Source organism: Microbacterium sp. K2 (assembly GCF_051365005.1).
Classification (GTDB): domain Bacteria; phylum Actinomycetota; class Actinomycetes; order Actinomycetales; family Microbacteriaceae; genus Microbacterium; species Microbacterium foliorum_B.
The window spans coordinates 503,683-1,412,511 of record NZ_JBLWII010000001.1 but is presented as its reverse complement, the minus strand read 5'-3'; the positions used below and the strand labels follow the sequence as shown (position 1 = coordinate 1,412,511).

Annotated in this window: 856 protein-coding genes, 11 tRNA genes, 1 other RNA gene, 5 pseudogenes and 3 riboswitches (2 of these 876 cut by a window edge); of the genes and pseudogenes, 487 read left to right on the top strand and 386 right to left on the bottom strand. The window is 67.7% G+C overall.

The genetic code is table 11. The features are described from left to right. Positions 1-1,552 carry the 3' portion of an ABC-F family ATP-binding cassette domain-containing protein gene (locus ACLKOY_RS06955; protein ID WP_436452991.1) on the top strand. It extends 137 nt beyond the left edge of the window, so the window shows 1,552 of its 1,689 coding nt (coding positions 138-1,689); the start codon falls outside the window, past its left edge; the stop codon is at positions 1,550-1,552. 1 nt (position 1,553) lies between these two features. Here ACLKOY_RS06955 and ACLKOY_RS06950 read toward each other — a convergent pair whose 3' ends face one another. Next, positions 1,554-2,633, bottom strand: coding sequence for an FAD-dependent oxidoreductase (locus ACLKOY_RS06950; protein WP_436452990.1), 1,080 nt, complete (start codon positions 2,631-2,633; stop codon positions 1,554-1,556). A 76-nt stretch (positions 2,634-2,709) separates the two neighbouring features. Here ACLKOY_RS06950 and ACLKOY_RS06945 point away from each other — a divergent pair, with 76 nt between their 5' ends. The 7 genes from ACLKOY_RS06945 to ACLKOY_RS06915 all read left to right on the top strand — a co-directional run bounded on the left by ACLKOY_RS06945 (position 2,710) and on the right by ACLKOY_RS06915 (position 13,790). Then, positions 2,710-3,825, top strand: coding sequence for a GuaB3 family IMP dehydrogenase-related protein (locus ACLKOY_RS06945; protein ID WP_042539210.1), 1,116 nt, complete (start codon positions 2,710-2,712; stop codon positions 3,823-3,825). A 57-nt stretch (positions 3,826-3,882) separates the two neighbouring features. Then, entirely contained in the window at positions 3,883-4,641 is a 759-nt protein-coding gene (locus ACLKOY_RS06940; protein WP_436454106.1) for an SURF1 family protein, read from the top strand. Between the two features lie 236 nt (positions 4,642-4,877). After that, the gene (locus ACLKOY_RS06935; protein ID WP_436452989.1) at positions 4,878-9,503 is read left to right on the top strand and encodes an ExeM/NucH family extracellular endonuclease; all 4,626 of its coding nucleotides are present in this window, start codon (positions 4,878-4,880) and stop codon (positions 9,501-9,503) included. Between the two features lie 169 nt (positions 9,504-9,672). Then, a complete protein-coding gene (locus tag ACLKOY_RS06930) occupies positions 9,673-10,467 on the top strand; it encodes a DeoR/GlpR family DNA-binding transcription regulator (protein WP_436452988.1) in 795 nt (264 codons plus the stop codon). Then, positions 10,464-11,402 (top strand): 1-phosphofructokinase family hexose kinase, encoded by a 939-nt coding sequence (locus ACLKOY_RS06925; protein ID WP_436452987.1) that lies wholly within the window; start codon positions 10,464-10,466, stop codon positions 11,400-11,402. The genes ACLKOY_RS06930 and ACLKOY_RS06925 overlap by 4 nt, the downstream gene beginning before the upstream one ends. Before the next feature lie 25 nt (positions 11,403-11,427). Then, positions 11,428-13,470 (top strand): PTS fructose transporter subunit IIABC, encoded by a 2,043-nt coding sequence (locus ACLKOY_RS06920; protein WP_436452986.1) that lies wholly within the window; start codon positions 11,428-11,430, stop codon positions 13,468-13,470. A 50-nt stretch (positions 13,471-13,520) separates the two neighbouring features. Further along, a complete protein-coding gene (locus ACLKOY_RS06915) occupies positions 13,521-13,790 on the top strand; it encodes an HPr family phosphocarrier protein (protein ID WP_436452985.1) in 270 nt (89 codons plus the stop codon). Positions 13,791-13,833: 43 nt separating this feature from the next. On the opposite strand, the gene ACLKOY_RS06910 is transcribed toward ACLKOY_RS06915, so the two are convergent. After that, positions 13,834-14,637 (bottom strand): DeoR/GlpR family DNA-binding transcription regulator, encoded by an 804-nt coding sequence (locus ACLKOY_RS06910; protein WP_363571784.1) that lies wholly within the window; start codon positions 14,635-14,637, stop codon positions 13,834-13,836. 249 nt (positions 14,638-14,886) lie between these two features. Here ACLKOY_RS06910 and ACLKOY_RS06905 point away from each other — a divergent pair, with 249 nt between their 5' ends. From ACLKOY_RS06905 to ACLKOY_RS06855, 11 genes are all read left to right on the top strand, one after another. Then, positions 14,887-16,182: an ABC transporter substrate-binding protein gene (locus ACLKOY_RS06905; protein ID WP_436452984.1), complete on the top strand. Its 1,296-nt coding sequence runs from the start codon at positions 14,887-14,889 to the stop codon at positions 16,180-16,182. Positions 16,183-16,265: 83 nt separating this feature from the next. Then, entirely contained in the window at positions 16,266-17,189 is a 924-nt protein-coding gene (locus ACLKOY_RS06900; RefSeq protein ID WP_436452983.1) for a carbohydrate ABC transporter permease, read from the top strand. A 2-nt stretch (positions 17,190-17,191) separates the two neighbouring features. Further along, entirely contained in the window at positions 17,192-18,037 is an 846-nt protein-coding gene (locus ACLKOY_RS06895) for a carbohydrate ABC transporter permease (RefSeq protein WP_140036385.1), read from the top strand. Between the two features lie 44 nt (positions 18,038-18,081). Then, the gene (locus ACLKOY_RS06890; protein ID WP_363571776.1) at positions 18,082-18,945 is read left to right on the top strand and encodes a ketose-bisphosphate aldolase; all 864 of its coding nucleotides are present in this window, start codon (positions 18,082-18,084) and stop codon (positions 18,943-18,945) included. Positions 18,946-18,974: 29 nt separating this feature from the next. Further along, positions 18,975-20,171 carry an ADP-dependent glucokinase/phosphofructokinase gene (locus ACLKOY_RS06885; RefSeq protein WP_436452982.1) on the top strand — a complete coding sequence of 399 codons (1,197 nt, stop codon included), beginning with the start codon at positions 18,975-18,977 and terminating at the stop codon, positions 20,169-20,171. Then, positions 20,168-21,145, top strand: a complete 978-nt coding sequence (locus tag ACLKOY_RS06880; RefSeq protein WP_436452981.1) for a class I mannose-6-phosphate isomerase — start codon at positions 20,168-20,170, stop codon at positions 21,143-21,145. The genes ACLKOY_RS06885 and ACLKOY_RS06880 overlap by 4 nt, the downstream gene beginning before the upstream one ends. 39 nt (positions 21,146-21,184) lie before the next feature. Then, a complete protein-coding gene (locus ACLKOY_RS06875) occupies positions 21,185-21,697 on the top strand; it encodes a DUF3817 domain-containing protein (protein ID WP_140036389.1) in 513 nt (170 codons plus the stop codon). Beyond that, entirely contained in the window at positions 21,694-23,280 is a 1,587-nt protein-coding gene (gene guaA, locus ACLKOY_RS06870; RefSeq protein WP_290159661.1) for a glutamine-hydrolyzing GMP synthase, read from the top strand. Before ACLKOY_RS06875 ends, guaA begins: the two co-directional genes overlap by 4 nt. 153 nt (positions 23,281-23,433) lie before the next feature. After that, complete coding sequence (locus ACLKOY_RS06865; RefSeq protein WP_436452980.1) at positions 23,434-24,372, top strand: L-lactate dehydrogenase; 939 nt, start codon at positions 23,434-23,436, stop codon at positions 24,370-24,372. A gap of 114 nt (positions 24,373-24,486) precedes the next feature. After that, positions 24,487-24,912: a YciI family protein gene (locus ACLKOY_RS06860; protein ID WP_436452979.1), complete on the top strand. Its 426-nt coding sequence runs from the start codon at positions 24,487-24,489 to the stop codon at positions 24,910-24,912. Between the two features lies 1 nt (position 24,913). After that, positions 24,914-26,203 carry an RNA polymerase sigma factor gene (locus ACLKOY_RS06855; RefSeq protein ID WP_436452978.1) on the top strand — a complete coding sequence of 430 codons (1,290 nt, stop codon included), beginning with the start codon at positions 24,914-24,916 and terminating at the stop codon, positions 26,201-26,203. A gap of 76 nt (positions 26,204-26,279) precedes the next feature. On the opposite strand, the gene ACLKOY_RS06850 is transcribed toward ACLKOY_RS06855, so the two are convergent. Both ACLKOY_RS06850 and ACLKOY_RS06845 read right to left on the bottom strand, forming a co-directional pair. Further along, a complete protein-coding gene (locus ACLKOY_RS06850; protein ID WP_140036394.1) occupies positions 26,280-26,552 on the bottom strand; it encodes a GlsB/YeaQ/YmgE family stress response membrane protein in 273 nt (90 codons plus the stop codon). A gap of 160 nt (positions 26,553-26,712) precedes the next feature. Next, entirely contained in the window at positions 26,713-27,639 is a 927-nt protein-coding gene (locus ACLKOY_RS06845; protein WP_436452977.1) for a Bax inhibitor-1/YccA family protein, read from the bottom strand. Between the two features lie 87 nt (positions 27,640-27,726). On the opposite strand from ACLKOY_RS06845, the gene ACLKOY_RS06840 reads away from it, so the two are divergent. Then, positions 27,727-28,713 carry a glycerophosphodiester phosphodiesterase family protein gene (locus ACLKOY_RS06840; protein ID WP_436452976.1) on the top strand — a complete coding sequence of 329 codons (987 nt, stop codon included), beginning with the start codon at positions 27,727-27,729 and terminating at the stop codon, positions 28,711-28,713. An 8-nt stretch (positions 28,714-28,721) separates the two neighbouring features. On the opposite strand, the gene ACLKOY_RS06835 is transcribed toward ACLKOY_RS06840, so the two are convergent. Beyond that, on the bottom strand, positions 28,722-29,117 hold the full coding sequence (locus tag ACLKOY_RS06835; protein ID WP_363571762.1) for a YccF domain-containing protein: 396 nt from the start codon (positions 29,115-29,117) through the stop codon (positions 28,722-28,724). A gap of 167 nt (positions 29,118-29,284) precedes the next feature. On the opposite strand from ACLKOY_RS06835, the gene ACLKOY_RS06830 reads away from it, so the two are divergent. Beyond that, entirely contained in the window at positions 29,285-32,128 is a 2,844-nt protein-coding gene (locus tag ACLKOY_RS06830) for a lamin tail domain-containing protein (RefSeq protein ID WP_436452975.1), read from the top strand. 86 nt (positions 32,129-32,214) lie between these two features. Here ACLKOY_RS06830 and ACLKOY_RS06825 read toward each other — a convergent pair whose 3' ends face one another. The 5 genes from ACLKOY_RS06825 to ACLKOY_RS06805 are packed head-to-tail and all read right to left on the bottom strand — an operon-like array spanning position 32,215 to position 35,104. Next, positions 32,215-32,505 carry a WXG100 family type VII secretion target gene (locus tag ACLKOY_RS06825; RefSeq protein ID WP_140036399.1) on the bottom strand — a complete coding sequence of 97 codons (291 nt, stop codon included), beginning with the start codon at positions 32,503-32,505 and terminating at the stop codon, positions 32,215-32,217. 6 nt (positions 32,506-32,511) lie between these two features. Continuing rightward, positions 32,512-32,913 (bottom strand): YbaB/EbfC family nucleoid-associated protein, encoded by a 402-nt coding sequence (locus ACLKOY_RS06820; protein WP_436452974.1) that lies wholly within the window; start codon positions 32,911-32,913, stop codon positions 32,512-32,514. 11 nt (positions 32,914-32,924) lie between these two features. Beyond that, the gene (locus ACLKOY_RS06815) at positions 32,925-33,494 is read right to left on the bottom strand and encodes a hypothetical protein (RefSeq protein WP_436452973.1); all 570 of its coding nucleotides are present in this window, start codon (positions 33,492-33,494) and stop codon (positions 32,925-32,927) included. Next, on the bottom strand, positions 33,484-34,794 hold the full coding sequence (locus ACLKOY_RS06810) for a hypothetical protein (RefSeq protein WP_436452972.1): 1,311 nt from the start codon (positions 34,792-34,794) through the stop codon (positions 33,484-33,486). The genes ACLKOY_RS06815 and ACLKOY_RS06810 overlap by 11 nt, the downstream gene beginning before the upstream one ends. Before the next feature lies 1 nt (position 34,795). Then, entirely contained in the window at positions 34,796-35,104 is a 309-nt protein-coding gene (locus tag ACLKOY_RS06805) for a hypothetical protein (RefSeq protein WP_436452971.1), read from the bottom strand. A 158-nt stretch (positions 35,105-35,262) separates the two neighbouring features. Between ACLKOY_RS06805 and ACLKOY_RS06800 the strand changes: the two genes are divergently transcribed. Genes ACLKOY_RS06800 through ligD form a run of 3 tightly spaced genes read left to right on the top strand, consistent with a single transcriptional unit; the run spans position 35,263 to position 39,975 of the window. Further along, positions 35,263-37,716 carry an ATP-dependent helicase gene (locus ACLKOY_RS06800; protein WP_436452970.1) on the top strand — a complete coding sequence of 818 codons (2,454 nt, stop codon included), beginning with the start codon at positions 35,263-35,265 and terminating at the stop codon, positions 37,714-37,716. A gap of 26 nt (positions 37,717-37,742) precedes the next feature. Beyond that, entirely contained in the window at positions 37,743-38,882 is a 1,140-nt protein-coding gene (locus tag ACLKOY_RS06795; RefSeq protein WP_436452969.1) for an SseB family protein, read from the top strand. A gap of 40 nt (positions 38,883-38,922) precedes the next feature. Continuing rightward, positions 38,923-39,975: a non-homologous end-joining DNA ligase gene (ligD, locus tag ACLKOY_RS06790; protein WP_436452968.1), complete on the top strand. Its 1,053-nt coding sequence runs from the start codon at positions 38,923-38,925 to the stop codon at positions 39,973-39,975. A 3-nt stretch (positions 39,976-39,978) separates the two neighbouring features. Here ligD and ACLKOY_RS06785 read toward each other — a convergent pair whose 3' ends face one another. Together ACLKOY_RS06785 and ACLKOY_RS06780 are read right to left on the bottom strand one after the other, a co-directional pair. Further along, positions 39,979-41,022: an ATP-dependent DNA ligase gene (locus ACLKOY_RS06785; protein ID WP_436452967.1), complete on the bottom strand. Its 1,044-nt coding sequence runs from the start codon at positions 41,020-41,022 to the stop codon at positions 39,979-39,981. A 52-nt stretch (positions 41,023-41,074) separates the two neighbouring features. Further along, on the bottom strand, positions 41,075-42,526 hold the full coding sequence (locus tag ACLKOY_RS06780; protein ID WP_436452966.1) for a phytoene desaturase family protein: 1,452 nt from the start codon (positions 42,524-42,526) through the stop codon (positions 41,075-41,077). Positions 42,527-42,567: 41 nt separating this feature from the next. Between ACLKOY_RS06780 and ACLKOY_RS06775 the strand changes: the two genes are divergently transcribed. Next, complete coding sequence (locus tag ACLKOY_RS06775) at positions 42,568-43,053, top strand: hypothetical protein (RefSeq protein ID WP_042539260.1); 486 nt, start codon at positions 42,568-42,570, stop codon at positions 43,051-43,053. 9 nt (positions 43,054-43,062) lie between these two features. On the opposite strand, the gene ACLKOY_RS06770 is transcribed toward ACLKOY_RS06775, so the two are convergent. Continuing rightward, on the bottom strand, positions 43,063-44,007 hold the full coding sequence (locus ACLKOY_RS06770) for an SDR family oxidoreductase (protein WP_436452965.1): 945 nt from the start codon (positions 44,005-44,007) through the stop codon (positions 43,063-43,065). 122 nt (positions 44,008-44,129) lie between these two features. On the opposite strand from ACLKOY_RS06770, the gene ACLKOY_RS06765 reads away from it, so the two are divergent. Beyond that, positions 44,130-45,014, top strand: coding sequence for a helix-turn-helix transcriptional regulator (locus tag ACLKOY_RS06765; protein WP_436452964.1), 885 nt, complete (start codon positions 44,130-44,132; stop codon positions 45,012-45,014). Positions 45,015-45,039: 25 nt separating this feature from the next. Here the strand turns inward: ACLKOY_RS06765 and ACLKOY_RS06760 are convergent, their stop codons facing one another. After that, a complete protein-coding gene (locus ACLKOY_RS06760; RefSeq protein ID WP_436452963.1) occupies positions 45,040-46,275 on the bottom strand; it encodes an acyl-CoA dehydrogenase family protein in 1,236 nt (411 codons plus the stop codon). Between the two features lie 79 nt (positions 46,276-46,354). After that, complete coding sequence (locus ACLKOY_RS06755; protein ID WP_436452962.1) at positions 46,355-47,017, bottom strand: TetR/AcrR family transcriptional regulator; 663 nt, start codon at positions 47,015-47,017, stop codon at positions 46,355-46,357. Positions 47,018-47,230: 213 nt separating this feature from the next. Here ACLKOY_RS06755 and ACLKOY_RS06750 point away from each other — a divergent pair, with 213 nt between their 5' ends. The 10 genes from ACLKOY_RS06750 (at position 47,231) to ACLKOY_RS06705 (ending at position 54,896) form a co-directional block, all read left to right on the top strand. Beyond that, entirely contained in the window at positions 47,231-47,653 is a 423-nt protein-coding gene (locus ACLKOY_RS06750; protein WP_436452961.1) for a hypothetical protein, read from the top strand. A gap of 41 nt (positions 47,654-47,694) precedes the next feature. Beyond that, on the top strand, positions 47,695-48,876 hold the full coding sequence (locus ACLKOY_RS06745) for a S8 family peptidase (protein ID WP_436452960.1): 1,182 nt from the start codon (positions 47,695-47,697) through the stop codon (positions 48,874-48,876). Further along, positions 48,869-50,236: a hypothetical protein gene (locus ACLKOY_RS06740; RefSeq protein WP_436452959.1), complete on the top strand. Its 1,368-nt coding sequence runs from the start codon at positions 48,869-48,871 to the stop codon at positions 50,234-50,236. Before ACLKOY_RS06745 ends, ACLKOY_RS06740 begins: the two co-directional genes overlap by 8 nt. Before the next feature lie 140 nt (positions 50,237-50,376). Continuing rightward, a complete protein-coding gene (sucC, locus tag ACLKOY_RS06735) occupies positions 50,377-51,543 on the top strand; it encodes an ADP-forming succinate--CoA ligase subunit beta (protein WP_140036423.1) in 1,167 nt (388 codons plus the stop codon). A gap of 27 nt (positions 51,544-51,570) precedes the next feature. Continuing rightward, positions 51,571-52,473, top strand: coding sequence for a succinate--CoA ligase subunit alpha (gene sucD, locus ACLKOY_RS06730; RefSeq protein ID WP_042539277.1), 903 nt, complete (start codon positions 51,571-51,573; stop codon positions 52,471-52,473). A gap of 123 nt (positions 52,474-52,596) precedes the next feature. Further along, complete coding sequence (locus ACLKOY_RS06725) at positions 52,597-52,893, top strand: WXG100 family type VII secretion target (protein ID WP_436452958.1); 297 nt, start codon at positions 52,597-52,599, stop codon at positions 52,891-52,893. Between the two features lie 16 nt (positions 52,894-52,909). Beyond that, a complete protein-coding gene (locus ACLKOY_RS06720; protein WP_436452957.1) occupies positions 52,910-53,461 on the top strand; it encodes a hypothetical protein in 552 nt (183 codons plus the stop codon). Next, the gene (locus ACLKOY_RS06715) at positions 53,454-53,765 is read left to right on the top strand and encodes a hypothetical protein (protein ID WP_436452956.1); all 312 of its coding nucleotides are present in this window, start codon (positions 53,454-53,456) and stop codon (positions 53,763-53,765) included. The genes ACLKOY_RS06720 and ACLKOY_RS06715 overlap by 8 nt, the downstream gene beginning before the upstream one ends. Then, entirely contained in the window at positions 53,765-54,514 is a 750-nt protein-coding gene (locus ACLKOY_RS06710; protein ID WP_436452955.1) for a hypothetical protein, read from the top strand. The genes ACLKOY_RS06715 and ACLKOY_RS06710 overlap by 1 nt, the downstream gene beginning before the upstream one ends. A gap of 7 nt (positions 54,515-54,521) precedes the next feature. Next, a complete protein-coding gene (locus ACLKOY_RS06705; RefSeq protein WP_436452954.1) occupies positions 54,522-54,896 on the top strand; it encodes a DUF2510 domain-containing protein in 375 nt (124 codons plus the stop codon). Between the two features lie 61 nt (positions 54,897-54,957). Here the strand turns inward: ACLKOY_RS06705 and ACLKOY_RS06700 are convergent, their stop codons facing one another. Next, entirely contained in the window at positions 54,958-56,415 is a 1,458-nt protein-coding gene (locus tag ACLKOY_RS06700; protein WP_436452953.1) for an NCS2 family permease, read from the bottom strand. Positions 56,416-56,506: 91 nt separating this feature from the next. Here ACLKOY_RS06700 and ACLKOY_RS06695 point away from each other — a divergent pair, with 91 nt between their 5' ends. The 8 genes from ACLKOY_RS06695 to ACLKOY_RS06660 all read left to right on the top strand — a co-directional run bounded on the left by ACLKOY_RS06695 (position 56,507) and on the right by ACLKOY_RS06660 (position 67,348). After that, on the top strand, positions 56,507-57,892 hold the full coding sequence (locus tag ACLKOY_RS06695; protein ID WP_436452952.1) for a cell division protein PerM: 1,386 nt from the start codon (positions 56,507-56,509) through the stop codon (positions 57,890-57,892). A gap of 43 nt (positions 57,893-57,935) precedes the next feature. Then, positions 57,936-58,523 (top strand): phosphoribosylglycinamide formyltransferase, encoded by a 588-nt coding sequence (gene purN, locus ACLKOY_RS06690; protein ID WP_436452951.1) that lies wholly within the window; start codon positions 57,936-57,938, stop codon positions 58,521-58,523. Between the two features lie 42 nt (positions 58,524-58,565). Beyond that, complete coding sequence (gene purH, locus ACLKOY_RS06685; protein WP_140036426.1) at positions 58,566-60,173, top strand: bifunctional phosphoribosylaminoimidazolecarboxamide formyltransferase/IMP cyclohydrolase; 1,608 nt, start codon at positions 58,566-58,568, stop codon at positions 60,171-60,173. Positions 60,174-60,327: 154 nt separating this feature from the next. Continuing rightward, complete coding sequence (locus tag ACLKOY_RS06680) at positions 60,328-61,827, top strand: AlkA N-terminal domain-containing protein (protein WP_436452950.1); 1,500 nt, start codon at positions 60,328-60,330, stop codon at positions 61,825-61,827. After that, entirely contained in the window at positions 61,824-62,321 is a 498-nt protein-coding gene (locus ACLKOY_RS06675) for a methylated-DNA--[protein]-cysteine S-methyltransferase (RefSeq protein ID WP_436452949.1), read from the top strand. The genes ACLKOY_RS06680 and ACLKOY_RS06675 overlap by 4 nt, the downstream gene beginning before the upstream one ends. Positions 62,322-62,690: 369 nt before the next feature. Continuing rightward, positions 62,691-64,622, top strand: a complete 1,932-nt coding sequence (locus ACLKOY_RS06670; RefSeq protein WP_436452948.1) for an ABC transporter ATP-binding protein — start codon at positions 62,691-62,693, stop codon at positions 64,620-64,622. After that, the gene (locus ACLKOY_RS06665; RefSeq protein ID WP_436452947.1) at positions 64,619-66,433 is read left to right on the top strand and encodes an ABC transporter ATP-binding protein; all 1,815 of its coding nucleotides are present in this window, start codon (positions 64,619-64,621) and stop codon (positions 66,431-66,433) included. Before ACLKOY_RS06670 ends, ACLKOY_RS06665 begins: the two co-directional genes overlap by 4 nt. A gap of 111 nt (positions 66,434-66,544) precedes the next feature. Next, positions 66,545-67,348, top strand: a complete 804-nt coding sequence (locus tag ACLKOY_RS06660; protein ID WP_436452946.1) for a hypothetical protein — start codon at positions 66,545-66,547, stop codon at positions 67,346-67,348. Between the two features lie 47 nt (positions 67,349-67,395). Here ACLKOY_RS06660 and ACLKOY_RS06655 read toward each other — a convergent pair whose 3' ends face one another. From ACLKOY_RS06655 to ACLKOY_RS06625, 7 genes are all read right to left on the bottom strand, one after another. Beyond that, positions 67,396-68,829, bottom strand: a complete 1,434-nt coding sequence (locus tag ACLKOY_RS06655; protein WP_436452945.1) for a GH1 family beta-glucosidase — start codon at positions 68,827-68,829, stop codon at positions 67,396-67,398. After that, positions 68,826-71,060, bottom strand: a complete 2,235-nt coding sequence (gene yicI / locus ACLKOY_RS06650) for an alpha-xylosidase (RefSeq protein WP_436452944.1) — start codon at positions 71,058-71,060, stop codon at positions 68,826-68,828. Before yicI ends, ACLKOY_RS06655 begins: the two co-directional genes overlap by 4 nt. Next, positions 71,060-71,947: a carbohydrate ABC transporter permease gene (locus ACLKOY_RS06645; protein ID WP_436452943.1), complete on the bottom strand. Its 888-nt coding sequence runs from the start codon at positions 71,945-71,947 to the stop codon at positions 71,060-71,062. The genes yicI and ACLKOY_RS06645 overlap by 1 nt, the downstream gene beginning before the upstream one ends. Beyond that, a complete protein-coding gene (locus ACLKOY_RS06640; RefSeq protein ID WP_436452942.1) occupies positions 71,947-72,912 on the bottom strand; it encodes a carbohydrate ABC transporter permease in 966 nt (321 codons plus the stop codon). The genes ACLKOY_RS06645 and ACLKOY_RS06640 overlap by 1 nt, the downstream gene beginning before the upstream one ends. 58 nt (positions 72,913-72,970) lie before the next feature. After that, a complete protein-coding gene (locus ACLKOY_RS06635) occupies positions 72,971-74,278 on the bottom strand; it encodes an ABC transporter substrate-binding protein (RefSeq protein WP_436452941.1) in 1,308 nt (435 codons plus the stop codon). Positions 74,279-74,402: 124 nt separating this feature from the next. Further along, positions 74,403-75,416 carry a LacI family DNA-binding transcriptional regulator gene (locus tag ACLKOY_RS06630; protein ID WP_436452940.1) on the bottom strand — a complete coding sequence of 338 codons (1,014 nt, stop codon included), beginning with the start codon at positions 75,414-75,416 and terminating at the stop codon, positions 74,403-74,405. Between the two features lie 210 nt (positions 75,417-75,626). Continuing rightward, entirely contained in the window at positions 75,627-76,085 is a 459-nt protein-coding gene (locus tag ACLKOY_RS06625) for a GNAT family N-acetyltransferase (protein WP_140036437.1), read from the bottom strand. Between the two features lie 179 nt (positions 76,086-76,264). Between ACLKOY_RS06625 and ACLKOY_RS06620 the strand changes: the two genes are divergently transcribed. Next, complete coding sequence (locus tag ACLKOY_RS06620; protein ID WP_436454105.1) at positions 76,265-78,484, top strand: NADP-dependent isocitrate dehydrogenase; 2,220 nt, start codon at positions 76,265-76,267, stop codon at positions 78,482-78,484. A gap of 126 nt (positions 78,485-78,610) precedes the next feature. Here ACLKOY_RS06620 and ACLKOY_RS06615 read toward each other — a convergent pair whose 3' ends face one another. Continuing rightward, on the bottom strand, positions 78,611-80,131 hold the full coding sequence (locus tag ACLKOY_RS06615) for a L,D-transpeptidase family protein (protein WP_436454104.1): 1,521 nt from the start codon (positions 80,129-80,131) through the stop codon (positions 78,611-78,613). Positions 80,132-80,227: 96 nt separating this feature from the next. Beyond that, positions 80,228-80,635: a RidA family protein gene (locus ACLKOY_RS06610; protein WP_140036438.1), complete on the bottom strand. Its 408-nt coding sequence runs from the start codon at positions 80,633-80,635 to the stop codon at positions 80,228-80,230. A 25-nt stretch (positions 80,636-80,660) separates the two neighbouring features. On the opposite strand from ACLKOY_RS06610, the gene ACLKOY_RS06605 reads away from it, so the two are divergent. From ACLKOY_RS06605 to nagB, 5 genes are all read left to right on the top strand, one after another. Next, positions 80,661-81,878, top strand: coding sequence for an amino acid deaminase (locus ACLKOY_RS06605; protein ID WP_436452939.1), 1,218 nt, complete (start codon positions 80,661-80,663; stop codon positions 81,876-81,878). Continuing rightward, positions 81,869-85,123: a family 20 glycosylhydrolase gene (locus tag ACLKOY_RS06600; RefSeq protein ID WP_436452938.1), complete on the top strand. Its 3,255-nt coding sequence runs from the start codon at positions 81,869-81,871 to the stop codon at positions 85,121-85,123. The genes ACLKOY_RS06605 and ACLKOY_RS06600 overlap by 10 nt, the downstream gene beginning before the upstream one ends. A 79-nt stretch (positions 85,124-85,202) precedes the next feature. After that, positions 85,203-86,390 (top strand): ROK family transcriptional regulator, encoded by a 1,188-nt coding sequence (locus ACLKOY_RS06595; protein WP_436452937.1) that lies wholly within the window; start codon positions 85,203-85,205, stop codon positions 86,388-86,390. Positions 86,391-86,448: 58 nt separating this feature from the next. After that, entirely contained in the window at positions 86,449-87,414 is a 966-nt protein-coding gene (locus ACLKOY_RS06590; protein ID WP_436452936.1) for an ROK family protein, read from the top strand. Continuing rightward, a complete protein-coding gene (gene nagB, locus ACLKOY_RS06585; RefSeq protein WP_436452935.1) occupies positions 87,407-88,186 on the top strand; it encodes a glucosamine-6-phosphate deaminase in 780 nt (259 codons plus the stop codon). The genes ACLKOY_RS06590 and nagB overlap by 8 nt, the downstream gene beginning before the upstream one ends. A 12-nt stretch (positions 88,187-88,198) precedes the next feature. Here nagB and ACLKOY_RS06580 read toward each other — a convergent pair whose 3' ends face one another. The 6 genes from ACLKOY_RS06580 to ACLKOY_RS06555 all read right to left on the bottom strand — a co-directional run bounded on the left by ACLKOY_RS06580 (position 88,199) and on the right by ACLKOY_RS06555 (position 95,756). Next, positions 88,199-88,606, bottom strand: coding sequence for an NUDIX hydrolase (locus tag ACLKOY_RS06580; protein ID WP_140036443.1), 408 nt, complete (start codon positions 88,604-88,606; stop codon positions 88,199-88,201). Then, positions 88,599-89,963 carry an FAD-binding oxidoreductase gene (locus ACLKOY_RS06575; RefSeq protein WP_436452934.1) on the bottom strand — a complete coding sequence of 455 codons (1,365 nt, stop codon included), beginning with the start codon at positions 89,961-89,963 and terminating at the stop codon, positions 88,599-88,601. Before ACLKOY_RS06575 ends, ACLKOY_RS06580 begins: the two co-directional genes overlap by 8 nt. Then, positions 89,960-90,331: a YrdB family protein gene (locus ACLKOY_RS06570; protein WP_140036445.1), complete on the bottom strand. Its 372-nt coding sequence runs from the start codon at positions 90,329-90,331 to the stop codon at positions 89,960-89,962. The genes ACLKOY_RS06575 and ACLKOY_RS06570 overlap by 4 nt, the downstream gene beginning before the upstream one ends. Positions 90,332-90,361: 30 nt before the next feature. Continuing rightward, entirely contained in the window at positions 90,362-92,572 is a 2,211-nt protein-coding gene (locus tag ACLKOY_RS06565) for a sigma-70 family RNA polymerase sigma factor (protein WP_436452933.1), read from the bottom strand. A gap of 503 nt (positions 92,573-93,075) precedes the next feature. Beyond that, positions 93,076-94,242, bottom strand: a complete 1,167-nt coding sequence (nagA, locus tag ACLKOY_RS06560; protein WP_436452932.1) for an N-acetylglucosamine-6-phosphate deacetylase — start codon at positions 94,240-94,242, stop codon at positions 93,076-93,078. Continuing rightward, positions 94,239-95,756, bottom strand: a complete 1,518-nt coding sequence (locus ACLKOY_RS06555; RefSeq protein WP_436452931.1) for a family 20 glycosylhydrolase — start codon at positions 95,754-95,756, stop codon at positions 94,239-94,241. The genes nagA and ACLKOY_RS06555 overlap by 4 nt, the downstream gene beginning before the upstream one ends. A gap of 52 nt (positions 95,757-95,808) precedes the next feature. After that, a riboswitch (ZMP/ZTP riboswitch) is annotated at positions 95,809-95,893 on the top strand. 36 nt (positions 95,894-95,929) lie between these two features. Between ACLKOY_RS06555 and glyA the strand changes: the two genes are divergently transcribed. Beyond that, positions 95,930-97,204: a serine hydroxymethyltransferase gene (gene glyA / locus ACLKOY_RS06550; protein WP_140036449.1), complete on the top strand. Its 1,275-nt coding sequence runs from the start codon at positions 95,930-95,932 to the stop codon at positions 97,202-97,204. Next, positions 97,201-98,079 carry a bifunctional methylenetetrahydrofolate dehydrogenase/methenyltetrahydrofolate cyclohydrolase gene (locus tag ACLKOY_RS06545; protein ID WP_436452930.1) on the top strand — a complete coding sequence of 293 codons (879 nt, stop codon included), beginning with the start codon at positions 97,201-97,203 and terminating at the stop codon, positions 98,077-98,079. Before glyA ends, ACLKOY_RS06545 begins: the two co-directional genes overlap by 4 nt. A gap of 113 nt (positions 98,080-98,192) precedes the next feature. On the opposite strand, the gene ACLKOY_RS06540 is transcribed toward ACLKOY_RS06545, so the two are convergent. After that, positions 98,193-98,753, bottom strand: a complete 561-nt coding sequence (locus tag ACLKOY_RS06540; RefSeq protein WP_436452929.1) for a hypothetical protein — start codon at positions 98,751-98,753, stop codon at positions 98,193-98,195. Between the two features lie 58 nt (positions 98,754-98,811). Further along, complete coding sequence (locus ACLKOY_RS06535) at positions 98,812-99,372, bottom strand: TetR/AcrR family transcriptional regulator (protein ID WP_436452928.1); 561 nt, start codon at positions 99,370-99,372, stop codon at positions 98,812-98,814. A gap of 66 nt (positions 99,373-99,438) precedes the next feature. Here ACLKOY_RS06535 and ACLKOY_RS06530 point away from each other — a divergent pair, with 66 nt between their 5' ends. Continuing rightward, entirely contained in the window at positions 99,439-99,915 is a 477-nt protein-coding gene (locus tag ACLKOY_RS06530; RefSeq protein WP_436452927.1) for a DUF4188 domain-containing protein, read from the top strand. Between the two features lie 21 nt (positions 99,916-99,936). On the opposite strand, the gene ACLKOY_RS06525 is transcribed toward ACLKOY_RS06530, so the two are convergent. The 4 genes from ACLKOY_RS06525 to ACLKOY_RS06510 all read right to left on the bottom strand — a co-directional run bounded on the left by ACLKOY_RS06525 (position 99,937) and on the right by ACLKOY_RS06510 (position 104,651). After that, positions 99,937-100,659, bottom strand: a complete 723-nt coding sequence (locus tag ACLKOY_RS06525; protein WP_436452926.1) for a DUF6882 domain-containing protein — start codon at positions 100,657-100,659, stop codon at positions 99,937-99,939. Positions 100,660-100,739: 80 nt separating this feature from the next. Further along, positions 100,740-102,191: an FAD-dependent tricarballylate dehydrogenase TcuA gene (tcuA, locus tag ACLKOY_RS06520; RefSeq protein ID WP_436452925.1), complete on the bottom strand. Its 1,452-nt coding sequence runs from the start codon at positions 102,189-102,191 to the stop codon at positions 100,740-100,742. A 112-nt stretch (positions 102,192-102,303) separates the two neighbouring features. Further along, entirely contained in the window at positions 102,304-103,002 is a 699-nt protein-coding gene (locus tag ACLKOY_RS06515) for a response regulator (protein WP_436452924.1), read from the bottom strand. Next, complete coding sequence (locus tag ACLKOY_RS06510; RefSeq protein WP_436452923.1) at positions 102,999-104,651, bottom strand: ATP-binding protein; 1,653 nt, start codon at positions 104,649-104,651, stop codon at positions 102,999-103,001. The genes ACLKOY_RS06515 and ACLKOY_RS06510 overlap by 4 nt, the downstream gene beginning before the upstream one ends. A gap of 150 nt (positions 104,652-104,801) precedes the next feature. Between ACLKOY_RS06510 and ACLKOY_RS06505 the strand changes: the two genes are divergently transcribed. The 3 genes from ACLKOY_RS06505 to ACLKOY_RS06495 are packed head-to-tail and all read left to right on the top strand — an operon-like array spanning position 104,802 to position 107,960. Then, complete coding sequence (locus ACLKOY_RS06505) at positions 104,802-105,743, top strand: Bug family tripartite tricarboxylate transporter substrate binding protein (RefSeq protein WP_436452922.1); 942 nt, start codon at positions 104,802-104,804, stop codon at positions 105,741-105,743. Then, positions 105,740-106,429 (top strand): tripartite tricarboxylate transporter TctB family protein, encoded by a 690-nt coding sequence (locus tag ACLKOY_RS06500; RefSeq protein WP_436452921.1) that lies wholly within the window; start codon positions 105,740-105,742, stop codon positions 106,427-106,429. Before ACLKOY_RS06505 ends, ACLKOY_RS06500 begins: the two co-directional genes overlap by 4 nt. Position 106,430: 1 nt before the next feature. After that, positions 106,431-107,960, top strand: coding sequence for a tripartite tricarboxylate transporter permease (locus tag ACLKOY_RS06495; protein WP_140036456.1), 1,530 nt, complete (start codon positions 106,431-106,433; stop codon positions 107,958-107,960). A 69-nt stretch (positions 107,961-108,029) separates the two neighbouring features. On the opposite strand, the gene ACLKOY_RS06490 is transcribed toward ACLKOY_RS06495, so the two are convergent. From ACLKOY_RS06490 to ACLKOY_RS06465, 6 genes are read right to left on the bottom strand one after another with little or no spacing between them, the layout of a single operon-like run. Beyond that, entirely contained in the window at positions 108,030-108,839 is an 810-nt protein-coding gene (locus tag ACLKOY_RS06490) for an HpcH/HpaI aldolase family protein (protein WP_436452920.1), read from the bottom strand. After that, on the bottom strand, positions 108,824-109,609 hold the full coding sequence (locus ACLKOY_RS06485) for a fumarylacetoacetate hydrolase family protein (protein WP_363571644.1): 786 nt from the start codon (positions 109,607-109,609) through the stop codon (positions 108,824-108,826). Before ACLKOY_RS06485 ends, ACLKOY_RS06490 begins: the two co-directional genes overlap by 16 nt. A gap of 11 nt (positions 109,610-109,620) precedes the next feature. Continuing rightward, positions 109,621-110,784 (bottom strand): 3,4-dihydroxyphenylacetate 2,3-dioxygenase, encoded by a 1,164-nt coding sequence (gene hpaD / locus ACLKOY_RS06480; RefSeq protein ID WP_363571642.1) that lies wholly within the window; start codon positions 110,782-110,784, stop codon positions 109,621-109,623. A 14-nt stretch (positions 110,785-110,798) separates the two neighbouring features. Further along, the gene (hpaE, locus tag ACLKOY_RS06475) at positions 110,799-112,295 is read right to left on the bottom strand and encodes a 5-carboxymethyl-2-hydroxymuconate semialdehyde dehydrogenase (protein WP_436452919.1); all 1,497 of its coding nucleotides are present in this window, start codon (positions 112,293-112,295) and stop codon (positions 110,799-110,801) included. Beyond that, positions 112,292-112,978, bottom strand: coding sequence for a GntR family transcriptional regulator (locus ACLKOY_RS06470; RefSeq protein WP_436452918.1), 687 nt, complete (start codon positions 112,976-112,978; stop codon positions 112,292-112,294). The genes hpaE and ACLKOY_RS06470 overlap by 4 nt, the downstream gene beginning before the upstream one ends. Continuing rightward, the gene (locus ACLKOY_RS06465; protein WP_436452917.1) at positions 112,975-114,519 is read right to left on the bottom strand and encodes a fumarylacetoacetate hydrolase family protein; all 1,545 of its coding nucleotides are present in this window, start codon (positions 114,517-114,519) and stop codon (positions 112,975-112,977) included. Before ACLKOY_RS06465 ends, ACLKOY_RS06470 begins: the two co-directional genes overlap by 4 nt. 88 nt (positions 114,520-114,607) lie before the next feature. On the opposite strand from ACLKOY_RS06465, the gene ACLKOY_RS06460 reads away from it, so the two are divergent. Then, positions 114,608-115,987: an MFS transporter gene (locus ACLKOY_RS06460; RefSeq protein WP_436452915.1), complete on the top strand. Its 1,380-nt coding sequence runs from the start codon at positions 114,608-114,610 to the stop codon at positions 115,985-115,987. Between the two features lie 114 nt (positions 115,988-116,101). Here the strand turns inward: ACLKOY_RS06460 and ACLKOY_RS06455 are convergent, their stop codons facing one another. Then, entirely contained in the window at positions 116,102-116,803 is a 702-nt protein-coding gene (locus ACLKOY_RS06455) for an IclR family transcriptional regulator (protein WP_436452914.1), read from the bottom strand. Positions 116,804-116,935: 132 nt separating this feature from the next. Between ACLKOY_RS06455 and ACLKOY_RS06450 the strand changes: the two genes are divergently transcribed. Both ACLKOY_RS06450 and ACLKOY_RS06445 read left to right on the top strand, forming a co-directional pair. Next, a complete protein-coding gene (locus tag ACLKOY_RS06450) occupies positions 116,936-118,807 on the top strand; it encodes an FAD-dependent monooxygenase (RefSeq protein WP_436452913.1) in 1,872 nt (623 codons plus the stop codon). Positions 118,808-119,031: 224 nt separating this feature from the next. Continuing rightward, entirely contained in the window at positions 119,032-119,412 is a 381-nt protein-coding gene (locus tag ACLKOY_RS06445; protein WP_436452912.1) for a VOC family protein, read from the top strand. 22 nt (positions 119,413-119,434) lie between these two features. On the opposite strand, the gene ACLKOY_RS06440 is transcribed toward ACLKOY_RS06445, so the two are convergent. The 3 genes from ACLKOY_RS06440 to ACLKOY_RS06430 all read right to left on the bottom strand — a co-directional run bounded on the left by ACLKOY_RS06440 (position 119,435) and on the right by ACLKOY_RS06430 (position 122,399). Then, on the bottom strand, positions 119,435-119,608 hold the full coding sequence (locus tag ACLKOY_RS06440; RefSeq protein WP_436452911.1) for a hypothetical protein: 174 nt from the start codon (positions 119,606-119,608) through the stop codon (positions 119,435-119,437). A 130-nt stretch (positions 119,609-119,738) separates the two neighbouring features. Then, positions 119,739-120,593 carry a PhzF family phenazine biosynthesis protein gene (locus ACLKOY_RS06435; protein ID WP_436452910.1) on the bottom strand — a complete coding sequence of 285 codons (855 nt, stop codon included), beginning with the start codon at positions 120,591-120,593 and terminating at the stop codon, positions 119,739-119,741. Positions 120,594-120,620: 27 nt separating this feature from the next. Then, positions 120,621-122,399, bottom strand: coding sequence for a thiamine pyrophosphate-binding protein (locus tag ACLKOY_RS06430; protein ID WP_436452909.1), 1,779 nt, complete (start codon positions 122,397-122,399; stop codon positions 120,621-120,623). A gap of 203 nt (positions 122,400-122,602) precedes the next feature. On the opposite strand from ACLKOY_RS06430, the gene ACLKOY_RS06425 reads away from it, so the two are divergent. Genes ACLKOY_RS06425 through ACLKOY_RS06410 form a run of 4 tightly spaced genes read left to right on the top strand, consistent with a single transcriptional unit; the run spans position 122,603 to position 126,602 of the window. Beyond that, positions 122,603-124,282: a circularly permuted type 2 ATP-grasp protein gene (locus tag ACLKOY_RS06425; RefSeq protein ID WP_436452908.1), complete on the top strand. Its 1,680-nt coding sequence runs from the start codon at positions 122,603-122,605 to the stop codon at positions 124,280-124,282. Then, the gene (locus tag ACLKOY_RS06420) at positions 124,276-125,202 is read left to right on the top strand and encodes an alpha-E domain-containing protein (protein WP_042539371.1); all 927 of its coding nucleotides are present in this window, start codon (positions 124,276-124,278) and stop codon (positions 125,200-125,202) included. Before ACLKOY_RS06425 ends, ACLKOY_RS06420 begins: the two co-directional genes overlap by 7 nt. Then, positions 125,199-126,044 (top strand): transglutaminase family protein, encoded by an 846-nt coding sequence (locus ACLKOY_RS06415; protein ID WP_436452907.1) that lies wholly within the window; start codon positions 125,199-125,201, stop codon positions 126,042-126,044. The genes ACLKOY_RS06420 and ACLKOY_RS06415 overlap by 4 nt, the downstream gene beginning before the upstream one ends. A gap of 48 nt (positions 126,045-126,092) precedes the next feature. Further along, entirely contained in the window at positions 126,093-126,602 is a 510-nt protein-coding gene (locus ACLKOY_RS06410) for a phosphoribosyltransferase (RefSeq protein WP_436452905.1), read from the top strand. 7 nt (positions 126,603-126,609) lie between these two features. On the opposite strand, the gene ACLKOY_RS06405 is transcribed toward ACLKOY_RS06410, so the two are convergent. From ACLKOY_RS06405 to ACLKOY_RS06370, 8 genes are all read right to left on the bottom strand, one after another. Next, the gene (locus ACLKOY_RS06405) at positions 126,610-128,133 is read right to left on the bottom strand and encodes an ATP-dependent DNA ligase (RefSeq protein ID WP_436452904.1); all 1,524 of its coding nucleotides are present in this window, start codon (positions 128,131-128,133) and stop codon (positions 126,610-126,612) included. Positions 128,134-128,212: 79 nt separating this feature from the next. Further along, a complete protein-coding gene (locus ACLKOY_RS06400) occupies positions 128,213-128,983 on the bottom strand; it encodes an enoyl-CoA hydratase/isomerase family protein (RefSeq protein WP_436452903.1) in 771 nt (256 codons plus the stop codon). A gap of 10 nt (positions 128,984-128,993) precedes the next feature. Then, positions 128,994-130,175 carry a 1,2-phenylacetyl-CoA epoxidase subunit PaaE gene (paaE, locus tag ACLKOY_RS06395; protein WP_436452902.1) on the bottom strand — a complete coding sequence of 394 codons (1,182 nt, stop codon included), beginning with the start codon at positions 130,173-130,175 and terminating at the stop codon, positions 128,994-128,996. Further along, the gene (paaD, locus tag ACLKOY_RS06390; RefSeq protein WP_436452901.1) at positions 130,175-130,666 is read right to left on the bottom strand and encodes a 1,2-phenylacetyl-CoA epoxidase subunit PaaD; all 492 of its coding nucleotides are present in this window, start codon (positions 130,664-130,666) and stop codon (positions 130,175-130,177) included. The genes paaE and paaD overlap by 1 nt, the downstream gene beginning before the upstream one ends. Further along, complete coding sequence (gene paaC, locus ACLKOY_RS06385; RefSeq protein WP_436454103.1) at positions 130,663-131,472, bottom strand: 1,2-phenylacetyl-CoA epoxidase subunit PaaC; 810 nt, start codon at positions 131,470-131,472, stop codon at positions 130,663-130,665. The genes paaD and paaC overlap by 4 nt, the downstream gene beginning before the upstream one ends. Before the next feature lie 5 nt (positions 131,473-131,477). Next, entirely contained in the window at positions 131,478-131,783 is a 306-nt protein-coding gene (gene paaB, locus ACLKOY_RS06380) for a 1,2-phenylacetyl-CoA epoxidase subunit PaaB (RefSeq protein WP_056308954.1), read from the bottom strand. Then, positions 131,783-132,760 (bottom strand): 1,2-phenylacetyl-CoA epoxidase subunit PaaA, encoded by a 978-nt coding sequence (gene paaA / locus ACLKOY_RS06375; RefSeq protein WP_436452900.1) that lies wholly within the window; start codon positions 132,758-132,760, stop codon positions 131,783-131,785. The genes paaB and paaA overlap by 1 nt, the downstream gene beginning before the upstream one ends. A gap of 87 nt (positions 132,761-132,847) precedes the next feature. Then, the gene (locus ACLKOY_RS06370; RefSeq protein ID WP_140036478.1) at positions 132,848-133,267 is read right to left on the bottom strand and encodes a pilus assembly protein CpaE; all 420 of its coding nucleotides are present in this window, start codon (positions 133,265-133,267) and stop codon (positions 132,848-132,850) included. A gap of 115 nt (positions 133,268-133,382) precedes the next feature. Here ACLKOY_RS06370 and ACLKOY_RS06365 point away from each other — a divergent pair, with 115 nt between their 5' ends. Continuing rightward, positions 133,383-135,503, top strand: a complete 2,121-nt coding sequence (locus ACLKOY_RS06365) for a RecQ family ATP-dependent DNA helicase (protein ID WP_436452899.1) — start codon at positions 133,383-133,385, stop codon at positions 135,501-135,503. Between the two features lie 51 nt (positions 135,504-135,554). Here ACLKOY_RS06365 and paaK read toward each other — a convergent pair whose 3' ends face one another. The 6 genes from paaK to ACLKOY_RS06335 are packed head-to-tail and all read right to left on the bottom strand — an operon-like array spanning position 135,555 to position 142,176. Continuing rightward, positions 135,555-136,850 carry a phenylacetate--CoA ligase PaaK gene (gene paaK / locus ACLKOY_RS06360; protein WP_436452898.1) on the bottom strand — a complete coding sequence of 432 codons (1,296 nt, stop codon included), beginning with the start codon at positions 136,848-136,850 and terminating at the stop codon, positions 135,555-135,557. A gap of 38 nt (positions 136,851-136,888) precedes the next feature. Continuing rightward, entirely contained in the window at positions 136,889-137,272 is a 384-nt protein-coding gene (paaI, locus tag ACLKOY_RS06355; RefSeq protein WP_436452897.1) for a hydroxyphenylacetyl-CoA thioesterase PaaI, read from the bottom strand. A 5-nt stretch (positions 137,273-137,277) separates the two neighbouring features. Beyond that, entirely contained in the window at positions 137,278-139,374 is a 2,097-nt protein-coding gene (gene paaZ, locus ACLKOY_RS06350; protein WP_436452896.1) for a phenylacetic acid degradation bifunctional protein PaaZ, read from the bottom strand. Further along, positions 139,356-140,264 (bottom strand): 3-hydroxyacyl-CoA dehydrogenase family protein, encoded by a 909-nt coding sequence (locus tag ACLKOY_RS06345; protein WP_436452895.1) that lies wholly within the window; start codon positions 140,262-140,264, stop codon positions 139,356-139,358. The genes paaZ and ACLKOY_RS06345 overlap by 19 nt, the downstream gene beginning before the upstream one ends. Then, positions 140,261-140,992, bottom strand: coding sequence for an enoyl-CoA hydratase/isomerase family protein (locus tag ACLKOY_RS06340; protein WP_436452894.1), 732 nt, complete (start codon positions 140,990-140,992; stop codon positions 140,261-140,263). Before ACLKOY_RS06340 ends, ACLKOY_RS06345 begins: the two co-directional genes overlap by 4 nt. Further along, positions 140,989-142,176, bottom strand: coding sequence for a thiolase family protein (locus ACLKOY_RS06335; RefSeq protein WP_436452893.1), 1,188 nt, complete (start codon positions 142,174-142,176; stop codon positions 140,989-140,991). Before ACLKOY_RS06335 ends, ACLKOY_RS06340 begins: the two co-directional genes overlap by 4 nt. Before the next feature lie 111 nt (positions 142,177-142,287). On the opposite strand from ACLKOY_RS06335, the gene ACLKOY_RS06330 reads away from it, so the two are divergent. Continuing rightward, positions 142,288-142,908: a TetR/AcrR family transcriptional regulator gene (locus ACLKOY_RS06330; RefSeq protein ID WP_436452892.1), complete on the top strand. Its 621-nt coding sequence runs from the start codon at positions 142,288-142,290 to the stop codon at positions 142,906-142,908. Here ACLKOY_RS06330 and ACLKOY_RS06325 read toward each other — a convergent pair. Continuing rightward, a complete protein-coding gene (locus ACLKOY_RS06325; RefSeq protein WP_436452891.1) occupies positions 142,905-143,699 on the bottom strand; it encodes an IclR family transcriptional regulator in 795 nt (264 codons plus the stop codon). The genes ACLKOY_RS06330 and ACLKOY_RS06325 overlap by 4 nt on opposite strands. 133 nt (positions 143,700-143,832) lie before the next feature. On the opposite strand from ACLKOY_RS06325, the gene dhaK reads away from it, so the two are divergent. The 4 genes from dhaK to ACLKOY_RS06305 all read left to right on the top strand — a co-directional run bounded on the left by dhaK (position 143,833) and on the right by ACLKOY_RS06305 (position 149,380). After that, positions 143,833-144,825: a dihydroxyacetone kinase subunit DhaK gene (gene dhaK / locus ACLKOY_RS06320; RefSeq protein ID WP_436452890.1), complete on the top strand. Its 993-nt coding sequence runs from the start codon at positions 143,833-143,835 to the stop codon at positions 144,823-144,825. Beyond that, a complete protein-coding gene (dhaL, locus tag ACLKOY_RS06315) occupies positions 144,825-145,466 on the top strand; it encodes a dihydroxyacetone kinase subunit DhaL (RefSeq protein WP_436452888.1) in 642 nt (213 codons plus the stop codon). Before dhaK ends, dhaL begins: the two co-directional genes overlap by 1 nt. Continuing rightward, positions 145,466-147,928: a phosphoenolpyruvate--protein phosphotransferase gene (gene ptsP, locus ACLKOY_RS06310; protein ID WP_436452887.1), complete on the top strand. Its 2,463-nt coding sequence runs from the start codon at positions 145,466-145,468 to the stop codon at positions 147,926-147,928. The genes dhaL and ptsP overlap by 1 nt, the downstream gene beginning before the upstream one ends. Before the next feature lie 162 nt (positions 147,929-148,090). After that, complete coding sequence (locus tag ACLKOY_RS06305; protein WP_436452886.1) at positions 148,091-149,380, top strand: hypothetical protein; 1,290 nt, start codon at positions 148,091-148,093, stop codon at positions 149,378-149,380. A 58-nt stretch (positions 149,381-149,438) separates the two neighbouring features. Here the strand turns inward: ACLKOY_RS06305 and ACLKOY_RS06300 are convergent, their stop codons facing one another. The 4 genes from ACLKOY_RS06300 to pdhA (ACLKOY_RS06285) all read right to left on the bottom strand — a co-directional run bounded on the left by ACLKOY_RS06300 (position 149,439) and on the right by pdhA (ACLKOY_RS06285) (position 154,393). Further along, positions 149,439-150,758 carry an MFS transporter gene (locus ACLKOY_RS06300; RefSeq protein ID WP_436452885.1) on the bottom strand — a complete coding sequence of 440 codons (1,320 nt, stop codon included), beginning with the start codon at positions 150,756-150,758 and terminating at the stop codon, positions 149,439-149,441. 157 nt (positions 150,759-150,915) lie between these two features. Further along, positions 150,916-152,271 carry a dihydrolipoamide acetyltransferase family protein gene (locus ACLKOY_RS06295; RefSeq protein WP_436452884.1) on the bottom strand — a complete coding sequence of 452 codons (1,356 nt, stop codon included), beginning with the start codon at positions 152,269-152,271 and terminating at the stop codon, positions 150,916-150,918. Continuing rightward, the gene (locus ACLKOY_RS06290) at positions 152,268-153,296 is read right to left on the bottom strand and encodes an alpha-ketoacid dehydrogenase subunit beta (RefSeq protein ID WP_436452883.1); all 1,029 of its coding nucleotides are present in this window, start codon (positions 153,294-153,296) and stop codon (positions 152,268-152,270) included. Before ACLKOY_RS06290 ends, ACLKOY_RS06295 begins: the two co-directional genes overlap by 4 nt. Then, complete coding sequence (gene pdhA / locus ACLKOY_RS06285; protein ID WP_436452882.1) at positions 153,293-154,393, bottom strand: pyruvate dehydrogenase (acetyl-transferring) E1 component subunit alpha; 1,101 nt, start codon at positions 154,391-154,393, stop codon at positions 153,293-153,295. The genes ACLKOY_RS06290 and pdhA (ACLKOY_RS06285) overlap by 4 nt, the downstream gene beginning before the upstream one ends. Positions 154,394-154,543: 150 nt before the next feature. Here pdhA (ACLKOY_RS06285) and ACLKOY_RS06280 point away from each other — a divergent pair, with 150 nt between their 5' ends. From ACLKOY_RS06280 to ACLKOY_RS06270, 3 genes are all read left to right on the top strand, one after another. Next, positions 154,544-154,981 (top strand): Lrp/AsnC family transcriptional regulator, encoded by a 438-nt coding sequence (locus ACLKOY_RS06280; protein WP_436452881.1) that lies wholly within the window; start codon positions 154,544-154,546, stop codon positions 154,979-154,981. A gap of 132 nt (positions 154,982-155,113) precedes the next feature. Continuing rightward, entirely contained in the window at positions 155,114-156,559 is a 1,446-nt protein-coding gene (locus ACLKOY_RS06275; RefSeq protein WP_436452880.1) for an aldehyde dehydrogenase family protein, read from the top strand. Then, positions 156,556-158,019 (top strand): GMC family oxidoreductase, encoded by a 1,464-nt coding sequence (locus ACLKOY_RS06270; RefSeq protein WP_436452879.1) that lies wholly within the window; start codon positions 156,556-156,558, stop codon positions 158,017-158,019. Before ACLKOY_RS06275 ends, ACLKOY_RS06270 begins: the two co-directional genes overlap by 4 nt. 268 nt (positions 158,020-158,287) lie before the next feature. Here ACLKOY_RS06270 and ACLKOY_RS06265 read toward each other — a convergent pair whose 3' ends face one another. From ACLKOY_RS06265 to ACLKOY_RS06255, 3 genes are read right to left on the bottom strand one after another with little or no spacing between them, the layout of a single operon-like run. Beyond that, complete coding sequence (locus ACLKOY_RS06265; RefSeq protein WP_436452878.1) at positions 158,288-159,934, bottom strand: amidohydrolase; 1,647 nt, start codon at positions 159,932-159,934, stop codon at positions 158,288-158,290. 1 nt (position 159,935) lies between these two features. Beyond that, positions 159,936-160,775: a molybdenum cofactor biosynthesis F family protein gene (locus ACLKOY_RS06260; RefSeq protein WP_436452877.1), complete on the bottom strand. Its 840-nt coding sequence runs from the start codon at positions 160,773-160,775 to the stop codon at positions 159,936-159,938. Positions 160,776-160,808: 33 nt separating this feature from the next. After that, entirely contained in the window at positions 160,809-162,266 is a 1,458-nt protein-coding gene (locus ACLKOY_RS06255) for an APC family permease (RefSeq protein ID WP_436452876.1), read from the bottom strand. Positions 162,267-162,509: 243 nt separating this feature from the next. Between ACLKOY_RS06255 and ACLKOY_RS06250 the strand changes: the two genes are divergently transcribed. The 3 genes from ACLKOY_RS06250 (at position 162,510) to ACLKOY_RS06240 (ending at position 165,963) form a co-directional block, all read left to right on the top strand. Next, the gene (locus ACLKOY_RS06250; RefSeq protein WP_436452875.1) at positions 162,510-163,256 is read left to right on the top strand and encodes an SDR family NAD(P)-dependent oxidoreductase; all 747 of its coding nucleotides are present in this window, start codon (positions 162,510-162,512) and stop codon (positions 163,254-163,256) included. A 109-nt stretch (positions 163,257-163,365) separates the two neighbouring features. Continuing rightward, on the top strand, positions 163,366-164,181 hold the full coding sequence (locus ACLKOY_RS06245) for an SDR family NAD(P)-dependent oxidoreductase (protein ID WP_436452874.1): 816 nt from the start codon (positions 163,366-163,368) through the stop codon (positions 164,179-164,181). 186 nt (positions 164,182-164,367) lie between these two features. Continuing rightward, a complete protein-coding gene (locus tag ACLKOY_RS06240) occupies positions 164,368-165,963 on the top strand; it encodes a DUF222 domain-containing protein (RefSeq protein WP_436452873.1) in 1,596 nt (531 codons plus the stop codon). Between the two features lie 159 nt (positions 165,964-166,122). On the opposite strand, the gene ACLKOY_RS06235 is transcribed toward ACLKOY_RS06240, so the two are convergent. From ACLKOY_RS06235 to ACLKOY_RS06200, 8 genes are all read right to left on the bottom strand, one after another. Further along, complete coding sequence (locus tag ACLKOY_RS06235; protein ID WP_140036506.1) at positions 166,123-166,773, bottom strand: HAD-IA family hydrolase; 651 nt, start codon at positions 166,771-166,773, stop codon at positions 166,123-166,125. A gap of 46 nt (positions 166,774-166,819) precedes the next feature. Next, on the bottom strand, positions 166,820-167,512 hold the full coding sequence (locus tag ACLKOY_RS06230; protein ID WP_436452872.1) for an ABC transporter ATP-binding protein: 693 nt from the start codon (positions 167,510-167,512) through the stop codon (positions 166,820-166,822). Continuing rightward, positions 167,509-169,281, bottom strand: a complete 1,773-nt coding sequence (locus ACLKOY_RS06225; RefSeq protein WP_436452871.1) for a branched-chain amino acid ABC transporter ATP-binding protein/permease — start codon at positions 169,279-169,281, stop codon at positions 167,509-167,511. Before ACLKOY_RS06225 ends, ACLKOY_RS06230 begins: the two co-directional genes overlap by 4 nt. Continuing rightward, complete coding sequence (locus ACLKOY_RS06220; RefSeq protein ID WP_436452870.1) at positions 169,268-170,128, bottom strand: branched-chain amino acid ABC transporter permease; 861 nt, start codon at positions 170,126-170,128, stop codon at positions 169,268-169,270. Before ACLKOY_RS06220 ends, ACLKOY_RS06225 begins: the two co-directional genes overlap by 14 nt. A gap of 72 nt (positions 170,129-170,200) precedes the next feature. Next, positions 170,201-171,370 (bottom strand): ABC transporter substrate-binding protein, encoded by a 1,170-nt coding sequence (locus ACLKOY_RS06215; protein ID WP_436452869.1) that lies wholly within the window; start codon positions 171,368-171,370, stop codon positions 170,201-170,203. A 38-nt stretch (positions 171,371-171,408) separates the two neighbouring features. Next, positions 171,409-171,798 (bottom strand): nuclear transport factor 2 family protein, encoded by a 390-nt coding sequence (locus ACLKOY_RS06210; RefSeq protein ID WP_436452868.1) that lies wholly within the window; start codon positions 171,796-171,798, stop codon positions 171,409-171,411. Positions 171,799-171,829: 31 nt separating this feature from the next. Then, positions 171,830-172,621, bottom strand: coding sequence for a MoaF C-terminal domain-containing protein (locus tag ACLKOY_RS06205; RefSeq protein ID WP_436452867.1), 792 nt, complete (start codon positions 172,619-172,621; stop codon positions 171,830-171,832). A 232-nt stretch (positions 172,622-172,853) separates the two neighbouring features. Then, positions 172,854-173,807 carry a helix-turn-helix domain-containing protein gene (locus ACLKOY_RS06200; RefSeq protein ID WP_436452866.1) on the bottom strand — a complete coding sequence of 318 codons (954 nt, stop codon included), beginning with the start codon at positions 173,805-173,807 and terminating at the stop codon, positions 172,854-172,856. 112 nt (positions 173,808-173,919) lie between these two features. Here ACLKOY_RS06200 and ACLKOY_RS06195 point away from each other — a divergent pair, with 112 nt between their 5' ends. Next, positions 173,920-175,026: a DUF998 domain-containing protein gene (locus tag ACLKOY_RS06195; protein WP_436452865.1), complete on the top strand. Its 1,107-nt coding sequence runs from the start codon at positions 173,920-173,922 to the stop codon at positions 175,024-175,026. 10 nt (positions 175,027-175,036) lie between these two features. Here ACLKOY_RS06195 and ACLKOY_RS06190 read toward each other — a convergent pair whose 3' ends face one another. Next, positions 175,037-175,891, bottom strand: coding sequence for a MurR/RpiR family transcriptional regulator (locus ACLKOY_RS06190; RefSeq protein WP_436452864.1), 855 nt, complete (start codon positions 175,889-175,891; stop codon positions 175,037-175,039). Between the two features lie 79 nt (positions 175,892-175,970). On the opposite strand from ACLKOY_RS06190, the gene ACLKOY_RS06185 reads away from it, so the two are divergent. Both ACLKOY_RS06185 and murQ read left to right on the top strand, forming a co-directional pair. Then, a complete protein-coding gene (locus ACLKOY_RS06185) occupies positions 175,971-176,897 on the top strand; it encodes an N-acetylglucosamine kinase (RefSeq protein WP_436452863.1) in 927 nt (308 codons plus the stop codon). Continuing rightward, entirely contained in the window at positions 176,887-177,822 is a 936-nt protein-coding gene (gene murQ / locus ACLKOY_RS06180; protein ID WP_436452862.1) for an N-acetylmuramic acid 6-phosphate etherase, read from the top strand. Before ACLKOY_RS06185 ends, murQ begins: the two co-directional genes overlap by 11 nt. A gap of 79 nt (positions 177,823-177,901) precedes the next feature. Here murQ and ACLKOY_RS06175 read toward each other — a convergent pair whose 3' ends face one another. Together ACLKOY_RS06175 and ACLKOY_RS06170 are read right to left on the bottom strand one after the other, a co-directional pair. Continuing rightward, on the bottom strand, positions 177,902-179,881 hold the full coding sequence (locus ACLKOY_RS06175) for a primary-amine oxidase (protein WP_436452861.1): 1,980 nt from the start codon (positions 179,879-179,881) through the stop codon (positions 177,902-177,904). Positions 179,882-180,035: 154 nt separating this feature from the next. After that, a complete protein-coding gene (locus tag ACLKOY_RS06170) occupies positions 180,036-180,620 on the bottom strand; it encodes a TetR/AcrR family transcriptional regulator (RefSeq protein ID WP_436452860.1) in 585 nt (194 codons plus the stop codon). 67 nt (positions 180,621-180,687) lie between these two features. On the opposite strand from ACLKOY_RS06170, the gene ACLKOY_RS06165 reads away from it, so the two are divergent. After that, the gene (locus tag ACLKOY_RS06165) at positions 180,688-181,218 is read left to right on the top strand and encodes a hypothetical protein (protein WP_436452859.1); all 531 of its coding nucleotides are present in this window, start codon (positions 180,688-180,690) and stop codon (positions 181,216-181,218) included. Between the two features lie 61 nt (positions 181,219-181,279). Here the strand turns inward: ACLKOY_RS06165 and ACLKOY_RS06160 are convergent, their stop codons facing one another. Together ACLKOY_RS06160 and ACLKOY_RS06155 are read right to left on the bottom strand one after the other, a co-directional pair. After that, positions 181,280-181,603 carry a DMT family transporter gene (locus ACLKOY_RS06160; protein ID WP_436452858.1) on the bottom strand — a complete coding sequence of 108 codons (324 nt, stop codon included), beginning with the start codon at positions 181,601-181,603 and terminating at the stop codon, positions 181,280-181,282. After that, complete coding sequence (locus ACLKOY_RS06155) at positions 181,600-181,971, bottom strand: DMT family transporter (protein WP_436452857.1); 372 nt, start codon at positions 181,969-181,971, stop codon at positions 181,600-181,602. Before ACLKOY_RS06155 ends, ACLKOY_RS06160 begins: the two co-directional genes overlap by 4 nt. A 205-nt stretch (positions 181,972-182,176) precedes the next feature. Here ACLKOY_RS06155 and ACLKOY_RS06150 point away from each other — a divergent pair, with 205 nt between their 5' ends. Together ACLKOY_RS06150 and ACLKOY_RS06145 are read left to right on the top strand one after the other, a co-directional pair. Next, positions 182,177-183,625 (top strand): glyceraldehyde-3-phosphate dehydrogenase, encoded by a 1,449-nt coding sequence (locus tag ACLKOY_RS06150; protein WP_436452856.1) that lies wholly within the window; start codon positions 182,177-182,179, stop codon positions 183,623-183,625. A 34-nt stretch (positions 183,626-183,659) separates the two neighbouring features. Further along, positions 183,660-184,706, top strand: coding sequence for a winged helix DNA-binding domain-containing protein (locus ACLKOY_RS06145; protein ID WP_436452855.1), 1,047 nt, complete (start codon positions 183,660-183,662; stop codon positions 184,704-184,706). 13 nt (positions 184,707-184,719) lie between these two features. Here ACLKOY_RS06145 and ACLKOY_RS06140 read toward each other — a convergent pair whose 3' ends face one another. Beyond that, positions 184,720-186,162, bottom strand: coding sequence for a helix-turn-helix domain-containing protein (locus ACLKOY_RS06140; RefSeq protein WP_363571502.1), 1,443 nt, complete (start codon positions 186,160-186,162; stop codon positions 184,720-184,722). 109 nt (positions 186,163-186,271) lie between these two features. On the opposite strand from ACLKOY_RS06140, the gene ACLKOY_RS06135 reads away from it, so the two are divergent. After that, positions 186,272-188,134 (top strand): phosphoenolpyruvate carboxykinase (GTP), encoded by a 1,863-nt coding sequence (locus ACLKOY_RS06135; protein ID WP_436452854.1) that lies wholly within the window; start codon positions 186,272-186,274, stop codon positions 188,132-188,134. A 152-nt stretch (positions 188,135-188,286) separates the two neighbouring features. Here the strand turns inward: ACLKOY_RS06135 and ACLKOY_RS06130 are convergent, their stop codons facing one another. Both ACLKOY_RS06130 and ACLKOY_RS06125 read right to left on the bottom strand, forming a co-directional pair. Then, positions 188,287-190,170: an ABC transporter ATP-binding protein gene (locus ACLKOY_RS06130; RefSeq protein ID WP_436452853.1), complete on the bottom strand. Its 1,884-nt coding sequence runs from the start codon at positions 190,168-190,170 to the stop codon at positions 188,287-188,289. Between the two features lie 78 nt (positions 190,171-190,248). Then, a complete protein-coding gene (locus tag ACLKOY_RS06125) occupies positions 190,249-190,455 on the bottom strand; it encodes an AsnC family protein (RefSeq protein ID WP_140036527.1) in 207 nt (68 codons plus the stop codon). 94 nt (positions 190,456-190,549) lie between these two features. Here ACLKOY_RS06125 and ACLKOY_RS06120 point away from each other — a divergent pair, with 94 nt between their 5' ends. Beyond that, entirely contained in the window at positions 190,550-191,581 is a 1,032-nt protein-coding gene (locus ACLKOY_RS06120) for a S66 family peptidase (protein WP_436452852.1), read from the top strand. Between the two features lie 61 nt (positions 191,582-191,642). On the opposite strand, the gene ACLKOY_RS06115 is transcribed toward ACLKOY_RS06120, so the two are convergent. Further along, positions 191,643-193,103, bottom strand: a complete 1,461-nt coding sequence (locus ACLKOY_RS06115) for an MFS transporter (protein ID WP_436452851.1) — start codon at positions 193,101-193,103, stop codon at positions 191,643-191,645. Between the two features lie 149 nt (positions 193,104-193,252). On the opposite strand from ACLKOY_RS06115, the gene ACLKOY_RS06110 reads away from it, so the two are divergent. Both ACLKOY_RS06110 and ACLKOY_RS06105 read left to right on the top strand, forming a co-directional pair. Next, positions 193,253-193,750, top strand: coding sequence for a metallophosphoesterase family protein (locus tag ACLKOY_RS06110; RefSeq protein WP_436452850.1), 498 nt, complete (start codon positions 193,253-193,255; stop codon positions 193,748-193,750). Continuing rightward, positions 193,747-194,322 carry a GAF domain-containing protein gene (locus ACLKOY_RS06105; protein WP_436452849.1) on the top strand — a complete coding sequence of 192 codons (576 nt, stop codon included), beginning with the start codon at positions 193,747-193,749 and terminating at the stop codon, positions 194,320-194,322. The genes ACLKOY_RS06110 and ACLKOY_RS06105 overlap by 4 nt, the downstream gene beginning before the upstream one ends. Positions 194,323-194,331: 9 nt before the next feature. On the opposite strand, the gene ACLKOY_RS06100 is transcribed toward ACLKOY_RS06105, so the two are convergent. From ACLKOY_RS06100 to ACLKOY_RS06080, 5 genes are all read right to left on the bottom strand, one after another. Further along, a complete protein-coding gene (locus ACLKOY_RS06100) occupies positions 194,332-194,697 on the bottom strand; it encodes an HNH endonuclease (RefSeq protein WP_436452848.1) in 366 nt (121 codons plus the stop codon). A 37-nt stretch (positions 194,698-194,734) separates the two neighbouring features. Then, positions 194,735-196,477: a glycoside hydrolase family 35 protein gene (locus ACLKOY_RS06095; protein WP_436452847.1), complete on the bottom strand. Its 1,743-nt coding sequence runs from the start codon at positions 196,475-196,477 to the stop codon at positions 194,735-194,737. 64 nt (positions 196,478-196,541) lie between these two features. Further along, entirely contained in the window at positions 196,542-197,897 is a 1,356-nt protein-coding gene (locus ACLKOY_RS06090; RefSeq protein ID WP_436452846.1) for an ABC transporter substrate-binding protein, read from the bottom strand. Between the two features lie 68 nt (positions 197,898-197,965). Next, the gene (locus tag ACLKOY_RS06085; RefSeq protein WP_290161376.1) at positions 197,966-198,856 is read right to left on the bottom strand and encodes a carbohydrate ABC transporter permease; all 891 of its coding nucleotides are present in this window, start codon (positions 198,854-198,856) and stop codon (positions 197,966-197,968) included. A gap of 1 nt (position 198,857) precedes the next feature. Next, positions 198,858-199,775 carry a carbohydrate ABC transporter permease gene (locus tag ACLKOY_RS06080; protein ID WP_311260084.1) on the bottom strand — a complete coding sequence of 306 codons (918 nt, stop codon included), beginning with the start codon at positions 199,773-199,775 and terminating at the stop codon, positions 198,858-198,860. A gap of 160 nt (positions 199,776-199,935) precedes the next feature. Between ACLKOY_RS06080 and ACLKOY_RS06075 the strand changes: the two genes are divergently transcribed. After that, positions 199,936-200,919, top strand: a complete 984-nt coding sequence (locus tag ACLKOY_RS06075; RefSeq protein WP_436454102.1) for a LacI family DNA-binding transcriptional regulator — start codon at positions 199,936-199,938, stop codon at positions 200,917-200,919. Positions 200,920-200,944: 25 nt separating this feature from the next. Here the strand turns inward: ACLKOY_RS06075 and ACLKOY_RS06070 are convergent, their stop codons facing one another. The 6 genes and pseudogenes from ACLKOY_RS06070 to ACLKOY_RS06045 all read right to left on the bottom strand — a co-directional run. Continuing rightward, the gene (locus ACLKOY_RS06070; RefSeq protein ID WP_436452845.1) at positions 200,945-202,567 is read right to left on the bottom strand and encodes an MFS transporter; all 1,623 of its coding nucleotides are present in this window, start codon (positions 202,565-202,567) and stop codon (positions 200,945-200,947) included. Further along, positions 202,564-203,328, bottom strand: coding sequence for an ion channel (locus ACLKOY_RS06065; protein ID WP_436452844.1), 765 nt, complete (start codon positions 203,326-203,328; stop codon positions 202,564-202,566). Before ACLKOY_RS06065 ends, ACLKOY_RS06070 begins: the two co-directional genes overlap by 4 nt. Positions 203,329-203,337: 9 nt before the next feature. Next, positions 203,338-204,762 carry a DUF2252 domain-containing protein gene (locus ACLKOY_RS06060; protein ID WP_436452842.1) on the bottom strand — a complete coding sequence of 475 codons (1,425 nt, stop codon included), beginning with the start codon at positions 204,760-204,762 and terminating at the stop codon, positions 203,338-203,340. Beyond that, positions 204,759-206,231 (bottom strand): hypothetical protein, encoded by a 1,473-nt coding sequence (locus ACLKOY_RS06055; RefSeq protein ID WP_436454101.1) that lies wholly within the window; start codon positions 206,229-206,231, stop codon positions 204,759-204,761. Before ACLKOY_RS06055 ends, ACLKOY_RS06060 begins: the two co-directional genes overlap by 4 nt. 14 nt (positions 206,232-206,245) lie before the next feature. Continuing rightward, a pseudogene (locus ACLKOY_RS06050) lies at positions 206,246-206,479 on the bottom strand (AI-2E family transporter); the annotation flags it as partial. A gap of 63 nt (positions 206,480-206,542) precedes the next feature. Beyond that, positions 206,543-206,711 (bottom strand): annotated as a pseudogene (locus tag ACLKOY_RS06045) (AI-2E family transporter); the annotation flags it as partial. On the opposite strand from ACLKOY_RS06045, the gene ACLKOY_RS06040 reads away from it, so the two are divergent. Beyond that, positions 206,659-206,796, top strand: a complete 138-nt coding sequence (locus ACLKOY_RS06040) for a hypothetical protein (protein WP_436454130.1) — start codon at positions 206,659-206,661, stop codon at positions 206,794-206,796. The pseudogene ACLKOY_RS06045 and the gene ACLKOY_RS06040 overlap by 53 nt on opposite strands. A gap of 98 nt (positions 206,797-206,894) precedes the next feature. On the opposite strand, the gene ACLKOY_RS06035 is transcribed toward ACLKOY_RS06040, so the two are convergent. Beyond that, entirely contained in the window at positions 206,895-209,417 is a 2,523-nt protein-coding gene (locus ACLKOY_RS06035; RefSeq protein ID WP_436452841.1) for a LuxR C-terminal-related transcriptional regulator, read from the bottom strand. 203 nt (positions 209,418-209,620) lie between these two features. On the opposite strand from ACLKOY_RS06035, the gene ACLKOY_RS06030 reads away from it, so the two are divergent. The 3 genes from ACLKOY_RS06030 (at position 209,621) to ACLKOY_RS06020 (ending at position 211,523) form a co-directional block, all read left to right on the top strand. Continuing rightward, positions 209,621-209,878: a hypothetical protein gene (locus ACLKOY_RS06030; protein WP_056376016.1), complete on the top strand. Its 258-nt coding sequence runs from the start codon at positions 209,621-209,623 to the stop codon at positions 209,876-209,878. Between the two features lie 44 nt (positions 209,879-209,922). Continuing rightward, positions 209,923-210,300 (top strand): SHOCT domain-containing protein, encoded by a 378-nt coding sequence (locus tag ACLKOY_RS06025; RefSeq protein ID WP_042542094.1) that lies wholly within the window; start codon positions 209,923-209,925, stop codon positions 210,298-210,300. 137 nt (positions 210,301-210,437) lie between these two features. Further along, positions 210,438-211,523 (top strand): ATP-binding protein, encoded by a 1,086-nt coding sequence (locus ACLKOY_RS06020; protein WP_079112479.1) that lies wholly within the window; start codon positions 210,438-210,440, stop codon positions 211,521-211,523. A gap of 16 nt (positions 211,524-211,539) precedes the next feature. Here the strand turns inward: ACLKOY_RS06020 and ACLKOY_RS06015 are convergent, their stop codons facing one another. The 7 genes from ACLKOY_RS06015 to ACLKOY_RS05985 form a co-directional block, all read right to left on the bottom strand. Beyond that, complete coding sequence (locus ACLKOY_RS06015; RefSeq protein ID WP_363571463.1) at positions 211,540-211,899, bottom strand: Fe-S protein; 360 nt, start codon at positions 211,897-211,899, stop codon at positions 211,540-211,542. 55 nt (positions 211,900-211,954) lie between these two features. Continuing rightward, positions 211,955-212,428, bottom strand: coding sequence for a 6,7-dimethyl-8-ribityllumazine synthase (gene ribH / locus ACLKOY_RS06010; RefSeq protein ID WP_056376023.1), 474 nt, complete (start codon positions 212,426-212,428; stop codon positions 211,955-211,957). Then, complete coding sequence (ribA, locus tag ACLKOY_RS06005) at positions 212,425-213,693, bottom strand: GTP cyclohydrolase II (RefSeq protein WP_363571460.1); 1,269 nt, start codon at positions 213,691-213,693, stop codon at positions 212,425-212,427. Before ribA ends, ribH begins: the two co-directional genes overlap by 4 nt. Then, entirely contained in the window at positions 213,690-214,319 is a 630-nt protein-coding gene (locus tag ACLKOY_RS06000) for a riboflavin synthase (protein WP_436452840.1), read from the bottom strand. Before ACLKOY_RS06000 ends, ribA begins: the two co-directional genes overlap by 4 nt. Continuing rightward, positions 214,319-215,353 (bottom strand): bifunctional diaminohydroxyphosphoribosylaminopyrimidine deaminase/5-amino-6-(5-phosphoribosylamino)uracil reductase RibD, encoded by a 1,035-nt coding sequence (gene ribD / locus ACLKOY_RS05995; RefSeq protein ID WP_436452839.1) that lies wholly within the window; start codon positions 215,351-215,353, stop codon positions 214,319-214,321. The genes ACLKOY_RS06000 and ribD overlap by 1 nt, the downstream gene beginning before the upstream one ends. A gap of 72 nt (positions 215,354-215,425) precedes the next feature. Further along, positions 215,426-215,571: riboswitch (FMN riboswitch) on the bottom strand. A 54-nt stretch (positions 215,572-215,625) separates the two neighbouring features. After that, entirely contained in the window at positions 215,626-216,489 is an 864-nt protein-coding gene (locus tag ACLKOY_RS05990) for an Fpg/Nei family DNA glycosylase (protein WP_436452838.1), read from the bottom strand. A 46-nt stretch (positions 216,490-216,535) separates the two neighbouring features. Further along, positions 216,536-217,099 carry a GNAT family N-acetyltransferase gene (locus tag ACLKOY_RS05985; protein ID WP_436452837.1) on the bottom strand — a complete coding sequence of 188 codons (564 nt, stop codon included), beginning with the start codon at positions 217,097-217,099 and terminating at the stop codon, positions 216,536-216,538. An 80-nt stretch (positions 217,100-217,179) separates the two neighbouring features. Between ACLKOY_RS05985 and mfd the strand changes: the two genes are divergently transcribed. After that, a complete protein-coding gene (gene mfd / locus ACLKOY_RS05980; RefSeq protein WP_436452836.1) occupies positions 217,180-220,743 on the top strand; it encodes a transcription-repair coupling factor in 3,564 nt (1,187 codons plus the stop codon). A 10-nt stretch (positions 220,744-220,753) separates the two neighbouring features. Here mfd and ACLKOY_RS05975 read toward each other — a convergent pair whose 3' ends face one another. Continuing rightward, positions 220,754-221,635 carry an SDR family oxidoreductase gene (locus ACLKOY_RS05975; protein ID WP_436452835.1) on the bottom strand — a complete coding sequence of 294 codons (882 nt, stop codon included), beginning with the start codon at positions 221,633-221,635 and terminating at the stop codon, positions 220,754-220,756. A gap of 155 nt (positions 221,636-221,790) precedes the next feature. Between ACLKOY_RS05975 and ACLKOY_RS05970 the strand changes: the two genes are divergently transcribed. The 3 genes from ACLKOY_RS05970 to ACLKOY_RS05960 all read left to right on the top strand — a co-directional run bounded on the left by ACLKOY_RS05970 (position 221,791) and on the right by ACLKOY_RS05960 (position 227,155). Beyond that, entirely contained in the window at positions 221,791-222,417 is a 627-nt protein-coding gene (locus ACLKOY_RS05970; protein ID WP_140036551.1) for a gamma carbonic anhydrase family protein, read from the top strand. Then, positions 222,414-225,563, top strand: a complete 3,150-nt coding sequence (locus ACLKOY_RS05965; RefSeq protein ID WP_436452834.1) for an aminotransferase — start codon at positions 222,414-222,416, stop codon at positions 225,561-225,563. The genes ACLKOY_RS05970 and ACLKOY_RS05965 overlap by 4 nt, the downstream gene beginning before the upstream one ends. Before the next feature lie 158 nt (positions 225,564-225,721). Then, complete coding sequence (locus ACLKOY_RS05960; RefSeq protein ID WP_436452833.1) at positions 225,722-227,155, top strand: APC family permease; 1,434 nt, start codon at positions 225,722-225,724, stop codon at positions 227,153-227,155. Positions 227,156-227,224: 69 nt separating this feature from the next. Here ACLKOY_RS05960 and gdhA read toward each other — a convergent pair whose 3' ends face one another. After that, the gene (gdhA, locus tag ACLKOY_RS05955; protein ID WP_363571440.1) at positions 227,225-228,595 is read right to left on the bottom strand and encodes an NADP-specific glutamate dehydrogenase; all 1,371 of its coding nucleotides are present in this window, start codon (positions 228,593-228,595) and stop codon (positions 227,225-227,227) included. Between the two features lie 150 nt (positions 228,596-228,745). Then, the gene (locus tag ACLKOY_RS05950; protein ID WP_436452832.1) at positions 228,746-231,475 is read right to left on the bottom strand and encodes a phosphoenolpyruvate carboxylase; all 2,730 of its coding nucleotides are present in this window, start codon (positions 231,473-231,475) and stop codon (positions 228,746-228,748) included. A 46-nt stretch (positions 231,476-231,521) separates the two neighbouring features. Here ACLKOY_RS05950 and nhaA point away from each other — a divergent pair, with 46 nt between their 5' ends. From nhaA to ACLKOY_RS05930, 4 genes are all read left to right on the top strand, one after another. After that, positions 231,522-232,688, top strand: a complete 1,167-nt coding sequence (gene nhaA, locus ACLKOY_RS05945; RefSeq protein ID WP_436452831.1) for a Na+/H+ antiporter NhaA — start codon at positions 231,522-231,524, stop codon at positions 232,686-232,688. Between the two features lie 85 nt (positions 232,689-232,773). Next, the gene (locus ACLKOY_RS05940; protein WP_436454100.1) at positions 232,774-233,388 is read left to right on the top strand and encodes a MazG family protein; all 615 of its coding nucleotides are present in this window, start codon (positions 232,774-232,776) and stop codon (positions 233,386-233,388) included. A 65-nt stretch (positions 233,389-233,453) separates the two neighbouring features. Continuing rightward, entirely contained in the window at positions 233,454-234,704 is a 1,251-nt protein-coding gene (locus ACLKOY_RS05935; RefSeq protein WP_436454099.1) for a histidine--tRNA ligase, read from the top strand. A 173-nt stretch (positions 234,705-234,877) separates the two neighbouring features. Then, on the top strand, positions 234,878-235,690 hold the full coding sequence (locus tag ACLKOY_RS05930) for an SGNH/GDSL hydrolase family protein (protein WP_436452830.1): 813 nt from the start codon (positions 234,878-234,880) through the stop codon (positions 235,688-235,690). Here the strand turns inward: ACLKOY_RS05930 and ACLKOY_RS05925 are convergent. Next, positions 235,659-236,183 carry a VOC family protein gene (locus tag ACLKOY_RS05925; RefSeq protein ID WP_436452829.1) on the bottom strand — a complete coding sequence of 175 codons (525 nt, stop codon included), beginning with the start codon at positions 236,181-236,183 and terminating at the stop codon, positions 235,659-235,661. The two genes, ACLKOY_RS05930 and ACLKOY_RS05925, sit on opposite strands and share 32 nt — an antisense overlap. A 90-nt stretch (positions 236,184-236,273) precedes the next feature. Between ACLKOY_RS05925 and ACLKOY_RS05920 the strand changes: the two genes are divergently transcribed. Beyond that, a complete protein-coding gene (locus ACLKOY_RS05920) occupies positions 236,274-237,080 on the top strand; it encodes a helix-turn-helix domain-containing protein (RefSeq protein ID WP_436452828.1) in 807 nt (268 codons plus the stop codon). Here ACLKOY_RS05920 and ACLKOY_RS05915 read toward each other — a convergent pair whose 3' ends face one another. Then, a complete protein-coding gene (locus tag ACLKOY_RS05915; RefSeq protein WP_436452827.1) occupies positions 237,081-238,307 on the bottom strand; it encodes an APC family permease in 1,227 nt (408 codons plus the stop codon). It lies immediately after the preceding gene. 48 nt (positions 238,308-238,355) lie between these two features. Beyond that, a complete protein-coding gene (locus ACLKOY_RS05910; protein ID WP_436452826.1) occupies positions 238,356-238,826 on the bottom strand; it encodes a PaaI family thioesterase in 471 nt (156 codons plus the stop codon). Positions 238,827-238,924: 98 nt separating this feature from the next. Between ACLKOY_RS05910 and ACLKOY_RS05905 the strand changes: the two genes are divergently transcribed. The 11 genes from ACLKOY_RS05905 (at position 238,925) to ACLKOY_RS05855 (ending at position 249,183) form a co-directional block, all read left to right on the top strand. Beyond that, entirely contained in the window at positions 238,925-239,275 is a 351-nt protein-coding gene (locus ACLKOY_RS05905; RefSeq protein ID WP_363571424.1) for a GntR family transcriptional regulator, read from the top strand. Beyond that, entirely contained in the window at positions 239,272-240,291 is a 1,020-nt protein-coding gene (locus ACLKOY_RS05900; protein WP_436452825.1) for a DUF1648 domain-containing protein, read from the top strand. Before ACLKOY_RS05905 ends, ACLKOY_RS05900 begins: the two co-directional genes overlap by 4 nt. A 36-nt stretch (positions 240,292-240,327) precedes the next feature. Then, on the top strand, positions 240,328-241,260 hold the full coding sequence (locus ACLKOY_RS05895) for a CPBP family intramembrane glutamic endopeptidase (protein ID WP_436452824.1): 933 nt from the start codon (positions 240,328-240,330) through the stop codon (positions 241,258-241,260). 49 nt (positions 241,261-241,309) lie between these two features. Then, entirely contained in the window at positions 241,310-241,969 is a 660-nt protein-coding gene (locus ACLKOY_RS05890) for an O-methyltransferase (protein WP_436452823.1), read from the top strand. 100 nt (positions 241,970-242,069) lie between these two features. Continuing rightward, the gene (gene eno, locus ACLKOY_RS05885; RefSeq protein WP_363571416.1) at positions 242,070-243,350 is read left to right on the top strand and encodes a phosphopyruvate hydratase; all 1,281 of its coding nucleotides are present in this window, start codon (positions 242,070-242,072) and stop codon (positions 243,348-243,350) included. A 53-nt stretch (positions 243,351-243,403) separates the two neighbouring features. Next, on the top strand, positions 243,404-243,964 hold the full coding sequence (locus tag ACLKOY_RS05880; protein ID WP_436452822.1) for an FtsB family cell division protein: 561 nt from the start codon (positions 243,404-243,406) through the stop codon (positions 243,962-243,964). A gap of 68 nt (positions 243,965-244,032) precedes the next feature. Continuing rightward, positions 244,033-244,575, top strand: coding sequence for a DUF501 domain-containing protein (locus ACLKOY_RS05875; RefSeq protein ID WP_436452821.1), 543 nt, complete (start codon positions 244,033-244,035; stop codon positions 244,573-244,575). A gap of 11 nt (positions 244,576-244,586) precedes the next feature. Next, positions 244,587-245,867, top strand: coding sequence for a S8 family peptidase (locus ACLKOY_RS05870; RefSeq protein WP_436452820.1), 1,281 nt, complete (start codon positions 244,587-244,589; stop codon positions 245,865-245,867). A 39-nt stretch (positions 245,868-245,906) separates the two neighbouring features. Beyond that, positions 245,907-247,376, top strand: coding sequence for an NAD(P)/FAD-dependent oxidoreductase (locus ACLKOY_RS05865; protein WP_140036568.1), 1,470 nt, complete (start codon positions 245,907-245,909; stop codon positions 247,374-247,376). 287 nt (positions 247,377-247,663) lie between these two features. Then, positions 247,664-248,479, top strand: coding sequence for a cation-transporting ATPase (locus tag ACLKOY_RS05860; RefSeq protein ID WP_436452818.1), 816 nt, complete (start codon positions 247,664-247,666; stop codon positions 248,477-248,479). Continuing rightward, the gene (locus ACLKOY_RS05855; protein WP_436452817.1) at positions 248,476-249,183 is read left to right on the top strand and encodes a DedA family protein; all 708 of its coding nucleotides are present in this window, start codon (positions 248,476-248,478) and stop codon (positions 249,181-249,183) included. The genes ACLKOY_RS05860 and ACLKOY_RS05855 overlap by 4 nt, the downstream gene beginning before the upstream one ends. A gap of 13 nt (positions 249,184-249,196) precedes the next feature. Here the strand turns inward: ACLKOY_RS05855 and ACLKOY_RS05850 are convergent. Beyond that, a tRNA-Leu gene (locus ACLKOY_RS05850) sits at positions 249,197-249,269 on the bottom strand. 344 nt (positions 249,270-249,613) lie between these two features. Here ACLKOY_RS05850 and ACLKOY_RS05845 point away from each other — a divergent pair. From ACLKOY_RS05845 to ACLKOY_RS05835, 3 genes are all read left to right on the top strand, one after another. Further along, positions 249,614-250,861 carry an amino acid deaminase/aldolase gene (locus tag ACLKOY_RS05845; protein WP_436452816.1) on the top strand — a complete coding sequence of 416 codons (1,248 nt, stop codon included), beginning with the start codon at positions 249,614-249,616 and terminating at the stop codon, positions 250,859-250,861. Further along, the gene (locus ACLKOY_RS05840; RefSeq protein ID WP_436452815.1) at positions 250,858-252,171 is read left to right on the top strand and encodes a D-arabinono-1,4-lactone oxidase; all 1,314 of its coding nucleotides are present in this window, start codon (positions 250,858-250,860) and stop codon (positions 252,169-252,171) included. Before ACLKOY_RS05845 ends, ACLKOY_RS05840 begins: the two co-directional genes overlap by 4 nt. A gap of 88 nt (positions 252,172-252,259) precedes the next feature. Beyond that, positions 252,260-252,826, top strand: coding sequence for a LemA family protein (locus ACLKOY_RS05835; protein WP_056508667.1), 567 nt, complete (start codon positions 252,260-252,262; stop codon positions 252,824-252,826). A 72-nt stretch (positions 252,827-252,898) separates the two neighbouring features. On the opposite strand, the gene ACLKOY_RS05830 is transcribed toward ACLKOY_RS05835, so the two are convergent. Continuing rightward, positions 252,899-253,390 (bottom strand): hypothetical protein, encoded by a 492-nt coding sequence (locus tag ACLKOY_RS05830; RefSeq protein WP_436452814.1) that lies wholly within the window; start codon positions 253,388-253,390, stop codon positions 252,899-252,901. Next, positions 253,387-254,649, bottom strand: a complete 1,263-nt coding sequence (locus ACLKOY_RS05825) for a winged helix-turn-helix domain-containing protein (RefSeq protein WP_436452813.1) — start codon at positions 254,647-254,649, stop codon at positions 253,387-253,389. The genes ACLKOY_RS05830 and ACLKOY_RS05825 overlap by 4 nt, the downstream gene beginning before the upstream one ends. A gap of 80 nt (positions 254,650-254,729) precedes the next feature. On the opposite strand from ACLKOY_RS05825, the gene ACLKOY_RS05820 reads away from it, so the two are divergent. Together ACLKOY_RS05820 and ilvA are read left to right on the top strand one after the other, a co-directional pair. Beyond that, entirely contained in the window at positions 254,730-255,926 is a 1,197-nt protein-coding gene (locus ACLKOY_RS05820) for an AI-2E family transporter (RefSeq protein ID WP_436452812.1), read from the top strand. Continuing rightward, a complete protein-coding gene (gene ilvA, locus ACLKOY_RS05815) occupies positions 255,923-257,152 on the top strand; it encodes a threonine ammonia-lyase (RefSeq protein ID WP_140036576.1) in 1,230 nt (409 codons plus the stop codon). Before ACLKOY_RS05820 ends, ilvA begins: the two co-directional genes overlap by 4 nt. An 81-nt stretch (positions 257,153-257,233) precedes the next feature. On the opposite strand, the gene greA is transcribed toward ilvA, so the two are convergent. Both greA and ACLKOY_RS05805 read right to left on the bottom strand, forming a co-directional pair. Next, on the bottom strand, positions 257,234-257,722 hold the full coding sequence (gene greA / locus ACLKOY_RS05810) for a transcription elongation factor GreA (RefSeq protein WP_363571392.1): 489 nt from the start codon (positions 257,720-257,722) through the stop codon (positions 257,234-257,236). 95 nt (positions 257,723-257,817) lie between these two features. Further along, positions 257,818-258,204, bottom strand: a complete 387-nt coding sequence (locus tag ACLKOY_RS05805) for a DUF4307 domain-containing protein (RefSeq protein ID WP_436452811.1) — start codon at positions 258,202-258,204, stop codon at positions 257,818-257,820. A 69-nt stretch (positions 258,205-258,273) separates the two neighbouring features. Here ACLKOY_RS05805 and ACLKOY_RS05800 point away from each other — a divergent pair, with 69 nt between their 5' ends. Next, on the top strand, positions 258,274-258,558 hold the full coding sequence (locus tag ACLKOY_RS05800) for a hypothetical protein (RefSeq protein ID WP_056376082.1): 285 nt from the start codon (positions 258,274-258,276) through the stop codon (positions 258,556-258,558). A gap of 15 nt (positions 258,559-258,573) precedes the next feature. On the opposite strand, the gene trhA is transcribed toward ACLKOY_RS05800, so the two are convergent. Continuing rightward, on the bottom strand, positions 258,574-259,305 hold the full coding sequence (trhA, locus tag ACLKOY_RS05795) for a PAQR family membrane homeostasis protein TrhA (RefSeq protein ID WP_042542056.1): 732 nt from the start codon (positions 259,303-259,305) through the stop codon (positions 258,574-258,576). 97 nt (positions 259,306-259,402) lie between these two features. On the opposite strand from trhA, the gene ACLKOY_RS05790 reads away from it, so the two are divergent. The 4 genes from ACLKOY_RS05790 (at position 259,403) to ACLKOY_RS05775 (ending at position 264,348) form a co-directional block, all read left to right on the top strand. After that, positions 259,403-260,182 (top strand): isoprenyl transferase, encoded by a 780-nt coding sequence (locus ACLKOY_RS05790; protein WP_140038648.1) that lies wholly within the window; start codon positions 259,403-259,405, stop codon positions 260,180-260,182. A 203-nt stretch (positions 260,183-260,385) separates the two neighbouring features. Further along, on the top strand, positions 260,386-261,768 hold the full coding sequence (locus tag ACLKOY_RS05785; protein WP_436452810.1) for a PhoH family protein: 1,383 nt from the start codon (positions 260,386-260,388) through the stop codon (positions 261,766-261,768). A 142-nt stretch (positions 261,769-261,910) separates the two neighbouring features. Beyond that, positions 261,911-264,142, top strand: a complete 2,232-nt coding sequence (locus ACLKOY_RS05780; RefSeq protein ID WP_436452809.1) for a carbon starvation CstA family protein — start codon at positions 261,911-261,913, stop codon at positions 264,140-264,142. Beyond that, the gene (locus ACLKOY_RS05775) at positions 264,097-264,348 is read left to right on the top strand and encodes a YbdD/YjiX family protein (protein WP_436452808.1); all 252 of its coding nucleotides are present in this window, start codon (positions 264,097-264,099) and stop codon (positions 264,346-264,348) included. The genes ACLKOY_RS05780 and ACLKOY_RS05775 overlap by 46 nt, the downstream gene beginning before the upstream one ends. Before the next feature lie 134 nt (positions 264,349-264,482). Here the strand turns inward: ACLKOY_RS05775 and ACLKOY_RS05770 are convergent, their stop codons facing one another. The 6 genes from ACLKOY_RS05770 to xseA all read right to left on the bottom strand — a co-directional run bounded on the left by ACLKOY_RS05770 (position 264,483) and on the right by xseA (position 269,889). Next, positions 264,483-265,319: a DUF559 domain-containing protein gene (locus ACLKOY_RS05770; RefSeq protein WP_436452807.1), complete on the bottom strand. Its 837-nt coding sequence runs from the start codon at positions 265,317-265,319 to the stop codon at positions 264,483-264,485. A gap of 264 nt (positions 265,320-265,583) precedes the next feature. Next, positions 265,584-267,002: a class II fumarate hydratase gene (locus tag ACLKOY_RS05765; RefSeq protein ID WP_436452806.1), complete on the bottom strand. Its 1,419-nt coding sequence runs from the start codon at positions 267,000-267,002 to the stop codon at positions 265,584-265,586. Then, positions 266,999-267,688: a carbonic anhydrase gene (locus ACLKOY_RS05760; RefSeq protein WP_140036584.1), complete on the bottom strand. Its 690-nt coding sequence runs from the start codon at positions 267,686-267,688 to the stop codon at positions 266,999-267,001. The genes ACLKOY_RS05765 and ACLKOY_RS05760 overlap by 4 nt, the downstream gene beginning before the upstream one ends. 2 nt (positions 267,689-267,690) lie before the next feature. Next, positions 267,691-268,329 carry a DUF4245 family protein gene (locus ACLKOY_RS05755; RefSeq protein ID WP_436452805.1) on the bottom strand — a complete coding sequence of 213 codons (639 nt, stop codon included), beginning with the start codon at positions 268,327-268,329 and terminating at the stop codon, positions 267,691-267,693. Then, complete coding sequence (locus tag ACLKOY_RS05750; RefSeq protein WP_140036586.1) at positions 268,326-268,565, bottom strand: exodeoxyribonuclease VII small subunit; 240 nt, start codon at positions 268,563-268,565, stop codon at positions 268,326-268,328. The genes ACLKOY_RS05755 and ACLKOY_RS05750 overlap by 4 nt, the downstream gene beginning before the upstream one ends. Before the next feature lie 31 nt (positions 268,566-268,596). After that, a complete protein-coding gene (gene xseA, locus ACLKOY_RS05745) occupies positions 268,597-269,889 on the bottom strand; it encodes an exodeoxyribonuclease VII large subunit (RefSeq protein WP_436452804.1) in 1,293 nt (430 codons plus the stop codon). A 54-nt stretch (positions 269,890-269,943) separates the two neighbouring features. Here xseA and ACLKOY_RS05740 point away from each other — a divergent pair, with 54 nt between their 5' ends. The 3 genes from ACLKOY_RS05740 to ACLKOY_RS05730 all read left to right on the top strand — a co-directional run bounded on the left by ACLKOY_RS05740 (position 269,944) and on the right by ACLKOY_RS05730 (position 272,626). Beyond that, complete coding sequence (locus ACLKOY_RS05740; protein WP_436452803.1) at positions 269,944-271,023, top strand: 4-hydroxy-3-methylbut-2-enyl diphosphate reductase; 1,080 nt, start codon at positions 269,944-269,946, stop codon at positions 271,021-271,023. Positions 271,024-271,025: 2 nt separating this feature from the next. Beyond that, positions 271,026-271,817, top strand: a complete 792-nt coding sequence (locus ACLKOY_RS05735) for an IclR family transcriptional regulator (RefSeq protein ID WP_436452802.1) — start codon at positions 271,026-271,028, stop codon at positions 271,815-271,817. A 278-nt stretch (positions 271,818-272,095) separates the two neighbouring features. After that, positions 272,096-272,626, top strand: coding sequence for a DUF6264 family protein (locus tag ACLKOY_RS05730; RefSeq protein ID WP_436452801.1), 531 nt, complete (start codon positions 272,096-272,098; stop codon positions 272,624-272,626). Between the two features lie 61 nt (positions 272,627-272,687). On the opposite strand, the gene fbaA is transcribed toward ACLKOY_RS05730, so the two are convergent. After that, positions 272,688-273,716, bottom strand: a complete 1,029-nt coding sequence (fbaA, locus tag ACLKOY_RS05725; RefSeq protein ID WP_053095529.1) for a class II fructose-bisphosphate aldolase — start codon at positions 273,714-273,716, stop codon at positions 272,688-272,690. 182 nt (positions 273,717-273,898) lie between these two features. On the opposite strand from fbaA, the gene glpX reads away from it, so the two are divergent. Next, on the top strand, positions 273,899-274,885 hold the full coding sequence (gene glpX, locus ACLKOY_RS05720; RefSeq protein WP_053095530.1) for a class II fructose-bisphosphatase: 987 nt from the start codon (positions 273,899-273,901) through the stop codon (positions 274,883-274,885). Between the two features lie 157 nt (positions 274,886-275,042). Next, a complete protein-coding gene (locus tag ACLKOY_RS05715) occupies positions 275,043-275,339 on the top strand; it encodes a hypothetical protein (protein ID WP_436452800.1) in 297 nt (98 codons plus the stop codon). Positions 275,340-275,341: 2 nt separating this feature from the next. Here the strand turns inward: ACLKOY_RS05715 and ACLKOY_RS05710 are convergent, their stop codons facing one another. Further along, positions 275,342-276,718: a DNA recombination protein RmuC gene (locus ACLKOY_RS05710; protein ID WP_436452799.1), complete on the bottom strand. Its 1,377-nt coding sequence runs from the start codon at positions 276,716-276,718 to the stop codon at positions 275,342-275,344. A gap of 20 nt (positions 276,719-276,738) precedes the next feature. Beyond that, on the bottom strand, positions 276,739-277,332 hold the full coding sequence (locus ACLKOY_RS05705) for an exonuclease domain-containing protein (protein WP_436452798.1): 594 nt from the start codon (positions 277,330-277,332) through the stop codon (positions 276,739-276,741). A gap of 59 nt (positions 277,333-277,391) precedes the next feature. Between ACLKOY_RS05705 and ACLKOY_RS05700 the strand changes: the two genes are divergently transcribed. The 4 genes from ACLKOY_RS05700 (at position 277,392) to ACLKOY_RS05685 (ending at position 280,364) form a co-directional block, all read left to right on the top strand. Then, positions 277,392-278,141, top strand: a complete 750-nt coding sequence (locus tag ACLKOY_RS05700) for a class I SAM-dependent methyltransferase (RefSeq protein WP_436452797.1) — start codon at positions 277,392-277,394, stop codon at positions 278,139-278,141. Between the two features lie 49 nt (positions 278,142-278,190). Further along, positions 278,191-279,264: a redox-regulated ATPase YchF gene (ychF, locus tag ACLKOY_RS05695; RefSeq protein ID WP_056376106.1), complete on the top strand. Its 1,074-nt coding sequence runs from the start codon at positions 278,191-278,193 to the stop codon at positions 279,262-279,264. A 23-nt stretch (positions 279,265-279,287) separates the two neighbouring features. After that, the gene (locus ACLKOY_RS05690; protein ID WP_436452796.1) at positions 279,288-279,707 is read left to right on the top strand and encodes a hypothetical protein; all 420 of its coding nucleotides are present in this window, start codon (positions 279,288-279,290) and stop codon (positions 279,705-279,707) included. Positions 279,708-279,869: 162 nt separating this feature from the next. Next, on the top strand, positions 279,870-280,364 hold the full coding sequence (locus ACLKOY_RS05685; RefSeq protein ID WP_436452795.1) for a hypothetical protein: 495 nt from the start codon (positions 279,870-279,872) through the stop codon (positions 280,362-280,364). A gap of 63 nt (positions 280,365-280,427) precedes the next feature. Here ACLKOY_RS05685 and ACLKOY_RS05680 read toward each other — a convergent pair whose 3' ends face one another. Both ACLKOY_RS05680 and ACLKOY_RS05675 read right to left on the bottom strand, forming a co-directional pair. Beyond that, complete coding sequence (locus tag ACLKOY_RS05680; protein WP_436452794.1) at positions 280,428-280,718, bottom strand: hypothetical protein; 291 nt, start codon at positions 280,716-280,718, stop codon at positions 280,428-280,430. A gap of 76 nt (positions 280,719-280,794) precedes the next feature. After that, positions 280,795-281,574 (bottom strand): alpha/beta fold hydrolase, encoded by a 780-nt coding sequence (locus ACLKOY_RS05675; protein WP_436452793.1) that lies wholly within the window; start codon positions 281,572-281,574, stop codon positions 280,795-280,797. Between the two features lie 84 nt (positions 281,575-281,658). On the opposite strand from ACLKOY_RS05675, the gene ACLKOY_RS05670 reads away from it, so the two are divergent. Further along, complete coding sequence (locus ACLKOY_RS05670) at positions 281,659-283,419, top strand: GNAT family N-acetyltransferase (RefSeq protein WP_436452792.1); 1,761 nt, start codon at positions 281,659-281,661, stop codon at positions 283,417-283,419. Positions 283,420-283,431: 12 nt separating this feature from the next. Here ACLKOY_RS05670 and ACLKOY_RS05665 read toward each other — a convergent pair whose 3' ends face one another. Beyond that, positions 283,432-284,538, bottom strand: coding sequence for a N(5)-(carboxyethyl)ornithine synthase (locus ACLKOY_RS05665; RefSeq protein ID WP_436454098.1), 1,107 nt, complete (start codon positions 284,536-284,538; stop codon positions 283,432-283,434). 235 nt (positions 284,539-284,773) lie between these two features. Between ACLKOY_RS05665 and ACLKOY_RS05660 the strand changes: the two genes are divergently transcribed. The 3 genes from ACLKOY_RS05660 to ACLKOY_RS05650 all read left to right on the top strand — a co-directional run bounded on the left by ACLKOY_RS05660 (position 284,774) and on the right by ACLKOY_RS05650 (position 287,645). After that, positions 284,774-285,337 (top strand): alpha/beta fold hydrolase, encoded by a 564-nt coding sequence (locus ACLKOY_RS05660; RefSeq protein ID WP_436452791.1) that lies wholly within the window; start codon positions 284,774-284,776, stop codon positions 285,335-285,337. A 5-nt stretch (positions 285,338-285,342) separates the two neighbouring features. After that, positions 285,343-285,879 carry an isochorismatase family protein gene (locus ACLKOY_RS05655; RefSeq protein ID WP_436452790.1) on the top strand — a complete coding sequence of 179 codons (537 nt, stop codon included), beginning with the start codon at positions 285,343-285,345 and terminating at the stop codon, positions 285,877-285,879. Positions 285,880-285,980: 101 nt separating this feature from the next. Beyond that, positions 285,981-287,645 carry an ABC-F family ATP-binding cassette domain-containing protein gene (locus ACLKOY_RS05650; RefSeq protein WP_436452789.1) on the top strand — a complete coding sequence of 555 codons (1,665 nt, stop codon included), beginning with the start codon at positions 285,981-285,983 and terminating at the stop codon, positions 287,643-287,645. Between the two features lie 3 nt (positions 287,646-287,648). Here the strand turns inward: ACLKOY_RS05650 and ACLKOY_RS05645 are convergent, their stop codons facing one another. The 3 genes from ACLKOY_RS05645 to ACLKOY_RS05635 form a co-directional block, all read right to left on the bottom strand. Beyond that, positions 287,649-287,993, bottom strand: coding sequence for a LysR family transcriptional regulator (locus tag ACLKOY_RS05645; RefSeq protein WP_042542034.1), 345 nt, complete (start codon positions 287,991-287,993; stop codon positions 287,649-287,651). Between the two features lie 132 nt (positions 287,994-288,125). Continuing rightward, positions 288,126-288,425 (bottom strand): Fe-S cluster assembly protein HesB, encoded by a 300-nt coding sequence (locus ACLKOY_RS05640; RefSeq protein ID WP_290161465.1) that lies wholly within the window; start codon positions 288,423-288,425, stop codon positions 288,126-288,128. 77 nt (positions 288,426-288,502) lie between these two features. Beyond that, complete coding sequence (locus ACLKOY_RS05635; protein WP_436452788.1) at positions 288,503-289,042, bottom strand: GNAT family N-acetyltransferase; 540 nt, start codon at positions 289,040-289,042, stop codon at positions 288,503-288,505. Positions 289,043-289,139: 97 nt separating this feature from the next. Between ACLKOY_RS05635 and ACLKOY_RS05630 the strand changes: the two genes are divergently transcribed. Further along, the gene (locus tag ACLKOY_RS05630; RefSeq protein ID WP_140036599.1) at positions 289,140-289,682 is read left to right on the top strand and encodes a Dps family protein; all 543 of its coding nucleotides are present in this window, start codon (positions 289,140-289,142) and stop codon (positions 289,680-289,682) included. A 20-nt stretch (positions 289,683-289,702) separates the two neighbouring features. Here ACLKOY_RS05630 and ACLKOY_RS05625 read toward each other — a convergent pair whose 3' ends face one another. Further along, the gene (locus ACLKOY_RS05625; RefSeq protein WP_436452787.1) at positions 289,703-290,236 is read right to left on the bottom strand and encodes a DUF6328 family protein; all 534 of its coding nucleotides are present in this window, start codon (positions 290,234-290,236) and stop codon (positions 289,703-289,705) included. Between the two features lie 69 nt (positions 290,237-290,305). On the opposite strand from ACLKOY_RS05625, the gene ACLKOY_RS05620 reads away from it, so the two are divergent. Continuing rightward, a complete protein-coding gene (locus ACLKOY_RS05620; RefSeq protein WP_436452786.1) occupies positions 290,306-290,527 on the top strand; it encodes a hypothetical protein in 222 nt (73 codons plus the stop codon). A 10-nt stretch (positions 290,528-290,537) separates the two neighbouring features. Here the strand turns inward: ACLKOY_RS05620 and ACLKOY_RS05615 are convergent, their stop codons facing one another. Then, on the bottom strand, positions 290,538-291,119 hold the full coding sequence (locus ACLKOY_RS05615; protein ID WP_436452785.1) for a 1-acyl-sn-glycerol-3-phosphate acyltransferase: 582 nt from the start codon (positions 291,117-291,119) through the stop codon (positions 290,538-290,540). Positions 291,120-291,212: 93 nt separating this feature from the next. On the opposite strand from ACLKOY_RS05615, the gene ACLKOY_RS05610 reads away from it, so the two are divergent. Continuing rightward, entirely contained in the window at positions 291,213-291,356 is a 144-nt protein-coding gene (locus tag ACLKOY_RS05610; RefSeq protein ID WP_181164348.1) for a hypothetical protein, read from the top strand. A gap of 28 nt (positions 291,357-291,384) precedes the next feature. Here the strand turns inward: ACLKOY_RS05610 and ACLKOY_RS05605 are convergent, their stop codons facing one another. Beyond that, complete coding sequence (locus tag ACLKOY_RS05605; RefSeq protein WP_436452784.1) at positions 291,385-292,866, bottom strand: MDR family MFS transporter; 1,482 nt, start codon at positions 292,864-292,866, stop codon at positions 291,385-291,387. A 179-nt stretch (positions 292,867-293,045) separates the two neighbouring features. Between ACLKOY_RS05605 and ACLKOY_RS05600 the strand changes: the two genes are divergently transcribed. Next, a complete protein-coding gene (locus tag ACLKOY_RS05600; protein WP_436454097.1) occupies positions 293,046-295,085 on the top strand; it encodes an ABC transporter ATP-binding protein in 2,040 nt (679 codons plus the stop codon). Positions 295,086-295,092: 7 nt separating this feature from the next. Here the strand turns inward: ACLKOY_RS05600 and ACLKOY_RS05595 are convergent, their stop codons facing one another. Genes ACLKOY_RS05595 through ACLKOY_RS05565 form a run of 7 tightly spaced genes read right to left on the bottom strand, consistent with a single transcriptional unit; the run spans position 295,093 to position 302,429 of the window. Continuing rightward, positions 295,093-295,866, bottom strand: a complete 774-nt coding sequence (locus ACLKOY_RS05595) for an SDR family NAD(P)-dependent oxidoreductase (protein ID WP_436452783.1) — start codon at positions 295,864-295,866, stop codon at positions 295,093-295,095. Between the two features lie 20 nt (positions 295,867-295,886). Further along, positions 295,887-296,834 carry a glycosyltransferase family 2 protein gene (locus tag ACLKOY_RS05590; protein ID WP_436452782.1) on the bottom strand — a complete coding sequence of 316 codons (948 nt, stop codon included), beginning with the start codon at positions 296,832-296,834 and terminating at the stop codon, positions 295,887-295,889. 37 nt (positions 296,835-296,871) lie between these two features. Further along, entirely contained in the window at positions 296,872-298,011 is a 1,140-nt protein-coding gene (locus ACLKOY_RS05585; RefSeq protein ID WP_436452781.1) for a cysteine desulfurase family protein, read from the bottom strand. 5 nt (positions 298,012-298,016) lie between these two features. Continuing rightward, on the bottom strand, positions 298,017-298,868 hold the full coding sequence (gene nadC / locus ACLKOY_RS05580; RefSeq protein ID WP_436452780.1) for a carboxylating nicotinate-nucleotide diphosphorylase: 852 nt from the start codon (positions 298,866-298,868) through the stop codon (positions 298,017-298,019). Beyond that, complete coding sequence (gene nadB / locus ACLKOY_RS05575; RefSeq protein ID WP_436452779.1) at positions 298,868-300,382, bottom strand: L-aspartate oxidase; 1,515 nt, start codon at positions 300,380-300,382, stop codon at positions 298,868-298,870. The genes nadC and nadB overlap by 1 nt, the downstream gene beginning before the upstream one ends. Further along, positions 300,379-301,716 (bottom strand): quinolinate synthase NadA, encoded by a 1,338-nt coding sequence (gene nadA, locus ACLKOY_RS05570; protein ID WP_436452778.1) that lies wholly within the window; start codon positions 301,714-301,716, stop codon positions 300,379-300,381. Before nadA ends, nadB begins: the two co-directional genes overlap by 4 nt. Continuing rightward, positions 301,713-302,429, bottom strand: coding sequence for an NUDIX hydrolase (locus ACLKOY_RS05565; RefSeq protein WP_436452777.1), 717 nt, complete (start codon positions 302,427-302,429; stop codon positions 301,713-301,715). The genes nadA and ACLKOY_RS05565 overlap by 4 nt, the downstream gene beginning before the upstream one ends. A 246-nt stretch (positions 302,430-302,675) precedes the next feature. Between ACLKOY_RS05565 and ACLKOY_RS05560 the strand changes: the two genes are divergently transcribed. The 13 genes from ACLKOY_RS05560 (at position 302,676) to ACLKOY_RS05500 (ending at position 319,041) form a co-directional block, all read left to right on the top strand. Continuing rightward, positions 302,676-304,367: an ABC transporter substrate-binding protein gene (locus tag ACLKOY_RS05560; protein ID WP_436452776.1), complete on the top strand. Its 1,692-nt coding sequence runs from the start codon at positions 302,676-302,678 to the stop codon at positions 304,365-304,367. A gap of 39 nt (positions 304,368-304,406) precedes the next feature. Continuing rightward, on the top strand, positions 304,407-305,402 hold the full coding sequence (locus tag ACLKOY_RS05555) for an ABC transporter permease (protein ID WP_363571315.1): 996 nt from the start codon (positions 304,407-304,409) through the stop codon (positions 305,400-305,402). After that, entirely contained in the window at positions 305,395-306,375 is a 981-nt protein-coding gene (locus tag ACLKOY_RS05550; protein WP_363571313.1) for an ABC transporter permease, read from the top strand. The genes ACLKOY_RS05555 and ACLKOY_RS05550 overlap by 8 nt, the downstream gene beginning before the upstream one ends. Further along, positions 306,372-307,235, top strand: coding sequence for an ABC transporter ATP-binding protein (locus ACLKOY_RS05545; protein WP_140036615.1), 864 nt, complete (start codon positions 306,372-306,374; stop codon positions 307,233-307,235). Before ACLKOY_RS05550 ends, ACLKOY_RS05545 begins: the two co-directional genes overlap by 4 nt. Continuing rightward, positions 307,232-308,068: an ABC transporter ATP-binding protein gene (locus tag ACLKOY_RS05540; RefSeq protein WP_436452775.1), complete on the top strand. Its 837-nt coding sequence runs from the start codon at positions 307,232-307,234 to the stop codon at positions 308,066-308,068. The genes ACLKOY_RS05545 and ACLKOY_RS05540 overlap by 4 nt, the downstream gene beginning before the upstream one ends. 125 nt (positions 308,069-308,193) lie before the next feature. Next, positions 308,194-308,288, top strand: a riboswitch (glycine riboswitch). Positions 308,289-308,527: 239 nt separating this feature from the next. Continuing rightward, positions 308,528-309,712, top strand: a complete 1,185-nt coding sequence (locus ACLKOY_RS05535) for a glycine cleavage system aminomethyltransferase GcvT (RefSeq protein WP_436452773.1) — start codon at positions 308,528-308,530, stop codon at positions 309,710-309,712. After that, positions 309,709-310,086, top strand: coding sequence for a glycine cleavage system protein GcvH (gene gcvH, locus ACLKOY_RS05530; protein WP_290161509.1), 378 nt, complete (start codon positions 309,709-309,711; stop codon positions 310,084-310,086). Before ACLKOY_RS05535 ends, gcvH begins: the two co-directional genes overlap by 4 nt. A 61-nt stretch (positions 310,087-310,147) precedes the next feature. Next, a complete protein-coding gene (gene gcvP, locus ACLKOY_RS05525) occupies positions 310,148-312,979 on the top strand; it encodes an aminomethyl-transferring glycine dehydrogenase (RefSeq protein ID WP_436454096.1) in 2,832 nt (943 codons plus the stop codon). Between the two features lie 225 nt (positions 312,980-313,204). Further along, positions 313,205-314,839: a peptide ABC transporter substrate-binding protein gene (locus tag ACLKOY_RS05520; RefSeq protein WP_436452772.1), complete on the top strand. Its 1,635-nt coding sequence runs from the start codon at positions 313,205-313,207 to the stop codon at positions 314,837-314,839. 102 nt (positions 314,840-314,941) lie between these two features. Continuing rightward, a complete protein-coding gene (locus ACLKOY_RS05515; protein ID WP_140036621.1) occupies positions 314,942-315,868 on the top strand; it encodes an ABC transporter permease in 927 nt (308 codons plus the stop codon). Further along, positions 315,861-316,805 (top strand): ABC transporter permease, encoded by a 945-nt coding sequence (locus ACLKOY_RS05510; RefSeq protein ID WP_363571300.1) that lies wholly within the window; start codon positions 315,861-315,863, stop codon positions 316,803-316,805. The genes ACLKOY_RS05515 and ACLKOY_RS05510 overlap by 8 nt, the downstream gene beginning before the upstream one ends. Next, positions 316,802-318,475, top strand: a complete 1,674-nt coding sequence (locus ACLKOY_RS05505; RefSeq protein WP_363571298.1) for an ABC transporter ATP-binding protein — start codon at positions 316,802-316,804, stop codon at positions 318,473-318,475. Before ACLKOY_RS05510 ends, ACLKOY_RS05505 begins: the two co-directional genes overlap by 4 nt. A gap of 2 nt (positions 318,476-318,477) precedes the next feature. Continuing rightward, entirely contained in the window at positions 318,478-319,041 is a 564-nt protein-coding gene (locus ACLKOY_RS05500) for a PH domain-containing protein (RefSeq protein WP_436452771.1), read from the top strand. A 15-nt stretch (positions 319,042-319,056) separates the two neighbouring features. Here the strand turns inward: ACLKOY_RS05500 and ACLKOY_RS05495 are convergent, their stop codons facing one another. Continuing rightward, positions 319,057-319,842 (bottom strand): CPBP family intramembrane glutamic endopeptidase, encoded by a 786-nt coding sequence (locus tag ACLKOY_RS05495; RefSeq protein ID WP_436452770.1) that lies wholly within the window; start codon positions 319,840-319,842, stop codon positions 319,057-319,059. Between the two features lie 101 nt (positions 319,843-319,943). Here ACLKOY_RS05495 and typA point away from each other — a divergent pair, with 101 nt between their 5' ends. The 4 genes from typA (at position 319,944) to ACLKOY_RS05475 (ending at position 325,761) form a co-directional block, all read left to right on the top strand. Further along, positions 319,944-321,857, top strand: coding sequence for a translational GTPase TypA (gene typA, locus ACLKOY_RS05490; RefSeq protein WP_056508792.1), 1,914 nt, complete (start codon positions 319,944-319,946; stop codon positions 321,855-321,857). Between the two features lie 165 nt (positions 321,858-322,022). Continuing rightward, positions 322,023-322,907 (top strand): phospholipase, encoded by an 885-nt coding sequence (locus ACLKOY_RS05485; protein WP_436452769.1) that lies wholly within the window; start codon positions 322,023-322,025, stop codon positions 322,905-322,907. A gap of 174 nt (positions 322,908-323,081) precedes the next feature. Beyond that, positions 323,082-324,095: a glutaminase A gene (gene glsA, locus ACLKOY_RS05480; protein WP_436452768.1), complete on the top strand. Its 1,014-nt coding sequence runs from the start codon at positions 323,082-323,084 to the stop codon at positions 324,093-324,095. 28 nt (positions 324,096-324,123) lie between these two features. After that, on the top strand, positions 324,124-325,761 hold the full coding sequence (locus tag ACLKOY_RS05475; RefSeq protein WP_436452767.1) for an MFS transporter: 1,638 nt from the start codon (positions 324,124-324,126) through the stop codon (positions 325,759-325,761). A gap of 3 nt (positions 325,762-325,764) precedes the next feature. Here ACLKOY_RS05475 and ACLKOY_RS05470 read toward each other — a convergent pair whose 3' ends face one another. Then, complete coding sequence (locus ACLKOY_RS05470; RefSeq protein WP_436452766.1) at positions 325,765-326,313, bottom strand: helix-turn-helix domain-containing protein; 549 nt, start codon at positions 326,311-326,313, stop codon at positions 325,765-325,767. Between the two features lie 93 nt (positions 326,314-326,406). Here ACLKOY_RS05470 and ACLKOY_RS05465 point away from each other — a divergent pair, with 93 nt between their 5' ends. From ACLKOY_RS05465 to ACLKOY_RS05435, 7 genes are all read left to right on the top strand, one after another. Beyond that, a complete protein-coding gene (locus ACLKOY_RS05465; RefSeq protein WP_436452765.1) occupies positions 326,407-327,117 on the top strand; it encodes an AzlC family ABC transporter permease in 711 nt (236 codons plus the stop codon). Beyond that, entirely contained in the window at positions 327,114-327,428 is a 315-nt protein-coding gene (locus ACLKOY_RS05460; protein WP_363571281.1) for an AzlD domain-containing protein, read from the top strand. The genes ACLKOY_RS05465 and ACLKOY_RS05460 overlap by 4 nt, the downstream gene beginning before the upstream one ends. Positions 327,429-327,463: 35 nt before the next feature. Next, positions 327,464-327,940, top strand: a complete 477-nt coding sequence (locus tag ACLKOY_RS05455; protein ID WP_436452764.1) for a histidinol dehydrogenase — start codon at positions 327,464-327,466, stop codon at positions 327,938-327,940. A gap of 9 nt (positions 327,941-327,949) precedes the next feature. Beyond that, positions 327,950-328,270, top strand: a complete 321-nt coding sequence (gene fdxA / locus ACLKOY_RS05450) for a ferredoxin (protein WP_042542002.1) — start codon at positions 327,950-327,952, stop codon at positions 328,268-328,270. A 3-nt stretch (positions 328,271-328,273) separates the two neighbouring features. Next, positions 328,274-329,386, top strand: coding sequence for a succinyldiaminopimelate transaminase (gene dapC / locus ACLKOY_RS05445; protein WP_436452763.1), 1,113 nt, complete (start codon positions 328,274-328,276; stop codon positions 329,384-329,386). A 144-nt stretch (positions 329,387-329,530) separates the two neighbouring features. After that, positions 329,531-330,850 (top strand): citrate synthase, encoded by a 1,320-nt coding sequence (locus tag ACLKOY_RS05440; RefSeq protein ID WP_436452762.1) that lies wholly within the window; start codon positions 329,531-329,533, stop codon positions 330,848-330,850. Between the two features lie 11 nt (positions 330,851-330,861). Then, positions 330,862-331,332, top strand: a complete 471-nt coding sequence (locus ACLKOY_RS05435; RefSeq protein WP_436452761.1) for an SRPBCC family protein — start codon at positions 330,862-330,864, stop codon at positions 331,330-331,332. Between the two features lie 100 nt (positions 331,333-331,432). Here the strand turns inward: ACLKOY_RS05435 and ACLKOY_RS05430 are convergent, their stop codons facing one another. Further along, positions 331,433-332,839, bottom strand: coding sequence for a DEAD/DEAH box helicase (locus tag ACLKOY_RS05430; RefSeq protein WP_363571271.1), 1,407 nt, complete (start codon positions 332,837-332,839; stop codon positions 331,433-331,435). Between the two features lie 229 nt (positions 332,840-333,068). Then, the gene (gene dapD, locus ACLKOY_RS05425; RefSeq protein WP_436452760.1) at positions 333,069-334,022 is read right to left on the bottom strand and encodes a 2,3,4,5-tetrahydropyridine-2,6-dicarboxylate N-succinyltransferase; all 954 of its coding nucleotides are present in this window, start codon (positions 334,020-334,022) and stop codon (positions 333,069-333,071) included. A 65-nt stretch (positions 334,023-334,087) separates the two neighbouring features. On the opposite strand from dapD, the gene dapE reads away from it, so the two are divergent. The 3 genes from dapE (at position 334,088) to ACLKOY_RS05410 (ending at position 336,630) form a co-directional block, all read left to right on the top strand. Next, the gene (gene dapE / locus ACLKOY_RS05420; RefSeq protein ID WP_363571267.1) at positions 334,088-335,161 is read left to right on the top strand and encodes a succinyl-diaminopimelate desuccinylase; all 1,074 of its coding nucleotides are present in this window, start codon (positions 334,088-334,090) and stop codon (positions 335,159-335,161) included. After that, positions 335,143-336,360, top strand: a complete 1,218-nt coding sequence (locus ACLKOY_RS05415; protein ID WP_436452759.1) for a hypothetical protein — start codon at positions 335,143-335,145, stop codon at positions 336,358-336,360. The genes dapE and ACLKOY_RS05415 overlap by 19 nt, the downstream gene beginning before the upstream one ends. A 96-nt stretch (positions 336,361-336,456) precedes the next feature. Beyond that, positions 336,457-336,630, top strand: a complete 174-nt coding sequence (locus ACLKOY_RS05410) for a DUF3117 domain-containing protein (protein ID WP_079112537.1) — start codon at positions 336,457-336,459, stop codon at positions 336,628-336,630. Between the two features lie 90 nt (positions 336,631-336,720). On the opposite strand, the gene ACLKOY_RS05405 is transcribed toward ACLKOY_RS05410, so the two are convergent. Then, complete coding sequence (locus ACLKOY_RS05405) at positions 336,721-337,356, bottom strand: O-methyltransferase (protein WP_436452758.1); 636 nt, start codon at positions 337,354-337,356, stop codon at positions 336,721-336,723. Between the two features lie 89 nt (positions 337,357-337,445). Between ACLKOY_RS05405 and ACLKOY_RS05400 the strand changes: the two genes are divergently transcribed. Further along, positions 337,446-337,832 carry a Sec-independent protein translocase TatB gene (locus ACLKOY_RS05400; protein ID WP_436452757.1) on the top strand — a complete coding sequence of 129 codons (387 nt, stop codon included), beginning with the start codon at positions 337,446-337,448 and terminating at the stop codon, positions 337,830-337,832. Between the two features lie 65 nt (positions 337,833-337,897). Here ACLKOY_RS05400 and ACLKOY_RS05395 read toward each other — a convergent pair whose 3' ends face one another. From ACLKOY_RS05395 to ACLKOY_RS05380, 4 genes are read right to left on the bottom strand one after another with little or no spacing between them, the layout of a single operon-like run. Next, complete coding sequence (locus ACLKOY_RS05395; RefSeq protein WP_436452756.1) at positions 337,898-338,371, bottom strand: YcxB family protein; 474 nt, start codon at positions 338,369-338,371, stop codon at positions 337,898-337,900. 7 nt (positions 338,372-338,378) lie between these two features. Then, the gene (locus tag ACLKOY_RS05390) at positions 338,379-339,497 is read right to left on the bottom strand and encodes an Mrp/NBP35 family ATP-binding protein (protein ID WP_436452755.1); all 1,119 of its coding nucleotides are present in this window, start codon (positions 339,495-339,497) and stop codon (positions 338,379-338,381) included. Then, positions 339,494-340,039 carry a DUF1003 domain-containing protein gene (locus ACLKOY_RS05385; RefSeq protein ID WP_436452754.1) on the bottom strand — a complete coding sequence of 182 codons (546 nt, stop codon included), beginning with the start codon at positions 340,037-340,039 and terminating at the stop codon, positions 339,494-339,496. Before ACLKOY_RS05385 ends, ACLKOY_RS05390 begins: the two co-directional genes overlap by 4 nt. Beyond that, positions 340,039-341,304, bottom strand: coding sequence for a magnesium transporter MgtE N-terminal domain-containing protein (locus ACLKOY_RS05380; protein WP_140036642.1), 1,266 nt, complete (start codon positions 341,302-341,304; stop codon positions 340,039-340,041). The genes ACLKOY_RS05385 and ACLKOY_RS05380 overlap by 1 nt, the downstream gene beginning before the upstream one ends. A 100-nt stretch (positions 341,305-341,404) precedes the next feature. On the opposite strand from ACLKOY_RS05380, the gene ACLKOY_RS05375 reads away from it, so the two are divergent. From ACLKOY_RS05375 to ACLKOY_RS05360, 4 genes and pseudogenes are all read left to right on the top strand, one after another. Beyond that, the gene (locus tag ACLKOY_RS05375) at positions 341,405-342,163 is read left to right on the top strand and encodes a general stress protein (RefSeq protein WP_436452753.1); all 759 of its coding nucleotides are present in this window, start codon (positions 341,405-341,407) and stop codon (positions 342,161-342,163) included. Further along, positions 342,163-342,876: a DUF4870 domain-containing protein gene (locus tag ACLKOY_RS05370; RefSeq protein WP_436452752.1), complete on the top strand. Its 714-nt coding sequence runs from the start codon at positions 342,163-342,165 to the stop codon at positions 342,874-342,876. Before ACLKOY_RS05375 ends, ACLKOY_RS05370 begins: the two co-directional genes overlap by 1 nt. Continuing rightward, positions 342,876-343,529: an alpha/beta hydrolase family protein gene (locus tag ACLKOY_RS05365; RefSeq protein WP_436452751.1), complete on the top strand. Its 654-nt coding sequence runs from the start codon at positions 342,876-342,878 to the stop codon at positions 343,527-343,529. Before ACLKOY_RS05370 ends, ACLKOY_RS05365 begins: the two co-directional genes overlap by 1 nt. Positions 343,530-343,610: 81 nt before the next feature. After that, positions 343,611-343,724: pseudogene (locus ACLKOY_RS05360) on the top strand (VOC family protein); the annotation flags it as partial. Between the two features lie 3 nt (positions 343,725-343,727). Here the strand turns inward: ACLKOY_RS05360 and ACLKOY_RS05355 are convergent. Genes ACLKOY_RS05355 through ACLKOY_RS05345 form a run of 3 tightly spaced genes read right to left on the bottom strand, consistent with a single transcriptional unit; the run spans position 343,728 to position 347,055 of the window. After that, a complete protein-coding gene (locus ACLKOY_RS05355; RefSeq protein WP_436452750.1) occupies positions 343,728-344,564 on the bottom strand; it encodes a phosphotransferase in 837 nt (278 codons plus the stop codon). A gap of 9 nt (positions 344,565-344,573) precedes the next feature. Further along, on the bottom strand, positions 344,574-345,995 hold the full coding sequence (locus ACLKOY_RS05350; RefSeq protein WP_436452749.1) for an aminopeptidase P family protein: 1,422 nt from the start codon (positions 345,993-345,995) through the stop codon (positions 344,574-344,576). Between the two features lie 37 nt (positions 345,996-346,032). Then, on the bottom strand, positions 346,033-347,055 hold the full coding sequence (locus ACLKOY_RS05345) for an endonuclease/exonuclease/phosphatase family protein (RefSeq protein WP_436452748.1): 1,023 nt from the start codon (positions 347,053-347,055) through the stop codon (positions 346,033-346,035). An 88-nt stretch (positions 347,056-347,143) separates the two neighbouring features. Between ACLKOY_RS05345 and ACLKOY_RS05340 the strand changes: the two genes are divergently transcribed. Next, positions 347,144-348,019, top strand: a complete 876-nt coding sequence (locus tag ACLKOY_RS05340) for a PHP domain-containing protein (RefSeq protein ID WP_436452747.1) — start codon at positions 347,144-347,146, stop codon at positions 348,017-348,019. Between the two features lie 98 nt (positions 348,020-348,117). Here the strand turns inward: ACLKOY_RS05340 and ACLKOY_RS05335 are convergent, their stop codons facing one another. Beyond that, positions 348,118-349,641 (bottom strand): DEAD/DEAH box helicase, encoded by a 1,524-nt coding sequence (locus ACLKOY_RS05335; RefSeq protein ID WP_436452746.1) that lies wholly within the window; start codon positions 349,639-349,641, stop codon positions 348,118-348,120. A 167-nt stretch (positions 349,642-349,808) separates the two neighbouring features. On the opposite strand from ACLKOY_RS05335, the gene ACLKOY_RS05330 reads away from it, so the two are divergent. Beyond that, positions 349,809-350,522, top strand: coding sequence for a ferritin-like fold-containing protein (locus ACLKOY_RS05330; RefSeq protein ID WP_140036652.1), 714 nt, complete (start codon positions 349,809-349,811; stop codon positions 350,520-350,522). 10 nt (positions 350,523-350,532) lie between these two features. Here the strand turns inward: ACLKOY_RS05330 and ACLKOY_RS05325 are convergent, their stop codons facing one another. Beyond that, positions 350,533-350,820, bottom strand: coding sequence for a hypothetical protein (locus ACLKOY_RS05325; protein WP_436452745.1), 288 nt, complete (start codon positions 350,818-350,820; stop codon positions 350,533-350,535). A gap of 7 nt (positions 350,821-350,827) precedes the next feature. After that, positions 350,828-351,052: a DUF3107 domain-containing protein gene (locus ACLKOY_RS05320; RefSeq protein ID WP_053095596.1), complete on the bottom strand. Its 225-nt coding sequence runs from the start codon at positions 351,050-351,052 to the stop codon at positions 350,828-350,830. 186 nt (positions 351,053-351,238) lie between these two features. Between ACLKOY_RS05320 and ACLKOY_RS05315 the strand changes: the two genes are divergently transcribed. Together ACLKOY_RS05315 and ACLKOY_RS05310 are read left to right on the top strand one after the other, a co-directional pair. After that, positions 351,239-354,472 (top strand): ATP-dependent helicase, encoded by a 3,234-nt coding sequence (locus ACLKOY_RS05315; protein WP_436452744.1) that lies wholly within the window; start codon positions 351,239-351,241, stop codon positions 354,470-354,472. After that, positions 354,469-357,918 (top strand): UvrD-helicase domain-containing protein, encoded by a 3,450-nt coding sequence (locus ACLKOY_RS05310; RefSeq protein ID WP_436454095.1) that lies wholly within the window; start codon positions 354,469-354,471, stop codon positions 357,916-357,918. Before ACLKOY_RS05315 ends, ACLKOY_RS05310 begins: the two co-directional genes overlap by 4 nt. On the opposite strand, the gene ACLKOY_RS05305 is transcribed toward ACLKOY_RS05310, so the two are convergent. Beyond that, positions 357,864-359,195 (bottom strand): phosphotransferase, encoded by a 1,332-nt coding sequence (locus ACLKOY_RS05305; RefSeq protein WP_436452743.1) that lies wholly within the window; start codon positions 359,193-359,195, stop codon positions 357,864-357,866. The genes ACLKOY_RS05310 and ACLKOY_RS05305 overlap by 55 nt on opposite strands. A gap of 64 nt (positions 359,196-359,259) precedes the next feature. On the opposite strand from ACLKOY_RS05305, the gene nudC reads away from it, so the two are divergent. Both nudC and ACLKOY_RS05295 read left to right on the top strand, forming a co-directional pair. After that, complete coding sequence (gene nudC / locus ACLKOY_RS05300; protein ID WP_436452742.1) at positions 359,260-360,159, top strand: NAD(+) diphosphatase; 900 nt, start codon at positions 359,260-359,262, stop codon at positions 360,157-360,159. Continuing rightward, positions 360,156-361,877 carry an ATP-dependent helicase gene (locus ACLKOY_RS05295; RefSeq protein WP_436452741.1) on the top strand — a complete coding sequence of 574 codons (1,722 nt, stop codon included), beginning with the start codon at positions 360,156-360,158 and terminating at the stop codon, positions 361,875-361,877. Before nudC ends, ACLKOY_RS05295 begins: the two co-directional genes overlap by 4 nt. 777 nt (positions 361,878-362,654) lie before the next feature. Here the strand turns inward: ACLKOY_RS05295 and ACLKOY_RS05290 are convergent. Then, positions 362,655-364,061 (bottom strand): zinc-dependent metalloprotease, encoded by a 1,407-nt coding sequence (locus tag ACLKOY_RS05290; protein ID WP_436452740.1) that lies wholly within the window; start codon positions 364,059-364,061, stop codon positions 362,655-362,657. 117 nt (positions 364,062-364,178) lie between these two features. Here ACLKOY_RS05290 and ACLKOY_RS05285 point away from each other — a divergent pair, with 117 nt between their 5' ends. Both ACLKOY_RS05285 and ACLKOY_RS05280 read left to right on the top strand, forming a co-directional pair. Further along, positions 364,179-365,273: a YlbL family protein gene (locus tag ACLKOY_RS05285; protein WP_436452739.1), complete on the top strand. Its 1,095-nt coding sequence runs from the start codon at positions 364,179-364,181 to the stop codon at positions 365,271-365,273. A gap of 46 nt (positions 365,274-365,319) precedes the next feature. Continuing rightward, the gene (locus tag ACLKOY_RS05280) at positions 365,320-368,217 is read left to right on the top strand and encodes a UPF0182 family membrane protein (RefSeq protein WP_436452738.1); all 2,898 of its coding nucleotides are present in this window, start codon (positions 365,320-365,322) and stop codon (positions 368,215-368,217) included. 104 nt (positions 368,218-368,321) lie between these two features. Here ACLKOY_RS05280 and ACLKOY_RS05275 read toward each other — a convergent pair whose 3' ends face one another. Continuing rightward, positions 368,322-368,912: a hypothetical protein gene (locus tag ACLKOY_RS05275; protein WP_436452737.1), complete on the bottom strand. Its 591-nt coding sequence runs from the start codon at positions 368,910-368,912 to the stop codon at positions 368,322-368,324. 222 nt (positions 368,913-369,134) lie between these two features. On the opposite strand from ACLKOY_RS05275, the gene ACLKOY_RS05270 reads away from it, so the two are divergent. Both ACLKOY_RS05270 and ACLKOY_RS05265 read left to right on the top strand, forming a co-directional pair. Then, a complete protein-coding gene (locus tag ACLKOY_RS05270) occupies positions 369,135-370,454 on the top strand; it encodes a hypothetical protein (protein WP_436452736.1) in 1,320 nt (439 codons plus the stop codon). Between the two features lie 4 nt (positions 370,455-370,458). Beyond that, positions 370,459-370,926 carry a hypothetical protein gene (locus ACLKOY_RS05265; RefSeq protein ID WP_436452735.1) on the top strand — a complete coding sequence of 156 codons (468 nt, stop codon included), beginning with the start codon at positions 370,459-370,461 and terminating at the stop codon, positions 370,924-370,926. Positions 370,927-371,069: 143 nt separating this feature from the next. On the opposite strand, the gene ACLKOY_RS05260 is transcribed toward ACLKOY_RS05265, so the two are convergent. After that, positions 371,070-371,143, bottom strand: a tRNA-Met gene (locus ACLKOY_RS05260). A 78-nt stretch (positions 371,144-371,221) separates the two neighbouring features. Between ACLKOY_RS05260 and ACLKOY_RS05255 the strand changes: the two genes are divergently transcribed. After that, the gene (locus ACLKOY_RS05255) at positions 371,222-372,037 is read left to right on the top strand and encodes a carbon-nitrogen hydrolase family protein (protein ID WP_436452734.1); all 816 of its coding nucleotides are present in this window, start codon (positions 371,222-371,224) and stop codon (positions 372,035-372,037) included. 10 nt (positions 372,038-372,047) lie between these two features. Here the strand turns inward: ACLKOY_RS05255 and ACLKOY_RS05250 are convergent, their stop codons facing one another. Next, positions 372,048-373,247 (bottom strand): aminotransferase class I/II-fold pyridoxal phosphate-dependent enzyme, encoded by a 1,200-nt coding sequence (locus ACLKOY_RS05250; RefSeq protein WP_436452733.1) that lies wholly within the window; start codon positions 373,245-373,247, stop codon positions 372,048-372,050. Between the two features lie 100 nt (positions 373,248-373,347). On the opposite strand from ACLKOY_RS05250, the gene ACLKOY_RS05245 reads away from it, so the two are divergent. From ACLKOY_RS05245 to ACLKOY_RS05235, 3 genes are read left to right on the top strand one after another with little or no spacing between them, the layout of a single operon-like run. Next, complete coding sequence (locus ACLKOY_RS05245; protein WP_436452732.1) at positions 373,348-374,943, top strand: S1C family serine protease; 1,596 nt, start codon at positions 373,348-373,350, stop codon at positions 374,941-374,943. Positions 374,944-374,996: 53 nt separating this feature from the next. Then, on the top strand, positions 374,997-376,250 hold the full coding sequence (locus tag ACLKOY_RS05240) for a CDP-glycerol glycerophosphotransferase family protein (protein ID WP_436452731.1): 1,254 nt from the start codon (positions 374,997-374,999) through the stop codon (positions 376,248-376,250). Beyond that, entirely contained in the window at positions 376,247-377,683 is a 1,437-nt protein-coding gene (locus tag ACLKOY_RS05235; RefSeq protein ID WP_436452730.1) for a CDP-glycerol glycerophosphotransferase family protein, read from the top strand. The genes ACLKOY_RS05240 and ACLKOY_RS05235 overlap by 4 nt, the downstream gene beginning before the upstream one ends. A gap of 25 nt (positions 377,684-377,708) precedes the next feature. Here the strand turns inward: ACLKOY_RS05235 and ACLKOY_RS05230 are convergent, their stop codons facing one another. Beyond that, a complete protein-coding gene (locus ACLKOY_RS05230; RefSeq protein WP_436454094.1) occupies positions 377,709-378,734 on the bottom strand; it encodes a glycosyltransferase family 2 protein in 1,026 nt (341 codons plus the stop codon). 151 nt (positions 378,735-378,885) lie between these two features. Between ACLKOY_RS05230 and ACLKOY_RS05225 the strand changes: the two genes are divergently transcribed. The 6 genes from ACLKOY_RS05225 (at position 378,886) to ACLKOY_RS05200 (ending at position 384,787) form a co-directional block, all read left to right on the top strand. Beyond that, positions 378,886-380,169 (top strand): CDP-glycerol glycerophosphotransferase family protein, encoded by a 1,284-nt coding sequence (locus tag ACLKOY_RS05225; protein WP_436452729.1) that lies wholly within the window; start codon positions 378,886-378,888, stop codon positions 380,167-380,169. A gap of 2 nt (positions 380,170-380,171) precedes the next feature. Beyond that, complete coding sequence (locus ACLKOY_RS05220; RefSeq protein ID WP_436452728.1) at positions 380,172-380,933, top strand: biotin--[acetyl-CoA-carboxylase] ligase; 762 nt, start codon at positions 380,172-380,174, stop codon at positions 380,931-380,933. A 57-nt stretch (positions 380,934-380,990) separates the two neighbouring features. After that, positions 380,991-381,545 (top strand): PH domain-containing protein, encoded by a 555-nt coding sequence (locus tag ACLKOY_RS05215; protein WP_436452727.1) that lies wholly within the window; start codon positions 380,991-380,993, stop codon positions 381,543-381,545. Between the two features lie 89 nt (positions 381,546-381,634). Next, on the top strand, positions 381,635-382,759 hold the full coding sequence (locus ACLKOY_RS05210; RefSeq protein ID WP_436452726.1) for a 5-(carboxyamino)imidazole ribonucleotide synthase: 1,125 nt from the start codon (positions 381,635-381,637) through the stop codon (positions 382,757-382,759). Positions 382,760-382,868: 109 nt separating this feature from the next. After that, positions 382,869-383,336 (top strand): 5-(carboxyamino)imidazole ribonucleotide mutase, encoded by a 468-nt coding sequence (gene purE / locus ACLKOY_RS05205; protein WP_042542183.1) that lies wholly within the window; start codon positions 382,869-382,871, stop codon positions 383,334-383,336. Beyond that, positions 383,333-384,787, top strand: a complete 1,455-nt coding sequence (locus ACLKOY_RS05200) for an LCP family protein (protein ID WP_436452725.1) — start codon at positions 383,333-383,335, stop codon at positions 384,785-384,787. Before purE ends, ACLKOY_RS05200 begins: the two co-directional genes overlap by 4 nt. Before the next feature lie 192 nt (positions 384,788-384,979). Here ACLKOY_RS05200 and ACLKOY_RS05195 read toward each other — a convergent pair whose 3' ends face one another. After that, positions 384,980-385,561 (bottom strand): hypothetical protein, encoded by a 582-nt coding sequence (locus ACLKOY_RS05195; protein ID WP_436452724.1) that lies wholly within the window; start codon positions 385,559-385,561, stop codon positions 384,980-384,982. Between the two features lie 143 nt (positions 385,562-385,704). After that, entirely contained in the window at positions 385,705-387,543 is a 1,839-nt protein-coding gene (locus tag ACLKOY_RS05190) for a DUF4012 domain-containing protein (RefSeq protein WP_436452723.1), read from the bottom strand. Between the two features lie 108 nt (positions 387,544-387,651). On the opposite strand from ACLKOY_RS05190, the gene ACLKOY_RS05185 reads away from it, so the two are divergent. Then, positions 387,652-388,725 (top strand): glycosyltransferase, encoded by a 1,074-nt coding sequence (locus ACLKOY_RS05185; RefSeq protein ID WP_436452722.1) that lies wholly within the window; start codon positions 387,652-387,654, stop codon positions 388,723-388,725. Between the two features lie 36 nt (positions 388,726-388,761). Here the strand turns inward: ACLKOY_RS05185 and ACLKOY_RS05180 are convergent, their stop codons facing one another. Both ACLKOY_RS05180 and ACLKOY_RS05175 read right to left on the bottom strand, forming a co-directional pair. Beyond that, entirely contained in the window at positions 388,762-389,505 is a 744-nt protein-coding gene (locus ACLKOY_RS05180) for an ABC transporter ATP-binding protein (RefSeq protein WP_436452721.1), read from the bottom strand. Beyond that, positions 389,489-390,322 carry an ABC transporter permease gene (locus ACLKOY_RS05175; protein ID WP_436452720.1) on the bottom strand — a complete coding sequence of 278 codons (834 nt, stop codon included), beginning with the start codon at positions 390,320-390,322 and terminating at the stop codon, positions 389,489-389,491. The genes ACLKOY_RS05180 and ACLKOY_RS05175 overlap by 17 nt, the downstream gene beginning before the upstream one ends. 230 nt (positions 390,323-390,552) lie before the next feature. Here ACLKOY_RS05175 and ACLKOY_RS05170 point away from each other — a divergent pair, with 230 nt between their 5' ends. The 4 genes from ACLKOY_RS05170 to ACLKOY_RS05155 are packed head-to-tail and all read left to right on the top strand — an operon-like array spanning position 390,553 to position 395,958. Further along, positions 390,553-392,238 carry a glycosyltransferase gene (locus tag ACLKOY_RS05170; RefSeq protein WP_436452719.1) on the top strand — a complete coding sequence of 562 codons (1,686 nt, stop codon included), beginning with the start codon at positions 390,553-390,555 and terminating at the stop codon, positions 392,236-392,238. After that, a complete protein-coding gene (locus tag ACLKOY_RS05165) occupies positions 392,235-393,134 on the top strand; it encodes a glycosyltransferase family 2 protein (RefSeq protein WP_436452718.1) in 900 nt (299 codons plus the stop codon). The genes ACLKOY_RS05170 and ACLKOY_RS05165 overlap by 4 nt, the downstream gene beginning before the upstream one ends. Beyond that, on the top strand, positions 393,131-395,071 hold the full coding sequence (locus ACLKOY_RS05160) for a DUF6541 family protein (protein ID WP_436452717.1): 1,941 nt from the start codon (positions 393,131-393,133) through the stop codon (positions 395,069-395,071). Before ACLKOY_RS05165 ends, ACLKOY_RS05160 begins: the two co-directional genes overlap by 4 nt. After that, complete coding sequence (locus tag ACLKOY_RS05155) at positions 395,068-395,958, top strand: glycosyltransferase (RefSeq protein WP_436452716.1); 891 nt, start codon at positions 395,068-395,070, stop codon at positions 395,956-395,958. The genes ACLKOY_RS05160 and ACLKOY_RS05155 overlap by 4 nt, the downstream gene beginning before the upstream one ends. Positions 395,959-396,004: 46 nt before the next feature. Here the strand turns inward: ACLKOY_RS05155 and ACLKOY_RS05150 are convergent, their stop codons facing one another. Together ACLKOY_RS05150 and ACLKOY_RS05145 are read right to left on the bottom strand one after the other, a co-directional pair. Then, a complete protein-coding gene (locus ACLKOY_RS05150; RefSeq protein WP_436452715.1) occupies positions 396,005-396,751 on the bottom strand; it encodes a glycosyltransferase in 747 nt (248 codons plus the stop codon). Then, on the bottom strand, positions 396,748-398,004 hold the full coding sequence (locus ACLKOY_RS05145; protein ID WP_436452714.1) for a hypothetical protein: 1,257 nt from the start codon (positions 398,002-398,004) through the stop codon (positions 396,748-396,750). The genes ACLKOY_RS05150 and ACLKOY_RS05145 overlap by 4 nt, the downstream gene beginning before the upstream one ends. Before the next feature lie 110 nt (positions 398,005-398,114). Between ACLKOY_RS05145 and ACLKOY_RS05140 the strand changes: the two genes are divergently transcribed. Next, complete coding sequence (locus ACLKOY_RS05140) at positions 398,115-399,116, top strand: glycosyltransferase (RefSeq protein WP_436452713.1); 1,002 nt, start codon at positions 398,115-398,117, stop codon at positions 399,114-399,116. Between the two features lie 7 nt (positions 399,117-399,123). Here the strand turns inward: ACLKOY_RS05140 and ACLKOY_RS05135 are convergent, their stop codons facing one another. From ACLKOY_RS05135 to ACLKOY_RS05120, 4 genes are read right to left on the bottom strand one after another with little or no spacing between them, the layout of a single operon-like run. Beyond that, the gene (locus tag ACLKOY_RS05135; protein WP_436452712.1) at positions 399,124-400,071 is read right to left on the bottom strand and encodes a glycosyltransferase; all 948 of its coding nucleotides are present in this window, start codon (positions 400,069-400,071) and stop codon (positions 399,124-399,126) included. After that, positions 400,068-400,466 (bottom strand): DUF2304 domain-containing protein, encoded by a 399-nt coding sequence (locus ACLKOY_RS05130; protein WP_436452711.1) that lies wholly within the window; start codon positions 400,464-400,466, stop codon positions 400,068-400,070. The genes ACLKOY_RS05135 and ACLKOY_RS05130 overlap by 4 nt, the downstream gene beginning before the upstream one ends. Next, positions 400,463-401,218 carry a glycosyltransferase family 2 protein gene (locus ACLKOY_RS05125; protein WP_436452710.1) on the bottom strand — a complete coding sequence of 252 codons (756 nt, stop codon included), beginning with the start codon at positions 401,216-401,218 and terminating at the stop codon, positions 400,463-400,465. Before ACLKOY_RS05125 ends, ACLKOY_RS05130 begins: the two co-directional genes overlap by 4 nt. 28 nt (positions 401,219-401,246) lie before the next feature. Further along, on the bottom strand, positions 401,247-403,532 hold the full coding sequence (locus ACLKOY_RS05120) for a hypothetical protein (protein WP_436452709.1): 2,286 nt from the start codon (positions 403,530-403,532) through the stop codon (positions 401,247-401,249). A 104-nt stretch (positions 403,533-403,636) separates the two neighbouring features. Here ACLKOY_RS05120 and rfbA point away from each other — a divergent pair, with 104 nt between their 5' ends. The 8 genes from rfbA to ACLKOY_RS05080 all read left to right on the top strand — a co-directional run bounded on the left by rfbA (position 403,637) and on the right by ACLKOY_RS05080 (position 414,009). Next, entirely contained in the window at positions 403,637-404,506 is an 870-nt protein-coding gene (gene rfbA, locus ACLKOY_RS05115; protein ID WP_436452708.1) for a glucose-1-phosphate thymidylyltransferase RfbA, read from the top strand. After that, positions 404,506-405,504, top strand: a complete 999-nt coding sequence (gene rfbB, locus ACLKOY_RS05110) for a dTDP-glucose 4,6-dehydratase (RefSeq protein WP_436452707.1) — start codon at positions 404,506-404,508, stop codon at positions 405,502-405,504. The genes rfbA and rfbB overlap by 1 nt, the downstream gene beginning before the upstream one ends. Before the next feature lie 4 nt (positions 405,505-405,508). Beyond that, positions 405,509-406,924: a sugar nucleotide-binding protein gene (locus ACLKOY_RS05105; protein WP_436452706.1), complete on the top strand. Its 1,416-nt coding sequence runs from the start codon at positions 405,509-405,511 to the stop codon at positions 406,922-406,924. Further along, positions 406,921-409,065 (top strand): acyltransferase family protein, encoded by a 2,145-nt coding sequence (locus tag ACLKOY_RS05100; RefSeq protein ID WP_436452705.1) that lies wholly within the window; start codon positions 406,921-406,923, stop codon positions 409,063-409,065. Before ACLKOY_RS05105 ends, ACLKOY_RS05100 begins: the two co-directional genes overlap by 4 nt. A 68-nt stretch (positions 409,066-409,133) precedes the next feature. Next, positions 409,134-411,212, top strand: coding sequence for an acyltransferase family protein (locus tag ACLKOY_RS05095; RefSeq protein ID WP_436452704.1), 2,079 nt, complete (start codon positions 409,134-409,136; stop codon positions 411,210-411,212). Positions 411,213-411,306: 94 nt separating this feature from the next. Further along, entirely contained in the window at positions 411,307-412,443 is a 1,137-nt protein-coding gene (gene glf / locus ACLKOY_RS05090) for a UDP-galactopyranose mutase (protein WP_436452703.1), read from the top strand. Positions 412,444-412,453: 10 nt separating this feature from the next. Beyond that, a complete protein-coding gene (locus ACLKOY_RS05085) occupies positions 412,454-413,275 on the top strand; it encodes an ABC transporter permease (protein ID WP_436452702.1) in 822 nt (273 codons plus the stop codon). Beyond that, positions 413,272-414,009, top strand: a complete 738-nt coding sequence (locus ACLKOY_RS05080; RefSeq protein WP_436452701.1) for an ABC transporter ATP-binding protein — start codon at positions 413,272-413,274, stop codon at positions 414,007-414,009. Before ACLKOY_RS05085 ends, ACLKOY_RS05080 begins: the two co-directional genes overlap by 4 nt. Before the next feature lie 25 nt (positions 414,010-414,034). Here ACLKOY_RS05080 and ACLKOY_RS05075 read toward each other — a convergent pair whose 3' ends face one another. From ACLKOY_RS05075 to pseB, 3 genes are read right to left on the bottom strand one after another with little or no spacing between them, the layout of a single operon-like run. Then, positions 414,035-414,766, bottom strand: a complete 732-nt coding sequence (locus tag ACLKOY_RS05075; RefSeq protein ID WP_436452700.1) for a cytidylyltransferase domain-containing protein — start codon at positions 414,764-414,766, stop codon at positions 414,035-414,037. Beyond that, the gene (locus ACLKOY_RS05070) at positions 414,763-415,887 is read right to left on the bottom strand and encodes a DegT/DnrJ/EryC1/StrS family aminotransferase (RefSeq protein WP_436452699.1); all 1,125 of its coding nucleotides are present in this window, start codon (positions 415,885-415,887) and stop codon (positions 414,763-414,765) included. Before ACLKOY_RS05070 ends, ACLKOY_RS05075 begins: the two co-directional genes overlap by 4 nt. Positions 415,888-415,889: 2 nt before the next feature. Further along, positions 415,890-416,879, bottom strand: coding sequence for a UDP-N-acetylglucosamine 4,6-dehydratase (inverting) (pseB, locus tag ACLKOY_RS05065; RefSeq protein WP_363571149.1), 990 nt, complete (start codon positions 416,877-416,879; stop codon positions 415,890-415,892). A 106-nt stretch (positions 416,880-416,985) separates the two neighbouring features. On the opposite strand from pseB, the gene ACLKOY_RS05060 reads away from it, so the two are divergent. Then, the gene (locus tag ACLKOY_RS05060; RefSeq protein ID WP_436452698.1) at positions 416,986-418,470 is read left to right on the top strand and encodes a GNAT family N-acetyltransferase; all 1,485 of its coding nucleotides are present in this window, start codon (positions 416,986-416,988) and stop codon (positions 418,468-418,470) included. Positions 418,471-418,479: 9 nt separating this feature from the next. On the opposite strand, the gene pseI is transcribed toward ACLKOY_RS05060, so the two are convergent. Continuing rightward, entirely contained in the window at positions 418,480-419,541 is a 1,062-nt protein-coding gene (pseI, locus tag ACLKOY_RS05055; protein WP_436452697.1) for a pseudaminic acid synthase, read from the bottom strand. A gap of 83 nt (positions 419,542-419,624) precedes the next feature. On the opposite strand from pseI, the gene ACLKOY_RS05050 reads away from it, so the two are divergent. Beyond that, positions 419,625-420,323, top strand: a complete 699-nt coding sequence (locus tag ACLKOY_RS05050; protein WP_436452696.1) for a hypothetical protein — start codon at positions 419,625-419,627, stop codon at positions 420,321-420,323. Positions 420,324-420,426: 103 nt separating this feature from the next. Continuing rightward, positions 420,427-420,732: a hypothetical protein gene (locus ACLKOY_RS05045; RefSeq protein ID WP_436452695.1), complete on the top strand. Its 306-nt coding sequence runs from the start codon at positions 420,427-420,429 to the stop codon at positions 420,730-420,732. A 30-nt stretch (positions 420,733-420,762) separates the two neighbouring features. Here the strand turns inward: ACLKOY_RS05045 and ACLKOY_RS05040 are convergent, their stop codons facing one another. From ACLKOY_RS05040 to ACLKOY_RS05025, 4 genes are all read right to left on the bottom strand, one after another. Beyond that, on the bottom strand, positions 420,763-421,386 hold the full coding sequence (locus ACLKOY_RS05040) for a hypothetical protein (RefSeq protein WP_436452694.1): 624 nt from the start codon (positions 421,384-421,386) through the stop codon (positions 420,763-420,765). A 4-nt stretch (positions 421,387-421,390) separates the two neighbouring features. Then, positions 421,391-422,347 (bottom strand): glycosyltransferase family 2 protein, encoded by a 957-nt coding sequence (locus tag ACLKOY_RS05035; RefSeq protein ID WP_436452693.1) that lies wholly within the window; start codon positions 422,345-422,347, stop codon positions 421,391-421,393. A 98-nt stretch (positions 422,348-422,445) separates the two neighbouring features. Next, positions 422,446-423,744, bottom strand: coding sequence for an O-antigen ligase family protein (locus tag ACLKOY_RS05030; RefSeq protein ID WP_436452692.1), 1,299 nt, complete (start codon positions 423,742-423,744; stop codon positions 422,446-422,448). Further along, positions 423,741-425,156: an O-antigen ligase family protein gene (locus tag ACLKOY_RS05025; protein ID WP_436452691.1), complete on the bottom strand. Its 1,416-nt coding sequence runs from the start codon at positions 425,154-425,156 to the stop codon at positions 423,741-423,743. Before ACLKOY_RS05025 ends, ACLKOY_RS05030 begins: the two co-directional genes overlap by 4 nt. 87 nt (positions 425,157-425,243) lie before the next feature. Here ACLKOY_RS05025 and manA point away from each other — a divergent pair, with 87 nt between their 5' ends. The 4 genes from manA to ACLKOY_RS05005 all read left to right on the top strand — a co-directional run bounded on the left by manA (position 425,244) and on the right by ACLKOY_RS05005 (position 431,405). Beyond that, positions 425,244-426,386 carry a mannose-6-phosphate isomerase, class I gene (gene manA / locus ACLKOY_RS05020; RefSeq protein ID WP_436452690.1) on the top strand — a complete coding sequence of 381 codons (1,143 nt, stop codon included), beginning with the start codon at positions 425,244-425,246 and terminating at the stop codon, positions 426,384-426,386. Between the two features lie 158 nt (positions 426,387-426,544). Continuing rightward, on the top strand, positions 426,545-426,862 hold the full coding sequence (locus ACLKOY_RS05015) for a WhiB family transcriptional regulator (RefSeq protein ID WP_079112584.1): 318 nt from the start codon (positions 426,545-426,547) through the stop codon (positions 426,860-426,862). A gap of 62 nt (positions 426,863-426,924) precedes the next feature. Further along, a complete protein-coding gene (locus ACLKOY_RS05010) occupies positions 426,925-430,026 on the top strand; it encodes a glycosyltransferase (RefSeq protein ID WP_436452689.1) in 3,102 nt (1,033 codons plus the stop codon). After that, positions 430,023-431,405 carry a DUF5719 family protein gene (locus ACLKOY_RS05005; RefSeq protein ID WP_436452688.1) on the top strand — a complete coding sequence of 461 codons (1,383 nt, stop codon included), beginning with the start codon at positions 430,023-430,025 and terminating at the stop codon, positions 431,403-431,405. Before ACLKOY_RS05010 ends, ACLKOY_RS05005 begins: the two co-directional genes overlap by 4 nt. Before the next feature lie 30 nt (positions 431,406-431,435). On the opposite strand, the gene ACLKOY_RS05000 is transcribed toward ACLKOY_RS05005, so the two are convergent. Next, a complete protein-coding gene (locus tag ACLKOY_RS05000) occupies positions 431,436-431,777 on the bottom strand; it encodes a metallopeptidase family protein (RefSeq protein ID WP_436454093.1) in 342 nt (113 codons plus the stop codon). Positions 431,778-431,942: 165 nt separating this feature from the next. Here ACLKOY_RS05000 and ACLKOY_RS04995 point away from each other — a divergent pair, with 165 nt between their 5' ends. From ACLKOY_RS04995 to ACLKOY_RS04980, 4 genes are all read left to right on the top strand, one after another. Further along, a complete protein-coding gene (locus ACLKOY_RS04995) occupies positions 431,943-432,149 on the top strand; it encodes a DUF3499 family protein (RefSeq protein ID WP_436452687.1) in 207 nt (68 codons plus the stop codon). Positions 432,150-432,225: 76 nt separating this feature from the next. Further along, on the top strand, positions 432,226-433,185 hold the full coding sequence (locus ACLKOY_RS04990; protein ID WP_436452686.1) for an efflux RND transporter periplasmic adaptor subunit: 960 nt from the start codon (positions 432,226-432,228) through the stop codon (positions 433,183-433,185). Continuing rightward, positions 433,182-433,991, top strand: coding sequence for an ABC transporter ATP-binding protein (locus ACLKOY_RS04985; RefSeq protein ID WP_436452685.1), 810 nt, complete (start codon positions 433,182-433,184; stop codon positions 433,989-433,991). The genes ACLKOY_RS04990 and ACLKOY_RS04985 overlap by 4 nt, the downstream gene beginning before the upstream one ends. Further along, the gene (locus ACLKOY_RS04980; protein WP_436452684.1) at positions 433,988-435,202 is read left to right on the top strand and encodes an ABC transporter permease; all 1,215 of its coding nucleotides are present in this window, start codon (positions 433,988-433,990) and stop codon (positions 435,200-435,202) included. Before ACLKOY_RS04985 ends, ACLKOY_RS04980 begins: the two co-directional genes overlap by 4 nt. Positions 435,203-435,238: 36 nt before the next feature. Here the strand turns inward: ACLKOY_RS04980 and ACLKOY_RS04975 are convergent, their stop codons facing one another. Continuing rightward, on the bottom strand, positions 435,239-436,048 hold the full coding sequence (locus tag ACLKOY_RS04975; RefSeq protein WP_436452683.1) for an RDD family protein: 810 nt from the start codon (positions 436,046-436,048) through the stop codon (positions 435,239-435,241). A 16-nt stretch (positions 436,049-436,064) separates the two neighbouring features. On the opposite strand from ACLKOY_RS04975, the gene ACLKOY_RS04970 reads away from it, so the two are divergent. Then, complete coding sequence (locus tag ACLKOY_RS04970; RefSeq protein ID WP_436454092.1) at positions 436,065-437,057, top strand: stage II sporulation protein M; 993 nt, start codon at positions 436,065-436,067, stop codon at positions 437,055-437,057. Between the two features lie 12 nt (positions 437,058-437,069). Here the strand turns inward: ACLKOY_RS04970 and ACLKOY_RS04965 are convergent, their stop codons facing one another. From ACLKOY_RS04965 to ACLKOY_RS04945, 5 genes are all read right to left on the bottom strand, one after another. Further along, on the bottom strand, positions 437,070-438,377 hold the full coding sequence (locus ACLKOY_RS04965) for a DUF58 domain-containing protein (RefSeq protein WP_436452682.1): 1,308 nt from the start codon (positions 438,375-438,377) through the stop codon (positions 437,070-437,072). Then, positions 438,378-439,301: an AAA family ATPase gene (locus tag ACLKOY_RS04960; RefSeq protein WP_436454091.1), complete on the bottom strand. Its 924-nt coding sequence runs from the start codon at positions 439,299-439,301 to the stop codon at positions 438,378-438,380. A gap of 99 nt (positions 439,302-439,400) precedes the next feature. Continuing rightward, positions 439,401-440,594, bottom strand: coding sequence for a DUF4350 domain-containing protein (locus ACLKOY_RS04955; RefSeq protein ID WP_436452681.1), 1,194 nt, complete (start codon positions 440,592-440,594; stop codon positions 439,401-439,403). Beyond that, positions 440,591-441,232 carry a DUF4129 domain-containing protein gene (locus tag ACLKOY_RS04950; RefSeq protein WP_436452680.1) on the bottom strand — a complete coding sequence of 214 codons (642 nt, stop codon included), beginning with the start codon at positions 441,230-441,232 and terminating at the stop codon, positions 440,591-440,593. The genes ACLKOY_RS04955 and ACLKOY_RS04950 overlap by 4 nt, the downstream gene beginning before the upstream one ends. Next, positions 441,229-442,692: a glycerophosphoryl diester phosphodiesterase membrane domain-containing protein gene (locus ACLKOY_RS04945; protein ID WP_436452679.1), complete on the bottom strand. Its 1,464-nt coding sequence runs from the start codon at positions 442,690-442,692 to the stop codon at positions 441,229-441,231. Before ACLKOY_RS04945 ends, ACLKOY_RS04950 begins: the two co-directional genes overlap by 4 nt. Before the next feature lie 95 nt (positions 442,693-442,787). On the opposite strand from ACLKOY_RS04945, the gene mtrA reads away from it, so the two are divergent. The 5 genes from mtrA (at position 442,788) to hpf (ending at position 448,437) form a co-directional block, all read left to right on the top strand. After that, positions 442,788-443,468 carry an MtrAB system response regulator MtrA gene (gene mtrA / locus ACLKOY_RS04940; RefSeq protein WP_436452678.1) on the top strand — a complete coding sequence of 227 codons (681 nt, stop codon included), beginning with the start codon at positions 442,788-442,790 and terminating at the stop codon, positions 443,466-443,468. Between the two features lie 7 nt (positions 443,469-443,475). Further along, on the top strand, positions 443,476-445,152 hold the full coding sequence (gene mtrB / locus ACLKOY_RS04935) for an MtrAB system histidine kinase MtrB (protein ID WP_436452677.1): 1,677 nt from the start codon (positions 443,476-443,478) through the stop codon (positions 445,150-445,152). Further along, entirely contained in the window at positions 445,149-446,885 is a 1,737-nt protein-coding gene (locus ACLKOY_RS04930; RefSeq protein ID WP_436452676.1) for an LpqB family beta-propeller domain-containing protein, read from the top strand. The genes mtrB and ACLKOY_RS04930 overlap by 4 nt, the downstream gene beginning before the upstream one ends. A gap of 108 nt (positions 446,886-446,993) precedes the next feature. Continuing rightward, positions 446,994-447,686 carry a ComF family protein gene (locus ACLKOY_RS04925; protein ID WP_436452674.1) on the top strand — a complete coding sequence of 231 codons (693 nt, stop codon included), beginning with the start codon at positions 446,994-446,996 and terminating at the stop codon, positions 447,684-447,686. A gap of 94 nt (positions 447,687-447,780) precedes the next feature. Then, positions 447,781-448,437, top strand: coding sequence for a ribosome hibernation-promoting factor, HPF/YfiA family (hpf, locus tag ACLKOY_RS04920; protein ID WP_436452673.1), 657 nt, complete (start codon positions 447,781-447,783; stop codon positions 448,435-448,437). Between the two features lie 65 nt (positions 448,438-448,502). Here the strand turns inward: hpf and ACLKOY_RS04915 are convergent, their stop codons facing one another. Together ACLKOY_RS04915 and ACLKOY_RS04910 are read right to left on the bottom strand one after the other, a co-directional pair. Beyond that, on the bottom strand, positions 448,503-449,840 hold the full coding sequence (locus ACLKOY_RS04915) for a hypothetical protein (RefSeq protein ID WP_436452672.1): 1,338 nt from the start codon (positions 449,838-449,840) through the stop codon (positions 448,503-448,505). Between the two features lie 63 nt (positions 449,841-449,903). Further along, entirely contained in the window at positions 449,904-450,506 is a 603-nt protein-coding gene (locus ACLKOY_RS04910) for a PadR family transcriptional regulator (protein WP_436452671.1), read from the bottom strand. Between the two features lie 164 nt (positions 450,507-450,670). Between ACLKOY_RS04910 and secA the strand changes: the two genes are divergently transcribed. Together secA and ACLKOY_RS04900 are read left to right on the top strand one after the other, a co-directional pair. After that, positions 450,671-453,478: a preprotein translocase subunit SecA gene (secA, locus tag ACLKOY_RS04905; RefSeq protein ID WP_436452669.1), complete on the top strand. Its 2,808-nt coding sequence runs from the start codon at positions 450,671-450,673 to the stop codon at positions 453,476-453,478. 67 nt (positions 453,479-453,545) lie between these two features. After that, positions 453,546-454,772, top strand: coding sequence for a pyridoxal phosphate-dependent aminotransferase (locus tag ACLKOY_RS04900; RefSeq protein WP_363571095.1), 1,227 nt, complete (start codon positions 453,546-453,548; stop codon positions 454,770-454,772). Here the strand turns inward: ACLKOY_RS04900 and ACLKOY_RS04895 are convergent. Together ACLKOY_RS04895 and ACLKOY_RS04890 are read right to left on the bottom strand one after the other, a co-directional pair. Next, complete coding sequence (locus ACLKOY_RS04895; protein ID WP_436452668.1) at positions 454,696-455,937, bottom strand: AAA family ATPase; 1,242 nt, start codon at positions 455,935-455,937, stop codon at positions 454,696-454,698. The genes ACLKOY_RS04900 and ACLKOY_RS04895 overlap by 77 nt on opposite strands. Beyond that, positions 455,934-456,554: an SAF domain-containing protein gene (locus tag ACLKOY_RS04890; protein WP_436452667.1), complete on the bottom strand. Its 621-nt coding sequence runs from the start codon at positions 456,552-456,554 to the stop codon at positions 455,934-455,936. The genes ACLKOY_RS04895 and ACLKOY_RS04890 overlap by 4 nt, the downstream gene beginning before the upstream one ends. Positions 456,555-456,651: 97 nt before the next feature. Here ACLKOY_RS04890 and ACLKOY_RS04885 point away from each other — a divergent pair, with 97 nt between their 5' ends. After that, a complete protein-coding gene (locus ACLKOY_RS04885; RefSeq protein WP_436452666.1) occupies positions 456,652-456,930 on the top strand; it encodes a helix-turn-helix domain-containing protein in 279 nt (92 codons plus the stop codon). Here ACLKOY_RS04885 and ACLKOY_RS04880 read toward each other — a convergent pair. Then, positions 456,918-457,616 carry a hypothetical protein gene (locus ACLKOY_RS04880; protein WP_436452665.1) on the bottom strand — a complete coding sequence of 233 codons (699 nt, stop codon included), beginning with the start codon at positions 457,614-457,616 and terminating at the stop codon, positions 456,918-456,920. The genes ACLKOY_RS04885 and ACLKOY_RS04880 overlap by 13 nt on opposite strands. Positions 457,617-457,656: 40 nt before the next feature. Here ACLKOY_RS04880 and ACLKOY_RS04875 point away from each other — a divergent pair, with 40 nt between their 5' ends. Continuing rightward, positions 457,657-458,043 carry an Rv3235 family protein gene (locus tag ACLKOY_RS04875; protein WP_181164351.1) on the top strand — a complete coding sequence of 129 codons (387 nt, stop codon included), beginning with the start codon at positions 457,657-457,659 and terminating at the stop codon, positions 458,041-458,043. Between the two features lie 24 nt (positions 458,044-458,067). Continuing rightward, a complete protein-coding gene (locus ACLKOY_RS04870) occupies positions 458,068-459,552 on the top strand; it encodes a sensor histidine kinase (RefSeq protein ID WP_140036727.1) in 1,485 nt (494 codons plus the stop codon). Between the two features lie 75 nt (positions 459,553-459,627). On the opposite strand, the gene ACLKOY_RS04865 is transcribed toward ACLKOY_RS04870, so the two are convergent. Beyond that, the gene (locus ACLKOY_RS04865) at positions 459,628-459,876 is read right to left on the bottom strand and encodes a WhiB family transcriptional regulator (RefSeq protein WP_028503730.1); all 249 of its coding nucleotides are present in this window, start codon (positions 459,874-459,876) and stop codon (positions 459,628-459,630) included. Positions 459,877-460,111: 235 nt separating this feature from the next. On the opposite strand from ACLKOY_RS04865, the gene ACLKOY_RS04860 reads away from it, so the two are divergent. Further along, a complete protein-coding gene (locus ACLKOY_RS04860) occupies positions 460,112-460,495 on the top strand; it encodes a hypothetical protein (RefSeq protein ID WP_436452664.1) in 384 nt (127 codons plus the stop codon). 3 nt (positions 460,496-460,498) lie between these two features. Here ACLKOY_RS04860 and bcp read toward each other — a convergent pair whose 3' ends face one another. Genes bcp through aroA form a run of 3 tightly spaced genes read right to left on the bottom strand, consistent with a single transcriptional unit; the run spans position 460,499 to position 463,374 of the window. Continuing rightward, positions 460,499-460,972, bottom strand: coding sequence for a thioredoxin-dependent thiol peroxidase (bcp, locus tag ACLKOY_RS04855; RefSeq protein WP_363571082.1), 474 nt, complete (start codon positions 460,970-460,972; stop codon positions 460,499-460,501). A gap of 9 nt (positions 460,973-460,981) precedes the next feature. After that, positions 460,982-462,052 carry a ribosome small subunit-dependent GTPase A gene (gene rsgA, locus ACLKOY_RS04850; protein WP_436452663.1) on the bottom strand — a complete coding sequence of 357 codons (1,071 nt, stop codon included), beginning with the start codon at positions 462,050-462,052 and terminating at the stop codon, positions 460,982-460,984. Continuing rightward, complete coding sequence (aroA, locus tag ACLKOY_RS04845; protein WP_363571080.1) at positions 462,049-463,374, bottom strand: 3-phosphoshikimate 1-carboxyvinyltransferase; 1,326 nt, start codon at positions 463,372-463,374, stop codon at positions 462,049-462,051. Before aroA ends, rsgA begins: the two co-directional genes overlap by 4 nt. Positions 463,375-463,443: 69 nt before the next feature. Between aroA and ACLKOY_RS04840 the strand changes: the two genes are divergently transcribed. Genes ACLKOY_RS04840 through ACLKOY_RS04830 form a run of 3 tightly spaced genes read left to right on the top strand, consistent with a single transcriptional unit; the run spans position 463,444 to position 465,687 of the window. Further along, complete coding sequence (locus ACLKOY_RS04840; RefSeq protein WP_140036732.1) at positions 463,444-464,106, top strand: sigma-70 family RNA polymerase sigma factor; 663 nt, start codon at positions 463,444-463,446, stop codon at positions 464,104-464,106. Further along, complete coding sequence (locus tag ACLKOY_RS04835; protein WP_056376255.1) at positions 464,103-464,348, top strand: zf-HC2 domain-containing protein; 246 nt, start codon at positions 464,103-464,105, stop codon at positions 464,346-464,348. Before ACLKOY_RS04840 ends, ACLKOY_RS04835 begins: the two co-directional genes overlap by 4 nt. A 40-nt stretch (positions 464,349-464,388) precedes the next feature. Next, positions 464,389-465,687, top strand: a complete 1,299-nt coding sequence (locus ACLKOY_RS04830; protein ID WP_436452662.1) for a GNAT family N-acetyltransferase — start codon at positions 464,389-464,391, stop codon at positions 465,685-465,687. A gap of 84 nt (positions 465,688-465,771) precedes the next feature. On the opposite strand, the gene ACLKOY_RS04825 is transcribed toward ACLKOY_RS04830, so the two are convergent. Continuing rightward, positions 465,772-469,455, bottom strand: coding sequence for a multifunctional oxoglutarate decarboxylase/oxoglutarate dehydrogenase thiamine pyrophosphate-binding subunit/dihydrolipoyllysine-residue succinyltransferase subunit (locus ACLKOY_RS04825; RefSeq protein WP_140036734.1), 3,684 nt, complete (start codon positions 469,453-469,455; stop codon positions 465,772-465,774). A 159-nt stretch (positions 469,456-469,614) separates the two neighbouring features. Here ACLKOY_RS04825 and ACLKOY_RS04820 point away from each other — a divergent pair, with 159 nt between their 5' ends. From ACLKOY_RS04820 to ACLKOY_RS04810, 3 genes are all read left to right on the top strand, one after another. After that, on the top strand, positions 469,615-471,069 hold the full coding sequence (locus ACLKOY_RS04820) for a GuaB1 family IMP dehydrogenase-related protein (RefSeq protein ID WP_436452661.1): 1,455 nt from the start codon (positions 469,615-469,617) through the stop codon (positions 471,067-471,069). 114 nt (positions 471,070-471,183) lie between these two features. Beyond that, a complete protein-coding gene (locus tag ACLKOY_RS04815) occupies positions 471,184-472,500 on the top strand; it encodes a hemolysin family protein (protein ID WP_436452660.1) in 1,317 nt (438 codons plus the stop codon). Continuing rightward, entirely contained in the window at positions 472,497-473,558 is a 1,062-nt protein-coding gene (locus ACLKOY_RS04810) for a hemolysin family protein (protein ID WP_363571070.1), read from the top strand. Before ACLKOY_RS04815 ends, ACLKOY_RS04810 begins: the two co-directional genes overlap by 4 nt. Positions 473,559-473,621: 63 nt before the next feature. Here ACLKOY_RS04810 and ACLKOY_RS04805 read toward each other — a convergent pair whose 3' ends face one another. Continuing rightward, complete coding sequence (locus ACLKOY_RS04805; protein WP_436452659.1) at positions 473,622-474,689, bottom strand: NADH:flavin oxidoreductase/NADH oxidase; 1,068 nt, start codon at positions 474,687-474,689, stop codon at positions 473,622-473,624. 56 nt (positions 474,690-474,745) lie between these two features. Here ACLKOY_RS04805 and ACLKOY_RS04800 point away from each other — a divergent pair, with 56 nt between their 5' ends. The 5 genes from ACLKOY_RS04800 to ACLKOY_RS04780 are packed head-to-tail and all read left to right on the top strand — an operon-like array spanning position 474,746 to position 479,021. Beyond that, entirely contained in the window at positions 474,746-475,582 is an 837-nt protein-coding gene (locus ACLKOY_RS04800; protein WP_436452658.1) for an NAD(P)H-hydrate dehydratase, read from the top strand. Next, the gene (locus tag ACLKOY_RS04795; RefSeq protein WP_436452657.1) at positions 475,579-476,817 is read left to right on the top strand and encodes a hypothetical protein; all 1,239 of its coding nucleotides are present in this window, start codon (positions 475,579-475,581) and stop codon (positions 476,815-476,817) included. Before ACLKOY_RS04800 ends, ACLKOY_RS04795 begins: the two co-directional genes overlap by 4 nt. A gap of 4 nt (positions 476,818-476,821) precedes the next feature. Continuing rightward, positions 476,822-477,154: a thiamine-binding protein gene (locus tag ACLKOY_RS04790; protein WP_436452656.1), complete on the top strand. Its 333-nt coding sequence runs from the start codon at positions 476,822-476,824 to the stop codon at positions 477,152-477,154. A gap of 9 nt (positions 477,155-477,163) precedes the next feature. Then, positions 477,164-478,384 (top strand): MFS transporter, encoded by a 1,221-nt coding sequence (locus tag ACLKOY_RS04785; protein ID WP_436452655.1) that lies wholly within the window; start codon positions 477,164-477,166, stop codon positions 478,382-478,384. Between the two features lie 28 nt (positions 478,385-478,412). Next, on the top strand, positions 478,413-479,021 hold the full coding sequence (locus ACLKOY_RS04780) for an NUDIX hydrolase (protein ID WP_436452654.1): 609 nt from the start codon (positions 478,413-478,415) through the stop codon (positions 479,019-479,021). Here ACLKOY_RS04780 and metX read toward each other — a convergent pair. From metX to ACLKOY_RS04760, 4 genes are all read right to left on the bottom strand, one after another. Next, positions 479,018-480,226: a homoserine O-acetyltransferase MetX gene (gene metX, locus ACLKOY_RS04775; protein ID WP_436452653.1), complete on the bottom strand. Its 1,209-nt coding sequence runs from the start codon at positions 480,224-480,226 to the stop codon at positions 479,018-479,020. The genes ACLKOY_RS04780 and metX overlap by 4 nt on opposite strands. Positions 480,227-480,312: 86 nt before the next feature. After that, entirely contained in the window at positions 480,313-481,275 is a 963-nt protein-coding gene (locus ACLKOY_RS04770; RefSeq protein WP_436452652.1) for an endonuclease/exonuclease/phosphatase family protein, read from the bottom strand. A 97-nt stretch (positions 481,276-481,372) separates the two neighbouring features. Beyond that, positions 481,373-482,695: a bifunctional o-acetylhomoserine/o-acetylserine sulfhydrylase gene (locus tag ACLKOY_RS04765; protein WP_140036745.1), complete on the bottom strand. Its 1,323-nt coding sequence runs from the start codon at positions 482,693-482,695 to the stop codon at positions 481,373-481,375. Between the two features lie 142 nt (positions 482,696-482,837). Then, complete coding sequence (locus ACLKOY_RS04760) at positions 482,838-483,428, bottom strand: TetR/AcrR family transcriptional regulator (RefSeq protein ID WP_436452651.1); 591 nt, start codon at positions 483,426-483,428, stop codon at positions 482,838-482,840. 33 nt (positions 483,429-483,461) lie between these two features. On the opposite strand from ACLKOY_RS04760, the gene ACLKOY_RS04755 reads away from it, so the two are divergent. The 4 genes from ACLKOY_RS04755 to ACLKOY_RS04740 are packed head-to-tail and all read left to right on the top strand — an operon-like array spanning position 483,462 to position 486,581. Continuing rightward, complete coding sequence (locus ACLKOY_RS04755) at positions 483,462-484,436, top strand: DMT family transporter (RefSeq protein ID WP_436452650.1); 975 nt, start codon at positions 483,462-483,464, stop codon at positions 484,434-484,436. A 26-nt stretch (positions 484,437-484,462) separates the two neighbouring features. Beyond that, positions 484,463-485,245 carry an SDR family oxidoreductase gene (locus ACLKOY_RS04750; RefSeq protein ID WP_436452649.1) on the top strand — a complete coding sequence of 261 codons (783 nt, stop codon included), beginning with the start codon at positions 484,463-484,465 and terminating at the stop codon, positions 485,243-485,245. Positions 485,246-485,248: 3 nt separating this feature from the next. After that, positions 485,249-485,959 (top strand): uracil-DNA glycosylase, encoded by a 711-nt coding sequence (locus tag ACLKOY_RS04745; protein WP_436452648.1) that lies wholly within the window; start codon positions 485,249-485,251, stop codon positions 485,957-485,959. A 4-nt stretch (positions 485,960-485,963) separates the two neighbouring features. After that, a complete protein-coding gene (locus ACLKOY_RS04740) occupies positions 485,964-486,581 on the top strand; it encodes an N-acetyltransferase family protein (RefSeq protein ID WP_436452647.1) in 618 nt (205 codons plus the stop codon). 9 nt (positions 486,582-486,590) lie between these two features. Here ACLKOY_RS04740 and ACLKOY_RS04735 read toward each other — a convergent pair whose 3' ends face one another. The 6 genes from ACLKOY_RS04735 to ACLKOY_RS04710 form a co-directional block, all read right to left on the bottom strand. Further along, positions 486,591-487,385, bottom strand: coding sequence for an ABC transporter ATP-binding protein (locus ACLKOY_RS04735; protein WP_436452645.1), 795 nt, complete (start codon positions 487,383-487,385; stop codon positions 486,591-486,593). Then, positions 487,382-488,173, bottom strand: a complete 792-nt coding sequence (locus tag ACLKOY_RS04730) for an ATP-binding cassette domain-containing protein (protein ID WP_436452644.1) — start codon at positions 488,171-488,173, stop codon at positions 487,382-487,384. The genes ACLKOY_RS04735 and ACLKOY_RS04730 overlap by 4 nt, the downstream gene beginning before the upstream one ends. Beyond that, positions 488,170-489,036: an ABC transporter permease gene (locus ACLKOY_RS04725; RefSeq protein ID WP_436452643.1), complete on the bottom strand. Its 867-nt coding sequence runs from the start codon at positions 489,034-489,036 to the stop codon at positions 488,170-488,172. Before ACLKOY_RS04725 ends, ACLKOY_RS04730 begins: the two co-directional genes overlap by 4 nt. Next, a complete protein-coding gene (locus ACLKOY_RS04720) occupies positions 489,036-489,983 on the bottom strand; it encodes an ABC transporter permease (RefSeq protein WP_436452642.1) in 948 nt (315 codons plus the stop codon). Before ACLKOY_RS04720 ends, ACLKOY_RS04725 begins: the two co-directional genes overlap by 1 nt. Before the next feature lie 13 nt (positions 489,984-489,996). Then, positions 489,997-491,517 carry an ABC transporter substrate-binding protein gene (locus tag ACLKOY_RS04715; protein WP_436452641.1) on the bottom strand — a complete coding sequence of 507 codons (1,521 nt, stop codon included), beginning with the start codon at positions 491,515-491,517 and terminating at the stop codon, positions 489,997-489,999. Between the two features lie 94 nt (positions 491,518-491,611). Beyond that, positions 491,612-492,538, bottom strand: coding sequence for an alpha/beta fold hydrolase (locus ACLKOY_RS04710; protein WP_436452640.1), 927 nt, complete (start codon positions 492,536-492,538; stop codon positions 491,612-491,614). A gap of 171 nt (positions 492,539-492,709) precedes the next feature. Here ACLKOY_RS04710 and ACLKOY_RS04705 point away from each other — a divergent pair, with 171 nt between their 5' ends. Genes ACLKOY_RS04705 through ACLKOY_RS04695 form a run of 3 tightly spaced genes read left to right on the top strand, consistent with a single transcriptional unit; the run spans position 492,710 to position 494,409 of the window. Further along, positions 492,710-493,186 (top strand): carboxymuconolactone decarboxylase family protein, encoded by a 477-nt coding sequence (locus ACLKOY_RS04705; protein ID WP_436452639.1) that lies wholly within the window; start codon positions 492,710-492,712, stop codon positions 493,184-493,186. Further along, complete coding sequence (locus ACLKOY_RS04700) at positions 493,183-493,905, top strand: tyrosine-protein phosphatase (protein ID WP_436452638.1); 723 nt, start codon at positions 493,183-493,185, stop codon at positions 493,903-493,905. The genes ACLKOY_RS04705 and ACLKOY_RS04700 overlap by 4 nt, the downstream gene beginning before the upstream one ends. 33 nt (positions 493,906-493,938) lie before the next feature. Beyond that, positions 493,939-494,409: an SIP domain-containing protein gene (locus tag ACLKOY_RS04695; protein WP_436452637.1), complete on the top strand. Its 471-nt coding sequence runs from the start codon at positions 493,939-493,941 to the stop codon at positions 494,407-494,409. Between the two features lie 11 nt (positions 494,410-494,420). On the opposite strand, the gene ACLKOY_RS04690 is transcribed toward ACLKOY_RS04695, so the two are convergent. The 4 genes from ACLKOY_RS04690 to ACLKOY_RS04675 all read right to left on the bottom strand — a co-directional run bounded on the left by ACLKOY_RS04690 (position 494,421) and on the right by ACLKOY_RS04675 (position 498,583). Beyond that, positions 494,421-494,867, bottom strand: a complete 447-nt coding sequence (locus ACLKOY_RS04690) for a Fe-S oxidoreductase (RefSeq protein ID WP_436452636.1) — start codon at positions 494,865-494,867, stop codon at positions 494,421-494,423. After that, positions 494,864-495,667, bottom strand: coding sequence for an arginase family protein (locus ACLKOY_RS04685; RefSeq protein WP_436452635.1), 804 nt, complete (start codon positions 495,665-495,667; stop codon positions 494,864-494,866). Before ACLKOY_RS04685 ends, ACLKOY_RS04690 begins: the two co-directional genes overlap by 4 nt. A 68-nt stretch (positions 495,668-495,735) precedes the next feature. After that, entirely contained in the window at positions 495,736-496,479 is a 744-nt protein-coding gene (locus tag ACLKOY_RS04680) for a PspA/IM30 family protein (protein ID WP_436452634.1), read from the bottom strand. Positions 496,480-496,534: 55 nt separating this feature from the next. Beyond that, on the bottom strand, positions 496,535-498,583 hold the full coding sequence (locus ACLKOY_RS04675) for a TPM domain-containing protein (protein WP_436452633.1): 2,049 nt from the start codon (positions 498,581-498,583) through the stop codon (positions 496,535-496,537). Positions 498,584-498,705: 122 nt separating this feature from the next. On the opposite strand from ACLKOY_RS04675, the gene ACLKOY_RS04670 reads away from it, so the two are divergent. The 5 genes from ACLKOY_RS04670 to ACLKOY_RS04650 are packed head-to-tail and all read left to right on the top strand — an operon-like array spanning position 498,706 to position 502,762. Further along, on the top strand, positions 498,706-499,545 hold the full coding sequence (locus ACLKOY_RS04670; RefSeq protein WP_436452632.1) for a DUF3097 domain-containing protein: 840 nt from the start codon (positions 498,706-498,708) through the stop codon (positions 499,543-499,545). A gap of 43 nt (positions 499,546-499,588) precedes the next feature. Further along, entirely contained in the window at positions 499,589-500,314 is a 726-nt protein-coding gene (gene trmB / locus ACLKOY_RS04665; protein WP_363571010.1) for a tRNA (guanosine(46)-N7)-methyltransferase TrmB, read from the top strand. Then, positions 500,311-501,204 (top strand): CPBP family intramembrane glutamic endopeptidase, encoded by an 894-nt coding sequence (locus ACLKOY_RS04660; protein WP_436452631.1) that lies wholly within the window; start codon positions 500,311-500,313, stop codon positions 501,202-501,204. The genes trmB and ACLKOY_RS04660 overlap by 4 nt, the downstream gene beginning before the upstream one ends. A gap of 28 nt (positions 501,205-501,232) precedes the next feature. Beyond that, entirely contained in the window at positions 501,233-501,625 is a 393-nt protein-coding gene (locus ACLKOY_RS04655) for a DUF1304 domain-containing protein (RefSeq protein WP_436452630.1), read from the top strand. A 60-nt stretch (positions 501,626-501,685) separates the two neighbouring features. After that, on the top strand, positions 501,686-502,762 hold the full coding sequence (locus ACLKOY_RS04650; RefSeq protein ID WP_436452629.1) for a DNA polymerase IV: 1,077 nt from the start codon (positions 501,686-501,688) through the stop codon (positions 502,760-502,762). Positions 502,763-502,786: 24 nt separating this feature from the next. Here the strand turns inward: ACLKOY_RS04650 and ACLKOY_RS04645 are convergent, their stop codons facing one another. The 3 genes from ACLKOY_RS04645 to ACLKOY_RS04635 are packed head-to-tail and all read right to left on the bottom strand — an operon-like array spanning position 502,787 to position 504,719. Next, positions 502,787-503,764 (bottom strand): zinc-binding dehydrogenase, encoded by a 978-nt coding sequence (locus ACLKOY_RS04645; protein ID WP_436452628.1) that lies wholly within the window; start codon positions 503,762-503,764, stop codon positions 502,787-502,789. A gap of 44 nt (positions 503,765-503,808) precedes the next feature. Further along, a complete protein-coding gene (locus ACLKOY_RS04640; protein ID WP_290160135.1) occupies positions 503,809-504,231 on the bottom strand; it encodes an organic hydroperoxide resistance protein in 423 nt (140 codons plus the stop codon). A gap of 26 nt (positions 504,232-504,257) precedes the next feature. Next, on the bottom strand, positions 504,258-504,719 hold the full coding sequence (locus tag ACLKOY_RS04635; RefSeq protein ID WP_436452627.1) for a MarR family winged helix-turn-helix transcriptional regulator: 462 nt from the start codon (positions 504,717-504,719) through the stop codon (positions 504,258-504,260). A 70-nt stretch (positions 504,720-504,789) separates the two neighbouring features. Between ACLKOY_RS04635 and ACLKOY_RS04630 the strand changes: the two genes are divergently transcribed. Together ACLKOY_RS04630 and ACLKOY_RS04625 are read left to right on the top strand one after the other, a co-directional pair. Next, entirely contained in the window at positions 504,790-505,200 is a 411-nt protein-coding gene (locus ACLKOY_RS04630; protein WP_436452626.1) for a hypothetical protein, read from the top strand. Positions 505,201-505,265: 65 nt separating this feature from the next. Further along, positions 505,266-506,906 carry an MFS transporter gene (locus ACLKOY_RS04625; RefSeq protein WP_436452625.1) on the top strand — a complete coding sequence of 547 codons (1,641 nt, stop codon included), beginning with the start codon at positions 505,266-505,268 and terminating at the stop codon, positions 506,904-506,906. Positions 506,907-506,919: 13 nt separating this feature from the next. Here ACLKOY_RS04625 and ACLKOY_RS04620 read toward each other — a convergent pair whose 3' ends face one another. The 6 genes and pseudogenes from ACLKOY_RS04620 to ACLKOY_RS04595 form a co-directional block, all read right to left on the bottom strand. Beyond that, positions 506,920-508,110 (bottom strand): AI-2E family transporter, encoded by a 1,191-nt coding sequence (locus ACLKOY_RS04620; RefSeq protein ID WP_436452624.1) that lies wholly within the window; start codon positions 508,108-508,110, stop codon positions 506,920-506,922. A gap of 127 nt (positions 508,111-508,237) precedes the next feature. Then, a complete protein-coding gene (locus tag ACLKOY_RS04615) occupies positions 508,238-508,540 on the bottom strand; it encodes a Dabb family protein (RefSeq protein WP_436452623.1) in 303 nt (100 codons plus the stop codon). Then, positions 508,537-509,100: a YbhB/YbcL family Raf kinase inhibitor-like protein gene (locus ACLKOY_RS04610; protein WP_436452622.1), complete on the bottom strand. Its 564-nt coding sequence runs from the start codon at positions 509,098-509,100 to the stop codon at positions 508,537-508,539. The genes ACLKOY_RS04615 and ACLKOY_RS04610 overlap by 4 nt, the downstream gene beginning before the upstream one ends. 207 nt (positions 509,101-509,307) lie before the next feature. Further along, positions 509,308-510,417 carry a PucR family transcriptional regulator gene (locus ACLKOY_RS04605; protein ID WP_436452621.1) on the bottom strand — a complete coding sequence of 370 codons (1,110 nt, stop codon included), beginning with the start codon at positions 510,415-510,417 and terminating at the stop codon, positions 509,308-509,310. Positions 510,418-510,623: 206 nt separating this feature from the next. Continuing rightward, positions 510,624-511,190 carry an MmyB family transcriptional regulator gene (locus ACLKOY_RS04600; protein ID WP_436454090.1) on the bottom strand — a complete coding sequence of 189 codons (567 nt, stop codon included), beginning with the start codon at positions 511,188-511,190 and terminating at the stop codon, positions 510,624-510,626. A gap of 42 nt (positions 511,191-511,232) precedes the next feature. Further along, positions 511,233-511,469 (bottom strand): annotated as a pseudogene (locus ACLKOY_RS04595) (helix-turn-helix domain-containing protein); the annotation flags it as partial. 207 nt (positions 511,470-511,676) lie between these two features. Here ACLKOY_RS04595 and ACLKOY_RS04590 point away from each other — a divergent pair. The 6 genes from ACLKOY_RS04590 to ACLKOY_RS04565 all read left to right on the top strand — a co-directional run bounded on the left by ACLKOY_RS04590 (position 511,677) and on the right by ACLKOY_RS04565 (position 515,807). Continuing rightward, positions 511,677-512,618 carry a Dyp-type peroxidase gene (locus tag ACLKOY_RS04590; RefSeq protein WP_436452620.1) on the top strand — a complete coding sequence of 314 codons (942 nt, stop codon included), beginning with the start codon at positions 511,677-511,679 and terminating at the stop codon, positions 512,616-512,618. A gap of 105 nt (positions 512,619-512,723) precedes the next feature. Then, the gene (locus tag ACLKOY_RS04585; RefSeq protein ID WP_436452619.1) at positions 512,724-513,350 is read left to right on the top strand and encodes an acetate uptake transporter; all 627 of its coding nucleotides are present in this window, start codon (positions 512,724-512,726) and stop codon (positions 513,348-513,350) included. A gap of 97 nt (positions 513,351-513,447) precedes the next feature. Further along, positions 513,448-513,750 carry a hypothetical protein gene (locus tag ACLKOY_RS04580; RefSeq protein WP_436452618.1) on the top strand — a complete coding sequence of 101 codons (303 nt, stop codon included), beginning with the start codon at positions 513,448-513,450 and terminating at the stop codon, positions 513,748-513,750. An 8-nt stretch (positions 513,751-513,758) separates the two neighbouring features. Beyond that, on the top strand, positions 513,759-514,142 hold the full coding sequence (locus ACLKOY_RS04575) for a nuclear transport factor 2 family protein (RefSeq protein WP_436452617.1): 384 nt from the start codon (positions 513,759-513,761) through the stop codon (positions 514,140-514,142). Between the two features lie 61 nt (positions 514,143-514,203). Continuing rightward, positions 514,204-514,563 carry a UBP-type zinc finger domain-containing protein gene (locus tag ACLKOY_RS04570; RefSeq protein WP_436452616.1) on the top strand — a complete coding sequence of 120 codons (360 nt, stop codon included), beginning with the start codon at positions 514,204-514,206 and terminating at the stop codon, positions 514,561-514,563. 95 nt (positions 514,564-514,658) lie between these two features. Further along, a complete protein-coding gene (locus ACLKOY_RS04565) occupies positions 514,659-515,807 on the top strand; it encodes an NAD(P)/FAD-dependent oxidoreductase (RefSeq protein WP_436452615.1) in 1,149 nt (382 codons plus the stop codon). Here ACLKOY_RS04565 and ACLKOY_RS04560 read toward each other — a convergent pair. Continuing rightward, the gene (locus tag ACLKOY_RS04560) at positions 515,776-518,661 is read right to left on the bottom strand and encodes a helix-turn-helix transcriptional regulator (RefSeq protein ID WP_436452614.1); all 2,886 of its coding nucleotides are present in this window, start codon (positions 518,659-518,661) and stop codon (positions 515,776-515,778) included. The genes ACLKOY_RS04565 and ACLKOY_RS04560 overlap by 32 nt on opposite strands. Positions 518,662-518,890: 229 nt before the next feature. Between ACLKOY_RS04560 and ACLKOY_RS04555 the strand changes: the two genes are divergently transcribed. From ACLKOY_RS04555 to ACLKOY_RS04530, 6 genes are all read left to right on the top strand, one after another. Then, entirely contained in the window at positions 518,891-519,442 is a 552-nt protein-coding gene (locus ACLKOY_RS04555) for a hypothetical protein (RefSeq protein WP_309687627.1), read from the top strand. An 11-nt stretch (positions 519,443-519,453) separates the two neighbouring features. Continuing rightward, positions 519,454-519,612, top strand: a complete 159-nt coding sequence (locus ACLKOY_RS04550) for a zinc transporter permease (protein WP_436452613.1) — start codon at positions 519,454-519,456, stop codon at positions 519,610-519,612. A 68-nt stretch (positions 519,613-519,680) separates the two neighbouring features. Continuing rightward, entirely contained in the window at positions 519,681-520,667 is a 987-nt protein-coding gene (locus tag ACLKOY_RS04545; protein ID WP_436452611.1) for an NAD(P)H-quinone oxidoreductase, read from the top strand. An 86-nt stretch (positions 520,668-520,753) separates the two neighbouring features. Then, the gene (locus ACLKOY_RS04540; protein ID WP_436452610.1) at positions 520,754-522,442 is read left to right on the top strand and encodes an MFS transporter; all 1,689 of its coding nucleotides are present in this window, start codon (positions 520,754-520,756) and stop codon (positions 522,440-522,442) included. Continuing rightward, positions 522,439-522,903 carry a lipocalin-like domain-containing protein gene (locus ACLKOY_RS04535; protein WP_436452609.1) on the top strand — a complete coding sequence of 155 codons (465 nt, stop codon included), beginning with the start codon at positions 522,439-522,441 and terminating at the stop codon, positions 522,901-522,903. The genes ACLKOY_RS04540 and ACLKOY_RS04535 overlap by 4 nt, the downstream gene beginning before the upstream one ends. After that, complete coding sequence (locus tag ACLKOY_RS04530) at positions 522,900-523,976, top strand: FUSC family protein (RefSeq protein ID WP_436452608.1); 1,077 nt, start codon at positions 522,900-522,902, stop codon at positions 523,974-523,976. The genes ACLKOY_RS04535 and ACLKOY_RS04530 overlap by 4 nt, the downstream gene beginning before the upstream one ends. Positions 523,977-524,016: 40 nt before the next feature. On the opposite strand, the gene ACLKOY_RS04525 is transcribed toward ACLKOY_RS04530, so the two are convergent. Then, positions 524,017-525,228 (bottom strand): cupin domain-containing protein, encoded by a 1,212-nt coding sequence (locus ACLKOY_RS04525; RefSeq protein ID WP_436452607.1) that lies wholly within the window; start codon positions 525,226-525,228, stop codon positions 524,017-524,019. 158 nt (positions 525,229-525,386) lie between these two features. On the opposite strand from ACLKOY_RS04525, the gene ACLKOY_RS04520 reads away from it, so the two are divergent. From ACLKOY_RS04520 to ACLKOY_RS04505, 4 genes are read left to right on the top strand one after another with little or no spacing between them, the layout of a single operon-like run. Next, the gene (locus ACLKOY_RS04520; RefSeq protein WP_436452606.1) at positions 525,387-526,115 is read left to right on the top strand and encodes a YoaK family protein; all 729 of its coding nucleotides are present in this window, start codon (positions 525,387-525,389) and stop codon (positions 526,113-526,115) included. Between the two features lie 19 nt (positions 526,116-526,134). Next, a complete protein-coding gene (gene fumC, locus ACLKOY_RS04515) occupies positions 526,135-527,595 on the top strand; it encodes a class II fumarate hydratase (RefSeq protein ID WP_436452605.1) in 1,461 nt (486 codons plus the stop codon). Positions 527,596-527,600: 5 nt separating this feature from the next. Continuing rightward, positions 527,601-528,854 (top strand): threonine/serine ThrE exporter family protein, encoded by a 1,254-nt coding sequence (locus ACLKOY_RS04510; protein WP_436452604.1) that lies wholly within the window; start codon positions 527,601-527,603, stop codon positions 528,852-528,854. Then, positions 528,851-529,570 carry a YoaK family protein gene (locus ACLKOY_RS04505; protein WP_436452603.1) on the top strand — a complete coding sequence of 240 codons (720 nt, stop codon included), beginning with the start codon at positions 528,851-528,853 and terminating at the stop codon, positions 529,568-529,570. Before ACLKOY_RS04510 ends, ACLKOY_RS04505 begins: the two co-directional genes overlap by 4 nt. 305 nt (positions 529,571-529,875) lie before the next feature. Here ACLKOY_RS04505 and ACLKOY_RS04500 read toward each other — a convergent pair whose 3' ends face one another. Further along, a complete protein-coding gene (locus ACLKOY_RS04500) occupies positions 529,876-530,250 on the bottom strand; it encodes a fluoride efflux transporter FluC (RefSeq protein ID WP_436452602.1) in 375 nt (124 codons plus the stop codon). Then, complete coding sequence (locus tag ACLKOY_RS04495) at positions 530,247-530,642, bottom strand: CrcB family protein (protein WP_436452601.1); 396 nt, start codon at positions 530,640-530,642, stop codon at positions 530,247-530,249. The genes ACLKOY_RS04500 and ACLKOY_RS04495 overlap by 4 nt, the downstream gene beginning before the upstream one ends. A gap of 294 nt (positions 530,643-530,936) precedes the next feature. Between ACLKOY_RS04495 and ACLKOY_RS04490 the strand changes: the two genes are divergently transcribed. Next, entirely contained in the window at positions 530,937-531,773 is an 837-nt protein-coding gene (locus ACLKOY_RS04490) for an alpha/beta fold hydrolase (protein WP_436452600.1), read from the top strand. A 211-nt stretch (positions 531,774-531,984) separates the two neighbouring features. On the opposite strand, the gene ACLKOY_RS04485 is transcribed toward ACLKOY_RS04490, so the two are convergent. Both ACLKOY_RS04485 and ACLKOY_RS04480 read right to left on the bottom strand, forming a co-directional pair. Next, positions 531,985-532,057 (bottom strand) — tRNA-Arg (locus tag ACLKOY_RS04485). Positions 532,058-532,073: 16 nt separating this feature from the next. Next, a complete protein-coding gene (locus ACLKOY_RS04480; protein WP_436452599.1) occupies positions 532,074-532,883 on the bottom strand; it encodes an SGNH/GDSL hydrolase family protein in 810 nt (269 codons plus the stop codon). Positions 532,884-532,953: 70 nt separating this feature from the next. Here ACLKOY_RS04480 and argS point away from each other — a divergent pair, with 70 nt between their 5' ends. Both argS and ACLKOY_RS04470 read left to right on the top strand, forming a co-directional pair. Continuing rightward, entirely contained in the window at positions 532,954-534,618 is a 1,665-nt protein-coding gene (gene argS / locus ACLKOY_RS04475; protein ID WP_436452598.1) for an arginine--tRNA ligase, read from the top strand. A 39-nt stretch (positions 534,619-534,657) separates the two neighbouring features. Continuing rightward, positions 534,658-535,518, top strand: coding sequence for an LmeA family phospholipid-binding protein (locus ACLKOY_RS04470; protein ID WP_436452597.1), 861 nt, complete (start codon positions 534,658-534,660; stop codon positions 535,516-535,518). Between the two features lie 3 nt (positions 535,519-535,521). Here the strand turns inward: ACLKOY_RS04470 and ACLKOY_RS04465 are convergent, their stop codons facing one another. Beyond that, the gene (locus ACLKOY_RS04465) at positions 535,522-536,586 is read right to left on the bottom strand and encodes a YihY/virulence factor BrkB family protein (RefSeq protein WP_436452596.1); all 1,065 of its coding nucleotides are present in this window, start codon (positions 536,584-536,586) and stop codon (positions 535,522-535,524) included. Between the two features lie 150 nt (positions 536,587-536,736). Between ACLKOY_RS04465 and lysA the strand changes: the two genes are divergently transcribed. The 6 genes from lysA (at position 536,737) to ACLKOY_RS04435 (ending at position 544,163) form a co-directional block, all read left to right on the top strand. After that, on the top strand, positions 536,737-538,146 hold the full coding sequence (lysA, locus tag ACLKOY_RS04460; RefSeq protein ID WP_436452595.1) for a diaminopimelate decarboxylase: 1,410 nt from the start codon (positions 536,737-536,739) through the stop codon (positions 538,144-538,146). A 66-nt stretch (positions 538,147-538,212) separates the two neighbouring features. Then, complete coding sequence (locus ACLKOY_RS04455) at positions 538,213-539,520, top strand: homoserine dehydrogenase (RefSeq protein ID WP_436452594.1); 1,308 nt, start codon at positions 538,213-538,215, stop codon at positions 539,518-539,520. A 2-nt stretch (positions 539,521-539,522) separates the two neighbouring features. Further along, the gene (thrB, locus tag ACLKOY_RS04450) at positions 539,523-540,452 is read left to right on the top strand and encodes a homoserine kinase (protein ID WP_436452593.1); all 930 of its coding nucleotides are present in this window, start codon (positions 539,523-539,525) and stop codon (positions 540,450-540,452) included. A gap of 197 nt (positions 540,453-540,649) precedes the next feature. Continuing rightward, the gene (gene rho, locus ACLKOY_RS04445) at positions 540,650-542,608 is read left to right on the top strand and encodes a transcription termination factor Rho (RefSeq protein WP_436452592.1); all 1,959 of its coding nucleotides are present in this window, start codon (positions 540,650-540,652) and stop codon (positions 542,606-542,608) included. Positions 542,609-542,619: 11 nt separating this feature from the next. After that, on the top strand, positions 542,620-543,699 hold the full coding sequence (gene prfA / locus ACLKOY_RS04440; protein WP_436452591.1) for a peptide chain release factor 1: 1,080 nt from the start codon (positions 542,620-542,622) through the stop codon (positions 543,697-543,699). 53 nt (positions 543,700-543,752) lie between these two features. Then, positions 543,753-544,163: a hypothetical protein gene (locus ACLKOY_RS04435; protein ID WP_363570973.1), complete on the top strand. Its 411-nt coding sequence runs from the start codon at positions 543,753-543,755 to the stop codon at positions 544,161-544,163. A 16-nt stretch (positions 544,164-544,179) separates the two neighbouring features. Here ACLKOY_RS04435 and epsC read toward each other — a convergent pair whose 3' ends face one another. Both epsC and cysK read right to left on the bottom strand, forming a co-directional pair. After that, positions 544,180-544,749 (bottom strand): serine O-acetyltransferase EpsC, encoded by a 570-nt coding sequence (gene epsC, locus ACLKOY_RS04430; protein ID WP_436452590.1) that lies wholly within the window; start codon positions 544,747-544,749, stop codon positions 544,180-544,182. 8 nt (positions 544,750-544,757) lie between these two features. Next, the gene (gene cysK / locus ACLKOY_RS04425) at positions 544,758-545,696 is read right to left on the bottom strand and encodes a cysteine synthase A (RefSeq protein WP_436452589.1); all 939 of its coding nucleotides are present in this window, start codon (positions 545,694-545,696) and stop codon (positions 544,758-544,760) included. Positions 545,697-545,795: 99 nt separating this feature from the next. On the opposite strand from cysK, the gene prmC reads away from it, so the two are divergent. The 16 genes from prmC to ACLKOY_RS04345 all read left to right on the top strand — a co-directional run bounded on the left by prmC (position 545,796) and on the right by ACLKOY_RS04345 (position 561,686). Further along, the gene (gene prmC, locus ACLKOY_RS04420) at positions 545,796-546,656 is read left to right on the top strand and encodes a peptide chain release factor N(5)-glutamine methyltransferase (protein WP_436452588.1); all 861 of its coding nucleotides are present in this window, start codon (positions 545,796-545,798) and stop codon (positions 546,654-546,656) included. A 48-nt stretch (positions 546,657-546,704) separates the two neighbouring features. Then, complete coding sequence (locus ACLKOY_RS04415; protein ID WP_140036783.1) at positions 546,705-547,412, top strand: L-threonylcarbamoyladenylate synthase; 708 nt, start codon at positions 546,705-546,707, stop codon at positions 547,410-547,412. Next, positions 547,409-548,581 carry an MraY family glycosyltransferase gene (locus tag ACLKOY_RS04410; protein ID WP_363570963.1) on the top strand — a complete coding sequence of 391 codons (1,173 nt, stop codon included), beginning with the start codon at positions 547,409-547,411 and terminating at the stop codon, positions 548,579-548,581. Before ACLKOY_RS04415 ends, ACLKOY_RS04410 begins: the two co-directional genes overlap by 4 nt. Next, a complete protein-coding gene (locus ACLKOY_RS04405; RefSeq protein ID WP_436452587.1) occupies positions 548,578-549,153 on the top strand; it encodes a hypothetical protein in 576 nt (191 codons plus the stop codon). Before ACLKOY_RS04410 ends, ACLKOY_RS04405 begins: the two co-directional genes overlap by 4 nt. Positions 549,154-549,299: 146 nt before the next feature. Continuing rightward, positions 549,300-550,085 (top strand): F0F1 ATP synthase subunit A, encoded by a 786-nt coding sequence (atpB, locus tag ACLKOY_RS04400; RefSeq protein ID WP_140036785.1) that lies wholly within the window; start codon positions 549,300-549,302, stop codon positions 550,083-550,085. Positions 550,086-550,128: 43 nt separating this feature from the next. Then, positions 550,129-550,365 (top strand): ATP synthase F0 subunit C, encoded by a 237-nt coding sequence (atpE, locus tag ACLKOY_RS04395; protein WP_042541851.1) that lies wholly within the window; start codon positions 550,129-550,131, stop codon positions 550,363-550,365. A gap of 27 nt (positions 550,366-550,392) precedes the next feature. Further along, complete coding sequence (locus tag ACLKOY_RS04390; RefSeq protein WP_140036786.1) at positions 550,393-550,947, top strand: F0F1 ATP synthase subunit B; 555 nt, start codon at positions 550,393-550,395, stop codon at positions 550,945-550,947. Further along, positions 550,947-551,735: a F0F1 ATP synthase subunit delta gene (locus tag ACLKOY_RS04385; RefSeq protein WP_436452586.1), complete on the top strand. Its 789-nt coding sequence runs from the start codon at positions 550,947-550,949 to the stop codon at positions 551,733-551,735. Before ACLKOY_RS04390 ends, ACLKOY_RS04385 begins: the two co-directional genes overlap by 1 nt. Before the next feature lie 47 nt (positions 551,736-551,782). Then, positions 551,783-553,423: a F0F1 ATP synthase subunit alpha gene (gene atpA / locus ACLKOY_RS04380; protein ID WP_140036788.1), complete on the top strand. Its 1,641-nt coding sequence runs from the start codon at positions 551,783-551,785 to the stop codon at positions 553,421-553,423. Between the two features lie 20 nt (positions 553,424-553,443). Beyond that, complete coding sequence (locus tag ACLKOY_RS04375) at positions 553,444-554,343, top strand: F0F1 ATP synthase subunit gamma (RefSeq protein ID WP_140036789.1); 900 nt, start codon at positions 553,444-553,446, stop codon at positions 554,341-554,343. 21 nt (positions 554,344-554,364) lie between these two features. Beyond that, positions 554,365-555,819 carry a F0F1 ATP synthase subunit beta gene (atpD, locus tag ACLKOY_RS04370; RefSeq protein WP_042541846.1) on the top strand — a complete coding sequence of 485 codons (1,455 nt, stop codon included), beginning with the start codon at positions 554,365-554,367 and terminating at the stop codon, positions 555,817-555,819. A gap of 2 nt (positions 555,820-555,821) precedes the next feature. Further along, positions 555,822-556,082 (top strand): F0F1 ATP synthase subunit epsilon, encoded by a 261-nt coding sequence (locus ACLKOY_RS04365; protein WP_436452584.1) that lies wholly within the window; start codon positions 555,822-555,824, stop codon positions 556,080-556,082. A gap of 71 nt (positions 556,083-556,153) precedes the next feature. Next, on the top strand, positions 556,154-556,900 hold the full coding sequence (locus ACLKOY_RS04360) for a YaaA family protein (RefSeq protein WP_436452583.1): 747 nt from the start codon (positions 556,154-556,156) through the stop codon (positions 556,898-556,900). Between the two features lie 118 nt (positions 556,901-557,018). After that, positions 557,019-557,804, top strand: coding sequence for a large exoprotein (locus tag ACLKOY_RS04355; protein ID WP_436452582.1), 786 nt, complete (start codon positions 557,019-557,021; stop codon positions 557,802-557,804). Between the two features lie 243 nt (positions 557,805-558,047). Continuing rightward, complete coding sequence (locus ACLKOY_RS04350) at positions 558,048-558,866, top strand: PP2C family protein-serine/threonine phosphatase (protein WP_140036792.1); 819 nt, start codon at positions 558,048-558,050, stop codon at positions 558,864-558,866. Between the two features lie 57 nt (positions 558,867-558,923). Continuing rightward, positions 558,924-561,686, top strand: coding sequence for an FtsK/SpoIIIE domain-containing protein (locus tag ACLKOY_RS04345; protein WP_436452581.1), 2,763 nt, complete (start codon positions 558,924-558,926; stop codon positions 561,684-561,686). Between the two features lie 19 nt (positions 561,687-561,705). On the opposite strand, the gene ACLKOY_RS04340 is transcribed toward ACLKOY_RS04345, so the two are convergent. After that, positions 561,706-562,701: an asparaginase gene (locus ACLKOY_RS04340; protein ID WP_436452580.1), complete on the bottom strand. Its 996-nt coding sequence runs from the start codon at positions 562,699-562,701 to the stop codon at positions 561,706-561,708. 81 nt (positions 562,702-562,782) lie between these two features. On the opposite strand from ACLKOY_RS04340, the gene ACLKOY_RS04335 reads away from it, so the two are divergent. Then, positions 562,783-563,277: an OsmC family protein gene (locus ACLKOY_RS04335; RefSeq protein WP_436452579.1), complete on the top strand. Its 495-nt coding sequence runs from the start codon at positions 562,783-562,785 to the stop codon at positions 563,275-563,277. Between the two features lie 14 nt (positions 563,278-563,291). On the opposite strand, the gene ACLKOY_RS04330 is transcribed toward ACLKOY_RS04335, so the two are convergent. Then, complete coding sequence (locus ACLKOY_RS04330; RefSeq protein ID WP_436452578.1) at positions 563,292-564,071, bottom strand: lysophospholipid acyltransferase family protein; 780 nt, start codon at positions 564,069-564,071, stop codon at positions 563,292-563,294. Between the two features lie 123 nt (positions 564,072-564,194). Between ACLKOY_RS04330 and ACLKOY_RS04325 the strand changes: the two genes are divergently transcribed. Beyond that, a complete protein-coding gene (locus tag ACLKOY_RS04325) occupies positions 564,195-565,184 on the top strand; it encodes an FKBP-type peptidyl-prolyl cis-trans isomerase (RefSeq protein ID WP_436452577.1) in 990 nt (329 codons plus the stop codon). Between the two features lie 36 nt (positions 565,185-565,220). Beyond that, complete coding sequence (gene dxr, locus ACLKOY_RS04320; protein ID WP_436452576.1) at positions 565,221-566,303, top strand: 1-deoxy-D-xylulose-5-phosphate reductoisomerase; 1,083 nt, start codon at positions 565,221-565,223, stop codon at positions 566,301-566,303. Between the two features lie 43 nt (positions 566,304-566,346). On the opposite strand, the gene ACLKOY_RS04315 is transcribed toward dxr, so the two are convergent. The 3 genes from ACLKOY_RS04315 to ACLKOY_RS04305 all read right to left on the bottom strand — a co-directional run bounded on the left by ACLKOY_RS04315 (position 566,347) and on the right by ACLKOY_RS04305 (position 569,407). Continuing rightward, entirely contained in the window at positions 566,347-567,969 is a 1,623-nt protein-coding gene (locus tag ACLKOY_RS04315; RefSeq protein ID WP_436452575.1) for a Mur ligase family protein, read from the bottom strand. An 89-nt stretch (positions 567,970-568,058) separates the two neighbouring features. Next, positions 568,059-568,745, bottom strand: coding sequence for a YcnI family copper-binding membrane protein (locus ACLKOY_RS04310; protein WP_436452574.1), 687 nt, complete (start codon positions 568,743-568,745; stop codon positions 568,059-568,061). 89 nt (positions 568,746-568,834) lie between these two features. After that, entirely contained in the window at positions 568,835-569,407 is a 573-nt protein-coding gene (locus ACLKOY_RS04305; RefSeq protein ID WP_436452573.1) for a hypothetical protein, read from the bottom strand. An 82-nt stretch (positions 569,408-569,489) separates the two neighbouring features. On the opposite strand from ACLKOY_RS04305, the gene ACLKOY_RS04300 reads away from it, so the two are divergent. Then, complete coding sequence (locus ACLKOY_RS04300; protein ID WP_436452572.1) at positions 569,490-570,806, top strand: M50 family metallopeptidase; 1,317 nt, start codon at positions 569,490-569,492, stop codon at positions 570,804-570,806. A 60-nt stretch (positions 570,807-570,866) separates the two neighbouring features. Here the strand turns inward: ACLKOY_RS04300 and ACLKOY_RS04295 are convergent, their stop codons facing one another. Continuing rightward, complete coding sequence (locus ACLKOY_RS04295) at positions 570,867-572,750, bottom strand: chorismate-binding protein (RefSeq protein ID WP_436452571.1); 1,884 nt, start codon at positions 572,748-572,750, stop codon at positions 570,867-570,869. 251 nt (positions 572,751-573,001) lie between these two features. Between ACLKOY_RS04295 and ispG the strand changes: the two genes are divergently transcribed. Both ispG and ACLKOY_RS04285 read left to right on the top strand, forming a co-directional pair. Beyond that, a complete protein-coding gene (ispG, locus tag ACLKOY_RS04290; protein ID WP_436452570.1) occupies positions 573,002-574,132 on the top strand; it encodes a flavodoxin-dependent (E)-4-hydroxy-3-methylbut-2-enyl-diphosphate synthase in 1,131 nt (376 codons plus the stop codon). 182 nt (positions 574,133-574,314) lie between these two features. Beyond that, on the top strand, positions 574,315-575,181 hold the full coding sequence (locus ACLKOY_RS04285) for a hypothetical protein (RefSeq protein ID WP_436452569.1): 867 nt from the start codon (positions 574,315-574,317) through the stop codon (positions 575,179-575,181). A gap of 6 nt (positions 575,182-575,187) precedes the next feature. Here ACLKOY_RS04285 and ACLKOY_RS04280 read toward each other — a convergent pair whose 3' ends face one another. Genes ACLKOY_RS04280 through ACLKOY_RS04265 form a run of 4 tightly spaced genes read right to left on the bottom strand, consistent with a single transcriptional unit; the run spans position 575,188 to position 578,261 of the window. Then, on the bottom strand, positions 575,188-575,610 hold the full coding sequence (locus ACLKOY_RS04280; RefSeq protein ID WP_436452568.1) for a hypothetical protein: 423 nt from the start codon (positions 575,608-575,610) through the stop codon (positions 575,188-575,190). A 30-nt stretch (positions 575,611-575,640) separates the two neighbouring features. After that, complete coding sequence (locus ACLKOY_RS04275) at positions 575,641-575,880, bottom strand: nucleotidyltransferase domain-containing protein (protein WP_436452567.1); 240 nt, start codon at positions 575,878-575,880, stop codon at positions 575,641-575,643. Positions 575,881-575,918: 38 nt separating this feature from the next. Next, positions 575,919-576,827: an NUDIX domain-containing protein gene (locus ACLKOY_RS04270; RefSeq protein WP_436452566.1), complete on the bottom strand. Its 909-nt coding sequence runs from the start codon at positions 576,825-576,827 to the stop codon at positions 575,919-575,921. A gap of 18 nt (positions 576,828-576,845) precedes the next feature. Next, positions 576,846-578,261: an RNB domain-containing ribonuclease gene (locus tag ACLKOY_RS04265; protein ID WP_436452565.1), complete on the bottom strand. Its 1,416-nt coding sequence runs from the start codon at positions 578,259-578,261 to the stop codon at positions 576,846-576,848. Between the two features lie 169 nt (positions 578,262-578,430). Between ACLKOY_RS04265 and ACLKOY_RS04260 the strand changes: the two genes are divergently transcribed. Together ACLKOY_RS04260 and ACLKOY_RS04255 are read left to right on the top strand one after the other, a co-directional pair. Continuing rightward, entirely contained in the window at positions 578,431-579,201 is a 771-nt protein-coding gene (locus ACLKOY_RS04260) for an isocitrate lyase/PEP mutase family protein (RefSeq protein WP_436452564.1), read from the top strand. A 42-nt stretch (positions 579,202-579,243) separates the two neighbouring features. Then, entirely contained in the window at positions 579,244-581,001 is a 1,758-nt protein-coding gene (locus tag ACLKOY_RS04255) for a proline--tRNA ligase (protein WP_436452563.1), read from the top strand. A gap of 73 nt (positions 581,002-581,074) precedes the next feature. Here the strand turns inward: ACLKOY_RS04255 and ACLKOY_RS04250 are convergent, their stop codons facing one another. Next, positions 581,075-581,578: a pyridoxamine 5'-phosphate oxidase family protein gene (locus ACLKOY_RS04250; protein WP_363570916.1), complete on the bottom strand. Its 504-nt coding sequence runs from the start codon at positions 581,576-581,578 to the stop codon at positions 581,075-581,077. Between the two features lie 124 nt (positions 581,579-581,702). Between ACLKOY_RS04250 and ACLKOY_RS04245 the strand changes: the two genes are divergently transcribed. Continuing rightward, complete coding sequence (locus tag ACLKOY_RS04245; RefSeq protein WP_436452562.1) at positions 581,703-582,743, top strand: TIGR00730 family Rossman fold protein; 1,041 nt, start codon at positions 581,703-581,705, stop codon at positions 582,741-582,743. Between the two features lie 78 nt (positions 582,744-582,821). Further along, a complete protein-coding gene (locus tag ACLKOY_RS04240; protein WP_436452561.1) occupies positions 582,822-584,867 on the top strand; it encodes a PhoX family protein in 2,046 nt (681 codons plus the stop codon). Positions 584,868-584,886: 19 nt separating this feature from the next. Here ACLKOY_RS04240 and ACLKOY_RS04235 read toward each other — a convergent pair whose 3' ends face one another. Further along, positions 584,887-586,245 carry a flavin monoamine oxidase family protein gene (locus ACLKOY_RS04235; protein WP_436452560.1) on the bottom strand — a complete coding sequence of 453 codons (1,359 nt, stop codon included), beginning with the start codon at positions 586,243-586,245 and terminating at the stop codon, positions 584,887-584,889. A gap of 130 nt (positions 586,246-586,375) precedes the next feature. Between ACLKOY_RS04235 and nusA the strand changes: the two genes are divergently transcribed. The 5 genes from nusA (at position 586,376) to ACLKOY_RS04210 (ending at position 593,362) form a co-directional block, all read left to right on the top strand. Beyond that, positions 586,376-587,359 carry a transcription termination factor NusA gene (nusA, locus tag ACLKOY_RS04230; protein WP_140036812.1) on the top strand — a complete coding sequence of 328 codons (984 nt, stop codon included), beginning with the start codon at positions 586,376-586,378 and terminating at the stop codon, positions 587,357-587,359. A 59-nt stretch (positions 587,360-587,418) separates the two neighbouring features. Then, the gene (locus ACLKOY_RS04225; RefSeq protein WP_363570909.1) at positions 587,419-587,673 is read left to right on the top strand and encodes a YlxR family protein; all 255 of its coding nucleotides are present in this window, start codon (positions 587,419-587,421) and stop codon (positions 587,671-587,673) included. Positions 587,674-587,768: 95 nt separating this feature from the next. After that, positions 587,769-590,594, top strand: coding sequence for a translation initiation factor IF-2 (gene infB, locus ACLKOY_RS04220; protein ID WP_436452559.1), 2,826 nt, complete (start codon positions 587,769-587,771; stop codon positions 590,592-590,594). Between the two features lie 71 nt (positions 590,595-590,665). Further along, positions 590,666-591,100 (top strand): 30S ribosome-binding factor RbfA, encoded by a 435-nt coding sequence (rbfA, locus tag ACLKOY_RS04215; RefSeq protein WP_363570905.1) that lies wholly within the window; start codon positions 590,666-590,668, stop codon positions 591,098-591,100. Between the two features lie 63 nt (positions 591,101-591,163). Further along, on the top strand, positions 591,164-593,362 hold the full coding sequence (locus tag ACLKOY_RS04210) for a helix-turn-helix transcriptional regulator (protein ID WP_436452557.1): 2,199 nt from the start codon (positions 591,164-591,166) through the stop codon (positions 593,360-593,362). A 9-nt stretch (positions 593,363-593,371) separates the two neighbouring features. Here ACLKOY_RS04210 and ACLKOY_RS04205 read toward each other — a convergent pair whose 3' ends face one another. Beyond that, positions 593,372-594,271, bottom strand: coding sequence for an A/G-specific adenine glycosylase (locus ACLKOY_RS04205; RefSeq protein ID WP_436452556.1), 900 nt, complete (start codon positions 594,269-594,271; stop codon positions 593,372-593,374). A 107-nt stretch (positions 594,272-594,378) separates the two neighbouring features. Here ACLKOY_RS04205 and truB point away from each other — a divergent pair, with 107 nt between their 5' ends. The 6 genes from truB (at position 594,379) to ACLKOY_RS04175 (ending at position 600,694) form a co-directional block, all read left to right on the top strand. Next, the gene (gene truB / locus ACLKOY_RS04200) at positions 594,379-595,272 is read left to right on the top strand and encodes a tRNA pseudouridine(55) synthase TruB (RefSeq protein ID WP_436452555.1); all 894 of its coding nucleotides are present in this window, start codon (positions 594,379-594,381) and stop codon (positions 595,270-595,272) included. Further along, a complete protein-coding gene (locus ACLKOY_RS04195; protein ID WP_436452554.1) occupies positions 595,269-595,637 on the top strand; it encodes a hypothetical protein in 369 nt (122 codons plus the stop codon). The genes truB and ACLKOY_RS04195 overlap by 4 nt, the downstream gene beginning before the upstream one ends. 54 nt (positions 595,638-595,691) lie before the next feature. Next, positions 595,692-596,138, top strand: coding sequence for a hypothetical protein (locus ACLKOY_RS04190; protein WP_436452553.1), 447 nt, complete (start codon positions 595,692-595,694; stop codon positions 596,136-596,138). Further along, a complete protein-coding gene (locus tag ACLKOY_RS04185; protein ID WP_436452552.1) occupies positions 596,135-597,088 on the top strand; it encodes a bifunctional riboflavin kinase/FAD synthetase in 954 nt (317 codons plus the stop codon). Before ACLKOY_RS04190 ends, ACLKOY_RS04185 begins: the two co-directional genes overlap by 4 nt. Positions 597,089-597,297: 209 nt before the next feature. Next, positions 597,298-599,442, top strand: coding sequence for a DEAD/DEAH box helicase (locus ACLKOY_RS04180; protein WP_140036822.1), 2,145 nt, complete (start codon positions 597,298-597,300; stop codon positions 599,440-599,442). A 223-nt stretch (positions 599,443-599,665) separates the two neighbouring features. Beyond that, positions 599,666-600,694: an ATP-dependent 6-phosphofructokinase gene (locus ACLKOY_RS04175; RefSeq protein ID WP_042541814.1), complete on the top strand. Its 1,029-nt coding sequence runs from the start codon at positions 599,666-599,668 to the stop codon at positions 600,692-600,694. Positions 600,695-600,764: 70 nt separating this feature from the next. Here ACLKOY_RS04175 and ACLKOY_RS04170 read toward each other — a convergent pair whose 3' ends face one another. Next, the gene (locus ACLKOY_RS04170) at positions 600,765-602,864 is read right to left on the bottom strand and encodes a S9 family peptidase (RefSeq protein ID WP_436452551.1); all 2,100 of its coding nucleotides are present in this window, start codon (positions 602,862-602,864) and stop codon (positions 600,765-600,767) included. Positions 602,865-603,023: 159 nt separating this feature from the next. Between ACLKOY_RS04170 and ACLKOY_RS04165 the strand changes: the two genes are divergently transcribed. Next, positions 603,024-604,388 (top strand): anion permease, encoded by a 1,365-nt coding sequence (locus tag ACLKOY_RS04165; RefSeq protein WP_436452550.1) that lies wholly within the window; start codon positions 603,024-603,026, stop codon positions 604,386-604,388. Continuing rightward, the gene (locus ACLKOY_RS04160) at positions 604,385-604,720 is read left to right on the top strand and encodes a peptidase (protein WP_363570885.1); all 336 of its coding nucleotides are present in this window, start codon (positions 604,385-604,387) and stop codon (positions 604,718-604,720) included. Before ACLKOY_RS04165 ends, ACLKOY_RS04160 begins: the two co-directional genes overlap by 4 nt. 25 nt (positions 604,721-604,745) lie before the next feature. Here ACLKOY_RS04160 and ACLKOY_RS04155 read toward each other — a convergent pair whose 3' ends face one another. Next, positions 604,746-605,312, bottom strand: coding sequence for a TetR/AcrR family transcriptional regulator (locus ACLKOY_RS04155; protein WP_436452549.1), 567 nt, complete (start codon positions 605,310-605,312; stop codon positions 604,746-604,748). A gap of 79 nt (positions 605,313-605,391) precedes the next feature. Here ACLKOY_RS04155 and ACLKOY_RS04150 point away from each other — a divergent pair, with 79 nt between their 5' ends. Both ACLKOY_RS04150 and ACLKOY_RS04145 read left to right on the top strand, forming a co-directional pair. Beyond that, entirely contained in the window at positions 605,392-606,306 is a 915-nt protein-coding gene (locus ACLKOY_RS04150) for a phosphodiesterase (protein WP_436452548.1), read from the top strand. A gap of 93 nt (positions 606,307-606,399) precedes the next feature. Then, positions 606,400-607,860, top strand: coding sequence for an aspartate ammonia-lyase (locus ACLKOY_RS04145; protein ID WP_140036828.1), 1,461 nt, complete (start codon positions 606,400-606,402; stop codon positions 607,858-607,860). Between the two features lie 66 nt (positions 607,861-607,926). On the opposite strand, the gene ACLKOY_RS04140 is transcribed toward ACLKOY_RS04145, so the two are convergent. Further along, positions 607,927-608,796, bottom strand: a complete 870-nt coding sequence (locus ACLKOY_RS04140; RefSeq protein WP_436452547.1) for a fumarylacetoacetate hydrolase family protein — start codon at positions 608,794-608,796, stop codon at positions 607,927-607,929. 88 nt (positions 608,797-608,884) lie between these two features. Here ACLKOY_RS04140 and ACLKOY_RS04135 point away from each other — a divergent pair, with 88 nt between their 5' ends. The 7 genes from ACLKOY_RS04135 to ACLKOY_RS04105 all read left to right on the top strand — a co-directional run bounded on the left by ACLKOY_RS04135 (position 608,885) and on the right by ACLKOY_RS04105 (position 614,007). Continuing rightward, the gene (locus ACLKOY_RS04135) at positions 608,885-610,201 is read left to right on the top strand and encodes a PrsW family intramembrane metalloprotease (RefSeq protein WP_436452546.1); all 1,317 of its coding nucleotides are present in this window, start codon (positions 608,885-608,887) and stop codon (positions 610,199-610,201) included. Positions 610,202-610,214: 13 nt separating this feature from the next. Beyond that, positions 610,215-610,910, top strand: coding sequence for an alpha/beta hydrolase (locus ACLKOY_RS04130; protein WP_436452545.1), 696 nt, complete (start codon positions 610,215-610,217; stop codon positions 610,908-610,910). 221 nt (positions 610,911-611,131) lie between these two features. Further along, entirely contained in the window at positions 611,132-611,500 is a 369-nt protein-coding gene (locus ACLKOY_RS04125) for an FKBP-type peptidyl-prolyl cis-trans isomerase (RefSeq protein ID WP_053095804.1), read from the top strand. Positions 611,501-611,680: 180 nt separating this feature from the next. Next, entirely contained in the window at positions 611,681-612,235 is a 555-nt protein-coding gene (locus tag ACLKOY_RS04120) for a YceI family protein (protein WP_042541805.1), read from the top strand. A gap of 170 nt (positions 612,236-612,405) precedes the next feature. Further along, positions 612,406-612,675, top strand: a complete 270-nt coding sequence (rpsO, locus tag ACLKOY_RS04115) for a 30S ribosomal protein S15 (RefSeq protein WP_017203073.1) — start codon at positions 612,406-612,408, stop codon at positions 612,673-612,675. 152 nt (positions 612,676-612,827) lie between these two features. Further along, complete coding sequence (locus ACLKOY_RS04110) at positions 612,828-613,685, top strand: cation transporting ATPase C-terminal domain-containing protein (RefSeq protein ID WP_436452544.1); 858 nt, start codon at positions 612,828-612,830, stop codon at positions 613,683-613,685. Then, positions 613,678-614,007: a transcriptional regulator gene (locus ACLKOY_RS04105; RefSeq protein ID WP_436452543.1), complete on the top strand. Its 330-nt coding sequence runs from the start codon at positions 613,678-613,680 to the stop codon at positions 614,005-614,007. Before ACLKOY_RS04110 ends, ACLKOY_RS04105 begins: the two co-directional genes overlap by 8 nt. A 6-nt stretch (positions 614,008-614,013) precedes the next feature. Here the strand turns inward: ACLKOY_RS04105 and ACLKOY_RS04100 are convergent, their stop codons facing one another. Beyond that, positions 614,014-615,018, bottom strand: coding sequence for an isopenicillin N synthase family dioxygenase (locus tag ACLKOY_RS04100; protein WP_436452542.1), 1,005 nt, complete (start codon positions 615,016-615,018; stop codon positions 614,014-614,016). A gap of 151 nt (positions 615,019-615,169) precedes the next feature. Here ACLKOY_RS04100 and efeU point away from each other — a divergent pair, with 151 nt between their 5' ends. The 3 genes from efeU to efeB are packed head-to-tail and all read left to right on the top strand — an operon-like array spanning position 615,170 to position 618,682. After that, complete coding sequence (efeU, locus tag ACLKOY_RS04095; protein WP_436452541.1) at positions 615,170-616,117, top strand: iron uptake transporter permease EfeU; 948 nt, start codon at positions 615,170-615,172, stop codon at positions 616,115-616,117. Continuing rightward, entirely contained in the window at positions 616,114-617,346 is a 1,233-nt protein-coding gene (efeO, locus tag ACLKOY_RS04090) for an iron uptake system protein EfeO (RefSeq protein WP_436452540.1), read from the top strand. Before efeU ends, efeO begins: the two co-directional genes overlap by 4 nt. 22 nt (positions 617,347-617,368) lie before the next feature. Then, entirely contained in the window at positions 617,369-618,682 is a 1,314-nt protein-coding gene (gene efeB, locus ACLKOY_RS04085) for an iron uptake transporter deferrochelatase/peroxidase subunit (RefSeq protein WP_436452539.1), read from the top strand. 16 nt (positions 618,683-618,698) lie between these two features. Here the strand turns inward: efeB and ACLKOY_RS04080 are convergent, their stop codons facing one another. Both ACLKOY_RS04080 and ACLKOY_RS04075 read right to left on the bottom strand, forming a co-directional pair. Continuing rightward, entirely contained in the window at positions 618,699-619,562 is an 864-nt protein-coding gene (locus tag ACLKOY_RS04080) for a serine hydrolase domain-containing protein (RefSeq protein WP_436452538.1), read from the bottom strand. Then, positions 619,559-620,716: an acyltransferase family protein gene (locus ACLKOY_RS04075; RefSeq protein ID WP_436452537.1), complete on the bottom strand. Its 1,158-nt coding sequence runs from the start codon at positions 620,714-620,716 to the stop codon at positions 619,559-619,561. The genes ACLKOY_RS04080 and ACLKOY_RS04075 overlap by 4 nt, the downstream gene beginning before the upstream one ends. Positions 620,717-620,825: 109 nt before the next feature. Here ACLKOY_RS04075 and ACLKOY_RS04070 point away from each other — a divergent pair, with 109 nt between their 5' ends. The 3 genes from ACLKOY_RS04070 (at position 620,826) to ACLKOY_RS04060 (ending at position 624,127) form a co-directional block, all read left to right on the top strand. Beyond that, entirely contained in the window at positions 620,826-622,049 is a 1,224-nt protein-coding gene (locus ACLKOY_RS04070; RefSeq protein ID WP_140036838.1) for an LLM class flavin-dependent oxidoreductase, read from the top strand. Position 622,050: 1 nt separating this feature from the next. Then, a complete protein-coding gene (locus ACLKOY_RS04065; protein WP_363570855.1) occupies positions 622,051-622,695 on the top strand; it encodes an FMN reductase in 645 nt (214 codons plus the stop codon). 79 nt (positions 622,696-622,774) lie between these two features. Then, the gene (locus tag ACLKOY_RS04060; protein WP_436452536.1) at positions 622,775-624,127 is read left to right on the top strand and encodes an FAD-binding oxidoreductase; all 1,353 of its coding nucleotides are present in this window, start codon (positions 622,775-622,777) and stop codon (positions 624,125-624,127) included. Between the two features lie 72 nt (positions 624,128-624,199). On the opposite strand, the gene ACLKOY_RS04055 is transcribed toward ACLKOY_RS04060, so the two are convergent. Together ACLKOY_RS04055 and ACLKOY_RS04050 are read right to left on the bottom strand one after the other, a co-directional pair. Continuing rightward, positions 624,200-624,895, bottom strand: coding sequence for a response regulator (locus tag ACLKOY_RS04055; protein WP_436452535.1), 696 nt, complete (start codon positions 624,893-624,895; stop codon positions 624,200-624,202). Continuing rightward, entirely contained in the window at positions 624,892-626,163 is a 1,272-nt protein-coding gene (locus tag ACLKOY_RS04050; RefSeq protein WP_436452534.1) for an ATP-binding protein, read from the bottom strand. Before ACLKOY_RS04050 ends, ACLKOY_RS04055 begins: the two co-directional genes overlap by 4 nt. Before the next feature lie 160 nt (positions 626,164-626,323). Between ACLKOY_RS04050 and ACLKOY_RS04045 the strand changes: the two genes are divergently transcribed. Then, on the top strand, positions 626,324-627,763 hold the full coding sequence (locus tag ACLKOY_RS04045; protein ID WP_363570847.1) for a cation:dicarboxylate symporter family transporter: 1,440 nt from the start codon (positions 626,324-626,326) through the stop codon (positions 627,761-627,763). A gap of 60 nt (positions 627,764-627,823) precedes the next feature. On the opposite strand, the gene ACLKOY_RS04040 is transcribed toward ACLKOY_RS04045, so the two are convergent. After that, entirely contained in the window at positions 627,824-628,000 is a 177-nt protein-coding gene (locus ACLKOY_RS04040; RefSeq protein ID WP_091232420.1) for a DUF5302 domain-containing protein, read from the bottom strand. 39 nt (positions 628,001-628,039) lie between these two features. Beyond that, positions 628,040-628,612, bottom strand: a complete 573-nt coding sequence (locus ACLKOY_RS04035; RefSeq protein WP_436452533.1) for a DedA family protein — start codon at positions 628,610-628,612, stop codon at positions 628,040-628,042. A gap of 154 nt (positions 628,613-628,766) precedes the next feature. Here ACLKOY_RS04035 and ACLKOY_RS04030 point away from each other — a divergent pair, with 154 nt between their 5' ends. The 6 genes from ACLKOY_RS04030 to ACLKOY_RS04005 all read left to right on the top strand — a co-directional run bounded on the left by ACLKOY_RS04030 (position 628,767) and on the right by ACLKOY_RS04005 (position 636,435). Beyond that, on the top strand, positions 628,767-630,692 hold the full coding sequence (locus tag ACLKOY_RS04030) for a GDSL-type esterase/lipase family protein (protein WP_436452532.1): 1,926 nt from the start codon (positions 628,767-628,769) through the stop codon (positions 630,690-630,692). A gap of 306 nt (positions 630,693-630,998) precedes the next feature. Continuing rightward, positions 630,999-633,275 (top strand): polyribonucleotide nucleotidyltransferase, encoded by a 2,277-nt coding sequence (locus ACLKOY_RS04025; RefSeq protein ID WP_436452531.1) that lies wholly within the window; start codon positions 630,999-631,001, stop codon positions 633,273-633,275. A 214-nt stretch (positions 633,276-633,489) separates the two neighbouring features. Beyond that, on the top strand, positions 633,490-634,518 hold the full coding sequence (locus ACLKOY_RS04020) for an aldo/keto reductase (protein WP_436452530.1): 1,029 nt from the start codon (positions 633,490-633,492) through the stop codon (positions 634,516-634,518). An 80-nt stretch (positions 634,519-634,598) separates the two neighbouring features. Beyond that, a complete protein-coding gene (locus ACLKOY_RS04015) occupies positions 634,599-635,201 on the top strand; it encodes a histidine phosphatase family protein (RefSeq protein WP_140036848.1) in 603 nt (200 codons plus the stop codon). Positions 635,202-635,260: 59 nt separating this feature from the next. Then, on the top strand, positions 635,261-636,001 hold the full coding sequence (dapB, locus tag ACLKOY_RS04010) for a 4-hydroxy-tetrahydrodipicolinate reductase (RefSeq protein WP_436452529.1): 741 nt from the start codon (positions 635,261-635,263) through the stop codon (positions 635,999-636,001). Beyond that, entirely contained in the window at positions 636,001-636,435 is a 435-nt protein-coding gene (locus tag ACLKOY_RS04005) for a hypothetical protein (protein ID WP_436454089.1), read from the top strand. Before dapB ends, ACLKOY_RS04005 begins: the two co-directional genes overlap by 1 nt. A 6-nt stretch (positions 636,436-636,441) precedes the next feature. Here ACLKOY_RS04005 and ACLKOY_RS04000 read toward each other — a convergent pair whose 3' ends face one another. From ACLKOY_RS04000 to ACLKOY_RS03990, 3 genes are all read right to left on the bottom strand, one after another. Then, positions 636,442-636,867 (bottom strand): OsmC family peroxiredoxin, encoded by a 426-nt coding sequence (locus tag ACLKOY_RS04000; RefSeq protein WP_140036851.1) that lies wholly within the window; start codon positions 636,865-636,867, stop codon positions 636,442-636,444. A gap of 83 nt (positions 636,868-636,950) precedes the next feature. Next, positions 636,951-637,517, bottom strand: a complete 567-nt coding sequence (locus tag ACLKOY_RS03995; RefSeq protein WP_436452528.1) for a DUF4395 domain-containing protein — start codon at positions 637,515-637,517, stop codon at positions 636,951-636,953. A 22-nt stretch (positions 637,518-637,539) separates the two neighbouring features. Continuing rightward, positions 637,540-637,953 carry a thioredoxin family protein gene (locus ACLKOY_RS03990; protein WP_436452527.1) on the bottom strand — a complete coding sequence of 138 codons (414 nt, stop codon included), beginning with the start codon at positions 637,951-637,953 and terminating at the stop codon, positions 637,540-637,542. A gap of 96 nt (positions 637,954-638,049) precedes the next feature. On the opposite strand from ACLKOY_RS03990, the gene ACLKOY_RS03985 reads away from it, so the two are divergent. From ACLKOY_RS03985 to ACLKOY_RS03975, 3 genes are read left to right on the top strand one after another with little or no spacing between them, the layout of a single operon-like run. Continuing rightward, entirely contained in the window at positions 638,050-638,859 is an 810-nt protein-coding gene (locus ACLKOY_RS03985; protein ID WP_290159999.1) for a thymidylate synthase, read from the top strand. Beyond that, complete coding sequence (locus ACLKOY_RS03980; RefSeq protein ID WP_140036855.1) at positions 638,856-639,332, top strand: dihydrofolate reductase; 477 nt, start codon at positions 638,856-638,858, stop codon at positions 639,330-639,332. The genes ACLKOY_RS03985 and ACLKOY_RS03980 overlap by 4 nt, the downstream gene beginning before the upstream one ends. Then, positions 639,332-640,093: an SDR family NAD(P)-dependent oxidoreductase gene (locus tag ACLKOY_RS03975; RefSeq protein ID WP_436452525.1), complete on the top strand. Its 762-nt coding sequence runs from the start codon at positions 639,332-639,334 to the stop codon at positions 640,091-640,093. Before ACLKOY_RS03980 ends, ACLKOY_RS03975 begins: the two co-directional genes overlap by 1 nt. Before the next feature lie 54 nt (positions 640,094-640,147). On the opposite strand, the gene ACLKOY_RS03970 is transcribed toward ACLKOY_RS03975, so the two are convergent. After that, on the bottom strand, positions 640,148-640,687 hold the full coding sequence (locus ACLKOY_RS03970) for an NUDIX domain-containing protein (RefSeq protein WP_436452524.1): 540 nt from the start codon (positions 640,685-640,687) through the stop codon (positions 640,148-640,150). A 124-nt stretch (positions 640,688-640,811) separates the two neighbouring features. Between ACLKOY_RS03970 and dapA the strand changes: the two genes are divergently transcribed. The 16 genes from dapA to ACLKOY_RS03890 all read left to right on the top strand — a co-directional run bounded on the left by dapA (position 640,812) and on the right by ACLKOY_RS03890 (position 656,053). Beyond that, positions 640,812-641,789, top strand: coding sequence for a 4-hydroxy-tetrahydrodipicolinate synthase (gene dapA / locus ACLKOY_RS03965; protein ID WP_436452523.1), 978 nt, complete (start codon positions 640,812-640,814; stop codon positions 641,787-641,789). A 68-nt stretch (positions 641,790-641,857) separates the two neighbouring features. Next, a complete protein-coding gene (locus tag ACLKOY_RS03960) occupies positions 641,858-643,534 on the top strand; it encodes a ribonuclease J (RefSeq protein WP_436452522.1) in 1,677 nt (558 codons plus the stop codon). A 73-nt stretch (positions 643,535-643,607) separates the two neighbouring features. Continuing rightward, on the top strand, positions 643,608-644,102 hold the full coding sequence (locus ACLKOY_RS03955) for an N-acetyltransferase family protein (protein WP_436452521.1): 495 nt from the start codon (positions 643,608-643,610) through the stop codon (positions 644,100-644,102). Positions 644,103-644,184: 82 nt separating this feature from the next. Next, complete coding sequence (locus ACLKOY_RS03950) at positions 644,185-646,923, top strand: DNA translocase FtsK (RefSeq protein WP_436452520.1); 2,739 nt, start codon at positions 644,185-644,187, stop codon at positions 646,921-646,923. After that, entirely contained in the window at positions 646,923-647,498 is a 576-nt protein-coding gene (pgsA, locus tag ACLKOY_RS03945; protein WP_140036862.1) for a CDP-diacylglycerol--glycerol-3-phosphate 3-phosphatidyltransferase, read from the top strand. Before ACLKOY_RS03950 ends, pgsA begins: the two co-directional genes overlap by 1 nt. After that, positions 647,495-647,977 carry a CinA family protein gene (locus ACLKOY_RS03940; RefSeq protein WP_436452519.1) on the top strand — a complete coding sequence of 161 codons (483 nt, stop codon included), beginning with the start codon at positions 647,495-647,497 and terminating at the stop codon, positions 647,975-647,977. Before pgsA ends, ACLKOY_RS03940 begins: the two co-directional genes overlap by 4 nt. Positions 647,978-648,118: 141 nt before the next feature. After that, entirely contained in the window at positions 648,119-648,427 is a 309-nt protein-coding gene (locus ACLKOY_RS03935) for a helix-turn-helix domain-containing protein (protein ID WP_042541772.1), read from the top strand. Between the two features lie 24 nt (positions 648,428-648,451). Beyond that, positions 648,452-648,676 carry a DUF3046 domain-containing protein gene (locus ACLKOY_RS03930; protein ID WP_436452518.1) on the top strand — a complete coding sequence of 75 codons (225 nt, stop codon included), beginning with the start codon at positions 648,452-648,454 and terminating at the stop codon, positions 648,674-648,676. Between the two features lie 267 nt (positions 648,677-648,943). Beyond that, complete coding sequence (gene recA / locus ACLKOY_RS03925; protein WP_140036865.1) at positions 648,944-649,987, top strand: recombinase RecA; 1,044 nt, start codon at positions 648,944-648,946, stop codon at positions 649,985-649,987. Between the two features lie 309 nt (positions 649,988-650,296). Next, positions 650,297-650,863 carry a regulatory protein RecX gene (locus ACLKOY_RS03920; protein WP_436452517.1) on the top strand — a complete coding sequence of 189 codons (567 nt, stop codon included), beginning with the start codon at positions 650,297-650,299 and terminating at the stop codon, positions 650,861-650,863. A gap of 71 nt (positions 650,864-650,934) precedes the next feature. Beyond that, positions 650,935-652,482 (top strand): tRNA (N6-isopentenyl adenosine(37)-C2)-methylthiotransferase MiaB, encoded by a 1,548-nt coding sequence (gene miaB, locus ACLKOY_RS03915; protein ID WP_436452516.1) that lies wholly within the window; start codon positions 650,935-650,937, stop codon positions 652,480-652,482. Positions 652,483-652,496: 14 nt separating this feature from the next. Further along, on the top strand, positions 652,497-653,435 hold the full coding sequence (miaA, locus tag ACLKOY_RS03910) for a tRNA (adenosine(37)-N6)-dimethylallyltransferase MiaA (RefSeq protein ID WP_436452515.1): 939 nt from the start codon (positions 652,497-652,499) through the stop codon (positions 653,433-653,435). A gap of 58 nt (positions 653,436-653,493) precedes the next feature. Continuing rightward, on the top strand, positions 653,494-654,021 hold the full coding sequence (locus ACLKOY_RS03905) for a dihydrofolate reductase family protein (RefSeq protein WP_436452514.1): 528 nt from the start codon (positions 653,494-653,496) through the stop codon (positions 654,019-654,021). Then, a complete protein-coding gene (locus tag ACLKOY_RS03900) occupies positions 654,014-654,490 on the top strand; it encodes a GNAT family acetyltransferase (RefSeq protein ID WP_436452513.1) in 477 nt (158 codons plus the stop codon). Before ACLKOY_RS03905 ends, ACLKOY_RS03900 begins: the two co-directional genes overlap by 8 nt. A gap of 22 nt (positions 654,491-654,512) precedes the next feature. Beyond that, positions 654,513-655,385, top strand: coding sequence for a diaminopimelate epimerase (gene dapF / locus ACLKOY_RS03895; RefSeq protein ID WP_436452512.1), 873 nt, complete (start codon positions 654,513-654,515; stop codon positions 655,383-655,385). Beyond that, positions 655,385-656,053: an HAD family hydrolase gene (locus ACLKOY_RS03890; RefSeq protein WP_436452511.1), complete on the top strand. Its 669-nt coding sequence runs from the start codon at positions 655,385-655,387 to the stop codon at positions 656,051-656,053. Before dapF ends, ACLKOY_RS03890 begins: the two co-directional genes overlap by 1 nt. Before the next feature lie 4 nt (positions 656,054-656,057). Here the strand turns inward: ACLKOY_RS03890 and ACLKOY_RS03885 are convergent, their stop codons facing one another. Continuing rightward, complete coding sequence (locus tag ACLKOY_RS03885) at positions 656,058-656,699, bottom strand: class I SAM-dependent methyltransferase (protein WP_140036872.1); 642 nt, start codon at positions 656,697-656,699, stop codon at positions 656,058-656,060. 68 nt (positions 656,700-656,767) lie between these two features. On the opposite strand from ACLKOY_RS03885, the gene hflX reads away from it, so the two are divergent. Beyond that, positions 656,768-658,279: a GTPase HflX gene (gene hflX, locus ACLKOY_RS03880; RefSeq protein ID WP_436452510.1), complete on the top strand. Its 1,512-nt coding sequence runs from the start codon at positions 656,768-656,770 to the stop codon at positions 658,277-658,279. A 10-nt stretch (positions 658,280-658,289) separates the two neighbouring features. On the opposite strand, the gene ACLKOY_RS03875 is transcribed toward hflX, so the two are convergent. After that, on the bottom strand, positions 658,290-658,958 hold the full coding sequence (locus ACLKOY_RS03875; RefSeq protein WP_436452509.1) for an SIMPL domain-containing protein: 669 nt from the start codon (positions 658,956-658,958) through the stop codon (positions 658,290-658,292). A 142-nt stretch (positions 658,959-659,100) separates the two neighbouring features. Between ACLKOY_RS03875 and ssrA the strand changes: the two genes are divergently transcribed. Beyond that, positions 659,101-659,470: a transfer-messenger RNA gene (ssrA, locus tag ACLKOY_RS03870) on the top strand. 96 nt (positions 659,471-659,566) lie between these two features. Here the strand turns inward: ssrA and ACLKOY_RS03865 are convergent. The 3 genes from ACLKOY_RS03865 to ACLKOY_RS03855 all read right to left on the bottom strand — a co-directional run bounded on the left by ACLKOY_RS03865 (position 659,567) and on the right by ACLKOY_RS03855 (position 661,893). Continuing rightward, complete coding sequence (locus ACLKOY_RS03865; RefSeq protein WP_436454088.1) at positions 659,567-659,707, bottom strand: excalibur calcium-binding domain-containing protein; 141 nt, start codon at positions 659,705-659,707, stop codon at positions 659,567-659,569. 30 nt (positions 659,708-659,737) lie between these two features. After that, the gene (locus ACLKOY_RS03860) at positions 659,738-660,913 is read right to left on the bottom strand and encodes a GmrSD restriction endonuclease domain-containing protein (protein WP_436452508.1); all 1,176 of its coding nucleotides are present in this window, start codon (positions 660,911-660,913) and stop codon (positions 659,738-659,740) included. Between the two features lie 125 nt (positions 660,914-661,038). Then, positions 661,039-661,893 carry a transposase gene (locus ACLKOY_RS03855; RefSeq protein ID WP_436452507.1) on the bottom strand — a complete coding sequence of 285 codons (855 nt, stop codon included), beginning with the start codon at positions 661,891-661,893 and terminating at the stop codon, positions 661,039-661,041. A gap of 88 nt (positions 661,894-661,981) precedes the next feature. On the opposite strand from ACLKOY_RS03855, the gene ACLKOY_RS03850 reads away from it, so the two are divergent. Beyond that, a complete protein-coding gene (locus ACLKOY_RS03850) occupies positions 661,982-662,296 on the top strand; it encodes a DUF7882 family protein (RefSeq protein WP_363570794.1) in 315 nt (104 codons plus the stop codon). 30 nt (positions 662,297-662,326) lie between these two features. On the opposite strand, the gene ACLKOY_RS03845 is transcribed toward ACLKOY_RS03850, so the two are convergent. Together ACLKOY_RS03845 and hisN are read right to left on the bottom strand one after the other, a co-directional pair. Next, positions 662,327-662,890: a hypothetical protein gene (locus tag ACLKOY_RS03845; protein WP_436452506.1), complete on the bottom strand. Its 564-nt coding sequence runs from the start codon at positions 662,888-662,890 to the stop codon at positions 662,327-662,329. Positions 662,891-662,912: 22 nt separating this feature from the next. Then, positions 662,913-663,710: a histidinol-phosphatase gene (gene hisN, locus ACLKOY_RS03840; protein WP_436452505.1), complete on the bottom strand. Its 798-nt coding sequence runs from the start codon at positions 663,708-663,710 to the stop codon at positions 662,913-662,915. A 148-nt stretch (positions 663,711-663,858) separates the two neighbouring features. On the opposite strand from hisN, the gene ACLKOY_RS03835 reads away from it, so the two are divergent. After that, positions 663,859-663,931 (top strand) — tRNA-Lys (locus ACLKOY_RS03835). A gap of 106 nt (positions 663,932-664,037) precedes the next feature. Continuing rightward, positions 664,038-664,451, top strand: a complete 414-nt coding sequence (locus ACLKOY_RS03830) for a protease inhibitor I42 family protein (RefSeq protein WP_363570784.1) — start codon at positions 664,038-664,040, stop codon at positions 664,449-664,451. Between the two features lie 3 nt (positions 664,452-664,454). Here the strand turns inward: ACLKOY_RS03830 and ACLKOY_RS03825 are convergent, their stop codons facing one another. Genes ACLKOY_RS03825 through ACLKOY_RS03810 form a run of 4 tightly spaced genes read right to left on the bottom strand, consistent with a single transcriptional unit; the run spans position 664,455 to position 667,449 of the window. Next, complete coding sequence (locus ACLKOY_RS03825) at positions 664,455-664,928, bottom strand: YbaK/EbsC family protein (RefSeq protein WP_436452504.1); 474 nt, start codon at positions 664,926-664,928, stop codon at positions 664,455-664,457. A 34-nt stretch (positions 664,929-664,962) separates the two neighbouring features. Then, on the bottom strand, positions 664,963-666,189 hold the full coding sequence (locus ACLKOY_RS03820) for an MFS transporter (protein WP_436452502.1): 1,227 nt from the start codon (positions 666,187-666,189) through the stop codon (positions 664,963-664,965). After that, a complete protein-coding gene (locus ACLKOY_RS03815; protein ID WP_436452500.1) occupies positions 666,186-666,623 on the bottom strand; it encodes a MarR family winged helix-turn-helix transcriptional regulator in 438 nt (145 codons plus the stop codon). The genes ACLKOY_RS03820 and ACLKOY_RS03815 overlap by 4 nt, the downstream gene beginning before the upstream one ends. 40 nt (positions 666,624-666,663) lie before the next feature. Continuing rightward, the gene (locus ACLKOY_RS03810; protein WP_436452498.1) at positions 666,664-667,449 is read right to left on the bottom strand and encodes an IclR family transcriptional regulator; all 786 of its coding nucleotides are present in this window, start codon (positions 667,447-667,449) and stop codon (positions 666,664-666,666) included. Between the two features lie 103 nt (positions 667,450-667,552). On the opposite strand from ACLKOY_RS03810, the gene ACLKOY_RS03805 reads away from it, so the two are divergent. The 3 genes from ACLKOY_RS03805 to ACLKOY_RS03795 are packed head-to-tail and all read left to right on the top strand — an operon-like array spanning position 667,553 to position 670,203. After that, positions 667,553-668,326, top strand: a complete 774-nt coding sequence (locus tag ACLKOY_RS03805) for a CoA transferase subunit A (protein WP_436452496.1) — start codon at positions 667,553-667,555, stop codon at positions 668,324-668,326. A gap of 1 nt (position 668,327) precedes the next feature. Further along, positions 668,328-668,975: a CoA transferase subunit B gene (locus ACLKOY_RS03800; protein ID WP_436452494.1), complete on the top strand. Its 648-nt coding sequence runs from the start codon at positions 668,328-668,330 to the stop codon at positions 668,973-668,975. Between the two features lie 25 nt (positions 668,976-669,000). After that, positions 669,001-670,203, top strand: a complete 1,203-nt coding sequence (locus tag ACLKOY_RS03795; protein WP_436452492.1) for an acetyl-CoA C-acetyltransferase — start codon at positions 669,001-669,003, stop codon at positions 670,201-670,203. Positions 670,204-670,207: 4 nt separating this feature from the next. Here ACLKOY_RS03795 and ACLKOY_RS03790 read toward each other — a convergent pair whose 3' ends face one another. Continuing rightward, positions 670,208-670,486: a hypothetical protein gene (locus ACLKOY_RS03790; protein WP_140036887.1), complete on the bottom strand. Its 279-nt coding sequence runs from the start codon at positions 670,484-670,486 to the stop codon at positions 670,208-670,210. Positions 670,487-670,719: 233 nt separating this feature from the next. On the opposite strand from ACLKOY_RS03790, the gene ACLKOY_RS03785 reads away from it, so the two are divergent. The 7 genes from ACLKOY_RS03785 to ilvC are packed head-to-tail and all read left to right on the top strand — an operon-like array spanning position 670,720 to position 679,451. Beyond that, positions 670,720-671,985, top strand: a complete 1,266-nt coding sequence (locus ACLKOY_RS03785; RefSeq protein ID WP_436452489.1) for an MFS transporter — start codon at positions 670,720-670,722, stop codon at positions 671,983-671,985. 36 nt (positions 671,986-672,021) lie between these two features. Next, positions 672,022-673,431, top strand: a complete 1,410-nt coding sequence (locus ACLKOY_RS03780; RefSeq protein ID WP_436452487.1) for an alpha,alpha-trehalose-phosphate synthase (UDP-forming) — start codon at positions 672,022-672,024, stop codon at positions 673,429-673,431. A gap of 45 nt (positions 673,432-673,476) precedes the next feature. Continuing rightward, positions 673,477-674,274, top strand: coding sequence for a trehalose-phosphatase (otsB, locus tag ACLKOY_RS03775; RefSeq protein WP_436452486.1), 798 nt, complete (start codon positions 673,477-673,479; stop codon positions 674,272-674,274). Positions 674,275-674,283: 9 nt separating this feature from the next. Continuing rightward, entirely contained in the window at positions 674,284-676,002 is a 1,719-nt protein-coding gene (ilvD, locus tag ACLKOY_RS03770) for a dihydroxy-acid dehydratase (RefSeq protein WP_056416979.1), read from the top strand. Between the two features lie 60 nt (positions 676,003-676,062). Beyond that, the gene (locus ACLKOY_RS03765; RefSeq protein ID WP_436452483.1) at positions 676,063-677,865 is read left to right on the top strand and encodes an acetolactate synthase large subunit; all 1,803 of its coding nucleotides are present in this window, start codon (positions 676,063-676,065) and stop codon (positions 677,863-677,865) included. Between the two features lie 2 nt (positions 677,866-677,867). Continuing rightward, complete coding sequence (gene ilvN / locus ACLKOY_RS03760) at positions 677,868-678,377, top strand: acetolactate synthase small subunit (RefSeq protein ID WP_042541743.1); 510 nt, start codon at positions 677,868-677,870, stop codon at positions 678,375-678,377. Between the two features lie 45 nt (positions 678,378-678,422). Beyond that, complete coding sequence (gene ilvC / locus ACLKOY_RS03755) at positions 678,423-679,451, top strand: ketol-acid reductoisomerase (protein WP_042541742.1); 1,029 nt, start codon at positions 678,423-678,425, stop codon at positions 679,449-679,451. 69 nt (positions 679,452-679,520) lie between these two features. Here the strand turns inward: ilvC and ACLKOY_RS03750 are convergent, their stop codons facing one another. Next, complete coding sequence (locus ACLKOY_RS03750) at positions 679,521-680,456, bottom strand: hypothetical protein (protein ID WP_436452481.1); 936 nt, start codon at positions 680,454-680,456, stop codon at positions 679,521-679,523. 77 nt (positions 680,457-680,533) lie between these two features. Here ACLKOY_RS03750 and ACLKOY_RS03745 point away from each other — a divergent pair, with 77 nt between their 5' ends. The 3 genes from ACLKOY_RS03745 to serA all read left to right on the top strand — a co-directional run bounded on the left by ACLKOY_RS03745 (position 680,534) and on the right by serA (position 683,127). Further along, the gene (locus tag ACLKOY_RS03745; RefSeq protein WP_436452479.1) at positions 680,534-681,058 is read left to right on the top strand and encodes a hypothetical protein; all 525 of its coding nucleotides are present in this window, start codon (positions 680,534-680,536) and stop codon (positions 681,056-681,058) included. Next, the gene (locus tag ACLKOY_RS03740; RefSeq protein WP_436452477.1) at positions 681,055-681,408 is read left to right on the top strand and encodes a hypothetical protein; all 354 of its coding nucleotides are present in this window, start codon (positions 681,055-681,057) and stop codon (positions 681,406-681,408) included. Before ACLKOY_RS03745 ends, ACLKOY_RS03740 begins: the two co-directional genes overlap by 4 nt. A 114-nt stretch (positions 681,409-681,522) precedes the next feature. Next, positions 681,523-683,127 carry a phosphoglycerate dehydrogenase gene (gene serA / locus ACLKOY_RS03735; RefSeq protein ID WP_363570753.1) on the top strand — a complete coding sequence of 535 codons (1,605 nt, stop codon included), beginning with the start codon at positions 681,523-681,525 and terminating at the stop codon, positions 683,125-683,127. 78 nt (positions 683,128-683,205) lie between these two features. On the opposite strand, the gene ACLKOY_RS03730 is transcribed toward serA, so the two are convergent. Next, positions 683,206-683,751, bottom strand: a complete 546-nt coding sequence (locus ACLKOY_RS03730) for a TetR/AcrR family transcriptional regulator (RefSeq protein WP_436452475.1) — start codon at positions 683,749-683,751, stop codon at positions 683,206-683,208. 113 nt (positions 683,752-683,864) lie between these two features. Between ACLKOY_RS03730 and ACLKOY_RS03725 the strand changes: the two genes are divergently transcribed. The 6 genes from ACLKOY_RS03725 (at position 683,865) to ACLKOY_RS03700 (ending at position 690,557) form a co-directional block, all read left to right on the top strand. After that, complete coding sequence (locus ACLKOY_RS03725; RefSeq protein WP_436452474.1) at positions 683,865-685,400, top strand: MFS transporter; 1,536 nt, start codon at positions 683,865-683,867, stop codon at positions 685,398-685,400. 75 nt (positions 685,401-685,475) lie between these two features. Continuing rightward, positions 685,476-686,519 (top strand): 3-isopropylmalate dehydrogenase, encoded by a 1,044-nt coding sequence (locus ACLKOY_RS03720; protein ID WP_436452473.1) that lies wholly within the window; start codon positions 685,476-685,478, stop codon positions 686,517-686,519. Between the two features lie 60 nt (positions 686,520-686,579). Next, positions 686,580-687,680, top strand: coding sequence for a branched-chain amino acid aminotransferase (locus ACLKOY_RS03715; protein WP_290161213.1), 1,101 nt, complete (start codon positions 686,580-686,582; stop codon positions 687,678-687,680). A gap of 83 nt (positions 687,681-687,763) precedes the next feature. Beyond that, a complete protein-coding gene (locus ACLKOY_RS03710; RefSeq protein WP_436452472.1) occupies positions 687,764-688,540 on the top strand; it encodes a fumarylacetoacetate hydrolase family protein in 777 nt (258 codons plus the stop codon). Beyond that, on the top strand, positions 688,537-689,796 hold the full coding sequence (locus ACLKOY_RS03705; protein WP_436452471.1) for an MFS transporter: 1,260 nt from the start codon (positions 688,537-688,539) through the stop codon (positions 689,794-689,796). Before ACLKOY_RS03710 ends, ACLKOY_RS03705 begins: the two co-directional genes overlap by 4 nt. Then, entirely contained in the window at positions 689,793-690,557 is a 765-nt protein-coding gene (locus ACLKOY_RS03700; RefSeq protein WP_436452470.1) for a class I SAM-dependent methyltransferase, read from the top strand. Before ACLKOY_RS03705 ends, ACLKOY_RS03700 begins: the two co-directional genes overlap by 4 nt. A gap of 91 nt (positions 690,558-690,648) precedes the next feature. Here ACLKOY_RS03700 and ACLKOY_RS03695 read toward each other — a convergent pair whose 3' ends face one another. After that, on the bottom strand, positions 690,649-691,893 hold the full coding sequence (locus tag ACLKOY_RS03695; protein ID WP_436452469.1) for an acyl-CoA dehydrogenase family protein: 1,245 nt from the start codon (positions 691,891-691,893) through the stop codon (positions 690,649-690,651). A gap of 174 nt (positions 691,894-692,067) precedes the next feature. Between ACLKOY_RS03695 and gltX the strand changes: the two genes are divergently transcribed. Both gltX and ACLKOY_RS03685 read left to right on the top strand, forming a co-directional pair. Beyond that, positions 692,068-693,573, top strand: a complete 1,506-nt coding sequence (gltX, locus tag ACLKOY_RS03690) for a glutamate--tRNA ligase (protein ID WP_436452468.1) — start codon at positions 692,068-692,070, stop codon at positions 693,571-693,573. A gap of 168 nt (positions 693,574-693,741) precedes the next feature. After that, positions 693,742-693,813: transfer RNA gene (locus tag ACLKOY_RS03685), tRNA-Gln, on the top strand. 52 nt (positions 693,814-693,865) lie between these two features. Here the strand turns inward: ACLKOY_RS03685 and ACLKOY_RS03680 are convergent. Beyond that, complete coding sequence (locus ACLKOY_RS03680; RefSeq protein WP_436452467.1) at positions 693,866-694,729, bottom strand: hypothetical protein; 864 nt, start codon at positions 694,727-694,729, stop codon at positions 693,866-693,868. 204 nt (positions 694,730-694,933) lie between these two features. Here ACLKOY_RS03680 and ACLKOY_RS03675 point away from each other — a divergent pair, with 204 nt between their 5' ends. Then, positions 694,934-695,893 (top strand): DNA topoisomerase IB, encoded by a 960-nt coding sequence (locus ACLKOY_RS03675; RefSeq protein WP_436452466.1) that lies wholly within the window; start codon positions 694,934-694,936, stop codon positions 695,891-695,893. Between the two features lie 7 nt (positions 695,894-695,900). On the opposite strand, the gene ACLKOY_RS03670 is transcribed toward ACLKOY_RS03675, so the two are convergent. Next, complete coding sequence (locus tag ACLKOY_RS03670) at positions 695,901-696,758, bottom strand: 3-hydroxyacyl-CoA dehydrogenase (RefSeq protein WP_436452464.1); 858 nt, start codon at positions 696,756-696,758, stop codon at positions 695,901-695,903. Between the two features lie 35 nt (positions 696,759-696,793). Then, positions 696,794-697,240, bottom strand: a complete 447-nt coding sequence (locus ACLKOY_RS03665) for a MarR family winged helix-turn-helix transcriptional regulator (protein ID WP_436452463.1) — start codon at positions 697,238-697,240, stop codon at positions 696,794-696,796. A gap of 82 nt (positions 697,241-697,322) precedes the next feature. Between ACLKOY_RS03665 and pepN (ACLKOY_RS03660) the strand changes: the two genes are divergently transcribed. After that, positions 697,323-699,806 carry an aminopeptidase N gene (pepN, locus tag ACLKOY_RS03660; RefSeq protein WP_436452462.1) on the top strand — a complete coding sequence of 828 codons (2,484 nt, stop codon included), beginning with the start codon at positions 697,323-697,325 and terminating at the stop codon, positions 699,804-699,806. A 238-nt stretch (positions 699,807-700,044) separates the two neighbouring features. Further along, positions 700,045-701,079: an SMI1/KNR4 family protein gene (locus tag ACLKOY_RS03655; protein WP_436452461.1), complete on the top strand. Its 1,035-nt coding sequence runs from the start codon at positions 700,045-700,047 to the stop codon at positions 701,077-701,079. A 226-nt stretch (positions 701,080-701,305) separates the two neighbouring features. On the opposite strand, the gene ACLKOY_RS03650 is transcribed toward ACLKOY_RS03655, so the two are convergent. Then, positions 701,306-702,184, bottom strand: coding sequence for an aminoglycoside phosphotransferase family protein (locus ACLKOY_RS03650; protein WP_436452460.1), 879 nt, complete (start codon positions 702,182-702,184; stop codon positions 701,306-701,308). A gap of 2 nt (positions 702,185-702,186) precedes the next feature. Then, entirely contained in the window at positions 702,187-702,825 is a 639-nt protein-coding gene (locus ACLKOY_RS03645; protein WP_436452459.1) for an MBL fold metallo-hydrolase, read from the bottom strand. A gap of 153 nt (positions 702,826-702,978) precedes the next feature. On the opposite strand from ACLKOY_RS03645, the gene ACLKOY_RS03640 reads away from it, so the two are divergent. Beyond that, positions 702,979-703,051, top strand: a tRNA-Glu gene (locus ACLKOY_RS03640). A 96-nt stretch (positions 703,052-703,147) separates the two neighbouring features. Here ACLKOY_RS03640 and ACLKOY_RS03635 read toward each other — a convergent pair. Genes ACLKOY_RS03635 through ACLKOY_RS03625 form a run of 3 tightly spaced genes read right to left on the bottom strand, consistent with a single transcriptional unit; the run spans position 703,148 to position 705,516 of the window. After that, the gene (locus tag ACLKOY_RS03635) at positions 703,148-704,260 is read right to left on the bottom strand and encodes a DUF4349 domain-containing protein (protein WP_436452458.1); all 1,113 of its coding nucleotides are present in this window, start codon (positions 704,258-704,260) and stop codon (positions 703,148-703,150) included. After that, positions 704,257-704,814 (bottom strand): RNA polymerase sigma factor, encoded by a 558-nt coding sequence (locus tag ACLKOY_RS03630; protein WP_140036912.1) that lies wholly within the window; start codon positions 704,812-704,814, stop codon positions 704,257-704,259. The genes ACLKOY_RS03635 and ACLKOY_RS03630 overlap by 4 nt, the downstream gene beginning before the upstream one ends. A 60-nt stretch (positions 704,815-704,874) precedes the next feature. Beyond that, positions 704,875-705,516, bottom strand: coding sequence for a TIGR00645 family protein (locus ACLKOY_RS03625; protein ID WP_436452457.1), 642 nt, complete (start codon positions 705,514-705,516; stop codon positions 704,875-704,877). Between the two features lie 181 nt (positions 705,517-705,697). On the opposite strand from ACLKOY_RS03625, the gene ACLKOY_RS03620 reads away from it, so the two are divergent. Further along, positions 705,698-706,702 (top strand): TerC/Alx family metal homeostasis membrane protein, encoded by a 1,005-nt coding sequence (locus ACLKOY_RS03620; protein ID WP_436452456.1) that lies wholly within the window; start codon positions 705,698-705,700, stop codon positions 706,700-706,702. 11 nt (positions 706,703-706,713) lie between these two features. Here the strand turns inward: ACLKOY_RS03620 and ACLKOY_RS03615 are convergent, their stop codons facing one another. Next, complete coding sequence (locus ACLKOY_RS03615; protein WP_436452455.1) at positions 706,714-707,307, bottom strand: LON peptidase substrate-binding domain-containing protein; 594 nt, start codon at positions 707,305-707,307, stop codon at positions 706,714-706,716. Positions 707,308-707,343: 36 nt separating this feature from the next. Here ACLKOY_RS03615 and ACLKOY_RS03610 point away from each other — a divergent pair, with 36 nt between their 5' ends. Next, a complete protein-coding gene (locus ACLKOY_RS03610; RefSeq protein ID WP_436452454.1) occupies positions 707,344-707,841 on the top strand; it encodes a DUF427 domain-containing protein in 498 nt (165 codons plus the stop codon). A gap of 21 nt (positions 707,842-707,862) precedes the next feature. Here ACLKOY_RS03610 and ACLKOY_RS03605 read toward each other — a convergent pair whose 3' ends face one another. Then, the gene (locus ACLKOY_RS03605) at positions 707,863-709,176 is read right to left on the bottom strand and encodes an LLM class flavin-dependent oxidoreductase (RefSeq protein WP_436452453.1); all 1,314 of its coding nucleotides are present in this window, start codon (positions 709,174-709,176) and stop codon (positions 707,863-707,865) included. Further along, positions 709,173-710,468: an O-acetylhomoserine aminocarboxypropyltransferase/cysteine synthase family protein gene (locus ACLKOY_RS03600; protein WP_436452452.1), complete on the bottom strand. Its 1,296-nt coding sequence runs from the start codon at positions 710,466-710,468 to the stop codon at positions 709,173-709,175. Before ACLKOY_RS03600 ends, ACLKOY_RS03605 begins: the two co-directional genes overlap by 4 nt. A gap of 187 nt (positions 710,469-710,655) precedes the next feature. Here ACLKOY_RS03600 and leuC point away from each other — a divergent pair, with 187 nt between their 5' ends. The 6 genes from leuC (at position 710,656) to ACLKOY_RS03570 (ending at position 717,017) form a co-directional block, all read left to right on the top strand. Continuing rightward, on the top strand, positions 710,656-712,107 hold the full coding sequence (gene leuC / locus ACLKOY_RS03595; protein WP_436452451.1) for a 3-isopropylmalate dehydratase large subunit: 1,452 nt from the start codon (positions 710,656-710,658) through the stop codon (positions 712,105-712,107). 2 nt (positions 712,108-712,109) lie between these two features. Beyond that, the gene (gene leuD / locus ACLKOY_RS03590) at positions 712,110-712,706 is read left to right on the top strand and encodes a 3-isopropylmalate dehydratase small subunit (protein WP_363570702.1); all 597 of its coding nucleotides are present in this window, start codon (positions 712,110-712,112) and stop codon (positions 712,704-712,706) included. Between the two features lie 65 nt (positions 712,707-712,771). Next, on the top strand, positions 712,772-714,139 hold the full coding sequence (gene murA / locus ACLKOY_RS03585; RefSeq protein WP_140036921.1) for a UDP-N-acetylglucosamine 1-carboxyvinyltransferase: 1,368 nt from the start codon (positions 712,772-712,774) through the stop codon (positions 714,137-714,139). A 5-nt stretch (positions 714,140-714,144) separates the two neighbouring features. Continuing rightward, positions 714,145-714,900, top strand: a complete 756-nt coding sequence (locus ACLKOY_RS03580) for a lysophospholipid acyltransferase family protein (RefSeq protein WP_436452450.1) — start codon at positions 714,145-714,147, stop codon at positions 714,898-714,900. Next, positions 714,890-716,023, top strand: a complete 1,134-nt coding sequence (locus ACLKOY_RS03575) for an NAD(P)H-dependent glycerol-3-phosphate dehydrogenase (RefSeq protein WP_363570698.1) — start codon at positions 714,890-714,892, stop codon at positions 716,021-716,023. Before ACLKOY_RS03580 ends, ACLKOY_RS03575 begins: the two co-directional genes overlap by 11 nt. Further along, positions 715,929-717,017, top strand: a complete 1,089-nt coding sequence (locus tag ACLKOY_RS03570) for a D-alanine--D-alanine ligase family protein (RefSeq protein ID WP_436452449.1) — start codon at positions 715,929-715,931, stop codon at positions 717,015-717,017. Before ACLKOY_RS03575 ends, ACLKOY_RS03570 begins: the two co-directional genes overlap by 95 nt. Positions 717,018-717,032: 15 nt before the next feature. On the opposite strand, the gene ACLKOY_RS03565 is transcribed toward ACLKOY_RS03570, so the two are convergent. Then, positions 717,033-717,539, bottom strand: a complete 507-nt coding sequence (locus ACLKOY_RS03565; RefSeq protein WP_436452448.1) for a DUF3515 family protein — start codon at positions 717,537-717,539, stop codon at positions 717,033-717,035. 23 nt (positions 717,540-717,562) lie between these two features. Here ACLKOY_RS03565 and thiL point away from each other — a divergent pair, with 23 nt between their 5' ends. Beyond that, positions 717,563-718,558 carry a thiamine-phosphate kinase gene (thiL, locus tag ACLKOY_RS03560; protein WP_436452447.1) on the top strand — a complete coding sequence of 332 codons (996 nt, stop codon included), beginning with the start codon at positions 717,563-717,565 and terminating at the stop codon, positions 718,556-718,558. On the opposite strand, the gene rsmD is transcribed toward thiL, so the two are convergent. Continuing rightward, a complete protein-coding gene (gene rsmD / locus ACLKOY_RS03555; protein ID WP_436452446.1) occupies positions 718,528-719,130 on the bottom strand; it encodes a 16S rRNA (guanine(966)-N(2))-methyltransferase RsmD in 603 nt (200 codons plus the stop codon). The two genes, thiL and rsmD, sit on opposite strands and share 31 nt — an antisense overlap. Before the next feature lie 61 nt (positions 719,131-719,191). Here rsmD and ACLKOY_RS03550 point away from each other — a divergent pair, with 61 nt between their 5' ends. The 6 genes from ACLKOY_RS03550 to mutM all read left to right on the top strand — a co-directional run bounded on the left by ACLKOY_RS03550 (position 719,192) and on the right by mutM (position 724,304). After that, complete coding sequence (locus ACLKOY_RS03550; RefSeq protein ID WP_436452445.1) at positions 719,192-721,366, top strand: ATP-dependent DNA helicase RecG; 2,175 nt, start codon at positions 719,192-719,194, stop codon at positions 721,364-721,366. 29 nt (positions 721,367-721,395) lie between these two features. Beyond that, complete coding sequence (gene coaD / locus ACLKOY_RS03545; protein ID WP_140036929.1) at positions 721,396-721,893, top strand: pantetheine-phosphate adenylyltransferase; 498 nt, start codon at positions 721,396-721,398, stop codon at positions 721,891-721,893. Between the two features lie 84 nt (positions 721,894-721,977). Next, positions 721,978-722,526 carry a YceD family protein gene (locus ACLKOY_RS03540; RefSeq protein WP_436454087.1) on the top strand — a complete coding sequence of 183 codons (549 nt, stop codon included), beginning with the start codon at positions 721,978-721,980 and terminating at the stop codon, positions 722,524-722,526. A gap of 2 nt (positions 722,527-722,528) precedes the next feature. Then, positions 722,529-722,738 (top strand): 50S ribosomal protein L32, encoded by a 210-nt coding sequence (gene rpmF, locus ACLKOY_RS03535; protein ID WP_042541694.1) that lies wholly within the window; start codon positions 722,529-722,531, stop codon positions 722,736-722,738. 17 nt (positions 722,739-722,755) lie between these two features. After that, a complete protein-coding gene (rnc, locus tag ACLKOY_RS03530; protein ID WP_140036930.1) occupies positions 722,756-723,448 on the top strand; it encodes a ribonuclease III in 693 nt (230 codons plus the stop codon). After that, positions 723,441-724,304 carry a bifunctional DNA-formamidopyrimidine glycosylase/DNA-(apurinic or apyrimidinic site) lyase gene (gene mutM / locus ACLKOY_RS03525; RefSeq protein WP_436452444.1) on the top strand — a complete coding sequence of 288 codons (864 nt, stop codon included), beginning with the start codon at positions 723,441-723,443 and terminating at the stop codon, positions 724,302-724,304. The genes rnc and mutM overlap by 8 nt, the downstream gene beginning before the upstream one ends. A gap of 3 nt (positions 724,305-724,307) precedes the next feature. On the opposite strand, the gene ACLKOY_RS03520 is transcribed toward mutM, so the two are convergent. From ACLKOY_RS03520 to ACLKOY_RS03500, 5 genes are all read right to left on the bottom strand, one after another. Continuing rightward, on the bottom strand, positions 724,308-725,630 hold the full coding sequence (locus ACLKOY_RS03520; RefSeq protein ID WP_436452443.1) for a permease: 1,323 nt from the start codon (positions 725,628-725,630) through the stop codon (positions 724,308-724,310). Continuing rightward, complete coding sequence (locus ACLKOY_RS03515; protein ID WP_436452442.1) at positions 725,627-726,322, bottom strand: ABC transporter ATP-binding protein; 696 nt, start codon at positions 726,320-726,322, stop codon at positions 725,627-725,629. The genes ACLKOY_RS03520 and ACLKOY_RS03515 overlap by 4 nt, the downstream gene beginning before the upstream one ends. An 89-nt stretch (positions 726,323-726,411) precedes the next feature. Further along, positions 726,412-727,491, bottom strand: coding sequence for a GNAT family N-acetyltransferase (locus tag ACLKOY_RS03510; protein WP_436452441.1), 1,080 nt, complete (start codon positions 727,489-727,491; stop codon positions 726,412-726,414). After that, the gene (locus tag ACLKOY_RS03505; RefSeq protein ID WP_436452440.1) at positions 727,488-728,576 is read right to left on the bottom strand and encodes a GNAT family N-acetyltransferase; all 1,089 of its coding nucleotides are present in this window, start codon (positions 728,574-728,576) and stop codon (positions 727,488-727,490) included. Before ACLKOY_RS03505 ends, ACLKOY_RS03510 begins: the two co-directional genes overlap by 4 nt. Before the next feature lie 13 nt (positions 728,577-728,589). After that, positions 728,590-728,868: a hypothetical protein gene (locus tag ACLKOY_RS03500; protein WP_436452439.1), complete on the bottom strand. Its 279-nt coding sequence runs from the start codon at positions 728,866-728,868 to the stop codon at positions 728,590-728,592. A 547-nt stretch (positions 728,869-729,415) separates the two neighbouring features. On the opposite strand from ACLKOY_RS03500, the gene smc reads away from it, so the two are divergent. The 3 genes from smc to ACLKOY_RS03485 are packed head-to-tail and all read left to right on the top strand — an operon-like array spanning position 729,416 to position 734,400. Beyond that, on the top strand, positions 729,416-732,958 hold the full coding sequence (gene smc, locus ACLKOY_RS03495) for a chromosome segregation protein SMC (RefSeq protein WP_436452438.1): 3,543 nt from the start codon (positions 729,416-729,418) through the stop codon (positions 732,956-732,958). 24 nt (positions 732,959-732,982) lie between these two features. Further along, positions 732,983-733,855 carry a signal recognition particle-docking protein FtsY gene (gene ftsY, locus ACLKOY_RS03490; RefSeq protein ID WP_363570668.1) on the top strand — a complete coding sequence of 291 codons (873 nt, stop codon included), beginning with the start codon at positions 732,983-732,985 and terminating at the stop codon, positions 733,853-733,855. A 44-nt stretch (positions 733,856-733,899) separates the two neighbouring features. Further along, on the top strand, positions 733,900-734,400 hold the full coding sequence (locus tag ACLKOY_RS03485; protein ID WP_140036939.1) for a DUF2004 domain-containing protein: 501 nt from the start codon (positions 733,900-733,902) through the stop codon (positions 734,398-734,400). Between the two features lie 22 nt (positions 734,401-734,422). On the opposite strand, the gene lipA is transcribed toward ACLKOY_RS03485, so the two are convergent. Both lipA and lipB read right to left on the bottom strand, forming a co-directional pair. Then, entirely contained in the window at positions 734,423-735,412 is a 990-nt protein-coding gene (gene lipA / locus ACLKOY_RS03480) for a lipoyl synthase (RefSeq protein ID WP_436452437.1), read from the bottom strand. After that, positions 735,409-736,062, bottom strand: coding sequence for a lipoyl(octanoyl) transferase LipB (gene lipB / locus ACLKOY_RS03475; protein ID WP_436452436.1), 654 nt, complete (start codon positions 736,060-736,062; stop codon positions 735,409-735,411). The genes lipA and lipB overlap by 4 nt, the downstream gene beginning before the upstream one ends. A 95-nt stretch (positions 736,063-736,157) precedes the next feature. Here lipB and ACLKOY_RS03470 point away from each other — a divergent pair, with 95 nt between their 5' ends. Together ACLKOY_RS03470 and ffh are read left to right on the top strand one after the other, a co-directional pair. After that, positions 736,158-736,754 carry a TetR/AcrR family transcriptional regulator gene (locus ACLKOY_RS03470; protein ID WP_436452435.1) on the top strand — a complete coding sequence of 199 codons (597 nt, stop codon included), beginning with the start codon at positions 736,158-736,160 and terminating at the stop codon, positions 736,752-736,754. Positions 736,755-736,880: 126 nt separating this feature from the next. Beyond that, positions 736,881-738,434 (top strand): signal recognition particle protein, encoded by a 1,554-nt coding sequence (ffh, locus tag ACLKOY_RS03465; protein WP_436452434.1) that lies wholly within the window; start codon positions 736,881-736,883, stop codon positions 738,432-738,434. Positions 738,435-738,441: 7 nt separating this feature from the next. Here ffh and ACLKOY_RS03460 read toward each other — a convergent pair whose 3' ends face one another. After that, a complete protein-coding gene (locus ACLKOY_RS03460) occupies positions 738,442-739,350 on the bottom strand; it encodes an EamA family transporter (protein WP_436452433.1) in 909 nt (302 codons plus the stop codon). Positions 739,351-739,428: 78 nt separating this feature from the next. Here ACLKOY_RS03460 and ACLKOY_RS03455 point away from each other — a divergent pair, with 78 nt between their 5' ends. Further along, positions 739,429-740,364, top strand: a complete 936-nt coding sequence (locus tag ACLKOY_RS03455; RefSeq protein ID WP_436452432.1) for a LysR family transcriptional regulator — start codon at positions 739,429-739,431, stop codon at positions 740,362-740,364. Between the two features lie 2 nt (positions 740,365-740,366). Here the strand turns inward: ACLKOY_RS03455 and glpK are convergent, their stop codons facing one another. From glpK to ACLKOY_RS03440, 3 genes are all read right to left on the bottom strand, one after another. After that, positions 740,367-741,881: a glycerol kinase GlpK gene (gene glpK, locus ACLKOY_RS03450; protein ID WP_140036945.1), complete on the bottom strand. Its 1,515-nt coding sequence runs from the start codon at positions 741,879-741,881 to the stop codon at positions 740,367-740,369. Positions 741,882-741,910: 29 nt separating this feature from the next. Further along, positions 741,911-742,663 (bottom strand): MIP/aquaporin family protein, encoded by a 753-nt coding sequence (locus tag ACLKOY_RS03445; RefSeq protein ID WP_436452431.1) that lies wholly within the window; start codon positions 742,661-742,663, stop codon positions 741,911-741,913. Between the two features lie 92 nt (positions 742,664-742,755). Beyond that, positions 742,756-744,465, bottom strand: a complete 1,710-nt coding sequence (locus tag ACLKOY_RS03440; protein ID WP_436452430.1) for an FAD-dependent oxidoreductase — start codon at positions 744,463-744,465, stop codon at positions 742,756-742,758. A gap of 100 nt (positions 744,466-744,565) precedes the next feature. Between ACLKOY_RS03440 and ACLKOY_RS03435 the strand changes: the two genes are divergently transcribed. Beyond that, complete coding sequence (locus ACLKOY_RS03435) at positions 744,566-745,537, top strand: sugar-binding transcriptional regulator (RefSeq protein WP_140036948.1); 972 nt, start codon at positions 744,566-744,568, stop codon at positions 745,535-745,537. A gap of 3 nt (positions 745,538-745,540) precedes the next feature. Here ACLKOY_RS03435 and ACLKOY_RS03430 read toward each other — a convergent pair whose 3' ends face one another. Continuing rightward, complete coding sequence (locus ACLKOY_RS03430; protein WP_436452429.1) at positions 745,541-746,692, bottom strand: glutamate--cysteine ligase; 1,152 nt, start codon at positions 746,690-746,692, stop codon at positions 745,541-745,543. Between the two features lie 209 nt (positions 746,693-746,901). Between ACLKOY_RS03430 and rpsP the strand changes: the two genes are divergently transcribed. From rpsP to trmD, 4 genes are read left to right on the top strand one after another with little or no spacing between them, the layout of a single operon-like run. After that, on the top strand, positions 746,902-747,321 hold the full coding sequence (gene rpsP, locus ACLKOY_RS03425) for a 30S ribosomal protein S16 (RefSeq protein WP_363570649.1): 420 nt from the start codon (positions 746,902-746,904) through the stop codon (positions 747,319-747,321). Between the two features lie 6 nt (positions 747,322-747,327). Beyond that, positions 747,328-747,558 (top strand): RNA-binding protein, encoded by a 231-nt coding sequence (locus ACLKOY_RS03420; RefSeq protein WP_042541671.1) that lies wholly within the window; start codon positions 747,328-747,330, stop codon positions 747,556-747,558. Continuing rightward, positions 747,551-748,153, top strand: coding sequence for a ribosome maturation factor RimM (gene rimM / locus ACLKOY_RS03415; protein WP_436452428.1), 603 nt, complete (start codon positions 747,551-747,553; stop codon positions 748,151-748,153). The genes ACLKOY_RS03420 and rimM overlap by 8 nt, the downstream gene beginning before the upstream one ends. A gap of 19 nt (positions 748,154-748,172) precedes the next feature. Beyond that, positions 748,173-748,883 carry a tRNA (guanosine(37)-N1)-methyltransferase TrmD gene (gene trmD, locus ACLKOY_RS03410; RefSeq protein ID WP_436452427.1) on the top strand — a complete coding sequence of 237 codons (711 nt, stop codon included), beginning with the start codon at positions 748,173-748,175 and terminating at the stop codon, positions 748,881-748,883. Here trmD and ACLKOY_RS03405 read toward each other — a convergent pair. Beyond that, complete coding sequence (locus tag ACLKOY_RS03405; protein WP_436452426.1) at positions 748,880-749,452, bottom strand: histidine phosphatase family protein; 573 nt, start codon at positions 749,450-749,452, stop codon at positions 748,880-748,882. The two genes, trmD and ACLKOY_RS03405, sit on opposite strands and share 4 nt — an antisense overlap. 90 nt (positions 749,453-749,542) lie before the next feature. Here ACLKOY_RS03405 and ACLKOY_RS03400 point away from each other — a divergent pair, with 90 nt between their 5' ends. Next, positions 749,543-750,286, top strand: coding sequence for a class I SAM-dependent methyltransferase (locus tag ACLKOY_RS03400; protein WP_436452425.1), 744 nt, complete (start codon positions 749,543-749,545; stop codon positions 750,284-750,286). Between the two features lie 24 nt (positions 750,287-750,310). Here ACLKOY_RS03400 and map read toward each other — a convergent pair whose 3' ends face one another. Then, positions 750,311-751,093: a type I methionyl aminopeptidase gene (gene map / locus ACLKOY_RS03395; protein ID WP_436452424.1), complete on the bottom strand. Its 783-nt coding sequence runs from the start codon at positions 751,091-751,093 to the stop codon at positions 750,311-750,313. Positions 751,094-751,214: 121 nt separating this feature from the next. Here map and ACLKOY_RS03390 point away from each other — a divergent pair, with 121 nt between their 5' ends. From ACLKOY_RS03390 to ACLKOY_RS03350, 9 genes are all read left to right on the top strand, one after another. Then, positions 751,215-751,703 (top strand): MFS transporter permease, encoded by a 489-nt coding sequence (locus ACLKOY_RS03390; RefSeq protein ID WP_363570638.1) that lies wholly within the window; start codon positions 751,215-751,217, stop codon positions 751,701-751,703. Positions 751,704-751,882: 179 nt separating this feature from the next. Next, positions 751,883-752,230, top strand: coding sequence for a 50S ribosomal protein L19 (rplS, locus tag ACLKOY_RS03385; RefSeq protein WP_042542128.1), 348 nt, complete (start codon positions 751,883-751,885; stop codon positions 752,228-752,230). A gap of 118 nt (positions 752,231-752,348) precedes the next feature. Continuing rightward, on the top strand, positions 752,349-753,083 hold the full coding sequence (lepB, locus tag ACLKOY_RS03380; RefSeq protein WP_042541665.1) for a signal peptidase I: 735 nt from the start codon (positions 752,349-752,351) through the stop codon (positions 753,081-753,083). Then, a complete protein-coding gene (locus ACLKOY_RS03375) occupies positions 753,080-753,739 on the top strand; it encodes a ribonuclease HII (protein ID WP_436452423.1) in 660 nt (219 codons plus the stop codon). The genes lepB and ACLKOY_RS03375 overlap by 4 nt, the downstream gene beginning before the upstream one ends. 47 nt (positions 753,740-753,786) lie before the next feature. Further along, positions 753,787-754,113, top strand: a complete 327-nt coding sequence (locus ACLKOY_RS03370; protein WP_042541663.1) for a DUF2469 family protein — start codon at positions 753,787-753,789, stop codon at positions 754,111-754,113. A 102-nt stretch (positions 754,114-754,215) separates the two neighbouring features. After that, the gene (locus ACLKOY_RS03365) at positions 754,216-754,578 is read left to right on the top strand and encodes a YraN family protein (protein ID WP_140036961.1); all 363 of its coding nucleotides are present in this window, start codon (positions 754,216-754,218) and stop codon (positions 754,576-754,578) included. Continuing rightward, the gene (locus ACLKOY_RS03360) at positions 754,575-756,104 is read left to right on the top strand and encodes a YifB family Mg chelatase-like AAA ATPase (protein ID WP_436452422.1); all 1,530 of its coding nucleotides are present in this window, start codon (positions 754,575-754,577) and stop codon (positions 756,102-756,104) included. Before ACLKOY_RS03365 ends, ACLKOY_RS03360 begins: the two co-directional genes overlap by 4 nt. Beyond that, positions 756,101-757,282 carry a DNA-processing protein DprA gene (gene dprA, locus ACLKOY_RS03355; RefSeq protein ID WP_436452421.1) on the top strand — a complete coding sequence of 394 codons (1,182 nt, stop codon included), beginning with the start codon at positions 756,101-756,103 and terminating at the stop codon, positions 757,280-757,282. The genes ACLKOY_RS03360 and dprA overlap by 4 nt, the downstream gene beginning before the upstream one ends. Positions 757,283-757,317: 35 nt before the next feature. Further along, positions 757,318-758,220, top strand: coding sequence for a tyrosine recombinase XerC (locus ACLKOY_RS03350; protein WP_436452420.1), 903 nt, complete (start codon positions 757,318-757,320; stop codon positions 758,218-758,220). A gap of 18 nt (positions 758,221-758,238) precedes the next feature. Here ACLKOY_RS03350 and ACLKOY_RS03345 read toward each other — a convergent pair whose 3' ends face one another. Next, positions 758,239-758,766 (bottom strand): M23 family metallopeptidase, encoded by a 528-nt coding sequence (locus ACLKOY_RS03345; RefSeq protein WP_436452419.1) that lies wholly within the window; start codon positions 758,764-758,766, stop codon positions 758,239-758,241. A gap of 304 nt (positions 758,767-759,070) precedes the next feature. On the opposite strand from ACLKOY_RS03345, the gene rpsB reads away from it, so the two are divergent. The 9 genes from rpsB to ACLKOY_RS03300 all read left to right on the top strand — a co-directional run bounded on the left by rpsB (position 759,071) and on the right by ACLKOY_RS03300 (position 765,745). Then, positions 759,071-759,970, top strand: a complete 900-nt coding sequence (rpsB, locus tag ACLKOY_RS03340; protein ID WP_436452418.1) for a 30S ribosomal protein S2 — start codon at positions 759,071-759,073, stop codon at positions 759,968-759,970. Between the two features lie 44 nt (positions 759,971-760,014). Then, a complete protein-coding gene (gene tsf, locus ACLKOY_RS03335; RefSeq protein ID WP_363570625.1) occupies positions 760,015-760,842 on the top strand; it encodes a translation elongation factor Ts in 828 nt (275 codons plus the stop codon). Between the two features lie 91 nt (positions 760,843-760,933). Further along, positions 760,934-761,650 carry a UMP kinase gene (gene pyrH / locus ACLKOY_RS03330; protein ID WP_042536766.1) on the top strand — a complete coding sequence of 239 codons (717 nt, stop codon included), beginning with the start codon at positions 760,934-760,936 and terminating at the stop codon, positions 761,648-761,650. Positions 761,651-761,716: 66 nt separating this feature from the next. Then, positions 761,717-762,271: a ribosome recycling factor gene (gene frr / locus ACLKOY_RS03325; protein WP_140036968.1), complete on the top strand. Its 555-nt coding sequence runs from the start codon at positions 761,717-761,719 to the stop codon at positions 762,269-762,271. Positions 762,272-762,276: 5 nt separating this feature from the next. Continuing rightward, on the top strand, positions 762,277-763,416 hold the full coding sequence (locus ACLKOY_RS03320) for a phosphatidate cytidylyltransferase (RefSeq protein ID WP_181164362.1): 1,140 nt from the start codon (positions 762,277-762,279) through the stop codon (positions 763,414-763,416). After that, on the top strand, positions 763,416-764,000 hold the full coding sequence (locus tag ACLKOY_RS03315; RefSeq protein ID WP_140036969.1) for a DivIVA domain-containing protein: 585 nt from the start codon (positions 763,416-763,418) through the stop codon (positions 763,998-764,000). Before ACLKOY_RS03320 ends, ACLKOY_RS03315 begins: the two co-directional genes overlap by 1 nt. A 66-nt stretch (positions 764,001-764,066) precedes the next feature. Further along, a complete protein-coding gene (locus ACLKOY_RS03310; protein WP_436452417.1) occupies positions 764,067-764,732 on the top strand; it encodes a transglycosylase SLT domain-containing protein in 666 nt (221 codons plus the stop codon). A gap of 9 nt (positions 764,733-764,741) precedes the next feature. Beyond that, on the top strand, positions 764,742-765,029 hold the full coding sequence (locus ACLKOY_RS03305; RefSeq protein WP_436452416.1) for a hypothetical protein: 288 nt from the start codon (positions 764,742-764,744) through the stop codon (positions 765,027-765,029). Between the two features lie 2 nt (positions 765,030-765,031). Then, positions 765,032-765,745 (top strand): alpha/beta hydrolase, encoded by a 714-nt coding sequence (locus ACLKOY_RS03300; protein ID WP_436454086.1) that lies wholly within the window; start codon positions 765,032-765,034, stop codon positions 765,743-765,745. Here ACLKOY_RS03300 and ACLKOY_RS03295 read toward each other — a convergent pair. Continuing rightward, positions 765,742-766,803: an AI-2E family transporter gene (locus ACLKOY_RS03295; protein WP_436452415.1), complete on the bottom strand. Its 1,062-nt coding sequence runs from the start codon at positions 766,801-766,803 to the stop codon at positions 765,742-765,744. The genes ACLKOY_RS03300 and ACLKOY_RS03295 overlap by 4 nt on opposite strands. Before the next feature lie 180 nt (positions 766,804-766,983). On the opposite strand from ACLKOY_RS03295, the gene ACLKOY_RS03290 reads away from it, so the two are divergent. Both ACLKOY_RS03290 and ACLKOY_RS03285 read left to right on the top strand, forming a co-directional pair. Next, entirely contained in the window at positions 766,984-768,993 is a 2,010-nt protein-coding gene (locus ACLKOY_RS03290) for a glycosyl transferase (protein WP_436452414.1), read from the top strand. Beyond that, the gene (locus tag ACLKOY_RS03285; protein ID WP_436452413.1) at positions 768,990-769,925 is read left to right on the top strand and encodes a tetratricopeptide repeat protein; all 936 of its coding nucleotides are present in this window, start codon (positions 768,990-768,992) and stop codon (positions 769,923-769,925) included. Before ACLKOY_RS03290 ends, ACLKOY_RS03285 begins: the two co-directional genes overlap by 4 nt. A 62-nt stretch (positions 769,926-769,987) precedes the next feature. On the opposite strand, the gene glgB is transcribed toward ACLKOY_RS03285, so the two are convergent. The 3 genes from glgB to glgX all read right to left on the bottom strand — a co-directional run bounded on the left by glgB (position 769,988) and on the right by glgX (position 776,401). Beyond that, positions 769,988-772,192 (bottom strand): 1,4-alpha-glucan branching protein GlgB, encoded by a 2,205-nt coding sequence (gene glgB, locus ACLKOY_RS03280; RefSeq protein WP_436452412.1) that lies wholly within the window; start codon positions 772,190-772,192, stop codon positions 769,988-769,990. Then, a complete protein-coding gene (locus ACLKOY_RS03275) occupies positions 772,189-774,252 on the bottom strand; it encodes a maltotransferase domain-containing protein (protein WP_436454085.1) in 2,064 nt (687 codons plus the stop codon). Before ACLKOY_RS03275 ends, glgB begins: the two co-directional genes overlap by 4 nt. Before the next feature lie 76 nt (positions 774,253-774,328). After that, entirely contained in the window at positions 774,329-776,401 is a 2,073-nt protein-coding gene (glgX, locus tag ACLKOY_RS03270; protein ID WP_436452411.1) for a glycogen debranching protein GlgX, read from the bottom strand. 94 nt (positions 776,402-776,495) lie between these two features. Between glgX and ACLKOY_RS03265 the strand changes: the two genes are divergently transcribed. The 4 genes from ACLKOY_RS03265 to ACLKOY_RS03250 are packed head-to-tail and all read left to right on the top strand — an operon-like array spanning position 776,496 to position 781,618. After that, complete coding sequence (locus tag ACLKOY_RS03265) at positions 776,496-777,671, top strand: cysteine desulfurase family protein (RefSeq protein WP_436452410.1); 1,176 nt, start codon at positions 776,496-776,498, stop codon at positions 777,669-777,671. 9 nt (positions 777,672-777,680) lie between these two features. Then, complete coding sequence (mnmA, locus tag ACLKOY_RS03260; protein WP_436452409.1) at positions 777,681-778,778, top strand: tRNA 2-thiouridine(34) synthase MnmA; 1,098 nt, start codon at positions 777,681-777,683, stop codon at positions 778,776-778,778. A 42-nt stretch (positions 778,779-778,820) separates the two neighbouring features. Further along, positions 778,821-781,136: an NAD-dependent DNA ligase LigA gene (gene ligA / locus ACLKOY_RS03255; RefSeq protein WP_436452408.1), complete on the top strand. Its 2,316-nt coding sequence runs from the start codon at positions 778,821-778,823 to the stop codon at positions 781,134-781,136. Beyond that, on the top strand, positions 781,133-781,618 hold the full coding sequence (locus ACLKOY_RS03250; RefSeq protein ID WP_436452407.1) for a hypothetical protein: 486 nt from the start codon (positions 781,133-781,135) through the stop codon (positions 781,616-781,618). The genes ligA and ACLKOY_RS03250 overlap by 4 nt, the downstream gene beginning before the upstream one ends. A gap of 5 nt (positions 781,619-781,623) precedes the next feature. On the opposite strand, the gene ACLKOY_RS03245 is transcribed toward ACLKOY_RS03250, so the two are convergent. The 3 genes from ACLKOY_RS03245 to ACLKOY_RS03235 are packed head-to-tail and all read right to left on the bottom strand — an operon-like array spanning position 781,624 to position 785,665. After that, positions 781,624-782,076 carry a GNAT family N-acetyltransferase gene (locus tag ACLKOY_RS03245; RefSeq protein WP_436452406.1) on the bottom strand — a complete coding sequence of 151 codons (453 nt, stop codon included), beginning with the start codon at positions 782,074-782,076 and terminating at the stop codon, positions 781,624-781,626. Positions 782,077-782,084: 8 nt separating this feature from the next. Then, positions 782,085-783,917, bottom strand: coding sequence for a DEAD/DEAH box helicase (locus ACLKOY_RS03240; protein WP_436452405.1), 1,833 nt, complete (start codon positions 783,915-783,917; stop codon positions 782,085-782,087). A gap of 47 nt (positions 783,918-783,964) precedes the next feature. Next, entirely contained in the window at positions 783,965-785,665 is a 1,701-nt protein-coding gene (locus tag ACLKOY_RS03235; protein WP_436452404.1) for a long-chain-fatty-acid--CoA ligase, read from the bottom strand. Between the two features lie 68 nt (positions 785,666-785,733). Between ACLKOY_RS03235 and gatC the strand changes: the two genes are divergently transcribed. Genes gatC through ACLKOY_RS03205 form a run of 6 tightly spaced genes read left to right on the top strand, consistent with a single transcriptional unit; the run spans position 785,734 to position 791,285 of the window. Continuing rightward, positions 785,734-786,033, top strand: coding sequence for an Asp-tRNA(Asn)/Glu-tRNA(Gln) amidotransferase subunit GatC (gene gatC, locus ACLKOY_RS03230; RefSeq protein WP_042536743.1), 300 nt, complete (start codon positions 785,734-785,736; stop codon positions 786,031-786,033). Then, complete coding sequence (gene gatA / locus ACLKOY_RS03225; RefSeq protein WP_436452403.1) at positions 786,030-787,547, top strand: Asp-tRNA(Asn)/Glu-tRNA(Gln) amidotransferase subunit GatA; 1,518 nt, start codon at positions 786,030-786,032, stop codon at positions 787,545-787,547. The genes gatC and gatA overlap by 4 nt, the downstream gene beginning before the upstream one ends. Next, the gene (gatB, locus tag ACLKOY_RS03220) at positions 787,547-789,061 is read left to right on the top strand and encodes an Asp-tRNA(Asn)/Glu-tRNA(Gln) amidotransferase subunit GatB (protein ID WP_140036986.1); all 1,515 of its coding nucleotides are present in this window, start codon (positions 787,547-787,549) and stop codon (positions 789,059-789,061) included. The genes gatA and gatB overlap by 1 nt, the downstream gene beginning before the upstream one ends. A gap of 47 nt (positions 789,062-789,108) precedes the next feature. Next, positions 789,109-790,365 (top strand): DNA polymerase IV, encoded by a 1,257-nt coding sequence (locus ACLKOY_RS03215; protein ID WP_436452402.1) that lies wholly within the window; start codon positions 789,109-789,111, stop codon positions 790,363-790,365. Between the two features lie 37 nt (positions 790,366-790,402). Continuing rightward, complete coding sequence (locus ACLKOY_RS03210) at positions 790,403-790,720, top strand: hypothetical protein (RefSeq protein ID WP_140036988.1); 318 nt, start codon at positions 790,403-790,405, stop codon at positions 790,718-790,720. Then, a complete protein-coding gene (locus ACLKOY_RS03205; protein WP_140036989.1) occupies positions 790,704-791,285 on the top strand; it encodes a hypothetical protein in 582 nt (193 codons plus the stop codon). The genes ACLKOY_RS03210 and ACLKOY_RS03205 overlap by 17 nt, the downstream gene beginning before the upstream one ends. A gap of 2 nt (positions 791,286-791,287) precedes the next feature. Here the strand turns inward: ACLKOY_RS03205 and ACLKOY_RS03200 are convergent, their stop codons facing one another. The 6 genes from ACLKOY_RS03200 to orn all read right to left on the bottom strand — a co-directional run bounded on the left by ACLKOY_RS03200 (position 791,288) and on the right by orn (position 793,936). After that, positions 791,288-791,779, bottom strand: coding sequence for a DUF2017 family protein (locus tag ACLKOY_RS03200; protein WP_436452401.1), 492 nt, complete (start codon positions 791,777-791,779; stop codon positions 791,288-791,290). Beyond that, entirely contained in the window at positions 791,776-792,069 is a 294-nt protein-coding gene (gene clpS, locus ACLKOY_RS03195) for an ATP-dependent Clp protease adapter ClpS (RefSeq protein WP_436452400.1), read from the bottom strand. Before clpS ends, ACLKOY_RS03200 begins: the two co-directional genes overlap by 4 nt. Continuing rightward, complete coding sequence (locus ACLKOY_RS03190; RefSeq protein WP_436452399.1) at positions 792,066-792,413, bottom strand: metallopeptidase family protein; 348 nt, start codon at positions 792,411-792,413, stop codon at positions 792,066-792,068. Before ACLKOY_RS03190 ends, clpS begins: the two co-directional genes overlap by 4 nt. A 37-nt stretch (positions 792,414-792,450) precedes the next feature. Next, positions 792,451-793,083 (bottom strand): LysE family transporter, encoded by a 633-nt coding sequence (locus tag ACLKOY_RS03185; protein WP_436452398.1) that lies wholly within the window; start codon positions 793,081-793,083, stop codon positions 792,451-792,453. Positions 793,084-793,197: 114 nt separating this feature from the next. Then, positions 793,198-793,273: transfer RNA gene (locus ACLKOY_RS03180), tRNA-His, on the bottom strand. A 36-nt stretch (positions 793,274-793,309) separates the two neighbouring features. Continuing rightward, positions 793,310-793,936, bottom strand: coding sequence for an oligoribonuclease (gene orn, locus ACLKOY_RS03175; RefSeq protein WP_436452397.1), 627 nt, complete (start codon positions 793,934-793,936; stop codon positions 793,310-793,312). A 59-nt stretch (positions 793,937-793,995) separates the two neighbouring features. Here orn and ACLKOY_RS03170 point away from each other — a divergent pair. Further along, a tRNA-Arg gene (locus tag ACLKOY_RS03170) sits at positions 793,996-794,071 on the top strand. A gap of 22 nt (positions 794,072-794,093) precedes the next feature. On the opposite strand, the gene ACLKOY_RS03165 is transcribed toward ACLKOY_RS03170, so the two are convergent. Then, complete coding sequence (locus ACLKOY_RS03165; RefSeq protein WP_436452396.1) at positions 794,094-794,363, bottom strand: hypothetical protein; 270 nt, start codon at positions 794,361-794,363, stop codon at positions 794,094-794,096. Between the two features lie 204 nt (positions 794,364-794,567). On the opposite strand from ACLKOY_RS03165, the gene ACLKOY_RS03160 reads away from it, so the two are divergent. From ACLKOY_RS03160 to ACLKOY_RS03145, 4 genes are all read left to right on the top strand, one after another. After that, positions 794,568-795,110, top strand: a complete 543-nt coding sequence (locus tag ACLKOY_RS03160) for a single-stranded DNA-binding protein (protein ID WP_436452395.1) — start codon at positions 794,568-794,570, stop codon at positions 795,108-795,110. A gap of 86 nt (positions 795,111-795,196) precedes the next feature. After that, positions 795,197-795,694 carry a DUF6993 domain-containing protein gene (locus tag ACLKOY_RS03155; protein WP_436452394.1) on the top strand — a complete coding sequence of 166 codons (498 nt, stop codon included), beginning with the start codon at positions 795,197-795,199 and terminating at the stop codon, positions 795,692-795,694. A gap of 137 nt (positions 795,695-795,831) precedes the next feature. Further along, positions 795,832-797,511, top strand: coding sequence for an energy-dependent translational throttle protein EttA (gene ettA / locus ACLKOY_RS03150; protein WP_140036997.1), 1,680 nt, complete (start codon positions 795,832-795,834; stop codon positions 797,509-797,511). Positions 797,512-797,518: 7 nt separating this feature from the next. Continuing rightward, the gene (locus tag ACLKOY_RS03145) at positions 797,519-798,007 is read left to right on the top strand and encodes an acyl-CoA thioesterase (RefSeq protein ID WP_436452393.1); all 489 of its coding nucleotides are present in this window, start codon (positions 797,519-797,521) and stop codon (positions 798,005-798,007) included. 15 nt (positions 798,008-798,022) lie between these two features. Here the strand turns inward: ACLKOY_RS03145 and ACLKOY_RS03140 are convergent, their stop codons facing one another. Next, positions 798,023-798,910 (bottom strand): acyl-CoA thioesterase, encoded by an 888-nt coding sequence (locus tag ACLKOY_RS03140; RefSeq protein ID WP_436452392.1) that lies wholly within the window; start codon positions 798,908-798,910, stop codon positions 798,023-798,025. A 51-nt stretch (positions 798,911-798,961) separates the two neighbouring features. On the opposite strand from ACLKOY_RS03140, the gene ACLKOY_RS03135 reads away from it, so the two are divergent. Beyond that, positions 798,962-799,627 (top strand): hypothetical protein, encoded by a 666-nt coding sequence (locus tag ACLKOY_RS03135; protein ID WP_436452391.1) that lies wholly within the window; start codon positions 798,962-798,964, stop codon positions 799,625-799,627. 13 nt (positions 799,628-799,640) lie between these two features. Here the strand turns inward: ACLKOY_RS03135 and ACLKOY_RS03130 are convergent, their stop codons facing one another. From ACLKOY_RS03130 to pepN (ACLKOY_RS03115), 4 genes are all read right to left on the bottom strand, one after another. After that, a complete protein-coding gene (locus ACLKOY_RS03130; RefSeq protein WP_436452390.1) occupies positions 799,641-801,299 on the bottom strand; it encodes an FAD-binding dehydrogenase in 1,659 nt (552 codons plus the stop codon). Next, entirely contained in the window at positions 801,296-801,745 is a 450-nt protein-coding gene (locus tag ACLKOY_RS03125; protein WP_436452389.1) for a globin, read from the bottom strand. Before ACLKOY_RS03125 ends, ACLKOY_RS03130 begins: the two co-directional genes overlap by 4 nt. After that, on the bottom strand, positions 801,742-802,815 hold the full coding sequence (locus ACLKOY_RS03120; protein WP_436452388.1) for a mechanosensitive ion channel family protein: 1,074 nt from the start codon (positions 802,813-802,815) through the stop codon (positions 801,742-801,744). Before ACLKOY_RS03120 ends, ACLKOY_RS03125 begins: the two co-directional genes overlap by 4 nt. 73 nt (positions 802,816-802,888) lie before the next feature. Beyond that, positions 802,889-805,441 carry an aminopeptidase N gene (pepN, locus tag ACLKOY_RS03115; protein WP_436452387.1) on the bottom strand — a complete coding sequence of 851 codons (2,553 nt, stop codon included), beginning with the start codon at positions 805,439-805,441 and terminating at the stop codon, positions 802,889-802,891. 124 nt (positions 805,442-805,565) lie between these two features. On the opposite strand from pepN (ACLKOY_RS03115), the gene ACLKOY_RS03110 reads away from it, so the two are divergent. The 5 genes from ACLKOY_RS03110 to ACLKOY_RS03090 are packed head-to-tail and all read left to right on the top strand — an operon-like array spanning position 805,566 to position 810,431. After that, positions 805,566-806,750, top strand: a complete 1,185-nt coding sequence (locus ACLKOY_RS03110; protein WP_436452386.1) for a ferrochelatase — start codon at positions 805,566-805,568, stop codon at positions 806,748-806,750. Between the two features lie 37 nt (positions 806,751-806,787). Beyond that, entirely contained in the window at positions 806,788-807,273 is a 486-nt protein-coding gene (locus ACLKOY_RS03105; protein WP_363570564.1) for a ribose-5-phosphate isomerase, read from the top strand. Between the two features lies 1 nt (position 807,274). Beyond that, positions 807,275-808,273, top strand: a complete 999-nt coding sequence (locus tag ACLKOY_RS03100) for a DNA-formamidopyrimidine glycosylase family protein (protein ID WP_363570562.1) — start codon at positions 807,275-807,277, stop codon at positions 808,271-808,273. A gap of 23 nt (positions 808,274-808,296) precedes the next feature. After that, positions 808,297-808,938 (top strand): FMN-binding negative transcriptional regulator, encoded by a 642-nt coding sequence (locus ACLKOY_RS03095; protein ID WP_436452385.1) that lies wholly within the window; start codon positions 808,297-808,299, stop codon positions 808,936-808,938. Further along, the gene (locus ACLKOY_RS03090) at positions 808,935-810,431 is read left to right on the top strand and encodes an amidohydrolase (RefSeq protein WP_436452384.1); all 1,497 of its coding nucleotides are present in this window, start codon (positions 808,935-808,937) and stop codon (positions 810,429-810,431) included. Before ACLKOY_RS03095 ends, ACLKOY_RS03090 begins: the two co-directional genes overlap by 4 nt. 66 nt (positions 810,432-810,497) lie before the next feature. Here the strand turns inward: ACLKOY_RS03090 and ACLKOY_RS03085 are convergent, their stop codons facing one another. Next, on the bottom strand, positions 810,498-810,983 hold the full coding sequence (locus tag ACLKOY_RS03085; RefSeq protein ID WP_042536706.1) for a Dps family protein: 486 nt from the start codon (positions 810,981-810,983) through the stop codon (positions 810,498-810,500). Between the two features lie 140 nt (positions 810,984-811,123). On the opposite strand from ACLKOY_RS03085, the gene ACLKOY_RS03080 reads away from it, so the two are divergent. After that, positions 811,124-811,660: a gamma carbonic anhydrase family protein gene (locus ACLKOY_RS03080; protein WP_436452383.1), complete on the top strand. Its 537-nt coding sequence runs from the start codon at positions 811,124-811,126 to the stop codon at positions 811,658-811,660. 29 nt (positions 811,661-811,689) lie between these two features. Next, positions 811,690-811,763: transfer RNA gene (locus tag ACLKOY_RS03075), tRNA-Ile, on the top strand. On the opposite strand, the gene ACLKOY_RS03070 is transcribed toward ACLKOY_RS03075, so the two are convergent. The 6 genes and pseudogenes from ACLKOY_RS03070 to ACLKOY_RS03045 all read right to left on the bottom strand — a co-directional run bounded on the left by ACLKOY_RS03070 (position 811,745) and on the right by ACLKOY_RS03045 (position 816,198). After that, positions 811,745-812,371 (bottom strand): hypothetical protein, encoded by a 627-nt coding sequence (locus ACLKOY_RS03070; protein WP_436452382.1) that lies wholly within the window; start codon positions 812,369-812,371, stop codon positions 811,745-811,747. The two genes, ACLKOY_RS03075 and ACLKOY_RS03070, sit on opposite strands and share 19 nt — an antisense overlap. Positions 812,372-812,423: 52 nt before the next feature. Continuing rightward, a pseudogene (locus ACLKOY_RS03065) lies at positions 812,424-813,149 on the bottom strand (endonuclease/exonuclease/phosphatase family protein); the annotation flags it as partial. Between the two features lie 47 nt (positions 813,150-813,196). Further along, positions 813,197-813,940 (bottom strand): glycosyltransferase family 2 protein, encoded by a 744-nt coding sequence (locus tag ACLKOY_RS03060; protein WP_436452381.1) that lies wholly within the window; start codon positions 813,938-813,940, stop codon positions 813,197-813,199. A gap of 167 nt (positions 813,941-814,107) precedes the next feature. Next, complete coding sequence (locus ACLKOY_RS03055) at positions 814,108-814,440, bottom strand: DUF7882 family protein (protein ID WP_363570550.1); 333 nt, start codon at positions 814,438-814,440, stop codon at positions 814,108-814,110. Between the two features lie 86 nt (positions 814,441-814,526). Continuing rightward, the gene (locus tag ACLKOY_RS03050) at positions 814,527-815,465 is read right to left on the bottom strand and encodes a helix-turn-helix transcriptional regulator (RefSeq protein ID WP_436452380.1); all 939 of its coding nucleotides are present in this window, start codon (positions 815,463-815,465) and stop codon (positions 814,527-814,529) included. Then, positions 815,446-816,198, bottom strand: a complete 753-nt coding sequence (locus tag ACLKOY_RS03045) for an exonuclease domain-containing protein (RefSeq protein WP_436452378.1) — start codon at positions 816,196-816,198, stop codon at positions 815,446-815,448. Before ACLKOY_RS03045 ends, ACLKOY_RS03050 begins: the two co-directional genes overlap by 20 nt. Positions 816,199-816,278: 80 nt before the next feature. On the opposite strand from ACLKOY_RS03045, the gene ACLKOY_RS03040 reads away from it, so the two are divergent. After that, positions 816,279-817,178, top strand: coding sequence for an alpha/beta fold hydrolase (locus ACLKOY_RS03040; protein WP_436452377.1), 900 nt, complete (start codon positions 816,279-816,281; stop codon positions 817,176-817,178). On the opposite strand, the gene ACLKOY_RS03035 is transcribed toward ACLKOY_RS03040, so the two are convergent. Next, a complete protein-coding gene (locus tag ACLKOY_RS03035) occupies positions 817,150-817,623 on the bottom strand; it encodes an Lrp/AsnC family transcriptional regulator (protein ID WP_042536698.1) in 474 nt (157 codons plus the stop codon). The genes ACLKOY_RS03040 and ACLKOY_RS03035 overlap by 29 nt on opposite strands. Before the next feature lie 168 nt (positions 817,624-817,791). Here ACLKOY_RS03035 and pdhA (ACLKOY_RS03030) point away from each other — a divergent pair, with 168 nt between their 5' ends. From pdhA (ACLKOY_RS03030) to ACLKOY_RS03020, 3 genes are read left to right on the top strand one after another with little or no spacing between them, the layout of a single operon-like run. Further along, on the top strand, positions 817,792-818,907 hold the full coding sequence (pdhA, locus tag ACLKOY_RS03030) for a pyruvate dehydrogenase (acetyl-transferring) E1 component subunit alpha (RefSeq protein ID WP_436452375.1): 1,116 nt from the start codon (positions 817,792-817,794) through the stop codon (positions 818,905-818,907). A gap of 2 nt (positions 818,908-818,909) precedes the next feature. Continuing rightward, a complete protein-coding gene (locus tag ACLKOY_RS03025) occupies positions 818,910-819,920 on the top strand; it encodes an alpha-ketoacid dehydrogenase subunit beta (RefSeq protein WP_436452374.1) in 1,011 nt (336 codons plus the stop codon). Further along, the gene (locus ACLKOY_RS03020) at positions 819,917-821,281 is read left to right on the top strand and encodes a dihydrolipoamide acetyltransferase family protein (RefSeq protein ID WP_436452372.1); all 1,365 of its coding nucleotides are present in this window, start codon (positions 819,917-819,919) and stop codon (positions 821,279-821,281) included. The genes ACLKOY_RS03025 and ACLKOY_RS03020 overlap by 4 nt, the downstream gene beginning before the upstream one ends. Here ACLKOY_RS03020 and ACLKOY_RS03015 read toward each other — a convergent pair. Continuing rightward, a complete protein-coding gene (locus ACLKOY_RS03015; RefSeq protein WP_436452370.1) occupies positions 821,274-821,867 on the bottom strand; it encodes a TetR/AcrR family transcriptional regulator in 594 nt (197 codons plus the stop codon). The genes ACLKOY_RS03020 and ACLKOY_RS03015 overlap by 8 nt on opposite strands. Before the next feature lie 112 nt (positions 821,868-821,979). Between ACLKOY_RS03015 and ACLKOY_RS03010 the strand changes: the two genes are divergently transcribed. Genes ACLKOY_RS03010 through ACLKOY_RS02990 form a run of 5 tightly spaced genes read left to right on the top strand, consistent with a single transcriptional unit; the run spans position 821,980 to position 827,908 of the window. Beyond that, positions 821,980-823,533, top strand: a complete 1,554-nt coding sequence (locus tag ACLKOY_RS03010) for a carboxyl transferase domain-containing protein (RefSeq protein WP_436452368.1) — start codon at positions 821,980-821,982, stop codon at positions 823,531-823,533. A 5-nt stretch (positions 823,534-823,538) separates the two neighbouring features. Next, positions 823,539-825,458, top strand: coding sequence for a biotin carboxylase N-terminal domain-containing protein (locus tag ACLKOY_RS03005; RefSeq protein ID WP_436452366.1), 1,920 nt, complete (start codon positions 823,539-823,541; stop codon positions 825,456-825,458). Positions 825,459-825,460: 2 nt separating this feature from the next. Beyond that, on the top strand, positions 825,461-826,609 hold the full coding sequence (locus ACLKOY_RS03000) for an acyl-CoA dehydrogenase family protein (RefSeq protein ID WP_436452364.1): 1,149 nt from the start codon (positions 825,461-825,463) through the stop codon (positions 826,607-826,609). 10 nt (positions 826,610-826,619) lie between these two features. After that, positions 826,620-827,105, top strand: coding sequence for a MaoC family dehydratase (locus tag ACLKOY_RS02995; protein WP_436452363.1), 486 nt, complete (start codon positions 826,620-826,622; stop codon positions 827,103-827,105). Beyond that, a complete protein-coding gene (locus ACLKOY_RS02990; RefSeq protein ID WP_436452362.1) occupies positions 827,102-827,908 on the top strand; it encodes an HpcH/HpaI aldolase/citrate lyase family protein in 807 nt (268 codons plus the stop codon). The genes ACLKOY_RS02995 and ACLKOY_RS02990 overlap by 4 nt, the downstream gene beginning before the upstream one ends. A 26-nt stretch (positions 827,909-827,934) precedes the next feature. Here the strand turns inward: ACLKOY_RS02990 and ACLKOY_RS02985 are convergent, their stop codons facing one another. Together ACLKOY_RS02985 and ACLKOY_RS02980 are read right to left on the bottom strand one after the other, a co-directional pair. Then, positions 827,935-828,522 (bottom strand): histidine phosphatase family protein, encoded by a 588-nt coding sequence (locus ACLKOY_RS02985; RefSeq protein WP_436452360.1) that lies wholly within the window; start codon positions 828,520-828,522, stop codon positions 827,935-827,937. Continuing rightward, the gene (locus ACLKOY_RS02980; protein ID WP_436452358.1) at positions 828,519-829,358 is read right to left on the bottom strand and encodes a Sir2 family NAD-dependent protein deacetylase; all 840 of its coding nucleotides are present in this window, start codon (positions 829,356-829,358) and stop codon (positions 828,519-828,521) included. Before ACLKOY_RS02980 ends, ACLKOY_RS02985 begins: the two co-directional genes overlap by 4 nt. Before the next feature lie 95 nt (positions 829,359-829,453). On the opposite strand from ACLKOY_RS02980, the gene ACLKOY_RS02975 reads away from it, so the two are divergent. Then, entirely contained in the window at positions 829,454-830,257 is an 804-nt protein-coding gene (locus ACLKOY_RS02975) for a TrmH family RNA methyltransferase (protein ID WP_436452356.1), read from the top strand. 14 nt (positions 830,258-830,271) lie between these two features. Here the strand turns inward: ACLKOY_RS02975 and ACLKOY_RS02970 are convergent, their stop codons facing one another. Next, complete coding sequence (locus ACLKOY_RS02970) at positions 830,272-831,099, bottom strand: SGNH/GDSL hydrolase family protein (protein WP_436452354.1); 828 nt, start codon at positions 831,097-831,099, stop codon at positions 830,272-830,274. A gap of 145 nt (positions 831,100-831,244) precedes the next feature. On the opposite strand from ACLKOY_RS02970, the gene ACLKOY_RS02965 reads away from it, so the two are divergent. Then, a complete protein-coding gene (locus ACLKOY_RS02965) occupies positions 831,245-832,987 on the top strand; it encodes a DEAD/DEAH box helicase (RefSeq protein WP_436452353.1) in 1,743 nt (580 codons plus the stop codon). Between the two features lie 124 nt (positions 832,988-833,111). Beyond that, positions 833,112-834,209, top strand: a complete 1,098-nt coding sequence (locus ACLKOY_RS02960; protein WP_436452351.1) for a VIT1/CCC1 transporter family protein — start codon at positions 833,112-833,114, stop codon at positions 834,207-834,209. Between the two features lie 121 nt (positions 834,210-834,330). Here ACLKOY_RS02960 and ACLKOY_RS02955 read toward each other — a convergent pair. Continuing rightward, a tRNA-Leu gene (locus tag ACLKOY_RS02955) sits at positions 834,331-834,413 on the bottom strand. A 113-nt stretch (positions 834,414-834,526) separates the two neighbouring features. Here ACLKOY_RS02955 and ACLKOY_RS02950 point away from each other — a divergent pair. Both ACLKOY_RS02950 and ACLKOY_RS02945 read left to right on the top strand, forming a co-directional pair. Continuing rightward, entirely contained in the window at positions 834,527-835,822 is a 1,296-nt protein-coding gene (locus ACLKOY_RS02950; protein WP_436452349.1) for a M20/M25/M40 family metallo-hydrolase, read from the top strand. A 45-nt stretch (positions 835,823-835,867) separates the two neighbouring features. Beyond that, the gene (locus tag ACLKOY_RS02945) at positions 835,868-836,692 is read left to right on the top strand and encodes an undecaprenyl-diphosphate phosphatase (protein ID WP_140037031.1); all 825 of its coding nucleotides are present in this window, start codon (positions 835,868-835,870) and stop codon (positions 836,690-836,692) included. Between the two features lie 26 nt (positions 836,693-836,718). On the opposite strand, the gene ACLKOY_RS02940 is transcribed toward ACLKOY_RS02945, so the two are convergent. After that, on the bottom strand, positions 836,719-837,567 hold the full coding sequence (locus ACLKOY_RS02940) for a PAC2 family protein (RefSeq protein ID WP_363570517.1): 849 nt from the start codon (positions 837,565-837,567) through the stop codon (positions 836,719-836,721). A 91-nt stretch (positions 837,568-837,658) separates the two neighbouring features. Here ACLKOY_RS02940 and ACLKOY_RS02935 point away from each other — a divergent pair, with 91 nt between their 5' ends. Genes ACLKOY_RS02935 through lnt form a run of 9 tightly spaced genes read left to right on the top strand, consistent with a single transcriptional unit; the run spans position 837,659 to position 847,375 of the window. Continuing rightward, entirely contained in the window at positions 837,659-838,342 is a 684-nt protein-coding gene (locus ACLKOY_RS02935; RefSeq protein WP_436452347.1) for an HAD family hydrolase, read from the top strand. Then, positions 838,339-839,358 (top strand): tRNA (adenine-N1)-methyltransferase, encoded by a 1,020-nt coding sequence (locus ACLKOY_RS02930; protein ID WP_436452345.1) that lies wholly within the window; start codon positions 838,339-838,341, stop codon positions 839,356-839,358. The genes ACLKOY_RS02935 and ACLKOY_RS02930 overlap by 4 nt, the downstream gene beginning before the upstream one ends. 10 nt (positions 839,359-839,368) lie before the next feature. Next, a complete protein-coding gene (locus ACLKOY_RS02925; protein ID WP_436452344.1) occupies positions 839,369-840,286 on the top strand; it encodes a hypothetical protein in 918 nt (305 codons plus the stop codon). Beyond that, positions 840,286-841,281: a helix-turn-helix transcriptional regulator gene (locus ACLKOY_RS02920; protein ID WP_436452343.1), complete on the top strand. Its 996-nt coding sequence runs from the start codon at positions 840,286-840,288 to the stop codon at positions 841,279-841,281. Before ACLKOY_RS02925 ends, ACLKOY_RS02920 begins: the two co-directional genes overlap by 1 nt. Beyond that, positions 841,278-842,267, top strand: coding sequence for a helix-turn-helix transcriptional regulator (locus ACLKOY_RS02915; protein WP_436452341.1), 990 nt, complete (start codon positions 841,278-841,280; stop codon positions 842,265-842,267). Before ACLKOY_RS02920 ends, ACLKOY_RS02915 begins: the two co-directional genes overlap by 4 nt. Positions 842,268-842,294: 27 nt before the next feature. Then, positions 842,295-842,552, top strand: a complete 258-nt coding sequence (tatA, locus tag ACLKOY_RS02910; RefSeq protein WP_140037037.1) for a Sec-independent protein translocase subunit TatA — start codon at positions 842,295-842,297, stop codon at positions 842,550-842,552. A gap of 55 nt (positions 842,553-842,607) precedes the next feature. Continuing rightward, a complete protein-coding gene (gene tatC / locus ACLKOY_RS02905; protein WP_436454084.1) occupies positions 842,608-843,366 on the top strand; it encodes a twin-arginine translocase subunit TatC in 759 nt (252 codons plus the stop codon). Next, positions 843,363-845,840 carry a DEAD/DEAH box helicase gene (locus ACLKOY_RS02900; RefSeq protein WP_436452339.1) on the top strand — a complete coding sequence of 826 codons (2,478 nt, stop codon included), beginning with the start codon at positions 843,363-843,365 and terminating at the stop codon, positions 845,838-845,840. The genes tatC and ACLKOY_RS02900 overlap by 4 nt, the downstream gene beginning before the upstream one ends. Positions 845,841-845,851: 11 nt before the next feature. Then, positions 845,852-847,375 (top strand): apolipoprotein N-acyltransferase, encoded by a 1,524-nt coding sequence (lnt, locus tag ACLKOY_RS02895; protein ID WP_436452338.1) that lies wholly within the window; start codon positions 845,852-845,854, stop codon positions 847,373-847,375. On the opposite strand, the gene ACLKOY_RS02890 is transcribed toward lnt, so the two are convergent. The 4 genes from ACLKOY_RS02890 to ACLKOY_RS02875 form a co-directional block, all read right to left on the bottom strand. Continuing rightward, positions 847,372-847,755: an RNA polymerase-binding protein RbpA gene (locus ACLKOY_RS02890; RefSeq protein WP_042536672.1), complete on the bottom strand. Its 384-nt coding sequence runs from the start codon at positions 847,753-847,755 to the stop codon at positions 847,372-847,374. The two genes, lnt and ACLKOY_RS02890, sit on opposite strands and share 4 nt — an antisense overlap. A 125-nt stretch (positions 847,756-847,880) precedes the next feature. Further along, entirely contained in the window at positions 847,881-848,654 is a 774-nt protein-coding gene (locus tag ACLKOY_RS02885) for a glycerophosphodiester phosphodiesterase family protein (protein WP_436452337.1), read from the bottom strand. Beyond that, positions 848,651-849,577: an SPFH domain-containing protein gene (locus ACLKOY_RS02880; protein WP_363570501.1), complete on the bottom strand. Its 927-nt coding sequence runs from the start codon at positions 849,575-849,577 to the stop codon at positions 848,651-848,653. The genes ACLKOY_RS02885 and ACLKOY_RS02880 overlap by 4 nt, the downstream gene beginning before the upstream one ends. A gap of 9 nt (positions 849,578-849,586) precedes the next feature. Next, positions 849,587-850,060 (bottom strand): NfeD family protein, encoded by a 474-nt coding sequence (locus ACLKOY_RS02875; RefSeq protein ID WP_363570499.1) that lies wholly within the window; start codon positions 850,058-850,060, stop codon positions 849,587-849,589. 120 nt (positions 850,061-850,180) lie between these two features. Between ACLKOY_RS02875 and ACLKOY_RS02870 the strand changes: the two genes are divergently transcribed. Continuing rightward, on the top strand, positions 850,181-850,945 hold the full coding sequence (locus ACLKOY_RS02870) for an SDR family oxidoreductase (RefSeq protein ID WP_436452336.1): 765 nt from the start codon (positions 850,181-850,183) through the stop codon (positions 850,943-850,945). A gap of 66 nt (positions 850,946-851,011) precedes the next feature. On the opposite strand, the gene ACLKOY_RS02865 is transcribed toward ACLKOY_RS02870, so the two are convergent. Further along, the gene (locus tag ACLKOY_RS02865; RefSeq protein WP_309688469.1) at positions 851,012-851,611 is read right to left on the bottom strand and encodes an HdeD family acid-resistance protein; all 600 of its coding nucleotides are present in this window, start codon (positions 851,609-851,611) and stop codon (positions 851,012-851,014) included. 182 nt (positions 851,612-851,793) lie between these two features. Here ACLKOY_RS02865 and ACLKOY_RS02860 point away from each other — a divergent pair, with 182 nt between their 5' ends. From ACLKOY_RS02860 to ACLKOY_RS02850, 3 genes are read left to right on the top strand one after another with little or no spacing between them, the layout of a single operon-like run. Then, positions 851,794-852,192: a helix-turn-helix transcriptional regulator gene (locus tag ACLKOY_RS02860; RefSeq protein WP_436454083.1), complete on the top strand. Its 399-nt coding sequence runs from the start codon at positions 851,794-851,796 to the stop codon at positions 852,190-852,192. Between the two features lie 5 nt (positions 852,193-852,197). Next, a complete protein-coding gene (locus ACLKOY_RS02855) occupies positions 852,198-852,608 on the top strand; it encodes a VOC family protein (RefSeq protein WP_436452335.1) in 411 nt (136 codons plus the stop codon). Between the two features lie 24 nt (positions 852,609-852,632). Further along, entirely contained in the window at positions 852,633-854,984 is a 2,352-nt protein-coding gene (locus ACLKOY_RS02850) for an ATP-binding cassette domain-containing protein (protein ID WP_436452334.1), read from the top strand. A 13-nt stretch (positions 854,985-854,997) separates the two neighbouring features. Here the strand turns inward: ACLKOY_RS02850 and ACLKOY_RS02845 are convergent, their stop codons facing one another. The 6 genes from ACLKOY_RS02845 to ACLKOY_RS02820 form a co-directional block, all read right to left on the bottom strand. After that, positions 854,998-855,843 carry a class I SAM-dependent methyltransferase gene (locus tag ACLKOY_RS02845; protein WP_436452333.1) on the bottom strand — a complete coding sequence of 282 codons (846 nt, stop codon included), beginning with the start codon at positions 855,841-855,843 and terminating at the stop codon, positions 854,998-855,000. Between the two features lie 268 nt (positions 855,844-856,111). Beyond that, positions 856,112-856,705, bottom strand: coding sequence for a GNAT family N-acetyltransferase (locus ACLKOY_RS02840; RefSeq protein ID WP_436452332.1), 594 nt, complete (start codon positions 856,703-856,705; stop codon positions 856,112-856,114). Further along, entirely contained in the window at positions 856,702-857,193 is a 492-nt protein-coding gene (locus ACLKOY_RS02835; RefSeq protein WP_436452331.1) for an SRPBCC domain-containing protein, read from the bottom strand. Before ACLKOY_RS02835 ends, ACLKOY_RS02840 begins: the two co-directional genes overlap by 4 nt. Continuing rightward, positions 857,190-857,522, bottom strand: coding sequence for an ArsR/SmtB family transcription factor (locus ACLKOY_RS02830; RefSeq protein ID WP_436452330.1), 333 nt, complete (start codon positions 857,520-857,522; stop codon positions 857,190-857,192). Before ACLKOY_RS02830 ends, ACLKOY_RS02835 begins: the two co-directional genes overlap by 4 nt. 27 nt (positions 857,523-857,549) lie before the next feature. Beyond that, the gene (locus ACLKOY_RS02825; RefSeq protein ID WP_436452329.1) at positions 857,550-858,011 is read right to left on the bottom strand and encodes a GNAT family N-acetyltransferase; all 462 of its coding nucleotides are present in this window, start codon (positions 858,009-858,011) and stop codon (positions 857,550-857,552) included. Between the two features lie 111 nt (positions 858,012-858,122). Next, on the bottom strand, positions 858,123-858,491 hold the full coding sequence (locus ACLKOY_RS02820; RefSeq protein ID WP_436452328.1) for a VOC family protein: 369 nt from the start codon (positions 858,489-858,491) through the stop codon (positions 858,123-858,125). Positions 858,492-858,586: 95 nt separating this feature from the next. On the opposite strand from ACLKOY_RS02820, the gene ACLKOY_RS02815 reads away from it, so the two are divergent. Next, entirely contained in the window at positions 858,587-859,912 is a 1,326-nt protein-coding gene (locus ACLKOY_RS02815; protein WP_436454082.1) for an MFS transporter, read from the top strand. A 20-nt stretch (positions 859,913-859,932) separates the two neighbouring features. After that, positions 859,933-860,358: a GNAT family N-acetyltransferase gene (locus ACLKOY_RS02810; RefSeq protein WP_436452327.1), complete on the top strand. Its 426-nt coding sequence runs from the start codon at positions 859,933-859,935 to the stop codon at positions 860,356-860,358. 2 nt (positions 860,359-860,360) lie between these two features. Here the strand turns inward: ACLKOY_RS02810 and ACLKOY_RS02805 are convergent, their stop codons facing one another. From ACLKOY_RS02805 to polA, 6 genes are all read right to left on the bottom strand, one after another. Then, positions 860,361-861,101 (bottom strand): formylglycine-generating enzyme family protein, encoded by a 741-nt coding sequence (locus ACLKOY_RS02805; RefSeq protein WP_436454081.1) that lies wholly within the window; start codon positions 861,099-861,101, stop codon positions 860,361-860,363. A gap of 11 nt (positions 861,102-861,112) precedes the next feature. Next, positions 861,113-861,871: an SGNH/GDSL hydrolase family protein gene (locus ACLKOY_RS02800; protein ID WP_436452326.1), complete on the bottom strand. Its 759-nt coding sequence runs from the start codon at positions 861,869-861,871 to the stop codon at positions 861,113-861,115. 37 nt (positions 861,872-861,908) lie between these two features. Next, the gene (locus ACLKOY_RS02795; RefSeq protein ID WP_436452325.1) at positions 861,909-863,261 is read right to left on the bottom strand and encodes an MFS transporter; all 1,353 of its coding nucleotides are present in this window, start codon (positions 863,259-863,261) and stop codon (positions 861,909-861,911) included. Positions 863,262-863,303: 42 nt separating this feature from the next. Beyond that, a complete protein-coding gene (locus ACLKOY_RS02790) occupies positions 863,304-864,338 on the bottom strand; it encodes an LLM class flavin-dependent oxidoreductase (RefSeq protein ID WP_436452324.1) in 1,035 nt (344 codons plus the stop codon). A 53-nt stretch (positions 864,339-864,391) separates the two neighbouring features. Next, complete coding sequence (locus ACLKOY_RS02785; RefSeq protein ID WP_436452323.1) at positions 864,392-866,068, bottom strand: DUF885 domain-containing protein; 1,677 nt, start codon at positions 866,066-866,068, stop codon at positions 864,392-864,394. Positions 866,069-866,161: 93 nt separating this feature from the next. Beyond that, on the bottom strand, positions 866,162-868,795 hold the full coding sequence (polA, locus tag ACLKOY_RS02780; RefSeq protein ID WP_436452322.1) for a DNA polymerase I: 2,634 nt from the start codon (positions 868,793-868,795) through the stop codon (positions 866,162-866,164). A 45-nt stretch (positions 868,796-868,840) separates the two neighbouring features. Here polA and ACLKOY_RS02775 point away from each other — a divergent pair, with 45 nt between their 5' ends. Beyond that, positions 868,841-869,269: a hotdog fold thioesterase gene (locus ACLKOY_RS02775; RefSeq protein WP_056376870.1), complete on the top strand. Its 429-nt coding sequence runs from the start codon at positions 868,841-868,843 to the stop codon at positions 869,267-869,269. On the opposite strand, the gene ACLKOY_RS02770 is transcribed toward ACLKOY_RS02775, so the two are convergent. Then, positions 869,244-869,807: a GNAT family N-acetyltransferase gene (locus ACLKOY_RS02770; protein WP_436452321.1), complete on the bottom strand. Its 564-nt coding sequence runs from the start codon at positions 869,805-869,807 to the stop codon at positions 869,244-869,246. The genes ACLKOY_RS02775 and ACLKOY_RS02770 overlap by 26 nt on opposite strands. Before the next feature lie 3 nt (positions 869,808-869,810). Continuing rightward, positions 869,811-870,431 carry an ANTAR domain-containing response regulator gene (locus ACLKOY_RS02765; protein WP_140037099.1) on the bottom strand — a complete coding sequence of 207 codons (621 nt, stop codon included), beginning with the start codon at positions 870,429-870,431 and terminating at the stop codon, positions 869,811-869,813. 101 nt (positions 870,432-870,532) lie between these two features. Here ACLKOY_RS02765 and ACLKOY_RS02760 point away from each other — a divergent pair. After that, a tRNA-Leu gene (locus tag ACLKOY_RS02760) sits at positions 870,533-870,615 on the top strand. A 7-nt stretch (positions 870,616-870,622) separates the two neighbouring features. Here ACLKOY_RS02760 and ACLKOY_RS02755 read toward each other — a convergent pair. The 33 genes from ACLKOY_RS02755 to ACLKOY_RS02595 form a co-directional block, all read right to left on the bottom strand. Beyond that, positions 870,623-871,075 carry a hypothetical protein gene (locus tag ACLKOY_RS02755; RefSeq protein WP_436452320.1) on the bottom strand — a complete coding sequence of 151 codons (453 nt, stop codon included), beginning with the start codon at positions 871,073-871,075 and terminating at the stop codon, positions 870,623-870,625. 124 nt (positions 871,076-871,199) lie between these two features. Further along, the gene (locus ACLKOY_RS02750; RefSeq protein ID WP_436452319.1) at positions 871,200-871,877 is read right to left on the bottom strand and encodes an esterase/lipase family protein; all 678 of its coding nucleotides are present in this window, start codon (positions 871,875-871,877) and stop codon (positions 871,200-871,202) included. Next, entirely contained in the window at positions 871,856-872,611 is a 756-nt protein-coding gene (locus ACLKOY_RS02745) for an alpha/beta fold hydrolase (RefSeq protein ID WP_436452318.1), read from the bottom strand. Before ACLKOY_RS02745 ends, ACLKOY_RS02750 begins: the two co-directional genes overlap by 22 nt. A gap of 127 nt (positions 872,612-872,738) precedes the next feature. Then, on the bottom strand, positions 872,739-874,190 hold the full coding sequence (pyk, locus tag ACLKOY_RS02740; protein ID WP_363570460.1) for a pyruvate kinase: 1,452 nt from the start codon (positions 874,188-874,190) through the stop codon (positions 872,739-872,741). Positions 874,191-874,246: 56 nt separating this feature from the next. Then, positions 874,247-875,713, bottom strand: coding sequence for a glutamate synthase subunit beta (locus tag ACLKOY_RS02735; RefSeq protein WP_290160725.1), 1,467 nt, complete (start codon positions 875,711-875,713; stop codon positions 874,247-874,249). Next, positions 875,706-880,229: a glutamate synthase large subunit gene (gltB, locus tag ACLKOY_RS02730; RefSeq protein WP_436454080.1), complete on the bottom strand. Its 4,524-nt coding sequence runs from the start codon at positions 880,227-880,229 to the stop codon at positions 875,706-875,708. The genes ACLKOY_RS02735 and gltB overlap by 8 nt, the downstream gene beginning before the upstream one ends. A 135-nt stretch (positions 880,230-880,364) precedes the next feature. Beyond that, entirely contained in the window at positions 880,365-881,393 is a 1,029-nt protein-coding gene (lgt, locus tag ACLKOY_RS02725; protein WP_436452317.1) for a prolipoprotein diacylglyceryl transferase, read from the bottom strand. Between the two features lie 10 nt (positions 881,394-881,403). Further along, positions 881,404-882,207 carry a tryptophan synthase subunit alpha gene (trpA, locus tag ACLKOY_RS02720; RefSeq protein WP_436452316.1) on the bottom strand — a complete coding sequence of 268 codons (804 nt, stop codon included), beginning with the start codon at positions 882,205-882,207 and terminating at the stop codon, positions 881,404-881,406. Beyond that, positions 882,204-883,472, bottom strand: a complete 1,269-nt coding sequence (trpB, locus tag ACLKOY_RS02715) for a tryptophan synthase subunit beta (protein WP_140037105.1) — start codon at positions 883,470-883,472, stop codon at positions 882,204-882,206. The genes trpA and trpB overlap by 4 nt, the downstream gene beginning before the upstream one ends. Then, a complete protein-coding gene (gene trpC, locus ACLKOY_RS02710) occupies positions 883,472-884,242 on the bottom strand; it encodes an indole-3-glycerol phosphate synthase TrpC (RefSeq protein WP_436454079.1) in 771 nt (256 codons plus the stop codon). Before trpC ends, trpB begins: the two co-directional genes overlap by 1 nt. Positions 884,243-884,244: 2 nt before the next feature. Then, positions 884,245-884,490, bottom strand: a complete 246-nt coding sequence (locus tag ACLKOY_RS02705) for an HGxxPAAW family protein (protein WP_140037107.1) — start codon at positions 884,488-884,490, stop codon at positions 884,245-884,247. A 48-nt stretch (positions 884,491-884,538) separates the two neighbouring features. Further along, positions 884,539-885,129, bottom strand: coding sequence for a Trp biosynthesis-associated membrane protein (locus ACLKOY_RS02700; protein ID WP_436452315.1), 591 nt, complete (start codon positions 885,127-885,129; stop codon positions 884,539-884,541). Further along, complete coding sequence (gene hisI / locus ACLKOY_RS02695) at positions 885,126-885,485, bottom strand: phosphoribosyl-AMP cyclohydrolase (RefSeq protein WP_436452314.1); 360 nt, start codon at positions 885,483-885,485, stop codon at positions 885,126-885,128. The genes ACLKOY_RS02700 and hisI overlap by 4 nt, the downstream gene beginning before the upstream one ends. After that, positions 885,482-886,243, bottom strand: coding sequence for an imidazole glycerol phosphate synthase subunit HisF (gene hisF, locus ACLKOY_RS02690; RefSeq protein WP_140037110.1), 762 nt, complete (start codon positions 886,241-886,243; stop codon positions 885,482-885,484). The genes hisI and hisF overlap by 4 nt, the downstream gene beginning before the upstream one ends. After that, positions 886,243-887,085: an ATP phosphoribosyltransferase gene (hisG, locus tag ACLKOY_RS02685; RefSeq protein ID WP_436452313.1), complete on the bottom strand. Its 843-nt coding sequence runs from the start codon at positions 887,083-887,085 to the stop codon at positions 886,243-886,245. The genes hisF and hisG overlap by 1 nt, the downstream gene beginning before the upstream one ends. A 38-nt stretch (positions 887,086-887,123) precedes the next feature. Then, positions 887,124-887,387: a phosphoribosyl-ATP diphosphatase gene (locus ACLKOY_RS02680; RefSeq protein WP_436452312.1), complete on the bottom strand. Its 264-nt coding sequence runs from the start codon at positions 887,385-887,387 to the stop codon at positions 887,124-887,126. Further along, the gene (rpe, locus tag ACLKOY_RS02675; protein ID WP_258184192.1) at positions 887,384-888,064 is read right to left on the bottom strand and encodes a ribulose-phosphate 3-epimerase; all 681 of its coding nucleotides are present in this window, start codon (positions 888,062-888,064) and stop codon (positions 887,384-887,386) included. Before rpe ends, ACLKOY_RS02680 begins: the two co-directional genes overlap by 4 nt. Before the next feature lie 4 nt (positions 888,065-888,068). Then, complete coding sequence (locus tag ACLKOY_RS02670; protein ID WP_436452311.1) at positions 888,069-889,610, bottom strand: RsmB/NOP family class I SAM-dependent RNA methyltransferase; 1,542 nt, start codon at positions 889,608-889,610, stop codon at positions 888,069-888,071. After that, entirely contained in the window at positions 889,607-890,527 is a 921-nt protein-coding gene (gene fmt / locus ACLKOY_RS02665; RefSeq protein ID WP_436452310.1) for a methionyl-tRNA formyltransferase, read from the bottom strand. Before fmt ends, ACLKOY_RS02670 begins: the two co-directional genes overlap by 4 nt. 59 nt (positions 890,528-890,586) lie before the next feature. Continuing rightward, positions 890,587-892,545, bottom strand: a complete 1,959-nt coding sequence (locus ACLKOY_RS02660; RefSeq protein WP_436452309.1) for a primosomal protein N' — start codon at positions 892,543-892,545, stop codon at positions 890,587-890,589. A gap of 29 nt (positions 892,546-892,574) precedes the next feature. Continuing rightward, a complete protein-coding gene (metK, locus tag ACLKOY_RS02655; RefSeq protein ID WP_363570442.1) occupies positions 892,575-893,768 on the bottom strand; it encodes a methionine adenosyltransferase in 1,194 nt (397 codons plus the stop codon). Between the two features lie 93 nt (positions 893,769-893,861). Next, positions 893,862-894,119, bottom strand: a complete 258-nt coding sequence (rpoZ, locus tag ACLKOY_RS02650; protein ID WP_042536631.1) for a DNA-directed RNA polymerase subunit omega — start codon at positions 894,117-894,119, stop codon at positions 893,862-893,864. 64 nt (positions 894,120-894,183) lie between these two features. Continuing rightward, entirely contained in the window at positions 894,184-895,092 is a 909-nt protein-coding gene (gene gmk, locus ACLKOY_RS02645) for a guanylate kinase (RefSeq protein ID WP_436452308.1), read from the bottom strand. Continuing rightward, the gene (pyrF, locus tag ACLKOY_RS02640; protein ID WP_436452307.1) at positions 895,085-895,930 is read right to left on the bottom strand and encodes an orotidine-5'-phosphate decarboxylase; all 846 of its coding nucleotides are present in this window, start codon (positions 895,928-895,930) and stop codon (positions 895,085-895,087) included. Before pyrF ends, gmk begins: the two co-directional genes overlap by 8 nt. After that, positions 895,927-899,214, bottom strand: a complete 3,288-nt coding sequence (carB, locus tag ACLKOY_RS02635; protein ID WP_436452306.1) for a carbamoyl-phosphate synthase large subunit — start codon at positions 899,212-899,214, stop codon at positions 895,927-895,929. The genes pyrF and carB overlap by 4 nt, the downstream gene beginning before the upstream one ends. Further along, complete coding sequence (gene carA, locus ACLKOY_RS02630; protein WP_436452305.1) at positions 899,214-900,359, bottom strand: glutamine-hydrolyzing carbamoyl-phosphate synthase small subunit; 1,146 nt, start codon at positions 900,357-900,359, stop codon at positions 899,214-899,216. The genes carB and carA overlap by 1 nt, the downstream gene beginning before the upstream one ends. Then, the gene (locus ACLKOY_RS02625; RefSeq protein WP_363570435.1) at positions 900,356-900,883 is read right to left on the bottom strand and encodes a PH-like domain-containing protein; all 528 of its coding nucleotides are present in this window, start codon (positions 900,881-900,883) and stop codon (positions 900,356-900,358) included. Before ACLKOY_RS02625 ends, carA begins: the two co-directional genes overlap by 4 nt. Beyond that, the gene (locus ACLKOY_RS02620) at positions 900,880-902,184 is read right to left on the bottom strand and encodes a dihydroorotase (protein ID WP_436452304.1); all 1,305 of its coding nucleotides are present in this window, start codon (positions 902,182-902,184) and stop codon (positions 900,880-900,882) included. The genes ACLKOY_RS02625 and ACLKOY_RS02620 overlap by 4 nt, the downstream gene beginning before the upstream one ends. Further along, positions 902,181-903,146, bottom strand: a complete 966-nt coding sequence (locus ACLKOY_RS02615; protein ID WP_140037123.1) for an aspartate carbamoyltransferase catalytic subunit — start codon at positions 903,144-903,146, stop codon at positions 902,181-902,183. Before ACLKOY_RS02615 ends, ACLKOY_RS02620 begins: the two co-directional genes overlap by 4 nt. Then, positions 903,143-903,673: a bifunctional pyr operon transcriptional regulator/uracil phosphoribosyltransferase PyrR gene (pyrR, locus tag ACLKOY_RS02610; RefSeq protein WP_436452303.1), complete on the bottom strand. Its 531-nt coding sequence runs from the start codon at positions 903,671-903,673 to the stop codon at positions 903,143-903,145. Before pyrR ends, ACLKOY_RS02615 begins: the two co-directional genes overlap by 4 nt. A 68-nt stretch (positions 903,674-903,741) precedes the next feature. Beyond that, positions 903,742-904,209 carry a hypothetical protein gene (locus tag ACLKOY_RS02605; RefSeq protein ID WP_436452302.1) on the bottom strand — a complete coding sequence of 156 codons (468 nt, stop codon included), beginning with the start codon at positions 904,207-904,209 and terminating at the stop codon, positions 903,742-903,744. A 118-nt stretch (positions 904,210-904,327) separates the two neighbouring features. After that, entirely contained in the window at positions 904,328-905,905 is a 1,578-nt protein-coding gene (locus tag ACLKOY_RS02600) for a Rieske 2Fe-2S domain-containing protein (protein WP_436452301.1), read from the bottom strand. A gap of 75 nt (positions 905,906-905,980) precedes the next feature. Continuing rightward, a protein-coding gene (locus ACLKOY_RS02595; protein ID WP_436452300.1) for an SNF2-related protein crosses the window boundary here: on the bottom strand, positions 905,981-908,829 show its 3' portion. It continues 451 nt past the right edge of the window; 2,849 of the gene's 3,300 nt are visible here — the last part of the coding sequence; its start codon lies beyond the right edge, outside the window; it ends in the stop codon at positions 905,981-905,983.

Below are 908,829 nucleotides of genomic sequence, written 5' to 3'. Positions count from 1 at the left end.
GCTCCGCATCATCCGCGGTGATCAGGCCGCGGATGCCGGTGTCGTGACGATCGACGGCGGGCTCGGTGTGATGGATCAGTTCGTCGGCCACGGCGAGCCGGGGCAGACCGTTCACGAGCTGCTCGTGCGCGTGGCACCCCGGAGCATCCGCCAGGCGGCGCAGGCTCTCGAGGCCGCGGAGGACGCGCTGATCGAGCGAGACGAGCACGACACCCAGATGGCCTATGCGACGGCGATCGCCGAGTACGCGGATGCCGGCGGATACGAGCACGAGACCGTCTGGGATCAGTGCACGGTCGCAGCTCTGGGCGTGCCGTACGAGCGAGCGCGCTTCCGCGAGCTCACGACGCTGTCGGGCGGTGAGCAGAAGCGGCTCGCTCTCGAGGCGCTCCTGCGCGGCCCCGACGAGGTGCTGCTGCTCGACGAGCCGGACAACTACCTCGACGTGCCGACCAAGCGCTGGCTCGAGGAGCAGCTCAGGCAGACGCCGAAGACCGTGCTGCTCGTGTCGCATGATCGAGAGCTGCTGGCGCGGGCCGTCGACCGGCTGATCACCCTCGAACCCGGTGGTGCCGGTGCCTCGGCATGGGTGCACGGTGGGGGATTCGCGACCTACCACCAGGCTCGCAGCGACCGCATGGAGAGACTCGACGAGCTCCGCCGCCGGTGGGATGAGCAGCACGAGAAACTGCGCACGCTCGTCGCGAACCTCAAGGTGAAGGCATCGGCGAACGACGGATTCGCGTCGCGGTATCAGGCGGCACAGACCCGTCTGCGCAAGTTCGAGGAGGTGGGCCCACCCGAGGAACGGCCACCGGCTCAGGACTTCGACATGCGACTTCGCGGTGCGCGCACGGGCAAGCGCGCGGTGGTCGCGCAGGCGCTCGAGCTGAGCGGCTTGATGCGGCCCTTCGATGCCGAGGTCTGGTACGGCGATCGGGTGGCCGTGCTCGGGTCGAACGGCTCGGGCAAGTCGCACTTCCTGCGGCTGCTGGCCCGCGGCGGCAGCGACCCGGACCCGACGCTGGGCCACGTGACCTCGACCGGCGAGCAGCTCTCGCCGGTCGAGCACAGCGGGCGGGCCGCGCTCGGCGCGCGCGTCGTGCCGGGGCTGTTCGCGCAGACGCACGCGCATCCGGAGTTCGTCGGACGCACGCTGCTCGAGATCCTGCACCGAGGCGACGAACGGCGGGCGGGGATGCCGAGGGACGCGGCCAGCTCGGCACTCGACCGATACGGCGTCGTGCGCCAGGCGCAGCAGACCTTCGAATCGCTCTCGGGCGGGCAGCAGGCGCGCTTCCAGGTGCTGCTGCTCGAGCTCTCGGGCGCGACGCTGCTGCTGCTCGATGAGCCGACCGACAACCTCGACATCGAATCGGCCGAGGCGCTCGAAGACGCGCTGCAGCGCTTCGAGGGAACCGTGCTCGCGGTCACCCACGACCGCTGGTTCGCGCGCTCGTTCGATCGGTTCCTCGTGTTCGGGTCGGACGGCGAGGTCTACGAGTCCGACGCTCCGGTGTGGGACGAGCGTCGAGTGACACGGGCGCGCTGAGTCAGGGCAGGCGGAAAGGCACGGCCGCGAGAGCGGAGGGATCGAGTGCCAGGTCTGCGAGCGTCGCACCCACGCCCGGTGCGAACTTGAACCCGTGCCCCGAGAAGCCCGCGCCCACCACGATCCGTCCCCGCCGGTCGAGCACGAAGGCACTGTCGTCCGTCGAGGTGTAGGTGCAGCTGATCGGCACCGCGGATGCCGGATCGAGACCGGGCAGCCATTCGCGCACGTAGTCCGCGAGAGCGTGCGCGTGGGTGACCGCGTGCGGACGGGCGTCCGGATCGACGACCTCGCCCGCCCGATGGAACCCGACCTTGACGCCTTCGCCCGGCGTCGGCATGCCGTACACCGTGGCCGGATAGCGGTCGGTGTCGACGTAGTGGTTGAAGGAGAGCCAGGCCGATCCGGCCCGGGGCACGAAGTGCGCGGGGAACTCCTCGGTGACCTCCAGACGAGGCAGGCGGATGCCCGGCAGCATCCGCTCGGTCCAGGCGCCGACCGTGACGACGGCGACGTCCGCCCGCACCCGACCCTCGACCAGCACGATGTCGACGCCCTCGTCGGTCTCCTCGATGCGCGCCACGGGGGTCTCCCAGCGCACCTCGCCTCCCGCCGTGACGATGCGGCGCTCGAACTCGCCCAGTGCGGCGGACGCCCGGGCGACGCCCGCGTCGCGGGAGAACAGGACATCATCGCTGAAGCGCATGCCCGACCAGCGCGATGATGCCTCGCCGGCCGTCAGGATCTCGGCGTGGATGCCGCGCTCGATCAGGCGCTGCCCGATCGCGACGATGTCGACGTCGCCGTGGGTGACCAGGCCGTGCAGACGCAGCAGCGGCTCGCCATCTGCCTGGCCTAGAGCATCCCATCCCTCCCGTGCGCGCACGAGCAGGTCGAGGTAGTGCTCTTCGTCGTAGGCGTTGTTGAAGTTGCGCGTCGCGCCGTGCGACGCGCCCTGGTGGTGTCCGCGGGCGAAACGCTCGAAGACGACCGGCTTCAGCCCCCGCCGCGTGAGTTCCCACGCAGTCGCGAGGCCCATCACGCCGCCGCCGATGACGGCGACCTCCATCGCATCCGACATATTGCCTCCCGAGCTCCTTCTCAGTCTCCCAGCCGTCGGCGTCATCGCGTGCGCCCGGTAGTCTGGGGTGGTGACCATGGAGATCGAGCTCGGCCGAGGCAAGCGTGCGCGTCGCGCGTACACGTTCGATGACATCGCGGTGGTGCCTTCGAGGCGCACCCGCAACCCGGAGGACGTGTCGACGGCCTGGACCATCGACGCCTTCGGCTTCGGCATCCCGGTGCTCGGCGCCCCGATGGACTCCGTCGTGAGCCCTCAGACGGCGATCATGCTCGGACAGCTCGGCGGACTCGGCGTCCTCGACCTCGAGGGCCTCTGGACCCGCTACGAGAACCCCGAGCCGCTTCTGGCCGAGATCGCCGCGCTCGACGAGGGTGAGGCGACTGCGCGTATGCAGCAGCTCTACTCCGAGCCGATCAAGCCGGCCCTCATCACGCAGCGTCTCGCCGAGATCCGCGAGGCAGGCGTGACCGTCGCCGGATCCCTGACCCCGCAGCGCACGCAGGAGTTCTACGACACCGTCGCCGCGGCAGGCGTCGACCTGTTCGTCATCCGCGGCACCACGGTGTCGGCCGAGCACGTCTCGAGCGTCGACGAACCGCTCAACCTCAAGAAGTTCATCTACGACCTCGACGTCCCCGTCATCGTCGGCGGAGCCGCCACCTACACCGCGGCACTGCACCTGATGCGCACGGGGGCGGCCGGCGTCCTCGTCGGATTCGGCGGAGGAGCGGCATCGACCACCCGCGCCACTCTCGGCATCCATGCTCCGATGGCCACGGCCGTCTCGGACGTCGCCGCCGCCCGTCGTGATTACCTCGACGAGTCGGGCGGACGCTACGTGCACGTGATCGCAGACGGCGGCGTCGGAACGTCGGGCGACATCGTCAAGGCGCTCGCGATGGGGGCAGACGCGGTCATGCTCGGCGTCGCGCTCGCCCGCGCCACGGACGCACCCGGTCGCGGCTTCCACTGGGGTCCCGAAGCGCACCACCCGAAGCTCCCTCGCGGCCGCCGCGTCGAGGTCGGCGGCATCGGCACCCTCGAGGAGATCCTCTACGGTCCTGCCCCCGTCGCCGACGGCACGTCGAACCTGATCGGGGCGCTCCGCAAGTCGATGGCCACCACCGGATACTCCGACCTCAAGGAGTTCCAGCGGGTCGAGGTCGTCCTCGCGCCCTACGAGGCCTGAGGCACGCACGACGCTGTGACTTCTGCTGCTCTGTTCCCGCCCACGCTTCGCGAGGTCATGCTCCGGGGACGCTGGATCGGGATGCTCGTGCTGTGCCTGGTGGTCGCCGGTGTGTTCGCGTGGCTCGGCCAATGGCAGCTCGAACGTGCGATCGAGACGGATCCGCCTCCTGCGGGTGCGACCGAGCAGGTGCGCCCGCTGGCCGACGTCGTCGAGCCGGGGCAGTATCTGCCCGAACCGCTCGTCGGGCAGAAGGTCGAGACGACGGGGACCTGGATCCCCGATGACTTCCTCATCGTGTCGAGCCGATTCAACGACGACGTCGAAGGCTACTGGGTGACCGGTCAGCTGCGGGTCGCCGAGCGCACGTCGATCGCGGTGGCCATCGGCTGGACGGCCGACCGCGCAGTCGCCGATGCGGCCGTGGCGGAGCTGAACGAGGGCGACGCGGAGGCGTCGATCGTCGGGCGGGTCATCTCGGACGAGGGGCCCACCCTGCCGCCGAAGGACGATCCGCAGCGCATGGACCGGATGTCGACAGCCGCGCTCCTGAGTCACTGGCACGACATCGACGACCTCGATGTCTATCGGCCGTACCTGGCCTCGGTCACCGCGACGGCGGGTCTCACCGACATCTCCTCGCCGGCGCCCGACGAGCAGTCGCCGGTGAACTGGCTCAACATCTTCTACGCCGCCGAGTGGGCGATCTTCGCCGGGTTCGCGTTCTATCTCTGGTACCGACTCGCGAAGGACCAGTGGGAGCGAGAGGTCGAGGAGTTCGAAGACGCCGTGGCCACAGCCGGCGATCCCGCCTGACTCGACCCGCATTCGCGCGGGGGACTGCGCGCATCTGAGCGCCTGCTCGCACGATGTTCCACCTTCGTCAGGGGCGCCTTCGGACGTTCGGTGAGGGCTTGGTTACCAATCGGAAAACTCCGTTGAGGTTGTCCGAGGGCCTCCGTATGCTCGCTCACATGTGCGTCAGCTGAGAGCTCGCACAGCCGCGGTTTCACGAGATCCGTCGCCAGACCACACCCGAGGAGACAACACAGATGATGTCCGCTCCCGACGCCGCGAACCGCCAGGTTCCCGGGTCAGATCGCAGAAGTCGGGGGCGTCTCGGCGTTCTCGCCGCCACCTGCGTCGCCGCATTGGGCGCCAGCGCCCTGATCGTCGCGCCAGCCTCCGCCGATGTCTCGGGAACCGGGGTGGTGATCAACGAGGCGTACCTCTCCGGAGGCAGCGCCGGTGCCGCGTTCACGAACAAGTTCGTCGAGCTGTACAACCCCACGGCGGCACCCGTCACGCTCGACGGGCTCTCGCTGCAGTACCGATCCGCGACGGGCACGGCAGCCTCCAACGGCGTCGCACCGCTGACCGGCGTCATCCCCGCGGGCGGCCACTATCTCGTGCAGGCAGGCAGCAACGGAGCCAACGGCGCCGCACTGCCCACGGCCGACGCCGTGAGCACTCTCAACCCCAGCGGCACGAACGGCACACTCGCACTCGTCGAGGGCACGACGGCGATCACGCTGACCCCCGGCTCGGTCACGGGTGTCGACGGTGTCATCGACGTGCTCGGCTACGGCACCTCGAACACGTTCGAGACCGCCGCGGCGACGCCGCCCGCGGGGAACACCGATGTCAGGTCGCTCAACCGCACCGGCGGCAAGGACACCGACGACAACAAGGCCGACTTCAGCCTGTCGCCGACCATCACGCCGCAGAACACCGGCACCGTTCCCGATCCGGACCCGGAGCCCGAACCCGAGCCGACCGAGGTGTCCATCGCCGACGTGCAGGGCACGACCGACGTCTCGCCGCTGAACGGCCAGACCGTCACGGTCGAGGGCGTCGTCACGGCCGACTACCGGACCGGCGGCTACAAGGGCATCGTCATCCAGACCGAGGGCTCCGGCGGAGCGAACGACGCGACGCCAGGAGCATCGGACGGTGTCTTCGTCTTCCTGAACGCACTCGCTCCCACGCTCGCGATCGGAGACCTCGTCTCGATCACCGGCTCGGTCAGCGAGTACTTCGGCCAGACCCAGCTCACCCCGGCGTCGCTGAACGGCATCTCCGTGGTGCAGGCAGGCGTGGGCGTTCCTGAGGCCACGCCTCTTCCTGACGCCGCAGTCGGCGTCGACCGCGAGCAGTACGAGAACATGTACGTGGCTCCCGCGGGCACCTACCGCCTCGCGTCCAGCCACCAGCTCTTCAACTTCGGAACGCTCTGGTTGAACGCCGGCGCCGACCTGAACGTCAAGAGCACCGAGACCACGCGCCCGGGCGCCGAGGCCTCGGCGATCGCGGCGGCCAACCGGGCCAACCGCATCCTGCTCGATGACGGATGGTCGATCCAGGTCTCGAACAGCGGCCACCCGAACGACCAGCCGTACTTCACCAAGGACCTCATCGTCCGCAACGGCGACACCGTCGACTTCAGCGACAGCGGATACGTGCTCCAGTACGGCTTCGACGACTGGCGTCTGCAGCCGGTCGTGCCGATCGACAGCACCTCGCCCGCTGAGCTGAAGGTGGGCTTCGAGGCGACGAACCCTCGCGCTGACTCGGCTCCGACGGTGGGCGGCGATGTGCAGGTGGCATCGTTCAACGTCTTCAACTACTTCACGACGCTGAAGAGCGAGAACTCGAACGCCCGGGGCGCGGCGAACGCAGCCCAGTTCGAGATCCAGAAGTCGAAGATCGTCGCGGCGATCAACGGCCTGGACGCTGAGATCGTGTCGCTGATGGAGATCGAGAACTCGATCAAGCTGGGCGGCCCCCTAGATCAGGCGCTCGCCGACCTGGTCGACGGACTCAACGACGCGCTCGGCAGCGAGGAGTGGGACTACGTCCGCACCCCCGACGAGCTGAACGACTCGGCGACGACCGACTTCATCACCAGCGCGATCATCTACAAGAAGGGTGCCGTCGAGACGGTGGGCGACAGCCTGACCGTGACCGACGAGACCGTGTGGGGCAACGCCCGCGAGCCGATCGCCCAGGCGTTCGACATCGATGGCCGTGTCGTGACCGTGGTGGCCAACCACTTCAAGTCGAAGTCGGCGCCCGAGGGCGGTGGCGCGGAGCCGGCCGATGGCCAGGGGTTCTTCAACGCCGATCGGGTGAAGCAGGCGAACTCGCTCAAGGGCTTCACCGAGACGATCGAGGAGACCACCGGCAGCAGTGACATCCTGCTCATCGGCGACTTCAACGCGTATGCCAAGGAAGACCCGATCGAGGTCTTCACGACGGCGGGCTGGAGCGATGTCGCTCGCGAGAAGGCCCCCGACCAGCACACCTACACGTTCGACGGCGAGCTCGGCTCGCTCGACCACGTGCTGGCATCCCCGTCGCTGGCCGCATCGATCACGGGCGCAGGTGTGTGGAGCATCAACTCTCCGGAGTGGAGCGATCGCGGATACGCTTTCGGCGCCACCGAGGCGGGCACGCCGTTCCGCTCCAGCGACCACGACCCGATCGTCGTCGGAGTCTCTTCCGAGATCCCGCCGGTGAGCATCGACGTCGTCACGATGAACGACTTCCACGGGCGCATCGAAGCCGACGGGGCTGCCGCGGGCGCGGCGGTCGTCGCGGGAGCGGTGCAGCAGTTCCGCTCGGAGAACCCGAACACGATCTTCGCCGGCGTCGGCGATCTGATCGGGGCCTCGACCTTCACCTCGTTCATCAACGATGACAACCCCACGATCGACGCGCTCAACGCGGCCGGTCTCGACGTCAGCGCTGCGGGCAATCACGAGTTCGACCAGGGCTGGGAAGACCTGCGAGACCGCGTGCAGGACCGCGCGGACTGGGAGTACATCTCGTCGAACGTGTTCGTCACCGAGACCGGAGAGCCCGCGCTCGCACCGGCATGGGTGAAGGAACTCGACGGCGTGCGCGTCGGCTTCGTCGGCGCAGTCACCGAAGACCTCGACTCGCTCGTGTCCCCTGAGGGCATCGCGGATCTCGAGGTGCGCAGCATCGTCGATTCGGTGAACGCCGTGGCCGACGACCTCCGCGACGGAGACACAGCCAACGGAGAGGCGGATGTCGTCATCCTCCTCGTCCACGAGGGCGCATCCAGTGCCGAGCTGTCGAGCATCACTCCGGACTCGCCTCTGGGCGAGATCGTCTACGGGGTCGATGAAGACGTCGACGCGATCGTGTCGGCTCACACCCACCTCGCGTACAACCACGTCATCGACGGCCGCCCGGTCATCTCGGCTGGTCAGTACGGCGAGAACCTCGGCCTCATGAACCTGCAGGTCGACCCGAAGACGAAGGACCTGATCTCGATCACCAACGAGATCAAGCCCCTCACCTCGGGCGGAACCGCCCTGTACCCGGCGGTTCCCGAGGTCGCCGACATCGTCGCGAAGGCGAAGGCCGAGGCGGACGTGCTCGGCGCGGTCAAGGTCGGAGACATCACCGCCGACTTCAACCGTGCTCGTCAGGCGAACGGCTCGGAGAACCGCGGTGGCGAGTCCACCATCGGCAACTTCGTCGCCGACGTGCAGAAGTGGTCCACCGGCGCCGACATCGCGCTGATGAACCCGGGCGGCATCCGTGCCAACCTGACGTACGCCTCGTCGAACGCGAACGACCCGAACGGCAACGTCACCTACCGCGAGGCGGCGACGGTGCAGCCGTTCGCCAACACGCTGGTGACGCTGTCGCTCACAGGCGAGCAGCTCAAGGGAGTGCTCGAGGAACAGTGGCAGCCGGCCGGTTCGGCGAGACCGTTCCTCAAGCTCGGCGTCTCGGAAGGGCTCGTCTACACCTACGACCCCGCCGCGGCTCAGGGTTCGAGGATCACCTCGATCACGCTCGACGGCACGCCGATCGACCCGACGGCGAACTACACGGTCGCGGCGAACTCGTTCCTGGCAGCGGGTGGAGACAACTTCTTCACCTTCCGCGAGGGGGCGGGCAAGCGCGACACCGGCAAGATCGATCTGCAGTCGATGGTCGACTGGTTCGACGCGAACCAGACGGCGACTCCTGACCTCGCGCAGCGCGCGGTGGGTGTCTCGATCAGTGCTCCGGATGCCGACGGCTACAGCGCCGGTGACCAGGTGACCGTCGCGCTCTCGTCGCTGGCGTTCAGCGCGGGGGAGCAGGCGCCGGGTGAGGTGACGCTGTCGCTCGGCGGCACGCAGCTCGCCGCGGGTGCAGTCGACCCGACGATCGTCGACGCGACCGATGAGGCGGGGCGCGCGTCGCTCGGCTTCACGGTTCCGTCGGGCGTCTTCGGGGAGCAGGTGCTCACCGTCGCCGTCGCCGGGACGGGCACGACCGTGCAGGTGCCGTTCACGATCGCGGGCGAGGAACCGGTCGAGTTCGCCGGCTCGATCGACCTCGGCTCGTCGAAGGTGGCCGCGGGCAAGAAGCTCACGGTCACGGGTGAGGGCTACCTGCCGGGTGAGACCGTGACCGTCGAGCTGCGACCGAAGAAGGGATCGGCCGTCGAGGTCGGCACCGTCCAGGTCAAGGCCGACGGCACCTTCTCGACCTCCGTGACTGTGCCGAAGAGCACTCAGCCCGGTAAGTACACGGTCGCGGTGTCGCAGGCAGACGGAGACGAGGCGACCGCCACGGTCACCGTCAACCGCGCAGGTGGCATCGGCGGCATCATCGACTGGCTGTGGGATCTCCTCAACGGCTGGTTCTGATCTGATGCCATGACGAGCGGGCCGGGGGAGGGATCCCCCGGCCCGCTTCGTCGTCCGGAGCCTTCGTGCACGCGACGAAGGAATAACCACATCGCCACTTGTCTTTAGTTTGTTTTCTGTTGTATCGTGTGGGAAAGTTTTCCACCCGCAACGGAGCAACGGAGCAGCGATGTACGCGATGGAGCGACAGCAGGGCATCGAACGGATCCTGGCCGACGACGGACGAGTCTCGGTCGTAGACCTGGCGCACCGCTTCGACGTGACGACGGAGACGATCCGCCGCGACCTCGCAGCGCTCGAGGAGACGGGTTCGCTCGTCCGCGTGCACGGGGGAGCAGTCGCGAAAGACGACAGCACGAACGAGTCCTCGGTTCTCGAGCGCATCCAGCAGCACGGCCCCGCGAAGCGGGCCATCGCCGACCGCGCTCTGGCGGCGCTGGGCCCTGAGTTCCATGGCTCCGTGTTCATCGACGCCGGCACGACCGCTGCGGCCGTGGCCGAGGGGCTGTCGGCCCACACCGCACCCGCGCCTCAGGGTTCTCGTGCCCGCGTCGAGGCTGTGACGCACTCGCTGACGATCGCGCCTCTGCTCGCAGCAGCGGATGGCATCTCGCTCACCGTCATCGGCGGCCGGATCCGTGGGGTCACCGCGGCGGCGGTGGGGGCGGAGACAGTCGCGACCATCGGCAGGCTGCGCCCCGACGTCGCGTTCATCGGAGCCAATGGCATCTCGGCCGGATTCGGGCTCAGCACGCCCGACCCCGACGAGGCATCGGTCAAGGCTGCCATCGTTCGTGCGGCCCGCCGCGTGATCGTGGTGGCTGACTCCAGCAAGCACGACAGAGAGCTGCTCGTGTCGTTCGCGTCGGTGCGCGACATCGATGTGCTCGTGACAGATGCGGAGCCGCCCGTCGACCTCGCGACAGCGCTCGCCGACGCGGACGTCGAGGTGTGGATCGCATGATCGTCACCCTGACCGTCAATCCCGCCCTCGACCGGACGATCGCGCTCGAGGCACCTCTGCGTCCGGGTGAGGTGCAGGCCGCCCTCTCCGCACGAGAAGAGGCCGGCGGGAAGGGCGTGAACGTCTCGCGCGTGGTCGCCGCCGCGGGAGTCGATACCGTGGCCGTGCTGCCGCTCTCGATCGAGGATCCCTACCGTGCTCCGCTCGCCGCGGCAGGCATCGCGACCGTCGCTGTTCCCGTCGCACGGCAGGTGCGGACGAACCTCGCGATCACGGACCCCGACGGCGTCACCACCAAGGTCAATCTCTCGGGCAGCCCCCTCAGCCCCGTCGATTCGGCGGCCGTGGTGACCGCGGTGGTCGACGCGAGTGCGGATGCCGACTGGCTGGTTCTCGCGGGCTCGCTTCCCGACTCGACAGCCGCCTCCTTCTACGTCGACGTCATCGGTGCGGTGCGCGATCGGTGGGGAGACAGCGCGCCCCGAATCGCGGTCGACGCATCGGGTCCGGCCCTCCTCGAGGTCGTCACCCACGCGTCGGTCGACCTGATCAAGCCGAATGATGAAGAGCTCGCAGAACTGCTCGCGGTACCCGTGGACGGGAGCAGCCCCGAGGCGCTCGTCGGCACCGTACGCGCCGTCGTTCCCGACCGCGTCGCGGCCGCGCTCGTCACGCTCGGAGGATCAGGCGCGGCGCTCGTGACGGGAGCGGGCGCTTGGTTCGCCGCCGCGCCGCGTATCCGGGTGGTCAGCACCGTCGGGGCCGGGGACAGCTCGCTCGCGGGCTATCTGCTCGCCGACCTCGCCGGCGCGGACGCCGCGGACCGGCTCACTTCCGCCATCCGCTACGGCGCCGCCGCGGCGTCACTCCCCGGGTCTCAGGTGCCGACGCCGGCCGACCTGGGGCACCACGACATCTCTGTCCGATCGATCTGATCACTGACGACCACTGGAGGTCATCATGTCCGACACCATCACCGCCGAGCTCGTCAGCATCGACGTGCCGCTCGGCACCGACAAGGCGGCTGTCATCCGCGCCCTCGCAGAGCGGGTCGCCGAGCAGGGGCGCGCCCGCAGCGGCGAGGCGCTCTTCGCCGACGCCTGGGCCCGTGAGGAGATAGACGAGACGGGCCTTCCCGGCGGTATCGCGATTCCCCATGCGAAGAGCGCGTCGGTCACGACGGCCACTCTGGCGTTCGCCCGGCTCGAGCCCGGCGTCGACTTCGGCGCGCCTGACGGTCCCGCAGACCTCGTCTTCCTCATCGCTGCACCGGACACCGCCGCCGAGGCTCACCTCGCGATCCTGTCCAAGCTCGCCCGCAGTCTGATGCAGGACGAGTTCACGGGTGCGCTGCGGGCTGCGGGCTCTGCCGACGAGGTGGTCCGGATCGTCGACGCCGCGATCGCAGATGAGCCGGCTGCCGATTCTCCCGCCGATGCACACGACAAGGCGCAGCCGGTGACTCCTGCCGTATCCTCTGCGGCAGGAGGAGGGGCGACGGCGAGGATCGTCGCGGTCACCGCCTGCGCCACAGGAATCGCGCACACGTTCATGGCCGCCGACGCACTGACCGCCGCCGGCCGCGAGGAGGGCATCGACCTCGTCGTGGAGCCGCAGGGTTCCAGCGGGTACAAGGCGCTGCCGCAGAGCGTCATCGATGAGGCGGATGCGGTGATCTTCGCGGTCGACGTCGATGTGCGCGAGCAGGAACGCTTCGCGGGCAAGCCGGTCATCCGCTCGGGCGTCAAGCGCGGCATCGAGGAACCGAAGCAGCTCATCGCCGAGGCGATCGCTGCGGCGGGCGATCCCTCAGCGGCGCGGGTCTCCGGGACCGCGGCCTCTGCCGCATCCGGTGCCTCGTCCGCTGCCGCCCCGCAGTCGATCGGCCGGCGGATCCAGCGCATCCTGCTCACGGGTGTGAGCTACATGATCCCGTTCGTCGCGGGCGGCGGTCTGCTCATCGCACTCGGATTCCTGTTCGGCGGTTACGAAGTGAACGCCGACAACCAGGCGTTCACCGTGATCCTCGAGAACGCGCTGTGGGATCTTCCCGCGGGCGGGCTGGGGCAGTACATCGGATCGGTGCTGTTCGTGATCGGTGCCACCTCGATGGGCTTCCTGGTCTCGGCACTCTCCGGGTACATCGCCTTCGCCATCGCGGACCGGCCCGGCATCGCACCCGGCTTCGTCGCCGGTGCCGTCGCGGTGCTCATGAACGCCGGCTTCATCGGCGGCATCGTCGGCGGTCTGCTCGCCGGTGTGGTCGCCTGGGCCATCGGCCGCATCGACGCCCCGCGCTGGCTCCGGGGCCTGATGCCCGTCGTGATCATCCCGCTCCTGGCATCGCTTGCGGCATCCGGTCTCATGCTCCTCTTCCTCGGTCGACCGATCGCCTGGCTGATGCTCGTGCTCAACGACTGGCTGACGGGACTCGCCGGCACATCGGGAATCATCCTGGTGGGGGTGATCCTGGGGCTGATGATGTGCTTCGACCTCGGCGGCCCCGTCAACAAGGTGGCGTACGCCTTCGCGACCGCCGGACTCGCCTCGGCCTCCACCGACAACCCCACTCCGTACCTGATCATGGCCGCGGTGATGTGCGCAGGAATGGTGCCTCCGCTCGCCATGGCGCTCGCGTCCACCGTGCTCGACCGCCGGCTGTTCACTCCGGTGGAGCGCGAGAACGGCGTCGCGGCATGGCTCCTGGGTGCGTCCTTCATCAGCGAAGGGGCCATCCCGTTCGCGGCTGCGGACCCGCTGCGGGTGATTCCCGCGTCGATGCTCGGAGGTGCGGTGACTGGTGCGCTGAGCATGGCACTGTCGGTGCAGTCCCTCGCACCGCACGGGGGGATCTTCGTCTTCTTCGCGATCGATCCCATCTGGGGCTTCCTTCTCGCGCTGGTGGCGGGAACGCTTGTCAGCGCGTTCGCCGTGGTCGGCCTCAAGCGCTTCGCGCGGTCGAAGACGTCACGGGAGGCATCCCCGGTCGCCGCGGCGGCCTGACCATCGGCGCGGTCGCCGCGCCGGAGAACGACAAAGAAGGAGAGACGGAAATGACAGAACGACAGGCGATCATCGCGAGCGGCTCCGGCCTGCACGCTCGTCCGGCCAAGCTGTTCGTGGCGGCCGTGCAGGAGAAGGGCATACCCGTGACGATCTCGGCGGGCGGTGGTGCCGAGCTCAACGCCGGCAGCATCCTCGCTCTCATGGGGCTCGGGGCATCGAAGGGGACGACCGTCACTCTGCGCTCCGATGCTGAGGGGGCGGAGCAAGCCCTCGACGAGCTGGCAGCGTTGCTCGAGACGGATCTCGACGCCGTCTGAGGTCGCATTTCGTCTCGGGCCGTCAGTCCCTGACCTCACGGGGTCAGGGACTGACGATCTCGACCTCGGCCTGGGCGAGCGCTGCGGCGAAGTCGGGCGCGGGGGAGGCGTCCGTGACCAGGTAGTCGGCCCGATCGAGGGTCGTGACCTGGGCGAACAGCCGTCTGCCGAACTTCGACGAGTCGGCCAGGATGGCGGTGCGGTCGGCGCGCTGGATCATCTCGGCCATCATGTTCGCGTCGCCCATGTTCGACGTCGAGAAGCCGGCCTCGTCGATGGCGCCCACGGCGATCAGCGCCAGATCGCAGCGGATGTCGACCTCCGGTCCGCCCGGGGTCATCATGAACGTCACGGGTCCGGTGGTGGCCTGGGTGATCGCCCGCACGGCGCCACCGAACACGTAGAGGTCGCGGAAGGCCGAGGGGGAGATCTCGGCGGGGATCCGCAGGTTGTTCGTGGCGATCGTGAGGTCGCGGTGATTGCGAAGGGCCCGCGCAAGGGCCAGGGTGGTCGTTCCGGCGTTGAGCATCACGACCGCTCCGTCATCGATGAGCCCCGCGGCGAGGCGAGCGATCGTCTCCTTCTCCTCGGTCTGCATCCGCAGGCGGACGTCGAGCGCTCGGTCCTTGAGCTGCCCCTCCGCACTGACGGCTCCTCCATGGGTGCGGATCACAACGCCTTCCCGGTCGAGCTGATCGAGATCGCGACGGATCGTGTCGATCGAGACGTGGAAGTGCTCGGCGAGGCCGCCGACGGTCACTTCTCCCACCTGCTCGACGTACGAGGCGAGATCCGCCTTCCGGCCCGCCGGGAGGCGGCGCTTGGGCGACGGTGCGGTTGCTTCCATGCACACATCTCTAGCACATAAGAGCGAGAAAGTCGGCAGAGTTCAGCAGAAAACTGCAGATCGGATGCGGTGCAGATCTGGACTGCAGTGCCCGCCGTGGTGGCGATGTGGGGATGTATCTGTGAGTACATCCATCGAATAGCGCAAAGAAGTGCTTGACGTTCTCGCAAATGACGGCATAACATTGCTCAAAACCGCATGAACAAGCATCGAAGCGCGTGTGCGGCACGATCTCGAAGAGGAGAAGTGATGAACACAGTGGGACGAGGGCGACGCATTCTCAAGCTCGCCGGCGCCGCGACAGCAGCCGTGACAGTCCTGGCCGTGGCTGGGTGCGCGGCAGGCGACAGCGGAACCGACGGCGGGGATGGCGGAGACGTCACGATCGAATTCGCGCAGTGGTGGGAGCCCGAACTCCCCGACGGCGAGTTCCGGGCGCTCATCGACGAGTTCGAAGAGGCGAACCCGGGCATCACGGTCGAGCTCGTGAGCGGACCATACGCATCGACCAAGGAGCAGCTCTTCGCCGGAGCAGCATCCGGCACCATGCCCGACGTCGTCGGTCTCGACGGCGCATGGGTGAACGACTTCGCCTCGCAGGGCGTCATCTCCGACCTGACCGCTCTGATGGAGGAATACGACTACGACGACAGCGAGCTGGCCAGCCAGATCCAGGTCGATGGCAGCACCTACATGATCCCGGTCGTGAACTTCGTCTACCCGATGTTCACGAACGACAGCCTGCTGGCAGAGGCGGGCGTCACCGCCCCGCCCACCACCCGCACGGAGTTCGCGGATGCAGCCTCGAAGGTCTCGGCGCTCGGCGGCGATGTCTCGGGCTGGGTCCTCCCGCTCTCGCTCGAGGCTCCCAACGGCGTGCAGAACGACGTCATGTCGTGGGTCTGGGCCTCTGGCGGCTCGATGCTGAAGGACGGCCAGCCCGATCTGACGAACGACGACGTGACCTCGGTGGTCGATTTCATCGGCGGTATGTGGGACGACGGCTCGATCGCCTCGGGTTCCTTCACGATGAAGGAGCAGGACAAGGTCGAGGAGTTCACCAACGGTCGGGTCGGCATGATGATCGACTCGCTGGCGCACATCAACCTGATCCGCGAGACGAACCCCGACCTGCAGTTCTCGATCTCGGCGCTGCCGGCTGAAGACGGCTACGACGGCGAACGGGGCATCCCTTACGCATCCTGGGGAATCGGCGTGGCCGAGAACTCGGAGCACAAGGAGGCGGCGTTCAAGCTGGTCGAGTTCCTCATGAGCGAGCAGACCAACTCCGAGCTCTCGACGATGGCCAACGCCTTCCCCGGCAACTCGACGTCGGTTCCCGGATTCGTGGAAGACGACGAGCTGTTCGCGCAGGCGTTCGAGATCTACCAGGCCGGTTACCCCGCCAACGAGTTCACCGGGCTCCCGGTCGCCGAAGAGCTGATGCGTCAGCTCGGCGAGCAGCTGCAGTCGGCCTTCGACGGGCAGCAGTCGATCGACGACGCGCTCCAGAAGGCACAGGAGGAGTGGGTCGGCGAGTTCTGATCCTCCGCCTCCCCACCTGAACGGGGTGCCGCATCGCGACGAGTGCGGTGCGGCACCCGACCAACCAAGGAGCACCGGTTCTCATGAGCCTGAAGATGTCCGACGACACCGAGGTGATCGTCACAGGGGTCGCGCTGTCGCGGCGACGCCGACAGCTGCGCAAGACCACGGAGTCGTACGGATTCCTCTCGCCGACGATCATCCTGCTGTTCGTGCTGATGATCATCCCGATCGTGATGGTGATCGGCTACTCGTTCCAGGACAACGTGATCCTGAACAAGTCGCCCGAGTTCGTCGGAATCCGGAACTACGTCGAGATCCTCTCGGATCCCGGCTTCTGGAAGGCGACGGGCAACACCATCCTCTTCACGGTGGTGAGCGTCGCCGCACACCTCGTGCTCGGTCTCGCGTTCGCGATGATGCTCAACAGCCCGCTTCTCGGTCGGTTCTCGCGCTCCCTCTTCCGGGCTCTCTACGTGCTGCCGTGGCTCTTCACGGTCGCGGTGATCGCGGTGCTGTGGCGCATGCTCCTCGCTCCCAACGGCGTCGTGAACTTCCTGCTCAACACCGACATCGAGTGGCTCGCCTCTCCGCAGCTCGCGCTGGGCACCATCATCTTCATCAACATCTGGGCCGGCTACCCGTTCTTCATGGTGAGCCTGCTCGCAGGTCTCCAGGGGGTCCCCGCCGAACTGCACGAGGCAGCGACCGTCGACGGCGCGAGCAGTGTGCAGCGGTTCTGGAACGTGACCATCCCGCAGCTGCGCCCCATCATCATCAGCCTGGTGCTGCTCGACCTGATCTGGACCTCGCAGCAGTTCGCCCTCATCTGGATGACCACGGGTGGCGGACCGATCGATGTCACGGAGGTGCTCAGCACCTTCACCTACAAGCTCGCCTTCGCCAAGTACGACTTCTCGCTCGCGGCGACCTCCGCCGTGCTGGTCCTGCTGATGTCGATGGTGCTCGCCGTGTTCTACGTCCGTCACCAGAAAGCGAGGGACTGATCATGGCTCTCACCGCAGTCAACCAGCGCCGTGTCGCGAAGACCGGCCTGACCATCGGTCTCCTCATCGGCGCGGTCTTCGCCGCCGGCCCCGTGCTGTGGATGCTGTCGAGCTCGTTCAAGTCGAACACCCAGATCTTCGAGCTGCCTCCGCGGCTGATCACCGACACGTTCTCGTTCGACGCCTACATCGCGATCTTCACGAACCCCGAGACCATGAGGTTCTTCCTGAACAGCTACATCGTGGCCGGGTCGGTCACGATCCTCACCCTGATGGTGGCGATCCAGGCGGCCTACGCGTTCAGCCGGTTCGAGTTCCGCGGCAAGCGCATCCTGAACGTCGTGATCGTCAGTGTGCAGGCTGTTCCGCCCATCACGCTCCTGATCCCGTACTTCGGACTCATGGTGGCGCTCGGCCTGTACAACTCGTACCTCGGGCTGATCCTCACCTACATGGTGTTCACGCTTCCCTACGCGATCATCATGATGACCGGCTACTTCAACACCCTGCCGAAGGAGCTCGACGAAGCCGTCCGCGTCGACGGCGCCGGGTCGATGACCGCCCTCTGGCGCATCCTGGTGCCGATCTCGGTGCCCGGCATCGTCTCGGTCGGCATCTACACGTTCATGATCGCGTGGAACGAGTATCTGTTCGCCCTCACGCTGACGCGCACCATCGACATGCGCACCGTGCCCATCGGCATCCAGCTGCTCATGGGCCAGCACTCATACGAGTGGAACCAGATCATGGCGATGAGCGTGCTCGGGTCGATCCCCGTGCTCATCCTCTTCCTCATCTTCCAGCGGTACTTCATCAGCGGTCTCACGGCGGGGTCCGTGAAGAGCTGACGTCGTCCGACGGATTCACCACCACCACGAAACAGGAGAAACACGTGCTCTACACCGGCAAATCCATCCTCGATGTCGCCAACGAGAACAACTTCGCCATCCCGGCGTTCAACATCAGCGACTGGGCGATGTTCAACGGCGTCATGGACATCAGCGAGGAGAAGGCCGCCCCGGTCATCATCGCCATCCACCCCGATGAGGTGTCTCACATCACGACCGATCTGATCGCGGCGATGCACTCCCGTGCGCACCGCTCGAGCGTGCCCGTCGCGATCCACTGGGACCACGGCGGCAGCTACGAGCAGATCATCACCGCGATCAAGGCCGGCTTCACCTCGGTCATGATCGACGCCTCGTTGCTCCCGTTCGACGAGAACGTCGCGCTGACCCGCAAGGTCGTCGACGCCGCGCACGCCGTGGGCATCCAGGTCGAGGGCGAGCTCGGCACCATCGGTGCGAACGACAGCTACGGCGAGTCGGGCGCGGCCGAGATCATCTACACGAACCCGGTCGACGCTGTGCGCTTCGTCGAGGAGACCGGGGTCGACAGCCTCGCCATCGCGATCGGCACCTCGCACGGTCTGTACCCGAGCGACAAGAACCCCGAGCTGCGCCACGATCTGCTCGAAGAGATCAAGGCGGCGATCGGCATCCCCCTGGTGCTGCACGGCGGTTCCTCGAACCCGGACGCCGAGCTCCGCCGCGCGGTCGAGCTGGGCGTCAACAAGATCAACATCTCGAGCGACATCAAGGTCTCGTACCACAACCGCATGCGCGAGATCCTCGGCACCGATCAGCGTCTGCGCGAGCCGAACGCGATCCAGCCGATGGCACTCGAGGCCATGAAGGCCACGGCTGCTGAGAAGATCGACCTGTTCGGTGCGGACGGCAAGGCCTCGCTGTACTGAACCTCGACCTCGGAAGGATGATCGGCGACGTGGACAGAACGCTCGTACTCGGACTCGGCGGCACCGTCGACTATGAGCTCACGTGGGATTCGTCGGTGTTCGACAGGCTGGCGCACGCACACGGTGTGCGGCGGCACGAACTGACCACCACGGCGCCGATCACCGACGAACGCTCTCTGCTGGTGGCAGTGCTGGCGTTCGTCGCCTCGGGAACCGGTGCAGAGAGGTTCGTCGCCTCGTCCCAGGTGATCGAGGACTTCGTGTCGCACTTCGCGTACTCGATCACGCTCGGGGGCACCGGTGTGCGGGCAGGCCTCGTGCTCGACGCACTCGGCATCCCGAGCGTCCAGCACCTCGTGAGCATCGACGACAACGTGCGCCGGCTGCTGCCGGAGTCGATCGCGTACATCTCGTCGGCGACCGAGGACACCCTCGATCCGCACCTCATCGTGCAGTACCCGGTCGGTGCGCACGTGCGGCTGACGGACGGCGATGTGCTCTCGCCCGCCCCCAACCGACTGATCTTCGCCAACGATCCGCCGAACAGGCGGATGCTGCTCTCCGGCGACCTCGCATCCGCGCTCACCGACGCAGGAGTCTTCCTGGTCTCCGGATTCAACACCATGCAGGATCACGACCTGCTCGAACTCCGACTGGCCGAGGTGCAGCGGGCGATGCAGAGTCTTGCGCACGACTCCCTCGTCTACTACGAGGACGCGGGGTTCTACACCCGCGACTTCGCCGAGACGGTGCGTGCGCGACTGCTGCCGCAGATCGACGTCTACGGCATGAACGAGGACGAGCTGCAGGAGTATCTGGGGCGATCGGTGAACCTTCTCGACCCGGCTGACGTCATCCGCGCCCTCCGCGAGGCGCACATGATCATCCCGGCGCGGGCGCTGGTCGTGCACACCCGCTACTGGGCGATCGCGACAGGGCCGGATGCCGTTCGACACCGTGCCGCGCTCGACAGCGCCGTGCGGGTCGCCGCCACCCGCTACCGCGTCGGCGACGCACTGCGGGCTGACGACGTCGATGACACGGCTGCGATGCCCCGTCACGGGGGAGGAGAGGCCCTGGTCGCCGCAGTCGAGGCCGCTCTGCGGGATGCCGTGGGCGTCGCGGCGTTCTCGCTCGATGTCGCATCGCCCACCACTGTCGGTCTCGGAGACACGTTCGTGGGCGGTTTCCTCGCGGGAGCCGTGCGATCGAAGGAGCACGCATGAACCCCATCCTGCTGCCGTCGAACAGGCCGGCCGAGCGCTTCTACCGTGGCGGCGCGCGCATCAGCGCCTTCCGAGGAGAAGACGGTGACGCGCCTCGAGAGCCCGAGGACTGGATCGGCTCGACGACCACCGTCCGCGGTGAGCCCGAACTCGGTCTCACCACGCTCCCGGACGGGCGCGTGCTGCGTGAGGCGGTCGAGCAGAATCCGGTCGCCTGGCTGGGTGACGACCACGTCGCGCGGTGGGGTGCCGACACCCGGCTGCTGGTGAAGCTGCTGGATGCCGGACAGCGGCTGCCCGTGCATGCGCACCCACATGACGACTTCGCGGCGACGCATCTCGGTCGCGCACATGGGAAGGCCGAGGCCTGGTACATCCTGCAAGGTGGGACGGTGCACGTCGGCCTGCGCCAGGACGTCGAGGCGGCTGATCTCGCCGTCCTCGTCGATCGACAGGATGCGACCACGCTGCTCGGGCTGCTGCACGAGGTCGAGGTCGTCGCGGGTGACGTGGTCTGGGTGCCGCCGGGTGAGCTGCATGCGATCGGAGCAGGTGTGCTGCTGCTCGAGCTGCAGCAGCCGGAGGATCTGTCGATCCTGCTCGAATGGGGAGACTTCGCGATCGACGGCGCGGCTGTCGGGCACCTCGGCCTCGGCTTCGCACTGGCGCTCGCCGCCGTGAACAGGTCGGCGCGATCACGCGACGAGCTCGCGATGCTCGTGAGCAGGGCGCCGGTTTCCGGACCTGCGTTTCCCGCCGCCGCCGATGAGTATTTCCGCCTCGAGCGGATCCCCGTCGACGGCTCGGCGGTGATCGGACGCGGTTTCGCGATCGTGATCGTGAGCCGGGGGGAGGTCACGATCGATGGACGGCGACTCCCTGCCGGCTCAGCGCTGCTCGTGCCGGACGCGGCCGGTGCACTCGATGCGACCGGCGCGGGCGAGCTGCTCGTGGCGCGCCCGCCCGCTCCCTGAGCCGGAATCGGCGCGGATTTCCCCGGCTAGACTGGAGCCATGCCCGAACCGAAAGTCGCCAGCTTTCCGGCGATCCGTGGTGCGCTGAAGTTCTACCAGATCGCGTCGATCATCACCGGAGTCATGCTGCTCCTGCTGGTCACCGAGATGGTGCTGAAGTACACGCCGATCCATCTCGAACTGTTCGTCGGCGGGTCGGGTGGGCCCGTGTGGTTCGCCGGCGTCCTTGCCGGGGCGGACTGCCAGTGGTGGTCGCTCTTCGCACCCTGGACGAACTCCTGCGAGATGACCTCTCTCGGCGACGGATTCAACGTATCGCTGTTCATCCTCGTCGCCCACGGCTGGTTCTACGTCGTGTACCTGTTCGCGTGCTTCCGCATGTGGAGCCTGATGCGCTGGCCGTTCCCGCGTTTCATCCTGCTCGCGCTCGGCGGTGTCATCCCGCTGCTGTCCTTCTTCATGGAGGCCATCGTCGCCCGTGAAGTCAAGACCTACCTCGCCACCCGTGAGGCCGCTGAGGCCTCCACCCCCGTTACGGAAGGTGCCCGTTGACCGAGCAGTCCGAGACCCAGCAGCGCCCCGCACTCGTCGTCGATTTCGGCGCGCAGTACGCTCAGCTGATCGCCCGTCGAGTGCGTGAGGCCGGTGTCTACAGCGAGATCGTGCCGCACACCGCCACGGCCGCCGAGATCGCCGAGAAGAACCCTGTCGCGATCATCCTCTCGGGTGGTCCGTCGTCGGTCTACGAGGAGGGTGCTCCCCGCCTCGACCCCGCCGTCTTCGATCTCGGCGTGCCCACGCTCGGCATCTGCTACGGCTTCCAGTACATGGCGCAGACCCTGGGTGGCGAGGTCGCGAACACCGGCCTGCGCGAGTACGGCGCAACGGATGCCGTCATCTCGGGTGACGGCGGCACGCTGCTCGCCGGCCAGCCCGCCGAGCAGAACGTCTGGATGAGCCACGGAGACCAGGTCGCCAAGGCGCCGGAGGGCTTCGATGTGCTCGCCACGACGGACGCCACCAAAGTCGCGGCGTTCGCGAACGAGGAGCGCGGCTTCTACGGTGTGCAGTGGCACCCCGAGGTGAAGCACTCCGACCACGGCCAGCGCGTGATCGAGAACTTCCTGCACAAGGGCGCCGGACTCGCCTCCGACTGGAACAGCGACAACGTGATCGCCGAGCAGGTCGAGCGCATCCGCGAGCAGGTGGGTGACGCGCGCGTCATCTCGGCGCTCTCGGGCGGCGTCGACTCGGCCGTCTCGACCGCTCTCGTGCACAAGGCGATCGGCGACCAGCTCACCGCGGTGTTCGTCGACCACGGCCTCCTCCGCAAGGGCGAGCGCGAGCAGGTCGAGAAGGACTACGTCGAGTCCACCGGAGTCCGTCTGATCACGGTCGACGCGGCAGACGTCTTCCTCGGTCACCTCGCGGGCGTCACCGACCCCGAAGAGAAGCGCAAGATCATCGGTCGCGAGTTCATCCGCGCCTTCGAGAAGGTGCAGCTCGACCTCGTGGCTGAGGCGAAGGCCTCGGGCGGCGCCCCGGTCAAGTTCCTCGTGCAGGGCACGCTCTATCCCGACGTCGTCGAGTCCGGTGGCGGCGCAGGCACGGCCAACATCAAGTCGCACCACAACGTCGGCGGGCTCCCCGATGACCTCGACTTCGAGCTCATCGAGCCGCTGCGCGCCCTGTTCAAGGACGAGGTCCGCGCGATCGGACGCGAGCTCGGCATCCCCGAGGCGATCGTCGGACGCCAGCCGTTCCCCGGACCCGGCCTCGGCATCCGCATCATCGGCGAGGTCACGCAGGATCGCCTCGAGATCCTGCGCGAGGCCGATGCGATCGCGCGCGAGGAGCTCACCAAGGCGGGCCTCGACCAGGACATCTGGCAGTGCCCCGTCGTGCTGCTCGCCGATGTGCGCTCGGTGGGCGTGCAGGGCGACGGCCGCACCTACGGGCACCCGATCGTGCTGCGTCCGGTGTCGAGCGAAGACGCCATGACCGCCGACTGGACGCGTCTTCCCTACGACGTGCTGTCGAAGATCTCGAACCGCATCACGAACGGCGTCCGCGACGTCAACCGCGTCGTGCTCGACGTGACGTCGAAGCCGCCGGGAACCATCGAGTGGGAGTGACGCAGGAGCTCCCACTCGCGTAGGCACTGCGTGGCACTCGACCGCGCCAGCGGGCGAGTGGGAGTGACGCAGGAGCTCCCGCGCAGATGAGCTGAACGGGCACGGACCATCACGGTCCGTGCCCGTTCGCGGTATTTCGGGCAGGATGAGCGTATGACCAAGGCGCGGACGAAGATCACGGTTATCGGTGCGGGCAGCGTGGGGGTGAGCGTGGCCTATGCCGCGCTGATCCGGGGGAGTGCTGCCGAGGTCGCGCTCTACGACATCGCGACCGACAAGGTGGATGCCGAGGTGCTCGACCTCGCGCACGGCACGCAGTTCACGTCGGCGGCGGTGAGCGGAGGCTCCGATCTCGCCGTCGTCGAGGGCAGCGACGTGATCGTGGTGACAGCGGGGGCGAAGCAGCAGCCGGGGCAGACCCGCATGGAGCTCTCGGGCATCAACGCGCGGCTGCTCGAGACGCTGATGCCGCGGCTCGTCGAGCGCGCTCCGGACGCGGTGTTCATCATCGTCACGAACCCCGCCGATGTGATGACCGTCGTCGCGCAGCGCGTCTCGGGGCTTCCGCCGCATCGGGTGTTCGGGTCGGGCACAGTGCTCGACACTTCACGTCTGCGCTGGCGTCTCGCGCATCGCGCGAACGTGAGCACGGCGAGCGTGCACGCCGACATCGTGGGCGAGCACGGCGACACCGAGTTCCCGCTCTGGTCGAACGCGACCATCGGGTCGGTGCCGATCCTCGACTGGCCCGCCGACGAGCCGTTCACCACCGAGGAGCTCGACCGCATCGCGATCGAGGTGCGCGACGCCGCCTATGCCGTCATCCGCGGCAAGGGGGCGACGAACCTCGCGATCGGCGTCAGCTGTGCCCGCATCGCCGAGGCCGTGCTGCGCGATGAACGCGCCGTGCTCCCGGTCGCGACGGTGCTCGACGGGGAGTACGGCATCCACGGCGTGGCACTCTCGGTGCCGTCGGTCGTGGGTGCGGCCGGCGCCGTTCCGCTGGCCGAGACGCCGATGAGCGACCACGAGGAAGCCCTTCTGCAGGCCTCGGCCGATGCGATCCGCGTGGCGATCGAGCAACTCGGCTGATCGCCTCGAGACAGACTCAGAACTTTTTTCGGCATGGATGTCGATCTGAGGCATCCGCGTTCGACGTCTTCAATGAGAGGGTCGACAGGCGGCCCCACCACCAAGGAGAACACCATGAAGTACATGCTGATCATGCGCTCGAACGACGACGCGGTCGAGGCGTACAAGGAGATGCCGTTCGAGCAGGTCATCGAGGCCATGGGCAAGTACAACGAGTCGATGATCAAGGCCGGCGTGCTGGCTGCCGGTGAGGGCCTCAGCGACGCCGCCGAGGGATTCGTCGTCGACTTCAGCGCAGAGACCCCGCTCATCACCGACGGCCCCTACGGTGAGACGAAGGAGCTGTGCAACGGCTTCTGGATCCTCGAGGTGTCGAGCCGTGAAGAGGCGGCGGAGTGGGCGAGTCGGGCACCGCTCGGACCCGGTTCGTTCCTCGAGGTGCGACGCGTGACCGACGAGTCGGACTTCCCGGCCGACAACGAGTGGATCGAGAAGGAAGCCGGCTGGCGCGAGGAGCAGGCGCAGCGCGCCCAGCAGTGAGATGACCGACTCTCGGCACCGCGAGGCGGCTCGCTCCGCACCTGACGAGGGTGCGCGGCGGGCCGTCGCCGCCGTGTGGCGCATCGAGTCGGCGAAGATCGTCGCGACGCTCACGCGCGTGGTCGGTGACTTCGGCCTCGCCGAGGACCTCGCGCAGGAGGCGCTGCTGGATGCTCTGCAGCAGTGGCCGGTCGACGGCGTGCCACGCAACGGGGCGGCATGGCTCACGGCAGTGGCGAAGCGCAAGGCGATCGACGGCTGGCGCCGTCGTGAACGGCTGGACGATCGCATGGCCGTGCTCGCCCACGACCTCGAGCGTGAGCAGGCAGAGGCGGCGGACGCGCCCCCTTGGGATCCGGATGCTGTCGACGATGACGTGTTGCGGCTGATCTTCATCTCGTGCCACCCGGTGCTCTCGCGCGAAGCTCAGGTGGCGCTGACTCTGCGCGTCGTGGGCGGGCTGTCGAGTGAGGAGATCGCCCGGGCCTTCCTCGTGCCGACGGCGACCGTGCAGCAGCGCATCGTGCGGGCCAAGAAGACCCTCGCCGCGGCGAACGTCCCCTTCGAGATGCCTCCTCGCGAAGAGCACACGGCACGGCTGGGGGCGATCCTGGGCGTGCTGTATCTGATCTTCAACGAGGGGCACGCAGCCAGCAGCGGGCCCGACTGGATGCGCCCTGAGCTGAGTCTCGAAGCGATCCGGCTCGCACGCGTGCTGGCGGCTCTGATGCCGCGCGAGCGTGACGCGCACAGCCTCATCGCTCTCATGGAGCTGACCGCCGCACGGTTCCCCGCCCGAGTCGATGCGCACGGCGACCCCGTGCTGCTCGCCGATCAGGACCGTCGTCGCTGGGATCGCGGCCGCATCGCTCGCGGGCGTGCGGCCTTGGGCGCTGCGGATGCCATCGGCACAGGTCGTGGACCCTACGGTCTGCAGGCCGCCATCGCCGAATGCCATGCGGTGGCCGCATCGATCGACGAGACCGACTGGGATCGCATCGTCGTGCTCTATGAGGCGCTCGGCCGCATCGCGCCGTCGCCCGTGGTCGAGCTCAATCGTGCGGCGGCCGTCGCGATGGCGACGGGACCGGCATCCGCCCTGCAGATCATCGACCGGCTCGCATCCTCGGGCGCCCTCGCCGGGTACCACCTTCTTCCCGCGACGCGAGCGGAGCTGCTGCTGCGGCTCGGGCGTGACGACGAGGCTCGCAGCGAGTTCGCCGTGGCGGCGTCGCTCGCGGGCAACGATCGAGAGCGGGCTGTGCTGCGGGCCAAGGCCGACGAGCGCTGAGCACGGCCCACACACAGAGAACCGCCCTCTTCGCCAGCGACGCTGGAGAGGAGGGCGGTTCCGGTACTGCGGTGTGTCAGCTGCGGGCCTTGCTGCCGCGACCGACGATCAGACCGTAGATCAGCAGCACGATGATCGAGCCGCCGATGGCGAGGAGCCAGGTGCCGAGGTCCCAGAACTCCGTGAGAGGACGGTTCAGGATCAGGCTGCCGAGCCATCCGCCGAGGAATGCCCCGACGACGCCGAGCAGCAGGGTGATGAGCCATCCGCCGCCCTGCTTGCCGGGAAGGATCAGCTTCGCGATTGCTCCGGCGATGAGGCCGAGAAGAAGGAATCCGAGAAAGCTCATGTTCAGCTCCTTTGTTTCGTGAGCCCCGGGGTGCCAGGGCTCGTGTGATCCATGGTGCCCTCTCAGCTGATTATCAGCCAACCCCTTGCGCTGAGGCCACCAGGTATGCGATGAGGCCCGCCTCCCCGAAGGGAGACGGGCCTCAGCGAAGCGACTCGCGTCAGTTGTTGCCGCGGATGATCGCGATCATGCGCAGGATCTCGACGTAGAGCCAGACGACCGTGACCATGATGCCGAAGGCGCCGAGCCAGCCGTACTTGCGGGGAGCGCCGTTGCGCACGCCCTGCTGGATCTGGTCGAAGTCGAGCACCAGCGAGTACGCGGCCATGATGACGACCAGGACGCCGATGATCAGTCCGAGCGGGATGCCCATGATTTCAGCGCTGTAGAGGCCGAAGGCCTGATCCTGGGGCAGGACGCCGGTCCACATCAGCACGAGGTTGAGGAGCGAGAAGACGAGGTAGCCGACCATGGCGACCATGAAGATCTTGGTGGCCTTCTTCGAGGCGCGGATCTTGCCGCTCGCGAAGAGCGCCAGCGTCACGCCGACGACCGAGACGGTGGCGAGCGTCGCCTGGATCACGATGCCGGGCCAGATGACCTCGAAGAACGCCGAGATGCCACCGATGAAGAGTCCCTCGAAAGCCGCGTACGCGAAGATCAGCGCGGGACGGACCTTCTTGCGCGAGGTGAAGGAGATCACCATGGCGAGCACGAAGCCACCGAGTGCGCCGACGATCCAGGGCAGCATGTTCGGCTGGAACTGGTCATACGGGTTCTGCTCGGGGGCCGCGACCCCGCCGAGCGTCACGAACCAGCCGACGGCTGCGGTGACGAGCAGGATGGCGAAGAGTCCGGCGGTCTTCCAGACGGTGTCCTCGACGGACATGCGGTCGGTCTCGATCGCGCCGGCCGGGGGAGCGGCGTACATGCCCTCCAGCTGCGCGTTCGCGGCGGCGTCCATCGTGCCGTGCTGGAACGACGCGGCCTGCGCACCCTGAGCGCCCTGCGGCGCACCCGGGTAGGTCGCGACGTTACGCGGGTCCTGCTGCTGGAACGCCGGGTTGTTGAAGGCGAAGTTGCTCATGTGGGCCTCACTCCAAAGTGGGTTGTAGGTCGCTTTCCTCCACGATACCCGGAATGCGGGGTCATCAGGGTGTCCTACGCTGAGAGCGTGCCCAGGAAATCGCCTCTCGTGATCGGGCATCGCGGTGCGCCCGGCTACCGTCCCGAACACAGCCGCTCGTCGTACGAGCTCGCCCTCGCGATGGGGGTGGATGCGGTCGAACCCGACGTCGTCGCCACGAAGGACGGCGTGCTCATCGTGCGGCACGAGAACGAGATCTCGGGCACCACCGACGTCGCGCAGCATCCCGAGTTCGCCGACCGCAAGACGACCAAGCGCGTCGATGGCCAGGCGCTGACCGGCTGGTTCACCGAGGACTTCACCTGGGACGAGCTCGCGACGCTGCGCAGCCGGGAACGGCTACCAGAGGTGCGGCTGTCGAGCGCGAGCTTCGACGGCTCGCAGGCCATCCTGCGGCTCACCGACGTGCTCGACATCGTGCGCGACGGGTCGATCGAACACGGGCGCGAGATCGGCGTCGTGCTCGAGGTCAAGCACGCCACCTACTTCGCGAGCATCGGTCTCGATCTCGCGCCACTGATCGAGCGCGACCTTCGTGCCGCCGGGTGGGCCGACGGCGAGCTTCCGCTCATCATCGAGTGCTTCGAGTCGACGATCCTCGGCGAGCTCAAGGCGCGGGGGATCGCCGCCTCCTACATCTACCTGATCGAGGCCTCGGGACGCCCCTACGACCTTCTGGTCGCGCAGGGCAAGCAGGCGCTGACCTACAAGGCCACGGTCACCCCTCAGGGCCTCGACGCACTGGTAGGTCAGGTCGACGGCATCAGCGTGAACAAGCGGATGCTGCTGACGCCGGGCAACTCGATCGTCGCCGACGCGCATGCCCGGGGACTCACGGTCTTCACGTGGACGTGCCGACCCGAGAATGCGTTCCTCTCGGCGGAGTTCCGCGGCGCGGGTGGCAAGAGCGCCTACGGCGACTACGAGGCGGAGTGGGGAGCGATCGCCCGCACCGGCGTCGACGGGGTGTTCGTCGACCACCCCGATCTCGGCGTCAGCTTCTTCCGCGGCTGAGGCCTCGCTCAGAGAGTGCGGTCGAACGCGCCCTTGCGCGACACGATCTCCTTGCCGAGCGGCATCAGCGAGACGGGCACCATCTTGAAGTCGGCGATGCCCATCGGGATGCCGATGATCGTGACGCAGAGCAGGAGGCCCGAGACGATGTGGCCGATCGCCAGCCACCAGCCCGCGAGGATCACCCAGAGCACGTTGCCGAGGAACGAGCCCACTCCGGAGGTCGGCTTGCTGACGATCTCGCGTCCGAACGGCCAGATCGCGTAGCGGGCGATGCGGAACGAGGCGATGGCCCAGGGGATCGTCACGATCGGGATGCACAGCAGGATGCCCGCCAGCATGTAGCCGAGGAAGAGACCGAGGCCGGCGAAGATCAGCCAGATGATGTTGAGGATCGTGCGCACGCCTGATTCTCGCACCGCAGCCTGAGCATCCGCCCTCTCCCGGCCGCGTCTCGGGTCGATGGTGAACCGCCACCGGTCGTTCACCAGCCGTGCACCTGCGGGTCGTCGGGCGGCCATGCGGCATCGCTGATGTGGAGTCATACCCGTCTGATTCCCCCAGGAGCCCCATGTCCCGCCTGAAATCCGCGGCTGCGGTCACGACGGTCTGCGCGCTCAGCGCAGCCGCTCTGCTCGCCGTGCCCCTCGCCGCCACCGGAGCCGAACTCGGCATCCGGATCAACGAAGTCGAATCCAGCGGGGGCGTTCCCGGAGACTGGATCGAGTTCGTCAACACCTCCGACGCCGTCGTCGATCTGAGCGGCTTCGTCGTCAGGGACAACGGCGATGACGAGTCGTATGTGTTCCCAGAAGGATCGCTCGTCGAGCCCGGCGCCCACCTCGTGCTCGATGAGGCCGGCGCCGGCGTCGACGGCTTCACCTTCGGTCTCGGAAAGGACGACCAGGTTCGTCTGTTCGACCCGAGCGCGATCCTCGTCGACGAGACCGCCTGGACGGCTCACGCCGCTGTGACGTGGGGTGCCCGCGAGGTCGCAGGCACGGTCGAGTGGGCGGAGACCACCGAGTCCACGAAGGGCACGGCCAACGTGTTCACGTCGGACACCCCTCTCGGCGGTTCGATCATCATCAACGAGGTCGATTCGCAGCCGGCGGACTGGGTCGAGTTCTACAACTCCGGAGACGCGGCACTCGACATCTCGGGCTACGAGATCCGCGACAACTCCGACGATCACCGCTGGCAGTTCCTGCCTGGGACACAGATCGCCGCCGGCGGATTCCTCGTGGTCGAGGAGGGCACGATCGGCCTCGTCGACGGCGCCGAGACCGCATTCCGCGATCCGATCGGGATCGGCAGCGCCGACCGCATCCGGTTGTTCGACGCCGGTGGCACGCAGATCGACGACACTCTGCCGTGGGAGGGCCACGCCGAGATCGATGGCGACTCCGCCGCCGCGACTCTCGCACGCTGCCCTGACGGCGAGGGCGCCTTCGTGCTGGCCCACCCGACCATGGGCGCCGCGAACTCGTGCGTGATGCCCGACGTGGTCATCAACGAGATCGAGTCCAACGGCGACGCGACAGACTGGGTCGAGGTGGTGAACTCCGGCAGCACGGCGGTCGACCTCTCCGGCTGGACGCTCATGGACGGCGATCCGGTCGGCCACGCCGCTGAGACGACTCCGCTGCCTGCGGGAACCGTCCTCGAACCGGGTGCATATTTCGTCTTCGATCAGCCGACGGACTTCGTCTTCGGCCTGGGCAACGGCGACACGGTCACGGTGCGCGACGCGAACCTCAACTTCGTCGATGAGCACGTCTACGACGCGCATGCGGCCGGCGTCCTCGCCCGCTGCGCAGACGGCAGCGGGGACTTCGTCGACATCGCGGTCTCGACCAAGGGGCAGTCCAACGCGTGCGGCAACGCGGTGCGGATCAACGAGGTCGAGTCCGACGGCGGCTCGCCGGGCGACTGGGTCGAGCTCGTCAACCCGACGGCATCCGTCCTCGACGTCTCCGGCATCATCGTGAAAGACGATGACGACACGCACTCGTACGCGATCCCGTCCGGTACCACGATCGATGCGGGCGGATCTCTCGTCATCGAGGGCGCCGACCTCGGCTTCGGTCTGGGCGGCGGTGACACCGTGCGCCTGTTCGACGACGGTCTGCTCGTCGATTCGACCACGTGGGGCGAAGGGCACGCCGCCACCACCTGGGGGCGGTGCCCCGACGTGACCGGAGCATTCGCCATCACCGCGGAGAGCACCAAGGGCGCGGCCAACATCTGCGCCGGAGAGATCGAGGTCGCGCCGTGGCCCGGCTCCGCCGAGGTCCGGGTGCTCGACACCGCTCCGACCTTCCTCGAGGACAGCTCGGGGCTCGACGTGCAGGAGACCGCCGACGGATCGTTCCTCTGGGCTGTCGACAACGGCGATGGGCGCATCTGGAAGCTCGAGGCCCACGCCGACGGCTCCTTCTCGCAGATCCCCGGCTGGGAATCAGGCAAGCGCGTGCGGTTCCAGAAGGATGCCGCGGACCCGGGTGCCGCCGGCCCCGACACCGAGGGCATCACCGTCGACGGCGACGGGGCGGTCTACGTCGCCTCCGAGCGCGACAACAGCGCCAAGGGCGTGAACCGGAACACCATCCTGAAGGTCGACCCCGAGGCGTCCGCCGGTGATCTCGTCGCCGAGCAGGAGTGGGATCTGACCGCGCTGCTGCCGGACGTGGGAGCCAACCTCGGCATGGAAGCGGTGCAGTGGGTGCCTGACAGCGCGCTCGAGGGCGCGCTGTTCGACCTCAACAGCGGCACGGCATACGACGCCGCCGACTATGCCGGTCACGGCGGCGGTCTCTTCTTCGTGGCTGTCGAGGACAACGGTCACGTGTACGCCTTCGCGCTCGACGCCGACGGCCAGGCGACCCTGGTCTCGGAGATCGCACCGGGCCTGACCGGGGTCATGGCTCTCGACTACGACAGCGTGCTCGACGTGCTGTGGGCGGTCTGCGATGACGGCTGCCAGGGCCAGTCGGCGCAGATCACCCTGAACGGAACGGCTCAGCCGGGCCTCGCTCACTTCGCCCGCCCCGCCGGAATGCCGGACATCAACAACGAGGGATTCGCGACGGCTCCGGCGTCGCTGTCGGTCGACGGTGAGCGCCCGGTCTGGTGGTTCGCCGACGGCTTCGCATCGGAGGCGCTGCGCGTCGGCACCCTCCCCGGCGTGAGCGCAGAGAACCCTGGAGAGAACCCCGGAGAGATCCCGGGCGGGACCCCAGGAGAGAACCCGGGCGGGAACCCGGGTGCGAACCCGGGTGGCGAAAACGGGGTCCCCGGCTCGAGCGGGCTCGCCGCGACCGGGGCCGAGGTTCCCGTCGCGATGATCGCCCTGGCTCTGATGCTCGTCATCGTCGGCGCGCTGATCGCCCGCCGACGTCGTCACTCGGCCTGATACGACGCATCGTCACGACGACGGGCTGGTGCACGATGACTCGTGCACCAGCCCGTCTTCTCGTGCGCTGTCGCCTATGCGAGCGTTCAGAGCCCCAACACGGCACGCGCGCCGTCTGAGTCCGCCTGGCGGTACTCGTCGGCGAGACGCGCGGCACGTTCGGCCGCGAGACGCAGGGTGCCGGCGTGCAGTCGCCACTGCGCGTCGAGCGCGGACGAGCGCCGAGTGAACGCATTCTGCGCCTCGCCGTCCCAGCGGCTCTGCAGGTCTCGCGCCGAACCCGACAGGGAGTCGAGGGTCTCGACGATCGACGCGGCCGACGCCGCTGTGCTCGCGGCGGCCTCGGCGAGGAGATCCGGATCGACCTTGAGATCCATGGCCGGTCAGCTCTCCAGCCCGGGCGACGGGTAGCCGCGTCGCGCATCGGACTTCAGGCTCGTCGCGATGTCGGAGTCCTCGCCGAACAGCTCGGCACTTCGCTCGGCCAGTGCCGACATCGCCTTGTGCTGGGCCATCGCGATGGTCTCGAGCGTCACCTGCGCGAGGGCGGGCAGCGTGAGCGCTTCGGCCGCGGGACCGAACTCGAGCCCGGCGAGCTTGCCGCCGACCTTCGAACGCACGGTGACCTCTCCGCGAGGGCTGCGGGCCGACTCGACGAGCGTGTCGACGTCGGCCGCGAGGGCCTGCGCGCGCGCCTGGTTCTGCTGCGCCTGCCGATTGATGTCATCGAGCTGCTTGCGGGCGGCGGCGAATCCCTCATCGATGCCGAACGTGCTGTCGTCCATGTGGTCCTCTTTCATTCCTGCACTGTCACGCCGGTCGGAACCTCGGGCACGTCTCCGGGCCACGATCCGAGCCGCTCGCGGTTCTGCGCGCCCTGATCCTTGTCTTCCATGAGGTCGATGGCGGCCGTGCTGTACGGGCTCGGTGACGACGTGGAGTCGCGCGCCCAGCCTGCCTGCGCGGCGGCGGCGGCCACGTCGAAGCCCCCGCTCGACGATGTGCGCACCCTGACGTCGATGCGCGCGTTCGGCATATAGCCCTCGCGCACGGACCAGACCGATGCCACGACGAAGTCGACCAGCGCGGCCCCGTCGGCGATCGCGAAGCCCGGCTCGACTTCGAGTCCGACCGCGTACCCGGTGTTGCCCTTCACGTTCGGCTTGTCGCCGCCGGCGATGTCGGAGACGACGATGCCGGGGATCGACTCGAGAGATTCGCGCATCTCGGCCAGGGTCTGACCGCCCGATACGGCATCGTGAGGCACGTCGTTCTGCGCACCGCCGCTGCCGCCGAACGCGCAACCGGTGAGCGCGAGCACGCTCATGGCGACCGCGGAGAGGGCGAACCAGCGCTTAGCGGCCATATCTCATCATGTCCTCGAGTCGGTACTGCATGTCGGCCCAGATGCTGACATCCGAGATGCCGGCGTAGGCCGGATTGGTGTTGCCGGGGAATCCCATTCCCGTCAGGATCGTCTCGTCGTACGCACCGGTGACCTCGAAGACGCCGTGGCCGTCGACGTTGCGCAGTCGGAACGCGACCTCGCCCGGATACTCCGGATGCCCGGGCTGGGCGGCGATCACGAAGCCGTCGTCCGTGACCTGCTGCACGACGATGTCACCTGCGGTGACCCCGGGGATGCCCATCCCGAACAGCGACGTCTTGATCGTCTGCCCCTCGCCGGTGAGCTGCATGTTGAGCTGCGAGTTGTCGCCCTCGCGAGAGGGGAGGAACACATGGCCGAACTCCTGCTGGAGCATCTGGTTCAGCTGCTCGGTGGTCATGTCGGTGGTGCCGAGATCGAACTGGTGCGAGTAGCCGAGGTCATAGTCGCCGCGGATCTCGTGATCAGAGCCGGGATACGGAGTCGGGCCGGGGTTGTACGTGTCGCCCAGGCTTCCCGGCGGGATCGCACCGGGCAGGCCGCCCAGCGGGCCGAGGAGCGTGCCAGGGGGGAACTGCGCGAGCAGCTCGCCGAGCAGGTCTTCCAGTCGCTGGTGGAAGGGGATGATCGCGCGGTAGAGATCCGTGGCGAGACGCAGCATCTCGCGCAAAGCCTGCAGAGCGCGGTCGATGTTCGACGTGACCTCGGAGACGACCTGCGCGCAGTTGTCGGCGAACTCCTGAATCACCTGCGCCTTCTTGTCGAGCTCCCAGGGCCAGCTGCCGAACAGGAAGTCCTTGATGCTGCCGCCGACAGTCGACAGCAGCTCGAAGCCGGCGCACACGAGCGAGCGCATGATCTCCACCGCGCGCACGCACAGCTGGAGGGCCTGGCTCATGACCTTCGACCAGTCGGCGATCGAGTGCGTCGCCGCAGTGAGCACGCGCAGCGAACCCTCGACGACGAGAGCCGTGATGCCCTGCACATGACCGCTGATCTGGGTGAGAGCCTGCTGATAGAGCGCGGAGGTCGATTGCACGTCACCCGCGTACGTCTCCCATGCGTGGGACGCCTGGTAGAGGCCGGCAGGGTCGCCGGTGACCTGCTCGAGCAGCTGCTCCAGCGGGCGGACGAACTGCATGATCTCGGACGCGAAGCCGCTGAGCCCGCCGCCGCAGTCGTGGCCGGCACCGCCGCCGGCCGGAAGCTGACTGCTCCAGCTGCCGGAGGCCAGAGAGGCGGCGGCCGCGTCGGCCTCGGGGAGTACGGCGGTGCTCACCTCAACCCTCCGACGCGATGCGATCGAGGTCGGCGCGGCCGGTGTCGTCGACGGTGCGGAACCCCTCGACGGCCTTCTGCACGCCGTCGGCGGTGCGCTGCGAGACGGTGCCGACGAAGCCCGCGGCACCTTCGACGACACTGCCGATCGAGTTCAGCACAGGCGGGATGAACGCTCCGATCGGGCCGAATGCCATGCCAGGCACCGCGGAGGAGATGCTGTTCCGCGACGCCGCGAGTTGCGACGCCGCCTCTGTCAGGGCAGCGCGCACGGCGTCGTAGGCCTCGCTGCTGACTTCGATCTGCGCCATCTGTTCGAGCTCCCCCGTGAAGTGCGTGCCGGACCGCCGGATCGGCGAGCAGACGGAGTCCACGATATGTCGGCGTCATGCGGATGCCAAGCTCCCACCGCGGCGGGTGGATCCTTCCCGCCGGCAGTGTCGGTGGCGCGGCCTAGACTCGTAGAGCCATGACCGAAGCCCCCCTCATCGTCCCCGGATCCGTCGGCCCCCGCTCCACCGGAGCGCAGGGGCAGGACGACCTCCTCGCCGGCCTCAACCCGCAGCAGCTCGAGGCGGTGACCTATCGCGGCCCCGCGCTGCTGATCGTGGCTGGCGCAGGTTCCGGCAAGACCAGCGTGCTCACCCGCCGCATCGCCTCGCTGCTGAGGGCGCGAGAGGCCTGGCCCAGCCAGATCCTCGCGATCACCTTCACCAACAAGGCAGCCGGTGAGATGCGCGAGCGCGTCGAGGCGATCGTCGGCGAGGCCGCTCGGGGCATGTGGATCTCGACGTTCCACTCCGCCTGTGTGCGGATCCTCCGGCGCGAGGCCCAGCAGTTCGGGTTCACCAAGTCGTTCACGATCTACGACTCGGGCGACTCGCGCGCGCTGATCAAGCGTCTGGTCAAGCAGCACGAGGCCGACGCCTACGGGCTCACCCCCGGTGCCGTGCAGTCGCGCATCTCGAAGCTCAAGAACGAGCTGTCGGACGCCGACGCGTACGCGCGTCAGGCGAACATGAGCGACCCTGCCGAGCGGATCTTCGTCGAGCTGTTCGCCGATTACCAGCGTCAGCTGCAGAAGGCGAACGCGTTCGACTTCGATGATCTGATCGGGCAGACGGTGCACCTGTTCCGTGCGTTCCCGCAGGTCGCCGACACCTACCGCCGTCGCTTCCGTCACGTCCTCGTCGACGAGTATCAGGACACGAACCACGCCCAGTACGCGCTCATCCACGAGCTCACGCGGCCGGTGACCGGCGAGAGCCCAGACCCGTATGCCTCCAACGGCATGATGATCTTCGAGCCCGAGACCACTCCCGAGCTCGAGGGCGCCTCGCTCACCGTGGTGGGTGACTCCGACCAGTCGATCTACGCGTTCCGCGGCGCCGACATCCGCAACATCAGCGAGTTCGAGCGCGACTTCCCCGGCGCGCGCGTCGTGCTGCTCGAGCAGAACTACCGGTCGACCCAGAACATCCTCTCCGCGGCGAACGCCGTGATCGGCAACAACTTCGACCGCAAAGACAAGAAGCTCTGGAGCGACAAGGGCGACGGCGACATGATCGTCGGCTTCACCGGGTATTCGCAGCACGATGAGGCGCAGTTCGTGGCCGACGAGGTCGAGGCGCTGCACCGCGCCGGGATGCCGTACTCCGAGATGGCTGTCTTCTATCGCACCAACTCGCAGTCGCGCGCACTGGAAGAGATCTTCATCCGCTCGGCCGTGCCCTACAAGATCATGGGCGGCACGAAGTTCTACGAGCGTGCCGAGATCAAAGACGCTCTCGCGTATCTGGTCGCCGTCGCCAACCCCGCCGACGAGATGGCGGTGCGACGCATCCTCAACAAGCCCCGCCGCGGCATCGGCGATGTCACCGAGACGGCGATCGCCCGCTTCGCCGAAGAGCACGACATCACGTTCCGCCAGGCGCTGTCCGTGCCCGATCAGCTGGGGTTCGGCCCGAAGATCCAGGCCGGCATCGCACAGCTCGACGCCGTGCTGGCCGAAGCGACCGAGATCATGCTCCCCGCCTCCGGCGAGGTGCCCGCACCCACCACCGTCGCAGACGGGCTCAGCGTGCTGCTGTCGAAGAGCGGTTACCTCGATGCGCTGCGCGCGAGCCGTGACCCTCAGGACGAGGCGCGCGTCGAGAACCTCGACGAGTTCGTCGCCGTCGCCCGCGACTTCGCACGCAACAATCCCGATGGGACGATCGTCGATTTCCTCACGGAGGTCGCCCTCGTCTCGGACGCAGACGATCTCGACGACGAGTCGGGTTCGGTGTCCCTGATGACGATGCACACCGCGAAGGGACTCGAGTACGACGCGGTGTTCGTGACCGGCGTCGAAGAGGATCTCATCCCGCACCGCATCTCGGCCGGAGAGCCGGGCGGCCCGCAGGAGGAACGTCGGCTCTTCTACGTCGGCATCACCCGCGCACGCAAGCGTCTGCACCTGTCGCTCGCGATGACCAGGGCCCAGTTCGGAGAGGTCTCGGTCGCCATGCCCAGCCGTTTCCTGCAGGAGATCCCCGCTGGGCTCATCGACTGGCGCCAGTCGCCGGGCGACGTCAACTCTCGCGGTGGCATGCAGTCCCGTGCGCTCAACGCGCGCCGAGGCGGCGGATTCGGCGGCTCCGGTTCGGGCGACCGATTCGGCGTGAAGCAGCTGCCAGGGCGTGACTCGCTCAAGCCCCTGTCGACAGCGATGGACAAGTTCCCCAACCGGGTGACGGCGAAGATGCGCGACAACGGCGACCTCGAGCTCGCCGCCGGTGATCGCATCCGCCACTCGGATTTCGGCGAGGGAAGAGTCGATGCGGTGACGGGCGAGGGGGCCAAGCGCATCGCGCACGTGCGTTTCGATTCCGCCGGCCAGAAGAAGCTGTTGATCAAGGTCGCGCCGATCGAGAAGATCTAGCCCGGTGGCGGGTTAGGCTGGCTGATATGGCCCTGTTCTCCCGCCGCAAGAAGTCCGCTGACGACGCCGTCGCCGACCAGACCGAGACTGAGATCGAGACCGAGGAGTCTGCCGTCGACGCTCCGGAGGCAGAGGCAGCCTCCGAAGCCGCCGAGGTCACTCCCACGATCGGGATCTCCGTGCAGGCGTTCCGCGGTGTGGGCGCGCAGGCCGGACCCGAGGTCGAGCTGCCCGACCCAGACGCGGCTCCCGCGGCATCCGCACCGACCGCCGCACAGGCTCCCGCAGCACCGGCCGCGGCACCTGCGCCCGTGGTCGAGCCCGAGCGCAAGCTGCCCCTGGCACCTGCGCTGCCGCCCGAGCAGACCGAGACCGTCGCGGGCATGAAGGACAACGTCCTGCTGCGCGAATCGCTCAAAGAGGTCGAGCGGGGCGCGACCAACGAGCAGCTTCTCGGTGTTCTCCGCCAGGCGCTGCAGGGCCACATGTACATCCGGGTGAACGGCGATGCTCGTGCGCAGATCAGTGAGGGCAAGCCCCTCGCTGTCGCGGTGGTGCGCGATGGCGAGCGTCAGTTCATGCTGGCGTTCAGCTCGGCGGCCGCTGTGCGCGACTCCGTGCAGCTCGAGAAGGACCCGACGGCGACCTCGGCCGTCGCCCAACCCGTCACCTCGGTTCTGCAGCAGGTGGTCTCCGGTGATTTCGCCGGCCTCATCGTCGATAACGCCTCCGCTCCGCACCGAGTGGTGTTCCCGACCGAACTGCTGCAGAAGGCCCTCGAGCAGGCGGATGTCGACATGACCGTCAAGTCGCTCATCGCCGCCCCGCGCGAGCAGGACACCGCATCGAAGGTCGGTGAGGCGCTTGCGACGAAGCGCATGTGGGTCGCCGTCAACGAGGGCAACCCCGGCGGACAGGTCGGCATCGCCGAGGCGCAGACTCCTGACGGCAAGCGGTTCCTGCAGCTGTTCTCACACCCGCTCGAGGTTCTCGCGCTCGGTCGCGGCGACCGACCGCTGCCGTTCGAGCCCCTGCAGCTGGCGAAGATCCTGTCGAGCCACATCGACATGGCCGGTGTCATCATCGACCCGGCCGGACCGAGCATCGTGGTCGAGCGCGATGCGCTCACCTCTGTGCTGATCCTGGCGATCGACATCGACGACTGACGGGCTTCCGCGCGCCGCACCCGCCCCCTAGGGTCGGAGCATGGCCTCAGAACGCGTGCCCCTGACCGTCATCGATCCTGATGGGGAGCGCGAGGTCGTGCTCTCCAGCCCGAACAGGGTGGTGTGGCCGAAGGACGGCATCACGAAGGCCGAGCTCGCGGAGTACTTCCAGCTCGTCAGCGCTCCGTTCCTCGAGGCGAACGGCAACCGTCCCGTCTCGCTCGAGCGCTTCCGTGACGGGCTCGGCAGCGACGGTTTCTTCTCGAAGAACCCGCCCAAGGGCACGCCCGACTATGTCGACGCCGTCACGGTGACCTACAACAGCGGGCGACGGCATCCGCAGATCGTGCTCAACCGACCCAGCGCGATCGTCTGGGCGGCGCAGATGAACACGATCGTGTTCCACCCGTGGGCGTCGCTCGCCTCCGACCCCGACAACCCGGTCGAGCTGCGCATCGACCTCGATCCACAACCGGGAACCGGGTTCGCCGATGCCATTCCCGCCGCACACGCGCTGCGAGAGGTGCTCGGCGAGGTCGGTCTCGACGCGTTCGTGAAGACCAGTGGCAACCGCGGGCTGCACGTGTTCGCCCCGATCGAGCCCACTCACGAGTTCCTCGACGTGCGGCACGCCGTGATCGCGGCCGGCCGAGAGCTGGAGCGACGGATGCCCGAGCACGTCACGATGAGCTGGTGGAAGGAGGAACGAGGGGAGCGGGTCTTCATCGACTTCAACCAGGCCAACCGCGACCGCACGATGGCCGGTGCCTACAGCCCTCGAGCTCTCCCCGGCGCCACTGTCTCGACTCCGGTGCACTGGGACGAACTCGACGACCTCGACCCCGCCGGGTTCACGGTGCGCAGCATTCCGAAACGACTCGATGAGATCGGCGATCCCTGGGCGGGCAAGCAAGACGAGCCCGGTCGCATCGACACACTGTTGGAGTGGTGGCAGCGTGACCTCGAGGCGGGTCTGGGTGAGCTGTCGTTCCCGCCCGAGTTCCCGAAGATGCCGGGCGAGCCGCCGCGTGTGCAGCCGAGCAAGAAGGTCGAGGGCAACTGGGACGCGAACGGCGACCCGATCGACGCGTGAGCCTCAGCCGATGACGGCGGCCAGGTCGTATCCGGCCACCGTGTCGAGCTGGTCGTAGGTGCACGAGCGGGCATCCCGGTCGGGCCGCCAGCGCTCGAACTGCACAGTGTGCCGGAACCGCGAGCCCTCGAGCTGGTCGTAGCGGACCTCGAGCACGATCTCGGGTCGCAGACGCACGAACGACACGTCCTTCGATCCGCTGAAGCGCGAGCGCTCTCCCTCTCCCGTGACCGCAGCGCCGGCATCGTCGCGCTCCACCAGCGGGGCGAGCTCCTCGACGAGTTCTCTCCGACGCACATCGCTCCATGCCGCGACGCCGCCGACCTGCCGCAGCGTGCCATCGGCATCGTAGAGGCCGACGAGCAGCGACCCGACCCCCGATCCCGATTTGTGCACGCGGTATCCGAGTGCGACCACGTCGGCCGTGCGGGCGTGCTTGATCTTGACGAGGGTGCGCTTGCCCGGCGCGTACGGCTGATCGAGCGGCTTGGCGACCACCCCGTCGAGGCCCGCGCCCTCGAACTCGGCGAGCCAGCGCACTGCCGCGTCACGATCGCGGGTGGTGCGCGTGATGTGCAGGGGATGCTCGACCTCGGCCATCAGCGTCTCGAGGCGCTCGCGCCGCTCGGCGAACGGAGTGCTCAACAGGTCTTCGTCGGCGACGGCCAGCAGGTCGAACGCGATGAACATCGCCGGTGTCTCTGCCGCCAGCCTGGTGACTCGTGAGGATGCGGGGTGGATGCGCTGGCTCAGCGCCTCCCAGTCGAGCCGCTGCGCCCCCGCCGGCCCCGTGGCGACGACGATCTCCCCGTCGAGCAGGCACGGGCCGGGCAGCAGCCGGGGGATCGCTTCGACGAGCTCGGGAAAGTACCTGGTCAGCGGCTTCGCCCCGCGGGAGCCGATCTCGACGCTGTCGCCATCCCAGGCGATCAGCCCACGGAATCCGTCCCACTTGGGCTCGAACAGCAGCCCGCCGGTGGACTTCGCGGGGTCAGGGACGGATGCTGCCGCCTTCGCCAGCATCGGGGAGGGGATCTCGTAGCGCATGGGTCCATCCTGGCGGCGGCGGCGCCGCGGCAGAAGGGCGACTTCGGGGCTGTCAGCCGAACAGGTCGTCGAGCGAGACGCGGGTGCCCGCATCCTTCAGCGCCGTCCGGGCGGCGTGCCATCCGGCCATGCCGTTGACTCCGGGCCCCGGCGGGGTCGACGCCGAAGCGAGATACACGCCGTGCATCGGCGTGCGCCAGGGCGCGGTGCCGAGCACGGGTCTGCGAAGCGCCTGCGGAATGGTGAAGGCGCCGCCCAGGATGTCGCCGCCGATCTCCGACGGGTTGATCGCCTCGCGCGACGACGCGGGCACGGAGTGGTGGGCGAGGATGAGGTCGCGGAATCCGGGCGCGAACCGTTCGACCTGACGGGTGATGAGCTCGGTGGCGTCGAGGTCGGAGCCCTGCGGCACATGGATGTACGCCCACAGCACCGCCTTGCCCTCGGGAGCTCGGCTCGGATCGAAGACCGATGGCTGCACGGACAGCACGTAGGGGCGATCGCTGATGCGGCCGCGGGCGACGGCGTTCTCGCTCTCCCAGATCTCGGCCGCCGATCCGCCGATGTGCACGGTGGGCGACTGCCCGACCTCGGCGTTGGTCCACGGGATGGGGCCATCGAGAGCGAAGTCGACCTTCGCGGCAGCCGGCCCGTAGCGATAGCCGCGGATCGCCCGCGCGTACGACGCGGGGATGTCGGGGTGGGAGAGAGTGAGCCGGGGCGAGGTGTTCAGCATCAGCAGATCACCGCGGGCGGGGTCGCCCCAGTCGAGCGATGCCAGGTCGGTGATGTGGCGGCCCGATTCGACGGATCCGCCATGGGCCTCGATGTCGGCGACCATGCTGTCGGCGATGTTCTGCGCACCGCCGCGCGGGTACATCCACCCTCCGGCGTGCGCCTGGGCGGCCAGCAGCAGCCCCGCGGCGGCGCCGGCGAGGGAGGGGAGGGGAGTGTTCGCGTGCGCCAGGACGCCCGCGATCAGGCCCGCTGCCTCCTCGGTGCGGAAGGTACGGCGGGCCAGAGGTGTGCCCTGATCGAGCATCCGCAGCGCGAACCGCAGCGCTGTGATCGGCTCGCGAGGAATCCGGAGCATCTGATTTCCGGTGAAGTCGACGACACCCTCGACATGGGTGCTGAGCGGGCGCAGAAGCGACAGCCAGGCGCGCTCGTCGGCGCCGAGCCCCGCTGCGGTGCGCTCGATGTCGCGCCAGGCGATGCCGGCTCTCCCTTCGTCGAGGGGGTGCGCGTAGGAGATCGCGGGCAGAATCCAGTCGACCCGCTCGGCGAGGCCGAACGCCTGGAAGAACGGCGACGAGAGTGCGGCCGGATGCACCGCGGCGCAGACATCATGGCGGAAGCCGGAGAGGGTCGATTCGGCGGTGCGGACTCCGCCGCCGATGGTGTCCGCCGCCTCGAGGACGCGTACCTCGTAGCCCGCTCGGGCGAGGGTCACGGCCGCCGCCAGGCCGTTCGGTCCGGAGCCGATGATCGTCGCTCGTGCCATTCGGCCAGTCTTCCATGCCCGGGCGTGAGATCCTTGAGGAAATGAATGAAGTTCAGGGCCCGACCCCCACAGGCAACTCCCGTCCGTACCGAACCCTCGCGGAGGCGCTCCGAGCGCACCGCATCGCCGAAGAGAACCACGAGTTCATCGCGGCGATCACGGATGCCGTCGGCATCTCGTCCTACATCGACCGAGGCCGCTACATCGAGGCGATCCGCCGCGGCGAGGGCGCCTCGCTGCACATCGGCAAGACCTACACCAACGGCTTCGCCGAAGACGAGGTCGTCGTCGTCGGCTCCACGCCCCTGCGTCTGCGGCCGAGCGAAGGCCGTGCTCCGTACTTCTTCGTGACGCACCCGAGCGAGTTCCGTCCCATCGCTCCGGTCAAGGCGAAGCGCAGCACGACTCCTCGAGTCGCGGCGGCGCCGAAGTCCGAGCGTGCGACGAAGACGAGCGAGCGCGACTACGGCGTGTGCGACGTCTGCTTCATGGTGAAGACGCCGGCCGGCGGTTGCGGCTGCGACTGACGCCCGCGATCACGGTGCCTCGAAGGGCACGCCGGTGAGCTTCTGCGACACGTCCCAGATCCTCCGGGCCGACTCATCGTCCCGCAGACGCGAATAGAGCTTCTGAGGTGCGGGCGGGCCGCCGAGGTGACCGATCCCCGACGGCCCGTAGAACCCTCCGCCGACGGCATCCGCTGAGGTCGCCGCGTAGACCGCAGGAAGTCCCGCGGACTCGGCCGTGCCGACGATCAGGCCTCGGCGCGAGAGCGCGTCGATGATGCGGCGCCCTGACGTCTGCGTCGCGCGGCCGAGATCCGGCTGCGCGGCCAGCAGGTTCGTCGGTGCGACCCCCGGATGCGAGAGCATGCTGGCGATGCCCCATCCCTCGGCCTCGCTGCGTCGCTGGAGCTCGAGCGCGAACATCCCGAACGCGATCTTGGACTGGCTGTACGCGCGCATCCCGTTGTACGAGCGCTCCCACTGCAGATCGTCCCAGTTGATGCCTCCGCTGTCGGCCGCGATGCTGATCTGCGACACGACCCTGGCCTCGCCGGCCATGAGCAGGGGGAGCAGGCGTCCGACGAGTGCGAAATGCCCCAGATGGTTGGCGCCGAACTGCAGCTCGAAGTCGTCCGCCGTGGTTCTGCGGTCGGGCGGCGTCATCACTCCGGCGTTGTTGATGAGGATGCTGATCGGCTCTCCCTCGTCTTGCAGCGTCGCGGTGAGTGCGGCGACCGAGTCGAGCGACGAGAGATCGAGATCCGGCAGCGAGATGCGTGCGTGCGGAGCGGTCTCACGGATGCGAGCGATCGCCGCCTCGCCTTTGGTCCGATTGCGGACGGGCATGACGACCTCCGCGCCCGCGGCGGCGAGACGGGTGGCGATGCCCATCCCGATTCCGTCGCTTGCCCCGGTGATCACTGCGCGCGCACCGTGCAACGGCGGGATGGTCTGTTCTGCGTTCTTGCGTGGCATGTTCTCTCTTCTTCCTGTCGGCTCCGATGCTCTCCCGTGTCTGCCGCGCGAACCAGGGATCGTCGATCCGTGGATCGCACGGGAGTCGGCTGGTAGAACAGAGACGACGGCGGGAGAAGCGCATGGCGGTGGACCGACGGGGGCTCGCGGAGTTCTTGAGAACGAGGCGCGAGGCGCTGCAACCCGAGGATGTCGGGCTCGCCCGCGGAGAGCGGCGACGCACCGACGGCCTGCGAAGGGAGGAAGCGGCGTCGCTGTGCCACATGTCGACCGACTACTACGCGCGGCTCGAACAGGAACGCGGGCCCCAGCCCTCCGACCAGATGGTGGCGGCGATCGCCCAGGGACTGCACCTCTCACTGGCAGAGCGAGACCATCTCTTCGCCCTCGCCGGTCACACGCCACCGGCGCGGGGTGCCGAGAGCGACCATGTGAGTCCGGGAATGCTGCGGATCTTCGATCGACTGCATGACACTCCCGCCGAGGTGGTCACCGAACTCGGCGAGACTCTGCGTCAGAGCCCGTTGGGCAGTGCGCTGGTGGGGGATCTCGTCGGTCTCCGTGGCCCTTCGCGCAGCATCGGATATCGATGGTTCACGGACCCCTCCGCCCGGCTGATCTACGACCCGGAGGACCATCCGTTCCTCTCCCGGCTGTGGGTGTCGGGGCTGCGTGAGATCGCCGCTCGTCGCGGCCCTGGGTCTCGAGCGGCGCGTTATGTCGAGCTCCTGACGGACCGGAGCGAGGAGTTCCGACGCATCTGGAAGAAGCACGAGGTGGGTCTTCGCCCCGGCGCGACCAAGCGCTTCATGCATCCCGAGCTCGGGCGTCTCGAGCTCACGTGTCAGACGCTCATCGACCCGGAGCAGTCGCACTCCCTGCTCGTCTACACCGCGGCGCCGGGCAGCGAGAGCCACGAGAAGCTGCGGCTTCTCTCGGTGATCGGTGGTCAGAGATTCGTCGGCGATCCCGCGCCGACCACCTCAGGCGGCAAGACCGACGGCTGACCCCCGACAGGCGCCGACCGCCTGGTCAGGCGAAGGCGCTCATCCCGGTGATGTCGCGCCCGAGCAGCAGGGCCTGCACGCTCTCGGTGCCCTCGTAGGTGTGGATCGCCTCGATGTCGGCCATGTGCTGCATCACGCCGTTCTCGAGCAGGATGCCGTTGCCGCCGAGCAGGTCGCGGGCGATGGATGCCACGCGCCGTGCTGCGCGCGTGTTGTGGAACTTGGCCAGTGACGCCTGCGTGGGGCGGAGCTCGCCTGCGGTCTCGAGGTCGGCCAGGCGGCGGCAGTAGAGCTGCATCGCGGTGAGGTCCTCGAGCATGTGCGTGAGTCGCTCCTGCACCATCTGGAACTTCGCCAGCGGCTTGCCGAACTGGATGCGCTGCGTCGAGTAGGCGAGCGCGGCCTCATAGCAGGCGGTCGCGTGACCGAGGGCCGACCAGGCGACGCCCGAGCGGGTCGCGTAGAGCACGATCGAGGCATCCTTGAAGCTCTTCGTCCCCGGCAGCACGGAGTCCAGCGGCACCCGCACATCGTCGAGCACGATGTGCGCCTGGTGGATGGCTCGCAGCGATGCCTTGCCGCGGATCGGCGTCCCGGTGTATCCGGGGGTGTCCTGTTCGACGAGGAAGCACCGCACGGCGCCGTGCTCGGCCGCGGTCTCGTCATCGACACGGGCCCACACGAACGTGATGCCGCCCGAGGCGCCGTTGCCGATCCACTTCTTCGTTCCGCGGATGACCCATTCGTCGCCATCGCGGCGTGCGACGGTCTCGAGCGAGACGGAGTCCGATCCGTGGTCGGGCTCGGTGAGGGCGAAGGAGCCGAAGACTGAGCTGTCGGCGAGCGCCGTCAGCCACTTCTCCTGCTGCTCGGGTGAACCGAAGAGCGCGAGAGTGCGCAGTGCGAGCCCGCCCTGCACGGCGAGGACGGTGCCGAGTGACCCATCGCCGCGGGAGATCTCCATGTTCACGAGCCCCGCCGCGAGAGGGGAGAGGTGAGTGAGCGACGGATGCTCGATGCCGTCGACGACCAGGTCCATCTCGCCCATGCGGCGGGCGGTGTCAAGCGGGTACTCGGCGCGGTCCCAGGCATCCGCCATCTGCGGTCCGACCTCGTCGATGTACGCCTTCGCGCGATCCCAAGCAGAGCGGTCGGCGTCGGGGATGTCGGCGAAGACGGCGTAGTAGTCGCTGTCCTGTCGCCCGGTGATGTCGTACGACGAGACGCGCTCGCCGGGCAGGGGGGAGGCTGCGGTGCTCATGGTGACTCCTTCGTGACACCAAGTATCGTACTCCTCGATACTCGGTTCCACGACTCCGTTCGGATGGAGTCAGACTCGGTCAGTCGAGCTGCGTGCGCAGGCGCCGGGTGACTTCGGCGATCGGCATCGAACGGGGGAACACCGCGACGACGACGTCGTCCGGCGCCTCGGCGGCCGCCTCGGAGGGCACGCCGTAACGGCGGCGCACGTCGGCGAGCGCCGTCTGCAGCGTCGAGAGCGGCACCTTCTTCTTGCCGCGCAGCAGCTGCCGAAGCACATGGTTGTGCACCGCGGTGACGAGGGCCGAGAATCCGACGGCATTCAGAGGATCGATGCCCGGAAGGGAGCTGCGCAGGTAGTCGTCGAACAGGCGCTCGTAGCGGAACACCGTGATGATCTCGCGCTCGCGGAGCACCGGCACCTGGCGGACGATCTGATAGCGGCGACGCGCGAGTTCCGGGTCGTGCGCGAAGTGGGCGAAGACCGATTCGGATGCCGCGCACACAGCGCCCCACGGGTCTTCATGTCCCTCGGCGAGGAACGTCCGCAGCTGCTCGAGCAGAACCTCGTGGTCTGCGAAGACGACATCCTCCTTGCCGCCGAACTGCCGGAAGAACGTCGAACGCGAGACGCCTGCGGCCTTCGCGATCTGCTCGACGGAGGTCTGGTCGAAGCCCTGTGATGCGAAGAGCTCGAGTGCAGCGGCCACGACGCCGGTGCGCAGTTCTGCGGATTCGTGCATGGGAAGAGCCTAGACCTCGGCTTCGAGCAGTGCAGACGCTGTGTCTGCGATGAGAGCGTGTGCGTCCGGGGGATGCATGATGACGGTGCTGCAGCAGGAGCTGCGGTGGTCGCTTCGACCTGGGAAACGCGCCAAGTGCACTGTCGACGCCGTCGACTAACATGGGTCGCCGGAGGGTGGGGCGCGCTGGCGTCCCCCATGGAGGGGAAGAACATGGCAGCGCAGATCGGTGCTGACTTCGAGCAGATGCTCGAGAACATCCACACGCTCGTCAAGAGCATCGAAGGCGCGGGAGTGGGCACGCGGTCCATCGAGATGGACGGTCTGCGGACGAATACGACCGCCAGCTACCTGGATGCCGCATCAGCCTATGCCGGTGAGATCGAGCGCATGATCGGGGGCCTCGCGTCGAACACGGCCGCGTTCCGCGATGCGATCGCGGCGGTCATGGACGAGAAGGAGCAGTCGGAGCAGAACCTGTCTGCAGCGCTCTCACGGGTCACGGCGATCGTGGACGACCCGACGCTCACCTCATCCGCTCAGTTGACGCAGGCTGCGTCCGCTGCGTCGTCTGACCCCGCGGCAGTCCCAGACGCCACCACGAAGGAAGACGATTCCGAGTCGGGCGGATATTGATGCGCGTGCGCAGCTGCGCCGCAGGGCTTCTCATTCTCGTGGTGACCGCTCTGAGCGCGGTCGGGGCCGATGGCGTCGCATCCTCGGCGGCGGCCGCAGCCGAGGACTCCTCGGCGACCGGACCCCTCTGGTATCTCGATGCCATGAAGATCCCCGCGATCCACGACGCCGGGATCACCGGCGAGGGCGTGACGATCGCGGTCATCGACGGGGCGATCAACCCGGCCGTGACGTCGCTGGACGATGCCGACATCGACATCAGGCAACTCGAGGACTGCCCCGACCCCGCCGGCGTGGAGCCCACGGACTTCGCGGCGCTGCAGCACGGCACGTCCGCCACCTCCTTGATCGTGGGGAACTCGACGTCGGACAGTGGGCCAGGGCCCGGCGGCATCGCGCCGCAGGCGAAGATCCTCTACTACGGGCTGCTCCAAGAGGGATGCGACGCCCGCTACCCCGAGGCGCTCGATGACGCCGTCGCCCAGGGCGCGGACATCGTCACGATGTCGGGCGGATTCCTCCAGGTCACCGAGGAGCTCTCGCAGGACACCGTCGACAGTGTCGCCGCGGCGCTGCAGGCCGGAGTGCTCGTCGTCGCCGCGCTTCCGAACTGGGACACCCTCGGCACCCAGCAGCTGACCTTCATCAACGGCGTGATCAACGTCGCCGCCGTGGATTCGTCGGCGCAGCCGCTGACCCGACTCGATGGTTCCGAGATGACGAACGACGATGTCGACGTGGTCGCGCCGGGCGAGGACGTCGCCGGCCTGGGCCACGACGGAACCTGGGGCATGTCAGCATGGTCGGGCAACTCTGCGGCGACACCGATCGTCGCGGGCCTGCTGGGGCTCGCGAAGCAGAAGTGGCCGGACGCGACGGCCGCGCAGCTGACCCAGTCGTTGATCCGGAACACCGGTTCACAGCCGCACGAGCTGCAGTGGTCGAGCCGACTCGGACACGGGGTGGTGAACGCCACGCGCGTCATCGCGGAGGACCCGGCGCAGTACGCCGACGAGAACCCGCTGTTCAAGGACGGGCAGAAGCCGTCGATCGACGAGGTGTACGCCGAGCCGGCGCCCACCGCGGACTCGACCTCGGAGAACGGGTCTGCACCCGCATTCCTGCCGTGGGGGATCGCCGGGGGAGTGGCCGTGGTCGCGGTGGTCGTGATGATCGTGGTGCTCGCATCGCGCAAGAAGACTGAAGGACGCAACGATGTATAACCCGAATGTGTGCACACCGACGATGTTCGAGGACGAGCTTCGCGCTCTGACCGCGATGACGTCCTTCGCGGACCCTCAACTGGATGCGCGCCTCGAGGCCGTGGGACAGCTCCGACGGGCCATCGCTGCCGTCCGCGAGGTCCCCGGGTGGAGCGGAGATTCCGCCACCGGCGCCGAGAACGCGCTGAGCGCGATGGAGAAGAACGCGAGCACCATCGAAGACAATCTGCGGGGAATGAGGTCCGCGTTGATCGCTGCGACGGACACGGCTGCGAGAGAGGCGAGTGGCGCCCTGGGGCGACTCCCCTCCGCCTCGGCGGAGGGGTTACTGGCCGACGCCGGTCGCAATCTGGCCGATCTGACCGACGGGTTGGGGGTGTTCGACACCGGCGAAGCCGTCGCGCGTGAAGAAGCGCGGCTCGCGGCAGAGCGCGAGACGGCCGCGATGAACGAGTTGAAGAAGATCAGGTCGACCCTGGTCACCGAGGCTCGGGGCGCATTCGAACCGGAGAGCAGCCTTCAGGTCCCCATCGGCGAGATACCGCCGCCCGTGATCGACGTCGATGACATCGATGCCCGCGTCCCACCCGTGGGGAGCAATGCGCCCTCAGGCGGCCCCGGTACGTCGCCGGGAGGGAGTGGCATCGGTACCTGGACCCCACCGTCCACCGGTGGCTGGGTGCCCGATGGCTCGGGGAGCGGCAACGGCCGCGATGGCGGCTCAGGTGGCGGCAATGGCGGCTCAGGCGGTGGCAACGGCGGCTCAGTGGGCGACAACGGCTGGGGCAACGGCGGCAACGGCGGCACAGGCGGATCCGGAAGCGGCGGCGCAGGTGATCCCAGCGTCGACTCACCGATCGGCGGCACCCTGCCCGGATACCCCGGCGGCTCAAGCGGCGGTGGCGGGGGTCTGCTCAGCGGTGGATCCGGCGGTTCGGGCACGCTCGGCGCAGCGGTCGTGGGTGGTGCAGGAGCCGCGGCGCTGATGGGCGCACGCTCGGCGTCTCTCAGCGGCACGAGCGGCGCGAGTCTGTTCGGCGGCGGTGGAAGCGGTGCAGGTGCAGGTGCGGCGACTGCCGGACGTGGACTGCTCGGCATGAGCGGCGCGACCGGCCCCGGAGGCTTCGGGGTGGCAGGGTCAGCTTCCGGGTCGGCGTCCGGCGCTGCCGGTGGATCGGCCGCCGGCGCGGGTGGCCGTTCGATGGCCCCCGGCATGATGGGTGGAGCATCCGGCGACGACGATAAGCGGCGCGAACGCTCGGGTCTCGGCGGACCGATCGCCCCCAAGCTCGAAGACGACGAGGAGACAGGACCCCGCTCGCGTTCCGCGCAGGCGGGCAGTCGCGACACGCTTCGCTGAACCCGATCTCCATACTGGTATGCGCTCCCGGCGGCCCTGTGGCCGCCGGGAGCGTTCAGTTCGAGGTAGTAGGCTGGGCAACTGGTCGATGTCTCGACATCGAGAGAATTACCAGACAGCAGCCCAGTGAAGGAACCACAGTGGATCTGTACGAGTACCAGGCACGAGACGTTTTCGAAAAGTACGGAGTGCCGGTTCTCGCCGGCATCGTCGCCGACACCCCTGAGGAGGTGAAGGCAGCCGCTGAGAAGATCGGCGGAGTCGTCGTCGTCAAGGCTCAGGTCAAGACCGGTGGTCGCGGCAAGGCCGGCGGCGTCAAGGTCGCGAAGACCCCCGAAGAGGCATACGAGGCGGCCAAGGCCATCCTCGGACTCGACATCAAGGGCCACGTCGTCAAGCGCGTCATGGTCGCGCAGGGTGCGCGCATCGCCGAGGAGTTCTACTTCTCCGTGCTGCTCGACCGTGCCAACCGCTCCTACCTGAGCCTCTGCTCGGTCGAGGGCGGCATGGAGATCGAGGAGCTCGCGGTCGAGCGCCCCGAGGCACTCGCTCGCGTCGAGGTCAACCCGCTGACCGGCATCGACAAGGCGAAGGCCGTCGAGATCGCCCGCGCCGCCAACTTCCCCGAAGACCTCATCGAGAAGGTCTCCGACGTCTTCGTCAAGCTCTTCGACGTCTACAAGGGTGAGGACGCGACTCTCGTCGAGGTCAACCCGCTGGTCCGCACCGAAGAGGGCGACATCATCGCTCTCGACGGCAAGGTCACGCTCGACGACAACGCCTCCGAGATCCGTCACCCCGAGCACGAAGCGCTCGAAGACAAGGACGCAGCCGACCCGCTCGAGGCCAAGGCCAAGAAGAGCGGTCTGAACTACGTGAAGCTCGACGGCGAGGTCGGAATCATCGGCAACGGCGCGGGGCTCGTCATGTCGACGCTCGACGTCGTCGCATACGCCGGCGAGAACCACAACGGTGTCAAGCCCGCCAACTTCCTCGACATCGGCGGTGGCGCATCGGCTGAGGTCATGGCCGCAGGCCTCGACGTCATCCTCGGCGACCCGCAGGTCAAGAGCGTGTTCGTGAACGTCTTCGGTGGCATCACGGCGTGCGACGCCGTCGCCAACGGCATCAAGGGCGCTCTCGAGACCCTCGGCAGCGCAGCCTCCAAGCCGCTCGTCGTGCGCCTCGACGGCAACCGCGTCGACGAGGGTCGCGCGATCCTCGCCGAGTACGCGCACCCGCTCGTCACACTCGCCAGCACCATGGACGAGGGCGCCGACAAGGCCGCCGCACTCGCCAACGCCTGATCGCAGAGAGACACAAGGACTAAAGAAATGTCGATCTACCTCAACAAGGATTCCAAGGTCATCGTCCAGGGCATCACCGGCGGCGAGGGCACCAAGCACACGGCGCTCATGCTGAAGGCCGGCACCCAGGTCGTCGGTGGCGTGAACGCCCGCAAGGCCGGCACCACGGTCTCGCACACCGACAAGGACGGCAACGCCGTCGAGCTCCCCGTCTTCGCCTCCGTGGCCGAGGCCATGAAGGAGACCGGCGCCGACGTGTCGATCGCCTTCGTCCCCGGTGCCTTCACGAAGGACGCGATGATCGAGGCCATCGATGCCGAGATCCCGCTGCTCGTCGTGATCACCGAGGGCGTCCCGGTGGGCGACTCGGCCGAGGCCTGGGCCTACGCGCAGAGCAAGGGCAACACGACCCGCATCATCGGACCGAACTGCCCCGGCATCATCACCCCCGGTGAGGCGCTCGTCGGCATCACGCCCGCGAACATCACCGGCAAGGGCCCGATCGGTCTCGTGTCGAAGTCGGGCACCCTGACCTACCAGATGATGTTCGAGCTGCGCGACCTGGGCTTCTCGACCGCCATCGGCATCGGCGGCGACCCGGTCATCGGCACGACGCACATCGACGCGCTGGCCGCGTTCGAGGCCGACCCCGAGACCAAGGCGATCGTGATGATCGGCGAGATCGGCGGCGACGCCGAAGAGCGTGCGGCCGAGTACATCAAGGCGCACGTCACCAAGCCGGTCGTCGGCTACGTCGCGGGCTTCACGGCCCCCGAGGGCAAGACGATGGGTCACGCCGGTGCGATCGTCTCCGGCTCCGCCGGTACCGCTCAGGCGAAGAAGGAGGCCCTCGAGGCCGCCGGTGTTAAGGTCGGCAAGACGCCGTCCGAGACCGCCGCTCTCATGCGTGAGATCGTCGAGTCGCTCTAAGCGCTATAATCGAGGAGAAGGCCCTGGACTCCACTCCGGGGCCTTCTTCTATGCCCGATGCCTTTCATGCCCGAACGCAGACGATTTCTTCCAGACGGTGGACGATCTGCTAGCGTCGAGCACATGGCGGGGACAATCGAGGTCGACTTCGACGGCATTCAGCTCGCGATCGATGGTCTCATCGAGGACCTCTCGGATCTGAACCTGTCGCTGCAGTCCTTCGACACCGAATCGGAGTTCCTGCTCCAGCTGTGGGAGGGTGACGCTGCTGAAGCTTTCCGCACCGCCCAGCAGTCGTGGGCACAGGACGGCGAGGTCCGGCGGGAGGAGCTCGAACGGATGATCGCAGCACTCGGAGAGGCGCTCCACATCTACACATCCACTGAGCAGAGGCTGAGAGACCTCTGCGGAGCAGAGTGAGAGAGCGATCGCCGGGATGGACCTGAACGCTTCAGAGCGTCGCAACAGGCTCGCAGCGTTGCAGCGTCGCTATACGGAATCCGTCGTCGACTATCGCAAGACCATGTCAGACATCGAGAGCCAGGTGATCAAGGGGCTCTCTCAGGTCAGTACTGCCAAGGTCGACGTCTCCTCGGTCGACGGCAAGCGGATCTCGGCTGTCCGCATCGCGTCGGGACTCACCTCGCCGGGGGTCTTCGAGCTCGCGGCTTCCGTCACGCACGCGATCCAGACGACGATCGAACGGATGCCGAGATCGTCGGCAGCGCAGGGCACGCCGGAAATGCTGGCGCGCTACCGCGAGGGGCAAAGTCCGGTGAAGATCGCGAAGGATCTGCACGTCGCGGATCTCTTCGGCGACCTGCACACGTACCCCGCTCCAGACGTTGCTGTGAGTATGCGATTGGGCTGCCTTGATGCCGTCCATTTCAATGCGGGATGGTATTCGACGGCGACTCTGGACGAGATGGAAGCGGCGGTGAAGTCGCGGGTGAATGCGGCTTTCGATCGGGAGGATGCTGATGGGTGATGGTTTCTCGGTCGACGTCAGCGCCCTGCGCGCAGACGTGGCCAGATGGACGGATTGGTCGTCGCGGCTCACCGCCGAAGACGCGGACCTCGGCTCGACACTCGACCCCTGGGCGTTCTCGGACCAGCCGGGCTTTGCCCAGGTGAGTGCCGACTACGTCGCGAAGCTGGGGCACCTCCGTCGCGAAGTGAGCGCCGGCTCGAGGGCGATGCAGGCGATCGCAGACCGCCTCGAAGACGTCGCCTCCTCGTACGAAGAGGCTGAAGCGCAGACCGAGGCCATCGTTGCGAAAGCGGGTTCCTGATGCATCCTGAAGCCCTCGGTCGCGAGATCATCCGTGTCCTCGACGACACGCTCGCCGGCATCGCAGACGTCGAGAGAATTCTGCCCGGTGCGCTGCGCGACGCCGTCGACAAGCTCGAGTACATGGGTGTTCCTTACCCGGATTGGGCAAAGGACGCCGCCTACGAAGCCGCATTCACCACGGTGACGATCCAGCTGACGATCCTCCGCGAGTCCGTGAACTTCATGCGCGACGAGGTCGCGAAGTGGGGGATGCCGACTCAGCTGCGTGAGGAGGCGACGCGTCTCGAGAACGGAGTCCGTGCGGCGTTCTCGGGGCTCGAGACTGACGCCGACATCTCAGAGATGGACGGTCTGAAGGACGCCGCCTGGGATTCTCCTATCGTCGACCGCTACTCGGAGGCGTTCTACGAGCAGCGCGACCAGGTCTCCGATCTCCTCGCACCGATCGACGCGCTCATCCGAGTGCTGCGAGACAGCGCCTCGTCGCAGGACTCGTGGTACTCCGAGAACCTCCTCGCGACCATCGGCTACTGCGTCTCTGTCGCCGGCGTCGCCGTGGCGCTGGGAACGGGCGTGACCGGCGTGGGAGCCGTCGTCGGACTCGTGATCGGCATCATCGGGGTCATCGTGTCGGCGATCGGAGTGCTGCTGACGGCGCCGGCATCGCAGTCACGAGCTGACACGCTGACGGGTGTGCTGAGCGGGGCGCAGATCACCGAGTGGCCCAACTCGCGTTTCGCGTGGTGAGCGCCTGGTGATCCCCGTTTCGGGCCCTCCCGCCGGCTGGTACGCGATCTCGCTCAAGCCGTCACTCTTGCGCTGGTGGAACGGAGCCGGCTGGACGGACGACGTCGTGGTGCGGGCCTCGTCCGGCGTGGATTCGCCCCAGACAGGCGCGGCGTTCCTTCGCCGCGGTCGGCTGTTCGCCACAGCCTTCTGGATTCTCGCCGGGCTGTGGGTGGCGTTGACCGTGCTCATGAGCGTGACCGGCGGGTACGGTGTGATCTGGTTCCTGGCACCGTTGCCGTTCATCGTCGTCAGCATCGTGTTCGAGGCCCGCTTGTCGGGATACCGTCGGCTCCTGGCCGCGGATGCTCCGCCGCCGTACGGGCTGCACCCGATCCGCTGATCCTCAGAACGACAGAGGGGCGGATGCCGCAGCACCCGCCCCTCTGTCGTTCTTGTGTCGCTCAGGCGACGCCGAACAGCGCCTCGATGGGGCCGCGCGCGAAGAACACCACGAAACCGGCGGCGACCACCCACAGCAGTGGGCTGATCTTCCTGGCCTTGCCCGAGAGCGCCTGGATGATCACCCAGCTGACGAAGCCGGCGCCGATTCCGTTGGCGATCGAGTAGGTCAGCGGCATCACGGTCACGGTCAGGAACACGGGCAGCAGTACATCGAACTCGGTGAGGTCGATGTACTTGATCTGCGCCATCATCATCGCGCCGACGATCACGAGCGCCGCGGCGGCGATCTCAGTCGGGACGATCGACGTGAGTGGCGTGAGGAACATCGCGAGCAGGAACATGCCGCCCGTGATCAGGTTGGCGAAACCGGTGCGTGCACCCTCTCCGATACCCGCTCCGGACTCGATGAACACGGTGCTCGACGACGACGAGGTGCCACCACCGACGATCGCGCCGACACCTTCGACGACCAGTGCCGACTTGATGCGCGGGAAGTCGCCGTTCTCGTTCGCGAGACCGGCTTCCTTGGCGAGACCGGTCATGGTGCCCATGGCGTCGAAGAAGTTCGAGAAGACCAGCGTGAAGACGATCATGACGATCGCGACGAGGCTGACCTTGCTGAAGTCGAAGCCGAAGTCGACCGCGCCGACCAGGCTCAGGTCGGGCAGGCCGAACGGCGAGCCGGTGAGCGTGGGCACCGTCAGCCCCCAGCCTCCGGCGTTGCCGTCTGCCGCGGCGCCGAGGTGCCAGATCGCCTCGACGATCACCGCGAGCACCGTGCCCGAGACGAGGCCGATGAGCAGCCCGCCCTTGACCTTGCGGGCGACCAGGATGCCGGTGACGATGAGCGTGACGATGAAGAGAACGGTCGGGACGGTCGCGACGGAGCCGCCGACTCCCAGGCCGACCGGCGGGGAGGCACTGCCGGTGGCGGTGACGAAGCCCGAGTTGACGAAGCCGATGAAGGCGATGAACAGGCCGATTCCGACCGTGATCGCGATCTTGAGCTGGAACGGCACAGCGTCGAAGATCATCTTCCGAAGGCCGGTGGCCGCGAGGAGCACGATCACGAGACCGTTGATCATGACGAGCGCCATGGCCTCGGGCCAGGTGACCTGGCCGACGACCGAGAACGCGACGAAGGCGTTGATGCCGAGGCCGGCTGCGAAGCCGAAGGGCAGGCGGGTGATGAGACCGAAGAGGATCGTCATCACGCCGGCGGTCAGCGCGGTCGCGGCGCCGACGGCGCTGAAGTCGAGGGTGTTGCCTGCGACATCGGCCGAGCCGGACAGGATGATCGGGTTGAGGATCACGATGTAGGCCATCGTGACGAACGTCACCAGACCCCCTCGGATCTCGGTGCCGATCGTGGATCCGCGCTTGCTGATCTCGAAGAAGCGGTCCAGGGCGTTCGTGGGTTCGGCCGTGGAGCGGGTGGGGGACGGGGCAGTTGTCATCGGGAAACCTCCGCAGGCGACGATATCGTGTCGCGCGAGTCGCGCGCGCCCCCAGGCGACGACAGGGTTCTCGTCGTAGTCTCGATTCGATATGCAACGCCTCCTCGTCGCGCTCCTCGCCGCCTTCGATGCCGCTATCGCTGCGGCGGTCGGTCTCGTGGTTCTGCTGGCGCCGCTCACACTGCTCTGGACGCTCTCGTTCGGAGTCACGGCCGACTGGGGAGCCCTCTGGCCGCTCACCGGCTCTCTGTGGCAGTTCGGCCACGGCGTGCCGCTGAGCATCGAAGTCTCGACCGAGGTGCTGCGCACCACAGGCATCGCGCCTGACGCCGCGGCCTTCACGCTCTCGGTGGCCCCGCTCGCGTTCCTCATCTTCTCTCTGCTGTTCGCGGCTCGCTCCGGCGCCCGTGCCGCCCGCGCCGGCGCGTGGCTGCTCGGCACGCTCTCGGGGTCGCTCACGTTCGCGGCGATCGCGACCGGAGTCGCGCTGACCTCGCATCTCGCCGCGATCGAGACGTCCGTCGTGGCGGGCATCCTGCTGCCGACCGCCGTCTATCTCGTGGGCGCCCTATGCGGGGCGGTGCGCGTCGCCTGGGAAGACGGCGACGGCGGCATCCTCGACCGCATCCACGACGTCGTCGACTCGTGGGGCGACTGGGGGCCGGTGCCGAGCGCAGCGGTCCGCGGGGCGGCCTTCGCGGTGGTGGGGGTCACCGCAGCCTCGGCGCTGACCGTCGCTGTTCTCGTCGCGGCACGAGGTGGGGAGATGGTGGCGCTGTTCCAGGCGGCTCGAGTCGATGCGCTCGGCGCCGGGGTCATCACGCTCGGGCATCTCGCCTATCTGCCCACGATCATCGTCTGGGCGGCCTCCTGGCTCGCCGGCCCCGGATTCGCGGTGGGAGTCGGCACTGCCGTGTCTCCCGCGGGCACCCAGCTCGGAGTGGTCCCGGGCATTCCCGTGCTCGGTCTTCTGCCGGAGAGCACCTCGATCTGGATGCTCATCGTGATCATCCTCCCGATCGGAGCCGGAGCGTTCGCAGGTTGGGCCGTCCGCTCGCGCCTCGTCTGGGAAGGCACACCTCTCGGAATGGCGCCTCGTGCGGCGATCGCCGCCGGCATCGGCGTGCTGACCGCCGCGGTCGCCGCGGTCGCCGCCCTGCTCGCCGGAGGATCCATGGGCCCTGGGCGGCTCGCCGAAGCCGGACCTGCGGCGCTGCCTTTCGCCCTCGCTCTGGGCGGCGAGGTTCTGCTCGGCGCGGCGATCCTGCTGCTGTCGCCCCGGAACCGTGACGAGCTCGCAGAGGAGCGCACCGACCGGTGGGTCGCCGAGATGACGGCATCCGACGCGGCCTCGAGCGAGCTCGACGACGCGATGATCGGCTGGCGCGACGCATCGCCCGACCACGACACCGCGCCGCTCGATGGCGCGGGCGGATTCCGGCTGCCGAAGCGCGACCCGGGGGATCCCGTCGGCTGACATGCGGGTCGGGCCCCGACGTCGGCCCCGATAGACTGGGCGCGTGCTCACGGTCGCCGTTCTCATCTCGGGCACCGGCTCGAACCTTCGCGCCCTCCTCGAGGCTGCTCGCCACCCCGATTTCCCCGCGCGGGTGGTGGTCGTCGGCGCCGACCGCGAAGCCGACGGCCTCGCCCACGCCGAGGAGTTCGGCATCCCGAGCTTCACGGTTCCGTGGCACGAGCACGAGTCTCGCGAAGCGTGGGGCGAAGAGCTCGGCCGCCAGCTCGCCGTCTGGAACGCCGACCTCGTCGTGCTCAGCGGCCTGATGCGTCTGCTTCCCGCAGGTCTCGTCGCTGACCTCGCGCCCCGGCTGATCAACACGCATCCCGCCTACCTGCCGGAGTTCCCCGGCGCACACGGAGTGCGCGACGCGCTCGCCGCGGGCGTCTCGGAGACCGGCGCGAGCGTGATCGTCGTCGACGACGGCGTCGACACCGGGCCGATCCTCGCGCAGGAGAGAGTGCCGGTCCTCGCAGGCGACACCGAGCACAGCCTGCACGAGCGCATCAAGCCCGTCGAACGCCGACTGCTCATCGACGTGGTGCGCCGCATCGCGACCGGCGAGCTCTCGCTGACCCCCGCACCCTGAACCGATCCACGCACGCCCCCCCCTCGCACGAAGGAGCCCATCATGGCCGGACCCCGCCACGACCATTCGCTGTACCGCGACCGCGACACCGTCCCGGTGCGCCGCGCGCTCGTCTCGGTGAGCGACAAGACCGATCTGCTCGTGCTCGCCGAAGCGCTCGCCGGCGCAGGCGTGCAGATCGTCTCGACCGGCTCGACCGCATCGACCATCCGTGAGGCCGGATTCGAGGTGACCGATGTCGCCGCCGTCACCGGTGTCGCCGAGATGCTCGACGGTCGCGTGAAGACCCTGCACCCGAAGATCCACGGCGGTCTGCTCGCAGACCTCCGCCTCGAGGACCACGAGCGTCAGCTCGCCGACCTCGATATCGCACCGTTCGAGCTCGTCGTCGTGAACCTCTACCCCTTCGTCGAGACGGTCGCCTCCGGCGCCGAGGGCGACGACGTCGTCGAGCAGATCGACATCGGCGGGCCCGCCATGGTGCGCGCCGCAGCCAAGAACCACGCGAACGTCGCGATCGTCGTCTCACCGCAGTCGTACCCGGGCATCATCAGCGCCATCGAGAACGGCGGCACCACGCTGACGCAGCGTCGTGAGCTCGCGGCCCGCGCCTTCGCCCACACCGCCGCGTACGACACGGCTGTCGCCTCCTGGTTCGCCGAGGGCACGCTCGGTGAGGGCGAGGACCTGCCCACCCACCTCACGATCCAGGCCGAGCTTCTCAACACGCTGCGCTACGGCGAGAACTCGCACCAGCGCGGCGCGATCTACACCCGCGTCGGCGGCCACGGCATCGCTCAGGCGACGCAGCTGCAGGGCAAGGAGATGTCGTACAACAACTACGTCGATGCGGATGCCGCGCTGCGCGCCGCGTACGACATGGTGAAGCCGGCGGTCGCGATCATCAAGCACGCGAACCCGTGCGGCATCGCGACCACCGCGCCCAACGCCCTCGACCCGATCGCGAGCGCCCACATCCGTGCGCACGAGTGCGACCCCGTGTCGGCGTACGGCGGCGTGATCGCCGCGAACGGCACCGTGACGCTCAAGATGGCCGAGAACCTCAAGGACATCTTCACCGAGGTCATCGTCGCTCCGTCGTTCGAGCCCGCAGCGCTCGAGGTGTTCAAGGCGAAGAAGAACCTCCGTCTGCTGCAGCTGCCGCAGGACTGGCAGCAAGAGCGAATGGACGTGCGCCTGGTCTCGGGAGGTCTTCTGCTGCAGGACGCAGACCGCTTCCCCGACGACATCGTGTCGGTGGCGAAGAACTGGGAGCTCGTCTCGGGCGAGCGCCCCAGCGACGAGGAGATGGAGAACCTGATCTTCGCGTGGAAGGCATGCCGCGCCGTCAAGTCGAACGCGATCGTCCTCGCGAAGGACAACGCCACGGTCGGCGTCGGCATGGGCCAGGTCAACCGCGTCGACTCGTGCCGGCTCGCCGTCGAGCGTGCCGGTGACCGTGCGGCCGGCTCGGTCGCGGCATCCGATGCGTTCTTCCCCTTCGCCGACGGCGCGCAGGTGCTCATCGACGCGGGCGTGAAGGCGATCGTGCAGCCCGGTGGCTCGGTGCGCGACGAAGAGGTCGTCGACGCCGCACGCAAGGCCGGCGTCACGATGTTCTTCACCGGAGAGCGTCACTTCTTCCACTGAGGACGCCGGCCTCAGGGCCGAAGCGCCTCCGAGACCCCTCGCACCGACGTCGGTGCGAGGGGTTTCGCGCTGTGTGCAGGGGGCGGGAGCTGGGCTCCACAGTGATGTCCGATTTCCGCCAGCCGGCGTCGGTGGTGCATGACAGAGTGGAGCCATGAGCTTCCCCGTGACCGACTTCGACGAGCGATATCGCGCAATCAGCGCACGTGACACGCGCTTCGACGGTCAGTTCGTGACGGCCGTCAGCTCCACGGGAATCTACTGTCGACCGAGCTGCCCCGCGCGCACGCCCAAGCCGCAGAACGTCACCTTCTATCCGACCAGCGCCGCAGCCCACGAAGCGGGGTTCCGCGCCTGCAAGCGCTGCCTCCCGGAGGCGGCGCCCGGCTCACCCGCGTGGGATCTGCGCAGCGACGTCGCCGCTCGGGCGATGCGTCTCATCGCCTCTGGTGTGGTCGAGCGAGAGGGGGTGTCCGGCCTCGCCGTGCGCCTCGGCTATTCGACCCGCCACCTCACTCGGCTGCTCTCGACCGAGCTCGGTGCGGGCCCGCTCGCCCTCGCGCGGGCGCATCGCGCTCATACCGCGCGGATGCTGCTCGTCGGCACGGACATGCAGATCTCCGATGTCGCCTTCTCTGCGGGCTTCGCGAGCATCCGGCAGTGCAACGACACGATCCGCGAGGTGTTCGACCTGACGCCGGGCGAGCTCAGAGCCCGCCGGAAGATGCCGGCATCGGCCTCTCCCGGCGCGATCGACCTCGTCCTCCCGTATCGCGGACCCCTCGATGCGTCCGGCATCTTCCAGTGGATGGCGGCCCGTGCGGTGTCGGGGGTCGAAGAGGCCACAGCCACGTCGTTCTCGCGTCATCTGCGCATGGCGGGTGGGCCCGCGTGGTTCGAGGTGAGTCAGGACGCGACGGAGCGACTGCACCTGCGTGCCCGCGTCGCGCAGCTCGGCGACCTCGCTCCGCTGGTGTCGACCGTGCGACGGATCTTCGATCTCGACGCCGACCCGCTTGCCGTCGATCAGGCGCTGAGCGCGCACCCGGAGCTCGCTCCGCTCGTCGCACGTACGCCCGGCATCCGCGTGCCCGGTTCGGCGGATCCGCATGAGATGCTGATCCGCGCGATGATCGGTCAGCAGATCACGGTCGTCGCCGCTCGCACCGCCCTCACGACCCTGACCGAGGCGCTGGGGGAGCGCACGGAGCAGGGGCTTCTGTTCCCCACGATGGCGGCGATCGCCGAGCGAGGGGCCGAGGTGCTGCGTGGGCCGGGGGCTCGTATCAGGGCGATCGTCGGTGCTGCGTCCGCGCTCGCCGACGGCTCGCTCCCGCTCACGGTCGGAGACGACGGCGTCGAGCAGCGAGCCGCTCTGCTCGCGATGCCGGGAATCGGGCCCTGGACCGCCGACTACGTGCGGATGCGCGTGCTCGGCGACCCCGACGTGCTGCTCCCCGGTGACGTCGCCCTGCGGGCAGGAGCTGCCGCGTCCGGACTCCCCGGCGATCCGCTGCCGCTCGTCGCGTGGGCGGAGCGAGCTGCTCCGTGGCGCAGCTATCTCAGCGCTCATCTCTGGCGAGCAGCACCGGCGCGTCCTGTTCGACGGACGCGCGCGTCCCAGACCACCACCCTCGTGAAGGAGACCTCATGAACGCCATCATCCAGACCATCGAGACCCCGGATGGACCGTTCACCATCCTCGCCGACGAGCGCCAGCGAGTGCTCTCCTCGGGGTGGACAGCCGATCAGGCGACGATCGTCGCCCGCCTCTCGAGCCAGGGCCGACCGACCCAGGTGCACGAGCGCGACACCGATGCGGCAGCTGCGGCGCTCGCGTTCTATGCCGGAGACCTCTCAGCGATCGATGCGGTCGCCGTCAAGCAGACGGGCACGACGCTGCAGCTCGCCGGATGGTCGGCGCTGCGTGAGATCGAGCCGGGGGAGCCGTTGACCTACACCTCGTTCGCGGCGCGCCTCGGCAACCCCCGTGCGGTGCGGGCCGCGGCCTCGATCTGCGCCCGCAATGCCCCGGCGCTGTTCGTGCCGTGCCATCGCGTGCTGCGCTCCGACGGCACACTCGGCGGGTTCGCCTGGGGCCTCGACGTCAAGGCGAGCCTGTTGGAGAGAGAAGCCGCGCGAGGGTGAGTCGCAGAATCGTCGGCCGGCGCAGGAGCGCTGTCGCCCGTCGCCAAGACCGGTATCCCGGCATGCGATGTCGCCTGAGGAGGACGACATCGAGGAATCGGGAATCTCTCTTGCGCTCAGCTTGTTCACAGGAATAGGCTGGTGGGCTGTCGCACCGACCGGGACGACATAGCCGAGCCCCTGAGGAGGACACCATGACATCGATCGCCGCTGTGCAGATCGCCGCTCTCGGCTCGACCCCGGTGCGCCCGCTCCGCTAGAGCCACTTTCCGACACGCACGACCTCACCGGATGCCGGACTCCGAGAGTCCCTTGCTGCGTCCGCCCCCTTCAGCAACCGCTTCCCCATACGAAACTCGTCTGAGAGACATGTCTTCCTCGCCTTCATCGCAGAACGCCTCCTCCTCTTCCTCCCTCTCCACTCCGGCCGCACTGTGGCGCCTGAAGCCCTTCGTGAAGCCCGTCATCTGGCGGCTCGCCGGGGGCGCTGCCAGCGCGCTCGTGGCAGCGATCATCGCTCTGATGATCCCCATCGTGCTCGAGCAGATCATTCGCGGACCGGTGCAGACCGGTGCGATCGACGCCATCGCCTGGGGTGCGCTCGCCGTCTTCGGTCTCGCGATCGGAGAAGCGTTGATGGTCTGGCTGCGCCGCCAGTTCGTGCTCTACCCTGCGACACAGGTCGAGTACACGATGCGAACCGAGCTCTACTCGCGCCTGCAGACGCTTCCGGTCTCGTTTCACGACCGCTGGCAGTCGGGGCAGCTGCTGAGCCGCATGATGCAGGACATCGGCCTGATCCGCCGCTGGCTGGCTTTCGGGCTCGTCCTGCTGGTGGTCAACATCCTCACGATCGTGATCGGATCGGTGCTGCTGTTCCGCTGGCATTGGCTGCTGGGCGTCATCTTCATCGTGACCGCCATCCCGCTGTGGATCCGCGGATACCTCTTCGAGAAGCGCTACGGCGCGCTCACACGCCGCAGCCAGGACCAGGCAGGTGACCTCGCGACGAGTGTCGAGGAGAGCGTGCACGGCATCCGCGTGCTCAAGGCCTTCGGCCGGGGCAAGCACGCCCTCGGCCGCTTCAGCCGTCAGGCCGAGACGCTGCGCGAGACCGAGATGAGCAAGGCAGGCGCGATCGCGTCGATCTGGTTCTGGCTCGACCTCATGCCCCAGATCGCCTTCGGCCTCAGCCTGATGTCGGGCATCTGGCTGATCTCGCAGGGCGAGATCGACCAGGCGCAGCTGTTCGCGTTCTTCGCCATGGCCGTGGTGCTCCGGTGGCCCATCGAATCGATCGGCTTCCTGTTCTCGTTCATGCTCGATGCGCGCACCGCAACCGATCGCGTGTTCGACATCTACTCCGAGACCAACTCCATCACCGACCCCGAGAACCCGGTGCACATCGCGGAGCCCCGCGGCGAGCTGGCCTTCGAGGCGGCGCACTTCCGCTACCAGGACGCAGGAGCGCACGAGCGCGACCTGCTCGACGGCATCGACCTCGTGCTGCGACCGGGCGAGACCATGGCGCTCGTCGGACTGACCGGCAGCGGCAAGACCACGCTCACCACGCTGCCGACGCGCCTCTATGACGTCACCGGCGGGCGGGTCACGCTCGACGGCGTCGACGTGCGCGACCTGCCGCTCGCCGAGCTGCGCCAGCACATCGCTATGGCCTTCGAAGACGCCACGCTGTTCTCGGCGACCGTTCGTGAGAACGTGCTGCTGGGGCGCGCCGACCTCGACGTGCACAGCGAAGAGGCCGAGCGCGTGCTGCGCGAGGCGCTCGACGTCGCTCAGGCGGCCTTCGTGGACTCGCTGCCCGAGGGCGTCGAGACCGTCATCGGCGAAGAGGGGCTGAGCCTGTCCGGCGGACAGCGTCAGCGTCTGGCGCTCGCCAGGGCCGTCGCCGCCAACCCGAAGGTGCTGGTGCTCGACGACCCGCTGTCGGCGCTCGACGTCGACACCGAGGCGCTCGTCGAAGAGGCGCTGCGACACGTGCTGGCCGACACCACGGCCATGATCGTGGCGCACCGGCCCTCGACCGTGGCACTCGCCGACCGGGTGGCGCTGCTCGAAGCCGGCCGGGTCACCGCTGTCGGAACCCACAGCGAACTGCTGAAGACGAGCAGTCATTACCGGCATGTCATCTCGAGCCTCGAGGCCGAGGAGGCCGCGCGTACCGGCGCGATCCCGATCATCCGCGATGAGCAGGCCGAGATCGACGCCGCAGTTCAGGCCGGGATCCGCGAGGATGCCGCCGACCAAGACATCATCACCGAGAAGGAGGTGCAGCGATGAGCTCCGCGATCACCGGAACCCAGGACGAAGACCGCTCCAGCTACACCAAGGCGGAGAGCCGGGCCATCCGCCGTCGGTCGCTCCGGCTGCTGGGCTCGCTCGTTCGTCCCCTGAAGGGGCAGATCGTGCTCGCGGCGATCGTGCTCGTGATCTCGACGGCGCTCCAGGTCGCCGGCCCGATCCTGATCAGCATCGGGCTCGACCGGGCCCTGCCCGCCGTGCTCGAGCGCGCGGACTGGATGCCGACCTTCATGATCGGCGGGATCTACCTCCTCGCCGGTGCTGTCGCAGCGGCGATGATCGCCTGGTACGTCATCATCGCGGCCAAGCTCACGCAGGCGGTGCTGCTGGACCTCCGCAAGCGGATCTTCCTGCACACTCAGCGCCTCAGCCTGGAGTTCCACGAGTCGTACACGTCAGGCCGCATCATCTCGCGCCAGACGAGCGATCTCGACTCGATCAAGGAGCTTCTCGACGGCGGGCTCAACGAGCTCGTATCCGGCGTGCTGTTCGGCCTGTTCACGTTCATCGCGCTGTGCGTGTGGGACTGGCAGTCCGGGCTCATCCTCGCGATCGGCGGCGTGCCGCTGTTCTTCCTGATGCGCTGGTTCTACTCGCGCTCGCAGCTCGTCTACCGTGAGTCGCGCGTGATCAGCGCGAAGGTGATCGTGCAGTTCGTCGAGACGATGACGGGCATCCGAGCGGTCAAGGCGTTCCGCAAGGAGCCCCGCAACGATGTGACGTTCCAGAAGATCGCCGGCGACTATCGGGATGTCAACCGCCGCTCGATGCTGCTGTTCGGCACGTTCGAGCCCGGTCTGATGGGCGTCGCGGCGCTGGTGCTCGGCATCGTCGTGCTCTGGGGTGGCATCCGGGTGTCCGAGGGGGCACTCACCGTCGGCGTGCTGCTGTCGGCCGTGCTCTACGTGCGCAACTTCTTCGCTCCGATGCAGGAGATCGCGATGTTCCTCAACTCCTACCAGTCCGCCACGGCGGCGCTGGAGAAGGTGTCCGGCGTGCTCGAGGAGGTGCCGACGGTTCCGGATCCCGAGAAGCCGGTGGACCTGTGGGAGTCGCGAGGACACATCGAGTTCGACGAGGTGACGTTCGGCTACAACGGTGAGAAGACGATCCTGCCGAACTTCTCGCTCGACATCCCGGCGGGGCAGACCATTGCGCTGGTGGGCACCACCGGAGCGGGAAAGTCCACGCTCGCGAAGCTGATCTCGCGGTTCTACGACCCGTCGATCGGAAAGGTGACGCTCGACGGAGTCGACCTGCGCAACCTGCACCCGAAGGATCTCCGTCGGGCCATCGTCATGGTGACGCAGGAGGCCTACCTCTTCAGCGGAACGGTCGCCGACAACATCGCTCTCGGAAAGCCCGACGCCTCGCTCGACGAGATCCGCGCGGCTGCCCGTGCGGTCGGGGCGGACGAGTTCATCTCGTCGCTGCCCGATGGATACCGCACCGACGTCAACAAACGCGGTGGTCGCGTGTCGGCAGGTCAGCGTCAGCTGATCTCGTTCGCCCGCGCGTTCCTCGCCGACCCTGCGGTGCTGATCCTCGACGAGGCCACCGCATCGCTCGACATACCCTCGGAGCGTCTGATTCAGGACGCGCTGCAGACGCTGCTCAAGGACCGCACGGCGATCATCATCGCGCACCGTCTCTCGACGGTCGCGATCGCCGACCGGGTGCTGGTGATGGAGCACGGGAAGATCATCGAGGATGACACTCCCGAGGCGCTCATCAGCGGCACGGGCAAGTTCGCGCAGCTGCACGCCGCCTGGCAGCAGACGCTGGTGTGAACGAGCGCGATTCCTGAACACCGAGGCCACGACCGATCACCGGTCGTGGCCTCGGTCGTTCGCCGTGGAGACGGCGGAGCGGTGAGGCGCAGGCCTGGGTAGCATCGAAGTATGGATCCGTTGCTTCTCGCCGTCGAGTTGTGGTGGATCGCGCCCGTCGCGGCCGGAGGGGTCGCCGCCGGGGCGGTCGGGTTGCGTCGTCGCAGCACGAGGAGCGGCCGCAGACTCGAGTACGACGCGGCTCGGCATGATCTCAAGGCTGCCCGGCAGGCGGCGGTCGAAAGACGGATGGCCGTCAAGCTCGCTCGGGCCGATGTCGTCCGCATCTCCGCGGAACGCAGTGCTCGGCGCGCGACCCAGGAACAGGTGGCCGGCGCCAAGCGGATGCTGCGCGCGAAGGAGAACGACGCCAAGGCCGCTGCCGCAGACGTCCGCGCGAAGCAGGTGCGCCTCAACGCCGCGCGCGCGGCCATCCCCGCAGCATCCGCACCCCGCCCCCTCGAGCGCCTCCAGGCGCAGCATGAAGCCATCGTGGTGCGCTGGATGAACTACGAGACCGACGCCGGCCTGCAGATCGCGTACCCGGCGATGACCGACGTCAGACAGCCCGCGACAGCGGCGTATCTCCGGGCGGCAGCGCACGCCGTTGAGATGCGCCGCGCCGCCACCGGGCGGGTCAGTGCTGAGGACTTCGCCGCGTACCGCGACGCCGTCGCCGACCTCGAGCGCGCTTTCGAGGCTGCCGAGCACGCCGCGAGAGTGCAGGCGGGCGAGACGACGTCAGCATCGTCGAGTTGGCAGGACGCCGCGCACGACGTGTTCAGCCGCTCGGCGGAGGCGATCGATCGTGCCGCTGGTGCCGCCGCGTCGGCCATCGCAGCGTGGAACGAGCGCAAGCGGCCGGGCAAGCAGTGACCGCCGCCTCCGATGAGGAAGCGGCGGCCGGTGCTCCATCCGAAGGGTCAGGCCCCGATCGTGCGTGAGGCGATGAGCTCGCGATACCAGTGCCCCGAGTCCTTGACGGTGCGTTCGAGGGAGTCGAAGTCCACGCGCACGATGCCGAACCTCTTGGCATAGCCGTAGCCCCACTCGAAGTTGTCGAGCAGCGACCACACGAAGTAGCCGCGCAGATCGACGCCTCGCTGGATCGCACGATGCGCGGCGGTGAAGTGGCGTCGGAGGTAGTCGGTGCGCTCGGGATCCGGCACCGAGCCGTCGTCAGCGACCTCGTCATCGAACGCGGCACCGTTCTCGGTGACCATCAGCGGCTGGGCGGGGAACTGCTCCGACAGTGAGACGAGCAGCTCTTCGAGCCCTTCCGGTGCGATGTTCCACCCCATCGCCGTGTAGGGCCCCGGCTGCTCGACGAACTCGACCAGCTGATCGCTGCCCGGCCATGCGGTGCCTCCGGCCGTGCCCTTGTGCCCGTCGTTCTGCTGCTTCTCCGAGACTCCGTCCCAGAGCCGCACCGTCGCGGTGGAGTAGTAGTTCACTCCGAGCACATCGATCGGCTGATGCACGGTGGCGAGATCGCCGTCGTGCACGAACGACCAGTCCGTGACCGAGGCCGTGTCCGCGAGGAGATCCGCGGGGTACTCGCCGCGCAGCATCGGATGCGTGAACGCGCGATTCGCCAGGGCGTCGATCCGGCGCATGGCCTCGTCGGCTCTATCGCCGACGCCACGCAGCACATGGAAGTTCAGCGTCACCGAGTAGTCGGGGTCGCCGGTCGACGTGGCGCGGAGTGCCTGGATCGCGCGCCCGTGCGCGAGGTTCAGATGGTGCACGGCGGCCAGAGCGGACGCCGGCTCGTGTCGGCCCGGCGCGTGACCGCCCTGCCCGTATCCCAGATAGGCCGAGCACCAGGGCTCGTTGAGCGTGGTCCACGTGTGCACCCGGTCGCCGAGCGCCGCGCCCATGATCGACGCGTATCGCTCGAAGGCGTCGGTCGTCGACCGGGAGGTCCACCCGCCTGCGTCTTCGAGGTACTGGGGGAGGTCCCAGTGATAGAGGGTCGCCACCGGCTTGATGCCGCGCTCGAGCAGCCCATCGACGAGACGCGAGTAGAAGTCGATGCCCGCCTGGTTGATGCCGCCATCTGCCGTTGGCACGATCCGCGGCCAGGCGATCGAGAAACGGTACGCCTGGAGTCCGAGGCCCGACATCAGCTCGAGGTCCTGGTCGACGCGGTGGTAGTGATCGCAGGCCACGTCGCCGGTGTCGCCGTTCCACACCTTGCCCGGTGTCCTGCTGAACGTGTCCCAGATCGACGGCGTCCGGCCGTCCTCGTCGGCCGCACCCTCGATCTGGTACGAGGCTGTCGCCGATCCGAATGTGAAGCCCTCGGGCAGCACGAGTCCGGATCCGCGGTAGTCGTCGGCGGGGGAGAGAGTCACCGGGTTACCTCCGTCAGGTCGGCTTCGTAGATCTTCTCACGGCCGTCCGGGCTCGTCACGGTCACGGACGCCGAGCCCGATCCGCCAGGGAACACCCGCAGTCGCAGGCCGTCGTGATAGTCGTAGTCCGGCCTGTCGGTGCGGGCGCCCCAGGGGAGCACGGTGCCTGGTCGCACATACAGCGGAAGCGAGTCGAAGGGGTGGGTCTCTCGCCGCCAGCCCCCGCCCGAGACGGTCTCGCCGCTCAGCAGCGACGTCCACTCGCCCTCCGGCAGGTAGAACTCCACTGATCCGTCCTCCGAGAAGACGGGCGCGACGAGCAGGTCGGTGCCGAGCATGTACTGCCGGTCGAGGTAGCCGACGGCCGGGTCGTCGGGGAACTCCAGCTGCATCGGTCGCATCACGGGCAGACCTGTCCGCGATGCCATGATGCCCTGCTGATACAGGTACGGCATCAGCTGCATCTTGAGGTGCGTGAATCGCCTCGTCACATCGACGGCCTCCTCGTCGAACGCCCACGGCACCCGGTACGAGCTCGATCCGTGGAAGCGCGAGTGCGAGCCGAGCAGGCCGAAGGCCGTCCAGCGCTTGAACACACCGGCATCCGGAGTGCCCTCGAACCCGCCGATGTCGTGGCTCCAGAAGGCGAAGCCGCTGAGCGCGAGCGAGAGCCCGCCGCGCAGCGTCTCGGCCATCGATGCGTAGGTCGATGTGGAGTCACCACCCCAGTGCACCGGCATGCTCTGCCCGCCGGCGGTCGCCGAGCGCGCGAACAGCACGGCGTCGTCGGCGCCTCGCGCCTCGACGAGCACATCGTGCACCGCTCGGTTGTAGAGATCGGTGTACAGGTTGTGCATGCGCTCGGGGTCGGAGCCGTCGGCCCAGACCACCTCGGTGGGGATGCGCTCGCCGAAGTCGGTCTTGAAGCAGTCCACGCCCTGGGCGATCAGGTCGCGGAGCTTCGCCTGGTACCAGGCGGTCGCATCCGGGTTGGTGAAGTCGACGAGACCCATCCCTGCCTGCCAGAGATCCCACTGCCAGACCGATCCGTCGGGGCGCACCACGAGGTAGCCCTGATCGGCCGCCTCACGGAAGAGAGGGGAGCGCTGCGCGATGTACGGGTTGATCCAGACGCAGACGCGCAGGTCCTTGTCGTGCAGTCTCGACAGCATGCCCTCGGGGTCGGGGAACACCCGGGAATCCCAGACGAAGTCGGTCCAGTTGAATTCGCGCATCCAGAAGCAGTCGAAGTGGAACACCGACACCGGCAGCTCACGCGCCGCCATCTCGTCGATGAACGAGTTGACGGTCTGCTCGTCGTAGTCGGTCGTGAAGCTCGTCGACAGCCAGAGCCCGTACGACCAGGCCGGAACCACCGGCGGTCGCCCGGTGAGGGCGGTGTAGCGTCCCAGCACATCCTTCGGCGTCGGACCCGCGATGACGAAGTACTCGAGCACCTCACCGGAGACCGAGAACTGCACGCGCTCGACCGATTCGGATCCGATCTCGTACGACACGTGGCCGGGATCGTTCACGAGCACGCCGTAGCCGCGATTCGAGAGGTGGAACGGGATGCTCTTGTACGCCTGCTCGCTGGAGGTTCCGCCGTCGGCGTTCCAGATGTCGACCGACTGGCCGTTCTTCACCAGCGGCCCGAAGCGCTCGCCGAGACCGTAGATCAGCTCGCCGACTCCGAGGTCGAGCTGCTCGTGCACGAAGACGGATCCGTTCGGGGTCGAACCGCCCTGTCGTGCATTGTCGACGATGCCGGCGTCGACCTGCGCGTCCGGGGCGAGTCGCACGTATCCCTGCGCCTTGTGCCCGCTCCCGGTCACGCGTCTGCCGTCGACCTCGAATGCGAGGCCCCAGGGTGCACCCGGCGTGATCCGCGCGACGAGCGAACCGGCATCGATGACGCCGCCCGCCTCGGTGATCGACACGGATGCCGCTCCGGATCCTGCTCCGGGGAGGCCGAACCCGCCATGCCAGCGGCCACCCTCGTGGTGCGCGATGCGCACGCGCACGACCCCTTCGGCGGGCGACGAGAGCGTGGTCGTCAGCACGGGCCGGTTCAGAGTGTCGCCGCGCTTGGCGATCACCATGGTGGGCGCCGTGATGACGATGCCGCGCCCGTCGGGGCTGTCGTGGGTCTCGGCGATGTCGTAGGCCTCCTGCGCATACAGCGCGGTGACCCCTGGACGCAGTTGCCAGAACCCGTCGGTGAACTTCATTACTTGACTGCTCCTGCCGTGATGCCGCGTGTGAGGGTGCGCTGGAAGATGAGGAAGAAGATGAGCGTGGGGATGATGCCGAGCAGCGCGGACGCGCTCGTCGTCGTGACGTCCATGAGCCGGTCGCCCTGCAGCACGCTGATCGCCACGGGGACCGTCTGATTCGCGTTGGATGCGAGGAAGGTCAGCGGGATCAGGAACTCGTTCCACGTCCAGATGAAGAAGAAGATGAGCAGCACCGACAGGGTCGGGCGGCTGATCGGGAAGACGATCCGCCAGAGGATCTGCCAGCGAGTCGCACCGTCGATGGATGCCGCTTCGAGGATCTCCTTGGGGAACGTGCCGTAGACCGACGACAGGAGATACGTGCCGAAAGCCGCTTGAATGACCGTGAAGACGATGATCACCGACCACACGTTGTCATACAGGCCGACGGACTTGAACATGTAGTACAGCGGGTAGAGCAGCGCCTCCTGCGGCAGCAGGTTGGCGAGCAGGAAGAGCAGCACGATCCAGCTGCGCCCGCGGACGCGGCCGATGCCGATCGCGAAGGCGTTGAGCATCGAGATCCCGACGGCGAGCACCGAGACGATGCCGGCGATGAAGATGGAGTTCCACACCTTCTCGGGGAAGTTCACGCGCTCCCAGAACTTGATGATCCCGCCGAAGTCCAGGGTCTCGGGGAAGGCGAGGGGACCCGACGTCGCGTAGTCGACCGGCGACTTGAACGAGTTGACCAGCACGAGGTAGAACGGCGCGATGACGAGCAGCGCGCCGATGACGACGAGCGCGAGCATGAGCCAGTCGACGGGGCGCTTCTTGGTCATGCCGCCGCGCGGGCGGCTCTGGGAGGGCTTGCCGGTGACGATGGCGGTGGTGGCGTGCATCAGAGACCCGCCCTTTCCTTGCGCTCGAGGGAGTTCTGCACGCGGATGAAGATGATCGACACGATCACCACGACGATGGTCAGCACGGTCGCGATCGTCGCGCCGTAGCCCACGTTCCGCTTCGTGAAGAATTCCTGATAGGCGTAGTACGCGGGCACCAGGGTGGCACCCGCGGGGCCGCCGCGCGTGATGATGTACACGGGGCCGAAGACCTTGAGGGCGGCGATCGTGCAGGTGAGCGTCACGACGAAGATCTCCGGGCGGATGATGCTCATCGTGATCGCGGTGAATCGCTGGAACCAGTTCGCGCCGTCGAGTTCGGCGGCCTCGTACAGCTCAGGATCGACGCGCTGGAGCGCCGCCATGAAGACGACGACGGGGTAGCCGAGCTGCACCCAGACCATGACGACCATCAGCACGATGAGGGCTGACGGCATCTGGCCGAGCCAGTCGTAGGCGGGGATGCCGAACCATCCGAGGATCTGGTTGAGCGCGCCGTCGCCACCCGGCCGAACGATCCAGCCGATCACGATGCCGGCGACGGCGATGGGCAGGATCTGGGGGAGGTAGTAGGTCGCGCGCAGGAAGCTGCCGACCTTGCCGCCGAACTTGCGACCGACGACGTCGAAGAGCAGGGCTGCGACGATCAGGCCGACGATCGTCGGCACCACGACCATGGCGATGATCATCCACACGGAGTTCGTGAACGAGGTCCAGAAGTCGCTGTCGGTGAGGATCTTCTGCCAGTTCTCGAGGCCGATGAACTCGGGTGAGCGCACTCCCTTCCACTTGGTGAAGGTCAGGTAGACGTTCCAGATCAGCGGGACGATGACGACGACGAGCAGAAGTACGAAGCCGGGGAGCAGATACAACCAGTAGGCCCCGGTCCCGCCGCTGCGCTGTGGGATCGACGGCTCTTCGGGCGGCAGCTTCGTGCGGCCCTCGCGTCGGGTGACGAGTGACATGTTCATCTCCAGGAGGATGCGGGGGCGACGCCGTGCAGTCGTCGCCCCCGCGGGCGGATCAACGGAATTCGGACGTGCCCTCGTCGTACTGCTCGCCGAGGTTCGTGTTGGTGGTCTCCGCATCCTGCGTGCCGGTGATCAGACCCTGGAGCTCCTGCACGATCACGTCGTAGAAGCCGGGCGCGGGCCAGTCCGGGTAGAACGCGAGTCCGTCGGCGTCGAGCACGCCGTTGAACGTCTCGATCAGTGCCGCGCTCTTCTCGTCGGTGATGTCGGCGGTGTCGGCCGCGACCGGAAGGCCGCCGTTGTTGCCGATGATCGCCTGGATCTCAGGACGCATCGTGATGTCGATGAACTCGTAGGCGAGCTCCTTGTTCGCCGCGTTCTCGGGGACGACCCAGAGGTTGCCGGATGAGCCGAGAGACAGGTCGGCCCCCGGGAACGCGGTCATCGTCCAGTCGAAGCCGGTCGCCTCGGAGACGAAGCGACCGAACCACCAGGAACCCGACACGAAGATGGGCGAGGTGCCGTTGATGAACGAGACGCCGGCGTCTTCAGCCTTGACCGAGGAGACGTCCGAGGCGATGTAGCCCTTGTCGATGTAGTCCTTGAGCGTCTCGGACGCTGCGGTGACCTCCGGGCCCTGCCAGTCGACCTCGCCGTCGTACAGCTGGTAGGAGTCGACGAAGCCGCGGTCGCCTTCGAGCAGCGCGAGCTGGTACCAGAGCTGTCCGAGCGGGTACTCGGCGCCGGCCTCGGCGAGCGGGGTGACACCCTGCGCGACGAACGCGTCGAGGACATCGACGAACTCGTCGTACGTGGTGGGGATCTCGAGCCCCGCCGCGGCGAACGCATCCTGGTTGTAGTAGACGCCCACGAACTCGCCGTAGTTCGGGACACCGAACCAGGTGTCGCCGCCCATGACGCCGTCGTCGGAGTACTTCGCGGTGGTCTGAAGCGAGGGAGCGAGCTTCTCGTCCCATCCGTACTCCTCGACGGCGTCGGAGATGTCCGAGATGAGCCCGGTGGAGGCGAGGAACCCGGCGGTCGCGTTGCCCTTGTTGAATTCCATGAGGTCGGGCGCGGCGTCGGTGTCGAGCACCTGGCTGGCCGTCTTCTGGATCTGCTCGAAGGACTTCTCCTCGAACTCGACGGTCGCTCCGGTCTCCTCTTCGAAGATCGCGATCGCCTCGGCCCAGGCCTTGCCCATGGCGCTGTCCGCGCCTTCGTAGTGCCAGAGCTTGAGGGTGTCTCCGTCGCCGCCCTCGTGTGCCGAACCGGCGGTGCAGCCGCTCAGCGCGATGCCTGTCGCGGTGAGCGCGGCGAGAGCCGCCAGCGTCTTCGTCCTGCGTGTGGTGCGTGCCATCGTCGGCACTCCTTTCTCAGTGGCCCTGGGGCCGGACACTTCAGTGGGTCGGGTGTTCAGTTGTGATGAGGCAGTCGTCGAAGCGTTTCGACAACGGTGATGCGGCTAGGTTCTCCGCGGGCGGTCACTCCCGAGCGGGAGCGACCGATCCGGCGAGGTGGTACTCGGGTGGGATGAGATGGATCCGGGCGGGCATGCCGGGTTCTTCCAGGCGCCGCACGGCGAGATCGACGGCGAGCTCGCACGACTTCTGGGGCACGAGGGGGATCGTGTCGATCGGAACGGCGAGTGAGGAGGTGTCGAACGATGCTGCGGCCGAGATCACCGACACGTCCTCGCCCACCGTCAGCCCGTGGGCGGTGATCGTCTCGAGGAGGGTCTCATGCACGTCGCCGACGGCATGCACGATGAATGCACGCACGCTCCGGCTCAGTGCCAGCTCAGCGGCGGCGCGTACTGCGGCCGGGTCGGTCGTCGTGACGCCGGTCGTCGCCCAGACGAGGTCGACTCCCCGCTGGGCGGCCCGGTCCTGCACGCCCAGGAGCAGCCGTCGGGGGAAGTTCGACTTGCGGTACGAGACCTCGGTCTGCCCGAGCAACGTGACCGACGTGTGCCCGGCATCGGCCAGCCGGTCCACGGCGAGGTGCCCTGCGCCTTCGAAGTCGAGGTCGACGCAGGTCAGACCGTGCGCGTCGTCAGGGATCCCGATGAAGACGGTCGGGGAGCGCAGGGATCGGGCGATCTCGGCTCGCTCGTCGTCCGGCGCGACGTCGAGCACGAGGATGGCATCGACCAGGTTGCTCGCGGCGACGCGGTTCATCCCCTCGGACGCCTGCTCGTCGGTCAGCAGCAGGATGTCGTAGCCACGGCGACGGGCGGCGACGGCTGTCGCGAGTACGAAGGCCATGTGCGTGGGAGCATGCGTGTCGGCGCGAAGAGGCTCGGTGAGTCCGAAGATCTGGGTACGCCGGCCGGCCAGCATCCGCGCTCCGGCATCGGGCTCATAGCCGAGAGTCTGCACCGCGTCCTCGATGCGCCGACGTGTCTTCTCCGAGACCGGACGCTTGCCGCTGAGCGCATAGGAGACCGTGCTGATCGACACTCCGGCAGCCTCGGCCACCTCGTGAATCGTCGTCATCAGGACTCCATCGTCGCTATCGGTTCATCGTCGAAGCGTTTCGCTTGTGCTTCCGAAAGCGATGATAGGCAGAGGCGGACGCGACGCGCAACCCTTTTGTGGCCAACCGCAACAAATCCGTGTCCCAAAGTTCGGGAGCGGTCCCATCGCATCGCCGTCCAGGGCGACGGGGCCTCGATGGGGGAGGGGATTCGAGACCCCGCCGCCGGTCTACGAAGTGATGCGGATCTGGGCGATGACCTCTGAGTACTCGGTCTCGCCGACAGGGGTGAACCCGACGCGCAGGAAGAACGCCTCGGGGCCGTCTTCTCCGGCCTCGTAGATGACGTTGACGTGATCGAAGCCGCGGGCACGGGCCTCTTCGATCAGGCTCTCGACTGCGAAGCGGCCGACGCCCTTGCCCTGGCCCTCGGCGTCGACGTTGATGCGCCACAGCACCGAGCGGAAGTGCTCCTCCGGAGCTTCGGCGTCGAAGTTCGCGCTGACGAACCCGACGACCTGGTCGTCCTCGAGGACGACCCGCTGCCAGGAGGTCTGCGGGTTGATGACCGTCGCCGCGATGCCGTAGGACACCGGAGCGAGGAACTGCTCCTGTCCGGGCTTGAGCGACAGGTTGTTCACGGCGACGATCGTCGCAGCGGAGAGTTCCACCATGCGCAGTTCGGACATAGTCACAGGCTAGCCCCTCCCAGGGGTCCCGCGCAGAAACCTCGACTTTCGTCAGGGGTGCCCCACCGCGGAATGCCGGAAGTCGATGTCAGCGCCTCCTCGCGGCGAACGTGCGTCGGGAGCGCCTCAGGTATCTTGGTATCGAGACAAATATGCCCTCGCGAACGGAGAACCTCCTGGTGACCGACGACGCCATCATCTACACCTACACCGACGAGGCTCCGGCTCTCGCCACCGCCTCCTTCCTGCCGATCATCAAGGCCTACACGGGACAGGCGGGCATCGAGGTCGAGACCCGCGACATCTCGCTCGGCGGACGCATCCTCGCCGCATTCCCGCAGAAGCTCGCGCCCGAGCAGCAGGTCGGCGACTCGCTCGCCGAACTCGGCGGACTCGCGACGCTCCCTGAGGCGAACATCATCAAGCTCCCGAACATCTCGGCCTCGATCCCGCAGCTCAAGGGCGCGATCGCCGAGCTGCAGTCCCAGGGTTACGACATCCCCGACTTCCCGGACGAGCCGACCTCCCTCGAGGAGAAGGACGTCCGCGCACGCTACGACCGCATCAAGGGCTCCGCGGTCAACCCCGTGCTGCGCGAGGGAAACAGCGACCGTCGAGCGCCTCTGGCCGTCAAGAACTACGCCAAGAAGCACCCGCACCGCAACAAGCCGTTCGCGGAGGGTTCGAAGACCCGCGTCGCGACGCTCGGTCACGATGACTTCAAGCACAACGAGCGCTCCTGGGTCGCCGCCCATGACGACGTCCTGAGCTTCCGTCACACCGCCGCTGACGGCACGGTGACGATCCTCAAGGAGGGGCTGAAGGTCCTCCCGCGCGAGATCATCGACGCCACGTTCCTCTCGGCCGCGCACCTCGACGCATTCCTCGCCGAGACGATGGAGATGGCGAAGAACGACGACATCCTCTACTCGGTGCACCTCAAGGCCACGATGATGAAGGTCAGCGACCCGATCATCTTCGGCCACGTCGTGCGGGTGTTCTTCAAGGACGTGTTCGCTCAGTACGGTGACAAGCTCGCCGAGGCGGGCCTCAACCCGAACGACGGTCTCGGGTCGATCCTCTCGGGTCTCGGCGGCATCGCCGGCGGCGAAGAGATCGCCGCAGCATTCGACCGCGCGCTCGCCGAGGGCCCGCGCGTCTCGTACGTGAACTCCGACAAGGGCATCACGAACCTGCACGTGCCCAGTGATGTGATCGTCGACGCGTCCATGCCCGCGCTCGTCCGCAACGGCGGCAAGCTGTGGGGCGAGGACGGCGGCGAGGCCGACACGCTCGCGGTCATCCCCGACTCGTCGTACGCGAGCGTCTACCAGGCCGTCATCGACGACGTGATCGCGAACGGCCCGCTCGACCCCGCCACGATCGGCACCGTGCCGAACGTGGGGCTCATGGCCCAGGCGGCGGAGGAGTACGGCAGCCACGACAAGACCTTCGAGATCGCCGCTCCCGGCACGGTCCAGGTCCTCGACGGCGAGGGCACCGTGCTGATCGAGCACGAGGTCGGCGCCGGCGACATCTGGCGCGCGACGCAGACCAAGCACATCCCGGTCATGGACTGGGTCAAGCTCGCGGTCACGCGTGCTCGTGCGTCGGGAGTGCCTGCGGTGTTCTGGCTCGATGCCAACCGCTCGCATGACGCGCAGATCATCGCCAAGGTGCACCAGGGTCTCGCGACGCTCGACACCAAGGGGCTCACGATCACGATCCTCGCCCCCGAAGAGGCCACCCGCTACACGCTCGCGCGCATGCGTCACGGCCTCGACACCATCTCGGTGACCGGCAACGTGCTGCGTGACTACCTCACCGACCTGTTCCCGATCCTCGAGGTCGGCACCAGTGCCAAGATGCTGTCGATCGTCCCGCTGCTCGCCGGCGGCGGACTGTTCGAGACCGGTGCCGGCGGCTCCGCGCCCAAGCACGTGCAGCAGCTCGTGGAGGAGAACTACCTGCGCTGGGATTCCCTGGGCGAGTTCTTCGCGCTGGCCGCATCGCTCGAGCACTTCGCCGACCGCACGGGCAACGAGAAGGCCCGTGTCCTCGCGGAGACGCTGGATGCCGCGACCGGGACCTTCCTCGAAGAGGACCGCTCTCCTGGTCGCGCTCTCGGCACGATCGACAACCGCGGTAGCCACTTCTACCTGGGCCTGTACTGGGCGCAGGAGCTCGCGGCGCAGACGAAGGACCCCGAGCTCGCGGCGTCGTTCGCTCCGATCGCCGCCACGCTCTCGGAGAACGAGGAGAAGATCGTCTCCGAACTCAACGCCGTGCAGGGCAAGCCCGTCGAGATCGGCGGCTACTACCGCCCCGACGACGCACTGGTCGAAGCCGTCATGCGCCCGTCCACGACGCTGAACGGGATCGTCGACGCACTGAGCTGACACGGATCGACGAAAGGAGGGGCCGGATGCGCGAGCATCCGGCCCCTCCTTCGTCGTTCTCCGCGAGCACGGAAGGCCGTGTCCTTCCGAGTCGGCGATGCGCCGGCTCGGTCGGGGGAGCGAGGGTCAGTAGTGGACCGACACCTCGAGGCCGACGGGCGACCATTCGTAGACGTACTTGGCGACGTCGATCGGCATGTTCACGCAGCCGTGGCTGCGCGGGTTGCCGAAGTCGTTGTGCCAGTAGGTGCCGTGGAAGCCCTCGTCTCCATTGAAGTACGTGACCCAGGGGACGTTCGGCGTCTCGGTGATCGACCCGTCCGGTTCGCGGCTCTTCATCGTCTGCTCGCGCACATGCGCGTAGACCCTGAAGTTGCCGGTGTCGGTGGGCGTCGCGCTCTTTCCCGACGAGATCGCCCATGAACGGACGACGGCGCCGTTCTCGATGAGAGTCGCCGTCTGAGAGCTCAGGTCGACATCGATCTTGCGAACCAGGTTGACGGACTCGAACGGAGTCTCGGTGACCTCGATGGGGAAGACGCCCTCGCCGGCCTCCAGCTTCGATACGACGTCGGATGCGAGGTTCGAGGTGTCGCCGATCGCGCGGCCGTTCGTGCCCTCGGCGACGGTGCGAAGGATCTCGCCCCCGGAGTCGACGATGTTCGTCGCATTGACGGGCTCCCGGTTGACGGATGCGGGAAGGGCGTCGATCGTCGCCTGGATCGCCGCCTCATCCGCGACGATGCTCAGCTCGCCCTCGTCGTCGACGACCGAGAGCCAGGTCGAGGCGGTGGCCGGGTCGACGGGGACCGCACGCTCTTCGCCGATGTAGAAGCCGATCGAACCCAGCATCGTGTTCAGTGAGGTGGCAAAGGTCGTGGCATCTTCGTCTGTGACGGCGGGGGCCGCTTCGGCCGGACCGCCGGAGAACTCGAGGCTCTTTCCGCCCTCCGCGATCGTCGCGACGATGGCAGCTGTGAGGCCGTCGACGTCTACGGCCGTGCCGGGCGCCGAAGGCGTGATCGCATAGCCTCCGCCTGCGGCGTCGAAGACGACGCCGGCGTCGACCGGGTCTTCGAAGCTCGCCGGCACCGCCTCGCGCAGCGCGGATTCCGCCTTGGTGGGGTCGAGAGCGATGTCGCCGGCGACGGGCTCGCCCATCCAAGCGGTGACGTTCCAGAGCGGACGCTCCGCGAAGGCCGCGTCAGCGAGTGCGCTCGCGTCGATCGTGGCGCCGAGATCGGCTCCGGTCAGGACGATGTCGTCACCGGCTCCCGTGAGAGTGACCTCGGTCTCGGCGACGTGAGCCTGGATGGTCTCTGCGGCGGCCCCGGGAGTGAGCCAGCCGACGGGGATTCCGGCGACTGTGGTGCCCGGAGCGATCAGGATCATCGATGCGGCGCCTGCGCCGAGGGCCAGGGCTCCCACGCCGAGACCGATCCACAGGCCGAGGCGCTTCTTCTTGGGGGCTGGCTCGATCGGCGCCCAGGCGAGCTCCTGGTCGCCGCTGCTCGGCGGCTGGGAGTCGGTGGGCGCGTTGCCGGAGTCGCCGGGCGCGACGTTCTGCAGCTGGTCACCGGAGGCGGTCGCCTCGGTCAGCTTCTCGGTCTTCGCATCCTGCGCTGAGATCAGATCGGTCACGAACATCACCCCCCGGTTTCTCGCGTGTCCTTACCGATATGCTACGCGATCGCGTATAACGGGGAGGCAACGGTCCGTGGAGCTGTGGAGATCTCGCTGGCGTCAGTCGGTGACGACCGCGAGGCCGTCGATCTCGACGAGCATCTCCTCACGCGGCAGGCCGGTGAAGACGGTGGTGCGCGACGGCAGGATGCCGCTGGTCGTGTGCGCGGTCACGAAGGCGCCGTATGCGTCGTTCATGATCGCGAAGTCCTCGCGCTTGGTCAGGTACACGCGCAGCATCACGACATCGTCGAACGTCGCGCCCGAGGCCTCGACGATCGCCTTGACGTTCTCGAGGGTGCGCGTGGTCTGGGCCGCGACATCACCCGGGAAGAGATACTCGTTCGTCTGGGGATCGACGGGGCCCTGACCGGAGACCTGCACGATCGGGCCCTTGCGGATGCCCTGCGAGAAGGTGTGGGCGGGGGCGGGGGCGGCGTCGGTCGACACTCGGATCTTCGCGGTCATGAGGCCAGCCTAGTAGCCTTGTTAGATGCCTCTACAAATCCCGGATCCTGTTCTCGGCACCTGGGCGAAGGGTTTCCCTTCGCGATCCGCGGGGCTCCGACTCTCGGAGGTCGCCGGGGCGGGGCTGCACCTGTCCGACCTCGTGACTCCGGTGCTGACAGTGCATGAGGCCGCGCTCGCCCACAACGAATCGACCGTCTTCGCATGGGCGGAGCACCAGGGCGTTCTCCTCGCGCCGCATGGCAAGACGACGATGGCGCCGGCGCTCTGGCAGCGACTGCTCGACGCCGGTGCGTGGGGCATCTCGGTCGCGACGCCGTGGCAGGCCGAGGTCGCTGTCGAGGCGGGCGTCTCCACCGTGCTCATCGCGAACCCCGTCACGGATCGCACAGCCGCACGCCATCTGGGCGAACTGCTGGCTGTGGATCGCGATCTCCGGATCCTGTGCTGGGCCGACTCCGTCGACACCGTCGGCATCCTCGCTGACGCCCTCGGCGGCGCTGATCGCCCGCTCGATGTGCTCGTCGAGCTCGGTGGCCGGGGAGGCCGCACCGGTGCCCGCAGCGTGGAGGAGGGCGAGAGCATCGCGCAGGCGATTCTCTCATCGCCGGGTCTGCGGCTCGCCGGTGTCACGGGATACGAGGGTCCGTTCGGCCCCGATCGGTCAGAGATGTCGGTCGCGGCGGTCGACGCCTATCTCTCGACGCTGGTCGAACTTCATCGGCGCCTCGCATACCCGTCCGACGTCCGTCCGGTGCTCAGCGCAGGGGGCAGCGCCTTTCCCGACCGAGCCGCGGCGATACTGGCCCCGCACCGTGACGACGCCGACATCGTGCTGCGGTCGGGGGCGTTCCAGATCCACGACGACGGCTTCTACTCGCGTATGTCGCCGTTCGGCCCGCTGACATCGACGGAGCCCCTGCGGTCGGCCATGCACGCCTGGTCGCGTGTCGTCTCTCGCCCCGAGCAGGGACTCGCGCTCCTGGACGCGGGGCGCCGCGACGTGCCCTTCGACCTCGATCTGCCCGTGCCTCAGTCGGTCGCAGGGCGGGTCACGGCCCTCAACGACCAGCACGCGTTCCTCGACCTCGCAGACGGCGGGAGTGTCGCCGTCGGTGACGTCGTGCGCCTCGGCCTGTCCCACCCGTGCACGGCCTTCGACAAGTGGCGTGTGGTGGCGATGATCGACGACCCGGATGCCGCGGATCCGCGTGTGATCGGAGCGGTCGCGACATGCTTCTGAGCACGGAGAAGCCGGTGCGGGTCTACCGAGGCGCCACGGTGATCGACGGCACCGGCGCCGAGCGGTTCGTCGCCGATGTCGCGGTCGAGGGATCGCGCATCGTGGCGGTGATTCGCGAGGGTGACGAGAGCATTCTGGAGCTGCCGGCGGACGCGGTCGAGGTCATCGCCACGGGGCTGGTGCTGTCTCCCGGATTCATCGACATGCACGCGCACAGCGAGCTGGCCGTGCTGCAGGGAGCCGCGCACGACGCCAAGGTCCTGCAGGGCGTCACGACGGAGGTGCTCGGCCAGGACGGACTCGGCTACGCGCCGCTCGATCACGCTGCAGCAGAGGTGATCCCCGCTCAGATCGCCGGCTGGAACGGCATGCCGTCCACTGCCCCCTGGCGCTCGATGGGCGACCTGCTCACCGCGATCGACGAGGTTTCGGTGGGCAACGCCGCCGTCCTCGTGCCGCAGGGCAACCTGCGGATGATGGTGGTGGGTCACGAGAACCGCCCGGCCACAGTCGAGGAGATCGCGGCGATGTCCGAGATCCTCGGCGAGGCGCTCGACGCGGGAGCGTTCGGGATGTCGAGCGGGCTGACCTACACCCCGGGCATGTACGCCGACACCGCCGAGCTGGAGGCGCTGTGTCGTGTCGTCGCCGAGCGCGGTGGGTACTGGGCACCGCACACCCGAAGCTATGGCGGGGGAGCCCTCGACGCCTATCGAGAGGCGCTCGACATCGGCCGCCGCACGGGGTGTCCGATCCATCTGACGCACGCGACGATGAACTTCGCACCGAACCGCGGGCGCGCGGCGGAGCTGCTGGCGCTCGTGGACGAGGCGCTCGACGACGGCGTCGACGTCACTCTCGACACCTACCCCTACCTTCCCGGCGCCACGACACTGGCCGCCGTGCTGCCGAGCAGGCTCGCCGAGAGCGGAGACCTGCTGGCGACCATCGCCGCCCTCGACGAGGCAGGACGCGAGTCCGTGCGCGTCGAGCTCGAGGAGATCGGCTGCGACGGATTCCACGGCGAACGCGCCGACTGGTCGGCGATCCAGATCTCCGGCACCTCCTCGCCCGACCTCGCAGACCTCGTCGGGCGCACCGTCGAAGAGATCGCCTCGTCGTCGGGCAGACGCGCTGTCGACGTCGTGCTGGACACGATCCTCGAAGACCGCGGCGCGACCGGCATCCTGATGCATATCGGCGACGAGGACAACGTCCGCGCGATCATGCGGCACCCGCGGCACTGCGGCGGCAGCGACGGGATCCTGATCGGCGCGCGCCCGCACCCACGCGGCCGGGGAACCTTCCCCCGCTATCTCGGGCACTACGTGCGAGAGCTCGGTGTCCTCTCGCTCGAGCAGGCCGTTCGGCATCTGTCCGGCACGCCCGCGATGCGACTGGGCCTGGATCGTGGCGACGCACCACGAGGCGTGATCCGCGAGGGGGCGACGGCCGATCTGGTGCTGTTCGATCCCGAGACGATCTCGGCGGGGGCGACCTTCGACGCACCGCACCGGGCGCCCATCGGGATCGACGAGGTGCTCGTCGGCGGCGTGCCGGTGGTGCTGGCCGGCCGCATATCCGGCGCGACACCGGGTCGCGCTCTCACGATGGCCCCCGCGGCTCATCGCGCGCCCGTCCCGAACATCCGCTCGGTGATCGACCCGGCCGCGGCCCCCTTCCACTGGACGGCTCGCACTCCGGTCACGGCCCCCGACGCACTCGCCCTGAGCGCGTCCCGGCTCGGTGGCCCTCGCGAGGGTCCGGACTCGTCCCCCGCGATCACGCTGCTCGTCGACGAGTCCCTCGCCGAGGAGCCTTTCGCCCGAGAGGGTGTGGGCCACGAGGCCTTCCGCGTCACGGTCGCCGCCCACGGAATCGAGGTCAGGGGCGCCGCGCCGGCCGGTGTGTTCCGGGGCGTCACCCTGCTGCGGCAACTGCGCGAACCGGGCGCTGACCGTGCGCGGATCCCCGCAGGCATCTGGGAGTCCGCGCCCGCCTACGCCTGGCGGGGTGTGATGCTCGACGTCGCGCGGCACTTCCGCCCCGTCGAGGACCTCGAGCGTCTGGTCGATCTGATGGCCGACCACCACCTCACGCACCTGCACCTTCATCTCACCGACGACCAGGGCTGGCGCTTCGAGGTGCCCGGGTTCCCGCGTCTGACCCAAGTGGGCGCTCGCCGCGAGGAGACGCAGCTGGGCCATGGTCCTGATGCCACCGTCGAGCTGGGGCTGCACGAGGGGTATTACACGGATGCCGAGCTGCGCGGCCTGGTCGCCTACGCCGCCGAGAGGTTCGTGACGGTCGTGCCGGAGGTCGAGCTGCCGGGGCATATCCAGGCGGGTCTCGCCGCTTATCCCGCGCTCGGCAACGCGGACGTCGGCGAGCCTGTGGTGGTGCCGTGGTCGCGTTTCGGTGTGAACCCGCGCACTCTCGCCCCGACGGACGACGCTCTCGCCTTCGGGCGGGCCGCGATCGACGCGCTGTGCGATCTCTTCGATTCTCCGTGGATCGGCATCGGCGGAGACGAGGTCCCCGTGACCGAGTGGGCGCAGAGCGCTGCTGCGCGTGAGCGGATGCGCGAGCTCGGTCTCGCGACTCCGCACGACGTGCAGCCGTGGTTCACGGCTCAGTTCGTGGCGCACGTCCGCAGCCGCGGACGCACCGCCCTCGCCTGGGACGAGGTGCTCGAGGGCGACGTCCCCGATGGGGTGGAGGTCCTCGCGTGGCGGGGCCCTGTCGCCATGCGTGAGGCGCTGCGACGTGGCATCCCCGTGATCGCGTGCCCAGACCTCGAGGTGTATCTCGACTATCCGCAGTCGGAGTCGGGGGAGGAGCCCATCAGAGTCGGGCCGCCGCTGTCGATCGAGCAGGCGTACACGCTCCGCATCGAGGACGCCGCGGCCGGCGGGCAGGCCAACGTGTGGACCGAGCACCTCCCGACGCGGGATCGTGTCGATTTCGCGATGTTCCCCCGTCTCGCGGCGATCGCCGAGCGGCTGTGGGACGGCGGCGAACCTCCCCCGTACGAGGGATTCGCCCGCAGGCTTCCCACCCACCTCAGACGCCTCGCCGAGTCGGGGGTGCGGTATCGTCCTCTCGACGGTCCGACGGCTGCGCAGAGGCGTCCTGGAGTGCCGGGGAAGCCTCTCACTCGTGAGGCGAGGCAGGAGATCGTGGCCGGCCTCGTCGAGCGCTTGTCCGGGTCTCAAGACACCGCCGACGGGGTACTCTCGGCATAATGTAACGTTTCCGTAACCCTCCCTGTGCTATCAGAGGCAGGGGTTGCGAAATTTTTGTTCGTAAGGTCTACTAACAAACATGTCCGTATCGGATGGATCGCGTCCTTCGACGTCACCAGATTACGTCGCCGCGAGCGCGCACGCCTTCGGCCCGGGGCGCCACCTGCGCTCGCGATCGAAGGTGCTCCCGGAGCACGCTCGCGGCCACAACCGTGCACTCGTTCTGCAGACTCTTTACCACTCGGGTGCGATGAGCCGGGCAGACCTCTCGCGAGAGACCGGCCTGACGCGAGTCACCATCTCGGACCTCGTCGCCGAGTTCATCGCCGACGGCATCGTCGTCGAGATGGGAGTGCGCGAGACGGTCGGACCGGGCAAGCCGCCGATCCTCATCGACATCGACCGTGTCGGTCATCAGATCATCGGGCTCGACCTGTCGGGCCCCCACGCATTCGTGGGCGCTCTGCTCAGTCTCGACGGCGACGTGCTCGAGCGGCGCGAAGTGCCACGACCCGAGAACGCAGACGGCCACGCCGCCTACGCAGCCACCCTCGAGCTGGCGCGCGCGCTCGCGGATACGGCCACACAGCCCATCCTTGGCGTCGGAATCGGCAGCCCGGGCGTCGTGCGTCCGGACGGCGTCGTACTCAGCTCGCCGAACCTGGGGTGGAGCAACCTGCCGCTCGAGGCGAAGCTCGGAATAGATCTCGATCTGCCGGTGCTCGTGCGCAACGACGCCAACGCCGCTGTGCTCGCCGAATACACATTCGGCGAGGCGAAGGCTGACTTCATGCTCATCAAGATCGGTCGAGGAGTCGGAGCAGGCGTCATCACCGGCAGCCAGCCGCTTCTCGGCAGCCGCTTCGCCGCGGGCGAGATCGGGCATGTCGTGGTGGGCACGGACGGCGGGCCCCGCTGTGCGTGCGGCAAGGACGGCTGCCTCGAAGCCTGGTTGAGCGAAACGCGACTGCGCCCAGCCATCGCAGCGGCTCCAGACTCGCGTGACGAGATCCTCCGCGACGCCGGCACCCGCATGGGCATCGCGATAGCCCCGATCGTGGCGGCCCTGGATCTGTCCGAGGTCGTGCTCTCGGGTCCGGAGGATCTGCTCGACGGCGTGCTGATCGACGCCGCGGTCGAGACCCTTCACGCGCGCACGCTCGAGGGCGTCTTCGAGGATGCGCTCATCCGGCGCACCCATCAGGACGACATCGTCCTGCGCGGCGCCGCCGTGATGGTGCTCTCCAGCCAGCTGGGCGTCTCGTGATCCGCGCCTGCGGAAGCGACCGCGTCCGCGAGCCGAAGCCGAGCAGGAGCTCCATCCGATGACGGATGCGATCACCGTCGGCCTGTCCGGTCGGCCCATTCGAGTGGGCCTGGACGTCGGCGGAACCAAGATCGATGCCGTGGCCGTATCGCCCGACGGAGACATCCTGGCGCGGCTGCGCCGTCCGACGGGATGGGGCGAGGACGCCGTCGTCGTCAGCATCCTCGATGCCGTCGACGCGCTCGCCCTCGAAGGAGGATTCGCCCGCTCGGCCGTCGAATCGGTGGGCGTGGGCATCCCCGGGCTCGTCGACGCGGATACGGGCCGAGTCCTCCACGCCGTGAACCTCGGCGTCGAGTCGCTGGATCTCGCCGGTCTCGCCGGTGGGCAGCTGGGAGTCCCCGTTCGCGTCGAGAACGACGTGAAGGCGGCCGCGCTCGGTGCTGCGGTGTTGCGCGGCATAGACGGCGCCATGGCTTACCTCAACCTCGGCACCGGCGTCGCCGCCGGCATCGTCATCGACGGTACGATCTGGCGTGGCGCGCGAGGCACCGCCGGTGAGGTCGGTCACCTCTCGGTCGACCCGAACGGCCGGCTCTGCGGCTGCGGGCAGCGCGGGTGCATCGAGACCTTCTGCGGCGGTGGCGCGCTCGCCCGTGCCTGGAATCGACCGGGCGCTCTGCCGGTGCGCGACATCCTCGACGCGGCCGACGCGGGCGACGAGCGCGCCGCCGGTCTGCGAGCCGATCTGTTCCACGGCGCAGCTGCGGCGGTGCGGGCCCTCGTGCTCTCCGCAGACGTCGAACGTGTGATCATCGGCGGCGGCCTCACTTCGCTCGGAGAGAGACTGTTCGTGGGCGTCCGCGGCGCACTCCAGGCGGGCGCCGAGGCCTCGCCTTTCATGCGCTCACTGCACCTGGACGACAGGATCGAACTGCTCCCTGCAGGCTCTCCCGCTGCGGCCTTCGGGGCAGCGGTCGTCGGCGCAACCACCCCCTCTAAGGAGATCGTTTCCCATGGCTGAAGTCGTCATCGTCGAGAACGCAGAAGCAGCCGGCGCCCTGGTCGCCGCCGAGATCGTCGAATTGATCGACGGGCGTCCGGATGCCGTGCTCGGCCTCGCCACCGGCTCGACGCCTCTTCCCATCTACAAAGCGCTGCGCGCGAAGCTCGCGGGTCGTGACGTCTCGCAGGTGCGCGGTTTCGCGCTCGACGAGTACGTGGGGATCGACCCGGCTCATCCCGAGAGCTACCGCTCGGTCATCACCCGCGAGGTCGTGGAGCCCCTCGGGCTCGACCCGCGCCGGATCCATGTGCCCAACGGCGCTCAGGACACCATCCAGCACGCGGGCGACGACTACGAGACGGCCATCGAGGCCGCCGGGGGAGTGGACCTGCAGATCCTCGGCATCGGCACCGACGGGCACATCGGCTTCAACGAGCCGGGGTCGTCGTTCGCCTCGCGGACGCGAGTCAAGACGCTCACGGTGCAGACACGGGAAGACAACGCGCGCTTCTTCGACTCGATCGACGATGTGCCGAAGCACTGCATCACCCAGGGTCTGGGAACGATCCTGCGTGCGCGTCACCTCGTGCTGCTCGCCTTCGGCGAGGGCAAGGCTCAGGCCGTCGCGGATGCCGTCGAGGGGCCGCTGTCGGCCATCCTCCCCGGCTCGGCCATCCAGTTGCATCCGCACGCCACCGTCGTCGTCGACGAGGCCGCCGCGTCGCGTCTCAGGCTCGCCGACTACTACCGCTACACCTACGCCAACAAGCCGAGCTGGCAGGGCATCTGATCCGATCTGCGCTCAGGGGCGCGTGACAGGCCACGCGAGCGGCAGCAGGTGCTCGAGGCTGAGCGGCGCCAGCGGCAGCGTCTCGGCATCGGTGGGGGTGATCCACCGCAGCTCGGCGAGCTCGGCCTGCACCACCACCTCTGCGGCGGCGATCGACACCGAGAACGCGTCGGCCACGACCCGGTGACCCGGCTCGTTCGCCGCCTCTGAGACGAACGTTCCGAGGGGCTCGAGGTCGGCCTCGTCGAGTCGCAGGCCGAGCTCTTCGTGCAGCTCGCGGATCAGCGTCTGCGACGGCGTCTCACCGGGCTCGGGCTTGCCGCCGGGCTGCATGAAGCGCGTCGTGCCCTGCTTGCGGACCACCAGCACCCTGCCGGCGTCGTCGACGATGACCGCCGCGCTGACGTGGATGTCAGGCATCGGGGGCGAAGACCTTGCCGGGGTTCAGGATGCCGAGCGGATCGAATACGCGGGTGATCTGACGCTGCAGCTCCCACTGGTCGTCTCCGAGCTCGTCGGCCAGCCAGCGGCTCTTCAGCGTTCCGATCCCGTGCTCGCCGGTCAGTGTGCCGCCGAGCGCGATCGCGGCTCGGAACAGCTCGTCTGCGGCGGCCCAGACCTCAGCGGGGGGTTCGGTGCCCTCGAAGATGAAGTTCGGGTGCAGGTTTCCGTCGCCCGCATGCGCCACGGTGGGAATGATCATCGAGTAGGTCTTCTCGATGCGAGCGATCTCGTCGAACATCGCGGGCATCGCGCTGCGCGGCACCGACACGTCTTCGATGAGGGTCGTGCCGAGAGCGGACATGGCGGGGTGCATCGCTCGGCGGATCGCCAGCAGCCGCTCGCCTTCCTCTCGGTCGTGCGAGACCTGCGTCACACCGTGGTGAGCCGTGAGGATCTCGGCGATCGTCGTGGCTTCGGCGACGGCGGCCGGGCCATCGGTCTGAATCGTCAGCTGCGCGCTTCCGGCTGCGGGGGAAGGCAGCTCCAACAGAGCGGCGACGGCGGCGAGGCTGGCGGAGTCCATCAGCTCCATGATCGCCGGCTGCGCACCCGACGCGGTGACCGCGGCGGATGCGGATGCCGCTGTGCGCACGTCGGGGAAGGTCGCCGTCACCGTGCAGGTGGTTCCCTCGACGAGTCGGCGCAGCTTCAGGGTGGCGCCGACGACGACGCCGAGAGTGCCCTCCGAGCCGATCACGAGAGAGGTGAGGTCGAGTCCGGTCACGCCTTTGACGCTGCGGTGACCGAGGCGCATCAGACGGCCGTCTGCGAGCACCAGGTCGACCCCGAGGACAGCATCCTTCACGACGCCGTACTTCGCGCAGAGCAGCCCGCCTGCCCCGGTGGCGATGTTGCCGCCGACGGTCGAGATCGCGCGGCTGGCGGGATCCGGCGCCCACCACAGTCCGTGCTCGGCCAGCACGTCGTTGAGGTCGGCGTTGAGGATGCCGGGTTCGACGACGGCGAGCAGGTCATCTGCCCGGATCTCGTGGATCGCGGTCATCCGGCGGGTGGAGAGGACGATCTCACCCTCGCCGCCGTTCGCCGCTCCGGCGAGGCCGGTGCCCGCCCCGCGCACCACGACAGGGGTCTCCGTTCGGGTGGCGATGCGCATCACGGTCTGGACGTGTTCGACGGTCTCGGCATGCACGACCGCGAGCGGCTGACCCGGCGCCGCGTGCCCTGATCGGTCGGCGCGGGCCTCTTCGAGGATCGCGGCATCGGTGTCGACGATGTCGCCGAGTGCGGCGGTGAGCTGGTCGAGAGTGCTCATCGGATGCGACGCCGACCGCTGACCACGCCGGCTCCGACAGCGACCACGGCGAATGCGGTGCCGATGATCGGCTGATCCATCAGCCACCACGCGATCGTGACACCGACGTAGATCAGCAGCTCGACCACGACCCGCAGGAACGGGTGCAGACGCAGCACAGGCCGCGGGGAGAGGAAGAGAGCCCAGATCAGGATCACGACGATCGGAGCGCCGATGCCGATGACGATGTTCCACGGGAACGGCCACATCGCGAATCCCCACAGCGCGAGCGTGCCCACGGCGACGATCAGGACCACCGATCGGATGATGTCGAGGGGAGCGATGCTGGGGCGGTCGACGCCGGGGACGGAGGCGGGATCCTGGGACATGGATCCAGTCTATTCGCCGCCGATGGCGGGTCAGAGCGCGGGGACGGCCTCTTCTGCAGCGGGGACGACCGCGTCGACTGCCGGCGCAGTCTCGTCGACCGGGGCGGTCTCTTCTTCGACCGTCGGCTCCACCGGCGGAGCCGTCTCTGTCGGAGCGGAAGGTTCGACGGGAGCAGCCGGTTCGGGAGTCGGGGTCTCGGGAACCACCTCTGCATCCGGAGTCTCGACCACGGTCGCGGGTGCTGTCTCGTCCGGGCCAGCGGGTGCCGCCTCGTCCGTCGGCTCCGGCGCGGTCACGGCCGTGTCGTCCGGCGCCGGCACGACGGGCGTGGTCTCGACGGCATCTTCGGCAGGTGCACCGCACGCGGGCGCGAGCAGAACGGATTCGAGGTTCACCCCGAGTGCCGAGAGGCTTGTGGTGACCGGCAGGACCGGACCGGCCCCCGTCACATAGTGGATCTCGACGGTCGCGCCGAGGATGATCTGCACGAGTCCCGGGCGCAGCTCGATCGTTCCGGTTCCGGCGTCGCTCAGCGATGTGCTGTCCGCACCGCCGTGGCTGCCGTCGAGCAGAGCCTCGATATCGGCGCCCGGGTCACCGGACACGTCCAGAGTCACATACGTGATGGCTCGATCGTCGAGACAGATATCGGCGAGGGTCACCACGATCGGGGTCGTAGGCGCCGCGGGTTCTCCGGGGGTTTCTTCTCCGGGGGTTTCTTCTCCGGGGGTTTCTTCGCCGGGGGTTTCTTCGCCGGGGGTTTCTTCTCCGGGGGTTTCTTCTCCGGGGGTTTCTTCGCCGGGGGTTTCTTCGCCGGGGGTTTCTTCACCCGGGGTCTCTTCACCGGGGGTTTCTTCACCGGGGGTTTCTTCACCCGGGGTCTCTTCTCCCGGAGTTCCCTCCTCGGGGACATCCTCTTCCGGTGACGGCTTCGATGTCTCCGCCGGAGCGGGCGGTGCGACGATAGCGGGCGCGATGTCCTCGGCGGGCTGAGGGGTGATGGGTGCGTCGACGGGGGGCGTGACCGGTTCGGGCTCGGGGTCGGGCTCCACATCGTCGACGAGCGGTGTCTTCTCGTCGGACATCGATTCGTCGGGCCCGACGTCGGCGCTGATCGACGAGGAGTCCTTGTCGCCGGCGCTGGGAAGCGATGCGACCGGTGTCACTCCGGCGAGGGTCGGGACGATGGTGGCGGCCGCCACGACGCCCGCAACCACCAGGGCGGCTGAACCGGCGCCGACGAGCGCGCCGACACCGCTGAAGATGCCGCCGCTCGCAGCGCCGCCGCTCGCAGCGCCGCCTCCGGCAGCGCCGCCTCCAGCTGCGCCGCCTCCGGCCGTGCTGCCCGAGGAGCCGCCCGTTGCCGCTCCTGCGACGACGACCGCACCCTCGGTGATTCCTGAGGGCATGGCTGCGAGCGCGACGATCGGCGTGCCTCCGCCCTGGAGCGTGGCGAGGTACCCTGCGGCACCCGTGACCCCGAGGACGAGCGGCAGCAGCACGAGGGCGAGTCGCGTCGACACGTCCTTCGCCTCAGCGGCGACGATTATGCAGCGTGCGCATTCCTCGAGGTGCTGCTCGAGACGGTTGTGGTCTCGCGTGCTGAGATTGCCGCGCGAGTACGCGCCCAGGTGCTCGATGGTCCATTGGCAGTCGGAGCCGGCCGCCGCACTGCGGAGGTGAGCCTGGATCCACGCTTCGCGGAGCCCTTCGCGCGCCCGGAATGCGAGCTGCGAGACGGCGCCCGCCTTCATGCCGAGGAGCGTCGCGGCCTCCTGAGGCTTCATCTGCTCGATCTCGGTGTACCAGAGCACCTCCTGCCAGCGGGAGGGAAGGCTGCGGAACGCCTGCGCGGTCAGGCTGCGGTCGAGGGCCTCGTTGGCCGCCTGGTCTGTGCTGTCGGGGTCGGCGACGCTGTCGAGTTCGTCGATCGCGGATTCGCGACGAGAACGGCCCCAGGCGGCGGCGGTGTTGCGGATGCTCGTGAACAGATAGGCGCGGAAGGAGCCGTTGGGCCCGCCGCCCTTGATGATCGCCTGATAGATGCGGGTGTAGGACTCCTGCACGAGATCGTCGGGGTCGATCGACGACGTGATCGACCGAGCGACGGACATACCGGAGGGGTAGTGCCGCCTCCAGAGTTCACCGAAGGCCGCTGCGTCACCCGAGCGGGTGCGCAGGACGAGATCGGCGTCGGCGATCGTTTCGTCGTGCGAAGTGCTGTCCTGATCCACAGTCATCCATCTGTCGTGGAGCGCGAGTGCGCCTCCACATGAAGAGACGCGTGAACCCCATTTTCATCACGCGCCATCTCCATTCTCTCTCCAATCTCTCAGGCATGCCACCCCTTCCGAGAAACTGATCATAAATCTCTGGGCTCCTATAAATGCCTGGTCACGGGCAGATCGATCGGTTCTGGAGGGCGTCCCGAAAAAAAGATCTGGGAAATCGCGTAATGAATCGGCGTCGACGTCGTCTCATCACTAGAGACAGCCATGGGGCTCCACCGGGGGGCGGAGCTCAGGCGCTGGTGCAAGGGGTAAGTGCACCGGCATGGCGGGTCGGGCACCTCGGGGGAGGAGCGCTCGGCCCGCCAGCTCTCGCACATGGGAGGGAAATGTGACGGGGCCGCCGATCTGGGGAACGGCGGCCCCTCACCCACTCGGACGGCATTGCCGGAGCGAGCACGCCCGCACCCCGATGCGCTCGCGACATTGCGACATCGCACCGCGCGTCAGCGGGTTTATGGGCGATCGCCCACCCACACGCGCTCGACCCGCAGCTGTGCGTCAAGAAGCACGGCGTCAGCGACGTAGCCGACCGCGAGGCGGCCCAGTCGATCGCCGTATCCGATCGCGGCTGCCGGAGTCTCGGTGAGCGCGCGCACCGCCTCCGCCAGCGGTGCCCCCGCAGCGGTGGCCCGGCGCAGCGCGTCGTCCTGGGTGAGGGTCGACCCCGCGATCGAGCCGGTGTCGTCCGCGCGCGCGATGCCGTCTTCGACCGTCACGCTCACGGTTCCCAGGTCGTAGTGCCCGTCGGCACTGCCCGCAGCAGCCATCGCGTCGGTGATGAGCGCCACGCGGCCGGGTGCCGAGTCGAACACGAGTTTGATCACGTGCGGATCGAGGTGCACGTCGTCGGCGATCACCTCGAGCACGACACGGTGGTCGGCGGCTGCGGCCAGCACCGGCCCTGGCGCGCGATGGTGGATGCCGGGCATGGCGTTGAACGCATGGGTCAGCACGGTCGCACCCGCGTCGAAGGCCGCCACAGCCATCGCGGCGTTCGCGCTCGTGTGACCCACCGCCGCCACAGCTCCGGCCTCGACGATCAGTCGGATCGCGTCGAGTCCGCCGGGGAGCTCGGGTGCGATCGTCACCTGCCGGATCGTGCTGCGGCCGGCCTCGAGCAGTTGAGCGACATCTTCGCCGACCGGAGCCCGCAGCAGCGTCGGCTCGTGCGCCCCATGGTGCGCGGGGTCGAGGAACGGTCCCTCCAGATGCGAGCCGAGGATGTCGGCATCCGTCTGCATCAGGTCGGCGATCTGCGCCACGCGCTGTGCGAGGGCGTCGACCGGCGCGGTGACGAGCGAGATCACCGATCGGGTGGTGCCGTGAGAGCGGTGCAGAGCGCGAGCCGCGCGGATCGCCTCCGCGCCGTCGTCGAACGAGGCGCCGGCACCGCCGTGGCAGTGGATGTCGATGAAGCCGGGGGTGAGCACAGCATCAGGTCCGGCGACGACTGTCGCATCGACGACCTCGTCTGCGGCGCTCCAGGTCTGCCCGGTGCCGAGGGCGACGACCCGGCCGTCTTCGATCCGCACCCAGGAGTCCGCGACGTCGGCTCCGTGGTCGATCAGCCGGGCCGAGTGGATGACGAGCGACCCTGTCGCTGCGGAATCGGTGGTCATCGTTCGCTCCAGGGGATCTCGGCTGCGGGGTGGAAGTCGACGCCTTCAGCCTTCCACAGCGGGGCCAGCCCCCCGAGCCGCACGCGGAACGATTCCCAGTCTCGACCGGCAGCGCTGCGCGGCGACCAGGCGACCTCGGCGTGAGCGGCAGCCCGAGGGAACACCAGCTGCTCGACATCGCTCAGGGTGCGAGTGGTCTCGCTCCACAGCGGAGCCTCGACGCCGAGGATCGCCGCCTCGGGAACGTCGAGCGCCGCGGTCGGCTCCCATTCGTAGGCCGTGCGGACGTCGATGATCGCGGCCCAGGTGAGCCCGAGCGGGAAGTCGGCGGTGTACTTCATGTCGAGGTAGGCGACGTCGGCGGTCGACATGATGAGCGCGCCGCCGCGCTCGACGAAGTGCGCGGCCTCTGCGGCATGCGAGCCCTCGGGTGTCGTCTTGCCCCAGTACTGACCGATCGTGCCTTCGGCGATGTCCTTGGCCGCGCCGACCTCGTGCCACGCGAGAGGGATTTTGCCCTCCTCGAACACGATCGCGGTCGCGCGCTCGACGAAGTGATCGAAATCCGCCTGCGGGGTGCCCAGCGATTCGTCCCCGCCGATGTGGATGAACGGACCAGGCGTCATCTCGGCGAGCTCGCGCACGACGTCGCGCACGAACTCGTACGTGCGCTCCTCGTGGATGCGGACGCTCGAGTGTCCGACGCCCCATCCGAGATAGGGCTCGCCTGCCACGGGGAGCGGCTGGCCGAGACGCGCCGATTCGGCGATCAGGCTGTCGTTCATGACCGGATCCTCGACGAGCTCGGGGTACGCGACGCCGATGGCGTGCGTGTGCCCGGGAAGGTCGATCTCGGGGATGACGAGCATGTGCCGCTCGGCCGCGTACGCCACGATCTCGCGATAGTCGTCCTTGGTGTAGAAGCCTCCGGGGTCGCCGAGCGATGCGGTCGACGATGCGAGTTCGGTGAGCTTGGGCCACGAATCGATCTGGATCCGCCAGCCCTGGTCGTCGCTGAGGTGCAGGTGCAGGTGGTTGAACTTCAGGGCGCTGGTGCTGTCGATGAACTTCTTGACCTCGTCGACGTCGAAGAAGTGCCTTGTGACGTCGAGCATCACGCCGCGACGCTCGAATCGAGGCGCGTCGGTGATCTCGGCGTGCAGCAGCGCCCAGCCCTCGTCGCCGTCGCGGAGCAGCTGCAGCAGAGTCTGCACCCCGTAGAAGAGCCCTGCCTCGTCGCCGCCGACGACCTCGACGGAATCGGCGACCCTGAGCGTGTATCCCTCGGGTGCGATGGTGGGATCGACGCGCAGCACGATCGCCGATGCGGTGTCGGCGGCGTCACTGGACTGGGAGAAGCGTATGCCGCTGCGTCGCTCTGCGGCATCGATCAGCTGGTGTGCGGCCGGGGAGTCGCCGATGACTCGAGTGCTCTCGGAGACGGGCAACCGACCATCGCCGGCGATGGCGAAAGCGGGAAGGGGAACGAGGGGCATGGAATGGGGAAGGACCATGAACAAAACCTACCCTGCGCAGAGTCGGCAGCACAGGGAAATCCGCTATGCTTTCTCACGTCGCGACTGGCGTCTGGGTGGACTACCACCGGGGAGCGACTGACCACGGAATTCGACCGCGCGCCTGGGCCGATAGGTATACCCCTTCGAATCCGTCGTCAGAGGAGCAAGTCATGACCGATCGTTACTTCAACGCCCCGCTCGCCGAGGTCGACCCCGAGATCGCACAGGTTCTCGACCGCGAGCTCGCGCGTCAGCAGACGTTCCTCGAGATGATCGCATCCGAGAACTTCGTGCCTGTCTCGGTGCTGCAGGCTCAGGGCTCGGTGCTCACCAACAAGTACGCCGAGGGCTACCCCGGGCGTCGCTACTACGGCGGCTGCGAAGAGGTCGACGTCGCCGAATCGCTGGCCATCCAGCGCGCCAAGGACCTCTTCGGCTCGGAGTTCGCCAACGTCCAGCCCCACTCGGGAGCGTCGGCCAACGCCGCCGTGCTGCACGCGATCGCCCGCCCCGGCGACACGCTTCTCGGCCTCGCGCTCGACCAGGGCGGTCACCTGACGCACGGCATGAAGATCAACTTCTCGGGCCGTCTCTACGACATCGTCGCCTACGGCGTGGACCCCGAGACGTCGACGATCGACATGGACGAGGTGCGTCGCCTCGCCATCGAGCACAAGCCCAAGGTCATCATCGCCGGATGGTCCGCCTACCCCCGCACGCTCGACTTCGCCGCCTTCCGCGCGATCGCCGACGAGGTCGGCGCCCTGCTCTGGGTCGACATGGCGCACTTCGCCGGCCTCGTCGCCGCGGGCCTGCACCCGAACCCGGTGCCGCACGCACACGTCGTCTCGTCGACCGTGCACAAGACCATCGGCGGCCCCCGTTCGGGCTTCATCCTGACGAACGACCCCGAGATCGCGAAGAAGATCAACACGGCCGTGTTCCCGGGACAGCAGGGCGGCCCGCTCATGCACGTGATCGCCGCCAAGGCGACAGCATTCAAGCTCGCAGGCACGCCCGAGTTCAAGGAGCGCCAGGAGCGCACGCTGCGCGGAGCGTCGATCCTCGCCGAGCGTCTCTCGCAGCAGGATGTGAAGGATGCCGGCATCGGCGTGCGCTCCGGCGGCACCGACGTGCATCTGGTGCTGGTGGATCTTCGCGACGCAGAGATCGACGGCAAGCAGGCCGAAGACCTGCTGCACGACATCCACATCACGGTGAACCGCAACGCAGTGCCGAACGACCCGCGTCCGCCGATGGTCACCTCGGGTCTGCGCATCGGAACCCCGGCGCTCGCGACCCGCGGTTTCGGCGACGCCGAGTTCACCGAGGTCGCCGACGTGATCGCCCTCGCGCTGCTGCCCGGCGCCGACGTCGAGGCGCTCCGCGCTCGCGTCGACGCGCTCGCCGCAGTCTTCCCGCTCTACCCGGACCTGCAGCAGTGACCGCGAAGATCCTCAACGGCAAGGCGGCGTCTGCCGCGATCAAGGCCGAGCTGACCGAGCGTGTCGCCGCGCTCAAGGCGAAGGGCATCGTCCCCGGCATCGCGACCGTCCTCGTCGGCGCCGATCCGGCATCCCAGCTGTACGTCGGCATGAAGCACCGTCAGTCCGAGGCGATCGGGATGAACTCGATCCAGCGCGAGCTGCCGGCCGATGCCACGCAGGCCGACGTCGAGGCGCTGATCGACGAGCTCAACGCCGACCCGGAGTGCCACGGGTACATCGTGCAGCTGCCGCTGCCGAAGCATATCGACACGGATGCGATCCTCGAGCGGATCGACCCCGCGAAGGATGCCGATGGACTGCATCCGACCAACCTCGGTCGGCTCGTGCTCAACGTCAACAGCCCGATCCACACGCCGCTGCCGTGCACGCCGCGCGGTGTGATCGAGCTGCTGCTGCGCAACGACTACGACCTCAAGGGCAAGCACGTGGTGGTCGTCGGACGCGGGGTGACCATCGGTCGGTCGATCGGCCTGCTGCTGACGCGTCGCGACCTCAATGCGACGGTCACGCTGACGCACACCGGCACGGTCGACATGCCGCGCTACCTGCGCGAGGCCGATGTGATCGTCGCTGCAGCCGGCGTGAAGCACCTGATCCGCGCCGAGGACGTCAAGCCGGGAGCTGCCGTGCTCGACGTGGGCGTGACTCGTGAGACCGACCCCGAGACCGGCAAGAACCTGGTCTTCGGCGACGTGCATCCCGGTGTCGCAGAGGTCGCGGGCTGGGTCTCGCCGAACCCCGGCGGAGTGGGGCCGATGACGGTCGCGCTTCTCATGACGAATGTCGTCGAGGCGGCCGAGCGACTGGTCTGAGTCGCCGAGCTGTCGTAGAACCTCAGAGAGGTCGCAGGGAGTCCACTGGCCCCTGCGACCTCTCTGCGTTCTCTGTCAGGCAGTTCGGATGCCGAGGTTCCGCGACCGGGCCGTCAGCCCAGTTCGTCCAGCATCCGACGCTGCTCGGGGGTGAGCCCGTCGGAGAGCTCCTCGCGAGCCTCTTCGGTGGCAGGCGACCCCGCGGAGGGGGCTGCGGAGCCGGGCGCTGACTGCCTCCTCGAACCCGAGACCTTGCCCTGCACGACGTCGTACAGCTCGCCGGCCTTCGCTCTCAGTCGGTCATCGACCTGGTCGTGGATCATCCAGCCGAAGAGCAGGAAGAGCGGCGGGAGCGCGTAGCTCCAGAACCCCGAGGCGCGGACGCCGCTCAGCCAGACGACGGCCACCCAGATGATCAGCTCGACGAGGTAGACGAGGACGTACTGGACGACCTTCTCGCCGGCCTTCGTGCGATCGGATGCCGACTTCGCTGCCGCCTTGCGGAACGCGCCCGTGAGCAGCGGCTTGAGGAAGAGCGCCGCGAGAGTCAGGACGACCGCGGCCCAGAGGGCGTTGAATCCGACCGAGACGCCGGCGGACAGCAGACCGATGAGCAGCAGGACTGCGACATTGAACACGTAGAGCGCGGCGAACCGGACGATTCCGTTCTTCATGCGACCAGACTTCCACACTCCCGGATGCCGCGGCATCTCTCGGCGACCCGGGCGGGCGTCAGCGGGCGGGGAAAGCGCGCTCGACCGCATCCACCACCGCGGCGTAGACGGAGTCCCACGGCGCGAGCGGGGGAGTGACTCCGGCGAGCTCGAGGCTCACGGCTCCATGCACCTGTGCCCAGACGGTGAGCGCCGAGGCCATCACCTCGGACTCGTCGACGCGTGCCGAGAGCGCGCGCACGAGAGGCGACATCGCGGTGCTCATGGTCGCATCGTCGGGGCGGCAGTCCTCCGTGGCCACCCCGCCGCCGAACATGAGGCGATAGAGCGCCGGGTTCGCCATGGCCCACGACCGGTACGCGAAGCCGAGTGCACGCAGCCCCTGCGGCTCGGCGGTCGCCTGAGCCTCGCCGAAGGAGGCGAAGCCATGCTCGATGACGGCCACGAGCAGCTCGGTCTTCCCGCCGAACAGGGCATAGACCGCCGAGGTCGAGGTGCCGGCTTTCTGCGCGATGTCGCGGAGGCTGATCCGTTCAGGGCCCTTGTGGTCGACCATCTCGGCTGTCGCGTCGAGGAGGCGGTCGCGCAGTGCGTCGTCGTAGAGAGGAGGCCTTGCCATGGAGTCGATCCTATCGTAACGTTGTTGTGTAACGTCGTTACATAACACTGTTCCAAGGAGTGGCTCATGGCTCAGCAGGTCTTTCCCGGTCGATACACCGCGTCTCCTGAGCGGTCGGACGTCACGGTCTTCCTGATCGGGATGCGGGCGAATCGATGGTGGCAGGTGGGGCGCGTGATGCGAACCGCGAGCAAGATGCCGCCGATGCTCCAGCACCTCGCGACCCATCGGGATGCGGGGATGCTCGGTGTGCACAGCTGGTTCGGGCGCACGACGATCCTGCTGTCGTACTGGGAGAGTCCCGAGCATCTGCAGCGCTTCGCCGCAGACCGCGATGCTCCGCACCTGCAGCCATGGCGCGACTTCATGCGGACGCTGCAGGGAAGCGGCAGTGTGGGGGTCTGGCACGAGACCTACCAGGTGCCCGTGGCCGACCTCGAAGCGGTGTACGTCGACATGCCGGTGTTCGGACTCGCGGCGGCCACCGCACATGCACCGATCGGTCCCGGAACGAAGACAGCGCGTCAGCGGCTGGGCCGTTGACGCGCTGTTCTCGGTGCGAGATCAGCCCTGCGGGTGCAGGCTGCTCTCGATGTTCGTGATGCGCGCCTGCTCGTCGAAGCGGAACGTCGCGGTGCCTGTCGCATCGGCGACCGTGGCGCCCGAGAAGGACTCGTCGGCCCAGGTGAGGTTCCAGCCGGCGAGCCGGGCGGCATCCCATACGGCCGTGCGGGCGTCGGACAGCGCCAGGCCCGCGAGGATGCGGGGGAGGGCGATCGCGGCGGATGCGACGGTGAGCGGAGGAAGAGGGGCATCGAGGAGGAACACCGCGTAGGTGCCTCCGCCGACGGGTGCGAGGTAGTAGGGAGCGCGGCCGGTGAGCTCGACGGCCACGGCGCCGACGGTGTGAGCGGCGGCCGTGATCCACTCGGCGTCTCCGGTGGCGTCGGCGGGGAAGGGGAGCTCGGCCTCGCTCAGCTCGGGGATGCCGTGCTGGGTGCCGTAGTCGCGAAGCTGTGCGGCGATCCCCGCCGGGTCGCCCTGCGGGTGCGCCCACGCCCAGAGCAGCGAACGCGGACCCGGGGCGATCGTCGCGACGAGGTGGGCGCGGGAGATGAGCTGACGGTTGGCATCGGCGTTCGAGGTGAACGTGAGGGTCCCCGCCGCCATGTCGGCATCCCAGCGGTTATCGCCGAGGTCCTCGAGAGCGGTGGCCAGGGACTCCTGGCGGAGGGCGGAGAACAGTGCAGCACGGTCTGCGAGCGGCTGGAGCGCGGCGAAGGTCATGACAACAGTCTCGCCCTGGCGGCTATGAATTCGCCAGAGCCTCGACTGCCGTCGCCGGCTCGGGGCCGCGCCCCGAGCGATCAGGCCACGGAGCCCGCACGCCGCCCGAACACCATTCCGGCGGTCAGACCGGAGCCTCCGGGGTAGTTCTTCGAGAACAGGCCGCCCAGCGCCTCACCGCACGCGAACAGGCCGTCGATGAGCGTGCCGTCCTCACGCTCGACGCGACCGTGGGTATCGGTCTTCAGCCCTCCGAAGGTGAAGGTGATGCCACAGGTCACGCCGTAGGCGTAGAACGGGCCTGTCTCCAGCGGCGACGCCCAGTTGCTCTTCGGAGGGACGACGTCGGCGCGACGCCCGTCCTTCACGGTGGGGTCGAACGTGATCGACCGGTCGATCGATCCGTTGAAATCCGACACGGTCCGCTCCAGAGCGGAGACAGGCACCCCGATTCGCACCGCCAACTCGCCGATCGTGTCTGCGGTCTCCACGGAGATGCCCGGCATCTCGTACTCCTCAGCCCGCAGCATCGGGCGCAGGGTCTGATCGAACAGCTGCCACGCGACCGAACCGGGTTGCGCGAGGATCTCGCGCCCGTACTTGGCGTAGGTGTAGTTGCGGAAGTCTGCTCCCTCATCGAGGAAGCGCGCACCGTCGCGGTTGACGATGATCCCGAGCGGGTACGACTGCCGGGTGAGACGGTTGGTGAGTTCTCGATTCGACTCGTTGTGCTCGGTGAACGCGTCCCACTGCACGGAGTGGCACGTCGACCAGTCGCCGCCGCGGGCCGCGCCGATGCGCAGTGCTGCCGTGAGGAGCTCGCCGGTGTTGAACGGCGTGCCGCGCACCTTCGCGTTGGCCCATCCGGTGCCGAGCTCGGCTTCGCGCATCTCCGGGTCGGACTCGAAGCCGCCTGCGGCGATCACGACGGAGTCTGCACGCAGCTCACCGCCGTCGACGAGTCGAACGCCGACCACTCGATCGCCGTCCGTGACGAGGTCGGTGACGTGCTGGCCGTAGCGGATCTCCACGCCCTCCTCGATCGCGACGCGTGTGTGATCGGCGATGAGGCCCTCGCCGCCGCCGACGTTGCCGATGTGCAGTCCACCCCAGAACAGGAACGACCCGTCCGGCCGATCGTAGGCCTGCCTCTCGTACATGAGTCGGTACTTCACGCCGAGCGAGGCGAGCCATTCGACCGTCGGGCGCGCATCGGCGACCAGCACCTCGGTGAGGTGGGGGTCATTGCGGCCTTCGGTGACCTTGATCAGGTCGTCGCGGAAGTCCGCTGCCGAGTAGGCCGGGACCGTTGAGCGGCTGTGGCGCTCATCGTGCTCGATGAACGGACGCAGATCGTCGAGTCCGTCGTGGGGAACGCGCGTCGCGCCGGCGGTGTAGTAGCTGTTGCCGCCGGCCTCGTCGGGCGCTCCGCGTTCGAGCAGAACCACTCGCCGGCCACGCGCGGCGGCCGCATGAGCCGCGGTGAATCCGGCGTTTCCGCCGCCGACCACGATGACATCGATCTCGCGCACAACATCCTCCTTGACAGATATATCTCGACATCGAGACATATCTGAGAGGGTACGTCGGCTCGTGAGGCGGTTTCGGATTAGGACATATTGAACATATTGAGCCCGCAGGTGTTCATAATCCCGGGGACACCCAGCGGTACAGGTTCTGCGGTCGCCCTGCGTCGCCGTACTTGGGCTTCACCTCCACATCGCCCCGGTCGAGGAAGTACTCCAGGTACCGACGCGCGCTCACCCGTGACATTCCGAGCGTCTCGCCGATCTCGGCCGCCGCTGCGGGCTCGTCGCGGCGCTGCAGATCGTCGGCGACGACCCGTGCGGTGCTCTCCGACAACCCCTTCGGCAGTGCCGTCCGACGCCGTACGGGCGGTCGTCCCTGCAGCGCGTCGATCTGCTCCTGGCTGAGGGCCGTCACCGGCAGCGCGCTCGCCTGCGCACGGCGGGCGGCGTAGCGGCGCAGCCGTGCGCTGAAATCCTCCTGCTGGAACGGCTTGAGGACGTAGTCGATCGCTCCGAGTTCGAGAGCCTGACGAACGAGTTCCGGTTCGGGTGCCGCAGTGACCATGATGACGTCCAGTGGGGTGGCGGACGCGGCTCTGATGCGGCGCAGCAGCTGCAGCCCGGACGCATCGGGCAGGAACATGTCGAGCAGGGCCAGGTCGACGTCACCCGCTGCGAGGCGCGACGCCGCCGCTTCGGCGGTGAGCTCGGCACCGACGACCTCGAAGCCGTCGAGCTGCTCGAGGAAGCTGCGGTGCAGGCGCGCGACGGCGAAGTCGTCCTCGACGATGAGTACTCTGATCGGATCGCTCACGAGTTCGGCTCCTTGTTGGCGGTGTCGTCGTCGGTGGGCGTCGCTGACGGCAGGTGCGCGGTGAACCGGGCACCGCCGGCGTCGGCGCGGCCGACACTGACGAAGCCGCCACGCTCCTGAACATAGGCTCGGACGACGTCGAGCCCGATCCCGTGGCGCCAGGCGTCGGAGGTCTTCGAGGTGTTTCCGGGGGCGAAGACGGCGTCGGCCTCGTCGTCGGCGAGACCCGCGCCGTCGTCATCGACGACGATGTCCAGACCCTCCGCGTCTCCGCGCAGGAACACATCCACGCTGTCGTGCGCTGCCTCGATCGCGTTGGAGACGAGATTGCCGACCACGGTGATCTCCTCCGGGCCGCAGACGAATCCGACGTCGATCCGGCTGTCGTCCGTGAGCGCGAGTTCGATTCCGCGCGTCTTCGCCTGCGCCTGACGCGATGCCAGCAATGCGGCCATCAGCGGTGACCGCAGCGGGGCCCATTGTCGAGCGTCACCCGGACGCTCGCCGCGAGGGAGCGCCGCGAGGTACGCGCGAGCATCGTCGAGATCGCCGAGGCCGAGGAGGCCTGAGACGACGTGCATGCGGTTCTCGAAGTCGTGGGTCTCGATGCGCAGCGTCTCGGTTCTGGTGCGCTCGAGCTCGAGCGTCTCCAGCATCGCGTCCAACTCGCTGCGATCTTGAAGGACGACCATCGCCCCCACATCGCGGCCGTCGGCGATCGCCGGCGACCGGGTGGCGATCAGAGTGCGACCTGCGGCGGTCACCTGGCGGGTCAGCCGCTCGGTGTCTGCGCTGAGGACGCCGAGCACCGAGGCGGGCAGGACCTCCTTCGCGGACATGCCCACGAATCCGCTGTCGGACGGGTCGAGCGAGAGCAGCCGCTGCGCCTCGGAATTGACGACCGCGATGCGATCATCGCTGTCGACGCCGATGATCCCGTCGCGCACGCCGTTCGTCACCGCCTGGTGCGCCTGCACCATGGCGAGCATCTCATCGGTTCGCACGCCGTACAGGCGGCGGCGCAGTCCGGTCGTGACCGCCCACGCGAGCCCGACGCCGACGAGCACTGCGACGAGCGTCGGAACCGAGACCTGAGCGACTCGCCAGAGCACCTGCTGATCGACCGCGTTCTGGGCCAGTCCCACGGACACGGTGCCGATGACCTCCCCGTTCCCGCCGATGACCGGAACCTTGGAGCGCAGAGTGAGTCCCATCGGTCCGGACTCCGATCCGGAGAACTCCTCGCCCGCGCGCACAGCGGAATGATCGCTGGAGACCGGCTCTCCGATGAGATCGCTCTGCGGATGTGCGACGCGGATGCCGTTCATGTCGGCGACGGTGATGTACTCCACACCTGCGGCCTCCTGCATCGCCGCGGCGACAGGCTGGATGGTCGTGGTCGGATCGTCGCTCGTGAGCCCATCGATGACGACGGGCAGCGTCGCGATCGACCGTGCCAGCACCAGCAGGTCGCTCTCGGCGCCGCGGCGCACCTGCTCGATCTGTGCGAACACCGCGATACCGGCGGCGACGGCGCCGACCAGCAGGATGATGCCGACCTGGACGGCGAACAGGCCGAACCCGATCCTGCGATGGGTGCGACGTGCCGCAGGTCTCCGCGATGCGGATCCGGTCACCTCATCACCCATGTTCGAAATGTCCAATATGGCCAGCTATGTGCACAAGTCCCCGGTACGTGATCCGGGGACATAAGTTGGGGCACCAGCCGACCTCCTACGACGATGTAAGGGCGTTCCTTCGTGAAACCAGTATTGCGCACAGTTCTGTTCGGTGTCGTGGTGGCCATCGCCACAGGCGCCGCGTTCGTCAACGCGGCGGCCTCGGGCCAGGGATCCACGGTACGCAGCAAACTGACGATCATGGCACCCGCGTCTCCGGGCGGAGGCTGGGACGGATTCTCTCGGGAATCCCAGACCGCGATGCGATCAGAGGGCATCGTGAACAACGTCCAGGTGGTCAACGTGCCCGGTGCGGGCGGAACCATCGGACTGTCGCAGCTGGTCGGAATGGCGGGTCGCTCCGACATCCTGATGGCGACAGGCGGGGTGATGGTCGGGGCCATCTCGCTCGGGGACACCCCGGAGACGCTCGCCGATGTCACGCCCATCGCACGGCTCGCCGATGACTACGCCGCACTGGTGGTGCCGGCGGATTCGGAGATCCAGACTCTGGACGACTTCGTCGAGGTCTGGGAGGCCGACCCGCAGGGAACGTCGATCGCGGGCGGATCGCTCGGCTCGATCGATCATCTGATGACGGGCACGCTCGCCAGCAGGATCGGCATCGAGCCGACGCAGGTGAACTACATCGCCTACTCCGGAGGCGGGGAGGCGCTCTCGGCGATGCTGTCTCACACCACCACGGGTGGCATGTCGGGCTACAACGAGATCGCCGGTCAGGTGGAGGCCGGTCAGCTCCGCGTGCTGGCCGTGTCGTCGGCGGAGCGGATGGAAGGCGTCGACGTGCCGACGTTCATCGAGCAGGGGATCGACGTGAGCATGTCGAACTGGCGGGGTTTCGTCGCACCCCCGGGACTCGACGAGGCGCAGATCGAGGAGCTGTCGGCGATCGTCGACGAGATGCGCGACTCGGACGCCTGGCAGGAAGTGCTCGAGCGCAACAACTGGACGGATTCGTACCTGCCGGGGGAGGACTTCACGACCTACCTCGAGGAGCAACAGGACGAGGTCGACATCATCATCGAGGAGCTGGGACTGTGACTGTGACCGACGAGACCTTCTCCGATCGCGACACCGGGCCTGCCGTGACCTTCCGTCTTCGCCGTGACTCCTGGTGGACCGGGCGAGGGGATCTCGCCGTCGGCATCCCCACCCTCGTGGCCGCGGGCCTGCTGCTGCTCGGCACGGTGACGATGGACGTGCGCGGCGAATCGGAGCCCGGACCGCAGTTCTTCCCGGTCATCGTGATCGGTCTGCTGGTGCTCACCGGCGGGTGGCTCACGATCGCCGCCCTGCTGCCTCGGCGGAGCGAGCCGGAGGTCTGGCACCGCCCCGACATCTCCGAAGACATGCTCGCCGATCTCTCGGGTACGAACACCGAGGTCATCCAGCTCGAGGCGTCGAGGCGGCGGTTCCGCCGAGGTCGGGCGGATGCTCCGCCGGTGACGACGGACGCCGTCGCTGCCGAAGAGCAGGCGCCGGCTTTCGACTGGCGCACCTTCGGTCTGGTGCTGGGCGCCGTGGTCGTCTTCGCGGTGATGCTCGAACCGGTCGGGTGGATCCTCAGCGCCACGCTGCTGTTCTGGATCGTGGCCTACGCGCTCGGCAGCAGGAGGCCGGTGTTCGACATCGGCGTCGGACTGCTGCTGAGCTCTCTCGTCCAGCTCGCCTTCGGCGCGGGCCTGGGCCTCAACCTGCCGTCGGGCTTCATCGGATGGATCTTCTGACATGGACCAGATCACGCTTCTGCTGGAGGGGTTCGCCGGAGCCCTCACACCGATCAACCTCCTCTGGGTGCTGGTCGGAGCGGTGCTCGGCACCGCAGTCGGGGTGCTCCCGGGGCTCGGATCATCGATGGCCGTGGCTCTGCTGCTGCCGATCACGTTCAGCCTCGACCCCATCGCAGCCTTCATCATGTTCGCCGGCATCTACTTCGGCGGTCTGTTCGGCGACTCGACAGCGGGCATCCTGCTGAACACACCGGGCAACTCCTCGGCGATCGCCTCGTCCTTCGAGGGCAACCGCATGGCGCGCAGTGGACGCGCCGGCAAGGCGCTGGCGACTGCCGCCATCGGTGCGTTCCTCGGCGGCATCCTCGCCACACTGGTCACCGTGTTCGCCATGCCGCTGCTCGTCTCGATGGCGACGATGTTCGGCCCGGCGGAGTACTTCGCGCTCGCCGCCTTCGCGTTCCTCGCCGTCAGCTCGGTGGTCTCGGAGTCCATCATCCGCGGCCTGCTCTCGCTCGGGGTGGGCCTGGCGCTGGTGCTCATCGGCATCGACGGTCCGAGCGGCACGGAGCGCTTCACCTTCGGCATCCCGCAGCTGTTCGACGGCCTGTCGATCGTGGTGATCACCGTGGGTCTCCTCGCGCTCGGCGAGGTGTTCGCCGTGGCCTCCCGCATCCACACCGAAGACGGGTCGGCGCAGACGATCGCACAAGGCCGAGCGCGCCTGAGCTGGTCGGACTTCCGTCGTGCGCTGCCGGCGTGGCTGCGTGGCACGGGCTTCGGGCTGCCGTTCGGGATCATCCCGGCCGGTGGTGCCGAGGTGCCGACCTTCCTCGCCTACGGGCTGGAGAAGCGGCTGGCGAAGGCGGGCAACGACACCGACTTCGGCACTGTGGGGAGCATTCGCGGTGTCGCGGCCCCTGAGGCCGCAGCGAATGCGACGGCGGGTACCGCGATGGGCGCTCTGCTCGCACTCGGATTGCCGACCTCTGCCACCGCCGCGATCATGCTCGCCGCCTTCCAGCAGTACGGACTGCAGCCGGGGCCGCTGCTCTTCACACGCACCCCGGAACTCGTGTGGACGCTGATCGCCTCGCTGTTCATCGGGCTGGTCGCCCTGCTGATCCTCAACATGGGATTCGCATCGCTGTGGGCCAAGCTGCTGTTGATCCCGAAGCACTATCTGTACGCGACGATCACCGTCCTCGCGGTGCTGGGCGTGTATGCGATGGGCTCCTCCGTCGTCGACGTCTGGGCGCTCATCGCCATCGGTCTGATCGGCGTGCTGATGCGCCGGTTCCGCATCCCACTCGCGCCGGTGATGATCGCCGTGGTGCTCGGTCCGCTGGCGGAGACCGAGCTGCGCCGAGCGCTCGCGGTGTCGGCCGGCGACCCGATGGTGCTCGTCTCGAGCCCCTTCACGATCACCCTGTACGCGATCCTCGCGGTCATCGCCGGGATCTCGGTCGTGCAGCACATGCGCAACCGCCGTCGGGTGGCGACCGCGGCGGAGTCGGTCACGGTGTGAGGGGCGCTCGACGCAGGTGATGTGCCGGTTCTGTGGGTGTCGCGGCACCCGCGGAACCGGCGCGCGGGGTCAGTAGCTCGTGTGCGCGGTGGCGTCCTGATCGGGGATCCACTCCGCCGCGATCTTCTCCGTCGCACGCGCCAGGATCGACACGTCGGCCGCGACGAGAACGAAGGACGCGCCGGCGTCGAGGTAGCGGCGAGCCGTAGCCGGTGAGAACGCGTTGACGCCGACGGGCTTTCCTGCACCGCGCACCTCCGTGATCGTCTGTTCGACGGCGGCGATGACATCGGGATGCTCCTGCTGCCCGAGCAGTCCCATGGATGCGGCCAGATCGCTCGGACCGATGAACACCCCGTCGACGCCGTCCACCTCGGCGATCGCGCGGGAGTTGCGCACCGCGGCATCCGTCTCGATCTGCACCGTGAGCGAGGTGATCTCGTGTGCACGCTGCAGGTAGTTCTCGATCCGATTGAACTGAGCGGCGCGAGCCAGCGCGCTGCCCACTCCTCGGGTGCCGAGCGGTGGATAGCGCGTGGCGGCGACAGCCCTGGACGCCTCTTCCGCGGTGTTCACCATCGGCACCAGCAGATTCTGCGCTCCCAGATCGAGGACCTGCTTGATGAGCACCGGATCGTTCGCAGCAAGCCGCACCACCGGGGTGATCGGGTACGGCGCGACGGCCTGCAGCAGCGAGAGCATCGACTCCAGTCCGATCGGGCTGTGCTCGCCGTCGATCAGCGTCCAGTCGAGACCGGAGCCCGCGACGATCTCGGCGACGATCGGACTCCCCGAGCAGATCCATGCGCCGATCAGCGGTCGTTCGGATGCAGTGAGCTGATCGCGGAACGACGGCGAGGGGCTCAGATGAAGCGGCATGCGATCGTTCCCATCGGTCCGTAGTCGCACAGCACCTCGTCGCCGCGCGACACCCACATCGGGCGTGTGAACGATCCTGCCAGGATGATCTCCCCGGCCTCGAGACGCGCGCCGTGCTGGTGGAACTTGTTCGCGAGCCATGCGACCCCGGTTGCGGGATGGCCGAGCACGCCGGCTGCGACGCCGGTCTCCTCGATCTCGCCGTTGCGCGACAGTACGCCGGGCACCCAGCGCAGGTCGATCTCGTCCGGCCGCCTGCGTACGGTGCCGAGCACCATCGCGCCATAGGCGGCGTTGTCGCTGATCGTATCGACGATGGTGCGGCCCTCGAGCTCGATGTGCGAGTTCAGCACCTCGAGCGCCGGGACCGCATAGTCGATCGCCGCGAGAGCGTCGTCGAGCGTGCAGTCGGGGCCCTCGAGCGGATGCTTGAGCACGAACGCCAGCTCGACCTCGATGCGCACGTTCGAGAAATGGTCGACCGGGATCTCGGCGCCCGACTCGTAGACCGTGTCGTCGAACATCACGCCGTAGTCGGGCTCGGTGATGCCGGTGGCCTGCTGCATCGCTTTGGACGTCAGGCCGATCTTGCGACCGACCAGGCGGCGTCCGGCGGCGATCTGCGAGTCGCGCCACACGCCCTGGATCGCGTACGAGTCTTCGACCGTGGCCTCGGGGTAGCGCGCCGTGATGCGCGGGATCACCGAGTGCGTCCGGTCGGCCTCGGCCAGCTCTGCGGCGATCTGCGTGACGGTGTCTGCTGACAGCATCCGTGCCCTCCTCAGAGCTGGTGGCCGAGCTTGTACTCGCCCTGCTTGTACTCGGGCATGGCCTCGTCGTCGTCGGGACGCGTGTACGAGAAACCGTCGGCGCCGATCGTGACGGCCATCTCCGAGCTGTCGGTGCGCGCGACGACCGGCTGCGGGTTGCCGTCGAGGTCGAGCACGAGCGAGGCCTCGGTGTACCAGGAGGGGACGACCGGGTTGCCCCACCAGTCGCGACGCTGGTTGTCGTGCACGTCCCACGTGATGACGGGGTTGTCGGGGTCGCCCGTGTAGTAGTCCTGCGTGTACACCTCGACGCGATGGCCGTCGGGGTCGCGCAGGTACAGGTAGAAGGCGTTCGAGACGCCGTGGCGGCCGGGGCCGCGCTCGATGGCGTCGGAGCGGCGCAGGGCTCCGAGCTTGTCGCAGATCGCGAGGATGTTGTGCTTCTCGTGGGTCGCGAAGCACACGTGGTGCATGCGCGGCCCGTCTCCGCCGGTCATGGCCGTGTCGTGCACGGTCGGCTTGCGGCGCATCCAGGCCGCGTAGACCGTGCCCTCGTCGTCCTGGATGTCCTCCGTCACACGGAAGCCCAGGTCCTGCATGAACTTCACGGCGCGGGGCACATCGGGGGTGACCTGGTTGAAGTGGTCGAGACGCACGAGCTCGCCGGGGATGTGCAGGTCGTAGCGCCACGACATCCGCTCGACGTGGTCGGACTGGTGGAAGAACTCGATCGGGAAGCCGAGGGGATCGACCACGCGCACCGAGTCGCCCACGCCCTTGACGAAGCCGTCGGGGTTGCGTCGCACGTCGCAGCCGAGCTCGGTGTAGAACGCGACCGCGAGGTCGAGGTCCTCCGGGGTGCGCACGCGGTAAGAGAAGGCCGCCACCGCGGCGATCGGGCCCTTGCGCAGCACCAGGTTGTGGTGGATGAACTCCTCGGTGGAGCGGAGGTAGATCGCCTCGTCGTCCTCTTCCGTGACGTACAGGCCGAGCACGTCGACGTAGAACACCCGCGACGCGGCCAGGTCGGTGACCACCAGCTCCATGTAGGCGCAGCGCAGCACGTCAGGAGGAGTGCTCTCGGGGGTCGGAACGGGGTTGTCGGTCTGGATCGGAGCCTCCTGGCTCACGTAGTAGCCCGAGGAGGTCAGCGTCTTCGCAGTCTTGTCGGTCATTGCAGCGTCCTTGCTCAGTTCTTGCCGAAGGTCGGGTTGTGGGCACCGCCGAGCGTGATGTGCACGCTCTGCTGGTCGGTGTAGAAGTCGATCGAGCGGTAGCCGCCCTCGTGACCGAGACCCGAGGCCTTGACGCCGCCGAACGGGGTGCGCAGGTCGCGCACGTTGTTGCTGTTCAGCCACACCATGCCGGCCTCGACGGACTGCGAGAAGTTGTGGGCGCGCTTCAGATCGTTCGTCCAGATGTATGCGGCGAGCCCGTACTTCGTGTTGTTCGCGAGTGCCAGTGCCTCCTCATCGGAGTCGAACGGCGTGATCGCGACGACCGGTCCGAAGATCTCCTCCTGGAAGATGCGGGCGTCGGGGGAGACATCGGCGAACACCGTAGGTGCGACGAAGTTGCCGGTATCGAAACCCTCGGGGCGGCCGCCGCCGGCGACGAGGCGGCCCTCGGTCTTGCCGATCTCGACGTAGCTCATGACCTTGTCGTAGTGCTCGGGATGCACGAGAGCGCCGACCTCGGTCGCCGGGTCGTGCGGGTAGCCGACCTTGACGCGCTTCGCCTGGGCGGCGTACTTCTCGACGAACTCCTCATAGATCGAGCGCTCGACCAGGATGCGGGATCCCGCGGTGCAGCGCTCGCCGTTGAGGGAGAAGACGCCGAAGATCGTGGCGTCGACCGCGGCCTCGAGGTCGGCGTCGGCGAACACGACGGCGGGTGACTTGCCGCCGAGCTCCATCGAGAGTCCCTTGAGGAACGGGGCGGCGTTGCCGAAGATCAGCTGCCCGGTCGAGCTCTCGCCGGTGAACGAGATGAGCGGCACGTCGGGGTGCTTGACGAGCGCGTCTCCGGCGTCCTCGCCGAGACCGTTGACGAGGTTGAAGACGCCCTCGGGCAGACCTGCCTCTTCGAAGATCCCGGCCCAGAGCGAGGCCGAGAGCGGTGTGAACTCCGCAGGCTTGAGCACCACGGTGTTGCCGGTCGCGAGGGCGGGGCCGAGCTTCCATGACTCGAGCATGAACGGCGTGTTCCACGGCGTGATGAGCCCCGCGACGCCGATCGGCTTGCGGTTGACGTAGTTCATCTGCTTGCCGGGCACCTTGAAGGCGTCATCGGACTGCGCGACGATCAGGTCGGCGAAGAAGCGGAAGTTCTCGGCGGCTCGGCGGGCCTGTCCGAGCGCCTGGGTGATCGGCAGGCCGGAGTCGTACGACTCGAGCTCGGCGAGGCGGGCATCACGAGACTCGACGATGTCGGCGATCCGGTGCAGCACGCGCGAGCGCTCACGGGGGAGCATTCGCGGCCAGGGGCCCTCGTCGAACGCGCGCTTCGCTGCCGCGACGGCGAGCTCGATGTCGGCCTTCTTGCCGGCGGCCGCCGTGGTGTAGGTCTTGTTCGTCACCGGGTCGAGCACGTCGAAGGTGTCGCCGTCGACCGAGTCGACGAACGCGCCGTCGATGTAGTGCTGGATGTGCTCGGGCAGGTCGGCGGGGATGCGGGAATCGGTCATGACTCGTCTCCTGAGTTGTGGTGAGAGCGGGCGTGCAGGGCGTCGAGGAAGGCATCCCTCGTGCGCAGGCGGTGGTTGCGGGCGGCGAGCTCGATCTCGAGCGGGTCGGCACCCGTTCGGATGAGCTCGAGGATCTGCGTGTGCTCCTCGACGGAGTGCTGGGCGCGGCCGGGCACGTACGCGAACGTCGAGTCGCGGATGCCCGACAGCCGCGCCCATCCCCGGTGCACGAGATCGAGCAGATGCGGGTTCGGGCAGGGCTGGAAGAGCAGGGAGTGGAACTGCCGGTTGAGCTCGGTGAACGCATGCGCATCGAGGTGACCGAGCATCTGCGTCATCCGCTTGTTGACCGCCTCGGCTGCATCGAGCGTCGCATCGTCGAGCAGAGGCGCGGACAGGGCCGTGGCGGCGCCCTCGACCAACCCCAGTGTCTCCATGGTGTGGGCGTACTCGCTCTCGTCGACGAGCGTGACACGGGCGCCGACGTTGCGCTCGAAGGTCACGAGACCCTCGGCCTCGAGGCGGCGGATGGCCTCGCGCACCGGCACGACGCTCATGCCCAGCTCTTCCGCCAGCGATCCCAGCACGAGGCGGTAGCCGGGCCCGAAGATGTGGCCGGAGATGCGCGACCGGATCCAGGCATAGGCCTGCTCCGACTTGCTCGCGTTGGACACGGTGGTCATCGGACAGTCCCCGCGACCGGACTCTGGGTGACTGAGCCCGTCGCGGCCTCGTATCTCTTGCGCCATTCCGCATTGAGTGGGAACAGCCCGTCGACGGGGTGACCTGCCGCGACCTGCTCGGCGATCCAGGCGTCCTCGATCTCCTGCGCGAGAGCGTCGTCTGCGACCTGCTCGGCCAGGGCGGGTGGGATCACGATGACGCCGTCGCCGTCGCCGACGATGATGTCGCCGGGCTGCACGGTGGCACCGCCGCAGGAGATGGTGATGTCAGCATCCCACGGCACGTGCTTGCGTCCGAGGACTGAGGGGTGCGCGCCCTGCGAGAAGACGGGGAGTCCGATCTCGGCGACGGCGTCGAAGTCACGCACGCCGCCGTCGGTGACGACGCCGGCCGCGCCACGGGCACGAGCACGCAGAGCGAGGATGTCGCCGAGGGTGCCGGTGGTCGCGTCACCGCGGGCCTCGATCACGATGATCTCGCCCTCGTCGACCGAGTCGAAGGCGCGCTTCTGCGCGTTGTAGCCTCCGCCGTGGGTCTTGAAGAGGTCCTCACGGAACGGGACGAATCTCAGCGTCTTGGCAGTGCCGACGATCTTGCTGCCGGCGATGTTGGCGGAGACGCCGTCGATGAAGCACGAGTGGTGGCCGCGTTTGCGCAGCTGCGCGGAGAGGCCCGCGGTCGGGGCCTCGAGCAGCTTGGCGTGGAGCTCGGGGGAGAGGGCGGGCGCTGCCTCGTCGGCGGGGAGTCCCGCTTCTTCGCGCGAACCCCAGGCCTCGGTGCGCTGCAGGTCGTCGACGGCGGGGAGCGAGCCGATCTCCTCATCGAAGGGAACATCGCCCTGCGTGACGGTGGTGACGAGCCGGCCGGAGGAGGGGGAGCCCTCGGCATCCGGTGCGTCGACCTCGACCTCGACCACGTCGCCGGGAACGATCACGGACGATCCGGCGGGCGTGCCGGTGAGGATGACGTCGCCGGGTTCGAGGGTGAAGTGCTGAGAGAGATCCGCGACGAGCTGCGCCAACGGGAAGATGAGGCCGGCCGTGGTGTCGTCCTGACGCAGCTCGCCGTTGACCCAGGCCCGCACGCGCAGGGCGGTGGGGTCGACGATGCGGGCGTCGATGAGCTCGGGGCCCAGGGGTGTGTAGCCGTCGCCGCCCTTGGAGCGGACGTTCGAGCCCTTGTCGTTGGCGCGCAGGTCGTAGAGGCCGAGGTCGTTCGAGGCGGTGACCCAGCCGACGTGGCTCCAGGCGTCGTCGAGCGAGACACGACGAGCGGCGGTGCCGATCACGAGGGCGATCTCGCCTTCGAAGGCCAGCAGCTCGGTGCCGGCAGGGCGTTCGACCGTGCCGCCGGAGACACCGACCGAACTGGCCGGCTTGAAGAAATAGGAGGGAGCTGCGGGCCGACGGCCGCGCTGATCGGCACGGGAGGCGTAGCTCAGATGGATCGCGATGATCTTGCCGGGGCGGGTCATGGATGCCGTCACGGGGCGCCTCCTCGCGCTGTGGATCGACGCCTTGTGCGTCGTATTCGAAATCATATATCATCGTGTCACCCCTCGGCAAGCAACTCGACACCCCTCGTACGCGAGCCGTGACAATGCGGTCACAATCAAAGGAGATACCCCTATGAGCGGGCAGTCACAGGCTGGGTTCACACCCACCGGAACCATCGCGACACCGGCCGATCGGCGCCGGGTCGTGTTCGCCACAGTCGTCGGCACCATGGTCGAGTGGTACGACTTCTTCATCTACGCCACGGCCGTCGGCCTGGTCTTCGGACAGCTGTTCTTCGAGCCGCTCGGAGCGAACAGCGCCATCGTCGCGTTCGCCACCGTCGGCGTCAGCTTCCTCTTCCGGCCGCTCGGGGCCTTCCTGGCCGGCCACTACGGCGACAAGCTCGGGCGCAAGACCGTGCTCATGTGGACGCTGATCCTGATGGGCGCGGCCACCGCGCTCATCGGCGTGCTGCCGACCTACGAGGCGATCGGACTCGCCGCACCCATCATGCTGGTGCTGCTGCGCATCCTGCAGGGCATCTCGGCCGGCGGCGAATGGGGCGGTGCGGTGCTGATGGCCGTCGAGCACGCGCCAAAGTCGAAGCGCGGGATCTTCGGTGCCTCGCCGCAGATCGGCGTGCCGCTGGGCCTGCTGCTCGCATCGGGTGTCATGGCGCTGATGACGGTGATCGCCCCGGGTGATCAGTTCCTCGAGTGGGGCTGGCGCATCCCGTTCCTGCTCAGCGTAGTGCTGATCCTCGTCGGCTACTACGTGCGCCGCAAGGTCGAGGAGAGCCCGGTCTTCGTCGAGCTCGCCGAGCGCAAGGAGAAGGCGAGCATGCCGATCGTGCAGCTGTTCCGCAAGCACCTGCTGCTCGTGATCGTCGCTGCGTTCGTCTTCGCAGGCAACAACGCGGTCGGATACATGACGACCGGCGGGTACATCCAGGGATACGCCACCAACCCCGAGGGGCCGATCGGCCTCGAGCGCGGACCCGTGCTGTGGGCGGTCGCCGGCTCTGCCGTGACCTGGCTGATCACGACGCTCATCGCAGGGTGGCTGTCGGACCGCATCGGTCGGCGCACGACGTACATCATCGGCTGGGTGATGCAGCTCGTCGGCGTGTTCACGCTGTTCCCGCTGGTCAACACGGGTGAGATCGGGCTGCTCTTCGCGGGTCTCGCGATCCTCACGATCGGTCTCGGGTTCACGTACGGCCCTCAGGCGGCTCTCTACGCAGAGCTCTTCCCCGCGAGCATCCGCTTCTCGGGCGTCTCGATCTCGTACGCGATCGGCGCGATCGCCGGTGGGGCGTTCGCCCCGACCATCGCGACCGCCATCGTGCAGGCGACCGGTTCGACGCAGGCCGTCACCTGGTACCTCGCCGGCATGACGCTGCTCGGCCTCGTGGCGACGCTGCTGCTGCGTGATCGCTCCGGGATCCCCCTGGGGCCGGATCACGAGGAGGAGCAGTCCGTGAGTCCGATCCGTGGGCTCGCCAAGGTCTGATCTGAATCAGCCGTCCACATTTCAGCATCGACGATGGTGCAGGCGATGCGTCGCTCCGGTTCTTCCGGGGCGACGCATCTGCCGTCTCCCGTTCATGCTGAATTGTGAACCACGTCAGCCGTCGAGGGCTTCTCGGATCGCCGACGCGGAGCGCCGCAGTCGGGCTGCGATCTCGGCGTCGTCGAGGTCGGTGGCCACGTGCACGACCGCGATCGCCGCTGGGCGCTGACCACGCAGAGCGAGCGGCACCGCGACCGACTGCACGGTGGGGATGACCTCGTCGTGGCTCGTGGCATATCCGCGTACGCGCGCCTCGTCGACCTCTGCGTGCAGTGCTGCTCGCGGGTCGTCCGGCCACTGAGAGAGCGGAAGCTGCGTGAGGATCGCCTTGCCCGGTGCGCCGACGGTGACGGAGTGCCTGGCGCCCGGCCGCTGAGCGACGCTCGCGATCGCATGACGGGGCTCGATGCTCGCGAGTGTGATGCAGTCGTCTCCGTCGAGCACGCCGAGGAAGCAGGTCATGCCGAGTTCGTTCGCAATCGCGGTCAGCTCCGGGATCGCCTCGGCTTGAAGGTCATGGGCGACGCCGGCAGCCAACGCTGCCATGCGCGGGCCCAGCGTCACGGCGCCCGACGAGTCTCTCCCGATGAGCCGGTGGTCTTCCAGCGTGCGCAGCAGTCGGTAGGCCACCGAGCGATGCACCTCGAGTCTCGAGGCTATCTCGTCGATCGTCAGCGGGATGCGCGCATCGGCGAGCACCTCGAGGATCCGGATGCCGCGGCTCAGGGTCTGCGAGGCCGGAGTGCCTTCGGGCATGCGTGCGCTCCCTTGCGTTCTGGGACGGGCGTCCCTAAGCTGTGTTCAATAGTAGAACGTCGTGTTCGAATATAGAACACGATTCGTTCGAAGGCAACACCCGACAGTGACGTCCGGAAGGAATCGACGACGATGCAGTTCCACCACCACGGCTATGTCTCGGGAGACCCGCGTGTGAAGGATGCCGAGGGCATCGGCACCGAGCGGCCCGCAGACCTGCCCGACGAGATCGATGTGCTGATCGTCGGCTCCGGTCCCGCCGGCATGCTGCTCGCCGCCCAGATGTCGCAGTACCCCGATGTCTCCACGCGCATCATCGAGAAACGCGAGGGGCGTCTGGTGCTGGGCCAGGCCGACGGCATCCAACCGCGCAGCGTCGAGACGTTCCAGGCCTTCGGCTTCGCCGAGCGCATCATCGCCGAGGCCTACAACATCGGCTGGATGAACTTCTGGGGACCGAACCCCGAGCGGCCGAACGAGATCGTCCGCACCTCGCGGACCGCCGACTACGCCTACGACATCTGCGAGTTCCCGCACCTGATCGTCAACCAGGCGCGAGTGCTCGACTACTTCGCCGAGGCGGCGGCGAACGGTCCCGGTCGCATCGTCCCCGACTACGGCATCGAGTTCGCAGGACTCACGGTGCACGAGGAGGGCGAGTATCCGGTCGAGGTCTCGCTGCGCTACGTCGCGGGCGAGCGGGCCGGTGAGGAGCGCACGATCCGTGCGAAGTACGTGGCCGGATGCGACGGCGCGCGCAGCGGCGTGCGCCAGTCGATCGGACGCACGCACGTCGGGGGCAGCGCAGCCCACGCCTGGGGCGTCATGGACGTGCTCGTCAACACCGACTTCCCTGACTGGCGCACCAAGTGCGCGATCAACTCGGAGGCGGGTAACATCCTGCACATCCCTCGCGAGGGCGGCTACCTCAGCCGGATGTACATCGACCTCGGCGAGGTCGCAGAGGACGACGACCACCGCGTGCGCCAGACGCCGATCGAGGACATCATCGCCAAGGCGAATGCGATCCTCAGCCCCTACACGCTCGACGTGAAAGAGGTGGCCTGGCACAGCGTCTACGAGGTCGGGCACCGGGTCACCGACGGGTTCGACGACGTGATCGACGGGTCCGGCCGCACGCCGCGAGTGTTCCTCACGGGTGATGCCTGTCACACGCACAGCGCCAAGGCCGGCCAGGGCATGAATGTGTCGATGCAGGACGGGTTCAACCTCGGATGGAAGCTCGGGTCGGTGCTGACCGGCCGGGCGCCCGACGCACTGCTCGCGACGTACGGCGCCGAGCGTCGGCCCGTCGCCCAGCAGCTCATCGACTTCGATCGAGAGTGGTCGACGCTCATGGCGCGCAAGCCCTCGGAGATCACCGACCCGACTGACCTCGCGACGTACTATCTCGCGACGGCGGAGTTCCCCTCCGGGTTCATGACCCAGTACACGTCATCGATGATCACCGGCTCCGACGCGCACCAGGCGCTCGCGGGCGGCTTCCCCTTGGGCAAGCGCTTCAAGTCCGCCGAGGTCGTGCGGGTCGGTGACGGCAACGCGATCCACCTCGGCCACCATGCCAAGGCCGATGGTCGCTGGCGCGTCTACGCCTTCGCGGGCCGCGATGCGGCGACGCTCGACGCATGGGCGGCTGAGGCTGAGTCCGTCTTCGAGCGGTTCACACCCTCGGATGCCGACACCGACGCCGTCTTCGACGTCAAGGCGATCTACCAGCAGCCGCATGAGGAGGTCGAGGTGACCTCGGCGCCGGCGCTGTTCCAGCCGAAGACCGGTCCGCTCGGACTCACCGACTGGGAGAAGGTCTATGCGGCAGGGCCGTCGAAATGGACTGAGACCGACATCTTCGAGGCGCGCGAGCTGTCGCGGGACGGCGTCGTGATCGTGGTGCGCCCCGACCAGTACGTGGCGGCGATCCTCCCTCTGGATGCGACCGACGAGCTGGGGGCATTCTTCGACGGGGCGCTGCTGCCGGCATCCTGAGCCTGTCGTGCGCCCGTCGCGCGTTCGGGAGGAGAAATCCCCTCGGGAGGAGGACCTCGAGCGAGCTCTCCTCCCGAAGCGCAGTTCTCCTCCGAGGGTGTGTGGATGCGGCATGCCAGACCGGGGAGACGTCTTGCACGGGTGAGGTACCTCTGGTGGGTGTCGGAGGCCACGCGTACTCTGAGGGCCGATGGGCGAAGTCGCCCCGACAGGAGGAGCGTGTGATGGATTGGAAGATCGAGCTGATCTTCGTCCCGGTCTCGGATGTCGACCGGTCGAAGGAGTTCTACGAGAAGATCGGCTTTCACGCCGATCACGACCAGGTGCCGTATGACGGCCTTCGGTTCGTGCAGATGACGCCTCCCGGCTCAGCCTGCTCGATCGCCTTCGGCACGGGGCTCGAGATTCAACTAGAGCCCGGCCAGCAGAACACCATCCAGGTCGTCGTCCCGAATGCCGATGAGGCGCTCGCCCATCTTCAGGGGCTCGGGGTCGCGGCACAGGGTGTCGATGAGCAGGGGTGGGGTCGGTTCGTCAGCTTCGACGACCCGGACGGCAACACATGGACCCTGCAGGAGCTGCCGGACTACAGCGCCCAGAGCTGAGTGCTCGGCGCGCCCGAGGTGCTCAGCGCTGGGTGAGTGCGGGCAGCGCCTCGGGCGCACCTGAGGGGAACAGCACGCGTGCGCCGGAACGGATGTCGTCGATCGGCACCCACCGCACGGGGCTGCCCTCATCGAGGATGCGGAGTTCGGCGTCGAGAGGCACGGCGTCGAGCGCTGCGGAAGAGACCGCGAACACATGCGCGATCTCGTGGCCGGGCGCGCCCTCGTACGTGAAGATGTTCTCGAAGACGCCGAGCGGCTCGGCGTCTTCGAGTGTGACACCGAGCTCTTCCCCGGAAGGCTAACGCACCGTGTCGCTGCTCGCGTCAGTCGATCAGCGTCGCACCGCCCGAGACCTCGATCCCGCCGGTGGGTGGGATCGTGACCGTGAGCAGGCTCGGTCGCCGGACGTGCGCGCCCTGGTGGATGCGCACGGCCGTCTCCGGGTGGTCGAGCGCGCGCAGGTACGCCCCGGTGGATGCTGCGGCCGAGCCGGTCGCCGGGTCTTCGGTGATGCGGCCGACGGGGAAGAGGTTGCGAGCGTCGAAGTCGGCTGGGCCGACGGAGTGCAGCACGGTCACGGTGCCGAGCCAGCCGTTCTCGCGCATGAGTGCGGCGACCTCGGTGGGCGAGAAGCGGAACTGGTCGAACAGCTCGCGGTCGTCGACGACCAGGACCGGGTGCCAGTTCCCGGCGAACGCCTCTTTCGCCGGGAAGCGCGCGTCGAGATCCGACCCGGCGAGGCCGAGCGATCCGAGCAGGTGTTCGAGCACCTCGGGATCGATGTCGCGCACCTGCGGTTCGACGCTGGTGAACGACACAGTCACCTCACCGTTCTCCTCTACGACCGACCGCAGCGCCACCGCACCCGCGTTCGTGTCGAACACGCCCTCGCCGGGGCCGTCTCGTTCGGCGAGGGCGACGGCCGTCGCCACGGTCGCGTGACCGCAGAACGGCACCTCCGCTGCAGGAGAGAAGTAGCGTGCCCGATATCGCGGCACACCGGCGTCGTCCGTGCGACCGACGAGGAAGGCGGTCTCTGAGAATCCGACGTCGGCGGCGATGCGCTGCATCCGCTCGTCGGTCAATCCGCCGGCGTCGAGCACGACACCTGCGGGGTTGCCGCCGTCTGGGCTGGCTGCGAAGGCGCTGTATCTCAGGACACCGGGATCATCCGTCATGACGAGAAGCCTAGCGATCGCGCACCGTCAGGAATTCACGCGGATGATCTCCTGCTGGTACGGCGCGATGACGTCGCCCGAGATGCGCAGATCCAGAAGCAGGAATCGCCGACTCGCGGCATCCTCCTGGGCCCAGGTGCCGAGCCGATCGAGATCGGCGAGGGTCCTGACGACGACGCCCTCAGCGCCGACCGCCGCGCCGAAAGCCGCGAAATCGACCTCGGGAATGAGCATCGGTCCTTCGGCGAGGCCCTTCAGTCCGTAGAGGTTGACCTCGGCGCCGTAGGCGGCGTCGTTCCAGATCACGGCGATGCCGCGGCCCGCTGCCGCTCGGACCGCGGACTCGAGGTCGGCGATCGCCATGAGCCCGCCACCGTCACCCGAGGTGAGGACGACCGTCGAATCGCGGCGGGCGAGGGCCGCACCGACGACACTCGGCCAGCCCTGTCCGATCGACTGGAACGCGGTGCCGACCATCATCATCCGGTCGGGTGCCTCGACCGGCCAGTACATGTTCGCCCAGCCGATGAAATGACCGCCGTCAGAGACGACCACACGGTCGGCCGGTAGCAGCTCGGCGATACGGCGTGCGGCCGAACGGGGATCGAGTCGACCGTCGGGTGCGAGGTCGTCGCCCGCGTCGTACGCGCGGGCGCCTGCGACGTCGACGGTCTCGCGCCATGGCTGCCCGGGCATGGCTTCGGATGCCGGGTGCGTCACGCCGTGCGCGACCGACGGCGTCTCGGCGTGGTGGGCCTCAGCTCCGAAGCCGTGCCCGGAAGCGGAAGCGGAGGGGGGAGCGGAGGCGGGGGCGAGAGCCGATCCGAGCGAGCGGACCCGGGCGACCAGCGCCTCTGCCGCGACTCGCGCATCGGCACGAACGAAGCCGCCGACGTGCGGGTGCGTGGCCGCCGGGGCGATGTCGATCTGGAAGACCCTGGTGCCGGGAGCGAAGAGCTCACCGAACCGCATCGTGAACTGGTTCAGCGAGGCGCCGAAGACGACGGCGACGTCGGCCGTGCGCACGAGCTCCATGGCGCCGTCTGCTCCGAAGCCCCCCGTGACACCGAGGTCGTACCGGGTCTCGGGGAAGACACCGCGGCCCAGAGCGGACGACGCGGTGAGTGCGCCGGTCAGAGCTGCCAACTCGCCCAGCGCGGCTCCCGCACCGGCCAGCCAGGCACCACGGCCGGCGAGCAGGAACGGGCGGGAAGCGCCGCTCAGGGCCTCGGCGATCTCGTCGAGCGTGCCCTCGGCGAACTCGCCGCGCGGAGCGAGCGGCGCGGGGATGCGGGGCGCCGGCGCCTCGGGCACCGGACCGGCCTCGAGCGACGCCACGTCATACGGGATGGCGAGCACGACGGGCACGCGGTAGGTCAGGGCGTGCTCGATCGCGATCACGGTGGTCGCCGCGGCATCCGCGTGCCCGACGGTATAGGTGCGGGCGCCGACGGCCGAGGCCAGCGCGATCTGGTCGACGTCCCACGGGCGAGGGCCGGAGGTCGGCTCGTCGCCCACCACGAGCACGAGCGGCACGTGCGCTTGGACAGCTTCTGCCAGGGCCGTGAGGGTGTTGGTGAAGCCTGCGCCGTAGGTCGAGGTGCCCGCGGCGATCCGCCCGGATGCCCGGAAGTGCGCATCGGCGGCGACCACCGCGCCCTGCTCGTGACGGACGGCCGTGAAGACGGCATCCGTCTGGGTCTCGATCGCGTCGAGGAAGTAGGCGTTGCCGTTGCCCATCACGCCGAAGACGGCGTCGATGTGCTGGGCGAGAGTGAGTGCGACGTGCGCGGAGACGGAGGGCATGCGAGAGCCTTTCGAGACAGGGACGGAGAACATTCGTATTCCGTATGTGTCTCGCCCCCGCGTCATCGTGGGGAGCTTCGTGCCTCTTTTTCAGGCACCGGCGGCAGAGAGCGCCGGACGGTCGATCTTATCGCGCCCACGCCGACGCGGCGCCGACTTGCGCGCGTAACACCGCCGAAACGGCGACGAGGAAACATGCGGCCATGGAGTCACTGTTCGACGGATACACCTCGCGACGGTCGCCGCAGCGGGCCGGCGCCGCACCGTGGGACGAGATGTTCCCCGCAGACGCGCCGCCCGGCGGTGAGGGTGTGCGCCTGCCCTATCAGGACATGTACCCGGCGCTCGCGGCCATGGATGACGCAGAGCTGAGAGCGCGCACCGACGCCCTCGCCAGCTCGTATCTCGCACAGGGTGTCACGTTCGATTTCGCGGGGGAGGAGCGTCCGTTCCCGCTCGATGTGGTCCCTCGTGTGGTCGCCGCCGATGACTGGCGCTACGTCGAGTCGGGTGTGAAGCAGCGCGTGCGGGCTCTCGAGGCTTTCCTCGCCGATGTCTACGGGCCGCAGCTCGCGGTGCAGGACGGCGTGATCCCCGCGTCGCTGATCAGTTCGTCGGCGCACTTCCATCGTCAGGCGGCCGGGATCGTCGGAGCGAACGGGGTGCGCATCCACGTCGCCGGCATCGACGTCATCCGCGACGAGCTCGGAGCCTGGCGCGTGCTCGAAGACAACGTGCGCGTGCCGAGCGGCGTGAGCTACGTGCTGGCGAATCGGCGTGTGATGGCGCAGACGCTTCCTGAGCTGTTCACGAGTCTGCGGGTTCGCCCGGTCGTCGACTACCCGGGCCGCCTGCTACAAGCGCTGCGCGCTGCGGCTCCAGACGGCGTCGACGACCCGACGGTCGTGGTGCTGACCCCCGGCGTCCACAACTCAGCCTATTACGAGCACACCTTGCTCGCGCGCATGATGGGCATCGAGCTCGTCGAGGGGCGCGACCTGTTCTGCTCGGGTGGGCGGGTGTGGATGCACACGACCGCCGGCCCCACGCGGGTGGATGTGATCTACCGGCGGGTCGACGACGAGTTCCTCGATCCGCAGCACTTCCGTCCCGATTCCGTGCTGGGCGCCCCCGGGCTGATGCTCGCTGCCCGCCTCGGCAACGTCACGCTCGCGAACGCCGTGGGCAACGGCGTGGCCGACGACAAGCTGGTCTACACGTATGTCCCCGACCTGATCCGCTACTACCTGGGTGAGGAGCCCGTGATCCCGAACGTCGACACCTGGCGGCTCGAGGATCCGGGTGCGCTCGAGGAGGTGCTCGACAGGCTCGACGAGCTGGTGGTGAAGCCGGTCGACGGCTCGGGGGGAAAGGGGCTGGTCGTCGGACCCGATGCGTCGCGCAAGACGCTGGACGAGCTGCGCACGTCGTTGCGGGCCGATCCACGAGGCTGGATCGCCCAGCCGGTCGTGCAGCTGTCGACGATTCCGACGCTCGTGGAAGACGGATTCCGCCCGCGGCACGTCGACCTGCGTCCTTTCGCCGTGAACGACGGGCATGACATCTGGGTGCTGCCCGGCGGTCTCACCAGGGTCGCTCTGCCCGAGGGGCAGCTCGTCGTGAACTCCAGCCAGGGTGGCGGCTCGAAGGACACCTGGGTGCTGGATCCGTCGCTGTTCACCGGGCCGACGACGACCGTGGAGGGCGACCCGGACGCCGCGGCGGACGAGGTGTCGCTCGCCACCGGGGCGATCGCCGTGGTCGCACCGGCGCGCGAGGAGCCGCACCCTCCCTTTCTCTCGTCGCCGCAGGACGAGGACCTCGAGCTGCGGCACCACCAGCAACAGCAACAGCAACAACAGCAGGGAGGCGCAGGATGCTGAGCCGCATCGCCGAGGCGCTCTTCTGGATCGGCCGCTACGTCGAGCGGGCCGACGGCACCGCGCGCATCCTCGACGTGCACCTGCAGCTGCTGCTCGAAGACCCGTGGGTCGAGGAGGACACGGCCTGCCGTGCACTGCTCTCGGTGATGGGGACGACGGCGGATGCCGACACCGTGCTGAGTCGTGACGACGTGGTGCGGCTTCTCGCGCTCGACCGCGAGCACTCCGCGTCGATCGCCCACTCGATCGCCTCCGCCAGGGAGAACGCGCGCCGTGCGCGGGAGATCATCTCGACGGATCTGTGGGAGACGCTCAACGAGTCGAACGCCCGGATGCCCCGTCGCATCGCCTCGGACAAGACGCATCCGTTCTTCCGATGGGTGCGCGACCGCTCGGCGCTGGCGTTCGGCGTCGTCGACTCCTCGACGAGCCGTGATGAGGCATGGCACTTCTTCGTTCTCGGCCGGTCGATCGAGCGCGCCGACATGACCGCGCGTCTGTTGGCGACGCGATCGCTGACCGAGGCCGGTGGTCCGAGCTGGACGACGCTGCTGCGCAGCTGCGGTGCATACGAAGCCCATCTGCGCAGCCACCGAGCGGTGCCGACAGGCGCGTCCGCGGTGGAGTTCCTCCTGATCGACCGCCTGTTCCCCCGGTCGGTGCTCTCGAGCATCCTGCAGGCCGAGGAGTGCCTGCGCGGCATCGATCCGGCCGGTGCGTTCGGGGTGCCCGACCGGGCTCATCGCGTGCTCGGTCGCATGCGGTCGGAGCTGGAGTACCGACCGATCGGTGACACCGTGCACCGGCTGTCGGAGAGCATGGAGGAGGTCCAGGTGGGGATGTCGGTCGCGAGTGACGCGATCAGGGAGCGGTATTTCCCGTCGATCGCGATGCCGGTGTGGATCGGAGAAGCACTGTGAGCCGCCTCCAGATCGTGCACCGCACGGGTTTCCGCTACGAGCAGCCGGCGACGGCGTCGTACAACGAGGCGCGCATGCTGCCGCACTCCCGCGAGGGCCAGTTCGTGCTGCAGGCGACGCTCGACATCTCGCCGACCGCGACCCAGCATTCGTACTCCGACTATTGGGACACGCGGGTCTCGACGTTCGAGCTGCTGACCCCGCACCAGATGCTCTCGGTCACGGCGACGAGCGTGGTCGACGTCAGACCGCTGCCGACGGCGACCGCCGGGATCGACTGGGATGAACTGGAAGCCCGGATCCCGCAGTCGCTCGCGCTGGCCGAATGCGTTGCGCAGACCCCTGCCACCGCTCCGGATGACGAGATGCGCGATCTCGCCCTGCACTTCGAAGCGGAGGGCGGCGGAGTGGACGAGACAGCCCTCGATATCTGCCGCGCGGTCGGGGAGGCCATGGAATACCGCAGCGGCGTCACGGGGGTGAGCTCGACGGCGCGCGACGCCTGGCCTGCGCGATCCGGGGTCTGTCAGGACATCGCTCACGTGGCTCTCGGTGTGCTGCGCGCAGCGGGGATCCCGGCGCGTTACGTGTCGGGGTACCTGCACCCCGATCCGACGGCCGCGATCGGGCAGCCGGTGACGGGGGAATCGCATGCCTGGGTCGAGTGGTACTCCGGTGAGTGGCGCGGTTACGACCCCACCAACCTCGTCGACATCGGCGAATCCCACGTCTACGTCGGCCATGGCCGCGACTACGCCGATGTCGCTCCGCTCCGCGGCGTGTACGCCGGGCCGAGTGCGTCGGAGCTGTTCGTCTCCGTCGAGATCACGCGCCTCGGCTGAGGCGACGACATGGCCGGACGACGAGCGGCGGTGGGGAAGAATGAGACGATGACGGATGCATCGATCGAGCGCGAGACGCTCACCTGGGACGGCTTCGGATCCGCGACGCGAGATCTCGCGCGCAGCATCCTCGAGAGCGGCTTCGTGCCCGAGGTGGTGGTGGCCATCGCCCGCGGCGGTCTGCTGCCCGCAGGTGCCATCGCCTACGGTCTCGGTGCCAAGAACTGCGGCGCGATCAATGTCGAGTTCTACACCGGCATCGGCACCGTGCTCGATGCCCCGGAGGTTCTGCCGCCCGAGCTCGACATGGCCTATCTCGACGGTCGTCGCGTACTGCTCGTCGACGACGTCGCCGACTCGGGCCGCACGCTCGCACTCGCGGTGCAGCTGCTCGAGGACAAAGGCGCAGACGTGCGGTCGGTCACGATCTACACCAAGCCGTCGACCATCATCCAGCCCGACTACGCGTGGAAGGACACCGATCTGTGGATCAACTTCCCGTGGTCGTTCCAGGGCACGGTGCGTGAAGAGGATCTCGGGCTCGCGCCGTCGGCCTGACGCCCGCTCAGCCGCGCTGCAGTGAGCGCAGAGTCTGGATCGTGTCGGCGTCTGCGACGGTCTTGTCTGGGCGGTAGGCCTTGACGCGTGCGAAGCGCAGCGCGATGCCCCCGGGGTAGCGCGGAGAGCGCTGGACGCCGTCGATCGCGATCTCGACCACGAACTCCGGGCGCAGGAACACCGTCGACTGCGTGCGCCGCGTTTCGAACTCCGGGAATTGCTCGGTCTGCCAGCGCAGCAGCTCGTCGGTCAGACCCTTGAACGTCTTGCCGACCATCACGAGTCCACCCGGCTCGCCGAACTCTCCGCTCGGATCGAGTGCGCCGAGATGGAGGTTCGACAGCCACCCCTGTCGTCGGCCCGAGCCCCACTCGGCTGCGAGCACCACCAGATCGTAGGTGAGCACGGGCTTGACCTTGACCCAGGACTTGCCGCGACGCCCTGCCGAGTAAGGAGCGTCGATTCCCTTGACGAGCACACCCTCGTGCCCGGCACTCAATGCGTCACGTGACAGCTGCTCGGCGGCTGCGGGATCGTCGGTCACGATGCCCGGCATGCGCCACTCGCCGGCGACGCGTTGGAGCTCCGCCAGGCGGATCGCGAGCGGCTCGTCGAGCAGATCGCGGCCGTCGACGTGCAGTACGTCGAAGAACCAGGGGCGCAGCACGAGCTCGCGCGACACGTCGGCGCCGAACCGTGACATCGTCTCCTGGAACGGCCGGGGGCCGCCGTCCTCATCGAGCGACAGGGTCTCGCCGTCGAGGATCAGGTCGTGGGCCGGAAGACGTCGCACGATCTCGACGATCTCGGGCACGCGGTGCGTGATGTCGGCCAGGCTGCGGGTGTACACGCTCACGTCGTCGCCGCTGCGGTGCACCTGGATGCGCGCACCGTCGAGCTTGTACTCGACGGATGCCGTGCCCGTGACCGCGAGGGCCGCAGTCGGCGTGGCTGCGGTCGACGCGAGCATCGGCAGCACGGCACGGCCGACCACGAGGCCGACCGCGTCGAGTTCGGCCGCCGTGCCTGTGAGGGCGATGACCGCCGTGTCACCCAGGTCGCCGGACAGCATCGCTGCTCGTCGCACGGATGCCGCAGGGCGATCAGAGGCGCGAGCGATCGCGTCGAGCAGCACGCCGCCGAGCGCACCGGTGCGCAATTCGCCGAGCATCGCGCGCGACAGGAAATCCCATTCGGCGGCCGTGGCGCGGCTGGCGAGAGCGGAGAGCAGATCGGTGCGGGCGGCTGCAGACCCCGAGCCCGACGCGCTGGACAGAGCCTCGAACGCCGCGTCGACGTCACTGATCGTCAGCGACGGCTCGTCGGTGTGCGTCACCTCGAGGGCGGAGATCCCGCGCCAGCCCACACCCAGGCGTCCCTGACGCGGTGTCGCGAGGAGCAGCCCGACGAGGGTGGGGACGTCGTCGGCGTCCGCGCGCGCGAGCAACCGCGAGAGTGCATCGATCTTGGCGAGGCGCGATGCGGTGGCGGTGACCTCTTCAGTGGTGGAGACGAGCTCCGAGAGCAACATGGATGCAGTCTGGCACCGGCATCCGACATCGGCGACGCCCTTGCCTTCACGCTCGCAGCCACAGTAGAACGGCGAGGACTCAGCGCCCGCGGAACTCAGGCTTCCGCTTCTGCTGGAATGCGGCGAAGCCCTCGCGGTAGTCGTCGGTGTCGCACAGCGCGGCCTGAGCGGCGTTCTCGAGGTCGATCGAGTCCCACAGTGCCAGCCGCTCGTCGCGGATCCGCGTGACGAGCTGCTTGCTCGCCAGGAACGCGGCGGTGGCACCACGGGCGGCGGTCGCGGCGGCATCCGTCGTCGTCTGCAGCACCTCGTCGTCGGGGAGCACGCGCGAGAAGAGACCCGAGGCCACGGCTTCGGCGCCGCTCATCAGACGCCCCGTGTAGATGAGGTCGAGCGTCTTGTGCGCGCCGAGGCGCTCGACGAACAGGGCGTGCCCGCCTGAGTCGAGCGTGGCGCCCAGCGCCGCGAACGGCGAGCCGACCTTCGCCGACTCCGCGACATAGACGACGTCCGTGGCGATCAGCAGTCCGAGTCCGACGCCCAGGCACGCACCGTGGGCGACCGCGAACGACGGAGCGGGAAAACGTGCCATCCGCTGCAGCAGAGGAGTCACGAGCCCGCCGAGGTAGCCCATCACGTCGTCGTCGCGAGGATCCACGGCCGAGATGTCACGACCGGCGCAGAACGCACGGCCCTCGCCCCGGAGCACGAGCGCGCGCACGCCCGCCGCATCGGCCTCGTCGTATGCACGGCCCAGATCGCGCAGCGCCTGCTCGTCGAGCGAGTTCAGCTTGGCCGGCGCGTTCAGGACTATCGTCGCGACGTCGTCGGCCATGGTGAGATCGATCATCGGATGCTCCTCAGACGTCGTAGTCGACCACGACGCGGTCGCTCGTCGGGTGCGACTGGCAGGTCAGCACATAGCCGCGTTCGAGTTCGTCGGGCTCGAGCGCATAGTTCTCGGTCATCGTCACGCTGCCCTCGATGACCCTGGCACGGCAGGTGCCGCACACGCCGCCGGCGCACGCGAACGGGGCGTCGGGCCGCACCCGCAGAGCCGCGTTCAGCACCGACTCGTGAGCATCGACAGGGCTCTCGACGGTCGACGAGACACCGTCGAGGTTCACCTCGATGCGGATCGTCTTCGCGCCCGCCCCCACCTCGACAGGGCGTGGGGCGCGCACAGGTTCGTCGCCGGTGGTGAAGAGCTCGAACCGGATGTGCTCGCGGGGCACGCCGACGTCGGCGAGCACCTCGCGGCACAGATCGACGAGCGAGAGCGGACCGCAGAGGAACCACTCGTCGACGTCGGTCGGGTCGATGAGCATCGCGAGGATCGTGCGCAGCTTCTCCTCGTCGATGCGTCCCGACAGCACGGGAGCCGTGCGCTGCTCACGTGAGAGCACGTGGTGCAGTGTCACTCGCGTCGGATAGCGGTCTTTCAGGTCAGCGAGATCTTCGAGGAACATCACGTCGAGCGTCGAGCGGTTCGTGTAGAGCAGAGTGAAGCGCGAGGTGTCGGATCGCGTCAGCACGGTGTGGGCGAGAGCCATCAGCGGCGTGATGCCCGAGCCCGCGGCGATGCCGACGACGTGGCGCTGATCCAGATCGTCGAGCCCGGAGGTGAACGTGCCCTGCGGGCTCATCACATCGATCTCGAACCCGGCGTGCAGCCCGGTCTGCGCCCAGGTCGAGAAGAGGCCGCCCTCGTCGCGCTTCACGGCGACGCTGAGCCGGGTGGGCATGCCCGCCGCGATCTGCTCCGCCGTGCGATGCTCGGGCGCGCGGCACAGCGAATACGACCGGCGCACCTCGGTGCCCTCGAGGGTGGTGCGCAGCGCGACGTACTGGCCCGGCAGGTGATCGTAGTCGTCGGCGAGCTCGGCGGGAACCGTGAAGGTCACCTCGACGGAGTCGTCGGTGAGCGGCCGCACCTCTTCGACCATGAGGGTATGGAAGCGGGCGCGCTTCTTCGTGCTCGATGCGGAGGACGGACGGACGGATGCCGGTGAGACGGCACCGGATGGGGCGAACAGCGACATCAATGCACCTTGAAGTGGTCGAAGGGTTCGAGGCACGCGCGACATTCGAACAGGGCCTTGCACGAGGTGGAACCGAAGCGCGAGACCTCGCGGGTGTCGAGCGACCCGCACCGCGGGCAACGCACGCTGATCGCCAGGCGGATCGGGCCGGACGACAGCGCAGAACGTCCGCTCGGAGGCGCGATGCCGTACTGCGACAGCTTCTGCTTGCCGGCATCCGACATCCAGTCCGTCGTCCAGGCGGGGGAGAGCACGAGGCGCACGTCGACCTGCGCGTACCCGGCAGCGGTGAGCGCCAGGATGACGTCGTCGCGGATCGTGTCCATCGCGGGGCATCCGCTGTACGTGGGAGTGATGTCGACCCGCACGTTCTCACCGTCGACCACCACGGATCGGAGGACGCCGAGATCCTCGATCGTGAGCACCGGGACCTCCGGATCCGCGACGGCAGCCGCGATCCGCCACGCGTCTGTCTGCAGGGAGTCGGTCACCAGGATGCCCCCGGATGCCGCCGCGCGAGCACCTGCATCTCGGCGAGCAGATGACCCATCGGCGTCGCATGCGCGCCTCGACGCCCTCCTGCCGAGGATGCAGCGACGGTGGGTGTCTCAAGGTCGGCCTCTGCGAACACGGTGTCTACGACCGAATCGAAACCGCCGCGAAGCGTGGACGGGCGCACAGCGGCATCGCCGAGCCGATCGATCAGCGGCTCATCGCGGAAGAGCTCGTCGACATAAGGCCACACGTCGCCGAGCGCGCGGATGATCCGCTGCCGTGATTCGTCGGTGCCTCCGGCGAGGCGCAGCACCCACTGCACCGCGTGGTCGCGGTGGTAGTCGACCTCTTTGAGGGACTTCTCGGCGATCGCCGCGAACGTCTCGTCCGTGCTCGCCCGCAGTGCCGAGTACAGCTCGAACATGTACGTCGACACAACCAACTGCCGCGCGATCGTCTGCGCGAAGTCGCCGTTGGGCTGCTCGACGATCCAGGCGCTGCGGAACTCGGGCTCGTCGCGGAAGTATGCGAGGTCGTCTTCGGAGCGTCCGTCGAAAGAGCCGGCGAAGTGCAGGAATGAGCGGGCATGGCCGAGCAGATCGAGGGCGATGTTGCCCAGAGCGACATCCTCTTCGAGCTCGGGCGCGCGCGCGATCCACTCGCCGAGCTGCTGAGAGAGGATCAGGGCGTCATCGCCCAACCACAGTGCGTATTCGGCGATGTCGGCGGATGCCGCGGTCGCCCCCGCGCCGGTGAGCTCGTCGCTCAGGCGCAGCTCGTCGACCGAGACGTCTCCGTGGATGTCGTTCACAGGTGCGGCACCCCCTCGGAGGCCGTGTAGTAGACGGCATGCCGGTAGTTCTTGCCCGCGGGGCTCTCGAAGTAGGCGCCCTTCGCGTCAGGGTCGCTCGTGGTGATCGCATCGGCGGGCACGGCCCAGATCGACACGCCCTCGCCGCGGCGCGTGTAGAGGTCGCGGGCATTGCGGATCGCCATGTCGGCATCCGGAGCGTGCAGGGACCCGACGTGCACGTGGCTCAGTCCGCGATTCGCGCGGACGAAGACCTCCCAGAGAGGCCAGGGCTCGCGTTCGTCGGCACCGGGCGTCGCCATCACGCCACGGCCTTCGTCTTGAGAGTCTGCTTGCGGGCGTACTCGGCCGCGGCCTCGCGCACCCACGCGCCTTCCTCGTGCGCCGTGCGGCGGCGTTCGAGACGCTCAGCGTTGCAGGGGCCGTTGCCGCGCAGCACCTCGAAGAACTCGTCCCAGTCGATCTCGCCGATCACGTACTGGCCTGTCTCGTCATCGAAGCGCAGATCAGGATCGGGCAGCGTGACGCCCAGGATCTCGGCCTGCGGCACCAGCATCCCGACGAAGCGCTGGCGCAGCTCGTCGTTGGTGAAGCGCTTGATCTTCCACTTCATCGACTGAGCGGAGTTCGGAGACTGGTCATCCGGCGGTCCGAACATCGCCAGGCTCGGCCAGTACCAGCGGTTCACGGCATCCTGTGCCATCTGCTTCTGCTCGTCGGAGCCCTGCATCAGGGAGAGCAGGATCTCGAACCCCTGGCGCTGGTGGAACGACTCCTCTTTGCACACCCGAACCATCGCGCGCCCGTAGGGGCCGTACGACGCGCGGCAGAGCGGCACCTGGTTGCAGATCGCGGCTCCGTCGACGAGCCACCCGATCGCGCCCATGTCGGCCCAGGTGGGGGTGGGGTAGTTGAAGATCGACGAGTATTTGGCCTTGCCGCTGATGAGCTGGTCCATCATCTCGTCACGCGTGATGCCGAGGGTCTGCGCCGCCGAGTAGAGGTAGAGACCATGGCCGGCCTCGTCCTGCACCTTGGCCATGAGGATCGCCTTGCGCTTGAGGCTCGGGGCCCGGGTGATCCAGTTGCCCTCGGGCTGCATGCCGATGATCTCCGAGTGCGCGTGCTGCGAGATCTGACGGATCAGCGTCTTGCGGTAGGCGTCGGGCATCCAGTCGCGGGGCTCGATGCGCTGCTCGTTCGCGATGAGCTCGTCGAACAGGCGCTCCTCATCGGAGAGCTCGCCATCGACGAGGGAGAGGTCTGCGGGGCTGGTCATCATCGACTCCTCGGTATCCGATCGGCTTTACTGACCGGTCGTTAGGTAATTCTGACACGGAGGTTCGCTGCGCGCAAGACGCGGCGCTCAGCGCGAGCGCGAGACGAGGTCGAGAAGGGCCCGACCGTAGGCCTCGGAGGGATCCGGATGCTCGAATCTCAGCGTCTCTCCGGCGATCTCGACCTCGACCACGAAGGCGTCGGGAAGGCGGGTCAGTGCGCGGAACGTGCCGCGCAGCATCTCGCGCAGCTGGTCTTCGCGCGGCAGCCAGACGGCGTCCGCCAGGGTGACGGCGTCGAGCGCCCACTCGGTCGTGCCGTTGAAGGCGAGATCGGTGCCGCTCGGTGTCTGGCGCGCCTCGATCGTCATCTCGCTGACCGTGAAGACGTCGGCCTCGGCTTCGAGTTCGACGTCGTTCGGGAGATCGAGTTGAAAGCGATCTCCCTCGGCGGGATGCCACACGAGTCCGGCATCGCGCAGGGATACGGCCAGCTCTCGGGTGATCATCTCTCCACGCTAGACGACGTCGTCGGGTCGCGGCGCGGATCCCCCTGTGGATGACGATGCCCTCGGTGTCGGCGGCCTCGGGCCCGACGTCGGTGGCATGAGGCACAGTGGACACATGACTTCCCCCTCCTCTGTCGACACCCGCTCCGCTGCGCTCTCGGCGCTGCGCGAGCTGGTCGGCCGCTCAGACGCCGACTTCCACGACGGTCAGTACGAGGCGATCGAGGCGCTGGTCGAGGGGCGCCGCCGCGCGCTCGTCGTGCAGCGCACGGGGTGGGGGAAATCGGCGGTGTACTTCGTCGCGACGCTGCTGCTGCGGCGGCAGGGAGCGGGGCCGACCGTGCTCGTCTCGCCGCTGCTGGCCCTCATGCGCGACCAGATCGCCGCCGCCGAGCGCGCCGGCGTCCGAGCCGTGGCGATCAACTCCACGAACGCGCACGAATGGACGGAGGTGATGGAGCAGCTCGACCGAGACGAGGTCGACGTGCTGCTCGTCTCACCTGAGCGGCTCAACAATCCGGCTTTCCGCGAGCAGCAGCTGCCGGCGCTCGTCCGGCGGATCGGAATGCTGGTGGTCGACGAGGCGCACTGCATCAGCGACTGGGGGCACGACTTCCGCCCCGACTATCGGCGGCTGCGCGACCTCATCGAGCAGATGCCGCCAGAAGTTCCGGTGCTCGCGACCACGGCGACCGCCAACAGTCGGGTCGTGGCCGACGTCGCCGAACAGCTCGGCACGGGAGGCACATCGGGTGACGGGGCCTCTGAGGTGCTCACGATCCGCGGGCCGCTCGCCCGCACGTCGCTGCGGCTCGGAGTGCTGCGCCTGCCGAACTCGGCGAGCCGGCTCGCCTGGCTGCTGAGCCACATCGACGACCTGCCCGGTTCGGGCATCATCTACACGCTCACCGTCGCCGCCGCGGTTGACACCGCCCGGCTGCTGCGCGACCACGGCCACGATGTGCGCGCATACACGGGGCAGACCGACACCGACGAGCGCACCGAGTCAGAGGGGATGCTGAAGCGCAACGAGGTCAAGGCCCTCGTCGCGACGAGCGCACTCGGCATGGGCTTCGACAAACCCGATCTCGGTTTCGTCCTGCATCTCGGCGCACCATCGTCACCTGTCGCGTACTACCAGCAGGTCGGCCGCGCCGGCCGTGCGAGCGAGAGCGCAGACGTGCTGCTGCTGCCGGGTGTCGAAGATCGCGACATCTGGCACTACTTCGCGACCGCCTCGATGCCCGATCGCGAGCGCGCCGAGAGGGTGATCGCCGCACTCGGTGATCAGCCGATCTCGACGCCGGCGCTCGAGGCGATGGTCGACATCCGTCGTACGCCGCTCGAGCTGCTGCTCAAGGTGCTCGATGTCGACGGTGCGGTACGGCGCGTGCAGGGCGGGTGGGTCGCCACGGGCGAGCCCTGGACCTACGACGCCGAGCGCTACGAGCGCATCGCGGGCGAGCGCCGAGCCGAGCAGCAGCACATGATCGACTACGAGCAGACCGACGGATGCCGGATGGAGTTCCTCCAGCGCTCGCTCGACGATGACACCGCAGCGCCCTGCGGCAGATGCGACAACTGCGCCGGCATCTGGTTCCAGAGCGAGATCGGCGAATCGGCGACGACTCAGGCCGCGGAGTCTCTCGACCGAGTGGGAGTCCCCGTCGAACCACGCCGCGCCTGGCCGACCGGCGCCGACAAGCTCGACGTGCCCGTCAAGGGGCGCATCCCGGCGGGGGAGCAGGCAGGAGAAGGGCGCGCTCTCGCTCGACTGACCGACCTCGGCTGGGGTGGCACCCTGCGAGAGCTCTTCGCGGCGGGGGCGCCCGATGCCGCAGTGACTCCGCAGGTGCTCGGCGGCTGCGTGCGAGTGCTCGCCGACTGGGGGTGGACGGAACGCCCCGTCGCGGTGGTCGCGATGCCTTCACGGTCGCATCCGCTGCTCGTCGATTCGCTCGCCCGAGGCATCGCCGAGATCGGACGACTGCCGTATCTCGGCGCGCTCGATTTGGTGAACGGCGGCCCGAGCGGTCAGCCCGGGGGCAACAGTGTCTTCCGTCTCGCGGGCCTATGGGATCGCTTCAGCGCTCAGCACCTCGACATACCTGCGGGGCCCGTGCTCCTCGTCGACGACCTGGCCGACAGTCGCTGGACTCTGACCGTCGCCGCGCGCACACTCCGCCAGGCGGGAGCCACCGACGTGCTCCCGTTCGTCCTCGCGCTCCGCGGCTGACGCCGCCGCGGTCCCGCGCCGGGGCCCGCGCCGAGGCCCCGGGGCGGAGCGTCACCGCAGGTCGTAGACCCTCTTGTACTTGCCCTCGCTGCGCGGCAGCGTGCCCGGCTCCTCGACCTTGACGTCGACGCTGGTGCCGATGTGCACCTTGATGCGATGTGTGAGCACTGCAGCGGCGGCATCGCACTCCTCGACGCTCAGCGAGGGATGCCGCTCGATGCGCACCGTCATGGTGTCGAGCTGGGCGGCGCGGTGCAGCTCCAGCACGAAGTGCGGCGTCAGCGTCTCGATGCCCATCACGAGCTCCTCGATCTGGGTGGGGAAGAGATTCACACCGCGCAGGATGATCATGTCGTCGTTGCGCCCGGTGATCTTCTCGATCCGCCGGAGGGCGGGATACGTCGTTCCCGGCAGCAGACGGGTGAGGTCCCGTGTGCGGTAGCGGATCACCGGGAAGGCCTCTTTGGTGAGCGAGGTGAAGACCAGTTCGCCCAGGTCGCCGTCCGGCAGACGGTCGCCGCTGTCGCCGTCGATGATCTCCGGGAGGAAGTGGTCTTCCCAGATGTGGGGGCCGTCTTTCGTGAGCACGCTCTCGCTGGCGACGCCCGGCCCCATGACCTCGCTGAGCCCGTAGATGTCGACGGCGTCGATGTTCAGTCGCTGCTCGATCTCGCGGCGCATCTCGTTGGTCCACGGCTCGGCCCCGAGCACTGCCACCCGCAACGAGGTGCGCGTGGGGTCGATGCCTGCCGCCTCCATCGCATCGGCGATCGTGAGCAGGTAGCTCGGCGTGCAGAGGATGGCATCCGGCTCGAAATCGGCGATCAGCTGCACCTGTCGTGCGGTCTGACCACCGGAGACCGGGATCACCGTGGCTCCGAGCCGCTCGATGCCCGCGTGGGCGCCGAGCCCACCGGTGAAGAGTCCGTAGCCGTAGGCGTTGTGCACCTTCATGCCCGCGCGGATGCCCGCCGCGTACAACGAGCGTGCGACCAGGTCGCCCCAGCGGTCGAGGTCTCCCTCCGTGTACCCGACGACGGTCGGTCGCCCCGTCGTCCCCGACGACGCATGGATGCGTCGCACGTCGGGCATGGGCACGGCGAACATGCCGAACGGATAGCTCTCGCGCAGGTCTGCCTTCGTGGTGAACGGCAGCCTCTGCACGTCGTCGAGAGTGCGGATGTCATCGGGATGCACGCCGTGCTCGTCGAACTTGCGACGGTACGTCGGCACGTTCTCGTAGGCGTGGCGCACTGTCCACTGCAGGCGCTGCAGCTGCAATCGAGCCAGCGCAGCGGGGGAGTGCAGCTCGATCTCGGTACCGATCTCGGTGCGTTCCTCGTTCATCGTCGACTCCTTCGTCGCGGTGGTGGGCATGAGTCGCTTCACCCCTTCTGCGGTCGGTTCGTGGTGAGCGAGCGGCCGCGCACCTCGGCGACGACATCGCCCGACTCGTCGGTGACCGTCACGTCATAGATGCCGTTGCGACCGCTGACGACCCGCCGAACCGCGTGTGCTGTCAGTCGCTGCCCCGCGGTCGTGGATTTGAGGAAGGTGATGTCCGCGCCGCCAGCGACCGTGACCCGCTCGTCCTCATTGCAGGCGATCGCGAAGGCCGTATCGGCGAGAGTGAACACCAGGCCACCGTGCGTGATCGCGAAGCCGTTCAGCATGTCGTCACGCACCGTCATCGACACCACGGCCTCGCCGGGCTCATCGAGCTCGACGGTCATGCCGAGCATCGCCGACGCGGCATCGCGCTGCATCATGGCCCTCATGCGGCCACGACCTCGGGGGTGGGCTGCTTGCTGACCAGCGTGAGCACGTCATAGGTCGCGACGAGCTCGTCGGCCTGGTTGCGGATCACGGCATCCCAGCGCACCTCGCCGTACTCGTCGGTCTCGCGTGGGGTGATCTGCTTGGCGGTGAGCTCGACGCGGATCGTGTCGCCGGGAGAGACGGGGGTGATGAACCGCAGGTTCTCGAGTCCGTAGTTCGCGAGCACCGGGCCGGGCTCGGGGTCGACGAAGAGGCCGGCCGCCCACGAGACGAGCAGATATCCGTGCGCCACTCGTCCGGGGAAGAACGGGTTCGCCGCGGCGGCCGTCTCATCCATGTGGGCATAGAAGGTATCGCCGGTGAAGTGCGCGAAGGTCTCGATGTCGGAGAGCGTCACCTCGCGCGAGGCCGAGACGATCTGGTCGCCGATGCGCAGCTCCTCGAGCGACTTGCGGAACGGATGCCGGCCATCGGTGTGTGCGGCCGCTCCCGCGTGCCATACGCCGGTCAGTGCGGTGAGCATCTCAGGCGAGCCCTGCACCGCGGTGCGCTGCATGTGGTGCAGCACCGCGCGGATGCCGCCCAGCTCTTCGCCACCGCCCGCTCGCCCGGGGCCGCCGTGTACGAGGTTGGGCAGCGGTGAGCCATGGCCGGTCGATGAGCGCGCATCGTCGCGGTCGAGCAACAGCATCCGGCCGTTGAAGGGCGCGATGCGTGTGGCCAGTTCCACAGCCTGCACCGGGTCGTGCGTCGCGATGCTGGTGACGAGCGATCCGCCGCCTCGGGCGACGAGCGCTGCGGCGTCGGCGGTCGTGTCGTAGGTGAGCAGTGACGAGACCGGACCGAATGCTTCGACCGAATGTGCCGCATCGGCCTGAGGGTCGTCGAAGCGCAGCAGCAGAGGTGAGACGAACGCTCCGTCGGGAGAGAGCCCCGCGCTGCCGTCGACGAGTCGCACCTCGGGGGCATCCGTCGTCCCGACGACGATCCGTCCGCCGGCTTCTCGCAGCCTGCCCACCTGCCGCAGCACCTCGTCACGCTGCGCGGTCGAGGCGAGGGGACCCATGGTCACTCCCTCGGCGCGGGGGTCGCCCAGCACGGTCTTCTCGGTGATGCGTGCCTGCACAGCGGCGATCACGGCATCCGCCGATCCGGTCGGCACGATCGCGCGGCGGATGGCCGTGCACTTCTGCCCGGCCTTTGTCGTCATCTCGGTGACGAGCTGCCGCACGTAGGCGTCGAACTCCGGTGTGCCCTCGACGGCGTCGGTACCGAGCACGGAGGCGTTGATCGAGTCGGTCTCGGCCGTGAACCGCACGCCGCCGGTCTGAACGGACGCGTGGGCCTTGAGGCTCTCCGCAGTGGACGCGCTGCCGGTGAAGCCGACGATGTCACCGAGCCGCAGGTTCTCGAAGAGGTCGGGCACGCTGCCGCTCACCAGCTGCAGTGAGCCTGCGGGGAGCAGGCCCGATTCGACGAGGGTGCGCACCATCGCCTCGGCCAGGTAGCCGGTGGGAGTCGCGGGCTTCACGAGAGTGGGCATGCCGGCGAGGAACGCCGGAGCGAACTTCTCGAGCGAGCCCCACACCGGGAAGTTGAACGCGTTGATCTGCACGGCGACGCCGGGCAGCGTCGTGTAGACGTGGCGGCCGAGGAACGACCCGTCCTTCGAGAGCGGCTCGACCGGGCCGTCGACGTGCACGCGGCTGTTGGGCAGCTCGCGCCGCCCCTTGCCCGAGTACGAGAACAGCACCCCGATGCCGCCGTCGATGTCGACCCATGAGTCGTTCTTCGTCGCACCGGTGCGCGACGACAGGGCGTACAGCTCGTCCTTGCGCTCGGTGAGGGCGAGAGCGAACTGCTTGAGCAGCACCGCACGCTGGTGGAAGGTGAGCGCGCCGAGGCTCTTCTGGCCCACGGTGCGCGCGTGCTCCAGCGCGCCGGCGAGATCGAGGCCGTCGGTGGAGACGACGGCGACCACATCGCCCGTGGACGCGTCACGTACTTCGGTGGATCGCGCCGGAGACGAGGGTGTCCACCACTCGCCCTGGACGTAGCTCGGCAGATAGTCGGTCATCTCTCCTCGTTCCATGCGTAGAACCCTTCGCCGCTCTTGCGGCCCAGCTTTCCCTCGGCGACCATCCGTCGCAGCAGATCCGGCGGAGCGAACCGCTCGCCGAGCGTGCGTTCCAACTCGTCCGCGATGCCGAGTCTGACGTCGAGCCCGACCACGTCGGTGGTGCGCAGCGGACCCATCGGATGCCGGTATCCGAGCGTCATCGCGGCGTCGATGTCCGCAGCCGATGCGACACCCTCCTCGAGTATCCTGATCGCCTCCAGGCCGAGCATCACCCCCAGCCGCGATGACGCGAACCCGGGGGAGTCACTGACGACGATCGGCGTCTTGCCGAGGGCGTGCACCCATCCGCTCGCGCTCTCGACGACAGTCGCGTCGGTCGCTGCGCCTCGCACGATCTCGACGAGTGCCGAGGCGGGCACGGGATTGAAGAAATGAAGACCGAGGAATCGCTCGGGGCGCAGGCGACCCGCCGCCAGGTCGTCGATCGAGATCGACGAGGTGTTGCTCGCCAGAATCGCATGCTCGGGCATCACCGCCTCGGCGCGGGCGAGAGCGTCGTCTTTGAGTGCACGGTCCTCGGGCACCGCCTCGATCGCGAGGCCGACCGCGGCGAAGGCGGCGGTATCGGTGCCGGTTGTGAGGCGGCGAGTGATCTCGACCTCTTTCAGACCGGGGTCGCGTTCGACGGACCGGCGGATGCTCTCGCGGATCCGCTGCAGTGCGGCATCGGCGCTCGCCGCATCGCGTTCGACGACCGTGACGCGGGAGCCTGCGAGCAGGAAGGCGTGCGCGATGCCGGCGCCCATTCGCCCTCCGCCGAGCACGCCGACGGTCGCGGGTGCGGGGTTCGGGCCTGTCGTCTCGCGCCGTTCATTCGACGACACAGGGCGGGAGTCGCTCATCGGTTCTTCCTCTCGAGGAACGCCGTCATACGGCGGTGCTTCTCCGGCGACTCGAACAGTTCGGCCTGCAGCTCGAGTTCGATCGCGGGATGCTGAGCCCTCGGGGTGCGCAGGGCTCGCTTCGTGTGCTGCGTCGCGAGTGGGTCGTTCGTGGCGATCCGGTCGACGATCGCGTGCGCCGCCGGCAGCAGCTCGTCGGCGGGATGCACCGACGAGATCAGCCCCCACCGGAGAGCCTCGTCGGCGTCAAGCGCTCGACCGGTGAGCAGCAGCTCGCTCGCGCGTGCGTCGCCGACGATCTGGGGCAGGCGCCAGGTCGCGCCGGCCGCCGCGATGATGCCGAGTCCGGTCTCGGGGTTGCCGATACGCAGTGACGGTGTGGCGATGCGGATGTCGGCGGCGTAGGCGAGCTCGGCTCCGCCCCCGAGCGCGAAGCCGTCGATCGCCGCGATCACCGGCATCGGCAGCCCGTTGACGCGGATGAACGCCATCGCGTTGATGCCACGTCTGGCGTCATCTGCGGTGCGGTCGCGCAGCTGGGCGATGTCAGCACCGGCCGCGAAAACCCCCGACGAGCCGGTGAGGATCAGGGTGCGCGGGGTCTCTTCGAGCATCGCGCACAGGCTGTGCAGCGCGTCGATCATCTCCTGGTCGATCGCGTTGCGCTTCTCGGGGCGGTCGAGCGTGGCGACCACCCGGTCGTCCTGCTGCTCGATGCGCAGCGTCATGCGAGCCGCTCCACGATCATGGCTGTTCCCTGCCCGACGCCGACGCACATCGTGGCCAGGCCGTAGCGAGCGTCCTCTCGCTCGAGTCGGCCCAGCAGGGTCACGATCAGGCGGGATCCGCTCGAACCGAGCGGATGCCCGAGGGCGATCGCTCCGCCGTCGGCGTTGACGATCGACGGGTCGAGCCCCAGCCGGCGGATGCAGGCGAGGGACTGCGAGGCGAAGGCCTCGTTGAGCTCGACCGCGCCGAGGTCGCCGACCTGCAGGCCCGCCTTGATGAGCGCCTTCTGTGTGGCGGGCACAGGGCCGAGGCCCATGATCTCGGGAGCGAGTGCGGCCGTCGCTGACGCGACGATCCGTGCGCGCGGACGCAGCCCGTGCCGCTCGACGGCCTCGGCGCTCGCCACGACGATCGCCGAGGCTCCGTCGTTCAGCGAGCTGGAGTTGCCGGCCGTGACGACCTCGCCGCCGGCGACCACGGCGCGCAGCTTCGCGAGTGCCTCGAGGGTGGTGTCTCGCCGTGGTCCCTCGTCGGTGTCGACGATTCCGCGGCCCGTCTCGACCCCGACGATCTCTTCGGCGAACCGCCCCGCATCGACCGCGGCGACGGCCCGCTGATGGCTCTGCAGCGCGAAGGCGTCGGCATCCACGCGGCTGATCCCGTCGACGCGAGCGACCTCCTCCGCGGTCTCGGGCATCGAATAGGTGGCTTTGTCGCGTGCGGCCAGGCGGGGGTTCGTGAATCGCCAGCCGATCGAGGTGTCGAACGCCGCACCGGGCTTGGCCCACGCCCTCTCGGGCTTGGCCTGCACCCAGGGCGCTCGGGTCATGGATTCGACGCCGCCGGCGACGATGAGGTCGGCGTCGCCTGCGCGCACAGCGTTCGCGGCGAGTGCGATGGCCGACATCCCCGAGGCGCAGAGGCGGTTGACGGTCAATCCGGGGATCGAGTCGGGGAGACCCGCGAGCAGCACGGCCATGCGGGCCACGTTGCGGTTGTCCTCGCCGGCCTGGTTGGCCGCACCGAGGATGACCTCGTCGATCGCCTGGGCGGGGATCCTCGATCGGGTGACGGTCTCGCCCACCACGAGGGCTGCCAGATCATCGGGGCGGATGCCGGCGAGTGCGCCTCCGTAGCGCCCGACGGGGGTGCGGACCCCGTCGACAAGATAGGCCTCGGACATCGTCATCCTCTCGATCGCCAACGCTGGCGATAATTTCAGACCGATCGGTCAGGAATACGATCTCAGATCCTCGGGCGGATGGCAACTCATCGGGACTGACAGACTTGGGCCATGGTGCAGCTCGGATTCGACGCGCCGGCCCCCAAGCGCGGCCGGCCAGGTTATGACCGTGAGCAGGTGCTCGCGGTCGCCGTCAAGGTGTTCAACGAGCAGGGCTATGACGCGACCAGCGTCGCCGACCTGAGCGCCACGCTGGGGCTGACCAAGTCGGCGCTCTACCACCACTTCGAATCCAAGTCCGCGATCCTCGAGCTCGCGCTCGACGACGCCCTCGACGCTCTCGAGGCCGTCGTGGACGACGCGACGGCGCGGCATCCGCTCGCCTCCGATCGCCTGCGCTCGATCATCCGCGGAGCGGTGCGGGTGCTGACCGAGAAACTGCCCTCGGTCACGCTGCTGCTGCGTGTGCGCGGCAACGGCGAAGTCGAGACCTCTGCGCTCGTGCGCCGGCGCGCGTTCGACCAGCGGGTGACGGCGATCGTCGCCGAGGCGCAGGCCGAGGGGCTGATCCGTGACGATGTCGACGCGGCGGTCGCGACCAGGCTCATCTTCGGCATGATCAACTCGGTCGTCGAGTGGTATCGCCCTGGCGGGCCCGTCGACCCCGATGAGCTCGGCGAGGACATCCTGCGAGTGAGCCTGGACGGACTGCAGTCGCGGTCGGCCGACTAGTCGTCCGCCGGAGCCACCCGGGGTGGCCAGCTGGTCGCTCCGAGCTCCCGTGAGATGTTGCGTGCTGTCTCTCGGAGCGCGTTGAGCACGGCGTCGGAGGCGGGGGCCTGCGATGTCGGCATCACGACCGCGACGGCGGCGACGATGTCGTTCGAGGCGTCGGCGACCGGTGCGGCGACCGACGATTCTCCGAGCACGGCCTCGTCGGTCTCCGGCGCGCTGCCGCGCTCGGCGATCGCGGGGAGCTCGAGCATCAGCCTCGCGATGTCGGTGATCGTGTCGCCGGTGAGGCTGGGCAGCGGCCGCTCGAAGACCGTGCGCTGAAAACCGAGGTCGTATGCGAGCAGGACTTTTCCCATCGCCGAAGCGTGCGCGGGAATGGCGACGCCGGTCTCGAGCATCTGCTGGCTGTCGTCGGGCCGCAGATCGTGGTGGATCACGAGCACCTCGTGGAAGTGCGGAGCGCCGAGCCGCACGGGCAGGTTCGTCCGCCGAGCGAGCTCCTGTGTCCACCGCATCGCCCGAGCCCTGACGTCGAGCGTGTCGAGGTACACGTTGCTCAGCTTCAGCAGTGTGGGGCCGAGCATGTAGCGCTGTCCACCACGTTCTTTCGCGACCAGCCCGTGTTCCCGAAGCGACTTGACGATGCCGTGCACGGTCGACGGCGGAAGGCTCAGCGCGAGAGAGAGGTCAGTGATGCCGAGGTGGCGCGCGCCCTGCAGCAGCTCGAGCACTTTGGCTGCGCGATCGATGGCCTGGATCACGGTGCGTCCTCCCTCCCGGTTCGTCATCGAGCCGGGTAGTCATGTCGAGTGTCCGAGTCGATCTTGACAACTCGACTGCGCCCGAGCATATTCGACATTGACGAATAACTTTCCAATATTGCGAAAGATCGCCACCGCAGAGATCAAGGGAGATCGAACGATGAAGAAGCTCATCAACAACCCCGCCGATGTGCTGGTCGAGTCGCTGCGAGGCGTCGCCCTCGCGCATCCCGAGCTGTCGGTCGACCTGGAGACGCACGTGATCACCCGCGCGACGCCGAAGGCGCATGGCAAGGTCGCAGTCGTCTCCGGTGGCGGGTCAGGACACGAGCCGCTGCACGGCGGATATGTGGGGGTGGGCATGCTGGACGCCGCCGTCGCGGGTGAGGTGTTCACCTCACCGACTCCCGACCGCGTGCAGGCGGCGACCAAGGCGGTGGACCGCGGCGCCGGCGTGCTGCACATCGTCAAGAACTACACCGGTGACGTGCTGAACTTCGAGATGGCCGCAGAGCTCGCGTCGATGGAGGGCATCGAGGTCGGCACCGTGATCGTCGACGACGACGTCGCCGTGCAGGACTCTCTCTACACGGCCGGGCGTCGTGGCGTCGGGCTGACCGTGCTGCTCGAGAAGCTCGTCGGTGCGGCGGCTGAAGAGGGGCAGGATCTGGCCGCGGTCGTCGAGCTCGCGAAGCGCATCAACAGTCAGGGCCGCTCGATGGGGATGGCGCTCACGAGCTGCACGGTGCCGGCCGCCGGCAAGCCCACGTTCGATCTGCCCGATGACCAGATGGAGATCGGCATCGGCATCCACGGCGAACCCGGTCGGCATCGGGAGCCGCTGGCGCCGGCATCCGAGATCGCCCGTCAGCTCGTGGAGCCGATCCTCGCCGACCTGGATGCTGCCGGACCAGCGATCGTGATGCTCAACGGCATGGGTGGATCGCCCTTGATCGAGCTGTACCTGATGTACGGCGAGGTCGTGTCGCTGCTCGAGAAGGCGGGGGTGCAGATCGCCCGCAACCTGGTCGGCGACTACATCACCTCACTCGACATGGCCGGTTGCTCTCTCACCGTGCTGAAGGCCGACGACGAGCTGCTGCGGCTGTGGGATGCCCCGGTGAACACGCCCGGCCTGCGGTGGGGAGCATGATGGCGGCGATCGACACTGCGGCGCTCACCGATTGGATCCGACGGTTCCGTGACGTGATCGCGGAGAAGCGCGATTGGCTGACAGAGCTCGACTCGGCGATCGGCGACGCGGACCACGGCGCGAACATGGCCCGTGGCATGGATGCAGTCGTGGCGAAGCTCGACGCCGGTGTTCCCGAGACGGTCGACGAACTGCTCAAGGCGGTCGGCATGACTCTCGTGAGCTCGGTCGGAGGTGCCAGCGGACCGCTCTACGGGACGCTGTTCCTGCGGATGGGCATGGCGGCCGGGCCTGTGATCGAGCTGGACGCCACCGGTCTCGCAGCCTCGCTGCGAGCGGGCCTCGACGGGATCGTCGCTCGGGGCAAGGCCGAAGCCGGCGACAAGACCATGTTCGATGCGATGGCGCCGGCGGTGGATGCGCTCGACGCGGCGATCGCGGGCGGGGCGGATCTCGCAGCGGCGGCGACGTCGGCGGCTGCGGCTGCGGCTGCCGGGCGCGACGCCACGGAGCCCCTCGTGGCGCGCAAGGGGCGCGCGAGCTACCTCGGTGAGCGCAGTGCCGGACACCTGGATCCGGGTGCGGCATCGACGACGCTGCTGTTCGAGGCGCTCGCCCAGGCCACCGCGGAATCGTCCTGATGATCGGCATCGTCGCCGTCTCCCACAGCGCTCGACTCGGGGAGGCGGCCCTCGAGCTTGCCCTGCAGATGGTGCGGGGTGGGGGAGTGCGGGTCCTGGTGGCGGCGGGTGCGGGAACGGATGCCGACGGCGCTGCCATCCTGGGGACCGATGCCCTGGCCGTCGCGGCGGCCATCGACGACTTGTCGGCCGACTGCGATGGTGTGCTCGTGCTGATGGACCTGGGGTCGGCGGTGCTGAGCGCTGAGCTCGCGCTCGAACTGCGGATGAGCGACGTCCCCGTTCGCCTCACGCCCGCGCCGTTCGTGGAAGGGCTGCTCGCCGCAGTCGTCTCTGCGGCGGCCGGCGGATCGCTCGAGGTCGTGGCGGAGGAGGCGTCCGCTGCTCTGAGCGCGAAGAGCGGCCAGCTCGGCGGGCCGGACGAACCCGCCTCCGCCGCCGCGCCGGCACTCGCGCGGAGCGACGAGGCGACGCGCGTGGTCACCGTGCGCAACCCGCTCGGCATCCATGCTCGTCCGGCCGCACTGATCGCCGAGGGCTCCGCAGGAACGGATGTGCGACTCACACGGCTGCCGGACGGACCCGAGGCCGCGGCCGCCAGCCTGTCACGGCTGCTCATGCTCGGGGCCAGGCAGGGCGACGAGGTGCAGCTCTCCGCGACCGGGGCGGATGCCGAGGCCGCCCTCGATCGACTCGTCGCGCTGTTCGACGATGGTTTCGGCGAAGGAACCGACGCCGCATCGCCCCCGGAAGAGATCGTGCAGACGCGATCGACGGATTCGCCGACGACGGCAGCGCTCGTGGAGTCCGGAACGGTGCTGAGCGGGCGAGGTGTGAGCGCAGGGCGGGTCGCGGCGCAGGCCGTGCTGCTGGCTGCACCGCTCGACGAGCCCGACCCCCGCATGACGGTCGATGCCAGTGAGCGCGAGAGCGAGGTGTCGGCGATCGAGTGGGCAGCCGTGGCGGTGGCTGACCAGCTGCGCCGCCGCACGTCGAACGCGACCGGAGAGGCGCGGGCGATCCTCGATGCCTCACGCCTGCTCGCCTCCGACCCCGAACTCGTCGCCGATGCGACGGTGCTCGTTCGATCGAAGGGACGCACCGCCGCGCGCGCCGTGTGGGAGGCGGCCGTCGCGCACGAGAAAGGGCTCCGGGCTATGGGCGGCCGGATGGCCGAGCGCGCCGCCGACATCCGCGACGTCCGAGACCGGATCATCGCCGAGATCCTCGACGTCGAGATGCCGGGTGTTCCTGAACGCGATGAGCCTTTCGTACTCGTGGCCGTCGATCTCGCGCCCGCCGACACTGCCGCCCTGGAGGGCGGCAACTGCGTCGCGCTCGTGACCGAGCAGGGTGGGCCCACGTCTCATACCGCGATCATCGCCCGCTCGCTCGGCATCCCCGCGGTGGTCGGAGCGGCCGGGGCGACGGGCATCGCACCGGGTGCCCACGTGCTCGTCGACGGAGAGCGGGGCACGGTCGAGGTCGACCCGAGCAGTACCCGGATCGCCGAGGCGAAGGCTGCGGCGATCGTCGTGCCGTTCGACGGAGAGGGCGTGCTCGCGGATGGGCGCCCGATCGCACTGCTCGCCAACGTCGGCGGTGCGGCCGAAGCGGTGACTGCTGCTGCGTCGAAGGCCGAAGGAGTGGGTCTCTTCCGCACCGAGTTCTGCTTCCTCGACCGCGTCGACGCACCGTCGGTGGACGAGCAGGTCGAGGCCTACAGAGGCGTCCTCGCGGCGTTCCCCGGCCGGCGGGTCGTCGTGCGCACGCTCGATGCGGGCAGCGACAAGCCACTGCCGTTCGCCAATGCGGATGCCGAGGAGAATCCGGCTCTCGGAGTCCGCGGTCTGCGGATCGCGCGGCGTTCACCCGGGCTGCTCGACGATCAGCTGCGGGCACTCGCGCTCGCGGCGGACGCGGAGTCGGCGCTCGTCGAGGTGATGGCTCCCATGGTGGCGACCGTCGACGAGGCGCGAGACTTCGCAGACCGTGCGCGGGCTGCCGGACTCGAGAAAGTGGGAGTGATGGTCGAGACGCCCTCCGCCGCACTCCTCGCCTCCGAGATGCTCGAGGTCGTCGACTTCGTCAGCATCGGGACCAACGATCTCGCTCAGTACACGCTCGCGGCGGATCGCCTGCTGGGGGAGCTGGGCGATCTGAACGATCCGTGGCAGCCGGCCGTCCTGCGCCTGATCGGCCAGGCAGGTGCGGCGGGGCGCCGGTGGAACCTGCCGGTGGGCGTATGCGGAGAGGCCGCTGCCGATCCGACTCTCGCTGCAGTGCTCGTGGGCCTCGGGGTCACGTCGCTGTCGATGACGCCCCGTGCGCTGGGTCGCGTCGCGGCGGCGCTGGCAGCTGTCACGGTCGAGCAGTGCGATGCGGCCGCGGAGGCGGTGCTGCGAGCCGCGACGGCGGCCGATGCCCGCGCCGCTGCTTCTGCCGTGCTCAGCGGGGACTGAAGGGTTCACGTCGTCTGATCAGGCGGATATATGCGATCTTCGGCATGCTCTTCCTCTCGTTCTGATCTCGACATGCGCGCGCCCCTGGTCGAGGGTGCCGCAGCGCCTTAGGCTCCGGGGAGGGGGCGCCCGCAGCGGCGCATGACGAGTCGGAGGATGCACATGACTGTCTTCACCACGTGTCGAGCGCGAATGATGCTCGCATCGATCGGGATAGGCGCGCTGGTCGCCCTGAGCGCCTGCGCCCCGACTCCTCAGGCCTCGTCGTCGCCCTCGCCCTCGCCGTCTCCGTCGACCGCATCCCCAGAGCCCTACGCCGGACCGATCGTGTTCGTCGGAGACGAACTCGACCCGTTCGCGCTCACCCCTGAGGAGATCGTGCGGATCGTGCCGGAGGCCACCGACGTCGGTGATCCTTCGCCGGTGCTCGAGCAGGTGTCGGATGGCGGAAGTCTCCCTGCGGATCCGCCGATCTGCGATGCCCTCTACGCCGAGCAGTCGCTCGGCAGCGTGGGGGCGAGAACGGTCGAATGGCAGGTGCCGACGGATCCTGCCAACGGGTTCGGTCGGATGACGATCATGCAGTTCGCTGACGAGGCGCAGGCCGAGGGGCGAATGGATCAGCTGCTCCAGGCTGCCGAGCAGTGCGCCGAGTTCGCCAAAGAGGGAACCGTCACTTTCGATGCCGTGATTCCCGAACCCTCCGAGGACGTCCGAGCCTTCGCGGGGTCGTTGGTCGATGCGGGGCTCGACTGGCGGTCTTTCGACGCATTCGCGTCGACCGGCAACGTGATCGTGCAGCTCTGGCAGCCCTTCAGCGGTGACCGCGACTTCGACGCCGAAGCCGCCGCCCTGCTGCTGCAGACCCGCGCCGGTGAGGCGAGGTCGGAACTGATCGACGAGCTCACCGAGAACCCGCCTGTCGCCGAGACCGATCCGTCGGGAGACCCCGGAGCCGTGTGGAGCGAGTGGCAGATCGGTGTCGGCGGGGTGGGTCCGCTCCGCCTCGGCGACTCGGTCGACGCCGCTCTCTCCAAGGCGGGCGAGGACGCGCAGGTCATGGAGCCGGAGTACGACGGCGGACCGTGGAGGCTCGTCGCGCCCGGGGGCGCGGGGTCCATCCTGGTGCAGCCCGTCGATGCCGGTGACGCGGTGTCGTCGATCACCGTCGGCAGCGATCGCAGCCTCGATGAGTCGGTCGACGACGGAGCGGCGCTGCCGCACCGGGGAGACATCCGCCTCGGCGCTCCAGTGGCGGATGCGATGGCCGCCTACCCCGGGGGCACCGTCGTCGATGTCGTGGCGGCCGGCGATGACTACTACGCCGTCACGACGCGCGACGGTCAGGTCTTCCGTTTCCAGGCCGACCGCGACGTCGTCGAAGAGGGTTCGAAGATCGTCGGCATCACGGTCGAGGACGCCACCGCCCGCACGGGTCTCGTCTTCGGCTGATCGCAAAGGGCCGGTCGTGTGACCGACCGGCCCTCTGATTGCACCGCAGACGGGTCCGTCAGGCCCGCAGGTCGACGCCCTTCGTCTCTTTCACCATCGACACTGCGATGAGCGAGATCACTGCCGCGACGGCGATGTAGATGCCGATCGTCCAGGCCGCCTGGAACTGATTCAGCAGCGTCTCGGCGATCATCGGTGCGAAGGCTCCGCCGAGGATGGCGCCGAGCGCATACCCAATCGAGACGCCCGAGTACCGGACGTTGGCGGGGAACATCTCGGCGTAGAGGGCGGCCTGCGGACCGTAGGAGAGCCCGAGTGCGAACGTCATCACGAACAGGGCCACGAAGTACCAGAAGATGTTCGCCGTATCGATCAGGAACCACATCGGAACCGCCCAGAGCGCGAGTGCGATGTAGCCGATCTGGAAGGTGCGGACCCGCCCGAGCCGATCGGACAGGTGACCGCCCCAGAGCGTGAAGATGAGCCACCCGAAGGATGCGAGGGTCGTCGCCAGCAGCACAGGAGGACGCTCCATGCCGAGTGCGGTGACGGCGTAGGTGGCGAAGAACGCGATGAGCAGGTAGCCGGCGGCGTTGTTTCCGATGAAGATGAGCGCGGTGAGCACGACCTGTTTGGTGTTCTTGCGGAACAGGCGACCCAGCGGTGCGGAGGCCTCCTGCCGGCGACGGCGGAGATCCTCGAAGACGGGGCTCTCGTCGACCGCGCGCCTGATCACGTAGCCGACGGCGATCAGCACGATCGACATCAGGAACGGGATGCGCCATCCCCACTCGAGGAACGCCTCGGGCGACATCGAGCTCGTCAGTACCCAGAGCGTCGCTGTCGCCAGGATCATGCCGATCGGAACGCCGATCTGCGGGAAGGCGCCGAAAAGTCCTCGCCGGCCCGTCGGGGCGTGCTCGACGGCCATCAGTGCCGCCCCGCCCCATTCGCCGCCGGCGGAGAACCCCTGCAGGATGCGGAGCACGATGAGCAGGATCGGAGCGGCGACGCCGATCGCCGCGTACGTCGGAAGCACACCGATCAGCGCTGTGGAGAGGCCCATCATGACGAGCGTGAAGACCAGCATCTTCTTGCGGCCCAGCTTGTCGCCGAGGTGTCCGGCGATGATCGCCCCGAGGGGGCGGAAGAGGAAGGAGATGCCGATGGTGGCGAAGGACAGGATCTGTGCGAATCCCGGATTCTCCTGGGCGATCGGAGCCAGGAAGAGCGGGGCGAGCACGAGACCGGCGGCCTGCGCGTAGATGAAGAAGTCGTACCACTCGATCGAGGTGCCGACGAGCGTTCCGGCGAGGACCCGGCGTTCCTCGTTGGGCATTCTCGTCCTCGAGGTGCGTGCGGAGACTGTTGACGTCATGCGAACTCCATTGTTCTGCGGTGGGGGAAGAGCGACGCAGTGTCACCCTGAATCACTTACCGAATGATCGGTCAGTAATTGTCGAGAGTAGCGCACGCAGTCGCGTGGCCCAAGCACTGCGTCCGATGGAGCGACGGGATTCCGAAGCGAGCGGCCCTCACACCCGCCCGAACGCACGCAGCGGATGCTCGATGAGCTCCGTCACACGGCGCAGGAAACTCGCGGCGTAGCCGCCGTCGCAGACCCGGTGATCGAACACGAGTGACAGCTGCGCGATGCGGCGGGGCACGATCTGACCGTCGACCACCCAGGGACGCTCGATGATGCGACCGATTCCGAGGATCGCGACGTCGGGGTGATTGATGATGGCGGCCGAGCCGTCGACGCCGAGCCCGCCGTAGTTGTTCAGGGTGAACGTCGATCCGCGCAGGCGCTCCGGCGGCATGGACCCGGCGCGCGCGGCGGTCGTCAGTTCACGCAGCGCCGCGTCGAGCTGCTCGACCGTGAGGTCGTGCGCACGGGGGATCACGGGGACCATGAGTCCGCGGTCGGTGTCGGCGGCGACGCCGAGATTGACCCCTGAGAACATGATCAGCTCCGATGCGTCTTCGCTCAGTCGCGAGGCGAGCACGGGGTGATCCTCGAGGGCGAGCAGCACGAAGCGCGCGATCAGCGCGGTGAGCGAGGGGGGCTTGCCGCCATCCGGAGCCATGCCGTCGCGCAGCGCCCACAGCTCGGTCGCATCGACGTCGACCCATACGGTCGCCTCCGGGATCTCAGAGCGACTGCGGCTGAGCTTCGCGCTCACGGCTCGACGCAGAGCCGACAGTCGTTCGCGCGAGACCACGGCGAGGCCGTCGAGGTCGTGCCCGCTCGTGCTGCGATGCTGCGCCGCGGCGCCGTCAACCGCATCGTCCACGGCCGCGGCCAGAACGTCGGCGCGGGTGATCGAGCCGTCGTGTCCGGTCGGGGTGATGTCGTGCACGTCGAGCCCCAGATCTCGCGCCAGCCTTCGGACGAGAGGTGAGCGCACGGCCACAGGTCGTCGCGGCGCGGTCTCAGCCGGAGAGACCGACACCGCCGAGACCGGCGCCGACGAGACCGCGATCCTCGGACGGCGACGGCCGATCGTCGCTCTCTCCGAGGTGCCGTAGCCGATCAGGACGTTGCCCGACCCCGCTCGCTCCTCTTCTCGGTAGGCCTCGTGCTCTGCGGCATCCGACCTGTTCGATCCGTCCGCCTCCGACGTGGGTGCGTAGCTCGCCGCATCGGCGACCTCGAGCACCGGCGCGCCGACGTCGATCGTCTCGCCGGGCGCTCCGTGCAGAGCGATGACGACTCCCGCGAACGGCGAGGGCAGCTCGACGATGCTCTTGGCCGTCTCGACCTCGGCGATCGCCTGATCGACGACGATGGTGTCGCCGACGGAGACGAGCCACTGCACGAGTCCTGCTTCGGTCAGTCCCTCGCCGAGATCGGGGAGGCGGAACACGCGGCCGGTCAGGGCGGTCATGACTCGTCCTCCCAGTGCAGCGTGTCGATCGCGTCGAGGACGCGGTCGACATCGGGCAGGTACCAGTGCTCGAGCTTGGGCGGCGCGTACGGGGTGTCGAATCCGGTGACCCGGCGCACGGGGGCCTCCAGGTATTCGAAGCAGCGCTCGAACACCCGCGCCTGGATCTCGGATGCCACACTGGCGAAACCGGGGGCCTCGGCGATCACGACCGCGCGTCCCGTCGCACGCACGGCGGCGGTCACCGTCTCGTCGTCGAACGGAGACAGCGAGCGGATGTCGATGACCTGCACGCTGCGCCCCTCCGACGCCGCGACGTCGGCCGTCTCGAGGGCGAGCGGCACGGAGGCGCCGTAGGCGATCAGAGTGACGTCGGTGCCCTCGCGCGCGATCCGGGCGGTGCCGATCTCGGTGATCACCGAGGTGTCGACCTCGCCCTTGGTCCAGTACAGCTTCTTGGGCTCGAGGAAGATCACCGGGTCGGGCGAGGCGATCGCCGCGCGGAGCATCGAGTACGCGTCCTGCGGCGTCGACGGACTCACGACCGTGAGCCCGGGGGTGTGCGCGTAGTACGCCTCGGACGAGTCGCAGTGGTGCTCGACGCCGCCGATGCCGCCGCCGAACGGGATGCGGATCACGAGTGGCATCCGCACCCCTCCCCGTGTGCGGTTGCCGAGCTTCGCGACGTGACTGACGATCTGCTCGAACGCCGGCAGCGCGAAGGCGTCGAACTGCAGCTCGACGACGGGGCGCATGCCGTTCATCGCCATGCCCACGGCTGTGCCGACGATGCCGGACTCGGCGAGCGGAGTGTCGAAGCATCGGTCCTCGCCGAACCGCGCCGTGAGTCCGTCGGTGATCCGGAACACACCTCCGAGCGCGCCGACGTCTTCGCCGAACACCACGACCTCAGGGTCGTTCTCGATCGCATCCGCGAGGGCGAGATTCAGAGCGGCGGCCATGCTCATGGTCGATACGGCCGAGGTGCGCATGTCGACGCGGGCGTCGTCGTGGGCGATGGTCATCGTGCACCTCCGGCTGGTTCGTGGGTCCGCTCGATCTCGCCGCTCAGCATCTGCCACTGCTCTTCGCGCTGCGGCGAGCGGGACTCGGTGACGAAGCGGAAGAGGTCCTCGGGGTCGATGTCGGCATCCGTGTTGAGGGCCTTGCGCATGGCCGCGGCCGTCTGCTCGGCCCCGGCGGCGTACTCGGCCTCGAGCTCTTCCGTGAGTGCGGCCGTGCTCGTGAGATGGGTTCGCAGACGCGCCAGCGGATCACGGGCGACCCACGCCTGCACCTCGGCTCGCTCGCGATAGCGGGTGTCGTCGTCGGCGTTCGTGTGCGCCTGCATCCGGTACGTGTGCGCCTCGACGAGCGTGGGTCCGCCGCCTGTGCGCGCCCGATCGACCGCTTCGCCGAGCACCGCCAGCACGGCGGCGACGTCGTTGCCGTCGACACGCTGCCCCGGCATCCCGTAGCCGATCGCCTTGTGGGCGAGGGAGGGCGCCGCGGTCTGACGACTCAGTGGCACCGAGATCGCGAACTCGTTGTTCTGCACGAAGAAGACGACGGGCACGTGGAAGACGGCGGCGAAGTTCATGGCCTCGTGGAAGTCGCCCTCGCTGGTGGCACCGTCTCCGCACAGGGCGACGACCACCGTGTCCTCTCCTCGTCGCTTTGCGGCGTATGCGAAGCCGACGGCGTGCAGCAGCTGCGTCGCCAGGGGAGTGGCCTGGGGCGCGACGTGGTGCGCTCGGACGTCGTAGCCCGAGTGCCAGTCGCCCTTGAGCAGCACCATCGCCTCGGCCGGTGCGACGCCTCGTGCGATCACCGCCACCGAGTCGCGGTATGTCGGGAAGAGCCAGTCGCCATCGGCGAGAGCGAGTGCGGCTCCGATCTGACAGGCTTCCTGGCCGTGCGACGATGGGTAGACCGCGAGGCGACCCTGCCGGACGAGAGCGCTGGCCTGATCGTTGATGCGGCGCCCCTCGACGAGACCGCGGTAGGCGGCGAGCAGGGCATCGGAGTCCGGCAGCACATAGTGCTCGTCGTCAATGACCCTGCCGCCCGGGCTGATGAGCTGGACCGCCGCGCCGCGCGGGAGCAGATCTGCGTGTTCCATCCGTTCGCCCTCCTTGCCGAACCTGATGAAGACAGCATGCGCCGCCGCGGGCAGCCGTCCAAGAACAATCGGCACATCGTGGACGATTGCTGTCCGGTTGCCATCCAGCGCAGCGAAATGTCAGAATTCAGGCACGGACGAAGGGGTTCCATGATCACGCTCGACGAGACCGACCAGGCGATCCTCGCGGAGCTGCGAGCCGATGCGCGCGCGTCCATGACGTCGATCGCTGAGGCCGTGCACGTCTCGAGGGCGGGCGCGCACGCGCGGATCAAGCGCCTCACGGATTCGGGCATCATCACCGGATACACCGTGCGCACCGACCCCGTGCTGCTCGGTCATCACGCGAGCGCCTACGTCACCCTCGCGATCGAGCAGGCGACCTGGCAGGAGGTCAGCGCACGGCTGCGGACGATCCCCGAGATCGAGCACATGGCACTCGTCGGCGGAGACTTCGACGTCATCCTGCTCGTCCGAGCGAGCGACGCTCGCGACCTCCGTCGCATCGTGCTGGAGGACATCCAGGCGATCCCCTCGATCCGCTCAACCCGGACGACTCTCATCTTCGAGGACTTCGCGCTGATCTGAGCCGCGCCGAGGTCATCCCTTCGCACTCGGACATCTGCGGCGCGCTCCTCGACAAGTGGGTCGCGCAACGGCGTTCGACAATGAGACGACCGCCAGTTCCTTGGCACGTGTCCCGCTCGAAGGAGAGTTCCGATGTCCGAATCCGCCGCATCCGCAGCCGCCGCGCTGCTCGACCGCATCCAGGCACCGGAGGGCGCTGGACGAGACATCCCGGATGCCGCCACACGTGACGTGATCGGCCGTGCGCCCGAGCATTCGGTCGCCGACCTCGACGATGCGATCGCGCGGGCACGCGCAGCGCAGCCCGGCTGGGAGTCGCTCGGCCACGCGAAGCGCAGCGAGCTGCTGATCGCGGCCGCCGACGCGATCGACGCGAACGCGGAGGCGCTCGCGCACCTGCTCTCGCGCGAACAGGGCAAGCCGCTGAACGGCCCCAACGCGCGCTTCGAGCTGGGTGCGTGCTCGGCGTGGCTGCGCACCAACGCGGCGATCCCGATCGAGTCGCAGGTGCTCGTCGACGATGAGACCCTGCACGCCGAGCTCGTCTACAAGGCAGCCGGGGTCGTGGGCGCGATCGGTCCGTGGAACTGGCCGCTCATGATCACCATCTGGCAGATCGGTCCGTCGCTGCGAATGGGCAACACCGTCGTCGCGAAGCCCAGCGAGTACACGCCGCTGAGCGTGCTCGCGATGCTGGCCGTGATGAACGACGTGCTGCCGGCCGACGTGCTGATCGGCGTCTCGGGCGACCGAGGGGTCGGCGCTCGTCTCGCTTCGCACCCCGACATCGACAAGATCATGTTCACCGGGTCGACGGCCACCGGGCGCCGCATCATCGAGAGCTCGGCCGGCAACCTCGCCCGCCTCACCCTCGAACTCGGCGGCAACGATGCCGGCATCGTGCTGCCGGGCACCGACGTGTCGGCGATCGCGCAGGACCTCTTCTGGGGCGCGTTCATCAACACCGGCCAGACGTGCGCGGCCATGAAGCGCCTCTACGTGCACGACTCGGTCTACGACGAGGTCGTCGACGCGCTCGCCGAGATCGCGGCCTCCGTGCCGATGGGCAACGGACTCGATGAGGACAACGTGCTCGGTCCGCTGCAGAATCGCGCCCAGTTCGACATCGTGTCACGGCTGGTCGAGGAGGCGCGAGGCCGCGGCGCTCGTGTCGTCACAGGCGGCGAGGCGGCGCCCGAACTCGGCGAGCTGTTCTATCGGCCCACGATCGTCGCCGACATCGACAACGACGCGGCGCTCGTGCAGGAGGAACAGTTCGGACCGGCACTCCCGGTGATCAGATACAGCGACGTCGACGAGGCGTTCGCCCTGGCCAACGCGGTCGATGTCGGTCTCGGTGCATCGGTCTGGTCGAGCGACCCCGAGGTCGCCCGCGAGGCGGCGACGCGCATGGAGTCGGGCACGGTGTGGATCAACTCTCACGGCGGGCTGCATCCGATGGTGCCGTTCGGCGGTGTCAAGAGCTCGGGCTACGGCCTGGAGTTCGGCGTCGAGGGTCTCAAGTCCGTCGCCGTGACGCAGGTCGTGTCGGGCCCCGGACGCAAGGCGCACGCGTGAAGACCGCGATCGTCGTCGGCGCGGGTACCTCGGGGGCGATCGTCGCGCGACGGCTGGTCGATGCAGGCGTCGAGGTCACGCTCATCGAGGCCGGGGGATACGACTCGAACCCCGCGATCCACGACCCGTCGCGGGCGGGGGAGCTCTGGCACTCCGCCGACGACTGGGACTTCTTCACCGTGCCGCAGGAGCACGCCGGGGGTCGCCGACTGCATCTGCCGCGCGGAAAGGTCACCGGAGGGTCGCACGCGCTCAACGCGATGATCTGGGTGCGCGGCGCCGCCTCCGACTACGACGCGTGGGAGCGCGGCGGTGCGACCGGCTGGGGCTGGAGAACCGTCGAGCCCGTCTTCGCCGCGCTCGAGCACGACGTGCTGCCCGTCACCGACGACTACGAGCTCTCGCCCATCCAGGCGTCGATCATCGACGCGGTGGTCGAGGAGGGGCTGCCCCGCAATCCGAACTACAACGGCGGCACCCTCGATGGCGTCTCGCAGCAGCAGGTGACCATCCGCGACGGACGCCGGGTGAACACGTGGATGGCCTATGCGCAGCCGATCGCCGACAGGCTCACGATCCTCACCGGACGCGAGGTGCACTCGGTGATCGTGGAGGAAGGTCGCGCCGTCGGCGTCCGGCTCGGATCCGGCGCCGACTCCGAGGACGTCTTCGCCGACGAGGTCGTGCTCTCGGCCGGTGCGATCGGATCGCCCGTGATCCTGCTGCGCTCCGGCATCGGCCCTGCCGACGAGCTCGCGGCCGTCGGCATACCGGTCGTGGTCGATGCGCCCGGCGTGGGTAAGAACCTCCACGATCACCTGCTCTCTCCCGTCATCTTCACGACGGAGCGACCGGTGGGGCCGCCGCAGTCCGGCGTCTCGGTCACGCAGTCGCACCTCTTCTGGCGCAGTCGTGACGGCCTCCCAGAGCCCGACACGCAGCCGATCCACTTCTCGGTGCCGATGTGGGGCGACCTCGAGCCCCGAGGAGACGACGGATTCACGCTGATGGCCGGGCTGGTGACGCCATACAGCCGGGGCACACTGACGCTGTCGGGCCCCGATCTCGACGACCCGCCTCTGATCGACCTCGCTGCACTCGCGGACGAGAGGGATGTCGCGTCGCTCGCGGCATCCGTGCGTCAGTGCCGTCGGATCGGCGGGCAGCCGGCGCTCGCCGACGAGTGGGGAGCGACCGAGGTGTATCCAGGACCGGATGTGCCGGACGACGGGATCGAGGACTGGGTGCGCCGCACCGCCATCACCTACCACCACCAGGTGGGCACCTGCCGGATGGGGTCGGATGCCGACGCGGTCGTCGATCCGCTGCTGCGCGTCCGCGGCCTCGAGGGGCTGAGTGTGATCGACGCGTCGGTGATCCCGACCGTTCCGACGGGCAACACCAATGCGCCCGCGGCGATGATCGGCGAGCTGGGGGCCAGGTTCCTGCTCGGACGCTGACGGCTGTGCACGCTCGAAGCCCCCTCCTGCGAGTTCGGGAGGGGGCTTCGGCGTCTCGTCCCCGCGTGCGGGGTCGATAACGCATCTCATCCCGCGTGCGGGGTCAATAATGCATCTCATCCCGCGTGCGGGGTCGATAACGCATCCGAATCGCTCCTGAGTGGTGCGTTTTTGGCCACGCACGCGAGAGCCGGGCACGCGAGGGCCGCGCACGTGAGAGCCGGGCGCAGGACGGCCGGCAGCAGGATGCGCGCGGCACGCGACCTGATCAGCCCGCGGTGTAGACCTCTCGCCCGGCGAACCACGTCGAACGCACGGGGGTGTGCACGATCTCGTCGGCAGGGCCGGCGATCGCATCCCGCGCGAGCACGACGAAGTCCGCGGACTTGCCCGGCGTCAGGGATCCTGTCTCCGATCCGAGCCCCATCGCGGTCGCGGCGTTGATCGTGAACACCTCGAGCGCCTCCTCGGCGGTGATCGCCTGCTCGGGCCAGAGGACGCCGGATGCGCGTCCGAGCGGGTCCGCGCGCGTCACGAGACCCTGCAGCCCCTCGAGAGTGTTCGGGGACTCGCTCACCGGCCAGTCCGAACCGCCGGCGACGAGCGCTCCCGCATCGAGCAGGGCGCGGTTGGGCTGCGAATGCTCGGCACGGTCGCCGAGCACGTCGGCCAGTGCCTGAGGGATCACGCCGGGGAACCAGATGAACGGTGAGATGTCGGCCGACACGTCGAGGGCTCGCAATCGGGGGATGTCGTCGTCGGCGAGGAACTGGCCGTGCGCGATCTGAATCGGGGTGGTGAAGCCGTCGGCGCGGATGCGTTCGGCGACGTCGAGCACGAGACGCGCCGATCCGTCGCCCGTGCAGTGCACCTTGGCGCCGAGTCCGCGTTCGGCGACAGACCGCAGCCACGTGTGCAGTTCGTCGAAGTCCATCGTCGTCTCGCCGTGGAAGTGGGCGCCGTGCACGGCATCCGCCACGTAGGGCTCGAGGAACGACGCCGTCCGCGCTGGTGGCACCCCGTCGAGGAAGATCTTCACGAAGTCCGGCCGATGGTGCGGGGTTCTGAACTGCTCGCCCAGATCGATGAGCGCCGCGCCGATCGGATCGAACCCGAAGATCTCGTCGTTGATCAGCAACGACGAGACGACCCAGGCGCTGAGCTCGTGCGACCGGTCGAGTGCCGCGAGCGCGGCGAGGATGTCGGTCGACACCCCGGCATCCTGGAAGGTCGTGATGCCGAAGGAATTGAGGATCTCGACGCCGCGGCGTGACGCGGCGATGTGCTGCTCCTCCGTCAGTCCACCGCTGCGGTCGTACGCCTCCTGCACGGGGATTCCCGCTGCCTCGAGCAGCACCCCGGTCGGCGTCCCGTCGTCGGGATCGAGCAGAGTGACGCCTCCGGAGGGGATGCCGTCGGCAGTGATGCCGGCGAGCTGCAGTGCCCGGGTGCTCGCCCACCTGTTGTGCCTCGAGTCCTCGACCAACACGACCGGTCGGCCACCGGCCGCCTCGTCGAGACGCTGTCTGGTCGCGGTGTTCGCGAGGGTGGGCAGCAGCGTGGTCGACACCGAGCCACCTATGATCCACGCGTCCGTCGGCAACGTCTGCGCCTTGTCACGCACGAGGTCGAGGATGTCGTCGAGGGCGAGCGACGGTGGCAGCGAGAGCTCGAACAGCTCCGTGCGGCCGGCCATGGCGTGGTGGTTGTGCACGTCGACGAAACCGGGGTAGACCGCGGCGTCGTCGACATCCAGCATCCGCGTGTCCGGCCCGCGGTGCGCCTGCATCGCGAGTCTGGTCCCGACGTCGAGGATCCGCCCGTCGCGCACGGCGAACGCCTCGACGACCGGATTCCGACTATCCGCCGTGCGGATCACCGAGCCTGTGACGATGAGGTCCGCCGCCGCCACCATGTCAGAGAGTTCCGAACGAGGCCGGCTCGAGCCCCGAGCCGTGATGCGTGGTCGACAGCAGCCGGCCGTGCGCGCCGAAGGTGAAGTGCGTCGGCACCTCGCCCGATTCGTCGAGTCCGAACAGCACGCCGTGAGAGCGGACGGCGTTCACGTCGCGGTGGTCGGCGATCGTGACCGACGCGCACGGGATCACCTTCTCGCGCCACGCGAAGATGTAGATGCCGGGGCGCACCTCCCAGACGCTGTTCTCGTCGGTGTCGGCGAGCCCTCGTTCGGGCCCGGCGAGGCACTGCCACGAGTACCAGCGCTCCGACAGGTAGACGTGCTCGTATGCGTGCTCCTCGCTGTAGACCCACTCGACCCGGCGACCGATGAGCGTCGTGCTCGGCGCGGGCTCGGTGCCCGTGACGGTCGCGCCCTCGATCGTGCTCGGAGCGAAGATGTGCTGCACGCGGGTGCGTCCCTGCTCGGGCGCAGGCAGGATCACCGAGATGACGGCGAGGGCGCGCCCGTGGCGGAGGTCGACGACCAGCGACACGGCCTCGTTCGGCAGGTAGCTGTGATGGAACTGCACGAAGTACAGCTCGTCGTCGACCTCGAAGGCCTCGTAGTCGTCGGTGTCGGATGCCGGCGCCGTGGAGTCCTCGGCGCCCGGGCGGTAGTCCCACGTGACCGTGGTGTCGGCGAACCGGTGCGAGATGCGGGTTCCCCGGGCGTCAACGACCGTGATCTCCTGGCCGCTCAGCGCGGTCGTATGCGGGGCCTTGTTCGCGTCGAATCCGGGGGCCAGGCCCTCGAGCGGAAGCCAGGTGGAGGTGTCGGCGGGGTTCAGGGTCGTCATGTCTCTCCTTGATGGGGTGGGGATGAGGGAGCGTCAGCGATCGCTGAATCGCTCGAGGTCGGATGCGAGGCCCTCGTACACGGCGGGCCTGGAGCGCTTGAGATAGGCGCCGTAGACGATGCCGCCGATGAGAGCCACCACCAGCAGCAGCGGCATGAGGCGGATGGCGAGCTCTTCGGATCCGGCGACGATGTTGAAGTTCACGATCGCGAGCACCGAGATCGCTGCGATGCCGAGGAATCCGATGCCCGGAGCGATGAATGTGCTCCACCATCGCGGGTCGCCGGAACGACGGAAGTACACGACGATCGAGATCGCTGCGAGTCCCTGCAGGATCAGCACGCTCAGGGTGCCGAAGCCGAGCATGGCCGGCACCAGGGTGAGGATGGGATCGGCGCCGGCGATCGCGAAGATGATCGCCACGATCGCTGCGAAAGAGGCCTGCACGATCCCTGCGAGCTGCGGGGCGCCGTTGCGGCGCGTACGGGCGAGAGCATGCGGAAGGATCCGCGAGCGACCGAGAGAGTACAGGTAGCGCGTCGCGGAGTTGTGGAACGCGAGCATCGCCGCGAACAGGCTGACGAGCAGCAGGATCATCATCACCGTGGTCAGCGGACCGCCGAGGTACTGCTGCGAGAGGGTGAAGATGAGGTCACCCGTCGGCAGGTGCTCGAGAGCCGTGGCCTGTGCCTGCGCGACGCCCGTCGCGCTCACGACGGCCCACGTGGTGACGCCCAGGATCACGCCGATCGCGATGATCGAGGTGTACGTCGCGCGAGGGATGGTGCGCAGCGGCTGCTTCGCCTCCTCGCTGAACAGGGCAGTCGCCTCGAATCCGAGGAAGCCCGTTGCGGCGAGGAGCAGGCCGATCGGCAGTGAACCCGACAACACCGCTTCGGGGCTGAACGCGGCCACGTCGTAGCCGGTCTGCACGAGCACCGAGACGTCGAAGACCACGAGCATCAGCACCTCGAGCACGAGGCAGACGCCGAGGATCTTCGACGAGAAGTCCACGCCGACGCGAGCGAGCACGAAGCAGACGATGATCGACACCAGACCCCAGATCAACCAGTGCACGTCGAGCCCCGTGAGGTCGCGGATGATGTTCTGCATGAAGAAGCCACTGGTGCCGATGGTGCCGACCACGAAGAAGTTGTAGCCGAGTGTGGCGATGAGGCCGGCGACGAGACCGCCCGTGCGGCCGAGTCCCTTCACGACGAAGGCGTAGAAGCCTCCCGCATTCACGAGCTGTTTCGACATCTGCGCATAGCCCACGGCGAAGAGCAGCAGGATCGCGGCGACCAGGAAGAAGGCCATCGGTGTGCCGCCACCGTTTCCGAGGGCGATCGCCAGGGAGGCGACGACCACGATGCCGGTCAGCGGCGCGACAGCCGCGAGGACGAGGAAGACGATTCCGGCGACGCCCAGCGCGCCGGGTCGAAGAGAGGTGTGGTCGTCCTGCGTCGTGGACGCAGATATCGGGTCTGCCACGTCGGTTCCTTTGCTCGGTGACTGCTGTGTCGAACGGCATCGACGACGAGGGGGATCGTCGATAGAGCGAGTCTGCTCGCGCCGGGAGGCCGGCGGTTGACCCTGAGCGAAGGACGATGGTGCCAGCGCGCACAGCCGTCCTTGCCGTGTTCCCGGCTTGCGCACGGCAGAGCAGGATGGCCGTGATGACACCGCCGTCCTCACAGAGCGCCGCCGGCGCAGCGACGGAGTCTCAGGGAGATCATGGACCTGCAGCTGAGCGGCACCACCGCGCTGATCACCGGAGCAGCGAGCGGCATCGGGCGGGCGACCGCCCTCGCGCTCGCCGCAGAAGGGGTGCGGGTGGCGCTGCTCGACCGGGATGCTGCCGCGCTCGATGAGACGGCACGCGGATGCCGTGACGCCCTGGTCCGCGTGGTGGATGTCACCGACGAGGCACAGGTGGCGGATGCGGTCTCGACCTCCGTCGAGGAGCTCGGTGGGCTGGATGCGGTCGTCTGCTGCGCCGGGATCTCGGGCCCGGTCGGGTCGTCGATCGAGGAGATCTCCCTTCTCGACTGGAATGCGGTCTTCGCGGTCAACGTCACGGGGGCTTTCCTGGTCGTCGCGCAGGCGCTTCCCGCACTGCGCGCGTCGGCGGCCGCATCCGTCGTGCTGCTGGCGAGCGACTCCGCGTTCGTGTCGTCGCCGGGCATGGCTCCGTACTGCGCATCGAAGGCGGCCCTCGTGCAGCTGGGGCGGTCGTTGTCGGTGGACCTTGCGGGCGAGGGCATCAGGGTGAACTCGGTGGCGCCGTCGATCGTCGACACCCCGATGAGCCGGGGTGACCTGGGTGCCGAGGCGTTCATCGATCCGTCGTTCGCGGTGCAGACGCCGGAGGATGTCGCCTCGCATGTGCTGTATCTCGTCTCTCCGCGCAGCAGAGCGATCAACGGCACGACGATCCTCAGCGACTTCGGGTACTCGGCCCGGTCAGGATTCCCTGCCTGATGACATCGGGGCGACCGGACGGCGCGCGAGCGCGTGAGCTGCGCGTGAGCGCACGAACTCTGCGTGAGCGCATGAACTGCGCGTGAGCGCACCAGGAACAGGAGCGGACATGGGAATTGCAGTCGGATCGACGGTCTCGGGACGCGTCGTCGTCATCACCGGCGGCGGAACCGGCATCGGCGCGGCGATCGCCGAGCGGTATGCCGCAGAGGGAGCGCACGTCGTCGTGGTCGGGCGGCGGCCTGAGCCGCTGCGCGCCGTGGCGGATGCGGTGGGCGCTCACCCGATCATCGCGGACGCCGCCGACACGGCATCCGCCCAGGCTGCGGTGGCCGAGGTGCTCGCGACGTTCGGGCGGCTCGACGTGCTGGTCGCGAACGCCGGTGGACACGGCTTCTCACCCGTCGCCGACACCGACGACGACAGCTGGGATGCGGCGATCCGCGCCAACCTCACCACGGCGTTCGTCATGGCGAGAGAGGCATTGCCGTCGCTGATCGAGGCGAAGGGGCAGATCGTGATCGTGTCGTCGCTCGCCGGTCTCTTCGCGGGGCCTTCTGTGGCCGGATACACGGTGGGCAAGCACGCTCTGATCGGGCTCACTCGCACGTTGGCTCGCGATTACGGGCGCAAGGGGGTGCGAGTGAATGCGATCTGCCCGGGGTGGGTGCAGACGCCGATGGCGGACGACGAGATGGACGAGTTCGCCACCCATGCCGGGCTCGGTTCGCGCGAAGAGGCGTATGCGACGGTGACGGCGGATGTGCCGTTGCAGCGGCCGGCTCGGCCGGCCGAGATCGCGTCGGTCGTGCGGTTTCTCGGGTCGGGGGAGTCGTCGTACGTCACGGGTGCCGTGATCGTGGCGGACGGCGGATCCCACGTGGTCGACGTGCCGACGATCGCGTTCGATCGGGCGGGGATGTGAAGGGTCTTCTGTTCGCTCTCGGTCCTGAGGTGCCGTCGCTCTGCTGCCTGGCTCGCTGTCTCTCCGCGCCTCGTGCGACGACTCGCGCTGCATAATTCCGATAGGCCGAGATACTTGCGCTGATCTGGGGGAAAAGTGGGCTCTTTCGGGTCTCGAATGTCGGTGGTCCTGGGTTGACTGAGGGGTATGAACAGCACCACGGAGCTCCTGGATCGGGTCATCGCTGACCTCGATGCGGTGCTGTCCGACGATGCACTTGCGGGGCTGAGCGATGCGGAGCGGGTCGCGGTGTTGCAGGGTGCGGGGGCGGCGTTCCGGCGGGTCGAGGCGGTCATCGTCGAGACGGTTGCGACGGCTGACATGGGCGACTTTCCGCATGCGGCGGGGTGCCGGGGTCTGAATGAGTTGTTGCAGCGGACGCTGTTGGTGGATGTGCGGGGGGCGAGCCGAGTCGACAGGGTGGTCGATCTGGTGCGGCGGCCGTTGAGTCTGGCGGGGGAGAGGATGCCGGCGCGGTGGTCGGAGATGCGGCTGGCGCTGCTCGACGGGGTGGTCGGGGTCGCGGGGTTTCTGGCGGCGACGGGTCCGATCGAGCGGGTGTGGGATCGGCTCACGGTCGAGCAGCGGTTGGCGGCGGATGTCGCATTGGCGGGATGTGCGCGCGGTCACGGACTCGACATGGGGGACGATGAAGACCTGGATGCGGCTGAGGTCCCGGATGCGGCCGGTCCGTCACCGACCGTGCAGGACTTGAAGAGCCTGGCGGAGGATCTCGCGTCGATGTTCGATCCGGATGGTGAGGAACCGAAGGACGAGGACGCGCGGCGTCGTCGCGGGATCACGATCGGCAGATTGAAAGACGGCATGCATGCGATCCGCGGGTACCTGACCCCGGAGGCGGCCGCCCAGTTGCAGCTGATCATGGATGTGTTCCTCAACCCCAAAGGCGACGGGCCGCCCATGCCGGGGGTGTTCTTCACCCCGAGCGCCGATGCCGAGGCCGATTCTCCCGATACGGAGTCTCGCGACGCCGACTTTTCGGGTGCTGACGCGGACGTGGATGCGGATCCGGAGGAGACTGATCCGTTCAATTCCGATCCGCGGTGTGTGCTCGATGACCGCACCGCGGCGCAGAAGCGCCACGACGCCCTGACCGCAGCTCTCGGCATCGCTGCCCGGCACAGGGACATGCCCACCCTCGGTGGAGCATCACCGGTCGTCGTCGTGACCGTCGACGCGAAAGACCTCGCGAACTACGCGGCGGGTGCCACCGGTGCCGCCTTCGGAGCCGCTGAGGCCGGATCGAGCGGAGTGAGCGGCAATGGTGGGTGGGCGACGATCCCCGGATCCGGCGCTCACGTGCCGGTCTCGGTGGCGGCGCAGGTCGCGTGCTCGGGAGCGATTCAGCGGGTGCTCATGGATGAGGGCCGCATCATCGGCATCACGACGACGGATCGGGTGTTCACGGTGCATCAGCGGCGGGCGATCATCGCCCGCGACAAGGAGTGCCTGATCCCGGGGTGCCATGTGCCGGCGTCGTGGTGTGAGATCCACCACGTGACCGAACACGCATGGGGTGGCCCGACGCATATGGATAGCGATGGGCCGTTGTGCTTGTTGCATCACCGTTCCCTCGGCACGTCGGGGTGGGAGATCCGCATGAACGAGGGTCTTCCCCAGGTGCGGGGACCGGCATGGTGGGACCCCGCACAGCGCTGGCGCACACCACGACTCAGCGCAGCGCGAGTGAACCTTCCCGCGCGCCTCGCCCGCACCGGATGACATGGGCGAGATCATCCACATCGTCACGAACAGTTCGCGTGCGCTTCAACGGCACACCGTCGAGCGCTACGCGGAGAGCCACCGATGCGTGGGGCCTCAGCGCGTCATCGAAACGACGTCACCACCGCATCCCCGATGTGGCGGGCCTACGCCACCGCGTCACCGAACGGTGAGCTCGAACCCGTCAGCGGTCGGCACCACGCCGACCTGCGTGAGGTCGTCGACGTGGAAGGTCGGCTGATGAGACGTCGCGTGAGAGCCCACGCCGATCACCCGCATCCCTGCGGCATGGGCGGCCTGGATACCCGCGCCCGAGTCCTCGAACACCACGCAGTCGGCAGGGTCGACGCCGAGCAGCTTCGCGCCCAGCAGGAAGCCCTCGGGGTCCGGCTTGGATGCCGACACGTTCTCCGCGGTCACGGTCAGCGACGGCACCGCGAGTCCTGCCTGTCCCATGCGGGCGTTCATCAGCGTCACGTCAGCAGAGGTGACGATCGCATGAGGGTAGGGGAGCAGAGCCTCGAGCAGCACGTCGGCGCCCTCGATCGCGATGACGCCGTCGACGTCCTTGCTCTCGTTCGCCAGCATCACGGCGTTCTCTCGGATGTTGATCTCGTGATCCCGCTCGGGAAGCATGATCGCCATGCTCTGATGTCCCTGGCGACCGTGCACCACGCTCAGCACCGTCGAGGGGTCGATTCCGTGCGGCGCGGCCCACGCCAGCCACAGACGCTCCACGACGGCGGTCGAATCGACGAGAGTGCCGTCCATGTCGAGCAGGACGGCGCGGGCGCTGATGGTCTCGGTCATCCCCTCAGGCTACTGCGCAGCCGTCAAAGTCCGAGGCGAGACCGCCTCACCCACCGAGGTAGGCGCGATGCAGCAGCTGCGAATCCTCCTTCAACGCCTCGGCCGTGCCCTGGAATGAGACGCGGCCGCCGGCGACCACAACGGCCTCGCGAGCCAGCCCGAGGGCGAGCTGCGTGAACTGCTCCACGAGCAGCACGCCGACCCCGGACTCGGCGATCGACTTCACTATCGGCATGAGCCGCATGAAGACGACCGGCGCGAGCCCGAGCGACATCTCATCGATCAGCAGGATCCGTGGGTTCGCGGCGAACGCGCGGGCGAGCACGACCATCTGCTGCTCGCCACCCGACAGCAGAGCGGTGGGCGAGTCGATGCGCTTCTCGAGCTCGGGGAACTGCGCGAGCGCAGCATCCAGTTCCGCAGGCGTCCGCGCGGTGAGCGAGATGTTCTCGCGCACCGTCAGCGACGGGAACACGGCCCGCCCCTGCTCGATGTGCACGATGCCACGGCGAGCCCTCGACACCCGGGACAGCCTGTCGATCGGCTCGCCGTCGAGCATGAGCGACCCCGCGGAGTGCGGGGTCACGCCCGACACCGATTCGATCAGGCTCGTCTTGCCCGCCCCGTTCGGGCCCACCAGCGCCAGCACTTCGCCACCTCGCACCGTCAATGACACATCCGAGATCACCGGACCCGCACCGCGGCTGACCGTCACCCCTTTCAGCACCAGTTCGCTCACTTCAGCAGCTCCGTCTCTCCCATGTAGGCCTTCACGACCGCCGGGTTCGCGAGCACCTCGGCCTGCGGCCCGCTCGCCAGCACCCGGCCGAAGTCGAGCACGGTGAGCGTCGGGCACACCGAACGCACCAGATCCAGGTCGTGCTCGATGATGATCAGCGCCACGCCGTAGCGCGCGGGCAGCTCACGCAGTCGCGCCGCGAGAGCAAGGTGCTCGTCGTGCGACAGGCCGGCCGCCGGTTCGTCGAGGATCAGCAGCCGCGGCCGGGAGATCACGTTGGCCGCCACCTCGACCAACCGTCTGGTACCGACATCGACACTCGAGAGACGGGCACCCGCCGAAGGGCACCCGAAGAACTCCAGGACCTCGTCGATGTCCGATGCCGCAAGTCGCCGCCGCGCGACGAACCTCACGTATGCGCCGACGGTGAGCGAGGGCGGCACCCTGTCCTGCTGGAAGGTCCGGCGCAACCCGAGTCGTGCGCGTCGCGTCGGCGAGAGGCCGGCGAGGTCGCGATCTCCGAGCAGCACCCGACCGCCGTGTTTCGGCAGAAAGCCGCTGATGGCATCGACGAAGGTCGACTTGCCCGCTCCGTTCGGACCGATGAGCCCCATGACCGACGCCGCGGGCACCTGGAACGACACGTCGTCGAGGGCCTTCAGAGCCCCGAACTGCACCGTGAGTCCCTCGACCGTGAGCACGGGCGCGCCGTCCAGCGCGCGCTCGTCGACGGTCGCGGTGGTCGTGGTCGTGATGGCCAAGTCACCCGCATCGGCATCGGCAGGCAACGCCGTCAGTGTCGCCGACGCCGTCTTGCGATCCGCGCGCTTCCAGATGAGGGTGCGGATGCCCTGCCCGAGGTTGGTCCCGCTGGTGATCGCCTGCACACCGAGCACGCCGAAGACGACGAACGCCCAGTCCTGCGGCACGCCCCAGCGCTTGAGCAGCTCGGGCACGAGCACCCAGAGGATGCCGCCCAGGATCGCCATGTCGATCAGGTGCGCTCCTGACATGACGGCGAGGACGTACAGGGCGAGTGACTGCAGCGGGGTGAAGCTCGATGCGAACGGCAGTTGCACCTGACCGGCGAGCAGCCCACCGGCGATGCCTCCGAGCGCAGCCGAGACGGCGAAAGCGGTGAGCTTCGCGCTCTGCACGCTCTGGCCGGCCGCCGCGGTGCCGCGCTCCGAGAAGGCGACGGCCTTCCAGCTCGAGCCCCACCGTCCGCGCTGCAGGAAGAACACGCCCACTGCGCAGACGGCGAGCACCACGACCGACAGGAAGAAGAACTCGCGGTCGTTCGAGAACATCGTGGGGCGCTCGACGGCCGTGCCGTCGGCAGACCCGGGGAACTGGATCTGTACGAGGGTGACATCTGCGGCAGCGGCGAAGCCCAGCGTGACGACGGCGAGGTTGACACCGCGCAGCCGCAGCGCCGGAAGCCCGACGAGGATGCCGACGAGGCCGGCGGCGATGCCACCCAGCACGAGCCAGACGACGAAGCCGCCCGGTGCCTGCATGACGTTCAGCAGAGATACGATCCAGGCCCCCACCGCGGCGAACGTGAGCTGGCACAGCGCGATCATGCCGGCCGAGCCGGTGACGATGCCGAGGCCCAGGATGGCGATCGCCGCGACGACCGCGCTGATCGCGAGGAACACGAAGTAACCCGGGAGGGCCGCGCTCAGGATGGCGCCCACTCCCACCGCGGCGAGGGCGACGGCCAGAGGCCAGGACAGACGGAACCAGGGACGGTCAGCGAGCGGCATCCCACACCTCCTTGCGCTGCGTCCACAGGAGCAGGACGACGATGAACAGGAACGGGAGGAAGTTGCGCACGAGCGCGACCTCGTCGATCTGCGCGACGAGACCGCCGAGCACGCCGAGCACGACTCCGCCGACGACGGCGAGGTCGAGTCGGCGGAAGCCGCCGAGCAGCGCGGCGGCCGCGGCGGGGACGATGAGCATCGCGAGGCTGGTCGCGTCGTTCGACTGCGACGGCGCGATGATCATGATCGCGATCGCGCTGATCACGCCCGTGACGAACCAGACAGCGATCGACAGCGGACGCGATCGGATGCCGAGCAGCTCGGCGGTCGTCGGCCGCTCCGACAGTGCGCGCAGCTGCGTGCCGACTCTCGTGCGGCGCAGGACGATCCGCACCGCGACCGCCGTCACGATCGCCATGACGACCGTGGCGATGGTCACCTGACTGATCACGACCCCGCCGAGGGAGAACGCGGGGCCGGCGATGATCGGTGTGAACGGCTGCGGCTTGTTGCCGAACAGGATGAACGAAAGCGAGATCAGCAGCAGCAGGGGACCGACGGTCATCGCCGATCGGGTGGTGGTGGAGGCCTCGGAGAGCCAGGTCGCGGCGATCCATCCGATCGCGGCGGAGAGGATTCCGCCGACGAGCACGCCGAGGACGGAGCCGAGCCAGATCGGCACTCCCAGTTCGCTGACGAACCATACGGCGCTGAAGGCGCCGAACATCCCGGTCGCGGCCTGAGCGAAGTTGACGACACGCACGAGGCGGGACATCAGTGTCAGGCACACTCCGAGGACCGCATAGAGACCGCCGGCGGCGAGACCGGCGATGGCGCCTTGCAGCATGAGGTGTCCTTTCTGGTGTGAGGGGCGGCGGACCTGCCGCCGAGAATGCGCTCGGCGGCAGGCGAGGTGCGGCTACTCGCCGATGCGGAGCCAGTCGTCGGCGACCTTCTCCCAGGCGTTCGTGCCGGATTCGAGGACGATCGGCCAGCCGGCGGTGTTCTGTGTGCCGAAGGCATAGGGGGTTCCGACCATCGGGTTCTCGATGGGGTCCATCCCTTGCAGCGCCTCGGTGACCGTCTCGCGCGTGATGTCGCCGTCCATTCCCTCGAGCACCTCGATGAAGTAGGTCGCCGCGAGGTATCCGCCCTGACTGAACGAGGTGAGGGGGATGTCGTTGGCCTCCATCAGCTCCCTCCAGTCGGCGTTGATCTCGTCATCGTCGGTGAAGGGGTAGAACTCGGCCGGGACGTAGATGCCGGCACCCGCGTCGTCGATCGCCTCCGCGAAGTTCTCGCTGTAGACGCTCGTCAGATAGAGCCACGTCACGTCGTCCCAGCCCTGGGCGTTGGCGGCCTTGACCTGGCCGATCGCGTCGGGTTCGACGGGGTTGATCGCGAGCGCTTTGCACCCCTGCTCGCGGGCTTTCACGATGTAGGGCGTGTAGTCCGAGGCGCCGTAGGGCACGGTGTCGTCGACGTACTTCGGCTCTTTGCCGGTGATCTCGGTCCACTTGTCGATCGCGGCCTGGTAGGTCGGGCGCGTGGAGCCCGCGATCTCGAGCAGGATGCAGATGTCGTCGAGGCCGAGCACCTCCGAGCCGTACTGCAGGGTGAGGGTCATGTCGTTGAAGGGACCGACGTTCGCGGGGGAGATGTTGTCGCTGGCGAAGCACCCGGTGTCGACCCCGATGCCCGGGAGCGACAGGATCTCCTCCTGCTCGTAGTACTTCGCGTTGATCTCGCACTCGATCAGGCTGGCGGAGCCGACCAGCGCGACGGCACCGTCGCTGCCGACCAGCTCACGGGCGGATGCCGTCGCGGTCGCCGGGTCTCCCTTGTCGTCGAGGGTCTTGTACTCGATGGTGCGTCCGTCCAGGCCTCCGGCCTCGTTGAACGCGTCGAACACGGCGGCCGCCGCGAGGGATGCCTCGGGGAACGTCGCCGGGCCGCTGATCGTGTTCACGGAGCCGACGACGATGGGGGTTCCTTCGCCGCCTCCGCTGCCGTCTCCGCCGGCGCAGCCGGCCAGGGTGAGGGCTGCCACGGCGATGAGCGCCGCAGTGCCGGATACTCGCTTGTTCATGTGATTCCTGCCTCTCGTGTGCGTGGGGACTGCTGTGGTCAGTCGCGCAGTGCGCGGTTGACCAGTTCGGTGTCGGTGAACTGCTCGAACGCGACGACCCGGTGATCGGTCAGGCGCCAGACGTGCGCGACGCGGGCGGCGAAGAATCGGCCGGTCGCGCGGTACGTACCCGAGTAGGTGCCGATGCCCACGACCACGTCTCCGCCGTCGATGACCTCGTCGATCGCGACCGTGTAGTCGTCCCACTCGTCTTGGATGCGCTGGAAGACACCGGCAGCCACCGCATCCGGTCCCAGGTACGTGCCGGCGTAGGGGAAGCCGGCGGCCTCGGTCCAGCTCACGTCGTCGGCGAGCGGTGCCAGCATGCCGTCGAGGTCGCCGCGGTCGCTGGCGGCATAGTGCTCTGCGATGATGTCTGCGTTGCTCATGATGGCTCCCTGTCAGGGTCTCGGTGCCGGGTCAGACGGGCTGAGCGTCGGGGTAGTCGACGGAGCCGAGCGGATAGATGTGGCCGCCGCCGCGCGAGTGCTCGGCGTCGCCGTCGCCGTTGAGGCCGAGGAAGATCCCGGTCGTCATCAGCTGATACCCGAGGTCGTGCAACCAGACGCTCGCGACGGCGATGCGGAACTCGCGGAAGCAGAACAGGTAGAGGCCGTCCGCGAACTTCCAGACCGTCGAGAGGTCCATGTCGCCGTGCCCGCGCTGCACACCCTCCAGGCACTGCCACGCATAGCGCTGGCTCGAGACGTAGACGTGCTCGTAGAGGTGATGGGGGCTGTACCGGTAGATGTTGCGCTTGCCGATGAGGTCGCGGCTCGGCCCCGGCACCTCGCCCGTCGCGGGGCCGCCATCGGTGGTCGCCGCCCAGAACTCCTGCCCGACCTGCGGGGTGCCCTCGACGGCCTCGGCCGCGATCCGCGACCGCACGACGGTCGCCCGGTGCGTCGTGGTCGAGTAGACGACAGTGATCGCCTCCCGCTCCCGGCTCTCGAGCGGGATGTTCACGAAGACGACGTCACCGCGCACCGCCACGGCGTCGTAGGGATCTGTGCCGGAAGCCCCGAGGCCCGACCAGGTGACGGCGATCGCGTCGAAGTCCAGGGCTAGCGTGGACTCGTCGTCGAGTGTGAGGACGAGCGAGGTGCCGTTCAGAGAAGCGTTCGGCAGCCGGAACGTGTCGATGCCCGCGGCGAACTCGTCGTACGTGCGCCATTCGTCGAGGGCGGAATCGGTCGTGACAGGGGCGGTCATGGGGGTCCTGACGTCGCATCCAGCGGAGCATCCTCGCTCCGGGCATCGCGTCATCGCGGTGCGCTTGCCCCATGCTCCGGCGGCGCACGGCATCCACTCAAGAGAAGCGTCGCCATCGCGCGCCGACAGTCAACCGGCGTGCCCTGCAGAGCAAGGACACATCAGTCGGACCCGTCGGAGACGGTTCGCGGGCGCGAGCTCAGCGCCCGCACGGCGCCCGCTCAGCGCTCGCTCAGTGCGCCGCGCGGTACTCGCTCGGCGAGATCCCGAACGCGGATTTGAACGCGCGGCTGAAGTGCGCCGCGTCGACGAAGCCCCAGCGCGCGGCGATCGCGGCGACGGGACGATCGGCGAGCATCGGGTCGAGCAGATCGCGACGGCACTGCTCGAGGCGGCGCGTGCGGATCCACGTCGAGACGGTGACACCCTGCTCCTGGAACAGCCCGTGCAGGTGGCGGGTCGAGATGAAGTGCGCCGATGCGATGGTCGCGGGTCCGAGATCGGTCGAGGCGAGGTTGCGGTCGATGTACGACCGGATGCGCTGCACGAGAGCACGATGAGGGTCGGCCGACATTCCGTCGAGGCCGAGTTCGCGCGTGAACACCGTCGTGACGAGGTCGAGGGCGCTGTGCGCCAATCGGGCCCCCGTCGTGCCGGCGAGCTGATCGAGGTTTCCGGCGAGCTGGGTGAGATAGGGAACGACCATCCCGCCGAGACCGCCCTGACCCGAGATGCGCACAGCGGTGAGCTGCCCGATCATTTCGGAGGGAAGGCTGATCAGATGCTTCGGGAACATCACGACCATCGTGCGGAAGTCGTCGTCGAACACCAGGGAGTACGGCCGGTCGGTGTCGTAGACGGCGAGGTCTCCGGCCTGGAGCACTGCTTCCCGGTCGTCCTGGATCAGCAGCCCGGTGCCGGCGAGCATCAGGCTGAGCTTGAAGTACGACCGGTCGCTGCGCGCGATGAGCTCGGGCGTACGCTCCACGACATGGGATGTGGCGCGCACCTCGTTCACGTGCACCTCGTCGACCGACGCCCCGCGGATGATCCCCCGGAAGTGATCGGGCCCTGCCGTCGACACCTGCAGGGGCACGAAGGACTCCGAGACGGCGGCCCGGAACTCGCTGATGTTGCGAGCGACGAGAGTCGACACCGATTCGGCCGGGGCGGCTGCACCGTTCATGAATGATCACCTCGGGTGGTGGAACGACGACGTTGTATACGATCCGTGCCGTGATGCTATCACCGGCGCGGTCCGGAGGTCGAGGCTTCTATGATGTGGGCGGAGGCCAGCGATGCGATATCTCGGCGAGAAGGTCAGGCAGGTGCTGCGTCAGCTGCGCGGACCCGACACGGCGGACGCGGTGTTCGAGGCCACCGCGCTCATCGTCGGGGCGGTGTTCTTCGTGCTCGGGTTCGCGATCGGGTGGCCGGTCTTCTGGGGTCACGAGATGGCGATCAGCGGCACCGGCTCGATCGGTGCTTTCGCGGCCTACGGGGGCGCGATCACCGCCGTGCTGGCCTTCGCGCTCGGCCGCCTCGTGGTCAGACCCGCGACGGTCGCGCCCGACGGCACCCGCGATGGATTCAGCGTTCCGGGTGATCGGCTGCGCTGGTACGACCTGGCCGCGATCGCCTTCGCGCATGCGGCGATCGCCTATCTGGGGTGGCTGGGCATCGCCGAGCTGCTCGAGCGCAGTTTCACCGGAGCCCCGGTCTTCGCCTTCCCCGGAGCGATCCTGGTGGCTGTGGCGTTCGCGCTCACCGCCTACGTGACGTTCCTCAGCGCCGTCGCGCTCACGCCGACGGTGCTGTCGCTCGTGCTCGCGGTGTTCCTGGTGGTGGGCGCCTTCGCCGCGATGCTCGCCTCCAGCGACGTGTACTGGTGGCAGGACAACCTCTCGGCCCTCGGCATGAGCACCAACAGCGCTTCGGCCGCTTTCAACGTCACACTGATCATCGCCGGCGTCATGGTCACGACGATCGCGCGCTACGCCACCGCGGGGCTGCCGGTGGACGACCCGGTCGATCGGCGTGGCCGCTTCATGGTGCGCGGCGGTCTGATCCTGATGGGCATCTTCCTCGCGTGCGTCGGGATCTTCCCCGTCGATGAGTTCTTCCTCGTGCACAACACGGTGGCCACCGGCATGGTCGTCGTGTTCGCGGTCGTCGTGGTGGGGCTGCCCTGGTTCCTGCGCACGATCCCTCGGGTCTTCGTGGCATTGGGCTGGGCCTACGTGCTGGTGATCATCCTGCTCGCGTCGTTCTTCGCGGTCGGCTACTACAACCTCACGGCCGTCGAGCTGATCGCTGCCGTGCTGATCTTCAGCTGGATCATCGTGTTCCTGCGGACGGCCGGGTCGGTCGATCCCGCGCGCCGGCACGAGCCGGTGTCGGCCTGAGGTCGGGCCTTCAGCGCAGCGGCTGTGTGGCGTCGGCGGTGCGCTGCAGGGCGTGGACGGTGTGGGCATGCCGGCGCTGAGCGACGCCGACGAACAGGCAGTCGACGACGGCGAGCTGTGCGATCCGGCTCACCATCGCCCCGGCACGGAGTCGCGGTTCGCGAGCACGAGTGAGCAGGGCGTGGTCGCAGCTCTCGGCGACGGGTGACGATGACCCTCCCGTGACGCCGATCGTGACGCCCGCCGCAGCCCGCGCGGTCTGCAGGAAGTGCACGGTCTCACGGGTCGCTCCCGAGTGCGAGAAGCCGATGGCAACCGTCTTCCTGGCTCCGAGCGACGCTGCGGCGCTCGCTTCGTGCGAGTCGGTGAGCACGATCGCCGCATGCCCGATGCGGAGCAGCTTGCGGCCGAGGTCGGCGGCCGCCTGTCCGCTCGCGCCGATGCCGAAGAGCAGAACGCGATCGGCGTCGTCGATCGCCTCGACCGCGGCCGCGAGGCTGTCGTAGTCGAGATTCGCGATGGTTTCCTCGATGGCCAGCAGCTCGAGCGCGGCGACCTTCGCCGTTGCCTCACGCAGCGTGTCGGCCGCGGAGATCTCGGAGCCGAAACCGGATGCTGCAGGGAACTGCACCGATTCGCGGCCGAGCTCGGTGGCCAGCGCCATTCTCAGTGCGGCGTAGCCGTTCACGCCGATGGCGCGGCAGAAGCGGACGACCGAGGCCACCGAGGTGTCGCATCGTGCGGCGATCTCGGTGATCGTGCTGTCGACGACGATGGTCGGATCGTCTGCGATCGTCCGAGCGACGCGTGCCAGCGACGGTGGCAGCTTCTCGGCTGCTGTGGCGATCGTCGTCTGGATGCTCATGGCGCTCCTGGCGTGAGGGCGGGTTTCGGGCGTGTGAACAATTCTTTCATGACTGAGGGGTGTTGCGTAGACTATTTCCATGTCTTTTCCGCGAGCCCTCGTCGCCGTCGACCTCGGCAAGTCGCGATGCCGTGCGGTGATCTCCGGGCCGCGGGGCGCGGACGATCACGGTGCTCACCGCCGACCCGTGTACGACGGCATGGGGGCGCCCGGGCTGGCGGCCGCAGACGGTGTCGCCGCAGCACTCGCCGCGATCCTTCCGGTGAAGGAACGCCTCGATGAGTCGGTCTCGGCCGTCTCGGTGGGCGCTGCGGGAGCCTGGGCCGCCCCCGAGTCCGCGGCAGAGCTGGCGAACGGCCTCGCTGACGCATTCCAGGCGCCGGTCGCGGTGACCTCTGACGTCGTGTCCGCGCATGCGGGAGCGCTCGACGGTGGGACAGGAGTGCTCCTGATCGCCGGTACCGGTGCAGCGGCCCTCGGCATCGACGGCGAGGTGGCCGCCCTCGTCGACGGATGGGGTCCAGAGCTGGGCGATTTCGGCAGCGGATCCTGGTTCGGGCGCGAGGCGCTGCGTGCTGTCCTCCGCGCCTCGGCCGGCCTCGCACCCTCGACAGCGCTCACGGATGCGGTGGCCCCGACGATCGGCGGCCCCGCATCGATTCCCGCCTGGCTCTCGTCCGGCGGTGCCCTGCCTCGGCGCCTCGCGACCCTGGCGCCGCAGGTGCTCGATGCGGCAGAGAGCGGCGATCCCGTCTCGGCGGAGATCGTCGCCGAGGGAGTCGGCCTTCTCGTCGCGTCGGCCGTCGCCGCGTCTTCGGGCAACCATGATGTCGCCCTCCACGGCGGGCTCACGGAACACGTCTGGTTCCGCGCAGCCCTCGACCAGGCGCTGCGTGCCGCAGGCCGCACTGTCGTCGTCTCTGTCGGTGATGCCCTCGACGGAGCGCTCCTGCTCGCGGAGCGCACTGATCTTCCCCATGAAAGGTTCGTGCATCGTGCCGAATGAACACGCCAGACTGACCGCGCTCCTCGACGTCCTCTCGACGCTCGGCACGGAGGCGTCGACGACGGAGCGGGGCGATCTCGACCTGCTCGAGACTGCCGAGCTCGTGCGGCGCATGAACGCAGAGGATCACCGCGTCCCGACCGCTGTCGGCGAGCGGAGCGCGGAGATCGCCGCGGCCGTCGACGGCATCACCGAGCGCTTCCGCGCCGGCGGGCGTCTCATCTACCTCGGAGCAGGCACCGCGGGTCGCGTCGGAGTGCTCGACGCCAGTGAATGCCCGCCGACCTTCGGCACGGACCCCTCGATGGTCGTGGGACTGATCGCCGGGGGTGAGACGGCGATCCGCGCTGCGGTCGAGAACGCCGAGGACGACGGCGAGGCTGCGGCGACCTCGCTGTGTGAACTCGGGCTCACCGAGCGCGACACGGTCGTCGGCATCTCGGCGTCGGGTCGCACGCCGTACGTCGTGGGCGGCCTCGAGTTCGCGCGGGGCGTCGGCGCGCTCACCGTCGCGATCGCCTCGAACCCGGCATCCGAGATCGGTGCCGTCGCCGAGATCGCGATCGAGGTCGTCACCGGGCCCGAGTTCATCTCGGGGTCGACGCGGCTGAAGTCGGGGACGGCGCAGAAGCTCGTCGTCAACATGCTCACCACCCTGTCGATGATCAAGCTCGGCAAGACGCACCACGGCGTGATGGTCGACCTGCTGGCCACGAACGAGAAGCTGCACGCGCGCTCGATCCGCACGGTCACCGAGCTCACCGGCGCCGGGGTCGACGAGGCCTCCGAGGCTCTGGACGCGGCCGGAGGCTCTGTGAAGCTCGCGATCCTGATGATCTCCACGGGGGCATCCGCAGACGTCGCGGCTCACGCGCTCGACGAGGCCGACGGAATCCTGCGCGTCGCGATCGCCCGACTCTCGTGAGGGGCACGTTCGCCGCGTGCTTCCGTCAGGGGCTGCCCGATGACGACGACCCACTCACCTCCGACAGCGACGCCGACGCTCAGTGGGCGCAGTTGCAGCCGTTGCCGCCCCCGCAGCATCCGGCATCCGCAGAGACGTGCGCCTGCGACGATTCCGGCACGTCCATCGCGGGGTTCTGATCGAGGAAGCCGTTCGGCTTGAACCAGAATCCGGCGTAGTCGACCGGCATGATCGGCCAGTCCTCCGGGCGAGGGAAGTGCGTGAGGCCGAAGGTGTGCCACAGCACGATGTCCTCGCCGTCGAGCGAACGGTCGCCGGCCGAGTACTCCGGCAGCCCTGAGCCGCCCTGATGGGCGTTCGGGTATCGACCGGCCGGCCAGATCTGGCCCTGCTCGTGCTGCGTCGCCCACAGGTGCTTCGTGGCGAAGGTCGCGCGTGCGGCAACCGACGACGCGGGGTCGGCCATCAGCAATGCGGTGGGCTGGGGGATCAGGTGGTAAGCGGTCGGGCGTCCGACGCGGTTGATGCGCGAGGTGCTCTGCACCTCCCAGGCACGCGCGACAGACGTGTCTGCGTCGCGCTGCGCCTCGCCCTCGGAGAGCAACTGCGTCTCCGACCACGTGAACGCGTTGCCGAACGGGTTGTCCGGCCCCATCGGGATGCGCTGGGCGTCGATCTCGAACAGGCGGTTCTCGTCGCCGTCGATCGCGACATCGAGCCGGGCGCAGAACAGGTGCTGGTGCACCGGGGCGAATACCCCGGGGGCGAGCTCGGTGGCGTGCTTCTGCCGCACGCCGGGTTCACCGGCGCCCGCGAACACGATTCCGGTGGCCTTGGCCACGACCTCGATCGAGCCGTCGAGGTAGAAGTGCCAGTAGAACCCGTAGTCGTAGTTGCCGATCGTCGAGAAGTACGACACCACGAAGCGGCGCGACCGGCGCACATCCGAGCGGCCGTCGAGGTCGGTGTGCTTCCAGAGGATGCCGTAGTCCTCCTCGTGCATGCAGACGACGTTGGGGATGCGCACCGGGTGGCCGTGATCATCGGCGACGTAGCCGTCGAGATAGCGGATCACCCCCAGGCAGTCGCAGCCGAGCTCGAGATGGTTCGCATTCTTGCCGAGCAGGTACTCGCCGGCGTCGAAGTAGCTGATCCAGAAGCGACCCGGCGCCGTGTCGCCATAGGGCACGACCATCTCGGGCACGCTCGCCCTGCTGAGCACCGAGCGTCCGTCGAACGCGACGTCATGCAGCACGAGTCCTTCGCGAGCGTTGAAGCTCACCCTCATCGACCAGTTCTCCCACTCGACGAGCGATCCGGTGACCGCGAAGCTCGGTCCCTCGGGCTGCGTGATCTCGATGGGCTTGAGCGACGTGCGCGCCTCGCCCTGCACCTCGGGGTAGTAGTTGCCGTGGCCCGCGGGCACCGGCACATCGCCCTCGTCGTCGATGCGGATCACGCTTCCGGCGGTGAGATCGATGTGCACGACCAGTCCCTCTACGGGGTGCGCCCAGGGGGAGTCGTTCTCGTCGTACTTCAGGAACGTGAGGGAGCGGATGACGCGGCGCCCCACCTCGTCCGCGCGGCCCGTGTAGCCCGGCGCCAGCGGGCCGCAGAAGGCGAGCTCCATGTGGTCTGCGAGTCCGCGGCGGGTCATCGCCGCCTGCCACTCGGGTGAGGCCTTCGCGATCGCCTCGGCGCGCTCGTACTCCTCGAACAGGTACTGAGGTTGGCCGTACGGGGGCGCATCGTTGGGAACCCGTTCGTTGCGCACGACCTCACCGCGGGTGATCGAGACGACGACCTCGGTGGCGACCCCGCTGGCGGTGTCGAGCAGGGTCGCGTCGACCCGACGGTCGATGGGGGAGCCGGGGGTCCATGCGGCGAGCTCCTGCTTGGTGGGTTCGTCCGGCAGGAGCATCGGGACTCTGACGGTGTCGCCGAGGAGCCCTCCGGACTCGAGCACGGCGCGGGCTGCGGCGATCTCGGCGCCGCTGAGCGGGTCGAGCGGATGCGGGGTGGGGATCCGGTCGATGGAGACGGGCTGGCGGTGGGACATCGGCGTACCTCACTATTTCGAGCGATCGCTCAATAAACGGATTGGAACGATGGTACGACGGTGCGGCGGGGTGCACAAGAGTGCACCCGGGATCGTCTCTGCGAGAAGATCGGAGCGGATGCGAGTGCAGAGCGCGAGGTTCGGGGCGCCGGGTTCAGGCTCGCCAGGGCGAGAGGATGCTGTCGAGCACCGCGAGGTGGGCTTCGGCGCCCCAAGGCTCGGTGACCTCCAGGACCTGCTGGCCGTAGGTGATCGAGCGCAGCAGTGACATGACCGCCTGCTTCGGTGTGGCGGCCGTCAGCTCGCCGTCGGCGACCGCCTCATCGAGGGCCTCGCTGATGCCGTCCTGCCAGGTCGCGAGCGTGGGGGATCCGGCATCCGGGGAGGAGGCGAGCGTCGCGAGGCGTCCCCAGAATCCGACGACCACGTACGCCTCGGTGCGCGTCTCCGCCTCGACGGGAAGGACCTCGCGCATCAGGGCGTCGAGTCTGTTCAGCCCACGCAGCCCCGTGGTCACCGATCGGATCCGCTCGTCGGTGCGGCGGGTGATCTCGGCCGCGGCCGCGCGGATCACGTCATCGAATCCGTCGAAGTAGTGCCAGAGCGATCCCGTCGCGACGCCGAGCTCTTTCGCCACCGCGCGAGACGACACAGCCTCGTGGCCGTCGCGGGCGGCCACGGCGAGCAGCGCCTCGGCGATCTGCCGGCGGCGCTCATCGTGGTCGACGACACGGGGCACCCGCCCATCCTGCCGTATCGCATGCGGGTCTAGCTATTTTGAGCGAGTGATCAATATAATCCGAGTCGTGGATCACATCCTCCCCGCAGCGTCGTGGCTGATGGCGCTCGCCGCCGTCATCTCAGCCGCGGCCTGCGTCGCGGTCTGGCGGGCCGTGCCGTGGCAGGGGAGGCAGAGCGCGCTGATCATGGCGGCGGCGATGGTCGCGATGGCGGTCACCGATGGCGACGCGATGAGCGGTCTGGTGCTCGGGATCGTCCTTCTCGTGTCTGCGATGCTCGGCACGGCAGGCGTGCGGGGAACGCCCGCGGCGGCCACCTGCTGCCACCGTGCGCTGGTGTCGCTCGTGATGGCGATCTGCTCGTTCGAGAGCCTGTCGACGGGCGAGGCTGTGGTCGAGTCAGGCGGCCACGGCGGCCATGGTCTCGACGGACTTCTCTCGGGATTCGTGATCGTGGGCGTCATCGGAATGGTGCTCTGGACGGTCGTCTCCGAGTGGGTGCTCGTGCCCGTGCATCAGGGCCGGACCGCCCGCCTGCTCGCGATCGAGTCATGGGCGATGGCGGCCGGTGCCACGGCGATGTGCGTGGGGTTCTGAATCCGCGGTGTCGAAGCGGGTGACCGCCGAGACGGCGTCTCGGCATGATGCTGTCCGAGCGTCAGTGCGCGCCACCGAATTCGATCAGCACGACGCCCAGAGCGATCAGGGCGACGCCGATCGCCATCAGCACCGAGAAATGGTCCTTGAAGATCACGCGGCCGAGGATCGCCGTGATCGCGACTCCGGCCGCTGACCACACCCCGTAGGCGACGCCCACGGACATGCCCATGGCAAGGATCGTTCCGAGCAGGGTGAAGGCTGCGAGGTAGCCGACGACGATCACGGGGATCCACCTCCGGCGGCGGAGGCCCTCCGACGCGCGCAGGCTCAGGGTCGCAGTCACCTCGCTCGCGATCGCGAGGGCGAGGAGCAGCCAGGTCATGCTCCGACCTCCGCTGGTGCCTCGCGCTTGTGCGACCCGAGCTCGACGAGCAGCACGCCGAGCACGATCGCACCGATGCCGACGATCTGCACCGACCCGAGCAGCTCGTCGAACAGCACCGTGCCCATCACGGCGGTGAGAACGACGCCGATCGCCGCCCAGATGCCGTAGGCCACGCCCACCGGCATCCCTCGATCGAGCACGATCGACAGCAGCCAGAGCGAGCCGGTGTATCCGACGACCACCGGAATGAGCCACAGCGGATGAGTGAAGCCCTCGGCGGCGCGCAACGACAGCGTGGCCGTGACCTCGAGGGCGATCGCGATCAGCAGCGGTGGCCACGGCGACGGGCGGGAGTGGTCGGTCATCTGGAGCCTTTCGACGCGGGGAATGCCCCGGGGGACAACGCTTCGGATACTCGCAGGATTCCCTGTCGCGCAGGTGAACGACGGCCGCGAAGCCGCGATTTCAGAACCCCGCAGCGCGGCGCGTACCCTGGAGGCATCCCCCGAAGCTCACCCGGCAATCTCGCGCGCCGGCGACCTCGGCGCGCTCACACATGCAAGGACGCAGATGAACGTAACCGCCGCACCCCATGACGACTGGACGGCGAGAGAAGAGCTGGCCGAGCGGATGATCCCGCTCATCGGTGCGCTCAAGCGCGAACGCGACGTGGTCACCTCCCTCCACGGCCACCGGCTGCTCGGGCTGTCAGCCACCGGCATCGTCGAGGTGCACGACAGAGTGGCTCAGCTCGGGCACGAACGGCTGGCGGTAGATGAGACCCTCGCGGTGCTCGAGGGGGTTCACGAACTCGCTCCCGGCGCCTCGTCGCTCGACCTCGCTCGGCTCGCCGCAGGTCACGCCGAGAGTGACCTGCCGCTCGACGCCTATCTGACCGAAGCCCTCGCACCGGCGGTGGGTGCGGTCGCCGCAGCGCCCACCGACGTCGTGCTCTACGGGTTCGGACGCATCGGGCGGCTGCTCGCCCGCATCCTCATCGCGCACAACGGCGGTGGCAGCGGTCTGCGGCTGCGGGCCATCGTCGTGCGCCGCGGCTCGGAGAACGACCTCGTCAAGCGCGCGTCACTGCTGCTGCGCGACTCCGTGCACGGCCGCTTCGCCGGTTCCGTCACGGTCGATGAGGAGGCCGAGGAGATCATCGCGAACGGCACCCGCATCCAGGTCATCTACTCCGACGACCCCGCGACGATCGACTACACGGCATACGGCATCCACGACGCGATCGTCGTCGACAACACCGGGCGCTGGCGCGATGAGGCCGGTCTCAGCCGCCACCTCGAATCCACGGGTGTCGCACGCGTGCTGCTCACCGCCCCCGGCAAGGGAGCACTGAAGAACATCGTGCACGGCATCAATGACGACACGATCGAGCCCGACGACCGCATCATCACTGCAGCGTCGTGCACCACGAACGCGATCACGCCCGTGCTCAAGGCGATCGACGAGGCCTACGGCATCGTGCGCGGGCACGTCGAGACGGTGCACTCGTTCACCAACGACCAGAACCTGATCGACAACTTCCACAGCGGCGACCGGCGAGGGCGCTCGGCCGTACTCAACATGGTGATCACCGAGACGGGCGCGGCCAAGGCCGTGGCGCGGGCGCTCCCCGAGCTCGAGGGCAAGCTCACCGGCTCGGCGATCCGCGTGCCGACCCCCGACGTGTCACTTGCCGTGCTGCACCTGAGTCTCGAGCGGCCGGCGGTCAAGGACGAGCTGAACGACTACCTGCGACGCGTCTCGCTGCACTCGAAGCTGCGCCAGCAGATCGACTACGTCGAGAGCCCGGAGGTCGTGTCGACGGACTTCGTCGGCTCGCACCGCGCCGGCATCGTCGACGGCCTCGCGACCATCGCGAACGACCGCGACGTCGTGCTGTACGTCTGGTACGACAACGAGTACGGATACTCGTGCCAGGTGATCCGCGTGCTCGAGGTCATGGCCGGCTCGCATCCGATCGTGCTCCCGGAGCGTCGAGAGGTGACACTGCACGGCTGAGTGCTCTGTCGGTCTCACCGGGCATGATGAGGGCATGGAGTCCGCATCCCTGTTGTCCGAGCGGTTGCGCTCGCATCGGCTCACGGCCCCGGCGCGCACGGTGGTCGACGCCGCGTCGCACATGCTCGCGGTGCAGAGCCAGGACTTCACTGCAGGGCGCTGGGGTCTCGCCGCGCGCACACGCGCCGAGCCGACGCTGAGCGCGGTCGATCGTGCCTTCGCTCGAGGCGACCTGGTGCGGGCGTGGACCATGCGAGGAACGCTGCACATCATCCCGGCACGTGATCTGCGCTGGGTGCTGTCGGTGACCCGCGACCGGCAGCGCCAGCAGGCGGCAGGCAGGCGACGCGATCTCGGTATCGACGGAGCGATGGTCGACGCGGCCGTGGCGGCAGTGCTGCCGCGGCTGCGGGACGGCGGCCTCACACGCTCCGAGATGTTCGAGGTCTTCTCCGGAATCGGCATCGACCCCGGCGGGCAGCGGGGCATCCACCTGTTGAGCGAGCTGACCCTCGACGGCCTGATCTGTCAGGGGCCGGTCGTCGCGCGCGACGGGGTGAGCCGCGAGCAGCGCTTCGTGCTCGTCGACCAGCACATCCGCGAGCACGCGGCCCCGCCCGAGCCGCTCGCCGAGCTGTTCGTCCGCTACGTCGACGGGCACGGCCCGGCGGGAGTGACCGACTTCGCCTGGTGGTCGGGTCTCACGCTCGGCCAGTCCCGAGAAGCGCGGGACCGAGCCGCTGGCAGCGTGGTCGAGATCGAGGAGGGCGTGTACGTGTCGGGCGTCCGCCCGCGGCGCTCGTCGTCTGCCGCCGCAGTGCTCGCGCTCGGCGCCTTCGACGAGTACTACATCTCGTATGCCGATCGCACGGCGGTCTGCGCTCCCGAGCATCTCGCTCTGGTCGGGCCGGGCAAGAACGGCATGGTGCGTGCGACGATCATCGCTGACGGTCGGGTGATCGGATGCTGGACGCACGCGAGCGCCTCACTCGGGGCAGCCCCCGAACTCTTCGTGCAGGATGCCGACGACGGAGCGGTGCGCAGCGCTCTCGAGCGATTCACGCGCTTCCTCGACGGCTGAGCGGGCGCCCGGCTCACTCGCTCGCGTGCCGCCCGAGGAAGTTGTAGACCTCGTTGTCGTCGACTCCGGGGAACGCACCGCGGGGGAGCGGCGAGAACATGTGCGTGTGCACGCGGGCGCTCGGCCAGGCCTTTCCGCTCCACCGATCGGTGAGGTCGGCCGAGGGCCGGCGGCAGCATGCCTCATCCGGGCAGGTCGAGACGGCGCGGTCGGCGGTCTCGCGTCCGCGCCACCACCGGGCGTCGTCGAAGGGCACGCCCACTGTGATCGAGAACTCGCCGTCGGTCGAGACGCCGGTCTGTGTCGAGCACCAGAACGTGCCAGAGGGCGTGTCGGTGTACTGGTGGTGCTCGTTCGTGCGGTTCTGCTGAGTGAAGGCGGCCCGCGCCTGGAACTTGCGGCACACCCGCTGGCCCTCGACAGCGCCCGTGACATCCATCGGCAGGGGCAGGTCGTCGTTCTCGTAGACGCGTGTGATCGCGCCGGTGGCGTCGACGCGGAGAAAGTGCAGTGACATCCCCACGTGCTGCGTGAGCAGGTTCGTCATGCGCATTCCGGCCGCCTCGTGGGTCACGCCGAACGCATCGCGGAAGTCCTCGACCGCGAGGTTGCGATCCTTCTTCGCCTGCTGCAGGAAGGCGACCGAGGCCGTCTCGGGCATCAGGCACGAGGCGGCGAAGTAGTTGATCTCGAGCCGCTGCTGCAGGAAATCGGCGTAGTCGGTCGGCGGAGTGTGCCCGAGCAGACGGTGTGCCATGGCCTGGAGCGCCATGGATCGCAGGCCGTGGCCTCCGGGGATCGACGCCGGCGGCAGGTAGATCCGCCCGTTCTCGAGGTCGGTGACCGAGCGGGTCGAGTGCGGCAGGTCGTTGACGTAGATCAGCTCGAAACCGAGCTTCTCGGCCATGATGCTCACTGTGCGGTGTGTGAGTGCTCCCTGCACGTGCCCGGCAGACCGCAGCTGCTTCTCGGCGAGCTTCTCGATGTCTGCGAGGTAGTTGTTCTGCTCGCGCATCCGCAGGCGCAGCTCCGTGTTCGCCCGCCTGGCCTCTTCGGGGGTCGCGATCGCCTCTCGCTCCCGTCGCTGCAGTTCGCGGTGCAGACCGAGCATCGACTCGATGGTCTCGTCGCTCATGCCCTTCGTGACGCGCACCGGGGCGATGCCGAGCTGCCGGAACACCGGACTCTCCTGCGCGCGTTCGAGCTCGATCTCGAGAGCGGCGCGTCGGTTCGGCGGCTCGCCGGAGATGAGATCGGTGACTTCTGTGCCCGTGGCCAGTGCGATGGCCTGCAGCAGAGAGAGTTTCGGCTCGCGTTTGCCGTTCTCGATCAGGCTCAGCTGCGAACCGGCGACGCCGACGAGGGCGCCCAGCTCATCGAGCGTGAAGCCCTTCTCGAGGCGGTGGTGCCTGATGCGGTGGCCGAGAGTCGCGAGGTGGATGCCGGAAGGAGCCATTCCTTGATACTAGCTAAAGAATTGCAATTCTTATCGCTCGAAATGGCGGAAAGTCGAGGATGAACCGGAAGAAGATGGAGGAAACGCCCCTCACTTCAAAGGAGTAGTCATGGCGATCGCCGAAGTCTTCACCCCCCGAGCACCATCAGTCGCACCTGTGCGCACCTTCGGGACGGCTCCGACGTATGACACCCCCGCGATGGCAGAGCTCGCCGCCTGGGTCGACGAGATCGCCGCTCTCACGCAGCCGGCGTCGATCCACTGGGTCGACGGGTCGCGCGCCGAGAACGACTGGCTGCTGCGAGGGCTCGTCGACGAGGGCAAGCTCATCAAGCTCAACCCCGAGTGGCGTCCCGGGTCGTACCTCGCCCGCTCGCACCCCAGTGACGTCGCGCGCACCGAGGGTCGCACCTACATCTCGTCGGAGAACGAGGAGGATGCCGGTCCGACCAACAACTGGGCGCCTCCCGCACAGATGCGCGAGAAGATGACCGAGATCTTCGAGGGCTCGATGCGAGGCCGCACGATGTACGTCGTGCCCTTCTCGATGGGGCGGGTCGGCGGACCGCTCTCGCACATCGGCGTCCAGGTCACCGACAGCGCCTACGCCGTGGCGTCCATCGGCATCATGACGCGCGTCGGCGATGCGGTCACCCGTCAGATCGCCGAGGGAGCGCCCTGGGTCAAGACCGTGCACTCGGTCGGTGCACCGCTCTCGGCCGGAGAGCCCGATGTCGAGTGGCCGTGCAACGACGACAAGTACATCGTGCATTTCCCCGAGACGCTCGAGGTGTACTCGTTCGGCTCCGGATACGGCGGAAACGCGATCCTCGCGAAGAAGTGCTTCGCGCTGCGCATCGCCTCGGTCATCGCCCGTGACGAGGGCTGGCTCGCCGAGCACATGCTGCTCATCCGCGTGATCGATCCGTCGGGCAAGGCCTACCACGTGGCTGCGGCGTTCCCGTCGGCGTGCGGCAAGACGAACCTCGCGATGCTGCGCCCGACCATTCCCGGGTGGCGCGTCGAGACCCTCGGCGACGACATCGCGTGGATCCGCCCGGATGAGGACGGTCGCCTCTGGGCGATCAACCCCGAGGCAGGCTTCTTCGGTGTCGCACCCGGCACCGGCGAGTCGACCAACGTCACCGCCGTCGAGACGCTCTGGGGCAACACGATCTTCACGAACGTCGCGCTGCGCCCCGACGGGGACGTGTGGTGGGAGGGCCTGACCGATCAGGCTCCGCCCCACCTCATCGACTGGGAGGGCAATGACTGGACGCCCGACTCCGGTCGCCCGGCCGCGCACCCCAACTCGCGCTTCACGGTCTCGGCCGCCCAGTGCCCGCAGATCTCGGAGGACTGGGAAGAGGCGGTGCCGCTCGACGTCATCCTCTTCGGCGGACGCCGCGCGACCAACGTGCCGCTCGTGGTCGAGGCCACGGACTGGACGCACGGTGTGTTCCTCGGATCCAACATCTCGTCCGAGCGCACGGCCGCGGCCGAGGGCACGGTCGGCGAGCTGCGGCGCGATCCGTTCGCGATGCTCCCGTTCTGCGGCTACAACATGGCCGACTACTTCGGCCACTGGCTGAAGGTCGGACGAGGTCTGCGGTTCGACCGCGCACCCCGCATCTTCCAGGTGAACTGGTTCCGTCGCGGCTCGGACGGGCGGTTCCTGTGGCCCGGATTCGGCGACAACTCGCGTGTCGTCGACTGGATCATCCGTCGCGTCTCCGGCGACGTGTCGACCGTCGACAGCCCGATCGGTCGCCTGCCGCTCGTCGAGGACCTCAATCTCGACGGCATCGACGTGCCGGAGGCCGACCTCGAGGAGCTGTTCTCGGTCGACACCGAAGCCTGGAAGACCGAGGCCGACCTCACCGAGGAGTTCTACGACACGTTCGGAGACAAGGTTCCGGCCGCGCTGCGCGCCGAGCTCGCCTCGCTGCGCTACCGCCTCGACAAGGCCTGACAGACCGGGCGCCGGTTCGGGGGAGCCGGCGCTCTATTTCCCCAGATCCCCCTACCCCCAGACCGCGAAGGCGGGATGGCTGAGGCGAACCCATGGCTGAGTGGTCTCTGACATCCCGCCTTCGCGCATGTCCCTGCGACTGATGATGCTGTTCAGGCGAGCAGCTGGTGCCGTGCCAGATCGCGGTAGAGCGGCGTCGACTCGATCAGCTCGGCATGAGTGCCCTGTCCGACGACGGCACCGTCCTGCAGCACCACGATGAGATCGCTGTCGACCACGGTCGACAGCCGGTGGGCGATCACGATGAGCGTGCGATCGGTCGACACCGCGTCGATCGCTTCGCGCATGCGCTGCTCGTTCACGCCGTCGAGAGACGACGTCGACTCGTCGAGCAGCAGGATCGGCGCATCGGTGAGCAGCGCGCGGGCGATCGCCAGTCGCTGACGCTCTCCGCCCGAGAGCATCACGCCGTCCTCTCCGACGGGGGCCTCGAGCCCCAGCGGGTCGCGCTCGAGCACGTCGCCCAGGTTCACGGCGCGCAGCACCTGCTCGCACGCAGAGTCCGAGGCGTCCGGCGAGGCGAGACGCAGATTGTCGCCGAGCGTTCCGGCGAGCGTGGGGGCGTCCTGCTCGACGTAGCCGAACTGCGCGCGCAGCTCGTCACGCGGGTAGGTGCGCGAGTCGTGGCCGTACAGGCGGATCGATCCGCCCGTCGGGTCGTAGAAGCGCTCGACGAGGGAGAGGACCGTGCTCTTGCCGGCGCCGCTGGGGCCGACCAGCGCGACGCGTGTGCCGCGGGGCACGGCGAACGAGACTCCGCGGAGGACTTCGCGCTCGGCCGGCGCGGACGAGTCGTCGGTCGGTTCGAGGTGCGCATCGGCGAGCAGCGTCTGCGCCTCCTTCGCGGCGGCCAGTCGGGCGGCGACCACGTTCTCGGGGTAGCGGAAGCGCACGTCGCGGAACTCGATCGCCGGGGCGAGAGGATCCGCCGCGTCGCGCGGGAAGGATGCGGCGATCTCGTCATCGTGCTGGGTCTCGATCGGCAGGTTCAGCACCTCCTGGATGCGACCGAGGGCGCCGAGCGCCTGATTCACCGAGGTGATCGCTCCGAACGTGGTCGCGAGCGGCATCACGAGCATGAACAGGAACAGGATGAAAGTGATCAGCGACGCGATCGTGATCGTGCCCGCCGCGACCCTGAGGCCGCCGACGCCGAGCACGACGAGCAGTGAGACCTGCAGCGCGACCCCGGCGATCGGAACCACGAGCGACGAGATCTTGGCGATGCGCACGCCGATGCCGTAGGCCTCGGAGGCGAGCGCCGACACCGTCTCGGTCTCGCGTTCGGTCGCCCCGGAGGCCCTCACGGTGCGGATCGAGCCGACGGCGCGCTCGACACCCGAGGCGAGCTCGCCGACCTTCTCCTGCTGTGCGGTGGATGCGGTGCGGATGCGACCACTGAGCGCGGTGACGACGACGACCGAGGCGCCGATCACGACGACGATGAGCAAGAGCAGCACGGGGTCGATCACGAGCATCGCGATGAGCGCGCCGAGGAAGAGGATCGCGCTGCCGACGGCATCCGCGAGTCCCTGTGTGAGCACGGCGTAGAGCAGCGTGGTGTCGGTGCCGACCCGCGAGACCAGGTCGCCGGTGCGTCGCGCGTCGAACTCGCTGATCGGCAGGTGGAGGATGCGCGAGATCAGCTTGCGTCGGCTCGAGTACACGACCGCGGTGCCGGTGCGCTGCAGCAGGTAGTGCTGGTAGCCGGAGATGATCGACGACACGATCACGAGACCGACGAGGATCCAGACCAGGATGCCGAGCCCCTGATCGGACTGCACGGCTTCGATGAGCTGCCCGACCAGCAGCGGTTGGGCGAGTGACGTGGCCGCCCCGAACACGCTGAGCACTGCGACGACGATGAGCGTGCGCTTGTGCTCGAAGAGGAAGGGGAGGAGCTGGCGGAAGGTGGCGCGCGGACCGTCGTGCTGCGCGCCGCGTCCGCGTCGGCGTGATGTCGCCGTGCTGGACATGCGGAACCTCGTTCTGAAAGGGGGTAGTTCGACCGTACTTCGTGCGAGGACGGATTCTGTGGATGCGCTGTACGCGTTTCAGTGCCTGCCGAATCGGCGGTGCGCCGCCTGCTTCGAGACGCCGAGAGAGCTTGCGATGGCCTGCCAGGAGTAGCCGAGATTGCGCGCTCGGCGCACCTGGGTCTCTTCGGCACGGGCCAGCTCGCTGCGCAGGGCGGCCAGGCGGTGGAGTTCTGACAGCGGCTCGCCGCCGTCGTCCTGTCTGATCGCGGTCTTGATGGTCATGATGCACCTCCTGCGTCAATCATTGTTGACGGCACGGAAGATGTCAACTCATGTTGACGCACACGTGAGGCGCGTGCGATGCGAGACTGGACCGATGCTGTCTGCATCGAAACCAGTACCGGGCGACCGCGTCGCCGTCCTGTCGCCCGCTTTCGCCGCTCCTGCGGTCGCTCCGGAGATCCACGAGCAGGCTCTCCGGCGACTCGAGCAGCTGACGGGACTGATCCCGGTCGAGTACCCGACCACTCGGCAGCTCGACGCGAGCCCCGAAGCCCGGGCAGCCGACGTCAATGCGGCCTTCGCCGATCCCGGCATCCGCGCGATCCTCGCGACGATCGGCGGCGACGATCAGATCCTCGTGGTGCCGCACCTCGACGCCGCTCTCGCTCAGGCGGATCCCAAGCCGTTCCTGGGCTACAGCGACAACACCAACATCCTCAACTGGCTGTGGAGCCTCGGCATCCGCGGCTACTACGGCGGGTCCACCGCAGTGCACCTCGGACCGGGCCCGGCGGTCGACGACGTGCATCTGCGCGCGTTGCGCGCGGCGCTGCTCGACGGTGGCACGGTCGAGATCACCGAGCCTGGCGAGTCGGAAGACGTGGGAAAGCGCTGGGTCGACCCGCGGGCGCTCAGCGAATACGGCGACCGCACTCCGACGGAGGAGTGGACCTGGTCGGGGCCGGCATCTCGGGTCGAGGGACGCACCTGGGGTGGATGCCTCGAGGTCATCGATCAGCTCGCGCTCGCAGAACGGCTGCCCACCACCTACGACCTGCGCGGCGGCATCCTGCTGCTCGAGACCAGCGAGGAGCGACCGTCCGCGAGCTGGGTGTCGCGCTGGATGCGTGGGCTGGGGGAGCGCGGCATTCTCGATGCCGTCGCGGGCGTGGTCGTCGCGCGTCCGCCCGTGAGCGACTTCGAGTTCCTTCCGACGCCGGACGAGGCCGATGCGCTGCGTGCGGCGCAGCGAGACGCCGTGATCGAGACGGTCTCGCGGTACAACCCCGACGCGGTCGTCTGCGTCGGAGTGCCGTTCGGCCACACGCGGCCGCAGTGGATCGTTCCCTACGGCGGGACGATGGTGCTCGACGGCTCGACCCGCACCGTCCACGCCTCCTACTGAGCGGATACGACGAAGGGCGGCCCCTCCCGAGGAGGTGCCGCCCTTCGTGTGAGGTGACGGGTCAGAGTTCGACGGCTGCCGCGACTCCGAGGTCCTCTTCGTAGTCGTTGTCCTTCGTCTCTTTGGAGAGGAGCAGCGCGATGAAGGTCAGCACTCCCATCGCCGACAGGTAGAGACCGACGAGCCACGGGGCGCCGTCGCCGAGTTCCCAGAGCCACAGCGCGATGAGCGGGGCGACAGCGGCGCCGAGGATCGACGAGACGTTGTACGAGATCGCGGAGCCCGTGTAGCGGACGTTCGTCGGGAACAACTCGGGAAGCAGCGCGCCCATCGGGCCGAACGTCGCGCCCATGAGCATGAACCCGAACACGAGGAACGCCTGCGCGAGTGCGCCCGTGAACTTCGGGTCCATCGCAGGCAGCAGGAAGGCGTTGAACGTGAAGCCGAACACGATGATGAGCCCGGTGACCCACAGCAGCAGCTTGCGGCGGCCGATCGTGTCGGCGATCGGCCCGGAGAGCAGCGTGAAGATTCCGAAGAACACGACGCCGACGATCTGCATGAGCACGAAGTCGGTGTAGGCGAACCCGAGACCCGGATAGAACTGTGCGGCGAACGCTGAGGCGTCGAAGCTCTTGCCCGTCGCCTCCGCCGCGGCCTGCGCGGCAGCGGACGCTGTCTCGAGCGTGGCCGGCTTGGTGCCGTACGCCAGGGTGAAGTTCGTCATCAGGTAGAAGAGCACATAGGTCGCCAGCATGATGAACGTGCCGAGGATCAGCTGCTTCCAGTGGTGGCGGAACACGGTCGCGAGGGGCAGCTTGCGGATCGCGCCCTTCTTCTCGGCCTTCTTGAACGTGTCGGACTCGACGAGCTTGAGGCGCACCCACAGGCCGATGATGACCATGACGGCCGAGAACAGGAACGGAATGCGCCAGCCCCACGACAGGAAGGCCTCGGACTTCAGCGCCGGGTTCTCGGAGTGCGGCAGCAGCCAGTTGATGGCGAGGAAGAGGAAGTTGGCGATGATGAACCCGAGCGGCGCTCCCAGCTGCGGGAACGTGCCGTACCAGGCGCGCTTGCCCTTCGGCGCGTTCTCGGTGGCCACCAGCGCGGCGCCCGACCATTCACCGCCGAGTGCGAAGCCCTGGGCGAGACGCAGGATGAGCAGCAGCAGAGCCGCCCACCAGCCGATCTGCTGGAACGTGGGCAGCAGCCCGATGATGAACGTCGCGATGCCCATCGTCAGCAGCGACGCCACGAGGGTCGCCTTGCGGCCGAACTTGTCGCCGAAGTGACCGAAGATCACCGCGCCGACGGGGCGAGCCACCATGGCCGCACCGAACACCGCGAACGACGACAGCAGTGAGGTGGTGTCGTTGCCCGTGGGGAAGAAGAGGACGGGGAAGACGAGCACGGCCGCTGTCGCGTAGGCGTAGAAGTCGTAGAACTCGATCGTGGTGCCGACGAGGCTCGCCGTGATGACGCGCGAGCGCGGATTCGCGGGCGCTGTGGTCGTACTCATGCTGCTCCTTAGATCCAGGGCCCGGTATACCAAGGCACCGAGAGATCCTACGCCTTCCTGAACGTTTGCTGGGTGCGTGTGACGTTCGGAGGATCCGCGTGCGTAGAGTCGGAGGCGGATGCCGTGACCCACTCGAGGCAGGGAGAACTGTGACCACGAGACTGCTGCTCATCGCAGACACACATGTTCCGAAGAGGGCGAAGCGTCTTCCCGACGCGGTCCTGCGGGCGGTCGACGACGCCGACGTGGTCATCCACGCGGGAGACTGGGTCGATCTCGCGACGCTGGATCTGCTCGAGTCCCGCTCGCGGGTGATGCACGGCGTGTACGGCAACAACGACGGCCCGGATCTGCGTGAACGCCTGCCCGAGATCGCCCGGTTGACGGTCGAGCAGGTCGAGGTGGCCGTCATCCACGAGACGGGGCAGGCGCAGAAGCGCGAGGAGCGGATGGATGCGGCCTTTCCCGGCGTGGATCTGTTGATCTTCGGGCACTCGCACATTCCGTGGGACACCGTCGCCCCCTCGGGGATGCGTCTGCTCAACCCGGGTTCGCCGACCGATCGGCGCCGTCAGCCGGTGTGCACGATGATGTCGGTCACGATCGACGCCCGACGGGTCGACGCCACGCTGGTGCCCATCGCATGAGCCCCTCAGCGCGCGCGAGCAGCGGCGACGACACGCCCTCGGTCTACCGCGCACCGATGCGGTCGCGCGACGGCGACGTGCCCGACGGGCCGGCCGTCGAGCGAGCGCTCGCGCTCGGCGTGTGCGGAGTGGGCGGCCGGCTCGACGATGCACCGGACTCGATCGCCGAGGCGCTCGCCGCGGTGGACGAGGTCTACGGAGAGCGGATGGCGCGCCGCCTCGATCGTTTCGCGTCGGTCGCCGAGGGGGCCTTCGTCTGGACGCGCGACTCCGACGGACTCCTGTGGCTGGGGCGGATCACCGGACCGTGGCGCTACGATCCCTCGCCCCAGGCACGTGCGGTCGATCTCCCGCACGTGCGGGCGGGCGACTGGCTCGACCGGCCGGTCGAGCCAGTCGCACCCCCGCACGTGCGGGCGGGCGACTGGCTCGACCAGCCGGTCGCCCCGGCCGCGGTGCCCCCCGGCGTGCGCGAGTCCTTCGCACGCGGTGGACGCAATTGGCAGAGCATCAGCCGGGCCGACGCCGCGCGCCTCACTGCAGCCGTCTGGTCGTCCCGACGGGGCCGGTAGCCGGGCCGTTCAGTCCGTCCCGCGCAGGTCGCGGAGAATGGCGTCGTATCGGGTGAGGAAGGTGCGTTCGTCGAGCCGCTTGCGACGAAGCCACGACGTGACCTCGTCGTTGCGTTTGCTCGCATTGCACGGACCGCATGCCGGGACCACGTTCTCCACTGTGTAGCGGCCACCCCGAGAAATCGGCATCACGCAATCGCGCTGCAGGGCGATGTCGCCCGCTCCGCAATATGCGCATCCTCCCCACGCCTCGCGCAGCGCAGCCCACTGCTCGGTGGTGAGGTCGTTGTCGGCTCGCGCGACGCGGCCCCGGCGTCGCTTCGCATAGCGGGCGCGCGCAGCGGGCGTGGGGGTGGAGAACCTTCGGCGCGGCACAGACTCACGGTACTGCGCGCACGTCGGCCGCCGAGCCCTATTCCTCCGTGTCGCCGAGCGCGAGCGCCGAGACGAAGTCGGCCGTCGGCGCGAGCACGTGCTCGAGCTCGAGGACGACGACCGTGTTGGGGCCGGCGTTCGTGGCCGGTGCGGGCACGAACAGAGTGCGCTGAGGCCCGTTGCGCCAGTAGCGGCCCAAGAAGAACCCGTTCACGAACGCGTAGCCCTTGCTCCAGGCATCGGTGCCGAGGAACAGGTCCGACGCCGAGTCGAGGACGAACTCGCCGACCCAGGCCGACGGCGCGCTTCCGGTCGTGATCGACGACTCCGTGGCGCGGGAGGCGATCGCTGCCGCGATCTCGGCGACGTCGAGCGGTGTCGAATGCCAGCCGGTCAGCGGCGCGCCGTCGAGCGCAGGAGTGCCGATGAGGCCCTTCTGCTCGCCGAGCCGGTGGTCGTAGTTCACGCGACCCTGCTCTTCGACGAGGATGCTGAGCGTCCGGCCCGCCGGAATCTGCAGCGCGCGGTCGTGCCGTGTGCGGGAGAGCGTGCCGACGGCCTGGCCGTCGACGCTGACCCAGGCGAGGTCGCGGACCTCGTCGAGCACCAGCTGACCGCCCCGACCCTCGGGAAGGGAGACGTCGTAGCGGACGAGAGCGCTCAGGTGCTCCAGCTCGTCGAACGTGACGGGTGCTGCCGAGGCGGGAGAGCCCGCCTCGGCATCCGTCCACGGTCCGGCCGAGATGAGCGGCACGGAGAAGACGGGCGCGGGTTCTGCAGCGAGCGGGAGCTCCTCGGGCACGGGCGCGTACTTCGCGATGACATCGCAGAACGCGAAGAACTTCTCCGTCGGGTTCCCGGCCTCGTCCAGAGGCGCGTCATAGTCGTCCGACGTGACGATCGGCAGGTAGCGGCCCTTGCGGTTGGCGCCGTTCGTGAGGGCGAAGTTCGTGCCGCCGTGGAACATGTAGATGTTGACGGACGCGCCGGCAGCGAGCAGCTCATCGAGATCGGCGGCGGCCGCCGCGACGTCGGTCGTATGGTGCACACCGCCCCACCAGTCGAACCATCCGTCCCAGAACTCCGAGCACATGAGCGGACCCGTGGGCTGATGGCTGCGCAGGGTCGCGAGGCGTTCGGCGCTGCGCGATCCGAACGAACCGGTCTTGTGCAGCTCGGGAAGGCTGCCGTCTGACAGCATCCGATCGGTCGGCTGGTCGACCGTGGTGAGCGGCACTGTGATGCCTGCCTCGCGGGTGAGTGCGACGAGGGCCTCGAGGTAGGCCTTGTCGGCGCCGTAGGCGCCGTATTCGTTCTCGATCTGCACGAGCACGACCGAGCCGCCGCGGTCGATCTGCCGCGGAGCGACGATCTCGTAGACCCGACGGAGGTACTCGCTCACATCGGCCAGGTAGGTGGGCTCGGACGAGCGCAGCTCGCGCTCGCCCGCGGTGAGCCAGTTCGGCAGACCGCCGTTGTGCCATTCGGCGCAGATGTAGGGCCCAGGGCGGACGATCGCGTCCATGCCCTCGGCCTGGATCAGGTCGAGGAAGCGCCCGAGGTCGTTCCATCCCGTGGCATCCCACTCGCCCCGGCGGGGTTCGTGAGCGTTCCAGGCCACGTACGTCTCGATCGTGTTGAGCCCCATCAGGCGGGCCTTGCGGATGCGGTCCTGCCACTGGTCGGGGTGCACCCGGAAGTAGTGGATGGCGCCGGCGATCACCTGGTGGGGGAGCCCCGCGCGGAGGAAGTCGGTCTCGCCGATGGAGAAGGAGGTCACGATGTGGTGCTTTCGATGGGAGGGCCGGACGGAGATCGGGTCCCCGTCCGGCCCGGACGTGCGATTACTTGTTGACGGCGAAGCCCTGCGAGTTGCCGTACTCGACCAGCGCGTCCTGCCAGGTCATGAGGCCCTCGTTCAGGTCGGTGCCGTTCTGGTACGACTGGCCCACGGTGTCGCCGAAGATGCTGTTGCCGTAGACCTGGTAGGGCAGGTAGCTCCAGCCTTCGACGACCTCGTCGGCCGCGGCGGCGAGGACCTCGTTGATCTTCTGGCCGCCGAAGTACTCGGGGGCGTCGGCGAGGAACTCCTCGCTCGAGAGCTCAGCGGTGGTCGACGGGAAGCCGCCCGACTCGAGGAAGGTCGAGATGCTGTCCTCCGAGTTGTTCAGCCACCACAGGAAGCCGGCAGCGAGTTCCGGGTTCTTGCTCTGCGTCGTGACGGCCTGGCCGCCGCCGCCGTTCTCCGCCGTCGCCGGGGTGCCGTCGTAGGTCGGCATCGGCGCGACGCGCCAGTCGCCGGCTCCGTCGGGAGCGCCGGTGATGAGGTTGCCGGGCATCCAGGCGCCGATCACGAGGGTGGCGAGGCTGCCGTCGCCGAGGGCGCGGAACCACTCGTCGCTCCAGCTGCCGTAGGGGGCGAGCAGATCCTCCTCGACGAGGCGGTTCCAGTTCTCGGTCCACTTCTTCGAGCCGTCGTCCTGCAGGTCGATCGTGACATCCGTGCCGGAGGTCTCGAACGGCTTGCCGCCGGCCTGCCAGATCATCGAGGTCGCGAAGCCGGCGTCGCCGGTGTCGTTCGTGATGTAGGCGTTCGGGTTCGCGGCGTGGATCGCCTTCGCGGCCTCGTAGTACTCGTCCCAGGTGGTGGGCACCGTGACGCCCGCGGCGTCGAACACGGCCTTGTTGTAGAACAGCGCCATGGGGCCGGAGTCCTGCGGCAGCCCGTAGATGGCGTCGCCGTCGGTGACGGAGTTCCACGTCGACGCGGTGTAGTCGTCCTCGAAGTCGGCGAAGCCGTACTGCGAGAGGTCGACGAACGCATCGGTGAGGGCGAACTGGGGGAAGGCGTAGTACTCGATCTGCACGACGTCGGGGGCGCCGGAGCCCGCTTTGATCGCGTTCTGCAGCTTGGTGTACTCCTCGTTGTTGGTGCCCGCGTTGACCACGTTCACCTTCACGTTCGGGTACTCCTTCTCGAACGCCTCGACCTGGGCTTCGGCAGAGGGCGTCCACGACCAGTACGTGATCTCGCCGCCCTTCTCGAGAGCGGCCTCGACGGAGTCGAACGAGCCGTCGCCGGCAGCGCCGCCCGAGCCGGTGTCGCCGGTGCTGCAGCCGGCCAGCGCCAGTGCTGCCACGGTTCCGGCCGCGAGCACCGCGAGGGTGCGCCGTGCGGCGGGTGAGGGAAGGTGCTTCATTGCTGTGTCCTTTCGGGGGTGCGGTCCTTCATCGGACCGACGTGTGCGGTGCGGAGGGATGCCGGGAGCTACTGCTTGACGCTTCCGGCGGTGAGACCTGACTGCCAGAACCTCTGCAGCAGCAGGAAGGCGATCACGATCGGGATGATGGTGAGTAGCGAGCCCATGATCACGAGGTTGTAGATCGGCTGAGACCCTGCGCCGATCGCCTGGTTGCTCCACTGGTTGAGTCCGACGGTGAGCGGGTACCAGTCGGGGTCGGACAGCATGATCAGCGGCAGGAAGTAGTTGTTCCAGGTCGCCACCACTGTGAAGAGGGTGACCGTCACGATTCCGGGTGCGAGCAGTCGCATCGAGATCGTGAAGAAGGTGCGGAACTCACCGGCGCCGTCGATGCGGGCCGCCTCGAGCAGCTCGGTCGGCACCGAATCCGAGGCGAAGACCCAGATCAGGTACAGGCCGAAAGGGCTGATGAGCGAGGGGATGATGACGGCCCACGGGGTGTTGGTGAGTCCCAACTCGCTGAACAGCAGGAAGGTCGGCACGGCGAGCGCGGTGCCGGGCACGGCGACTGCCCCGAGCACGACGGCGAACACGGCGCGGCGGCCGGGGAAGCGGTACTTCGCGAGTCCGTAGCCGGCCATGGTCGCCAGCAGGGTCGCGCCGCCGGCTCCGACGACCACGTACAGCAGGGTGTTGCCGAGCCAGCGCAGGAAGATGCCGTCCTGGTACGAGAAGGTCGCGACGAGGTTGTCGAAGAACGCGAAGTCGTCGGAGAACCACAGGCCGAACGAGCTGAACAGACCCGCCTGGGTCTTCGTCGAGCTGAACAGCAGCCAGACGAGCGGCACGAGCGTGTACAGCGCGTACATCACCATGACGATCAGCAGGATCTTCGACTTGCGCGGATTCAGCAGATCGTGGCGCTTCTGCGAGGGACGGGCGAGGGGGAGTGCCATGTCAGCGCACCTCCGACTTCGAGCCGCGCAGCTGCACGACGTAGGCGATCACTGCGGTGATGACGCCCATGATGATGGCGATCGTCGCGGCGTAGTTGAACTGCTGTCCGGCGAACGAGAGGTTGTACGCGTACATGTTGGGTGTGAAGTACGTCGTGATCACGTTCGGTGCCAGGGGTCGCAGGATGTTGGGTTCGTTGAAGAGCTGGAAGCTGCCGATGATCGAGAAGATCGTCGCGATCACGAGGGCGCCGCGCACCGAGGGGATCTTGATCGAGAAGATCGTGCGCCACGCGCCGGCTCCGTCGAGCGATGCCGCCTCGTACATGTCGGTCGGGATCGTCTTCAGCGAGGAGTAGAAGATCAGCATGTTGTAGCCGACGAACTGCCACGTCACGATGTTGCCGATCGAGACCAGGATCCACTCCCGCGCGAACGGGGTGATGAGGTCGCTGCCGAGCAGGTCGTTGAAGTTGGACGTGAGACCGAACTGGTCGCCGTAGATGTAGCCCCACATGAGCACCGCGACGACGGCGGGCACGGCGTAGGGCAGGAAGATCAGGATGCGGAAGAAGGATGCTCCGCGCAGTCGCGCGCTGTCGAGTGCCAGTGCCGCGGCGAGGGCCAGGACCAGCATGATCGGCACCTGCACGACGAGGAACAGCACGACGCGGCCGAACGCCTCCCAGAACTGCGGGTCGGTGAGGGCGCGCACGTAGTTGTCGAACCCGACGAACGCGGTGCCGCCGATCAGCTTCTCCTGGAAGAAGCTGAGGTACAGCGCATAGGCGAGCGGTGTGAGGAACACCAGGGCGAACACGACCATGAACGGGCCGACGAAGGCCCATCCCTTCCAGTCGCGTTTTTCACGCCGGCGGATGCCGTGGTCCGCCAGGGCTGCGGAGTCTTGAGTCGTCATTGACGAAAACCTTCTTAGAGATCGGGCGCTCACGGCGCCGTGTGTCAACGTCAACATATTCGATGCGCTGCTAGTGTGTCAACGTCAACACATGAATGGATGAGTGCTCGTGACCTCGGAACAGTCGGCAGAGCCGCCGCAGCGGCGGCGAGACCCCTCCATGGAGGACGTGGCGCGAGAGGCCGGCGTCTCCGGGCAGACCGTCTCGAGGGTCGTGAACGCGCGCGGCTACGTCGGCGCCGCCACCAGGGAGCGCGTCGAAGACGCCATGCAACGGCTCGGCTATCGGCCCAACAGCGCCGCCCGCGCCCTGCGCTCCGGCCGATTCCGCGCGATCGGCGTGATCATGTTCTCCTTCAGCTCATACGGCAATCAGCGCACGCTCGACGCGATCGCGGTGCGCGCGTCGCAGATGGGATACGCGTTGACTCTGATCCCCGTGGAGTCCAGCGCTCGCGACACCGTGGCAGGCGCCTTCCGCCGCCTCGAGGAGCATGCGGTCGACGGCATCATCATCGTGATCGAGGCGCACCAGCTCGATGAGGCCGAGGTCGAGATCCCCGACGGGCTGCCCGTCGTGCTGGTCGACTCCAACCGAGGAGCGAGTCATCCCTTCGTCGACACCGACCAGGCGCAGGGCGCGCGGCTCGCGACCGAGCATCTGCTGGACCTCGGTCACGGGACCGTTTGGCATATCGCGGGTCCGGCGAAGTCGTACTCCGCCGAACGTCGTCGCGAATCCTGGCGGCGCACCCTCGAATCCCGCGGGGTCGTCGCGCCCGAGCCGCTGCAGGGCGACTGGTCCGCCGAGTCGGGCTACCGTGCGGGGCTCCGGCTGCGTGACGACGACGCCGTCACCGCGGTCTTCGCCGCGAACGACCAGATGGCGATCGGCGTCGTGCGGGCCTTCCGTGAAGCCGGCCGTGATATTCCGAGGGACGTCAGCGTGGTCGGCTTCGATGGCCTGCCGGATGCCGCACAGCTGTGGCCGCCATTGACCACCGTGCAGCAGCATCCTGAGAAGGTCGGCGCGCTCGCGGTCGACGCGCTGCTCGCCGAGCTCGACGGGGGAGAGCGCATCCAGACCCCGCTCGTCGGCACGGAGCTCGTCGTCCGCGAGAGCACGGCCCCGCCTCACGCCTGACCGCAGGCAGCGGGTGCGCCGGCGGTCAGGACTTCTCGGCCGCGTCGGCGCTGTCTCTTCGCCGGATCGACACCTCTGCCGGGATGCCGCGCGAGAACAGGATCGACAGCAGGCTGATCAGGATCAGCCCGACGAACGACACGCGCAGCGACGAGAGCTGCGACTCTCGGTAGATGTCGGCGAGTGCGCTCGAGTCGTCGTCGCTGAGGCCTGCTGCCTCGCCGATCCCGGCGACGTCCGCCGCGGGCACCACCGTGACGCCGCGGTCCGTCGCAGCGCTCACCGTCTCGCGCACGTCGCTCGGAAGATCGCTCGCGGCGACGCCGGACGCGAACGAGGTCGACAGCGCGCCGATCAGCAGCGATCCGATCAGCGCAGTTCCGAGCGATGAGCCCAGATTCTGGAAGACGCCCTGCAGCCCGCCGACCTCGCTCGTGTCCTTCTCACTGACGCTCGACATGTTGACATTGCCGAGCTGCGAGGCAAGGAGCCCCAGGGCGCTGCCGGCGAGGAACATGCCGACCGCGAACAGGCCGCCGCGGAGGTCCTCGGTCACCGAACCGAGCAGCAGCACGGCACTGAGCACGAGGATCGACTGTCCGACTCGCACGATCCGACGCGGAGACCACCGACGCGACAGCGCGGTGCCGACGATCGAGAAGAGGATCAACGAGACCGAGAGCGGGAAGATCTTGAGGCCCGTCTCGAGCGCATCGAATCCGAGCGTCATCTGCAGGTAGACCGGGACCATGAAGAACAGCCCTGCCGTCACGGCATACTGGGCGCCGAGCACCGAGAGCCCGCTGCGCAGAGTCGTGATGGAGAACAGATCCGGCTGCATGAGCGGAGAGCGGCCGTCGCGTATCAGCCGTCGCTGCCAGCTGATGAAGAGCGCGATCAGAGCGGCTCCGAGCGCGATGCACCAGGTCGTCAGAGAGACTCCGAGGGGCGCGATGGGGACGCCCGCGATCTCCGGCGTGTACAGAGGGACCACCCATCCCCAGGTCTTGCTCTGCAGCATGCCGAAGACGATCAGGACGAGGCCGGCCGAAGACAGCAGGACGCTGCCGATATCGATGCGGATGCTCTGCCGTGGGGTCGAGTCGGTGATGATGCGAGCGCTCAGGACGACGCCCAGCATGACCACCACCTCGGCGACGAAGACAAACCGCCAGCTGGAGTACGTGGTCACCGCCCCGCCGATGAGCGGACCGGCCGCGACCGCCGCACCCGACACGGCGCCGATGACGGCGAAGGCGGTGACGCGCTCAGCACCTCGGTAGTTGTCGGCGACGAGTGCGGCGATCGCGGGGATCACCAGCACCGCGCCCAGCCCCTCGATGATCGACCAGCCGAGGAAGAGGAACCCCACGGACGGACTCAGCGCGGTGATGAGGGAGCCTGCGGCATAGACGCACGAGCCGATCACGAAGGCGCGGCGTCGTCCCCACACATCGCCGAGCTTGGCGCCGAGGAGCATGAACGCCGCCATGGTCAGGGTGTAGAACGTGATCGCCGCCTGCATCGCCGTCACGGACGTGTCGAGATCACTCACGACCGTCGAGATCGACACGTTCATGACCGTTCCGTCGAGCACCATGACGAACTGCGCGGCGCCGAGGACGATGACGACGTTCCACTTCTTCACGAGGTCTCCTCGGGTGCGGGTGCGGGTGCGGGAGCGGGTGCAGGTGCGGGTGCGGGACCTGTCTCGTACGCGGGACGGCGGTTGCCGCGCATGATCCGCGCCACCGCCGTGATCAGGAACAGCTGCCCTGTGATCGCCTCGGCGACGGCGATCCCCTGCACAGCCGGGCTCGCCGGCACGATGTTGCCGTAGCCGGTGGTCGTGAGGGTGGTGAACGAGAAGAACAGCTGGCTCGAGAGCGAGTCGACGACCGTCGGGCCGAAGGTCGGCGCGACGGTCAGAAGTGCGACGAGGTTGTAGACCAGGGCGAAGAACATGCCCACCAGGGCGTACGCGGAGATCGCGGCGAGCAGAGCCTCGGCGTCCAGGCCCCGGCGCCGCACCTGGTGTCGGATGATCGCGACCGGCGCGATGAGGAAGGCGAGCATCGATGCGGCGGACAGCGAGATGTCGAGGGCGTGTCCTTTGAGGTCGAACACCGACACCAAGACCGCGGCGATGCCCGCTGCCGCGAGCACGATCCAGGCGATGCGCTGCACCCGAGTATGCGCCTCGGTCACTCGAAGCACGACGGCGACGGTGACCAGCTGCAGCACGAACGCCGGTGGGCTCGGGTCGGTCGTCCCCTGAGCGGCGCACAGCACATAGGTGAGCACGAGGAGTGCGAGCACGAGCCAGTACCCGGACGGCCGGCCGACCACCTGTCTCGCGACGTGCGAGCCGAGGGGCGAGGGCTCCCGCATCGTGTCTCCGGATTCCATGGAGGCGCCTCACACGGTTCCGTGCTCGTGCGGCAGGCGCCCAGACGCCAGAGCCGCCTGCAGCGCCAGGAAGTCGCTGTGGTTCTGGTCCGCGTACGCCCCGGCGAAGTCTGCGATCGCCTCCTCGAACGTGTCGCTCCGCCCCAGATACCCCGCGATCTGCACTCGATCACCGGATCGGGAGTGGGCTCGCGCCAGCGTCTCGCCGCAGATCCGCGCATACAGGGTCGCACCCCGCACACTCATCGCATCGGGATCGATTCCCCCTTTGCCGTCCTGCAGCTGACGGATGTAGAAGTCACGGTGCTGCCCGTCGAGGCCGACCACGGATTGCCATCCGAGGAAGATGTCGCTGGACGCCTGCATCAGCCGCTGGCCCCGCACGACGCGCTCCGCGTGGTCGTCGTACTCGCTCGGCCCGAGGAAGCGCTCGAGGACGGATGCCTGCGCCTCCTTCGCCTGCAGGAGCAGAGGGTCGTCGTCGTCACGGCCGCTGAAGAGGATCACCCAGGCGCGCGTCCCCACGCTTCCGACACCGACCACCTTCCGAGCCATATGACGGTACCGGTACTCGGCGAACGGATGCCGTTCACCGACGAGCGTCGTCCGATACGCGCCGAGCACCTGATGCATGACATCCGCTTCGTCTGCGGCACGCCCCGCTTCGCGCAAGAGTTCCTCGACCGGGACGATCAACGGCGGCGCCGCGACGATGCGCAGGCGGCCGTCGACGACCCGCACCAGCTTCTTGAAGGCTTTGCGATGGTCCCGTTTTCGCGCCTTCGCTATGGTCGCATCCAGGCGGCGCACCTCCTCGTCGCCCACCCGCTGGTCGAGTTGCGCCTCGCGGATCGACATCCTCGCGCGCTCCGCGTCGAGTCGGTCGTACCAGGCGTCGAGCACCGTCGACTTCGCCGCCGACCTCATCGCCGACCGATAGCCATGCGCCGCGGCGACGACGCAGGCGCGCTCCTCCTCGGCGCTGAAGCCGCGCTGTCTGCCGGCGACCGCGAAGCTCGCCGCGAGCCGTTTCACATCCCATTCGAAGGGCCCCGGAAGCGTCTCATCGAAGTCGTTGATGTCGAAGATCAGATGGCGCTCGGGGGTGCTGAACAGTCCGAAGTTCGACAGATGAGCGTCTCCGCAGAGCTGCGCGGTGATCCCGGTGTGAGCGGACGAGGCGAGGTCCGAGGCCATGAGCAGCGCCGCCCCGCGGTAGAACGCGAGCGGCGACACGGCCATGCGCGCGTACCGCACGGGTGTGAGCTCCTGGACCCGTGATCGTCCCTGCTCCTCGAGCAGCTCGATGGGGTCCGGCCGGTCCGGGGCCGGTGACCATGATCCGAGCTGCGCCCGAGGCATCCGCGATCGAGCGGCGCGTCCGTCCTCACGTCGCTCGGCGAACGGCTTCGCGATCTCGGGCGGCCGGGTCATGAGCTGGCCCGGCCGAGACGGTCGGCGGAGGCGAGATCCGCCCTCTCACCCTCGGCGCCCTCGAGCGCGTCATCGTCAGGCGCGACGTCATCGATGACTTCGGCTTCGACTGCGGCTTCGGCATCGGCGTCGGCATCCGCGGACGGCGGACGTTCGACCACCTCCAGAATCAGGACGACGAGCAACGACAGCACCAGCGTCCACAGCACGAGTGCGGGGCTGAGCGGCCGCACGAGCAGCACGATCGCCGCACCCGCGACGATGATCGCGCCCCTCAGGAGGGAGCGTCGCGAGTAGAGCCACGTGCCGACACGACCGCTGCTCAGGCCGCGGCGTTCCAGGGCTCCGCGAACGGAGGACGCGCCACCGTGGACGACGGCGCGCAGTCGTCGTGGAACATCGAAAGGCCCGGCGAACCACCCGACGACTGCCGTGACGAGCGCGAGTACGAGCACTGCCACGGCAGTATCGCGCATGGCGCCGCCGACCAGTTCGTAGATGGCGCCCCCGGCATCCGCGGGGATGCCGTTGTTGCGCAGCGCGGCGTCGAAGAACACCCTGCCGACCGCGAGGCCCGCGAGCACGATCAGCATCACGAGACCGAGGGAGAGCGCTGCGGTGATCAGCGCGACCGAGCGTCGTCGCGCGGCGACCACCCCGGCGGCGAGCAAGAGGATCGCCACCCAGGGCAACCACAGGCCGGCCGCCACCACCAGCTCGTACGCCAGCTGGACGGAGGCGAGGGAGTCGACCTGCGCGACGGTGATGGTGCGATCGACCGCCGGGATCGATGCCGCGAATCCGACTCCCTGGTCGACGAGCACATCTTTCGCGGCGTCGATGATCGGCGCCAGCTGAATCCCGATCGTGCCGTCGGAACCGAGTGCGATGGCCGCATGCGAGTCGTTCTGCAGCGCGGACACCACCTGCGAGTGGCTGATGCGGAGCGCGCTCGCCCAGACGTTCGCGAACGCCTCGGACTCGACGAATCGCTCGACCACGGTGCCCACGAGCGACTGGAGCCCTTGTGCGGCGGGGCCCTTGAGCAGTTCCAGCGCACGAGTCGCCGCGGGGCCGGTGCCGAGCTCGATGACCCCGTCGATCACGTCCGTGGTGAGGGCGGGTATGTCCACCTGTCCCTCGATCGCCTCCACGACCTGGTCGGTGACTGCGGACTGCACGGCAGCATCGCTCGCGAGCACGCTGTAGCTCGCGACGAACCGGTCGGTGTCGGTGAGCTGCACGTTGGCCCAGGCGGCGACGAGGGCGAGGGGGGCGATGAGCGTCCCCAGCACGATCAGGACGGTGGCCGAGAGGGTGCGTCCCCACCCGCGGGATCGTCGGCGCGACAGGGCCGCATCGGGCGCCGGGGCTGGGGTCATCGCCGCGGTGCCGCCGCGGAGCGCGCTGTTCTCGGCTTCGAGGGCGGCCAGGCGGCGTTGCAGCTCCTGGACTGTGGATCGTGCCATGGGATTCTCCGTCCTCAGACTTTCGCGTTCTGACGCGGGATATGGACCTGCTTGATGACCAGCAGGATCGCGGCGGTGATCGGGATCGACACCAGAGCGCCGAGCAGGCCGAGCAGAGATCCGCCGATGAGCGCTCCGATGATGACGAGCGACCCCGGCACCGCGATAGCTCTGTTCATGATGCGCGGCGTCAGCAGATATGCCTCGAACTGCATGTAGATCAGATACAGCACCGAGAAGATCAGTGCGAGCACCCAGAGCGGGCGGGATGATGAACCCGATGACCACGGCGAGGAAGACGAGGAATCCGCCGGAGACGATCAGCAGCCCGCGCGTGCGCGACACCCGATGCGCTTCCAGCCAGCGGATCACCGGGTCGAGGCCGAGCGCGACGAAGATGGCGATGGCGATGTAGATCAGGATCGTGGTGACCGAACTCGCGGCGACGCCGAGGACGAACGCGCCGAGCCCGCCGAGCACCAGTGCGAAGCCGAACAGCAGAGGGCGGGTCACGGTGATCTGGATGCTGCGCGGTCGCGCCCCACGAGTGGCGCGCCGCAGCTGAGGGGGTGACTCCTCGGGCACGCTCGCATCGCTCACGGTGCCACTCTCGGGCGCGAGGCGCACGGCCGCGTCACCCTTTCAGGACGATATACCGCGGCGTCAGAGCAACCCGAGGTCCTGAGCGCGCGCGACCGCGGAGTTGCGGTTGGGCACCGAGAGCTTTCGGTAGATGTGAGCCATGTGGGTCTTGATCGTGTTGGGCGACACGTAGCAGCGGGCCGCGAGCTCGATGTTGGTCATCCTGGTGGGCAGGTACGCGAGGATCTCGAGTTCGCGATCCGTGAGCTGCTCGGCGAGCTCGGGCGACGATGCGCGGGCGCGACGCAGCAGGCTCGCCCGTTCCAGCACGCTGGCGCGGAACGGCGTCGGGGTGCCGGGAAGATCGGCGATCAGACGCATGACCTCGGGGCCGGCTCGCACGAAGACGGCGACCAGATCGTGCTGTGACGCCAACTCCAGGGCCTTGTGCATGGCCTCCGCGCCCGCGTCGGTGCCGCGCTCTCGGGCGTCGAGCCACGAGCGGAGGACGAGTTGCTCGACACGGGCGCGGGGCATCGTCTCGGGCGGCTCGGGGGAGACCGCATCGAGGTGGGCGCGCGCGAGGTCGGTACGGTTGCGCGTCAGTGCGGCGGCTGTTGCCTCGAAGGCCAGAGCAGACCAGCTTCCTGCGGGTGGATGACGCAACCCGCCGTTCGACGCGTGGGCGAGGCGGAGTGCGCGAGCCTCCTCGGCCTCGAGCGCCGCCGCGACGATCGGAGGCGGGGTCGACGGCAGGCGACCGGCCGGGTCCACGGGGTCGCCCTCGATGAGAATCCTCTCGAGGTGCGCGATCCACATGAGCTGAGTGCGATGGTTCGCTGCGGCGCGGAGCGCGCCCTCGTGCAGGGGCGCCGCGGCGGATGACGGCGCGGCTCGGTCGATCCATGCGAGCGCCGCGGCCAGGAAGGCGTCTGCCGGTGACGGATGCGCCACCAGACGGGTCTCGGCGGCGAGGTCCAACGCCTCCTCCGAGAGCGCCGCGGCAAGGCGCAGCCGTCCGGCCCACGCCTCCAGCAGCGCGAGCGAGCCGAGGAGGTGGATGCGGTACAGGCTGTACTGTGCCCCTGGCTCGGCCAGCGCCTCGTCGAATCGTCGTCGCGCAGCGCCGAGATCACCCGCGAGGAAGAGTGCGCGGCCCGCCGAGGTCAGCGAACTCGTGCGCAGCAGGTGCGGGTGCGTGAGACCCAGCAGCTCGGGCGGGTGCAGATCCGGATTCTCGCCGAGCAGCGTCACCGCTGATTCGGCAGCCTGCAGCGCGACGCGGGGATCAGGCCGGAACTGCACCCGCGCGGCGAGATAGGTGTGGATGATCGCCGATCGGCCCGGTGCGAGAGACGGCCGATCGGCCTGTTCGCGCAGCACGTCTTCAGCTCGGGCTGCGTCCCCGTTCATCATCAGCAGCATCCCGCGCAGGATCTCGACGTCAGGGCGGGTCGCACGGAACTCTCCCGGCAGCGCATCCAGCCACCGGCTGACCGAGACGGTGTCGTTGCGTTCGAGCACTTCGCGGCCGCGCGCGGAGATGACGGTCGCCGCACGCTCCCACGAGCCCGCTTCGAGGAGGTAGTCGATCGCGGAAGGCGCATCGCCTCGCGCGAGATGCCAGTCGGCCGCGGCCGTGCGGATCTCGTTCGCCGCGCCGGGGTGCTCGGCCTTCAACCGGTAGCGCAAGAGCTCTCGGAACATCGGGTGGAAGCGGAACCATTCGCGATTCCGATCGAGGGCGACGAGGAACATCGACTCTCTCTCGAGCTCTTCGAACAGCGACGTCGCGTCGTCGACGGAGAGGACCGATTCGACGAGTTCTGCGGACATCCGATCGAGGGCCGACAGGCGCAGAAGGAGCGATCGGCGCTCGGACGGCTGCTGGGCCAGCGCCTGTTCGCTCAGGTACTCGGAGATGAGGCGATCGGTGCCGCGCAGCTCAGACGCGAAGTGCTCCGGATCGGCTTCGCTGCGCAGACCGAGACCGGTCAGCACCACACCGGCGGCCCATCCCTCGGTGCGCTCCATGACTGCTGCCAGAGTGCGGGGACTGACCGGAGCGCCGATGATCCGCTCGAGCAGCATCGCACTCGCGGCCTCATCGAGCGCGAGGTCGCTCTGGCGCAACTCGATCAGCGAGTGGCTCAGCCTGTGGCGACCCCAGCCGAGGCCGTAGTCGATGCGCGAGGAGAAGATGAGGTGGGTGTGCTCGGGAACGTTGTCGGCGAGCCACCAGAGGTCCGGCAGCAGCGGCGATCCGGCGAGGTGGTGCAGATCGTCGAGCACGAGCACGACGGGGGGATGCTCACGGAAGACGCCGACGAGAGACTCGAGGACGGGACGCCCGAAGGCTCGCGCGTTGACCGCGTGCGGCCGTCCGAGATCCCTCGTCCCGTGGCCCGGCGGCAGCACCGCGCTCAGCAGATGTTCGAGAAGGCGGCGCGGATCGCTGTCCGCGGGCTCCAGCGCGATCCAGATGACGCGCACATCGGGGTGCGATGACGCCCACTGCGACAGCAGCACCGTCTTGCCGGAACCGGCGGGGGCGACGACCACGCTGAGGGGCGCGTTCAGCGTGGCGTCGAGTCGGCTACGCAATCGTGGTCGCTCGACGGCGTGGGCCGGCGGGGGAGGTATGGCAGTCATCGGCGATTCCGCTGTCAGTATGGCAGGGCACGGTCGCGTCATCCACAGCCATTTCAGATCATCCGCAGAGGATGAGGACGGCCGTGATCCGCGCGTGCATCATGGGACGATCGCGCTCGCGCCGATGTCGCTCGTGCTCCAGAGAGGCTGCCGTCATGACCCGGGTCTTCGAAGTGCTCGTCCGAGGACGGATGAGCCCGCAGCTCGCACAGGCGCTGGACGGCTTCACGGTGCAAGCCCGACCAGGCGGACTCACGAGCATCCTCGGACCGGTCGACGATCAGCCGCGTCTGCTGGGCCTTCTCGGGGCCTTCGACGACCTCCACATCGAGGTCATCTCGGTGAATCCCGTCCCCGCGGTGCAGGACGGGTCACCCGGGCAGGGTGACGCGGGCGCATCCGCACGTGGCTAGCTTCGGAGCTGGTATTCACCACCTCCGACCGAAAGGCATCGCGCATGTCCATCTGGGATCTCGTGGCCTGGTTCTTCTGGGCCTTCGTCTTCATCTCGTACCTCATGGTCGTCTTCACGATCATCGGCGACATCTTCCGAGACAGCTCTCTCAACGGGTGGCTGAAGGCGGTGTGGATCATCTTCCTCGTCTTCCTCCCGTTCCTGACATCACTCGTGTATCTCATCGCCCGCGGGCAGGGGATGGCGCAGCGGCGCGGCGAGCAGATCGCCGAACTGCAAGCGGCTCAGACCGCCTACATCCGGGAGACCGCAGGCTCTTCGCCAGCGGACGACATCACGAAGGCGCGGGGTCTGCTCGACTCGGGCGTGATCACCCAGGCCGAGTTCGAGACGCTCAAGGCGAAGGCGCTCGCGTCCTAGCCGATCCGGGGAGCGGCCGACGGGCGGAGGACGTCCGTCGACCACCTGGACGGGCGAGCCGCGTCACCCGAGAAGTGTGATGACCCCGTCGGGAGTCCGAGGCAAGCTGGAGGCCGACGAAGGGCGGGAGGCCGGGCATGACCGAACTGACCATAGGCACGATGACGGATGATGCGGGAACGTCTGTGCAGCTGGACGCACGCCGCTTCAACCGACATACGTTCTGGTGCGGCCAGAGCGGCAGCGGCAAGACATACGCGCTCGGCGTCGTGCTCGAGCAGCTCCTGCTGCACACCGAACTGCCGATGCTCATCCTCGATCCGAATGCCGACTTCGTGAGGCTGTCGGAGACGAGAGCAGGCGCTTCGACCGAGCATGCGGCCGCCATCGCGCAGACCGACATCCGCGTGTTCCGATCGGGTCACGGAGAGGGCGACAAGCTGCACGCCCGATACATCGATCTGTCTCCGGCCGCCAAGGCCGCGGTTCTGCAGATCGACCCGATCGCCGATGCCGAGGAGTACAACGTCCTGCTCCACTGGCCCGTCAGCACCACGGACTTCGACGCCGACGACATGCTGAGACAGTTCCGCGCGACAGGAGACCCGGCGCATATCCGGCTCGCGAATCGCATGGAGAACCTGCAGGTGCTCGAGTGGGACCTCTGGTCCAGAGGAGCCGGATCCGTCGTCGATGTGATCGCTGAACGGCCGAGGGCCACCGTCCTCGACCTCGGGGGATTCGACCACCCTGCGGAGCCGAAGGTGGCGGCGCTCGCAGTGCTCGAGGCGCTGTGGATGCAGCGAGAGAGCCGTCGGCCGCTTCTCATCGTGATCGACGAGGCGCACAACCTCTGCTCACCCGAGCCGCGCACCGCCGTCGAGAAGGCTGTCACCGAGAGGCTCGTGCAGATCGCGGCCGAGGGACGCAAGTTCGGCCTCTGGCTCTTCCTGTCGACGCAGCGCCCGACCAAGATCCACCCCAACGTGCTCTCGCAGTGCGACAACCTCGGCCTGATGCGCGTGAACGCCCCGCGGGACATCGCCGAGCTGGCCGACGTGTTCGGCTTCGTGGGAGAGGACGACATCCGCCGAGCCCAGGGATTCGCTCAGGGACAGGCGTTGTTCGCCGGTGGGTTCATCGCGCAGCCGACGTTCGCGCAGATGGGGGAGCGGCTGACCGAGGAGGCCGGAGCCGACGTGCGGGTGCCGCTGCGCTCGTGACCGAGTTGCCGGAGGGTCAGCGCCAGATCGCCGCGATGCCGGCGTTGAGCGCCGTCAGGATGCCGACGAGCCAGAACATCGCGACGGGCACCGACCCGGACTTGCGCTGCTTCGAGGTGCCGATGCCGAGCAGGGCGCCGATCACGAGGAGCACGACGAGCTTCGTGCCGATCTTGGCGTAGTTCATCTCGACGCCCTCGGGGAGTCCCCACGGTGCGGCGAGTGCGAGGCCCGCGATCGCGGCGATCGTCATGCCGATGCTCATCAGACGCGTGAACTCGCGCTTGCCGCCGAAGGCCTGCGCCGCCCAGGCGCCGAAGAGCACGGCGAAGCCGATCAGGTGGACGAACAGAACGACGTGGCGCAGAGTCTCCATGCCCTCACGCTACGAGCACGCGGGGTGTGCGCGCCAGCAAGGGCAGGCTGACCTCTCAGCCCCGCAGCGCGCGCACGAGGAGCGCGGTGCGCAGCGCGGCATCCGCAGCCTCCGCGCCCTTGTCCTCCTTCGAGCCCTCGAGACCGGCGCGGTCGAGCCCCTGCTTCTCGTCGTCGAGCGTGAGTACGCCGAAGCCGACAGGCTTGCCCGCATCGAGCGAGACGCGGGTCAGCCCGTCGGTCGTCGCGGCCGAGACGTACTCGAAGTGCGGGGTTCCGCCGCGGATGATCACGCCGAGGGCGACCACGGCATCCGCCCCGCCCGCGAACGCGGCCTGAGCGGCGAGAGCGAGCTCGAACGAACCGGGCACGCGCACGAGCCGGTATGCGGCGTCGGCCTCGTCGAGCACGCGCTGCGCACCCGCGATCAGCCCGTCGGTGATGACGTCGTGCCACGTGCCGGCGACGATGACGACCTTCAGTCCGCGTCCGTCGATCTTCTCGGTCTTGGGTGCTCCTGCGCCGCTCATGCGTCGTCCTTCCGTCCGTCGGCGAGAGCCTCTGCGAGCTCCGCCTCTCCGATGATGTGACCCATCCGGTCACGCTTGGTCTCGAGGTACTGGTGGTTGTTCGGTCCGACGCCGACGATCAGCGGCACCTGCTCGACGACGTCGAGCCCGAGGCCACGCAGCTGGTTCACCTTGTCTGTGTTGTTCGTCAGCAGGCGCACCTTCGACACTCCGAGGTCGGCGAGGATCCCGGCCGCGGCCGCATAGTCGCGGGCATCGGCCGGCAGCCCCAGCGCGAGATTGGCGTCGACCGTGTCGAGTCCCTCCTCCTGCAGGCTGTAGGCGCGGAGCTTGTTGATCAGCCCGATGCCCCGGCCCTCATGGCCCCGCATGTAGATGACGACGCCGCCGTCCTGCTCGATCGCGTCGAGAGCGGCGTCGAGCTGGGGGCCGCACTCGCACTTGAGCGACCCGAACGCCTCTCCCGTCAGGCACTCCGAGTGCACGCGCACGAGAGCGGTCTCGCTCGGCTCACCCGACACGACCGCGATGTGGTCGGTGCCTGTCACTCTGTCTTTATAGGCCAGGAAGCGGAACGTGCCGTGCGTGGTGGGCACCGTGGCATCCGCGCGCAGGCTCACGCGCCGGCTGGCGCGCTCAGGAGACCAGCCGGTGGGGTCGATCTCATTGAGATGCGCGATGAGCTGCTCGATCGTGATGACCGGCACCCCGTCGCGTGCACCCAGCTCGATGAGCCCGGGTAGCCGCATCATGCTGCCATCCTCGGCGACGACCTCGGCGATCGCACCCACCGGGCGGAGACCTGCGAGCTTCATCAGATCGACTGCGGCCTCGGTGTGACCGCTGCGCTCGCGCACTCCGCCGTCGACCGCGCGGAGGGGAAGCACGTGTCCGGGGCGGATGATGCTCGTCGCCGTCGACTCGGGGTTCGCCAGGACGTTCAGCGTGTGGGCGCGGTCGTGCGCGCTGATGCCGGTGGTCACGCCCTCGGCCGCGTCGACGCTCACCGTGTAGGCGGTCGAGCGTGCGTCCTCCGACGCCGCGACCATCGGCTGCAGGTTGAGGTTGTCGGCGAGGTCGGCGGGCATCGGCGCGCAGATGAAGCCGGATGACCAGCGAACCGTCCAGGCGACCCATTCGGGTGTGGCGAGCTCGGCTGAGAGGATCACGTCGCCCTCGTTCTCGCGGTTCTCGTCGTCTGCGACGAGCACCGGTCGGCCAGCGCGGAGGGCCTCGAGGGCCTCGGTGATGGTGGAAAGGCTCATCGCGAGCCTCCTTCCGGTGCTGCCCTGAACGCCAGCAGACGTTCGACGTGGCGGGCGAGGATGTCGGTCTCGAGGTTCACGCGGTCGCCGACCGCGCGTGAGCCGAGGGTGGTGGCGGCGAGGGTCTCGGGGATGAGCGAGATCTCGAACCAGTGGGAATCGACGTCGACGGGGCTGACCGCGCTCACCGTGAGCGCGGTGCCGTCGACCGAGATGGACCCCTTGTCGACCACGAGCGGCGCGAGGTCGTCGGGCAGCGAGATGCGCAGCACGCTCCACTGCTCGCCGGGGCGCACCTCGAGCACGCTGCCGACACCGTCGACGTGACCCTGCACGATGTGACCGCCGAGGCGGGCGCCGACCGGCATCGCCTTCTCGATGTTCACGCGGGTGCCGACGGTCGCGCCACCGAGAGCGGCGACGTCGAGGGTCTGCTTCATCACATCGGCGTCGAACGTGTCGGCTGTCGAGTCGACGACCGTGAGGCAGACGCCGGAGACCGCGATGGATTCGCCGTGCACGGCGTCGGCGACTGCCTTGGGCGCGCGAACAGTCAGGCGCCACCCTTCTCCGGCGGGCGCGATCGCGGTGATCTCGCCGATCTCCTCGATGATTCCGGTGAACATCAGGCGGCTCCTTCTTCAGTGGTGAGCACGGGGTGTGCGACGGCGAGCAGGTCTGCACCGAGGGGCAGCCACTCCTCGATCGTCAGGCGTCGGGCGGCGTCGATGGCGTCGACGCCGATGTCGGTGAGCGCCAGTCGATCGCCGCCGAGCAGCACGGGAGCGACGTAGGCGAGCACGCGGTCGGCGAGTCCGGCTGCGATGAACGCGCTCGCCAGGGTCGGACCCCCTTCGACGAAAACGCTCTGGACGCCGCGCGAGTGCAGCTCGGCCAGCACGGCGCTCAGGTCGTGGGTGTCGAAGAAGAGCGGCGTCTTCGGGTGCCGACGGATCGCCGCGTCGTCGGGGGTGTGACGCGAGCCGATCACGACGGGGATCGGCTGGTGCTCGTGGAACGCATCGCCGTCGCGCGCTGTCAGCGAGGGGTCGTCGGAGAGCACAGTGCCGGTGCCGACGACGATCGCATCCGCTGCGGCTCGACGTCGATGGACGTCGGCCCTGGCCTCCGGCCCGGTGATCCACTGGCTGCTGCCATCGGATGCCGCCGCGCGGCCGTCGAGTGACTGGGCCCATTTCACGGTGACGTGAGGACGCCCCAGGCGCTGAGCGGTGAGCCAGCCGTCGATGATGCTGTGCGCGACATCGGCTTGTTCGCCCGAATCGACGCTCACCCCCGCAGCGCGGAGACGATCGCCACCGCCACCCGAGACCTCGCCGGGGTCGTCGAGGGCGTACACGACGCGCGAGACGCCTGCGTCGATGAGCGCGACGGCGCACGGGCCGGTACGCCCGGTGTGGTTGCAGGGCTCGAGGGTGACGACGGCGGTCGCACCTTCGGCCGCGCCGGGTGCGAGCTTCGAGAGAGCATCGACCTCGGCGTGCGGCGTGCCTGCGCCGTGGTGCCAGCCTTCGGCGATGATCTCGCCCTCGGGGGAGAGGATGACGGCGCCGACCTGAGGGTTCACGCCCCGTGGGCCGAGCGTCGCGAGCTCGAGCGCACGGGTCATCGCCCGACGTTCCGCCTCGTTCACTGCCATCCGTGGTCCTCTCTGAGGCTCCGGGGATTCTCCTCGAGAGGAGGCGTCGACAGAACGCGCGCGCGGCGGCGCACCGTGCTGCCTCCCTTCCGGACTAGCGAGGCTGCGCCTCGCACCACCGTCGGTCCCGGAATTCCACCGGATCGGCATCTCGGAGAACCGAGACGCTCGCGGACTGTCACCGCCGGTTCGGATTCTCACCGACCCCGGAGCACGTTGATGCTCTGAGTGTACTCAACACACCTGACTGCATTTCATTCCGCGTCGAAGTGCTACTTGAGCAGCCGCGACAGGCGGCGATCGGCGAGCGGCTTGCCCCCGGTCTGGCAGGTCGGGCAGTACTCCATCGAACGGTCGGCGAAGAAGACGCTGCGCACGGTGTCGCCGCACACCGGACACGCCTCGCCGCGACGGGCGTGCACCTGCATCCCACGGCGCTTCGCGTCTTTCAGGTCGGCCGGCGGCTTGCCGGAGGCCTCGGCCACGGCATCCGTCAGCGTCGTCTGCATCGCCGCGAACAGGCGGTCGACCTCGTCATCGTCGAGCTTGTCGGCGATCGCGTACGGCGACATGCGCGCCGCGTGCAGGATCTCGTCGGAGTAGGCGTTGCCGATCCCGGCGATCACGCTCTGGTCGCGCAGCAGCCCCTTGATCTGCGTCCGGCGTCCCTCGAGCAGCCCGGCGAACACGTCACGGGTGAATGTCGGCTCGAGTGGATCGGGGCCGAGGCGGGCGATGCCGGGCACCTCTTCGGGGTCGCGCACCACGTAGACGGCGAGTGACTTCTTCGTCCCCGCCTCGGTGAGGTCGAATCCGCTCTCGTCGTCGAGGCCCACCCGCACGGCGATCGGCGACTTGCCGGGCTTGATGAGGGTCGTCGGCAGGGTCTCGTACCACCGCAGCCAGCCCGCCTTGGCGAGATGGAACACGAGGTGCAGGTCGTCGCCGCACGAGAGCACGATGAACTTGCCACGACGCGAGGCTGCGGTGATCTCTGCCCCGTGCAGAGCCGTGTTGGGCGGGTCGTAGGTCTTCAGGGCCGCGATGGCCCCCACACTCGTGCGGATGATCGTGCGCCCCACCGTGCGTTCGGCGAGGAATGCGGTCAGGCCCTGGACTTCCGGCATCTCAGGCATGCGCTCATCCTGCCACCGACCTCGGACACGCGGCTAGGGAGCCTTCTCAGAGGATCGGCCAGTCCACCGGGGTGCGATCGTCGGTCGCGAGGAGCCCGCCGAACCATCCGTCGTCACGCCCGCGGTCGCTCGTGAGCGCTTGTCGCCCCAGCCCCTCATACCGGAACCCGAGGGCGCGGGCGGCTCGGGCCGACGGGACGTTGCCCGCGACCGCACGCCAGCCGAGGCGGGCGAGGCCGAGCTCGTCGAACGCCCAGTCGACGACGGCGCGCGCAGCCTCGACGAGGTAGCCGTTGCCGCGGGCGGACGCCGTGACCCAGTAGCCGATCTCGGCGTGCCCGCCGGTCGAGTGCTCGACGATGTGGTGCAGTCCGATCGAGGCCACCAGCTCGCCGTCGCGATAGGCGCACCAGATCGCCTGACTGCCATCGGCCCACCACTCGCCGATCAGGCGGACGTACTCTTCGCCGTGCTCGCGCGAGTACGGGCTCGGCACCGTGGTCCATCGAGGGATCTCCGGATCCTGGCAGGCCGCGGTGATCGCATCGATGTCGGACTCGTCCGGCACGTGCAGGACGAGGCGCTCGGTGGTGAGAGTGACCGGTTCCATCCCGGCATCTTACGGGTCTCGCAGCGCGGGTCCGGGCCGATCCCGATGCCGGTGTCTGCGGCCGCGACTAGGCTTGTCCGGTGACTGTGCCGGGGATTCTGCGCGCCTTGGAAGAGGCATCTCTTTTTCGTGACGCCCTGACGTGGGCCCAGACCGATGCCGATCTCGGCCTGGTCGACGGACTCGACGCTCCGGCGCTTGCCGGTCTGCTCGAGAAGCGCCGGGCAGCGGGGCATCCCGCCGCGCTCCTGACCGTCGTCCCGACGGGCCGACGAGCCGAGAGCCTCGCTGCCGCGCTCGCCGCGTACATCCCCGACGCCGAGGTCGTGACCTTCCCCGCGTGGGAGACGCTGCCGCATGAGCGCCTCAGCCCCAGCACCGACACGGTCGGCCAGAGACTGCAGACCCTGCGTCGCATCGCGGAATGGTCGGGCGATCACCCCCTCGTCGTCGTGGCCTCCGTGCGAGCCGCCCTCCAGCCGATCGCGGGCAACCTCGGTGAGATCGCGCCGCTCGAACTGCGCACCGCGAGCCGCGGTCACGAACTCGACCACGTGGTCGAGCAGCTGGTCGAGCGTGCCTACTCACGAGTCGACATGGTGTCGCGCCGCGGCGAGTTCGCCGTCCGAGGTGGCATCCTCGACGTGTTCCCCCCGATCTCGGAGCATCCGTTCCGCGTCGAGTTCTTCGGCGACGAGATCGACCAGATCCGCTCATTCTCCGTCGCCGATCAGCGCTCGCTTCCGGGCGATGTCGACGGCGTCGATCTCCCGCCGAGCCGCGAGCTGCTGCTCACCCCCGACGTGCGCGATCGCGCGCGAGCGCTGATCGGCGGGTTCCCGGCGATCGCGGGCATGCTCGAGAAGATGGCCGAGGGCATTCCGGTCGAGGGCATGGAGTCTCTTCTTCCGGCTGTCTCCGGTCCGCTCAAGTCGCTGGCGGAGTATCTGCCCGAGGGCGTCGCGACGGCCGTCGTCGACCCCGAGCGGTCGAGCGCCCGTGCGATCACGCTGGGCGAGACCAACCGCGAGTTCCTCGATGCGGCGTGGAGCGCGGCGACCTCGGGGGCGTCGGCTCCCATCGATCTCGGTGCCGGCGACTTCCTCACCATCGCCCGGCTGCGCGAGGTCGTGCGCGATCGCGGCGGCGTCTGGTGGCGCCTGAGCCCGTTCTCGATGGGGGGCGAGGATGCCGAGACCATCGACGCGTCGGTCATCCCGTCGTTCCACGGCAACGTCGACGGTGCGATCTCGTTCGTCGAGGCGAAGGTCGCAGACGGCTGGCGGGTCGTCGTGATCGCCGCCGGAGCGGGCCTCGTCGACCGTGCCCGCGACGTGCTCTCCGACCGGGGGATCGCCGCTCGCATCGTGTCCGAGCTGACCGACGCGCCCGACACCGGGGTCGCGACTCTCGTCACCGGCTCGGTCGAGGCCGGATTCCAGATCCCCGAGGCCAGGCTCGCTGTCCTCACCGACAACGAGTTCTACGGGCGCACGATCGGCGGCGACCAGCGCGTCGTCAAGAAGCTCGCGTCGCGCCGCAAGAACGTCGTCGATCCGCTGCAGCTCAAGCAGGGCGACTACGTCGTGCACAACACACACGGCATCGGCCGCTTCGTCGAGATGACGCAGCGGGAGGTGTCGACCGGCGGGCGCAACGCGACGAAGTCGGTGCGCGACTATCTCGTGCTCGAGTACGCGCCGTCGAAGCGCGGATATCCCGGCGACAAGCTCTACGTGCCCACCGATCAGCTCGATCTGCTCTCGAAGTACGTCGGCGGTGAGGGGCCGACCCTCTCGAAGATGGGCGGCAGCGACTGGTCGCAGGCGAAGGGCAAGGCTCGCAAGGCGGTGCGCGATATCGCCGTCGAGCTGGTCAAGCTGTACTCGGCGCGGATGAGCGCCAAGGGTCATGCGTTCGGCCCCGACACGCCCTGGCAGCGCGAGCTCGAAGAGGCCTTCCCGTTCGCCGAGACGCTCGATCAGCTGCAGACCATCGACGAGATCAAGGCGGACATGGAGCGGCCGATCCCGATGGACAGGCTGCTCTCGGGCGATGTCGGCTTCGGCAAGACCGAGGTGGCCGTCCGCGCGGCGTTCAAGGCGATCCAGGACGGCAAGCAGGTCGCGATGCTCGTGCCGACGACGCTGCTCGTCAAGCAGCACCTCGAGACGTTCACCGAGCGCTTCGCAGGCTTCCCGGTCAAGGTGCGTCCGCTGTCGCGCTTCCAGACCGACAAAGAGGCGCGCCTCACTCTCGACGGCCTGCTCGACGGCACGGTCGACATGGTGATCGGCACCCACCGCATCCTCACCGATCAGGTCATGTTCAAAGACCTCGGCCTGATGATCATCGATGAGGAGCAGCGCTTCGGTGTCGAGCACAAGGACACGCTCAAGAAGATGAAGACGAACGTCGACATCCTCGCGATGAGTGCCACCCCGATCCCTCGCACGCTCGAGATGGCCGTCACCGGCATCCGCGAGATGTCGACGCTCGCGACGCCGCCCGAGGACCGGCATCCGATCCTCTCATTCGTCGGCCCCCGCAGCGACAAGCAGATGGCGGCGGCGATCCGTCGAGAGATCCTGCGCGAGGGACAGGTGTTCTTCGTGCACAACCGCGTGCAGTCGATCCAGCGTGTCGCGGCCCAGCTCGCCGAGCTCGTGCCCGAAGCGCGCATCGCCGTGGCGCACGGTCAGATGGGTGAGCATGCACTCGAGCAGGTCGTCGACGACTTCTGGGAGCGCAAGTTCGACGTGCTCGTCTCGACCACGATCATCGAGACGGGTCTCGACATCGCGAACGCCAACACGATCATCATCGACAGGGCCGACAAGTACGGGCTGAGCCAGCTGCACCAGCTGCGCGGCCGTGTCGGTCGTGGTCGCGAGCGCGCCTATGCGTACTTCCTCTACGACGAGATGAAGCCGCTCAGCGAGACGGCGGCCGACCGGCTGCAGACGATCGCTGTGAACAACGACCTCGGGTCCGGAATGCAGGTCGCGCTCAAGGACCTCGAACTGCGCGGTGCCGGCAACCTGCTCGGCGGCGAGCAGGCCGGCCACATCGCCGGCGTCGGATTCGACCTCTACCTTCGGATGATCGGCGAGGCCGTCGCCACGTTCCGCGGCGAGGACGTCGAGTCCGGGCAGGAGCTGCGGCTCGAGCTGCCGCTGGATGCCCGCATCCCCGAGTACTACATCGACAGCGAGCGACTTCGTCTCGAGGCCTACCAGAAGCTGTCCGCGGCGTCGACGGCGACGGCGAAGGACGACGCGATCGATCTCGTCATCGACGAGCTCACCGACCGCTACGGCACACCTCCCGACGAGGTCACCGGCCTGATAGCCGTCTCGCGCCTGCGCCGTCGCGCGGCCAGAGCCGGGCTCTCCGACGTCGTGGTCATGGGCTCGAACCTGCGCATCGCGCCGGCTCGACTCGAGGACTCGATCAAGGTGCGGCTGCAGCGGCTGTACCCCAAGGCGAAGCTGGTCGGCGGGGGCGAGGCTCTCGTCGTGCCGATGCCGACGGTGCCCGCCGCCGTAGGAGTCGGACTCGAACCGCTGCAGGCGGCCGAGCTGTTGGAGTGGGTCGACCAGCTGTTCACGGCGATCTTCCCCGAGCCGGTGAAGGTCGAATAACGGCAACCGGCTACAGCGAGAATCCGCCGTCGGTGGTCAGCACCTGACCGACCACCCACGAGCCGGCGTCCGTGCACAGCCAGCCGATCAGGCGGGCCGGGTCATCGGGCCGGCCGACGCGGCCGAACGGCGTGCCCGCGATCCAGTCCTCGACGCCCGTCAGATCTCGATCCGTAGTGTCGGCGTCGAGGTACCCCGTGTTCACCGGGCCCGGATTGACGGTGTTCAGCACGATTCCGACATCGAGCAGCTCGGCTGCCGTCGATCGCGTGATCCCGGCGAGCGCGGCCTTGCTCGTCGCGTACGAGATCTCGCCGCGCATCGCTCCGTGCTCCTGACCGGAGGTCATCCATACGACGTGAGCCGTCGGCCTCTCGAAGGGGCCGAGCGACGGGATGCTGTCGCCGGGGCGGCCGACCGGAGTTTCAGCCCCGCCGAGCTCATGGCGGACTCGATTCGCCAACCCGGCCGTGAGCAGCAGCGAAGCGCGGGCGTTGGCCTGCCAGTGCGCGTCGAGTCGCTCGGCGGTCATGTCGAAGATCGTGCCGTCTCCGCCGCTCATCGCCTGGTTGCAGACGACGATGTCGAGCCGACCCGAGAGCGATGATGCGGCATCGAGCAGTGGCTCGATGCTGTCGGGGTCGCGGAGATCCGCCTGGGCGTCGCCCATCACTGCCCCGGCCGGGAGGGCATCGCCGATGCCCTCACGAACCGCCGCGAGGTCGTCCCCGCCCCAGGGGTGGTCGAGATCATGGGGGCGGAAGTGGTGGAAGAACACGTTGGCTCCGAGAGACGCGAGCGTCGTCGCGGTCGCGAATCCGATGCCGCGCCTGCGGGAGACGCCGGTCACCAGAGCGGTGCGTCCGGACAGGGGAAGATCGGTGGAGTGCATGACGATGAGCCTTTCGATCGAAGAAGCCACAGGCACGCCGAATGGCAGCCGGAAGCGGGGGAAGGGATCGAGTCACCTGCATTGCATGGGCGCCAGCGTAGCAGGGGGCTCGGTCGGCCTTCTCGGCGCTGACCGGTCGGCGCTACGCTGGCGTCATGTTGTACGAGCACCTCGGGGCTCGGCCCCGGATCCATGACACCGCCGTCGTCGCTCCCACCGCCGTGATCTCCGGAGACGTGACGATCGGACCAGACTGCCAAGTGCTGCACGGCGCTGTCATCACCGCAGAGGGAGGACCGATCACGATCGGCGAGCACGTCATCGTGATGGAGAACGCGCTCATCAGGGCCACGGCCGCGAATGCCGTGCACATCGGTTCGCACACGCTCGTCGGAACCCTCGCGAGCATCGCGGGGGCGACCGTCGGTGAAGAGGTCTTCTTCGCGTCCGGCGCGCGCATCTTCAACGGAGCGCTGGTGGGCGATCGTTGCGAGGTCCGTGTGAACGCCATCGTGCACAGACGAGCCGTGCTGCCGGCCGGGACCGTCGTGCCGATCGGCTGGGTCGCGGTCGGGGATCCCGTGCAGCTCCTGTCTCCGGACCGGGAGGCGGAGATCTCTGCCGCGCAACCCGAACTCGACTTCCCGGGGCACGTCTTCGGCGTGGATCGCGACACCCCCGACCTCATGGTGCAGCTGACCGAGCGCTACGGCAGCTCGCTGGCCCGACACGCCGACGATGTGCGGCTCGACGCCGACGGCCGCGCGGCGGGTCGAGGGTGAGTGACGGCGCAGGGCTGGTCCGACCGGACATCAGCACGGACGACGCCGCGCTGATCGCTCGCGAGTGCTACGGAGTCGAGGCTGTGGCGAGCGAGCTCGGCAGCAATCAAGACCGCAACTTCGTGCTGGTCGAATCGGACGGATCGCGCAGCGTGCTGCGCGTCGACAACCCGATCTTCGGCGATGACGCGAGAGCCGCACAGCACGCAGCGCTCGACGCCTATCGCGCGGCCGGCGTGCAGGTTCCCGCTGTGCTCCCCGGACTCGACGGTCAGCTCACGCAGCGCTGGCGGGGATTCGCGGTGCGGCGCAGCGAGTTCGCCGCGGGGGAGTCGATGGTCGATGCGGGCTATCTGGCCCCCGTCGTGCTCGCCGAGTTCGGGGCACTGGCAGCGGCATCCGTGAACGCGCTCGCCGGCCTCGCGCACCCGGGGCTCGAGCGCGACCAGATGTGGGACATGCGGGTCGCGTACGAGCAGATCAACGTGCTGGCCCCGGCGGTGACGGATGCCGAGCTGCGCTCCCGAGTGCGCACGGCGGCGGACGATGCGCAGAAGGCTCTGTCGATCGTCGCCGCCGCGCTGCCGGTGCAGCCGATCCACGGCGACCTCACCGACGACAATGTCACCGGGACGCGCGGGGCTGATTCCCGACTGCACCCGCACACCGTGCTCGACCTGGGAGATCTGGGGCTCGGCTGGCGGGTCGCCGAACTGGCGGTCTGTGTCTCCTCGATGCTGCACCACGAGCCCGAGCGTCCGATTCGAGCGCTCGAGACCGTGGCCGCGTTCCATGCCGATGCACCGCTCACCCGTGATGAGGCGCTGGCCGTATGGCCACTGGTGGTGCTGCGAGCCGCACTGCTCGTCGCGAGCGGCTGGAGACAGCTGGCGATCGACGGCGACAACGACTACGCCCGCGAGCGGATCGCGGGCGAGCAGGCCATCTTCGATGCCGCGACGGCCGTTCCGCTCGCCGAGGCGACCGAGCTGGTGCTCGCCCGGCTCGGATTCGAGTCGGCGGAGTTCGAGGCGCCTGCGGGGACTGCCGCGCACGCGGCGGTGACCGAGACCGAGACTCCGGTGTCCGAGCCGGATGCTCGAGAGCCCGACGCAGCAGAAGCGGAGGCTCCCGAGCCCGAGAAGACCGAGCCCGAGAAGACCGAGCCCGAGAAGACCGCGCCCGACGCGTCGCCGCACGGCGCCTCTCATGACGCCTCTCACAATGTCTCCGGCGATGCGCACTCCGAGCTGGCGACCCTTCTTCCGGAGCTCGACGGTCGTGTCATCGTGGTCGATCCGGGTGTCGAGGCCGAGAGGCTGGACGCCGGGCGGTGGGCGCATCCCGACGCCGAGTCGCTGCTCGTCGCCGAGGCTCACGCGAAGGGTGCCCGTGCTGCCGTCGTGCCCTACGGTGTGTTCCGGCTCACTCGCACGACGGTCGACACCGCGAGCGCTGCAGCCACGTGGCCGGTCGAGACGGAAGTGCACGTCGCCCCTGGACCGTCGTCGCGGATGATCGCGCCGGCAGAGGGCGAGCTGAAGATCACCGAGGGCGGGGTGCGCATCGCACTCGACGGCGGGTGGGTGCTCGAGCTCCGTGGCGCCGACCTCGAGCCGAATCGCAGCGGACGAGTCGAGCGGGGCGAGAGCATCGGCAGGCTCGCCGCATCCTTCGAGAACAGGACCATCGTCATCGGCCTCCGACGAGCCGATGCTCCGCCGCTTCCGGCCCCACGGCCCGATGCGCCTGCTGCCGCGCATCTCGTGACCCCTGATCGTGTCGCGGCGTGGTGCCGCTTCACCGCAGACCCGGCCGCGTTGCTCGGGCTCGCCTCCCACGCACAGCGCGACGAGGCCGCGCAGGAGCTCACCCGCAGGGAGCGCATCTTCGCGACCGCGCAGGAGCGCTACTACGAGCATCCGCCGGAGATCGAACGCGGCTGGCGGCATCATCTGGTCGACACGACCGGTCGCAGCTACATCGACATGGTGAACAACGTCGCGGGACTCGGACACGGCCACCCCCGGGTGGCGGCAGCCGCGAATCGGCAGCTGAAGACGCTCGCGACGAACTCCCGATTCCTGTTCCGGGGCCTCGCCGAGTACAGCGAGAGGCTGATCGCGCTGATGCCCGAGGGGAGCGGTCTCGACACCGTGCTGCTCGTGAACAGCGGCTCGGAGGCGGTCGATCTCGGCATCCGTCTGGCGCAGGCGGCCACCGGTCGACGCACTGTGGTGTCTCTCCGAGAGGCCTACCACGGGTGGACGATGGCGAGCGATGCGGTCACGACCAGCGCCTACGACAACCCGCATGCTCTCGCCACACGGCCCGACTGGGTGCACGTCGCCGACGTGCCCAACCCGTTCCGCGGCACCTATCGCGGCCAGGACACGGCCGGTCGCTACCTCGCCGATCTCGCCGATGACCTCGACGGTCTCGCCGCAGACGGCAGAGACCCCGCCGCGTTCCTGTGCGAGTCCGTGCTCGGAAACGCAGGGGGAGTGCTCCTTCCAGACGGATACCTGGCGGGCGCCTACGAGCTCGTGCGCGCGCGCGGTGGTCTCTGCATCGCCGATGAGGTGCAAGTGGGCTTCGGCCGCATGGGGTCGAGCTTCTGGGGATTCGAGCAGTCCGGAGTGATTCCCGACATCGTCACGATCGCCAAGCCGATGGGCAACGGCTTCCCCATCGGAGGTGTGATCACATCGCAGCGGATCGCCGACGCGCTGAGCACCCAGGGGCAGTTCTTCTCCTCAGCCGGCGGCAGCACACTCAGCAGCAGTGTCGGTCTCGCTGTGCTCGACGCGATGGTCGAGGACGACCTGCAACGCAACGCTCTCGAGGTCGGCCGGCATCTGGCAGGCGCTCTTCGTGCGCTCGCGGATCGGCATCCGATGATCGGTCCCGTCCACGGCGAGGGGCTCTATCTCGGTGTCGAGCTCGTGCGTGATCGCGAGACGATGGAGCCGGCCGATGCCGAGGCCGCGGCGGTCTGCGAGCGGATGCGGGAGCTGGGCGTGATCGTGCTCACGACCTCGGAGCGCTCGAACGTGCTGAAGATCAAACCTCCGCTCTGCCTGACGATCGAGAGTGCCGACCACGTCGTCGCCGTGATCGACCGCGTTCTCACCGAAGGATGGTGATCGGAGGGGCGTCTTCGAATCGAGTTGGCTTTCGGCATGTTAAATGCGTATTTCGAATCAGATCTGCTCTTCCGCTGAGGAATATCTCGGGTACATACTGAGCGTCAGTGTCGGACCGCCCGAAGTCCGGCCCATGCGCTGTTCCCGAAGGAGTACTCATGGCCACGCCCCTCAAGACGAAGCCGCTCGCACAGGGCGGAGGAACCCTCCGCCGCAATCTGGGCCTCTGGGCGATCGTCGGTCTCGGACTCGGCTACATGACGCCGACCGTCGTGTTCGACACATTCGGCATGGTGGCTCGCGACACCGACAATGTCGTCCCCGCCGCCTATCTCGTCGCTCTCGTCGTGATGGTGTTCACCGCCATCAGCTACGGCAAGATCTCCGGTGCGATCCCGAGCGCCGGGTCGGCCTACACCTACGTGCGCGAATCGATCCATCCCAACCTCGGCTTCATGGTCGGCTGGACCTCGCTCATCGACTACGTGCTGCTTCCGATGGTCAACTGCCTGATCATCCGCAGCTACCTCGAGGCGCTGTTCCCCGACATCCCCGGGTGGATCTGGGTCGTGCTGTACTGCATCCTCGTCACGGGCATCATCTACATGACCATGCGCGGCACCTCGAACATGAACATGATCCTGCTCGTGTTCTCGATCGTCGTGATGGTGGTGTTCGTCGTCATGGTCGTCGCCCAGCTGATGCGGGGCGAAGGTGCGGCCACGATCGCGTCGGCGGCCCCGTTCATCCACGACGGGGCGACCATCAGCGCGGTGCTCATGGGAGCGACGATCGTCTGCTTCTCGTTCATCGGCTTCGATGCCGTCACCATGTACGCCGAGGAGGCGAAGGACCCGAAGATCATGCCGAAGGCGATCCTGCTCACGGTGCTGCTCGGCGGTGCGATCTTCCTCATCGCGGGGTACGTCACGCAGCTGCGATTCCCCGACTGGAACGAGTTCGCCCCTGGTGGCGACATGCAGTACGTCGAGGACTCGACACTGCCGATCATCGGCAACCTCGTCGGCGGCAACGTGCTGATGGCCGTGCTGACGGCCGCAGGATTCTGCGCCACCCTGGCATCGGGGCTCGCCTCGCACGCGTCGGTGTCGCGCATGCTGCTGGTGATGGGACGCAACAACGTGCTGCCGCAGAAGGCATTCGGATACATCAACCCCCGCACGCACACGCCGACCTTCAACATCGTGCTGGTGGGCGCGATCTCGCTGCTGGCGATCCCGTTCACCCTCGAGCTGATCGCGGCGTGGATCAACTACGGCGCACTGATCGCCTTCACCTTCGTGAACATCTCGGTCATCGCGTGGTTCGCGATCCGCAAGGGCCGGCGCCACACGCCGCGCGACATCTTCTCGTACATCGTGATGCCGGGCATCGGCATGCTGCTCACCGGACTGCTGTGGGTCAACCTGCACCCGGACGCTCTCGTGGGCGGTCTGACCTGGACGGCCCTGGGACTGATCTATCTCGCCGTCATCACCAGGGGCTTCCGCAAGAAGGTCGTCGCGTTCGATGAGAACCAACCGGTGACCGGGTTCAACAAGGTCGTCAAGGTCCCGGTCGACGAGAGCTGACGCGGGATGAAGAAGAGCCGCCACCCGGGAGGGAGGCGGCTCTTCATCCGTGCTCGGGGGGCGAGGGTGTCAGATCACGCCCTGCGCGAGCATCGCGCCGGCGACGCGCTCGAAGCCGGCGATGTTCGCACCCGCGACGTAGTCGCCCGCGACGTCGTAGCGCTCTGCCGCGTCGAACGCGGCGCTGTGGATGTCGGCCATGATCTCGCGCAGCTTGTTCTCGCTCGCGTCGAAGCTCCACCGCTGACGCGATGCGTTCTGGCTCATCTCGAGTGCAGACGTCGCCACGCCACCGGCGTTCGCCGCCTTGCCGGGCGCGAAGAGCACGCCGGCGCCCTGGAAAGCCTCGACGGCCGCAGGCAGGCAGGGCATGTTCGCCCCTTCCGAGACGGCGCGCACGCCGTTCGCGATCAGGGCCTCGGCGGCATCGAGGTCGAGCTCGTTCTGCGTGGCGGAGGGCACGGCGATGTCGACGGGAACCTCCCAGACGCTGCCGCCCTCGACGAAGCGCGCGCCGGGGCGCCGGTTCGCGTACTCGACGATGCGGGCGCGCTCGACCTCCTTGATCTGACGCAGCAGGTCGACGTCGATGCCTGCATCGTCGACGACGTAGCCCGAGGAGTCGGATGCGGTCACGGCGGTCGCGCCGAGCTGCGAGGCCTTCTGGATCGCGTAGATCGCGACGTTGCCCGAGCCGGAGACTCCGACGCGCTTGCCGTCGAGCGAGTCGTTGTGCACGCCGAGCATCTCCTGTGCGAAGAACACGGCCCCGTATCCGGTGGCCTCTGTGCGCACCTCGGCTCCGCCCCAACCGGTGCCCTTGCCGGTGAACATGCCCGACTCGTGGCGGTTGGTGATCTTGCGGTACTGGCCGAAGAGGTAGCCGATCTCGCGGCCGCCGACGCCGATGTCTCCGGCGGGGACGTCGGTGTGCTCACCCAGGTGGCGGTAGAGCTCGCTCATGAACGACTGGCAGAAGCGCATGATCTCGGCATCCGACCGACCGTGCGGGTCGAAGTCGGAGCCGCCCTTGCCGCCGCCGATGCCCTGCCCGGTGAGCGCGTTCTTGAAGATCTGCTCGAACCCGAGGAACTTGATGATCGACAGGTTGACCGAGGGGTGGAAGCGCAGACCGCCCTTGTACGGGCCGAGGACGGAGGAGAACTGCACGCGGTAGCCGCGGTTGACCTGCAGGCGACCGGCGTCGTCGACCCACGGCACCCGGAACAGGATCTGACGCTCGGGCTCGACCAGACGGTCGAGAATGCCTCCGTCGACGAACTGGGGGTTGCGCTCGAGCACCGGGGCGATCGAGTTCAGCACCTCGTGCACGGCCTGCTGGAACTCGGGCTCGTGCGGGCTGCGGGTGAGCACCGTGTCGAACACGGGCTGCACGGACTCGGCGAGCGGGTGGAAGTCGGCGGATGGCGAAGAGGTCACGCGAAAGAGCTTTCTGATCGGGGGATGGTGCTGCGTGCGATCGTGTCGCGTGAGGGTACGCCGGATCGGGCGGAGTTTTCACTCTAGCGGGCACGCCGATGCGAGGTCCTTCACACCGGAATGCACTCGCTCAGGCGGGGCGGGGGTCGATCACCCGGTGTTCTGCAGGCCGGCCGCGACTCCGCTGACGGAGAGCAGCAGCAGGCGCTTCTGCTCGTCGTCGGCGCCGGAACCAGTCGCTTCGGCAGGGTCTCGCAGCGCGCGCAGAGCACGCAGCTGCAGCAGCGACAGCGCATCGACGTACGGCGTGCGCAGCTGCACCGCGCGCTGCAGGATCGGCTTGTTCTCGAGCAGCCCGACGCCGCCGGTGAGGCGGATGACCCATTCGCGGGTGAGCGCGAGTTCATCCAGCACGAGCTGCGCGAGATCGTCGCGGTCGCCGAGTGCGAGGTACTGGCGGGCGATGCGCTCATCGGTCTTCGCGAGGCTCATCGCCACGTTGTCGATCATGGTGCGCAGCAGCGGCCAGTCGCGGTAGGCCTCGACGAGTCGTTCCTCGTCGCCGACGGCGGCGAGAGCCGTGCCGAGACCGAACCAGCCGGCGAGGTTGATGCGCGCCTGGGTCCAGGCGAACACCCACGGGATGGCTCGCAGATCTTCGAGCGACTCGACCGACAGGCCGCGTCGGGCCGGACGAGAGCCCAGGGCGAGCAGGCCGATCTCCTCGAGAGGAGTCACCGTCGCGAACCAGGGCGCGAAGCCCTCGGCCTTGACGAGCGAGAAGAACCGCTCGCGCGACGAGGTGTCCATGACGGCGGCGATGTCGGCGAAGCGCGCCGCCGCGTCGCTCGTGTGCTTCTCGACCGACGGCGAGGACGCGAGCAGGGTCGCCGCGGCGACCTGGTCGATGTGGCGCATCGCGATGGCCGGCTCGCCGTAGCGGGCGAAGATGACCTCACCCTGCTCGGTGAGCTTGAAGCGACCGTCGACAGAGTGCGGCGGCTGAGCCAGGATCGCCGAGTTGGCCGGTCCGCCGCCACGCCCGAGGGCGCCGCCGCGGCCGTGGAACAGCGTCAGCTCGATGTCTGACTCCTGCGCCCACTGCGCGATCTTCTCCTGCGCCTCGTACAGCGCGAGGTTGGCCGCGACCGGGCCGACATCCTTCGACGAGTCCGAGTATCCGAGCATGACCTCGAGCCGGTTGCCCGTCGCTGCGAGTCGCGCCTGGAACTCCGGGAAGGTCACGGCCTCGGCGAGGATGCCGGGGGCGGCCTGGAGGTCGGCGAAGGTCTCGAACAGGGGGACGACGTCGAGCACGGGCGCGTCGTCGCCGAGCGCGTGCTTCGCGAGACGGTGCACGTTCGCGAGGTCGGAGGCCGCCTGCGTGAACGACACGACGTATCGACCGGCGGCGCGGAGGCCCCGATCGCGCTGGATCTCGGCGATCACGCGGAAGACCTCGAGCACCTCTTCGGTCTGCGCGCTGATCGGCTCGCCGCTCTCGAGCTCTGCGAGGGCCTTCGCGTGCACCTGCGAGTGCTGACGAACCTCGAGCTCGGTGAGGTGGAAGCCGTACGTCTCCACCTGCCAGATCAGGTGCTGCACGCCGCCGAAGGCGTGGCGCTTCGCGCCGGCATCCGACAGCGACGACTGCACCGTGCGGAGGTCTTCGAGCAGCTCTTCCGGGCGGGCGTAACCCTGCTCGTCGCCGTGCCTGGTGGCGGCGACGCGATGAGCCAGGGCGAGCAGCACCCGTCGGTGGGGTTCACCGGGGGAGCGGGCGGCCAGTTCGTGGGCGACCCGCGGCTCGGAGGCTGTGAACGACTCCCACAGCGCCGCGACCGCGTCACTCGGGGGAGTGTTCTCGGCGCTGAGTGTGAGCGTGCAGCCGATGCGCTCGAGCGCGCGCTCGAGCCCGCGGAGCACATGATCGGAGGCGATCTGCGATGCCTCCCGTGTCACGGATGCCGTCACGAAGGGGTTGCCGTCGCGGTCGCCGCCGACCCAGGAGCCGATGCGCACGAAGGCGGGCACGACGGGTGCGCTCGCGCCGGAGTCGTCGCCGCGCAGTGCGTCGTCGATGCGGCGGTACACGTGGGGCACCGTGGTGAACAGCGTCTCGTCGAACACGCCCATGACCGTGCGCACCTCGTCGGTCGGCGACGGCTTCTCGGCGCGCAGCGGCGCGGTGCGCCAGAGAGTGTCGATCTCCTCCAGCATCCGACGTCGGGCGCGGTGCTCCTCGGCCCCGCCTTCGCTCGCGGAGTCGTGCTGGGTGAGCAGCTCGGAGAGGCGGCGGATGCTCGACGACACGGCGCGACGGCGAGCCTCGGTCGGGTGTGCGGTGAACACCGGGTGGAAGCGCAGACCCTCGAGGCGACGGCGAGCTTCGTCATCGCCGACCTCGGTCTTCAGGCGCGCGTATGCGGTGGCGACGGTGTCTGCGGCATCCTCGCGTCCCGGCTGGCCGGCCCGCTCGCGCAGGACACGCACTCGCTGGTGCTCCTCGGCGAGATTGACGAGGTGGAAGTAGCAGGTGAAGGCCCGGGCGACCTCGTCGGCGCGCGCGATGCTGAACGACTCCGCGATGGCCGCGGCGCGGTCGAAGGCGTCGGACGTCTCCTCGTCGTAGGCCTGGATCGTCGCCAGCCTCAGGCGCTCGACGTCCTCGAAGAGGTCGTCTCCGCCCGCTTCGCGCAGAACCTGACCGAGAAGGGCGCCGAGCATTCGCACATCGGTGCGCATGGCATCCGGAATGCCGCGGCCCGCTTCGAAACGGCCGATGATGCGGATGGCCGAGGTGTCAGTGGGCTCGGGGAAGGCGTGTTCGGGGGTCACCGTTCGAGAGTATCCCGGGTCGGGGCAGTGGTCTGAACGCATGACGATGTGAGACGTCCGAGGCACCGGGCGAATTAGCATGGACGCGATGCGCATCTCAGCGAACCCCCTCCGCGGGCAGCAGTTTCCCGCCCTGCTCCTTCTCGTCGCGGCCGGACTCGGTCTGCTGCTGGCTAATCTTCCGACGCACGACGCGCTCGCCGCCGTGCTGGACTTCCATATCGCGGTTCCCGGCACGGCCCTCGATCTCTCGGTCGAACACTGGGTCTCTGACGGTCTGCTCGCCGTGTTCTTCCTCGTCGTGGCGATCGAACTGCGCCACGAGCTGACGCACGGTGAGCTCGACTCGCCGCGAAAGGCGCTGCAGCCGGCGATCGCCGCCACAGGGGGAGTGCTGGTGCCCATCGCGGTGTACCTCCTCATCGCCGGCGACTCGGTCACGGTCACCGGCTGGCCCATTCCGACGGCGACGGACATCGCCTTCGCGCTCGGAGTGCTCGCGGTGTTCGGGCGCGGTCTGCCGTCGAACGTGCGAGTGTTCCTGCTGGCCCTGGCGATCCTCGACGACATCATCGGCATCATCTTCATCGCGGTGCTGTTCGCCCGAGACGTGCAGTGGCTGCTGCTGGGGCTCGCGGTCGTCGCGGTCGCGGTCTTCTGGTTCCTGAGCAGGCTGCTGCACGAGAAGGGGCATGCGGCGATCGCCGTCGCGATGATCGTGGTCGGAGTCGTGGCCTGGGGGCTCGTCGCCTCCTCCGGCATCCACGCCACGATCGCGGGCGTGCTGCTGGGTCTCGTGATGTCGCCGGTGCCCGCCGCGCGCACCCGGCACGTGCTCGAACCCACGGTCAACGGCGGGATCCTGCCGGTGTTCGCGTTCGTCGCCGCGTTCGTGGTGATCCCCGACCTCGCGCCCACCGAGCTCTCGCCCGCGTTCTGGGGCATCGTGGTCGCACTCCCGGTGGGCAAGATCATCGGCATCTCGTTGTTCGGCTGGATCGCCATGCACATCCGCCCCCGCGGCGCGGAGCCCGCGCTGCCGTTCGGCGACATTCTCGCGGCCGGTGCGCTGGGCGGCATCGGCTTCACGGTCTCGCTGCTGCTGGCGAACCTCGCCTTCGCGACAGACGCGGGCATCCGCGATCAGGCGATCCTGGGCGTGCTCGTGGGCTCGCTCCTGGCACTCATGCTGTCGGGTGTGATCGTGTCGCTTCGCGCGCGGTCGTACCGACGTGCGGGTGTCGTGACCTCATGACCGTCGGCTAGGAGGACTCGTGTCCGCAGGAGCTTCACCGGCCGACCGGCCGGATCTCGATCCGCTGCGTGCGGCGGCCGAGACCATGCGCGAGGTGCGCGAGCGCTGCGTCTGGTCGCAGCAGATCAGCCACCGCGACCTCGTGCCGTACCTGATCGAGGAGTCGCACGAGGTGATCGACGCCGTCGAGGGCGGCACGCGCGCCGACCTGCGCGAAGAGCTCGGCGACCTGCTCTGGCAGGTGCTGTTCCACGCCGCGATCGCTGCGCAGGACCCTGACGACCCGTTCGACATCGACGACGTCGCGGCCACGCTGACCGAGAAGATGGTGCGGCGGCATCCACACGTGTTCGCGGATGAGGTCGCGACGACGCCCGAAGAGGTCCTCGTGCACTGGAACGCCGCGAAGGCGGCGGAGAAGCGCACGAGGAGAAGTGTGCTCGACGGGATTCCGCGCGGGATGCCGGCGCTCGCGCTGGCGCAGAAGATCGTCGGTCGAGCTGCGGGGGCCGGAGTCGTCGACGCCGGGACGGACGCAGCGGCGGCTGCTGCGAGGCCGACTTCCGAGCCGGAGCTGGGCGACGCGCTGCTGGGGCTCGTCGCGGTCGCCCGCGCCGAAGGGTGGGATGCCGAACGAGCGCTGCGAGAACGGCTCAGAGCCCTCGAGGCTGAAGTCCGCGAGGCTGAATCGGGGTCGTGAGGCCACAGCCCGCCCTGCCGACCTGGAAAGATGGACGTGTGGCTACTGTGAACCCGCCGCGCGGCATGCGCGACATCCTCCCCGCCGACAAGGCCCGCCGCGAGCGCGTCCTCGCCGTCATCCGCGACCGCTACCGCTCGCATGGGTTCGATGAGATCGAGACTCCCGCGCTCGAGGAGTACTCGCGACTGCACGCCGGGATCGGCGGCGACAACGAGAAGCTCGCGTACAACGTGCTGCGACGCGGCCTCGACGCGGAGGCGATCCGCGAAGCCGCCGGTGACCAGAGCGCGTTGGCCGACCTGGGTCTGCGCTACGACCTCACGGTTCCGCTCGCCCGCTTCTACGCGAGCAACCGCGGGCAGCTTCCGGGTGTGTTCCGCGCCATCCAGATCGGGCCGGTCTGGCGCGCCGAGCGCCCCCAGAAGGGCCGCTACCGCCAGTTCGTGCAGTGCGACATCGACATCATCGGCGACGACTCCTCGCGAGCGGAGGCAGAGCTCATGGTCGCCTCGCTCGACGCGGTCGATGCCTTGGGCCTCGAAGGAGCCACAGTCCGCATCAACGATCGGCGCGTGCTCGACTGGATGCTCGACAGCTTCGGTTTCACCGGGGAGGAGCGCCCCGGCGTTCTGATCACGATCGACAAGCTCGACAAGATCGGGCCCGACGGCGTCGCCGCGGAACTGCGCGAGCGCGGCTCGGCAGCCGAGGCCGTTGACGCGTTCGAGGCCTTCCTCCTTCGTCCGCAGACCATGGAGTACCACCCGTTCGGCGAGAGGCAGATCCGCAAGGCGCTCCCCGACAACGCCCCCGACGAGATAGTCGGGCACCTCGTCGGCATCGGCGAGGCCGTGGCGGCCGGTCGCGGCGTGACCGACATCCCGCTGGTCTTCGACCCGTTCCTCGTGCGCGGCATGGGCTATTACACCGGTACGATCTTCGAGCTCGCGCACCCGTCGGTGTCGTACTCGCTCGGTGGCGGCGGACGCTACGACGGCATGATCGGGCGGTTCCTCGGTCAGCAGGTCCCGGCCGTGGGCTTCTCCCTCGGCTTCGAGCGGCTCGTCGATCTCGTGACGGCGGGGGCGGATGCCGGCGAACGCGCCGTCGTGCTCATCCATGACGCCGACGTGCCGGTCGCCGAACTCGTCGCTCACAAGGCGGGTCTCGTGGCATCCGGTGCCAGGGTGCGACTGGAGCGGCGCACCAAGAACGTCAAGGCACTGCTCGAGCGCTCGGCCGCCGATGGGTACACCGAATTCGCGACCGTGTCGACGGGCACCGCCGCGCTGGAGCTCAAGCCGCTGACCTGAGCTCTGCCCGCGCGTTCCGGCGCCGTCTGCAGGACCGCAGCACGTGTGCGGGGACTGATCGGTCATGTCGTCCTGCAGACGTGCCCGGGTCCTGCAGACGTGCCCGGGTCCTGCAGACGGACGGCGCGGATGCCGTTCACTCGGCGTTCACGACGGTCGGATCGAATCAGGGCATGAGACGACAGCATCTCGTCGCGGTCGCCGCCGTGGGTGCCGCGTCGGTCTCGGCCGCCGTCGGCATCCGATATCTGCTGAAGCGTCAGGCGGCGATCGCGCGTCGGCGCATCGGCAAACCGCTCGGCGAGCAGTCGATAGATGCCGATCGCGTCTGGCGTCGTGCGCTCGACGGCGACCCTGTGCAGCTCCTCGTGCTCGGCGACTCGGTGGCCGCGGGGCTCGGCGCCGAGCGCCGCAAAGAGACGCTCGGCGGGCGACTCGCGAAGGGCATGGCGCGGCGCCTGCGGCGGCCCGTCCGCCTGCGCACCGCCGCGGTCGTCGGCGCGGAGTCGCCCGATCTCGCCGACCAGCTGGCGGGTCTGCCCGATGGATACGCACCGCACGTGGCTGTGATCGTGGTGGGCGGCAACGACGTCACGCACCGCCTCCCGATCGCCGTCTCGACGCAGCATCTGCGCGACGCGATCGTTCAGCTGCGCCGCCAGGGCACGGAGGTCGTCGTCGGCACGTGCCCCGACCTCGGCGCGCTGCGCCCCGTGCCGCAGCCGCTGCGAAGGCTGATCTCGAGCGTGTCGCGCAGGCTGGCCGAAGCCCAGGCCGAGACCGCGCGCTCGGCGGGGGCGACCCCGATCGATCTCCGCCGAGCCGTGGGCCCGATGTTCTTCGACGATCCGGATGCGATGTTCAGCCTGGATCGATTCCATCCGAGCCCGCTCGGCTATCGACGAACCGCCGAGGCGCTGCTTCCTGCCGTGTGCGTCGCGGCCGAGGCGGTGCTCAGCTCGCGTCGTCAGCCGGCGCCGCGCTGAACGTCGCGGCCCACTCGGCGACGCGACGTGCGCTCTCGTCGTCCGAGAGGTCTTCGACGCGGGTCATCACCGACCAGCGCACGCCGAAAGGGTCGCGGATGCTCGCGAAGCGATCGCCCGAGACGAAGGCAGACGGGGCTTCGCGCACGGTCGCTCCCGCGGCGACCGCCCGCTCGACCACGGCATCGACGTCCGAGACGTAGAGGCCCATCGAGTAGCAGTCGTCATCGCCCGACGGCGCGGCGACCAGGTGATACTCGGGGCTCGGCTCGCCCAGCTGCAGGCGGCCGAGGTCGAAGTCCAGGTCGGCGTGAGCGACGACGCCCCCGAACTCCGTGACGTCGACGACGCGGGCGCCGAAGACGTCTCGGTAGAAGTCGATCGCCTCTCCGGCTCGTGCGATCGCAAGGAACGGAGTGAGCGACGTCGCGCTGTGCGGGCGGCCGTCGGTGGTGTGTTCGCCGGTCACGCCGGTCGTTTTCTCGGTGGTCATGCGTTCACGGTACGGAGCTGCCGGAGGAGTGCGCTTGAACATCGGCGACAGGGTCGGTGCCGCGGTGACGCTGCGGATTACGCTGGGGCGATGGTCAGTTCAACTCGCGGGGTGCTGTACCCGGCACGGCTGCCCGAGTTCCACCGTCTGCCGCCCGAGGCGGCCGCGCGAGATCTCGCCGTGTGGTTCTGGATCCCGGAGTGGTCGATCGAGCCCGGCCGGTCGTCGCGGCAGGAGATCGTCGGCTACCCGGCCCTGAACCTCGTGGTCGAGCAGGGCGTAGTGACGCTGTCCGGTGTGACGACACGGGCGTCGCATCGTGACCTGCGCGGAACGGGCTGGGCGGTCGGCGCGCTGCTGCGGCCGGCCGCTGTGGCGGCGCTCGTCGACGACCCGGCGATGCTCGTCGACACCCAGCAGACAGTCGATGCGCCCGAGCTCGTCGAGGCGGTGAGCGCTGCGATGGCCAGCGGGGAGGGGCGCCGGGTGCGGGCCGTCGCGGTCTTCTCCGACTGGCTCGTGCGCCGGGTCGGGCCGCTCGACGATGCCGCGCGGCACGCGAACGCCCTGGTCGAGGTGCTCATGGGTGACGACTCCGCAGACACGATCGAGGAGGCGGCGATGCGACTCGCGGTCTCGACCCGCACCCTGCAACGCCTGTGCCACAGGCATGTCGGCGTCTCTCCGGCCGCGATGATCCGCCGACGCAGGTTGCAGGAGGCCGCCGAGCGGCTGCGTCTCGATCCCGGGATCGACCTGTCAGGCCTCGCTGCGGAGCTCGGATACGCCGATCACGCGCACCTCACGCGTGACTTCCGCAGCATCCTCGGCATGGCCCCTCGTACGTATCGGGCCGGTTCGTCCGAGCAGTCTCCGGATGAGAGCGCGCAGGCCTGATCATCGCGACAGTCGGAGGCGGGCCATCCGATAGAGCACTCCGAGAAGCACGACCACGGTTCCGATCGCCGACGCCACGACAGGCAGCGTGTTCACGAGCACGAGGCAGCCCAGCGCTCCGACGACCTGGAGTGCACGCGGATAGCGGCGAGCCGCCGCAGACTGGCGGAAGGCGGCCGCATTGGCGATGAGGTAGTAGAGCAGCACTCCGAACGAGGAGAATCCGATCGCGTCGCGAAGGTCGGCGACGACCACGATGCCGACGACGATGAGCGCGATCGCGATCTCTGCACGACGCGGCACCTGCCAGCGCTCGTCGATCTTCGCGAGGAACCGGGGCAGGTCCCGCTCCCGGGCCATGGCCAGCGTCGTGCGACCGATGCCCGTGAGCAGCGCGAGCAGAGCGCCCAGTGAGGCCGCCGCCGCAGCGAGGCGGATGATCGGGGTGAGAGCCTGCCACCCGGTGGCCGCGGCGACATCGGCCAGAGGCGTCGTGGTCGTCGCCGCGTCGCCGCCGAGCACGAGGATGACCGTGATCGCGACGAGCGTGTAGACGACGACCGCACCGCCCAGCGCGAGGGCGATCGCCCGGGGGATCGTCCGGGCGGGGTCGACGACCTCTTCGCCCATCGTCGCGATGCGCGCGTACCCTGCGAACGCGAAGAAGAGCAGTCCGGCGCCCTGCAGCACGCCGTAGGCGCTGGCGTCAGGAAGAGGGGCGGGGGATGCCACGGCCGACCCGCCGAGTCCGGTCGCGACGACGAGGGCGAGCCCGAGCAGCGAGAACACCACGAGAATCCGGGTGACGAGAGCCGTGCGGGTCACTCCGAAGCAGTTCACGGCTGCGAGCGCGACGACCGCTGCCACGGCCACCGGCACCTGCCAGCCCTCGGGCGCGGCGTAGGCGGCGAAGGTCATGGCCATCGCGGCGCAGCTCGCGATCTTGCCGATCACGAAGCTCCAGCCGGCGACGAAGCCCCACCACGGACCGATCTCTGCTCTGGCGTACGCGTATGTGCCGCCGGCGACGGGGTGTGCGGCGGCGAGCTGCGCCGACGCGGTGGCGTTGCAGTAGGCGACGAGCGCGGCGATGGCCAGAGCGATCAGGATGCCGCTGCCGGCGACACCGATCGCCGGGGCCCACACCGAGAACACGCCCGCGCCGATCATGGAGCCGAGTCCGATGGCGACGGCGTCACCGAGTCTCAGGCGGCGTGCGAGGGGCATCCCCTCATCGTGGCATGCGAGGGTGAACTCCCGGTGACGTCGTGGCGGTCAGGCGCGAGTGGCGGTGACGCGCTTCTTCTCGCGGATGTAGACCTCGCGTCGCACCTTCGCCACCACGTCGCCGTCGCGGTCGGTGATCACGGTCTCGAACCACTCGAGCACCTTCGACCCACCGTGCGCGCGCTCGCGGATCTCTTCAGCCCGCTCCCTGCTGACCTCGAACTCGGCGGTCAGGACTCCGCGGCCGGGTTTGACGAACTCGATCTCGCCGCGCGTGTCCCACACCACGTAGTCGCGTCCGAGCTGGTGCATCACGAGCATGAAGAAGTACGGGTCGGTCATCGCAGACATCGAGCCGCCGAACGCGGTCTTGACGTAGTTGCGCGTCAAGACGTTCACGTGAAGCTCGACGGTCGCGTGAGTCCAATCCTCGCTGAAGCGGCGGATGCGGATGCCGCTGAAGAGATTGGGGATCCACAGGCTCATGCCGAGGGCGAGGCGGCGGGGAGTGATGCGCATGAGGTCAGTGTGGACGATGCGATCGCAGCGGCGAAGTTGACTGGAGGGTTCGAACAGTTGTTATAGTTCACATAGAACTAATAGAAATTGAGGATCCCATGCTGATTCGAATCGATGCCGACAGCGCGCGGCCGCTCTTCGATCAGGTGGCGGCATCCGTCCGCTCCGACGTCCTGACCGGGCGCCTCGTGCCCGGCGATCGTCTTCCCGCCGCGCGTGAGCTGGCGGAGGCGCTCGAGATCAATCTGCACACGGTGCTCCGCGCCTATCAGCAGCTGCGCGACGAGGGGCTGATCGACCTGCGTCGCGGCAGGGGAGCGGTGGTGTCCGCGTCGGCCGCACCGCTTGCCGAGCTGTCCCACGACATCGCGGCACTCGTCGCCCGCGCCGCATCGCTCGGACTCTCGCCCACGACCCTGGCCGCCCTCATCAAGGAGACCGACGCATGACCCCCGAGATCCGCAGAGCCCGCACCGCCTTCTGGTGGGTGGGGGTGATCGTCCCGCTGGCCCTCATCGCACTCGCGGGCATCGTCATGCTCGCGTGGCTGCCTGACCTCCCCGACCCGGTGGCGACGCACTGGGGAGCCGGGGAAGTCGACGGGTACGCACCGAAGTGGATGCCGCCGGTCATGCTCGCAGGGCTCGGCGGAGGGGTCGTCGTGCTGTTCGCCTCGATCGCCCTCCTCTCTCACAGACCTCCTCAGCAGGGTGCGGACACATCGATCCCGCCGGCAGGGTGGTCTGCGACGGCTCGTCTGCTCGGCGCCGTGAGTCTCGGCACCGCGGGCATGATGTCCACGCTCACCGTCGCCATCGTCGGTGTGCAGCGCGGCCTGTCAGACGCTGCGGATGCGCCCGACATCGCGCCCTGGAGCCCGCTCTTCCTCCTGGTCGGCGTCGGCCTCGCCGTCGCAGGCTGGTTCCTGCAGCCGGCGGTGGAACGCCCTGCGGAGGCATCCGGCGCCGGTGCGCAGCCGTTGCCGCTCGCAGACCACGAGCGCGCGGTATGGATGAAGACCGTCACGATCGCGAAGACGGGTCAGGTCGTGCTCGGTATCGGTGTGCTCGTCACGACCGCGATGAGTGTGCTGCTCCTCGCCCGGGGAATCGCCGGCGGGTGGATCACCGCCGCGGTCACGCTGCTCCTCATCGTCCTGGTCTCGACCAGTCTGACCTTCCGAGTGCGTGCGAGCGCCGCGGGCCTCCGGGTGCGCTCGGCGGCGGGCTGGCCCCGGCTGGAGATCCCCGCAGCGGAGATCGCGAGCACACGCTCGGTCCGCATCGACCCGTTCGCCGAGTTCGGAGGCTGGGGCTACCGCTTCGGCACGGACGGCCGTCGGGGCTTCGTGCTGCGCGCAGGCGAGGCCCTCGAGGTCACCCGCGCAGACGGCCGCGTGTTCGTCGTCACCGTCGACGATTCGGCCACCGCGGCATCCGTCCTCGCTGCCGCCGGCCGCCGATGACCGCGCCCCCCCACGACAGATACAAGGAGAACCATCGTGACTCGCCTACGCATCGCCGCCATCGTCGTCTTCACGGTCATCGCCTGCGGGGCGGCCTGGCTCGTCGCCCTGCCGCTGTGGCTGGGTGACGGTCTCGCCGAACCGACCACCGGAATCCTCCTGCCCGTGATGATGCTGACGCCTGCGCTCGCCGCGCTGATCGTCACGTTCACGATGCGCGTACCGGCGCGCGGCGAGCGGGTGCGCTTCCTCGGTCTGTGGCCCCTCCGACCGGCCAAGCGGGTCATCTGGCTCATGGTCCTCGGCTGGCTCGTGCCGCCACTTCTCGTCGGCCTCAGCATCCTGGTCGCCGCGGCCCTCGGCTTCATCCGGCTCGACCTGACCTTCGCAGGCTTCTCGGCTGAACTCGCGAGGATGCTTCCGGAAGGAACTCCGCTGCCGCCGGTCGAGATCCTCGTGATCTCGCAGCTCGCGATCATCCCGGTGGGCGCGCTCTTCAACAGCGTGTTGGCGTTCGGCGAGGAGCTGGGGTGGCGCGGATGGCTCGTGCCGGCGCTGCGGCCCCTCGGCACCTGGCCGACGCTGCTCATCAGCGGCGTGATCTGGGGGTTCTGGCACAGCCCGGTCATCCTGCTGGGATACAACTTCGGGCGCACGGACATCACCGGCGTGCTCTTCATGATCGGTGGCTGCGTCGCGTGGGGGATCCTGCTGGGGTGGCTGCGCCTGCGCTCAGCCTCGATCTGGCCCGCGGTCCTCGCCCACGGATCGCTGAACGCGGCAGGCGGAGTCGTCCTGCTCTTCTCCGCATCGCAGCCCGACCTCGCACTCGCCGGTCCGCTGGGGGTCGCCGCGTGGATCGTGATCGCGGTGGTGATCGCAGTTCTCACCCTCACCGGACAGTTCCGTGAGCAGCCCGAGCTCGCGGGCGCGCCCGGCCGACTGCTCTCGCAGCCGCGGGCCGAGTAGCGTCGGCAAGCCCCTTGACGCTGCTGGAGCGTCACGATTGGCTGAGGGCATGGATTCCACTCCCGCCGCCTGGTCGAAAGCCGATGCCTACCTCGCAGACCTGCTGGTCGGTGAGGACCCGCACCTCGAGGCGGCGCTGTCGGCCCAACGAGATGCCGGTCTTCCCGAGATCGAGGTCGCACCCGTCGGTGGGAAACTCCTCAACCTCCTCGCGCGCATCAGCGGCGCTCGCCGCGTGCTCGAGATCGGCACGCTGGGTGGGTACTCCACGATCTGGCTCGCCCGGGCCGTAGGGCCGGATGGCCGTGTCGTCACGATCGAGGCCGAAGCCGACAACGCCGCCGTCGCCCGCGCGAGCATCGATGCCGCCGGTGTCGGCGACCGCGTCGAGATCCGGATAGGCCGGGGCGCCGATGTGCTCCCTTCTCTCGTCGGCGGTTTCGACCTGGTCTTCATCGATGCCGACAAGGAGTCGAACACCGTCTACCTCGACTGGGCGGCGAAGCTGGGACATCCGGGCACCGTGATCGTGCTCGACAACATCGGACGCGAGGGCGAGATCGTCCGTGAGGATTCGACGGACTCCAAGGTGGTCGGCACGAGGGACGCACTGCGGATGCTGAGCGAAGACGCGCGCTTCGATGCGACCGCCCTGCAGACGGTCGGCGCGAAGGGCTGGGACGGCTTCGCCCTCGCCGTCGTGGTGTGAGCCGCCGGGACGAACCCGGGAGGTCGACCGCGAGCGGGCTAGACTGGGCGCGGATCGACGACGCTCCACACAACCTTTTCTCTGAGCAAGGAGCACATCAGTGGCACTGATCGAGGCTGTAGGCGCACGCGAGATTCTCGACTCGCGCGGTAACCCGACCGTTGAGGTGGAGGTGCTCCTCGACGACGGTGTGGTCCAGCGGGCGGCCGTCCCGTCCGGTGCATCCACCGGCGCATTCGAGGCGTACGAGCTCCGCGACGGCGACAAGAGCCGCTACGGCGGAAAGGGCGTCCTCAAGGCCGTCGACGCCATCATCGACGAGCTCGGCCCGGCGCTCGAGGGTGTCGAGGCGAGCGAGCAGCGCATCGTCGACGCGATCCTGATCGAGACCGACGGCACCGAGAACAAGCAGCGCACGGGCGCCAACGCCATCCTCGGCGTCAGCCTGGCGGTTGCGAAGGCCGCGGCCGACTCCGCCGACCTGCCGCTGTTCCGCTACCTGGGCGGCCCGAACGCGCACCTGCTGCCCGTTCCGCTCTTCAACGTCATCAACGGCGGCGAGCACGCCGACAACGGCATCGACATGCAGGAGTTCTTCCTCGCCCCGATCGGCGCCGAGACGTACTCCGAGGCGCTCCGTTGGGGTGTCGAGACCTACCACGTGCTGCGCGGCGAGCTCAAGGCCGCCGGCTACGCGACGGGCCTCGGCGACGAGGGCGGCTTCGCCCCCGACCTGCCCAGCAACCGCGAGGGTCTGGACTTCCTGGTCAAGGCGATCGAGAAGGCCGGCTTCACGCCGGGCACCGACATCGCGCTGGGTCTCGACGTCGCCGCCACCGAGTTCTTCAAGGACGGCGTCTACCGCCTCGACAACAAGGACTGGACCGGCCCCGAGCTGATCGAGTACTACGAGGGACTGGTCAAGGACTTCCCGATCGTCACGATCGAGGACGCGCTGGCCGAGGACGACTGGGACAACTGGAAGCTCCTCACCGATGCGCTCGGCTCGAAGGTCCAGCTCGTCGGCGACGACCTGTTCGTCACGAACCCGACCCGTCTGGCCGACGGCATCAAGCGTGGCGTCGCCAACTCGCTGCTCGTCAAGGTCAACCAGATCGGAACGCTCACCGAGACGTTCGACGCGGTCAGCCTCGCGCAGCGTTCGGGCTACACCGCGATGCTGTCGCACCGCTCGGGTGAGACCGAGGACACCACGATCGCCGACCTCGTCGTCGCGACGAACGCGGGTCAGATCAAGGCGGGTGCGCCTGCTCGCAGCGAGCGCGTCGCGAAGTACAATCAGCTTCTGCGCATCGAGGAAGAGCTGGGCGACGCCGCTGTCTTCGCCGGCCGCTCCGCGTTCCCGCGCTACCAGGGCTGAACGCAGCAGAGACAGACACACGCCGCCTGAGCGGCACGTACGGAGGAGGAGCCGTGGCACGACGACCGGCTCCTCCTTCGGCGTCTTCGGGCGCGTCCCGCACCGCGCCGACGGCGAAGTCGATCCAGCGTCCGTCCGCTCGCCGGCCGCGGGGCGCGGCGGATCGAGGCCCCCAGGAGCGCCGGATCGACGTGCGCGAGTGGGCTTCGGGCATCCGCCTCTCGGCGTTCTCGGTCATCATGCTCTCGCTCGTCGTCCTCGGGGCCTGGGTGCTGGTGCCGACGCTCGGCACCTTCATCGACCAGAGGCAGAAGATCTCGGCTCTGGAGCAGTCGATCCAGGTCTCCGAAGACCAGATCGCCGCGCTCGAGCAGGAGCGTGAACGCTGGAACGACCCGGCCTACATCACCACCCAAGCGCGCGAGCGCCTGTACTACGTCAAGCCCGGCGAGGTCGTGTTCCTGATCGACAACGACCTCGACCCCGCCGCGCTTCCGCAGCAGCAGGGACCGGTCAGCGACACCCTCGAAGAGACGCCCTCCGACTGGATGCCGCAGCTGCTACGCACGCTGACGTCCGCGGGGCTGAGCGACACGGCGGCAGTCAGTCGCTGACCGTCGGCGCCGCCGAGCGAGGTGTGTGCTCCGAGCATCCTCCCGGTCGGCTCCCGTACGCTGGACGAGTGACCACGCCGCCATTCCCCGCCCCCACGACCGCCGAGCTCGCCGTGGTGTCGGCCCAGTTGGGCAGGACCGCCCGCGGCGTCGTCGGCATCGCCGCCCGCTGCGTGTGCGGCAACCCCACGGTCGTCGCCACGACACCCCGGCTCCCCGACGGAACGCCGTTCCCCACGTTCTACTACCTGACGCATCCGGCCGCGACGGCAGCGATGTCGACCCTCGAGGCCACGCAGGTCATGCCCGAGCTCGCCGCGCTGCTCGCCGAGGACGAGGGCGTCGCAGCCGCGTACCTCGCGGCGCACGAGGTCTATCTCACCGACAGGGCTCAGTTCGGAGACGTCGGCGAGATCGACGGGATCTCCGCCGGCGGCATGCCCTCGCGCGTCAAGTGCCTGCACGCTCTGGCCGGTCACGCTCTCGCGGCGGGTCCCGGCGTGAACCCGATCGGCGACGCGGCTCTCGCGCGCTCGACCTGGTCGCCTGAGAGGTGCCGCTGCGACGACCCCGGTGCGGCCCTGCGTGACGCCGAGGCATCGACCGCATGAGGCGGCCGCGGATGCTGCGCAACGGTGTCGCGATGGCGACGATCGTGGCATCCGTCCTGCTCCTGGGCGCAGCGACCCCGCCTCCAGGGCCCGTGCCGGACGACCCCGCAGACCCGGATCGCGCAGCCGAGTACTGGCTCGACGGGGCCGGCATCCGTGATGCGTGGCAGACCACGCGCGGCGACGGAGTGACGATCGCCGTCATCGACACCGGGATCGCCAAGGTCCCCGGCGTGTTCGATGGCGCCGTGGTCGGCGGCACCGATGTGTCGGGCACGGGAACCCCCGACGGGCGCACTCCGGTGGGCGCCATCGACGGCAATCACGGATCATGGGTCGCGTCGCTCGCCGCCGGACGCGGCTCCGCAGACGGCAAGGGGATGATCGGAGTCGCTCCCGAGGCCGATCTGCTGTCGATCTCCGTGGGCTTCGGCGCCGCGGCCGCCGTGCCGTTCACCGAGCAGGTCACGAAGGCCATGCGATGGGCGGTCGACCACGGCGCCGACATCATCAACCTCTCCTTCACCACGAACACGCTGGACTGGGACAGGAGCTGGGACGACGCGTTCCTCTATGCCTTCGAGCACGACGTCGTGGTGGTCGTCGCCGCGGGCAACCGGGGGAGCGGCACCGACATCATCGGCGCTCCCGCGACGATCCCCGGCGTGCTGACGGTCGGCGGAGTCGACCAGACGGGCACAGCGAGCGTCGAGGCATCGACTCAGGGGATCACCATCGGAATCGCGGCGCCCAGTGAGGGTCTCCGAGGCGTCTCTGCGGACGGCACGGTCGTGCCCTGGAGCGGTACGAGCGGTGCGGCACCCATCGTCGCGGGCATCGCCGCCCTCGTCCGGTCTGCGCACCCCGAGCTCGATGCGGCGAACGTCATCAATCGCATCATCAAGACGGCGATCAAGGTCCCGGGCATGGCCGACCTCCCCGATCCTCTCTACGGCTACGGGCTGGTGGATGCCGATGCGGCGATCGCGGCCGACGTTCCGAAGGTCTCCGAGAACCCGATGGGAGATCTCGCCGAGTGGGTTCGCCTGTTCCGACGTGCAGAGAGCGTTCCGCAGCCCGAACCCACCGCCGCGCCGGTCGAGGTGCCGCCCCTGCCGGCTGCGGACGCACCGACAGATCCCGGTTCACCGCTGCTTCCCAGCGCTGAATCGCTGCGCTACGGTACCCTGCCGCTCATCGCGCTCACAGTCCCTGGTATCCTGATAGCGCTTGGCGTCACCGCAGCTGCCCGGCGCATCCGATCGGCGCGCGCTCGCACGCCACATCCCTGACTCCCGAGGAGTTGTCCCCCTGTGCCTCAGAACAGCACTGTGCCCAAGATTCTGATCGTCGGTGGAGGCTACGCAGGCTTCTACACGGCGTGGAAGCTGGAGAAGCACCTTCGCAAGGGTGAAGCAGACGTCACCATGGTCGACCCGCTGCCGTACATGACGTACCAGCCGTTCCTTCCCGAGGTTGCTGCCGGGTCGATCGAAGCCCGACACTCGGTGGTCGCGCACCGTCGCCACCTGAAGCGGACGAACGTGCTCACCGCCAAGGTGACCGGAATCAACCACGCCGAGAAGGTCGCGACGATCACCCCTCCGGTGGGCGAGCCCTACGAGTTCTCGTACGACCAGATCGTCGTCACGGCGGGTGCGGTCTCCCGTACCTTCCCGATCCCCGGCATCGCTGACAACGCGATCGGCCTGAAGACGATCGAAGAGGCCGTCGCGATCCGTGACCGCCTGATGTCGAACTTCGACAAGGCCGCGTCGCTGCCTGCAGGTCCTGAGCGCGACCGCCTGCTCTCCGTCGTCGTCGTCGGCGGTGGCTTCGCCGGCATCGAGGTCTTCGCCGAGCTGCGCTCGCTGGCCTCGTCGCTCGTGGGCAAGTACCCGCAGCTGACGTTCGACGACACGCACTTCCACCTCATCGAGGCGATGGGGCGCATCATGCCCGAGGTGTCGCTGCAGACGAGCGAGTGGGTGCTCAAGGACCTCGCGAAGCGCGGTGCCAACGTGCACCTCGACACGCAGCTCACCAGTGCTGTCGACGGCAACGTCGAGCTGTCGACCGGCGAGATCATCCCGACCGATCTGATCGTGTGGACCGCCGGTGTCATGGCGAACCCGACCGTCGTGCGCGGTGGCGACCTCCCGATCGAAGAGCGCGGCCGCATCCAGACCCGTGCCGACCTCCGTGTCGGCACGCCCGAGGCCTTCGTCCCCGGAGCCTGGGCTGCCGGAGACGTCTCGGCGGTTCCCGACCTGTCGGGTGGCGGCGTCGGCGGCTTCTGCGTGCCGAACGCCCAGCATGCTGTGCGTCAGGCGAAGCTCCTCGCGAAGAACATCGTCGCCGTGCTGCGCGGCGAGGACCCGAAGGAGTACTTCCACAAGAACCTCGGTGCCGTCGCAGGCCTCGGCCTCTACAACGGCGTCTTCCAGTCCGGCAAGATCGCCCTCAAGGGCTTCGTCGCCTGGGTCGCGCACCGCGGCTATCACGGTCTCGCCATGCCCACGTGGGAGCGCAAGTTCCGCGTGGTCTGGGGCTGGTGGAACAACCTGTGGCTCGGTCGCGACCTGGTGAACCTCGAGACGGTGCAGAACCCGCGTTACGTCTTCGAGGAGTTCGCGGCTCGTCCGCGTCCGGCCGCCGATGCTCCGGCTCCCGCGGTCACGGCTCCGGCCGCTCAGGCGACCGCGTCCGACAAGGCCGCCGACGAGAAGCCTGCGGGCCAGAAGACGGCAGCCAAGAAGCCGGCTGCGAAGAAGACCGCTGAGACGGCTGCTGCCAAGTAGCAGTCATCTCCTCGAACGCCCCGACTCCTCCGGAGTCGGGGCGTTCCGCGTATTCGGGGGAGGGGCGTGTCTCGCATCGGTCTCATAGACGCGTTTGCTACCGTCGGCAGGGCAAGGGGAGTACTCCCGTCTGCGGTGGTGTCGTCATTACGGATACGAAGTCGTGTCCCGGCCCACCGGCCCGTGAGGGTGGAGGAGACCTGGCGTCCGTATCCGCGGATGACCATGGACCCCACTGCCCCGCTGTCGAGTCCCGTGGTCGTCCACACCAAGAAGGAACCGTCACCATGGGAAAGCTCAACCGACTGCTCGGGATGGCCGCTCGCGCGCTCGATCTCGACGAGACCGGATCCCGCACGGATCGCAACGGTTCGCGCGGTGCGACGCCGCCTACACCGGTCGGGCGTCAGACCGGTGCCGACCGCTACGCACCTCCGCCTGCACGTCCGGCGGGTCGGGACCCCTACTCGCCGCCGGCAGCCGGCGCGGCCGGTGCTGCCGGTGCTGCCGGTGCGGTGCCGGATGCCGACCGGGCGGCGATCGCGCGGTACGACTACCTTCTCGAGACCGCTGATCCGCACCGTGTCGAGCAGATCCACCGAGAGGCGTTCGCACGCCTGACTCCCGCCCAGCGGGCGCAGGTGCAGGAGCGGATGAACGCGGAACTCGCTCCGGGAGAGCGCCCGGCATCGTCGTCGCCCGATGATCTCGCCCGTGCGGCGGGTCGCTCCGAGGCCGCGCGTCCGGGGCGCATGCGCGGCATCCTCTCGCGGGTGCGCGGGTTCGGCGCCGCCGGTGCGGTCGGCGGTGCTGCGGTGGGCGCGCTGGGGATCGTCGCGGTGGGCGCCGTCGGCAGTGCCGTGGCCGCTCCGCTCCTCGAGCAGGCCGCCGGTCTCGGCGTCGACTTCGACGCCCTCGCACAGGGCGTCGACATCGAGGCGATCGCGAGCGGCTTCGGCGGCGAGGAGCTCGCGGGGGCTGCGGAGGGCGTGCTCGGTTCGGCTGGTGAGACCGTCTCGGGTCTCGGCGACACGGCGAGCGAATGGGGGCAACGGCTCGGCGACCTCGGGATTCCGGGAATCGGCGATCTGTTCGGCCGATGAGCAGCCTGATCATGGGTACCGACTCCTCCACGTCGGATCACGGGTTCACCGGCCTCACCGGATTCGCAGCCGACGTCCTCACTCAACTCGGCGACATCGGCGTGGGTGTGCTGGTGTTCCTCGAGGTGCTCATTCCGCCCATTCCCAGCGAGGTGATCCTGCCCTTCGCGGGGTACCTCAGTCAGAGCGGCGACCTCACCCTCGGATGGCTGATCTTCTGGAGCACCCTCGCGTCGTGGATCGGTGCGCTTCTGCTCTATTGGCTCGGGGCGGCCATCGGCGTCGAACGAGCGGTGCGGCTCCTCTCCGCCACCAAACTGGTCAGCCATGCCGACCTGGACCGCGGGGTGGACTGGTTCCGGCGAAGCGGCGCGTGGACGGTGCTCGTCGGGCGGATGGTTCCCGGCGTGCGGAGCCTCATCTCCATTCCCGCGGGCGCGACCCGCATGAACCTCATCCGCTTCAGCGTGTACACGATCGTGGGCAGCGGCCTGTGGAACGCACTGCTCATCGGGTTCGGTGCTCTGCTCGGAACCCAGCATGAGCAACTCGAGCACCTGCTCGGCTATCTCGACTACGCCGTGTACTCCGCGCTTGCCATCGCGCTCGCCGTGCTGATCCTCCGACGCGTCCGCGAGGCGCGCGCGTCCGGGGAACAGAGCGCGCACCCGCGCGGTACCGCAGATCGACGCGTCGATGGCTGAGCGGAGCCTGACGTGCCCCCGCTGGGACTCGAACCCAGACTGAAGCGATTTTAAGTCGCCTGCCTCTGCCATTGGGCTACGGGGGCTCCATGCCGTGACTGGCTCAGAGTACACGGGGAGTCCCAGGTGGCGTCGGCAGGCACGGCGACATGCCTCCGCCGCTCACCGGGGCGAAGGGAGACGGGCGTCCCAGCGCCCGTCTCCCCGTTGATGCTGCTGAGACAGCATCGCTACCCCCCGGCAACCGACCGCGCACGGCCGGTGAACCCGCCACGGATGACGGTCTCAGTGATCAAGACGGCGATTCATACTGTTCATTACGACGACGGCCACTGATGTATCGGGATTTCCAGATTCGGGTCACGACCGACGGAGCAACTCGATCTCAGAAACGATGAACCCGAGTCCATCCACCCCATAGGGTGGGGGAGTGCTCGACCTCACCGCCGATCTGAGCCCCGATCAGGGACGAAACTCCGTGTCCCCCGAGTGGCACGACCCATCGCGATACTGGCCGCGCCTGTCTGCGGCGACCGGCCATCTGCCGGCTCCCGTGGCGGTCATCGATCGTGAAGCCCTGCGATACAACGCCCTCGACCTGCTGGTCCGCGCGGGAGGGCTGCCCATCCGTGTCGCCTCGAAGTCCGTGCGGATCCGCTCGGTGCTCGATGCCGTGCTGCAGATGCCCGGGTTCAGGGGGATCCTCGCCTTCACGCTGGCTGAGGCGCTGTGGCTCGCCGAGACGCACGACGACATCGTCGTCGGCTATCCGACGGTCGACCGCGTGGGACTCGAGCAGCTCTTCGCGTCCGAGGAGGCGGCGCAGCGGATCACCCTGATGGTCGACGATCCGGCGCACCTCGACATCGTCGACAGTGTGGCCCCTGCCGGCAGTCGACCGGACATCCGGGTCGCGATCGACGCAGACGCGTCGTTGCGATCGATCGCCCTCGGTCACATCGGAGTGCGGAGGTCTGCTCTGTTCACCGCGGGTGAGGTCGCCGCGTTCGCGCGCAAGATCGTGCGCCGCCCCGGCTTCCGGCTCGTCGGGCTGCAGATGTACGAGGCTCAGATCGCGGGCCAGGGAGACAACGCCGGAGCGGATGCGCCGGTGATCCGCCTCATGCAGGCGCGTTCGCGATCCGAGCTGCGCGAGCGTCGGGCCGCGATAGTCAGCGCGCTGTCGGAGGTCGCATCGCTCGAGTTCCTCAACGGCGGTGGAACCGGCTCGCTGGAGTTCACCGGCAGCGACGAATCGCTGACCGAGGCGAGTGCGGGCAGCGGACTGCTCGGCGGGCATCTCTTCGACGGATACCGATCGTTCCGGCCCGCGCCGGCGTCCGCGTTCGCCTTCGACGTCGTGCGCCGGCCCGCCGCCGACATCGCGACGGTGCTCGGTGCCGGATGGATCGCCTCGGGTCCCGCCGTCGCGTCTCGACAGCCGCTGCCCGTCTGGCCGCAGGGGCTGCGCACGCTGTCTCGTGAGGCCGCAGGCGAGGTGCAGACACCGCTGCAGGGTCGCGAGGCTGAGCGGCTCGGCGTGGGCGATCGTGTCTGGTTCCGCCACGCGAAGAGCGGCGAGCCTGCCGAGCGCATCGACAGCTATCAGCTCGTCTCCGGAGATGAGATCGTCGACGAGCTTCCGACGTATCGCGGCGAGGGGAAGGCTTTCCTGTGACCCGGATCGGGGGCACCTGGCAGAACTGGGCGAGGTCTGCGCAGGTCACGCCGCTTCGCGTCGAGCGCCCGCGCACCCCCGAAGGCGTCCAGCGCGCCGTCCGCGCGGCGGTCTCGCAGGGGCTCACGGTGAAGGCGGTCGGCGCGGGGCACAGCTTCACGGGTATCGCCGTTGCGCCCGGGGTGCTCCTGGAGCTCGACGACATGCAGGGTCTGGTGTCGGCGGATGCGGCCACGGGGCGAGCTACGCTGCTCGCGGGCACGCGACTGCACCGCATCCCTTCCCTTCTTGCACCGTTCGGCCTCGCGATGGAGAACCTCGGCGACATCGACCGGCAGTCGATCTCGGGGGCGATCTCGACCGGGACGCACGGCACCGGCGCAGGCTACGGCGGTCTCGCGACCCAGATCGTCGGCGCGACCCTGGTGACCGCCGCAGGGGAATTTCTCCGGGTGGACGAGGGGCAGAACGCCGATCTGCTTCCTGCGGTCGCGTTGGGCCTCGGCGCACTCGGCATCCTGGTCGAGGTGACGCTGCAGTGCGTGCCGATCTACCTCATGGAGGCGGTCGATGAGCCTGCGCCGCTCGAGGACGTGCTCGAGACCCTGCACGACAGGGTCGCGGCATCGGATCACTTCGAGTTCTACTGGTTTCCGCACACCGACATCGCGCTGACCAAGAGACAGACGAGGGTGCCCGAGTCGACGAGGCGGCAGCCGCTTCCCGTCCTGGGACGATGGATCGACGAGACGCTGCTCTCGAACGGCGTGTATCGGGCAGTGTGCGCGACCGCACAGGCTGTGCCGGCCATCACTCCGCCCTTCAACAGACTCGCCGTGAAGCTCACGGGCGACCGGCGCTACACCGAGCTGTCGCACCGCGTCCTGACGCAGAGCCGCACCGTTCGGTTCCGCGAGATGGAATACGCGGTGCCCGTCGAGAACGTCGTGCCGGCGTTCCGCGCTGTGCGCGACCTCATCGAACGACGCGGGTGGCGCATCGAGTTCCCGATCGAGGTGCGCTTCGCAGCGGAAGACGACAGATGGCTTTCGACGGCATACGGCAGGGCGAGCGGGTACATCGCGGTGCACCGCTACTGGCGCGCCGACCCGTCCGCCTACTTCGAGGCCGTGGAGCAGATCATGCTCGAGCACGGAGGGCGCCCGCACTGGGGCAAGCTGCACACGCAGACGGCTGAGCAACTGCGGGAGCGCTATCCCCGCTTCGCTGACTTCATCGCGCTGCGCGACCGGCTCGACCCTGATCGTCGGTTCACCAATCGCTACCTCGATCGGGTTCTCGGTGCATGATGCGGTTCGGCGCCTGACCGCGCGCACCCAGTCGACGCGCAGGCTGCGCCGATAGGATGAGACAAACACGAGGAAGGGTGGGCCTCTGATGGAATGGCTCGTGCCGGTACTGATCGTCGTCGGTGTGATTCTGCTCATCGGAATCTACCTCTGGGCGACCTACAACTCGCTGGTGCAGCTGAACGTCCGCGTCGACGAGGCGTGGAGCGGCATCACGGTTCAACTGAAGCGCAGGGCAGATCTGATACCCAACCTCATCGAGACGGTGAAGGGCTACGCCTCGCACGAGAAGGCGGTCTTCGAGAACGTCACCCGGGCGCGAGCGGAGACGCTCTCAGCCGGCGGCCCCGGTGAGGCGGGAATCGCAGAGGGTCACCTCCAGCAGGCGCTCCGCAGCCTCTTCGCGGTCGCGGAGGCGTATCCGCAGCTGCAGGCGAGCCAGAACTTCCTGCAGGTGCAGCAGGCCCTCGTCGACACCGAAGACAAGATCCAGGCCGCGCGTCGCTTCTACAACGGCGGGGTCCGCGAGCTGAACACCAAGATCAAGGTCTTCCCCAACAATCTCTTCGCGAAGGGGCTCGGATTCACCGAACGCGAGTTCTTCGAGGTCGCCGACAGCGGAGCGATCTCCGAGCCGCCACGCGTGCAGTTCTGATCTGCGGCAAGGCCCGATGCGCACCGTCGCATCGGGCCTTCTGCGTGGTCGGGCGCTGAACCGGGGTAGGGCTCACCACACGTCGAGATCGACGTCGCCGTCCTCCACGGTCACGTCGCCGCGGAGTGTCCATGATTCCGTGCGATAGGTCTCGGTTCTCGGGCTGCCGTCCTGCCCGGTGCCCGACACGGTCGCGACGAGGATGCCGCCCTCGGCGATGAATCCGCCATCCGTCAGCGTCAACGCCGGCATCCGATCGATGCGGAAGCGGGCGTCGTCGACCGCGGCGAATTCGGTTCCCCACGGGATCCTGATCCCGCACCCGTCGGGCACGACGCCCTCGGTGACCCGGGCGGATGTGCAGTCCTCGAGGTGGTCGTCGAGCGCCTGCTGCGCCAGGGCCTCCGGATCGAGATCGGGGTCGGGCGCCGGCGAGCTCGTCACGGTCGGCGTGGCCGGTGGCGACGGGATGCCGCTCGAAACCTGCCACAGCCACACGGCCGCACCCGCGACCAGGAGCGCGGCGACGACGCCTCCGAGCACCCATGCGCGGCGGCGATTCACTCGGCGGCCTCCCTGGCATGCACGTGGCGACGCACCGATGCGTCTGCGCGCCCGGACAGTGCTGCATGCAGTGCCTCGGCCGCCGTGCCCCAGCGCGAGACGGAGACGTGCGCGAGCCCCTGCCACTCCGCCGCGAGCGCGAGCTCCGCGGCGATCTTCTCGGCATCCGCGTCCGGTCGGGCCTGAGGCTCCCACCACGCCGACTGCACCTGGAGCGTCGACGTCGCGCGGTCGGCTTTGAGATCGACGCGCGCCACGATGCGGTCGCCGACGAGCACGGGCAGCGAGTAGTACCCGTAGCGCCGCTTCTCTGCGGGAACGTAGATCTCGATCCGGTAGTCGAGCTCGAAGGCGCGCAGCGCGCGGTCGCGGAACCAGACCACCGGATCGAATGGCGTCAGGAGTGCGGCGGCGTCGATCCTGCGCGGCAGCACGGCATCGCGGTGCCGCCAGCTGGGCAGCGGACGACCGCCCCTGTCCCAGCCGCGCACGGAGACCGGCAGGATCTCGCCGGAGTCGACCAGATCCACGATCGACTGCGTCACCGCCGCGCGATCGCGGATGCGGTGGTAGTCCGCGAGGTCCGACTGCGTTGCGACTCCCGACGATCGCGCCGCTCGCCGGATGAGCTCGCGAATCGCGTCGTCACGCGGCACCTGCTGCGACAGTATGGCGTCGGGGATCACCTGCTCGGCGAGCGCGTACGTGCGCTCGAAGCCCTTTCGGCCACTGATCGCCACGTCGCCGGTGCGCCACAGATGCTCGAGGGCGAGCTTCACGTCGTCCCAGTCCCACCATGTGCCTCGCTCCCGAGGAGCATCGTCTCGGAGGTCCGCCGGTCGCAGCGGTCCCCTGGCGCGGAGTTCGTCCTGCACCCAACGGAGGGTGCGCGTGTTGGTGCTCATCCAGGAGTCGGCTGCCGCCCATCTGGCGCGGAAATGATCCATGCGGAACCGCCAGAGCGGCCAGTCCTCGACGGGGATGAACGTCGCCTCGTGCGCCATGTATTCGACGTAATGGGTCGTGCGCGAATGGAAGACGCGATCGAAGAGCGCCGGATCGTAGGCCCCCAGGCGCGAGAACAGCGGCATGTAGTGAGACCGCGCGAACACGTTGACCGAGTCGATCTGCAGCACGCCGAGACGATCCATGACCCGGTGGATGTGCCGCGCCGACACCGATGCCGGCCGTGCACGTGAGAATCCCTGCGCGGCGAGTGCGATGCGACGGGCCTGGGCAGCGCTGAGGGTGTCGGTCACCACGTCAGGGTATCGCCGGTCTCCGACATACGGGCACACGCCCGTCAGGACCTGCGGTGACAGCGCCTTAGACTTGGGCGATGAGCGAAGAGCAGCGACCGCGGCTGAGAGATCTCTTCCGACCGCGCCCTGCGTCCCCGGAACGGAATCCGACCGTCGACGTCGATGCGACAGTGCCCTTCGGGCTGCGTGTCGCGGCGGCATACGCATGGCGGCTGCTGCTGCTCGCGGCTGTCGTCGCCGGTTTCATCTGGCTCGTCATCGAGCTCAAGCTGCTCGTCATCCCACTGATGGTCGGCATCCTCATCACGGCGCTGCTCTGGCCGGGATTCCAATGGATGCTGCGCCACCGCTTCCCGCGCTGGCTGGCCGTCGCCCTCTCGATCATCGGCACGCTGACGATCGTGTCGCTGCTGCTGTGGCTCGTGATCTGGCAGATCCGTGCGCAGCTCCCCGATGTGCAGGAGCGCAGCGCGCAAGCCGTCGACGAGTTCCGCACGTTCCTCCTCGACGGCCCGCTGCACCTCAGCGAATCGCAGATCCAGGGCTACATCGACCAGGGTCTCCAGATCATCAACGAGCAGACGCAGGCTCTGCTCAACGGCGCCCTCGCGGTCGGCACCACCGCCGCGCACGTCGTGACCGGAGCGGTGCTCTCGCTGTTCATCCTCATCTGTCTGCTGGCCGACGGGCGCGGCATCTGGAAGTGGACGCTGCGCCTCTTCCCGCGTGCAGCACGCCCTGCCGCTGACGCCGCCGGGAGCAACGGCTTCGCGACGATCGTCAACTACGCACGCACTCAGCTGCTCGTCGCCGCGATCGACGCCGTCGGAATCGGCCTCGGAGCCGCTCTGCTCGGTGTTCCGCTGGCGATCCCCGTCGCCGTGCTCGTCTTCCTCGGTTCGTTCATCCCGATCGTCGGTGCCGTCGTGACCGGCGCGATCGCCGTTCTGCTCGCCCTCGTCTACAACGGCCCCTGGATCGCGCTCGCGATGCTGGCCGTCGTGCTCGGCGTGCAGCAGCTCGAGGGCCACATCCTGCAGCCGATCCTGATGGGCTCGGCTGTCAAGGTCCATCCGCTCGCCGTCGTCCTGGTGGTCGCCGGGGGATCGATGGTCGGCGGCATTCCCGGGGCGCTCTTCGCGGTGCCCCTCGCGGCCTTCGTCAACGTCGCCGCGGTGACAGTCAGCACCGGTGCCTGGCGCACCGGCGATCAACCGAACGCAGACCTGATCTGGAGCACAGTGCCGCGCGAGCGCACACGGAGGAATCGATGAGCGCAGTCCCCAGCCTGACCGAGTTCGAGAACGCCGCTCAGAGTCTGGCTGAGGTGATCACGCACACTCCGACTCTGCCGTCACGCGCGCTGTCCGACGTCCTCGGCGCCCCCGTCCTGCTGAAGATGGAGAATCTGCAGCGCACGGGGTCGTTCAAGATCCGCGGTGCCGCCTACCGGCTCTCTCGCCTGAGCGCCGAAGAGCGATCGCACGGGGTCGTCGCCGCCTCGGCCGGCAATCACGCCCAGGGTGTCGCTCTGGCGGCGCAGGCTCTCGGCATCCCCGCGACGATCTTCATGCCCATCGGCGTGCCGGTGCCCAAGCTGCTCGCCACGCGCGGGTACGGCGCCGAGGTGGTGCTCGAGGGCGAGACCGTCGCGACCTCGCTCCGGCTCGCTGCGGAGTTCTCGGAGCGCACCGGGGCCATGCTCATCCATCCGTTCGACCATCGAGACGTCGTGATCGGCCAGGGCACTCTCGGGCTCGAACTGCTCGAGGACGCGCCCGAGGTCGACACGATCGTGCTCGGCATCGGCGGCGGCGGGCTGATCGCGGGGGTCGCTGCCGCGGTCAAGGCCCGTGCGGCTCAGCTCGGTCGATCCGTGCGCATCATCGGCGTGCAGGCGGAGAACGCGGCTGCGATGCCACCCTCGCTCCACGCCGGGCACCCGGTGGACATCGAGACCAGGCCCACCATCGCCGACGGCATCCTCGTCGCGCGCCCCGGCGCCATCCCGTTCGACATCATCAAGGATCTCGTCGATGAGGTCGTCACCGTCTCGGACGACGACCTGGCGCGAGCGATCCTGATCCTGCTCGAGCAGGCCAAAGTGGTCGTCGAGCCGGCCGGCGCTGCCGGTGTCGCGGCGATCCTGGCGGGCAAGGTCTCGGCGACGGGCACCACGATGGCGGTGCTGTCGGGAGGCAACATCGACCCACTCCTGCTGCAGCGCGTCGTCGCTCACGGGCTCGCGGCGTCGGGTCGATATCTCACGATCCGCATCCCGCTGCCCGATCGCCCTGGTCAGCTCGCGCGCGTGTCCGAGCTGATCGCCGCGGCGGGGGCGAACGTGATCGAGGCGATGCATACGCGCCACGGACACGGCCTGCAGATCAGCGAGGTGTTCCTCGAGCTCAGCGTCGAGACGCGCGGTGCCGAGCACTCCGAGCACACCCTCGACACGCTCCGCCACGCCGGCTTCCATCCGATCGTCGTGCCGGACTGACATGACGTCTCAATATGCAGATGCCCCGTCCGAGTGGACGGGGCATCTGCATATCGGAACGCTGTCGCGATGTGGCCGGCGTCAGCCCGTGTAGGTCTCGACCTTCACGATCTCGACCGAGATCGCGCGGCCGTTCGGAGCCTCGTAGGACGACTTCTCGCCGACCTTGAGTCCGAGGATCGCCTGCCCGAGGGGGCTGGCTTCGCTGTACACGTCGAGGTCGCTGCCCACGGCGATCTCGCGGCTGCCGAGCAGGAAGATCTCTTCGCCGCCGGCGACCACCGCGGTGACGACGGTGCCGGGCTCGACGATGCCGCGACTCGCGGGTGCCTCACCGACCTTGGCCGTCTTGAGGAGGTTCTCGAGGGTGCGGATCCGCGCCTCCTGCTTGCCCTGCTCGTCTTTGGCGGCGTGGTATCCGCCGTTCTCCTTGAGGTCGCCCTCTTCGCGGGCCGCTTCGATGCGCTTGGCGATCTCTTCGCGACCGGTGGTGGAGAGGTGCTCGAGCTCGGCGACGAGCCGGTCATACGCTTCCTGCGTGAGGAAGGGAACCTGAGCGTCAGTAGACATGACGAAGCTCCTTCGGTAGGTACCCGGCGACGTTCCGCGGGGGATATGCCAAGACGCCCCGGCACGTGCCAGGGCGTCATCTGTCTGGCACGAGTCTAGGCGACCCAGCAGCTGTTCACCAAACCTGTCGTCGCCGCTGAGACTGTGGGAACCGTGGCCGAGAGCGCCTGCGAATGCGTGTCTCCCGCAGGGATCTCGACGACCTTCCAGCCGACCACGCCGAACTCCTCGTCGAGCGCCTCGACGACGCAGGCCACGTCCTTGCCCTGCACTCCGGTGATCTGGAAGCGCACGGTGACGCTGTGCTCGTCGACCAGGTCGAAGCCGAGGTCGTCGGAGTCGACGGCGTTCATCTGCGACGTGACGATCATCCAACCGAACGCGCCGACGAGAAGTGCGGCGATGGCGATGACGATGATCCACGGACCCCGCCGGGTGCGGGTGCGGCCATAGCGGTCGTCGAGCTGTTCTGCGGTCGTCACGGGGTGGGTCTTCCGGTCGTTAGGCTGGTAACTCCAGGTTATGCGACCTGCGCATGAAAGGCAGACTCCATGCTTGCTCTGACCGAGACCCCGATGCCGACGCCCACGATGACCGTGGCACCGGAGCTGGTCACGCCCGGATTCGTCGGCTTCGCCGCCGTGGTGATCATCCTCATCGCGGTGATCCTGCTGATCCTCGACATGAACCGTCGGATCCGTCGGGTGCGCTACCGCGAAGAGGTCAGGGACGAGCTCGATGCCGAAGAGGCCGCGCTCGCGGCTGACGAGGCGACCGAGACGGATGCCGATCTGCCGATCGTCCGCGAGGGTGACGACGACCCCGAGAAGCGCTGACCGGACCGGAGCGGTTCAGGCCCCGAGCGACGGGGACAGCGGCGCCAGCGCGATGAGCAGGCACGCGACCCAGTGGCACAGGAACGCGAGCACCGTGCACAGGTGGAAGATCTCGTGGAAGCCGAAATGGCCCGGCCATGGGTTGGGCTTCTTGAGCGCGTAGACGATCGCGCCGCCCGTGTAGAGCAGGCCGCCGACGATGACGAGCGCCATCATGGTCGCGTTCGCTACGAACAGGTCGGCGAGGTACATCACCGCCGCCCATCCGAGCAGCAGGTAGAGCGCGACATACAGCCACCGAGGGGCATTGATCCAGAACACGCGGAACAGGATGCCGACCAGCGCACCCGACCAGACGAAGACGAGGAGCAGCGCGCCCTTGCCCGGGGGGAGCGCCAGCACGGCGAGCGGGGTGTACGTCCCGGCGATCAGGAGCAGGATGTTCGCGTGGTCGATCCGCTTGAGGATCATCTTGACCTTCGGACTCCAGTCGATCCGGTGATACAGCGCCGAGTTGCCGAACAGCAGCAGCGATGACGCCATGAACACCGCCGCAGCCCACTTCGCGGCGCCACCCTGGGCGACGACGATCAGCACCACACCGGCGACGATGGCGATCGGGAAGGTGGCCGCATGCAGCCAGCCTCGCCAGGTGGGTTTGATCTCGGCAGCGGCGACGTCGTGCGCGGCATCCTCCAGGAGGGGCAGCTGGGGGACGTCGGGTACCGAGGAGTCGGGTGTGCTCACGCCCTCACTCTATGCGGGCGATCATGCAGCCGAGCGTACATATCCTGAGCATCGATCCTCGGTCCCGAGACCGCCGACACGATAGCGTAGGGAGGTGATGTCACGCGATGTTCAGGGGCGGGGGCCGCTGTACCGGCTCTATACCAGCCGGCTTCGCCGACACCTCGACCCCGCGTCGGTTCCGCATCACGTCGCGATGATGATCGACGGCAATCGGCGATGGGCGCGTCAGCTGGGCTATGAGACGCCGGCAGAGGGTCATCGTGCCGGTGCCGCCAAGATGCGGGAGTTCCTCGGATGGTGCGATGAGCTCGGCATCCGTGTGGTGTCGCTCTATCTTCTGTCGAGTGACAACCTGCTCAAGCGCGACTCGGCCGAGCTGGCCGACCTGATCGAGATCATCGCCGAGCTCGCCGAGGCGCTGTCACGCGAGGGCAACTGGCGAGTGAAGCACGTCGGCCGCTCCGACATCCTCCCTGCCGAACTCGCCAGAGTGCTCGACGACGCGCAGGAGCGCACCCGCGACCACACGGGGCTGCACGTCAACCTCGCGGTCGGCTACGGCGGACGCAACGAGATCGTCGACGCCGTGCGCAGCATCGTCACGGCGCACCAGGCGTCCGGGGGAACCATCGAAGATCTCGCGGCGCATCTCACGCCCGAGATGATCGGCGAGCATCTCTACACCGGTGGCCAGCCGGATCCCGATCTCGTCATCCGCACGAGCGGAGAGCAGCGACTGAGCGACTTCCTGCTGTGGCAGAGCGCCCACAGCGAGTTCTACTTCGTCGAGGCGCTCGGGCCGGATCTGCGCCAGGTCGACTTCCTGCGGGCGATCCGCGACTTCGCCGATCGCGATCGGCGCTTCGGTCGCTGAGACCGCGCACGACACGATCGGTCACGATTCGTTAATCAACGCGTAACGAACTCGTGGCGTGTCGAGGCGAGTTAATGTCGGCACCTGGTCGTAGCTTCTAGGCATCGGGCAAAGCGCCCGTCGGGTCGGCCTCAGGTTGACGACTCGTGACCCCTGGTCGACTCGTTCGAACAAACCGGGATTCCCCGGGTCGGGAGTGGGTCGTGACCTCACGTACAGCGCAGCAGTCCACAGGCACCGCGCAGCAGTCCACCCGTAAGACGACGACGCGAGCGGCGTCCGCTGATCCTGATCAGGATCTCCGGACCTACGTGCTCGACACGTCCGTTCTGCTGAGTGATCCTCAGGCCTTCTTCCGGTTCGCCGAGCATTCGGTGGTCGTCCCGGTCGTGGTCATCACCGAACTCGAGGGCAAGCGCCACGATCCCGAGATCGGCTACTTCGCGCGCCAGGCGCTGCGTCACCTCGACGACCTGCGCATCGAACACGGGCGTCTGGACTTCCCGGTCGAGGTCGGCGACGGTGGCACGCTCCGCGTCGAGCTGGCCAACACCGATGCCTCGGTGCTCCCCGCCGGGATCCGGTTGAGCGACAACGACACCCGCATCCTCTCCGTCGCCATGAACCTCGCGCAGGACGGGCAGGACGTCACGATCGTCTCGAAGGACCTGCCGATGCGGGTCAAGGCGGCGTCCCTCGGCCTTCGCGCCGAGGAGTACCTCGCTGAGCAGGCCGTCGACTCCGGATGGACCGGCATCACCACTCTCGACCTGTCGGGCGATGACATCAGCGACCTCTACGAGAGCGAGGTCGGCATCAGCGAAGACGCCAGGGGCCTGGCTGTCAACACCGGACTCATCATCCACTCCGAGCGCGGGTCGGCTCTCGGCAGGGTGACCGGCGACGGCGAGTACAAGCTCGTGCGCGGCGATCGCGACATCTTCGGCATGCACGGCCGATCCGCCGAGCAGCGGATCGCCATCGACCTGCTCACCGACCCCGACATCGGCATCGTCTCGCTCGGCGGGCGTGCAGGCACCGGAAAGTCGGCGCTGGCGCTGTGCGCGGGTCTCGAGGCGGTGCTCGAGCGGCAGCAGCAGAAGAAGATCATCGTGTTCCGGCCGCTGTTCGCCGTCGGAGGCCAGGAGCTCGGCTACCTGCCCGGCGACCAGGGCGAGAAGATGGGGCCTTGGGGGCAGGCGGTCTTCGACACGCTCGGCTCGGTGGTCTCGGGCAACGTCATGGAGGAGATCGTCGAACGGGGCATCCTCGAGGTGCTTCCGCTCACGCACATCCGCGGTCGGTCGCTGCACGACGCGTTCGTGATCGTCGACGAGGCGCAATCGCTCGAGCGCAACGTGCTGCTGACGGTGCTCAGCCGCATGGGGCAGAACTCCCGAGTCATCCTGACCCACGACGTCGGTCAGCGCGACAACCTCCGGGTCGGCCGCCACGACGGCATCGCCAGCGTGATCGAGACTCTCAAAGGGCACGATCTCTTCGCGCACGTGACCCTCATGCGTTCCGAGCGCTCCGCCATCGCCGCCCTCGTGACGGAGCTTCTGGAGGGAGGCGAGCTCAGCTGAGCTGACTCTTCGACAGCGGATGCCGTGGTCTCACGGCATCCGCTTTCGTGTATTCCGCCGGATGCGTCGGCGATTCGCTTCCGTCTGCGCTGACGTCGGCATACGCTCGTGGCACCGAACGCAGACGATGGAGTGATGCGCGATGCGTGATGCGACGAAGACCGTGGAAGATGACCAGCTGCCGCCCGTGGCGGTGGATGAGAAGCCGCGCTGGACACCGCTGAAGATCGCGCTCTGGGTGGCGATCGCCCTGCTGGGCGGCATCGCCTGGACCATACTCGCGATCGTGCGCGGCGAGACGGTGAACGCGATCTGGTTCGTGTTCGCGGCGGTCTGCACCTACCTCGTGTTCTACCGCTTCTATTCGAAGTTCATCGAGCGCAACCTGGTCAAGCCGAACGACCGGCGAGCGACCCCCGCCGAGTACAAGGCGGATGGCAAGGACTACGTCGCGACGGATCGCCGGGTGCTGTTCGGTCACCATTTCGCGGCCATCGCCGGCGCCGGCCCGCTCGTCGGTCCGGTGCTGGCCGCGCAGATGGGCTATCTTCCCGGCACGATCTGGATCATCGTCGGAGTCGTGCTCGCGGGTGCCGTACAGGACTACCTCGTGATGTTCTTCTCGATGCGGCGAGGCGGACGCTCTCTCGGTCAGATGGCCCGCGACGAACTGGGCCGATTCGGTGGAACGGCCGCGATCATCGCCACGCTGCTCATCATGATCATCATCACGGCGATCCTCGCCCTCGTGGTCGTGAACGCCCTGGGCGAGAGCCCGTGGGGCGTGTTCTCCGTGGCGATGACGATCCCGATCGCCCTGTTCATGGGGGCGTATCTCCGATGGATCCGCCCCGGCAAGATCACCGAGGTGTCGATCATCGGCTTCGTCCTGCTGATGGCAGCGATCATCGGCGGCGGCATGGTCGCCGAGACCGACTGGGGCCAGGCGATCTTCACGCTCGACCGGACGACGATCGCGTGGGGCATCATCATCTACGGCTTCATCGCCGCGGTGCTGCCGGTGTGGATGCTGCTGGCTCCGCGAGACTACCTCTCGACCTTCATGAAGATCGGTGTGATCGTGGCGCTCGCCGTCGCGATCCTGTTCGTGCGGCCCGAGATCACCGTCCCGGCCTTCAGCGAGTTCGCGACGGGGGAGACGGGCCCTGTGTGGGCTGGAGCGCTCTTCCCGTTCCTCTTCGTGACCATCGCGTGCGGGGCGCTGAGCGGATTCCACGCGCTCATCGCGTCGGGAACGACGCCGAAGATGATCGAGAAGGAGAAGCAGACGCGCTTCATCGGCTACGGCGGGATGCTCATGGAGTCGTTCGTCGCGATCATGGCGCTCGTCGCCGCGATCTCGATCGACCGAGGACTGTACTTCGCCATGAACTCCTCGCCGGCGGCGACGCTCGGCACTGTCGAGGGGGCCGTGGCGTTCGTCAACAGTCTCGGCCTGACCGGGGTGAACCTGACACCCGAGATGCTCACGAGCACGGCCGAGGCGGTGGGTGAGGAATCGATCGTCTCCCGCACCGGCGGCGCGCCGACTCTGGCCCTCGGGCTCGCGCACATCATGCAGCAGTGGATCGGCGGCACCGGGATGATGGCTTTCTGGTATCACTTCGCGATCATGTTCGAGGCGCTGTTCATCCTGACGGCCGTGGATGCCGGCACCCGCGTCGCGCGCTTCATGCTGCAGGACTCGGTCGGCAACGTCATCCCTCGCTTCAAGGACACCTCGTGGCGGGTGGGTGCGTGGATCTGCACGGCCGTGATGGTCGCGGGGTGGGGAGCGGTGCTGATCATGGGCGTCACGGACCCGCTCGGCGGCATCAACACCCTGTTCCCGCTGTTTGGCATCGCCAACCAGCTGCTGGCGGCCATCGCGCTCTCCGTGGTGCTCACGATCGTGGCGCGCAGGCGCACGTTCAAGGTCCTGTGGGTGGTGGCGCTGCCGCTGGCGTTCGTCACCGTCGTGACGGTGACGGCCTCGCTGCAGAAGATCTTCTCGACCGTGCCGCAGGTGGGCTACTTCGCGAACCATGTCGCCTTCCGCGACGCTCTCGCGGCGGGGGAGACGTCCTTCGGCACGGCGACCAGCGTCGCCGCGATGGAGGCGGTCGTCCGCAACACCATGATCCAGGGCATCCTGTCAGTGACCTTCCTCGTGCTGTCGGTGATCGTGATCACGATCTCGATCATCAAGGTCATCCAGGCCGTTCGCCCAGGCCCTGTCGTCGACCACGAGGATCCGGAGGTGCCGTCGCGCCGCTTCGCGCCGGCCGGTCTCGTCGCGTCGTCGGAGGAACGGGCCGTGGAGAAGCAGTGGAACGCACTTCCCTCGTCCGCTCAGCCGACGAGGGGGCACTGATGGCCGCCGCGGTGACCGATCATGTCCGGCGGGCCTGGCAGGCGATCGCCTGGTACGTCAACGGCGTGACGGGGCAGTCCCGGTATGCGGACTACGTGGCCCACGAGACGCAGCGGCATCCCGATCGTGAACCGCTCAGCGAGCGCGAGTTCTGGCGGGCGCACTATGCCCAGCAGGATGCCGACCCGGGGGCCCGCTGCTGCTGAGGGGCCCGAAGCCGATGAATGCCCGGTCTGCACACGTTGCCGCGATGCGCAAATCAATCTCGTCGAAAGCTATGCGATCTGGGGCATCATGTGTGATCCGTAGCGCGGACTTCGGCGCGATGGAGTCGCGGATGTCAGTCCCGCGTCGACGAGCGGTTAATCGCGGCGAGGATGGCCCTCTGAACCTCCGCCCAGTTGTGCACGATCTGCGCGTAGTCGAATCGCAGCGTCTCATAGCCTCGAGCCGAGGCCGCCGAGTCTCTGACCAGATCCTTGTGTCGATGTGAAGCATCATCGTGATTCGACTTGCCGTCTGCTTCGAGGATCAGTCGCCTGGCGATGACGAAGTCGACGCGCCCGACTCCGTCGATCGTCACCTGGCAGTCGAGCCTGATTCCGAGGAGATGTAGCCTCAACCGCAGCAACGACTCCAGCCCGCTGTCCGCATCCGACCGTGCGATATCGACGAGCCACCGCGCGTTCTGGGGGAGCGCAGCTCGAACCTGTGCACGCGCAGCCTGTGAGAGCTTGCCGAGTCGCCAGGCCGACTCGTAAGCCGCGAAGAACGCTTCGTCGCCGGCGCATCGTCGGAAGTGCACGAGCGCGACGACGAGAGAGGCCGAAGCGAGAGGCCGGGTCCCCCGGTAGTAGTGGATGACGCAGGTACAGCCGGGATGCTGATGGCCGTGACGGCCGGGGCCGAGCCAGACGTGTACGGCGAGTGCCGCGGGCAACGTCCAGATTCCGTGCGCGCGGAGTACGGTCACACAGGTGACGGCACCCCCGTGCAGGACGGCTGTGCGCACGTCGTCCGGTATTCGACCTGACGCGAAGACGCCGGGGCGCAGCCGCTCGATCTCCCCGCAATCGACCCTGCGTGACAGCGTGCGTCGGTCGAACCCGAGACGCTCGAGCTGAGAACCGCGCGCGATACCGCCGAGTCTCTGAATGGTGTCGTGTGCAGAGAGCATGACGACCACCCTGCTCCCTGCTCGGCAACGCTCCCCGACGCGAAGCCGCGATGGGTGGACAAGAGAGCCTGAAAGAGGTGGGGTGGAGGGCGAGTGCGCTTGTCCCCGGCTGCACAGCCCGTACCGTGCGCCGTGAATCAGTGTGCATGACGGGGCATCGTGTGCAGAACGGGCGAGCCATCCGACGCCCTGCGACACGACCCGAAGACGACGGATGCCGCAGGGACCGAGTCCCTGCGGCATCCGTGTGTCAGCGTCCGATGATCAACCGGGGTGGGTCATCGAGAGCAGGTCGAGCTTCTCGTCGAGCTGCTCGAGCGTGAGGTCACCGCGCTCGACATAGCCGAGGTCGATCACGGCGTCGCGCACCGTGATGCCCTTCGCGACCGAGTGCTTGGCGATCTTCGCCGCAGCCTCGTAGCCGATGAGCTTGTTGAGCGGGGTGACGATCGATGGGCTCATGCCGGCGAACGCCGCCGCACGGTCGAGGTTCGCCTGCAGCCCGTCGACGGTCTTGTCGGCGAGCACGCGCGACGCGTTCGCGAGCAGACGGATCGACTCGAGCACAGCGGTGCCCATGACCGGGATGGCCACGTTCAGCTCGAAGGAGCCGGATGCACCCGCCCACGCGACGGTCGCGTCGTTGCCGATCACTCGGGCGCAGACCATGAGCACAGCCTCGGGAACGACCGGGTTGACCTTGCCGGGCATGATCGACGACCCGGGCTGGAGGTCGGGGATGTGAAGCTCGCCGAGACCCGTGTTGGGGCCCGAGCCCATCCAGCGCAGGTCGTTGTTGATCTTGGTCAGCGAGACCGCGATCGTGCGCAGCGCGCCCGACGCCTCGACGAGTCCGTCGCGGTTCGCCTGCGCCTCGAAGTGGTCCTTCGCCTCGGTGATCGGCAGCTCGGTCTCGGCGGCGAGCAGCTCGATGACCTTCTGCGGGAACCCGAGTGGCGTGTTGATGCCGGTGCCGGTGGCGGTGCCGCCCAGCGGGACCTCGGCGACGCGGGCAAGCGCAGACTGCACGCGCTCGATGCCGAGGCGCATCTGACGGGCGTATCCTCCGAACTCCTGGCCGAGCGTGACCGGGGTGGCATCCATGAGGTGGGTGCGGCCGGACTTGACCGCGTCCTTCCACAGCTCGGCCTTCGCCTCGAAGGCGACGGCGAGGTGGTCGAGCGCGGGGATCAGAGTGTCGATGAGCGCCTGCGTGACGGCGATGTGCACGGAGGTCGGGAACACGTCGTTCGACGACTGCGAGGCGTTCACGTGGTCGTTCGGGTGCACGTTCGCACCGAGGATGCGGGTCGCGAGGGTGGCGAGCACCTCGTTCATGTTCATGTTCGACGACGTGCCGGAGCCGGTCTGGTAGGTGTCGACGGGGAACTCGCCGTCGTGGGCACCGGCGGCGACCTCGTCGGCAGCCTGGGCGATCGCGTCGGCGATGGCGCCGTCGAGGGTTCCCAGCTCCTTGTTCGCGAGCGCAGCAGCCTTCTTGATGCGAGCGAGCGCGGCGATCTGCGTCGATTCGAGGCCCTTGCCCGAGATCGGGAAGTTCTCCACGGCGCGCTGCGTCTGGGCGCCGTAGAGCGCGTTCACAGGAACCCGCACCTCACCCATGGTGTCGTGCTCGATGCGGTACTCTGCTGCATCGCCGCTGCGCTGGTGTGTGTCGGTCATTCCGAACCCTCCTTGGTTGCGGGGCCGTGCCCCTCGGTGTCGATTCCGTCGGTATCGATTCCGACCGTGATGACGGGCACCGCGGTGCCCTCGGCCAGACGGTAGTTGGCGCCCACGATGCCCAGGCGGCCCTCGGAGACGGCGCTGGAGATCACCTCCGACGACTGCAGCAGGTCGCGGACGGTGTTGCGCAGGTGCTCCGCGCCGACGAGATCGGCGTCGATCTCGGCGACGGTGGTGCCACCGCTCTCAGCCAGCACCTTGCGGGCCGCCGGGACGATCGGGGCGATGAGCTTCCAGATGTGCGGCGGCAGGGGAGCGGCGTCGATGGCCGTTCCGTCGATGGCGGCGCGCACGGCGCCGCATGAGTCGTGGGCGAGGACGACGATCAGAGGCACGTTCAGCACGGCGACCGCGTACTCGAGGCTCGCGACGATCGACTCGCCGATCACCTGACCGGCGTTGCGCACGACGAACAGGTCACCGAGTCCGAGGTCGAAGATGATCTCCGCAGCGAGGCGCGAGTCGGAGCAGCCGAACAGAGTGGCAACCGGATGCTGTGCCGCGGCGAGGTGCCTGCGGCGAGCCACGTCCTGATTCGGGTGCTGCGGCGCATCGTCGACGAATCGCTGGTTGCCGTCCTGCATCTGCTTCCAGGCAGCAGCGGGGGTGAGCGCGTGGGTCATGTTCACTCCGAGAGTTCGCGGATCTGGGGGACGAGAGACTCGGCGAGTTCCGCGGTGGAGTCTGCGGAACGCGAACCGTAGAGCAGCAGGTAGTCGTCACCCGCCTGGGTGCCGATGGCGTAGGTGAGGTTCTGCTTCGCGCCGGCATCGCCGAGTGCGTAGACATCCCACTCGAGACCCCCGATCGACGTCGTGTCGGTGGGCGCGGTGCCGTTGAGTCGCTGAGGGGCCCACGAGGAGTCGGCATCGAAGGCCTGCGCGAGCTTGATGAAGCCGCGCTCGTCTTCCGCTGACGGCGCCAGGGTGACATCCCAGACCACGGTGGCGCCGCTCGTGAGCTCGGCGGTGTTGACCCGCCAGAAGTCCGCGAGGTCGGGCACGATCACGGGGCGATCCATGGTGGATTCCACGTCGGCGGCGATGCCGACCACGTCGATCTCTCGCGTGGTCGCGGGTTCCCCGCGGGGGACCGCCAGCACGATCACCGCGACGATGGCCAGTGTGACGATCAGCGCGGCCACCAGGCTGCGCACGGTCTGACTCGACCGGTAGGCCTTGCTCGACGCGGCCTTGCGTGCCGCAGTCTCCTCCGGCGTCTCCGGACGCCCGAGCTCGGCGACGATGGGAGCCGGCTTGTTCATGATTCGTCTCCGTCGGCGGTGCCGGTCGACGTGGCGCGCGCGGCCTCGAGGCGACGCTTCGCGCCGAGCAGCCATTCCTCGCAGCGAGCGGCGAGCGCCTCGCCGCGCTCCCAGAGAGCGAGGGACTGCTCGAGGGTCGGAGCGCCCTGTTCGAGCTCGGAGACGACCTTCACCAGCTCGTCGCGAGCGGCCTCGAATGACAGCGTGTCCACGGGGGTGTCGTTCAGCGCACTCACGCCTCCATCCTACGCCGTGCGCAGGACACGCTCAGTCGGAGCGGGGCACCGGTGCTTCCTCTATCTCGCCGTCCGAGAGTGCCGCGACGGAGCCGCGGTCGACGGTGATCGTCAGCCTGCTGCCCGCCGGAGCATCCGCGGCGTCCCGGAGGATCACCCCGCCGTCGAGGTGAGCGATCGCGTAGCCGCGCGACAGCGTGGCTGCGGGAGAGAGCGCCCGCAGGGATGCTCGCAGCTCGCTGGTCGCTCGGCCGGCCGCATCGTGCTGGCGCGTGATCGTGTCGCGTCCGCGAGACAGCAGCAGCCACACGTCCTGAGAACGCGAGTCGATGATCGGGTCGGGAGACCGCAGCGAAGGGCGCGAGCGCAGCTGCTCGAGTTGCGCGATGTCGTGCGAGAGGCGCTGCGTCAATCTCGTCGTCGCTCTCGAGCGCAGCTGTGCGATCAGCGCCCGCTGCTCGCTGACGTCGGGGACGACGCGCTTCGCGGCATCCGTCGGAGTCGAGGCGCGCAGATCGGCGACGTCGTCGAGCAGGGGGTGATCGTTCTCGTGCCCGATCGCGCTGACGATAGGAGTGGATGCCGCCGCCACAGCCCTCACGAGGCGCTCGTCGCTGAACCCGAGAAGCGTCTGCGGATCGCCACCGCCTCGGGCGATGACGATCACGTCGACATCGGGGTCGGCGTCGAGACGAGCCAGCGCCGCGAGCGTCTCCGGCACGCACCGGTCGCCCTGCACGGCCGCGTACTCGGTGCGGAAGCGCACCTGAGGCCAGCGCAGCTCCGCGTTGCGGTGCACGTCTTTCTCGGCATCGGACTTCTCGCCCGTGATCAGACCGATCACATGCGGGAGGAAGGGCAGTCGCTTCTTGCGCGAGGGATCGAACAGGCCCTCCTGGCGCAGCTGCAGTCGGAGCTTCTCGAGCTTCTCGAGCTGATCGCCGAGACCGACGTGCTTCATCGCGGAGACGGCGAAGCTGAAGTCGCCGGCCTTCACGAAGTAGTCGGCCTTGACCGCGGCCACGACATGGTCGCCCACCGCCAGATCTCCGGGGATCCTCGGGCGCACACTCGACCAGATCCGGATCGAGATCTGCGCGTCGGAGCGGGTGTCCTTGAGGCGGGCGAAGATGTTGCCGCCGCGCACGTTCCAGGAGGTGATCTCGCCCTCGACCCACACGGTGTTCCAGCGGGCCACGAAGTCGCGGATCGTGCCGTTCAGGCGTGCGACCGACGTCGGAGCATCGGCCGATGAGTCGCGCGGAGCGACCGCATCCGCCGGTGGAGTCTCGCCCGTTTTCGTCGAGGCTTCGAAGACCGTCATCCGCTCAGTGCACCTTCCCGCTCCTGCTCAGGTTGTCGACGGTAGAATTCAAGAGTGACCTCGACTGCCGTTCATCTGCCCCTTCCGCGCGTTCCACGAGTACGTGGGGCGGCCGGGCGGCTTCAGGATAACCCGGTCGTCGGGAACAAGCGCGTTCTGCTCGCCGCTCCGCGCGGATACTGCGCCGGCGTCGACCGCGCCGTGGTCGCCGTCGAGAAGGCGCTCGAGCGCTACGGTGCTCCCGTCTACGTGCGCAAGCAGATCGTCCACAACATCCATGTGGTGTCTGAGCTCGAAGAGAAGGGCGCGATCTTCGTCGAGGAGGTCGACGAGGTTCCCGAGGGTGCGCATGTCGTATTCAGCGCGCACGGTGTCTCGCCCGCCGTCGTCGAGGCGGCGTCGGACCGCGGCCTGCACGCGATCGACGCGACCTGCCCACTGGTCACCAAGGTGCACCGCGAGGCCGTCCGATTCGCCCGCGACGACTTCGAGATCCTGCTCATCGGCCACGAAGGCCACGAAGAGGTCGAGGGCACTGCCGGGGAAGCCCCCGAGCACGTGACCGTCGTGAACTCGCCGGACGAAGCCGACACCGTGCAGGTGAAGGATCCGTCGAAGGTCGTGTGGCTGTCGCAGACCACGCTCTCGGTCGACGAGACCATGGAGACGGTGAACCGCCTGCGGGCTCGGTTCCCCGAGATGCACAGTCCGCCGTCCGATGACATCTGCTACGCGACGCAGAACCGTCAGGTCGCCATCAAGAAGGTCGCGGCGAACGCGGATCTCGTGATCGTCGTCGGATCGGCGAACTCGTCGAACTCGGTGCGTCTGGTCGAGGTCGCACTCGAGTACGGCGCGAAGGCCGCCTATCGCGTGGACTACGCCGAAGAGGTCAAGCAGGAGTGGCTCGACGGCGTAGCCACGGTCGGCGTCACCAGCGGAGCGTCGGTGCCCGAGGTCCTCGTCCGCGAGGTCCTCGATGCGCTCGATGGAGCGGGGTACCGCGATGTCGAAGAGGTCAAGACGGCGGAGGAGGACCTGATCTTCTCGCTGCCCAAGGAGCTTCGCCAGGATTCCCAGGGCCAGCGCGATGCGCGCGCACTGGGTGGTCGTTCCTCCAGCGGGAACGCCTGACGGTGGCCGCCACAGAGGCGGCGCCCACGCTGATCGGCTCAGTGCAGCGTGCTCTCCGACTGGTCGACATGGTCGCGAACTCGTCACGGCCGGTGCCGGTCAAGACTCTCGCGGCGCGGGCCGGTCTCACCCCGGGCACGACGTACAACCTCGTGCGGACGCTGGTGCACGAAGGCTACCTCGTGACCGAACCCGACGGTCTGGTCCTCGGCGAGAATTTCCCTGCTTTTCGGAAGCACTCCGATGCGGGCGGCGTGTTCTTCGCCCACGTCCGCGCTGCGCTGCGCCACGCCATGGAGGAGGTGGGCGCCACCGCGTACCTCTCCCGATACGAGGACGGCGAGCTGCACCTCGTCGACATCGTGGATGCTGCTCGCAGCACGCGGATCGATCTGTCGGTCGGTCTCGACTCGAGCGCGCACGCGACGGCGCTCGGCAAGCAGATCCTCGCCGATCTGAGTCGCGAGGAGCGGATGGACTATCTCTCGCGTCACCCGCTGGAGCAGCTCACTCCTCGCACGATCAGCGACCCGCGTGCTCTGCTTGCGGCGCTCGATCGTTATCGGGGATTCGCCGTGGATTGCGAGGAATACGCGATCGGCAATGCCTGTGTCGCCGTTCCGGTGATCGCTCCGAACGTCCGGGCGTCGCTCGCGGTCTCGCTTCCGGTGGGTCATCCGCATCTCGAGCTCGGCCTCGTCGAGAAGCTCAAGGTGGTGGCGCGGCGGCTCTCGCTGCAGTTGGGTGCGGATGCACTGGGCGGAAGCACCTCCCGTCTCGCTGCCTCGCTCTGACGATCGCCGCCCCACCGCGTCGCGGCTCTTCACTATCTGAAGAAGTGCCACTGGTGCTCGGGCACGCGCTTTCCCTAACATGTGACGTGTAGTCGTCTGTGCAATCGGCGCTACCGGTGGTGGAACGTCCCCAGCGTTCCTCGACCCACTTGGATGACGAGCGTCCCCAGCGTTCCGAGTCCGCGGCCCCGAGGAGTCCCCACTCCTCCGGGGCCGCCATCATGTTCGGCACCCGCAGTCTGTGAGGATCTCCTAGCCGATCGGACTAGCATGCTGGGATGACGGACCAGCGGCCCCAGTACGGCGAAATCGCGACCCTCGATGAGCAGCGAAGGGCAGCAGGACTGCCTCCGCTGGATGTGGTTCCGGCCGTCGAGGCGGGTGCAGCGCCGGCACCGGCTGACGGCGCAAGGACCGGTTCGGCCGCCGCGCGTCCACGCCCGGTCGATCGAGTCGTGACGATCGCTCTGCTCGCCTACGGTCTGGTGAACGTGGTCATGACGGGCCTGTCGTACCTGGACTTCGCCACTGCGATGAATCAGATGATGAGCGTGCTCGGCGTCGATGGGGAGTTCACGAACTACGCCGAGGGCAGGACCTGGGGCACGATCGCCGCGATCGTCCTCGCTGTCGGCTGGTCGCTCACCGCATATTTCTCTGTCCGTCGACTGCGCACCCGCAAACTCTCCTGGTGGGTGCCGCTCGTCGGTGCGGCCGTCACCCTGCTCGTGGCGTCGGTCTGCGCGGCCATTCCGCTGATGAACGATCCGGCATTCATCGACTTCGTCGCGAAGACAGCCGGGCAGTAGGCAGCTCAACGACAGATGCCCCCGGCCGATCGGCCGGGGGCATCTCGCTGTCGGAAGGACGTCAGCTCTGGGACTGCCCGTAGGAGCCGAGCTGACGGGTGGACTCGACGACGCGAGCGGCCATGGCCGTCTCGGCGATCTTGCCCCAGGCGCGCGGGTCGTACTGCTTCTTGTTGCCGACCTCGCCGTCGACCTTCAGGACGCCGTCGTAGTTCTTGAACATGTAGTCGGCGATCGCCCGGGTGTACGCGTACTGCGTGTCGGTGTCGATGTTCATCTTGATGACGCCGTTGGCCACCGCGAGGGCGATCTCTTCGTCCGTCGAGCCCGAGCCACCGTGGAAGACGAGGTCGAGCGGCTTCGCGCCGGTGTTGTACTTCGCGGCGACCTGCTGCTGGATCTCGCCGAGGAGCTCGGGGCGCAGCTTCACTCCGCCGGGCTTGTACACGCCGTGGACGTTGCCGAACGTGAGAGCGGCGATGTAGCGACCCTGCTCGCCGAGGCCGAGCGCCTGCACGGCCTGGTCGACGTCTGCGAAGGTCGTGTAGAGCGCGTCGTTGGATCCTTCGTGAGCGACACCGTCTTCTTCGCCGCCGACGACGCCGATCTCGACCTCGAGGATCGCGTTGATGTTCTTCATGCGGGGGAGGAGATCCTTGGCGATCTCGATGTTCTCCGCGAGGGGGACGGCCGAGCCATCCCACATGTGCGACTGGAAGATCGGGTTGCGCCCGGCCTTGACCTCGTCTTCGGAAGCGGAGATCAGCGGCTCGACGAAGCCGGCGAGGGCGTCCTTCGGGCAGTGGTCGGTGTGCAGCGCGACGGTGATCGGGTAGTTCTTCGCGACCTCGGTCGCGAAGCGGGCGAAGGCGAGCGCTCCGGTCGCGCGTGCCTTGACCGTGTGGCCGGCGAAGTAGTCCGCTCCACCGGTCGTGACCTGGATGATTCCGTCGGAACCTGCCTCGGTCAGGCCCTGGAGGACCGAGTTGATCGTCTGCGAGCTCGAGACGTTGAAAGCCGGGTAGGCGAAGCCGCCGGCCTTCGCGCGGTCGAGCATTTCGGCGTACTGATCCGGGGTGGCGACGGGCATGAGAACTCCTGCGATTTGGGAAGCCGGGACAGCAGTCACTCTATCGGGGCTGACAGTCGGATGCTGTCGGAGCGGACCGTTCGACCACCTCCTCCTGCGCCCACGTTAAGAATCGCACTTCCTTCATCGTTGCCTGGTCGAAAACAGGCGTTCCAGGCCCGCCAGATGGTTAGGCTGACCGCATGGTTAGTCTTACAGCGGATCTGAGCCCCCTTCGTCCCGATCGAAATCTCGCGATGGAGCTGGTGCGGGCCACTGAGGCAGCCGCCATCCGTGCTGTTCCCTTCATCGGTCGTGGCGCGAAGGAAGCGGCCGACGGTGCAGCCGTCGATGCCATGCGGGCGTTCCTCGGAACTGTTGCCTTCCAGGGCCGTGTCGTGATCGGCGAGGGCGAGAAGGACAACGCGCCGATGCTCTTCAACGGCGAGGAAGTCGGCACCGGCAGCGGCCCGGAGTGCGACATCGCGGTCGACCCGATCGATGGCACGTCTCTGACTGCGGCGGGGCGTCAGAACGCGCTCTCCGTCATCGCGGTGTCCGACCGCGGATCGATGCTCGACGCGTCGAGTGTCTTCTACATGGACAAGCTCGTGACCGGCCCCGCCGGCGTAGGAGTGGTCGACATCCGCCTCCCGATCGGCGAGAACATCCGCAAGCTCGCGGGAGCTCTCGGCAAGCCGGTGGATGAGATCGTCGTCTCGGTGCTGAACCGCCCGCGTCACGAGCAGCTGATCCAGGAGATCCGGGATGCCGGCGCCGGTACGCGACTGATGAGCGACGGCGACGTCGCCGGTGGCATCAACGCGGCCCGTCACGCTGCCCGCACCGACATGTGCGTGGGTGTCGGAGGCAGCCCCGAGGGAATCGTGACGGCGTGTGCGATCAAGGCGCTCGGCGGGCACATTCAGGGGAGGCTCTGGCCCCGCGACGACGACGAGCGCCAGCGCGGCATCGATGCGGGCCTCGACATGGACAAGGTCTACGAGGCCGACGATCTCGTGCGCGGAGACAACACGATCTTCGTCGCAACCGGCGTCACTGATGGTCAGCTCGTGGCCGGCGTGCGGCGAGAGGGCGGATACATCTACACCGAGAGCGTCGTGCTGCGCGGTGCATCGGGAACCCTGCGGAGGATCGCCTCGGAGCACCTCGTCTCGAAGTGGCTCTGATCTCTGCGAGCTGAGCGGAACGGGTCATCGTTACCGACCCGGTACCGCCGTGCGCAGCGCCGAGCCGAGGTTTCTCGCGCGTCCGTGTCACAATTGTCACTGGATTTGTCGCCGTCGACGGAGCCGCCAGGCACCGCAGGCACAGGAGGGCAGACCGATGACAACGCAGCACACGAGTGGTTCCAAGGCCGCGCCGACCAAAATCGTGACGACGCCCACCGGTCGAATCATGCGAATCAACGTCGATGAGGCCGGGGTGCCTCTTCCGACCGGGACTCCGGCGCCGCCTATGGTCACGACCGCTGTCACCGACCCCGCTCGACGCGCTGACGTGCTGTTCCGAAAGCGCCTCGATGAGGGGCACGAAGTCAGCGCCTGGTGGATGATCGGCGCTTTCGTCGTGACCAGCGGCCTCGTCATCCTCCTGCTCAGCGGCGTACCGGGCATCGCCTGACGTCAGCTGCGGGTCTCTTCGGGTTCGATCGCCCCGAAGGCTGACCCCGTCTGCACCGACTCTCCGTTGCCGACGCGGGAGCGGATGTCTCCGACGTCGGCCTGAATCGAGGCACCCGGTTCTTCGGATGTCTCGGCATCCGGGTGGTGGATGTCACGGTTCGACTCGCGATCCTGCTCGGAGTCGATCATGAGTTCGGGAGCGGTGAAGCGTCGAGTCTGTGCCGTGACTGCTGGCGGAACCGCGTCGAGCGTCGACGCGCTGATGCCGGGGAACTGCCTGGCTGTCACGAGCACCCGACTCTCCAGGGAACCGGCGAACCTGTTGTAGCTGTCGACGGTGCGCTCGAGCGCACGGCGCAGGTCGTCTGCGTGGCCGGCGAGCACACCGAGCCGGTCGTACAGCTGCGTTCCCAGGTTCAGCAGTGCTCGTGCTTCGGTCGACACTTCCTGCTGCGTCCAGCTGTAGGCGACGGTCTTGAGCACCGCCCACAGGTTCACGGGCGATGCGAGCGCCACCCGCTTGCTGAAGGCGTAGTCCAGCAGCGTCGGGTCTTCGTCGATGGCCGCAGCGAGGAGCGACTCGCTCGGCAGGAAGCAGATGACGAACTCGGGGCTCGCGTCGAGACCCGACCAGTAGGCCTTCTTCGCGAGTGCGTCGATGTGGGCACGCACGGCCTTCACATGCTTCTGCATGTGCGTACGCCGCTGAGCCTCGTGGGCGTCTCCGATCGGCAGCGCCGACGCCTCGAGATAGGCGTCCAGCGGCACCTTCGCGTCGACGGCGATCGACGTGCCGCCGGCCAGGCGGATCACCATGTCGGGGCGCCCCTGACCACGATCAGACGAGATGGTCGACTGCAGATCGAAGTCGACGTGACGGATCAGTCCTGCGGCCTCGACGACGCGACGCAGCTGGGTCTCGCCCCAGACGCCGCGTGTGGCTGTCGACCGCAGCGCTCCGGCGAGCGACTCGGTCGTCGAGCGCAGCGCCTCGTCGGACTCCTGCGCGCGCCTGAGCTGCTCTGCGAGGGATCCGAACTGCGCATGCCGTTCCTGCTCGATGGCCGAGACCTTCTGCTGCATCTGCTGCAGGCTCTCGCGAACAGGGGCGAGAGCCGTGAGCACCGCATTCTGCTGCTGCACGCGCTGCGCCTCGGCGCGCTGCTCGAGTCTCGCGTGCTCGACGGCATCCCGATACAGGTCGTACTGTCGGTCGCGATCGTCTCGGGCGGCGGCGAGCTCTGCCTCGGCACGAGCGAGATCCGCCGCACCGCGGGAGCCACGGAGGAACCATCCCACTGCGGCTCCGGCCACGAGAGCGGCCAGGAGGAGAACGAGCGTGAGAGCATCCATGTGCTCCATGATGCGCTCGGCCACGGACATTCGTCCGGTGCGACTCAGGCGACGGCACGCTCCGGAGCGACGACGACCGGATCGGTCACACGCAGCTTGAGCGCATCGGCCAGGGAGAAGACGTCGGATGCGCCGTTCCTGCGGGCGGCATCGATGATGATGTGCGCGCAGGCGAGCGCGTCAGCGAGCGCGTCATGGTGGGAGAATCCGGTGAAACCGGCAGCCTCGGCAGCTTTCGGGAGCCGATACGACTCGAGCTCGTAGGTCTTGCGCGCAACCTGCAGGCTGCACAGCGAGCGATACGGCGGGCAGTCGCCGCCGGTGGCCTCCGACGCGCGCCGGAGCACGTTGAGGTCGAAGCCCGCGTTGTGCGCCACGAGCACGTCGGCGCCCGCGAACGCGCAGAGACGGTCGAACTGATCCGACCAGGTGGCTGCGTCCAGCACGTCGTGCGCACGGATGCCGTGGATCTTCGTGTTCCACTCCTGGAACTCGTCGTGCCCTGCGGGCGGTCGGATCAGCCATCCGGCCGTCGCGACGATCCGACCATCGCGCACACGCACGAGGCCGACGGAGCAGGCTGAGGCGGGGCTGGAATTCGCCGTCTCGAAGTCGATAGCGGTGAAGTCCAGTGGCACATCCCCACTCTCTCCCGGCATCCGAGACGCTCCCGGATGACTCGCCGTAGGCTGGCGACATGAGTACCGAGCGAGCGACATCCTTCGGCGCCGAAGCTGCGAACTACGAGGCCGGGAGGCCCGACTATCCCTTCGAGGCAGTCGCGTGGATGCTCGAGCCGATGCCGCACGGCTCTCGTCGCATCGTCGATGTCGGCGCGGGCACGGGCAAGCTCACGCGCGTCCTCGCTCACGCGCCGGACGCCGAGGTCGTGGCCGTCGACCCGGATGCCGCCATGCTCGAGACCTTGCGCCAAAGCGTTCCCGGCGTTCCGACGTTCCAGGGAACCGCCGAGCTGATGCCGCTGCCCGATGCCAGCGTCGACGCTGTCGTGCTCGGTCAGGCGTGGCACTGGGTGGAGCCGTCAGCTGCGTCTGCCGAGCTCGGACGGGTCGTCCGCGCCGGGGGAGTCCTGGGGCTGATCTGGAACATCCGCGACGAGCGCGTGGAGTGGGTTCGTCGCCTGACCGACATCATGCACAGCAGCCCGGCCGAGAACATGGTCAACGGCCCCGGTTCCGACGGCCCACGCATCGAGGCGCCCTTCACGCATATCGAGAAGCGGCAGTGGGAGTGGGCCCGCCCGATGAGCAGGGCGAGGCTGCACCAGATGGCGCTCTCACGCAGCTACCTCATCACCGCCCCCGCCGACGAGCGCGCGGAGATCACGCGGCAGATGGACGACCTGTTCGACGAGCTGGGGCTCGATGGCGAGACGACGATCGACCTCCCCTACGTGACGCACGCGTTCCGCGCCGTGCGCGCCTGACCGGCATCCCGCAGGGACTGCGCATCCACGCCAGGTAGACTCGACCCCCGTGGCTCTCACTATCGGAATCGTCGGCCTGCCCAATGTCGGCAAGTCCACCCTCTTCAACGCTCTGACCAAGAACGACGTGCTCGCGGCGAACTATCCGTTCGCGACGATCGAGCCGAACGTCGGGGTGGTGAATCTTCCCGATCCGCGTCTCGACAAGCTCGCCGAGATCTTCGGCAGCGAGCGCATCCTGCCCGCTGCGGTGTCGTTCGTCGACATCGCCGGAATCGTGCGCGGCGCGAGCGAGGGCGAGGGTCTCGGCAACAAGTTCCTCGCGAACATCCGTGAGGCCGATGCGATCGCCCAGGTCGTCCGTGGTTTCGCCGACGACGACGTCGTGCACGTCGACGGTGCCGTCAACCCGGCGTCCGACATGGAGACAATCAACGCCGAACTCATGCTCGCCGACCTCGAGACCGTCGACAAGGCGATCACGCGGTACGAGAAGGAGGTGCGCGGCAAGAAGATCGAGCCCGTCGTCCTCGAGACCGCCAACGCGGCCAAGGATGCTCTGGAGCGCGGCGTGCTGCTGTCCGTCGCCGGAATCGATCTGACCCCGATCCGCGAGCTCGGACTTCTCACGGCCAAGCCCGTCATCTTCGTCTTCAACGTCGACGAGGGTGTGCTCACGAACGATGCGCGCAAGGCGGAGCTCGCCGCTCTGGTCGCTCCTGCGAAGGCGATCTTCCTCGACGCCAAGATCGAGTCCGAGCTGATAGACCTCGACCCCGAGGACGCCGCGGAGCTGCTCGCGTCGACCGGCCAGGACGAGTCCGGTCTCGACCAGCTCGCCCGCATCGGTTTCGACACCCTCGGTCTGCAGACCTACCTCACGGCCGGGCCCAAGGAGGCGCGCGCGTGGACGATCCCCAAGGGATCCAAGGCGCCGCAGGCCGCCGGTGTCATCCACACCGACTTCGAGAAGGGCTTCATCAAGGCCGAGATCGTGTCCTTCGACGACCTCGTCGAGACCGGCTCCGTCGTCGAAGCCCGCTCCAAGGGCAAGGCCCGCCTCGAAGGTAAGGACTACGTCATGCAGGACGGCGACGTCGTGGAGTTCCGCTTCAACAACTGAGCGGGTCCAAGTAGTCATCAGCGATGGACCGGAAGATGTACGAGCCGAACGGGTTGCTGTCGCGCCTTGTCGGCGAGCGGATGTACTCCGTTGAGTTCGTCCTCAACGACCATGTGCAGTTTCGGTTCGACGGCTCGCCCGGCGCGGGCGACCCGGTCACGCTCACTTGCTACGTCTGGCCCGTCGTCGAGTTCGATGGACGCACATGGAGTGAGAAGGACGCCGGATTTGCGGATGCCCTGCGCAGGCTGACGCCCGGTACGGTCGTTTCGACAACGGAACGGACGGGATCAGGCGTTCGACTCGCCCTGGACACCGGCGCACTCGTCATCCACCCGACGCTCGACGAGATTCACGTCGAGATCGCGGAACTCATGGGATTCGAGGACGGCTCATGGATGGTTTGGCGTCCCGGTGAAGAGAGCTTCGAGGACTTGGTGTGAACGGCGACGTGGTGGAGTTCCGTATCGGAAACTCATCTATGAGCAGGAGCTGATTCGGTGGTTTCCAGGCGGTTGAACCGTGCGCTCCGACGAGGGCAGGAGGCGAAGTCGATTCTGCGCATCGAACGCAGGCCGAAGTTCGCCGACCGGGTCGATGGCATCGTGCTTCGAATCGGCGAGCAGTGGGTCCTGGCGGCCCGGACCACCGACGCCGGATACTTCGACGGGTACGTCGTGCTCCGACTGCGCGACGTCGAGCGCGTCACGCCTGACGACACGTTTGCCCAAGAGTTCGTCAAGATCCAGCCTGAGTGGCCACCTTCCTTCCCCTTCGACATCGATTTGGACAGCACTGCGTCCGCCCTCGGCGGCGTTGCGCGTCAAGGCGAATTGGTCGGGATTCAGAAAGAGAATGAACGCAACGCCCTCTGGATCGGCACTTTGGATGAGGTGACCTCGCGCTACATCTACCTGAACGAGGTCCGACCAGATGCCACGTGGCATCCTCGGCCTCTCGGCTACAAGCTGCGGTCGATCACCATGGCCGAGGTGGGGACGCGGTACCTCGTGGGGCTGTCGGCTGTCGCAGGGGTGCGTGTCTCGTCGGTTCAGCCCGAGGGGGACGGCGACGTCGTGGAGTTCCGCTTCAACAACTGAGCGGAGTACGGCCCGAGTTCTGAGGAGATCGGCTGCGGCTCGTACGAAGCCGCGGGTCGCGAATCAGATCGCGTCGCTACGTCGGGCACGCACGGTCCAGCCGACCTGCACCAATGCCTCCGCAAGGCGGTCGGCGGCGGCGCGCGCGACGTCGAAGGTTGCGTCAGAGCAGACGTCGATGGCGATCGGCGGCGGATCGGCGAAGCGTGGTATCTGCACCTCTGCCCAGGCATCGGGCGAAAGCGGTACCCGAGGGGACGCGGTGCGTGCGTCTCCGATGGCACTGTCCGCCGCGAAAGCGATGACGTCCAGGGCATGGAGCTTGGTGATCGGCATGTCCACGACGATGGTCACGACGAAAGCCGCGTTTGCGGTATCTCGGAACTCTGGCCTCACCGCATGAAGATATCACTCGGCGCGAACAGCCGGTCTAGCCGCGACGCTCGACGTCCTGACGCAAGACCTCGGGCCAGGCTTCGACATCTCCCGGGGTGCGAGCGACCGTCAGAGTCGCGTTCGGGAGCAGTGCGGCTAGCGATTCCGCGGTCGACAGCGGGTGGCCGGGGTCGTCCACCCAGGCCAAGATCGTCGTCGGCACCTCGATTCGCGCGACGGATTCAGGGGCAGGCAGGTCGCTGATTGCCGCACCGCGAAGCAGCGACGGCAGGAGGGCGTCGGCGACGTCGGGCCATGTCTCCGGCGCACCGACGGTGGCCGGGGGTGGCGTCGATCCGCGAGTGGCGGCGTGGAACGCTTCGACACCGTCGGACTCGATGAGCGCTGCCGCCGTTCGGTAGATGGCGGCTTGACCGGGCCTGGTCTTCCATGCGGTGGGCGGCACCATGAGTGTGAGCCCGGTGAAGCGGTCGGGCTCGCGCGAGGCAGCATGCAAGAGAGTCGCGGCGCCCATGGAGGGGCCGACCCCGTGGACGGGTTCGCCCGGGAACCAGTGGTCGAGCAATCGCAGAAGATCCTCGGCGAGGTTCGGCCAGCGATAGTCCTCCGAGACCTTGCGCCCGGTCGACCGACCGTGGCCGCGTGCGTCGTACCGCAGCAATCGAGTTCCGCTGAGCCCTCGACCGAGGTCGAGATTGAGCACCCGATCGCGTGCCCGGCTCGACGTGAGTCCGTGCAACTGGACCACCGGGTGTCCGCCTTCATCGCTCAGCGCGCCAGCCAGCTCTGCTCCGGCTACCTCGAAAGTGGGCATCGGGCTCCTCGATCGGTGACTAGCCGCATCGGGTCGGGCAGTCGTGTAATTTTCAGGTTATCTGGGGGCGATAAGGTACTGCCCATGCGACTGACCAACGTCACGCACCTCCGCCTCCCGTTCGGACGGCTCTGGGGTTACGACGTCAGCGCGTCTGCGCTCGGACGCCCCCTCCCGGTGTCGTTCGATCAGAGGATCCATGTCGGAGCCGGCGATCGACCGGGCTCCTGGATGGCGCTGTCGTTCCGGTTGCCTGCACCGACTCGGCGAGAGTCGATCGCCGAGGCATGGCTGGCTGTCATCGCCCGTCACGGCACGTTGCGATCGGCATTCGCGCCCGGTGCTGATGGCGATCCGATGCTGCACGAGATCGAGATCGGCCCCGGAAGCTGGGTCGAGCATGAGGTGGCCCCTGGCCAGGCTGTCAACGACGCGTTGCGAGAGGTTCTCGACGCGGCATGTTCGCCGTACCGGCATCCTTCGCACCGGCTGTGCGTGTTGGAGACGGCGGCGGGACTCACGGTCGTGATCGCTGCGGATCACGCGCACGTCGACATGTGGTCGATGCTGGTCATCGCGCGCGATCTGCTGTCTGCGCTCGACACGGGTAGGGCAGGCGCGAAGCCGACGCCGGCGCCGGCGTTCGTCGAGCACACGCAAGCACTGCTGGCTCGGGATGCTGCGCCAAACCGCGTGCGTCAGCGGTGGGAAGACATCATCGAGGACAGCGGGGATGTGATGCCGCAGTTCCCCTTGCCGCTGGGGGCGCCCGAGCCGCACCGCGAGCGCGTGGAAGTGCGTGACGTGTTCGATGTCGACGACGCCGCGGCGTTTGCTGCGCAGGCCCGTGACGACGGTGTCTCGACCCTCGCGCGCGCAGTGGTCGCGATGACCGCGGTGACGCGCGAGATGGCGGGTACCCCGCTACGAGCCGTGTTCCCCGTGCACAGCCGCTTCGAGGACACGTGGCATGACTCGGTCGGGTGGTTCATCACCAACTCGGTCCTCGAGTCGGACGTCGCCGAACCGCACGCGGCGGCGGCAGCGGTGAAGGAGGCGGTGCAACTCGGCGCATGGCCGCTCGCAGACGTGCTCGCTCCGTGGGGCGGCATGCCTGTAGCGCCAGGGATGTTCGCGATCTCGTGGCTGGACCTGCGCAGGCTGCCCGTGCGTATCGACTCTGTCGGGCTCGACGCCCAGTACGTCAGCGCAGCGACCGACACCGACGGCGTCATGCTGTGGTTCATCCTGGATGAGTCGGGGCTGCACCTGCGATGCCGCTATCCCGACACCGTCGAGGCTCGCGCCAGCGTCGGCGGATGGCTTGACCTGCTCGTCGCAAGGCTGCAGGCGGACGCGCGGTCGTCTGTTCGTGGACGGCTGCAGGTGGCGGATCGAACCTTCCGGCTCGAGCGTGCGAGCCGCGATGATATCGAGGCCATCGCAGCGCTGCTGTTCGACGATCAGTTCGGATCGGACCGTGAGAGCGTCGAACTCGAGCGATACGAGGCGGCCTTCAGCGCGGTCGCTCGCGACAGCTCCAACTATCTCGGGGTCGTCCGCGACAGCGCCGACCGCATGGTCGCCACGATGCAGCTGACGGTCATCCCGGGCCTTTCCCGTGGTGGTTCGACCCGATTGCAGATCGAGGGACTGCGAGTGGCTCCAGGGGAGCGGTCACGGGGCTTGGGCACGGCGATGCTCGAGTGGGCACACGAATTCGGTCGCGCGCGGGGCGCGCGACTGGCGCAGGTGACCACAGACGAAGCACGGGATCGGACGCGCGCCTTCTATGCCCGACTCGGATACCAGACCGCGCACGTCGGGCTGAAACGGCACATCTAGCGCGGATCCCCGCTACGCGACGAGGGGGTGCGGGTAGGTGGCGTCTCGGCCCTGGAAGCTCAGGATGCTGGGGTTCTGGATCACTCCCTGGCGGATCTCGATCGCGCGTGTGAGCGTCGAGTTCTTGGCCCATGCCTCGGGACCCGAGAGCACGGTGCGGAGGAAGGGCAGCAGCGCTTCGCTGATGTCCCACGTGGCGGAGTTCCACAGGTATGACGGGCTGTGATCGACGGCGTAGTAGTTCACGCCCTGACCCACCGTGAACATCGGCTCCTCGAACGACGTCGGGATGGCCCATTCGAAGCCCATACCCTCGTCGCAGGAGACGTCGATGATCAGGCTGCCCGATGCGAATCGGTCGAGGTCCTCGGTCCGCAGGTACGTCAACGGCGCTGCGACGTCCTGCAGTGTGCAGTTGACGACGATGTCGTACGTCGCCAGGAAATCGGGGAGGAGCACGGGGCCGTCCTCCGTCTCGACTGTGCTGAGGTGCGTGGGCCCGTCGTCGGTGTTGAGCTGGGTGAGATGAGAGTTGTGGATAGGGGAGCCCACCGCTGCTGCCCCGCGCTGTGTGAGGACTTCGATGTCGTGGACTCCGTGCGCGTTCAGTGCGGTCACTGCGCCTCGTGCCGTCGCACCGAAGCCGATGACGACCGCGCGAAGCCGGGGCCCGTAGTCACCGGTCGAACCGACGAGGCTCAGAGCATGGATCACCGAGCAGTAGCCGGCCAGCTCGTTGTTCTTGTGAAAGACGTGCAGGCTCATGTCACCCTGCGAGGTCCAGTGGTTCATGGCCTCGAAGGCGATCAGCGTCAGGCGGCTGTCGATCGCGGTCTGCGTGAGGACCGCATCCTGCACGCAGTGCGGCCAGCCCCAGAGGGTCCGCCCCTCGGCGAGCTCGGCGACGTCTGCGAGCTGCGGCTTCGGAAGCAGCAGGACGTCGGCGGAGGCGAGCACCTCTGCCCGGTCGGCGACGCGTCCCACGCGGGCTTCGACGTAGCCCGGCTCGAGCTGGAAGTCCGTGCCATAGCCGCGCTCGACGATCATGCGAGCGCGAATGTCCGCGTCGATGCGGTCGAGGTGACGGGGATGGATGGGGAGGCGTCGCTCATTCTCCATCGAGGAGTTCGCCAGCACACCGAGGGTCAGAAGGCCCTGTGCGGAGGTGGAGGGGCGGACGGCGGACGAACGTGTCGTGTCGGACAACGGGTTCCCATCTTCGGGGAACCAGAGTCAGCTCCTGGCCTGACTCTACGCCCCTGGCGCGCGAGGGGTCGCACAGTCCGATCTCGGCAGACGCGCTCGACTACGCTTGATGTCGATCCCTGACAGCCGAACGAGGAGCCGCGCGCGCATGACCGATACCCAGATCTTCGAGCCAGAGGGCCGCGCCATCCCCTTCGTGGATGAGGGAGACGGCCCGGTCAAGCTGGTTCTGATCCAGGAGCAGGGGCTCGCTGCCGACGTGCTGGGTGTCGCCGCGCACTACCTCGCGGAGGAGGCGGGCTTCCATGTGCTGCGGATCGGCCACCGGTCGGACTCCGAGGCGACGCTCGACGAGCGCGTCGATGACGTCATCGCGGTGATCGATCACGTCGGCATCGAAGACACCTGGGTCGGCGGTCACGGCTTCGGCGGCACGATCGCACGTGCGCTGGTGGCGGCGCACAGCGACCGGGCCAACGGTCTGCTTCTGCTCGGTGTCGAGGACGTCGACATCGCGGTCGCGCCGGCGATCCCCGTGCTCATCGTGCAGGGGACCGAAGACACCGACACCCCCGCGGCGAACGCCGAAGCACTGCAGGCGGCGATCCCCGACCGATCGAGCATCAAGACGATCGCAGGCGACCACCTGTTCCCGATGCACCACCCGATCGAGACCGGCGTGATCATCGAGGAATACCTGGACTGGGACTGACTGCGATGGCAGCACCTGGCCGCACCGTCGTCGTCGCGATCGACCTGCAGGCCGGCGTGACACCCGGATGCTTCGACGAAATGGGCGTGCTCTCGCGCACTGCAGCCCTGGTCGACAGGGCTCGTGCAACCGGAGTGCCCGTCGTCTGGGTGCATCACGACCCCGTCGGCGTGGGCACACCTGAGTGGAAGCTGGCGGCTCCACTGCACCGCGCGGAGGGTGAGCCCCTCGTGCGCAAGGGCTACCGAGACGCGTTCGCCGACACGACCCTGCGAGCGACGCTCGACGAGCTGGGCGCGACGCGCCTGGTGATCGTCGGTGCGCAGTCCGACTTCTGCGTGCGCACCACCATGCAGCGCGCAGCGGCCGAGGGATACGACGTCACGCTCGTGAGCGACGCCCACACCACGGTCGACACCGAATGGGACGGCGTGCCGATCTCGGGAGAGCAGATCGTCGCACACACCAACATGTACTTCTCGGGGCTGCGGTATCCCGGGCAGGAGTTCGCGATCGCCACGCACGATCAGGTCGTTTTCTGAGGGCGTGCGACGACTCGGCGTAGAAGGCACCGCGGAGCAAGACGGTTTCCGGACCGTCACCCGAGTCTGAGATGCCATCGCCGGCCTGAGATGATGGTCTGATGACCGCTACCCTCGTCGCCCAGAATCTGGCAGGCGGCTACGGCCACCGCATTCTCTTCGAGGGGCTCGATCTGACGGTAGCTCCCGGCGATGTGATCGGCGTGGTCGGTGCGAACGGAGCGGGCAAGTCGACACTGCTCCGACTCCTTGCCGGCGTGGACGCGCCGATGGGAGGGTCGATCTCGCTCGCACCGACTGACGCGTTCGTCGGCTGGCTGCCTCAGGAGCACGAGCGAGTAGACGGTGAGACCGTCGCGGAGTACATCGCGCGCCGCACCGGGTGCGCGACGGCCACGCGCGAGATGGATGCCGCTGCGGCGGCGCTCGGAGACCCGACGCTCGCGCCGGCGGGCACCGACCCGGCCGACACCTATTCGCAGGCGCTCGACCGGTGGCTCGCCAGCGGCGCGGCCGATCTCGAGGAACGGATCCCCGCGGTGCTCGCTGACCTCGGGCTCCCGAGCGCGAGCGGTGTCGCGTCCGACGCGCTCATGACCGGGCTGTCCGGCGGTCAGGCCGCGCGAGTCGGCCTCGCGGCGCTGCTGCTGTCGCGCTTCGACATCGTGTTCCTCGACGAGCCGACCAACGATCTCGACCTCGACGGACTGGACCGACTCGAGTCGTTCGTCCGTGGACTCCGGGGCGGTGTCGTGCTCGTCAGCCACGACCGCGAGTTCCTGGCGCGCAGCGTGACTCGCGTGCTCGAGCTCGATCTCGCTCAGGGATCGAATCGCCTCTACGGCGGCGGGTACGACGCGTACATCGAGGAACGAGCCGTCGTGCGCCGGCACCTGCGGGAGAAGTACGACGAGTTCGCCGACAAGAAGGCCGACCTCGTCTCCCGAGCCCGCACGCAGCGAGAGTGGTCGAGCCAGGGTGTGCGCAACGCCATGAAGAAGTCGCCCGACAACGACAAGATCAAGCGCAAGGCGTCGGCCGAATCGAGCGAGAAGCAGGCGCAGAAGGTGCGTCAGATGGAGAGCCGGATCGCGCGCCTCGACGAGGTCGAGGAGCCTCGCAAGGAGTGGCAGCTGGAGTTCACGATCGGATCTGCGCCTCGATCGAGCACCGTGGTCTCGACGCTCAGCGGCGCGGTGTTCCAGCAGGGGACCTTCACCATGGGGCCGCTCTCGCTGCAGATCGACGCCGGCGACCGCATCGGAATCACCGGTCCGAACGGAGCAGGCAAGTCGACGCTGCTCCGAGCTCTCCTCGGGCGGCAGAAGCCGATCGAGGGGACCGCAAGTCTCGGAAGCAGCGTGCAGATCGGTGAGATCGATCAGGCCCGCTCACTGCTCATCGGCGACGCGGCGCTCGCGGACGCGTTCGAGGCTCTCGTTCCCGAACTGTCTTCGGCGGAGGTGCGCACCATGCTGGCCAAATTCGGCCTGAGAGCCGACCACGTCACTCGCCCCGTCGGCGCCCTGTCTCCGGGCGAGCGCACCCGGGCCGCGCTGGCGCTGCTGCAGGCGCGTGGCGTCAACCTGCTGGTGCTCGACGAACCCACGAACCACCTCGATCTGCCGGCGATCGAGCAACTCGAGCAGGCGCTCGAGTCGTACGTGGGAACGCTGCTGCTGGTGACGCATGACCGGCGCATGCTGGAGGCCGTGCAGACGAACCGTCGATGGAGCGTCGAGAACGGCCAGGTGAGCGAGCTCTGACGCTCAGCGCCCCTGACGCTTCTTGTACGGCTTAGGCTGCCCCTTCACGACGGGCGCGCGGCCTTTGCCCTTGGACGCCTTGGCTTTGCCGCCGGCCGGGCCGGCCGTCTTCGGTGCAGGCGGGGGAGCAGCGGCCACCGTCGCCTGAGCTTCGACGAGGAACAACTCGCCGACGCTCGTCAGCCGCGGTGTTCCTTCGCGATTGATGAGGGTGTGCCCCACCTCGTCCTCGAGCTTGTCGAGAGAGGTGTAGAGCGATGCCAGGGGGATGCCCAGCTGCTTGGCGGCTCGGGGGAAGTGCAGCGTCTCGGCGACGACGACGTAGCGACGGAGCAATGCCAGCTTCATGCGGGTGAACGATCCTTCTCGATCCGCGACGATCGCGGGTCTCCGTCTAACCTACGCGAGGCGGATGGGCGCGTGCCCCAGACGCACGGATGCCGCGGCTCGATGAGCCGCGGCATCCGGCGATTCTCTCGTTCAGGCGACCTGGGGAAGCACCGCGAACGATACGGAGCCTTCGTCGTCGACGCCGGCGTCGAGCACCTTGTCGTCGAGCGCGGCTGCAGCGGTCTCATCGAGGAAGAGTCGAGTGCCCGACACCTCGACCACCCGGTCATCGGGCTCGGGGTCCGGGGTCACGAGGACCGCGAGGCGTGCGCCTCCGTCCGGTCCGGCAGCAGGCGTGGAATGGATGCGAAGGCCTGCGTCGGTGGCGTCGGTCTGGCGGCTGACGAGGGTGTTCACGATTGCGGTGGCGTTATCGGTGAGGGTGAGCACGAGACTCTCCTTCCGGTTGCTGTCACGCCGCGGGTGCGACGTGTCCGGGCTACGATTCCGCACACCCCGGGGGCGATTCAACCCGACGCGCCCGGTTCGGAGGGGTCTCCCACCTGATGCAGAGGTTTTCTCAGGAACACCTGCTCGGTTCCGTCGCCCTGCGGCACCCGCTCCGCCTCTTCATAGCCGCACGCCTTGTAGAGACGTATGTTCGCCTCGCTCAGGCTGCCGGTGAAGAGCTCGGCCTCACGGGCTGTCGATGAACGCTCGGCTGCGTCGAGCAGAGTGCGTCCTATGCCCTCGCCCTGCGTGTCGGGAGCTATCGCGATCCTGCCGATCAGCAGCACTCCGTCGGCTTCGACGAATCGGATCACTCCCACCAGCCGGCCGTTCTGGCGGGCTGTCAGCCCCTTGCTCGAGCGCAGCTCGGCCTCGACCTCGGGCAGGGTCTGGGTCAGCGGAGGCATGTCGGCGCTGCCGTAGATCTGCGCCTCCGAGACGAACGCCGCCCTCTGAAGAGTGAGCACCTCACCCGCATCCGATTCTGAGACGGGCTCGATCACCACGTCTGTCGCGTTCTCGTCGATGTCGGCCTGGGCTCTTTCTGAATTCGTCACTGCGCCACGATCTGATGTGACCGGGGGGACTGTCAACCCCCTCGATCCGCACGGCGCGCGGAGCTAGCCTCGCAGTTCCGAACCCCAGGAGGACTCCATGGCTGAGAAGACCGCGTCCAAGACCGGCAACGCATCCAAGCGCGGAGCGAAGACGACCAGACGACAGAACGCCGAGAAGGGATTCACGGCATCCGCGACGCTCGCCGCCAATCTGCAGCTGGTGCTCGTCGATCTGATCGAGCTCTCGCTGCAGGGCAAGCAGGCGCACTGGAACGTGGTGGGCCGCAACTTCCGTGACACGCATCGTCAGCTCGACGAGATCATCGATGCCGCCCGCTCATTCAGCGACACGGTCGCAGAGCGCATGCGCGCACTGCACGCGGTGCCCGACGGACGCACCGACACGATCGCCGAGTCGACGTCGCTTCCGGCGTTCCCGATGGGCGAGGTCTCGACGACCGACACGATCGATCTCGTGACGGCGCGTCTGGACGCCGTCGTGGCGACGATCCGCGACGTGCACGACGAGGTCGATGAAGAAGACCCCACATCCGCCGACATCCTGCACGCGGTGCTCGAGAGCCTCGAGCAGTTCGCGTGGATGGTCAGCGCCGAGAACCGCACCCCGGCCGGTCGCTGACCTCTGCGGGGAGCCTCGCTTCAGGTCTCGTCGTCCGCCCCGCCTCGCTCGGCCTCGCGCCGGACGAGGCGGGGGAGGACGAGCCACAGCAGGAGCACACCCACGAACGAGGAGACGAGCGCGATGAGTCCCGCGGTTCTGCCGACGGTGAAGTCGATGATGAGTGTCGTGACGCCGATCGTGAGTGCGGCGATCGCCACGAGATCGATCTTCACGATGCGAGCGGCCACCCGCACGAGTTCGGGCTTGCGGCGCCGACCGAACAGCGCCCGATGCATGCCCACGGGGGCCAGCGCGAGGATGGTGGCCACTGCGGCGAGACCCACGAGCACCACGTACACGTCCCGCTGGAACTCGTCCATGTCCTCGAATCGGGGAGTGAACGCCACGGCGAGCAGGAACCCCGTGAGGATCTGGGTGCCGGTCTGCATCACGCGCAGTTCCTGCAGCAGCTCCTCCCAGTTGCGGTCTGCGCGCTCGTTGCGCGTCTCATCTCGTCCGTCGCGGAGGTCGTCGACCTCCGCGGGTGGCGCGGGTCGTTCATCGGGATCCATGCCGCCAGTCTCGCGGGATCTCTCGGATCCTGTCCAGCGGCTTGTGCGTCGACCGAGAAGGAGATCATGATGACGCTTCCCCCGATCCGGGAATGGTGGTCAGAGCTGTCGCTCGAGGCGCGCGTCGATGTGCTCGGGGAGTCGGCGCCGCAGCTGAGCGAGCGGGCCCGAGCCGAGATCCGGACGATCACGGGCGCGGTGGTCGGCATGACCGAGACGCTCTCGGATGAAGACCTCGACTACGCCCGTTCGGAGACACGCTCGGAGATCGCGGACGAGGATTCCGACTGACTCGACGCGCTCAGCTGTCTTCGGAAGCCTGCTCCTCGCGGAGTCGGGGTGTCGTCCGGCGTTCCGGGCGCAGGCCGGCCTTGTCGGCGTAGAAGGCGCGGATCCTGTCCATATCAGCCGCGACCTCACCCGTCAGCTCGAGGGTGGGGCCGAGACCGGTGGTCATCGTCGTGCGGTCGACGAACCCGAGTGTCACCGGCATCCCCGTCTCTCTCGCGATCCGGTAGAAGCCGGACTTCCAGTATTCGTTGCCCCCGCGGGTGCCGTCTGGCGTGATCACGAGACCGAAGACGCTACCGGAGTGCACCTGCGCGACGACGTCGTTGACGACTCGTGCCGGGTCGGCTCGGTCGACGGCGATGCCGCCGATGCTGCGCATGATCGGCCCTCGCCAGCCCCGGAACAGGCTGTTCTTGCCGAGCCAATGCACCTCGATGTCGAGCCGCCATGCGATCGCCAGCATGAGGACGAAGTCCCAGTTCGACGTGTGCGGCGCACCGATCAGGATGGTGGGTCGCGTAGGTGTCGCCTCGGCGGTGAGGGTCCAGCGGCTGACTGCCCAGAAGAGGCGGGCGAGGAGTCGTTTGAGCACTCGTCAACCGTAGAGCAGAGCTCCTGTCTATCCGCTGTCGTCCGACGAGGGCCTTTTCGCGCCGTCCCGTCGACACAGGCGTACCATCGAATGATGGCCAAGACACAGGACTCCGCCGAGCAGGACGCACCGACCGTGCTTCAGCCGCTGATCGGAACTCCGAACCTGCTTGATGACGATGCCGCCGGATACTGCAGCGGCGGCGTCTGCCACTTCCCTGCGCCGAAGACGCAGTAGCGATCAGACGCCGCCGCAGCGGTGACGGTCAGTGGCTGCCGTGCATGGCATCGGCCACATCGTCTGCAGGCTTGCGGACGAACGCGCTCAGCGCGACGGCGGCGAGCGAGATGATCGCGGCGATCAGGAACGCCATCCGTGCCCCCGGTGCTCCGGCGGTGGCGACGTCGAGCCCCTCTGCCTCTCCCGCGTGCAGGATCGCCGAGTAGGTCACCGTGAGGACGGCGACACCGGCTGCCCCGCCGACCTGCTGGAGCGTGTTCAGCACCGCCGAGCCGTGCGAATACAGCGAACGCGGCAGCGACCCGAGTGATGCGGAGAACAGCGGGGTGAAGGACATCGCGAGACCGACCGACATCGCGGCCTGCACGATGATCAGCACCCACCACACGGTGTGCTCTCCGACTGTCGAATAGTAGAACAGCGCCGCCGAGACGAGGATCGTGCCGGGAATCAGGAGCGGGCGCGTTCCGCGAGCGTCGTAGACGCGCCCCATCAGCGGTCCGAGGAGGCCCATCAGCACCGAACCCGGAAGGAGGATCAGGCCGGACTCGAGCGCGTTGAGGCCCGCGACGTTCTGCAGGTACTGGGGGAGCAGGGTCAGCGTTCCGAACATCGACAGCGCGAGGATCGCCATGATGATGACGGCGAACGTGAAGTTGGCGGAGCGGAACACCCGCAGATCGAGCAGCGCGTCGTCGATCCGCTGCAGCACCAGCTGACGCCACACGAACAGCGCGAGAGCGACGGCACCCACGACGAGTGCGGTGATGCCGGCTGCCTCACCGGATCCCCCCTCGCCACCGAACTGGCTGAGGCCGAACACGATGCCGCCGAAGCCGAGCGCCGCGAGCGGGATGGAGAGCACGTCGAGGGGGACTTTGCGCGTCTCGCCGAGGTTCGTCATCCACTTGACCCCGATGAAGAGGGAGACGAGGGCGATCGGCAGGATGATCGCGAACAGCGCGCGCCAGTGGAGCGTCTCGAGCACCGCTCCCGCGAGGGTCGGGCCGATCGCGGGGGCGAGCGAGATGACGAGGCCGACCCGGCCCATCATGCGACCGCGCGACTGCGGCGGTACGACGTTCATGATCGTCGTCATGAGCAGCGGCATCATGATGCCGGTGCCGGCGGCCTGGATGACGCGACCGAGCAGCAGGATCTCGAAACCGGGTGCCACGAGAGCGACGAGGGTTCCGAGGGAGAACGAGGTCATCGCGGCGATGAAGACCTGGCGCGTGGTGAACCGCTGCAGGATGAACCCGGTGGTCGGGATCACGACGGCCATGGTCAGCATGAACGCGCTCGTCAGCCACTGGCCGAGTTCGGGCGGGATGCCCAGATCGGTGTTCAGATGGGGGATCGCGATCCCCATCGTCGTCTCATTGAGGATGGCGACGAACGCGGCGACGAGGAGAAGCCAGATCACCCGCATGTCGCTGCGGGCGATCTGGCCTCCGGCCGCAGCAGCGGGGGGCGTGGTGATCGAACCGGTGTCGACGGCAGACATACGGCCTCCTGGGCACGAGGAAAAAGAGGGGAGGGTCGCGCGAGTGCGCGGGGACCATTCAGCGTAACCACAGCTTCGGACATTCCATTCCGGATCCGGGTGAATCCGCTCTCAGCGGATGATCAGGGAGGAGATCCGATCCCGGCGTCTCCGGCGCTGACTACGCTGGCGAGATGAGCATGGGTGGCGGACGCGGCGGATTCCGCGGCGTGGACGAGAGTGCGCAGCGTCGACTCAATGCCGAGGCTCCGCGGATCAGCGGTCTGGGCGCCAGGGTGGTCGCGCTGTTCCGCCCCTACCGGTGGCGCATCTTCTGGACCGGCGTGCTGGTCGTCATCGGAGCCGCGATCGCGGTGATCCCTCCGCTGATCGTCCAGCGCATCTTCGACGACGCGCTCTTCCCGGTCGACGGCGGCGGCCCGCAGCTTCAGCTCCTCGGCTGGCTCGTCGGCGGGATGGTCGCCCTGTTCCTCCTGTCGGCTGTTCTCGGCGTCGCCCAGACGTGGTTGACGTCGACGGTGGGCAACAACGTCACCGGCGACCTCCGTGTGCGCCTGTTCGAGCATCTGCAGGCGATGGAGCTCGGGTTCTTCACCCGGACGAAGACCGGCGTGATCCAGTCCCGCCTGCAGAACGACGTCGGCGGTGTCTCGGGAGTGCTGACGAACACCGTCACCAGCATCCTGGGCAATGTCGTCACGGTCATCGCCTCGCTTGTCGCGATGATCCTCATCGACTGGCGCCTCACACTGATCGCCGTCGTGCTGATGCCGTTCCTGATCATCGTGCAACGCCGTGTGGGCCAGGTGCGTGCGCGCATCGCCGGAGAGACGCAGGAGTCGCTGTCCGAGCTCACCTCGATCACGCAGGAGACGCTGAGCGTCTCGGGGATGCTGCTCTCCAAAGCGTTCAATCGCCAGCGCACCGAATCCCAGCGCTACCAGGCCGAGAACCGCAACCAGGTGGTCCTGCAGGTGCGGCGGGCGATGAGCGGTCAGGGCTTCTTCGCCGTCGTCCAGGTGCTGATGGCGAGCGTCCCGGCCGTCATCTACCTCGTCTCGGGGTACCTCATCGCCGGCGGCACCGGCGCGATCACCGCAGGCACGGTCGTGGCGTTCACGACCGTCCAGGCTCGTCTGCTGCAACCGCTGATGGGGCTCATGCGGGTGTCGCTCGACCTGCAGACGTCATCCGCCCTGTTCGCCCGCATCTTCGAGTACCTCGACCTCGTGCCTGAGATCCAGGATGCGCCGGATGCGATCGCGGTCTCCGAAGCCCCGGGCCCGCGCGGGCGGATCGAGTTCGCGGATGTCGTCTTCCGCTACCCGGATGCGGCGCCCGACGCTCGTCCCACGCTGCAGGGCGTGTCGTTCGTCGCCGAACCGGGGCAGCATGTCGCGTTCGTCGGTCCGTCGGGCGCCGGCAAGACGACAGTGCTGTACCTTGCTCCGAGGCTGTACGAGGCGCATGGCGGCGCTGTGCTCTTCGCGGGAGCCGACGTGAAGACCCTCACGCAGGAGTCGATCATCGATCAGGTCGGCATCGTGTCTCAGGAGACCTACCTGTTCCACGCCACGATCCGCGAGAACCTGCTCTACGCCCGCCCGGAGGCGACGGATGAGGAGATGATCGCCGCCTGCACCGCGGCCAACATCCACCACATCATCAGCGGGTTCGAAGACGGGTACGACACGGTGGTCGGAGAGCGGGGCTACCGCCTTTCCGGTGGCGAGAAGCAGCGCATCGCGATCGCCCGCGTGCTGCTGAAGGACCCACCCGTGCTGCTGCTCGACGAGGCGACATCCGCCCTCGACACCGTGTCGGAGCGCGTCGTTCAGGAGGCGTTGGACGAAGCGGCGAAGGGGCGCACGACCCTCACGATCGCGCACCGACTCTCGACGATCATGGGTGCGGACGTCATCCACGTGGTCGAGGCCGGGCTGATCGTGGAATCGGGCACCCATGCCGAACTCCTCGCCAGGGGAGGTCTCTACGCCGAGCTCGCCGCGCAGCAGGTGGCCGCGTCGCGCGTGCTCGACACGGAGATGGTCATCGAGACGGCGGTCTCGGGAGGCATGCGTGCCGCACTGGTCGACCGCCGAGCCGACCGGGCGCCGGAGGACTCGGCCGGAGCGGATGCTGTCGATGCGCTCACCGCGCCGGTTCCGTTGCTCGAGGTGCCTCGCGCGGACGAGCGGGTGTACCCGGCCGAGGGGTGAGACGCGCTCAGTGCACCGACAGGCCGCCGTCGATGAACAACGACTGCCCCGTGACGTAGCTCGAGCCGACACCGGCGAGGAACACGGCTGCCGCCGCGAAGTCTGCGGGCAGCCCGTTGCGGCCGATCATCGTCCGGGCGGCGAGTGCCGCGATCTGCTCCGGATCCTCCTGCAACCGTGCGTTGAGCGGGGTGAGCACGAATCCGGGCACGAGGGTGTTGCTCGTGACGCCCGTGCCACCCCACGCCTCGGCCTCCGAGCGCATCAGCGACTCCACGGCTCCCTTCGAGGCCCCGTAGACACCGCTGCCGACGAAGGCACGATGCGCCTGCTGCGAGCTGATGTGGATCAGGCGCCCGAAGCCGCGCTCGGCCATGCCAGCGGCGTAGCGCTGCCCGAGCAGGAAGGGGGCGAGCGCATTGACGGTCATCGTCGCGTCCCAGTCGTCCTCGGTGATCTCGGCGAACGGCGGGCGGATGTTGATCCCTGCGGAGTTCACGAGGATGTCGGGTTCGCCGAACGGCTCGATGGCAGCTTCGGCAAGAGCCCGGATTCCCTCACGAGAGCTGAGATCGCCGACCACACCGGCTGCGTGGCATCCCGCGCGAGTGAGCTCGGCGACGGTCTCGGTGATCCGGACTTCGCCGCGCGCGACGATCACCGTGGACGCACCAGCCCTCGCGAGGGCGGTCGCGATGCCTCGTCCGATGCCCGAGCTCCCGCCGGTGACGACCGCGGTGCGGCCCTCGAGCGAGAAGAGGTCGGCGAGGTACTGGTTCACGGGTCTCCTGATGGCGAGGCTCACCACGCCAGGGCGGCGGTGAGTGCGGGGTCGGGGCGGGCGGCGGCGCGCTCGGGGAGCGCTTCGATCTCGGCGACGAACGCGTCGATCTCCGCCGAATACGCGGAATCGTCGTGGGTGCGTGCGATCTCGAGCAGCGGGGGCACATCCATGGTGAGGATCAGCTCCAGCCTGGCCGTGACGGCGGCGCGGGCGCCCGCCTCATGCAGCACTCGGATTCCGCCGCGCAGCGCGTCGAGGTAGTCGCGCAGCACCGGGAGCTGTGCCCGGCCCTGCGTGATCGAGGTGCCGTCAGCCCGCAGACGCCACTTCACCACCGTGTCGGGGATGACGTCGAAGCTGCGTGCGCGGGTGTACATCAGCTGCGCGACCACCTGATCCTCATACGCCACGCCCTCGGGAAACCTGAGGTCGCTCCAGAAGTCGGTGCGGCTGATCTTCGACCACGCCACGATGTTGGCGCTCGCACGCGGGTGCTCCATGATCGTGGTGCCGAGCCGCGCCGGAGACGTCGCCGCCGACACCCATGGCTGCACCCGCCCAGCGACATAGCGCTCGCCGTCGAAGCGCGATCGCACGTAGGCGCCGGCGACGAAATCGCTGCCGGTCTCGGTGACGGTGCCGAGGAGGCGCTCGAGTGCCGTGGAGGTGAGTTCGTCATCGCCGTCGAGAAACCCGACGAAGGGGGTGTCGACCAGGTCGAGGCCCGCATTGCGTGCGGCGCCGAGTCCTCGTGACGCCTCGTGCCGCAGGCTTCGGAACCGTGGATCCGACGCGGCCGCTGCGGCGAAGATCTCTGCGGTGTCGTCGACGGAGCCGTCGTCGATGAGGAGAGCGCGCCACCGTGTCTCGGACTGCGAGAGCAGCGAGTCGAGTGCGGCGGGAGCGAAGGAGCCGATGTCGCGGCCGGGGACGATCAGGGTCACGATCGGGGCGGATGCGGTCACCAGCCGAGTCTATGGCCGCACGCGCTGCTCACGCCGTTCAGTGATGGGCGACTGCACGCACCGCCTCGGCCACCAGCGCGGCGAGCCGCTCAGGCAGATCGGGGGGAAGCGCCTCGCGTCCGAACGTGAAGCGCACGGAGGTCTGTGCGACCGCAGGGGACACCCCGCACGCGAGGAGCACGTGCGAAGGCTCATCGCTTCCGGCAGCACACGCCGAGCCGCTCGACGACACGACTCCCCGTCGCTCGAGCTCGAGCAGAACTGCCTCGCCGCTGACCCCGGCGAACGTGAAGCTCGCCGTGCCGGGAAGCCGCGCCACCGGGTCACCGGTGAGCGATGCCTGCGGCACGAGCGCCTGCACCGACGCGATGAATCGTCCGGTCGAAGCCCTGAGTCGAGTGTTCACCTCGTCGCGCTCGGCGTCGGCGAGCTCCAGCGCTGTGGCGAGGGCCACCGCTCCCGCGACGTTCTCGGTGCCCGAGCGGCGGCCCCGCTCCTGGCCGCCGCCGTGCATGAGGGGTTCGAGCGCGACGCGCCCCCGAACGGCGAGTGCTCCGATGCCCTTGGGCGTCCCGAGCTTGTGCCCGGCCACCGCTGTCGCGTCCGCTCCGAGGTCGGCGAGCGGCAGCCACCCCGCCGACTGCACCGCGTCGACATGCAGCGGTACGCCTGCGCTCCGGGCCGCTGCTGCGAGTGCGGGCACGTCCTGGATGGTGCCGATCTCGTTGTTGGCGTGCCCGATGGCGACCAGTGCGGTGTCGTCGCGCAGGGTCTGCGACAGTCCGGCAGCGGAGATCCTGCCGAGCGCGTCGACCGGAGCCGCCGCGACCTCGACGCCGTGGAATCGACGCAGGTGGTCGGCGGACTCGAGGATCGACTCGTGCTCGATCGGCGAGACGACCAGGTGTCGACGGCCACGGGCCAGGGCTGCGAGCACGATCCCCTTCACCGCGAGGTTGTTCGACTCTGTTCCGCCGGAGGTGAAGATCACATCGCCGGAGCGCATCCCGAGCATCCGAGCGACCCGTGAACGTGCCTCGTCGAGCGCGCTCGCCGCAGCCTCGCCGTATGTGTGATGGCTCGACGGGTTGCCGAACACCCCGGTGAGGAAGGGTCGCATCGCGTCGAGCACCTCCGGGCGGACCGGGGCAGTCGCGGCGTGGTCGAGATAGAGCATCCGCGTCAGTCGATCCGCACATCCAGGCCGAGGTCGAGCGCCCTCGCCGAGTGCGTCAGCGCGCCGACCGAGATCACGTCGACCCCGGTCGCCGCGATGCCGGCGACCGTGTCGAGATTCACGCCGCCCGAGGCCTCGACCTGCGCGCGGCCATCGATCAGCGCCACTCCCGCGCGCAGCTCATCGAGCGAGAAGTTGTCGAGCAGCACGGTGTGCGCGCCGCCGTCGAGCACCGCCGGGATCTGATCGAGCCGGTCGACCTCGACGACCACATGGGTGGTGTGGGGCAGGCGCGAGAGCGCATCGCGCAGAGCGGTGGCGAGGTCGACGCCCGAGCGCTTCAGCACCGCGAGGTGGTTGTCCTTGGCCATCACCGCGTCCGACAGTGAGTGGCGGTGGTTGTGTCCGCCTCCCGAGAGCACGGCATGCCGTTCGAAAGCGCGGAGTCCCGGGGTCGTCTTCCGAGTATCCGCGATGCGTGCCGGCGTTCCGTCGATCGCGCTCACGTACGCGGCCGTGATCGTCGCGATGCCGCTCATCCGCTGCGTGAAGTTCAGCGCGATGCGCTCGGCTGTGAGGATCCCTCGGGCGGATCCCGACACCGAGGCGAGCACGTCACCCGCCGCGAAGGCGTCACCGTCACCCACGTGCACGTCGATCGCGATGGTCGGATCGGTGAGACGGAACGCAGCCTCGAACACCTCGCCTCCGCTGAAGATCCCCGCTTCACGGGCGACCAGGTCGGCGGTGGCGGTGGCATCCGACGGCAGCAGCGTGGTGCTGGTGAGGTCGCCCCAGGGAGCGTCCTCCTCGAGCGCTGCGCCGACGACGCGGGTGATGTGGGCGGGAGTGAGCATCAGACGGTCTCCAGGAGAGGGGCGGTGACGGGGTCGCGGAAGTGCGCGCCGATCGAGTCGGTGCGGGCGAGAGCTGCGGATGCTGTCGCCTCGGCGAGCAGGAGCAGGTTCGCGTCCTCGCGCTCGGCGACCGTCGTGGGGTCGGGAGCGGCGGCGAGCCAGCGACGCACCGTGATCACGGCATGCCGGAGACCGTCTTCCGAGCGCAGCAGGCCCACGTGGTCCCACATCAAGCGCTGGAGTGCTGCACGACTGAACGCGGTGCCGTGGGCCTCCACGTCATCCGAGCCCTGGTCGTCGTCATGCATCGTGTCGTTCACAGCCGAGACACGGGTGTCTGTCTGGGGATGCTGCCACGGTGCATCGAGCGCCGCTGCCGCTCGAGCGCCGAAGACGGCGCCTTCGAGCAGGGAGTTCGAGGCGAGGCGATTCGCTCCGTGCACGCCCGTGCGCGCGACCTCGCCCACCGCGAACAGGCCGTGGATGGACGTGCGGCCATCGAGGTCGGTGACGACCCCGCCCATGAGGTAGTGCGCGGCCGGTGTCACGGGAATCGGCTCGGACGCCCAGTCGAAACCCCGTTCACGCGTGACCCGGTCGATGGTCGGGAACCGATCTGCGAGCCGGGGTCCGCCGATCATCGTCGCATCGAGATGCACGGGGGAGCCTTGCCGGGCGGCCTGTCGGGCGATCGCCCGGGCGACGACATCCCGCGGGGCGAGTTCGCCGTCGGGGTGGGTGTCGAAGACGAATCGCCGACCGGCCGCGTCGATCAGGGTCGCACCTTCGCCGCGCACGGCTTCGGAGACGAGGAACGCGGGGCCCTCCGCCAGGATCGTCGGATGGAACTGCACGAACTCGAGGTCCGCGACCGCGGCGCCGATGCGCAGTGCGGCGGCGATCCCGTCTCCTGTGGCGCCCAGGGGGTTCGTGGTGTGCGCGAAGAGGTGACCGGCGCCGCCCGTCGCGAGGATCACCGCATCGGCTGAGAGGTCGGAGGCCACACCGTCGACCACGACGCGGATGCCACGCGCGGTGCCGTCGTCGACGATCACGTCGGCGAGGAAGGCGCCTTCGACGACGGTGATCTCGGCGCGGCGGACAGCGGCCACCAGAGCCTGCGCGATCGCCGCTCCGGTGGCATCTCCGCCGGCATGGACGATGCGGGCGTGACGGTGAGCAGCCTCGCGTCCGAGCAGGAGCTCGCCGTCCGGCGAGCGGTCGAATGCGACGCCTCGGGCGATAAGCTCGGCGATCCGTGCCGCGCCGTCTCGTACGAGAACCTCGACGGCGGCCGCATCCGAGAGCCCTGCCCCCGCATCGATCGTGTCGGCCGCGTGCTGCGCCGCCGAGTCGCCTGCGCCGTAGATCCCGGCGACGCCGCCCTGCGCGTACTCCGTGCAGCCGTCGCCGATCGCGCCCTTCGTCACGACGGTGACCGAGTGCCCGGCCTCTCGCGCGTGCAGCGCTGCGGTCAGTCCGGCGATCCCCGATCCGACGACGATGACGTTCATCGTGCGCTCGCCACCACGGGCGGCTTCGCCGCCAGCATCCGCTCGAGAGCGATGCGGGCGGGGTCGGCCACATCGGCCGTCACCGTGATCCGGTTCGGGGTGCGGCCGGCGACGAGCTCTTCCAGCACCCAGGCGAGGTACCCGGGGTGAATGCGATACATCGTCGAGCAGGGGCACACCACCGGGTCGAGGCAGAAGATCTCGTGCTGCGGGAACTGCGCCGCGAGGCGGCGGACGAGGTTGATCTCGGTGCCGATCGCGAACGTCGTCGGCGTGGTCGCCGCGGCGATCGCTCGGCGGATGTAGTCGGTCGAACCCGCCTCATCAGCCGCGTCGACGACGGCCATGGGGCACTCCGGGTGCACGATCACCCGTACGCCGGGGTGCTCCGCGCGCGCCTGGTCGATCTGATCGACGGTGAACCGGCGGTGCACCGAGCAGAACCCGTGCCACAGGATCACCCGGGAGTCGACGAGCTCGGCCGCGGAAGAGCCGCCGAGCGCCTTGCGAGGGTTCCACATCGGCATCTGCTCGAGAGGCACACCCATCGCCTTCGCGGTGTTGCGTCCGAGGTGCTGGTCGGGGAAGAACAGCACTCGTCGCCCGCGCTCGAAGGCCCACTCGAGCACGGTCTGCGCGTTCGACGAGGTGCAGACGATCCCGCCGTGTCGGCCGACGAAGCCCTTGATCGCGGCGGAGGAGTTCATGTACGTGACGGGGATCACCGGCACTCGACCGTCCTCGTCCTCCGCGTCGAGGTCGCCGAGCACGTCGGCGAGCTGTTCCCAGCAGTCCTCGACCTGATCGATGTCCGCCATATCGGCCATCGAGCACCCGGCCGCGAGGTTCGGCAGGATCACCGCCTGATCGGGGCCGGAGAGCAGGTCGGCCGTCTCGGCCATGAAGTGCACGCCGCAGAACACGATGGCCTCGGCATCGGGGCGCTCCTTCGCGGCGGTCGCGAGCTGGAATGAGTCGCCCACGTAGTCGGCGTGCCGCACCACCTCTTCGCGCTGGTAGAAGTGCCCCAGCACGACGGCCCGGTCGCCGAGCGTCGCCTTCGCCGCGCGGATGCGCTCGTCGAGGTCGTCCTCGCTCGCATCGCGGTACTCGTCAGGGAGCTCTCCCTGACGCGGTGCCCCGGTCGGGATGACGTCACCCATAGACGAACCGGGGCCGTAGCCGGGGCGGGAGTCGAAGTCCCAGGGTCCGACAGCGAGATCGGTCGTGCATGTCGCATCTGTCGATGCGCCCGACACGATCGACTGGATCGCGTGGTCGACGGAGGCGTCGATCGGCGGGACGACCGGCGTCGGAACGAAGGTGGTGCTCATCGGGTGCTCGTCTCCTCAGGGCCGAGAGGGCCGCGATCGGCCAGCTCGACATCGGTGTTGTAGCGGTACAGGCGGGCGGGTCGGTGACTGCCGGTGCGGAACCGGTCGGTCGGAAGCAGGTTGCCGGCGGACTCGACCTGACGGCGGAAGTTGGCCGGATCCAAGTGCTTGCCGAGGATCGCCTCGTATGCTTCGCGGAGGTCGGCCAGGGTGAACTCCGCAGGGAGGAACCCGTGGGCGACGCGGCTGTAGCCGACCTTGCTGCGCAGTCGCCAGAGCGCGTAGTCGACGATCTTCCGGTGATCGAAGGCGAGCGGCGGCAGGTCGCCGAGATCGAACCAGCGCACGTTCTCGGGAGCGAGACCGGATGCTCGATGCGCGGCGCTCTGCGCGTCGACGTCGTCCTGACGCAGCAGCGCCCAGTAGACGATCGACACCACGCGAGTGGGGGAGCGGTCGACTGCTCCGAAGGCGTAGAGCTGCTCGAGGTAGCTGGGCGTGAGCCCCGTCGTTTCGGCGAGCGTGCGGGCGGCGGCGTCGACCGGCGATTCGGTCGGAGTCAGCCACCCGCCGGGCAGGGCCCACTGGTCGGCGAACGGCTCTCGGGTGCGCAGCACCAGCGGCAACGCGAGCACCGCAGCGCCGTTCTCCGCGCGACGCAGCGTGAGGATCACGGTCGACACGGCGACATCGATGCCTCTGGTTTGAGTCATGGGTACCTTAACCTCCGAGATCGATCTTAGTGTCATCGCGACCATTAGTGCATCCATGTGACAGCGTGACGCGCCCGAGGCCGAAACGTTATATACCAGCGTTCCGGAGTCTTGTTGCCCACTTGGCCATTTGTTAGGTTACTGTCCTAACAAATCCCTTTTGGGGGATCTGTCACGAGTCCCGCCCGGGGCTCGGCTCCATCCCGGAGATCCCTCCTGCAGTGCAGCACCGAGAGGAAATACAGAATGATCCGTAACGGAAGGCGCAAGATCGCGCTCACCGCTGTGGCGGGGGCATCCGTCCTCGCCCTGGGTTTGACGGCCTGTGGCGCAGGCGGCAGCAACGAGGGGAGCGGTGGCGACGGCGACCGGGCTCTTCGCGTGTGGGCCGGCAGCCAGACCCCCATCACCGCGAACTACAACCCGTTCGCCCCGACCGTGCTCCACGGTGCGCTCGGACCGATCTACGAGCCGCTGTTCTTCTTCAACAAGACGGCCGACGCCGAACCGGTCGGCCTGATCGGCGACTCGTTCGAGTACAACGAGGACGGCACGGCGATCACGATCACCATCAAGCCCGACCTCAAGTGGAGCGACGGAGAGCCGCTCACTGCGGCCGACGTCGCGTTCTCCTTCACGTACGAGGCCAACAACCCCGAGGGCAACGGTCTCGTCTCGGCCGAGGCGACCGATGACACCACGGTCGTCCTGACCTACAGCACCGCGCAGTACACGACCGAGTTCCAGCGCCTCGGTTCGACCTACATCCTTCCCGAGCACGTCTGGTCGGAGGTCGCCGACTTCGCCGACTTCACCAACGAGGAGCCGGTCGGATCCGGCGCCTACGTGGTCGACAAGACGACGAGCGAGTCCTACACGCTCGTCGCCAACGAGAACTTCCGTGACGCCGACGAACTCGGAGTCAAGAAGGTCCAGTACATCGCGGTCGACAACAACCAGACCGCTCAGGACCTGCTCGCCGCCGGCCAGCTCGACTGGACGGGCATGTTCATCCCGAACCCCGACGACGTCACGGGTAACGGCGCGATCGAGTGGATCAACACCCCGCAGGACCCGACGGTGCTCTACACCTGCTCGAACGCCGAGCTCGGCTGCACGGGTCCGCAGACCGATGTCGCGGTTCGCCAGGCGCTCAACGTCGCCATCGACCGGACGGCGATCAAGGACAAGGCATTCGTCGGCCTCACCGGCGACATCTCGCCGACCTTCGCTCTGCTGCCGCGCGACGAGAAGTGGGTCGCGGACTCCGCCAACGAGGTCAGCCCCCAGGAAGCCGACGCCGCAGAGGCGGGCGAGATCCTCGAGGCCGCCGGCTACACGAAGGACGGCGACTACTACGCGAAGGACGGCGTGCCGCTCGAGCTCAGCCTGATCTCGGTCGACGGGTGGACCGACTACAACGACGCCGCGAAGCTGATCGCCGAGCAGGCCGAGGCGGCCGGCATCAAGGTCACGGCATCCACGGTGCAGTGGCAGGAGTTCTCCGATGCCCGCCAGGGCGGCAACTTCCAGTTGATCGTCGGTGGTGTCATCGGCACATCCGTCGCCGATCCGTTCCAGATCTACCGCGACTGGTTCGGCGGGACGGCAGTCGAATCCACCAGCCCGGTCGGCACCGAGGTTCCGGCCGGCCGGTGGAACTTCAGCCGATACAGCAATCCGGTGGTCGACACCGCCATCCAGTCCGCTGTCAGCACGAACGACGAGGCCGAGAAGAAGGAGCTGTACGCGACGATCCAGACCGAGATCGTGCGCGACCTGCCCTACATCCCGCTCGTGATCAACGCGACGCAGACCTTCTACAACACGAAGGACTTCACGGGTTGGCCGACGGAGGAGGACCTCTACGCCTTCCCGCCGTCCTGGGGAGCGATCGCAGCGGGCTACGTCCTGACGCAGCTCGAGCCGGTCAAGTAACGCAATGGGGTCGGGGGAGCAGGAAGCAAGGTCAGTGACATGAAGTTCTATGCACGAAGAATCGGGTTCTACGCGTTCACGCTGTGGGCCGCGATCTCACTCAACTTCCTGCTTCCCCGGCTCATGCCGGGGAACCCGGCGGACATCATGATCGCCAAGATGCAGCGTGCGGGCGGCGAGGTCTCCGAGACCACGATCCGCAACATCAAGCTGCTTCTCGGCGGCGATGACTCGTCCCTCTGGGAGCAGTACATCGCGTACTGGGGCCGGATGCTCCAGGGCGACCTGGGCATCTCCGTCACCAAGTTCCCCGCGCCGGTGAGCGAGCTGATCGGCCAGGCGTTGCCCTGGACTCTCATCCTCGTCGGCACGGTGACCGTGATCTCCTTCATCCTCGGCGTCGCGCTCGGTGCCTGGGCGGGGTGGAAGCGCGGAACGTGGGTCGACCATCTGATCCCGGCGACCACTGTGCTGCAGTCGATCCCGTACTTCTGGATGGCGCTGCTCCTCGTCTCGGTGTTCGCGGTCGGACTCGGCTGGTTCCCGATCTTCGGCGGCTATGACGTCTTCGAGTTCCCCGACGGCCCCGAACCGACCTGGGCGTTCTTCACCAACGCGCTCTCTCACGCACTCCTGCCCGCCCTGACCATCGTCATCTCGTCGGTCGGCGGCTGGATGTTCGGAATGCGCAACATGATGGTGCAGACCATGGCCGAGGACTACGTGCTCACAGCCGAGGCGAAGGGACTCCGCCCTCGTCGCATCATGACCACCTACGCGGCCCGCAACGCCGCGATCCCCTCGATCGCGGGCTTCTCGATCACTCTCGGCTTCGTCGTGGCCGGATCGATCGTCATGGAGCAGGTGTTCACCTACCCGGGCATCGGCAAGCTGATGTTCCAGGCGGTCACGAACAACGACTACGCGCTGATGCAGGGGCTCTTCCTCGTCATCACCATCACGGTGCTCGCCGCCAACTTCATCATGGACCTCGTCTATGGCTTCATCGACCCGAGGGCTCGCCAGAATGTCTGACACCGAGAACGCAGTGCTGATCACGAAGGATCAGCCCACGACCCAGCCCGCGAGCACCATCTCGCTGGCGACCCAGCGCGGGCGCAAGCGCCGCCGGGTGCTCCCGATCACCTCACCGAAGTTCGTCGTCGGCGCTGTCATCGTCCTGTCGATCGTGCTGTTCGCGATCATCGCGCCGATCTTCTCGCAGAATCCGCGGAGCACCGACAACCCGGCCCTGCTCCCGCCGTCGCCGGAGCACTGGCTCGGCACCACCAAACTCGGCAACGACATGTTCGCCCAGCTCGCGATCGGCGCGCAGGGATCGCTCCTGGTCGGCGTGGTCGCCGGCGGCATCGCCATCATGCTGTCTCTCCTCTTCGGGGTTCTCGCGGGATACCTCGGCGGCTGGCGGGAGGATGCGCTCGCACTGCTGACCAACGTGATGATCGTGATCCCCGGGCTGCCGCTGGTCATGGTGATCGCGTCGTTCGTCCCGGAGCGCAACTGGCAGCTCGTCGCCTTCGTGCTCGGAATCACTTCCTGGGCCGGTGCCGCATATGTGCTGCGTCTGCAGACCCGATCGCTGCGCACCCGTGACTACGTCTACGCGTCGAAGGTCGCGGGGGAGAGGTCCTTCCGGGTCATCCTCGTCGAGATCATGCCGAACCTGCTGCCGCTGCTCACCGCGCAGTTCCTGTTCGCGATCATCTTCGCGATCCTCGGCGAGGCCGGTCTCTCCTACCTCGGTCTCGGCCCCACCTCGTCGATCACCTGGGGGACCATCCTCAACGATGCGCAGTCGGGACAGGCTCTCGGCCGCGGCGCGTGGTGGTGGTTCGTGCCGCCGGGAGTGATGATCGCCCTGCTCGGTGCGGGACTCGCTCTCATCAACTTCGCGATCGACGAGGTCATCAACCCCAAGCTCCGCAACGCGCCGGATGCGGCTCGCCGTGTGCGCAAGGCGGCCAAGACGAAGGGACTCGCCGCATGAGCGCTCCGGACGCAGTTCTGACCGCACGCAACGTGTCGATCGAGTACGAGGTCGACCCGCCCGTCAAGGCGGTTCGCGATGTCTCGCTCACGCTCAACCGAGGAGAGATCCTGGGACTGGCCGGCGAATCGGGCTGCGGCAAGACGACGCTCGCCTACGGCATGAACCGGCTGCTCAAGGCGCCGGCGCTCATGACCGGCGGCGAGATCGTGTTCCACGATCGCGATGGCCACGACATCGACATCGTCGCCCTCGACGGAGACGGGCTGCGGGCGTTCCGCTGGGACAAGATCTCGATGGTGTTCCAGGGCGCGATGAACTCGCTCAACCCGGTGATCAGCGTCCGTGCGCAGATCTTCGACATCTTCGACACCCATCGTCCGGGCATGTCCAAGAAGGACAAGCAGGCGAGGGCCGAAGAGCTCCTGACTCTCGTCGGCGTCGACCCGTCACGGCTCACGAGCTTCCCTCACGAGCTCTCGGGCGGCATGCGCCAGCGCATGATGATCGCGATGGCACTGGCTCTGGATCCGCAGGTGATGATCATGGATGAGCCGACCACGGCGCTCGACGTCGTGGTGCAGCGCGGCATCATCCGCGAGATCATGCGGCTGCGCGAGCGTCTCGGCTTCGCCGTCATCTTCATCACCCATGATCTGCCGATGCTGATCGAGATCAGCGACCGCATCGCCGTGATGCTGCAGGGGCAGATCGTCGAAGAGGGCACGGCCGAGGAGATCTACCGCACGCCGCAGCACGAATACACCAAGAAGCTGCTGTCGAGCTTCCCGAGTCTGACCGGTGAGCGCGGCGACTTCGTCCGCACCGGCAACCAGCCCAGCCAGGAGGAGATCCGATGAGCGCTCACACCCTCGAGGCCCGCAACCTGGTGAAGGACTTCACTCTGCGATCAGGGCTGAAGACGTCGGTCCTGCACGCGGTCAAGGATGTGTCCTTCACCATCGAAGCGGGCAAGACGGTCGCCCTCGTCGGAGAGTCGGGCTCGGGCAAGTCGACGATCGCTCGGATGCTGATGAAGCTCGAGACGCCGACCAGCGGTCAGATCCTGCTCGACGGCAAGGACTCAGGGATGCGCGGCCGCGCGGTCGAGGACTACCGCTCGCAGGTGCAGATGGTGTTCCAAGACCCATTCGCCTCGCTGAACCCGTTCCACTCGATCATCCATCACCTCGAGCGCCCGATCAGGCTCCACCACCCGAAGCTCTCGAGCAGGCAGGTGCGTGAGCGCGCCATCGAACTGCTCGAGCGGGTGCGGCTGTCGCCCGGCGAGAGCTTCGCTGAGCGTCGTCCGCATGAACTGTCGGGTGGCCAACGACAGCGCGTGGCGATCGCGCGGGCGCTGGCGCCGGGAGCGCGGTTCATCGTCGCGGACGAGCCGGTCTCGATGCTCGACGTGTCGATCCGCTTGGGGGTGCTCAACCTGCTGGCCGATCTGCAGCGCGAGGAGAACCTCGGGGTGCTCTACATCACGCACGACCTCGCGACGGCCCGGCATTTCAGCGACGAGATCATGGTGCTCTACAAGGGCGACGTCGTCGAGCGCGGCCCCGCCGACGATGTCATCCTCAACCCGCAGCACGAGTACACGAAGACGCTTCTGGGCGCCGCGCCCGAACCCGAGAACCTCGGGCGCCTGCGCGACGAGGTCAGGGCCGAACTAGCAGGCCTCTGACGGCATTCTCGCCCTGTGCTCTCCTGTCGCCGTCCGGTCGACGGTCGCAGCAGAGCGCAGCTTGCTGGGGCCTGTGCCGATGACGTCGACCCGCTAGACTGAGGCCACAACTGAAGACAGGCCGAATGACCCACGCGGGAGAGCCCCGGCGAACGCAGCCGGGCACCGAAGGAGCAAGCCTCCCCGCCAATCTCTCAGGTACGCGTACCGCGCGGTTCCGGCCACTCTGAAAAGCGATTTCGAGCGAAGCAAGAAATCGGGTTGAGCGAGGGCGTCTACGCCCGAGCCGAAACCCTGGTGAGACGAGTTCCGCGAGTCTCCACCTCTTCTTCCTCGCTCACGTGATCCGCCGACGGTGAAAGCCCAGTCTCTGGGCGAAGCTCTCAGGCCCATGACAGAGGGGGAGTTCCCAGGAGCAGCGTCGTCGCCGCTCCGCCCGACCCAGCCCGGGAGAACTCCATGTCCGACCCTCGCTACACCCCACTGCGTGATCGCCACGAAGCGCTCGGCGCATCGTTCACCGACTTCGGCGGATGGCAGATGCCGGTGCGATACACGTCCGATCTCGCCGAGCACCATGCCGTGCGGCAGGCCGCAGGAATCTTCGACATCTCCCACATGGCGGAGTTCCTCGTCACCGGCGACTTCGCCGGAGACTTCCTCGACTATTCGCTCGCCGGCCGACTGTCGGCGATGGCGGTGGGCAAGGCGAAGTACTCGCTGATGCTGGCCGAGGACGGCGGGATCATCGACGACGTCATCGTCTACCGGCTCGCCGAAGACCGCTTCCTCGTGATCGCGAACGCGGGCAACCGCGGATTCGTCGACTCGGCGTTCGCCTCACGAGTTCGCTCGTTCCCGTCGCGGATCGAGCGCGAGATGCCTGCCCGTGGCGAGGGGGAGGACCGCAGCTTCGCGGGGTTCATCGGAGACAGAGGAGTCGACGTCGAGGACGTCTCCGACGAGTACGCACTGCTCGCTGTGCAAGGCCCGGCTTCTGAGGCGATCGTCTCGTCCACGACGGGCATCACCGACCTCGGCACGCCGTGGGCCGAGCAGAAGTACTACGCGTGGGCCGACGCGATGTTCCTCGGTGCGCCGCTGCTCCTCGCCCGCACCGGATACACCGGCGAAGACGGCTTCGAACTGCTCGTGCGAGTCGCCGATGCTCCCGCTCTGTGGGACGCACTCGCAGAGGCAGGCCACGAGCACGGGCTCGTCCCCGCGGGTCTCGCGGCGCGCGACACTCTCCGCCTCGAAGCCGGCATGCCGCTGTACGGCCACGAGCTCTCGCGTGAGACGAAACCGTCGCAGGCAGGTCTCGGGCGAGTGGTGGTCTCCGACAAGGACGACTTCATCGGAAAGGGAGCGGTGGATGCCGCATCCGATGCTCCCGTGCTGGTCGGTCTCGTCGCCGAGGGCAAGCGCGCCGGACGCGCGGGCTACTCGGTGGTCGACGCAGACGGTGTCGTCCTGGGCGAGATCACTAGTGGCGCCCTGAGCCCGACACTCGGTCATCCGATCGCGATGGCATACGTCACCCCTTCTTCCGCTGCGGCGGGAACCGCAGTATTCCTTGATGTGCGGGGAACCAGAATCCCCGCGACCGTGACCGCCCTGCCTTTCTATCGGAGGACCAAATGACCGATCTCAACGCACTCAGCTATACCGACGAGCACGAGTGGATCGCCGCTGACGGCGATGCCGTGACGATCGGCATCACCGACTACGCGGCCGACAAGCTCGGCGACGTCGTCTTCGTCGAGCTCCCCGCCGTCGGCACCGAGGTCACCGCAGGTTCGGTCGTGGGTGAGATCGAGTCGACCAAGTCGGTCGGCGAGCTCTACGCCCCCGTCACGGGCACGGTCGTCGAGATCAACGACGCCGTCGTCGACGACCCCTCGCTCGTGAACGCCGAGCCGTTCGCCGGAGGCTGGCTCATCAAGGTCTCCGTCGGTGCCGGTGCGCTCGACGGCCTGATGGACCGCGACGCGTACGTCGCTCTCACGGAGGGCTGATCGACCAGTGGTCTCTTTCGCCGATCGTCACATCGGAACCACCGCCGCCGCCCAGCGTCAGATGCTCGATGCCCTGGGCGTCGAGTCGGGGCTCGAGGACTGGAGCCCTGTCGAGGCGCTGATGCGCCAGGCCGTGCCCGCCTCGATCTTCACCCCCGCCTCCACGGACTCGATCATCCCGCGCGCCGCGAGCGAGACCGAGGCGCTCGCGGAGCTGCGGGCGCTCGCGTCGCGCAACACGGTGAACCGTCCGATGATCGGCCTGGGCTACTACGGCACGGTCACCCCTCAGGTGATCCAGCGCAACGTGCTCGAGAACCCCTCCTGGTACACCGCCTACACGCCGTACCAGCCCGAGATCTCGCAGGGTCGCCTCGAGGCGCTGATCAACTTCCAGACGATGGTCGCAGAGCTCACCGGTCTCACCACGGCCAATGCGTCGATGCTCGATGAATCGACGGCCGTCGTCGAAGGGATGCTGCTGGCACGCCGTGCGTCGAAGAAGGCGTCGAACGTGTTCGCCGTCGACGCGGGTGCTTTCCCGCAGACCAAGGCGCTGCTCGAGACCCGTGCCGAGGCAGTGGGCATCGAACTGGTGTCGGTCGACTTCGCCGCCGGTGAGGAGCTTCCCTCCGAGCTGTTCGGCGTCTTCGTCCAGTACCCCGGCGCTTCCGGGCGTGTCTGGAACCCGAGCGCCGTGATCGATGCCGCGCACCTCGCCGGCGGGCTCGCCGTGGTCGCGGCCGACCTGCTCGCGCTCACACTGATCGCCTCGCCTGGCTCGCTCGGCGCCGACGTCGCGGTAGGGACCACGCAGCGCTTCGGCGTGCCCATCGGCTTCGGCGGTCCGCACGCAGGCTACATGGCCGTGCGCGCAGGACTCGAGCGGCAGCTGCCGGGGCGCCTCGTCGGCGTCTCGGTCGATGCAGACGGCAAGCCGGCCTACCGACTGTCTCTGCAGACTCGCGAGCAGCACATTCGCCGCGAGAAGGCGACCAGCAACATCTGCACCGCTCAGGTGCTGCTCGCCGTGATGGCCTCGATGTACGCGGTCTACCATGGGCCCGACGGGCTGAAGGCGATCGCCCGGGAGGTCGCGGCGAAGACAGCGATGCTGCGCGACTGGCTCGCCGACGCGGGCGCTGACATCGTCCATGACTCGTTCTTCGACACCATCCAGGTGCGGGTTCCGGGGCGTGCGGCGGAGTACGCGGAGCAGGCGCACCACGGTTTCGGGATCCTGCTGCACGCCGCCGACGCCGACACGATCGGCATCTCGGTCGACGAGACCACGACTGTCGCCGAGCTCCACCAGGTGGCACAGGTGTTCGGCGGTGCCCGGGAGCGGGCTTTCGGGTTCTTCGGCTCAGGGTCTCAGGGCGGCCTTCCCGGCGACCTGCTGCGTCAGGACGAGTACCTCACGCACCCCGTCTTCCACGCGCACCGCAGCGAGACGGCGATGATGCGCTACCTCAAGAGCCTTGCCGACCGCGACTACGCGCTCGATCGCGGCATGATCCCGCTCGGGTCGTGCACGATGAAGCTCAACGCCGCGACCGAGATGGCATCGATCACCTGGCCTGAGTTCGCGGGCATCCACCCGTTCGCACCGGCATCCGATGTCGAGGGGTATCTCGACATGATCACCCAGCTCGAGGCATGGCTCGCCGAGGTCACCGGCTACGACGCCGTCTCTCTGCAGCCGAACGCGGGCTCGCAGGGTGAGCTCGCCGGGCTGCTCGCGATCCGCGGCTACCACCTCGCGAACGGCGACACGCAGCGCACCGTGTGCCTGATCCCGTCGTCCGCGCACGGCACGAATGCGGCCTCCGCGGTGCTCGCCGGTATGAAGGTCGTCGTCGTGGCGTGCGACGAGTTGGGCAATGTCGACCTCGGCGACCTGCGGGCGAAGATCGCGGCGCACGCGGACGAGCTGTCCGCACTGATGATCACCTACCCGTCCACGCACGGCGTGTACGAGCAGGACGTGGTCGAGATCACCACCGCCGTGCACGATGCGGGCGGACAGGTGTACGTCGACGGCGCCAACCTCAACGCGCTGCTCGGGTACGCCCGCTTCGGCGACCTGGGCGGCGATGTCTCGCACCTCAACCTGCACAAGACGTTCGCGATCCCGCACGGTGGCGGTGGCCCCGGCGTGGGTCCCGTCGCGGCGAAGGCGCACCTCGCTCCGTACCTGCCGTCGCACCCTCTCGCACAGCGGGCGGAGCACGCGGGCGGATACGTCTTCGAGGGCGGTGCCGTATCCGCGGCGCCCTACGGATCGGCCGGCATCCTTCCGATCTCCTGGTCGTACGTGCGCATGATGGGGGCCGACGGCCTCCGACACGCCACTGCCGCCGCCGTCCTGTCGGCGAACTACATCGCCGCGCGCCTCGGCGAGCACTACCCGGTGCTCTATGCAGGTGAGGACGGCCGCGTCGCGCACGAGTGCATCCTCGACCTGCGTCCGCTCAAAGAGGCGACCGGGATCACGGTCGATGACGTCGCCAAGCGCCTCATCGACTACGGCTTCCACGCGCCGACCATGTCGTTCCCTGTCGCGGGGACGCTCATGGTCGAGCCCACGGAGTCCGAGGATCTCGGCGAGATCGAGCGGTTCATCGAGGCGATGATCATGATCAAGGCTGAGGCGGATGCTGTCGCGGCGGGCCGCTGGCCCGCCGACGACAACCCGCTGGTCCACGCTCCGCACACTGCGGTCTCGCTGATCACGGGGGAGTGGAACCACGCCTACACCCGCGAGGACGCCGCCTATCCGGTGCACGCCCTGGTCGCAGGCAAGTACTGGCCGCCGGTGCGCCGCATCGATCAGGCCTACGGCGACCGAAACCTCGTGTGCGCCTGCCCGCCGATCGAGGCTTTCGCCTGAACGAACGATCGCCCTGAAGCGGCGTCGGGTCCGAAAGGACGCGGCGCCGCTTCTCGTTTCCGTGCATTTCCGCGTGTTTCGGGGATGTTTCGGTTGGTCACCACTCAGTAACGGTTCATTAGCCGAGTGCGGCGTCCCCTGAATCGCGGGTTACAGTCAACTATCCCTACGCGTTCGACGATGAGCGCGCAGTCTGATGAATACCCGTCCACAGGAGGACACAAAGTGAAGCGCAACAAGATCGCCCTTGCGGGCACCGCGTTGTTCGCGATCGGCGCCCTGGCGCTCGCGGGCTGCGCGAGCGGTGGAAGCGGCAACGACGGCGGCGACGCCGGCAGCGATGTCAACGCCGATGCCATCATCACGACGAACGGCTCGGAGCCCGAGAACCCGCTGATCCCCACCAACACCAACGAGGTGGGCGGCGGAAAGATCCTCGACGAGATCTTCGCAGGCCTGATCTACTACGACGCAGACGGCAAGCCTGTCAACGACATGGCTGAAGAGATCACGACCGAGGACCCGCAGAACCTCACCGTGAAGCTCAAGGAGGGCATGACCTTCACCGATGGTGAAGAGGTCACCGCCGACAACTTCATCAAGGCATGGAACGAGGGTGCAAAACTCTCGAACGCCCACTACTCCAGCTACTTCTTCGAGGACATCGAGGGCTTCAGCTACGAGACGGACTCCGAGCTCACCGGCCTCAAGCAGGTCGATGACTACACCTTCACGATCGCGCTGAACAAGCCGGCTTCCGACTTCGCTCTGCGTCTCGGGTACTCCGCGTACTACCCGCTGCCCGATGTCGCCTTCGAGGACATGGAGGCGTTCGGACAGAACCCGATCGGCAACGGTCCGTACATGATCGACGGCGAAGACGCGTGGCAGCACGATGTGCAGATCGACCTCGTCCGCAACGACGACTACGAGGGCGGACGCCAGGCGAAGAACGGTGGTCTGACCATCAAGTTCTACGCCACGCAGGAAGCGGCATACGCCGACCTGCTCTCGAACGAGGTCGACGTCATCGACGCGATCCCGACGAACTCGCTCGCGGTCTTCACCGACGAGCTCGGCGACCGCGCTGTGAACCAGCCGTCCGCCGTGTTCCAGTCGTTCACCATCGGTCAGTTCCTCCCGCACTTCAGCGGCGAAGAGGGCCAGCTGCGTCGTCAGGCGCTGTCGATGGCGATCAACCGCGAAGAGATCACCGAGACGATCTTCTCCGGCTCGCGCACCCCTGCCTCTGACTTCACCTCGCCGGTCATCGACGGCTGGTCGGACTCGGTTCCCGGCAGCGAGGTCCTCGACTACGACCCCGAGAAGGCGAAGGAGCTGTGGGCTGAGGCCGACGCCATCGCCCCGTGGGACGGCGAGTTCAAGATCGCCTACAACGCCGACGGCGGGCACGACGCCTGGGTCGACGCGGTGAGCAACAGCATCAAGAACACGCTGGGCATCGAGGCTTCGGGTGACCCGTACCCGACCTTCCAGGACCTGCGCACCAAGGTGAACGATCGTACGATCACCACCGCAGCGCGTTCGGGATGGCAGGCCGACTACCCCGGTCTGTACAACTTCCTCGGACCGCTCTACGCGACCGGTGCCGGATCCAACGACGGTGACTACTCGAACCCCGAGTTCGACGACCTCATCAAGGCCGGCATCAGCAACCCGGACGCCGACGCGCAGATCGAGGACTTCACCAAGGCGCAGGAGGTCCTGTTCCAGGACCTGCCCGCGATCCCGCTGTGGTACTCGAACGTGACCGGTGGCTTCAGCGAGAACGTCGACAACGTCACGTTCGGCTGGAACTCGGTTCCGCTGTACTACGAGATCACGAAGGCCGGCGAGTAAAGTCTGACGGCACTTCACCTGTGAGGCGGTGACGATTCTTCGTCACCGCCTCACAGGCTGTGTTCGCCTCACTTTCTTTCCCCTCAAAGAAGGGACAAGCGGATGCTCGGTTACATTCTGAGACGTCTTCTGCAGGTGATCCCGGTCTTCTTCGGAGCCACCCTGCTCATTTACTTCCTGGTATTCGCCATGCCAGGCGACCCGATCCTCGCGCTGTTCGGCGACAAGACCCCGAACGCCGCGGTTCTCGAACAGCTGCGAGAGCAGTACCACCTGAACGACCCGTTCATCGTGCAGTACTGGTACTACATCACCGGTGTGTTCCAGGGCGACCTCGGCACCACCTACTCAGGTCGGCCCGTGTCCGACGTGCTCGCCGCGACGCTTCCCGTCACGGGACGCCTCGCCGTCATGGCGATCGCGATCGAGTTCGTCCTGGCGATCATCATCGGCACGATCTCCGCACTGCGCAAGGGCAAGCTGTTCGACAACGTGTCGCTCGTCGTCGCACTCGTCGCGATCGCGATCCCGATCTTCGTCGTCGCGTTCCTCGCCCAGTACTTCCTGGCGATCCAACTCGGATGGTTCAAGCCGACCGTGGGAGCTGACAACGACTGGGGCGGCCTGTGGCTCCCGGCGATCGTGCTCGGCTTCAGCCTGTATGCCGTCAGCATGCGCCTCATGCGCAGCTCCGTCATCGACACGCTCAACCAGGATTGGGTGCGCACCGCTTACAGCAAGGGCCTGTCGCGCAACCGCGTGCTACCCGTGCACGTGCTCCGCAACTCGCTGATCCCCGTGATCACGAACTCGGCGACGAACTTCGGTGTCCTGCTCGTAGGTGCAACCGTGACCGAGGGCATCTTCAACGTCCCCGGAGTCGGAAACACCCTGTTCCAGGCGATCCAGCGCGGCGAGGGGCCCACGGTCGTCTCGTTCGTCACGGTGTTCGTCATCCTGTACGTGTTGGTGAACCTTCTCATCGACCTGCTCTACGGTCTGCTCGACCCGAGGATTCGCTATGCCTGATCCCACTTCCCAGAAGCACTACGTCGCCCCGGTCGAGACAGAGTCGATCGCAGTCGATGCCGTCCGCATCTCCGACAAGCCCAGCAACCTGTGGCGCGACGCCTGGTTCGACTTGCGTCGTCGTCCGCTGTTCTGGTTCTCGGTCGCGCTCGCGGTCTTCTTCCTGGTGATGGCCCTGTGGCCGACCCTGTTCACCTCGACGCTCCCGAACGACGACTGCCAGCTGTCCAACAGCAACGGCGGCCCGACCGAGGGGCATCCCCTCGGGTTCACCTTCCAGGGCTGCGACATCTACGCACGCATCGTGTGGGGATCCCAGACGTCTCTCGCGGTCGGTCTGATCGCCACGGTGATCTCGTCGCTCCTCGGCCTCATCATGGGTGCCCTCGCGGGCTTCTACGGCGGATGGCTCGACGGCCTGCTGTCGCGTATCGGCGACATCTTCTTCGCGATCCCGTACATCCTCGCGGCTGTGGTCGTGATGACGGTGTTCCGGGATGCTCGTTCCGTATGGACCCTCGCATTCGCGATCGGCGCGTTCGCCTGGGCATCCACAGCCCGAGTCGTGCGAGCCGAAGTGCTTCGTGTGCGCCAGGCCGACTTCGTGATGGCGTCGCAGGCTCTCGGCCAGTCGAAGTTCAAGATCCTGTTGAACCACGTCGTCCCGAACGCCATCGCACCGCTGCTCGTCGTGTCCACCCTCGGTCTCGCCGCGGCGATCGTCGCAGAGGCGACCCTGTCGTTCCTCGGTGTCGGTCTCGGCAGCGACGTGATGTCGTGGGGCAACGACATCGCCAAGGCCCAGGCCTCCCTGCGCGTCGCCCCGATGGCGCTCATCTATCCGTCGATCGCGCTCACCCTCGCGGTGCTGGCGTTCGTCACCCTGGGCGAGCTCATCCGAGACGCCCTCGACCCGAAGGCGAGGGCACGCCGATGAGCGAGCGAATCACCGAACAGGTCCCGCTGCTGAGCATTCGCGACCTCACGGTCGCGTTCCGTACGCAGGAAGGCCTGCGCGAAGTCCTCCACGGAGTCAGCTTCGACATCTTGCCCGGCGAGACCGTCGCGATCGTGGGCGAGTCGGGCTCGGGCAAGTCCACGACGGCCACGGCCATCGTGAACCTGCTTCCCGGCACTGGTCAGGTCACCGCAGGTTCGATCACCCTCGAAGGACGCGAGCTCACGACACTCAACCGTCGCGAGATCGAGGCCGTGCGCGGTCGGGACATCGGCTTCGTGCCGCAGGACCCGATGTCGAACCTCAACCCCGTCTGGAGCATCGGCTTCCAGGTCAAAGAGGCGATCCGTGCGAACGGCATCGCCCAGGGGCGCGACGCCGCCAAAGCACGCACCGTCGAGGTGCTGCAGCAGGCGGGCCTGGCTGACGCCGAGAAGCGTCTGCACCAGTTCCCGCACCAGTTCTCTGGTGGCATGCGTCAGCGCGCGCTGATCGGGATGGGCCTCGCGGCCGACCCCAAGCTGCTCATCGCCGACGAGCCGACCTCGGCTCTCGACGTGACGGTGCAGCGCGTGATCCTCGATCACATGGCCTCGCTCACCCGCGACAAGGGCACGTCGGTGCTGCTGATCACGCACGACCTGGGCCTCGCGGCCGAGCGTGCCGACAAGATCATCGTGATGAACGGCGGCAACATCGTCGAGGCCGGTCCGAGCCGCGAGATCCTCGAGAATCCGCAGCATCCGTACACGAAGCGTCTGGTCGCTGCGGCGCCCAGCGTCGCATCGCAGCGCATCCAGGCGGTGGTAGAGGACCGGGGCATCGAGACTCTCGACGATCTCGCTGACATCCCGCCGACGGTGCGTGTGGCGGGACTGACCAAGGACTACAAGATCCGCCAGGGGAACTTCCGCAGCGAAGCGTTCCGTGCGGTCGACAACGTGTCTTTCGAGATCCCTCGCGGCAAGACCCTCGCCCTTGTCGGCGAGTCGGGTTCGGGCAAGTCCACCGTTGCGAAGATGGTGCTGAAGCTCGAGGAGCCGACCAGCGGAACCATCGAGATCGACGGCCAGGATGTGTCGAAGCTCTCGAACGCTCAGGCGTTCGGTCTTCGTAGGCGCATGCAGCCGGTCTTCCAGGACCCGTACGGATCGCTCGATCCGCTGCGTAACATCGGCAACACGATCGCCGAGCCCCTTCAGATTCACGGTGTGGGCGACAGCGCGTCGCGGCGCGAACGCGTCGAGGAGCTGCTGGACCAGGTCTCGCTGCCTCGCGTGCTCGCCACCCGGTATCCGAACGAGCTCTCGGGTGGACAGCGCCAGCGCGTCGCGATCGCGCGTGCACTGGCACTGAAGCCCGACATCATCGTGCTCGACGAGGCCGTCTCGGCGCTCGACGTGCTGGTGCAGGACCAGGTGCTGCAGCTGCTCGCCGAACTGCAGTCCGAGCTCGGGCTCACGTATCTGTTCATCACGCACGACCTCGCCGTCGTCCGCGTGTCGAGCGACCTCGTGTGCGTCATGGAGAAGGGGAAGATCGTCGAGCAGGGCACTGTCGACGAGATCTTCGCCAACCCGCAGCAGGAGTACACCGATCGCCTGCTGAAGGCGATCCCGGGTGCATCGATCACCCTCGGCGGTCACTGAGAGTGAGCACCGAACCTCGACCGGAGGCCGCACGGACATTCCGTGCGGCCTCCGGGTCTGTCTCCCTCGTCCTCTGCTCGCTGCTGGCGATCTTCCTGCTCGGCGATGCCGTGGTGCGCGCCGGCTGGGGGCAGATGCTCCTGCTCGCCCCCTGGGTGCTGCTCGGACTCTGGGTCGTCTACGAGATCGCCTTCGTCTCCGTCGTGCGCGTCGACGCCGATGGGGCCATGGTGCAGAACATGCTGCGCCGCACGTCGTTCGGCTGGAGCCGCGTCCGCGACATCGACCTGCGCTGGCAGCTCGTCTTCTCGCTGGAGGACGGCTCGGATGTCTCGAGCTACGGGGGACCGGCGCGAGCGCGTCCGATTCGGCGCCAGGTGCGCGAGGACGACGAGGCCAAAGCGCCCGCCGGACTCCGAGAGCTCACCGAGATCCGTGATCGCTGGCAGGTGGCTCCCTCGACCGCGGATGCTCCTATCCGTCGCACCTGGGACTCCCAGGCGCTGATCGCGCTGGGCGTCATCGTGCTCGCGGCCGTGGCGTCGATCGTCATCGCGAACGCCTGAGCGGACGGAGCGCCGTCAGCTGGGAAGCCCGAACAGCATCGGCCAGGTCGCCGCCGCCCAGGGGTAGCCGACGAACACCGTCGCGTCGATCAGGAAGTGCGCGACGAGGAACGGCATGAGGCGACCGCTGCGTTGGAAGAGCCAGCCGAAGAGCAGCCCCATCGCGAGGTTTCCGATGAACGCGCCCGGCCCCTGGTAGAGGTGATAGCTCGCGCGCAGCACGGACGTGGTGAGGATGATCGCCCACGGCCCCCAGCCCAGCTGCCGGAGTCGGGCGAAGAGATAGCCGAGCACGACGAACTCCTCCTGCAGCGATGCGCGGGCGGCCGCGAGCAGAAGGACGGGGATCGTCCACCAGTGCGTGTCGAGCCCTGCGGGGTCGACCGCGACGAAGAGTCCGAGGGCGCGCCCGGCGAGGTACAGACCGAGACCGGGGATGCCGATGGCGGCGACCAGAAGGATCCCGCGACCGACATCCGGTCCGACCCGGGTGCCGTCAAGACCCAGCCTGCCCAGATGCGGTCTGTGCGATTGCCACAGCAGGAAGCAGACGAGCAGCACTGGGACGAGGGAGAAACCGATCGACAGGACCTGGTAGATCAGGTCGAAGACCTCGCGGTCGCTCCGGGACGGATTGAGGGTCGCGGTCTGGTCGGCGAGCGGCGTCTCGTCGGTGAGTCGGTAGGCCAGCTGAACGATCGCGTAGACCGCGGACTGACCGAGACCGAGTGCGAGGACGATGGCGATCTCCCACCACAGGCGAGCGCGTGAGGACGGGGGAGAGAGGTCGGCAGCGGTCACGCTCCTGATCGTACTTCGAGCGCTCAGGAACGACTCGCCCGCGTACGATAGTCTGGAACGTCGGCTTCTCGGCAAAACCCCACACTCTTTAGGACATCTGCATGGCGCACGCCCTTCGCTCTGACCTCCGCAACGTCGCAATCGTCGCGCACGTCGACCACGGCAAGACCACTCTCGTCGACGCCATGCTGCGTCAGACGGGTTCCTTCGGTGAACACGCCCACGTCGATGAGCGCGCCATGGACTCGAACGACCTGGAGCGTGAGAAGGGCATCACGATCCTCGCCAAGAACACGGCGATCACCTACAAGGGCAAGCACGCTCAGGGCAAGGAGATCACGATCAACGTGATCGACACCCCCGGCCACGCCGACTTCGGTGGCGAGGTCGAGCGCGGCCTGTCGATGGTCGACGGTGTAGTTCTGCTCGTCGACGCCAGCGAGGGCCCGCTCCCGCAGACGCGCTTCGTGCTGCGCAAGGCTCTCGAGTCCAAGCTCCCCGTCATCCTCCTGGTCAACAAGACCGACCGCCCCGATGCTCGCATCGCCGAGGTCGAGGAAGAGGCGCACGACCTGCTGCTCGGCCTCGCGTCCGACCTCGTCGACGACGTGCCCGACCTCGACGTCGACGCTCTGCTCGACGTGCCGGTGGTCTACGCATCCGGTCGTGCCGGCGCGGCATCGCAGAACCGTCCCGCCGACGGCTCGCTGCCCGACAACGACGACCTCGAGCCGCTCTTCGAGGCGATCCTCGAGCACGTCCCCGCTCCGGCGTACGACGATGAGGCGCCGCTGCAGGCCTGGGTCACGAACCTCGACTCCAGTCCGTTCCTCGGTCGCCTCGCCCTGCTGCGCGTCTTCAATGGCACGCTCAAGAAGGGCCAGACCGTGGCCTGGGTCCGTGCTGACGGCACGCACCAGAACGCGCGTATCACCGAGCTGCTCAAGACGCGTGCGCTCGAGCGCTACCCCGCCGAGTCCGCCGGCCCCGGCGACATCGTCGCCATCGCCGGCTTCGAGAACATCACGATCGGTGAGACCATCGCCGACCCCGAGGATGTCCGCCCGCTTCCGGCGATCACGGTCGACGACCCCGCCATCTCGATGACGATCGGCACCAACACCTCGCCCCTCATGGGCAAGGTCAAGGGCCACAAGCTCACCGCCCGAATGGTCAAGGACCGTCTCGACAAGGAGCTGATCGGCAACGTCTCGCTCAAGGTGGTCGACATCGGACGCCCCGACGCCTGGGAGGTCCAGGGTCGCGGTGAGCTGGCTCTCGCCATCCTCGTCGAGAACATGCGTCGCGAGGGCTTCGAGCTCACCGTCGGCAAGCCGCAGGTGGTCACGAAGAAGATCGACGGCAAGACCTACGAGCCGTTCGAGCACCTCACGATCGACACGCCTGAAGAGCACCTCGGTGCCATCACGCAGCTTCTCGCGAACCGCAAGGGCCGCATGGAGAACATGACGAACCACGGCACCGGCTGGGTGCGCATGGAATTCATCGTCCCGTCTCGTGGCCTCATCGGCTTCCGCAGCGAGTTCCTCACCACGACCCGCGGCACCGGAATCGCCAACGCGATCTCCCACGGCTACGAGCCCTGGGCCGGGTCGATCACGACCCGCCAGAACGGCTCGATCGTGGCCGACCGTCAGGGCGTCGTGACTCCGTTCGCGATGATCGCTCTGCAGGAGCGCATGTCGTTCTTCGTGCAGCCCACGCAGGAGGTCTACGAGGGCATGGTCATCGGCGAGAACTCGCGCGCCGACGACATGGACGTCAACATCACGAAGGAGAAGAAGCTCACCAACATGCGTGCGGCGAGCTCCGACACCTTCGAGTCGATGACCCCTCCGCGTCAGCTCACCCTCGAGGAGAGCCTCGAGTTCGCTCGTGACGACGAATGCGTCGAGGTCACTCCCGAGGTCGTCCGCATCCGCAAGGTCAACCTCGACGCCAACACGCGTGCGCGGGAGACGGCTCGCCTGAAGCGCCAGGACGCCAACGTCTGAGAATCGTCTAAGAAGAGGGGCCCTGTACCGCCGGAAACGGCCGTACAGGGCCCCTTTCTCACGAAACGTCCAGGCGCGCCGTTGCAGAATCGTTACCTTGCGCCTGGGGCAATTCTCCCGATGAGTGTCCTGTGACGGGCGTACGACGACCCGAAAGTCGAACCCATGCTTCAGAACACCCGTGCGCTTCGGCGCGCCCACGCCGCGGCATCAGCTCGCAACGCGATCACGGCACGTCGCCCCACCCTGATCCTCGGAACGATCGCCGGAGGCGTGCTCGGACTCGCTCTCACCGTCGGCCTCGTGTCTGCTCCCGCCGCGGGAGCAGAGGTCCCCGACGCCGTCGCCGACGTCGCGTCCTTCGTCACCGGTGAGCCCGAGACGCTGGCGAAGAGCGCCGACGACTCGGCGCTCATCATGGTTGCCGCTCAGGATGCCGTCGCTGCGGCTGAAGCGCTCAACGCCGAGGTGGCGGCATCGGGGCTCGACTTCGGCACCGCGCCCTCTTCGGTCGACACCGCCGACGTCACCGCCTGGGTCGGTCAGCTCGCCGACCGCGCTGAGTTCTCGAACAGGGAGCTCTCGAGCCTCACGGCGTATGCGGTCACCGGGACGGACGAGATCGTCGCTGAGACCGCCGCCCTGCAGGAGTCGTACGTGGCGACTCAGCAGGCGAAGGCGGCTGCGGACGCCGCTGCGGAGCAGGCTGCGGCCGAAGCCGCAGCGCTCGCGCAGACGAACACCGTCGACGGCGCCAAGGCGACTGCCCGCGATATCGCGGCCAGCCAGTACGGATGGGGTGACGACCAGTTCTCCTGCCTGGAATCGCTGTGGACCAAGGAGTCCGGTTGGAACTACCAGGCGTACAACGCCTCGGGTGGCGCCACGGGCATTCCGCAGGCTCTGCCCGGAAGCAAGATGGCTTCCGCCGGATCCGACTGGCAGACCAACGCGGCCACGCAGATCCGCTGGGGTCTCGGGTACATCTCGTCGGTGTATGGCACCCCGTGCAGCGCCTGGGGGCACTCGCAGTCCGTGAACTGGTACTGAGTCGCCGCACGTCCGATCCCTTCCCGCCGAGACCCACCCCGCATGCGTGCGGCGGTGGGTCTCGGCGTTTCAGGGCGCGCGTCGAGACTGGTACTGAGTGCTCTAGGCAGCGCGGCGCATTGCCACTACGGTGAGCGGTGACGGCTGGGGGGTCGTGAACTCGGAGGAGAACGCATGGACGTCGCGGCACTGGCAGACATCCCACAGCAGGTGTCGACAGGAGGGATGCCGGGGTGGGACAGCGTCGACGAGCTCGTGCGCGAGGCCCACGGCCGCTACGTGAATGACCGCAGCGGCGCAGTCGCCGATTACATCCCCGTGCTCGCGGAGGCCGACCCCGAGCTGTTCGGTCTCGCGGTCATCGAGGTCGATGGTGGTCTGCACGATGCCGGAGATGCGCTGCATCCGTTCTCGATCCAGTCGATCTCGAAGATGTTCGTGTACGCCTTGGCCATCCAGGAGCATGGCCATGAGCGGGTACGCGACATCGTGGGCGTCAACAACACGGGACTCGCCTTCAACTCGCTGATGGCGCTCGAGCTCAACGCCGGGCATCCGATGAACCCGATGGTCAACGCCGGTGCCATCGCCACCACGGCGCTCATGCCGGGGCGGACGGCCGTCGAGCAGTGGGAGCGCGTCCGAGAGGGGCTCTCGGCGTTCGCAGGGCGCCCGCTGAGCCTCGACGGGGTCGTCTACGCGTCCGAGGCGGAGACGAACGAGCGGAACCGTGCGATGGGATGGCTGCTGCGGAGCTACGGACGGCTGACCGGGGACCCCGATGAGGTGGTCGACGTCTACACACGGCAGTGTGCTCTCAGCGTCACAGCTCATGACCTCGCGGTGATGGGCGCGACGCTCGCCGACGGCGGCGTGAACCCGATCACGGGCGAGCGTGTCGTCTCGGCGGATGTGTGTCGCGACACCCTGGCCGTGGTGGCGTCGACGGGCCTGTACGAGGCTTCCGGGGAGTGGCTGTTCGAGATCGGCCTGCCCGCCAAGTCGGGGGTCGCCGGAGGCATCGTGGCCGTCGCGCCCGGCAAGGGGGCGGTCGCCGGATTCTCACCACGTCTCGATCCGGCGGGAAACTCGGTGCGGTCGCAGCTCGCGATCGGTCACCTCTCGCGTGCGCTCGGCCTGAACCTCTTCGCTTCTGCGCCCTCGGCGACCGCTCGGTCGACGGACTGACCCCATTGATGGATCGGAGGACCCTGCCATGACACTAACCGCTCCGGCGCCCACGAAGACCTCCTGGATGCCGCTCGTCAGCCTCTTCCTCGCCCAGGTGCTCATGTCGTTCAACGTGGCCGCCCTGCCGATCTCGCTCGGCGGCATGGTCAGCGAGTTCGGAGTGCCGCCGACCGTCGCCAGCACGACGATCGTGATGTACGGGCTCGCCGTCGCCGCGTTGGTGATGACCGGCGCGAAGCTCGGACAGCGCATCGGCTGGGTGCTCATCTTCCGGATCGTGATCGGCCTCTTCGCCGCATCCGCCGTGCTGATGATCGTGTCTCCCAGCGTGGGCTGGGCCATCGCAGGGCAGGCGGTCGCCGGCGCGGCCGCGGCGATCATCGTGCCCTCGATCGTGGCGCTGATCGCCGAGAACTATCGCGGACCGCAACAGGCAACGGCGATCGGTGCGATCGGCTCGGCGCGGGCGATCTCGGGGGTGACGGCCTTCCTGATCGGCGGCACCCTGGGAACGCTCGTCGGGTGGCGTCCGATGTTCTTCATCGTGTTCGGCATCGCGGTGGTCGTGTTCGCGTTCAGCTTCACTCTCCGTGGCGATCGCGGCGACGCGTCGATCCGCATCGACCTCGTGGCGTCGCTGCTCATCGGCGGGGCGATCGTCCTCCTCACCCTCGGCTTCAACAACCTCAACGGGTGGGGTGCCGTCGCCGCGACGGAGGCCGCGCCCTTCAGCATCCTCGGGCTCTCGCCTGCTCCCGTCTTCGTCGTGGTGGGGATCGTCCTCGGTCAGTGCTTCTTCGTCTGGACGAGGAAGCGCATGGCCGAGGGCAAGGTGCCGTTGATCGATCTCAGCATCCTGGACTCCTCGAAGGAGCGAGCAGCCGTCTACGCGATGTTCATCGTCGTTGCGCTCGAGGCGTGCGTGAACTTCACCATCCCGCTGTACATCCAGATCGTGCAGGGGAGGACGCCTTTCGACACGTCGCTCGCGATGATGCCGTTCAATCTGACGGTCTTCATCACCGCCACGCTCGTCGTCCGGTTCTACAAGCGATACCCGCCGCGGGTGATCGGCGTCTTCGGTTTCATCCTCACCACGGTCGCGCTCGTCTGGCTGTCCTTCGTCGTGAACAACAACTGGGAGACACTCCCGACGATCCTCGGGCTGGTCGTCTTCGGCATCGGTCAGGGGGCACTCGTGACCCTCGTGTTCAACGTGCTCGTCACCTCGGCACCCGCTGAGCTCGCGGGGGACGTCGGTTCGCTCCGAGGGACCACGCAGAACCTCGCCTCCGCGGTCGGCACCGCTCTGGCCGGCGCGCTCCTGGTCTCGCTGCTCGGATTGAGCATTGGTCGCGCGGTCGTCGAGCATCCTGAGCTGCCGCCCTCGCTCGTCGCCCAGGTCGACATGGACAACCTGAACTTCGTCAGCAACGACGACCTCCGCGCGGCCCTCGAGCAGACCGATGCGACCCCCGCGCAGATCGACGCGGCGGTCGCCGTGAACGAGGAATCGCGCCTGGGCACGCTCCGACTCGGACTGCTGCTGCTCGCCGGTCTCAGCGCTGTGGCGATCCTGCCCGCATCGAGGCTTCCGAAGTACAAGCCCGACGAGATCCCCGACCCGTCACCGGTCTCGGGGGCGGCGCCAGGCAGGGAGTGACGCTCAGCGGAGCTCGGAGATGAGAACGGCGCTGGTTCCGGAGACGATCGCCTCGAAGACGTGCGGTGCGTCTCCGGCGTACGAGAGGTAGTCGCCGGGGTTCAGCAGCACTGGCTCGTCCGTCGGGCCGATCCGAGCCTGGCCGGAGATGAGGACGACGTGCTCGGTGGTCCCGGGGTGATGCGGATCGGAGCGGCGCGGATCGCCGGGTTCCGCCTGGATCAGGTAGACGTCCCGACGTGCGCCCGGGGGGCTCGCAGACAGCAGGGTAGCGCTGTACGCCGCCGCTGACGACGGCACGCCGGCGAGGTCATCGGCGCGGATGAGGGTCGGAGCGTTGGTCTGCTGGTCGACGAGCACGGCGAAGGGCACTCCGAGCGCGACGCCCAGAGCCCACAGGGTCTCGACGCTGGGGTTGCCCGACCCCGACTCGAGCTGCGAGACGGTCGCCTTCGAGATTCCCGCCCGTCGTGCCAGCTCGGAGACGGACAGGGCGGCTCTCTCTCGCTCTCTGCGCAGGGTGCGGGCGATGCGGGTGCGGAGATCCTCCATGTGTTCAGTATGTCAAACACTCGTTCGCTTGACTATCCGATTCGTATTGTTCAGAATGATGATCATGTGTTCAGTACAGCGAACGGTCGCGCGATGAGCGCCGAGCGCGAAGTCTGGCGCGAGGCGCTGGGGGTGGTCCTCGCGACCAGCGCCTACGGCGTCTCGTTCGGCGCGCTCGCCGTGGCATCCGGTCTCGATGTCTGGCAGTCGTGCGTGCTCAGCCTGCTGATGTTCACCGGCGGATCGCAGTTCGCCTTCGTCGGCGTGTTCGCCGCCGGGGGAGTGTCGGCACTTCCCTCGGCCATCGCCTCGGCAACGCTGCTCGGGGTGCGCAACGTCGCGTACGGCATGCGGATGTCGCCGATCGTCGGCACCACCCCCGCGCGCCGCGTCGCGGCAGCGCACTTCACGATCGATGAGTCGACCGCGGTGGCCATCTCGCAGAACGATCCGCGCCTGAGGCAGGTCGGCTTCTGGGTCACCGGAATCGGGATCTTCGTCGGATGGAACATCACTACCCTGATCGGCGCACTCGTCGGCGACGTGCTCGGGGACCCGAAGACCTGGGGGCTGGATGCTGCCGCTGCCGCAGCCTTCCTCGCCCTGCTCTGGCCGCGTCTCAAGGAACGCCAGGCGATCGCGGTCGGCGTGGCAGCAGCGGTCGTCGCGGCGTCGCTCACTCCGTTCATCATGCCCGGGCTGCCCGTGCTGCTCGCCGCGGTCGTCGCGATCGTCGTCGGGTGGTTCAACTGGTGGGGAAGTGCCGACGACCCGACGGCCGACGCAGGGGAGGAGGGGCGGTGAGCGTCTGGAGTGCGATCCTGCTCGCCGCGGTGATCTGCCTGGCGCTCAAGGCCACCGGGTACCTCGTGCCGCCGAGCGTGCTCGAGGCACCACGACCGGCGCGCATCTCCGACCTGCTGACCGTGGCGCTTCTCGCCGCACTCGTGGCGGTGCAGACGCTCGGAGCCGGGCAGGCTGTGGTGGTCGATGCACGGGTTCCCGCCCTGCTCGTCGCGGCCGGTCTCCTGTGGCTGCGTCAGTCGTTCCTCGTCGTGGTGTTCGCGGCTGCGGGCGTCGCCGCCCTCCTGCGGCTTCTCGGTCTCGCTGCCTGAGCCGGACAGATCATCGGCGCGCGTAGGATCGACTCGTGCGTAACGGATGGATCTCCCGGGTGCTCTCATGGATCGCCGCGGCTCTCGTCGGCGGCGTCTTCGGCGTCGCGGGGACGATCGGCCACAGCCTGATGTGGGGACCGGTGCCCGTGGGGCTCCTGGTGGGAGCGATCGCGTGCGGCTCGATCCTCGTCGCGATCCGCGCGCTCACCCACGACCGAGGCGCGACCCTCGCCGCGGGACTCGGCATGCTCGGCATGCTGGTGCTCATCTCCGGCGTCGGTCCGGGCGGGTCGGTGGTCGTCGAAGACACGCTCAGCGGTCGCTTCTGGACCTATCTCGTCGCGGGGCTCGTGCTTCTCACCGTGGCCTGGCCGTCCTTCTCTCGGCTTCCCGCACGCACCGAGGCGCAGGCGCCCGTGCCCGCAGTGCCGTCCGAGGCGTCCGATGTCGACGCGACGGGTGCCCGGCGTGCCCCCGCTCTGGGCGATCGGACGGGCAGCGAGTCGTAGACTGGGGGAGTGACGTATGTGATCGCTCTCCCGTGCGTCGATGTCAAGGATCGCGCCTGCATCGACGAGTGCCCCGTTGACTGTATCTACGAGGGCGAACGCTCGCTGTACATCCACCCCGACGAATGTGTCGACTGCGGGGCGTGCGAGCCGGTGTGCCCCGTCGAGGCGATCTACTACGAAGACGATCTGCCCGACGAGTGGCAGGACTACTACAAGGCCAACGTCGAGTTCTTCGACGAAGTCGGCTCTCCGGGTGGGGCCGCCAAGGTCGGCGTCATCGCGCACGATCACCCGATCATCGCCGCTCTTCCGCCACAGGGCGAGTAGTCCGTGAGCGTTCGCGATCTCGCCGACTATCCGTGGGATGCGGTCGTTCCCTACCGTCAGCGTGCCGCCCTGCATCCGCGGGGCATAGTCGACCTGTCCGTCGGTTCGCCCGTCGACCCGACGCCCGAACTGATCCGCAGAGCGCTGTCCGACGCGACGGACGCGCACGCATACCCGCAGACCGTCGGCACCCCCGCTCTGCGTGAGGCGATCGTCGCGTGGTACGCCCGCCGCAGGGGAGTGGCCGACCTCACGGTCGACAATGTCCTGCCCACGATCGGCTCGAAGGAGCTCGTGGCTCTGCTCCCGACCCTGCTGGGTCTCGGCGCCGGTGACATCGTCGTGCATCCTCGGATCGCGTACCCGACCTACGAGGTGGGTGCCCGCGTCGTCGGGGCCACGCCGCTGCCTTCCGACGATCCCGCCGACTGGCCTGAGGGCACCAAGCTCATCTGGATCAACACACCAGGCAACCCCGACGGCCGCACCTGGACGGTGGAGGAGCTGTCGGCCGCGGTGCTGCGAGCCCGTGAGCTGGGGGCCGTGCTCGCGAGTGACGAGTGCTACGCCGAGCTCGGGTGGGACGGCCAGTGGGCGACCGAGTCGATCCCCTCGATCCTCGACCCGCGCGTGACGGGCGGCAGCAGAGCGAACCTGCTCAGCGTCTATTCGCTGAGCAAACAGTCGAATCTCGCCGGCTACCGGGCGGCTTTCGTCGCGGGGTGTGCGCGCATCGTCGGCGAGCTGCTCACCGCGCGCAAGCACCTGGGGCTGATGCCGCCGGAGCCGGTGCAGCACGCGATGGCCGTGGCCCTGGGCGACGACGAGCACGTCGCGGTCCAGAAGGAGCTCTACCGTGAGCGGCGCGACATGCTGCGACCGGCGCTCGAAGCTGCGGGGTTCCGGATCGACGGCTCGGAAGCAGGTCTGTACCTCTGGGCGACCGAGGGGCAGGATGCCTGGGCGAGCATCGAGCGGCTGGCCGACCTCGGCATCCTCGCGGGCCCCGGCCCGTTCTACGGTGCCTTCTCAAGTCAGCATGTACGGCTGGCGCTGACGGCACCGTCCGAACGGATCGCCGAGGGCGCCCGTCGTCTGCGCGAACAGGCCGTGTAGGTTCTCGCCTCAGACCGATGGTTCTTTTGTCGGTTGTCACAGTAGGCCTGTGTGCCTACTAGGCTGTAAAGGCGATTCGGTCATGTATCGATGATCTCGAACAGACCTGGTGCACAGCGCCGTGACATCGCCACATCCGACTTGATGAAGATCCATGAGGAGGCCCGCGTGAGCGCAGCGGCAGAGCAGCAGGCGACAGCGAAGCTGACGATCGGCGATACGACCGCTGAGTTCCCACTCGTGCGAGGCACGGCGGGCAATGACAGCATCGACTTCTCGACGCTGACGCGACAGACCGGCTACACGGGGCTCGACTACGGTTTCGTCAACACCGCGTCGACCAAGTCCGCGATCACATTCATCGACGGAGACAAGGGCATCCTGCGCTACCGCGGATATCCGATCGAGCAGCTCGCCGGATCGACGAGCTACCTCGAGGTCGCATGGCTCCTCATCTACGGCGAGCTGCCCTCCGCCGCCGAGCTCGCCGAGTTCGACGAGAAGATCCGTCGGCACACGCTGCTGCACGAAGACCTGAAGCGCTTCTTCTCGGCGCTGCCGCACACCGCGCACCCGATGTCGGTGCTGTCGTCGGCCGTCGCCGCGCTCTCGACCTACTACGAGGGCCAGACCGACCCGCACAACCCCGAGCACGTCGAGCTGAACATGATCCGGATGCTGGCGAAGCTGCCGGTCATCGCCGCCTACGCGCACAAGAAGAGCGTCGGCCAGGCGTTCCTCTACCCCGACAACTCCCTCGGCTTCGTCGAGAACTTCCTCAAGCTCAACTTCGGCGTGCATTCCGAGGAGTACAAGGTCAACCCGGTCATGTCGAAGGCTCTCGAGCTGCTGCTCATCCTGCACGAAGACCACGAGCAGAACGCGTCGACCTCGACCGTGCGTCTCGTCGGGTCGACCGGTGCCAATCAGTTCGCGTCGATCTCCGCGGGCATCCAGGCCCTTTCCGGGCCGCTGCACGGTGGTGCGAACGAGGCCGTCCTCACCATGCTCGGGCAGATCCGTGACTCGGGTCAGAGCGTCTCTCGCTTCGTCGAGCGGGTGAAGAACAAGGAAGAGGGTGTGAAGCTCATGGGCTTCGGGCACCGGGTCTACAAGAACTACGATCCCCGCGCCAAGCTCGTCAAGGAGGCCGCGGGTGAGGTGCTCGCCGAACTCGGCGTCACCGACCCGCTGCTCGACCTCGCTCAGGAGCTCGAAGAGCTCGCTCTCGCTGACGACTACTTCAAGGAGCGTCGTCTCTACCCGAACGTCGACTTCTACACCGGCGTCATCTACAAGGCGATGGGCTTCCCGACGCGCATGTTCACCGTGCTGTTCGCGATCGGTCGTCTGCCCGGGTGGCTCGCGCAGTGGCGTGAGCTGCAGCTCGACCCGCAGACCAAGATCGGCCGCCCGCAGCAGCTCTACACGGGATCTCCCGAGCGCACCTTCCAGACCCGCTGACATCAAGCGCGATGCCTGTCGTCAGCGCCGAGGCGGTCGTGCCGGTGGACCCGGCGACCGCGTTCGCGGTGTCGCAGACGACGGGAGCGGTGCGCCGGCGCTGGGACCGCTTCATCAGCGAGCAGCATCTCATGGACGACGCGGATACCCCCGCGAAGGGCGTGCGCACCTTCACTCGGCAGCGGTTCGGTCTCTCGATGGTCAGCCGCTACGTGTCATACGCCCCGCCCACGAACGTGGGCATGGTGATGGAGCGCGGGCCCTGGTTCTTCACCAAGCTCGGCGGCGGCTGGCGGTTCACCGAGGTGCCCGAGGGCACTCTGGCCGTGTGGAAGTACAACTTCTCCTGCCGCCCGGCCTGGCTGGCACCGATCGCAGAGTGGATCGGCGTTCGAGTGCTGGGCTTCGAGATCCGTCGTCGTCTCGCCGGGTTCGTCCGCGGATGCTCCGATCCGCAGGTTCTGGCGGCGGTGGGGCGCTGACCGCGGCGCTCTCCTCACTCTCAGGATTCAACGCGGGGCGCAGAAAAGCGGGTGCGTCGATGCCTGAGCATCGGCGCACCCGCCTCTACGACAGTTGGGGTCAGCGGCCCTGCGAGCTCCAGCCGCGGCCGCCCTGGCTGCGAGACTGACCGCCCTGGCGGGATCCGCCCTGACGTGAACCGGTCTGCGCTGCCGGTGCACCCTGGCCGCCCTGGCCCGAGCGGGGACGACGGCTGCGACGCGACGGCGGGTTGGCGGCCGAGTTGCGCTCACCGCCCGCCGGGCGCTGCTTGGGTGCCTGGCGCTGCTGCTGCTGAATCGGAGCAGGACGCACGTGTGCGGCGCGCTCGGGAACCAGCTCGCTGACGGCGGCTGTGGTGACGGGCTCGAGAGCGGCGCTGATCGCTGCCTTGCGCAGCAGGTCCTTCACATCGCGGCGCTGCTCGGGGAGCACCACCGTGACGACCGTTCCTGCGGCCCCGGCGCGAGCAGTGCGACCTGAACGGTGCAGGTACGCCTTGTGCTCCATCGGCGGGTCGACGTGGACGACGAGATCGACGTTGTCGACGTGCACACCGCGTGCGGCGACATCGGTGGCGACGAGGACGCGGACGCCGCCGTCTTCGGGGGCTGCCGAGAAGGCTCCGAGGTTGCGCTCACGCGCATTCTGCGACAGGTTGCCGTGGAGGTCGACGGCCGGGATGCCGGCCGCGGTGAGCTGCTTCGCGAGCTTCTTGGCCTGGTGCTTCGTGCGAGTGAAGAGGATGCGCCGGCCGGTGCCGGACGCGAGCTCGCGCACGAGCTCGGTCTTGTTGTCGGTCGAGTCGACGACCAGCACGCGGTGGGTCATCTCGCCGACGGGGACGCTCTCTTCGTCGACCTCGTGGCTGACGGCGTTCGAGAGGAAGCGGCGGGCGAGCGTGTCGATGCCGCGGTCGAGGGTCGCGCTGAAGAGCAGACGCTGGCCGCCGGCCGGCGTGGCGGTGAGGATGCGGGTGACGCCCGGGAGGAACCCGAGGTCGGCCATGTGATCGGCTTCGTCGAGGACAGTGACCTCGACGGCGTCGAGCTGCACGACTCGCTGCTTCATCAGGTCTTCCAGGCGGCCGGGGCACGCGACGACGATGTCGACGCCATTGCGCATCGCCTGCTCCTGCGGGCGCTGGCTGACGCCGCCGAAGACGGTCGTGACGCGCAGGCCCTTGGCCTCGGCGAGCGGTGCGATGGTCGCTGCGATCTGGGTGGCGAGCTCCCTGGTCGGGGCGAGCACGAGACCACGCGGGTGGCCGGGGCGGCTGCTGCGCGAAGACGCGGAAAGGCGGGCGACGAGCGGGAGCGCGAACGCGATCGTCTTGCCGCTGCCGGTGCGGCCGCGGCCGAGGAGGTCACGACCTGCGAGGGAGTCGGGAAGCGTGTCGCGCTGAATCGCGAACGCCTCGGTCTTGCCGTCCTTGGTGAGGACGGCGGCGAGGTCGGCGGGCACGCCGAGATCGAGGAAGGAAGTCATAGGGGTGTATCTCCGTGAGAATGCACGCACGTACCAACGGGCCGGGTGCGGAAGGGTGGGCGACGGCGCGGGATCGCGCATCGTTTCGCCGTTCGAAATGGCCAGAACCAGGCAAGTGGCGCGGGAGCGTGTCGACGACGCAGACGTCTCGCACTGCGAGGATCGTCGATTCGACACTATCACGCGTCAGGGGGAGAAGCCTGGGACGCGCTCTCGCTCAGCGCGTCGCTCAGGCGTGCAGCGCCTCGTTGAGCGTGACGCCGGCACCCGCGCGCCGCACGGCCTCGACCGCTCCGCTCAGCGAGTTGCGGCGGAACAGCAGTCCATCCTGACCCGACAGCTCGGAACCCTTGACCGTCTTCCTGCCGCCGTCGGCAGTCGACGGGCCGTCGAGGAGCACGATCTTGGTGCCCGCCGTCACGTAGAGCCCGGCTTCCACGATGCAGTCGTCGCCGAGCGAGATGCCGATGCCCGCGTTGGCACCCAACAGTGTGCGGGCTCCGATGGAGACTCGGTGCGAGCCGCCGCCTGAGAGCGTGCCCATGATCGACGAGCCACCGCCGATGTCACTGCCGTCGCCGACCACGACTCCCTGAGAGATGCGTCCTTCGACCATCGACGCACCCAGCGTGCCCGCGTTGAAGTTCACGAAGCCCTCGTGCATCACGGTCGTGCCGGGGGAGAGATGGGCGCCCAGGCGGACGCGCGAGGCGTCAGCGATGCGCACGCCCGCTGGCTGCACGTAGTCGGTGAGCCGGGGGAACTTGTCGAGCCCCTGCACCTGGATCCCTGCCCGCTGGAGCAGCGGGCGAAGTCGTGCGGCGTCATCGGGGTGCACGGGGCCGGCGTTGGTCCAGGCCACATTCGGCAGGTGGGCGAAGATGCCGTCGAGGGTTAGTTCGTTCGGTCGCACGACCAGGTGCGAGAGCGCGTGCAGTCGCAGGTAGGCGTCGACGGTCGACGTGGGCGCGGCACCCAGATCGATGTGCAGCTGCACGGTCTCGACGGTGACGTTGCGGCGCTCATCGGGCCCGGTCAGAGCTTCGAGGGCGACGAGTGCGGCCGCGGCGTCTCCGGCCGACGGGGCTTCGGTGAGCACCTCGGGGAACCACGCGTCGAGAACTGTGCCGTCTCCGGCGATCGTCGAAAGTCCGGTACCCCACACGGTGCGCGCCTCAGTCATGCCTCCACGGTATCGCGAGCGGGCGTGGACGATCGCACAGATGTCGGGGTAAGTAGGCTGGGTGCATGATGCTCGATCTGACAGCGTCCTCTGTCGACCTGACCCGTGCGATCTGCGACATCCCGAGTGTCTCGGGTGACGAGACGACGCTCGCGGACGCCATCGAGGAGGCGATCTCCGCCTACCCGCATCTCGAGGTGATCCGACACGGCAACACGATCGTCGCCCGCACGGACCTCGGACGAGCCCAGCGGGTGGCGATCGCAGGACACATCGACACCGTGCCGATCAACGGCAACGTGCCGACGAAGGACATCGAGATCGACGGTGTCGCCTACCTCTGGGGCCGAGGGACCGTCGATATGAAGAGCGGCACCGCGGTGCAGCTCAAACTCGCCGCCGAGCTCACCGAGCCCTCGGTCGACATCACCTGGATGTGGTACGACAACGAGGAGGTCGAGGCGTCGAAGAACGGACTCGCGCTTCTCGCCGCGGTGCGGCCGGATCTCTTCCGGGCCGACTTCGCGATCCTCGGCGAGCCGTCGAACGGTGAGGTCGAGGGCGGCTGCAACGGCACGATGCGTGCGATCGTGCGCACCACCGGCGTCCGCGCGCACGCCGCCCGCGCCTGGATCGGCGAGAACGCCATCCATCGCGCCGCCCCGATCCTCGCGCGTCTGGCCGAGTACCGTGCGAAAGAGATCGCGGTCGACGGACTGCTGTACCGCGAGAGCATGAGCGCCGTCCGGATCACGGGAGGGGTCGCGGGCAACGTGATACCCGATGCGTGCGAGGTCGAAGTGAACTACCGGTTCGCTCCGAGCAAGTCTGCGGCGGATGCAGAAGCGCACATCCGCAACCTCCTGGCCGGCTTCGACGTCGAGATCACCGACGCCGCCGAAGGCGCGCGGCCCGGTCTCGATGCGCCGATCGCCCGGGAGTTCGTGGCTGCCGTCGGCGCCGAGCCGCGCCCCAAGTACGGGTGGACCGACGTCGCTCGCTTCTCGGCCCTCGGCATCCCCGCCGTGAACTACGGACCGGGGGACCCGCACCTCGCGCATCATGACGAGGAGCGCGTTCCGCTCGCGCAGATCGACGCCGTCGAGCGAGGACTGCGCGCATGGCTCAGTTCGCGCTGACCGCGACCCGTCGGTGGGCGGGGGCGCCGCTGGCGCTGCGGATCGCCGTGATCTACCTCGGCGCCCGCGTCGTGACGACAGCGATGATGATCGCGGCGGCGGCTCAGTCGACGTCGCTGTCGAGGTTCGGTGCAGAGCCGGGGCTCGCCGACTTCATCGTCGGATGGGATGCGCAGTGGTACTGGCTCGTCGCCGAAGAGGGGTATCCCTCTTCGCTCCCCCTCACGGAATCTGGTGAGGTCGCAGAGAACGCCTGGGCGTTCATGCCGGTGTTCGCCTTCGCCGCCAAGACGGTCGGGTTCGTGTTCGGCTCGTGGGGGATGGGCGCTTTCCTGCTGTCGTTCGTGGCCGGTTACTTCGCCTGTCTCGCGCTGCATCGACTGCTGCGCGATCGCATCGGCGCGCGGGCGACGATGTGGTCGGTGGTGTTCTTCGCCTCCGGTCCGATCGCGGCGATGTTCCAGGTCGGATATGCCGAGACGCTGTTCCTCCTCTTGCTCTTCCTGGCGCTCGACGCCACGGTGCGCAGGAACTACGTCTGGCTCTATCTGCTCGTCCCCGTGATGGCTTTCACGAGACCGGGGATCCTCGCATTCGCGCTCTACCTCGGTCTGCACGGCATCTTCCGCTGGTGGTGCCGTAGAGACGACCCGCTCGCCCCGCGGGAGATCGTGCACATCGTGGCGCTCGGCGCCCTCGCCACGATCACCGGCTTCTCGTGGCAGGTCATCGCAGGATTCGTCACCGGAGACCCCGGTGCGTACCTCGCGACCGAGCTCGCCTGGCGCAGGAACTGGCTCGTCGGCGGGGTCGAGGGTTTCGTGCCGTTCGAAGGCTGGATCCAGGCGTCCCAGTTCTGGTTCGCCCAGTGGGGGCTTCCCGGAGCGTGGGGCCCGGTCGCCCTGGCGCTTCTCGTCGTGGCTGCGGGTGCTGCTCTGCTCTACCTGCCCCAGGTGCGTGCGCTCGGTCCCGATCTCAGGCTCTGGAGCGCGAGCTACCTCCTCTACCTGCTCGCAGTCTTCTTCCCCCAGTCGAGCACTTTCCGGCTGCTTCTGCCGTTGAGTCCTGCCTGGGGAGCGCTCGCCGTGCCGCGCTCGCGCGTGTGGCGGCTCGGGGTTCTGGCGGTCTGCCTGCTCGGTCAGTGGCTCTGGATCTATCACATATACGCCCTGGGGAACACGTTCTGGCAGGTGCCGTGAATGTTAAGGCTTGATGCATTTCTTCATAGGGGACATCCAGGTTCCGGTAACACCCGATAAACTGATCGCATACCACCGGAGGAAAAGGAGCCCACGATGGCAGCGATGAAGCCGAGGACCGGAGACGGACCCATGGAGGCCGTAAAAGAAGGACGACTCATCATCGTGCGCGTCCCGCTCGAAGGAGGCGGCCGTCTGGTCGTCTCCGTGAACGACGCAGAGGCGAAGGAACTCCACGACGTGCTGGCAGCCGTCGTGAAGCCCGCCTGAGAGAACTCGAATTCGCGCACGCGGATTCACGAAGAGGGCGACGGATCATCGATCCGTCGCCCTCTTCCGTCTGTACGGGGTGTCGGAGGCTCAGGCCTCGCCGACGCTGATCAGCTGCAGCAGGCCCTCGCCGGAGGTCGAGACGGTGGCGAGCACCGCTGACGACTCCTGGGTCTCCTGCACGAGCGAGCGATAGGCCGAGGTCACCTCGTCGCGCTGCACCGGGTCGGCCACGCGTCCGCTACCGAGAATCCGGGGGACCAGGACCATTCCGCCCGTGCGCACCAACCGCAGACCGTGCTCGACGTAGTCGATGACGTTCTCGGGGTCTGCATCGACGAGCACGATGTCATACGACGCTTCGTTCATGCGCGGCAGCACGTCGGCCGCGCGACCCGTGATGAAACGAGCCTTCGTCGCGGGGACGCGAGCGTCGGAGAACGCCTGACGAGCCGCGGCCAGGTGCTCCGGTTCGTTGTCGATCGAGGTCAGCACGGCCTGCGGCGCCCCCCGCAGCAGCCAGAGGCCTGAGACGCCGGCTCCGGTGCCGATCTCGACGATCGACCTGGCGCCGGTCGCGGCGGCCAGCACGGCGATCTGCGAGCCGACGGCCGCGCTGATCGGCGACGCGCCGAGTTCGATGGCGTGCGCACGCGCGCGGGCGATCGGCGAAGGCTCCACGATCGACTCGCGGATGAAACGTGCGTTCGCATCGTTCTCGCTCATTGACTGATTCTCCCGACTGAGATATGTGTTCTCCCAGCGTATGCGCTCGGTGCGCGGCACAACGGCAGGCGCGGCGGTAGCCTGGACACATGCAGTTCGGGATCACCTTCGAGAAGCTGCTGCTCATCGGTCTGATCGCTGCGCTGCTCATCGGACCGGAGCGGCTGCCCCGCTACGCCGAGAGCGTTGCGAAGCTCGCTCGGCGTGCCGGCGAGTTCCTCCGCGACACCAAATCGCGCGTCCGCGACGAGATGGGTCCCGACATCGACGACGTCGATTGGCGCAAGCTCGATCCTCGGCAGTACGACCCCAGACGCATCATCCGCGATGCGCTCTTCGAAGACGATGCGGCGCCCGCGCCCGCCAGGGCCGAGGCGGTCGTCGCCGAGCCGACGGTGAAGCCCGTGCGGACCCCGAGGGTGCGACCGGAGTTCTCCGTCGCGAGCCCGCCGCCGTTCGATCCCGAAGCCACCTGAGGCGGACGAACGACCCGAGTCGGTTGTGGGGCAGAGACCGGATGACGTGCGGCCCCTGATCGCGGTCAGCCGATTCTGGACCGCAGCGTCACGATGTCGTCGTCGGACAACAGGGCGCGCGGGACCGCCGTGATCGCAGACGCGCCTCGGAGCTTGAAGAGCACGGCATGCCTCCCGGCACGAACGCTCTGGAAGGTGCTGTACGAGATGTCCGACGATCGGCTGCCGGCGCCGACGTGCAGAGCGGTGTCATCGAGCCGGAGCCACACGGCGCTGCCGGGAGGGGTGGCGGCCCGGACGGCGCGTCTGGCGCCGGTGACCGTCATGACGACCGCATAGACCATGAGGGCGATGCTCGCGACGGGCAGCAGACCCGCGAGCCCCTGGGCGCCGCCCGCGGCGGTGAGATTGACGATGCTGACGACGAATGCCGCGACGAGGGCGATCCACATCACGATCGCGACAGGGCGGGTGAGGGCGTAGATCGCCGCGTCGCGTGCCATGCCCCGCAGCAGCTGTTCGTCGACGGTGAGAGCCACGATCGTCTCAGCCCAGGGTCATCGGGAGCGAACGACCGGCGAGGCCGCGCCCCTGAGTGGCGAGGGAACCTGCGAGCTCGCGGATCGCGACGGCCGCCGCATCGTCGGGGGCGCTGAGCACCACGGGAACCCCGTCGTCGCCTCCCGTACGCAGCGCTGGACTGAGGGGGATCGATGCCAGCAGCGGCACGGACTGCGTCTCCGACAGCGCACTGGCCACGGCTGCACCGCCTCCTGACCCGAACAGATCGACAACGGTGCCGTCCGGAAGGGTGAGGGCTCCCATGTTCTCGACCACCCCGATCACCCGCTGCCCGGTCTGGCGAGCGACCAGCCCGCTGCGGATCGCCACGTCGGATGCTGCCGCCTGCGGCGTCGTGACGACCAACACCTCAGCGTGGGGCAGCAGCTGCCCGATCGAGATGGCGATGTCGCCGGTGCCGGGAGGCATGTCGATCAGCAGGATGTCGAGATCGCCGAAGAACACGTCTGTCAGGAACTGCTGCACGGTGCGATGCAGCATCGGTCCGCGCCAGGCGACCACAGCCTCGCCGTCGCGGAGGAACATGCCGATCGAGATGGTCTTCACTCCGTGGGCGACGGGCGGAAGCATGAGGTCGTCGATGCGCGTGGGCTGGGTTCCGGCGGGGATGCCGAGGAGCCCGGGGATCGAGAAGCCGTGCACATCGGCGTCGACGAGACCGACCGAGAGCCCCTGAGCGGCGAGCGCTACGGCGAGGTTCGCCGTCACGGTGGACTTGCCCACGCCGCCCTTGCCACTCGAGACGAGGATCACCCGTGTGAGCGAGTCCGGGCCGAAGGGCATCTGGCGAGGAGGCCGCCCATCGCGCAGCTTCTCGGTGAGCGCCTTGCGCTCGGAGGGAGTCATCACGCCGACCTCGACGTCCACCTCGGTGATGCCGGGCACCGAAGCGGCCGCGGTGCGGACATCGGATTCGATGCGAGCCGCGGCGGGACAGCCCACGATCGTCAGCACGATCGCGACGTTCGCGTGCGCTCCATCGACGCTGATCTCTCTGACCATGTCGAGATCGCCGATGGGTCGTCGCAGCTCGGGGTCGGTCACTGCGGCGACGGCGGCTCGGACGGAGTCGGCTGAGCTCATGATGTTGTGGAGCGACCGCGGGGGCGTCGCTCGGCCGGTTCGTCGTCCTGCTCGCCGAGCTCTGCGAGTAGCGACTTGAGCTCGTGGCGCAGCACATCGCGCGTCACGACCTGGTTGTTGCGCTCTTCGAGCGCCATCCGCAGTGCGACGATCTCCCTCGCGAGGTACTCGGTGTCGGCGAGGTTGCGCTCGGCACGTTGGCGATCCTGCTCGATCTGCACGCGGTCGCGGTCGTCCTGGCGGTTCTGCGCGAGGAGGATCAGAGGGGCGGCGTACGACGCCTGCAGCGAGAGCATCAGGGTGAGAGCCGTGAAGCCGAGCGCGGCGTCGTCGAAGCGCAGGTGGTCGGGCAGCAGGGTGTTCCAGCAGATCCAGAGCACGCAGAACAGCGTGAGGATCAGCAGGAACGCCGGGGTGCCCATGGCGCGAGCGACCCACTCCGTGAAACGGCCGAAGCGGTCGCGTGACGTCGGCCGCTGCCGAGGGGTGCCGCGGCCGAGCGGGGCGTCGAGCCGAGGGGAGCGAGAGCGAGAGCGAGGCATCAGCGCACCTCCTTCGGGACCGACGGCTCGTCGCTGTCATGCGTGCGCCAGTCGTCGGGCAGCAGGTAGTCGAGGACGTCGTCGATGCTGATCGCGCCGACCAGACGATGGGCGGCGTCGATCACCGGAAGCGAGACGAGGTCGTAGCTCGCGAGCATCCTTGCCACTTCGGCCGCCGAGGCGGTGACGCGCACGGGGTCGAGGCTGTCGTCCATGATCGCGCCGAGACGCTCGTGCGGCGGGTAGCGCAGCATCCTCTGGAAGTGCACCATGCCGAGCAGTCGGCCTGTCGGCGTCTCGAAGGGCGGCAGGGTCACGAACACGGCTGCGGCAAGGGCGGGGTGCAGCTCGTGACGCCGGATGAGCGCCAGCGCCTCGGCCACGGTGGCGTCGGCGGAGAGGATGATCGGCTCGGGGGTCATGAGACCGCCGGCGGTGTCGGGGCCGTAGCGCAGCAGCATCCTGACGTCCTCGGCCTCTTCCGGCTCCATCAGCTCGAGCAGCTGCTCGAGGCGATTCGGCGGCAGCTGGGCGAGGAGGTCCGCGGCGTCGTCCGGCTCCATCTGGTCGAGGATGTCGGCGGCTCGCTCGTCGCCGAGGCGGTCGAGGATGTGCACCTGTTCGTCCTCGGGCATCTCTTCGAGGGCGTCGGCGAGGCGATCGTCGGAGAGTTCCTCTGCGACTTCGATCATTCGCTGCTGCGGCAGATCGAGCAGAGTGTTCGCGAGGTCGGCGGCGTGCAGTTCGGAGTAGGAGGCGACGAGCTGCTCGGCCGATTGCGACTCGCCGGGGGAGTGCTGCTCGGCGACCTCGCTCCAGGCGGCGAAGGTGGTCGGGCCCTTGGCGAACGGCGACGCGCTGGTCTTGGGGCGACGGAGGAAGAGCTGGCTGACGGCCCACTCACCCAGGCGGTTCGGCTCGATGGCGACATCTTCGATGACAGCCGTGCCGGTGCCGTCGACGAGGCTGACCCGTCGACCGAGGAGCTCTGCGAGAACCCTCACTTCGCCGGCACGGGGAGAGAAGCGGCGAACGTTGATGAGTCCGGTGCTGATGACCTGGCCCGCACGGATCGACGTCACGCGGCCTATCGACAGGAAGACGTGTCTCCGCCCGGGGATCTCGACCACGAGGCCGATGACGCGTGGAGCGGCCGTACTTCGGTACACGATGACGACATCTCGGACTTTGCCGAGCCGGTCGCCCACGGGATCGAAGACGGCGCAGCCTGCCAGGCGCGCGGCGAATACCCGTTGTGTGCTCACTCGTCCAGCGTAGTGCGCGGGGTACTCCTGCGGCCCCCGGCGGGGCCGCGGCCGGACACACTCCCGGCCCTGTCACCACAAGGCATGGAACAATGGCGGGATGAGCATGCTGAACCGTCCAGCTGACAGCCGCGATGAGGGCGAGATCGTCGCCTCGACCCGCGATTACGAAGGCGCCCAGAAGACGGTGTCCAAACTGATCGCCCAGGAGGTGCCGGCCCGAGACATCGCGATCATCGGGCAGAGCGTCCGCACGGTCGAGCGCATCACGGGACGACTCGGCTATGCCGCCGCGGCACGATCGGGAGCGATCAACGGCGTGCTCATCGGCCTCTTCCTCTCCGCGATCCTCGTGATCGGCAACCCGGAGGTGCCGATCCAGCTCTTCGTCGGGTTCGTCTTCATCGGCGTCGCGCTCGGCATGCTCCTCAGCCTCGTGACCTACGCGATCGTGCGCCGACGCCGCGACTTCGCGAGCGTCACGCAGTTCGCCGCAGACCATTACGAGGTGCGAGTGCAGTCGACGTCACTCGCGAAGGCGCGTCTCGCCCTGGGCGCGGCCAAGCCTGCGCCGGTGCGGGCGCCCGTCGACCTGGACGAGCCGCCGAGGTACGGCGAGCGCATCGCCCCCGGTGGCCAGCCCGCCCCTGCCCCTGCACCTCCGGCAGCGCCTCCCATCTCGCCGGAGGACCCGACTTCCGGGCCGACCCCGCCGCTCGGCGGCCCTGAGGCCGTTCCCGAAGAGCCGACGGTTCCGCCGCGCCCCGCGGATCCCACCGCACCTCCTACCGCACCTCCGATCGACTCGCCCGACCCCGGCAAGCCCGGTCTTCCGCCCACCTCGGCGGGAACCATCTGATGTCCGACGAACAGCGCGATACCGACTCCTCTGGAACGCCCGTGCACCCCGCGGTGCCTCCCGTCCCTCCTGCGCCTCCTGCACAGGGGCCGGTGCCGCCGGCGCCCGTGTACGGCTACGCTCCGCCCCAGGCCCCGGGCTATGCCCAGCAGCCTGCGCCGCTGTCGCCGGGATACGCTCCGCCCGCAGCTCCTGGTCACGCTCCGGCGCCGCAGCAGCCGGCCGGATACGCCCCGCCGCAGACGCCTCCTTCCCCGGGGTATCCGGCACCTGGCTATCCGGCGCAGGGTTACCCCGCCGGCACCTATCCCGCCGCCGTGCCACCGCGCGGCCTGCTCCCGTGGGCGCTCGGCCTTCTGATCCTGGTGCCGTTCCCGTTCGTGGGCGGATTCGCATCAGGGATCGCCATGGCCGTCAGCGGCGGCTCGTCGCGTCGCTTCGGAGGCGTGGCCGGTGAGAACGCTCGGGCGGCCGCGAACTGGGGGCTCACATATCTGCTGGTGTCGACGGTTCTGCTCATCTCGCATTTCGTGATCCTGTTCTCACTCACGGCCGATTCTCCGTCGAGCGGGTTCTACCCCATCGGCATTCCGATCACGATCTACTTCGCGCTGTCGGTCTTCCATGTCGTCCTGGTCATCATGGGCATGGTGAAGGCTTCGAGCGGCAAGGTCATGCGCGTACCGTTCGCGATTCCCTACCTGCGCGCCTGATGGTCGAGATCGTCGTCGATCTGCCCGCCGGACCGACCGCCGTCTCGGCTGACTGGTCGGCAGGCGACAGCGGATCGACCGTGATCGTCGCGCACGGCGCGGGCACCGGCAAAGACCACCCCTTCCTCACCGGCTTCGCCGAAGAGCTCGCTTCCCGTGGACACGCCACGCTGCGCTTCAACTTCCCGTACGTCGAGCAGGGGCGTCGGATGCCGGGGCCGGCGACGCACGCGATCGCGACCTGGAACGCCGTGGTCGCCTTCGCGCGCGAGCAGGACCCGGCTGCGGCGATCTGGGCGACCGGCAAGTCCTACGGCGGGCGGATGGCATCCATGGCCGTCGCGCAGGGACTCTCCGTCGACGGGCTCGCGTACCTGGGGTACCCGCTGCACGCGCCGGGCAAGCCGGAGAAGCCTCGGGCCGAGCACCTTCCGGCCATCAGTGTTCCGCAGCTGTTCATCGAGGGCACGAACGATCCGTTCATCCAGCCGGTGACGCAGTTCGAGGAAGTCGTCTCGACCTGTCAGGACGCGAGGGTCATCTGGATCGAAGGCGGCGGTCACACCTTCGAGGTGAAAGGGCGCAAGCGCCCACCGTCCGAGATCGGCGCGTCGCTCGCACCGTTCGTCGCGGACTTCGTGCAGCACTCGTGAAGGGCCTGCACCACATCGAAATCTGGGTACCCGACATCGATGAAGCCTCGGGCAGCTGGGGTTGCTGCTGGAACGGCACGGCGCCCGCTGTATCAGGACCGGTACCCGCACGCCGGGGGGCCGGATCACTATGCCGGGTGGGTCGAGAACGCCCAGGGGTTCAAGGTCGAGATCGTCGCGGATCCGCCCGCGTAGACATCATCCGAGCGACGTGAGCTCTGCGTCGTCGAGCAGTCGGCGCATCGTGGAGAGCCCGAGAGCGCTCATCGCAGGATTCGAGTCCTCGTAGTACCAGCCGAGTCCCATCGCCTGCTGCAGCGCCCACCCGGCGGCCCGCTGCCATTCGACATCCGAGGCTCCGACGTGCTCGCGGAGGAGGCGCCGGCGAGGCGCGTCGAACAGGTGCCAGCCGGCCAGGCGATCGCCCGAGACCAGCAGGTTGAACGGGGTGAGATCGCGATGGCTCATCACGTCCGGGCCGGAGCGCGGGAGGTCGCGCAGGGCGCGCCACAGGCGACGCACTCGGGCCGCATCGACCAGGTGGGCGCTTCTCTCGATGCAGAGCGCGACCCACTCGTCGTGATCAGAGAGGACGCCCCCACGACCCCGGCCGTCGAACTTGCGCCCGCGCACATCCGCGGCCCGGAGCGACGCGATCAGCGTGGCGACCTCGCAGGCCAGGGGGTCGGATGTCGCGTGGAGGTCATGGCTCGCTGTCTCGCCCGGCACCCACGTCTGCACCGACCACGCCGACGGATACTCCGGCGTCGCCGCACCGATGCCGAGAGAGCGGGGCGATGGCACGACGCAGACGTCTGCGAGTTCCTCCATCGCCGCAGCCTCAGCGGCGAGTGTCTCTGCCGATTCTGTGACGAGGGGGAACCGAGCCGTGAAGTCGTCGCCGATTCGGACGATCGTGTTCACAGTGCCCGTGGTGCGTACGCGCTCGACCGGCAGGTGGGCGAGCACCGGAAACCGCTGCGCGATCACTCGCGCAGCGGTCTCCTCGGTGAGTACGAGCTGGCCCTCGTGCACGCAGCGGGTTCAGCTCTGGACGCGAGCGATCCAGGCCTCGACCTCGTCGGCGGTGCGCGGGATGTCGGCCGACAGATTGACCGGACCGTCCTGCGTCATCAGGATGTCGTCTTCGATGCGCACTCCGATGCCGCGGTATTCCGCGGGCACGGTGAGGTCGTCGATCTGGAAGTAGAGGCCGGGCTCGATCGTGAACACCATGCCGGGGGCGAGGATGCCGTCGTAGTACATCTCCCGACGGGCCTGAGCGCAGTCATGCACATCGATGCCCAGATGGTGCGACGTGCCGTGCACCATGTAGCGACGGTGCTGTCCACCGGCATCCGCGTCCAGCGCTTCCTGCGCGGTCACCGGAAGCAGACCCCACTCGGCGACGCGGGCGGCGATCACGCGCATGGCGGCCTCGTGCACCTCGCGGAAGCGCACGCCGATCCGCGCGGCGGCGAACGCGGCATCCGCGGCCTCGCGCACCGTCTCGTAGACCCGGCGCTGCACCTCGGTGAAGGTGCCGGAGACCGGCAGGGTGCGGGTGATGTCCGCGGTGTAGAGGCTGTCTGCCTCGACGCCGGCATCCACGAGGATCAGGTCTCCGGGCACGACCGTTCCGTCGTTGCGGGTCCAGTGCAGGTAGCAGGCGTGGGGACCGGATGCGGCGATCGTGTCGTAGCCCTCGCCGTTGCCGTCTTCGCGAGCGCGGCGATGGAAGACGCCCTCGACGACCCGCTCGCCTCGGGCGTGCGAGATCGCCTCGGGAAGCGAACGGATCACGTCTTCGAAGCCCTGTGCGGTGATGTCGACGGCGTGGCGCATCTCAGCGATCTCGAACTCGTCCTTGACGAGGCGCAGCTCAGAGACGAAGCGGGTGAGGTCATCGTCCTCTTCGAGCACGAGCTCGCCCTGGACGTTCGAGAACTCTTCGAGGTGGTCGGTCGCGACGTCGAGGTCTGCGGCGACCCCGGCGAGCGAAGGACGCGGACCGATCCAGAACTCTCCGACGGTGGCATCCGCGTAGAACTCGGTCGTGGTGCGGTCGGCGCGCTCTCGGAAGTACAGCGTCACATCGTGGCCCGAGTCGGTCGGCTCGAACACGAGGATCGAGTCGGGCTCGGCATCCGATGCCCAGCCGGTGAGGTGCGCGAAGGCAGAGTGGGGGCGGTACGGGTAATCCGTGTCGTTGCTGCGCTGCTTGAGCGACCCGGCCGGAATGACCAGGCGCTTGCCGGGGAATGCGGCCGAGACGGCGGCGCGGCGCACAGCAGCGAACGGCGCCTGTGCGCGGGGAGCGGGGATCGACTCGGGGCGCTCAGCCCATCCGGTCGAGATCGTGTCGAGGAACCCACGGGGGAAGGGCTGCTTCCGGTTCGTGGTGGTGGCTTCGACGGGGGTCTCAGTGGTGGGCTCTGCGATCGTGTCGCGTTCTGCGGTGCTCATCCCTCCAGTCTGTCACCTGCGTGACGACCGCGGGATGTCAGCCTGCGGGCTCGAGCTGCACCACGAGGCCACGATGATCGCTGCCACCGCCGCCGCCGATCACGACCGATCCGGTCGTCGTCCAACTGGGCGATGCCATGACGTGGTCGATCGGCGTGCTCAGCAGTGCCGGCAGCGAGCTGGGCCAGGTTCCGCTGAATCCGTTGCCCGATCGGGTGGCTGCGTCGCGGCAGTAGCCCATGTCGCCGCCGTCGACGCCGAGCCCCGCCATGTGGTCGATCGTCGCGTTGAAATCTCCTGCGAGGATGAAGTCGCCCGCGGGGCACTGGTCGGCGATCCAGCGCAGATCGCTCTGCCACTGCGCCATGTCGTCGATGCGCGGTGCGACAGCATGCACGGCGACGATCGTCGGACCTGTGCCATCGACCGGCATCAGCACCGCACTGGGCACCGAGCCGGTGTTGTTCGAGCCGTCCTCCGACGACGCGATCACGGAGTACTCGCCGAGGTCGGGGGAGACCAGGACAGTCGTGTGCCACGACTTCGGACCGTCGACGACGTCGGGTTTGAACTGCACGTGGTGCACCCACATCGGGTGATCCTGATCACGAAGCAGCACGGCGACCTGCTCGCCGACCGCTTCCGTGGTCTCGGGGAGCGCGACGATGTCGGCGCCTCGATCGAGGATCTCCTGGGCGATCTCCTCGGCGGACACCTCGTCGCCGGCGGTGTTCCAGGTGAGCACGCGGAGGCTCGAATCGGTGGGGGCGGGGAGCGTGTCTGCGCCGAACCCGCGCAGGAAGCCGATGGCTCCGGTCGCCCCGGCCCCGAGCAGTGCGACGATCAGGACCGATGCCGCGAAGCCGCGCAATGGCTTCGCGAGGAGGAGGAGCAGCGACAGCGCCGCGATGACGAGGAATGCCGCGAGCACCACTCCACGGGCGGCCACGATCTGAGCGAACGGGAAGGTCTGCTCGAGGTGGAAGAACTGCGGCCACACCACGACTGCCGTCGCGATCGCGAACAGCACGGTGAAGAGGATCCCCAGTAGTCGAAACATCCCCTCCAGCCTAGAAGTCCTCGCTGTGAAGTCCCTAGAGCGACGGGCATGCGCGACCGGGGTCTGCCGTCGTCGGTACGCTCGGAGCATGGCCTCCGCTCGCTCCCGCCGTTTCGCCGGTCCGTCCGACCTGCATATGCACTCGAATCATTCGGACGGCACTGAGGCGCCCGCCGAGGTCGTGCGTCAGGCGCAGCGGTTCGGAGTGCGCACGATGGCGCTGACGGACCACGACCGCACCACGGGGTGGGACGAGGCGGCAGCGGCGACTGCCGAGCTCGGGATGACGTTCCTCCCCGGCATGGAGCTCTCGGCGAAGCACGAATGGCGCAGCGTGCACGTGCTGGGCTACCTGTTCGATCCGCTCGACGGGGCGCTCAGAGCTGAGACCGATCGGATCCGAGGTGATCGGATCGGGCGAGCCGAGCGGATCGTCCGCAGCATCGGTCGCGACTACGACCTCGACTGGGACGACGTGCTCGCCCAGACCACCCTGGACGCGACGGTCGGCCGTCCGCACATCGCCGACGCTCTGGTCGCTCGGGGGATCGTCCGGGATCGTACCGAGGCGTTCGACGGGATCCTGCACCCGCGCGAGGGCTACTACGAACCGCACTACGCCCCCGACCCGCTCACCGCGGTGCGTCTGATCACCGACGCCGGAGGAGTGGCGATCATCGCGCACCCCGCGACGGTCGGACGCGACCACATGATGCCGTTGCATTTCATCGAGCAGCTGATCGCCGCCGGCTTGGGCGGTTTCGAGATCGACCACCGCGAGAACACCGCGGCGGGTAAGAAGGCGCTGCATACGATCGCGGCGAAGCACGACCTGATCATCACCGGCTCGAGCGACTACCACGGCACCGGAAAACCCAACCTGCCCGGCGAGAACACCACCTCTGACGAGATGGTGCAGCGACTCATCGAGCGCGCGACCGGAACCGCACCGCGCTACGCCTGACGGCGGTCGTTCCGCGGGCCGCCTCCTGAGCGGTGCCCGGGCGAGACAGCAGAGGGGGCGGATGCCGCTGCTGCAGCATCCGCCCCCTCTGAGGTCGATCAGGCTCCGGCGACCGGAGCTGCTCCTGTGCCGCCCGAGCCACCACGACGGCGGCGGCGACGACGCGCCGGGGCAGGCTTGCCGTCGTGATGCTCCTTGCCTGCGCCGTCATGGGTGCCGGCGCCCTCGGCGCTGCGATCGGCTGACGGAGCGGACTGCGACCCATCGGCCGGCTCCTCGGAAGCGCCTTCTGCGAACGTCGAACCCACCGGGGTCGAACCGCCCCGACGACGCCGACGGCGACGCGTGCCGCCCTCGTCCGCGCCCTCCGCCGCGACGTCTGCTGCACGTTCCGGGCGCGGAGTCCGCTCGGTCTTCACCGACTGCGTCTTCGGTGCCGACACGAGGCGGCCCTTCGTGCCGGCGGGGATGTCGAGGTCTTCGAAGAGGTGCGGGCTCGACGAGTACGTCTCGGTGGGTTCGGGCTGGCCGAACTCGAGGGCGCGGTTGATCAGCGCCCACTTGTGCAGGTCTTCCCAGTCGACGAACGTCACGGCGATGCCGGTCTTGCCCGCGCGCCCGGTGCGGCCGACGCGGTGCAGGTACGTCTTGTCCTCGTCGGGGATCGTGTGGTTGATGACGTGGGTGACGTCGTCGACGTCGATGCCGCGCGCGGCGACGTCGGTCGCGACCAGCACATCCCGCTTGCCGGCCTTGAAGGCCGCCATCGAGCGCTCGCGCTGATCCTGGCCCATGTCGCCGTGCACGCCGCCGACGTTGAATCCGCGGTCGCTGAGCTCGTCGACCAGACGCTGCGCGGCACGCTTGGTGCGCGTGAAGATGACGGTCTTGCCTCGGCCCTCGGCCTGCAGGATGCGGGCGATGATCTCGTCCTTGTCGAGCGAGTGCGCCCGGTAGACGAGGTGCTTGATGTTCGCCTGGGTGAGGCCCTCATCGGGGTCGCTGGCACGGATGTGGATCGGGTTCGACATGAATCGACGAGCGAGCGCGACGATCGGGCCGGGCATGGTGGCCGAGAACAGCTGCGTGTGCCGCACTGCGGGGACCTTCTGGAAGATCTTCTCGATGTCGGCGAGGAAGCCCAGGTCGAGCATCTTGTCGGCCTCGTCGAGGACGACCTCGGTCGCGTTCGACAGGTCGAGCAGGCGCTGGCCGGCGAGGTCGATGAGACGACCCGGCGTGCCGACGACGATCTGCGCGCCGGCCTTGAGTTGGTCGATCTGACCCTCGTAGGCCTTGCCGCCGTAGATCGCGACGACGCTGGTCGAGCGGTTGCTCGTGAGCAGGTCGATGTCTTCGTACACCTGCACCGCGAGCTCGCGGGTGGGAACGACGATGAGCGCCTTGACGCCGTGTTCGGGGTCGAGCCCCAGTCGCTGCACGACGGGGATGCCGAATCCGAAGGTCTTGCCGGTGCCGGTCTTGGCCTGGCCGATGATGTCCTGGCCGGGAAGGCCGAGGGGGATGGTCTGCTCCTGGATGGGGAAGGCGTCGACGATGCCCTTGGCGGCGAGTGCGTCGATGATGTCCTGATCGATTCCGAGATCAGCGAAGGTTGTCAATGTTCAGATTGCCTGTCCGGCGACCTGCGAGGATCGCCACGTTCACGGATCCACGCCGTCTTTGTGCCACAGGCGCGGGCCCCGCTCCGACGGCGGGGACACCGACAGCCTACCCGAGGGGGTGGTGGCGCCCGGAAGGACCCCTTCGTCCGAGTATTGTGAACCCCGTGGTGAACTGGTTCTGGAAGCGTAGGACGCCCCGGCGCACACTGACGTTGCGCAGTCGAGGGGATCAAGGCGCGGCGACGCGTGTCGACTTCGCCGAACTCGCGCCTGAGCTGCCACGATTCCTCGGACAGGCCGCGTACCTGCAGCTGGGGTACTTCGAGACACTCACCCGACTGATCAGGGCGACGCCCGAGCTCTCCGAGAAGGAATCCCTGTCTCGTGCGGCCGGTGCCGCGCTGACGAAGCATCGGGCCATCGTCGACCTGATCGCCGAGCGCGGTGACGATCCGACGCAGCTCATGCTCCCGTTCCGCGAGAATCTCGACGCCTTCCGTCGCAAGACGATCGGGGCGCGTCCGCGCGAGACTCTGTTGGCCGTCTACATCACCGCAGGCATGCTGGACGACTTCTACTTCGCCCTCGCCTCGAGCTACGGCGAGACCGGCGAGCGGGTGGCGGCCATCCTCGCTGAGGACGATGCGCGCCACGAGATCGTCGCGATCATCCAGGAGACCATCGACGGAGACGGCGAATGGCGGTCGCTGCTCTCGATGTGGGCGCGCCGCCTGGTGGGGGACACGATTCTCGTGTGCCGCTCGGCGTTGCGGCAGCCCGAACTCGCCGCCATGAGCGAAGACCGCGTCGAGCTGGTCTACACCGAGCTCATGGGGGCGCACGCCCGCCGCATGGATGCGATGGGTCTCGCCTCTTAGACCGAGGCGCTCAGATGCCGAGTGCGGCCTTGGCCGACGTGTCGGACCGGCGGCGTGAGGCGACGATCGCGACGGTGGCCCCTGCTGCGATGACGACGGAGCCGACGATGCTCGCGACCCACAGCCAGATGCTTCCCTCTCCGACGCCGAGCCACTGAAGGCCCGTGTAGAAGAGGGCGGCGAGGGCTGTGGCGATCGCTGGCGTCAGGGCGACCCCGCGCAGCTCGCGGCCACCGATCATGTAGTGGGCCGCGATGCCGAGCACGCACGCTCCGACGAGAGCGAGGAGGATGTACATCGTGACGTCAGGCGAAGAAGCCGACGCGACGAGACTCCTCGGTGCCGAGCTCGATGTAGGCGAGGTTCGCGGTCGGAACCAGGTAGGAGTTGCCCTTCACATCGGCGAAGCTCAGGTGAGAGGTGTTCTGCTCGAGAGCCGAGGAGACCTGCGTGCGGACCTCGTCCGCGCTCGAGGCGGTCTCGAAGCTGAGCTCGCGGCCGGTGTTGATGATGCCGATGCGGATTTCCACGCGTACTCCTGTTTTCCAGTCGACGATGCTGTGATCGAGTCGACCTCGGGGGCCGACGACTGCGCCCAACTCTACCGGGCGGCGGGACGACGGGATCCGCGGATCGGACCGGTTTCGCCCTGAGCGCACAGCGTCGGGGGCGGGCGGCGGGCGGCGATGTCCGTGCGCCGCAGTAGCGTGGAGGACATGACAGAGGACGCCGCGCAGAACGCCGTGATCGGCGCAGACGCGTCGGCATCCGGCGTCATCATCGGGGCGCCGGGCACCGGCAAGACCCGCACGCTCACCGAGCGCGTGGTGCATCTGCTCGACACCGTCGGGATGCGTCCGGAGCAGCTCCTCGTCCTCACACCGAGCAGGCAGGCGGCCACCGCGTTGCGCGACCGCATCGGAGTCAGGATCGGTCAGGCCACTCCCGGCCCGCTGGCGCGGTCGCTCGGGTCGTTCGCCTTCCAGGTCGTGCGCGGAGCGATGGTGCGCGCAGGAGCAGAGCCGCCGGCCCTGCTGACAGGGGCAGACCAGGACCGACTGATCGCCGAGCTGCTCGCGGGCGATGCGGAAGACGGCCGCATCGAGTGGCCGCAGGCGCTGAGCCCCGCGGTCCGGGCATCGAAGGACTTCCGTTCCGAGCTCCGTGCGTTCCTCGCCGAGTGCGTCGAGCTCGGCGCACAGCCTGACGAGCTGCGCGCGGCCGACGATGCCGCGTGGTCGGCCGTCGCCGACTTCCTCGTCGAGTACCGCGCGGTGCTCGATCTGGCGCGGGCATCCCACCGAGACGCCGCAGACCTGCTCGCCGAGGCGCGCATGATCCTGCAGACGGCGGAGTCGGCCGCGCTCGGCCCCCTCGCTGATCTCCGGGTGGTGCTGATAGACGACGCGCAAGAGCTCACACGCGGCGGTATCGCGGTGGTCGAGGCGCTGCGCGCGCGAGGTACGGCGGTGCTCGCGTTCGGCGATCCCGACATCTCCTCGGGAGCGTTCCGCGGAGCGAGCCCGGAGCTGTTCGCTCAGCTCGCGGCCGCGCTCGGCGAGGTGCACGTCCTCGACAGGCCTCACCGGCAGGTGCCCGATCTCACCTCCCTGACCCGCACCGTCACGCAGGCGATCGGGGCATCAGGTCGCGTCGACCACCGGCGCGCCCCCGAACCGCTCGAGGCCCGGGCTCCAGGCGTCCCCACCGACGTCAGCACCTTCGTCGCGCCGTCGCCGCACGAAGAACTCGACCGTATCGCCGGTGTCATGCGCGAATGGCACCTCACCGACGATGTTCCCTGGGATCGCATCGCCGTGATCGCGCACGACACCCGCCAGGTGACACAGCTCGAGTCCGAGCTCGCGGCACGCGAGATCCCGACGAGGGCCGCGGGTGTGCAGCGCCCCCTCGGCTCCGAGCCGATCGTGCGCGACATCGTCGGCATCGTGCGCCTGGCCCTCACTCCGTCTGATCACCGGACCCCCCAGGACTGGGAGGAGGCCCTCCGCACTCCGTTCGGAGGCATGGACGCGATCGGTCTCCGGCGCCTTCGCGCACGTCTGCGTCATATCGAGCTCGACCTCGGCGGCTCCACGCCTGCTCGGGAACTCCTGCGTCAGGCACTGGCATCGCCTGATCACTTCACTCTCATCGACGCGCAGGAATCCCGCCTGGCCGCACGCTTCGCCTCGACCGTCGCCGAGGTGGCCACCGCGGCGGCCGCGGGCGAGACGATCCACGATCTCCTGTGGAGGGTCTGGGATCAGTCCAGGGCAGTCGACGGACGCAAGCTCCAGGTGGCGTGGCGTGAGATGTCGCTGCAGCCGAGCGGTGCGGAGACCGCGAGGGCCCTCGACGCTCTCGTGTCGTTGTTCGGTGCGGCGAAGCGGTTCGTCGAGCGCACCCCGAACGAGAAGCCGGAGGTGTTCGTGCGCGACATCCTCGACAGCGAGGTGCCCGAAGACTCCCTCTCGAGTCCCGATCGGCCGGGTCGGGTGACCCTGCTCACGCCGGCGACCGCGCTCGGCACCGAGTTCGACGCCGTCGTGGTGGCCGGAGTGCAGGACGGCATCTGGCCGAACGTGCGACTGCGTGGTGGGATGCTGCAGACCTGGCGTCTCGCAGATGCATTGCTCGCCGCCCGCACCGGCACGGCCGAGAACCCGCCCGAGACGCTCGACCGCAGGCGCGCGGCCCTCCACGATGAGCTGCGTCTCTTCGTTCGCGCGATCTCCCGCTCCCGTCGCAGACTCCTGATCACCGCGGTCGACGACGACGACCTGACGCCCAGCCCGTTCTTCGGATTCCTCCCACCCCCCGATCCACCGGAGCTGCATGCCTCGGCGGAGCATCCTCTGACTCTGCGGGGCCTCGTCGCGCGGCATCGCCGGGTGCTGACGACCTCTGCTTCTCCTGTCGCGAGAGACCACGCGTCAGCCCAGCTGGCGGTGCTCGCGAGGGAGGGTGTGCCGGGCGCCGACCCTTCCGAGTGGTACGGCGTGACTCCGCCGACGACCGACGCTCCGCTGCACGACCTCACGGTCGACGCGGCCCGGGTGTCGCCGTCGCGCATGGAGTCCTTCGAGGAATGCGAGCTGAACTGGGCGGTCTCTGCGCTCGGGGGTGACACCGTGATGCCGCCGTCGGCGGGGATCGGCACGATCATCCACGAAGCGATGGAGCAGGTGCCTGAGGGAGAACTCGATCGCCTGCGTGAGGTCCTCGCCGAGCACTGGCCCGAGCTCGATTTCGAGACGGCCTGGATCGGCAGGAAGGAGCGCCGTCGGGCCGACCTGTACATCGATCGACTGCACAGTTACCTTTCGGACGTCGCCGAGGAGGGCGGTCGTGTGATCGCGGGCGAGGTCGAGTTCCGGTTCGCGGTCGAGGTCCCCGAGGAGATCGGAACTCCGCCGACCGTCCGCGCGGCACCCACCGAGCCCGACCCCCACCCGCATCACGCGATCGTCCACGGTTTCATCGACAGGGTCGAGGCGTACACCGCCGGGGGCGGCGAGCACGCGAAGGCCCGAGGGCAGAGATGGACGCGGATGACCGATGCGCAGGGAGGAGAGCGAGTCGTGGTCGTCGACCTGAAGACGGGCAAGTACGAGCCGGAGAGCGAGCAGAAGGTGGCCGACCACGCGCAGCTCGCCGCATACCAGGTGGCGGTGCAGGAGGGTCTCATCGCAGGAGCGGATCCGGCGGCTCTCGCCGGTGCACGGCTCGTCCTGGTCGCCAAGACCCTTGCAGGGAGCGACTTCCGCGTCGCGCACCAGCACACTCTCGCCGGTGAAGAGCGGGTGCAGTTCCTCGGACGCATCGCCGACGCCGCTCGAGGCATGTCTGCCTCGAGCTTCACCGCCCACGTCGAGGCGCATTGCGCAGACACCCAGTGGCGCGTCCAGCCGTGCCGTATCCACACCGTCGCCGCGGTGAGCGCGTGACGGCGTGGACCGGAGCGGGGAACGGGATCTCTGCACTGCACGTCGCCGCCGCGCTCGGCCTTCCGGCACCCACCGAGGCGCAGCAGCGGGTGATCGAGTCGCCACCCGCACCGGCCCTCGTCGTCGCGGGAGCGGGCAGTGGCAAGACCGAGACGATGGCCGGTCGCGTCGTCTGGCTCGTTGCGAACGGGCATGTGCGTCGCGATCAGATTCTCGGGCTGACCTTCACGCGCAAAGCCGCGGGTGAACTCGCGGAGCGGATCGGCATCCGCCTGGCGCTCATCGACGAATACGGACGAAGGGGGCTGCTGCCGCACCTGCCCGAGATCGTCGCGAGCCACGCGCTCGATCGCGTGTCGAAGGCCGCGAACGGCCGTCAGCGCGAGGTCGTCAGATCACAGGTGCTCGACGAACTCGCGGAGCGCTTCGGGACCGCGGGCGACTCGACCCCGCCATCGGCCGAAGACCTTCTGATCCGCCCGAAGGTGTCGACGTACAACGCGTTCGCGGACGGCATCGTGCGAGAGCACGCGGCGCGCATCGGCCGCGAGTCCGACGTCGCCATGCTCAGCCAGGCGGCGTCGTGGATGCTGGTGCGCGACGTCGTGCTGCGCGCCGACCTGCCAGAGCTCGAGGAGATAGACCGATCGGTGGCGGGAGTGGTCGACGCGGTTCAGCGACTCGCCGGCGACTCTCTCGACCACAGGGTCGATCTCGACCGCGCGGATCGGATCGCGATGCGTCAGGCCGAGGCGTTCGATCCGTACCTGAGCAATGGGGAGATCGCGACCGCGGCGGCGAACCTGCGCGCCCTTCCCGCCCTGTCGGTTCTGGTGCGCGACTACATCGCCGAGAAGGAGCGACGCGGTGTGCTGGACTTCGCCGACCAGGTCAGCGGTGCCTACGACATCGTGGAGTCGTCACCCGATGTGCGCGACGACCTGCGACAGCAGCATCAGGTCGTGCTGCTCGACGAGTACCAGGACACCTCTGTGATCCAGACGCAGTTCCTCGCTCGGCTCTTCCGTGACTCCGCCGTGATGGCGGTGGGGGATCCCCACCAGTCGATCTACGGATGGCGGGGTGCCAGCGCAGACAACCTCCACGCCTTCGCGCGGACCTTCTCCGAGCATGAGACGGTCGGGAACTACAGCCTGATGACGAGCTGGCGCAACGACCGGAGCATCCTCGGTGTCGCCAACCGCATCCTCGGTCCTCTGCGCAGACCGGGGTTGGACGTGCCACCCCTGGAGGCTCGTCCGGGTGCGGGCGCCGGGTCGGTCGAGGTGAGCTTCCCGCTCACGGTCGACGAGGAGGCGCGCGCGGTCGCCGAGTGGTTCGCTGCGCGTCGTGCGGCACACGACGACCCCGCGAAGCCGCACACCGGCGCCGTGCTGTTCCGATCGAAGCGCCATATGCAGACCTTCGCGGCAGCCCTGGCCGCTCAGGGCATTCCCCACCGGATCCTCGGCCTCGGCGGCCTCCTGGCCACGCCCGAGGTGGTCGATGTCGTCTCGACACTGCGGGTACTGCACGATCCCACCGCCGGCTCTGCGCTGATCCGACTCCTCGTCGGCCCCCGGTTCTCGGTCGGGGTCGCCGATATGGCCGCCCTGCAGGAGCTCGCGGCGGAGCTCTCCCGGCGGGACAGCGGGCTGCTGCCGCTGGACGACGAACTTCGAAAGCGCATCCGCGCGTCGCGCGGAGCTGACGAGGCGCTGTCGATCATCGACGCCGTCGATGTGCTCCGAGGCCTCAGCGACGACTACCGCCTTCTGTCGGGCATCACTCCAGAGGGGCGCTCTCGCATACGCGCGGCGGGGGAGATGCTCGAACGCCTCCGTCGGGCCTCCTCGCTGCCGCTTCCCGACCTGCTGAGGCTCATCGAGCTCGAGCTGCGTCTGGACATCGAGCTCGCTGCGAACGAGACGAGGGGGCCGGCCCGCATCGCGGCCACCCAGCTGCGTGCGTTCACCGACGAGGTCCGCTCGTTCCTCGCGGCTGACGAGCGCGGGACCATCTCGAGCCTCCTCGCCTGGCTCGAGAAGGCCGAGAGCACAGACGAGCTGGTGCCGCGCCCGGAGCCGCCGGAGCCGGGCGTGGTTCAGCTTCTGACCATCCATGGTTCCAAGGGGCTGGAGTGGGATGCGGTCGCCGTGGTGCGCATGGTCGAGGGCGAACTGCCGTCGCGACCGACGGACACCTCGGGCTGGTTCGGCTTCGGGGTGCTGCCGTTCGCCCTGCGCGGCGACAGTGCGGCGCTCCCGACGTTCAGCTGGATTCCTCCCTCTGACGAGGAGCTCGATCCTGCCAAGAGGCTGAAGGCCGGGATCGCATCGCTGACGAGCAGGAGCAAGACGGCACCTGGTGCGATCACAGTGTTCAAGGACGCCTATCGCGAGTACCAGCAGGAAGAGGAGCGTCGACTGGCCTACGTCGCCGTCACCAGGGCGCGCAGCCATCTGCTCCTGAACGGGGCGCACTGGGCGGGGCAGAAGCAGCCGAAGGCGCCGAGCCCCTATCTGATCGAGGCGATGGAGGTGCTCGGGCGAGGGCAGATCGAGCCCGTGGATCCTGATGAGAACCCGTACGACGGTCCGGGTGCAACGCTCACCTGGCCACTCGACCCGCTCGGTGCTCGGCGAGGCGTCGTCGAGTCCGCGGCCGCAGCCGTGCGCGCTGCAGCCGAGAGTGACCCGGTGGCCTCCCCGGAGCTGGTCCGTCTGCTCGCGGAGCGCGCCGCGCGACTTCGCGGCGCCGATGCGCCACCGCCGACACGCGTGCCCGCCTCTCGCTTCAAGGACTACGTCACCGATTTCCGCGGCACGGTGTCGTCCATCGTCCGCCCGATGCCGGAGCGGCCCTATCGGCAGACTCGCCTCGGCACGCTGTTCCATGCGTGGGTCGAGCGACGCAGCGAACTGGTCGGCGCTGGTCAGCGTGTCGACGAGGCACTCTGGGAGATCGACGAAGACGACCTCTCCTTCAGTGAGGCCGTCGGCGCAGCGGAGGTCTCATCTGCCGATGCCGCCGACCTCTCGACGCTCCAGGAGATCTTCGAGGCCAGCGAATGGGGATCCCTCAGACCCATCGCGGTCGAGATCGAGATCGACTTCGCGCTGGGCGGCGGGGCGCTGCCGGGCGATGACGGACACATCGTCATCTGCAAGCTCGACGCGGTCTACCGTCGCGAGGATCGGGGTGGGCGCATCGAGATCGTCGACTGGAAGACGGGCAAGGCTCCGCGCACACCGCAGGAGCGGGAGGAGCGGATGCTGCAGCTCGCGCTGTACCGCCTCGCCTACCATCGCCGATTCGGAGTGCCGCTCGACGAGATCGACGTCGCGCTCTACTACGTCGCAGACGACCTCGTCATCCGCGGCGACCGGGTCTACACCGAGTCGGAGCTCTTCCAGCGCTGGAGCGCTGCCCGCGCGGCTCGCTGAGCTTCATCCTCAGGCGAACCCTCGTCGGAGCCATCCGCCTTCTCGGACGCGCGGGTCTGACGGGTGTCGTCGGCCGTGCTCCGCACGGCACCGAGATCTTCCGAGACCTGATCGCGCACCCCGGACAGGTCCTCGGTCTCGAGACCACCCAGCTGGGCGCGACGGGCCGCATCCGCCACGTCGCTGAGATCGCTCGTGCTCTGCGCGTCGCTGTCGTCGTGCCAGAGGTCGTTCGGGTTGTATGCGTCGGTCTGCATCGATGTGTCGACGCCTGATGCGGCGCTCGCCGGCACTCTGTCGAGCGCATCCAGAGCAGACTCGACACCCTCGTTGCGCGACGCGATCACGCCGAGGTCGTCGCTGTGCAGTCCCTCGGCGAGAGCCTCGAGAAGAGCCGCAGCATCGTCGACGATGTCGGGCCGGTGCAACGAGTCGCCGTGCACCAGCCAGCGTGCGAACTCGAGCTCGGCGAGCAGCCGAGCGCGCACCTCGAGTGCGGCGTCCGGGCCGCGATCGGCGGCGCGCGCGTACGAGGCGTGCACGTCTTCTGCCGCGTCAGGGGCGGTCGAGAGCCAGGACAGATCGATCGCCGGATCGCCCACGGCCAGCGAATGCCATCCGATGAGTCCAGTGACCTCGGGGCCGAGCTCCGGGTCGTCGCGGAAGATGAACGAAGTCGACTGCACTCCACCCAGCACGACGGTCGATTCGAAACGCCAGAGGTCGTCGTCGGCGATGGCGTCGCGCCACCTCACCGTGAGTCGAGCAGGGACGCGCCCGGTCGAGGCGGCGACGTCGACCAGTCGAGCGAGTTCGTCGCGGCTCTCCTGCGCAGACCGAGTGGTCAGCCCTGCGCCTCGCACGACCGATGTGGGGAGCGCGTGCACGGCGGCGATCGCCGCGCCCATCGACTCGGCGGCGCCTCGCCCGGCTGGCACCATCGCCGCTTCGATCTGGAATCCGGGAAGCAGCTCGGTCACGAGTGCGTGTGCGTCCGCGAGTCGGGTCTCGCCGATGTACTCGGGAGCTCTGAAGGGCAGCATCGCCCGCGCCCCGGCCGTCAGGGCCCTCAGCGCGAGGGCCTCCGCGGCGAGCTCTCGCGAGGTCTCATCGTCGTCGGCCACACGGATCGCGAGCTCGCGTCCGTCCGCGAGGGTGGCGACGGCGGAGTCGAAGCGTCCGTCGCCGTCGGCGCTGAGCACGCGCGCCCCGGTCACCTCGGCGCCGGGCAGTGCGGCAGTCACCGCCGCGGCTAGAGTGAATGGAGAGCGTCCCATGCCTCCAGGGTAGGTGGACGAGGGGGCGGTCCCGCTCCCGCCACGCCCGTGAGAGAGGGAGCCGATGATCGCCGACAGCAGCACTTCCCTCGACCGCGCCGCAGATCTGCGTGTCGAACCAGGGATCCTCGATCGGCTCCGCGCCGAGGAGGCGACGAGGGTGATCGCCGTCCGCGACGGTCGGGTGCGTATCTCCGGCGCCGAGCTCGATCCGGCCACGCTGCTGCGGGTTCCCGCCTCCGAAATCGGCGACGCGACCTGGGCGCTCCTCGGTCGCGACGGCGACGGGACTGCCGTGCTTCTCGCCGTTCTGCCGCCCGAGGGCGACACCGTCGACACCACTCCTGATGAGGTCTGGCTGGGTCTCCGCGACCTGGGAGCGCGTCTCAGCTCCGGTGACACCGAGCTGCTCATCGAGGCCCTCGCGCTCGGCGGCTGGCTTCGGGATGCGCCGTTCTGCCCGCGTTGCGGGGGAGGGACTGAGGTGCGTCAGGCCGGGTGGTCGCGCCGATGCATCGTCTGCGGGCGCGAGCACTTCCCGCGCACGGACCCCGCGGTGATCGTCGCGGTCGAGAGCTCGGACGGCGAACGACTCCTGCTCGGCGCGAACGCGAACTGGGGCGGACGGATGTACTCCTGCTTCGCCGGATTCACCGAGGCGGGTGAGTCTCTGGAGTCGACCGTGCACCGGGAGCTCGAAGAGGAATCGGGCGTTCGTCTGGCGTCGTTGCGCTACGTCTCGTCTCAGCCCTGGCCCTTCCCGCGCTCGCTCATGCTCGGGTTCCGCGCGGTGGCGCTCGACGACCACGTGCTGCGCCCGGACGGCGAGGAGATCATCGACGTCCGCTGGTTCACCCGCGACGAGATCGGGTCCGCCCTTGCCGGCGACGGACCGGTCGGCCTGCCTGGACCCGCATCGATCGCGCGTGCACTCATCCTCGATTGGTTCGAGGAGCGCGCGTGAGCGCGCTCGAAGCCCTCGACGATCGACAGCGGGAGGCGGCATCCGTTCTGCGCGGTCCTGTCGCCGTGCTGGCCGGCGCGGGGACGGGCAAGACCCGTGTGATCACGCACCGAATCGCGCATGGTGTCGACACAGGCGCGTACTCGCCGTCACGGGTGATGGCGGTGACCTTCACCGCGAAGGCGGCGGGGGAGCTCCGCGGGCGCCTCAGGGCCCTCGGCGTCGAGGGCGTCGCCGCACGCACGTTCCATGCCGCCGCGCTCGCCCAGCTCAACTTCTTCTGGCCGACGTTGGCCGGCTCGCCCGCTCCGTCGATCATCGACAACAAGGTGAGGCTGCTCGGTCAGGCCGCGGACTCGATGCGTCTGCGCCCGAGCACGGCGACTCTCCGCGACATCGCCTCGGAGATCGAATGGCGCAAGGTGTCGATGCTCTCGATCGAACAGCACTCGCTGCTCGGTCGGACGATGAGCGGAATCGACTCCGCCCAGTTCGTCGAGCTGCAGCAGCGCTACGAGGCGCTGAAGGACGAGCGGCGTCAACTCGATTTCGAGGACGTGCTGCTGGCATGCGCCGGCATGCTCGAGGCGGAACCGCGCGTCGCCGCCTCCGTGCACGAGCAGTATCGCCACTTCACGGTCGACGAGTATCAGGACGTCTCGCCGCTTCAGAACCGACTGCTCGAACTCTGGCTGGGCGATCGCAAGGACATCTGCGTCGTCGGCGATGCGAGCCAGACCATCTACTCGTTCGCCGGAGCCGAACAGCGATTCCTGCTCGAGTTCGAGCGGCGGCATCCGGATGCCACGGTCGTGCGGCTCGAGACCAACTACCGTTCGCAGGCGCCGATCCTCGAAGCGGCCAATGCCCTCATGAAGGGCCGGCCGGGTGCGCTCGAGCTCATCCCGGCGAGGGAGACGTTCAACGCGGAATCGCCCACGGTCACGGCGTACGACTCCGAGCGCGACGAGGCCGAGGGGATCGCCGCTGCCGTGGCGGCGCGAATCGAAGCCGGGGCCCCGCCCTCGGAGATCGCGGTGCTCTATCGCGCCCATGCGCAATCCGCCGTGCTGCAACAGGCGCTCGCCGCAGAGGGGATCCCGACATCGGTGCTGGGCGGAACGCGGTTCTTCGCGATGCCGGAGGTGCGTCAGGCGATCCTGGCGCTGCGGGCAGCAGCCGTCGCTCCGACGGAGCAGGGATTCCTCCCCGGCGTGCAACGCGTCCTTCGCGAGCTGGGGCTCTCCGATGAGCCGCCCGCAGCCGGCGGTGCGCAGCGCGACGGATGGGAGGCTCGGCGCGCGATCCTGCGTCTCGCCGAGGACGCCGGGCCGGACGAGAACCTGCGCACGTTCAGCGATGCGCTCATGGCGCGGGCGAAAGACCAGCACGAGCCCACGATGCGCACCGTGACGCTCTCGACCCTGCACGCCGCCAAGGGTCTCGAATGGCCGCACGTCCACCTCGCAGGCTGGGCGGAGGGCGCCCTTCCGATCTCGTACGCCACCGGCTTCGAGGCGATCGATGAAGAACGCCGCCTCGCCTACGTCGGCGTCACGCGGGCCGCGCGTACTCTCTCGCTGTCGTGGTCGCGCTCAGCGGGGCGAGGGGAGCGGGCGCCGTCGCGGTTCCTGGCAGAGATGGGAACGACTGCTCGCGGCACCGGCATTCTTCGTGAAATGTCACCGAACGCCACTCGCGCCGACCATCGCCGCTGACTTCGATGAACGAGCCCGCTGACGATGTCTCCGCGAGGAGCCGTGCGACGAGCGTCGCCGCGTCCGCGATCCGCGCGGCGCTGATCGGACCCGACGCTCGTCCGATGAGCTGAGCGTGCATCCGCGGCCAGGCGTCGTCGCGCTCGCGCTCATGCTCGTCCCGGCAGGTGAGACAGGGGGATTCGCCGGGCACGACCAGGGGGCCGACGGTCGTCCGCCCTCGCTCGAGCGCCACAGGGAGGTGGGAGGTGTCGTCGCGAAGGTAGCGGGCAAAGTGCAGGGCAGCGGCTGCGCCCTCGACCAGCACCACTCCGATGTCGGTGGGGTTCTCACGTGTTCCGGCGGCGATGCCCTCATCGAGGAGCGCTTCGCGCATCCGGTACTCGCAGCGGGCGTCGGCGACGTCGATGCTCTCCACCCACGCGTCTCTCGGAGCCGGGGCATCGTCGACGAGCAGCGGCTCGAGTCGTGAGAGGAGCATCCGTGCCTCCGCTCGCGGTGCACCGGCGGCGTGCGCCACCACATCGAACGCCGTGCGCCGGAACCCGGCGGCCATCCGACCGATGAGACGCTCGACCCACGGCTCAGACGCCGCGATGCGCAGCGTGCCCTCGATGCCGATCTGCAGGGTCTCACCGTCTCGCCAGAGCAGCGGAACGGCGGGATCCAGGCGGGTGATGGTCTTGGGCGTCAGAGGAGACATCCCTCGATTCTGCGGAAACCCGAGCTCCCGATGGGGGAGTCTCGGGCATCCGTGGAAAAGTCAGCGCATCCCGCTCACACCGGGCGGTCGCCTCCCGGGCCGTCACCGCCGTCGGAGTCCTGTTCGTCCTCCGACTTCTCGGGGTTCTCTGCCGAGAAGTCGTCGCCGTCGAGCAGACGCGCGAGTGCCTCGTCGAACTCGTCTGCGACGGGCTGCTCTCCTCGTGCGCTCGCCTGGAGCCGCGCGACGAGCGCAGACGGGTCGTCGATGTCCTCTGAGGTGGGCATGAGGTCGGGGTAGTCCCACAGCGCGTCGCGCCCTGCGATGCCCACGGCGTCTGTCACCGCCTGCCACATCGCCGACGCCTCGCGCAGTCGCCGCGGCCGAAGCTTGAGGCCCACGAGAGCGCCGAGAGCATCTTCAGCAGGGCCACCCACCGCGCGGCGGCGACGGGCCGCCTCGGCGATGCGGGACCCGTCTGGCAGACGAGAGGTGGCCTGCGCGGTCACGACGTCGACCCAGCCGTCGATCGTAGCCACGAGATTCTCGAGACGAGCGAGCGCCTCGCGCTGGGCCTCCGTCTGCGTGGGCAGCAGGGCGCCGCCCTCGATCGCGGCGCGGAGCTCCTCGGGGTTCGACGGGTCGAGGCGGCTCGCGACGTCTTCGAGTGCATCGACATCGACCGTGACTCCGCGGGCGAAGTCGGTGATCTGCGCCATGACGTGCAGGTGCAGCCACTTCGAATGGCGATACAGCCGGGCATAGGCGAGCTCGCGCGTCGCCAGATAGAGGGTGATCTGGTCTTCGGGGATCTCGAGACCCTCGCCGAACGCCGTCAGGTTCTGGGGGATGACTGCCGCGGTTCCGGCCGGAAGCACCGGGATGCCGACGTCTCCGCCGGACACCACCTCGAGCGCGAGGTTGCCGAGCACCTGCCCGAACTGGGCGGCGAAGACCGAGCCGCCGAGACCGCGCATGAGCTTGCCCGCGCCCTGCACGACGTCACGCATCTCCTCGGGCACCTGCGTGTCGAGGGCGCTGGTGAGCGCGTCGGCGATGCTCGTCGAGACGGGGTCGGCGATCTCCTTCCACACGGGCAGGGTCGCTTCGACCCACTCGCCGCGCGTCATCGCCTTGGGCGACTCGGCGAGCTCGGAGATCGTCGTCGCCTCGCCGAGCCACAGGTCGGCGAGTGCGAACGAGTCGACGAGCGAACTCCGCGAGCCGTCGGTGATGCCGAGGCCGTCGCGGTTGGCGATGTGCAGGGCCTGACGCAGCGCGTTCTCCCAGGCGTCACCGCCGAACGCGCCCTGCAGCTGCGACATGATCGTCTGCATCATCGCCGGGTCGAGCTGGATCCCATCCATGCCCGCGAAGGCGTTCTGCAGCGCCTCGGGGTCGATATCGCCGCCACCCTGGCCGGACATCATTCGTCGGAGGAACTCCTGGAAGTCCTCGGGGGTCGGGTCGTTGTCTGACATGTCGCTCGCCTCTCAGCACGCCTAAAGCCGTGCCATCTACGCTAGTCACAGGATCGGCCGCGAGACCCCGAAGCGGGCAGATCGCTGTACGCCGCCCGCGAACGACGGAGGAACCCTGTGGATCGAACCCGGCCTGTGAAGCTCGGACTGGGCGTCTGGGCGCTGGTCGTCGCGCTGATCGCGCTCGTCGTGCTGACCTTCCTCCCGACGCCGTACGTCATCCAGCGTCCCGGCCCGGTCTACGACACCCTCGGCACGGCGGCCGGTGCCGACGGCGAGCAGGTTCCCCTGATTCAGGTCGAGGGCACCGAGACCTTCGAGACCGCCGGGTCGCTCGACCTCACGACCGTGCAGGTCGTCGGCAACCGCGAGCGCACGCCGAGCTGGTTCGAGCTCGCTCTGGCCTGGACGGACTCCTCGAGGGCGGTGGTCCCGCTCGACTCGGTGTTCCCCGAGGGGGTCACGACAGAGCAGCGGGACGAACGCAACGCGACGCTCATGGTCGACTCGCAGCACGAGGCGACCGCCGCGGCGCTCAACGAGCTCGGCTACGACACCGGAGCCGAGGTCGTCGTGCAGGAGGTCGTCGAGGATGCTCCGGCCGAGGGTGCTCTCGAGGCGGAAGATGTCATCACCGCTGTCGACGGCGCCGCGGTGACCTCGGCCAAGCAGCTGCGTCAGGCGATCCAGGATGCAGCCGGCGCACCTGTCGAGCTCACGGTGCAGCGGGCCGGCGAAGACCAGGTCGTCGAGGTGACACCCGCGAAGCAGACCGACGGAGACGTGACGACGTGGCTGATCGGGGTCACCCTGCGCACCGACTACGACTTCGAGATCGATGTGACGCTCCAGCTCGACAACGTCGGAGGGCCGAGCGCCGGCATGATGTTCGCACTCGGCATCATCGACACCGTCACCGAGGGAGAGCTCAACGGCGGAGAGAACGTCGCCGGTACCGGCACGATCGAAGCCGACGGCACCGTCGGACCGATCGGCGGCATCCGGCAGAAGCTCTACGGCGCTCGTGATGCGGGAGCGGACTACTTCCTCGCACCGTCGACGAACTGCGACGAGGTCGTCGGCCATGTGCCGGACGGCCTCACCGTGATCAGCACGTCGACGCTGGAGGAGTCGCTCGCGGCGCTCGACGTGATCGCCGAGGGCGGAGACGTCGGATCGCTCCCGTCATGCGACGTCGTGACCTCCCCGTGACAGGGATGACAGCCGCAGCACAGTAAGGCGTGCCTAGGATGGGAAGGTGACCTCGACTTCTGCACCGAACCCGGCCACTCCCCGAACCTCGCGACGAATCTTCGGCATCTCGTTGGCGATCATCGCCGCGCTGATCGCCGCCTTCTTCGTCTTCGCGTCGCTCTACACCGAATACCTCTGGTTCGACCAGGTGGGCTTCGAGGGAGTTCTCACCACCCAATGGATCGCCACGGCGGTGATGTTCGTCGTCGGATTCCTCGGGATGGCAGTGCCTCTGTTCGTGGCCATCCAGCTCGCGTACCGTCTGCGCCCCGTCTACGTGCGGCTCAGCTCGCAGCTGGACAGGTACCAGGAGGTCATCGAGCCGCTCCGCCGTCTTGCGATGTGGGGCATGCCGATCTTCTTCGGCCTGTTCGCGGGCTTCTCCGCGGCGAGCCAGTGGAAGACCGTCTGGCTGTGGGTGAACGGTGTCGCGACTGACACGGTCGACCCGCAGTTCGGCGTCGACACGGGCTTCTACATGTTCGCGATGCCCTTCTACTCGATCCTCCTGGCCTTCGTGTCGGCGGTCCTGCTGCTCACGCTCATCGTGACGGCCCTGGTGTCGTACCTCTACGGGTCCGTCCGCATCGGCCAGGGCGAGCTGCGCATCTCCAAGCCTGCTCGTATCCAGCTCGCGATCATCGCCGGTCTCTACCTGCTGGTGCAGGCGGCGAGCCTCTGGCTCGACCGCTACAAGACCCTCGTCGCCGAGGACGACCGCATCGTCGGTCCCGCGTACACCGGTGTCAACGCGACGATCCCCGGTCTCGCGATCCTCGCGATCATCGCCGCGATCGTGGCGATCCTCTTCTTCGTCACCGCCGTCATCGGTCGCTGGCGCTTCCCGCTCGCCGCGACCGCGCTGCTGATCGTCGCCTCGCTCGTGGTGGGCGTCGGCTTCCCCTGGGCGGTGACCACCTTCCAGGTGGCCCCCAACCAGAACGCATACCAGGCCGAGTTCTATCAGCGGAACATCGACGGCACCAAGGAGGCGTACGGGGTCGCTAATCTCGAGACGACGCCGTTCGAGGCCGAGACCGACGCCGAGGCCGGTCAGCTGCGCGAGGATGCCGAGACCACGGCATCCATCCGCATCGTCGACCCCGCCGTGATCAGCCCGGCCGTCCGCCAGCTCGAGCAGTACCGCGGGTACTACCAGTTCCAGCAGAACCTCGATGTCGATCGCTACGAGATCGACGGCGAGATGCAGGACACCGTGGTGTCGGTGCGCGACCTCGACATGGAAGGCGTCGACGTCAGCAACTGGAACAACCGCGCCGCCGTCTACACCCACGGCTATGGCCTGGTGGTCGCAGCGGGCAACCAGCGCACGCCCGACGGCGAGCCGGTCTTCCTCGAGCGCGGCATCCCGTCTGCGGGCTTCCTCACCGAGCAGGAGGAGTTCGAGCCCCGCGTGTACTTCGGCGAGAACTCGCCCGAGTACTCGATCGTGGGCTCTCCCGACGGCACCGACCCCGTCGAGATCGACTACCCGCGCGGCAAGGACGGCTCTACCGAGACCAAGACCACGTTCGAAGGCGACGGCGGACCGCAGATCGGCAGCACCTTCACGAAGCTGCTCTACGCCCTGAAGTTCCAGTCGGAGCAGATCCTGTTCTCCAACCTGGTGAACGAGGAATCCCAGATCCTCTACGACCGCGACCCCACGACGCGTGTGCAGAAGGTCGCACCGTACCTCGAGCTCGACAGCGACCCGTACCCCAGCGTGGTCGACGGACGCGTCGTCTGGATCGTCGACGGCTACACGACGAGCGCGACCTACCCGTACTCGACGAACGTGAGCCTGTCGGAGGCGATCGCCGACTCGAACATCCCGTCGCCCACTCTCGCGATCGACGAGATCAACTACATCCGCAACTCGGTCAAGGCGACGGTCGATGCCTACGACGGCTCGGTGACGCTGTACGCGTGGGACGAAGAGGATCCCGTGCTGCAGACGTGGCAGAACATCTACCCGTCGACGCTGAAGCCCGTGAGCGACATGTCGGCTGATCTGATGAGCCACGTGCGCTACCCGACCGACCTGTTCAAGGTCCAGCGCGACATCCTCGGGATCTACCACATCGACACCGCGGGCTCGTTCGCGCAGCAGGACAACCGTTGGCAGACGCCCAACGACCCGCGCAGCGACGCGGTCCTGCAGCCGCCGTACTACCTGACGATGCAGATGCCGGGGCAGGACTCTCCGCGGTTCTCGATGTTCTCGACCTTCATCCCGTCGGCGACGGGCAGCGGTGGCAACCGCGACGTGCTGATGGGCTACCTCGCTGTGGACTCGGATGCCGGGTCGGAGGCGGGCGTGAAGGCCGAAGGCTATGGCCAGCTGCGGATGCTCGAGATCGACACCGATACGACGGTGCCCGGCCCCGGTCAGGTGCAGAACACCTACAACTCCGACACCGCCGTGGTGCCGCAGCTCAACCTGCTGCAGCAGGGAGAGTCCGAGGTGCTCTACGGCAACCTGCTGACGCTGCCTGTGGGTGGCGGTCTGCTCTATGTGCAGCCGGTCTATGTGCAGTCCTCGGAGGGCACGAAGCTTCCTCGTCTGCAGAAGGTCCTCGTGGCCTTCGGCGACAAGGTCGCGTTCGAGGACACGCTGACCGCGGCCCTCGACACCCTGTTCGGCGGCGACGCGGGTGCGGCCGGTGGAGACGACCAGGTCGAGCCCACCGAACCGGATCCGGACACCGGTGAGGTCCCGACCGAGCCGACCGCGCCGACCGACGTCGAGGCGGAGGCCCTCGCGGCAGCGCAGCAGGCGCTGACCGACCGTGAGGCAGCGCTCAAGGAGGGCGACCTCACCAAGTTCGCCGAGGCTGACAAGCGGCTCACGGATGCCGTGAACACGCTGCTCGGGCTGGAACAAGGCGCGGGGGAGTAACCTTCTGCAGTGAAAGATGCCGCCCCTCGCGAGGGGCGGCATCTTTCGTCTCCGGGCAGATCGCTCGCGGTCTCGGAAGGCGCCGCATGGAGAAGGCGGCTCGGTCAGTCCGCGTCGTAGCGGCAGGTGACGGCGCCGGTGCCGCTCAGCTCGATGACCAGCTCGCCGTTCCACAGGATCTGGCAGCTCACGGTCGAGTCCGAGTCGTCGTCCGGAGCGGTGACGGCGATCTCCGCCGAATCCCCGGTCGTCGTGTATTGCTTCCAGCCGCTGGAAGCCCACTCTTCGTCGTACGACTGCGTGTCATCGGCGAACGAGACCGTGAAGGTGGGCCCGCCTGTGGCGCGAACCTCGACCTGATTGAGGCCGTTGCCGCCGAGGACGCCGACGGCCATCACGACGATCAAGACGAGATCGACGACGAGCGCGACCGCTGCGACGACGACGGCTGACGTTCCCGAGCGGGGCACCGCAGAGCGCATACCTCGAACGCCCAGCAGGAGAGCCGCGATCGCCAGAAACGCAGCGGCTGCTGCGATAGGGAGCAGAGCAGCGATCGGTATGAAGAGCACGATCAGTGCGGCAGAGAGGAGCAGCGCCACGGCGCCGGTCCAGATGCCGACGAGCGCGCGCCGTGATGAGCCGGATGCGGGCGCGTGACGGTTTCCCGCGGCGTTGTCGGGCGTCTGCGTCATGGTGGACCTCCGGGTCGTTGTTCTCCGCGGACCGTACGGCGATCGATGGTCGCGCCGTTCGGTTGGACAGTCTAACCAGAGGCGCCAGATGTGAGGCGGTCGTCGTCCTGCCGCGAGCGAAGCAGTCGGGCATTCGATTAGTCTCTCCGAGAAGGTGCCCCGATGATTCGAGAGAACATACGGCCGGCACTCATCGAAATCGAGACTGGAGGGGATCGAGACATGCCTGACTATTCGGAGCTGCCGGACATCATCGGCAAGATGAAGCGCGCTGCGATCGACTGTTTCATGGCGGATCAGGGCTTTCACCCGAACTGGGGTAATGACCAGATCTACGCGAAGTGGGGCTTCATGCTCAACTTCTACAATCGGCCGAACGCCGCTGGGGAGGGCGGCGGCGACGGCAACGGCGTGAACCACTCGGTCGCACCCGCGTTCGATGAGATCCGGGCGGCGATCGACTCGCGGGTCTCCAAGTGGTTGGACCTGCCTGACGGAGGCGACGCCTGCGATGCTCCGGCGAGTGCGACCTCTGCGGCGGCTGCCATCCTCGGCACGTCCGGCGCGGGCGCATCGGTTCAGAACACCGGCGCGATCGGGACCGCCAACGACTCGGTGCACGAGATGATGGCCAACAAGATCGAGGGCAGCTTCAAGCCCGCCTTCATCGACAAGTACTACATCCAGTTCAAATCCGTCACGCACGGTCTGGGCGACGCATGCGTCATCCTCCAACTCAACTACAGTGCTCAGGCCGCCATGTGGCCCGCCGCACAACAGGACGTGGTGTCGATCTGCGACAGTGCACGCGCCGCATGGGATCAGAAGGCGGGCAACGCGGCAGCCGCCAACGGCACGCTTGTGCTCACGGTCGTCGGGGCGGTGGCGGGGGTCGTCTCGGCGGTGGTGACAGCGGGTACGGGGACGGTGGCCGCAGCAGCGGTGCTCGCAGGTATCGCGGGAGCGGTGAGCAGCGGCGTGCAGGGGATCGCCCGCGACGTCGTCATCTCCGGCAACACCTACCTCGACATCCTGGGGTCGCTCGACGAAGCACTGACGAAGCTCGATGAGGCGCTCGAGACTCAGGAGAACAAGCTCAACGACGCGATGACCGAAGCCGCGACCATCATTCGATCCGACAACGCCACGTACAATCTGGACGCTTTCGCTCTCGGGCCGTATCCGGTCGGCGACGGCACCATGAGCATGGACAGGAGCAACGCGACCGTGGTATCGAACAGCATGGGCAGGATCGATACGGAGCTTGCCAGCGCCGCGGCGACGCTCGGCAGCGCGCCGGGTGCGAACCCGACCCCGCGCAACGCCGGGGTCGGGCGCTCCTCGAACGGCACCCACTACGCGGCAAGTGATCTCTATGCGCTGACGGCGCGCTGCCTCGCCCTCACCGTGGCCGAGTACGCCCGAGGTCATCAGCTGTTCGACGCGACGGTCGAGGACTACTTCTCGTCGGATGCGGCGGCTTCGCAGGAGGTCTCGCGCCTCCTCGCCGAAGAGATCCTCAGCGCGAACCTGGGGGTGTGAGCTGATGGAGAGCCGTCATCTCGGCCCGATCACCCTCGACGGCGGACCCGGCGGTGGCGCCATGAACGGCTCGGTGCCGTTCGAAGGGAAGGATGTGCAGGCGCGCATAGAGATCGACTTCCCGGACCGCTTCGACGAGTCCGTGCTCAACGATGTCGACATGGTTCTCGACAATCTCGCGTTCCTCGACGAGATGGCGCGCACCACCATCGCTGAGGGAGTGCGACGCGACAGCTCGCCCGCGGCGGGCGTGTTCCGCACCTGGGAACAGGGTCGGGTGGGTGGCGCCTCGGAGGACGACTTCGTCGACGGACTCTCCGTCGCGCGTGTGCTCATCCTGCCCGACGGGGGAACCGCGAACAGGGACCGCGTGGTGATGAGCTATATCGCGGATGACGCGCCGGCGCTCGAGAGCATCCGAGTGAAGTTCGTCGAGCCGACCGGTCCCGAACTCACGCGCAGCTACCGCTGACGTCTCGTAGTCATCGCAGACGCCTCGCGGCCGATCGCTCTCGATGAGCCTCGGCCGCGAGGGCTGCCGGTGGACGCACGCATGCGAAAAGCCCTTGATCAGGATTTCTCCCGATCAAGGGCTTTTCTTGTGTCGCATTCTCGTTGCGGGGACAGGATTTGAACCTGCGACCTCCGGGTTATGAGCCCGGCGAGCTACCGAACTGCTCCACCCCGCGGCACGTTTTATAGCCTAACACGCGAATCAGGAGTCCGCGAATCGAGGCGCGGCGAGCACGATGCGGGAGGATGTGAGCATGACCGAGACCGCTTCCGCCGCTGTTCCCGTCGCCGTCTGCCAGTTCGCGCCCACGTCCTCGCGGGAGGGCAATCGCGACCGCATCGCGGAGTTGACGGCGGATGCCGCGGCGCGCGGTGCGCGCCTGATCGTCTTCCCCGAGTACTCGAGCTACTTCGTGGATCCGATGGACGCCACTCTGGCCGAGAACGCCGAGACGCTGGATGGCGAGTTCGTCTCGACGCTGATCGCCCTGGCATCCGACTACGGCGTGATGATCGTCGCCGGGCTTGCCGAGCGCGCCTCAGACGCGACGCACGTGCGCAACACGGTCGTCGCGGTGCGAGGCGACGGAATCCTCGCGACCTACCGAAAGCAGCACCTGTACGACGCGTTCGGCCAGACCGAGTCCGACTGGGTCGAGGCGGGGGAGCTCGGGGGTGCCGCGACGTTCGAGCTCGCCGGACTCCGTTTCGGGCTGATGACCTGTTACGACCTGCGCTTCCCCGAGGTGTCGCGCACTCTGATCGACGCGGGCGCCGACGCCCTCGTGGTCCCGGCCGAGTGGGTGCGGGGTCCGCTCAAGGAGCACCACTGGACGACGCTGCTGGCAGCGCGAGCGATCGAGAACACCGCATATGTGATCGCCGCCGACCATCCGACCCCGATCGGCGTCGGTCACTCGCAGATCGTCGATCCGCAGGGCGTCGTGCTCGCAGGAGTCGGAACGAGCGAGGGCATCGCGGTCGCGGCTGTCGAGCGGGCTGCCATCGAGCGCGTGCGCGCCGTGAACCCGTCGCTGAGGGTGCGCAGATACTCCGTCGGACCACGCTGAATCGGAGCGTTCAGAAGCTCGACACGAGCCTCTTCGCCGCCTCCTCGAGGATCTCGACGCGTTTGCACGCCGCGAATCGCACGAGCCCGGCGTAGTCGTCGCGGTGCGCCTCAGCAACGAAGGCGCTCAGGGGGATCGCCACGACTCCCGCACGCTCAGGAAGCGCGCGGCAGAACTCGGCGGCATCCGCACCGCCGAGCGCTGATGCGTCGGCGACGGTGAAGTAGCCGCCCTGCGGCGGGAACACGGCGAACCCTGCAGCGCGGAGACCCGCACCGAGGATCTCGTGCTTGTGCGCCAACGTCGCCGCGGCACCGGTGAAGAAGTCGTCTCCGAGCCGCAGGCCCACGGCGATGGCCGGCTGGAACGGCGAGCCGTTGACGTACGTCAGGTACTGCTTGACGGTCAGCACGGCGGTGATGAGCTCTGCGGGCCCGTGCACCCATCCGATCTTCCAACCGGTGGCCGAGAACGTCTTGCCCGCGGAGGAGATCGTGAGCGTGCGCTCGGCAGCGCCGGGAAGCGTCGCGATCGGGGTGTGCGGGCGGGCGAAGGCGAGATGCTCGTAGACCTCGTCGGTCACGATGATCGCGTCGTGCAGCTCCGCGAGACGGACGACCTCCGTGAGCGCCTCGTGATCGAAGACGGCGCCGGTGGGGTTGTGGGGATCGTTGATCAGGATGATGCGCGTGCGGTCGGAGACCGTGGTCGCGAGCAACTCGAGGTCCGGCTGGAAGTCGGGTGCTCTCAACGGCACGGTGCGCAGCCGGGCGCCGGCGAGAGCGACCGCGGCCGCATACGAGTCGTAGTAGGGCTCGAAGACGACCACCTCGTCTTCCGGACCGTCGATGAGGGCGAGCAGAGACGCGGTCAGCGCCTCGGTCGCGCCGGCCGTCACGATGATCTCGCGCGAAGGGTCCACCTCCAGGCCATAGAAGCGCCGCTGGTGCTCGCTGATCGCCTCGAGCAGATCGGGGTTCCCTCTGCCAGGAGGGTACTGATTCACTCCGCGGGAGATCGCCTCCCTGGCAGCGTCCAGCACCTCTGCGGGGCCGTCCTCATCGGGAAAGCCCTGCCCGAGATTGATCGCACCGGTTCGGGCCGCCGCGGCCGACATCTCTGCGAAGATGGTGGGCGCGACGCTTCCGTCTGGTGCGAGCAGACCGGCACCCGCTGCCGTGCGCCGCCATGCTCCGGAGATGACACTCATGAAGAACAGGCTAAGGCCATAGGTGAAACTCATCTTCGCCATACGAAACGCACAGATACAGGCGTCACTCTAAGAGGGCGTTGTTGAAGGAGCACACACCATGAACGAAGACAGCACCCAGGACCACTCGGCACCTGCGTCGAATGACGCAGCGCCGTCCACCGAGGCAGCAGAGGTCGTCGACCGTTCGACGACGGATGCCGCCGCTCAGACCCCCGGCACCGTTACAGCTCCGGGTCCATACCAGGGACACCAAGTCCCCTCGACTTTCGCGTCGTCTCCCGCTCCGGCATTCGAGTCGCCGAGCGCCCCGGTGGCGCCCGCAGCCCCGACCGTGCCCCAGCCCTACTTCGGAACCCCAGGACAGCACCAGCCAGGACACCACCAGGCGCCCGTCGGCGGCCCGACCGCGACGTCACCCGGTGCCGCATTCGGTCTCCACGCCGGAGCCGAGCCCGGCCAGCCGGTCGAAGGCCCCACGAAGGTCAAGGAGCCGAAGCCCCGCGCCGGAGTGAAGTTCGCCGCGATCCTCCTTGCTGCCGCCCTCGTCGGCGGTGTTGCGGGGTTCGGTGGCGGAGCGATCCTCAACGGGATCTCGAATCAGGGGTCCACGGGCGTGGCGCAGGGTCCCGACACCATCACGGTGAACAATCCCGGGTCCGTCAACGAGACGACCGCCGTCGCGACCGCGGCGCTCCCGTCGGTAGTCACCATCGAGGTGGCCGGCTCCGACCAGGGCGGCAGCGGTTCGGGCGTCATCATCAGCGACGATGGCTACGTGCTCACGAACACCCACGTGGTGACCCTCGGCGGCGCCGTGGCTGATCCGACGATCCGGGTCACCACCTCGGACGGTCGCATCTTCTCGGCGACCGTCGTCGGGACCGACCCGATCTACGACCTCGCCGTGATCAAGCTCGAGGATGCGACAGATCTCACCCCGATCGATTTCGCCGACTCGTCGAAGCTCAACGTCGGTGACACCGCGGTCGCGCTGGGCGCGCCGCTCGGTCTGTCGAACTCGGTCACGACCGGTATCGTCAGCGCGCTGAACCGCAGCATCCAGATCGCGTCGTCGGCGCTGCCCGATTCGACGTCGGAGGACGCTCCGCAGAACGAGCAGGAGACCCCTGAGGAGGGCGAAGGGCCGTTCCAGTTCGATCTGCCGGGCAACACATCGCAGCAGACCTCTGAGTCGATCTCGATCGCGGTGATCCAGACGGATGCCGCGATCAACCACGGGAACTCCGGTGGCGCGCTCGTGAACGGCAAGGGCGAGCTGATCGGCATCAATGTCGCGATCGCGAGCTCCGGGAGCTCAGAGGAGTCGGGGTCGATCGGAATCGGGTTCGCGATCCCCGCCAACATCGCCCAGCGCGTGTCGGAGGAGATCATCGAGAACGGCGCAGCCAGCCACGGTCTGCTCGGCGCGTCGGTCAGAGACGCGGCCAGCGTCGAGAACGCCGACGTCTCGGGTGCATACATCGCCGAGGTCACCGGAGGCGGCGCTGCCGCTGCCGCCGGACTGAAGGCCGACGATGTGGTGACCGCCTTCAACGGAGTCCCCATCACGAGCGCCAGCGACCTCACGGCGCAGGTGCGCGCCGCGGCCGCGGGCAGCGAGGCGAAGGTCACGTACATCCGCGGAGGCAAGGAGTACGAGATCGAGGTCACCCTGGGCGAGCTCGGCGGCTGACTCGGGCGATCCCGCTCACCGGGAAGGACGCCACCCCGCGATAGGCTCGCGGGGTGGCGTCCTTCTCTTTCGGCTCCGGCAATGCGGCCAAGCTGCTTCGGATACCGCTCTACCTCGTCGGGCGACTCGGCACGCTCTTGATCCCGCGGGGTACGCGCTGGGTGTTCGGGTGCGGCGCCGGCATCGGAGACGGCGCTCTCGCCCTGCAGCGCCTCGCAGCGGCCGAGGGGCATGACACCGTGTGGCTCACGTCCTCCGATCGGGAGGACAGCGACGCCGCGGCACTCGGTCTTCATACGACGCGCAAGGGCAGCCTGCGAGGGTGGTGGGCGACGGCACGTGCCCGCGTCGTCGTGGTCACGCACGGCCTCGGCGACGTGAACCGCTATGCGGTGTCCGGTGCTTTCGTCGTGCAGCTGTGGCATGGGATCCCGCTCAAGCGCATCGGACTCGATTCGCCCGCGACCACGCAGGTGCCGAGCATCCCCGGTGCCTCGGTGCTACGACGCCTCATCGGCATCCTCTACCGGCGTGCTGCTCAGCGGATCCGAGTCCTGCCGGCAGCTTCGCACCGTTCCAGGGGGCGTCTCGAGTCGGCGTTCGCGCTCGGTGACGGCCGAGTCGTCGTCACCGGCGAGCCGCGTGTCGACGTGCTGTCCTCCGGTGATCCGACAGAGCGTCGAGCGAAGGCATCCGACCTTCTGGACCGAGTGCTCGGCGGTCTGCCGACCGGTTCTCGGACCATCCTCTACGCGCCGACGTGGCGTGACGGAGCCGACGACCCGGCGATTCCGACGGCTGCCCAGTGGGTGCGGATCATCCGGGTGCTCGAAGAGCGCGACGCGGTGCTGCTGGTTCGCTCCCATCCGCTCGGCGAGGGCGGCTATGCGCCCCCGCTGCCCAGCCGAAGGGTCAGGATGCTCGGGGCCGCCCTTCTGCCCGATGTCACGCCCGTGCTTCCGGCGGTCGACGTCCTGGTCACCGACTACTCTTCGCTGGCCTACGACGTGGGGCTGCTGAGGATGCCGGTGCTCTTCCTCGCCCCGGACGCCGAGGACTATGCCCGCACGAGAGGCTTCTACGGCCGATTCCAGGACGTCGCGGGCGAGGACGCCCCGACGAGCTGGGATGCGCTTCTGCCGCAGCTGTCGGCACTGCTGGACGATGACGACGTCTTCACGGCGCAGTCCGAGCGTTCGGGTACGCTCAGCGCGGAGATGCACGCCTTCCGCGACGGAGGCAATACCCGGCGCGTCTACGAGACAATCCGTGCGCGGGGGATCCCTGCGCCGAAGGGAGCAGCATGACCACGGCCCGGATCGATGAGGCGGCAGAGACGCTGGTCATCGCAGGCGCCGGTCAGCGCCCGACCACGGCGGAGCTGATCGGGCCGCGTGCCCGGGTCGACGCGCGGATCACCGGTGGGGGCAAGGCCTGGAAGGCGACGTTCCCGCTGCGCGCGTCGCGGTGGGGCGGCCCGGAGCTGCCGCTGCCCACGGGGGACTACGAGCTGCGCATCGCGGAGGCCGAGTTCGGCGATCTCCTCATCGCCCCGGAGGTGCTGGCGGGTGTGCGGATCGCCGTCGAGGGCGGCACGGTGCGCATCGCGGCCCCGATCGATCCTGCGTATGAGACGACCGAGGGGCAGGCGACTCTCGAAGGGCGCTATGTCTCGCATCCCGGAGCGACCGAGAACGCCGTCTTCTTCGAGAGCTTCTACGGCCGCACCGTCGGCTGCAACCCGCAGGCGATCGACCGGGCCCTCTTCGCACAGGCGCCGGATGTCGTGCGCTACTGGAGTGTCGTCGACCTGTCCGTGGCGGTTCCGGAGGGGGCGATCGCGGTCGTCGAGGGCAGCCCGGAGTGGTGGCGGGCCCGCGCTGCATCGAGGCTGCTGGTCGTCAACGACTGGTTGCGTCGCCGGTTCGTCCGCAAACCGGGTCAGAAGGTGCTGCAGACCTGGCACGGCACCCCGCTGAAGCGGCTCGCCCTGCACCGACCCGGGTTCGATCCTCGTCGCATGGCGGCCGTCGTCAAGGAGTCTCGCCGCTGGGATGTGCTCCTGGCCCAGAACACGTACTCCGAGCGTATTCTCCGCAAGGCATACGCCTTCCTGGGGCGGCCGATCTGGGTCGAGGGGTATCCGAGGAACGACGCCCTCGTCACCGGTGACGCTCGTGCGATACGCGCCGATCTCGGGATCGCCGACGGCGAGCGGGTGCTGCTGTACGCCCCCACGTGGCGCGATGATCGCACAGAGATGGTCGACTTCATCGACCCGGAGGATCTCGCGAGCCAGACCGACTCCGTCGTGCTGGTGCGAGGTCACTCGCGCACGATCGACACCGGACGGGATCGAGCCGGTGCCCGCGTGATCGATGTCACCGGGTACCCCGAGACCTCGAAGCTCCTGCTCGCGGCCGACGTGCTGATCACCGACTACTCGTCGGTCATGTTCGATTTCAGCGTGACGGGAAAGCCAATGTTCTTCCTCGTTCCCGACCTCGACCACTACCGAGGAGAGCTCCGAGGGTTCTACTTCGATCTCGCGACGCGCGCGCCGGGACCGCTCGTCCACTCGCAGGACGAACTCGTCGCGGCGCTGGCCGACAGCGCGCACGAGAGTGCCTACGCCGAGCGATACCGCGCCTGGCGGGCGCAGTTCAACCCGAGGGACGACGGGCACTCGGCCGACCGGGTCGTCGCACGTATCCTCGACCAGGGGTACGTCGCCAGGTGACTCGACGTGGTCGGCTGCGGGCGCGCTAGGGGAGTGGCGTGTTGCGGGTGCCGAGACGCGATGCGTCGACGGTGTCGCGAGCGCCCCGCAGCACACCCCCGAGGAACCCGAGGCCCCACGAGAGGTGCATGGTGGGCAGCACCAGCAGGGTCCACAGCCTCTGGCGGGGACCGCCGCCGCCTGGCAGGCAGGCGACGACGACCACGAGCAACAGGTATGCCACCAGTGGCAGGTACACGACGGCCGAGATGATGAGCGAGAGCGCTCCGCTGAGGACGCCGGCGAGCTGCAGGATCCCGGTGATGACGGCGGCGGCGAGGAGGATCACCAGCGCCGGGGGAGCGAAGAAGCGAATGCCGTTGCGGCGTCCGTATCGGCGCACGAGCTCGCCACGCCAAGCTCCGGTCGCTCGGAACTGACGGGCGAGGCGCGACCAGCTCTCGCGAGGCCAGTAGGTCACGGAGAGGTTCGGGTCGAACCAGACGAGGTGTCCTGCCTGACGGATCCGGAGGTTGAGCTCCCAATCCTCGCCACGGCGGATCGACTCATCGAAGAGCCCCACCTCTTCTAGCACCGTCCGGCGCATGACGCCGAGGTACGCGGATTCGGCTTCGCCCTCGTGAGTGCCACCGTGGTACGCGCCTCCGCCGAGACCGACCGGCGAGTTGTAGAGGCGCGCCACCGACGTCTGGAACGGCGTGCGGCCGTCGGCGCGCATGACACCGCCGACGTTCGCGGCCCCCGTGCGCTCGAGGGTCTGCAGCGCGAGCGCCGCATAACCGGGAGCGAGCTCGGAATGCGCGTCGACGCGGACGATCGTCGCGAAGCGGCTGGCCCGGATCGCCGCATTCAATCCGACGGGGATGTGCGCGGCGGGGTTGTCGACGAGTCGGATCCGGTCGTCTTCCGCGGCGAGACGCTGAGCGAGTTCCGTCGTGCCATCGGTCGACGGGCCGAGTGCGAGCACGAGTTCGGCCGGGACCGTCAGCTCCTGCGTCAGCACCGAGGCGATCGCGTGCTCCAGATAGGCGCGCTCGTTGAGCACGGGCATGACGAACGACACTCCGGTCTCTGGGGCGGCGATGTCGTTGTCGGGCACATGACGATCATGGCATGCGCTGCTCGGACGTTCGCTGATTCGCGAGAGCGGGGGCTCGGCAGCGGCCGTCGGCTGGAGCCCCCGTACTCGGTATCCTGGAGGGATGGGTGCTGTGTCCGACGCGAAGAAGGCTTACCGTCTGCTGAAGCGGGCGCTCGCCTCCCGCAAGGCTGTGCAGCGAGTGCGACGGCGTCTCGCCGAACGCGAACCGCACCAGCCGGGGCAGTACCAGGTGGCGGTGTACTTCGCCGACGGCGACGTGAACATGTACCAGATGAGGCAGTGGTACCGACCGCTCGCCGAGCTGTCGAAGCGCTGGCCGGTCGTCGTGCTCTCGCGTTCGGCGACCGGTGCCGACAAGCTGCTCGACGAGGACGGCCCGCCGGTCGCCTTCGTCCCCACCATCCGCGACCTCGAGAGGTTCATCTCGTCGCAGGACATCCGTGTCGTCCTGTATGTGAACCAGAACACCCGCAACTTCCAGATGTTCCGGTACGGCAGACGCTGGCACGTGTTCATCAACCACGGCGAGTCCGACAAGATGTACATGACCACGAATCAGTACAAGGCGTACGACTACGCACTGGTCGCCGGGCAAGCTGCGCGCGACCGCCTGTCGAGGACGCTCTGGGACTGGGACATCGATCAGCGCACGATCGAGATCGGCCGCCCGCAGGCCGACCACTACTCGGGCACGCTGCCCTACGTGCCGGACGAGCGCACGGTCGTGCTCTACGCCCCGACGTGGGAAGGCGACCGCCCGAGCGCGCACTACGGGTCGATCGCCACGCACGGTGAGACGCTGGTCAAGACGCTGCTCGCATCTCGCGGCCACCGCGTGATCTACCGGCCGCATCCTCGGAGCGGAGTCGTCGACGGCGAGTACGGCGCAGCGCACCGTCGCATCATCGCGGCCATCGCCGCGGCGAACGCCGCAGATCCCACTGCGCAGCATGTGTACGACAACGGGGCGGAACTCGGATGGCAGTTGGCTGCCGCCGACGTGGCGATCGTCGACATCTCGGCGATGGTCTACGACCGCCTGGCCGTCGGCAAGCCGCTGATGATCACGCGACCTGTCGACGACCGAGCGTCGATCGACACCAACGGCTACCTGTCGGACTGCGAGTGGCTCAGCGCGGACGCTGCGGGCGACATCGTCGCCGAGGTCGAACGCGTCCGTGCCGACGAAGTGGCCATCGCCAGGCTGCGCATGTGGGTGCAGCACTACTTCGGCGACACGACGCCCGGAGCGGCGACAGCGAAGTTCCACGCCGCGATCGAACGCCTCATGCACGAGTGGGAGCACTGGCAGGCGAACGAGATCGGCGCGGTGCGCACCGACGAGGACGACGACGACGAAGAGGCCGACGAAGAGGAGGTCTGACGATGGATCTTCCCCTCACGGCCGCGGTCGCCTCGCATCTCGAGGTGCTGACCCACGCCGGCTCGACCAATGAGATCCTGAGCGAGCGCGCGCGCGAACCGTCCACGATGCCGCACCTGTCCGTGCTCTTGACCGACGATCAGACGGCGGGTCGCGGCAGACTCGGCCGCTCCTGGACAGCCGCGCCGGGCGCGTCGCTCGCCGTCTCCGTGCTGCTCCGCCGGCTGCCGTCAGGCGATGCGCGCGGCTGGATCCCTCTCGCGGCCGGGGTGGCGATGGCGGATGCGATCGCCGAGCAGCTTCCGGACCACGAGGTGGCTGTCAAATGGCCGAACGACGTGCTGGTCGACGGTCGCAAGATCTGCGGGATCCTGGCGCAGGCGACGCAGGATGCCGTGGTCGTGGGAACGGGCGTGAACACGGCGATGACCGAGTCTCAGCTGCCGGTTCCGACTGCGACGTCCTTCGCCGTGCTCGGCGTCGAGGCTGACGCCGATCGGCTGCTAGCCACCTATCTGCGTGGACTCGACCAGCTGGTCGCCGATCTCGCCGCAGCGGGCGACGCCGTCTCGAGCGGCCTTCATGCCGCGGCGAGCAGGCGCTGCGCGACGATCGGGCTCGACGTGAGGGTCACGCTCCCGGGGGACTCCGTGCTCGTCGGAACGGCCACAGCACTGGATGCCGAAGGTCGGCTGCTGGTGCGGGCGGGTGGAGCCGAGAGGCCGATCTCTGCAGGCGATGTGGTGCACGTCCGGCCGGCATGAGTCTGACACGCCCGGCGTGCGAGCGGCGATGTCGGCGGTTGCGGGCACAATGGAGGAGTGACTCAGCCCGTGACTCTCGGCGGAAGGCCGACGATGCCACCGCCGGGTGCGCCCGCCGAAGAGCTGCTCATCGCTCGGTTCCGCACACACGCCCGGCGGCTCTTCTGGTCGGCTCTGGTGCTGATCGCCGTGTTCGGTGCCACGACCTTCTTCTATGACAATCTGCCGGCGCCGTTCGAGAACTGGATGCTGCTGACTGCAGCCGGGGGGATAGTCCTCCTGCTGGTGGTCGTGCCCTGGGTCGTCTGGTACTCGCGTTCGGTGACGCTCACCACTCGACGGGTCATCGTGAACCACGGCATCGGTGCACGCAACAGGCAGGAGATGTCGCACGCTCGCGGCTACACGATCGGCGTGCGCCGCGGCGTGATCCAGCGCATGTGGGGCGTCGGCACCATCACGCTCTCCAACGGGGTCGACGCGCCGCTGCGCCTGGCCAACGTGCCGAATGTGACGCTCGTGCACGAGACGCTCGCCGATCAGATCGAGGTCAGCCAGATCCTCGCGCACCGCGATGCGCAGGCGGGCCACGACGGGACCGCGGGGTTCTGATCACGGCGCCGCGTCGCCGTGATCGGCGCGACGAGTGAACGGCGTGCGCGTCGATGCGCGAGAATGGTCTGGACGAATGGAGGCGGCCCATGGCGCTGCGCGTTGGTGTGATCGGTGGAGGCCAGCTGGCTCGGATGATGATCGCTCCGGCGGTCGAGCTCGGACTCGACCTGAGGGTGCTCGCTGAAGACGAGGGGATGGCGGCCCAGCTCGCCGCGACCGCGGTCGGCGACTATCACGACCTAGAGGTCGTCCGCGCGTTCGTCGCAGACGTCGACGTCGTCACCTTCGACCACGAGCACGTCCCCCAGGAGGTGCTGCGGGCTCTCGTCGCCGAGGGCGTCGCCGTGCACCCCGGGCCCGATGCTCTGCAGTTCGCCCAGGACAAGCTCCTGATGCGGGCGCGGCTCGAAGAGCTCGGCGTGCCCCAGCCCGACTGGGCGCCGGTTCGCGATGAGTCCGAGCTGCAGGCCTTCCTCGACGAGCACGACGGGCAGGGTGTCGTGAAGACGCCGCGTGGTGGCTACGACGGCAAGGGCGTGCGCGTCGTCCGAGCGGCGAGCGAGGCTCAGGACTGGCTCGAGCGGCTCCCCGACGGCGAGGCTCTGCTGGTCGAGGAGCTCGTCGGGTTCGTTCGCGAGCTGGCGCAGCAGGTGGCCCGCCGTCCCAGCGGCGAGATCGTCGCCTATCCTGTCGTCGAGACCGTGCAGCGTGACGGTGTCTGCGCCGAGGTGATCGCGCCGGCGCCGCATTCGACCGACCGTCTCGCCCGGGTCGCCGAGGAGATCGGGCGGTCGATCGCCGAGGGCCTCGGGGTCACCGGCATGCTCGCGGTCGAGCTCTTCGAGACCGACGACGAGCGCATTCTCGTCAACGAGCTCGCGATGCGACCGCACAACAGCGGCCACTGGAGCCAGGACGGCGCCGTCACCGGGCAGTTCGAGCAGCACCTGCGTGCGGTCGCCGATCTGCCCCTCGGCGACACCGCACCGCAGGCCGCGTGGTCCGTGATGGTGAACATCCTCGGAGGGCCGCAGAGCGGCTCGCTCGGCGACCGTTTCGCGGGAGCGATGGCCGCGCATCCTTCGGCCAAGATCCACACCTACGGTAAGGCCCCGCGCCCTGGTCGCAAGGTCGGACACGTGAACGTGACCTCCGACGACCTCGACGATGCGGTGTACGTGGCCCGAGCGGCAGCGGCTCACTTCGACTGAGGGTGCGACCAGGGGTGTGCCGTTCGGGGTTTCTCCCAGCACCAGACCGTAGCCTGAGTGGGTGACTGAGCCATTGCACTCCTCCACCGCGCCCCTCGTCGGCGTCGTCATGGGATCCGACTCCGACTGGCGCGTGATGAGCGACGCCTCTCAGTCGCTGACCGACTTCGCGATCCCGCACGAGGTCGAGGTCGTCTCGGCCCACCGCACCCCTGACAAGCTCATGCAGTACGCGCGGGAAGCTCGCGGTCGCGGTATCCGAGTGATCATCGCCGGCGCCGGCGGGGCCGCGCATCTGCCCGGGATGCTCGCCTCGATGACGGCACTGCCGGTCATCGGCGTCCCCGTGCCGCTCGCCTACCTCGACGGGATGGACTCCCTCCTGTCGATCGTGCAGATGCCGGCAGGCATCCCTGTCGCGACGGTGTCGATCGCAGGAGCCCGCAATGCGGGCATCCTCGCCGCGCGTATTCTCGGCACGTCCGACGACGACCTCGCCGATCGGATCGAGGCGTACGCACTCGATCTCGAAGCGCAGGTCGAGGAGAAGAACGATCGGCTGAAGGGGTCCCTGTGACCCTTGCGCCGCCGCGAGGTTCGGCGCGACCGCTGATCGAGACCCGCCCTCTGCGGCATCCGAACACCGCGGATGCCGGGATGATGACCAAGCGCGGCTGGTGGCTGGTGCTGTTGAACCTGCTGGTGCCCGGTTCCGCTCAGGTGCTCGCCGGCAATCGCCGGCTCGGGCGAATCGGTCTCGGAGCCACGCTGCTCGCCTGGTTCCTCGTCATCGTGGGCGCGGGGCTGGCTCTGTTCGCGCGGCCTGTGCTGCTGTGGCTCACGGTCGGCGGCGGATGGTTCTCGGCGGTCGTCCTCACGCTCGTCCAGGTGCTGCTGATCGCCTACCTCGTGCTGTGGGCGGTGCTCACCTTCGACGTGCTGCGGCTGGTCAGACTGGTCAGAGTTCCAGGTCCCTCGAAGTTCGCGATACCTCTCGTGGCCCTGCTTCTGCTCGGTCTCGTCGGAACGGGCACCGGATACGCCGCGTCCTATGTCGGCACCGCGCGGGGCACGATCAACACGATCTTCGGCCAGAGCGGGCCGAGCCTGCCGCCGAGCGAGGGTTACTACAACATCCTGCTGCTGGGAGCCGACAGCGGCGAGGGCCGCGACTCGATGAGGTTCGACAGCATCTCGGTTGTCTCGGTGAATGCCACCACCGGTGCCGTCACGATCACCGGCATCCCCCGTGAGCTTCCCAATGCGCCTTTCAGCGAAGGCAGCCCGATGCAAGCGCTGTATCCGAACGGCTTCGAAGGTCACAGCTCGAACTCGTGCGGGTGGAACGGCTGGATGAACCACGTGCGCAACGCCGCGGAGATCTGCCGCGACGACAACGGCACCGGGCTGTATCCGGACGCTGCGGGGCACGGTTCCGACGCGGGGATCGAGGCCACCAAGGATGCGGCCGAGGGTGTGCTCGGGATCGAGATCCCGTACTACGTCTTCGTCGACATGCACGGCTTCGCGGCGCTCGTCGACGCGCTCGGCGGCGTGGACATCAACGTGACGGAGCGGCTGCCCAAGGGCGGTCCGCCCGATGGCGTGGACCCGTACGACGTGGATGCATGGGCGATCGGCTGGATCGAGGTCGGGCAGCAGCACATGGACGGCGACACTGCGCAGTGGTACGCGCGATCGCGCTACACGACCAGCGACTGGGACCGCATGAAGCGCCAGCGCGAACTGCAGGAGGCCATTCTCGCGCAGTTCACACCGCAGACCGTGCTCACTCGGTTCAACGAGGTGGCTTCCGCAGGAACAGCGCTGATCAGCACCGATCTGCCTCAGGACAAGCTTCCTGAGTTCTTCGATCTGATGGCCAAGGCTCGTGAGCTGCCCGTCACGACGATCGAGCTCACTCCCGAGCAGGGCGTCGACGAGCATGCTCCGGATTACGGCTTCATCCACGAGATGGTCCAGCAGACGCTGCATCCTCCGACGGAGACACCGACACCTACACCGTGATCGGCGGGCCGCGGGGCGGCAGCTCCGTGTGGTTCCGGCACTCGTCGGCGCATGAGTGAACCCACGGCTACCACCTGAGAGTGAAGTGGCGGCCGTGGGCCTCCGGTGCGTGACCGGATTCACCAGACGACGGTGATCGGAGGGGGAGGGATCACCGTCGTCCAGTCGATCCCCGCAGAGCGGGAATCTGACCTAGGCGCGCTTGCGGCGGGTGACGCCTGTCGCGACGAGCACTCCACCGGCCACGAGCGCGGCTGCCCCACCTCCGAGAACCCACGGCGACACGCTGCCGCCGGTGAGTGCGAGCTCGAGCCCATCGCCGGTGAGCGGAAGCTCCGTGCCTGCGGACGCGACACCGGGGTCGTGGTCGCAGCTCACGGCGGAGTCATGACCCTCTGAGACCGTGATGGTCGCCGTGTACGACCGCGAACCGCTGAAGGCGAGCGCATAGGAGCCCTCGCCGTCGGACGGCGGGCGGAAGGTGACCACGAGGCTGCCGTCGGCGGCCGCCGTGTTGCCCGAGATGGCCGAGTCGCCGGCGTTGAGGCCGGAGACGGACACGCCGACGTTCTCGGACGGCAGGAAGTAGCCTGCGCCGAATGCGACGGTGGACACTTCGCAGATGTCGATGATCGGATCATCGACAGACACCCGCGGTGTTCCCGCATACGAGTCGGGCTCGGTCGGAACGACCGGCGAGGCAGAGGCGACAGCAGGTGCCATGAGCACGAGTACGCCAGCGGTAAGGCTGATTGCAGCCAGTTTCTTCAGCATGATTCTCCCCAGAAATACACGCGGAATCGCCTTCGAATACACCCCTGCATCCGACTGCGTGAGCTCTTCCTGTCCCCACGACAGAATGACAGAACTCAGATATTCCCCAGTGGGATTGACACTACATCATCGAATCGGGAAAGTCACGAGGCGCAGCGCAGTTGCTCTCGGGATGTCTCCGGCGTGGTCACCATGGGCGTGTGATCGACCACCGTGAGTCTCTCTCCCGCCCCGGTTCCCTGGAATTCGACGGTGATCCTGGATGATTCTCCCGGGGCCAGGAGCACCTCATGCTGAACCGCCGACCGGGAGCCGAGCAGAGCCGTCTGCACGCTCATCTCTTCACCGTCGCGGTCGATGTGAGACGGAGTCGCACCCTCGGGGCCGTACACGGTGATCAGAGTCCGGGTAGACCCGGCTGGCACGCCGTAGACCCCGCCGGCGGTTACATAGAGCGGCAAGGATGTCGCGGCGTCGGCTGGCGCATCGTTCGTCCAGGTCACCGTCACCTGAGTGGTCGGCTCGCCATCGCAGGAGCCGATCGAGGTCGTGATGGCGGCGTCGGCATAGAAGTCCATCTTGCCGCCGGTGGTGTCGTTCAGCAGCACGCCGACGTGGGTCTGAGTGTCGTCTTCGGGCAGCGCCCCACCGAGAGTCGACGCCGACAGGATCGCCTCCTCATCCTCATGAGCGCTCCAGATGCGGATGCGTCGCTCATCTGCGGACGCAGCGAGGGCGGCGACGAGATCCTTCGGATCCGCGCCGGTCAGCGCAGCGGAGAGAAGCGCTCCCGCCGCCTGCGAGAAGATCTTGTCCTGTGCGATCGGATCGGTGACGGTGGCGTAGATCTCGGAGAGCAGCAGGTCGACCACGGTTTCCTCGGTGGCGGTGAACGGCCCGAACGTGAGCGGTCCTGTGGCCGCGATGAGATGCTCGGTCATCACGGCATCGACCGCGATGACACCGTCGACAGGCTGTCCGAAGCGGTTCTGCCACCGTGTCGCGATCGCAGGGCCCGCCTCGGTGAAGTCGGGGATGCTCGTCAGGTTCTGCAGGAAGCGGCCCGGACGATCCTCGAAGAGGGCGACGGTCGACTCGCTGAGCGGGATGGGCGTCTCGAGGGGCGGGAACTCCGGTGTGGAGGCCTGCTGCACGAGCGTGATCCTGCCGTTCTCGGCGCGGAGAAGCGCGATGGCCCCGATGATCCCGCCCGAAGACCGCAGCTCCGCATTGTTCTGCATCGCGAGCACGTAGTTCCGGGGCCCTTCCGCGCCGAGCATGCTCGGGAGCAATGCGGATGCTCCGTGCAGCGCTCCGACCACCGTGGCGGCCTGCGTGACCGTCGATCTCATCTCCCGCACGGCATCGGCGAGCGGGGGCAGGGTCGCGTCCGCGTCGATCCCCAGCGCGCGCGTCTCGGCAGACGTCAGCGTCTCGCTCGCCTCGGCGAGCGAGGGCAGGGTCGCGTCCGCGTCGACCCCCAGCGCGCGCGTCTCGGCAGACGTCAGCGTCTCGCTCGCCTCGGCGAGCGAGGGCTCGATCTGCGCGAAGGGCGCCAGGTCGATCGCTCCGCCCGAGAGCCCCAGACTCGCCAGGTCGAGTTCATCGGCGGCCTCAAGCACGGGCACGAGAGCGTCCGAGGCGACGTCGTCGGCGATCTCGGCGACGTCGCTCACCGCCGAGAAGTTCGGGCCGAGCCACGGCAGGAGGCCGAATCCTCGCCAGACCGGGTCGGAGGTCAGGTCGTGGGCCGACTGGGCATGGTGTGCGATGCGGGAGGAGAGCGACGCTGCCCTGTCGAGGTCGCCCTGGCCGATCGCCTGCTTGAGCTTCGAAGACGACGCTGCGACCTCCTGCAGGCTGTTCACTGCCCCGATACCGCGGATGCCGACCCAGCCGATTGCGAGCACCATGAAGATCACGATCACGCCGATGGTCCACCGCAACCACCGACGACGTACAGGCAGGCGTCCGTCACTCACCCCTGCATTCAAGCACGTAGCGGCATATCGGAGTGTCGAATGACTCGATCCTCGTCGCTCGCGGTCACGCTCCCAGGTTCGGGGCGGTCGGGCGATTACTGTTGTCGCATGGGTGCTCGGCTGCGTGTGGTTCTTGATCAGCTGACGCATGTCGTGCACGCGGATCACGCATCAGCGGCATCCGACCTCACCGCGGCGCTGATCTCGACAGCCCCCGCCGGTTGCGAGGTCGAGGCGATCGTCCCCTCCGGCGTCGAGGTGCCGATCACGGGTCTCTCGGATGTGCGCAGACTGTCGCTCGCGCGACGAGAGCTCGCGGCGTCGTGGCAGCTGGGGATCGTGCGGGGGGTCGGCGGCGGTCTCATCCATTCGCCCACCCTGATGGCCCCGTTGGTGCGGCACGATCGCCTGCACGACCATGATCAGACGACCGTCACCCTGTGGGATCTGCAGGCGTGGGAAGAGCCGGACTCGCTCTCGAAGACCGCCGTCGCCTGGCAGCGGGCGATGCTGAAGAGGGCCGTCAAGCACGCGGATGCCGTCGTCGTGCCCTCGCATGCCGTCGGCGCGAGATTGGAAGAGATCGCGAAGCTGAGCGGACGGATCCGCGTGATCCCAGGAGCTTCCCCGTGCGAACTCGTCGTGCCGTTCGACGCGACCGCACGACGCGCCTCCCTGTCTCTGCCCTCGGGCTATCTGGTGCTCACAGGCTCCGCCGATTCGCTCGAGCACGGGTTCCGGGCGGCGATCGCTGCTGGCAAGGAAGCCGTCGTGCTCGACGCGCCTGAGGGCTCAGAGCCGAGGCTGGCCGAGGTCGCCGCGGCAGCGGGACTGCCCGAATCGAGGGCGCACATCCGCGGGTCGCTGTCGGTCGCGGATCGGGCGGCGGTGCTCGCAGGCGCGTCCGCGCTGGTGGCCACCAGCGCGCACGCCGTGTGGCCGTGGCGCGCCGTAGAGGCGATGACCCTCGGGGTGCCCGTGGTCGCCGTCGACAGCGGAGTGCACCACGACGTGATCGCCGACGGGGGAGTCATCACCGCGCCGACGGACATGGCGGAAGCCGTGGCCGATGCCGTCGGCGACGGCGCGCGTCGTCTGAGCGTGCTCGGCGCGGACCGGTCACGGTCCTTCTCGTGGCTCGGCGCTGCGGAACGCGTGTGGGGATTGCACGCAGATCTCTGAGCTCAGGCAGCCCCGGTCCGGGGCGCCGGAGACCGATCAGGAACGCATGACCTCGACGGCGTCCGCACTCGCGCCGTCGAAGCGCACCTTGCCCTTCTGAAGCAGGATGCCGCGATCGCACAGGTTCGACACCATGTTGAGATCGTGGCTGACGACGACGAGTGTCTTGCCCTGGGCATGCAGCTCGCGGACCCGGGCGAGGCACTTCTTCTGGAACGGCTCGTCGCCGACCGAGAGGATCTCGTCGATCAGCAGGACGTCCATCTCGGTGTGGATCGCCACGGAGAAGGCGAGTCTGAGGAACATGCCGGAGGAATAGTGCTTCACCTCGGTGTCGATGAACTGCTCGATCTCGCTGAATGCGACGATCTCCTCGTACCGCGCGTCGGTCTCCTTCTTGCTCATGCCCAGGATCGCGGCGTTGAGGAAGATGTTCTCGCGTCCGGACAGATCCGGGTGGAACCCCGCCCCGACCTCGATGAGGCCGGCGACGCGGCCGCGAGTGAGCACGGTGCCGACATCCGGTTCGAGCACCCCGGAGATCAGCTTCAGCATCGTCGACTTGCCGGATCCGTTGAACCCGAGCAGAGCGACGGATTCGCCCTGCTGGATCTCGAACGAGACGCCGTCGAGGGCATGGAAGTCCGTCGTCAGCGGCTTGCGGCGGATCGCAGCGAGAGCAGTCTCTTTGATCGAATGCGTGTGCCGGAGCTTGAAGGTCTTGTGGACGTCGTCGATGATGATCCGCGGGAGAGGCTGCGCATCAGAGATCTTGGGCAAAGCGGCCCTCCAGTCGGCGGAAGACGAGCTGGCCGATGACCAGCGCGATGAGTGACGTCACGAGTGCGATGAGCCCGTACATCCATACGTCGGGGATCGGGGAGGCATCGGGTCCGAGCGGGAACCAGACTCCGTAGTGGAACAGCTCGACGGCGGCGGTGATCGGGTTCAGTCGATAGAGCACGAAGAGCCACTCGGGAACGACGCTGGCGACCTGTGTCCACTCGTACATCACAGGAGAGGCCCAGATCGCGACCATCACGATGATCTCGACGAAGCTCTGCGCGTCGCGGAACGTCACGTTGATGGCACCGAAGAAGAGGCCGAGGCCGCTGGCCAGAACGGCGATGATCACGAGAGCCAGGAGGATCGCGCCCAGGGAGGCGAAGGAGGGAGCCCAGCCGAAGAACAGCGAGATCGCGATGACGACGATGATCTGCGGCACCGTGTTCACAGCGGCGATCATCATGCTCGCGATCGGGAACATCTCGCGGGGCAGGTAGATCTTCTTGATGAGCGCCGCATTGTCGACCAGCGATCGGGTGCCGTTCGAGAACGCCTCATTGAAGAAGGTCACGACGGTGATGCCGGAGAGCAGATAGATCGGGAAGAAGTCGACCCGGTCGTTCAGACCGAGGAAGACGCCGATCGCGACGAAGAAGACGACGAACTGCACGAGCGGCTTCACGTACGACCAGAGCCACCCGAAGATGGAGCCCCGGTAGCGGATCTGCACTTCCTTGCGCACGATGAGCGAGAGCAGATGCCTTTGCCGGAAGACCTCGAGGAGTCCTCGATTCGCGCCAGGAGTCGTCATTCTCTGGTCGTCGGCTGTGCGAGCCTGTTGCACCGCGATTCCACCTTCCGACGCGCCGACGGTCTCGGGCGCACCGTGAGCAATCATACGATCCCCGGCGCATCGTCCCTGGCAGATCGGTGGGGAAGCCGCGAACGCGCGGCACAGGCTCAACCCAGGGTCGGGCGCGCCGTCGCTGGTAGGCTCGCGGTGGTCTCGTGCGTCCGTCGATCCGAAAGCAAACTGTATCCGTGACACCTCTTCAAGCCCTCGATCAGCCTGCACTCTTCCGATTCGAGGACCCGCAGACGGGTGTGGATCTGTCGGAGCGCGAACGACGCCTCCTCGTCGGGGCTCTGAACTTCCATGCACTCATGGCGCCCCAGCGGACTCTGCGCATCCATCTCTATGACGGCTCAGTGGAGACGACTCCTCGACTCACGGACGACAGCACGTTCGACGGACTCTCGAGGAACAACCGTCACCGCATCGAGAGCTTCGACGTCGTCAGCTCCGTCTCCGTCGAGGAGCGGGAGTCCGAGCGCACGGAGGCGGCGTCAGCCCGACTCGTCGCGTCGCCCACCCGGCACCTGCATGTGTCCTCCGACGGTGTTCTGAACTCCGACCCCTACCGCCCGCAGCGCCCTGGAATCATCGGCGGGATCGCGCGAAGCGTCAAGTCCCGCGCCCCGCTCCTCTACGACGATGCACGCGATCTCTCGCTGCTCAGATTCCGACGCAAGCTCACGACGGCCATCGAGCCTCGCGACTACGAAGCGGAGTTCCGCCGCGGCGGTGCGCACGAGGACGAGGTGATCGTGCCGGCAGGTCCCGTCCTCGAGGGCGCGCAGAAGGCCGTGATCATCGGCCTCCACTGGTTCGAGCTCGGCGGCGCTGAGCTCTGGGCCTTCGAGACGGTGCGTCTGGTGCGTGAGGCGGGTCTGCTCCCCATAGTGCTGACGAATCGGGACTCGCACCAGCCGTGGGTCACTCGTCCCGAGCTCGACGGGGCGCTGCTCATCCCCTTCTCGGAGCCCACCGTCGTGTCTCAGACGGCCGGCGTCGAGCCTCTGCTCCGTTCGCTGCTGCGCACCTTCGACGTGCGCGGTGTCGTCATCCATCACAACCAGTGGCTCTATGACCGGGTGGCGTGGATCGCCGCGTCGCGTCCAGGCATCCCCATCATCGACAGCACTCACATCGTCGAGTACACGGGCGGCGGCTATCCTCTGAGCAGTGCGATCGCCTCGAAGTCGATCACCACGCACCACGTGATCTCGCCGAGCCTCGCCCGCTGGATGACAGACGTGCAGCGGATCCCCGCTGACCGTGTGGTCATGGCACCGCTCGGCGGACTCACCGTGAAGCCGAAGGATGCCGTGTTCCGGCCGCGATCTGCAGGGGAGCAGTTCACCGTCGCGTTCGTCGGCCGGATGGCGCGGCAGAAGGCTCCGGAGGTCTTCATCACAATGGCGCGGCGCCTGAAGCGTCAGGGATACTCGCTCCGCTTCATACTGCACGGTGGCGGCGAGCTGTCGAGCTGGGTCGACGACATCATCGAGGCCGAGGGGCTGAGCGCCGATATCGTCCGGCGCACCTCGGACACCCCGGTCTCCGACACTCTCGACGAAGCCCACGTGCTCGTGGTGGCCTCCCACAACGAGGGCCTCACGCTCACGACCCTCGAGGCGATCGCGCACGGAGTGCCGGTGATCTCGACGGACGTCGGTGCCCAGGGCGACATCATCCCGGAGTCGGCTCTGGTCCCTCGATACGCGCGCCTCGCCGCGCGCAGGCTCGCCGAGGCTGTGGCCCCGCTCGTCAACGACGAGGAGGCGAGAGAGGCGCTGTGGCGCAAGGAGCGCAAGGCTGAGAAGAAGCTGCTGTCTCAGCAGTCCGCGAGTTCATGGTTCAAGGAAGAGGTGGGCTCGTGGTGAGTGTCGCTGGAGTGGTCGTCACGTTCAATAGGCTCGAGAAGCTGAAGACCGTGATCGCATCGATCGAGGCGCAGACGCACCCGGTCGAGACCCTGTTCGTCATCGACAACGCCTCGACCGACGGCACGGCGGAGTACCTGGCCGCGCTCGAGACCTCGGTTCCCCTCGAAGTCGTGAGCATGTCGACCAACTCCGGGGGAGCGGGCGGGTTCTCGGAGGGAATGCTGCGCGGTTACGCGTCCGGTGCGGATCACGTCTGGATCATGGATGACGACTGCTATCCGAAGCCGGAAGCCCTCGCGAGCCTCATCGCCGGTTTCGACGGGGCGGTCCAGGAGCTCGGCGGCGACGTGCCCTTCGCATGCTCGGTGGTTGAGTTCACCGACGGCAGCATCTGCGAGATGAACAACCCGGTGACCACGTGGGACTGGGGGCGCCTGCTCGTCAAGGGGCAGAAGAACGTCATGGTGACCGCATGCTCGTTCGTGTCCGTGCTGATCCCGCGGTGGGCCATCGCGGAGTACGGGCTTCCCTATTCCGAGTACTTCATCTGGTTCGACGACCGCGAGTACACCCTTCGCCTCACCGCGCGTTGCCCCGGTGTGCAGGTGCTCGACAGCGTCGTCGTGCATGACATGGGAGACAACCGGGGTGTGAACTTCGCGATGGTCGACCGCAAGAGCCTGTGGAAGTTCTCGTACGGTGTGCGCAACGAGGCGTCCTGGCAGCTGCACCACCGCGGGTTCCTGTATTTCGTGGAGTTCGGAGCGCGACTCTTCGTGAGCCTTCACCGCGGCCGCGTTCCGCTGGATCTGCGTGCGAAGCTGCTCGGCAAGTGGGTGAAGGGCATCACCTTCAACCCGAAGATCAAGTATCCAGAGGCGGAGGCGGCGTGAGCTGGGTCTCGATCCTGCCAGCGCTGATCGTCACCGGCGCTCTCCTCTTCCTTCCGGGACTGGTGCTGGGCTTCCTCCTCCGCCTGCGCGGCATGAGACTCCTCGCGCTCGCCCCGGCGCTCAGCGTCTCCCTCGTCGCGGTCGCCGCCCTGGCGGCGCCCTTCGTGGGAATCCGATGGAGCATCCTCCCGGTCCTTGTCCTCACCGCGGTCGCGTCGATCGCCGCGTACTTCTGGACGAGGCACATCGGGAAGCCGGCCCTGCCCCGGCCGCGAGCGAGCGCCAGACAGCTGGTCGCCGTGATCATCTCGATCGTCGTGCCCGCCGCGCTCATCGCGTTCGTGCTGGTCAGAAGCATGCACGACCCCGAGTTCTTCTCGCAGCGCTACGACAACTTCTTCCATCTGAACGCCGTCCAGTACGTCCTCGACACCGGAAACGCATCGCCCCTGTGGCTCGGCAGCATGACGTCGCCGGAGGGCGTGCCCTTCTACCCGTCGGGCTGGCACGCGATGGTCTCGATCGTCGTCGCGCTCAGCGGAGCCTCCGTGCCGCTTGCGACCAACGCCATGATCATCGTCGTCGCGGCGGTCGTCTGGCCGATCGGGGCGGTGTTCCTGGTGCGCGAGCTCCTCGGGCGCAATCAGATCATGACGGTGGTCGCAGGAGCTCTCGCCGCCGCCTTCCCTGCCTTCCCGTTCCTGCTCCTGCACTACGGCGTGCTCTATCCGCTGTTCCTCGGCCTCGCCGTCGCCCCTGCGGCGATCGCCGTCGCCTGGTGGCTGCTCAGGCCCGGGCGAGTGTCGCGCCGTCAGGACTGGGCGCTGCTGATGGTGCTCATCGTGCCCGGTCTGGGCGTCGCGCACCCGGGAGCGCTCATGGCGGTCGTCGCGCTCACGGTGCCTTTCATCGTCGCCAGGCTCCTGCACCAGATGAGGACTCCGGGTCGGCCACGGCTGATCGCGATCGGTCTGCTTGTCGCATACGCCGCCGTAGGAGTGGTACTCCTGCAGGTGGTTCGCCCACCGGCGAGCCAGATCTACTGGCCCATCATCAACACGGTTCCCGACTCGATCGGCGAGGTCGTGGCGGCGAGCGTGTACGGCTACCCGAGTTCGCTCGGGATCACTGCCCTGATGATCATCGGTGCGTACAGCGTGATCCGCAGAGGCAGCTACGCGCGGTGGTCGATCCTCGCGATGGCGGTCATCTCGGCAGTGCTCTACATCATCGTGTCCGCGTCGCCGTACGAGACGCTCCGCTTCTGGTTCACGGCCCCGTGGTACAACAATCCGCCGCGTATCGCCGCTTTCTGGGCGATCGGAGTCCTGCCGCTCGCGGCGCTGGGTGGCATCGTCCTGGTCACGTGGCTTCTCCGGCAGCGACTGCTGGTGCCGGTACGTCGGCTCTCCGAGCGCCTCCCCGTCGTCCTGATCGCCATCGTCGTGATCGCGCTCGTGGGAGTCACGCAGAACGCCGCGATCCGGCAGGCGGCCGCTGACATCGAGTACACGTACGAACTCCGCCCCGGCGGGCCGATCGTGTCTCCGGACGAACTCGATCTCATGGAGGATCTCGCGGAGCTCGTCCCTGAGGATGCGGTCATAGCGGGCGACCCGTGGACGGGGGCCTCGTTCGCCTACGGCGTGAGCGGACGACGGGTGCTCATGCCCCATCTGCTGATGGACCTCACCGACGACGCCGAGGCGATCAACACGATGCTGAGCACCGACGGAGACTCTCCGCAGGTCTGCGACGCCCTCGAGGACACCGGGGTCGAGTACGTCCTCGACTTCAGCGCCGACGGTGACTTCCAGGAGAACGACGGAGACTACTCGGGATTCGATGACCTCGACAGCTCGCCCTACGTCGAGCTCGTCGAGCAGCGCGGCGAGGCGAAGCTCTTCAGAATCGTCTCGTGCGGACTCGGATCATGACCTACGAGATCTTCGTGCCGTTCTGGGGAGACCCGGATCAGCTCTATGAGACCGTCGAGTCCGTGCGCGCCCAGACGGACCCGGACTGGCGGTTGACGATCATCGACGACTGCTATCCCGACGACTCCGTCGCAGCTCACTTCGGTCAGGAGCGGGATGAGCGGATCGTCTACACCCGGAACGAGCACAACGTCGGGATCACCGAGAACTTCCGGGAGTCCGTTCGACGTGCGTCCGGGGAATTCGTCACGATCCTCGGCTGCGACGACCTTCTGCACCCGAACTACGTCGAGGTCGTCCGCGCGACGGCCCGCGCAGTGCCGCACGCCGACGTCATCCAGCCGGCGGTTCAGGTCATCGACGAGAGCGGAGCTGTCGTCCTTCCCCTTGTCGATCGGATCAAGCAGCGCCACCTCGCTCCGAAGGGACGGGGGGTGACCGTCTTCAGCGGCCCCGACATGGCCACAACGCTGATCCGGGGCAACTGGCTCTACTGGCCGTCGCTCTCGCTTCGTGTCGAGACGCTGCGCCGTATCGACTTCACAGATGACCTCCCCGTCATCCAGGACCTGGCGTTGCTGATGGACATCGCGTTCGACGGCGGAACGCTGGCCTACGCGCCGACGCTCGCCTTCTCCTACCGACGTCATCTGGAGAGCGCGTCCCAGAAGACGCTGCTCGACGGCAGCCGCTTCCTCGATGAGCGACGGTATTACCGCATAGCGCGCCGCTCGGCCGCTGAACGGGGATGGACCCGCACGGCGCGAACCGCGCGGGTGCGCCTCATGTCGCGCCTGCACGGGATCGCCGCGCTGCCCCTCGTGCTGCGCCACGGCACGGCACGGGGCTTCAGATCGTCACTGGCGCACGTGGCCGATCTGAGCTGAGTCCGGGGATCCCCGAGCGGCGGCTCAGCCGCATCACGCGGTCGCGTCAGCGCAGGGAACCGATGCGACGCGATGCTTCACGCCATGCGCGGACGAGCATCCACCGCGACTGCAGCGCCTTGCGGAGTCCTCGCGGCTTCGGGGCCGACGCATTGGCATCATGCAGTCGGCGCCGCAGGACAGGGCTCTGGACATGGGCGAGCCCGCGAGCCGTATTGCCGACGGTCGCGATCCACAGATCGTGGGATTCGACGAGGAACTCAGGGAAGGGCAGAATCAGGTCCTTGGCCTCGCGTCGGAACGCCATGGCGCAGCCGTAGTAGGGCGCGTCCCCCGCGAGCAGACGCAGTTCATTCGCCAGCGAGCCGCCTGAGGGCAGCGCATCGAGGTGCCAGGGGCGTCCCGTGAGCGGAGAACGCAGAGGGGCGTCGTCAGGCAGCAGCACCAGGTCGCCGGCCGCGATCGAACGGTCGCGGAGTGCCTCCACGAGCAGCGCGCGGCGGCCGGGGACCCACTCGTCATCCTGGTCGGAGAGGAAGATGATCTCGCGTGTCGCTTCGGCGATCGCGGCCTCGAAGGCCTTCACGTATCCGCGGTTCGTCTCGGAGCGGATCAGTCGGATGCGACCGTCTTCGACAGCGGCCACGACATCTGCGGTGTCGTCCGTGCTCGCATCGTCGACCACCACAACCTCGTCGCCGGGGCCCAGCCCATCGAGGATCGATTCGAGCTGGTGCCTGACGAACCGTGCGCCGTTGTACGTGGCCATGCAGACGCTCACGGTCTTCGTCATACGATGCCTCCGTCAGCGGGTGCGACGAGGGCGAAAGCCGATCGCCTCTCCAGGAGCAGATGGTGGATTCCGGCTGTCACGACGACGGCGAGGATCACGAGCTCCGAGGCCGCGAGCCCGGCGATGATCCCGCTGAGGCCCCACTGCGCTCCGAAGACCATGAGCGGGATTCCGACCAGCGCAGCGCCGAGGGTGCCGAAGAGCACGTAGCGGTTCAGACCGGCCGGTACCAGGACATTGCGGATGAAAGGGGTGGTCAGGCTGGTCAGCGCGAAGGTCGCGCCGAAGCCGAGGAACACGGCGATCTCCGGCGTCGCCTTCGCGCCGAACAGCAGCGAGGAGAACACCGGGCCGAGCACCGTCAGCGCCGCGCCGCCGATGACGGCGAGGGCGGCGTGGAGCCCGAAGGCCACGAGATGGCGGCGTAGCCGACCATGCGCGTAGGAGACCTCGAGCACCCATTTCTGAAGAGTGTTCGACAGAACAGTGATGGCGAAGAGGGCGATGCGGAAGAATTTGTCCGCCGAGGTGGCCTGACCGCTGGCCGCCGAGCCGAGCAGGCCCTGCGCGAGCGGGATGGGCGCCGATGTGTAGGAGCCGCCGATGGTCTCAGCCGCGGCGACCGAGAGGTTCGCGCGATATGCGCGCAGGATCCGCCTCCCTGCGAACGGAGGTACAGGTCGTCGGTAGAGGCGGAGGTTCAGAAGCACCGGCCCGATGAGGAAACCGATCAGCGTGAGGATCGGGTACCAGAGCAGCTGCTCTGTGAGCAGGAGGAGCGGAATCGCCAGCGCGACGCTGATGCTCACCGGGACCGTCTCGAACAGCAGCACGACCCGCGCGTTGCCCACGCCGACCGCGTACCAGACGACGGTCATGGCAGCAGCGGTGGTCGCAAGAGTCACGAGTGCGGCGACGAGGCGGAACTCGGCCGGGACGAGGGCCGAGCTGAGTGCGGCGCCGACCAATCCGGCCGTCACCACGAGCAGGCCGCGGCACCAGAACGAGTCTCCGAAGAGCTGACTCCGAGCGGCGTCGTCGGCGCTGAGCGCGATGCGCGCTCCACCGGAGATGTTCCATCCGAACCCCGCGACGATCGCGCAGACGGTTCCGACGGCCTGAGCCGTGCCCACCGACCCCCACGCCTCCAGACCGAAGACGTTCGGGATGATGGGCAGCAAGAACAGCGGCGCGATGAAAGAGATCAGAGGAACGGCACTAAAGCCCGCGAAGCGTGACAGTAGAACCTTCATCGATGGGACTCCTCGGACCATTGCGGCCCAACACCACTCGGGATGGCGCGGACATTAACGCGTGCGAGCCTAGACTACTGGAGTCGGGTTGAAGGAGAGGTCAGGGACGAATGGCTGGAGTTGTCGTGCTCGCCGCCTATCGACCCTCGAAGGAGCTGTTCGCCCGCCAGATCGCCTCGATACGCGACCAGACCGTGACTGACTGGGAGTGCATCATCTCCGTTGACGGAGAGCTGGAGACCGTCGAAGAGGTCCTCGCCGATGTTGTGCCCGACGACGAGCGCTTCCGCGTCCTTGCAGACGGGCGACGCCTCGGTTTCTACCTGAACTTCGAGCGGGGGCTTGCGGCGGTGCCCGCAGAGGCCGAATGGGTGGCGCTGAGCGACCAGGACGACTTCTGGTACCCCCACAAGCTCGAGACCCTGCTTCCGCACCTCTCGGAGGCTGCGATCGTGTCCGGGCAGGCCCGGCTGGTGTCCCACCCCGGTGAGGAAGTGCTCGGATTCACTGAGCGACGACAGCTCGATGCCGCATCGACCATGATCGTGAATCAGTTCACCGGCTCGCTGTGCCTCTTCCGCGCCGATCTGCTGTCGACGGCGCTGCCGTTCCCTCGTCTCTCCTCCCACACTGTCGCGCACGATCACTGGCTCGCCGTCGTCGGCATGGCGCGGGGAGGCGGTCGGATCGTCGATGACGTCGTACAGGACTACGTGCAGCACTCTGCGAACGTCTTCGGTGATCCGAGCAGGCTGAGGCTCGGCCCGATCGCGACGCTGCGGAGAGCCTGGGGCAACGCCGTCTCGTTCTCGATGCGGTACGAGGGGTCCGCGTCGCCGTTCGCGATGGCGCGGATGCTGTTCTGGATCTACGTGGGATGGCGCCAGCTCATGGCGCAGACGCTCGCGGAGCGTGAACCCCAGGCGGCGCACGCGATCGAGATCGATCGGCGCTTCGGCTCGGGGCGGCGATTGCTCGAGACCCTGCGGATGCTGCGTCGAGTCCGTCGCGCACAGGTCGTGCCCGCGCCCTTCGTGATCGCGTATCTCGGGAGCTGGGCAGCGGGCTGGCTGATTCGGGGGCGTCGACGCAGACCGACCGTGACGCCGTAGACGGCAGTCAGCGGGGTAGCGCGTCGGGAAGAGGGCGTATGCGCCAGGTCACGCGGGCAGCGTCAGCGGCGAGTGCTGGCCCCATCCTGCCCATGCGCTCGGCTCGTCCGTCGCGGAACCCCGCGACGAGCAGCTTTCGCATGGTCGAGCGGGGTGTCGCCAGCATCCACGCGATCAGGAAGTACGCGTAGTCCGCGCGTGCGTCGCGGCGCAGACGCGCGCGGTGCCGCGGGTGCCGCCGGGCCAGCACGATGCGATTCCTGGCCCGGTAGTAGTACCGGAACGGCGTGCTCAGGGTGAGGGTGGGAAGCAGCGCTCCGAGGGGTCCGGGGATTCGGTACCGTGCACCCAGACGGTGCGGCAGCCGGAGACCGGGGGCGACGATGCACGGCATGTCGGCGTCGAGGCAGCGGAGTTCGAAGTCCGTGTCCACGAGGTCGATGAAGAGGGCGTCATCCATCAGACCGACCCGGTCGACCACTTCAGCGGGCAGATACATACCGGACTGGATCGCGTGAGCGGCGTAGACCACTCCGTGTCGTGTCGGCGACCCGGCCTGGGAAACGTCGGCGAAGAACTCCGGAACGACGGGGCCGGCGGCGATGCGGTGAGTGCGGGCGCGTTCCCAGGCAGCTCTCAGAGCATCGACGAAGCCGGGGGCGATGGTCGAGTCCTGATCGAACGTCACGATCGCGCTCGCACCGTTGTCGAGGGCGCCGCGGATGCCGCGATTCAGAGCAGTGGCGATGCCGGAGTTGTGCTCCAAGGCGACCACCTGTGCTCCGCTCGATGCGATCTCCGCGCGAATCGAGTCGAACTCAGAGCCGCTGCCGTCGTCGACCACGATGATTCCGGTGACTTGGGGAGCGAGATCGGCCAGAAGCGGAGGGACCTCCGCAGGGCGATGAACGGTGACGACTCCCCAAACCTCGTCGCTCGGGGCTCGGGACGTCATGCCGGGGGAGCGCTGTCGGCGCCGCTGCCTCGGTGCTGAGCCTCGAGGGCCGCGATCCGGCTGTCCAGCCTGTCTATCTCGGCGCGCGACAGCGCTGCCTCTTCCGCAACGCGGCGGATCTCGTCCTCAGCCTGGGAGAGCTCCCAAGAGAGGTGCAGGGACACTCCCAGGAGCAAGGTGATGGCCAGAGCGAACAGGAGGTTGGCCGGCACCTGCACGCCGAGCAGTGCGGTCGCCCAGAGCAGGAGCTGCGGGAAGATCCCGAGCAGCAGGACGCTCAGCGCGATCACGATCCACATCACGGCGTACTTCTCGCGAAGGCGTCGCGTCAGAAGCATCCAGAACACCAGCGCCAGGATGAACAGCGAGAGGGCGATCCCGACGGCAACGATCATTGTGCGTCCTCCCGCTCACGGACACTCGTCGATTGGCTCGACGAGTCGGTGCGACGCAGCATCGCCAGGCCGAGAGTGAACACCGAACGCAGCAGATAGATCGATGCTCCGATCGGGCCCTGGCTCGGCGTGCCGTGGACACGTGGCCGCATCGCCACGGGCACCTGCGTCACCGTCAAGCCCGCGTGACACGCTGCGACGAGGGAGTCGATGGTGTCGCCGAGGTACTCGGCGGGGTAATAGCGGACGTACTGCTCGATGGCTCGGTGGTTGGCTGCGCGGAAGCCGCTCGTCACATCTGTGAGGCGGGTCTTGGCAACTCTGGACACGGTCTTCGCCAAGAACAGCATCGCCCAGTGTCGGGGGCCACGAACGGAGTAGTCGCCGACGTCCGCGAAACGAGCGCCGATCGAGATGTCCGCGGCGTCGAGGCCGGCGAGGACTCGGGCGATGTCGACCGGATTGTGCTGCCCATCGGCGTCGACCTGGATCGCACGCGTGTAACCGTGGCGCTTCGCGTAGGTGAACCCGGTGCGCATCGCCCCGCCGACGCCGAGATTGAACGGGAGCGAGATGACCGTGGCGCCGGCTTCTCTGGCGACTGTGCCCGTGTCATCGGTGGATCCGTCGTCGACGACGAGAAGATCGAAGTCGGCGCTCGCGGCGCGGATCTCGTGCACGGTGCGTCCGACGTTGCGGGCCTCGTTCCACGCGGGGACGATGACGAGGACACGGTCCGACGGCAAACTCATAGTTCCCCGATCCTATCGGATCGACCGGTCACGTGATCGGAGCGCCGACCGCGTAGTCCCTTTTGAAAGCGGGAGCGATCTGCAGCACCTCGGGTGCGCGCCCGCCGCCGAGTCTGAGCAGAACCGAGATCGACGTGACGTGCCTCAGCTTGTCGTTCTCGTAGAAGTAGATCTCCGGCGCGCCGGTGAACTGCACGAAGTCCGTGCCGCTGGTCAGCAGGGGGGATCCGACCTTGAAGCCCGAGAGCTGGTCGCCCGGGAGCACATACTCCCGTGGCGGCGTTCCTCCGTTCAGCTGGATAAGGGTCTTGATGCTGCGAACGTGACGTAGCACGCCGTTCTCATATCGGTAGATCTCGGGGCGTCCGTTGAAGCGGACGAAGGAGTTCGCGGGGAGGCTCGCAGGGCCGGTGCCGAGCCACTGGACGGTCGCCTGCAACCAGGGCAGCACCTGGAGTGGTCTGGATCCGTTGAGCGCCAGCAGATCCGCGGGGGTCGGCACGTGCCGCAGGGTGCCGCCCGACACGACGTAGATCTCGGGCGCTCCCTCCGGCTGGACGAACAGCGGATCGGAGACCGTCGTCTTCGCGCGAGGCATCGCGCCACACTCTCCACTGCCGAGCTTCGTCGGCTTGATGCCGCCGAACTTCGTGCCCGAGATCGGATAGAGCTTGCCGCCCGCGGCGATCATGTTGCTGTTGCCGCAGGTGACGACCGGTGCGAGCGTCGATCCGACCTTCGCATTGGCTGCGACTGAACTGCTCGGCACGATTGTGGTGTTCGTTGCACCGAACTCTCGGGCGAGCGCTGTGCTGGGCACGCGCAGCAGGCGGTCCCCGAGGAGTGTGAGGTACACCTCCTGCGACCCCGCGGCGCGGATCAGGCTGTTCGCCTTGATCACGATGAGGCCGTGACGGATCGCCGCGGCGGCCGACGGCTTCATCGAGGCGACGTATCCGGGCGTTCCCTTGGATACCTCGAGCCACGTCTGCTGGTTGGCGACGTGCCTGCGCAGGCCTGACTGATAGAGGTAGACCTCCGGCTCCGCCCCTGAGCGGAAGAACGACCCCACAGGTGCGCCTTCGGAGAACCGGTCCGCCGTGGCGCCCGTGAGGTTGACGTACGAGCTGAATGAGTACCCGAACAGGGCGACCTGACCCGCGTCGACGAAGCGATGCCGCGTGCCGTCCGGCTCCAGGAGGTAGAGCGTGCCCGTTCGAGGGTCGTGCACGTACCGCGTGACCGGCTTGCCCTCCGGCATCGGATCGAGGTACGACGCGGCCACGGAGACCGCCCCGCCGAGCCTCGTGCGCAGCGCGGCATAGTCCTCGCCTGCGACGACGTGGTGACGGACGCCGGACTGCACCATGTAGATCTCGGCGCGACCAGGGACCTGCGCGAGCGTCGCCGGAGTGGCACCCGATGTCTGCGTGCTGCCGAACCAATCGGTGAAGAGCTGGTAGAAGTTGCGATTGCCGTAGCTGGAGCACCCGTCACCTGTGCCGTAGCCGGCGTTGAGCGCCGCGCGATTCGGCTGATAGGGCGTGTAGTAGTAGAGCGCCGCGGTCGCCTTGTTCTCGATGCGCACCGGCGCCGAGCCGCAGGCCCGGTTGGGGTGATACAGGATGTTCCAGGTCTTTCCCGGCGCGTAGTAGGTGAACCAGCGTCCCTCGGCGTAGATCTGCATCTGCCTGGCCGCACCGTAGATCTGGTAGAAGAAGCCGGCGTATGCCGGATCGCACGCCGCCGTGTCCGGGCAGCCCTGACCGAGGGCCATGTCGTAGCGCCAGCTACTGGGCCACGTGTGCGTGACGAGACTCTGCTCCTTCTCGAGCATGACGATGAGCACCCGCGGGTTGATGCCGCACGACTGCGCGACCCGCGCGATGATCGTCGCCGCCGACTCGTTAGCCGCTCCGCTGTAGCCACGGCAGTAGCTGTCAGCCGGGCGGTTGGGCGTGTTCTGACGGTAGTCCTTGAGGCAGACGTATCCGCTGCGGCATGACGCCACCTTTCCGCGGAAGAACGAGTCGATCTGACCGGCTGACATCGTGTCACCCTGGAAGAACACGGCATCGGAGATGATGTTGCCCGGCTTGAACTGCGCGAGGTTCGCGGTCTCGCGGATGGACGCATCCACCGGGGCCGTCGCCGCAGTCGACGATGTCAGCGTCGTCGCGGCCGTGGACAGGCCGCCGGAAGATGAGGGCGACACGGCACTGGCCGGCGTCGCCACGAGCAGGGATGCGGCGAGGACGACAGCCGCTGCACTGGCAAGAATGCCGAGCAGGTGGGGGGATTTTGAGCCGGTCACCTGCTCATTGTGGCGGAAATACACAGATGATGCCAGTGTGAACGATGTGACGCAAGTAAATCGTGTCTTTCTGAGTCCCAGCTGGGATGTGGCACGATATGGGGGTGAAAGGCATTATTCTCGCTGGCGGCTCAGGCACTCGACTGCACCCGATTACGATCGGCATCTCCAAGCAGCTGATTCCCGTGTACGACAAGCCGATGGTCTACTACCCGCTGTCGACGCTGATGCTTGCGGGGATCCGGGACATCCTGATCATCACGACTCCTCACGACGCAGAGCAGTTCGAGCGTCTGCTCGGTGACGGTTCGCAGTTCGGAGTGAACCTCACGTTCGCACAGCAGCCGTCGCCGGACGGTCTCGCGCAGGCCTTCGTCATCGGAGCGGACTTCATCGGCGACGACAAGGTCGCCCTCGTGCTCGGTGACAACCTGCTCTACGGTCCGGGACTCGGCACCCAGCTCAAGCGCTACACGGACGTCGAGGGTGGTGCCGTCTTCGCCTACTGGGTCGCAGAGCCCAACGCCTACGGCGTCGTCGAGTTCGACGCCGACGGTCGCGCCGTCTCCCTCGAGGAGAAGCCTGAGCACCCCAAGAGCAACTACGCCGTGCCCGGACTCTATTTCTACGACAACGACGTGGTCGAGATCGCCCGCAACCTCGAGCCGAGTGCTCGCGGGGAGTACGAGATCACCGACATCAACAGCGCCTATCTCGAGCGCGGCGGTCTGCGCGTCGAGGTGCTGCCGCGTGGAACAGCGTGGCTCGACACCGGGACGTTCGACCAGATGTCGGATGCCGGCGACTACGTGCGCACGATGGAGCGCCGCACGGGTCTGCGCATCGGCGTCCCGGAAGAGGTCGCCTGGCGTCAGGGCTTCCTCACCGATGACGAACTGCGTGAGCGGGCCAGCAAGCTCGTGAAGTCCGGCTACGGAACATACCTGCTCGAGACCCTGGAAAGAGGTCGTTGATGTCGAACATCCTCGTCACCGGAGGCGCCGGTTTCATCGGCTCGAACTTCGTCCACTACGCGGTCGAGCACACGGACCACATGGTCACGGTCCTCGATGCGCTGACGTACGCCGGCAACCGGGCCTCGCTCGCGGGTCTTCCCGAAGACCGGGTGCGGTTCGTGCACGGCGACATCACGGATGCCGAGCTCGTCGACGGGCTCACCGCTGAGGCGGACGCTGTGGTGCACTACGCGGCGGAGTCCCACAACGACAACTCGCTGCACAGCCCCCGTCCCTTCCTGGACACCAACATCATCGGCACGTACACGCTGCTCGAAGCGGCGCGCAAGCACGAGACGCGGTTCCACCACATCTCGACCGATGAGGTCTACGGCGACCTCGAGCTCGACGACCCCGAGCGGTTCACCGAGCAGACTCCGTACAACCCGTCGTCGCCGTACTCGTCGACCAAGGCCGGCAGCGATCTGCTCGTCCGCGCCTGGGTCCGCTCGTTCGGCGTGCAGGCGACGATCTCGAACTGCTCGAACAACTACGGGCCGTACCAGCACGTCGAGAAGTTCATCCCGCGTCAGATCACCAACGTGATCCGCGGCATCCGCCCCAAGCTCTACGGGGCGGGTGAGAATGTCAGGGACTGGATCCATGCCAACGACCACTCGTCTGCCGTGCTCACCATCCTCGAGAAGGGTCAGATCGGCGAGACCTATCTGATCGGCGCTGACGGCGAGCGCAACAACAAGGAGGTCGTCGAGCTGATCCTCGAGGAGATGGGCCAGCCGCGAGACGCGTACGACCACGTCACGGACCGTGCCGGTCACGACCTGCGGTACGCGATCGACTCCACGAAGCTGCGCACGGAGCTGGGCTGGAAGCCGGAGTTCGCCGATTTCGAGTCCGGACTGGCCGCGACCATCGCGTGGTACCGCGACAACGAGTCATGGTGGGCGCCTTCCAAGGACCAGACCGAGGCGTTCTACGCCTCCAAGGGACAGTGACCCGATGAGCGAGATCGACTTCGGCAAGTCCCTGAGTCGCACCGAGACGACGATTCCGGGGCTGGAGATCTTCGATCTGCCGGTTCACGGCGACTCGCGCGGGTGGTTCAAGGAGAACTGGCAGCGCGAGAAGATGACCGCGCTCGGCCTCGCCGATTTCGGCCCCGTCCAGAACAACGTCTCGTTCAACGACGCCGTCGGAACGACGCGCGGGATCCACGCCGAGCCGTGGGACAAGTGGGTGTCCATCGCTACGGGACGGATCTTCGGCGCCTGGGTCGATCTGCGGGAGGGACCGACGTTCGGCGCGGTCTTCACCGCCGAGCTCGATCCTTCGAAGGCCATCTTCGTGCCACGGGGTGTCGGCAACTCGTATCAGACCCTCGAGCCCGACACCGCCTACACCTATCTCGTGAACGACCACTGGTCGCCGGACGCGTCGTACTCCTTCCTGAATCTCGCAGACGAGACCGCTGCGATCGAGTGGCCCATTCCGCTTGCGGAGGCCGAGGTCTCTGCGAAGGATCTCGCACACCCACGCCTCTCTGATGTGGAGCCGGTCGCCCCTCGGAAGACTCTCGTGATCGGCTCAGGCGGACAGCTGGGAACTGCCCTGCGGTCCGAGTTCGACGGCATGCAGAGCGTCGAGTGGACCACGCGCGCCGATTTCGATCTCGGGTCGGCGACACTGGCCGATGCGCGCCGGTGGCGCGACTACGACACGATCATCAACGCAGCCGCATACACGGCCGTCGATCGTGCGGAGACGCCCGACGGCAGGCGTGACGCGTGGGCGGTGAATGCCGCAGGGCCCGCCGCGCTGGCTCGCATCGCTGCAGAGCACGGCATCACGCTCGTGCACGTGTCGAGCGACTACGTGTTCGACGGATCGGCCGATCGCCCCTATGCGGAAGCCGACCTCGTGTGCCCTCTCGGTGTCTACGGGCAGTCCAAGGCCGCAGGCGATCTCGCCGTATCGACGGCTCCGCGTCACTACATCGTCCGCACCTCCTGGGTGATCGGGAGCGGGAGCAACTTCGTCAGCACCATGGCCTCGCTGGCTGCGAAGGGTGTGGACCCGAAGGTCGTCGACGACCAGCGCGGGCGGCTCACGTTCGCGAGCGAGATCGCTCGCCTCATCCGCACCCTGGTCGAGAAGCGTCCCCCGTTCGGGGTCTACAACCTGACCTCCGAGGGCGAGGTCGTCACCTGGGCAGACGTCGCTCGCCGCGTGTTCGAACTCGTCGGCCATGATGCAGCACGGGTCACGGGCGTGTCGACGGATCAGTACTTCGCCTCGGCGACGTCGCCCGTCGCCCCGCGCCCGCTGAACAGCGTGCTCGATCTGACCAGGGTCCACAGCATCGGCTTCACCCCTCGTGCGGGAGACGAACTGCTTCGGGAGTATCTCGCGCCGTGAGCGCGTCGTTGCGGACCGCGGATGCTCTCATCGCGGCGCCGAAGGCGCGGGTCTTCCGAACCGACATCCAGGCGCTCCGCGCCGTCGCCATCGGCTTGGTCGTGCTCAACCACCTCTGGCCGTCGCGCCTGCCCGGCGGCTATGTGGGTGTCGATGTATTCTTCGTGATCTCCGGCTTCCTCATCACAGGACACCTCGTGGGAGAGATGAGGCGCACCGGGGGAGTGCGACTCGGGGCGTTCTACGCCCGACGTATCCGGCGCCTGCTCCCGGCTGCGATGCTCGTGCTCGCAGTGTCGCTCGTGCTTTTCGTCGTGTTCCTTCCCTACCCTCGGTGGGAGCGCGGAGCCTGGGAGGTCGCGGCGAGTGCGGGGTACGTCGAGAACTGGTTCCTGGCATCGATGTCGGTCAACTACTCGGCGCTCAACGATGCGGCGAGCGTCGTGCAGCACTATTGGTCGCTGTCGGTCGAGGAGCAGTTCTACATCGTCTGGCCTCTGCTGCTGCTCGCAGCGCTCGCCGTGTCTCGGCGCACCGCAGGACCGAGCACGCGTCGCGGAACGAGGAGGAGGACGACCAACGCGCTGATCCTGGTCGTTGCGGTGGTGAGCATCGTCTCCTTCGCCGCCAGTGTCATCTACACGATCGTCGCGCCGCCTCAGGCATACTTCGCGACCTTCACGCGCGGATGGGAATTCGCCGTCGGTGGCGCGATCGCGCTCTTCGGAAGCCGGATACCTCTCGGGCGCACTGCCGCTGACATCGTCAGCCTGCTCGGGTTCGCCCTCATCGTCTTCGCCGCGCTCGTCTACGATCACACGACAGCTTTTCCCGGGTACACCGCGCTGGTGCCCGTGCTCGGCACCGCGGCGGTGATCCTCGCCGGCGAGAGATTCGCGTCGCTCTGGCATGCGAAGGTCACGGCTCTGCGTTCCGTGCAGTGGGTCGGCGGCATCTCCTACTCGTTGTATCTGTGGCACTGGCCGTTGATCGTCGTCGCGCCGTTCGTCATCGGGGGCGAGGCGACCACCCTGTCGAAGGTCGCGGTGCTCGCGATCGCGCTCGTGCTGGCCGCGCTGACGAAGAGGTTCGTCGAGGACGCCGGCCAGACCTGGGGTTACTGGCGTGGCTCCTCGCTCCGTGCGTTCGGGCTCATGGTCACCGGGATGATCGTCATCGCTGCTCTCGTGGCCGGCGTCCTCGCCTCATACAGTGCGCGGGTCGAGGCAGACGGGCCACCCGACGACCTCCTCGCATCGACGTGCGAGGGACCCTCGGCGCTCGCACCGGGGGCGGAGTGCGCCGACCCTTTCGGGGCCGCGGATTATTCGGTGATGACGAAGAAGAACGAGTACTTCTACACCCCTGAGGAGTGCGGTGAGTTCCTGCCGATCCTCGCTTACGGAGATCTGAAGACGACGCACGAGTGCGACTTCTCGGGCGGTGCAGCGGATCCGACGCGGGTCTGGCTGATCGGTGACTCGCACGCGCAGCAGTGGCAGGGGGCCGTGTTCGACATCGCAGAGAAGAACGGCTGGATCGTCGACACCAGCTACTACGGAGGGTGCCCCGTGGCCGATGTCGACTTCATCGGATTCCGCAGCGCGTGGGGCGTCGCCGACGTGGAGAGGTGTCGCGAGTGGTCGCGCGACCTCGCCGAGACCGTCACCGAGGATGGCCCCGACCTCGTCATCACCGCGATGGCATCTCGGCTTCAGCTGGTGGACGACGGGAGCGACAGGCCGCAGACCGATCAGATGTCGCAAGGGCTGCTGGAGTACTGGAAGCGCTGGAACGATGCGGGTATCAAGGTGCTCGCGCTCGCGGATCCTCCTTTCAACGCCGAGGTCAGGAGCCCCGATTGCGTGCTCCACAACTCCGACGAGCCGCAATCCTGTGCGCGTCCTCGCGCTGAGGCACACCCCGCCGACCCGATGGTCGCCGCCGGTGCGGCGGCCGGATCGGAATCCATCAGTGTGCTGGACCTGACCGACCGCTTCTGCGACGCGACCTCGTGCTACGCCGTGGTGGGCGGCATCCCCGTCTACTACGACGCGGATCACCTCAACCTCGAGTTCGCCAGACTGCTCGGACCCGATATCGAAGCAGCGGCCGAGCGACTGCTGATGCAGAACAGATAGGCTGAAAGCGGCAGACGGTCGACCCGAGACGACTGCGGCGACAGCCCCGCCGATACGCCGCCCTCTTCATGAATCCGACGCGAACGACATGGCTTCGGCCTCCCGCGGCTGACTCCGCGCGCCCTCTGACACACCGCGCCGACATCGACGGCCTCCGAGCGCTCGCGATCCTGCTCGTGGTGGCGTACCACGTCTGGCTGGGCCGCGTCTCGGGCGGAGTCGACGTGTTCCTGATGGTCTCCGCGTTCTTCCTCACTGCGTCGTTCGTGCGGCGACTCGAGTCGCAGCGCCCGCTTGCCCTCGGTCCGTTCTGGCTGCGCCGGTTCCGACGGCTGCTGCCCGCGGCCGCTGTGACGATCGTCGGCGTGCTCGGCGTCGCACTCGCGATGTATCCGCAGACCGAGTGGCCGCGCGTCTGGACTGAGGCATGGTCGAGCCTCTTCTACGTCGAGAACTGGACTCTCGCCCTGTCGGAGGTCGACTACTACGCGCGCGAGTCCGTCACGCCCAGTCCGTTCCAGCACTTCTGGTCGTTGTCGGTCCAAGGGCAGGTCTTCGTCCTCTGGCCGCTGATCATCGCGGGCGTGTGGGTGGTGCTCCGCCGCCGACAGCGCCTGATCGTTCCTGCCCTGGCTCTCGTGTTCGGTGTGATCTTCGTCGTCTCGCTCGGGTTCTCGGTGGTCGAGACGATGCGAGCCCAGTCGTTCGCCTACTTCGACACACGCACACGACTGTGGGAGTTCGCGGCCGGCTCGCTCGTCGCGATCGCGCTTCCCCACGTCCGCGTTCGACCGTGGGTCGGGGCGGTCTTCGGATGGGTCGGGATCGTCGGCATCGCGATGTGCGGAATCGTGCTCGACGTGCAGGGCGGGTTTCCCGGGTATCTCGCCCTGTGGCCGGTGGTCTGCACGGCGCTCGTCATCATCGCCGGGCGCGACCGCCCGCGTGGCGGACCTGCGGTGGTGTTGGAGTCAGCGCCACTGCGTTACGTCTCACGAGACGCCTATGCGCTCTATCTCGTCCACTGGCCCGTCCTCGTGACCTGGATGATGTTGAGTGGCCGTTCCGAGCCGGGGTGGTCGGCCGGCCTCGGAATCGTCCTCGTGTCGCTCGTGCTCGCCAGGCTCGTGTCGATGCTGGTCGAGCGACCGATTCGGGACTCAGTCGTCCTCGATCGCTCGCACCGTCTCGGTGCGCTCGCTCTCGCAGCATCCGTCCTCATCGTCGCCGCGCCGCTCGCCGCATGGCAGCTGACGATCGAGCAGCGTGAGGCAGCGCTGCTGGCCGGCGACACCGGCGGATACCCGGGGGCGGCGCAGATCGACACCCCGATCGACCTCTCGGGCGCCGATCTGCCGCTGATCCCGCTGGCCACAGCACTCGATGACGAGTGGGTGGATCTGAAGAGCAGCTGCGAGGGCGAGCTCGAGCCCGTCGAGCCGGTGCTGCAGGGCAGCTGCGCGCAGACCGCGAATGCAGGGGACTCGGACGCATGGCGGGTGCTCGTGATGGGGGACTCCCACGCGCAACAGCTCATGTCGCCCCTCACCGTTCTCGCCGATCAGCAGGGGTGGGGCATCGTCGCCCTGCTGAAGGGCGGATGCGCGATCGGCATCGGAGCACCGACCTGGTCGGCCGCGGGCCCGCCGTGCGAGGAGTGGCGTGCCGCTGCGATCGAGTATGCGACGAGGGTCCAGCCCGATGCCGTGTACCTCGTCGTGACTCGGGCGACCCCTGCGTCTCCCGAGGTGCTCGTGGAGGGGATCCGAGACATCGCCGAGGAACTCACTGCCAGCGGGATCCAGGTGATCGCCGTGCGAGACAATCCGCGCTTCGATGTCGACATGTACGAGTGCGCCCTCGAGGAGTCCGAGGTCGCGCCGGGCACTGCTGCGGCGTCGTGCGACGTTCCCGAACCGGGGTTCGCCATCGGGGACGACCTCGACGATCTGGCGGAGGCCGAAGGGGTCATCGCCGTGGACTTCCGACCCTGGCTGTGCCCCGAGGGCGTGTGTCGGGCATCGATCGGCAATATCGCCGTGTACATTGACGACAATCACATCTCCGATACGTACGGGCGCACTCTCGCTCCCATGCTGCAGGGAATGCTGGAGGTCGGAGGACCCCTCGGCGCCGAGGCGGGCTGACAGGTTGCGCCGAGTCCGCTGCCGGTAGAGTTGTCTGCTGTGTGCCGTGCGCGACGCCGCGCGGATGTGAGCCTTGTGGGCAGAAAGCAGCAACATGGATCTTCTTGTCGTCGGGTCGGGCTTCTTCGGCCTCACCATCGCAGAACGCGCCGCCAACGCCGGCCGCAAGGTCACGGTCATCGACCGTCGCCACCACATCGGCGGGAACGCCTACAGTGAGGCCGAGCCTGAGACGGGCATCGAGGTCCACCGATACGGCGCCCACCTCTTCCACACGTCGAACGCCACGGTGTGGGAGTACGTCAACCGGTTCACGAGCTTCACGAATTACGTGCACCGGGTCTACACGACGCACAAGGGAACTGTCTTCCCGATGCCGGTCAACCTCGGAACCATCAACCAGTTCTTCCAGTCGGCCTACACGCCCGATCAGGCGCGGGCCCTCGTGCGCGAGCAGGCAGGGGAGTTCGACGTCAAGACGGCGGCCAACTTCGAGGAGAAGGGCATCGCTCTCGTCGGCCGTCCTCTGTTCGAGGCCTTCTTCCGGGATTACACCGCCAAGCAGTGGCAGACCGACCCGCAGAAGCTGTCCGGCGACATCATCAGCCGGCTCCCCGTGCGCTACACCTACGACAACCGCTACTTCAACGACACGTGGGAGGGGCTGCCGACAGACGGCTACACCGCGTGGATCGAGCGGATGGCCGATCACCCCAACATCGAGGTGAAGCTGAATGTCGACTACTTCGACGAGAATCAGCCGCTGAACAAGAAGGCGACAGTCGGGCAGCTGCCCATCATCTACACGGGCCCCGTGGACCGCTACTTCGACTACACGGCGGGCGCTCTCAGCTGGCGAACGCTCGACTTCGAGCAGGAGGTGCTGAACATCGGCGACTTCCAGGGCACCAGCGTGATGAACTACCCCGACATGGACGTGCCGTACACGCGCATCCACGAGTTCAAGCACTTCCACCCGGAGCGCAAGGACGTCTACGAATCCGACAAGACCGTCATCATGCGCGAGTTCTCCCGGTTCGCGAACCGCGACGACGAGCCGTACTACCCCGTGAACACGCCGACGGACCGCGACGGGTTGCTCGCGTACCGTGAGCTCGCGAAGGGCGAGAAGGACGTGCACTTCGGCGGACGTCTCGGCACCTACCAGTACCTCGACATGCACATGGCCATCGGCTCCGCGCTGTCGCTGTGGAACAACTCGCTCTCGTAGACTCGGCACTGTGAGTCACACTGCTGCCGGGGCGCCCGGAACGCCCCGGCGCTATCTGCATTCCCTCTGGCTGCTGTCGGCGAGAGACCTCAAGGTGCGGTACTCGACGAGCCTGCTCGGGTACCTGTGGTCGGTGCTCGATCCGCTCGTGATGAGCGTGATCTACTGGTTCGTCTTCACGCAGATCTTCAACCGCGATGTCGGCGAGGATCCGTACATCGTGTTCCTCATCAGCGCCCTGCTGCCCTGGGTGTGGTTCAACACGTCGGTCACGGACTTCACTCGTGCGTTCAAGAAGGACGCGAGGCTGGTGCGCTCGACCGCGATCCCTCGCTCGATCTGGGTGAACCGAATCGTGTTGAGCAAGGGAGTCGAGTTCCTCTTCTCCCTGCCGGTGCTCGCGGCGTTCGTGATCATCAACCTGATCGTGGAACAGGACCCGGCGCACACCGTCCAGATCGGCTGGGGAATCCTCTGGGTCCCCGTCGCGGTGTTCCTGCAGGCCGTTCTGCTCGTGGGCCTGGGGCTTCTGGTCGCCCCGCTCTGCGTCCTCTTCGTCGATCTGGAACGCACGACCGCGCTGATCCTGCGCGCCATGTTCTATGCGACTCCGATCATCTACAACGTCACGGATCTTCCCGGCGTCTTCCAGACCCTCGGTGCATTCAATCCGCTCGCCGGGATCTTCATGCTGTACCGGATGCCGTTCTTCCCCGACCAGTGGAACCTCTTCACGCTGCTCGTCAGCGTGGCGATGACGCTCGTCATTCTTGCGCTCGGCGTATGGACGTTCCGGTCCCTCGAGCGCACCGTGCTGAAGGAGCTGGGATGACCGTCGCGATCGAGGCCAGAGAGCTGGGTGTCCGCTTCCGCCGCAACCGCCGTGGACGCCAGAACTTCAAAGACCTTTTCGCCCCTGCGGCGCGGCGGTCGCGCTCCGGAGAGTTCTGGGCCTTGCGTGACGTCTCGTTCACGGTGCAGCAGGGTGAGTCGATCGGCGTCGTCGGGCGCAACGGCCAGGGCAAGTCCACGCTGCTCCGTCTCGTCGCGAACGTACTGCTCCCCGACGAGGGTGCGGTGAAGGTGAAGGGTGGAGTCGCTCCTCTGATCGAGATCACGGGCGGGTTCGTGGGCGACCTGACCGTGCGCGAGAACGTCGCGTTGATGGCCGGACTGCATGGAATGCCACGGGACGTGGTCGCAGAGCGCTACGACGGCATGATCGCCTTCGCGGAGCTGGCGGGCTTCGAGGACACCCCGTACAAGCACCTGTCGAACGGCATGAAGGTGCGACTGGCGTTCTCGGTCGTGTCGCAGCTCGACGAGCCGATCCTGCTCGTCGACGAGGTGCTCGCGGTCGGAGACAAGGCGTTCCGCGACAAGTGCTACAAGCGCATCGACGAGCTCCTCGCCGAGGGGCGCACGCTCTTCTTCGTCAGCCACAACGAGCGCGACCTCCGCCGCTTCTGCACCCGCGGTCTCTACCTCGACAAGGGCACGCTCGCCCTAGACGGGCCGATCGCAGACGTCCTCGACAGGTACAACGCCGACTACAACCGCGGCTGAGGCCGGCGGGCGGCCGCTCCTTCGGTCATTCGCCGAGTTTCTTCTGCTCCACGTGCGCGTTGACCGCGGCGAGTTCCGGATGCGCGTCGAGGACGGCCACGATCTCGGAGACGTCCAGCACGGCGGCACCGTGGTCCTCGATGAGCGCGCGAATGACAGTCAGGTCCTCTGGGGTGTCCAGGGTCACTCGGTACCGTGAGGCATCGATCTGCCGGGTGATCGAGTGGATGCTCGAACGCGGCGAACGTCCCGTGTAGAGGTACGGGGTGACGTGTTCGCGCTCGGCCGGCTCGGTGGCGTTCCTGTCGGCGTCGGCGAGGGCGGACGCAGAGAAGACCTCGAAGTCGAACCCGCGCGGGTAGGTCCGCTCGAGGACGTTGGAGACGTGGGCGTGAGGATCATCCAGATCGACGAACCGGCGGATGCCTTCGGCGATCAGCGCGGGGTCGATCAGAGGGCAGTCCGAGGTCACTCGGACGACGACATCGAACCCCGCGGAAGACGCCGCCCCGGCGAACCGACTCAGCACGTCGACCTCGCTGCCGCGGAAGACCTCGACCCCTCGCGCGTGCCCCAGGGCCGCGAGAGAGTCGTCAGCGGCGTTCGTCGTGGTGGCGAGGACGACGGGCAGATCGGTCGTGACGAGCCTGTCGAGATGGTGATCGAGCATCGACCGGCCGCCGGCCGGGATCAGCACCTTTCCCGGCAGGCGGCTGCTGGTCATCCGTGCCTGGGTGATGATCCCGATGCGAGTCAACGGAGAGCCCTGACGAGCGAGTCGACGACCTGGTCGACCTGGTCGTCGGTGAGCTCCGGGTGGATGGGGAGCGAGAGCTCCTCGGCATAGAAGGCTTCAGCATTGGGGCACATGCCGCGGCGGTAGCCGGCATCCGCATAGACGGGGTGCCAGTACACGGGCATGTAGTTGACCTGCACCCCGATGCCGTCTGCACGCATCCGGTCGAAGACCTCCCGTCGGCGCTGGTCGAGGATGCGCACCGGGTAGAGATGCCGGATCAGCTCGACGTCGTCGCGCTGGATCGGCGTGCGAACCCCGTCGACGCCCGAGAGAGCCGCGTCGTAACGACGAGTGATCTCGGCGCGTCGCCGCCTGAACGTGTCGAGCCGCGCCAACTGGGAGAGACCGAGTGCGCAGGCGATGTCATCGAGGCGGTAGTTGAAGCCGAACTCGTGGACCTCCTGATGCCAGGCACCCTCGGTCGTCATCGCGAATCGGTCGGCGTCGCGCACGAGTCCGATGAAGTGGAACTCGTGGGCGCGCTGCGCGATCAGCGGATCCTTGGCGACGAGAGCGCCGCCCTCGCCCGTCGTGAGGTTCTTGGTGGGGAAGAACGAGAACGTGGTCAGGTCTGCGAGGTCGCCCACGGGTCGACCCTTGTACGTGCTGCCGATCGAATGAGCGGCGTCGTCGAGCACGAGCGCGTCGACTCGCCCGGCCGCGGCGGAGAGCCTGTCGTAGTCCGCAGGGTGGCCCGCGTAATCGACGGCGGCGATCACCTTGGTCCGCTCGTCCACGAGCGCGTCGACCGCATCCGGGTCGATCAGCGCTGTGTCTTCTTCGACATCCGCGAAGACGATGTTCGCCCCGAGGACCGACGCCATCGCGGTGGTGGCGATGAAGGTCATGGGGGTCGAGATGACAGTGTCGCCCCGGGTGACTCCTGCGGCACCGTACGCCATGTGGAGCGCCGCGGTTCCCGAGGTCGCTGTGATTGCCCGGTGACCGCCGGCGACCTCGCCGAGCCGCGCCTCGAAGGCGGCCACTGCTGGTCCCGTCGTGAGCCAGTCGCCGCGGAGCACCTCGACGACGGCCTGGATGTCGTCCTCCGAGATCGACTGACGCCCGTACGGCAGCACCGTCAGATCCCCGCCTCGATGATCTCCGCGATCTCCTGCTGCGAATACCACCGGTCGTTGCTGTCCGAACGATAGGCGAAGCCCTCGGGCACCGGCACAGCACCTGCGGGCATCTGATAGCCCCATGAGGCGAGGTCGGGTTGGATGATGAAGTACTTGCCGTCGCTGACCGTCACCGCGCGGCGGCCCTCTTCCGGGCTGATCATCTCTTCATGGAGCTTCTCGCCCGGGCGCAGACCCACGTCGACGAGCTCGGCTCCCGGCACGACGGCGTGGGCGAGGTCAGTGACCTTCATCGAGGGGATGCGGGGGACGAGGAGCTCGCCGCCCTGCATGAGCTCGAATGTGTCGACCACCATCTCGACGGCCTGGGGGAGCGTGATGAAGAACCGGGTGCACCGCAGATCGGTGATCGGGAGCGGCTTGCCCTCGGCGCCCAGTCGAGAGAAGAACGGGATGACCGACCCGCGGGATCCCATGACGTTGCCGTAACGCACGACGGCGAACCGCGTGTCGTACGCGGCGGCGTAGTGATTGCCCGTGATGAAGAGCTTGTCGGCGGTGAGCTTGGTCGCGCCGTACAGGTTGATCGGGCTCGAGGCCTTGTCGGTCGAGAGCGCCACGACGCGCTTCACGCCGGCGTCGATCGATGCCTCGATCACGTTCTGGCTGCCCAGGATGTTCGTCTTGACGAACTCGAACGGATTGTACTCCGCCGTGTCCACCTGCTTGAGCGCAGCGGCATGCACCACGTAGTCGACGCCGTGCAGCGCGCGCGCGAGACGCCTCTCATCGCGGATGTCGCCGATGAACCATCGCAGCCGGGGGTCGTCGCCGAACTGCTGTCGCACCTCGTACTGCTTGAGTTCGTCCCGCGAGAAGATGACCAGCCGCCGGGGGTTGAGGTGGGTCAGGGCGTGGCGTATGAACGCCTTGCCGAATGACCCGGTGCCGCCAGTGATGAGGATGCTCGCGCCCTCGAGAACCGACACTCTGTCTCCTCAGCGTTGTCGTGATGGCATGGATGCTCGGGTTGTTCCATGCCCGGCCTATCCTATCGGGTGGGCGCAGGCGCGCCCTGGAGGAGAGGGACGTGCGATGAGTGGGCGACGGGTCCTCCTGCACTGCAACGCCGGTGTCGAGTCAGGCATGGGACACCTGATGCGCACTCTCACGGTCGCCCGCGTCGCGCGCGACCGTGGATGGTCGGCGTCGGTGTTCGGCGATGTCGACGAGGCCGGTGCGGGCATCCTGCGCAGGATGGAACCGGAGCTGGAGCTGTTCACGACGCAGGGGCCCGCGGCGAACCTCGGCGACTTCGCCGATCTCGCGCGCGGCGCCGATGTGATCCATCTGGACAGCTACCGGGAGATTCCCGATCTCTCGTCCCTCGGGCCGCTGATCAGCAACATGCAGGACGGTCCGTTCGGCGTGCGTGATGCGGACCTGGCGATCGATGCCAACCTGGCATCCGAGCGCACCTTCGCGAGTCCTCAGCGCAGCCTCAGCCATCTGGCGGGGATCGACGCCGCGGTCGTGCGTGCGCAGGTGCTCGCGCAGCGCGAGGTGCGGACGACGCCCTCGGCCGTGCCTCGGGTGCTGGTCGTGATGGGCGGGACGGATCCCCACGGTGTGACCGCTCGCGTCGTCGCCGCGTTCGATCGTCTGCCCGCCAGGCTGCAGATCACCGTGATCGACCCCCGGCGCAGCGATGGAGTGCGCTCGGCGGCCGAGACCTCGCGTCACTCCGTCGAGGTACTGGGTTTCGTCGACGACCTCCCCGCGGTCGCCCGGGGCCATGATCTCGCCGTGACCGCGGCCGGTACCTCCGTCTGGGACTTCGCGTGCATGGGACTGCCGATGGCACTCGTCTGTGTGGCGGACAACCAGCGAACCGGCTACCGCCAGGTCGTCGAGCGGGGGCTCGCCATCGGCCTGGGAGAGCCGCCCCATCAGACCCTCGACGAGCGCATCGGCCTGCTCGCCGATCTTCTCGATTCGCCGGAATCGCTCGCCGAGACGGCTGCCGCCCTGAAGCGGATCGTCGACGGGCTCGGAAGCTGGCGGATCGTGGCCGCATGGGAGCAGCTTCTGCGCTCGCGGCCCCACATCGCACCTGGGCCTGCTGTGATCGCTCGCCCTGCGACCCTCGACGACGGGCAGAAGCTCTTCGAGTGGCGCAACGATCCGACTGTCCGAGTCAATTCGCGCTCGCGCGGCGAGATCGACTGGGGATCGCACCGTGACTGGCTCGCGAGAAGCCTGGAGGATCCTGACCGTCGGCTCCTCGTGATCGAATCAGACGGGATGCCGGTCGCCACCTGCCGCTGGGACAGGAGGTCGGCGGACGACTGGGAGATCTCGATCACCGTCGCTCCGGATAGTCGTGGACGCGGTGTCGCCGCCTCGGCTGTCCACGCGGCGGAGAGCGCGCTCACCGCAGAGCCCCCGATTCGCCTGGTCGCTGCGGTGCACCGCGACAACGCCGCGTCTCGTCGACTGTTCGAACGCGCGGGCTATCTTCCGCATCTGCCCGCGGATGAAGACGGCTTCCTCACGCTGGCGAGATGGCGACTGTCATAGCAGCCTGATCTAGAGGACATCCCAGGTCAGTGGCGTGCCGCGTTCGACGTCTCGCGTGAACGTGCGTCCGCTCACAAGGGCGAAATCATCGGGGCGCAGCCCTCCGGCGGGGCGGATCGACCGCACGTTCTCGGGGCTCACACTGTCACCGGCACGCACGTCGGCGACCACGAACAGAGACCGGCGAAGGGCGAGAACCGCCTCTTCCTGGGCGGTCGGTCCGAACGACACACCGCTCGCCGACGCGATACGTGCCTGTTCGGACGCGACGACGAGGGCCTGGAACTCGTCGGGCGTGAGAGAGAAATCCGCGTCGACGCCGCCATCCGCGCGGTCGAGCGTGACGTGCTTCTCGATCACGACTGCACCGAGGGCTGCAGACGCGACTGCGACTCCGATGCCGAGCGTGTGGTCCGAGAGCCCCACGGGAACGTCGAATGCGTTCCGCAGCGCCTCGATGTTGCCCAATCGTGCCTCTTCGGGAACCGCGGGGTAGGCGGCCGTGCAGGCCAGGAGCACCAGCTCGGTGCCGCCGGCGCCGCGGATGGCGCTGACGGCTGCGTCGATCTCGGACAGCGTCGCCATGCCGGTGGACACGATCATCGGCTTGCCGGTGCGGGCGATCTCGCGGAGTAACGGCAGGTCGACGATCTCGGCGGATGCCGTCTTGTACATCTCCACGCCGAGCTCCTCGAGGAACGCGACCGAGCTCGGGTCGAACGGAGTGGAGAACGGGATGAGTCCGTGGCTCCGTGCGCGCTCGAAGATCGGCGCGTGCCACTCCCACGGCGTATGCGCCTCCTGATACAGGGAATACAGATTGCGGCCGCCCCAGAGACCGTGGTCACTCGCGACCTGGAAGGCGGGTCTGTCCGAATCGATCGTGAGAGTGTCGGCGGTGTACGTCTGGATCTTCAGGGCATCGGCACCCGTGGCGGCGACGGCGTCGACGATCGCGAGTGCGCGATCGATGTCGCCATTGTGGTTTCCCGACATCTCAGCGATGGTGAACACCGGCGACCCGGCGCCGATGCTTGCGGTGGAGAGCTGGATGGTCTGCGAAGAAGTCACGCCGACAACTCTAGACGCGTCCTGCGGCGGACTCACCGCGGTGCCGCCGGGGTCGGTGACGGCGTGCCCTAAGCTGAGGTCTCATGGGGCATGCGACGGATCTTGTCGGTGATGACAGGGCGATGGCCGGTGAGGCCGAGTTCTATGACCGACTCCGTCCGCTCGTCAGTGCATACGGGCGAACCGCAACGGTGCGCCGGATCGCCGTCGTCGGCAACCAGCCGCTCGAGCCGTCCGACGAGCGGGCCGAGATGATCGACACCGCGGACGTCGTGTTCCGAGTCAACGGCTTTCGAGTGGACGACGTCGACGGTGCACCGTCGGTCGGACACCGCGCCGACGTCGTCGTGTTCAACCGGGGTGTGCGCCCGACCCCCTGGTTCTTCGAGGGCTATACCGAGCGCCTCTATCTGATGATCGAACCGGGACGACTGCTCTGGGAGAATCCCAAGCTTCCCGCCTTCTGGCCCGCAGACCTCGGGATCGTGACGATGCCGAACCGTGAAGTGGTGCTTCCTCTCGGCGAGGCGATGGGAGCTGATCCCCGCAGCGGTGGACAGTGGGCGACGACGGGAACCGTGATGCTGTGGATCGCGACGCGCCTGTTCCCTGAGGCTCGGGTCGATGCCGCCGGGTTCTCGTTCGTCGACGCCCCGGATCAGACATCCTGGAACCACGCTTACGGTGATCCCTCGGCTGTGGGGGCAGAGCACCGGATCGACCTGGAATCGGAGCTCGTGCGGGGCTGGATCGAATCAGGCCGCGTCAGCTATCACCGCTGAACTTCACCGACCATCGACAATCACCCGAATGATTGAGGACTGAATGCTGAACCGACTCCGTCGCAGACTGGACGCCGTCGTCGAACGCCGTGTGGATGTGAGAGTGGACGCCAGAATCGGGCGCGCCCTCGAGCAGTTCGAGAACGCGCAGCGCGACTACGAGGCACGCCTCGCCGGCACTCAGGCCGACTTCTCGTACATCAGGTCCGAGTTCGATCGCATCGCCCCGCAGGTCGCGGCGCTCGAGCAGCGTTTCGAGTGGCTGCGAGTGCGGCTCGATGCGGGGGACCTGGATGCCGACGGGGCGCTCAGCCGTGCACAGGCCGAACACGAGCGCTCGCGAATCCGGCTCGAACTCGCCGCGCACTACGAGGAGCGCCTGCGCCGCCTCGAGTCCAGCGTCGACTGAGCCCGCCCGACGCGGGATTCGACCTCTCGGTCAGAGCCCGACGATGCCGCGCAGCTGGTTGACGGCAGAGCGTGCGCCGTCGACTGTCGCAGGGGCGCCCGCTGCGACGTCCGAATGCACTGCGCTGAGCGCATGGATGTAGTCGTTCAGAGCGGCTCCCCACGCGGATTCGATGGACCCGGGAGGAGCGGTCTCTCCGAGCCGCTGGGCGTCGGCCTGAAGACTCTCGATCACGGACGTCGCGTCCTGACCGCTGGTCTCGCTCGCGATCTGAAGCCCGGTCAGAGCGTCATCGAGCCATCCCTGCACCTGTCCGCGGAAGGCGTCGACCGAGGGGTCTGCGGCAGGCGGCGGGGCCGTGACCGGCGTCGTCGGCACGGGCGCCACCGTCGGCGGGGGAACCTCGGTCTGGGTCGGCGTCGGCGACGACGAGGGCGACACCGACGGTGACGTTGACGCCGATGCCGAAGGGGAGGGCGACCCGCTGGCGCCGGGAGCCGGCGACTCTCCGCGCGGAAGGAGGAAGAACAGCAGCACGCCCACGATGACGAGTGCGGCGACGACGAGTCCGACGATGAGCCAGACCCGACCGCGATTGCTCGGCTTCGGCTCCAGCGGGGCCCAGCGGAGGTCCGGCTGTGTGTCGTCGGTCATGGTGTCATTCCTCCAGAGCGGGCATGGGCTTCCAGGAGCGATCGCGGCTGAGCTTGCCGCCCTCCTTGAGCCCCCGGAACAGATTGCTCGTTCCGCGCACCGTGCGCTCGACGAACAGCAGACGGATGAGTTCCTTCGCGAAGGTCATCGACGTCCCGAGTCCGAACAGCACAGGGTTGTAGTTGCCGTGCACGCGGTAGTAGTGCTTGATGTAGGCCCGGTTGCGCATGATGTAGAACCGGTAGGCGTTGCTCGACGCATTCATATGGCGGATGCCCATGTCCCACTGCTTGATCTCGCGAGTGCGTCGCAGCACGAACTCGTCGACGATCACCGCAGTGGTCTTGCGTGAGGCGAGCCACCCGTACATCTGGTCGTCCCAGTAGATGAAGAAGCGGTGGTCGGGCAGACCGATCTGCTTGACTATGGACCGGTGGATGAACATCCCCTCGAAGCATCCGCTGTTCATCTCCTTGAAGCCGGACGCGTCGAAACCCGACGGTGCGAACGGGATGGGGATGCCCATGCGCTCGGCGATCCGGTACTGCCAGTAGAACTCGCTGCCGTCGTAGTCGTAGCGGCGGCCCTGGATGCTCTTGAAGCGCGGAGCCCATCTGCCCATCTTGGCCAGACCGTCGGTGACGACCTCGACGTCGTCGTCCATCATCCAGATCCATTCGGAGCCGAGCTCGTATGCGGTGCGCATACCCTCGCTGAAGCCCCCCGATCCGCCCGTGTTCGTCTCGAGTCGGCGGTAGACGATCTCCGTGCCGAGCTTCGGGCGGAAGGACTCCACGACATCGGTGGTGTCGTCGGACGAGGCGTTGTCGATGATCACCACATGGCCCGGCTTCGGGTCCATCGCGGTGATGCTCTCGAGGAGACCGGTCAGGAGGTGGGACCGGTTGTACGTGACGATGACGATCGTCGCGGATGCCGGGTCGAAGGGGGCGTGAGTCACGAGGTGAAATCTCCGGAGGCTGGGGGCCCGCAGGGCGCCGCGAGCAGGTCCACCCTACCCGGCGCAGTTCGGAATCCGCCGAGGGCGCGTCGGAGAGATCAGCGTTCGGGGCCCAGGGTGGGGATCGCGCCGGTGTGCGCGGCATCGATGCTCTCGCGCCACGACCTCGTCTGCCCGGCCCGCAGAGCGCACAGGACCAGCATGAACCATCCCGCGCCGACCAGGGTGAAGCTCTCGAACATCGACTCCACCGCGAGAGTGACGAGCATGAGAGGTGTCCAGGCGTAGACGACCGAACGTCGCACGCTCGCGACGAGCCACGACCGAATGGTGGCGATTCCGCCGAACAGGAGGAAGAGCACGAGCCCTGCCGCGCCCAACTGCAGCAGGACGTCGAAGTAGGCGTTCAGCGCGCTCTGATGGTGGTCGTCGAGCAGGAAATTGATGTAGGTGAAGGGGAACTCGCCGCGGGCCCAGGACCCGAACCAGCCCCAGCCCTCCACAGGCTTGAGAGCGACGAAATCGAGGATCGTGTTCCACAGGGTCGCTCGGATCGAGAAGTCGGAGCCCGCGTCGAGCAGCGCGATGATCACGTGGCGCAGGGCGAAGGCCGCAGCGAGGGCGAGGGCGACGAGAGCGCCGAGCACCCACTGCACGATGGTCCGTCTTTCCGCAGGTGCATGACGGACGATCGCGAGAGCGACGGTGACGACGCCGACCGCGGCCGCGAGCACCAGCACAGTGGGGGAGGACGAGAAGAACGCCAGCAGAGACGCGAGCGCGATCGACGGGATCGCGATGCGAGCCGTCAACGACTGCGTCCGCCACTCGATCACGAACGTGATGAGCGCGATGACGGTGACGAATCCGAGCATGTTCCTGCTGCCGAAGATCCCCTGCACCGGACCTCCGACGGCCAGGTCGCCCTGGATTCCGAGGAACATGAAGGGAGTGTCGAGCAGCACTCCGGAGAGGATCTCCAGGCCGAGCGACACGAGCAGGAGGAACCTCAGCGAGTCTCCGAGAGCTCGCACGGTCTGGAGCGTGTCGCGGATGTGACCGACCGTCACCGCGAGGAACGCGAATCCGACGAGCTCCATCCACCCGAAGGCGGTGGCCGACTTGTCGGGTGACCACACGATGCTGATGGCCGCCCAGGCGAGGAAGGCCAGGAGCGACGACGGAGCGATGCGCAGCAGCGAGAGCTCTTCTCGTCGCACCCACAGGACGCAGGCGCCCAGCAGGCACAGCACCGCGATGACCGTGGCGAGGGTCACGTGCGAGGCCGCGGCTTCGATCGTGAAGGACGAGAAGACCGCGGTGAGAACCGCCACCGTGTACGCACGAGCGAACTCGGCCGAGCCGAGCAGGTCGCTCAGACGACGCTGCGGCGTCACGGAACCCGCCGGCTTCGCTCGCCGCGCTCGATCACGCGCTCACGTTCGCCCACGCCGACCAGGGGCACGACCTTGATCTTGAAGGTCAGCAGCACCAGCAGCATCCAGCCCCAGAGCATGATGGGCGTCGATTCGGTGAGCCCCTGCACGAGCAGCACGACGGTGAAGAGGCTCGGGAGCAACGTGATCGACGAGAAGCTGCGGTCGGACTTCAGATCCCAGCGAGGTCGGTCGACCGCGAAGAACCACGAACGCCAGAGCAGACTGAGGTAGGCGAGCGCCACGAGGACGACGCCGACGACGCCGAGCTGCATCAGCACGTCGAGCCACATGTTGTGCGCATGGAAGACGGTGATGCCGTGATCCTCGATCCACCCGGCGAAGGCCGGGTCGAACGGAACCCAGGGGCTCGAGAAGCCGTTGCCGAAGATCGGGTGCTCGGCTGCACGCGCGAGGACCTGGTCCCAGATCTTATCGGAGCGGCCGGTCAGATCTGCGCTGCGCCCCAGCAGGGCGAAGAGCGGTTCCCGCAGCAGCCAGACTGCGGCTCCGGCGATCACGGTGCCGCCGATGAACACCACGTAGAGCCTGGTTCGCGCGCCCGGGGTCTTCGTGCGGCGCATCAGCAGCGCCACGACGAGCACCAGGGCCGCGGCCGCCGCGCACGCGTATGCGGTGGCCGACCCGGCTCGGAGGAAGAAGAAGCCCGCCAGCAGAGTCCAGAGGGCAAGGGTCGTGCGCCACCGGGCGCGGGCGGCGAAGAGCACGCCGAAGGTGAGGATCGCGAACAGGCAGACGATGGCGAGCACATTGGAGTTGCCCACGATCCCCTGGATGCGGCCGCCGTCGAGCAGGTTGCCCCTGACCCAGTACCAGTGCGCATTCGTCTCGCCCTCGGGGCGGACGAAGAAGTTCGGCAGGATCGGAGCGCGCACGACGAGGGCGACCCACAGCTCGATCGCGAGGGACAACCCGAGAATCCACTTGAACGCGGAGGCGAGCGCCCGCACGATCTCCTGCCACGACAGCACGTGCACGATGAACAGGGCGTTCACTGTGACGGTCGCGAGCAGGACCCAGGTGACGACTGTCGCTCCTCGCCACTGCGACCACGCGATCGAGAGCAGGGCCAGCGCGGTGTATGCGATCGCGGCCCACGGCAGGCGGCGCCAGGCGAACGCGGCGGGACGGCGACGGGCGACCATCGGAACGCCGATGGCGAGCGTGGCGATCAGGAACGCGATGAGCGTGACGAACGCGCCGATCTCGCCCACGAGGTTGTAGACCGCCGAGTGCGCGAAGGTCGCGAAGAGCACGAGGCCGATGTACCCGCGCAGCAGAAGATGCCCCGTCGACTCGCGCTCTGGAGCGGTGGGCGGGGCGGCGACCGGGTGCTTGGTGTATTGCGCCATCGCGTTCAGGCTACCGCGCGGAGTTCACGACGAACCTGATGCAGTGCGCCGTGGCACGGCGAGTTCGCATGCCAATACCCTGGTGACATGCTGCTCAGCCTTTCGAATGTGCCCCGTGACTACGCCTGGGGGTCGACGACGCTTCTCGCCGATCTGGAGGGCCGCACCCCCGCGGGCGGCCCTGAGGCGGAGGTGTGGTTCGGCGACCACCCGGGGGACCCCGCGGATGTGCAGGGCGACGGGACGCTCGACGCCGTCACCGGTGGATCCCTGCCCTACCTGTTGAAGCTGCTCGCTGCCGCGTCGCCGCTGTCGATCCAGGTGCACCCGACCATCGAGCAGGCGAGAGCGGGGTGGGCACGGGAGTCGGCGCTCGCCGACACAGACCCGAATCGCAACTACCGCGACGACAACCACAAGCCGGAGCTGATCGTCGCGCTGAGCGATCGCTTCGAGTCTCTGAGCGGGCTGCGCCCCATCGCCGACACCCTGCGTCTGCTCGACGTGCTGGGGGACAGTGCGGGGGTCGAGGAGCTCGCCTCTCGTCTCCGCGGCCCCGGTGACGTGCTGCGCGACACGATCGGCTGGCTGCTGTCGGGCGAGGCGCAGGCGGTGGTGGATGACATCGTCGGTTCGGTGCACGCGGCCGCAGGCTCGGCGTCAGGGGAGTGGGCGACCGCGATTCGCGGGGTGGCTGCGATCTCGGAGACCTACCCCGGGGATCCCGGCGTGGTCGTCGCGCTCCTCATGAACCACGTGGTGCTGCGCAGGGGAGAGGGTGTCTTCCTGCGGGCAGGGCTCCTGCACGCCTACATCGCAGGGCTCGGGGTCGAGATCATGGCGGCGAGCGACAACGTGCTGCGCGGGGGACTCACTCCCAAGCGCATCGACGTGCCCGAGCTGCTCTCGATCCTCGACACGACGACGGGTGAAGTGCCGGTGCTGCGTCCGGTGGCTACGGATGCGGTCACCGAGTATCCGGTCCCTGTCGCCGACTTCTCGCTCCGAAGGATCGAGCTCGACGGCGCGAGCGTCGTGATCGACGTGGACGGACCGACCATGGTCCTCGCCACTGCCGGTCGTGTCGCGGTGAGCGGGGCGGACGGCGCACTGCGCGACGTCCCGGTCGGCACGGTCGCGTTCGCGACCCCCGATGAGCAGCGCCTGACGATCAGCGGCCGAGGTGAGGCGTTCGTCGCCTCTCCCGGCGATCCCGCCTCTCACGGGTGACCTTCTGAGCGGGCGTGCGACACGCCGTGCGGAGGTCAAGAACCTTCAAGACCGGATTGAGGGTTTACGATCCGCGACTTGACCGATGCGAATGACACGGGTGTAATTAGTTGAGCACGGCCCGCCGAGGGGGCGGAATTTAGGGGTTGGAGAGCGAGATGACGGGTTACCGTTCAGACGTACCGGAGAACTGGTTCGTCGATCCGATCAACCTCGGTGTCCCCGGGGTTCGGAAGATCGAGACCGACGACGACAACGCTCTGGCGTGGCAGAGCGATGCGCTCTGCTCGCAGACCGATCCCGAGGCCTTCTTCCCCGAGAAGGGCGGATCCACCCGCGACGCCAAGAGGATCTGCACATCGTGCGACGTCCGCGGCGAGTGCCTCGAGTACGCGCTCAACAACGACGAGCGCTTCGGGATCTGGGGCGGCCTCTCCGAGCGCGAGCGCCGCAAGCTCAAGCGTCGCGCGAGCTGATCGCGGCCACGCCGAGGCGGGTATGCCTCGGACTCCCGCCGCGCGCTTAGGCTGACCACGTCATGCCAGCCCGAGTTCATGCAATCATCGTCGCGCGCCCCGGTTCTTCCGCCCGCGCGCAGCTGCTCCGCACACTCGATGCGTTGCGCTCCCAGACCGCACCCCCAGCCGCCATCACCCTGGTGATGTGCGGCGATGCAGCCTCGGCTCGCGAGAGCGAAGCCATCGCCGGCTCTGTCGAAGGCATCATCCAGGCGCGCGGAAACACGTCCTTCGCCGACGCTGTAGAGCTGGCCAGACCCCGCGTCCTCGAGGGAAGCGCTGTCTGGCTGCTCGCACATGACACCGCGCCTCACGAGCGCGCTCTCGAGCGCCTGGTCGGAACCCTCGAACGCTCGCCGTCTGCGGCGATCGTGGCACCGAAGCTCGTGCAGACGGACAACGATCGCGAGATCGTCTCCCTCGGAGTCAGCATGACCACGCTCGGACGTGCCGTCGAGCTGGCCGGCGGTGAGCTGGACCAGGGGCAGCACGACGGCAGCGACGACGCGCTGGGCGCAGACATCCGCGGCATGCTGATCCGCGGCGAGGTCCGCGACGCGCTGCGGCCGGATCCGGCCCTCGCCGGTGCGGACCAGGGGCTCGATCTCGGAGTCCGCGCCAGGCTGGGCGGCGGACGCGTCGTGCTCGCGCCGTCGGCGAGGGTGTCGGTCTCGCCGGATGGGCCGGCGGCGCTGCCGACCGCTCGAGGCAGGCGCGCGTTCGTGACCAGGCTTGCGCAGCTGCACCGCCGGCTCGCCTACGCTCCGGCTATCGCCGTGCCGCTGCACTGGTTGAGCCTGCTCCCGCTCGCACTCTGGCGATCGATGACCGATCTGGTCAGCAAGCGGCCCGAGGCGGTCGCTCCCGAGTGGGCAGCTGCTGTCACGGCGATGTTCCGCTTCGGTGCGATCGCTCGGTCTCGTGCGCGCATCCGTTCGTTCCGCACGTCGAGCTGGTCGAGCATCGCGCCGCTGCGGGCGAGCAGCTCCGATCTGCGTCGACGGCTCGACGACGGCCATGGCAGCGAGGGCGGAGCTGCCAGCGAACTCCGATTCTTCTCCGGCGGCGGCGCCTGGGCGGTTCTCGGCGCACTCGTGGTCAGCCTGGCGACCTTCACCACGATCGTCGCGTGGCCGGTGCTCGGCGGCGGGGCCCTGCTTCCGCTGCGCGAGACGGTCGGAGCGCTCTGGAGCGATGCCGCCTGGGGGCTGCGCGGTCTCGGAGTCGACGTCGTGGGTCCAGCTGATCCGTTTGCCGGCGTGCTCGCCGTGCTCGGCTCGCTCTGGCCGGGTGCCCCCTCGTTCTCCCTCGTGCTGCTCTGGGTGCTGGCGCTGCCTCTCGCTGTGCTCGGCGGCTGGTTCGCCGCCACGCGTGTGACGGATCGTGCGGGCCTGCGCATCTTCGCCGGGATCGTGTGGGCGCTCGCGCCGACCTTCCTCACCGCGCTGGTCGATGGCCGCCCGACCGGCGTGCTGGTGCACCTGCTCCTGCCGTGGCTCTTCCACGCAGCGGCCGTGGCCCACCGTTCGTGGGGCGCGGCAGGAGCCGCATCCATCCTCTTCGCCGCGGTGGCGGCGTGCGCGCCGTCGCTCGCGCCGGCGCTCCTGCTGCTGTGGATCGTGGCGCTCGGCATCACTCTCGCCGGGGCTCGGATCCGTGGTGCAGTCCGCCTGCTCTGGGTGCCTGTTCCTGCGGTCGCCCTCTTCGCTCCGCTCGTGCTCTGGCAGCTCAGCCATGGAGACGTCCTCGCGGTGCTCGCGGATCCTGGTTCGGTCTGGAACGGTCCGCAGGCGACAGCCGATGCGGCCGGCAGACTCGCCATGGCCACGGGGTTCCCCACTGCAGACATGGCGGGATGGGCCTCGTGGCTCGGCGTCGAACTCACCCCGTGGGTCGGCCTGCTGCTGGCCCCGCTGGCGCTTCTCGCTCTCGCATCGTCGGTCGCTCCACGCTGGCGAGCGGGCATCACGCTTCTGGTCGTCGCGCTCTCGGGCCTCGCCACCGCCTTCCTCGCGGTCGGCATCGCGGTGTCCTTCGCTCAGGGAGTGCCCGTCGCGATCTGGCCCGGCTCGGGTCTCAGTCTCGCCTGGATCGGCGTCACGGCGGCCGCTCTCGTGACTCTCGACACCGCGCTGTCGATGCCACGGGTGCGCGTCGTCAGCGCAGCGGTCGCCGGACTCGCGATCGCGGTATGCGCGGTTCCGGCGCTCACCGCATTCCACTCGGATTCCTCCGAACTCCGCGACGGCCCTGCGTCGACGCTGCCGGCGTACGTCGCCGCGCAGGCGGGCGCTGATCGTCAGATCGGCACGCTCGTGCTCACCCCCCAGAACGACGGAGGACTCGCGACCGAGATCGCATGGGGCGGAAGCGAGACGCTGAGCGCCCAGACGACGATTCTCTCGACCGCGACGGAGCTGCGCGGCGCCGACCTCACGACGCTGGCGGTCGACCTGCTCTCGGCGCGGGATTTCGATGCGGCCGATGAGCTGGGGAAGACGGGGATCTCCTATGTCCTCGTCGCTCAGGTCTCCGGCGAGGAATCGGATCGCGCCCGCTCTCTGCGCACAGCGGCCGTGACGTCGCTCGACCAGCGGGCCGGATTCGTCCAGGCCGGCTCCACCGACCGCGGTGTGCTCTACCGGCTCGAGGCCGATGCATCGCCGCGCACGCCATTGTCATCCGCTCAGCAGGCCACGGCCCGCCTGGTGATCACGACCCAGCTCGTGCTCGTTCTCGCCGCGCTGCTGCTGTCGGTGCCGACGCGTGCGTCGCGACGAGCGGCCCGCGCCAGGTCTCGCATCGTGGGACGTGCGCCGGAAGAGCCGCTCGTGCTGCCGCGACACCCCGAGGACCGCGACGGGCCCGAGGGCACCCAGGACCGCGCGGATCCCCGTGCGTCGCGGGAGGATGCCGGAGTTCCTGCGCCCGACGGGACGGCGGGCGATGGATCCTCGGACCCACAGGAGATCGATGCGCACCGCGGCGCCGATTCCTCGCGAGGTCCGCACCAGGACGTTGAGATCGACCCCGGCGACACCGTCGATGATCCCGACCACGCCGCGGGCACGACGGATCATGTCGATCGAGGCTCCGAACAGGACGAGAGGGAGCGACGATGACCGGTAACCGTGCATTCCGGGTGGCGGCCACCGGTGCTCGCGTGCTGACAGGCGCCGTCGTGGCGGGGGCGTGCGTTGTCGGCGTCGTGTTCGGCGTCACAGCGGCCTGGCCGACAGTCGTCCACGAGCCTGCTCAGGCACAGGTCACGCCCATTCCGGGCGACACCGTGCTCGTGTGCAACGGAGACCTCCGCGCCGTCGGACGTGATCCGTCCAACCCTCTGGAGATGGTGTCGGCGGCATCGCCCGAGCTGACTGTCGAGGGCTCGTCGGGCCGACCGGAGTCGAGCCCCCTGCCCGCGCGGGACCTCGCCGACGGTGGATCCGCTCAGCGCCTCGTCGGCACCGTCGACGCGCGCCGAGCGCCGCTGCTCGGCGCGACGGAATCCGCCAGCCTGGCAGAGGAGGATCTGTCCGGCCTCGCCGCGGCTCCCTGTCGCCCTGCGAGCATCGAATCATGGCTCGTGGGCGGAACGGTCGGCACCGGGACAGAAGACCTCGTGGTTCTCACGAATCCGGGCGTCGTGCCCTCCACGGTGGCGCTCGGCGTGTACGGGTCGGTGCGGGCATCGAGCACCGTGATCGTCCCCGCGGAGTCGCAGATCGCGCTCCCGCTGACATCGATCGCTGCCGGTTCAGACTTCCCGATCGTCAAGGTGACCGCGACGGGCGCCCCGGTGCGCGCCGTGCTGCAGTCGTCTCTCACCCGAACGCTCGATCCCGCGGGGATCGATCTGCAGGATGCCGTGCCCGCTGCGCAGCGTCAGCCGGTGCTTCCGGGCATCGAGGTCTTCGAGAACCAGGGCGACAACGCCGACATGGCGGTCCTGCGTCTGATGTCGCCCGAGGTCGACTCCGCGGCCGTGGTGCGGGTCAGCGAGGTCGGATCTTCGACGATCGTCGACGAGTTCGCGGTGCCGCTCACCGCCGATGTCCCGACGGAGCTCTCACTGTCGGCGCTCGCGCCGGGGAGCTACACGATGAGCATCGAATCCGACAACCCCGTGCTCGCCGGCGTGAGACAGCAGGATGTCGCCGGCCCGCAGGACGACTTCGCCTGGGTCACACCGGCCCCGGAGCTCGAGGACGACGTCTACGTGGCTGTTCCCTCCGGGCCGAACCCCCGCCTCGTGCTCGTCAACCGCGAGGATGCCGACGCGGTGGTGCAGGTCGCAGCCGCGGCGGGGGGAGACCCGATCGACGTCACCGTGCCCGCGGGTTCTTCCGCCGCGGTCGATGTGGAGCCGCGCACCGTCTACTCGATGTCGACGTCGGCACCCGTGCACGCGTCAGTCACGATGAACGGGCCTGGCGAACTCGCGGCGTGGCCCGTCTGGCCCGCGACAGGGGCGCAGCAGAGCATCACGGTCTACCCGTGACGATGGGTAGATGAGGCGGGATCACCGGACTCAGTGGTCGTGACCGCCGAGGTCCCAGGGTTCGCGGCCGACGTACTCCGCCGCGGCTCTGAAGACGGCGCTCTCGATGGCCATCCTCCGGTGAGCGCCGTCGTCGTGGCCTGGCGGCAGCAGTCGCTCGATCGGAAGCCGGAAGAGCACGATCCGCGCCTTCTCGTGATCGAGATGCCAGCGCGGCACCTCGTCCGTCGCATCGAACGCCGGCATGGCGCCGATCTCGAACCGCACCTCCTGCAGCTCCGGCCACGTGCCGCGGAGGAACTCCACAGCCGTGCCGACGGTCAGATCGAATCGGTCGATGCGTCCGTCGAGAGGGGCGAGCGGAGGGCGCACGACCTCACTGCGTCCGAGGCGTCCGTGGCGTCCGTGCCTGGCCCCGCGTCGGGGTGCATCGGAGGTGCGGGGACGGCGGGGCATAGCGAAAGTCTAGGCCGAGTCTGTCGGCCGGGGCGGCGCGGCATCCGCTCGTCCGCAGAACCTGGACGTAGCCTGGCGTGAATGGACGGAAGACTCTGCTCGAAGGTCGGCTGCGCGCGTGAAGCCGTGGCGACGCTCACCTACGACTACGGTGACCAGATGGCGGCGCTCGGGCCGCTGGGTACGGCGCGGCATCCGAACGCTCATGACCTGTGCGCCCAGCACGCGGAACGGCTCTCTGTGCCCGCCGGGTGGCTCGTGATCCGTCATGAGGCGCTTCGCGCCTGAGTTCTTCACTTCGGTGGATGAGACACGCCGCCCCGCCGCGGTGAGTCCTCCGTGCATGCGGCTACGCTGACCGCGGATGCGCCAGGGCGGCGCCGCCGGAAAGGCCGCTGTGATCGTCTGGCGACGCTGGATCTTCCCCCTTCTTCTCGTGCTCGTGTTCGGAGCGTGCGCGGCAGCTCTCGTGAAGATCGCGTTCTTCCCGGACAGCAGCGAGGCGATGGTCAGTCCTGAGGCGTCGATCGGAGACCCGGTCATCCCGGTCGAGCGTGGATCCGTCGTGAATGCGCTCACCCTGAGCGGCAACGTCGCCCGCGACGACGCCTTCCCGGTGCGCACCGAGGTCACCGGCACGGTCATCGCGGTGCACGTGCCGGAGGGGGCGACGGTCGCGGCCGGCCAGAAGCTCTTCACGATCAGACAGGACGAGCCGAAGAGGGATGTGGATGTCGTCGCGTCCGAGGCGGGAGATGTCTCTGAGATCTCTCTCGTGAAGGGACAGGTGACGTCTGCGGGAACCGAGATCTTCACGCTCACTCCGGCGCGCTACCACCTGCTCGCGACGGTGGAACCGGTGCAACTGTATCGCCTGGTGAACGCGCCGTCCGAAGCGTCGGTGACCATCACCGGCGGACCCGCGCCGTTCGCCTGCACCGGAGTGCGAGTGCAGGTGAGCGCCGAGGGAACGGCGAGCGTCAGATGCGCGGTGCCCGGCGACCAGGTCGTCTTCGCCGGTCTGCCCGCGACGATGGATCTCGCGCTCGGACAGGTCGATGACGCGCTGGTGGTCCCCGTCACAGCCGTGCAGGGCGGGGCAGGCACGGGGAATGTCTGGGTCGATGCCGGCGACGGCGCCGAACCCGAGGAGCGAGCGGTCGAGCTCGGCGTCAACGACGGGGCCATGGTCGAGGTGGTCTCCGGCCTCGAAGAGGGCGAGTCGATCAGACAGTTCGTTCCCGGATTCGTTGCACCGGTCGAGGAGTTCTGCTACGAGATCCAGCCCGGAGTCGAGCAGTGCGACAGCGGGGTCAGCTGGTGACGCTCGTCGCGCTCCGCGATGTGACGAAGAGCGTACGGCTCGCCGATGACTCGGAACTGGAGATCCTGCGGGGCATCACGCTCGAGGTGAGTGCAGGCGACCACGTCTCGATCGTCGGGAGATCTGGTTCGGGCAAGTCGACGCTGCTCAACATCCTCGGGATGCTCGATGCTCCGACCACCGGGTCCGTGTCGTTCGAAGACCGCGAAGTGCGGCGGATGCGCTCGGGGCGGCTGGACAGGCTGCGCGGCGACAACGTCGGCTTCGTCTTCCAGCAGTTCAATCTGCTGCCCGGACGCACGGCGCTCGACAACGTGATGATGCCGCTCGGGCACGCCCGGGGGCGGATGTTCTGGAACAGGAGGCAGATCGCCGCCGACATGCTCGAGCGGGTCGGCCTGGGTCACCGGATCGAGCAGATCGCCGACCGGCTCTCCGGGGGAGAACAGCAGCGGGTCGCGATAGCGCGAGCGCTCGTGCGCAGGCCCGTGCTGATCCTCGCGGACGAGCCGACCGGAGCTCTCGACATCGACACCGGTGCCTCGGTCATGTCTCTGCTCGACGAGGTGGCGACCGAGACCGACGCCGCGCTCGTGACGATCACGCACGACCTCCATGTCGCCGCCCGTGCCCGACGGCACTACCGGCTCGACGCGGGAGTCCTCGAGACGGCAGACCTCAGCCGCGCCTTCGAGGCCTCGACCCTCGCAGCCTCCGTCCCCTCCGCCGCAGGTGCGGACTCGGGGGCATCTGCGCCCGCCACGATGCCCGCGATGCCCTACTCGCGCAGGGAAGCAGCGTCATGACCGGCATCCTCGGCGCCCTTTCGGATGCCTGGTCGGAGATCCGCGTGCACAAGCTGCGGGTGCTGCTCAGCCTGATCGGCATCGCGGTCTCGGTGGCGGCACTCACCGGCGTCGTCGCGATCTCCGAGTATCAGCGCCAGTTCCAGGCCGAGCAGTCCGACCGTTGGGGCGGTCGGGCGGCGACGCTGGTCGTCACGATCAGCAGCGACGACGGCGCACCCGTCGACTTCGACGCCTTCGACGAGCGGTTCACCCGGGTCGCCGAGCGATTCGAGTTCAGTCACACCGCGCGGATCGCGCAGGGCATGGTCGTCCCCGTGCAGCTCCCTGACGGCATCGTCGACGTCAACTCGCGATTGATCGACCCGCTCTACTCGGAGATCCACCGCGAGCAGCTGCTCGAGGGACGCTGGATGCGCGATGCGGATGCCGACGCGCTCTCGCCTCCCATCGTGATCACCGAGGCGCTGTGGGACCGCATCGGACGCACACCCATCGCGCAGCACCCGACGCTGACGCTCGCGGGGCCGGCGGGGGGCACGTACCAGGTCGTGGGCGTCGTTCCTCGCCAGGGGTTCGGTGATGAGGAGCTGCGCGTCGACATCCTCTACGACGCCTATCGTGCTCGCGTCGATGCCCTGCCGGAGGGAGCATGGCCGCAGTATGAGATCTGGCTGGGTCAAGGGCAGGTCGATGAGATCGCACCCGTGCTCGCGATGGATCTGCGGGCTGGGCTTCCGGAAGGGCAGACGGTGTCGGTCAGCCGATCGGACTGGGCGGCCCAACCCGGGGCGCTGGATGCACAGGCGACGTTCGAGATGGTCACCGGGGGCATCGCGGCCGTGATCCTCGCGCTCGGAGCGCTGAGCCTGATCAACATCCAGCTGGTCGCGATGCGGCAGCGGGTGCGTGAGATCGGCGTGCGTCGCGCGTTCGGCGCGACGTCTGGCCGGGTCTTCTTCTCGGTGTTCCTCGAGAGCCTCGTGGCGACCACGGTGGCCGGTCTCGTCGGCATCGCGATCGTGGTCGCGGTGCTCCGCTCCGATTGGGTGGTGACATCGCTCTTCTACGGCATCCAGGACATCCCGCCGTTCCCGATGCGAGCGGCCTTCGTCGGTCTCGCGGCGTCGATCCTGGTGGGCGCCATCGCCGGCTTCATCCCGGCGCTGGTCGCACTGCGCGTGAAGGTGATCGACGCCATCCGATTCTGACTCGAGCGCGGGCGGCGTGGGGCGCGGGACGAGCGCTCAGACGCCGACTCGACGACCGGTGAGCTTCTCCGCTCGGCGATCGGCGTTCTGCAGCGCCCTGCGCTCCCGCTCTCGTCGGAGCACGGTGATTCCGATGAGTGCCACCTCGGGCGCGGCCTGGGGCAAGGGAGAGACGAACGGCGAGGCCTCGGAGAGCAGGTCCTGCGCCACCCTCGCTCGTGCGCTCGGCACCATTCGTGGAGCGCTCTGCAGGAACTGCGAGATGCGACGAGCGAGGCGGTCGGGCAGACGGGCGACATCGGCGATCTGCGCCCAACCTGCGAGCATCGGCGGCAGCACGGGGACGCTGGGGATCAGCTTCGGCGTGCGCACGCGCTGGCTGTACGTGCCGGCGACCATGTCTCCGAGACGCTGCGATCGGGCGCTGAACGCTCCGGCGAGCACAGCGACGCTGCCCAGCGTCATGTAGATCTCCAGAACGCCCAGGAGTGCCCGGATGAAGGCGTGGCGGAATCCGGTCGCGCCCCCGTCGAGGCGAACGATGCGACCACCGACCGCGAGTTTGCCGAGGCTGCGGCCTTTGAGGGCGACCTCCATCGTGATCGGCAGCACCACGAAGCTGATCACGATCGAAGCGATGAAGGCGATCGTGTCGGTCGCCTGGTCGAGAACGCCGATGTCGAGCAGCCAGATCCGCAGGAAGAGCGTGAGCAGGAAGACGACGATGCCGACCAGGAGGTCGATGATCGCCCCCGCGGCTCGCAGGACGAAGCCGATCGGCTGCACATCGATCGCGACGGCTTCGCCGGAGAGAACCTCGTCGGATGCATCGAGCGCGGCAGACATGAGTACAGTAAATCAGGTGGATGCCGATGCGTTGACAGATGCGCGCCGCGCCGAGTGGGAGCGACTCGATCAGTTGAGCCGCGCCCGGCTCGACGGGGCTGACGTCGATGAGTTGATCGTCCGATACCGCGCGGCATCCGCTGATCTGGCCGAGCTCAAGACCTCGGTGGGCGAATCGCCTCAGGGCGCGTACCTCTCGACGATCCTCGTGCGCGCGCGCCTGCGTCTCACGGGCGCATCCGACAACATCCTCACCCAGACAGGCCGCTTCTTCTCCCGGCAGCTGCCGGCTGCCCTGTACCGGCTGCGCTGGACGACGCTCGTCGTCGCTGTGTCGTTCATCGCGATCGTGGTCGGAACTGCCGCGTGGATCTCGGCAGACCCGGCGCTCCTCGCGACCCTCGGCCCGCCCGATCTGCTCGAGCAGTACGCCGACGAGAGCTTCACCGGCTACTACACCGAGAACCCCGCAGCGGTGTTCATGGGCATGGTCTGGTGGAACAACGCCTGGATCGCCCTGCAGTGCGTTCTGTTCGGCATCACCGGGCTCTGGCCGATCAATGTGCTCGTGCAGAATGCGATGGGGCTCGGAGTCTCCGGCGCCGTCATGGCCGCGCACGATCAGGTCGACGTGATGATCCTCTACATCCTCCCGCACGGCCTTCTCGAGATGACATCGATCTTCGTCGCCGCGGCGGGTGGACTCCACCTCTTCTGGTCGTGGGTCGCTCCGGGGCACCGTTCGAGAGGCGAATCTCTCGCCGCCGAGGGGCGTTCGCTCGCGACGGTGGCGATAGGACTCGTGTTCGCGCTGTTCGTCTCAGGCCTGATCGAAGGTTTCGTGACCGGGTGGGCGCTGCCCTGGCCCATCAAGATCGGCATCGGCGTCGCTGCGCTCGCCGCGTTCCTGATCTACATGCTCGTCATCGGCGGTCGTGCCTACCGCCGAGGCGAGACCGGAGACCTCGTCGAGTACGAGGCGGGGACCCCGAGACTTCTGGCCGGCTGATGCCTCAGCGGCTCACAGCCGCCCGGCGGCCTTGAGCTCGAGGTATCGGTCGGCGATTCTCGGAGGCAGAGACTCAGGGTCGGCGGCGATGGCCTCTCCTCCGGCGCGACGCACCGCATCGGCCACGTTCTCCGCATCGCGCATGGTGCGTTCGGCGGCCGCCGCGAGGTAGATCTCCTCCCGCGAACCACGCTGCACCGCGAGATCCGCGATCCCGTCATCGGTGACGGATCCGACGAGGATGGACGTCGCCCTGCTCGCGTCGGGGAAGGCACCGAGGAATCCGCGAGCCGACTCGGCGGCATCCTGCGCCGTCAGCACGACTATCAGCGCGGGGCGAGTAGTGAGAGTGCGAACCGCGGCGAACGCGCCCGGCCAGTCGGTGTCGACGAGGCGAGCGTGCACCGGAGCCATCGCGTCGGTCAGCGCGGGGAGCAGCGCAGTGCCGTCGACGCCGGTGACGCGCGCACGCACGACGCGGTCGTACATGAGCAGATGCACGTGGTCACCCGCTCGTGCGGCGAGGGCAGCGAGCAGCAGGGACGCCTCGAGGGCGGCATCGACCCTCGTGCCGTCACCGACACGGGCGGCCGCGGTGCGCCCCGTGTCGATGATGATCACGACGTGGCGGTCGCGCTCGGGTCGCCACGTCCTCAGCATCGTGGTCCCCGCCCGCGCGGTCGCCCGCCAGTCGATGGACCGCACGTCGTCGCCTCGGACGTATTCGCGGAGGGAGTCGAATTCGGTTCCCTGGCCGCGTACCTGGATGCTCGTGTTGCCGTCCAGCTCTCGCAGCCGTGCGAGCCGGGAGGGCAGATGCTTGCGCGACGAGAAGGCGGGGAGCACCCTGATGGTGCCGCGCACCATGTGGCGGGCCTGCCGTCCGGCGAGGCCGAGCGGACCGAGCGACCGGATCATCACGAACTCGCTCGCGAGTTCCCCTCGACGCCGGGGCAGCAGCGGGATCGAGACGCGGCGCCGTTCACCCGGCGGGATGCTGAGCCGCTGACGTGCCTCGCCCGCTCCGGCCGTCGGCTGCCACGCGTCGCGGATCACCGCGTGCAGTGTGCGGCCGCCCTGATTCTGCAGCGCGACGCTCACCGGAACCAGTTCTCCGATCCGCGTGCGGGTCGGCACGCGCCTCGACACGACGACGGAGCGAGGGCTGGGTGCCAGCAGCACGTCGAGCACCACGAGCAGGATGCACAACAGCACCCAGATGCCCAGCGCGGCATACGGCGGGAACTCCGCGAGCCCGGCGAGGACGAGCGGGACTATGCCGACGGCGACGGCAAGCGCGAGACGGCCGGTGACGAACACCTAGATCGGCACCCTGGTCTGCTGCACGACGGACGTGAGCACGGCATCCGCCGACACGCCCTCCATCTGCGCGTCCGGGCGCAGCTGCAGTCGGTGGCGCCAGACCGGCACGAGCATGGTCTGCACGTGATCGGGGGTGACTGCGGTCGATGCGTTGAGCCACGCCCACGCCTTCGCGGCGGCCAGCAGGCCCGTCGAGGCGCGAGGACTCGCGCCGAGCTCGACCGAGGGCGACTGCCGCGTCGCCCTGGCGAGATCGACGACGTAGCCGAGCACGTCGTCGGTGACCTCGACACGCCCCGCGGCATCCTGCGCCGCTCGGATCTCATCGGCTGAGACGGTGGCCTCGACCCCGGTGAGCTCGCGAGGAGAGAAGCCCGACGCGTGCTTGCGGAGCACCGACACCTCGGCGTCGCGCTCAGGCATGCCCACGACCAGCTTCATCAGGAAGCGGTCGAGCTGCGCTTCGGGAAGCGAATAGGTGCCCTCGTGCTCGATCGGGTTCTGGGTCGCCGCGACGAGGAAGGGATCGGGCAGCGGTCGGCTGATGCCGTCGGCGGACACCTGCCGCTCTTCCATCGCCTCGAGCAGGGCGGCCTGCGTCTTCGGGGGCGTGCGGTTGATCTCGTCGGCGAGCAGGATGTTCGTGAACACCGGACCCGCACGGAAGTCGAACTCGCCCGTCCGGGCGTCGTACACGAGCGAGCCGGTGACGTCGCCGGGCATGAGGTCGGGGGTGAACTGCACGCGCTTCGTGTCGAGGCCCAGCGCCCGTGCGAACGAGCGCACGACGAGTGTCTTCGCCACGCCGGGCACGCCCTCGAGAAGCACATGTCCTCGGGCCAGCAACGACACGAGCAGGCCGGTCACGGTGCCCGCCTGGCCGACGACAGCCTTGTCGACCTCGGTGCGCACACGGTGCATGGCCTGACGCAGTTCGGCGTCGTCGAATGTCTCAGCGGTCACGTGGTGTCCTCGGCTTCCGTTCGGATGGATGGACGGCGGTTCGGTGGGATCGGCAGATCACTCGGATCTCCGTTCGGTGAAGGAGGAGGCGTCGATCGCGCTCTCGAGCTCCTGGAGGCGCCGAGCGAGATCGATCAGCGATGGATCGTCGGCGGGCGTCACACCCCCGAGCAGGTCGTGCAGAGATCCGCGGGGGATGCGCAGTCGGTCGGCTGCGGCATCCGCGACCTCCTCGGCGCCCGCGGTGACGGCGAGTCCGAGTCTGCGTGCGAGCCGGCGCCTGCTGCCGTCGCGGATCGCCTCCGCCGCATGCGCGGCGTCACCCGCCTTGGCGGTCAAGCGCGCCCGTCCGTGCATCGTCTCCGAGGCACGCACGGTCACCGGAAGAGTCTCGGCGACGAGAGGACCGAAGCGCTGACCGCGCCACAGCGCCGCCGCGACGCCGGCGATCATCAGCAGCAGGATGGCGGGTGTCACCCATCCCGGAGTGAGCGAGCCGAGCGTGTCGTCGGTCTCGCCTTCGATGTCGGTGTCGCCGAAGCTGGGCACGTACCAGACGACCCGGTCTGTCTGACCGAGCAGCGCGAGTGCGAGGGCGGCGTTCCCGTCGTCCGCGAGGTAGGCGTTGCTGAAGAGACGCGCGCCCTCGACGACCGCATGCGTCGTGCCGTCGCTCTCGTCGATGAGTACGGCAGCCGCGTCGCGGGTGCCGAAGCAGCCCTCGACGCCGTCGGCCGGTGCGAACAGTCGATCAGGGCGGATGGTGCCGACCTCGGCGAACTCGGGGGCGTCGCACTGGGCCTGCACCGGGGTCGAGTCCGGCGAGGCGTTGTCGCCGATGCGCAGGAGGTTCAGCAGATGCGTGCTGCTCGAGAGGAACACGACTCGGTCGGCCGGGTCGATCAGCTCGGAGATCCCCTCGTCTGTGAGCGTGTACGGATTGGCCATCACGAGCGTGGTGTCGTCATCGAGAGCAGCTCGTGCCTCATCTCGCGAGCGGAAGACCGCGACCTCGACCCCGTTGTCCTCCAGGATCTGGGCGATCGCCATGGCTCCGGAATCGCCCACGCTCTCAGGATCGAGTGCGCCGCGCTGATCGGGCATGCGCACACCGACCTGGATCGCCACGAAGACGCCGCAGAGAACGAGCGCCACGACGATCGCCCAGCCGAGCAGCGGCCGCCATCGCCGGCCACGAGGTGCACGTTCGGCTGTCGACGCCGGAGCATCGCGCTGCTCGAGAACGCTCACGCGGTCACCGCCTCTGGGTGCAGCGCGCTGAGCCGATCGTCGGTGGCCGCGAGTTCGGCATAGCGCTCAGCGGTCGCCGGATGACGGAGGTAGCGGACGTCGTCGAAGGAGACCGCGGCCTGGCGGACGGGCACGGTCTCTGCAGGGAACACGACCGAGACCTCACGCGCGATGGCCTGCGCGGTCGCTCCGGGGGAGGGATCGATGAGGTCGCGCTCGAGGAGTCCTCTGGCGAGCGCCCGGAATCGCAGGATGGTCGCCTCGTCCCAGTCGCCTCCGCGGGCGCAGCGATCGGCATCGGCTCGCAACTGGGCGGCTGAGCGGTCGTCGTCTGCGCCGAGCAGGCCGGTCCCGGGCCGGCGGACGGCCTGGGCGCGACGCGGGCGGCCCCAGATGATGAGGGCCGCCACGAGAGCGCCGAAGACGATGATGCTCACGACGATCAGTGCAGAGGGCCCGACGTTGGCCCCGTTGTCGGAGCTGAACAGGTCGGCGAGGAACCGCCCGATGTCCCGAGCGACCAGGTCGAACCACGTGGGCTTCGCATCGGCGTAGCGCGGATCGGAGAGTTCCTGCTCGGCCCACTGCCGCGCTTCATCTCCGTCGGGGATCCGCACGTCGTCGAGCGAGCGGATCATGCAGATCCTTCACGGTCGGCCCCCGGTGCGGCCCAGGTCGAATCGGCAGGCGGCGTTGAGGGGGCCGGGGGAGCAGGAGGGGGCGAGTACGCGGGCGGCGCTGAGGCGCCCACGGGCGTCTGAGGCGGGGTCGGTGCGACCGCTGCCGGGTACGGCGTCTGCGCCGGGTAGGGCTGCCCCTGGTACTGCTGCCCTGCGTACGGCTGCTGCGCCGGGTGCGGCTGCCCTGCGTACGGCTGCGCCGGGTACTGCTGCGCGTAGGGCGGCTGCCCCGGGTACTGCTGCGCCGGGTACTGCTGGGCGTACGGCTGCTGCCCCGGGTACTGCTGCATCTCATAGCCGGCGGGTGTCATGGTGGCCCACTCCGGAACCTGCTTCGGCGGCGGGGCGCTCGTGACGGCGCGTTCGGGGTCGACGACGAACGGATCGCCGAGCTGCTCGTCCGTCCATCCGAGATCGCGTCTCTCGACGTGACTGATCAGTGCCTGGTCGAGCCCCTCGTAGCGCATGCGGCTGTCGAGGTACACCAGAGTGCCGGCGGTGCTCTGCACCACGAGGGTGATGGCCTGCAGCACGAGCAGCAGGATCTGCGGGGCGAGGAGCGCGAAGACGAAGCCCATGATCGTGGCGGTGTCGGCAGAGCCTGTCGGGGCGATGATAGACCCGAGCATCGAACTCACCAGGGAGACGGGCAGATTCACGAGCTGCATCGCGACACCCATGATGGCGCCGATCAGGAAGGTGACTCCCCAGGCGATCCAGAAACGGCCCCGGGTGAGGCGCCACGAGCGCACGAGCGCATCGCGGAACTTCGCGCGCTCGAGGACGAGGATCGACGGCACGAGGAGCAGCTTGGTCGTGAGCCAGACAGTGAGGGGGACGATCGCGAGCAGCAGCACCAGGACGAGGATGACGATGCCGCCGATGGCTTCGGCGGAACCGCCGAGCCCGCTCGCGACGAAGCCGGCGATGATGACGAACAGGATCACGATCACGCCGAAGATGAAGATCACGGAGAGCGACGCGAATGCCGCCAGCCGCCAGAACGACGGGATCATCTTGCGCCAGAGGGTCTTGAGGCTCGCCTTCACCCCGATCGCGGCGAATCCGATCTCGGCTGCGACGACGCCCTGCATGAGGGCGGTGAATGCGACGGACGCGAGACCCACCGCGATGCCGGCGACGATGTTCATCGCGATGGTGCCTGCGAATACGGCCTCGAAGTCCGGAGAGGCCGGCGAGAGCGACTCCAGCCGTGTGAACGTCGTGACGAGCACGAAGCCCATCACCGTGGCGCTCAGCACGACGACCGCCAGCTGGATCACGACGCCGAAGCCGAAGAGGACTTTGGGATTGTGCCGCAGCGCGACGAACGACTTGCTCAGCAGCATCCCGAAAGTCAGCGGATGCAGGGGAATGATGCCCTTCTTAGGGGCAGGGGTCCACGTCTGGCCGCTCACCGGCACTCCCTCCGTCGTGCGCTCCCATCGTGTCACAAGACCCGTCGGCGCGTAGACATGGGGGCCGTGGTACTGAGTGCCATAAGGTAACAGTTATGACCTCACGCATTCTTGTGGTCGACGACGACACCGCGCTCGCCGAGATGATCGGCATCGTGCTGCGCACCGAGGGCTTCGAACCGGTGTTCTGCGCCGACGGTGCGCGGGCGGTCGATGAGTGGCGCACACAGCGCCCGGACCTCGTGCTGCTCGACCTGATGCTGCCCGGCATGGATGGCATCGAGATCTGCTCGCGGATCCGCGCCGAATCCGGAGTCCCCATCATCATGCTCACCGCCCGCAGCGACACGGCCGATGTGGTGCGAGGGCTCGAGGTCGGAGCCGACGACTACATCGTCAAGCCCTTCAATCCGAAGGAGCTCGTCGCGCGCATCCGAACGCGGTTGCGGCCCACGTCGCAGAACGTGGGGGAGCAGCTGCGAGTGGGAGACCTCACCGTCGACGTCGACGCCCACGAGGTGCGCCGTGGCACCGCTTCGATCGCTCTGACGCCTCTGGAATTCCAGCTGCTGGTCGCTCTCGCCTCGAAGCCGCAGCAGGTGTTCTCGCGCGAGATGCTGCTCGAGCAGGTGTGGGGCTACCACTACAAGGCTGACACTCGGCTGGTGAACGTGCATGTGCAGCGCCTGCGCGCGAAGGTCGAGCTCGACCCGGACAACCCCAAGATCGTCATGACGGTGCGGGGCGTCGGCTACCGTGCCGGGGGCGCGGGCTAGGCAGACCATGGCCGCGACCACAGCGACCACCACGGCGGTCGCTGTCATCCGCGACTGGCGTGGTTGGCCGAGCTTCCTTCGCGCGCTGTGGCGCAGCTCCCTGCGCTTCCGAACGCTGACGATCACGCTTCTGCTGACGTCGACGGCGATTCTGATCACCTGCGTGACGATGGCTCTCGTGATCCAGAACGATCTGTTCGAGTCGCGCAAGAGCGAGGCGCTCGATGATGCAGCACGCTCGGTGAACCAGGCTCAGGCGACTCTCGACGCCACGGCGCTCGGCGACGACCCGGCAGCTCTGCCCGAGCTGTGGGACAGCGTGCAAGAGGACCTGGGGCGCAACTCGACGGCTGAGGGTCTCGCCGGATTCCGCATGGATGTCGACCCGGACGTCGCGCTCAACGGTTTCACCGCAGGGCTCAGCGACAATCTGATCAGCTCCGGCCTCAGAAACAGGGTGGTCGAGTTCGATGACTGGCAGTCGTGGCAGTCCGTGCCGCTCGAGGTCGGCGGTCGAGAGGTGCCGGGAATCATCGTCGGACAGCAGCTGCGCGTGCCCGAGGCCGGTCCGTTCGAGATCTACTTCGCCTACGACCTCGCTGACGCCGACAACACTCTGGTCTTCGTGCAGCGCACTCTCTGGGTCGCCGGCATCGGCCTGGTCGCGATCGTCGCCGCGATCTCCTTCATCGTTCTCCGCACGGTGTCGACACCCATCGTCGAGGCTGCGGAGACCAGCGCGCGTCTGGCATCGGGCGACCTCGGGGTGCGCATCGACGTGCACGGTGAAGACGAGATAGCCACGCTGGGCCGCTCGTTCAACGCCATGGCCGACAGCATCGAGTCTCAGATCAAAGAACTGGGCGAGCTGTCGCTCGTGCAGCAGCGTTTCGTCTCGGACGTGTCGCATGAGCTGCGGACACCGCTCACCACGATCCGTCTCGCGGCCGACATGCTGAACGATCAGCGGGGCGAGTTCGACCCGACGACCGCACGCACCACCGAGCTCCTGCACACGCAGGTGCAGCGGTTCGAGACGCTGCTGTCGGATCTGCTCGAGATCAGCCGCTACGACGCCGGTTCGGTGCAGCTCGAACTCGAGGCGACGAGTCTCGCGCACCTCGCCGAGGACATCATCGAGCAGATGCAGCCTCTCGCCGACGACCGGGGCAGCCAGCTGAGACTCGTGGCTCCAGGCGGGTACTCGCCCGTGGACATGGATCCGCGCAGAGTGCGACGAGTACTGCGCAACCTGATCGGCAATGCGATCGAGCACGGCGAGGGCAGGCCGATCGTGGTCACCGTCGACAGCAATCAGCATGCTGTGGCCGCCGGCGTCCGCGACTTCGGCCTCGGCATGGACCCGGCCGATGCGGAGAGGGTGTTCGACAGATTCTGGCGCGCGGACCCGTCTCGCCAACGCACTCTCGGAGGCACGGGGCTCGGGCTGTCGATCGCGCTCGGCGACGCGACTCTGCACGGCGGCTCACTCGACGTCTGGTCCGAGCTCGGGGTCGGCACGAACTTCGTCCTGACGCTCCCTCGCAGAGGTGACGCGACGGATGGGCCCTCGCCCGTCCCGCTCGAGCCGCAGGAGACCCTCGCCGACATCGATGACGCCACCCAGCCGATCCAGCTCGCCGACGTGCCGGCGGAGCTCTTCGATCGAGGGAGCATCGAATGACGTCCACGACTCGGCGCACGCTGCGCGGGCTAGCGATCGCGGCGGTTGCACTCCTCCTTTCCGCATGCACAGGTCTCCCGACGACGGGAGACGTGCAGCGCGGGATCCCGCTCGGCGCGCCTCCGGAGGGGCAGGACTTCCTCCCTCTGGCTTCTGGCCCTGTGGACGGTGCGGGCCCCGAGGAGATCGTCGAGGGCTTCATGGAGGCCGCGATCACTCCCGCTGACAACTGGGACACGGCTCGGGGGTTCCTCACCCCCGAACTCGCCTCGACCTGGCGCCCGAACACCGGAGTGTCGATCGACGTGAGCGCCGCGACGCGCTCCTTCACCTCGAATCTCGAAGACGAAGACGAAGACGAAGACGGTGAGGAGGCCGATGACGGCGATACGGCGGACGTGCGGGTCGCGTTCGACCAGGTCGCGAGCATCGACGCGACCGGAGCGTACTCCGAGGCGTTCGGAGCGTCGAACTCGGCCTTCGTGGTCGTACGCACGAAGGGCCAGTGGCGGATCGCCGAGGCGCCGGACGGCGTCGTGATCGACGAGTCGAGGTTCTCACGTGTCTACGACGACTACGCGCTGCAGTACTTCGACCAGACGTGGGAGCGGCTCGTCCCCGACGTGCGCTGGTTCCCCAGACGCGTCACGGTGGCCACGACCATCGCGCAGTCGCTGATCGGCGGTGCGCCGAGCCCGTGGCTCGACCCGGCGGTGCAGAGCGCGTTCCCCCAGGAGGTGCAGCTCGCGCGGGACTCCGTGCCGATCGACCCGGATCAGATCGCCGAAGTCGCGCTGAACCGCGCGGCGCTCAGTCTCGAACCGACGACCCTCGCGCGCATGCGTACACAGCTTCAGGCAACCCTCGTCTCTGCGGGGGTGCAGATCGATCAGGTGCGCTTCACGGTCGACGGTCGGGTGTTGGAGGCCGGCGTCGTCGAGGTCGTCACCGACACGGCGGATGCGGGCAGCCTCGTCGTGAAGGACGGGACGTTCGGGATGCTGGTCGGAGGTGAGATCACCCCGATCCCCGGCGTCACGGATCAGATCCTCAACGCGGGTCAGCCCGTCACGGCGATCGATGTGTCGGCCGACAGCTCGCACGCGGCCGTGCAGCTGATCGACGGACATGTCTGGCTCGCCGGCGACGGCGGTTTCGACGAGCTCGATGCGCGTCCATCCCTGGTGCGGCCGTCGATGGACCCATACGACTACACCTGGTCGGTGCCGTCGAACGCGCCTGCCTCTCTGCAGGCGATCGGCAGCGACGTCGCCCCGCAGGCGATCGCTAACGCGTGGCCCGACGCGTCGGCGGTCTCCGCCATCCGAGTGTCGGCCGACGGCGCCAGGGTGGCTGCCGCCGTCGTGATCGGAGGCGAGCGCTGGATCGTCGTCTCCTCGGTGATCCGCGATGAGACGGGATTGCCCACCGAACTCGGACCGACCGAGCCGCTGGCGCAGCTCGACGGCAGTGCCGTGGGTCTCGTCTGGCTGGGAGCCGACCGCCTGGGTCTCCTGACCGACTCTGCCGACCGGATGGTCGTCACGCAGGTCGTCGGAGGACCGGGAGCGACCGAAGTCGCTCCGACGGATGCGGTGTCCATAGCGGGCTCGCGAGCCGCCACCGGCCTGCGGGTTCTGGGCGCGGACGGCGCCGTGTTCGCACGAACCGGGTCGGCCTGGAGCGAGTCGATCACGGGAGTCTCGCTTCTCGCCACCAGAGCAGGTCACTGAGCTCGACTGCCTCTGCACGGTAGGCCGGTGAAGGCTGAGTCCCCACAGCGCGCGCGTTCCGTGTCGGATTGTGATCGACGTGCAGGGTCCGAGCGGCAGGATCGACGGATGCTGTCGCATCTTCACGCCCGCGCCATCGGCGTCGAGGCGCTCGCTCTCCTGCTCGCAGCGACCTGTGCAGGTTGCGACCGGCCAGAGACGCTGCTGTGCGACGTGTGTCGGCAGAGCATCCGAGCCGCGCCCCTCGTGCGCCGCACGCCGGCGGGTCTGCTCGTGCGCGCCGCCATGCCGTTCGAGTCGATCGCAGCCCGGTGCATCCGCAGGCTCAAGGATGACGGCGAGACGATGCTCGCGCGCCCGCTCGGAGCCGCGTTGAGCGAGGTTCTCGCCGGGGTCGACGAAGAACGGGCCGCGATCGATGATCCGGTGCGCCTGGTGCCGATCCCGACGTCGCGGAGCGCATTCCGACGGCGGGGCTACCGCGTGCCCGAGTTGCTGATTCGCCGAGCCGGTTCGGTGCCCGATCGCCTGCTCGTGTCGCAGGGCGGTCGCACGGATCAGCGCGGACTCGACTCTGCGAGCAGGGCGGAGAACGTGCGGGGGAGCATGCGATCGCGACCCACGCCCGGTGGTGGGGCAGTCGTGCTGGTCGACGACGTCGTGACCTCGGGAGCGACTTTCGACGAAGCGGCACGCACGCTGCGAGAAGCCGGCGTCCGGGTCGTGTCGGCGGTCGCACTCGCCGCGACGCCGCGTCACGGCGAACGGAATGCGAACGCATCGGAGACACGCAGCAAATGACCCGTGACATCCGAGGTCAGGCGGACTACCGTTGGGGGTCACAAGGCGACCACGGTCCGCCCTTGGCCGGGAGGACCGGGACAAGGAGGCAGCAATGGAAACGAGCATCGTTGGCGTCGGGGTGGGTATCACCGACCGATTCCGCACCGTTGTCGAGGAGAAGATCGCCAAGATCGAGACGTTCGCGTCGCGTGCGCAACGGCTGGATGTCAAGGTCACCCACCGGGTGTACCGCAACGGTCACGTGCCGGATGAGACCGTCGAGCTGACGCTCGTCAGCAAGGGTCCTGTCGTACGCGCCGAGGCCACGGACGGAGACAAGTTCGTCGCACTCGACATGGCCGTCGACAAGATGGCCGAACAGCTTCGCCGAGCCAAGGAGAAGCGAGTCGATGGACGCCAGCATCCGCGTGGGGCGCACTTCGAGAAGGAGACCGGTGCGCTCGAGGGCATCGATGTCCAGCCGGCATCCGTGGAGGTCCTTCGCGCCGTCGCGACGGGCGCTGTGCCGATCCAGAACGACGACGACGAGGTCTACTCGCCGGTGGTCATCCGCACCAAGAACTTCGGAGCGGAATGGATGACCGTCGAAGAGGCCGTCGACCGGATGGAACTTGTCGGGCACGACTTCTTCCTGTTCGTCGACGTGCGCACCGATCACCCGAGCGTCGTCTACCGACGCAAGGGCTGGGACTACGGTGTGATCGCGCTCGAGACGCAGGCTCCGCCCAGTGAGGCGCTCGCCTCCTGAGGCTGATACGACGACGGCCCGGCTCCAGAAGGAGCCGGGCCGTCGTCGTGTCCTGATCGTGCGGGTCAGTCGAAGATCCCGTCCAGGATGCTTCCGATGACGAGACCGCCCAGAATCCCGGAGGCGACGTCGCTGCCCCCGCCGCGTCGGCCGCCACCGCTCCAGCCGCCGCCACCCCAGCCGTCACCGCCGCCCCAGCCCTGGTCCTGCGGTCGAGACGAATCGATGTCACGCTGAGCGAGCTGCAGGGCTTCCGACGCGAGGTGCGCCACGCGTCGAGCGCTGACCAATGCCTCGTCGCGGGTCTCCTCCGCCGGAAGCAGATCCGAGAGGTCGACGCGCAGTCTCTCGGCCTCTGCGAGGCGAGTGCGGGCATCCGCGCCGATCCAGCCGCGGTGCCCTGCGATGAGTCCGCGGGCGACGCCGAGCTGACGGTCCGCGTCGTCGATCGCGTGCTGCACCTGCTGGATGCTGGGCAGCGGGTGCGCTTCACGGTGGCGGGCGGTGGCGATCGCGTCGTCGAGAGCGGTGTTCGCATCGCGCAGCTGCGACAGCTCCGCGAAGGGGTCTCCCGGGGTCCCTGCGGGCGACAGTGCGCTGAGAGCGTCCTGCAGGGCGGAGACGGCAGCAGCGACGGCCGGCACCTGCGGAGCGGTCCGTGCAGCGATGAGGTCGTTTCGGGAATCCGCGACGACCTCGGCGAGGGTCGACTCCGCGCGCAGCGCCTCGATCTCAAAATCCTCCACGGCATCGAGCAGGGCGGATGCGCGGCGCGTCGCCTCGGTGGCGGTCTCGAGGGCGAGATTCGCCTCCTCGTTCTGCTTGGCGGCACGACGCCGCTCCGAGACGGCGGCGCCATGAGTGGCGAAGGCGATCAGCTGCTCGGCTTCCTCAGCGCTGGCCGTGATCTGGTGCATCGCCGAGTCCGAGTAGCGAGAGGAGAGACGGGCGACGGTCTCGTTGGTGTGCGGGATCCGCGCGCTCAGCGTCTCGGCATCCGCTCGCACCTGGGCGATGACCTCCGGTGCTCGGCGCACCTTCGAGATCGATGTCGCGAGGTCCGATGTCTTCTCGTCGAGCAGATCCTGCGCCCAGTCGCACAGCTGCATGATCCGGGCGTTGCGGGTGCGGAGCTCCTCGGGAGTGTCGGGGATCTCGTCGTGGTTGAGCTGGTGGAGCTGAAAAGCCTCACGCAGGTGAGTGCGCACGGCGGTCAGCGCCTTCTTCAGGTCACGAGTCAGCTGCTCGCCGAGCTCGGCCTCCGCGAACGCCAATTCGTCGGAGGTGCTCCTGATGCGCTCGTCCGCAGACACGAGTGCCTGCTCTGCGCGGCGAGCCAGGTCGGCGTCCTGTGCGGCCAGCTGTTCCTGCTCGCGCTTGCGTCTGCCCCATATTCCAGCCATAGGACTGATCCTAGTTTCCCGGGCGGCAACCCTGGCTGTGCATACGCTCCAGGCGAACTCCGCTCAGACCAGCGCCGCGGTCTCCGCCCTCGCAGGCCGGCCGCGCTTCGGTCGCTCGGAGGTCAGCTCCAGAGCGAGAGCGTGCTGGGGATGCTGTGCGAGACGCGTCTGCACGTGGTCGAGCCAGCGGAGCTCGGCCTCCGCGGTGAAGATCATCGAGTCGACCACGAGAGACCACGCGAGTCCCTGGGGGCTGTCGTCCTCGCGCGATTCGCGCGCCGTCGTGAGTTCCTCGAGATGCGATTCGGACGCCGCACGCTGGGTCGCGATCACGCTGGTCGCATCCGCGCCCGGAAGCGTCGCCGCGACGGCCAGCTTGATCGCGAGCTCGTCGCGCGTGGCCCGGCTCCGTGCGACGGGAGATGCCAGCCAACGGTCGACCTCGAACGCCCCCGCATCCGTGATCTCCCAGTACACATGTCCGTGCAGATCGGCCGCTCCACGCTCGACGAGTCCGTCGCGCTCGAGGCGCTCGAGCGTGTTGTAGATCTGACCGACGTTGAGCGGCCAGACCGAACCGGTGCGTCGGTCGAACTCGTGGCGCAGCTGATAGCCGTAGCAGGGGCCCTGCGCGAGGATCGCGAGCAGACTCTGTCTGACCGACATATGGACCTCCCGGTGTCGTGGATCAATATATACATACTCGGAAACGTCAGGGCGGCGCGCCATGCAGACGACGTGCAGGTCACGGACGGGTAACATGACAAGGTATGCCTGGTGCGTGCCCGACAAGCGGCGCCGCCGGAACCATCGACAGGGAGATGACATCTGTGGCGAATCCTCTTGAGAAGCTGCTGCGCGCGGGAGAGGGGCGGGTCATCCGTCGCCTGAACCAGGTGGTGAAGGCCGTGAACGCGCTGGAAGAGGACATCTCCAAGCTCACGGACGATGAACTGCGCAACGAGACCGTCGAGCTGCGCGAGCGGTTCGCCAAGGGCGAGTCGCTCGACCAGCTCATGCCCGAGGCGTTCGCCGCGGTGCGTGAGGCGGCGAAGCGCACGCTCGGGATGCGTGCGTACGACGTGCAGATCATGGGTGGTGCCGCTCTCCACCTCGGCAACATCGCCGAGATGAAGACCGGTGAGGGCAAGACCCTGGTCGCCACCTTCCCCGCCTACCTGAATGCGATCGCGGGCGAGGGCGTCCACGTGATCACGGTCAACGACTTCCTCGCGAGCTACCAGGCCGAGCTCATGGGCCGCGTGTACCGGGCACTCGGCATGTCGACGGGAATCATCGTCTCGGGTCAGACTCCGGCCGTGCGCCGCGAGCAGTATGCATCTGACATCACCTACGGCACGAACAACGAGTTCGGCTTCGACTATCTTCGCGACAACATGGCGTGGCGCAAGGAAGACCTCGTCCAGCGCGAGCACTACTTCGCGATCGTCGACGAGGTCGACTCGATCCTCATCGACGAGGCACGGACGCCGCTGATCATCTCCGGTCCGTCGTCGGGAGAGGCCAACCGCTGGTTCGCCGAGTTCGCGAAGATCGCCCGCACTCTCGAAGCAGGCGTCGACTATGAGGTCGATGAGAAGAAGCGCACGGTCGGCGTGCTCGAGCCCGGTATCGAGAAGGTCGAGGACTACCTCGGCATCGACAACCTGTACGAGTCCGCGAACACCCCGCTGATCTCGTTCCTCAACAACTCGATCAAGGCCCTCGCGCTCTTCAAGAAGGACACCGACTACGTCGTCATGAACGACGAGGTCATGATCGTCGACGAGCACACCGGCCGCATCCTGGTCGGCCGTCGCTACAACGAGGGCATCCACCAGGCCATCGAGGCGAAGGAGGCCGTGCCGGTCAAGGCCGAGAACCAGACTCTCGCCACGGTCACGCTGCAGAACTACTTCCGTCTCTACGACAAGCTCGCCGGCATGACCGGTACCGCCGAGACCGAGGCGGCCGAGTTCATGTCGACCTACAAGCTCGGTGTCATCCCGATCCCCACGAACCGACCGATGGTCCGCAAGGATCAGTCCGACCTCGTCTACAAGAACGAGACCGCCAAGTTCGCCCAGGTCGTCGAGGACATCGCCGAGCGCCACGCGAACGGCCAGCCTGTGCTCGTCGGAACGGTCAGCGTCGAGAAGAGCGAGTACCTGTCGCGGCTCCTCGCCAAGAAGGGCGTCAAGCACGAGGTCCTGAACGCGAAGAACCACGCGCGTGAGGCAGAGATCGTGGCGCGAGCAGGGCGCCTCGGCGCCGTCACGGTCGCCACCAACATGGCCGGTCGTGGAACCGACATCATGCTCGGCGGCAACGCCGAGTTCCTCGCCGTGCAGGAGCTCAAGGGCAAGGGGCTCGACCCCGTCGAGACGCCCGAGGAGTACGAGGTCGCGTGGGACGAGACCTACGAGGCGATGAAGGCGATCGTGGCCGAGGAGGCCGAGAAGGTCATCGAGGCCGGCGGCCTCTACGTCCTGGGCACCGAGCGCCACGAGTCGCGTCGCATCGACAACCAGCTGCGAGGCCGTTCCGGTCGTCAGGGTGACCCTGGCGAGAGCCGCTTCTACCTGAGCCTCACCGACGACCTGATGCGTCTGTTCCAGTCGGGGGCCGCCGAGGCGATCCTGGCTCGCACCAACTTCCCCGACGATGTCCCGATCGAGTCGGGTCTCGTGTCGCGGGCCATCCGCAGCGCTCAGTCGCAGGTCGAGTCCCGCAACGCCGAGATGCGCAAGAACGTCCTCAAGTACGACGACGTCCTGAACCGCCAGCGAGAGGCGATCTACGCCGACCGCCGTCACATCCTGCAGGGCGACGACATCGCCGACCGTGTCCAGCACTTCATCGAAGACGCCATCAGCGGCGTGGTGCGGGATCACACAGGCGAGGGGCACAACGAGAGCTGGGACTTCGACGCACTCTGGACAGAGCTCAAGACGCTCTATCCGGTCAGCGTGACGATCGACGAGGTCGTCTCGGAGGCCGCAGGCCGCAAGGGCGGGATCACCGCGGACGGGCTGACCCGTGAGCTGCTCTCCGACGCGAAGATCGCCTACGAGACCCGCGAGGAGTCGCTCGGAGAAGCAGCCACCCGCGAGCTCGAGCGGCGCGTCGTGCTTCAGGTGCTCGACCGTCGCTGGCGCGACCACCTCTACGAGATGGACTACCTCAAGGACGGCATCGGCCTTCGTGCGATGGCGCAGCGCGACCCGCTGATCGAGTACCAGCGCGAGGGCTACGCGATGTTCCAGTCGATGATGGGGCAGATCAAGGAGGAGTCCGTCGGATACCTCTACAACCTCGAGGTCGAGGTTCGCCGCGCAGGCGACTCGCAGACCGCCGAGGTCGAGGCCAAGGGTCTCGCCGAAGGTGCGGGAGACCAGCATCTCGAGTACTCCGCGGCGAACGACGCCGGCGAGGTCGAGGTGCGCGACGACCGAGGGCGAGTACAGCAGGCAGCGACCGAGAAGCTCCGTCAGGCGGCTGCCGCGCGTCAGACTCCGGCCGAGCAGGCCGAGCCCGAGGAGGCTCCGCGCGGAGCGTTCGGGCAGCGCACGGACGCCTCTGCAGCACCTGCCGGCAACCGTGAGCAGCGCCGGGCGCAGAGCAAGAAGAAGAAGTAGCAGGACGTACGAAGAGGGGCCGGTCCGGATGGATCGGCCCCTCTTCGCGTCATTGTAGGCTTGCGCAATGACACCAAAGCGCCACTTCGACCAGTCGTCGAAGCTCAAGAACGTCCTGTACGAGATCCGTGGAAACACGCTCGTCGAGGCGGCGCGGCTCGAGGCCGAGGGGCACCGGATCCTCAAGCTCAACACGGGCAACCCTGCCATCTTCGGCTTCGAGGCACCCCACCAGATCGTGCACGACATGCTCGCGGCGCTTCCGACCGCTCACGGGTACAGCGACAGCAAGGGGATCATCTCGGCGCGCCGCGCCGTGGTCAGCCGGTACGAGGAGATCCCCGGGTTCCCCCGGTTCGATCCCGAGGACGTCTTCCTCGGCAACGGTGTGTCCGAGCTCATCACGATGACGATGCAGGCGCTTCTCGACGAGGGCGACGAGGTGCTCATCCCGGCACCCGACTATCCGCTGTGGACCGCCATGACGAGTCTGGCCGACGGCACCCCGGTGCACTACCTCTGCGACGAGGACAACGGCTGGCAGCCCGACCTCGAGGACATCCGGTCGAAGATCACCCCTCGCACCAAAGCCCTCGTGATCATCAACCCCAACAACCCGACCGGCGTCGTCTACTCACGCGAGGTCCTCGAGGGGATGGTTCAGATCGCGAGAGAGAACCAGCTGCTGCTGCTCTCCGACGAGATCTACGACCGCATCCTGTTCGACGGTGCGGTGCACATCCCGACGGCCACGTTGGCGCCCGATCTTCTGTGCCTGACCTTCAACGGACTCTCGAAGACGTATCGAGTCGCCGGATTCCGGTCCGGATGGCTTGTGATCACCGGGCCTCAGGACCACGCGAAGGGTTTCCTCGAGGGGATCAACCTGCTCGCATCCACGCGCCTCTGCCCGAACGTGCCCGCGCAGTACGCGGTGCAGGCGGCTCTCGGGGGAGTGCAGTCGATCGATTCCCTGATCGCTCCGACCGGACGACTGCACGAGCAGCGCGACATCGCGTGGGAAGGGCTCGAGTCGATCCCCGGCGTCTCCTGCGTCAAGCCCGTCGGAGCTCTGTACGCCTTCCCTCGTCTCGACCCGAATGTCCACGAGATCAGGGACGATGCGAAGCTGGTCTACGACCTGCTGGTCTCCGAGCACATCCTGCTCGTGCAGGGGACCGGTTTCAACTGGCCGACGCCCGATCACCTCAGGCTCGTCACGCTTCCCGAGCCTCGCGTGCTCGCAGAAGCCGTCGAGCGCCTCGGGAACTTCCTCTCGAGCTACCGCCAGTAGGCGGCTGCGACACCGTAGAGGCGTACGTCTCTGCGATGCGACGCACGCCGGCGACCAGTGTCGAACGCGGGGTGAGATCAGCCATCGGCCGCGCGTGGAGCAGAGCGGAGTCGGCGGCGCGCTGATCGAACGGCAGGAACGCGATGTCGGTGATGCCCGCGAATCTCTCGAGAGTGCGTCGGATCTGACCACGCGCGTCGATGCCCAGGGGGCCGGGCCGCACGCGGTTCACGACGACCCTGACGGGTGTGGGGGTCGTGAGTCTTCTGAGCTCGGCATGTTCTCTCACGAAGCGACTGATGCCGAGGGGGTCGGCTGACGCGACAGCGATGATCGAATCCGCCTCCTGCAGCACAGCGACGGTGGCCGCGTGGCGGCGCGGTCCGGTGAGGTCGTAGGTGGCCTCATCGTCTGCGTCGAAGGCGCTCGCCACGTCGACGACGGTCTCGTCCGCCCAGCTGCGGCACGCGCGCAGAGTGGTCTGCAGGCGGCGGGCTCCCAGCTCCGGCCAGCGACCTGGGCGATTGATGCCGCCGAGGACCTCGATCTCTCCGGCGCTGGTCTCGAGGATCGTCGCGAGCCGCGTGAGCTCAGCCGAGTCGAGTGCGCCGAGTTCTGCGCGTCGGCACGCTGCGGCGATGCCGGGCGCATCGTCGCTGAGCCCCAGAAGGAGCGCGAGTGACGGCGCGACGGTGTCGGCATCCACCAGGGCGGTGCGCCGACCCGTCCGACAGAGTTCGACGGCGAGCTGGATCGCGATGGTCGACCTTCCGGGTGCCCCGGAAGGGCCCCACACGGCCGTCACACGATGCGGAGGTGATGCGGCACCCTCGACGGCGTCGGGGATGTCAGCGGTCAGCGCCGCCGCGACCTCCCAGCCGCTCGCATCCGGCGGGAGTGCAGTGGCGAGTCCGTAGCGCCCGAGCAGTCTGCTGTCGCCGTCGCCGAGCGAGATGATCCGCACGCCTGCCCTGTCGCACTCAGCGATGAGCTCGGGCGTCAGAACCGCGCGGGTGGCGGTGACGATGGCGGCATCGACGCCTTCGGGCAGAGGGAGGATCCTGCTCGGCTGGACGACGGAGACCACACTGATGCCCTCCATCTCCAGCTCGGCGGCCAAGACGCGCGCGCGGGTTTCCGGAACGGCGATGATGACCGAGGTCATGAGGCCGAACCGATCGGCACGACGGAGAGCGCGGAGCCGCCGGTGATCGCTGCCAGCACCTCAGGGACGTCCGTTCGGTCGATCACCACCTCAGCGGTGCTTCCCTCCGCAGCGAGCATCCCCTCCGTCTTCGTGACCGATGCGACGACCGCGTCGGCCACGAGGATGCGAGGGGGACTCTGACTGCCGTCGTCGCCGACCGGTGGCGAGTGCCAGAGCTCGATGACGCTCCCGGCGGCGACCTCGGCCGGGATCCCCGTGCTGCTCTTGACGACGATCGTGGTCGTCCTGTCGGCGTCGGCGTCCTCGACCGCAGAGGTCGCCAGGAGCTCTCCTTCGACGAGTGTGCGGGACGCGATTTGACCGGGTCGGAGCTCCTGCGGTGCCAGGTAGCGGTCCGTGACAGTGCCGAGGCCGACTTCGACCACCTGGAAGTCGCCCGAGGCGAGCGCTTCGCCGAGCGCGATCGTGCGCGTCGCCTGAAGCACAGGGGTCGTGGTGCCGGAGGAGGAGACGACGGCCCAGACGCCGCCGATCGACAACGCGACGACGGCGATGCCGATCAGGAAGCGCGCGTCACCCCAGACGGCGCGACGGGAACGGACGAACTTGCTCATGCCGACATGGTCACAGAAATCGATGCGGCTGCTCGAGACTTATCCACAGCATCGGATCGGCGCTGGCGCTCCGGCACGGCAGGAGGAGAATGGGAGCATGCCTCATTCCTCTCAGCCCGCGCAAGGCTTCCTCGCTCCGGCGCAGGTGGCGGAGCTGCTGAGCATCGAGGTAGACGAGGTCGTCGAACTCGTCTACGAGGGTCGTCTGCGCGGATCCAAGCTCGGCGCGCCGGCCAGATGGCGCATCGAGGCGTCGAGTCTTTCGGAGTATCTCGCCGAGCAGTCGGAGGAGGCCAGACGCATGGCGCTGTGGCGACAGGCTAACGAGGCGAGTTTTCCGGAGGTCTGGGGTACTTCTCACCGTCACGGCATCTGATCTCCGGCGGTCTGCACCGAGGCCACCGTGGCGAACGGGATCATCTGAAAGCTCCGCACCGCCGAGGCGATTCGCGCCTCGCCCGGATCGTGCAGAGCGAGATCCAGATGATCCGCTCCCGCCCTGTCGATCGTTCCGTGCACGTCTGAGTCGTCGACGCCGACGATCCTCACCGGAACCCGCCGTCGGGCGAGATCACGCAGAACGAACCCGAGCGACATGCGCTCGCGGAGGACGGGCGCGGAGCCTCCTGCATCGTCCAGACTCGACAGCAGCAGGCCGTGGTCGACGGTCAGCCCGCGCACCGCGTGCAACGGGACGATCAGGGTCGATCGCTTGGTCGTCGATTCCTCGGCCTGTGCGATCGTGGCGGCGATCCAGTCGGAGCCGAGCGCGTCCAGCCGGGCACGAACCCGTCTTCCGCCCGGCAGATCGAGGGTCGCCGGAGCTGCTGACGCGCAGAGTAGCCTCAGGCGGCTGCGAAGTTCGAGCCGCGAGATGCGCAATCGCTCGGATTCGGCGTCGAGCGCCGCACGCTCGCTCTCCCACTCTGAGGCGAGCTGGCCTTCGAGGTCTTCGAACAGTCGATCCCAGTGCACGCGCCCCACCGTAAATGATGTCCAGTCGGGCATGTACGAGTTATCCACATAGATCACGAACGCGGCCCGGACGACGACCGTGCGCATGCTCTACTTGGCGCAGTCTTCCCGATGGAGAGTGCCTCAGATGATGCTTCACGAGTACTTCGCCCCACAGCCGACGCCTCGCGCGGAGCTTCCGGACCCGCATCCGCTGCTGCGGAGCCTGACGCAGGGCGTGCTCGAGGTGCTCGCGGGAGTCAGAGAAGTCGATCAGCTCGCCCGCTGGTTCAATGAAGACGCGTACCGGAGCCTGGTGACGCGGGCGAACCTCTCGGCGAGGGCGCGCAGCGCGAGGGGGGTCTCGCCTGCGCGCCCGACTTTCGAGATCCTGTCGATCCGCGTGACAGAACCTGTCGACGGCAAGGTCGAAGCGGTGGTGGTCGTCGCTGGTCCGGGCCGTACCCGGGCGGTGGCGATCCGCCTCGAAGGACTCGACCGTCGCTGGCGTGCGACGTCGCTGGCCGTTCTCTGAGCCGGCGCGCTCTAGGCTGGTGGGGTGTCAACGCTCAGCGACCTCGCCAATGCCCAGGGCCGTCTTGCCGACAACGATGTCGAGTGGCTGCACCGACTCGCCGGTGACGGTCAGCTTCTCGCGGACCTCGCTTCGGCGGACATCGTGGTCTGGATCGAGACCGACGACGGATCCTTCGTCGCCGTCGCGCACGCACGTCCGAGCGGAGCAGCCACTCTGTTCTACCGGGACATCGTCGGCGAGCGAGTGCGCCCTCAGTGGCGCACGCAGGTGCAGGGGGCGTTCGATTCGGCGAAGATCGTGGACTCGTCTTCACCGGACTGGTTCGAAGAGACACCGACGCGGGTCAGAGCGGTGCCGATCGTCAACGAACGCCGCGGCGCTGAGCACCAGGCCGTTGTCATCGGCGTCGTCACCCGGCACACGAACCTCGGCGAGGCTCGGACTCCGTCTCGGCAGCAGATCACGTTCGACGAGTGCGCCAACGACATCTTCCGCATGATCGCCGACGGCAGCTTTCCGGATCCCGCGGCTCCGACATCTCCTCGTCGCGGCGCGCCGCGGGCGTCGGACGGCCTGATCCGCATCGATGTCGACGGGATCACGACGTTCGCCAGCCCGAACGCGCTCTCGGCGTTCAATCGCATGGGGTTCGATGACGAGCTCGAGGGCGAATCGCTCGCGGAGGTCACCACGAGGCTCGTGCCGCCGTCTCGGCAGGTCGACGAGTCTCTGCCCGTCGTCGTGACCGGACGTGCACCGTGGCGGACCGACATCGAAGCGCGCGGCGTCACGGTCTCGCTGCGGGCGATTCCGCTGAAGGATCACGGCACCCGCATCGGCGCGATCCTTCTGTGCCGCGATGTGTCGGAGCTGCGACACCAGGAGCAGGAGCTGATCACCAAGGACGCGACGATTCGCGAGATCCACCACCGGGTCAAGAACAATCTGCAGACCGTCGCGTCGCTGCTTCGCATCCAGGCGCGACGCACGCACTCCGATGAGGCACGCGATGCGCTGACGCAGGCGATGAGACGCGTCGATTCGATCGCCGTCGTGCACGACACGCTGGCCCAGGGACTGACGCAGAAGGTCGACTTCGACGAGGTGTTCCATCGCGTCCTCAAGCTGGTGGCCGAGGTCGCGTCGGCGCCGAACACCCGTGCGCGCACACGGTCGACGGGCCGCTTCGGCGTCCTGCCGAGCGAATACGCGACACCGCTGGCGCTCGCTCTCACCGAGGTCGTCACGAACGCCGTCGAGCATGGCCTCGCAGGGCAGGAGGGCATGGTCACGATCGATGCCGCGCGCACCGAGGAGAATCTGCGCGTCACGGTGCACGACACCGGGAAGGGCCTGCCGGAGGGGCGGATCGGTCAGGGGCTCGGGACGCAGATCATCCGCACCCTCATTCAGGGCGAGCTCAGCGGATCGATCGAGTGGCGGGGGAGCGAAGGCGAGGGCACCGAGGTCGTCATCGACATTCCGCTCCGCTGGCTGACCAAGTAGTCGGATAGCCCCACGCGGCACCGAGCGGAGACAGAGAAGCGGCCCGAGACATCGTCTCGGGCCGCTTCTCGATGTTCAGGAGGCGCGACGGGCGCGAGCGGCGCGGCGCTTGAGGGCCCGGCGCTCGTCTTCGGAGAGGCCGCCCCACACGCCCGAGTCCTGGCTGGACTCGAGGGCGTACTGCAGGCAGATCTCAGTCACCGTGCAGGTGGCGCAGACGGTCTTCGCCTTCTCGATCTGGTCGACGGCCGGACCGGTGTTCCCGACAGGGAAGAACAGCTCGGGGTCGACAGTCAGGCAGGCGGCCTTATCGCGCCAGTCCATGGGGGCTCCTCGGTGTGGTTTTTCAGAAATCATCGCATTGCGACGACTCGGATTTCGGGTGCAGATCGGGTTCAGCTACCCTGTATGAGATACGGACGGATGCCCGCTTTCTGTGATGCGAGCGCGAAGCCCGCCCCACGCCGCTGTGGGAGCACATGACGCTGTCTATTCTGTTACATGAAACCGGCGAAATCAAGGGTTTCCGCCGTTCTCATTCGATTCTCAGGAGACAACAGTGCGCTCACCCGGCCTCGCTCTGGCGGCTTCCGCGGTTCTCGCGGCAGAGGGTGCCGCACTGATCGTCTTCGCCCTCATCGAACTCGCCGGTCTCGGCGCAGGTGATGCCGCATCGCTGCCGACGGCGCTCGCCCTCATCGTGCTGACGTTCATCGGCGCTGTCGCCCTCTTCGCCTTCGCGATCGGGACCAGGACGGGCCGTTCATGGGCGCGCTCGGGCGGTGTCGTCTTCCAGGTGCTCGCCATCGCGATCGCGCTCGCCTCGCTCACGCTGCAGCCGGTCGCCTGGGCGTTCACCGTCGGCGTCGGCCTGCCGGCGCTGCTGTGCTTCGCATTGCTGATCGCGAGCACGCGCGCCGAGAACGAGCGCCCGGCGGAGTGAGTCTCAGGCGTCGATGCCGAGCAGCTTGCGCAGACGCGCGACGTGCCCTGTGGCCTTGACGTTGTACTGAGCGAGGGTGATCGTGCCCTCCTCATCGAGCACGAAGGTCGAGCGGATGACACCCTCTACGACCTTGCCGTAGTTCATCTTCTCGCCCCAGACGCCGTATGCGGTGTGCACGGAGTGGTCCGGGTCGCTGAGAAGGGTGAAGGTCAGACCGTCGCGCTCGCGGAACTCGGCGAGCTTCGCAGGCTCGTCGCGCGAGACCCCGATCACGCGGTATCCGGCGCCCTCGAGCGAAGCGATGCTGTCGCGGAAGTCGCAGGCCTGCGTCGTGCAGCCGGGCGTCATGGCAGCCGGATAGAAGTAGAGCACGGTCTTCTGGCCGCGCAGATCGTCGAGTCGGACGGTCGCGCCGTCCTGGTCGAGGAGAGCGAAGTCGGGGGCAGCGGATCCGGAGTCGAGGCGCACAGTCACACGCTCAGCCTACCGGCCGGGCGTCTGCTCCGCCTTGTCGGCGAAGGTCTGCAGAAGCCGCTGCAGCGAGTCCAGGCGCGCTCGTCCCGTCTCGCTCAGCTCGCCGCTCTCGGCTGCTTCGATGAGCGCGCAGTCCGGAGCATCCGCGAGGTGGGTGCATCCGCGCGGGCACTTCTCGGCGATCTCCGCCAGCTCTGTGAAGGCGGCGAGGATGTTCGCGGGGTTCACGTGCCCCAGACCGAAGGATCGGACGCCGGGGGTGTCGATCACCCAGCCGTTGCCCTTCGGGCTGACGTATCGCAGCGAGACGGTCGACGACGAGGTGTGTCGGCCGCGGCCGGTGACCTGGTTGACGTGCCCTGTGGCACGGAGGGCGCTGGGCACCAGCGCGTTCACGAGCGTCGACTTGCCCACACCGGAGTGTCCGACGAAGACCGTGGAGTGTCCGACGAGGGCAGCGCCGATCTCGTCGACGGGCATCTCATCCTGCGCACTGGTGAAGACGCGCAGATCGAGTCCGTCGAAATGCGACAGGAAGGTGCTGGGGTCGGCCAGGTCCGTCTTCGTGACGACGAGGAGCGGACGGACACCGGCATCCAACGCGGCCACCAGGTAGCGGTCGACCAGGCGGGCACGCGGCTCGGGGTCGGCGGCGGCGACGACGACGAGCATCTGATCGGCGTTCGCGACGATGACCCGCTCGACCTGATCGGTGTCGTCGGCGCTGCGTCGCAGGAGGGAGGTGCGGTCGGCGATGCCGATGATCCGGCCCAGAGTGCCGTCTTCGCCCGAGACGTCGCCGACGACCTTCGCAAGATCACCGGTGACGATCGGGTTCCTACGGAGCTCCCGTGCCCGTGCCGCGGTGATCATGCGCTCGTCAGGCGTGTCCTCATCGATCAGGACCGAGTACCGACCACGGTCCACCCCGAGGACGCGGCCGATCTGCGCGTCCTCGTGAGCCGGCCGTCGCTTGGTGCGGGGGCGGTTGGCCTTCGGGTTCGGGCGGGTGCGGATGCTGCTCTCGTCATAGTCCTCGAAGTCGTCCTCGAGGTCGTCGGAGTCGTCGAGCCAGCTCACCTGGATGCGCCCCGCAGCATCCGCTCCCACAGGAGGGTGAACTCCGGGAGAGTCTTGGACGTGGTGCCGATGTCGTCGATCTCGACGCCGGGGACCCGCAGGCCGATGAGGGCTCCCGTCGTCGCCATCCGATGGTCGTGGTGCGCTGCCCAGCGGCCACCGTGCAGCGGTCGCGGAATGATGCGCAGGCCGTCGGATAGCTCTTCCGCCTCGCCGCCGAGGGCGCGGATGTCGCCGATGAGAGCTGCGATGCGATCTGTCTCGTGGAGTCGGATGTGACCGATACCGCGGATAGTGGTGGGGCCGGATGCGAAAGCAGCGAGCCCGACGAGCGTCGGGGTCAGCTCGCTCGCCGCCGACAGATCCATGTCGAGCCCGCGGATCTCGGTTCCCGCCCTGACCGTCAGCGTTCCGCTGTGACGGCCGACGTGCGCGCCCATGGCCTGCAGGATCTCGGGAAGCAGAGCGCCCGGCTGGGTGGAGTGCACCGGCCAACCCGGCACCGATACCGCGCCCCCCGTGACCAGTGCCGCGGCGAGGAACGGGGCGGCGTTCGAGAGATCGGGCTCGATGGCGATCTCCTTGGCGCGTGGCACGCCGGCCTCCACCAGCCACTCGCCCGTCGCGGGGCGCTCGATCCGGATGCCGCGACGGCTCAGCGCCTCGATGGTCATGTCGATGTGAGGCAGACTCGGCAGATGCTCGCCGGTGTGCACGAGGTGCAGACCGACGTCGAAGCGCGGGGCGGCGAGCAGGAGCCCCGAGACGAACTGGCTGGATGCCGAGGCGTCGATCTCGATGCGTCCGCCGCGGATGCGCCCGTGGCCGCGGACGGTGAACGGCAGGGCCCATGTGCCCTCGTCGTCGATGTCGACTCCGAGGTCGCGGAGTGCGCTGATGAGGCCGCCCATCGGCCGGTGCAGGGCCGTCTCGTGTGCGGTGAGGTGCACATCGTGCTGGGCGAGCCCGGCCAGCGGCGCGATGAAGCGCATCACGGTGCCGGCCTGACCGCAGTCGATCGTGGTGCCGCCCACGAGCTTGGCCGGAGTGATCGCGAGGTCGGGCCCGAACTCTCCGTTGCCGTCGATCTCTTCGATGCCGACGCCCAGGGCGCGGAGGGCGTCGATCATGCGTCGGGAGTCGTCGGAGTGCAGCGGGGCGATGAGCCTGCCCGGTCCGTCCGCTATGGCGGCGATGATGAGCTCGCGATTGGTGAGCGATTTCGAGCCGGGGATGGTCACGGTCGCATGGACGGCTGCAGTGCTCGTCGGCGCGACATAGACGCCCTGGACAGGGGAGGGGGAATACCTGTTCGCGCTCATCGGTTCCCACCTTAGTAAACGCGAGTGTCCGAACGATCGAATATGGGCGCACGCCGACAAGGAGAGAGCATGCTCGCAACGCTGGAACGCGAGTCGGTCGACCTCACCCGCCTAGACTGGCCGGTGATGGATGACACGGCAACCGCAGAGACGGTCAGCGACCCTCGACGCGAATTCGAGGAACAGGCGATCCCGTTCATGGATCAGCTCTATGCCGCGGCGATGCGCATGACGCGCAACCCGGCGGACGCTGCTGACCTCGTGCAGGAGACCTTCGTCAAGGCATACGGGTCGTGGGCGACGTTCTCGCAGGGCACGAACCTCAAGGCGTGGCTGTATCGCATCCTCACCAACACGTACATCAACATCTACCGCAAGAAGCAGCGCGAGCCGTTCCAGGGCACGATCGACGAGCTCGAGGACTGGCAGATGGGCGGTGCGGAGTCGACCACCGCGTCGCACAGCCGTTCGGCCGAGGCGGAAGCCATCGACCACATGCCTGCATCGGTCGTCAAGGACGCGCTGCAGGCCGTGCCCGAGGACTTCAGATTGGCGGTGTACCTCGCTGATGTGGAGGGCTTCGCCTATCAGGAGATCGCGGACATCATGAAGACACCCATCGGCACCGTGATGAGCCGCCTGCATCGAGGCAGGCGGATGCTGCGGGAGCTGCTGGCTGAGTACGCCGTGGAGCGGGGAATCTCTGCGGCCGACCCGAGGAGCAAGAAATGACCGACTGCGGCTGCGACAAGGCCCGCAAGGATCTTGAGGAGTACCTCCGCAACGAGGTGTGCAACACCGAGCACACCGAGATCCGTGAGCACCTCGAGAACTGCCCGTCCTGCCGGGATGAGGCGCTCGTCGCTACGACCCTCACCGAGGTCGTGGCGCGCGCATGCAAGGAGACGGCACCCGAAGAGCTGCGTGACCAGGTGTTCGCCCGGCTGCGTGAGGTGCAGGCTTCACAGCACTGACGCGGGACGCGTCTGTCACGCCTGCCCGTAGGGTGGAGGGATGACCGACGCGCTAACCGTCCCCGTTGATCCTGTGTCCGCTGGACGCCTGGCTGCGAAGAACCTCGTCTACCGACTCGTCGACAACGCGTCGGATGCTGACACCGAGGCCTTCCTGAGGGCGGAAGCACGAGGCTTCCTCGATGCCGATCCCACGCCCGAGCAGATCATCGCAGATCGCGCGCTGCTCGCGACCCGTCGCAACGTCGGTGTCTTCGAGGAGAACGCCCCTGACGGCGCCTTCCCGGTCGCCACAGTCAACTCGTGGGTCACACCCCTGACCGTGCCCGGCGGCGAGGTCGGCATGTGGGCGATCAGCGCTGTCACGGTCTCGGGCACTCACCGTCGTCGCGGCATCGCACGCAACCTGCTCGAAGGCGAGCTGCGTGCCGCCGCAGGAGCGGGTGTGGCACTCGCCGGCCTCACCGTCTCGGAGGCGACGATCTACGAGCGATACGGGTTCGCCTCGGCGATCCCCGCTGCCAAGGTGTCGATCGATGCGCCGAGAGCGGGCTGGAACGGCCCGGCGACGGATGGCCGCATCGAGTACATCGACCGCGAGACGCTTCAGAAGGACCTGTCTGCCCTGCATGAGGAGGCGCGAACACAGCGCTCCGGTCAGATCGCAGGGTGGGACGCGCGCTGGGAGCGGATCGCCGGGCTGTCTGTGGGGCACACAGCTCCGCGCGCCGTTCGTGGCGTGCGCTACGTCGACGCCGATGGAGCAGTGCGGGGTGCGATGGCCTATACGCTCAAGGAGGTGGCGGGGAGCTTCCGCGCCGACATGGAGATCCACCACCTGGCCTCGACCACGACGGACGCCCTGTCCGCGCTCTGGAGATTCGCTCTGCAGCACGACCTGGTGTCGAAGGTGATCGTCGACCTGCGTCCGATCGACGATCCGATCACCTGGCTCGTCAACGACCAGCGAGGCGTGGAACTCACTCCGCACGACCACGGGTGGCTGCGCATCCTCGACGTGTCGGCTGCGCTCAGCGCGCGTACGTACCGGGCACCCCTCGATGTGGTCTTCCGAGTCGAAGACCCTCTCGGCTTCGCCGAAGGCTCGTGGCGACTGACCTCGGATGCCGAGGGAACGGCTGACGTCACGCGCGCCGACGATGACGTGGAGGCCGACGTCGTTCTCGGCGTCGGCGCACTCTCGTCGATCTACGCGGGCGGAGTCAGCGCCGTGCGGCTGCGCGCGGCCGGCCGTCTGCGCGCATCGGCTGAGACGGCGGCATCGCTGGACGATGCGTTCCGCACGGCAGATGCCCCGCTACTGGGCATCTGGTACTGAGGGACACCCCCGCGACGACGACAGACCACACAGTGAGAGGCTCACGGGGATCCCGTGAGCCTCTCACTGTTTCTCGAATAGTCGTCAGCTGATGGTGAGCGCGTCTCGCAGGAGCTTCGCCTGCTCTGCGGCGTGCACCTTCGACGAGCCCGTCGCGGGCGATGCCGACGCGGGCCGCGACACCGGACGGAAGCTGCGGTCACCGGGGACGTCGGCGAATGCGAGAGCCAGGAACGGCCAGGCTCCCTGGTTCTCCGGCTCCTCCTGCACCCACACCAGCTCGGCGTTCGGGTAGGAGTCGGTGATGGCCTTCAGACCGTCGATCGGCGTCGGATACAGCTGCTCGAGCCGGACCAGCGCGACCTCGGGGTTCGGGTTCTTCTCGAGTTCGGCCTTGAGGTCCCAGTGCACCTTGCCCGAGTGCACGAGCACGCGCTTCACGGCGTTGCGGTCGAGACCGCGGCCGTCGTCGATAACGGGCTCGAAGCGACCCTGAGTGAAGGCCTCGACCGGGCTCGTCGCACCGCGCAGTCGCAGCATGGCCTTCGGAGTGAAGACGATGAGCGGCTTGCGCGGACGGGCGTAGGCCTGACGACGCAGCAGGTGGAAGTACGATGCGGGCGTCGAGGGGCGCGCGACGATCATGTTGTCCTGTGCGCACATCTGCAGGAAGCGCTCGATGCGCGAGGACGAGTGGTCCGGTCCCTGGCCCTCATAGCCGTGGGGGAGGAGCAGGGTGACGCTGGACTGCTGCCCCCACTTCTGCTCGGCCGCCGAGATGTACTCGTCGATGACCGACTGGGCGCCGTTCACGAAATCGCCGAACTGGGCTTCCCACAGCACGAGGGCCTCCGGCGCCTCGACCGAGTAGCCGTACTCGAAGCCGAGAGCCGCGTACTCGCTCAGGAGCGAGTCGTAGACGAAGAAGCGCCCCTGGGATTCCGACAGGTTCGACAGCGGCAGCCACTCCTGACCGTTCGCGCGGTCGTGCAGAGTCGCGTGACGCTGCACGAACGTCCCGCGGCGCGAGTCCTGCCCTGCGAGTCGGACGGGCGTGCCCTCGACGAGCAGCGAACCGAAGGCGAGCAGCTCGCCGAAGCCCCAGTCGATGTTGCCGTTGCGGCTCATGTCGAGACGCTTCTCGAGCTGCTGCTGCAGCTTGGGGTGCACGGTGAAGCCCTCGGGCTTGTTCACGAACGCGTCGCCGATGAGCTGGATGACCTCGTTCGAGACTCCGGTGATCTCCGGGGCGCCGACCTGCTCGTCCGCGGGCGGGAGGTCCTGAGGGATCTGGTTGGCGCCGGTCTCTGCGGCGTGGGTCTCTGCGAAGGCGATTTCCAGACGGTTCTGGAAGTCGGCCTTTGCCTCGTCGTACTCCTCTTCGGTGATGTCGCCACGACCGACGAGTGACTCGGTGTAGAGCTTGCGCACCGACCGCTTCGCCTGGATGAGATCGGTCATCAGCGGCTGCGTCATCGAGGGGTCGTCTCCCTCGTTGTGCCCGCGGCGGCGGTAGCAGACGAGGTCGATCACGACGTCGCGGTGGAACCTCTCGCGGTACTCGAACGCGAGCTGTGCGACATGGATGACGGCTTCGGGGTCGTCGCCGTTCACATGGAACACCGGCGCCTGGATCGTCTTCGCGACGTCGGTCGCGTATACCGAGCTGCGCGAGTCGTTGGGGAGGGTCGTGAAGCCCACCTGGTTGTTGACGACGACGTGGATCGTGCCGCCGGTGCGGTATCCCCGCAGCTGAGACATCTGCAGAGTCTCGACGACCACGCCCTGACCGGCAAACGCCGCGTCGCCGTGGACCAGGATCGGCAGCCAGGCGAACGTGCCGATCGGCTTGCGGTCCTGTTTGGCGCGGACGATGCCCTCGAGCACGCCGTCGACGGTCTCGAGGTGAGACGGGTTCGCGGCGAGGTAGACCGGGAGCTCGGACCCGTCGTCGGCGACGAAGGTGCCCTCGGTGCCGAGGTGGTACTTCACATCGCCGGAGCCGCGCTGGTTGCCGGGGGTCTGCGTTCCCTCGAACTCCTGGAACACGTGGCCGTAGGTCTTGCCGGCGATGTTCGTCAAGACGTTGAGGCGACCCCGGTGCGCCATGCCGATCGCGGCGCCCTCGAGGCCGGAGGTGGCTGCACCCTGGAGGATCTCGTCGAGCAGCGGGACGAGCGACTCGCCGCCCTCGAGCGAGAATCGCTTCTGACCGACGAACTTCGTCTGCAGGAAGGTCTCGAACGCCTCGGCCTCGTTGAGCTTGCGGAGGACCCGCAGCTGCTCGTCGTGGCCGGGCTTCTGGTACTTGACCTCGACCTTCTCCTGGAACCAGCGACGCTGCTCCGGGTCCTGGATGTGCATGTACTCGATGCCGAGCGTGCGGCAGTACGAGTCACGCAGGACGCCGAGGATGTCGCGGAGCTTGGCGACCCGACGTCCGCCGAACCCGCCGGTGACGAACTCGCGGTCGAGGTCCCAGAAGGTGAGGCCGTGGCTCTCGATCTCGAGGTCGGGGTGCGAGCGCTGGACGTACTCGAGCGGGTCGATGTCGGCCATCAGGTGTCCGCGCACGCGGAACGAGTTGATGAGCTCCTGCACGCGGGACTGCTTGTCGACGCGCTCGGCGAGGTCGACCGCGATGTCGGGGTTCCAGCGGATCGGAGAGTACGGGATGCGCAGAGCGGCGAAGATGTCGTCGTAGAAGCCGCGCTGCCCGATGAGCAGCTCGTGCACCTTCTTGAGGAACTCTCCGGAACCGGCACCCTGGATGACGCGGTGGTCGTAGGTGCTCGTCAGCGTGATGGTCTTGCCGATCGCCAGCTCGTTGAGCGTCTTCTCGCTCGCTCCCTGGAACTCCGCCGGGTACTCGAGCGCACCGGCGCCGATGATGCAGCCTTGCCCCTTCATGAGTCGGGGGACCGAATGCACGGTCCCGATGCCGCCGGGGTTGGTCAGCGACACCGTGGTGCCCTGGAAGTCGGCCGCCGTCAGCTTGTTGTTGCGGGCGCGCGTGACGAGGTCTTCGTAGGCGACGAGGTACTCGCTGAACGTCAGCGTGTCGGCGCGCTTGATGCTGGGGACCATCAGCGCGCGGGTGCCGTCGGGCTTCGGCAGGTCGATGGCGATGCCGAGGTTCACGTGCGCCGGCGCCACGACCGAGGGCTTGCCGTCGATCTCGGCGTAGAACACGTTCTGGCTGCGGAAATCGTCGAGCGTGCGGATGAGCGCCCAGCCGATGAGGTGCGTGAAGCTGATCTTGCCGCCACGGGTGCGCGCCATGTGGTTGTTGATGACGATGCGGTTGTCGATCATCAGCTTCGCGGGCACCGTGCGGACGCTGGTCGCGGTGGGGACGGTCAGGGACTCGTCCATGTTCGCGGCGAGGGTCTTGGGCAGACCGCGGAGCGGCGTGACCTTGTCTTCTTCGGCGGGCTCCGCCGACTCCGGAGCCTCGGCCTTCGCCGCGGGCTTGGGGGCCTGCGCGGGAATCGGGGCCGCAGCTGCGGGCTTGGTGGTGGTCCGCGCCACGGGCTGTGCACCGATCACGGGGATGGGCGCGGTCACCGGATGCGCGGGCTGCTCGGCAGCGGGTGCGGGAGCTGCGGTGCCGGTCGCGGCATCCGACTGGTACTTCTCGAGAATGGGCCACCATTCCTTGTCGACGGAGTCGCGGTTCACCTTGTACTGCTCGTAGAGCTCTTCGACGAGCCAGGAATTGGCTCCGAACCCCCCGTCGCCCCCGACGCCGGTCACCTGGTTCGACACGCTCGATCGCCCTCTTTCATCGCTGAAGTCCATATGTGCGCACCGGGTCGCAGGATGCGTCCGGGCCCGCACACTCTCGACTTCCAAGCCTAACGTGTTTCCTGGCGCAATCGTCGAAGGCATACGCCCTCACCGCCGCTATCTGAGTACCGTGGGGGTATGGAGTTCTCCGGTGAGTCACCCACAGTCGATCTGACCTATTCCGACGTGTTCCTCGTGCCGCGACGATCCGCGGTCACCAGCCGTCTGCAGGTCGATCTGACCCCGCAGGACGGTACTCCGGCCACCCTCCCGATCGTGGCCTCGAACATGAACTCGGTCACAGGCCCCCGGCTCGCGGCGGTGCTCGCGCGGCGTGGCGGACTCGGAGTGCTCCCTCAGGACATGCCGTTGCAGGGTCTCGATGCGGCGATCCGCGACGTCAAGGCGCAGCCGGTGCTGTGGGACACGCCGATCGTGCTGCCTCCCGAGGCATCGGTGTCGGACGCACTCCGGCTGATGCCCGCGACCGCGGGTCACGGCATCGTCGTGGCCACGGGTGAGGCTCCGTACGATGCGGAGCGGATTCTCGGCGTCCTGGCGGCGACACGGCTGGCCACGGCACTGCCGGATGCGCAGCTGGGCGACCTCGTGCACGCCGGCACGCCGTCTCTCGATGCGGATGACATCGGATCAGAGCGTCATGCGTTCGATGTGATCACCGATGCGGGCGTCGACATGGTGACGATCACGCACCACGGGCACCTCGTCGGAACCCTCAGTGCGCGCAGTGCCCTGCGGTCGACGCTGTATCGCCCGGCGATGGACGGCGACGGCCGCCTCGCCGTCGCGGCGGCGGTGGGCATCAACGGAGACGTCGCGTCCAAGGCGAAGGCCCTCGCCGACGCGGGCGTCGATGTGCTCGTGGTGGACACGGCGCACGGACACCAGGAGGGGATGCTGCGCGCGCTGAGCGCCGTCGCCGCACTGAATCTCGGCATCCCGATCGTGGCCGGCAACATCGTCACCGCCGACGGCGTCAAGGACCTCGTCGAGGCCGGCGCCTCCATCCTCAAGGTCGGCGTGGGGCCGGGCGCGATGTGCACGACGCGCATGATGACGGCCGTCGGTCGCCCGCAGTTCTCGGCTGTGCTCGAGACGGCCCAGGCCGCACAGGAGCTCGGCGCGCACGTGTGGGCGGACGGGGGAGTGCGCTACCCGCGCGATGTGGCGCTCGCGCTCGCCGCCGGTGCCGCATCGGTCATGGTCGGCTCCTGGTTCGCGGGCACGATCGAGGCGCCTGGCGAGCTGCAGAGCGACGCCGAGGGGCGCATCTACAAGGAGTCCTGGGGCATGGCCTCCACGAAGGCGGTGCAGGCCCGGTTCGGGCGTCTCGACGCGTACGAGCGCGCTCGCAAGGAGCTGTTCGCCGAGGGGATCTCGTCGTCGAAGATCTACCTCGACCCGCTGCGCCCCGGACTCGAAGATCTGCTCGACATGATCACTTCGGGCGTGCGCTCGTCATTCACGTATGCCGGTGCCTCGTCGGTGCCCGAGTTCCATGGACGGGCGCTCGTCGGGCTGCAGTCCGCCGCCGGATACGAAGAGGGCAAAGCGCTCCCGGTCAGCTGGTAGCGCTCCGTGCTGGATCGCGCTGCGATCCCGTAGAATCGTGGACACCATGGACGACCCTCCCAGTTGTAGTACATCGCCCCATTGCCCGCCTCCCCGCACCGGGAGGAACGACTGATGGACTACATCCTCTTGGGCGTGGGGCTTCTGCTCACCGTGGGCACCGGGCTGTTCGTCGCGAGCGAGTTCGCCCTGGTCAATCTCGACCGCGCCGATCTCGAGGCCCGTCAGTCCCGCGGCGAATCCCGCCTGTCGCTGACCATCAGCGCCCTCAAGCACACCTCGACCCATCTGTCGTCCGCTCAGCTGGGCATCACCCTGACGACGCTCCTGACCGGGTACACGATGGAGCCCGCGCTCTCCAACCTCCTCGGCCCGACTCTCGTGGCATGGAGCATCCCTGAGGCCGCCGTCGGCCCGATCGCGACGATCGTCGCGATGCTGGTCGCCACGGTGCTCTCGATGATCCTCGGCGAGTTGGTGCCCAAGAACTTCGCCCTGGCTCTGCCGCTTGCGACCGCCAAGCTCGTCATGCCGTTCCAGGTCGCGTTCACGACCGTCTTCAAGCCTGCCGTCGTCGTGCTCAACGGCAGTGCGAACGGCGTCCTGCGGAGCATGGGGATCGAGCCGAAGGAAGAGCTGTCGGGTGCGCGCTCCGCTGAGGAGCTCTCCTCTCTCGTGCGCCGCTCGGCGAGTGCCGGTCTGCTCGAAGCCGATACCGCGAGCCTGCTCGACCGGACGCTCACGTTCTCCCGATTGACGGCTGCCGACGTGATGACGGCTCGTCCGAGCATGCACGCCCTCGCGGCCGGCGACTCGGCCGACGACGTCATCCAGCTCGCCCGCCGGACCGGACACAGCCGATTCCCCGTCTACGACGACGATCTCGACGACATCACGGGTGTCGTGCACCTGAAGGCCGCGATCTCCGTTCCGCGTGATCGGCGAGCCGAGGTGCCGGTGGGCGCGCTCTCGACCGATCCGCTTCGCGTCCCCGAGACCGTGCACGTCGACGCGCTCATCTCCGAGCTCAGAGCCCGCGGATATCAGCTGGCCGTGGTGGTCGACGAGTACGGCGGAACAGCCGGTCTCGTCACGCTGGAAGATCTCGTGGAGGAGCTCGTGGGCGAGGTCTCGGACGAGCACGACCGCACACGCGCCGGAGTGGTCCGCGGCCGAGACGGCATCACCTTCCCAGGAGAGCTGCGGCCCGACGAGCTTCGAAGCAGGGCTGGAGTGGAGGTTCCGGAGGGTGACGTGTACGACACCGTGGCCGGCTATGTCATGAGCATCCTCGAGCGCGTCCCGTCCGTGGGCGACGAGGTCGAGCTCGACACCGGCAAGCTCCAGGTCGTCCGTATGGACGGACGCCGTGTCGACCGCATCCGATACGTCCCGAGTACGGATCTTCCCGCAGAGGTGGTCGGACGATGAACGACTGGGGAGGACTGGCCTGGCTGGTCGTGCTGCTCGTGGCGAACGCGTTCTTCGTCGGCGCCGAGTTCGCGGTGATCTCCGCGCGCCGGTCGCAGATCGAGCCGAAGGCCGACCGCGGATCGCGCGCCGCCAAGACCGCGCTCTTCGCGATGGAGCATGCGACACTCATGCTCGCGACGTCTCAGCTGGGCATCACGATCTGCTCGCTGCTGATCCTGAACGTCTCCGAACCTGCGATCCACCACCTGCTCGCCGTGCCGCTGCACGCGCTCGGCTGGTCGGACGGGGTCGTCGATGCCGTGTCCTTCGCGATCGCTCTGCTGATCGTGTCGTTCCTGCACGTGGTGTTCGGCGAGATGGTGCCGAAGAACCTCGCATTCTCGCTGCCTGAGCGAGCGGTGCTCATCCTCGCGCCGCCGCTCGTGTTCGTGTCGAAGATCTTCATGCCGGTGATCTGGGTGCTGAACGCGGCCGCCAACGGCGTGCTGCGGCTGTTCCGGGTCGAGCCGAAGAACGAGGCCGCGTCGACGTTCACGCTCGACGAGGTCGCGACGATCGTCGACCAGTCGCGGCGCGAGGGGGTGCTCACCGATACGGCGGGCACCGTGGCGGCAGCGGTGGAGTTCACCGACAAGAAGGCTCGCGATGTGGCTGTGCCGCTCAGCGATCTCGTGACGCTTCCGCAGTCGGCGACTCCGGACGACGTCGAGAAGGCCGTCGCTCGCTACGGGTTCTCGCGCTATGTGATCGTCGACGACGACGGGGTGCCTGTCGGATACGTCCACCTCAAGGACGTCCTGCGGGCATCGGACGGACCGGGTGCCGCCGAGAAGCTGGTCGAGCCGCTGCCCTCGAAGCGCATCAACCACATGGTTCCCGTGCAGGAGGACACCGATCTGGAGGACGCTCTCGCCGTGATGCGTCGAGCAGGGCGTCACCTGGCGAAGGTGCGGGACTCCCAGGGCCGCACGACCGCCGTGCTCTTCCTCGAGGACATCCTCGAGGAGCTCGTCGGCGAGGTGCAGGATGCGACCCGTCGCATCCGCGGTCACTGATCTGCGTTCACGAAGAAGCCCCCGAGTCCGTGCGGACCCGGGGGCTTCTCTGCGGGGTGCGTGTCAGCGCCAGCGCGCCCGCTCGTACTGGGGCGGCCAGCTGATCTCGGCCCCGAGGTCGTGCGCGGCCCGGAGCGCGAAGTGCGGATCGCGCAGCCATTCCCGGCCCGCGAAGATCGCATCCGCCGCACCATCGGCGAGCACTCGCTCCGCCTGCTCGGCGGCGGTGATCAGCCCGACCGCCGTCACCGGGATGCGTCCGCCCTGTCGCACGGTCTCGGCGAGCGGCACCTGATAGCCGGGGAAGACGCTGATCTGCTGATGGGCCACGAGCCCTCCGCTGGAGACGTCGATGAGGTCGGCCCCGTGCTCGGTCGCCCAGGCGCTCACGGTCGCCGCCTCGTCGGGGGTGAAACCGCCCTCGGCGTGATCGGTCGCCGAGATGCGCACGAACACCGGCACACCGTCTCCGGCGACCTCGCGGATCACATCCACCACCCGGAGGAGCAGCCGAGCGCGGTTCTCGAGCGACCCGCCGTACTCGTCGTCTCGCAGATTCGAGAGCGGAGAGAGGAACTGGTGCAGCAGGTACCCGTGCGCGCCATGGACCTCGAGCACGTCGAAGCCGGCGTCGAGGGCACGGCGGGTCGCCGTCGCGAACCCCTCGACCACGGCGTCGATGCCGTCCCGATCGAGTGCCGCAGGGTCGGCGAAGCCCTCGAACGGGATGGCGGAGGGCGCCGTGGTCGTCCATCCGCCCTGCGACTCGGGCACCGACCCGCGCTTGTCGGCCCAGGGCCACCACGTCGACGCCTTGCGGCCGGCGTGCGCGAGCTGGATGCCGGCAGCGGCGCCGCGCGCATGGATCGCCTCGACGACCGGCACCCACGCGTCGCGCTGCTCGTCGTTCCAGAGCCCGGCATCCCGAGGCGAGATGCGGCCCTCCGGCACGACGGCTGTCGCCTCGGCCACGACCAGACCGGCGCCGCCGGAGGCGAACTGGGCGAGGTGGGTGTGGTGCCATTCCTGCACGACGCCGTCGACTGCGCTGTACATGCACATGGGAGACACCCAGAGCCGGTTGCGGAACGTGACGGATCGGATGCTCAGCGGGGAGAAGAGAATGCTCACCCCTCGACGCTACCGGCCGGGTGGGGCGGTGCGGGCCATCGCACTAACGTGGAGTCATGCCCGACGCACGCGACTGGTCCCGCGACGACACCGCACGCTTCCTGCGCGTGCCCGGAGCCGACGATGACAAGTACTCTCGCGGTGTCGTCGGCCTGCGTACCGGATCATCCGCCTACCCGGGTGCCGCAGTGCTCGGCGTCGAGGCGGCGTGGCGCGCCGGCGCCGGGTTCGTGCATTACGTCGGAGACGGCCGAGCCGCAGACGCCGTGATCGCCCGGCGCCCGGAGACCGTGGTCAGTCCGCGCGCGGCCGGCGTGCGCGTCGGCGCCTGGGTGATCGGATCAGGGACGGATGCCGCGAGCAGGAGCCCCGAGGCGGAGCGCGAGCTGCGCGACCTGCTCGACGGGGTCGTACCTGTGATCGTCGATGCGGGAGCACTCGACCTGGCGCGGGGGAGTCGTGCGCCGCGGGTGCTGACGCCGCATGGCCGTGAGTTCGAGCGCCTGCAGGATCAGCTCGGACACGACGCCGTCGATGATCGCATCAGCGCGGTCGCCCGGGTCGCGGATGCCGTCGGCGCCGTCGTGCTGCTCAAGGGCGCGCAGACGCTGATCGCGGATCCGGATGGACTCGTCATCCGTGTGGAGGCGGGCACCGGCTGGCTCGCGACGGCGGGCACCGGCGATGTCCTCGGCGGGGTGCTCGGTGCGCTGATCGCCGCGAACACCGACGCGCCGCTGGCCGAGGTCGCGGCGGCAGCCGCCTGGTTGCACGGTCGTGCCGGGGTCCTCGCCGCCGGCTCGGGCGCGGACGGCGGCGCGACGGGGCATCCGATCGTGGCCCTCGATGTCGCGGAGGCTCTGCCTCGCGTATTCTCGGACGTCGTCGCGTGAGTCGCACCTCCTCGATGCGGCTCGTCGCGCTGTGGGGCGCCTTCGGACTCGTGCACCTCGTCACGGCGGTCGCGGGCTGGCTGTATCCGAGCCAGCCGATGGGCGACGTGGTGCTGGTGTACGAGCCCTGGTCGTCGGCGGCGCTCTCGGGTGGGCCGATCGTCGGAGTCACCGAGACGTGGGTCTACCCGCAGCTCGCGCTTGTGCCCATGCTCTTCGCGAAGATCCTGTCGACACCGCTCATCGCGGCGATGGGAGCCTCCGGGGCTTATCTGATCGCGTGGGCGGTGCTCGTCACGGTGCTCGATGCGATCGCCTTCGCCGTGCTCGTCGGGCGTGCGCCGTCGCAGCCACGGCGGATGGCCGCATGGTTCTGGATCATCGCCCTGCTTCTGCTGGGACCGATCGCGATGTACCGCATCGACGCGATCACGGTGCCGCTCGCGGTGGTCGGCGGACTCTGGCTGATGCGCCGTCCCGCTGCCGCCGCCGCGCTGCTGGCGGTCGGCGCCTGGATCAAGATCTGGCCGGGCGCGCTGCTGCTCGCAGCTGTGGTGGCTGCCCGGAGCCGGATGCGGGTTTTGCTCAGCGCCGCGGCCGTATCGGCTGCCGTCCTCATCGTGCTGGTCGCCGTAGGGGCCGATACCGAGATCTTCGGATTCCTGACCGAGCAGACCGGACGCGGTCTGCAGATCGAGGCCGTCGCTGCGACCCCGTTCCTGTGGCTCGCGATCGCCGGGGCCGCCCGCATCGATTACAGCTTCGACATCCTGACCTTCCAGATCAGCGCCCAGGGCGCGGATGCCGTCAGCGCTCTGCTCACACCGCTGATGTCGGTCGTCGTGGTGGTGATCACCGTGATCGGCGGGTTCAAGGCGTCACGCGGCGCGTCCTTCGCCCGGCTGTTCCCTCCACTCGCGCTGAGTCTCGTGACGACCCTGATCGTCCTGAACAAGGTGGGCTCTCCGCAGTTCCATACGTGGCTGATCGCTCCGGTCATCCTCTGGTTCGTCCTCGACCGCACGCGAGCCGCAGCCCCCGCGGTGCTCGTGATCGCGCTGTGCGCTCTCACGTGCCTGATCTATCCGCTCAGCTACGACGCGCTGCTGCGCGCAGAGACGCTGCCCATCGCAATCCTGACGTTGCGCAATATCGGGCTCGTCGTGCTCCTCGCCGTCGGCATCCGCGCCCTCGTCCGCGTGCCCGCCCATCGTCCGTCCGCCACCAGGGAGTGAACCCATGCTGATCGCCTTCTCCGTCGCACCGAGCGGCGTCCCCTCCGACGGAGCCGAGCGCTCCGACGCCTCGGTCCATGACGCGGTCGCCGCCGCAGTCCGCGTTGTGCGAGAGTCGGGCCTGCCACACCGGACGACCAGCATGTTCACCGAGATCGAGGGCCCGGACTGGGACTCGGTGATGGATGTCGTCAAGCGCGCCACCGAAGCCGTGATGCCCTTCGGGTCGCGGGTGTCACTCGTGCTCAAGGCCGACATCCGCCCCGGCTACACGGGGGAGCTCGACGCGAAGATCGAGCGGCTCGAAGCGGCGATCGACGACGCGTACACCCCGTAGACTCGACGGGTGAATCCCTCGACTGAATCGAGGGGTGCGGCGAAGTGGGCGCTCCTCTCCCTCGCCATCGGCAGTTTCGGCATCGGCATGACCGAGTTCGTCGTGATGGGCCTGCTGCCCAACATCGCCGACGAGCTGCTGCCCACGCTGTGGGCCAGCAGCCCTGAAGACGCGCTGAGTCAAGCCGGGTGGCTGATCTCGCTCTACGCGCTCGGCGTGGTCGTCGGCGCTCCGACGATCGCCGGCTTCGTGGCCCGCTACCCTCGCCACCGGGTCATGATCGGACTGGCGCTGGCACTGACCGTGTTCAACGCGCTCACGGTGTTCCTGCCGACCTTCGAACTCGTGGGCGCATCGCGCTTCCTCGCAGGTCTGCCCCACGGCGCCTACTTCGGCATCGGCGCCCTGGTCGCGGCGGAGGTCATGGGGCCGGGCAACCGCGCCAAGGGCGTGGCCTTCATCCTCACCGGGTTGACCGTCGCGAACGTGGTCGGGGTGCCGCTGGGAACCTTCCTCGGTCAACTCTGGGGATGGCGGGCGGCTTTCGCGGTCGTGACTCTCGTCTTCGCCGTGGCGACCGTGTGCATCGCGTTGTTCGTGCCGAAGCACCCCGGCTCGCCCGGGCGGACCATGCGCGAGGAGCTCGGCGTGTTCCGCATTCCTCAGGTCTGGTTCACCCTGGGCATCGGAGCGATCGGATTCGGCGGCTTCTTCGCGGTCTACAGCTACATCGCCCCGCTGGTCACCGAAGTGGCTGGCTCACCCGAGTGGGCGGTGCCGATCGTGCTCGTGCTCATGGGGCTCGGGATGACAGCGGGCAACCTCGTCGGCGGACATCTCGCCGACATCGACCTGCGACGCACCCTGCTCTTCGGACTCGCGGCGATGGCCGTGGTGTTCGCTCTCCTCGCCGTGCTCGCATTCTGGATCGTCACGCTCGCGCTGCTCGTGTTCGTGGTCGGCTTCGTGTCTTCGGTGCTCAGCCCGACGATACAGACCCGGCTGATGGATGTCGCCGGAGACAACCAGTCGATCGCCGCAGCCATGAACCACTCTGCGCTCAACATCGGCAACAGCCTCGGAGCTTTCCTCGGCGGAGTGGTGATCGCCGCCGGCTGGGGCTTCGTCGCACCGTCATGGACCGGGGCGGCGCTCGCGGTCGCCGGCCTCGTGATCGCCCTGCTGTCGTATCGCTCGGAGGCGCGCAGACCGGCGCTCGCCGCGGTGTGAGCGGTAGTCCGCCTCGTAGAGTGGGGCCGTGACCGACATCGACGATCTGCCCGTCGCCGGGACAGCCGTGCTGCTGCGCGCCACGGTCGACGGCTTCGCCGTGCTGCTGATGCGCCGGCCGGATCGCGGATCTTTCGCGGGGGCCTGGGTGTTCCCCGGCGGCAAGGTGGAGCCGTCCGACCGCCGAGAGGGGGCGGATGAGAGCGAGGATGCGCGCCGCGCGGCGGTTCGCGAGACGGCGGAGGAGGTCGGTCTGATCATCAGCGATCCCGTGCTGCTGTCGCGCTGGCAGCCCCCGGCTGAGGCGCCCATCCGCATTCGGACCTGGTTCTTCCTCGCCTCGGCGCCCGATGACGAACCTCGGTTCTCGGTCGACGAGGTCGTCGACGCGATGTGGCTGAGCCCGGCAGAGGCCCTGTCGAGGCACGCGACGGGGGAGTGGACGCTCTTCCCGCCGACCTGGGTCACACTGCATCAGCTGAGTCGCTTCGCATCCGTCGATGCTGCTCTCGCCTCCGCCGGGGTGGCGCAGCACTTCTCTACCCGTGTGGTCGATTCGCCTCAGGGCAGGGACTTCGAGTGGGACGGTGTGCGGCTGCGCACGGGATCACTGCCCTGGACGTTCGACGAGATCTAACTCGCGAGCAGCCGTCGCAGGTTGCTGCCGACAGCCTCGGTCTCGATGAGGAAGCCATCGTGACCGAAGTCGCTGTTCAGCACCACCGCGTCGGTGCCGTCGAGGGTGTTCGGGATGCTTCGGGCGATGCGGTGCTGGCCGTCGACGGGGAAGAGCCTGTCGCTGTCGATCCCCAGCACGAGCGTCGTGGCGGTCACGGCGCGCAGCGCCTCTTCGACGCCACCGCGGTCACGGCCGACGTCATGAGAGTTCATGGCCTCGACGAGGGTGATGTAGCTGTTCGCATCGAAACGGCGGGTGAACTTGTTGCCGTGGAAATCGAGGTACGACTCGACCGCGAAGCGACCACCGTGACCGAGAGGCGACACCCCCGACTGCCACGAACGCTGGAATCGCTGGTTGAGCTCGATCGGGCTGCGGTAGTTCAACAGTGCCATGCGCCGGGCGAGGGCCAGGCCGCGGTGCGGGCCGTCGCCGTCGGCGAGGTCGTAGTACTCGCCGCCCTGGAACCGCGGGTCCATGCGGATGGTCTCGAGCTGCACCGTGTTCAGGGCGATCTGATCGGCTGTCGTGACCGGCGGCGACGAGAGCACCGCGAGGCGGGCGACGCGTTCAGGGTGCGTGACGGCCCATTCGAGCGCGTGCATCCCGCCCATGGACCCGCCGACCACGGCTGCCCAGGTGTCGATCCCGAGGGAATCGGCGAGGCGGACCTGTGCCGCCACCTGGTCGCGGATGGTCAGATAGGGGAAGCGGGAAGCCCACTCGTATCCGGAGGGCGCGATGCTGGCAGGTCCCGTGGAGCCCTGGCACCCGCCGAGCATGTTCGGCGCGATCACGAACCAGCGGTCGGTGTCGAGCGGCGCTCCAGGCCCAGTGACGTCCTCCCACCAGCCCGCGGTCGGATGCCCGGCTCCGGCGCCGCCCCGCACGTGGCTGTCGCCGGTGAGCGCGTGGAGCACGAGGATCGCGTTGTCGCGGGCGTCGTTCAACTCGCCCCACGTCTCGAATGCGAGACGGATGCCGGGAAGCTCGGCGCCGCTCTCGGTCGGAAAGGCGCCGAACGAGGCGAAGCTGCGTCCGCCCGCCGGGTCTCCGTCGCGCCAGGCGCCGGTCGCGGGCGGTCGTGCGCGAAGCAGACGCACGTCGGCCTCCGTCACGGGCGCCGAGGGCACCGTGTCTTCAGAGGTCGTCTGCCAGTCCATGCTCCCATTCTCGCCTGGTACCGCGACCCGTCGGACGCACGTTACGTACCCGGGTGTCGCCCAGGAGGATCGGCCGGCGCTCGGTGTCAGAGAGCGAGAGTCGTCACGGTCGCCAGGTGGTCGCTGCTGCCGGCTCGCATCGTCGTGGAGCCGAGCACCTCCAGGCCGCGCACGAAGACGTGATCGATCCTGGCGAGCGGCGGGCCCGCGGGCCAGGTGAACCCGAGGGTGCCGTCGGTCGGTCTGACCCAGTCGAGTTGCGATCGGACGGCACCGAGCGCCGGGTCGGCAGAGGCTGCGTTGAAGTCGCCGACGACGACGATGGACTCGGCGGTGTCGGCAGCGACGGCATCGGCGATACCCGACAGCATCGCATCCCGGTCGTCCTGCACGCCCGGTCGCACGGATGCCGCGTGCATGACGTACACGGCGACGTCGGCATCCGGCGCGTTCAGCACCACGCGCAGCGCGCGCTTCCAGTCGAGCCCGAGCGACAGTGCCTGAGCATCGGCGATGGGGAAGCGGCTCCAGACGGCGACCGTGCCGATCGCGTAGGAGTGCGGGTAGTCAGCCGCGAGCGTGTCCCGTGCGGCGGCGAGGCTGTCGGCGTCGAGCTCCGTCAGCGCGATCACGTCGGCACCGGAGGCGGCGAGGTCGGCCGCGGATTCGGCTGCGCCGCCGGAGTGCGCGCGCACGTTCTGGCTGACGATCTCGACGGTCGACGTCTGCTCGGCGGCACCCGATGCGAAGCCGGGAACGGAGGGTGCGATCGCGAGCACCCAGACGAGGATGGGCGCGAGCAGCACCAGGACGACACGGCGGGCTCGGGTCAGTGCGATCACCGACAGGACTCCGAGGACGAGGCCGCACCACGGAAGGAGAGCGGCGGCCGCGGTGCCCACGAATCCGGGGATCCAGACGCCCACGACCATGGCCAGCACCACGAGCCCTGTGACGGCGATGATGCGCCCCGCGCGCACGTGCGAGCGTCGGCGGGTCGGCGAACTCGTCGTGGCGGTGATTGTGACCTCCTCGGGCAGGCTTCTCATTCTCGACCGAGCTGTCTGTGCACCTGCCGTACGCGCCCCGAAACGAGCAGGTGCCCCGAGCCGAAGCCCGGGGCACCTGCTGCATCCGATGGACGGGTCAGGCGCGAGCGGCCTCCGACACGCGGCGCGCCGCGGCGAGTGCCTCATCGAGGTCGGCCTTGAGGTCGTCGATGTTCTCGATGCCGACCGACAGGCGCACGAGACCGGGAGTGACGCCGGCGGTGAGCTGCTGCTCGGGCGTGAGCTGTGCGTGCGTGGTCGATGCCGGGTGGATCACGAGCGAGCGCACGTCGCCGATGTTCGCGAGGTGACTGAAGAGCGACAGGCTGTTCACGAACTCGCGACCGGCCTCGACGCCGCCCTTGAGTTCGAACGACAGCACCGCGCCGACACCCTTGGGAGCGTACTGGTTCGCCTTGGCGTACCAGGGGGAGGAGGGCAGGCCCGAGTAGTTGACCGACGCGACATCCTCGCGGCCGTCGAGCCACTCGGCGATCTCCTGAGCGTTCTGCACGTGGCGCTCGATGCGCAGCGACAGGGTCTCGATGCCCTGGATGAGGTTCCAGGCGCTCTGCGGTGCGATGGCTGAGCCGAGGTCGCGGAGCAGCTGCACGCGAGCCTTGATGATGTAGGCGAGCGGGTCGCCGACCGCAGCCGTGTAGCTGGCGCCGTGGTACGAGGGGTCGGGCTCGGTGAGCCCGGGGAACTTCTCGACGTTCTTCGACCACTCGAAGGTGCCGCCGTCGATGATCGCGCCGCCGATGGTGGTGCCGTGGCCGCCGAGGAACTTGGTCACGGAGTGCACGACGATGTCGGCGCCGTGCTCGAACGGGCGGATCAGATACGGGGTGGCGATCGTGTTGTCCACGATCAGCGGCACGCCGCCTTCGTGCGCCACGTCTGCCACGGTGCGGATGTCGAGGATGTTGATCTGCGGGTTGCCGATGGTCTCCGCGAAGAACAGCTTGGTGTTCGGGCGGACGGCGCGGCGCCATTCCTCGGGGTCGTCCTGGTTCTCGACGAACGTGACCTCGATGCCGAGCTTTGCGAGCGTGTACTTGAACAGGTTGTAGGTGCCGCCGTAGATCGAGCTCGACGACACGATGTGATCGCCGGCCTCCGCGATGTTGAGGACCGCGAACGTCGATGCGGCCTGACCGCTGGCGAGCACGAGGGCGCCGGTGCCCCCTTCGAGTGCCGCGAGGCGCTGCTCCAGGACGTCCTGGGTCGGGTTCTGGATGCGGGTGTAGATGTTGCCGAACTCGGCCAGCGCGAACAGGTTCGCCGCGTGGTCGGCGCTGTCGAACACATACGACGTGGTCTGGTAGATCGGCGTTGCGCGGGCCTTGGTCACCGGGTCGGGAGCAGCTCCGGAGTGGATCTGCTTCGTCTCGAAACGCCAGGTCTCGGGTGCGGACATGTGTTCCCCCTGGAACTGTTGGAAGGTCGGTTCGACTGATGTCGTTGATGCGACAGTACGGAACATCGACGGCTGTCAACAGCGGGTGGGAAATGTGACGTAATGAACCCGGACCGAATCCGCAGGTCGAGGATCGGGGATATCAGCCCTGTGTCAGCAGTCGCGCCGCCCACGTGCGAGCGATCGCGAACGGCTCGGCGAACGTCGTCATCCCGACCGTCACGATCGCGCCCTCGTACAGCAGCATCATCGCCTGCGCCACCGCGCGAGGATCGGGGACACCCGCCTCGGCGCAGAGCTCCTCGAACACCTCGAGCAGCCAGGTCTTCTGGCGGGAGACCTCGGGGAACACCGGGTGCTCGTCGTTGCCCTCGCCGATCTCCGCCCGCGCGTTGATCGCGCTGCATCCCTTCGGGCTGTTCTCGTCGGACCAGGAGATCGCCGCATCGAAGATCGCGAGCACGCGATCAGGGCCGGGTTCGGGCACGCGGGAGAGATGTGCGGCGACATGCTCCCGCCAGCGAGCGTCGCGGTGCTGGAGGTAGGAGACGACGAGCGCCTCCTTCGAGCCGAAGCGGTCGTAGAGAGTCTTCTTCGTGACGCCGGCCGCCTCGGCGATCGTGTCGACGCCGACCGCGTGGATGCCGCGTTCGTAGAAGAGCCGCGACGCGGCGTCGAGGACGCGCCGCCCTCCGGGGGTGAGCGGTGCGAGCTCGGGAACGGACTGCGTCATGCGATCGACTATACCAGTCTGTATAGTCGGAGCATGAGTAAACAGATCGGTCTACTTCGCTCGGTGGTGACGGTGGTCGCCGCCGTCGCGTTCATCGTCACCTGGAGTTCGGGATTCATCATTCCTGCTTACGCCACGGTGGACGTGTCGCCGCTGACGCTCCTCGTATGGCGGTTCGTGCCTCTGGCGGTCGTCCTCCTGGCCGTCCTCCGGCTCACGGGTGGGGCGAAGGGGGTGAGCGCCCGCGATCTGCGCACACAGGCCACGATCGGGCTCTTCGCGCAGTTCGGATACTGTTTCGCGGTCTACGGCGCCGTCGCGGCTGGCATAGCGACAGGGACGGTCGCCCTCATCGACGCGGTGCAGCCACTCGTCGTGGCTGTGCTCGTCGGCCCGGTGCTCGGTCTGCGGGTGCGAGGTGCGCAATGGGCTGGGCTCGTGATCGGAGCGGTCGGCGTGCTTCTCGTGGTGCGTTCACAGTTCGGTTCGTCAGAGGCGACACCGACGGCGTATCTGCTGCCGGCCGTCGCGATGGTCTGCCTCATCATCGGCACCCTGCTGCAGCGCAGGTCTGCGGTGACGAGCGGCGTGCTCCTCACTCTGACCATCCATGTGTCGGTGACCGCGGTGCTGCTCCTGGTGATCGCGGCCGTGACCGGAACCCTGGTCCCGCCGGCATCCGCCTCGTTCTGGCTCGCCGTCGTGCTCACCGCCGTGTTCCCGACCCTCGCCGCCTACGGTCTGTACTGGTGGCTGTTGCGGCGAGTGGGCATCACCGCGTTGCAGGCTCTGCTCTTCCTGATCGCCCCCGCGACGTCACTCGCCGGCAGCATCCTGCTGGGAGAGCCGATCACCATCGTCACCGTCGCAGGGTTCGTCCTGTGCGGAATCGGCGTCGCAGTGGTGCTCACCAGCGAGGCGAGGGCGCAGGGGACGTCAGCGAGGTCGCAGGAGACGTCAGCGAGGTCGGCCGGAAAGTGCGACGTGGCGGCGCACGACGCGAGATAGTCGCCGGAACATCGTACGGTGGAGGAATGGTCAACAGGCGTGCAGTCGTGACGGGTGCGAGTTCGGGTATCGGAGAGGCCACGGTGCGCGCGCTGCGCGCGCGAGGCTGGGGCGTGGTCGGAGTCGCACGACGTGCGGCGCGGTTGGCGGCGCTCTCGGCGGAGACGGGTGCCTCGACGATCGCATGCGATCTGACGGACCCGGCCGCCGTCGCCGCGCTCATCGCCGAGCTCGAGGCGACCGGCCCGGTGCACGCTCTCGTGCAGGTCGCCGGCGGCGCACGAGGCACGGACCGCGTCGAGAACGCATCGGTCGACGACTGGCAGTGGATGTACGACGCGAATGTGCTCTCGAGCCAGCGCCTGGTCGCCGGGCTCCTGCCCCTGCTGCGCAGGGCCGCCGCAGCGGATGGCCACGCCGACACCGTCTTCGTGACGTCCACTGCTGCGCAGGTCGCCTATGCCGGTGGCGGCGGCTACAACGCCGCGAAGGCCGCTCAGGCGATGCTGGTGCACGCCCTCCGCCTCGAGCTGAACGGAGAGCCGATCCGCGTCTCCGAGGTCGCTCCGGGCATGGTGCACACCGAGGAATTCACCCTCAACCGTCTCGGCGGAGACGCGGTCGCCGCGGAGGCCGTGTACTCGGGCGTCGAAGCGCCCCTGCGGGCCGAGGACGTCGCCGACGTGATCGCCTACGCGCTGGACGCCCCCGCGCACGTGAACCTCGATCTCATCACGATGCGGCCCGTCGCCCAGTCGGCGAACCACCTCCTCGCCCGCGGACCGCTGCGGGTGCGAGCGATCGACTGAGCGATGACTGCGCGCACTCTCGCCGAGCTCGCCGGCGACGGGCTGATCGACCCCGACTGGGCTGACGCCCTCGCTCCGGCGCAGCAGACGATCACCGCCCTCGGTGAGCGGCTGCGTGAGGAGCAGGCTGCGGGGCGGGGCTACCTTCCCGCGGGGGAGCATGTGCTGCGCGCGTTCGAGCGCCCGATGTCCGAGGTGAAGGTGCTCATCACGGGTCAGGACCCCTATCCGACTCCCGGGCATCCGATCGGCCTGTCCTTCGCGGTCGACCGAGACGTGCGCCCGCTGCCGCGCAGTCTCGGCAACATCTACGCCGAGCTCGAAAGCGATCTCGGCATCCCACCGGCGCCGCACGGAGACCTGACCGCGTGGAGCGACCAGGGTGTGCTGCTGCTGAACCGCGTGCTGACTGTCCGCCCCGGTGAGGCGGGATCCCATCGCCGCTGGGGGTGGGAGCAGGTCACCGAGCTCGCGATCCGTGCCCTCGTCGCCCGCGACCGGCCGCTCGTCGCGATCCTCTGGGGAAAAGACGCCGCGAACCTCCAGCCGTTGCTGGGAGAGACGCCGGTCATAGCCTCGGCGCATCCGTCGCCGCTGTCCGCTCGGCGGGGATTCTTCGGCTCCCGCCCGTTCTCGCGGGCGAACGAGATGCTCGCAGGACTCGGTGCGAGCCCGGTCGACTGGCGCATCGGCGGCGAGCCCCCTCTAAGCTGATCGCATGCAGTTCGAGCCCGGTGATCGCCGCCGTGTGCTGCCGCGCCATCTGCGCCCGCAGTCCGAACCCGACGTGTTCTCGTACTCGATCCGCCCGGCACGGTCTGGCGATCTGCCGTACGTGCGCGAGATCTACAACCACTTCGTCAGCAACTCGGTCGTCACGCTCGACGAGCGACGCAGCAGCATCCCCTACTGGCGGGAGAAGTTCGCGCTGCTGAGCAAGCTCGGCCTGCCCTTCCTTGTGGCTGTCTCGCCGGCAGGGGTCGTGATCGGCTATGCGCTGGCCCAGCCGTGGGCGGGGAAGAACGCCTATCGCTACACCGTCGAGGACTCGATCTACCTCGGGCCGGGGGCCGGCGGCAAAGGCCTCGGAGCCGCACTGCTGCAGGCGCTGATCGACGCATGCGAGCAGCTCGGGATCCGCGAGATGGTGGCCGTGATCAGCGACACCAAAGCAGACGCGTCGATTCGCCTGCATGCCAAGCTCGGATTCGTCGAAGCCGGGCGCATGGGGCGCGTCGGTCACAAGTTCGGCCGCGACCTCGGCACCGTCTACATGCGACGTGCCCTGCGCCCGAGCCGCCGGCGGAAGTTCTTCAGCCTGAGCTCCGGGCGCTGAGAGCCGCGATCACGCCGGGGGAGCGGGGATGACCGGGATCGCGGCCAGCAGCGTCTTCGTGTAGTCGTGCGTCGGGTGCAGCAGCACGTCCGCGGTGGTGCCGCGCTCGACGATCTCGCCGTCCTTCATCACGACCACGGTGTCGCAGAGATTCTGCACCACACCGATGTCGTGCGACACCAGGACGAGCGTGAGGTCGGAGGTGCGGCGCAGCTCGATGAGGAGCTCGAGGATCTGAGCACGGACGGTCACATCGAGCGCCGACAGCGGCTCGTCGCCGACGAGGATGCGCGGACGGTGGACGATGGCCCTCGCCAGAGCGATGCGCTGCCGCTGCCCGCCCGAGAACTCGTGCGGATACCGATCGCCCATCTCGGGCTCCAGGCCCACCTGCTCGAGCACTTCGCGCACTCTGGCTCGGTGATCTCCATCGATTCCGAGCGCCCACAGCGGTTCGCGGACGATCTGCGCAGCGGTCATCCGCGGGTCGAGCGATGCGTAGGGATCCTGGAACACCAGCCCGGTCTGACGGCGCAGCCAGTGCAGCGACCGTGCGGATGCCGAAGCGTCGACCGTCCTGCCGTCGAGGGTGACGGTGCCGGACGTCGGGCGGTCGAGGCCGAGGAGCAGCTTGACGAGGGTCGACTTGCCCGACCCGGACTCGCCGATGATGCCGACGGATGACCCCTCGACGATGTCGAGATCGGTCGGCGCCAGTGCGGTCTGCTGTCGGGTGCGCTCGAACGTCGAACGCTTCGGGATAACGAAGTCGCGCCGCAGCGCCCGCGCCTCGATCAGGCTCATCGTGTGCCTCCCTCGGGACGCCACAGTGTCGCGGTGGCATCGCGCAGGAGGCCCTGTGTGATCGGGGACGTCGGAGCGGTGAGGAGCGTGCTCACGGGGGCCGCCTCGACCACGAGTCCGTCTTCGAGCACGACGCCGTGGGTCGCGACCTGCGCGAGCACCGCGAGATCGTGCGTGATGAACATGAGAGACATGCCCTCTTCCTCGACGAGGTTCAACAGCAGCGAGAGGATCTCGGCCTGGATGGTGACGTCGAGAGCGGTCGTCGGCTCGTCGGCGATGAGCAGTCGTGGCCGGCACGCGAGGGCTATCGCGATCGCCACCCGCTGCCGCTGACCGCCCGAGAGCTGATGCGGATAGCGATCGACGATCGAGGCGGGGTCGGGCAGTCGCACGCGCGCGGCCTCCTGGATCGCACGCTCGCGGGCCTCTCTCCGACCGATGCCCTCGTGGATGCGGATCGACTCGGCGATCTGTCTGCCTACCGTGCGGATCGGGTTCAGGGCGGTGCGAGGCTCTTGGAACACGATGCCGATCTCGTCGCCGCGCAGTCGCGCGAGTTCGCGATCCGGAAGTCCGATCAGCTCGGTCCCGTTCCAGCGGATGCTGCCGCGCGCCACCGCTCCTTCGGGGAGCAGGCCGAGCACCGCGAGGGCGGTCAGCGACTTGCCGGAGCCGGATTCGCCGATCAGGCCGAGACGGGATCCGTCCGGCACCTCGAACGAGATGCCGTCGACGACGGTGCGTCCGTCGATGCGGACGACGAGGTCTGTCACCTCGAGGCTCATGCGATCACCGCCGGCGTGTGCACCTCGGCCGCGCGGTGGCGCAGTGTGGGATCAGTGGCCTCGCGCAGCCCGTCGCCGAGGAGGTTGAGCGCCAGCACGGTGATCGTGATCGCCAGGCCGGGCCAGATGACCGACAGCGGATGCACGCCGATGTAGCGCTGCAGGTCGGCGAGCAGCAGTCCCCAGCTCGGCTCCGTGACCGAGGCGCCGAAGCCGAGGTAAGACAGGCCGGCCTCGGCGAGCACCGCGACCGCCATCGACCACGAGAGCTGCACGATGAACACGGGGGCGACGTTCGGAAGAAGGTGACGAGCGAGGCTCTGTCCGGTCGTGAGGCCGGACGCCCGCGCGGCGAGGACGAAGTCGCTCTGCTGCACGCGGCGCAGCTCGGGTCTCGTGACGCGGGCGATGTTGACGCCGAATCCGATGCCGACCGACCAGATCACCACCCACAGCGAGCCGCCCCAGACCGACGAGATCATCATGGCGATCAGCAGCACGGGGAAGGCGATCAGGATGTCGACGAGCACGGCGACCGTCTCGCGCAGCCAGCGGGCGGTGAGCGCACCCAGGGCGGCGAGGGCGATGCCTACGAGGGTCGCGACGACACCGGCACCGATGCTGACGAAGACCGTCGTGCGAGCGCCTGCCATGAGCAGGCTGAGGATGTCGCGGCCCGTGTCGTCGGTGCCGAGCAGATGCGGCCAGCTCGGGATGGACCAGCGTGCGCGCAGGTCGGACTCCTGAGGATCGAACGGCGTCCAGAACAGCGAGACGAGTGCGGTGAGCGCGATGACCGTTACGACGATCAGACCGAATCGTCCGGTGGCGGTGCGCCACAGTCTCGGAAGCCAGCCGCGCATCACGCCTCCCTCTGGCGCGGATCGACCGCACGGTGGATCAGGTCGACGAGGAATCCCACCACGAGCACGAATCCGGTGAGCACGAGGAGCTCGCTCTGCACCTTGATCAGGTCTCGCGTGCCGACGTCGGCCACCAGCATCCGTCCGATGCCGGGAAGCGTGAAGAGCTGCTCGATCACGACCGATCCCACGATGATGCCGGCGATCTGGAGTCCCAGCACGGTGATGATCGACAGGCCGACGGCGGGGATGCCGTGTGAGATGAGCGCCCGCGTGCGCGTGAGGCCCTTGGCTGCCGCCGTGCGCACGAAGTCCTGACCGGCGGCCTGAAGGGTGGCGCTGCGGACGAACCGCATGAGCATCGCCCCCTCGACGATGCCGATCGTGAGAGCGGGCAGCAGGAGCGACTCGAGCGCCTTCCAGGGCGTGCTCCATCCGGTGCGGGGGAATCCCTGTGGTGGAAGCCAGCCGAGCCAGACCGAGAAGACGACGATGAGCATCATCCCCGCCCAGACGACGGGCACAGCCGCGAGGGCCTGTGCGCCGACGCTGAGGGCGGTGCCTCCGCGTCCGCCGCGGCGCAGCGCGGCCAGGATACCGAACGGCACCGCGATGAGCACGGCGATCAGCAGGGCGAGGATGCCGAGGGGAACCGTCACCTGAGCCTTCTCGAGCAGCTCCTCGCCGACGGAGGCGCCGGAGAGCAGCGAGGTGCCGAGGTCCCCCCGGAAGATGCCCCCGATCCACTCGGCGTACTGTGCGGGAAGCGGGCGGTTGAGGCCGAGCGACTCGCGGAGCGCCTCGACCTCGGCGGGGGAGGCCTGGGTTCCCGCGATCAGCTGTGCGACGTCGCCGGGAAACACTCGCAGGGTCAGGAAGATCACCGCACTCGACACGAGGAGCCCTGCGATGAGCAGGACTCCTCGGACGAGCGCGTAGCGGATCACGAAGTGCGCGTCATCACTGCTCGGTGGCCACGGTGACGCCGGCCAGGTTGATGCGCGAGTTGATCGAGTCCTCGGGGAACCCCGTGACGAGCGGGCTCACGGCGGTGATCGTCGCGCCGTTGTACAGCCAGTCCGCCGCGTGGTCCTCAGAGACGATCCGAGCGGCCTCGGCGAGCAGGTCCGCCGACTTGTCGGGGTCGACCTCGGCCAGTGCCTCGGTGTAGAGGCTCTGCACCTCGGCGTTGTCGTAGCCGAAGTAGTACTCGGGGTTCGCGAAGTTGCCGAAGTCGCGTGGCTCGACGTGCAGCACGAAGCTCAGGTCGTAGTCGTGGTTGGTGTAGACGTCCTCCAACCAGGTCGGGAACTCGACCGAGTCGACATCGAGGGTGACGCCGACCTTCTGGAAGTCGGAGATGAGGACCTTCGGAACCGTCGTGCCGTAGAAGCTCGGAATCGTCAGGGTGAGCTCGAGCTCTTCCTGCCCGGCCTCGGCCAGCAGCTCCTTGGCCTTCTCCGGGTCGTAGGACACGACATCGGAGAGGTCTTCGTAGCCGGGGTCGAGTTCGGGGATCGGTCCGTAAAGGGTGGAGCCTGCGCCGACGGCCTCGACGAGAGCCTCGTGATCGATCGCGAGACGCAGCGCTTCGCGCACCCGGACGTCGTCGAGAGGTGCCTTGGCATTGTTGAACGCGAGCGTCGCCTTGTCGGTGGTCCGACCGGTCGTGAGCGAGAAGTCACCGGAATCCTCGAGCTGCGGGGCGAGATTCGGATCCACCGCGGTGAGCACCTGGACGCCACCGTCGAGAGCCGTGTTCACTCCGGCCGTGAAGTCGGGGATGTACTGGAACTCGACCTCGGCGACTTCCGCAGGCTCGCCCCAGTACGCCTCGTTGCGGGCGAACGTGATGGCGCTGCCCTTGCTCCAGCGCGTCAGGGTGAAGGGGCCGGTGCCGTTCTCGGCGGTCTTGAGATCGGTCGTGTCGCCGGTCTGGAACACGAGGCCCGCAGGGCCGGTCAGCGAGAACAGGAAGTTCTGGTTCGGCTCGGTCAGCACGATCTGCACGGTGGTCGGGTCTGGAGCTGTGATCGAGGCCACCGAGGCGAACTCGGCATTGCCCTGCAACGTCGCATCAGTGCGCACGGCCTCGTAAGAGGCGACCACATCGGCGGAGGTGAGTGCGGTTCCGCTGTGGAAGGTGATGCCCTCGTTCAGCGTGAACGAGTACGTGAGTCCGTCTTCGGAGACCTCGTAGTCAGACGCGAGCCGCGGCACGATCTCGTTCTCCTGTGTGCGGCTGACGAGACCCTCGTAGATGTTGTCGATCAGGATCTGCTCGAGCGCTGCGCCGCTGGTGCGACGAATGTCGAGGTTGGTGGGCTCGAGGACGAGGCCCACCTGCAGCGTCGCGTCCGGGTCGGGTTCTCCCACCGGTTCGGTGGCCTCGGGCTCTGCGGCACCTGAGCAGGCGGTGAGGACGATGGCGCTCGCCGCGATCGCGGAGATCAGCGCGAGTCGTCGCGTACGTCGGAACATGGGTTGTTTCCTCTCGGGGCGGCAGTTGCTGTGTGCCGATGGATCGAGCCTAGGGATGTGTCGGGGCGGTGAGGGCGGAATGTGGAACGGAAGGTCACATTCCGCGGGTGGCGAGCGACGAGGAGATCAGTGACGCCAGCTCGGCGGGTGCGGTCTCCTGAACGTTGTGGGTGGCCTGGACGGCGGTGACGCGAGCGTGAGGCAGGCGCTCGCCGAACTCCTTCGCATCCGCCTCGCTCACGAAGCCGTCGAGCGCGCGGACGAGCGTCACCGGGGCCGTCGTCTCCGCGAGATCCTGCCATCCGGTGGCGTGGAGCGGCGACGGAGCCGCGACGTCGCCAGGGTCATGGGCTGCCAGCGTCTGAGCGGCGAGGTGAGCGAAATGATGCTTCCACTCGACACGTCCGTCGTCGCGCACATGGGTGTTGAGGAAGACTCCGCGCTCGGTGTCGGATCGGGCGCCCCCGAACCCGAACGCGATCGCGCGGTCGACGAGCTCGTCGCGGGTCGCGAAATCGGTGGGGCCGGCGTAGAACTCGCGCAGGGCGGCTGGGCCGGCGGAGGTGTCGATGCCAGGCGTGATGTCGACGACGATCAGCTCCGAGACGAGGTCCGGTCGAGCGGCAGCGAGGGCGGCGCCGGTGAGGCCGCCGAGCGACTGGCCGACGACCAGCTGCGGGCCATCGGTCCAGGCCTCGAGTGCTGCCGCGACATCGAGCGCGAGCGTGCGGGGGGAGTAGTCGACGTCGTCGCGCCAAGACGAGTCGCCGTGCCCGGCGAGGTCTATCGCCAGCACCGGATGCTGAAGAGCGAGCACCGTCGTGTCCCACGTGTGGGCGTTGAGGCCGGCGCCGTGCAGCAGCGTGACGCGGGGCGTCTCTTCGCCGAACCGGAGAGCGCTGACGTGACGGCCGTCTGGGAGGGGAAGCGTCACGCGTCGGACGGACGGCACGGAAACCCCCATCGCCTGCGCCTGTGCGGGAAGATAGTTGAACTCGCTGGTGTCGATCGCCACTTGCATATTCTGCTCTGTTTTCAGGGCGGTGCGGAAATGCAGAGGCGCCGTGCCAATTCGTATCGTGTCAATGATTGTCATTAAGCGAACATGTCGGGGTGAATACTTGTCATTGTGTACTCAATCCCTTCGAGAGCGACCTGCCGGAGCCAGTGCACAACGGAATATCATTGAGGCATGAGCGAGACGCGAGTGCACCTCTCCAAGACCGAGCCAGCGGCCTATCAGGCGCTCGACGCCTTCGCACGTACGGTCGGAGACATCTGCGCCGCGAACGGCATCGACGATCGGCTCAAGGAGATCGTGATGATCCACTCCTCGCAGCTGAACGGATGCAGCTACTGCACGCGTCTGCACGTCGACAGGGCGCTCAAGGCAGGCATCGACACGGACACGCTCATGCAGATCGCGACCTGGCGAGAGAGCAACGTGTTCAGCGACCGCGAAGAGGCGGCGCTCGAACTCGCCGAGGCCTTCACGTTCATCTCGGAGGACGGCATCTCAGACGAGGTCTACAACCGCGTCGGGGGAGTCTTCACAGAGAAGGAGTACGCGGCACTGAGCTGGGCGTGCATCTCGATCAACGCGTTCAACAGGGTCGTCATCGCCGGCCGATACCCTGTTCCGCCGCGCGCCCCGCAGGCGCAGGCGTGAGCGTCCTCGACATCGACGGCGTCAACAACTTCCGCGACGTCGGCGGGATTCCCGCAGAAGGCGGACGGATCCGTTCGGGGATGCTTCTGCGTTCGGGTCAGCTCTCAGCGGCCACCACTGCGGGTGTGAATGAGGTTCGTCGTCGCGTCTCGCACATCGTCGACCTCCGCGACGGCGAAGAGGTCGCGGCGGAGCCGACCGAGATCGAGGGGCCTGACACCACTCACCTTCCGCTGTTCCTCGGATCCGTGCGCTCGTTCTTCGAGTCCGATACGAGCCTGGAGGACCTCTATCTTCATCTTCTCGAGGAGAGCGGAGAGCGGCTCGTCGCCGCCATCCGCATCATCGCGGCGGGAGAGCCGACCCTGGTTCACTGCACGGTGGGCAAGGACCGCACCGGCGTGACGGTGGCCCTTGCGCTCGCCGCAGTGGGCGCCGACCGCGAGGCGATCATCGACGACTATGCGATCACGGAGTCGCTGCTGCCGGCCGAGCGGTCGAATCGCATCGCCGCATACCTGAGGTCGCAGCACCCGGAGGCGGTGCATGCCGTCGCGTTGGCCACGCAGTCGCCTGCGCCCGTGATGAGGGCGCTTCTCGAGGAGGTGGACCAGCGGTGGGGCTCGGCCGCCGATTATCTCCGTGCGAACGGCATGACGGATCAGGAACTCGAGAGCCTTCGGGAAGCGCTCGTGGAAGAAGTGCCCGAGCAAGGTTAGGCAACCCTTCACGTGCTGTATGCTGGATGCATCATGGAGACCTTCCTCGAGACCCGCAGCACGCGTGCTGAGCGCCGCGCCGCACGTCGTCGTGCTCACCACCTGGTGACGGCCGACGAGCACTCGCTGGCCGAGCTCGAGGTCTTTCTCTCGACGTTGCCGCTGTGTGCCTCGGGCCGGATCTTCATCGAGGTCGCTGACGCGTCGGACATCGGTGTGATAGAAGCACCTGGCCGCATGACCGTCACCTGGCTCGCTCGAGCCCAGCGGTCAGGAGCACCCGGAACCGGTCGCGCCTGCGCTGCCGGCGAGGCGCTCGCTCGGGCGACCTGCGCCTGGGCTGACGAGATGCTCTGCGACGATGAGCTCGAGACGCACATCACTCTTCTCGGCGGTTACCTCGGCACTGCCGACATCGTCGAGCACCTGACCGGCGCTCTCGACATCCAGCCCGCTCAGATCTACGCACCCGAGCGCTTCGGACTTCTGCCCGTCGAGCGCTAGGCGCCGAACGTCTACCGCTGAGCTCTGCTGCGGCGGACGTAGTTGCCGTCTTCGAGTCCTGCCTCGATCTCGAAGCGGTTGCGCAGAGGATCCCGGCCAGCGAAGAGATAGAGCACCGGGAGCAGGATTCCGTAGCGCAGCCACTGTGCTTTGTGCACCGCTTCGTGTCGCAGCATCGCGTCGCTCGGTCGTGCGTCGCCGGTGAGGAAGCAGCCGCCCACGCAGACTCCGCCGCGATTGAAGGTCCAGTTCGGCATCCCCCGGAACACCCAGAGGCCGGCGCGTCGTTCGACGGGCCCGGTGCTCCACAGCGAGCCCCAGATCCAGCCGACGGCCGTGCCCCACCAGTAGCCGAGTCGGCTGATCGGTGAGCGGAGCAGGAACGCGGGAATCCTTCGGTCGAGTCGTCGACCGCGGGCCAGAGCGTGCTCGGCAGCGGGCCGCCAGTCGGCCGTCATGCGACGGCACCGACGAGGCGGAGCAGGGCGCCGAGGTCGTCGACCGCGTCGGCGGGTGAGCGGGGGGCGAACCCGGCGATGGTCGCGCCGGCCAGCGGAACACGTGACCGCAGTGCGCGGATCGCGGCGCTCAGAGTCGCAGGCGCGAGTCCGAACGGGGCAGGGGAGGAGACACCGGCGATCTCGGCGGGGTCGAGCACATCGACGTCGATGTGCACCCAGACGCGCCGCGCGCCGGTCGCCTCGACCGCGTCGGCCAGTGCTTCGGGTGAGTCGAGATCCTGGACGGAGAGCTGCGTGAGGCCCTCGAGAGCCGTCACCTCGGAATCCTCGAGATTGCGCATGCCCACCGTGACCACCCGGTTGCGGGGAATCCCGGGCGTGACCGCGAGTTGAGGTTCTCCCTCGCCCAGCACTGCTCGGAGCGCCATGCCCGAGAAGGCACCGGAGGGCGATGTGTCGGGCGTGTGAAGGTCGGCGTGGGCGTCGCACCACACGACGGCGAGGTCATCGGTCCCGCCTGGGAGAGACGCCAGCGCGGCGACCGTCACGCTGCAATCGCCGCCGATGATCACCGTGTCGGTCGTCATGCTCTCGTGGACGAGTTCTCTGGTGCGCAGAAGCGCGCTGAGACGGCGAACGCCCGTTCCCAGAGATTCACCCGCTTCAACGGGCACGTCGAGCACGGTGGTCGCCGCGCGCGGAAGATCGCCGGCGATCGCCGAGGCGCCGTCGACGAGGAGCATCGCGCGGGCGGCGGGGGAGCCCTGCCACTGCGGGACGACGAGGAAACGCACCATGGGTGCCTCCAGCTGAGAAAGGGGTACGAGTGCCTCGGATGCGAGGATCCGAGGCACCCGCGGGTGTGTCAGGAGCCTTCGATGGCCTGGCGAGGGGCGGAGCCGCCCGCCTTCAGCTCGGCGAGACGAGCCTCGACCTCGGTGAGCTCACCGAGGTCCTCGAGGCTCTCGAACTGCGCGTCGAGGCTCGATGCCGCGAGTTCGATCTTGCCCTGCGCAAGGGCCTCCTGGCGGCGGACCTTGTCTTCGAAACGGCCCAGCTCGCTGGTGGGGTCGAGGACGTTGATCGACGAGACCGCATCCTGCACCTTGGTCTGCGCCTCGGCGACCTTGGCGCGGGCGAGCAGCTCGCTGCGCTTGTTCTTCAGCTCGCCGAGCTTGTCCTTCATGCCGTTGAGGCCGGACTTCAGCTTGTCGACGATCTCGGTCTGCGCGGCGATCTGCGGCTCTGCGCCGGTCGCCTCGCGCTCAGCGCTGATCTGGCGCTGAAGAGCGATCTTCGCGAGGTTGTCGAACTTGTCGGCGTCTGCGACGTCGCCCTTGGTGCGCATCTCGTCGGCCTTGCGGCTCGCGGCGAGCGCCTTGTTGCCCCATTCCGTGGCCGCCTGGACGTCTTCTTCGTGGTCGCGCTCGAGCAGGCGCAGGTTGCCGATGGTCTCGGCGATGGCCGACTCGGCGTCCGCGATGCTGTTCGTGTAGTCGCGAACGAGCTGGTCGATCATCTTCTGCGGGTCTTCCGCAGAGTCCAGGAGGGAGTTGATGTTCGCGCGGACAAGGGTCGAGATACGTCCGAAGATGGACTGCTTGGTCATGCGTGGTTCCTTTCAGAGGGTCGGACTCGATGTCTGGGGTCGATGTGTGTGCGGTTCAGAAGCGTCGCCCTCCCGAACGGCCGCTGCGGCCGCTGGAGCGGCTGCCGCCGCCTCCGCCGAAACCGGAGCTGCGGAATCCGCCGCCTCCGCTGGAGCGCCAGCTGCTGCTGCGGGAGGAGCCACCGCCGCCTCCGCCACCCGAGAGCAGCCCACCGATGATGCCGCCGAGGATGTCGCCTCCGAGGCCGGAGCCGCCCGAGGCGGATCCGCCGAAGATGCTGCCGCCCCCACCGCCCCAGCCGTTGTTCTGGTACCGGTTCGGGTTCATCGCCTCGACGTCGGCCTGAGCAGACGAGGTGGCCTGCCGGACGAGGTCGAGCGAGCGGCCGGCTTCGGTGAGCGCCGCTTCGGGGTCGGATGCGCGCAGGTTCAGTGCCTGGGTGAGGGAGGCTTCGGCCTGCGACAGCCGAGTGCGTGCAGTCGACCCGACGGTGCCGCGGCGCGTCTCGATGTACTCACGGGTCGCGCGGATCTCGGAGCCCGCCTGGGTCAGCGTCTGCTCGAGCATCTGCTGCGTTCGGCGGGCGCGCTCGACGGCCTGCGTGCCTTGGGCGATGGCGGCATCGATCTGCGCATTCGCTGCGGTGAGGGCGTCGAGCACCCGCTGGGGGCTGCGTGATGTTCCAGCGAGGCCGGCCCGGGCCTGCTGCAACTGCTGGGCAGTGCCCGCGGCGACCGAGGAGATCGCTCCGCCGGAGTCGGGCAGCTGCTGGGCGGCGGCGATGTCTGCCTGCAGCTCGGCCACCAGGGCCTGTGCCTGCGCTTCGATGTTCGTCAGCTCGGCGCCGAGTGCGGTGATCGCCTGCGCCAGCTGAGCTGCCTGGGCGACTGACTGCTCGGCCGTGCGGATAGCGAAGGCCGCCTCGCCCGATCTGCCCGCGGCGATCGCCTGTGCGGCGGCCTCGATCGAACGGTCTGCGAGCAGCGCGCGCTCCTGGGCCTGCGCCGGGTTGTCGGCGACAGTCGACAGAGCCGCGGGGTCGTAGGTGTCGGCGAGAGCCGAGAGCGCAGAGGCCGCGCCGGCGAGGACAGGTGCGAGCGCGGCCCGCTCGCCCTTGACCCGCTCGAGCTCCTGGGGGGCGTTCTGCTCGAGCTTGCGAAGAGCGTCGAACGCCTCGGTGTTCTCATCGAGGACGTCGTCGATCTCTTCGCAGATCTGGATGATGCGGATGTGCCAGGCGCGACGGTCGTGGACGGTGTCCTCGATCTCGTCGTCGAGCTTCTGCTTGAGATCGAACGCCTCCGACATCTTGGCCTTGGCGGTCTCGACGGCGCCGGTGAACGCCGAGGTGGCCGCTTCGCCGAACTGCGCGACGGCGAAGCCGAGTTCCTCGCGGCTCGAGGTGATCGCATCGTCGGCCTGCACGAGGGCAGCACCCGCCTGCGTCTGCACCTGCTCGTCGGTCAGAGTCGAGAACGGATCGTTCGGATCGGGCTTCTCGGGCATGGCGCCGCGCCTGCGGATCTCGGCGTTCCGACGGGAGCGGCGGACGAGCGCGATGACGAGCCACACGATGAGACCGAGCGCGATGACCGCGACCACGATCAACGTGGCTCGCAGAGCACCCGCCCCGCCGTCGCCCTCGATCTCGTCGGCGGCGAGGACGATCATGCCCTCCCAGTCCTCCTGTGCGGCGAGGCTCAGTATCTTGTCTTCGACATCGTCGAGCTTGCTGTCGCTGAGCGGGCCGTCGGGCGCGGCTGAGATGTAGTAGCTGCGTCCGTCCACCGCGATGGCGAGGAGATACTGCTCGGATCCCAGGTTGTTGTTCTCTGCGACGGTGTCGGCCCAGGCGACGCTGTCGGACGGCGAGGTGAAGTCGTCGACGAGGACGACGAAGAGGTCGGACGAGGAGTTGTCGCTGAGCGTCTGGAGGCGGGCCTCGACGGCATCCTCCTCACTCGCACTGAGGGCTTCGGCGTCATCGGTCACGTACCCCGAGTCGAGCGTGACCGGATCGGTCGCGGATGCGGCCGAGACGGAGAACGCCCCCGCGGCCGCTGCTGCGGTCAGTGCGGCCAGCGCCAGCCACCGTGTCTTCATCGTGTTCCCTCCGACCGGCAGCCGAGCCCCATGGCACGAGTCTATGCACTGAGGCCGACACGCGACAGCTTCCGGGCGGGGATAGCCGTTCGCCCTCAGCGGAGACACATACGCTGGATGGCATGGACGACAGGTACGGATCGGATGTGCTCGCGGCTGGCTGGCGGGAGCGCGCGGCGAAGCCGGTGCCGCAGGTTGCCGCCGAGCTCGATCTCGTCGTCGAGGTCGCGCAGGACGGATTCTGCGGAGCGGTCACGCGAGTGCAGGGTGGCAACGTCGAGCTCGAGGATCGGGTCGGGCGCAAGCGACTCTTCCCTCTCGGCGGCGGGTTCCTGATCGACGGATCGCCGGTGCGCCTCACGGTTCCCGCGGCGAAGGAGCAGGTGCTCCGACGCACGGCATCCGGATCCTTCGTGGCCGCCGATCAGCGGGCCAGGGTCGCGCTGCCCAGCCGCATCCTGGTGGAGGGAAAACACGACGCCGAGCTCGTCGAGAAGGTGTGGGGAGCAGACCTGCGGGTCGAGGGCGTGGTCGTCGAGTTCCTGCAGGGAGTCGATCTGCTCGATGAGCTGCTCGCCGCAGAGCCGCCCAGCGCATCGCGCCGCTACGGCGTTCTGGTGGATCATCTCGTGCCCGGTTCGAAGGAGTCGCGTCTCGCGGATGCCGTGGCCCGAGGTCCGCACGGGAAGCACGTGCGGATCGTCGGACATCCCTTCGTCGACGTCTGGCAGTGCGTCACCCCTCGAGCCCTGGGCATCGCGAAGTGGCCCGAGATCCCTCGAGGGACCGATTGGAAGACGGGAATCTGCCGGGCGTTCGGCTGGCCCTATGAGACGCAGGGCGACACCGGTCGAGCCTGGCAGCACATCCTGTCGAAGGTGCACACGTATCGCGACCTCGAGCCCGCGCTCCTCGGTCGTGTCGAGGAGCTGATCGACTTCGTGACCGCGCCCGCGCCCTGATCCGCGGTCCGTGGCGCTGATCACCGCCGACTACCCTGGAAGCATGCCCGAACCCCGCACCTTCCGCGACGAACCGGTCTCCTTCGTGCGCCGCAGCGGTCGCATGTCCGACGCCCAGGAGCGCGCCTTCGAAGAGCTCGGACCGCACTACCTTCTGGACGTCCCCCGCGATGTCGCCTGGACCTCGGTGCACCCTGAAGCGAGGCTCGACCCGACCGTCGAATACGGGCGCGAGGCCGATCTGTACGTCGAGATCGGCTCCGGTCAGGGGCACGCGATCGTCGCCGCCGCATCGTCGCGCCCCGATGACGACTTCCTCGCCGTCGAGGTCTTCCGCGCCGGGCTCGCCAGGACGATGCTCGATGCCGACCGCGAGGGCGCTCGCAACGTGCGTGTGGTCGAGGCGAATGCGCCGGAGGTGCTCTCGTCGTATCTGCCCGAGGCCGCGGCCGCCGAGGTCTGGATCTTCTTCCCCGACCCGTGGCACAAGAAGAAGCACACCAAGCGACGGCTCGTCCGCCAGGGGTTCGGCGACACCGCGGCCCGCGCGCTTCGCGACGGGGGTCTCCTCCGACTCGCGACCGACTGGGAGGACTACGCCCTGCAGATGCGCGAGGTGCTGGATGCCGAGCCCCTGTTCGAGCGTGCGTTCGACGGCGACTGGGCGGAGCGGTTCGACGGACGCGTCATGACGGCCTTCGAACGCAAGGGCATCGCCAAGGGGCGCGACATCCGCGACCTTGTGTATCGGCGGAAGTCGCGCGCGTGATCGACACTCAGCGCACGTCGGCGACCTGGCCCGCTGTCGTGCCTGCGCTGCTCGTGTGCCTTGCGGCACCGGCGTTCTTCGTGGCGCAGATCGCCTGGCTCGGTTGGGTGCTGCTCGCGCTGGGTGTCGGCGCAGCCTGGTTCGTCGAACGGCGTCTGCCCTCGTCTCCGGATCAGACGGTGAGCGTCGGCGCGCGGCGTGGAAGCGCTCGCGTGATCGGTGTGAGCCGTCAGCCCTCGCTCACCCGGGACCTCTCGCTGATCGCCTTGGGAATGCTCATCGTGAGCGTCATCCCGCTGGCCGCGGAGCTCGACAACCTCGCGATGCTGCGGTTCACGCTCGCTCTCGGCGGCGCGGTCGCAGTGCCGTACGTCGTCTCGCGCTTCGTCTTCCGAGACCGCGCGATCAGCTTCCCCTGGCGTGCCCACAAGCGATGGGGACGCCTGCAGTGGGGGTGGCTGGTGGCTGTGCTGGTGCTCGGCTGGCTGATCCTGCCGTTCTACTTCATCACGAGCGGCGTCTACCAGAACTGGCCGGTCGTCGATTCGCCCGACCTCATCGCTCGGCTGTTCGTCGGTGTCGGGGCCGTCGGCATCTGGGACGAGCTGTTCTTCATCTGCACCGTCTTCGCGCTGCTGCGCCGGCACTTTCCCGATGCCCTCGCCAACGTCCTGCAGATGATCGTGTTCGTGTCCTTCCTCTGGGAGCTGGGCTACCGCGAGTGGGGCCCGCTGCTCACCATCCCGTTCGCGCTCCTGCAGGGGTTCATCTTCATGCGGACACACTCGCTGGCCTATGTCGTGACCGTGCACCTGCTGTTCGATGCGGTCGTCTTCGCCGTGCTCGTGCACGCGCACAACCCCGGGCTGCTGCCGATCTTCCTGATCTGACCGGGCCGCGCGCCGATACGATCGAGTCATGCTCATCGTCGGACTCGTCCTCGCCGCGGCCGCTGCCGCGTTCCACGTCTTCATCTTCGCGCTCGAATCGCTCAAGTGGACCGAACCCGAGACGAGGAAGATCTTCGGCGTCGCCAGCGAGGCGGATGCCGTCACCATGAAGGCCCTCGCCTTCAATCAGGGCTTCTACAACCTGTTCCTGGCTCTCACCGCACTGCTCGGCGTCGGCTTCGTGATCATCGGCCTCACGACGGTCGGACTGACGCTGGTCTTCGCAGGCACGGGAATGATGCTCGCCGCAGCGCTGGTGCTCGTGCTCTCCGACCGCACCAAGCTGCGTGCGGCCGCGATGCAGGGCACCCTGCCGCTGCTCGCCATCATCGCGACGGCGATCGGTGTGTCGATCGGCTGATCTCCGCGCTGATCGTGTTCGAGGGGTGACTTCGCGGGTGACACGGGCCACACTCGATGCATGAGCGACTGGGTTCTGCACGTGGACATGGACCAGTTCATCGCTGCGGTCGAGGTGCTGCGCAGACCCGAGCTCGCGGGACTGCCGGTGATCGTGGGCGGCAGGGGAGACCCGACGGAGCGAGCTGTCGTGTCGACGGCCTCGTACGAGGCTCGCGAGTTCGGCATCGGATCCGGGATGCCATTGAAGATCGCGGCACGCAAGGCGCCCGACGACGCGGTCTTCCTGCCGGTCGACCACGAAGCCTATGAGTCGGCATCGACCGAGGTGATGTCGACGCTGCGCGAGCTGCCGGGCGTGGTGCTCGAGGTCATCGGCTGGGACGAGTGCTTCCTCGGCGTCACGACGGATGACCCCGAGAGGGTCGCGACGATCGCTCAGACCGCGGTGCTCGAGTCGACCGGCCTGCACTGTTCGGTCGGCATCGGCGACAACAAGGTGCGCGCCAAGATCGCCACCGAGTTCGGCAAGCCTCGCGGCATGTTCCGGCTCACCGCCGACAACTGGTTCGAGGTCATGGGCGACAAGCCCACGCGAGACCTCTGGGGTGTGGGTCCGAAGGTGCAGAAGCGGCTCGCCGCGCACGGCATCATGACGGTACGCGAGCTCGCCGACTCGGACCAGGATCAGCTCGTCACGGAGTTCGGTCCGCGTATGGGTGTCTGGTACCGCGATCTCGGCTCGGGCCTCGGACCGAGCGTGGTCGACGACACGCCCTGGGTGGCGCGCAGCCACAGCCGGGAGACGACTTTTCAGCACAACCTCACGACGACCGCGGAGGTGCAGACAGCGCTCACCGAGCTGGCAGGGCAGGCCTTCGACGACTGTGCCGCCGAGGCACGCCCGGTCGTCCGCGTGCATCTCAAGGTGCGATACGCGCCGTTCGAGACCAAGACGTTCGGTCGCAAGCTGCCGCAGCCGACGGCCGAGCGCGCTGAGGTCGTCGCTGCGGCTCTCGCACTCGGCGCCACGCTCGATCACGACCGGGAGGTGCGACTTCTCGGCGTGCGCGCTGAGATGGCGATGCCGGAGGGTGGCGACGCGGCGGATCGCACCCCCGTCAGAGGACGAATCTGACGGGGGCGGTCAGGCGTCGGGTGCTCAGAACTTCAGAAGGACCTTGCCCACGCGGCCGGCGGTGTTGCTCGCTCGCACGGCGTCAGCCGCGTCTGCGGCGTCGAAGACGCCGGCCACCGGCAACGTCAGCGTGCCGTCGCCGACACGCTGGAAGAGCTCGCCGAACAGGGCGCCGCGCGTAGCGGCATCCATCGTCTGAATGACCTTGCTGCCCCAGAAGCCCTTGACGGTCGCCTGCTTGAAGATGACATCTCCGGAGGCGATCTCCATCGTGGGGGAGTTCATGGCTCCGAATGCGACGAGGGTTCCGCCCTCGCCGAGGAGCGACAGCACGTCGCCCGCCGACGAACCGCCGACCGAGTCGATCCCGTAGGCGATGTGCGCGCCGCCGGTGATCTCGGCGACCTGCTCTCGCCAGCCGTCGTGGTCGGTCGAGACCACGTTCTCGATGCCCTGTTCGCGGAGTTCGTCGACACCGGCCGAGCGGCGCACGAGGCCGATGACGTTCACGCCGCGGGCTGCGCCGAGCTGGGCGAGCATGCGTCCGACGGCACCGTTCGCCGCGTTCTGGACGATCCAGTCGCCCTTCTCCGCCCCCAGGAAATGCAGCAGGCTCACGGTGCTGAACGGCATCGAGACGAGCTGCGCCGCGCTCTCGTCGCTGAGCGACTCGGGAACCGGGATGAGCCCCGCGGCGTTCGCGATCACGTACTCCGCCCAGGCGCCGAACGTGCCGCCTGAGGCGACGCGCTGGCCGACGGTCAGGTTGTCGACGCCCTCACCGAGAGCGTCGACGATGCCGAGAGCCTCGGTACCGGATGCCGCCGGCAACTCGGGCTTGAAGCCGTATGTGCCGCGAATGGTCCAGAGGTCGTGGTTGTGGATCGGCGACAGCACGATCTTCAGCCGGACCTGACCCGGACCGGGCTCGGGGGTGGGGCGTTCGGTGACGGTCAGAACCTGTTCGGGATCGCCGAAGGTGTCATGGGTGAGTGCGCGCATTGTGTCTCCTTGTGGGATCGGTCGTAGGGGATGTTATGGGTGGATCAGTCGTCGGTGACGGTGATCTCGACGTCGATGTTGCCGCGGGTCGCGTTGGAATAGGGGCACACCTTGTGTGCGGCGTCCGCGAGCGCCTGAGCCTGCTCGTGGGGGAGGTCGGGGATGACGACCTCGAGCTGCACGGCGAGTCCGAAACCACCCTCGCCGTTGGATCCGATCTGCACACGGGCGCCGACCGACGAGTCGGTGATCTTCACCTTCTGTGTGCGGGCTACCGACTGCAGCGCCGAGTGGAAGCACGCGGCGTAGCCGGCGGCGAACAGCTGCTCGGGGTTGGCCCCGTCGCCGCTGCCGCCCATCTCCTTCGGGATGGCGAGGTCGAGCTCGAGGTTGCCTTCGCTCGTGGCGACGCGGCCGGCGCGTCCGGCTCCTGTGGCGAGTGCCTCGGCTGTGTAGAGAGCGTCCATTGGTGTGGATTCCTTCCGGGTTGTGGTCAGTCGGCGCGCGGTGCGCGCGCGGAGGGCGCGGCCGCAGTCTTCTGCAGTCGCTCCGTGAGCTCCTGCAGCTCGGCGATCAGACGGTGACGCTGGTCGTCGTCGTGCATGCCGGCGAGCGCGGCGATGGTGGTGTGGACCGGAGCGACCTCAGAGCGCAATGCCGTGCCCGCCTCGGTCAGCACGACGGTGACGACACGCTCATCGGCCGAGCTGCGGGCTCGGCTCACATAGCCCGCCTGCTCGAGGCGGCGGACGAGAGGGGAGAGGGTGCCCGAATCGAGCTGCATGGCGTCGCCCAGCGAGCCGATGGTCTGCTCGCCCTCCATCCAGAGGATCGCGAGCACGAGATACTGCGGGTAGGTGAGGCCCCACGGTGCGAGAAGGGCTCGATAGGCCTGCGTCGTCGCGCGCGCGGCGGAATACAGCGAGAAGCACACCATCTCATCGGTCACGGCCATCTCTCAAGCATTACACACGATTAGATTGTGCACAATCTAAATGCGACCCGACCCTCGCTACGATGAGGCCGTGAAGATCCGTCCCGTCGATCTTGTCGACATCTTCGTCTACCTCGTCGTGCTCGGCGTCTTCATCCAGCTGTTCCCCGAGGTCATCTCCGAGTCCTTCCTGCTCGCCCTCCTCACGGCGGTACTGCTCAAGGTCGTGCTCGAAGGGGTGCTCTTCGTCAAGAAGCGCATATTCGCTCGCATCCGCGGCACGCACAGCCACTGGATCAGAGTGCTGAACGTCGGGGCGTTGCTGCTCGTCCTTCCCGGCAGCAAGTTCCTCGTGCTCGAGATCGTGGCGTGGGTCTTCGGCGACGCCGTGTATCTGGGTGGGTTCTTCCAGGTGACCGCGCTCATCATCGTGCTGATGCTCGCGAGGGGTGGCGTGCGGAGGATCATCGATCGTCCGACCCCGGAGTTGCAGACCGACTGATACTCGCTTGCTGTCGGCGAGCAGATTTCGTGACACCTGTCTAATTGCTAGCTAGGCTAGTAGTCATGGAACGCTACATTCGCCTGCGCTGGGTGGGCCTGGTCTTCATCAGCATCGCCGTCTCGCTGATCATCGTCGATTCGACGATCGTGAATGTGGCGATTCCGGCGATCGTAGACGACCTGGGCATCACCTCGACCGAGGTGCAGTGGGTGCAGGAGGCCTACACGCTGGTGTTCGCCGCATTGCTCCTCGTGTTCGGCAGCCTGGCGGATCGATTCGGACGACGGCGCGTGATGATCATCGGTGTCGTCGTCTTCGCGGCATCCTCGGTACTCGCCGCGTTCGCACCGGACGGCGGGATGCTGATCCTCGCCCGTCTCGCGCAGGGAGTCGGAGGATCGATGATCCTGCCGACCACCCTCTCGATCATCAACGCGACCTTCCGCGGACGTGAGCGCGGCATCGCCTTTGCGGTGTGGGGCTCGACCATCGGCGGAATGGCGGCCGTCGGGCCACTGCTGGGGGGATGGCTGACGACCGCGTTCTCCTGGCGCTGGGCTTTCGGCATCAACATTCCACTGGGGATCATCATCATCGTCGGAGTGCTGCTCACGGTGGCCGAATCGCGCAGCGACCGGGTGTCGAAGATCGACGTCGTCGGAGCGATCCTCTCGGTGATCACGATGGCGAGCCTCGTGTTCGGTCTGATCGAGGGGCGCACGTACGGCTGGTGGCTCGTCGACCAGCGCCCCGAACTCGGCGACTGGAGCTGGCCGCTGGATGTGTCTCCGATCCCGTTCGCCTTCGCGTTGGCCGTCGCGGGGCTCGTCGCCTTCATCGCATGGGGTGTGCACCGGGAACGCCGCGGACGGTCGACCCTCCTGGCACTGCGACTGTTCTCCATCCCGTCGTTCCGCAACGGCAACATCGCCGCCACCGTGGTCTCGCTGGGCGAGTTCGGCATCATCCTCGCACTGCCGCTGTGGCTGCAGTTCGTGCTGGGTTTCGACGCGCTGCAGACGGGCCTGCTGCTGCTCGCCCTCGCCGGCGGGTCGTTCGTCGCCAGCGGTGCGGCAGGCGCGGCGAGCGGCAAGATCGCCCCGGTGTGGGTCGTGCGAGCAGGACTCATCGCCGAGATCGTCGGCGTCGCCGGCGTCGGCTTCGTCATCGCCCCGGACGCGTCGTGGGTGCCTCTCATTCCGTTCCTCTTCGTCTACGGACTCGGTGTCGGCCTCGCCACGGCGCAGCTGACGGGTGTCGTGCTCGCCGACGTGCCGGTCGACGACAGCGGCGCGGCGTCGGGGACGCAATCGACCTCCCGGCAGCTCGGAGCAGCGCTGGGAGTCGCAGTCCTGGGCACGGTGCTGTTCACGAGCACGGCCGGGATACTCACATCCTCACTCGACGCACGGGGGCTTCCTGTCGAGCAGCGTGACCAGATCGTGTCGTCCGTCGTCGACAGCGCCGGCGCGGCGATCAGCGGGCTGGAGGCTCAGCCCGAGACCGCCGAGATCGCAGACGACGCGAAGGCGGCATTCTCCGACGGCACACGTTTCGCCGCGTGGACCGCGGCAGGGTTCCTGTCGCTGGGCCTGCTCTCGACGATCTCGCTCGGCGCCGGTGCGGGTGCAAACGCGAAGACACGCCGCGACGAGGATTCTGCACCTGCAGATCCAGCGGCGGGGATCGGTACGTCTGACTGACGGAGGCCGGGGCCTATCGGTCGCCTGTTGCGCTGCCGCGTGCGGAACGGCGATGTCGGGGTCGCGTGTCGGGTCTCTCCTCTGAGGGGCCCACCTCTGGAGGAATCGCGGTGCGGTCGCCGGAGAGCCATCGAAGCCATGTCGTGCTCGGGTCGCCCTCAAGCACCAGAGTGCGCACGAGCAGGGTGAGCGGAATCGACAGGATCGCCCCGAGCGGTCCGATGATGAACGTCCAGAAGACCACCGAGAGGAAGCTCAGTGTGAGGCTGAGGTCGACCGCGTCGCTGACGAACTTGGGCTGCACGAGGACCTGCAGCACGACGTTGACGACGCAGTAGACCGCGATCACTCCGAGGAGCAGGGGCCAGTCTCCGACGACGAACGCGAGGATGGCCGGTGGCACGAGCCCGAGGATGAACCCGATGTTCGGGATGAAGTTCGTGACGAACGCGAGGATCGCCCAGACGATGGGAACCGGGATCCCCATCCACCACAGTGCGAGCCCGTCGATGATCGCGACGATGGCGCCGAACGTGGCGTTCACGACGTAGTACCTCCGGATGCCGGAGTTGAGTCGCACGATGCGCTCGATCGTCGCTCCCTTGGTCGCTGCGAAGAGCGCGGGTGCCTGACGGTAGCGGGCGGCATCGGCGGCCATGAAGATGATGTACGCGCAGACGAAGAACAGCGCGGTCGCCACGCTGAGCACGGTGCCGCCGACGCTGCGAACGAGCCCGAGCAGTGTCTCCGGGTCGAGCACCGAAGCTGCGGCATCCGAGGCTTCCGCGTCCAGCCCGAGCGACTGCAGAGTTGAGACGAGCTGAGCTGCGGCTCGGTTCAGACCGCCCTCGGAGACGAGGTCGGTGATCAGCCGAGCGAACTGCGTACCCGCGAGCCACAGCAGTGCCCCCATGGCCACGAGAATCAGATAGGAGAGAGCGATGACTGCCGTGGTGATCGCCCACCGGGGCCAGCCGCGCCGATCGAGCGGGCGGCGGAGGGGCTCGCAGATCACCACGATCACGATCGCGAGCGCGACGGGTCCGAACACCTCACGGATGAAGTAGACCCCTGCGAGAGCGACCGTTGCGGCCGCGAGCGTCAGGAGAACGCGCAGGCTGGGGGAGAGCCCTCCGACGGTGGCGGAATCGGGAGAGGTGCGTGTAGGACCGTGGATGCCCTTCGGCCGACGATTGCGCAACATCTCACGAATCATATGCGGTGGGTGGTGCTCCGACCCGTCTGGCCAGCCGGGTCACACCACGGCGCCGCGCTCGCTCGGGGTCCGGCGTCGTGTCGCGTGATTCGGGGAGTCCAGTAAATGATGAAGACTACGCGTTCGGCTCCTCCCAGTCGATACCGCCACGCTCGGTGATGAACGTGTGGATCTCTCCGACAGCGGCGCGATGGATGGGGTTGTTCGCGAAAGCCTCGAGTCCGGCCACGTCGTCGAAGGTGGCGAGGACGGCGAGGTCGTGATTCACCTCGGGGAATGCGACGTTCTCGACGACGTCGATAGACCGGATCGAGTCGACGATCCCCACGAGTCCAAGGAGCAGCTCACGGGTTCGGCCGATGGACTCGGCGCGGTCGACATCTTCCCGAAGCTTCCAGGAGACAAGATGATGGATCATGCGCTCGCTCCGTCCTCGCCGTATGCCGGCTTTCCGTCGGTGGTTGTTTCCTGGTACCCGATAATCTGGGCCCGTCCGATGATGTGCGGTCGTAGCCTCAGGCCGACGATGGCCGGGGTCGCGTCCGCAGCGACTTCAAGCGTCGGGATGTCGAGCGCGCTGAGCGTATAGACGTACCGGTGCGGGCCGTGACCGGCGGGCGGGGCGGCGCCGATGAAGATCTCTGTGCTGTATTCGTTGCGGCGACGCTTTGCTTTCGGTGGCAGCAGGTCGTCTTCGGTTCCCGCTCCGCGAACGAGAGCCGTGACGCCGGGCGGAATGTCGATGAGCGTCCAGTGCCAGAAGCCCGAGCCCGAAGGTGCGTCCGGGTCGAACACGGAGAGCACATAGCTCTGCGTGCCTTCGGGAGCGCCCGACCACTGCAGGGCAGGCGACCGGTCTTCGCCGCCGCCGGCGGAACCGCGAACCCACATGGGAAGGTGCGCACCGTTGACGAAGTCTGGGCTTGTGATGGAGAAGGAGGGAACTTCGGGAAGCTTCCAGTTCGGGTCGTTGGTCATGACCTCATTCAACGACTCCGGCCGAAAGCGAGCATCGAGCGGGAGTCGGACGCTGCCTCTACATTTGTCCGGTGCGTCTGGTTGGACAGCGCTTCGGTCGTGAACCACGCCCGCATCCTCCGGGACTACCTTCTGCGGCTGCTCGTGGACGACTTCGACAGCTGACAACGCCTCTGGCGGTACGTACCTCTCGTCGCGGGGCGGAGCTCACCGAATGTGCCCGGCGCTCTCCCAGTATGTTGCGAGCTTCAACGCCAGGTGCAGGGCACTGCGCTGCATCCCGTTATCCAGGGCCTCTTTCACTACGGGAGGCATATTCTCGAGCCGGTAGTACAGAGTGGTGCGGTGGATGTGGAGGGTCTCGCAGACGGCGCGGACGTGATTGGCGGTATCCAGGAGGACCTCGACGGTCTGACGGCGCATCGGGTCGGGATCGTGGATGAGCGTGTGTGCGGCTGGCGAATACCACCGCAGACGCTCCGGATCTACGAGCACGTCCGCAAGGAACAGCCACGGGCCCACGCTGTCCGCGTGAGCGCTCAGCCCGAGTTCTGGAAGCATCTCTACGACTGCTGCGGTCGCGACCGCGCACCCCACGACGGGAAGAAGGTCGGTCTCATTCGCCGAGAGAGCGGCAGATCCAATCGCTTTGAGGACGACGCCAGCTCTGTCAGCCTCGGACGTGATGAGCGCATCGATGTTCTCCGGGGCCCCGTGTCGACCGATGAAGAGGAGCGCTGCTCCCAACTCGCCGATAAAGAACAGAGCCTGTCGGGCTGTGCTCTCCAGCGCCTGGCCGAGCGCCGCGCGTTGGATCACAGGTGCGTCTTCCGCGACGGTGATGGCGCGTACGACCGTCTCCGGTCCACGGGTGACCCCGTGGCTGCGAACGGCCGTAGCAAGCGCCTCGCGACGTGAGGCCGCATCGCCCGCGAGGAGGGAGCGGAAGACCCGTTCGCGGGCATTGCGCGCCGTTCCCCCCGACCTGGCTTGCAGGAGCGAGCTTGCAACAGTGACAGTCGCGTCGATGGCGCGGAACTCATCTTCTTTGAGTGGGGGGAAACCCGTTTTGATGAGCCAGATCGTGCCGAGCGGCTCGTCGTCGGCCCATACCGGGATGATGAACCGTTCGTGTCCATCGAAGTCAGCAAAGTCGACGGTGAGGGGATGGCGGGTTCGTGTGACCCCGCACTGCTCTGCCCAGTCGCGCTCCACCTGGGGCGTCGTTCTGGTGAGAAGTATGCGCAGCTGCAGCTCATCGATGTCGTCTGCCTGCGCGCTGGCCGCAACCAGCCGGAAGTCGCTGTCCTGCATCATGACCGAACGACCGAGGACATCGGATAGTTCATCAACGAGGTCTTGAAGGCTTGTTGCCCCGCCCCCCGCAGGGAGCGGGATGAGGTCGGGGCGGATTCCCGCAGGATGCTCAGTAGTTGCTCGAGTCTGTTCTGGCCACACCAACGACGCTACGGAAGGACCGCTGGCGGGTAACAGGTCCGCGTTGTACCACCCTGAGTCAGCACTCACCGCTCGACTCCGGTCATCGCAGTCGTGGCCGCTCCGCCGGGCAGCGTGTCAGCCAGACGAGCGAACAGGCTTGCCCCCAGGCCGCCCGGCTGCGCGGACAACACAGTCAGCTGATATCCCGGCATACTGCGAACGGCGAAGTTCTGAGCGTCGATGGCGATCTCGCCCACGCCTTCGAACACGAAGCGGAAGGTCGCGTCTTCCGGTCCTGATACATCGTGGCGTTCCCAGATGCGTCTGAAGTCGTCGTGCACGGACAACTGCCTGAGAAGCTCACGCAGTCGTGGCGATTGCGGGTGCGCGTCACGCCGCAGCGTCGCCACTGCCGAACGGGCCATGGGCTCCCATTCGAGAAGACTCCGCCGCATGCGCTCATTGAACAGCGCGCTGACCTGATTCGAGCCGGCCGCGAGCCCGCCTTCTCCGAAGATCGTCGCGAGCGGGTTCGAGGCGATGATGTCGCGGTGAGGGTCGGAGACATATGCGGGGGTGTGCGTCCACTGCGACAGGGTGCGCGCGATTCGATCCGGCGTATCACTGTCGTGGATGACTCCGCGGGGCATCTGCCCTGACACGAGGCGGAACGCGTATGCGGTGGATTCGACATCCAGCCGAAGGGCGCGCGCGAGAGCCCCAATCACTTGGTCGGAGGGGCGCGCGCCCCGACCCCGTTCGATGCGCAAGTAATAGTCGTTGCTGATCCCTGCCAGTTCCGCCACCTCGTCACGGCGGAGCCCCGCTACACGACGGCCACGAGTGCGGGGGAGACCGACATCCTCCGGAGAGATAACGGCACGCCGTGCCCGGAAGTAGTCTCCGAGTGCAATCAAAGCGGTGTCCATGCGCGCTCCCTAGGTGTCGGCTTTCTCAGCGTGTGCGTTGGAAACGTACCGACGGCTGCAAGTCCGCCACATCACCCGAAGCGGCCGCCGATATCCCACGTCAGAAAGTCGAGCTCGCGCTCGACACCTGTCGGATGCCATCACCTTCCCGGGCGACTCACACTTTTCCAGGCGCCGAGGTACGTGCGCGTGGGAGCGAGGATTTCTATGGCTGGGACGACCGAGGCGGTACAGGCGTTGACGGCGCCGTTGACCGCGAACGCTGTCTTTCTCATCACCACAATCACCTCTGGCGGGCTGGATCGGGTGCGAGATGTCCTGACGAGTCTTGCCGACACAGTCAAAGCGCTCACGTTCCGTTTTCCCGAGACAGCGTTGACCTGCACGGTCGGGATCGGAAACCGAATCTGGCATGACCTGACTGGGCTTGCTGCACCGCACCAGTTGCGAGAGTTCACACCGGTCACCGGTGCCGCGCACGCCGCTCCGGCGACGCCCGGCGACCTGCTGTTTCACATTCGCGCCGAGCGTGCGGACGTCTGCTTTGAGCTCGAACGGCAACTCCTGGAGGCGCTCGGTACTTCCGTCGTCGTCCAGGACGAAACGGTCGGGTTCCGCTCCTTTGATCGACGAGACCTCCTGGGATTCGTGGACGGCACCGCCAATCCCGTGGGGCCGGGCGCCGAAGCTTCGGTGCTCGTCGGCGACGAGGATCCGGTTCACGCGGGCGGTACCTACGTGGTCACGCAGAAGTACGTTCATCCGCTCGCTGCGTGGCGAGATCTCCCCACGGAAACACAAGAAGCCATCATCGGACGCACGAAACTCGAGGGTGTCGAGCTGGATGACGCGATCGAGGGCCAGAAATCCCATAAGACGCTGACGACCATCACAGACGAAGACGGTACCGAGCACGACATCCAACGGGACAACATGCCGTTCGGCAGTCCGGGTCGCGGTGAGTTCGGCACGTACTTCCTCGGTTATGCGCGGAACCTGTGGGTCATCGAGCAGATGCTGGAGCGGATGTTCGTTGGTGACCCACCCGGCCTGCATGACCGGCTCCTGGACTTCTCCACCGCCCTCACCGGCTCCGTGTTCTTCGCGCCGCGCGGGGACGTCCTCGCGTCCCTTCGTTCCCCGGAGTGACGGCGACAGGTGATGTCCCCAGGTGAGCCGGGGGATGTCCCACATCTCACCCCAGACCTACCGTCGCAACCATCCACCGCACCTCATACCCGACAGAGAGCACCCATGGCCACCCACACCGCACCGCCCCTGACCGACGCCCCGAAACCGGTCGCATCCGTTCGACACCCCGTCATTCGTGGCATCGCTGACCCTGCAGCCCTCGGCCTCGGCGCATTCGGGATGTCGACTTTCCTGCTGAGCTTCGCCAACGCGGGCATCTTCCCCGGCGCCGCTGTGGCTGTGCTCGGCCTCGGCCTGTTCTACGGCGGGGTTGCTCAGATCATCGCCGGCATCTGGGAGTTCGTGCAGGCGAACACCTTCGGCGCACTTGCCTTCGTGTCCTACGGAGCGTTCTGGCTCGCGTATTGGTGGACCATCACCACCCCAGACATGGAGGAGAATGCAGGCGGAGAGGGGATGGGAACTTTCCTCATCCTGTGGGCCGTCTTCACCGCGTTCCTCGTCGTCCCGTGCACCCGCATCTCCGTGCTGCTCACCGTTCTGTTCAGCGCCGCAGCCATCGCGTTCGTCCTCCTCGCCATCGGCGCATACGCATCCTCGGACGTGATCACCCGTGCCGCCGGGTACACCGGCTTCGTCGTGGGAATCCTCGGACTCTACGGCTGCTTCGCATCCGTAGTGAACGCCACCTGGCACCGCACGGTCATCCCGCTGGGAAGCCGCGAGTGATGACATGAGGCCTCAGACCAACAGTTCGGCCCCCGCGGGAGTCGGGTCGCCTGCGTTCGAGCATGTGCGTCGTCTCGAAGGACACGTACCCTCCGTGGTGACCGATGCCCTACATGCCGCAAACTCCCAGAACGCGGACGCTCTCACCCGATGCTTCCACCCCGACGCGGACGTGGATGCGTGGGGGATGCTGTTCGAGGGGTTTCAGGGGATCGCCTTGTGGATCGAGAAATGGATCATCGAAAACCGCGTGCAATTCACGGACCTCCTGCACGCCTGGGACGGAAGCGGCCTTGCCGTGCACACCCAAGTGCACGGGAACAGCTACAACGGCCCCGCTACTTTGACCTTCTCCACGCGCGGCGACAGGATCTCTGCACTCCGGATCACCACGGCGTAGAGGTCGACATGCACGAGCACTGGGAACGCCCGCTGACAGCCATCGAGTTGCTGGAGATCGAACTCGTCGTTCGCGATTTCGTCACCATCTTGAACGAAGGCAGCGACCACGATATTCATGCGTTCCTGACCGAGGACGTCACCTATCAGCCCTCCGCGCGGGAGATCATTCGCGGGCGCGGCGCCGTCGTGTCGATGATCTGCGACATCCGAAACACATTCACTGACTGGCACACCGAGCTCGTGAGCTTGGCGGTCTCGGGTCCAGTGGTTCTCGCCGAACTCGCAATGTGTCTCACCCTCCCCGCAACCGGGCCCCAATGGGTCATGGGGTTCGCGAGCTTCCGTGTGGACAACTTCAGAATCAGTGCGTGGCACCAAGTACACGCTTGAGTGCCGGCGTGAATCCAGTCACCATGATCCCGACAGCACACCGACGACAGGAGAACCACTCATGAGCGACGTCAGCGACTTCATCCGAGCGGACGTTCCGCCATCCGGGTCGGGGTGTGTGGATTGCGAGAAGATCGGCTCGTGGTGGCTGCATCTGCGCCGGTGCGCTTTCTGCGGACACGTCGGATGCTGCGACGACTCCCTGCACAAGCACGCCACGAAGCACGCTCACGCGAGCGGCCATCGAGTCATCCAGAGTTTCGAACCGGGCGAGGACTGGTTCTGGGACTTCCACACCCAAACAGCGTTCGAGGGTCCTCTCCTCGCGCCTCCGCGAAGCCACCCACGATCCCAGAGCACCCCAGGGCCGGCAGACCGCGTGCCGAGGAACTGGGAAGATCAACTCGCCGAGAACGCATGACTGAGATCACTCCTGGCAAGCTGCCGCTCAAACTCATTGCGGACGCGGATGGACGAGACGCTTATGCACTGCGCGATTATCTGACTCGAAGTGAAGTGCCCTTGTTGTCCATCAGCGTGCCGCCCGACTCTCGGGAGGCCGAAGGAGTACTCCTGACCGGTCGCCAGCTTCCGCTGGTGCTGTTCGCCGACGGGGAGATACTCGAGCACCCCACACCAGCTCAGGTGGCGTCCGCCTTGGGGTGGGTGACGCCGCCGTCACGGTCGGCGTACGACCTCATCATCCACGGGGCGGGCCCTGCAGGACTCTCCGCTGCCGTCTACGCAGCGTCGGAGGGTCTCAGCGTCGCTGTCGTCGAACGTGATGCTGTGGGTGGTCAGGCCGGCTTCAGCAGCCTCATCGAGAACTACCTCGGCTTCCCCGGAGGGATCTCCGGGGCAGAGCTCGCCGAGCGAGCCCGCCGCCAGGCGCTCTCGTTCGGTGCGGACCTCGTTCTCATGCGTCACGGCATCGCCCGGACGTTCAAAGACCATGACGTGCGCGCCGTCCTCGCCGACGGTTCGGAGATCCATGCCCGCGCGGCACTCTCCGCCACAGGCGTGCGGTGGAGGCGACTCGGTCTAGACGGGGAGCGCGAGTGGGAAGGGGCGGGCATCTACTACGGTGCAGGCACCAGCGAGGCCTCCGCCTGCATCGGATTGCACGTGTATGTCGTGGGTGGCGCGAACTCTGCGGGACAGGCGGCGATGAACCTGGCAGCTCACGCCGCCCATGTCACCGTCGTCGTGCGCGGAGCTTCGCTCTCCTCGACCATGTCGGCGTATCTGCTCAACCGCCTTGCCGTGCAACCGAACGTCACCATCCTCATCCACACCCGCGTCGTGGCGGTCGACGGTGATGATCACTTGCGTGAGATCACCCTCGACCAGGCGGGTACGACGACACGGGTTGCTGCGACCCACCTGTTCGTCTGTATCGGCGGCGCGCCGAACACCGAGTGGACAGAGACGACCGATGTGCAACTCGACAGTCGTGGCTTTGTCCTGACCGGTGTGGACCTGGCCCCCGCCGAGCTCGAGCGGTGGCCAATGGCCCGTCCACCGTTCTATTTGGAGACGTCAGTCCCTGGGATCTTCGCCGCCGGCGACGTACGAGCGAACTCGGTCAAACGGGTCGCCTCGGCCGTCGGTGAGGGCGCGATGGCCGTCACCCTCATCCACCGATACCTGGCGGAAACGGACTAGCCGGGCGGGAGGAGCTTGCTGCGGCTGCGGATTCCTCCTGGAACCGATGTGCCGCCTCGCGCCTCGTGTTCACGCCCCATTTTGAGAAGATGTGGCGAATGTGCGTGACGACTGTATGCGGGGACACCATGAGATCCTCGGCGATCTTCTGTGTCGTCAGCCCCGCTGCAATACGTTCGGCGACCTGATACTCGCGTGAAGACAACCCCATCGGACCGTCGCTGACCGACTTCGCCCTGGTCCGAACTCCGCGGTTTCGGAGTGTTCGGAGCACGCGACTCACTTCGCGGGCTGCACCCAGTTCCTCGAACAGTCGCATCCCTTGCACGTAGCAGCTCGCCGCTTCATCGTCCGTCGGGGCGAGGCTACCGGCAAGCTCGAGCAACCGCGCGCGAATCAGCGGTCGCTCCACGTCCGCCATCAGGTCCACAGCCTCCATGACAGTGGAGAACGATCCATCGCGCACCGCTTGCACAGACAACGACACCGCGGCGACGTACGCATTGTCGGGGTTCTGGGACGCACGAATGGCCGCCTGCCGCGCGACTTTCTCAACGGCGGCGTCATCGCCCATCTTCTTACTCAGATAGGCGAGGTACACATCGTCGGAGAAGTCTGCGGGACTGGTCATCGAGGGGATCGGCACGTTCACGCACTCGCGGGCCAGTGCCGTATACCCGTAGGCCATCTCGATATCGCCGAGATCGAACGCTTCGAGCGCCAGGCTCCACTTGCCGGTTCTGGTCAGACTCATACCATCCGCAAGGTGTTCCACGAGGGATCGAACACTCTGCCGCAGCTCGACATCGCCGGTGTCCAATGCGATCCGGTGCAGCACCACACCCGCTGTGGCATTCGCGAAATCGCCGAGGTGAAGGAGGTCCGCGAGGTCAAGGACGGTCTCTGCTTGCTCGCGCGCTTGATCCAAGCGACCAAGGTCGTAGAGGACTCGGGAGCGCACCATCATCCAGAACGCCTCGGCGACGACGTACTTCGCAGTTCTCGCATCACGCAGACCGTCGTCGACAAGCCGAAGAGCGTCCTCGCAGTCGCCTCTGCTGTTCAGCATGAAGGCCATCCACAGGCCCTCCGGTACCCACAGCGCCGCGGACCTGCCGGCTCGTTCGAGCTTCTCGAGCGCCGATTCTTGCAACCGTTGCGCATCATCGAAGCGATTCTCGTTGAACAGAAGCACTGACTCGGTGGCGTCCACGGTGGCAACCGCGAGGAGATCGCGTTCATCATCGGCGTTCTCCCGGGCGCGTGCCAGGCTCTCGCGCAGACCGACCGCGTCAGCCTTGTTCGCGTAGTTGAGTGCACGAACCGCGAGCAGCTCCACGACGGTCTTCTGAGAGATCCCTCCGAGAGCCAGCGCTGTTTCGGTCTCCGCGATGGCTTTGCCGAAGTCTGATTCCGTGAGTTGCCTAGCGAAGGCGAGGCCGACCCGTGCGCGTTCGTCCGCGCTGAGACGGGGAGTGAGCGACTCACGTATGCGATGAGCCTCCTCCTGCAGGCCGCCGGCGAGTACCAACGGAAGCAGCTCGACCACGCGGGTGGAGTGGTGAGTCCGCCCTTGCGCCAACCGGGCTCCACGCACCGTCAACTCTGCCGCGCCGCGGGCGTCGATCGGGGCGAGTTCCGCAGCCGCGGTGAAAAGCAGATCGATGGACGCGTCATCCCCGGCTTCGGCCGCGGCTGAAATCGGGGAGGCCAGGGAAGACACCGACTCTCCGGCCCGCAACCGATGCTGCAGGACTTCTCGAGCGACCGCTCGCCGCACTGTGGGGGACAGGCTGTCGTACGCTGCCGCCTGAATCGTGTCGTGACGGAACGCGAAGCCGCTTCCGGTGTCGACGACGAATCCGAGGTCAATGAGTTGCTGCACCGCGGGGACGGCCTGCGCGGCGGATTGGCCGATGACGTCCAAGACGCCGCTGAGGGGGAACTCTCGACCGAAGAGGCTGCCGATCTGGGCGATTCGACGGGCATCGGTATGGAGCGCCGCGATGCGTTCGCGCACCGATGCACCGTACCGCGCAGGAACCGCTTCTTTCTCGAGATCGACCATGCCACGGGACGGCTGCAGGAGCCCCTCTTCTTCCATCCCGCGAAGCAGCTCGAGAATCAGAAGTGGCGACCCACCGGTCTTGCGTATCGCGGCCTCGACCTTCGGTCCGGGCGCGGCGCCCAGAACATCACGGGCCATCGCATCGACAGCATCGACGTCGAGTGAGCTGAGGTCGATGATCGAGGCGAACTCTCGGAGGTTGACGAGGAACCGCCGATGCTCAGGGCCGTAGGCTCCGCTGCGTGTGGCGAAGACCCAGTACACGGGGAGGCCCTCAAGGGTTCGCAGCAGCGCTGTGAGGACCGATAGGGACCCTGAATCCAACCACTGCAGGTCATCGACGACGACGAGTACCCCGGCGCGAGAACTGGCAGATTCCAGTGTGTCGCCGAGGACGCGAGTGATCCAGTACTGCGGCGATGTTCCCTGAATCGCCGCATGCAGTTCGTCAGCGCTGAGCAGAGGTGGTGATGCCTCGATCACCGCACTGATGAGGGCACCCAGCGGCGACAACTGCGAGTCGAAATCCGGTGCCACGACCAGCGTTGACCATGCTCGTCCGTGCGCAAGCTGCAAAGCGTGCTGCAGCAGACGGGTTTTCCCCATCCCGGGGTCACCAGAGAAGACCGTGACAGCGTTGTGCCCTGTGAACGCGAGGTCGAACCCCCGCTCAATCGCATGCACCTCTGATTTTCGACCGCGAACGGGAAGCAGGTAGAGGTCGGCTGCACTCCCCGCCAGCGCGTCGCTGTTGCTGGCGCGATGTGGCTTGGGGGAGGGGGGCACGCACTCACGATACTCGGGCAACGGCTGAACACGAGACGAAGCGACTTCCGCCAATCGTCGCAACGCCATGCGGCCAGATGGTGCGCGAATAGAACATGCGATGTATCGGCGGGACCCGGGGGATGTAGCCCCCGAAACGGCCGAATAACGTCGCATCTGCGAACGCCGGATCGGCGGCTCGTGCCAACCACACCCGCCGGACACCGGCATGAATCCAAAGGAGCCACTCATGGCTGCAACCCCTCGCCCCGACCTCGTGCTCTCGCACGCCGTGGTCACGTCCGACGTGACCGGCAACTTCGATGACATCGACATCGAAGCGTGGCTGAAGAACCTCCCCACCCACGAGTACCAGCGCTGTGCGCCCGGCGACCACAAGGCTGCCGGCTACACGGTCGATGACGACGGCACGCCCATGTCGATCAACGTCGAGGTCATCGGTGCGGGCCTGGTCATCCAGAACTACCGCTACGAGGTCGCCAGCAAGCACTACTGCAAGATGGTCTCCATCTCCGACGTTCTCTCGCCGGCGGGCTGGACCACCACTCAGGTGATCTGGGAGCTCGGCATGGAGCAGCTCGAGGGCGACCAGCTGCGCTACGTCAACACCGTCACCTCGCACCCGACGGAGGAGTTCCTGGAGTTCATCACCGCCAGCGGACAGACCTTCGAGGAGGCCGCCGCGGCGCGCCAGGAAGCCTCGGGCCGTCACTGCGAGCTCGAGACGCCGCACTACGCGCAGAGCATCGTCGCGTACGCCAAGGCCCACGCATCCGCCTGAGCGGAGTGACCATGGCCACCACGGACACGCACGCCGAGCACCACACGGTCGCAGAGCACGAGCACGGCGCGAGCTGCGGACACGAAGCGGTCGCCCACGGCGACCACGTCGACTACGTGCACGACGACCACCGTCACGCGCTTCACGACGACCACTACGACGAGCACTGAGAACCCGTCTGGGTGGAGGGGGCACAATGTCTCCTCCACCCGCTCGCGTTCGAGAACGAAGGAACCCCATGACCTCAGCAATACGGATCACCCGACCCGGTTCGCCTGATGTGCTCCGACTGATCTCCGTGGAACGACCCCATCCCGCACCCCACGAGGTGCGCATCAGCGTCCACGCCGCCGGCATCAACAACGCCGACCTGCTTGAGCGGCGCGGCCACTACCCCGTGCCCCCGGGAGCTCCTCCCGGACTCGGCCTCGAATGCGCCGGCGTCATCGACGCCATCGGGGCGGACGTCACCGGGTGGAAGGTCGGAGACGAAGTCTGTGCGCTCCTCACCGGCGGTGGCTACGCGGAAGAAGTCGTCGTCCCCGCCACTCAGGTGATGCCGAAGCCCACCACCATGACCATGCTCGAAGCGGCAGGCCTTCCCGAAGTCGCCTGCACCGTCTATTCGAACCTCGCCATGATCGCGGGCCTGAAAGCGGGTCAGACGGTTCTCATTCACGGTGCGGCCGGGGGCATCGGATCTTTCGCCACACAGTGGGCCACCGCTGTCGGCGTCCGGGTCATCGGCACCGCAGGAAGCAGAGCCAAGACCGATGCCGTCCTCGGCTTCGGAGCATCCGTCGCCATCAACTACCGCAGCGAGGACTTCGCCTCGGTCACGCGCGCCGCAACGAACGGGCGCGGCGTCGATGCCATCCTCGACATCGTCGGAACCCCGTACCTCGAGAGCAATATCGAATGCCTCGCCGACGATGGCCACCTCGTCATCATCGGCGGATCCACCGGTCCCGCCACCGTCGATCTCTGGGAGCTGATGTCGCGCCGAGCCAGCATCTCCGCCACCCTCCTGCGGGCGCGGCCCGCCGCCCAGAAGGCAGAGATCATCGCCGGTGTCACGCGCGACGTCCTGCCGCTCATCGAAAGCGGCGCCATCCGCGGCGCGGTCGACGCGGTGTTCCCGCTCGCAGAAGCGAACCGCGCACATGAACTTCTCGAAGGCGGGCAGACCGTGGGGAAGGTCGTCCTGAACGCCCTCGAGCAGTAGCCCGTCTGGGGCTGGATCTGTCGGGCAGCGGCATCGGACGGGGGTTGCTGCTCCCGACAGATCACATCGACTTTGGAGACACCGCCATGAACACACCGGCACCCCGACCCGCAACCGGCGACGTCACGACTTCCGACGACACCGCACCCCGCACGTCGATCTGGGCGCCCCTTGCTGTGCCGATCTTCCGAGCACTGTGGTTGACGGCGCTGGTCAGCAACATCGGCACCTGGATGCAGACGGTCGGAGCGCAATGGTTCATGGTGGAGCAACACACGCACCCTCTTCTCATCGCCCTCATCCAGACAGCGTCCGCGGCCCCGGTGCTGCTCCTCGGTATCCCGGCGGGAGTGCTCGGCGAATTCCTGAATCGTCGTTCCATCCTCATCTGGATGCAGACACTCCAGGTCCTGCTCAGCGCAGCTCTCGTGACGTTGACCGCGACCGGCGAGATGACGCCGTATCTGCTGCTGCTCATCACCGTGCTCCTCGGCGCGGCGACAGCCGTGCAGCTTCCCGCCTACCAAGCGCTGGCCACCGAGATCGTCCCGCTTCGTATGGTGCCGATGGCGGCGTCCCTCAGCGCGGTATCCGTCAACGTCGCCCGTGCCATCGGGCCAGCAGTCGCCGGCGTCGTACTCTCCGGCTTCGGGGTCGCCTTCGTCTTCGGGATGAACTTGCTGTCGTTCGCCGCATTCCTCATCGTCCTCATCACGTGGCGTACATACCGCCCGAACCCTCATCAGGCCGAGCGGTTTGTCGACGCCGCCCGCGCAGGCCTTCGATACGTCACGCAAGCTGCCGTCGTTCGCCGCATGTATGTGCGTCTCGGAGCGTTCGTCGTCCCGGCTAGCGTGTTGTATGCACTGCTCCCGCTCATTGCCACGCAGCGCTTGAACCTTGACTCCGCCGGGTACGGGCTCCTGCTTGCGGGGCTCGGTATCGGCTCTGTCGGCGCGGCGTTCCTCATTCCGTGGTTCCACGCGCTGGGCGCGAACCGGACAGTCCTGCTGTCGTCGGTGCTGTTCGGGGCGGCGACCATCGGGGTTGCTGTATCCCCGTGGCTCTTCCTCACACTGCCGATTCTCGCGGTGGCTGGAGCCGCGTGGATCGGCGTCGTCGCCACGCTGAACGGTGCCGTTCAGTCTTTCCTCCCCGTCTGGGTCCGCGCACGAGGCCTGTCCGTCTACCAGATGGTTCTCTACGGAGCCATGGCAGCGGGCGGTCTCGCGAGCGGACTCATCGCTGGGTGGATCGGCGCCATCGCCACCAGCGCCATCGCGGGGGCGGCGACGCTCGTCATCGCTGCGTCTCAGCTCCTCTGGCCTCTTCTGGAAACCGCGGACAAGAAGCGAGACACCTTCGCGCTCCCGTTAGCGGACGCCGTCCGAGACATCGACGGGCACAGCCCCACTCTCGTCCTCGTCCGCTACGACGTAGCAGGAGAGCAGGAAGCCGCTTTCGTACAGCAGATGAATGCTGTCGAGCACAGCCGTCGACGCACAGGTGCCCGCACGTGGGCCTTGTACCAGGACCGGGAAGACGGCACGTGGGTCGAGGTTTTTGGCGTCGGCAGTTGGAGTGAGCATCTCCAACAGCACCAGACCCGTCTCACGCAGTACGACCAGGCCGTCATTGAGACGGCTGGCGCGCTCGCACAGTCCGTCGACGTCAACCACCTCATCGAGCACGACAGTGCCGCCAGCGCACACACGAAACCGCGACAGACGCACGCCACCGTGACCGCACATCCCCGACAGGAGAAGACCCCATGACACTCTCAGCCTCGGACCTCGTCGGCGCATGGCGGCTCGTCACCGCCACGGAAGTCTTCGCCGACGGCGTGCGAATGCCGGAGTTCGGTTCCCACGTGAACGGCTACCTCTCGTACAGCCCTGACGGCATCGTCTCAGCGACCCTGGGGTCAACGGATCGAGTTCGCACGAACGATCCTGACCCGCAGTCCGTCTCGACCGCGAACCTGGCGCTCATGGCCGGAGGGTTCATCGCCTACGCCGGGCCGTTCACCGTCGACTCCGCCAGCGACACGGTCACTCACCACGTGGATGTCGCCCTGTTCACGGGATGGGAAGGCAAACCGCAGGCGCGGCACGCCCGAATCGAAGGCAACGATCTGTTCATCACAGGATCTCCACGCACCACCATCGACGGGCTCACGTTCCATAGCGAACTGCACTGGACGCGGGTGACCGCGCGCGCGACGCAGGGTTCATGAGCGCGGCCCGCACCGCACGGGCACTTGTGCATTTCGCTCCCGCGCCTCGCGCGTGGGTTCCCGCTACCCAAGCGGCCATCGCGGTCGCCGGCCCTCCGGCCGTGTTCGCCGCCTACGGACAACTGCGCCTGGGACTCCTCGCGGCATTCGGCGCGCTCATCGTCCTGTACCTCTCCGGGCAGAGCAGGAGAGAACGCGCCGTGAAGTTGCCGGTCATCGCAGTCGGCTTTCTCGTGGGCACCATCATCGGCATCAGCACGGGAAGTTCACTGCCGACAAGCCTGCTCGCCATGAGTATCGTCGCCGTTGTCTTCTCCTACGTGAGCTTGGCGTTCAACGTGGGACCCCCCGGCGCCATTTTCCCGGTCCTCACCGCAGGCTCCATGGGGCAGCTGACAGCACCCATGTCGATGGGGGGAAGCGGGGCGGACCCGCTACTCGTCATCTCGATTGTCGCACTGGGCGTTGTCGCCGGGTACGTCGTGATCGTCGCGCCGCTCGCTCTGAAACGGGTACGCACCGCAGATGCGGCACTCCCTCATGACTCCCGTTGGACTTACAGCTGGAAGCCTGATTCTGCACGTATCTTCGCGCGCCTCACTGTCGCGGTCGTGCTCGCGGTGCTTGTGAGCGCATGGCTGGGACTCCACCACGTCGGTTGGGTGCTTCTCGCCGTCATCGGCATCCTGCAGAAGGATTCCGACCTGCACCTCGGGACTTTCCGGACGGCCCAGAGGCTCATCGGAACAGCTCTTGGTGTCTGCATCGCGCTCGTCTTCATGATCTGGATACCCGAGGGGTTCGCGCTGGTCGCCGTCGTCGGCGGACTCGTGTTCGGGTTCGTGTTCTTCATCCGCAGCAACCTCATGTTCGCGCTCATGGTGGTGACTCCGATGGCGCTTCTTCTCGTGGCCGGCGGCAGCCGTCCGCTGCTCGAGGCATCCATGGGCACGCGCATCATCGACACAGTGGTCGGGGGTGCCGTCGCCGGCGTCGTGCTGGGTGCAGTCAGCATCACCCGGAGGTGGGCGGCCCGCGGAGTCGGATCTCACAACACGGCAAAGGGGGTGTGACGCTCGAGCGTCACACCCCCTTCCGCTATGACTTCTCGACTCAGCGCAGCGGCGTGATGCCCTGGGCCCCTCGGGGGAAAGTTGCGAGGACGGCGGGATCGATGTTGAGGTGCGCGGAGACGAGCTGCGGTGGCACGTGCGACAGCCAGTTGGCGAGGGAGATCTCCTCATACCTGTCGGTGCGGAACACCTCGAGGAACTGCAGCACATCGTCACCGGTGTTCTCGATGTAGTGGCCGAAGTTCTTGCGCACGACCCCGACGTCTCCGGCGCGGAAGTCGGTCGTGTTGGCGTGCGGACCCGTGTTGAAGACAGTCATGCGGGCGGATCCGCGCAGGTAGTACTGCCACTCGTCGGCGTTGGGGTGCCAGTGCAGTTCGCGCATCGAGCCCGGTTCGACGGTCACGAGCGCGGCCGCGACGGTGCTCGAATAGGCGTAGTTGGTGGAATCGGCGATCTGGATGCTGCCGCCCGTGTTCTGGTATAGCGGCTTCGAGCGCGACAGGCGGAAGATGACCGGCTCCATGCCCCACTCGACACCCGCGGCGGCCTGGTCGATGTCGAGCGCCGGCGGCTCTTCGCCGGGGAAGATCCAGAGGTTGTGAAGAGGGATGTCGGAGAAGACCTCCTGAGCGACGCCGAAGTTCTTCGCGAGCACCTCGGGTGGGGTGTGCGCGAACCAGTCGGTCAGCAGCAGCGTGTTCGACTCGGACTGGTCTCCGTCATCGAACGCCAGCACGAACTCGGCACCGTCGGGGCCGAGGCCCTGCAGGGAGTGCGGGGTGCCCGCGGGGAAGAACCACAGGTCTCCCTCCTCGACATCTTCCACGGCGGGGAGGCCTGAGCGGCTCAGGGTCGTGACGCGGGCCTTGCCCCGAGTCATCACCGCCCACTCGGCGGTCTGGTGCCAGTGCAGCTCGCGGATGCCGCCGGGCTCGAGGTACATGTTCACCCCGGCGATCTCATCGGAGATGTGGAAGTCCTGCTTGGTGAGCTCCCGCGCCCAGCCGCCACGCTGTACGCGGCGGGGTGAGATGTTGAACGACGACCAGAAGAACGGCTGCGTGCTGATGTCCGTCGCCGGCGCATGCATCTGATTCGGGAACTGCGACTCGATGACTTCGTTCTGTGGGCCGGTCATCGTGTTGCTCTGCGGGCGGTCTGCGATGTTCACCTCGCCCTCCCGCGGCAGATCGGGGTTACCCAGCGAGGGGACTTCGTGACCCACCTCGGGGCTCTCGGACGTGTCCATGTGGTGCTCCTTCGTGACGATTCCGGACGGTACTGAGGAGTCTGCCCAGCGAGCAGCTCGGAGCGCATCGAATCGTGACGAATGCACACTCGACTCTCGTCGCAAGGGCCCCAGCGCAATCGGCATTCTCATGAGAAGGCACCCACTCAGGAGGCCCCATGACGAAGTCAACCCGCACTCACACCCGCCGCTACCCTCTACTGGAGACGGCGCCGGCAGCAGTCGCGCTCGCTCTCGTGTCCGGGCTTCTCAACGCCTGGACGTTCAGTCAGGTGGGCACCTTCGCCACCGTCCAGTCCGGAAACCTCCTGTCCATCGGCTACTTCCTCGCCGATGGCAACGAGGGACGGGTGTTCCTCGCAGCGACCAGCGTCCTCGTCTTCGCATTCGGCTCCTTCATCTGCAGCATCTACGTGCTCTGGCGCGCACGCGAAGACAAGCCGTACTCCGCCGAGGTTCTCGTCTTCGAACTTTTGATCGTTGCGCTTCTCGCCGTGCTCACCGCGACCACGGGTATCAGTCCGTGGGCAGTCGCATGGACGGTCAGTTTCATCGCTGGCGTGCAGGGTAACGCGTTCCACCGCGAGACCGGCATGCTCTACGGCAATATCGCCGTGACCTCCGTCGTCCAGATGGCCGCAAGCCTCGTCGCCCGAGCGCTGGGCCGCCGAATCTCGGATGACGGAGAAACACACATGCGACCTGCCGGCGCCTACTTCGCCGTCCTGATTGCGTTCGTGGTCGGCGGCGGCATGGGCTTTGCCGTCGACGAGCTGTGGGTCGGCGCGTCACTCGCCGCTGCAGCAATCGTCCTCCTCGTCCTGTTCATCGCGGCATCGTCGGCGCGTGGACCCGTTGATCCCACTCAGAACAACCCCACCCCCTGAAAACTGAGAAGGAGCAATCATGACCACCACCGACGCGAACACCCCGGAGTACAAGAACGCGCCCATCGGCACCGGACAGACCGGCCAGCGAAGCGAGTTCGACAGCATGGGAACTGTCGACGTTCCCGCTGAGCGCTACTGGGGCGCACAGACGCAGCGCTCCTTGCAGCACTTCTCCATCGGTCACGACCACATGCCCATCGAGGTCTACCGCGCCTACGGCGTTGTGAAGAAGGCCGCGGCCCTCGTGAACGAGAACGCCGGGCGTCTCGCTCCCTGGAAGTCGAAGGCCATCGTCCAGGCATCTGACGAGGTCATCGCCGGCGACCTGGACGAGGAGTTCCCCCTCTACGTCTGGCAGACCGGATCCGGCACACAGAGCAACATGAACGTCAACGAGGTCATCTCGAACCGCGCAATCCAGCTCCTCGGTGGCGAACTCGGCACCCAGCAGCCGGTCGGGCCGAACGACGACGTCAACATGGCCCAGTCCAGCAACGACTCGTTCCCCACGGCGATGCACGTCGCCGCGCTGACTGAGCTCGACGACCGGCTGCTGCCGAGCCTGCGGGCGCTGCACGCAGAGATCGCACGCAAGTCCGCGCAGTGGATGGACGTCGTGAAGATCGGCCGCACCCACCTCGAGGACGCTGTTCCACTGACCGTCGGACAGGAGTGGTCAGGCTACGCGGCGCAACTGGAATCGGGCATCCGCGACATCGAACACAGCCGTGAAGACCTGCTGAAGCTCGCCCTTGGCGGAACCGCGGTCGGTACGGGCCTGAACGCGCCCGAAGGGTTCTCCGTGCAGGTCGCGGCGAAGATCGCCGAGCTGACAGACAAGAAGTTCGTCACGGCCCCGAACAAGTTCGAGGCACAGGGCTCACTGGACGCGATGGTTCGCGCTCACGCGGCGCTGCGCGGCTTGGCCGTGTCGCTGATGAAGATCGCCAATGACATGCGCTGGCTCGCCTCCGGGCCGCGGACCGGGTTCGCAGAACTCGTGCTGCCGTCCAACGAGCCGGGCTCGTCGATCATGCCGGGCAAGGTCAACCCGACCCAGTGCGAGGCCATCGTGATGATCTCCATCCAGGTCATCGGGGACGACGCGGCTGTGGCGTTCGCGGGCTCGCAGGGCAACTTCGAGCTCAACGCGATGCGCCCCATCATCATCAACAACTTCCTCCACTCCGCGCGGATCCTCGGCGACGGGATGGCCAAGTTCCTCGAGTACTCGGTGACGGGCACGGAGCTGAACGAGAAGAAGATCAACTCCTACGTCGGCGAGAGCCTCATGCTCGTGACAGCGCTCAGCCCCGTCATCGGATACCAGAACGCTGCCCACATCGCAGAGGGCGCCCTGGCGAAGGACCAGACGCTTCGCGAAGCGGCGCTCGCTTCCGGCAAGGTCACCGCCGAGCAGTTCGACTCCATCGTCGTGCCGGCCGACCTCGTCGGTCGCGGAGTCGGCGGAGCCTGATGCCGATGAGCACTGACACGGATGCGCTGGCGACGAGGTGCGACCTCATCGCCAGCGCGTCGGCGACGCTCCACGCCTCAGGCGAGTCCACCTCGGTGACGCTCGCGGCCGTCGACCGGATGAACCACGGCCTGGGCACTGACGTCCAACTCATCCCGACCTGGACGTCCGTGACGATCGCGGAGCGCGGCACCGGCGTGGCCTCCACTCCCCGCATCGTTGTCGCGCCGCCGACGGGGATCGCCATGAACGCCGTCGCGGTGCTCATGCGAACAATCGACAGAGTGGGCGCCGGATCGGCGAGCGAGCCCGATCTTGCAACGTCACTCGTCGAGGCGAAGAAGATGCGGCCGGCCAGCATCTGGCTCTTCCTCCTTGCCTGCGCTACCGGTTCTGCTTCGTTGGCAGTCATCTTCGGAGCTCAAGACGCAACGGCCGTAGCACTTGCGGCGGGCAGCGCAGTGCTCGGGGGTGTCGCCCGACGTGCGCTCGCACGCCTCCACGTCGGACCCATCGGGCAGGTCTTCGCTGCTGCTCTCGTCGCGGGGCTGATCGGTGGCCTTGCCGTGCACGCGGATCTCAGCTCCGCGCTGCGCCTCATCGCCGTCTGCCCTGCGATGATCCTGGTCCCCGGACCGCACATCCTCAACGCCACGCTGGACTTGCTGAACCTGCGGATCCCACTCGGCTTCGCGCGTCTCGGATACGCCGGCATGCTGCTGCTGTCCATCGGGACCGGGCTTGCCATCGGCTTGGCCGCATTCGGCACGGGACTGCCACCCACACCACAGGGACGCGAGGTCGCACTCGGTCTCGACGTCCTCGCTGCGGGTATCGCCGCCGCGTCATACCCGGTGTATTTCGCCATGCCGCTGAGACTCATCTGGTGGCCGGTCGTCGTCGGTGCGGTCGCGCACGGACTCCGTTGGTTCGTCATGGACGTGTGGGGGTGGAACATCGCGGTGGGCGCACTTGTCGCGTGCTTGTTCGTCGGATTTGCACTGGCCCCCGTGGCACGGGCCAAGCACATCCCCTTCGCGGGTATCGGGTTCGCGGCCGTGGTCTCTCTCGTCCCCGGCGTCTACATCTTCCGCGCCATCGACGCACTGGGGGTGCTGACATTCGCCGGCAGCGCGTCACCGTCGTTCGGAGCGCTCACCGACGGGGCAACGGCTGTCTTCGTCATCATGGCGATGGCGGCAGGGCTTGCCATCCCCATGCGGTTCTACGAACTCATCCGGCAGAGGCGGATGACATGAACCGGCAGATCTCACTACCTGCTGCCCTCGCGGTCATCGCTGGCGTCACGGACGTCACAAGCTGGCTGTTGCTCGGCGGGTTCTTCTCTGCACACGTCACCGGCAACCTCGTGGTGATAGCCGCGGACGTCGTTCGCGGAACGCTGCCCGACCTCGCCTCGATGCTGGCCGTGCCGGTGTTCATCGTCGCGACCGTGGTCGCAACCTTCGTCGCCCGTCGGGTCGGTGCCCATACCTCTGCTACGAAAAGGTTGCTACTCGGAGTTCAGGCGGCGTTCCTCATCGCGGCAGCCGTGCTGTCCTTCACCACCCAAGCGTCGGCACACCCGAAATCTGGGATCGCCGTCCTCATCGGGATGCTCGCGGTGTGTGCAATGGCAGCTCAGAATGCCTACCTCCATCTCGTCCCGGATCGCGCCCTTTCCACCGCGGTGATGACTGGCAACCTTGTCGCGGGAACCATCGCCGTCACGGACATCGCCCGGTCTCGGGGGAAGGATCAGCAAGCGCGGCAGAGATGGACCCAGACATGGCCACTGCTCGCGGGCTTCATCGGCGGGTGCCTGGTCGGCGCAGCCGGAGCGACCTTGTTCGGCGACCACGCGGCTGTCTTGCCCGCCCTGCTCGCGTTGGCACTGTTCCTGACGACGATTCGTCCCGGTTCCTTCGACGTTCCGAACCCTCGTTCCCCCGACGTTCGACAGAAAGGCGCCTGAAAATGAGTCTCCGGCACTCGAATGCGAAGCCGCCGCGTACGCGCGACTCGGCGACGGCGGCTGTCGCAGAATCAGGGAGAAACGATGCGTTCGCCCTGCCTATCCTCGTCGCCTACGTCGTGCTCATTCTCCCGGTCCTGGTACTTCGCGTCCTCGTGATTGCGCTGTGGGCGCGTCTGGCGAGGAGACGGAGTTCGGCTGGGGGCCTGAGCAGGGCACGTCCTGACCTCTCGGCTCAAGCGCGCAGACGCCCAGCCGCCGGCGTCGCGAGTGATGCAAGCAGCCGCGGCTTTGCAGGACGGTAGTCACGCGGAGAACAGACCAAGTCCCAGCATCGCCGCCGCAAGCGCCGCGGTAAGCATGCCGCCCGCATAACCGACAGCAAGCCTCGCGCGTCGGCGGGCGAAGAGCTCGGCGGCCTGAACACTCGCGGTGCTGAACGTCGTATATCCGCCGAGAAATCCCAGGCCGAGCACGACGCTCCATGGTTCGGGCAGCAGCGATGCGTCGGCGGCCCCGGTGACGACGCCGAGGAGGAAAGCTCCCGTCACGTTGATGATGAAAGTTCCCCACGGGAACGCACCGCCGACGTGCGCCGTGATGCGGGAGTCGAGTGCATATCGCGCCGTGGCGCCTAATCCTCCGGCCAGAGCGGCGAAGATCCCGATGATAGGGGTCATGCCCGGGCCGCCGGAACAGTGCGGGTTCTGCACGCGCGTTCGGCGATGAACGCTGACATGATCCCCAGCGCGACCGTGGGGATGGCATACGCGGCGCCAAGGAGCAGGCGATCCCCGAGGAGGAGGCCATCCGTTCCGATTGCCAGCGTGCTGTAGGTCGTGTATCCGCCCAGAAGTCCGGTACCGAGCAGAAGCCTCATCTGAGCGCTTGCTGAGGTGGATACGAAGAATCGGCTGGTAAGCCCATAGAGGGCTCCCAGCAGCGCCGCGCCAGTGATATTGATCACGAACGTGACCCATGGAAACTCGAAGTGTCCGGGAACAGAGCCGAGCAGGATCCGCAGAAGCGTTCCGACCGTTCCACCGATGAATACGAGGATGTAGGGGATCAACACCAACCACCCGGGAAGTGGATGTGCGCCCGCATCGTCGATACTCCGTGAGACATGATTGACCTCCTCCGTCTCAGTGACCCTAGGCGTGGTGGAACGGCGCGGAGCACGACGACTGTCGAGTCCGATGTCGACATTCGCCGATTCGCCAGAGCGAGCATGAGGACTCGTCAAACGTCGGAGCCGTCTCGCCTGCTCGGCCTCTTACCGTGAGGTGTGACTCCGCCGACCCGCGCGGAGATCTCATGACAGAATCCGGGCTCTGCCCGGCTCGACACCCCCTTGGAGACACCCATGTCCTTTGTGACCACGGACGACGGTACGGATATCTACTTCAAGGACTGGGGGCCCCGCGACGCCCAGCCCATCATGTTCCACCACGGCTGGCCGCTCTCGTCGGATGACTGGGACGCCCAGATGCTCTACTTCCTCGACAAGGGCTACCGCGTCATCGCCAGCGACCGTCGCGGCCACGGTCGTTCCTCGCAGACCAGCGTCGGCCATGACATGGACCACTACGCCAGCGACGTGAACACGGTGGTCGAGCACCTCGACCTCCGCAACGCCATCCACATTGGACACTCGACCGGCGGCGGCCAGGTCGCCCGTTACGTCGCGAAGTACGGCGAGCCGCAGGGACGTGTCGCCAAGGCCGTCCTGGTCTCCTCTGTTCCTCCGCTCATGGTGCAGACCGACGCCAACCCCGAAGGCACGCCGATCTCGGTCTTCGACGGCTTCCGTGAAGCACTCGCTGCGAACCGTGCCGAGTTCTTCCAGGCGGTCGCATCCGGGCCGTTCTACGGATTCAACCGCGAGGGCGTCGAGCTTTCCGAGCCCGTGGTCGCCAACTGGTGGCGTCAGGGAATGACCGGCAGCGCGCTCGCACACTACGAGGGCATCAAGGCGTTCTCTGAGACCGACCAGACTGACGACCTCAAGGCCATCACGGTGCCGGTACTCGTGCTGCAGGGCGACGACGACCAGGTCGTGCCTTACAAGGATGCGTCCGTCAAGCAGGCAGAGATCTTGAGAGACGCGACGCTCAAGATCTACGAAGGCTACCCGCACGGCATGCTCACCACGCACGCCGAGGTCATCAACCCCGACATCCTCGCCTTCATCCAGCAGTGACTCGAATCCTGGACCGGAGGCAGCGCGCTCGAGGCTCTCGACTGCGCTGCCTCCTTTCGGGTGCTCACCCCCTGAGAGCTGGCGGTATGCAAGCACGAACGGTCAGCATTCGCTGACCACCAACGAGAAAAGCCGCCTGAAACCAGGCGGCTTTTCTCGTATTGATTGGTGACGCGTACGAATCTGCGTTCGTTCCACGAACAACCCTGTGTGCCCCCGACAGGAGTCGAACCTGCGACCTACGGTACCGGAAACCGGCGCTCTATCCACTGAGCTACGGAGGCGTACCGATCGACAATATCACTGCTCGGGAGTGGTCTCCGACTCACCGGCCTCGGTCACCGGCGCGTCGCCCAGTTCGCCGAGGGCGGCGGCCAGCTTCTCGGCGAGGTAGCGGTGGCCGTCGGTCGACGGATGCTTGCGGCCCACCTCGACGTCGATGACCGACAGATAGTTCTGGTCGGTGATCCACGCCTGCGCGATGGGGGAGATGTACCACCAGCTGCGAGCCGCGGCGAGTTCGGTGAGATCGGCGTCGATGCGAGCGGTCTCGGCCCCCACAGGAAGCTCGTGCGGTGCGGGGCCGAGGATGACGATCGTCGCCTCCGGATACTTCGCTGCCATCGCGTCCCAGGCGGCGGTGACGGCTTCTCTGTACCCGGCCTCGCCCTGGGCGCGGTCGTTGATCGACCCCTGCAGGACGATCAGATCGGGGGCGAGCGCGGGATCGAGAGCGGCGATGCGCTCGCCGAAGGCGGGGCCGTCGAGTCCGGGCTTGAGATAGCCGCTGCCGCGGACGCCGTTCACGATCGTCTCGCCGTCGATCAGGTCGGCGAGCCGATACGCGTAGCCGAGGGTCGGGTCGGTCGCGGCCGAGCCGTAGGTCCAGGAGTCGCCGAAGACGAGAACGGTCGGATGCTCGGGAAGGAGAAGCGGAGCAGGCGCGATCTCGATCGCCTCCTGCTCACCTGCCGCGGCACCGACGGGAGTCGAGGACGGCACCGGAACCCACGGGCGCCAGACGCCGAGGACGACTGCGGCGAGCGCCAGGATCACGGCGACGGCGAGGGCTGCGACGGGCAGTCGACGACGGGCGGGTGCGGCCTTCATGGCATGACTGTAGATCACGATCCCGCCCCCGCAAATTCGGGCGCGTGACGCGCCGTAAACTGGGAGGCCTATGAATCCTGAAACGCTCGCCACAGCCCTCCTCGCCGTCCTCGCACCGATCGCCGAGGAACGACGTCCTGGCGAGCCCCTCGCGCTCACCGCCTCGGACATCGTCTTCGAGCGCCCCCGCAACCGCGACCACGGTGACTGGGCCTCGAACATCGCGATGCGCCTGGCGAAGCCGTTCGGCACGAATCCGCGTGAGCTCGCGCAGCAGATCGCCGACGGACTCGCGCAGGTCGACGGCGTGCAGAGCGCCGAGGTCGCGGGTCCCGGGTTCATCAACATCCGCCTCGATGCCGCTGCCGCCGGTGCCCTGGCGAAGGTGATCGTCGAGGCGGGCGCCGAGTACGGGCACAACGACACCCAGGCCGGGCATTCGATCAACATCGAGTTCGTGAGTGCGAATCCGACCGGACCGCTCCACATCGGCCATACCCGCTGGGCAGCGCTCGGCGATGCGATCGCCCGTGTGCTCGCGGCCTCCGGAGCGCAGGTCGCCAGGGAGTACTACATCAACGACGCCGGGGTGCAGATGGAGCGCTTCGCGAACTCGGTGCTGGCCGCCGTCAAGGGGGAGCCCACCCCCGAGGGTGGGTACGCCGGCAGCTACATCGGCGACCTGGCGGCGCGTGTCCTCGCAGCGCGGCCCGACCTGCTCGATCTTCCCGACGACGAGCAGGTGGTCGTGACTCGCGAACTCGCATACGGGTTCCAGCTCGACGAGCAGAAGCTCTCGCTCTCGAAGTTCAACGTCGACTTCGACGTGTGGTTCTCGGAGCGCACACTGCACGCGAAGGACGACGAGGGAATCAGCTTCGTCGACCGCGCCGTCGACCGCCTTCGCGAGCAGGGCCACGTGTTCGACGACGAGGGCGCGGTGTGGGTGCGCACGACCGACTTCGGCGATGACAAGGATCGTGTGATCCGTCGCTCCAACGGCGAGTACACCTACTTCGCCGCCGACGCCGCGTACTACCTCAACAAGGGCGACCGAGGATTCGAGTACAAGCTGTATCTGCTGGGTGCCGACCACCACGGGTACGTGCATCGCCTCAAGGCGATCGCGGGCGCGGCGGGGGAGGACCCCGAGAAGAACGTCGAGGTGCTGATCGGGCAGCTCGTGTCGGTGGGCGGAGCACGGCTCAGCAAGCGCGCCGGGAACATCATCGAGATGGACGATCTGCGCGAATGGCTCGGCACTGATGCACTGCGCTATTCGCTCGAGCGCTCGCCTGCCGATTCGCCTCTCGCGCTCGACCCCGAGCTGCTGCAGAAGCGCACGAACGACAACCCGGTGTTCTACGTCCAGTACGCGCACGCCCGCACGCACAACGTCGCGCGCAACGCCGCCGATTCCGGGGTGGATCGTTCGGAGTTCGCACCCGAGACGCTCACACACGAGACCGAGAGCGCGCTGCTCGGCGCTCTGCAGGAGTTCCCGCGCATCGTGGCGTTCGCCGCTGAGGTGCGCGAGCCGCACCGCGTCGCGCGCTACCTCGAGGAGCTCGCGGGCCTGTATCACCGCTGGTACGACAACTGCCGGGTCATCCCGCAGGGCGATGACCCTGTCGAGACGGTGCACCGCACGCGTCTGTGGTTGAACGACGCTGCGGGACAGGTCTTCCGCAACGGGCTCGACCTGCTCGGCGTGTCCGCTCCAGAGCGCATGTGACTCCTGCTGCCGTCCGGCGCCGTAGGGCAGGATGGCAGCATGAGCGACGACAATCACACCCTTCCTTACCCCGCTGCGGATTCCGAGCATCCGACGCTCGTGATCCCCGGCGGGAGGGACGGTGCGGCTGTCGACGGTGTCGCGTCACCCGCACGCACACGCAAGCGGTGGCCGTGGGTGCTGCTGATCGTCGTGGTGGTGCTGGCCGGTCTCGTCGTCGCGGCGGAGTTGATCGCGCGGGCTGTCCTGCCCGGCATCGTCCGGGGGATCGTGATCGAGCAGCTCGACCTTCCCGCTGACCAGGAGCTCGCGGTCGAGGCCGACGGCATCCTGCTGCCTCAGCTGATCGGCGGAACTCTCGACAGCCTGCACCTCTCCACCGATTCCGTGACTCTCGAAGGCATCACGGGGGCCGTCGACGTCACTGCCACCGGTGTCCCGCTGCGCGGCGGCGATCTGCGCGACGCATCAGGCACCATCCGCATCGACGAGTCGCAGTTCACGACGTTGCTCTCGAACACCGACCTGCCCATCGACACGGTCACGCTCGAGACGCCGAACGCGACGGTGTCCGGCTCCGTGAGCGTGCTGGGCATCGCGATCCCGATCTCCCTCACGGTGACTCCCGGCGTCGCAGAGGGAGACCTCGAACTGACTCCTGTCGGGCTGACGATCGGCGGGCTCGAGGTCGACGCGGATCAGGTCGGCTCTACCCTCGGCGCACTCGGAGAACAGCTCACCCAGACGCAGCGCATCTGCATCGCCGATCAGCTGCCCGCCGGCATCACACTCACCGACCTCGAGATCGATGGAGCGGAGGCGGTGATCGACGTCGACGTCGACGGTGCCATCGCGACCGACGAGAGCCTGTTAGAGAAGGGCACCTGCCCTCAGGGGTGACGCTCAGTCGTCGTCGGAGCCGTCGGAACCGAGACGGGCGTCCCGCTCCGCCTTCTGGGCCGCGCGAAGCTCCGACGTCGCGAGCGCGACCTCGGCCTCGGCGCGCTGCACGCGTCGCTGCGGGAAGGTCGTCGCGCCGAACCGGGCATGCACGCGGTCTTTGCGCTCCTCTTCCGACGTGACGATGTAGGCGCAGGAGATCAGGATGACCTGCGTCGACAGGTTGAGCCAGATCAGCAGCGCGAGCAGTGTGGCGAAGGACGCGAGCAGCGGATTGCTCGTCGCGCCGCCGATGAACAGTCCGGAGAGCTCCTGCAGCACGAGCAGACCGACGCCGCCGATGAGGGCTCCGATCCAGAGAGAGCGCCCCGATGGGCGGAGACCGGAGAGCAGCCGGAACACACCCGCGATGAGCACCGTGTCGAGCGCGAGCACGACGACCAGCGAGACGATCCGAATGCTCCAGGACGCGACGGGTGAATCCTCGGTGATGCCGAGCAACCCGCTGATCCACGTGATTCCGAGCCGGCCCGCGAAGGTCACGGCGGCTGCGGCGACGAACAGCACGGCGACACCCGCCGCGAGCAGCAGGTTGCGGAGCATGACCCAGATGAACAGCGCATCCGCGTGTGCAGTGCCGGCGAGGACGCGCACCGCCGTGCGCAGCGACCCCACGGCGCCGAGCGCCGAGCCGATCAGAGCGATCGTCGAGACCGCGCCGGCGATCGACAGCGAGATCGGCTCCTTGAGATCGTCAGGATCCACCACGCCGCCCTCGCCGATGAGGCCGGGCACGACGGCCTGGACTGCGGAGATGATCGCGTCCCAGACGTCCGGGTTGCCGGCGAGCCACAGCGCGGCGATCGAGAAGCCGAGAAGGACGGCGGCGAACACGCTGAACAATGCGCGGTATGTCACACTGTCGGCCAGCATCGGACCCCGGCGCTCGGAGTAGAGCAGGAAGGCCCGCACCGGGCGACGTGTCAGAGCCCAGCGGATCGCCGCAGTGCTGACGCGCGCGATCAGGCCTGGGCGTCGGGCATCGGGTGCTGCGGATTCGGTGCTCATCTCCACCACCTTACGAGTCAGCAGGATGTGTCCGCAGGGGGTTGACGCCGAGCGTCACCATGACTGATGCGGCATCCGCCGTGCCCTAGAATCGGGGGCAACCTCGCAGTGCGCGCATCCGCCCGAGACTCGTCCCACGATTGGTGTTCCTTGCTTTCCCCTGCCGACTCGCTCGCCCCGGAATGGCTCGTCGTGCCCGACGACGCGAATGATCTTCCCGCCGCTGTGTGGCCGGCCTCCGCAGTGCGCGGTGCCGACGGAGCGCTGCAGATCGCCGGGATCTCCGCGACCGCTCTCGCCGAGACGTACGGCACGCCGCTGCTGGTGATCGACGAGGACGAGGTGCGTTCCCGCGCTCGCGCCTTCCGCTCGGCTTTCGACACGGCTGCGGCCGACCACGGAACGACCGCTCAGGTCTACTACGCGGGCAAGGCGCTGCTGACCACGACGATCGCGCGCTGGGTGATCGACGAGGGGCTCCGCATCGACGTGTGCACCGGCGGCGAGCTCGAGGTCGCGCTCGCTGCGGGCGTCTCTCCGGCATCGCTGGGCTTCCACGGCAACAACAAGTCCGTCGCCGAACTGGAGCGCGCCGTCGACGTGGGCATCGGCACGATCATCGTCGACAGCGCGATCGAGATCGAGCGTCTGGCGGCGATCACCGCCAGGACCGGCGCTGTGCAGCGCGTGCTGGTGCGGGTCATCAGCGGCGTGCATGCCGAGACCCATGATTTTCTCGCGACGGCTCACGAAGACCAGAAGTTCGGCTTCCCGCTGCCTGAGGCCGAGCAGGCTGTGGCCCGCATCCGCGAGATCCCGGGCCTCGAGTTCGCCGGACTCCACTGCCACATCGGATCGCAGATCTTCGGCGTCGCGGGCTTCCGTGAGTCAGCGTCGCGCGTGCTCGAACTGCACGCCGCCCTGCTCGAAGGCGGAGCGGTTCCTCAGCTCAACCTCGGCGGAGGGTTCGGCATCGCATACACGAGCGTCGACGATCCCACGCCGATCGAGACGCTCGCGGGTGAGATCGTCGCCGCTGTCGCCGAGGGCTGCGACGCGCGCGGCATCGCCATGCCGGCACTGTCGTTCGAGCCCGGCAGAGCGATCGTCGGCACTGCCGGGGTGACGATCTACGAGGTCGGGACCACCAAGGACGTCGCGCTCGACACCGGAGCGACCCGGCGGTACATCAGCGTCGACGGCGGCATGAGCGACAACGCCAGGACAGCACTCTACGAAGCGCAGTTCTCGGCTCGCCTCGCCTCGCGGCTCGGCACGGGCTCGCCGCAGCTCAGCAGGGTGGTCGGCAAGCACTGCGAGTCCGGCGACATCGTGGTCGACCACGAGTACCTTCCCGCCGACGTGTCTCCGGGCGACCTGCTGGCTGTTCCCTCCACCGGTGCCTACTGTGCGCCGCTCGCCAGCAACTACAACCACGTCCCTCGCCCTCCGATCGTCGCCGTGCGTGATGGCCGGTCGGCGATCATCGTCCGCGGTGAGACCATCGCCGACGTCCTGTCACGCGATGTCGGCATCGAGGCCTCCGAGCGCCACGGGTGATCCGCGCGACGAACGACGCGGTTCCCGACGTAGCACGACTGAACAACCCTCCCAAGGAGAGATGCAATGACGACTGAGTACCGACGACTTCGGGTGGCACTCCTCGGCGCCGGAGCGGTCGGCTCCCAGGTGGCCGACCTCCTGCTGCGCCACGGCGACGAACTCGCCGACCGTGCGGGTGCCACGCTGGAGCTGGCCGGCATCGCGGTGCGCAACCTCGATGCGCCGCGTGAGACCGATCTACCCAGGGAGCTGTTCACGACGGATGCCGAGTCGCTGATCCTCGGCTCCGACATCGTGATCGAGCTGATCGGCGGCATCGAGCCTGCCCGCACGAGCATCCTCCAGGCGATCGGCTCCGGTGCCGACGTGGTGACGGCCAACAAGGCGCTGTTGGCGACCCACGGTCCCGAGCTGTTCGAGGCGGCCGACCGCGTGGGCGCATCCGTCTACTACGAAGCGGCCGCAGCCGGCGCGATCCCGATCATCCGCCCGTTGCGCGACTCGCTCGCCGGCGACCGCGTGGTGCGCATCATGGGGATCGTGAACGGCACGACCAACTACATCCTCGATCGCATGGACACCGAGGGTGCCGATTTCGCAGACGTGCTCGCCGACGCGCAGCGCCTCGGATACGCCGAGGCCGACCCGACTGCCGACATCGAGGGGTTCGACGCTGCGCAGAAGGCGGCGATCCTCGCGAGCCTCGCTTTCCACACGGCGGTGCCTCTCGACGCGGTGTACCGCGAGGGCATCACGACGATCACGGCGTCGATGATCGAGGAGGCGCGAGCGGCCGGCTTCGTGATCAAGCTGCTCGCCGTGTGCGAGCGCATCGAGGCCAACGGCACCGAGTCGATCTCGGTGCGCGTCTACCCGGCACTCGTCCCCAAGTCGCACCCGCTCGCTTCCGTGCACGGCGCCAACAACGCCGTCTTCGTCGAGGCCGAGGCGGCAGGTTCGCTGATGTTCTATGGCGCAGGTGCGGGCGGAGTGCAGACGGCATCCGCTGTGCTCGGAGACGTCGTGTCGGCGGCTCGCCGGCACATCGCCGGCGGCGTCGGCGTGGGGGAGTCCACCAGGGCGAACCTCCCCGTGGTGCCGATCGGTCACGTCACGACCCGCTACCAGATCACACTCGAGGTCGCGGATGCTCCGGGCGTGCTCGCGACCGTCGCCGGCATCCTGAGCGACGGAGCGGTCTCGGTCGCCACCGTCGTGCAGACCGTCGAAGGGGAGGACGAGCCGACCGCTCGTCTCGTGATCGGCACGCACCGGGCCACGGATGCCGCACTCAGCGCCACGGTCGATGCTCTCGCCGGCAGCTCTGTCGTCGAGCGGGTCGTCTCGGTGCTCCGCGTGGAAGGCGAGTGACAATGGCAGCGGGGCGCACGGTCGAGGTGACCGTCCCGGCGACCAGTGCCAATCTCGGCCCCGGTTTCGACACCCTCGGACTCGCGCTCAGCGTCTACGACACTCTGCTGGTGACCGAGCTCCCCGCGGGAGCGCTCGAGATCGAGGTCTCGGGTTCCGGAGCCGCCGAGATCCCGCGTGACGACTCGAATCTCATCGTCCGCACGATCGCGCACGTCTACGCCGACGTCGATCGGCCTCTTCCGGGGCTGCGCATCGTCGCCGAGAACGGCGTGCCGCACGGTCGTGGACTCGGCTCCTCCGGTGCGGCGGTCGCAGCGGGCATCCTCGCCGCCAAGGGTCTGCTCGAGGGCGACGTGGAGATCGGCGACGCCGACATGCTGCGCCTGGCCACCGAGATCGAGGGACATCCCGACAACGTGGCGCCTGCGCTGTTCGGCGGGCTGACGATCGCGTGGATGGGTGAGCGCGGCGCGCAGCACAAGAAGCTGCTCGTGCACCGTGGTGTCTCGCCGCTCGTGCTCGTGCCGTCATACACGATGTCGACCTCGAAGGCGCGATCGCTGCAGCCCCCTCAGGTCTCGACGGCAGACGCGGTGTTCAACGTCTCGCGTTCGGCCCTGCTCATCGCCGCACTCACGCAGAGCCCTGAACTGCTGCTCGACGCCACGGCTGACCGCCTGCACCAGGACTACAGGGCGGAGGCGATGCCTGAGACCCAGCGGCTGGTTCAGGCGCTCCGCGCGGCGGGCTTCGCCGCTGTCGTCTCGGGTGCAGGGCCCAGCGTCCTCGTGCTCGCTGACGGCCCCGGAAGCCGTCAGGACGCCGTGGAACTGGCCGAATCCACGACCGACACCCCGTGGGACGCGCTGCTGCTCGCGGTCGACGTACGTGGTGGTACAGTGGGGAATCGAGCGGAGGGCTCCACGTAACTGCGTGAATCTGGCCCCATTGCAACTCTGCAAGAACCGCACGCAAACCCCTGTCGCACTGCTCTCACCGAGAACCTCGTTCTTTTCGAGAACCCAGTGCAGAGGCTGGCTGACGCCGAGCGTCAGTCCGTGCGATCGCGCGCAGCACCCGTTGTGTGCGTGCCGCTCATGTCCCCGAGACCGAAGAGGGAGTACTCGTGGAGAATTTCTCCGAGACCCAGAACGACCAGGCGGCACCTGCGGCCGAGGCTGCGGCAAAGGCCGCGAGCTCCGACGCCGCGACGACTGCCGCGACTGAGGTGGCACCTGCCCGCAAGCGCGCACCGCGCCGCGCGAGCACTGCGACTGCCGCCGCGAAGGCCGAGAAGGCAGCCGCATCGGCTGACGGCGCACCGGCAGCCGAGGCCCCCGCAGCCGAGGCCCCCGCCGCCGACGCGGCCCCCAAGGCCAAGGCCCCCCGCCGCAGTCGCGCGAAGAAGGCCGACGCGGACACCGCCGAGGCGCCCGCCGCAGCCGAGGCTCCTGCAACCGCCGCACCGGCGACCGCCGAAGCCCCCGCGGCGAAGACCTCCGACGGCAGCGAATCCGCTGACGCGGCCGGCTCCGCGGATGCCGCAGGCTCCTCCGACGAGCCGAAGAAGACCACCGGCCGCGGACGCCGCACGGCGAAGAAGCCTGCGGCCGAGACCGAGGCTCCGGCGACCGAGAAGCCCGCTGACGCAGCACCGGCCGATACGGCCCCCGCCGCAGACTCGTCCTCCGACTCCGCTGACGGCGGCGAGGAGCAGGGCGGCCGCAACCGCAACCGCAACCGCAGCCGCAACCGCGGTCGTGGCCAGAACGGCACCGGACAGGGCAGCGAGCAGCAGCCGCAGCAGCAGAACGCGCCGGCCGAAGACGAGGGTGGCAACGGCCGCAACCGCCAGCGCAACAAGCGTCGCGGCGGCGTGCCGACCGACGAGTTCGACACCGAGATCGGCGAGGACGACGTGCTCGTTCCGATCGCCGGAATCCTCGACGTGCTCGACAACTACGCGTTCGTGCGCACGACCGGCTACCTCGCCGGCCCGAGCGACGTATACGTCTCGCTCGGACAGGTCAAGAAGTACAACCTGCGCAAGGGCGACGCGATCGTCGGTTCGATCAAGCAGCCGCGCGAAGGCGAGCAGCAGGGTCGCCAGAAGTACAACGCCCTCGTGAAGGTCGACTCGATCAACGGCCTGTCGATCGACGACGCCGCGACCCGCGTGGAGTTCGGCAAGCTCACCCCTCTCTACCCGCAGGAGCGTCTGCGCCTCGAGACGGTGCCCGAGAAGCTGACCCAGCGCATCATCGATCTCGTCGCTCCGATCGGCAAGGGACAGCGCGGCCTCATCGTCGCACCGCCCAAGGCCGGCAAGACGATCGTCCTGCAGCAGATCGCGAACGCGATCGCGCAGAACAACCCCGAGGTCCACCTCATGGTCGTGCTCGTCGACGAGCGCCCCGAAGAGGTCACCGACATGGAGCGCACGGTCAAGGGCGAGGTCATCGCCTCGACGTTCGACCGTCCGGCCGAAGATCACACCACGGTCGCCGAGCTCGCCATCGAGCGCGCCAAGCGTCTCGTCGAGCTGGGCCGCGACGTCGTCGTGCTGCTCGACTCGATCACGCGCCTCGGCCGTGCATACAACCTCGCGGCCCCCGCGTCCGGCCGAGTGCTCTCGGGTGGTGTCGACGCCTCGGCGCTGTACCCGCCCAAGCGCTTCTTCGGCGCTGCGCGCAACATCGAGAACGGCGGATCCCTCACGATCCTCGCCACGGCTCTCGTCGAGACCGGCTCCAAGATGGACGAGGTCATCTTCGAGGAGTTCAAGGGCACCGGCAACAGCGAGCTGCGCCTGTCGCGTCAGCTCGCCGACAAGCGCATCTTCCCGGCCGTCGACGTGAACGCGTCGAGCACCCGCCGCGAAGAGATGCTGCTCTCGACCGACGAGGTCAAGATCACCTGGAAGCTGCGCCGAGCCCTCGCGGGCCTCGACCAGCAGCAGGCGCTCGAGGTGGTCCTGGGCAAGCTCAAGGAGACCCACTCGAACGTCGAGTTCCTGGTGCAGATGCAGAAGTCGATTCCGACGCTGCCCTCGGGTTCGCACGGACACGACAGCAACATCCGCTGAGCGGAGCCGGAGTGTTCGAGTCCGTCCAGACTCTGATCGACGAGCATCGCCGGGTGCAGGAGGAACTCTCCGACCCGGCGGTGCACGCCGATGCTGCTCGGGCGAAGCGCGTGAACCGCCGCTACGCCGAGCTGTCGAGGATCGTCGCCGCCTACGAGGCGTGGGCGGCGACATCCGAAGATCTCGACGCCGCGCGTGAGCTCGCCCGTGAGGACGAGGCGTTCGCTGCCGAGGTCCCGTCGCTCGAAGAGGACCTGCAGTCGGCGCAGGAGAAGCTCCGGCGACTCCTGATCCCGCGGGATCCCGATGATGCTCGCGACGTGATCATGGAGATCAAAGCGGGGGAGGGCGGTGCCGAGTCGGCGCTGTTCGCCGCCGATCTGCTGCGCATGTACATCCAGTACGCGGCCTCCAAGGGATGGAAGACCGAGCTGCTCGAGCGCAACGAGTCCGACCTCGGCGGCTACAAGGACGTCCAGGTCGCGATCAAGGGCTCCTCGACCGACCCCGCTCAGGGGGTCTGGGCGCACCTCAAGTACGAGGGCGGCGTTCACCGCGTGCAGCGCGTGCCCGCCACCGAGTCGCAGGGGCGCATCCACACCTCGACCACCGGAGTGCTGGTGTTCCCCGAGGTCGATGAGCCCGATGAGATCGCCATCAACCAGAACGATCTGAAGATCGACGTGTTCCGCTCATCGGGCCCGGGTGGCCAGTCCGTGAACACGACCGACTCGGCTGTGCGCATCACCCACCTGCCGAGTGGCATCGTCGTGTCTATGCAGAACGAGAAGTCGCAGCTGCAGAACCGTGAGGCGGCGATGCGCGTTCTGCGCGCACGACTGTTGGCGAAGCAGCAGGAGGAGCTGGATGCCGCGGCGTCAGACGCGCGCAAGTCGCAGATCCGCGGGATGGATCGTTCTGAGCGCATCCGCACGTACAACTTCCCTGAGAACCGGATCGCCGACCACCGCACCGGTTTCAAGGCGTACAACCTCGACCAGGTGATGGACGGTGCGCTCGAGCCCATCATCGAGAGTGCGATCCAGGCAGACGAAGAGGCGCGACTCGCCGCAGTGGGCTCCGACTCCTGACTTGACGCCCCGCCGGTCCTGCCGCGGCGCACGGGGAGCGATATGCTCAGGCCGTGATCACCCTTCTGTTCCGTGCGCTCATGTATCTCGTGTCTGCAGGCCTCGGCCTCATCGTCGCCGATCTCGTGCTCGAGGGCTTCCAGATCGAGTGGGACAAGTGGTGGGGGTTCGTGGTCTGCATCGTGATCTTCGCGATCCTGCAGAGCGTGCTCGCACCCTGGGTCAGCAAGATCGCAGATCGCTATGCGCCGGTCCTGATGGGCGGCATCGGGATCTTCTCGACGCTGATCTCCCTCATCATCGTCGTCCTGCTGCCGATCGGCGGGTTGCGCATCGTCGATCTCACGGGTTGGCTGCTCGGATCCGTGATCGTCTGGCTCATCACCGCGCTGGGCAGTGTGCTGCTGCCGTTGATCTTCCTGCGCAAGAAGGTCGACAAGGCCCGGTCGCGCCGCGGCGCGTGAGGCCCTCGCGAGAGCGTCAGATCGAATAGTCCGGTGCGGCGAGCACGGCTCTGGTGTCCTCACCGATGATCCGCGCCCGCGGCTTCGCCGGTACACCGACGAGGATGCTGTCGGCCGGCGCGTCACGGGTCACCACGGCGTTCGCCCCGACCACCGATCCCGCACCGATCGTGACCGGACCGAGGATCTTCGCCCCCGCGCCGACGGCGACGCCGTCGCCGAGAGTGGGGTGTCGCTTACCGGAGTCCCGCGTGCGGCCTCCGAGTGTGACCCCGTGATAGAGCATCACGTCGTCGCCGATCTCGGCCGTCTCGCCGATGACCACACCCATACCGTGGTCGATGAAGAAGCGGCGGCCGATCCGCGCCCCCGGGTGGATCTCGATGCCGGTGAGCCATCGCGAGATCTGCGAGGTGGCTCGAGCGACGAGGCGCAGCCGTCTGCGCCAGAGCGCATGCGAGACGCGGTGCGCCCAGATCGCGTGCAGACCCGGATACAGCAGGGCCACCTCGGCGTCGCTGCGCGCCGCGGGGTCGCGAAGGCGTGCTGCCGCGACGTCCTCGCGCATTCGGCCGATCATGCCCATCGAGCGGATCAGCCTTCGCGAAGATCTTCGTACAGGGCGGTCGAGAGGTATCGCTCGCCGAACGAGGGGATGATGACGACGATGGTCTTGCCCGCAGCCTCGGGGCGCTGGGCGACCTGCAGCGCGGCCCAGATCGCGGCGCCGCTCGACATGCCCACGAGGATGCCCTCCTTGCGCGCGGTCTCACGCGCGACACGGATGGCGTCGTCGAAGGTGACGTCGATGACCTCATCGAGGACGTCGCGATCGAGGATCGGGGGCACGAAGTTCGGTCCGATGCCCTGGATCTTGTGCGGTCCCGGGTGTCCCTCGGTGAGAATCGGGGAATCCTTGGGCTCGACGGCGACGATCTGCACGCCCGGGACGCGCTCCTTCAGCACCTGCCCGACCCCGGTGATGGTGCCACCGGTGCCGATCCCGGCGACGAGATAGTCGACCGAGCCCTCGGTGTCGCGGAGGATCTCCTCGGCCGTGGTCTTGCGGTGGATCGCGGGGTTCGCCTCGTTGGCGAACTGCTTCGCCAGCACCGCACCCGGCGTGCGGGCGGCGATGGCCTCCGCCTCAGCCAGAGCGTGCGTCATGCCCTTGGTGGGGTCGGTGAGCACGAGTTCGGCACCGAATGCCTTGAGGAGCATGCGCCGCTCCTTCGACATCGATGCGGGCATGGTGAGGATCACCTTGTAGCCGCGCGCGGCGCCGACCATCGCCAGCGCGATGCCGGTGTTGCCGCTGGTCGCCTCGACGATCGTGCCCCCGGGCTTCAGCTCGCCCGAAGCCTCAGCGGCGTCGACGATCGCGATGCCGAGCCGGTCCTTGACGCTCGAGGCCGGGTTGTAGAACTCGAGCTTGGCCAGCACCGTGGCGCCGAGGCCCTCGGTGACGCGGTTCAGGCGTACCAGGGGAGTGTTGCCGAAAGCGGTGGTGATGTCGGAGTGGATGCCGGTCATGGGGAGAGCCTTCCTGTGCGGGGGACTGCGCGCTCCAGCCTATGCGAGGGGCCTGGAGGGGTGGGCAATATGACACCTGCCGCGCTCTACGCTGGATCCATGCCCGATCTCTCCCTCGCCTCCGTCGTGCACGCCGCGGCCAGACAGCTCGCCGATGCGGGCATCGCGGATCCTCTCGTCGACGCCGAGATGCTCGCCGGTCACGTCCTCGGACTGCGACGAGGAGAGGTCCAGGCCGCCGTCATCCGCGGTGATGCGGTCGACGAGGCGGATGCAGAGTCGTTGCGTGCCCTCGTCACCCGCCGCGCGGCGCGTGAGCCGCTGCAGCACATCACCGGGACCGCGCCGTTCCGGCATCTGGAACTCGCCGTGGGGCCGGGAGTCTTCGTGCCCCGTCCTGAGACCGAGACCGTCGTGCAGTACGCGATCGACGCGTTGCTCGGGTCTCCGCTGCCCGACCCCATCGGCATCGACCTCGGCACCGGCAGCGGCGCGATCGCTCTCGCCATGGCCACCGAAGTGCCCCATGCGCGGGTCTTCGCGACAGAGCTCTCGTCCGACGCATATCCGTGGGCCGTGCGGAACACCGCGGGCGTGGAGAACCTCACCCTGGTGAATGAAGACCTGGCGCATGCGTTCCCCGAGCTCGACGGCACGGCGTCCGTCGTGATCTCCAACCCCCCTTACGTCCCTGATGCCGCTGTTCCTCGCGACCCCGAGGTGCGCCTCTTCGACCCCTCGATGGCGCTGTACGGGGGAGAAGACGGTCTCGACGTCGTGCGCGTGCTCAGCGTGCGCGCCCTGGAGCTGCTGCATCCGGGCGGATTGCTGGTCATCGAGCACGGCGAGTTGCAGGGCGAAGAGATCCGCAGCATCCTCACCCGCGACGGATGGCGGGCGGCTGCGACGCACCGCGACCTCACCCTGCGAGACAGAGCGACGACCGCTCTGCGCCCGTGAGACGCGGACACGAACTGCACAGGCATCCCCAACTAGAATCGGATCGTCATGTCCTCCATCTTCGATTGCGGCGATGAGGCCCAGCTCCTCGCCGGCATGCGCCACGCCCGCCAGGCGATCAGTCGCGGCGAACTCATCGTCATGCCCACCGACACGGTCTATGGCGTCGCTGCCGATGCCTTCTCGCCGGCAGCGGTGCAACGTCTCCTCGACGCCAAGGGACGAGGGCGCAACCAACCCCCGCCCGTCCTCATCGGCACGAAGGAAACTCTGCATGCGCTCGCAGAGTCGGTACCGGAGCCCGTCCAGCGTCTCGTCGACGAGTTCTGGCCCGGTGGTCTGACCATCGTTCTGCCCGCGCAGCCGTCCCTCGTCTGGGATCTGGGCGACACAGAGGGCACGGTCGCCGTCAGGATGCCCGAAGGGCGGGTCGCACTCGAGCTGCTCGCCGAGACGGGACCGCTCGCGGTCTCCAGCGCCAACCTCACCGGTCGCGAGTCGGCGATATCGGCGCTCGACGCCGAGCGCATGCTCGGCGACAGCGTCTCGGTCTACCTCGCAGACGGCATCAGCCGTGATGGGATCGCATCGACGATCGTCGACGCTACCTCGCTGGTGCCCCGCGGCGCTGAGCCCACCACGGGCGGCGTGCGCATCCTCCGAGTCGGCGCGGTGAGCCGTGAGCGGCTGGAGGAGGTGCTCGGCGACCTGCTCGAGCCCGAGGCTCAGGCACCGGAATCGGACGGGGATTCGTGAAGCAGTACCTCTTCACGATCATCCTGACCGCCGCGATCACATTCGCGTTGACCTGGGCGGTCTGGCGGCTGAGCCTGCGGTTCAAGCTCTATCCGACCATCCGCGAGCGGGATGTGCACACGACCCCCACTCCGCGTCTCGGCGGGGTCGCGATCTTCCTCGGCATCGCCGCCGCGATAGGGTTCTCGGCCGCGAACCCGTTCTTCGCCACCATGTGGATGCCACCGCAGACGATGTGGTCGATCCTCGCCGCGTCGCTGCTGATCGCCGTCATCGGCGTCGTGGACGATTTGTGGGATCTCGACTGGATGATCAAGCTCGGTGCGCAGTTCCTCGCGGCGGGGATCATCACCGTGGGCGGTGGTCTGCAGATCCTCTCGCTGCCGTTCGGCGATCTGATCGTGTTCTCGAGCTGGCTGAGCATCACCATCACGATGTTCGCGATCGTCATCGTGATGAACGCGGTCAACTTCATCGACGGCCTCGACGGGCTCGTCGCCGGAGTCTGCCTGATCGCCAACGGAGTCTTCTTCGCGTACTCCTACATCCTGACGCGTGACACCGGCGCATCCAGCTACTTCAACCTCGCCTCGTTCCTGGCGGCCGTGCTGATCGGCGCATGCCTCGGATTCCTGCCCTTCAACTGGAGTCCGGCCAAGCTCTTCATGGGCGACTCGGGGGCGTTGGTCCTCGGCCTGCTGATGGCGACGTCCGCGATCGCCGTCACCGGACAGCTCGAGCCCTCCGCCCTCGACCCGGAGCGCCTCGGACGTTCGCAGCTCCTCGGCGCGTTCATCCCGATCCTGCTCCCGCTGCTGGTGGTGCTGCTGCCGCTCCTCGATTTCGGCCTGGCCGTTCTGCGCCGCATGAACGCGGGCAAGTCGCCGTTCTCTCCCGATCGCAAGCACCTGCACCATCGCATGCTCGACCTCGGCCACCGCGACCGCGACGCCGTGCTGATCTTCTACGCCTGGACGGCGGTCATCTCCCTCGCCGTCCTCCTCATGTACGTGGGTGCCCGCGAGGACTGGCCCGGCCAGTACCTCCCCGGAGTCGTGTTCGGCCTCGTGGGGATCGCCGCATGCCTCGTCATCACCCTGAACCCTCTGCGCCGACGGAAGCCCGCGGCGTCTGCTGAGCCCGACCCGACACCCGTGGAGTCCCCGTGAGCCCGAGCCCTGTTTCCAGCAATCCGATCCTGCGGAGGACGCTGCTCTGGTCCGCCCTCTCGATGGTGGTCCTCGCGATCCTCGCCGGAGTGATCGGTCTTCTCGTCGGCGGGGGAGAGGGCCTCGTGAGCGGCCTGCTCGGCGTCGTGCTCGCCATGCTGTTCCTCGGCATCACGGCGCTCAGCATCCTCATCGCCAACCGCTGGTTCGGCGACCCGCTCTACGTGCAGCTGTTCTTCGCGATCGTGCTGGGCGGCTGGCTGCTGAAGCTCGGTGTGTTCCTCGTCGTGATGATCCTCCTGGCCGGTCAGCCCTGGCTGAATCCCATGGTCTTCTTCCTCTCGATCGTCGCCGGCGTGATCGTGTCGCTGGTGATCGACGTGATCGTGCTGACGCGTATGCGACTGCCCAATGTGAGTGACGCGTCTCTGCCCACTGAGGCGCCGAGCGACTACGCCCCCGGCGTGCAGCTGCCCACCGTCGTGCCCGAGGATCGCGCCCCGGGTCGCCACAACCTGATCCCCGAGGTCCGCGATCAGGACGGGCCTGCAGAAGAGGCTCCGCGGTCTTAGGACACCCTCAGATTCTGATAGTGTTATCACGTGCCCGCCGCTCGTTCGCGAGCGCTTGCGCTTGAAGCACACCGACCATCGTCGCCCCGGTTCTGACCGGTGCCCCGAAGCTGGAGCCCGCGCTGTTCAATCTTGCTGCGACCCTGATGCCCAAACTCGCCTCTGACGGCGAGTTCCACGGACCTTCGATCGACGAGTTCTTCCCGGAGATCCTCTTCAACGCGTTCGGGGTCATCCCCGTCCACCGGATCCACCTCGTGCAGTTCCTCGCCGTCGTCGTGGTGGTGCTGCTCCTGGTTCTCGGAACCCGCCGCATGAAGATCGTCCCCGGACGCTTCCAGAGCGTCGTCGAGATGGGGCTGGACTTCGTCCGCACCAACATCGCGCACGACCTCCTCGGACGCAAGGACGGCACCCGATTCCTGCCGATCCTCACCACGATCTTCTTCATGGTGCTGTTCATGAACATCACGGGAATCATCCCCTTCCTGAACATCGCCGGCACGAGCATCGCGGCCGTGCCGCTGACGCTCGCACTCGTGAGCTACTTCACGTTCATCTACGCGGGTATCAAGAAGAGCCCGCTCGGCTTCTTCAAGAACGCACTGTTCCCGGCCGGAGTTCCGTGGCCGGTCTACATCATCGTGACGCCGATCGAGTTCCTCTCGACCTTCATCATCCGGCCCGTCACGCTGATGCTCCGACTCCTGATGAACATGGTCGTCGGCCACATGCTCCTGGTGCTGTGCTTCGCGGCTACCCAGTTCTTCTTCTTCACCGCAGGTGGCGGCTGGGCCGCTCTCGGTGTCGGAACCCTCGCCTTCGGCGGCGCATTCACTCTCTTCGAGATCCTGGTCGCCGTCCTCCAGGCATACGTCTTCACCGTCCTCACCGCGGTCTACATCCAGCTCGCGGTCGCAGAAGAGCACTGAGCGGGTCGGCAACTGCCGTCCCACCCAACGAAAGGAAAAACCCGTGGACGCTACTACGGTTCTCGCAGACATCAACGGTCACCTCGCATCGGTCGGCTACGGCCTCGCAGCGATCGGTCCGGCCATCGGCGTGGGCATCGTCGTCGGCAAGACCATCGAGGGCGTCGCCCGTCAGCCCGAGCTGGCCGGTCGCCTTCAGGTCCTCATGTGGATCGGTATCGCCTTCACCGAGGCGCTTGCATTCGTCGGCATCGCCGTCGGATTCATCCCCTTCCCGTAATCTCTACCGACTTCTGAAGGAGACAGGATGCTGAACGCTCTTGTCACGAACCTCGCGGCTGAGGGAGAAACGCCTAACCCGCTGATCCCCGCGTGGTACGACATCATCTGGTCGGGTCTGTGGTTCCTCGTCATCCTCGTCGTCGTGTGGAAGGTCGCCCTTCCGAAGTTCACGGCGATGCTCGACAAGCGGTCCGCCGCCATCGAGGGCAACATCGCCAAGGCTGACGAAGCACAGAAGCAGGCTGAGGCCGCGCTCGAGGAGTACACCCGGCAGCTCGCCGAGGCACGCACCGAGGCCGGTGAGATCCGTGAGGCCGCCCGCGAGGACGGCAAGAAGATCGTCGCCGAAGCCAAGGAGGCCGCGTCGAGCGAGGCTGCTCGCATCACCGCGACCGCGCACACGCAGATCGAGGCCGAGCGTCAGACCGCTCTCGTCTCGCTGCGCAGCGAGGTGGGCTCGCTCGCCATCGACCTCGCCGGTGGCGTGGTCGGCGAGACGCTCTCCGACGATGCACGTGCGACCGCAGTGGTCGACCGCTTCCTCGCAGACCTCGAAGCATCCGAGAAGGCGGCTCAGTAATGGGCAGCGCGACCACTCAGGCACTCGCGGCATCCGCTCAGACGCTTGCCGCAGCGAAGGACGTCACCCTCGACACGGCACGGGAGCTGTTCGCAGCTGCGCGTGCCGTGACGGAGTCGTCTCATTTGAGCGGCGCGCTCGCCGACGCCTCGGCTCCGGTCGAGGCGCGACAGAACGTCGTCGCAGCGGTGTTCGGCGGTTTCTCTCAGGACGCCCAGAGCGTCTTGAAGACCGTCGTCGCCGAGCGCTGGTCTTCGGCTTCGCAGCTCGTTGACGGCATCGAGGAGCTCGCCATCCGGGCTGCGGCGATCGCCGAGCCCCAGGCCGACATCGCGGGAGAGCTGTTCGGCTTCACTCGCGTGATCGCCGCGAACGCGGAACTCGAGCTCGCGCTCGGGAGCCGCCTCGGGGGAGAAGACGCCAAGGGCGCACTCGTCGACAAGCTGCTCGCAGGTGGCGTCAGCGACGCGACTGCGGTGATCGTCTCGTCGCTGGTGCGCCAGCCTCGCGACCGCCGCGTCCGTCAGATGCTCGGTCGGGCAACGCGGGTCGTCGCAGATCAGGGCGACCGCGTGGTGGCCACGGTGCACAGCGCCAAGCCGCTCACCGATGCACAGCGCACTCGTCTCAGCGACGCACTCTCGCGTCGTTACGACGGCAAGATCTCGCTCAACGAGGTCTCTGACCCCGCCGTCGTCGGAGGCCTGCGCGTGCAGATCGCCGATGACGTCATCGACGGCAGCATCTCCGCCCGTCTCGCCGATCTTCGCCAGAAGCTCGCCGGCTAACACGACTTCGCGCGGGGAACCGCGCACCCAGATACAAAGGGAAGACAATGGCAGAACTATCGATCAGCCCCGACGTCATCCGTGACGCGCTGAAGGACTTCGCCGCAGCATACGAGCCCACTGGGGCCGCGGCGACCGAGGTCGGCACCGTCATCGACGCGGCAGACGGCATCGCGCACGTCGAGGGACTTCCCGGCGTGATGGCGAACGAGCTCGTCACCTTCGCAGACGGCACCAAGGGACTCGCGCTCAACCTCGACGAGCACCAGATCGGTGTCGTCGTGCTCGGCGAGTTCACCGGCGTCGAGGCCGGTCAGGAAGTCACCCGCACGGGTGAGGTCCTCTCCGTTCCGGTCGGCGACGGCTACCTCGGCCGCGTGGTCGACCCGCTGGGCAACCCGATCGACGGCCTCGGCTCGATCGCAACCGAGGGCGTGCGTGAGCTCGAACTCCAGGCTCCCGGCGTCATGCAGCGCAAGTCGGTGCATGAGCCGATGCAGACCGGCATCAAGGCCATCGACGCGATGATCCCCGTCGGCCGCGGTCAGCGTCAGCTGATCATCGGCGACCGCCAGACCGGCAAGACGGCCATCGCGATCGACACGATCATCAACCAGAAGGACAACTGGGAGTCGGGCGACGTCAACAAGCAGGTTCGCTGCATCTACGTCGCGATCGGCCAGAAGGGCTCGACCATCGCTTCGGTGAAGGGCGCGCTCGAAGAGGCCGGCGCCCTGGAGTACACCACGATCGTGGCCGCTCCGGCATCCGACCCCGCGGGCTTCAAGTACCTCGCCCCCTACACCGGTTCGGCCATCGGCCAGCACTGGATGTACGGCGGCAAGCACGTCCTCATCATCTTCGATGACCTGTCGAAGCAGGCTGAGGCCTACCGTGCCGTGTCGCTCCTCCTGCGCCGTCCGCCGGGCCGCGAGGCGTACCCGGGTGACGTGTTCTACCTGCACTCGCGTCTCCTCGAGCGTTGCGCCAAGCTGTCCGACGAGCTCGGCGCAGGTTCGATGACAGGTCTTCCGATCATCGAGACCAAGGCGAACGACGTCTCGGCGTACATCCCGACCAACGTGATCTCGATCACCGACGGCCAGATCTTCCTGCAGTCCGACCTCTTCAACGCCAACCAGCGTCCCGCGGTCGACGTGGGCATCTCGGTGTCGCGAGTCGGTGGCGACGCTCAGGTCAAGTCGATCAAGAAGGTCTCCGGAACGTTGAAGCTGGAGCTCGCGCAGTACCGCTCGCTCGAGGCATTCGCGATGTTCGCATCCGACCTCGACGCGGCCTCGCGTCGTCAGCTCTCCCGTGGTGCGCGTCTCACCGAGCTGCTCAAGCAGCCTCAGTACTCGCCGTACCCCGTCGAGGAGCAGGTCGTCTCGATCTGGGCCGGCACGAAGGGCAAGCTCGACACCATCGAGGTCTCCGATGTCCTGCGCTTCGAGCGCGAGCTGCTCGACTACCTCCGTCGCAACACGAAGGTGCTCGAGACGCTGCGCGACACGAACGTCCTCGACGACGACACTGTCGCCGAGCTCGAGAAGCACACTGACGCTTTCATCCTGGAGTTCCAGGGTGGCAAGGGACACGCCATCGGCGCTCCCGGCCACGAGGAGCACGCTGCAGCAGAGGCTGAGGACGTCAACCAGGAGAAGATCGTCAAGGGTCGTCGCGCGTAACCGCGTGAGGAACTGAATTCATGGGCGCTCAACTCAGGGTCTACAAGCAGAAGATCAGCTCTGCTCAGACGACCAAGAAGATCACGAAGGCGATGGAACTCATCGCGGCTTCGCGCATTCAGAAGGCGATGGCACGCGTCAAAGCGTCCAGCCCCTTCGCGCGAGCCGTGACGAGGGCCGTGTCGGCCGTCGCGACGCACTCGAACGTCGACCACCCGCTCACCCGCGAGCCCGAGACGATCCGCCGCTCCGCGGTCGTGATCTTCTCGTCGGACCGCGGTCTCGCCGGAGCCTTCAACTCGCAGATCCTCCGTGAGGGTCTCGAGGTGGCAGAGCTCCTGCGCGGGCAGGGCAAGGAGCCGGTGTTCTACCTCGTCGGACGCAAGGCCGTCGGATACTTCCAGTTCCGTCGCATAGCGGCGGCCGCGGAGTGGACCGGCGACACCGACACCCCGTCGTTCCACACCGCAGAGGAGATCTCGGCCAAGCTGCTCGAGGACTTCGGGCGCGGTGCAGACGACGGTGGCGTCGACGAGATCCACCTCGTGTACAACCGTTTCGTCAGCATGATGACGCAGTCGCCTGAGTCCGTGCGTCTGCTTCCGTTGGAGATCACGGAAGCCGATGACTCGGAGGCCGGTAACGCCGTCTACCCGCTGTACGAGTTCGAGCCGGATGCCGAGACCGTTCTCGACGCGATCCTGCCGGTGTACATCCAGAGCCGCGTCTTCAACGCGCTTCTGCAGTCGTCTGCCGCGAAGCAGGCCGCGACGCAGAAGGCGATGAAGTCGGCCAGCGACAACGCCGACAAGCTCATCACCGACTACACCCGTCTGCGCAACAACGCGCGTCAGGCGGAGATCACGCAGCAGATCGCAGAGATCGTCGGCGGCGCCGACGCGCTCTCATCGAGCAAATAGACCATCAGGAGAGAGACGAAAATGACCCCCACCGCTACGGCTGACCAGCCGGCGACCGCGGTCGTCGGGCGCGTCGCACGCGTCAACGGTCCGGTTGTCGACATCGAGTTCCCGCACGACTCGATCCCCGACATCTACAACGCACTCAAGACCACGATCGTGATCGGCGACTCTTCGGTCGAGATCACCCTCGAGGTCGCTCAGCACCTCGGCGACGACCTCGTTCGCGCCATCGCTCTGAAGCCGACCGACGGCATCGTCCGCGGCCAGGAAGTGCGCGACACCGGTGAGGCCATCTCGGTCCCCGTCGGCGACGTCACCAAGGGCAAGGTCTTCAACGTCATCGGCGAGGTACTGAACCTCGAGCCCGGTGAGACGATCGAGGTCACCGAGCGCTGGCCGATCCACCGCAAGGCTCCGAACTTCGACCAGCTCGAGTCGAAGACGACCATGTTCGAGACCGGCATCAAGTCGATCGACCTTCTGACCCCCTACGTGCTGGGCGGAAAGATTGGTCTGTTCGGTGGAGCCGGTGTCGGCAAGACCGTCCTCATCCAGGAGATGATCCAGCGCGTCGCGCAGGACCACGGTGGAGTCTCGGTGTTCGCCGGTGTCGGCGAGCGTACCCGTGAGGGCAACGACCTGATCCACGAGATGGAAGAGGCGGGTGTCTTCGACAAGACCGCCCTCGTCTTCGGCCAGATGGATGAGCCGCCGGGAACGCGTTTGCGCGTCGCCCTCTCGGCTCTGACGATGGCGGAGTACTTCCGTGACGTGCAGAAGCAGGACGTGCTGCTCTTCATCGACAACATCTTCCGCTTCACGCAGGCCGGTTCCGAGGTCTCCACGCTGCTCGGCCGCATGCCCTCCGCCGTGGGCTACCAGCCGAACCTCGCCGACGAGATGGGTGTGCTCCAGGAGCGCATCACGTCGACCCGTGGCCACTCGATCACCTCGCTGCAGGCGATCTACGTCCCGGCCGATGACTACACTGACCCGGCTCCGGCGACGACGTTCGCCCACCTCGACGCCACCACGGAGCTCTCGCGTGAGATCGCGTCGAAGGGTCTGTACCCGGCCATCGACCCGCTGACCTCGACGTCGCGCATCATGGACCCCCGCTACTTGGGCGAGGACCACTACCGCGTCGCCACCACGGTCAAGCAGATCCTCCAGAAGAACAAGGAACTGCAGGAGATCATCGCGATCCTCGGTGTCGACGAGCTCTCCGAAGAGGACAAGATCGTCGTGTCGCGTGCACGCCGCATCCAGCAGTTCCTCTCGCAGAACACCTACATGGCCAAGAAGTTCACGGGTGTCGAGGGTTCGACCGTCCCGCTCAAGGAGACCATCGAGTCCTTCGATGCGATCACCCGCGGTGACTTCGACCACGTCGCCGAGCAGGCCTTCTTCAACGTCGGTGGCATCTCCGACGTCGAAGAGCAGTGGGCGAAGATCCAGAAGGAGAACGGCTGACCATGGCATTGCATGTCAGCCTCGTCTCCGCGGATGCGGAGGTCTGGACGGGAGAGGCGAGCCTCGTGGTCGCCAAGACCGTCGAGGGTGAGATCGGCTTCATGACCGGCCATGAGCCGGTCCTGGCGATCCTCGCCGAAGGCCAGGTCCGCATCACTCAGACGGATGGCACCAAGGTGCTCGCGAACGCGCAGGACGGCTTCCTCTCGATGGAAGGCGACGTCCTTACGATCGTGGCAGGCAACGCGGCTCTCGTCGCCTGAGCAGTTCAGTCATCGCGTCCGCCTCGGCCCCTCTGGGGTCGGGGCGGACGCGTCTGTATCCCCGAGGTTTCATGAAGATTCTCCTGCCCCCGTCAGAGACGAAGCGACCCGGAGGGAACGATGCGCCTCTCGACGTGAGCGCCCTCGCGCTTCCGGGCCTCGGCGCGAAGCGTCACGAGGTGATCGACGCTCTCATCGATCTGGCAGGAGACGAAGAGCACGCGCGAAAGGTGCTGAAGCTCAGCCCGAAGCAGGTCGGCGACGTCGTTCACAATCGGATGCTGCGCTCGGCGCCGACCATGCCGGCGGTGGATCGCTACACGGGCGTCCTCTACGACGCGCTCGATGCGAGCAGTCTCGCCCCGGCATCCCGTCGCTGGCTCGGCGCGAACGTCTGGATTCACTCGGCCCCGCTCGGCCCGGTCGGGGCGCTCGACGCCATCCCGCCGTATCGCCTGGCTGCGGGCACCTCGCTGCCTGGTCTGCCTGCGCTGCGGCGACACTGGGCCGACGCGACCACCGAGGCGATAGCGGGGGAGGACCCGGACTTCGTCCTCGACCTGCGTAGCGAAGCGTATGTCGCGCTCGGCCCCGTGCCTGGCACCGTGACCTCGTGCTATGTGCGGGTCGTCACGGAACACGGTCGCGCTCTCAACCACTTCAACAAGAAGTCCAAGGGGCTGCTCGTGCGGGCTCTGGCGGAGGATCGCCCGCGGGTTCGATCGCTTCGGACGCTCCGGACGTGGGCCGACGGCAGAGGACTCGTTCTCCGGAGCAGCGACGACTCCGGTGTCGAAGAGCTCGTCGTCGCGGAATGACCGCGCATGACGTGCAGCGCGTTCTCCGCGCGTGGGTCGTTGCCTCGCATATCGGCACACCGATATGGTTGGTGTCGCGGCGCGCACAGCGTCAGCTCCATCAGATCCGGAGGGGATCATGTACAACGACTATTACGACAATGGGGCGGCTATCGCCGGCCTCTTCGTCGTCTTCCTGATCGGTCTGCTCTTCGCGCTGGCGTTCTATGTGATCTCGTCGATCTTCCTGATGAAGATCTTCGAGAAGGCCGGTGTCCAGGGCAAGTGGCGCGCGTGGGTGCCTGTCTACAACTCGATGATCTTCGCGAAGCTCGGAGACATCTCCCCGTGGGTCGTCCTGATCGGCATCGGACTCTCGTTCATCCCGTATCTCAACTTCCTGACCGGCATCGCTCTGGCCGTGGTTCTCGCTCTCGCCGCGTGGCGGGTCGGACTCAAGCTCCAGAAGGACGCTGTCTGGGTCGTCCTGTTCGTCCTGCTCTCGATCGTCTGGTATGGCATCAACGCCTTCGACAAGTCGCGCTGGAACCCGAACATCACTCCTGCTCCGTGGGCAGGGAACAGCTTCCTCGCTGACTCCACCGTCTGGGACGGCGTTCCCGTGCAGCCGCGCCCGGTGGCCGGCCCCGGCTACGGCGCTCCTCAGGGATACGGTGCCCCTCAGCAGGGCTACGCGCCTCCCGCACCACAGGGATACGCTCCGCCCGCTCAGCCCGGCTACGCGCCTCCGGCTCAGCCTGCCCAGCCGGGCTACGCTCCGCCCGCAGCGCCGTCGTCCCCGGCCGCTCCAGGCGTTCCGCCGGCTGCTCCGTCCACTCCTCCGACGGCACCGCCCGCTCCGCCCGCAGCGCCTCCGGCAGCTCCGCAGGTTCCGCCCACGGAGCCCACGCAGCCTCCGGCTTGATCTGACGTGACACAGAGCCCTCGACTTCGGTCGGGGGCTCTGTGCTGTGCGGGGATGGGGCTGCTGTGTCGGAGCGCCAGGGTGGAAGACGATAACGTGGAGGCATGGTCATGTGGCAGCCCCGGTTCGGCGCCGCAGGACTCCGCGTTGCGGCCGGGGGTGCGAGTGCGACCGTCGCAGCGTCCACTACGATGTGTGAGTGTCCTGGGGTAGCCCGACCCGCAGGAAATCCGGAGGCGACGAGTGGCTGAGACGACGACGAAGACGCGCAGCGTCACGGTTGCGCAGCGCACGCTGCTGCTTTCCTGGGCGGGTGTGACCGACGTCGGTCGGCGCCGCGAGACGAATCAGGACGCGTTCTTCGCGGACTACCCGCTGTTCATCGTCGCCGATGGCATGGGCGGTCACGCCGGTGGTGAGATCGCGAGCCGAAGCACGGTCAAACGACTTGACGCCGTCGTCGCCGCTGGCGCGGTCGATCGCGGATCCATCGAGGGCGCGCTGGAGCTGGCCGTCGCCGACATCGCCGACCATCCTGAGACCACGGACGAAGGCACCGGCACCACACTCACCGGAGTCTTCCTCGAGTTCGAGGGCGACGAACCGCACTGGACCTCGCTCAACATCGGCGATTCGCGCGTGTACCTTCTCAGGGACGAGCGTCTGGTGCAGATCACCACCGACCACTCTGTCGTCCAAGAGCTGATCGCAGCAGGCAAGATCAGCCCCGAAGAGGCTGAAGGGCACCCGTACAGCAATGTGATCACGCGAGCGGTGGGAGCGAGTGAGCTCACTGCTCCCGACTACGTCACGCTCGATGTCCGTCCTGGCGACCGGTTCGTGATCTGCTCGGATGGGCTGACGAAAGAGCTGACCGACTACGGCATCCAGCATTTCCTCCGTGAGAACGCCGATCCCGCGGCCGCTGTCGATGCAATGCTCGCAGCGGCGTTGGAGAACGGGGGCCGCGACAACGTGACGCTCGTCATCGTGCAGATCGCAGACGAGTCCTCCTCCACACCGGACGAGTCTTCCTCCACACCGGACGAGTCCGCCGAATAGCGGCCGATCCCTGGGGAGGGCGCACTCGGCGCCTCTTCCGTGGGGTCCACTGGGGGCATGGACTCTCTGCCGATAGCGATCCCTGCCGCCCCTGTTCCAGCTCGCAGGCCACCCACGCCGTTCATCGCGGCGCTCGTGCCGGTGGCCGCCGGAGTGGTGCTCTGGCTGGTCACCGGCTCCCTGTTCTCGCTGTGTTTCGCGGCTCTCGGACCACTGATGATCTTCGCGTCGTTGATCGACGGGTCGCGTTCCCGGAGGAAGGCGTTCCGGGCCGCCGAGGCCGAGAGCGCGATGGCCTGGTCTCTCGCTGACGCACAGCTGACACGGCTCCACGACGATGAGCGTCAGATGCGGTGGCACCGTCATCCCGATGCGGCGGCAGGTCTTGCGCAACCGCCGTTGCGCGGCCTCGAACCACCGGGCGCCGACACCGAGATCGTCGTCGGCAGCGGGGTCGGCAACAGTGCGGTGCGCGCATCGGGTGGCGACGGGGAGCGCGAACGCGAGTTCCGGACGCGATGCGCCAGGCTCGAGAACGTGCCGATCACTGTTCCGCTCAGTGGCGGTCTGGGGCTGCGCGGTGCGCACCCCGTCGTCGCCGCTGCGACGAGAGCGCTCGTGGTGCAGCTGTGTCTGAGATTCGGTGCCGCTCAGATGTCGATCGTCGGCCCTCATCTGGAGCAGTTGGGAGTCGCAGGGTTCCCACAGTCGCGTTTCGCGCAGCGCGGTTCGTTTCGTCTCGCGGTCGCGCGAAGCGGAGAGCCTCGGCCGTCGGCTGATGCTGTGATCTGGCTCCTCGGCCGTGACGAGGATGTCCCGGAGGGGATCACGACGGTCGTCGACATCGTCGAGCCGCACCGCGCGAGAGTCCGCACGCCGCGGGGGATCATCGAGGTCGCCGCTGAGTGCATGTCCCGCGATCAGGCACTCGCCACCGGAGAAGAGCGATCGGGTGAGGGAGACGAGCTGGACTCGCTCCCGGCCGGGGTGGCGCTCAGCGATCTGCGCCAGCCCGCGTCGCAGGTCGGGTTGGCGGCGGTGGTGGGCCGAGGTGAACGCGACGACATCCTCCTCGACATCGTCGACGACGGACCGCACGCCATCGTGACCGGCACGACGGGCAGCGGCAAGAGCGAGCTGCTGGTGTCGTGGGTGACGGCCATGGCGAGCAACCATGGACCGGACCGCGTGACTTTCGTCCTGGCGGACTTCAAGGGAGGCACGGCCTTCGAACCGCTTCGGATGCTCCCACAGGTGGCCGCGGTCATCACGGACCTCGATGAGGAGGGGGCACGCAGGGGAGTGTCCAGTCTGACCGCAGAGCTGCGCCGCCGAGAGTCCGTCCTCATAGAGGCCGGCGCACGTGATGTGCGGGAGATCGGAATGGCGAGGCTGGTGATCGTGGTCGACGAGTTCGCTGCATTGCTTCAGGACCATGCCGATCTCGGGGCCGTGTTCACTGACATCGCGGCCAGGGGCAGAGCGCTCGGCATGCACCTGATCCTCGGAACCCAGCGCGCCTCCGGCGTGATTCGCGACGCACTGGCCGCCAACTGCCCGCTCCGAGTCAGTCTGCGTGTCGCGGACGCCGCAGACAGCCGAGCTGTCATCGGCACCGACGGCGCGGCTGATCTTCCGGGCGGGGTCGAGTCCAGGGGCCTGGCGCTGGTCCGTCGTCCTCAGGATGCCGAACCGATGGCGATGAGAGTGGCGTTGGCGGGCGCGGCCGACCTGAGAGCCGTCACCTTGAGGTGGGCCGACGCCGACGTCCCGCACAGCCCGTGGCTGCCCTTGCTTCCGCTCATGCTCCCACTGGCAGCGCTCCAGCCCGAGACGCGGAGCGGCGATGTCATCCTGGGGCGAGCCGACGACCCGGAGCGTCAGCGCCAGCCGCTCGAGTCGCTCTCGATCGGCTCCGACCGCGGAATCGTGTTTCTCGGCGGACCGGGGTCTGGGCGCACCTCGGCGCTGCGTGCGCTGGCGACGCAGCATGACCAACCGATCTGGATACCGTCCGATCCGGAGGGCGCCTGGGACACCGTGGTCGCTCTGGCCGCAGACGGGTCCCGTGGTGCAGGACTCGTCCTCTGCGACGACATCGACGTCAGGATCAGCGAGCTGCCCCTCGAATACGGTCAGCATGCCGCGCAGCTCTGGGAGCAGATCCTGCGGCAGGGGTCCGGAACCACCTTCGCGCTCACAGCGACAAGAGCAGCCGGCCCCCTGGCGCGACTTCTCGATGCACTGCCTCGCCGCGGGCTGCTGAGGATGCCGAGCCGCGTCGATCATCTCGCCGCAGGCGGGGACTCCGCAGGTTTCGATCGAGACCGACCGCCGGGGCGGATGCGGATGGGGGATCGAGAGATCCAGCTGGTCTGGGTCCCCGAGGAGCGACTGCGATCGTCGGGACCTGGCCGCGGTGCTTCTCGGTATCGGGGCGATCACGGTTGGTCGCCGCGTGCCGCGGTCACGGCACTTGTCACCGCAGGAGTGGCGACTGTCGCCGAATCGCTGGCAGCCGCCCATCCAGGTTGCGATGTGGTGGCGCTCACGGGTGAACCTCGCGACCTGCAGGACTCGACGCGTCCGACGATGCTGATCGGTGAAGCGGATGCCTGGCAACGCAACTGGCCGCTGTGGCAGCGGGTGCGCCGAGAGGGAGAGACCCTCATCCGGGCCGAGAACGCCACAGAGGTGCGGCAACTCGCGGGTGTGCGTGAACTCCCGCCTTACGCGCGACCGCACGCCGGGCGCGCCTGGTCGCTGATCGGCGATGCCGGGCCCCGTCGTGTCGTCATCCCGGCGCTCGCGCCCCGGTGATGAGCAGTGCGTCGTGCGGTCAGATGCCGCTGCCGGGGCGGACGGCTCCGACTTGCTCGCCGCCACCGAGCACCTCGAGCGGCAGAGCGGCTGCGAGAGTCGCTACCTCGGAGTCGGTGAGTCCGCCTGCGCGTGCGAGCAGAGTCGCGGCCACGATGGTCGATGCGCGTGCGCCGCCGTCGAGCATCTTCAATGCCACCGTTGTTCCGTTCGGAGCGACCATGACCATGATTCCCTCTGCGCCGCCCTTCGCGAACACTCCGAGCTTCTCGATCGCGATGGTGTCAGGGCGACCCGGGCCGTCGATGGTCCACGGGTGCTCGCGCACCGCGCGCACCAGGGAGCCGGCGACCCGGTGCAGGGCGAAGGGGGAGCGGTCCGAGGCGGTGCCGATCCGGTGGATCGAACGGGCGAGGCCCGTCAACGTGATCGCATAGACCGGGGCGCCGCATCCGTCGATCGCTGTATGGGCGACCTTCTCGCCGGTCAGGCGCTCGATGACATCGCGGATGTGCATCTGAAGCGGGTGAGCGGGGTCGAGGTAGCTGTCGGTGGGCCAGCCGGTCGCGACGCAGGCGCGAAGCATCGCCGCGTGCTTGCCGGAGCAATTCATGCGGATGCGGGTCTGCACACCGTGCTCGCGCACGAGCTCGTCGCGGGCGGACGTATCACCGGGCCACGCCGGCGGGCAGCCCAGGTGATCCTCGGTGAGACCGCCCTCGGTGAGTACGTCGCGGACCACTGCGGCGTGACGGTCGGTGCCGCTGTGGCTCGCCGTCGACAGGGCGAGCTGCTCGTCCTCGAGAGCTGCTCCGGCTGTGATGCACGCCACGGCCTGCAGTGGCTTGAGGCTCGAGCGAGGCAGGATCAGAGCATCCGCGTTCCCATAGCGCGCGACGACGTCGCCCTCAGGTGAGAGGACCACCGCCGCTCCCGCATGGCGGGACTCGATGAACCCGCTTCGTTCGACGACGGCAAGTTCCACGGCATCTTGAACGGTGAGAGTCTCCAGCACCTCCCAAGGATATCGTTGGTTGGGCGCACGCAGTGCCAGGCGCGGAGATCGTCGAAGGCTTCCCGGTGGCAGACTGTTCGCATGGGAGATCGACGATCGCCGCTCGGCGAGCACCGCTATTCACTCAGCTCGACCTGGACCGGCAACTCCGGCACGGGCACCAGCGGCTATCGCGAGTATCGTCGCGACGTCACGCTCGAGGTCGAAGGCAAGCCCGACATCCTCGCCTCCGCCGACAAGCCGTTCCGAGGTGATCCGTCGCGGTGGAATCCCGAGGATCTGCTGCTCGCGTCGCTCTCCGAGTGCCATCTTCTCTCCTACCTGCACGCGTGCGTCACCGCAGGCGTCGTCGTCGTCTCCTATCGGGACTCGGCCTCGGGGATGATGCGAGAGGACGGAAAGGGCGGCGGTGCGTTCGTCGAGGTGATGCTGCGTCCGGAGGTCGTCGTCGCCGATGCCTCGATGATCGACGCGGCCGAGCGTGCTCATGCGCAGGCCAATGCGTGGTGCTTCATCGCGAATTCGATGAACTTCCCGGTGCGGCACGAGGCATCGGTGCGCGCCCAGACAAGCTGAGCTGGCGGTCCGCGTCAGCGGCGCTCGTGGGGGAGCGCCTGCTTGATCTTCTCGATCGCGCCCTGCGCGGGAGCTTCGTTGTAGGCGTCAGCCAGCTCCTGGCCGGAAAGAGAATGGATCGCGGCCATGATCTCGTCCGTCGCGAGTCTGCGGGCGCGACCGCTCGTGGCGGGGCCATGTGGGGAGAGGTCGAGCGGCTCACCGAAGCGCACCGTGATGCGTTCCTTCAGAGTCGGCATCTTCGCGCCGACCGGCATGACCTTGTCCGTGCCGATCAATCCGACCGGGACGACCGGTGCACCGGTCTGCAACGCCAGGAAGGCCACGCCCGTGCGCCCCTTGTACAGGCGTCCGTCGGTCGAGCGTGTGCCCTCGGGGTAGAGCGCGACGGCGAGGCCTTCGTCGAGCAGCTGGCGTTGCACGTCGAGGGCGTCGAGGGCGGCCTTGCCCGCACCACGGCGTACGGAGATCGCGCCGATGGACTCGAAGAACGTCTTGCTGAGCCAGCCTTTGAACCCCGTCCCCTCGAAATAGGTGGACTTCGCCAGAAAATGCACGGGGCGCGGAGCGGCCACCGGAATCGCGATCGAGTCGATGAACGACAGGTGATTGCTCGCGAAGATGACCGCGCCGTCCTTCGGGACGTTCTCCCTGCCCTCGATGCGGGGCCGGTAGATCGTGCGCGCCAACGGGGTGATGAGGCTGCGGCCGAGCGCATAGGCCATGCCTGCGTGACGAGGCTTCTCAGTCTCTGAGGGCGAAGTTTCGGGCTCCACGGACTGGTCTGACGTCATCAGAGAAGATTACCCCGGCAATCATGCCGGGGCGGGAATGAAGCGCCAGCGCGCGCCTCCCAGCCTCAGCAAAGGGGCGTGCGAGATGATGGGGTGTCCCGCCCGCGATCCTGAGGTTCAACTGTGCGCAAGCGTCCGCTTATCGTCCTGTCCACCGTCGCCGCGGCGACTCTTCTGCTCGCCGGGTGCTCCGGAGGAGCCACCCCGGAGTCCACCGCCACCCCCGACGCGTCTTCCGAGAGCTCCTGCCTCGCTGATATCGCGTCGGGCGCAGGCTCTGATGCCGTGTCCGTCGAAGGATCCGGGGCAGATGCCAAGGTCTCCGTGCCCGAGGGCACGGACCTCGCCGAGGCCGAGCGTTCGGTCGTGGTCGAGGGCGATGGCGACGACGTCATGCCCGGAGACCTCGTATCGCTGCGCTACCAGCTGATCGACGCCACGACCAACGAGGTGCTCAGCACCTCGGAGCGCGGCCCCGACGGCGTTCTGTCCGCTCTCCTCGCCGTTCAGCAGCCGCAGCAGATCGTCGACCCGACGCAGTCCACCGTCTTCACGGTCGCGGCCGAGTGCCTACCGATCGGTTCGAGCGTCGTCCTGACCCTTCCCGCAGCGCAGGAAGGCATGAACCCGAGCGTGCTCTATGTCGAGACGATCGACCAGGTTCCCACGACGGCTTCCGGGTCCGATGTCGACGCGACCGATGGCATGCCCGTCGTCGAGCTCGACGATGCCGGTTCGCCGACCATCACGATCCCCGACTCCGATGCCCCCGCCGAGACCGAGGTGGCCGTTCTCAAGCAGGGTGACGGTGCCGTCGTCGGCGCGGGTGACCTGGTCACGGTGCAGTACCGCGGCGTGAAGTGGTCGGACGGCTCCGAGTTCGATTCCAGCTGGAGCCGGGACGCAGCGCCGTCTCAGTTCCCGACCAGCGGAGTGGTCCCCGGGTTCAAGATGGCCCTCGAGGGCCAGAAGGTCGGGTCGCAGGTGGTCGTCGCCATGCCGCCGAAGGACGGCTACGGCGAGGGCGAGCCCAACGACACCGATCTGACGGGGGAGACCCTCGTCTTCGTCGTCGACATCCTCGCGACCACGCCGGTCGAGCAGGCACCGTAAGACAGCGGGGCCGGGGGCTTGCCATAGGCTGGCGGCATGCGTCGCATCATCGTCCTCGGCTCCACCGGCTCCATCGGCACACAGGCGCTCGACGTCATCCGCGCCAATCCTCGTCGTTTCGAACTCGTCGGCCTCGCCGCCGGGTCGAACGCCGAGATGCTCGCGGAGCAGGCCGCGAGCTTTCACCTCGACAGCACCGCACTGGGCGCGGCCGAGGCCGAGCAGCTGGTACGCGATGTCGAGGCCGACGTGGTGCTCAACGCGATCACCGGGTCGATCGGACTCGGTTCCACCCTCGCAGCGTTGAAGGCCGGCAGAACCCTCGCTCTCGCGAACAAGGAATCCCTCATCGTCGGCGGTGAGCTGGTTCTCGCAGCCGCCGCCCCAGACCAGATCGTCCCCGTCGACTCGGAGCATTCCGCGCTCGCGCAGGCGCTGCGCAGCGGCACCCACGCCGAAGTGCGACGCCTCGTCGTGACGGCATCCGGTGGGCCTTTCCGCGGGCGTTCACGCGAGCAGATGCTCGAGGTCACCCCGCAGGAGGCGCTCGCGCACCCGACCTGGGACATGGGCCGCATGGTCACGACGAACTCCGCGACGCTGGTGAACAAGGGGCTCGAGGTGATCGAGGCGCACCTGCTGTTCGACGTCGCCTACGACGACATCGAGGTCGTCGTGCACCCGCAGTCGATCGTGCACTCGATGGTCGAGTTCATCGACGGGTCGACGATCGCCCAGGCATCCCCACCCGACATGCGTCTTCCGATCTCGCTGGGGCTCGACTGGCCGAGCCGCGTCGGCGGGGTCGGACGCCCTCTCGACTGGACCCAGGCGACCTCCTGGACCTTCGAGCCGCTCGACGACGTCGCTTTCCCGTCTGTCGATCTCGCCAAGGCCGTGGGCCGAGCGGGCGCGACGTTCCCCGCGGTCTACAACGCGGCCAACGAGCAGGCGGTCGATGCCTTCCATGAGGGGCGCCTGCCGTTCCTCGGCATCGTCGACACGATCGCACGGGTGGTCGACGCCCACGAGCCGCCGCAGACCCTGACGATCGAATCGCTCGCCGACGCCGAGGAGTGGGCGCGTCGCAAGGCCGACCAGCTGATCGCACGAGCCTGACGCGAGAGCGGCCGCAGCGGATCGCTGCGGCCGCTCTCCAGGGTCAGTCCTCGTCGGAGTAGGGGACCGGCCAGTGCGAGTCGGGTACGGGCCATCCGGCCGCGCGCAGCGCCCGTCGCGCCAGCTCACGGGCCGAATAGGGCGTGCGCACACCGCGGATGTCGCGGTAGTCCTGATGCCCAGGACCTGCCCACAGGATCGAGTCGCCTTCTCCGACCAGTCCGACCGCAGCGACGATGGCCGCCTCGGGCGGCGAGAACTCGTAGATCTCGGCGTCAGGCCGCGCCGCGCGTGCGCCGGCGACGAGAGTGGCCCTGATCGAGTCCGGGTCTTCGAAGCGCGGGTGGTGGTCTGTCACGACGAGGATGTCGCTGCCCTCGACGGCAGTGCGGGCCATGTCGAAGCGTTTGCTGGCATCGCGATCGCCGTCGGCGCCGAAGAGCATCAGAACCTTGCCCGGGGTGACGCGGCGGACCGCGGCGAGGGTCTTCTCGAAAGCATCGGGAGAGTGCCCGAAGTCGACGAAGACGACAGGGCCGGTGTCCCCGGAGACGAGCTGGGTGCGACCCGGAAGATCAGCCAGGATGCCGCCGTCGCGATCGAGTGCCGAGGCGATGCGGTGCCATTCGTAGCCGCCCTCGAGCAGCATCACGATCGCCAGGGCTGCGTTCGCGGCCATATGCGGGCCGATCACGGGAACCGTCGTGGTCAGGGTGCCCGCGGGGCCCGTCATCGTGAAGGTGGTGCCGGATGCGCGCTCGTCGTCGATCACGACAACCCAGTCCGCGCGGGCCGCAGCATCGGGATCAGCGGCGATCGACGGGGTGCCGACGGTGACGACGGGGATCTCGGCTCGCTCCACCACGATCGCTCCGCTGGGGGAGTCGAGGCAGACCACGCCGCGGGTCGCGCGGTCGGGGCGGAAGAGCGGGAGCTTCGCCTCGAAGTACTCCTCCATGTCGGCATAGTCATCGAGGTGGTCGTGGCTGAGGTTCGTGAATCCGGCGACGTCGAAGCGGATGCCGTCGACGCGATGCCGAGAGAGTGCCTGGGCGCTGACCTCGACTGCCACGGCTTCGACATCGCGCTCGCGCATGAGCGCGAGGAGGGCGTGCATCTCGGATGCCTCAGGGGTCGTCAGTCTCGAGACGATGACCTCGCCGGCGATGTGGCGCTCGGCCGTGGAGGAGAGTCCTGTCACGACGCCGAGCTGGTCGAGGATGCCCTCGAGCAGATGCGAGACGCTCGTCTTGCCGTTGGTCCCCGTGGTGGCGAACAACAGGGGGAGCGACTCGCCCGCGCCGGTGCCGTACACCCACGCGCTCAGCGCGCCGAGCACGCCGCGGGGGTCGTCCACGATGACCACGGGGAGTCCGGCGGGGTGGGCGATGTCTGCGCCGTCATCGTCGGTGATGATCGCGACGGCGCCCTTCTCGGCGGCGGTGGCCGCGAATTCGGCTCCGTGGCGGTTCACGCCCCGGATCGCCACGAAGGCCTCGCCTGCGCGCAGATCGGCGGTGGCGAGCGTGATGCCGGACAGGGTGATTCCGGTCACCTCGCCGCGGACTTCTCGAGCGAATCGAGAGGCGAGTTCGTACAGCTCACGCCGGGGCGGGTTCGCGGGGCGGAGCACGGGAGGCAGGCTCGGTTGTTGTTCAATCGACATGTCGCATCCATGATCTCACGCCCGCGGCGCGATCACCGGGTGCGGCACGTCTCCTCGGCCGCGTCGAGCCGAGGAGACGTGCCAGGGGGTCACGCCTTGCGGCGGTACGCCAGTACCGAGACGACCAGCGCGGCGATTCCGGCGACCAGGCCGCCCGCACCCAGCGCCGTCCCGAGCTCGTTCGAGGAGCCGGCCTGGTCGGCGGCATCCGAATCGGCGGTGTCCGCGTCTCCGGCGTCCTCTGCGGAGCCGTGCTCACCGTGGCCGTCAGCGGACGCGGCGACGACCTGGACCACCGGAGCCGGGGCGTCGAGGCTGTGCGGGTCTTCGCCGTCCTCGGCGAGCTGCGTCCACTCGGTGCTGCCCTCGACGCATGTCTGGATGACCGGGAACGCGAGTGAGTCGGGCGTGTCCTCGTCGAGCCCGACAGCCATGCTCACTGCGCCGCGCAGTTCGTTGGGCACCGGTGCGACGGCGGTGTAGGTCACGGCGCTGACGAGGCCATCATCGCCCTTCTCGATGTCGATCGTCCAGTCGCTGTCCATGGTGGGTGCGACGGAGGCGAGGCCCTCGGGCATCGTCACCTTCAGAGACGTCGTCGGGGAGTTCTCGCAGCCGTGGGCGAAAGAGAAGGTCAGCACGCCGTGGTCTCCGGCGATCAGCTCGTCGGGGCTGACGCTGACGTGGGCGCTCGCCATCGCAGGGATGGCGAGTGCGAGGATCGCGCCCCCGATGACTCCTGCGGTGACGTTGCGGCGGGTGGTGGTGAAACGCATGGTGGTACTCCTGTGTGCTGATCTGCGGGCGCGTCGGTGTGCGCGGCATCCGCGGGAAGGTGGAAACGCCTCGGGGAGGCGATGCGTGATCAGACGTGTGCTGGAGGACCGCGGCGCGACACCGACGCCGAGAAGTCGTTCTCATTCGGCACCCGGATGACGAACACCGGGAAGGCGGGGCGCTCGTGTGCGGGGCGGAACACCGTGACCGTGTGGCGCAGGCGTGCCTGCACCCAGCTGGCGATCGCCCGCACCGACGACTCGCCGTGACAGACCAGAGCAGTGGTGATGAGCGCCGCGATGACGTGACCGACGAGCATGAGGGCATCAGGAGCGGTCGCGGTGACAACCGGACCCAGAGCGGCGAGGTCGAGATGGTGGTGGTGCCCCGAGAGCGCCGTCGCACCGGTCGGCGTGCCGAGCAGCTGGAACACGAGGTGGAAGAGTCCCTGGCTGACCAGCACCGTCAGAGCGACGCGTGCGCGGGATACCCGGGCGCCGATGAGAAGCGCCGCCAGCGGCACGAGGAGCGTCGCGACGGCGAGCACCAGAAGCGGATGCGGGGCGGCTCCTCCTGCAGTGGTGTGCGATGCGGCGGCGACGAGAGTAGCCGCACCGGATGCCGCGGCTGCGCGCAGAAGTCGCAGCTGGCGGGAGGTCACACCACAAGCCTAATCGTGCCTCGCCGTCGTGCAGTACAGCACATGGGGCTTATTCCTAGGCGGCGAGCACTAGCTTGGGGGAGTGGAAGCACTGCTCTATCTGGGTGGCATCGTGTTCATGCTGATCGGCCTCGGCCTGTCGATCGGTCTGCACGAGGTCGGCCACCTCCTGCCGGCGAAGCTGTTCGGCGTGCGCGTCGGCCAGTACATGATCGGCTTCGGTCCGAGGCTCTGGTCGAAGCGCATCGGCGAGACCGAGTACGGGTTCAAACTGCTGCCGCTCGGCGGATTCATCTCGATGTCGGGGATGTATCCGGCCTCCACCGCACCGGGCCCGGCGAAGGGCGTCTTCCGCGCTCTCGTGCAGGACGCACGATCGGCGAACGACGAGACGATCGCGGAGGGGGCGGAGGACCGCGTCTTCTATCGCCTCCCCGTGTGGAAGCGCGTCCTCGTGATGCTCGGCGGTCCGCTGATGAACCTGATCCTCGCGATCGTGATCTTCACCGTGCTGGTATCCGGCATCGGTGTGCAGCAGGGAACCACGACGATCGCCTCGGTGAACCAGTGCGTTCTGCCCGCCGGATCGACGGCGACCGAGTGCGAACCCGACGACCCGGCGACGCCGGCCGCAGAGGCGGGCATCCGGCCCGGTGACGTGCTGGTGTCCGTCGACGGTCAGCCCGTTTCGACCTTCGCCCAGGCGACCGCGATCGTGCAGGCAGCGCCGGGGCAGACCCTGGATCTGGTGGTGCTTCGAGACGGTGCCGAGAAGACGCTGAGCATCACGCCGATCGAGGCTGAGCGCACCATCACGGATGCGAGCGGGCAGCCGGTCATCGGCGAGGACGGGCAACCCGTCGTCAAGGACGTCGGCTATGTCGGGATGGCGGCGCAGATGGGCTTCGTCCAGCAGCCGCTCTCGGCAGGACCCGAGATGGCGGCCGACACCGTCGCACGCGTGGGGTCGATGATCCTCACACTTCCGGTTCGGATCTGGGACACCGGTGTCTCTCTGGTCACCGGGTCTGAGCGCGACCCGAACGGCCCGCTCAGCGTCGTGGGCGTCGGGCGCATCGCGGGTGAGGTCGCGGCGATCGACGCGCCGATCCTCAACCGCTTCTCGGTGCTCCTCGGGCTTCTCGGATCCCTGAATGTCGCGCTGTTCGTGTTCAACCTGATCCCGCTGCTGCCGCTGGACGGAGGCCACGTGGTCGTCGCGCTGTGGGACGGGATCCGCCGTGCCTGGGCGAAGCTGTTCCGTCGGCCGCCGCCCCCGCCCGTCGACGCCACCAGGCTCGTGCCGCTGACCGTGGTCGTCGCCACACTGCTCATCGTGATGGGCGCCGTGCTGCTCCTCGCCGACGTCTTCAATCCGGTGAACATCTTCGGCGGCTGAGTCGCCTTCGGTGACACCGCTGTGTGCGTGGGACGGGTAGCCCCGGCACCCGCTCTCCGATCAGGCGAGCGCGTGCGAGACCAGACGCTCGAGAGTGCGGATGCCGTCGCGCGACAGGATCGATTCCAGGTGTCCCTGCACCGATGCGAAGCGCTCGCCGCGAAGCGCGTAGACGTCGCCTGATTCAGGGTCAGCCGACACTTCGACAGCTCCGGTCGGCGATGTGCCGGGCGTCACCCTGGCCGTGAAGGTGTTGTAGAAGCCGATCGAGGCGTCCTCGCCGAACACAGGGACCGACTTCTGCAGCCCTTGGTGCGGGGAGGCGAGGGGTGTCAGGGCGATGCCGAGACGATCGCTGAGGATCTGGTGGCTCAAGCACACCGCGAGAAGCGGTGACCCGGCGTCCACACGTCGGGACACCACCTCCCGCATCCTGGTGATGCGGTCGCTCCCGACGTCTCGGGGATCGCCCGGCCCTGGGCCCGCGACCACGAGGTCGGCAGCGTCGAGCTCCGCATCATCGGCGTCGCTCCAGGCGCGGATCGTGACATCGAGCCCGAGGTGGCGCAGCTGGTGGGCGAGCATGGTGGTGAAGCGGTCCTCCGCGTCGACGACGATCGCCGACCGGCCGGCGAAGGGCCCGGTCAGATCATCGCCCTGCGGGTTCAGCCAGAAGTCCGCCAGGCGCGCATTGCGCGAAGAGAGAAGCTCCGCGACCGTGGGGTCGTCGGCGAGGGGCTGTCGCTCTCCCGGGGCGTCGGCATCATCGCGGGCCTCGGCGACGCTGTCGCGATCGATCGCGCCGATCGCTCCGAGCACGCCGGCGGCCTTGCCGTGGGTCTCCGACACCTCGCCGTGCGGGTCCGAGTGCCGCACGAGCGTCGCGCCCACCGGCACGCTGAGTGAGCCGTTCTGCAGATACACGGTGCGGATGAGGATCGGGGCGTCGAGGTCGTGTCCACCGGCGTCGTTCGGAGTGAACAGGGCTGCCACACCGGAGTAGTAGCCGCGCGGCTTCTTCTCGTGGCGGCGGATCACCGCGCACGCGTTCTGCATCGGCGAGCCGGTGACGGTGGGCGCGAACATGGTCTCGCGGAGGATGTCGCGGGGGTCGAGCGCGCTGCGGCCACGGAGCATGTACTCGGTGTGGGTGAGGCGCGACATCTCCTTCAGATGCGGGCCAGTGATGCGTCCTCCGTCGGAGCAGACGGCGCTCATCATCTTGAGCTCTTCGTCGACCACCATGAAGAGCTCTTCCGTCTCCTTGGTGGAGGAGAGGAAGTCCACCAGCGTCTCCTTCGTGGCTCCACCCGCGGGGTGGCGGAACGTGCCGGAGATCGGGTTCATGGTGACGACGCCGCCGCGTGCGACGACGTGCGCCTCGGGGCTCGCGCCGACCGCGATGTGTCCGGGGGTCACCACCGCGAAGGTCCAGTAGGCACCCCGCTCGTGCGTGAGCAGGGCGCGGAACCACGTGAGTGCGGCCGTACGGTCGTCGACGTCGATCTCGGCGGTGAAGTCGCGGCGGATCACGAAGTTCGCGCCCTCGCCGCGTCCGATCTCGTCGGCGATCACGGTCTCGACGATCGTGGCATACTCCTCGTCCGGGATGTCGAAGCCGCCGTCACGCAGCGGCACGGCGTCCGAGGGCAGTGCCGAGAGCAGCTCGGGGGTAGCGATATGAAGGTGCTCATCGACCACGATGCAGCGCAGGGGTGCACCGTCGTCCTGGGCGACGAAGCCGCGCTCGCGCACCTGTCGGTAGGGCACCATGGTGAAGATCTCGCGGGGGATGCCGTCTATCGACAGCGGGATGTCAGCCAGCAGTTCGACATCGACGACCTCGCCGGTGAGCAGCTCGACGGTGTCTGCGCCGTCGCGCGCGATCAGCACGAACGATGCCGTGGGATCCGCGGTGAGCTCGGAAAGACGTGAGAGGGTCATCGGTGTCTCCTGTGCATGGCTCCGGCTCGGCTCAACGAAAAGACCGCCCCGGAGGCGGTCTGGATTCGTGGGAACGCGAACACACCGCCTAAGAGGCGGGCCACCAGGTGAAGTTCGCGAGCATGGGCTGAAAACTATCACACCGCGCACCGACGCCCAGGCCGTATGACGCGCACCCGTGCCGTGCGGCATCCAGCCTGCGTGCATCCAGGCGGCGTAGGCTGGGGGTTGTGCCAGCAGTGAATCTTGGGATGCCGAAGATCCCCGAAGTCCTCGCCCCGCGCCGCAAGTCTCGCCAGATCAAGGTGGGCAAGGTGCTCGTCGGCGGCGACGCCCCCGTCACCGTCCAGTCCATGACGACGACGAAGACGACGGACATCAACGCGACTCTCCAGCAGATCGCGGAGCTGACCGCATCCGGATGCGAGATCGTCCGTGTGGCCGTCCCCCATCAGGACGACGCCGACGCGCTGAAGATCATCGCGATGAAGAGCCAGATCCCCGTGATCGCCGACATCCATTTCCAGCCGCGCTACATCTACACCGCCATCGACGCCGGGTGCGGCGCTGTGCGCGTGAACCCGGGCAACATCCGCGAGTTCGACGGAAACGTCGGCAAGATCGCCGAGGCCGCGAAGGCCGCAGGCGTCTCGCTGCGCATCGGCGTCAACGCCGGCTCGCTCGACCGCCGCATCCTGACCAAGTACGGCAAGGCGACCGCTGAGGCTCTCGTCGAGAGTGCTGTCTGGGAGGCCTCGCTGTTCGAGGAGCACGACTTCCACGATTTCAAGATCTCGGTCAAGCACAACGACCCGATCGTCATGGTGAAGGCCTACCGCCAGCTCGCTGAACGCGGCGACTGGCCGCTGCACCTCGGAGTGACCGAGGCCGGACCCGCGTTCCAGGGAACCATCAAGAGCGCCACGGCGTTCGGCATCCTGCTCGGTGAGGGCATCGGCGACACCATCCGTGTGTCTCTCTCCGCGCCTCCCGCCGAAGAGGTCAAGGTGGGGCACCAGATCCTGCAGTCGCTCAACCTGCGCGAGCGCAAGCTCGAGATCGTGTCGTGCCCGTCCTGCGGACGCGCCCAGGTCGACGTCTACACGCTCGCCGAGAACGTGACCGAGGGTCTCAAGGACATGACCGTTCCGCTGCGCGTCGCCGTCATGGGCTGTGTCGTGAACGGTCCGGGCGAGGCGCGCGAAGCCGACCTCGGAGTCGCCTCGGGCAACGGCAAGGGACAGATCTTCGTCAAGGGCGAGGTCATCAAGACCGTGCCCGAAGCCGACATCGTCGCGACGTTGATCGAAGAGGCCAACCGCATCGCGGTCGAGATGGGGCCTGAGGCCCCGCTCGGCACCGCGCAGGTCGTCACGTCCTGACCGACCGACCCCAGGAGACATCGTTGTCCGAGACCGTCGTATCCGCACCCGTGCAAGCGATGATCGATGCGATCAACGACGGCGACCGGCTCGCGAGTTTCCGGATCCCGCCGTCGCACTGAGCCGTTCGCCGTCTTCGACGCCGAAGACGGTCTCCGTCTCGAATGATCTCAAGGAGTTCCATGTCCTCGTCCACTGTCGTGTCCTTCCCCGTCGGCGGCGTCTCAGGTTCGAGTACCGTCCGTCGAATCGAGTCCGGCGAGGCGGGCACCGTCGTCGTCGTGGACGCGACGCCGTTCCACCCGGTCGATCACACGTGGCCGGATCAGCCGGGCGACAGCGGTGAGATCGCGCTCGACGGGGCTGTCGTTCGCGTCTCCGAGGCTGTGATGGCGGCGATCTCCGATGAGGGCGAGTTCGCGGTCGGAGCCGACATCCCGGTCAAGCGTGGCGCTGAGGGGTGGACCTGGCTCGTCGGTCACCCGCTCGAGGGGGAGACCCCGTCCTCGCTGGTCGAGGGGGCGCGTGTGGAGCTGTCGGTCGACGCTCCTCGGCGGGCCGGCCTCAGCCGGGGGCACACCGCGTGCCACCTCGCATCGTTGGCCCTCGACATCGCCGTCGCCGACCTGTGGCGCAAGGACCCGGGAGCGGATGCTCTGGGCAACCCGAATTTCGAGGCCAGAGCGAATCAGTCCAGCCGCATCCATGAAGACGGCGCTGTCGACGAGTACCGTCTGGGCAAGAGCCTGCGCCGCGCAGGATTCGACACCGAGACGTTCGTGGCGACGCTCGAGGATCGGGAGGCGGCGATCAACGCCCAGCTGGCCACGTGGGTCGCCTCCGGTGCGATGAGCCGCGTGGTGCCCGAGGGCCCGACCATCGTGGATCGCCGCAGCTGGCACTGCGAACTGCCGGATGGTCACGCCGAGATCCTCTGCGGCGGAACGCACGTGGAGTCGCTTTCTGAGTTCGTCTCGATCTCGGTTGCGCTCGATCTGACGGATCCCCAGCTGCTGGTGATGACCACGAAGGCCGTTCCCGCGGTCTGAGTCCGCTCAGCGAACGAATCCGGCCTGCACGCGGCCACCGGCACGTTCGAGTTCAGCCGATACGCGGGCTGCGAAGGTCGTGTAGTCGCTCTCGATCAGAGGGATGGTCAAGTGGTCGGCTCTTTCGACGCTCAGCTCTCGAAGGCGTCGGGGCAGCCATTTGCCCGCCCCGATCCACCGCCCCTCGGTGAGCAGCATGAGCTCTGCGATCCGCTCGAACAGGATGGATGCCTCCACGCGCTGTTCGACGGGGTCCGCGGCGTCCTCCAGATCGTCGAGCACATCCGTGATGACGTAGCGGCGGAACGCGGACTCCTGCGCGCTGAGAGAGGGCCCTGCGTCGAACACACTCCGCCAACGCTGTCGGAGTGGTCCCAGTTGGTCATCCTCGCGGATCGCGATGCCGTCGACGAGCATGTGCACCGTCACCGGGCGGTGCTGCGCGATGCCTCGTGCCGCCTACTCGTCGAAACCCCTCGACGTGTAGGCGAAGACCTCGAAGATCTCTCCGTCGAAGTCGTGCGTCGAGGCTTCACTCGTCTGTCCGTCGACATCGAAGAGGTCATCTCCGAGGAGCAGCAGGTCGATGTCGCTCGTCGAGGTGCGGTCGCCGCGCGCTGTGCTCCCCGCCACGATGGCGACATCGGCCCGCGGGTAGTGGGCGGCGACGAATCGTTCAGCGACGGCGAAGTGGTCCACGCCGACAGCGTAACCTTCGGGCTGTGAGCCTCCGGGGATCAGCGCGTCGCTGCGCCGAGCCGCGCGCCGAGTCCCGCGGCGAGCACGTGTGCCTGGCTCAGCGGCAGCCATCGACACGTCCATGAGATGGGGGAGTCGCCGGTTGCCGGATCGGCTTCGCCGGCCTGCCACACGGCCGTAACGTCGGGGTCGGGGATCTCCAACTGGAAGAAGTGGCGGAGTGCCATCTCTTCGCGGGCAGGGGAGAGATCGTACAGATCCGTGCCGAGGCTGCGTGTCACAGTTCCACGGAGACCTGTCTCCTCGAACAGCTCTCGCTCAGCCGCGCCGGCAGCACTTTCGCCCCTGCGCACGGTGCCTGCGGGCACCTGGACCCCGGTGGCGAGCATGTCGGTGTCATCGTGGGTGAAGACCAGCAGTCGATTCTCGGCGATGACGTAACAGACGGCCTTCTCGACGATGCTGCTCTGTTCCGCATGGCTCGTCTCAGAGAGCCGGCTGGCATCGTCGATGATCGGATCAACCCATCGATCCCGCGGAAGCCGCGCGATCTCCGGGATCGTGAACCAGGCGGTCTCGATGAGCTCGCCATCGGTGAAGAGGAATTCCGCGTCGATCGGAATCGAGCAGGAGTAGGCGATCGTGGTGTAGCCGACGCGATCCCCGTTCGGGTAGCTCACCATCAGTTCTTCGCCTCCGTACGCCCCCACGATCCCGTGCACGGTTGCGTCGACACCGATCTCCTCGCGCACCTCTCGGAGGACCGCATCCTCCGGTCTCTCCAGCGGCTCTATTCCCCCTCCGAGCAGGCCCCAGCGGGGCGAATGTGCTTGCCGGCACAGCAGAAAACGATCACCGCGGCGGATGATCGCCGTCACAGCGGGGAGTATGAGGAGGTCATGACCCACGCGCTCGCGGAGGTCGCTCAGATAAGGCGATATCGGCATGACCTGAAGCCTAGGTCGTCAGACGCTGAACTCGATCTCGCCTCGGGAGATGTCGACGCGCACGACCTGGAGCCTCACGACGGCTCCGGGGATCGTGTCGGCGGGGATCGGGGCAGAGGCGGTGACGGCCGGATCAGCGATCTGGACCGTCGCCCGCTCACCACGCATCTCGATCACGGTCGCATCGACTGTAGAGCCGACCAGGGGCGTCATCAGCGCGGCCTCGACGCAGTTGATCGTCGCGGAGTCGAGCCGGGATGCGCGCTGACCGGACTCCTGCATCAGTGCGGGCAGATCCGTGAGGGACTCGCGAACCCAGCTCGGTACCTCACGACCTTCGGAGACTGCGAGGCAGATCGCGAGCGACCAGCGATCGATGAGACGGCGCAGCGGCGCCGTGGCATGCGCGTAGGGTGCGGCGATGGCCGCCTGCTCGACGTCGGGCGGCACCGACCCGTCGAAGGCCACGTAGCCGGCGCCGCGGAACAGCGATGCCGCAGCCTCGAGAATCGGGAGGGTCATCGGGTTCTCGCGATCCAGCTCGCGAAGGTAGTCGCCGTAGGCGCCTGTCGTCCACGGGCGTCCCAGGGCCTCGGTCTGGTGACGGAACGCCTCGAAGGACTTCTCGTCGGGCTGGGGCATCGTCCGCAGGATGCCGATGCCGGCGCCGATCATCAGGGACGCGGCTGCCATGCCTGTCATGAGGGACAGCTGCGCGTTCCATTCCTCGACGGGAAGCGGATGCCGACGCTCGATCGCATATGTGCCGTCGGCGGCTCTGGTCACTTCCTCGTCGGGGAGGTTCAGGCTTGCGCCGCCGCGGATCTTCTCCTGCTCGATCCGCAGCGCACCGATCTCCGGAAGCAACGCGGCCGGGCCGCCCTCGCCTCGGTCGAGTGCCGCCTGCGTGCTGGCGTAGTCGAGCTGGGCGCGTGAGCGGATCAGAGCCCGCTCGAGCCGGAACTCTTCGACGACTCCCGCAGAATCGAGGGCGAAGTTCCAGACGAGTGCGGGGCGGTCCATGTCGGCCAGCAGCGACGCGCGATCCTCGCTGAGCACCTTCGGATGCAGGGGGATCCTGCCATCCGCCGCATACAGCGTCTGACCTCGACGGCGGGCCTCGGCGTCCACCGACCCACCGGGGGCGACGAAGCCGGGCACATCGGCGATCGCGTAGCGAACCGTGTACCCGGAATCCCGCCGCTCGAGGTGGAAGGCCTGGTCGAGGTCGCGGGAGCCCTGCGGATCGAGTGTGGCGAAGGGGATGTCGCGCAGGTCGAGTTCGGGAACCGCAGCGTCCGACGCCTCTGCATCGGCGACGACCGAGGCGGGGAAGTCCGTGGGCGCGTCGAGGGATTCTCTCAGCGCGGCAAGCGCCGCGGCGAGTTCGGTCTGCGCGGCTGATGGGGCAACGTGCGATCGGCGCTGAGGCATGACCCCACACTATGACGACGCGGCCAGAGGACTGAGCTATTCCGGGCATGGCCGCCCGTGCCCGGCGACGACGCTCCCGACGATCACCGATGCGCCGCGGTGCCTCGCGAACCTGTGATTCGCGTGTCCGTCCGACCCCGACCGGAATACTGGGCGTTAGCGTGGGGGCATGACCACTGCTGCGAAAGCCAAGACCCTGATCGGACTCTACGAAGCCCCGGAGATCCTCCGCGTCGTGAATGTGTGGGACGTCGTGTCCGCCCGCGCCGTCGCGAAGCTGCCTGAGACGAAGACGATCGCGACTGCCGGGCACGGCATCGCCGCCTCCTTCGGATTCGAGGACGGCACGATTCCGCGGGACATCATGATTGACATGATCGGTCGCATCGCGGCATCCGTCTCGGTCCCCGTGACTGCCGACCTCGACGACGGCTACGGCGACGCGGGGGAGACCACCCGCCTGGCGATCGGCGCCGGTGTCGTCGGCGCCAACGTCGAAGACCGCCTCAAGCCGTTCGACGAATCCGTCGCCGCGGTCGAGGCGATCGTCAAGGCAGCCGAAGCCGAGGGTGTGCCGTTCGCCCTCAATGCGCGCACCGATGCGTTCGTCCGTGCAGGCCACCGCCCCGTCGCCGAGAGCGTCGCCGACGCGATCCAGCGTGGCCGCGCCTTCCTCGATGCCGGAGCCACCGCGGTCTTCGTCCCGGGAATGCTCGACGCCAACATCACTCGACAGCTCGTCGACGGTCTCGGTGAGGGCAAGCTCAGCGTGATCGGCCTCCCCGGCACCCTCGCCGCTTCGGAGTACGAGAAGCTCGGTGTCACCCGCATCTCGTACGGTCCTCTTCCGCAGCGGGTGGCGCTCACGGCGGTCCAGGAGCTCGCCGCGAGCCTGTATGCCGGCGGCGTGATCCCCAACGGCCTCCCCGCGCTCAACTGACCCATCGCGAAACGAGTGACCACCGGTCAGTAGACTTGCCCGGTGGTCACTCGTCTATCGAACTTCTTTCTCCGTACGCTCCGTGAAGACCCTGCAGGCGCAGAGGTCGCGAGCCACAGGCTGCTGATCCGAGCCGGATACATCCGACCGCAGGCCGCCGGAATCTTCGCGTGGCTCCCGCTCGGACTGCGCGTGAAGGCCAAGATCGAGACCGTCGTCCGCGAGGAGATGGCCGCCGCAGGTGCGCAGGAAGTGCACTTCCCGGCTCTGATGCCTCGCGAGTCTTACGAGGCGACGGGACGTTGGGAGGAGTACGGCGACCTGCTGTTCCGCCTCCAGGATCGTAAGGGCGGGGACTACCTGCTCGCACCGACCCATGAAGAGGCGTTCACGCTCCTCGTCAAGGACCTCTACTCGTCGTACAAGGATCTGCCTCTCTCGATCTACCAGATCCAGGACAAGTATCGCGATGAGGCACGCCCGCGTGCCGGCCTGCTCCGCGGTCGCGAGTTCACGATGAAGGACGCCTACTCGTTCGATTCCTCGGATGCCGGACTCGATGTGAGCTACCAGGCACAGCGCGATGCGTACGAGCGGATCTTCCAGCGCCTCGGTCTCGAGTACGTGATCGTCCAGGCGGATGCCGGGGCGATGGGCGGTTCCCGAAGCGAGGAGTTCCTTCACCCGACCCCCGTGGGTGAGGACACGTTCGTGCGAAGCGCCGGCGGCTACGCCGCCAACGTCGAAGCGTTCACGACGGCGGTGCCCGACGCCATCGCCTTCGATGCCGGCGCATCCCCTGTCATCTTCGACTCACCGAACACGCCGACGATCGAGACGCTCGTCGCCCACGCGAATGCGCACCTGGACGGCGACTACTCCGCTGCAGACACTCTCAAGAACGTCGTGCTGGCACTGACTCACCTCGACGGAACCCGCGAGCTGGTCGTCGTGGGCATCCCTGGTGACCGCGAGGTCGACGAGAAGCGCGCGGAGGTCGCGTTCGCGCCCGCCGAGGTCGAGACCGCCACGGCGGACGACTTCGAGAACAACCCGCTGCTCGTGAAGGGCTACATCGGTCCCTGGTCGCCCACCGGTGCTGTGCTCGGCGAAGAGTCGGCGACCGGCATCCGCTACCTGGTCGATCCCCGCGTGAGCGAGGGCACCAGCTGGATCACCGGCGCGAATGTCGACCAGAAGCACGCGCATTCGGTCGTCGCCGGTCGGGACTTCTTCTCGGATGGGATCATCGAGATCGCGAACGTCAGGGCGGGCGACCCCGCTCCCGACGGTTCCGGACCCGTGGAACTGGCTCGCGGCATGGAGATCGGCCACGTGTTCCAACTCGGCCGCAAGTACGCCGAGGCCCTCGGCCTCAAGGTGCTCAACGAGAACGGCAAGCTCGTCACCGTCACGATGGGCTCGTACGGAATCGGCATCACGCGCATCCTCGCGATCATCGCCGAGCTGAACAACGATGACAAGGGACTCATCTGGCCCGCATCCGTCGCGCCCTTCGATGTGCAGGTCGTGGCGGCCGGCCGCGATCAGGTGGCGTTCGACGTGGCGACCGAGCTCTCGACGCAACTCGAGTCTGAGGGCCTCGACGTGCTCTACGACGATCGTCCGAAGGTCTCGCCCGGCGTGAAGTTCGGAGACGCAGAGCTCGTCGGCGTGCCGAAGATCGTCATCGTCGGCCGTGGTGCTGCCGATGGCCAGGTAGAGCTGTGGGATCGCAGCACGGGTGACCGTGAAGCGGTATCGGTCGCCGAGGCCGTGCAGCAGCTGTCCCGGCGCTGACCGTACAGACCGAAGAATGCCGCGCACCTCATCCGAGGTGCGCGGCATTCTCTGTACGTAGCCGAGCCGCTCGTCAGCAGACGATGCGGCCGTGGTTCATGATGTCGTCATCGGGTGTGTCCTTCGTGACCAGCGCTTTGAGCGCACCCGCCGCCATCGCGATCTTGCCCTTGGCGGGCTCCCAGAACTCGGTCACCGTCGGCGTCACCTTCAGAAGCGCGATGCCGGGGGTGTCGAGGCCGTTCTCGAACCAGATGTCGAGCGAGGGGGAGTAGAGCTCCTCCATCTTCGCCCGGTCGTGCACGACGGACGCGTTGCCGGCGACCGAGACATATCGCATGCCCTTGGCGTCGCAGTACGAGAGGCCGACCTGACGGTGAGCTCGCGCCTCTTCGACCTTCTCCGTGTCTTCCGCGGTGAAGAACCAGATGTCTCCGGCATCGTCCATCTGCCGGGTCGACATCGGCCTGCTCACCAGGTTGCCGTCTTCGTCGGTCGTCGTCAGCATCGTGAAGTCAATGTCCTCGACGAGCTCGGTCACGCGGGCGAGTGCTTCCGGTCCAGTGATCTCTGTCATGCCGCCACTGTGGCGCAGGAGGTCTGACTTCGCACGGGCGTTGACACCGGCCCGCGCGCGTGGTCAGCGCATCGGGCGGCGTTGCGCTGACCCACCCGACATGCCGTCGTGACAGGCTGAGGGCATGACCGACGAACCGTTGCCGGAATCGCTGAGCGCCGAGATCAACAACGTCCTCGACGAGGCCGGGGTGAAGACCGACCGCAGGCTGGTCATGCGCATGATGCGCACGGCGGTCCTGCTGGGCGAGGACGGCACCACCCGCCTCGACCTCAAGATCGCCTCAGCCGCTCTCGCTGAGATGCGAGACGCCTTCCGGCTGTTCGCTCCGTTCGAGGGCGTGCCCAAGGTCACGGTCTTCGGTTCGGCTCGGACCCGCCATGATGATCCCCTCTACGTCCAGGCCCGTGACGTCGCCGCCGCGCTCGCCGCGGACGGGTGGATGGTCGTCACCGGTGCGGGGCCGGGGATCATGCAGGCTGCCGCGGAGGGTGCCGGACCGGCACTCTCGCTCGGAGTGTCGATCCGTCTCCCGTTCGAGGAGAAGGCCAACAGCCTGATCGCAGCGAGCGAGCACGTCGTGGCGATGAAGTACTTCTTCACCCGCAAGCTGATGCTCATCAAGGAGTCCAGCGGCTTCATCTGCCTGCCCGGCGGGTTCGGCACGCTCGACGAGATGTTCGAGCTGCTCACGCTGCAGCAGACCGGCAAAGCCGAGCCGACGCCGATCGTCCTGCTCGACGAGCCTGGCGGCACTTTCTGGAACGGTCTCAAGCGGTTCATCGACGAGGATCTGGAGCCCACGGGTGTGATCTCCGAGGGTGACTTCGACCGCGTGGTCATCACCGACTCCATCGAGTCGGCCGCAGCAGTGATCGCAGGGTTCTGGCGCAACTACGACTCGCTGCGCTGGGTCGGAGATTCGCTCGTGCTCAGACTGCGGGTCGCCCCGACAGATGCAGAGCTCGAGGAACTGAACGACCGCTTCGCCGGGATGCTGCCGAGCGGGCGAATCGAGCGGACTGCTCCGCGGTCGCCCGAGGTCGCCGACGATGATCTGCTGCATCTTCCGCGTCTCGCCCTGCACCTCGATCAGCGTCAGGTCGGCAGTCTGTTCCGCCTGATCAGCGCGATCAACTCGTTGGAGTCCGCTCCCGCGCTGTGACGTCGGGGGTTCACTCGGCATTAACGCTGCCGTCATCTGCGCCGACGATGCTGACGGCACCCTGTCGAGGAGGATCAGATGGCTGTGGACGACACTCGGAACCGGCTCCCGTTGATCGCGCATGCGCGTGGCAAACGATCGCCGATCACCTGCGAACTCAAGTGCGCGAACGCGTGTCTGGGCCCGGAATGCAACACGTCGTCGAACGACGACTTCCGTTCGATCGCATCCGCTGTCTTCTCGCGACGCGCACTGTTCGGGCTGGGCGCAGCCGCAGCCGTGGCGATCGCGGTCGGAGCGGACCGCTCAGCGCCCGTGTCCGCACCGGCGGCCGCCGGAGCCGGGTCGGTTGCGCTCGGAAAACCGGGGACTGCAGGGCTCTCCTTCACGGCCATCGCCCCGGTCTCCGCGGACGTCGACGCGCTCACGGTTCCCGACGGATTCACCTGGGAGCCGCTGATCCGCTGGGGAGATCCGCTGTTCTCCACGGCTCCGACCTTCGATTTCGCGGCGCAGTCGCCGCAGGCGCAGGCCGGGCAGTTCGGCTACAACAGCGACTATCTCGACATCGTCCCGGACCCGAGCGGCAAGACCGGAGTCCTGGTCAACAATCACGAGTACGTGAACCCGGGAATCATGTTCCCGCCGACGACGGACCGGGCCGAACTCCGTCGGCGAGGCGACGTCTACAAGGCGGCCCAGGGAATGTCCGTGGTCGACATCCGTCGCCGACGCGTCGGCGATCCGTGGACATACGTCGTCGACGGGCGACGGAACCGACGCATCACGGTCGAGACGATGTTCGAGCTGACGGGCCCTGCCGCGGGTTCGGATCTGGTCAAGACGGCGGCGGACCCGGAAGGCCGGTGGGTCCACGGCACTCTCGGGAACTGCGCGGGCGGGACCACTCCGTGGGGAACGATCCTCTCGGGGGAGGAGAACTTCAACGGTTACTTCGCCTGGGCTGCCGACACCCCTGAGCAGAGACGGTACAGCGCATCGAGCACCACGACGACCTCCACGGGCTGGGAGTCGTATGACCCGCGGTTCAACGCCCACGATCCCGACTTCGTCAACGAGCCGAACCGATTCGGATACATCGTCGAGATAGACCCGCAGGACCCGACCTCCACTCCGCGCAAGCACACGGCGATGGGGCGCTTCAAGCACGAGGGCGCGAACGTGCAGGTCGCCCGTGACGGTCGCGTCGTCGCGTACATGGGTGATGACGAACGCAACGACTATCTGTACAAGTTCGTCTCGAAGAACCGCATCTCGGGTTCCCGCAAGAAGAACCTCTCACTGTTGAGCGAGGGCGACCTCTACGTGGCGAAGTTCGGCGGCAACTCTCCGGCCACAGAGATCTCCGGATCAGGAGCGCTGCCGACGGACGGCGCGTTCGACGGCACCGGGAGCTGGATCTCTCTCACTCGCAACGGCCGTAGCGCGGTGCCCGGCTTCTCGACGGAGCAGGTCCTCGTGCACACGCGACTCGCCGCGGATGCCGTCGGCGCGACGAAGATGGATCGCCCTGAGGATGTGCAACCGAGCCCGGCCACCGGCAAGATCTACGTCGCGCTGACCAACAACTCCGGCCGCACGGCCGTCGACGAAGCGAACCCGGTGACGGGAAACCGCTACGGTCACGTGCTCGAGCTCACGGAGACGAAGGGTCACAGTGGAACCTCGTTCGGTTGGAGCGTCCTGCTCCTGTGCGGCGACCCGGAGACGTTCGACAATGCGTACTTCGCCGGGTTCCCCAAGGAATCGGTATCGCCCATCTCCTGCCCGGACAACCTGGCTTTCGACTCTGTGGGAGATCTCTGGATATCGACCGATGGCGCTCCGAGCACCATCGGCCTCGCGGACGGTCTCTTCAAGGTGCCCCTCACCGGACCCGAACGCGGGCACGTGCAGCAGTTCCTCGCGGTGCCTCGTGACGCGGAGACATGCGGCCCCGTGATCCACGACAGGGAAGGTCTCGTGTTCGTCGCCGTGCAGCACCCGGGGGAGGACGGAACGTTCGACGCGCCGAACTCCCTGTTCCCCGACTACGGCTCGAACGCGCCCGGTGACGTTCCGAACGCGCCGCGTCCCGCCGTCGTGCAGTCGTACCGTCGCTGACCGTGGATGTGGTCGCCGTTCATCCGCGAGGTGCAGGGACGGTGCGGGCTGCCACGCGCGCGGCGAAGCGGCTCACGTCGACCTCGTGCCCGAGGATCCGCTCCGCCGCGCGGTGGCCTGAGTAGAAGGCCGCTCCCACGGTCGCCGGCTCGTCGCCCCAGGTCGCCTCGCCGGCGAAGTGCAGCACTCCGTCGACGGGCCCCGCGAGGTCGTCATGGTCGTGGTGCGACGACCCGAGCGCGAGATGCGAGTACGAGCCGTTCGAGAACGCGTCGTGCCCCCAGCGGGTGACCCAGTGCGCGGTGGGCTCGCCGACGGCATCCGGGTAGAGGGCGCGAAGAGCACCCGCGGCATCCGCGACGATTTCGTCATCGGAGAGCTCCTGCATTCTGCGACCGAACGGACCTGCAGCGAATGTCAGCAATGTGGGAAGCCCGCTCACGGCGGACACGTCATACCAGGAGTGCCAGTGTTCACCGGCCTCGCCGAGCGCCCGCAGGACATAGCTGTCTTCGTTCCAGAAACGTTCCGAGAACTGGATGAAGACCTTGTTGAACACCCCCATGCCCAGCCGCTCGATAGGCCCCGCTACCGTGTCGGGCAGAGGAGGAGCGAAGTCGATCGACCCCGCCTTGAGCACTCCGAGTGGCACGGTGACCACAGCGCTCCGTGCGGAGAACACCCCGTTCTCGGTCGACACCGTGACTCCGGCATCTGTGCGGGCGATACGGGTGACCACGTGGCCCAGGCGGATGTCGAGCTCGGCGGCGATGCGCCGCGGGAGCTCGTCGTAACCGCGAGGGAAGATGACCTCGTCACCGTCGATGGCGTCCTCGTCGAGCCCGTGCGCGTCGAGATCTCCGATCCATGCTCCGCACTGCTCTTCGACGCGGTGGCGGAAGAACTCCCGGATCTCGTCGATGCGCTCAGGATCGAAGCCGGTGCGGTCGAGTGCGCGTTCGGTGACATCGAGGTACGTGTCGCCGGGGGATGACCGTTCGATCTCGTCGACCAGCAGGCGATCGGCCTCCTCCACATCGGTGACCCATTGAGAAGTGCGCACGGCATCCATGGGCCTGCCGTCGCCGTCGAAGTTCTCGATCGGCCGCCCTCCGGCCTGGAAGCTGCCGACGGTGTACTCGAGCGTCGGGATTCCGAGCGCCTGCACGAGGTCCCACAGTGCGGAGCGCTCAATGCCGTGGACCCACGACGCGCCGAGATCGACGGGAAAGCCTGCGGTGCGATCGGTGTGCATGCGGCCGCCGACGCGATCCCTCGCCTCGAGGATGATGACGTCGGCTCCGGCGTCCGCGAGCATGCGGGCCGTCGTCACCCCGGACATCCCTGCCCCGATCACGATGGTGTCGTACGTCGTCACTGAGTCCTCCTGCACGCTCGGCACCGCATCGGTGCGGCCGCCTTCGTGGCGACGGCGGTGGGCACAGGGTATCGTGGTACGGATGTCGCGCGTGCACACCCGCGTGACGAGAGCTGAATAGGGAGTCGTCATGGATATCGAACTGAGTCTGCTGCGTGGGATCGAGAAGGAGAAGGCGATCCCCTTCGATGAGCTGGTCTCGATCATCGAACAGGCCATCCTGACCGCCTACTCCAAGCATGTCTCCGCAGACGGAGCGACTCCCGAAGGGGTCCGCGTCGATCTCGATCGTCGGACCGGGCACGTCGCCGTGCTGCAGGTCGTCAAGGACGAAGAGGGCGCGATCATCGGAGAAGAGGATGCCACGCCGGATGACTTCGGACGGATCGCCGCATTCGCGGCGAAGCAGGTCATCAGCCAGCGTCTGCGCGACATCGCGGACGACGTGGTGCTCGGTGACTTCAAGGACAAGGAAGGCGACATCGTCGCCGGCGTGATCCAGCAGGGACCGAATCCCCGCATGATCCACGTCGATCTCGGAGCTGTCGAGGCCATCCTTCCTCCTGAGGAGCAGGTGCCGGGCGAGGAGTACACCCACGGCTCGCGCCTCCGCGTGTACGTGACCAGCGTCGCGAAGGGCCTCAAGGGGCCGCAGATCACCGTGTCGCGCACGCACCCCGGTCTCGTCCGCAAGCTGTTCGCGCTCGAGGTGCCCGAGATCGCCGCAGGTCTCGTCGAGATCGTCTCGCTGGCCCGCGAGGCCGGTCACCGCACGAAGATCGCCGTCCGTGCGAACGACCCGGCGATCAACGCCAAGGGTGCGTGCATCGGTGAGATGGGACGCCGTGTGCGCGCCGTCACCGAAGAGCTCTCCGGCGAGAAGATCGACATCGTCGATCACGATCCGGAGCTCGCCGCCTTCGTCGCGAACGCCCTCTCGCCCGCCAAGGTGACCAGCGCGTTCATCCTCGACGCGAACACCAGAGCCGTGCGAGCGCTGGTGCCCGACTACCAGCTGTCTCTCGCGATCGGCAAGGAGGGGCAGAACGCTCGTCTGGCTGCGAAGCTCACCGGCGCGAAGATCGACATCCAGCCCGACAGCGTCCTCGACTGACCGCTCGTCACATCCGACTCGCGCCCGTCGCGCGAGTCGGATGGGAACACAGGTGTAAGATGGAACCCGTTCGAACGTGCGTCGGCTGTCGCACGCGTGCTCCCCGTGCCGCTCTTCTCAGAGTGGTGGCTCAGGACGACATCCTCATCATCGATGAGCGAAGCGTTCTGCCGGGGCGAGGCGCGTGGGTGCATCCGACACCGGAATGCATGGATGCCGCTCTGCGGCGCCGCGCTTTCGGCCGAGCACTTCGCGCATCCGGCAATCTGGATACGCGGATCATCGAACAATACCCACCAAGAAACAAAGGCTGAACGGCTATGGAAACAAAGTGAACGGCTCGAAATGAGACCCGTCCGCGACTAGTGGTCTGCCCTGTCTGGGTGGACCGACCCCAGACAGGAGAATTGTGGCTGGTAAACCACGCGTACACGAGATCGCCGCCGAACTCGGCGTCGACAGCAAGATCGCACTTGCAAAGCTCAAGGAACTCGGAGAGTTCGTCAAGAGCCCCTCTTCGACCATCGAACCGCCGGTGGCGCGCAAGCTTCGCGCTGCCATCGAATCGGATGCCTCGCTGAAGGCATCCGCTGATGCGGCTCCCGCTGCGGCCAAGCCCGGTGCTGCGAAGCCCGGTGCGGCAAAGCCCGGTGCCGCGAAGACCGATGCGGAAACGCCCGGAGCTGCGAAGCCCGGTGCCGCGAAGACCGGTGGACCGACTCCCGGGCCCAAGCCCGGACCCAAGCCGGCTCCCGCGCCGGAAGAGCCCGTCGCCGCTCCGGCTCCCGAGGCTCCCGCCCCGGCCGCAGAGGCTCCGGCCGAGACCACTGCTTCGGCAGAGGCCACGCCCGGATCCGCTGCACCGAAGTCGACCGACGGCGGCGCACCGAAGCCCGGCGCACCGCGTCCGGGCAACAACCCGTTCTCGTCGGCGCAGGGCATGGGCCAGCGTCCGGCAGGTCCGCGTCCCGGCAACAACCCCTTCGCTTCGGCGCAGGGCATGGGCCAGCGGCCGAGTCCGACTCCCGGCAACATCCCGCGTCCGCAGGCTCCGCGTCCCGGTGCCCCGCGTCCGGGTGCGCCTCGTCCCGGTTCCCCCCGTCCCGGCGCTCCGCGCGGCGGTCAGGGTGGTCGTCCCGGTGGTGCACCGTTCCAGCAGCGTCCCGGCGGCCCCGGTCGTCCCGGCGGTGCCGGTGGACCCGGTGCCGGTCCCGGTGCTCGTCCCGGTGGTGGCTTCGCAGGTCGCCCCGGTGGCGGCGGCGGTCGCGGTCGTGGTCCCGGTGGAGGTACCGCAGGTGCCTTCGGTAAGGGCGGCGGCAAGAGCAAGCAGCGCAAGTCTCGGCGGGCGAAGCGGCAGGAGTTCGAGATGCGGAGCGCCCCGATCGTCGGTGGCGTCAACGTCACCCGCGGCAACGGGGAGATCATCCGCATGCGCCGTGGTGCGTCGATCGCGGACTTCGCCGACAAGATCGAGACGCTGACCGGCTACACGGTGCAGCCCGGAACCCTCGTGACGATCCTCTTCAACCTCGGCGAGATGGCCACGGCCACCGAGTCGCTGGACGAGGCGACGTTCGAGGTGCTGGGTGAAGAGCTCGGCTACAAGATCCAGATGGTCTCGCCCGAGGACGAGGACAAGGAGCTCCTCGAGGGCTTCGGTCTCAACCTCGAGCAGGAGCTCGAGGAGGAGAGCGAGGACGACCTCGAGATCCGTCCTCCGGTGGTCACCGTCATGGGTCACGTCGACCACGGTAAGACCCGTCTGCTCGACGCGATCCGCCAGACCAACGTCATCGAGGGTGAAGCCGGTGGCATCACGCAGCACATCGGTGCGTACCAGGTGTGGACGGAGCACGATGGCATCGAGCGCGCCATCACCTTCATCGACACCCCGGGTCACGAGGCGTTCACCGCCATGCGTGCTCGTGGAGCGCAGGTCACCGACCTCGCCATCCTGGTGGTCGCGGCCGACGACGGCATCATGCCGCAGACGGTCGAGGCGCTGAACCACGCGCAGGCGGCGAACGTGCCGATCGTGGTCGCGGTGAACAAGGTCGACAAGCCCGACGCCAACCCGGCCAAGGTTCGTCAGCAGCTCACCGAGTACGGTCTGGTCGCAGAGGAGTATGGCGGAGACGTCCTGTTCGTCGACGTCTCGGCTCGGGCGAACACCGGCATCCAGGAGCTCCTGGACGCCGTGCTGCTCACGGCCGACGCGGGGCTGGACCTCACGGCCAACCCGAACAAGGCCGCTCGCGGTGTCGCCATCGAGGCGAAGCTCGACAAGGGCCGCGGATCCATCGCCACGGTGCTCATCCAGTCCGGAACGCTTCGGATCGGTGACGCGATCGTCGCAGGAACGGCTTACGGTCGTGTGCGTGCGATGGCCGACGAGAACGGCGAGCAGGTCCTCGAGGCCTACCCGTCGCGTCCGGTGCAGGTGCAGGGTCTCAACTCGGTGCCGCGTGCAGGCGATGTCTTCATCGTCACCGAAGAAGACCGCATGGCCCGCCAGATCGCTGAGAAGCGTGAAGCAGTCGAGCGCAACGCCCAGCTGGCCAAGGCCCGCAAGCGCATCTCGCTCGAGGACTTCACCCGTGCTCTCGAAGAGGGCAAGGTCGAGTCGCTCAACCTCATCATCAAGGGTGACGTCTCCGGTGCCGTCGAGGCACTCGAGGAGTCGCTGCTCAAGATCGAGGTCGATGACTCGGTGCAGCTCCGCATCATCCACCGCGGCGTCGGTGCGATCACGGAGTCCGACGTCAACCTCGCGACGATCGACAACGCGATCATCGTGGGCTTCAACGTCCGCCCCGACACGAAGGCGCGCGAGCGCGCTCAGCGTGAAGGTGTGGACATCCGGTTCTACTCGGTGATCTACAACGCGATCGACGAGGTCGAGAGCTCGCTCAAGGGCATGCTCAAGCCGGAGTACGAAGAGGTCCAGTCGGGTGTCGCTGAGATCCGTGAGGTGTTCCGCTCTTCGAAGTTCGGCAACATCGCCGGTGTCATCGTGCGATCGGGAACGATCACGCGAAACGCCAAGGCTCGCGTCATCCGCGACGGCGTGGTCGTCGCAGACGGCCTCGCCATCGAGTCGCTGCGTCGCTTCAAGGACGACGTCACCGAGGTGCGCACGGACTACGAGGCCGGTATCGGCCTCGGCAAGTTCAACGACATCCAGATCGGTGACGAGATCGAGACGACAGAACTGGTCGAGAAGCCTCGCGGCTGATCGAGTTCGATATCTTCGGGCGAGGGTGCATCATGCATCCTCGCCCGAAGGGTACGTAGAGGGAGAGAACAATGGCTGGTGAACGACAGGCCCGTCTGGCTGATCGCATTCGAGTGATCCTTGCAGAGCGCCTCGAGAAGGGGTTGCGAGACCCGCGCCTCGGCTTCGTCACGATCACGGATGTCCGTGTCACGGGTGACCTGCAGCACGCCTCGGTCTTCTACACGGTGCTCGGCACCGAAGAGGAGCGTCTCTCCAGCGGCGAGGCGCTGACCTCCGCCACCGGAATGCTGCGCAGTGAGGTCGGGAAGCAGCTCAGCACTCGCCTCGTGCCGACGCTCGAGTTCATCCCCGACGCGCTGCCGGAGAACGCCGATCACATCTCGGCTCTTCTCCGCGAAGCGCAGCAGCGCGACGCCGAGGTGGCGAAGCTCGCATCCTCCGCATCGCACGCGGGCGAGGCAGACCCGTACCTCCGCCAGGAAGACGACGACACGAAGTCCTGAATATCGGTGCCCTCGTCTGGGCATCGCGGTGTCTTGCTAACTCGGCTCCACGGGTGATCGCCCGTGGGGACTGGGGGGTTCGGCATCTTTCTTTCGCGCGCGCACGGGGCGACCTCGATCGCTCCGGCGATCGTCGAGAAGATCCTCGACGACCTTCTCGAGCATGATCTGAGCTGCGCGCCGCATGTGGCGGCGCGACTCGCGGTCGAGCTGTCTGAAGATGCGCAGACGATCCTGGCGGTCGCTGCTCGTCTCGACGCTGATCAGCGCCACGGGCTCAGGGCGCTTCCTTCGCCGTTGCCGATGGTTCCATCGGTCGAAGCCCTGTTCGCTCAGTTGGAGCTCGACGACCGAGATCGTGCGATCCTCGTCGCCGTGTCGCTGAGGCTCGACGACAGGCTCGACCCCCTGGTCGATTTCGCGGGTCGATCCGCCGCAGAACTCGCCGGCGGTCCACTCGGTTCACTGCTCGACATCCATGCGGGCCGAGTTCGGCTCGCCGATCCCCGGCTGGCGATCTGGTTGCGAGCGACGACCACGTCTTTGATGGCTGCCGCGGTGCACTCGAGGCTACACCGGCTCTTCGACGCCCGCGGCGAGAGGGTCGATGCCGACTGGCACGGTGCTCGTGCGGCGGTACACGGCGAACCGGTGACCGCCGGCGAGCTCACCCGAATCGCCAGAGACCATTCGGAGGCCGGGCTGAGCGAGCGCGCCTTCCACCTCGCGGCGGAAGCCGCCGCGCACTCGAGCGGAATCGAGCGGGATGAGGCGACGCTCGTCGCCGGTGTCGCGGCGATCGCGGCAGGCTATGCCGTCGAGGCGGCGGGCCGACTGGGGAGTCTCTTTCCCCACGGTGACGAGCTCTATCGTCTGCAGGGTCTCGGTGGGCTGCTCGTCGCCGAGGCGCATCTCCGCGGGTCCGTGCCTGAGGTCGACACGAGTGTCGTCCAGCCGCGCGTGGATGATGACGCCCACTGGTACTCGTGGGCGCGGGCTTCGGCCTTCGCTGCAATGCTGTGCGCCGAACGGGGCGACCGCCGCGGGATGCGCTCGTGGCTCGAGGCGCTCAGAAGAGCAAGCGGGCGCGTCGACGCCGACAGCGAACTTCGAGACCCGGTGGTCGCGCTCGCCTGGCTCGTGATCGGCGACGGTGAGACGGACGACGTGCGCGGCACCGGTCCGCTCTCCGGGAGCATGCTCCTGGCGCTGCGCGCGGCCGTCGATGGAGACGTCGACAGGGGTCTCCGGCTTCTCGCTGCCGGGGACTCTGCGATCGGAGTCGAGGTCGATCCGTTCGTGGCGGGATTCGAGCTCAGCCCCCTCGTCGCGGCCTATCGAGGGATCGTCGAAGTTCTGCTGCTGATGTGGCGCGGAGACATCGGCGCGGCGCGCGACCGGATGCTTCGCGCGGCGCTCGAGCTGCCCGTCGCTGTGCCGTTCGCCGGACTCGGCGTCGTGATCGCCCGTCGCCTCGACCTGGCGGTTCTCGGTCATCTCGGGCCGTTCGCGAAGGCCCTGACTGCCGCTCTTCCCGCACCCTCCCGCATCGATCAGCTCGTGGATCGGGGCATCGAGGCGTTCCTGGCGGGCAACTCGGCCGAGGCGGCGTCGTGCATGCGGCTCTGGAGAGACCGCGGCGCTCCGCAGCCCACGCTGTCTGTTCCCGGGCTCGAGGAGGCGATCGTCGTCACGCATGGCGCATCGTGGCGTCCGCACCGGATCGAGCCACCCGAGATCGCCCTCGCTCAGCGGCTGCGTGTGCAGATCACCAGCTGCTCGGACGATGAATGGCGTGTCGAGCGTCCGCTCGTCGTGGCCGCTGCGCGGACGCTGACCTCGCCATTCTCGCGCGGGAGAGTCGAGGCGATGATCGGCACCAGATCACTGATCAAAGGCGACATCGCCATCGGCAGAGAGCATCTGTCGATGGCTCGCAACCTCCTCGAGGTCTCCGGTGCGACAGCGTGGGCGAGGGCTATCGCGGCGCGTCTCGATCGGGTGGAGCTAGCAGACGGCGCCGTCGTCGCCGGAGACCCGCTCTCATCGTGCCGCCGAGTCTGGGAGTCGATGCTCACCGCTCGAGAGCTGGAGGTCGCGATGCTGGCTGTCGGAGGGGCCTCGAACCGCGACATCGCCGACTCGCTCCACGTGTCGGTGCGCACCGTGGAAGTCCATCTGGGCCGGGTCTTCGCGAAGCTCGAGGTCAGGACCCGCGTCGAGCTGACCGTGCTCGCGCATCGCATAGGGCAGTTCGTCTGATCGTCGCGGTCAGCGGGGGAGCGACAGCATCTCGCCATCGGCCTCGGCGAGGCCGTCGACGATGAGCGAGTCGATCGCACGGTCGCGCTGAAGAGGATCCGGCCACTCGGCGAGCACGGAGTCGATCAGGACCGGCGCAGGTGCAGCGGCGCGCAGGATCCGCAGCACGGCGCCTCTCGCCTGGCGGTCGGAGCCCTCGAACGCTGCCTGGCGCCTTCTGGTGTCGCCGGTGTCCGGCCGCCCGGCGGCCACCCATGCGCATATGTCGACCAGAGGGCAGATGTCGCAGCGCGGCGATCGGGCCGTGCACACGGTCGCGCCCAGCTCCATCGCTGCCGCGTTGAACATGGCGGACTCTTCGACATCCGCGGGGAGCAGCGAATCCATGAGCTCCAGATCGCGGCGAGAGGGCGGGCCCGGCTGGGCTTGGCCGAGGATCGCGCGTGCCATCACACGACGTGTGTTCGTGTCGACGACGGGGTGTCGGTCGCCGTAGGCGAAGACGGCCACGGCTCTCGCCGTGTAGTCGCCGATCCCCGAGAGCTTCAGCAGGGCGTCCACATCATTGGGAACGATGCCCCCGTGTCGTTCCGTGATCTCGACGGCGGCGCGATGCAGCCACAGTGCGCGGCGGGGATAGCCGAGGTTGGCCCATTGCTGCAGCACCTCGGAGGTCGAGGCGGCAGCCATCGCCGGGGGCGTGGGCCACCTGTCGAGCCAGGCCTCGAGGTGCGGTATCACTCGGTTCACGGGGGTCTGCTGCAGCATGAACTCGCTGACGAGCGTGCCCCAGGCGCCGAAGTCCTCGTGGAAGCGCGGGCGCCTCCAGGGCAGGTCGCGTGCTGCGTCCCGATACCAGTGCACAAGCGGCAGAGACACCTCAGCGGCGGCAGGCGATGTCGGAGGCACCTCGACAGCCTAGGCGAACCGGGATCCCATTCGATGGTCGAGGGCCGGCGCCCGCGCAGGCCAGGGGACGTGCGTCGGAGAGTTCGGACGCATCGTAGGCTTGAGAGATGGTCTCGCCCGGCATCCTCCTCGTCGACAAACCAGCTGGACTGACCAGCCACGACGTCGTCGCACGCACCAGACGCGCGCTCGGCACGCGCAAGGTCGGGCACGCGGGAACCCTCGACCCGATGGCCACCGGTCTGCTCGTGATCGGCGTCGAAGGTGCGACTCGACTGCTCACCTACATCGTCGGAGCCGACAAGACCTACGAGGCCACGATCCGGCTCGGACAGACGACGGACACGGATGACGCGGACGGTGAGATCCTCACGCGGGCCGCAGCCGCGACATGGGATTCGGTGACCCCCGAGCGCGTGTCAGCCGGGATCGGAGCGCTCACCGGTGCGATCTCGCAGGTGCCGAGTTCGGTGTCTGCCATCAAGGTCGACGGTCGTCGCGCGTACGACCGCGTGCGCGCAGGGGAAGAGGTCGTGCTGGCCGCACGTGATGTCACGGTCTCGCGGTTCGAGGTCATCGCCGAGCGGTCCGGTGAGGGGTTCCTCGATCTCGACGTCGTCGTCGACTGCTCCTCCGGCACCTACATCCGCTCGCTCGCTCGTGACCTGGGTGCCGGTCTCGGGGTGGGCGGGCATCTCACGGCGCTGCGGCGCTCGCGCGTCGGCGACTTCGATGTCGCGGATGCAGTGACGGTCGACGATGTCGTCGAGGAGGCGCTGCTGACCCCGGCCGCCGCGGCAGCGAGGGTTCTCGATCCGTTGTCGGTGTCGACCGAGGAGGCGAGAGACCTGCGTCACGGCAAGAGGCTCACGGGACGGGCCGATCGACTGACAGGAGCTCTGGCGGCCGCGATCGACCCGAACGGCGTCTTCGTCGGTGTCGTCGAGAGACGCGGCGCTGATCTCAAGAGCGCCATGAACATGCCGGAGGCTGCCGGATGATCCTCTGGCTGACCATCGCCCAGGTGGCGGTCGCGACCATGGTGGGCGTGTTCTGCGTCTCGCTCGGTCTTGCCGGCCGGCGTCCGAGCGATTACACCGTCGGAGCGCTCGCCCTCGTCGAGCTGCTCCTCGTCGTCCAGGTGGTGGTCGCGATCGTGGCGCCCCTGGTAGGAAACCCTCCGACGGGCGACCTGCTCGAGTACTGGGTCTATCTCGTCTCGGCGGTACTGCTGCCTGTGGGTGCCGTGCTGTGGGCGCTGATGGAGAGGAGCCGTTGGAGCACCGTGATCCTCGGTGTGGCCGCTCTCGCCGTCGCGATCATGGTGTGGCGCATGCACGTCATCTGGACCATCCAGGTGGCCTGAGCCGGTCGGGATCGCATCCGAGTCTTCCCGCCCGGATCTAGAATGGAGGACGCTATGAGCACCACCGTTCCCACCTCCCGCATGAGCGGCATCGGCCGTGTCCTCGTGATCGTCTATGCCGTGATGGCGCTGGCGGCGACCGGTCGAAGCTTCGTGCAGATCTTCCGACAGTTCGACGAGGCGCCTCTCGCCTACTCCCTGTCAGCACTCGCGGCTGTCGTGTACATCCTGGCCACTCTGGCACTGGTTCTCGCGAGTCGACGCGGCTGGTACGCGGTGGCCTGGGTGGCGATCGTCTTCGAGCTCGCCGGAGTCCTGGTGGTCGGTGCGCTGAGCATCTTCTTCCCCGAGCTGTTCCCGCACGACACCGTCTGGTCGATGTTCGGGCGAGGGTACCTGTTCATCCCGCTCGTGCTGCCGGTCTTCGGCATCTGGTGGCTGCGCACCCACGGGCCGATCCGCGAAGCTCAGCCTGCTCTCCATGCCGAGGCCAACGCATGATCGTCTTCCGCGACCCGAGCGAGGTGCCGGACGGCTTCGGCCCCTCGGCCGTGGCGATCGGCAAGTTCGACGGCGTCCACGCTGGTCATCGAGCGGTGATCCGTCGCCTGAAGGAGATCGCGGCGCAGTCGGGAGTCCGTGCCGTCGCCGTCACGTTCGACCGCAACCCGCTCGCTGTGCTCCGGCCGGATCGCTGCCCCGAGAACGTGGTCACGGTCGAGCGCAAACTGGAGCTGCTGGGCGAACTCGAGCTCGACGCCACCCTGCTTCTGACCTTCGACGCAGAACTCGCGGCGCGCAGCGCCGAGGACTTCGTGGCCAGCATCCTGACCGGTGCACTGCACGTGTCCACCGTCCTCGTGGGCCGGGATTTCCGGTTCGGTCGGGGCGGAGCAGGAGACCCCGAGCTGCTCAGAGAACTCGGGCCGAGGTATGGATTCACGGTCGAGGTCGTCGACGACGTGTTCCTCGACGGGTCCGACCGTCGCGTCTCTTCCACCTGGATCCGTGAATTGCTGATGGCCGGCGACGTCACCGCTGCCGCTCGCGTGCTCGACCGCAACGTCGACGTGCGCGGCGAGGTCGTGCACGGACTCAAGCGCGGGCGGGAACTCGGTTTCCCCACAGCGAATCTTTCGGCCTCCGTCGACTCGTTCGTCCCCGCCGACGGTGTGTACGCCGGATGGCTCGTCGACCATGAGACGGGACTCAGGCATCGGGCAGCCATCTCGGTGGGCACCAACCCCACTTTCGACGACGTGCTCGAGCGCCAGGTCGAGGCGCACGTGATCGGCGAGACCGATCTCGACCTGTACGGTCACGATGTGACCGTCGAGTTCGTCGAGCGTCTGCGTGGCATGGTCGCGTTCGAGGGGATCGAGAAGCTGAAGGCGCAGATGGCCTCCGACGTGACGGATGCCGAGAGCGTGCTGTCGCGCCGCTCCAGCTGAACACCGCTCGAACTCTGCGTGTCCTGATCTGCGTCGCTCAGGTCGCATGGCATAGAATGAGTCTCGGTGGTCCTTGAACCTCGCGCGTCATTCGCTCGTAGACGATCACCGGAAATACTGTTCGTACGGTCCTGGCTCACGCCACACGCGGACACCGAGAACGGCCGACGCATCCCACGGATGCTCCGGCCTTCACGCTCAGGAGGAGCATGCCGACCACGGCAACCGCCGCAACACGGCGCAAGAAGACGTCTCGTCGCGATGACGAGGCACCCCTCATCCCGATCCTCGCCCGCAAGGTGCGTGAGATCGAGGCGAAGTCGCAGCGAGGGAAGCTCGGGCCCACCAACCGGGTCAAGTTCCAGGTCATCGCGTTCCTGGTGCGCGAAGAGCGCGCGAGAGTCAAGGCCGATCCGGAGATCGCCGACGCCGCCCGTGCCGAGCTGCTCAAGCGGCTCGACGGCGTGGCCACTATCCTGGCGAAGACTGCGGCACGCGACACCTCGCTGATCCAGCTTCTCGAGGCCGATCAGGCGACCTCGCCGGTCGCGAAGCGCATGCGACGCGACTGGCTGCTCGAGTCCGGAGCCGAACTGGCACCGGAGGAGCTCATCATCGCCGACGTGGCGCCCGTCCAGACGCCGGTGGTGTCGGCCGGGATCGCAGAGCGCCAGGTGACGCCGCCGTCTGTCGAGGCGCGCCAGCTGGCGAACCCGTTCCTCGCTCCGGATCTCACCCCGCGCGCGACCACGACCCCGCGTCGACGCCTGGACGGATGGGAGCTCATGGGCCCCCTGTACAAGGCGTTCGAGACGGGAGCCGGGGGAGGGGCCGCGAGCATGGACCTGCCGCCGGCCCCTGAGTACGACCACCTCTCGCCCAAGGGGCTCGAGGTCATGGTGCACCAGTCGCGCTTCCTCGAAGCGGTGCGCGAAGGACACCGGAGCTTCCTGCTCGCCGATGAGCCGGGCCTGGGCAAGACCGCGCAGTCCGTGCTGGCCGCGTCCGTCGCCGGCGCCTATCCGCTGCTCGTCGTCGTGCCCAACGTCGTCAAGATGAACTGGGCGCGAGAGGTCGAGCGGTGGACTCCGCAGCGCAGGGCGACGGTGATCCAGGGCGATGGCGCCGACATCGACGCCTTCGCCGATGTGTTCATCGTGAACTACGAGATCCTCGACCGCCATATGTCGTGGCTCGCGTCGATCGGCCTTCGGGGCATGGTCGTCGACGAGGCGCACTTCATCAAGAACCTCAGCTCTCAGCGTTCGCAGAACGTGCTGTCACTCGCGAACCGCGTGCGCGAGCGCACCCCCGGTGGCAAGCCCCTGATGCTCGCGCTCACGGGCACACCGCTGATCAACGACGTCGAGGACTTCGACGCGATCTGGCGCTTCCTCGGCTGGACCACGGGCGAGAAGCCGGGGCCGGAGCTGATGGAGAAGCTCGACGCGACAGGGTTCACGCCCGCCGACAAGGCGTTCTACCCGGAGGCTCGCGAAGCGGTGATCTCGATGGGGATCGTCCGGCGCAAGAAGAAGGACGTCGCAGCAGATCTGCCCGACAAGCTCATCGCCGACCTGCCCGTGCAGCTGGATGATGAGTTCGGCCGCGGAATCCGTCAGGCCGAGCGCGAGCTGGGCGAGCGGCTCGCCGCCCGATACCGGCGGATCATCGAGGCGCGGGGCGACCGCGGACTCGCACCGGGCGAGATCGATCAGGACATCGTGCGTCTGGTCGCTCAGAACGAGCTCGAGGAATCGAAGGCCGCGGGCACCGGCGGAGACAACGTCTTCACCATGGTGCGCCGAATCGGACAGGCGAAAGCACACCTGGCGGCCGACTACGCCGCTCAGCTGCAGCGGTCGGTGGGCAAGGTCGTGTTCTTCGCGAAGCACATCGACGTGATGGATCAGGCAGAGGCGCACTTCGCCGCTGCCGGCATCCGGTCGGTCTCGATCCGCGGCGACCAGACCTCGACCGTCCGCCAGCAGGCGATCGACGACTTCAACGGTGACCCCGCCGTGGGTATCGCGGTGTGCTCGCTGACCGCGGCCGGCGTCGGTCTGAACCTCCAGGCTGCCTCGAACGTGGTCCTGGCGGAGCTGTCGTGGACAGCCGCCGAGCAGACGCAGGCGATCGACCGCGTGCACCGCATCGGTCAGGATGAGCCGGTGACGGCCTGGCGGATCATCGCGGCACACACGATCGATGCGAAGATCGCAGAGCTCATCGACCAGAAGCAGGGTCTCGCAGCGCGAGCGCTCGACGGCGAAGCCCTCGATGAGGCGGCCGCCGAGCCGGTGCAGCTGGGTGCCCTCATGCACCTGCTCCGGGAGGCGCTCGGGGCCGCGTGACACGCGCTCATTGCTAGGGAGATCGGCGTTAAGAACCTCGGTTCTTGACGCCGATTTCTCATGTCGGCTGGGTCGGTCGCTCATATCTCGCGAATCGTCTCGATTCGCCGGCAAGATCCCCGGTTTTCATCGTCCCGAATGGCGCCCGGTCGGGTCGGAGCGCTAGTGTCGATCGCAGGCACCGTCGCCTGTTCCCCCTTCCCCTGAACCGTCTGAGGCAAGCATGAAGATCGGCATTCTGACGAGCGGCGGCGACTGCCCCGGACTCAACGCGGTCATCCGCGGCATCGTGCTCAAGGGCACCACCACTTACGACCTCGAGTTCGTCGGCATTCGCGACGGATGGCGAGGCGTGGTCGACGGCGACTTCTTCCCCCTCACCCGTCACGAGGTGAAGGGTCTGTCGAAGGTCGGCGGCACGATCCTGGGCACCAGTCGCACCAACCCCTACGAGGGTGAGCGCGGTGGCGCCGAGAACATCGCCAAGACGCTGTACGGGCACAAGATCGACGGCATCATCGCGATCGGCGGCGAGGGCACCCTCGCAGCAGCCGACCGCCTCGCCAAAGACGGCATCAACGTCATCGGTGTGCCGAAGACGATCGACAACGACCTCCGCGCGACGGACTACTCCTTCGGCTTCGACACGGCCGTCAACATCGCGACGGACGCGATGGACCGCCTGCGCACCACAGGAGACTCCCACCAGCGCTGCATGGTGGCCGAGGTGATGGGCCGTCACGTCGGCTGGATCGCTCTGCATGCGGGCATGGCAGCGGGCGCGCACGCGATCTGCATCCCCGAGGTGCCGATGTCGATCGACGACATCACCGCACTCGTCTCCAGCGCGCATGACCGCGGTCGTGCGCCACTCGTCGTCGTCTCCGAGGGGTTCAAGCTGCTCGGGATGGATGAGGCTTACAGCGACAAGGGCCTCGACGCCTTCAATCGGCCTCGTCTCGGCGGCATCGGCGATCAGCTCGCTCCCGCGATCGAGCGGATCACGGGCATCGAGACGCGCGCGACGATCCTCGGGCACATCCAGCGCGGTGGATCCCCATCCGCGTTCGACCGAGTGCTCGCCACCCGCCTCGGACTCCACGCGGCTGACGCGATCGTCGAGAAGGCCTGGGGCCAGATGGTCGCGATGCAGGGCACCGATATCGTCCGTGTGCCGTTCGCAGAGGCGCTGGGAGAGCTGAACACGGTTCCCCGCAGCCGCTACGACGAGGCCGCGGCGCTCTTCGGCTGACACCGGAACGGGCGGATGCCGTCGGCGTCCGCCCGTTCTCGGGACGCCTGAGCGCACCGGGCGAGCCTGGTCACTCGGAGGCGAGACCCACCGTGTCGAGGATCCAGGCGAGCTCGAAAGCGCGCTCCTTCCACGAGTTGTAGCGACCGCTGACACCGCCGTGACCGGCGACCATCTCGCACTTGAGCAGAGCGTCGGTCGCACCCGCGACACGCAGGGCGGCGATCCACTTCGCGGGCTCGACATAGAGGACTCTCGTGTCGTTGAGCGAGGTCACCGCGAGGATCCGCGGATAGTCCACCCCGTCACGGACGTTCTCGTACGGTGAGTACGACTTCATGTACTCGTAGACGTCGGCGCCGTGCAGCGGGTCGCCCCACTCGTCCCACTCGATCACCGTCAGGGGGAGCGAGGGATCGAGGATCGTCGTGAGTGCGTCGACGAAGGGCACTGCCGCCAGCACCCCTGCGAAGAGCTCGGGAGCGAGGTTCGTCACAGCTCCCATGAGCAGTCCGCCGGCGCTTCCCCCCTCGGCGACGAGGCGATCAGGAGACGTGACGCCCTGCTCGATGAGGTGCTCCGCACACGCGACGAAGTCCGTGAAGGTGTTCCGCTTGTTCAGCAGCTTGCCGTCCTCGTACCATTGCCGGCCCATCTCACCGCCGCCGCGGACGTGCGCGACGGCGAAGACGATCCCTCGGTCGAGCTCTGAGAGCCGCGCGACCGAGAAGCCGGGATCGATCGAGTGCTCGTACGACCCGTAGCCGTAGAGGTGCACCGGTCGCACCTCGGAGCCCGGCTCGCCGAAATCGCGCCTCCAGACGAGCGAGATCGGCACCCGGGTGCCGTCGGATGCCGTGGCCCACTCGCGCTTCTGGCCGTAGTCGAGGGGGTCGTACCCGCCGAGCACGGTGACCTGCTTGCGCAGGTGGAGCTCGCGGGTCGCCAGGTCGAGCTCGTAGACGGTCCCCGGGGTCACGAAGGAGGTGTAGCCGAGTCGGAGGAAGGGCGAGTGCCACTCCGGGTTGCCGCTGACGCCCGCCGAATACAGGGGCTCGTCGAAGGCGATGTCGTCCACCGCGTCCGTCGCATAGTCGAGCAGCCCGACACGCTCGAGCCCCTCGCGCCGATACTCCACAGTCGCGAAGTCGCGGAACGCATCCATCCCGAGCAACCGGCGTCCCGGCTCATGAGCGAGCACCACACGACGTTCTCCCCGCGGATCGGATGCCGGGACCGACACGAGCTCGAAGTCCAGAGCATCGTCGTTGTGCAGGATGTACAGGCGGTCCTCGCCGTCGACCACGGCGTGCTCGAGCGAGTACTCGACGCCCTCGCGACGGGGCCAGACGACCCGAGGCGCGGCGGTCAGGTCGCCCGCGAGATCGACGAGGTACTCCTCGCTGGTGATGCTCGATCCGACGGCGATCACGAGGTACTTGCGGCTGCGGGTGATGCCGGCGCCGAGCCAGTACTTCTCGTCGGGTTCGTGGAAGAGCTTCACGTCGTCAGTGACCGGGGTGCCCAGGCGATGCAGCCAGAGCGTGTCAGGACGCCATGCGTCATCACGTGTGGTGTAGAGGATCCCGGTGCCGTCGGGCGTGAAGAACGCCCCACCCGTGTCGGGGATCTCATCGGCGAGGGTCTCGCCCGTGACGAGGTCGCGCACGTGTACCGTGTAGAGCTCATCGCCCTCGAAATCCGTCGCCCACAGGAGCTTCGTCGCATCGTCAGAGGTGTCGAATGCGCCGAGGGAGAAGAACTCGTGCCCCTCGGCTTCGACGTTGCCGTCGAGCAGCACGGTCTCGCCCGGCACCGTCACGCCCGGCTCCAGCACCGGGGGAGTCCAGTCGTCTTCGGCTGCGGCGGTCCGGCAGTGGATGCCGTACTGCGCGCCCTCCTCGGTGCGGCTGTAGTACCACCAGTTCCCGCGACGCGTGGGCACGGAGAGGTCGGTCTCCTGCACGCGGCCCTTGATCTCCTGGAACAGCGTCTCGCGCAGATCCGCCAGGTGGGAGAGCTCGTCCTCGGTGTGGGCGTTCTCGGCCTCGAGGTGTGCGATCACCTCGGGGGAGTCCTTCTCACGGAGCCACTCATAGGGATCATCGAATGTGTCGCCGTGGTGCGTGCGGAGGGTCGAGCGGCGGTCTGCGATCGGGGCATCAGTCACGAGTTCCACGCTAGCCCAGGTCGAGTTGACCGGTACCCGGGAGGGTGGGAGGATCTACCGGGGCCGGTTAACGGAAGTAAAACCCACGGTGAACTCTTCGTTCATCACGTCGATCCCGTCGACACCTCTCCTTTCTTCCTCAACGACCGAAAGCGAACGGTGGAAACCGCAGCCCTCATCGTCGTGCTCGTCATCGCACTGGCACTCTTCTTCGACTTCACCAACGGGTTTCACGACACGGCCAACGCGATGGCCACCCCCATCGCGACAGGCGCACTCAAGCCCAAGACAGCCGTCCTTCTCGCAGCGGTGCTGAACCTCGTCGGTGCGTTCCTCTCGACCGAGGTCTCCAAGACCGTGTCGCACGGCATCATCCGCGAGGACACCATCCAGGGCGATGTGTTCCTCCCGATGATCTTCGCGGGTCTCATCGGCGCGATCACCTGGAACATGCTGACCTGGCTGCTGGGTCTGCCTTCGAGCTCGTCCCACGCGCTCTTCGGCGGCCTCATCGGTGCCACGCTGGTCGGGGTCGGGGTCGGCGGCATCGACTTCGGCATGGTGCTGTCGAAGATCATCCTCCCGGCGCTCATCGCCCCGCTGACGGCCGGCATCATCGCGTTCGCCGCGACGAAGCTCGCCTACTCGATCACCCGGCGCTACGACGGCAAGCCTGACGGACGAGACGGCTTCCGCTGGGGCCAGATCTTCACGTCGTCGCTGGTGGCGCTCGCGCACGGCACGAACGACGCGCAGAAGACGATGGGCGTGATCACCCTCGCGCTCATCACGGTCGGCTGGCAGAACAGCGAGCAGGCGGACCCGTACCTCTGGGTCATCATCGCCTGCGCGGTCACGATCGCCCTCGGCACGTATCTTGGCGGGTGGCGGATCATCCGCACGCTGGGCAAGGGCCTGACCGAGGTCAAGCCCGCACAGGGCTTCTCGGCGGAGAGCTCGACGGCTGCGACGATCCTCGCCTCCAGTGCCTTCGGCTTCGCGCTCTCGACCACCCAGGTCGCATCGGGATCCGTCATTGGCTCGGGCCTCGGTCGCCGCGGATCGACGGTTCGCTGGCGGACCGCCGGTCGAATCGCCATCGGCTGGCTCCTGACGCTTCCGGCTGCGGGTGCTGTCGGTGCTCTCGCAGCCCTGCTGATCACGTGGCTCGGGCTCTGGGGCATCGCGATCGACACCGTCCTTGCGCTCGCCGTGATCATCGGCCTGTTCCTCCGTTCCCGCAAGGATGCCGTCACTCATGCGAACGCGATGAGTGACGTGGCCGAGTCGGGGCTCGCGATCGAGCACCCCGACACGACGCCGCCGACGCGCCGGCAGCAGCGGATCATCGAGGCCAAGGCCGAGGCGAAGGCCCGCGCAGAGGCGCGCGAGAAGGCCAAGGCCAAGGCCAGGGCCGACGCGAAGGCGAAGGCTGCGGCGAAGGCGGCGAAGAAGGCACCGGAGACCGGCGTCGCGACGAAGGTCGACAACCCGGAGAAGGCGAAGAGCGAGGAGTCGAAGTGAGTGTCGCCATCGAGTGGGATGCATTCCTCCAGGTGTTCCTCGCGGCGCTGCTCGGCGCCTGTGCCGTCGTGACCTTCTATGCGTTCGGGCTTCGGTTGCTGGTCCGCAGCGGACATGCGCCGGTCGTGAGTCCGGCGGAGTTCACCGACGCCATCACCGTGGTCTCTGAGAAGGAGCTCAAGAGGGCGGCGAAGCAGGCCGCCAAGGCGGCGAAGAAGAGTCCACTCACCGAGGGGCAGCGACGTATCGCGCTGTACGGCGCCTACGGGTGCTTCGCGCTGTGCGCGGTGGCCGTGGTGATCGGCATCCTGATCATCGTCGTCGGTCACTGACCGCCGAGTCCGGCGCCCTCCGGACTCAGCGCAGGAGGCCGGCTACGAGGTCGTCGACGATCTCGTCGGTCGACGTGTCGGGGTCGATCGGAGATGTCAGCCGATCGAGCAGAAGCCCGTCGATCGCGTAGTGGAACAGCGCGATCTCGCGTCGGCCGCCCGGAAGGCCCGCTGCCGAGTTGAACGCGACATCCGCATCGAACCCGGCTCGCTGCCACGCGCCCAGCAGTGCGGCGACCTCGGGCCGTCGGCTGCTCTCGAGCCTCAGCTCGAACAGCGCCAGTGTGACATCTCGGTCGTCGGTGAGGCGACGCACGATGTCTCTGACGTAGTCGGCGAAGAGCTCCCTGCTCGGCTGCTCGGCTGATCGGCGCGCGAGGTCGTCGTCGCTGGGGGCGAGACGTTCGCCGATGCGCTCGACGAGACCCTCGATGAGCGCATCGCGGCTGCGGAAGTAGTTCGACGTCGTGCCCACCGGCACACCGGCCACGAGATCGACGGCGCGGTGCGTGAGCCCGCGCGAACCGTCCGTCGCCAGGACAGTCAGCCCTGCATCCGCGATGCTCCGTCGCCTCGTCTCGTTCTTCGCCATCCGAGCACCCTATCGCGACTACTACATCTGCCGTGGAGCCGTCATCGTCCGATGTCGCCGTGCGGCCTAGGCTGAGTTCATGCCAGCGCCTTCCGACAGCGAGTTCGTCTTCGGCCGCCACGAGCCCGCGAGCCACGTCATCATCCACGTGAGCGACCCGCACTTCCTGGCGGACGGCGTGCCGCTCGGAGGACGCTACGACGTCGAGGAGAACTTCGCCCGTACTCTCGAGGCGATCAGGGCCGTGCATCCGCACCCGGCGGCGATCGTGATCACCGGCGATCTGGCGGATCTGGGGGAGCCGGATGCGTACAGGCGACTCCGTCTCGCAGTGGAGCCCGTCGCCGAGGAGCTGGGGACGGTCGTCGTATGGGTCGCGGGCAACCACGATGAGCGCCCGGCTCTCCGAGAGGGGCTGCTCGACCTGCCCCCGACCGAGGAGCCGGTGACGGGAGTGTGGGACCTCGACGGTCTCAGGCTGGTCGCGCTCGACACGAGCGTGCCGGGGTGGCACCACGGTGACCTGGATGCGGGTCAGCTCTCGTGGTTGGCAGAGGTCCTGAGCGAGCCGGCGCCGCACGGCACTCTGCTCGCGATGCACCACCCTCCGCTGCCGAGCCACCTGCCGCTCTTCGACATCCTCGAGCTGCGGCACCAGGATGAACTGGCGGCGGTCATCCGCGACACCGACGTGCGCGGCATCCTCGCGGGTCACCTGCACTACTCGTCGCACGGCACCTTCGCCGGCGTGCCTGTCAGTGTCTCTTCGGCGACCTGCTACACGATGAACGTCGCGCGCCCCGCCGCCGATGTGAACGGGATGGACGCCGCGCAGGCCTTCCAGATCGTGCATGTGCGTCCTGACACGATCACGCACACCGTGGTGCCCGTGACGGACGCGCCGACCGGTGACCATTTCTCCATGGCATGGCTTGAGAAGATGGCGGGGCTCACCCCCGACGAGCGCCTCGAGGCGTTCTCGCGCAAACGCTGAACCGCCGTCGTATCCCTGGCGGCGCATGCACGCAGGCGTAGACTGGGAGCATCCCCCGCACCACACACTCGCCACTACCCACAAGGATGTGACATGGCTTCTGCCGCGCCTGCCCCCACCCGCACCGAGACCGACTCTCTCGGGAGCATGGAGATTCCCGCCGACGCGTACTGGGGGATCCACACTGCCCGCGCCGACGCGAACTTCCCGATCACGAAGCGTCCGATCTCGGTCTATCCCGACCTCGTCGTCGCGCTCGCGATGGTCAAGCAGGCCAGCGCCAGGGCGAACCGCGAGATCGGGGTCCTCGACCCCGAACGCGCCGATCTGATCGACCGAGCCGCTCAGCGTGTCATCGACGGAGAGTTCCACGACCAGTTCACCGTCGGTGTGATCCAGGGCGGCGCCGGCACCTCGACGAACATGAACGCCAACGAGGTCATCACCAACATCGCCCTCGAGCTCGCCGGGCGCGAGAAGGGCGACTACGCGTTCCTCTCGCCGATCGACCACACGAACCGCAGTCAGTCCACCAACGACGTCTACCCGACCGCCGTCAAGATCGGTCTGTCGCTGACGCTCCGGTCACTGCTCGAAGAGCTCGATCTGCTGCGCATCTCGTTCCTGCACAAGTCGCATGAGTTCCACGACGTGCTCAAGGTCGGACGCACGCAGCTGCAGGACGCCGTGCCGATGACTCTGGGCCAGGAGTTCCACGGCTTCGCCTCGACCCTCGGCTACGACCACACGCGCCTGACCGAGAACGCGTCGCTGATGTTCGAGATCAACATGGGCGCCACGGCCATCGGCACCGGCATCACGACCCACGTCGATTACGCGCCCGCGGTGCTGAAGCACCTGCGCGAGATCACCGAGCTCGATCTCGTCACCTCCGCCGACCTCGTCGAGGCGACCAGCGACACCGGCTCGTTCATGTCCTTCTCGTCGACGCTGAAGCGCAATGCGATGAAGCTGTCGAAGATCTGCAACGATCTGCGACTGCTGTCGTCCGGACCGCAGGCGGGCTTCGGCGAGATCAACCTGCCTGCCATGCAGGCGGGTTCCAGCATCATGCCGGGCAAGGTGAACCCGGTGATCCCGGAGGTCGTCAACCAGGTGGCGTTCGCGGTCGCCGGTGCGGACATGACAGTGACGATGGCGGCCGAGGCGGGGCAGCTTCAGCTCAACGCCTTCGAGCCCGTGATCGCTCACTCGATCTTCCAGTCGATCACCTGGATGCGCCAGGCGATGTGGACGCTGCGTGTCAACTGCGTCGATGGCATCACTGCGAACCGCGACCGTCTCGGAGCCATGGTCGGCGCCTCGGTCGGCGTCATCACCGCCCTCACGCCGTTCATCGGGTACGCCGCCGCGGCCGCTCTGGCCAAGACCGCTCTCCTGACCAACCGGAATGTGGCCGACCTGGTCGTCGAGGCCGGATTGATGTCGCGTGAAGAGGTCATCAAGCAGCTGTCGCCCGCGCGTCTGTCCGGACTCGAGGCGATCACCGCTGCGATTCCGGTGATCTCGGCCGAGGATCTCATCGAGATCTGACCACGCAGAAGGGCCCCGGCGCATGATGCCGGGGCCCTTCTCGTATCCGCGTGCGCGGAATCCGGCTCAGTCGAGCACGCGACAGTGGGTGGTGAGCTCGCCGATCCCGTCGATGCCGACGGTCACGGTCGAACGATCGCGGAGGAAGATCTGCGGGTCTCGAGAGTAGCCGGCTCCTCCGGGGCTCCCGGTCGAGATCAGCGTGCCGGGCAGCAGGGTCAGGGACTGCGAGAGGTGTGCGATGAGCTTCGCGACCGATCGGACCATCTGATCGGTGCTGGCATCCTGCACGGTCTGGCCGTCCACGACGGCCCAGATGTGCAGATCCTGAGGATCGGCGACCTCGTCGGCCGTGACGGCGAACGGACCGGTCGGGGTGAAGCCGTCGAAGGACTTGCACCGTGACCACTGCGCCTCGGAGAACTGCACATTTCGAGCGGTGATGTCGTTGACGACCGTGTAGCCCCAGACGTGCGACAGGGCGTCGGCCTCTGCGACGTCTTTCGCGGGCGTGCCGATCAGCACGCCGAGCTCTGCCTCGTAGTCCACGGCCTCGCTCAGCGCTCGCGGCCACGACGTCGTCTGCTCGTGGCCCGTGAGCGAGTTGGGCCACAGGGTGAAGACGGTCGGAGCCGCGTCGGTCTTCAGCCCGAGCTCGCTCGAGTGTGCGGCGTAGTTCAAGCCGACCGCGAGCACCGCGGGAGGAGCGATGACCGCTGACGCGAACGCCCAGTCCTCGAGCGGATGCCGGGTGGCGGTGCTGCTCTCGACGGCGGCGCGAAGCGCGGAGAGCATCTGCTCGCCGCCCTCGATCAGCTGCTGAAGCGTCGCAGGGGGGTCGGGAAGGAGATCGGAGACGAGGATGGCATCGGCACCCTCCACCACTGCGAGATGCGCAGCAGGGGAGTCGGCACGACGCAGATGAGCGAACCGCATGCTCCTACGCTATCCGCTGCCCGGCTCGATTGCCTGGAGGAAGTCACCAGACCCGGGGGAAGTTGGTTGTTCGCCATATGCTTTGGCTATGAGTTCCGGAGGACCGTCCCAGCCATCGCCGTACACGCCGCCGCCCGCGCAGCAGCCGCCGACGTATGCGCAGCAGCCGCAGGCCCATCCGCAGCAGTACTCCGCTCAGCAGTATGCGCAGTCGAGGTATGCTCCGGCGCAGTTCTCCCAGCGCCCGGAGTACGGGTCGGTGCTGGCCCAACCGACCCCGTATTCCCCGCCGGCGCCTGCCGCGCCTTCGCCTGCCCCTGGTCTTCCTGCTCTGCCCGCGGCACGCCGAGTCGGCCGCGTCGCGCTGTTCTCGCTGTTCGGCTTCCTCGGGCTGCTGCTGCTCGGCCTGATCGCCTACTTCGGATTGTTCCTCGGCCCGCTCGCATCGATCATCGGCCTCGTGCTCGCGCTCGTGCCGCTCACGATCGTCTTCTTGGTCGTGCGGATGATCGATCGTTGGGAGCCCGAGCCCAAGACGCTCGTGTTCTTCGCGATCGCCTGGGGCGCCATCGCCGCCGTGGGGCTCACGCTTCTCGTCGACCTGGGGCTGACCGCCGTCGTGGGACTCAGGGGCGAGGTCGCCGGCGCTGTCATCCAGGCTCCCATCGTCGAGGAGTTCTGGAAGGGCTTCGGAGTCTTCCTGATCTTCCTCATCGCGCGTCGTTCTTTCGACGGACCGGTCGACGGAGTCGTCTACGGAGCGCTGGTCGGCGCCGGCTTCGCGTTCACCGAGAACATCCAGTACTTCGCGATCAGCCTCATCGAGGGTGGGGGCGAGCAGCTGACGGTGACGTTCATCCTGCGAGCGATCATGTCGCCGTTCGCGCACGCCATGTTCACGTCGCTCACCGGGCTCGCGATCGGCCTGGCCGCTCGACGGCATGCCTCCACGGGCGCGGTGCTCGGCTTCGGCCTTCTCGGCATGCTGGGCGCGATGGTGCTGCACGGTCTGTGGAACGGATCGTCCTTCGCGAACTTCTTCCTCCTCTACTTCGTCCTCCAGGTGCCGCTGTTCGTCGGTTTCATCTTCGGCATCATCGCCCTGCGACGGGAGGAATCACGCCTGACGAAGGCCCGTCTCGGCGACTACGCCGCCGCCGGGTGGTTCACCCCCGAAGAGGTCACGATGCTGGCGACCCCGGCAGGGCGCAAGACCGGTCTCGCCTGGGCCTCGCAGCTGCGCGGCGATCGACGTCCGCTGATGCGCGAGTTCATCAAGGACGCCACGACGCTGGCATCCGTCCGGCAGAGGGCGATCACGGGTCGAGACCCGATGGCTCCGGCAGACGAGCAGGCTCTGCTCGCACGCACACGTGCCACGCGGGCCGCCCTGCTGGCGTACTGAGAGGAGCTCCGTCATGGCCGTCTTCATCCTCGTTCACGGAGCGGGAGACACGGGGTGGTCATGGCATCGGCTCGCCGCCGTCCTGCGGCAGCGCGGCCATGAGGTGATCGCGCCCGACCTGCCGGGTGATGACGATTCCCTCACTCTCGTCGACTACGCGGATGCCGTCGTGGCAGCGACCGGAGGACGTCGGGGTGGAGTCGTCGTCGGGCACTCGTTCGGCGGGTTCACTGCGCCGATCGTCGCCGAGAAGCTGACAGCCGACGCCCTCGTGATGCTCGCGGCGATGATTCCCCTGCCGGGGGAGTCGCCGGATGAGTGGTGGTCGAACACCGGATTCGCCGCCGCGGTGGAGGCGCAGGCTGCTCGCGACGGCGGTCTCACGGGAAGCGACGATCCGTTCGTCGGCTTCTATCATGACGTGCCACGAGGGCTGGCCGAAGAGGCGATGAGCCGTGAGAGAGCGCATCCGTCCGCAGCCTCGATGGCTGCGCCCTGGCCGCTCACCGCCTGGCCGAGCGTGCCGACGAGGTTCGTCGTCTGCACGGAGGACAGGTTCTTTCCGCAGGCGTTCCTCCGTGCACTCGCTCGCGAGCGCCTCGGCGTCGTCGCGGACGAGATCCAGGCCAGCCATTGCGTCGCGCTCAGCCGACCCGAAGAGCTCGCATCGATGCTCGTCGAGTACTCGGTCGAGGCACGTCGCTCCTGACCTTCAGGATTGGCGGCGAGTGCGCCGTGCCAAGACTCAGCGCCCGGTGCTGCGGCGATGCCTGCATGTCTACCGGGCGCTGAGTTGATCTGTAAACAGGGTGCACCCGGTGCGCGCGGGTGTCAAGGGTTTCGAGGGCGCAGGTGGGTGCTCGTCGCTGTTTCGCCCTCAGCGGAGCGATCGCGTTGACCGTGGCCCACGGCTCGGGTTTGATGGAGAGCATGACTGATCGCACAAAGCCTGAGTTCGACGCACCCACCGGCCCCGCTCCCGCGGAGCTCGTGATCCGCGACATTATCGAAGGAGACGGCGCCGAGGCCAAGCCGGGCGACACCGTCACCGTGCACTACGCCGGTGTCGAGTTCGAGTCGGGCGAGGAGTTCGACTCATCGTGGGGCCGCGGCGAGACCATCCAGTTCCCGCTTCGCGGCCTGATCCAGGGTTGGCAGGACGGCATCCCGGGCATGAAGGAGGGCGGACGCCGTGAGCTCGTCATCCCGCCGCACCTCGCATACGGCCCTGTCGGCGGAGGTCACTTCCTCTCGGGCAAGACCCTCATCTTCATCATCGATCTCGTCGCCGTCGGCTGACCCGATCAACGCCGGAAGGCGCCGAGCCCCTCGTGGGCCCGGCGCCTTCTTCGTCGTGACGACGAGATTGCTCGTTCGGGGAATACATGCATGTGCATGTAAGTTGTAACGCGTGACGCCGTGAACACGGCCCCTCATCCGTTGCCGCGCAAAGCGGCTGATGTCTCCCGAGGAGAAACCATGACCAGCATCGACATTCCCGGCTACCGTCCCGGCACCTGGGTGCTCGACCCGTCGCACAGCGAGGTCACCTTCAGCGTGCGCCACATGATGATCTCGAAGGTGCGCGGCACCTTCGGCGTCAAGAGCGCGACCCTGATCGCCCCCGAGAACCCCCTCGAGGCGCGCGTCGAGGCGAGCGTCGACGTCACGTCGATCGACACGAAGGACGAGGGGCGCGACACGCACCTCCGCTCCGGTGACTTCTTCGACACCGAGAACTTCCCGACGATGGAATTCGTGTCGACCGGTGCGCGCGCCGAGGGCGGCGAGCTCTTCGTCGACGGAGACCTCACCATCCGCGGCATCACCAAGCCCGTCAGCTTCGAGCTCGACTTCGGTGGCTTCGGCTCCGACCCGTGGGGCAACTACAAGGCCGGCGCTTCGGCCAAGACCGTCATCAACCGCGAAGACTTCGGTCTGACGTGGAACGCAGCCCTCGAGACCGGTGGCGTGCTGGTCGGCAAGGACGTCACGATCAGCCTCGACCTGCAGGGCGCTCTGCAGCAGGACTGACCTTCTGATCTCGAGAACCCCGGGCCCGTCGGGCCCGGGGTTCTCTGCGTCACTCGACCGCGTCCATGCCTGGTAGACTCTTCAGGTTGCCGTTTGATCGGCCGCGGATAAAGAGAGCTCACGCATCAGGCGTCGGGCACCGCGCAACAAGCAGAGAGGGGATCGAATCTATGGCACTGGAAGCAGACGTCAAGAAGGCGATCATCGAAGAGTACGCGACGCACCCCGGTGACACCGGATCCCCCGAGGTGCAGGCCGCGATGCTGACGCAGCGCATCAAGGACCTCACCGAGCACCTGAAGGAGCACAAGCACGACCACCACTCGCGTCGTGGCCTGTTCCTGCTCGTGGGTCAGCGCCGTCGTCTGCTCGGCTACCTCCAGAGCGTCGACATCGAGCGTTACCGCTCGCTGATCGCACGCCTGGGCCTCCGCCGATAAGGCGAAGCGAGCCAGCGTACAATCGCGCAGAACATTCTTGAGAAGGCCGCCCCAGGTGTGGGGCGGCCTTCGTCATGTCCGGGTTGACCTCCCATCAGCTTTCCCGTAGGAAAGTAGTGAGCTTTCCTCAAGGAAAGCGGGGAGGGGGCATCATGGAGCAGAAGCCGGTAGACGGCTGGGAGGTGCTCGAACCTCCCAGTGTCGACGTCGCCCAGAAGTATCTCGATGAGGCGGATGCTGTCGCCACGCGGCGTGAGCGCGCGGTGGACCGTCGTGCTCTGGCTCGGCTGCAGATCGTCAACGCCGTGGCCACTGCGGCGTATCTGGCGGTGATGACGCTCGTCCTCCGGGGTGAGAGTGCGCTCGCGTCTCAGACGATCCTCTTCAGCTTCCTCGTGTGGGTTCAGCTCGCGAGCGGAATAGCGCAGCGAAGTGGCATGCAGCGGCGGTTCTCGTGGTCGAGGTGGCCGGAGCTGCTCGCCGGTGGGCTGCTCGTGGCCGCGGTGCTCGTCATGTTCTGTTTCGCGATCTGGGCGCCGGGCTTCCCTGCCATCGGAGCGTTGATCCCCTCCGGGCTGGTGCTGTTCGGATTGGGCGGCTATGGTGCGGTGCAGCTCGTTCGTGCCGCCGGCGACGTTCGCCCGCCGCGCTCGCACCCACGACCTCTGTCACGCCTCGCTCGATGGGGGACGATCCTCGTCGGTGTCGCAATCGGGGTGCTGATCATGCTCGCCTCGGCGCCGGACGGCGTGCTCGCGAGCGTGCTGGTCCTGCTCGTCGTTCTCGTGCTGGTCATGTGGATGTTCGCCTTCAGCACGGATCTCGGGCTCCCCGCGATCGGTGCATCCTGGCGTTGGCCGCAGCTGACCGCGTTCGCGGTCTCGGTCTCGGCTCTCGCTTCGGTCGTCCTGCTCGCGATTCCCATCGATGCGGGAGCGCTGGTGGGAGCCTCGGTGATCGGTCTGTTCGTCGCCGTCTCCTTCATGCCCGGGCGTGATCTGCGTGACTGACATTCCGGCGGCGCCGCATCCTCGCACCCGGCTCGACGACAACTTCGCGTCCCCGATCCGCTTCTCGCTGCTGGCCTCGCTCGGTGACGGCGTCGAGCTGGACTTCGCGACCCTGCGCGAAATCCTCCAGTGCGGGGACTCTCCGTTGAGCAAGGCAATCACGCACCTGCAGGCGGCGGGGTACGTCGTCGCTCGCAAGGGCAGTCTCGGCAGCCGACCCCGCACCTGGGTCTACTCGACCGCGCAAGGCCGTGCTGCCTTCGCGGGCCACCTCCAGGCTCTGCGCGAGATCGTCGCGCTCGGGGGTGGCCCGGCGTTGTGACCGGTGTCAGGCCTTCGACGCGACCAGGTCGGGGTGGTGGATCGCAGCGACGTCGGGGTGTGCACGCAGCCGGGACTTCATGGCGTTCTCCCCGTACGTGGCGTGGATCGGGTTGCTCGGGTCCTCGGTGATGCCGGTCGCCTCCGCAGCCAGGTCGGCCGGAAGCTCGAGCAGGGGCAGCTGCTGGTCGAGCGCCGGGTTGAAGAAGAACGGGATCGAGATGCGCTCTTCCGGCGCTTTGGGCGAGATCACCCGGTGGTTGGTCGCCTTGAGATAGCCGCCGGTCGCGTACTCCAGCAGTTCCCCGATGTTGACGACGAACGCGCCGGGAACGGGTGGAGCCGACACCCACTCGCCGTTGCGCTCCACCTGCAGCCCGCCCTTGCCCGGCTCGACCCAGAGCAGCGTGAGCACCCCGGAGTCCTTGTGGGCGCCGACGCCCTGCTGGGGCTCCGGCTCATGGGTGCCCGGGTAGCGGACGATCTTGATGAGCGTCGACGGGTCGCGGAAGGGCTCGTCGAAATAGGTCTCCTCCGCTCCGAGCGTCACGGCCCATGCGCGCAGCAGCTTGTGCGCGACCTCGGTCAGGGTGTCGTGCCATTCGGTGACGACCGCCTTGAGCTCGGGCTGGGCCGCCGGCCACAGGTTCGGGCCGGTGAGGCGGTTGAAGGCGGGTCCGCCCTCGATGGGTTCGCGCTCGGGGCCGATGTCGATCTGCTCGCGCCAGTCGATCTTGCCCTGCGTCCGCTCGCCGCCGACGCGGGTGTATCCGCGAAAGTGGGGGCTGTTGACGTTCTCGATCGCGAGCTTCTCCTCTTCGGGCAGTGCGAAGAAATCGAGGGCGGCCCGGTGCAGGCGAGCTTCGAGCTCGGGGGAGACCCCCGTGCCCGTCAGATAGAAGAAGCCCACGTCGTGCGTCGCTGCACGCAGTTCGTCACGGAATCGGGCCGCGGCCTCCGGGCCGGCATCGAGCTGTGACAGGTCGAGGATGGGGAGCGAGAGATCAGCCATGCATCGAGCGTAAAACGGTCGAGACGCGCGCGGTCGAGTGTTGCGTCGCATTACTCCCGCCGACGCGCGCATGAGGCGACCCCGATCTGGTGCTAGTGTCTCCTGAGGTAAGGGATGCCTTGCCTAAGTGTCCTCCAGAGAGTCTCCATTCGTGCTCGCAACGTTCCTGATCGGTCTTCGCGAAGGCCTCGAAGCCGCCCTCGTGGTCGGCATCCTCGTCGCCTACCTCCGTCGTCTCGGGCGCAGCGACGCCCTGCCGAGACTCTGGGCCGGCGTGGGGCTGGCGATCGCTCTCGCCCTCGGTATCGGTGCCGTGCTCACGTTCGGTGCCTACTCGCTGACGTTCGAGGCGCAGGAACTCATCGGCGGGCTGCTCTCGCTGCTCGCAGTAGGCATGGTCACCTGGATGATCTTCTGGATGCAGAAGGCCGGCCGCACCATGAAGGCGACGCTCGAAGGAGGGCTCGATCGTGCTCTGACGCACGGCGGCCTCTGGGCGCTGATCGCGATCGGCTTCGTCTCGGTGGCCAGGGAGGGGATCGAGACGACCCTGCTTCTGTGGTCGATGGTGCAGTCCTTCGGAGACGCCCCCTCTGCGCTGCTCGGGGCGCTGCTCGGGCTCCTCACCGCCGTCGTGATCGGATGGCTGCTCGCCCGCGGCGCCGTCCGGCTCGACCTCCGCCGGTTCTTCAGCTGGACGAGCGGCTTCCTCGTGATCGTCGCCGCCGGGGTCCTCGCCTACGCGATCATGGACCTGCAGGAAGCAGGCGCCCTGCCCGGACCCTTCACTTCCGCGGCGCCCATCGACGCGCTCACCGGTGCGGTCGCGCTCGGCTGGGCGGCGTTCCCGTTCGGGTGGGCCTTCGACGTGACCGACGTCATCGCCCCGGACGGAGCATGGGCGACCATCCTGCAGGCGACCGTCGGCTTCATGCCGCGGATGACGTGGCTGCAGGTCACGGCATGGGCCGCCTATCTCGCCGTCGTCGGATTCTTCTTCGTCCGCGGGCTGCGCTCCCGTCGACCGAGCACGCCTCGCTCGGCGTCTGCAGACCGCGATGTCTCGACCCCCACTCTCACCCAGCAAGGAGCAGCATGACCACCTCTCGCCGAATCCTCGGTGCTGTCGCCGCCGCCGGCGCGGCCGCACTCGTCCTCAGCGGCTGCGTCGCCAAGAGCGATGTCGCAGCAGGCGCCGCGTTCGACGTCTCATCGACCGACTCCGAATGCGCGGTCTCCTCGACGACCGCCGAGAGCGGCACGCTCACGTTCGATGTGACGAACGACAGCGGACAGACCTCGGAGTTCTACCTGCTCGCCGATGACGGACTGCGCATCGTGGGCGAGGTCGAGAACATCGCGCCGTCCGCCTCCCGCACACTGACCGTCGTGGCACAGCCGGGAAAGTACTTCACCCTGTGCAAGCCCGGGATGATCGGCGAGGGCGTCGGCAAGTCGGAGTTCACGGTGACCGGTGATCGAGTGGAGGTCGAAGGAGAGGACTCGGAGCAGAAGCAGCAGGCGGTCGACCTGTACGCGGCATTCGTGAAGGACCAGGTCGGACAGCTGGTCCCCTCCGTCGAAGAGTTCGTCGCCGCCTACGAGACGGGGGACGACGAGGCCGCTCGCACACTCTTCCCGCAGACCCGGGCTTTCTACGAGCGCATCGAGCCCGTTGCGGAGGCACTCGGCACTCTCGACCCCCGAATCGACTACCGCGAGGTCGACGCTGTGGCCGAGGGACTCGACTGGACCGGCTTCCATCGCATCGAGAAGGACCTATGGGTGCCGGCGGAGAATGCCCTCAACGCCGACGGCGAGACGCCCGCCTGGCAGGATTGGGCTCCCTCGACGACCGAGGAGCGTGCCGGCTACGGTGACCAGCTGCTCGCAGACGTGCAGGAGCTCTACGACTACGTGCACTCCGACGACTTCACCACGGCTCTGGACGACCAGGGGATCGGCGGAATCTCGAACGGTGCGATCGCGCTGCTCGACGAGGTCGCGACCGGCAAGATCTCCGGCGAAGAGGACTGGTGGTCCGGCACCGACCTCTACGACTTCGCGGCCAATGTCGAGGGCTCCAAGATGGCGTTCTCCCTCGTGCAGGACTTCGCCACCGCGCAGGGCGACGACGGCGCAGCGCTCGTGACCGAGATCGAGGACGGGTACGCGGCTCTCGAAGAGTCGCTGGCAGCGCACGGCTCTCTCGACGAAGGCTTCGTCGGTTACGCGGAGCTGACCGACGCCGACAAGCGTGAGTTCACCGACCTCATCAACGCGCTCGCCGAGCCGCTGTCGCAGCTCACCGGCACAGTCCTCGACTGATTCGAAACGGACGATCTCGCAGGTGAACGAACACTCGAAGGATGCTGCGGCTGCCGACTCCACGCCGGAGTCGGCAGTCGCGGCATCCCCTTCCACAGGCCTCAGTCGACGCGGTCTCCTCGGCCTCGCGATCGGCGGGGGAGTCGCCTCGCTCGCGGTGGGGGTGGGCGGCGGACTGGCCGGTGGCGTGGCCCTCGGCCGCGCCAGGGCCGACGTGGACTCGCAGGTCGCCTACGAGTTCTTCGGCCCGCATCAGGCGGGAATCACCACTCCGGTGCAGGAGCATCTGCACTTCGCGTCGTTCGACATGATGCCGCGGACCGATCGTGACGACCTGATCACGCTGCTGCAGGACTGGACCTATGCGGCGTCGCGGATGACCAAGGGGCTCGAGGTGAGCGCGACGGGTGCCGTCGGAGGCGACGCCGAAGTGCCGCCGGATGACACCGGTGAAGCTCTCGGCCTCCCGGCCGCCGGTCTCACGATCACTTTCGGCTTCGGACCGAGTCTGTTCGAGAACGAGGACGGCGACCGCTACGGAATCGCCGCACGCCGTCCGCAGAGGCTCGAGCGACTGCCCGCCTTCCTGGGTGACGATCTCGACCCGCAGTCTTCGCACGGCGATCTCTGCATCCAGGCCTGCGCCGATGATCCGCAGGTGGCGGTGCACGCGATCCGCAACCTCAGTCGCATCGCCTTCGGACGCGCCCGGCTGCGCTGGTCGCAGCTCGGATTCGGCAAGACCTCCCGCACCACCTCCGGCCAGGCGACCCCGCGCAATCTGTTCGGATTCAAGGACGGCACGGCGAACATCCTCGCCGATGACGCCGCCGCCCTCGACGCGAACGTCTGGGTCGGGGCGTCGGATCAGCCCGAATGGATGGCGGGAGGCTCGTATCTCGTCGCGCGGAAGATCGCGATGCTGATCGAGACCTGGGATCGTGTGCGACTCTCGGAGCAGAACACGATCGTGGGGCGCGACAAGGGCGAGGGGGCACCGCTGTCCGGCGGCGATGAGTTCACCGCACCGGACTTCGGCTCCTCGGCGATAGACCAGAGCGCACATGTGCGGCTCGCGCATCCGGACCAGAACGACGGCATCCGGATCCTCCGCCGCGGGTTCAACTACGTCAACGGCAACAATGATCTCGGCCGTCTCGACGCCGGACTCTTCTTCCTGTCTTACCAGCGCGATCCCGCGCAGTTCGTCTCGCTGCAGCGTCGGCTGTCGACCGACCGGATGAACGAGTACATCAGGCACGTCGGCTCGGGCATCTGGGCGGTCCCTGCCGGCGCGAAGCCAGGATCGTACGTCGGCGTCCAGCTCTTCGCCTGACGGCAGTGGAGCGGGGTCAGGCGCTCAGCGTCTCCGCCACGAAAGCCGACATGGCGTCTGCGCCGAAGTGGTCATCGGCGGTGATCGTCACGACCACGTCGCCGCGGAAGACGAGCAGCTGCCCGTACGCGCCGTGCAGGCGCCAGGCCGAACCGGGGCCGTCCCATCCGGCCAGCGCGTAGCGCTCGTAGCCGGGGTTCTGGCCCGCCGTCACCCAGTCGGAGTGCATCGCATCGATGACGTCGGGGGAGACGAGACGACGCTCCTCCCATTCGCCGCGGTCGCGGATCAGCCGGCCGAGGCGTGCCATCTCCTCGGTGCGCAGTGCGATGCCGCTGCCGCCGACGATGCGGCCCTGCGGGCAGCGCTCCCACTCGATGTCGTCGATGCCGAGAGGCACGAGCAGCCGCGGGCGCAGGTAGTCGACGATGTCGCCGACCCGTGTCGCGAGCACGGCCATGGCCGTGTAGGTGCTGGCGTTCGAGTACTGGAAGACGAGTCCGCGCGACGGGCGCGACAGGAACTCGCGCGCGAGGTCGGGCCAGTCGGTCATCATGGTCTCCGACCACGGGAGATCGATGCCGCTCGACATCGACAGCAGGCGCCGGAGTGTGATCCGATCGACGCCTTCTCCGAGCGCGAGATCCGGGACGTACTCGGCAAGGGGAGCATCGAACGACACCAGGCCCTCGTCTGCGGCGATTCCGGCCGCGAGGACGCACACGCCCTTCGCCACCGAGTGGATCTCCTCACGGACGTCAGCGGTCCACCGGTGCTCGGCGACGTCGTCACTCACCAGCACGTGAAGCCCGTGGGCTCCGAACCCCGACGCGTCCGCGTGGTCCACCAGGAGGTCGCGGATCGTCTCGGCTGCGGTCACTCCTTCAGGCTAGCCGCTGAGTCCTGGCGCGGCCGACGCGACCCCGTCGGGTCGCTGCGGTGGCCCTCGCGCCGAGCGAGCTCGGGGTCTCGGAAGAGCCATCGCGGGCGCGGCTCGACCAGGGGACGGAAGAGCCAGCGCACGGGCTTCGTCGCGAGAGCGAGCGCCAGCACCACCGACAGCAGGGTCACGAGCGGCAGCCACAGCCACGTCGGGTCGAGATCGCGCAGTACGCCGGATTCGCGGAACGGGTAGAGCACGAACGAGTGCAGGAGGAACACGTACATCGTGTACTGGCCGAATCTCGTCCACCAGTACGTGCCCCGGGGGATCAGGGCGAAGAACGCGGCGCTCAGGATCACCGCCAGCAGCATCAGCGCGATGCGGACCCCGCCGGCCCACCACTGCTCGCCGCCGAGGTCCGCATACGCATCCTCGTAGAACAGCCAGTGGCGCAGGTCGACCTCCTTCCACAGATCTATCCAGTGCCAGGCGGCGAAGCCGGTCGCGCCGAGCACGGCGACGCTGGCGACGCGGATCCACCACGGGCGCACGTCGAGCAGGCGGAAACGTGAGACGACATCGCGCTCGCGCAGCCACCATCCGAGAGCGAAGAAGGGCAGCAGGCCGAGCGTGCGCGACAGTGAGAACGTGCTGTCGACGTTGGGCAGGTAACCCACCCCGACCGAGATGATCACCGTCCACAGGAGGGGCCATCGGAGCAGTGCGAGATACGGGAGCACGAGGCGGAAGATGCCGAGTGCGAGCAGGAACCACAGCGTCCACGACGGCTTGGTGAAGTTCGGGTCGGCCTGCCCCTCGACCAGCCACTTGGTGAGGGTCCACAGGAACTCGAAGATGACGTAGGGGAGGAGGATGTCGGTGATCACGCGCGCCATCTGGACTCGCGTCGGTGACCCCGACTTCGAGAAGTACCCGGAGATGATCGCGAAGGCCGGCATGTGGAAGGCGTAGAGGGCCAGGTACGACGCGAGCGCGATGTCCGAGTCGTAGGTGAGGCGCTGGATCGCGTGCCCGAGGACCACCAGGACGATGCAGGCGTAGCGGGCGTTGTCCCAGAATGGGACGCGTTTCCGGGGCTTCTGGACAGAGCCGGTGGCGGGGTTCGTCGTGGCGGCTCCGTCGCTGTGCATCCTCTGAGGCTACTCGGGGAATAAAGTTGCTCGCATCGCGTTGACTCAGATACATTCAAATGAATAGAACCGGATGCAGGGCATCCGATTCGGAGAAGACGGAGCAATCATGAGCGAGCAGGCAGGCGTCCCGGTGCAGTTCGGCATCATGTCGGTCAGCGACATCACCCGCGACCCGACCACCGGCGAGACGCCAAGCGAGCAGGAGCGGATCAAGGCGACCCTGGCGATCGCCAAGCACAGCGAAGAGGTCGGTCTCGACGTCTTCGCGATCGGCGAGCACCACAACCCTCCCTTCTGGTCGTCGAGTCCCACGACCTTCCTCGCCGCACTCGCGGCGCAGACGGAGCGTCTGATCGTCTCGACGTCGACCACTCTCATCACGACCAACGACCCCGTGCGCATCGCCGAGGAGTACTCGATGCTGCAGCACGTCTCCGACGGCCGCATGGACCTCATGCTCGGTCGCGGCAACACCGGGCCGGTCTACCCCTGGTTCGGTCAGGACATCAGGCAGGGTCTCCCGCTCGCGATCGAGAACTACGCCCTGCTGCACAAGCTGTGGCGTGAGGACGTCGTGAACTGGGAGGGCAAGTTCCGCACCCCGCTTCAGGGCTTCACCTCGACCCCGCGACCCCTCGACGGCGTCGCACCGTTCGTCTGGCACGGATCGATCCGCACACCGGAGATCGCGGAGCAGGCGGCCTACTACGGCGATGGCTTCTTCGCGAACAACATCTTCTGGCCCAAGGAGCACTACCAGCGGCTGATCGAGCTGTACCGTCAGCGGTACGCGCACTACGGTCACGGCACGCCCGAGCAGGCGATCGTCGGCCTCGGCGGGCAGGTCTTCATGGCGGCGAAGTCGCAGGACGCGGTGAACCAGTTCCGCCCGTACTTCGACAACGCCCCCGTGTACGGTCACGGACCGAGCATGGAGGACTTCACCGAGATGACTCCGCTGACGGTGGGGTCGCCTCAGCAGGTCATCGACCGCTACGCCGCGATGCGCGAGCACTACGGCGACTACCAGCGCCAGCTGTTCCTCATCGATCACGCGGGTCTGCCCCTGAAGACCGTGCTCGAGCAGCTCGACATCCTCGGATCCGAGGTCGTGCCGGTGCTCCGCAAGGAGATGGCGAAGGACCGCCCGGCCGGAGTGCCGGATGCTCCGACGCACGCGGCACGGGTGAAGGCCGAGTTCGGCGACGGTCCGACGCGTCAGGCCCGGCCGGGCGCCAACCGCGGTGACAACCTGACGGGCGACTCGCCCTACCAGGACTCTCCCGCTCCGGCGGGGGCCGCGTTCGGTCTGAGCCGGAAGGGAGCCTGAGATGACCACTCGTCGAATCGCCGTCGTGTCGGCGGGGCTCTCGAATCCGTCGTCCACCCGGATGCTCGCTGATCGTCTCGCGGCCGAGACGGTGAAGGCTCTCGCGGGTCACGACATAGAGGCGAGCGTCGATGTGATCGAGCTGCGCGACTATGCGCACGACATCACGAACAACCTGCTCACCGGATTCGCGCCGCCCGCCCTCGAGACCGCGATCAACACCGTGGTCTCGGCAGACGCGCTCATCGCAGTCACACCGATCTTCTCGACGAGCTACAACGGGCTCTTCAAGTCGTTCATCGACGTGCTCGACCCGGACTCGCTCACGGGGAAGCCCGTGCTGATCGGAGCGAACGCCGGCACAGCTCGGCACTCGCTCGCGATCGACTACGCGATCCGACCGCTCTTCGCCTACCTGCATGCCGACGCGGTCTCGACCGGCGTCTTCGCCGCATCCAGCGATTGGGGCGGTGGTGGTGACGACGTCGCTCCTCTCGCGAAGCGCGTCGAGAAGGGCGCGCGCGAGCTGGCCGAGGCGATCGCGAAGCGTGAGGTGGCTGCGGCCGCCGACCCTTACGACCCCGCGACGTATCTCGGAGAGGGCCGCTCGTTCGGTCACATGCTCGGCGGTCTCGCCGGGGAGTAGATTCTGCGGCCCGGAAGACGGGCGCACGGTGGGCCATGAGGCCATCGACAATGTCCGTAGGGCATCGTACGGTGACGTCATGGCCCACCTGTCTGTGCTGGACGCTGCGCGACGCGCGCTGCGCGGAACCCTCCTTCTGCCGGGAGACGAATCGTTCGACGACGCCCGTCGACCGTGGAACCTCGCGATCGAGCAGCACCCGGTCGGAGTCGCCGCTCCAGCCGACCTGGGCGATCTGCGCACGCTCGTCCACGCGGCGCGTGATGCGGGGGTCACGATCGCGGTGCAACCCGCCGGACACGGTGCGTCCGGCGACCTCGCCGGTGCCGTGATCCTGCGGATGGCGGCGTTCGACGAACTCGAGGTCGACCTCGAAGCCGGAACAGCGCGCGTCGGCAGCGGTGTCCGCTGGGGTGCTGTGGTCGAGGCGCTCGACGGCACCGGCTGGGTCGCGCCGGCGGGAACGAGCCCGGTCGTCAGCGTCGCGGGCTACACCCTCGGCGGCGGCCATTCGTGGTTCAGTCGCACCGCCGGGCTGGGGTCGGACAACCTCCGCGCTGTGTGGATGCTGCGCAGCGACGGCGAGCATGAGCGCGTCGACGACGAGAGCGACCCCGATCTCATGTGGGCACTGCGGGGCGCCGGTGGGATCATGGGCATCGTCACAGCCCTCGAGATCGACCTGGTGGCTGCACCCGCTGTGTGGGGTGCGGAGCTCACGTTCGGTGCGGGGGATGCTGCCGCGGTGATGCGCGCGGTCCGAGACCTTGCCGTCGATGCACCCTCCTCGCTGAACGTGTTCATGAACTCGATGCGGATGCCCGATGTCCCGCAGCTTCCGGAAGAGATCCGCGGTCGCAGCTTCTTCACGGTGCAGGCGTTGTCGACGAATGGCCCGGCCGAGTGGCTGGTGAGTGGATTGGGTCGGGTAGGCGCCGTGCAGCGTGAGCTCTCGGGTCCCACGTCGCCCCGGCTCGTCGCGGAGTCGAGCGGCGAGCCCACTGAACCGACACCTGGAAGCGGTGTATCGGCCGCGCTCTCATCGCTCGACGACGACACGATCGATGAGCTGACGCGGTTCCGAGAGCAGCCGGAGCAGTGGCCGATCATGGGGATCGACATCCGGATGCTCGGCGGGGCGCTGGAGAAGCCGAGAAGGGAGGGTTTCGCGTCTCTGCAGGGAGTGGACTGGCTGCTCCATGCGCTGGTCCCGGTGTTCCCGGGAGTCCCCGGTGAACCGGGAGACGCGAGCATGGCGGGGTTCAGTGACGTGCTGGCGAGGGCGACGGCACCGCACACCGTACCGACCTTCCTCGGGCCGGGGCAGACCCTCGAGCGCTGCGGCCGAACGGCATCGGTCGACCGGCTTCGTCGTGCTCGCACGATCGCCGACCCCGGGGCGCTGCTGCACGAGGGACGCCTCCCGCGCTGAGCCGGAACGAACGGCGGGCCGCAGGCAGCAGCTCAGGGTCGGGAGTCTGGAACGGCATCCGACGCTGCGGGGTCAGTCGGTTCCGTCGGTGCGTCGATTCCACTCGTACTCGGTCTCGGGGCGTCCGCGAGCGCCGTAGCGCGCGCTGCGCAGGACGATTCCCGATGCAGCCAGATGTTCGAGATATCGTCGCACGGACACCCGCGACATCCCCAGTCTCTGGGCTGCCTCGCTCGCCGAGAGAGCCCCGGCTGTGCGGAGCTCGGCGGTGACCTTCTGCAGAGTCGCCCCGGAGAGCCCCTTCGGAACAGGTATGGCTCTCGTCGAGCGCCCGAGCAGCGCATCGATCTCTGCCTGAGTCGCCTCGCCGTCGGTGGATCTCGCCTTCTCTCGGTGCTCTCGATACGCAGTGAGACGCTCGTCGAAGACCGCGAAGGAGAACGGCTTGACGAGATACTGATACACGCCGAGAGCGACCATCTGCCGCACACTCTCGGCATCGCGGACCCCGGTGATCGCGATCACATCGACCGACGCCGCACGGGCGCGGAGTGCGCGCAGCACGTCGATGCCCGACCCATCGGGCATGGTGATGTCGAGAAGGATGAGATCGAAGGGCTTGTCACGCGGCTGCTCGAGCACGGCGCTCACCGCGGCACGCGCTCCGGTGCATTCGCCCGCGACGATGAAGCCGTCGATTCTCTCGAGGTACGAGCGGTGGAGCTCCAGCGTCAGAGCGTCGTCATCGACGATCAGCGTGCGGATCACGCGGCTCGCCTCCTTCTCGTCGGTGGCAGGACGACACGGAACGTCGTCGGGTCGGCCTCGAGGTCGACCGTCCCGCCGGCCCCGAGAACGACGGATTGCACGAGTGCGAGCCCGACCCCGCGCCCGTGCGAGCCGGCAGGCTTGGTCGAGAACCCGTGTGCGAAGATCCGCGTTCGGAGTTCGGGATCGATTCCGGGCCCGCTGTCCGAGACGGCGAGCACGATGCCGCCGTCGGTCGAGGGCTCGAGCGTGACCTGGACCCATCGTTCGGCGCCGGCGGACGCGGCGTCCATGGCGTTGTCGATCAGGTTGCCGAGCACGGCCACGCTGTCGACCGGAGACAGCGGCGATTCGGGAGTGTCGGGATCGATCTGCAACCGCCAGTCGATGCCTCGCTCCTTCGCCTGCGAAGCCTTGCCGAGCAGAAGTGCGCCCACCGTCGGGTCGCCGGCCTGTCGTGCGGTGACCTGATCGACGAGCGATTGGCTCTGTCGCGAGGTCTCGGTCAAGATCCCGATCGCCTCCTCCGCGCGGCCCAGCTCGAGCAGTGCGACGGCGGTGTGCATGCGGTTGCCGTGCTCGTGCGTCTGCGCCCGCAGAGCATCGCCGAGCGTCCGCATCGATTCATAGGAAGACACGGCATCGCGCACCTGCCCCGGCGGAAGGTCGCCCGCGATGCGTCGCGTGAACCGGCGAGCGGCCCAGGCTCCGAGAGTGCCGAGAGCCACCAGCCCGACGGTGATGCCGAGAGACAGCGGAAGCCGGCGGATCAGGGTGTCGGAGATCGATTCCGTCGTCACCCCGGCTGACACCCAACCGACCAGATCGCCGTCGTCTGAGTCGACCGGAACGATCGTTCGCACTGAAGGGCCGAGAGTGCCGGTGAAGACCTCGGTGAAGGTCCGAGCGGTGTCGGGGATCGTGCCGAGGTACTTCTCACCGATCTGCTCGATGTCGGGGTGGGTCACCCTGGTGCCGTCCGGCGTCATGATCGTCACGAAGTCGAGATCCGCGGCGGCGATCACATCGAGTGCATACGGCTCGAGGATCCGTGTGGCCGCGTCGACGTCACCGGCGTCCAACGCCTCGGTCAGCAGCGGTGACGCGGCCAGTGTCACGGCAGTCGCCGCGGTGACCCGCTCAGCCTCCGCGCGCGTGGCGCGCTGCGCATCGGAGACCAGGAAGACAGCCACCAGACCGCCGACGACGAGCGTCGCGATCAGGAGCACGACGAACACGCGTGAGGCGACGCTGCGTGCGGGTCTCATCGCGTCCTTCCGATCGTCGGTGATCGCGGAGCCGGCATATCGGTGGAGACCAATACGACCACAAATGGTGTCGCCGTGCGAAGTCCGCGACCGTGAGCTTACCGAAGGCGAGGGCGCCCGAGGGCATGAGACGAAGACGTTCATGATCAAGGAGGAAAACATGGCCATCACGACAGGGTTCTCGCTTCCCGGTTTCCACTGGCGGCGCGGCAAGCAGGCGTGGGACAGGCACACGTGGCTGTATGTCTCGGTGATCATCGCCGTCGTGCTCGGAGCGGCGGTCGGTCTCATCTGGCCCGAGGTCGGTCAGAGCCTCGAGCCGATCGGCAAGGGCTTCGTGTCACTCATCAAGATGATGATCGCCCCGATCATCTTCTGCACGATCGTGGTGGGCGTCGGCTCGATCGCGAAGGCCGCGACCGTCGGCAAGATCGGCGGACTCGCGCTGCTCTACTTCATGGTGATGTCGACGTTCGCGCTGGCGATCGGCCTCGTGGTGGGCAACATCATCCACCCGGGTGCCGGGCTCGACATGGCCAACGCGAACTACGACACCACCGACACCGAAGCCAAGACCACGACCGAGTTCATCCTCGGGATCATCCCGACGACCTTCTTCTCCGCCTTCACCGGTGAGAGCGTGCTGCAGGTGCTCTTCATCGCGCTGCTGGTCGGCTTCGCGCTCCAGGGGCTGGGAGACAAGGGCGCCCCGATCATGGAGGCGGTCAAGAACCTCCAGAAGCTGGTGTTCCGCATCCTCGGCATGATCCTGTGGCTCGCGCCTCTCGGAGCGTTCGGAGCGATCGCGGCGGTGGTCGGAAAGACGGGCATCGCCGCCATCTGGAGCCTGGGCGTGCTCATGATCGCGTTCTACATCACCTGCATCCTGTTCATCGTGGTCGTGCTGGGGACTCTGCTCTTCGCGGTGACGCGGGTGAACATCTTCAGCCTGGTCAAGTACCTCGCCCGCGAGTACCTGCTGATCGTCGGCACCTCGTCGTCGGAGTCCGCTCTTCCGCGCCTCATCGCCAAGATGGAGCACATCGGCGTCTCGAAGCCGGTCGTCGGGATCACGGTGCCCACCGGATACTCGTTCAACCTCGACGGCACGGCCATCTACCTGACCATGGCCTCGCTCTTCATCGCGACCGGCATGGGTCAGCCGATGACGATCGGCGAGCAGATCGGATTGCTGGTGTTCATGATCATCGCGAGCAAGGGAGCCGCCGGTGTCACCGGCGCCGGACTCGCCACGCTCGCCGGTGGTCTGCAGGCGTACCGCCCCGACCTGGTCGACGGCGTCGGTGTGATCGTGGGCATCGACCGGTTCATGTCAGAGGGGCGCGCGCTGACCAACTTCACCGGCAACGCGGTCGCGACCCTGCTCATCGGCACCTGGACGCGTGAGATCGATCGCGAGCGTGTGCAGCAGGTGCTGAGCGGCGCCCTGCCGTTCGAAGAGTCGACGCTCGACGGCGTGGACGACCACGGGATGGCAGACGAGAGCAAGGCGGTCGACATCCAGGGTCTCAAGGAGTCGGCACTCGACGAGATGGCCGCCAAAGAGGAGCGAGCGCGGGCTCGCGCAGTGCAGCACTGAGCAGCAGGCGGAAAAGAGGGATGCGGGAGCCGACGATCGTCGGCTCCCGCATCCGTGTGGTCAACCGCTCTTGCGTCGGAACTCGCGCCGCGTCTGCGGGGCTGGCGCGCCGTGGACGGCGGAGTCGCCGTCCAGGTGGGCCTCGCCCTGCCGGTGGTGCGCGTTCTTCTTCTCGAGCGCTTCCTTGAACTTGCGCTTCATCTCCTCGCTGGAGGAGGCGCCTTCTTCGGTGCTCATGTTCGCCAGCCTAGGGCACGCCCCTGACCGCCGGGTGGATCACTTCCGGGCACGACGAGACACGAGGTCGATCACCGCGCCGAGCCCGACCGCCACGGCGACCGACATCAGCACAGCCACGACGGGCCCACCCGGCACGAGTGCGGCGACGACGGCGCCGACGGACGCCTGGTACCCAGCCCACCCGAGAGCCGCCACGGAGACCAGCAGCAGGTACCGGCCGGGGTGGATGCGCGAGGCGCCCGCGACGAGATTGATCGCCAGACGCGCGAACGGCACGAAACGCGCGGTGAAGAGCACCGTGGCGGTCCCACCATCCAGACGGCGCCGCGCCCAGTCGAGGGCCTGGCGCACACGCGGCGCACGCATCCATCGCCAGCGATCAGTGCCGACGGTGCGACCGATGAGATAGCAGGCGGTGTCTCCTGCCGCAGCCGCGGCTGCCGCGCACACGATCACCGTCCAGAGCGGGGGAGCACCGGTGGTCGACGCGATGGCACCGAGTGCGGTCACCGCGATCTCCCCCGGGATGACGACGAAGAACGAGTCGCCGAGAACGAGGAGGCTCATGATCACGAGGGCCCACGGGCCGCTGAGCAGGTCGGTCGGCACACCTCCACAGTGCTCGGCGCAGGTGAACGGGAACCAACGTCCGGATAGCCGGTGACCAGCGCTCCAGCATCCGGTGAACTTCTGGTGCCCAGGGCCGTTTCCCGCGTACCGCGTGTGCCGATGGCAGCATCCTGGGGTTGTGAGAGTCGCGATCGTGACAGAGTCCTTCCTTCCGCACATGAACGGTGTCACCGGATCCGTACTGCAGATCCTCGGCCACCTCGAACGCGCAGGCCATGAAGCGCACGTGATCGCACCGGATGCGCTCGGCATGCCGGCACAGGTCCATGGCGCCGCTGTCGAACCCATGCCCAGCCTCGCGCTCCCCGGCTACCGCAACGTGCGGGTGGGAACCTCGCCTGCGCGACAGGTCGCGGCATCGCTGCGTCGCTTCGCTCCGGATGTCGTGCATCTGGCCTCGCCCTTCGCCCTCGGCTGGCGAGGCGCGCTCGCCGCAGAGCAACTCGGTGTGGCCTCGGTCGCCGCGTACCAGACGGATGTCGCGGCATACACGCAGAGGTACCGCATCCCTGCGGCGACGGGCATCGCACAGTCGCACATCGCGCGGCTCCATCGGCGGGCGACCCTGACGCTCGCACCGTCGGCTGATTCGGCGCAGCAGCTCGCCGCGCTCGGTGTCGATCGAGTGCGTCGGTGGGGGAGAGGCGTGGATGCCGAGAGGTTCCAGTCCTCCCGACGCAGCGCGACGCTGCGCGCGGAGTGGGGCACCGAAGTCGTGATCGGCTATGTGGGTCGACTCGCCCCGGAGAAGCAGGTCGAGGACCTGGCTGTGCTGCAGACGATCCCCGGGACGCGTCTCGTGATCGTTGGCGACGGACCGACCAGGCCCAGGCTCGAAGCCCTGATGCCCGGCGCCCTCTTTCTCGGGCACCTCGAGGGCGACGCTCTCGCGGAAGCGATGGCATCGTTCGACGTGTTCGTGCACCCAGGGGAGAGCGAGACCTTCGGCCAGACTCTGCAGGAGGCGCACGCGAGCGGGGTGCCCGTCATCGCCACCGGACGCGGAGGGCCCCTCGGCCTCGTGCGCATGGGGATCGACGGATGGCTCTATCGGCCCGGCGATCTCGACGATCTGCGCATGCGCGTCGCCGACCTCACCGGCGACGCGCGCAAACGCCGGGCGTTCGGCGCAGCAGGACGCGAGGCAGTGCAGGGGCGCAGCTGGGCGACCACCTGCGATCAGCTCCTGGGACATTTCGACGAGGCACGAGAGCTCCGGGCCGTGGATGCCGGACTCCGCGCTCGCCGCCTCACCCGCCCAGAGCCCAGCGTCCCCGTCGCCGCGCGTCGCTGGCAGCGATACGTGGCACTCGGAGACTCGCTCACCGAGGGGCTGTGCGACCCGGCCCCCGATGGTGCGCTGCGCGGATGGGCTGACCGACTCGCGCTCCTGCTCGCCGCCCGAGGAGGGCTGCACTATGCGAACCTCGCCATCAGGTCGAAGCGCGTGCGCGACGTGTGCACCACGCAGCTTCCGCGAGCACTCGAGCTCCAACCGGATCTCGTGTCGATCCTCATCGGCGCCAACGACCTCGTCAAGCCCAACGTCGACATACCGGCGCTCGCCGCAGAGCTCGAGGGGGCCGTCACTCGGCTCCGGAGCATCGGAGCGGATGTCCTCCTCGTCACACCGTTCCTTCCCCGTCGGCGCGCGGCCGCGATGTACACGAAGCGGTTCGCGGCGTTCGCCACGGCGCTCACAGGCATCGCTACGCGCACGGGTGCGATCCTGATCGACACGGACCTGCATCCGTCGCTCCCCGACCGCCCGAACTGGGGTGAGGACCTCGTGCACCTGAGCAGTCGAGGCCACAGGTTCCTCGCGTACCGGGCGGGTGAGGTGCTCGCGGTGCCGCACGCCGACGCACTCGGAGCACTCGATGCGGCTCTGCACGAGAACGAGCCGATCGGGGTGGGGCTGTGGTGGCGACGGCACGCGCTGCCGTGGGTATGGCGACGACTGCACGGACGCACGGCGGGGGACGGACGCGTCGCGAAGCATGACGACTACGTCTATCTCGGGCGATCGAGCGCCCCGCGCAACGTCACGGTCGGCTGACTGCCGGGGCTGTCGCGGCGTGGCACGACAGCCGGAGCGCGGACATTGAACGGCCCGCTGATAGGCTGGACGTGGTCGGCGTGTGTCGACCGGACAATTTCATATCGACTCATGGAGCGATCGGCGGAGAGCTGGTCCCCTGTGGTGGGTTCCTCGGCGCGACGCCGGGTGGCTTTCTACTGGTGGCCAGCGCAGGTGAGATTCGCGGGAATGCCCGCGCGCCCATATCCGTTAGGATCCGCTCCTTCATGAATGCGCTCGCGCGTCACACGGACTCGCGAGTCTAAACAAAGAAGGAGAGACCTCTTGGAAGGTCCTGAAATCACCGCCACCGAGGCCGTTCTCGACAACGGCCGCTTCGGCACCCGCACCATCCGCTTCGAGACCGGCCGCCTCGCGCAGCAGGCTCAGGGCGCAGTCGCCGCGTACCTCGACGGCGAGACCATGCTCCTCTCGGCCACCAGCGCGGGCAAGCACCCCCGCGAGGGCTTCGACTTCTTCCCGCTGACGGTCGATGTCGAAGAGCGCTCGTACGCTGCAGGCAAGATCCCCGGCTCGTTCTTCCGTCGTGAGGGTCGTCCCTCCACCGAGGCGATCCTCGTCTGCCGTCTGATCGACCGTCCGCTGCGTCCGTCGTTCGTCGACGGTCTGCGCAACGAGGTCCAGGTCGTCATCACCGTGATGTCGATCGCTCCGGGCGAGTTCTACGACGCTCTCGCCATCAACGCCGCCTCCGCGTCGACGCAGATCTCGGGTCTTCCGTTCTCGGGTCCCGTCGCCGGTGTGCGCCTCGCGTTCATCCCCGGCCACGGCGAGCACGCCGACCAGTGGGTCGCGTTCCCGAACGCCGAGCAGGTCTCTGAGGCCGTGTTCGACCTGATCGTCGCCGGCCGTGTCGTCACCAAGGCCGATGGCACTGAAGACGTCGCGATCATGATGGTCGAGGCCGAGGCCACCGAGGGCAGCTGGAACCTGATCAAGGCCGGCGCCACCAAGCCCGACGAGACCATCGTCGCGCAGGGCCTCGAGGCATCGAAGCCGTTCATCGCTCAGCTCGTCAAGGCTCAGGCCGAGCTCGCATCGACCTCGTCGAAGGAGCCGGGCGTCTACCCGGTCTTCCCGGCATACAGCCAGGAGGTCTACGACTTCGTCGCCGGCCGCTCCTACGACGACCTCGTCGGCGTCTACCAGATCGCCGACAAGGTCGAGCGTCAGACGTCCGACGATGCGATCAAGGATCGCGTCAAGGCCGAGCTCATCGAGGCGACCGAGGCGGGCAACCTTCCGGCTGCCGCACCGCTCGAGTTCTCCGCGGCGTACAAGTCCGTCACGAAGAAGATCGTTCGCGGTCGCATCCTCACCGAGGGCGCACGCATCGACGGTCGTGGCCTGGCGGACATCCGTCCGCTCGACGCAGAGGTGCAGGTCATCCCGCGCGTGCACGGATCGGCGATCTTCCAGCGCGGCGAGACCCAGATCCTGGGTGTCACCACGCTGAACATGCTCAAGATGGAGCAGCAGATCGACTCGCTGTCGCCCGTCACGAGCAAGCGCTACATGCACCACTACAACTTCCCGCCGTACTCGACCGGTGAGACCGGCCGTGTCGGTTCGCCGAAGCGTCGCGAGATCGGGCACGGCTTCCTCGCCGAGCGCGCGCTCGTGCCGGTTCTGCCGAGCCGCGAGGAGTTCCCCTACGCGATCCGTCAGGTCTCCGAGGCGCTGAGCTCCAACGGCTCCACGTCGATGGGTTCCGTCTGCGCGTCGACCCTGTCGCTGCTGAACGCGGGTGTGCCGCTGCGTGCACCCATCGCCGGCATCGCCATGGGTCTCGTCTCCGATGAGGTCGACGGCGAGACCCGCTACGCGGCGCTGACCGACATCCTCGGTGCGGAGGACGCTCTGGGTGACATGGACTTCAAGGTCGCGGGTACCGGTGAGTTCATCACCGCCATCCAGCTCGACACGAAGCTCGACGGCATCCCGACGTCGGTTCTCGCCGGTGCGCTGACGCAGGCCCGCGATGCTCGTCTGACGATCCTCAACGTCCTGAACGCCGCGATCGACGCGCCCGACGAGATGGCGCCGACCGCGCCTCGCGTCATCAGCGTGCAGATCCCGGTCGACAAGATCGGCGAGCTGATCGGCCCGAAGGGCAAGACGATCAACGCGATCCAGGACGAGACCGGTGCGCAGATCTCCATCGAGGAGGACGGCACCGTCTACATCGGCGCGACCGACGGCCCCTCGGCCGAGGCCGCCCGTGCCCAGGTCAACGCGATCGCCAACCCGACCAACCCGGAGATCGGCGAGCAGTTCCTCGGAACCGTCGTCAAGATCGCGACGTTCGGTGCGTTCGTCTCGCTGCTTCCTGGAAAGGACGGCCTGCTGCACGTCACCGAGGTGCGCAAGCTCGCCGGTGGTAAGCGTGTCGAGAACGTCGACGACGTGCTGTCGGTCGGTCAGAAGATCCTCGTGAAGATCACGAAGATCGACGACCGCGGCAAGCTGTCGCTCGAGCCCGTGCTCGATGACGCTCCTGCAGCGGACGCCGCTTCTGGTGAAGAGGCCGCAGCCGAGTAATCGACTGCTCTTTCGACGGAGCCCGGGTCATCCTTCGAGGACGGCCCGGGCGTCGTCGTATCTGATGTGACCAAACCGTTATGCGAAGTTCTTGCGCCGTTCCCCGGATTGGTCAGCGAGTTCGCGGATCTCGCTTACTCTCGAAGTACGCACCGGGGGGTGCATTCGAGGCAGTGACGGAGGTCGGTACGCACCGACCGACGGGGGTGAGGATATGCGGTTGTTCAGCGTAGGCGCAGGAGCGTCGGACGAGCGAGGGCAGCAGAGCACTGCAGAGCACCCGTCCGCGCCCATTCCCATCGTCGGTCCGGGAATAGGAGAGAACATCCGCGTACCTCTCGGCGAGACCGGGCTCGATACCTTTCCACTGATGCTCGGTGCGGCCGAGTTCGGCTGGAACGTCGATCTCGAGACGAGCCACGGCATCCTCGATCGATACGTCGAGTTCGGCGGCAACGCGATCCACACTGCAGACGGCTTCTCCGGTGGCCGCAGTGAGCACATCATCGGCCAGTGGCTGCAGTCCAGAGGACGGCGTGATGGCGCCCTGTTGAGTGTGCGGATCGGAGCCCACGCCGACAACCCGGGTCTCGGCTCCGTCAATCTCGTGCGCGCGGTCGAGGGCTCGCTCACGCGTCTGGGCGTCGATCGCATCGACGTGCTGTATCTCGACGCGACGCTCGACCGGACGACGAACCTCGAAGACACGCTGGCGACCGTCGAGTGGATGATCGACGCGGGCAAGATCGGCGCCCTCGGCGCGTTCGGATTCGCACCGGAGCGGCTTGTCGAGGCACGCATCCTCGCCTCCGCTGGGTACCCGCGCGTCGAGGTGATCGATTCTCCGTACAACCTCATCCGTCGTCAGCCGTTCGAGGGCGATCTGCGTCTGGTCGCCGGCGCACAGAGTCTCGCCGTCACGCCGTCGCACGCTCTCGAGCACGGCTTCCTGTCGGGCAGACACCGCAGCAAGGCACTGACCTCGCACGGCGTGCGAGGAGAGCAGCTGCGCGGTCACCTGAACCGTCGTGGCACGAAGGTCCTGCGCGCTCTCGACCAGGTGGCGACCGAACTCGAGGTCCCGGTGGCGGCCGTGTCCATCGCCTGGCTTCTCGCGCAGCGCACCGTCGCGGCGCCGATCGTCAACACCTTCGCGACCGACCACGTCGACGAGCTGATGCAGGGCGCCGGCGTCACGCTTTCGCGCGCACAGGTCGCCGAACTCACGCGCGCCGGCAACTGAGCGTCGTAACGCCTCTGTCACAGACCTGGCATAGGGTGGAGTGAATCCCGGCGGACGCTGTCGATGAAGCGAGCGAGTTTGTGACGCATTACATATATCTGGTCAGACACGGTGAACATCAGGACGCCGAACACGGTCTCGCCGACGGCCCCCTGTCGCCGCGCGGCCAGCGTCAGGCCGAACTCATCGCTGACCGGCTCTCAGGACTCCCGCTCGATGCCGTCTGGCACTCGCCCCTCCTGCGTGCGAACGAGACGGCTCGGGCGATCGCGCAACGACTTCCGTCGGTCGACCCTGAGCCGACCGCTCTGCTCTTCGACTGCGTGCCCACCGGTATGACCGACGAGACCCCCGCGGCCTACGAGCCGTTCTTCGGGTCGGTCACCGAGGCCGAGCTCGACGCCGGCCGTGCCCAGATGTTCGACGCGGTCAACGAGTTCCTGGTGCGCAAGCCGGGTGACGTGCACGAGGTGCTCATCACCCACAACTTCGTGATCTCCTGGTTCGTGCGAGAGGTCCTCGGCGCCCCGGAGTGGCGGTGGATGACTCTGAATCAGGCTCACTGCGGGCTGACCGTGATCGCGCAGAAGCAGGGGCGTCCGTGGACGCTGCTCACTCACAACGACACCGGACATCTGCCGGTCGAGCTGCGCACGGGCATCCCCGACGCCATGCCGGTCTGATTCCCGATACCCCGGCCCGCCGCGGCGGTCAGGGCGCCGCCGAGAAATAGACTGAACGCATGACCACGCAGGTAGCACTCGTCGGCGGAACCGGGAAGCTCGGATCGATCATCGGTGCGGTGATCGATGGGCTCGAGGGCTTCGAAGTGAGTCGCGTGCTCACCTCTCGAAGCGACCTCGCGGAGCTCGACGGGGCGGATCTCGTGATCGACGCCACCACCCCTCAGGTGAGCGTCGACGTCGTCCGCGCGGCGGTGGAGCGTCGGATCAACGTCCTGGTGGCGACTTCCGGATGGTCCACGGAACGCATCGCTCTGGTGCGTCCACTCGTGGAGAACGCAGGAACCGGGGCCGTCTTCATCCCGAACTTCTCGCTCGGATCGGTGCTCGGCTCGGCACTCGCGGCCGCGGCCGCACCGTTCTTCGGATCGGCAGAGATCGTGGAGGCGCATCACGAGGCGAAGGTCGACTCTCCGAGGGGCACCGCGGTGCGCACCGCCGAACTCATCGCAGCGGCTCGAGCCGAGCAGGGGCCGGTCAGCGCTCCGCACGCCGACCAGCGCGCGCGGGGGCAGCAGGTGGGCAGCGTGCCGATCCATTCGCTCCGGCGTCCTGGCGTCATCGCGAAGCAGGAGGTCATTCTCTCGGGCCCGGGCGAATCCCTGACGTTCACGCACGATACGGTCGAGCCTGCGCTCGCATACGCTCCGGGCATTCGCCTGGCAGTCCCGTTCGCGGCGCAGGCGAACGGAGTATTCGTGGGGCTGGAGAGCATGATCGACATCGGCATCCGCTCGTGATGTCGCGAATCGGCGTGGGCCTTATGGCCGCGGCGCTGCTGCTCTATCTGGCGGTCGCCGTTTGGCTGGCCGTGATGTTCTTCGCCGTCGGGACACCGGTGTCGATCGGCATGGGGGTCGCGTTGATCGTGCTCGCTCCGATCGGCGCCTGGGCGCTCATCCGCGAGATGCAGTTCGGGTTCGCCGCCGATCGGCTGGGTCGTGCGCTCGATGCCGAAGGTGGCATGCCCGAGGCGGAGTCCGAGCTCACCCCCAGCGGACGTATCGCGCGAGCGGACGCCGACCCGCTGATCGCGAGGTACGCGGTGGAAGCGGACGCCGCGCCGACGGACTGGCGTGCGCGGTACCGCCTCGGTGTGGTTCAAGATGCGGCGGGGCGCCGCAAGGACGCCCGCGCCAGCATCCGCCAGGCGATTCGCATCGCCCGCGGCTGATCGGACTCAGGCGAGGGTGGCCTCGAGCGTGATCTCGATGCCGGCGAGAGCCTGCGAGACCGGGCAGCCTGTCTTCGCCTCAGCTGCGATCCTCTGGAAATCCTCGGGGGAGAGCCCGGGAACGACGGCGTTGACGTTCAAGTGGCTTCCGCTGATCCCGACCCCGGGCTTGAAAGTGACCGACGCGCTGGTGTTGACGCGCTCCGGCGGGGTGCCGTTCTCCGAGAGTGCGTGAGACAGCGCCATGCTGAAGCACGAAGCGTGAGCCGCAGCGATCAGCTCCTCGGGGGTGGTGGTCGTGTCGCTGCCCTCGCTGCGCGCCTTCCAGTTGATCGGGAAGGTGCCGAGCTTCGACGAGGAGAACGCGACCGTGCCCGAGCCCTCTGCGAGGGATCCGGTCCAGGTGGTGGTGGCTTCGCTGGTGACGGGCATGATTTCTCCGATTCTCGCGCCGCGGGATGTGCGCTCGCGTGTGGAGCCAGCCTATCGACCGGGTGCGGCCGACGGAACCGCGCTCAAGCCGCCGATGGCCCCCGACCGAGGATGCCCGCACGCTGCAGCAGCAGGTAGATCTGGCAGCCGAGGCAGAACGAGAACGCGGCATTGAGGAAGGCCGCGATGAACGCAGCCGCGGTCGCGATGGGCAGCGCCCACGGCACGCCGGCGAGGTGCAGGACGAGTCCGATCGTGACGACGAAGAGGCCCACACCCTGCGCGAAGCGAGGAGGGCGAGGGTCCTCCAGCTCGGTGGGGGGTGCGAGTCGGGGCCGCACGAATCGGCGGAACACGACGCCCCAGGGCGCCGTCGCGGGGGAGAGCACGCTCCACAGGAAGAGCAGAGCGATCACCACCGTGAGGAGGAAGCCGGGATCGAGCGCCCGCTGGCCCGGCGACGCGGCGACGATGGCCCAGGCGTCGGACGAGAGGCTCGCCGATGCGAGCGGCTGGTAGGCGAACCAGCCGAACGACCTCGCGGTCGAGATGCCGATGAGGCCGAGGAAGGTCGCGGCGAGCAGCAGCACGGTCGTGATCGTCGCCGCGAAGCGCGGACCGCGGGGGTCGATACCTGCGGGAGGGGTCATCTCTGCTCCAGTCGTTGCGTGCTCAGACGGCGGCGAGGGCTTCGGTGAGCGCGTGCCGGTGCGGCACGCCGTGGAATCGCGCTCGGACGGCGCCGGAGCCGTCCACCACGAATGTCGTCGGGGTCTGCAGCACCTTGTATCGCGCCGAGAGTTCAGGGTTGTGCGTGAGATCGACCTCGAGATGATGCAGGCCGTCGGAGTCTGCGACGTAGCTCGACAGCATCCTGCGGACCTGGGGGCAGCGCGCGCACATCTCGGTGCTGAACTGCACGAGCGTGGCGTGCGAGCCGAGCTGCGCTGCACCCGCATCGGCAGGATCGAACAGGAGGTGCCCACCTCCTCGACGCCGTCCGTCGAGGATCCGCAGCACGATCCCGACGATGGCGGAGATCACGAGCAGCGCTCCGATCACGGCGAGTGCGATTCCGGGCGACATGGATAGAGAATACGGGTGACTCGACGACCTCGAGGCCGATGTGTCGCATCGTGACGATCCGACTCTTCCGTCCTCGGGGCGGGTAGTCTGGCACACATGAGCGCAGCCGTCCCGACGCCGTATGAAGACCTCCTCCGAGACGTGCTGGAGTCGGGCACCCACAAGTCGGATCGCACGGGCACCGGGACAACCAGCGTGTTCGGCAGACAGATCCGTTTCGATCTCTCCAAGGGTTTCCCGCTGATCACGACGAAGCGCGTGCACTTCAAGTCGATCGCGTACGAGCTCCTGTGGTTCCTCAGAGGCGACTCGAACGTGAAGTGGCTGCAGGACCACGGCGTCACGATCTGGGACGAATGGGCCGACGCCTCCGGCGATCTGGGCCCCGTCTACGGAGTCCAGTGGCGAAGCTGGCCGACGCCCGACGGAGAGAGCATCGATCAACTCGCGCAGGTGATCGAGCAGATCCGCCAGACTCCCGATTCCCGTCGACTCATCGTGTCAGCCTGGAACCCGGCGGACATCCCCGACATGGCCCTGGCGCCGTGCCACGCGCTCTTCCAGTTCTACGTCGCAGACGGCAAGCTCTCCTGCCAGCTCTACCAGCGCAGCGCCGATCTCTTCCTCGGGGTCCCGTTCAACATCGCGTCCTACGCCCTGCTCACGCTGATGGTCGCGCAGCAGGTCGGACTCGAGCCCGGCGACTTCGTCTGGACGGGCGGCGACTGCCACATCTACGACAACCACCTCGAGCAGGTGAGCGAACAGCTGACTCGAGACCCCTACCCGTACCCGACCCTGCGATTCGCTCGGAAGCCCGAGTCGATCCTCGACTACGGCTACGACGACTTCATCGTCGAGGACTACCAGCATCACGCTCCGATCCGGGCGGCGGTCGCGGTATGACCTGGGTCGGGCTGATCTGGGCTGAGGCCCATGGCGGCGTCATCGGAGCAGAGGGCGGCATGCCCTGGAACGTTCCCGAGGATCTCGCGCATTTCAAAGAGGTCACGCTCGGCGCCCCCGTGATCATGGGACGCAAGACCTGGGACTCGCTTCCTGAGCGTTTCCGTCCGCTCCCCGGGCGCGAGAACATCGTCATCACCCGCCAGCAGGACTGGTCCGCAGACGGGGCACGTCGCGCGGCGGCGGTGACGGATGCCGTGCGCGGCCACGACAAGGTCTGGATCATCGGCGGAGCTGAGATCTTCCGCCTCGTGATAGCCGACGCCGACCGTCTCGAGGTCACGGAGCTCGACATCGATGTCACCGGTGACGCCTACGCGCCGTCCAAAGCCGGGTGGCGCCTCGTCGACGAGGGGGAGTGGCAGACGTCGCGCTCCGGCATCCGCTACCGCTTCCTCGGATACGAGCGCTGATGCCCACCGCTCTGATCACGGGTGCGAGCGCCGGGCTCGGCGCCGAGTTCGCGCGCCAGCTCGCCCGACGCCGAGCCGACCTGATCCTCGTCGCGCGTTCTGCGGGCGACCTCGAGGCCGTGGCCGCCGAGTTGCGCAGCGAGTACGGCATCGCCGTCGAGGTGCTCCCCGCCGACCTGTCGGTCGACAGCGACGTCCAGCGCGTGGCCGACCGTCTCCGCGACACCTCCGATCCGGTCGATCTGCTCGTCAACAACGCCGGGTTCGGGCTGTCGCTCCAGTTCGCCGACAACGACATCGACGACGAGGTGCGCCACCTGCGCGTTCACGTCGAGGCGTCGATGCGCCTCATGCACGCTGCGCTGCAGTCGATGCGAGGCCGCGGTGGCCGCATCGTCAACGTCGCATCCGTCGCCGGATTCATCTCGCGCTCGACGTATTCCGCGTGCAAGAGCTGGCTGATCGGCTTCAGTCGCTGGGCGAATGCGGAGTACTCCCGCGACCGCGTCACGGTCACCGCGGTGTGCCCCGGGTTCACGCACACGTCGTTCCACGAGCGGATGGGGCTGCAACCGGGGCACGAGGGTGTTCCCGAATTCATGTGGCTCGATGCGCGCGCAGTCGTTCGAGAAGGGCTTCGCGACGCGGCGCGCGGCAAGTCCGTCTCGATCCCGTCTCTGCGTTACAAGGCGATCGTCGCTCTCGCCGGCCTGCTGCCGAGTGGGCTGACCTCCGGCGTCGCACGGCGCGGCCGCGTCTGACGTCATCGGCCGCGGTGACTCCCGGCCCAGTGCGAGCCGGCGGACGAGTGCGCGTCAGCCGAACCTGCCGAGACGGATGCCGGCGTACGTGATCGCGGCGACGGTCTCGCCATCGGTGATCCGCCCGTCCGCGATCATCGAGAGCACCTCTGCGAACGGCACCCACGAGACGGCGGCTATGCCCTCCTCAGCTTGTGCGTGCGCCGGGTCGTCGGCACGCGCCAGCCCCCGAGCGAGGAACACATGCTCCGGAGCGTCGGCGATGCCGTTCAACGCGTTCATGGTTCCGAGGTGCACCCACTCATCGGCCACGAAGCCCGTCTCCTCCAGCAGTTCGCGTCGAGCGGCCACGGCCGGGTCCTCGCCGTCGCTGCCCCCGGCAGGGACCTCGACCGATCGACCGGTCGTGTAGCGCTCCAGCGTCACCAGGCAGACGCGTTCCTCTTCGTCGATCGCGACCACGAAGACGGCCGCGTGGCGCATGGTGACGACGCCGTAGATCCCGTCTCCGCCGGGCCCGGTGATCCGATCCTCCCTGACCTCGATCCAGGGATTCGAATACACCGTGGACGATTCGTGCGTGACCCATGTCATGCAGATGAGCCTAAGCGCCTCCCCATGATCGACTGCATGGGCTCTTCGGCAGGAAGCGAGCGCAGTGACGTCATCCTCCATGCCCCGTCTGGGTGACGGGCATGCGAACCGATACGCTGGGGTCATGACGCACTCGGGCAACCCTTTCGGACAGGTTCTCGTCGCGCTCGTCACTCCCATGACGGCCGACGGTGAAGTCGATTGGCCCGCCGTCGAGAAGCACATCGATGACGTCATCACCGCCGGTGCTGACGGAATCGTCGTGACGGGAACGACCGGCGAGACCTCGACCCTGACGGACCCCGAGAAGCTCAAGCTGGTCGAGGTCGGCAAGTCCGTCTCCGCCGGCCGCGCGAAGATCATCACGGGCGGCGGATCCAACGAGACCGCGCACGCGATCGAGCTGTACAGGGCCAGTGAGAAGGCCGGCGCCGACGGCATCATGATCGTCACGCCCTATTACAACAAGCCGACGCAGGCCGGCATCCTGACCCACTTCCGGCTCGTGGCAGATGCCACCGACCTCCCGGTGATCCTCTACGACATCCCGGGACGCACGGGTGTGCCGATCAAGTACGAGACCATCCTCCGACTCGCGAAGCACCCGAACATCCTCGCCGTGAAGGACGCCAAGGGCGACTTCTCCGAGGTGAGCCGCGTCTTGAACCAGACCGACCTCATGTACTTCTCGGGCGACGACGCCAACGTGCTGCCGCACCTCGCGATCGGCGCGACCGGCCTGATCGGCGTGACCGCGAATGTCGCGTCGGCGCCGTACCGGACCATCATCGACGCCGTCAATCGCGGCGATCTCGCCACCGCGACCGCTGAGCACAAGCGGCTCGACCCGCTTGTGCGCGCCGTCATGACGCACGTGCCCGGCACCGTCGCCGCGAAGTACATCCTGCACGGGCTCGGTCGCATCTCGAGCCCGCGCGTACGTCTGCCGCTCGTCGGTCCCGAAGAGTGGGAGGCCGCTCTCATCGAGGACGAGCTCGATCTCGTGAGGGACGTCCCCGGCGCAGACTTCTCCAACTTCCGCCCCGACCGCAACGCGGCCGCGGGCGGTGCCCTGCCGAAGGTGCACGGCACAACCCGCTGACACCGGACGCGGTGAGCCGCGTCACAACGAACGAACGGGCGCGTCGAGCGTCCGACTGAGGAGACAGCATGTCCATCCCGCTCGCAGAACCCGCAGCACTCGAAGAAGGAACGCTCCGGGTCACCCCGCTCGGCGGCCTCGGTGAGATCGGTCGCAACATGACCATCTTCGAGTTCGACGGGAAGATCCTGATCGTCGACTGCGGCGTGCTCTTCCCCGAGGAGCACCAGCCGGGAGTCGACCTGATCCTGCCCGACTTCGAGCCGATCAAGGGCCGCCTCGACGACATCGTCGGCGTCGTCCTCACCCACGGGCACGAAGACCACATCGGTGCGGTCCCGTATCTGCTGCGTCTGAAGAGCGACATCCCTGTGATCGGTTCCGGCCTCACCCTCGCGCTCGTCGAGGCGAAGCTCAAGGAACACCGCATCAAGGCCTACACGCTCACCGTGAAGGAGGGACAGCGGGAGAAGGTCGGTCCCTTCGACCTCGAGTTCGTCGCGGTGAACCACTCGATCCCCGACGCCCTCGCGGTCGCGATCCGCACCCCCGCCGGCCTCGTGCTGGCGACCGGTGACTTCAAGATGGATCAGCTGCCGCTCGACGGACGCATCACGGATCTTCGTGCCTTCGCTCGTCTGGGCGAGGAGGGCGTCGACCTGTTCCTCGTCGACTCGACCAACGCCGACGTACCGGGATTCACGCCCACCGAGCGCTCCATCGGGCCGGTGCTCGATCAGGTCATCGGCAAGGCTCCGAGGCGGGTCATCGTCGCGAGCTTCTCCAGCCATGTGCACCGTGTGCAGCAGGTCCTCGACGCCGCAGCGGCGCACGGGCGCCGGGTGGCTCTGCTCGGGCGCAGCATGTTGCGCAACATGACGATCGCCGAAGACCTGGGCTACTTGAAGGTGCCGAGCGGACTGCTGATCGACTACAAGAAGGCGCGAGACCTTCCCGACGACAAGATCGTCTACATGTCGACCGGTTCACAGGGCGAGCCCATGGCCGTCCTGAGTCGTATGGCGAACCTCGACCACGCGATCGAGCCCGGTGAGGGCGACACCGTGATCCTGGCCTCCAGCCTGATCCCCGGAAACGAGAACGCCGTCTACCGCGTGATCGACGGACTCACCAAGCTCGGCGCGAACGTCGTGCACAAGGCGAACGCCAAGGTGCACGTCTCGGGGCACGCAGCAGCCGGCGAGCTGATCTACTGCTACAACATCCTCAAGCCCAAGAACGTGCTTCCCGTTCACGGCGAGTACCGTCACCTGATCGCCAACGCCAAGCTGGCTCAGGACACGGGAATCGACGCCGAGCGCACCATCATCGCGTCGAACGGCACCGTCATCGATCTGAAGAACGGCGACGCACGTGTGGTCGGTCAGCTCGACCTCGGATTCGTCTACGTCGACGGCTCGACAGTCGGCGCGATCACCGACGCAGATCTCAAGGACCGTCGGATTCTGGCTGAAGAGGGTTTCGTCTCCGTGATCGTCGTGGTGGACGCCGCGACGGGTCGCATCATCTCAGGACCTGAGATCCACGCTCGCGGTATCGCTGAAGACGATTCCGTCTTCGACGACGTCACCCCGAAGATCATCGCCGCGCTCAAGGAGGCGTCCGGCAACGGCGTGCGCGACACGCATGCGCTCTCGCAGGTGATCCGCCGCACGATCGGGCGCTGGGTCAACCAGAAGCTCCGTCGTCGTCCGATGATCGTTCCTCTCGTCATCGAAGCGTGATCGGCGCCGCGCCGCTCGTGGGTTCACAGTCGACCGACACTCGGCTGTAACGCGAGCGGCGTACGCTCTCCTCATGCCGGACGACTTCTCGATCCGACCCGCCACACAGGCGGACGGGAGCTTCCTCGGCGACATGGTCGTCGAGGCCGCGAACTGGCGCTCGGGCGGAGCACGGCCACGGCACGAGATCCTCACCGCCGTCGAGCATCGGCGCTACGTCTCCGGATGGATGCGACCGGCGGATGCGGGCTTTCTCGCCGTCGATACGGACGGCCACCCGATCGGCGCAGCGTGGTATCGCCTGCTCGCGCCCGACGATGCGGGCTTCGGATTCGTCGGAACCGCGGTTCCGGAGCTCATCATCGGCGTGCAGCCGATCTGGCGTGCCCACGGTGTCGGACGTACTCTGCTCCGACGTCTCGTCGCCCATGCTCGCGAGCAAGGACACCCCCGGATCAGCCTCAGCGTCGAACGCGACAACTTCGCGCGCACGCTGTACCGATCAGAGGGCTTCGAGGTGACCGACGAAGGAACCGTGCGCGACACGATGGTGCATCGCGCGTCCTGATCCCTCGCTGCGCCGCCGTGGAAGACAGCGGAATGCCGCGTCATTACGGGCCTATGTCGGCCCCTGGACGTAACGTGAGAGCATGGCCAGGAGTACCACGAAGTCAGCGCGCGCGTCCGAGAGCGCCACGCCCCGCCCGAAGAGGCAGGCTGCTCCGAAGGCTCAGGCAGCGCCCAAGAAGTACATCGATGAGGTAGACAAGCCCCCGGTGGCGGTGCGGGCCTGGAACGGGCTCGCCCACGGTGTCGGCGGACTCTTCCGAGCATTCGGGCCCGAGACCCTCGAGAAGGACGATCGGCGCGACGGCTTCCCGTTCCTGCTCGTGCTGTTGGCGATCGCCGGTGCGGTGAACGAATGGTTCTTCATCGGCAACGAGGTCGCGGCCAACATCAGTGCGTACTCGGTGGGTCTTCTGGTCGGGCGAGTGGCCTTCGTCATGCCGGTGCTGCTCCTGCTGCTCGCCGGCTGGCTGTTCCGTCATCCGTCGTCCGTGCACGACAACGGGCGTATCGGCATCGGGTTCGGGTTGTTCATCCTCACCCTCGCGGGCTTCTGCCATACGGCGGCCGGCCGCGCCGATTCCGCAGGGCTGCTCGTGCGCCCGCAGCCGAGAGACGGCATGCCCGCGCTCAGCGAGGCAGGCGGGTTGTTCGGATGGATGCTCGGGGAGCCGCTGTCGTATCTCACCCCGATCGGCGCGTACATCGTGCTGTCGATTCTCGCCGCTCTCAGCGTCCTGATCCTGACCAAGACCCCGCCGAACCGCATCGGCCAGCGACTCGGAGATCTCTACGCGTGGATGTTCGACGCCGAGCGCCCGGAGAAGCCTGCGAAGGACGCGGCGCCGATCGACGAGGCAGACAAGGTCGACGACCCGGATGTCCTGCCGTGGTGGCGGCGCAACAAGACCGGCCGCGAGGAGGACCCCGACGAGGGCACTCTCGGATCCGACGACATCACAGCGCTGCTCACCACCTCGGAGCCGACTCCTGCATACGACCAGGCCGTGGTCGTGGAGAACGCCTCCGATGCCGCGACCGAGGTGCTGTCCGACGTGCGCTCGGTGACCGCGTCCTTGGCCGGGCAGCAGACCACCGCACTCCTCGATGACGAGTCCGACACGGGCGAGATGCCCGAGTTGCCGGGACTCGACGGCTTCGGAACCCCGGGGCCGGGGGAGCGGGGGCCTCAGGCGCCCGTCACTCCCTACGTGCTCCCCTCGCCGGGGCTCCTGGTCGAAGGCCCACCGCCGGTCATGCGTTCCGAAGCGACCGACAAGGTGATCGAGCAGATCACGAGTGTGCTGACGCAGTTCAAGGTCGATGCGAAGGTCACCGGATTCTCGCGCGGTCCGACGGTCACCCAGTACGAGGTGGAGGTCGGCCACGGCGTCAAGGTCGAGAAGATCCTGCAGCTGAGCAACAACTTCGCCTACGCGGTCGCATCCAACGACGTGCGGATCCTGTCGCCGATCCCGGGCAAGAGCGCGATCGGCATCGAGATCCCCAACGCCGACAAGGAGATGGTCGCTCTCGGCGATGTGCTGCGGTCGCCGGCTGCGCACAAGAGCACACATCCGATGACGATCGGCGTCGGCAAGGACGTCGGCGGGAACATCGTCATCGCCAACCTCGCGAAGATGCCCCACCTGCTGGTCGCCGGTTCCACGGGATCGGGTAAGTCCAGCTTCGTCAACTCGATGATCACGAGCCTGCTCATGCGCGCTCGGCCGACGGACGTGCGAATGGTCCTGATCGACCCGAAGCGGGTGGAGCTGACGAGCTACGCGGGAGTTCCGCACCTGATCACCCCCATCATCACGAACCCCAAGAAGGCCGCCGAGGCGCTGCAGTGGGTCGTGAAGGAGATGGACATGCGGTACGACGACCTCGCGTCGTTCGGATTCCGCCACATCGACGACTTCAACAGGGCCGTCCGCGCCGGCGAAGTCGAGCTGCCGGTCGGCAGCGAGCGTGTTCTCAAGCCGTACCCGTACCTTCTCGTGGTCGTCGATGAGCTCGCCGACCTGATGATGGTCGCCCCGCGAGATGTCGAGGACTCGATCGTCCGCATCACCCAGCTCGCACGAGCTTCCGGAATCCACCTGGTGCTCGCCACCCAGCGCCCCAGCGTCGACGTCGTGACCGGTCTGATCAAGGCCAACGTCCCGTCGCGCCTCGCGTTCGCCGTGACGAGCGTCACCGACAGCCGCGTGATCCTCGACAGCCCCGGTGCCGACAAGCTGATCGGCCAGGGTGACGCGCTGTTCTCGCCGATGGGATCGTCCAAGCCGTTTCGTCTGCAGGGCGCCTGGGTCGACGAGAAGGAGATCGACGCGGTCGTCAAGCATGTCACGCGTCAGGCTCGTCCCGACTATCGCGCCGATGTGCAGGAAGCACTGGAGCCGACGAAGAAGAAGGAGGTCGATGAGGACATCGGGGATGATCTCGAGCTCCTCCTCGCGGCGGCCGAACTCATCGTGTCGTCGCAGTTCGGCTCCACGTCGATGCTGCAGCGCAAGCTGCGCGTCGGCTTCGCCAAGGCGGGTCGCCTGATGGACCTCCTCGAGTCGCGCGAGATCGTCGGCCCCTCCGAAGGATCCAAGGCGCGTGACGTGCTGGCGACCGCCGAGCAGCTGCCCCAGGTCATGGCGAAGCTGCGAGGCGACGATGCGCCGCCGAAGCCGGCTGCTCCCACCGTGGCTGCGACCGCGGCCGGGGCGCCGCACGACCCGGTAGAAGCACAGTTCCAGGGCCTGCCCGTGGTCGAGGCTAATGACGACGGCGACGAAGACGCCTGGGGACTGACAGGACGAGACTGATGGCAATTCCACGGCAGCTTCCCAACGCGATCACCATCGCGCGCATCCCGCTCGCGGTGATCTTCTTCGTCCTGCTCCTGATGGGGGGAACGTACGGGCTCGATGACATCGTCATCCGATGGGTTGCGGCGATCCTCTTCGTCGTGGGCATCTCCACCGACTGGGTCGACGGCTACCTCGCACGTCGCCACGACATCGTCACGGACTTCGGCAAGCTGTGGGACCCGATCGCCGACAAGCTGCTCACGGGGGCGGGCTTCATCGGCCTGGCCGTGCTCGGTGAGCTCAACTGGTGGGTCGTGATCGTGATCCTGATCCGCGAGTGGGGTATCACGATCCACCGCCTCATGGTCGCGAAGGAGCACGTCGTGGCAGCCGCGTGGATGGGCAAGGTCAAGACTGCGGTTCAGGCCGTGGCTCTTTCCTGGGCGCTGCTCCCGCTGCACGTGGTGATCGGCCCCCAGCTGTGGGTGGTCGGGACCGCGATCCTGATGATCCTGGCGCTTATCCTCACGGTGGCGAGCGGGATCGACTACATCGTGGCGCAGGTGCGAGGGTCGCGGCAGCGGTCGTGACTTCCGCGTCGGAGGTGCTCGCCGTGCTGATCGAGCGTGGCTGGACTCTCGGCATCGCGGAGTCGCTGACGGGCGGTGCTCTCGCTGCTGAGTTCGTCTCGGTGCCAGGCGCATCGGAGTCGCTGCGGGGAGCGATCGTCGCCTACGCCACCCCGATCAAGCACACGCTGCTGGGGGTCGACGACGGGCTGCTCGATGCGCACGGGCCGGTGCACCCCGAGGTGGCGCTGCAGATGGCGGCCGGCGCGCGTCGCGCACTGCAGGTCTCCGGAATCCCCGCTGACGTCGGCGTCTCGACCACCGGGATCGCAGGACCGGACTCTCCCGATGGTCAGCCGGTTGGCACGGTGCACATCGCCGTCGTGACCCCGGATCACTTCGTGAGTGAGGCCTTCAGATTCGACGGCGATCGCGCACAGGTCCGCGCCCAGACGGTCGATGCGGCCGTTGCGATGCTCGTGCGGGTCCTCCGGGAATAGCCGATGCGTGCGTTCCGTTATGTCCTATGTGCTCACACCGAAAGCACAGCGTGCGAAGGTAGATTTTGTGAAGGTCGGTAGGACTAGACTGGCGGTCTCCTCGAGGGAGACCTCGAGAAGGCGATCTGGGAGGAGGTTCCGATGATTCTTGTACGACAGGAAATCGGCGATGTGCTGAGGGACTTCCGCCTGCAGAAGGGGCGTACGCTCCGGCAGGTTGCAAGCAAGGCATCTGTGGCACTCGGCTATCTCAGCGAGGTCGAGCGGGGCCAGAAGGAGGCATCGAGCGAGATTCTCGCGTCGGTTGCTGATGCTCTGGATGTTCCCATCTCGATCATCATGCGAGAGGTGGGCGACCGCATCTCCGTTCTCGAAGGCATCCAGGTCTTCCCGGACGTCGTGCCGGATGACCTCGTGGCTTCCGTCGAGCCAGAGCTTTCGCTCCACTGAGCTTCGGATCCTTTTCATCCTCTGATGCGTCGCAGTGAGTTCCTCCGCGCAGTCGACGCGGAATTCGGTGGTCGAGGTTCGTCTCTCATCAGCGACCTCATTCTGACGCAGCTCGCCGGCCGCACTGCCGACCAGGCGCTGGATGCCGGTGTCCCGCCGCGTGACATCTGGCTGGCGCTGTGCGCCGAGACCGATGTGCCGCAGGAGCGACGGTACGGCGCTGGGCGACTCGAGCCGCGCAGGCGATGATTCCCTGACGCGTTCGACGCGCGTTCGACTAACGACACGCCGTGACGGCGTGTCGTCGAATATGTGTTCGAAACGGGCGTAGTCTTCTGCACAAGTGGTTCGGAGACGGTGTTCTCCCTGTTTCGCGGAGCTGACGACGCAATGTCGGAGGTGCCTCGTACGGTGAACAGCAAGCCGAAGAGCCATACGCCTTGTCGGAGAGTTCCGCCCAGCCGGGAGGACCGCGACAGCCTACAGGCGGCACCACGCGAGCATAAGGAGCACGTCATGCCATCACCCGCTGACCGCGAGAAGTCCCTCGAGACAGCACTCGCCCAGATCGACCGTCAGTTCGGAAAGGGCTCGGTCATGAGACTGGGCAGTGACGAGCGCGCACCCGTCGCCGTCATTCCGACCGGCTCCATCGCTCTCGACGTCGCTCTCGGCGTCGGAGGCCTCCCGCGTGGACGAATCGTCGAGATCTACGGTCCCGAGTCCTCGGGTAAGACGACACTCACGCTGCACGCGATCGCGAACGCGCAGCGTGCCGGCGGAATCGCCGCCTTCATCGATGCCGAGCACGCGCTCGATCCCGACTACGCCGCGAAGCTCGGTGTCGACATCGACGCTCTTCTCGTCTCGCAGCCCGACACGGGTGAGCAGGCGCTCGAGATCGCGGACATGCTCGTCCGCTCCGGCGCGATCGATCTGATCGTCATCGACTCCGTCGCGGCTCTCGTGCCTCGGGCCGAGATCGAGGGTGAGATGGGCGACTCGCACGTGGGTCTGCAGGCTCGACTGATGTCGCAGGCACTGCGAAAGCTCACCGGTGGGCTCAACCAGACGAACACCACGATGATCTTCATCAACCAGCTGCGCGAGAAGATCGGCGTCTTCTTCGGATCGCCCGAGACCACCGCGGGTGGAAAGGCGCTGAAGTTCTACGCGTCGGTCCGCATGGACATCCGCCGCATCGAGACGTTGAAGGACGGCACCGATGCAGTCGGAAACCGCACCAGGGTCAAGGTGGTGAAGAACAAGATGGCACCGCCGTTCAAGCAGGCGGAGTTCGACATCCTTTATGGCGTCGGCATCTCGCGTGAGGGCAGCCTGATCGACTTCGGTGTCGAGCACGGCATCGTGAAGAAGTCCGGATCGTGGTACACCTACGACGGCGACCAGCTGGGCCAGGGCAAGGAGAACGCGAGAACGTTCCTGCTCAAGAACCCCGATGTCGCACTCGCCATCGAGACGCAGATCAAGCAGAAGCTCGGCATCGGCGGCGCCACTGAAGCGCCCGCAGACGAGCTCGCTGAGCGCCGCCCGGCATGAGAATGATGGTTCGCGGTTGCGGAGCAACCGGAGTGAACCATGAGTGATGGCGGGGGCGGGCCTGAGCAGATCGCCCCCATCATCCCTCTCTTCGGCCGTGACGACACACGTGAGAAGTCGGCCGGGAGGGAAGCTCCGGAGGCCAGCGGTGTCGCGACTCGTTCCGCAGCCGTCACCGGGGTGTGGAAGTCGACAGAGGGCGACTCGACCCGCAATTCGAATCCGGTCCCATCCCTCGACTCTCGTGGGCCCAGTGAACGCCATCCAGCACGCGGTGCAGCGGCTCGGTCCGCGCCGCGATTGCGCGCATTGCAGTCGCAGGAAGTCGGCTCAGGCGATGGCGTCGGCATCGACCCCTCTCGGTTGCGTGGCGACGCAGAGGAGCTCCTCGTCCGCAAGCTGCGGACTCGATCGCTCTCTCTGTCAGAGGCACGCATGGTGCTCGGGGGCTACGAGCAGAACGCCGAGCGCCTCGATGCGAGTGCGATCGACGACGTGATCGATGATTTCTGTCGACGGGGCTACCTCGACGACACACTTCTCGCCGGCCAGCTGGTGACGTCGGGAATCGAGCGCAAGGGGCAGGGCCGGGTCGCACTGTCGAGGGCGCTCTCGCAACGCGGCATTCCTCGCGACGTGATCGATGCAGCGCTCGACGACGTTCCCGACGATGACGCCGAGCGCGCACTCGAGTACGCGCGCTCGAAAGCACGAGCGATGTCTCGCCTCGACAGCGACACAGCGCTGCGACGTCTGGTCGGTCAGCTGTCTCGCCGTGGCTACAACGGCTCTATCGCGATGACGGCCGCGAAGACCGCCCTGACGGAGTCTTCTTTCGGCTCGTCATCCGGGGTTCGATTCGTCGACTCGGACTGACGCTGAGGCGAGAACGTCGAGCTCTCGCCTCAGCGGCAGTGTCGGAGAACCGCTCGTAGAATGGGGGGATCATGACTATCCCTCGCAGTGAGCCGACGATCATCGAGTCGTCGTCAGCAGCAATCGATCTTGACGGACGCCAGCGCTCCTACGAGGTCCGCACCTTCGGCTGCCAGATGAACGTCCACGATTCCGAACGCCTCTCGGGTTCTCTCGAGAGCGCAGGATATGTCCGCGCGACCGACGGCGCCGAGGCCGACGTGGTGATCATCAACACGTGCGCGGTGCGCGACAACGCGGCAGGAAAGCTCTACGGAACCCTCGGCCAGCTCGCCTCGGTGAAGCGTCGCAAAGACGGGATGCAGATCGCCGTCGGGGGCTGTCTGGCTCAGATGGACAAGCAGGCGGTGCTGGACAAGGCACCCTGGGTCGACGTCGTCTTCGGCACGCACAACATGGGATCGCTTCCCGGTCTGCTCGAGCGGGCGCGACACAACGGCGATGCCGAGCTCGAGATCCTCGAGTCGCTCGAGGTGTTCCCGTCGACGCTTCCGACCAAACGCGATTCGGCGCACAGCGGTTGGGTCTCCATCTCCGTCGGATGCAACAACACCTGCACCTTCTGCATCGTTCCGAGCCTTCGTGGCAAGGAGAAGGACCGGCGCCCCGGCGACATCCTGAACGAGATCCGTCTGCTCGTCGAAGACGGCGCGATCGAGGTCACCCTGCTCGGACAGAACGTCAACTCCTACGGCGTGGAGTTCGGCGATCGGCAGGCGTTCGGCAAGCTGCTCCGCGCCGCGGGTGAGATCGACGGCCTCGAGCGGATCCGCTTCACGAGTCCTCACCCCGCCGCCTTCACCGACGACGTGATCGACGCGATGGCGGAGACCGCCAACGTGATGCCGCAGCTTCACATGCCGCTCCAGTCGGGCAGCGACCGGATCCTCAAGGCCATGCGCCGTTCATACCGCAGCGAGAAGTTCCTCGGGATCCTCGATCGCGTCCGTGATCGTATTCCGCACGCCGCGATCACCACCGACATCATCGTCGGATTCCCCGGTGAGACGGACGAGGACTTCGAAGACACGATGCGGGTGGTCGAGCAGGCACGGTTCTCGAGTGCGTTCACGTTCCAGTACTCGATCCGTGAGGGCACGCCGGCCGCGACCATGGAAGACCAGATCCCCAAGGCGGTGGTGCAGGAGCGCTACAACCGGCTCATGGCGCTTCAGGAGCGCATCTCCCTCGAGGAGAACCAGAAGCAGGTCGGGCGCGAGGTCGAGGTGCTCGTCTCGACAGGCGAAGGCAAGAAGGATGCCGAGACTCACAGGCTGACCGGACGAGCTGAGGACAACCGACTCGTGCACTTCGAGGTCACGTCCGGATCCGCTGTCCCACGGCCCGGCGATGTCGTCTCGGTGACGATCACCCATGCGGCGCCGTTCCACCTCCTCGCGGACGACCCGACGGGCTCCCCGCTGCGGATCCGACGCACACGCGGTGGCGATGCTTGGGATCGCGGACAGGCTGAGTCGTGTGCCGTGCCAGCGCCGATCTCCGCTGACGGCACCCGTGCCGTATCTCTGGGCCTCCCGACGCTCCGCGTCGGCAGGTGACCGCCGCTCGAGGCATGACCGATCCGGCGTCGAGCGGCGCAGACAGGATTCCGCGGCTCTGGGCGATCGTGGGCGCGACAGGCACGGGAAAGAGCGATCTCGCCCTCGATCTCGCTGACGCGTTGCAGAGCCGCGGCAACGCCGCCGAGATCGTGAACGCCGATGCCATGCAGCTCTACCGCGGAATGGACATCGGCACGGCGAAACTCCCCCCGGCCGACCGTCGAGGGATTCCGCACCACCTGTTCGACGTGCGGGAGGTGCAGGAGGAGGCCGCTGTCGCCTGGTACCAGCCGCTGGCGCGCTCTGTGATCGCCGACATCCAGCGGCGCGGGGCCGACGCCATCCTCGTGGGCGGGTCGGGTCTGTACGTCTCCAGCGTGGTGTTCGATTTCGCGTTCCCGCCCCGCGACCCGGTGATCCGCGAGCGGCTCGAACGCGAGCTCGAAAGCGAGGGCATCGCGGGGCTGCTCGACCGGCTGCGTGCACTCGACCCCGCCACGGCGTCGCGTGTCGATCCCAAGAACGACAGGCGTGTGATCCGCGCTCTCGAAGTGCTCGAACAGGGCAGCGCCACGCACGGCGCTGCGCTGCCTGAACAGCCCGCGCTCTGGCAGGCCGACACTCGTCTGTTCGGTCTGCATGTCGAACGCGGAGCGCTGGTCGAGCGGCTGGACGCCCGCGTCGAACGCATGTGGGAAGCGGGCCTGGTCGATGAGGTGCGGGAGCTCCGACGACAGGGACTCGAAGATGGTGTGACGGCGCAGCGCGCCATCGGCTACACCCAGGCTCTCGCGCAGATCGATGGCCGCCTCACTCAGGCCGAGGCCATCGCCGAGACGCAGGCGCTCACTCGGCGATACGCCCGCCGTCAGGTGTCGTGGTTCAAACGGTATCCCGGCCTCACGTGGCACGAATCGCCGGTGGACGCCGCTTCGCTCGTCGACCCGTGAGGCCAGTCGCCCGCCGACCGCGGTGGCTGATGTCTGAGCCTGATGAGATGGTTGTTCCATGGCCACCCACTTCTACACCGCGAGCAGCATCGACGGCTTCATCGCGACTGACCAGCACTCGCTCGACTGGCTCCTCAAGCAGGACATCGACGAAGACGGCCCCATGTCCTACGCGTCGTTCGAGAAGACGATCGGCGCGCTGGCGATGGGGTCATCGACCTACGAATGGGTCATGCGCCACGAAGAAGGGCGCTGGGGCTACGAACAGCCCACCTGGGTCTTCTCCCACCGATCGCTCGAGCTTCCGGCCGGCGCTGACATTCGCACTGCCGAGGGCGATGTGACCGCCGTGCACTCCGAGATGGTCGCCGCAGCCGGCGGCAAGGATCTCTGGGTCGTCGGCGGTGGCGACCTGGCCGGGCAGTTCGCCGATGCCGGTCTCCTCGACGAGGTGTGGGTGCAGTATGCGCCGGTGACACTCGGCTCCGGGGCACCGCTGCTGCCGAGGGCGCTGGATCTCGAGCTTCTCGAGGTCGCTCGCAACCGCAACTTCATGTGCGGCCGCTACAGCGTGCAGCGTGGCTGAGTCGTCGGCTCCCGTGCGCTCGGGGGAGAACTGGGCGGTCCGGGCCTTCGATCCGTCAGACACTGACTCTGTGGTCGCTCTCTGGACCGAGGCGGGTCTCACACGGCCGTGGAACGACCCCCGGCTCGACATCCAGCGCAAGCTCACGGTGCAGCCCGAGTTGTTCCTGGTCGTCGAGGAGCATCAGGCGCGGTCGGCCTCGGCGCGGATCATCGGCACGGTGATGGCCGGTTACGACGGACACCGGGGCTGGCTCTACTACCTGGCGACCGCACGGTCGCACCGTCATCAGGGGATCGCGCGATCTCTCGTTCGTGAGGCCGAACGACTTCTTGTCGACATGGGCTGCCCGAAGGTGCAGCTCATGGTCAGAGAGGGCAATGAGGGGGCATTGGGCTTCTACGACGACCTCGGGTACGAGCGATTCTCCGTGTCGAACACGGGCAGGCGTCTGATCGTCGACGCATAGCCGCGATCTCTACACTGGGTGGATGGTCGCATTCACCAAAGGACACGGCACCGGCAACGACTTCGTCATCATCGCCGACCCCGACGGCGCTCTCGAACTGAGCGCTGAGCAGGTCGCCGTCCTCTGCGATCGGCACCGAGGCATCGGTGCCGACGGCATCCTTCGCGTCGTTCGCTCTGCGGCGATCGCAGACGGGCAGGCGGCACTCGCGGAGGAACCGGCCGCCGAATGGTTCATGGACTATCGCAATGCGGATGGCTCCATCGCCGAGATGTGCGGCAACGGCATCCGTGTCTTCGCGCATTACCTCGTGCGCTCCGGTCTCGCCACGATCGAGCCCGGTTCCACGCTCCCGATCGGGACGCGTGCGGGCGTGCGCGATGTGACACGCAGCGAGACGGGTTACCAAGTGGACCTCGGTCTGTGGAAGCTCTCCGGCGAGGACCCGCTCGTCGCCGCAGACGGGCTTCCCGTCACGAGACCCGGCCTGGGCATCGACGTCGGAAATCCGCATGTCGTGGTCGCTCTCGCATCCGAGGCGGAGTTGTCGTCTCTCGAGCTGCACCGCGCGCCGGTACTCGACCCCGCGCCGCCCGCGGGTGCGAACATCGAGTTCGTCGTCCCGGGGGAGCCGCTCGTGAGAGACGGAATCGGACACGTCTCTATGCGCGTCTCAGAGCGCGGCGTGGGGGAGACCCTCAGCTGCGGCACGGGCGTGGCGGCAACGGCTCTGGCTGTGCGCTACTGGGCCGGCGACAAGGCACCCCACAACTGGCGCGTGGAGGTGCCGGGAGGCACGCTCGGCGTGCGCATGTTCCCCGCGGAGGACGGCGAGCACGTCGCCCTCTCCGGGCCCGCCCAGCTCGTCTTCAGCGGCGAGGTCGACCTGATCTGATGCGCGCGAGCGACCCGATCGACCTGGTCGTCTTCGACTGCGACGGGGTCCTCGTCGACAGCGAGAAACTGTCGATCGAGGTGGACCGCAGGGTTCTCGCGAATCTCGGGTGGTCTCTCTCCCACGACGAGATTCTGCACAGATTCGTCGGACGCTCTTCCGCCCATTTCAGCGCCGAGATCGAAGCTCATCTCGGACGGCTGCTTGCCGACGACTGGGAGGCGCCGTATCAGCCGTGGTACCTCGACGCATTCGCGGCTGAGCTGACGGCGGTGGCCGGGATCGAGACCGCGTTGGACGAGATCTCGACAATGACGTGCGTCGCCTCGAGCGGCTCTCATGAGAAGATCCGGAGGACGCTCGGGCAGACCGGACTCCTTCCGCGATTCGAAGGACGGATCTTCAGCGCCGACGACGTCGCGAACGGCAAGCCTGCTCCTGATCTCTTCCTGCGCGCAGGTCAGCGGCTCGGCGTCAGCCCCGACCGCTGCGTGGTGGTCGAGGACAGTCGATTCGGAGTCCAGGCCGCCCGCGCCGCGGGCATGCGGGTTCTCGGCTACGCCGGCGGACTCACACCAGCCGACTGGCTGGAACGCGAAGGCGCCATCGTGTTCACTGACATGCGTGAACTCCCCGAGTTGGTGGGTCAGCGACGGATGCCGGTGTGACGGCTCAGACGAGCGTGATCGGCTCGGTGGGCGGGGTGCCGTGCTTGCGCACCTTCAGGACGCGGTAGCCCTTCGACGTCGCGGTCCGATGGACGCTGAAACCCGGGTGGAACGTCGCGGCGATCCACCGCTGCAGCGAATCCGCACCGAGGTTGCGCTGCACGACGAGCCAAGCGTCGCTGCGCTCGTCGAGCCGGGGGATCCACTTCTCGAGCAGTCCGTGAAGTTCGTTCTTGCCGACTCTGATCGGTGGATTCGAACGGATCGAGCGGAATGTGACATCGGCGGGAACATCCTCGGGCAGGGATGCGTTGACATTCTTCAGACCATGAGCCGCAGCGTTTCGCCGCACGAGGTCGAGGGATCGTTCATTCACGTCGACCGCCCACACGGTCGCATGAGGTGCGGCCATCGCCATCGACAGCGTGATGGGTCCCCACCCGCTTCCGAGGTCGAGAAGATGGCCTCCCGGCGGAACCGGAGGCATGTTTGCGAGAAGGACGGCTGTACCGGCATCCAGCCGATCCGGGCTGAAGACGCCGCCAGCAGTAGTGACGTCCAGCTCTCGGCCTGCGAGCGTCACACGGATCGATCGCAGGTTCTCGGGGCTTGCCGGGGCCGCGGTGAAGTAATGGTCGGACCCCATACCGTGAGCGTAGCGGACAGTGCGGGCTAAGGTTAAGGCTCGCAACAAAACCCAGAGATTAGGGACGGATGACGGAGACCACCACACACTCCACAGGTGACGAAGCAGTCGATCGCGTACTCGCGAATGCGGAGAAGCGGACGGAGGCACGTGTCTTCGGCGCCGCGAAGGCCCTGCAGGACCACTCCACGGCCCTGCACGGCTCTTCGGACGGCGACCAGTGGGACCTCGAGGATCGTCATGCGCTGCGGCGCGTCGGCGGTCTCTCCACCGAGCTCGAAGACGTCACAGAGGTCGAGTACCGCCAGCTTCGCCTCGAGAACGTGGTGCTGGTGGGCGTGTACCCGCAGGGTGCCCAGGACGATGCGGAGAATTCTCTCCGAGAGCTGGCGGCCCTTGCGGAGACCGCAGGCGCGGTCGTGCTCGACGGCGTTCTGCAGCGACGGCCGCATCCGGATGCCGCGACCTACATCGGCCGAGGCAAGGCTCAGGAGTTGAAGGGCATCGTCGCAGCGACCGGTGCCGACACCGTGATCGCCGACACCGAACTCGCGCCCAGCCAGCGACGTGCCCTCGAGGACGTCGTCAAGGTCAAGGTCATCGATCGCACCACCGTGATCCTCGACATCTTCAGTCAGCACGCCAAGAGCCGCGAGGGCAAGGCCCAGGTCGAACTGGCGCAGCTCGAGTACCTGCTGCCGCGTCTGCGCGGCTGGGGTGACTCGATGAGCCGCCAGGCGGGTGGACAGGTCGGTGCCGGCGGCGCCGGTATGGGCTCGCGCGGACCCGGTGAGACGAAGATCGAGCTGGACCGTCGCCGCATCCGCACCAAGATGGCGCTTCTGCGGCGGCAGATCCGCGATTTCGGACCTGCGCGAGAGGCGAAGCGGGCCGAGCGCAAGCGCAACACGATCCCGTCCGTCGCGATCGCCGGCTACACCAACGCCGGCAAGTCCAGCCTCCTCAACGCTCTGACGAGTGCCGGGGTGCTGGTGGAGAACGCTCTGTTCGCGACGCTGGATGCGACGGTGCGCCGGTCGGAGACGTCAGACGGCCGCGTCTACACGCTGACAGACACCGTCGGTTTCGTTCGCAATCTTCCGCACCAGCTCGTGGAGGCGTTCCGTTCGACGCTCGAAGAGGTCGGTGAGGCAGACGTCGTGCTGCACGTGGTCGACGGATCGCACCCCGATCCCGCCGGTCAGCTGCAGACCGTGCGCGATGTGATGGGCGACGTCGGAGTCCGTGACATGCCGGAGATCGTCGTCTTCAACAAGGCGGATCTCATCGCCGACGATGAGCGTCTCGTGCTGCAGGGCCTCGAGCCCCGAGCGCATTTCGTCTCGTCGCGTTCGGGTGAGGGCATCGAGGAGCTTCGGGCGGCCATCGAAGAGGCGCTTCCGAAGCCCGCTGTCGAGGTTCACGCGGTGGTTCCGTACGATCGCGGCGATCTGGTCGCGGCGATCCACGAGACGGGGATGCTGCTGTCGGTGGATCACAGCGAGCAGGGCACCCTCGTGCACGCGCGTGTGTCGGAGCGGCTCGCTGCCGATCTCGCCCCGTTCGCCGTGAGCGACTGACGGGGCGGGATCAGCGAGCGAGGAATCGCGCCTCGACCGTTGCCGAAATGACGATCTCGTCGGGCTCGTATTCCATCGAAGCGCCGCCTGCATCGGACTCCTGAATCATGGCCCCGCGCATCTTGGCCATGCCGGCAAACGGCTGGACGGGTGTGGGCGCGATCAGCCCGACATCGGCGATCTCCACAGGCACGACGGTGCCGAGTCCGAGAGCCGTCGCGTACGCCTGCGCGCGCGTGACGGCGACTCCGACCGCCTCCGCAGCGACCTCGCGTTCGATCCGCGAGCGCGTCTCGGTCGTGAGATGCCAGTTGACCCACCCGACCTCGACTCCGTCCCATGGCGAGACGTCAGTCACCCAGAGCGAGAGCTCCGACGCCTCGGCGAAGGTCGCAGTGAGGTCGATACTGGCGTAGAAGACGGGCGCGAGCCGTTTTCCCTCGGAGCTCCACGGACGTTCGGCGCGTACGGAGAGGCGCTTGCTCGACCAGTCGACGACGATGCCCGTGTCGTGCCTTGCGGTGATGCTCTCGCGCACCGGCTCGGTGAGATGCATGACGCGGTCGACCACCGATGCGCGGTCGGCGCCTTCCGCGCGGACGCTGACACGGATGGTGGCTCGTTCGGGCGCGATCCGCGCCTCGTGCTCGCCCCGGACGGTGACGGTGACTTCGCTCATGTCGTGACTCTACGCCAGCGCGCTGACGAGGCGAGGAATGGCGTAGCCGCTGCGAACGTTGTAGTCTAAGAGGCTCGGGGACTCCGGTTCCTGAACTGAAAAATCAACAGTGTGACAGCGGCTCCTTCGAGAGAAGGACCACGGGGCTGATCGGTTTCGACAGCGCCTGTGAATCCACGAGAAGCGGGCCGAGGATGCAGAGTTATCTCGTAAACGCTCTCTGCAAAAAAATAGTTGCCGAAACCAAGCGCAACGACTTCGCCCTCGCTGCATAAGCGAGCCCGATAGTCCGTCAGGCCGTATGTGATTCCGATACGGATCCTGGCGTCATCTAGGAATCTTGCTGCGTGATGGCGTCTGGACGTCACGTGGGACTCTTCCCAGGCTGGGCTCGTCGACTTAGGTGTCTGTGACAAAGGTCGGAGCCGAGCAGAACGTCTTCACAGACTGCGCCCGGAGAAGGCGTGGAGACTCAGCGTTGGACGGGGGTTCGATTCCCCCCAGCTCCACCACGTCGCTGTCACAAGCAAGAAGGCCCGCCTCCCTGGTGAACACTGGGGAGGCGGGCCTTCTTGTGTGTCGGTGAGTGCGGCCGCTCGTGCCGCTGATCACGGCGCTCCCGGCAGGCCCTCGCAGGGGACCCCATCATGGTCGAGGTCGAGCTTCGCGACGTCCCCGTAGTGCGGGTAGTAGAGGTCGAACCATTCCTTCGCAGCAGCGTAGTTCGGGAAATCGGTGCAGTTCCTGATGTCGCCGGGGTTCCCGGGCTGCTGGGGCGGTTAGGGGGCTGGGATGCCCGCGGCCGGCACGCGGAAGCTGTCGCCTTCGTGCGCCCACACCCTCGACCACCTGGCGATGACCGCATCCCGTTCGGCCGCGTCGGCGGTGTAGAAGTGATGAGCCGCGGAGAGCGACCAGAATCGCGCCACAGTAACTGTGCCGGGCTGCGGGGAGTTCGCCGGGTACACGTAGTAGGCGACCCCCTCTTCCTTCCAGATGTTGGGCCACCTGGCGATCACTGCGGCACGCTCGGCCGGGTCTGCAGTGTAGAAGTGCCCCGAATACTGATTGCTCCAGAATCTGTAGAGCGGGATGGTGCCTGCGACCTGGGTCTTGAACGCGGTGTACCGCTGCCCCTCATAGGTCCACACGCCGGGCCAGCGGGCGATGATCTGATCGCGCTCCGCCAGATCAGTGGTGAAGAAGTGTCCCTGGTAGACGGGGCTCCAGAACCGGTGCACGGCGACGGGTTCTGGCAGCGGCGGTGCGGAGGGCCGCCCCACAGTCGGAGCCGCGGGGAGCCAGGTGTCCCGGTGAGGGCCGCAGTCTGTGAGCAGAGTCTGAAGAGCGCTCTTCTCGGCGGGGTCGACCGACAGGTTCCAGCGCCATTTCACCGCGACCCATTCGGAGACGTAGGTGCACCGAATGGAACGGTAGGAGGGCAACCAGGACGCAGGATCCTTATCGGCCTTCGCCGTGTTGACGGCCGCGGTGACCATGGTCAGTGTGCGGTCGTCATCGACGTCGTTGGAGTATCCCTGTCGCTGTGCGTCTGTCCATGCCCACGCTCCGGACACCCATGCCTCTTTGAGGGCGACGAGGTGATCCATCTCCACTGCGGCGGGGTCGAGATGTATGACGTTGTCGTAGTAGGACAACCACTGACCCGCAGTGATGGTGCACACGCCGGTGACGGTCGCGGGGATGTCCGTCTCCTCGAGGAGCACCTCCTGACGGGTGCGGCAGCCGTCCCCGTCGAGATCTGCGCCTTCGAAGAACTGGTCTCGGTCGTACTTGACCGTGGAAGGAGCCTCGACACGCAACTGATCCAGGAGCGTGGCCACGGATATCCATTCCGCCGCCGTCGGAGGCGCTGCCACGGCCGCCGAAGGAGTCAGCGATACTGCGACGATGGCGGCCGTGACCAGAGCGGCCCCCGGAAGTCGATTGCGCATGCCACTCCCTATGAAATCGGCTCCGGCGGTGGAGTCCCGCGCTCAGGATACACACAGAATACCGATACGCTTGCGCGCTCGTTCGGCAGTGCGTGCTGCTGCTGACCCGCGATCAGAACCGGTCGTCAGTGCCCGGAGAGCCGGTCGAGGGCATCCTGCGCGGCGCGGAGATCGTCTTCCGACTCTTGCACGCGCTGCGCGAGCGTTTGTTGCTCGGTCTCCGCCTTCTCGGCGTCTTCTCGTGCACGCTTCGCTTCTCTTCGCACCGTCTCCAGATCCGCCTCGAGCTCGCGCTCGCGGTCGGCGAGATCCTCGATCTTCACAACAGCATCGCGCAGCGTCCGATCCGCTGTGGCCGCTTCTCGCGCCACTCGGTCGTGCGCCTTCTCCGCTTCTCTGACAGCCCGTTCCGCATCCCTCCGCTCTCTGCGCGCTGTGACCTCGTCGAGAGGCTTGGCGGCGACCTTGGGGGTGTCAGGTGTGCCCCCGCCGACGATGCTGTCGGCGATGTCTGCGAACGTGCCGGCGGGTTCCAGTTCCCGCACCAGCCGCGCGGAGGCGACGGCGGCGGCAGCAGTCGGATCGAAGAAGGCGGCGCTGATGGTCTGTTGAACCGCCTCTCTCGTCGACGCCGTGATGCGCTGTCCTCGTGCTTCGGCGAGTTCGACGGCGTCCGCGGCGAGTCTGTCGGTGAGCGCGCGCCGGTCGCGCCCGAGCTGTGCGAGAGCCCGAGCATCCAGATCGGCCTGTGCTTCGCGCAGCTCTTCGGCGAGCTCCAGTGCCTCTGCGAGTCGGGAGGCGCGCTCGTGCGCGAAGACGTTCACCACCCAGGCGGCGACCGATGGCTTCTTCAGGCCGCGGATCCGAGCGGCGAGAGCCGGGTCGTCGGTGTCGGCTGCGCAGGAGTTTCGTGCGGTCACGAAATCCGTCGGTGACCCGGTGTAGAGCTGCACTGCGATGTCAGCGAGCTCGGAGTCCATGCGAGTGACGATACACCGCGCAAGCTCTGCTCCCCGGGCCGCGACGCGTGAGCATCGATCGCCGCCCCTGATCAGTATTCTGGTTGGCATGGCAACGCTGTTCTATGGCGCGTCCGACGTTCCGATCCACATCGAGGATCGAGCACTCGCGCATCTGAAGATCGTCATCGCGACCAAGCTCCGCCGACAGGAGAGCTTCACCCTGTCGTGGCGTCACCCCGAGGGAGAGCCCGGAGGGCGGTCCACCATCTGGATCCACCCGTCGATCCCGCTGCGCTTCACCTTCGACGAACCGGAACAGCCTCAGCTGAACACGCGCTGGATAGAAGATCTCATGCAGTCGGTGAACTCCACCGGCGGCATTCTCCTGGTGGACGAGGTGATCGACGCGCCGGTGCAGTGAGCACCACGGACGCAGGCGGATGAACCGCCGTCACCCGGCCCATTCGATCAGGATCAGACCCTGGCGCGTGTCGGCGAACTTCACCCATCCGTCGCCGAACAGATAGGTCATGCCGTATCCGTCTTCGTCGGTGCCCATGGCGAACTGCGGGTTCTCGGTGATGTAGATCCCGTCCGGGCCGTCTTCTCGGGTCCAGCCCTCTCCCAGCAGCGAGGACTGCGCCGCCGTGGCATCCTCCGCGCTGATCGTCGACCATCCGTAGAGCTGGCCGTGGTCGGAGGCGATGCTGTAGTCGGCCCAGAAGCAGAGAAGCCCGTCGGTCAACGTCACGCCGCCCACCACGAACTCCTTCTCCTCGAACGACCACCCCTGATCGGTGAGCACCTTCACCGTGCCGGCCGAGACGATCGTGTCGCAGGCGGGCTCTGTTGCGGGTGTGGGGGTCGGAGTGGTCGCGGGCTCGGCAGTGGCTGCGGGGGAGGGTTTCGGCGCGTCCGGAGTGGGCGAGGCGGATCCCTCCGGCGTCCCTGCGCAGGAGGTGAGCGCGACAGCGAGCAGCAGAGCGCCCAGTGCGGCGGAGGTGAAGCGGTTCATCGCGCGAGCCTTCATCAGTGGGTCAGTCATGCAGGAGATCGAGGAAGGCCTCGTGGAGGACGCCGTTGGTGGCGAGTGTCGACAGATCCGAGATCGTCTCGGCACCGTCGAATCCGGTCATGCGGCCGCCTGCCTCGCGAACGATCGGCACAGCGGCGGCGACGTCGTACTCCTTGACTCCGAATTCTGCGACCATGTCGATGCGCCCCTCGGCGAGGAGCATGTAGGCGTAGATGTCGCCGTATGCACGATCGCGCCACACGCGGTCGGTGAGCTTCAGCAGCTGGTCGGTGTGCCCGGACTCGGCCCACTGGCTGATGCTCTGGAAGCTGACGCTGGCGTCTTCTAGAGACGACACGGAGGACGCCCGGATGCGGCGCGGCTCGGCATCCGTCGCGGTCCAGGCTCCCGAGCCGGCAGCGGCCCACCAGCGGCGTCCGAGGGCGGGCATGCTGACGACACCGACCTGCGGGACTCCGTCGACCGCGAGTGCGATCATGGTGCCCCAGAGCGGCACCCCGCGGAGGAAGTTGGCGGTGCCGTCGATAGGGTCGATGATCCACTGCCGGTGGGTGCTGCCCTCAGCGCCGAACTCCTCGCCGAAGATGCCGTCATCGGGCCGCTCGATCTCCAGAAGCGAGCGGATCGCCCGCTCGGTCGCGAGGTCGGCGTCCGTGACGTGCGAGTTGTCGGCCTTGGTCGATACCTCGAGGTCGGGGCTGTCGAATCGGGGGAGAGACTGCGCGTCGGCGGCATCGGCGAGTCGTAGAGCGAGTGCGAGGTCGCGAGAGAAGTCGTCGACGCGGGGGGAGGCGGTCACGACTCCAGGATAACCGCCCGGACACGGGAGTCTGAGAGGGGTTGACTTGGGGCGACACGCGCGGCGAACGCGGAGGACCCGGCTCGATTTCGCCCGGCGGCGATCCGCTGGTAATGTAATTCCTCGGCCGGGGGTTTCCCCGGGCCACGCACCTCTAGCTCAATCGGCAGAGCAACTGACTCTTAATCAGTGGGTTCTCGGTTCAAGTCCGAGGGGGTGCACGGATCAGCCCTGATGACTCTCGCCAGTCATCGGGGCTTTTCTGCACGCACGGAGATGCCGAGGATCAGGCTCGCGGTGCGCTAGCGTGATGCAAACGCTAGGGGGATGGCCATGTGGAGACTGGTGAAGGTCTGCGCGGTCGTGACTGTCGCGGCATCTCTCGGTCTGGGACTGACGGGCTGTTCTGCCGCAGAGAAGACGATCGACTACTCGACCTCGTCCGTCACCCTCGCGCCCGGAGAAGCCCTCGTGGTCGATTTCGGTGAGATCAATCCGACGGTCGGCGACGCGTGGGTGATCACACGAGAGCCCGACCCGGCCGTGCTCGGTCCCGGCGATGAGCGATCGCGCTACCTCGGCCAGGACGGTGAGACCGGCGCTCCGAGCGAGGTCTCCTATCGTTTCGCGCCTGTCGGCGACGGGACCACCGTGATCCAGTTCGAGTACCAGTTCCGCGGGGCGGTGCCCGAAGACGCAGACGATCAGCAGACGGCCGAGATCACGGTGACGGTGAAATAGCGGTCAGTCAACCGCGATGACCTCTCCGTCGGTGAGGTGCTGAAGGGTCTCGAAGGTCAGTGGCATCACCGTGTGCGGGTGCCCGGCTGCGGCCCAGATCTCACCGTGCTCGCGAAGATCCTCGTCGATGTAGGTGCGCAGCCGCGTCGGATGCCCGATCGGGGCGACTCCGCCGATCGCCTGACCCGTGGCATCACGAACGACGGACGCCGGTGCCATCGCGATCGCGGCTGCGCCGGTGCTGCGTGCCAGGACGTCGAGATCGACCCGGTGTCCACCGCTCGTCATCACGAGAACCGGAGCCCCGTCGGCGACGAACACGAGACTGTTCGCGATCGCGGAGACATCGCAGCCGATCGCGGCGGCTGCTTCGGGGGCGGTTCGCGCCGAATCGGGCAACATGCGGATCTCTGTTGTGACGCCGGCCTCGATGAGGTGCTGCTGCACGAGCCTGCTGCGCTCGGGGAGATCGTTCATGACCCCACGGTAGCGAACGCGGCAGGCTCGAGTCTCACGCGGCGTCGCCCAGCAGGATCGCCTCGGCGTCTTCGACGGCGGCGTCGTCAGGCTCGTCGTCGATGTGCGCGAGGATCTTCCGCCCGAGGAAGATCGTCAGGGCGGCGACCAGCACTGCCGCGGCTGCGACGAGGTAGGGGACCGTCGCATCGAACGCGTGCCACAGGGCTGCCGCCAGGGGCGGGGCGATGGCCCCACCGAGGAATCGCACCGAGGAGTACGCCGACGACGCCACGGAGCGGGGGAGATCTGTCGCCTCCATGACGGCCTCCGTGAGCACGGTGTTTATCACGCCGAGCAGCAGTCCACCGATGACGATGCAGACCACGAGTGCGGTGGCCGACTCGACCAGGAGCCCGGCGACGATCAGATCGACCGCGAGGAGCGGGAGAACCGCCAGAATCACACGGGTGCGTGACATCCGGCGCATGAGCAGCGGCGCGACCCACACGCTCGTGACCGCGAGCGCGATGCCCCAGCCGAAGAACGTGAAGCCGATCCCCATCGCTCCGAAGCCCAGAGGGAACGGCGAGAAGGCGAGCAGGATGAAGAACCCGATGTTGTAGAAGAACGCCGCTGTGGCGAGCACCGCGAGGGCGGGGTTGCCGAGCGCCTTGAAAGGTGCGGAGAACGGCACAGGGGTGCGCTTCTCGCCAGGGCCGCGCAGCAGCACGAGGACCGCGAGGAACGCGATCGCCATCAGCACCACGACGCCGAAGAACGGTGCGCGCCAGCTCTGCTCGCCGAGGAGGCCGCCCAGAAGCGGGCCGATCGCGATGCCGAGACCGAGAGCCGCCTCATACAGGATGATGGCCGCCGAACTGCCCCCGGCGGCGGACCCGACGATGGTCGCCAACGCGGTGGAGATGAACAGGGCGTTGCCGAGACCCCACCCTGCGCGGAAGCCGATGACCGCGTCGACGCTGCCGCTGAGAGCGCAGAAGAGGGCGAACACCACGATGAGTGCCAGCCCGATCAGCAGTGTCTTCTTCGCGCCGATGCGGCTCGAGATCCAACTGGTGACGAGCATGGCCAGTCCGGTGACGGCGAGGTAGCTCGTGAACAGCAGTTCGGTCTGGAACGGGCTCGCCTGGAGCGAATCGGCGATCGCAGGGAGGATCGGATCGACCAGTCCGATGCCCATGAAGGCGACGACGCAGGCGAAGGCGACGGCCCAGACCTGGGCCGGTTGCTTCCACACTGAGGTGGCGGGGGTGTTCACGCTGTAGCTCCTGTCGAGTCGGTGATGGTGTGCGCTGCGAGGATCTCCGCGGCGCGCGTCAGGATGTCCCACTCGTCGGCATCGAGGTCGGCGAAGCGCGGTGCGAGAGTGTCGCGGAACTCTTCTCGCCACGCCTGCAGTGCACGTGAGCCTGCCTCTGTGATGGCGACGGCGATCGCGCGGGAGTCCTCGGCATCGGGGGAGCGGAGCATGAGTCCTTCGCGCTCGAGATTCCCGATCAGCCGCGTCATCCCGGGTTGGGTCGTGCGCGCCGCGGACGCGAGCTCTCCGACCCTCTTCGGCCCGGCTTGCTCGAGCAGGCTCAGCACTCGCCACTGTGCGGCAGGTGCGTCGTTGCCGGCATCCTGCGCGGCGATGCGGCCGAGCGCGTACCCCGAGAGCACGAGTGAGGGAATGACATCCTGACGATTCATGCCAGCAAGTATATACCAGATGGTATGTAATGACGTCGAGTCAGCGCCGTGCGCCGGCGATCCGCGCAGACAGCTGGTGCGCATGGGCGAGGAGCGTCCTGCCGAGGTCACCGATCCGATCGGGTCCGAAGCGGAACCCGACGCCCGTCAGGCTCAGCGCCCACTCCGGCCGTCCGGACCGGTCGAAGACCGCTGCGCCGAGCCCCCAGCTGCCCTCGACGATGAGCCCCGGGTTCACCGCGTAGCCCCGCTCCTTGGTCTCCGCGAGGCGTGTCCGCAAGGGGCGGGCGCCGTGCGATCGACCCCACGCGGTCTCCAGGTCGGGATGCCGTTCGAGGTACGCGTCCACATCGTGGTCAGGCAGGAATGCAAGGATGGCGAGGCCGGCGCTTGCCACGCCGAGCGGGAACCGGACGCCCTCGCTCAGCACGAACGACCGGATCGGGAACGACCCTTCCTCGCGGAGCAGGCACACCGTCTCGTCGGCCCTGCGTACGGAGAGGAAGGCGCTCTCCTCCGTCTTGACCGCCAGCGAACGCACGATGTCCCGCGCGAGGGCGGTCACGTCATAACGAGCGGCGGCGACCGATCCCATGAGGAAGAGCTCCGGTCCCGGCATCCAGCGAGCACTGGACTCGTCTCGGTCGACCAGCCCTTCCGCACGCAGCGCGGACAGGAGTCGGTGAGCGGTGGAACGAGAGAGTTCCGCGGAGCGTGCGAGATCCTGCAGTGACGCGCCGTCCTGCCCGCTGGAGGTGACCAATCGGAGCAGCTTCGCGGCGCGGGCGATAGCCTGCGCTCCCGGAACGACAGCGGTGGATTCCATAATGTGGACGCTAGGCCTTGTTGCGTCCACATCGCAAGAGCCGCCTTCCTTCCGAGGCGGCATGAGCGGATGCTGAACAGGTACGTCATTCGAAGGAGCATGCGTGATCGACAAGCAGTGGGCGAATCCCGCGGAGGCAGTTGCAGACATCCCAGACGGTGCTTCCCTCGCCGTCGGAGGCTTCGGACTGTCCGGCAACCCGATCGCGCTGATCGAGGCGCTGCTCGCGCAGGGCACGGCCGGACTCAGCATCGTGAGCAACAACTGCGGAGTCGACGACTGGGGGCTCGGCATCCTGCTCGCTGCCAGACGCATCCGCAAGATGACCTCCTCGTACGTCGGCGAGAACAAGGAGTTCGAGCGGCAGTTCCTCTCGGGCGAGCTCGAACTCGAGCTGACGCCGCAGGGAACGCTGGCCGAGAAGCTCCGTGCGGGAGGGTCGGGTATCGCGGCGTTCTTCACGCAGACGGGTGTCGGCACGCAGGTCGCGGAGGGCGGACTTCCGCGGCGCTACAACCCCGATGGCAGCGTCGCGGTGGGTTCCGACCCCAAGGACGTGCGCACATTCGAGACGTCGGCAGGGCCACGCGAATATGTGCTCGAGGAGGCGATCACCACCGACTTCGCCCTGGTGCACGCGCTGGCGGGGGACAGGCACGGGAACTTGATCTTCAACAAGGCTGCACGCAACTTCAATCCGCTCGCGGCGATGGCCGGACGGGTGTGCATCGCGCAGGTCGAACAGCTCGTCGAACCGGGCGAACTCGACCCGGACCGCGTCCATCTGCCGGGTGTCTTCGTGCACCGCGTCATCGAGGTCGGCACCGAGATCCCGAAGCGCATCGAGCGCCGCACCGTCTCCGCGGAAGGAATCTGACATGGCGCTGACACGCGATGAGATGGCAGCACGCGCCGCCGCAGAGCTGCGGGACGGGTCTTACGTCAATCTCGGAATCGGGCTGCCGACGCTCGTGCCGAACCACGTGCCGGACGACGTCACCGTCGTGCTGCAGTCCGAGAACGGCATCCTGGGGGTCGGGCCGTATCCGCACGAGGACGCGGTCGACCCCGATCTGATCAACGCGGGCAAGGAGACGGTCACGGTTCTCGCCGGTGCTGCGTACTTCGACTCGGCGACGAGTTTCGGCATGATCCGGGGCGGAAAGATCGACGCCGCGATCCTCGGCGCCATGCAGGTGTCCGCGACCGGAGACCTCGCGAACTGGATGATCCCCGGAAAGATGGTGAAGGGCCCCGGCGGGGCGATGGATCTCGTGCACGGTGCCGCGCGTGTCATCGTCCTGATGGAGCACGTCGCGAAAGACGGATCGGCGAAGATCGTGAACGACTGCTCGCTTCCCCTCACCGGGCGCGGCGTGGTCGACAGGGTCATCACCGATCTGGCCGTCATCGACGTCACACCCGATGGCCTCGTCCTCGTCGAGCTCGCACCGGGCGTCACTGTGGAACAGGTCGAGGCGTCGACCGAACCGCCGCTCACCGTTTCGGCACAGCTGCTCGACTGATGAACCAGAGAACGGAGGGGCTGAGATGATCGCCCAGGACCACCAGAACGACCAGGATGTCGTTATCGTCGCCGCCGCGCGCACCCCGCAGGGACGACTCAAGGGCCAGCTGGCGAGCTTCACCGCTCCGCAGCTCGGTGCGTTCGCGATCAAGGGCGCGCTCGAACAGGGATCCGTCGATCCGTCTGAGGTGGATGCCGTGATCGTCGGCCAGGTCCTGGCGGCCGGGTCCGGCCAGAACGCCGCTCGACAGGCGGCGATCGGCGCGGGCATCGGCTGGGACGTTCCCGCCCACTCCGTGAACAAGGTCTGCCTGTCGGGTCTCACCGCGATCATCGACGCGTCTCGGATGATCCGGACCGGGGACGCGGAGGTCGTCGTCGCAGCCGGGATGGAATCCATGACCAGGGCACCGCACCTGCTCATGGGTTCACGTGACGGATGGACGTACGGCAGCGTCGAGGTGCTCGACCATATGGCGTACGACGGTCTCACGGACGCCTACGACAGAGAGAGCATGGGTGCGTCGACAGAGCGGCACAATGCCCGCTACGAACTGACCAGGGAAGCGCAGGACCAGGTGGCAGCCCTGTCGCACCAGCGCGCCTCGGCGGCTCAGACGGCCGCCGTGTTCGATGACGAGATCGTGCCGGTGGCGGTTCCGCAGCGGCGGGGGGAGCCGGTGCTCGTCACCGCGGACGAGGGAATCAGACCTGACACCACCGTCGAATCGCTCGCGGGCCTTCGGGCGGCGTTCGCGGAAGGCGGCTCGATCACGGCGGGCAACTCGTCTCAGATCTCCGACGGGGCTTCAGCGGTGATCGTGACCACCCGTGGCATAGCGGAGGCCAGGGGATGGCCGGTGCTCGTCACGATCGGAGCAAGTGGCCAGACAGCCGGCCCGGACAACTCCCTGCAGGCCCAGCCGGCCCGCGCCATCGAGCAGGCCTGTCAGAAGCAGGGGATCGCTCCGGCGGATCTCGACCTCGTCGAGATCAACGAGGCGTTCGGGGCCGTGGTCGCTCGATCGCAGGTCGAACTCGGTCTCAACAGCGACATCGTCAACATCCACGGCGGTGGCATCGCGATCGGCCATCCGATCGGAGCATCCGGCACACGGCTCGTCGTGCACGTCGCCCACGAGCTCTCGCGCCGCGGTTCGGGTACCGCTGCCGTCGGGCTGTGCGGCGGCGGCGGTCAGGGTGAGGCGTTGATCCTCACACGCTGAGAAGTCAGCGCTTGAGGGGCTTGATGCCCTTCGACTCCTTCTTGGCTTCCTTCTCGTGTTCCCGCTGCTGCTTCGCGTAGACGGGCGAATCCGGCGAGACGGGGCGTCCCTGCTTCGCGCGCCGAGTGTCGATCACCGCGCCGATCGCGAGGGCCAGGCTGATGCCCCAGCTCACCCATGCGAGCGCGGATCGCCACGTGAGCCGCGTGTCGCGGGAGCCGCGGAGCAGGGTGGTTCCCGTCATGATCGCGCCAAGGAGTCCGGTTCCCGAGAGGTAGTTCATGCCCTCACGCTACCTTCCGACAGCCGCGCGGCGCTCTGCCTTGACAATCGGGTGCGGATTCTGTCACGGGAAGGTGTGACGAGCGCCCGGCATTCAGACGCCGTTCTGACGGGCGCGGTACACTGGGCGAGTCGCGGCTCGCCCGCGGCCGCAATCCGTGTATCTACCGGCCGCCGGCTTTCCGGCGGACAGCGGCGGCACCCGACCCCGCGTCTGCGGACGCGCGAGAGCCCATGACACACGCAACGCCAACCCCTCAGCACCACGCCCCGACGTCGACGCCCGACTCGCCGGGCCTGCTCCGCATCGCGGGCATGCCGTACTTCATCATCGCGTTCATCGCCCGACTGCCGTTCGCGATGATGGTCGTCGGAGTCCTGACCGTCGTCGTGTCGGCGCGCGGCTCGCTCTCGCTCGGCGGACTCACCTCCGCAGCGGTCGGCCTGGGCACGGCGTGCTTCGGGCCTCTGCTGGGCGCCGCCGCAGACCGCTTCGGCCAGCGCGTGGTGCTGCTGATCCTGGCGGTCGCCAACGGGGCGATGCTGGTGCTCTTCACCGTCGTCGTCTACGCGGGTGGAGCCGATGCCCTCGTGCTGATCGCCGCCTTCGGCATCGGCGCGACGGCGCCGCAGGTCGCCCCCATGTCTCGCTCCAGGCTCGTCACGATGATCGCGGACCGGATGCCGGAGGCACTCCGCACGCGCACCGTCTCGGGCACCATGGCGTATGAGTCCGCTGCCGATGAGACCGTGTTCGTGTTCGGACCCTTCATCGTCGGCATCCTCGCGTCGGTCATCGCACCCTGGGCCCCGCTGATCGGCGCGGCTGTGCTCACAGTCGTGTTCGTCGGCGCATTCGCCCTGCATCCGAGCGCGCGCGTCGTGTCCGTGCACCGAGATGAAGACGGAAGAGCCCCGTCGGCGGTGTCGGAGCTCTTCAGCCCGCGTCTGCTGATCGTCGTCGTCGGCATCCTCGGAGTGGGGATGTTCTTCGGCACGATGCTCACAGCGCTCACCTCCTTCATGGCCGATCGAGGCGCCCCCGAGCAGGCCGGACTCCTCTACGGCGTCATGGGCGTCGGTTCGGCGATCCTCGCCCTCGGCGTCGCCTGGCTTCCGGTGCGGTTCTCGCTGCGCGCGCGTTGGCTGTTGTTCTCCGGCATCCTGCTCGGAGGCAGCCTGCTGCTGCTCCTCGTCGACTCGCCCGCGATGATGATGGTCGCGCTGGCCATCATGGGCATCGGAATCGGACCCACGCTGGTGACCCAGTACAGCTTCGGTGCCGCGCGCAGCCCGCTCGGACGCTCGGCCACGGTGATGACGATGCTCGGTTCGGGGATCGTCGTCGGTCAGTCCCTCGGCGCGGCGGTGGCAGGAGAGCTCGCCGAGAACGTGGGAACGGGCAGCGCCCTCGTCCTGCCGATCATCGCCGCGGCGATAGCGTTCACTGCAGGGCTTGTCAACTGGAGGCTGAGCGTCGCTCGACCTCGCGTAGCCTGAGGAACACCCCCACTGCATCGTCAGGAGCACTCACCCATGTCAGTCGCAGATTTCGTCGTCGTCGCCAACCGACTTCCCGTCGACCGGGTCGTGGGTCCTGACGGAGACGAGGAATGGCGGACGTCTCCCGGCGGTCTGGTCGCAGCTCTCGAGCCGATGATGCGCAGCGCTCGCGGGGCCTGGGTCGGATGGCCGGGACAGCCCGATCTCGAGCTGGACCGATTCGAGATCAACGGCATCGACCTGATCCCCGTGCCGCTCAGTGCCGAAGAGGTCGCCGACTACTACGAGGGCTTCGCCAACGACACGATCTGGCCGCTGTACCACGACGTCATCGCGCCGCCGCAGTACCACCGTGAGTGGTGGGAGGCATACGTCAAGGTCAACCGCCGGTTCGCAGAGGCCGCTGCCGACGTCGTCGCCCCCGACGGCACGGTCTGGGTGCACGACTATCAGCTGCAGTTGGTGCCGCAGATGATCCGCGAGCTGAGACCAGACGTCACGATCGGCTATTTCCACCACATCCCGTTCCCGGCGCACGGCCTCTACGCCCAGCTGCCCTGGCGGGATCAGGTGCTCAAGGGGCTCCTCGGCGCCGATGTCATCGGATTCCAGCGTGCGCAGGACGCCACGTACTTCCTGACCGCGGTCCGCCGTCGCCTGCGCTACGAGGTCAAGGGGTCGGCAGTGGCGATCCCGACCGACAACGCAAGCACCCGCACTGCGGTCGCCCGGGCGTTCCCGATCTCGATCGACACGGCTCCGTATCTCGAGCTCGCGGCGCGCCCCGAGGTGCGGGCGCGTGCCGCCGAGATCAGGGAGAGCCTCGGCAACCCGAAGAAGATCCTGCTCGGCGTCGACCGGCTCGACTACACGAAGGGCATCCGCCACCGCATCAAGGCGTACGGCGAGCTCCTCGAAGACGGTCGGCTGAGCGTCGACGACGTCACGTTCGTGCAGGTCGCGAGCCCGAGTCGCGAGCGCGTCGATGCCTACGTGCACCTGCGAGACGAGATCGAGCTCGCCGTCGGGCGCATCAACGGCGATCACGACACCATGGGCCACACGGCGATCCGGTATCTGCACCAGGGGTACCCGCGAGAAGAGATGGTCGCGCTGTACCTCGCCGCCGACGTCATGCTCGTGACGGCCCTGCGCGACGGCATGAACCTCGTGGCGAAGGAGTACGTGGCGACTCGAGCCGACAACCGCGGCGTGCTCGTGCTGAGCGAGTTCACGGGCGCCGCCGATGAGTTGCGACAGGCGGTGCGGGTCAACCCGCACGACATCGCCGGGCTGAAGGACGCGATCATGACGGCGGTCGCAATGACGCCGGCCGAGCAGGGCAAGCGGATGCGGTCGCTGCGGCGCCGCGTGCTCGAGAACGACGTGAACGCCTGGTCGTCGTCGTTCCTCCGTGCGCTCGCGGACGTCCGTCGGCGCTGATCCGCCGGGTCATACTGGGAGGACACCGCCTCGATTGGAGACCCTGTGACCCGTAGCTGGACACCCGGAGAATCAGACCCGGCGCTGAGCGCCATCGCCGCCACGCCCAGGCTGGTCGTCGCACTGGACTTCGACGGCACGGCGTCTCCGCTCGTCCCCGACCCGATGGCGGCCCGGGCGCTGCCCGAGGTCGCGACCCAGGTCGCTCGGCTCGCAGACCTCCCCGACACGGTGGTGGCCTACGTCTCGGGACGCAGCATGCACGACCTGAGGGTCATCACCGAGCACACGGACGATTCGCTGATCGCGCTGGCCGGTTCGCACGGTGCCCAGTACTGGTACCCGGGTGTCGGCGACGCCGCATCCGACGGCGCCGAGTCCGCCGAGGGTTCCCGCGAGGAACTCTGGGAGGCCGCGCGACCGATCATCGATCGCTACGAGGGTGCCGAGCTCGAACCGAAGACCTTCGGCATGGGGGTGCACACGCGCACCGCCACGCCCGAGGTCGAGAAGGCGGTCTTCTCCGAGATCGAGGCCCTGGCGGCCGAGCGATTCCCGCACTGGCGGCGGCGCGCCGGCCATCGCGTGCTGGAGTTCTCGTCCCGGAACGAGGGGAAGGACGCCGCGATGGCCGCCCTTCGCGAGCATTTCGGTGCGACCGCGATCCTCTTCGCCGGCGACGACGTCACGGACGAGGACGCGATGAGGGTGCTCGCCGGCGATGATCTGGGTGTGCGCGTGGGCCCGGGGGAGAGCGCCGCTGAGCTCCGTGTGGAGAACCCACAAGAGATCGCCCTGCTTCTGGAGGCGCTCGCGGACGAGCGCACCTCCCGGCGGGAATAGACTTCCGTCATGTCCTCGCATGATCCCTCCAGCAGCGCGCCCATCGACATCAAGCCCCGCAGCCGCGTCGTCACCGACGGCATCGAGGCGACGACCTCCCGAGGCATGCTCCGTGCCGTCGGCATGGGCGACGCCGACTGGGACAAGCCCCAGATCGGCATCGCGTCCAGCTGGAACGAGATCACGCCCTGCAACCTGAGCCTCGACCGTCTCGCGCAGGGCGCGAAAGAGGGCGTGCACTCGGGCGGCGGCTACCCGCTGCAGTTCGGCACGATCTCGGTGTCGGACGGCATCTCGATGGGCCACGAGGGCATGCACTTCTCGCTGGTGTCGCGCGAGGTCATCGCGGACTCGGTCGAGACCGTGATGATGGCCGAGCGTCTCGACGGATCGGTGCTGCTCGCCGGCTGCGACAAGTCGATCCCCGGCATGCTCATGGCCAGCGCCCGCCTCGACCTCTCGAGTGTCTTCCTCTACGCCGGCTCGATCGCACCCGGGTGGGTCAAGCTGTCGGACGGCACCGAGAAGGACGTCACGATCATCGACTCGTTCGAGGCCGTCGGCGCGTGCCGTGCGGGCCTCATGAGCGAAGAGGACCTCAAGCGCATCGAATGCGCGATCGCTCCCGGTGAAGGCGCCTGTGGAGGCATGTACACGGCGAACACCATGGCCTCGGTCGCCGAGGCGCTCGGTCTGAGCCTTCCCGGCTCGGCCGCACCGCCCGCCGCCGACCGTCGCCGCGACTACTTCGCGCACCGCTCGGGCGAGGCCGTCGTGAACCTGCTCCGTCAGGGCATCACGACCCGCGACATCCTCACCAAGGAGGCGTTCGAGAACGCGATCGCCCTCGCGATGGCCCTCGGCGGCTCGACGAACGTCGTGCTGCATCTGCTCGCCATCGCACGCGAGGCCGAGATCGACCTGAGCCTGCACGACTTCAACCGCATCGGCGACAAGGTGCCGCACGTGGCCGACATGAAGCCGTTCGGCAAGTACGTCATGAACGACGTCGACCGTCACGGCGGCATCCCGGTGATCATGAAGGCGATGCTCGACGAGGGCCTGCTGCACGGCGACGCGCTCACCGTGACGGGCAAGACGCTCGCCGAGAACCTGGCGGACCTCGACCCCCAGCCGATCGACGGCGAGGTCATCCACACGTTCGACAACCCGATCCACGCGACCGGCGGCCTGACGATCCTGCACGGATCGCTCGCCCCCGAAGGCGCGGTCGTCAAGACCGCAGGCTTCGATGCGGCCGTCTTCGAAGGTCCCGCTCGGGTGTTCGAGCGCGAGCGTGCGGCGATGGATGCCGTGGCGAACGGCGAGATCGAGGCCGGCACGGTCATCGTGATCCGCTACGAGGGTCCCAAGGGCGGACCGGGCATGCGCGAGATGCTCGCGATCACGGCGGCCATCAAGGGCGCAGGGCTCGGAAAAGATGTACTACTCTTGACTGACGGACGATTCTCAGGCGGCACAACCGGCCTGTGCATCGGCCACATAGCACCCGAAGCGGTGGACGCAGGTCCTATCGCCTTCGTGCGCGATGGTGATCTGATACGGGTCGATATCGCAGCTCGCTCTCTCGACCTACTCGTCGACGAGGCGGAGCTCGCCTCCCGCCGCTCTGGCTGGGAGCCGCTACCCCCGCGCTATACCCGTGGCGTTCTTGCCAAGTACTCGCGTCTCGTGCGGTCCGCCGCCGAGGGCGCGACGACCGGTTGATCCGCGTCGGCCCCGGCTTCCCGCCTCCGACGTCGCCTACAGACCATCAGAAGGAGTGTCATGACTGCTGACACCGTCTCGGCTGTGCCGAGGCCGCCCGCCCCCAAGACCGCCGCACCGGAGATCTCCGGAGCAGAGGCTGTCGTCCGCACGCTCGAGCTCCTCGGCGTCAAGGACGTCTTCGGCCTCCCCGGCGGCGCGATCCTCCCTGTCTACGACCCGCTCATGGATGCGGCCGAGCTTCGGCACATCCTGGTGCGACACGAGCAGGGAGCTGGCCACGCCGCCGAGGGCTATGCGTCGTCGTCGGGCAAGGTCGGCGTCTGCATCGCGACCTCCGGCCCCGGTGCGACCAACCTCGTGACCGCGATCGCCGACGCCTACATGGACTCGGTGCCGCTGCTCGCGATCACCGGGCAGGTGTTCTCGACGCTGATGGGCACAGACGCATTCCAGGAGGCCGACATCGTCGGCATCACGATGCCGGTGACGAAGCACTCCTTCCTGGTGAAGGACGCATCCGAGATCCCCGGCGCGATCGCGGCGGCGTACGAGATCGCATCGACGGGCCGCCCCGGTCCGGTGCTCGTCGACATCACCAAGGACGCACAGCAGGCCATGGCGCCGTTCGTCTGGCCGCCCAAGTACGACCTGCCGGGATACCGCCCCGTGACGAAGGCGCACGGCAAGCAGATCCAAGCGGCCGCTGCGCTCCTGGCCGAGGCCAAGAAGCCGGTGCTCTACGTCGGCGGCGGTGTGATCCGCGGCCGCGCGTCGGCCGAGCTGCTCGCCCTGGCCGAGACGACCAACGCACCGGTCGTGACGACGCTGATGGCGCGGGGCGCTTTCCCTGACTCGCACCAGCAGCACCTGGGCATGCCCGGCATGCACGGCACCGTTCCAGCGGTGCTGGCGCTGCAGGAGGCCGATCTGATCGTGTCGCTCGGCGCGAGGTTCGACGACCGCGTGACCGGCAAGGCCGCGCTGTTCGCGCCGAACGCCAAGGTCGTGCACGTCGACATCGACCCGGCGGAGATCTCGAAGATCCGCACGGCTGACGTGCCGATCGTGGGCGACGTCCGCGACGTGCTGGTCGATCTCGAGTCCGCGTTCCGCACGGCCGTCAGCACGACGACTCCCGACACCGAGGAGTGGTGGTCGTACCTCGACGGCCTGCGTACCGAGTTCCCTCTCGGATACGCGCCGACGACCGACGGTCTGCTCGCGCCGCAGTACGTGATCCAGCGGATCGGCGAGCTGACCGGCCCTGAGGGCATATACGCCGCAGGCGTCGGACAGCACCAGATGTGGGCTGCGCAGTTCATCAAGTACGAGCGGCCCAACGCGTGGCTGAACTCCGGGGGAGCGGGAACGATGGGCTACTCCGTCCCCGCCGCCATGGGCGCCAAGGTCGCCGAGCCCGACCGCGTCGTGTGGGCGATCGACGGCGACGGATGCTTCCAGATGACGAATCAGGAGCTCGCGACCTGCACGATCAACAACATCCCGATCAAGGTCGCGATCATCAACAACTCCTCGCTGGGCATGGTGCGCCAGTGGCAGACGCTCTTCTACGACGGCCGTCACTCGAACACCGACCTCAACACCGGCCACGGCACTGTGCGCATCCCGGACTTCGTGAAGCTCGCCGAGGCCTACGGCTGCCTCGCGATCCGCGTCGAGAAGGAAGAGGAGGTGGATGCGGCGATCAAGCTCGCTCTCGAGACGAACGACCGCCCCGTCGTGATCGACTTCGTCGTCAGCGCCGACTCCATGGTGTGGCCGATGGTTCCCCAGGGCGTGAGCAACAGCTACGTCCAGTACGCCCGCGAGCACGCGCCCGCATTCGACGAGGAGGACTGACCATGTCGACTCACGTGCTGAGCCTCCTTGTGGAGAACACCCCCGGTCTGCTGACCCGTGTCGCAGGTCTGTTCGCGCGCCGCGGCTTCAACATCGACTCGCTCGCGGTGGGCGTGACCGAGGTGCCCGGCATCTCGCGCATCACCGTCGTCGTCGACCTCGAGGACCTGCCTCTCGAACAGGTGACCAAGCAGCTCAACAAGCTGATCAACGTCATCAAGATCGTGGAGCTCGACTTCCCGACCTCGGTGCAGCGCGAGCACATGCTCGTCAAGGTGCGCACCGACAACGCGAACAGGTCGAACGTCATCGAGGTCGCCAACCTGTTCCGCGCCTCGGTCGTGGACTACGCGTCCGACGCGTTGGTGATCGAGGTCACCGGCGATCGGGGCAAGGTCGATGCCATGCTCCGCGCTCTCGAGCCGTTCGGCATCAAGGAGATCGCGCAGTCGGGTCTCCTCGCCATCGGCCGCGGCGGCAAGAGCATCACCGAGCGCGTCCTGCGCGGCTGATCAGACTTCACACACGTACACGAACACCAATCAAGGAGAAAACCAGTGAGCACCGAGATCTTCTACGACGCAGACGCTGATCTGTCGATCATCCAGGGCAAGAAGGTCGCCATCGTCGGCTACGGCTCGCAGGGTCACGCGCACGCGCAGAACCTTCGCGACTCGGGTGTCGAGGTCGCGATCGCGCTCAAGGAGGGCTCGAAGTCGGCGCCGAAGGCGGAGGAGGCCGGATTCGCGGTCAAGACCGTCGCCGAGGCGACTCAGTGGGCCGACCTCATCATGATCCTGGCGCCGGACCAGCACCAGCGCACGATCTACAGCGAGTCGATCGCCCCGAACCTCACCGAGGGCAAGACGCTCGCCTTCGCGCACGGCTTCAACATCCGCTTCGGCTACATCGACGCTCCGGAGGGCGTCGACGTGATCCTCGTCGCCCCGAAGGCGCCGGGTCACACCGTCCGTCGCGAGTTCGTCGCCGGCCGCGGCATCCCCGACATCATCGCCGTCGAGCGCGATGCATCGGGCAACGCCTGGGCGACCGCGCTGTCGTACGCGAAGGCCATCGGAGGCACGCGTGCCGGCGTCATCAAGACGACCTTCACCGAAGAGACCGAGACCGACCTGTTCGGCGAGCAGGCCGTGCTGTGCGGTGGCGTCAGCCACCTCGTGCAGGCAGGCTTCGAGACGCTCACCGAAGCGGGCTACCAGCCGCAGATCGCCTACTTCGAGGTGCTGCACGAGCTGAAGCTCATCGTCGACCTCATGTGGGAGGGCGGCATCGCCAAGCAGCGCTGGTCGGTCTCCGACACCGCCGAGTACGGCGACTACGTGTCGGGTCCACGCGTCGTGACCCCCGAGGTCAAGGAGTCGATGAAGGCGATCCTCGCCGACATCCAGAGCGGCGCGTTCGCGAAGCGCTTCATCGACGACCAGGACAACGGCGGCGAGGAGTTCCTCGCGCTGCGGGCCAAGGAGGAGACGCACCCCATCGAGGCCACCGGCAAGGAGCTGCGCTCGCTCTTCGCTTGGAAGCAGCAGGACGAAGACTACGTCGACGGCAGCGCCGCGCGCTGACGCTGATCTGACGTACGAACGAAGGGCCCGGTGCGATCCGCACCGGGCCCTTCGCCGTGCCGAGGGAGATCACTCCGCGGCGGGAGCATCCTCCACCACAGCGGGAGCGTCGTCACCGTTCGCCCACACCGGTGCGGGCAGCACGGTATCGACCTGGCCGCCCTGGATCTCACGCAGTGCCGCCTCGATGTCGTCCGCGTTCAGCGGCACGGCGAGCCCGCAGGCGCGAAGCTCGGAGGCGAACTTGAGGGTGAGTCGGCTCTTGCCCGCTTCGACGGCTTCTGCCGTGGTGCCGGTGCGCTTCTCGCTGCCCGTCTGGATATCGGAGACCTCTTCGCACACGTGATAGACCGCACCGCCGTCGACCCAGACGACTTCGTCCTTGCCGAGCAGTTGGATCACCGCTGACTGGTCGGCGGTGTACTTCTCGACGGACGGCGGGTTGAAGTCCACCCCGATCACCGTGGCGAGCAGCGCGAGAACCACGCCGACGATCCCGGCGGTGGTCTTCTGGCCCTTGCTCATGTCCTTGTTGAGGAAGATGAGGATCACCAGGGGAAGGAACGCGACGATCGCGATGATCGCGCCGAGCTGGTTCTGCACGAAGAAACGAACCGTCTCGGACCTGCGCGCAGGGTCGAGACGGTTCGCCTTCTTCCACAGGATCGAGCCGGTGATGGCGAGGGCGGCGATCACGACGAGCAGCACGAGGAGCGTGACGAACGCCCACTGCGGGAACACCACCGTGACGCCCCGGTCTTCGAGCAGGCCGGTGTCCGGATCGCGGACCAGAGCGCCGTCCTCGCCGATGTACTCGCGCTGACGCAAGAGCCAGAAGATCGAGATCGCCTCGCCGATGATCGCGAGGGCCCACAGCACGGCCGCGATCCAGCGGAAGGTGGTCGCCTTCGACTTCGCAGCCGCGGTCGGTTCCCAGCCCGCGGCCGGCTCGTCGACCGGGCCGCTCGCCGCGGTCTGATCGACGTTCTTGTTCTGCTCTGCCACGGTGATCCCTCCCGGCGCGGGCCCCTGCGGCCCAGATGCCCCCGAGCATAGTGGACGTCGTGTCCTACGCTGGGGGCATGACTTCCGATTCCGACGACGCCCTGAGCTGGGACGGTGACGACGGTGTCCCGTCGAAGGCGCCCGCACCGAAGGACTCAGACAGAGCGGTGTCCGCGCCCCGTGGCGAGGCCCCGGATGATGCGGCTCTGCCGGACGGATGGAATGCCGTCGGCCGGGGCAGCGAAGCAGTGGGGCGCGTCGACACCGACGGCACGGTAACGATGCCCGCCGAGCAGGGGGCGTCACATCTGAGCACAGCGATGCTCCTGACACTCGGGGTCGTCGGCGGCGTGTACCTGCTGTACAGCATCGGCTGGGTGGTCGGCGGACTGCGCCTCAAGCCGCTCGCTAATCTGATCGTCGACGATGCCATGTACGTGCCGTGGTTCGTGCTCGCGGTGGCGGCGCCCGCCCTGTGGTTCCTCACGGTGTGGGTGCTCACTCGGGCCAAGGCTGCTTGGATCCGTATCGGGCTGCTCCTGCTCGGAGTGGTGCTGCTCGTGCCGTGGCCCTTCGTCACGGTGGGGGTGATCGGATCATGACCGAGCAGCAGGCGGTCTCTCCCGCGCCCTCCGGTTCTCCTCGCTGGCTGAGCGCGGTCGTGCTCGGGCTCGCGGGGCTCTTCTATGCCTACGCGATCTGGAACGCCGTCGCGCACCTCATCTCGATGGCTCAGAACGGGCTCACCGGAATCGGCTGGGTGACGCTGCTCTTCGGCGTGGTCTTCCCCGCGATCGTGTTCGTCTTCGCGTATGCGATCGGTAGAGGACGCAGTGCCGGCGAGCTGGCGCTGGTTCTGCTGGCCGGCCTCGGCGTCGTAGCGGTGTTCTGGCTGAGTCTGATCGGCTACAGCATCCTCAACATGTCGGATCTCGTGACGGCCGTGGCCTGATCCACGGCGTCACACGGCACGGAGCAGTAGGAGTGCTCGGGTACAGTTGAGGTGATCGCGCCCCCATGGTGTGCGGCGCATCGGCCCCCTGTCGCGCTGCCCCGAAGGATCCCTGTGCCGAAGCCCGTCGTGCTCATCGCCGAAGTTCTCTCTCCCGCCACGATCGAGGCCCTCGGCCCCGACTTCGACGTCCGCAACGTCGACGGCACCGATCGCGAGGCGCTCTTCGCCTCGCTCGCGGAGGCCGATGCAGTGCTGATCCGCTCGGCGACCCACATCGACGAAGAGGCTCTGACGCACGCGCCGAAGCTGAAGGTCGTCGCCCGCGCGGGCGTCGGACTCGACAACGTCGACATCAAGGCGGCCACCGCGGCCGGCGTCATGGTCGTCAACGCTCCGACGTCGAACATCATCTCGGCCGCCGAGCTCACGGTCGGACACATCCTCAGCCTCGCCCGTCGCATCCCCGCGGCCCACGCCTCGCTCGCCGCCGGCCAGTGGAAGCGCAGCTCGTTCACGGGTGCGGAACTCTTCGAGAAGACCGTCGGCATCGTGGGCCTCGGCCGCATCGGCGCTCTGGTCGCCGCCCGCCTCGCCGCGTTCGACATGCGCGTCGTCGCGTACGACCCCTACGTCACCTCGGCTCGTGCGCAGCAGCTCGGCGTGCAGCTCCTCTCGCTCGATGAGCTCGTCGCAGAGGCCGACTTCCTGACGATCCACATGCCCAAGACGCCCGAGACGACCGGCATGATTGGCGCCGAGCAGTTCAAGGCCATGAAGCCGACCGCCTTCGTCGTGAACGTCGCCCGCGGTGGCCTCATCGACGAGGAAGCTCTTCACGCCGCACTGGTCGCCGGTGAGATCGCCGGCGCAGGACTCGATGTCTTCACCTCCGAGCCGCCCGCCGAGGGCGGAACCGCTCGTCCGCTGCTCGACCTCCCCAACGTCGTCGTGACCCCGCACCTGGGTGCCAGCACCGAGGAGGCGCAGGAGAAGGCCGGTGTCTCGGTCGCGCGCTCTGTGCGCCTCGCGCTCGGCGGTGACCTCGTTCCCGACGCGGTCAACGTCGCCGGGGGAGTCATCGACCCGTACGTGCGCCCCGGAATCTCGCTCGTCGAGAAGCTCGGTCAGATCTTCGCGGCCCTCGCCACCTCGCCTCTCACGAGCCTCGACGTCGAGGTGCATGGCGAGCTGAACGACTATGACGTCAGCGTGCTGAAGCTCGCGGCGCTCAAGGGTGTCTTCACGAACATCGTCAGCGAGACTGTCTCGTACGTCAACGCACCGCTGCTCGCCGACCAACGTGGCATCGCGGTTCGCCTGCTCAAGGACGACGTGAGCGACGAGTACCGCAACGTGATCACTCTGAGCGGTGCACTCTCCGATGGCTCGCAGCTCTCGGTGTCCGGCACCCTCACCGGTCCGAAGCAGACAGAGAAGCTGGTCGCCATCAACGACCACGCGATCGAGCTGCCGATCGAGAAGCACCACGTCGTGATGCTCTACACCGACCGCCCCGGCATCGTCGCGGTCTACGGTCAGAAGTTCGGCGAGGCAGGAATCAACATCGCCGGCATGCAGATCTCGCGGCTCGGCGCGGGCGACCAGGCGCTCAGCGTGCTCACCCTGGACTCGCCGGTGTCCGACGAGCTGCTCGACGACGTGCGCGGATCCATCGACGCCGACCTTTTCCGTCAGATCGAGATCACCGAGATCTGATCGGCGGAGAACCGAGCGTCCGAGGGCGGGTGGGACAGCCGAGCGGCTGCCCCACCCGCTCTCTTCGTACCGCGCCTTCTAGGGCGCGGTGGCGCGCAGCACGAGGTCGATCAGGTCAGAGAGCTCGTCGCTTCTGGGCACGAGCCGTTCCGGACCGTGCACATCGAGTGAGTTGTTGAAGTACAGGCCGTCGCTGAGCAGCATGATGAGGTTGAGGCTCGCGGCATCCCGCACATGGGGACGGATCGTGTCCTCCCACCGGTCTCTGTTGCGGCGCAGCGCCTCCGCGGCGGGGGCGGAGCCGCCCTGCGCGAGTCGAGTCGCGGCGATCAGGGCGCGGTCCAGCGCGTCATCCTCCATCACCGAGGTGCGCACGTAGTAGGCGATGGGCCCCTCCGCAGCCGAGGTCATCCGCTCGAGGTCGGTCGTCGTGAGCGTGTCGAGACGTTCGAGCAGGCCGGCTGCGAGGTCGTCCTTCGATCCGAAGTGGTAGAGCAGTCCGCCCTTCGACACACCTGCTGCTTTGGCGGTCGCATCGAGAGTGGCCGCACGTTCGCCCTCTTCGATCACGATCGACTCGAAGGCGTCGAGGACGCGTTCTCGGGCCAGCGGAGGTCGGGGCATCGGGGATCCTCTGTTCGTCTCGCATCACAGTATCGCGGGAGTGTGACGACTCTGTTACTATACCATCTGGACGGTTTAGTAACGGGCCGTCAGATGACTCTGAGAGGTGTTCCATGGTTCGGACTGCGTCGATTCCGACGACGGAGACGAATGCGCCCCGCGTGGGGCCCCGTGGCTGGGCGGCGCTCGTCGTGCTCATGCTGCCGGTGTTGCTGGTGTCGGTCGACAACACGGTGCTGAGCTTCGCGCTCCCCGAGATCTCCATCGCGCTCGCTCCCACCGGGGCCGAACAGCTGTGGATCATCGACGTCTACCCGCTCGTTCTCGCCGGTCTGCTCGTCACGATGGGAACGCTCGGCGATCGCTTCGGACGTCGCCGGATGCTGCTGATCGGCGCGACCGGCTTCGCCGTGGTGTCGGCTCTCGCGGCGTTCGCTCCGACCGCGGGGCTGTTGATCGCGGCCCGCGCGCTGCTCGGATTCTTCGGCGCCATGCTGATGCCCTCGACGCTGTCGCTGCTGCGCTCGATCTTCCAGAACCGTGACCAGCGACGACTCGCGATCGCTGTCTGGGCATCGGCGTTCTCGGCAGGGGCGGCTCTCGGGCCGATCGTCGGCGGTTTCCTGCTGGAGCATTTCGCCTGGGGCTCGGTCTTCCTGATCGCCGTCCCCGTGCTCATCCCGTTGCTCATCGCCGCACCCCTGCTCGTCCCCGAGAGCCGTGACCCGAACCCGGGGCGCGTCGACATCGTGAGCATCGTGCTGTCGATGGCTGCAATGATCCCCGTCGTCTACGCGATCAAGTCGCTGGCCGTGGATGGTCCGAGCCTCACTGCGGGTGCCTGGGCTCTGCTCGGCATCGCGATGGGATACCTGTTCGTGCGTCGTCAGCTGAGCGCAGAGGTTCCCATGCTCGACATGGCGCTCTTCCGGCGAGGGTCCTTCTCCGGGGCGATCCTGGTGAATCTTCTCAGCGTGGTCGCACTCGTGGGCTTCCTCTACTTCGTGTCGCAGCACCTGCAGCTGGTGCTCGGCCTCTCCCCGATGACCGCGGGGGCGGCGCTCGTTCCCGGCATGATCGCCATGATCGTGGCCGGACTGTCGGTGGTGCCCATCTCACGTCGCGTGCGTCCGCACGTGCTGGTCCCGGTTGGCCTCGTCTTCTCGGTGGTCGGCTACCTGCTCGTGGCGTTCACGACTGTCGACCACGGTGTCGCACCGCTCATCATCGCCTTCGTGGTGCTGGGCATCGGCATCGGGGCCGCAGAGACGATCTCGAACGAGCTCATCCTCTCGAGCGCTCCGGCCGAGAAGGCCGGTGCCGCAAGCGCCGTGTCGGAGACGGCGTACGAACTCGGTGCGGTGCTCGGCACAGCCGTGCTCGGCGGTCTCATCACCGCTTTCTACCGCGGCGCGCTCGTGGTCCCCGCCGGGATCCCCGCCGAGGCGGCACACGCGGCGACGGAGACGCTCGCCGGGGCGTACACGGCGGCTCAGGACCTTCCCGAGCAGCTCGGAGATGCGCTGTGGGACGCAGCATCCGCGGCGTTCGGTTCTGGCGTCATGGTGACCTCGCTGATCGGCGCGGGGCTGGTCGTCCTCGCCGGAGTGATCGCGGCCGTCACACTGCGCAAGGCCCCCATGCACTGACCAGTACGCTGGGAGAACCGGCCAGCTCGGCATCCGCCCGAGTGGGGGCCGGTTCATCCCGATGCAAGGAGTGTCATGTCGCGTGTCGTGAAGCTGGCCGTCATCCCCGGTGACGGAATCGGCCCAGAGGTCGTCGCCGAGGCCGAGAAGGTCCTCGACGCTGTCACCGCGTCCAGCGATGTGACTTTCGACAAGACACGCTTCTCACTCGGCGCCGCCCGCTTCCTCGAGACCGGCGACACTCTGACCGATGACGACCTGCAGTCGATCGCCGGTCACGACGCGATCCTGCTCGGTGCCGTCGGCGGCACGCCCGGCGACCCCCGCCTCAAGGATGCGAACATCGAGCGCGGTCTGCTGCTGAAGCTGCGGTTCACGCTGGACCACTACGTCAACCTGCGTCCGTCGAAGCTGTTCGCGGGTGCTGCGGGACCGCTCGCCGATCCGGGCGTGATCGACTTCGTCGTCGTCCGTGAGGGCACCGAGGGTCCGTACGTCGGCAATGGCGGCGCGATCCGCAAGGGCACGCCGCACGAGGTCGCCAATGAGACTTCGGTGAACACGGCTTTCGGCGTCGAGCGCGTGGTCCGGTATGCCTTCGGCCTCGCCGAGCGGCGCAGCAAGAAGGTCACGCTCGTCCACAAGACCAACGTGCTCGTGCACGCCGGCGCCATCTGGCAGCGCATCGTGAACGAGGTCTCCGCCGAGCATCCCGACGTCGCGGTCGACTACCTGCACGTCGACGCGGCGACGATCTTCCTCGTGACCGACCCCTCGCGCTTCGACGTGATCGTCACCGACAACCTGTTCGGCGACATCCTCACCGACCTCGCCGGCGCGGTCACCGGAGGCATCGGCCTGGCCGCCTCGGGCAACATCAACCCCGATGGAGCATTCCCGTCGATGTTCGAGCCGGTGCACGGATCCGCTCCCGACATCGCCGGTCAGCAGAAGGCCGACCCCACCGCGGCCATCCTGTCGGTGGCGCTGCTGCTCGACCACCTCGGGCTCGCCGACGAGGCCGCCCGCGTGAGTGCCGCCGTCGAGTCCGACATCGCCACCCGCACGGGTGCGCGCACCACGACGGAGATCGGCTCCGCGATCGCTGCTCTGCTCTGAACGACAGGCGTAGGCTGAGACGGCGTGAGGATGCGCGCCGCACGAGGAATGGATGACGAGATGACGACCATCGATGCCGAGACCACCGTGGCTCCACTGGAGTTCGCGGTGACCAAGAACCTGGCCGCTGCGACGCCCGGTCGTGTCGCCGAGGTCCACGAGAACCCCGGGTTCGGCGTGGTCTTCACCGACCATATGGTCGACATCTGCTGGTCGGTCAAGGGCGGGTGGCATCGCCCCCGCGTGCAGCCGTACGGCCCGATCCCGCTCGACCCCGCTGCCTCCGTGCTGCACTACGCGCAGGAGATCTTCGAGGGCATCAAGGCCTACCGTCACGCCGACGGGTCGATCCACACCTTCCGCCCCGACCGCAATGCCGCACGGCTTCAGGCCAGCGCACGTCGACTCGCGCTGCCAGAGCTGCCCACCGAGTACTTCATCCAGTCGCTGCGCGAGATCATCGCGGTCGACGGACGCTGGGTGCCGTCCGGCGCCGACCAGAGCCTCTACCTGCGCCCGTTCATGTTCGCCAAAGAGGCCTTCCTGGGCGTCCGCGCCGCTCAGAAGGTCGCGTACTACGTGATCGCGAGCCCCGCGGGGGCCTACTTCAGCGGCGGCGTGAAGCCCGTGCGCATCTGGCTCTCCGAGGACTACGCACGCGCCGGCAAGGGCGGCACGGGCAAGGCCAAGACGGGCGGCAACTACGCGTCGAGCCTGCTCGCCCAGAGCGAGGCATCGTCGAAGGGCTGCGACCAGGTCGTGTTCCTCAATGAGCAGCGCAACGTCGAGGAGCTCGGCGGCATGAACGTCGTCTTCGTCTTCAAGGACGGCCGGGTCGTGACGCCCGAGTCCGACAGCATCCTCGAGGGCATCACCCGTGACTCGCTGCTGCAGCTCGCCGAGGACCGCGGCTACACGGTCGAGAAGCGGCCGATCTCGATCGACGAGTGGCGCGAGGGCGTGGCATCCGGCGACATCGTCGAGGTCTTCGCGTGCGGCACGGCAGCAGTCGTGACGCCGATCGGAGCACTCGTCGGTGAAGGCTTCGATGAGCCGCAGCCGCTCGGCGAGCTCGCCCTGTCGCTCCGCGAAGAACTCACCGACATCCAGTACGGACGTCGTGAAGACAAGCACGGCTGGCTCCTGCGTCTCGACGCCTGATCGTCTCAAGAACTCTCCGAGACCCCGCTGTGCGACCTGCACAGCGGGGTCTCGTCGTCCTGCACTCTGGCTAGGCTGGTGGCATGAAGATCGCCCGATTCAGCCATGACGACGCCATCCTCTTCGGGATCGTCGACGACACCGACCTCGTCGTCCTCGCGGGCGATCCGCTCTTCGCCGGGTACGAGCCCACCGGAGACCGAGTGCCGATCGCAGACGCCGTGATCCTCGCACCGGTGATTCCTCGATCCAAGATCGTGTGCGTCGGCAAGAACTACCACGACCACGCCGTCGAGATGGGGGGAGTGGCCCCGGAAGAGCCGCTGCTGTTCTTCAAGCCCAACACCGCCGTCATCGGCCCCGGTGACGCGATCGTGCGCCCCTCGATCTCGGAGCAGACCGAGTACGAGGGCGAGCTGGCGGTCGTGATCGGCCGGGTCGCCAAGAACGTCAAGGCGGCGGATGCTCTCGACCACGTGCTCGGCTACACGATCGCGAACGACGTCACCGCGCGTGACCTCCAGCGCAAGGACGGCCAGTGGGCTCGCGCGAAGGGCTTCGACACGTTCTGCCCTCTCGGCCCGACCATCAGCACGGAGTTCGATCCGTCGGTGGCGACGATCGAGACCCGCGTCAACGGCGAGGTCCGTCAGAAGGCGCCGCTCACCGACATGATCCACTCCGTCGAGGCGATCATCGAGCACGCATCCGCGGCATTCACACTGCTGCCGGGTGACGTCATCCTGACGGGCACGCCGGCGGGCGTGGGGGAGTTCGTCGCTGGCGACACCGTCGAGGTCGAGATCACGGGTCTGGGTATTCTGCGCAACACCGTGCGCGACGCCGTGCGCGCATCATGACCGCCGTCGCCCTCACGGCGGCACAGCAGGCGGCGGTGCAGCGGAGAACCGTGCTGGTTCTCTCGTCTGGACAGGTGCTCGGCGGAATCGCGTTCGGGGCGACAGTGTCTCTCGGTGCGCTGCTCGCCGCCGACATCTCCGGCAGCGACGCGTTGTCGGGACTCGCGACCGCATCGGTCACGCTCGGTGCCGCGCTGTGCGCGATCCCGCTGGCTCGCCTCGCCGCCAGGGTGGGGCGTCGCCGTGCACTGACACTCGGCAATCTGTTCGCGCTCGTGGGGATCGCGGTCGTGATTCTCGCGGCGTCGCTGCGGGTGTTCCCGCTGCTGCTGGTCGGCATCCTGATGATCGGAGCCGGAAACGCGGGCAATCTGCAGTCGCGATTCGCCGCCACTGATCTCGCCGCGCCGCAGCACCGAGGGCGGGACCTCTCGATCGTCGTGTGGGCGACGACCATCGGCGGAGTCGCGGGCCCTCTGCTGCTCGGACCGGGTGAGATCGTCGGCGCGGCGATCGGCATGCCGCCGCAGACCGGTTCCTACGTCTTCTCCTTCGTCGCTCAATGCGCGGCTCTCATCCTCTACCTCGTGGCGCTGAGGCCCGACCCTCTGCTCGCCGCGCAGCAGCTCGCCTCAGCGGCTGCTGCCGGAGCCACAGGCAAGGTATTCGCAGACAGACCGGTGGTGGCTCGCTATGCGATGTTCGCGGTCGCCGGTTCGCACGTCGTGATGGCATCTGTCATGGCGATGACGCCGGTGCATCTCGCGCACATGGCGCACGGGGCGCACGGGATGGCGCCCACCCCGGCTGACGTCTCGGCTCTCGTCGGCATCACGATCGCCCTGCACGTCGGCGGCATGTACGCACTGTCGCCGCTCTTCGGCATCCTCGCCGACCGATGGGGCCGGCTGCGTGTGGTCCTGCTGGGGCAGGTGCTCCTCGGGGCCGCGCTGGCCTTCGCCGTGTTCGCGAACGATCGGGAGTGGGGCGTGATCGTCGCTCTGATCCTGTTGGGGCTCGGATGGAGCGCGGCGACGGTGGCGGGAGCCGCGCTGCTGACCGAGTCGAGTGCGCCCGAGATCCGCACGCGCAGGCAGGGACGCAGCGACTCGCTGATGAGCCTCTCGGCGGCCGCGGGCGCGGTGCTCGCCGGCGTCGTGCTCTCGAACTTCGACTATGCCGGACTGGGCGTAGCCGCGTCGGTCATCGTCGTCGTCATCGTCGCGCTCTCGCCTCTCGGACGCCCGAAGCGATGAAGGACTGGGCGGGCACGGGCCAGGCATACGCCGACTCGTATGCCTCGCTGTGCGTCGGGACCGCAGGCACACTGCTCGGGATGCTCGGCGCCCCTGCGGGCCGCTCGCTGCTCGACGTCGGTTCCGGAACCGGTCTCCTCGCGGCGTCATTCGTCGATGTCGGTTGGGATGCGACCGGGTGTGAGCCCGAGCCGACGATGCGGGAAGTCGCACTGCAGGAGCACCCGGCGATCCGGGTGCTCGACGGGGCGCTGCCATCGTTGCCGTTCGCGGACGCGGAGTTCGATGCGGTCGTGGCGAACTTCGTGCTGAATCACGTCGCCGACCCCCGGGCTTCGGCCGGCGAGCTCCTCCGCGTCTCTGCCGACCTGGTGGCGGCCACGATCTGGACGAACTCGCCGACCTGGCTCTGGCGAGAGGTGTGCGATCGAGCGGCTCTCGTCCCGTCGGAAGGCGAGCGACTTCCGCCGGAGAAGGACTTCGAGCGAACCGTCGACGGCTTTGCGAGGATGCTCGGCGACGCGGGCTGGAAGAGCCCGCGGGTGTCGGAGATCACCTGGACGTGGTCTGCGGACGCGCCAGCGCTGTGGGCGTCCGCTGAAGGAGGCGTCGGGGGAGCCGGACAGTTCTACCGTGCTCTCGACGACGCCGGTCGGCGTTCGTTCCGCGCGGCCTTCGTGTCCGTGTGCGACGAGCGATCGATCGCCGGGCGCCTGCCGCTCGTGCATTCTGCCGCGATCGCCGTGGCGTCGCACGGCTGAGGCCTCGCCCGCAGCCCGAGTTCCTCGCGGTCCCTCGGCGCCGCGACCGCCTGTGTCGGCGCGGCACCGAGGGCCAACTGCATCGCGGCGATCAGGTGTACCAGGTCGGCTCAGGCACCTCGTTGCGCAGCACGTAGTCGCCGACCTCACGTTTCTTGTACGCGATCGGGTCGTGCAGGCTGTGCGTGCGCAGGTTGCGCCAGAAGATGTCGAGGCCGACCGAGTTGGCCGAGGCTCGGGCCCCGGTGAGCTCGTAGATCTTCGTGGCGACCTCCAAGCCGTCGTCGACGATGCGCAGCTTCCCCGCCGCGATGCGCACGGCGATCTCGCCACGTCGGCGTGCAGTGAGGTCTTCGCGAGGGGCGTGCAGCACCGCGCTGATCTCGGAGCCCACGGCATCCAGCAGCGCTTCATCCGCCCACAGCTTCGAGGCCAGTTCGCCATAGCCCTCGAGCAGGTACCACTCGTCCGTCGCGTGCTGCTTGTCGTCGCCGCCGTACGGCCACGGGCGGGTGGTCGATCGGGTGTAGGCGGATGCCGTCTCGAGTGCACCCTGAGCGATGCCGAGGTAGAAGTTGGCGAACACGAGCTGGATGGTCGGCACGTTCAGGGTGTTGTACGTCAGAGGCTGGAACACCCGGTCGACGAAGCCGGCTGCCGCTGTCCAGGGGACGCGGACGTCACGGATCTCGACCGAGCCGGATTCGGTCAGTCGCTGGCCCAGGTTGTCCCAGTCGTTCCCGAAGACGATCCCCTCCTGAGCCGTGGGGACGATGGCGAAGATGTGCGTCTCAGTGCCTTCGAGGACGCCTTCGAGGACGGTCAGATCCGAGATCTGACCACCGGTTGAGAAGGACTTGCGGCCGGAGAACACCAGGTCCTCGCCGTCTTCGCGGACCACCAGATCGGAGTCGCGCGGGTTGACCGCGCCGCCGAAGACGAAGTCGTTCGCGGTGTACAGCTCCTCGACCGCGGTGATCTGCTCTTCGGTTCCCACGAGACGAGCCGCCCACGCCCAGAGGTAGTGGTAGCCGAGGACCTGTCCGATCGATCCGTCGCCGCGGGCCACCGCCCTGATCACGCGGTACGCGGTGTCCCAGCTCTCGCCGGCGCCGCCGTGGGCGCGAGGGCCGAGCAGGGTGACGAGACCTGAGTCCTTGAGCAGCTGCACCTCAGCTCGAGGCGTCGCGTTCGCGCGGTCCCTCTCGACGGCATCCACCGCGAGGATGTCGGCCACCTCCTCGGCGCGGTCGATCCATTCGCGGCTCGTCTGAGGTCTCGGCGCGCCGAGCCAGCGATCGCTGAGGCCTGTCGTCACTGCATCCGTGATTGTCACGTTGTCACCCTTCCGGTTGGTCGATGCGGCAACGATAGGAGCGCGATCGGTCTGAATGCGGGTTGTTACCCAGGGTGAGTGACTGTTACCCACGGTGACCCCTCCTCACCGGCCTGCTGTCGCGGGCGGATCGGGGAGGTCGAGACGCGACCCGGCAACTAGAATCGAGGGGATATGGCTACCCCGCACCCCCTCACCACGACCGCCAGCGGAGCCGACGTACGCGTCCGCTTCTGCCCCTCGCCGACCGGACTGCCGCACGTCGGCATGGTCCGCACAGCGCTCTTCAACTGGGCGTTCGCCCGCCACAACGGCGGGAAGATGGTGTTCCGCATCGAGGACACCGACGCCGCCCGAGACAGCGAGGAGAGCTTCCGTCAGCTCGTCGACGCGCTCACCTGGCTCAAGATCGACTGGGATGAGGGGGTCGAGGTCGGTGGTCCCCACGCTCCCTACCGTCAGTCAGAGCGCCATGACATCTATCGCGGCGTGATCGACAAGCTCCTCGCTTCGGGCGCCCTGTACGAGAGCTTCTCGACTGCGGAGGAGATCGACGCTCGCAACGAGGCGGCCGGGCGGGCGAAGCAGCTCGGATACGACAACCACGATCGTGACCTCACGACCGAGCAGAAGGACGCCTTCCGCGCTGAAGGGCGTCAGCCCGCACTCCGTCTGCGGGTGCCGGACGAGGACCTCACCTACGTCGACCTGATCCGCGGCGAGGTCACCTTCCCCGCAGGTTCGTTCCCGGACTTCGTGGTGGTGCGTCCGAACGGCATCCCGCTGTACACCTTCGTGAACCCGGTCGACGACGCGCTGATGGGCATCACGCACGTCCTTCGCGGCGAAGACCTGATGCCCTCGACGGCTCGTCAGCTCGCGCTCTACGCGGCTCTGATCGACGCAGAGGTCACCACGTTCGTGCCCCGCTTCGCCCACATGCCCTTGGTGCTCGGCGAGACCGGCAACAAGAAGCTCTCCAAGCGCGACCCGCAGGCCGATCTGTTCCTGCATCGGGATCGCGGCTTCATCCACGAAGGGCTGCTGAACTACCTCGCGCTCCTCGGCTGGTCGATCGGCCACGACCGCGACGTGTTCAGCCTCGAGGAGTTCATCGAGGCATTCGACATCGTCGACGTGAACCCGAACCCGGCACGCTTCGATCAGAAGAAGGCTGAGTCGATCAACGGCGACCACATCCGCAAGCTCGATGAGAAGGACTTCGCCGAGAGGACGATCCCGTACCTCGCTGCTGCGGGCCTCTTCGATGAGCCGACGCACGAGCAGCTCGTGCTCGCCTTCCGCGTCGCGCCGCTCGTGCAGGAGCGTGTGCAGCTGCTCGGTGACGTTCCTGGCATGGTCGGGTTCCTCTTCACCGATGACGTCTCGTACGATGCCGACGCGCTCAAGGGGCTTCCCGCGAACGCCGCTGAGGTCCTCGACGCCTGCGTCGTCGCACTCGAGCCGGTGACCGAGTTCACGCCCGAGAAGATCCAGGATGCTCTCGCTGAGGCTCTCGTCGAGAAGCTCGAACTCAAGCCCCGTGTCGCCTACGGCCCTCCGCGCGTAGCGATCACCGGTCGTCGTATCTCGCCGCCGCTGTTCGAGTCCATGGAGCTCCTGGGCAAGGACGAGTCGCTGCGGCGGCTGCGGTCACTGTCGGCGTTCCTCGCGAACTGACGAGGCAGGCGGGTGGGGGAGCAGCGCTTCGGCGCTCTCCCGCCCGTCGCCGTGGTCGCGCAGAGCAGTGATCAGCGGGCGACGCGCCCGGACGGACCGTGGCGTTTTGGCATTAGGGCCGCGGCTCGGGTAAGCTTGACTCTCGGTGCGAGGCTCCGGTTTCGCCCTTGGGGTATGGTGTAATTGGCAACACGGCGGTTTCTGGTTCCGTTGTTCTTGGTTCGAGTCCAGGTACCCCAGCAAGACGAAAACCCCCGCTCAGGCGGGGGTTTCGTCGTTTTCGGACGTGCGTCTACTCGCACTCGCCGATGAACTCGAGGTAGCACACCGCCTCATGGGTGACCGCGGGCTCGTAGTCTTCGTTCGATACCTGGCGGGTGTCGATCTCGGGTGACTGATGCAGGTTCCCATAACTGCCGAGCGTTGCGACGTAATAGCCGTCACCGTCCAGCGCCTTCATCTCGTCTATCGCGGTGCTGTACTCCGCGCACAGGAGTCTCGCGGCTTCGGCGAGCTCGACATCGACGCAGGCAGCCGTATAGGTCGCGACCATGAGGTTCGTGCAATCGGTCCAGTCCTGGTTCACCGAGCACGGGTTCACGTCGTCCATCGTCACGTCGACGCGACCGGTCTCGTACTCCTCGCTGCGGAAGGTCTCGGGCTGCTCAGGCACATCGGTCTTGGTCCAGTGGCGTGCTGTGGCGAAGGCGAAGATCACGACGATCGCCGCGATCAGCAGCAGCGCGCCGAGGATCGACAGGGTCACCCATAGCCCGACCCGCTTCTTCGTGCCGGGTCGGTCCTCCGGCGCGGGTGCATAGCCCGGGTAGACGGGAGGACCGGCAGGGGCTCCGTCCTGCGCGGAGACTCCGGGAGCCGCGGCGTAGGCGGGCGGCGGCCCATCGTATGCGGGCGGCGGCACGATGTGCGCGGGCGGCGCCGCATCGAAGACCGGAGGCGGCGCATCGAACGCCGGGCCCGCGGGCGGCGGGGGAGTCGTCGGCTGCGTCGAAAGCCAGTACGCGTACCAGCTCTGCGCGGATGCCGGATCGTCGGCCACCTGCTGCGCTTCGAGGTCGGTGAGCTGCACCCCCAGCGCCGCCCGCAGATCTGCTCTGATCAGGGACGTGCGGAACTCCTCGAACGACATGGCCATAGTCAAGAGGATGACAGACGTCGGTGTGTCCGACAATCCGATCCATGGGCAGCGGTCGTACGCACCCGGTGCGGCCCGAAGGACCCGGCGTCGCCTAGCAGGTCGCCCGTGTGTCGCGCCATGCCCTTCAGTCCGCGCTCCTCGTCGGCCATCGTGATCGAAAGCACCACCCATGCCGCACGCGGCGTGACCGAGAGGACGAGAATGGCGCTCACGAGAGTCGTGCCCGGCGAGACGCCCGGAATCCGACGCGTACGATCCGGGTCCGGATTCAGATATGTCGACGCCGGCAACACCCCGGTCGCCGAGGCCGACCGGGAGCGCATCCGCGACCTCGCGATACCCCCGGCGTGGAAGGACGTGTGGATCGCCGCCGATCCGCTCGCGCACATCCAGGCAGTCGGAACCGACGATGCCGGACGACGCCAGTACCTCTACCATCCGCTGTGGCGTACGGGGAGGGATCAGCGCAAGTTCGCTCGAGCGCTCAAGCTCGCCGCCGCGCTGCCCGCGGCCAGGGCCAAGGTCACGCGCGCCATCGGGCAACCGGGTCTGACGCGAGAGCGGGCACTCGCGGTCTCCTTCCGCCTGCTCGATGACGCCGCTCTGCGCATCGGCTCCGAGCGCTACCTCGTGAAGCACGGCAGTCGGGGGCTGAGCACACTCCGGAGACGGGACGTGCGCATCGATGGCAGTGACGTGGCACTGAGCTTCCCCGCGAAGAGCAAGCAGCTCGCCGCGATCGAGATCACCGACGCGGCCCTCGCCGAGGCGCTGTCTGAATTCGCCGTCGGCTCGCCCAAGGCACCGCTGCTCGCGTATCGAAAGGGCCGCCGCCGCGTGCGTCTCACGTCGGGCGAGGTCAACGACTATCTTCGGAAGGTCGCCGGCGCGTCGTTCACCGCGAAGGACTTCCGTACGCTGCACGGCACGATCCTCGCGGCAGACGCGCTCGCGCGGATCGGTCGACTCGAGACGAAGAACGAGCGGCGGCGTGCCGAGCGCCTCGCCGTGCAGGCCACGGCGTCAGCGCTCGGCAACACCCTCGCGGTGGCCAGAGGGAGCTACATCGATCCGCGTGTGTTCCGGCTCTATGCGCGCGGTCGCACTCTCGATCTCACGGTGTCGCCCGAGACGGCGATCCGCAAGCTCCTCGGGCGCTGAGAGCGATTCAGCTCTCGCGGGGGTAGGTGTAGAAGCCCTCGCCCGTCGCCACGCCCAGCTTGCCCTTGTCGATGTAGTGCTCCTTGAGCAGCTCGGCGAAGCGCTGCTGCTTCTCGCCCCCCATGCGGGAGATGTTGTATGCGGTGGTGAGCCCGACGATGTCGTAGATCTCGAACGGGCCGGCCGGGGCGCCGGTGCCGATCCGCCACGTCGCATCGATCGCCTCGGGTTCGGCGATCCCGTCGACGAGCAGCTCGGCTCCGGCCTGAAGGAAGGGCACGAGCAGCGAGTTCAGCAGGTACCCGGCCTTCTCCTTCTTGATCTGGATCGGGACCATGCCGATCTTCGTCGCGAACTCGACGACCTCGTCATAGACGGCGGGGTCGGTGGCGGGCGTTCCCATGACCTCCGCGGTGTTGTGCGACCAGATCTCGTTCGCGAAGTGCAGAGCGAGGAAACGGTCGGGGCGTCCCGTCGACTCAGCGAGTGCGCTGGGAAGCAGGGTCGAGGAGTTCGTCGCGAAGATCGTCGTCGCGGGTGCGGCGGCGGCGAGGGAGCGGTAGATGCCCTGCTTGAGCTCGAGGTTCTCCGGCACGGCCTCGATGACGAGGTCCGCAGAAGCTGCGGCCTCCGCGAGGTCGGACGTGAGGCGGATGCGGCCGATCGCGGCCTGCCCACCCCCGTCTGCGGCGTTCTCGACGCCGTCGGCGACGTAGCGCGCGCCGAGACTCTCGAATCGCTCGGCCGCGCGGTCGAGCGCAGGCTGATCGATGTCGTAGGCGACGACGTCGAAACCGTGGAAGGCGGTCTGGAACGCGATCTGCGATCCGAGCACGCCGGTGCCGAGAACAGTGATGTTCTTCATTTCTCTTCTTCCTCTGATGGCCTTGTGGGCCGTGGTCAAGCCGGGGCGTCGCCCCTGTCGAAGCGCTGGAGGTCATGCGCGAAGCGCTCCACCTCGGCGTCCGTCCACTGCGCGAGATGCGCGTCGATCACGCCCTGGAGCGATCGCATCGTGTTGCGGAAGGCCTCTTCGCCCTCGGCGGTCAGCTCGAGCGGACGGCCGCGCCCGGAGGCTGACGGCGTCTCCTGCACGAGGCCGAGAGAGACGAGCGCCGAGAGCTGGCGCGACACGGTCGACCGGTTGAGGCGGAACATGCGGGCGATGTCTGTCGAGCGGATTCCCGGCTCATCGGCGATCGCCATGACGATGGACTGATCGGTGATCGACAGCCTCGGCTCTTCGGCGCGGGCGTCGACGAGGCCGCGGCGCGTGATGGCGACGAGGGATCGCAGGACGACGGCGCTGTCGCTGCGGCGTCCGCGTGAATCCTCTTGCTGTTGCACAGTGCAACTCTACGCCGAAGTGTTGCGTCATGCAACACACCGCGCGGACTTCTCCGAGGACCTCAGATGGAAGGATGGAGACATGGACACAGCCAACCTCTCGCGAGAGGAGACCGCGGCGCGATCCGCCGTCATCTCCGTGCGCAGCATCCGCGTCGAACTCGACCTCACGGGTGCACCCGAGCGGGCACGCAGCGGGTTCTCCACGATCACGACGCTGGAGTTCGCCTCGACCGCGTCGTCGACCTGGCTGGACTTCATCGGTGAGAGCGTCGAGAGAGTGGTCGTGAACGGGGTCGACAGCGAGGTGGTCTACGACGGTGCGCGCATCGAGCTGCATGACCTCGTCGACACGAACGTGGTGCGCGTCGAGGCGGTCGGAAGCTACAGCAGGTCCGGCGAGGGGCTGCACCGCTTCCACGACCCCGCCGACGACCGGACCTATCTCTACACGCAGTACGAACCGGCCGACTCGCGCCGCGTCATGGCGTGTTTCGAGCAGCCGGACATCAAGGCGCCGTACACCTTCGTGGTCGATGCCCCTGCGGGCTGGGAGGTCCTCTCGAACCAGGTCGCGGCGAGCGTCGACGCGGGAGTCGGGGTGCAGCGTGTGGAGTTCGCTCCGACGCTCCCGATCTCGAGCTACATCACCTCCGTCGCGGCTGGGCCGTACGCCCGAGTCGAGGGGGAGTGGGAGCGCGGGGATCAGCGCATCGCTCTCGGACTGTTCGTGCGGCAGTCGCTCTCGCAGTATCTGGAATCCGAGGAGATCCTCGAGATCACGCGCCAGGGTCTCGACTTCTTCACCGATGCCTTCGCGTACCCCTATCCCTGGGGCAAGTACGACCAGATCTTCGTGCCCGAGTACAACCTCGGCGCGATGGAGAACCCGGGGCTCGTGACGTTCACCGAGTCGTACCTCTCAAGGGGTGCGGCCACCGACGCCCAGCGCGCTGCCCGCGCCAACACGATCCTGCATGAGATGGCGCACATGTGGTTCGGCGACCTCGTGACGATGAAGTGGTGGGACGATCTGTGGCTCAAGGAGTCCTTCGCCGACTACATGGGTTCGCACGCCTCAGCGGTGGCGACGCGCTTCCATGACGCATGGGTCAAGTTCGCCGCCAACCGCAAGGCATGGGCGTACCAGCAGGACCAGCTGCCGACGACGCACCCGATCGTCGCCGACATCACCGACCTCGAGGCGGCGAAGCTGAACTTCGACGGCATCACTTATGCCAAGGGTGCCGCGGTGCTGAAGCAGCTCGTGGCCTTCGTCGGCGACGACGCGTTCTTCGAAGGTGCCCGCAGGTACTTCGCCGCGAACGCCTTCGGCAACACGACCCTCGACGACTTCCTCGTGCAGCTGAGTGCGGTCTCCGGCCGCGACATGACCGAGTGGTCGCAGGCCTGGCTGCAGACGACAGGGGTCTCCACGCTGCGCCTGGAGCGAGAGACCGACGGCAGCGCAGCACTCGTGCAGAGTGATCCTCGCTCGCATCGCCTGCGCATCGGTCTCTACCACCGCGTCGACGGGCGGGTGATCCGCCGCGACCAGCTCGCGCTCGACATCCACGAGGAGCGCACACCCGTCGACATTCCGGTCGCAGATCTCGTGCTTCTCAACGACGACGACCTCACCTATGCCAAGGTGCGGCTCGACGACGCATCGCTGACGACGGTGCAGGAATCGCTGTCCTCGATCGACGATCCCCTCGCGAGGGCCGTCGTCTGGTCGTCGCTCTGGAACGCCACGCGTGACGGAGAGCTGACGGTGGCGCGATACACCTCGATCGTGCGCGCGCATGCCCCGCACGAGTCGAACATCGGTCTTCTCGCCGGCATCCTCGCGAACACTCTCTTCGCGATCCGGAACTATGCGAGCGACCACGAGCGACAGGGGGAGCAGCGGGCGTGGGTGGAGACGGCGTGGGCTGCGCTGCAGGCATCCGATGCCGGCAGCGATGCCCAGCTCTCGTGGGCTCGCGCTCTCGCGTCGGCATCGGCGTTCGATGACGAGCGCGCGGCCGACATCGACGCGCTCCTGCACGGCGATGCCCCGGAAGGTCTCACGATCGACCCCGATCTGCGGTGGCAGCTGCTCACGTCTCTCGTCACGACGGGTCACGCGGGCGCCGATGACGTCGCGGCCCAGCTGGAGTCCGACGACACCGGAAGCGGTCGCACGGCTGCTCGCAGGGCACTCGCCTCGCAACCCGATCCCACGGTGAGAGCCGCAGCCTGGGACGCAGCCTGGAACGATGAAACGCTCAGCAATGACCATCTGGATGCCGTGATCGCGGGCTTCCGCGCAGGCGGGCGCCGTGACCTCATCGCGGGGTTCGACGCCGAATACTTCGAGAGGATCGGCGACGCCTGGGGCGCCCGGAGCATCGAGCTCGCTCAGCGCCTGGTCGTGGGGCTGTTCCCCGCGTCGCCGACGCTCGACCTCGTGGATGCCTGGCTTGCCGGGAACGGCGCGGCGCCCGCTGCGCTGCGCCGGATCGTCGTCGAGCAGCGTGATCACCTGGCCCGAGCGCTGCGAGTTCGAGCTGCGCAGAGCTAGCTCTACTTCGTCCTGGAGCTGCGGCTGCCTCGGCTCCGCGTTCATGCGCCGGGAGTGCTGAAACTGCTCTTCGCGGGAGATCAAGCGATGGCAGGGCGTCGCGTGAGATCGTCAACCTGATCTGGGACCAGTCGGTCACTCTGATTCAGGACCGCCCCGGACCGGATGGTTCATCTTCTTGCGGCTGTGTTGAGCGCTTAGCCTGTGAGACAGGACACTGCTTGAGCGAGGGGGAGAGATGGATCGCATCTTCAGCGATGACGACCTGGCGGGGCTGTTCGATGACCACGCTTACGGGTTCGAGAGCTATACCGAGGCGGCACCGTCTGACGAGCTGATCGCCGAAGTCGAGGCGGAGCTCGGCTACCGCCTCCCCGCGGCATACATCGAGCTCTGCCGCACGGTCCGTAACGGCGGCACGCTGGACCGCAGCTGCTTCCCGACCACCGGCGTGCACGTCTGGGCGGAGGACCACGTCGCCGTCACCGGGCTGTACGCGATCGGACGAACATCGCACTACTCGCTCCTCGGCTCTATGGGATCGAGGTTCATGGAACAAGAGTGGGAGTACCCCGACATCGGGGTCTACTTCGCCGACACGCCAACGGCCGGCCACTCCGAGTTCGCCCTCGACTACCGGGAGTGCGGTCCGCAGGGTGAACCCGCGGTGGTCGTCGTCGACCAGGAGGACGAATACCGGGTCTCCTCTATCGCGAAGGACTTCGCGACCTTCATCCGCGGTCTCGTGTCCGAGGAGGAGTTCCAACCCGATCCGGAGGAGGAGCGGGCCGAGTACCTCGCGATCGTGAACGAGGGATCGTTCTCGCCGATCGTGCAGCGGGGCATCGACGCCATCGCCGAAACCCTCCCAGATGCGGGCGCCGCCGTACGCGAGGTCGCTCGCCGGATCGTGGCGGACAAGGGATTCTTCTCTCTGCACGCCGACGCGAACTCCCACCTGATGTACGCGGCGATGTTCCTCTTGCACTCGACCCTGACGACCGCTCGGTCGCGCGACGAGTTCATCGACGGGGATCCGGATGCCGTGGACTACTCCGTGCCGTGCTATCGCCTGATGCTCCCGGTTTCTTTTGTCGCGGATCGCTTCGGCTTCACGACAGGCGGGTGGGCGCGCGACTTTGTCGCCGACTGGTGGGATCAGTCGGTCGAGAACGGCTCGATCGTCGAGACGCCGGACGGCTTCCGATACACCGCGGATACCGAGGCCGGACTCGTGCGCATCCTGCGCATGCTCGCCACGACGACCACCTGAACTGGACCTCCCTGGCCGTTTCTCAAGCACCCCAAGCAGAGGGGACGGCCCCGCCAGCCTCCACCAGAGAGACAGGCGAAACGCGACGACGCGAAGCAACTTCATCGACCACTATCGCAAGCCACCGGAGAGCTGAGCGGGCTCATCGCGGGGCCTACTCGCGAGGCTCGATATATATGGGATCTGGACCTGGTGAGATCTCTCAGCGCCCGTCCCATAGCTGAGATTACCCCGCGTCGAGCTCGTCGGCGGTGCTCGCCCCCACGGCGAAGTACTCGGGTCGGTCGTCGCTCTGGGTCAGGAGAATCAGGGCGATGTACGCCGCCCACGCTCTCGCGCGAACCCAGGTGGCATCGTCATACCGAGATCCGGTCGCTCTGCGGAACACCTCGCGACCTTGGGCGTCGAAGAGCATCCACGACGAGGCGAGATCGTAGGCGGGGTCGCCGACCGTGACGTCGCCGAAGTCGATGAGCGCAGCGAGCGTGCCGTCCTCCACCAGCATGTTGCCGGGGTGGAGATCGCCGTGGATCCAGACCTGCTCCGAGCGGGCCGGTGCGGCGAGACCTGCGACCCAGGCGTCGCGCAGCGCCGTGCGCTGCCCGAACGCATCGAGTCGTGGCCGTATCGCGTCGTCTCGAGTGCTCAGGGCGCGTCCTCGCACCGGGTTGCGCGGAGCATCCGCGGGGGCGGGGACGTGCAGCACCCTCAGGGCGTCGGCGAGTCGTGGTGCCCACGCCGCGTTGTCCGATCGGGAGGAGGCGAGCGCCGTCGTTCCGGAGATCCAGGGGACGACTGACCAGGGCCGCGGAAACAGCTCGCTCGGTTCACCGGAGATCAGCGGCACCGGGGTGCGGACGCCGATGGCCGCCAGCGCCGGACCGATCGCGCGGAGCGCGCGCTGCTCATTCGTTATGAGAGGCACGGCGAGCTCGCGTCGTGGCAATCGCACGACCAGCTCAGATCCGAGCCTCCACATCGAGTTGTCCCAGCCGTCGGCGAACAGCCTGAGCGGCAGGGCGGCGAGATCAGGGCTGGTTCGCCGGAGAAGGTCTCGTACGCCGCTCTCATCGAGCGAGTATTCGGCGGAGGGGGAGTCCGCCACGGTCAGATGTCGAGCGAGTCGCCCGGTTCGAGGACCGAGAACTCTCCGCCGCCCTGCTCGGTCGCCCACTGCAGTCGCTGGCGGTGCATCGTCTTGCCTGCCACCGAGAGGGTCATGTCGTGAGTGCCGAAAGCCCGACGAGGGCGCACCGCGAGGACGTAGTCCATGGCCTCGCCGATCTTCAGCCAGGGTGCCCCGAGCGGAGCGGCGAGCGTGCCGACCTCGACTCCCTCTGGAACCGCGTAGGAGTCGCCGGGGTAGTAGAAGGCGTCGTTGACCAGTACGCCCACGTTCTCGACCGTGGGCAGCGACGAGTGGATCACCTCGTGCGTGCCACCGAAGAAGCGGAGCGTGAAGGCACCGACCTCGACGGTCTCTCCCGGAGCGACCTCTGAGATGTCGTAGCCCTCGGCCGCACGGGCGACGCCGGCAGGAGCGTAGATCGGAGTGCCGGGGGCGGCGCGGAGGATCCGATCCAGGTGCTCGGGCGTCCAGTGGTCGGGGTGCTCGTGGGTGATCACGACGGCGACGAGGCCCGAGAGATCGTTCAGGGGAGCGGTGAACGAACCAGGATCGATCAGGAGGATGTCATCGCCCTGCTGGATGCGAAGAGCGGCATGTTCGAATTTCGTGATGCGCATGAGGTGAGTCAACTCCTTCGCAGCCTCTCTGGCAAACCGCCGAGCCAGCGCGCCACGCCCGGGAATCGACGAGGGCTCGGCTCGATTTGGCGGCGCGAGAATCGTCATGGCATACTTGTTGAGTTGTCGCGGCACGGAAACGTTCCGCCAGACGGCCCCATCGTATAGCGGCCTAGTACGCTGCCCTCTCACGGCGGTAACGCGGGTTCGAATCCCGCTGGGGTCACAACAAGCGAAAGCCCTCGGTTCTCCGAGGGCTTTCGTCGTTTCCGAGTGGTCCCTCTGTCCGGCTGGCCGCGCTCAGCGGCAAGCCGGACCGAGGTCAGTCCACGTTGGAGCTTGAGTTCGAGTTCGAGCTCGCGCTCGAGGCCGCGGCGCGACGGGAGCGGCGCGACCGACGGACGATCCACACGATCAGCACCACCACGCCGCCCAGAGCGAGCCACGGCAGGATGAACCCGACGGCGATGACCAGGGCGTTCATCGAGGACACGAGGCCGTTCCAGCCGGCGAGGAGCCCGTCGGAGAACCCGGCAGGGTCGGCGGTGGTCGCGGCGGCGGTGCGAGTCAGCTGAACCGTGAGACTCGACATCGCGACCTGGTCCTCGAGCGATGCGAGCTGCTGCTCGTACGCCTCGAGCTGTCCCTGGCGTTCCGTGAGCGCGACCTCCGCCTCGATGAGCTCCGCGACGGTGCCCGTCTGCGACATCAGCTCGCTGAGTCGCTCGACGGATGCCCGGGTTGCGTCGATGCGAGCGCGCAGGTCGATCGCGGTCGAGGTCACATCCTGCTTCGAGATCGACGACGAGACCACATCTCCCGATTCGGCCAGTTCATCGATGACCGCGGGGAGATCCGCCGAAGGCACTCGGATGCTGATCCAGCCGTAGCTCGAGTCCGCCGGCGCAGGCGCGCGGGCGGAGGTGTCGTCGACGGCCATGTTCCTGCCGACCTCGGTGCTTTCGACGTAGCCGCCGCGCGACTCGGCCAGTGCGCCGATCGCGTCAGCAGCATCCGCGATGTCCTTGACCTCCACCGTCGCGGTGGCGGTCGCGATGATCTCACGATCAGCCACTGCGGAATCATCGGCCATCGGCGCAGACTCGGCCGTGTCCGTCGCAGTCGACGGTGCGCCCTGCTCGGTGGCGCCCGAGCGGGACTCCTCCGTGACGACCATGTCTCCGCCCTCGGCCGTGCTCGTCGCCGAACCGCCCACCGCGGTGAGGATCGGGGGAGTGACGAGGACGCCGATGACGAACGCGGCTGCGATCCCCGCGCCGGTCAGCCACCGACGCCGGCGATTTCGAGCCCCGGCCGCGGGTGGCGCCTGACGTAGTCGTTCGGCGGCGATGTCGTCGAACACGGCTGTCTCGATGCGGGCCACTGCCGCATCGGTGAGCTCGGGCAGCTGCTCGGTGCTGGGCTTGTCGTTCATGCGTCGCTCGCTTCCTTCACGGCACCGCGTAGTCGGGTGCGGACTCGGGAGAGACGGTTCCGAACGATCGCATGGCTCACGCCGAGCTCCTCGGCCGCGGCCTGGTAGGCATAGCCCTCGGCGGCGCACAGGCGGAAGATCGCGCGGTCGAGGTCGCTCAGAGTGCCGACCTCGGCGGCGATCCGCTCCGCGAGGTCTGCGGTGATCACCTGCTCCTCGACGCTGATCGTCGAGGGCAGAGCCTCATCCACCGCATCCGTCGTGTGGGCCTGGTCGCGCCGGCGCTGACGAAGGCGGTTCGAGGCCTGGAAGCGGCAGATCGTCGCGAGCCACGGGAGGATCGAGTCTCCCTGCAGCTCGAACCCCGGCAGTTTCCGCCATGCCGTGACGAAGGTCTCCTGCGTCACGTCCTCGGCATCGGCGGGCGAGCCGAGCATGCCGTGCGCGATCCAGTAGACCGGGCGGACGTATGAGCGGTACAGCTCACGGAAGGCGCTCTCGTCACCTGCCGCGGCCTGCGCCGCCACTCTCTGATCACTCGTCTGCACTGGCATCCCGATTCCGTTCGGTGTCTCTCACCTGGGAAGTGTCGAAGGATGCCCCATCGTCTCAGATCAGTGTGCGGGCTGCGCGTGCGCCTTCGCGAGCGTCTGCTGAGACATGCGGTCGATCCAGGCGAGTGCGACAGCCGAGACGATGAACACCATGTGGATGACGACCTGCCAGAGCACGCCGATGGGGGTGTACTTCTCGCCGTCCGTGCTGATCCCGTTCTCGCTCATGCCTCCGACCTCGATGAAGGTCTTGAGCAGGTGGATCGATGAGATTCCGATGATCGCCATCGCCAGCTTCACCTTGAGGACGTTGGCGTTGACGTGCGAGAGCCACTCGGGCTGGTCGGGGTGACCGTCGACGTTGATGCGCGAGACGAACGTCTCATAGCCGCCGATGATCACCATGATGAGCAGGTTGGCGATCATCACGACATCGATCAGACCGAGCACGGCCAGCATGATCACCGCTTCGTCGAGGTGCGTGATGTCGTGGATGACGCCCTCGATGAGATGCCACAGCTCGACCATGAAGACGATCACGTAGACGAGCTGCGCGACGATCAGCCCGAGATACAGCGGGGCCTGCAGCCAGCGGCTGACGAAGATGAGGGATCCGATCGCCCGAGCCCAGGAATTCTGAGACCGAGGGGCGAGGGGAGGGATGCCGTTCGGGGCGGTGTCTGGGTGCGAGGTCGAGGTCACGTCGACTATTCCACCACGGGCCCGTCGCTCCGCTAACATTGCTGACGCGAGAGGGAGTATCCCGCAAGCGCACCCACCGTCATCACGAGCACCGTCATCGCTGCTCCGGTCGTGCGGCGCACTCTGTGCGTGGGAGAGACTTTCGGCGTTCTCCCTACCCTCCGAAAGGTGCTGTACGCCCTTGGAAATCCCCGTCTGGTTCGAGATCACCTCGATGATCGTCCTCACGATCATCCTGATCGGCGACCTGCTTCTGATCCGTCTCCGTCCCCACATCCCCTCGACCAAGGAGTCGACGCTGTGGGTCGTGTTCTACGTCGCCCTCGCGCTGCTCTTCGCTGTGCTCCTCGGGAGCGTGTCCGGTTGGCGCAACGCGGGTGACTTCATCACCGGCTGGGCACTCGAGTACAGCCTGTCCATCGACAACCTGTTCGTCTTCGTGCTGATCATGGCTCAGTTCGCCGTGCCGCGACGCCTGCAGCAGCAGGTGCTGATGGTCGGCATCATCATCGCGCTCGTCCTGCGCGGCGCATTCATCCTCGTCGGAGTGGCGATCGTCGAGAACTTCTCGCCGATCTTCTACGTCTTCGGCGCGTTCCTGATCTACACCGCGATCAAGCAGGCGATGCCCGAGGGCGAGCACGAAGACGATGTGAAGAAGGAGAACTTCATCGTGCGCCTGCTGCGGCGCCGAATCGACATCAGTGAGACGTACGACGGGTCGAAGCTGCGCACGACCGTCGACGGCAAGCGCATGTGGACCCCGATGGTGATCGTCTTCATCACGATCGGCGTGACCGACCTGATCTTCGCGATCGACTCGATCCCCGCGATCTTCGAGATCACCACCAACGGGTTCCTCGTCTTCGCCGCGAACATCTTCGCGCTCATGGGGCTGCGTCAGCTCTACTTCCTGCTCGGCGACCTGCTCGATCGCCTGCGCTATCTGCACTACGGCATCGCCGTGATCCTCGGCTTCATCGGCATCAAGCTGATCCTGCACGCGCTGCACGAGAACGAGCTGCCCTTCATCAACGGCGGCGAGCACGTCGAGTGGGTGCCCGACATCGACAACATGGTGTCGCTGGGAGTCATCGTCGTGTCGATGACCGTTGCGACGGTCGCCAGTCTCATCGCATCCTCGCGCGAGAAGTCGGCGGCGAAGAAGGCGCTGAACGTCGAGTGACCCCAGCCCGCTCACTCGGCTGACCAGAGGAGCTCCGCTTCGAGGGTGAGATCGATGACCTGACCCAGCAGGGCGCCGAGTGAGTTGGACTGCAGCAGGGCGTACTGGTCGTACTCGCCCAGCGGTGCGATCGCGGCGAGCTGCCAGGCCGCGGCGAGCGGGTCGTCTGACAGTTCGGTGTCGGCGTCCCACGGCGAGTCCACGCGCGCGAGGACCCGACGCACGATCGTCTCGGCCTCGGTGCGCAAGGGGGTGAGGGCGTCGTGCCACGTCAGCTGAGGCAGCTGCGTGACCTCTGCGCGGGGATAGGGCGCGTCGTCGAGCCACTGATCGACCGTGAAGCGGGCGGTGCCGACCGCGAGGGTGTGCAGCACCTCGGCGTCGGCCGCTACGCTCACCAGCCGGGCCATCGTGCCGAACCTGCTGCGCCGATCGCCGCCTCCCACCTCGTGACCGCGCTCGATGAGCACGACGCCGAACTGCGGGTCGTCGTCGTCGAGCAGATGCCCGATCATCGTGAGGTACCTCGGCTCGAAGACGCGGAGCGGCAGCGGTGTGTAGGGAAAGAGAACCGACCCGAGCGGGAACATCGGTATTTCAGCCATGCCCCCAGTCAACACCGCGCGACGTACAGTGAACAGATGCGCAGACCTCAGCCCATCGCTCCGTCGCCCGGACAGGAATCCGTGTGGGACTATCCGCGCCCACCGAGGGTCGAGCAGGTGCCCGAGCGCATCACGATCCGTCTCGGCGGCGATCTCATCGCCGATACGCGGAATGCCGTGCGGGTGCTCGAGACCAGTCACCCGCCGGTGTACTACCTGCCGATCACCGACTTCATCGAGGGCGCGCTCTCGGAGGCCTCCGGCTCATCGTTCTGCGAGTTCAAGGGCTCGGCGCGCTATCTCGACGTGCGTGGCGGAGGCCTGGTGGCCGCGGGCGCGGCATGGAACTACCCGCATCCGTCGCCCGGTTTCGAGGTGCTGAGCACCCGGGTGGCCGTGTACGCGGGGCCGATGGACGAGTGCACCGTCGGCGATGAGGTCGTCGCGCCACAGCCTGGCGGGTTCTACGGCGGCTGGGTGACGTCGTCCGTCTTCGGCCCGTTCAAGGGTGTGCCGGGATCCATGGGCTGGTGACACCGGCTTCACCCCCCCCCGTCAGAACGCGCGCAGGTTGGCCTGCAGACCGCCGTCGACATACTCGCGTCGCAGGATGCCACGGCGCCGCAGCACCGGCACGAGCTCGTCGAGCGTACGGTGCAGCGTCACGGGGTGGAAGTCGCCCCACAGCAGCACGCCGTCGTTGCCCCATTCGCCGAGTTCCTCGATCAGATCGGCGAACTCCTCGGCTGTCCCGACGAAGCCCGAGCGGTCGGCGATGCGTCCGGCGCGGGCGAGGGCGGTGAGATGGGCGCGCAGCGGAGCGTCCTCGCCGCGGTGGCCGACCAGACGCTGGATGCTGCCGCGCGAGACGTGCTCACCGAAGATCGACACGTCGAGCGGTCGGTCGAGGTCGAGCGACGTGAGGTCGGTCTCGAGATCACTGGACTGTTTGCGAGCGATCTGCACGAGGGTCGAGTCGTCGGGGTGCGCGGATGCAGCGACGATTCGGTCTGCCTCCTCGGGGGACGACGTGATCACGGGCTGGATCGCGAACAGGATCTTGATGTCGGCGGCCGAACGCCCGGAGGCGATCGCCGCGTCGTGGATCTTCGCGCGGTAGCTGCGCACGGATGCCTCGTCGAGCGGAGCGAGGGCGAGTTGGACGTCGGAGTTGGCGCCGGCGAATCCGAGGCCGCGCCCCGAGCCGCCGGGGGAGACGATCGCCGGCTCCCCATCGGTGAACGGCACGGCGTTCAAGGGGCCGTCGAACGCGAAGTGCTCGCCGCGGTGCCGCACGGTGCTCAGCTTCGAGCCGTCCGCGAACACGTCGGTCTCCCGATCGCCGACCAGCGCTCCGTCGCCCCAGCTGCGCCAGAGCGACCGGATGCCGGAGAGCCATTCCTCGGCCCGGTCGTAGGCGGCATCGTGTCCGAGCTGCGCCGCCGCGGAGAAGTGACGCGCGCTGCCGGTGTCGGTCACGACGTTGAGTCCGAGACGGTGGCCGCTGAGGTGCTGGAGGGTCGAGAACTGCCGCGCCGCGGTGTAGGGAAGGTAGGCCGCCGGGTTCACGGTGGGCACGACTCCGAGGTGGCGTGTCGCCTGGAACAGATACGGAGCGAGAAGCAGCGGGTCGTGCTTGGGGCCTCCGAAAGCGTGGCGCACGCGGAGGTCGATCGTGTCCGGGGAGCCGAGAGACGGCGCGTCCTCGATGATGACGAGGTCGAAGCCGGCCTGCTCGAGGGTCCGCGCCGCCTCCTGATAGATCTCGGGACGCGTCCAGTCGTAGTCCCAGTCCAGAGACGGATAGCCCCACCCCTGGGGACCGAAACCGCGAGCGAGGAACCAGCCGAAGTGCTGGGGCCCGGTCATGCGACGGCCTCTCGCGCCGGCTCGAGCACCCGGGCGAGATCGGCGATGAGGTCGGACACGTCTTCGATGCCGACCGACAGTCGAAGTGTTCCCGGTTGGACGCCGAGGATGTCGCGCTCTTCCGGTGTCCTGTGCGAATGACTGGTGGTCGCGGGATGCAGCACCAGCGAGCGCACGTCGCCGATGTGGGTCATGTGCGTGAAGACCTCGACACTCTCGACGAAGTCCCGCGCGGCGTCGATGCCTCCGCGGAGGGTGAACGTGAAGATCGACCCGTACCCGCCGTGCAGATACCGCTGTGCGAGGGCGTGATCGGGGTGGGTCTCGAGGCCCACGTGATCGACGCTCTCGACTGCATCGTGTGCCGCCAGCCAACGGGCCACCTCGAGCGCGTTGCGCGACTGTCGTTCGACTCGGAGGCCGAGGGTCTCAGCGCCCTGTCCGATCAGGAACGCGTTGAGAGGAGACGGGGAGGCGCCGAAACGGGGAGCCACCGATTCGCGGGCATAGGCGATCCGAGCGTTGCCGCCATGGCGGGCGAAGACGCTCGGGAAGCCCCCGCGCCCTGGGAGCACGAGATGAGGAGCCTTGTGACCGGCCTTCTCGGCGTCGAAGCGACCGTCATCGAGGATCACACCTCCGAGCACCGACCCGTGACCTGCGAGGAACTTCGATGCGGAATGCACGACCATCGCGGCGCCGTGCTCGATCGGACGCAGCAGGAAGGGGGTCGCGAGTGTGTTGTCGACGATGAGGGGGATCGCGAACTCGTCCGCGACCGCGCTCACTGCGGCGATGTCGAGGATGTCGTTGCGCGCGTTCGCGATCGACTCCGCGAACAGTGCGCGCGTCGTGGGGCGGATCGCATCCCGCCACGCATTCGGATCGGCGATCTCGTCGATGAACGTCGTCTCGATGCCGAGGCGCGCGAGGTTGTCGAGCAGGAGCCCCCGGGTGCCCTCGTAGATGTGCGTCGATGACACGATGTGGTCTCCGGCGCCGGCCACGGTCAGCAGCGCCGTGACGACCGCGGCCTGACCGCTCGCGACGAGCACCGCCTCCGCGGCCGATTCGAGGGAGGCGAGCTGCCGTTCGACGGCGCTCACCGTCGGGTTACCCGTGCGGGTGTAGCCGAAGCCGGCGCCGGTGCCGAAGTGGTCGGCCGCGTGGTCGAAGTCGTCGAACTCGAAGCCCGCCGTCAGATAGATCGGTGTCGCCCTCGACGACGCAGCGCCCTGATTCCGGGCGGCGTGGACCGCTCTGGTGGCGAAGCCGGTCGTGTCGTCGGTCATGCGGATGCCTCTCGAAGGTGCGGGTGACAGTAGCGTGTCATGCGGCGACTCCGGTCGCTGAAGCGGTGGTAATCTGACGTCATGCGGATCGTGCTCCTCCTTAGCGGCCGCGACGAGACCTCGTTCTGAGCCCCTCCTCGTCGCGGAGTCCATCGTGGGCCGAACCGCCAGCTTCAGGAGAGACGCAATGAACATCCCCGCAGCAGATACCGCTCCCGCACGTCCCAGGACCCTCGCTGAGAAGGTCTGGGACGACCACCTCGTCGTCAAGGGCGAGAACGGCGAGCCGGACCTCATCTACATCGACCTGCACCTGGTGCACGAGGTCACGAGCCCTCAGGCGTTCGACGGACTGCGAACGGAGGGTCGTCCGCTGCGCCGACTCGACCTGACGATCGCCACCGAAGACCACAACACGCCCACGTGGGACATCGACAAGCCCATCGCCGATCTCACCAGCCGAACCCAGATCGAGACGCTGCGCCGCAACGCCGCCGAGTTCGGCGTGCGTCTGCACTCGCTGGGTGATGCCGAGCAGGGCATCGTGCACGTCGTGGGTCCGCAGCTGGGACTGACGATGCCGGGCATCACCGTGGTCTGCGGCGACTCCCACACATCGACTCACGGCGCTTTCGGGGCCATGGCGTTCGGCATCGGCACGAGCGAGGTCGAGCACGTCATGGCGACCCAGACACTGCCGCTCAAGCCGTTCAAGACGATGGCCATCACGGTCGAGGGGACGCTGCGTCCCGGGGTGACGGCAAAGGACATCATCCTCGCCGTGATCGCGAAGATCACGACGGGTGGCGGTCAGGGGTACGTCCTGGAGTTCCGCGGCAGTGCGATCCGCGCGCTGTCCATGGAAGGCCGCATGACCATCTGCAACATGTCGATCGAGGCCGGCGCCCGCGCGGGCATGGTCGCTCCCGACGAGACGACCTTCGAGTACCTGAAGGGTCGTCCGCACGCGCCCAAGGGCCAGGATTGGGACGACGCCGTCGCCTACTGGCGCACGCTCCCGACCGATGAGGGCGCGACGTTCGACGCCGATGTCTTCATCGACGCCGACGAGCTCGAGCCCTTCGTGACGTGGGGCACCAACCCAGGTCAGGGCAGCTCGCTGTCAGCAGCAGTTCCCGACCCCGCTCAGATCGCCGACGCCAACGAGCGCGCCGCCGCGGAGCGCGCGCTCGAGTACATGGATCTGGTCCCCGGTACGCCGCTCAAGGAAGTGCCGGTCGACGCGGTCTTCATGGGGTCGTGCACGAACAGCCGCATCGAGGACCTCCGCGCGTTCGCATCGATCATCGAAGGCAAGAAGAAGGCCGACGGCGTCCGTGTCATGGTCGTGCCGGGTTCGGCCCGCGTGCGGCTCGAGGCCGAGGCTGAAGGCCTCGACAAGATCATCAAGGACTTCGGCGCAGAGTGGCGTTTCGCCGGCTGCTCGATGTGCCTCGGAATGAACCCCGATCAGCTCGCTCCGGGCGAGCGGTGCGCATCGACGTCGAATCGCAACTTCGAGGGTCGGCAGGGCAAGGGCGGTCGCACGCACCTGGTGTCGCCGCTCGTCGCCGCGGCGACCGCGATCCGCGGCACGTTGTCGAGTCCCAGCGACCTGAACGAGATGGCGGAGGTCTGACCATGGAGAAGTTCATCACCCACACGGGTATCGCCGCTCCGTTGAAGCGCTCGAACGTCGACACCGACCAGATCATCCCGGCCGTGTTCCTCAAGCGCGTCACCAAGACCGGCTTCGAGGATGCGCTGTTCCACGGCTGGCGCCAGGACCCCGAGTTCGTGCTCAACCAGCCCGCTTTCCAGGGAGCGTCGGTGCTCGTCGCCGGACCGGATTTCGGCACCGGATCGAGCCGAGAGCACGCCGTGTGGGCACTGCGAGACTTCGGGTTCGCCGTCGTCCTGAGCCCGCGCTTCGCCGACATCTTCCGAGGCAACTCGGGCAAGCAGGGGCTCCTCGCCGCGACCATCTCGGAAGAGGATCTCGAGCGGATCTGGGCCGAGATCGACCGGAATCCCGGGGCATCCATCACGGTGGACCTCGAGGCGCGGGTGGCGTCGATCGGTGAGATCCAGGCTGACCTCGGGATCGACGATTACACTAGATGGCGGCTCCTTGAAGGGCTCGATGACATCGGGCTCACGCTGCGCAACGAAGACAAGATCGCGCAGTTCGAGGCCCGTCGCGAGTCGTGGCGGCCCCGGACCCTTCCCGTTCAGTGAACGGCGGGGCGGGGGAGCCGAGGGCGACCCCGCCCCGAATTCCGTTGAATGAAGTGAGGCTCCGAATGACGACACCTGTGCGCGACGCTCTTCCGGACGGAGTCCCCCCACTCACCGGAGACGTCCTCGCCATTCGTGGAGGGCGCCCGCTGCGCGGCCGCGTCGACGTCAAGGGCGCGAAGAACCTCGCGACCAAGGCGATGGTCGCCTCGCTCCTCGGAGAGACCGTCAGCGTGCTGCGCGACGTCCCCGCCATCAGCGATGTCGCCGTCGTGCGCTCGCTGCTCGAGGTGCACGGCGTCCGCGTGTCCGACGGCGATGAGCCGGGTGCTCTCGTCTTCGACCCGAGCGACGTCGAATCGGCGCACTTCGAGGAGATCGACGCCCATGCCGGCGCGTCCCGCATCCCGATCCTCTTCTGCGGACCCCTCCTGCACCGTCTGGGGCAGGCCTTCATCCCCGACCTCGGCGGATGCCGCATCGGCGACCGCCCGATCGACTTCCACCTGGACGCGCTCCGCAAGTTCGGCGCGATCGTCGAGAAGCTGCCGAGCGGCATCCGCCTCTCCACCGGCGGCACGCGTCTGCACGGTGCCAACATCCACCTGCCGTACCCGAGCGTCGGAGCCACCGAGCAGGTGCTGCTGACCGCCGTTCGCGCCGAGGGCACGACTGAGCTGCGCAACGCCGCCATCGAGCCCGAGATCATGGATCTGATCGCCGTGCTGCAGAAGATGGGCGCGATCATCTCGTACGAGCCGAACCGCGTCATCCTCATCGAGGGCGTCGAGACTCTGCGCGGCTACGACCACCGGTCGATCTTCGACCGCAACGAGGCAGCCTCCTGGGCATCCGCGGCGCTGGCCACCGACGGCGAGATCTTCGTCGGCGGAGCCAAGCAGCAGGAGATGCTCACCTTCCTCAACATCTTCCGCAAGGCGGGCGGCTGGTTCGACATCAAGGAGGACGGCATCCTCTTCCGCCGCGACGGCGAGCTCAAGCCCGTCGTCGTCGAGACGGACGTGCACCCCGGCTTCATGACCGACTGGCAGCAGCCGCTCGTGGTCGCGCTGACGCAGGCCAACGGCCGGTCGGTCGTGCACGAGACGGTCTATGAGAACCGTCTCGGCTTCACCGACGCGCTCGTCAAGATGGGCGCCGACATCGTCGTGCACCCCCGCGGACTGCAGGACGGGCCCCGCCGCGTTCCGCGCCGCGATCTCGAGCAGGCCGCGGTCATCACCGGCCCGACCCCGCTGCATGCTGCGGACATCGTCGTTCCAGACCTGCGCGGCGGGTACAGCCACGTCATCGCGGCCCTGACCGCGGAGGGCGAGTCGAGAGTGTCCGGAGTGGACATCCTCAGCCGTGGCTACGAGAAGTTCCTCGCCAAGCTCGACGCCGTGGGCGCCGACTTCGACGTCATCCGGTGACCCGGATGGGTTCCCGATCACGCGAGACGACGCGGCCCAGTGTGTTCTGGCCGCTCGCGGCGATCGCCGTGCCGTTGATCTCTCTGCTGGCGAAGGTGCGCATCACCGGCGCCGAGAAGCTCCCTCGTGAGGGGGCCTACGTCCTGGCTCCCAACCACTACTCGGAGTTCGATCCGCTCATCGTGGCACTCGCGGTGTGGCGGATCGGGCGCGCGCCCCGATTCATGGCCAAGGAGAGCCTGTTCAAGGTTCCCGTGCTCGGATGGATTCTGCGTCGCACGGGAATGATCCCGGTGGCTCGTTCATCATCGGCATCGGCCGCGAAGCAGACGCTGAAGCAGTCGGCCGAACTGGTCGAGCACGGGCGCGGGGTGATCGTGTACCCCGAGGGCACTCTGACGCGCGATCCCGACATGTGGCCGATGCGCGGCAAATCAGGCGCCGTGCGGCTGGCTCTGACCGACGGCCTTCCGTTGATCCCGATGGCCCAGTGGGGCACCCAGGAGATCATGGGGCGGTACCAGAAGGGGCTGAGCCTGTGGCCGCTGCGCAAGCGCGTGGACGTGATCATCGGCGACCCGGTCGACGTGTCGGACCTGCGTGGCCGTGCGGGAGAGACCGCGGCGCTGAATGAGGCCACCGACCGGCTGATGAACGCGATCACCGCGTTGCTCGAAGAGCTGCGCGGCGAGAAGGCGCCTGCTGAACGCTGGAACCCCGCCTCGCACGGACAGAAGGAGACGGGTCGCCTTGACTCCTAAGCGCAACACGCCAGCGGGCCCCCGAGTCGCCGTCATCGGCGCAGGCAGCTGGGGCACCACATTCGGGAAGATCCTCGCCGACGGCGGTGCGCAGGTCACGATGTGGGCTCGTCGCGCCGAACTCGCGCACGAGATCGACGAGGCCAAGCGCAACTCGCGCTATCTGCCCGGCATCAACCTGCCGCGCACGATGGCGGCGACGCACGAGCTGGCGATCGCACTGCGCGACGTCGACCAGGTGTACCTCTCAGTGCCGAGCCAGTCACTGCGCGAGAACCTCAAGGCGCTGCGACCGCTGCTGTCCGACAACGACGCGAAGATCGTCAGCCTGATGAAGGGCGTCGAACGCACGACGGGGCTGAGGATGAGCCAGGTCATCGAGCAGGAGCTGCGGTGCGATCCCGACCGCATCGCCGTCGCCTCGGGGCCGAACCTCGCGCTCGAGATCGCCCGGGAGCAGCCGACGGCCGCCGTGATCTCCTCGCGCAGCCAGGAGACGGCCGAGGAGGTCGCTCGCGCGGCTCGTAACTCGTACTTCCGAACCTTCGTCAACACCGATGTGATCGGCACGGAGTTCGGGGGAGTGCTGAAGAACCTGATCGCGGTGGCGATCGGCATCGTCGACGGCGTCGGGTACGGCGAGAACACCAAGGCGTCGATCATCACGCGCGGACTCGTCGAGATGACCGACTTCGCGGTCGCCAACGGCGCGCACCCCGAGACGCTCCAGGGGCTCGCGGGTCTGGGAGACCTCATCGCGACGTGCCAGTCTCCGCTGAGCCGCAACAACACGGCCGGGCGCCTGCTCGGCCAGGGATACAGCTTCCAGGACGTCGTCAAGCAGATGCAGCAGACTGCCGAGGGCCTCGCGTCCGTCGCGCCGGTGCTGCAGCTCGCGCGAGAGTCCGAGGTGCACATGCCCATCGTCGAGCAGGTGAAGATGGTGCTCGACGGCAAGATGAACCCGCGCGACATCGCACCCCACCTGACGACGGACGACGACACCCCGCAGGGTGAGAGGACCAACCATGGACAAGCAGACGGTGGTGGTGCTCTTCGGAGGACGCTCCAGCGAGCATTCGATCAGTTCCGCAACGGCGGGCGGAGTGCTGGGCGCGATTGATCGCGATCGTTATGCGGTGATCCCCGTCGGGATCACCCGCGAAGGGGCTTTCGTCCTCGAAGACGACGACCCGTCGAAGTTCCCACTGGATGCAGCACATCTGCCCGAGGTCGCCGACAACGGCACCAGGGTGCTGTGGCCCGAGCCGGGCGGGGATCGGACGTTGCGCGTCGTGCGCCCGGATGGGACCAGCGAATCGCTCGGCCATGTCGATGTCGTGCTGCCGCTGCTGCATGGACTGCATGGCGAGGATGGAGCCATCCAGGGCTTCTTCGAGGTCATCGACATGCCTTACGCGGGCTGCGGCATCCTTGATTCCGCGGTCTCGTTGGACAAGCACTTCACGAAGTTGGCACTCACATCCGCGGGTATTGCGGTATCGCCCGGGATCACGGTGCGGAGGAGCGAGTGGCAGGCCGATCCGGCGATCGTCCGCGATCGGATCGCTTCGCTGGGCGACGTGGTCTTCGTCAAGCCGGCGAGTGCCGGATCGAGCGTCGGCGTGTCGCGCGTCGACCACGGGGACGGCCTCGATGCCGCCATGGAGATCGCGTTCGCCGAAGACGGCAAGGTTCTCGTCGAGACGCAGGTCGTCGGGCGTGAGATCGAGGTGGGCGTTCTGGCCGGGCGCCCAGGCGAGCGGGCACGCGCCTCACTGCCGGGCGAGGTCGTGCTCACCTCACGCAGCTTCTACGACTTCGAGGGCAAGTACCTCGGCGGTGAAGGTGTAGAGATCGTGTGCCCCGCGGACGTCGACGATGTGTTGATCGAGCGGCTGCGCGAGACCGCAGTCCGAGTCTTCGAGGCGGTGGACGCCAAGGGCCTAGCCCGCGTCGACTTCTTCGTGACGCCCTCCGGAGAGCTCGTCGTCAACGAACTCAACACGATGCCCGGATTCACGCCGATCTCGATGTTCCCGAAGTGCTGGGTGGCATCCGGACTCGGCTACGGCGACCTGATCTCCGAGCTGATCGAAGCGGGCCTGCGCCGCTGATCGGGAGGCGTCCGGTCAGCCTTCGGCGGATCCCGCGGCAGGGGAATCCTCGGTGGGCACCCGGTCCGTGCAGCGGGCCGTCGCCGGTTCGAGGCCGGACTGGATGCTCGTCGAGAGACTCTCCACCACCGTGCGGAAGTCGATCTCCTCGCCGCGGCGGATGATCACCTCGACGGCGGGATCGCGACCGTAGGTCACGAGACGCTGGCGTTCCTCCTCCTGGTCGAGCACGAGCCAGTCGACGCTGCCGATCGTGGTGCAGACTTCGGTCGACGGTGCAGGCGGCTCGACGCCGCAGCGCAGCACGACCGTCGGGTCGCCCCAGGCGCCGGTGGCTTGGGCATCGGTCCACACGCGGTCCAGATCGCCGACGGCGTCGGGGAGCAGCACGGAGACCTCTGCGCATGCCGGATTGTTCGCGTCGTCGGCCGGCTCCAGATGGATCGTGGTCGAGCATCCGGAGAGCGCCGCGACAAGGGCCAGAGACCCCGCGGTGACGGCGAGACGACGAGAACGGGGCATGCATCCAGGCTACCTTTGACTGCATGTCCTCCCGACCTCGCGACGATGATCCGACCCTCGCCGATCTTTCGGAGGGGGAGATCCTGCGGGCCATCCTGGCGAGGACTTCGCAGGCCAGTCACGCGATCATCGGACCCGGTGACGACGCGGCCGTGATCGCGACTCCGTCCGGATCCGTGGTCGCCACGACCGACACACTGGTGCACGGCCCTGACTTCCGGCTCGCGTGGTCGTCGGGCTATGACCTCGGGTGGAAGGCTGCGGCGGTGAACCTCGCCGACGTCGCCGCCATGGGTGCGCGCCCGACCGCGCTGCTCGTCGCGCTGGCGGTTCCACGCGATCTGAGGCTCTCTTTCGTCGAACAGCTCGCAGACGGATTGCGCGAGGCGTGCGCGGCTCTCGCCCCCGGCTGCGCAGTCGTCGGTGGCGATCTCACCGTCTCCGACGTCCTCACCGTGGCTGTCACGGCCCTCGGCGATCTCGAGAGTCGGCCGCCCGTGACGCGCTCGGGTGCGCGGGTCGGCGATGTGGTCGCGGTGGCGGGGGAGCTCGGCCACGCCGCCCACGGACTCGCTGTGCTCTTCGGCAGGTTCCGCGATGGTGACACACCGATCGCTGTCGATCCGTCCGTGCTCGGACGGGGTGAGAGCGCGGCGCTGGCGGCGCAGCTGCGTCCGTCGCCGCCGATCGGGCTCGGACCGTTCGCCGCCACGGCCGGAGCCACCGCGATGATGGACATCTCGGACGGTCTCGCGCTCGATGCACGACGGATGGCGGCGGCCTCGGCCGTCACGATCGCCCTCGACAGCGCAGCCCTCGGAGACTCTCCGCTGCGTGCTCTCGCCGGCGGCGAGGATCATGCGCTGCTCGCCACCTTCCCTCCGGGGATGCTGCCGTCGGGCTTCCGCATCATCGGGGCCGTGATCCCGCAGGGCGACCACGGTCTACTGGTCGACGGCGCCCCCGCCGACGTGAGCGGCTGGGACCCCTATCGAGACTGGGATTCGACCTCGGGCTGAGGCGTCTCGGACACGAGAGCGGGCTCGGCCCACCAGAGAGCGGTGTCTCCGTACGCCTTCTCGCGGATCAGCTGCAGGCCGGCTGCAGGGAGATCGGGAGGCGTCGAGCGCCGCGCACGCTCGATGATCACGAGGGCATCGGGGGCGAGACGCGGTGCGAGTGCGATGAGGTCGGCGGTCATCGCGTCGTCGTCGAGGTCGTACGGCGGGTCTGAGAAGACGAGGTCGTACGGGCCGGAGGCGCGCTGCAGGAACGACCGGACCGTGCTCTGGTGCACCTTTGCGCCGGACGCGCCGGCCTTCGCGACGGTGGCGGCGTTGCGGCGGACGACAGCCGCAGCCTCTCGCCCGTGCTCGACGAGATCGGCGCTGGCCGCGCCGCGGCTGAGCGTCTCCAATCCGAGCGCACCCGAGCCGGCGTAGAGATCGAGCACCCGGGCTCCGACGATCGCGTCGGCGGACTCCAGCGCTCCGAAGAGCGACTCGCGTACACGGTCACTGGTGGGGCGCGTTCCTGCGTGGGGCACGTCGAGCCGCGCGCCGCGGGCCTTTCCGGCGATGATCCTCGTCACCCGTTCACGATACGACAGCTGCGGCGCACGTCGTGTCGGTGCGGCCTCCTAGACTCGGATCATGTCGCTCACGCTGGATTCGTCGCTGGAGGACGCGCTGGGCACGACGCCGGCGAAGTCCCTCGATCGGGCGTTCAGCATGAAGACGGTCGGCGATCTCGTGTCGCATTATCCCCGGCGGTATGCCGACCCCGGCGAGCTGACTCCCATCCGTGAGCTTCCGCTCGGCGAGACCGTGACGATCGTCGCCGAGGTGCTCTCGTCGAGCGCCAGGGCGATGCGCAATCGACGGGGCGCGATGGTCGATGTCGTGATCGGCGACGGAATCGGCAAGATGTCGCTCACGTTCTTCGCGAAGAACCTCGGTGCGGCCAAGTGGCGCTCCGAGGATCTCGCTGTAGGTCGTCGCGGCGTCTTCTCGGGCAAGGTCGGTGAGTTCAACGGGATGACGCAGTTCGCGCATCCCGAGTACGAGCTCTTCGACGACGAGGATGCCGCCAGGCGGCGTGCGGACGCCCGCGCAGCCGTGCTGATCCCGATCTATCCCGCGACGTCGACGCTGCAGACCTGGCAGATCGCGAAGTTCATCACCCGGGTGCTCGACGGTCTCGGTGACGTGCCCGAGCCTCTCTCTGCGGACGTCCGCAAGCGCGAGGAGCTGCTGACCGCGAGAGAGGCGCTCGAGCAGATCCATCGGCCGAAGACCCGCAACGACATCGATCCTGCGGTCCGTACGCTGCGGATGCATGAGGCGCTCACACTGCAGACCGCGCTCCTGCAGCAGCGCGACGCGGTGCGATCGCTCGCGGCCACGGCGCGTGCGGCGAAGCCCGGGGGGCTGCTCGAGCGGTTCGACGCCTCGCTGCCCTACGATCTCACGCCCGATCAGCAGACCGTCGGCGAGCAGGTCGCGAAAGACCTGGTCGGCTCCTGGCCGATGAACCGGCTCGTGCAGGGAGAGGTCGGCTCCGGCAAGACGCTCGTCGCCCTGCGTGCGATGCTCCAGGTCGCCGAGTCCGGTGGCCAGGCCGCGCTCATCGCACCGACCGAGGTCTTGGCGGGCCAGCATCTGCGGTCGATATCGAAGATGCTCGGACCCGAGCTGGCCCCGCTCGTGATGCCCACGCTGCTCACCGGGCAGATGCCTGCTGCAGCGCGGCGCAAAGCTGCGCTGCGCGTGGCCTCCGGACAGGCGCTGATCGTCGTCGGCACCCACGCGCTGCTCGGTGAGAAGACGACGTTCGCAGATCTCGGGCTCGTCGTGGTCGACGAGCAGCACCGATTCGGAGTCGAGCAGCGTGAGGCGCTCCGCGCCAAGGGGTCCAGTCCGCACGCGCTCGTCCTCACCGCCACACCCATCCCTCGCACCGTCGCCATGACGGTCTTCGGAGACCTCGACACCTCGGTGATCCGCACGATGCCGAAGGGGCGCGCGGGAATCGAGTCGTTCGTCGCCCCGCTCGCCGAGCATCCCGGCTGGTTCAACCGCGTGTGGGAGCGCGCTGCCGAGGAGATCGCCCAAGGGCGTCAGGTCTTTGCGGTGTGCGCCGCGATCGACACCACGAAGAAGACGGCTGAGGCAGGGGAGCCCGCTCTCCTCCAACCCGAGGGCTCCTTCGGTCCGCGCTGGGGTGTGGTGCAGCTCGACGAGGCGCTGGCGACCCATCCCAAGCTCGGTGGCCTCCGTCGTGCGGTGCTGCACGGACGCATGCCGTCGGATGAGAAGGACGCGGTCATGCAGGCCTTCGCCCGGGGCGAGATCGACCTGCTGCTCGCGACGACCGTCATCGAGGTCGGCGTCGACGTGCCCAACGCCTCGACCATGATCGTCCTCGACGCCGACCGCTTCGGTGTCTCCCAGCTGCATCAGCTCAGAGGTCGCGTGGGCCGAGGCGGCGTGCCAGGACTGTGTCTGCTCGTGACCGAGGCGGAAGCCGGCTCGGTGGCGCGCGAGCGGGTCGACGCGGTCGCGGCCACCCTCGACGGTTTCGCCCTCGCCGAGGTCGATCTCGAGCTGCGAGGTGAAGGAGACGTGCTGGGCGCCGCACAGGCCGGCGTGCGGTCGTCGCTGAAGCTCTTGCGCGTGGTCAAGGACTCCGGTCTGATCCTCCGAGCGCGCGAACTCGCCGAGGTGATCCTCGCAGCCGACCCCGGTCTCGATGCGAACCCAGGCCTCAGATCCGCTATCGAACGACGGGTGAGCGACGACGACCGCGCTGCCCTGGCCAAGAACTGACGCGAGCACGCGTGCCCTAGGCTGGGGGCATGAGCAGCCGGATCGCCGTCGTCCCGGGTTCCTTCGACCCGCCGACCCTGGGCCACCTCGACGTCATCCGTCGGGCCGCCAAGCTGTACGACGAGCTGCACGTGCTCGTCGTTCACAACCCCGGCAAGGAGGCGATGCTGCCGATCGCGGCGCGGCTGTCGCTCATCGAGCAGTCCATCGCCGACGAAGGCATGGAAGGCAACGTCGTCGTCGGATCGTGGAGCATGGGTCTTCTGGTCGACTATGCACGTGATGTGGGCGCCGGCGTGCTGGTCAAGGGGATCCGCTCGCAGATCGACGTCGCCTACGAGTCACCGATGGCGATCGTCAACCGGCACCTCGCCGACATCGAGACGGTCTTCCTGCTGCCCGACCCGGCGCATGCTCTCGTGTCCAGCTCTCTCGTGCGACAGGTGGCGGGGCTCGGCGGCGATGTGTCGCCTTTCGTCCCTCGCGCGGTCGCCGATTTCCTCGACACCGGGTCTCGCGGGATCTGAAGCCGCGCCCCCGGACTGCCGCGCTCAGCCCGAAGCCAGCCTCCCGCCGCGTGCAGCCGGTACCATTGCTGGGTGCGTTCCCGAATGAGTGGTCCTTTCGTCCTCCCCGTCCGCGACATCGTCCGCAAGCCGGGAGAGATGCGCGAACATGAGTTCTCCGTGACCCTGAAGGATGCCTGGGGAGAGGGGATCGTGTCGTATGAGGCCGGTTCCGAACTCGACCTGGATGTGCGTCTGGAGTCGGTCCATGAGGGCATTCTGGTCTCGGGAATCGTCGATGCGGAGTACGCCGGAGTGTGCGGTCGCTGCCTCATCGACATCGCTCGGCCCGTCGAAGTCGAGTTCCAGGAGCTTTTCGCGTATCCTGGTGAGGAAGAAACTGACTTCGAGGTTCAAGACGACCACGTGGATCTTGAAACTCTAGTCAGGGATGCGGCCGTATTGGCGCTTCCATTTCAGCCGGTGTGTCAGCCGGATTGCCCCGGGCTCGACCCGGAGACGGGCGAGAGGCTGACGGAGAGCACCGACAAGGAGCAGGCGGCTCCCATCGATCCTCGGTGGAGCGCGCTCCAGAACATCACAGACCAAGACGGCACGGAAGAATCTCGTGCCGCCGAGAAAGAAGAGAGCTAGTCATGGCTGGTAACCCCCCGAAGCGCAAGGTATCCCGTTCGAACACCCGCTCGCGCCGCGCGCAGTGGAAGGCGGCGCCCATCGCTCTCGTCAAGACCGTCGAGAACGGCAAGACGGTCTACAGCCGTCCGCACCAGGCGAAGGTCGTCACCGACTCGCAGGGCACCGAGCTCTTCCTCGAGTACAAGGGTCGCAAGGTCGCCGACGTCTGAGTCGCGACTTCACTACTGTGACTGAAGTCCCTGGGGGGACGAGACCTCTCCCAGAGAAGCTCCGCGTCGATATCGACGCGGAGCTTCTGGAGTTGGCACTCACCCATCGCTCGTATGCGTATGAGCATGGCGGCATCCCTCACAACGAACGTCTCGAGTTCCTCGGCGACTCCGTTCTCGGTCAGGCCGTCACGGTGATGCTCTTCACGACCCACCCTGGGCTCGATGAGGGCGAACTCGCCAAGCGGCGTGCGAGCGTCGTCTCGACGGTCGCTCTCGCCGAAGTGGCGAGAGGCATCGATCTGGGCAGCCACCTGCTGCTCGGTCGAGGCGAAGAGCAGACCGGCGGACGCGACAAGGATTCGATCCTCGCCGACACGATGGAAGCCGTCATCGGCGCGACCTATCTGTCAGCGGGTCCTGACGCGGCCACGGACCTCGTGCTCCGTCTGACCGAGCCTCTCCTCGCTGACCCCGAGCGCTACGGCGCTGCCATGGATCCGAAGACCAGTCTTCAGGAGCTGGCCGCGCGCGTCGGTGCCACCCCACCCCAGTATTCGGTGGAGGCCAGCGGTCCAGACCACGATCGTCGCTTCCTCGCGACCGTGAGTGTCGGCGACGTGGCGATGACCGGCAAGGGCAGCAGCAAGAAGACCGCAGAGATGGCGGCCGCGCTCAGCGCGTGGCGCTTCCTCAACGAGCGTGCCTGAGCTTCCCGAAGTCGAGGTGGTGCGAGCAGGTCTCGCTCCGGCTGCGGTCGGTTCCGTCATCACGGGGGTGAGCGTGTTCGATGAGCGCGCTCTGACACGTCACCCGGCGGGTTCCTCCGACTTCGTCTCGCGTCTGGAAGGACGCACGTTCACCGCCGCCGAGCGACGAGGCAAGTTCCTCTGGCTTCCGCTCGACGCCGAGGATTCCGCATTGATCGCGCACCTCGGGATGAGCGGGCAGATGCTGCTCCGCACCCCGGAAGCCGAGGCGGAGCGCCACGAGCGCATTCGCATCGGCATCGAGCATCCGCAGCACGGGGAGCTCGCGATCGTGTTCGCCGATCAGAGGACGTTCGGGTCGCTGGCCGTCGACCGTCTGGTGCCGGACGGTCCGACGATGATTCCCACCCAGGTCGTGCACATCGCGCGCGACCCCCTCGACCCTCTCTTCGACGATGGCGTCCTCACGCGCGCGCTCGTCAGACGGCGCAGCGCGATCAAGCGAGTGCTGCTCGACCAGCAGGTGATCAGTGGTGTGGGCAACATCTACGCCGATGAGGCGCTGTGGGCGGCGCGCATCCACCCCGAGACTCTCGCGAGTTCGCTGTCGACATCCGCGATCGGCCGGCTCCTGGCCGAGATCCGGGTGGTGCTCGCCAAGGCGCTGGCCGAGGGCGGCACGAGCTTCGATGCTCAGTACGTCAACGTGAACGGACAGGCCGGGTACTTCGCCCATTCCCTCAACGCGTACGGTCGAGGCGGTCAGCCGTGCCCTCGGTGCGGCACTCTGATCCGCCGACAGGCGTTCATGAACCGATCGAGCCATTTCTGCCCCCGCTGCCAGCGCCGACGCTGAGGCTCAGGCGATCTCGAATGATCGCGCGAGCAGTGGCCGGGTCGCACGCGTGCTCACCCACACGATGCCGATTCCTGCCGCAAGCACGGCGCCGATCGTCAGCAACGACTCGGGGGCGGTGATCAGCGCGATCCCGAGCAAAGGGAACACGAGCACTGCTGCGCAGATGGCCGATCCGATCGCAGTGACCAGCAGCGGTGACATGATCGCGCGGCGACGCGCGCTGTCGACGGTGTCGAAGGGCATCCCGAGACGGTGCAGACTCCGGTGCAGTTCGCGCTGATCGAGCACGGAGGCCGCCTGATTCACCCCGACGGACGCTGCGACCATCAGGAACGAGGCGACCAGCGTGATGACGAGACCGGTGCGCATGTCCACGGCGAGTGCCGCATCAGCAGTCGTCGCGTCGCCGCTGTTCATCACGTTCATCAGTGAGACGCCGGTTCCGGCGAACACGGCCATGAAGCTTGCCATCGCGATGCCGCTTACCTGACGCCATGCGGCCTTGGGCGAGTCCAACACCAGGCGGGCAGCGAGCAGCCGGTCGGCTCGCTCAGCCTTGCGCAGCTGACGCGATGCGGCGACCTTGAGGATCCACGGTCCGATCACGTTCAGCACGGCGAGCGCCACGGCGAACAGGGCAGCCAGCACGGTGATCGTCATCGCGAGCCCCGCGATGGACGGGAAGACCTTGACGAGGACGAAGATCAGAGCCAGCACAGAGACGCCGATGATCGCACGGAACCAATGCACGGTCGAGGCCGTGGTCCGCAGGCGCACCCCGAGCGGTGAGACGATCACGCGTCGGAGACCGAGCACGGCGCTTCCGGCCGCCACGAGGAGGATTCCTGCCACGACCACGAGGATGCTGAGCGGAGAGAGCATCACGGCGTCGACGCCGAGAGCCGTGCCACGGAAAAGGATGAGCCCGACGAGGGGAGCGGTCGCCAGATGGACGACCACGCCGGCAACGGCACCTGCGGCCGCGACGAGCACGGATTCGATCACGGTGGCGACGCTGACACCCATCGGAGTCACGCCGAGAAGGCGCAGGGTAGATAGCCGCTCGTCGCGGCGGCGGGCCGAGAGTCGCGCAGCCGCCCCGCCGAGATTCATCAGGGGTACGACGAGGAGGACGAGAGCGATCGCCGCCAATGCCTGGTAGATCGGGGCGTACTCGTCGGTCCAGGTCCAGAACGACTGCGCTCCACCCACGACGGTCAGCACGAGAGCGGTGACGACGCCGAAGGCGACCACGGGAAGCGCCAGGACGGCGTTCTCTCCCTTCGCCGGACGAAGGAGGAGGGCCAGAACGCGGGCGTTCATGCGGACACCGCCGACGATACGATCCGTCCGTCGCGAACCGCCACGATACGCGAGCATCGAGCGGCGACGTCGGGGTCGTGCGTGACGACGAGGAGGGTCCGCCCCTGCCCGGTCGTCGACCAGAGCAGAGCGCTCATCACGTCCTGCGAGGTGTGCGAGTCGAGCGCCCCGGTCGGCTCGTCGGCGAACACGAGATCCGCACCGGTCGCCTGGGCCCGCGCGATCGCGACGCGCTGCGCCTGCCCGCCCGAGAGCTCCCCGATGCGGCGGTCCTCCATACCCGCGAGTCCCAGTGCGGCGAGCCAGGATGCCGCGTGGGCCGTGGCATCCGCTCTCTTCGCACCGTTGATCATCGATGCGAGCGCCACGTTCTCGACGGCGGTGAGCTCAGGGATGAGGAGACCCTGCTGGAAGACGAAGCCGAACTTCTCCCTGCGCAGCCGGGAACGCGCTGACTCGCCGAGCCCGGCGACCTCCACGGGGTGCCCGGTAGACGGTTGGAACGTCACCATGCCGGAGTCCGGCGGAACGATGCCGGCGAGCACATGGAGGAGAGTCGTCTTACCGGATCCGGAAGCACCCATGATCGCCACGGACTCGCCGCGGTGAATCGAGAGATCCACCCCGGCGAGTGCGCGAGTGGTGCCGTAGGACTTGGTCAGGGAGCGTGCTTCGAGGACGGAGTCGTTCATGCTTCCAGCCTCGCCACCAGACCGGGAGTGCTGCATCGCCCGGGCGGATGATCCGCTCGCGCCCGAGTACACCGCTCGGATGATCTCGGTCAGATCCGCTTCTGCCACGCTCCGGCGTAGGAGACCGGCACGAACCCGATCGCCTCGTTGATGCTCAGCATCGGGCGGTTCTCCTCGGCGTTGAACGTGGAGACCGTCGGAGAGAGCGGCATGAGCTCTCGCCAGCGCAGGAGGTTCGCGCACTTGACGACGGTGCCCAGCCGATGCCCTCGATGCTCGCGCGACACCAGCGTGCCGAGCTGATGCGTGACCCCCGTGCGGTCCGCTCCGACGAGCAGCTCGTTGTATGCCACGACGTCCCCGCTCGGCACATGCTGCACCACGGCGATCGACAGGGCCTGGCCGGCTCCGGTGAGCCGCCGCTCTCGGCGCACCACTCGATCCGCGTCCCACTCCTCGGCGACGAAGTCCATCTCGCCGCTCGGCGCATCGGTCGACAGGCGAGCGAGGATCGCTGCATAGCCGTCCCGGAACTCGGGCTGAGTCGGAGCCATCCACTGGAGCACCCGATAGTCGTCTCCCGCGGTCGCCTGCGCAGATTCCAGCGCGGCGCGGAGCGCGGCGGGGTCCGACCGCAGATCGAACTCGCTGTTGCGTTCGACCTGTTCGAAGTCGTAGCCGCGGGCTTCGAGCGCGTCTGACAGCGGGATCGCCGGGATTCGACCCCACCCCGTCCGCGGAGAGATCATCCGTTCGGACGCGATCGGCCGGTGCAGCGTCCAGATCTGCACCAGAGACCGACCGTGGGCGCGAGCCTCTGACTCGGCGAGCGTCAGGAGGGCATCCTCCACACCGATTCCCCAGTGCTTCTCGGGCACGAGGAGGTCCGCCTCCGCCGCCTTCGCATCCGCCTCCTGGGCATACGCGAGCGTGATCATGCCCACGATCTCGTCGCCGTTCCTGGCCACGAATCCGGTCTGCAGGGTGTCGGTGGAGTCCTGCCACGACGCGAGCAACTGGGCGGCGTCGGGTGCGATGTCGGGCAGACCCACCATCTCATCGCAGATCTGCCGGTTGAGCTGACCGTAGGCGCGGAAGTCCGCGCCGTCCGCGGCGTCGAGTGCGTCAGGGACGATCAGCGGCTCGATGGTCAGTGTGGTGGTCGTCATGACAGTTCCTTCTTCCAGGCTCCTTCATACGCGATGGCCGTGAAGCCCATCGCCTCATTGATCGAGAGCATCGGCCGGTTCTCCTCGGCGTTGTAGGTGATCACGTCGCGGGATTCGGGCGCGACGCTCGTCCATGACAGGAGGGCGTCGCATTTCACGAGCTGTCCCAATCGGTGCCCGCGATGCTCTTTGAGCACCAGGGTGTCGTGCTGATGGGTGGTCGCGCGCAGATCCGGTCCGTTGCGGAGCTCGGTGAACGCAGCCAGCTCGCCGGTTGCGACGTGCTGCGCGACCGTGACCTGGATGATCTGACCCATCTCGGCCACGCGTCTCTCGGACTCGATCAGGCGCTCTGCATCCCAGACCTCCTCGTCCGCCTCGAGATCGGCAGACGGGGCATCGGTCGACATGCGCGACTTCAGCCAGGCGTAGCCCTCGACATGCTCGGCGGGCGTGGGCAGCATCCACCGGATCACGCGATAGTCGTGAGACAACGCGCGTGCGTCGTCGCGAAGCTCTTCGGCGCGACGAACCGTCTCGGCATTCACTGTCAGTCGACTCACCCGGTAGACCTGCTCGAGGCTGAATCCGTGGCGGATGAGGAATCGGGCGACGTGATCGTCGGGCACACTGCCGAAGCCGGTCCGCGCCTCGAGCCGGGGCCCCTCACTCGCCGGCTGCTCTGTCCAGTTCTGGATCACCGTGCGGTCGTGCAGTCTGGCGAAGGCCTCGACGTGCGGCAGGATCGCGGTACCGATTCCTCGACCCCAGACCCGTGGGTGGAGCTCGATCGCGGCGATGGCCACACGCGAGCCCTCCTCGTGCGGGATGTCGATGACCGTGCGTCCGACGATCTCTCCTTCGACGCGCACGGTCCACACCGCGGTCGTGCGCTCTTTGCGGGAGCGCAGGATCGGAAGCAGCGCCTCCGGCGTGAGGTCCTGTTCGGTGCGCCCGGTGAGTTCGCGATAGACGGCGTTGCGCACACGGGCGAGCTCGCGGAACTCGGCCGCGTCGGCTGCATCCGCCCGTGCCGGCAGCACGAGCGGATGCAGCGACGCATCTGCGGTGAGCGGAATGCTCATGGTGATCTCCAGGTCAGCGCAGCTGACGCTGCAGGTCGTACGTGAGCAGGGCATACGTCTCGCGCTCGCTGCGGTTCCGCCGATCGAGATGCAGCACGTCCGCCTCGAGGGCGGTGACGCGGCGCGCCGGACGAGGGCGTTGAGCCCGCTGGAGCAGCCACAGGCCGATCCGGAGCGAGAGACGATCTGCCAGCGCCAGGCGCCGCAGCTCATCGGGTGCGGGGATGTGAAGGACCTGTTGGTCCTCGGTATCCGGAGGGTGGGGGATGCTGCGATACAGCGTGGTGTTCACGGTGATTCCTTCGAGATGGGTGGTGGTGTCCAGTGAGTGGGAGAGCGCGATCGCGGGGCGCCGCGAAGACGGCCGACGGTGCGCGACGGGAGTCGAGAGCTCGGCACGCCGAAAGGCGATCGCCGAGGTCGGCGGAGACCCGTGATCCGTGGCGGATCAGAGGGTGGGGCGCGGAGACACGCGAGCGAGAAACCCCGTCATCGATCGGAGACCGATGGGTGATTCGGAGCAGAGTTCTCGGGCTGCGGTTCTACGAGAGCGCGCTTCTGCGGACGCCGGCGGTTACCGAGTGCGCAAGGCGCGGCGCGAATGGCGCGGCGAGGCCAGTGGCCTGAGCAGTGAGCTGAGTGATCATCGGTAACCTCCTTTCGTGTGGCGATCCGGAGGTTACGGTAGCGAAACCCGGGCGTGTCCGTCAAGCATCTCCGGCGTGGTTCGGCGTGTCGCGCCTGATTCCGGTTCGGTCCGCCACCGCGCGGGATGCCCGTTCTGAGCCGTGATTCCGGTAGCGTATGGGCGTGATTCACCCCCGAAGCGCGGTACGCGCATGCATCTGAAGAGCCTGACCCTCAAGGGGTTCAAGTCCTTCGCGCAGCCGACCAGCTTCGTCTTCGAACCGGGCGTCACCTGCATCGTCGGTCCCAACGGATCGGGAAAGTCCAACGTGGTCGACGCCCTCGCCTGGGTCATGGGCGAGCAGGGAGCGAAGACTCTGCGCGGCGGCAAGATGGAGGACGTCATCTTCGCCGGCACCTCGACGAGAGGGCCGCTCGGTCGTGCCGAGGTTCAGCTCACGATCGACAACAGCGACGGCGCTCTGCCGATCGAGTTCGCCGAGGTCACGATCAGCCGGACGCTGTTCCGCAACGGTGCCAGCGAGTACGCGATCAACGGCGAGAACTGTCGTCTGCTCGACCTCCAGGAGCTCCTCAGCGACTCCGGTCTCGGACGCGAGATGCACGTCATCGTGGGTCAGGGGCGCTTGGACACGGTGCTCCAGGCATCGCCGGAGGATCGTCGAGGCTTCATCGAAGAGGCCGCCGGCATCCTCAAGCATCGGCGTCGCAAGGAGAAGACCCTCCGCAAGCTCGATGCGATGGAGACCAACCTCACGCGTCTGAGCGATCTCGCGGGCGAGATCCGACGCCAGCTCAAGCCCCTGGGCAGGCAGGCCGAGATCGCGCGGGAGGCGCAGACGATCGCCGCGGTCGTGCGTGATGCCAAGGCCCGGATCTTCGCGGACGACGTGGTGGCGCTGCGCAGGGCGCTGGCCGATCACACACGCACCGAACACGAGCGGCACACCGAACGGCTCGTGCTGTCGGATCAGGCCGAGGCGGTGCGGGGGAGCATCGCGCGCCTCGAGCAGGATCAGAACTCGGTCGCGGTCGATCGGGCGAGAAGCGTGGCATTCGGCCTCGAGCAGGTGCAGGAGCGGATGCGCGGGTTGTACACCCTCGCCAATCAGCGACTCGCGCTGCTCGGCTCGGAGGAGGACGATGCGGCGGTGACGACCGTCACGGTCACACAGAGCACGATCGACGAGGCGAAGGACGAGATCACCGAGATCGCCGCGGGCCTCGGCGATGCCCAGGACGCGGCGACCGTCGCGAGCCGCGAGGTGGTGCACGCCCGGGCGGAGCTCGACACCCTCGACGTGGACATCGCCGAGCAGAGCGCGCTCGTGTCGGAGTACGACATGCGGCTCAGCTCTCTGCGGGGAACGGCCGATGCGGCCGCGTCAGCTCTCGCCGCGGTGCGCGGTGCGGTGCTGCGACAGGAGAACGCGCTCGAGGCGGCGAATGCGCGCCGACGCGATGCAGCCGACGCCCTCGAGTCGATCGACGACACGGAGGCGCCGGAGGGCACGGCGGCAGAGCATTCCGCTGCATACGAGAGTGCGCAGCGTGCCGCCACAGCGGCCGAGGCCGAGCGGGAGGCGCTCCGCGAGCGTCTGCACGCGGCAGAGCGCGAAGTCGACGCGCTCACGGCCAAGGCGGCAGCACTCGGAAGCGCGCTCGCGATCTCAGGAGGCGCCGCCGAGATCGTGAAGACGGGCGGCCCGGGCGTTCGCGGCCTCGTGGGCGACTCCGTGCAGGTCCGGAACGGGTTCGAGGCCGCGATCGCTGCCGTGCTGGGTCCGCTGGCCGAAGGCGTCCTCGTCGAGGGGACGTCCGATGCATTCGAGCTGGCACGTGACGCGTCGGACCAGCGCAGGGGAGTGGTGGACTTCGTCGTCTCAGACGCCGCTCATCCGTCGATCGAACTGCCCGCTCTGGAAGGGGTGACGCCGGCCGTCGACACGGTCACGGCTCCGGATGGCGTGCTCGGGATCCTGTCTCACGTCGTGATCGCCGACAGCCTCGACGCGGCGCGTCGTACGAGAGCCGTGCTCGACGTCGCAGGCGACACGACCACGACGATCGTCACGACGGCCGGTGACGTGGTCACGGCGCAGACGCTTCGGACAGGATCCGGTGGCGAGCGATCCCGTCTCGAACTCGCCGCCGAACGCGACGCGGCGAACGAGCGCCTGGCGGAGGTGCAGGTCATCGTCGATTCGCTGCGTGAGGCTCGCGAAGACGCGAACGAGGCCGTTGAGACTTCCCGTCGCCAGGCGAAGGACGCGCTTCGAGCCTTGCGGGAGCACGATGCCGCTCTGGCCACCCATGCGGAGCAGGTGAACCGCATCACTGTCACCCACGAGTCGGCGGTCGCCGAGTGCGAGCGGCTCGAGGCGGGACTCGCACAGGCGCAGAGCGCCGTGCGCGACGCGGAGGCGAAGGCCGAAGCGGCGAAGGCCGAGCTGGACGCGGCGATCGCCGCCCCCCGGCCCGTGCTCGATGCCTCGGCGCGAGACGGTCTGCTCGAAGCGCTCGAGATGGCCCGCGAGGGTGAAGTCCGAGCACGGCTGGAGATCGAGACCCTTCGTGAGCGTGTGCGTGCTGCGCAGGCACGCGTCGCCGGGCTCGAACGGCAACGCGAGCAGGAGCGAGACGCCGCGGCCGAGGCTGCGCGCCGAGCGGTCATCCGCCGCGCGCAGCGCGACGCAGCATCCGGAGTGGCGCAGGAGCTTCCCCGGATCCTGGACTCCATCGATCGATCGGTCACCGAGGCGCGCGTCGCACTGGCCGAGGCCGAGGCCACACGATCGGCGCAGAACCAGCAGCTCACCGCACTTCGCGTGCAGGAGACATCCCTGCGAGAGAGGCTCGCCGGGCTCACTGAGAGCGTGCACGGCCTCGAGCTGCAGATCCACGAGAAGAAGCTGCACCTCAACAGTCTGCTCGAGCGCGTCGCCTCGGAGCTGGCGCTCGACGAAGATATTCTCATTGCGGAATATGGGCCGGACCAGCTCGTTCCCCGTGACCCCGGAGCCGCGCCCGCTGAGGACGACGGGCTCGACGACACGGCTATTCCGTTCGATCGGCGGATTCAGCAGCGCCGACTCGCCGAGGCCGAACGCAAGCTCGCTCAGCTCGGTCGAGTGAATCCGCTCGCGCTCGAGGAGTTCGCCGCGCTCGAGCAGCGTCACGCATTCCTCACCGAGCAGCTCGCCGACCTGACGCAGACGCGCCAGGACCTGCTGACGATCATCGCCGACCTCGACGAGCGGATGCAGACGATCTTCGCGAGCGCCTTCGAAGACACGAGGATCGCGTTCGGTGAGGTCTTCCCCCTGCTGTTCCCCGGGGGATCCGGAAGCATCTCGCTCACGGATCCGGAGAACATGCTCACGACGGGCATCGAGGTCTCGGTACGTCCGGTGGGGAAGAAGATCGAGAGGTTGTCCCTGCTCTCCGGTGGGGAACGCTCGCTCGCCGCAGTCGCTCTGCTGGTCGCGATCTTCAAAGCCCGACCGAGCCCGTTCTACATCCTCGACGAGGTCGAGGCGGCACTCGACGACGCCAACCTCGGCCGCCTGCTCACCGTGTTCGAGCAACTGCGCGAGAGCTCGCAGCTGCTCATCATCACGCATCAGAAGCGCACGATGGAGATCGCCGACGCGCTCTACGGGGTCTCGATGCGTCAGGACGGCGTGTCGGCGGTCGTCGGACAGCGCGTGGGCGATCGCGCGGCGGCCGGCTGACGGCGCTACCCGTAGGCTGGAGTCATGGCGGAGAAGTCGTGGTCCCTCACTCGCGCGCTGCGCGGGATGTTCGTCAAGCCCACTATCGATGAGACGACATGGGAGGACCTCGAGACGGCCCTCATCACGGCCGACTTCGGCCCCGACATCAGCGAGCGGGTCGTAGACGAGCTCCGCGCGAAGGTCGAGCGGTACCGCACGACCGATCCGCAGGATCTCCAGCGGATGCTGCGAGAGACGCTCGAAGAGCACTTCGCGAAGTTCGACACGACCCTGAAGCTCACCGAGCGGCCGGCGGTCGTGCTGGTGGTGGGCGTCAACGGTGTGGGCAAGACCACGACGATCGGCAAGTTCACCAAGTTCCTTCGCGGGTTCCAGCGCAGTGTGGTCGTCGGAGCAGCCGACACTTTCCGTGCGGCCGCCGTCGATCAGCTCGCCACCTGGGCGCAGCGTGGCGGAGCTGCGATCGTCCGCCCTCAGCAAGAGGGTCAGGATCCGGCATCCGTCGCCTACCAGACCGTCGAGTTCGCCCAGCGCGAGGGCATCGAGATCGCGATCATCGACACGGCCGGCCGGCTGCACACCAAGGGCGGGCTGATGGACGAGCTCTCGAAGATCCGCAGGGTGATCGAGAAGCAGGCTCCCATCAGCGAGGTCCTTCTCGTCCTCGACGCCACCACGGGTCAGAACGGCGTGATGCAGGCCGAGGCGTTCCTCGAGCACGCAGGTGTCACCGGGCTCGTCCTGACCAAGCTCGACGGCTCGGCCAAGGGCGGCTTCGTCCTCGCTGTGCAGGAGCGCACCGGCATCCCCGTCAAGCTCCTCGGTCAGGGCGAGGGTATCGACGATCTGACCGGTTTCACCCCCCATGTCTTCGTCAAGTCGCTCGTCGGCTGATCACGGGACTACCGCCGCGAGCACGAGGCTGGTTTCATAGCGTTATGGCGATCGAACACGACTACTTCGGCCTCCTGTCCTCCGGACCGGACGGATCGATCTTCTGGTCCGAGACAGTGGAGCTCGGCGACCAGAGCGTCACGGTCGATCTCACCGCGCCCGACCAGGACGATGTCTCAGCAGACGCACTCGACATCGCCGCCTCGCTCATAGCGGGGCTCGAGAATGTCGACGACGTCGCCCGACGGGGCATGCTCGCGGAGGTCGACGACCGCACCAGCGAGGTCACCGAGTACATCCTGCAGCAGCAGGAGGCCTACGGTGATGAGCTCGAAGACGTCCTCGTCGACGTCAGCGGTGACGCCGCGGTCGACATCATCCGCTCGCTGCGCCTCATGAGCATGACGATCCTCGCCGACGAACACGGCGGATCCGAGCCGTTCGCCGTGCTGGAGTACGCTCTCGACGCCACCACCACCGATGACGTGCTGCTCGTGAACCTCGGCTCGGACGGCAGCGTGCAGTCGGTGATGAGCGCCGACTGACGCTCATCACCTCGACATTCGCTCAGACGGCCTGAGCGAACCCGAGATCCGCGCTCTCCGCGATGTGCGACAGGTGCGGGGGGATCTCGCGCCCCTTCGACACCATCGACTGCGCCCACAGTCGACCCGCGCGGTATGACGAGCGCACGAGAGGTCCGGCGAGCACACCGAGGAATCCGATCTGCTCCGCTTCCTCCTTGAACTCGACGAACTCCGCAGGCTTGACCCATCGGGCCACGGGCAGGTGGCGCGGGGACGGACGCAGATACTGCGTGATGGTGATGATGTCGCAGCCGGCGTCGTGCAGGTCGTTCAGCGCCTGTACGACCTCTTCCGGCTCCTCGCCCATGCCCAGGATCAGGTTGGACTTGGTGATGAGCCCCGCATCTCGCGCCTGGGTGATCACATCGAGCGAGCGCTCGTAGCGGAACGCCGGGCGGATGCGCTTGAAGATGCGCGGCACGGTCTCGACGTTGTGCGCGAAGACCTCGGGGCGGGCGTCGAAGATCTGACCGAGGAACGCAGGATCGGCGTTGTGCTCGTTGGCGAGCAGCTCGACGCCGGTGTTCGGGTTGAGCTCATGGATCTTTCGCACGGTCTCGGCGTTCAGCCAGGCTCCGGTGTCGGGCAGATCGTCTCGTGCGACGCTGGTGACAGTCGCATAGCGGAGGTTCATCCGCACGACGCTCTCGGCGACGCGACGCGGCTCGTCGGTGTCGTAGGCGTCGGGCTTGCCCGTGTCGATCTGGCAGAAGTCGCACCGTCGAGTGCACTGCGATCCGCCGATGAGGAAGGTCGCCTCCCGATCTTCCCAGCACTCGAAGATGTTGGGGCAGCCGGCTTCCTGACAGACGGTGTGGAGATCCTCGCTCTTGACCAGCGAGTGGAGCGCCGTGTACTCGGGGCCCATCTTCGCCTTCGTCTTGATCCAGTCCGGCTTGCGTTCGATGGGAGTCTCGGCGTTGCGGATCTCGAGACGGAGAAGCTTGCGTCCTTCGGGTGCGGCGGTCATGCGAGTGCTCCTGTGTGCGCGGCGGTCGAATATTCGGCGAGGAAGGCGGCGACCACCGAGTCGACGATGTCGGCGGGGGAGACGTCGGCTCCGATCACCTCGCTCACGGTGGTGACACCGGCGTCGGTGATCCCGCACGGGATGATTCCGCCGAATCCTGCGAGGCTGTTGTCGCAGTTGACCGCGAAGCCGTGCATCGTCACGCCCTGCTGCACCCGCACGCCGATCGCCGCGACCTTGTCTTCGGACAGTGGGCGGCGAACCCACACCCCGCTGCGCCCCTCCACCTGGTATCCGTCGACGCCTATTGGCCGGAGCACGTCGATCAGGATGCGCTCGAGCCGGCGCACGTGCGCGACGACATCCATCGGCTCGGGCAGCCGGACGATCGGGTAGCCCACCAGCTGCCCTGGCCCGTGCCAGGTGATCTTCCCGCCGCGGTCGACATCGATCACCGGTGTGCCGTCCGTCGGGCGTTCCTGCGGTTCGGTCCGCTTGCCCGCGGTGTACACGGCTTCGTGCTCGAGGAGGATGAGCGAGTCAGGGCGGGTGCCATCGACCACGTCAGCGTGGACGCGACGCTGCAGGTCCCAACCCTGCGTATAGGGAACGTAGTCCGGCGCGAGTCCGGGGGTGATGATGTCGAGCATGCGAGGTCGCTCTCGTTCAATTGATGGATTGCGTCTAAGAATACTCCTCCCAGGCGTGGGGCGCGCACGGCAGCGACGCGCGGTAGCGTGTTGACATGAGCAGCACGAGTCGGGCGGGGCGGCCGAAGGCATCTTCGCGCGAGACCCTCGCCGAAGCCGCCTGCGAGCTCTTCCTCGAGCAGGGGTACGACGCCACGTCGGTCGCCGACATCACCCAGCGGGCCGGAGTGAGCCGCTCCAGCTTCTTCAACTACTTCTCGTCGAAGAGCGACGTGCTCTGGTCGGGTCTCGACGAGCGCATCGGTCGCGCCATCGAGGACCTGGTCACCGTGCCGGAAGATCGCGACGGCACACACGTGCGGCGCATTCTCTCGGACCTCGTCGAGGACTTCGCGCCTGACAGCCTCGCTCTCGCGATGACGAACTCGTCGGCCATGGGTCTCGACGACGAACTCGAGCAGGATGCAGCGCTGCGCCAGGCCCGCCTCGCGGCGGCGCTGGCCGATCTCGCGCACCGCTCGGGTGTCGCCGCGCTCACCGCGGACATCGTCGCGGCGACCTGGGCCGCCGCCGTACTCTCTGCCGTGCGAGCGTGGGCGGAGGGCGGTGCCGGACGCGGATCCGTGGGTGACCGATTCGCCGACGCGGTGCGGGCGATCGGCCGATTGCCGTGGGTCTCGGCGCACGATTGAGCGGTGCCGGTCGACGTGATCCGACGGCGGGCCCCCGCTCATGCGGACTCTCCCTGATCACCCTCACGGTCGGTGGTGCCGCGGACGCGGAGAACATCTCGGGATTCGCGTAAACTCGGTGTCACCATGGCTACCTTTGGCACGCTCTCCGATCGGCTCACCGAGACCTTCCGCAACCTTCGCACGAAGGGAAAGCTCACCGCGGCCGACGTCGACGGCACGGTGCGCGAGATCCGTCGCGCGCTGCTCGATGCCGACGTCGCGCTGGCGGTCGTCAAGGAGTTCACCGCGAAGGTCCGCGAGCGAGCCCTGGGCGATGAGGTCAGCAAGGCTCTCAACCCCGCGCAGCAGGTCGTGCAGATCGTCAACGAGGAGCTCGTGCAGATCCTCGGCGGCGAGCAGCGTCGTCTGCAGTTCGCCAAGACGGCGCCGACTGTCATCATGCTCGCCGGCCTCCAGGGCTCGGGTAAGACCACCTTCGCCGGCAAGCTCGCGAAGCAGCTCGAGAGCGAGGGGCACACGCCCCTTCTCGTCGCGGCCGACCTGCAACGTCCGAACGCCGTCAACCAGCTCCAGGTCGTGGCCGAGCAGGCCGGTGCGACGGTCTACGCGCCTGAGCCCGGGAACGGCGTGGGCGACCCCGTCAAGGTCTCGCGCGACGGCGTCGAGCACGCACGCCGCCACCAGCATGATGTCGTCATCATCGACACCGCGGGACGCCTCGGTGTCGACGCGGAGCTCATGAAGCAGGCGTCGGACATCCGCAAGGCGACCGACCCCGACGAGGTCCTGTTCGTCATCGACGCCATGATCGGTCAGGATGCGGTCAACACGGCGCGCGCCTTCCAGGAGGGCGTCGACTTCACGGGTGTCGTCCTCTCGAAGCTCGACGGTGACGCCCGGGGCGGCGCCGCGCTCTCTGTCGCCTCCGTCACCGGGCGCCCCATCATCTTCGCGTCGACCGGCGAGCGACTCGAAGACCTCGAGCCCTTCCACCCCGATCGCATGGCCAGTCGCATCCTCGACCTCGGCGACATCCTCACCCTCATCGAGCAGGCCCAGCAGGCCTTCGACGAGGAAGAGGCCGCCAAGATGGCCGAGAAGCTGGCGACCGAGCAGTTCACCCTCGAAGACTTCCTCGACCAGCTTCAGCAGATGAAGAAGATGGGCTCGATGAAGAAGATGCTGGGGATGCTCCCCGGCATGGGGCAGATGAAGCAGCAGCTCGAGGACTTCGACGAGCGCGAGATCGATCGCACCGAGGCGATCATCCGGTCCATGACTCCGGGCGAGCGACGCAACCCGAAGGTGCTCAACGGTTCACGCCGTCTGCGTATCGCGCGTGGTTCGGGAATGACCGTCACCGACGTCAATCAGCTCGTCCAGCGCTTCGACCAGGCCGCCAAGATGATGAAGACCGTCGCGCGCGGCGGCACGCCGAACATCCCCGGAATGGGCTCCATGCCCGGAATGGGCAAGCCGGGTGCGTCTTCGAAGCGCGGCAAGAAGGGCAAGTCCTCGGGTGGATCCCGCTCGGGCAACCCTGCGAAGCGTGCGGCGGAGAACGCGGGACTCGCGCCCGCGGCGAACCCGACCGGATCGGGATTCGGTCTCGGCGGTGCCAAAGCACCGAGCGAGGCCGACCTCGCCGAGATCCAGAAGCTCTTCGGCAAGAGCTGACGGCTCTTCACCGCTCGGCTGCGACGAGTGACCGGTCCGGTCGCTCGATGCGCTGGCGCGGTCGCGCGAGCGCAGCGGTCTGCCCGCCGACGAGCGCGACGAGCACGAGCGCGAGTCCGATCGCCTGCACGGCGGTGAATCGCTCCTCCGCGACGGCGACGCCGAGGATCGTCGCGACGACGGGGGAGAGCAGGGCGAGCAGACCGGGTGCGATGACAGGCAGGCGCTGGATGCCGCTGAACCAGAGCGTGTACGCCAGCAGGCCCCCGACTGTGCCGAGCCAGATGTAGCCGAGTGCCGCGCCGCCATCCACCGCGGGCGGGAATCCCTCGAAGACGAGAGTGAGCGGCAGGAGGAAGAGTCCGCCGGCGGTGAGCTGCCAGCCTGCATACGCGACCGGACCGACACCGGAGGGGCGACCCCACCGCTTGGTGAGGATCATGCCGAGCGCTGTCGCGGTCACACCGCCGAGGGCGGCGACGATCCCGAGCGTGTCGAGCTCTGCCGCGGGTCCGAGGACCACGAGTGCCACGCCGCCGGCTCCGATCGCAGCTGCCGCAGCAGTCACAGGGCGGGTGCGATCTCTCAGCACGAGTGCGCCCATGCCGAGGATGATCAGGGGTTGCACGCCCGCAACCGCTGCGGCGACCCCGCCGGGAAGCCTCTCCGCGGCGAGGAAGAGCAAGGGGAAGAACGCCCCGATGTTCAGGATGCCGAGAGCCAGCGACTTCAGCCACCAGCCGCCGGAAGGCAGCGTGCGCCCGATGGCCAGGGCGATGAGGCCCGCGGGCAAAGACCGCAGCAGGCCAGCGAGGAGAGGGTGTCCTGCGGGCAGCAGCTCCGTCGTCACGACGTAGGTCGTGCCCCAGGAGATCGGCGCCAGAGCCGTGAGCAGAAGAAGAGTGACTCGGTTCATGTCTTCAGGCTGCTCCACGCGCAGGAATGAGTCCAACACATGGTTGTCACCGCATCCATGAACAGCGATCATGAAAGGATGGACCTGCAGCAGTTGAGATATGTCGTCGAGGTCGCGGCCTCGTCGAGTTTCACCCGTGCGGCCGAGCGCTGCTTCGTGACTCAGTCTGCGCTCAGCCATCAGATCGCGGCGCTGGAGCGCGAACTCGGGCAGCGCCTGTTCGTGCGTTCGAGTCGCAGCGTCAGGACGACGGAGGCGGGGGAGGCATTCCTCGCTCATGCGAAGACCGCGTTGGCCGCAGCGGATCACGCGCGCGAGGCTGCAGCAGCGGCCGCGGGCCGGGTCGTCGGCACACTTCGTCTCGGTGTGATCCCGACCGTCACCGCGGTCTCCGTGCCGCACGCGATCTCCCGTTTTCGACAGGCACACCCGGAGGCCCGGGTGCAGCTCGCGATGGGCAACAGCGACGCTCTGGCAGCCGCAGTGCGGCGCGGCGAGCTCGACGTCGCGATGCTGGGCCTGCGCGCGGATGTCGTCCCCAGCGGCGTCGCCTCCCGAGAGCTCGCGCGTGAGGACCTGGTCGCGGTCGTACCCTCGACTCATGCACTCGCAGGGCGCGCGGAACTCGCGCTGGAAGACCTTGCCGGAGAAGTGTTCGCGGACTTCCCCGCGGGCACGTCGGGGCGTGCGCAGAGCGATGCGGCGTTCGCGGTCTCCGGCATCCCGCGCGACGTAGCGTTCGAAGCGGACTCGGCGGAGCTGATTCTCGGGCTCGTGTCGGCCGGGCTTGCGGTCACTCTGTTGGCGCCGGGTATCGTCAACGCGTCCTCGTCCGACACGGTCGCCGTGAAGATCGTCGGCGGACCGGTGCGCGTCGAGTACGTCGCCTGGGACCCGCGGGCGCCGAGGGCTGTCGCCTCCGCCTTCTTGGGCGTCATCGGATCGTTGACCGCTCGGCCTGACGACGAGGCGGGCCCGGAGGAATCCTCCGGGCCCGCCTTCTCAGAATCCTGAGATCACTTCACGTCTTCGTCGACCCAGTCCATCGACTTGCTGACGGCCTTGCGCCACAGACGCAGCTGGCGGTCACGCTCGCCGTCTTCCATCGACGGCTCCCAGCGACGGTCTTCCTGCCAGTTGGCGGAGAGGTCGTCGAGACCGTTCCAGAAGCCGACTGCCAGACCCGCGGCGTACGCGGCACCCAGCGCGGTGGTCTCGGCGACGACCGGACGAACGACGGGCACACCGAGCACGTCGGCCTGGAACTGCATGAGCGCATCGTTCGCGACCATGCCTCCGTCGACCTTGAGCTCGGTGAGGTCGACGCCGGCATCCGCGTTGACCGCGTCGAGAACGTCGCGGGTCTGGAACGCCACGGCCTCGAGCGCTGCGCGAGCGATGTGGTTCTTGTTCGCGTAGCGGGTGAGGCCGACGATCGCACCGCGGGCATCCGGACGCCAGTACGGCGCGAACAGGCCCGAGAACGCCGGGACGATGTACACGCCGCCGTTGTCGTCGACCTGCTTGGCGAGCTCTTCGACCTCGGGAGCGGAGCTGATGATCCCGAGCTGGTCTCGCAGCCACTGGATCAGCGAACCGGTGACGGCGATCGAGCCCTCGAGAGCGTAGTGGGTCGGTCCGTCGCCGAGCTTGTAGCCGACGGTGGTCAGCAGCCCGTTCTTCGAGTGGACGATCTCCTCGCCCGTGTTGAAGATGAGGAAGCAGCCGGTGCCATAGGTGTTCTTGCTCTCGCCCTGGTTGAAGGCGGCCTGGCCGAACGTCGCAGCCTGCTGATCGCCCAGGATGCCGGCGATCGGCGTCTCGCGCAGCAGGGAGGAGTCCTCCGCCGCACCGTAGACCTCGGAGGAGGAGCGGATCTCCGGCATCATCGAGCGCGGAACGCCGAACGCCTCGAGGATGTCGTCGCGCCACTCGAGCGTCTCGAGATCCATGAACATCGTGCGCGAGGCGTTGGTGACATCGGTCACGTGCACGCCGCCGTCCACACCACCGGTGAGGTTCCAGAGCACCCAGCTGTCGGTCGTGCCGAAGATGAGGTCGCCTGCCTCGGCCTTCTCGCGTGCACCCTCCACGTTCTCGAGGATCCAGGCGATCTTGGTGCCGGAGAAGTAGGTGGCGAGGGGGAGGCCCACGACGGGCTTGAAACGCTCGACGCCTCCGTCGGCCGCAAGGCGGTCGACGATCTCCTGCGTGCGGGTGTCCTGCCAGACGATGGCGTTGTAAGCGGCCTTGCCGGTCGTCTTGTCCCAGACCACCGCCGTCTCGCGCTGGTTGGTGATTCCGACCGCGGCGATGTCGTGGCGCGTCAGGTCGGCACGGCTCAGTGCGAGACCGATGACCTCCTGCACGTTGCGCCAGATCTCGGCGGGGTCATGCTCGACCCAGCCCGCCTTCGGGAGGATCTGCTCGTGCTCTTTCTGACCGGTCGCGACGATGCTGCCCTTCTTGTCGAAGATGATCGCGCGGCTGGAGGTGGTGCCCTGATCGATGGCGATGATGTAGTCGGCCATTGTGTTCTCCTTTGAAGTCAGGTTCGGGTTCAGGCGAGGTTGAGCAGAACGGGCGCGGCGAGGGCGGCGAGGACACCACCGAGCAGCGGACCGACGACCGGGACCCACGAGTAGGACCAGTCGCTCGAACCCTTGCCCTTGATCGGGAGGATCGCGTGGGCGATACGGGGTCCGAGGTCACGTGCAGGGTTGATCGCGTAGCCGGTGGGGCCACCGAGGGAAGCGCCGATACCGACGACGACGAGTGCGACGGGCAGGGCGCTCAGCGGTCCGAGGCCTCCGGGCGTTCCGATGTCGGCGACGCCGTAGTCAGCGAATGCGAAGATCGCGAACACCAGGACGAAGGTGCCGATGACCTCGGTGACGAGGTTCCAGCCGTAGGAGCGGATCGCAGGGCCCGTCGAGAAGACGCCGAGCTTGTTGGCGGCGTCGGGCTCCTCGTCGAAGTGCTGCTTGTAGGCGAGCCAGGTGAGGATCGCACCGACGATCGCACCGAGCAGCTCCGCGCCGGTCGCCACTGCGAACTGCGTGAAGTCGATCTTTCCTCCGACCAGGAGACCGATTCCGACAGCCGGGTTGAGGATGGCGCCCGAATAGGCGGAGACGAGGACACCCACGAAGACCGCGAGACCCCATCCCCAGTTGACCATCAGGAAGCCGCCGCCGAAGCCCTTGTTTTTGGCAAGAGCGACGTTGGCGACGACACCACATCCGAGGAGGATCAGCATTGCGGTGCCGACGAACTCCGAGAGGAAGTAGAGACCGAGATTGACTTCAGTCATGTCTTCATTGACCTTTCTTGAGTACCAGAGCCCCATAGCACTGGCACTTGTTGGGAGTTAAGCCGCGTGGAGGGCGGCGTTCGGATCTCTCGTCAGCCGCGTGCGCGGGACGAGATGTGGAGTCCATGTCGATCGTTCAGCATCGTACGCGTCTGATCGAGCTCGGCATCGTGGCGTTCACGATCCCAGTGGAGCAGAGGAGCCAGGGCTGCGGCAAGCTCTTCGAGCACATCCGCGTCGGCGTGGCCGGTGAATGCGATGCTGGTGCGTCGCATGACGACATCCTGCAGCCGCGCGACCATCTCGTTCTCGACCATCCAGGCGAGCTCCCGGGTCGAGAGGTCATCGCCGGCGAGGGGAGCGTCGTCACCCTGCTCGATGAACTCCCAGACCTGTGCTGCACGCGTTCCGTAGCGGGCGAGGAGGCGCTCTGCGCGGTCGCCGGCACCCGGGAGGTTCTCCTGGATCCAGATCCGACGAGCCTTCTCGGTGCGCGGGAAGTCGCGGCCTCCGCCGATGGCTCGACCGGCGGTCGACACCGTGCGGGTGCGGCCGATCAGATTCAGCACGACATCGGAGAGTGACTCACCGAGCGCGCGGAACGTCGTCCACTTGCCGCCCACAAGGCTCACCAGGGGCGCAGCGCCCTTGTCGTCCACCTCGATGCGGTAGTCGCGGGATACGAACCCGGGGGCCGTGTCCTCGTGGCGAGGGAGCGGACGGATGCCCGAGAAGTTGAAGACGATCTGCTCGCGCGTCACGTCGATCGTCGGGAACACGTGGTGGATCAGATCGAAGAAGTAGTCGATCTCCTCCTCGGTGCACACCGCGGCCTCGCGGGGATCCGCGTCGATGTCCGTCGTACCGACGAGCACGCGACCCTTGAGGGGGTAGATCAGCACGATGCGTCCGTCGGAGTGCTCGAAGAAGATCTCGCGTCCACGCGTCGCCTCGAGAAGCTCGGGGTGATCGAGAACGATGTGCGAACCCTTGGTGCCGCCCATGAAGCGGGTGTCGTTGCCGAGCGCGTCGTTGGTGAGGTCGGTCCAGGGCCCCGACGCATTCACGACCACGTCTGCGGTGACCGAGAACTCGGTGCCGCTCTCGCGATCGCGGAGGACGATCTTCTTGCCGTCGCGGGCGATGGCCTCGACGTAGTTCAGTGCGACGGCGCCCGGGTGAGCCGCGCGTCCGTCCTGCAGCACGTCGAGCGCGAGACGCTCCGGGTCGTGCATGGAGGCGTCGTAGTAGGTGGCCGTGTACTTGATGTTCGGGTCGAGCGAGGGCAGCTCCGCGAGCGATCGCTTGCGACCGAGGAAGCGGTGACGCGGGACCATGCCGCCGTCGCGCGAGAACGTGTCGTAGATCGTGAGTCCGACCTTGATGAGGAACGCTCCGCGCTCCTGGGGCTTGCCGCTCTTGTGCGTGAGAAAGCGCAGGGGCGCGGACAGGATGCCCGAGAAGGTCGAGTAGATCGGGATCGTGGTCTCGAGCGGCTTCACATAGTGCGGCGCGATCTTGAGCAGGCCGTTCCGCTCCTCGACGGATTCGCGGACGAGTCGGAACTCGCCGTTCTCGAGGTAGCGGATGCCGCCGTGGATCATGTGGCTCGAGGCCGCGGAGGCGCCGGAAGCGAAGTCTCCTCGTTCGACCAGCAGGACATCGACGCCCTGAAGCGCGAGGTCACGGAAAGCGGAGATCCCGTTGATACCGGCTCCGATGACAAGGACGCTGGTGCGTCCGGACTCGCGGACGGCGCGGACTTCGGCGCGTTCCGGTGATGAGTGTGTCGACTCGATCATCTTCGACCCTTCTCTGTACGTGCCCCCAGCTTCGACCCACGTGGCCACTGCGCGCAAGCCCGCTGCACATATGTGCAAAGATCGAGGCGAGGAGGTCCTCATGACCCAGTCTGACGCGGGATCCCGCGACTCGAAGCTGATCGCCGCGCTCACCGCAGCGCAGCTCTACTACATGCAGGACAAGACGATGGAGGTGATCGCGCAGGAGCTGAAGACCTCGCGATCATCCGTGTCACGTCTGCTCAGCTTCGCTCGCGAGAGCGGACTCGTCGACATCCGCATCAATTCTCCTCTGGAGAGACTGGGGATGCTCGAGCAGCGCATCAGAGACAGACACCGCCTCGTCGCGCATGTCGTCCCCATCCCCGAGATCGTCAGCGAGGTCGAACGGCTCGAGCGCGTGGCCTTGACGGCGGGGCGACTGCTGTCGCAGTTCGTCGACTCCAACATGATCGTCGGGGTCGCGTGGGGATCGACGATCAGCGCTGTGAGCCGAGGTCTCACTCAGAAGGAGACGCACAACACGACCTTCGTGCAGTTGAACGGCGCGGGCAACACGCAGACGAGTGGCGTCGAGTATTCGAGCGACATCCTGCAGCGCTTCGGCAGCGCGTTCGGCGCGCAGGTGCAGCAGTTCCCTGTGCCGGCGTTCTTCGACGACCCCTCGACGCGCGAGGCCATGTGGCGTGAGCGGAGCACACGACGAGTGCTCGATCTGCAGTCGAAGATGGACATCGCGGTGTTCAGTCTCGGCTCACCGGCCGCCGAGGTGCCCAGTCGTGTGTACGTCGGGGGGTATCTCGGCCGTGACGACTACCGGAGCCTGCGCGAAGATCACGCGATCGGCGACGTGGCGACGGTCTTCTTCCGCGCAGACGGCTCGTGGAGGGACATCCGCGTGAACGCGCGCGCCACCGGTCCCGGCCTCGACAGGCTGCGACGGGTGCCGAGGCGCGTCTGCGTCGTCTCGGGAGTGCCGAAGCTCGCGAGCCTTCGCGCCGCGATCGCCGCCGAGCTGATCACGGACGTGGTTCTCGATGAGGGGCTGGCGCGGCGCCTCGTGGAGGACTGACCCCTACGGCTCGTCGGTCGATGATTCGGGGCCCGAACGGAACTCCCGGATCAGGTGCTGCACGACAGCGCCGAGGTCGCCGCCCGTCGCGTTCGCGATCGTCAGCTGCCGCTCGTAGCTCGCGCCGTTCGTGAGTATCGTCTCGATGCTGCCGAACTCCCGCCCGCAGCCGAGTTCGACCGCAACCGGCGCGAGGTCTTCCAGCACCTCGGACAGGTGTTCCCGCACGGGCCTCTGCGTTCCCGCCGAGTCCACGATCACGCGGGCGTCGAGGCCGTAGCGTGCTGCGCGCCACTTGTTCTCGCGGTGGAACCAGGCCGGCATCTGCGCGAGAGTTCGGCCCTCATCGATCTGCCGCGAGAGATGCTCCACCAGGACCTGCACGAGGGCGGCCACCGCTGCCAGTTCCGGCAGGGTCGAGAGGCCGTCGCAGGCGCGCACTTCGATGGTTCCCCATCGAGGAGCCGGCCGGATGTCCCAGCGCACCTCGGTGGCATCGGCCATCACTCCGGTACGCACCATGTCGTCGAGGTAGGCCTCATAGTCGGACCAGTCGTCCAGGGGCCAGGGGAGTCCGGCGGTGGGCAGCTGCTGGAAGACGAGGGCACGGTTGGACGCGTACCCGGTGCGCTCACCGGCCCAGAACGGACTCGACGCGGCAAGCGCCTGCAGATGCGGGAGATAGGCCGCGAGGGCATTGATGATGGGGATGACCTTGCGCTGGTCCTCGACGCCGATATGCACGTGGATTCCCCAGATCATCATGTTGCGCCCCCACCATTGGGTGCGTTCGATCAGGGTGTGGTACCGGGTCTTGTCGGTCACTTCCTGCTGATACCACTGCGCGAAGGGGTGACTGCCTGCGGAGAGAAGTTCGATGCCGGCCGGATCCGTCGCCGTGCGCACGGCCGAGATCGCATTGGCGATGTCGTCGATCGCGTGGCCCACCGAGTCACCGATGCCGCTGGTGACCTCGATCGTGTTGGTGAGCAGTTCACCCGTGACCGTATGACGTTCGTCGGCGCTCTCGTGCTCGAGCGCCGACAGCAGCTCGGGGGCGCGGCCTACGAGATCACCGCTCACCGGATCGGCGAGCATGATCTCCCATTCGAGGCCTACGGTGGACCGGGCCGATGAGGCGAAATCGAGCTTCACGAGCACAGTCTGACATGCGGTGTCGTCGACACGGCAACCGCCGTGTCGCCCCGTTTCGCTCCTTGGCCGCGGATCTGGCAGAATAGAAGGTCGGACGACGTGCTCGACCCTCTATCCAGCACTCGTCCTCCCTATTTGAGCTTCCGCCGGGTGTGCACCCCACTCTCCAGGCGATCGGTTCGTTACCTTCCACACAATTCAGGAGAATCGTGGCTGTCAAGATTCGTCTCAAGCGCCTGGGCAAGATCCGTGCGCCGTATTACCGCATCGTCGTCGCCGACTCGAAGACCAAGCGCGATGGTCGCGTGATCGAGGAGATCGGCAAGTACCACCCCACCGAGGAGCCCTCGTTCATCGAGATCGACTCCGACCGTGCGCTGTACTGGCTCTCCGTCGGCGCGCAGCCGACCGAGCAGGTCGCAGCGCTGCTGAAGATCACGGGCGACTGGGGCAAGTTCAAGGGCGACAAGGACGCGAAGTCCACGCTCAAGGTCAAGGAGCCCAAGGTTCCGTTCGAGATCGACGCGTCCAAGAAGTCCGTCGTGAAGCCCAAGGTCGAGAAGAAGACCGAGGCTCCCGCCAAGGCCGACGCGGAGGCCGCTGAGGCTCCCGCCGCCGACGCCGAGTAATTCGTCGTGCTCGCCGCCGCGCTCGAACACATCGTCAAGGGGATCGTCGATCACCCCGAGGATGTCCGTATCAACGCTTCCACCTCGCCGCGAGGCGATCTCCTCGAGGTGCGCGTGCACCCCGACGACCGTGGACGCGTGATCGGGCGCGGCGGCCGCACCGCGAAAGCACTGCGTACGCTCATCTCCGCTCTTGCAGACGGGCGTCGTGTCCGTGTCGATGTCGCGGATGACTGACGTGGTGTCGACAGACCGCAACCAGGGCAAGAATCAGCTGCGTGTCGGGCGCCTCGTCAAGGCCCACGGCCTCAAGGGCGCTCTCAAGCTGGAGCTCTACACCGACAACCCCGAGCGGCGTTTTACTCCGGGGGCCGAGTTCACGTTGCAGGTGCCTGAGGCATCTCCGTGGCACGGCAAAACGGTCGTCGTCCGCGAATACCGGGTGATGAACGGCAACCCCGTCGTGTTCTTCAAGGACGTCGACGATCGCGAGGGTGCAGAGACCCTCGTCCGGGCGATCCTCTGGATCGATCAGGACAACGACGAGGTCGAGGACAACGCGTGGTTCGACCACCAGCTCACAGGGCTCGACGTCGTCCGCGACGGAGTCGTGGTGGGCAAGGTCGCTCGGGTCGAGCACTTCCCGGCGCAGGATCTTCTCATCGTCAGGTCGGGCGAGCAGGACATCATGGTTCCGTTCGTCGAGGCGATCGTTCCGACGGTCGACCTCAGCGCCGGACGCGTCATCGTGACGCCGCCCACCGGGCTTTTCGAAGAGCTTCCCGAGGCGACGGAGGCGGGGGAGTCCTCGGACTCCGACGCCACCAGCTGAGCACGGGTACGGTCTGCCCGTGCGCATCGACGTCCTCTCGATCTTCCCGTCGTACTTCGACGGTCTGACTCTCTCTCTGCTCGGTAAGGCACAGAGCGCCGGCATCCTCGACCTGCGTGTCCGAGACCTCCGGGACTGGACCTCTGACCGTCACCGCACCGTGGACGACACCCCGTACGGGGGTGGAGCGGGGATGGTCATGAAGCCGGAGCCCTGGGGGCTCGCGCTCGATGAGCTCGCCTCGCCGGATCTCTCCGGCGAGGGCCAGCCGCCGACGATCATCTTCCCCTCTCCCGCGGGCGAGGTCTTCACACAGTCCACGGCTCGTGACCTCAGCACCCGCGATCACCTCATCTTCGGATGCGGTCGGTACGAGGGCATCGACGAGCGGGTCTTCGAGTATGCGGCGTCGCTCGGCGAGGTGCGACTCATCAGTCTCGGCGACTACGTCCTCAATGGCGGAGAAGTCGCGACCATGGCGATGATCGAGGCCATCGGTCGACTGATCCCGGGCGTCGTGGGCAATCCGGAGAGCCTGGTCGAGGAATCGCACGAAGACGGGCTTCTGGAGTACCCGTCCTACACGAAGCCGTCGGTGTGGCGAGAGCGGCCCGTGCCCGAGGTGCTGTTGAGCGGCAATCATGCCGTGATCGCCTCCTGGCGCCGCGATCAGCAGATCGAGCGGACGCGTCGCCGTCGCCCGGATCTGCTGCCGGACGACGACAACTAGACCATCCGCTCCGCTCCTCCCTCGATCTCGAACACGACGTCCTGCGGGTGCCTCAGCGACAACGCGGAGGTTGAATCCAAGCCTCGGAGGTCTGCTCTCAGCAGCCGGCCGAGCATCTCGTGACTGACGATCAGAGGGACGCCGGTCGAAGCCCACCCGCACGATGACAGCGCCCGACGGGCGCGTCCTCTCGCCTGGGCATAGCTCTCACCTCCGGGAAACGCCCAGCCGTATCGGTTCGCCGCCCTGTCTTCACGCGCGCCCGGGTATCGCTGATCGATCTCATCCCAGGTCAAGCCCGCCATCTCGCCGTGATCGACCTCGGCGAGCTCCGCGATCTCGACGAGTTCTGCGCCGATCCGATCGGCGATGATCACCGCGGTCTGTCGTGCACGGCCCAGCGGGCTGGAGCAGACGGTCGTGATGCCGCGACCCACGACCCGCTCGGCAATGCTCATCGCCTGTCTGATGCCGTCCGCGGTCAGGGGGGAGTCGAGCTGTCCTTGCAGCCGGTGCTCGAGATTCCATCGGGTCTGCCCGTGTCGCACCAGGAAGAGATGATCTGGCACGTGGCGATCCTCCGGAATCATGCACTCAGGATGGCACAGCCTCGACGTTCCGGGACGGGCGATATCGCGGTCGCCTGATAGCGTCGCAGCATGGTCGACGAGGTGCTGGCGAAATCGTTCACTCTCACCGGTGCGGACTACGACCGCTACCGTCCGGGCTTTCCGCCGGCTGCAGCCGACATGCTGATGCCGCCCACCGTGCGCACGGCGCTCGGCCTCGCTGCAGGCACGGGGAAGTTCACGGAACTGCTCGTGGGACGAGCGCATCGCGTCATCGCAGTCGAGCCCTCGGAGTCGATGCTCGAGATCCTGCGGTCGAAACTCCCGGAGGTCGAGGCGCATCTCGGTAGCGCGGAGCGCATACCGGTGGAGTCCGGGGTCGCTGACGTCGTGACGGTCGCGCAGGCCTTCCACTGGTTCGACGAGGACGCCGCGTGCGCGGAGATCGCGCGAGTGCTCACACCGGGCGGAACGCTCGGCCTCGTCTGGAACCGGTTCGATCCGATGTGCGGGTGGGATCGGGCGGCGCATCGGATCGCGCACCCTGCGCTCGCGGACGCGGACGCAGCCGTCGCCACGAGCGACGCGCCGGACGAGCTCCCCGGCTTCGACTTCGTGCGCCGCGAGCAGATCCACTCGACGGAGCGGATTCGACGCGACGCGTACCTCGGTCGCTGGTCGACGGTGAGCACGTTCCTCGTCGCCGACGAGGTCGCGCGTACCGAGATGTTCGACGCCATCGAGGCGGTGCTGGATTCGGATCCCGAGACACGCGACCGTGAAGAGTACGAACTGCCCATCGTCACGGATGTGTTCGTCTACCGCCGCACATGAGGGCCACGAGCGGGGCAGCCGGAGTCAGCGGACGCCGAGGAACGACCTGTCAGTGAGGATGACGGGGCCGTCCGCCGTCACTGCGACGGTGTGCTCTGAATGAGCGCCCCTGGATCCGTCGACGCTCCGAAGGGTCCAGCCATCCGGGTCGGTCACGAGTTCGTCCGTCGTCTCGAGCAGCCACGGCTCGAGGGCGAAAACCAGGCCCTCGCGCAGCGGGAATCCGCGCCCGGCCCGACCGTCGTTGGGCACGTGCGGGTCGCCGTGCATGATGCGCCCCACACCGTGTCCGCCGAAATCGGTGTTGATCGAGTACCCCTCGCCGCGCGAGACCGCGGCGATGGCGGCAGAGATGTCGCCGATTCGATTGCCGACGACCGCTGCGTCGATCGCCGCCTCGAGTGCGCGCTCGGTCGTGTCGATGAGGCGAAGGTCTTCCTCGCGCGGGGTGCCCACGACGAAAGAGAGGGCCGAGTCCGCCACCCAGCCGTCGACGGACACTGCGAAGTCCAGGGAGACCAGGTCGCCGTCACGGAGCGTGTAGTCATGGGGGAGCCCGTGGAGCACCGCGTCGTTGATCGACGTGCAGATCACTTTGCCGAACGGGCTGGCGCCGAAGGACGGGTGGTAGTCGATATAGCACGACTCCGCTCCGGCCTTGCGGATCATGTCGTGCGCTCGGCGATCGATCGACAGCAGATTCGTGCCGACCTTCGTCTCGTCGCGCAGGGTTGCCAGGGTCTCAGCCACGAAGCGACCGGCGGCGCGCATCTCGTCGATCTCGGCAGGGGTGCGCAGTTCGATCATCGGGTGTCCTCTCGTCCACTCCATTCTCCCCGATCTCCCGGATGCGGGCGTTCGCGCCGAGGCCGCGCGCTCACAGCGAACACCGGGACGACGCCGAGCACATCGTCGTACGATTTGAGACATGTGGTTGCGTCAGGCGTTCTTCCGGTGGCTGATTCCGGCCGCTTTCCTGCTGCCGCTCTGGCTGCTCGTGGGTTGGGGCGTCTTCCAGGGCGGGTGGGCGATTCTGTGGGTGCTGTTCATCGCCGTGCCCTCGGTCTTCATCGGTCAGCTGCTTCTCACGCTCCTGACCCGATCCCGTCCGTCGGTACGCGTCGAGCGGGCGGTCTCCTGGTGGGACGTCGCCGGTTTCACGCTCTGGCACGGGTTGACCATCGCGGTCGGCTGCTTCATCGACGGCGCCTTCGGCTGGCTGCTTGCGGCAGCAGTGGTGGTCGGCATCGGCCTGTTCTGGCTGCAGCTCTGGCAGTTGTGGAACGAGGCGAAGGGGAGCGGGGCGCGGATCCGCGAGACCATCGCGTGGTCCTCCGTGCCCGGCGTCGATGAGTCGGCGCCCGAGACCCGCGCGCACGAAGTCATCGTCGTCCGCGAGAAGGACTCTCGGGACTGACGACGCGGCGCACGGCGTTTTGGCCGTGTGCGGCATCCATGGCAGAATGAGTGTTTGTGCCGTGACCGGTTCTGCCTCAGGGGAGCCCACGGACGCTTCGGCTCCGTTCAGCACACACCTCTTCTTGTTCCTACTTACATCATGCAACCGACCTGAGGCGAGTGCAGAGAGAGACGATCATGCAGATCCTCGACGCCGTCGACGCAGCTTCACTGCGTTCAGACGTTCCCGTCTTCAACCCCGGTGACACGGTCAACGTGCACGTGAACATCACCGAGGGCACCCGCTCGCGTATCCAGGTCTTCAAGGGCGTCGTCATCGGCCGCCAGGGCGATGGCGTGCGCGAGACCTTCACCGTTCGCAAGATCAGCTTCCAGGTGGGCGTCGAGCGTACGTTCCCGGTGCACTCCCCGGTGATCGACCACATCGAGGTCGTCACCCGCGGTGACGTGCGTCGCGCGAAGCTCTACTACCTCCGCCAGCTGCGGGGCAAGAAGGCGAAGATCAAGGAGAAGCGCGACAACTGACGCGCAGGTTCTCCACAGCACCCCGGGACACGATGTCCCGGGGTGCTGTGTTCTCCCCGGGGTGTGCGACCCTTGATGATGCCGTCTCCGTGCGGTGCGAGACTGTGAAGGAACCCTCATGACGACTGACTCCGCCGCCGCGTCCACTCCACCGACGAAGCGGCGTCGTGGGTTCCTGGTCTTCCTGCGAGACGTCCTCGTCATCGTCGTGATCGCGGCGCTTGTCTCCTTCGTCGTCAAGACCTTCGTCGTCCGCTCCTTCTACATTCCGTCGGCCTCGATGGAACGCACCCTGATGGTCAAAGACCGCATCCTCGTCGATGAGTTGACGCCCCGGTGGAACGACTACGAACGCGGCGATGTCGTCGTCTTCAAGGATCCGGGCGGGTGGCTCGACGGACAGCCGCAGACTCCGGCGCAGCCGCCGCTCATCGAAGCGTTCGACTGGATGCTCAACGTCATCGGGATCTCGGCCACGGACTCTCAGGATCACCTCGTCAAACGGGTGATCGGATTGCCGGGCGACCACGTCGTCTGCTGCAACGCGCTCGGTCAGATCACGGTCAACGGCGCGCCCATCGACGAGCTCGGCTACCTGAACCTGCCGGACGGCGACACCGCTGCGTCGAACGAACCCTTCGACGTGGTCGTGCCGGAGGGGTCCCTCTGGCTGCTGGGAGACAACCGGGACCGTTCGAGGGACTCGCGGGCGCACCAGGATCTTCCGAGTGGCGGATTCGTGCCGATCGAGAACGTCGTCGGCAAGGCGTTCTTCACCACATGGCCCTTCGACCGTATGGGCACGATCGACGGCCACCACGACAGCTTCAACGGCGTCCCGGATCCGGAATGACCGTCGTCGCTCCGAAGCTCACTCTGGAGCGCAGGCTGCTGACCGAGTGCGATCTGATCATCTCCCTCGATGAGGTCGGCCGCGGTGCGCTTGCCGGTCCGGTGGCGGTCGGAGCTGCCGTGATGGACGCGGCAGGCGCGCGCCGCCGCGTTCCCGAAGGGCTTCGGGATTCGAAGCTGGTCACCGAGAGACGTCGACCTGACGTCGCCGCGAGGGCCGCGGCATGGGTGCAGGTATCGGGAGTCGGCTGGGCGAGTGCAGCCGAGGTCGACGCGGTGGGCATCATGCGGGCGCTCGGGCTCGCGGCGTCGCGCGCCGTGCAGAGCGTGGTGGACTCGGGAGTGGACCTCGACGGAGCACTCGTGCTGCTCGACGGCAATCACGACTACGTCTCGCCCGTGCATCCGGTTCCTCTGCGCGTTCGGCCGGTCGTCAAGGGCGACCGTGACTGCGCGTCGGTTTCAGCGGCATCTGTGATCGCGAAGGTCGCCCGTGACACGTACATGGCCGAGCTCCACGAAGGTCACCCCGCGTATCAATGGAACAGGAACAAGGGATATGCGAGTCTCGAGCATCGCGATGCGATCAGGAGCCTCGGGCTCTCCCCGCACCACCGATCATCCTGGGCGATCGCGGATGTCCCGACGCTGTTCTGAGTCTGCGTGCGGCATCGCGGTGTCGCCGACTCTAGGATGGAGGGATCATGGATGAGGAAGCCTTCGACGACTACGACCGCGAGCTCGAGCTCGCGCTGTTCCGCGAATATCGCGACGTCGTCGCACAGTTCCAGTATGTGGTCGAGACTGAACGGCGGTTCTACCTCGCCAATGAGGTGAATGTCGTACGCCGCGACACCGAGCACGACTTCTACTTCGAGATCTCGATGAGTGACGTCTGGGTGTGGGACATCTACCGTGCCGACCGCTTCGTGAAGGCCGTGCGGGTGCTGACGTTCAAGGACGTCAACGTCGAAGAACTCCAGCGCCGCGAGTTCGAACTGCCCCAGGAGCTGTCGCTCGACGGGGAGTGACCTCTTCTGCACGATTCGCGTTCCTGACCAGTTGTCCAGAGGGCCTGGAGGTTCGTCTCTTCCGGTGCGCTGAGCGGCGCGGTCGATCGACAGGCTGTCCTCATGGCAGCGAAAGACGAGCTCGGTAGATCCGGCGAAGAACAGGCGGTTCGGTACCTGACCGGTATCGGATATGAGGTGCTCGACCGCAACTGGCGCTGTGCGCAGGGCGAGATCGACATCGTCGCCTCCCGAGGCCGCCATCTGGCGGTCGTAGAGGTCAAGACGAGACGGACGATCGCTCACGGGCACCCCTTCGAAGCGGTGGACGCACGCAAGATCCGCCGGCTGTGGCAGCTGGCGCATGCGTGGGCCGCCGATCACCCCGACCTGTCCCATGGGCTCATGATCCGGATCGAGGCGATCGGGATCATCGGTGCGGATCCCGAGCACAGCACGCTCGAACACCTCGTGGACGTGTCGTGAAGACGGCCCGCACCTGGGCGGTCGCGCTCACCGGGGTCGACGGACACATGGTCGAGGTCGAAGCGGACATCTCGAATCAGACGCCCGACTTCAAGATCATCGGGCTGCCCGACAAGTCTCTCGGCGAAGCTGTCCAGCGGGTGCACAACGCGTGCAAGAACACCGCGCTCGATCTTCCGCGTCGTCGACTGACGGTGAACCTCTCACCCGCGAGCCTCCCCAAGCAGGGAGCGGGCTTCGACCTCAGCATCGCCGTCGCTGCGCTGGCAGCCGGGGGAGCGCTGTCCAGTCGGTCCGTCGCGCGCGTGGTGCATCTCGGTGAGCTCGGGCTCGATGGTCGACTCCGGCCCGTTCCCGGAGTGCTGCCATCGGTGTTCGCTGCCGCGCGCGCGGGGTTCGACACCGTGATCGTCCCCTGGGGGAATGAAGCGGAGGCGAGGCTCGTGCCAGGAATCGAGGTGCGTCCCGCGGCGAGCCTCTCGCAGGTGGCGGTGTGGCACGGCGCAGAGGTCGACGTGCTCGATGCAGATCCGGTCGCGGCCGCAGCGGTAGCTCGCGAGCGTCCCGAGGAGTTGGACCTCGCCGACGTCGTGGGGCAGGAGGACGCCGTGCGTGCACTGATCGTCGCCGCGGCGGGGGGACATCACATGCTGCTCAGCGGCCCGCCGGGGGCGGGAAAGACGATGCTCGCACGAAGGCTGCCTGGCATCCTTCCGAGTCTCACCGAAGACGAAGCGCTCGAGGTGGCGTCGATCCGCTCGCTGACGGGGGAGTCGGTGCAGGCTCTCGACGTGATGCCGCCGCTGGAGTCGCCGCACCACAGCGCATCCGTCGCCGCGCTCGTCGGAGGTGGAACGAGGTCTGTTCGCCCCGGGGCGATCTCTCGGGCGCATAGGGGCGTGCTCTTCCTCGACGAAGCGGCAGAGTTCTCGAGAGTGGCGCTCGACGCGCTGCGACAACCGCTCGAGTCGGGTGTGATCGAAGTGAGCCGATCGGGGATCACGGCTCGGTTTCCCGCGAAGTTCCAGCTCATCGTGGCGCTCAATCCCTGCCCGTGTGGCAACTACGGGGTTCGTGGCGCGGAGTGCGTGTGTCCGTCGTTGGCTATCCGGAGGTACTCGACGAGGCTCTCGGGTCCGCTGCGTGACCGCATAGATGTCGAGCTGCACGTCTCCCGGGTGTCCGCCTCTCAGGCGATGGTCGGAGACCGCACCGGGGTGACGAGCGAAAGCGCTCGCGCGCGGGTCATCGAGGCGCGGGAGCGAGCTGTCGCTCGATGGCGGGGAACCCCATGGCTTCGCAACAGCGAAGTGCCCGGTGCTCGGCTGAGACAGCTCGATCTGCGGATCCCGGCTGATGCGCGGGCGCCGCTGGACCGGGCTCTCGAGCGGGGAACGCTCACACTGCGCGGCTACGACAGGGTGCTGCGGCTGGCATGGACCATGGCCGATCTCGCCGGAGCCGACAGGCCGGGACGCGACGAAGTGGGCCAGGCGCTGTTTCTCAAGAGGGGATACGCATCATGATCGATTCGCTCACAGATGACGCCGGGGTCCGGGAGTCGCTCGAACAGGTCAGGTACTCCGGAGACGCGGGGGAGGCGCTCGCGCGGGTGTCGTGGTCGGTCCTCACCGAGCCGGGCGATGGCGTGGCCGGGGCGCTGATCGGAGAGCTCGGTGCTTCGGACGCGCTCCGGTTCGCATTGGGCACCGGAAATGCGGCGGACTCAGAAGTCAGCAGCCGGGCACTCGCCGACGGGCGGGCTCGGTGGAAGACCCGAGCCGATGCGCGCAGCGTGGTCGATGCGCTGCGCGGCGCCAGGGACGTCGGAGCCCGACTTCTGCTTCCGGGGGATGCGCACTGGCCGACTTCCCTCGACGACCTCGGGGTGCACGCGCCGACCGTGCTCTGGGTGCGCGGAGACCCGGAGCTGCTGAGCGCGGCACCTCGAGTCGCGATCGTCGGCGCCCGGGCGGCAAGCGGATACGGCGAGATGCTCGCGGGCGACTTCGCGGGCGAGCTGGCCGCGGGCGGCGCAGTCGTCGTGTCCGGGGGAGCGTATGGCATCGACGGCGCAGGTCACCGCGCGGCACTCGGAGTCGGCGGAAAGACGATCGCCTTCCTCGCGGGCGGGGTCGATCGAGCGTACCCCCAGGGCCATCAGCAGCTTCTTCGGCGAATCGTCGAGACCGGCGCCGTGGTGAGCGAGGTCCCCTGCGGCACCGCGCCGACGAAGTGGCGATTCCTGTCGCGCAACAGACTCATCGCCGCGGTGAGCGACGCGACGGTGGTCGTGGAGGCAGGATGGCGAAGCGGATCGTTGAACACTGCCGGTCACGCAGCTGCACTGGGTCGCCCGCTCGGCGCGGTGCCCGGGCCGGTGACATCCGCATCGTCGGCCGGCTGTCATCGGCTCCTGCGCGAGTACGACGCGCGGTGCGTCACAACGACTGCCGAGATACGCGAGCTCTGGGGCGACGGGCCGCCAGGTACGTCACCCGGTCGAGGGGCGGATCCCGACCGGGCTCGTGTACTCGATGCCATGAGCAGTCGCAATGCGCGAGCCGCTGTCGAGCTGTCTCGACGGTCGGGACTCGCACCTGAGCGAGTCACTGCGTTGCTCGGGCTGCTCGAGCTCGAGGGTGCGGTCCGACGAGTAGATGGGGGATGGCAGAGGGCGCGGGTTGGCGAGCGGCGCGGCTGACGCCTCGGCGATCGGGGTTCCTGCACACTTGATCCATGGAGTTCGCGGCGGCCGCACATGCCTTCACCGACCACCTTGCTCGGGTGCGTCGGCTCTCTCCCGCCACCGTGCGCGCCTACAGATCAGACCTCCGGGATCTCGCGGAGACCGTCGATGAACTCGAGGTCGACCAGGTCACCCTGGAGACCCTCCGAGACTGGCTCTGGCGGGCGACTCAGCGCGGGGACGCGCGGTCGACGCTCGCGCGGCGAGCGGCGGCGGCACGTTCTTTCTTCAGCTGGGCGCATGAGCAGCAACTCGTCGATCACGATCCGAGCCTGCGCCTGGTCGCTCCCAAGCGGGGGCGGACCCTCCCCACCATCGCCTCTCAGGACGCGATGACGACCCTGCTCGATGCGCAACGCCGAGCCGCAAGCGCCGGTGATCCGATAGTGCTCCGAGACCACGCGATTCTCGAACTGCTGTACGGTGCCGGCATCCGGGTCTCCGAGCTGTGCGGCCTCGATGTCGACGACCTCGATCTCGATCGAGGTACTGCGCGGGTGATGGGAAAGGGGGCGAAGGAGAGAGTGGTGCCTTTTGGGGTTCCTGCTCGCGAGGCCGCCGGCTCGTACCTGTCTCGTGGGCGACCCTCTCTCGCCGCCCGCGCAGCGCTGTCGTCTCCCGCTCTGTTCCTCGGCAGTCGTGGTGCGCGGATCGGACCGCGCACGGTGTACTCACTCGTCGCCGAGGTGCTCGCGCCCTTCGTCGGCGAAGAGACTGTCGGCCCGCATGCGCTCAGGCACACGGCAGCGACTCATCTCCTGGACGGCGGAGCAGACCTGCGCGCTGTCCAGGAGATCCTGGGTCATGCCAGCCTCGGCACGACCCAGATCTACACTCACGTCTCCGCTGAGCGTCTCACTGCGACGTACCGTCTCGCCCATCCGCGCGCGTGAGGCGCTGACGGACGCGCGTCACGGCGCGTCGCAGCAGGGGCGCAGCACCGCTCGAGGCACTGGTCCGAAGAGCAGCATCGGGTTGATGTACGCACCATCCAGCCGGACTCCCAGATGCAGTGCGCCGAGCATCGCGTGACCGCCAGCCGCGACCGTGCCGATCTCATCGCCGGCCGAGACAAGGTCGCCGGGGGCGAGTGTGGAGGACACGGGCTCGAACGTCGACACATAGCCGTCGGGATGCGCGATCGTGATCAGGGGTCTGTCGACGACGGTCCCTCGGAACGCGATCTCCCCATCGGCCGGTGCTCGGACGATCACCCCCTGCGCGCTCGCGAGGTCGATGCCTCGATGGCCGGCGCCGAACGCGTGTGCCGGAGCGCGATACGGTGACGCGATCGTGCGGGGCGCGTCGATCGGCCATCTCCAGACTGGGTGCGCCCCGCCGTCCGACGATGACGCTCCCGCGCTCGTCGGGGTGGGCGGTGCGAGAGCGATGACGATCAGTAGGAGGACGACGATCGTCGTGCGTGTGCGGGTGCTCATGAGGCAATGTTCCTTCGCATGTGCGAATGGCTGCGCGTTGCACTGACGCCTGCGCGGGGCGTGTGCAGAATGCCCGAGACGGGCGCGATGTGCAGGGTGAGTGAGGCCCGCGCATCCTGTATGCTGGGGGAGCACCTCGATCTCGGGGTGACTACGCGTGCCCATAGCGACTCAGTCGTGGCATCCACTCCCACAGGTCCTGTTTCCACTCAGGCGGGAGTGCGCCGGGCACCAGGAAGTTCGATCATCCGATCGACTTGGCAACCTCAACGGCGCAGATCCGCGCCAGAACAAGGAGACGACCATGGCTGTGGTCACCATCCGCCAGCTGCTCGACAGCGGCGTGCACTTCGGACACCAGACTCGTCGGTGGAACCCGAAGGTCAAGCGCTTCATTCTCACCGAGCGCAGCGGCATCCACATCATCGACCTGCAGCAGTCGCTCGGGTACATCGACAAGGCCTACGACTTCGTCAAGGAGACCGTCGCGCACGGCGGCACGATCCTCTTCGTCGGTACCAAGAAGCAGGCGCAGGAGATCCTCGCCGAGCAGGCGACCCGCGTGGGCCAGCCCTACGTCAACCAGCGTTGGCTCGGTGGACTCCTCACGAACTTCCAGACGATCGCGAAGCGTCTCGCCCGCATGAAGGAGCTCGAGGAACTCGACTACGAGAACCCGTCCGCTTCGGGCTTCACGAAGAAGGAGCTCCTTCTCAAGAAGCGCGAGCTCGACAAGCTGCACAAGTCGCTCGGTGGTATCCGCAACCTCACCAAGACGCCGTCCGCCCTCTGGGTCGTCGACGCCAAGCGTGAGCACCTCGCCATCGACGAGGCGAAGAAGCTCGGCATCCCGGTGATCGGCATCCTCGACACCAACGCCGACCCCGACGACTTCCAGTACCCGATCCCCGGCAACGACGACGCGATCCGCTCCGTCTCGCTGCTCACCCGCATCATCGCGGACGCCGCGGCAGAGGGCCTTCAGCAGAAGCACAACCCTGAGACGGGCGACGCTGAGCCGCTCGCCGACTGGGAGAAGGAGCTTCTCGAGACCCCCGCTGACGCCGCTTCCGAGGCTCCGGCCGAGGATGCAACCGCCGCTGAGGCTCCGGCCGCCGACGCCGCTGCTGAGGCTCCGGCTGAGGCAGACGAGGCTCCCGCAGCAGAGGCCACCGAGGCCCCCGCTGAGGCAGACGCCAAGTAATTCCGCGACCACCACACACATCACGAAGCAAGGAGCCACCACACATGGCCAACTTCACCATCGCCGATCTCAAGGCGCTCCGTGAGCAGCTCGGCACGGGAATGGTCGACACCAAGAAGGCGCTCGAGGAGGCTGACGGCAACGTCGAGAAGGCCACCGAGATCCTGCGTCTCAAGGGTGCCAAGGGCAACGCGAAGCGCGCTGACCGCTCGACCAGCGAGGGCCTCGTCGTCGCTCGCGAGCAGGACGGCGCAGTGACGCTGATCGAGCTCGCCTGCGAGACGGACTTCGTCGCGAAGAACGAGCGTTTCATCGCGCTGGCCGACAAGGTCGCCGACGCTGTCGCAGCCGTCAAGGCCGATTCGGTCGAAGCTGCTCTCGCCGCCCAGGCGGGCGACAAGAGCGTCGAGCAGGTCATCTCGGAAGAGGCCGCGATCATCGGCGAGAAGGTCGAGCTGCGCCGCGTGCGCACGATCTCCGGCGACAAGGTCGAGGTCTACCTGCACCGCACGAGCAAGGATCTGCCTCCGCAGATCGGTGTCGTCGTCGCCTACACGGGTGATGACGCCGAGACCGCTCGCAGCATCGCGCAGCACATCTCGTTCGCCAACCCGTCGTACCTCTCCCGCGAGGACGTTCCGTCCGACGCTGTGGAGAAGGAGCGCCAGATCGTGACCGAGATCTCTCGCAACGAGGGCAAGCCGGAGGCGGCGCTGCCCAAGATCGTCGAGGGCCGCGTCTCCGCGTTTATCAAGCAGGTCGCCCTGCTCGAGCAGGACTACGCGAAGGACAGCAAGCAGTCCGTCGCCCAGGTGGCGAAGGACGCCGGTATCACCGTGACGGACTTCGCGCGCTTCAAGGTCGGCGCGTAACACCGTCGAAGGGGTTCGGATCAACGCGATCCGAACCCCTTCTTCATGCCCAGAAGGCACTATCTTGAATCGGGACGAGAGGATCACCCCCATGACTGAACGCACAGGACGCCGTCGCGTCCTTCTGAAGCTCTCCGGTGAGGCGTTCGGCGCCGGCCAGCTCGGCGTCAACCCTGACATCGTCAGTCAGATCGCGCGCGACATCGCCGCCGCGGTCGACCGGGTCGAGGTCGCCATCGTCGTCGGCGGTGGCAACTTCTTCCGCGGAGCGGAGCTCAGCCAGCGCGGGATGGACCGTGGGCGAGCCGACTACATGGGAATGCTCGGCACGGTGATGAACGCTCTTGCTCTACAGGACTTCCTCGAGCAGGCGGGTGCGCCCACGCGTGTGCAGTCGGCCATTTCGATGACCCAGGTCGCGGAGCCGTACATCCCGCTCCGCGCCGAGCGGCACATGGAGAAGGGTCGTGTCGTCATCTTCGGCGCAGGCGCCGGCCTGCCGTACTTCTCCACCGACACTGTGGCCGCGCAGCGTGCCCTCGAGATCGGCGCGCAGGAAGTCCTCGTCGCCAAGAATGGCGTCGACGCGATCTACACCGCCGACCCCAACAAGCACGCCGATGCGGAGCGCATCGAGCGCGTCACGTATCGCGACGCCCTCCAACGCGGACTCAAGGTGGTCGATTCCACGGCATTCAGTCTCTGCATGGACAACAACATGGACATGCGCGTGTTCGGTATGGAACCTGCCGGCAACGTCACGCGTGCGCTTCTGGGAGAGCCGATCGGCACTCTCGTCACCGCCTGAGCGCCTGACGGTGCTCACGGGCCACGCCCGATAGAATTTCAGAACACCCCGACGATAGGAGTCACCGTGATCGCGGATGTCCTCGCTGAAACCACCTCCCGTATGGCACGAGCGGTCGAGGCCGCCAAGGAGGACTTCTCCACGGTGCGCACCGGTCGCGCCAACCCGCAGCTGTTCCAGAAGGTGCTCGTCGACTATTACGGCACGCCCACTCCGCTCGCTCAACTCGCCTCGCTGGCGAACCAGGAGGCGCGTACGCTCATCATCACGCCCTACGACAAGACGGCGCTGAAGGGAATCGAGCAGGCGATTCGTGACATGCCGAACCTCGGCGCCAATCCCACGAACGACGGCAACCTCGTTCGCGTGACCATGCCGGAGCTCACGGCTGAACGTCGCAAGGAGTACGTCAAGCTCGTCAAGACCAAGGCCGAGGACGCCAAGGTGCACGTGCGCGGGATCCGTCGCAAGGCGAAGGACGAACTCGACGGCCTCAAGAACGAGCTCGGCGAAGACGAGATCGCTCGTGGCGAGAAGGAACTCGACGCCCTCACGCGCCAGCACGTCGACCTCATCGACGACGCACTCAAGCGCAAAGAGGCTGAGCTCCTCGAGGTATAGGCGGCATGTCCGACGAACCCACGGATGACGGCGCCGACAAGCCGCAGACGCGCCGCGAGGCGCGCGACTCGTCGACCTCGACCGGCGACGTCCCGCAGATCGACGGTGGCTTCGCGGCGTTCGACGCGACGAGCATCCCGCCCCGTCCTCCGCTGCCTGTCGACGACCGGACGATGACGGAGTCCCCTCTCGACACGGCTGAGCACAACGCGATCAGAGAGCAGTGGCGGGCGAAGCGTGACGAGTTCGGCACGCATGTCACGCATGCTCGCGGTCAGCTCGACCAGGCGAACGAGCGCATCAAGGAGCGCACAGGGCGCGATCTGATCCTCGCGACCCTGATCGGGCTCGCGTTCGGCGCCGTGCTGCTCGCTTCGCTGTTGTTCATCAAGGTCCTCTTCGTGCCGTTCGCGTTGGCTGCCGCACTGCTCGGCGTCTACGAGCTCTCGTTGGCGTTGCGCGCATCGGGTCGTCGGATAGACGTGATCCCGCAGTTCATCGCGGCGACTCTGCTCGTGCTGTCCGCGTTCTTCCTCGACCTGTGGTTCGTCTGGGTCATGCTGTTCTTCGCCGTCGCTTTCGTGATCGTCTGGCGACTGGTCGCCCAGATGATCGCCAAGGACGGCAGGACCTACGGTGATGTGCTCACGGACGCCGTCATCGGCGGGTTCGTCCAGATCTACGTGCCGTTCCTCGCGGCCGTCGCACTGATCCTGCTCAAGCAGGAGGGCGGCCAATGGTGGGTGCTGAGCTTCATCGCGATCGCCGTCGTGGCCGATACCGGCGCGTACGCCGCCGGGCTGGCATTCGGGCGGCACCCCATGGCGCCGAAGATCAGTCCCAAGAAGACCTGGGAGGGATTCGGCGGAGCCGTGGTGGGATCGATCACGGCCGGCGTGCTCCTCGCGATCTTCCTGCTCGAGCTGCCGTGGTGGACCGGTGTCATCTTCGGCGTCGCGATCCTCCTGTCCGCGACCCTGGGTGATCTCGGCGAGTCCATGCTCAAGCGTGATCTCGGGATCAAGGACATGAGCTCCTGGCTCCCCGGGCACGGGGGACTCCTCGACCGACTCGACAGCATCCTGCCGTCGACGGTGCCCGCGCTGTGCCTGTATTTCCTCTTCTCCTCCTGGGTGGTGCTGTGATGGTCTCCGACGACGTACAGACAGCGGATGCTGCGGTGCAGCCTCCGCCCGCATTCTCGTTGACCACAGGACGGGTGCGCGGATATCACCGAGCGGCCGTTGACACCTTCCTCGCGGCCGCCAGAGCCGCCTTCGAAGGAGACTCTGACGACCTCACCGCAGCCGACGTCCGTGTGGCATCCTTCCCGCTCGTCAAGAACGGCTATGTCGTGGCTGAGGTCGATGCGGCGCTCGGACGAGTCGAGGATGCGATGGCGGCTCGCGCGCGCGACCGAGTCGTCCGTTCCCAGGGCGCGGGGGCGTGGGTCGAGCAGGCCCGTGATGAGGCACAGGTGATCCTCGACCACCTCGCGCGTCCGAAGCGACAGCGTTTCGCACGCACGGGTGTCCTCACGTTCGGCTACCGGATCGATGAGGTCGATCATGTGGGCACCCGCATCGCGCGCTATCTGCGTGACGGCGAGCCCCTGACGGCTGAGCAGCTGCGCTCCGCGGCGTTCCGCATGCAGCGCGGGGGGTATCGAGAAGAGCAGGTCGACGCGTTGCTCGATGCGACGGTCGACGTGATCCTGGCTGTTCGCTGAGCGTTCCGATGGCCGACTCGCGCCTCACCGGGTAGACTGCCACTCATCGTGAACTCCCGAAACGCCATGACACCTCATCGAAACGACGTCACGCCTGTGCCCGCATCGGCGACTCGTTCGGCGCGCAATGGCAGTCGCCGACGGGGCGTCGCGGGATTCTTCAGCGGCCTCGCAGTCGTCGGCTTCGCTGCAGCCATGGTGGCGCCGACCGGCGTCGCGCTCGCCCAGCAGCCTGAAGCGGTCGGCCCGGAGTCGGCGTACTCGGCGGCGCTCAGCGAGACGCAGAATCTCACTGTCACGGCGGAAGGCGCCGCGATCGCACCCGTTCAGCGTGGCACCTTCTCGGTCTATGTGACCCCCAAGCCGACGCCGACACCGACACCGACGACTGCCTCTTCCGGCTCCTCAGGATCATCGAACCCCGGCCCCAGTGGTCCTCTCTTCTACACCGGCGGGGGAGCCCCTGCCGAGTGGATGGCGGCAGCAGGCATCCCGGAATCCGATTGGGGCTACGTCGACTACATCGTCTCTCGCGAGAGCGGGTGGAACCCGAACGCGACGAACAAGTCCTCTGGTGCGTGCGGCCTCGTCCAGGCACTGCCCTGCAGCAAGGTTCCCGGCAACGGCTACGATCCGGTAGACAACCTGCGCTGGGCTTCGGGATACGCCACAGGCCGGTACGGCAGCTGGGCCGGCGCTCACGCGTTCTGGACGAACAACCACTGGTGGTGAGCCGGCGTCATGGCCCGCTCTCGCAGACGCCGTCCGGCGCGCCCTGACCCCGACGACTCGCTGGATCGCCTCCTGGCTTCATGGAAGCGCACGGAGGTGCGTCGGGGCTCGGAGTGGACGGTGCAGCCGGTGTCTGCCGCGCAGGCTCTGAAGGAGTACATCTGCCCTGGATGCGGGCGCAGCGTCGTGCCGGGAACCGCGCACCTCGTGGTCTGGCGTGCAGACGGGGTGCTCGGTGATGCTGCGGATCTCGCCGCCCGAAGGCACTGGCACACACACTGTTGGAGGATTGCATGAGCATGGAGATCCGTGGCCCGATCGAGCTGCCGGCGCGGCGTGAGGACATCGTCCTGGAGACCGCTGACGAGTTGACGCTCGTCGGTGAGCTGTCCATGCCGGAGTCTTCCGCACCGGTGGCCACACTGGTCACGCTGCACCCGCTTCCCACGGCGGGTGGGTTCATGGACTCGCACATCATCCGCAAGGCCGCCGCACGGCTGCCTGCACTGGCCGACCTCGCAGTGCTGCGGTTCAACACCAGAGGCACCACGTCGCCGCGCGGCACCAGCGATGGGGCGTTCGACGGAGGCGCCGCAGAGCAGTTCGACGTCGCAGCGGCGATGGAGTTCGTGCGCGAGCGAGGTCTTCCGCGCCCGTGGCTCCTCGGCTGGTCGTTCGGCACCGAGCTCGCGCTCAAGTACGGGCGGGAGCACGACATCGAGGGCATCATCCTCCTTTCTCCTCCGCTCCACCGTGCGACCGATGCCGAGGTCGCGGCGTGGGCGGACTCTGACGTCGAAGTGGTCGTGCTCGTCCCCGAGCTCGACGACTACCTTCGCCCTGACGAAGCACGCGAGCGCTTCGCTGCGATCCCTCATGCGAAGCTGATCGCCGTCGAGGGCGGCAAGCACCTGTGGGTGGGGGAGAGCCAGACGCGTCGCGTCCTCGCCGAGATCGTCGCTGCGGTGAATCCGTCCGCGTTGCCTCTGCCGACCGAATGGCACGCTGTCTAGAGCTCGTTCATCCGGGGGATCAGCACCTGTCTGTAGAGGATCAGGATGCTGGCGGCCACGGGGATCGCGATCAGCGCACCGAGCAGGCCCAGCAGGCTGCCGCCTGCCAGTGCGGCGACGACGACGACCGCGCCTGGTACCGACACGGCGCGACTCATGATCCTCGGGGAGATGATGTACGCCTCGATCTGCATGTAGATGAGGTAGTAGATGGCCGCAGCGATCGCTGTCGCCGGCGAGCCGAGTCCGGGGATCAGGCACACGAGGACGATGATCGTCGACCCCGTGAGAGTGCCGACGAGTGGAATCAAGGAGAAGAAGAAGGCAACGACGGCGAGGACGGCGGGGAACGGTGCGTCGATGATCGTGAGGAAGATCATGCTCAGGATGCCGTTGATGGCGCCCTGGGTGACCTGCCCCATGACGTAGTAGCCCACCGAGTCGGTGATCTGCTCGGCGAGGTCGATGAAGCGCTCGCGCTTCGACGCAGGGGCCAGCTGGTAGACGGCACGCTTGAGTGACGGCGTGGATGCGGTGAGGTAGATCGTGAGGATCAGGATGATGAACGCGCCGAACAGCCCGCTCACGACGGCACCGCCCGCCGCGAGTACGCTCTGGCCGATCGACCCGCCGATCTGGGCGAGGTTCGTCTCGAGCCAGTTGGTGACGTAGGCGAAGACGTCATCGACCCTGAGGTTGGGGAAGGTGTCGACCATCCACTGGCGCAGGTCGGCGAGGAAAGTGCCTCGCTGGACGATGGCAGTGATCTCGGCGATGAGTTGCGAGATCTGGTCGACGAGCACCGGGATGACGATCAGGATGATGCCCGCGAAGACGCCGAGAACCGCGAGGATCGTGATGAGTACGGCGAGCCAGCGGGGGAGTCGCCTGCGTTCGAGGAACGAGACGAGCGGGTCGAGGCCCAGGCTGAGGAAGAGCGCCGTTCCCACGTAGAGCAGAACCGTCGAGAGGCTCTCCACGCTGCCGATCAGCAGGATGCCCAACCCCACGCCGAGCGTCGCGACGAGAGCGGTACGGAACGGGTTGTGGATCTTCATCGCTGCTCCTCGGAATGCCGGACTCTGCAAGCGTATCCACCGCACCGCGACTGTCCGCGACGACGTGCCGCACGCGACCCTGGCGTGCCCCTCGTGGGCAACACACAGCTGATTTCGCTAGTCTGAAATGTCGAGTGTTGCGACTCGGGCGTGTGTCCGGGCCGTGTGAGGAGACTATTCGTGCGTTTCGTATGGGCCGTCGTGGCCTTTGTGCTGGCTGCGGGACTGATCGCTGCGGGCATCGCGCAGCGAACCATCTTCATGGGTCCGTCGACCCAGGAGGTCTCGGTCGCCGTAGAAGAACCTGCCCCTTACGTGCTGCTGGACGGCGACGTCCTGCGCGAGCACCCTGGGTCTCAGACCCTGCTCGTGCGGGGTGAGGGTGACATCTTCGCGGCATACGGTCGGACGGCCGATATGCAAGCGTGGCTGGCCGACGCCTCGTACAACCACGTGACCGCGGGGAACGACGGCGAGCTCGAGTCGGAGCTGATTCCTGCCGGAGCCATCACCGACGGCGACGGCGCCACAGCGACCCCGGCACCTGCGGAGAGCCCTGCCCCGGCGGAGACCCCGGTTCCGTCCGAGACCCCGGCCGAGGACGGTGCGGCCCCAGAGGCAGGCCGCAATCCGGCCGGTTCCGATCTCTGGCTGGATTCCTTCACCGAGACCGACGCCCTCATCGTCGACAAGATGCAGCTCCCCGAAGGGGTCAGCCTGATCATCGCGTACGACGGCACCGCAGACGCTCCTGACGACATCACGATCTCATGGCCTCTCGACACGTCGACACCGCTCGCGGGTCCGCTCATGGCGGCAGGCGCAGCGATGCTCCTCGCCGGGCTGGTCCTCTACGTCCTCGCCATCCGGCACCAGCGCCGCGGGCGTGGGCCCCGGCGAAAGGGTCCCGGCCCCCTCCCGGCGACCGAGCCGATCGATGTGGCTCAGCTGCCGCCATCCGAGCGCGCAGCCATCGAGACCTCGCCCGCCGACGCGACCGCCGACTCGGACTCGTCCGGTGCGCCCGCCAACGCTGCCGGAGCGGGCCAGGAAGACTCGGATGACGCAGCCGGTGCGGACGCACCCGAACGCGATCGGAAGACGGAGAGGCGTGCGACGACCACGGGCCGTCGACGCCTGCTCGCATTGCCTGCGCTGGCTGTGACGGCGCTGCTCGCGAGCGGTTGCTCGCCCGATTCCTGGCCGCAGTTCGGCGAGGGGACGCCGTCGCCGTCGCCCAGCGCGACGGTGATCGCCCCGGACAACCAGAAGCCCCCCGCCGTCACCGAGTCGCAGGCGAGGCGAATCCTGCAGGAGGTGTCGACGACGCTCGCAGACGCAGACGCGGCGATGGACATCGCTCTCGCCGGGACTCGTCTCGATGGTCCCGCGCTGACGGCTCGCACGACCGAGTACGCGCTTCGGACCGCTGTCCCGGAGACCCCGGTGCCTGCCGTCATCCCGACCGACGATGTCGAGGTCGTGCTGCCCGAAGCCACCGACCGCTGGCCGCGGACGGTACTGCTGCTCTCGAAGAGTGCCGGCGACGACACCGTTCCGCCGGTGATCCTCACCATGACTCAGCAGGATCCATGGTCGAACTACAAGGTGACGACCATGGCCGAGATGTCGGCGGATGCCGTCTTCCCCGAGGTGGCCGCGCCGTGGCTGGGCACCTCGCTCGTGCCGGACGATTCCGCGTTCCTCAGCCTCCCGCCGAGTGAACTCGCTGAGACGTTCGCAGACATCGTCGACACGGGAGAGACCAGCGCGTCATACGGGCTCTTCGATGAGATCTCACAGAATCTCGCCCAGTCGATTCGCGACAGTCGCCAGGCCGTCGTGCAGAACCTCGCGGACAACGGTGCCGCCGAGACCTCGCAGACCGCGTTCGACATCATTCCCGCGGATTCCGCCCCGGTATCGATGGCCACGCTCGACAGCGGGGCGATCGTGGCTGTCTCGCTCGTCGACACGGAGTCGGTGACGCCGACGTCGGCGGACGCCGTGATCCGCTTCGGCGACAACGCGCAGGCCAAAGCCCTGACGGGTGTGACCGAATCCGCCAAGGGCGTGACGACCAAGTACGAATTCCAGTTGTTCTTCTCCGTTCCCGCGCAGGGCTCGACGGAGCAGATCCGACTCCTGGCTGTCCGACAGGACCTTCTCTCCGTCGAGGTGATCAAGTGACCGATATCTCTCCCGCCGCGCTCCGAGGAGCCGTCGACCTCTCCTCTCTGCGAAACCGCCCGACAGCACCGGCTGCGGCAGCGCAGAGCCCCGCTGGCGCGGCCGGGGCCGTTAACATCGTGGTCGATGCGACCGACGAGTCGTTCGGCCAGATCCTCGAGCTCTCGCGCACAGTGCCGGTGGTCGTCGATCTCTGGGCGGAGTGGTGCGGCCCGTGCAAGCAGCTGAGCCCGATCATCGAGAAGGTGGCGCGCGAACTGGGCGGAAAGGTCCTCCTCGCCAAGGTCGATGTCGACGCGAACCCGCAGCTTGCCCAGGGCTTCCGCGCGCAGTCGATCCCGATGGTCGTCGCGCTCATCGCCGGTCAGCCGGTCCCGATGTTCACGGGGGCGGTTCCTGAGCAGCAGGTCAGGGACGTCTTCGCGCAGCTGCTCCAGCTCGCGGCCCAGAACGGTGTGACGGGCACATTGAACGTCGGCGAGGCGCCCGAGGGCCAGGCAGCCCCGGAGGAACCGCCGATGCCGCCGCTGCACGCCGAGGCCTTCGCTGCCATCGAGACGGGGGACTACGCCGCCGCGATCGTGGCGTATGAGAAGGCTCTCGCAGAGAATCCTCGCGACGAGGACGCTATCGCCGGTCTCGGGCAGGTTCGACTTCTCGACCGCGTCCAGAAGCTCGACCTGCAGGATGCACGGGCTGCCGCTGCGGCTGCGCCCCGAGATGTCCGGGCGCAGTTCGATGTCGCCGATCTCGACCTCGCCGGCGGCCACGTCGATGATGCGTTCGGAAGGCTGCTCGACCTGTTCGCTCAGCTGCCGTCGGACGAGCGGACGCCGGTTCGTGAGCGTCTGATCGAGCTGTTCGGCCTGATCGGTGCCGCGGATCCTCGCGTCATCGCCGCCCGTAACAGGCTCTCCTCGCTGCTCTTCTGACCCGGTGCCACGGCTGACCAGTCCTGAGGGGCGGTCAGCCGTAGCCGGTCAGTCGCGACTGATCAGCCGTGGCTGATCGTGGGCACGTGAGGCTCGCTCTCGTGACGCAACCAGATGGTGGACAGCGCGGGGATCGTGACAGTCGCCACAGCGGGTCCGCCCTCCTCTGAGTGCGCGACGACCATGCCGAGGTTGCCCGATCCGCGACCGCCGTACTCTGCGGCATCCGTGTTGAGGATCTCCTGCCATACACCTGCGACAGGCAGAGCCAGGCGGTGTCCGCTGCGCTCGACGCCGGCGAAGTTGCTGATCACGACGACACGGCCGCCATGTGCATCACGGCGCTCGAACGCGATCACATTCGGGTCCCAGCTGGGAGCACCGAGACGCGCGAACGACGAGCCGTCGTTGTCTCGCTCCCAGAGAGGCGCCTGGGCGCGATAAGTACGATTCAGCTGCCCTACGAAACTCTGCAGCTGCGCATGCGACGGCTGCTCCAGCAGCCACCAGTCGAGCTCGCGGGATTCGGACCACTCCGCCAACTGCCCGAACTCCTGGCCCATGAAGAGCAGCTTCTTGCCAGGGTGACCCCACATGTACGCGAGGTACGCGCGAACGTTCGCGAGCTTGTGCCAGTGGTCGCCGGGCATCTTCGCGAGCAGGCTGCCCTTGCCGTGCACGACCTCGTCGTGGCTGATCGGGAGCAGATAGTTCTCTCCGAACGCGTACACGAAGGAGAACGTCATCTCACCTTCGTGGTGCGAGCGGTACATCGGGTCGCGTTCGATGTACTGGAGGGAGTCGTTCATCCAGCCCATGTTCCACTTGAACCCGAACCCGAGTCCGGCGTGGTCGGTCGGTGCAGTGACGCCGGGGAAGCTCGTCGACTCCTCCGCGATCATCAGCACGCCGGGGTGCAGGCGATAGGCGGTCGCGTTGACCTCCTGCAGGAACCGGATGGCCTCGAGGTTCTCTCTGCCCCCGTGGATGTTCGGCTCCCACTCGCCTTCGTTGCGCGAATAGTCGAGGTACAGCATCGAGGCCACCGCGTCGACCCGAAGGCCGTCTACATGGAACTCGCTCAGCCAGAAGAGGGCGTTGGCGACCAGGAAGCCGCGCACCTCGGGGCGGCCGTAGTCGAAGATGAGGGTTCCCCAGTCCTGGTGCTCACCGCGCCGAGGGTCGGGGTGCTCGTACAACGGCTGTCCGTCGAACTTCGCGAGGGCGAAGGCGTCCTTGGGGAAGTGCCCGGGCACCCAGTCCATGATCACGCCGATCCCCGCCTGATGAAGGCGATCGATCAGGTAGCGCAGATCATCGGGGCTGCCGAATCGACTCGTCGCCGCGTAGTATCCGCTGACCTGATAGCCCCAGGAGCCACCGAAGGGGTGCTCTGCGAGCGGCATGAACTCGACGTGCGTGAAACCGGCTTCGGTGACATGGGCGATGAGCGGCTCTGCCGCCTCGCGGTAGCTCAGGCCTCCGCGCCAGGAGCCGAGGTGCACCTCGTAGACGGAAAGCGGCTGGGCGACCGCGTGGGTCGCTGCTCGGCGGGTCATCCACGCACCGTCCGACCAGGCGTAGGTCGACTGCGTGATGACCGATGCTGTCTCGGGCGGGACCTGCGCGGCCTGAGCCATCGGGTCGGCCTTGAAGATCCACGAGCCTTCACGAGTGCGGATCTCGTACTTGTAGGTCGTTCCGATCGCGAGGTCGGGGATGAACAGCTCCCAGATGCCGCTCACGCCCATCGAGCGCATCGCGTGCGACTCGCCGTTCCATCCGTTGTGGTCGCCGACGACACGAACGGCTGTGGCGTTGGGAGCCCAGACCGCGAACGCGACACCGGTCTCGCCGTCGGCGACACGAGCGTGCGCGCCCAGCACATGCCACAGGCGTTCATGACGTCCCTCTGCGATCAGGTGCAGATCGACGTCGCCGAGGGTGGGCAGGTGGCGGTAGGGGTCGCCGCTGATCGTCTCGTCGTCGTCGCCGTAGGCGGTGGCGATCCGATACGGAACCGGAGGTCCGTCGTGCTGCGCCTCCCAGATGCCGTGCGCGACGTGCTCGAGGGCGAGTCGACTCCCGTCTTCGAAGACGGCCTCGACCGATGAGGCGAGCGGACGGCGGGCACGGATCACCGTGACGGTGCGGTCGCTCGCGTCCGTGAACGGATGCGAGCCGAGCACGGCGTGCGGGTCGTGGTGCTCACCGGACGCCACTGCGGCCCAGTCCGACGACGTTGCCGCATCTTCGACGTAGCTCATGCTCGTCTCCTCACCTTCAGTATGTGCACCGGCTCGGCGAAGGCGTCGAGGCGCACGTAGTTGTGGTCGGCCCAGGTCCAGACGGCGCCGGTCAGCAGATCCTCCACCTCGAACTGCTCGCCCTGGGGCACGCCCCAGATCGTCGTGTCGAGATGGACGGTGGTCTCGCGGACGGAGTGCGGATCGACGTTGGCGATCACGAGGATCGTGTCGGACTGGCCGGTGCCGGTGAAGGCTGCGTCGAGATGCTTGCTGTAGACGAGCACGGAGTCGTCATCGCTCCAGTGCACGGAGAGGTTGCGGAGTTGACGGAGAGCCGGGTGCGCGGTGCGGATCTCGTTCAGCCGGCGCAGCAGAGGGGCCAGCGAGTCGCCTGCAGCCTCTGCGCCCTCCCAGTCACGGAATTTGAACTCGTACTTCTCGTTGTCGATGTTCTCCTCGGAACCGGGGCGCGCGACATTCTCGAAGAGTTCGTAGCCCGCGTACACGCCGTACACGGGAGCAGCGGTGGCCGCGATGCATGCGCGGATCCGGTATGCCGCGCGTCCGCCGAACTGCAGATACTCGGTGAGGATGTCATGCGTGTTCACGAAGAGGTTCGGGCGCATGTAGTCGCTGGTCTCGTGTGAGACGCTCGTCAGGAACTCCTCGAGCTCCGCCTTGGTGTTGCGCCAGGTGAAGTAGCTGTAGCTCTGCTGGAAACCGACGGCCGCCAGCGCGCGCATCACAGCAGGGCGCGTGAAAGCCTCCGCGAGGAAGATCACGTCGGGATCCTGAGCATTCACGGTGGCGATGAGCCATTCCCAGAACTGCAGCGGCTTCGTGTGCGGGTTGTCGACCCGGAAGATCTTCACGCCCTCGCGCACCCAGTGCTGCACGATTCGCAGCATCTCCTGGTAGATCCCGGCGGGGTCGTTGTCGAAGTTCAGGGGGTAGATGTCCTGGTATTTCTTAGGGGGGTTCTCCGCGTAGGCGATGGTGCCGTCGGGAAGGGTCGTGAACCACTCCGGGTGCTCATCGACCCAGGGGTGATCCGGAGACGCTTGCAGAGCGAGATCGAGAGCGACCTCCAGTCCGTGGCTCTTCGCGGCTCGCACGAAGGCGCGGAAGTCGGCTGGTTTGCCGAGCTCGGGGTGAATCGCGTCGTGACCGCCGTCGGCGGAGCCGATGGCATACGGCGAACCCGGGTCCCCTGGTTCGGTCGTCAGCGTGTTGTTCCGGCCCTTGCGGTTCGTCGTTCCGATCGGATGGATGGGCACCAGATAGATGACGTCGAATCCCATGGCGGCGACAGCAGGAAGGCGCTTGGCGGCCGTCCTGAACGTGCCGCTCTTCATCGTGCCGTCCTTGAGGCGCTTCGCGCCCTCGGATCGCGGGAAGAACTCGTACCAGGCCCCGACGCCTGCCGCAGTCCGCTCGACGAGCAGCGTGCGCGCCGCCGAGGTCGATCGCAGTGTCATGAGGGGCCGGTCACGGAAGAAACCGGTGAGCTCTGCATCGGTCGCGGCAGCGGTGGTGAGCGCCGCATCGCCGCCGGCGAGCGCCGCGGCGATGTCGGCGAGACGTCTGCGCTGAGCTGCAGGGCGGTCCTTCTCGGCCGCTGCGCGCGTGAGCAGCTCGGCTCCGAGCGCCGCCATCACCGGCACGTCCACGCCGGCGGCGACCTTCACCTCGGCGGCGTGAGCCCAGGTCGCGAAGTCGTCGGAGAACGCCTCGAAGCGAAAGGTCCACAGACCCTGCAGGTCGATCGCGACCTCGGCACCCCAGCGGTCGCTTCCATCCAGGAACGGGGTCAGGCGGTGCAGGGTCTCGTCGCCCTCAGGTGAGATCAACCGGAGCTGCACGCCGATCAGGTCGTGCCCTTCGCGGAAGGCGACCACGCTGAACGGAACCACCTCGCCGACGAAGGCCTTGGGTGCGAAACCGCCCGGCACGGCCGGTGTACCACCGACCAGTGGAATGCGGGTCGCGACGAGCCCGTCGCCGTCCGAGACGGCACCCAGCGGGCGCGACGGGATCTGTGCGGGGCTTCGGAGAGCCTTCGGACTGGTGCTGCTCATACGTGCGGCCACCCCCCGAATGTACCGCTCCCGAAGGCGAGCGGGTAGCTCGCAGAAGGCACCGGCGCGCCGCCCGTCATTCCACGCGGAAGAGTCGCATGGAGGTGCCGGGGATGGGCAGGATGTCGCCCGGGGCGAACACCTCACCGCCGTCATCCGGGCGGTCGTCGGCACTCGACCACAGCGAGACGAAGCGCGTCGCATCCTCGAGTTCCTCAGGGAGGCGCACGTCGATCGGCGACTCCGTGCCGTGCACGATGAGGAGGATCCGGTTGGCCGCCTCGCGATCGGGGGTCGAGGCAGCGACGTACTGGAGTGTCCGGTTGCCCGGGTCGGTCCACTGCTCGCTCTCCATCGTCTCGCCGTTCTGGTCGAACCAGTCCATGACGGAGGCGTTGGGGATGTGCTCGCCGAGTCGGGCATACCGGCTCGGACGCAGGGCAGGGTTCTCCGAACGGAGCTGGATGAGTCGAGCGACGTGCGCGCGGAGATCCTCCTGCCACGGCTCTTCATCCCATCCGAGCCAGGTCAGCGACGAGTCCTGGGCGTAGGCGTTGTTGTTGCCGCGTTGGGTGCGTCCGACCTCATCGCCGGCGGTGAGCATCGGGATCCCCGCGGACAGCAACAGGGTGCCGAGCAGATTGCGCATCGCCTTCCGACGGGCGGCGAGGATGGCCGGGTCGTCAGTCGGCCCCTCGATGCCGTGATTGAACGCGCGGTTCATGTCGGCGCCGTCGCGGTTCTGCTCGCCGTTGGCCTCGTTGTGCTTGACGTCGTACGACACGAGATCGTGCAGCGTGAATCCGTCGTGTGCCGTGACGAAGTTGATGCTCGCGAGCGGGCCCCGTTCGTCGGCGAAGGTGTTGGAGGAGCCTGCGAGACGCGTGGCGAAACCGCCGATGCCGACGGGAGCGGAGGCGCGGCGCGCGTAGTCGATGTCACTCAGCCAGAAGTTGCGCACGCGGTCGCGGTAGCGGTCGTTCCACTCCAGCCAGCCCTTGGGGAAGTTCCCCGTCTGCCAGCCGCCCATGCCGACGTCCCACGGCTCCGCGATGAGCTTGGTCTCCTTGAGGATCGGATCGTTCGCGATCGCCGTGAGCAGCGGGTGATCCGGCGTGTAGGTGTGTGAGGCGTCGCGGGCGATGGCGGCGGCGAGGTCGAAACGGAATCCGTCGATCTGCATCTCCTGCGCCCAGTAACGCAGCGAGTCGAGCACGAGTCGGGCGCCGGCGTCGGTCGAGGTGTCGAGCGTGTTGCCGCACCCCGTCGTGTCGATGTAGGCGCCGGACGCGTCCTGTCGGTAGTAGCTCGCGTTGTCGATCCCACGCAGACTCGAGCGAGGGCCTCCGAGTCCTTCCTCCGAGGTGTGGTTGTAGACGACGTCGAGGATGACCTCGAGTCCTGCCTCGTGGAGCAGTCGCACCATGCCCTTGAACTCGGCGAGAACGGCCTCAGGGCCGCCCTTGCGTGCGTCCTCCGACGCGTAGGCGTTGTGCGGCGTGAAGAAGTTGAGGGTGTTGTAGCCCCAGTAGTTCGTGAGGCCGCGCTCGAGCAACCGGGGCTCGGGCACGAACGCCTGAACGGGAAGCAGCTCGATCGAGGTGATCCCGAGAGAGTGGAAGTACTCGATCATGGCCGGGTGCGCGAGTCCGGCGTACGTGCCGTGCAGAGCGGGCGGCACATCGGGGTGGCGTTTGGTCAGCCCCTTCAGATGGCCTTCATAGATCACCGTCCGGTCGAGCGGGATTCGCGGCTTGACGGAGTCGCCCCAGTCGAACCCGTCGACGATCACGACGGAGCGCCACTCCTCGTAGCCGTCGCCTTGGGCGAGACCGCGGGCATAAGGATCGAGGAGGAGCGTCTCGGGGTTGAAGGTGTTGCCAGGGCCGTGCGGACCTCCGACGCGGATGGCGTATCGGGTGCCGGGTTGGAGCAGCTCGGTGGTCACCTCCCAGATACCCCCGGGAAGGCGTGCGAGGTCGACCTGATCGATGACCCAGTCGAGGTCGGTGGCATCGAAGACGACGAGCTCGATGGAGGACGCGTTCTGCGACCAGACGCGGAGTGTTCCGACGCCGTCGTGAAGGCGAACGCCGAGGTTGTCGAGTGCAGTACCGCCGGGCACGGTGATGTCTCGGATCGCGGGCATGAATACACCATAGGGTGCTGCGCTCGGGTGCCAGGACACCGTGCACTCAGTTCCATGTGCACCCCGGGCGATGAAAATGCGGGAGAGTTGAAGGATGCAGCACTATCTCGATCACGCCGCGACGACCCCGCTGCGCCCCGAGGCGCGCGAGGCGTGGCTGGAGGCGAGCGCGATGGTCGGCAATGCGTCGTCGACCCACGGCGCGGGGCAGGACGCTCGACGACTGCTCGAGGAGGCGCGTGAACGCTCTGCTGCTGTGCTCGACTGCGATCCCATCGAGGTCGTCTTCACCTCCGGCGGCACCGAGTCGATCAATCTCGCACTGCAGGGGCTGTGGCAGGCGCGCCGACCGGGGACGGACGCCATCGTGATGCCGGATGCTGAGCATCACGCCACCATGGACACCGTCGAGGCGCTGATCGGGGCGGGAGCAGTTCTGCGCGCTGTACCGGTATATCGCACGGCGGAGATCGATGCGGGGGATTTCACCGATCAGCTTCCGGGTGCGGCGCTGGCGACTGCGCTCGTCGCCAACAACGAGGCGGGAACGATCAATGACGCCGTGGAACTGGCGTCGTCTGCCGCGGCGCGTCTCGTTCCCCTTCACTTCGACGCCGTGTCGGCGCTCGGCCATCTTCCGCTCTCCTTCCGAGCGCTGAGAGGCGATGCCCCGGATGCGGCCGGTCTGGTGGCGATGAGCGTCGCAGGACACAAGATCGGGGCGCCTGTCGGTGTCGGTGCATTGGTCGTAGCTCGCACGGCGCGGCTCTCCGCGCTCCTTCGCGGGGGCGCGCAGCAGCGAGGGCTCCGTGCCGGGACGCAGGACGTCGCGGGGGCGGCGGCGTTCGCCACAGCGCTCGAACTCGCGGAGTCGGAGCAGGAGTCGGAGTCGACTCGACTGGCGGCTCTGCGCGACCGGCTGGTCAGCGGCATCACGAGACGAGTGCCGCAGGCAGAACTGCTGGGCGATGCCTCGCGGCGGCTTCCGGGCAACGCGCAGCTCCTCTTCCCCGGCGCGGTGGGGGAGAGCCTGCTGTTCCTGCTCGACATGGCGGGGATCGCTGCATCGACCGGATCGGCGTGCCAGGCAGGAGTCGCAGAGCCGTCGCACGTGGTGATGGCCATGGGACGCAGCGAGCAGGATGCACGCAGCGTGCTCCGGTTCTCGCTGGGACGCACCTCGACGGATGCCGACGTCGACGCTGTTCTCGCATCGATCGCCGACGCCTATGCGAGGGCTTCCGGCTCCGGCTCAGCCGCGCGCTCGTAGACTGGCTCCATGAGGATTCTTGCGGCCATGAGTGGCGGAGTGGACTCCGCCGTCGCGGCCGCGCGTGCCGTGGAGGCGGGACACGACGTCGTCGGAGTGCATCTCGCGCTGTCCCGCGCCGGCGGGACCCTGCGCACCGGAAGCAGAGGCTGCTGCACCATCGAGGATGCTCTCGACGCGCGCCGCGCGGCAGATCTGCTCGGCATCCCCTTCTACGTCTGGGATTTCTCCGAGCGGTTCCGCGAAGACGTGATCGCCGACTTCGTCTCGGAGTACCAGGCCGGGCGCACTCCCAACCCCTGCATGCGCTGCAACGAGAAGATCAAGTTCGCCGCCCTCCTCGAACGCGCGATCGAACTCGGCTTCGACGCGGTGTGCACGGGGCACTACGCCACCCTTGTTCCCACCGAGGGCGGCCTCGAGCTGCATCGTGCGGCCGACAATGCGAAGGATCAGTCGTACGTGCTCGGCGTGCTGACCGCCGAGCAGCTGGCGCACACCTACTTCCCCCTCGGCACGACGCCGTCGAAGGCTGTCGTCCGGGCAGAGGCCGCGGAGCGCGGGTTGACGGTCGCGCAGAAGCCCGACAGCCACGACATCTGCTTCATCCCCGACGGCGACACGCGCGGTTGGCTGGCCGAGAAGGTCGGCACAGCGACGGGTGAGGTCGTCGACCGCACGGGTGAGGTGGTGGGCTCGCACGAGGGTGCGCATGCGTTCACGGTGGGCCAGCGTCGTGGGCTCAAGCTCGGTGTTCCGGCGGCGGACGGCAAGCCGCGATTCGTCCTCGAAGTGCGTCCGGTGTCGAACACGGTGGTGGTCGGACCGAAGGAGGCGCTCGCGATCCGCGAGATCGCCGGTGAGCGATTCAGCTGGGCGGGAGCAGCTCCCGTGGACTTCGAGTTCGACTGCGAGGTGCAGATCCGGGCTCATGCCGAACCCGAGCCCGCTCGGGCCTTCGTCTCCTCCGACGGCGTGCGCGTCGTACCCGACGAGCCTCTGAACGGCGTCGCGCCGGGACAGACGGCGGTCCTGTACGTCGGCACTCGTGTGCTCGGTCAGTTCACGATCGACCGCACGGTGTCTGCGGTACCGGTCGACGCGTAGCGCCTCCCGCGGGATGTCGGTGGCCGCTCGTAGACTTGCGGGGTGCCGGAGAACATCTCGTTGGAAGACGCCCGTGTCGAAGCGGACGAGCTGACCACTCGCATCCTCGAAGCGAAGGACGCGTACTACGGGCGCGACACGTCGCTGGTCGATGACGCGACGTATGACGGCTGGATGCGCAGGCTCGAAGAGCTCGAACGCCTGCACCCCGAGCTCCAGGGGCAGGACTCGCCCACGCAGATGGTGGGCGCCGCCGAAGCGACGGGTCTCGCGACGATCGAGCACGCCGAGCGGATGCTGAGCCTCGACAATGTGTTCTCGATCGACGAGTTGAGGGAATGGGCTGCGAAGACGCGGGCCTCGGCAGGGCGTGACATCGACTGGTTGACCGAGCTGAAGATCGACGGACTCGCGATCAATCTCCGCTACGAGAACGGCCGCCTGACGTCCGCCGCGACGCGAGGCGATGGGCGCGTCGGCGAGATCGTGACCGAGAACGCTCTGCGGCTGCCCGAGATACCGCTCGAGCTCTCGGGCACGGGGCATCCGGAGATCGTCGAGGTGCGCGGGGAGGTCTTCATCCCGGTCGCGGCATTCGAGCGCCTGAACGCGGCTCAAGCCGAGTTCCGCGAGCGCGCGTATGCAGACGCGCACGCGCGGTGGGAGGCGCGTGTCGGGGCGAAGAAGCCCTTCGACGAAGAGAAGGCTCGCACGGCTGCGGCGCGACGCTTCCCGTCGTTCGCGAATCCTCGCAACGCGGCGAGCGGCGGTCTGCGCCAGCAGATCGAGAAGAAGAACGGACTCGAGCTCGAGGCGGGCATGCTCCGCATCGAGTCGCTCGCCCTCTACGTGCACGGCATCGGCGCCTGGCCCGATCCGCCGGTCGCGGCGCAGAGTCAGGTGTACGAGCGGCTCGCGAAATGGGGGCTCCCCACGAGCCCGCACACGAAGGTCTGCACGAGCATCGACGAGGTCGTGGCGTTCGTCGAGCATTTCGGTGAGCACCGACACGACATCGAGCACGAGCTCGACGGCATCGTGGTCAAGGTCGACGAGCTCTCGCTGCACGATGAGCTCGGCGCCACGAGTCGGGCTCCGCGATGGGCGATCGCGTACAAGTACCCGCCCGAGGAGGTGCAGACGAAACTGCTCGACATCGTCGTGTCGGTCGGTCGCACGGGCCGTGCCACTCCGTTCGCGGTGATGGCGCCCGCACAGGTCGCCGGATCAGTCGTCAGGCAGGCCACCCTCCACAACAAGGACGTCGTCAAGGCGAAGGGGGTGCTGATCGGTGACACCGTCGTGCTCCGTAAGGCAGGAGACGTGATCCCCGAGGTGCTGGGGCCGGTGGTCGAGAAACGCGACGGCACGGAGCGCGAGTTCGTGATGCCGGCCGAGTGCCCGGAGTGCGGGACGCCGCTGCGATCGATGAAAGAGGGCGACATCGATCTGCGCTGCCCCAATGCGAGGTCCTGTCCCGCACAGGTGCGCGGCCGCGTCGAGCACATCGGCTCGCGGGGTGCGCTCGACATCGAAGCCCTCGGAGAAGTCACCGCGGCCGCGCTCACTCAACCGACATCGCCCGCCGTTCCGCCCCTCGAGACAGAGGCCGGTCTGTTCGCGTTGACGCTCGATGAGATCGTGCCGATCGAGCTGTTCGTGCGGGACGCCGAGACGGGGCTGACGAAGGAAGACGAAGACGGTCTGGTCAAGACGAGGGCTCCGTTCCGGCGCAACCCGACCGCTGCTGAGAAGAAGTCAGGACTCGAAGGTCCACAGCCGTCGTCGCAGGCGGTGACTCTGCTCGCAGAGCTCGAGAAGGCGAAGACGAAGGATCTCTGGCGCCTTCTCGTCTCGCTCAACATCCGCCACGTCGGGCCGGTTGCGGCGAGAGCGCTGGCGCAGTGGTTCGGTTCGCTCGACGCGATTCGCGCGGCATCCCGCGATGAGCTCGCTGCAGTCGAAGGCGTCGGCGGCATCATCGCGGACTCCCTGCTCGCATGGTTCGATGTCGACTGGCACCAGGAGATCGTGCGACGGTGGACCGAAGCCGGCGTTCAGTGGTCCACGCCAGGGCACCCGGGCCCAGGCGCGGCAGTGGTCGAGGGCGGCGTGCTGGACGGGATCACCGTCGTCGCCACGGGCTCGCTCGACGGCTACACGCGTGACGGCGCGCAGGAGGCCATCATCAAAGCCGGTGGCAAGGCGGCATCGAGTGTCTCGAAGAAGACCGACTTCGTCGCCGCGGGGCCGGGCGCGGGGTCGAAGCTCGGCAAGGCCGAGGAACTGGGCATCCGGATCCTCGACGCCGCCCAGTTCCACGTGCTCGTGACCGAAGGACCGGACGCGCTGGGATGAAGCGCTACGGGCCCCTGATCGTGGTGCCGGGTGCTCTCGCGGTCGGCGACCCGGGCAGACATCATCTGCGTCTCACGCAAGACGCGCTTCTCTTCCGTGAGGGCGCGGAGAACCGCGGGATCGTGGCGTGGGACCAGGTCGAGAAGATCCTGCTCGACGTGCCGACGACCCGCTTCCGCCTGCCCGGGCTCGTGGGCACTGTGCTGCTCGGAGCCCTGACCTTCATCGCCCTGTCTGATCTGGGCGTGGACCCGGATGACGGTGCCGTTGATGTGCAGATCGACGGGGAATCGACGACCGTGCCATTGAGTCGTCACCATGTCGGCGGATACTGGGCTCCGACAGTAGACGGCGCCCACAAGCTGCTGCAGCACCTCATCGACCACCCGGAGCAGCGATCGCTGCTCGCTCGACCGGAGTCGCTGCTCGATGTCGCCGCGCGCCTGGCACGCAGCGGGGCGTCAGGAACCTCAGGCTCCTGACGCGACTATGCGTCGGCGATGCGCTGGAGCAACTTCGGCGATCCGGCGAACCCGAGCCTCTGATAGACCGGAACAGCGCGCTCGCTCGAGTGCACGGTGACCCGGGAGGCGTCGGCGCTGAGAGCGTGGGCGGTCGCTGCGTCGACGAGCGCGGTGCCTGCGCCGCCGCCACGATGCTCGGGCATCACGAAGACGCTCTGGATGTCTGCCGAGAGGCGGTTGCTCGCACCAGGGCTCGGCACGCGCGGGAGCAGCGCGACCCACGCGGCGCCGACTGGGGCGCCCTCCGTTCGGGCCACGAACGCGAAGTGCGTGTCCCTATGGGCTTCCCACCAAGACGCCAGCGCTTCCGCGAACGAGTCGAACTCCGCCGTGTCGGCCTTGTCAGTGGTTCGGTCGATCCACTTCAAGCGCGCCAGGTCCCGGACGTCCGCGGGGCCGGCGCGCTCGATGTGCATGTGGCCGATCAGTCCTTGTGGCGCGGCTTGCGGAACGGCTTCTCGCCGCGGTCATCGGTGCGTGCCGGACGGTCATTGCGGTCGTATCGCGGACGTTCGTCGCGGCTGCCCGAGGAATCACGGGGTCCGTCGTTGCGTCGCGAGGCCGGGCCGCGGTCGGGCTTGATCTCGATCAGTCGACCCGAGATGCGGGTGTCCCTGAGCTTGTCGAGCACCGAGGAGTCGAGATTCGCGGGCAGTTCGACCACCGTGAAGTCCGGCCGGATGTTGATGGCGCCGAAGTCGTCGCGGCCGAGGCCGCCCTCGTTGGCGAGCGCGCCGACGATCTGACGCGGCTCGACGCGGTGACGCCGACCGACCTCGATGCGGTACGGCTTGTAGTCGCCCCGTCCCCGGCGCTCGCGAGGCTCGCGGGTCTCCCGCTGGTCACGCGTGTTGCGTTCGCGCGGCGGACGGTTGTCGAACTCGACCGCCTTCGTCAGCGGGTCATCCGACGGGTCGAGCAGCAGCGGAGTGTCACCCTGTGCGACGACCGCGAGCGCCGCGGCCACATCGGCCTCCGGCACGTCGTGGTTGCGCACATAGTGGGCGATGATGTCGCGGAACTTCTCGATCCGCGGGCCATCGCCGAGCGCGGTCGTGATCGCGTCGTCGAATCGGGCGAGACGCGTTGTGTTGACGTCGTCCATGCTGGGCAGCTGCATCTGCGCCGGCTGTTGGCGGGTCGCCTTCTCGATCGACTTGAGCAGGTAACGCTCGCGCGGGGTGATGAAGCTGATCGCGTCGCCCTTGCGCCCAGCGCGGCCGGTGCGCCCGATGCGGTGCACGTACGACTCGGTGTCGGTGGGGATGTCGAAGTTGATGACGTGGCTGATGCGCTCGACGTCGAGACCGCGGGCGGCGACGTCCGTCGCGACGAGGATGTCGAGCTTGCCGTCCTTGAGCTGGTTGACGCTGCGCTCGCGCTGCACCTGTGCGACGTCGCCGTTGATCGCGGCGGCCGAGTATCCGCGGGCGCGCAACTTCTCGGCGAGGGTCTCGGTCTCGTTCTTGGTGCGGACGAACACGATCATGCCGTCGAAGTTCTCGACCTCGAGGATGCGGGTCAGCGCATCGACCTTCTGGGCGTACGACACCACCAGGTAGCGCTGCGTGATGTTGGTGCCGGTCGCGGTCTTCGACTTGATGCTGATCTCTTCGGGATCGCGCAGGTACTTCTGTGCGAGGCGGCGGATCTGCGGGGGCATCGTCGCGGAGAACAGAGCGACCTGCTTCTCGACGGGCGTCTGCGCGAGGATCTGCTCGACGTCTTCAGCGAAGCCCATCTTCAGCATCTCATCGGCCTCGTCGAGCACCAGGTACTGCAGCTGGGAGAGGTCGAGAGTGCCCTTGGCGAGGTGGTCCATGATGCGGCCGGGCGTTCCGACGATCACGTGCACGCCGCGGCGCAGAGCAGAGAGCTGCACGCCGTAGGCCTGGCCGCCGTAGACCGGCAGCATGTGCACACCCTTCATCTTCGACGCGTACGACTCGAAGGCCTCGCAGACCTGCAGGGCGAGTTCGCGCGTCGGAGCGAGCACCAGCGCCTGAGGCGTCTTCTGCGAGACGTCGAGGCGCTCCAGTACGGGGAGCGCGAAGGCCGCGGTCTTTCCCGTTCCGGTCTGCGCCATGCCGACGACATCGCGACCGGAGAGAAGGGTCGGGATCGTCGCGGCCTGGATGGGGGAGGGGGTCTCGTAGCCGAGGTCGCGGATCGCCTTGAGGACGGGTCCGGTGATACCGAGTTCCTCGAATCCAGGGGTCTCGGGGGCGTCGGTGGGTACAGCGTCTTCAGGAGTCACTGACCAAGGGTAGCGCGTCCCCGGTTTCCACGCCTGTGAGGGCGCCCTCAGGACCCGGAGGTCAGCGCGAGGAGCTTCTCCTTCACCTGCCGCCGAAGGACTTTTCCGATCAAGGACTTCGGCAGTTCGTCCACGACGAAGACACGGCGGGGCACCTTGTAGGGGGTGAGGATGCTGCGCGCGTGCTCGCGGATCGCCTCGACGTCCACGTCCGCTCCCGCGTCGACGACGATCGCGGCGACGACCTCCTCGCCGGAGTGGTCGCTCGGCAGGCCCACCACCGCGGCATCCGCGACCTGAGGGTGCTGTCGCAGCGCGTTCTCCACCTCGGTCGGCGCGACGTTGAAGCCGCCGGTGATGATGAGCTCCTTGATGCGGTCGACGATTCTGATGAACCCCGCGTCGTCCACCGTCACGATGTCTCCGGTGCGGAACCAGTCGTCGACGAAGACTGCCTCGGTCTCTTCCGGTTTGCCGTAGTACCCCGAGAACACCTGCGGACCGCGCACCAGGAGCTCGCCCGCTGCGCCGGGTTCGACATCGACGGTCGGGTTCTCGGGATCGACCACGCGGCACTCGGTGCCGGGCAACGGAAGCCCGACGGTGCCGGGCACACGGTTGTCCGCGACCGGATTCGCCATCAGGACGGGGGAGCACTCGCTGAGCCCGTAGCCCTCGACGAGGAAGCCATGAGTCGCAGCCTCGAACGGGACCACCAGCTCGTGCGGCAGCGCCATCGCGCCGGAGATCGCGACCTCGATGCCGTCGAGCGACACGCCCTTGGCATTCGCCGCAGTGAGCAGCCGATCCGCGATCGGGGGCACGAGCGGAAGGAACGTCGCGGGGTGCTTCTTCATGACATCGAGCACGAGGTCCGGATCGAACTTCGGGAACAGCACGAGTCGTGCACCCATCGACATCGCGAAGGTCAGACACAGAGTGAGGCCGTAGGCGTGGAACATCGGCAGCACCGCGTACACGACGCAGCCCTTGCCGCGCTGGATCGACGGCACCCAGGCCTGCGACTGGGCGGCGTTCGCGAGGAGGTTCCCGTGGGTGAGCGCCGCCCCCTTGGGGGTGCCGGTGGTGCCCGACGTGTACTGAATGATCGCCAGATCGCCGGTGGCCGGCTTCGAATGAGTCCCCGAAATGGGTGACGACCGCACGAGGGAGTCCCAGCTGACGGTGCCGCGGACGCGCTCGGTGAGCGCTGCGCGCGACTCGCGTGCTTTGGCCACCGGCAGTCGCAGCGCCGCGCGGGTCAGAAGGGGCATCGCCCGGGTGACATCCACGGAGATGAGATTCGTCACCGCGAGATCCGCAGGGAACTCCTGCACCGTGGACACGACTTTGTTCCAGACGATCGCGTGCTTCGCGCCGTGGTCCTCGAATTGCTTCCGCAGCTCGCGCGGCGTGTAGAGCGGGTTGTGTTCGACCACCACCGCGCCCAGACGGAGCACCGCGTAGAACGCGACGATGTGCTGCGGGCAGTTCGGCAGGACGATCGCCACCGGATCCCCGGAGCGTACTCCCAGGTCGCGCAGACCCTCGGCGGCGCGGTCGATCGCATCCTGCAGCTGTGCATAGGTCGTCTCGCGGCCGAAGAACTGCAGCGCGGGGGCATCCGGGTAGTCACGAGCCGATGCTGCGACGATGTCGATCAGCGATCCCGAGACGGGGGCGAGGTCGTCGGGGACGCCGTCCGCGTAGCTGGCGATCCATGGGCGGGGAGGCTGGTACGAGCTCACCTGCCCAGCATAGGGCGGGCCCCGCTCGACTGCGGGGGGATGCCGGGCACGGCAACTAGACTTGAGCCGTGTCTGAAATCACCCCTGATCTTGTGCGCCATCTCGGCGTGCTCGCGCGCATCCAGCTCAACGACGACGAGGTGACCCGGCTGACGGGCCAGCTCGATGCCATCGTCGACAACATCGCGAAGGTGTCGGAGGTCGCAAGCCCCGACGTCGCCGCGACGAGTCATCCGATCCCGCTGAGCAACGTCTACCGCCCCGATGTGGTGGGCGAGACGCTCACGCACGAACAGGTGCTCCAGAACGCGCCGGACCAGGCCGACGGCCGGTTCCGCGTCACCGCGATCCTGGGAGAAGAACAGTGAGCGACATCATCCGGATGACCGCAGCCGAGCTTGCGGACAAGCTCGCCAGTCGTGAGATCTCCAGCGTCGAGGCGACGCGCGCGCACCTCGACCGCATCGCCGCCGTCGACGGCGATGTCCACGCGTTCCTGCACGTGAACGAGGGCGCACTCGATGCCGCCGCGGCCGTCGACACCCGGCGGGCGGCGGGCGAGCAGCTCGGCCCCATCGCCGGTGTGCCGCTCGCGATCAAGGACGTGCTGGTCACGACCGACCAGCCGACTACGAGCGGTTCGCGGATCCTCGAGGGCTATCGCTCGCCGTACGACGCGACCGTCGTCGCTCGTTCGCGCGCCGCGGGACTCATCCCGCTCGGCAAGACCAACATGGATGAGTTCGCCATGGGGTCGTCCACCGAGCACTCCGCCTACGGCCCCACCCGCAATCCCTGGGACCTCGATCGCATCCCCGGCGGCTCAGGCGGTGGATCGGCTGCGGCTGTCGCCGCTTTCGAGGCTCCGCTGGCGCTCGGTTCCGACACCGGTGGATCCATCCGTCAGCCCGCGCACGTGACCGGCACGGTCGGCGTCAAGCCCACCTACGGCGGCGTCAGCCGCTACGGCGCGATCGCGCTCGCCTCCAGCCTCGACCAGGTCGGACCCGTGACGCGCACGGTGCTCGACGCAGGTCTGCTGCATGACGCGATCGGCGGTCACGACCCGAAGGACTCCACCTCGCTGCGCGACGAGTGGCCCTCGTTCGCGGATGCCGCTCGTGAGGGCGCACGCGGAGATGTGCTCAAGGGGCTCAAAGTCGGCGTGATCCGCGAGCTGCCCGACAGCGGCTTCCAGGCCGGCGTCGCCGAGTCGTTCCGCAGCGCGCTCGCGCTCATGGAAGCTCAGGGCGCAGAGATCGTCGAGATCGGTGCACCCCATTTCGAGTACGGCGTGGCCGCGTACTATCTGATCCTCCCCGCCGAGGCGTCCAGCAACCTCGCGAAGTTCGACTCCGTGCGCTTCGGCCTGCGAGTCACCCCCGACGGCAACCCGACGGTCGAGGACGTCATGTCCGCGACGCGCGATGCCGGCTTCGGCGACGAGGTGAAGCGACGCATCATCCTCGGCACCTATGCGCTGTCGGCCGGATACTACGACGCCTACTACGGCAGCGCCCAGAAGGTCCGCACGCTCATCCAGCAGGACTTCGCGAACGCCTTCGCCGATGTCGACATCATCGCGACGCCGTCGGCTCCGACGACCGCGTTCAAGATCGGCGAGAAGATCGACGATCCGCTGCAGATGTACCTCAACGACATCACGACGATCCCGGTGAACCTCGCCGGCGTCCCGGGGATCTCGATTCCCAGCGGCCTCGCGGCAGAGGACGGACTGCCCGTCGGCATCCAGTTCATCGCGCCGGCGCGGGAGGACGCCCGCCTCTACAAGGTCGGCGCAGCAGTCGAGACACTTCTCGTCGATTCGTGGGGAGCACCGCTCCTCACGCGTGCACCCCAGCTCGTGGGAGGGACCCGCTGATGGCCACCGCCAAGCTCATGGACTTCGACAAGGCGCTGGAGTTGTTCGAGCCCGTTCTCGGGTTCGAGGTGCACGTCGAGCTGAACACCAACACGAAGATGTTCTCGGACGCGCCGAACCCGGCGAACGAGGCTTATCACGCGGCTGAGCCGAACACGCTGATCGCGCCGGTCGACCTCGGTCTTCCCGGTTCTCTGCCCGTCGTGAACGAGACCGCGATCCGCTCGTCGATCAGCCTCGGTCTCGCACTGGGCTGCTCGATCGCACCGTCGAGCCGCTTCGCGCGGAAGAACTACTTCTATCCCGACCTGGGCAAGAACTACCAGATCTCGCAGTACGACGAGCCGATCGCGTTCGAGGGCGAGGTCGAGGTCGAGCTCGAAGACGGAACCATCGTGCAGATCCCGATCGAGCGCGCGCACATGGAGGAGGACGCCGGCAAGCTCACCCACATGGGAGGGGCCACCGGACGCATCCAGGGCGCCGAGTACTCGCTCGTCGACTACAACCGCGCAGGCGTCCCGCTCGTCGAGATCGTCACCAAGGTCATCTTCGGCACCGAGCACCGCGCACCCGAGGTGGCCAAGGCCTACGTCGCGACCATCCGTGACATCGTCCGCAGCCTCGGGATCTCGGAGGCCCGCCTGGAGCGCGGCAACCTCCGCTGCGATGCCAACATCTCGCTGCGCCCCCGCGGCCAGGAGAAGCTCGGCACGCGCACCGAGACGAAGAACGTCAACTCGATGCGCTCGGTCGAGCGCGCCGTGCGTTACGAGATCCAGCGTCAGGCGCAGATCCTCGCCGACGGCGGCACGATCACGCAGGAGACCCGGCACTGGCACGAGGACACCGGCACGACCTCGCCCGGTCGTCCCAAGTCGGATGCCGATGACTACCGGTACTTCCCCGAGCCCGATCTGCTTCCCGTGGAGCCTGCTGCAGAGCTGATCGAAGAGCTCCGAGCGCAGCTGCCCGAACAGCCCGTGGCCCGTCGGCGCCGGCTGATGGCCGAGTGGGGTTTCACCGATCTGGAGTTCCAGGACGTGCGTAACGGCGGTCTGCTGGAGGTCGTCGAGGCGACGATCGCCGCCGGGGCGACCCCTGCCACTGCACGCAAGTGGTGGACGGGTGAGATCAGCCGACTCGCGAACACGCAGGAGAAGGACGCCACGGAGCTGATCTCCCCTGAGAACGTCGCGGCGCTGCAGAAGCTCGTCGACGCGGGGACTCTCACCGACAAGCTGGCTCGCCAGGTGCTCGAGGGAGTCATCGCCGGCGAGGGAACGCCGCAGGAGGTCGTCGACAGCCGCGGACTCGCCGTCGTCTCGGACGATGGCGCGCTGATCGCAGCCATCGACGAGGCGCTGGCGGCCCAGCCCGACGTGCTCGCCAAGATCAAGGACGGCAAGGTCCAAGCGGCCGGCGCCGTGATCGGGGCCGTGATGAAGGCGATGAAGGGCCAGGCGGACGCGGCCCGAGTCCGCGAGCTCGTCCTCGAGCGCGCTGCGCAGTAACCGGATCCCCCGGACCTCATGTCTGAGGTCCGGGGGAGAATGGTCTCATGGGACACGGTGACGGCAGAGGGCGCATCGTGTCGTCTGCCGATGCCGACGACACCGGAACGAGCATCCTCCACGTCGACATGGACGCGTTCTATGCGGCGGTAGAGGTGCTCGACGATCCGAGCCTGCGCGGCCTCCCGCTGATCATCGGGTCTCCCGATGGCCGATCGGTGGTGTCCAGCGCCTCCTACGAGGCGCGCCGCTACGGCGTGCGTGCGGCGATGCCTGTGTCACAGGCGCTGCGCCTCTGCCCGTCCGCCCGCATCGTTCCTCCGCACTTCCATCGGTATCAGGCGGTCTCGCGTCAGGTGATGGCGATCTTCGAGTCGTTCACCCCACTGGTCGAGCCGCTGTCGGTCGACGAGGCTTTTCTCGACGTGCGCGGTGTCCGGCGGCTCTGGGGCAGTCCTGCGCAGATCGCGCATCTCGTTCGAGAGCGGGTCAAAGACGAAGTGGGCATCACCTGCAGCGTCGGAGTCGCTGCAACGAAGCATGTGGCGAAGATGGCCTCGACGATCTCGAAGCCCGATGGGATGCTCGTCATCGCGGCAGCCGACACTCAGGACTTCCTCGATCCGCGCCCGGTGCGCGCGATGTGGGGCGTGGGACCGAAGGCGGCCGAAGCGTTGGAGGGCCGCGGAATCCGCACGGTGCGCGACATCCGCACCTCGTCCCAGGCGATGCTCGACCGTGCAGTCGGCCCGGCGCTGAGCGCGCGTCTCGCGGAACTCGCACGCGGGGAGGACCCCCGCACGGTCGAGACCGAGCGCGTCGAGAAGAGCGTCGGGCACGAGGAGACGTTCGACACCGACATCTCGGACAGATCCTTCTTGAGAGCAGAGCTTCTGCGCCTCGCCGACCGCGTCGCAGCGCGCCTGCGGAAAGCCGAATGGGAGACGTCGACGGTCGCGATCAAGATCAGGTTCGACGATTTCCGCACCATCAGTCGCTCACAGACTCTCTCGGAGCCCACCGCGGTCGGTCAACGCATCGGCGAGGCCGCCCAAGCGCTCTTCGACCAGATCGAGCGCAGGGACCCCGTGCGTCTGGTCGGGGTGCGCGCTGAGAAGCTGCGGCCGGCCGGAGGCGGTGGCTTCGGCCTCTGGGATGACGACGAGGACTGGCGACGCGTCGAGGGCGCGGTCGACGACGCCGTCGCACGATTCGGCACGGCCACGATCAGCCGCGCGAGACACATCGGTCGCAGTGACGGGCGTGGTGCCGCGCAGCATCCACGGGCGCACGGGCTGGATTGACCCTTCTCGCGATCGATTCCTGGGCTAGCGTGGAGACATGCCCAACATTGCACTGGAACTCGGAAAGCAGGCCGCCTCGTTCGGCGTGAAGAGCGCGTACGGCGAGCCGCAGGATGTCGACGGCGTGAGCATCACTCCGGTGGCGTTCACCTACTCAGGCTTCGGCGGCGGAAGCGGTGACGGCGCCGAGGGCGGTGGTGGAGGCGGCGTGTCGGTGCCGGTCGGCGTCTACGTCCGCCGTGAGGAAGGACTCCGGTTCGAGCCCAACATCGTGACGCTGCTCGTCGTGGCTGTGCCGTTCGTCTGGGTGACCGGGCGCGCGTTCTCTCGCATCATCCGTGCCCTCAAGAAGTGACGACCCGGTCGCTGCCGCCCTTGAGCGCGCCGCGACTCTGATCGTCGACGACATCCACATGCTCGCGGCGGCGAACCCGGTCGTCCTGATCGACGGTCGCAGCGGGGCGGGGAAGACGACTCTCGCACGCATGCTCGTCGAGCGTTGGCCGATCGCGGGTCGGGTGCAGCTCGTCGCTCTGGACTCGATCTATCCGGGATGGGACGGGCTCAGAGAGGGATCGGAGCGTGCTCTGGACGGCATCCTCCGTCCGCACGGCCGGGGGTATCTCGGCGAGTGGCGACGATGGGACTGGGAGAACGGCACCGAGGCTGAGACTCACGCGGTGGACCCTGCGCTCGGAGTGTTGATCGAGGGGAGTGGGATCCTCACGCCTGCGACCGCTGCGATAGCGGATGTCCGAGTCTGGGTCGAGTCCGCGGAGTCCGGTCGAAAGGCGCGAGCGCTGGCGCGCGATGGAGAGACGTACCGTCCTCACTGGGAACGCTGGGCGCAGCAGGAGGCCGATCACATCGTGCGCGATGATCCTCGTGCTCTCGCGACCAGGGTCATCGAAGTTCCGTAGCTCTAGAGGAGTTCGTCGGCGGATTCGATGGTGAGTTCGAGACGGTACCCGAGCCAGTCGTAGACTCCGAACCTCGGGTCGTCGGGATCATGGTCATCGTCGCTCTCGATGCCGAGGCGGTCGGCGATCACGAGCCGAAGCGCGGTGAGCGTGCGCATCCACGCGTCGATGTCCGACGCGGGTATGTCGAGGTCGTGCTCCGTGAAGGCCTCGCTCTGCGACATCTCGCCGAGGTCACCGCGCATGCCTGCGAGCGAGGTGCGGACGACGTCCGCGTCCAGAGCGCGTCGATCGAGAAGGTCAGCTCCTGTCGCATCGCGGAAGGCGCGCGAGGAGTCCTCGTCGTCGGGGTAGGGATCGGGAACCAGCCGGGCGATCGCGGGATCGTCGAGGTCGCGGTTCGCGCCGACCAATTCGCGGAAGTCGTCGACCAGCTGAGCGAGTTGCGCGCCCTCGACCCGAGCCATGCGGATCCGCACCATCGGTTCGCTCATCTCGCGGCCTTTCGGACAGTCGCCCACAGGCCGTAGTCGTGCATCGCCTGGGCGTGCACCTCCATCGTCTCCCGCGGTCCCGTCGCCACGATGGCCTGGCCGTCGTGGTGGACCTGGCGCATGAGCACCGTCGCGCGCTCCAGCGAGTAGCCGAAGTAGGTGCGGAACACTCGCACGACGTAGCTCATCAGGTTGACAGGGTCGTTCCACACGACGACCTCCCACGGTTCGAGCGGAGCTGCCACGAGATCGACGAGCTCGTCGATATCCGGTGTCGCGAGGGGACTCATGCCCACCCCAGCGTGTGGAGCTGCTCGTCGTTGATGCCGTAGAAGTGCGCGATCTCGTGCACCAGGGTCGTGTGTATCTCGTCGCGCAACTCGTCGTCCGTCTCGCATGCAGCCAGATGCGGCTCGCGGTAGACGACGATCCGGTCGGGGAGTTCGCCGGAGCCGTATTGCGTGCGTTCGGTCAGCGCCAGCCCGTCGTAGAGCCCGAGCAGGTCGAGGCTCCCGTCCTCAGGCCGATCCTCGACGACGAACACCACGTTCTCCAGCCCGTCGACCATCTCGTCGGGCAGCCGATCGAGCTCGTCGATCACCAGTTCTTCGAAGTTCGCAGCATCCATTTCCATCACGTCCAGCCTATTGCCGGGTCGGGGGAGCGTTGCCTCAGTGCAGGAAGACGAGGAGGCCAGCGACGGCGATGAAGAGGATTCCGAAGACGCTGTTGAGGGTCCGCTGTCCGCTTGCCGATCGTGTGAGCCGTCGGAATGGACGGGCCGCGGTCGCGAAGAATCCCCACATCACCACGATGTCGACGATGAGGACCGTGCCGATGAGAGTGAGGTACTGCGGGAGCTGCGGTTCATCCAGACGGATGAACTGCGGGATGAAGGCAAGAAAGAAGACGATCGCCTTCGGGTTGAGGAGGTTCACCCAGAACCCCCGCCTGATCATCGACCAGTGCCCCTCATAGAGGTCGACAGTGATCCCTTCCTCGTCAGAGACGGGGAGCTTCGGTCTCGTGAGGATGAGACGTATCCCGAGGAAGACCAGGTACGCCGCACCTGCGTACCGGATCACGTTGAACAGCACCTCGGACTGCGACACGACGAGTCCCAGTCCCGCCGCGACGATGACGACGTGCACGATGAGAGCGAGCTGCTGTCCGAGGATTCCCCAGATCGAACGACGCCAGCCCTGGCTCAGGGCATTCGACATCGTGTTGATGGCGCCGGCGCCCGGCGTGAAGCTGATCACCACGCAGGCGGTCAGAAGCGAGAACCACACTGCGAGCGACACCCCGCAATCCTACGGGTCGCTCGCCCTGCCTCGATCACCGGCGTCAGGGTCGAGTGCGCGAAGCGGACGTGAATTGAAGAAGGTCCGAGTCTTTCGACTCGGACCTTCTCTATGTGGGGTGAGTAACGGGACTCGAACCCGCGACATCCGGCACCACAAGCCAGCGCTCTACCAGCTGAGCTATACCCACCATGTGCCGATCGTGATCGGCAACCAGACGAGTCTATTACATGTTCGGAGTGAACTCTGACACGGTGCGTGCGGCGATGTCGCGAGCATCATCACTCGAGGGTCCGGGCTCGTCGACGAAGACCGCCTCGCGGTAGTACCGCAGCTCGCGGATGGACTCGAGAATGTCTGCGAGGGCGCGGTGTCCGCCGTCTTTCGCGGGTGCCTGGAAGAAGACGCGGGGGTACCATCGCCGCGACAGCTCTTTGATGCTCGAGACGTCGACGTTGCGATAGTGGAGCCACTGGTCGACCTGACTCATGTACTTGGCCAGGAACATCCGGTCTGTGCCGATGGTGTTGCCGGCGAGCGGAGCCTTGCGTTCGACGGGAGCGAACTGCTTGACGTACGCGAGGGTCTGCGCCTCGGCCTCCGCCAGCGATACACCGTGAGGGATCTCGGTGATCAGCCCTGACGTCTCGTGCATCTTGGTCACGAAGTCATTCATGTTCTCGAGGGCTGCGTCGCTCGGGCGGATCACGATCTGGAAGCCCGGGTCGACCGGACGGAGTTCGAAGTCGGTGACGACGACGGCGATCTCTACGAGTTCGTCGACGGCCAGATCGAGACCGGTCATCTCGCAATCGATCCAGACGAGGCGGTCGTTTTCTGAGGCAGATACCATCTCGCCATCCTATCGACGGCTCTGACATCGGAGTCGGGCGCGGTACGGTAGATCTGTGCGCCTCCGTAGCTCAGGGGATAGAGCAGGAGCCTTCTAATCTCTTGGTCGCAGGTTCGAATCCTGCCGGGGGCACCATCACCTGAACCGGGCGGCGCGCTCAGCCGTTGCGCAGCGCGGCGACCGCATCATCTGCGCTCCAGAAGTCGCCGACGAGTCGGAATGACGCTGTGGCGAGGTGCAGGCGCTCCGCGCGGTAGCGAACCCCGAGCGGATCCGGGATGAGGCGCAGGTGGCCGAGGACCCTCGCGCTCGCGTCTTGAACCCGCCACAGACGGGCAGACGCGCGCACCAGGTGCTCCTTCTTGGTCGACAGCTGCGGTGTCGCGTAGGGGACTTCGGGTACGGACGTGCTCAGGGTTGCAGACATCGAATCTCCTTTCATGGTTCGAACGTATGACCGACCACCGACATTGCGCGCGCGGGGCGAGGATGCCCGCGAACGCAGTTCTCCTGCACATCCGGGCACATATCCGGGTTGCTCAGGATGTCCGTGTTCCCGGCCACGCAGATACTTCGACAGGGCGCACTCTGAGGTGAGCCGGACGCACGCTCCGGGCACAGAGGAGAGAACATGCATGACACAGTTACCATCGTCGGCAACGTCGCCACCGATCCGACTCAGGGGCGAACGACCAGTGGAATCCCCGTCACGAACTTCCGACTCGCGAGTACGCATCGACGATTCGACGATGCGACGCAGACGTGGGTCGACGTGACGACGAACTGGTACTCGGTGGCGGCCTTCCGTCAGTTGGGGGAACACGCGAAGGTCTCGCTGCGGTCGGGTGACAGCGTGATCGTGACGGGCAGGATGAAGATCCGCGCCTGGGAGAACAACGGCAAGCAGGGCACGAGCGTCGACATCGATGCCGATGCGATCGGCCACGACCTCCGGTGGGGGACGACGGCGTATCGACGGAGTGCACGATCGGCCGTCGACGCCTCGCCCAGAAGCGCTGCGGCATCGGATCCGCACGACGACAGCGGGCAGCGGTCGCTCTCGGGTGACGACGTGGCGGACATCGACACGTCGTGGGCAGCGAGGGACGGCGGGCTCTCCGGTGCCGAAGACGACTTCGCGGATTCGTCTGCTGCAGAGACGCGGCCTCTCTGAGTTCCGCGACCGAACGACGCCGCCGCGCACGGCGGTCGTGAGCGTGCTCAGGCGCGTGCGGGGGAGGACGCCCTTAGACTCAGTTCGTGCTTCGACGACCGGACTCCTCCGCATCGCGTGTGGCGACCGCGACCGGCGTTGCCGCGACGCTGGTGCTGCTGTTGACCTCGTGCGGGCCGCCCACACCGCCCACGCCGGAGCCCACCGGCGCCGGTGTGAGCCCCCGCCCGTCAGGGTCGCCGTCGGTTCCCGTGTACGTCGCAGACGGCACCGCAGACGACAACCTGCCGCTCTTCGCGGCCGTGACCGGTAGCGTCTGGGCGTCCGACCAGCGCGCCTCTGGCCGCGCATACATCGACGCGCTGACGGCCGCGGGGTTCGACCGCGCGGCCATGCAGGTGACCCAGGACGTCACGACTGTAGGGAATCCTGCTGAGAGCCTGATGTTCGCCGTGCGCTGGGGAGACACCGAGTGCCTCATCGGTCAGGTGGGTCCGTCGACGGGCGAACCCGTCACGGTCGTGATGCCCCAGCTGGCCGAGGGCCGTTGTCTCGTCGGGGCGACGCGAGCGATCGACTGGTGACACGCCGGGTCATCGGCACGGGGCGCGAGTCGCTCACCCGTGTCTTCAGAGGTCGCACCGGCGTTCGGTAGCGCCTTGCGCGATCGCCGGTAGGCTGGAGTGTCGATCTTCGACGCCAACAGAAGGAGCGGTTTTCGGTGGCTGAGTACATCTACTCGATGGTTCGTGCGCGCAAGGCGGTGGGCGACAAGCTCATCCTCGATGACGTCACGATGGCGTTCCTGCCCGGTGCGAAGATCGGCATGGTGGGTCCGAACGGCGCCGGTAAGTCGACGATCCTCAAGATCATGGCCGGCATGGACACGCCGTCGAACGGTGAGGCGAAGCTTTCTCCCGGTTTCTCGGTCGGAATCCTGATGCAGGAGCCCGAGCTCGACGAGACCAAGACGGTGATCGAGAACATCCAGGACGGCATCGCCATCAAGGCGAAGGTCGACCGGTTCAACGAGATCTCCATGCTCATGGCGGATCCCGATGCTGACTTCGACTCGCTTCTCGCCGAGATGGGCACCCTGCAGGAGGAGATCGACGCCGCAGACGGCTGGGATCTCGACTCGCAGCTCGAACAGGCCATGGATGCCCTGCGCACGCCGCCAGGCGACGCGGCCATCGCCCCGCTCTCCGGCGGTGAGAAGCGACGCGTCGCGCTCGCGAAGCTTCTCCTGCAGAAGCCCGATCTGCTGCTGCTCGACGAGCCGACCAACCACCTCGACGCGGAGAGTGTGCTCTGGCTGGAGCAGCACCTTCAGGCCTACAAGGGTGCCGTGATCGCCATCACTCACGACCGGTACTTCCTCGACCACGTCGCCGAGTGGATCGCCGAGGTCGACCGCGGCCGTCTGATCGGCTACGAGGGCAACTACTCGACCTACCTGGAGAAGAAGGGCGAACGCCTCGAGATCCAGGGCAAGAAGGACGCGAAGCTCGCCAAGCGCCTCAAGGAGGAGCTGGAGTGGGTCAGGTCCAGCGCGAAGGGTCGTCAGACCAAGTCGAAGGCTCGACTCGCGCGCTACGAGGAGATGGCGACGGAGGCCGAGCGGACCAGGAAGCTGGACTTCGAGGAGATCTCGATTCCCGCAGGACCGCGCCTCGGAAGCATCGTGATCGATGCGAAGAAGCTGCAGAAGGGCTTCGACGGCCGGGTGCTCATCGATGGGCTCAGCTTCAATCTGCCGCCGAACGGGATCGTCGGCGTGATCGGACCCAATGGTGTCGGTAAGACGACCCTGTTCAAGACGATCGTGGGTCTGGAGCCGCTCGACGGCGGTGACCTCAAGATCGGTGAAACAGTCAAGATCAGCTACGTCGACCAGTCACGCTCTAACATCGACCCCGACAAGACGCTGTGGGAGGTCGTGTCCGACGGCCTCGACGTCATCACCGTGGGCAAGACGGAGATCCCCTCGCGTGCGTACGTCTCGAAGTTCGGGTTCAAGGGTCCGGACCAGCAGAAGAAGGCAGGTGTGCTCTCCGGTGGTGAGCGCAACCGTCTGAACCTGGCCCTCACGCTCAAGGAGGGTGGCAACCTGCTTCTGCTCGACGAGCCCACCAACGACCTGGACGTCGAGACGCTCGGTTCACTCGAGAACGCGCTTCTCGAGTTCCCCGGCTGCGCCGTGGTCATCACCCACGACCGGTGGTTCCTCGACCGCATCGCGACCCACATCCTCGCGTACGAGGGCACAGACGAGAAGCCCGCGCAGTGGTACTGGTTCGAGGGCAACTTCGAGGCTTACGAGGAGAACAAGATCCAGCGCCTCGGAGCCGACGCGGCCAAGCCGCACCGGTCCACGCACCGCAAGCTCACGCGCGACTGATCGCTCGATGTCCGACCTGACACCGGGGCCCCGGCTGCACATCCCGATCCACCTCCGCTGGGGCGATCTGGACGCATTCAATCACGTCAACAACACCTCGATGCTGAAGCTTCTCGAGGAGGCGCGCGTGCGCGCGTTCTGGCGTGCGGGCCCCGGTGAGCAGGCGCCCTCGACGGCCGTGCTCGACTCAGGCATCGACGAGGGCACGCTGACGCTCATCGCCCGGCAGGAGATCGAGTACCTCGCTCCCGTGCCGTATCAGCGGCGACCGCTCGAGGTGCAGATGTGGTTCGGCAAGCTCGGCGGCTCCAGTGTCGAGGTCTGCTACGAGGTGCACAACGACCCCGCGGCCGAGCCTCGCACGATCTATGCGCGATCGACCGCGATCATCGTGCTTGTGGACGCCAAGACGGGCCGGCCCACCCGTCTCACGACCGAGATGCGCAAGGCGTGGGAGCCGTACGTCGGCCCGTCCATCGAGTACACCCACCGCTGACCCGCGGGCGCAACGTCAGGCCGGTCTCGGCACCCGGACCATGATCTCCTGTGCCACGGAGGCGACGAGCTCGCCAGACTGCGTGTAGATGCGTCCCTGCGCGAGACCGCGGCCGCCGCGAGCGTTCGGCGATTCCTGCAGGTAGAGCAGCCACTCGTCGACGCGAGCAGGTCGGTGCCACCACATCGCATGGTCGAGACTCGCGACCTTCAACCCGGGAAGCCCCCAGTACACGCCATGGGCGCGCAGGATGGACTCCTGGATCGTCATATCGCTCAGATACGCGAGAGCCGCCCGGTGAATGCGCTGGTCGTCGGGAAGGGGCGCCTTCATGCGCATCCAGACGCCCTGTTGAGGTACGCGGGAATCCTCGCTCGGCAGGAACATCGGCGAGTCGATGTGGCGCACGTCAGCAGCGCGATCGCTGAGCATCCGAACCACGCCGGACGGCAGCCCGTCGACGCGCTGCTCATCAGGCAGCAGAGAGTCCGGACCGGGAATTCCTTCGGGCATGGGCGCTGCGTGCTCGATGCCCGGATCGTCGTCCTGGAAGGAGGCGATCATGGAGAAGATCGGCACCCCGTTCTGATACGCCTGCGAACGACGAGTCGAGAAAGACCGACCGTCGTGGATGCGGTCGACGGCGATCGTGATGCCCTGGCCCGCGTCTCCGGGCCGCAGAAAGTACCCGTGCATGGAATGCACTGCGCGATCCTCCGGGAGCGTCCGTTCCGCGGCGAGGAGGCTCTGTGCCAGCACCTGGCCACCGTAGATCCGCCCTGAGGGCATCGGATGAGAAGATCCGATGAAGATGTCCTCGGTGGTGCGGGCCTGAGTCGAATCGAGGTCCAGCACGTCGAGTAGCTGGTCGACGGTGCGAATCGCGTGGGCGTCGGCGGTCATGACTTCCTTTCCGCGACTGCGGATGCCGCTGGCGTTGCTAGTTTAGAGGGTGTGCCCCACCAGCTTCTTCTTGCAGACGCCGAGACCGCGAAGGACGTTCTGACCTTCCTCGGGCGAGCCACCCGCATCTCCGATGAAGGGGTCCGGCTGCAGGCCGCGCGCGGTGTTCTCGCGCTCACAGGAGCCGCTCTAGCGCCCCACGGTCTGTTCGATCAGACTCCGACAGTGCTGGCGATGCGCGTCGTGCAGGCAGACCCTGAGCTCGAATGCGACGTCGTCGTGTCGTCCCTCACGGCGACCGATGATGAGCGCGCGCTGACCCTGCCCGAGACGGGGCTCTCACCCGCGTGGGCCGGGGTCGCTCCGCCGCGCGGCCAATGGCAGCCGACCTCGACCCTGGCAGCATCCGTCATTGCTCGGCGCGCGCAGTGGGGGATCAGCGCCGTCGCGCATGGCGCGACGCCCGGATCGGGGGAGGAAGCCGTCAGGGCCCTCCGTGCAGCCATCTGGGGCGAGCCCGACGACGATCTCGGTGGTCTGCCGCGCGGAGTCGCGTTCGCGGCCGACGCCTTCGGCTTCATCTCCGGCGAGGAAGACGTTCCGGTGATGCAATCGGGACGGTGGACTCGACTCGCTTTCCGGCGGGGTCACGTGCTCGCTCGTGGACCCGTCGCCACGGGGCTCACCGCGGTCAGGGGCACGGGCTCCACGCAGTAGCGGGAGCGCGAGGTCACCGAGCCGCGGCGCGCCCGGCCTGACGCCCCGAGAACAGGCACCCGCCGAGGAACGTGCCCTCGAGCGCCCGGTAGCCGTGCACGCCACCGCCTCCGAAGCCGCTCGCTTCACCTGCGGCATACAGACCCGGAATCGGCTCACCGTCGGCTCCGAGGGCGCGGCCGTCGAGGTCGGTGTTGATGCCGCCGAGAGATTTCCTCGTGAGCACGTGCAGTTTGACCGCGATCAGCGGACCGGCCGCCGGGTCCTGCAGCCGATGCGGAGATGCGGTGCGGATCAGCTTGTCGCCGCGGTATCCGCGCATCGAACGCAGCATGCCGATCTGAGCGTCCTTCGTGAACTCGTTCTCCATCTCGAGGTCACGTGCGACGACCTCCCGTCGCACGTGATCGATGTCGAGGGACTCTCCGCCCGGATGCTGTTGCATCTGCTCGAGCAGCGATTCGAGGTCTTTCTCGACGATGAAGTCCTCGCCCTCGTCGAGGAACGCCTGCACCGGCCCCGTCGGTCCCTTGGCGAGCCTCGACTTCACGAGGAGCCCGACGTCCTTGCCGGTGAGATCGGGGTTCTGCTCGCTTCCGGAGAGAGCGAACTCCTTCTCGACGATCTGACGAGAGGTCACGAACCACGAGTGGTCGTAGCCCGTGGTGCGGAGGTGGGCGAGTGTGCCCAAGGTGTCGAAGCCCGGGAAGAGCGGCACGGGCAGTCTTCTGCCTGTGGCGTCCAGCCACAGCGATGACGGGCCGGGGAGGATGCGAATGCCGTGCGACGGCCACACCGGATCCCAGTTCGTGATGCCTTCGACGTAGTGCCACATGCGGTCGCCGTTGATGATGCGCGCGCCGGCCGACTCCGAGACGGCGTGCATCGATCCGTCCACGTATGCCGGCACCCCGGTCAGCATGTGCTCGGGAGGAACGCCGAGGCTGGTGGGCCATGCGGCGCGCACGAGGTCGTGATTTCCCCCGATGCCGCCAGACGAGACGATCGTGGCGCCGGCGGTGATCTCGAAGTCACCGATCGCCTGCCGCGACGACTCGACCCCGCGAGCGGCAGGACTCGATTCCAGGATCGCCCCGCGTGCGCCGGTGACCGCTCCGTCGGTGGTGATGAGCTCTGTCACGCGGTGGCGGGGGAGGATCGTGATCCGGCCCTCGCGCTCGCCCTGCTCGACCGCGGCGGCGAACGGTGCGACGACACCGGGTCCGGTGCCCCACGTGATGTGGAATCGAGGGACCGAGTTTCCGGGACCGAGCGCCCCGTAGCCTCCTCGTTCGGCCCAGCCGACGACCGGGAAGAAACCCACTCCGCGTTCACGCAACCACGAACGCTTCTCTCCGGCGGCGAACTGCAGATAGGCCTCTGCCCATCGGCGCGGCCAGTGGTCCTCAGGGCGGTCGAACGAAGCGGTCCCGAACCAGTCCTGCGTGGCGAGGGCGAGCGAATCGCGAATGCCCATCCGCCTCTGCTCAGGGGAGTCGATGAGGAACAGTCCACCGAACGACCACCATGCCTGCCCGCCGAGGTTCGTGCGCGGTTCCTGGTCGACCAGGATCACACGGCGGCCGGCCTCCAGTGCCTCACCCGCTGCGACGAGACCGGCGAGCCCCCATCCGATGACCAGTACGTCTGCAGACAGGGGCATGTTCGTCATGTGCTCTCCGTTGATTCCTGACGTGATCGCGTCTCGAGCGCGGGGCGCCCGCCTGAGGGTGTGCCGATGCCGGACGGCTCGAATGTGTTCACCATGGCATACGCGGCGCGTTCGAGGTAGTCCCAGAGCGTCGATTCGTGGAGTGGCGACAACTGCGCCTCGTCCAGGGCGGTTCGCATGTGTCGCAGCCACCGGTCACGGGCGTCGGGGTCGACGTGGAAAGGCATATGGCGCATCCGCAGGCGCGGATGCCCGCGCGTCTCCCCGTAAGTCGTGGGGCCACCCCAGTACTGCGCGAGGAACATCAGCAGGCGCTCCTCGGCGGGGCCGAGATCCTCCTCCGGGTACATCGGCTTCAGGACCGGGTCGAGTGCGACCTCGCGGTAGAAGACCGACACGATCTTCGCGAATGTGTCGCGACCGCCGACCTCGTCGTAGAACGTCACTTCTGGGAGCTCCCGTCGTCGTTCGTCTTCTTGCGCCGCCAGATTCCACGATCCGGGATGACGGGAACACCGGTGACGGCGTTCGGACGGGTCTTGGGGGGATTCGCGCCCCGCACCCGGCGCGCGCCATCGAGACCGGTGGGTACCACGGTCGTCATGCTCGGGAGCATGACATCGTTCTCGAGCATCGCCGATCGCAGGCGCTTGCGGAGCTCCTGGGCGACGTCGTCCTTGGCATTGGCGCGAGCCTTGATGACGAGACGGACGACGAGGGCGTCGCCGTTGATCGACTCCAGACCCCACAGCTCGGGCTTCTCGATGATGCGGGTGCGCCACTTCGGGTCTTTCGAGAGCGCAAGGGCGGTGTCGAGCATCGTCTTCTCGACCTTCTCGAGGTCGGAGTCGACCGGCACCCCGAGATCGATGATCGCCCGGGCCCAGCCCTGCGACATGTTTCCGATACGGAGCACCTCACCGTTGCGGACGTACCAGAGCGTGCCGTTCACGTCGCGCACCTGCGTGATTCGCACACTCACGTACTCCACCACACCCGAGGCGAGCCCCAGATCCACGACGTCGCCGATTCCGATCTGATCCTCCGCCACGATGAACATGCCGTTGAGCACGTCCTTGACGATGTTCTGGGCTCCGAAACCGAGACCGGCGCCGACCGCCGCGGTGAGGAGGGTCAGAGACCCGAGCAGCGTCGGAGCCAGGTGGTTGACCACCAACACGATGGCGATCACCACCAGCATGACGTTCACGATGTTCTGCAGGATCGTCCCGAGGGTTCGCGTGCGCTGCACGAGGCGCATATCGGCGAGAGGGGATCGCTCGAGCGCCTGCGTGTCGTCGACCGATGCCTTGTTCTTGGCGCTGTCGACGATGCGGTGCACGATCCTGCGGATGACCACTCGAAGGACCAGAGCGATCACGATGCAGCCGGCGATGATCGCGGCGACGCCGAGCGCCTGCAGGCCCACATCGCGGAGCACTGTGACGGCGTCCGTCCACCAGCCGGGGAGAGTGGTCTCCGCGGGGTCAGGGTTTGTTTCGAATGGCAGAATCATCCCCTCCAGAGTAGCCATCAGGCCTCTGCGCGGGCTGGATGCACCGCGCAGAGGCCTGATGGAAGAAGCGGGCTCAGTCCTCCGCGTCGCGGGACTGCGCAGCGAGCGAGCGCTCGACGTCCGCGAGGTTCTCCAGCACGAGTCGGCGCAGCGCCGGCGCCGCGTCCTGGTTGGCGGACAGCCAGGCCCGCGTCGCGTCGCGCAGTTCGACATCCGCGATGGCGGTGGGGAACAGGCCGACGACCAGATACTGGGCGATCTGGTAGCTGCGGGACTCCCAGATCGGCACCAGCATGTCGAAGTACGCGGGCACGAACTCGCGAAGCGCCTCCGCACCCGCCGGGTGCACGAAGCCGAGCGCGGCAGATCGCACGATCGTGTTCGGAGCGTCGTCACGATCGATCAGCGACGCCCAGGCCGCCTTCTTCGAGGCGGAGTCGGGCAGTGCAGCGCGTGCCTGCGCGGCGAACTCGCCGCCCTTCGACGTGTTGTCCGATGAGAGCGCTGCGTCGATGGATGCAGCATCCGTCGCACCGATCGTGGCGAGTCCGACGAGTAGCTGCCAGCTGAGGTCCGCGTCGATCTCGAGACCCGGAAGCGTCTCCTCGCCGGAGCGCAGACGCCCGACGATGCCTGCATGCTCGGGCGTCACGAGCGCGTTTGCGAAGGCCGTGACGAACTGCAGCTGGCTGTCGCTGCCTGATTCGGCTGCCTCGGCGAGCGCCCAGAGTCCGTCTGCGACCTTCTGGCGGGCGGCGAGGCGAGCCTCCGGCGTGACGTAGAGCGTCGCAGCGCTGCGCAGCTGCGCGAGCGTGGTGCGGACCGTGGTCGACTCGGTCTCGCGGCCGATGTTGCCCAGCACCAGGTCGATGTAGTCGGAGGCTGCAGTCTCGGCGTCGCGCGTCTGGTCCCATGCGGCGCCCCAGACGAGAGAACGCGCGAGCGGGTCGCTGATGTCCGCGAGGTGCGCGATCGCTGTGGCGAGGGAGCGCTCGTCGAGACGGATCTTCGCGTAGGCGAGGTCGTTGTCGTTGAGGAGCACGAGGTCGGGGCGCTTGAGGCCGTGCAGCTCGGGGACCTCCGTGCGGTCGCCGTCGACGTCGACCTCGGCGTAGTGCGAGCGCACGAGTGCGCCGTCCTGGAGGTTGTAGAAGCCGATGCCGAGCCGGTGGGGACGGATGGTCGGGTAGTCGGCCGGAGCGGTCTGCGTCACGGCGAACCGCGTGATCGTACCGTCGGAGTCGTCGGCGATCACCGGCTCCAGCGTGTTCACTCCAGCGGTCTCGAGCCACTTCTTCGACCAGGTGCTCAGATCGCGCCCGCTGGTGGCCTCGAGCTCGACGAGGAGGTCGCTGAGCTCGGTGTTGCCCCAGGAGTGCTTCTGGAAGTACTGCGAGACACCGGCGAAGAACGCCTCGATGCCGACCCACGCGGCGAGCTGCTTGAGGACCGAGCCGCCCTTCGCGTAGGTGATGCCGTCGAAGTTCACCTGCACGTCCTCGAGGTCGTTGATCTCGGCGACGATGGGGTGGGTCGAAGGCAGCTGGTCCTGGCGATAGGCCCAGGTCTTCTCCATCGCGTTGAAGGTCGTCCATGCCTCGGTCCACTCGGTGGCCTCGGCGGTCGCGATCGTCGACGCCCACTCGGCGAACGACTCGTTCAACCAGAGGTCGTTCCACCACTTCATGGTCACGAGATCGCCGAACCACATGTGTGCGAGCTCGTGCAGGATCGTGACGACGCGGCGCTCCTTGACGGCGTCGGTGACCTTGCTGCGGAACACGTAGGTCTCGGTGAAGGTGACCGCTCCCGCGTTCTCCATGGCACCGGCGTTGAACTCGGGGACGAAGAGCTGATCGTACTTCGCGAAGGGATAGGGCACGCCGAACTTCGACTCGAAGTAGGCGAAGCCCTCGCGCGTCTTGTCGAAGATGTAGTCGGCGTCGAGGTGCTGCCACAGGCTCTTGCGGCCGTACACGCCGAGGGGGATCACGCGGCCGGACGCGCTGGTGAGCTCGGAGAACGTCGCCTCGTAGGGGCCTGCGACCAGGGCCGTGATGTACGAGGAGATGCGAGGCGTGGGCTCGAAGCCCCAGGTCGCGACCGTGTCGTCGTCGTGGACGATGGGCTCAGGCGTGGGGGAGTTCGAGACGACCTTCCAGGATGCCGGCGCCGTCACCGTGAACTGGAACGTGGCCTTCAGATCGGGCTGCTCGAACACGGCGAACACGCGACGCGAGTCGGGAACCTCGAACTGCGAGTAGAGGTAGACCTCGCCGTCGACAGGATCGACGAAGCGGTGCAGTCCCTCGCCGGTGTTGGTGTACTCGCAGTCGGCATCGACGACGAGGACGTTCTCGGCCTGCAGGCCGGCCAGCGCGATGCGCGAGTCGGCGAAGACCTCATCGGGGTCGAGCTGCTCTCCGTTCAACGAGATCTCGCGCACGTCACGTGCGATCAGATCGATGAAGGTGAGGCTCTCCGGCGTCGCGGTGAAGCGGACGACGCTGCGGGAGCCGAAGACCTCCGCACCCTTCGTCAGGTCGAGCGAGACTTCGTACGACTGGGTGTCGATGATGTCGCGGCGCTCCTGCGCTTCGATGCGGGTGAGGTTCTCTCCAGGCACAGCTGTACTCCCAGGGGTGAGGGGATGCTGCCGCAACCCAGCGCAGTTGGCGCCCACGGCAACCATGACAGCCTACGCCAGCACGGCGGCCTGACTCACGTTCAAGAGATGAAAGAATGGACGGGTGACCGCGATCGAGCCGAACACCGTCCTCTTTGCTTCCGATGCTGCTGCCTCCGGCGCGCCGTACATGACCACCCCGGTGGCCTATGACGGCATCCTGCTCGCCGGGTTCGGTGGCCCTGAGGGACAGGAGGACGTCATCCCGTTCCTCCGCAATGTCACGAGGGGCCGCGGCATCCCGGATGAGCGTCTCGAAGAGGTCGCGCACCACTACCGCCACTTCGGGGGTGTGAGCCCGATCAACGGACAGAACCGCATCCTCAAGGAGGCGCTCGAGGCCGAGCTCGCCCGCCGCGGCATCGATCTTCCGGTGTACTGGGGCAACCGCAACTGGAGCCCGTACCTCGAAGAGGTCGTCACCGAAGCCGCAGCCGACGGCAAGACGACGCTTCTCGCGTTCGCCACGAGCGCCTACAGCTCCTTCTCGAGCTGCCGGCAGTACCGCGAGGACTTCGCGCGAGTGCTGGAGGAGACGAAGCTCGGCGAGACGGTGACGATCGACAAGATCCGTCCGTTCTATGACCACCCCGGGTTCGTCGAGTCGTTCGAGACCGGCGTTCGCGAGGCCGTGGAGACCTTCCTCGGTCAGGGCTTCGCCCCCGCCGAGATCCAGATCCTTTTCTCGACGCACAGCATCCCGACCGCGGATGCCGAGCGCTCGGGCGCGCGGGACATCGACTGGGGCGAGGGCGGTGCGTATGCGGCACAGCATCTCGCCGTCGCCGCATGGGTGATGGATCGCGTCCGCGAGAGCATCCCCGCAGCGGCCGACGTCTCGTGGGAGCTGGTCTACCAGTCCCGTTCGGGCCCCGCCTCGCAGCCGTGGCTCGAGCCGGATGTGTGCGACGTCATCGGCGAGCTCCCCGAGCGCGGTCGGAAGGCCGTGGCCGTCGTGCCGGTCGGTTTCATGAGCGATCACATGGAGGTGCTCTGGGACCTCGACACCGAGGCCGCGGAAGCCGCAGAGGAGGCGGGGCTCGCCTTCACGCGCACTCCGACGCCCGGGGTCGCTCCGTCGTTCGTCAGCGGCATCGTCGACCTGATCATCGAGCGCCTGGAGGGTCGTCCCAACGAGGATCGCCCCCACGTGACGTCTCTGCCCGGTGCGTTCGACGTGTGCCGCCCCGGCTGCTGCGAGAACGTCCGGGCAGGATTCAAGCCGGCTGCTTCCGGCGTGGCCCCGTGAGCACCCGCTGACCCTCGTCGCTTCTAGGATGGATGCCATGCGCATCCATATCGCCACCGATCACGCCGGTCTCGACTTCTCGACGCAGCTGCAGGATCATCTGCGCGACGCAGGTCACGAGGTCGTCGACCACGGACCGGTCGAGTACGACGCGCTCGACGACTACCCCGCGTTCTGCATCCGCGCCGCGCAGGCTGTCGTGGCCGATCAGGCGGCCGGGATCGAGACGCTGGGCGTGGTGTTCGGGGGCTCGGGCAACGGCGAGCAGATCGCCGCGAACAAGGTCGAGGGCGTCCGCGCCGCACTGGTGTGGAACACGTCGACCGCTGAGCTCGCCCGCGAGCACAACGATGCGAACGTGATCTCGATCGGTGCACGTCAGCACTCCTTCGACGAGGTCACCTCGTTCATCGACACCTTCATCGCGACCCCGTTCTCGCACGACGAGCGTCACGTCCGCCGCATCGGTCAGATCGCGGACTTCGAGCGCGACGGCTCGCTGCTTCCGGATCCGCGGGCCTGACATGCCCGAGGGTCACTCCGTCCATCGAATCGCTCGCCAGTTCGACCGGAACTTCGTCGGCAAGACGATGCTCGCCTCGAGTCCCCAGGGGCGATTCGCCGAGGGTGCGGCCGTTCTGAACGGACGTGAGGCGATCAGCGTGCAGGCCGTGGGGAAGCAGATGTTCCTCGAGGCCGAGGGCGATGTCTGGCTGCGAGTGCATCTCGGACTCTACGGGGCATGGGACTTCGCCGGGGACATCCTCGTCGACCCCACCATCGCGTCGGCGAACGGCCGCATGGGGCAGACCAACCAGCGGGGCACGGTGGTCGACGAGGAGATCCTCGACGATGCGGGAGAGAACTCGCTCGCCTCCATCGGTGCACCGCGGCGCACCCGCGTGCATGTCCGCATGTCCGAGCAGACGAAGGGGCTCGCTGACGAGGGGTTCGAATGGCCGCCGCCGGTCGTCGGCCAGGTGCGGCTGCGTCTGATGACCGACATCACCGCCGCAGATCTTCGTGGTCCCACCGCCTGCGTTCTGCAGACGCCCGAGGAGATGCTCGCCAGCGTGGCGAAGCTCGGCCCCGATCCGCTCGTGGGGGACCCCGTGCAGAACGAGGAGCGCTTCGTCGAGGCGGTCCGCAAGAAGCAGACGGTGATCGCGCTCCTGCTCATGGATCAGGCTGTGGTGAGTGGCATCGGCAACGTGTACCGGGCCGAGATGCTGTTCCGGCAGCGATTGAACCCCCATACGCCCGGCCGCGAGGTTCCGGAAGACATCGTGCGAGCCCTGTGGCACGACTGGGTGCGTCTCCTCGCCATCGGTGTCGAGACCGGTCAGATGATGACGATGGACGACCTTTCGCCCGATGCGTACCGAGCCGCGATGGCGAGCCGCGACGACCGGCATTGGGTCTACCACCGTGCCGGTCTGCCGTGCCGCATCTGCGGCACCGAGATCGCTCTCGAAGAGATCGGCGCGCGCAAGCTGTACTGGTGCCCGCGCTGCCAGGCGTGACCCGTCGGCCATAGGCTGAGGGGATGCGTCAGAACCCCAGTTTCACGCTCGCTGATGTGGCCGAGATCCGTCGGATCGTCGATGCCGATCCCTGGGCGACGATCGTGAGCCATGGCGCCGACGGCCTGGTCTCATCGCACTACGTCGTTCTGCTCGATGACGACCGCGACGACCTCACGGTCGTGGGTCATGTCGGGCGGCCCGACGATCTGATCCACGGCCTGGGGGAGAGGGAACTTCTCGTCGTCTTCCAAGGACCGCACGGCTACATCTCGCCCGGGTGGTACGGCGATGTGCAGTCGGTTCCGACCTGGAACTACACGGCCGTGCATCTGGCAGGGATTCCCGAGATACTCAGCGACGAAGAGAACCTCGCCGTGCTCGACCGGCTGGTCGATCGCTTCGAGGGGCGGATGCCGGAGCCGCGGCGGATGTGGGAACGACCGAACGACCCAGCGTTCGTGGCGCGGCTGGCCGGAGGGACGGTGGGCTTCAGACTCACCCCGACCAGGGTCGTCGCCAAGCGCAAACTCAGCCAGAACAAGCCTGCCGAGACCGTGGAGACCGTCATCGCCGAACTCGAGGGCGATGGCCCGTACGCCCAGCCCGCCCTTGCTGCCGAGATGCGCCGGGCCCAGCAGGCCCGCACGGGAGCGGTCCGGTGACCGGTGTCGGTGCGCGCATAGGCACCGTCACGGGCGTTCGCGTGGCGGGCCCGGGGCGCGAGTTCCTCATCGACGACGAGCCGGTCGACATCTTCATCGACGACGGACGCATCGTCGACATCGCTCCCCTGGGCGCGCTGACGCCGAGGGGTGAGGTGCTCGACGGGGGAGGCGCCTGGGCGGTACCCGGCCTGTGGGACAACCACGTGCACACGGTGCAGTGGGCCCTCGCGACGGAGCGAGTCACGCTCGGGAGCGCGGCGTCGGCGGCGGAGGCCGCAGCGATCATGGCTGCGGCGGCGCCCCTTCCCGACGGACGCAAGGTGGGCAGTGGCTTCCGCGACGCGATGTGGCCGGATCGCCCGACGCTCGCTCTGCTCGACAGCGTCACCGGGGAGGTGCCGACCTACCTCATCAATGCCGATGTCCACAGCACGTGGCTGAACTCGGCGGCGCTGCGGCTCGAAGGCTTCGACAGCGACGACGGGATGCTGCGCGAGGAGGAGGCGTTCGAGATCTCCCGCCGCCTCAACGCGGTGGACCCTGATCGTGGCGACATCGCGGTACGCGCGGCCGGGGAGCGCGCCGCCTCTCGCGGGGTGACCGGCCTCGTGGACTTCGACATGGCCTGGAACGCAGATGCCTGGCCGAGGCGAGTGGCTGCAGGCTTCGCGGCGCACCGAGTCGAATTCGCGATCTATCCCTTCGATCTCGACCGCGCGATCCGTGCCGGGCTGCGCACGGGGGAGCTCCATGAGGATCCGGAGGCTCCGGACGCGGGCCGCGGCTTGATTCACGTCGGTCCTCTGAAGATCATCAGCGATGGTTCGCTCGGCACGAGGACGGCCGCGTGCTCCCACTCCTATCCGGGTGACCCGGAGAACTTCGGCGTTCTCACCGTGCCCCCTGCGAAGCTCACCGAGCTGTTGACCGTCGCCACCGGCTCGGGGCTGGCTGTCGCCGTCCACGCCATCGGCGACCGCGCGGTGACGGGAGCGCTCGACGCCTTCACCGTGTCCGGGGCGGTGGGAACGATAGAGCATGCCCAGCTGGTGCGGCACGCGGATCTCGCCCGCTTCGGCCGGCTCGGCGTCGTCGCGAGCGTCCAGCCGCAGCACGCTCTGGATGACCGTGATCTGGTGGGGCGCCACTGGGCGGGTCAGACCTCCATCGGCTACCCCCTCGGGGCGCTGCGCGACGCCGGAGTCGAGCTGCGCTTCGGGTCGGATGCTCCTGTCGCTCCGCTGGATCCGTGGCAGGGCATCTCCGCAGCAGTCACCCGCACGGACGACGAGCGGGAGCCGTGGCATCCGGAAGAACGGCTCACGCGGGAGCAGGCGCTGCAGGCGAGCGTGCGCACGTCGTTGCGACCGGGGGAACCCGCCGATATCGCGCTCTGCGGACTCGACCCGCTCGTCGCCTCGGGTAGCGATCTGCGGGGAATGCCCATCGTGGCAACGCTGCTGTCCGGGCGTCTCACACACGGCGGCTGACGACGGCATGCACGACGAAGGGCACCGGAGAATCCCGGTGCCCTTCGTCGTGAGTGGTGTGGTGGGTTACGCGGCGATGTGCGACACGAGGAACCAGCGGTCCTTCTCGAGTCCGCGCATGATCTCGATCGCGACGTCCTGGCTCGTGAGGTCGACCTCGTCGAGTCCGTCGATCGCAGCCTTCACGTCGATGAGGATCGCGTCGATGTCGGAGATGACAGCGCGCACGAGCTCGTCGGACTGCGTGAAGCCGGCGGGAACCGAGGTCGCGCTGCCCTTGGCAGCCACGGCGCTGATGCGCGCGTCGATCGGGAGACCGAGGGCGACGATCCGCTCGGCCGCCGTGTCTGCGAAGTCACCGGCGTGCGCGACGATCGTGTCGAGGAGCTCGTGGACGCCGACGAAGTTGGCGCCGCGCACGTGCCAGTGCGCCTGCTTGCCATCGATCGTCAGTGCCTGGAGTCCGAGCACGACGGGGGAGAGGAACTGAGCCGCTGCAGCTGCCACTGTCGGGTCGCTGGCGGTGGTGGAAACGGTCTGTACCTTGCTCATCTTGACTCCTCCGGAGTTGTCTCTTCATGCCTGATGATGACAACGCTACTCGTCTGAAAACATTCCGCAAGCAAGCGAAGGCTCGGCTTAGTGCCCCGGAATCATGCGGAAATCCGGCCTTGAGAGGATAGTCTCACCTCATGAGCATCGCAGCCGGAGCCTCTGTCCTCGCGCTCCCGGGAAAGACCCCGTCGGTAGCCGAAGACGCCTTCATCGCCGAGGGAGCGCGCATCGTCGGCGAGGTCTCGCTGGCAGAGGGGGCGAGCGTCTGGTACAACGCCGTACTCCGAGGCGATTCGGCATCCATCGTCATCGGTCCAGGCAGCAACGTGCAGGACAACGCCTCGGTCCACGTCGATGCGGCTCATCCCGTCATCGTGGGCGCGAAGGTGTCGATCGGTCACAACGCTGTCGTGCACGGATGCACGATCGGGGACGGCTCGCTCATCGGCATGGGGGCTGTCGTCCTCAGTGGCGCCGTCATCGGCGCGGGCTGCCTGATCGCCGGCGGAGCAGTGGTGCTCGGAGGAACCGAGGTGCCCGACGGCTCGCTGGTGGCCGGGGTCCCGGCTAAGGTGCGCCGATCGCTCAGCGACGACGAGCGTGCGGATCTGATCGCGAACGCCGAGATCTATCTGAGGCACCTCGAGACGCACGCCGCCGCGACACCGATCTGACCGGTTTGGCCCGATAGGCTTGTCGTCACGGGGCGGTGGCCAAGCTGGTTAAGGCAGTGGGCTCATAACCCAACGATCGTCGGTTCAAGTCCGACCCGCCCTACTCCCGTTCGTCGATTCGCCGAACTCAGATCTCGAGCGCGGTCGGTTCAGGGATGCCGTCGCGAGTATGACGCCCGCCGCGACTCCGCCGATTCCGCCGAAGACCATGTCGCCGATCGTGTCCTGATACGTGACGAAGATCTCGTCGCTGAGGTAGGCCCAGCCCAACCACTCGATCATCTCCCACACCGCGCTGAGCGCGAGGGCCAGGAGCGGTGCGAGGACGAGGGGCGTTCGCGGCCGGGCGCCGCGATCAGGAGTCATCGTGACGACGTCCGCACGGGTGAGGATCAGCGCGGTGATGATGGCCAGAACGCCCGTGCAGACCAGGTGGACGAGCAGATCCCATCCGGGGACCGTTCGGTACAGGTCGAACACGTTGCTCCACGCCGCTACGAGCACCGTCGAGCACACCGCCAGGTCGAACCACCCGCGCAGGCCCAGGACCCGTGGCAGCATCAGGGCCGGAAGAGCGAGCGCGGCGATGCCCGCATCCGTCGGCGTGAGCCAGATCAGCGCGAAGCCGACGCCGATGATCCCCAGAGTCCGCAGAGCATCGGCGGACCACTCGGTGAGGGTGTGAGGAGGTCGCAGGAAGTCCTCTTTCACAGTGCCTTCCTTTCCAGACGCACGAGCGCCGCACTGCCAGGTGGTCCGAGGGTCTGATCCCGCCGAAGACGTGTGCGTTGATGGCGGCGGCACGCACCTGCACGTCCCGGCTGACGAGCATCCAATCGACGCGCCGCCCTGTGAGCCGCGGTCGTCGATACCCGTTGAGCGTGCTCCACAGAGGCGTGAGCCGGTCCTCTGCGGCGATCCAGGAATCGGTGAGCTGCGCGTGCGAGAGAAGCGAGCGCACGGCGCCCGAGCGGGGGCCCGCGTTGAGATCGCCCATCACGATCGCCGGAAGCCCGCGCTCTCGGACCAGATCGGCGATGGCCGCGGCTGATCGCCGCCGAGAACGCGGCGAGAGGTGGTCGAGGTGGGCGTTGACGACGAGGAACCGGACGCCCGTCTCCCTGTCGGAGAACTCCGCTGTCACGAGGATGCGGGGGATGAGGTTGCCCCAGGACCGACTGCCCGGTTCGTCGGGACGTGCTGAGAGGGGCCGCTGCTCCCAGTCACGCAGCTCCAGGCGTTCGGCGTCATAGACGAGCGGAGTGCCCTCACCCGTGCCGTTGCGATTCCTCCCTCTGCCGATGAACCGGTAGTCGGGACCGAGCGCTTCGGAGACGACGCGCGTCGCACGGGGCAGCACCTCCTGCAGCCCGAGGATCGTCGGACGCTCTGAGCCGAGCATCTCGGCGACTGCCGGGGCGCGCACACTCCAGCGATCGCGCTTCGGACGCATGGGCCCCTCCATGGCGCGGCGGATGTTGAAGGACATCACGTGCACGTCCGGCGCGCCTGTCGGGCCGATCAGCGGGGGGACGGTCATCGAGTCCTCCGCGATGCTGGGCCGCGCAGACGGCGCCGGACCGCCAGGCGTGCCCACCGGACAGGGGGGAAGTCGCGCGGCCAGTGCACGAGCACGCTGCGGAAACCTCGGTGCACGCGTCGGCCGAACTGCCCTGCGGTGAGTGGTCTCATCGACATTCCCATCGACTCGCCAGGGAGCCGCGCGATGCGATGGTTCTCACCGAGGTGGAAGGCGAGGTCGAGGTCGTCGTGGATGTGCGGATCGCCGCGATGCACGTCTCCACGCACCGCATGCCATGCCTCCCTCCGGAACGCGAGATTGGAGCCGAAGAGCGGTCGGTGACCGAGCGTGACACTCAAGAGACTCGTGTACGCCCCGAGATAGAGTCGAGCGAGCGGGAGGCGGAGTGCCGCAGGCCCGTCGGTGAACCGCGCGTGTCCGGTCACGGCCCCCGTGCGCTCGTCCTCCCCGAAGGCGGTGACGACGGCGGAGATCCAGTCGGTATCCGGTTCGCAGTCCGCGTCGAGTCTGAGGATCAGATCACCGCCCGCGGCGTCGTATCCGGTGGACGCTGCAGCGGAGATGCCCGGCTCGCTGCAGGTGAGCACGCGCGCGCCCGATGCTCGAGCCACGGACGCCGACGCGTCGGAGGAGTCGTTGTCGACCACGATGATCTCGTCGGCCGGTGACTCCTGTGCGTGCAGGGCCCGCAGACACCGTGCCAGCAGCTCGGCGTCATCCTTGACAGGGATGACCACGGAGGTTGTGGGGGAGCGGACGGGTGGTTTGCGAGACTGGACGCTCCCGGCCTGTCCGGCCCCGTGCTCTTCTGTGCGCTCTGTCATCGGAGCGATCATCTCATCGATCTATGAGGGGAACGAAGGACTTGACACAGGTGGAGCACACCCTGAGCATCGCGCCCGGCTCAGCGACCGTCTGCAGCCGGGACGTCGGGCGAAGGCTCGATCAGTTCGTCGACGAGCGTGATCCCGCCGCTCGAGTTGGCGGAGTGCGCGAGATCCTCTATCCATCGACGGCTGAGCTCCGGTGCCTCGCTTTCATCGAAGACGAACCGCAGGGGGATCGAGGGATGCAGCCAGACCGTCGAGCGGCCTTCAGGGTCGCCCTCCGGGTGCTTCCAGGTCAGTGTGAAGCTCTCGTTGCGACGCAGCTTCGTGGCAACGACGACCTTGAGGTGCGCGAGTGCGCGATCGTCGATATGGATCGGCTCCGAGGCGCCGTAATAGAGAGAACCCATATCTCGGAATATATTCGCCCGAGAGCGAACCTTCGCACCAGCCACCCTCGGCGCGCGAGAGGCGCGAACAATCTGTTCGCAAAGTGTCATCGGCGGTGCTTCGCGGCTGTCACCGAAGGAAGCACGCCGAAGTTGTCGCGATACGCGGCGGCGAACCGGGAAGGGTGCGAGAAACCCCATCGACGGGCCACCGCGGTGACGGTCGAGTACGCCCCGGATTGCAGATCGCGATGCGCGCCGTCCAACCGTGCCCGTCGCAGCGACTCTGCCGGTGTCGTGTCGAGCGCCCGTCGGAAGGCGTACTGCAGTCCCCGTGTCGAGATGTGGACGGCTGCGGCGACGTCATCGACGGTGATCGGCCGGTGCGAATTGTCGGCGATGAAATCGAGGGCCCGACGCACGGTCGCCGGAGCCGGTGTCGTCTGCGTCGGGAGATGGCGCTCGAGACGGCTCGTGGTCGCAAAGGCAGCGAGCGTCGTCGCCGTCGCATGTCGAGCCAACTCGCTGCCCAGGATTTCGTGATCGTCCGTGCTGTTCTCGAGGGCGGCAGCGCTCGACTCGAGATAGGCGAACATGCGGTCCCAGGCTGCGGCCGCGTGCGCGGAGCGAGGCGAGAGGTCGGTGATCCGGATGGACAGGTCGTCGTCACCGCTGATCTGCCGGGCGAGGCGCGACAGGGTGTCGCGTTCGAACACCAGCGCCGTGACTCGGGCACCAGCGTCCCACCGCGCATGCACTCGTGGACCGTCGGAGATCCAGGGGCGGCTCGCATCGAGATCGCCGCGGTCGGAGTAGACCCGTGCATCCGGACCGTCCACTCGGCAGACCAGAACCTGGTCATGCGGTTCGGCTGTCGAACGGACCTCGGCCGCCAGGTCGTATCGGACCAGGCTCACACCCGCGAGATCCGCAGAGTGCCAATCGAAGAGGAACCGCTCGGGGTCGACGTCGTGCAGGACCGCGGACGGGACGAACTGCTTCCAGGTGCTCTCGACTCGGGAGACGTCACTGGTTCGGAATCGCATCGCGAGGCACCTCCTCGAGAGCGCGGTGGGCGCGCACCGGCCAGGTGCCGTCGAGGCTCTCATCCGGCTCGAGGCGACCGATCCGGATGAAGTACTCCGTGAGGCTCGCCGCCTGGGAACGGGCCCACCCGATCTGCCGGGTGTGCAGCTCCTCGAGAGTCTCGGGAAGCACGAACTGACGCGCCAGCGCCTGCGCGACCCGGCCTGCGGCCACCGCATCTGCGGCGGCCTCGTGCGCATCCTCGAGTCGCACGGCGTAGAGAGCGGCGACGACCTCGAGGGTGCGCTTGCCCGGGCGGTAGCGGTCGTACGCCTTATCGATCACGAGAGGGTCGATGATCGGCGCGGGATTCTCGAGTGGCGCTATTCCGTGGCGATGCGCCTCATGCGCCAGGAGGGAGAAGTCGTACGCTGCGTTGTACGCGACGATCGGAACCCCTTGCGAGAGCAGGGATCGCAGGGCAGCGGTCACCTCTCCGACCACTTCGGCACCCGGACGGCCGTGCCGTCGGGCATGCTCGGTGGTGACTCCGTGCACGGCCGTGGCGCCCTCGGGGATCGGCACGCCGGGATCCGACAACCAGTCCCTGGCGGCGATCTCGCGCCCATCTGCATCGAGGAGCCCCACGTGCGCGGTGACGACCCGATCCTTCTCCACATCGACACCCGTGGTCTCGAGGTCGAACACGCCGACACGAGTGATCCAGTGCGGGAGCGAGGGGGCCGGGGGCATGGTTTCACCGTAGATCCGGGTTCCGACATCCGCGCGGAGGCGCACGGAGAGCATGCATGCGTCGACTCTAGACTTGGTCCATGACCGTCCCTTCCCCCTATGCAGACCGCCTCAGCCGACTGCCGGTCGCGCGCCACGAGGTCGCGGTCCGCGGCGGTACGACCGTGTTCTGGGAGTACGGACCGGTCGACGCCGACGTGACGGTGGTCGCCGTGCACGGTTTCCGGGGCGAGCACCACGGTCTCGAGCCCGTCCTCGCCTTCCTGCCCGAGGTTCGGGTGATCTCTCCCGATCTCCCGGGTTTCGGCGAGACGGCGCCCATCGCCGGCCGCACGTACGATCTCGACGAGTACGTCGCCTGGCTGAAGGACTTCGCGGCGACGGTGGCTCCTGGAGCGGTGATCCTCGGACACTCCTTCGGATCGATCGTCGCCTCGGCGGCGGTCGCAGCGGGTCTCGAGACTCCGAGGCTGATCCTGATCAATCCGATCGGGGCGCCTGCACTCGAGGGCCCGAAGGGCATCATGACGCGCCTTGCTGTCCTGTACTACTCGCTCGGGGCGCGCCTGCCCGAGCGAGCGGGCACCGCGCTCTTGCGCAACCGTCTGATCGTCAGGGTCATGAGCATCACGATGGCCAAGACGTCGGACCCGCAGCTGCGACGTTTCATCCACGATCAGCACGACACCTACTTCTCGCGTTTCGCAGACCGCGACGTCCTCCGGGATGCGTTCGTGACGAGCGTGTCGCACGACGTGAGCGAGTTCGCCTCGTCGATCTCGACTCCTACGCTGCTCATCGCCGCCCAGCGGGACGACATCACCCCCATCGAGGTCGAGCGACAGCTCGCGACCCGCTTCGACGACGCCACGCTGGTCGAGATCGCCCGGGTCGGCCACCTGATCCACTACGAGACGCCCGCCGAGGCGGCCGGCGCCGTTCGCCGATTCCTCAGGATTCCCGTCGAGCGAGGCCGATGAGGCCGGCGACACGGAACGGGATCACCTCGCCCATCGCGAGAGAGGTCTCGGTGCGTTCGACGCCTTCGATCGACAGGATGCGCGCGTCGGTGTCGAAGAGGTGCCTGGCGTCTCTGCACGCGACGCGCGCGAGCAGGTCGATCGACCCGCTGAGCCCGTGCGCCTGCACGACTTCGGGGATCCGAGCCAGCTCGTTGATGATGCGCGGGAGTTCGGTCTGACGCACCCCGATGCTCACGAACGCCTGAAGTGGGAACCCGAGCACATCGGTGGAGAACGATCGTTCGTACGACTGGAAGATCCCGGTCTGCTCGAGCCTCGCCATGCGTGCCTGAATGGTGTTGCGGGACAGCCCGAGATTCTCCGCGAGTGCGACGATCGTGACCCGGGGGTCATCGGCGAGGGCGGCGAGAAGTTCCAGATCGATGCGGTCAAGTCCGGCCATAGTGCCAAACGATAGCAGGGCGGGGGATGCCAAGATTTGGCAACATGCTCAAGCCGATCGTGGTTGCTTGAGCGAGGTGATGAGCGGACGTACGCTCAAGTCAACCGGCGATGAGGCCGGGGCCGAGCGTAGAACCCGTGACGACGGCCACGAATGAGGAGGACGATGATGTCACCGCAGATCACCCCGATCGCCGATACGGCACAGGATCTCGAACTCGCCGAGCGCATCCTCTCACCAGAGGGCGAGCGGATCTCGAACCCGCTGCTCGATTCCCACGTTGCTGACGTCGACGCAGCACAGCTGCGGGCGCTGCATCGCGACATGGTCATCCTCCGTCGCATCGACGCGGAGGGCGTCGCGCTCCAGCGTCAGGGACAGCTCGGACTCTGGGCGCCGTGCCAGGGTCAGGAGGCGACCCAGATCGGCACAGCGCGGGCGATCGCTCCTCGGGACTACGTCTTCCCGAGCTATCGGGAGACGGGGGTCATCTATGCCCGCGGCGCGAAGCCCGGCGACTTCGTCCGCATGTGGCGCGGCGAAGAGGGCGCGGGTCATGACTCCGCAGCGCTCCGGGTGGCTCCGCTGCAGATCATCATCGGAGCGCAGACGCTCCATGCCGTCGGCTACGCGCTCGGCATCCGTCATGAAGGCGCGGACGAAGTCGCTGTCACCTACTTCGGCGACGGCGCCACGAGTCAGGGCGACGTCAATGAGGCGATGATCTTCGCCTCCTCGTATCAGGCACCTGTCGTCTTCGTCTGCCAGAACAACCACTGGGCGATCTCGGAGCCGGTATCGGTGCAGTCGAAGTATCCGATCGCCGGGCGGGCGCCCGGCTTCGGCATCCCGAGCCTCCGGGTCGATGGCAACGACGTCCTCGCGTGCATGGCCGCGATGCGCTGGGCCCTCGCGCACGCCCGGTCGGGAAAGGGCCCCGCCTACATCGAAGCGGTCACGTACCGGATGGGCCCGCACACGACAGCCGACGATCCGACTCGCTACCGCAGGGACGACGAGCTCGAGGCGTGGCGCCGTCGCGACCCCATCGCGCGCATGGAAGCGCATCTGCTCTCGATCGGCGAGCTGAGTGACGAGCAGATCGCCGAGACGCAGAAGGCCGCCGACGTCGCGGCACGGGAGATGCGCGCCGAGTGCCTGAGCATGGTGACCCGCCCACCGCTCGCCGTCTTCGACGGCGTCTATGCTGAGCCGCACGCCGGGCTCGACCGCCAGCGCGACGAGTACGCCACGTACCTCGCCTCCTTCGACGGGGAGGTGTGATGATGACGCAGATCACTCTCGGGAAGGCGCTCGGCGCCGGCCTCCGCCAGGCGATGCGCGACGACGACAAGGTCGTGCTGCTGGGCGAGGACATCGGCAGGCTGGGTGGCGTCTTCCGCATCACGGACGGACTCCTCGACGAGTTCGGTGCGAAGCGCGTCATCGACACGCCTCTCGCAGAGTCCGGCATCGTCGGAATGGCTGTCGGGTTGGCGTTCCGTGGCTATCGGCCCGTCGTGGAGATCCAGTTCGACGGATTCGTGTACCCCGCGTTCGATCAGATCGTCGCCCAGGTCGCCAAGCTGCACTACCGCACGCAGGGTCGGGTACGGATGCCGATCACGATCCGCATCCCGTGGGCCGGCGGGATCGGCGCGGCCGAGCACCACTCGGAATCGCCCGAGGCGTACTTCGTGCACACGGCGGGACTCCGCGTGATCGCCGTGTCGAATCCCGAGGACGCGTACCGGAGTCTGCGTCAGGCCATCGCGTCGGACGACCCGGTGATCTTCTTCGAGCCGAAGCGGCTCTACCACCAGAAGGGCGAGGTCGACCTCGACGCCCCGCTGGCGGATGCTGCGCCTATGGGACTCGCGCGTGTCGTACGAGCAGGCGACGACGCGACGCTCATCACCTACGGGGCGATGGTCACGACCGCGTTGCAGGCGGCCGAGGCTGCGGAGGACGACGGCATCTCGCTGGAGGTCATCGACCTATGCTCGCTGTCGCCCGTCGACTACGACACGGTCGCGACGTCGGTCCGCAAGACCGGACGGGTCGTCGTCGCCCACGAGGCGTCACGCGAGGCGGGCATGGCCGCCGAGGTGATCGCGAGCATCACCGAGCGATGCTTCGAATACCTCGAGTCCGCTCCGCTGCGGGTGACCGGGCACGACGTTCCCTATCCGCCGGCGAAGCTCGAGAAGTACCACCTGCCGGACCTCGACCGCCTGCTCGATGCCGTCGATCGCGTCCTCGACCGTCCGAACAGCCTGACGGGAGCAGACGCATGAACGCGGAGTTCCGACTGCCGGACCTCGGGGAGGGGCTGACAGAGGCAGAGGTCGTCCAGTGGCTCGTCGCACCCGGCGACACGGTGACGCTCAATCAGACTCTGGCTGAGGTCGAGACCGCCAAGGCGATCGTCGAGCTGCCTTCTCCCTACGAAGGCGTGGTCGCCGCCCTGCACGCCGCGGCGGGTCAGACGATCGCGGTCGGGGCTCCCCTGATCGAGTTCGACGTCGAGGGGGCCGATGGGCCGTCCGAGGCGGACTCGGCCGGAGTCGATGGGCAGGAGAAGGCGCAGCCCAACCTCGTGGGCTACGGGGCCGCCCCCGCGGCATCCGGGCGGCCCGCTCGGCGTGCCAGACGTGCGGCCGGAATCAGAGCTTCGACCGACACGGCTGTGCTCGAGGCGGCACCGCATGACGCCTCGCCGACGGCGAGCGTGGAGGTCGTCATCGAACGGCCCCGGTCCACCCCGCCGGTGCGCGCGTACGCCAAGCGTCTCGGCGTCGATCTCGCCCTGGTGGCCGCGTCGGTCGGAGATCGAGTGATCACGCGCGTCGACATCGACGACTACGTCGCTCGCACCGGCGTCACCGTCGAGCAGGCCGACTCCGCACCGCGACACGCTGCGGTTCCGGACGACGCGACGGGGCTCCGGGAGCGCTCGCGGGAGACGCGCATCCCCATCCGCGGGGTCCGCAAGCACACCGCCGCGGCGATGGTCGAGAGTGCGTTCACCGCGCCGCACGTGACGGTCTTCCACACGGTCGATGTGACGGCCACCATGGACCTTCTCGAGTCGCTGCGCGGCGACCGGTCGCTGTCCGAGCAGCGGATCGGTCCGCTCGCCGTCGTGGCGAAGGCGGTGTGTCTCGCACTGACCCGCGCCCCCGGCCTGAACGCGCGGTGGGACGATTCCGCCGGAGAGATCGTGCAGTTCGGGTACGTCGATCTCGGAATCGCTGCAGCGACCGAACGGGGACTCATCGTGCCCCACATCCGCGACGCCGAGACTCTGAGCCTCGTTCAGCTCGCGGATGCCCTGAAGTCTCTCGCCGCCACGGCACGTGAAGGCAGGACGTCTCCGGTTGAGCTGTCGGGTGGCACGTTCTCGATCTCGAACATCGGGGTGTTCGGGATCGATGCGGGCACACCCATCCTCCCGCCTGGGCAATCGGGGATACTCGCGGTCGGTGCCGTCCGTCGTCGTCCGTGGGAGCACCGCGGCGAGATCGCCCTTCGCCACGTGATGACGCTCAGCCTCTCGTTCGACCATCGGATCGTCGACGGGGCTGAGGGCGCGAAATTCCTCAGGGACGTCGCCGACGTGCTGGAGGAACCCGGTCGGGCGATGCTCCTCAGGTAGTCGCCCGGAGCGCCGATTCCGCCATCGCGGCGAGCACTGCCGCGGTGGCGGAGTGGTGTCTGGATGCCGCCCGCGTGCTGTGCGGGGTCGAGTTGATCAACCCGAAGCACGCCTGCACCCGCAGGCGGAGCTCGTCGGCGTCGGCGTCGACGAGTGGGCTCAGCGTGTCGATCCAGAGATCGATGTACGCGCGCTGCAGTCGTCGGACCGCGGCGTGATCCGGAGCTGCAAGGTGCACCACGTCTCGATCGTGCACTCGGATCACGTCGGCGTTGCCGAGGGCGAATTCGACGTGGAAGTCGACGAGTGCGCGGATGCGCTCTTCGGGAGTGGACCCGTCGGACGCTACCCGGGTGCCGCCCGTGACGAGATCGTCGCTCACCTTGATCAGCACGGCACCGAGCAGCGCCTGCTTTCCCGCGAAGTGGCGGTAGACGGCCGGGCCCGAGACGCCCACGGCGGCGCCGATGTCCTCGAGGCTCACTCCGTTGTACCCGCTCTCGGCGAAGAGCCGCGCCGCCTCTCGGAGGATCGCGTCCGACCGCTCTGCCTTCGCGCGATCTCGCGCAGTCGGGGGGCTTGTCATCTCAGTTAATCCTCGCTAACCTGATGCTATCGGTTAGTGAACACTAACCGAGAAAGCATCCAGTGCGCCAGAGCGATGACGCCGGCGCCGTGTGGTCGAGGAGGACGTCACGATGCCCGCAACCCAGCAGGCCCTCGCCGCGGAGCTGCACGAACGGCTCGCGGTCGCCGCCCGAGGCGGGCCCGAGGCATCTCGCGAGAGGCACATCGCTCGGGGCAAGCTGCTCCCGCGAGACCGTGTGGCCAGGCTGCTCGACGAGGGCAGTCCCTTCGTCGAGATCGCGCCTCTGGCCGCAGACGGTCTGTACGGGGGAGAGGCACCGGCCGCCGGAGTCATCGCCGGGATCGGTCTCGTGCACGGACGCCACGTGATGGTCGTCTGCAACGACGCCACCGTGAAGGGCGGAACCTACTACCCGCTCACGGTCAAGAAGCACCTGCGCGCGCAGGAGATCGCGCTCGAGAACCGACTGCCCTGCCTGTATCTGGTCGACTCGGGCGGCGCCTTCCTGCCCAGGCAGGACGAGGTGTTCCCGGATCGAGAGCATTTCGGCCGCATCTTCTTCAATCAGGCGAGGATGTCGGCCGAGGGCATCCCGCAGCTCGCTGCCGTGCTGGGCTCGTGCACGGCCGGCGGAGCATATGTCCCGGCTATGAGCGATGAGACCGTCATCGTGCGCGACCAGGGGACGATCTTCCTCGGTGGCCCACCGCTCGTCAAGGCGGCGATCGGCGAGGTCGTCTCGGCGGAAGAGCTCGGCGGCGGCGAACTGCACGCCCGGCGCAGCGGCGTGGTCGACCACCTCGCCGAAGACGACGAGCACGCGCTGGAGATCCTTCGTGACATCGTCGCCACGCTGCCAGCGCCTCTCCACCCGGTGTGGGAGGTGCACGACACCCGTGAGCCCGCGGAGTCGGAATCGATCTACGACGTCGTCCCCGTCGACGTCAACGCCGCATATGACGTGCACGACGTCATCACGCGGCTGGTCGACGGCGACACCTTCCGCGAGTTCAAGGCGGAGTACGGCACGACCCTCGTCACCGGGTTCGCGCGGCTGCACGGGCATCCCGTCGGGATCGTCGCGAACAACGGCGTGCTGTTCAGCGAATCCGCGCTGAAGGGTGCGCATTTCATCGAGCTCTGCGATCAGCGAGGCATCCCCCTGGTCTTCCTGCAGAACATCTCGGGCTTCATGGTCGGGTCGGATGCCGAGGCAGGGGGCATAGCGAAGGACGGGGCCAAGATGGTCACCGCCGTCGCGAGCACGCGCGTGCCCAAGCTCACGGTGATCATCGGCGGATCCTTCGGCGCGGGCAACTACTCGATGTGCGGACGGGCGTACTCGCCGAGATTCCTGTGGACCTGGCCGGCCAGTCGCATCTCGGTGATGGGCGGCGCTCAGGCGGCCTCCGTTCTCGGGACGGTCAAGGACGACCAGCTCGCGGCTCGCGGACAGAGCTGGAGCTCCGAGGAGCGGACGGCCTTCGAGCAGCCCATCCGTGAGCAATACGAGACCCAGGGTGAGCCGTACTACGCCACGGCCCGCCTGTGGGACGACGGAATCATCGATCCAGCCCAGACCCGCGACCTTCTGGGGCTCGCCCTCGACGTGGTCGCGCGAAGCCCCCTGCCCGAACCGCGCTTCGGCCTCTTCCGGATGTGACCGCCATGACGAACACCTCTGCCTCCCGTCACTTCGACACGGTGCTCGTCGCCAATCGTGGCGAGATCGCGCGGCGCATCATCCGCACGCTGCGCACACTCGGCATCCGCAGCATCGCCGCCTACAGCGATGCGGATGCCGACGCACCCCATGTGCGCGAGGCCGACGAAGCTGTGCGGATCGGCCCGGCGCCGGTCGCCGAGTCGTACCTCGACGTCGACGCCGTCATCGCGGCCGCGCGTGCGACCGGAGCGCAGGCCATCCATCCGGGCTACGGCTTCCTCTCGGAGAGCGTGGGGCTGGCGGAGGCCTGCGCAGAGAGCGGCGTCGTGTTCATAGGACCTTCGATCGAGGCACTCCAGATCATGGGCGACAAGGCCAAGGCGCGCGATCATGTCGTCCGGTCCGGAGTCCCCGTGGTTCCCGGGTTCGATGCGAGGGGACTGTCGGACGCGGAGATCGCCGAAGAGGCTGCCGCCGTCGGCTACCCGCTGCTCGTCAAACCGAGCGCGGGGGGCGGCGGGAAGGGGATGGAGGTCGTCGAGGCGCCGGTGGGCCTGAGTGCCGCATTGGCCTCCGCGCGGCGGGTCGCCCGATCGGCGTTCGGTGACGACTCGCTGATCCTGGAGCGGCTCATCCGCCGCCCACGCCACATCGAGGTTCAGGTCTTCGGTGACACGCATGGCTCGGTGATCGCCCTCGGCGAGCGCGAGTGCACACTCCAGCGCCGACACCAGAAGGTGATCGAAGAGGCTCCGTCCGCAGGCATCCCCGAGGCGACGAGGGACCGTCTTCTCGAGGCTGCGACGCAGGCCGCGGCGAGCGTCTCCTACGTGGGTGCCGGCACCGTCGAGTTCCTCATCGATGCGGATGCCCCGGATCAGGTCTTCTTCATAGAGATGAACACCCGTCTGCAGGTCGAGCACCCCGTCACGGAGGAGGTGACCGGGCTCGACCTCGTCGCTCTCCAGATCAGCATCGCTGCGGGAGGACGCCTCGACCCTGCACCCACGGTTCGCGGGCACGCGATCGAGGCGCGGGTATACGCGGAGTCGCCTGAGCGCGGGTTCCTTCCCTCGACCGGGCGCATTCTGCTCTTCGACCCGCCGCGGGGGGTGAGAGTCGACGCGGCGGTCGAGACCGGCAGCGAGGTGACGGGGTTCTACGACCCGATGATCGCCAAGGTGATCGCTTTCGCGGAGGACCGGAGTTCCGCCCTCCGCCTCCTCGACGAAGCTCTGAGCAGAACCGTCGTGTTGGGTGTCGACACGAACATCGCGTTCCTCCGGCTGCTCTGCCGCGATGAGCGTGTCATGGCCGGCGACCTCGACACCGGACTCATCGAGACGCTTCTGCCCCTCGAAGACGAGCCGCCGACGACCACGATGCTGGTGGCCGCGAGCCGCGCGGTCCTGCACGCCGAGGACACGGTCGGCGAGGCCAGGAGGGCTCGACGGGCGGGCCAGGTGTGGCAGGCACTCACCGAGCGCGACCGCCACGAGATCTCGTTCCTGACCGACCGGGGCGAGGTGATCCTCGCTCCTGCAGCCGACGAACCTGCAGCTCGTGCGACCGTCGCGACGGACGTCGACGGCGGCGCCTGGGTGAGCGAGGACGGACGCACGATGCACCTGCGGCCCCTGGATCGTCGCGCCCGCATGCAGCACCGACTGCAGGCGCGGGAGCGGCGCGAGACCGAGAGCGGTCCGGATGCGCGGGCCCCGATGCCGGGAAGCGTCGTGGCGGTGCACGTCCGAGACGGCGACAAGGTGACCGCCGGCACTCCTCTTGTCTCTATAGAGGCGATGAAGATGGAGCATCCGGTGCTGGCGCCCCATGACGGGACGGTGCGCCTGACGGTGGCCGTCGGCGATCAGGTACGACGCGATCAGCGGGTCGCACACATGACGACGGAGGAGAACTGAGCATGTTCGAATTGACCGATGAGGAGCGCGAGCTCGCCGCGATGGTGCGCGACTTCGCCGAAGAGGTCGTCGCACCGCAGTCCTACGAAGCGGATCGCACCCACACACTCTCGATGGACGTCGTGGCGCGGATGGGTGATCTCGGGCTGTTCGGACTTCCGTTCCCCGAGGAGTACGGGGGACAGGGAGGCGACTACATGGCCCTCGGCATCGCGATCGAGGCCCTCGGGCGCGTCGACCAGTCCATCGCGATCACGCTCGAGGCCGGAGTCAGCCTCGGGGCGATGCCGGTGTTCCGATTCGGCAGCGAGGAGCAGAAGCGCGAGTATCTGCCCGATCTGCTCGCCGGTCGCGCTCTCGCGGGCTTCGGTCTCACCGAGCCCGAGGCAGGCAGCGATGCCGGAGCGACCCGCACGACCGCTCGTCTCGAAGGGGATGAATGGGTCATCGACGGCTCGAAGCAGTTCATCACCAACTCGGGCACGCCGATCACCCGCTTCGTCACCGTGACCGCCGTCACCGGCAACGAAGGGGGGCGCAAGCAGATCTCGACCATCATCGTCCCCAACGGCACCCCCGGCTTCACCGTCGAGGCCCCGTACGACAAGGTCGGATGGAACGCATCAGACACGCATCCGCTCAGCTTCGCCGGTGCACGCGTGCCCGTGGGCAACCTGCTGGGGGAGCAGGGGAGCGGATTCCGCAACTTCCTCAGCATCCTCGATGAGGGACGCATCGCGATCGCCGCTCTCTCGACCGGTGCCGCGGAAGGATGTCTCGAAGCCGCCGTCGACTATGCGAAGAGCCGCACGATCTTCGGCAGTGCCCTCAGCACGCGACAGAACGCCCAGTTCACGCTCGCGCGCATGCGCGCCCGAGTGCACACGGCGCGACTCGCCTGGCACCATGCGGCGCGACTGCGCGATGCGGGACGACCGTTCGCCGAGCAGGCCGCGATCGCGAAGCTCGTGGCTGGAGAAGCCGCCATGGACAACGCCAGGGACGCGACGCAGATCTTCGGCGGCAACGGGTTCATGAACGAGTTTCCGGTCGCCCGTCACTACCGCGACTCGAAGATCCTCGAGATCGGTGAAGGCACCACCGAGGTGCAGCTGCTCGTGATCGCGCGGGCGCTGGGACTCGCCGGGTAGCGTGGCAGGCATGACCGCGAACGACATCGTCCAGCGGGGGCTCTACTTCGAGGAGTTCGTCACGGACGCGCGCTACCTGCATCGCCCTGGACGCACCGCGACCGAGGCCGACAACGTCCTCTTCACGACGCTCACCATGAACACCCAGGCGCTGCACCTCGATGCCGCCTTCGCCGACGCGCAGCGGCCCTTCGGCGCGCGCCTGATCAACTCGATGTGGACGCTCTCGACGATGGTCGGGGCTTCTGTCGCGCAGCTGACCCAGGGCACCCTGGTCGCCCAGCTCGGGCTCGGTGAGATCGCGTTCCCGCACCCGCTGTTCGCCGGCGACACGCTGTACACCGAGAGCGTGATCGTCGAGAAGAGGCTGTCGACCTCGCGTCCGGGTCAGGGGATCGTGACCATCGCCCACACCGGACGCAATCAGGACGACACGGTGGTCGCGACGGCGACCCGAACCGTCCTCGTGCACTGCCAGCCGGAGGAGGAACGATGACATTCGAGCTCGGCCCCGCGCTGCTGTTCTGCCCCGCCGACCGACCCGAGCGATTCCGCGGAGCTCTCGAGAAGGCCGACGCGGTCATCCTCGACCTCGAGGATGCCGTGCTCCCCGAGGCGAAGGCCAGCGCCCGACAGAATCTCATCGATACCGAGCTCGACCCCGATCGAGTGATCGTCCGTGTCAACGCACCGGGATCCGACGCCTTCACCGCCGATCTCGCGACCCTCGCCCAGACGGATTTCCGCACCGTCATGGTGGCGAAGACAGAGAGCGCGGAGAGCCTTGCCGCGTTCGACGAGAGGTTCTCACTCATCGCTCTGTGTGAGACGGCGAAGGGCGTCCACGCCGCAGATCGTATCGCCGCGCACTCTCAGGTCGTCGCGATGATGTGGGGCGCTGAGGATCTGGTGGCATCCCTCGGCGGCACATCGAGTCGCACGGCGAACGGCGGCTATCGCGATGTCGCGCGCTACGCGCGTTCGCGGGTGCTCCTGGAAGCGGGGGCTCGGGGCAAGGGAGCCATCGACGCGGTGCACGTCGACATCGAGGATGTCGCCGGTCTCGAGTCCGAAGCGGTCGACGCTGCCGCATCGGGGTTCATCGCGACCGCGTGCATCCACCCGAGTCAGGTGGCGGCGATCCGCGCGGCGTACGCGCCTGATGAGGCCAGCGTCGAATGGGCTCACGGAGTGCTCGCGGCGGCTGAGAGCGAAAGAGGAGTCTTCCGCTTCAGAGGACGCATGATCGACGAGCCCGTGCTGAGGCACGCCCGGTCGGTGCTCAGCCGCGTTCGCTGATCAGAGCAGCTGAGTGGGCGCGCCAGTCAGACGAGCATGCCCTGGTCGATCAGGCGCAGCGAGCCGGGGGACGCCTCGAAACGGTGGACAGAGCCGTTCGCGAGAACCTCACCGACCCGAGGCAGCGTGCCACCGGACACGTGATCGATCAGCGATCGGATCACGCCGCCGTGCGTCACGACGATGACGGACTCCGCAAGCGGCGCCGAACGGCGGCGTGCGTCGCGGGCGATCGCGTCGAGTGCCGCGAGCGCCCGGTCAGCGACTCCGCGTAGGGTCTCCGCCCCGGGGACCGGTGACTGCCAGTCGCCGTACTTCTCGATGTACTCGGACACGAGCATGCCCTCGCCCTCGCCGAACTCGCGTTCGCGCATGTCGGGCACCAGCACGGGTGAGCCGAGTCCCAGGCTCTCGGAGATGATCTCGGCCGTCTCACGCGCACGCTTCAGCGGGCTGGCGTAGATCGAGTGGTGCGTGACGCCCTCGAGGAGGTCTGCGGCGGTCCGTGCATCCGCGCGGCCTTTGTCGTTCAGAGGGATGTCGGTGGAACCCTGGATCCGGCGAGCCAGGTTCCAGTCGGTCTGGCCATGGCGGATGAGCGTGAGCAGAGTCATTCGAGGAGCTCCTGGATCGCGGGGAGCACATCGCTGGTGCCTGCGGCGATGGTGACATCGGCCCAGACATCCGCGCGCGTGGGCTCGCGGTTGATGATGATGAGGGGGATGCTGCGCCGACGTGCGCGTTCGACGAGGCGCACCCCGGAGTTGACGACGAGGGAAGAGCCGGCGACGATCATCGCGTCGCTGGCACGGAGCAGGGACTCGGCCGCCTTGAACCGGTCTTGAGGGACGTACTCGCCGAAGAACACGACGTCAGGCTTCAGCATCCCTCCGCACACGGTGCAGACGGGGACGATGAAGCCATCGGTGGTCTCGGGGAGCACATCGCCGTCGGGGTTCAACGCCACGTTCTCGGGGACCGTGATCCAAGGGTTGCGCTCTTCGATCTGCACGGCGATGTCTCGACGGTCGAACACCTGGCCGCACTTCAGGCAGAGCACCCTCCGCATCGTGCCGTGGACTTCGATCACATGAGAGCTGCCTGCGCGCAGATGCAGCCCGTCGACGTTCTGGGTGATGACACCGCTGACGTGGCCTGATGACTCCATGGCGGCGAGCGACAGGTGCCCCGGGTTCGGCTGGGCTCGGGCGAACGCACGCCACCCCAGGTGCCCCCCGACCCAGTAGCGTCGTCGCGCAGCGTCGTCGGCGAGGTACTTCTGGATGGTCATCGGATCGGTGCGGTTGCGGGATCCCTCGCCACGGTAGGCGGGGATTCCCGAGTCCGTGGAGATGCCGGCGCCGGTGAGCAATGCGATCCTGCGACCGCGCAGGAGTTCGGCGGTGCGAGCGATGGTGGCCGACAGTTCGACCGGACTCGATGCGCTCACAGGACCTCCCCGAGCGAGTCTACGACGTGCAGCGTGGCCGATGCTCCGCCGCCGACCGTGAAGCCGGGCTCGCGGGCGATGGCAGACTGGGGCCCGTGGAACTGCTGCGCGTGACCGATCCGGACGATCGACGACTCGATGACTACCGAGGGCTCACCGACACCGCGCTTCGCACCGTGAAGGAACCGGCCGGCGGGCTGTATATCGCCGAATCGACGAAGGTGATCGCGCGGGCGGTCGCCGCGGGCCATCGTCCGCGTTCCGTGCTGGTGCAGGAGCGTCGGGTGGACGACATCAGGGCGATCGTCGGCGATCTCGACGTGCCGGTGTACGTCGTCCCTGACGAGGTGGCTGAATCGGTGACCGGTTTCGCCGTCCACCGGGGCACGATCGCATCGATGCATCGCCCGGAGCTTCCGACCGTGCGCGAGGTCATCGACGCCGCGAACCTCGTGCTGATCCTCGAGAACGTCGGCGATCACACCAACGTCGGTGCCGCCTTCCGTGCGGCCGCGGGCCTCGGAGCAGACGCTGTGCTGGTCTCGCCCGGGGGAGCGGACCCGCTGTATCGGCGCAGCGTGCGCGTCAGCATGGGGACCGTGTTCCAGGTGCCGTGGACTCGCATCACGAATTGGGACTCGGCCGTGGCGGACCTCCATGCGGCGCGGTTCGACATCGCAGCTCTCGCTCTGAGCGATGACGCCGTGACGCTCGACGCGTACGTCGCGAATCGCCCCGAGCGCGTCGCCATCGTCATGGGGTCGGAGGGCGACGGGCTCTCCCGGACAGCCCTCGACAAGGCCGACACGGTCGTGACGATCCCCATGTCCGGGGGCGTGGATTCCTTGAACGTGGCGTCTGCCGCTGCGGTGACGCTGTGGGCACTCACGTCGCCCTGACCCGCTGACGACCGTCAGCTGGTCGGCGGCAGGACTATCGGCGACGGCTCAGGCCGCTTCGCCATCACGTGGTCGCCCGACGACTGGTGGCGCAGGCGTCGCAGGACCCAGGGCACGAGATGCTCTCGTGCCCAGCCGAAGTCCTCGGTGCGGGCCTCGCGCCAGGTGCGGATCGGAAGCGGCTCGGGCTGCATGGCCTCGAGATCGTTGGGCACGTTGAGCGCGCGCAGCGCCATGCGGGCGACCTCGTGGTGGCCCAGTGAGTTGTAGTGCAGGCGGTCGTCGTCGAAGAACCGCATGTCCTGCACCACTTTGAGTGCCCACTGGTCGGCGACGATGCAGTCGTGCCGCTCGGCGATCGCGCGCACGTTCTCGTTGTAGATGGCGACCTTGCCGCGGAATGCCCGGAAGACCGGGGTGAATGCCGTGTCGATGCCGGTGAAGAGCAGAATCGCCGCGCCTGTCGACGACAGACGCGCGACGGCGTCCTCGAGCTGGGCGGCGATCGCGTCGGGGTCGGTGCCCGGTCGGATCACGTCGTTGCCGCCGGCGCAGATCGAGACGAGGTCGGGATGCAGCGCCACGGCGGGCTCGATCTGGTCGCGTACGATCTGGGCGATCAGCTTGCCGCGCACGGCGAGGTTCGCATAGGCGAAGTCGTCGACCTGGCGCGAGAGCACCTCGGCGACACGGTCGGCCCAGCCACGGTGGCTGCCCGGCTGTGACGGGTCAGGGTCGCCGATGCCCTCGGTGAACGAGTCGCCGATTGCGACGAATCGCCGCCAGGGATGGGGATTCTCGTTGTCGAGCTCCGGGGTTCGGATCGAATCCTGATCTGTCATCCAGCTCTCCTTCACGACGAGCGCAGCCGTGCGGTGGCGGCCGCGCAGTGACCGAGCCTACCCGGGTACGAGCGTCCAGGCGAGACGCGCGCGGCGGAACTCGTGAGCGTGCCGAGTGTCGGCGGCAGCGATTATCGTTGTCTCGATGCTCTCTCCGTCCTTTCCTCAGCGTGCCCCTTGGGGAACCGCGAACAAGCTGCGCGCCTGGCAGCAGGAAGCGCTCGAACAGTATTTCCAGGCCGATCAGCGCGACTTCCTCGTGGCGGCGACACCGGGTGCAGGGAAGACGACGTTCGCCCTCACGCTCGCGGTCGAGCTCATGCGCATGGGCGAGGTCAACCGGATCATCGTGGTCGCTCCGACCGAGCACCTCAAGACTCAATGGGCCGATGCCGCGGCTCGTGTGCACATCCGTCTCGATCCGCGATTCCGCAACAGTCATTGGGCGCCGGCGCGGCACTATCACGGCGCCGTGGTCACCTATGCTCAGGTGGCGGCGAAGTCGTCGGTGCACCGCCATTTGACCTTAGACGCCAAGACGCTCGTCGTCCTCGACGAGGTGCATCACGGTGGCGACGCGCTCAGCTGGGGCGACGCGATCCGCGATGCGTACGGACCGGCGAAGCGCCGACTGCTGCTCTCGGGCACCCCGTTCCGCAGCGACACCGCCCCGATCCCGTTCGTCGAGTACCACCCTGACGAGTCCGGTGCCCGCATCTCTCGCACCGACTACAACTACGGCTACGGGCGCGCACTGGCCGACGGCGTCGTGCGTCCCGTGCTCTTCCACATGTACGCGGGCAAGATGCGCTGGCGCACGAGCAGCGGAGACGAGCTCGAGACGCATCTCGGACAGGACAACACGAAAGACGTCACGTCGCAGGCCTGGCGCACGGCGCTCGACCCCGAGGGCGAGTGGATGCCTGCGGTGCTCTCTGCCGCGGATCGTCGTCTGACCGAGATCAGGCACCACGTGCCCGATGCCGGGGGACTCGTGCTCGCGACGGATCAGACTGTCGCGCGCGCCTACGCCAAGATCCTGCACAGCATCACCGGCCAGCAGCCCACCATCGTCCTGTCCGATGACGCGACCGCGTCCGAGCGCATCGAGAAGTTCAGCAACAGCGAGGATCGCTGGATGGTGGCGGTGCGCATGGTGTCGGAGGGCGTCGATGTGCCGAGGCTCGCGGTCGGGGTCTACGCGACCTCCTCATCGACGCCGCTCTTCTTCGCCCAGGCGATCGGCCGATTCGTGCGAGCGCGCCGCAGGGGAGAGGCGGCGAGTGTCTTCCTTCCTCAGGTTCCGGTGCTCATGGGGCTCGCGAACGAGATGGACAAGCAGCGCGACCACGCACTCGATCGTCAGTCGAAAGACGACGACGGGCTCGAGGACTCACTGCTCGAGTCGGCCAACCGCGAAGACGACGCGTCGGATGCGCTCACGCAGGAGTTCAGTTATCAGGCGCTCTCGTCGGTGGCGCACTTCGACCGGGTCGTGTTCGAAGGCCAGGAGTTCGGTCAGCTCGCCGAGCCGGGCACGCCCGAGGAGGAGGAGTTCATCGGCTTCCCCGGTCTTCTCGAGCCCGAGCACGTGCACGAGCTGCTGATGCAGCGGCAGGCGCGTCAGACGCGTCTGCGTGAGACGCGGGAAGCCGAGGCAGGGCCGACCGAGACGACCACGCTCCCGGCGCCGCTGCATCGCACCCTTCGCGAGCAGCGCCAGCTGTTGAACAGCCTCGTGGGCCTGTACGCCCGCCAGAAGGGCGAGCCGCACGGGGCGGTGCACGCGGAGCTGCGCAGGATCTGCGGTGGTCCTGCTGTCGCGCAGGCGACAGTCACACAGTTGCAGTCGCGCATCGACGTGCTCCGCAAGCGCGTTCGCTCCTGAATCCGGCCCGCGGTTCGGAAGCCCGAAAAGCTGGCAATCCTGCTCCCGGTGCCATCGCGACGGGAGCTCGAAGCTAGCGTTGAACGGTTGCCCCGATATCGGGGACCGTCGATCAGGAGACTTCATGACAGCCCCCGCTGCCGCCGACCCGACCGCCGCAGACCGTCGCCGCTGGGCACGCTATCTCGTCGAGGAACGCGCCGAAGGACACGTGTACCAGAAGCTCGCGAGCCGCCGCACGGGCGAGGAGCGCGAGATCCTGCTCAGCCTCGCCGATGCCGAGCGTCGCCACGAGCAGCACTGGCTCGACCTGCTGGGCGCTGAGCCCGCGCGGCTGCCGCGAGCGGGCATCCGTTCACGCCTGCTCGGCTGGATGGCCGGGCGTTTCGGATCCATCTTCGTCCTCGCGCTCGCGCAGAGCGCCGAAGCCAGATCTCCGTACGACTCCGAGCAGTACGCGACGCCTGCCATGCGTGCCGACGAGAAGGTGCACTACGAGGTGGTCCGAGGGCTCGCGGCGCGCGGGCGCCGCCGCCTGTCCGGTTCGTTCCGTGCGGCCGTCTTCGGCGCGAACGACGGCCTGGTGAGCAACCTCGCGCTCGTGCTCGGCATCGGTGCCACGGGCGTCAGCTCCGCGTTCGTGCTGTTCAGCGGGATCGCGGGTCTGCTCGCCGGTGCTCTGTCGATGGGCGCGGGGGAGTTCGTCTCTGTGCGCTCCCAACGCGAGCTTCTGGCTTCCACGGAAGCGAACGAGGATGCCGCCGCATCCGCTGCCGACCTCGACATCGACGAGAACGAACTAGCACTGGTCTACAGGGCGCGCGGAATCGGCCAGCAGGAGGCGCTCGAGCGCGCACGGCGGATAGTGGACGCCGCGCGTGCCGGAGTCGAGCGCACGACGACGGGGCCGATCCACATCCACGCCGGAGACGACCACGAGATCGTCGGCAGCGACTGGACAGCGGCCATCTCGAGCTTCCTGCTCTTCGCGTCCGGCGCGATCATTCCCGTGCTCCCGTGGATCTTCGGGCTGGAGGGGACCACTGCGGTGGTCGTCGCGCTCGTGCTGGTGGGTGTCGCCCTGCTGTCGACCGGAGCGATGGTCGGCATCCTGTCGGGAGGGCCGCCTCTGCGTCGCGCGCTGCGGCAGCTGGCGATCGGCTTCGGCGCCGCGGCTGTCACGTACGTGCTCGGGCTGGTGTTCGGCGTCGGAGCGCTCTGACGCAGGCGCCGGCCCGTCGGGCAGGGCTCGAGGTGAACTCCTCGAGCGCTGCCCGACGACACGGGCAGTTTGGGGTACGAAGAAGGCCTCGGATATCGAGTGGATATCCGAGGCCTGTCTGTGCGCGGAGGGGGACTTGAACCCCCACGCCCTTACGGGCACTACGACCTCAACGTAGCGCGTCTACCATTCCGCCACCCGCGCAGGTGTTGGATGTTCGTTGCCGAACGAAGATTTACATTAGCACGAGCTTCGAGCCTCTCAGAAACCGGCGGCGACGCCCGGGCGCGCCACGGCGCTTCGATAGCCTGGACCTCATGACTGACGTGGCTCTCCCCGAGGTGGTTCGCATTGCGAGCGACCTGATCCGATTCGACACCTCGAACTTCGGCGGAGGCGACGCGAAGGGCGAGCGCGAGGCCGCCCAGTACGTCGGCGCGTATCTGCAGGAGCTGGGCCTGGACGTCGAGTACTACGAGCCGATCCCGCGGCGCACGAATGTGATGGCGCGCGTGCCCGGTCGCGATCGGAGCAAGCCGGCCCTCGTCGTGCACGGACACCTCGACGTGGTCCCGGCCATGGCCGAGGACTGGAGCGTCGACCCGTTCGCGGGCATCGTGAAAGACGGCATGCTCTGGGGGCGTGGAGCAGTCGACATGAAGAACATGAACGCGATGATCCTCGCCGCTGTCGCAGACCTCCTGCGCGCGGGGGAAATGCCGGAGCGGGATCTGGTGCTCGTCTTCTTCGCCGACGAGGAGAACGGCGGCGTCGAGGGCTCGGCTCTCGTCGTGCAGAACCACCCGGAGTGGTTCGCGGGAGCGACCGAGGCCATCAGCGAGGTGGGCGGCTATTCGATCACGGTCGACGATCGCCGCGCCTACCTGCTGCAGGTGGGGGAGAAGGCGCTCATCTGGATCCGTCTCGTCGCAAGGGGGCGTGCCGGCCACGGAAGCCGTCTGCACGACGACAACGCCGTCACCAAGCTCTCCGAGGCCGTCGCGGCCCTCGGACGCACGCGGTGGCCCCTTCGGCTCACACCCACCACCGACGCGCTCCTGCAGGGGCTCAGCGACCTCACCGGGCGCTCCGTCGACGACCCGGACGCCCTCGCGGCCGCCGCCGGCCCCGCCGAGGCATTCCTCCGCTCATCGTTCCGGACGACGACGAACCCGACGGCTCTCACCGCGGGGTACAAGCACAACGTGATCCCCGAACGAGCCGAAGCGCTGATCGACGTGCGTGTGATTCCGGGAACCGAGGACGAGGTGCTCGCCGAACTCCAGCAGATCGTCGGAGACGACATCGAGATCCAGACGGTCGTGCGAGACATCGGTATGGAGACGCCGTTCGAGGGCGAGCTCGTCGAGGCGATGGTGGCCAGCCTCGGCCGTCACGACCCCGGCGTCCCGGTCATCCCGTACCTGCTGGGTGCGGGGACCGACAACAAGGCACTGGCCTATCTCGGCATCACCGGGTACGGGTTCGCGCCCCTCCGCCTTCCTGCCGACCTCGACTTCACAGGGATGTTCCACGGAGTCGATGAGCGCGTGCCCGTAGAATCGCTTGTCTTCGGTCAGCAGGTGCTGGCCGATCTGCTGCGCACGTATTGAGCGCTCTGCTCCACGTCAGCGCACCACGACTCAGAAAGCTCCTCCATGCACTTGTTCGAAGCGCTCATCCTCGGCATCGTCCAGGGACTGACCGAGTTCCTCCCGATCTCCTCCAGCGCGCATCTGCGCATCCTCGGCACCTTCCTGCCGTCCGGTGAGGACCCTGGCGCCGCGTTCACCGCGATCACCCAGATCGGCACGGAGGCGGCGGTCGTGGTGTTCTTCTGGCGCGACATCGTCCGCATCATCGCGCAGTGGTTCCGGTCGCTGACGGGCAGGGTGCCGCGCACCGACCCGGATGCCCGGATGGGGTGGATGATCATCATCGGCAGCATCCCGATCGTGCTGCTCGGACTGCTCTTCCAGGACCAGATCGAGACGGTCTTCCGGTCGCTGTGGATCGTGGCGATCATGCTGATCGTGTTCGGCATCCTGCTCGGCATCGCCGACCACGTGGGCGCGAAGCGACGCAAGCTCGACCAGCTGACGTATCCGCACGGCATCGCCTACGGCTTCGCGCAGGCGCTGGCGCTGATCCCCGGTGTGTCGCGCTCAGGCGGCACCATCACGATGGGGCTGTTCCTCGGGTACGAGCGCGCGGCCGCCGCGCGCTATGCGTTCCTGCTGGCGATTCCCGCCGTGTTCGGCAGCGGTTTCTACCAGCTGTTCAAGAGCTGGGACGAGCCGTCGTTCTTCTCGTTCGGCGACACGCTGGCGGCTACCGGGATCGCCTTCGTCGTGGCGCTCGCGGTCATCGCGTTCTTCATGAACTACATCTCGAAGCGCAGTTTCCTGCCGTTCGTGATCTACCGCATCCTGCTGGGCACGGTGCTGCTGGTCCTGCTCGGGACCGGCGTCATCGCGGCATAGCAGCGCGACGCCCGAGACCTCCGAGCTCAGCGCTTGTGGTCTCCGGGGCCGTCGCCGCGGCGCTTCAGGTAGCGCTCGAAGGCCTGGGCGATCGCATCGCCGGATGCATCGGGGGAGTCCCACGTGTCGCGGGTCTGCTCGAGCTGACGGATGTACTCCGTCATGTCCTCGTCATCGGCGGCTGCCGCGTCGATCGACGCCTCCCATGCAGCGGCCTCCGTGCGCAGGTGATCGCGCGAGACGTCGACGCCGGTCAGCTCCTCGAGCCGGTCGAGCAGCGCGAGGGTGACCTTCGGCGAAGGCGTGGCCGAGGCCACGTAGTGCGGCACGCTCGCCCACAGGCTCGCGGTAGGGATGCCGGCGCTCTCGGCGAAGTGCTCGATCACGCTGAGAATGCCGACGGGCCCCTCGTAGAGCGACCGCTCGAGGCCATGGGCCTCGCGGACCTGCTCGTTCTGGCTCGACGCGAAGATCGAGATCGGTCGCGTGTGGGGCACGTCCGAGAGCATCGCGCCGAGGGTCACGAACCCGGTGATGTCGTCGCGGAGGGCGACGTCGATGAACTCCGCGGCGAACGACTGCCAGGTGCGAGCAGGCTCGACTCCCGTCAGCACCCAGAACTCGGGACCGGGCCCCGGGTCGCGCGGACGCCACAGCCCGGCCTCCGGCCAGGTGAGCTGGCGGCGGCCATCGGCATCCATCTTCGTGGCCGGGCGGGTGTACTGATAGTCGAAGTACAGCTCCGGGTCGATGGAGTGCACGAGGTCGTAGTCGTTCGCTGAACGCAGCGCGGCGATCGCGCCGCTCGCGGCCTCACCCGCGTCGTTCCAGCCATCGAAGGCGACGATGACGATGCGTGAACCGAGGACATCCATCGTGGGCTCCCTTCGCCAGTTCCGGATCGGTATCCCTCCAGGCTAGTCCGACCGCGCGGGGACCGGGCGGAGCCACGGGTAACATGGTTCGGTGAGCAGACAGCCCCGCGCGATCCTCTGGGACATGGACGGAACCCTCGTCGACACCGAGCCGTATTGGATGGCGGCCGAGACGGCGCTGGTCGAATCCTTCGGGGGCACGTGGACCCACGAGGACGCCCTCCAGCTCGTCGGCAACGGTCTCATCGACAGCGCGATCATCCTGCAGAACGCGGGTGTCGACATGGACGCAGAGGCGATCATCTCGCTCCTCACCGATGGAGTGCAGGACGCGCTGCGCACACAGGGAGTGCCTTTCCGCCCCGGTGCCCGCGAGCTGCTGCAGGATCTGAAGTCGGCGGGCATCCCGACCGGCCTCGTCACGATGTCGCTGCGTCGCATGGCCTTGAGCGTCGTCGAGCTGATCGAGTTCGAGGCCTTCGACATCGTCGTCGCCGGCGACGATGTGACCCATCCCAAGCCCCACCCTGAGCCGTACCTGCACGCAGCGTCGCTGCTCGAGATCGATATCGCCGACGCCGTGGTCATCGAGGACTCGCCGACAGGACTTCGCGCGGGCATCGCAGCCGGCGCCGTCGCTCTCGGGGTGCCGCACATCGTCTCCCTCGACGATGTCGGGGCACACGAGCTCTGGCCCAGCCTCGAGGGCCGCACGGCCGCCGATCTGATCGAACTCTTCGATCGCAAGACCTCCATGACGGGAGCCACCCGATGACCGACACCACCTCACAGCGGCCGAGCGGGCCGTTCCGCGAGGGCGATCGAGTGCAGCTGACCGGGCCCAAAGGACGCCTGCACACCGTGACCCTCCGTGAGGACGGCGAGCTGCACACCCATCAGGGAGTGCTCCGACACCGCGACCTCATCGGTCTGCCGGACGGTTCGGTGGCGGCAAACAGCTCCGGTCACGAGTACCTCGCGCTGCGGCCCCTGCTCCGTGACTTCGCGATGTCGATGCCGCGCGGCGCGGCGATCGTCTACCCGAAGGATGCGGCGCAGATCGTGATGCAGGCCGACATCTTCCCCGGTGCGGTCGTCGTCGAGGCGGGCGTCGGATCCGGTGCCCTCTCGCTCTCGCTGCTCCGCGCCATCGGTCCGGTCGGCCGCCTGGTGTCGTTCGAACGTCGTGAGGACTTCGCTCAGGTCGCACGTGGAAACGTCGAGACCTTCTTCGGCGAGACGCCCGACACCTGGAACGTGGTGGTCGGGGACCTCGCTGAGGCGCTTCCGGTCGAGTTCCCGGCAGGCACGGTCGATCGCGTCGTGCTCGACATGCTCGCGCCGTGGGAGTGCATGGACGTCGTCGCCGATGCACTCACCCCCGGGGGCGTCGTGCTCTGCTACGTCGCGACGGCCACCCAGCTCTCGAGGGTCGCCGAGTACATCCGCGGCACCGGGCTGTTCACCGACCCGGAGGCGTCCGAGACGATGGTGCGAGGGTGGCACGTCGAAGGTCTCGCGGTCAGGCCCGATCACCGCATGGTGGCGCACACCGGATTCCTTCTCACGGCCCGCCGCCTGGCACCGGGGGCCGTTGCTCCCCAGGTGAAGCGCAGAGCCTCGAAGAGCAGCTACGGCGACGCGGATGTCGACGCGTGGACGCCCGGGGCGGTCGGCGACCGGGAGATCAACGACAAGAACCTCCGCAAGAGAGCCAGGGAGGCTGCGAAGGCCGCCGAGGGGGCGCGTCTCGCATCCGGTTCGCGCGAATCGGACCCACCGACGGAATAGACTGGAGCGCGTGCGTAAAACGTCCGCCGTTCTGGCCACCCTCAGCCTCGCCGTCCTCACTCTGACCGGATGCGCGTCGGCGCCGTCGTTCGCCGGTGACGTCTGCGATCGTGCGGCCGCCTCGACCGCATCCGTTGCTGATTCGGTGTCCGTCGAGGGTGAGCTGGGCGAAGCTCCCGACGTCACTGTCTATGCCCCGGTCAAGGGCGACAAGACGTCCTTCACCGACGTGATCACCGGAGAGGGGAACACCCTCACCTCGACTTCTCAGGGCATGGTGCTCGATATCGCCTTCTACGGCGGGGAGAGCGGCGACAAGCTCTACGAGTCCGAGTTCAACGGCGACCCGAGCCGGGTGCACAGCATCTCGTACTGGGCAGAGCGGTCCGCCGGCCTCGAAACGGTGCTCGAGTGCGCCACCGGCGGTAGCCGGATCGTCGCCGTGCTGACCCCTGAGGACTTCGGTGAGGCCAATGTCGAGGCTTTCGGACTCGCAAAGGACGAGAACGTCGTCGCGGTCGTCGATCTGCAGGACGTCTATCTGGCACACGCCGAAGGCGCATCGCAGTTCAACGACGCCCGTGGCCTGCCGAGCGTGGTTCGCGCTCCCGACGGCACCCCGGGTGTGATCGTCCCCGACAGCGATGCTCCGTCGGAGGCTGTGACCGAGACGCTCATCAAGGGCGACGGTGCGAAGGTCGAGAAGGATTCGACGATCGTGACCAACATCATGGCCGTGGGCTGGGATGATAAGACCGTCACCTCGAGCAGCTGGGGTGCGGAGCCCAACATCGGTCCGGCAGCGCAAGAGCTCGTCGGTGCGACGGTCGGGTCGCAGCTCCTCGTCGTCGTGCCCGAGGCCGACGGAAACCCGGCGACCGCCATCGTGGTCGACATCCTGGGCATCGTTCCCGTCCCGGAGCAGTGATGGCGGCCCGTATTCCGGCGGAAGAGCGTCTGACGAACCTCGTCGTGGCGCTCATGGCCACGGAGATCGGGCTCACCAAGCAGCAGATCCTCGACAACGTGTCGGGCTATCGTCAGCGGGCCGATGCGGGCGTGCGCTCCGATGCGCTCGAGAAGATGTTCGAGCGTGACAAGGACGAGCTCCGCACGCTCGGCGTGCCCGTCGAGACGATCGGCGACCAGGCCGATCCCAACGATCTCCGCGAAGCCCGCTATCGCATTCCCCAGGCGGAATACGATCTGCCTAGCGACATCGAGTTCACCCCTGCCGAGCTCGCCGTGCTGCAACTGGCAGGCAGCGTGTGGAGTGCCGAGTCCGCGTCGGGCGACGCCAAGGCCGGTGTGCGCAAGATTCGGGCCCTCGGGATCGACGGCGACGAGCCCATCATCGGCTTCGCACCACGGATAACTGCCCGCGATGCAGCGTTCCCGCAGCTGCAGGACGCGATCGAGAAGAGCCGCGTCGTCGTCTTCGACTACCTCAAGCCCGGAGAGGATGCGCCGCGTCGCCGGAGCATCCGTCCGCTCGCCCTCGTCGACTACGAGGCGAGATGGCATGTCTTCGGTGTCGATGTGGACATCGAGGAGGACCGGATGTTCCTGCTCAGCAGAATCGTCGGAGACGTGAAGATCACTGCGAAGGCCTTTGCTCCCGCCCTCCGGGAGGGAGCGGGGGAGCGTGCTCTGAGCGGTCTCGAGCGCGTCGCCTCGCAGAACTCCGCATTGCTCGAGGTCACCCCGGGCACCGAGGCGTCACTGCGTCTGGGCCGCCGCGCGACGCCGGCGGCGACGCAGGGGATTCTCGTTCCGTTCGTCGACCTGCACATCTTCGCCGACGAACTCGCCTCGTATGGCCCCGAGGTGCGCGTGGTCGAGCCTGTCGCACTCCGCTCCGCCGTCGTCGATCGTCTGACCGCCGTCGTCGCGACCAACTCGGATGCGGGGGAGTCGCGATGAGCGCCCAGGTGAAGCCGCTGCTCGCCGCCGACCGTGTGCGCGTCTACCTGACGCTCGTGCCTTATCTGCTCGAGCACGGACAGGTGTCTCTCGCCGAGGCGGCGGCGGAGTTCGGGGTGACTCCCGCAGAGATGCGCCAGATGGTCGAGAAGCTCACCGTCATCGGGCTGCCCGGCGATTCCGGCTTCTGGCAGCAACCGCAGGAGATGTTCGACATCAACTGGGACCTCCTCGACGAAGAGGACGTCATCGAGATCACCAACGATGTCGCCCTGCGACGCGTCCCGCGCTTCACGGCCCGTGAGGCGGCCGCGTTGCTCGCCGGTCTGCAGATGGTGGCCGCCGTGCCGGCGGTCTCCGACTCGGGGCTCGTCAGCGGTCTCATCTCGAAGCTCTCGCGCGGCGCGGCAGACGCTCCTGCAGAGGTCGTCGTCGCGCCGAGCGCCGTCGACGAGGTGCGCCGGGTCGTGTCGCAGGGTGTCCAGCACGGTGTCGCCGTATCGTTCACGTACCAGGCGCCCGATGCCACGCCCACCACGCGCACCGTCGACCCGGTGCAGGTGCTGATCACCAACGCGCAGTGGTATCTGCAGGGGTGGTGCCACATGCGACAGGCCATGCGGACGTTCCATCTCGACCGGGTGAGCGACGCGCGTCTGACCGACATTCCCATCACCCACGCGGGCGACCACGTGCCGGAGGCGTTCACCGCCGTCGAGCACGAGGGCGAAGTGCGAGTGCGCGTGCCCGAGCGGATGGCGCCTCTGCTCGGGGACTTCCTCACCGCGGACAACGCCGAGGTGAGCGACGGGATCGTCACCGTGCGGCTGCATCTGGCCGACCCCCGCGGAGTCAAGCGACTGGCGGCGAAGTTCGGCGGAGCCCTCGAAGTGGTGGAGCCGGGCATCGCCCGGACCGCCACACGCGAGTGGGCGGCGGCAGGACTCGCGCTGTATCGCCGACCAGACGGCGACATCGCCGGTTAGACTGCTACTAAACGACGAAGGAGAATCATGGGCGCTTTCGGTTGGCCACATCTGCTGATCATCCTCGCCGTCATCCTGCTGCTCTTCGGTGCGGCGAAGCTGCCCGCGCTGGCGAAGAGCCTCGGACAGTCCGCCCGTGTGTTCAAGGGCGAGATGAAGGCGATGAAGAACGAGGACGCGACTGACGCCGCGGACCCGGCATCCCCGACCCCCGCGCCCTCGGTCGCGGACACCACGGTGACGGCTCGCGACACGGATCCGGGTCAGCCACCTCGATCCGCATAGTTCCTTGTCCGCTCTCGATTCCGCCGACCAGGTCACACCTGGTCGCGACAGGCGGATGTCTCTCGGCGCGCATCTCATAGAGCTGCGTCGGCGCCTGTTCATCGCCGCCGGCGCGCTTGTGGTCGCGATGATCATCGCGTTCCTCGTGACTGAACCGATCATCGAACTGCTCTCGGTCCCGATCCGAACGATCGCCGAAGAAGCGGGGCGCGAGTACACCGGGCTCAACTTCACCACGGTGACCAGCGGCTTCGATCTGCGCATGCGCATCGCGTTCGCCATCGGCTTCCTGCTTTCCGCACCGGTCTGGCTCTGGCAGGCCTGGGCGTTCGTGATGCCTGGGCTGACCAAGAAGGAGACCCAGTACACCTGGGGGTTCCTGGGGGCAGCCATCCCGCTGTTCTTCGGAGGATGCACTGTTGCATTCTTCGTGTTGCCGCACGTGATCGAGATCATGGCCGGCTTCGTGCCCACGGGCATGGCGCAGTTCTTCGACTATGCGACGTACTACGACTTCGTCTTCAAGTTCCTGTTGGTGCTCGGCATCGCGTTCGTGCTTCCCGTCTTCCTCGTGGCGCTCAACCTCGCGGGGGTCATCTCCGGTAAGGAGATCCTCAAGGGCTGGCGCGTGGCCGTTCTCGTCTGCACGATCTTCGCCGCCGTGACCACGCCCCCTGCGGACGTCTTCTCTATGCTGCTGCTGATGGGCTCGATGATCGTGCTGTACTTCGCCGCCACTTTGATCTCGATGCTCTTCGATCGGCGCAAGCGCAAGCTCGAACAAGCCGCCGGCATCGAACCGCTGAGCGCATGAGCTCGCCGGCCGAACGATACGCCGCTGCTCGCGAAGCCGCCGGGCATCCGGCGACGGTCGCCTTCGCTGCGAGCCAGAAGTTCGAGCTCGACCCGTTCCAGATCGAGGGATGTCACGCCCTGGAAGACGGCAGCAGCGTGCTGGTCGCCGCGCCGACAGGGGCGGGCAAGACGATCGTCGGCGAGTTCGCGATCAATCTCGCGATGCAGACGCCGCGTGACAAGGCCTTCTACACGACGCCGATGAAGGCCCTCTCGAATCAGAAGTTCCGCGAGCTCGTCGACGTCTACGGCGCTGACGACGTGGGTCTGCTCACCGGTGACACGAACATCAACGGCAACGCCCGGATCGTCGTCATGACGACCGAAGTGCTGCGCAACATGATCTACGCCGACTCCGCGGCGCTGCGCGACCTTCGGTACGTGGTGATGGACGAGGTGCACTACCTCGCCGACCGGTTCCGCGGGGCCGTGTGGGAAGAGGTCATCATCCACCTGCCGCAGCAGGTGCGACTGGTGTCGTTGAGTGCCACGGTGTCGAACGCCGAGGAGTTCGGCGACTGGCTCGACACGGTGCGCGGCGACACCGTGGTGATCGTCTCGGAGATCCGACCGGTGCCGCTCGAGCAGCACGTGCTGGTGCGCGACGATCTGCTCCCGCTCTTCGACGACCGCGCGGGCATCGCGACGGCGCTCGTGAATCAGGAGCTGATGCGGATCCGCTCCTCCACCGGTTCGAACTACGACAACAACCGCGATGCGCAGTCGTACCGCAGCAACCGCCACGCGGGACGGCAGGCGCAGCGTCCGCCTCGCGGGGGACGCCGTGCAGTCCGCTCAGCGAACGTGCACCGGATCGAGCGCATGGACCGCCCCGACGTGGTGCGGCTGCTCGAACAGGCGAATCTGCTGCCCGCGATCTTCTTCATCTTCAGCAGGGTCGGCTGCGACGCCGCGGTGCAGCAGGTCCGCAGGTCGGGTGTGCGCCTGACCTCGACCGAGGAGCGGGCCGAGATCCGTGCGATCGTCGAGGACAGAACCCGGACGCTGCAGGACGAGGATCTCGGTGTTCTCGGCTACTGGGACTGGCTGGAGAACCTCGAACGCGGCGTGGCAGCCCACCACGCGGGGCTCCTACCCGCCTTCAAAGAGGTCGTCGAGGAGCTCTACAAGCGCAAGCTGGTGAAGGTCGTGTTCGCGACCGAGACCCTGGCGCTCGGCATCAACATGCCCGCACGCACCGTGGTGCTCGAGAAGATGGAGAAGTTCAACGGTGAAGCCCGCGTGGCGATCACCTCAGGGGAGTACACCCAGCTCACCGGACGAGCCGGCCGACGCGGCATCGACGTCGAGGGTCACGCCGTGGTGCAGTGGACCGAGGGGATGGATCCGCAGGCGGTCGCCGCGCTCGCCTCTCGACGCACCTACCCCCTCAACTCCAGCTTCCGGCCCACGTACAACATGGCCGTCAATCTGATCGACCTGTTCGGAAAGCAGCGGGCGCGCGAGGTGCTCGAGTCGTCCTTCGCTCAGTTCCAGGCCGATCGCGCGGTGGTCGGACTCGCCCGTCAGGTGCGCGAGGCCGAGGAGTCTCTCGAGGGCTACAAGGCGGCAATGGCCTGCGACCACGGCGACTTCCTCGACTACGCATCGATCCGACGAGAGCTCAGCGACCTCGAGAAGAAGAACCGTCAGGACTCGAACGCTCCCCGGGCATCGCGCGACAAGCGTATGAAGCAGATCCAGAGCCTGCGCACCCGCATGCAGCGGCACGGCTGCCACCGCTGCCCCGATCGCGAGGCCCACGCCCGCTGGGCGGAGCGGTATTGGAAGCTCAAGAGGCAGAACGACCGCATCCGTCGTCAGATCGAGACTCGGACGGGCACGGTGGCACGCGTGTTCGACCGGGTCGTCGAGGTGCTCGAGACGCTCGACTACCTCCGCGGAGACGACCAGGACGAGACGACCCTCACCGAGGCCGGCCGCACGATGCGGCGGATCTACGGTGAGCGTGACCTGCTGGTCGCCGAGTCGCTGCGCCAGGGTCTCTGGAACGGCCTGGATGCTCCGTCGCTCGCCGCCATGGCCTGCTGCCTCGTCTACGAGCCGCGCCGCGATGAGGCGAACTCGGGCGAGCGCGATCTGCCGAGGGGCGCGTTCCGTGCGGCCTATGAGAAGACCACCACGCTGTGGGCGGAGCTCGATGATCTCGAGAAGGACCATCACCTTCCAGGATCCGAACCCTTGGCTGCAGGTCTCGCCGGCGCGATGCATTCCTGGGCACGCGGCGGGATGCTCGATCGAGTCCTGATCGACGCAGACATGGCCGCGGGTGACTTCGTCCGCTGGGCGAAGCAGACGATCGATCTGCTCGATCAGCTGTCGATCGTGGCGGAAGACGGCGCGCTCGCTCGAAACGCGAGGGTCGCGCTCGACAGCGTGCGCCGCGGCATCGTCGCCTACTCCTCGATGTGAGAACAGGACCCATGCCGGATTCCCCAGCGCGACCGCGCCCTCTGCTGCCCCTGTCGCTCGCCCTGCCTGCTGCGGCGGTGGCTGCGATCCTCATGGATCTGTCGTACCCCGACACCGCAGTGTGGGCTCTCGCCTTCCCGGCCACTGCCTTGTTGCTGGTCGCGCTCATCGGACGCCGGGCCGGAGGTGCACTGGCGGTGGGGCTGGTCTACGGAGTGATCTTCTTCGGGCTGCTCGTGTCGTTCACCTCGCGCTACCTGGGCCCGCTGCCCTGGGCCGCACTGAGCGTCCTGGAAGGCGTTCTCACGGCGGTGGCTCTGATCCTGATCACGCTCGCCTATCGCTGGGTCCCCAGTGCCTTCCCGAGTGTCTGGGCGCGGCTCCTGCTTCTTCCGGCCGTCGTGGCCGCCCTGTGGGTCGGGCGAGAGCTGTTCGTCGGCTCCTGGCCCTACGGAGGCTTTCCTTGGGCACGTCTGGGCATGAGTCAGGCCGAGAGCCCGCTGGCGCACGTCGCGTCTTGGATCGGCGTGAGCGGACTCAGTTTCCTGATGGTGTTCTTCGTGGCCCTTGTCATCCAGGTGGTGCGCGAGCGTGTCTGGCGTCGCCCACCGGCGCTGGTCGCGCCGGTCGTCGTCGCAGTGGCGCTGCTCCTCACACCGTTGTTCCCCACGACCGTCAGCGGATCCATGCGCATCGCCGCAGTGCAGGGCAATGGGCCGAGCGGCTATTTCGACGAGCGCCAGCCGTACTCGCTCATCGACGCGCAGACGGATGCGACCGAGCCGCTCTATGGCGAAGACGTCGACCTGCTCGTGTGGCCCGAGGGGTCGCTCGACTTCGACCCGTTCCAGTCCGACTCCCTGGAGAGGCGGATGAGCGCGATCGCCTCGCGCATCGGCGCGCCCTTGCTCGCCAACGCCGCCACGGAACGTGACGGCCTCTTCTACAACACCTCGTTGCTGTGGACGGAGGACGGCGCGACCGGGCAGATCCATGACAAACGGCATCCGGTGCCCTTCGGCGAGTACGTACCCGACCGGGTCTTCTTCAACGCGCTCGCTCCCGATCTGATCGGTCTCATCCAACGCGAGTACACCCACGGGACGAACCCGCCAGTCGTCGACGTAGATGGTGTGAAGGTCGGTCTGGCGATCTGCTTCGACGTGATCTACGACGACGTGATCAACGAGGGGATCGGTGAGGGGGCCGAGGTGCTCGTCTTCCAGACCAACAATGCCGACTTCCGCGGAACCGATGAGAACCTGCAGCAGCTCGCCTTCGCGAGGATGCGCGCGATCGAGACCGGTCGCAGCGTGGTCAACATCTCGACCGTCGGGACCAGTCAGATCATTCGCCCAGACGGGTCGACCGTCTCGAGTCTGGATGCGGGAAAGGCCGGAGCGCTGCTCGAGGATGTCGAGCTGCGTTCCGGCCTGACCGCTGGAATGATCCTCGGCCCCTGGATCCAGCAGATTCTGCTGTGGGGCGGGTTGGGCGCGCTGGCCTTCGGGTGGTTGCGCGCCCGTCGGCGCTAGGCGCCGATCTTCTCGCGGGTCGGGTCTTCGCCTGCACCGCGGCGGGCGCGGATGAAGGCGAGTCGCTCTTCGAGAAGCTCTTCGAGCTCTGCACGGGTACGACGCTCCAGGAGCATGTCCCAGTGCGTGCGTGCCGCCTTCTCGTCGGTGGCGTCGAGCGTGACGGCCTGGCCGTCGACGTTCAGGCGGGCGTCCGCTCCGCAGGCACGGCATTCCCAGGTCTGAGGCGGCTCTGCGTCCGCCGAGAACATCAGGTTCGTGACATGGCCGCAGGTGTCACAGATGTAGGTGGTTTCACGGCGCTCCATGAAAACGACGCCCTCTTCGCTCTGTAGGCTCTGGGCGCCGAGCCGGATGCCGCGTAGGCTGCGATCTGCCATTGTGTGGTCCTCTCGTCGCTGTCAGGTATAACGCTCCAGCCTGTGCGCTTCATCCACGCAGGCGGATTCTCGGCGCGATTCACAGCGGAATCCCAGCGCCACAGCGTAAAGGCGGCGTGGCGCGATCAGCGGCCGATCGTGGTCAGCGCGAGGTCCGCACGGTCGGTGACGATCCCGTCGACACCCGCGTCGACCAGCCGTCGCATCGAGTCGGCGTCGTTCACGGTCCACACGTGGACCTCGACCCTGTGTCGATGCGCAGCGCGGAGAAGAGACGGCGTAAGCACCGTGAGCACGCCGTGTCGCTCGGGGATCTGCAGCGCATCGATGTCGCGCAGGGTGCGAGCGGGGGAGAGGCGAAGAGAGGAGAGGGCGCGGAGCGCGGCAATGGTGCGACTGCCACCCGATGTCGCCGGGCGAAGCTCAGCGCCGGCCCGAAGGACAGATGCGACGGTGGCTCGTCGGTTCGCGTCGGAGAAACTCGTGATCAGCACACGGTGCGTGTGGTCGACGAGGATCGGGCCGAGGGGCTCGACGGCCTCGGCGGTCTTCACATCGATGTTGAAGCGAGTCGAGGGGAACGCCGACAGTGCGTCACCGACTGTCAGCAGTCCGCCATGATCGGCGAAGATGAGGGCGAGTTCGCGAGTGCGGACGGTGCGTATCGGGCGAGGATCGCCGACGAGTCGCTCGAGCGTCGAATCATGGAAGAGCACGACATCGCCGTCGGCCGTCACCTGACAGTCCGTCTCGATGTACTCGGCGCCGGCCGCGTGTGCCGCTGCGAAGGCTGCTGCCGAGTTCTCCCAGACACCGGAATCCCCGCCCGCCGTGGTGATCAGACCGCGGTGAGCGAGGACTCTGGGGTGTCGTGCCTTCTCGAAGTACGGGTGCGTCACGCGCCCGGGTGGTTCGTCGGGGGCTGACCGGGCTTAGGGGTGAACGCGGTGCCGATGCCCTTGAGCGCTTCGGTCAGCTCACTCGGGATGATCCAGAGCTTGTTCGACTGGCCCTCGCTGATCTTGGGGAGCATCTGCAGGTACTGATACGCGAGCAGCTTGTCGTCCGGTGCGCCCTGGTGGATGGCGGTGAAGACGTTCTGGATCGCCTCGGCCTCACCCTGAGCGCGCAGGACTGCGGCCTGCTTGTCACCCTCTGCGCGGAGGATCTCAGCCTGCCGGGCGCCCTCGGCTTCGAGGATGGCCGACTGCTTGGTTCCCTCGGCTGTGAGGATGGCGGCGCGACGGTCACGCTCGGCGCGCATCTGCTTCTCCATCGAATCCTGGATCGATATGGGAGGGTCGATCGCCTTGAGCTCCACACGGCCGACGCGGATGCCCCACTTGCCTGTCGCCTCGTCGAGCACGACGCGGAGCTGTCCGTTGATGTTGTCGCGGCTGGTCAGCGCCTCTTCGAGATTGAGGCCACCGACGACGTTTCGGAGGGTCGTCGTCGTGAGCTGCTCGACGGCGCCGAGGTAGTTCGCGATCTCGTACGTCGCGGCGCGGGCGTCGGTCACCTGGAAGTAGACCACCGTGTCGATCGAGACCACGAGGTTGTCCTCGGTGATCACGGGCTGCGGCGGGAACGAGACGACCTGCTCGCGCATGTCGATGAGGGGTCGCAGACGGTCGATGAAGGGCACCAGGATGTTGAGTCCGGGCATCAACGTCTTGTGATAGCGGCCCAGTCGCTCGACGACGCCGGCTGTGGCCTGGGGGATGATGCGAATGGATCGGGCCAGCGTGACCACCACGAAGATGATGATCGCGATGACGAGGATCCACCCGATCGCTGCGGGAATGAACGATGCATCGTCCATGAGGTTCTCCTAGTCGTTGACGGGACGGACGGTCGCGGTCGCGCCATTGATCGCGATCACTGCGATCGGTGAGCCTTGGGGAATCGGCACGGCCCCGGCGGTGCGGGCGGTCCAGGTGTCGCCGTTGCTCAACTTCACCTGCCCGGAGATCTGAGTGACGTCCTGCAAGGCGGTGCCTCTGAGGTCGATGAGTGCGTCCACATTGGACTTCGTCGGGTCCTCGCCGCGATGCAGCCGTTTGATCAACGGCGGGCGGAGGAACAGGATGAAGAGGCCGGCGGCTGCAGCCGCGATGAGCACCTGGACCCACACCGGGATACCGACGAAATCGGTGACGAGTCCGACGACGCTGCCGAAGCTGAGCATCAGGAAGGTGAAGTCGAGAGTGAGCATCTCGATAACGAGGAAGATGGCGATCAGGATCAGCCACCCGATCCATGCCCATTGGTCGATGAACTGTACGAATGTCGCGAAGTTGTCCATGCGGCCTCCTTTGCGGTCAACCTATCACGCACCACGAGCCGTGGCCCGGCCCGACGGGGCCGGCTTGATAGTCTGAAAGAGCCGTGTCATCACGGCGATTCACGCATCAGAGGAGTCACCGTGACCGACGTTCTTCCCGCAGGTTCTCTCGACGGCAAGGTCGCCCTTGTCACCGGCTCGTCTCGGGGGATCGGGGCCGACACCGTGCGCTACCTCGCTGAGGCAGGCGCCGACGTGGTCATCAACTTCCGCAACAAGGCCCCGCGCGCCGAGAAGCTCGCTGCACAGCTGCGCGAGCTCGGACGCCGTGTGCTCGTCGTGGGCGCCGACCTCACCGACCCCGCGTCCGTCGGCGAGATGTTCGACGCGGTGAAGGCCGAGTTCGGGCGCCTCGATGTGCTGGTTCTCAACGCATCAGGCGGCATGGAATCGGGGATGGCCGAGGACTACGCCCTGACCCTCAACCGTGACGCACAGATCAACGTCCTCGAAGCAGCCGTTCCGCTGCTCGGCGACGGCGCGCGCGTCGTCTTCGTCACGAGCCACCAGGCTCATTTCATTCGCACCACGCCCACGATGCCGGAGTACGAGCCGGTCGCGCTGTCGAAGCGCGCAGGAGAGGATGCGCTCCGCGAGCGCATCCCTGGCCTCGCCGAGAAGGGCATCGGATTCACCGTCGTCTCCGGCGACATGATCGAGGGCACGATCACCGCGACGCTGCTCGAGCGCGCCAACCCCGGCGCGATCGCTGAGCGCCGTGAGTCCGCGGGCAAGCTCTACAACGTCTCGGAGTTCGCTGCAGAGGTCGCACGCGCGGCGGTCGACGAGGTTCCCTCCGACAACACCCGACTGGTCGGCGACGTCAGCGCCTTCGCGGCGGAGTGAATCTCTGAGAGCAACAGAAAGAGCCCCGTCCTGCCGGACGGGGCTCTTTCCTTTGTGCGCTGTGAGTCAGATCGCGGAGTCGGCCTTCGCCGAGGCCACGAACTCCTTCGCGTCCTTACCGAGGGTGATCGCGCGGACGATCTGCACGATTCCGAGAACGACGAGCGAGATGCCGAGCACCAGCCAGAGCACCGCCGCTGCGTACAGCGGGGAGAAGAGCACGACGATACCGGCGATGATGCTGAGCAGTGCGTAGAGCAGCGTCCAGACGCGCGAGCCGTCCTGTCCGAGGAGCGACAGCGCCACCACTCCGTCGACGATCCAGCTGATGCCGATGAAGATCACGACGACGAGCGCGAGGGTCGCCGCCGCGACTCCGAGGTTCGCGAACGCGATCACGCCGGCGACGATGTAGACGAGGCCCAGCACGATGTGGCCGACTCGTGCCCATCCGCCCTTGACCTTCGAGAAGATACCCAGGCCGATGTAGACGAGACCTGCGATCACGAGGTAAGTGGCGAAGATGCCTGTGACGATCACGGCGGACTTGAGCGGCCAGACGAGCAGGACGATGCCGGCAATGAGGGCGATGGCGCCCGAGACCGCCAGCACCACGCGAATGGACTTGAACAGTGACTTCGCTTCGGTTGCGAGTGGATCAGACATGGTTGGGGACCCCTTTCTGAGAAAATCCTGTGAGGGATGGTCACAGAGTAGCGCTGTCTGGGGCGGGATGGGGGGAGGTCGATATCGATATGTCGCGGACGTTCACACTCTGTTACGGGAGGTCATGCGAAAATCGGGGGGTGACCCCGGACGATGATGCGCGGCTCCGTGAGCTCGTCGTGATGCGCAGAGTGCGGGATCGCATCGATCGCGAGTACGCGACGCCTCTCGATGTCGAGGCTCTGGCGCGCGGCGCGCACATGTCGGCGGGGCATCTCAGCAGGCAGTTCAAGGAGACCTACGGCGAATCGCCGTACTCCTATCTGATGACACGGCGGATCGAGCGGGCCATGGCATTGCTGCGCCGCGGCGACCTCAGCGTCACCGAGGTGTGCTTCGAAGTGGGGTGCTCATCGCTGGGCACCTTCAGCACACGATTCACCGAGCTCGTCGGTGTCTCACCCCGCGTATATCGTGAGCGCGCAGCGGATGTCGACGGCATCCCCAACTTTCAGGTGAAGCACGTGATCAGACCGATCAGGAATCAAGAAGCGCCGCGCACGGGCGCGCACCTAACGTGAACCCCATGAACATCAGCATCCACTACGCATTCCTCCCGCACACCGACGCCGAGGCGGCTCTCGGCTTCTATCGTGACGTCCTCGGCTTCGAGGTGCGCAACGACGTCGGCTACGACGGCCTCCGATGGCTCACGGTCGGTCCGCAAGGACAACCCGAGACGTCGATCGTGCTGCACCCGCCTGCCACCGACCCTGGGATCACAGATGCCGAGCGCCAGACGATCCTCGAGCTCATCGCCAAAGGCAGCTATGGCGCGGTGACGCTCGCCAGCGACGATCTCGACGCCCTGTTCGAGCGGCTGGTCGACAGCGGCGCCGACGTGGTCCAAGAGCCCATGGACCAGCCGTACGGGGTGCGCGACTGCGCGTTCCGCGACCCCGCGGGCAATCTGCTCCGAATCAACCAGGCCGGCTGACCCGGTCCCTACTCGAGGAATCTCATGACGACGCACCCCGCTGACGGCCACGACATCATCCGCGTGCAGGGTGCGCGCGAGAACAACCTGAAAGAAGTGAGCGTCGACATCCCGAAGCGCCGTCTCACGGTGTTCACCGGCGTCTCGGGGTCGGGCAAGAGCTCGCTGGTCTTCGACACGATCGCCGCCGAGTCTCGGCGCATGATCGACGAGACCTACAGCGCTTTCGTGCAGGGGTTCATGCCCTCGGTGCCGCGCCCCGACGTCGACGTGCTCGAGGGACTCACGACCTCGATCATCGTCGACCAGGAGCGACTCGGGGCGAACCCGCGTTCGACCGTCGGCACGGTGACCGATGCGAACGCGATGCTGCGGATCCTCTTCAGCAAGCTGGGTCAGCCCTACATCGGAGGCCCCACAGCCTTCTCCTTCAACATCCCCACCCAGAGGGCCAGCGGGGTGATGACCGGGCCCGGCGGCGAGAAGAAGATCGTCAAGGATGCGATCTACCTCGGCGGGATGTGCCCGCGGTGCGAGGGCAGGGGAGCGGTGTCCGATCTCGACCTCTCCCAGATCGTCGATGAGACGAAGTCTCTCGACGGGGGAGCGATCATGGTCCCCGGGTACACCGCGGACGGCTGGATGGTGAAGGGCTTCTCCGCGTCGGGTTTCTATCCGGCAGACAAGCCGGTCGCCGAGTTCACCGAGAAGCAGCGCCAGCTCTTCCTCTACGGTGAGGTCACCAAGGTAAAGATCTCGGGCATCAACATGACCTATGAGGGGCTCATCCCCAAGATCACCAAGTCGATGCTCTCGAAGGACCTCGACGCCCTGCAGCCGCACATCCGCGCCTTCGTCGAGCGGGTGGCGACCTTCGCGAAGTGCCCCGAATGCGACGGGACCCGTCTCACCGAGGGGGCGCGGTCATCGAAGATCGACGGGATCAGCATCGCCGATGCCTGCCGGATGCAGGTGACCGATCTCGCCGCGTGGGTGCGCAGCCTGGAGCTTCCGGGCGCAGCTCCGCTGCTCGAGGCCCTGCGAGCCAACCTCGACGCGTTCGTCACCCTCGGCCTGGGGTACCTGAGCCTCGAGCGGCCCTCCGGAACTCTCTCCGGCGGGGAGGCGCAGCGCATCAAGATGCTGCGCCATCTGGGGTCGTCTCTCACCGACGTCACCTATGTGTTCGACGAGCCGACCATCGGCCTCCACCCGCACGACATCCAGCGGATGAACACGCTGCTGCTTCGCCTGCGCGACAAGGGCAACACGGTGCTGGTCGTCGAGCACAAGCCCGAGACCATCGTGATCGGCGATCATGTGGTCGACCTCGGCCCAGGCGCGGGGAGCGCAGGAGGAGAGATCTGCTTCGAGGGGACCGTCGAAGGGCTGAAGGCCAGCGGCACGCGCACGGGCGATCATCTCGACGACAGAGCCGTGCTCAAGGAATCGGTGCGCAGCAGCACCGGTGCGATCGAGATCCGCGGCGCCACCGCCAACAACCTGCAGAACGTCGACGTCGACATCCCTACCGGCATACTCACTGTCGTCACCGGCGTCGCCGGTTCGGGCAAGAGCTCGCTGATCCACGGATCGGTGTCGAAGCTCGAAGGCGTCGTCGCGATCGACCAGGGGGCGATCAAGGGATCACGACGGAGCAACCCCGCCACCTACACCGGCATGCTCGAACCGATTCGCAAGGCGTTCGCCAAAGCGAACGGGGTCAAGCCCGCGTTGTTCAGCGCGAACTCCGAAGGAGCGTGCCCGACCTGCAAGGGCGCCGGCGTCATCATCACCGAGCTCGGGTTCATGGACACGATCGAGACGCCCTGCGAGGACTGCGGCGGCAAGCGGTTCCAGGCTGCCGTCCTCGAGTACAAGCTGGCAGGCAAGGACATCACGGAGGTGCTGGATCTGCCCGTCGCCGAGGCGAGGCTGTTCTTCTCCGAGGGCGAGGCGAAGATTCCCGCTGCTGCCACGATCCTCGGGCGCCTCGAAGACGTGGGTCTGGGGTATCTCTCTCTCGGGCAGCCGCTGTCGACGTTGTCGGGCGGCGAGCGTCAGCGCATCAAGCTGGCGATCCAGATGGGCGAGAAGGGCGACACGTACGTCCTCGACGAACCGACCACGGGGCTCCACCTCGCAGACGTCCAGAACATCCTCGGCCTTCTCGATCGACTCGTCGAATCCGGCAAGACGGTCATCGTGATCGAGCATCACCAGGCGGTGATGGCTCACGCCGACTGGATCATCGACATCGGACCCGGCGCAGGACACGATGGAGGTCGAGTCGTCTTCGAGGGAAGCCCGGCGGATCTTGTCGCGGCCAAGTCGACGATCACGGCGGAGCACCTGGCGGAGTACGTCGGCGCGTAGGGGAGGGGCCCGGTCAGTCCTTGCGCGCGACGATCGTGAAGGTGCAGGGCATGAGATTGCGTTCCGTCTCGGGCCAGGCATAGCCACGCGGCACCTCGATCATCCGCGGGCTGAACTGCCAGGGGAGTGTTCGTCCCTCATCGAAGTGAAGGATGCGGAGACCGGCTCTCAGCAACGATCTGAGGATCTCCGAGAGGGGGTGCGGCCACTCGTACGTGCGCGGGTGTGCGACTGTGCCGTCTCCGGCGTAGGTCGACTCGTCGTCCCACCGCTGTGCGCGACCGTCTCCGAAGTACGGGTAGCGCGTCGTGAGGTCTGGCGCATCCTCGTCGAGAGCGAGTAACGCGGGATGACCATCGCGGATGAAGAACGTGCCACCCGAGCGCAGTAGAGCGACGATCTGAGTCGCCCAGCGGTCGAGATCCTCGAGCCAGCAGATCGTCCCGATGCTCGTGTAGACGACGTCGAAGTCGCCCGACACCGCATTGCTCGCATCGAGGACGTCGGTCTGGACCCACGTCGCCGAGACCCTTGCGCGATTCGCGAGCGCCTCTGCAGCCCGCAGCGCCGGCTCCGAGAAATCCACGCCCGTCACGGTCGCCCCGGCACGCGCCAGCGAGATCGTGTCGGTGCCGATATGGCACTGCAGATGGCAGAGGTCCAGTCCTGAGAGAGTTCCACCACGCACGAAACGGCTGAGCACCGGCAGATCGTCGCTCACGACATCGCTGAGGTGGCTCGGCTCGTCGAACGCGTCCAATCCGTATGCTGCCTCGTGCAAAGGGACTCGGTCGTTCCAGTTCTGCAGATTCGCGCTGCGCGCGGCTTCCCAGTCGATCTCGACGTTGCTTCCGTTCACGTGTTGAGCCTAGCGACTGCCTCGATAGCCCGATTGAGCTATTGCCGATAATGCACATTATGTCAGAAAGCGTCAGAATCGGCCTCCCCTTCGCTTGTGGACCGTTGAACACGATCGTGTGCACATCCGCCGGCGAATACCCGTACGGGCGGTCGGGTATCCACTCTCCATACTCCGCTCGGTACTCACGATCGAAGAGCTCTCTCAGCGCCGCCGATTGTGATTCGGACAGGGCATCGTGCTCGACGATGGCGACGTGGTCCGTCATTCAGAGACCGCCGTGCGTCGGAGTGACCACGCTGGGCGTCGGACCCAGCGCCGTCACTGTCAGGATGTTCCGCCCGTGCTCGCTCGCGGCGCGATCATTGCCTGAGTCCACGAATCCGAGCTTCGTGAGCACGCGGCATGAGGCGACATTCCATTCCCAGACGCTCGCCCACGCTCGCTGGTGTCCCGCTGAACCGGCCCACGCGAGCACGGCCGTGGCGGCCTCTGTCGCATACCCACGATTGTGGGCGCTGCGCAGAAGTTCGAAGGCGATCTCCGGCTCGCCCTCTGCGCCGTGGCCCTCGAAGATGAGTCCGCAGTAGCCGTAGACCTCGCCGCTCGCGGCGTCCTCTACAGACAGCAGGTCGGAGCGCTCCCTTCCCTTGTTCGCGATGTCGGCCGCTATCTCGGAGACCGTGGGGCGGCCGTCAGCATCGAGCTGCCGATGAGCCGGCACGCGCTCGTCGCGTTCGGTCCACAACCGGTGGAAGACCTCAGCATCCGTGACCGCTTGTGGCCGGAGGATCAACCGGTCGGTGCGCAGTGCCGCTCCACCCAGCGCGCCCCGCGCCCGTAGGCCGGCTTTCACGCTCATGTCGTTGACCCGGCCTCAACGAGTTCAGCCAGTGCCGACGTCACCGAGCCCCAGCCCTCGAAGAAGCCAAGGTCTTCGTGCAGATTCCGTGCTGCAGGATCGCCGTGACGCACGATCACACGGTACGTCGTGCCCTCGGCATGTTCGGCGAGGGTGATCTCCGCCGTCATCGAGACGGGTTCCGGCTTCGCAGGACGCCAGGCGCTGTCGATGGCGTTGGTGAAGACCAGTCGCCTCTCGGGCTCCACGACGAGGAAGATCCCATCCGTATGCGGGATGTACTCCCCCGCAGCCTCACGCATGCTGGTGACGAAGTCGCCACCGGGTTGCACGTCGAGTCGATCGACCCGTGCCTGCATGGGGGCGGGAACCCACCACCGCGCGAGAAGTTCGGAATCGGTCCAGGCTCGCCACACTGCCGACGGCGATGCCCGGATCGTCCTCTCCAGGGTCAGATCGAGCCGCGGGTCGATTGCTGTGCTGGTCATCGGTTCTCCTCCAGATCGGCCATCAGGGATTCGAGGCGGTCGGTGCGGTCATCCCAGATTCGCCGTTGCTCGTCGAGCCAGTGCCCCACGACCGCAAGACGGTCGCGATCGAGCGTGCAGGTGCGCACGCGCCCGGTCTTGGAAGTGCGGATGAGTCCGCTCTCCTCCAGTGCGCGGATGTGCTTCATGAACGACGGAAGCGTGATCGGGAAGGGCTGCGCGAGCTCCCCCACGCTCGCCGGGCCGCGACCGAGTGTGCGAACGACCTCGCGCCGCGTCGGATCCGCAAGCGCGAGGAAGACTCCGTTCACGTCCTTATTGTTAGCCATGAAGAAAAGTATTGACCACGAAGATGGTTAGCGCAAGGGCAAAGTGTTTGCAGGTCTCTCCATGCAGACGAGTCCCTCGCGTTCGTCCCACGACGCGACGCGCTCGAAGCCGCGAGATTCGTAGAGCCTGATCGCCGGTGCCCGCCACTCCCAGACCGACAGGCGCACCCGCCCGGATGTCAGCGCGAGTGCCGCATCCAGCAACGCGGATCCGACTCCGCGCCCTCGGAGGTTCGGGTCTGCCCAGAGGCGCTTGATCTCAGCCTCTCCCCCATCGATCCGAACGATCACTACCCCGACGGTCCCTTGCTCGGTGATCGCGAGCAGGGTCGTGCAGTCCGCGTAGGCGGTGTTCGGATCCTCCAGCTCCCGCGCGTACCTCGTCGGCAGCGATGTCAGCGATGTCAGCGATGCAGGCGACGCGGCCTGACCGTGCTCGAGCTTCTCCGTTTCGGTCTGGAGCAGATACGTCTGGACGAGCTCACTCACCGCGGTTGTATCGGCGTCATCCCAGGTCGATTCCCGGACGCGGATCGACAGACGGAGCTCGTCATGCGGCGGATGAGGATGAGGATGCGACGTCACTCCCTCATTCTGTCGTCACTGTGCAGCCCAGACTCCCAGCTCGTTGCCGCTCGGGTCGATGAAGTGCAGTCGTCGCCCACCCGGGAACTCGTAGGGACCCTGGGTGACCGCGCCGCCTGCGTCGGTGATCGCCTGCTGCGTGGCGTCGAGATCGTCGGAGTACAGCAGTACGAGCGGCCCGCCGGGCGGACGCCCCTGGTCGGAGAGCAGCAGACCGCCGACCTCCGAGCCGTCTCCGGTCAGTGAGGCGATACCCGCGTAGGCGGGACCGTAGTCCACGAAGACCCAGCCGAACGCCTCTCGATAGAAGCGCTTGGCTGTCTCGAGATCATTGACGACGAGCTCGACGTAGTTGATGGAGTGGTGCACGGGTACAGGTGTCATGCGGCCAAGGTATCGAGAGCATCGGACATCCAGCACCCCATGCTCGAGCCGTCCGTGCGTCGGGAGGTTCTCCCACGAGGAGTACCGTGGGAGGAGTGCAACAGGTTCCCCGCTCCCCCGTGACCACCCCGGGATGGAGAGCCTGGCTCATCTGGGGCGTGGGTGTCGCCGCCTACGTTCTCGCCATCACCAACCGCACGTCGCTCGGCGCGGTCGGTGTAGAGGCCGCCGATCGATTCCAGGCGGATGCGTCGACCCTCGCCCTGTTCGCCGTGGTGCAGCTCGCCGTCTACGGCGGCATGCAGATACCCATCGGCATCCTGCTCGACCGCTTCGGCTCGCGCCCCATCATGACGATCGGCATGCTGCTCATGGCAGCGGGCCAGCTCACGATGGCCCTCTCCCCCGGCATCGGGATCGCGATCTTCGCCCGCATCCTGCTCGGTGCCGGTGACGCGGCGGTCTTCCCCGCCGTCCTCCGGCTGGTGGCGACGTGGTTCCCCGCGCAGCGAGGACCGATCATGGTGCAGTTCACCGGCATCATCGGTCAGGCGGGTCAGCTGATCGCTCTCGTCCCGCTCGCAGCGCTTCTGCACGCGACCACGTGGACGATCACTTTCGGCAGCATCGCGGGGCTCGGCGTCCTGTTCACGATCCTCGTCGCGCTCGTCATCCGCAATCACCCTGCTGAGCGTGGCGCAGATTTGACCGTCAACACCGACACGGGTGTGATCCGTGTGGTCACCTCGGCGATCGATACCGGCGTGGGCATCCGAGCCGCGTGGGCGCACCCCGGCACCCGACTCGCCTTCTGGTCGCACTTCACCACACCGTTCGCCGGCACTGCCTTCATCCTGCTCTGGGGAATGCCGTTCCTCACCGCGGCCCAGGGCCTCGATACGGCGCACGCGGCGGGAATCATCTCGGTGTACGTGGTCGCCGGAATGGCGCTCGGTCCCATCATCGGCGACCTCTCGCGCCGTCTGCCCAATCAGCGTTCGCTCGCACTCGTCCTGCCTGCCGTCGGGGTCCAGTTCGTCGCTTGGGTGGCCGTCATCGCTCTGCCCGGACCGGCTCCACTCTGGCTGCTCTACGTGCTCGCCGTGGCTCTTGCGACGGGAGGCCCCGCGAGCATGATCGCCTTCGACCACGCGCGCACACACAATCCGTCGCACCGCCTGAGCACCGCGACCGGAGTGACCAACGCGGGTGGGTTCATCGCCGCTCTGATCGCGATCTTCCTCATCGGCCTCGCGCTCGACCTGCAGGGTGCGGGCACGCCGGAGACGTACTCGCTGGAGGCGTTCCGTGTCGCATTCCTCATGCCCATCCCGCTGTGGATCCTCGGCGTCACCTTCATCCTGATCGAGCGCAAGCGCACGCGCATCAGGATGGGCCTGGATCCCGAGAGGCGTCGCTGACTGCTTCTAGGATGAAGCTCATGCCCACGAGCTTCACCTTCTCGAATGACCCTGCCCTGATCGACCGTGGCCTGGTGCACCGCTGGCTGAGCGAGGAGTCGTACTGGGCGAAGGGCCGCAGCCGCGCGACCCAGGATGCCGCGATCGACGCGTCGCGCAACTACTCGATCCGCGACGAAGGCGATCGGCAGGTGGGGTACGCCCGGGTCGTGACCGACGGCGTGACCTTCGCGTGGCTGTGCGACGTGTTCGTCGTCGAGGAGGCCCGAGGGCACGGAGTCGGAAAGATGCTCGTCGAGGGTGTCCTGGAGGACCTTTGCGAATCATCGACGGTCAAGCGCATCATGCTCGCGACGAGCACCGCGAGCGGTCTCTACGCGCATTACGGCTTCGCGCCGTCTGCCGATCCGAACCACTACATGGTGAAGCTGATCGACCGAGGATGATCTCAGCGGCCGGGTCGCCTCAACGGCGTCCAGCCGAAGGGCACGGGACCGTCGGCGGCCGCCCGCTCGCGATCGGCTCGCGCTGACCAGCCCTGCGCCTCATCGGGCGTGTCGAAGGCTCCTCTGGCGACTCGCAGGCCGACATCCTCATGATGCATCCGGGGTGCTCCCCCTCGCCGCACGGACGCCCGGACGCTCCACGTATCGTCGGCGAATCCCCCACCACGGAACACGCGGTACTCGCCATAGCGGGCCGGGTCCAGAAGATCCCAGCACCACTCCCACACGTTGCCGAGCGTATCGAAGAGGCCGTGCAGGTTCGGCAGCTTGCCACCGACATCCTGCGGGGCCGAGACCGCATCGGCGCTCGTCCAGGCGGCATCGGCGAGAGGCGCGTAATGAGGACCGACTGAACCCGCTCTGCAGGCGTACTCCCACTCGGCCTCGGTGGGCAGTCGATAGCCGTCGCCCGTCGCATCCCAGCTGACGTCTTCGCCGTCGAACCGATAGACCGGGTCGAGCCCCTCCCACTCGGAGGCGGCATTGCAGAAATGGATCGCGCGCAACCAGCTCACATCGACTGCGGGTCGCCGCGGATGCCGTGACGCGATGGGGAGGATCTCCGCGAGCTGCTCTTCGGTGACCGGGAACACCCCGATCTCGAAGTCCTCGACGGCGACGGTGCGCTCGACCTTGCGACGCGCGTCGTGGAGGGTGACCGAGCCGCCTGCGATGCGGCGCATCTCGATGTCGGTCACGCGTGTGGGACTCTCTCGACCCAGTCGGGGTACTTCGCCGCGCGTCCGTCACCGGACGAGGTGCGTGTGACGCGCCGTCTGACCCAGGGGCCCACGAATTCTCGGTAGTAGGCGAGACCGGCCGGCCCGCCGGCCGTGAGAGCGGTCGGAGACCACCACGTCGACGGCGGCTCGAAACCCAGGCCGTGGAGCACCCGCGCGGCGACACGGTGGTGACCGGCGGCGTTCATGTGGAGCCGATCCTCGGACCAGTACTTCGCATCGGCGAGCTCTCGATCGGGCCAGTTGAGTGCGCGCACGACGTCGTCGCGACCCTCGACCCGGCGCAGCACTGCATCGGAGAGCAGGTCGCCGCGACGCTGCACGAGCGACCCCATCGGAAGCTGTCCACTCGGATTCGCCCCCGAGAGAAGGATCAGTGTGACGCCCTCATCGTCGCACCGGCGCAGGACTCGACTGAATGCGTCGGCGATGTGCTCGAGGTCGGTCCTTGGTCGGAGCATGTCGTTGCCGCCGCCGTTGAACGACAGATGCGTCGGACGCAGCGCGAGCGCGGGTTCGAGCTGCTGCTCGACGATCGGCCAAGCCAGCTTGCCGCGGATCGCGAGATTCGCGTAGCTGATCGAGTGGCCGGCAGCATCGGCCCAGCCCTGAGCCACGAGGTCGGCCCACCCTCGTTCACGGCCGTCGGGCAGAAGATCACCCACTCCCTCGGTGAAGGAATCTCCGATGGCCACATAACGTACTTCTGTCACCTCGACAGCCTATTCCCGCACGCGGACACTGCGGCGATCACCGGTCGTCGAGAGCCATTCCACCGCGATCGACCAAGCCCCACGCCGCCGCTGCCGCAACGACGAAGCACACACCGAACACGGCGAACAGCATCGGTGCTCCCCCGGCGACGAGCACGACCGGCACGGACAGCGGGGCGACGATCGACGCGATGCGTCCCACTCCCGCAGCCCAGCCCGCTCCTGTCCCCCGCAACGAAGTCGGATAGATCTCGGGAGTCACTGCGTACAGCGCGCCCCAGGCACCGAGATTGAAGAACGAGAGGGCCATCCCCGAGGCGATGATGGCGGCCTCGGTCGTCGATGTCCCGAAGAAGACGGCCGACACGGCCGATCCGACGAGGAAGACCGAGAGCGTCGTGCGCCTGCCCCACACCTCGATCAGCCACGCGGCGACCGCATAGCCCGGCAACTGAGCGAGGGTGATGATGAGAGTGAACCCGAAGGACCGCACGAGATCGAACCCTGCATCGACCAGGATGCTGGGGATCCAGATGAACGCGCCGTAGTACGCGAAGTTCACGCAGAGCCAGACGATCCAGAGGCAGATGGTGCGCACCCGGAACTCCGCGTTCCACAGCGTGGTCAATCGTGCGCGCGTGGTGACGGCGATCGCTCGCGACATCGGTTCGCGTCTGATCGCAGGCCCCGGTTCGACCCCGGCGTCCGCTTCGAAGGTCGCGACGATGCGGTCGGCCTCGGCGATGCGCCCGCGCGAGGCGAGCCATCGGGGCGACTCGGGCAGGCCCCATCGGACGACCAGTGCGTAGACCGCAGGGATCGCGCCGAGCGCGAACGCCCAGCGCCACCCGTCGTCGGATGCGGGGATCACGAAGAATCCGATCAGCGCGGCCGCCGTCCACCCCAGCGCCCAGAACGCTTCGAGAATGACGATCAGCCGGCCCCGGATGCGGGCGGGCGCGAACTCGCTGACGTACGTGGAAGCCACGGGAAGCTCGGCGCCGAGACCCAGCCCGACGAGGAAACGCAGCACGAGGAGGGCGGCGAGGCCGCTCACGAGCGCGCTTGCTCCCGTTGCGACGCCGTAGACGAGCAGGGTGAGTGCGAAGACCTGGCGTCGCCCGAGCCGATCGGCGAGCAGGCCGCCGAGTGTGGCGCCGATCGCCATGCCGATGAATCCGACGGATGCGATCCACCCCGCATCCGTCTTCGTCAGGCCCCACTGCTGGGTGAGTGCCGCCAGAATGAACGAGATGAGTCCGACGTCCATCGCGTCCAGGGCCCAGCCGACCCCCGAGCCGGTGAGAAGCCGGAGGTGTCGGCGCGTGAACGGGAGCTCGTCGAGACGCCCGGCGATCGACGCCCGGCTCGGCAGCGCGGTGTTGGCCATTCCTTCATCGTAGAGGGGCGCGCCGCGGTGCCGAGCTGTGCGTCAGTCGCGATCTGCGAGCAGCCGGTGCACTCGAGGGATGACCTCGGAGCCGTAGAGTTCGATGCTGCGCATCATCGCATCGTGTGACAGCGTGCCGGTGGCGTACTTCATGTCGAAGCGACCGAGCCCGAGCGTCGTCACGGTGTCGGCGATCTTTGCTGCGACCCGCTCGGGCGAGCCGACGTACAGGGCTCCGGCAGGACCCACGTCGTTCTGGAATCGAGCCCGGCTGTACGGAGGCCATCCCCGCTCGCGACCGATGGTGTTGTTCATCGCCTCGAACCCGGAGTATGCGGCCTCCCATGCTTCCTCATCGGTATCGGCGATGTGGCCCGGGGAGTGCACCGCGATGGGGTGGGAGGTCGTGCCGAACGACGCCACCGAGCGGTGGTACAGGTCGACGAACTGGCGGAAGCGCCCTGCGGGTCCGCCGATGATCGCGAGCATGAGGCCGAGTCCATGACGGGCGACGCGCACGACGGACTCAGGGCTGCCGCCCACCCCCACCCAGGTGCGCAGCCCGTTCTCCGTCTTGGGGAAGACATCGGCGTTCTCGAGCGACGCGCGCATCGACCCCGACCACGTCACCGGCTGCTCCTTGAGAAGCTCGACGAAGAGTTCGAGCTTCTGCTCGAAGAGGGCGTCGTAGTCGCGAAGGTCGTAGCCGAAGAGTGGGAAGGACTCGATGAACGATCCTCGGCCGAGCACGACCTCAGCGCGTCCGTTCGACAGGGCGTCGAGCGTGGCGAAGCGTTCGAACACGCGCACCGGGTCATCGGATGACAGCACCGTGACGGCAGTGCCGAGGCGGATGTTCTTCGTGCGACCGGCGATCGTGGCTAGCACCATCTCCGGCGCCGACACGGCGAACTCCGTGCGGTGGTGCTCCCCCACGCCGAAGAAGTCGACTCCGACGCTGTCGGCTCGCTCCGCCTGATCGACGATGTTGCGGATCGTCTGCGCTCCGGTGAGAAGTTCGCCGTCGTCGCCTCTCGTGATGTCGCCGAAGGTGTCCAGCCCGAACTCGATGCTCATGTCAGCCCTTTCTATTCAGCTGAATGAACAGCGAGCGCGGTCGGCGCATTCCCTCAGCGCGTCAGGAGGGCGGTTCGGAGCGTGTCGAGCCCGACGCCGCCCATGTCGAGAGCCCGCTTGTGGAACTCCTTGACGTCGAAGTCCGCGCCTCGCTCAGCCTGGTACGCCTCGCGTACCTGCTCCCAGATGCGCTGGCCGACCTTGTAAGAAGGCGCCTGTCCTGGCCAGCCGAGATAGCGGTTGACCTCGAACTGCACGAACTGGTCGGACATGTTCACGTTCTTGCGCATGAAGTCGAGCGCGTAGTCGGCGTCCCAGGTGCCTTCGCCATCGAGACGCGGCTTGCCGAGGTGCACCCCGATGTCGAGCACGACACGGGCAGCACGCATCCGCTGTCCGTCGAGCATGCCCAACCGGTCAGCTGGGTCGTCGAGGTAGCCCAGCTGCTGCATCAGGCGCTCGGCGTACAGCGCCCAGCCCTCTGCATGGCCGGAGGTGCCGGCGAGCAGTCGTCGCCATGAGTTGAGCTCGGTACGGTTGTACACCGCCTGCGCGATCTGCAGGTGATGCCCAGGCACACCCTCGTGGTAGACCGTCGTCAGTTCGCGCCACGTGTCGAACTCGGTGACGCCCTCGGGAACCGACCACCACATACGCCCAGGACGCGAGAAGTCGTCCGTCGGACCGGTGTAGTAGATGCCGCCCTCCTGCGTCGGCGCGATCATGCACTCGAGAGTGCGAATCGCGTCGGGGATGTCGAAGTGCGTGGCGCCGAGCTCTGCGACGGCGCGGTCGCTCGTCTCCTGCATCCACTTCTGGAGAGCGTCTGTTCCGACGAGCTTGCGGGCGGGGTCGGCCTCGAGGTGCGCGACGGCCTCTTCGACCGAGGCCCCGGGGAGGATCTCGTTCGCGATCGCGGTCTGCTCGGCGACCATGCGGGCGAGTTCTTCTCGGCCCCACTCGTAGGTCTCGTCGAGGTCGATGGTCGCTCCGAGGAAGCGGCGGGAGTTCAGTGCGTACAGCTCGCGACCGACGGCATCGACCTCCGTCGCGACGGGAGCGAGCTCCTCGGCCAGGAAGCTGCGCAGCTCGTCGTACGCGACTCGCGCCGCAGCGGAGTTGTCGGCCAGAGTGCGAGCGAGCGACGCGGGAAGGTTGCCTTCCTGGGGCGCCGCATCCGCCACGAAAGCGGCGAAGAAGCCGTCGTCGGCCGTGTAACGGTCGATCTGCGTCGCGACCTCGACGACCTGGCGACGAGCCGGAGTGACTCCGGCCGCGATGCCTGCGCGGAGCGTCTCGGTGTATCCGCGGAGCGCGTCGGGCACTGCGGCGAGACGGGTCGCGATCACCGACCAATCGTCTGCGGTCGCGGTCGGCATGAGGTCGAAAGCCGAGCGCACGTCCTGAGCGGCGGAGGCGATCACGTTGAGGTCACGCAGGTGCCACCTGGCGTCGTGCAGCTCGAGATCCAGGCTGAGCTCGGCGGAGAGGTCGGTCTTCGTGACCTGGTCGATCGCGTCGACCGCGTCGATTGCCTGCAGCTTCGCGAGCGTCGATCGCGTTGCGGACGCGATCTGCTCGTGCCCCTCAGGGCTCAGGTCGCCGAACCGGTCGTTGACCTCGTCTCGACCGATGTACGTGCCCAGAGTCGGGGCGAGCACCGCGATGGTGTCGACCCATTCATCGGCGACTTTGTCGATGGCAGACGGAGTGCGGGGAGCTGAAGTCATCCCTCCAGCGTAGCCCCGCACCCCCGGCGCAGGATATCGATGTGCCGCGTGGCCGAGCTCTGCGTCGCCTTCGTCACGACGCGTCGGTCAGCCTCAGTGTGCTGCCTCGTTCCAGTCGCGTCCGCGCCCGACCTGCACGTCGAGGGGCACGGTGAGATTCGCGGCGTCGCCCATACGCGTCCGCACGATCCGCTCCGCCGCGTCCCACTCCCCCGGTGCCACCTCGACGACGAGCTCGTCGTGAATCTGCAACAGTGCGCGCGATGCGAGACCCTCGGTGCGGAGGTCTTCGTGGATGTGCAGGAGCGCGATCTTCATGATGTCGGCCGCGCTCCCCTGGATCGGGGCGTTGAGCGCTGCGCGCTCGGCGTTCTCGCGAAGGACGCGGTTCGGGCTCGCAAGGTCGGGGAACGGGCGACGGCGGCCGAAGATGGTCTCGGTATAGCCGACCTCCTTGGCCTTCATCACGGATGCCCGAAGATAGTCGCGCACAGCTCCGAACCGTGCGAAGTACTCGACCATCAGCTGCTTCGCCTCGGACTGCTCGATGCGGAGCTGCTTCGACAGTCCGAATGCCGAGAGGCCGTAGACCAGGCCGTACGACATCGCCTTCACCTTCGTGCGCATCGCGGAGGTCACTTCGCTCGGCTCGACACCGAACACCCGCGCGCCGACGAACCGATGCAGGTCCTCACCGCTGTTGAACGCCTCGATGAGTCCCTCGTCGCCGGAGAGATGGGCCATGATCCGCATCTCGATCTGCGAGTAGTCGGCGGTGAGCAGCGACTCGTAGCCTTCTCCCACCTGGAAGGCGCTGCGGATGCGACGGGATTCCTCGGTGCGAACGGGGATGTTCTGGAGGTTCGGATCGGTGCTCGACAGACGTCCGGTCTGGCTGCCGGTCTGCACGTACGTCGTGTGCACACGGTGATCGGCCTGGATGGCGGTGTCGAGCGACTCGATGATCTGACGGAGCTTGGTCGCCTCACGGTGCTGCAGCAGCAGTCCGAGGAACGGATGCGGGTGCGACTCCTGCAGATCGGCGAGCACCGCGGCATCCGTGGAGTACCCGGTCTTGGTCTTGCGCGTCTTGGGCAGCTGCAGGTCGTCGAACAGCACCTCCTGCAGCTGCTTGGGAGACCCGAGATTGAACTCGCGACCGACGATGCCGAACGCCTCCTGGGCGAGACCCTCGGCGCGCGTCGCCAGCTCGCCCGAGAAGGTCGACAGCACGTCGTGTGAGACCGCGACTCCTGCGACCTCCATGTCGGCCAGCGTCAGCAGCGTCGGAAGCTCGATGTCGGTGAGTACGGCGGCGACGGACTCGGGGATGTCCTCACGCAGCGCTGTCGCGACACGGAGCGCGAACCATGCCTCCTGGGAGGGGGTGGCACCTTCGGTCTCAGGAACGAGCTGCGTCGGGTCTGCCTCTGGCAGCTTCTCACCGAGATAGCGCTCGACGAGGTCGCCGAGCGTCTTGTCGGGGAAGCTCGGACGCAGCAGCCACCCCGCCAGACTCGTGTCATAGGCCAGGCCGCTCAATCGCACACCCAGTCGAAGCAGAGCCTTCACCTGGGGCTTCGCGTCGTGGAGCACCTTCGGGCTCGCGGACTCGAGCCACGGCCGCAGGACTTCTACGACATCGTCGTTCCAGTCGAGCTCACGGAGTTCCTCCCCGGACGCGGCACCGAGCCTCGTCGGAGCCCCACCCTGCACGACGAGCCGCACAGCGATGTCGCCTGTCTGTTCTTCGGCCCAGCTGACGAACTCCGCCGCACTGACCTGGGTCGGCTCGGGCAGCACCACGGTCGTCGTCGGGTCGTCGGCGACCTCGCCCGCTCCGACGGCCTCGAACACGCGAGGCAGAAGGGTGCGGAACTCGAGGCGAGCGAAGATGTCGCGCACGGCCTGCGCATCGATCGGTGCGACCGCGAGGTCGTCGGGAGCGACCGGCAGCTCGACGTCGGTCAGCAGGCGATTGAGTCTGCGGTTGCGCCGCACGTCCTCGATGTGGTCGCGGAGGTTTCCTCCCACCACGCCCTTGATCTCCTCGGCTCGCTCGAGCAGATCATCGAGGGACCCGAACTGCGTGAGCCACTTGACGGCGGTCTTCTCGCCGACCTTGGGCACGCCGGGAAGGTTGTCGCTCGTCTCGCCGACGAGGGCTGCGATGTCGGGGTACTGCTCGGGTCGGACGCCGTAGCGCTCCTGCACGGTCACCGGGTCGTACCTCTTGAGCTGCGAGACGCCCTGCACCGAGGGGTACAGCAGCGTGACGTCGTCGGTGACGAGCTGGATCGTGTCGCGGTCGCCGGAGACCACGAGGACGTCGTATCCCTGCTCGGCGCCCTGGGTCGACAGGGTGGCGAGGATGTCGTCGGCCTCGAACCCCTCTTTCGTGAGGACCGGGATCGACATCGCGGCCAGGCAGTCCTGCAGCAGCGGGATCTGCCCGCGGAACTCCTGCGGCGACTCTGAGCGCGTCGCCTTGTACTCGGGGTACACGTCGGTGCGGAACGAATGGCGCGAGGTGTCGAATGCGATCGCCATGTGCGTCGGCTGCTCGGCCTTGATGAGGTTCACCAGCATGGACAGGAAGCCGTAGATGGCGTTCGTGTGCTGATTGTCTTTGGTCGTGAAGTTCTCGACCGGGAGGGCGAAGAATGCACGATAGGCGAGCGAATGGCCGTCGACGACCATGAGGGTAGGCTTTGCGGAGTCCGTCACCCTGTCAGCCTAACGAGGACGACAGACACCCGCTGAGGAGGAACCATGAGCGACACCGCGACCAGTGCAGGACTCGACTGGGCGACAGCCCGCGGAATGGGTGCGCTCGCTCAGAAGATGGGCATGGAGTTCCTCGAGTTCACCACCGAGCGCTGCGTCGCCACGCTTCCGGTGGAGGGCAACACGCAGCCCGTCGGTCTCATGCACGGCGGCGCCTATGTGGTTCTCGGCGAGTCGCTGGGATCCATGGCCGCCAACCTGCACGCGGGCCCCGGGCGACTGGCTGTCGGTGTCGACATCAACGCGACGCACACCCGCTCGGCGACGTCCGGCGTGGTGACCGGCGTGTGCACGCCCGTGCACCTCGGACGCAGCATCACGGTGCACGAGATCGTCGTCTCCGACGATCAGGGCCGCCGGTGCTCGACGATCCGGATCACCAACATGATCAAGGACGTTCCCGAGGCTCGCTGAGCGGCTCGTCCAGCAGCAGCTGGAAGAGCAGGTGGTCCTGCCACTCCCCCGCGATCCGCAGATACTGCGGAGCGATGCCGATGCGCTCGAAGCCGTTGTCTGCGAGGACACGCTGTGAACCGGAGTTGTGCAGCAGGGTGGCTGCCTGCAGGCGGTGCAATCGCACCTCGTCCCGCGCGTACGCGGCGACACGATGCACTCCCCGGGATGCGAGACCGCGACGGAGACGAGTCCTGTCGATCCAGTAGCCCAGATCGGCGTTCCAGAACGCACCGCGCACGATGTTGTTGAGATTGATCCGTCCGCGGATCTCTCCATCGGACGACTCGATCACGAAGCGGATATTCCGTCCGGCCGATGCTTCCAACACGCACTGCTCGGCGTGGAACTCCTGCCACTCCGGGGTGAAGAACTCCGGCGACCTGAGTGGCTCCCACGGTGCGAGATGCTCTCGGTTCGCCGAGTAGGCTCTCGCCAGCGCAGCGCCGTCGCCGATCTGCACAGGACGCAGCAGGTGCTCCGCGTCGAGCCGCAGCAAAGACTACTTCTTCGGAGCGAGCTGCTCGATGATCGCCTTGGCGACATCCTGCATCGTGAGGCGGCGATCCATCGACGCCTTCTGGATCCAGCGGAACGCCTCGGGCTCGGAGAGGCCCATCTTCTCGTTCAGCAGGCCCTTGGCCCGGTCGACGAGCTTGCGGGTCTCGAAGCGCTCGACCATGTCGGCGACCTCGGCCTCGAGCGTGATGATCTGCTCGTGGCGGGCGAGGGCGATCTCGATCGCGGGCAGCAGGTCGTTCGGGGTGAAGGGCTTGACGACGTAGGCCAGTGCTCCGGCCTCGCTCGCGCGCTCGACGAGCTCCTTCTGGCTGAACGCCGTGAGAAGCACGACGGGTGCGATGTTGCCCTTGTGCAGCTTCTCGGCCGCGCTGATGCCGTCGAGCTGCGGCATCTTGACATCCATGATGACGAGGTCCGGGCGCAGCTCGGTGGCGAGCGCCACAGCGGTCTCGCCGTCACCTGCCTCACCGACGACATCGAAGCCGTTGTCGCGGAGGATCTCGACGATGTCGAGACGGATCAGCGACTCGTCCTCGGCGACGACGACGCGTCGGGGTGCGGATGACGTGGGCTCTTCTGCTGCCTGTTCTTGCTCGGTCACAGACCCATCCTAGTGGAGACCGCCTATGAGGTCCCCCGACGGCGCGGCGGGTGCGGGTGGGCGCAGATCGCCTGCGCTAAAGTCGTAGACGCGACACACGAGCCGGCGTGGCGGAATGGCAGACGCGGAGCACTCAAAATGCTTTGTCCGAAAGGGCGTGTGGGTTCGAGTCCCACCGCCGGCACATCAGTTCAGATGCTGATCCATACCTGACCGTCGATCAGCAGATACCGGTCGAGGGCGGGGCGCATCGACTCGAGGATCATCCGCTCTGCGACCGCAGGATGGTCGGCGGTGATGGCGGTTCGAGGGACTGTGGCGCGGATGATCGCGTCGAGGTTCTCATCCGTCGCCTCGACGCCCACTCCGCCGACCAGCACCGGTTCGTATGCCTGTCCGCCGTGCATCCGGTCGCCGTGCGGGCCCAGGACCGTGTCGCACGCCCTCGTCTGTGCCAGATAGACCGGAACACATGCGATGGCCTCGTATGTGCGGAAGCGACGCTTGAGACGGTACCGGACGCCGATGCTTCCCGGCTTCCCGGACAGCGGCTGCGCGTCATCGGGCTCCGGCGGCGCGCCGACCAGCGGGCGGGAGCGGTCGCGTCGCTCGGCCACGGCGGGGTCGATGGTCAGGTCATCCATGGGTGTGGGTGCGGGGCCCTCCGCCGTGCGGCAGGCTCGCGCCTGGACCAGAGTACAGGCCTGCACCTGAGAAGCTGCGCCGCCATGACACGGCGTCCGTCCGGCGCGCCTTTCGACCCGTCGCTCACCGCTCGGACAGCGCGGCGACCTCTGCGAGGACCCTGGGGTTCGCGAGAACCCGAAAGTGGCCTCCGGTCTCGAGACGCACGTTCTTCATCGCACCGCTGAGCTCACTGCCTTCGGGGATGTGCGGGTCGAACTCCCCGTAGATCGACACGATCCGCTCGTTGACATCCCGGTGGTGCGCGAGCTGCATGATCGACGGATCCGAAGGCGAGAACGCTCGGAGAGACCGGACCGGCAGCATCCGTGCATAGCGGGAACCGCCGAACGGCGTGGCCACCGCCACCATGGCGCGCACGCGGAAGCCTGAGGGGCCCGCCATCGCCATCTTGCCTGCGAGGCCGCCTTTGCTGTGTGCGACGATGAGCGCATCGGTGAGCTGTTCCGCCTCGAGGAACTCGGTCATGAGCTGAGCCGCTTCGACGACCGGCCGCCGGTTGTGCCGGAGCGAATCGAGGACATGCACGGGGTGGCCCCGCGCGTGCAGCGCCGTGATGAGAGGCTGCATGAACCGCCATGTCTCGTACACGCCGGGAAGGATCACGATCGGAGTCGCAGAGCCGGTCGCGAAGGAATCGGCCTCGCTTCGATCGAAAGCGGCACGCAACTGCCAGTACACGGCGTAGGCGTAGTCCGCGATCCACCACCCGGCTCGTCTCAAGGTGCGGATGGCGCCCACCCCTCGATCGCTTGTGCGACCGCCAGGGGCGCGGTGAAGTGCACATTGTGGAACTGCCCGGGGATCTCTGTGAGCGCACAGTCGCGCGCCGCGGTGCTGAGCGTGTGGCCCCATTCCGATCCGGCGACAGGGTCGTCGCCTCCGCGGATGACCAGCACAGGCATCCGGATCGACTGAACTGCCGACGCCGTCGAGTACTCGACCATCCGCCGTGCCTGCTTCAGATACCGGCGCATGCCGCACCGCAGGTAGTCGACCAGGACGACGGCATTCGCTGCCGGGGTCTCCCCCAGCGTGTCGACCAGCAGTGCCCGTGCCTGCGCTCCGAGCGTTCGGTGCCGCTCATCGACGACAGGACCGATCATCACGATGCCCTCGACATGCTCCGGATGCGCGCGCGCAGCCTCGAGGACCCATTGGGCTCCCATCGAGTGCCCGACGTAGACGACGCGCTCAGGGCCCAGCATCGCGACGAGCTCCGCCAGCAGGCGCCCCATCTCGGGAACCTCGAGATCGCGCTCCGGCTGCGGAAGCCCGGCGAAGCCGGGGAGGTCGATCGAGATCACCCGCGCGGACTCCGGCAGGGCCCCGTGCAGAGGCGCGAAGTAGCGATGGGACATGCCGACGCCGTGGATCAGCACGTACATGACGGCATCCGAAGCCTTCGTCTCAGTGCTTTCGTGCAGACGGAAGGCGTGGCCCGCCACGACGATGCGCCGAGGGAGAAGAGTCATCCGATCACCGTAGGTGCGCCGCGCACTCCCGCGCCAGCCACTTGACAGGGTCCGGCGGGACATCGCCGCGCGGACGACGAAGGGGCGGAACAGTCGTTCCGCCCCTTCGCTCGCTGTGCGATCTTGATCAGATCGTCGCTTCCTTGTAGATCGGAGCGGCGCCGTTGACGGCGTCCCCGACCTTGTGGACGCGGATGTCGTTGGTCGAACCCACGATTCCAGGAGGGGAACCGGAGATCACGACGACCTTGTCCCCTTCGACGGCGAGACCGCTCGAGAGCAGGTAGTCGTCGACCTGCAGGTACATCAGGTCGGTGTGCTGCACCATGTCGACGAGCTTCGACTGGATGCCCCAGGTCAGCGCCATGCGACGACGGATTCCGGGCTCGGGGGTGAAGGCGATCATCGGGATGCGCGAGCGCAGACGCGACAGACGGCGTGCCGAGTCACCCGACTGGGTGAAGACGCAGAGGTACTTCGCCTCGACGAACTCGGCGACCTCGAGAGCGGCGAGCGTGATCGCTCCACCCTGGGTGCGGGGCTTGGTCGTGAGCGGCGCGATGCGCTCGAGACCGTGCTCCTCGGTCGACTCGATGATGCGAGCCATCGTCTCGACGACGACGACCGGGTAGTCGCCGACGCTGGTCTCGCCCGAGAGCATCACGGCGTCGGCTCCGTCGAGCACCGCGTTCGCGACGTCCGACGTCTCGGCGCGGGTGGGCACCGGGCTGTTGATCATCGACTCGAGCATCTGCGTCGCGACGATGACCGGCTTGGCCATGCGACGCGCCAGCTCGACGGCGCGCTTCTGCACGATCGGGACGGCCTCGAGAGGAAGCTCGACACCGAGGTCACCGCGGGCGACCATGATCGCGTCGAACGCGTCGACGATCTCTTCGAGCGCATCGACGGCCTGCGGCTTCTCGACCTTGGCGATGACGGGGACCTTGACGCCCTCTTCGGCCATGATCTCGTGGACGCGGCTGATGTCCTCGGCGTTGCGGACGAAGGACAGGGCGATGAGGTCGGCGCCGATACGCAGGCCCCAGCGGAGGTCTTCCTCGTCCTTCTCGCTCAGTGCGGGGACGTTGACGGCGACACCAGGCAGGTTGATGCCCTTGTTGTTCGACACGGCTCCGGCGACGATCACGCGGGTCGTGACGGTGACGCCGTCGGTCTCGACGACCTCGACCCGCACCTTGCCGTCGTCGATGAGCAGGAAGTCTCCCGGCTTGACGTCGTTCGGGAGGCCCTTGAACGTGGTCCCGGAGATCTCCTTGTTGCCGACGATGTCCTCGGTCGTGATCTTGAAGATGTCGCCCTTGGCGAGCTCGTAGGGGCCGTTCTCGAACTTGCCGAGGCGGATCTTCGGTCCCTGCAGGTCGACGAGGATGGCGACGGCGCGACCAGCGTCCTCGGCTGCCTTGCGGACGTTGGCGTAGTTGTTCTCGTGCACGGAGTAGTCACCGTGGCTGAGGTTCAGGCGCGCGACGTCCACGCCGGCGTCGATCAGTGCACGCACGGTTTCATAGGTGGAGGTGGCGGGGCCCAGGGTGGCGACGATTTTCGCGCGTCTCAACAGATTGCTCCAGGGTAGTGGGGGATGGAAATCAGGCGACGGTGCCGCGGCTCAGCCTACGCGGGCTGGAGACCGATAGCGACTTCATGCGGTCGCACAGGCTCGGGCAGAACGGTCGTGCCCATGAGGAATCGATCGACGTTGGCCGCGGCCGCACGGCCCTCCGCGATCGCCCACACGATGAGGGACTGCCCGCGGCCGGCATCGCCGGCGACGAAGACACCGGGAACGGTCGACTCGTAGCTGTCATCGCGCCGGAAAGCGCCGCGGTCGGTGACCTGCGGAAGCGTGTCCTCGGTGTAGCCGTCCTGCTCCGGACCCGTGAAGCCCATCGCGATCAGCACGAGGTCTGCAGGGATCTCGCGCTCGGTGCCGCTCTTGGGCACCCGGCGGCCGTCGATGAACTCGGTCTCGGCGACGCGCAGAGCACGGACCTCGCCGACGTCGTTCGAGAGGAACTCGACGGTCGAGGCGAGGAAGACGCGCTCACCGCCCTCCTCATGAGCAGACGAGACCTCGAAGAGCGTCGGCATCATCGGCCAGGGCTGGTGTCCCGGTCGTTCGGTTCCCGGCTGCTTGCCGATCGCGAGGTTCGTGACGCTGATCGCGCCCTGGCGGTGTGCGGTTCCGATGCAGTCCGCACCGGTGTCGCCGCCGCCGATCACGATGACGTGCTTGCCCTCGGCGGTGATCTGCTCGGGAACCTTGTCGCCGGCGACCGCGTGGTTGGACTCGACGAGGTACTCCATGGCGAAGTGCACTCCGTCGAGATCGCGACCCGGGATCGACAGGTCGCGGGGAATCGTGGATCCGGTGGCGATCACGACGGCGTCGTAGCGGGCGCGGAGGTCGGACCACGAGATGTCCTTGCCGATCTCCACTCCGGCACGGAACCTGGTTCCCTCCTCCTGCATCTGGCGAAGGCGCGACTCGAGCTGCCCCTTCTCCATCTTGAAGTCGGGGATGCCGTAGCGCAGCAGGCCGCCGATGCGGTCGTCGCGCTCGAAGACCGCGACGGTGTGACCCGCACGGGTGAGCTGCTGCGCGGCGGCGAGCCCAGCGGGCCCGGACCCCACGACCGCGACCGTCTTGCCGGTCAGACGAGCCGGAGGCTGCGGCTCGACCCAGCCCTTGGCGAAGGCCTCGTCGATGATCGAGACCTCGATCTGCTTGATCGTGACCGCGGGCTGGTTGATGCCGAGCACGCACGAGCTCTCGCACGGGGCCGGGCACAGACGACCCGTGAACTCCGGGAAGTTGTTGGTCGCGTGCAGTCGATCGATCGCCGCGCGCCCTTCTCCGCGCCAGGTGAGGTCGTTCCACTCGGGGATCAGGTTGCCCAGCGGGCAGCCCTGGTGACAGAACGGCACGCCGCAGTCCATGCAGCGCCCGGCCTGACGCTTCAGGACAGCTTGATCGCCGGCCTCGTAGACCTCTTTCCAGTCCATGATGCGCACCGGCACAGGACGACGCTTCGGAAGCTCACGCTCAGTGACCTTCAGAAAACCTTTGGGATCAGCCACCGGTCACCTCCAGGATGCGGTTCCAGACGATGTCGCCGTCGGGGTCGATGCCCTCGGCGACTGCTTCCTCGCGCATGCTGCGCACTGCGGCGTAGTCCCGCGGAAGCACCTTCGTGAACTGGCCGGCGGTCTCATCGAACCGCGCCAGGATGTCGGAGCCGAGCGGCGAGGCCGTGCGCTCCACGTGTGCGACGATCAGGCTGCGCAGCACTTCGAGGTCGGCACGGTCGAGCGGTTCGAGCCTGAGCTCTCCGCTGCCGAGCGACTGGGCGTTGATCTTGCCGCTGTCGAGCGAGTGGATGTAGGCCACTCCCCCGGACATTCCGGCGCCGAGGTTGCGACCCGTCGAGCCGAGGATCACCGCGACCCCACCGGTCATGTACTCGAGCGCGTGGTCGCCCACTCCCTCGACGACCGCGGTCGCCCCGGAGTTGCGGACGAGGAATCTCTCGCCCACGACGCCGGAGAGGAACATCGTTCCCGCCGTCGCACCGTAACCGATGACGTTGCCGGCGATCACGTTCTCGTGAGGCTTGATGGTGGAACCACGCGCCGGACGGATCGAGATGTCGCCACCGGAGAGGCCCTTGCCGACGTAGTCGTTCGCGTCGCCTTCGAGGCGCAGCACGATGCCCGAGGGGAGGAACGCTCCCAGCGACTGCCCTGCGGTGCCGTGCAACGTGACGTCGATGGTGCCGCTGGGAAGCCCTGCAGCGCCGTGACGCGACGTGACCTGGTGACCGAGCATCGTGCCGACCGCGCGCTCGGTGTTCGCGATGGGCAGCTCGACCACGACCGGCTCTCCGTTGAGGAGGGCGGGCTTGGCGATGTCGATGAGCTGCACATCGAAGTGCTTCTCGAGCTCGTGATCCTGGGTGCGGCGGTTGCGACGCGGCTCGCTCGCGGGGAACGCCGGGCCCTCGAGCACGGGGCTCAGGTCGAGACCCTCTGCCTTCCAGTGCTGCAGAGCGGCGTTCGCCTCGATGAGCTCGGCGCGGCCGACGATCTCGTCGATCGAGCGGAAGCCGAGCTCCGCGAGGATCTCCCGGACCTCCTCGGCGATGAACTCCATGAAGTTCACGACGAACTCCGGCTTGCCGGTGAAGCGCTCGCGCAGCACCGGATTCTGCGTCGCGACGCCCACGGGGCAGGTGTCGAGGTGGCAGACCCGCATCATGATGCACCCGCTGACGACCAGCGGAGCAGTGGCGAAACCGAATTCCTCCGCTCCGAGCAGAGCGCCGATGATGACATCGCGTCCGGTCTTCAACTGGCCGTCGACCTGCACGACCACGCGGTCGCGCATGCCGTTGAGCATGAGCGTCTGCTGCGTCTCGGCGAGGCCGAGTTCCCAGGGCGTTCCTGCGTGCTTAAGGGAGTTCATCGGGCTCGCGCCCGTGCCTCCGTCGTGGCCGGACACCAGGATGACATCGCTGAGCGCCTTGGCGACTCCGGCCGACACCGCGCCGATGCCCGACTGGCTGACGAGTTTGGTGTGGATGCGCGCCTCGGGGTTGGCCCTCTTCAGGTCGAAGATGAGCTGCTTGAGGTCTTCGATCGAGTAGATGTCGTGGTGCGGCGGGGGCGAGATCAGACCGACACCGGGCGTTCCGCCACGCGTGCGGGCCACCCAGGGGTAGACCTTCTGCGGAGGCAGCTGACCGCCCTCGCCGGGCTTGGCACCCTGGGCGAGCTTGATCTGGATGTCGTCGGCTTCGGTGAGGTAGAGACTCGTGACACCGAAGCGTCCTGACGCGACCTGCTTGATCGCGCTGCGACGTTCGGGGTCGAGCAGACGATCGGTGTCCTCGCCGCCCTCACCGGTGTTCGACTTGCCGCCGAGACGGTTCATCGCGATCGCGAGCGTCTCGTGAGCCTCTTTGGAGATCGAGCCGTAGCTCATGGCACCCGTCGAGAAGCGCTTCACGATCGCCGAGACCGGCTCGACCTCGTCGAGCGGCACGGGCTTGCGGGTGCCGGTCCGCAGCGTGAACATCCCGCGGAGCGTCTTGAGCTCCGCCGCCTGGTCGTCGACCATCTTCGTGTACTCGCGGAAGATGTCGTAGCGGCGTTCGCGCGTCGCGTGCTGCAGCTTGAACACCGTCTCGGGGTTGAAGAGATGCGGCGAGCCGTCGCGGCGCCACTGATACTCGCCACCGGTCCAGAGTCGCTCGTGCGCACGAGCGGCCTCGTCTTCGGGATAGGCGTAGTCGTGCCGCGCCTGGTTCTCGATGAAGATCTCTTGGATGCCGATTCCGCCGAGCTTCGACTCGGTGCGCGTGAAGTACTTGTCGATGAACTCCTCGCTCAGGCCGACGGCCTCGAAGACCTGGGCGCCGGCGTAGGACGACACGGTCGAGATGCCCATCTTCGACATGATCTTGAGCACGCCCTTGCCGAGCGCGTAGATCAGGTTGCGGACGGCCTTCTCGGGCGTGATGCCGGTGATGTAGCCGGTGCGCACGAGGTGCTCGACCGTCTCCATCGCGAGATACGGGTTGACTGCCGAGGCGCCGTAGCCGATCAGCGTCGCGACGTGGTGCACCTCGCGGACATCACCGGCCTCGACGATCAGACCGACCTTCATGCGGTTCTCACGACGGATCAGGTGGTGATGGATCGCCGAGACCATGAGCAGCGACGGGATCGGGGTCAGATCCTTGTTCGAGTCGCGGTCAGACAGGATGACGAACTCGGCACCCTGTTCGATGGCCTCGTCGACCTCGGCGCACATCTCGGTGAGACGCTTCTCGAGCGTGTTCGATCCTGCGTCGAAGTGGTACAGGCCCTTGATCGTCACGCTGGAGCGGTCGGGCAGAGCCTTGTCGATGTGCCGGATCTTCGCCAGCTCGTCGTTGTCGATGACCGGGAAGTCGAGCGACACGGTGCGCGTGTGGTCCGGACCCCAGGCGAGCAGGTTGCTCTCGGGGCCGAGGCCCAGCTTGAGGCTCGTGACGACCTCTTCGCGGATCGAGTCGAGCGGCGGGTTGGTGACCTGCGCGAACTGCTGCGTGAAGTAGTCGAAGAGCAGACGCGGGCGCTTGCTCAGCACGGCGATCGGAGTGTCCGAACCCATGGCGCCAAGGGGCTCGACACCGGTCTGCCCCATCGGGGTCAGCAGCAGACGCACCTCTTCTTCGGTGTAGCCGAAGGTGCGCTGACGGCGGGTGATCGATGCCGGCGGGTGCACGATGTGCTCACGCTCGGGCAGATCGGCGAGACGCACGGATCCGGCATCCAGCCACTCCTGCCACGGGTGCAGGGTCGCGAGGTCGTGCTTGATCTCCTCGTCTTCGATGATCCGCTGCTGTGAGGTGTCGACGAGGAACATCTTGCCCGGCTGCAGGCGCCCACGACGCTTGATCCGCTCGGGCTCGAAGGTGAGCACGCCGGTCTCCGAGCCGATGACGATCAGACCGTCGGTCGTCTCGGTCCAGCGCCCGGGGCGCAGGCCATTGCGGTCGAGAGTCGCTCCGACCACGGTGCCGTCGGTGAAGATGAGGGCGGCCGGGCCGTCCCACGGCTCCATCTGGTTCGAGTGATACTCGTAGAACGAGCGCAGCTCCGGCGAGATGTCGGACTGCTTCTCGTAGGCCTCGGGCACCATCATCATGATGGCGTGCGGCAGGCTGCGGCCCGTGAGGGTCAGAAGCTCGAGCACCTCATCGAAGGAAGCCGAGTCGCTGGCGCCGTCGGTGCAGATCGGCAGCAGCGGCGCGACGTCGCCGAGCAGCTCGGACTCGAGCTGCGACTGGCGCGCGCGCATCCAGTTGCGGTTTCCGCCGACGGTGTTGATCTCACCGTTATGCGCGAGCATGCGCAGCGGCTGAGCGAGCGGCCACGACGGGAACGTGTTCGTCGAGTAGCGCGAGTGCACGACCGCGAGTTCGGACATGAACCGCTCGTCCTGCAGGTCGGGGTAGAACGGCTCGAGCTGCAGCGTCGTGACCATGCCCTTGTAGCCGAGCGTGCGCGCGGACAGCGTCACGAAGTACGCGCCGAGCTCGTGTCCTGCGCGCTTGCGCAGGCGGTAGGCGACGCGGTCTAGGGCGATGCCGGTGAGCGGGGCGTCGGAGTGCGTCGCTCCCCCGGCGCTCACGAAGAGCTGCTCGAAGGCGGGGCGAGCCTCGTCGGCGAGCTTGCCGAGGTTGTCGTTGGCGGTCGGCACCTCGCGCCAGCCGAGGACGCGGAGACCTTCGGAGCGGGCGATCTTCTCGATGCCGGCCTTCTGCTGACGGCGCTCGCTGGAATCGCGCGGGAGGAATGCCAGACCCGCGGCGTACTCGCCGACCGGGGGCAGTTCGAAGTCGGTGACCGCTCGCAGGAACACGTCGGGCATCTGCGTCAGGATGCCCGCGCCGTCTCCGGTGCCGGCATCCGAGCCGATAGCACCGCGGTGCTCCAGGTTGCGCAGCGCTTCGAGTGCCAACGCGATGATGTCGTGGCCCGCTTCACCACGAAGCGTCGCGACCATGGCGAGGCCGCAGGCGTCCTTCTCGAACGCCGGGTTGTACATGCCCTGCTTCGGGGGGTAAGCGCCGGAAGCGCCATAGGGAGGCTGAAAATACACCAGTACCGTCCTCAGATCTGCAGCTGACCCGGGGACGTCATTGGCCGGGTGGATGTGATGGGGTCCGCACGGACCGGTCGGCTATCGAGCGCCTTCGGTGTCCGTGGGAGCGGTGCTTGTGGCGCTGGCTCCTGCGGCGACTTCTTCGGACGGAGGCTCACTCACGTCCACGAAATCGGAGGGATTGTTCTGCGATTCTACATCAGCGTCGAGATCCTTCCGGCCGCGGCCGGGCTGGTACGGCGACGGCTCGAGTCCGGGGTGACGGCGCGACTGCACGATGAGGATCGCGAGACCCACGACGATGCCGATGATGGCGGCCCAGACGTTGCTGCGGAGCCCCAGGAGGATCTCGCTCGGATCGATGCGGATCGACTCCCAGACCACTCGGCCTGCGCTGTACCAGATGAGGTAGATCGCGAAGAGCTTGCCCCACTGGAATGCGGTCGCCTTGCGGCTGAGCCAGAGCAGCACGATCACTCCGAGGCCGTTCCAGAGCACCTCATAGAGGAAGGTCGGGTGGAACAACGTGCCCTCGGGAAGCCCCGGAGGGAAGGCCGAGTTGTCAGAGGGGATCTCGAGACCCCACGGCAGGTCGGTGGGGAGCCCGAAGAGCTCGTTGTTGAACCAGTTGCCGAAACGGCCCATGGCCTGCGCCAGCAGGAGTCCCGGGGCCAGCGCGTCGGCGAAGGTCCAGAAGCGGATGCCGGTCCAGCGGCACCCGAGGTACGCGCCCACGGCACCGCCGATGAGTGCGCCGAAGATGGCGATGCCACCCTCCCAGATCGCCCAGACCGAACCGGGCTCGAACGGGTTCCAGGTGTTCCTGCCCTCGCCGAAGTAGAAGTTCGGGTGGGTGAGCACGTGGAAGATGCGCGCCCCGATGATCGCCAGCGGCACAGTGAGGATCGAGATGTCGATCACGACCCACGGCTCTGCCCCGCGCCTGGTGAGGCGGTGGTTGGTCAGCAGCGTGGCGGCGATGATGCCGGCGATGATGCAGAGCGCGTAGAAATGGATCCGGAGCGGGCCGAGGTCGATGTAAGAGACCGAGGGGCTCGGGATGCTGGCGAGCACGCCGCTGAAAGTGCTGTGGAGCGCGAGGGACATGAGTGCGATTCTAGTTCTCGTGTACGGGGCGTGCCGACGACGTGCCGACCGCCAGGTTTCGGGTGACCTCTGCGAGGGCGGGGATGCCGCCGTCCCGGAGGGCGCGGACCAGCGCGGTGCCGACGATCGCGCCGTCCGCGTATTCGGAGACTCCGGCGATCTGCTCGGCGGTAGAGATTCCGATGCCGACGCACGCGCGGACCTCTCCGTGCGCGCGCAGGCGACCGACCAGGGTGCGCGCAGCCCGGTCGAGCTCGGTGCGCTCACCGGTGATGCCCATCGTCGAGACGGTGTAGACGAAGCCGGTCGAGGACTTCACGACCAGCTCGAGGCGTTCGTCCGACGAGGTGGGGGCGGCGAGGAAGACACGGTCGAGGCCGGTGCGCTCACTCGCGGCGATCCACTCCCCCGCGACCTCCGGTGTGATGTCGGGGGTGATGAGCCCGGCGCCGCCGGCGGCGAGCAGATCATCGGCATAACGATCGACGCCGTACTGGAACACGGGGTTCCAGTACGTCATGACCAGCACGGGCACGTCCGTCGCGGCGGTGATCGCGCGCACAGCCGTGAAGAGGTCCTTCATCTTGAACCCGTTCGCGAGTGCCGCGGTGGTCGCTTCCTGGATCACCGCACCGTCCATCACCGGGTCGCTGTAGGGCGGGCCGAGCTCGATGATGTCGACGCCGTTCTCGGCGAGTGCGATGGCGGCCTGGATGCTGGTCTCGAGATCGGGGAACCCGACCGGCAGGTATCCGACGAAGGCGCTGCGACCGGCCTCATGGGCTGCGGCTATCGCCTGTTCGACGCGGCTCACAGTTCCGGCTCCCCCTTCGACGCGGCTGCCTCGGCGTCGCTCTCTTTCTCGACGTCGTGAGCGAGTGCCTCGGCGTCGTAGAGGTCGAAGTACCGAGCAGCCGTGTCCATGTCCTTGTCCCCGCGGCCGGAGAGGCAGATGGCGAGCACTGCATCCGGGCCGAGATCACGACCGAGGCGGAGTGCGCCGGCGAGGGCGTGCGCGGACTCGATGGCCGGGATGATGCCCTCGGTGCGGCTCAGCAGACGCAGTGCCTGCATGGCCTCGTCGTCGGTAGCAGGAATGTACTCGGCACGGCCGATGTCGGCGAGCCACGAGTGCTCGGGTCCGACGCCCGGATAGTCGAGACCCGCCGAGATCGAGTGCGACTCGACCGTCTGACCGTCTTCGTCCTGGAGCACGTAGGTCTTGGCGCCGTGCAGGATGCCGGGGCGACCACGTTCGATCGATGCGGCATGCCGTGGGGTGTCGACGCCGTCACCGGCAGCCTCGACGCCGTAGAGCTTCACGCCCTCGTCGTCGAGGAACGCATCGAACATACCGATCGCGTTCGAGCCGCCTCCGACACAGGCGATGACCGCATCGGGCAGACGCCCGACCTCGTCGAGAAGCTGCTGTCGAGCCTCTTCGCCGATGATCTTCTGGAAGTCGCGGACCATCGCGGGGAACGGGTGCGGACCTGCGGCGGTGCCGAAGATGTAGTTGGTGGTCTCGACCGACGCGACCCAGTCGCGGTAGGCGTCGTTGATCGCATCCTTCAGGGTGCGGGAGCCGGAGGTGACTGCGACGACCTCCGCGCCCAGCAGCCGCATGCGCGCGACGTTCAGCGCCTGGCGCTCGGTGTCGACCTCGCCCATGTAGATCGTGCACTCGAGACCGAACAGAGCCGCGGCCGTCGCAGTGGCGACGCCGTGCTGACCCGCTCCCGTCTCGGCGATCACGCGCTTCTTGCCGAGGCGCTTGGTCAGCAGCGCCTGACCGAGCACGTTGTTGATCTTGTGCGAGCCCGTGTGGTTGAGATCCTCGCGCTTGAGGAAGACTCGCGCTCCGCCGGCGTGCTCGGCGAACCGGGCGACCTCGGTGAGCGGAGACGGGCGTCCGGCGTACGAGCTGAGCAGCGACGCGAGCTCTTCGCGGAAGGCCGGGTCGACGATCGCATCGGCGTACGCCGCGGAGAGCTCGTCGATCGCGGCGATCAGCGACTCGGGCATGTATCGCCCGCCGTATTCGCCGAACAGGGGACCATGCTGATCTCGCAGGCTCATCACGCCTCCAGGAAGCTCTTGAGTGTGGCGACCGGGTCGCCCGTGACGAGCGCCTCCCCGATCAGGACGACGTCAGCACCCGCGGAGCGGTAGTGCGTGACGTCTGCAGGGGTGAGGACAGCCGACTCGGCGATCTTGACCGCGGAATCCGGGATGCGATCGACGAGACGGCCGAACAGGTCACGGTCGAGCTCGAGTGTCGTCAGATCGCGGGCGTTGACACCGATCAGCGGTGCACCGAGGTCGATCGCGACCTCGAGCTCGTCGGCCGAGTGCGTCTCGACGAGCGGAGTCATGCCGAGCTCGGTGATGAAGCCGAACAGGTCACGGAGCACGTGCGGCTCGAGCCCGGCGACGATCAGCAGCACGAGGTCGGCACCGGCCGCTCGCGCTTCGAGCACCTGGTATCGGTTCGCGATGAAGTCCTTGCGCAGCACAGGCAGCGACACGCGGGCCGTGACGGCCTCGAGATCGGCGAGGCTGCCGCCGAAGCGACGCTCCTCGGTGAGGACGCTGATCGCCGAGGCACCGCCCGTCTCATACAGCGAAGCCTGGAGTGCCGGGTCGGGGATCTCGGCGAGAGCGCCGCGCGACGGGCTCGCGCGCTTCACCTCGGCGATGATCTTCACGCGCTCAGCGGGAGCGAGGAACGTGAGGGCATCCTTGGCGGCGGGACGCGCGAGAGCATCGCGCTCGACGTCGGCGAGGGGCCGGGTCAGAGCGCGACGTTCAGCGTCTGCGACTGCGCCGGCCGTGAGGTCGGCGAGCACCATTAGTGCGCCTTCGGCGAGTACTTGGGACCCTTCACGCCGTAACCGGCCTTCGAGAGCAGCCAGCCCACGAGCGCACCGATCGGGACGATCGCGGCACCCACCCAGATCAGGGCGACCCACACGGGGCTGAACTCGGCGAGGCAGAACGCCAGCGTGCCGATCGTGAAGCCGGCGAGCATGATGATGACGCCCGTCCATGCGGCAGGCGAGTGTCCGTGGCCGGGGTCAGCGATCGGGTTGGTCATGGTCTCCTCCGGGGGACGACGTGCTGGTTCGGATCAAGTCTATCGGGGTCATCGTGTCGGGTCGGTTCCGCGCGACAGGTCGTCCCATGAATCGATCGCGTCGACAGGACCGGCGCTCGATTCGACATGTGCGGCGTCGGTGCGGTACCGGCGTCCTCCGCGCTTCCAGCGTCGCCAGGTGAGGAGCACGACGAGGGATGCCGCCAGCAGGATGACCCAGCCGATGAGCGTCATCACGGGCCAGGCCGAGAGCTCGATGCCGGCGACGACATCGGCGATCGCCGCGCTGCCTGCGAGCCCCGTGGTCTCCGTGACGGTGGGGCCGACAGCGCTCAGCGGCGCGGTCAGGAGCAGCTGCAGAGTCGTCCAGCCGAGGAAGAGCGAGGCTGCGGTGGCGAGCACGCCGAAAACGAGTCGCATGACCGGGCCGACGATCGAGAGCGCGATGCCGAGCGCCAGGACCGCGAGGCTCAGCGGAGCGAGCAGCGGCAACGCTGACGCGCCTGGCACGAGGATCGCCTCCCCGGCATCGGCCCGTGCGACCGTGAGCCACGTCTGGGTCGAGGAGATGATCCCGATCGCTCCCGAGAGAAGGAAGCCGGAGACGGCGATCGAGCGACCTCTCTGCACGAACGTCACTCGGCCGAGCTCCCCTCGACGGCACGGAGGTCCGTCGTGTCGAAGCAGGTGCGGGTGCCGGTGTGGCAGGCGGGGCCGGTCTGGTCGACACGCAGCAGGATCGCGTCGCCATCGCAGTCGAGTCTCGCCTCGTGCACCACCTGGATGTGCCCGGAGGTGTCTCCCTTGCGCCAGTACTCCTGACGGGAGCGCGACCAGTACACCGCGCGACCGGTGGTGAGGGTGCGGCGCAGCGCCTCGGCATCGACCCACGCGAGCATGAGGACCTCTGCCGTGTCCCACTGCTGCACGATCACCGGCGCGAGGCCGTCGTCGTTGAAGGCGACCTGGGCGATGCGCTCGTCGACCTCGCTCATCGGACGATCACTCCCTCTGCGCGCAGCGCGTCTTTGACGTCGCCGACCGTGAGCGCACCGGTGTGGAACACGCTGGCTGCCAGCACCGCATCCGCTCCTGCCTTGATCGCCGGAGCGAAGTCGGAGGCCTTGCCGGCGCCGCCCGAGGCGATCACCGGCACAGACGCGGCCTCGCGCATGAGCTTCACCAGTTCGAGGTCGAAGCCGTCTCGCGTGCCGTCGGCGTCGATCGAGTTGACCAGCAGCTCTCCTGCCCCGCGCTCCGCGGCTTCACGCGCCCAGTCGAGCGCATCGAGGGTCGTCCGGGTGCGCCCGCCGTGGGTGGTGACGACGAAGCCGGAGGGAGTGCCGGTCGCCCGCTTGACGTCGAGCGACAGCACCAGCACCTGCGCGCCGAAGCGGTCGGCGATCTCGCCGATCAGCTCAGGGCGGGCGATCGCGGCCGAGTTGACTCCGACCTTGTCGGCGCCGACCGAGAGCAGCCGCGCCACGTCGTCGACGCTGCGCACTCCCCCGCCGACCGTCAGCGGCACGAACACCTGCTCAGCGGTGCGCTGCACGACGTCGTACGTCGTGGCGCGGGCGTCGACGGTCGCGGTGACGTCGAGGAAGGTGATCTCGTCTGCGCCCTGAGCCGCGTAGTGGCGTGCGAGCTCGACGGGGTCGCCCATGTCGCGCAGGTTCTCGAAGTTGACGCCCTTGACGACGCGCCCATCGGCGACGTCGAGGCACGGGATGACGCGACTCGCGAGCGTCATCAGAGCCTCGCGTTGTGGATCGCCGTGACGAGGATCGCGCGGGCGCCGAGCGCGTACAGCGCGTCCATCACGGGGTTGACTCGGGCGCGTGCCACCATGACTCGGACGGCGACCCACTCGGGGTCGCGCAGAGGCGAGACCGTGGGCGACTCGATGCCACCCGCGATCTTGACGGCGTCGTCGAGGAGAGCCAGCGGCAGGTCGTAGTCGATCATCACGAACCGGCGAGCGACCATGACGCCGCGCAGGCGCCGCAGAAGCGTCTCAGAGCCCTCTGCATCTTGCGGGCCGGCGATCAGCACGGCCTCGGACTGCAGGATCACAGGGCCGAAGACGTCGAGGCCCGCCTGACGCAGTGTCGTGCCGGTCTCGACGACATCTGCGACGGCGTCCGCGACGCCGAGGCGCACGGCCGACTCCACTGCGCCGTCGAGGGGCACGAGGTCGACCGCGATGCCGCGCTCATCGAGGAACGCGTCGACGAGGCCCGGGTACGACGTCGCGATGCGCAGGCCGTCGAGCTCGGACACGTCGGTGTAGCGTCCCGAGGGCGCGGCGAAGCGGAAGGTCGACCCGGCGAAGCCGAGCGCCTCGATCTCGCGCGCCCCGGGCATGCGCGCGTCGAGGAGCAGGTCGCGCCCCGTGATGCCGACGTCGATGGCGCCGGAGCCGACGTAGGTCGCGATGTCCTTCGGTCGGAGGTAGAAGAACTCGACGTCGTTGTCGGCATCGACGACGTGAAGTGTCTTGGGATCACGACGACCGGCGTAGCCGGCCTCCGCGAGCATGTCGGCGGCCGTCTCGGAGAGAGAGCCCTTGTTGGGAACAGCAATGCGCAGCATGGGGTGCCTTCAGATCGAAGCGAGTGGGGCGGAGCGCTTCACAGATGTCGGTAGACGTCCTGCAGGCTCAGGCCCTTCGCGATCATCATCACCTGGACGTGGTAGAGCAGCTGCGAGATCTCCTCCGCAGCGGCCTCGTCGGATTCGTACTCGGATGCCATCCAGACTTCGGCGGCCTCCTCGACGATCTTCTTGCCGATCGTGTGCACGCCGCCGTCGAGCTCCGCGACCGTACCCGACCCATCTGGACGGGTCTCGGCCTTGACGCTGAGCTCGGCGAACAGCTCGTCGAAAGTCTTCACGATTCCAGGCTAGCGGCTCTGGCGCGGTCTCTGAGCCGGGTGACGGCGGCCTCGACGTCGTCGGCGCCGTAGACCGCGGATCCTGCGACGAACGTGTCGGCGCCCGCGGCGGCCGCGGCCTCGATGGTCGCGTCCGAGATCCCGCCGTCGACCTGGAGCCAGACGTTCGATCCGCGGCGTCTGGCCTCATCGGCGAGAGCGCGCAGCTTGGGCATCGTCTCGGGCATGAACCCCTGCCCGCCGAACCCGGGTTCGACCGTCATCACGAGGATCTGGTCGAACTCCTCGAGCACGCTGTAGAGCCCCTCGGCGGGCGTGTCGGGCTTGATCGCGACGCCGGCCCTGGCCCCGATGCTGCGCAGAGTGCGGGCGAGCGAGATCGGATCCGCGGCTGCCTCGAGGTGGAACGTGACGCTGGCGGCCCCCAGCTCGGCATAGGCGGGGGCCCAGCGCTCCGGCTCGGTGATCATCAGGTGCACGTCGAGCGGGATCGGACTGGTCGCCTGGATCCGTTCGACCATCTGCGGCCCGAACGTGAGGTTCGGCACGAAGTGGTTGTCCATCACGTCGACGTGTGCGAAGTCGGCGGTCGCGATCTTGGCGAGATCGCGCTGCATGTTCACGAAGTCGGCGGCCAGGATGCTGGGGTTGATGCGCGGTGCGCTGGGGAGGTCCACGTCTCTAGTCTCTCTCTTCGGAGTTCGCGTCGCCCTGCTCGGTGGCGCTGCGCTGGAGAAGCGCGAGGAACATCGCATCCGTGCCGTGGCGGTGTGGCCACAGCTGCACCCGCCCCGAACCGTCTTCGGCGAGGTCGATCGGCGACTCGGAGACGCCCCGGAGCACGGCACGCGCATCGATCTCGGTGATGTCGGTGCGGCTTCGGAGCACCTCCTGCACGACCCCCGTGGTCTCGGCGAGATGCGGCGAGCAGGTCACGTACGCGACGATCCCGCCGGGCGCGAGAGCGCCGAGCGCCGACTTCAGGAGTTCGACCTGCAGGGGCACGAGCTCGGCGACATCGGCAGGGGTCTTGCGCCAGCGCGCCTCGGGCCGCCGCCTGAGGGCGCCGAGGCCGGTGCACGGCGCATCGACGAGGATGCGATCGAATGCGCCGGGGTGGGTGACGCCGAACGAGCGCCCGTCCTCCTCGTGCACCATGACCTCGCCCGGTACGCCGCGCAGGGCGTTGCGGACGAGACGTGCCCGAGTCGGGATGACCTCGTTGGCCTCGAGCGTGACATCGTGCTCGCGGGCGATCGCCGCGAGCCGCGCGGTCTTGCCGCCGGGACCTGCACACAGATCGAGCCAGCGCTCGCCCGAGGCGATCGGCGCGGCCGCCGCCAGCGCGAGTGCCACCAGTTGAGAGCCCTCGTCCTGAACGCGGACCGTGCCACCGGTCGCGGCGATCACACGATGCGGATCGCCGCCGGGCGATCCGTAGGCCGTCGGAGCGTACGGGCGCCGCGGCTCACCCGGCTCCGCGAGTCCGGGGAGCGCCACCAGGGTCACCTCCGGAGAGGCGTTATCGGCGTCGAGGAGCTCGTCGAGTTCGTCGGCTCTTCCCTCGGCGGCGAGAGCGCGTCGCAGCGATCGGATGACCCAGACAGGGTGCGCGGAGCGGAGTGCGAGACGCTCGTCATCGGACCGCGCTGAACCCTCGATGCGCTCCTCCCACTCCCCCGGTGTCTCGCGGGAGATCCGGCGCAGCACGGCGTTCGCGAAGTTCGATGCGCCTCGCCCCTGAGTCGAGGCGACCAGATTCACGGACTCGTTCACGGCGGCGTGAGAGGCGACGCGTGTGGCGAGCAGCTGATGCGTGGCCAGACGCAGCGCATCGAGCACGGCGGGGTCGATCTCCTCCGCCGGACGATCGGCGGCCGCGGCGATGATCGCATCGTAGGTGCCACGACGACGGAGGGTCCCGTACGCGAGCTCTGTCGCGAGGGCGGCGTCCTGCGGATCGAGGCGCGCCTCGGCGATCGCCGGAGGCAGGATCAGGTTGGCGTAGGCATCCGACTCGGAGACCGCTCGCAACACGTCATAGGCCACCCGACGAGCAGGCTGCACCGTGCGCTGCGGCCCGCGAGGCTGGTCACCGCGCTGGCCCTGAGGCTGACCGCCCCGCGCCTGACCGCCGCGCTGCCCGTGCGGTCGACCCTGCGACCGGTTCTGCGCACCACCCGGACGACCGTCGCGACGCTCGGCGTCTTCCTGGCCGCTCATGCTCCGGCTCGCAGACCGTCGGTGTCGCGCTGGCCCCGCCACCAGTCGACCGCGTTCATGGCTCCCTTGCCCGCCGGCTGCACGCGCGTGACGGAGAGGGGCGTCGAGCCGGTGCCGATGAGGAGCGCCGTCTTCGTCGCGGCGATCTCTCCCGGTTCGAGGGCGGCGTGGTCGCTCGACGGTGCAGCCTCGAGTACCTTCACGCGGAGACCGTCGACGGTGGTGTGCGCTCCCGGCTCGGGAGTGACGCCGCGGAAGCGAGCGAACACCTGTGCGAGGGGCTGGCTCCAGTCGAGCAGACCGTCATCGAGCGTCAGCTTCGGCGCCAGGCTCGGCTCTCCGTGCTGCGGCACCGCGTGCGCAGTACCGTCGGCGATGGCCCCGACCACTTCTGATGTCAGCTGTGCCCCGTCGATGGCAAGGGCCTCGAGGGCCGCGTCGGCTGTCGCCCCCGGTGCCACGTCGACGACGCGCGTGGCGAAGACGTCGCCTGCGTCGAGGGCGGGTACCAGCTGGAAGACGCTCGCTCCGAGCTGGGCATCGCCGGCGATCAGTGCGCGCTGCACGGGAGCGGCGCCGCGCCACTGGGGCAGGAGCGAGAAGTGCAGGTTGATCCACCCCTTCACCGGCGTGGACAGCAGCGGCTCTCGCACGAGGCCGCCGTATGCGACGATCACGCCGAGCTCGGGCTGCAGCGCGGCGATCGCCGCGGTCGCCTCGTCATCGAGACGTGCCGCCTTGATGATCGGCAGACCGAGGTCGGCTGCTGCCTGAGCGACCGGCGACGGTGTCAGCACTCGCTTTCGGCCCAGGGGGGCATCCGGTCGCGTGACCACGGCCGCGATGTCGTGCTCGGCCGCGAGGCGGCGGAGTGTGGGAACGGCTGCCGACGGTGTGCCGGCGAAGACAAGGCGCATGAAGGTGCTCCGGAGGGATGCGGTGTGTGGATCGGGTGAGATCGGATCGGGCGGACTGATCAGAGCTCTGGGTCGAGGATATCGAGCCGAACCGAGAGCGTGCTCCGAGTCGACTTGCCCTTGCCTCGGCGATTGCTGACGGCTTCGGCGACGACGGCCGCACGCAGCGCCGCCGCGACCTTGGCTCCGGCGCCGTACTCGAATCGGACGAGCGCGCGCACGCGAGGCGGATAGTCGTCGGACTCGAGGGGCACAGGCCCCAGGACCGCGTCAGACGGCAGGGCGAGCTCCTGGAGCGCGGCCAACGCACGGCCGACGGCCGCTGCGGACCCCTCGACCAGGGCGACACGCGCGGCAGGAGGCATGTGCAGGGGTGCGCGCTCCGCCAGCTCAGCGCGTGCGTAGCCCGACTGGTTCCAGGTCGCGAGCGCTCGTGCGATCGTGCCGTCGACTCCGACGAGGTGGATGGGCGCCCCCGGAGCAGCGAGCGCGGCCGCGTTCGACCACCACCGCAGACAGGCCTCACCGATGCGAAGATCCGGTGCCTGGAGCATCCGTGGACCGTCGAGCAGCACCACTGCGCGATAGCCCCCTTCGGCGAGCGGCTCGGCGCCGCGCGTCGCGACCACGAGCGCCGGCTTGTCGGCGACGTGCTCGACCGGGTGCGCGCTGTCGGCGACGATCACGCGGACGCCGGGAAACGCCTTGCCCAGCTCGTCGGCGGTGCGCTCGCTTCCCGACGACGCCAGACGCAGCTTGGTCGACGAGCACGTCGGGCAGGCCCAGGCACGCGCACCCCGGCCGCACCAGGCGCACACGGGAACGGCGCCGCGATGCTTGGCGCCCAGCGGCCCGCCGCAGTGCGCGCATCTGGCCGGAGCGCGACACTCCGCACACACGAGGGACGGCGCGAAACCGGGGCGCGAGACCTGCACGAGAACCGGGCCCTCGGCTGCGGCGTTGCGTGCCGAGAGGAACGCCGACGACGGCATCCGCTGCGCTGTCGGCGCATCCATCTCTTGCGGTGTGCTCAGGATCACCCTCGGCATCACCCGCCGTGCGGCCCGCACGTCCTGCAGGTAGCCGTGCGCGACGAGGCGTTCGACGTCCGTCGTGCGGGTGTGGCCGACGAACAGCAGGGCCGAGTCCTCCTGTTCCTGACGGAGCAGCGCGGCATCTCGGGCGTTGATGTAGGGCGCGAGCGGCTCGCCGAGCAGCGGATCGCCGTCATCCCACACCGCGACGAGCCCGGCGCGCACCGGAGCGTACACGGCCGAGCGGTTGCCGACCACGATGCACGGAGCATCCTCGAGTGATCTGAGGAACGAGCGGTATCGATCGGGGTTCGTCTGCCGTGAGTCGTATCGCACGACGGCCTCGGGCGGAACGAGCGACCCGAGCGCGGCGAGCAGAAGATCGAGGTCCCGATGATCCGGCACGATCAGGATGCTGGAGCGTCCGGCTGCGAGCATCCGCGTCGCCGCCGAGGCCAGCAGAGCCGTCCAGCCCGGCTCGCCCCGGTGCTGCACCGGGATCGCCTCGACCGCGGCCCTGCCGGCGTCCTCGAGGACCTCGTCGAGGTGGTCGTACGTGGCGAGGAGCGAGGCGGCGTCGGCGACGGCCTCATCGGTCGGCACGGGCGCCGGTGTGTCCGCGGTCCAGGCCTTCTCGACCCGCACCTGACGCTTGGGGATGACGAGACGCAGCACGTCCGACGCCGACCCCGCCGCGCGGTCGGCTGCGCGACGAGCCAGCCGGTAGGTGCGTTCCGGAAGCACGGGCACCGGCGACACGACGCTCTCGACCTCGGAGAGAGGCCTGTCGGCGTCGTCCTCGGTATCGATCTCGACCACGTACCCGTCGATCACGCGGCCGGCGGTGCGAAGCGGCACTCGCACGCGCACCCCGATCGGCACGTCTCCGAGCTCTGGCGGCAGCGCGTAGTCGAAGAGCCGGTCTAGCTGCGGAAGCGGCGAGTCCAGCAGCACGCGCGCGATGCGACGACTCTCGGCCGTCATGAGCGGATCGCCATCAGGCCCGCGCTCCGTCAGAGGCCTGCAGCGCGCCGCAGCTCTTCAGCGCGGTCGGTGCGCTCCCAGGTGAACTCCGGCAGCTCGCGGCCGAAATGCCCGTAGGCGGCTGTCTGCGCATAGATCGGGCGCAGCAGATCGAGGTGCTCGATGATCGCCTGCGGGCGGAGATCGAAGACGTCGTCGATCGCGCGGGTGATCGCCTCGTCCGACACCTTGCCGGTGCCGAAGGTCTCGACGTAGAGACCCACAGGGCGTGCGACGCCGATCGCGTACGCGACCTGGACCTCGAGCCGGTCGGCGAGTCCTGCCGCGACAGCGTTCTTCGCGACCCAGCGAGTCGCGTAGGCGCCCGAACGGTCGACCTTCGACGGATCCTTGCCGCTGAACGCGCCGCCACCGTGCCGCGCTGCGCCACCGTAGGTGTCGATGATGATCTTGCGGCCGGTGAGGCCGGCGTCGCCCTTGGGTCCGCCGGTCACGAACGGACCCGCCGGATTGATGTAGTAGGTGATGTCGTCGAGGTCGAGTCCTGTGGTCTCGAGGATCGGGTCGATCACGTGCTCGCGCACCTGCGCCTTGAGCTCGTCCTGCGAGATCTCGGGGTGATGCTGGGTCGACAGCACGACGGCGTCGACGGTCTTGGGCGTGAAGCCGTCGTACCCGAGCGTGACCTGCGTCTTGCCGTCGGGGCGGAGGAACGGCAGCGCGCCGGAGCGGCGGACCTCGGCAAGTCGCTCGGCGATGCGGTGCGCGGTCCATGCGGCCATCGGCATCAGCTGGGGCGTCTCGTTCGTGGCGAACCCGAACATGATGCCCTGGTCGCCTGCACCGAGTCCGTCGAGCGGATCGACGGATGAGCCGTCGCGGTGCTCCTGGGCGTTGTCGACGCCGTGGGCGATGTCGGTCGACTGCTCGCCCACCGAGATGCTCACGCCGCAGGAGTCCCCGTCGAAGCCGGTGTCGCTCGACGTGTAGCCGATGCGGTTGACGACCTGTCGGACGATGGTCGGGATGTCGACGTACGCCTCGGTGCGGATCTCGCCGGCGACGTGCACGAGACCGGTCGTCACCAGCGTCTCGACCGCGACGCGTGAGCCGGGGTCTTTCGCGATGAGTCCGTCGAGGATGCTGTCCGAGATCTGGTCGCAGATCTTGTCTGGGTGCCCCTCGGTGACGGACTCGGACGTGAACAGACGCAGCGCGCTCATCAGGGCTCCAGAACGGAATCGGACAGCAGGAATGGGGTGGCTCCCATGATGGACCGCACCGCCGACATCAGTCGGCGGTGCGGTCATCGGACGTCACTCGGCGTGACGGAGGCGGAGCTTGTCCTCGTTGATCTCGTGCAGAGCGATGGTCAGCGGCTTGTCCTCGACGGAGGAGTCGACGAGCGGACCGACGTTGTCGAACAGGTTGCCCTCGTGGAGGTCGGAGTAGTAATCGTTGATCTGACGCGCGCGCTTGGCGGCGTAGATGACGAGCTCGTACTTCGAGTCGACGCGGTCGAGCAGGTTGTCGATGGGGGGATCGATGATTCCGTTGGTGTGGTGTCCGGCCATGGTGGGACCTCCTGATCAGGCGACGGGATCGTCGCGAAGACTGTGCAACGGCGCGCGAAAACGCTCAGCGCGCAGAGCTTGAAGACAATTCTACGACCTCTGCGGCCGCAGCGGCGACGTCCTCGTTCACGATGAGGTGATCGAACTCGTTCTGCGCGGCGAGTTCCACCTTCGCGGTGCGCAGTCTGCGAGCACGTTCCTCGGCCCCCTCGGTGCCTCGACCGACCAGTCTCTGAACCAGTTCGTCCCAGGTCGGCGGCAGCAGGAAGATGAGCGTCGCGGCCGGCTCGGCCTTGCGCACCTGGCGGGCACCCTGCAGGTCGATCTCGAGCAGCACCGTCTTGCCTGCTGCCAGTGCGGCATCGATCGGGGCGCGGGGCGTTCCGTATCGCGACCTGTTGTGCACGACCGCGTACTCGAGAAGCTCGTCCTCGGCGATCAGCCGATCGAACTCCGCGTCGTCGACGAAGTAGTAGTGCACGCCGTCGATCTCGCCCGGGCGCGGCGCACGGGTCGTCGCCGAGACAGACAGATGGATCTCGGGGTTGTGCTCGCGGATATGGGCTGCGACCGTGCCCTTGCCCACAGCGGTCGGGCCGGCGAGCACCAGGAGGCGGCTTCGTGCGCCGCGCGGCTGCAGGAGCGGGAAGCGCGAGTCGAGCCACTGCGAGAGCGCCACCCGCTGCCTGACGCCGAGCCCCCCCAGTCGCTTGACCGCTGAGATGTGCAGCTCCGCCAGGATCCGGTCGCGTTTTCCCGCGCCGATGGCGGGGAGAGCGAGCAGGAAATCCGTGATGCGCATCGAGCCCTCGACCGAGTCGGGGTCGGCAGTGGCCCGTTCGAGCACGGACTGGGGAGTCACGACGCGCGTGGTCAGATCGCGCTTGAGAGACGCGCGGGCACGACGCCGCTCGACCGCTTTGCGGGCGGCGGCGGCGCGGTCGACCTCGGGGACGGGACGGGACTCAGCCACGGCCGGCCTCCCTGTACTCTGCGACGCGTGCGTCGATGGCGGCGGCGAGACCGGTCGGTCCGGCCGAGAGGATGCTGCGGCTCTCGCTCGCGATGACCGCGGGGCTCATCGAGCCGAACCGACGGTGGAGGTCTGCCGGAGTCGCACCCTGCGTGCCGAAACCGGGAGCGAGGATGGGTGCCATCGGGACGAATGCGGCGATGCCGGCATCCGTCCACTCCACGGTCGCTCCGATGACGAAGCCGAAGCTCCCCCACTCGCCCGTCTCCGTGTGCTCCGCATTGCGTGCCGAGACGACCGAGATGATGTCCGCTGACACGGCGCGGCCGGTCTCGGAGACCGAGCGCTGCAGTGTCTGCGCCTCGGGGTTGCTCGTGGCGGCGAGCACGAAGAGGCCCTTGTCGTGCTCCTCGGCGAAGGCGAACGCACCGTCGAGCGCACCGACGCCGAGGAACGGGTTCACGGTCAGGGCGTCGGCCTCGAGCGGAGATCCCGGCGTGAGCCACGCCGCAGCATACGCATCCATGGTCGAGCCGATGTCGCCGCGCTTCGCATCCGCGATGACGACGAGTCCGGCCGCACGCGCAGCCGCGAGCACCTCCTCGAGGGCTGCGATACCCGCGGAGCCGAAGCGCTCGAAGAACGACACCTGCGGTTTCACGATCGCGGCACGGCCGGCAGCGGCCTCGACGGTGCGCAGCCCGAACTCGCGGACGCCGGAGGCGTCGTCACCGAGTCCCCAGGCCGTGAGCAGCGCCGCATGCGGGTCGATTCCCACGCACAGCGGGCCGTGCGCCGCGAGGGCGGCACGGACCCGTTCGCCGAAGCGTGCGCTCACAAAGCGGCCTTCCGGTCGAGTGCGTACTCCTGAAGGCTCTTCACCTGGAAGCCCTCGTGCGCTGCGTCCATGCCGCTCACCGCAGCGCCGAGCACCGCCATCGTGGTGAACAGCGCCTTGTCGGCCGCGACGGCGGCCGCGCGGATCTCGTAACCGTCAGCGCGCGCCGCGCCACCCGAAGGCGTGTTCACGACGATGTCGATCGACCCGTCGTTGATCAGGTCGACGATGTTGGTCGCGCCCGATTCCTGGGTCTCGCTGTACTTCTCGACCACGGTCACCGCGATGCCGTTGCGCGAGAGGATCTCGGCCGTACCCTCGGTGGCCACGATCGTGAACCCGAGCTGCTGCAGACGGTGCGCCGGCAGGATCACCGCGCGCTTGTCGGAGTCGGCCACCGAGATGAACACGGTGCCCGAAGTCGGCATCCCGCCGTACGCGGCCGCCTGGCTCTTGGCGAACGCGGTCGGGAAGTCGCGGTCGATGCCCATGACCTCACCCGTCGAGCGCATCTCCGGGCCGAGGATCGAGTCGACGGTCTTGCCGTCGGCCGTGCGGAACCGCTTGAAGGGAAGCACCGCCTCCTTCACCGAGACAGGGGCGTCGAGTGGCACACGCGAGCCGTCCTGCTCGGGAAGCATGCCTTCGGCGCGGAGCTCCGCGATCGTCGAGCCGACCATGATGCGGCTCGCGGCCTTCGCCATCGGAATGCCCAGCGCCTTCGAGACGAACGGCACCGTGCGGCTCGCGCGCGGGTTCGCCTCGATGACGTAGAGCACGCCCGCGCTGATCGCGAACTGCACGTTCAGCAGTCCGCGCACGCCGACGCCCTTGGCGATCGCGAGGGTCGCCTCGCGCACCCGATCGATATCGGTGCGGCCGAGCGAGACCGGCGGCAGAGTGCAGCTGGAGTCGCCCGAGTGGATGCCGGCCTCTTCGAGGTGCTCCATCACGCCGCCGATGTACAGGTCGGTGCCGTCGTACAGCGCGTCGACGTCGAGCTCGATCGCATCGTCGAGGAACCGGTCGACGAGCAGGGGCTTGCCCTCCTCGATGATGACCTCGCCCGCGGTGCGCACGAAGTACTCGCGCAGTGACTCCGCGCTGTAGACGATCTCCATCCCGCGCCCGCCGAGCACGAAGCTCGGACGCACGAGCACGGGGTAGCCGATCTCGTCGGCCACCGCCACCGCGCCGTCGGCGTCCACGGCGGTGCCGTGACGCGGCGCGATGAGACCGGCCGAGTCGAGCAGCTGTGAGAACAGCTCGCGCTCTTCGGCGATGTCGATGGCCGCGGGGCTCGTGCCGAGCACGGTGTAGCCCGCGGCCTCGATGCCCTTCGCGAGACCCAGCGGCGTCTGGCCGCCGAGCTGGCAGACGACGCCGAGGATGGTGCCGCTGGCGGCTTCGGCATCGAGCACCTCGAGCACGTCTTCGAGCGTCAGCGGCTCGAAGTACAGCCGATCCGACGTGTCGTAGTCGGTGGACACGGTCTCGGGGTTGCAGTTGACCATGATGGTCTCGAAGCCGGCATCCGAGAGCGCGAATGACGCGTGCACGCACGAGTAGTCGAACTCGACGCCCTGGCCGATGCGGTTGGGACCGGATCCGATGATCACGACCTTGGTGCGATCCGACGGGATGACCTCGGTCTCGAAGTCGTAGCTCGAGTAGTGATACGGCGTCAGAGCCGGGAACTCGCCGGCGCAGGTGTCGACCGTCTTGTACACCGGGCGGATGCCGAAGCCGTGGCGCACGCCGCGGATCTCTGCCTCGGCATCGCCGCGAAGCTGCGCGATCTGCGCGTCGGAGAAGCCGTGCTCCTTGGCGTAGCGGAGCGTTGCCGCGTCGAGCTCGGGCGCCGTGCGCACGGTCTCGGCGACCTCGTTGATCAGCACGATCTGGTCGATGAACCACGGGTCGATCGCGGTCGCCTCGAACGCCTGCTCGACCGTCGCACCCTTGCGCAACGCCTGCTGCAGGGTGATGATGCGACCGTCGGTCGGGATCTTCGAGATCTCGAGCAGCTCGGCTGCCGAGCGGCTCTCCTCACCCCAGTGGAAGCTCGAGCCTCGCTTCTCGAGCGAGCGCAGCGCCTTCTGCAGGGCGGTCGCGTAGTTGCGGCCGATCGCCATCGCCTCACCCACCGACTTCATGGTGGTCGTCAGCGTCGCATCGGCGGCCGGGAACTTCTCGAACGCGAATCGCGGCACCTTGACGACGACGTAGTCGAGCGTGGGCTCGAAGCTCGCCGGAGTGACACCCGTGATGTCGTTGGGGATCTCGTCGAGACGGTAGCCGAGTGCGAGCTTGGCCGCGAGCTTGGCGATCGGGAACCCCGTTGCCTTCGAGGCGAGGGCGCTCGAGCGCGAGACGCGCGGGTTCATCTCGATGACGATGATGCGGCCGTTGCTGGGGTCGACGGCGAACTGGATGTTGCAGCCACCGGTGTCGACGCCGACGGCGCGGATGATGTCGATGCCGATGTCACGGAGCTTCTGGTACTCGCGGTCGGTGAGCGTCAGAGCCGGGGCGACGGTGATCGAGTCGCCCGTGTGCACGCCGACGGGGTCGACGTTCTCGATCGAGCAGACGACGACCGTGTTGTCGGCCGTGTCGCGCATGAGCTCGAGCTCGTACTCCTTCCAGCCGAGGATCGACTCCTCGAGCAGCACCTCGGTGGTCGGAGAATCGCGCAGACCGGCACCGCCGATGCGGCGCAGGTCCTCTTCGTCATAGGCGAAGCCCGAGCCGAGACCGCCCATGGTGAACGAGGGGCGCACGACGAGCGGGTAGCCCAGTTCGGCCGCACCCGCGAGCAGGTCGTCCATCGTGTGCGCGATGATGCTGCGGGCGACATCGGCTCCGGCATCGAGCACGAGCTGCTTGAAGATCTGGCGGTCTTCGCCCTTGTTGATCGCCTCGAAGCTCGCGCCGATCAGCTCGACATCGTACTTCTCGAGGATCCCGTGGTTGTGCAGCTCGATCGCGGCGTTCAGGGCGGTCTGCCCGCCGAGGGTCGGAAGGATGGCGTCTGGGCGCTCCTTCGCGATGATCGTCTCGATGACCTGCCACGTGATCGGCTCGATGTACGTCGCATCGGCGAAGTCGGGGTCGGTCATGATCGTCGCCGGGTTGGAGTTGACCAGGATGACCCTGACGCCCTCTTCGCGCAGGACGCGGCACGCCTGGGTGCCGGAGTAGTCGAACTCGCAGGCCTGACCGATGACGATCGGGCCGGAGCCGATGACGAGAACGGAGTTGATGTCGTCGCGCTTGGGCATTACTTGGCGTCCTTCTTGCTGGCGATGACCATGTCACGGAACCGGTCGAAGAGATAGTTGGCGTCGTGCGGGCCGGCGGCGGCCTCCGGGTGGTACTGCACCGAGAACGCGGGGATGTCGAGGGCACGGAGACCCTCCACGACGTTGTCGTTCAGACCCACGTGGCTGACCTCGACCTTGCCGTAGCCGTGTGGGCTGTCGAACGAACCCTCCAGGGGTGCATCCACGGCGAATCCGTGGTTGTGAGCGGTGATCTCGACGCGCCCGGTCGACTTGTCGAGCACCGGCTGGTTGATTCCGCGGTGGCCGAACGGCAGCTTGTACGTGCCGAGTCCGAGTGCCCTGCCGAGCAGCTGGTTTCCGAAGCAGATCCCGAAGAACGGGAGCCCGTCGTCGAGCACCGAGCGCAGCAGTTCGACGTGGTCCCCCGAGGCAGCGGGGTCGCCGGGGCCGTTCGAGTAGAAGACGGCGACGGGGTCGATCGCGCGGATGTCGTCGATCGTGACGTCCTGGGGCAGCACGTGCACCTCGAACCCGCGGGCCGCGAGGTTGTCGATCGTGGCCTGCTTGACTCCGAGATCGAGGACGGCGAGGTTGCCTACCCGCTCCCCCATCGCCGTCGTCACCGTGGCGACGTCGACCGAGACCTGCGACGAGAGGTTCTGACCGGCCATCTGGGGCGCCTGGCGCACGAGGCGCAGCTGCTCTTCGGCATCGAGCTTCGCGGCGTCGCCCGAGAACACGCCACCGCGCATCGACCCGGCCGAGCGGATGTGACGGGTGATCGACCGGGTGTCGATCCCGCTGATGCCCACGATTCCGTCGCGTTCGAGGATCTCGTCGAGCGAGGCGTTGGCCCGCCAGTTCGAGACGACGCGCGAGGGGTCGCGGACGATGTAGCCGGCCACCCAGATGCGACGAGACTCGCGGTCTTCGTCGTTCATGCCGGTGTTGCCAATGTGCGGTGCCGTCTGCAGGACGATCTGACCTGCATACGAGGGATCGGTGAGCGTCTCCTGGTAGCCGGACATGCCGGTGGCGAAGACGACCTCGCCGAAGGTGGTGCCTCGCGCGCCGTATGCACGGCCCGTGTGGCGTGTTCCGTCTTCGAGGACGAGGACGGCGGGTTCGGGGAGGGCTGTCATGACGTTGCTCCTGTGTCGGGGGCGGCGGTGTCGTCCGTGGCCGGGACGAGGCGCTGCAGTTCTGAGATGAAGTTCTGGGGGTCGCCGTCGGTGAGACGCAGATACGAGTCGACGATCGTGTCGTCGTCCGCATTCCAGGCGACGCGGACGAGTCCGCCGGGTTCCACGACGCGATCGATCGTCACCGTCGCACGGTCGACGCTCGCGAGCCGCGAGGAGGCGAGGAAGACCGTCGGCGCGCCGTCGAGGCAGAGTGCGAGCCCGCGGTCCGTGACGGCGACCTCGCCCCTGGCCCGGTACGCGAGCGGGTGCAGGGTCAGCCGCTCGAGCGGCTGGTCGTGCTTGGTCGTCGAGACGTACAGCACCGCGTGGCGGTCGATCACTTCGGCGTGCTCCGGCACTCCGAGGGGTGCGGCAAGACCCGAGTCGCGTCGGAGTCGTCGTCGCCAGGCGGTGAACATGACGATCAGGACGAGAACCGCCGCGGCGATGGTGATCGCGATGGCGATGTCGCGTGCGCTCATGCGTTCAGCTCCTCGACGACGTCTGCGCCGTCGACCGTCAGCACCCCGCGGTGCACCGTGAACTCGACGCGGCCGGGAAGGTCGCGACCGAGGTACGGCGAGTTGACGCTGCGACCGTGCAGATCCGACTCGCTGAAGACGCCGGCGACCGACGGATCGTAGAGCGTGATCTGCGCGGGAGCACCCGCCTCCAGAGGCAGTCCGTGTCCCGAGAGGCGTCCGATCTGCGCGGGCGCGGCGCTCATCACCCGAGCGACGTCGTCCCAACCGATCAGGCCGGTCTGCACCATCGACTGGTGCACGACGCGCAGCGCGCTCTCGAGTCCGACCATGCCGTTCGCGGCAGCCTGCCACTCGCAGGACTTGTGCTCGCTCGGGTGCGGCGCGTGATCCGTCGCGACGATGTCGATGGTGCCGTCTGCGAGGCCTTCGCGCACAGCCATGACGTCTTCTTCGCGACGCAGCGGCGGATTGACCTTGTAGCGCGCGTCGTACCCGCGCACGAGTTCGTCGGTGAGCAGCAGGTGATGCGGGGTGACCTCGGCCGTGACGTCGATGCCGCGCTTCTTGGCCCAGCGGATGATGTCGACCGAGCCTGCTGTCGAGAGGTGGCAGACGTGCAGACGCGAGCCCACGTGCTCGGCGAGGAGCACATCGCGGGCGATGATCGACTCCTCGGCGACGGCGGGCCATCCGGCGAGTCCGAGCTCGGCCGACACGGTGCCCTCGTTCATCTGGGCGCCCTCGGTGAGGCGGGGATCCTGCGCATGCTGTGCGATGACCCCGCCGAAGGACTTCACGTACTCGAGCGCACGACGCATGATCAGCGGGTCGAAGACGCAGAAGCCGTCGTCGCTGAAGACGCGCACCTGGGCGCGCGATGTCGCCATCGCGCCGAGCTCGGCGAGTCGCTCGCCCTTCTGCCCCACGGTCACGGCCCCGATGGGCTGCACCGTCGCGTACCCGGCCGCTTCACCGAGCGCGAGCTCCTGCTCCACGACCCCGGCGGTGTCGGCCACCGGCGAGGTGTTGGGCATCGCGAAGACGGCCGTGAAGCCGCCGGCCGCTGCTGCCCTGGTGCCGGTGAGGATCGTCTCGGACGCTTCGTAGCCGGGTTCGCGCAGATGCGTGTGCAGATCGACGAGCCCGGGAAGGGCCACCAGACCGTCGGCGTCGATGACTCGCGCACCCGCACGGCTCAGTCCGTGGCCGATCTCGGTGATCAGACCGTTCTCCACGATGATGTCGGCGCGCTCGGCACCGAGAAGCTGTGCGCCGGTGATGACGAGGGTCTCGCTCACTGGTCTCCCCCTCGTTCGTCGTCTCGTTCTCCTGCAAGGAGCAGGTACAGCACCGCCATGCGGATGGACACCCCGTTCGTCACCTGTTCCAGCACGGTCGAGCGCGGGGAATCGGCGGCTTCGGAGGAGATCTCCAACCCTCGGTTCATGGGTCCGGGGTGCATGACAATGCTACCGTCCGGAAGGCCTGCCACACGCAGTGCGTCAAGACCCCAGCGCCTGGAATACTCCCGCTCAGTGGGGAAATACGCGGCGTTCATGCGCTCGAGCTGGATACGGAGCATCATCACGGCGTCGGGCCCGTCGGCGAGAGCCTGGTCGAGGTCGTACACGACCTTCGCGGGCCAGAGCGAGACGTTCTGCGGCACCAGTGTGGGCGGAGCCACGAGGGTGACCTCGGCGCCGAGCGTGGCGAGCAGCCAGACGTTCGATCGCGCGACCCGCGAGTGCAGCACGTCGCCGACGATCACGACCCGGATGCCGGCGAGATCGCGACCACGGCTGTCGGCTCCGAAGCGCCGCTTGCGGATCGTGAACGCGTCGAGCAGCGCCTGGGTCGGGTGCTCGTGCGTGCCGTCGCCCGCATTGACCACACCGGCCGAGATCCAGCCGCTGGTTGCGAGGGTCTGCGGCGCACCCGATGCGGGGTGGCGGATGACGACCGCATCCGCGCCCATCGCCTGCAGCGTCTGAGCGGTGTCCTTCAGGCTCTCGCCCTTCGAGACGCTCGACCCCTTGGCGGCGAAGTTGATCACGTCGGCCGACAGGCGCTTCGCGGCGGCCTCGAAGGAGATGCGGGTGCGCGTCGAGTCCTCGAAGAAGAGATTGACGACGGTCTTGCCGCGGAGTGTCGGGAGCTTCTTGACCTCGCGAGACTGCGTGTCGGACATGTCCTCGGCGACGTCGAGGATGCGCAGAGCGGTCTCGCGATCGAGGGTGCGGGTGTCGAGGAGATGTCTCATGCTTCGATCGTCACCTCCTCGGCGCTGTCGTGCTCGGCCAGCCGCACGTTGACGCGCTCCTGACGGGAGGACGGGATGTTCTTCCCGACGAAGTCCGGCCGGATCGGCAGCTCGCGGTGGCCTCGATCGACGAGGATCGCGAGGCGGACGATCGAGGGGCGACCGATCGACTGCAGCGCGTCGAGCGCGGCACGGATGCTGCGACCCGAGAAGAGCACGTCGTCGACCAGCACGACCGTCTTGCCGTCGATGCCGCCCGCAGGGATGTCGGTCGGACGAGGAGACCGCGTCGGCTGCTTCGCGAGGTCATCGCGGAAGAGCGTGACGTCGAGGGCTCCCACCGGGACCGTGGTCTGTGCGATCTCACCGATCACAGCGGACAGGCGGTGGGCGAGAGTGACTCCGCGGGTCGGAATGCCCAGCAGGACGAGGTTCTCAGCCCCTCGATTGGATTCGAGGATCTCGTGTGCGATGCGGGTCAGTGCCCGCGAGATATCGGCTTCGTGCAGCACGGTTCGTGCACTCATCGGCCGCTCCCTTCTCCGCCTCACAGGACGGTGTTAAAGGTTGCTTGATGCACCCAGTCTAGCGCGGCTCAGTGCCAGCCCAGCACCTCGCGAACAACCTCCTGAGAGAAGGGCGCGCCGTCGTCGGGCACTCCGCCGAGCGATTCGTGCGAGAGCATGGCCCCCTCTGCGCCGGCTGCCGCGGTGATCCCTTCGAGGGCCGCCCGGATGCGAGGGCCCGCAGCGCGGGCGTACTCCGCGTCACCCCGTCGGGAGACATGAGGGAAGACGACCAACTCGCCGACCCCCTTCGCCGCGTGACGCGCGGCGACCACGACGAGGGTGGGTGGGATCGAGGGCTGCAGCGCCCGAGGAAGGGGGAACGGCAGCTCGTCGGTCAGGAGACCTCGCCAGAACCCTCGGCGGGAGCGGGTCTCGTCGCCGATCTCGAGCGCGGTGGCAGTCCACTCCGAGTCCTGCGCACGCAGGCGCGCCTCGAATCCGTCTTCGCGTTGCTCGAATCCCGCCTCCTGCAGGAACTCCGAGCCAATGCGCACGAGACGTTCCGCATCTGACCGGACGACCCACCTCGCGCCGTGGAACGGACCGTCGAAAGCGAGCCGCGACGTCCTGGCATCACGACCTGCCCCCTGCGGATGCGGGGATCGCGACACGTCAGCTGGCCTCGCTGAGCACAGCGTCGCTGACCTCGTCGATCTTCGTCGAGCGGATGGGGTGGCCGCTCGTCGACAGGCAACGGCCGGTCTTGAGGTCCCACTTCCAGTCGTGCATGCTGCAGGTCAGGATTCCGTCTTCGTCGACCTTGCCGGTCTTCGTCAGGTCGGCCCTCAGGTGCGGGCAGCGGCGCTGCACGACCCAGTCGCCGATCTCGGCATCCTCGGTCTGATCCGTCTGCTCCTGGTACCAGTTCTCGACGTACTCGATCCGGTCGACCGAGAGGCACTTGAGGAACGTCGTCAGGAACTCGTTGAACTTGCCGCTGCGTCCCACCTGGAACTGCATCGAGAGGAAGATCGAGTTCGACCAGTCGATCTCGTGATCGCGGATGTTGGTCGAGACGAGGTCAGCGGGGATCGTGTACCAGTAGATGCACTCCTCGCCCGCGTACTCGCGGACCTTCGCGCGAGGGAAGTCGACGACCATGTCGAGGTCGCCGATCTTGAATCGAACGCACCCGCCGACTCCGAGGCGGATGGTGCGCGACTTCTTCAGCAGCGGCTCCCACCAGGATTTCAGCTCCTCGAGCATCTCGGCGGCCGGCAGGACCTCTGCGCGCGAAGCCTCCTCGTCGAGGATCTCCTGCTGGCGCGACGCCCGCTGCTCGTCGAGGTAGTCCCACTTCTCGTCGAAGATGTGGGCGAGCTCCGCCTCGGTGTAGAGCGACTGCTCGGTCGACACCTGACCGGCGTCGACGGTCACGACCGTGCCGGGCACGAAGAGGTGCCCGTCGTACTGGGGCGAGAGCTCCTTCATGTGGGCGAGGAACTGCTTCTGATCCGTGAAGATCGACTCGCCGTTGCGGCCGATCCCGTTGAAGTCGAAGAGGTCGTCGCGCAGGAACATGGGCGGCCCTGCCATCGGGAAGACGTGCGGAGCATCCACCTTGTCGATGTAGTACATGGCTCGCTTGTTCTGCGCGTCTCGCTTGAGCTTCGCGAAATTCTGCTTCGCATCCATCGGCAGGTCATAGACCATGGGCCACCAGATCGCGCCCGAGACCTGCGTGAAGTACGCGTCGGGCTTTCCGAAGTGGAGCAGAGTGTCGAGGTCGAGGGGGTGCGAATCGTTCTGATTGAGGACCGACGCGGTGCCGTCGTCGACGCTCAGCGACGAATCGCCGATCGGGCCGTCGCTCGGGGCGCGCAGCGGCGTGATCATGATCTTGAGGTCGCCGCGCTCGATGATCTTCCCCGCCGGCGCGTAGGTCATGTTCGTGTAGCCCAGTGCCCGGATGTCCTGCTCGAGGTCATCGATGGGGTACTCCGGCAGCAGCACCTCGATGTCCTTGCGGATGTAGCGCTCGAGCAGTGCCGGGTCGAAGTGGTCGCGGTGCCGGTGCGAGATGTAGAGGAAGTCGGCTTCGCGGCCGAAACGCTCCCAGTCGAGCGCGCGGTTGTCGGGGAACGGGAACCACGAGCCGAAGAACGAGGGCCCGAGAACCGGGTCGCAGATGATGTTCCCGCCGACTGTCTCGATGAACATCCCGGCGTGGCCGAGTCCCGTGATCCGCATTAATTCCTCCTGAGGTGAACCGTTCGATTCTACCGACGGGGTCCTGGACGGATGCGGTGACCCGGCCGGAACAAATCAGGCCTCGTCGAACAGACCCTTGATGTCGTCGGCCGTGAGCGACTGCGCGAAGAGCTCGTCGTCGTCCATCACGGCGGTGAAGAGCCTGGCCTTGCGGCGCTGCAGCTCGAGGACCTTCTCCTCGATCGTGCCGGTCGAGATCATCCGATAGACGAACACCTGATTCGTCTGACCGATGCGGTGCGTGCGGTCGATCGCCTGCTCTTCGGCGGCCGGGTTCCACCAGGGATCGAGCAGGAAGACGTAGTCGGCCTCGGTCAGCGTGAGGCCGAACCCTCCGGCCTTCAGACTGATCAGGAACACCGGCTGCTCCCCCGCTTTGAAGCCGTCGATCACCTGCTCTCTGCGCCTCGTCGAGCCGTCGAGATGCGCATACGGGATGCCCGCGGCCTCGAGGCGGGCGGCCGCGAGATCGAGGAAAGAAGTGAACTGGCTGAAGACGAGCGCGCGGTGCCCCTCGGCCTGCAGCTCGACCACACGCTCGAGAAGCGTGTCGAGCTTGCTCGAGCCGATGTCTGCGTCGGCCTCGTCTACCAACGCGGGTGCGAGACTCAGCATGCGCAGCAGCGTGAGCGAGCGGAAGACGATGAAGCGGTTGCGATCGAGATCGTCGATGAGCCCCAAGACCTTCTGACGCTCGCGTTGCAGCACCACGTCATAGAGGGCCCTGTGCTCGGGACTCATCTCGACCTCGAGCAGCTGCTCCTGCTTGGCGGGAAGGTCGGGCGCCACGAGCTCCTTCGTCCGTCGCAGCATCAGAGGCCGGACGCGACGACGGAGCTGGGCGAGGCGCCGAGCGCGATACTCGCCGCCCTCCTCGTTCTCGGGAACCTTCCCCTTCTCGATCGGCTGGATGTACCGGTCCTTGAACTTGCGGGCCGAGGGGAAGAGCCCCGGCGCGGCGAGCTTGAGAAGCGACCACAGCTCGGAGAGGCTGTTCTCCATCGGTGTGCCGGTCACCGCGTAAGTGACGTCGGCACGGAACGTCGAGATGGCCCGGTGGAGTCTCGTCTTGGGGTTCTTGACGAACTGGGCCTCATCGAGGATCAGTCCGGCCCACTCCACCTCGCGGAACTCCTCTTCGTCGAGTCGTGCGACCGTGTACGAGCTGACCACGAGATCGCTCGATCGTGCCGCCGCTCTCAGCACGTCGGCGCGCTTCCCGCTCGTGCTGTCGACGATCGAGACGCGAAGACCAGGGGTGAATCGCGCGGCCTCCGACCGCCAGGTGCTCAGCACCGACGTGGGAGCGAGCACGAGGAACGGCCGAGTCTCGCCGGCATCCCTCGTGTGCTGCACGAACGTGAGGAGCTGCAGCGTCTTGCCGAGACCCATGTCGTCGGCGAGGATCCCTCCCAGCCGGTGACGCCACAGGAAGACCAGCCAGTCGAAGCCGGTCTTCTGGTAAGGGCGCAGCTCCGCCTGAACGCCCGCGGGCACGGCCGTCGCAGGAACACCGGTCGCCTGACGAAGTCCGTCCGCAGTGGCGCGCCAGCTCACGGCAGGCTCGGCCTCGTCTGCGAGATCTTCGAACTCCTCCCAGAGATCGGTCTGGTAGCGACTGATCCGCGGGCCCGTCTCCCATTCGTCGAGCTCGCCCGCCTCCTCGATGAGGTCTCGGAGACGATCCAGCGACGGGTGGTTGAGCGAGAAGTACCCGCCGTCGGAGAGGAGCAGCTTCTTGCGCCCCTTGCTCAGCGCCGTGAACAGCGGCCCGAAAGGGATCGTCCGGCCGTCGATCGTGACGAGGATGCCGAGATCGAACCAGTCGGAGTCCGTCGACTCGACGGTCGTGACCTTGACCTGCGGATCACCGGTCAGCTCGCGGTACGCTTTGCGCTCTCCGCTGGATTCGACGCGGACTCCCACGGCCTCGAGTGCAGGAACCCCCTCCGCGACGAACGCCGCCGCGTCGATGTCGTGGAAGGAACCGCTCGGCCTGAAGCTGGTCGTGCGGAACTCCTGCCATGCGGCCTCGATGGCCGCCCTCTTGTCGGTCTCGACGGCGGCGTCGCGCACGGCTGCGTCGTTCCAGGCGAAAGGAACGCGCCCGAACTGGCCGTACGACCACTCGAAGGAGTAGCTCACGACATCGCCGCGCTCGTAGCTGACGGTCAACACGGGCTCGGGCTCGGGAACGTCCGGAAGCGCCACTGCCCCGACCGTCCGCACCGTGCTGCGCCTCGCGAGCAGCGGGTAGGCGTCGGCGATGAACGCCTGCTCATCGTCGGAGGGCACGACGATCGGATCGGATGCCGCGAGCAGCGCGCGCGTCTGCTCGCTCAGCGCCACCTCGGCCAGGACGATCTCGATCCGCGCACCCCGGAGCCCGGCCGAGTACACCCCCGTGCGGCCGATCGGATGCACCTCCCGGTCGGGAACGTCGTGGTCGTCGATGCGCACATCGGCGGAGACCACCAGAGAGCCGTCGTCCGAACGAGTGATCCGGGTCGACACCTCTGCGCTGTCCGCGATGCGCACCGAGGCGCTCTTCTGGCTCGCGACGAGCGGAATGCCGAGTTCGGGGCCGGATCGGAGGTGCCTCCAGAGCAACGGCGACTCGACCTGGTCGAGGACGAGCCACTCGCCGGCGTTGCCGGAGAGCAGCGAATCCCGCGAGATGCTGAGCAGGTCTCCGAACCAGCGGTTCTGGTCGCGACCGAACTGCGACGCGTCGCGACGGACGGCGTCCCAGCCTGCGCCGCCCTGGATCCAGGCACCGGTCTGCGCGCTGCGCATCATCGGTCGGATCGCCAGCAGCAGCTCACCCTGTGGGCGTGCCAGATCTCGTGCCGTCGCCGCGCGGACGGGGCGCGGCCCCCAGTGGTTCTCACTCCGCGACTCGC

Bases quoted from the DNA above. Each gene is read 5' to 3' on its own strand.
- ACLKOY_RS06950 (WP_436452990.1), bottom strand. From the start codon at position 2,633: ATGTCGGATGCGATGGAGGTCGCCGTCATCGGCGGCGGCGTGATGGGC.
- ACLKOY_RS06945 (WP_042539210.1), top strand. From the start codon at position 2,710: ATGGAGATCGAGCTCGGCCGAGGCAAGCGTGCGCGTCGCGCGTACACG.
- ACLKOY_RS06940 (WP_436454106.1), top strand. From the start codon at position 3,883: ATGCTCCGGGGACGCTGGATCGGGATGCTCGTGCTGTGCCTGGTGGTC.
- ACLKOY_RS06935 (WP_436452989.1), top strand. From the start codon at position 4,878: ATGATGTCCGCTCCCGACGCCGCGAACCGCCAGGTTCCCGGGTCAGAT.
- ACLKOY_RS06930 (WP_436452988.1), top strand. From the start codon at position 9,673: ATGTACGCGATGGAGCGACAGCAGGGCATCGAACGGATCCTGGCCGAC.
- ACLKOY_RS06925 (WP_436452987.1), top strand. From the start codon at position 10,464: ATGATCGTCACCCTGACCGTCAATCCCGCCCTCGACCGGACGATCGCG.
- ACLKOY_RS06920 (WP_436452986.1), top strand. From the start codon at position 11,428: ATGTCCGACACCATCACCGCCGAGCTCGTCAGCATCGACGTGCCGCTC.
- ACLKOY_RS06915 (WP_436452985.1), top strand. From the start codon at position 13,521: ATGACAGAACGACAGGCGATCATCGCGAGCGGCTCCGGCCTGCACGCT.
- ACLKOY_RS06910 (WP_363571784.1), bottom strand. From the start codon at position 14,637: ATGGAAGCAACCGCACCGTCGCCCAAGCGCCGCCTCCCGGCGGGCCGG.
- ACLKOY_RS06905 (WP_436452984.1), top strand. From the start codon at position 14,887: ATGAACACAGTGGGACGAGGGCGACGCATTCTCAAGCTCGCCGGCGCC.
- ACLKOY_RS06900 (WP_436452983.1), top strand. From the start codon at position 16,266: ATGAGCCTGAAGATGTCCGACGACACCGAGGTGATCGTCACAGGGGTC.
- ACLKOY_RS06895 (WP_140036385.1), top strand. From the start codon at position 17,192: ATGGCTCTCACCGCAGTCAACCAGCGCCGTGTCGCGAAGACCGGCCTG.
- ACLKOY_RS06880 (WP_436452981.1), top strand. From the start codon at position 20,168: ATGAACCCCATCCTGCTGCCGTCGAACAGGCCGGCCGAGCGCTTCTAC.
- ACLKOY_RS06875 (WP_140036389.1), top strand. From the start codon at position 21,185: ATGCCCGAACCGAAAGTCGCCAGCTTTCCGGCGATCCGTGGTGCGCTG.
- ACLKOY_RS06865 (WP_436452980.1), top strand. From the start codon at position 23,434: ATGACCAAGGCGCGGACGAAGATCACGGTTATCGGTGCGGGCAGCGTG.
- ACLKOY_RS06860 (WP_436452979.1), top strand. From the start codon at position 24,487: ATGAAGTACATGCTGATCATGCGCTCGAACGACGACGCGGTCGAGGCG.
- ACLKOY_RS06855 (WP_436452978.1), top strand. From the start codon at position 24,914: ATGACCGACTCTCGGCACCGCGAGGCGGCTCGCTCCGCACCTGACGAG.
- ACLKOY_RS06850 (WP_140036394.1), bottom strand. From the start codon at position 26,552: ATGAGCTTTCTCGGATTCCTTCTTCTCGGCCTCATCGCCGGAGCAATC.
- ACLKOY_RS06845 (WP_436452977.1), bottom strand. From the start codon at position 27,639: ATGAGCAACTTCGCCTTCAACAACCCGGCGTTCCAGCAGCAGGACCCG.
- ACLKOY_RS06830 (WP_436452975.1), top strand. From the start codon at position 29,285: ATGTCCCGCCTGAAATCCGCGGCTGCGGTCACGACGGTCTGCGCGCTC.
- ACLKOY_RS06825 (WP_140036399.1), bottom strand. From the start codon at position 32,505: ATGGATCTCAAGGTCGATCCGGATCTCCTCGCCGAGGCCGCCGCGAGC.
- ACLKOY_RS06820 (WP_436452974.1), bottom strand. From the start codon at position 32,913: ATGGACGACAGCACGTTCGGCATCGATGAGGGATTCGCCGCCGCCCGC.
- ACLKOY_RS06815 (WP_436452973.1), bottom strand. From the start codon at position 33,494: ATGGCCGCTAAGCGCTGGTTCGCCCTCTCCGCGGTCGCCATGAGCGTG.
- ACLKOY_RS06805 (WP_436452971.1), bottom strand. From the start codon at position 35,104: ATGGCGCAGATCGAAGTCAGCAGCGAGGCCTACGACGCCGTGCGCGCT.
- ACLKOY_RS06800 (WP_436452970.1), top strand. From the start codon at position 35,263: ATGACCGAAGCCCCCCTCATCGTCCCCGGATCCGTCGGCCCCCGCTCC.
- ACLKOY_RS06795 (WP_436452969.1), top strand. From the start codon at position 37,743: ATGGCCCTGTTCTCCCGCCGCAAGAAGTCCGCTGACGACGCCGTCGCC.
- ligD (WP_436452968.1), top strand. From the start codon at position 38,923: ATGGCCTCAGAACGCGTGCCCCTGACCGTCATCGATCCTGATGGGGAG.
- ACLKOY_RS06785 (WP_436452967.1), bottom strand. From the start codon at position 41,022: ATGCGCTACGAGATCCCCTCCCCGATGCTGGCGAAGGCGGCAGCATCC.
- ACLKOY_RS06780 (WP_436452966.1), bottom strand. From the start codon at position 42,526: ATGGCACGAGCGACGATCATCGGCTCCGGACCGAACGGCCTGGCGGCG.
- ACLKOY_RS06775 (WP_042539260.1), top strand. From the start codon at position 42,568: ATGAATGAAGTTCAGGGCCCGACCCCCACAGGCAACTCCCGTCCGTAC.
- ACLKOY_RS06770 (WP_436452965.1), bottom strand. From the start codon at position 44,007: ATGCCACGCAAGAACGCAGAACAGACCATCCCGCCGTTGCACGGTGCG.
- ACLKOY_RS06765 (WP_436452964.1), top strand. From the start codon at position 44,130: ATGGCGGTGGACCGACGGGGGCTCGCGGAGTTCTTGAGAACGAGGCGC.
- ACLKOY_RS06760 (WP_436452963.1), bottom strand. From the start codon at position 46,275: ATGAGCACCGCAGCCTCCCCCCTGCCCGGCGAGCGCGTCTCGTCGTAC.
- ACLKOY_RS06755 (WP_436452962.1), bottom strand. From the start codon at position 47,017: ATGCACGAATCCGCAGAACTGCGCACCGGCGTCGTGGCCGCTGCACTC.
- ACLKOY_RS06750 (WP_436452961.1), top strand. From the start codon at position 47,231: ATGGCAGCGCAGATCGGTGCTGACTTCGAGCAGATGCTCGAGAACATC.
- ACLKOY_RS06740 (WP_436452959.1), top strand. From the start codon at position 48,869: ATGTATAACCCGAATGTGTGCACACCGACGATGTTCGAGGACGAGCTT.
- sucD (WP_042539277.1), top strand. From the start codon at position 51,571: ATGTCGATCTACCTCAACAAGGATTCCAAGGTCATCGTCCAGGGCATC.
- ACLKOY_RS06725 (WP_436452958.1), top strand. From the start codon at position 52,597: ATGGCGGGGACAATCGAGGTCGACTTCGACGGCATTCAGCTCGCGATC.
- ACLKOY_RS06720 (WP_436452957.1), top strand. From the start codon at position 52,910: ATGGACCTGAACGCTTCAGAGCGTCGCAACAGGCTCGCAGCGTTGCAG.
- ACLKOY_RS06715 (WP_436452956.1), top strand. From the start codon at position 53,454: ATGGGTGATGGTTTCTCGGTCGACGTCAGCGCCCTGCGCGCAGACGTG.
- ACLKOY_RS06710 (WP_436452955.1), top strand. From the start codon at position 53,765: ATGCATCCTGAAGCCCTCGGTCGCGAGATCATCCGTGTCCTCGACGAC.
- ACLKOY_RS06700 (WP_436452953.1), bottom strand. From the start codon at position 56,415: ATGACAACTGCCCCGTCCCCCACCCGCTCCACGGCCGAACCCACGAAC.
- ACLKOY_RS06695 (WP_436452952.1), top strand. From the start codon at position 56,507: ATGCAACGCCTCCTCGTCGCGCTCCTCGCCGCCTTCGATGCCGCTATC.
- purH (WP_140036426.1), top strand. From the start codon at position 58,566: ATGGCCGGACCCCGCCACGACCATTCGCTGTACCGCGACCGCGACACC.
- ACLKOY_RS06680 (WP_436452950.1), top strand. From the start codon at position 60,328: ATGAGCTTCCCCGTGACCGACTTCGACGAGCGATATCGCGCAATCAGC.
- ACLKOY_RS06675 (WP_436452949.1), top strand. From the start codon at position 61,824: ATGAACGCCATCATCCAGACCATCGAGACCCCGGATGGACCGTTCACC.
- ACLKOY_RS06670 (WP_436452948.1), top strand. From the start codon at position 62,691: ATGTCTTCCTCGCCTTCATCGCAGAACGCCTCCTCCTCTTCCTCCCTC.
- ACLKOY_RS06665 (WP_436452947.1), top strand. From the start codon at position 64,619: ATGAGCTCCGCGATCACCGGAACCCAGGACGAAGACCGCTCCAGCTAC.
- ACLKOY_RS06660 (WP_436452946.1), top strand. From the start codon at position 66,545: ATGGATCCGTTGCTTCTCGCCGTCGAGTTGTGGTGGATCGCGCCCGTC.
- yicI (WP_436452944.1), bottom strand. From the start codon at position 71,060: ATGAAGTTCACCGACGGGTTCTGGCAACTGCGTCCAGGGGTCACCGCG.
- ACLKOY_RS06645 (WP_436452943.1), bottom strand. From the start codon at position 71,947: ATGCACGCCACCACCGCCATCGTCACCGGCAAGCCCTCCCAGAGCCGC.
- ACLKOY_RS06640 (WP_436452942.1), bottom strand. From the start codon at position 72,912: ATGTCACTCGTCACCCGACGCGAGGGCCGCACGAAGCTGCCGCCCGAA.
- ACLKOY_RS06635 (WP_436452941.1), bottom strand. From the start codon at position 74,278: ATGGCACGCACCACACGCAGGACGAAGACGCTGGCGGCTCTCGCCGCG.
- ACLKOY_RS06630 (WP_436452940.1), bottom strand. From the start codon at position 75,416: ATGACGACGATTCACGAGGTGGCCGAGGCTGCCGGAGTGTCGATCAGC.
- ACLKOY_RS06625 (WP_140036437.1), bottom strand. From the start codon at position 76,085: ATGTCCGAACTGCGCATGGTGGAACTCTCCGCTGCGACGATCGTCGCC.
- ACLKOY_RS06615 (WP_436454104.1), bottom strand. From the start codon at position 80,131: ATGTTCGTGACCGATCTGATCTCAGCGCAGGATGCGAAGACCGAGAAG.
- ACLKOY_RS06610 (WP_140036438.1), bottom strand. From the start codon at position 80,635: ATGACCGCGAAGATCCGAGTGTCGACCGACGCCGCCCCCGCCCCCGCC.
- ACLKOY_RS06605 (WP_436452939.1), top strand. From the start codon at position 80,661: ATGCCTCTACAAATCCCGGATCCTGTTCTCGGCACCTGGGCGAAGGGT.
- ACLKOY_RS06600 (WP_436452938.1), top strand. From the start codon at position 81,869: ATGCTTCTGAGCACGGAGAAGCCGGTGCGGGTCTACCGAGGCGCCACG.
- ACLKOY_RS06595 (WP_436452937.1), top strand. From the start codon at position 85,203: ATGTCCGTATCGGATGGATCGCGTCCTTCGACGTCACCAGATTACGTC.
- ACLKOY_RS06590 (WP_436452936.1), top strand. From the start codon at position 86,449: ATGACGGATGCGATCACCGTCGGCCTGTCCGGTCGGCCCATTCGAGTG.
- nagB (WP_436452935.1), top strand. From the start codon at position 87,407: ATGGCTGAAGTCGTCATCGTCGAGAACGCAGAAGCAGCCGGCGCCCTG.
- ACLKOY_RS06580 (WP_140036443.1), bottom strand. From the start codon at position 88,606: ATGCCTGACATCCACGTCAGCGCGGCGGTCATCGTCGACGACGCCGGC.
- ACLKOY_RS06575 (WP_436452934.1), bottom strand. From the start codon at position 89,963: ATGAGCACTCTCGACCAGCTCACCGCCGCACTCGGCGACATCGTCGAC.
- ACLKOY_RS06570 (WP_140036445.1), bottom strand. From the start codon at position 90,331: ATGTCCCAGGATCCCGCCTCCGTCCCCGGCGTCGACCGCCCCAGCATC.
- ACLKOY_RS06565 (WP_436452933.1), bottom strand. From the start codon at position 92,572: ATGACTGTGGATCAGGACAGCACTTCGCACGACGAAACGATCGCCGAC.
- nagA (WP_436452932.1), bottom strand. From the start codon at position 94,242: ATGACCACCGATTCCGCAGCGACAGGGTCGCTCGTCATCCACTCGGCC.
- ACLKOY_RS06555 (WP_436452931.1), bottom strand. From the start codon at position 95,756: ATGGTCCTTCCCCATTCCATGCCCCTCGTTCCCCTTCCCGCTTTCGCC.
- glyA (WP_140036449.1), top strand. From the start codon at position 95,930: ATGACCGATCGTTACTTCAACGCCCCGCTCGCCGAGGTCGACCCCGAG.
- ACLKOY_RS06540 (WP_436452929.1), bottom strand. From the start codon at position 98,753: ATGAAGAACGGAATCGTCCGGTTCGCCGCGCTCTACGTGTTCAATGTC.
- ACLKOY_RS06535 (WP_436452928.1), bottom strand. From the start codon at position 99,372: ATGGCAAGGCCTCCTCTCTACGACGACGCACTGCGCGACCGCCTCCTC.
- ACLKOY_RS06530 (WP_436452927.1), top strand. From the start codon at position 99,439: ATGGCTCAGCAGGTCTTTCCCGGTCGATACACCGCGTCTCCTGAGCGG.
- ACLKOY_RS06525 (WP_436452926.1), bottom strand. From the start codon at position 100,659: ATGACCTTCGCCGCGCTCCAGCCGCTCGCAGACCGTGCTGCACTGTTC.
- ACLKOY_RS06510 (WP_436452923.1), bottom strand. From the start codon at position 104,651: ATGGGTGATGAGGTGACCGGATCCGCATCGCGGAGACCTGCGGCACGT.
- ACLKOY_RS06495 (WP_140036456.1), top strand. From the start codon at position 106,431: ATGGACCAGATCACGCTTCTGCTGGAGGGGTTCGCCGGAGCCCTCACA.
- ACLKOY_RS06490 (WP_436452920.1), bottom strand. From the start codon at position 108,839: ATGCCGCTTCATCTGAGCCCCTCGCCGTCGTTCCGCGATCAGCTCACT.
- ACLKOY_RS06485 (WP_363571644.1), bottom strand. From the start codon at position 109,609: ATGCTGTCAGCAGACACCGTCACGCAGATCGCCGCAGAGCTGGCCGAG.
- hpaD (WP_363571642.1), bottom strand. From the start codon at position 110,784: ATGACCGACAAGACTGCGAAGACGCTGACCTCCTCGGGCTACTACGTG.
- hpaE (WP_436452919.1), bottom strand. From the start codon at position 112,295: ATGACCGATTCCCGCATCCCCGCCGACCTGCCCGAGCACATCCAGCAC.
- ACLKOY_RS06470 (WP_436452918.1), bottom strand. From the start codon at position 112,978: ATGACCACCGTGTCCAACGCGAGCAAGTCGGAGCAGGCCTATGCCTGG.
- ACLKOY_RS06465 (WP_436452917.1), bottom strand. From the start codon at position 114,519: ATGATTTCGAATACGACGCACAAGGCGTCGATCCACAGCGCGAGGAGG.
- ACLKOY_RS06460 (WP_436452915.1), top strand. From the start codon at position 114,608: ATGAGCGGGCAGTCACAGGCTGGGTTCACACCCACCGGAACCATCGCG.
- ACLKOY_RS06455 (WP_436452914.1), bottom strand. From the start codon at position 116,803: ATGCCCGAAGGCACTCCGGCCTCGCAGACCCTGAGCCGCGGCATCCGG.
- ACLKOY_RS06450 (WP_436452913.1), top strand. From the start codon at position 116,936: ATGCAGTTCCACCACCACGGCTATGTCTCGGGAGACCCGCGTGTGAAG.
- ACLKOY_RS06445 (WP_436452912.1), top strand. From the start codon at position 119,032: ATGGATTGGAAGATCGAGCTGATCTTCGTCCCGGTCTCGGATGTCGAC.
- ACLKOY_RS06435 (WP_436452910.1), bottom strand. From the start codon at position 120,593: ATGACGGATGATCCCGGTGTCCTGAGATACAGCGCCTTCGCAGCCAGC.
- ACLKOY_RS06430 (WP_436452909.1), bottom strand. From the start codon at position 122,399: ATGCCCTCCGTCTCCGCGCACGTCGCACTCACTCTCGCCCAGCACATC.
- ACLKOY_RS06425 (WP_436452908.1), top strand. From the start codon at position 122,603: ATGGAGTCACTGTTCGACGGATACACCTCGCGACGGTCGCCGCAGCGG.
- ACLKOY_RS06420 (WP_042539371.1), top strand. From the start codon at position 124,276: ATGCTGAGCCGCATCGCCGAGGCGCTCTTCTGGATCGGCCGCTACGTC.
- ACLKOY_RS06410 (WP_436452905.1), top strand. From the start codon at position 126,093: ATGACGGATGCATCGATCGAGCGCGAGACGCTCACCTGGGACGGCTTC.
- ACLKOY_RS06405 (WP_436452904.1), bottom strand. From the start codon at position 128,133: ATGTTGCTCTCGGAGCTCGTCTCCACCACTGAAGAGGTCACCGCCACC.
- ACLKOY_RS06400 (WP_436452903.1), bottom strand. From the start codon at position 128,983: ATGATCGATCTCACCATGGCCGACGACGTCGCGACGATAGTCCTGAAC.
- paaE (WP_436452902.1), bottom strand. From the start codon at position 130,175: ATGTCGCTGTTCGCCCCATCCGGTGCCGTCTCACCGGCATCCGTCCGT.
- paaB (WP_056308954.1), bottom strand. From the start codon at position 131,783: ATGGCGACGCCCGGTGCCGACGAACGCGAGCCCTGGCCTCTCTGGGAG.
- paaA (WP_436452900.1), bottom strand. From the start codon at position 132,760: ATGACCAGCCCCGCAGACCTCTCCCTCGTCGATGGCGAGCTCTCCGAT.
- ACLKOY_RS06370 (WP_140036478.1), bottom strand. From the start codon at position 133,267: ATGATCACCCGAGAGCTGGCCGTATCCCTGCGCGATGCCGGACTCGTG.
- ACLKOY_RS06365 (WP_436452899.1), top strand. From the start codon at position 133,383: ATGACTTCCCCCTCCTCTGTCGACACCCGCTCCGCTGCGCTCTCGGCG.
- paaK (WP_436452898.1), bottom strand. From the start codon at position 136,850: ATGAACGAGGAACGCACCGAGATCGGTACCGAGATCGAGCTGCACTCC.
- paaI (WP_436452897.1), bottom strand. From the start codon at position 137,272: ATGATGCAGCGCGATGCCGCGTCGGCGATGCTCGGCATGACCGTCGAG.
- paaZ (WP_436452896.1), bottom strand. From the start codon at position 139,374: ATGGAACGAGGAGAGATGACCGACTATCTGCCGAGCTACGTCCAGGGC.
- ACLKOY_RS06345 (WP_436452895.1), bottom strand. From the start codon at position 140,264: ATGAGCGACTCCCGCCCTGTGTCGTCGAATGAACGGCGCGAGACGACA.
- ACLKOY_RS06340 (WP_436452894.1), bottom strand. From the start codon at position 140,992: ATGACGCTGCGCATCGAGCAGCAGGACGACCGGGTGGTCGCCACGCTC.
- ACLKOY_RS06335 (WP_436452893.1), bottom strand. From the start codon at position 142,176: ATGTCCGAGGCCTATCTTGTCGACGGGGTCCGCACCCCCGTCGGGCGC.
- ACLKOY_RS06330 (WP_436452892.1), top strand. From the start codon at position 142,288: ATGGTGCAGCTCGGATTCGACGCGCCGGCCCCCAAGCGCGGCCGGCCA.
- ACLKOY_RS06325 (WP_436452891.1), bottom strand. From the start codon at position 143,699: ATGACGAACCGGGAGGGAGGACGCACCGTGATCCAGGCCATCGATCGC.
- dhaK (WP_436452890.1), top strand. From the start codon at position 143,833: ATGAAGAAGCTCATCAACAACCCCGCCGATGTGCTGGTCGAGTCGCTG.
- dhaL (WP_436452888.1), top strand. From the start codon at position 144,825: ATGGCGGCGATCGACACTGCGGCGCTCACCGATTGGATCCGACGGTTC.
- ptsP (WP_436452887.1), top strand. From the start codon at position 145,466: ATGATCGGCATCGTCGCCGTCTCCCACAGCGCTCGACTCGGGGAGGCG.
- ACLKOY_RS06305 (WP_436452886.1), top strand. From the start codon at position 148,091: ATGACTGTCTTCACCACGTGTCGAGCGCGAATGATGCTCGCATCGATC.
- ACLKOY_RS06300 (WP_436452885.1), bottom strand. From the start codon at position 150,758: ATGACGTCAACAGTCTCCGCACGCACCTCGAGGACGAGAATGCCCAAC.
- ACLKOY_RS06295 (WP_436452884.1), bottom strand. From the start codon at position 152,271: ATGACCGCCCTGACCGGCCGCGTGTTCCGCCTCCCCGATCTCGGCGAG.
- ACLKOY_RS06290 (WP_436452883.1), bottom strand. From the start codon at position 153,296: ATGACCATCGCCCACGACGACGCCCGCGTCGACATGCGCACCTCGGCC.
- pdhA (WP_436452882.1), bottom strand. From the start codon at position 154,393: ATGGAACACGCAGATCTGCTCCCGCGCGGCGCGGCGGTCCAGCTCATC.
- ACLKOY_RS06280 (WP_436452881.1), top strand. From the start codon at position 154,544: ATGATCACGCTCGACGAGACCGACCAGGCGATCCTCGCGGAGCTGCGA.
- ACLKOY_RS06275 (WP_436452880.1), top strand. From the start codon at position 155,114: ATGTCCGAATCCGCCGCATCCGCAGCCGCCGCGCTGCTCGACCGCATC.
- ACLKOY_RS06265 (WP_436452878.1), bottom strand. From the start codon at position 159,934: ATGGTGGCGGCGGCGGACCTCATCGTCACAGGCTCGGTGATCCGCACG.
- ACLKOY_RS06260 (WP_436452877.1), bottom strand. From the start codon at position 160,775: ATGACGACCCTGAACCCCGCCGACACCTCCACCTGGCTTCCGCTCGAG.
- ACLKOY_RS06250 (WP_436452875.1), top strand. From the start codon at position 162,510: ATGGACCTGCAGCTGAGCGGCACCACCGCGCTGATCACCGGAGCAGCG.
- ACLKOY_RS06245 (WP_436452874.1), top strand. From the start codon at position 163,366: ATGGGAATTGCAGTCGGATCGACGGTCTCGGGACGCGTCGTCGTCATC.
- ACLKOY_RS06240 (WP_436452873.1), top strand. From the start codon at position 164,368: ATGAACAGCACCACGGAGCTCCTGGATCGGGTCATCGCTGACCTCGAT.
- ACLKOY_RS06235 (WP_140036506.1), bottom strand. From the start codon at position 166,773: ATGACCGAGACCATCAGCGCCCGCGCCGTCCTGCTCGACATGGACGGC.
- ACLKOY_RS06225 (WP_436452871.1), bottom strand. From the start codon at position 169,281: ATGCCGCTCGCTGACCGTCCCTGGTTCCGTCTGTCCTGGCCTCTGGCC.
- ACLKOY_RS06220 (WP_436452870.1), bottom strand. From the start codon at position 170,128: ATGCTGCAAGGCGCCATCGCCGGTCTCGCCGCCGGCGGTCTCTATGCG.
- ACLKOY_RS06215 (WP_436452869.1), bottom strand. From the start codon at position 171,370: ATGAACAAGCGAGTATCCGGCACTGCGGCGCTCATCGCCGTGGCAGCC.
- ACLKOY_RS06210 (WP_436452868.1), bottom strand. From the start codon at position 171,798: ATGAGCAACGCAGACATCATCGCAGAGCACTATGCCGCCAGCGACCGC.
- ACLKOY_RS06205 (WP_436452867.1), bottom strand. From the start codon at position 172,621: ATGACCGCCCCTGTCACGACCGATTCCGCCCTCGACGAATGGCGCACG.
- ACLKOY_RS06200 (WP_436452866.1), bottom strand. From the start codon at position 173,807: ATGAACGGTGCAGCCGCCCCGGCCGAATCGGTGTCGACTCTCGTCGCT.
- ACLKOY_RS06195 (WP_436452865.1), top strand. From the start codon at position 173,920: ATGCGATATCTCGGCGAGAAGGTCAGGCAGGTGCTGCGTCAGCTGCGC.
- ACLKOY_RS06190 (WP_436452864.1), bottom strand. From the start codon at position 175,891: ATGAGCATCCAGACGACGATCGCCACAGCAGCCGAGAAGCTGCCACCG.
- ACLKOY_RS06185 (WP_436452863.1), top strand. From the start codon at position 175,971: ATGTCTTTTCCGCGAGCCCTCGTCGCCGTCGACCTCGGCAAGTCGCGA.
- ACLKOY_RS06175 (WP_436452861.1), bottom strand. From the start codon at position 179,881: ATGTCCCACCGCCAGCCCGTCTCCATCGACCGGATCCCCACCCCGCAT.
- ACLKOY_RS06160 (WP_436452858.1), bottom strand. From the start codon at position 181,603: ATGACCTGGCTGCTCCTCGCCCTCGCGATCGCGAGCGAGGTGACTGCG.
- ACLKOY_RS06155 (WP_436452857.1), bottom strand. From the start codon at position 181,971: ATGACCGACCACTCCCGCCCGTCGCCGTGGCCACCGCTGCTGATCGCG.
- ACLKOY_RS06150 (WP_436452856.1), top strand. From the start codon at position 182,177: ATGAACGTAACCGCCGCACCCCATGACGACTGGACGGCGAGAGAAGAG.
- ACLKOY_RS06145 (WP_436452855.1), top strand. From the start codon at position 183,660: ATGGAGTCCGCATCCCTGTTGTCCGAGCGGTTGCGCTCGCATCGGCTC.
- ACLKOY_RS06140 (WP_363571502.1), bottom strand. From the start codon at position 186,162: ATGGCTCCTTCCGGCATCCACCTCGCGACTCTCGGCCACCGCATCAGG.
- ACLKOY_RS06135 (WP_436452854.1), top strand. From the start codon at position 186,272: ATGGCGATCGCCGAAGTCTTCACCCCCCGAGCACCATCAGTCGCACCT.
- ACLKOY_RS06130 (WP_436452853.1), bottom strand. From the start codon at position 190,170: ATGTCCAGCACGGCGACATCACGCCGACGCGGACGCGGCGCGCAGCAC.
- ACLKOY_RS06125 (WP_140036527.1), bottom strand. From the start codon at position 190,455: ATGACCATCAAGACCGCGATCAGACAGGACGACGGCGGCGAGCCGCTG.
- ACLKOY_RS06120 (WP_436452852.1), top strand. From the start codon at position 190,550: ATGCTGTCTGCATCGAAACCAGTACCGGGCGACCGCGTCGCCGTCCTG.
- ACLKOY_RS06115 (WP_436452851.1), bottom strand. From the start codon at position 193,103: ATGAGTACGACCACAGCGCCCGCGAATCCGCGCTCGCGCGTCATCACG.
- ACLKOY_RS06105 (WP_436452849.1), top strand. From the start codon at position 193,747: ATGAGCCCCTCAGCGCGCGCGAGCAGCGGCGACGACACGCCCTCGGTC.
- ACLKOY_RS06090 (WP_436452846.1), bottom strand. From the start codon at position 197,897: ATGAAGCACCTTCCCTCACCCGCCGCACGGCGCACCCTCGCGGTGCTC.
- ACLKOY_RS06085 (WP_290161376.1), bottom strand. From the start codon at position 198,856: ATGGCACTCCCCCTCGCCCGTCCCTCGCAGAAGCGCCACGATCTGCTG.
- ACLKOY_RS06080 (WP_311260084.1), bottom strand. From the start codon at position 199,775: ATGACGACTCAAGACTCCGCAGCCCTGGCGGACCACGGCATCCGCCGG.
- ACLKOY_RS06075 (WP_436454102.1), top strand. From the start codon at position 199,936: ATGGAGGACGTGGCGCGAGAGGCCGGCGTCTCCGGGCAGACCGTCTCG.
- ACLKOY_RS06065 (WP_436452844.1), bottom strand. From the start codon at position 203,328: ATGGAATCCGGAGACACGATGCGGGAGCCCTCGCCCCTCGGCTCGCAC.
- ACLKOY_RS06060 (WP_436452842.1), bottom strand. From the start codon at position 204,762: ATGACCCGGCCGCCCGAGATCGCGAAGCCGTTCGCCGAGCGACGTGAG.
- ACLKOY_RS06055 (WP_436454101.1), bottom strand. From the start codon at position 206,231: ATGGCACGATCCACAGTCCAGGAGCTGCAACGCCGCCTGGCCGCCCTC.
- ACLKOY_RS06030 (WP_056376016.1), top strand. From the start codon at position 209,621: ATGACCCGGGTCTTCGAAGTGCTCGTCCGAGGACGGATGAGCCCGCAG.
- ACLKOY_RS06025 (WP_042542094.1), top strand. From the start codon at position 209,923: ATGTCCATCTGGGATCTCGTGGCCTGGTTCTTCTGGGCCTTCGTCTTC.
- ACLKOY_RS06020 (WP_079112479.1), top strand. From the start codon at position 210,438: ATGACCGAACTGACCATAGGCACGATGACGGATGATGCGGGAACGTCT.
- ACLKOY_RS06015 (WP_363571463.1), bottom strand. From the start codon at position 211,899: ATGGAGACTCTGCGCCACGTCGTTCTGTTCGTCCACCTGATCGGCTTC.
- ribH (WP_056376023.1), bottom strand. From the start codon at position 212,428: ATGAGCGGCGCAGGAGCACCCAAGACCGAGAAGATCGACGGACGCGGA.
- ribA (WP_363571460.1), bottom strand. From the start codon at position 213,693: ATGAGCCTTTCCACCATCACCGAGGCCCTCGAGGCCCTCCGCGCTGGC.
- ACLKOY_RS06000 (WP_436452840.1), bottom strand. From the start codon at position 214,319: ATGTTCACCGGAATCATCGAGGAGATCGGCGAGATCACCGCGATCGCG.
- ribD (WP_436452839.1), bottom strand. From the start codon at position 215,353: ATGGCAGTGAACGAGGCGGAACGTCGGGCGATGACCCGTGCGCTCGAG.
- ACLKOY_RS05990 (WP_436452838.1), bottom strand. From the start codon at position 216,489: ATGCCTGAGATGCCGGAAGTCCAGGGCCTGACCGCATTCCTCGCCGAA.
- ACLKOY_RS05985 (WP_436452837.1), bottom strand. From the start codon at position 217,099: ATGGAACCGGTCACTCTCACCACCGAGCGCCTCGTCCTGCACGTGCCG.
- ACLKOY_RS05975 (WP_436452835.1), bottom strand. From the start codon at position 221,635: ATGCACTCCACCGATCTTCCCCTGTCCGGACGCACCGCTCTGGTGACC.
- ACLKOY_RS05970 (WP_140036551.1), top strand. From the start codon at position 221,791: ATGTTGTACGAGCACCTCGGGGCTCGGCCCCGGATCCATGACACCGCC.
- ACLKOY_RS05960 (WP_436452833.1), top strand. From the start codon at position 225,722: ATGGCCACGCCCCTCAAGACGAAGCCGCTCGCACAGGGCGGAGGAACC.
- ACLKOY_RS05950 (WP_436452832.1), bottom strand. From the start codon at position 231,475: ATGCGTTCAGACCACTGCCCCGACCCGGGATACTCTCGAACGGTGACC.
- nhaA (WP_436452831.1), top strand. From the start codon at position 231,522: ATGCGCATCTCAGCGAACCCCCTCCGCGGGCAGCAGTTTCCCGCCCTG.
- ACLKOY_RS05940 (WP_436454100.1), top strand. From the start codon at position 232,774: ATGCGCGAGGTGCGCGAGCGCTGCGTCTGGTCGCAGCAGATCAGCCAC.
- ACLKOY_RS05935 (WP_436454099.1), top strand. From the start codon at position 233,454: ATGCGCGACATCCTCCCCGCCGACAAGGCCCGCCGCGAGCGCGTCCTC.
- ACLKOY_RS05930 (WP_436452830.1), top strand. From the start codon at position 234,878: ATGAGACGACAGCATCTCGTCGCGGTCGCCGCCGTGGGTGCCGCGTCG.
- ACLKOY_RS05925 (WP_436452829.1), bottom strand. From the start codon at position 236,183: ATGACCACCGAGAAAACGACCGGCGTGACCGGCGAACACACCACCGAC.
- ACLKOY_RS05920 (WP_436452828.1), top strand. From the start codon at position 236,274: ATGGTCAGTTCAACTCGCGGGGTGCTGTACCCGGCACGGCTGCCCGAG.
- ACLKOY_RS05915 (WP_436452827.1), bottom strand. From the start codon at position 238,307: ATGCCCCTCGCACGCCGCCTGAGACTCGGTGACGCCGTCGCCATCGGA.
- ACLKOY_RS05910 (WP_436452826.1), bottom strand. From the start codon at position 238,826: ATGCGCATCACTCCCCGCCGCCTCGCCCTCGGCATGAGCCTGTGGATC.
- ACLKOY_RS05905 (WP_363571424.1), top strand. From the start codon at position 238,925: ATGCTGATTCGAATCGATGCCGACAGCGCGCGGCCGCTCTTCGATCAG.
- ACLKOY_RS05900 (WP_436452825.1), top strand. From the start codon at position 239,272: ATGACCCCCGAGATCCGCAGAGCCCGCACCGCCTTCTGGTGGGTGGGG.
- ACLKOY_RS05890 (WP_436452823.1), top strand. From the start codon at position 241,310: ATGGATTCCACTCCCGCCGCCTGGTCGAAAGCCGATGCCTACCTCGCA.
- ACLKOY_RS05870 (WP_436452820.1), top strand. From the start codon at position 244,587: ATGCTGCGCAACGGTGTCGCGATGGCGACGATCGTGGCATCCGTCCTG.
- ACLKOY_RS05860 (WP_436452818.1), top strand. From the start codon at position 247,664: ATGGGAAAGCTCAACCGACTGCTCGGGATGGCCGCTCGCGCGCTCGAT.
- ACLKOY_RS05855 (WP_436452817.1), top strand. From the start codon at position 248,476: ATGAGCAGCCTGATCATGGGTACCGACTCCTCCACGTCGGATCACGGG.
- ACLKOY_RS05835 (WP_056508667.1), top strand. From the start codon at position 252,260: ATGGAATGGCTCGTGCCGGTACTGATCGTCGTCGGTGTGATTCTGCTC.
- ACLKOY_RS05820 (WP_436452812.1), top strand. From the start codon at position 254,730: ATGAGCGAAGAGCAGCGACCGCGGCTGAGAGATCTCTTCCGACCGCGC.
- ilvA (WP_140036576.1), top strand. From the start codon at position 255,923: ATGAGCGCAGTCCCCAGCCTGACCGAGTTCGAGAACGCCGCTCAGAGT.
- greA (WP_363571392.1), bottom strand. From the start codon at position 257,722: ATGTCTACTGACGCTCAGGTTCCCTTCCTCACGCAGGAAGCGTATGAC.
- ACLKOY_RS05800 (WP_056376082.1), top strand. From the start codon at position 258,274: ATGCTTGCTCTGACCGAGACCCCGATGCCGACGCCCACGATGACCGTG.
- ACLKOY_RS05790 (WP_140038648.1), top strand. From the start codon at position 259,403: ATGTCACGCGATGTTCAGGGGCGGGGGCCGCTGTACCGGCTCTATACC.
- ACLKOY_RS05780 (WP_436452809.1), top strand. From the start codon at position 261,911: ATGCGTGATGCGACGAAGACCGTGGAAGATGACCAGCTGCCGCCCGTG.
- ACLKOY_RS05770 (WP_436452807.1), bottom strand. From the start codon at position 265,319: ATGCTCTCTGCACACGACACCATTCAGAGACTCGGCGGTATCGCGCGC.
- ACLKOY_RS05765 (WP_436452806.1), bottom strand. From the start codon at position 267,002: ATGACCGACACACACCAGCGCAGCGGCGATGCAGCAGAGTACCGCATC.
- ACLKOY_RS05760 (WP_140036584.1), bottom strand. From the start codon at position 267,688: ATGACCCACGCGCTCACCCCCGCTGCTGCCTGGAAGCAGATGCAGGAC.
- ACLKOY_RS05755 (WP_436452805.1), bottom strand. From the start codon at position 268,329: ATGAACAAGCCGGCTCCCATCGTCGCCGAGCTCGGGCGTCCGGAGACG.
- xseA (WP_436452804.1), bottom strand. From the start codon at position 269,889: ATGACGGTCTTCGAAGCCTCGACGAAAACGGGCGAGACTCCACCGGCG.
- ACLKOY_RS05730 (WP_436452801.1), top strand. From the start codon at position 272,096: ATGACGGACCAGCGGCCCCAGTACGGCGAAATCGCGACCCTCGATGAG.
- fbaA (WP_053095529.1), bottom strand. From the start codon at position 273,716: ATGCCCGTCGCCACCCCGGATCAGTACGCCGAAATGCTCGACCGCGCG.
- glpX (WP_053095530.1), top strand. From the start codon at position 273,899: ATGGTTAGTCTTACAGCGGATCTGAGCCCCCTTCGTCCCGATCGAAAT.
- ACLKOY_RS05715 (WP_436452800.1), top strand. From the start codon at position 275,043: ATGACAACGCAGCACACGAGTGGTTCCAAGGCCGCGCCGACCAAAATC.
- ACLKOY_RS05700 (WP_436452797.1), top strand. From the start codon at position 277,392: ATGAGTACCGAGCGAGCGACATCCTTCGGCGCCGAAGCTGCGAACTAC.
- ACLKOY_RS05690 (WP_436452796.1), top strand. From the start codon at position 279,288: ATGGACCGGAAGATGTACGAGCCGAACGGGTTGCTGTCGCGCCTTGTC.
- ACLKOY_RS05675 (WP_436452793.1), bottom strand. From the start codon at position 281,574: ATGCCCACTTTCGAGGTAGCCGGAGCAGAGCTGGCTGGCGCGCTGAGC.
- ACLKOY_RS05670 (WP_436452792.1), top strand. From the start codon at position 281,659: ATGCGACTGACCAACGTCACGCACCTCCGCCTCCCGTTCGGACGGCTC.
- ACLKOY_RS05665 (WP_436454098.1), bottom strand. From the start codon at position 284,538: ATGGAGAATGAGCGACGCCTCCCCATCCATCCCCGTCACCTCGACCGC.
- ACLKOY_RS05660 (WP_436452791.1), top strand. From the start codon at position 284,774: ATGACCGATACCCAGATCTTCGAGCCAGAGGGCCGCGCCATCCCCTTC.
- ACLKOY_RS05655 (WP_436452790.1), top strand. From the start codon at position 285,343: ATGGCAGCACCTGGCCGCACCGTCGTCGTCGCGATCGACCTGCAGGCC.
- ACLKOY_RS05650 (WP_436452789.1), top strand. From the start codon at position 285,981: ATGACCGCTACCCTCGTCGCCCAGAATCTGGCAGGCGGCTACGGCCAC.
- ACLKOY_RS05645 (WP_042542034.1), bottom strand. From the start codon at position 287,993: ATGAAGCTGGCATTGCTCCGTCGCTACGTCGTCGTCGCCGAGACGCTG.
- ACLKOY_RS05630 (WP_140036599.1), top strand. From the start codon at position 289,140: ATGGCTGAGAAGACCGCGTCCAAGACCGGCAACGCATCCAAGCGCGGA.
- ACLKOY_RS05625 (WP_436452787.1), bottom strand. From the start codon at position 290,236: ATGGATCCCGATGAACGACCCGCGCCACCCGCGGAGGTCGACGACCTC.
- ACLKOY_RS05620 (WP_436452786.1), top strand. From the start codon at position 290,306: ATGACGCTTCCCCCGATCCGGGAATGGTGGTCAGAGCTGTCGCTCGAG.
- ACLKOY_RS05610 (WP_181164348.1), top strand. From the start codon at position 291,213: ATGGCCAAGACACAGGACTCCGCCGAGCAGGACGCACCGACCGTGCTT.
- ACLKOY_RS05605 (WP_436452784.1), bottom strand. From the start codon at position 292,866: ATGTCTGCCGTCGACACCGGTTCGATCACCACGCCCCCCGCTGCTGCG.
- ACLKOY_RS05600 (WP_436454097.1), top strand. From the start codon at position 293,046: ATGGGTGGCGGACGCGGCGGATTCCGCGGCGTGGACGAGAGTGCGCAG.
- ACLKOY_RS05585 (WP_436452781.1), bottom strand. From the start codon at position 298,011: ATGCTCTATCTCGACCACGCCGCGACTGCCCCGGTCCGCCCGGAGGTG.
- nadC (WP_436452780.1), bottom strand. From the start codon at position 298,868: ATGCTCACTCCCGCCCACATCACCCGCGTCGTCGGCGCAGCGCTCGAG.
- nadB (WP_436452779.1), bottom strand. From the start codon at position 300,382: ATGAACGTCATCGTCGTCGGATCGGGGATCGCCGGACTGACCGCAGCG.
- nadA (WP_436452778.1), bottom strand. From the start codon at position 301,716: ATGAGCACCACCTTCGTTCCGACGCCGGTCGTCCCGCCGATCGACGCC.
- ACLKOY_RS05565 (WP_436452777.1), bottom strand. From the start codon at position 302,429: ATGACTCAAACCAGAGGCATCGATGTCGCCGTGTCGACCGTGATCCTC.
- ACLKOY_RS05560 (WP_436452776.1), top strand. From the start codon at position 302,676: ATGATCCGTAACGGAAGGCGCAAGATCGCGCTCACCGCTGTGGCGGGG.
- ACLKOY_RS05555 (WP_363571315.1), top strand. From the start codon at position 304,407: ATGAAGTTCTATGCACGAAGAATCGGGTTCTACGCGTTCACGCTGTGG.
- ACLKOY_RS05550 (WP_363571313.1), top strand. From the start codon at position 305,395: ATGTCTGACACCGAGAACGCAGTGCTGATCACGAAGGATCAGCCCACG.
- ACLKOY_RS05545 (WP_140036615.1), top strand. From the start codon at position 306,372: ATGAGCGCTCCGGACGCAGTTCTGACCGCACGCAACGTGTCGATCGAG.
- ACLKOY_RS05540 (WP_436452775.1), top strand. From the start codon at position 307,232: ATGAGCGCTCACACCCTCGAGGCCCGCAACCTGGTGAAGGACTTCACT.
- ACLKOY_RS05535 (WP_436452773.1), top strand. From the start codon at position 308,528: ATGTCCGACCCTCGCTACACCCCACTGCGTGATCGCCACGAAGCGCTC.
- gcvH (WP_290161509.1), top strand. From the start codon at position 309,709: ATGACCGATCTCAACGCACTCAGCTATACCGACGAGCACGAGTGGATC.
- gcvP (WP_436454096.1), top strand. From the start codon at position 310,148: ATGCTCGATGCCCTGGGCGTCGAGTCGGGGCTCGAGGACTGGAGCCCT.
- ACLKOY_RS05515 (WP_140036621.1), top strand. From the start codon at position 314,942: ATGCTCGGTTACATTCTGAGACGTCTTCTGCAGGTGATCCCGGTCTTC.
- ACLKOY_RS05510 (WP_363571300.1), top strand. From the start codon at position 315,861: ATGCCTGATCCCACTTCCCAGAAGCACTACGTCGCCCCGGTCGAGACA.
- ACLKOY_RS05505 (WP_363571298.1), top strand. From the start codon at position 316,802: ATGAGCGAGCGAATCACCGAACAGGTCCCGCTGCTGAGCATTCGCGAC.
- typA (WP_056508792.1), top strand. From the start codon at position 319,944: ATGGCGCACGCCCTTCGCTCTGACCTCCGCAACGTCGCAATCGTCGCG.
- ACLKOY_RS05485 (WP_436452769.1), top strand. From the start codon at position 322,023: ATGCTTCAGAACACCCGTGCGCTTCGGCGCGCCCACGCCGCGGCATCA.
- glsA (WP_436452768.1), top strand. From the start codon at position 323,082: ATGGACGTCGCGGCACTGGCAGACATCCCACAGCAGGTGTCGACAGGA.
- ACLKOY_RS05475 (WP_436452767.1), top strand. From the start codon at position 324,124: ATGACACTAACCGCTCCGGCGCCCACGAAGACCTCCTGGATGCCGCTC.
- ACLKOY_RS05470 (WP_436452766.1), bottom strand. From the start codon at position 326,313: ATGGAGGATCTCCGCACCCGCATCGCCCGCACCCTGCGCAGAGAGCGA.
- ACLKOY_RS05465 (WP_436452765.1), top strand. From the start codon at position 326,407: ATGAGCGCCGAGCGCGAAGTCTGGCGCGAGGCGCTGGGGGTGGTCCTC.
- ACLKOY_RS05440 (WP_436452762.1), top strand. From the start codon at position 329,531: ATGAAGATCCATGAGGAGGCCCGCGTGAGCGCAGCGGCAGAGCAGCAG.
- ACLKOY_RS05435 (WP_436452761.1), top strand. From the start codon at position 330,862: ATGCCTGTCGTCAGCGCCGAGGCGGTCGTGCCGGTGGACCCGGCGACC.
- ACLKOY_RS05430 (WP_363571271.1), bottom strand. From the start codon at position 332,839: ATGACTTCCTTCCTCGATCTCGGCGTGCCCGCCGACCTCGCCGCCGTC.
- dapD (WP_436452760.1), bottom strand. From the start codon at position 334,022: ATGACTGAGGCGCGCACCGTGTGGGGTACCGGACTTTCGACGATCGCC.
- dapE (WP_363571267.1), top strand. From the start codon at position 334,088: ATGATGCTCGATCTGACAGCGTCCTCTGTCGACCTGACCCGTGCGATC.
- ACLKOY_RS05415 (WP_436452759.1), top strand. From the start codon at position 335,143: ATGGCTCAGTTCGCGCTGACCGCGACCCGTCGGTGGGCGGGGGCGCCG.
- ACLKOY_RS05410 (WP_079112537.1), top strand. From the start codon at position 336,457: ATGGCAGCGATGAAGCCGAGGACCGGAGACGGACCCATGGAGGCCGTA.
- ACLKOY_RS05405 (WP_436452758.1), bottom strand. From the start codon at position 337,356: ATGAGCGAGAACGATGCGAACGCACGTTTCATCCGCGAGTCGATCGTG.
- ACLKOY_RS05400 (WP_436452757.1), top strand. From the start codon at position 337,446: ATGCAGTTCGGGATCACCTTCGAGAAGCTGCTGCTCATCGGTCTGATC.
- ACLKOY_RS05390 (WP_436452755.1), bottom strand. From the start codon at position 339,497: ATGAGCTCAGCCGACTCCGTCCGAGCCGCCGTCGCCGCAGTGACCGAC.
- ACLKOY_RS05385 (WP_436452754.1), bottom strand. From the start codon at position 340,039: ATGCCTCGCTCTCGCTCTCGCTCCCCTCGGCTCGACGCCCCGCTCGGC.
- ACLKOY_RS05375 (WP_436452753.1), top strand. From the start codon at position 341,405: ATGAGCATGCTGAACCGTCCAGCTGACAGCCGCGATGAGGGCGAGATC.
- ACLKOY_RS05370 (WP_436452752.1), top strand. From the start codon at position 342,163: ATGTCCGACGAACAGCGCGATACCGACTCCTCTGGAACGCCCGTGCAC.
- ACLKOY_RS05365 (WP_436452751.1), top strand. From the start codon at position 342,876: ATGGTCGAGATCGTCGTCGATCTGCCCGCCGGACCGACCGCCGTCTCG.
- ACLKOY_RS05350 (WP_436452749.1), bottom strand. From the start codon at position 345,995: ATGAGCACCGCAGAACGCGACACGATCGCAGAGCCCACCACTGAGACC.
- ACLKOY_RS05345 (WP_436452748.1), bottom strand. From the start codon at position 347,055: ATGTTTCGACTACTGGGGATCCTCTTCACCGTGCTGTTCGCGATCGCG.
- ACLKOY_RS05340 (WP_436452747.1), top strand. From the start codon at position 347,144: ATGGCCTCCGCTCGCTCCCGCCGTTTCGCCGGTCCGTCCGACCTGCAT.
- ACLKOY_RS05325 (WP_436452745.1), bottom strand. From the start codon at position 350,820: ATGTACATCCTCCTCGCTCTCGTCGGAGCGTGCGTGCTCGGCATCGCG.
- ACLKOY_RS05315 (WP_436452744.1), top strand. From the start codon at position 351,239: ATGACAGAGGACGCCGCGCAGAACGCCGTGATCGGCGCAGACGCGTCG.
- ACLKOY_RS05305 (WP_436452743.1), bottom strand. From the start codon at position 359,195: ATGGGACGCTCTCCATTCACTCTAGCCGCGGCGGTGACTGCCGCACTG.
- nudC (WP_436452742.1), top strand. From the start codon at position 359,260: ATGATCGCCGACAGCAGCACTTCCCTCGACCGCGCCGCAGATCTGCGT.
- ACLKOY_RS05290 (WP_436452740.1), bottom strand. From the start codon at position 364,061: ATGTCAGACAACGACCCGACCCCCGAGGACTTCCAGGAGTTCCTCCGA.
- ACLKOY_RS05275 (WP_436452737.1), bottom strand. From the start codon at position 368,912: ATGACGCAGACGCCCGACAACGCCGCGGGAAACCGTCACGCGCCCGCA.
- ACLKOY_RS05270 (WP_436452736.1), top strand. From the start codon at position 369,135: ATGCCTGACTATTCGGAGCTGCCGGACATCATCGGCAAGATGAAGCGC.
- ACLKOY_RS05265 (WP_436452735.1), top strand. From the start codon at position 370,459: ATGGAGAGCCGTCATCTCGGCCCGATCACCCTCGACGGCGGACCCGGC.
- ACLKOY_RS05255 (WP_436452734.1), top strand. From the start codon at position 371,222: ATGACCGAGACCGCTTCCGCCGCTGTTCCCGTCGCCGTCTGCCAGTTC.
- ACLKOY_RS05250 (WP_436452733.1), bottom strand. From the start codon at position 373,247: ATGAGTGTCATCTCCGGAGCATGGCGGCGCACGGCAGCGGGTGCCGGT.
- ACLKOY_RS05245 (WP_436452732.1), top strand. From the start codon at position 373,348: ATGAACGAAGACAGCACCCAGGACCACTCGGCACCTGCGTCGAATGAC.
- ACLKOY_RS05235 (WP_436452730.1), top strand. From the start codon at position 376,247: ATGACCACGGCCCGGATCGATGAGGCGGCAGAGACGCTGGTCATCGCA.
- ACLKOY_RS05230 (WP_436454094.1), bottom strand. From the start codon at position 378,734: ATGCCCGTGCTCAACGAGCGCGCCTATCTGGAGCACGCGATCGCCTCG.
- ACLKOY_RS05225 (WP_436452729.1), top strand. From the start codon at position 378,886: ATGGGTGCTGTGTCCGACGCGAAGAAGGCTTACCGTCTGCTGAAGCGG.
- ACLKOY_RS05220 (WP_436452728.1), top strand. From the start codon at position 380,172: ATGGATCTTCCCCTCACGGCCGCGGTCGCCTCGCATCTCGAGGTGCTG.
- ACLKOY_RS05210 (WP_436452726.1), top strand. From the start codon at position 381,635: ATGGCGCTGCGCGTTGGTGTGATCGGTGGAGGCCAGCTGGCTCGGATG.
- purE (WP_042542183.1), top strand. From the start codon at position 382,869: ATGGGATCCGACTCCGACTGGCGCGTGATGAGCGACGCCTCTCAGTCG.
- ACLKOY_RS05195 (WP_436452724.1), bottom strand. From the start codon at position 385,561: ATGCTGAAGAAACTGGCTGCAATCAGCCTTACCGCTGGCGTACTCGTG.
- ACLKOY_RS05185 (WP_436452722.1), top strand. From the start codon at position 387,652: ATGGGTGCTCGGCTGCGTGTGGTTCTTGATCAGCTGACGCATGTCGTG.
- ACLKOY_RS05175 (WP_436452720.1), bottom strand. From the start codon at position 390,322: ATGACGACTCCTGGCGCGAATCGAGGACTCCTCGAGGTCTTCCGGCAA.
- ACLKOY_RS05155 (WP_436452716.1), top strand. From the start codon at position 395,068: ATGACCTACGAGATCTTCGTGCCGTTCTGGGGAGACCCGGATCAGCTC.
- ACLKOY_RS05150 (WP_436452715.1), bottom strand. From the start codon at position 396,751: ATGACGAAGACCGTGAGCGTCTGCATGGCCACGTACAACGGCGCACGG.
- ACLKOY_RS05145 (WP_436452714.1), bottom strand. From the start codon at position 398,004: ATGAAGGTTCTACTGTCACGCTTCGCGGGCTTTAGTGCCGTTCCTCTG.
- ACLKOY_RS05140 (WP_436452713.1), top strand. From the start codon at position 398,115: ATGGCTGGAGTTGTCGTGCTCGCCGCCTATCGACCCTCGAAGGAGCTG.
- ACLKOY_RS05135 (WP_436452712.1), bottom strand. From the start codon at position 400,071: ATGACGTCCCGAGCCCCGAGCGACGAGGTTTGGGGAGTCGTCACCGTT.
- ACLKOY_RS05130 (WP_436452711.1), bottom strand. From the start codon at position 400,466: ATGATCGTTGCCGTCGGGATCGCCCTCTCGCTGTTCATCCTGGCGCTG.
- ACLKOY_RS05125 (WP_436452710.1), bottom strand. From the start codon at position 401,218: ATGAGTTTGCCGTCGGACCGTGTCCTCGTCATCGTCCCCGCGTGGAAC.
- rfbB (WP_436452707.1), top strand. From the start codon at position 404,506: ATGTCGAACATCCTCGTCACCGGAGGCGCCGGTTTCATCGGCTCGAAC.
- ACLKOY_RS05105 (WP_436452706.1), top strand. From the start codon at position 405,509: ATGAGCGAGATCGACTTCGGCAAGTCCCTGAGTCGCACCGAGACGACG.
- ACLKOY_RS05095 (WP_436452704.1), top strand. From the start codon at position 409,134: ATGAATCCGACGCGAACGACATGGCTTCGGCCTCCCGCGGCTGACTCC.
- glf (WP_436452703.1), top strand. From the start codon at position 411,307: ATGGATCTTCTTGTCGTCGGGTCGGGCTTCTTCGGCCTCACCATCGCA.
- ACLKOY_RS05080 (WP_436452701.1), top strand. From the start codon at position 413,272: ATGACCGTCGCGATCGAGGCCAGAGAGCTGGGTGTCCGCTTCCGCCGC.
- ACLKOY_RS05060 (WP_436452698.1), top strand. From the start codon at position 416,986: ATGAGTGGGCGACGGGTCCTCCTGCACTGCAACGCCGGTGTCGAGTCA.
- ACLKOY_RS05050 (WP_436452696.1), top strand. From the start codon at position 419,625: ATGGGGCATGCGACGGATCTTGTCGGTGATGACAGGGCGATGGCCGGT.
- ACLKOY_RS05040 (WP_436452694.1), bottom strand. From the start codon at position 421,386: ATGACCGACGACACACAGCCGGACCTCCGCTGGGCCCCGCTGGAGCCG.
- ACLKOY_RS05025 (WP_436452691.1), bottom strand. From the start codon at position 425,156: ATGGCGCAATACACCAAGCACCCGGTCGCCGCCCCGCCCACCGCTCCA.
- manA (WP_436452690.1), top strand. From the start codon at position 425,244: ATGCTGCTCAGCCTTTCGAATGTGCCCCGTGACTACGCCTGGGGGTCG.
- ACLKOY_RS05015 (WP_079112584.1), top strand. From the start codon at position 426,545: ATGACGGGTTACCGTTCAGACGTACCGGAGAACTGGTTCGTCGATCCG.
- ACLKOY_RS05010 (WP_436452689.1), top strand. From the start codon at position 426,925: ATGCCAGCCCGAGTTCATGCAATCATCGTCGCGCGCCCCGGTTCTTCC.
- ACLKOY_RS05005 (WP_436452688.1), top strand. From the start codon at position 430,023: ATGACCGGTAACCGTGCATTCCGGGTGGCGGCCACCGGTGCTCGCGTG.
- ACLKOY_RS04995 (WP_436452687.1), top strand. From the start codon at position 431,943: ATGGACGGAAGACTCTGCTCGAAGGTCGGCTGCGCGCGTGAAGCCGTG.
- ACLKOY_RS04990 (WP_436452686.1), top strand. From the start codon at position 432,226: ATGCGCCAGGGCGGCGCCGCCGGAAAGGCCGCTGTGATCGTCTGGCGA.
- ACLKOY_RS04980 (WP_436452684.1), top strand. From the start codon at position 433,988: ATGACCGGCATCCTCGGCGCCCTTTCGGATGCCTGGTCGGAGATCCGC.
- ACLKOY_RS04975 (WP_436452683.1), bottom strand. From the start codon at position 436,048: ATGTCTGCCGCGCTCGATGCATCCGACGAGGTTCTCTCCGGCGAAGCC.
- ACLKOY_RS04960 (WP_436454091.1), bottom strand. From the start codon at position 439,301: ATGCACCGTGTGCGCACCGAGGTCGACAAGGCTGTCGTCGGCCAGGCG.
- ACLKOY_RS04950 (WP_436452680.1), bottom strand. From the start codon at position 441,232: ATGATCCGCTCGCTCGACGACGTGCGGATCCCCGACGGAGATGAAGCG.
- mtrA (WP_436452678.1), top strand. From the start codon at position 442,788: ATGACCTCACGCATTCTTGTGGTCGACGACGACACCGCGCTCGCCGAG.
- mtrB (WP_436452677.1), top strand. From the start codon at position 443,476: ATGGCCGCGACCACAGCGACCACCACGGCGGTCGCTGTCATCCGCGAC.
- ACLKOY_RS04930 (WP_436452676.1), top strand. From the start codon at position 445,149: ATGACGTCCACGACTCGGCGCACGCTGCGCGGGCTAGCGATCGCGGCG.
- ACLKOY_RS04925 (WP_436452674.1), top strand. From the start codon at position 446,994: ATGCTGTCGCATCTTCACGCCCGCGCCATCGGCGTCGAGGCGCTCGCT.
- hpf (WP_436452673.1), top strand. From the start codon at position 447,781: ATGGAAACGAGCATCGTTGGCGTCGGGGTGGGTATCACCGACCGATTC.
- ACLKOY_RS04915 (WP_436452672.1), bottom strand. From the start codon at position 449,840: ATGGCTGGAATATGGGGCAGACGCAAGCGCGAGCAGGAACAGCTGGCC.
- ACLKOY_RS04910 (WP_436452671.1), bottom strand. From the start codon at position 450,506: ATGTCGGTCAGACAGAGTCTGCTCGCGATCCTCGCGCAGGGCCCCTGC.
- ACLKOY_RS04900 (WP_363571095.1), top strand. From the start codon at position 453,546: ATGACACCAAAGCGCCACTTCGACCAGTCGTCGAAGCTCAAGAACGTC.
- ACLKOY_RS04895 (WP_436452668.1), bottom strand. From the start codon at position 455,937: ATGACCTCGGTCATCATCGCCGTTCCGGAAACCCGCGCGCGCGTCTTG.
- ACLKOY_RS04890 (WP_436452667.1), bottom strand. From the start codon at position 456,554: ATGAGCAAGTTCGTCCGTTCCCGTCGCGCCGTCTGGGGTGACGCGCGC.
- ACLKOY_RS04885 (WP_436452666.1), top strand. From the start codon at position 456,652: ATGCCTCATTCCTCTCAGCCCGCGCAAGGCTTCCTCGCTCCGGCGCAG.
- ACLKOY_RS04880 (WP_436452665.1), bottom strand. From the start codon at position 457,616: ATGCGCACGGTCGTCGTCCGGGCCGCGTTCGTGATCTATGTGGATAAC.
- ACLKOY_RS04875 (WP_181164351.1), top strand. From the start codon at position 457,657: ATGATGCTTCACGAGTACTTCGCCCCACAGCCGACGCCTCGCGCGGAG.
- ACLKOY_RS04865 (WP_028503730.1), bottom strand. From the start codon at position 459,876: ATGGACTGGCGCGATAAGGCCGCCTGCCTGACTGTCGACCCCGAGCTG.
- aroA (WP_363571080.1), bottom strand. From the start codon at position 463,374: ATGAGCGCGAACAGGTATTCCCCCTCCCCTGTCCAGGGCGTCTATGTC.
- ACLKOY_RS04840 (WP_140036732.1), top strand. From the start codon at position 463,444: ATGCTCGCAACGCTGGAACGCGAGTCGGTCGACCTCACCCGCCTAGAC.
- ACLKOY_RS04835 (WP_056376255.1), top strand. From the start codon at position 464,103: ATGACCGACTGCGGCTGCGACAAGGCCCGCAAGGATCTTGAGGAGTAC.
- ACLKOY_RS04830 (WP_436452662.1), top strand. From the start codon at position 464,389: ATGACCGACGCGCTAACCGTCCCCGTTGATCCTGTGTCCGCTGGACGC.
- ACLKOY_RS04820 (WP_436452661.1), top strand. From the start codon at position 469,615: ATGGAGTTCTCCGGTGAGTCACCCACAGTCGATCTGACCTATTCCGAC.
- ACLKOY_RS04815 (WP_436452660.1), top strand. From the start codon at position 471,184: ATGGACTACATCCTCTTGGGCGTGGGGCTTCTGCTCACCGTGGGCACC.
- ACLKOY_RS04810 (WP_363571070.1), top strand. From the start codon at position 472,497: ATGAACGACTGGGGAGGACTGGCCTGGCTGGTCGTGCTGCTCGTGGCG.
- ACLKOY_RS04800 (WP_436452658.1), top strand. From the start codon at position 474,746: ATGCCCGACGCACGCGACTGGTCCCGCGACGACACCGCACGCTTCCTG.
- ACLKOY_RS04790 (WP_436452656.1), top strand. From the start codon at position 476,822: ATGCTGATCGCCTTCTCCGTCGCACCGAGCGGCGTCCCCTCCGACGGA.
- metX (WP_436452653.1), bottom strand. From the start codon at position 480,226: ATGGACTGGCAGACGACCTCTGAAGACACGGTGCCCTCGGCGCCCGTG.
- ACLKOY_RS04770 (WP_436452652.1), bottom strand. From the start codon at position 481,275: ATGAGAAGCCTGCCCGAGGAGGTCACAATCACCGCCACGACGAGTTCG.
- ACLKOY_RS04765 (WP_140036745.1), bottom strand. From the start codon at position 482,695: ATGTCCGCACCCGAGACCTGGCGTTTCGAGACGAAGCAGATCCACTCC.
- ACLKOY_RS04760 (WP_436452651.1), bottom strand. From the start codon at position 483,428: ATGACGCAGTCCGTTCCCGAGCTCGCACCGCTCACCCCCGGAGGGCGG.
- ACLKOY_RS04755 (WP_436452650.1), top strand. From the start codon at position 483,462: ATGAGTAAACAGATCGGTCTACTTCGCTCGGTGGTGACGGTGGTCGCC.
- ACLKOY_RS04750 (WP_436452649.1), top strand. From the start codon at position 484,463: ATGGTCAACAGGCGTGCAGTCGTGACGGGTGCGAGTTCGGGTATCGGA.
- ACLKOY_RS04745 (WP_436452648.1), top strand. From the start codon at position 485,249: ATGACTGCGCGCACTCTCGCCGAGCTCGCCGGCGACGGGCTGATCGAC.
- ACLKOY_RS04740 (WP_436452647.1), top strand. From the start codon at position 485,964: ATGCAGTTCGAGCCCGGTGATCGCCGCCGTGTGCTGCCGCGCCATCTG.
- ACLKOY_RS04735 (WP_436452645.1), bottom strand. From the start codon at position 487,385: ATGAGCCTGATCGAGGCGCGGGCGCTGCGGCGCGACTTCGTTATCCCG.
- ACLKOY_RS04730 (WP_436452644.1), bottom strand. From the start codon at position 488,173: ATGAGCCTCGAGGTGACAGACCTCGTCGTCCGCATCGACGGACGCACC.
- ACLKOY_RS04725 (WP_436452643.1), bottom strand. From the start codon at position 489,036: ATGCGCGGCTGGCTTCCGAGACTGTGGCGCACCGCCACCGGACGATTC.
- ACLKOY_RS04715 (WP_436452641.1), bottom strand. From the start codon at position 491,517: ATGTTCCGACGTACGCGACGACTCGCGCTGATCTCCGCGATCGCGGCG.
- ACLKOY_RS04710 (WP_436452640.1), bottom strand. From the start codon at position 492,538: ATGCAAGTGGCGATCGACACCAGCGAGTTCAACTATCTTCCCGCACAG.
- ACLKOY_RS04705 (WP_436452639.1), top strand. From the start codon at position 492,710: ATGAGCGAGACGCGAGTGCACCTCTCCAAGACCGAGCCAGCGGCCTAT.
- ACLKOY_RS04695 (WP_436452637.1), top strand. From the start codon at position 493,939: ATGGAGACCTTCCTCGAGACCCGCAGCACGCGTGCTGAGCGCCGCGCC.
- ACLKOY_RS04690 (WP_436452636.1), bottom strand. From the start codon at position 494,867: ATGACGGCCGACTGGCGGCCCGCTGCCGAGCACGCTCTGGCCCGCGGT.
- ACLKOY_RS04685 (WP_436452635.1), bottom strand. From the start codon at position 495,667: ATGGTGCGTTTCCTCGTCGTCCCGCAGTGGCAGGGCTCCCCCGCCGCC.
- ACLKOY_RS04680 (WP_436452634.1), bottom strand. From the start codon at position 496,479: ATGACCAAGCAGTCCATCTTCGGACGTATCTCGACCCTTGTCCGCGCG.
- ACLKOY_RS04675 (WP_436452633.1), bottom strand. From the start codon at position 498,583: ATGAAGACACGGTGGCTGGCGCTGGCCGCACTGACCGCAGCAGCGGCC.
- ACLKOY_RS04670 (WP_436452632.1), top strand. From the start codon at position 498,706: ATGGACGACAGGTACGGATCGGATGTGCTCGCGGCTGGCTGGCGGGAG.
- trmB (WP_363571010.1), top strand. From the start codon at position 499,589: ATGCCCGAACCCCGCACCTTCCGCGACGAACCGGTCTCCTTCGTGCGC.
- ACLKOY_RS04655 (WP_436452630.1), top strand. From the start codon at position 501,233: ATGCTCATCGTCGGACTCGTCCTCGCCGCGGCCGCTGCCGCGTTCCAC.
- ACLKOY_RS04650 (WP_436452629.1), top strand. From the start codon at position 501,686: ATGAGCGACTGGGTTCTGCACGTGGACATGGACCAGTTCATCGCTGCG.
- ACLKOY_RS04645 (WP_436452628.1), bottom strand. From the start codon at position 503,764: ATGCGCGCACTCACCCATGACACCTTCGGCGATCCCGAACAGGTTCTG.
- ACLKOY_RS04640 (WP_290160135.1), bottom strand. From the start codon at position 504,231: ATGGACGCTCTCTACACAGCCGAGGCACTCGCCACAGGAGCCGGACGC.
- ACLKOY_RS04635 (WP_436452627.1), bottom strand. From the start codon at position 504,719: ATGGCCGTGACCGATGAGATGGTGTGCTTCTCGCTGTATTCCGCCGCG.
- ACLKOY_RS04625 (WP_436452625.1), top strand. From the start codon at position 505,266: ATGGAACGCTACATTCGCCTGCGCTGGGTGGGCCTGGTCTTCATCAGC.
- ACLKOY_RS04620 (WP_436452624.1), bottom strand. From the start codon at position 508,110: ATGTTGCGCAATCGTCGGCCGAAGGGCATCCACGGTCCTACACGCACC.
- ACLKOY_RS04615 (WP_436452623.1), bottom strand. From the start codon at position 508,540: ATGATCCATCATCTTGTCTCCTGGAAGCTTCGGGAAGATGTCGACCGC.
- ACLKOY_RS04610 (WP_436452622.1), bottom strand. From the start codon at position 509,100: ATGACCAACGACCCGAACTGGAAGCTTCCCGAAGTTCCCTCCTTCTCC.
- ACLKOY_RS04605 (WP_436452621.1), bottom strand. From the start codon at position 510,417: ATGATGCAGGACAGCGACTTCCGGCTGGTTGCGGCCAGCGCGCAGGCA.
- ACLKOY_RS04600 (WP_436454090.1), bottom strand. From the start codon at position 511,190: ATGCCCCGCGGAGTCATCCACGACAGTGATACGCCGGATCGAATCGCG.
- ACLKOY_RS04590 (WP_436452620.1), top strand. From the start codon at position 511,677: ATGGCTGGGACGACCGAGGCGGTACAGGCGTTGACGGCGCCGTTGACC.
- ACLKOY_RS04585 (WP_436452619.1), top strand. From the start codon at position 512,724: ATGGCCACCCACACCGCACCGCCCCTGACCGACGCCCCGAAACCGGTC.
- ACLKOY_RS04575 (WP_436452617.1), top strand. From the start codon at position 513,759: ATGCACGAGCACTGGGAACGCCCGCTGACAGCCATCGAGTTGCTGGAG.
- ACLKOY_RS04570 (WP_436452616.1), top strand. From the start codon at position 514,204: ATGAGCGACGTCAGCGACTTCATCCGAGCGGACGTTCCGCCATCCGGG.
- ACLKOY_RS04555 (WP_309687627.1), top strand. From the start codon at position 518,891: ATGGCTGCAACCCCTCGCCCCGACCTCGTGCTCTCGCACGCCGTGGTC.
- ACLKOY_RS04550 (WP_436452613.1), top strand. From the start codon at position 519,454: ATGGCCACCACGGACACGCACGCCGAGCACCACACGGTCGCAGAGCAC.
- ACLKOY_RS04545 (WP_436452611.1), top strand. From the start codon at position 519,681: ATGACCTCAGCAATACGGATCACCCGACCCGGTTCGCCTGATGTGCTC.
- ACLKOY_RS04540 (WP_436452610.1), top strand. From the start codon at position 520,754: ATGAACACACCGGCACCCCGACCCGCAACCGGCGACGTCACGACTTCC.
- ACLKOY_RS04535 (WP_436452609.1), top strand. From the start codon at position 522,439: ATGACACTCTCAGCCTCGGACCTCGTCGGCGCATGGCGGCTCGTCACC.
- ACLKOY_RS04530 (WP_436452608.1), top strand. From the start codon at position 522,900: ATGAGCGCGGCCCGCACCGCACGGGCACTTGTGCATTTCGCTCCCGCG.
- ACLKOY_RS04525 (WP_436452607.1), bottom strand. From the start codon at position 525,228: ATGGACACGTCCGAGAGCCCCGAGGTGGGTCACGAAGTCCCCTCGCTG.
- ACLKOY_RS04520 (WP_436452606.1), top strand. From the start codon at position 525,387: ATGACGAAGTCAACCCGCACTCACACCCGCCGCTACCCTCTACTGGAG.
- fumC (WP_436452605.1), top strand. From the start codon at position 526,135: ATGACCACCACCGACGCGAACACCCCGGAGTACAAGAACGCGCCCATC.
- ACLKOY_RS04510 (WP_436452604.1), top strand. From the start codon at position 527,601: ATGAGCACTGACACGGATGCGCTGGCGACGAGGTGCGACCTCATCGCC.
- ACLKOY_RS04505 (WP_436452603.1), top strand. From the start codon at position 528,851: ATGAACCGGCAGATCTCACTACCTGCTGCCCTCGCGGTCATCGCTGGC.
- ACLKOY_RS04500 (WP_436452602.1), bottom strand. From the start codon at position 530,250: ATGACCCCTATCATCGGGATCTTCGCCGCTCTGGCCGGAGGATTAGGC.
- ACLKOY_RS04490 (WP_436452600.1), top strand. From the start codon at position 530,937: ATGTCCTTTGTGACCACGGACGACGGTACGGATATCTACTTCAAGGAC.
- ACLKOY_RS04480 (WP_436452599.1), bottom strand. From the start codon at position 532,883: ATGAAGGCCGCACCCGCCCGTCGTCGACTGCCCGTCGCAGCCCTCGCC.
- argS (WP_436452598.1), top strand. From the start codon at position 532,954: ATGAATCCTGAAACGCTCGCCACAGCCCTCCTCGCCGTCCTCGCACCG.
- ACLKOY_RS04470 (WP_436452597.1), top strand. From the start codon at position 534,658: ATGAGCGACGACAATCACACCCTTCCTTACCCCGCTGCGGATTCCGAG.
- ACLKOY_RS04465 (WP_436452596.1), bottom strand. From the start codon at position 536,586: ATGAGCACCGAATCCGCAGCACCCGATGCCCGACGCCCAGGCCTGATC.
- ACLKOY_RS04455 (WP_436452594.1), top strand. From the start codon at position 538,213: ATGACGACTGAGTACCGACGACTTCGGGTGGCACTCCTCGGCGCCGGA.
- thrB (WP_436452593.1), top strand. From the start codon at position 539,523: ATGGCAGCGGGGCGCACGGTCGAGGTGACCGTCCCGGCGACCAGTGCC.
- epsC (WP_436452590.1), bottom strand. From the start codon at position 544,749: ATGGGCATGATCGGCCGAATGCGCGAGGACGTCGCGGCAGCACGCCTT.
- cysK (WP_436452589.1), bottom strand. From the start codon at position 545,696: ATGACCGGCATCCACTCCGACATCACCACCGCTTTCGGCAACACTCCC.
- prmC (WP_436452588.1), top strand. From the start codon at position 545,796: ATGCCCGATCTCTCCCTCGCCTCCGTCGTGCACGCCGCGGCCAGACAG.
- ACLKOY_RS04415 (WP_140036783.1), top strand. From the start codon at position 546,705: ATGTCCTCCATCTTCGATTGCGGCGATGAGGCCCAGCTCCTCGCCGGC.
- atpB (WP_140036785.1), top strand. From the start codon at position 549,300: ATGCCCAAACTCGCCTCTGACGGCGAGTTCCACGGACCTTCGATCGAC.
- ACLKOY_RS04390 (WP_140036786.1), top strand. From the start codon at position 550,393: ATGCTGAACGCTCTTGTCACGAACCTCGCGGCTGAGGGAGAAACGCCT.
- ACLKOY_RS04385 (WP_436452586.1), top strand. From the start codon at position 550,947: ATGGGCAGCGCGACCACTCAGGCACTCGCGGCATCCGCTCAGACGCTT.
- atpA (WP_140036788.1), top strand. From the start codon at position 551,783: ATGGCAGAACTATCGATCAGCCCCGACGTCATCCGTGACGCGCTGAAG.
- ACLKOY_RS04375 (WP_140036789.1), top strand. From the start codon at position 553,444: ATGGGCGCTCAACTCAGGGTCTACAAGCAGAAGATCAGCTCTGCTCAG.
- atpD (WP_042541846.1), top strand. From the start codon at position 554,365: ATGACCCCCACCGCTACGGCTGACCAGCCGGCGACCGCGGTCGTCGGG.
- ACLKOY_RS04365 (WP_436452584.1), top strand. From the start codon at position 555,822: ATGGCATTGCATGTCAGCCTCGTCTCCGCGGATGCGGAGGTCTGGACG.
- ACLKOY_RS04360 (WP_436452583.1), top strand. From the start codon at position 556,154: ATGAAGATTCTCCTGCCCCCGTCAGAGACGAAGCGACCCGGAGGGAAC.
- ACLKOY_RS04355 (WP_436452582.1), top strand. From the start codon at position 557,019: ATGTACAACGACTATTACGACAATGGGGCGGCTATCGCCGGCCTCTTC.
- ACLKOY_RS04345 (WP_436452581.1), top strand. From the start codon at position 558,924: ATGGACTCTCTGCCGATAGCGATCCCTGCCGCCCCTGTTCCAGCTCGC.
- ACLKOY_RS04335 (WP_436452579.1), top strand. From the start codon at position 562,783: ATGGGAGATCGACGATCGCCGCTCGGCGAGCACCGCTATTCACTCAGC.
- ACLKOY_RS04330 (WP_436452578.1), bottom strand. From the start codon at position 564,071: ATGACGTCAGACCAGTCCGTGGAGCCCGAAACTTCGCCCTCAGAGACT.
- dxr (WP_436452576.1), top strand. From the start codon at position 565,221: ATGCGTCGCATCATCGTCCTCGGCTCCACCGGCTCCATCGGCACACAG.
- ACLKOY_RS04315 (WP_436452575.1), bottom strand. From the start codon at position 567,969: ATGTCGATTGAACAACAACCGAGCCTGCCTCCCGTGCTCCGCCCCGCG.
- ACLKOY_RS04310 (WP_436452574.1), bottom strand. From the start codon at position 568,745: ATGCGTTTCACCACCACCCGCCGCAACGTCACCGCAGGAGTCATCGGG.
- ACLKOY_RS04295 (WP_436452571.1), bottom strand. From the start codon at position 572,750: ATGACCCTCTCACGTCTTTCCGAGCTCACCGCGGATCCCACGGCATCG.
- ispG (WP_436452570.1), top strand. From the start codon at position 573,002: ATGCCGAAGATCCCCGAAGTCCTCGCCCCGCGCCGCAAGTCTCGCCAG.
- ACLKOY_RS04285 (WP_436452569.1), top strand. From the start codon at position 574,315: ATGTCCTCGTCCACTGTCGTGTCCTTCCCCGTCGGCGGCGTCTCAGGT.
- ACLKOY_RS04270 (WP_436452566.1), bottom strand. From the start codon at position 576,827: ATGCCGATATCGCCTTATCTGAGCGACCTCCGCGAGCGCGTGGGTCAT.
- ACLKOY_RS04265 (WP_436452565.1), bottom strand. From the start codon at position 578,261: ATGCCTCAGCGCCGATCGCACGTTGCCCCATCAGCCGCGCAGACCGAA.
- ACLKOY_RS04260 (WP_436452564.1), top strand. From the start codon at position 578,431: ATGACCACTGCTGCGAAAGCCAAGACCCTGATCGGACTCTACGAAGCC.
- ACLKOY_RS04250 (WP_363570916.1), bottom strand. From the start codon at position 581,578: ATGACAGAGATCACTGGACCGGAAGCACTCGCCCGCGTGACCGAGCTC.
- ACLKOY_RS04245 (WP_436452562.1), top strand. From the start codon at position 581,703: ATGACCGACGAACCGTTGCCGGAATCGCTGAGCGCCGAGATCAACAAC.
- ACLKOY_RS04240 (WP_436452561.1), top strand. From the start codon at position 582,822: ATGGCTGTGGACGACACTCGGAACCGGCTCCCGTTGATCGCGCATGCG.
- nusA (WP_140036812.1), top strand. From the start codon at position 586,376: ATGGATATCGAACTGAGTCTGCTGCGTGGGATCGAGAAGGAGAAGGCG.
- ACLKOY_RS04225 (WP_363570909.1), top strand. From the start codon at position 587,419: ATGGAACCCGTTCGAACGTGCGTCGGCTGTCGCACGCGTGCTCCCCGT.
- rbfA (WP_363570905.1), top strand. From the start codon at position 590,666: ATGGCTGGTGAACGACAGGCCCGTCTGGCTGATCGCATTCGAGTGATC.
- truB (WP_436452555.1), top strand. From the start codon at position 594,379: ATGGTCTCGCCCGGCATCCTCCTCGTCGACAAACCAGCTGGACTGACC.
- ACLKOY_RS04195 (WP_436452554.1), top strand. From the start codon at position 595,269: ATGATCCTCTGGCTGACCATCGCCCAGGTGGCGGTCGCGACCATGGTG.
- ACLKOY_RS04190 (WP_436452553.1), top strand. From the start codon at position 595,692: ATGAGCACCACCGTTCCCACCTCCCGCATGAGCGGCATCGGCCGTGTC.
- ACLKOY_RS04185 (WP_436452552.1), top strand. From the start codon at position 596,135: ATGATCGTCTTCCGCGACCCGAGCGAGGTGCCGGACGGCTTCGGCCCC.
- ACLKOY_RS04180 (WP_140036822.1), top strand. From the start codon at position 597,298: ATGCCGACCACGGCAACCGCCGCAACACGGCGCAAGAAGACGTCTCGT.
- ACLKOY_RS04175 (WP_042541814.1), top strand. From the start codon at position 599,666: ATGAAGATCGGCATTCTGACGAGCGGCGGCGACTGCCCCGGACTCAAC.
- ACLKOY_RS04155 (WP_436452549.1), bottom strand. From the start codon at position 605,312: ATGGCGAAGAACGAGACGAGGCGACGGAGCATCGCGGATGCAGGGCTG.
- ACLKOY_RS04150 (WP_436452548.1), top strand. From the start codon at position 605,392: ATGCCAGCGCCTTCCGACAGCGAGTTCGTCTTCGGCCGCCACGAGCCC.
- ACLKOY_RS04145 (WP_140036828.1), top strand. From the start codon at position 606,400: ATGGCTTCTGCCGCGCCTGCCCCCACCCGCACCGAGACCGACTCTCTC.
- ACLKOY_RS04140 (WP_436452547.1), bottom strand. From the start codon at position 608,796: ATGCGGTTCGCTCATCTGCGTCGTGCCGACTCCCCTGCTGCGCATCTC.
- ACLKOY_RS04135 (WP_436452546.1), top strand. From the start codon at position 608,885: ATGAGTTCCGGAGGACCGTCCCAGCCATCGCCGTACACGCCGCCGCCC.
- ACLKOY_RS04130 (WP_436452545.1), top strand. From the start codon at position 610,215: ATGGCCGTCTTCATCCTCGTTCACGGAGCGGGAGACACGGGGTGGTCA.
- ACLKOY_RS04125 (WP_053095804.1), top strand. From the start codon at position 611,132: ATGACTGATCGCACAAAGCCTGAGTTCGACGCACCCACCGGCCCCGCT.
- ACLKOY_RS04120 (WP_042541805.1), top strand. From the start codon at position 611,681: ATGACCAGCATCGACATTCCCGGCTACCGTCCCGGCACCTGGGTGCTC.
- rpsO (WP_017203073.1), top strand. From the start codon at position 612,406: ATGGCACTGGAAGCAGACGTCAAGAAGGCGATCATCGAAGAGTACGCG.
- ACLKOY_RS04110 (WP_436452544.1), top strand. From the start codon at position 612,828: ATGGAGCAGAAGCCGGTAGACGGCTGGGAGGTGCTCGAACCTCCCAGT.
- ACLKOY_RS04100 (WP_436452542.1), bottom strand. From the start codon at position 615,018: ATGGCTGATCTCTCGCTCCCCATCCTCGACCTGTCACAGCTCGATGCC.
- efeO (WP_436452540.1), top strand. From the start codon at position 616,114: ATGACCACCTCTCGCCGAATCCTCGGTGCTGTCGCCGCCGCCGGCGCG.
- ACLKOY_RS04075 (WP_436452537.1), bottom strand. From the start codon at position 620,716: ATGCACAGCGACGGAGCCGCCACGACGAACCCCGCCACCGGCTCTGTC.
- ACLKOY_RS04070 (WP_140036838.1), top strand. From the start codon at position 620,826: ATGAGCGAGCAGGCAGGCGTCCCGGTGCAGTTCGGCATCATGTCGGTC.
- ACLKOY_RS04065 (WP_363570855.1), top strand. From the start codon at position 622,051: ATGACCACTCGTCGAATCGCCGTCGTGTCGGCGGGGCTCTCGAATCCG.
- ACLKOY_RS04060 (WP_436452536.1), top strand. From the start codon at position 622,775: ATGGCCCACCTGTCTGTGCTGGACGCTGCGCGACGCGCGCTGCGCGGA.
- ACLKOY_RS04050 (WP_436452534.1), bottom strand. From the start codon at position 626,163: ATGAGACCCGCACGCAGCGTCGCCTCACGCGTGTTCGTCGTGCTCCTG.
- ACLKOY_RS04045 (WP_363570847.1), top strand. From the start codon at position 626,324: ATGGCCATCACGACAGGGTTCTCGCTTCCCGGTTTCCACTGGCGGCGC.
- ACLKOY_RS04040 (WP_091232420.1), bottom strand. From the start codon at position 628,000: ATGAGCACCGAAGAAGGCGCCTCCTCCAGCGAGGAGATGAAGCGCAAG.
- ACLKOY_RS04020 (WP_436452530.1), top strand. From the start codon at position 633,490: ATGCGGTTGTTCAGCGTAGGCGCAGGAGCGTCGGACGAGCGAGGGCAG.
- dapB (WP_436452529.1), top strand. From the start codon at position 635,261: ATGACCACGCAGGTAGCACTCGTCGGCGGAACCGGGAAGCTCGGATCG.
- ACLKOY_RS04005 (WP_436454089.1), top strand. From the start codon at position 636,001: ATGTCGCGAATCGGCGTGGGCCTTATGGCCGCGGCGCTGCTGCTCTAT.
- ACLKOY_RS04000 (WP_140036851.1), bottom strand. From the start codon at position 636,867: ATGCCCGTCACCAGCGAAGCCACCACCACCTGGACCGGATCCCTCGCA.
- ACLKOY_RS03995 (WP_436452528.1), bottom strand. From the start codon at position 637,517: ATGACCCCTCCCGCAGGTATCGACCCCCGCGGTCCGCGCTTCGCGGCG.
- ACLKOY_RS03990 (WP_436452527.1), bottom strand. From the start codon at position 637,953: ATGTCGCCCGGAATCGCACTCGCCGTGATCGGAGCGCTGCTCGTGATC.
- ACLKOY_RS03985 (WP_290159999.1), top strand. From the start codon at position 638,050: ATGAGCGCAGCCGTCCCGACGCCGTATGAAGACCTCCTCCGAGACGTG.
- ACLKOY_RS03980 (WP_140036855.1), top strand. From the start codon at position 638,856: ATGACCTGGGTCGGGCTGATCTGGGCTGAGGCCCATGGCGGCGTCATC.
- ACLKOY_RS03975 (WP_436452525.1), top strand. From the start codon at position 639,332: ATGCCCACCGCTCTGATCACGGGTGCGAGCGCCGGGCTCGGCGCCGAG.
- ACLKOY_RS03970 (WP_436452524.1), bottom strand. From the start codon at position 640,687: ATGACATGGGTCACGCACGAATCGTCCACGGTGTATTCGAATCCCTGG.
- dapA (WP_436452523.1), top strand. From the start codon at position 640,812: ATGACGCACTCGGGCAACCCTTTCGGACAGGTTCTCGTCGCGCTCGTC.
- ACLKOY_RS03960 (WP_436452522.1), top strand. From the start codon at position 641,858: ATGTCCATCCCGCTCGCAGAACCCGCAGCACTCGAAGAAGGAACGCTC.
- ACLKOY_RS03955 (WP_436452521.1), top strand. From the start codon at position 643,608: ATGCCGGACGACTTCTCGATCCGACCCGCCACACAGGCGGACGGGAGC.
- ACLKOY_RS03950 (WP_436452520.1), top strand. From the start codon at position 644,185: ATGGCCAGGAGTACCACGAAGTCAGCGCGCGCGTCCGAGAGCGCCACG.
- pgsA (WP_140036862.1), top strand. From the start codon at position 646,923: ATGGCAATTCCACGGCAGCTTCCCAACGCGATCACCATCGCGCGCATC.
- ACLKOY_RS03935 (WP_042541772.1), top strand. From the start codon at position 648,119: ATGATTCTTGTACGACAGGAAATCGGCGATGTGCTGAGGGACTTCCGC.
- ACLKOY_RS03930 (WP_436452518.1), top strand. From the start codon at position 648,452: ATGCGTCGCAGTGAGTTCCTCCGCGCAGTCGACGCGGAATTCGGTGGT.
- recA (WP_140036865.1), top strand. From the start codon at position 648,944: ATGCCATCACCCGCTGACCGCGAGAAGTCCCTCGAGACAGCACTCGCC.
- miaB (WP_436452516.1), top strand. From the start codon at position 650,935: ATGACTATCCCTCGCAGTGAGCCGACGATCATCGAGTCGTCGTCAGCA.
- miaA (WP_436452515.1), top strand. From the start codon at position 652,497: ATGACCGATCCGGCGTCGAGCGGCGCAGACAGGATTCCGCGGCTCTGG.
- ACLKOY_RS03905 (WP_436452514.1), top strand. From the start codon at position 653,494: ATGGCCACCCACTTCTACACCGCGAGCAGCATCGACGGCTTCATCGCG.
- dapF (WP_436452512.1), top strand. From the start codon at position 654,513: ATGGTCGCATTCACCAAAGGACACGGCACCGGCAACGACTTCGTCATC.
- ACLKOY_RS03890 (WP_436452511.1), top strand. From the start codon at position 655,385: ATGCGCGCGAGCGACCCGATCGACCTGGTCGTCTTCGACTGCGACGGG.
- ACLKOY_RS03885 (WP_140036872.1), bottom strand. From the start codon at position 656,699: ATGGGGTCCGACCATTACTTCACCGCGGCCCCGGCAAGCCCCGAGAAC.
- hflX (WP_436452510.1), top strand. From the start codon at position 656,768: ATGACGGAGACCACCACACACTCCACAGGTGACGAAGCAGTCGATCGC.
- ACLKOY_RS03875 (WP_436452509.1), bottom strand. From the start codon at position 658,958: ATGAGCGAAGTCACCGTCACCGTCCGGGGCGAGCACGAGGCGCGGATC.
- ACLKOY_RS03860 (WP_436452508.1), bottom strand. From the start codon at position 660,913: ATGCGCAATCGACTTCCGGGGGCCGCTCTGGTCACGGCCGCCATCGTC.
- ACLKOY_RS03855 (WP_436452507.1), bottom strand. From the start codon at position 661,893: ATGGACTCCGAGCTCGCTGACATCGCAGTGCAGCTCTACACCGGGTCA.
- ACLKOY_RS03850 (WP_363570794.1), top strand. From the start codon at position 661,982: ATGGCAACGCTGTTCTATGGCGCGTCCGACGTTCCGATCCACATCGAG.
- ACLKOY_RS03845 (WP_436452506.1), bottom strand. From the start codon at position 662,890: ATGAACCGCTTCACCTCCGCCGCACTGGGCGCTCTGCTGCTCGCTGTC.
- ACLKOY_RS03830 (WP_363570784.1), top strand. From the start codon at position 664,038: ATGGCCATGTGGAGACTGGTGAAGGTCTGCGCGGTCGTGACTGTCGCG.
- ACLKOY_RS03825 (WP_436452504.1), bottom strand. From the start codon at position 664,928: ATGAACGATCTCCCCGAGCGCAGCAGGCTCGTGCAGCAGCACCTCATC.
- ACLKOY_RS03815 (WP_436452500.1), bottom strand. From the start codon at position 666,623: ATGAATCGTCAGGATGTCATTCCCTCACTCGTGCTCTCGGGGTACGCG.
- ACLKOY_RS03810 (WP_436452498.1), bottom strand. From the start codon at position 667,449: ATGGAATCCACCGCTGTCGTTCCGGGAGCGCAGGCTATCGCCCGCGCC.
- ACLKOY_RS03800 (WP_436452494.1), top strand. From the start codon at position 668,328: ATGGCGCTGACACGCGATGAGATGGCAGCACGCGCCGCCGCAGAGCTG.
- ACLKOY_RS03795 (WP_436452492.1), top strand. From the start codon at position 669,001: ATGATCGCCCAGGACCACCAGAACGACCAGGATGTCGTTATCGTCGCC.
- ACLKOY_RS03790 (WP_140036887.1), bottom strand. From the start codon at position 670,486: ATGAACTACCTCTCGGGAACCGGACTCCTTGGCGCGATCATGACGGGA.
- ACLKOY_RS03785 (WP_436452489.1), top strand. From the start codon at position 670,720: ATGACACACGCAACGCCAACCCCTCAGCACCACGCCCCGACGTCGACG.
- ACLKOY_RS03780 (WP_436452487.1), top strand. From the start codon at position 672,022: ATGTCAGTCGCAGATTTCGTCGTCGTCGCCAACCGACTTCCCGTCGAC.
- ilvD (WP_056416979.1), top strand. From the start codon at position 674,284: ATGTCCTCGCATGATCCCTCCAGCAGCGCGCCCATCGACATCAAGCCC.
- ACLKOY_RS03765 (WP_436452483.1), top strand. From the start codon at position 676,063: ATGACTGCTGACACCGTCTCGGCTGTGCCGAGGCCGCCCGCCCCCAAG.
- ilvN (WP_042541743.1), top strand. From the start codon at position 677,868: ATGTCGACTCACGTGCTGAGCCTCCTTGTGGAGAACACCCCCGGTCTG.
- ACLKOY_RS03745 (WP_436452479.1), top strand. From the start codon at position 680,534: ATGACTTCCGATTCCGACGACGCCCTGAGCTGGGACGGTGACGACGGT.
- ACLKOY_RS03740 (WP_436452477.1), top strand. From the start codon at position 681,055: ATGACCGAGCAGCAGGCGGTCTCTCCCGCGCCCTCCGGTTCTCCTCGC.
- ACLKOY_RS03730 (WP_436452475.1), bottom strand. From the start codon at position 683,751: ATGCCCCGACCTCCGCTGGCCCGAGAACGCGTCCTCGACGCCTTCGAG.
- ACLKOY_RS03725 (WP_436452474.1), top strand. From the start codon at position 683,865: ATGGTTCGGACTGCGTCGATTCCGACGACGGAGACGAATGCGCCCCGC.
- ACLKOY_RS03720 (WP_436452473.1), top strand. From the start codon at position 685,476: ATGTCGCGTGTCGTGAAGCTGGCCGTCATCCCCGGTGACGGAATCGGC.
- ACLKOY_RS03715 (WP_290161213.1), top strand. From the start codon at position 686,580: ATGACGACCATCGATGCCGAGACCACCGTGGCTCCACTGGAGTTCGCG.
- ACLKOY_RS03710 (WP_436452472.1), top strand. From the start codon at position 687,764: ATGAAGATCGCCCGATTCAGCCATGACGACGCCATCCTCTTCGGGATC.
- ACLKOY_RS03705 (WP_436452471.1), top strand. From the start codon at position 688,537: ATGACCGCCGTCGCCCTCACGGCGGCACAGCAGGCGGCGGTGCAGCGG.
- ACLKOY_RS03700 (WP_436452470.1), top strand. From the start codon at position 689,793: ATGAAGGACTGGGCGGGCACGGGCCAGGCATACGCCGACTCGTATGCC.
- gltX (WP_436452468.1), top strand. From the start codon at position 692,068: ATGGCTACCCCGCACCCCCTCACCACGACCGCCAGCGGAGCCGACGTA.
- ACLKOY_RS03680 (WP_436452467.1), bottom strand. From the start codon at position 694,729: ATGGCCATGTCGTTCGAGGAGTTCCGCACGTCCCTGATCAGAGCAGAT.
- ACLKOY_RS03675 (WP_436452466.1), top strand. From the start codon at position 694,934: ATGGCGCTCACGAGAGTCGTGCCCGGCGAGACGCCCGGAATCCGACGC.
- ACLKOY_RS03670 (WP_436452464.1), bottom strand. From the start codon at position 696,758: ATGAAGAACATCACTGTTCTCGGCACCGGCGTGCTCGGATCGCAGATC.
- pepN (WP_436452462.1), top strand. From the start codon at position 697,323: ATGGACACAGCCAACCTCTCGCGAGAGGAGACCGCGGCGCGATCCGCC.
- ACLKOY_RS03655 (WP_436452461.1), top strand. From the start codon at position 700,045: ATGGATCGCATCTTCAGCGATGACGACCTGGCGGGGCTGTTCGATGAC.
- ACLKOY_RS03645 (WP_436452459.1), bottom strand. From the start codon at position 702,825: ATGCGCATCACGAAATTCGAACATGCCGCTCTTCGCATCCAGCAGGGC.
- ACLKOY_RS03635 (WP_436452458.1), bottom strand. From the start codon at position 704,260: ATGAACGACAAGCCCAGCACCGAGCAGCTGCCCGAGCTCACCGATGCG.
- ACLKOY_RS03630 (WP_140036912.1), bottom strand. From the start codon at position 704,814: ATGCCAGTGCAGACGAGTGATCAGAGAGTGGCGGCGCAGGCCGCGGCA.
- ACLKOY_RS03615 (WP_436452455.1), bottom strand. From the start codon at position 707,307: ATGGCTGAAATACCGATGTTCCCGCTCGGGTCGGTTCTCTTTCCCTAC.
- ACLKOY_RS03610 (WP_436452454.1), top strand. From the start codon at position 707,344: ATGCGCAGACCTCAGCCCATCGCTCCGTCGCCCGGACAGGAATCCGTG.
- ACLKOY_RS03605 (WP_436452453.1), bottom strand. From the start codon at position 709,176: ATGACCGGGCCCCAGCACTTCGGCTGGTTCCTCGCTCGCGGTTTCGGT.
- ACLKOY_RS03600 (WP_436452452.1), bottom strand. From the start codon at position 710,468: ATGACCGACGACACGACCGGCTTCGCCACCAGAGCGGTCCACGCCGCC.
- leuC (WP_436452451.1), top strand. From the start codon at position 710,656: ATGAACATCCCCGCAGCAGATACCGCTCCCGCACGTCCCAGGACCCTC.
- leuD (WP_363570702.1), top strand. From the start codon at position 712,110: ATGGAGAAGTTCATCACCCACACGGGTATCGCCGCTCCGTTGAAGCGC.
- murA (WP_140036921.1), top strand. From the start codon at position 712,772: ATGACGACACCTGTGCGCGACGCTCTTCCGGACGGAGTCCCCCCACTC.
- ACLKOY_RS03580 (WP_436452450.1), top strand. From the start codon at position 714,145: ATGGGTTCCCGATCACGCGAGACGACGCGGCCCAGTGTGTTCTGGCCG.
- ACLKOY_RS03570 (WP_436452449.1), top strand. From the start codon at position 715,929: ATGGACAAGCAGACGGTGGTGGTGCTCTTCGGAGGACGCTCCAGCGAG.
- ACLKOY_RS03565 (WP_436452448.1), bottom strand. From the start codon at position 717,539: ATGCCCCGTTCTCGTCGTCTCGCCGTCACCGCGGGGTCTCTGGCCCTT.
- thiL (WP_436452447.1), top strand. From the start codon at position 717,563: ATGTCCTCCCGACCTCGCGACGATGATCCGACCCTCGCCGATCTTTCG.
- ACLKOY_RS03550 (WP_436452445.1), top strand. From the start codon at position 719,192: ATGTCGCTCACGCTGGATTCGTCGCTGGAGGACGCGCTGGGCACGACG.
- coaD (WP_140036929.1), top strand. From the start codon at position 721,396: ATGAGCAGCCGGATCGCCGTCGTCCCGGGTTCCTTCGACCCGCCGACC.
- ACLKOY_RS03540 (WP_436454087.1), top strand. From the start codon at position 721,978: ATGAGTGGTCCTTTCGTCCTCCCCGTCCGCGACATCGTCCGCAAGCCG.
- rpmF (WP_042541694.1), top strand. From the start codon at position 722,529: ATGGCTGGTAACCCCCCGAAGCGCAAGGTATCCCGTTCGAACACCCGC.
- ACLKOY_RS03520 (WP_436452443.1), bottom strand. From the start codon at position 725,630: ATGAACGCCCGCGTTCTGGCCCTCCTCCTTCGTCCGGCGAAGGGAGAG.
- ACLKOY_RS03515 (WP_436452442.1), bottom strand. From the start codon at position 726,322: ATGAACGACTCCGTCCTCGAAGCACGCTCCCTGACCAAGTCCTACGGC.
- ACLKOY_RS03510 (WP_436452441.1), bottom strand. From the start codon at position 727,491: ATGACGACCACCACACTGACCATCGAGCCGCTGATCGTCCCTGACGCA.
- ACLKOY_RS03505 (WP_436452440.1), bottom strand. From the start codon at position 728,576: ATGAGCATTCCGCTCACCGCAGATGCGTCGCTGCATCCGCTCGTGCTG.
- smc (WP_436452438.1), top strand. From the start codon at position 729,416: ATGCATCTGAAGAGCCTGACCCTCAAGGGGTTCAAGTCCTTCGCGCAG.
- ftsY (WP_363570668.1), top strand. From the start codon at position 732,983: ATGGCGGAGAAGTCGTGGTCCCTCACTCGCGCGCTGCGCGGGATGTTC.
- ACLKOY_RS03485 (WP_140036939.1), top strand. From the start codon at position 733,900: ATGGCGATCGAACACGACTACTTCGGCCTCCTGTCCTCCGGACCGGAC.
- lipA (WP_436452437.1), bottom strand. From the start codon at position 735,412: ATGACCGCCGCACCCGAAGGACGCAAGCTTCTCCGTCTCGAGATCCGC.
- lipB (WP_436452436.1), bottom strand. From the start codon at position 736,062: ATGCTCGACATCATCACCCCCGGACTCGCGCCGGACTACGTTCCCTAT.
- ACLKOY_RS03470 (WP_436452435.1), top strand. From the start codon at position 736,158: ATGAGCAGCACGAGTCGGGCGGGGCGGCCGAAGGCATCTTCGCGCGAG.
- ffh (WP_436452434.1), top strand. From the start codon at position 736,881: ATGGCTACCTTTGGCACGCTCTCCGATCGGCTCACCGAGACCTTCCGC.
- ACLKOY_RS03460 (WP_436452433.1), bottom strand. From the start codon at position 739,350: ATGAACCGAGTCACTCTTCTTCTGCTCACGGCTCTGGCGCCGATCTCC.
- ACLKOY_RS03455 (WP_436452432.1), top strand. From the start codon at position 739,429: ATGGACCTGCAGCAGTTGAGATATGTCGTCGAGGTCGCGGCCTCGTCG.
- glpK (WP_140036945.1), bottom strand. From the start codon at position 741,881: ATGGCCGACTACATCATCGCCATCGATCAGGGCACCACCTCCAGCCGC.
- ACLKOY_RS03445 (WP_436452431.1), bottom strand. From the start codon at position 742,663: ATGACTGAAGTCAATCTCGGTCTCTACTTCCTCTCGGAGTTCGTCGGC.
- ACLKOY_RS03440 (WP_436452430.1), bottom strand. From the start codon at position 744,465: ATGATCGAGTCGACACACTCATCACCGGAACGCGCCGAAGTCCGCGCC.
- ACLKOY_RS03435 (WP_140036948.1), top strand. From the start codon at position 744,566: ATGACCCAGTCTGACGCGGGATCCCGCGACTCGAAGCTGATCGCCGCG.
- rimM (WP_436452428.1), top strand. From the start codon at position 747,551: ATGACTGACGTGGTGTCGACAGACCGCAACCAGGGCAAGAATCAGCTG.
- ACLKOY_RS03400 (WP_436452425.1), top strand. From the start codon at position 749,543: ATGGTCGACGAGGTGCTGGCGAAATCGTTCACTCTCACCGGTGCGGAC.
- map (WP_436452424.1), bottom strand. From the start codon at position 751,093: ATGATCGAACTGCGCACCCCTGCCGAGATCGACGAGATGCGCGCCGCC.
- ACLKOY_RS03390 (WP_363570638.1), top strand. From the start codon at position 751,215: ATGTGGTTGCGTCAGGCGTTCTTCCGGTGGCTGATTCCGGCCGCTTTC.
- rplS (WP_042542128.1), top strand. From the start codon at position 751,883: ATGCAGATCCTCGACGCCGTCGACGCAGCTTCACTGCGTTCAGACGTT.
- lepB (WP_042541665.1), top strand. From the start codon at position 752,349: ATGACGACTGACTCCGCCGCCGCGTCCACTCCACCGACGAAGCGGCGT.
- ACLKOY_RS03375 (WP_436452423.1), top strand. From the start codon at position 753,080: ATGACCGTCGTCGCTCCGAAGCTCACTCTGGAGCGCAGGCTGCTGACC.
- ACLKOY_RS03370 (WP_042541663.1), top strand. From the start codon at position 753,787: ATGGATGAGGAAGCCTTCGACGACTACGACCGCGAGCTCGAGCTCGCG.
- ACLKOY_RS03365 (WP_140036961.1), top strand. From the start codon at position 754,216: ATGGCAGCGAAAGACGAGCTCGGTAGATCCGGCGAAGAACAGGCGGTT.
- dprA (WP_436452421.1), top strand. From the start codon at position 756,101: ATGATCGATTCGCTCACAGATGACGCCGGGGTCCGGGAGTCGCTCGAA.
- ACLKOY_RS03350 (WP_436452420.1), top strand. From the start codon at position 757,318: ATGGAGTTCGCGGCGGCCGCACATGCCTTCACCGACCACCTTGCTCGG.
- ACLKOY_RS03345 (WP_436452419.1), bottom strand. From the start codon at position 758,766: ATGAGCACCCGCACACGCACGACGATCGTCGTCCTCCTACTGATCGTC.
- rpsB (WP_436452418.1), top strand. From the start codon at position 759,071: ATGGCTGTGGTCACCATCCGCCAGCTGCTCGACAGCGGCGTGCACTTC.
- tsf (WP_363570625.1), top strand. From the start codon at position 760,015: ATGGCCAACTTCACCATCGCCGATCTCAAGGCGCTCCGTGAGCAGCTC.
- pyrH (WP_042536766.1), top strand. From the start codon at position 760,934: ATGACTGAACGCACAGGACGCCGTCGCGTCCTTCTGAAGCTCTCCGGT.
- ACLKOY_RS03320 (WP_181164362.1), top strand. From the start codon at position 762,277: ATGTCCGACGAACCCACGGATGACGGCGCCGACAAGCCGCAGACGCGC.
- ACLKOY_RS03315 (WP_140036969.1), top strand. From the start codon at position 763,416: ATGGTCTCCGACGACGTACAGACAGCGGATGCTGCGGTGCAGCCTCCG.
- ACLKOY_RS03310 (WP_436452417.1), top strand. From the start codon at position 764,067: ATGACACCTCATCGAAACGACGTCACGCCTGTGCCCGCATCGGCGACT.
- ACLKOY_RS03305 (WP_436452416.1), top strand. From the start codon at position 764,742: ATGGCCCGCTCTCGCAGACGCCGTCCGGCGCGCCCTGACCCCGACGAC.
- ACLKOY_RS03300 (WP_436454086.1), top strand. From the start codon at position 765,032: ATGGAGATCCGTGGCCCGATCGAGCTGCCGGCGCGGCGTGAGGACATC.
- ACLKOY_RS03295 (WP_436452415.1), bottom strand. From the start codon at position 766,803: ATGAAGATCCACAACCCGTTCCGTACCGCTCTCGTCGCGACGCTCGGC.
- glgB (WP_436452412.1), bottom strand. From the start codon at position 772,192: ATGAGCTACGTCGAAGATGCGGCAACGTCGTCGGACTGGGCCGCAGTG.
- ACLKOY_RS03275 (WP_436454085.1), bottom strand. From the start codon at position 774,252: ATGAGCAGCACCAGTCCGAAGGCTCTCCGAAGCCCCGCACAGATCCCG.
- glgX (WP_436452411.1), bottom strand. From the start codon at position 776,401: ATGCCCGCGATCCGAGACATCACCGTGCCCGGCGGTACTGCACTCGAC.
- ACLKOY_RS03265 (WP_436452410.1), top strand. From the start codon at position 776,496: ATGCAGCACTATCTCGATCACGCCGCGACGACCCCGCTGCGCCCCGAG.
- mnmA (WP_436452409.1), top strand. From the start codon at position 777,681: ATGAGGATTCTTGCGGCCATGAGTGGCGGAGTGGACTCCGCCGTCGCG.
- ACLKOY_RS03250 (WP_436452407.1), top strand. From the start codon at position 781,133: ATGAAGCGCTACGGGCCCCTGATCGTGGTGCCGGGTGCTCTCGCGGTC.
- ACLKOY_RS03245 (WP_436452406.1), bottom strand. From the start codon at position 782,076: ATGCACATCGAGCGCGCCGGCCCCGCGGACGTCCGGGACCTGGCGCGC.
- gatB (WP_140036986.1), top strand. From the start codon at position 787,547: ATGGCCACCGCCAAGCTCATGGACTTCGACAAGGCGCTGGAGTTGTTC.
- ACLKOY_RS03215 (WP_436452402.1), top strand. From the start codon at position 789,109: ATGGGACACGGTGACGGCAGAGGGCGCATCGTGTCGTCTGCCGATGCC.
- ACLKOY_RS03210 (WP_140036988.1), top strand. From the start codon at position 790,403: ATGCCCAACATTGCACTGGAACTCGGAAAGCAGGCCGCCTCGTTCGGC.
- ACLKOY_RS03200 (WP_436452401.1), bottom strand. From the start codon at position 791,779: ATGAGCGAACCGATGGTGCGGATCCGCATGGCTCGGGTCGAGGGCGCG.
- clpS (WP_436452400.1), bottom strand. From the start codon at position 792,069: ATGAGTCCCCTCGCGACACCGGATATCGACGAGCTCGTCGATCTCGTG.
- ACLKOY_RS03190 (WP_436452399.1), bottom strand. From the start codon at position 792,413: ATGGAAATGGATGCTGCGAACTTCGAAGAACTGGTGATCGACGAGCTC.
- orn (WP_436452397.1), bottom strand. From the start codon at position 793,936: ATGGTATCTGCCTCAGAAAACGACCGCCTCGTCTGGATCGATTGCGAG.
- ACLKOY_RS03165 (WP_436452396.1), bottom strand. From the start codon at position 794,363: ATGTCTGCAACCCTGAGCACGTCCGTACCCGAAGTCCCCTACGCGACA.
- ACLKOY_RS03160 (WP_436452395.1), top strand. From the start codon at position 794,568: ATGCATGACACAGTTACCATCGTCGGCAACGTCGCCACCGATCCGACT.
- ACLKOY_RS03145 (WP_436452393.1), top strand. From the start codon at position 797,519: ATGTCCGACCTGACACCGGGGCCCCGGCTGCACATCCCGATCCACCTC.
- ACLKOY_RS03140 (WP_436452392.1), bottom strand. From the start codon at position 798,910: ATGACCGCCGACGCCCACGCGATTCGCACCGTCGACCAGCTACTCGAC.
- ACLKOY_RS03130 (WP_436452390.1), bottom strand. From the start codon at position 801,299: ATGACGAACATGCCCCTGTCTGCAGACGTACTGGTCATCGGATGGGGG.
- ACLKOY_RS03120 (WP_436452388.1), bottom strand. From the start codon at position 802,815: ATGATTCTGCCATTCGAAACAAACCCTGACCCCGCGGAGACCACTCTC.
- ACLKOY_RS03105 (WP_363570564.1), top strand. From the start codon at position 806,788: ATGCGCATCCATATCGCCACCGATCACGCCGGTCTCGACTTCTCGACG.
- ACLKOY_RS03100 (WP_363570562.1), top strand. From the start codon at position 807,275: ATGCCCGAGGGTCACTCCGTCCATCGAATCGCTCGCCAGTTCGACCGG.
- ACLKOY_RS03095 (WP_436452385.1), top strand. From the start codon at position 808,297: ATGCGTCAGAACCCCAGTTTCACGCTCGCTGATGTGGCCGAGATCCGT.
- ACLKOY_RS03085 (WP_042536706.1), bottom strand. From the start codon at position 810,983: ATGAGCAAGGTACAGACCGTTTCCACCACCGCCAGCGACCCGACAGTG.
- ACLKOY_RS03080 (WP_436452383.1), top strand. From the start codon at position 811,124: ATGAGCATCGCAGCCGGAGCCTCTGTCCTCGCGCTCCCGGGAAAGACC.
- ACLKOY_RS03055 (WP_363570550.1), bottom strand. From the start codon at position 814,440: ATGGGTTCTCTCTATTACGGCGCCTCGGAGCCGATCCATATCGACGAT.
- ACLKOY_RS03050 (WP_436452380.1), bottom strand. From the start codon at position 815,465: ATGCGATTCCGAACCAGTGACGTCTCCCGAGTCGAGAGCACCTGGAAG.
- ACLKOY_RS03045 (WP_436452378.1), bottom strand. From the start codon at position 816,198: ATGCCCCCGGCCCCCTCGCTCCCGCACTGGATCACTCGTGTCGGCGTG.
- ACLKOY_RS03040 (WP_436452377.1), top strand. From the start codon at position 816,279: ATGACCGTCCCTTCCCCCTATGCAGACCGCCTCAGCCGACTGCCGGTC.
- ACLKOY_RS03035 (WP_042536698.1), bottom strand. From the start codon at position 817,623: ATGGCCGGACTTGACCGCATCGATCTGGAACTTCTCGCCGCCCTCGCC.
- pdhA (WP_436452375.1), top strand. From the start codon at position 817,792: ATGTCACCGCAGATCACCCCGATCGCCGATACGGCACAGGATCTCGAA.
- ACLKOY_RS03025 (WP_436452374.1), top strand. From the start codon at position 818,910: ATGACGCAGATCACTCTCGGGAAGGCGCTCGGCGCCGGCCTCCGCCAG.
- ACLKOY_RS03020 (WP_436452372.1), top strand. From the start codon at position 819,917: ATGAACGCGGAGTTCCGACTGCCGGACCTCGGGGAGGGGCTGACAGAG.
- ACLKOY_RS03015 (WP_436452370.1), bottom strand. From the start codon at position 821,867: ATGACAAGCCCCCCGACTGCGCGAGATCGCGCGAAGGCAGAGCGGTCG.
- ACLKOY_RS03010 (WP_436452368.1), top strand. From the start codon at position 821,980: ATGCCCGCAACCCAGCAGGCCCTCGCCGCGGAGCTGCACGAACGGCTC.
- ACLKOY_RS03005 (WP_436452366.1), top strand. From the start codon at position 823,539: ATGACGAACACCTCTGCCTCCCGTCACTTCGACACGGTGCTCGTCGCC.
- ACLKOY_RS03000 (WP_436452364.1), top strand. From the start codon at position 825,461: ATGTTCGAATTGACCGATGAGGAGCGCGAGCTCGCCGCGATGGTGCGC.
- ACLKOY_RS02995 (WP_436452363.1), top strand. From the start codon at position 826,620: ATGACCGCGAACGACATCGTCCAGCGGGGGCTCTACTTCGAGGAGTTC.
- ACLKOY_RS02990 (WP_436452362.1), top strand. From the start codon at position 827,102: ATGACATTCGAGCTCGGCCCCGCGCTGCTGTTCTGCCCCGCCGACCGA.
- ACLKOY_RS02985 (WP_436452360.1), bottom strand. From the start codon at position 828,522: ATGACTCTGCTCACGCTCATCCGCCATGGCCAGACCGACTGGAACCTG.
- ACLKOY_RS02970 (WP_436452354.1), bottom strand. From the start codon at position 831,099: ATGACAGATCAGGATTCGATCCGAACCCCGGAGCTCGACAACGAGAAT.
- ACLKOY_RS02965 (WP_436452353.1), top strand. From the start codon at position 831,245: ATGCTCTCTCCGTCCTTTCCTCAGCGTGCCCCTTGGGGAACCGCGAAC.
- ACLKOY_RS02960 (WP_436452351.1), top strand. From the start codon at position 833,112: ATGACAGCCCCCGCTGCCGCCGACCCGACCGCCGCAGACCGTCGCCGC.
- ACLKOY_RS02950 (WP_436452349.1), top strand. From the start codon at position 834,527: ATGACTGACGTGGCTCTCCCCGAGGTGGTTCGCATTGCGAGCGACCTG.
- ACLKOY_RS02945 (WP_140037031.1), top strand. From the start codon at position 835,868: ATGCACTTGTTCGAAGCGCTCATCCTCGGCATCGTCCAGGGACTGACC.
- ACLKOY_RS02940 (WP_363570517.1), bottom strand. From the start codon at position 837,567: ATGGATGTCCTCGGTTCACGCATCGTCATCGTCGCCTTCGATGGCTGG.
- ACLKOY_RS02930 (WP_436452345.1), top strand. From the start codon at position 838,339: ATGACCGACACCACCTCACAGCGGCCGAGCGGGCCGTTCCGCGAGGGC.
- ACLKOY_RS02920 (WP_436452343.1), top strand. From the start codon at position 840,286: ATGGCGGCCCGTATTCCGGCGGAAGAGCGTCTGACGAACCTCGTCGTG.
- ACLKOY_RS02915 (WP_436452341.1), top strand. From the start codon at position 841,278: ATGAGCGCCCAGGTGAAGCCGCTGCTCGCCGCCGACCGTGTGCGCGTC.
- tatA (WP_140037037.1), top strand. From the start codon at position 842,295: ATGGGCGCTTTCGGTTGGCCACATCTGCTGATCATCCTCGCCGTCATC.
- tatC (WP_436454084.1), top strand. From the start codon at position 842,608: ATGTCTCTCGGCGCGCATCTCATAGAGCTGCGTCGGCGCCTGTTCATC.
- ACLKOY_RS02900 (WP_436452339.1), top strand. From the start codon at position 843,363: ATGAGCTCGCCGGCCGAACGATACGCCGCTGCTCGCGAAGCCGCCGGG.
- lnt (WP_436452338.1), top strand. From the start codon at position 845,852: ATGCCGGATTCCCCAGCGCGACCGCGCCCTCTGCTGCCCCTGTCGCTC.
- ACLKOY_RS02890 (WP_042536672.1), bottom strand. From the start codon at position 847,755: ATGGCAGATCGCAGCCTACGCGGCATCCGGCTCGGCGCCCAGAGCCTA.
- ACLKOY_RS02880 (WP_363570501.1), bottom strand. From the start codon at position 849,577: ATGGACGATGCATCGTTCATTCCCGCAGCGATCGGGTGGATCCTCGTC.
- ACLKOY_RS02875 (WP_363570499.1), bottom strand. From the start codon at position 850,060: ATGGACAACTTCGCGACATTCGTACAGTTCATCGACCAATGGGCATGG.
- ACLKOY_RS02865 (WP_309688469.1), bottom strand. From the start codon at position 851,611: ATGTCTGATCCACTCGCAACCGAAGCGAAGTCACTGTTCAAGTCCATT.
- ACLKOY_RS02860 (WP_436454083.1), top strand. From the start codon at position 851,794: ATGCGCAGAGTGCGGGATCGCATCGATCGCGAGTACGCGACGCCTCTC.
- ACLKOY_RS02855 (WP_436452335.1), top strand. From the start codon at position 852,198: ATGAACATCAGCATCCACTACGCATTCCTCCCGCACACCGACGCCGAG.
- ACLKOY_RS02850 (WP_436452334.1), top strand. From the start codon at position 852,633: ATGACGACGCACCCCGCTGACGGCCACGACATCATCCGCGTGCAGGGT.
- ACLKOY_RS02840 (WP_436452332.1), bottom strand. From the start codon at position 856,705: ATGAGCGTGAAAGCCGGCCTACGGGCGCGGGGCGCGCTGGGTGGAGCG.
- ACLKOY_RS02835 (WP_436452331.1), bottom strand. From the start codon at position 857,193: ATGACCAGCACAGCAATCGACCCGCGGCTCGATCTGACCCTGGAGAGG.
- ACLKOY_RS02830 (WP_436452330.1), bottom strand. From the start codon at position 857,522: ATGGCTAACAATAAGGACGTGAACGGAGTCTTCCTCGCGCTTGCGGAT.
- ACLKOY_RS02820 (WP_436452328.1), bottom strand. From the start codon at position 858,491: ATGACACCTGTACCCGTGCACCACTCCATCAACTACGTCGAGCTCGTC.
- ACLKOY_RS02810 (WP_436452327.1), top strand. From the start codon at position 859,933: ATGCCCACGAGCTTCACCTTCTCGAATGACCCTGCCCTGATCGACCGT.
- ACLKOY_RS02805 (WP_436454081.1), bottom strand. From the start codon at position 861,101: ATGCGCCGCATCGCAGGCGGCTCGGTCACCCTCCACGACGCGCGTCGC.
- ACLKOY_RS02795 (WP_436452325.1), bottom strand. From the start codon at position 863,261: ATGGCCAACACCGCGCTGCCGAGCCGGGCGTCGATCGCCGGGCGTCTC.
- ACLKOY_RS02790 (WP_436452324.1), bottom strand. From the start codon at position 864,338: ATGAGCATCGAGTTCGGGCTGGACACCTTCGGCGACATCACGAGAGGC.
- ACLKOY_RS02785 (WP_436452323.1), bottom strand. From the start codon at position 866,068: ATGACTTCAGCTCCCCGCACTCCGTCTGCCATCGACAAAGTCGCCGAT.
- ACLKOY_RS02775 (WP_056376870.1), top strand. From the start codon at position 868,841: ATGAGCGACACCGCGACCAGTGCAGGACTCGACTGGGCGACAGCCCGC.
- ACLKOY_RS02755 (WP_436452320.1), bottom strand. From the start codon at position 871,075: ATGGATGACCTGACCATCGACCCCGCCGTGGCCGAGCGACGCGACCGC.
- ACLKOY_RS02745 (WP_436452318.1), bottom strand. From the start codon at position 872,611: ATGACTCTTCTCCCTCGGCGCATCGTCGTGGCGGGCCACGCCTTCCGT.
- gltB (WP_436454080.1), bottom strand. From the start codon at position 880,229: ATGTACAACCCGGCGTTCGAGAAGGACGCCTGCGGCCTCGCCATGGTC.
- lgt (WP_436452317.1), bottom strand. From the start codon at position 881,393: ATGTCCCTCGCGCTCCACAGCACTTTCAGCGGCGTGCTCGCCAGCATC.
- trpB (WP_140037105.1), bottom strand. From the start codon at position 883,472: ATGAGCCTGCGAGATCAGCATGGTCCCCTGTTCGGCGAATACGGCGGG.
- ACLKOY_RS02705 (WP_140037107.1), bottom strand. From the start codon at position 884,490: ATGACCAACCCGATCGCTGACCCCGGCCACGGACACTCGCCTGCCGCA.
- hisI (WP_436452314.1), bottom strand. From the start codon at position 885,485: ATGAGCGAGGTCGACGAGCGCATCGCCCAGGTCGCCTTCAACGACGAC.
- hisF (WP_140037110.1), bottom strand. From the start codon at position 886,243: ATGACGCTCGCGAGTCGCGTCATCCCGTGCCTCGACGTCGCCGATGGG.
- hisG (WP_436452313.1), bottom strand. From the start codon at position 887,085: ATGCTGCGCATTGCTGTTCCCAACAAGGGCTCTCTCTCCGAGACGGCC.
- ACLKOY_RS02670 (WP_436452311.1), bottom strand. From the start codon at position 889,610: ATGAGCGGCCAGGAAGACGCCGAGCGTCGCGACGGTCGTCCGGGTGGT.
- fmt (WP_436452310.1), bottom strand. From the start codon at position 890,527: ATGCGCCTTGTCTTCGCCGGCACACCGTCGGCAGCCGTTCCCACACTC.
- ACLKOY_RS02660 (WP_436452309.1), bottom strand. From the start codon at position 892,545: ATGACGGCCGAGAGTCGTCGCATCGCGCGCGTGCTGCTGGACTCGCCG.
- metK (WP_363570442.1), bottom strand. From the start codon at position 893,768: ATGAGCGCGCTGCGTCTGTTCACGTCCGAGTCCGTCACCGAGGGGCAC.
- rpoZ (WP_042536631.1), bottom strand. From the start codon at position 894,119: ATGGCCGGACACCACACCAACGGAATCATCGATCCCCCCATCGACAAC.
- carB (WP_436452306.1), bottom strand. From the start codon at position 899,214: ATGCCCAAGCGCGACGACATCAACTCCGTTCTCGTCATCGGCTCCGGC.
- carA (WP_436452305.1), bottom strand. From the start codon at position 900,359: ATGACAGCCCTCCCCGAACCCGCCGTCCTCGTCCTCGAAGACGGAACA.
- ACLKOY_RS02625 (WP_363570435.1), bottom strand. From the start codon at position 900,883: ATGAGCGCACGCGACATCGCCATCGCGATCACCATCGCCGCGGCGGTT.
- ACLKOY_RS02615 (WP_140037123.1), bottom strand. From the start codon at position 903,146: ATGAGACATCTCCTCGACACCCGCACCCTCGATCGCGAGACCGCTCTG.
- pyrR (WP_436452303.1), bottom strand. From the start codon at position 903,673: ATGAGTGCACGAACCGTGCTGCACGAAGCCGATATCTCGCGGGCACTG.
- ACLKOY_RS02600 (WP_436452301.1), bottom strand. From the start codon at position 905,905: ATGCGGATCACGGGACTCGGCCACGCCGGGATGTTCATCGAGACAGTC.